This is a genomic window from Halostagnicola sp. A-GB9-2 (assembly GCF_030068615.1).
Classification (GTDB): domain Archaea; phylum Halobacteriota; class Halobacteria; order Halobacteriales; family Natrialbaceae; genus Halostagnicola.
In genome coordinates this window covers 225,357-1,062,924 of record NZ_JASJOC010000001.1, presented here as the reverse complement: position 1 = coordinate 1,062,924, position 837,568 = coordinate 225,357, and the positions used below count along the sequence as shown (strand labels likewise).

At 60.6% G+C, this 837,568-nt stretch carries 814 protein-coding genes, 13 tRNA genes, 1 other RNA gene and 8 pseudogenes (1 of these 836 running past the window's edge); 417 read left to right on the top strand and 419 right to left on the bottom strand.

The features are described 5' to 3' along the window. Positions 1-113, top strand: a pseudogene (locus QNM96_RS05340) (integrase core domain-containing protein); the annotation flags it as partial. Between the two features lie 818 nt (positions 114-931). On the opposite strand, the gene QNM96_RS05335 reads toward QNM96_RS05340, so the two are convergent. Beyond that, positions 932-1,354: a hypothetical protein gene (locus tag QNM96_RS05335; RefSeq protein ID WP_345782523.1), complete on the bottom strand. Its 423-nt coding sequence runs from the start codon at positions 1,352-1,354 to the stop codon at positions 932-934. 213 nt (positions 1,355-1,567) lie between these two features. Further along, positions 1,568-2,167 carry a hypothetical protein gene (locus QNM96_RS05330; protein WP_283834963.1) on the bottom strand — a complete coding sequence of 200 codons (600 nt, stop codon included), beginning with the start codon at positions 2,165-2,167 and terminating at the stop codon, positions 1,568-1,570. Positions 2,168-2,287: 120 nt separating this feature from the next. Between QNM96_RS05330 and QNM96_RS05325 the strand changes: the two are divergent. Next, positions 2,288-2,521 (top strand): annotated as a pseudogene (locus QNM96_RS05325) (RNA-guided endonuclease TnpB family protein); the annotation flags it as partial. 24 nt (positions 2,522-2,545) lie between these two features. Beyond that, entirely contained in the window at positions 2,546-2,827 is a 282-nt protein-coding gene (locus QNM96_RS05320; RefSeq protein ID WP_283834992.1) for a MarR family transcriptional regulator, read from the top strand. 49 nt (positions 2,828-2,876) lie between these two features. On the opposite strand, the gene QNM96_RS05315 is transcribed toward QNM96_RS05320, so the two are convergent. Together QNM96_RS05315 and QNM96_RS05310 are read right to left on the bottom strand one after the other, a co-directional pair. Continuing rightward, the gene (locus tag QNM96_RS05315) at positions 2,877-3,248 is read right to left on the bottom strand and encodes a helix-turn-helix domain-containing protein (RefSeq protein WP_283834962.1); all 372 of its coding nucleotides are present in this window, start codon (positions 3,246-3,248) and stop codon (positions 2,877-2,879) included. Further along, on the bottom strand, positions 3,245-3,520 hold the full coding sequence (locus tag QNM96_RS05310; RefSeq protein ID WP_283834961.1) for a hypothetical protein: 276 nt from the start codon (positions 3,518-3,520) through the stop codon (positions 3,245-3,247). Before QNM96_RS05310 ends, QNM96_RS05315 begins: the two co-directional genes overlap by 4 nt. A gap of 741 nt (positions 3,521-4,261) precedes the next feature. On the opposite strand from QNM96_RS05310, the gene QNM96_RS05305 reads away from it, so the two are divergent. From QNM96_RS05305 to QNM96_RS05295, 3 genes are all read left to right on the top strand, one after another. Beyond that, positions 4,262-5,362, top strand: coding sequence for a DUF3179 domain-containing protein (locus tag QNM96_RS05305; protein ID WP_283834960.1), 1,101 nt, complete (start codon positions 4,262-4,264; stop codon positions 5,360-5,362). After that, entirely contained in the window at positions 5,359-5,967 is a 609-nt protein-coding gene (locus tag QNM96_RS05300) for a hypothetical protein (protein ID WP_283834959.1), read from the top strand. The genes QNM96_RS05305 and QNM96_RS05300 overlap by 4 nt, the downstream gene beginning before the upstream one ends. A gap of 136 nt (positions 5,968-6,103) precedes the next feature. Beyond that, the gene (locus QNM96_RS05295) at positions 6,104-6,574 is read left to right on the top strand and encodes a DUF6789 family protein (RefSeq protein WP_283834958.1); all 471 of its coding nucleotides are present in this window, start codon (positions 6,104-6,106) and stop codon (positions 6,572-6,574) included. Between the two features lie 64 nt (positions 6,575-6,638). Here the strand turns inward: QNM96_RS05295 and QNM96_RS05290 are convergent, their stop codons facing one another. Then, on the bottom strand, positions 6,639-7,115 hold the full coding sequence (locus QNM96_RS05290) for a hypothetical protein (protein ID WP_345782518.1): 477 nt from the start codon (positions 7,113-7,115) through the stop codon (positions 6,639-6,641). A 96-nt stretch (positions 7,116-7,211) separates the two neighbouring features. On the opposite strand from QNM96_RS05290, the gene QNM96_RS05285 reads away from it, so the two are divergent. From QNM96_RS05285 to QNM96_RS05275, 3 genes are all read left to right on the top strand, one after another. Further along, positions 7,212-7,451: a glutathione S-transferase N-terminal domain-containing protein gene (locus QNM96_RS05285; RefSeq protein ID WP_283834957.1), complete on the top strand. Its 240-nt coding sequence runs from the start codon at positions 7,212-7,214 to the stop codon at positions 7,449-7,451. Positions 7,452-7,518: 67 nt separating this feature from the next. Beyond that, entirely contained in the window at positions 7,519-7,890 is a 372-nt protein-coding gene (locus tag QNM96_RS05280; protein ID WP_283834956.1) for a helix-turn-helix domain-containing protein, read from the top strand. A gap of 437 nt (positions 7,891-8,327) precedes the next feature. Then, a complete protein-coding gene (locus QNM96_RS05275) occupies positions 8,328-9,743 on the top strand; it encodes an FAD-dependent oxidoreductase (RefSeq protein ID WP_283834955.1) in 1,416 nt (471 codons plus the stop codon). Here QNM96_RS05275 and QNM96_RS05270 read toward each other — a convergent pair. Continuing rightward, entirely contained in the window at positions 9,735-10,658 is a 924-nt protein-coding gene (locus tag QNM96_RS05270; protein WP_283834954.1) for an alpha/beta hydrolase, read from the bottom strand. The two genes, QNM96_RS05275 and QNM96_RS05270, sit on opposite strands and share 9 nt — an antisense overlap. Before the next feature lie 66 nt (positions 10,659-10,724). On the opposite strand from QNM96_RS05270, the gene QNM96_RS05265 reads away from it, so the two are divergent. Continuing rightward, entirely contained in the window at positions 10,725-10,862 is a 138-nt protein-coding gene (locus tag QNM96_RS05265; protein ID WP_283834953.1) for a hypothetical protein, read from the top strand. Beyond that, on the top strand, positions 10,855-12,732 hold the full coding sequence (locus QNM96_RS05260) for a glycoside hydrolase family 15 protein (protein ID WP_283834952.1): 1,878 nt from the start codon (positions 10,855-10,857) through the stop codon (positions 12,730-12,732). Before QNM96_RS05265 ends, QNM96_RS05260 begins: the two co-directional genes overlap by 8 nt. Positions 12,733-12,783: 51 nt before the next feature. Here the strand turns inward: QNM96_RS05260 and QNM96_RS05255 are convergent, their stop codons facing one another. Beyond that, complete coding sequence (locus QNM96_RS05255) at positions 12,784-13,815, bottom strand: NAD(P)/FAD-dependent oxidoreductase (protein WP_283834951.1); 1,032 nt, start codon at positions 13,813-13,815, stop codon at positions 12,784-12,786. A 194-nt stretch (positions 13,816-14,009) separates the two neighbouring features. Next, positions 14,010-14,696, bottom strand: coding sequence for a haloacid dehalogenase type II (locus QNM96_RS05250; RefSeq protein ID WP_283834950.1), 687 nt, complete (start codon positions 14,694-14,696; stop codon positions 14,010-14,012). A 473-nt stretch (positions 14,697-15,169) separates the two neighbouring features. Here QNM96_RS05250 and QNM96_RS05245 point away from each other — a divergent pair, with 473 nt between their 5' ends. Together QNM96_RS05245 and QNM96_RS05240 are read left to right on the top strand one after the other, a co-directional pair. Continuing rightward, positions 15,170-15,967 (top strand): methyl-accepting chemotaxis protein, encoded by a 798-nt coding sequence (locus QNM96_RS05245; RefSeq protein WP_283834949.1) that lies wholly within the window; start codon positions 15,170-15,172, stop codon positions 15,965-15,967. Positions 15,968-15,974: 7 nt separating this feature from the next. Beyond that, positions 15,975-16,988, top strand: a complete 1,014-nt coding sequence (locus QNM96_RS05240; protein WP_283834948.1) for a tyrosine-type recombinase/integrase — start codon at positions 15,975-15,977, stop codon at positions 16,986-16,988. Between the two features lie 37 nt (positions 16,989-17,025). On the opposite strand, the gene QNM96_RS05235 is transcribed toward QNM96_RS05240, so the two are convergent. Beyond that, the gene (locus QNM96_RS05235) at positions 17,026-17,628 is read right to left on the bottom strand and encodes a DUF998 domain-containing protein (RefSeq protein ID WP_283834947.1); all 603 of its coding nucleotides are present in this window, start codon (positions 17,626-17,628) and stop codon (positions 17,026-17,028) included. A 288-nt stretch (positions 17,629-17,916) separates the two neighbouring features. Here QNM96_RS05235 and QNM96_RS05230 point away from each other — a divergent pair, with 288 nt between their 5' ends. Continuing rightward, complete coding sequence (locus QNM96_RS05230; RefSeq protein WP_283834946.1) at positions 17,917-18,552, top strand: hypothetical protein; 636 nt, start codon at positions 17,917-17,919, stop codon at positions 18,550-18,552. A 51-nt stretch (positions 18,553-18,603) separates the two neighbouring features. On the opposite strand, the gene QNM96_RS05225 is transcribed toward QNM96_RS05230, so the two are convergent. The 4 genes from QNM96_RS05225 to QNM96_RS05210 all read right to left on the bottom strand — a co-directional run bounded on the left by QNM96_RS05225 (position 18,604) and on the right by QNM96_RS05210 (position 21,641). Further along, entirely contained in the window at positions 18,604-19,254 is a 651-nt protein-coding gene (locus QNM96_RS05225) for a hypothetical protein (protein WP_283834945.1), read from the bottom strand. Positions 19,255-19,344: 90 nt separating this feature from the next. Beyond that, positions 19,345-19,800: a DUF6653 family protein gene (locus QNM96_RS05220; protein ID WP_283834944.1), complete on the bottom strand. Its 456-nt coding sequence runs from the start codon at positions 19,798-19,800 to the stop codon at positions 19,345-19,347. A 256-nt stretch (positions 19,801-20,056) separates the two neighbouring features. Next, positions 20,057-20,611 (bottom strand): VIT1/CCC1 transporter family protein, encoded by a 555-nt coding sequence (locus QNM96_RS05215; protein WP_283834943.1) that lies wholly within the window; start codon positions 20,609-20,611, stop codon positions 20,057-20,059. 139 nt (positions 20,612-20,750) lie between these two features. Then, entirely contained in the window at positions 20,751-21,641 is an 891-nt protein-coding gene (locus tag QNM96_RS05210; RefSeq protein WP_283834942.1) for a type II CAAX endopeptidase family protein, read from the bottom strand. 232 nt (positions 21,642-21,873) lie between these two features. On the opposite strand from QNM96_RS05210, the gene QNM96_RS05205 reads away from it, so the two are divergent. The 9 genes from QNM96_RS05205 (at position 21,874) to QNM96_RS05165 (ending at position 31,909) form a co-directional block, all read left to right on the top strand. Beyond that, a complete protein-coding gene (locus QNM96_RS05205; protein ID WP_283834941.1) occupies positions 21,874-22,527 on the top strand; it encodes a DUF305 domain-containing protein in 654 nt (217 codons plus the stop codon). Positions 22,528-22,723: 196 nt separating this feature from the next. Further along, positions 22,724-24,991, top strand: a complete 2,268-nt coding sequence (locus tag QNM96_RS05200) for a heavy metal translocating P-type ATPase (protein WP_283834940.1) — start codon at positions 22,724-22,726, stop codon at positions 24,989-24,991. A 98-nt stretch (positions 24,992-25,089) separates the two neighbouring features. After that, on the top strand, positions 25,090-25,563 hold the full coding sequence (locus tag QNM96_RS05195) for a hypothetical protein (RefSeq protein WP_283834939.1): 474 nt from the start codon (positions 25,090-25,092) through the stop codon (positions 25,561-25,563). A 64-nt stretch (positions 25,564-25,627) separates the two neighbouring features. After that, a complete protein-coding gene (locus QNM96_RS05190; protein ID WP_283834938.1) occupies positions 25,628-25,894 on the top strand; it encodes a hypothetical protein in 267 nt (88 codons plus the stop codon). 77 nt (positions 25,895-25,971) lie between these two features. After that, on the top strand, positions 25,972-27,318 hold the full coding sequence (locus tag QNM96_RS05185) for a potassium channel protein (RefSeq protein ID WP_283834937.1): 1,347 nt from the start codon (positions 25,972-25,974) through the stop codon (positions 27,316-27,318). A gap of 159 nt (positions 27,319-27,477) precedes the next feature. Then, positions 27,478-29,541, top strand: a complete 2,064-nt coding sequence (locus tag QNM96_RS05180) for a cation:proton antiporter (RefSeq protein WP_283834936.1) — start codon at positions 27,478-27,480, stop codon at positions 29,539-29,541. Between the two features lie 101 nt (positions 29,542-29,642). Next, positions 29,643-30,635 carry a sulfite exporter TauE/SafE family protein gene (locus QNM96_RS05175; protein ID WP_283834935.1) on the top strand — a complete coding sequence of 331 codons (993 nt, stop codon included), beginning with the start codon at positions 29,643-29,645 and terminating at the stop codon, positions 30,633-30,635. Positions 30,636-31,132: 497 nt separating this feature from the next. After that, entirely contained in the window at positions 31,133-31,435 is a 303-nt protein-coding gene (locus tag QNM96_RS05170; RefSeq protein WP_283834934.1) for a hypothetical protein, read from the top strand. Between the two features lie 117 nt (positions 31,436-31,552). After that, positions 31,553-31,909 carry an SHOCT domain-containing protein gene (locus QNM96_RS05165; protein WP_283834933.1) on the top strand — a complete coding sequence of 119 codons (357 nt, stop codon included), beginning with the start codon at positions 31,553-31,555 and terminating at the stop codon, positions 31,907-31,909. Positions 31,910-32,230: 321 nt separating this feature from the next. Here QNM96_RS05165 and QNM96_RS05160 read toward each other — a convergent pair. The 6 genes from QNM96_RS05160 to QNM96_RS05135 form a co-directional block, all read right to left on the bottom strand. Continuing rightward, positions 32,231-32,338, bottom strand: a tRNA-Ile gene (locus QNM96_RS05160). A gap of 106 nt (positions 32,339-32,444) precedes the next feature. Next, a complete protein-coding gene (locus tag QNM96_RS05155) occupies positions 32,445-33,353 on the bottom strand; it encodes a PGF-CTERM sorting domain-containing protein (RefSeq protein ID WP_283834932.1) in 909 nt (302 codons plus the stop codon). Between the two features lie 406 nt (positions 33,354-33,759). Next, on the bottom strand, positions 33,760-34,662 hold the full coding sequence (locus QNM96_RS05150; protein WP_283834931.1) for a hypothetical protein: 903 nt from the start codon (positions 34,660-34,662) through the stop codon (positions 33,760-33,762). A gap of 126 nt (positions 34,663-34,788) precedes the next feature. Next, a complete protein-coding gene (locus QNM96_RS05145; RefSeq protein WP_283834930.1) occupies positions 34,789-36,498 on the bottom strand; it encodes a secretion system protein in 1,710 nt (569 codons plus the stop codon). A gap of 4 nt (positions 36,499-36,502) precedes the next feature. Continuing rightward, positions 36,503-38,443, bottom strand: coding sequence for a type II/IV secretion system ATPase subunit (locus QNM96_RS05140; protein WP_283834929.1), 1,941 nt, complete (start codon positions 38,441-38,443; stop codon positions 36,503-36,505). A gap of 50 nt (positions 38,444-38,493) precedes the next feature. Further along, entirely contained in the window at positions 38,494-38,958 is a 465-nt protein-coding gene (locus tag QNM96_RS05135) for a hypothetical protein (protein WP_283834928.1), read from the bottom strand. A gap of 148 nt (positions 38,959-39,106) precedes the next feature. On the opposite strand from QNM96_RS05135, the gene QNM96_RS05130 reads away from it, so the two are divergent. The 4 genes from QNM96_RS05130 to QNM96_RS05115 all read left to right on the top strand — a co-directional run bounded on the left by QNM96_RS05130 (position 39,107) and on the right by QNM96_RS05115 (position 45,067). Beyond that, positions 39,107-40,162, top strand: a complete 1,056-nt coding sequence (locus tag QNM96_RS05130) for an ATPase (RefSeq protein WP_283834927.1) — start codon at positions 39,107-39,109, stop codon at positions 40,160-40,162. Between the two features lie 281 nt (positions 40,163-40,443). After that, positions 40,444-40,911 (top strand): hypothetical protein, encoded by a 468-nt coding sequence (locus QNM96_RS05125; protein ID WP_283834926.1) that lies wholly within the window; start codon positions 40,444-40,446, stop codon positions 40,909-40,911. Further along, complete coding sequence (locus QNM96_RS05120) at positions 40,911-41,975, top strand: hypothetical protein (RefSeq protein WP_283834925.1); 1,065 nt, start codon at positions 40,911-40,913, stop codon at positions 41,973-41,975. Before QNM96_RS05125 ends, QNM96_RS05120 begins: the two co-directional genes overlap by 1 nt. After that, positions 41,972-45,067, top strand: coding sequence for a hypothetical protein (locus QNM96_RS05115; RefSeq protein WP_283834924.1), 3,096 nt, complete (start codon positions 41,972-41,974; stop codon positions 45,065-45,067). Before QNM96_RS05120 ends, QNM96_RS05115 begins: the two co-directional genes overlap by 4 nt. 65 nt (positions 45,068-45,132) lie before the next feature. Here QNM96_RS05115 and QNM96_RS05110 read toward each other — a convergent pair whose 3' ends face one another. After that, complete coding sequence (locus tag QNM96_RS05110) at positions 45,133-46,389, bottom strand: PQQ-binding-like beta-propeller repeat protein (protein WP_283834923.1); 1,257 nt, start codon at positions 46,387-46,389, stop codon at positions 45,133-45,135. Positions 46,390-46,607: 218 nt separating this feature from the next. Then, on the bottom strand, positions 46,608-46,802 hold the full coding sequence (locus tag QNM96_RS05105; RefSeq protein WP_283834922.1) for a cold shock domain-containing protein: 195 nt from the start codon (positions 46,800-46,802) through the stop codon (positions 46,608-46,610). 306 nt (positions 46,803-47,108) lie between these two features. On the opposite strand from QNM96_RS05105, the gene QNM96_RS05100 reads away from it, so the two are divergent. The 3 genes from QNM96_RS05100 to QNM96_RS05090 all read left to right on the top strand — a co-directional run bounded on the left by QNM96_RS05100 (position 47,109) and on the right by QNM96_RS05090 (position 50,229). Continuing rightward, positions 47,109-47,831 carry a queuosine precursor transporter gene (locus QNM96_RS05100; RefSeq protein ID WP_283834921.1) on the top strand — a complete coding sequence of 241 codons (723 nt, stop codon included), beginning with the start codon at positions 47,109-47,111 and terminating at the stop codon, positions 47,829-47,831. 93 nt (positions 47,832-47,924) lie between these two features. Then, positions 47,925-49,022: an aminopeptidase gene (locus tag QNM96_RS05095; protein ID WP_283834920.1), complete on the top strand. Its 1,098-nt coding sequence runs from the start codon at positions 47,925-47,927 to the stop codon at positions 49,020-49,022. A 592-nt stretch (positions 49,023-49,614) separates the two neighbouring features. After that, positions 49,615-50,229: a DUF309 domain-containing protein gene (locus QNM96_RS05090; RefSeq protein WP_283834919.1), complete on the top strand. Its 615-nt coding sequence runs from the start codon at positions 49,615-49,617 to the stop codon at positions 50,227-50,229. Positions 50,230-50,277: 48 nt separating this feature from the next. On the opposite strand, the gene QNM96_RS05085 is transcribed toward QNM96_RS05090, so the two are convergent. Together QNM96_RS05085 and azf are read right to left on the bottom strand one after the other, a co-directional pair. Further along, the gene (locus QNM96_RS05085; protein ID WP_345782517.1) at positions 50,278-50,583 is read right to left on the bottom strand and encodes a hypothetical protein; all 306 of its coding nucleotides are present in this window, start codon (positions 50,581-50,583) and stop codon (positions 50,278-50,280) included. A gap of 183 nt (positions 50,584-50,766) precedes the next feature. Beyond that, positions 50,767-51,510, bottom strand: coding sequence for an NAD-dependent glucose-6-phosphate dehydrogenase Azf (azf, locus tag QNM96_RS05080; protein WP_283834917.1), 744 nt, complete (start codon positions 51,508-51,510; stop codon positions 50,767-50,769). A 178-nt stretch (positions 51,511-51,688) separates the two neighbouring features. Between azf and QNM96_RS05075 the strand changes: the two genes are divergently transcribed. Together QNM96_RS05075 and QNM96_RS05070 are read left to right on the top strand one after the other, a co-directional pair. Beyond that, positions 51,689-52,051, top strand: a complete 363-nt coding sequence (locus QNM96_RS05075; protein WP_283834916.1) for a dihydroneopterin aldolase family protein — start codon at positions 51,689-51,691, stop codon at positions 52,049-52,051. A 155-nt stretch (positions 52,052-52,206) separates the two neighbouring features. Then, on the top strand, positions 52,207-52,623 hold the full coding sequence (locus QNM96_RS05070) for a DUF5790 family protein (RefSeq protein WP_283834915.1): 417 nt from the start codon (positions 52,207-52,209) through the stop codon (positions 52,621-52,623). A gap of 109 nt (positions 52,624-52,732) precedes the next feature. Here the strand turns inward: QNM96_RS05070 and QNM96_RS05065 are convergent, their stop codons facing one another. Then, complete coding sequence (locus QNM96_RS05065; protein WP_283834914.1) at positions 52,733-53,488, bottom strand: creatininase family protein; 756 nt, start codon at positions 53,486-53,488, stop codon at positions 52,733-52,735. A gap of 140 nt (positions 53,489-53,628) precedes the next feature. Here QNM96_RS05065 and QNM96_RS05060 point away from each other — a divergent pair, with 140 nt between their 5' ends. Further along, positions 53,629-53,973 (top strand): hypothetical protein, encoded by a 345-nt coding sequence (locus QNM96_RS05060; protein WP_283834913.1) that lies wholly within the window; start codon positions 53,629-53,631, stop codon positions 53,971-53,973. 87 nt (positions 53,974-54,060) lie between these two features. Here QNM96_RS05060 and QNM96_RS05055 read toward each other — a convergent pair whose 3' ends face one another. Further along, the gene (locus QNM96_RS05055) at positions 54,061-56,118 is read right to left on the bottom strand and encodes an ABC transporter ATP-binding protein (protein WP_283834912.1); all 2,058 of its coding nucleotides are present in this window, start codon (positions 56,116-56,118) and stop codon (positions 54,061-54,063) included. A 99-nt stretch (positions 56,119-56,217) separates the two neighbouring features. Continuing rightward, positions 56,218-56,709, bottom strand: coding sequence for a DUF192 domain-containing protein (locus tag QNM96_RS05050; protein WP_283834911.1), 492 nt, complete (start codon positions 56,707-56,709; stop codon positions 56,218-56,220). Positions 56,710-56,771: 62 nt separating this feature from the next. Between QNM96_RS05050 and QNM96_RS05045 the strand changes: the two genes are divergently transcribed. Next, positions 56,772-56,845 (top strand) — tRNA-Val (locus tag QNM96_RS05045). Between the two features lie 201 nt (positions 56,846-57,046). Next, positions 57,047-57,265: pseudogene (locus QNM96_RS05040) on the top strand (hypothetical protein); the annotation flags it as partial. A gap of 522 nt (positions 57,266-57,787) precedes the next feature. Here the strand turns inward: QNM96_RS05040 and QNM96_RS05035 are convergent. Next, complete coding sequence (locus tag QNM96_RS05035; protein WP_283834910.1) at positions 57,788-58,234, bottom strand: hypothetical protein; 447 nt, start codon at positions 58,232-58,234, stop codon at positions 57,788-57,790. 208 nt (positions 58,235-58,442) lie between these two features. Here QNM96_RS05035 and QNM96_RS05030 point away from each other — a divergent pair. From QNM96_RS05030 to QNM96_RS05015, 4 genes are all read left to right on the top strand, one after another. Continuing rightward, a tRNA-Phe gene (locus tag QNM96_RS05030) sits at positions 58,443-58,516 on the top strand. A 668-nt stretch (positions 58,517-59,184) separates the two neighbouring features. Then, positions 59,185-60,306: an ABC transporter ATP-binding protein gene (locus QNM96_RS05025; protein WP_283834909.1), complete on the top strand. Its 1,122-nt coding sequence runs from the start codon at positions 59,185-59,187 to the stop codon at positions 60,304-60,306. 26 nt (positions 60,307-60,332) lie between these two features. Beyond that, positions 60,333-61,292: a sugar ABC transporter permease gene (locus tag QNM96_RS05020; RefSeq protein WP_283834908.1), complete on the top strand. Its 960-nt coding sequence runs from the start codon at positions 60,333-60,335 to the stop codon at positions 61,290-61,292. Positions 61,293-61,298: 6 nt separating this feature from the next. Then, complete coding sequence (locus tag QNM96_RS05015) at positions 61,299-62,276, top strand: carbohydrate ABC transporter permease (protein ID WP_283834907.1); 978 nt, start codon at positions 61,299-61,301, stop codon at positions 62,274-62,276. A gap of 501 nt (positions 62,277-62,777) precedes the next feature. Here QNM96_RS05015 and QNM96_RS05010 read toward each other — a convergent pair. The 3 genes from QNM96_RS05010 to QNM96_RS05000 form a co-directional block, all read right to left on the bottom strand. Then, a complete protein-coding gene (locus QNM96_RS05010; protein ID WP_283834906.1) occupies positions 62,778-63,128 on the bottom strand; it encodes a hypothetical protein in 351 nt (116 codons plus the stop codon). Between the two features lie 4 nt (positions 63,129-63,132). Further along, on the bottom strand, positions 63,133-64,386 hold the full coding sequence (locus QNM96_RS05005) for an ABC transporter substrate-binding protein (protein ID WP_283834905.1): 1,254 nt from the start codon (positions 64,384-64,386) through the stop codon (positions 63,133-63,135). Between the two features lie 365 nt (positions 64,387-64,751). Continuing rightward, positions 64,752-65,474 carry a hypothetical protein gene (locus QNM96_RS05000; RefSeq protein WP_283834904.1) on the bottom strand — a complete coding sequence of 241 codons (723 nt, stop codon included), beginning with the start codon at positions 65,472-65,474 and terminating at the stop codon, positions 64,752-64,754. A 594-nt stretch (positions 65,475-66,068) separates the two neighbouring features. On the opposite strand from QNM96_RS05000, the gene QNM96_RS04995 reads away from it, so the two are divergent. After that, entirely contained in the window at positions 66,069-66,605 is a 537-nt protein-coding gene (locus tag QNM96_RS04995) for a hypothetical protein (RefSeq protein WP_283834903.1), read from the top strand. Positions 66,606-66,926: 321 nt separating this feature from the next. Here QNM96_RS04995 and QNM96_RS04990 read toward each other — a convergent pair whose 3' ends face one another. Next, on the bottom strand, positions 66,927-67,499 hold the full coding sequence (locus QNM96_RS04990) for a carboxymuconolactone decarboxylase family protein (RefSeq protein ID WP_283834902.1): 573 nt from the start codon (positions 67,497-67,499) through the stop codon (positions 66,927-66,929). A 340-nt stretch (positions 67,500-67,839) separates the two neighbouring features. Here QNM96_RS04990 and QNM96_RS04985 point away from each other — a divergent pair, with 340 nt between their 5' ends. The 4 genes from QNM96_RS04985 (at position 67,840) to QNM96_RS04970 (ending at position 71,444) form a co-directional block, all read left to right on the top strand. Beyond that, complete coding sequence (locus QNM96_RS04985) at positions 67,840-68,760, top strand: DMT family transporter (protein ID WP_283834901.1); 921 nt, start codon at positions 67,840-67,842, stop codon at positions 68,758-68,760. 48 nt (positions 68,761-68,808) lie between these two features. Beyond that, complete coding sequence (locus tag QNM96_RS04980; RefSeq protein ID WP_283834900.1) at positions 68,809-69,600, top strand: DUF6293 family protein; 792 nt, start codon at positions 68,809-68,811, stop codon at positions 69,598-69,600. A gap of 258 nt (positions 69,601-69,858) precedes the next feature. Beyond that, on the top strand, positions 69,859-70,641 hold the full coding sequence (locus QNM96_RS04975; protein WP_283834899.1) for a DNA-directed RNA polymerase subunit epsilon: 783 nt from the start codon (positions 69,859-69,861) through the stop codon (positions 70,639-70,641). A 176-nt stretch (positions 70,642-70,817) separates the two neighbouring features. Continuing rightward, on the top strand, positions 70,818-71,444 hold the full coding sequence (locus QNM96_RS04970; protein WP_283834898.1) for a DsbA family protein: 627 nt from the start codon (positions 70,818-70,820) through the stop codon (positions 71,442-71,444). A 28-nt stretch (positions 71,445-71,472) separates the two neighbouring features. Here QNM96_RS04970 and QNM96_RS04965 read toward each other — a convergent pair whose 3' ends face one another. Further along, on the bottom strand, positions 71,473-72,315 hold the full coding sequence (locus QNM96_RS04965) for an NAD(+)/NADH kinase (RefSeq protein ID WP_283834897.1): 843 nt from the start codon (positions 72,313-72,315) through the stop codon (positions 71,473-71,475). Positions 72,316-72,487: 172 nt separating this feature from the next. On the opposite strand from QNM96_RS04965, the gene QNM96_RS04960 reads away from it, so the two are divergent. The 3 genes from QNM96_RS04960 (at position 72,488) to QNM96_RS04950 (ending at position 74,668) form a co-directional block, all read left to right on the top strand. After that, positions 72,488-72,733, top strand: a complete 246-nt coding sequence (locus tag QNM96_RS04960) for an amphi-Trp domain-containing protein (RefSeq protein ID WP_283834896.1) — start codon at positions 72,488-72,490, stop codon at positions 72,731-72,733. Between the two features lie 106 nt (positions 72,734-72,839). Further along, positions 72,840-73,268, top strand: coding sequence for a universal stress protein (locus QNM96_RS04955; RefSeq protein WP_283834895.1), 429 nt, complete (start codon positions 72,840-72,842; stop codon positions 73,266-73,268). Positions 73,269-73,363: 95 nt separating this feature from the next. Further along, positions 73,364-74,668, top strand: coding sequence for a YrzE family protein (locus QNM96_RS04950; RefSeq protein ID WP_283834894.1), 1,305 nt, complete (start codon positions 73,364-73,366; stop codon positions 74,666-74,668). Positions 74,669-74,875: 207 nt separating this feature from the next. On the opposite strand, the gene QNM96_RS04945 is transcribed toward QNM96_RS04950, so the two are convergent. Further along, complete coding sequence (locus tag QNM96_RS04945) at positions 74,876-75,529, bottom strand: HVO_0476 family zinc finger protein (RefSeq protein WP_283834893.1); 654 nt, start codon at positions 75,527-75,529, stop codon at positions 74,876-74,878. Between the two features lie 57 nt (positions 75,530-75,586). Beyond that, entirely contained in the window at positions 75,587-76,543 is a 957-nt protein-coding gene (locus tag QNM96_RS04940) for an aminopeptidase (RefSeq protein ID WP_283834892.1), read from the bottom strand. Positions 76,544-76,735: 192 nt separating this feature from the next. On the opposite strand from QNM96_RS04940, the gene QNM96_RS04935 reads away from it, so the two are divergent. Further along, the gene (locus QNM96_RS04935; protein WP_283834891.1) at positions 76,736-77,749 is read left to right on the top strand and encodes a type II glyceraldehyde-3-phosphate dehydrogenase; all 1,014 of its coding nucleotides are present in this window, start codon (positions 76,736-76,738) and stop codon (positions 77,747-77,749) included. Between the two features lie 71 nt (positions 77,750-77,820). Continuing rightward, the gene (locus QNM96_RS04930; RefSeq protein ID WP_283834890.1) at positions 77,821-78,216 is read left to right on the top strand and encodes an Hsp20/alpha crystallin family protein; all 396 of its coding nucleotides are present in this window, start codon (positions 77,821-77,823) and stop codon (positions 78,214-78,216) included. An 80-nt stretch (positions 78,217-78,296) separates the two neighbouring features. Here the strand turns inward: QNM96_RS04930 and QNM96_RS04925 are convergent, their stop codons facing one another. The 3 genes from QNM96_RS04925 to QNM96_RS04915 all read right to left on the bottom strand — a co-directional run bounded on the left by QNM96_RS04925 (position 78,297) and on the right by QNM96_RS04915 (position 80,364). After that, positions 78,297-79,184, bottom strand: a complete 888-nt coding sequence (locus QNM96_RS04925; RefSeq protein WP_283834889.1) for a RimK family alpha-L-glutamate ligase — start codon at positions 79,182-79,184, stop codon at positions 78,297-78,299. Between the two features lie 151 nt (positions 79,185-79,335). Continuing rightward, positions 79,336-79,866 (bottom strand): 50S ribosomal protein L16, encoded by a 531-nt coding sequence (locus QNM96_RS04920; RefSeq protein WP_283834888.1) that lies wholly within the window; start codon positions 79,864-79,866, stop codon positions 79,336-79,338. A 261-nt stretch (positions 79,867-80,127) separates the two neighbouring features. Further along, entirely contained in the window at positions 80,128-80,364 is a 237-nt protein-coding gene (locus QNM96_RS04915) for a MarR family transcriptional regulator (protein ID WP_283834887.1), read from the bottom strand. A gap of 453 nt (positions 80,365-80,817) precedes the next feature. Here QNM96_RS04915 and QNM96_RS04910 point away from each other — a divergent pair, with 453 nt between their 5' ends. Further along, positions 80,818-82,104: a site-2 protease family protein gene (locus QNM96_RS04910; RefSeq protein WP_283834886.1), complete on the top strand. Its 1,287-nt coding sequence runs from the start codon at positions 80,818-80,820 to the stop codon at positions 82,102-82,104. A gap of 539 nt (positions 82,105-82,643) precedes the next feature. Beyond that, the gene (locus QNM96_RS04905) at positions 82,644-83,993 is read left to right on the top strand and encodes an MFS transporter (RefSeq protein WP_283834885.1); all 1,350 of its coding nucleotides are present in this window, start codon (positions 82,644-82,646) and stop codon (positions 83,991-83,993) included. 163 nt (positions 83,994-84,156) lie between these two features. Here QNM96_RS04905 and QNM96_RS04900 read toward each other — a convergent pair. Next, positions 84,157-84,229, bottom strand: a tRNA-His gene (locus tag QNM96_RS04900). Between the two features lie 141 nt (positions 84,230-84,370). On the opposite strand from QNM96_RS04900, the gene QNM96_RS04895 reads away from it, so the two are divergent. After that, positions 84,371-84,826, top strand: coding sequence for a DUF5814 domain-containing protein (locus QNM96_RS04895; protein ID WP_283834884.1), 456 nt, complete (start codon positions 84,371-84,373; stop codon positions 84,824-84,826). Positions 84,827-84,855: 29 nt separating this feature from the next. Here QNM96_RS04895 and QNM96_RS04890 read toward each other — a convergent pair whose 3' ends face one another. The 3 genes from QNM96_RS04890 to QNM96_RS04880 all read right to left on the bottom strand — a co-directional run bounded on the left by QNM96_RS04890 (position 84,856) and on the right by QNM96_RS04880 (position 86,958). Further along, entirely contained in the window at positions 84,856-85,263 is a 408-nt protein-coding gene (locus tag QNM96_RS04890; protein ID WP_283834882.1) for a CopG family transcriptional regulator, read from the bottom strand. A 137-nt stretch (positions 85,264-85,400) separates the two neighbouring features. Further along, positions 85,401-86,027, bottom strand: coding sequence for a DNA-binding protein (locus QNM96_RS04885; protein ID WP_283834881.1), 627 nt, complete (start codon positions 86,025-86,027; stop codon positions 85,401-85,403). A gap of 1 nt (position 86,028) precedes the next feature. Continuing rightward, a complete protein-coding gene (locus tag QNM96_RS04880) occupies positions 86,029-86,958 on the bottom strand; it encodes a replication factor A (protein ID WP_283834880.1) in 930 nt (309 codons plus the stop codon). 265 nt (positions 86,959-87,223) lie between these two features. Between QNM96_RS04880 and QNM96_RS04875 the strand changes: the two genes are divergently transcribed. Continuing rightward, complete coding sequence (locus tag QNM96_RS04875) at positions 87,224-87,535, top strand: hypothetical protein (protein WP_283834879.1); 312 nt, start codon at positions 87,224-87,226, stop codon at positions 87,533-87,535. A gap of 66 nt (positions 87,536-87,601) precedes the next feature. On the opposite strand, the gene QNM96_RS04870 is transcribed toward QNM96_RS04875, so the two are convergent. The 3 genes from QNM96_RS04870 to QNM96_RS04860 form a co-directional block, all read right to left on the bottom strand. Further along, positions 87,602-88,789 (bottom strand): MFS transporter, encoded by a 1,188-nt coding sequence (locus QNM96_RS04870; protein WP_283834878.1) that lies wholly within the window; start codon positions 88,787-88,789, stop codon positions 87,602-87,604. A gap of 129 nt (positions 88,790-88,918) precedes the next feature. Further along, positions 88,919-89,152 carry a CDGSH iron-sulfur domain-containing protein gene (locus QNM96_RS04865; RefSeq protein ID WP_283834877.1) on the bottom strand — a complete coding sequence of 78 codons (234 nt, stop codon included), beginning with the start codon at positions 89,150-89,152 and terminating at the stop codon, positions 88,919-88,921. A gap of 76 nt (positions 89,153-89,228) precedes the next feature. Continuing rightward, on the bottom strand, positions 89,229-90,023 hold the full coding sequence (locus QNM96_RS04860; protein ID WP_283834876.1) for a YqcI/YcgG family protein: 795 nt from the start codon (positions 90,021-90,023) through the stop codon (positions 89,229-89,231). A gap of 152 nt (positions 90,024-90,175) precedes the next feature. Between QNM96_RS04860 and QNM96_RS04855 the strand changes: the two genes are divergently transcribed. After that, positions 90,176-90,466: an AN1-type zinc finger domain-containing protein gene (locus QNM96_RS04855; RefSeq protein WP_283834875.1), complete on the top strand. Its 291-nt coding sequence runs from the start codon at positions 90,176-90,178 to the stop codon at positions 90,464-90,466. Positions 90,467-90,483: 17 nt separating this feature from the next. Here QNM96_RS04855 and QNM96_RS04850 read toward each other — a convergent pair whose 3' ends face one another. From QNM96_RS04850 to QNM96_RS04840, 3 genes are all read right to left on the bottom strand, one after another. Beyond that, the gene (locus tag QNM96_RS04850) at positions 90,484-90,948 is read right to left on the bottom strand and encodes an MOSC domain-containing protein (RefSeq protein WP_283834874.1); all 465 of its coding nucleotides are present in this window, start codon (positions 90,946-90,948) and stop codon (positions 90,484-90,486) included. 69 nt (positions 90,949-91,017) lie between these two features. Next, entirely contained in the window at positions 91,018-91,575 is a 558-nt protein-coding gene (locus QNM96_RS04845; RefSeq protein WP_283834873.1) for a hypothetical protein, read from the bottom strand. Between the two features lie 82 nt (positions 91,576-91,657). Next, on the bottom strand, positions 91,658-92,218 hold the full coding sequence (locus QNM96_RS04840; RefSeq protein WP_283834872.1) for a hypothetical protein: 561 nt from the start codon (positions 92,216-92,218) through the stop codon (positions 91,658-91,660). A gap of 281 nt (positions 92,219-92,499) precedes the next feature. Between QNM96_RS04840 and QNM96_RS04835 the strand changes: the two genes are divergently transcribed. From QNM96_RS04835 to QNM96_RS04820, 4 genes are all read left to right on the top strand, one after another. Continuing rightward, positions 92,500-92,877 (top strand): hypothetical protein, encoded by a 378-nt coding sequence (locus QNM96_RS04835; protein WP_283834871.1) that lies wholly within the window; start codon positions 92,500-92,502, stop codon positions 92,875-92,877. Positions 92,878-93,088: 211 nt separating this feature from the next. Next, positions 93,089-95,356: a bacterio-opsin activator domain-containing protein gene (locus QNM96_RS04830; RefSeq protein ID WP_283834870.1), complete on the top strand. Its 2,268-nt coding sequence runs from the start codon at positions 93,089-93,091 to the stop codon at positions 95,354-95,356. A 239-nt stretch (positions 95,357-95,595) separates the two neighbouring features. Further along, positions 95,596-95,898, top strand: coding sequence for a HalOD1 output domain-containing protein (locus QNM96_RS04825; protein ID WP_283834869.1), 303 nt, complete (start codon positions 95,596-95,598; stop codon positions 95,896-95,898). Positions 95,899-96,207: 309 nt separating this feature from the next. Next, positions 96,208-96,609 (top strand): hypothetical protein, encoded by a 402-nt coding sequence (locus tag QNM96_RS04820; RefSeq protein WP_283834868.1) that lies wholly within the window; start codon positions 96,208-96,210, stop codon positions 96,607-96,609. Positions 96,610-96,979: 370 nt separating this feature from the next. Here QNM96_RS04820 and QNM96_RS04815 read toward each other — a convergent pair. Both QNM96_RS04815 and QNM96_RS04810 read right to left on the bottom strand, forming a co-directional pair. Further along, positions 96,980-97,051: transfer RNA gene (locus tag QNM96_RS04815), tRNA-Thr, on the bottom strand. A 166-nt stretch (positions 97,052-97,217) separates the two neighbouring features. After that, positions 97,218-97,889 carry a hypothetical protein gene (locus tag QNM96_RS04810; protein ID WP_283834867.1) on the bottom strand — a complete coding sequence of 224 codons (672 nt, stop codon included), beginning with the start codon at positions 97,887-97,889 and terminating at the stop codon, positions 97,218-97,220. Positions 97,890-97,949: 60 nt separating this feature from the next. Here QNM96_RS04810 and QNM96_RS04805 point away from each other — a divergent pair, with 60 nt between their 5' ends. Beyond that, positions 97,950-98,648, top strand: coding sequence for an enoyl-CoA hydratase/isomerase family protein (locus tag QNM96_RS04805; RefSeq protein ID WP_283834866.1), 699 nt, complete (start codon positions 97,950-97,952; stop codon positions 98,646-98,648). Between the two features lie 59 nt (positions 98,649-98,707). On the opposite strand, the gene QNM96_RS04800 is transcribed toward QNM96_RS04805, so the two are convergent. From QNM96_RS04800 to QNM96_RS04790, 3 genes are all read right to left on the bottom strand, one after another. Continuing rightward, the gene (locus QNM96_RS04800; RefSeq protein ID WP_283834865.1) at positions 98,708-99,502 is read right to left on the bottom strand and encodes an NAD+ synthase; all 795 of its coding nucleotides are present in this window, start codon (positions 99,500-99,502) and stop codon (positions 98,708-98,710) included. A 110-nt stretch (positions 99,503-99,612) separates the two neighbouring features. Further along, positions 99,613-100,002, bottom strand: coding sequence for a CrcB family protein (locus tag QNM96_RS04795; protein WP_283834991.1), 390 nt, complete (start codon positions 100,000-100,002; stop codon positions 99,613-99,615). Between the two features lie 125 nt (positions 100,003-100,127). Beyond that, complete coding sequence (locus QNM96_RS04790) at positions 100,128-100,517, bottom strand: CrcB family protein (RefSeq protein ID WP_283834863.1); 390 nt, start codon at positions 100,515-100,517, stop codon at positions 100,128-100,130. Between the two features lie 248 nt (positions 100,518-100,765). On the opposite strand from QNM96_RS04790, the gene QNM96_RS04785 reads away from it, so the two are divergent. Further along, the gene (locus tag QNM96_RS04785; RefSeq protein WP_283834862.1) at positions 100,766-101,704 is read left to right on the top strand and encodes a cation diffusion facilitator family transporter; all 939 of its coding nucleotides are present in this window, start codon (positions 100,766-100,768) and stop codon (positions 101,702-101,704) included. A gap of 6 nt (positions 101,705-101,710) precedes the next feature. Here QNM96_RS04785 and QNM96_RS04780 read toward each other — a convergent pair whose 3' ends face one another. Next, positions 101,711-102,286, bottom strand: coding sequence for an isochorismatase family cysteine hydrolase (locus QNM96_RS04780; RefSeq protein WP_283834861.1), 576 nt, complete (start codon positions 102,284-102,286; stop codon positions 101,711-101,713). 120 nt (positions 102,287-102,406) lie between these two features. Between QNM96_RS04780 and QNM96_RS04775 the strand changes: the two genes are divergently transcribed. The 3 genes from QNM96_RS04775 (at position 102,407) to QNM96_RS04765 (ending at position 106,863) form a co-directional block, all read left to right on the top strand. Then, entirely contained in the window at positions 102,407-104,059 is a 1,653-nt protein-coding gene (locus QNM96_RS04775) for an Hvo_1808 family surface protein (RefSeq protein ID WP_283834860.1), read from the top strand. Continuing rightward, positions 104,056-105,609, top strand: coding sequence for an Hvo_1808 family surface protein (locus QNM96_RS04770; RefSeq protein ID WP_283834859.1), 1,554 nt, complete (start codon positions 104,056-104,058; stop codon positions 105,607-105,609). The genes QNM96_RS04775 and QNM96_RS04770 overlap by 4 nt, the downstream gene beginning before the upstream one ends. A 93-nt stretch (positions 105,610-105,702) precedes the next feature. After that, entirely contained in the window at positions 105,703-106,863 is a 1,161-nt protein-coding gene (locus QNM96_RS04765; RefSeq protein ID WP_283834858.1) for a nicotinate phosphoribosyltransferase, read from the top strand. A gap of 160 nt (positions 106,864-107,023) precedes the next feature. On the opposite strand, the gene QNM96_RS04760 is transcribed toward QNM96_RS04765, so the two are convergent. Beyond that, positions 107,024-107,626 carry a TIGR00296 family protein gene (locus tag QNM96_RS04760; RefSeq protein ID WP_283834857.1) on the bottom strand — a complete coding sequence of 201 codons (603 nt, stop codon included), beginning with the start codon at positions 107,624-107,626 and terminating at the stop codon, positions 107,024-107,026. Between the two features lie 102 nt (positions 107,627-107,728). On the opposite strand from QNM96_RS04760, the gene rnpB reads away from it, so the two are divergent. Beyond that, positions 107,729-108,165, top strand: an RNA gene (gene rnpB / locus QNM96_RS04755) — RNase P RNA component. Positions 108,166-108,236: 71 nt separating this feature from the next. Here rnpB and QNM96_RS04750 read toward each other — a convergent pair. Continuing rightward, positions 108,237-109,139 carry an alpha/beta hydrolase gene (locus QNM96_RS04750; protein WP_283834856.1) on the bottom strand — a complete coding sequence of 301 codons (903 nt, stop codon included), beginning with the start codon at positions 109,137-109,139 and terminating at the stop codon, positions 108,237-108,239. 711 nt (positions 109,140-109,850) lie between these two features. Further along, a tRNA-Arg gene (locus QNM96_RS04745) sits at positions 109,851-109,923 on the bottom strand. 292 nt (positions 109,924-110,215) lie between these two features. Between QNM96_RS04745 and QNM96_RS04740 the strand changes: the two genes are divergently transcribed. The 3 genes from QNM96_RS04740 (at position 110,216) to QNM96_RS04730 (ending at position 113,177) form a co-directional block, all read left to right on the top strand. Further along, entirely contained in the window at positions 110,216-111,664 is a 1,449-nt protein-coding gene (locus QNM96_RS04740) for a single-stranded DNA binding protein (protein ID WP_283834855.1), read from the top strand. Between the two features lie 64 nt (positions 111,665-111,728). Then, positions 111,729-112,160 carry a histone gene (locus QNM96_RS04735; protein ID WP_283834854.1) on the top strand — a complete coding sequence of 144 codons (432 nt, stop codon included), beginning with the start codon at positions 111,729-111,731 and terminating at the stop codon, positions 112,158-112,160. Between the two features lie 3 nt (positions 112,161-112,163). After that, positions 112,164-113,177, top strand: a complete 1,014-nt coding sequence (locus tag QNM96_RS04730; protein WP_283834853.1) for a histone deacetylase — start codon at positions 112,164-112,166, stop codon at positions 113,175-113,177. Between the two features lie 93 nt (positions 113,178-113,270). Here the strand turns inward: QNM96_RS04730 and QNM96_RS04725 are convergent, their stop codons facing one another. Continuing rightward, entirely contained in the window at positions 113,271-113,729 is a 459-nt protein-coding gene (locus QNM96_RS04725) for a DUF4395 domain-containing protein (protein ID WP_283834852.1), read from the bottom strand. Between the two features lie 44 nt (positions 113,730-113,773). Beyond that, the gene (cca, locus tag QNM96_RS04720) at positions 113,774-115,255 is read right to left on the bottom strand and encodes a CCA tRNA nucleotidyltransferase (protein WP_283834851.1); all 1,482 of its coding nucleotides are present in this window, start codon (positions 115,253-115,255) and stop codon (positions 113,774-113,776) included. Between the two features lie 96 nt (positions 115,256-115,351). Here cca and QNM96_RS04715 point away from each other — a divergent pair. The 3 genes from QNM96_RS04715 (at position 115,352) to QNM96_RS04705 (ending at position 119,081) form a co-directional block, all read left to right on the top strand. Next, a tRNA-Asn gene (locus QNM96_RS04715) sits at positions 115,352-115,455 on the top strand. A 229-nt stretch (positions 115,456-115,684) separates the two neighbouring features. Beyond that, positions 115,685-117,781, top strand: coding sequence for a CopD family protein (locus QNM96_RS04710; protein WP_283834850.1), 2,097 nt, complete (start codon positions 115,685-115,687; stop codon positions 117,779-117,781). Positions 117,782-117,872: 91 nt separating this feature from the next. Then, positions 117,873-119,081, top strand: coding sequence for a hypothetical protein (locus tag QNM96_RS04705; RefSeq protein ID WP_283834849.1), 1,209 nt, complete (start codon positions 117,873-117,875; stop codon positions 119,079-119,081). 182 nt (positions 119,082-119,263) lie between these two features. Here QNM96_RS04705 and QNM96_RS04700 read toward each other — a convergent pair whose 3' ends face one another. Continuing rightward, on the bottom strand, positions 119,264-120,544 hold the full coding sequence (locus QNM96_RS04700) for a cation:proton antiporter (protein ID WP_345782516.1): 1,281 nt from the start codon (positions 120,542-120,544) through the stop codon (positions 119,264-119,266). Between the two features lie 79 nt (positions 120,545-120,623). Continuing rightward, a complete protein-coding gene (locus QNM96_RS04695) occupies positions 120,624-121,061 on the bottom strand; it encodes a CopG family ribbon-helix-helix protein (RefSeq protein WP_283834848.1) in 438 nt (145 codons plus the stop codon). 102 nt (positions 121,062-121,163) lie between these two features. Here QNM96_RS04695 and QNM96_RS04690 point away from each other — a divergent pair, with 102 nt between their 5' ends. The 4 genes from QNM96_RS04690 (at position 121,164) to QNM96_RS04675 (ending at position 126,132) form a co-directional block, all read left to right on the top strand. Continuing rightward, on the top strand, positions 121,164-122,372 hold the full coding sequence (locus QNM96_RS04690; protein ID WP_283834847.1) for a GTP-binding protein: 1,209 nt from the start codon (positions 121,164-121,166) through the stop codon (positions 122,370-122,372). Beyond that, positions 122,373-123,776: a GTP-binding protein gene (locus QNM96_RS04685; RefSeq protein WP_283834846.1), complete on the top strand. Its 1,404-nt coding sequence runs from the start codon at positions 122,373-122,375 to the stop codon at positions 123,774-123,776. A 72-nt stretch (positions 123,777-123,848) separates the two neighbouring features. Further along, the gene (locus QNM96_RS04680; protein ID WP_283834845.1) at positions 123,849-124,346 is read left to right on the top strand and encodes a TspO/MBR family protein; all 498 of its coding nucleotides are present in this window, start codon (positions 123,849-123,851) and stop codon (positions 124,344-124,346) included. Between the two features lie 205 nt (positions 124,347-124,551). Further along, complete coding sequence (locus QNM96_RS04675) at positions 124,552-126,132, top strand: hypothetical protein (RefSeq protein WP_283834844.1); 1,581 nt, start codon at positions 124,552-124,554, stop codon at positions 126,130-126,132. Positions 126,133-126,206: 74 nt separating this feature from the next. On the opposite strand, the gene QNM96_RS04670 is transcribed toward QNM96_RS04675, so the two are convergent. The 7 genes from QNM96_RS04670 to QNM96_RS04640 form a co-directional block, all read right to left on the bottom strand. After that, positions 126,207-127,886 (bottom strand): aldehyde ferredoxin oxidoreductase C-terminal domain-containing protein, encoded by a 1,680-nt coding sequence (locus tag QNM96_RS04670; RefSeq protein WP_283834843.1) that lies wholly within the window; start codon positions 127,884-127,886, stop codon positions 126,207-126,209. A 62-nt stretch (positions 127,887-127,948) separates the two neighbouring features. Then, complete coding sequence (locus tag QNM96_RS04665; RefSeq protein WP_283834842.1) at positions 127,949-128,287, bottom strand: HalOD1 output domain-containing protein; 339 nt, start codon at positions 128,285-128,287, stop codon at positions 127,949-127,951. A 139-nt stretch (positions 128,288-128,426) separates the two neighbouring features. Next, positions 128,427-129,053: a helix-turn-helix domain-containing protein gene (locus QNM96_RS04660; protein WP_345782522.1), complete on the bottom strand. Its 627-nt coding sequence runs from the start codon at positions 129,051-129,053 to the stop codon at positions 128,427-128,429. A gap of 129 nt (positions 129,054-129,182) precedes the next feature. After that, positions 129,183-131,138, bottom strand: a complete 1,956-nt coding sequence (locus tag QNM96_RS04655; protein ID WP_283834840.1) for a long-chain fatty acid--CoA ligase — start codon at positions 131,136-131,138, stop codon at positions 129,183-129,185. A gap of 231 nt (positions 131,139-131,369) precedes the next feature. Next, positions 131,370-132,290, bottom strand: a complete 921-nt coding sequence (locus tag QNM96_RS04650) for an MBL fold metallo-hydrolase (protein ID WP_283834839.1) — start codon at positions 132,288-132,290, stop codon at positions 131,370-131,372. 60 nt (positions 132,291-132,350) lie between these two features. Then, positions 132,351-132,566, bottom strand: coding sequence for a hypothetical protein (locus QNM96_RS04645; RefSeq protein ID WP_283834838.1), 216 nt, complete (start codon positions 132,564-132,566; stop codon positions 132,351-132,353). A 70-nt stretch (positions 132,567-132,636) separates the two neighbouring features. Then, on the bottom strand, positions 132,637-133,320 hold the full coding sequence (locus QNM96_RS04640) for a helix-turn-helix domain-containing protein (protein WP_283834837.1): 684 nt from the start codon (positions 133,318-133,320) through the stop codon (positions 132,637-132,639). 156 nt (positions 133,321-133,476) lie between these two features. On the opposite strand from QNM96_RS04640, the gene QNM96_RS04635 reads away from it, so the two are divergent. Further along, positions 133,477-134,019, top strand: coding sequence for a hypothetical protein (locus QNM96_RS04635; RefSeq protein WP_283834836.1), 543 nt, complete (start codon positions 133,477-133,479; stop codon positions 134,017-134,019). Positions 134,020-134,055: 36 nt separating this feature from the next. Here the strand turns inward: QNM96_RS04635 and QNM96_RS04630 are convergent, their stop codons facing one another. Further along, positions 134,056-134,835: a DUF5806 family protein gene (locus QNM96_RS04630; RefSeq protein ID WP_283834835.1), complete on the bottom strand. Its 780-nt coding sequence runs from the start codon at positions 134,833-134,835 to the stop codon at positions 134,056-134,058. 193 nt (positions 134,836-135,028) lie between these two features. On the opposite strand from QNM96_RS04630, the gene QNM96_RS04625 reads away from it, so the two are divergent. Next, positions 135,029-136,165: a thiolase family protein gene (locus QNM96_RS04625; protein ID WP_283834834.1), complete on the top strand. Its 1,137-nt coding sequence runs from the start codon at positions 135,029-135,031 to the stop codon at positions 136,163-136,165. Between the two features lie 203 nt (positions 136,166-136,368). Further along, positions 136,369-136,692 (top strand): hypothetical protein, encoded by a 324-nt coding sequence (locus tag QNM96_RS04620; RefSeq protein WP_283834833.1) that lies wholly within the window; start codon positions 136,369-136,371, stop codon positions 136,690-136,692. 92 nt (positions 136,693-136,784) lie between these two features. On the opposite strand, the gene QNM96_RS04615 is transcribed toward QNM96_RS04620, so the two are convergent. Together QNM96_RS04615 and QNM96_RS04610 are read right to left on the bottom strand one after the other, a co-directional pair. Then, positions 136,785-137,075, bottom strand: a complete 291-nt coding sequence (locus tag QNM96_RS04615; protein WP_283834832.1) for a hypothetical protein — start codon at positions 137,073-137,075, stop codon at positions 136,785-136,787. Positions 137,076-137,217: 142 nt separating this feature from the next. Then, positions 137,218-138,705, bottom strand: a complete 1,488-nt coding sequence (locus tag QNM96_RS04610) for a cytochrome P450 (protein WP_283834831.1) — start codon at positions 138,703-138,705, stop codon at positions 137,218-137,220. Positions 138,706-138,788: 83 nt separating this feature from the next. Here QNM96_RS04610 and QNM96_RS04605 point away from each other — a divergent pair, with 83 nt between their 5' ends. From QNM96_RS04605 to QNM96_RS04595, 3 genes are all read left to right on the top strand, one after another. Continuing rightward, the gene (locus tag QNM96_RS04605; RefSeq protein WP_283834830.1) at positions 138,789-139,463 is read left to right on the top strand and encodes a helix-turn-helix domain-containing protein; all 675 of its coding nucleotides are present in this window, start codon (positions 138,789-138,791) and stop codon (positions 139,461-139,463) included. Positions 139,464-139,582: 119 nt separating this feature from the next. Beyond that, entirely contained in the window at positions 139,583-140,185 is a 603-nt protein-coding gene (locus tag QNM96_RS04600) for a molybdenum cofactor synthesis domain-containing protein (RefSeq protein WP_283834829.1), read from the top strand. 82 nt (positions 140,186-140,267) lie between these two features. Beyond that, a complete protein-coding gene (locus QNM96_RS04595) occupies positions 140,268-140,483 on the top strand; it encodes a hypothetical protein (protein WP_283834828.1) in 216 nt (71 codons plus the stop codon). 13 nt (positions 140,484-140,496) lie between these two features. On the opposite strand, the gene QNM96_RS04590 is transcribed toward QNM96_RS04595, so the two are convergent. Then, on the bottom strand, positions 140,497-141,006 hold the full coding sequence (locus tag QNM96_RS04590; protein WP_283834827.1) for a PaaI family thioesterase: 510 nt from the start codon (positions 141,004-141,006) through the stop codon (positions 140,497-140,499). A gap of 221 nt (positions 141,007-141,227) precedes the next feature. Here QNM96_RS04590 and QNM96_RS04585 point away from each other — a divergent pair, with 221 nt between their 5' ends. Continuing rightward, positions 141,228-142,271, top strand: coding sequence for a phosphatase PAP2 family protein (locus tag QNM96_RS04585; protein ID WP_283834826.1), 1,044 nt, complete (start codon positions 141,228-141,230; stop codon positions 142,269-142,271). A gap of 72 nt (positions 142,272-142,343) precedes the next feature. Here QNM96_RS04585 and QNM96_RS04580 read toward each other — a convergent pair whose 3' ends face one another. Beyond that, positions 142,344-143,303, bottom strand: a complete 960-nt coding sequence (locus QNM96_RS04580) for a hypothetical protein (RefSeq protein WP_283834989.1) — start codon at positions 143,301-143,303, stop codon at positions 142,344-142,346. A gap of 69 nt (positions 143,304-143,372) precedes the next feature. Here QNM96_RS04580 and QNM96_RS04575 point away from each other — a divergent pair, with 69 nt between their 5' ends. Together QNM96_RS04575 and QNM96_RS04570 are read left to right on the top strand one after the other, a co-directional pair. Next, a complete protein-coding gene (locus tag QNM96_RS04575) occupies positions 143,373-144,134 on the top strand; it encodes a lipoate--protein ligase family protein (RefSeq protein WP_283834825.1) in 762 nt (253 codons plus the stop codon). A 76-nt stretch (positions 144,135-144,210) separates the two neighbouring features. Next, positions 144,211-147,354 carry an FAD-binding and (Fe-S)-binding domain-containing protein gene (locus QNM96_RS04570; RefSeq protein ID WP_283834824.1) on the top strand — a complete coding sequence of 1,048 codons (3,144 nt, stop codon included), beginning with the start codon at positions 144,211-144,213 and terminating at the stop codon, positions 147,352-147,354. A 353-nt stretch (positions 147,355-147,707) separates the two neighbouring features. Here QNM96_RS04570 and QNM96_RS04565 read toward each other — a convergent pair whose 3' ends face one another. Beyond that, the gene (locus QNM96_RS04565; RefSeq protein ID WP_283834823.1) at positions 147,708-148,775 is read right to left on the bottom strand and encodes an Lrp/AsnC family transcriptional regulator; all 1,068 of its coding nucleotides are present in this window, start codon (positions 148,773-148,775) and stop codon (positions 147,708-147,710) included. 167 nt (positions 148,776-148,942) lie between these two features. Here QNM96_RS04565 and QNM96_RS04560 point away from each other — a divergent pair, with 167 nt between their 5' ends. Together QNM96_RS04560 and QNM96_RS04555 are read left to right on the top strand one after the other, a co-directional pair. Then, positions 148,943-150,013, top strand: a complete 1,071-nt coding sequence (locus QNM96_RS04560; protein WP_283834822.1) for an anthranilate phosphoribosyltransferase — start codon at positions 148,943-148,945, stop codon at positions 150,011-150,013. A 231-nt stretch (positions 150,014-150,244) separates the two neighbouring features. Beyond that, on the top strand, positions 150,245-151,006 hold the full coding sequence (locus QNM96_RS04555; RefSeq protein ID WP_283834821.1) for an SDR family NAD(P)-dependent oxidoreductase: 762 nt from the start codon (positions 150,245-150,247) through the stop codon (positions 151,004-151,006). Positions 151,007-151,059: 53 nt separating this feature from the next. Here the strand turns inward: QNM96_RS04555 and QNM96_RS04550 are convergent, their stop codons facing one another. Next, positions 151,060-152,046: a succinylglutamate desuccinylase/aspartoacylase family protein gene (locus tag QNM96_RS04550; RefSeq protein ID WP_283834820.1), complete on the bottom strand. Its 987-nt coding sequence runs from the start codon at positions 152,044-152,046 to the stop codon at positions 151,060-151,062. A 94-nt stretch (positions 152,047-152,140) separates the two neighbouring features. Here QNM96_RS04550 and QNM96_RS04545 point away from each other — a divergent pair, with 94 nt between their 5' ends. Both QNM96_RS04545 and QNM96_RS04540 read left to right on the top strand, forming a co-directional pair. Continuing rightward, entirely contained in the window at positions 152,141-152,659 is a 519-nt protein-coding gene (locus QNM96_RS04545; protein WP_283834819.1) for a peptidylprolyl isomerase, read from the top strand. A gap of 275 nt (positions 152,660-152,934) precedes the next feature. Further along, complete coding sequence (locus QNM96_RS04540; RefSeq protein WP_283834988.1) at positions 152,935-153,504, top strand: peptidylprolyl isomerase; 570 nt, start codon at positions 152,935-152,937, stop codon at positions 153,502-153,504. 197 nt (positions 153,505-153,701) lie between these two features. Here QNM96_RS04540 and QNM96_RS04535 read toward each other — a convergent pair whose 3' ends face one another. After that, the gene (locus QNM96_RS04535) at positions 153,702-154,469 is read right to left on the bottom strand and encodes a hypothetical protein (RefSeq protein WP_283834818.1); all 768 of its coding nucleotides are present in this window, start codon (positions 154,467-154,469) and stop codon (positions 153,702-153,704) included. A 193-nt stretch (positions 154,470-154,662) separates the two neighbouring features. On the opposite strand from QNM96_RS04535, the gene QNM96_RS04530 reads away from it, so the two are divergent. From QNM96_RS04530 to QNM96_RS04520, 3 genes are all read left to right on the top strand, one after another. Further along, positions 154,663-155,001 (top strand): ferredoxin, encoded by a 339-nt coding sequence (locus QNM96_RS04530; protein WP_283834817.1) that lies wholly within the window; start codon positions 154,663-154,665, stop codon positions 154,999-155,001. A gap of 204 nt (positions 155,002-155,205) precedes the next feature. Further along, positions 155,206-155,289 (top strand) — tRNA-Leu (locus tag QNM96_RS04525). Positions 155,290-155,521: 232 nt separating this feature from the next. Further along, positions 155,522-156,505, top strand: a complete 984-nt coding sequence (locus QNM96_RS04520; RefSeq protein ID WP_283834816.1) for a hypothetical protein — start codon at positions 155,522-155,524, stop codon at positions 156,503-156,505. Between the two features lie 112 nt (positions 156,506-156,617). Here the strand turns inward: QNM96_RS04520 and QNM96_RS04515 are convergent, their stop codons facing one another. The 4 genes from QNM96_RS04515 to nadA all read right to left on the bottom strand — a co-directional run bounded on the left by QNM96_RS04515 (position 156,618) and on the right by nadA (position 160,732). After that, a complete protein-coding gene (locus tag QNM96_RS04515) occupies positions 156,618-157,046 on the bottom strand; it encodes a hypothetical protein (protein ID WP_283834815.1) in 429 nt (142 codons plus the stop codon). A gap of 64 nt (positions 157,047-157,110) precedes the next feature. Further along, complete coding sequence (gene nadC, locus QNM96_RS04510) at positions 157,111-157,926, bottom strand: carboxylating nicotinate-nucleotide diphosphorylase (protein ID WP_283834814.1); 816 nt, start codon at positions 157,924-157,926, stop codon at positions 157,111-157,113. 26 nt (positions 157,927-157,952) lie between these two features. Further along, on the bottom strand, positions 157,953-159,596 hold the full coding sequence (locus QNM96_RS04505; protein WP_283834813.1) for an FAD-dependent oxidoreductase: 1,644 nt from the start codon (positions 159,594-159,596) through the stop codon (positions 157,953-157,955). A gap of 2 nt (positions 159,597-159,598) precedes the next feature. Beyond that, on the bottom strand, positions 159,599-160,732 hold the full coding sequence (nadA, locus tag QNM96_RS04500) for a quinolinate synthase NadA (protein WP_283834812.1): 1,134 nt from the start codon (positions 160,730-160,732) through the stop codon (positions 159,599-159,601). Positions 160,733-160,927: 195 nt separating this feature from the next. Here nadA and gfo6 point away from each other — a divergent pair, with 195 nt between their 5' ends. After that, positions 160,928-162,001 (top strand): D-xylose 1-dehydrogenase Gfo6, encoded by a 1,074-nt coding sequence (gene gfo6, locus QNM96_RS04495; protein ID WP_283834811.1) that lies wholly within the window; start codon positions 160,928-160,930, stop codon positions 161,999-162,001. 75 nt (positions 162,002-162,076) lie between these two features. On the opposite strand, the gene QNM96_RS04490 is transcribed toward gfo6, so the two are convergent. Then, positions 162,077-163,060: an LLM class flavin-dependent oxidoreductase gene (locus tag QNM96_RS04490; RefSeq protein ID WP_283834810.1), complete on the bottom strand. Its 984-nt coding sequence runs from the start codon at positions 163,058-163,060 to the stop codon at positions 162,077-162,079. A gap of 255 nt (positions 163,061-163,315) precedes the next feature. Between QNM96_RS04490 and QNM96_RS04485 the strand changes: the two genes are divergently transcribed. Together QNM96_RS04485 and QNM96_RS04480 are read left to right on the top strand one after the other, a co-directional pair. After that, the gene (locus QNM96_RS04485) at positions 163,316-163,474 is read left to right on the top strand and encodes a hypothetical protein (RefSeq protein WP_283834809.1); all 159 of its coding nucleotides are present in this window, start codon (positions 163,316-163,318) and stop codon (positions 163,472-163,474) included. A 342-nt stretch (positions 163,475-163,816) separates the two neighbouring features. Beyond that, complete coding sequence (locus tag QNM96_RS04480) at positions 163,817-165,382, top strand: methyl-accepting chemotaxis protein (protein ID WP_283834808.1); 1,566 nt, start codon at positions 163,817-163,819, stop codon at positions 165,380-165,382. A 44-nt stretch (positions 165,383-165,426) separates the two neighbouring features. On the opposite strand, the gene QNM96_RS04475 is transcribed toward QNM96_RS04480, so the two are convergent. After that, positions 165,427-166,992 carry an amidohydrolase gene (locus tag QNM96_RS04475; protein ID WP_283834807.1) on the bottom strand — a complete coding sequence of 522 codons (1,566 nt, stop codon included), beginning with the start codon at positions 166,990-166,992 and terminating at the stop codon, positions 165,427-165,429. Positions 166,993-167,130: 138 nt separating this feature from the next. Here QNM96_RS04475 and hmgA point away from each other — a divergent pair, with 138 nt between their 5' ends. Together hmgA and QNM96_RS04465 are read left to right on the top strand one after the other, a co-directional pair. Further along, complete coding sequence (hmgA, locus tag QNM96_RS04470) at positions 167,131-168,390, top strand: hydroxymethylglutaryl-CoA reductase (NADPH) (protein WP_283834806.1); 1,260 nt, start codon at positions 167,131-167,133, stop codon at positions 168,388-168,390. A 288-nt stretch (positions 168,391-168,678) separates the two neighbouring features. Next, positions 168,679-168,867 carry a hypothetical protein gene (locus QNM96_RS04465; RefSeq protein WP_283834805.1) on the top strand — a complete coding sequence of 63 codons (189 nt, stop codon included), beginning with the start codon at positions 168,679-168,681 and terminating at the stop codon, positions 168,865-168,867. Here QNM96_RS04465 and QNM96_RS04460 read toward each other — a convergent pair. From QNM96_RS04460 to QNM96_RS04450, 3 genes are all read right to left on the bottom strand, one after another. Continuing rightward, complete coding sequence (locus tag QNM96_RS04460) at positions 168,864-169,229, bottom strand: hypothetical protein (protein WP_283834804.1); 366 nt, start codon at positions 169,227-169,229, stop codon at positions 168,864-168,866. The genes QNM96_RS04465 and QNM96_RS04460 overlap by 4 nt on opposite strands. 86 nt (positions 169,230-169,315) lie before the next feature. Next, positions 169,316-169,459 carry a hypothetical protein gene (locus tag QNM96_RS04455; RefSeq protein WP_283834803.1) on the bottom strand — a complete coding sequence of 48 codons (144 nt, stop codon included), beginning with the start codon at positions 169,457-169,459 and terminating at the stop codon, positions 169,316-169,318. Positions 169,460-169,526: 67 nt separating this feature from the next. Then, positions 169,527-170,051: a DUF5817 domain-containing protein gene (locus tag QNM96_RS04450; protein ID WP_283834802.1), complete on the bottom strand. Its 525-nt coding sequence runs from the start codon at positions 170,049-170,051 to the stop codon at positions 169,527-169,529. 138 nt (positions 170,052-170,189) lie between these two features. Between QNM96_RS04450 and QNM96_RS04445 the strand changes: the two are divergent. The 3 genes and pseudogenes from QNM96_RS04445 to QNM96_RS04435 form a co-directional block, all read left to right on the top strand. Then, positions 170,190-170,321 (top strand): annotated as a pseudogene (locus QNM96_RS04445) (cupin domain-containing protein); the annotation flags it as partial. Positions 170,322-170,503: 182 nt separating this feature from the next. Further along, positions 170,504-171,859 carry a divalent metal cation transporter gene (locus QNM96_RS04440; RefSeq protein WP_283834801.1) on the top strand — a complete coding sequence of 452 codons (1,356 nt, stop codon included), beginning with the start codon at positions 170,504-170,506 and terminating at the stop codon, positions 171,857-171,859. 57 nt (positions 171,860-171,916) lie between these two features. Then, on the top strand, positions 171,917-172,651 hold the full coding sequence (locus QNM96_RS04435; protein WP_283834800.1) for an SDR family NAD(P)-dependent oxidoreductase: 735 nt from the start codon (positions 171,917-171,919) through the stop codon (positions 172,649-172,651). Between the two features lie 18 nt (positions 172,652-172,669). Here QNM96_RS04435 and QNM96_RS04430 read toward each other — a convergent pair whose 3' ends face one another. Continuing rightward, positions 172,670-172,969, bottom strand: coding sequence for a helix-turn-helix domain-containing protein (locus QNM96_RS04430; protein WP_283834799.1), 300 nt, complete (start codon positions 172,967-172,969; stop codon positions 172,670-172,672). Position 172,970: 1 nt separating this feature from the next. Here QNM96_RS04430 and QNM96_RS04425 point away from each other — a divergent pair, with 1 nt between their 5' ends. Next, positions 172,971-173,204: a hypothetical protein gene (locus tag QNM96_RS04425; protein ID WP_283834798.1), complete on the top strand. Its 234-nt coding sequence runs from the start codon at positions 172,971-172,973 to the stop codon at positions 173,202-173,204. A gap of 38 nt (positions 173,205-173,242) precedes the next feature. Here the strand turns inward: QNM96_RS04425 and QNM96_RS04420 are convergent, their stop codons facing one another. The 3 genes from QNM96_RS04420 to QNM96_RS04410 all read right to left on the bottom strand — a co-directional run bounded on the left by QNM96_RS04420 (position 173,243) and on the right by QNM96_RS04410 (position 175,447). Continuing rightward, positions 173,243-173,686, bottom strand: a complete 444-nt coding sequence (locus QNM96_RS04420) for a GNAT family N-acetyltransferase (RefSeq protein WP_283834797.1) — start codon at positions 173,684-173,686, stop codon at positions 173,243-173,245. A gap of 113 nt (positions 173,687-173,799) precedes the next feature. Continuing rightward, positions 173,800-175,071: an isocitrate dehydrogenase (NADP(+)) gene (gene icd, locus QNM96_RS04415; protein WP_283834796.1), complete on the bottom strand. Its 1,272-nt coding sequence runs from the start codon at positions 175,069-175,071 to the stop codon at positions 173,800-173,802. A 103-nt stretch (positions 175,072-175,174) separates the two neighbouring features. Then, positions 175,175-175,447 (bottom strand): hypothetical protein, encoded by a 273-nt coding sequence (locus QNM96_RS04410; RefSeq protein ID WP_283834795.1) that lies wholly within the window; start codon positions 175,445-175,447, stop codon positions 175,175-175,177. A 168-nt stretch (positions 175,448-175,615) separates the two neighbouring features. On the opposite strand from QNM96_RS04410, the gene QNM96_RS04405 reads away from it, so the two are divergent. Beyond that, positions 175,616-176,608 carry an isoaspartyl peptidase/L-asparaginase gene (locus QNM96_RS04405; protein ID WP_283834794.1) on the top strand — a complete coding sequence of 331 codons (993 nt, stop codon included), beginning with the start codon at positions 175,616-175,618 and terminating at the stop codon, positions 176,606-176,608. Between the two features lie 348 nt (positions 176,609-176,956). Next, a complete protein-coding gene (gene map / locus QNM96_RS04400) occupies positions 176,957-177,853 on the top strand; it encodes a type II methionyl aminopeptidase (protein WP_283834793.1) in 897 nt (298 codons plus the stop codon). A 132-nt stretch (positions 177,854-177,985) separates the two neighbouring features. Here map and QNM96_RS04395 read toward each other — a convergent pair whose 3' ends face one another. Next, a complete protein-coding gene (locus QNM96_RS04395) occupies positions 177,986-178,186 on the bottom strand; it encodes a hypothetical protein (RefSeq protein WP_283834792.1) in 201 nt (66 codons plus the stop codon). Positions 178,187-178,523: 337 nt separating this feature from the next. Here QNM96_RS04395 and QNM96_RS04390 point away from each other — a divergent pair, with 337 nt between their 5' ends. Next, positions 178,524-179,063: an HIT domain-containing protein gene (locus QNM96_RS04390; RefSeq protein ID WP_283834791.1), complete on the top strand. Its 540-nt coding sequence runs from the start codon at positions 178,524-178,526 to the stop codon at positions 179,061-179,063. A 30-nt stretch (positions 179,064-179,093) separates the two neighbouring features. Here QNM96_RS04390 and QNM96_RS04385 read toward each other — a convergent pair whose 3' ends face one another. The 3 genes from QNM96_RS04385 to QNM96_RS04375 all read right to left on the bottom strand — a co-directional run bounded on the left by QNM96_RS04385 (position 179,094) and on the right by QNM96_RS04375 (position 181,827). Beyond that, positions 179,094-179,330 (bottom strand): glutathione S-transferase N-terminal domain-containing protein, encoded by a 237-nt coding sequence (locus QNM96_RS04385; RefSeq protein WP_283834790.1) that lies wholly within the window; start codon positions 179,328-179,330, stop codon positions 179,094-179,096. Between the two features lie 132 nt (positions 179,331-179,462). After that, positions 179,463-180,716: a tRNA (N(6)-L-threonylcarbamoyladenosine(37)-C(2))-methylthiotransferase gene (locus QNM96_RS04380; protein WP_283834789.1), complete on the bottom strand. Its 1,254-nt coding sequence runs from the start codon at positions 180,714-180,716 to the stop codon at positions 179,463-179,465. A 79-nt stretch (positions 180,717-180,795) separates the two neighbouring features. Beyond that, on the bottom strand, positions 180,796-181,827 hold the full coding sequence (locus QNM96_RS04375) for an AI-2E family transporter (protein WP_283834788.1): 1,032 nt from the start codon (positions 181,825-181,827) through the stop codon (positions 180,796-180,798). 185 nt (positions 181,828-182,012) lie between these two features. On the opposite strand from QNM96_RS04375, the gene QNM96_RS04370 reads away from it, so the two are divergent. Further along, entirely contained in the window at positions 182,013-182,744 is a 732-nt protein-coding gene (locus QNM96_RS04370) for a DUF547 domain-containing protein (RefSeq protein ID WP_283834787.1), read from the top strand. A 104-nt stretch (positions 182,745-182,848) separates the two neighbouring features. Here the strand turns inward: QNM96_RS04370 and QNM96_RS04365 are convergent, their stop codons facing one another. After that, complete coding sequence (locus tag QNM96_RS04365) at positions 182,849-183,910, bottom strand: TrmB family transcriptional regulator sugar-binding domain-containing protein (protein WP_283834987.1); 1,062 nt, start codon at positions 183,908-183,910, stop codon at positions 182,849-182,851. A gap of 218 nt (positions 183,911-184,128) precedes the next feature. On the opposite strand from QNM96_RS04365, the gene QNM96_RS04360 reads away from it, so the two are divergent. After that, positions 184,129-186,291, top strand: a complete 2,163-nt coding sequence (locus QNM96_RS04360) for a glucan 1,4-alpha-glucosidase (protein ID WP_283834786.1) — start codon at positions 184,129-184,131, stop codon at positions 186,289-186,291. Positions 186,292-186,344: 53 nt separating this feature from the next. Here QNM96_RS04360 and QNM96_RS04355 read toward each other — a convergent pair whose 3' ends face one another. Then, complete coding sequence (locus tag QNM96_RS04355; protein WP_283834785.1) at positions 186,345-187,481, bottom strand: ABC transporter ATP-binding protein; 1,137 nt, start codon at positions 187,479-187,481, stop codon at positions 186,345-186,347. A 314-nt stretch (positions 187,482-187,795) separates the two neighbouring features. On the opposite strand from QNM96_RS04355, the gene QNM96_RS04350 reads away from it, so the two are divergent. From QNM96_RS04350 to QNM96_RS04340, 3 genes are read left to right on the top strand one after another with little or no spacing between them, the layout of a single operon-like run. Then, positions 187,796-189,004 carry an extracellular solute-binding protein gene (locus tag QNM96_RS04350; protein ID WP_283834784.1) on the top strand — a complete coding sequence of 403 codons (1,209 nt, stop codon included), beginning with the start codon at positions 187,796-187,798 and terminating at the stop codon, positions 189,002-189,004. Between the two features lie 22 nt (positions 189,005-189,026). Further along, positions 189,027-190,058 (top strand): sugar ABC transporter permease, encoded by a 1,032-nt coding sequence (locus QNM96_RS04345; RefSeq protein WP_283834783.1) that lies wholly within the window; start codon positions 189,027-189,029, stop codon positions 190,056-190,058. Then, a complete protein-coding gene (locus QNM96_RS04340; RefSeq protein WP_283834782.1) occupies positions 190,058-191,026 on the top strand; it encodes an ABC transporter permease subunit in 969 nt (322 codons plus the stop codon). Before QNM96_RS04345 ends, QNM96_RS04340 begins: the two co-directional genes overlap by 1 nt. A 256-nt stretch (positions 191,027-191,282) precedes the next feature. Here QNM96_RS04340 and QNM96_RS04335 read toward each other — a convergent pair whose 3' ends face one another. Together QNM96_RS04335 and QNM96_RS04330 are read right to left on the bottom strand one after the other, a co-directional pair. Continuing rightward, a complete protein-coding gene (locus QNM96_RS04335) occupies positions 191,283-192,521 on the bottom strand; it encodes a mandelate racemase/muconate lactonizing enzyme family protein (protein WP_283834781.1) in 1,239 nt (412 codons plus the stop codon). 119 nt (positions 192,522-192,640) lie between these two features. After that, positions 192,641-193,708 carry a glucose 1-dehydrogenase gene (locus QNM96_RS04330; RefSeq protein ID WP_283834780.1) on the bottom strand — a complete coding sequence of 356 codons (1,068 nt, stop codon included), beginning with the start codon at positions 193,706-193,708 and terminating at the stop codon, positions 192,641-192,643. 147 nt (positions 193,709-193,855) lie between these two features. Here QNM96_RS04330 and QNM96_RS04325 point away from each other — a divergent pair, with 147 nt between their 5' ends. After that, positions 193,856-194,212, top strand: a complete 357-nt coding sequence (locus tag QNM96_RS04325) for a hypothetical protein (RefSeq protein ID WP_283834779.1) — start codon at positions 193,856-193,858, stop codon at positions 194,210-194,212. 60 nt (positions 194,213-194,272) lie between these two features. Here the strand turns inward: QNM96_RS04325 and QNM96_RS04320 are convergent, their stop codons facing one another. Continuing rightward, positions 194,273-194,452: a hypothetical protein gene (locus tag QNM96_RS04320; protein ID WP_283834778.1), complete on the bottom strand. Its 180-nt coding sequence runs from the start codon at positions 194,450-194,452 to the stop codon at positions 194,273-194,275. Positions 194,453-194,656: 204 nt separating this feature from the next. Between QNM96_RS04320 and QNM96_RS04315 the strand changes: the two genes are divergently transcribed. From QNM96_RS04315 to QNM96_RS04305, 3 genes are all read left to right on the top strand, one after another. Further along, positions 194,657-194,935, top strand: coding sequence for a ubiquitin-like small modifier protein 1 (locus QNM96_RS04315; RefSeq protein WP_283834777.1), 279 nt, complete (start codon positions 194,657-194,659; stop codon positions 194,933-194,935). A 108-nt stretch (positions 194,936-195,043) separates the two neighbouring features. Continuing rightward, positions 195,044-195,304, top strand: a complete 261-nt coding sequence (locus tag QNM96_RS04310; protein ID WP_283834776.1) for a hypothetical protein — start codon at positions 195,044-195,046, stop codon at positions 195,302-195,304. Continuing rightward, positions 195,301-195,657, top strand: a complete 357-nt coding sequence (locus QNM96_RS04305) for a hypothetical protein (RefSeq protein WP_283834986.1) — start codon at positions 195,301-195,303, stop codon at positions 195,655-195,657. Before QNM96_RS04310 ends, QNM96_RS04305 begins: the two co-directional genes overlap by 4 nt. A 39-nt stretch (positions 195,658-195,696) precedes the next feature. On the opposite strand, the gene QNM96_RS04300 is transcribed toward QNM96_RS04305, so the two are convergent. Next, entirely contained in the window at positions 195,697-198,036 is a 2,340-nt protein-coding gene (locus QNM96_RS04300; RefSeq protein ID WP_283834775.1) for an amino acid permease, read from the bottom strand. Positions 198,037-198,252: 216 nt separating this feature from the next. On the opposite strand from QNM96_RS04300, the gene QNM96_RS04295 reads away from it, so the two are divergent. Beyond that, entirely contained in the window at positions 198,253-199,056 is an 804-nt protein-coding gene (locus tag QNM96_RS04295) for an Lrp/AsnC family transcriptional regulator (protein ID WP_283834985.1), read from the top strand. Further along, a complete protein-coding gene (locus QNM96_RS04290) occupies positions 199,056-199,205 on the top strand; it encodes a hypothetical protein (protein ID WP_283834774.1) in 150 nt (49 codons plus the stop codon). Before QNM96_RS04295 ends, QNM96_RS04290 begins: the two co-directional genes overlap by 1 nt. Before the next feature lie 97 nt (positions 199,206-199,302). Here QNM96_RS04290 and QNM96_RS04285 read toward each other — a convergent pair whose 3' ends face one another. The 3 genes from QNM96_RS04285 to QNM96_RS04275 all read right to left on the bottom strand — a co-directional run bounded on the left by QNM96_RS04285 (position 199,303) and on the right by QNM96_RS04275 (position 203,715). Next, positions 199,303-201,228 (bottom strand): aldehyde ferredoxin oxidoreductase family protein, encoded by a 1,926-nt coding sequence (locus QNM96_RS04285; protein WP_283834773.1) that lies wholly within the window; start codon positions 201,226-201,228, stop codon positions 199,303-199,305. A 207-nt stretch (positions 201,229-201,435) separates the two neighbouring features. After that, positions 201,436-201,624, bottom strand: a complete 189-nt coding sequence (locus QNM96_RS04280) for a DUF1328 family protein (RefSeq protein WP_283834772.1) — start codon at positions 201,622-201,624, stop codon at positions 201,436-201,438. Between the two features lie 201 nt (positions 201,625-201,825). Further along, positions 201,826-203,715, bottom strand: coding sequence for a bacterio-opsin activator domain-containing protein (locus QNM96_RS04275; RefSeq protein WP_283834771.1), 1,890 nt, complete (start codon positions 203,713-203,715; stop codon positions 201,826-201,828). Between the two features lie 100 nt (positions 203,716-203,815). Here QNM96_RS04275 and QNM96_RS04270 point away from each other — a divergent pair, with 100 nt between their 5' ends. Further along, complete coding sequence (locus tag QNM96_RS04270; RefSeq protein ID WP_283834770.1) at positions 203,816-204,010, top strand: HVO_0649 family zinc finger protein; 195 nt, start codon at positions 203,816-203,818, stop codon at positions 204,008-204,010. Between the two features lie 105 nt (positions 204,011-204,115). Next, entirely contained in the window at positions 204,116-205,195 is a 1,080-nt protein-coding gene (locus QNM96_RS04265; RefSeq protein WP_283834769.1) for an archaeosine biosynthesis radical SAM protein RaSEA, read from the top strand. A 34-nt stretch (positions 205,196-205,229) separates the two neighbouring features. Here QNM96_RS04265 and QNM96_RS04260 read toward each other — a convergent pair whose 3' ends face one another. Then, on the bottom strand, positions 205,230-207,545 hold the full coding sequence (locus tag QNM96_RS04260) for a catalase (protein ID WP_283834768.1): 2,316 nt from the start codon (positions 207,543-207,545) through the stop codon (positions 205,230-205,232). Between the two features lie 437 nt (positions 207,546-207,982). Here QNM96_RS04260 and QNM96_RS04255 point away from each other — a divergent pair, with 437 nt between their 5' ends. Further along, positions 207,983-208,810: a transcriptional regulator gene (locus tag QNM96_RS04255; protein ID WP_283834767.1), complete on the top strand. Its 828-nt coding sequence runs from the start codon at positions 207,983-207,985 to the stop codon at positions 208,808-208,810. A gap of 108 nt (positions 208,811-208,918) precedes the next feature. Beyond that, entirely contained in the window at positions 208,919-209,797 is an 879-nt protein-coding gene (locus QNM96_RS04250) for an alpha/beta hydrolase (RefSeq protein ID WP_283834766.1), read from the top strand. A 233-nt stretch (positions 209,798-210,030) separates the two neighbouring features. On the opposite strand, the gene purQ is transcribed toward QNM96_RS04250, so the two are convergent. The 4 genes from purQ to QNM96_RS04230 all read right to left on the bottom strand — a co-directional run bounded on the left by purQ (position 210,031) and on the right by QNM96_RS04230 (position 214,282). Next, on the bottom strand, positions 210,031-210,711 hold the full coding sequence (purQ, locus tag QNM96_RS04245; protein ID WP_283834765.1) for a phosphoribosylformylglycinamidine synthase I: 681 nt from the start codon (positions 210,709-210,711) through the stop codon (positions 210,031-210,033). A 7-nt stretch (positions 210,712-210,718) separates the two neighbouring features. Further along, entirely contained in the window at positions 210,719-210,973 is a 255-nt protein-coding gene (purS, locus tag QNM96_RS04240) for a phosphoribosylformylglycinamidine synthase subunit PurS (protein WP_283834764.1), read from the bottom strand. 143 nt (positions 210,974-211,116) lie between these two features. Then, entirely contained in the window at positions 211,117-212,415 is a 1,299-nt protein-coding gene (locus QNM96_RS04235) for an FAD/NAD(P)-binding protein (protein WP_283834763.1), read from the bottom strand. An 82-nt stretch (positions 212,416-212,497) separates the two neighbouring features. After that, positions 212,498-214,282 (bottom strand): nucleoside recognition domain-containing protein, encoded by a 1,785-nt coding sequence (locus QNM96_RS04230; protein ID WP_283834762.1) that lies wholly within the window; start codon positions 214,280-214,282, stop codon positions 212,498-212,500. 182 nt (positions 214,283-214,464) lie between these two features. On the opposite strand from QNM96_RS04230, the gene QNM96_RS04225 reads away from it, so the two are divergent. From QNM96_RS04225 to QNM96_RS04215, 3 genes are all read left to right on the top strand, one after another. Beyond that, on the top strand, positions 214,465-215,796 hold the full coding sequence (locus tag QNM96_RS04225) for a GTP-binding protein (RefSeq protein ID WP_283834761.1): 1,332 nt from the start codon (positions 214,465-214,467) through the stop codon (positions 215,794-215,796). A gap of 49 nt (positions 215,797-215,845) precedes the next feature. Next, positions 215,846-216,145: a hypothetical protein gene (locus QNM96_RS04220; protein ID WP_283834760.1), complete on the top strand. Its 300-nt coding sequence runs from the start codon at positions 215,846-215,848 to the stop codon at positions 216,143-216,145. Between the two features lie 64 nt (positions 216,146-216,209). Further along, positions 216,210-216,470 (top strand): hypothetical protein, encoded by a 261-nt coding sequence (locus QNM96_RS04215; protein ID WP_283834759.1) that lies wholly within the window; start codon positions 216,210-216,212, stop codon positions 216,468-216,470. Between the two features lie 39 nt (positions 216,471-216,509). On the opposite strand, the gene QNM96_RS04210 is transcribed toward QNM96_RS04215, so the two are convergent. Continuing rightward, positions 216,510-217,190 carry a DUF4336 domain-containing protein gene (locus QNM96_RS04210; RefSeq protein WP_283834758.1) on the bottom strand — a complete coding sequence of 227 codons (681 nt, stop codon included), beginning with the start codon at positions 217,188-217,190 and terminating at the stop codon, positions 216,510-216,512. 157 nt (positions 217,191-217,347) lie between these two features. Next, complete coding sequence (locus QNM96_RS04205) at positions 217,348-218,739, bottom strand: NAD(P)-binding domain-containing protein (RefSeq protein WP_283834757.1); 1,392 nt, start codon at positions 218,737-218,739, stop codon at positions 217,348-217,350. Positions 218,740-218,926: 187 nt separating this feature from the next. Here QNM96_RS04205 and QNM96_RS04200 point away from each other — a divergent pair, with 187 nt between their 5' ends. Then, positions 218,927-219,874 (top strand): formyltetrahydrofolate deformylase, encoded by a 948-nt coding sequence (locus tag QNM96_RS04200; RefSeq protein WP_283834756.1) that lies wholly within the window; start codon positions 218,927-218,929, stop codon positions 219,872-219,874. A 119-nt stretch (positions 219,875-219,993) separates the two neighbouring features. On the opposite strand, the gene QNM96_RS04195 is transcribed toward QNM96_RS04200, so the two are convergent. Together QNM96_RS04195 and QNM96_RS04190 are read right to left on the bottom strand one after the other, a co-directional pair. Next, the gene (locus QNM96_RS04195) at positions 219,994-220,155 is read right to left on the bottom strand and encodes a hypothetical protein (RefSeq protein WP_283834755.1); all 162 of its coding nucleotides are present in this window, start codon (positions 220,153-220,155) and stop codon (positions 219,994-219,996) included. A 186-nt stretch (positions 220,156-220,341) separates the two neighbouring features. Beyond that, entirely contained in the window at positions 220,342-220,749 is a 408-nt protein-coding gene (locus QNM96_RS04190) for a DUF2267 domain-containing protein (RefSeq protein WP_283834754.1), read from the bottom strand. Between the two features lie 182 nt (positions 220,750-220,931). Between QNM96_RS04190 and QNM96_RS04185 the strand changes: the two genes are divergently transcribed. Beyond that, entirely contained in the window at positions 220,932-222,239 is a 1,308-nt protein-coding gene (locus QNM96_RS04185; RefSeq protein ID WP_283834753.1) for an acetamidase/formamidase family protein, read from the top strand. Here the strand turns inward: QNM96_RS04185 and QNM96_RS04180 are convergent. The 3 genes from QNM96_RS04180 to QNM96_RS04170 all read right to left on the bottom strand — a co-directional run bounded on the left by QNM96_RS04180 (position 222,236) and on the right by QNM96_RS04170 (position 224,207). Next, complete coding sequence (locus QNM96_RS04180) at positions 222,236-222,559, bottom strand: hypothetical protein (RefSeq protein ID WP_283834752.1); 324 nt, start codon at positions 222,557-222,559, stop codon at positions 222,236-222,238. The genes QNM96_RS04185 and QNM96_RS04180 overlap by 4 nt on opposite strands. A 185-nt stretch (positions 222,560-222,744) precedes the next feature. Continuing rightward, positions 222,745-222,936: a hypothetical protein gene (locus tag QNM96_RS04175; protein ID WP_283834751.1), complete on the bottom strand. Its 192-nt coding sequence runs from the start codon at positions 222,934-222,936 to the stop codon at positions 222,745-222,747. A gap of 251 nt (positions 222,937-223,187) precedes the next feature. Beyond that, positions 223,188-224,207: a phosphoribosylaminoimidazolesuccinocarboxamide synthase gene (locus tag QNM96_RS04170; protein ID WP_283834750.1), complete on the bottom strand. Its 1,020-nt coding sequence runs from the start codon at positions 224,205-224,207 to the stop codon at positions 223,188-223,190. 226 nt (positions 224,208-224,433) lie between these two features. On the opposite strand from QNM96_RS04170, the gene cofH reads away from it, so the two are divergent. After that, positions 224,434-225,807, top strand: a complete 1,374-nt coding sequence (cofH, locus tag QNM96_RS04165) for a 7,8-didemethyl-8-hydroxy-5-deazariboflavin synthase subunit CofH (protein WP_283834749.1) — start codon at positions 224,434-224,436, stop codon at positions 225,805-225,807. A gap of 36 nt (positions 225,808-225,843) precedes the next feature. Here cofH and QNM96_RS04160 read toward each other — a convergent pair whose 3' ends face one another. From QNM96_RS04160 to QNM96_RS04120, 9 genes are all read right to left on the bottom strand, one after another. Then, the gene (locus tag QNM96_RS04160) at positions 225,844-226,473 is read right to left on the bottom strand and encodes a DUF192 domain-containing protein (RefSeq protein ID WP_283834748.1); all 630 of its coding nucleotides are present in this window, start codon (positions 226,471-226,473) and stop codon (positions 225,844-225,846) included. A gap of 65 nt (positions 226,474-226,538) precedes the next feature. Next, positions 226,539-227,507, bottom strand: a complete 969-nt coding sequence (locus tag QNM96_RS04155) for an oxidoreductase (protein WP_283834747.1) — start codon at positions 227,505-227,507, stop codon at positions 226,539-226,541. A 94-nt stretch (positions 227,508-227,601) separates the two neighbouring features. After that, a complete protein-coding gene (locus QNM96_RS04150) occupies positions 227,602-228,873 on the bottom strand; it encodes an ABC transporter permease (RefSeq protein ID WP_283834746.1) in 1,272 nt (423 codons plus the stop codon). Further along, positions 228,870-230,153 carry an FtsX-like permease family protein gene (locus QNM96_RS04145; protein ID WP_283834745.1) on the bottom strand — a complete coding sequence of 428 codons (1,284 nt, stop codon included), beginning with the start codon at positions 230,151-230,153 and terminating at the stop codon, positions 228,870-228,872. Before QNM96_RS04145 ends, QNM96_RS04150 begins: the two co-directional genes overlap by 4 nt. After that, positions 230,143-230,913 (bottom strand): ABC transporter ATP-binding protein, encoded by a 771-nt coding sequence (locus QNM96_RS04140; protein WP_283834984.1) that lies wholly within the window; start codon positions 230,911-230,913, stop codon positions 230,143-230,145. Before QNM96_RS04140 ends, QNM96_RS04145 begins: the two co-directional genes overlap by 11 nt. 503 nt (positions 230,914-231,416) lie before the next feature. Continuing rightward, positions 231,417-232,565 (bottom strand): 7,8-didemethyl-8-hydroxy-5-deazariboflavin synthase subunit CofG, encoded by a 1,149-nt coding sequence (gene cofG / locus QNM96_RS04135; RefSeq protein ID WP_283834744.1) that lies wholly within the window; start codon positions 232,563-232,565, stop codon positions 231,417-231,419. An 86-nt stretch (positions 232,566-232,651) separates the two neighbouring features. Further along, on the bottom strand, positions 232,652-233,305 hold the full coding sequence (gene cofC, locus QNM96_RS04130; RefSeq protein ID WP_283834743.1) for a 2-phospho-L-lactate guanylyltransferase: 654 nt from the start codon (positions 233,303-233,305) through the stop codon (positions 232,652-232,654). 223 nt (positions 233,306-233,528) lie between these two features. After that, positions 233,529-234,707, bottom strand: coding sequence for a tubulin/FtsZ family protein (locus QNM96_RS04125; protein ID WP_283834742.1), 1,179 nt, complete (start codon positions 234,705-234,707; stop codon positions 233,529-233,531). A 243-nt stretch (positions 234,708-234,950) separates the two neighbouring features. After that, on the bottom strand, positions 234,951-235,868 hold the full coding sequence (locus QNM96_RS04120) for a complex I NDUFA9 subunit family protein (RefSeq protein WP_283834741.1): 918 nt from the start codon (positions 235,866-235,868) through the stop codon (positions 234,951-234,953). Positions 235,869-236,019: 151 nt separating this feature from the next. Between QNM96_RS04120 and tmk the strand changes: the two genes are divergently transcribed. Continuing rightward, on the top strand, positions 236,020-236,616 hold the full coding sequence (gene tmk, locus QNM96_RS04115; RefSeq protein WP_283834740.1) for a dTMP kinase: 597 nt from the start codon (positions 236,020-236,022) through the stop codon (positions 236,614-236,616). A 526-nt stretch (positions 236,617-237,142) separates the two neighbouring features. Here tmk and QNM96_RS04110 read toward each other — a convergent pair. Then, a complete protein-coding gene (locus tag QNM96_RS04110; protein ID WP_283834739.1) occupies positions 237,143-237,373 on the bottom strand; it encodes an Lrp/AsnC ligand binding domain-containing protein in 231 nt (76 codons plus the stop codon). A gap of 369 nt (positions 237,374-237,742) precedes the next feature. Here QNM96_RS04110 and QNM96_RS04105 point away from each other — a divergent pair, with 369 nt between their 5' ends. From QNM96_RS04105 to QNM96_RS04095, 3 genes are all read left to right on the top strand, one after another. Continuing rightward, positions 237,743-238,489 (top strand): TrkA family potassium uptake protein, encoded by a 747-nt coding sequence (locus QNM96_RS04105; protein ID WP_283834738.1) that lies wholly within the window; start codon positions 237,743-237,745, stop codon positions 238,487-238,489. Beyond that, the gene (locus QNM96_RS04100) at positions 238,489-238,719 is read left to right on the top strand and encodes an Lrp/AsnC ligand binding domain-containing protein (RefSeq protein ID WP_283834737.1); all 231 of its coding nucleotides are present in this window, start codon (positions 238,489-238,491) and stop codon (positions 238,717-238,719) included. Before QNM96_RS04105 ends, QNM96_RS04100 begins: the two co-directional genes overlap by 1 nt. Positions 238,720-240,051: 1,332 nt before the next feature. After that, positions 240,052-240,378, top strand: coding sequence for a hypothetical protein (locus QNM96_RS04095; protein WP_283834736.1), 327 nt, complete (start codon positions 240,052-240,054; stop codon positions 240,376-240,378). Positions 240,379-240,799: 421 nt separating this feature from the next. On the opposite strand, the gene QNM96_RS04090 is transcribed toward QNM96_RS04095, so the two are convergent. Continuing rightward, positions 240,800-241,345 (bottom strand): DUF5813 family protein, encoded by a 546-nt coding sequence (locus tag QNM96_RS04090; protein WP_283834735.1) that lies wholly within the window; start codon positions 241,343-241,345, stop codon positions 240,800-240,802. 189 nt (positions 241,346-241,534) lie between these two features. Here QNM96_RS04090 and QNM96_RS04085 point away from each other — a divergent pair, with 189 nt between their 5' ends. Beyond that, positions 241,535-241,693 (top strand): hypothetical protein, encoded by a 159-nt coding sequence (locus QNM96_RS04085; protein ID WP_283834734.1) that lies wholly within the window; start codon positions 241,535-241,537, stop codon positions 241,691-241,693. 1 nt (position 241,694) lies between these two features. Here the strand turns inward: QNM96_RS04085 and QNM96_RS04080 are convergent, their stop codons facing one another. The 3 genes from QNM96_RS04080 to QNM96_RS04070 form a co-directional block, all read right to left on the bottom strand. Then, on the bottom strand, positions 241,695-242,084 hold the full coding sequence (locus QNM96_RS04080) for a hypothetical protein (RefSeq protein ID WP_283834733.1): 390 nt from the start codon (positions 242,082-242,084) through the stop codon (positions 241,695-241,697). Between the two features lie 96 nt (positions 242,085-242,180). After that, positions 242,181-243,467 (bottom strand): O-acetylhomoserine aminocarboxypropyltransferase/cysteine synthase, encoded by a 1,287-nt coding sequence (locus tag QNM96_RS04075; RefSeq protein WP_283834732.1) that lies wholly within the window; start codon positions 243,465-243,467, stop codon positions 242,181-242,183. Positions 243,468-243,637: 170 nt separating this feature from the next. Next, a complete protein-coding gene (locus tag QNM96_RS04070) occupies positions 243,638-243,805 on the bottom strand; it encodes a hypothetical protein (protein WP_283834731.1) in 168 nt (55 codons plus the stop codon). A 134-nt stretch (positions 243,806-243,939) separates the two neighbouring features. Between QNM96_RS04070 and QNM96_RS04065 the strand changes: the two genes are divergently transcribed. After that, positions 243,940-244,425, top strand: coding sequence for an NUDIX domain-containing protein (locus QNM96_RS04065; protein WP_283834730.1), 486 nt, complete (start codon positions 243,940-243,942; stop codon positions 244,423-244,425). A gap of 151 nt (positions 244,426-244,576) precedes the next feature. Here QNM96_RS04065 and gpmI read toward each other — a convergent pair whose 3' ends face one another. Beyond that, entirely contained in the window at positions 244,577-246,094 is a 1,518-nt protein-coding gene (gene gpmI / locus QNM96_RS04060; protein WP_283834729.1) for a 2,3-bisphosphoglycerate-independent phosphoglycerate mutase, read from the bottom strand. Positions 246,095-246,186: 92 nt separating this feature from the next. Then, positions 246,187-246,441 carry a hypothetical protein gene (locus QNM96_RS04055; RefSeq protein ID WP_283834728.1) on the bottom strand — a complete coding sequence of 85 codons (255 nt, stop codon included), beginning with the start codon at positions 246,439-246,441 and terminating at the stop codon, positions 246,187-246,189. Between the two features lie 146 nt (positions 246,442-246,587). On the opposite strand from QNM96_RS04055, the gene QNM96_RS04050 reads away from it, so the two are divergent. The 3 genes from QNM96_RS04050 (at position 246,588) to QNM96_RS04040 (ending at position 251,122) form a co-directional block, all read left to right on the top strand. Further along, entirely contained in the window at positions 246,588-247,877 is a 1,290-nt protein-coding gene (locus QNM96_RS04050) for a DNA double-strand break repair nuclease NurA (RefSeq protein ID WP_283834727.1), read from the top strand. A 109-nt stretch (positions 247,878-247,986) separates the two neighbouring features. Beyond that, entirely contained in the window at positions 247,987-250,206 is a 2,220-nt protein-coding gene (locus tag QNM96_RS04045; protein WP_283834726.1) for a 5'-nucleotidase C-terminal domain-containing protein, read from the top strand. A 133-nt stretch (positions 250,207-250,339) separates the two neighbouring features. Then, positions 250,340-251,122, top strand: a complete 783-nt coding sequence (locus QNM96_RS04040; RefSeq protein ID WP_283834725.1) for a cohesin domain-containing protein — start codon at positions 250,340-250,342, stop codon at positions 251,120-251,122. 46 nt (positions 251,123-251,168) lie between these two features. Here the strand turns inward: QNM96_RS04040 and QNM96_RS04035 are convergent, their stop codons facing one another. After that, positions 251,169-251,651 (bottom strand): zinc ribbon domain-containing protein, encoded by a 483-nt coding sequence (locus tag QNM96_RS04035; protein WP_283834983.1) that lies wholly within the window; start codon positions 251,649-251,651, stop codon positions 251,169-251,171. A 557-nt stretch (positions 251,652-252,208) separates the two neighbouring features. Next, complete coding sequence (locus QNM96_RS04030) at positions 252,209-252,553, bottom strand: hypothetical protein (RefSeq protein WP_283834724.1); 345 nt, start codon at positions 252,551-252,553, stop codon at positions 252,209-252,211. A gap of 267 nt (positions 252,554-252,820) precedes the next feature. Between QNM96_RS04030 and QNM96_RS04025 the strand changes: the two genes are divergently transcribed. Both QNM96_RS04025 and QNM96_RS04020 read left to right on the top strand, forming a co-directional pair. Next, a complete protein-coding gene (locus QNM96_RS04025; RefSeq protein ID WP_283834723.1) occupies positions 252,821-253,432 on the top strand; it encodes an ArsR family transcriptional regulator in 612 nt (203 codons plus the stop codon). Between the two features lie 151 nt (positions 253,433-253,583). Further along, positions 253,584-255,467, top strand: a complete 1,884-nt coding sequence (locus QNM96_RS04020) for an ATP-binding protein (protein ID WP_283834722.1) — start codon at positions 253,584-253,586, stop codon at positions 255,465-255,467. 217 nt (positions 255,468-255,684) lie between these two features. Here QNM96_RS04020 and QNM96_RS04015 read toward each other — a convergent pair whose 3' ends face one another. The 3 genes from QNM96_RS04015 to QNM96_RS04005 all read right to left on the bottom strand — a co-directional run bounded on the left by QNM96_RS04015 (position 255,685) and on the right by QNM96_RS04005 (position 258,028). Then, positions 255,685-256,275, bottom strand: a complete 591-nt coding sequence (locus QNM96_RS04015) for a CAP domain-containing protein (protein WP_283834721.1) — start codon at positions 256,273-256,275, stop codon at positions 255,685-255,687. 147 nt (positions 256,276-256,422) lie between these two features. Beyond that, complete coding sequence (locus QNM96_RS04010; protein WP_283834720.1) at positions 256,423-257,049, bottom strand: alpha/beta hydrolase; 627 nt, start codon at positions 257,047-257,049, stop codon at positions 256,423-256,425. Between the two features lie 85 nt (positions 257,050-257,134). After that, a complete protein-coding gene (locus tag QNM96_RS04005; protein ID WP_283834719.1) occupies positions 257,135-258,028 on the bottom strand; it encodes an alpha/beta hydrolase in 894 nt (297 codons plus the stop codon). 163 nt (positions 258,029-258,191) lie between these two features. Here QNM96_RS04005 and QNM96_RS04000 point away from each other — a divergent pair, with 163 nt between their 5' ends. Next, complete coding sequence (locus QNM96_RS04000) at positions 258,192-259,028, top strand: PspA/IM30 family protein (RefSeq protein ID WP_283834718.1); 837 nt, start codon at positions 258,192-258,194, stop codon at positions 259,026-259,028. 144 nt (positions 259,029-259,172) lie between these two features. Further along, complete coding sequence (locus QNM96_RS03995) at positions 259,173-259,697, top strand: HPP family protein (RefSeq protein WP_283834717.1); 525 nt, start codon at positions 259,173-259,175, stop codon at positions 259,695-259,697. 25 nt (positions 259,698-259,722) lie between these two features. Here the strand turns inward: QNM96_RS03995 and QNM96_RS03990 are convergent, their stop codons facing one another. Beyond that, a complete protein-coding gene (locus QNM96_RS03990; RefSeq protein WP_283834715.1) occupies positions 259,723-260,217 on the bottom strand; it encodes an FxLYD domain-containing protein in 495 nt (164 codons plus the stop codon). Positions 260,218-260,547: 330 nt separating this feature from the next. On the opposite strand from QNM96_RS03990, the gene QNM96_RS03985 reads away from it, so the two are divergent. The 4 genes from QNM96_RS03985 (at position 260,548) to QNM96_RS03970 (ending at position 265,276) form a co-directional block, all read left to right on the top strand. Then, positions 260,548-261,609, top strand: a complete 1,062-nt coding sequence (locus QNM96_RS03985) for a hypothetical protein (protein WP_283834714.1) — start codon at positions 260,548-260,550, stop codon at positions 261,607-261,609. A gap of 74 nt (positions 261,610-261,683) precedes the next feature. Then, positions 261,684-262,721, top strand: coding sequence for a hypothetical protein (locus tag QNM96_RS03980; RefSeq protein ID WP_283834713.1), 1,038 nt, complete (start codon positions 261,684-261,686; stop codon positions 262,719-262,721). 185 nt (positions 262,722-262,906) lie between these two features. After that, the gene (locus QNM96_RS03975; protein ID WP_283834712.1) at positions 262,907-263,944 is read left to right on the top strand and encodes a hypothetical protein; all 1,038 of its coding nucleotides are present in this window, start codon (positions 262,907-262,909) and stop codon (positions 263,942-263,944) included. A 162-nt stretch (positions 263,945-264,106) separates the two neighbouring features. Continuing rightward, the gene (locus QNM96_RS03970; protein ID WP_283834711.1) at positions 264,107-265,276 is read left to right on the top strand and encodes a zinc-dependent alcohol dehydrogenase; all 1,170 of its coding nucleotides are present in this window, start codon (positions 264,107-264,109) and stop codon (positions 265,274-265,276) included. A 109-nt stretch (positions 265,277-265,385) separates the two neighbouring features. Here the strand turns inward: QNM96_RS03970 and QNM96_RS03965 are convergent, their stop codons facing one another. From QNM96_RS03965 to QNM96_RS03915, 11 genes are all read right to left on the bottom strand, one after another. Next, positions 265,386-266,489: a hypothetical protein gene (locus tag QNM96_RS03965; protein ID WP_283834710.1), complete on the bottom strand. Its 1,104-nt coding sequence runs from the start codon at positions 266,487-266,489 to the stop codon at positions 265,386-265,388. A gap of 154 nt (positions 266,490-266,643) precedes the next feature. Next, positions 266,644-266,925: a hypothetical protein gene (locus tag QNM96_RS03960; RefSeq protein ID WP_283834709.1), complete on the bottom strand. Its 282-nt coding sequence runs from the start codon at positions 266,923-266,925 to the stop codon at positions 266,644-266,646. Between the two features lie 236 nt (positions 266,926-267,161). Then, the gene (locus QNM96_RS03955) at positions 267,162-267,419 is read right to left on the bottom strand and encodes a UPF0058 family protein (RefSeq protein ID WP_283834708.1); all 258 of its coding nucleotides are present in this window, start codon (positions 267,417-267,419) and stop codon (positions 267,162-267,164) included. Between the two features lie 177 nt (positions 267,420-267,596). After that, positions 267,597-267,845 carry a hypothetical protein gene (locus QNM96_RS03950; RefSeq protein ID WP_283834707.1) on the bottom strand — a complete coding sequence of 83 codons (249 nt, stop codon included), beginning with the start codon at positions 267,843-267,845 and terminating at the stop codon, positions 267,597-267,599. A gap of 42 nt (positions 267,846-267,887) precedes the next feature. Next, a complete protein-coding gene (locus tag QNM96_RS03945) occupies positions 267,888-268,148 on the bottom strand; it encodes a hypothetical protein (protein WP_283834706.1) in 261 nt (86 codons plus the stop codon). 14 nt (positions 268,149-268,162) lie between these two features. Then, a complete protein-coding gene (locus QNM96_RS03940) occupies positions 268,163-268,504 on the bottom strand; it encodes a HalOD1 output domain-containing protein (protein WP_283834705.1) in 342 nt (113 codons plus the stop codon). Between the two features lie 78 nt (positions 268,505-268,582). After that, positions 268,583-269,233, bottom strand: coding sequence for a helix-turn-helix domain-containing protein (locus QNM96_RS03935; RefSeq protein ID WP_283834704.1), 651 nt, complete (start codon positions 269,231-269,233; stop codon positions 268,583-268,585). Between the two features lie 302 nt (positions 269,234-269,535). Further along, positions 269,536-270,579, bottom strand: a complete 1,044-nt coding sequence (locus QNM96_RS03930) for a dipeptide epimerase (RefSeq protein ID WP_283834703.1) — start codon at positions 270,577-270,579, stop codon at positions 269,536-269,538. Beyond that, on the bottom strand, positions 270,576-271,592 hold the full coding sequence (locus tag QNM96_RS03925) for a DUF1611 domain-containing protein (protein ID WP_283834702.1): 1,017 nt from the start codon (positions 271,590-271,592) through the stop codon (positions 270,576-270,578). The genes QNM96_RS03930 and QNM96_RS03925 overlap by 4 nt, the downstream gene beginning before the upstream one ends. 90 nt (positions 271,593-271,682) lie before the next feature. After that, entirely contained in the window at positions 271,683-272,624 is a 942-nt protein-coding gene (locus QNM96_RS03920; protein WP_283834701.1) for a Vms1/Ankzf1 family peptidyl-tRNA hydrolase, read from the bottom strand. A gap of 28 nt (positions 272,625-272,652) precedes the next feature. Continuing rightward, entirely contained in the window at positions 272,653-273,036 is a 384-nt protein-coding gene (locus QNM96_RS03915) for a DUF5802 family protein (RefSeq protein WP_283834700.1), read from the bottom strand. 306 nt (positions 273,037-273,342) lie between these two features. Between QNM96_RS03915 and QNM96_RS03910 the strand changes: the two genes are divergently transcribed. Then, on the top strand, positions 273,343-274,371 hold the full coding sequence (locus QNM96_RS03910) for a hypothetical protein (protein ID WP_283834699.1): 1,029 nt from the start codon (positions 273,343-273,345) through the stop codon (positions 274,369-274,371). Between the two features lie 194 nt (positions 274,372-274,565). Continuing rightward, positions 274,566-275,228, top strand: a complete 663-nt coding sequence (locus QNM96_RS03905) for a metalloregulator ArsR/SmtB family transcription factor (protein ID WP_283834698.1) — start codon at positions 274,566-274,568, stop codon at positions 275,226-275,228. 460 nt (positions 275,229-275,688) lie between these two features. On the opposite strand, the gene QNM96_RS03900 is transcribed toward QNM96_RS03905, so the two are convergent. Beyond that, on the bottom strand, positions 275,689-276,351 hold the full coding sequence (locus QNM96_RS03900) for a DUF456 domain-containing protein (protein WP_283834697.1): 663 nt from the start codon (positions 276,349-276,351) through the stop codon (positions 275,689-275,691). A 178-nt stretch (positions 276,352-276,529) separates the two neighbouring features. Here QNM96_RS03900 and QNM96_RS03895 point away from each other — a divergent pair, with 178 nt between their 5' ends. The 4 genes from QNM96_RS03895 (at position 276,530) to QNM96_RS03880 (ending at position 280,249) form a co-directional block, all read left to right on the top strand. Then, positions 276,530-277,696, top strand: coding sequence for an Ig-like domain-containing protein (locus QNM96_RS03895; RefSeq protein WP_283834696.1), 1,167 nt, complete (start codon positions 276,530-276,532; stop codon positions 277,694-277,696). Positions 277,697-277,762: 66 nt separating this feature from the next. Further along, positions 277,763-277,960: a hypothetical protein gene (locus tag QNM96_RS03890; RefSeq protein WP_283834695.1), complete on the top strand. Its 198-nt coding sequence runs from the start codon at positions 277,763-277,765 to the stop codon at positions 277,958-277,960. A gap of 46 nt (positions 277,961-278,006) precedes the next feature. Further along, entirely contained in the window at positions 278,007-279,254 is a 1,248-nt protein-coding gene (gene gatD, locus QNM96_RS03885; protein ID WP_283834694.1) for a Glu-tRNA(Gln) amidotransferase subunit GatD, read from the top strand. A gap of 5 nt (positions 279,255-279,259) precedes the next feature. Continuing rightward, positions 279,260-280,249: a GNAT family N-acetyltransferase gene (locus QNM96_RS03880; protein ID WP_283834693.1), complete on the top strand. Its 990-nt coding sequence runs from the start codon at positions 279,260-279,262 to the stop codon at positions 280,247-280,249. 128 nt (positions 280,250-280,377) lie between these two features. Here QNM96_RS03880 and QNM96_RS03875 read toward each other — a convergent pair whose 3' ends face one another. Then, positions 280,378-280,653: a ubiquitin-like small modifier protein 1 gene (locus tag QNM96_RS03875; protein WP_283834692.1), complete on the bottom strand. Its 276-nt coding sequence runs from the start codon at positions 280,651-280,653 to the stop codon at positions 280,378-280,380. Between the two features lie 147 nt (positions 280,654-280,800). Between QNM96_RS03875 and QNM96_RS03870 the strand changes: the two genes are divergently transcribed. Next, positions 280,801-281,982, top strand: a complete 1,182-nt coding sequence (locus QNM96_RS03870) for an NAD-binding protein (protein ID WP_283834691.1) — start codon at positions 280,801-280,803, stop codon at positions 281,980-281,982. An 82-nt stretch (positions 281,983-282,064) separates the two neighbouring features. Here QNM96_RS03870 and QNM96_RS03865 read toward each other — a convergent pair whose 3' ends face one another. Then, positions 282,065-282,841, bottom strand: a complete 777-nt coding sequence (locus tag QNM96_RS03865; RefSeq protein WP_283834690.1) for a ZIP family metal transporter — start codon at positions 282,839-282,841, stop codon at positions 282,065-282,067. Positions 282,842-282,930: 89 nt separating this feature from the next. Next, positions 282,931-283,566 (bottom strand): deoxyribose-phosphate aldolase, encoded by a 636-nt coding sequence (gene deoC / locus QNM96_RS03860; protein WP_283834689.1) that lies wholly within the window; start codon positions 283,564-283,566, stop codon positions 282,931-282,933. Between the two features lie 153 nt (positions 283,567-283,719). Here deoC and QNM96_RS03855 point away from each other — a divergent pair, with 153 nt between their 5' ends. The 5 genes from QNM96_RS03855 to QNM96_RS03835 all read left to right on the top strand — a co-directional run bounded on the left by QNM96_RS03855 (position 283,720) and on the right by QNM96_RS03835 (position 288,205). After that, on the top strand, positions 283,720-284,541 hold the full coding sequence (locus QNM96_RS03855; protein ID WP_283834688.1) for a DUF63 family protein: 822 nt from the start codon (positions 283,720-283,722) through the stop codon (positions 284,539-284,541). Positions 284,542-284,667: 126 nt separating this feature from the next. Further along, entirely contained in the window at positions 284,668-285,549 is an 882-nt protein-coding gene (locus QNM96_RS03850; protein ID WP_283834687.1) for a PfkB family carbohydrate kinase, read from the top strand. 141 nt (positions 285,550-285,690) lie between these two features. Next, entirely contained in the window at positions 285,691-285,993 is a 303-nt protein-coding gene (locus QNM96_RS03845) for a HalOD1 output domain-containing protein (RefSeq protein ID WP_283834686.1), read from the top strand. A 253-nt stretch (positions 285,994-286,246) separates the two neighbouring features. Continuing rightward, positions 286,247-286,975 carry a nucleoside phosphorylase gene (locus QNM96_RS03840; RefSeq protein ID WP_283834685.1) on the top strand — a complete coding sequence of 243 codons (729 nt, stop codon included), beginning with the start codon at positions 286,247-286,249 and terminating at the stop codon, positions 286,973-286,975. Between the two features lie 657 nt (positions 286,976-287,632). Next, the gene (locus QNM96_RS03835) at positions 287,633-288,205 is read left to right on the top strand and encodes a putative glycolipid-binding domain-containing protein (protein WP_283834684.1); all 573 of its coding nucleotides are present in this window, start codon (positions 287,633-287,635) and stop codon (positions 288,203-288,205) included. A 271-nt stretch (positions 288,206-288,476) separates the two neighbouring features. On the opposite strand, the gene QNM96_RS03830 is transcribed toward QNM96_RS03835, so the two are convergent. From QNM96_RS03830 to QNM96_RS03815, 4 genes are all read right to left on the bottom strand, one after another. Further along, entirely contained in the window at positions 288,477-289,589 is a 1,113-nt protein-coding gene (locus QNM96_RS03830; protein ID WP_283834683.1) for a glycosyltransferase, read from the bottom strand. A 143-nt stretch (positions 289,590-289,732) separates the two neighbouring features. Continuing rightward, the gene (locus QNM96_RS03825) at positions 289,733-290,212 is read right to left on the bottom strand and encodes a hypothetical protein (RefSeq protein WP_283834682.1); all 480 of its coding nucleotides are present in this window, start codon (positions 290,210-290,212) and stop codon (positions 289,733-289,735) included. A 63-nt stretch (positions 290,213-290,275) separates the two neighbouring features. Further along, positions 290,276-290,662 carry a hypothetical protein gene (locus QNM96_RS03820; RefSeq protein ID WP_283834681.1) on the bottom strand — a complete coding sequence of 129 codons (387 nt, stop codon included), beginning with the start codon at positions 290,660-290,662 and terminating at the stop codon, positions 290,276-290,278. A 106-nt stretch (positions 290,663-290,768) separates the two neighbouring features. Continuing rightward, a complete protein-coding gene (locus QNM96_RS03815; protein WP_283834680.1) occupies positions 290,769-291,614 on the bottom strand; it encodes a GNAT family N-acetyltransferase in 846 nt (281 codons plus the stop codon). Positions 291,615-292,895: 1,281 nt separating this feature from the next. Between QNM96_RS03815 and QNM96_RS03810 the strand changes: the two genes are divergently transcribed. From QNM96_RS03810 to QNM96_RS03765, 10 genes are all read left to right on the top strand, one after another. Next, the gene (locus QNM96_RS03810) at positions 292,896-293,918 is read left to right on the top strand and encodes an orc1/cdc6 family replication initiation protein (protein WP_283834679.1); all 1,023 of its coding nucleotides are present in this window, start codon (positions 292,896-292,898) and stop codon (positions 293,916-293,918) included. A 77-nt stretch (positions 293,919-293,995) separates the two neighbouring features. After that, complete coding sequence (locus QNM96_RS03805; RefSeq protein WP_283834678.1) at positions 293,996-294,661, top strand: helix-turn-helix domain-containing protein; 666 nt, start codon at positions 293,996-293,998, stop codon at positions 294,659-294,661. A gap of 195 nt (positions 294,662-294,856) precedes the next feature. Next, positions 294,857-295,102, top strand: coding sequence for a hypothetical protein (locus tag QNM96_RS03800; protein WP_283834677.1), 246 nt, complete (start codon positions 294,857-294,859; stop codon positions 295,100-295,102). 109 nt (positions 295,103-295,211) lie between these two features. After that, positions 295,212-295,961 carry a hypothetical protein gene (locus QNM96_RS03795; RefSeq protein ID WP_283834982.1) on the top strand — a complete coding sequence of 250 codons (750 nt, stop codon included), beginning with the start codon at positions 295,212-295,214 and terminating at the stop codon, positions 295,959-295,961. 147 nt (positions 295,962-296,108) lie between these two features. Next, positions 296,109-296,816: a hypothetical protein gene (locus QNM96_RS03790; RefSeq protein WP_283834676.1), complete on the top strand. Its 708-nt coding sequence runs from the start codon at positions 296,109-296,111 to the stop codon at positions 296,814-296,816. Next, positions 296,816-297,208: a hypothetical protein gene (locus QNM96_RS03785; protein WP_283834675.1), complete on the top strand. Its 393-nt coding sequence runs from the start codon at positions 296,816-296,818 to the stop codon at positions 297,206-297,208. The genes QNM96_RS03790 and QNM96_RS03785 overlap by 1 nt, the downstream gene beginning before the upstream one ends. Further along, complete coding sequence (locus QNM96_RS03780; RefSeq protein WP_283834674.1) at positions 297,205-299,475, top strand: DNA polymerase domain-containing protein; 2,271 nt, start codon at positions 297,205-297,207, stop codon at positions 299,473-299,475. The genes QNM96_RS03785 and QNM96_RS03780 overlap by 4 nt, the downstream gene beginning before the upstream one ends. A gap of 157 nt (positions 299,476-299,632) precedes the next feature. Beyond that, complete coding sequence (locus QNM96_RS03775) at positions 299,633-303,601, top strand: PAS domain S-box protein (protein ID WP_283834673.1); 3,969 nt, start codon at positions 299,633-299,635, stop codon at positions 303,599-303,601. Next, on the top strand, positions 303,594-304,058 hold the full coding sequence (locus QNM96_RS03770; protein ID WP_283834672.1) for a response regulator: 465 nt from the start codon (positions 303,594-303,596) through the stop codon (positions 304,056-304,058). The genes QNM96_RS03775 and QNM96_RS03770 overlap by 8 nt, the downstream gene beginning before the upstream one ends. Beyond that, positions 304,055-305,791, top strand: coding sequence for a bacterio-opsin activator domain-containing protein (locus tag QNM96_RS03765; RefSeq protein WP_283834671.1), 1,737 nt, complete (start codon positions 304,055-304,057; stop codon positions 305,789-305,791). Before QNM96_RS03770 ends, QNM96_RS03765 begins: the two co-directional genes overlap by 4 nt. Positions 305,792-305,834: 43 nt before the next feature. Here the strand turns inward: QNM96_RS03765 and QNM96_RS03760 are convergent, their stop codons facing one another. The 3 genes from QNM96_RS03760 to QNM96_RS03750 all read right to left on the bottom strand — a co-directional run bounded on the left by QNM96_RS03760 (position 305,835) and on the right by QNM96_RS03750 (position 309,018). After that, a complete protein-coding gene (locus QNM96_RS03760) occupies positions 305,835-306,434 on the bottom strand; it encodes an HdeD family acid-resistance protein (protein ID WP_283834670.1) in 600 nt (199 codons plus the stop codon). Positions 306,435-306,923: 489 nt separating this feature from the next. Next, positions 306,924-308,708, bottom strand: coding sequence for an archaeosine synthase subunit alpha (arcS, locus tag QNM96_RS03755; protein WP_283834669.1), 1,785 nt, complete (start codon positions 308,706-308,708; stop codon positions 306,924-306,926). Positions 308,709-308,889: 181 nt separating this feature from the next. Beyond that, positions 308,890-309,018, bottom strand: a complete 129-nt coding sequence (locus tag QNM96_RS03750; RefSeq protein ID WP_283834668.1) for a hypothetical protein — start codon at positions 309,016-309,018, stop codon at positions 308,890-308,892. A gap of 125 nt (positions 309,019-309,143) precedes the next feature. Between QNM96_RS03750 and QNM96_RS03745 the strand changes: the two genes are divergently transcribed. Continuing rightward, positions 309,144-311,642 carry a methyl-accepting chemotaxis protein gene (locus tag QNM96_RS03745; RefSeq protein ID WP_283834667.1) on the top strand — a complete coding sequence of 833 codons (2,499 nt, stop codon included), beginning with the start codon at positions 309,144-309,146 and terminating at the stop codon, positions 311,640-311,642. A gap of 47 nt (positions 311,643-311,689) precedes the next feature. Here the strand turns inward: QNM96_RS03745 and QNM96_RS03740 are convergent, their stop codons facing one another. The 4 genes from QNM96_RS03740 to tgtA form a co-directional block, all read right to left on the bottom strand. Next, positions 311,690-312,319, bottom strand: a complete 630-nt coding sequence (locus QNM96_RS03740; protein ID WP_283834981.1) for a helix-turn-helix domain-containing protein — start codon at positions 312,317-312,319, stop codon at positions 311,690-311,692. Between the two features lie 58 nt (positions 312,320-312,377). After that, positions 312,378-313,208 (bottom strand): hypothetical protein, encoded by an 831-nt coding sequence (locus tag QNM96_RS03735; RefSeq protein ID WP_283834666.1) that lies wholly within the window; start codon positions 313,206-313,208, stop codon positions 312,378-312,380. A gap of 164 nt (positions 313,209-313,372) precedes the next feature. Next, entirely contained in the window at positions 313,373-313,735 is a 363-nt protein-coding gene (locus tag QNM96_RS03730; RefSeq protein WP_283834665.1) for an RNA-binding protein, read from the bottom strand. A 77-nt stretch (positions 313,736-313,812) separates the two neighbouring features. After that, on the bottom strand, positions 313,813-315,294 hold the full coding sequence (tgtA, locus tag QNM96_RS03725) for a tRNA guanosine(15) transglycosylase TgtA (RefSeq protein ID WP_283834664.1): 1,482 nt from the start codon (positions 315,292-315,294) through the stop codon (positions 313,813-313,815). Between the two features lie 258 nt (positions 315,295-315,552). On the opposite strand from tgtA, the gene QNM96_RS03720 reads away from it, so the two are divergent. Continuing rightward, positions 315,553-316,857: a hypothetical protein gene (locus QNM96_RS03720; RefSeq protein WP_283834663.1), complete on the top strand. Its 1,305-nt coding sequence runs from the start codon at positions 315,553-315,555 to the stop codon at positions 316,855-316,857. Positions 316,858-316,919: 62 nt separating this feature from the next. Here the strand turns inward: QNM96_RS03720 and QNM96_RS03715 are convergent, their stop codons facing one another. Further along, a complete protein-coding gene (locus QNM96_RS03715) occupies positions 316,920-317,471 on the bottom strand; it encodes an NUDIX hydrolase (RefSeq protein WP_283834662.1) in 552 nt (183 codons plus the stop codon). A 179-nt stretch (positions 317,472-317,650) separates the two neighbouring features. Here QNM96_RS03715 and QNM96_RS03710 point away from each other — a divergent pair, with 179 nt between their 5' ends. Continuing rightward, a complete protein-coding gene (locus tag QNM96_RS03710; protein ID WP_283834661.1) occupies positions 317,651-317,926 on the top strand; it encodes a PadR family transcriptional regulator in 276 nt (91 codons plus the stop codon). A gap of 335 nt (positions 317,927-318,261) precedes the next feature. On the opposite strand, the gene QNM96_RS22915 is transcribed toward QNM96_RS03710, so the two are convergent. After that, a complete protein-coding gene (locus QNM96_RS22915) occupies positions 318,262-319,398 on the bottom strand; it encodes a DUF4397 domain-containing protein (protein WP_345782515.1) in 1,137 nt (378 codons plus the stop codon). Between the two features lie 221 nt (positions 319,399-319,619). Next, positions 319,620-320,354 carry a hypothetical protein gene (locus QNM96_RS03700; protein ID WP_283834660.1) on the bottom strand — a complete coding sequence of 245 codons (735 nt, stop codon included), beginning with the start codon at positions 320,352-320,354 and terminating at the stop codon, positions 319,620-319,622. 1,185 nt (positions 320,355-321,539) lie between these two features. On the opposite strand from QNM96_RS03700, the gene QNM96_RS03695 reads away from it, so the two are divergent. Continuing rightward, the gene (locus QNM96_RS03695; RefSeq protein WP_283834659.1) at positions 321,540-322,799 is read left to right on the top strand and encodes a site-specific integrase; all 1,260 of its coding nucleotides are present in this window, start codon (positions 321,540-321,542) and stop codon (positions 322,797-322,799) included. Here QNM96_RS03695 and QNM96_RS03690 read toward each other — a convergent pair. Together QNM96_RS03690 and QNM96_RS03685 are read right to left on the bottom strand one after the other, a co-directional pair. After that, a complete protein-coding gene (locus QNM96_RS03690) occupies positions 322,723-323,151 on the bottom strand; it encodes a hypothetical protein (protein ID WP_283834658.1) in 429 nt (142 codons plus the stop codon). The genes QNM96_RS03695 and QNM96_RS03690 overlap by 77 nt on opposite strands. Before the next feature lie 352 nt (positions 323,152-323,503). Continuing rightward, positions 323,504-324,049, bottom strand: a complete 546-nt coding sequence (locus tag QNM96_RS03685; RefSeq protein WP_283834657.1) for a hypothetical protein — start codon at positions 324,047-324,049, stop codon at positions 323,504-323,506. Positions 324,050-324,507: 458 nt separating this feature from the next. Here QNM96_RS03685 and QNM96_RS03680 point away from each other — a divergent pair, with 458 nt between their 5' ends. The 3 genes from QNM96_RS03680 (at position 324,508) to QNM96_RS03670 (ending at position 326,980) form a co-directional block, all read left to right on the top strand. Next, on the top strand, positions 324,508-325,407 hold the full coding sequence (locus QNM96_RS03680; RefSeq protein WP_283834656.1) for a restriction endonuclease: 900 nt from the start codon (positions 324,508-324,510) through the stop codon (positions 325,405-325,407). A gap of 363 nt (positions 325,408-325,770) precedes the next feature. Continuing rightward, positions 325,771-326,403 carry a hypothetical protein gene (locus tag QNM96_RS03675; RefSeq protein ID WP_283834655.1) on the top strand — a complete coding sequence of 211 codons (633 nt, stop codon included), beginning with the start codon at positions 325,771-325,773 and terminating at the stop codon, positions 326,401-326,403. A 223-nt stretch (positions 326,404-326,626) separates the two neighbouring features. Further along, positions 326,627-326,980 (top strand): hypothetical protein, encoded by a 354-nt coding sequence (locus tag QNM96_RS03670; RefSeq protein WP_283834654.1) that lies wholly within the window; start codon positions 326,627-326,629, stop codon positions 326,978-326,980. Positions 326,981-327,024: 44 nt separating this feature from the next. Here the strand turns inward: QNM96_RS03670 and QNM96_RS03665 are convergent, their stop codons facing one another. From QNM96_RS03665 to QNM96_RS03655, 3 genes are all read right to left on the bottom strand, one after another. Further along, a complete protein-coding gene (locus QNM96_RS03665) occupies positions 327,025-327,282 on the bottom strand; it encodes a hypothetical protein (RefSeq protein ID WP_283834653.1) in 258 nt (85 codons plus the stop codon). 715 nt (positions 327,283-327,997) lie between these two features. Further along, positions 327,998-329,050: a hypothetical protein gene (locus QNM96_RS03660; protein ID WP_283834652.1), complete on the bottom strand. Its 1,053-nt coding sequence runs from the start codon at positions 329,048-329,050 to the stop codon at positions 327,998-328,000. Positions 329,051-330,176: 1,126 nt separating this feature from the next. Further along, complete coding sequence (locus QNM96_RS03655; protein ID WP_283834651.1) at positions 330,177-331,127, bottom strand: hypothetical protein; 951 nt, start codon at positions 331,125-331,127, stop codon at positions 330,177-330,179. A 780-nt stretch (positions 331,128-331,907) separates the two neighbouring features. Between QNM96_RS03655 and QNM96_RS03650 the strand changes: the two genes are divergently transcribed. The 3 genes from QNM96_RS03650 (at position 331,908) to QNM96_RS03640 (ending at position 333,989) form a co-directional block, all read left to right on the top strand. Continuing rightward, on the top strand, positions 331,908-332,114 hold the full coding sequence (locus tag QNM96_RS03650; RefSeq protein ID WP_283834650.1) for a hypothetical protein: 207 nt from the start codon (positions 331,908-331,910) through the stop codon (positions 332,112-332,114). Between the two features lie 397 nt (positions 332,115-332,511). Next, entirely contained in the window at positions 332,512-333,126 is a 615-nt protein-coding gene (locus QNM96_RS03645; protein ID WP_283834649.1) for a site-specific integrase, read from the top strand. A gap of 311 nt (positions 333,127-333,437) precedes the next feature. Then, positions 333,438-333,989, top strand: a complete 552-nt coding sequence (locus QNM96_RS03640; RefSeq protein ID WP_283834648.1) for a hypothetical protein — start codon at positions 333,438-333,440, stop codon at positions 333,987-333,989. Between the two features lie 414 nt (positions 333,990-334,403). Here QNM96_RS03640 and QNM96_RS22910 read toward each other — a convergent pair whose 3' ends face one another. The 12 genes from QNM96_RS22910 to QNM96_RS03585 form a co-directional block, all read right to left on the bottom strand. Continuing rightward, complete coding sequence (locus QNM96_RS22910; protein WP_345782514.1) at positions 334,404-334,628, bottom strand: hypothetical protein; 225 nt, start codon at positions 334,626-334,628, stop codon at positions 334,404-334,406. A gap of 34 nt (positions 334,629-334,662) precedes the next feature. Next, the gene (locus QNM96_RS03635; RefSeq protein WP_283834647.1) at positions 334,663-335,043 is read right to left on the bottom strand and encodes a hypothetical protein; all 381 of its coding nucleotides are present in this window, start codon (positions 335,041-335,043) and stop codon (positions 334,663-334,665) included. Next, positions 335,040-337,001 (bottom strand): AAA family ATPase, encoded by a 1,962-nt coding sequence (locus QNM96_RS03630; RefSeq protein WP_283834646.1) that lies wholly within the window; start codon positions 336,999-337,001, stop codon positions 335,040-335,042. The genes QNM96_RS03635 and QNM96_RS03630 overlap by 4 nt, the downstream gene beginning before the upstream one ends. 181 nt (positions 337,002-337,182) lie before the next feature. Then, on the bottom strand, positions 337,183-339,264 hold the full coding sequence (locus tag QNM96_RS03625) for a DEAD/DEAH box helicase family protein (protein WP_283834645.1): 2,082 nt from the start codon (positions 339,262-339,264) through the stop codon (positions 337,183-337,185). A gap of 24 nt (positions 339,265-339,288) precedes the next feature. Further along, positions 339,289-341,430, bottom strand: coding sequence for an N-6 DNA methylase (locus tag QNM96_RS03620; RefSeq protein ID WP_283834644.1), 2,142 nt, complete (start codon positions 341,428-341,430; stop codon positions 339,289-339,291). Between the two features lie 814 nt (positions 341,431-342,244). Further along, the gene (locus tag QNM96_RS03615; protein ID WP_283834643.1) at positions 342,245-343,066 is read right to left on the bottom strand and encodes a hypothetical protein; all 822 of its coding nucleotides are present in this window, start codon (positions 343,064-343,066) and stop codon (positions 342,245-342,247) included. A gap of 6 nt (positions 343,067-343,072) precedes the next feature. Continuing rightward, the gene (locus tag QNM96_RS03610; RefSeq protein ID WP_283834642.1) at positions 343,073-344,161 is read right to left on the bottom strand and encodes a hypothetical protein; all 1,089 of its coding nucleotides are present in this window, start codon (positions 344,159-344,161) and stop codon (positions 343,073-343,075) included. Beyond that, on the bottom strand, positions 344,158-346,389 hold the full coding sequence (locus QNM96_RS03605) for a sensor histidine kinase (protein WP_283834641.1): 2,232 nt from the start codon (positions 346,387-346,389) through the stop codon (positions 344,158-344,160). Before QNM96_RS03605 ends, QNM96_RS03610 begins: the two co-directional genes overlap by 4 nt. Positions 346,390-346,929: 540 nt before the next feature. Next, positions 346,930-347,002 (bottom strand) — tRNA-Pro (locus QNM96_RS03600). 111 nt (positions 347,003-347,113) lie between these two features. Beyond that, on the bottom strand, positions 347,114-347,614 hold the full coding sequence (locus QNM96_RS03595) for an AAA family ATPase (protein WP_283834640.1): 501 nt from the start codon (positions 347,612-347,614) through the stop codon (positions 347,114-347,116). A 97-nt stretch (positions 347,615-347,711) separates the two neighbouring features. Then, positions 347,712-348,308, bottom strand: coding sequence for a tRNA (pseudouridine(54)-N(1))-methyltransferase TrmY (trmY, locus tag QNM96_RS03590; protein ID WP_283834980.1), 597 nt, complete (start codon positions 348,306-348,308; stop codon positions 347,712-347,714). 202 nt (positions 348,309-348,510) lie between these two features. After that, a complete protein-coding gene (locus QNM96_RS03585; protein ID WP_283834979.1) occupies positions 348,511-349,074 on the bottom strand; it encodes a metal-dependent hydrolase in 564 nt (187 codons plus the stop codon). A gap of 108 nt (positions 349,075-349,182) precedes the next feature. Between QNM96_RS03585 and QNM96_RS03580 the strand changes: the two genes are divergently transcribed. The 3 genes from QNM96_RS03580 to QNM96_RS03570 all read left to right on the top strand — a co-directional run bounded on the left by QNM96_RS03580 (position 349,183) and on the right by QNM96_RS03570 (position 350,446). Further along, entirely contained in the window at positions 349,183-349,341 is a 159-nt protein-coding gene (locus QNM96_RS03580) for an HVO_A0556 family zinc finger protein (RefSeq protein ID WP_283834639.1), read from the top strand. Between the two features lie 35 nt (positions 349,342-349,376). Further along, on the top strand, positions 349,377-349,640 hold the full coding sequence (locus QNM96_RS03575; RefSeq protein ID WP_283834638.1) for a hypothetical protein: 264 nt from the start codon (positions 349,377-349,379) through the stop codon (positions 349,638-349,640). Positions 349,641-349,765: 125 nt separating this feature from the next. Beyond that, positions 349,766-350,446 carry a LysE family transporter gene (locus tag QNM96_RS03570; RefSeq protein WP_283834637.1) on the top strand — a complete coding sequence of 227 codons (681 nt, stop codon included), beginning with the start codon at positions 349,766-349,768 and terminating at the stop codon, positions 350,444-350,446. 111 nt (positions 350,447-350,557) lie between these two features. On the opposite strand, the gene QNM96_RS03565 is transcribed toward QNM96_RS03570, so the two are convergent. Genes QNM96_RS03565 through QNM96_RS03545 form a run of 5 tightly spaced genes read right to left on the bottom strand, consistent with a single transcriptional unit; the run spans position 350,558 to position 352,836 of the window. After that, positions 350,558-351,334 (bottom strand): proteasome assembly chaperone family protein, encoded by a 777-nt coding sequence (locus QNM96_RS03565; protein WP_283834636.1) that lies wholly within the window; start codon positions 351,332-351,334, stop codon positions 350,558-350,560. 7 nt (positions 351,335-351,341) lie between these two features. Beyond that, positions 351,342-351,521: an RNA-protein complex protein Nop10 gene (locus tag QNM96_RS03560; protein WP_283834635.1), complete on the bottom strand. Its 180-nt coding sequence runs from the start codon at positions 351,519-351,521 to the stop codon at positions 351,342-351,344. A 54-nt stretch (positions 351,522-351,575) separates the two neighbouring features. After that, a complete protein-coding gene (locus tag QNM96_RS03555; RefSeq protein WP_283834634.1) occupies positions 351,576-352,376 on the bottom strand; it encodes a translation initiation factor IF-2 subunit alpha in 801 nt (266 codons plus the stop codon). Next, a complete protein-coding gene (locus QNM96_RS03550) occupies positions 352,373-352,546 on the bottom strand; it encodes a 30S ribosomal protein S27e (RefSeq protein WP_283834633.1) in 174 nt (57 codons plus the stop codon). The genes QNM96_RS03555 and QNM96_RS03550 overlap by 4 nt, the downstream gene beginning before the upstream one ends. A gap of 5 nt (positions 352,547-352,551) precedes the next feature. After that, complete coding sequence (locus QNM96_RS03545; RefSeq protein ID WP_283834632.1) at positions 352,552-352,836, bottom strand: 50S ribosomal protein L44e; 285 nt, start codon at positions 352,834-352,836, stop codon at positions 352,552-352,554. 433 nt (positions 352,837-353,269) lie between these two features. On the opposite strand from QNM96_RS03545, the gene QNM96_RS03540 reads away from it, so the two are divergent. The 9 genes from QNM96_RS03540 to QNM96_RS03500 all read left to right on the top strand — a co-directional run bounded on the left by QNM96_RS03540 (position 353,270) and on the right by QNM96_RS03500 (position 362,641). Further along, positions 353,270-353,536 carry an HAH_0734 family protein gene (locus QNM96_RS03540; RefSeq protein ID WP_283834631.1) on the top strand — a complete coding sequence of 89 codons (267 nt, stop codon included), beginning with the start codon at positions 353,270-353,272 and terminating at the stop codon, positions 353,534-353,536. A 325-nt stretch (positions 353,537-353,861) separates the two neighbouring features. Continuing rightward, positions 353,862-354,308: a GtrA family protein gene (locus QNM96_RS03535; RefSeq protein WP_283834630.1), complete on the top strand. Its 447-nt coding sequence runs from the start codon at positions 353,862-353,864 to the stop codon at positions 354,306-354,308. A 66-nt stretch (positions 354,309-354,374) separates the two neighbouring features. Beyond that, positions 354,375-354,449 (top strand) — tRNA-Met (locus tag QNM96_RS03530). A gap of 769 nt (positions 354,450-355,218) precedes the next feature. Further along, the gene (locus QNM96_RS03525) at positions 355,219-357,237 is read left to right on the top strand and encodes an ABC transporter substrate-binding protein (protein WP_283834629.1); all 2,019 of its coding nucleotides are present in this window, start codon (positions 355,219-355,221) and stop codon (positions 357,235-357,237) included. 27 nt (positions 357,238-357,264) lie between these two features. After that, positions 357,265-358,221, top strand: coding sequence for an ABC transporter permease (locus tag QNM96_RS03520; RefSeq protein ID WP_283834628.1), 957 nt, complete (start codon positions 357,265-357,267; stop codon positions 358,219-358,221). Between the two features lie 8 nt (positions 358,222-358,229). Next, complete coding sequence (locus tag QNM96_RS03515; RefSeq protein WP_283834627.1) at positions 358,230-359,252, top strand: ABC transporter permease; 1,023 nt, start codon at positions 358,230-358,232, stop codon at positions 359,250-359,252. Beyond that, positions 359,252-360,595 (top strand): oligopeptide/dipeptide ABC transporter ATP-binding protein, encoded by a 1,344-nt coding sequence (locus tag QNM96_RS03510; protein WP_283834626.1) that lies wholly within the window; start codon positions 359,252-359,254, stop codon positions 360,593-360,595. The genes QNM96_RS03515 and QNM96_RS03510 overlap by 1 nt, the downstream gene beginning before the upstream one ends. Next, on the top strand, positions 360,588-361,961 hold the full coding sequence (locus QNM96_RS03505; protein WP_283834625.1) for an oligopeptide/dipeptide ABC transporter ATP-binding protein: 1,374 nt from the start codon (positions 360,588-360,590) through the stop codon (positions 361,959-361,961). The genes QNM96_RS03510 and QNM96_RS03505 overlap by 8 nt, the downstream gene beginning before the upstream one ends. Positions 361,962-362,104: 143 nt before the next feature. Further along, positions 362,105-362,641, top strand: coding sequence for a hypothetical protein (locus QNM96_RS03500; RefSeq protein WP_283834624.1), 537 nt, complete (start codon positions 362,105-362,107; stop codon positions 362,639-362,641). Positions 362,642-362,709: 68 nt separating this feature from the next. On the opposite strand, the gene QNM96_RS03495 is transcribed toward QNM96_RS03500, so the two are convergent. The 8 genes from QNM96_RS03495 to QNM96_RS03460 form a co-directional block, all read right to left on the bottom strand. Then, complete coding sequence (locus QNM96_RS03495; RefSeq protein WP_283834623.1) at positions 362,710-363,114, bottom strand: hypothetical protein; 405 nt, start codon at positions 363,112-363,114, stop codon at positions 362,710-362,712. Positions 363,115-363,219: 105 nt separating this feature from the next. Then, entirely contained in the window at positions 363,220-363,786 is a 567-nt protein-coding gene (locus tag QNM96_RS03490; protein WP_283834622.1) for a hypothetical protein, read from the bottom strand. A gap of 205 nt (positions 363,787-363,991) precedes the next feature. Then, a complete protein-coding gene (locus tag QNM96_RS03485) occupies positions 363,992-365,053 on the bottom strand; it encodes an ABC transporter permease (protein ID WP_283834621.1) in 1,062 nt (353 codons plus the stop codon). After that, positions 365,046-365,999, bottom strand: a complete 954-nt coding sequence (locus QNM96_RS03480) for an ABC transporter permease (protein ID WP_283834620.1) — start codon at positions 365,997-365,999, stop codon at positions 365,046-365,048. The genes QNM96_RS03485 and QNM96_RS03480 overlap by 8 nt, the downstream gene beginning before the upstream one ends. Continuing rightward, positions 365,996-367,960 (bottom strand): ABC transporter substrate-binding protein, encoded by a 1,965-nt coding sequence (locus QNM96_RS03475; protein ID WP_283834619.1) that lies wholly within the window; start codon positions 367,958-367,960, stop codon positions 365,996-365,998. Before QNM96_RS03475 ends, QNM96_RS03480 begins: the two co-directional genes overlap by 4 nt. Before the next feature lie 86 nt (positions 367,961-368,046). Next, positions 368,047-368,613 carry a hypoxanthine/guanine phosphoribosyltransferase gene (gene hpt, locus QNM96_RS03470; RefSeq protein ID WP_283834618.1) on the bottom strand — a complete coding sequence of 189 codons (567 nt, stop codon included), beginning with the start codon at positions 368,611-368,613 and terminating at the stop codon, positions 368,047-368,049. Positions 368,614-368,722: 109 nt separating this feature from the next. Continuing rightward, complete coding sequence (gene coaBC, locus QNM96_RS03465) at positions 368,723-369,958, bottom strand: bifunctional phosphopantothenoylcysteine decarboxylase/phosphopantothenate--cysteine ligase CoaBC (RefSeq protein WP_283834617.1); 1,236 nt, start codon at positions 369,956-369,958, stop codon at positions 368,723-368,725. Positions 369,959-370,024: 66 nt separating this feature from the next. Then, positions 370,025-370,780 (bottom strand): NAD(P)/FAD-dependent oxidoreductase, encoded by a 756-nt coding sequence (locus QNM96_RS03460; protein ID WP_283834616.1) that lies wholly within the window; start codon positions 370,778-370,780, stop codon positions 370,025-370,027. Positions 370,781-370,876: 96 nt separating this feature from the next. Here QNM96_RS03460 and QNM96_RS03455 point away from each other — a divergent pair, with 96 nt between their 5' ends. Then, positions 370,877-371,407 (top strand): SRPBCC family protein, encoded by a 531-nt coding sequence (locus QNM96_RS03455; RefSeq protein WP_283834615.1) that lies wholly within the window; start codon positions 370,877-370,879, stop codon positions 371,405-371,407. A 108-nt stretch (positions 371,408-371,515) separates the two neighbouring features. Further along, complete coding sequence (gene trkA, locus QNM96_RS03450; RefSeq protein ID WP_283834614.1) at positions 371,516-372,853, top strand: Trk system potassium transporter TrkA; 1,338 nt, start codon at positions 371,516-371,518, stop codon at positions 372,851-372,853. Positions 372,854-372,889: 36 nt separating this feature from the next. Here the strand turns inward: trkA (QNM96_RS03450) and QNM96_RS03445 are convergent, their stop codons facing one another. Next, on the bottom strand, positions 372,890-373,957 hold the full coding sequence (locus QNM96_RS03445) for a M42 family metallopeptidase (RefSeq protein WP_283834613.1): 1,068 nt from the start codon (positions 373,955-373,957) through the stop codon (positions 372,890-372,892). 130 nt (positions 373,958-374,087) lie between these two features. Here QNM96_RS03445 and QNM96_RS03440 point away from each other — a divergent pair, with 130 nt between their 5' ends. Both QNM96_RS03440 and QNM96_RS03435 read left to right on the top strand, forming a co-directional pair. Further along, positions 374,088-375,254, top strand: a complete 1,167-nt coding sequence (locus QNM96_RS03440; RefSeq protein ID WP_283834612.1) for a beta-ketoacyl synthase N-terminal-like domain-containing protein — start codon at positions 374,088-374,090, stop codon at positions 375,252-375,254. A gap of 115 nt (positions 375,255-375,369) precedes the next feature. Next, entirely contained in the window at positions 375,370-375,753 is a 384-nt protein-coding gene (locus QNM96_RS03435; RefSeq protein WP_283834611.1) for an OB-fold domain-containing protein, read from the top strand. 46 nt (positions 375,754-375,799) lie between these two features. Here QNM96_RS03435 and QNM96_RS03430 read toward each other — a convergent pair. Continuing rightward, positions 375,800-376,144, bottom strand: a pseudogene (locus QNM96_RS03430) (M48 family metalloprotease); the annotation flags it as partial. A 74-nt stretch (positions 376,145-376,218) separates the two neighbouring features. Beyond that, on the bottom strand, positions 376,219-377,076 hold the full coding sequence (gene mtnP / locus QNM96_RS03425; protein WP_283834610.1) for an S-methyl-5'-thioadenosine phosphorylase: 858 nt from the start codon (positions 377,074-377,076) through the stop codon (positions 376,219-376,221). A 225-nt stretch (positions 377,077-377,301) separates the two neighbouring features. Here mtnP and QNM96_RS03420 point away from each other — a divergent pair, with 225 nt between their 5' ends. Continuing rightward, complete coding sequence (locus tag QNM96_RS03420) at positions 377,302-378,792, top strand: MATE family efflux transporter (protein ID WP_283834609.1); 1,491 nt, start codon at positions 377,302-377,304, stop codon at positions 378,790-378,792. A gap of 40 nt (positions 378,793-378,832) precedes the next feature. Here the strand turns inward: QNM96_RS03420 and QNM96_RS03415 are convergent, their stop codons facing one another. Continuing rightward, complete coding sequence (locus QNM96_RS03415) at positions 378,833-379,498, bottom strand: HD domain-containing protein (RefSeq protein ID WP_283834608.1); 666 nt, start codon at positions 379,496-379,498, stop codon at positions 378,833-378,835. Positions 379,499-379,557: 59 nt separating this feature from the next. Beyond that, positions 379,558-380,256: a phosphoribosyltransferase gene (locus QNM96_RS03410; protein ID WP_283834607.1), complete on the bottom strand. Its 699-nt coding sequence runs from the start codon at positions 380,254-380,256 to the stop codon at positions 379,558-379,560. Positions 380,257-380,447: 191 nt separating this feature from the next. Here QNM96_RS03410 and QNM96_RS03405 point away from each other — a divergent pair, with 191 nt between their 5' ends. The 3 genes from QNM96_RS03405 to QNM96_RS03395 all read left to right on the top strand — a co-directional run bounded on the left by QNM96_RS03405 (position 380,448) and on the right by QNM96_RS03395 (position 383,172). After that, on the top strand, positions 380,448-381,785 hold the full coding sequence (locus tag QNM96_RS03405) for a S46 family peptidase (protein WP_283834606.1): 1,338 nt from the start codon (positions 380,448-380,450) through the stop codon (positions 381,783-381,785). Positions 381,786-381,964: 179 nt separating this feature from the next. Then, positions 381,965-382,495: a hypothetical protein gene (locus tag QNM96_RS03400; RefSeq protein ID WP_283834605.1), complete on the top strand. Its 531-nt coding sequence runs from the start codon at positions 381,965-381,967 to the stop codon at positions 382,493-382,495. Between the two features lie 338 nt (positions 382,496-382,833). Then, positions 382,834-383,172, top strand: coding sequence for a hypothetical protein (locus tag QNM96_RS03395; protein ID WP_283834604.1), 339 nt, complete (start codon positions 382,834-382,836; stop codon positions 383,170-383,172). 254 nt (positions 383,173-383,426) lie between these two features. Here QNM96_RS03395 and QNM96_RS03390 read toward each other — a convergent pair whose 3' ends face one another. Further along, positions 383,427-385,331, bottom strand: coding sequence for a PQQ-binding-like beta-propeller repeat protein (locus QNM96_RS03390; RefSeq protein ID WP_283834603.1), 1,905 nt, complete (start codon positions 385,329-385,331; stop codon positions 383,427-383,429). A gap of 231 nt (positions 385,332-385,562) precedes the next feature. Between QNM96_RS03390 and thiC the strand changes: the two genes are divergently transcribed. After that, a complete protein-coding gene (gene thiC, locus QNM96_RS03385; protein ID WP_283834602.1) occupies positions 385,563-387,059 on the top strand; it encodes a phosphomethylpyrimidine synthase ThiC in 1,497 nt (498 codons plus the stop codon). A gap of 97 nt (positions 387,060-387,156) precedes the next feature. Next, complete coding sequence (locus tag QNM96_RS03380; RefSeq protein WP_283834601.1) at positions 387,157-388,068, top strand: PhzF family phenazine biosynthesis protein; 912 nt, start codon at positions 387,157-387,159, stop codon at positions 388,066-388,068. Between the two features lie 304 nt (positions 388,069-388,372). On the opposite strand, the gene QNM96_RS03375 is transcribed toward QNM96_RS03380, so the two are convergent. Beyond that, complete coding sequence (locus QNM96_RS03375; RefSeq protein WP_283834600.1) at positions 388,373-389,539, bottom strand: hypothetical protein; 1,167 nt, start codon at positions 389,537-389,539, stop codon at positions 388,373-388,375. A 265-nt stretch (positions 389,540-389,804) separates the two neighbouring features. Between QNM96_RS03375 and ppsA the strand changes: the two genes are divergently transcribed. The 4 genes from ppsA (at position 389,805) to metG (ending at position 396,129) form a co-directional block, all read left to right on the top strand. Next, on the top strand, positions 389,805-392,219 hold the full coding sequence (gene ppsA, locus QNM96_RS03370; RefSeq protein WP_283834599.1) for a phosphoenolpyruvate synthase: 2,415 nt from the start codon (positions 389,805-389,807) through the stop codon (positions 392,217-392,219). Between the two features lie 161 nt (positions 392,220-392,380). After that, positions 392,381-393,502 carry a tyrosine decarboxylase MfnA gene (gene mfnA, locus QNM96_RS03365; RefSeq protein WP_283834598.1) on the top strand — a complete coding sequence of 374 codons (1,122 nt, stop codon included), beginning with the start codon at positions 392,381-392,383 and terminating at the stop codon, positions 393,500-393,502. Positions 393,503-393,596: 94 nt separating this feature from the next. Next, the gene (locus tag QNM96_RS03360) at positions 393,597-393,923 is read left to right on the top strand and encodes a hypothetical protein (RefSeq protein WP_283834597.1); all 327 of its coding nucleotides are present in this window, start codon (positions 393,597-393,599) and stop codon (positions 393,921-393,923) included. A gap of 91 nt (positions 393,924-394,014) precedes the next feature. Continuing rightward, positions 394,015-396,129 carry a methionine--tRNA ligase gene (gene metG / locus QNM96_RS03355; RefSeq protein ID WP_283834596.1) on the top strand — a complete coding sequence of 705 codons (2,115 nt, stop codon included), beginning with the start codon at positions 394,015-394,017 and terminating at the stop codon, positions 396,127-396,129. Positions 396,130-396,193: 64 nt separating this feature from the next. Here metG and QNM96_RS03350 read toward each other — a convergent pair whose 3' ends face one another. Then, on the bottom strand, positions 396,194-398,446 hold the full coding sequence (locus tag QNM96_RS03350; RefSeq protein ID WP_283834595.1) for a serine hydrolase domain-containing protein: 2,253 nt from the start codon (positions 398,444-398,446) through the stop codon (positions 396,194-396,196). Positions 398,447-398,550: 104 nt separating this feature from the next. On the opposite strand from QNM96_RS03350, the gene QNM96_RS03345 reads away from it, so the two are divergent. Beyond that, positions 398,551-399,489 (top strand): winged helix-turn-helix domain-containing protein, encoded by a 939-nt coding sequence (locus QNM96_RS03345; RefSeq protein WP_283834594.1) that lies wholly within the window; start codon positions 398,551-398,553, stop codon positions 399,487-399,489. A 45-nt stretch (positions 399,490-399,534) separates the two neighbouring features. Here the strand turns inward: QNM96_RS03345 and QNM96_RS03340 are convergent, their stop codons facing one another. Further along, on the bottom strand, positions 399,535-399,822 hold the full coding sequence (locus tag QNM96_RS03340; protein ID WP_283834593.1) for a GYD domain-containing protein: 288 nt from the start codon (positions 399,820-399,822) through the stop codon (positions 399,535-399,537). 120 nt (positions 399,823-399,942) lie between these two features. On the opposite strand from QNM96_RS03340, the gene pyk reads away from it, so the two are divergent. The 5 genes from pyk to QNM96_RS03315 all read left to right on the top strand — a co-directional run bounded on the left by pyk (position 399,943) and on the right by QNM96_RS03315 (position 404,909). Further along, positions 399,943-401,703 (top strand): pyruvate kinase, encoded by a 1,761-nt coding sequence (gene pyk / locus QNM96_RS03335; RefSeq protein ID WP_283834592.1) that lies wholly within the window; start codon positions 399,943-399,945, stop codon positions 401,701-401,703. 60 nt (positions 401,704-401,763) lie between these two features. Further along, a complete protein-coding gene (locus QNM96_RS03330) occupies positions 401,764-402,297 on the top strand; it encodes a hypothetical protein (protein ID WP_283834591.1) in 534 nt (177 codons plus the stop codon). 45 nt (positions 402,298-402,342) lie between these two features. After that, on the top strand, positions 402,343-403,002 hold the full coding sequence (locus tag QNM96_RS03325) for an NfeD family protein (protein WP_283834590.1): 660 nt from the start codon (positions 402,343-402,345) through the stop codon (positions 403,000-403,002). A 71-nt stretch (positions 403,003-403,073) separates the two neighbouring features. Continuing rightward, positions 403,074-404,225: an SPFH domain-containing protein gene (locus QNM96_RS03320; protein ID WP_283834589.1), complete on the top strand. Its 1,152-nt coding sequence runs from the start codon at positions 403,074-403,076 to the stop codon at positions 404,223-404,225. A 66-nt stretch (positions 404,226-404,291) separates the two neighbouring features. Beyond that, complete coding sequence (locus QNM96_RS03315; protein ID WP_283834588.1) at positions 404,292-404,909, top strand: ArsR family transcriptional regulator; 618 nt, start codon at positions 404,292-404,294, stop codon at positions 404,907-404,909. 144 nt (positions 404,910-405,053) lie between these two features. Here QNM96_RS03315 and QNM96_RS03310 read toward each other — a convergent pair whose 3' ends face one another. The 3 genes from QNM96_RS03310 to yjjX all read right to left on the bottom strand — a co-directional run bounded on the left by QNM96_RS03310 (position 405,054) and on the right by yjjX (position 407,025). Then, positions 405,054-405,719, bottom strand: coding sequence for an HAD-IA family hydrolase (locus QNM96_RS03310; protein WP_283834587.1), 666 nt, complete (start codon positions 405,717-405,719; stop codon positions 405,054-405,056). A 299-nt stretch (positions 405,720-406,018) separates the two neighbouring features. Next, positions 406,019-406,252, bottom strand: a complete 234-nt coding sequence (locus tag QNM96_RS03305; RefSeq protein ID WP_283834586.1) for a hypothetical protein — start codon at positions 406,250-406,252, stop codon at positions 406,019-406,021. Positions 406,253-406,503: 251 nt separating this feature from the next. Further along, complete coding sequence (gene yjjX, locus QNM96_RS03300; RefSeq protein WP_283834585.1) at positions 406,504-407,025, bottom strand: inosine/xanthosine triphosphatase; 522 nt, start codon at positions 407,023-407,025, stop codon at positions 406,504-406,506. Between the two features lie 238 nt (positions 407,026-407,263). On the opposite strand from yjjX, the gene QNM96_RS03295 reads away from it, so the two are divergent. Beyond that, positions 407,264-408,244, top strand: coding sequence for a transcription initiation factor IIB (locus tag QNM96_RS03295; protein ID WP_283834584.1), 981 nt, complete (start codon positions 407,264-407,266; stop codon positions 408,242-408,244). Positions 408,245-408,397: 153 nt separating this feature from the next. Further along, on the top strand, positions 408,398-408,811 hold the full coding sequence (locus QNM96_RS03290; protein WP_283834583.1) for a zinc ribbon domain-containing protein: 414 nt from the start codon (positions 408,398-408,400) through the stop codon (positions 408,809-408,811). Between the two features lie 36 nt (positions 408,812-408,847). Here QNM96_RS03290 and QNM96_RS03285 read toward each other — a convergent pair whose 3' ends face one another. Next, the gene (locus tag QNM96_RS03285; RefSeq protein ID WP_283834582.1) at positions 408,848-410,026 is read right to left on the bottom strand and encodes a 3-dehydroquinate synthase II; all 1,179 of its coding nucleotides are present in this window, start codon (positions 410,024-410,026) and stop codon (positions 408,848-408,850) included. Between the two features lie 145 nt (positions 410,027-410,171). Here QNM96_RS03285 and QNM96_RS03280 point away from each other — a divergent pair, with 145 nt between their 5' ends. Further along, entirely contained in the window at positions 410,172-410,840 is a 669-nt protein-coding gene (locus QNM96_RS03280; protein WP_283834581.1) for an HAD family hydrolase, read from the top strand. Between the two features lie 99 nt (positions 410,841-410,939). Here the strand turns inward: QNM96_RS03280 and QNM96_RS03275 are convergent, their stop codons facing one another. The 6 genes from QNM96_RS03275 to trpC all read right to left on the bottom strand — a co-directional run bounded on the left by QNM96_RS03275 (position 410,940) and on the right by trpC (position 416,125). After that, positions 410,940-411,569 carry a hypothetical protein gene (locus QNM96_RS03275; RefSeq protein WP_283834580.1) on the bottom strand — a complete coding sequence of 210 codons (630 nt, stop codon included), beginning with the start codon at positions 411,567-411,569 and terminating at the stop codon, positions 410,940-410,942. Positions 411,570-411,669: 100 nt separating this feature from the next. Further along, positions 411,670-412,230, bottom strand: coding sequence for a SprT-like domain-containing protein (locus QNM96_RS03270; RefSeq protein WP_283834579.1), 561 nt, complete (start codon positions 412,228-412,230; stop codon positions 411,670-411,672). Between the two features lie 120 nt (positions 412,231-412,350). After that, complete coding sequence (locus QNM96_RS03265) at positions 412,351-413,145, bottom strand: 2-amino-3,7-dideoxy-D-threo-hept-6-ulosonate synthase (RefSeq protein ID WP_283834578.1); 795 nt, start codon at positions 413,143-413,145, stop codon at positions 412,351-412,353. 24 nt (positions 413,146-413,169) lie between these two features. Continuing rightward, positions 413,170-414,027: a tryptophan synthase subunit alpha gene (gene trpA / locus QNM96_RS03260; protein WP_283834577.1), complete on the bottom strand. Its 858-nt coding sequence runs from the start codon at positions 414,025-414,027 to the stop codon at positions 413,170-413,172. Then, positions 414,027-415,325: a tryptophan synthase subunit beta gene (trpB, locus tag QNM96_RS03255; protein ID WP_283834576.1), complete on the bottom strand. Its 1,299-nt coding sequence runs from the start codon at positions 415,323-415,325 to the stop codon at positions 414,027-414,029. Before trpB ends, trpA begins: the two co-directional genes overlap by 1 nt. Further along, entirely contained in the window at positions 415,322-416,125 is an 804-nt protein-coding gene (trpC, locus tag QNM96_RS03250) for an indole-3-glycerol phosphate synthase (RefSeq protein WP_283834575.1), read from the bottom strand. The genes trpB and trpC overlap by 4 nt, the downstream gene beginning before the upstream one ends. Before the next feature lie 93 nt (positions 416,126-416,218). Between trpC and QNM96_RS03245 the strand changes: the two genes are divergently transcribed. Then, positions 416,219-416,689, top strand: a complete 471-nt coding sequence (locus QNM96_RS03245) for an MGMT family protein (RefSeq protein WP_283834574.1) — start codon at positions 416,219-416,221, stop codon at positions 416,687-416,689. 39 nt (positions 416,690-416,728) lie between these two features. Here the strand turns inward: QNM96_RS03245 and QNM96_RS03240 are convergent, their stop codons facing one another. From QNM96_RS03240 to lonB, 3 genes are all read right to left on the bottom strand, one after another. After that, the gene (locus QNM96_RS03240) at positions 416,729-417,076 is read right to left on the bottom strand and encodes a hypothetical protein (protein ID WP_283834573.1); all 348 of its coding nucleotides are present in this window, start codon (positions 417,074-417,076) and stop codon (positions 416,729-416,731) included. A gap of 74 nt (positions 417,077-417,150) precedes the next feature. Continuing rightward, on the bottom strand, positions 417,151-418,191 hold the full coding sequence (locus QNM96_RS03235) for a CPBP family intramembrane metalloprotease (protein ID WP_283834572.1): 1,041 nt from the start codon (positions 418,189-418,191) through the stop codon (positions 417,151-417,153). After that, on the bottom strand, positions 418,192-420,429 hold the full coding sequence (gene lonB, locus QNM96_RS03230) for an ATP-dependent protease LonB (RefSeq protein ID WP_283834571.1): 2,238 nt from the start codon (positions 420,427-420,429) through the stop codon (positions 418,192-418,194). 390 nt (positions 420,430-420,819) lie between these two features. Between lonB and QNM96_RS03225 the strand changes: the two genes are divergently transcribed. Together QNM96_RS03225 and QNM96_RS03220 are read left to right on the top strand one after the other, a co-directional pair. Beyond that, positions 420,820-421,338: a nicotinamide-nucleotide adenylyltransferase gene (locus QNM96_RS03225; protein WP_283834570.1), complete on the top strand. Its 519-nt coding sequence runs from the start codon at positions 420,820-420,822 to the stop codon at positions 421,336-421,338. Between the two features lie 9 nt (positions 421,339-421,347). After that, positions 421,348-422,208, top strand: coding sequence for an SAM-dependent chlorinase/fluorinase (locus tag QNM96_RS03220; protein ID WP_283834569.1), 861 nt, complete (start codon positions 421,348-421,350; stop codon positions 422,206-422,208). A gap of 131 nt (positions 422,209-422,339) precedes the next feature. Here the strand turns inward: QNM96_RS03220 and QNM96_RS03215 are convergent, their stop codons facing one another. Both QNM96_RS03215 and thsA read right to left on the bottom strand, forming a co-directional pair. Continuing rightward, a complete protein-coding gene (locus QNM96_RS03215; RefSeq protein ID WP_283834568.1) occupies positions 422,340-422,729 on the bottom strand; it encodes a HalOD1 output domain-containing protein in 390 nt (129 codons plus the stop codon). Between the two features lie 109 nt (positions 422,730-422,838). Further along, on the bottom strand, positions 422,839-424,383 hold the full coding sequence (gene thsA / locus QNM96_RS03210) for a thermosome subunit alpha (RefSeq protein ID WP_283834978.1): 1,545 nt from the start codon (positions 424,381-424,383) through the stop codon (positions 422,839-422,841). 189 nt (positions 424,384-424,572) lie between these two features. On the opposite strand from thsA, the gene QNM96_RS03205 reads away from it, so the two are divergent. Continuing rightward, positions 424,573-425,394 (top strand): amidohydrolase family protein, encoded by an 822-nt coding sequence (locus QNM96_RS03205; protein ID WP_283834567.1) that lies wholly within the window; start codon positions 424,573-424,575, stop codon positions 425,392-425,394. Positions 425,395-425,418: 24 nt separating this feature from the next. On the opposite strand, the gene QNM96_RS03200 is transcribed toward QNM96_RS03205, so the two are convergent. From QNM96_RS03200 to QNM96_RS03190, 3 genes are all read right to left on the bottom strand, one after another. Then, positions 425,419-426,324, bottom strand: a complete 906-nt coding sequence (locus QNM96_RS03200) for a glycosyltransferase (protein ID WP_283834566.1) — start codon at positions 426,322-426,324, stop codon at positions 425,419-425,421. Between the two features lie 89 nt (positions 426,325-426,413). Beyond that, a complete protein-coding gene (locus QNM96_RS03195; protein WP_283834565.1) occupies positions 426,414-427,121 on the bottom strand; it encodes a class I SAM-dependent methyltransferase in 708 nt (235 codons plus the stop codon). A gap of 320 nt (positions 427,122-427,441) precedes the next feature. Then, complete coding sequence (locus QNM96_RS03190) at positions 427,442-427,843, bottom strand: PPOX class F420-dependent oxidoreductase (RefSeq protein ID WP_283834564.1); 402 nt, start codon at positions 427,841-427,843, stop codon at positions 427,442-427,444. A gap of 136 nt (positions 427,844-427,979) precedes the next feature. On the opposite strand from QNM96_RS03190, the gene QNM96_RS03185 reads away from it, so the two are divergent. From QNM96_RS03185 to QNM96_RS03165, 5 genes are all read left to right on the top strand, one after another. Then, positions 427,980-428,261, top strand: coding sequence for a helix-turn-helix domain-containing protein (locus QNM96_RS03185; protein ID WP_283834563.1), 282 nt, complete (start codon positions 427,980-427,982; stop codon positions 428,259-428,261). A 422-nt stretch (positions 428,262-428,683) separates the two neighbouring features. Further along, positions 428,684-429,778: an ATP-binding protein gene (locus QNM96_RS03180; RefSeq protein WP_283834562.1), complete on the top strand. Its 1,095-nt coding sequence runs from the start codon at positions 428,684-428,686 to the stop codon at positions 429,776-429,778. A 133-nt stretch (positions 429,779-429,911) separates the two neighbouring features. Further along, positions 429,912-430,715 carry an MBL fold metallo-hydrolase gene (locus tag QNM96_RS03175; protein WP_283834561.1) on the top strand — a complete coding sequence of 268 codons (804 nt, stop codon included), beginning with the start codon at positions 429,912-429,914 and terminating at the stop codon, positions 430,713-430,715. 83 nt (positions 430,716-430,798) lie between these two features. Continuing rightward, entirely contained in the window at positions 430,799-431,614 is an 816-nt protein-coding gene (locus QNM96_RS03170; protein ID WP_283834560.1) for a YkgJ family cysteine cluster protein, read from the top strand. A gap of 135 nt (positions 431,615-431,749) precedes the next feature. Beyond that, entirely contained in the window at positions 431,750-432,517 is a 768-nt protein-coding gene (locus tag QNM96_RS03165) for a heptaprenylglyceryl phosphate synthase (protein ID WP_283834559.1), read from the top strand. Between the two features lie 178 nt (positions 432,518-432,695). Here QNM96_RS03165 and QNM96_RS03160 read toward each other — a convergent pair whose 3' ends face one another. Further along, on the bottom strand, positions 432,696-433,100 hold the full coding sequence (locus QNM96_RS03160) for a TRAM domain-containing protein (RefSeq protein WP_283834558.1): 405 nt from the start codon (positions 433,098-433,100) through the stop codon (positions 432,696-432,698). Positions 433,101-433,341: 241 nt separating this feature from the next. Further along, positions 433,342-435,066: a radical SAM protein gene (locus QNM96_RS03155; RefSeq protein WP_283834557.1), complete on the bottom strand. Its 1,725-nt coding sequence runs from the start codon at positions 435,064-435,066 to the stop codon at positions 433,342-433,344. Between the two features lie 172 nt (positions 435,067-435,238). Here QNM96_RS03155 and QNM96_RS03150 point away from each other — a divergent pair, with 172 nt between their 5' ends. Next, positions 435,239-435,397 (top strand): hypothetical protein, encoded by a 159-nt coding sequence (locus QNM96_RS03150; RefSeq protein WP_283834556.1) that lies wholly within the window; start codon positions 435,239-435,241, stop codon positions 435,395-435,397. A gap of 243 nt (positions 435,398-435,640) precedes the next feature. Beyond that, positions 435,641-436,156 carry an Hsp20 family protein gene (locus tag QNM96_RS03145; protein WP_283834555.1) on the top strand — a complete coding sequence of 172 codons (516 nt, stop codon included), beginning with the start codon at positions 435,641-435,643 and terminating at the stop codon, positions 436,154-436,156. 134 nt (positions 436,157-436,290) lie between these two features. Here the strand turns inward: QNM96_RS03145 and QNM96_RS03140 are convergent, their stop codons facing one another. From QNM96_RS03140 to QNM96_RS03115, 6 genes are all read right to left on the bottom strand, one after another. Next, positions 436,291-437,487, bottom strand: a complete 1,197-nt coding sequence (locus QNM96_RS03140) for an FAD-dependent oxidoreductase (protein ID WP_283834554.1) — start codon at positions 437,485-437,487, stop codon at positions 436,291-436,293. A 224-nt stretch (positions 437,488-437,711) separates the two neighbouring features. Further along, positions 437,712-438,494: a luciferase gene (locus tag QNM96_RS03135; RefSeq protein WP_283834553.1), complete on the bottom strand. Its 783-nt coding sequence runs from the start codon at positions 438,492-438,494 to the stop codon at positions 437,712-437,714. A 141-nt stretch (positions 438,495-438,635) separates the two neighbouring features. Next, the gene (locus tag QNM96_RS03130; RefSeq protein WP_283834552.1) at positions 438,636-439,223 is read right to left on the bottom strand and encodes a CoA pyrophosphatase; all 588 of its coding nucleotides are present in this window, start codon (positions 439,221-439,223) and stop codon (positions 438,636-438,638) included. A gap of 4 nt (positions 439,224-439,227) precedes the next feature. Continuing rightward, entirely contained in the window at positions 439,228-439,731 is a 504-nt protein-coding gene (locus tag QNM96_RS03125; RefSeq protein WP_283834551.1) for a hypothetical protein, read from the bottom strand. Between the two features lie 122 nt (positions 439,732-439,853). Beyond that, a complete protein-coding gene (locus tag QNM96_RS03120) occupies positions 439,854-440,978 on the bottom strand; it encodes a glycosyl transferase family 2 (protein WP_283834550.1) in 1,125 nt (374 codons plus the stop codon). 115 nt (positions 440,979-441,093) lie between these two features. Next, positions 441,094-442,311, bottom strand: a complete 1,218-nt coding sequence (locus QNM96_RS03115; protein ID WP_283834549.1) for an MFS transporter — start codon at positions 442,309-442,311, stop codon at positions 441,094-441,096. A gap of 116 nt (positions 442,312-442,427) precedes the next feature. Between QNM96_RS03115 and QNM96_RS22905 the strand changes: the two genes are divergently transcribed. Continuing rightward, positions 442,428-442,598, top strand: coding sequence for an HVO_0758 family zinc finger protein (locus tag QNM96_RS22905; protein WP_345782513.1), 171 nt, complete (start codon positions 442,428-442,430; stop codon positions 442,596-442,598). A gap of 173 nt (positions 442,599-442,771) precedes the next feature. Here the strand turns inward: QNM96_RS22905 and QNM96_RS03110 are convergent, their stop codons facing one another. The 5 genes from QNM96_RS03110 to QNM96_RS03090 form a co-directional block, all read right to left on the bottom strand. Beyond that, positions 442,772-443,971 (bottom strand): DHH family phosphoesterase, encoded by a 1,200-nt coding sequence (locus tag QNM96_RS03110; protein ID WP_283834548.1) that lies wholly within the window; start codon positions 443,969-443,971, stop codon positions 442,772-442,774. 78 nt (positions 443,972-444,049) lie between these two features. Beyond that, positions 444,050-444,955 carry an SDR family oxidoreductase gene (locus QNM96_RS03105; protein ID WP_283834547.1) on the bottom strand — a complete coding sequence of 302 codons (906 nt, stop codon included), beginning with the start codon at positions 444,953-444,955 and terminating at the stop codon, positions 444,050-444,052. Positions 444,956-445,000: 45 nt separating this feature from the next. Then, the gene (locus QNM96_RS03100) at positions 445,001-445,219 is read right to left on the bottom strand and encodes a hypothetical protein (RefSeq protein WP_283834546.1); all 219 of its coding nucleotides are present in this window, start codon (positions 445,217-445,219) and stop codon (positions 445,001-445,003) included. Between the two features lie 22 nt (positions 445,220-445,241). Next, the gene (locus QNM96_RS03095) at positions 445,242-446,222 is read right to left on the bottom strand and encodes a TFIIB-type zinc ribbon-containing protein (protein WP_283834545.1); all 981 of its coding nucleotides are present in this window, start codon (positions 446,220-446,222) and stop codon (positions 445,242-445,244) included. Positions 446,223-446,524: 302 nt separating this feature from the next. After that, complete coding sequence (locus QNM96_RS03090) at positions 446,525-447,199, bottom strand: HD domain-containing protein (protein ID WP_283834543.1); 675 nt, start codon at positions 447,197-447,199, stop codon at positions 446,525-446,527. Between the two features lie 228 nt (positions 447,200-447,427). On the opposite strand from QNM96_RS03090, the gene QNM96_RS03085 reads away from it, so the two are divergent. From QNM96_RS03085 to QNM96_RS03075, 3 genes are all read left to right on the top strand, one after another. After that, positions 447,428-447,844 carry a cobalamin B12-binding domain-containing protein gene (locus QNM96_RS03085; RefSeq protein ID WP_283834542.1) on the top strand — a complete coding sequence of 139 codons (417 nt, stop codon included), beginning with the start codon at positions 447,428-447,430 and terminating at the stop codon, positions 447,842-447,844. Then, the gene (gene meaB / locus QNM96_RS03080; protein ID WP_283834541.1) at positions 447,841-448,974 is read left to right on the top strand and encodes a methylmalonyl Co-A mutase-associated GTPase MeaB; all 1,134 of its coding nucleotides are present in this window, start codon (positions 447,841-447,843) and stop codon (positions 448,972-448,974) included. Before QNM96_RS03085 ends, meaB begins: the two co-directional genes overlap by 4 nt. 201 nt (positions 448,975-449,175) lie before the next feature. Beyond that, entirely contained in the window at positions 449,176-450,114 is a 939-nt protein-coding gene (locus QNM96_RS03075; RefSeq protein ID WP_283834540.1) for an alpha/beta hydrolase, read from the top strand. A gap of 135 nt (positions 450,115-450,249) precedes the next feature. Here the strand turns inward: QNM96_RS03075 and QNM96_RS03070 are convergent, their stop codons facing one another. Together QNM96_RS03070 and QNM96_RS03065 are read right to left on the bottom strand one after the other, a co-directional pair. After that, positions 450,250-450,480 (bottom strand): hypothetical protein, encoded by a 231-nt coding sequence (locus QNM96_RS03070; protein WP_283834539.1) that lies wholly within the window; start codon positions 450,478-450,480, stop codon positions 450,250-450,252. A 209-nt stretch (positions 450,481-450,689) separates the two neighbouring features. Further along, positions 450,690-451,963, bottom strand: a pseudogene (locus QNM96_RS03065) (transposase). 56 nt (positions 451,964-452,019) lie between these two features. On the opposite strand from QNM96_RS03065, the gene QNM96_RS03060 reads away from it, so the two are divergent. After that, positions 452,020-452,160: a hypothetical protein gene (locus QNM96_RS03060; protein ID WP_283834538.1), complete on the top strand. Its 141-nt coding sequence runs from the start codon at positions 452,020-452,022 to the stop codon at positions 452,158-452,160. 391 nt (positions 452,161-452,551) lie between these two features. On the opposite strand, the gene QNM96_RS03055 is transcribed toward QNM96_RS03060, so the two are convergent. After that, entirely contained in the window at positions 452,552-453,172 is a 621-nt protein-coding gene (locus QNM96_RS03055) for a TetR/AcrR family transcriptional regulator (RefSeq protein WP_283834537.1), read from the bottom strand. Positions 453,173-453,284: 112 nt separating this feature from the next. Here QNM96_RS03055 and QNM96_RS03050 point away from each other — a divergent pair, with 112 nt between their 5' ends. After that, a complete protein-coding gene (locus QNM96_RS03050; RefSeq protein ID WP_283834536.1) occupies positions 453,285-454,643 on the top strand; it encodes an amidohydrolase family protein in 1,359 nt (452 codons plus the stop codon). Between the two features lie 88 nt (positions 454,644-454,731). Further along, the gene (locus tag QNM96_RS03045; RefSeq protein WP_283834535.1) at positions 454,732-455,619 is read left to right on the top strand and encodes a fumarylacetoacetate hydrolase family protein; all 888 of its coding nucleotides are present in this window, start codon (positions 454,732-454,734) and stop codon (positions 455,617-455,619) included. 148 nt (positions 455,620-455,767) lie between these two features. Here the strand turns inward: QNM96_RS03045 and QNM96_RS03040 are convergent, their stop codons facing one another. The 3 genes from QNM96_RS03040 to QNM96_RS03030 form a co-directional block, all read right to left on the bottom strand. Further along, the gene (locus QNM96_RS03040; RefSeq protein WP_283834534.1) at positions 455,768-457,264 is read right to left on the bottom strand and encodes an amidohydrolase family protein; all 1,497 of its coding nucleotides are present in this window, start codon (positions 457,262-457,264) and stop codon (positions 455,768-455,770) included. A gap of 170 nt (positions 457,265-457,434) precedes the next feature. Next, positions 457,435-458,223, bottom strand: a complete 789-nt coding sequence (locus QNM96_RS03035; protein ID WP_283834533.1) for a helix-turn-helix domain-containing protein — start codon at positions 458,221-458,223, stop codon at positions 457,435-457,437. 111 nt (positions 458,224-458,334) lie between these two features. Next, entirely contained in the window at positions 458,335-459,333 is a 999-nt protein-coding gene (locus QNM96_RS03030) for a TatD family hydrolase (protein WP_283834532.1), read from the bottom strand. A gap of 165 nt (positions 459,334-459,498) precedes the next feature. On the opposite strand from QNM96_RS03030, the gene QNM96_RS03025 reads away from it, so the two are divergent. Next, positions 459,499-460,545, top strand: coding sequence for a sialidase family protein (locus QNM96_RS03025; RefSeq protein ID WP_283834531.1), 1,047 nt, complete (start codon positions 459,499-459,501; stop codon positions 460,543-460,545). Beyond that, positions 460,546-460,938: a DoxX family protein gene (locus QNM96_RS03020; RefSeq protein ID WP_283834530.1), complete on the top strand. Its 393-nt coding sequence runs from the start codon at positions 460,546-460,548 to the stop codon at positions 460,936-460,938. A 660-nt stretch (positions 460,939-461,598) separates the two neighbouring features. Here QNM96_RS03020 and QNM96_RS03015 read toward each other — a convergent pair. The 5 genes from QNM96_RS03015 to QNM96_RS02995 form a co-directional block, all read right to left on the bottom strand. Continuing rightward, a complete protein-coding gene (locus tag QNM96_RS03015) occupies positions 461,599-462,615 on the bottom strand; it encodes a ScpA family protein (RefSeq protein ID WP_283834529.1) in 1,017 nt (338 codons plus the stop codon). After that, positions 462,608-466,180 carry a chromosome segregation protein SMC gene (gene smc, locus QNM96_RS03010; protein ID WP_283834528.1) on the bottom strand — a complete coding sequence of 1,191 codons (3,573 nt, stop codon included), beginning with the start codon at positions 466,178-466,180 and terminating at the stop codon, positions 462,608-462,610. The genes QNM96_RS03015 and smc overlap by 8 nt, the downstream gene beginning before the upstream one ends. 108 nt (positions 466,181-466,288) lie before the next feature. Beyond that, positions 466,289-466,627, bottom strand: coding sequence for a hypothetical protein (locus tag QNM96_RS03005; protein ID WP_283834527.1), 339 nt, complete (start codon positions 466,625-466,627; stop codon positions 466,289-466,291). 182 nt (positions 466,628-466,809) lie between these two features. Continuing rightward, entirely contained in the window at positions 466,810-467,295 is a 486-nt protein-coding gene (locus tag QNM96_RS03000) for a DUF2243 domain-containing protein (protein WP_283834526.1), read from the bottom strand. Between the two features lie 249 nt (positions 467,296-467,544). Beyond that, on the bottom strand, positions 467,545-468,426 hold the full coding sequence (locus tag QNM96_RS02995; protein WP_283834525.1) for a coiled-coil protein: 882 nt from the start codon (positions 468,424-468,426) through the stop codon (positions 467,545-467,547). Between the two features lie 527 nt (positions 468,427-468,953). On the opposite strand from QNM96_RS02995, the gene QNM96_RS02990 reads away from it, so the two are divergent. Then, positions 468,954-469,136 carry a hypothetical protein gene (locus QNM96_RS02990; RefSeq protein WP_283834524.1) on the top strand — a complete coding sequence of 61 codons (183 nt, stop codon included), beginning with the start codon at positions 468,954-468,956 and terminating at the stop codon, positions 469,134-469,136. An 80-nt stretch (positions 469,137-469,216) separates the two neighbouring features. Here QNM96_RS02990 and QNM96_RS02985 read toward each other — a convergent pair whose 3' ends face one another. Beyond that, positions 469,217-470,299, bottom strand: coding sequence for a tubulin/FtsZ family protein (locus tag QNM96_RS02985; protein ID WP_283834523.1), 1,083 nt, complete (start codon positions 470,297-470,299; stop codon positions 469,217-469,219). Between the two features lie 95 nt (positions 470,300-470,394). Here QNM96_RS02985 and QNM96_RS02980 point away from each other — a divergent pair, with 95 nt between their 5' ends. Both QNM96_RS02980 and QNM96_RS02975 read left to right on the top strand, forming a co-directional pair. Beyond that, positions 470,395-471,024, top strand: a complete 630-nt coding sequence (locus QNM96_RS02980) for a hypothetical protein (RefSeq protein ID WP_283834522.1) — start codon at positions 470,395-470,397, stop codon at positions 471,022-471,024. 153 nt (positions 471,025-471,177) lie between these two features. Continuing rightward, on the top strand, positions 471,178-471,603 hold the full coding sequence (locus QNM96_RS02975) for a DUF5791 family protein (protein ID WP_283834521.1): 426 nt from the start codon (positions 471,178-471,180) through the stop codon (positions 471,601-471,603). Positions 471,604-471,609: 6 nt separating this feature from the next. On the opposite strand, the gene QNM96_RS02970 is transcribed toward QNM96_RS02975, so the two are convergent. Next, complete coding sequence (locus QNM96_RS02970; RefSeq protein WP_283834520.1) at positions 471,610-472,389, bottom strand: winged helix-turn-helix transcriptional regulator; 780 nt, start codon at positions 472,387-472,389, stop codon at positions 471,610-471,612. A gap of 125 nt (positions 472,390-472,514) precedes the next feature. On the opposite strand from QNM96_RS02970, the gene QNM96_RS02965 reads away from it, so the two are divergent. After that, positions 472,515-473,462 carry a nucleoside hydrolase gene (locus QNM96_RS02965; protein WP_283834519.1) on the top strand — a complete coding sequence of 316 codons (948 nt, stop codon included), beginning with the start codon at positions 472,515-472,517 and terminating at the stop codon, positions 473,460-473,462. On the opposite strand, the gene QNM96_RS02960 is transcribed toward QNM96_RS02965, so the two are convergent. After that, entirely contained in the window at positions 473,459-474,631 is a 1,173-nt protein-coding gene (locus tag QNM96_RS02960; RefSeq protein ID WP_283834518.1) for an enolase C-terminal domain-like protein, read from the bottom strand. The two genes, QNM96_RS02965 and QNM96_RS02960, sit on opposite strands and share 4 nt — an antisense overlap. A gap of 129 nt (positions 474,632-474,760) precedes the next feature. Further along, positions 474,761-475,537, bottom strand: coding sequence for an NAD(P)H-hydrate dehydratase (locus QNM96_RS02955; RefSeq protein ID WP_283834517.1), 777 nt, complete (start codon positions 475,535-475,537; stop codon positions 474,761-474,763). Positions 475,538-475,957: 420 nt separating this feature from the next. Here QNM96_RS02955 and QNM96_RS02950 point away from each other — a divergent pair, with 420 nt between their 5' ends. Next, entirely contained in the window at positions 475,958-476,923 is a 966-nt protein-coding gene (locus tag QNM96_RS02950) for a transcription initiation factor IIB (protein ID WP_283834516.1), read from the top strand. A 105-nt stretch (positions 476,924-477,028) separates the two neighbouring features. Here the strand turns inward: QNM96_RS02950 and QNM96_RS02945 are convergent, their stop codons facing one another. Next, complete coding sequence (locus tag QNM96_RS02945) at positions 477,029-477,355, bottom strand: TRAM domain-containing protein (RefSeq protein ID WP_283834515.1); 327 nt, start codon at positions 477,353-477,355, stop codon at positions 477,029-477,031. A gap of 571 nt (positions 477,356-477,926) precedes the next feature. Between QNM96_RS02945 and QNM96_RS02940 the strand changes: the two genes are divergently transcribed. Continuing rightward, the gene (locus tag QNM96_RS02940; protein ID WP_283834514.1) at positions 477,927-478,553 is read left to right on the top strand and encodes a phosphoribosyltransferase family protein; all 627 of its coding nucleotides are present in this window, start codon (positions 477,927-477,929) and stop codon (positions 478,551-478,553) included. A 33-nt stretch (positions 478,554-478,586) separates the two neighbouring features. On the opposite strand, the gene QNM96_RS02935 is transcribed toward QNM96_RS02940, so the two are convergent. The 6 genes from QNM96_RS02935 to QNM96_RS02910 form a co-directional block, all read right to left on the bottom strand. Continuing rightward, complete coding sequence (locus QNM96_RS02935; RefSeq protein WP_283834513.1) at positions 478,587-478,820, bottom strand: hypothetical protein; 234 nt, start codon at positions 478,818-478,820, stop codon at positions 478,587-478,589. A 25-nt stretch (positions 478,821-478,845) separates the two neighbouring features. Beyond that, positions 478,846-480,210, bottom strand: a complete 1,365-nt coding sequence (locus tag QNM96_RS02930; protein WP_283834512.1) for a GTP-binding protein — start codon at positions 480,208-480,210, stop codon at positions 478,846-478,848. A gap of 113 nt (positions 480,211-480,323) precedes the next feature. Then, a complete protein-coding gene (locus tag QNM96_RS22900) occupies positions 480,324-480,902 on the bottom strand; it encodes a HalOD1 output domain-containing protein (RefSeq protein ID WP_345782512.1) in 579 nt (192 codons plus the stop codon). A gap of 162 nt (positions 480,903-481,064) precedes the next feature. Continuing rightward, on the bottom strand, positions 481,065-481,538 hold the full coding sequence (locus QNM96_RS02920) for an Lrp/AsnC family transcriptional regulator (RefSeq protein ID WP_283834511.1): 474 nt from the start codon (positions 481,536-481,538) through the stop codon (positions 481,065-481,067). Between the two features lie 220 nt (positions 481,539-481,758). Next, a complete protein-coding gene (rqcH, locus tag QNM96_RS02915) occupies positions 481,759-483,921 on the bottom strand; it encodes a ribosome rescue protein RqcH (RefSeq protein ID WP_283834510.1) in 2,163 nt (720 codons plus the stop codon). A 117-nt stretch (positions 483,922-484,038) separates the two neighbouring features. Then, positions 484,039-484,512, bottom strand: coding sequence for a hypothetical protein (locus QNM96_RS02910; RefSeq protein WP_283834509.1), 474 nt, complete (start codon positions 484,510-484,512; stop codon positions 484,039-484,041). A 366-nt stretch (positions 484,513-484,878) separates the two neighbouring features. Here QNM96_RS02910 and QNM96_RS02905 point away from each other — a divergent pair, with 366 nt between their 5' ends. Beyond that, positions 484,879-485,529, top strand: coding sequence for a hypothetical protein (locus tag QNM96_RS02905; protein ID WP_283834508.1), 651 nt, complete (start codon positions 484,879-484,881; stop codon positions 485,527-485,529). Positions 485,530-486,103: 574 nt separating this feature from the next. On the opposite strand, the gene QNM96_RS02900 is transcribed toward QNM96_RS02905, so the two are convergent. Continuing rightward, the gene (locus QNM96_RS02900) at positions 486,104-487,765 is read right to left on the bottom strand and encodes a tRNA uridine(34) 5-carboxymethylaminomethyl modification radical SAM/GNAT enzyme Elp3 (protein WP_283834507.1); all 1,662 of its coding nucleotides are present in this window, start codon (positions 487,763-487,765) and stop codon (positions 486,104-486,106) included. Positions 487,766-488,015: 250 nt separating this feature from the next. Between QNM96_RS02900 and mbhE the strand changes: the two genes are divergently transcribed. Genes mbhE through mnhG form a run of 7 tightly spaced genes read left to right on the top strand, consistent with a single transcriptional unit; the run spans position 488,016 to position 493,990 of the window. After that, on the top strand, positions 488,016-490,364 hold the full coding sequence (gene mbhE / locus QNM96_RS02895; protein WP_283834506.1) for a hydrogen gas-evolving membrane-bound hydrogenase subunit E: 2,349 nt from the start codon (positions 488,016-488,018) through the stop codon (positions 490,362-490,364). Beyond that, complete coding sequence (locus tag QNM96_RS02890; RefSeq protein WP_283834505.1) at positions 490,361-490,825, top strand: MnhB domain-containing protein; 465 nt, start codon at positions 490,361-490,363, stop codon at positions 490,823-490,825. Before mbhE ends, QNM96_RS02890 begins: the two co-directional genes overlap by 4 nt. Continuing rightward, positions 490,822-491,181: a sodium:proton antiporter gene (locus QNM96_RS02885; RefSeq protein ID WP_283834504.1), complete on the top strand. Its 360-nt coding sequence runs from the start codon at positions 490,822-490,824 to the stop codon at positions 491,179-491,181. The genes QNM96_RS02890 and QNM96_RS02885 overlap by 4 nt, the downstream gene beginning before the upstream one ends. Continuing rightward, positions 491,181-492,773, top strand: a complete 1,593-nt coding sequence (locus tag QNM96_RS02880) for a proton-conducting transporter membrane subunit (RefSeq protein WP_283834503.1) — start codon at positions 491,181-491,183, stop codon at positions 492,771-492,773. Before QNM96_RS02885 ends, QNM96_RS02880 begins: the two co-directional genes overlap by 1 nt. Further along, entirely contained in the window at positions 492,770-493,339 is a 570-nt protein-coding gene (locus QNM96_RS02875; protein WP_283834502.1) for a Na+/H+ antiporter subunit E, read from the top strand. Before QNM96_RS02880 ends, QNM96_RS02875 begins: the two co-directional genes overlap by 4 nt. Further along, a complete protein-coding gene (locus QNM96_RS02870) occupies positions 493,332-493,631 on the top strand; it encodes a monovalent cation/H+ antiporter complex subunit F (protein WP_283834501.1) in 300 nt (99 codons plus the stop codon). Before QNM96_RS02875 ends, QNM96_RS02870 begins: the two co-directional genes overlap by 8 nt. Beyond that, positions 493,628-493,990, top strand: coding sequence for a monovalent cation/H(+) antiporter subunit G (gene mnhG, locus QNM96_RS02865; RefSeq protein ID WP_283834500.1), 363 nt, complete (start codon positions 493,628-493,630; stop codon positions 493,988-493,990). The genes QNM96_RS02870 and mnhG overlap by 4 nt, the downstream gene beginning before the upstream one ends. Positions 493,991-494,142: 152 nt before the next feature. Here the strand turns inward: mnhG and QNM96_RS02860 are convergent, their stop codons facing one another. The 3 genes from QNM96_RS02860 to QNM96_RS02850 all read right to left on the bottom strand — a co-directional run bounded on the left by QNM96_RS02860 (position 494,143) and on the right by QNM96_RS02850 (position 497,617). Beyond that, positions 494,143-494,643, bottom strand: a complete 501-nt coding sequence (locus QNM96_RS02860; protein WP_283834499.1) for an SHOCT domain-containing protein — start codon at positions 494,641-494,643, stop codon at positions 494,143-494,145. A gap of 77 nt (positions 494,644-494,720) precedes the next feature. Then, a complete protein-coding gene (locus tag QNM96_RS02855) occupies positions 494,721-496,931 on the bottom strand; it encodes an OB-fold nucleic acid binding domain-containing protein (protein WP_283834498.1) in 2,211 nt (736 codons plus the stop codon). Between the two features lie 422 nt (positions 496,932-497,353). Continuing rightward, complete coding sequence (locus tag QNM96_RS02850) at positions 497,354-497,617, bottom strand: hypothetical protein (protein WP_283834497.1); 264 nt, start codon at positions 497,615-497,617, stop codon at positions 497,354-497,356. Between the two features lie 209 nt (positions 497,618-497,826). Between QNM96_RS02850 and QNM96_RS02845 the strand changes: the two genes are divergently transcribed. From QNM96_RS02845 to QNM96_RS02825, 5 genes are all read left to right on the top strand, one after another. After that, entirely contained in the window at positions 497,827-498,555 is a 729-nt protein-coding gene (locus tag QNM96_RS02845; protein ID WP_283834496.1) for a metal-dependent hydrolase, read from the top strand. A 206-nt stretch (positions 498,556-498,761) separates the two neighbouring features. Then, positions 498,762-499,157, top strand: coding sequence for an OsmC family protein (locus QNM96_RS02840; RefSeq protein WP_283834495.1), 396 nt, complete (start codon positions 498,762-498,764; stop codon positions 499,155-499,157). Positions 499,158-499,447: 290 nt separating this feature from the next. Next, the gene (locus QNM96_RS02835; protein ID WP_283834494.1) at positions 499,448-500,443 is read left to right on the top strand and encodes a ComEC/Rec2 family competence protein; all 996 of its coding nucleotides are present in this window, start codon (positions 499,448-499,450) and stop codon (positions 500,441-500,443) included. After that, positions 500,443-500,715 carry a DUF3006 domain-containing protein gene (locus tag QNM96_RS02830; protein WP_283834493.1) on the top strand — a complete coding sequence of 91 codons (273 nt, stop codon included), beginning with the start codon at positions 500,443-500,445 and terminating at the stop codon, positions 500,713-500,715. The genes QNM96_RS02835 and QNM96_RS02830 overlap by 1 nt, the downstream gene beginning before the upstream one ends. 88 nt (positions 500,716-500,803) lie before the next feature. Then, entirely contained in the window at positions 500,804-501,304 is a 501-nt protein-coding gene (locus tag QNM96_RS02825; protein WP_283834492.1) for a gamma carbonic anhydrase family protein, read from the top strand. Between the two features lie 41 nt (positions 501,305-501,345). Here the strand turns inward: QNM96_RS02825 and QNM96_RS02820 are convergent, their stop codons facing one another. Continuing rightward, entirely contained in the window at positions 501,346-502,128 is a 783-nt protein-coding gene (locus tag QNM96_RS02820) for an SDR family oxidoreductase (protein WP_283834491.1), read from the bottom strand. 184 nt (positions 502,129-502,312) lie between these two features. Between QNM96_RS02820 and artA the strand changes: the two genes are divergently transcribed. Further along, complete coding sequence (gene artA / locus QNM96_RS02815) at positions 502,313-503,356, top strand: archaeosortase A (RefSeq protein ID WP_283834490.1); 1,044 nt, start codon at positions 502,313-502,315, stop codon at positions 503,354-503,356. Then, positions 503,343-504,044, top strand: coding sequence for a metallophosphoesterase (locus QNM96_RS02810; protein ID WP_283834489.1), 702 nt, complete (start codon positions 503,343-503,345; stop codon positions 504,042-504,044). The genes artA and QNM96_RS02810 overlap by 14 nt, the downstream gene beginning before the upstream one ends. Positions 504,045-504,077: 33 nt before the next feature. On the opposite strand, the gene QNM96_RS02805 is transcribed toward QNM96_RS02810, so the two are convergent. The 3 genes from QNM96_RS02805 to QNM96_RS02795 form a co-directional block, all read right to left on the bottom strand. Then, positions 504,078-504,611, bottom strand: coding sequence for a halocyanin domain-containing protein (locus tag QNM96_RS02805; RefSeq protein WP_283834488.1), 534 nt, complete (start codon positions 504,609-504,611; stop codon positions 504,078-504,080). A gap of 131 nt (positions 504,612-504,742) precedes the next feature. Next, positions 504,743-505,408, bottom strand: a complete 666-nt coding sequence (locus QNM96_RS02800; protein ID WP_283834487.1) for a hypothetical protein — start codon at positions 505,406-505,408, stop codon at positions 504,743-504,745. Positions 505,409-505,685: 277 nt separating this feature from the next. Beyond that, entirely contained in the window at positions 505,686-505,820 is a 135-nt protein-coding gene (locus tag QNM96_RS02795; RefSeq protein ID WP_283834486.1) for a transporter, read from the bottom strand. 132 nt (positions 505,821-505,952) lie between these two features. Between QNM96_RS02795 and QNM96_RS02790 the strand changes: the two genes are divergently transcribed. The 3 genes from QNM96_RS02790 (at position 505,953) to QNM96_RS02780 (ending at position 510,762) form a co-directional block, all read left to right on the top strand. Next, positions 505,953-506,747 carry an N-acyl homoserine lactonase family protein gene (locus tag QNM96_RS02790; RefSeq protein ID WP_283834485.1) on the top strand — a complete coding sequence of 265 codons (795 nt, stop codon included), beginning with the start codon at positions 505,953-505,955 and terminating at the stop codon, positions 506,745-506,747. A 287-nt stretch (positions 506,748-507,034) separates the two neighbouring features. Beyond that, positions 507,035-508,294: an ABC transporter substrate-binding protein gene (locus QNM96_RS02785; RefSeq protein ID WP_283834484.1), complete on the top strand. Its 1,260-nt coding sequence runs from the start codon at positions 507,035-507,037 to the stop codon at positions 508,292-508,294. Then, on the top strand, positions 508,291-510,762 hold the full coding sequence (locus QNM96_RS02780; RefSeq protein ID WP_283834483.1) for a methyl-accepting chemotaxis protein: 2,472 nt from the start codon (positions 508,291-508,293) through the stop codon (positions 510,760-510,762). Before QNM96_RS02785 ends, QNM96_RS02780 begins: the two co-directional genes overlap by 4 nt. A gap of 21 nt (positions 510,763-510,783) precedes the next feature. Here QNM96_RS02780 and QNM96_RS02775 read toward each other — a convergent pair whose 3' ends face one another. Beyond that, entirely contained in the window at positions 510,784-511,764 is a 981-nt protein-coding gene (locus QNM96_RS02775) for an MBL fold metallo-hydrolase (protein ID WP_283834482.1), read from the bottom strand. 117 nt (positions 511,765-511,881) lie between these two features. After that, positions 511,882-513,366 (bottom strand): Asp-tRNA(Asn)/Glu-tRNA(Gln) amidotransferase subunit GatB, encoded by a 1,485-nt coding sequence (gene gatB, locus QNM96_RS02770; RefSeq protein WP_283834481.1) that lies wholly within the window; start codon positions 513,364-513,366, stop codon positions 511,882-511,884. Between the two features lie 161 nt (positions 513,367-513,527). Between gatB and QNM96_RS02765 the strand changes: the two genes are divergently transcribed. After that, on the top strand, positions 513,528-514,004 hold the full coding sequence (locus QNM96_RS02765; protein ID WP_283834480.1) for an SHOCT domain-containing protein: 477 nt from the start codon (positions 513,528-513,530) through the stop codon (positions 514,002-514,004). 109 nt (positions 514,005-514,113) lie between these two features. On the opposite strand, the gene QNM96_RS02760 is transcribed toward QNM96_RS02765, so the two are convergent. From QNM96_RS02760 to QNM96_RS02750, 3 genes are all read right to left on the bottom strand, one after another. Continuing rightward, complete coding sequence (locus QNM96_RS02760) at positions 514,114-514,611, bottom strand: cupin domain-containing protein (RefSeq protein WP_283834479.1); 498 nt, start codon at positions 514,609-514,611, stop codon at positions 514,114-514,116. A 207-nt stretch (positions 514,612-514,818) separates the two neighbouring features. After that, on the bottom strand, positions 514,819-516,843 hold the full coding sequence (locus tag QNM96_RS02755) for an AMP-binding protein (RefSeq protein ID WP_283834478.1): 2,025 nt from the start codon (positions 516,841-516,843) through the stop codon (positions 514,819-514,821). Positions 516,844-516,886: 43 nt separating this feature from the next. Beyond that, complete coding sequence (locus tag QNM96_RS02750) at positions 516,887-518,047, bottom strand: iron transporter (RefSeq protein WP_283834477.1); 1,161 nt, start codon at positions 518,045-518,047, stop codon at positions 516,887-516,889. A 174-nt stretch (positions 518,048-518,221) separates the two neighbouring features. Here QNM96_RS02750 and sppA point away from each other — a divergent pair, with 174 nt between their 5' ends. Together sppA and QNM96_RS02740 are read left to right on the top strand one after the other, a co-directional pair. Continuing rightward, a complete protein-coding gene (gene sppA / locus QNM96_RS02745) occupies positions 518,222-519,217 on the top strand; it encodes a signal peptide peptidase SppA (RefSeq protein ID WP_283834476.1) in 996 nt (331 codons plus the stop codon). A 105-nt stretch (positions 519,218-519,322) separates the two neighbouring features. After that, positions 519,323-520,666 carry a DUF373 family protein gene (locus QNM96_RS02740; RefSeq protein ID WP_283834475.1) on the top strand — a complete coding sequence of 448 codons (1,344 nt, stop codon included), beginning with the start codon at positions 519,323-519,325 and terminating at the stop codon, positions 520,664-520,666. A gap of 49 nt (positions 520,667-520,715) precedes the next feature. Here QNM96_RS02740 and QNM96_RS02735 read toward each other — a convergent pair whose 3' ends face one another. Next, positions 520,716-521,996, bottom strand: coding sequence for a transposase (locus tag QNM96_RS02735; protein WP_283834474.1), 1,281 nt, complete (start codon positions 521,994-521,996; stop codon positions 520,716-520,718). Between the two features lie 56 nt (positions 521,997-522,052). Between QNM96_RS02735 and QNM96_RS02730 the strand changes: the two genes are divergently transcribed. After that, positions 522,053-522,193, top strand: a complete 141-nt coding sequence (locus tag QNM96_RS02730) for a hypothetical protein (protein ID WP_021780798.1) — start codon at positions 522,053-522,055, stop codon at positions 522,191-522,193. A gap of 224 nt (positions 522,194-522,417) precedes the next feature. Beyond that, positions 522,418-523,143, top strand: coding sequence for a diphthine--ammonia ligase (locus QNM96_RS02725; RefSeq protein WP_283834473.1), 726 nt, complete (start codon positions 522,418-522,420; stop codon positions 523,141-523,143). Between the two features lie 37 nt (positions 523,144-523,180). On the opposite strand, the gene QNM96_RS02720 is transcribed toward QNM96_RS02725, so the two are convergent. The 3 genes from QNM96_RS02720 to QNM96_RS02710 all read right to left on the bottom strand — a co-directional run bounded on the left by QNM96_RS02720 (position 523,181) and on the right by QNM96_RS02710 (position 526,629). After that, a complete protein-coding gene (locus QNM96_RS02720) occupies positions 523,181-524,164 on the bottom strand; it encodes an NAD-dependent epimerase/dehydratase family protein (RefSeq protein WP_283834472.1) in 984 nt (327 codons plus the stop codon). 121 nt (positions 524,165-524,285) lie between these two features. Continuing rightward, positions 524,286-525,026: a UTP--glucose-1-phosphate uridylyltransferase AglF gene (aglF, locus tag QNM96_RS02715; RefSeq protein WP_283834471.1), complete on the bottom strand. Its 741-nt coding sequence runs from the start codon at positions 525,024-525,026 to the stop codon at positions 524,286-524,288. 115 nt (positions 525,027-525,141) lie between these two features. Then, entirely contained in the window at positions 525,142-526,629 is a 1,488-nt protein-coding gene (locus QNM96_RS02710) for a sulfatase (RefSeq protein WP_283834470.1), read from the bottom strand. A 380-nt stretch (positions 526,630-527,009) separates the two neighbouring features. Here QNM96_RS02710 and QNM96_RS02705 point away from each other — a divergent pair, with 380 nt between their 5' ends. Both QNM96_RS02705 and QNM96_RS02700 read left to right on the top strand, forming a co-directional pair. Then, a complete protein-coding gene (locus QNM96_RS02705) occupies positions 527,010-527,840 on the top strand; it encodes a hypothetical protein (RefSeq protein WP_283834469.1) in 831 nt (276 codons plus the stop codon). 190 nt (positions 527,841-528,030) lie between these two features. Beyond that, a complete protein-coding gene (locus QNM96_RS02700; protein WP_283834468.1) occupies positions 528,031-529,044 on the top strand; it encodes a hypothetical protein in 1,014 nt (337 codons plus the stop codon). Here QNM96_RS02700 and QNM96_RS02695 read toward each other — a convergent pair. After that, the gene (locus QNM96_RS02695; RefSeq protein ID WP_283834467.1) at positions 529,035-529,790 is read right to left on the bottom strand and encodes a hypothetical protein; all 756 of its coding nucleotides are present in this window, start codon (positions 529,788-529,790) and stop codon (positions 529,035-529,037) included. The genes QNM96_RS02700 and QNM96_RS02695 overlap by 10 nt on opposite strands. Positions 529,791-529,940: 150 nt before the next feature. On the opposite strand from QNM96_RS02695, the gene QNM96_RS02690 reads away from it, so the two are divergent. Both QNM96_RS02690 and QNM96_RS02685 read left to right on the top strand, forming a co-directional pair. After that, positions 529,941-531,206, top strand: a complete 1,266-nt coding sequence (locus QNM96_RS02690) for a glycosyltransferase family 61 protein (protein ID WP_283834466.1) — start codon at positions 529,941-529,943, stop codon at positions 531,204-531,206. A gap of 191 nt (positions 531,207-531,397) precedes the next feature. Continuing rightward, the gene (locus QNM96_RS02685) at positions 531,398-532,843 is read left to right on the top strand and encodes an oligosaccharide flippase family protein (protein ID WP_283834465.1); all 1,446 of its coding nucleotides are present in this window, start codon (positions 531,398-531,400) and stop codon (positions 532,841-532,843) included. 87 nt (positions 532,844-532,930) lie between these two features. On the opposite strand, the gene QNM96_RS02680 is transcribed toward QNM96_RS02685, so the two are convergent. Both QNM96_RS02680 and aglG read right to left on the bottom strand, forming a co-directional pair. Continuing rightward, on the bottom strand, positions 532,931-533,878 hold the full coding sequence (locus QNM96_RS02680; RefSeq protein WP_283834464.1) for a glycosyltransferase: 948 nt from the start codon (positions 533,876-533,878) through the stop codon (positions 532,931-532,933). A 6-nt stretch (positions 533,879-533,884) separates the two neighbouring features. Then, the gene (gene aglG / locus QNM96_RS02675) at positions 533,885-534,826 is read right to left on the bottom strand and encodes a glucosyl-dolichyl phosphate glucuronosyltransferase (RefSeq protein ID WP_283834463.1); all 942 of its coding nucleotides are present in this window, start codon (positions 534,824-534,826) and stop codon (positions 533,885-533,887) included. A gap of 230 nt (positions 534,827-535,056) precedes the next feature. On the opposite strand from aglG, the gene QNM96_RS02670 reads away from it, so the two are divergent. The 3 genes from QNM96_RS02670 (at position 535,057) to QNM96_RS02660 (ending at position 539,483) form a co-directional block, all read left to right on the top strand. Beyond that, the gene (locus QNM96_RS02670) at positions 535,057-538,083 is read left to right on the top strand and encodes an oligosaccharyl transferase, archaeosortase A system-associated (RefSeq protein ID WP_283834462.1); all 3,027 of its coding nucleotides are present in this window, start codon (positions 535,057-535,059) and stop codon (positions 538,081-538,083) included. Between the two features lie 89 nt (positions 538,084-538,172). Beyond that, positions 538,173-539,099, top strand: a complete 927-nt coding sequence (locus QNM96_RS02665) for a DUF368 domain-containing protein (protein ID WP_283834461.1) — start codon at positions 538,173-538,175, stop codon at positions 539,097-539,099. Positions 539,100-539,348: 249 nt separating this feature from the next. Continuing rightward, a complete protein-coding gene (locus QNM96_RS02660; protein ID WP_283834460.1) occupies positions 539,349-539,483 on the top strand; it encodes a hypothetical protein in 135 nt (44 codons plus the stop codon). 139 nt (positions 539,484-539,622) lie between these two features. On the opposite strand, the gene QNM96_RS02655 is transcribed toward QNM96_RS02660, so the two are convergent. The 5 genes from QNM96_RS02655 to glpA all read right to left on the bottom strand — a co-directional run bounded on the left by QNM96_RS02655 (position 539,623) and on the right by glpA (position 547,494). Next, positions 539,623-541,704 (bottom strand): hypothetical protein, encoded by a 2,082-nt coding sequence (locus tag QNM96_RS02655; protein WP_283834459.1) that lies wholly within the window; start codon positions 541,702-541,704, stop codon positions 539,623-539,625. A gap of 62 nt (positions 541,705-541,766) precedes the next feature. Next, on the bottom strand, positions 541,767-542,915 hold the full coding sequence (locus QNM96_RS02650; protein WP_283834458.1) for an AAA family ATPase: 1,149 nt from the start codon (positions 542,913-542,915) through the stop codon (positions 541,767-541,769). Next, positions 542,915-544,309: an anaerobic glycerol-3-phosphate dehydrogenase subunit C gene (locus tag QNM96_RS02645; protein ID WP_283834457.1), complete on the bottom strand. Its 1,395-nt coding sequence runs from the start codon at positions 544,307-544,309 to the stop codon at positions 542,915-542,917. Before QNM96_RS02645 ends, QNM96_RS02650 begins: the two co-directional genes overlap by 1 nt. A 130-nt stretch (positions 544,310-544,439) precedes the next feature. Further along, positions 544,440-545,810: a glycerol-3-phosphate dehydrogenase subunit GlpB gene (gene glpB, locus QNM96_RS02640; RefSeq protein ID WP_283834456.1), complete on the bottom strand. Its 1,371-nt coding sequence runs from the start codon at positions 545,808-545,810 to the stop codon at positions 544,440-544,442. Between the two features lies 1 nt (position 545,811). Next, the gene (glpA, locus tag QNM96_RS02635; RefSeq protein ID WP_283834455.1) at positions 545,812-547,494 is read right to left on the bottom strand and encodes an anaerobic glycerol-3-phosphate dehydrogenase subunit GlpA; all 1,683 of its coding nucleotides are present in this window, start codon (positions 547,492-547,494) and stop codon (positions 545,812-545,814) included. A gap of 315 nt (positions 547,495-547,809) precedes the next feature. On the opposite strand from glpA, the gene glpK reads away from it, so the two are divergent. From glpK to QNM96_RS02595, 8 genes are all read left to right on the top strand, one after another. Then, entirely contained in the window at positions 547,810-549,354 is a 1,545-nt protein-coding gene (glpK, locus tag QNM96_RS02630; RefSeq protein ID WP_283834454.1) for a glycerol kinase GlpK, read from the top strand. Then, complete coding sequence (locus tag QNM96_RS02625) at positions 549,351-550,418, top strand: hypothetical protein (RefSeq protein ID WP_283834453.1); 1,068 nt, start codon at positions 549,351-549,353, stop codon at positions 550,416-550,418. Before glpK ends, QNM96_RS02625 begins: the two co-directional genes overlap by 4 nt. Positions 550,419-550,525: 107 nt before the next feature. Beyond that, positions 550,526-551,206, top strand: coding sequence for an HAD-IIB family hydrolase (locus QNM96_RS02620; protein WP_283834452.1), 681 nt, complete (start codon positions 550,526-550,528; stop codon positions 551,204-551,206). A 428-nt stretch (positions 551,207-551,634) separates the two neighbouring features. Then, a complete protein-coding gene (locus QNM96_RS02615; RefSeq protein WP_283834451.1) occupies positions 551,635-551,961 on the top strand; it encodes a hypothetical protein in 327 nt (108 codons plus the stop codon). 174 nt (positions 551,962-552,135) lie between these two features. Next, the gene (gene twy1, locus QNM96_RS02610) at positions 552,136-553,113 is read left to right on the top strand and encodes a 4-demethylwyosine synthase TYW1 (RefSeq protein WP_283834450.1); all 978 of its coding nucleotides are present in this window, start codon (positions 552,136-552,138) and stop codon (positions 553,111-553,113) included. 188 nt (positions 553,114-553,301) lie between these two features. Then, positions 553,302-554,006, top strand: coding sequence for a CTP-dependent riboflavin kinase (locus QNM96_RS02605; protein WP_283834449.1), 705 nt, complete (start codon positions 553,302-553,304; stop codon positions 554,004-554,006). Then, positions 554,006-554,701, top strand: a complete 696-nt coding sequence (ribB, locus tag QNM96_RS02600) for a 3,4-dihydroxy-2-butanone-4-phosphate synthase (RefSeq protein WP_283834448.1) — start codon at positions 554,006-554,008, stop codon at positions 554,699-554,701. Before QNM96_RS02605 ends, ribB begins: the two co-directional genes overlap by 1 nt. Positions 554,702-554,828: 127 nt before the next feature. Continuing rightward, a complete protein-coding gene (locus QNM96_RS02595) occupies positions 554,829-555,758 on the top strand; it encodes a branched-chain amino acid transaminase (protein ID WP_283834447.1) in 930 nt (309 codons plus the stop codon). Positions 555,759-556,042: 284 nt separating this feature from the next. Here the strand turns inward: QNM96_RS02595 and QNM96_RS02590 are convergent. Then, positions 556,043-556,705: pseudogene (locus tag QNM96_RS02590) on the bottom strand (DUF502 domain-containing protein); the annotation flags it as partial. A gap of 110 nt (positions 556,706-556,815) precedes the next feature. On the opposite strand from QNM96_RS02590, the gene QNM96_RS02585 reads away from it, so the two are divergent. The 3 genes from QNM96_RS02585 (at position 556,816) to QNM96_RS02575 (ending at position 557,999) form a co-directional block, all read left to right on the top strand. After that, on the top strand, positions 556,816-557,163 hold the full coding sequence (locus QNM96_RS02585) for a hypothetical protein (protein WP_283834446.1): 348 nt from the start codon (positions 556,816-556,818) through the stop codon (positions 557,161-557,163). A gap of 13 nt (positions 557,164-557,176) precedes the next feature. Further along, positions 557,177-557,383: a hypothetical protein gene (locus tag QNM96_RS02580; protein ID WP_283834445.1), complete on the top strand. Its 207-nt coding sequence runs from the start codon at positions 557,177-557,179 to the stop codon at positions 557,381-557,383. Positions 557,384-557,453: 70 nt separating this feature from the next. After that, positions 557,454-557,999, top strand: coding sequence for a CDP-2,3-bis-(O-geranylgeranyl)-sn-glycerol synthase (locus tag QNM96_RS02575; protein ID WP_283834444.1), 546 nt, complete (start codon positions 557,454-557,456; stop codon positions 557,997-557,999). A 54-nt stretch (positions 558,000-558,053) separates the two neighbouring features. Here QNM96_RS02575 and QNM96_RS02570 read toward each other — a convergent pair whose 3' ends face one another. After that, positions 558,054-558,683 carry an aminopeptidase gene (locus tag QNM96_RS02570; protein WP_283834443.1) on the bottom strand — a complete coding sequence of 210 codons (630 nt, stop codon included), beginning with the start codon at positions 558,681-558,683 and terminating at the stop codon, positions 558,054-558,056. Positions 558,684-558,886: 203 nt separating this feature from the next. Between QNM96_RS02570 and QNM96_RS02565 the strand changes: the two genes are divergently transcribed. Further along, positions 558,887-559,321 carry an ArsR family transcriptional regulator gene (locus QNM96_RS02565; protein ID WP_283834442.1) on the top strand — a complete coding sequence of 145 codons (435 nt, stop codon included), beginning with the start codon at positions 558,887-558,889 and terminating at the stop codon, positions 559,319-559,321. Positions 559,322-559,345: 24 nt separating this feature from the next. Here QNM96_RS02565 and QNM96_RS02560 read toward each other — a convergent pair whose 3' ends face one another. Further along, on the bottom strand, positions 559,346-560,317 hold the full coding sequence (locus QNM96_RS02560) for an alpha/beta hydrolase (protein ID WP_283834441.1): 972 nt from the start codon (positions 560,315-560,317) through the stop codon (positions 559,346-559,348). A gap of 129 nt (positions 560,318-560,446) precedes the next feature. Between QNM96_RS02560 and pyrE the strand changes: the two genes are divergently transcribed. Then, a complete protein-coding gene (gene pyrE / locus QNM96_RS02555; RefSeq protein ID WP_283834440.1) occupies positions 560,447-560,971 on the top strand; it encodes an orotate phosphoribosyltransferase in 525 nt (174 codons plus the stop codon). A 97-nt stretch (positions 560,972-561,068) separates the two neighbouring features. Here the strand turns inward: pyrE and QNM96_RS02550 are convergent, their stop codons facing one another. Further along, positions 561,069-561,362 (bottom strand): hypothetical protein, encoded by a 294-nt coding sequence (locus QNM96_RS02550; protein WP_283834439.1) that lies wholly within the window; start codon positions 561,360-561,362, stop codon positions 561,069-561,071. Positions 561,363-561,693: 331 nt separating this feature from the next. On the opposite strand from QNM96_RS02550, the gene thrS reads away from it, so the two are divergent. From thrS to glmS, 3 genes are all read left to right on the top strand, one after another. After that, the gene (gene thrS / locus QNM96_RS02545; protein WP_283834438.1) at positions 561,694-563,649 is read left to right on the top strand and encodes a threonine--tRNA ligase; all 1,956 of its coding nucleotides are present in this window, start codon (positions 561,694-561,696) and stop codon (positions 563,647-563,649) included. A 99-nt stretch (positions 563,650-563,748) separates the two neighbouring features. After that, the gene (locus QNM96_RS02540) at positions 563,749-564,465 is read left to right on the top strand and encodes a phosphoribosyltransferase family protein (protein WP_283834437.1); all 717 of its coding nucleotides are present in this window, start codon (positions 563,749-563,751) and stop codon (positions 564,463-564,465) included. A 222-nt stretch (positions 564,466-564,687) separates the two neighbouring features. Next, positions 564,688-565,146, top strand: a complete 459-nt coding sequence (gene glmS, locus QNM96_RS02535) for a methylaspartate mutase subunit S (RefSeq protein WP_283834436.1) — start codon at positions 564,688-564,690, stop codon at positions 565,144-565,146. Between the two features lie 62 nt (positions 565,147-565,208). Here glmS and QNM96_RS02530 read toward each other — a convergent pair whose 3' ends face one another. After that, entirely contained in the window at positions 565,209-565,637 is a 429-nt protein-coding gene (locus tag QNM96_RS02530) for a low molecular weight phosphatase family protein (RefSeq protein ID WP_283834435.1), read from the bottom strand. Positions 565,638-565,674: 37 nt separating this feature from the next. On the opposite strand from QNM96_RS02530, the gene QNM96_RS02525 reads away from it, so the two are divergent. Further along, the gene (locus QNM96_RS02525) at positions 565,675-565,857 is read left to right on the top strand and encodes a hypothetical protein (RefSeq protein ID WP_283834434.1); all 183 of its coding nucleotides are present in this window, start codon (positions 565,675-565,677) and stop codon (positions 565,855-565,857) included. On the opposite strand, the gene QNM96_RS02520 is transcribed toward QNM96_RS02525, so the two are convergent. Further along, positions 565,850-566,284 (bottom strand): universal stress protein, encoded by a 435-nt coding sequence (locus QNM96_RS02520; protein ID WP_283834433.1) that lies wholly within the window; start codon positions 566,282-566,284, stop codon positions 565,850-565,852. The genes QNM96_RS02525 and QNM96_RS02520 overlap by 8 nt on opposite strands. A gap of 271 nt (positions 566,285-566,555) precedes the next feature. After that, complete coding sequence (locus QNM96_RS02515; protein ID WP_283834432.1) at positions 566,556-567,146, bottom strand: 50S ribosomal protein L15e; 591 nt, start codon at positions 567,144-567,146, stop codon at positions 566,556-566,558. 310 nt (positions 567,147-567,456) lie between these two features. On the opposite strand from QNM96_RS02515, the gene QNM96_RS02510 reads away from it, so the two are divergent. Beyond that, positions 567,457-567,663: a hypothetical protein gene (locus QNM96_RS02510; RefSeq protein WP_283834431.1), complete on the top strand. Its 207-nt coding sequence runs from the start codon at positions 567,457-567,459 to the stop codon at positions 567,661-567,663. Between the two features lie 100 nt (positions 567,664-567,763). Here QNM96_RS02510 and ftsZ read toward each other — a convergent pair whose 3' ends face one another. The 3 genes from ftsZ to QNM96_RS02495 form a co-directional block, all read right to left on the bottom strand. Next, positions 567,764-568,909: a cell division protein FtsZ gene (gene ftsZ / locus QNM96_RS02505; RefSeq protein WP_283834430.1), complete on the bottom strand. Its 1,146-nt coding sequence runs from the start codon at positions 568,907-568,909 to the stop codon at positions 567,764-567,766. A 156-nt stretch (positions 568,910-569,065) separates the two neighbouring features. Then, on the bottom strand, positions 569,066-570,427 hold the full coding sequence (locus tag QNM96_RS02500) for a D-aminoacyl-tRNA deacylase (protein ID WP_283834429.1): 1,362 nt from the start codon (positions 570,425-570,427) through the stop codon (positions 569,066-569,068). Between the two features lie 84 nt (positions 570,428-570,511). Beyond that, positions 570,512-571,462: a calcium/sodium antiporter gene (locus QNM96_RS02495; RefSeq protein ID WP_283834428.1), complete on the bottom strand. Its 951-nt coding sequence runs from the start codon at positions 571,460-571,462 to the stop codon at positions 570,512-570,514. 194 nt (positions 571,463-571,656) lie between these two features. Here QNM96_RS02495 and QNM96_RS02490 point away from each other — a divergent pair, with 194 nt between their 5' ends. From QNM96_RS02490 to QNM96_RS02470, 5 genes are all read left to right on the top strand, one after another. After that, complete coding sequence (locus QNM96_RS02490; RefSeq protein WP_283834427.1) at positions 571,657-572,457, top strand: shikimate dehydrogenase; 801 nt, start codon at positions 571,657-571,659, stop codon at positions 572,455-572,457. Between the two features lie 60 nt (positions 572,458-572,517). Further along, positions 572,518-573,381: a helix-hairpin-helix domain-containing protein gene (locus tag QNM96_RS02485; protein ID WP_283834426.1), complete on the top strand. Its 864-nt coding sequence runs from the start codon at positions 572,518-572,520 to the stop codon at positions 573,379-573,381. A 191-nt stretch (positions 573,382-573,572) separates the two neighbouring features. After that, on the top strand, positions 573,573-575,261 hold the full coding sequence (locus QNM96_RS02480) for an anthranilate synthase component I family protein (protein WP_283834425.1): 1,689 nt from the start codon (positions 573,573-573,575) through the stop codon (positions 575,259-575,261). Further along, positions 575,254-575,976, top strand: a complete 723-nt coding sequence (locus tag QNM96_RS02475) for an aminodeoxychorismate/anthranilate synthase component II (protein WP_283834424.1) — start codon at positions 575,254-575,256, stop codon at positions 575,974-575,976. The genes QNM96_RS02480 and QNM96_RS02475 overlap by 8 nt, the downstream gene beginning before the upstream one ends. A 4-nt stretch (positions 575,977-575,980) precedes the next feature. Next, complete coding sequence (locus tag QNM96_RS02470; RefSeq protein ID WP_283834423.1) at positions 575,981-576,904, top strand: aminotransferase class IV; 924 nt, start codon at positions 575,981-575,983, stop codon at positions 576,902-576,904. A gap of 100 nt (positions 576,905-577,004) precedes the next feature. Here the strand turns inward: QNM96_RS02470 and QNM96_RS02465 are convergent, their stop codons facing one another. From QNM96_RS02465 to QNM96_RS02440, 6 genes are all read right to left on the bottom strand, one after another. Further along, on the bottom strand, positions 577,005-578,102 hold the full coding sequence (locus tag QNM96_RS02465) for a saccharopine dehydrogenase NADP-binding domain-containing protein (RefSeq protein ID WP_283834422.1): 1,098 nt from the start codon (positions 578,100-578,102) through the stop codon (positions 577,005-577,007). 121 nt (positions 578,103-578,223) lie between these two features. Beyond that, positions 578,224-579,018, bottom strand: a complete 795-nt coding sequence (locus QNM96_RS02460; RefSeq protein WP_283834421.1) for an Lrp/AsnC family transcriptional regulator — start codon at positions 579,016-579,018, stop codon at positions 578,224-578,226. A gap of 149 nt (positions 579,019-579,167) precedes the next feature. Next, positions 579,168-579,599 (bottom strand): universal stress protein, encoded by a 432-nt coding sequence (locus tag QNM96_RS02455; protein ID WP_283834420.1) that lies wholly within the window; start codon positions 579,597-579,599, stop codon positions 579,168-579,170. 252 nt (positions 579,600-579,851) lie between these two features. Further along, entirely contained in the window at positions 579,852-581,402 is a 1,551-nt protein-coding gene (locus QNM96_RS02450; RefSeq protein WP_283834419.1) for a TrkH family potassium uptake protein, read from the bottom strand. After that, the gene (locus QNM96_RS02445; RefSeq protein WP_283834418.1) at positions 581,402-582,070 is read right to left on the bottom strand and encodes a TrkA family potassium uptake protein; all 669 of its coding nucleotides are present in this window, start codon (positions 582,068-582,070) and stop codon (positions 581,402-581,404) included. The genes QNM96_RS02450 and QNM96_RS02445 overlap by 1 nt, the downstream gene beginning before the upstream one ends. Positions 582,071-582,085: 15 nt before the next feature. Further along, positions 582,086-582,541 (bottom strand): universal stress protein, encoded by a 456-nt coding sequence (locus QNM96_RS02440; protein ID WP_283834417.1) that lies wholly within the window; start codon positions 582,539-582,541, stop codon positions 582,086-582,088. Positions 582,542-582,981: 440 nt separating this feature from the next. On the opposite strand from QNM96_RS02440, the gene QNM96_RS02435 reads away from it, so the two are divergent. From QNM96_RS02435 to QNM96_RS02420, 4 genes are all read left to right on the top strand, one after another. Continuing rightward, positions 582,982-585,309 (top strand): amino acid permease, encoded by a 2,328-nt coding sequence (locus QNM96_RS02435; RefSeq protein WP_283834416.1) that lies wholly within the window; start codon positions 582,982-582,984, stop codon positions 585,307-585,309. A gap of 63 nt (positions 585,310-585,372) precedes the next feature. Then, positions 585,373-586,707 (top strand): Trk system potassium transporter TrkA, encoded by a 1,335-nt coding sequence (trkA, locus tag QNM96_RS02430; RefSeq protein ID WP_283834415.1) that lies wholly within the window; start codon positions 585,373-585,375, stop codon positions 586,705-586,707. Continuing rightward, positions 586,707-588,245 carry a TrkH family potassium uptake protein gene (locus QNM96_RS02425; RefSeq protein ID WP_283834414.1) on the top strand — a complete coding sequence of 513 codons (1,539 nt, stop codon included), beginning with the start codon at positions 586,707-586,709 and terminating at the stop codon, positions 588,243-588,245. Before trkA (QNM96_RS02430) ends, QNM96_RS02425 begins: the two co-directional genes overlap by 1 nt. A gap of 357 nt (positions 588,246-588,602) precedes the next feature. After that, the gene (locus QNM96_RS02420; RefSeq protein ID WP_283834413.1) at positions 588,603-589,028 is read left to right on the top strand and encodes a Rieske 2Fe-2S domain-containing protein; all 426 of its coding nucleotides are present in this window, start codon (positions 588,603-588,605) and stop codon (positions 589,026-589,028) included. Positions 589,029-589,138: 110 nt separating this feature from the next. Here the strand turns inward: QNM96_RS02420 and QNM96_RS02415 are convergent, their stop codons facing one another. Continuing rightward, positions 589,139-589,510 (bottom strand): hypothetical protein, encoded by a 372-nt coding sequence (locus QNM96_RS02415; protein ID WP_283834412.1) that lies wholly within the window; start codon positions 589,508-589,510, stop codon positions 589,139-589,141. A gap of 139 nt (positions 589,511-589,649) precedes the next feature. Further along, positions 589,650-589,940, bottom strand: coding sequence for a transcriptional regulator (locus tag QNM96_RS02410; protein WP_283834411.1), 291 nt, complete (start codon positions 589,938-589,940; stop codon positions 589,650-589,652). Between the two features lie 108 nt (positions 589,941-590,048). Here QNM96_RS02410 and QNM96_RS02405 point away from each other — a divergent pair, with 108 nt between their 5' ends. Together QNM96_RS02405 and QNM96_RS02400 are read left to right on the top strand one after the other, a co-directional pair. After that, on the top strand, positions 590,049-591,032 hold the full coding sequence (locus QNM96_RS02405) for an NDP-sugar synthase (RefSeq protein WP_283834410.1): 984 nt from the start codon (positions 590,049-590,051) through the stop codon (positions 591,030-591,032). A 116-nt stretch (positions 591,033-591,148) separates the two neighbouring features. Further along, the gene (locus tag QNM96_RS02400) at positions 591,149-591,832 is read left to right on the top strand and encodes a hypothetical protein (RefSeq protein ID WP_283834409.1); all 684 of its coding nucleotides are present in this window, start codon (positions 591,149-591,151) and stop codon (positions 591,830-591,832) included. Positions 591,833-591,882: 50 nt separating this feature from the next. On the opposite strand, the gene QNM96_RS02395 is transcribed toward QNM96_RS02400, so the two are convergent. The 6 genes from QNM96_RS02395 to QNM96_RS02370 form a co-directional block, all read right to left on the bottom strand. Then, the gene (locus QNM96_RS02395) at positions 591,883-592,833 is read right to left on the bottom strand and encodes a class I SAM-dependent methyltransferase (protein WP_283834408.1); all 951 of its coding nucleotides are present in this window, start codon (positions 592,831-592,833) and stop codon (positions 591,883-591,885) included. Between the two features lie 34 nt (positions 592,834-592,867). Beyond that, complete coding sequence (locus QNM96_RS02390) at positions 592,868-593,992, bottom strand: glycosyltransferase family 4 protein (RefSeq protein ID WP_283834407.1); 1,125 nt, start codon at positions 593,990-593,992, stop codon at positions 592,868-592,870. 6 nt (positions 593,993-593,998) lie between these two features. Further along, complete coding sequence (locus QNM96_RS02385) at positions 593,999-594,460, bottom strand: 6-carboxytetrahydropterin synthase (RefSeq protein WP_345782511.1); 462 nt, start codon at positions 594,458-594,460, stop codon at positions 593,999-594,001. A gap of 104 nt (positions 594,461-594,564) precedes the next feature. Continuing rightward, a complete protein-coding gene (locus QNM96_RS02380; protein WP_283834406.1) occupies positions 594,565-595,593 on the bottom strand; it encodes a zinc-binding alcohol dehydrogenase in 1,029 nt (342 codons plus the stop codon). 275 nt (positions 595,594-595,868) lie between these two features. Then, a complete protein-coding gene (locus QNM96_RS02375; RefSeq protein ID WP_283834405.1) occupies positions 595,869-596,642 on the bottom strand; it encodes a CDP-alcohol phosphatidyltransferase family protein in 774 nt (257 codons plus the stop codon). A gap of 39 nt (positions 596,643-596,681) precedes the next feature. Beyond that, positions 596,682-597,086, bottom strand: a complete 405-nt coding sequence (locus tag QNM96_RS02370) for a hypothetical protein (protein WP_283834404.1) — start codon at positions 597,084-597,086, stop codon at positions 596,682-596,684. Positions 597,087-597,257: 171 nt separating this feature from the next. Between QNM96_RS02370 and QNM96_RS02365 the strand changes: the two genes are divergently transcribed. The 3 genes from QNM96_RS02365 (at position 597,258) to QNM96_RS02355 (ending at position 599,426) form a co-directional block, all read left to right on the top strand. Then, positions 597,258-597,713 (top strand): ferritin-like domain-containing protein, encoded by a 456-nt coding sequence (locus QNM96_RS02365; RefSeq protein ID WP_283834403.1) that lies wholly within the window; start codon positions 597,258-597,260, stop codon positions 597,711-597,713. A gap of 160 nt (positions 597,714-597,873) precedes the next feature. Next, entirely contained in the window at positions 597,874-598,167 is a 294-nt protein-coding gene (locus QNM96_RS02360; RefSeq protein ID WP_283834402.1) for a DUF5779 family protein, read from the top strand. Between the two features lie 272 nt (positions 598,168-598,439). Further along, positions 598,440-599,426 (top strand): methyl-accepting chemotaxis protein, encoded by a 987-nt coding sequence (locus QNM96_RS02355; RefSeq protein ID WP_283834401.1) that lies wholly within the window; start codon positions 598,440-598,442, stop codon positions 599,424-599,426. 162 nt (positions 599,427-599,588) lie between these two features. Here QNM96_RS02355 and QNM96_RS02350 read toward each other — a convergent pair whose 3' ends face one another. Beyond that, complete coding sequence (locus QNM96_RS02350; RefSeq protein WP_283834400.1) at positions 599,589-600,284, bottom strand: VOC family protein; 696 nt, start codon at positions 600,282-600,284, stop codon at positions 599,589-599,591. Between the two features lie 123 nt (positions 600,285-600,407). On the opposite strand from QNM96_RS02350, the gene QNM96_RS02345 reads away from it, so the two are divergent. After that, positions 600,408-601,091, top strand: a complete 684-nt coding sequence (locus QNM96_RS02345; RefSeq protein ID WP_283834399.1) for a hypothetical protein — start codon at positions 600,408-600,410, stop codon at positions 601,089-601,091. A gap of 193 nt (positions 601,092-601,284) precedes the next feature. Then, a complete protein-coding gene (locus tag QNM96_RS02340) occupies positions 601,285-601,722 on the top strand; it encodes a hypothetical protein (RefSeq protein ID WP_283834398.1) in 438 nt (145 codons plus the stop codon). Between the two features lie 108 nt (positions 601,723-601,830). Here QNM96_RS02340 and QNM96_RS02335 read toward each other — a convergent pair whose 3' ends face one another. After that, positions 601,831-602,040 (bottom strand): ribbon-helix-helix domain-containing protein, encoded by a 210-nt coding sequence (locus tag QNM96_RS02335; RefSeq protein WP_283834397.1) that lies wholly within the window; start codon positions 602,038-602,040, stop codon positions 601,831-601,833. A 155-nt stretch (positions 602,041-602,195) separates the two neighbouring features. Here QNM96_RS02335 and QNM96_RS02330 point away from each other — a divergent pair, with 155 nt between their 5' ends. Continuing rightward, a complete protein-coding gene (locus QNM96_RS02330) occupies positions 602,196-602,525 on the top strand; it encodes a hypothetical protein (protein ID WP_283834396.1) in 330 nt (109 codons plus the stop codon). 107 nt (positions 602,526-602,632) lie between these two features. On the opposite strand, the gene aglJ is transcribed toward QNM96_RS02330, so the two are convergent. From aglJ to QNM96_RS02315, 3 genes are all read right to left on the bottom strand, one after another. Next, positions 602,633-603,637: an S-layer glycoprotein N-glycosyltransferase AglJ gene (aglJ, locus tag QNM96_RS02325; protein ID WP_283834395.1), complete on the bottom strand. Its 1,005-nt coding sequence runs from the start codon at positions 603,635-603,637 to the stop codon at positions 602,633-602,635. Between the two features lie 160 nt (positions 603,638-603,797). Then, a complete protein-coding gene (aglM, locus tag QNM96_RS02320; protein ID WP_283834394.1) occupies positions 603,798-605,087 on the bottom strand; it encodes a UDP-glucose 6-dehydrogenase AglM in 1,290 nt (429 codons plus the stop codon). Positions 605,088-605,202: 115 nt separating this feature from the next. Continuing rightward, complete coding sequence (locus QNM96_RS02315) at positions 605,203-606,405, bottom strand: MFS transporter (protein WP_283834393.1); 1,203 nt, start codon at positions 606,403-606,405, stop codon at positions 605,203-605,205. A gap of 273 nt (positions 606,406-606,678) precedes the next feature. Here QNM96_RS02315 and QNM96_RS02310 point away from each other — a divergent pair, with 273 nt between their 5' ends. The 4 genes from QNM96_RS02310 to QNM96_RS02295 all read left to right on the top strand — a co-directional run bounded on the left by QNM96_RS02310 (position 606,679) and on the right by QNM96_RS02295 (position 611,699). Continuing rightward, on the top strand, positions 606,679-606,975 hold the full coding sequence (locus QNM96_RS02310) for a hypothetical protein (protein WP_283834392.1): 297 nt from the start codon (positions 606,679-606,681) through the stop codon (positions 606,973-606,975). A 63-nt stretch (positions 606,976-607,038) separates the two neighbouring features. After that, positions 607,039-608,058, top strand: coding sequence for a TAXI family TRAP transporter solute-binding subunit (locus QNM96_RS02305; protein WP_283834391.1), 1,020 nt, complete (start codon positions 607,039-607,041; stop codon positions 608,056-608,058). A gap of 278 nt (positions 608,059-608,336) precedes the next feature. Further along, a complete protein-coding gene (locus QNM96_RS02300) occupies positions 608,337-608,969 on the top strand; it encodes a DUF1850 domain-containing protein (RefSeq protein WP_283834390.1) in 633 nt (210 codons plus the stop codon). Positions 608,970-608,978: 9 nt separating this feature from the next. After that, positions 608,979-611,699: a TRAP transporter fused permease subunit gene (locus QNM96_RS02295; RefSeq protein ID WP_283834389.1), complete on the top strand. Its 2,721-nt coding sequence runs from the start codon at positions 608,979-608,981 to the stop codon at positions 611,697-611,699. A gap of 183 nt (positions 611,700-611,882) precedes the next feature. Here the strand turns inward: QNM96_RS02295 and QNM96_RS02290 are convergent, their stop codons facing one another. Beyond that, positions 611,883-612,296 carry an Lrp/AsnC family transcriptional regulator gene (locus QNM96_RS02290; protein WP_283834388.1) on the bottom strand — a complete coding sequence of 138 codons (414 nt, stop codon included), beginning with the start codon at positions 612,294-612,296 and terminating at the stop codon, positions 611,883-611,885. 99 nt (positions 612,297-612,395) lie between these two features. Between QNM96_RS02290 and carA the strand changes: the two genes are divergently transcribed. Beyond that, the gene (carA, locus tag QNM96_RS02285) at positions 612,396-613,469 is read left to right on the top strand and encodes a glutamine-hydrolyzing carbamoyl-phosphate synthase small subunit (RefSeq protein WP_283834387.1); all 1,074 of its coding nucleotides are present in this window, start codon (positions 612,396-612,398) and stop codon (positions 613,467-613,469) included. Between the two features lie 113 nt (positions 613,470-613,582). Next, positions 613,583-614,119 (top strand): hypothetical protein, encoded by a 537-nt coding sequence (locus tag QNM96_RS02280; RefSeq protein ID WP_283834386.1) that lies wholly within the window; start codon positions 613,583-613,585, stop codon positions 614,117-614,119. Between the two features lie 32 nt (positions 614,120-614,151). On the opposite strand, the gene QNM96_RS02275 is transcribed toward QNM96_RS02280, so the two are convergent. Continuing rightward, on the bottom strand, positions 614,152-614,895 hold the full coding sequence (locus QNM96_RS02275; protein WP_283834385.1) for an SIMPL domain-containing protein: 744 nt from the start codon (positions 614,893-614,895) through the stop codon (positions 614,152-614,154). 483 nt (positions 614,896-615,378) lie between these two features. On the opposite strand from QNM96_RS02275, the gene QNM96_RS02270 reads away from it, so the two are divergent. Further along, positions 615,379-616,239 (top strand): universal stress protein, encoded by an 861-nt coding sequence (locus QNM96_RS02270; protein ID WP_283834384.1) that lies wholly within the window; start codon positions 615,379-615,381, stop codon positions 616,237-616,239. A 137-nt stretch (positions 616,240-616,376) separates the two neighbouring features. On the opposite strand, the gene QNM96_RS02265 is transcribed toward QNM96_RS02270, so the two are convergent. Next, the gene (locus QNM96_RS02265) at positions 616,377-617,195 is read right to left on the bottom strand and encodes a glycerophosphodiester phosphodiesterase (RefSeq protein ID WP_283834383.1); all 819 of its coding nucleotides are present in this window, start codon (positions 617,193-617,195) and stop codon (positions 616,377-616,379) included. A 205-nt stretch (positions 617,196-617,400) separates the two neighbouring features. Here QNM96_RS02265 and QNM96_RS02260 point away from each other — a divergent pair, with 205 nt between their 5' ends. Then, positions 617,401-617,760, top strand: coding sequence for a hypothetical protein (locus QNM96_RS02260; RefSeq protein ID WP_283834382.1), 360 nt, complete (start codon positions 617,401-617,403; stop codon positions 617,758-617,760). A 107-nt stretch (positions 617,761-617,867) separates the two neighbouring features. On the opposite strand, the gene purH is transcribed toward QNM96_RS02260, so the two are convergent. Continuing rightward, the gene (gene purH / locus QNM96_RS02255) at positions 617,868-619,505 is read right to left on the bottom strand and encodes a bifunctional phosphoribosylaminoimidazolecarboxamide formyltransferase/IMP cyclohydrolase (RefSeq protein ID WP_283834381.1); all 1,638 of its coding nucleotides are present in this window, start codon (positions 619,503-619,505) and stop codon (positions 617,868-617,870) included. 168 nt (positions 619,506-619,673) lie between these two features. Between purH and purB the strand changes: the two genes are divergently transcribed. Together purB and QNM96_RS02245 are read left to right on the top strand one after the other, a co-directional pair. After that, positions 619,674-621,059 carry an adenylosuccinate lyase gene (gene purB / locus QNM96_RS02250; protein ID WP_283834380.1) on the top strand — a complete coding sequence of 462 codons (1,386 nt, stop codon included), beginning with the start codon at positions 619,674-619,676 and terminating at the stop codon, positions 621,057-621,059. A gap of 264 nt (positions 621,060-621,323) precedes the next feature. Further along, positions 621,324-622,976 (top strand): AMP-binding protein, encoded by a 1,653-nt coding sequence (locus tag QNM96_RS02245; protein ID WP_283834379.1) that lies wholly within the window; start codon positions 621,324-621,326, stop codon positions 622,974-622,976. Between the two features lie 68 nt (positions 622,977-623,044). Here the strand turns inward: QNM96_RS02245 and QNM96_RS02240 are convergent, their stop codons facing one another. Both QNM96_RS02240 and QNM96_RS02235 read right to left on the bottom strand, forming a co-directional pair. Continuing rightward, complete coding sequence (locus QNM96_RS02240; RefSeq protein WP_283834378.1) at positions 623,045-623,704, bottom strand: hypothetical protein; 660 nt, start codon at positions 623,702-623,704, stop codon at positions 623,045-623,047. Between the two features lie 205 nt (positions 623,705-623,909). Continuing rightward, a complete protein-coding gene (locus QNM96_RS02235; protein WP_283834377.1) occupies positions 623,910-625,121 on the bottom strand; it encodes an acyl-CoA dehydrogenase family protein in 1,212 nt (403 codons plus the stop codon). Positions 625,122-625,306: 185 nt separating this feature from the next. On the opposite strand from QNM96_RS02235, the gene QNM96_RS02230 reads away from it, so the two are divergent. Beyond that, positions 625,307-627,007 (top strand): acyl-CoA carboxylase subunit beta, encoded by a 1,701-nt coding sequence (locus QNM96_RS02230; RefSeq protein WP_283834376.1) that lies wholly within the window; start codon positions 625,307-625,309, stop codon positions 627,005-627,007. Positions 627,008-627,106: 99 nt separating this feature from the next. Here QNM96_RS02230 and QNM96_RS02225 read toward each other — a convergent pair whose 3' ends face one another. From QNM96_RS02225 to dapA, 10 genes are all read right to left on the bottom strand, one after another. Then, complete coding sequence (locus QNM96_RS02225) at positions 627,107-628,579, bottom strand: MATE family efflux transporter (RefSeq protein ID WP_283834375.1); 1,473 nt, start codon at positions 628,577-628,579, stop codon at positions 627,107-627,109. Between the two features lie 323 nt (positions 628,580-628,902). Then, positions 628,903-629,709 carry an SDR family oxidoreductase gene (locus tag QNM96_RS02220; protein WP_283834374.1) on the bottom strand — a complete coding sequence of 269 codons (807 nt, stop codon included), beginning with the start codon at positions 629,707-629,709 and terminating at the stop codon, positions 628,903-628,905. 412 nt (positions 629,710-630,121) lie between these two features. Further along, on the bottom strand, positions 630,122-631,039 hold the full coding sequence (locus tag QNM96_RS02215; protein WP_283834373.1) for a 3-keto-5-aminohexanoate cleavage protein: 918 nt from the start codon (positions 631,037-631,039) through the stop codon (positions 630,122-630,124). Next, on the bottom strand, positions 631,024-631,851 hold the full coding sequence (locus tag QNM96_RS02210; RefSeq protein ID WP_283834372.1) for an enoyl-CoA hydratase/isomerase family protein: 828 nt from the start codon (positions 631,849-631,851) through the stop codon (positions 631,024-631,026). The genes QNM96_RS02215 and QNM96_RS02210 overlap by 16 nt, the downstream gene beginning before the upstream one ends. Before the next feature lie 212 nt (positions 631,852-632,063). Next, positions 632,064-633,212 (bottom strand): M20 family metallopeptidase, encoded by a 1,149-nt coding sequence (locus QNM96_RS02205; protein ID WP_283834371.1) that lies wholly within the window; start codon positions 633,210-633,212, stop codon positions 632,064-632,066. A gap of 55 nt (positions 633,213-633,267) precedes the next feature. Further along, positions 633,268-634,149 (bottom strand): diaminopimelate epimerase, encoded by an 882-nt coding sequence (gene dapF, locus QNM96_RS02200; RefSeq protein ID WP_283834370.1) that lies wholly within the window; start codon positions 634,147-634,149, stop codon positions 633,268-633,270. Then, positions 634,146-635,447, bottom strand: a complete 1,302-nt coding sequence (lysA, locus tag QNM96_RS02195) for a diaminopimelate decarboxylase (RefSeq protein ID WP_283834977.1) — start codon at positions 635,445-635,447, stop codon at positions 634,146-634,148. Before lysA ends, dapF begins: the two co-directional genes overlap by 4 nt. A 74-nt stretch (positions 635,448-635,521) precedes the next feature. Next, positions 635,522-636,358, bottom strand: coding sequence for a 2,3,4,5-tetrahydropyridine-2,6-dicarboxylate N-succinyltransferase (locus tag QNM96_RS02190; RefSeq protein WP_283834369.1), 837 nt, complete (start codon positions 636,356-636,358; stop codon positions 635,522-635,524). Further along, positions 636,355-637,122: a 4-hydroxy-tetrahydrodipicolinate reductase gene (dapB, locus tag QNM96_RS02185; protein WP_283834368.1), complete on the bottom strand. Its 768-nt coding sequence runs from the start codon at positions 637,120-637,122 to the stop codon at positions 636,355-636,357. The genes QNM96_RS02190 and dapB overlap by 4 nt, the downstream gene beginning before the upstream one ends. Continuing rightward, positions 637,119-638,048, bottom strand: a complete 930-nt coding sequence (dapA, locus tag QNM96_RS02180; RefSeq protein ID WP_283834367.1) for a 4-hydroxy-tetrahydrodipicolinate synthase — start codon at positions 638,046-638,048, stop codon at positions 637,119-637,121. The genes dapB and dapA overlap by 4 nt, the downstream gene beginning before the upstream one ends. Positions 638,049-638,529: 481 nt before the next feature. On the opposite strand from dapA, the gene QNM96_RS02175 reads away from it, so the two are divergent. Both QNM96_RS02175 and QNM96_RS02170 read left to right on the top strand, forming a co-directional pair. Then, positions 638,530-639,354 carry a M48 family metalloprotease gene (locus QNM96_RS02175; protein WP_283834366.1) on the top strand — a complete coding sequence of 275 codons (825 nt, stop codon included), beginning with the start codon at positions 638,530-638,532 and terminating at the stop codon, positions 639,352-639,354. An 84-nt stretch (positions 639,355-639,438) separates the two neighbouring features. After that, on the top strand, positions 639,439-639,936 hold the full coding sequence (locus QNM96_RS02170) for an NYN domain-containing protein (RefSeq protein ID WP_283834365.1): 498 nt from the start codon (positions 639,439-639,441) through the stop codon (positions 639,934-639,936). Between the two features lie 83 nt (positions 639,937-640,019). Here the strand turns inward: QNM96_RS02170 and QNM96_RS02165 are convergent, their stop codons facing one another. Beyond that, entirely contained in the window at positions 640,020-640,208 is a 189-nt protein-coding gene (locus QNM96_RS02165; RefSeq protein ID WP_283834364.1) for a hypothetical protein, read from the bottom strand. Between the two features lie 149 nt (positions 640,209-640,357). Between QNM96_RS02165 and QNM96_RS02160 the strand changes: the two genes are divergently transcribed. The 3 genes from QNM96_RS02160 (at position 640,358) to QNM96_RS02150 (ending at position 642,082) form a co-directional block, all read left to right on the top strand. Beyond that, a complete protein-coding gene (locus QNM96_RS02160; protein ID WP_283834363.1) occupies positions 640,358-640,846 on the top strand; it encodes a PUA domain-containing protein in 489 nt (162 codons plus the stop codon). A gap of 115 nt (positions 640,847-640,961) precedes the next feature. Continuing rightward, entirely contained in the window at positions 640,962-641,351 is a 390-nt protein-coding gene (locus QNM96_RS02155; RefSeq protein WP_283834362.1) for a nascent polypeptide-associated complex protein, read from the top strand. After that, a complete protein-coding gene (locus tag QNM96_RS02150) occupies positions 641,348-642,082 on the top strand; it encodes a methyltransferase domain-containing protein (RefSeq protein WP_283834361.1) in 735 nt (244 codons plus the stop codon). Before QNM96_RS02155 ends, QNM96_RS02150 begins: the two co-directional genes overlap by 4 nt. A 306-nt stretch (positions 642,083-642,388) precedes the next feature. Here the strand turns inward: QNM96_RS02150 and QNM96_RS02145 are convergent, their stop codons facing one another. Beyond that, positions 642,389-642,697: a transcription factor S gene (locus QNM96_RS02145; protein WP_283834360.1), complete on the bottom strand. Its 309-nt coding sequence runs from the start codon at positions 642,695-642,697 to the stop codon at positions 642,389-642,391. A gap of 156 nt (positions 642,698-642,853) precedes the next feature. Between QNM96_RS02145 and QNM96_RS02140 the strand changes: the two genes are divergently transcribed. Then, entirely contained in the window at positions 642,854-644,146 is a 1,293-nt protein-coding gene (locus tag QNM96_RS02140) for an MFS transporter (protein ID WP_283834359.1), read from the top strand. A gap of 107 nt (positions 644,147-644,253) precedes the next feature. Continuing rightward, positions 644,254-644,757, top strand: coding sequence for a DUF5797 family protein (locus QNM96_RS02135; protein ID WP_283834358.1), 504 nt, complete (start codon positions 644,254-644,256; stop codon positions 644,755-644,757). Positions 644,758-644,822: 65 nt separating this feature from the next. Here the strand turns inward: QNM96_RS02135 and QNM96_RS02130 are convergent, their stop codons facing one another. Further along, positions 644,823-645,860 (bottom strand): DUF5787 family protein, encoded by a 1,038-nt coding sequence (locus QNM96_RS02130; RefSeq protein ID WP_283834357.1) that lies wholly within the window; start codon positions 645,858-645,860, stop codon positions 644,823-644,825. 132 nt (positions 645,861-645,992) lie between these two features. Further along, a complete protein-coding gene (locus QNM96_RS02125) occupies positions 645,993-646,430 on the bottom strand; it encodes a bis(5'-nucleosyl)-tetraphosphatase (protein WP_283834356.1) in 438 nt (145 codons plus the stop codon). Positions 646,431-646,602: 172 nt separating this feature from the next. Here QNM96_RS02125 and QNM96_RS02120 point away from each other — a divergent pair, with 172 nt between their 5' ends. Then, complete coding sequence (locus tag QNM96_RS02120) at positions 646,603-646,932, top strand: uS10/mL48 family ribosomal protein (protein ID WP_283834355.1); 330 nt, start codon at positions 646,603-646,605, stop codon at positions 646,930-646,932. A gap of 172 nt (positions 646,933-647,104) precedes the next feature. On the opposite strand, the gene QNM96_RS02115 is transcribed toward QNM96_RS02120, so the two are convergent. Further along, on the bottom strand, positions 647,105-648,121 hold the full coding sequence (locus QNM96_RS02115) for a hypothetical protein (RefSeq protein WP_283834354.1): 1,017 nt from the start codon (positions 648,119-648,121) through the stop codon (positions 647,105-647,107). 232 nt (positions 648,122-648,353) lie between these two features. On the opposite strand from QNM96_RS02115, the gene QNM96_RS02110 reads away from it, so the two are divergent. After that, complete coding sequence (locus QNM96_RS02110; protein ID WP_283834353.1) at positions 648,354-649,625, top strand: amidohydrolase; 1,272 nt, start codon at positions 648,354-648,356, stop codon at positions 649,623-649,625. Positions 649,626-649,748: 123 nt separating this feature from the next. Here the strand turns inward: QNM96_RS02110 and QNM96_RS02105 are convergent, their stop codons facing one another. Next, positions 649,749-651,158, bottom strand: coding sequence for a geranylgeranyl reductase family protein (locus QNM96_RS02105; RefSeq protein ID WP_283834352.1), 1,410 nt, complete (start codon positions 651,156-651,158; stop codon positions 649,749-649,751). Positions 651,159-651,333: 175 nt separating this feature from the next. Between QNM96_RS02105 and QNM96_RS02100 the strand changes: the two genes are divergently transcribed. The 3 genes from QNM96_RS02100 to QNM96_RS02090 all read left to right on the top strand — a co-directional run bounded on the left by QNM96_RS02100 (position 651,334) and on the right by QNM96_RS02090 (position 653,999). Then, complete coding sequence (locus QNM96_RS02100; protein WP_283834351.1) at positions 651,334-651,876, top strand: hypothetical protein; 543 nt, start codon at positions 651,334-651,336, stop codon at positions 651,874-651,876. Positions 651,877-652,016: 140 nt separating this feature from the next. Further along, positions 652,017-652,352, top strand: coding sequence for a 2Fe-2S iron-sulfur cluster-binding protein (locus QNM96_RS02095; RefSeq protein WP_283834350.1), 336 nt, complete (start codon positions 652,017-652,019; stop codon positions 652,350-652,352). A gap of 378 nt (positions 652,353-652,730) precedes the next feature. Next, a complete protein-coding gene (locus QNM96_RS02090; RefSeq protein ID WP_283834349.1) occupies positions 652,731-653,999 on the top strand; it encodes a tRNA(Ile)(2)-agmatinylcytidine synthase in 1,269 nt (422 codons plus the stop codon). Between the two features lie 41 nt (positions 654,000-654,040). Here QNM96_RS02090 and QNM96_RS02085 read toward each other — a convergent pair whose 3' ends face one another. Then, on the bottom strand, positions 654,041-655,021 hold the full coding sequence (locus QNM96_RS02085) for an arsenic resistance protein (RefSeq protein WP_283834976.1): 981 nt from the start codon (positions 655,019-655,021) through the stop codon (positions 654,041-654,043). A gap of 304 nt (positions 655,022-655,325) precedes the next feature. Next, positions 655,326-655,529: a hypothetical protein gene (locus QNM96_RS02080; protein WP_283834348.1), complete on the bottom strand. Its 204-nt coding sequence runs from the start codon at positions 655,527-655,529 to the stop codon at positions 655,326-655,328. A 255-nt stretch (positions 655,530-655,784) separates the two neighbouring features. Here QNM96_RS02080 and QNM96_RS02075 point away from each other — a divergent pair, with 255 nt between their 5' ends. The 3 genes from QNM96_RS02075 (at position 655,785) to QNM96_RS02065 (ending at position 659,557) form a co-directional block, all read left to right on the top strand. Then, the gene (locus QNM96_RS02075; protein ID WP_283834347.1) at positions 655,785-656,894 is read left to right on the top strand and encodes a GTP-binding protein; all 1,110 of its coding nucleotides are present in this window, start codon (positions 655,785-655,787) and stop codon (positions 656,892-656,894) included. 107 nt (positions 656,895-657,001) lie between these two features. After that, positions 657,002-658,663: a Na+/H+ antiporter NhaC family protein gene (locus QNM96_RS02070; RefSeq protein ID WP_283834346.1), complete on the top strand. Its 1,662-nt coding sequence runs from the start codon at positions 657,002-657,004 to the stop codon at positions 658,661-658,663. A gap of 102 nt (positions 658,664-658,765) precedes the next feature. Further along, positions 658,766-659,557 (top strand): VOC family protein, encoded by a 792-nt coding sequence (locus tag QNM96_RS02065; RefSeq protein ID WP_283834345.1) that lies wholly within the window; start codon positions 658,766-658,768, stop codon positions 659,555-659,557. 55 nt (positions 659,558-659,612) lie between these two features. Here the strand turns inward: QNM96_RS02065 and glmU are convergent, their stop codons facing one another. From glmU to QNM96_RS02040, 5 genes are all read right to left on the bottom strand, one after another. Next, positions 659,613-660,794 carry a bifunctional sugar-1-phosphate nucleotidylyltransferase/acetyltransferase gene (glmU, locus tag QNM96_RS02060; protein WP_283834344.1) on the bottom strand — a complete coding sequence of 394 codons (1,182 nt, stop codon included), beginning with the start codon at positions 660,792-660,794 and terminating at the stop codon, positions 659,613-659,615. A gap of 122 nt (positions 660,795-660,916) precedes the next feature. Further along, on the bottom strand, positions 660,917-661,561 hold the full coding sequence (locus QNM96_RS02055) for a hypothetical protein (RefSeq protein WP_283834343.1): 645 nt from the start codon (positions 661,559-661,561) through the stop codon (positions 660,917-660,919). A 310-nt stretch (positions 661,562-661,871) separates the two neighbouring features. Then, positions 661,872-662,375 carry a metal-dependent hydrolase gene (locus tag QNM96_RS02050; RefSeq protein WP_283834342.1) on the bottom strand — a complete coding sequence of 168 codons (504 nt, stop codon included), beginning with the start codon at positions 662,373-662,375 and terminating at the stop codon, positions 661,872-661,874. After that, positions 662,368-662,958 carry a DNA-binding protein gene (locus QNM96_RS02045; protein ID WP_283834341.1) on the bottom strand — a complete coding sequence of 197 codons (591 nt, stop codon included), beginning with the start codon at positions 662,956-662,958 and terminating at the stop codon, positions 662,368-662,370. Before QNM96_RS02045 ends, QNM96_RS02050 begins: the two co-directional genes overlap by 8 nt. A 59-nt stretch (positions 662,959-663,017) precedes the next feature. Then, positions 663,018-663,683 (bottom strand): PHP-associated domain-containing protein, encoded by a 666-nt coding sequence (locus QNM96_RS02040; RefSeq protein ID WP_283834340.1) that lies wholly within the window; start codon positions 663,681-663,683, stop codon positions 663,018-663,020. A gap of 162 nt (positions 663,684-663,845) precedes the next feature. Between QNM96_RS02040 and QNM96_RS02035 the strand changes: the two genes are divergently transcribed. Continuing rightward, positions 663,846-664,400, top strand: a complete 555-nt coding sequence (locus QNM96_RS02035; protein ID WP_283834339.1) for an NUDIX domain-containing protein — start codon at positions 663,846-663,848, stop codon at positions 664,398-664,400. 260 nt (positions 664,401-664,660) lie between these two features. Then, on the top strand, positions 664,661-664,978 hold the full coding sequence (locus tag QNM96_RS02030; protein WP_283834338.1) for a hypothetical protein: 318 nt from the start codon (positions 664,661-664,663) through the stop codon (positions 664,976-664,978). 52 nt (positions 664,979-665,030) lie between these two features. Here QNM96_RS02030 and QNM96_RS02025 read toward each other — a convergent pair whose 3' ends face one another. Next, positions 665,031-665,342 (bottom strand): hypothetical protein, encoded by a 312-nt coding sequence (locus tag QNM96_RS02025; RefSeq protein WP_283834975.1) that lies wholly within the window; start codon positions 665,340-665,342, stop codon positions 665,031-665,033. A 234-nt stretch (positions 665,343-665,576) separates the two neighbouring features. Between QNM96_RS02025 and QNM96_RS02020 the strand changes: the two genes are divergently transcribed. From QNM96_RS02020 to QNM96_RS01990, 7 genes are all read left to right on the top strand, one after another. Then, entirely contained in the window at positions 665,577-666,437 is an 861-nt protein-coding gene (locus QNM96_RS02020) for an ABC transporter permease (RefSeq protein ID WP_283834337.1), read from the top strand. After that, positions 666,434-667,330: an ABC transporter ATP-binding protein gene (locus QNM96_RS02015; protein WP_345782510.1), complete on the top strand. Its 897-nt coding sequence runs from the start codon at positions 666,434-666,436 to the stop codon at positions 667,328-667,330. The genes QNM96_RS02020 and QNM96_RS02015 overlap by 4 nt, the downstream gene beginning before the upstream one ends. 13 nt (positions 667,331-667,343) lie before the next feature. Then, positions 667,344-667,961, top strand: coding sequence for a hypothetical protein (locus QNM96_RS02010; RefSeq protein ID WP_283834335.1), 618 nt, complete (start codon positions 667,344-667,346; stop codon positions 667,959-667,961). Positions 667,962-667,964: 3 nt separating this feature from the next. Then, positions 667,965-668,252 (top strand): transcriptional regulator, encoded by a 288-nt coding sequence (locus tag QNM96_RS02005; RefSeq protein WP_283834334.1) that lies wholly within the window; start codon positions 667,965-667,967, stop codon positions 668,250-668,252. 105 nt (positions 668,253-668,357) lie between these two features. After that, positions 668,358-668,915, top strand: a complete 558-nt coding sequence (locus tag QNM96_RS02000) for a molybdenum cofactor biosynthesis protein B (RefSeq protein WP_283834333.1) — start codon at positions 668,358-668,360, stop codon at positions 668,913-668,915. A gap of 115 nt (positions 668,916-669,030) precedes the next feature. Further along, on the top strand, positions 669,031-669,558 hold the full coding sequence (locus tag QNM96_RS01995; RefSeq protein ID WP_345782521.1) for a pyridoxamine 5'-phosphate oxidase family protein: 528 nt from the start codon (positions 669,031-669,033) through the stop codon (positions 669,556-669,558). 96 nt (positions 669,559-669,654) lie between these two features. Then, entirely contained in the window at positions 669,655-670,392 is a 738-nt protein-coding gene (locus tag QNM96_RS01990) for a 5-formyltetrahydrofolate cyclo-ligase (protein WP_283834331.1), read from the top strand. Positions 670,393-670,878: 486 nt separating this feature from the next. On the opposite strand, the gene QNM96_RS01985 is transcribed toward QNM96_RS01990, so the two are convergent. Genes QNM96_RS01985 through pyrG form a run of 3 tightly spaced genes read right to left on the bottom strand, consistent with a single transcriptional unit; the run spans position 670,879 to position 673,815 of the window. Continuing rightward, positions 670,879-671,199 (bottom strand): CTP synthetase, encoded by a 321-nt coding sequence (locus tag QNM96_RS01985; RefSeq protein WP_283834330.1) that lies wholly within the window; start codon positions 671,197-671,199, stop codon positions 670,879-670,881. Between the two features lies 1 nt (position 671,200). Beyond that, positions 671,201-672,118: a glutamine-hydrolyzing GMP synthase gene (gene guaA / locus QNM96_RS01980; protein WP_283834329.1), complete on the bottom strand. Its 918-nt coding sequence runs from the start codon at positions 672,116-672,118 to the stop codon at positions 671,201-671,203. Continuing rightward, positions 672,118-673,815 carry a CTP synthase (glutamine hydrolyzing) gene (pyrG, locus tag QNM96_RS01975; protein WP_283834328.1) on the bottom strand — a complete coding sequence of 566 codons (1,698 nt, stop codon included), beginning with the start codon at positions 673,813-673,815 and terminating at the stop codon, positions 672,118-672,120. Before pyrG ends, guaA begins: the two co-directional genes overlap by 1 nt. 192 nt (positions 673,816-674,007) lie before the next feature. Between pyrG and QNM96_RS01970 the strand changes: the two genes are divergently transcribed. Then, positions 674,008-674,391, top strand: a complete 384-nt coding sequence (locus QNM96_RS01970) for a cyclophilin-like fold protein (protein WP_283834327.1) — start codon at positions 674,008-674,010, stop codon at positions 674,389-674,391. Positions 674,392-674,412: 21 nt separating this feature from the next. Here QNM96_RS01970 and infB read toward each other — a convergent pair whose 3' ends face one another. Beyond that, entirely contained in the window at positions 674,413-676,212 is a 1,800-nt protein-coding gene (gene infB / locus QNM96_RS01965; RefSeq protein ID WP_283834326.1) for a translation initiation factor IF-2, read from the bottom strand. 294 nt (positions 676,213-676,506) lie between these two features. Here infB and QNM96_RS01960 point away from each other — a divergent pair, with 294 nt between their 5' ends. After that, positions 676,507-676,752: a PRC-barrel domain-containing protein gene (locus QNM96_RS01960; protein ID WP_283834325.1), complete on the top strand. Its 246-nt coding sequence runs from the start codon at positions 676,507-676,509 to the stop codon at positions 676,750-676,752. Between the two features lie 4 nt (positions 676,753-676,756). Then, the gene (locus QNM96_RS01955; protein WP_283834324.1) at positions 676,757-677,215 is read left to right on the top strand and encodes an NOB1 family endonuclease; all 459 of its coding nucleotides are present in this window, start codon (positions 676,757-676,759) and stop codon (positions 677,213-677,215) included. A 225-nt stretch (positions 677,216-677,440) separates the two neighbouring features. On the opposite strand, the gene QNM96_RS01950 is transcribed toward QNM96_RS01955, so the two are convergent. Next, positions 677,441-678,556: a lysostaphin resistance A-like protein gene (locus tag QNM96_RS01950; RefSeq protein WP_283834323.1), complete on the bottom strand. Its 1,116-nt coding sequence runs from the start codon at positions 678,554-678,556 to the stop codon at positions 677,441-677,443. A gap of 141 nt (positions 678,557-678,697) precedes the next feature. Continuing rightward, positions 678,698-679,993 (bottom strand): glucose-6-phosphate isomerase, encoded by a 1,296-nt coding sequence (locus QNM96_RS01945; RefSeq protein WP_283834322.1) that lies wholly within the window; start codon positions 679,991-679,993, stop codon positions 678,698-678,700. Positions 679,994-680,249: 256 nt separating this feature from the next. On the opposite strand from QNM96_RS01945, the gene QNM96_RS01940 reads away from it, so the two are divergent. Beyond that, positions 680,250-680,723: a DUF5812 family protein gene (locus tag QNM96_RS01940; RefSeq protein ID WP_283834321.1), complete on the top strand. Its 474-nt coding sequence runs from the start codon at positions 680,250-680,252 to the stop codon at positions 680,721-680,723. 36 nt (positions 680,724-680,759) lie between these two features. On the opposite strand, the gene QNM96_RS01935 is transcribed toward QNM96_RS01940, so the two are convergent. Continuing rightward, complete coding sequence (locus QNM96_RS01935) at positions 680,760-681,101, bottom strand: hypothetical protein (RefSeq protein ID WP_283834320.1); 342 nt, start codon at positions 681,099-681,101, stop codon at positions 680,760-680,762. 235 nt (positions 681,102-681,336) lie between these two features. Between QNM96_RS01935 and secF the strand changes: the two genes are divergently transcribed. Both secF and QNM96_RS01925 read left to right on the top strand, forming a co-directional pair. Continuing rightward, on the top strand, positions 681,337-682,215 hold the full coding sequence (gene secF / locus QNM96_RS01930) for a protein translocase subunit SecF (RefSeq protein WP_283834319.1): 879 nt from the start codon (positions 681,337-681,339) through the stop codon (positions 682,213-682,215). After that, positions 682,212-683,852 carry a preprotein translocase subunit SecD gene (locus tag QNM96_RS01925; RefSeq protein ID WP_283834318.1) on the top strand — a complete coding sequence of 547 codons (1,641 nt, stop codon included), beginning with the start codon at positions 682,212-682,214 and terminating at the stop codon, positions 683,850-683,852. Before secF ends, QNM96_RS01925 begins: the two co-directional genes overlap by 4 nt. Before the next feature lie 59 nt (positions 683,853-683,911). Here the strand turns inward: QNM96_RS01925 and rnhB are convergent, their stop codons facing one another. Continuing rightward, positions 683,912-684,607, bottom strand: a complete 696-nt coding sequence (gene rnhB, locus QNM96_RS01920) for a ribonuclease HII (RefSeq protein WP_283834317.1) — start codon at positions 684,605-684,607, stop codon at positions 683,912-683,914. Positions 684,608-684,828: 221 nt separating this feature from the next. After that, positions 684,829-686,229 carry a tRNA pseudouridine(54/55) synthase Pus10 gene (locus QNM96_RS01915; RefSeq protein WP_283834316.1) on the bottom strand — a complete coding sequence of 467 codons (1,401 nt, stop codon included), beginning with the start codon at positions 686,227-686,229 and terminating at the stop codon, positions 684,829-684,831. Between the two features lie 213 nt (positions 686,230-686,442). Here QNM96_RS01915 and QNM96_RS01910 point away from each other — a divergent pair, with 213 nt between their 5' ends. The 5 genes from QNM96_RS01910 to QNM96_RS01890 all read left to right on the top strand — a co-directional run bounded on the left by QNM96_RS01910 (position 686,443) and on the right by QNM96_RS01890 (position 689,587). Further along, a complete protein-coding gene (locus QNM96_RS01910; protein WP_283834315.1) occupies positions 686,443-687,078 on the top strand; it encodes a GNAT family protein in 636 nt (211 codons plus the stop codon). Between the two features lie 221 nt (positions 687,079-687,299). Continuing rightward, positions 687,300-688,370, top strand: coding sequence for a trypsin-like peptidase domain-containing protein (locus QNM96_RS01905; protein ID WP_283834314.1), 1,071 nt, complete (start codon positions 687,300-687,302; stop codon positions 688,368-688,370). A gap of 329 nt (positions 688,371-688,699) precedes the next feature. After that, a complete protein-coding gene (locus tag QNM96_RS01900) occupies positions 688,700-688,897 on the top strand; it encodes a hypothetical protein (protein WP_283834313.1) in 198 nt (65 codons plus the stop codon). A gap of 4 nt (positions 688,898-688,901) precedes the next feature. Next, the gene (locus tag QNM96_RS01895) at positions 688,902-689,090 is read left to right on the top strand and encodes a hypothetical protein (RefSeq protein ID WP_283834312.1); all 189 of its coding nucleotides are present in this window, start codon (positions 688,902-688,904) and stop codon (positions 689,088-689,090) included. Positions 689,091-689,347: 257 nt separating this feature from the next. After that, on the top strand, positions 689,348-689,587 hold the full coding sequence (locus QNM96_RS01890) for a DUF2061 domain-containing protein (protein WP_283834311.1): 240 nt from the start codon (positions 689,348-689,350) through the stop codon (positions 689,585-689,587). Between the two features lie 101 nt (positions 689,588-689,688). On the opposite strand, the gene QNM96_RS01885 is transcribed toward QNM96_RS01890, so the two are convergent. Then, positions 689,689-692,343 (bottom strand): PAS domain S-box protein, encoded by a 2,655-nt coding sequence (locus tag QNM96_RS01885; RefSeq protein WP_283834310.1) that lies wholly within the window; start codon positions 692,341-692,343, stop codon positions 689,689-689,691. Between the two features lie 161 nt (positions 692,344-692,504). After that, the gene (locus tag QNM96_RS01880) at positions 692,505-693,650 is read right to left on the bottom strand and encodes an acyl-CoA dehydrogenase (RefSeq protein WP_283834309.1); all 1,146 of its coding nucleotides are present in this window, start codon (positions 693,648-693,650) and stop codon (positions 692,505-692,507) included. A 269-nt stretch (positions 693,651-693,919) separates the two neighbouring features. On the opposite strand from QNM96_RS01880, the gene QNM96_RS01875 reads away from it, so the two are divergent. Continuing rightward, positions 693,920-694,966, top strand: a complete 1,047-nt coding sequence (locus QNM96_RS01875; protein WP_283834308.1) for a phytoene/squalene synthase family protein — start codon at positions 693,920-693,922, stop codon at positions 694,964-694,966. Between the two features lie 112 nt (positions 694,967-695,078). Here QNM96_RS01875 and QNM96_RS01870 read toward each other — a convergent pair whose 3' ends face one another. Next, on the bottom strand, positions 695,079-695,933 hold the full coding sequence (locus QNM96_RS01870) for a 3-hydroxyacyl-CoA dehydrogenase NAD-binding domain-containing protein (protein ID WP_283834307.1): 855 nt from the start codon (positions 695,931-695,933) through the stop codon (positions 695,079-695,081). 132 nt (positions 695,934-696,065) lie between these two features. On the opposite strand from QNM96_RS01870, the gene QNM96_RS01865 reads away from it, so the two are divergent. Next, a complete protein-coding gene (locus QNM96_RS01865; RefSeq protein ID WP_345782509.1) occupies positions 696,066-696,617 on the top strand; it encodes a hypothetical protein in 552 nt (183 codons plus the stop codon). A 99-nt stretch (positions 696,618-696,716) separates the two neighbouring features. Here the strand turns inward: QNM96_RS01865 and QNM96_RS01860 are convergent, their stop codons facing one another. Continuing rightward, on the bottom strand, positions 696,717-697,313 hold the full coding sequence (locus QNM96_RS01860; protein WP_283834306.1) for a class I SAM-dependent methyltransferase: 597 nt from the start codon (positions 697,311-697,313) through the stop codon (positions 696,717-696,719). Positions 697,314-697,462: 149 nt separating this feature from the next. On the opposite strand from QNM96_RS01860, the gene QNM96_RS01855 reads away from it, so the two are divergent. Further along, a complete protein-coding gene (locus tag QNM96_RS01855) occupies positions 697,463-698,101 on the top strand; it encodes a TlpA disulfide reductase family protein (protein WP_283834305.1) in 639 nt (212 codons plus the stop codon). Between the two features lie 223 nt (positions 698,102-698,324). Here the strand turns inward: QNM96_RS01855 and QNM96_RS01850 are convergent, their stop codons facing one another. After that, positions 698,325-698,672: a DUF5658 family protein gene (locus QNM96_RS01850; protein WP_283834304.1), complete on the bottom strand. Its 348-nt coding sequence runs from the start codon at positions 698,670-698,672 to the stop codon at positions 698,325-698,327. Positions 698,673-699,128: 456 nt separating this feature from the next. Between QNM96_RS01850 and QNM96_RS01845 the strand changes: the two genes are divergently transcribed. Beyond that, the gene (locus tag QNM96_RS01845) at positions 699,129-699,323 is read left to right on the top strand and encodes a hypothetical protein (protein WP_283834303.1); all 195 of its coding nucleotides are present in this window, start codon (positions 699,129-699,131) and stop codon (positions 699,321-699,323) included. A gap of 21 nt (positions 699,324-699,344) precedes the next feature. Here the strand turns inward: QNM96_RS01845 and QNM96_RS01840 are convergent, their stop codons facing one another. Continuing rightward, positions 699,345-701,135, bottom strand: a complete 1,791-nt coding sequence (locus tag QNM96_RS01840) for an acyl-CoA carboxylase subunit beta (RefSeq protein WP_283834302.1) — start codon at positions 701,133-701,135, stop codon at positions 699,345-699,347. Positions 701,136-701,668: 533 nt separating this feature from the next. Between QNM96_RS01840 and QNM96_RS01835 the strand changes: the two genes are divergently transcribed. Both QNM96_RS01835 and QNM96_RS01830 read left to right on the top strand, forming a co-directional pair. Next, positions 701,669-702,865: a hypothetical protein gene (locus tag QNM96_RS01835; RefSeq protein WP_283834301.1), complete on the top strand. Its 1,197-nt coding sequence runs from the start codon at positions 701,669-701,671 to the stop codon at positions 702,863-702,865. A gap of 33 nt (positions 702,866-702,898) precedes the next feature. Further along, positions 702,899-703,171, top strand: coding sequence for a hypothetical protein (locus QNM96_RS01830; protein ID WP_283834300.1), 273 nt, complete (start codon positions 702,899-702,901; stop codon positions 703,169-703,171). Positions 703,172-703,299: 128 nt separating this feature from the next. Here QNM96_RS01830 and QNM96_RS01825 read toward each other — a convergent pair whose 3' ends face one another. The 4 genes from QNM96_RS01825 to QNM96_RS01810 all read right to left on the bottom strand — a co-directional run bounded on the left by QNM96_RS01825 (position 703,300) and on the right by QNM96_RS01810 (position 706,895). Beyond that, complete coding sequence (locus tag QNM96_RS01825; RefSeq protein ID WP_283834974.1) at positions 703,300-704,220, bottom strand: class 1 fructose-bisphosphatase; 921 nt, start codon at positions 704,218-704,220, stop codon at positions 703,300-703,302. Positions 704,221-704,243: 23 nt separating this feature from the next. Then, positions 704,244-705,032: a class I fructose-bisphosphate aldolase gene (locus QNM96_RS01820; protein WP_283834299.1), complete on the bottom strand. Its 789-nt coding sequence runs from the start codon at positions 705,030-705,032 to the stop codon at positions 704,244-704,246. Between the two features lie 509 nt (positions 705,033-705,541). Continuing rightward, positions 705,542-705,817, bottom strand: a complete 276-nt coding sequence (locus tag QNM96_RS01815; protein WP_283834298.1) for a helix-turn-helix transcriptional regulator — start codon at positions 705,815-705,817, stop codon at positions 705,542-705,544. 229 nt (positions 705,818-706,046) lie between these two features. After that, positions 706,047-706,895 (bottom strand): DUF3267 domain-containing protein, encoded by an 849-nt coding sequence (locus QNM96_RS01810; protein ID WP_283834297.1) that lies wholly within the window; start codon positions 706,893-706,895, stop codon positions 706,047-706,049. A gap of 216 nt (positions 706,896-707,111) precedes the next feature. Between QNM96_RS01810 and QNM96_RS01805 the strand changes: the two genes are divergently transcribed. Then, a complete protein-coding gene (locus QNM96_RS01805) occupies positions 707,112-707,408 on the top strand; it encodes a hypothetical protein (protein WP_283834296.1) in 297 nt (98 codons plus the stop codon). Positions 707,409-707,546: 138 nt separating this feature from the next. Further along, positions 707,547-708,968, top strand: a complete 1,422-nt coding sequence (locus QNM96_RS01800; RefSeq protein WP_283834295.1) for a heme o synthase — start codon at positions 707,547-707,549, stop codon at positions 708,966-708,968. A 75-nt stretch (positions 708,969-709,043) separates the two neighbouring features. On the opposite strand, the gene QNM96_RS01795 is transcribed toward QNM96_RS01800, so the two are convergent. Both QNM96_RS01795 and QNM96_RS01790 read right to left on the bottom strand, forming a co-directional pair. After that, positions 709,044-710,045: an aldo/keto reductase gene (locus tag QNM96_RS01795; RefSeq protein WP_283834294.1), complete on the bottom strand. Its 1,002-nt coding sequence runs from the start codon at positions 710,043-710,045 to the stop codon at positions 709,044-709,046. Positions 710,046-710,187: 142 nt separating this feature from the next. Further along, entirely contained in the window at positions 710,188-711,144 is a 957-nt protein-coding gene (locus QNM96_RS01790; protein ID WP_283834293.1) for a TIGR03557 family F420-dependent LLM class oxidoreductase, read from the bottom strand. Between the two features lie 148 nt (positions 711,145-711,292). Here QNM96_RS01790 and QNM96_RS01785 point away from each other — a divergent pair, with 148 nt between their 5' ends. The 3 genes from QNM96_RS01785 to QNM96_RS01775 all read left to right on the top strand — a co-directional run bounded on the left by QNM96_RS01785 (position 711,293) and on the right by QNM96_RS01775 (position 714,337). Continuing rightward, entirely contained in the window at positions 711,293-712,438 is a 1,146-nt protein-coding gene (locus QNM96_RS01785; RefSeq protein WP_283834292.1) for a GAF domain-containing sensor histidine kinase, read from the top strand. Positions 712,439-712,547: 109 nt separating this feature from the next. Beyond that, the gene (locus tag QNM96_RS01780) at positions 712,548-713,567 is read left to right on the top strand and encodes an ABC transporter ATP-binding protein (protein ID WP_283834291.1); all 1,020 of its coding nucleotides are present in this window, start codon (positions 712,548-712,550) and stop codon (positions 713,565-713,567) included. Next, on the top strand, positions 713,564-714,337 hold the full coding sequence (locus QNM96_RS01775) for an ABC transporter permease (RefSeq protein ID WP_283834290.1): 774 nt from the start codon (positions 713,564-713,566) through the stop codon (positions 714,335-714,337). Before QNM96_RS01780 ends, QNM96_RS01775 begins: the two co-directional genes overlap by 4 nt. A 55-nt stretch (positions 714,338-714,392) precedes the next feature. Here QNM96_RS01775 and QNM96_RS01770 read toward each other — a convergent pair whose 3' ends face one another. The 9 genes from QNM96_RS01770 to QNM96_RS01730 form a co-directional block, all read right to left on the bottom strand. Further along, positions 714,393-714,557, bottom strand: coding sequence for a hypothetical protein (locus QNM96_RS01770; protein WP_283834289.1), 165 nt, complete (start codon positions 714,555-714,557; stop codon positions 714,393-714,395). A 129-nt stretch (positions 714,558-714,686) separates the two neighbouring features. Then, a complete protein-coding gene (locus tag QNM96_RS01765) occupies positions 714,687-715,292 on the bottom strand; it encodes a DUF420 domain-containing protein (protein ID WP_283834288.1) in 606 nt (201 codons plus the stop codon). 128 nt (positions 715,293-715,420) lie between these two features. Beyond that, positions 715,421-715,693: a HalOD1 output domain-containing protein gene (locus QNM96_RS01760; protein WP_283834286.1), complete on the bottom strand. Its 273-nt coding sequence runs from the start codon at positions 715,691-715,693 to the stop codon at positions 715,421-715,423. A gap of 198 nt (positions 715,694-715,891) precedes the next feature. After that, positions 715,892-718,648 (bottom strand): leucine--tRNA ligase, encoded by a 2,757-nt coding sequence (gene leuS / locus QNM96_RS01755; RefSeq protein ID WP_283834285.1) that lies wholly within the window; start codon positions 718,646-718,648, stop codon positions 715,892-715,894. A 207-nt stretch (positions 718,649-718,855) separates the two neighbouring features. Further along, positions 718,856-720,007 carry an SPFH domain-containing protein gene (locus tag QNM96_RS01750; RefSeq protein WP_283834284.1) on the bottom strand — a complete coding sequence of 384 codons (1,152 nt, stop codon included), beginning with the start codon at positions 720,005-720,007 and terminating at the stop codon, positions 718,856-718,858. 455 nt (positions 720,008-720,462) lie between these two features. Then, positions 720,463-721,104 carry a molecular chaperone TorD family protein gene (locus QNM96_RS01745; protein WP_283834283.1) on the bottom strand — a complete coding sequence of 214 codons (642 nt, stop codon included), beginning with the start codon at positions 721,102-721,104 and terminating at the stop codon, positions 720,463-720,465. Positions 721,105-721,170: 66 nt separating this feature from the next. Next, positions 721,171-722,313 (bottom strand): NrfD/PsrC family molybdoenzyme membrane anchor subunit, encoded by a 1,143-nt coding sequence (nrfD, locus tag QNM96_RS01740; RefSeq protein ID WP_283834281.1) that lies wholly within the window; start codon positions 722,311-722,313, stop codon positions 721,171-721,173. A gap of 6 nt (positions 722,314-722,319) precedes the next feature. Continuing rightward, a complete protein-coding gene (locus QNM96_RS01735; protein ID WP_283834280.1) occupies positions 722,320-722,922 on the bottom strand; it encodes a 4Fe-4S dicluster domain-containing protein in 603 nt (200 codons plus the stop codon). Between the two features lie 10 nt (positions 722,923-722,932). Further along, positions 722,933-725,890 carry a molybdopterin-dependent oxidoreductase gene (locus tag QNM96_RS01730; protein WP_283834279.1) on the bottom strand — a complete coding sequence of 986 codons (2,958 nt, stop codon included), beginning with the start codon at positions 725,888-725,890 and terminating at the stop codon, positions 722,933-722,935. Between the two features lie 179 nt (positions 725,891-726,069). On the opposite strand from QNM96_RS01730, the gene QNM96_RS01725 reads away from it, so the two are divergent. Then, entirely contained in the window at positions 726,070-727,872 is a 1,803-nt protein-coding gene (locus tag QNM96_RS01725) for an aldehyde ferredoxin oxidoreductase C-terminal domain-containing protein (protein WP_283834278.1), read from the top strand. Then, a complete protein-coding gene (locus QNM96_RS01720) occupies positions 727,865-728,815 on the top strand; it encodes a hypothetical protein (RefSeq protein ID WP_283834277.1) in 951 nt (316 codons plus the stop codon). The genes QNM96_RS01725 and QNM96_RS01720 overlap by 8 nt, the downstream gene beginning before the upstream one ends. Before the next feature lie 60 nt (positions 728,816-728,875). Here the strand turns inward: QNM96_RS01720 and QNM96_RS01715 are convergent, their stop codons facing one another. The 6 genes from QNM96_RS01715 to QNM96_RS01690 all read right to left on the bottom strand — a co-directional run bounded on the left by QNM96_RS01715 (position 728,876) and on the right by QNM96_RS01690 (position 737,126). Further along, on the bottom strand, positions 728,876-731,008 hold the full coding sequence (locus QNM96_RS01715) for a hydrogenase iron-sulfur subunit (protein ID WP_283834276.1): 2,133 nt from the start codon (positions 731,006-731,008) through the stop codon (positions 728,876-728,878). Positions 731,009-731,227: 219 nt separating this feature from the next. Beyond that, positions 731,228-731,626 carry a hypothetical protein gene (locus QNM96_RS01710; RefSeq protein ID WP_283834275.1) on the bottom strand — a complete coding sequence of 133 codons (399 nt, stop codon included), beginning with the start codon at positions 731,624-731,626 and terminating at the stop codon, positions 731,228-731,230. 221 nt (positions 731,627-731,847) lie between these two features. Further along, positions 731,848-731,950: transfer RNA gene (locus tag QNM96_RS01705), tRNA-Gln, on the bottom strand. Positions 731,951-732,148: 198 nt separating this feature from the next. Then, positions 732,149-733,297: a pyridoxal phosphate-dependent aminotransferase gene (locus tag QNM96_RS01700; protein WP_283834274.1), complete on the bottom strand. Its 1,149-nt coding sequence runs from the start codon at positions 733,295-733,297 to the stop codon at positions 732,149-732,151. A gap of 2 nt (positions 733,298-733,299) precedes the next feature. Beyond that, positions 733,300-733,755 carry a 6,7-dimethyl-8-ribityllumazine synthase gene (gene ribH / locus QNM96_RS01695; RefSeq protein WP_283834273.1) on the bottom strand — a complete coding sequence of 152 codons (456 nt, stop codon included), beginning with the start codon at positions 733,753-733,755 and terminating at the stop codon, positions 733,300-733,302. A gap of 128 nt (positions 733,756-733,883) precedes the next feature. After that, complete coding sequence (locus QNM96_RS01690; protein WP_283834272.1) at positions 733,884-737,126, bottom strand: type 2 lanthipeptide synthetase LanM family protein; 3,243 nt, start codon at positions 737,124-737,126, stop codon at positions 733,884-733,886. 256 nt (positions 737,127-737,382) lie between these two features. Between QNM96_RS01690 and QNM96_RS01685 the strand changes: the two genes are divergently transcribed. Beyond that, positions 737,383-737,772, top strand: coding sequence for an SHOCT domain-containing protein (locus QNM96_RS01685; RefSeq protein WP_283834271.1), 390 nt, complete (start codon positions 737,383-737,385; stop codon positions 737,770-737,772). 85 nt (positions 737,773-737,857) lie between these two features. Here QNM96_RS01685 and QNM96_RS01680 read toward each other — a convergent pair whose 3' ends face one another. Both QNM96_RS01680 and QNM96_RS01675 read right to left on the bottom strand, forming a co-directional pair. Then, on the bottom strand, positions 737,858-738,634 hold the full coding sequence (locus QNM96_RS01680) for an ABC transporter (protein ID WP_283834270.1): 777 nt from the start codon (positions 738,632-738,634) through the stop codon (positions 737,858-737,860). 4 nt (positions 738,635-738,638) lie between these two features. Beyond that, positions 738,639-739,652: an ABC transporter ATP-binding protein gene (locus QNM96_RS01675; RefSeq protein WP_283834269.1), complete on the bottom strand. Its 1,014-nt coding sequence runs from the start codon at positions 739,650-739,652 to the stop codon at positions 738,639-738,641. 185 nt (positions 739,653-739,837) lie between these two features. Between QNM96_RS01675 and QNM96_RS01670 the strand changes: the two genes are divergently transcribed. The 18 genes from QNM96_RS01670 to QNM96_RS01585 all read left to right on the top strand — a co-directional run bounded on the left by QNM96_RS01670 (position 739,838) and on the right by QNM96_RS01585 (position 756,330). Next, positions 739,838-739,999 (top strand): hypothetical protein, encoded by a 162-nt coding sequence (locus QNM96_RS01670; protein WP_283834268.1) that lies wholly within the window; start codon positions 739,838-739,840, stop codon positions 739,997-739,999. 104 nt (positions 740,000-740,103) lie between these two features. Then, positions 740,104-740,274: a hypothetical protein gene (locus QNM96_RS01665; protein ID WP_283834267.1), complete on the top strand. Its 171-nt coding sequence runs from the start codon at positions 740,104-740,106 to the stop codon at positions 740,272-740,274. Positions 740,275-740,453: 179 nt separating this feature from the next. Further along, positions 740,454-741,668 (top strand): 5-(carboxyamino)imidazole ribonucleotide synthase, encoded by a 1,215-nt coding sequence (locus QNM96_RS01660; RefSeq protein ID WP_283834266.1) that lies wholly within the window; start codon positions 740,454-740,456, stop codon positions 741,666-741,668. 26 nt (positions 741,669-741,694) lie between these two features. Beyond that, positions 741,695-742,333, top strand: a complete 639-nt coding sequence (locus QNM96_RS01655; protein WP_283834265.1) for an AIR carboxylase family protein — start codon at positions 741,695-741,697, stop codon at positions 742,331-742,333. A gap of 200 nt (positions 742,334-742,533) precedes the next feature. Further along, positions 742,534-742,947, top strand: a complete 414-nt coding sequence (locus QNM96_RS01650; RefSeq protein WP_283834973.1) for an NADH-quinone oxidoreductase subunit A — start codon at positions 742,534-742,536, stop codon at positions 742,945-742,947. Beyond that, complete coding sequence (locus QNM96_RS01645; protein ID WP_283834264.1) at positions 742,944-743,648, top strand: NADH-quinone oxidoreductase subunit B; 705 nt, start codon at positions 742,944-742,946, stop codon at positions 743,646-743,648. The genes QNM96_RS01650 and QNM96_RS01645 overlap by 4 nt, the downstream gene beginning before the upstream one ends. Then, entirely contained in the window at positions 743,645-745,303 is a 1,659-nt protein-coding gene (locus QNM96_RS01640) for an NADH-quinone oxidoreductase subunit D (RefSeq protein ID WP_283834263.1), read from the top strand. Before QNM96_RS01645 ends, QNM96_RS01640 begins: the two co-directional genes overlap by 4 nt. Beyond that, complete coding sequence (locus QNM96_RS01635) at positions 745,300-746,409, top strand: NADH-quinone oxidoreductase subunit H (RefSeq protein ID WP_283834262.1); 1,110 nt, start codon at positions 745,300-745,302, stop codon at positions 746,407-746,409. Before QNM96_RS01640 ends, QNM96_RS01635 begins: the two co-directional genes overlap by 4 nt. Next, on the top strand, positions 746,406-746,867 hold the full coding sequence (locus QNM96_RS01630; RefSeq protein WP_283834261.1) for an NADH-quinone oxidoreductase subunit I: 462 nt from the start codon (positions 746,406-746,408) through the stop codon (positions 746,865-746,867). Before QNM96_RS01635 ends, QNM96_RS01630 begins: the two co-directional genes overlap by 4 nt. After that, the gene (locus tag QNM96_RS01625; RefSeq protein ID WP_283834260.1) at positions 746,864-747,139 is read left to right on the top strand and encodes an NADH-quinone oxidoreductase subunit J; all 276 of its coding nucleotides are present in this window, start codon (positions 746,864-746,866) and stop codon (positions 747,137-747,139) included. The genes QNM96_RS01630 and QNM96_RS01625 overlap by 4 nt, the downstream gene beginning before the upstream one ends. After that, positions 747,136-747,600, top strand: a complete 465-nt coding sequence (locus QNM96_RS01620) for a hypothetical protein (protein WP_283834259.1) — start codon at positions 747,136-747,138, stop codon at positions 747,598-747,600. The genes QNM96_RS01625 and QNM96_RS01620 overlap by 4 nt, the downstream gene beginning before the upstream one ends. Beyond that, positions 747,597-747,899 carry an NADH-quinone oxidoreductase subunit NuoK gene (gene nuoK, locus QNM96_RS01615; RefSeq protein WP_283834258.1) on the top strand — a complete coding sequence of 101 codons (303 nt, stop codon included), beginning with the start codon at positions 747,597-747,599 and terminating at the stop codon, positions 747,897-747,899. Before QNM96_RS01620 ends, nuoK begins: the two co-directional genes overlap by 4 nt. A 4-nt stretch (positions 747,900-747,903) precedes the next feature. Next, complete coding sequence (gene nuoL / locus QNM96_RS01610) at positions 747,904-749,943, top strand: NADH-quinone oxidoreductase subunit L (RefSeq protein WP_283834257.1); 2,040 nt, start codon at positions 747,904-747,906, stop codon at positions 749,941-749,943. After that, positions 749,940-751,475 carry a NuoM family protein gene (locus tag QNM96_RS01605; RefSeq protein WP_283834256.1) on the top strand — a complete coding sequence of 512 codons (1,536 nt, stop codon included), beginning with the start codon at positions 749,940-749,942 and terminating at the stop codon, positions 751,473-751,475. The genes nuoL and QNM96_RS01605 overlap by 4 nt, the downstream gene beginning before the upstream one ends. Beyond that, positions 751,475-752,983, top strand: coding sequence for an NADH-quinone oxidoreductase subunit N (locus QNM96_RS01600; protein WP_283834255.1), 1,509 nt, complete (start codon positions 751,475-751,477; stop codon positions 752,981-752,983). The genes QNM96_RS01605 and QNM96_RS01600 overlap by 1 nt, the downstream gene beginning before the upstream one ends. Before the next feature lie 123 nt (positions 752,984-753,106). After that, complete coding sequence (locus tag QNM96_RS01595; protein ID WP_283834254.1) at positions 753,107-754,606, top strand: DHH family phosphoesterase; 1,500 nt, start codon at positions 753,107-753,109, stop codon at positions 754,604-754,606. 111 nt (positions 754,607-754,717) lie between these two features. Then, positions 754,718-755,524, top strand: a complete 807-nt coding sequence (locus QNM96_RS01590; protein WP_283834253.1) for a CBS domain-containing protein — start codon at positions 754,718-754,720, stop codon at positions 755,522-755,524. A 74-nt stretch (positions 755,525-755,598) separates the two neighbouring features. Further along, the gene (locus QNM96_RS01585; RefSeq protein WP_283834252.1) at positions 755,599-756,330 is read left to right on the top strand and encodes an NAD(P)H-binding protein; all 732 of its coding nucleotides are present in this window, start codon (positions 755,599-755,601) and stop codon (positions 756,328-756,330) included. A 27-nt stretch (positions 756,331-756,357) separates the two neighbouring features. Here QNM96_RS01585 and QNM96_RS01580 read toward each other — a convergent pair whose 3' ends face one another. After that, the gene (locus QNM96_RS01580; RefSeq protein ID WP_283834251.1) at positions 756,358-757,422 is read right to left on the bottom strand and encodes a polyprenyl synthetase family protein; all 1,065 of its coding nucleotides are present in this window, start codon (positions 757,420-757,422) and stop codon (positions 756,358-756,360) included. A gap of 144 nt (positions 757,423-757,566) precedes the next feature. Between QNM96_RS01580 and QNM96_RS01575 the strand changes: the two genes are divergently transcribed. Both QNM96_RS01575 and QNM96_RS01570 read left to right on the top strand, forming a co-directional pair. After that, entirely contained in the window at positions 757,567-758,877 is a 1,311-nt protein-coding gene (locus QNM96_RS01575) for a M28 family metallopeptidase (protein WP_283834250.1), read from the top strand. 53 nt (positions 758,878-758,930) lie between these two features. Beyond that, positions 758,931-759,734 (top strand): NAD(+)/NADH kinase, encoded by an 804-nt coding sequence (locus QNM96_RS01570; protein ID WP_283834249.1) that lies wholly within the window; start codon positions 758,931-758,933, stop codon positions 759,732-759,734. Between the two features lie 81 nt (positions 759,735-759,815). Here QNM96_RS01570 and QNM96_RS01565 read toward each other — a convergent pair whose 3' ends face one another. Both QNM96_RS01565 and nth read right to left on the bottom strand, forming a co-directional pair. Beyond that, positions 759,816-760,043, bottom strand: coding sequence for a hypothetical protein (locus QNM96_RS01565; RefSeq protein ID WP_283834248.1), 228 nt, complete (start codon positions 760,041-760,043; stop codon positions 759,816-759,818). A 197-nt stretch (positions 760,044-760,240) separates the two neighbouring features. Continuing rightward, on the bottom strand, positions 760,241-760,924 hold the full coding sequence (gene nth, locus QNM96_RS01560; RefSeq protein WP_283834247.1) for an endonuclease III: 684 nt from the start codon (positions 760,922-760,924) through the stop codon (positions 760,241-760,243). Positions 760,925-761,164: 240 nt separating this feature from the next. Between nth and QNM96_RS01555 the strand changes: the two genes are divergently transcribed. Together QNM96_RS01555 and QNM96_RS01550 are read left to right on the top strand one after the other, a co-directional pair. Next, the gene (locus QNM96_RS01555; RefSeq protein WP_283834246.1) at positions 761,165-761,353 is read left to right on the top strand and encodes an antitoxin VapB family protein; all 189 of its coding nucleotides are present in this window, start codon (positions 761,165-761,167) and stop codon (positions 761,351-761,353) included. Between the two features lie 3 nt (positions 761,354-761,356). After that, complete coding sequence (locus QNM96_RS01550; protein ID WP_283834245.1) at positions 761,357-761,650, top strand: type II toxin-antitoxin system RelE/ParE family toxin; 294 nt, start codon at positions 761,357-761,359, stop codon at positions 761,648-761,650. A gap of 136 nt (positions 761,651-761,786) precedes the next feature. Here the strand turns inward: QNM96_RS01550 and QNM96_RS01545 are convergent, their stop codons facing one another. Further along, positions 761,787-762,854, bottom strand: coding sequence for a methionine synthase (locus QNM96_RS01545; protein WP_283834244.1), 1,068 nt, complete (start codon positions 762,852-762,854; stop codon positions 761,787-761,789). Continuing rightward, positions 762,851-763,111 carry a hypothetical protein gene (locus tag QNM96_RS01540; protein ID WP_283834243.1) on the bottom strand — a complete coding sequence of 87 codons (261 nt, stop codon included), beginning with the start codon at positions 763,109-763,111 and terminating at the stop codon, positions 762,851-762,853. The genes QNM96_RS01545 and QNM96_RS01540 overlap by 4 nt, the downstream gene beginning before the upstream one ends. Positions 763,112-763,342: 231 nt before the next feature. On the opposite strand from QNM96_RS01540, the gene mvaD reads away from it, so the two are divergent. Beyond that, a complete protein-coding gene (gene mvaD / locus QNM96_RS01535) occupies positions 763,343-764,329 on the top strand; it encodes a phosphomevalonate decarboxylase MvaD (RefSeq protein ID WP_283834242.1) in 987 nt (328 codons plus the stop codon). 321 nt (positions 764,330-764,650) lie between these two features. On the opposite strand, the gene QNM96_RS01530 is transcribed toward mvaD, so the two are convergent. After that, positions 764,651-765,772 carry an NADH dehydrogenase subunit gene (locus tag QNM96_RS01530; protein ID WP_283834241.1) on the bottom strand — a complete coding sequence of 374 codons (1,122 nt, stop codon included), beginning with the start codon at positions 765,770-765,772 and terminating at the stop codon, positions 764,651-764,653. Positions 765,773-765,868: 96 nt separating this feature from the next. On the opposite strand from QNM96_RS01530, the gene QNM96_RS01525 reads away from it, so the two are divergent. Then, positions 765,869-766,522, top strand: a complete 654-nt coding sequence (locus tag QNM96_RS01525) for a helix-turn-helix domain-containing protein (RefSeq protein ID WP_283834240.1) — start codon at positions 765,869-765,871, stop codon at positions 766,520-766,522. Between the two features lie 159 nt (positions 766,523-766,681). On the opposite strand, the gene QNM96_RS01520 is transcribed toward QNM96_RS01525, so the two are convergent. After that, a complete protein-coding gene (locus QNM96_RS01520) occupies positions 766,682-767,107 on the bottom strand; it encodes a hypothetical protein (RefSeq protein WP_283834239.1) in 426 nt (141 codons plus the stop codon). Positions 767,108-767,649: 542 nt separating this feature from the next. Then, positions 767,650-768,279, bottom strand: a complete 630-nt coding sequence (locus QNM96_RS01515; protein WP_283834238.1) for a hypothetical protein — start codon at positions 768,277-768,279, stop codon at positions 767,650-767,652. Between the two features lie 58 nt (positions 768,280-768,337). On the opposite strand from QNM96_RS01515, the gene QNM96_RS01510 reads away from it, so the two are divergent. Continuing rightward, positions 768,338-769,084 (top strand): helix-turn-helix domain-containing protein, encoded by a 747-nt coding sequence (locus tag QNM96_RS01510; protein ID WP_283834237.1) that lies wholly within the window; start codon positions 768,338-768,340, stop codon positions 769,082-769,084. Between the two features lie 121 nt (positions 769,085-769,205). Next, a complete protein-coding gene (locus tag QNM96_RS01505; protein WP_283834236.1) occupies positions 769,206-771,896 on the top strand; it encodes a cation-translocating P-type ATPase in 2,691 nt (896 codons plus the stop codon). A 44-nt stretch (positions 771,897-771,940) separates the two neighbouring features. Here the strand turns inward: QNM96_RS01505 and QNM96_RS01500 are convergent, their stop codons facing one another. Both QNM96_RS01500 and QNM96_RS01495 read right to left on the bottom strand, forming a co-directional pair. Beyond that, the gene (locus QNM96_RS01500; protein WP_283834235.1) at positions 771,941-772,378 is read right to left on the bottom strand and encodes a universal stress protein; all 438 of its coding nucleotides are present in this window, start codon (positions 772,376-772,378) and stop codon (positions 771,941-771,943) included. A 154-nt stretch (positions 772,379-772,532) separates the two neighbouring features. Continuing rightward, a complete protein-coding gene (locus tag QNM96_RS01495; RefSeq protein WP_283834234.1) occupies positions 772,533-773,060 on the bottom strand; it encodes a metal-dependent hydrolase in 528 nt (175 codons plus the stop codon). Positions 773,061-773,233: 173 nt separating this feature from the next. Between QNM96_RS01495 and QNM96_RS01490 the strand changes: the two genes are divergently transcribed. Then, positions 773,234-773,827 carry a DNA-3-methyladenine glycosylase 2 family protein gene (locus QNM96_RS01490; protein WP_283834233.1) on the top strand — a complete coding sequence of 198 codons (594 nt, stop codon included), beginning with the start codon at positions 773,234-773,236 and terminating at the stop codon, positions 773,825-773,827. Between the two features lie 59 nt (positions 773,828-773,886). Here the strand turns inward: QNM96_RS01490 and QNM96_RS01485 are convergent, their stop codons facing one another. From QNM96_RS01485 to QNM96_RS01470, 4 genes are all read right to left on the bottom strand, one after another. Continuing rightward, entirely contained in the window at positions 773,887-776,589 is a 2,703-nt protein-coding gene (locus QNM96_RS01485; RefSeq protein WP_283834232.1) for a cation-translocating P-type ATPase, read from the bottom strand. Between the two features lie 204 nt (positions 776,590-776,793). Continuing rightward, positions 776,794-778,137, bottom strand: a complete 1,344-nt coding sequence (locus QNM96_RS01480) for a RimK family alpha-L-glutamate ligase (RefSeq protein ID WP_283834231.1) — start codon at positions 778,135-778,137, stop codon at positions 776,794-776,796. A gap of 178 nt (positions 778,138-778,315) precedes the next feature. Continuing rightward, complete coding sequence (locus QNM96_RS01475; protein ID WP_283834230.1) at positions 778,316-779,785, bottom strand: flippase; 1,470 nt, start codon at positions 779,783-779,785, stop codon at positions 778,316-778,318. 277 nt (positions 779,786-780,062) lie between these two features. After that, positions 780,063-780,815 (bottom strand): GNAT family N-acetyltransferase, encoded by a 753-nt coding sequence (locus QNM96_RS01470; protein ID WP_283834229.1) that lies wholly within the window; start codon positions 780,813-780,815, stop codon positions 780,063-780,065. A gap of 108 nt (positions 780,816-780,923) precedes the next feature. Between QNM96_RS01470 and QNM96_RS01465 the strand changes: the two genes are divergently transcribed. The 6 genes from QNM96_RS01465 to QNM96_RS01440 all read left to right on the top strand — a co-directional run bounded on the left by QNM96_RS01465 (position 780,924) and on the right by QNM96_RS01440 (position 786,157). Continuing rightward, entirely contained in the window at positions 780,924-782,009 is a 1,086-nt protein-coding gene (locus QNM96_RS01465) for a succinylglutamate desuccinylase/aspartoacylase family protein (RefSeq protein ID WP_283834228.1), read from the top strand. Positions 782,010-782,163: 154 nt separating this feature from the next. Next, positions 782,164-782,595 (top strand): succinate dehydrogenase, cytochrome b556 subunit, encoded by a 432-nt coding sequence (gene sdhC, locus QNM96_RS01460; protein WP_283834227.1) that lies wholly within the window; start codon positions 782,164-782,166, stop codon positions 782,593-782,595. Then, complete coding sequence (locus tag QNM96_RS01455) at positions 782,595-782,963, top strand: succinate dehydrogenase (protein WP_283834226.1); 369 nt, start codon at positions 782,595-782,597, stop codon at positions 782,961-782,963. Before sdhC ends, QNM96_RS01455 begins: the two co-directional genes overlap by 1 nt. Continuing rightward, a complete protein-coding gene (locus QNM96_RS01450) occupies positions 782,963-783,841 on the top strand; it encodes a succinate dehydrogenase/fumarate reductase iron-sulfur subunit (RefSeq protein WP_283834225.1) in 879 nt (292 codons plus the stop codon). The genes QNM96_RS01455 and QNM96_RS01450 overlap by 1 nt, the downstream gene beginning before the upstream one ends. 5 nt (positions 783,842-783,846) lie before the next feature. Next, on the top strand, positions 783,847-785,691 hold the full coding sequence (locus QNM96_RS01445) for an FAD-binding protein (protein ID WP_283834224.1): 1,845 nt from the start codon (positions 783,847-783,849) through the stop codon (positions 785,689-785,691). Positions 785,692-785,923: 232 nt separating this feature from the next. Further along, on the top strand, positions 785,924-786,157 hold the full coding sequence (locus QNM96_RS01440) for a MarR family transcriptional regulator (RefSeq protein ID WP_283834223.1): 234 nt from the start codon (positions 785,924-785,926) through the stop codon (positions 786,155-786,157). Positions 786,158-786,210: 53 nt separating this feature from the next. On the opposite strand, the gene QNM96_RS01435 is transcribed toward QNM96_RS01440, so the two are convergent. Together QNM96_RS01435 and QNM96_RS01430 are read right to left on the bottom strand one after the other, a co-directional pair. Further along, positions 786,211-787,026 (bottom strand): HD domain-containing protein, encoded by an 816-nt coding sequence (locus QNM96_RS01435; protein WP_283834222.1) that lies wholly within the window; start codon positions 787,024-787,026, stop codon positions 786,211-786,213. Positions 787,027-787,120: 94 nt separating this feature from the next. Continuing rightward, on the bottom strand, positions 787,121-787,600 hold the full coding sequence (locus QNM96_RS01430) for a redoxin domain-containing protein (RefSeq protein WP_283834221.1): 480 nt from the start codon (positions 787,598-787,600) through the stop codon (positions 787,121-787,123). Positions 787,601-787,901: 301 nt separating this feature from the next. Here QNM96_RS01430 and QNM96_RS01425 point away from each other — a divergent pair, with 301 nt between their 5' ends. After that, the gene (locus QNM96_RS01425; protein ID WP_283834220.1) at positions 787,902-788,219 is read left to right on the top strand and encodes a twin-arginine translocase TatA/TatE family subunit; all 318 of its coding nucleotides are present in this window, start codon (positions 787,902-787,904) and stop codon (positions 788,217-788,219) included. Between the two features lie 16 nt (positions 788,220-788,235). Further along, positions 788,236-788,308, top strand: a tRNA-Arg gene (locus tag QNM96_RS01420). A 661-nt stretch (positions 788,309-788,969) separates the two neighbouring features. Here QNM96_RS01420 and QNM96_RS01415 read toward each other — a convergent pair. The 7 genes from QNM96_RS01415 to QNM96_RS01385 all read right to left on the bottom strand — a co-directional run bounded on the left by QNM96_RS01415 (position 788,970) and on the right by QNM96_RS01385 (position 794,600). Beyond that, a complete protein-coding gene (locus QNM96_RS01415; protein ID WP_283834219.1) occupies positions 788,970-789,860 on the bottom strand; it encodes a hypothetical protein in 891 nt (296 codons plus the stop codon). Between the two features lie 80 nt (positions 789,861-789,940). Further along, positions 789,941-790,099, bottom strand: a complete 159-nt coding sequence (locus tag QNM96_RS01410) for a hypothetical protein (RefSeq protein ID WP_283834218.1) — start codon at positions 790,097-790,099, stop codon at positions 789,941-789,943. A 289-nt stretch (positions 790,100-790,388) separates the two neighbouring features. Then, the gene (locus tag QNM96_RS01405) at positions 790,389-790,772 is read right to left on the bottom strand and encodes a hypothetical protein (protein ID WP_283834217.1); all 384 of its coding nucleotides are present in this window, start codon (positions 790,770-790,772) and stop codon (positions 790,389-790,391) included. A 192-nt stretch (positions 790,773-790,964) separates the two neighbouring features. Then, positions 790,965-791,195 carry an Rdx family protein gene (locus QNM96_RS01400; protein ID WP_283834216.1) on the bottom strand — a complete coding sequence of 77 codons (231 nt, stop codon included), beginning with the start codon at positions 791,193-791,195 and terminating at the stop codon, positions 790,965-790,967. A 77-nt stretch (positions 791,196-791,272) separates the two neighbouring features. Beyond that, a complete protein-coding gene (gene surE, locus QNM96_RS01395) occupies positions 791,273-792,070 on the bottom strand; it encodes a 5'/3'-nucleotidase SurE (protein WP_283834215.1) in 798 nt (265 codons plus the stop codon). A 104-nt stretch (positions 792,071-792,174) separates the two neighbouring features. Beyond that, positions 792,175-793,791, bottom strand: a complete 1,617-nt coding sequence (locus QNM96_RS01390) for a class I SAM-dependent methyltransferase (protein WP_283834214.1) — start codon at positions 793,789-793,791, stop codon at positions 792,175-792,177. Further along, positions 793,788-794,600, bottom strand: coding sequence for a prephenate dehydrogenase/arogenate dehydrogenase family protein (locus tag QNM96_RS01385; protein WP_283834213.1), 813 nt, complete (start codon positions 794,598-794,600; stop codon positions 793,788-793,790). The genes QNM96_RS01390 and QNM96_RS01385 overlap by 4 nt, the downstream gene beginning before the upstream one ends. 270 nt (positions 794,601-794,870) lie before the next feature. Here QNM96_RS01385 and QNM96_RS01380 point away from each other — a divergent pair, with 270 nt between their 5' ends. Continuing rightward, the gene (locus tag QNM96_RS01380) at positions 794,871-795,323 is read left to right on the top strand and encodes a universal stress protein (RefSeq protein WP_283834212.1); all 453 of its coding nucleotides are present in this window, start codon (positions 794,871-794,873) and stop codon (positions 795,321-795,323) included. Positions 795,324-795,435: 112 nt separating this feature from the next. Next, positions 795,436-795,882: a universal stress protein gene (locus tag QNM96_RS01375; protein ID WP_283834211.1), complete on the top strand. Its 447-nt coding sequence runs from the start codon at positions 795,436-795,438 to the stop codon at positions 795,880-795,882. A gap of 72 nt (positions 795,883-795,954) precedes the next feature. On the opposite strand, the gene QNM96_RS01370 is transcribed toward QNM96_RS01375, so the two are convergent. Then, complete coding sequence (locus QNM96_RS01370; protein ID WP_283834210.1) at positions 795,955-796,389, bottom strand: universal stress protein; 435 nt, start codon at positions 796,387-796,389, stop codon at positions 795,955-795,957. Between the two features lie 241 nt (positions 796,390-796,630). On the opposite strand from QNM96_RS01370, the gene acs (QNM96_RS01365) reads away from it, so the two are divergent. From acs (QNM96_RS01365) to QNM96_RS01305, 13 genes are all read left to right on the top strand, one after another. Further along, positions 796,631-798,604, top strand: a complete 1,974-nt coding sequence (gene acs, locus QNM96_RS01365) for an acetate--CoA ligase (RefSeq protein ID WP_283834209.1) — start codon at positions 796,631-796,633, stop codon at positions 798,602-798,604. Between the two features lie 147 nt (positions 798,605-798,751). Then, a complete protein-coding gene (locus tag QNM96_RS01360; protein WP_283834208.1) occupies positions 798,752-801,178 on the top strand; it encodes a bacterio-opsin activator domain-containing protein in 2,427 nt (808 codons plus the stop codon). Between the two features lie 292 nt (positions 801,179-801,470). Further along, positions 801,471-803,447, top strand: coding sequence for an acetate--CoA ligase (acs, locus tag QNM96_RS01355; RefSeq protein WP_283834207.1), 1,977 nt, complete (start codon positions 801,471-801,473; stop codon positions 803,445-803,447). Positions 803,448-803,506: 59 nt separating this feature from the next. Beyond that, on the top strand, positions 803,507-803,911 hold the full coding sequence (locus QNM96_RS01350; protein ID WP_283834206.1) for a DUF4212 domain-containing protein: 405 nt from the start codon (positions 803,507-803,509) through the stop codon (positions 803,909-803,911). Beyond that, on the top strand, positions 803,908-805,557 hold the full coding sequence (locus QNM96_RS01345) for a VC_2705 family sodium/solute symporter (protein WP_283834205.1): 1,650 nt from the start codon (positions 803,908-803,910) through the stop codon (positions 805,555-805,557). Before QNM96_RS01350 ends, QNM96_RS01345 begins: the two co-directional genes overlap by 4 nt. A gap of 14 nt (positions 805,558-805,571) precedes the next feature. Beyond that, on the top strand, positions 805,572-806,036 hold the full coding sequence (locus QNM96_RS01340) for a universal stress protein (RefSeq protein ID WP_283834204.1): 465 nt from the start codon (positions 805,572-805,574) through the stop codon (positions 806,034-806,036). A 174-nt stretch (positions 806,037-806,210) separates the two neighbouring features. Further along, complete coding sequence (locus tag QNM96_RS01335) at positions 806,211-806,450, top strand: hypothetical protein (protein WP_283834203.1); 240 nt, start codon at positions 806,211-806,213, stop codon at positions 806,448-806,450. A 72-nt stretch (positions 806,451-806,522) separates the two neighbouring features. Then, complete coding sequence (locus QNM96_RS01330; protein WP_283834202.1) at positions 806,523-807,071, top strand: tRNA (cytidine(56)-2'-O)-methyltransferase; 549 nt, start codon at positions 806,523-806,525, stop codon at positions 807,069-807,071. A 105-nt stretch (positions 807,072-807,176) separates the two neighbouring features. After that, complete coding sequence (locus tag QNM96_RS01325) at positions 807,177-807,695, top strand: transcription factor (RefSeq protein WP_283834201.1); 519 nt, start codon at positions 807,177-807,179, stop codon at positions 807,693-807,695. After that, positions 807,695-808,384, top strand: a complete 690-nt coding sequence (locus tag QNM96_RS01320; RefSeq protein ID WP_283834200.1) for a DUF2110 family protein — start codon at positions 807,695-807,697, stop codon at positions 808,382-808,384. Before QNM96_RS01325 ends, QNM96_RS01320 begins: the two co-directional genes overlap by 1 nt. A 6-nt stretch (positions 808,385-808,390) precedes the next feature. Then, entirely contained in the window at positions 808,391-809,164 is a 774-nt protein-coding gene (locus tag QNM96_RS01315) for a DUF5803 family protein (RefSeq protein ID WP_283834199.1), read from the top strand. Positions 809,165-809,291: 127 nt separating this feature from the next. Beyond that, a complete protein-coding gene (locus QNM96_RS01310) occupies positions 809,292-809,807 on the top strand; it encodes a chemotaxis protein CheD (RefSeq protein ID WP_283834198.1) in 516 nt (171 codons plus the stop codon). Next, positions 809,804-810,616: a protein-glutamate O-methyltransferase CheR gene (locus QNM96_RS01305; RefSeq protein ID WP_283834197.1), complete on the top strand. Its 813-nt coding sequence runs from the start codon at positions 809,804-809,806 to the stop codon at positions 810,614-810,616. Before QNM96_RS01310 ends, QNM96_RS01305 begins: the two co-directional genes overlap by 4 nt. A gap of 102 nt (positions 810,617-810,718) precedes the next feature. On the opposite strand, the gene QNM96_RS01300 is transcribed toward QNM96_RS01305, so the two are convergent. From QNM96_RS01300 to QNM96_RS01260, 9 genes and pseudogenes are all read right to left on the bottom strand, one after another. After that, on the bottom strand, positions 810,719-811,489 hold the full coding sequence (locus QNM96_RS01300; RefSeq protein ID WP_283834196.1) for a hypothetical protein: 771 nt from the start codon (positions 811,487-811,489) through the stop codon (positions 810,719-810,721). After that, the gene (locus QNM96_RS01295) at positions 811,486-811,974 is read right to left on the bottom strand and encodes a hypothetical protein (protein ID WP_283834195.1); all 489 of its coding nucleotides are present in this window, start codon (positions 811,972-811,974) and stop codon (positions 811,486-811,488) included. The genes QNM96_RS01300 and QNM96_RS01295 overlap by 4 nt, the downstream gene beginning before the upstream one ends. Continuing rightward, positions 811,971-812,834: a hypothetical protein gene (locus tag QNM96_RS01290; RefSeq protein ID WP_283834194.1), complete on the bottom strand. Its 864-nt coding sequence runs from the start codon at positions 812,832-812,834 to the stop codon at positions 811,971-811,973. The genes QNM96_RS01295 and QNM96_RS01290 overlap by 4 nt, the downstream gene beginning before the upstream one ends. Next, positions 812,831-813,421, bottom strand: a complete 591-nt coding sequence (locus tag QNM96_RS01285) for a hypothetical protein (RefSeq protein WP_283834193.1) — start codon at positions 813,419-813,421, stop codon at positions 812,831-812,833. Before QNM96_RS01285 ends, QNM96_RS01290 begins: the two co-directional genes overlap by 4 nt. Positions 813,422-813,471: 50 nt before the next feature. Continuing rightward, positions 813,472-813,969 (bottom strand): hypothetical protein, encoded by a 498-nt coding sequence (locus QNM96_RS01280; protein WP_283834192.1) that lies wholly within the window; start codon positions 813,967-813,969, stop codon positions 813,472-813,474. A 1-nt stretch (position 813,970) separates the two neighbouring features. Next, positions 813,971-815,896, bottom strand: coding sequence for a type II secretion system F family protein (locus QNM96_RS01275; RefSeq protein ID WP_283834191.1), 1,926 nt, complete (start codon positions 815,894-815,896; stop codon positions 813,971-813,973). A 134-nt stretch (positions 815,897-816,030) separates the two neighbouring features. Further along, a pseudogene (locus QNM96_RS01270) lies at positions 816,031-817,977 on the bottom strand (type II/IV secretion system ATPase subunit); the annotation flags it as partial. Positions 817,978-818,250: 273 nt separating this feature from the next. Then, positions 818,251-820,839 (bottom strand): MMPL family transporter, encoded by a 2,589-nt coding sequence (locus QNM96_RS01265; protein WP_283834190.1) that lies wholly within the window; start codon positions 820,837-820,839, stop codon positions 818,251-818,253. Positions 820,840-821,272: 433 nt separating this feature from the next. Beyond that, positions 821,273-821,665, bottom strand: coding sequence for a DUF5367 family protein (locus tag QNM96_RS01260; RefSeq protein WP_283834189.1), 393 nt, complete (start codon positions 821,663-821,665; stop codon positions 821,273-821,275). A 264-nt stretch (positions 821,666-821,929) separates the two neighbouring features. Here QNM96_RS01260 and QNM96_RS01255 point away from each other — a divergent pair, with 264 nt between their 5' ends. After that, complete coding sequence (locus QNM96_RS01255) at positions 821,930-822,316, top strand: nuclear transport factor 2 family protein (protein WP_283834188.1); 387 nt, start codon at positions 821,930-821,932, stop codon at positions 822,314-822,316. Between the two features lie 355 nt (positions 822,317-822,671). Further along, positions 822,672-823,010, top strand: coding sequence for a hypothetical protein (locus QNM96_RS01250; protein ID WP_283834187.1), 339 nt, complete (start codon positions 822,672-822,674; stop codon positions 823,008-823,010). Positions 823,011-823,338: 328 nt separating this feature from the next. Here QNM96_RS01250 and QNM96_RS01245 read toward each other — a convergent pair whose 3' ends face one another. The 3 genes from QNM96_RS01245 to QNM96_RS01235 form a co-directional block, all read right to left on the bottom strand. Then, positions 823,339-824,562: a polysaccharide deacetylase family protein gene (locus QNM96_RS01245; protein ID WP_283834186.1), complete on the bottom strand. Its 1,224-nt coding sequence runs from the start codon at positions 824,560-824,562 to the stop codon at positions 823,339-823,341. A gap of 582 nt (positions 824,563-825,144) precedes the next feature. Then, positions 825,145-825,567 carry a hypothetical protein gene (locus tag QNM96_RS01240; RefSeq protein ID WP_283834185.1) on the bottom strand — a complete coding sequence of 141 codons (423 nt, stop codon included), beginning with the start codon at positions 825,565-825,567 and terminating at the stop codon, positions 825,145-825,147. Between the two features lie 435 nt (positions 825,568-826,002). Beyond that, a tRNA-Ala gene (locus QNM96_RS01235) sits at positions 826,003-826,074 on the bottom strand. A 282-nt stretch (positions 826,075-826,356) separates the two neighbouring features. On the opposite strand from QNM96_RS01235, the gene QNM96_RS01230 reads away from it, so the two are divergent. The 4 genes from QNM96_RS01230 to QNM96_RS01215 are packed head-to-tail and all read left to right on the top strand — an operon-like array spanning position 826,357 to position 829,048. Next, entirely contained in the window at positions 826,357-826,824 is a 468-nt protein-coding gene (locus QNM96_RS01230; protein WP_283834184.1) for a 30S ribosomal protein S15, read from the top strand. A gap of 6 nt (positions 826,825-826,830) precedes the next feature. Then, positions 826,831-828,063 (top strand): exonuclease, encoded by a 1,233-nt coding sequence (locus tag QNM96_RS01225; RefSeq protein WP_283834183.1) that lies wholly within the window; start codon positions 826,831-826,833, stop codon positions 828,061-828,063. Beyond that, complete coding sequence (locus QNM96_RS01220) at positions 828,060-828,410, top strand: KEOPS complex subunit Pcc1 (protein WP_283834182.1); 351 nt, start codon at positions 828,060-828,062, stop codon at positions 828,408-828,410. Before QNM96_RS01225 ends, QNM96_RS01220 begins: the two co-directional genes overlap by 4 nt. Then, the gene (locus QNM96_RS01215; protein ID WP_283834181.1) at positions 828,407-829,048 is read left to right on the top strand and encodes a 30S ribosomal protein S3ae; all 642 of its coding nucleotides are present in this window, start codon (positions 828,407-828,409) and stop codon (positions 829,046-829,048) included. The genes QNM96_RS01220 and QNM96_RS01215 overlap by 4 nt, the downstream gene beginning before the upstream one ends. 87 nt (positions 829,049-829,135) lie before the next feature. Here the strand turns inward: QNM96_RS01215 and QNM96_RS01210 are convergent, their stop codons facing one another. Continuing rightward, on the bottom strand, positions 829,136-829,576 hold the full coding sequence (locus QNM96_RS01210; RefSeq protein WP_283834180.1) for a plastocyanin/azurin family copper-binding protein: 441 nt from the start codon (positions 829,574-829,576) through the stop codon (positions 829,136-829,138). Positions 829,577-829,739: 163 nt separating this feature from the next. On the opposite strand from QNM96_RS01210, the gene QNM96_RS01205 reads away from it, so the two are divergent. The 3 genes from QNM96_RS01205 to QNM96_RS01195 all read left to right on the top strand — a co-directional run bounded on the left by QNM96_RS01205 (position 829,740) and on the right by QNM96_RS01195 (position 834,299). Continuing rightward, entirely contained in the window at positions 829,740-830,495 is a 756-nt protein-coding gene (locus QNM96_RS01205; protein WP_283834179.1) for a protein sorting system archaetidylserine synthase, read from the top strand. A gap of 80 nt (positions 830,496-830,575) precedes the next feature. Next, positions 830,576-832,099 (top strand): HEAT repeat domain-containing protein, encoded by a 1,524-nt coding sequence (locus QNM96_RS01200; protein WP_283834178.1) that lies wholly within the window; start codon positions 830,576-830,578, stop codon positions 832,097-832,099. A gap of 181 nt (positions 832,100-832,280) precedes the next feature. Next, positions 832,281-834,299 (top strand): phospholipase D-like domain-containing protein, encoded by a 2,019-nt coding sequence (locus QNM96_RS01195; RefSeq protein ID WP_283834177.1) that lies wholly within the window; start codon positions 832,281-832,283, stop codon positions 834,297-834,299. A gap of 217 nt (positions 834,300-834,516) precedes the next feature. Here QNM96_RS01195 and QNM96_RS01190 read toward each other — a convergent pair whose 3' ends face one another. The 4 genes from QNM96_RS01190 to sufB form a co-directional block, all read right to left on the bottom strand. After that, positions 834,517-834,945 carry a metal-dependent transcriptional regulator gene (locus QNM96_RS01190; RefSeq protein ID WP_283834176.1) on the bottom strand — a complete coding sequence of 143 codons (429 nt, stop codon included), beginning with the start codon at positions 834,943-834,945 and terminating at the stop codon, positions 834,517-834,519. Positions 834,946-835,021: 76 nt separating this feature from the next. Beyond that, positions 835,022-835,516 (bottom strand): ferritin-like domain-containing protein, encoded by a 495-nt coding sequence (locus tag QNM96_RS01185; RefSeq protein ID WP_283834175.1) that lies wholly within the window; start codon positions 835,514-835,516, stop codon positions 835,022-835,024. Positions 835,517-835,714: 198 nt separating this feature from the next. After that, positions 835,715-836,926, bottom strand: a complete 1,212-nt coding sequence (gene sufD, locus QNM96_RS01180) for a Fe-S cluster assembly protein SufD (protein ID WP_283834174.1) — start codon at positions 836,924-836,926, stop codon at positions 835,715-835,717. A 13-nt stretch (positions 836,927-836,939) separates the two neighbouring features. Further along, positions 836,940-837,568 carry the final stretch of a Fe-S cluster assembly protein SufB gene (gene sufB, locus QNM96_RS01175; protein ID WP_283834173.1) on the bottom strand. It continues 802 nt past the right edge of the window, so the window shows 629 of its 1,431 coding nt (coding positions 803-1,431); its start codon lies beyond the right edge, outside the window; the stop codon is at positions 836,940-836,942.

Below are 837,568 nucleotides of genomic sequence, written 5' to 3'. Positions count from 1 at the left end.
GAAGTCGGGCGAGCGCACGCAAATGAATTGAATAATTCGTGCATTACTATAACCATCAAAGACCGCATCAATCGCTCGACGGACGAACGCCAGCTGACGAGGTGCTAAACTAGATAATGCCCGGAGGTGAATTTTCTATAGTAGGTGAGATGTCGTTCTTTTGGCTATTATGGCAACTGGAATCAAGCCCAGTCAAATCGCACTCCTGACATTATAAAATACTATTATTTATATAGATATGTTTGTGGTCTGGGGTCAGTAGATAGAACGTTTTCAAACCGATTCCAGGATCAGCAACGTAACAAAATCTGAAGCACTCGCGACCGAGGAAACCTGAACTGACTCGAACTGATCACTCAATACCGGATTCGTACGACTACGGCCCCATTTTCTACAAGTTGTATTTGTCCGTCTCTCTTCTCTACGAACGCTTCTCGAATTTGATCCATATCGTGGAACTTCCTCTCTCGGCGGAGCAGAACCACTCTAACAACTATTTTGTGGACGAGCGTTCCATCGGATTTCTCGTCACTGATTTCGACGACAACTTTATCATCTACTTCAGATCTTCAATCAGTACTTCCCCGCGTTAGCCGGTCAGTGCGATACTCTGTAGATCCTCCCAGCGTACTGGTCTTCCTGACCGTGGCGTTCACATTTCGTAAACGAGTCGTATTCTCTCAGATAGTAGCGTCATTATCGCCATTCCCTTTCAACTCCAAAGACATATTTTCTATTACATAATCTGTATATTATATGAACTCGAATAAATATCCCTGCCGATTCAGTCACTACTATGTCGGATATGATACACTCTCTGTCAGTTTTAGCCTGTTGCGAGGAATTTGTTCGCGAGTTCTTCAGCTCGAGTCTGCTCACTACAGAGAAATCTGCATCTCGGACGCCGTCGAGCAGGCTGTAGTGACTGGAATCACTCCTCGCGTTTACCGTACGTTTCCTCACCCCAACCATAATCAGACACTTCGTCGTTCCGTTCGAGGTAGTTCTCAAGTACCTCGTGTACCGCTCGGCCGAGATCGTCTAACTCACCGTCAATCATTGAAACCGTGCTCGAATCGAGCGACTCGGTCGTGTTTCGCTCCCGCCAGTCGTCCGAAATCATTGGGGCGTCGAAGCGAAGGCGGTCTTCGGTTGGGTCCCAGTAGAAGTCGAACGCTTGGAATAGGCCGAGGTCGCTGACAATTCGAACGTGCTCTTCATCGAGACTCGTATACTCGGTCCACTCGTTGAATCCCTCCTTCCAGGCACCTTCCTGAAGCAGGTCTTCGATGTCCTCGCGGTAGAAGTCCTCTGATCCGAGCGTCTCTTCTTGCCACTCGAACTCGCGCGGCATTCCTCGGTTCGAGAGGTCTGGTGGTTCCGGGACCTCTATATCGGGCGCCATACCAGTGGTTTCACTGGTAACACAATAAAGCCCATAGCAGTTCCAACCGAGACGGAATGAGACGCCTCTCGCAAGAGAAACCCCGTTACTGGATCGAGGGCGCGTATCGGTCAGCTTGGGGCGTGACAGCAGTCATTGCAACGATTGCCTGTGGTCGTCGGTTTATATCCCGAGCCACTCGTCGTTTCGGACCTGATATCCGTTCGTCCGACAGAACTTCGCCGCTTCTCGGCGTACCGCCCGGGACGTCGGGAGCGTTTCTTTGTCGCGAATTCGCTCGATGATCCAGTCGCTGATGGCCTGGATTCCTTCATCATCGTCATCGGCATCGATCGCTTTGAGTTCCTGGAAGGTCTTCTCGTACGCCTTGCGCTGTGACCAACTGAAATCCGTATTCCGAAGCGTCTTGCTGGCTTCCACGACCCGTTTCATGGCTTCGGCAACTGTTGGCCGCTGTACCTGCACTCGGACGGCAGCCGAAGAGTCGAACGTCTCCTCGTCTGTCTCCGGTACTAGTTCCTCGATACTGTAGCTCCCCTCGACCGATTCGATCTCACGATCGCCGATCGTCGCGACGACCTCGGTCCCCGTGGCCGGGAAGGTCAGCTCTTCGAGTTCCGCCTCGAAACTGGCAAGTTCCTCCGCTTCCACCGGTGGCTCTATTTCGTCCCCGCGCTCCAGTTCTGTGGCAATCTCACGCTTTTGCTGGCGTCTTTCAGCGTCGTGTGCTTGCTTGTCTCGGCCGCGCTTATCGTCTGCCATCCTCGGATTTTGGCTCTCCAGCCGGATAGCTCTGTGGTCGATAACAGGGGGTCGTATTTAGTTAAGACTGAAAAGTGAGTCGAAGCGAATTTCGGCTGGTCAATGGCTGAAATTGCTCGCAGATGCTCGAACGACGGCTGTTGGATCGGTGAGTACCAAGCCGACGTAAACGGGGCGATAAACATTGCAGACCGCTACCGTAGTGGAGAGAGTCACCGCCAAAGCGATCGGACTCCCCGGCAGAAGGCCGGTGACGATGACTCGGCTACGGATGGGGCCTCTTTGACCGGGCCACAAGACAGCCAAGCCGATGCTGAAAACCAGCAGGTGACGCCTGGAACGTATGCGTCTTGAAACCAACAGGCCGCTTCGCCCGGCCTGAAACCCCGTGGCGGGATTCCTCCGCGTGAACGCGGAGGAGGTCAATTACCTCCAAGTGCCAAGCTCGTGTACAAGGTCCTCAAGTACAATACAGCACTCACCCAACAAGAACTCGCCGAGGAAACGATGCTTCCCAAACGAACAGTTCGATTTGCGCTAACACGATTAAAAGAAGCTGGGCTGGTCGAGGGGCGAATTTCGATTCGGGATGCACGCCAATCAGTCTATTCGCTTACCGAAGATGGAAAACAGGTGCATGCAGCACCGATTGAAAATTAGATGAGATCTCACTCTAGTGCCTCTCACGGGATGCCAGAAACGTTGAGACTCACGAGTCGAACGAATCGATCTGATCGTGAACGTCGGCTGCCCACCGGTCGACAGCTGAATGCATCAGCTCTTTCGCTTCCGGGATCGGCGTCGGGAAATACTGATACACGTATCCTCCCCCACCCAGAATTTTCCGGTCGCGTTCGATCAGGTTCTTCTCGTCGAGCGTCGACAGCGATCGGTTCACACTGCTCCGGTCACGCTCGAGATCGTCCGCGAGCTCAGAGACCGTACTTCCCGGCGCCTCGAGCAGCGCGAAGTACGTGCGGCGTTCGTGGGCGTGAATACCGAACACGCACTCCAAAACCTGATCGAACTCCGGATCGTCGATACGCATCAAATCCTCCATATCCGGCTCTCGACGTGTCATTCGTCCTGTGACACCTCGATTTCGTCCGTTTCATCGGCGGCCTTAGCGAGCTTGTACCGTTCGAGGCACGTTCGCATATCCTCTTCGGTGTCGTACGTGAGGAGTTTAACCGGCGTATCGCAGTAATACGTCCCGTCTCGCTTACGGATGGCCATTCGCATGGTAGCCCCAAGAAATTCGATTTCGATCACAACTCGATTTCCAAGATCGACTGCATCAAGGATCTCCGTAGCGGTCAGATCTTTTCGTCCGACGCGTAGTATGTCAGTCATTGGTGTCACTCTCGTTTAGTATCGTCAGTTTTCCAAATTTTCTACACATCGATTGTACGTTGACAGTGCGTATGAAATAGTCGCCAGTAGAGAAGCAACACTGTCCCGACGAACGCAACAGTCGAGAGGGCGTATGAATTGGCGTACACTGCAGAGGCAACTGCACTCGTCGCTCCGGCAGAACCCGTCGTAACAGCGGCGAGAAGCGGCCAGCTACAGCCGATTGAGGTGAATAGCCCAAGAGTTCCGGGTGCAGCCGCACTCGCTACATCGAGGAGCGTACTATACAGGAGATCTGCCAAAGCGAGATAGCCAATCAGCATGTACGGCGAGAGAGCAACGTTGAGTTGTGGATGACTGTAGAAAATCGCTGGTCCGTAGCCAGGTGGAACGACCGTTGCGATCTCGAACCCATATACGAAATCGGCGGCGTGTTCTGAGTGTGCGTGGTGATCGTGATACGCGTGCCCTTCAGCGAATAACCCGCCGAAATACCCGAGGACGAGAAAATATCCCGTGGCAATTGCACCGGCAACGAGTCCGTGCAGTCGTGATGTCGGGACAGGATCCGTCTTCCAGACGGCCCAGACACCGAATTGAGCCAGACGAACGGATACAGATGAAACAGCATGAGTTGTGCCCCTCTGACGGAGACGTACGCGAGTACGAGTCGACAGCGGCTGTGTATGACAGGTACATAGCCGCCGCCGGGTTATGCCGAACGCGCGCCTTTCACTATGTATGCGAGACAGCTCCACAACGAACAACCGGTCTAGACGGTACGTCCTCGGTTCGTCGGCGGCCGTCGGTCTGGCTGCCCTCGCAGGCTGTCTCGGTAATCCCGGTTCCGTCGATTGCGGGACGGACGACGAAAACGCCGTGACCCTCGGTCCACCGACGGCTGACCGATCGCTTCCTCAGGAATACACGATCGAAGAACTGAACGACGCGAATCTGTCCGGAGGTCCAGGTCAAGACGGGATCCCCTCGATCGACGATCCGCAGTTCGCTCCCTCCGACGATCCGCCGGAGAACCTCAACGGGGGCGACCCGGTCTTCGGCGTCGAGCTGAACGGCGACGCAAAAGCCTACCCACAGTACAACCTCGTGTGGCACGAAATCGTCAACGACGTCGTCGGCGGCAAGTCGCTCGCGGTGACGTACTGTCCGCTGACAGGGATGGCACAGGGGTTCTACCGTGGCGAGAGCGAACTCGGCGTCTCAGGCCGGTTGATCAACAGTAACCTCGTCATGTTCGACCGCGGAACGGAGACGTGGTGGCCCCAGATACTCGCGTTGGGTATCCGCGGCCTACACGAAGGCGAGTATCTGGAGGAGTTTCAGGTCGTCTGGACGACCTGGGACCGCTGGCGCGAGCAGTATCCGGAGACAGTAGTGCTTACGGAAAACACTGGTCACATTCGCAACTACGGTGACGATCCCTACGGGGAGTACAACCCCCAAAGTGGCTACTACGAGAGCGAGAATACGCTGTTCAGTCCGCTGACGACCGACGACCGGTTTCCGATGAAAGCGGTTGTCATCGGAGCCCGAAACACCGATGGTGCGATGGCCGTCCCCAAGGACACCTTGCGTGAACGCAGGGTCGTCGAGGGGACGATGAGTGAGACGCCGTACGTGACCGTCTACGACGAACCGCTCGATACGGGATACGTCTATCGAAACCCCGCCGACAGATCAGTCGAGGCAGACGGTGGGAGGGTCCTCGTCGACGGTGACTCGTACGATCCGGCCGCGCTGTCCCTCGAGCGGGAGATCGGTTTCGACGCGATGTGGTTCGCCTGGTACGGCTACTATCCGTCGACGGTGGTTCACGAATGAGCACTATTGATCGACTCACCGGTCATCTACACCCCAGATCCCGGTTCGAAGAGACGAGAGCTGCGACGCTTCTCGTCGTTCGCCGATACGACTCGCTGGCGATCACGACCGTTGTGATGATCGGTTACCTCGTCGCCTTCCTCTGGGCTGTCGGTGACCTCGCATTTAGACCGGACGTGGCAGCCGATCTGGTCGTGATCGACGATCTGCTGGGCAGAATGTTCGACCGAACTGGACCCGCATCGTTCGAAGCCGTCGCCATGGTCGACACTGGTGTCGTACGAATTCTGGTGTCGCCGGTGAACGTAGCCATCGGACTCCTCCTTTCCGGCCTCGTCGGTGTCAATCTCGGGCTAACCTATCTCGCAATCGTACAGCCGGCTGCCTGTGGAATTAGTGCTGGATCGGGCGTGTTAGCGTCGTTTCCGGCACTGTTATCCGGAACGGTCTGCTGTGGTCCCGTCGTCCTGATCGCTCTCGGAATACAGGTGAGCGGACTCCTGTTGACTATGTTCGCGTGGCTGTTACCGGCAGGAATCCTTCTGATGCTTCTGAGCCTCGTGTACGTCGCCGGAAAGATCGACAGTGATGGAGTGTCGACGTGAATAGCGATCATCCGAGGATTTGATCGAACAAAATGCCATAACCAGTCTCGAAGTGGTAAACTAATTTTGTGGTGGTTGTGTGATCCAAATACCAGACCGAGATACCGTTACTGCCAGTACTAGCCCATGATATCGTATGGCATCAGAGACAGCAACACTAACAGACACGCAAACGAGAGTCGAGGCTTGGCAAGCCGGCCTCATCGGTGGACTCATCGGTGGCATCATTTTTGGCGTGATGATGACGATGCAGATGGAGATGGTCATGGAGATGGCGATCCCGGGGATGTACGGCCTCGGACCGTCACTCGCCGTCGGATGGGCGATTCACGTGTTCCACTCGATCGTCCTCGGCGTCGTCTTCGGGCTCTTGCTACAGACAACCGGACTCGGGGACCGACTCGATAGCAACCTCGCCATCGCCGTTGCTGGGCTGGCCTACGGGATCGTACTCTGGGTCGTCCTGGCGTCGTTCGTCATGCCGGCGTGGGTCGGCGCAATGACCGAGATGGCCCCGCCCGTTCCCGATTGGAACGGCCAGAGCCTGATGGGACACGCAGTCTACGGCGTCGTCCTGGGACTGGTGTACGCGGTGCTCGCCCGGTGAACCGGTAACGAACGTATTTTCTGTTCACTCGGGTCGACGACCGTCGGTCGACGTCTGGGAAGCGTCATTCGACGTCCGAAATCTCGATGGAGTGTCCGGACTCGGCCGCATCGTAGATCGCGTCGACAGCCACGATATCCCGACGGCTATCTTCGCCGCTCGGTTCCGGATCGGTTCCGGTGAGGACGCAGTACCCGAAATAGTCGAACTCTTCGACGACCTCGTCGCCCGGTGCGCCCCTGTACTCCATTCCGACGTCGCCACACTCGACGTAGATGTCGTGCGGGACGACGCCGCCGAACGGCGATGATACCGAGACCATTCCCTCGGTCCCGACCGCTCTGAGACCGCTCGCAGCGTGTGCATTGTAACTCGCAGTACACGAGGCTGTCACGGAACCGGGAAACTCGAGCGATACTCCGACGTCGAGACTGACGATTTCCAGTTGATCGTCTACGACGAACTGATCGAGGACGCCTGGGTCAAGTCGGACGAGTGGGTCGATGCTCTCGGCGTCGCGTAACCAACGTAACGTACGCACTCACTTCGAAAAATAATACCGTGAGTGAACGGTAACCTCGTTACCACGCTCTCTGCTCGTGTTTTTCACCTTCCACTCCGTCCGTAGTTGTACTGCATGGTAGAATTGTACAGTCTCAGGTGGTGTCCGTATTGCGCGAAAGTCGAAAACAAGCTCGAGTCGCTCGATCTCGACTACGAGCGTCACACCGTTTCACCGTTTCGCTTCCGCCGGTCGGACGTCAAAGCGGTAAGCGGTCAATCCGATGTCCCGGTACTGGTCGATTCCAAAAACGACGTAGCTGGTATGGCAGAGAGCGACGATATCGTGGACTACCTCGAGCGAACATACGGCTGATTGAGCCAACTATCGGTAACCTAGTAACGGTAGGTAACTATATGGCGCTACAGGGCATAGGACACCTATGGACCAGACGATACAGCAACTGGAAGTGTGGTGTGCCGGCGAGGACTGGTGTCCGGTTACCGCAACCGCGACGCTGATCGGAAAGAAGTGGCACACGGTCGTCTTGCACCGGCTGCTCGCTGAGGGACCACTCGGATTCAACGCGCTCCAGGACGAGATCGGCGGTATCTCGAGCAAGGTCCTCTCGGACGTGCTCGAGGATCTCGAGGAAAAACGACTGATCAACCGTGAGATCGTCAACGAAAAACCGGTTCGCGTCGAGTACTCGCTCACGGAACTCGGCGCGTCGCTCGAGTCGGTGATTCTGGAGATGGCCGAGTGGGGCCAGGAACATCTCACTGCAGCGGAAAAAGACGGTTCGATTGCGTAGGTATCTCGGTCGAGGGCTTTATTATTTCGCTCAATCACGAATCAATCCGGTCGGAATGCGGCGATAGACTGCCACTAATAACGTCACGTGCGCTCGTCGTCAGGCGTCGCGATACCTCCGTCAACGAGGTCACCAACTGATACACACTGGCGGCAGCCGTAGACCTCGTGGTCGTTGCCCAAATACGCGCGCGAACTGGGGCGAGACGAACTCCCCGCACGATCGACAGTCGGGCATTGTTGATCTCTCATTCCCCTCTGAGGATAGCACGCAATACAAACCGTTTCCGGATATGTATCTCTCATACACGACCGGTCAACTGATACTACGGACCGCGATAACAGTCTTCCAATGAAGACTACCGATCGGTCCTGTGTCCAGAACGGCGGCCAAACCACGTCTCAAACCGGATTCCATGAACTAGCGAGCGATCACCGATGACCGACACGTTCGTTATCGTCGGTGGAGACGCCGCCGGGATGTCCGCTGCGAGTAAAGCGAAACGCGACGATCCAGACCTCGAGGTCGTCGTCTTCGAGAAAGGACAGTGGGTGTCCTACGGTGCTTGCGGGCTGCCGTACTATGTCAAAGGCGAGATCCAGTCGCTCGAGCACCTCGTCTCGGTGACGCCCGAAGAGTTCCGCGAGGAACGTGATATCGATCTACGGACGGGCCACGAAGTCGTCGCGATCGATCCAGACGACAGAACGGTGACCGTCGACCACGATGGGGGTGAGACGGTGCAGTCGTATGACCATCTATTGATTGCAACGGGAGCGGAATCGGTGGTGCCGCCAATTGCTGGGACCGATCTCGAGGGCGTCTACACGCTCGGCTCGATGAGCGACGGGAAGGAACTTCGCGAGTACGTCGCACGGGCGCGAGACGGTGAGACCCTCCAGCAGTCCGACAGGGGACCGGCCTGTCGATACCTCGAGGAGTGTACCGGCCCCGTCGGCATCGTCGGCGGCGGTTACATTGGCGTCGAGATGGCTGAGGCGCTGGCCGCGAACGGATTCGAAGTCAACCTGTTCCAGCGCGGCGATCGCGTGCTGAAGGGGTTCAGCGATGCGACGAGTGATGCAGTTGCCGACCATCTCCGTGAGCAAGACGTTGCGGTACATCTCGGCGCCGACGTACAGGAACTCTCTGGCGGCGACGGTATCGAAGGCGTCGTCACTGACGACGAGCGGATCGACGTCAAGATGGTCCTGCTCGGAACCGGGGTGCGACCGCGAACGGCGCTCGCCGAGGACGCCGGCATCGAACTCGGCGCAACCGGCGCAATCGAGACCGACGCGTATCGGGAGACGAGTATTCCCAACGTCTACGCGGCAGGCGACTGCGCCGAATCGACCCACGTCGTCACGGGCGAGCCGGCGTACGTCCCGCTGGCGCTGACCGCCAATCGCCACGGCCGTGCGGTCGGCCAGACCGTCACCGTGCGGCCCACCGAAGGAGGGGAGATAGCCGGCACAGCGGCCGTCAAGGCGTTCGATCTCGAAGCAGCGCGGACCGGCATTCTGGACCATGGTGAGGCTCAAGCGGCCGGCTTCGATCCGGTTAGCGAAACGATTACGGCGAAATCCCGTGCCGGCTATTACCCGGACGGAGGGACCGTTACGATCACGTTGACCGCGGACCGCGAGACGGGACGCGTCCTCGGGGTGAGCCTCGTCAGCGAATTCGGCGAAGGGGCCGTCCACCGTAGTCACGCGATCGTCGGGGCGCTCACGGAAGCAGCGACCGTCTTCGACCTCGAGAACTACGATCTCGCGTACGCGCCGCCGTTCAATACCACGTGGGATCCAGTTCTCGTCGCCGCGAAGGTGCTTTCCGGAAAATTACGCTAACACGATACTTACGCCGCGAGAAACGCTTCGAGGTGGTCGAGATAGGTCTCCGGACGATCTTCTGGAACCCAATGGTTCGCTTCGTCTAGTCCGACCAGATCGGCGTTCGAGATAGGTCTCCGGACGATCTTCTGGAACCCAATGGTTCGCTTCGTCTAGTCCGACCAGATCGGCGTTCGAGATATCGTCTTTGAGACGTTCGGCGTACTCAATCGGCTGGAACGCGTCCTCGGACCCCCACAACAGGAGCGTCTCGGCGGTAATTTCGGTCGGATCGATTTCGGTCGTATGACTGGTATTCGTCCCGATAGCGTTTCTCGAGAGTGATACCCTCGCTTCCTCCGAATCCCACTGGGCGATCATCCCGTCAATGAATTCGTCGCTCGGATCCTCGCCGTAGAGCGTTTGCTGATAGATCTCCCGGAGCAGTTTCTGGAGTTCGTCGACGCTCATATCCTCGATCGTCGCTGGTAGCCCGAGGTCGACGATTCGCTCGATCGGCCACGAATCGTAACAGACGGCGTTCGAGAGGACCAGCTTCGAGACTGAACCGGGCTCGTGAACGGCGTACCGAAGGCCCACGCCACCGCCGAGGTCGTGGCCGACGCACGAGACGGACTCGAGATTCAGTTCGTCGAGCAAGCCGTCGATCATCACCTCCTGAGCCCGGATCGAGCGATCGAAGCCGTCGTGCATGGCGGAATTCCCGTAGCCGACCATATCCGGAACGATCACGCGGTACTCGGCGGTCAGTTCGGGTGCCACCGCACGCCAGAGGAACGACGATGTCGGAATTCCGTGTAAGAACACGAGCGGATCTCCAGAACCCTCGTCGTAGTATGCCACCTCGAGTTCGTGCTCGTCGACCGGGACGGTCGTCGACTCCTGTCGGTCGGACCACGTTTCGTACTCCATACTGTCGGCTGCGGTAGTCTGCCCGAAAGTGGTTGGTGTTGAACGTGCGTGGTCCGAGACGGCCGAGTGCAACGTCGACTGACTGGCTGGCGACAGGCCTTTTTCGTGGTGGGCCACGAACGATTCGTCATGCTTTCCCACTCGTCATATGACTGGGGCGCGTTTCCGCTCCCGTTCCAGCTTCCAGGTGAGTTCGATGCGTAACGATACCAGGTATCTCCCGATCGAAGACTACGGCGTCGTCGGTAACCTCGAGACGTGTGCACTCGTCGCGCCGAGCGGTTCGATCGACTGGTTTCCCTTCCCCCACCTCGAGTCGCCGAGCATTCTCGCCGCGATCCTCGACGCCGACCGGGGCGGACGATTTCGAATCGGCCCGACTGATTCCTTCGAAACGGATCGTCGGTACGTCGACAGGACGAACGTCCTCGAGACGACGTTTCACACGGCCGACGGGACCGCGACAGTGACGGACTTCATGCCCCCGGCCGGACAGGTCGATCATCCGAAGAAGGTTCTCTATCGGAAGGTCGAGTGTACGGCTGGTACAGTCGATCTCGAGGTCGACCTCGACCCACAGTTCGATTACGGACGGGCGGAGGCGAGCATCGAATCAGTCGAGAAGGGAGTTCTCGCCGAGGGCGGCGAGGAACGAACGCTACTGGAGAGTCCGGTAGCCCTCACGATCGAGGACGGTCATATCTCCGGGAACCTGTCGCTCGAGGTGGACGATACGGCATGGTTCCTCCTCCGGTGTACGGGTGCGGAGAACGCGAATACGGACCCTAATGCTGCACTGGAAGAAACGATCGAGTACTGGACCGACTGGGCTCACGATTGCATCCCCGAGGACGATTGTGCCTTCGAAGGTTCGTGGCACGATGCCGTCGTTCGCTCGCAACTCGTCCTCAAACTCCTGACGCACGCCGAGACGGGAGCGATCGCCGCCGCACCGACCACCTCGTTGCCCGAAGACATCGGCGGCGTTCGGAACTGGGATTACCGGTTCAACTGGCTTCGAGATGCCGGGTTCACCGTCCAGGCATTGATGAACCTCGGCACCGCCGGTGAAGCGAACACGTACTTCGACTGGTTCATGGATCTCTGTCGGGCCGACGACCCAGAGGCGATCCAGCCACTGTACGGACTCCACGGCGAGGCGGACCTCGAGGAACGGGAACTCGATTACTTCGAGGGGTATCGAGAGTCCAGCCCGGTTCGAATCGGGAACGGGGCCGCCGACCAACGCCAGCACGATATCTACGGCGAACTGCTACTGGCCGTCGACGAGATGCGTCAGCACGGACGCGAACTGACTGACGACGAGTGGACACGGATTCGAGACGTAGTCGATTACGTTCGCGAAATCTGGGACCAACCGGACGCGGGAATCTGGGAGGTTCGCGGAGGAGACGATCACTTCGTGTACTCGAAGGTGCTCTGTTGGGTCGCGCTCGACAGAGGAATCGCGATCGCGACCGACGGGGATCACGACGCTCCACTCGAGACCTGGCGGGAGACCCGCGAGACGATCAAGGAGAACGTTCTCGAGAACGGCTTCGACGACGACGTCGGAGCCTTCGTCCAGTCTTACGGGACGGACGCGCTCGACGCGACGGGACTGTTGCTTCCGGTCGTCGGCTTCCTCCCGTTCGACGACGAACGGGTCCAGGGGACGATAACGGCGATCCAGAATCGACTAGTCGAGGACGACGTTTTCGTACAGCGGTACGACGGCGAAGACGGGCTCCCGGGCGACGAAGGAGCCTTCGTGCTCTGTTCGTGCTGGCTGGTCAACGCGCTCGCGCTCTCCGGACGCGTGGAGGATGCACGATCTCGGTTTGAAGCGTTGCTCGAGTACCTAAATCCGCTCGGACTCGTCGCCGAGGAGATAGACGCGGAAACCGGAGCTCACCTCGGTAATTTCCCGCAGGCGTTCAGTCACATCGGAATCGTCAACAGTGCCCTGTACCTCGGGTACGCCGAGGGGCACGAGACGCCAGGTCCGGCACCGATGGGAATCCGACTCGGAGAGCCGACCGTGAACGGCGCACACAGCCAGCAGTCGCAATGATCGTCACTTGGCGCTTTCGGACGAATATTCTGTTCCATCCACTGCTAATGGTCAGTCCCCTTCCGCACTCGAGTGTTCACCCGCCTGGTGTCGCAACTCGCCGGCAATCGCGGGGACATCAGCCTGCGTAACGCCACCTTCCGCCTCGAGTTCGTCGAGCGACTTCGGAAACTCGCGGAGACTCTTATGGAGTGCGAGCCCCGCTTTCGCGCCCTGTCCCATCGCGACCGGGACCTGATTATGCCCGGGCGTAAGGTCTCCGACGGCGTAGAGGCCGTCGATCGACGTTCGGCCGTGATCGTCGACGACGACCGTCCCGTCGTCGTTCAGGTCGGCCCCGAGCGACGCCGCCAGATCGGTGTTGTACTCGGCCCCGTACATCGCGAACCCGCCGCGGTAGTCGCGGACGGCCCCATCCTCGAACTCCAGCGCCTCGAGCCAGCCGTCCTCGCCGTTGCGGACGCCGGTGACGTCCTCGTGGACGATATCGACGGGATGGTTCGCGAGCAGCACGTCCGTCTCGTCGCTCCACGTCGGGTCCTCGCCGCGCAGGAGGAGGTCGACGTCGGACGTGAAGTTGAGCATGATCATGGCGACGTATGCGGCGCTGTCGCCGTGGCCCATCACGTACACCGGCTCGTCGACGAACATGTACGCGTCGCAGTGGAGACAGTAGTGCAGGCCGCGCCCGGTCCGGGGCAACGGCGGCTCGGGACGCGCGTCGGAGAAGCCGGTCGCCAGGACGACCCGGTCCGCGAGAACTGATTCGTCGGTCGTCTCGAGTTCGAACGCGTCGCCACGCCGTTCGATCCCGGTGACGAACGCGCGACGGTACTCCCCACCGTACGATCGGAGCTGGTCGCGTGCCGTCTCGAGGAACTCGTTTCCGGAGACGGATTCGGGGATGCCGATGACGTTGTGTGTCTCCTGCATCATCGCCGCGCGGCCACCGCCGCGGTCGAAGACGGCAGTCTCGTGGCCGAGCCGAGCTCCGTAGAGGGCCGTCGTCAGTCCTGCCGGGCCGCCACCGACGACGACGATTTCGTAGCGCTGCTCGTTCGAATGAGTGGATGAGGTCGTCACGTTAGAGTCACCTTATGTAATCCAGTTACTTCTTGTTAGCAATAAACGTCAGCTAACCAGTACGGAACCCGGTTACCAGATGGTGATTGATTTTTGCCTACCGCCGAAATCGAACGTCTCATACGGTTTGCTGTATGTCATTTCGGCGCGACCCGTTCTGCGGTCGCGCTGGAACATCGGTACAACGGACCGTATCACCCGTGGTCGACGGTGTCGACCAGTTCGTGGATAGACTCGACGGTCAATGCCGGTTCGCCGTCGAACGGTTCCCACGGTGTCCCCTTCCGGTCGACCCAGACTCCCTGCATACCAGCGTTCTGAGCACCCACGACATCGAACCAGCCGGCCGTCACGTGTGCTATTTCGTCGATGGGCGTCCCAGTGCGAGCGGCCGCGTGGCGGTAGAGTTCGGCGTCGGGTTTGAACGTCCGGATCTCGTCGGCGCTGATCGTGGCTTCGATGAGCTCTCCGATATCAGCGTACGCTACCATCGACTCGAGCATCTCCGGATTTCCGTTCGAAACGACGTAACAGTCGTAGCCGGCGTCACAGAGCGCATCGAGGCCGTCGCGAACGTCGTCGAAGACCTCGAGTTCGTGGTAGACGGCGAGAATCTCGTCGCGCTCGCCGGTCGAAAGGGATTCGTCGTGCGCGTCGAGCGCGTACTGAAGGGCATCCCGATTCATCTCGTAAAACGGCTGGTACGCGTCGATGTGATTCTCGACGAACGTGTATTCGAGCGACCGGGAACGCCACAGCCTCGAAATCGACTCGGGGTCATTGACGCGCTCGGCGAGTGCCGTCTCTGCCGCGTCGACGTCGACCAGCGTACTGTACGAATCGAACGTCACTGTTGTGACGCGTTCGGGATCGAACGACATACTCCCATCGTCGGTCTCAGTCAGGATAATTTCGGGGGTGTCCGGGTTAGAATCGCCAGCGAGGGCCTGTCAGAAGCCATTTTTGAATATCGAGAGTCTGCGTGGTTGTCTCTTTACAAATGCTTTCTGGGAGTGCATCATCGGTGCCCAGCCGTGATAGGTATACCAGTACACTGTACACTCCTCTGTCCATGGATACGTCCGTTCCGCACTCGAACAGCACGAACGAAAGTTGAACGAACGTGTCGAGGATGCAACCGTCGCTATCGAACAGTTGGCCGCTCGAATTACGCACGTGCAATCCACGCTCGCCGCCGACCGAGCGGCCGGACTCGCCTGAGACGCAACTACTGGCTCCGCGACCGACCTAGGTACTTTTTCTCGAGTTGTCACACACGACGTACGTGCCCTCTGCACGGAACGATTCCGGACGAAAACTGTAGATTCGGACGCAAATTCAGCGGACGTTCAGCGTGTCGGTAGCGGGCTTGAACAGCGGAGGGATCGAATCAGCGAGAGCACCTTCGAAATCGAGACGCTCTCGAAACAACAACACTGACCAGATCGCCGCAGACATCGGTGACGTGACGGCTGCGGTCGAAGAAGTTGCGGCAACAACTGCGTCGGTCCGCGAACGAGGGGATTACGTCTGTGAACTCGCAAAGGAAGGGTGTACGTCCGCACACGAGCTGTCGGATCGGATGTCGAGCATCCACGACGGAACTCGGAACGTACTCGAACGAATGGAAGCCCTTCACGAACGGACCGACGAGATTGATTGTGCGGTCGAGGTGATCGACGGGATTGCCGACCAGACGACCCTCCTCGCTCTCAATGCATCGATCGAAGCGGCCCGGGCAGGCGACGACGGGGCCAGGTTCGCGATCGTCGCGATCGCCGTAGCCACGACGGAACTCCGGAGTGACGTGACCGCCACACGTGAGACAGCGCTGGTCGTTTTGATCTGTCCCTCACCGCATCATGCCCACCACCCCGTTTCGGATACGAATATCGCAAGAGGGCGGAGACCTGAAACCAGTTGCTGGTTCGATTCAGGTTCAAACACCCGCTTTCGCGAAGGTGAAAAAGGACGTCTCGAGGTGCTTTCTCCCCTGGTATCGGACGAATCGGAGTCGGCCACACTCCGGGTTATCTTCGAGTGGGCCCTGACGGGGAACGTCCAAAATGTTCCGGGATCCCAGACAGCTGTTAGTTTACGCGAGAAGTGCTCAAAAGGGCGTTTAGAACTCGTTGTCTTCGGCCTTCAGTGAGAGAACCATGACAGACAACCTCGAACCCCTCGCACCAGCAGAAGCGATGCAGATGTACCTCGACGAACGACGGCACGAACTCGCGGACGCGACGATCCAGTCTCACCGGTATCGTCTCAAGCAGTTCGTCCAGTGGTGTGAACAGGACGGTATCGACAATCTCAACGACTTTAGCGGGCGAGACATCCACCGGTTTCGTGTAAAACGGAGGAATGAGGACGGGCTGGCAACCGCCAGCATGAAGGGGCAGCTGGCAACCCTGAGAATGTTCCTCCGATTCTGTTCGACGATCGATGCGGTAGAACCAGGGCTCGATGAGAAAATCATCCTTCCGACGACGACCGAAGACGATGCTCGATCCGGATTACTGAATCCCGATCGTGCCCAGCAGGTGCTCCAGTTCCTCGCCCAATATCGCTACGCGCGCTTAGAACACGCACTAATGGAGGTCCTTTGGCACACGGGACTCCGTATCGGCGCAGCGATTGGGCTCGATAGGGAGGACTATAACAGCGATGAGCAGTACCTCACGCTTGTTCACCGGCCCGAGGAAGGGACCTCACTCAAGAATGAGCGAAAAAGCGAACGACTCGTCGCGCTAAGTGACCCGGTCTGCGAAGTCTTAGATGACTGGCTCTCCGTCAACCATCCGAGAACCGTTGATCAGCATGACCGTGAGCCGCTGTTTGCGACGAAGATCGATCGCTTGAGTCGAACCCGTGGCCGGACGATCGTCTACCAGTACACGCGTCCGTGCGTCTACACTGATAGTTGCCCTCACGCTCGGGATCTTGACAGCTGTGATGCCCAACCTACTGAACACTCACATGCGTGTCCTTCCTCATTGAGTCCCCATCCAGTCCGACGGGGCGCGATCACTCATTTTCTGAAATCGGACGTTCCTGAGAACGTAGTCAGCGATCGAATGGATGCCAGCGAGGCGGTTCTGGACCGTCACTATGACCAGCGATCTGAACGGGAGAAGCTTCGACAGCGCCGGCAGTATCTCCCGGACGATTAACTGACATACGTCTCGGAGATGTGGATGTTATCCCCCTCTATTCGCCAGCTACCCGCCTCGTAAGCAGCAGTGTTTCTCGTGCGTACCAAGCGTACGCTACGAGGAATATTCCCCGTTGCAGCGCGCCGGCGACATCAGTTGCCAACATCATACCCACTGGAAGCACTACCGACGCGGCGATAGCGGCCGCATCGAGCCAGCGAAACGTCAAGTCGTGATTCGTACGTCGCAGGACGATTGCTACCACGCCAAAAGCGAAACTGAAACCTACTGCCGTTGCGGCAACAGAGTGCAGGAGGTCCTCAATTGGGTCGTAGGGAAGATTCGAGTCCCACGGGCGGACGGAGAACACAGCCGCAGCAATCATGAATATCCCGAAGCTGATATGGAGGACTGTCCCCCAGCGGCCCCACGCACGGCGTTTCAGCGCTGCCAGCCAGATAACGCCGAGGCCGAAGAGGAGGAATCCGAGACGTGCGAGCCACGCCCCGTTAATCCCCTGGGCCGCCGATTCGCTCGTCGTATGGGAGATCCAGGAATAGCCCGCCGGCATGAGCACCGGGGCAAACGCCAACGCCAGAGCAGACGTCACGAGACACGCGAGGACCCCAGCTGCCGTGTACGCTTGTTCGTTAGTCATAGAAGTTCTTAGTCGAACAGCCTCTAAGAACTGATCTCGAAACCAAATTAGGTGGAAGAGTGTATTCTCATCGGCATCAAGCGATCCACCCGATGAACTCGACGTTCCGTTATTTGTCGTCGTGAGGTCTATTGAGCTATAGTGAGGACCATGTTTGGAGCCATACCGAGACGATTTCATCAACGCGCACGATCCGAGTCAGCCACGCATTTTCGACGAGGGGAAGAAACAACGGAAGTTTCCTCGACGGCACCCCGTCGGCACGACGGTGCGTTGATTCTGCTCCTGTTGGCCGGGCTCGTAACGAGTTATCATGTTCTTCTCCGGCCGTGGCACAGAACGTGGGGTGCCACCGACGAGGAGATCGGCCGACAGCTGCCGGGCGACGACCTCGTTCCCGAACCGAGCGATGAAACCACCCGCGCGATCACGATTGAGGCACCACGTGACGACGTCTGGCCGTGGATCGTTCAACTCGGACAGGGGCGCGGTGGCTTCTACAGTTACACTTGGCTGGAAAATCTCGTCGGTGCCGACATCCACAACGTCGATCGAATCGTTCCGGAGCTCCAGGAACTGGAGGAAGGTGATTCGATTCGCATGGTTCACGACGAGTACTGGTTACAGAGTCCGGCCACGTCAATGACTGTCAAACGAATTGAACCGGACCGAACGCTCGTTCTCCAAGGACACGACGGCGGGACGTGGACGTTCCACCTCGATTCGACGGGCGAGGAGACGACGCGTTTCATCGTTCGGGGTCGAAAGCCGAAGACCCGAACTGTCGTCGGTTACGTCCTTCGCTACCTGGCGTACGAACTCCCGCATTTCATCATGGAGCGTGGACTGATGCGTGGGATCAAAGTCCGCGCTGAACGCTTCGGTCGAAACGAGAGCATTTCTCGACTCGTCAGCCAGGACTGACGGGAGTGCGTGATCGCTGTTCGTACTGTTGATCTCCGGATGGGCGACCCGTTACGACGTGACAGCACGATGTTGCCGACGGAAATTGATCGCAACGAGACCGGTCGCAACTGGAACTGCAATGGTCCACAACCCTGCCAGCAGGATATACGCTGGATCGACGAAATACGTCAGGAATACCGGCACGGTGACGAGGCCGTTAGCGACGAAAAACCATCGAACCCACCGCTCTAAGCCGCGAGTGGTGAAGACTGGAGCGGCGGCCAAAAACGCCACTCCCATGAACAGATAGCCGAGCCCGTCTACTGCCTGGAGGAACGACCCGAATGTATCCGACAGCAAAATCGCTTCACTCTCACTCAGTTCACCACGTTGATCCCTCGGAATGTAGACGAACAGTTGTACGATATACATTATCGACACGTTCGATGCGTACAGGATTGCGAAGCTGACCCCCGTAAAGCTCCAGACCTGGCGGTTTTCGGGTGTGGTGTGATGGATACTGATCATCATCACCACGAACGCGACAGCGAGTACGAACGACGATGCGTAGATGATCTGCCACCCCAGAACTACCGGGATAGCGTTTGCCATCTCCAAGAGCGCAGCGATCGAAAACGTCCCGGCACTAACCGCTGTTACTAACGCTGACCAGAAGCCCAGACGAGTAACCGGGTCGCTGCCTTCACTCTGAATAGTCATCGTTGTTCCATCTCCATTGGTGCTAGAATCGCCTACCTCTGGAAAGGTGAAAGGTGCCGTACGTCGGTCACCTCGTACTTCACGTGCCTTTCAGGCTTCGTTCGCGGCGTCGTACTTCCGGGAAATCGCCTCGATCCACCCGAATTTACACCCCATCGCCAGGGCGAAACTGACGGTAGCTCGCACCGGCTGTCTGGTATAGGCAGCGTACAGTGCATACCCGGAAGCGGGAACGGCCAACGCCGTGAGTACGTTCGGCCAGCCGAGTCCGACCGTCCTATTACCCTGATCGAGCCACCACCGTTCGGCTCGGACAGCGCGAGTCATCCAACTATCCTCTTCGGGATCAGGGCGCGCGAACGCGACCGGGTTGATCACAGCAGCGAGAACTGCCACGACGAACAACCGCCAATCCCGACGATACACGGCTACGAGGAACAGCGGACCAATGAGTACCCGTGACCAGCCACTCTTCGAGTTCGCGTGGCGTTCCCAGAATGTGTCCTCGAGCCAATCGCGGAGTGAACCGCTGGTCGTCCGGGACATGCCCCAAGTGATGGCCGCTGGAGTAATAATACGAATGCCGGTCAGTTTTCTGAAGTCGGGGATCTATTCGCATTCACAGCCTGTAGCGAAGCAGTCCAGCCATCCCACTCCACAACCAACATCTGACAGAAATCGCGTGATTGATGCAAGACGCATTTCCTCGCAAGTCACTCCTGACCGGGAGTAGATGGCTTGTTGCGGGTACCACAAATCGTCCAGAGAACAGGACGTATGTATGGATGAAACCTCCTTACCATCATGCGAGACCACCCAGGAGCATTCCGACTGAAAACGCAACCGCAGCTGCGATCATTCCGATTGTCAGCATCTCTCCGCCGGCTGCATACCAGGTACGGTTCGTGACAAGGCTCCGACTCGCGCCGACGAGAAAGAACGCGACGGCAGCCGCAACAGCCGAAACGACGAACGTCGAACCTTCCGTCACGAACAGGGTAGCCTCGACACCAATGATATATGGGAGGAGCGGTGTCCAGCCAGCGAGGATGAACGCCAGAAATGTAGTACCAGCGGTACGTGCCGGTGGCTTTCCTCCGTGGGAAGCGCCATATCGAGCCTCCTCGTAATCGAGCGTCGATTTCTGGCTGAGGTAGTTGCTCATTCCCATCGAAAATCCGTCTGCGAAGAGATTTGCGACCCCGAGGATTAACACTATCGCCGGATCGAGCGCCGCACCGGCGACTCCGGCGACGACCGCGAAGGTCGTAACGATACCGTCGTTTGCACCGTAGATAACCTCCGAAATATAGCCTCCTGCGTCTTCGACCTCATCGCCGAGGAACCGTGTGATCATAGCGAATCAACAGGATGAAGACTATTGAACCCTCACCGGAGACTGGTTCTTCAGGGGGTACCACCGAATCAGATCAGAATAGTGACTAGTATGTCTCTCTATAACGCTGCCAGCACAACCCGCACGGAAAAACGAACGTCTAGAATGACTTACCAGTGAGATCCGTCACTGGAGGCCGAGCCCTTTTCCAGCCGCGGAGTGATTTTGGACTCCACCCTGCAATGAGGAGCACTGCTACGAGGACGTAGCCCGTGAGGACGAACGGGTACATCTGGGGGGCGAATCCCATAACTTCGCCCGTCAGGTTCACGAACGCGTGGAATACGAGCACCGCGAGGATGCTCCGATTCGTGTTGTTGTACATCCACACGTGAAAGAGCGTGATGAGTACGAGCATCGGCATCCACCACGACAGTTCTGGCTGAAACGTCGTGTGTGCATAGTAACCGGGCAAGAGAACGAAGGGCGCGTGCCAGATCGTCCACGTTATCCCGTTTGTCAGCCCTGCCGTGAGCGCACTGAAGCGTTCCTGAAGTCGATCCAGCCAGTAGCCCCGAAGGCCGATCTCTTCGGGAAGTGGAAGGACGAACGCGAACACGAGAATCGAGATCACCACCACCGGATCGAACAGGCGATCAGTCGAGATGAATTCCAGCGGTGCCGGCATGATACCGAACACCAGTGCGATACCAGCCATAACGAGATTGAACACTGGCCAGAACAGCACGAGTATCAGCCACCAGCGCAGACTGATCCGTCCGACATCGATCAGCCGGTGTCCGAGGTCACGTACCCCTGCTCGCCCATAGAGGAACCAACTCAGGAGAACAGCAGCCAGTAATGGACTCGTCCCACCAACGATGAAGAAACCGACGTTAGGGAACGACCAGACCGACGCATCCGATACGATGATCGGTACCCAGAACAGGTACGCCCAGCCGAGATAGATAACCGGGAATCCCCAGGGGGTACCTGCGCGTGCGAGAATCGCTACTCGGCCCGCAGTCCCTCTGTATTCGTTTCTACTCATGTAATACGCTTACATCCCAGTACCGAAAGCGGGAATTCGATTCTATGGAGAATTTCGATAGTTGTGATTAATGGCATGGAGGAAATGTATGTTGAGATGGATCAGCGTTCATCGAATCATGGATAGGTCTTACCGTTCAGGCTTCGTTACACTCTCATAATCTGACTGTGAATGTTAACCTCGCAGCCGTGCTGCTACGGACAGAACACGGATCGCTGTGTTCTGATCAACAATGGAGAGACGTAAGTTACTACAGGTAGCGGCTGGCGCGCTGGCGCTTACACAGGTGCCGACCGCGTTCGCACAGGATGAGGAGTTCAACGATGTGGATATCATGTTCGTGCGGATGATGATTCCCCATCACGAGAGAGCGATCCAGATGGCCGAACTCATTCCGGAGCGAACCGATCGGGAGGAATTACTCGATCTCCGGATGGAGATCATCGAGGAGCAAGAAGCAGAGGTCGATCTCATGTGTGACTTGCTCGACGACGCCGAGGTTGCTGGCTGTGACGAGGTGGGCGGTATGATGCCTCATGAGATGGGTGGCATGATGCGCGGTGATGGCATGGGAGATGGGATGCACGACGACGATGATGAGATGGGAGACGGGATGCACCCCGACGAGATGGAGGAGATGATGCCGCGAGAGCACATGATGACCCATGACGACGGGCGGGAACTCCGCCGCGCCGAAAACGAGGAGTTCGATTGCCTGTTCGCCGAACACATGATTCGCCATCACGAAGGTGCCATCGTGATGTCCGAGCACGTTCTCGACGAGGGTGAATCCGAGCGCGTTGCCGACCTCGCAGAGAATATTATCGAATCCCAGCAAGAAGAGATCGAACTGATGGAGGGGTGGCAAGATGACTGGGATTGTTGATGCCCGAATCCACTATTCGGGCTCTCTCGGGAATTTCTGTCCGAACGAGGGAAAACACCCCACAATAATTAGGATCTTGTGTAGCGAACAACAGGAACAGCGACCGTCTCCGAACCACTCCGTTAGTCCCTCGCTGGCGGCTCTTCAGTGAAGGACTCAACGAACCCCGGGAACGGCTTCGACGGAGGCACTACCCATGTCACAATACGATCCCGCGGATACACCCGATTCGCATCACGTCCACGAAGAGCAAACACGGGCTGAAAAGCCGACCGACCGTGATTGCCCGTGCTGTCGAGTCTGTGGACTGACTGCCGAGAAGACCGAAGGAACCGAAGCGCCGTCAGCTCGACGCGAGGATCGGGAGGAAGAACACACGGAACACGCTCACGAGCCGTCCGATCACGCACACGAAGAGCACCCCGGCCCCGACCACGAGGCGCACGTGGATCACGCCGGTCACGAGGAGATGTTCAAGCAACGATTTTTCGTCTGCCTCGTCCTCTCGCTCCCAGTTCTCTACTACAGCCCGATGCTCCAGGAGTGGTTTGGCTACGCCGCCATAACGTTCCCCGGAAGCATGTTCGTCGGGCCAGTTCTCGGCACGATCGTCTTCCTCTACGGTGGGATTCCGTTCCTGCGGATGGGTGCCGCTGAGGCCCGGAACCGCGAACCGGGAATGATGCTGTTGATCTCGCTGGCTATCACCGTCGCGTTCGTCTACAGCGTTGCCGCAGTCGCGTTCGGGATCGGCGAGCCGTTCTTCTGGGAACTCGTCACGCTGATCGTCATCTTTCTGCTCGGACACTGGATCGAGATGCGAAGCGTCCGCCGGGCGTCGGGCGCGCTCGACGAACTGGCGGCGTTAATGCCGGATACGGCCGAACGCATCACGGAAGATGGCGAAACCGAAGAAGTCAGAGTTGACAACCTCGAAACCGACGACCTCGTATTGGTTCGCCCGGGATCGAACGTTCCCGCTGATGGCATCGTTGAGGAAGGCGAATCGAACGTCAGCGAGGCTCTGATCACCGGTGAATCACGACCGATCAAGAAAGAACCGCGTGATGAGGTGATCGGCGGCACGACGAATCAGGATGGAAGCCTTCGCGTTCGCGTCACCGCGACCGGCGAGGAGACGACGCTCTCGGGCATCATGCGGCTGGTCGAGGAAGCTCAGCAGAGCAAATCACGAACGCAGGTGCTGGCCGATAAAGCCGCTGGCTGGCTGTTCTACGTCGCAATTTCCGTTGCGGTCGTAACGGCCGTTGCGTGGACGATAGCCGCGGGATTCGGTCTGACGACGGTCGAGCGCGTCGTCACGGTGTTGGTCATCGCGTGTCCGCACGCGCTCGGGCTCGCCGTCCCGTTAGTGGTCGCCATCAATACCACGATGGCGGCGAACAACGGCATGCTCATCCGAGATCGGATCGCCATGGAGGATGCGCGAAACCTGGATACGATCGTCTTCGACAAGACGGGGACCCTCACGAAAGGTGAACAGGGTGTTGTCGATATCGCTACGTCGGGAAGTTGGGACGAAGACGAACTGCTGGCGGTGATGGCTGCTGCCGAGGGAGACTCCGAACACATGATTGCGGAAGCAATTCGTGAGGAGGCTCGTGAACGAGGGCTTTCCGTCCCTGACGTACGAGAGTTCGAGGCGCTCGAAGGTCGGGGCGTCCGTGCAACCGTCGAGGTGGAAGCCGCCGCAACCCCCGGAGCGGCCGGTGACCAGGTTCGAGACGGTGAAACAGTCTACGTCGGCGGGCCGAATCTCCTTCGTCACCTCGATGTCGAACCCGATGACGACCTCAAAGCGTTCGCAGACGAGGCTGGTTCCCGTGGGCAGGGCGTTGTGTACTTGCTTCGGAACGGGGAAGCCTGGGGCGCAGTCGCGCTGGCGGACGTAATTCGTGACGCGAGTCACGAGGCGATCGAGGCACTCCACGACATGGGCGTCGAAGTTGCGATGTTGACCGGTGACTCCGAAGACGTCGCTCGGGCCGTCTCTGAAGAACTCGATATCGACACGTACTTCGCGGAAGTCCTCCCGGAAGACAAGGACAAGAAAATCATCGAACTGCAAGAACAGGAAAAGCTCGTGGCGATGGTTGGTGACGGGGTGAACGATGCACCCGCACTGACGCGTTCTGACGTCGGAATCGCCATCGGTTCGGGAACTGACGTCGCCGTCGAGTCCGCAGACGTCGTCCTCGTGGAGAACGATCCGCGAGACGTCGCGCATCTCGTCCGGTTGAGTCGGAAGAGCTACCGAAAGATGCAGGAGAACCTCGTCTGGGCAGCCGGCTACAACGTGTTCGCGCTGCCGCTCGCAGCCGGCATCCTCGCCCCGATCGGCATCCTGCTTTCACCTGCTCTTGGTGCCGTCCTGATGTCGGCGAGTACGGTCATCGTCGCAATCAACGCCCAACTCCTGCGACGGGCAGATCTCACAGTATAAGTTGGCCAACAATCAGTAGCTTACGGTCAAGGAAGACCGTTGAAAGACGGTGAGAGACGCTCACGAATCCATTAGCCGGGATGTTGTAGTAATCTACTATGCAGGCACGTATCGCTACGGAACTGGAGTGCACGCCGGAGCGAGCGTGGGTCGAAGTGCTCCGACCCGAGTTGCTGCTATTCGTCTCGTGGCCGCTGATGACATTCGCTCCGCTCGATCCCGAGTTGTTTCCAGCGATCTGGGACGACGGGCGGTACCTCGTTTCGTTACGCGCAATGGGAATCCTTCCACTTGGAAAACAGTGGATAGACGTCTCCAAGCCGACGGTCGAGACGACTCCCGGAGGGCAGCGATACCGAATCCGAGACGACGGTGAGGGAACGCTCGTCTCTCACTGGGACCACACCATCACGATCGCTGAGACCGAAGAAGGACACACTCAGTACATCGATGAAATCACGGTTGACGCCGGAATACTCACGCCGTTCATCTGGGTGTACGCGAACGTGTTTTATCGGTACCGACAATTTCGATTACGGTTCCTCGTCAATCGAAGGTTCGAGTCAATCTAATTCTCGCTTTGGTGTGCTGATTAACAATGATGACACGTGTATACGGTTGATAGAAAAGAAGGCTATGTCTGAGAAGTACAAAATAGAACTGTTACCAGATGCGAAGACGTGCTACAGGTACCTTCAGGTCGGGTTCAGTATCATCGTCCTTACCTTCCTAGTCGGACTGCTGGTGATCGCGGTTCCGAACCTGATCCCGATATACGAGGTGATCGTGATGCCCGCGCTGTTCGTTGGACTCGGTCTGCTTCTATACAGCGTCGGAACACACCTGCACATTATGCACCTAAATATGCTCGAAATGAGAGAAGAAGACGACGGACATTCCTGATAAGAGAGCCGAGTAGCACCCAACTGCTGATGAAAGACCCAGCAGTCTTCGGCTATGGCGAGAATAGATGAATGGGGATGAGTATCGATCGCTGGGCAACGAAGACGACGCGTCGGTTAACGAAGCTGAGCCTCGGGTATCGCATCGCGGTGTACATCGTCATCGTGGCCGTCATCGTGAGCGTCTATACGGCCTTTTACTGGTATGGTATGGCTGTATACGAGGACCGCAACCTCTCTCTCGCTGCCGCCCTCCAGACAGTCGTCCAGTCGTTGACGACCACGGGATACGGGCAAGACGCACCATGGGAAACGACGATCATGAACCTGTTCACGATTCTGATGCAATTCACCGGCATCCTGCTCCTCTTTCTCCTCCTGCCACTATTCGTCGTGCCCTGGTTTAGTCAATTCATCCAGCAACGACGGTTCGATACTGTTGAGCCACTCGAAAATCACGTCGTAATATCCGGACACACGCCGCTCGTCCACACGTTCATCACCGAGATTGAGTCACACGCTCATCAACACCCCTACGTAATCATCGAAACAGACCAAGATCGCGCAGCAGAACTCCGCGACCTCGGACACACCGTGTTACACGGAGATCCAGAATCCGAATCTGACCTCCGGAAAGCCTCGGTCGAGAAGGCACAGGCAGCGGTCGTCGCTGGCGACGATCAGTTGACGCTGAACGCTGCGCTCGCTGTCCACGATGTGGCATCGATGGTCCCGATAACCGCAACGCTTGAGGACGCGACACTCCGACAGTATCTGCACTCGGCTGGCGTCGAGTACGTCGTACAGCCACGACAGGTAATCGGACAAGCGCTCGCCACGCACTATGCGATGAGTGGGGGAATCCCGTCCGATCGAATCGTTATCCTTGGTCACGGAACGGTCGGCAGTACCGTTCGGTCGGCGTTGGAAACCTGGGGTGCGGATCCGACCGTCGTAGACATTGACGAGGACGAACACGTAGACGTCGTCGGCGACGCAACCACTACGAAGACACTTCAAGAAGCGGGCGTAGAAAATGCAGACGCAGTCATCATTTCGCTTCCTAAAGACCGACAAGCACTGTACGCAACACTACTCGCCCGTGAGTTGAATTCTACAGTCGATATTTTTGTGCGAGTGACGGAGAGCGAGGCAGTTGGACGAGTCAAACGAGCAGGTGCTGACTACGTACTTGAGTTATCGGATATCTCCGGACAGATGGTCGCTGCTGCCGTCCTCGACGAGCCCGTTAGCGGCACTGACAGTGATATCCTGTTCACTCGTCTGAGCGACCCGGACGGAGAACTCTCAGCACTCGACATTGACCGTATCATCGGTGTCACTCGAAATGATGAGTTGCACCTTGCACCTGATCACGATTTCGAACTCCAACAAAACGATCTTCTCATCTACGTAAGAGGGTGATACACCCAGCCGCTATCGATTCCGCCAGCTTGGCAAAAAGTCCTCTATTTCGCCGTGGAATCCGTCCCTTGTCGGTTTGTGACGCAATATCTCCGAAAACGATCGGAGAGAGGATAGGTGAAGCGGTGGTATGACGGTTTGATCGACGGTGAACTCCTAGTGACACTGTTTCAAACCATTCCTGTCGAAGATCCGGTAACAATCTTCGCGTTGGCGATGGTCATCTTTCTCGTCGCGCCACTCCTCTTGGAACGCCATCGATTACCCGGCATTATCGGAATCATCCTCGTTGGGGCTGCGATCGGTCCGAATGCAGCTGGTATTATCGAGCGAGGGGATGCGATCGTTCTCCTCGGGGAGGTCGGACTGATCTATCTGATGTTCCTCGCCGGTGTCGAGATTGATCTCAATAGGTTTTTTGATAACATCGACCAGAGCATCATCTTCGGCGTTCTCGCATTCCTCATTCCTCAGGGAGTCGGTACCGTTTTCGGGATGTGGGTGTTCGGATTTTCGTTGCCGACGGCGTTATTGTTCGCAGCTATCTTCGCCTCGCATACGCTGCTCGCATATCCTGTTGCCCGTCAATTAGGGATCGTCGGCAATGACGCCGTCACGGCAACCATCGGCGGCACCGTGCTCACGAACGTACTCGCACTGCTCGTTCTCGTCATCGTCGTCGCTTCAGCGGAAGCTCCCCTCGATTGGCTGTTTTGGGTGGAACTCGGGCTTGGTATCACGCTGCTCTTCACCGGGATCTGGTATATCGTTCCGTGGCTCGGTCGCCGGTTCTTTCGGAGCCTCGCCGAAGAGAGTCATTTCGAGTTCCTGTTCGTCATGGCTGCCCTCTTCGGTTCAGCGGTGTTCGCGGAAGTAGTCGGAGCCGAACCCATTATCGGAGCGCTCGTGGCAGGGCTGGCGCTTAACCGGCTCATCCCCGATCGAGGGCCGTTGATGAATCGCGTCCAGTTCGTTGGCAACGCACTGTTCATCCCGTTCTTTCTCCTCTCGATAGGGTTGCTCGTCGATGTGACTTTGATTGTTGGGGGGCGCGAGTCGCTGCTGCTCGCCGGGGCACTGATCGGACTCACACTCGTCACAAAGTTCGTCGCGTCCTGGCTGACCGGCCTGCTGTACGCGTATGATCACGACCAGATCGGAAGCATGTTCGGTCTCTCGGTCGGACAGGCCGAAGCGTTAGCGATCGTGCTCATCGCGTTCGATGCTGATATTCCCGGATTCGATACGGATATGATCAACGGCGCGGTGTCGATGATCCTCGTCGTGAGTCTGGTCAGTCCGATCGTGGTGGAGAAATACGGTCGAGCAGTCGTGACGAAAGAGCGGGGAGGGAAACGCGAGCCGACCGACGTTCGCCAACGGATCCTCATTCCGTTTACTCCGGTACCCGAGCACCACGAGAAGCTGATGAGGTATCACGAATCGCTGGTCGATCTAGCGTTATCTATCCGGGAGGAACAATCTACCGAACCGTTACACACGCTGGCCGTCGTCCACCCGGGACCGAAAACGGAGCAAAAGGTTGCGACCGCCGATGCAGCAATCGCACACACGGAAGAGTATGCTGCCGGCGCAGAGGTGCCGGTAACGTTTCACACGCGGGTCGATCACAACATCGCCTCCGGGATCACTCGCGCAGCCGTTGAAAACCGGATCACGACGATCCTTCTCGACTGGGACGGGATGCGGCTCTACAGACAACCTCTCTTCAGTCAGACTACGCGGCAGGTTCTCGCATGGACTGATCAACTCGTTCTCGTCTCCCGAATCAGGGAACCTCTCAATACCGTCTCCCGAATCGTCTTCGTGCTTCCACACGAGCTGTCACACGATCCAAACTTCTACGAGGTCGGACAAACGATCGAACGGATTGCAGCGGGTACTGGAGCGCCGATACGAGCACTCGTCGTCGAGGAGTCGGGGAATGATTACGAGCAACTGTTCGGAGAACACGAATCGAACACGCCTATTGAGAGAGAATACATCGATGACTGGGACCGATTGATTCGAGTTCTTTCCGAAGACGTGACGGCGGGCGATCTCGTGGTGTGTGCGAGCGCTCGCCGAAACACCATCGGTTGGCGACCGGAACTCCAGGAATTGACCGAACGCGTCCCGACGCTCACGTCGGGCGACTTCGTCGTAATCTATCCGCCGGTCGGTGAGGATACCGATGAGCAGCCACAGTTGTCGATGGAATAAAAACGCTCGAATTACCGAGATTTGTGAAAATGAGATCACTCCAAAATTGCGAACAAATGGTGAGAGTAACAACTGTAGCGATCGCAATCGTAGAGTAGCGTATGAGCCTTTTCGAAGTGGGTATCCCACTTATCGTTCTATTTGTCGTGTTTGGACTGACTGTCGGTATCCTCTTTGGGTTCTTCGGGATGGGTGGGAGTTTCTTCGTTACCCCTGCGCTTCTCGTTCTCGGACATTCCGCCCCTACTGCTGTCGGAACTGGGCTCGCGTTCGTCTTCTGGACGTCACTCACTGCGACGATTACGCATCGCGGCCTCGATCATATCGATTATCGACTCGGTTTCCTGTTGATTCTCGGAATGACGGCCGGCATCGAGATCGGGAAACGGGCATTACTGCTGCTGGCGGATATCGGACTCGCAGATCTCGTCGTCAGTCTTCTCTACGTCGTACTCCTCGCGTCAATCGGTGTGTTCGTCATCCGCGACGGACGACATCCCGCGATAGAAGACGAGAGTTCTGTCGAGAACCCGTCGTCTCTCTCCGCTCACCTCGAACGAGTCACCATCCCGCCAACGGTCACCTTTTACAATGGCATTACCCTCTCCGTCTGGGTGGTGCTTCCGGTTGCGTTGTTAATCGGAAGTCTGTCCGGATTCCTCGGTGTCGGTGGCGGATTCTTGATGGTCCCCGCGCTCATGTACGGCTTGGCGATGCCGGGAGCCGTCGCCGTCGGTACGGACATCTTTCAGATTACTATCTCCAGTGCGTACGGGGCATTCGTCTACGGACAGCGGGGAGCGATTCATTTCGCCATGTTGGTTCCGTTGCTCGTTGGCAGTACGGTCGGAACTCGTATCGGTGCTGTGCTCACTGACTATCTCGACGACGCGGAACTTAGAACGACCTTCGGCGCTATGCTACTCATCGGAAGTATCTCAGTGGCCAGCAAAACTATCAGCCATACATACGACATAGAACTGTTGCATACGCTTAGTTTGACGCTTCTCCTTGGAGGTGCGCTGGTGATGAGCGTGATCATCCTCTACCTCGGGGTGCGAAATATACGCGAAGAACGATCTGGTCTGTTTTGATCAATTAACGTATTCAAGTCATCCTCACTACCGTTCGAATTCATAATCCGAGAACTTACTGCAAGCATAGCGCTCACAGCGAACCGAACTCGTTGCTTCTATCTCTAAAGGCGACTATATAAACTCGTCAGAGGACGATCCGTGATTGATCACGTCCGGTTGCGTGAGAAACTCCATTCGCAGCCAAAGATCATCTACTCCTGAAATTTGAAGAAACAGAATCTGATACCGCTACATTATTGTTTTTCTTGGTTTTCGCAGTGCTCAATCACCCGCCTGGCCTTTCCAGAGCGTATCGCTACCTCCGAGGACCGGTTGGAATCTGCTAACGATAGTGGACGTTCATGCTGAAATCCAGCCTATTGATTTAAAACATGAGTGTTTACTGGGAGAGTCGTGCTATTTGACCCCATAGGAGGGGGGTTTGGAGTACAGTAAAGCACTCTGCCGACCTAGCTTAGATTGGGGAGATTCCGGGTGGAACCCCCCAGAGAATCATGGCAACGACAACCGCTTCCCAAACCGACGCTGCGTTCGTGGATCATCTCAACGTACCGGCGTTAGCGTTCGCAGGAGCGATCATGGCGGCAGTAGTCATGCTATTGCTCGGAATACTCGCTAATGTCGGTCTATACGAAGGAGCGGCCGCAATGATGATGGAATGGCATATGTTCTTCTCGCTCACGCTCGGCGGGATCATCACCGGTATGGTGGAGGCGGCGATCATTACGTTCGTCGTCCTGTACGTCTTTTCGTGGATATACAACACCATTGCCGCGAGATCCACTGTCAGCGAATGAGCAACAGATGCTCACTATATTTTAGAGTTGTTTCGTAATCACATCTGATCGCACTACCTTTCCTGCTGCGTGGGATTTGGGGACTAGATAACATACTTGGACAGCGTATATCAGAGTATGGCAACCGATGATTCACTGGTTCGGACGGTCCTGATCGTTATTGCTGCGATCCTGCTTCTGCCCTTCCTCACGATGGTAGTGATGATGCCGATGATGGGCGTATGGGGGTGGGGACACATGTGGGATGGTAGTATGTGGAACGGCACAGGAGCCACGTGGATGTGGCTTCTCATGTCGGTGGTGCCTTTGCTCATAATTCTCGGGACCGGGTACCTCCTGTACAGTTCGATTCGCCAGTCCAGTCCTCAACAAAGTGACACTGCACTCGCAGAGCTGAGGACGGCCTATGCCCGTGGCGATATTTCGGATGAAGAGTTCGAAGAACGCCGCGAACGACTCCAAAGCAAGGTGTAGTCTCTGGGAAAATCAGTTCAGAAGTCTCATTGATTCTTGAGAGTGGATCCAGTTTCTCAGGATCGAAGTCAGTAAATCATGCACGTGTCACCGTCCCGAATTCGGCTGGCTCAGAACCCCGCACATTTTGGATGATCCCGTCAGGTCGAAAAGTTCTGTAATAGAATAAGTGGCGAATTTGGCTTCCTGAGTGGCTATTACGCCAATTCTCTCAAACCATGGGCCCTGACGGATTCGAACCTTGGTCGGAGCGAAACTCCTCCCTGATTCGAATCGTCAGCGATCCATTCCGCGAGGCTCGCGTCTGCTTGCCTCGCTCCATGGGCCCTGACGGATTCGAACCATCGACCACTCGGTATCCCCCAAACCCGGCGATCCACCGGCGTTTGTTATGAGCCGAGCGCTCTAACCAGACTGAGCTAAGGGCCCTCGTGTCACCGATGACAGGGGGTGAAGTTAACGCTTACTCTTGGCTCTCGAGTTCCCGCCTTCGAAAACGGATTCGCGTCACTCGAGCAAACACTGGCCGAACAACTTATCGCCGGAGTCGCAGGAGAGAAACGGCGATAAGGGCGGCGAGTGCGGTCAGGATCCCGAGCCCAGGAATCGTTTCGGCAGCAGCGTCATCGCTTCCGTTTTCGCCACTGCTATCGTCAGAACTGTTCTCCGAGCCGTCGTTCGCATCCGAGCTACCGTTCGTGTCCGAACCACCGTCGGCTCCGTCGAGTTGCAACACGACGACAACCTGTCCGTGCGAACCGTCGGGGTAGTACGTCCAGCCACCGCCGGCTTCTTCGTACGATTCAGCGTCTTCTATCGGGTCGATGTCCGTATCCCAGCCCTCGTTTGCTTGTTGGATGTAGCCGACAACCTCGACGTCGTCAGCGTGTTCGCCGCTGAGAGAGGCTTCGCCGTACTCGATCGTTCCATCCTCGGGCATACCGTGAATTTCCATACAGTGGCTATCCATGTAGCCGTCGCCCTGTGCGAGATCCGGGGATGTACCGAACTGGTCAGCGTCGAGCGGTCGCTCGTAGTTCTCGGTCAGCGGGTACTCGACCGTGAACGGATCGGCGTACGTATGCCACTCGAGGGAGTCCCCAGTCGGGACTTCGACTGTCGTATCGGGGATGCTCTGGCCTTCGACGAACTCGCCCTCTTCGTTGACCAGTGTAACACAGATTTTTCCGGACCCGTCGCCCAGATACGGGCTTCGGTACTTATCGCGCGGGTTAACGTAACTCACCCAGTCTCCGTCGGGGTGAGCCGCCTCGAAGTACTGGTCGTCCGGCCCCGGTGCCGGTTCTTCGTACGCCTCCTCCGAGACGTTTTCTGTCGGCGGTGTCGCCGCGTACTGCTGTGAGTTAGGCATCTCGGTGGCTGTCACGCCAGCACCTGCTAACGCGACGACTGCGACGATGCAGCCAGCCACGATAACACTCACTGTCGCAATCTGTACCGTGTTTCGATCGGGGGTAGTGAACGGTAACCTGATCATGGGTAGGTATTCTGGATATTCCTCGATAGTGAGGGATTGACCATGACAAGTCACTCGACAAACCCCGTTGTAGATATGCAGGTGTTACCATACGGTATGAAGCTGCTAATCCCTCATCGAACCGAACGGCTCTCATCGAACGAAAACGCGAGGAGTATTCAGTATCGAGATCCCCTGATGGGCGCTCAGGCAGTCCAGACGGCCGGAACACTCCGTTTCCCATCACAGATACAGAACGTAGTATTCGCCGGTAACTGGTTCCTACTCGAGCGGATAACGAACTCACTGATTGAGTTGATAACCGGGAGTCGACTTCGGTGAAACCGTGGCCCCAAGGAATCGGTTTTTTAGATCACGAATCGACGAGCGTCACTCGGTATTTGCCCGTCTCGTCGTCGAGCTGGACCCAGTCCACCCCTTCGGTCGCGTCGATATTCCCTTCGTTCTCGCCGCAGACCGTGACCTGTTCGCCGTGGTCTGCTTCCGTAATCGTCTCCTGACAGACGTGCTTGCCCTCGACCGTGACATCGATATCGAACGGGTAGTGAAGTTGATTCTGAGCGCTATCTCCCTCGTAGATGTCATACTGTGATGTGCTCGAGGATTCGTCGGCCTCCACGAGTTGCTTCTCCGTACGAGGCTCGTCTTCTGCCCAGAAGACGCCCATCGTCTCGATTTGCACTTGCGTCTCCGTGTTCGCCTCATAGGAGAATTCCAGGCTTCGAGTCGTGTCTCCACGTCCCCATTCCTCCGGCTCGACCGAGACATCGACCGACGGAGAGACTGTGCTGACTGCCTGAACCTGCATCTCCCCGGGTGCTGAAATCCACTTCCCCGCATTGTCCGCTCGGACGTTCTCGATGTCGTCGAAGAACGCCTCGGTCGCCCCGATACTCGGATCCGAGATTTCCTCGGCGTACTCCGTTTCGAACGACGTTCCGGACGTAATGTTCTCGAGTCGTTCGTTCCCCGTTACGGGAACGACGGCTCCGTATGAGAGACTCGAGTGGGCAGTTCCGTGCTCGTTCCGGAGCGAAACCGTCGGTCCGTCGATTTTCATCTCATCGGCGTCGTGTTCGTAGGCCGAACTCGTTTCGTAGGCACCCCCGGTCGTTCGCTCGATGGTATTCGCGGCTTCGTTGGCGTCTGGGGGCGGTCCAGTTGGAAGGCCGAGGGCGATGCCGACCATCGCGATAGTGACGATGCTGACTGCGAACCAGACGTACCACGCGTCTGCGGGTGCCTCCAGATCCATGCTGGCTGTGGCCGCCTGTTCGTATTTAAACTCATAGCCGGCCAGTTTCCAGCGATACGGCACGTGAGGGGGAGTCAAAACTCGCTGTCGAGATTTGGTTGCTCGCTCTCGAGGAAGACGAACGGGTCAAAACACGATGTCGATCGCGACGACTGCGAAGACGTAGACAACCGTCGCTGCTGTGAGCGCTCGGCCGACGTGATAGCTGATGAGCGCGCGATCGAGTCCGTGTCGGAGCGCCAGCGAAAGCGGGATCAAGATGAAACACAGCGTGAGCACGAACACGCCGACCGACAGTGCCAACTGCTCGGTCGGAAATGCAGTTGCACCGTCGAGCGACGAGAGATCCATCTCGGCCATCATGTTCGCCAGACCAACAGTTGCCCCGGCGACGAGGGGCCCGAAATACGCGGCCGTGCTATCGAGGGTTCCCGTTACCTCCTCGAGGTTGCGTTTAGTTTCGCCCTCGAGTTCTTCGAGTTCCTCGAGGTGGTCGGCCATCGAAACGATCGCGCGCCCGGCGGGTCGTCCTTCGTCACTGGCGATGGCGAGCAGGGCTGCAGTACCGTGTGCTCGAGGGCTTGGAATCGACTCGAGCGCGCCGTACTCGCCGAGAAAGGCTTCCTCGACGCTGAGGTGTAGTCGTCGCTGGAGCCCGGCCGCCCGTGCGAAGACCTCGCCGGTCTCGGCGGGAACGCGGTTTCCAGCGAGTTCGATCGCCGATTCGACGGATTCTCCCTCTGCGACTTGCCGACCGACGAGATAGAGTGCGTCGGTCAGGTATGCTTCGACGTCTCGAACGTAGTTCCGCACACGCAAGACGGGGCCGTAGACTGCGAGTAAACTAATCCCGGTTCCGAGGCCGAGGCCAGCTACCGGCGCGAGTTCGGCGTAGCCAACCGCTCTCGCCCCGACATAGGTACCCAATCCGATAGCGATGCCACACAGCGCTCGAGTCCACAACCGATCGGGGACATCCGGGTGCGTGCGATTGATTTGTGGCGGTGGAAACGCAACCGGCCGTCGGACGAGCAACCAGAGGCTGGCGGCGACGAGAGCGGCCGGGAGGACGATATTGTAGAGCAAGACGACCATCCAGATGTTGACCGGGATTCCGACCATCGGGACCGACGGGACAAGTGCGACGAGTGCGAGCGGAAGCATGACGCCGAACGCGAACAGGGCAGTCGTCGGGCCGCGAATCGAGGCCGTAAAATCTGCCATCTGGTTGCGAGTGCCGTTGAGAATCGCTGACAGCGCCCGATCGAGCGTTCTGGTCCGTTCGGCTTCGGGTGCTTCCTGTGCAGTCGCGAGCAGGTGAGCCGACCGTCGAAGGGCCGGAAACCACTCGGCCCACTCGTCGGCGAACGACAGGAGCCCCGTTCGTGGCGTTCCCATCGACCGATCGATGTGTGCCGACAGGTTCTCCGACAGTGGACCACGACCCGTCGAGGCGGCGAACCGAACTGCACTCTCGAGAGCCGGTTGGACTTGCATTCGGAGAACCGCACGTCCGATCAGACTCGGCGTGTCGCCCAGGGCTTCGGTTCGGCGAAACGCCGCGAGGAGACGGGGAGTCGAGTGGACGGCGTGGACGGCAACCACCGGCGTTGCGAGTACGAAAAACACCACAATGGGGAGCGGAACCGGAAAAGCGAACAGCGGAATTAGGAGTCCTATCGAGCAGATGCCAGCACCGTATCCCGCCCGGACGACCGTCTCCGCACGAAGTGATGAGTCGATAAACGAGAGCGACTCGGCGAGCTCGTCGCTCGCCTCGACATCCCAGGGGTACGCTTTCGCGACTGATTCAAAGAGAGTAGCAATAGTCATCATTGAACTACGCGATATGACGGCTCGCGTAGGCCGCAGCCACCTCCTGGGGATCCGTTCGCCCGTCTTTGGCCAGCGACGAAATAAGATTCGTTCGCGATTCGATCGCTGCTCGAACGTCTGCATACGCTGCTGTTGGGCCGGCTAGTCGATCGACGAGTCGGCTCTCTCCGCGGCCGATCCGACCGGTCGAGGTCGCCTGCTCTCCCTCGAGCGCGTACAGCGGTTCGAATCGGATGTCGTCGCCGCTTCCGATCACCTCCTCGATCCTGGCGAGACGCCGCTTTTTCCCCTCACCGGTCCGATAGCTCTGTACAGTTACGACGAGGTCGGTTGCACCGAATGAGGATGGTTCGACCTTCAGGTCGGAAACGACGCGTTCGTAGACGTCAGCGGCACCGTCTCCGTGAATCGTCCCGAGGACCGCGTTGGCGTTCGCGCCGACGCGCATCGCCTCGTACAGGACGCGAGCTTCTTCGCCTCGGATTTCGCCGACGACGAGTGCACCGTCGCCGAGTCGAAGCGCGGTTCGAAGCGCCTCAGCGGGCGATATTTCGGGCCCGTCCCCCAGACCCGTTCGAAGCGCTTGTACGTCGCGACCGACGGACTGGAGCGGATCGACGGGCAGTTCGGGTGTATCCTCGATGACAACTGTTCTCGTATCCGGCGTCAGTTCGTAGAGCAACGTTCCGAGGAGCGTCGTCTTTCCGGCCCCACGAGTTCCCGCGATAAGCGTTGCCGCGTTGCGTTCGATCGCGACCGAGAGAAACGCCGCCACCGATGCGGATATCGTTCCGTTTTCGACGAGCGCCGGCAGCGTGAACGTCTCGTCGGCCTGTTCCCGGAAGGCAAACGCGATCCCGTCCGCAACCGGGTCGGTGACGCCCGCGATGCGGACGCCCGTTCCGTTCTCGAGATCAGCCGTCGCATCGACCGTCGGCGCCGCGCGAGAAAACGGACGCCCGCTGGTTCGGCGAACGCGGGACGCGAGCGCTTTCGACCCGCCGGAGGTCAGATAGATGTTCGTCGCCATCGATTCACCGTCGACGACGACCCGAATTGGATTCTGCGAAACCGGCGACGTGGCGTAGACATCGGTGATTCGCGGATCCGCAAACAGATCCTCGAGAATCCCGTAACCGCTCGTGTGTTTTCTGAGAACGCTGGTTAACAGCGGATCGACCGGTTCGTCGCTCACCGATTCGATAGCCCGCGACGGAGCGCGGTCGCCATCGACGTTACCGTCCGCGATCGCTTCGTACCCCTCCAGAAGGATCCTCGTCTGCTCGCCTAACGAAAGGTCGACGACTTCGAGTTCGTACAGCGGGACGCTGTCGTCCCTCGAATAGATCCGTGCCGTAGTACCTGTCTCGAGCGTTCGGATGTCCCGAAGTTGTGCGGAGTCGCTTACCGACGGATCGACGAAGTAGTGTGCGATCGACGGCCCGCCCAGCGGCGTCAGAATATCGTCGTAGTTTTCGATCCCCATCGAACTCTCGAGTAGGCCCGATTCGACGCCGATGTCGGCAATTTCGCCGATGCGTCCTTCGAGTTCGACGGCTACGTCGAGCGGATCTTCGGTCGCTGTATCGGCCAATCGCTCGTCACGTTCACCCACAAGTTCGATGAACCGGCCCGCTGCGGCGAGCACTGCGACGCCACGATCGGGATACCGATACTCGAGTCCGTTCGAGCGAACGAGGATGGACGTCGCCTCGCGGTCCTCGAGCGCTTCGATAACGGTTCGTCTGCAGGCGCTCGATTTGGCGAGTTCACCCGAACAGTTGTTCGCATCGACGAGTAACGTCCGTTCGTCGAACTCAACGTCACAACAGCAGACACTCGAATCGTCTGCCGAGCGAGAGAAGATTTCGGACAACCCGAACGCGCCTGCGACCCACTGGGGGCAAAGAGATCGCACGGAAGGCGGTGAGGCGTTCTTCGACATGAGCCGGTCTCCTTCGGCTTCGGTTTTAAACTCTCGGTGGATCTCCGTTGTCACGGATAACCGAGGGTAACAACGGGATCGCCTGCCGCATCGGTCTCGAGTCGGAGGACGATTGTCGTTTCCTCGCCGCTGCCGCCGAGCTCGACCGTTTCGTTTTGCGTTGAGTCTTCGGAGACGATCGGCGCGTCGATCGTTTGCTGGCGTTCGCTCCGTCCATCGACGCTGTAGGAGACGATGCTCGTCTCGTTGTGAACGCGATCGATACGGACATAGTCAGCAGGAACTGTCGTCAACGAGTCATCCGGAAACGTGAGTGTGACCGTCCGTTGCGGAGCGAGCGTACCGTCGTGGGAAACCTCTTCGTTCTCGAAGAGCGAAACCGTTGCGTCCTCGAGATCGCTTACGTCACCCTCGAGTTGTCGCTCGGTTTGGACGCCAGCAACGAGATCGATTGCCGGAACCGATAGCACGAGTAACGCAACGGCGAGAATCACCGCGAGAACGTACCTGATCATGTCGTATCAGTCCCGGCGACCGATTCGCTCGGTCTGGTTCATGCAGTCTGTGGATGCGTTTTCCTACTTAAAATCGTAGAATTCTGGGAAAGCTACCGGAGCACCACGAGAGCGACAGTTCATAACGGAGAAATCGTCAACGCTCGGTATGAGCTTCGTAATCGGCCGGGGTGCGGACCTCGAGGACGGCCCCGTCGGCCACCTCGGGAGTTATCGTGCCCTCGATGGCAGTACTGGCGCTGATCTCCACTTCGATCTGGATGGCCCTCACGCGATGTTAATCGTCGGAAAACGCGGGTACGGAAAGTCGTTCACGCTCGGTGTCGTCGCGGAAGCACTCTCCCGAGCACCCGGTGTCTCACCAGTCCTCATCGATCCGATGGGCGTTTTCGAGACGCTTGAGGCACCAACTGAGAGAGGCACTGTCTCTGCAACCGTCCTCGAGCGCCCGACCGTCGATCCGGGCGTGCTTGATCCAAAATCGTGGTGTGCGTTGCTTGGCCTGAGTCCCGAAAGCGGCGCTGGCGGACTACTCTGGCGTGGCGCACAGGAAACCGAAACGATCGACGAAATGCACGATCACATCGAGCAAGCCGATGCCCCACGTTCCGATGTGCGAGCGGCGAACAATCATCTCGGCCTCGCATCGTCCTGGGGTATTTTTGATACCGATGGTATCACGCCGGCGGACCTCGCCGGACCCGATGTAACTGTTATCGACGTCTCTGGCACCGATTCCGCACCGATGAACGCGGTCTGTCGAGCAGTTGCAGAGGCGCTGTACAGCGCTCGAGTGACCGGTTCGATTGACCGGTTACCGTGGCTCCTGATCGACGAAGCGCACACGTTTTTCGACGGTGTCGCCGCCCCGGCACTCGAGACGATACTGACGCGCGGTCGAGCACCGGGCGTGAGCCTCGTTTCGGCGACCCAGCGACCGAGTTCCGTCCCCGATGTCGGCATCTCTCAGTCCGACATCATCGTCTCTCACCGACTTACGTCCCGGACTGACCTCGAGGCGCTCGAACGCGCTCAACCGACGTACGTAAACGCCACGCTCGAGGAGCGGATGCCCGAAGCTCCGGGGGAAGTCATCGTGATCGACGACGCAACTGAGACCACCCACGCCGCGCGGATACGGTCGCGAGAAACGCCACACGGTGGGGACAGTCCGCGTGCAAGTCACGTATTCCCGGAGAACTGAACTGAGACACGGCGATCGTGCCAATCCTCGATCGGCGCTATAGTTTAAGTACCAAACCGGAACCAACGCCGGTATGAATCGCGACCTCGATAATGCTGTAAACGGTGGCTCGCTGGTAACCGCTGTAGCCAGCTTCCTTTTACTGACGTGCTTCTCGAGTCGCTCGCGAACCCGAGCAGTTGCCGATAGCTCGTTTCTATCCAAGAGCGCGACAACAAACGGCGTCGACGACACTGGTACTCCCGCTTTCCGTGACCGAAACACTCTCCTGAGAGGTGGCTATGTTATTCCGTCGATCGAATAGGGGCCAAACTGAGCCACTCGTTGCCCTCGTTGCCGTCTCCGCGTTCATCGTCGGAATCGGAATCTACGGCGTGTACGTCACCGACACGCTGCCGGGGACAAGCGATCGAACGCAGGAAGAGACAGCCATCGATCGAGTTTGGGCTGACCTCGAGGAAAGCGCCACGTTCTACGCTCACGACGAATCCCAAAACGTTGCGAGCGAAATCGAACCGACATCGATCCCGAACGGGGAAAACATGGCCGTTTCCGTCGAGGTACACACAGACGGGGGGCCGAAGCGGATTGCCGAGGCGCGGTTCGATGCCGACGGAGACGCACGTTCGCTCGAGAGCGTCGACGACTCCCCCCAGGATGCCGGCGTCGCTGAGCGGTTGGTTCCGGTAACGGTGGATCGCCAGGCGGCAGTTCGAGCTGGAACGCTCCGAGTCGAGGTGTGGTCTTGATGAGGGGTGCGTCAAATCGTGGCGTGAGTACCGTCGTGGATATCACACTCGCGTTACTCCTGATTAGTGCGAGCGTGCTGTTGATCGGGTTTCATCTCGACAGCTCCGATGAACCCGTACCGGATGACCGCGCCGATCAGGTCCTCCAGAGTTTGAGTGCGACGACCAGCTCCGTCCTGTACGATATCACCGAGGAGAACGGGGCAGGCGTTTCGACACTCGAAAGCGAGAACTTCGAGCCTCCCGGAGACCTCGATTCGGCGGAACGCGAATCGGTCTACGAAGTTGCAACGTATGGCTCTTCTATCGGCCTTCTCGCGGACGCGGCACTCACGAATCTTCGGATCGACGGGAGCCAGCGCTTCGCCTACGGAGATGCCTACGAAGACGCCGTTGATCACTCGATTCGGGGAACACACGTCGGCGGCGAGCATCACTTCTACGCAGTAGCGACGTGGGCTCCCTACGACGGCGCGTCACTCAACGGAACTGCGACGGCTGGCCGACAGCCACCCTCCACCGGTGACGTCTCGAGCGCGAGCACGACGGTTACGAGCGGCGTTCCGGAACTCGACCCCGAAGAACTGGCGCGTGAGTTCGAACGCGAAGAAACGAGCGACGTTGGGACACCGTTCATCGACGATGCCGACACCGATGGGTTCGACGCTGTTGCAACCGTCGTCGCCGAGTCGATCGTCGAGGGCTATTTCCCGTTCGAAAACACCCAATATTCCCTCGAGTCTTCACTCACCGAACGTTCGGTGACGGTCTACAACTACAAACAACTGGCAGATCCGGTGGACGTGACTGTCGACGACCACATTAGCGGGACCTCGCCTGATACGGCGACAGCAAACGAAACGCTCGTGGGGGATATCGACGCCGACAATGGACTTGGCGATTGGATCGCAACAGATATGCGAAACGGACCAGTCGGCGAGAAAATAACCCAGACCTGGCACGACTCAACTGCGGACAACGTCGTCGAACGGCTCGAGGAGACGTTCGAGGAAGTCACTTCGCCGGAGACGATCGACGTGACGGTTCAGGCGTGGGATCCATGAGTGGGCGTAGACGAACTCGCGGATCAGTTTCGATAGATCTCGATGATCGTGGGCGAGTTCCCTTCGCGCTAATCGCCGTATTGCTCTTGCTCTCGAGCGTGATGATCGTTGCAACGCTCGAGACTCGGCCCGACCCGACTACCGATCGAGACACGGAGATTGCGATGGACCGAGCCGTGGCGCAAGCCCAGGGAGAGCTTCGGACCGCGGTTCTCGAGGCGAGTTATCGGGCTGGAATGGCACCGATCAACTCCTCTGCAGAGAGCGAAGTCGATGCGATTGCCGACGCGGACGATCGGGACGAACGGTTCGAGAACTATGTCAAACTGCTCGTTTATCTGGAAGCGACGGACACACTATCGAACGCAGGTGGCGACGTTCGGTCGGATGTCACGGCGAACGTGTCGATCCCCGCTGTCACATCATCCGGAGATGACGAGTCGATCGATCCAGACGAAGCGATCGATCGGGTCGATCTCGATATCGGCCATTTCGATGCTGATGTCGAGACAGGAACCGTCGCGGCGACGGTCGAAGCGGTCGAATTCCGCGCTTCCCGAAACGGAGGCACGGAGGTCGAACAGAGTCGTCCAGTTACAGTAAGTGTCGGGACGCCAGTTTTCGAGCTAAACGACCGGCTCACCGAGTACGAAACCCAACTGAACAGCGGGTTCTTCGACGAATCGATCGGCTCGAGTCTGGATGGTCTTGGCCAGCATCTGGGCGCTCGCCTCTACCCGTTCGCCTACTTCAAAGCCGGTTGGGATCGGATGCAACCGACTCGAGGACCCGATCAGCACGATTTTGAGGAGGTAATCGACGTCAAGCACACTGAAGTCCTGGCAAATCACGCGATATTCGACGTCCAGAACGACGTCTTCGGAACGCAAGACCCGTATGCGGACCGAACGATGCGACCCGGATTCATCTGTCTGGCTACGCAAATCGGCAACGATCTCGCGGGTGGCGATAGTTCCGACGGAACCGAACAGCTCGTCGATCAGGCCGAGGCCGACATCGGAACCGATGCTGAGGGGGTCGAAGATGGGACGGTAATTGATGATGTCAAAGAACAGCTCTGTGACGGCGGTGAAGTACAGGAGTGGCTGTTCGGAGACGAAGCAACCGGTGAGCTCCCTAACATGCCGGATCTGTCCGACCTCCTCGTCGACGGGCTCGGTGAAATGGACGTGATGGACGGAACGGAGGAGGTGCCACTCGAGGATGTCGCTCAGGCAGCGTACATGGAGTACTCCGTCGAAGAAGCCCAAGACATCGTCGGGTGGATGGAAGACCGGACGAGCGATGAGGTAGCTGAGGGGAATATCGCGCCCGAAACCGACATCGACGACGGGAATCTCCCGGCCGGAGACGACGAGTACGATCGGAGCGTCCGGGACATCGTCGAGGAACTCTATCAGGTCGACCTCGAGCGTGAAACCGAATCAGTCCACGTTTCGGGTGGCATGCCAGATGCCGATTCTCCCGATGATCGAGCCAACTACACCGAATCCGACGACACGACCGTCGTCGATTCCGTTTCGGACATCCACGTTGATCACGACACGTTCGAAGACGGTGACTCGAGCGATCGAACCCTTCACGAAGTTAGCGCAGCGGCCGAACTCGATCTCGAGCGCTCTCAAACGTGGGAATCCGACGACCCGGAGAATGTGACACCACGGACGAAGACGTTCATTACCGACCGAACGGTGTCTCTCAGCGCGGATATCGCAATCGATGGCGAGTACGGGTTCGATCGGCAAGGCGAGTACTACGACCGTGATGAGTTCCCGGTCGAGGACCGTCCGATAGAGAGCGACTACGAGTCGGGGTACACCGACGATGACGGCTGGCGGGATAATTTCGAGGAAGGATTCAAATCCGGAATCACGGCGTTGACGACGGCGGAGACCAACGGTTCGGTACGCGCCGACTTTACTGATGACCTCGAGTCGCTCGAGGGCGAGACGATTTCCTCGACAGAGACGATTGAAGACGACACGGAAGCGATACTGCTAGACAGCGGTTCGTCGGAGATGGTCGAGTTGGACGACCTCAAACCGGATTCAGAAGACACTCTCATCAAGGAGGTTCGATCCGACCTCGAGGAGACCCACCACGGATTCCTCGAGGTCATCGACGAACACCCCTTCGAGGTCGAACGAACCGAGATGATGGAGACGCCGACGCCACCCGAACGAGCGATCGAACACGTGCAGAACGAATACGAAGACAACTTCGTCTATGACGATCTCGAGGGCGAAACTTACGAAACGCCGGCGGCGGAGACCATCGCCCAGGTGCGAAAGGCGTACTTCGATCGACTCTATTACTGGCTCGAACTCGTCGCAGAGCCCTACGAAGACGGGTTAGACGAGATGGGCGAACACGTTGACGACGCTGGTGGGAGCGGCATGGACGCACTCGATGACGTGCTCGGATTCACTCAGGATGCGTTAAACGCCGACGTGGACTACGAACCGGACGATATCGAGGGCTCGCCGGTGCTCGAGGATGCCCAGTTCGAAGCCGCTGGCTCGCCAACGTATTTGACCGCAGAAAACATCAGCGAGGACAGGGATCCGGCGGTACGTCCGGAAGACGATACGATCACCGACGTAGGTGGCGAAACCGAACACGCCCCGATGGCGATACACACGGACAACCGTGTCGGATGGCCCGGCGTACCGCTTATCCCGTACCCACCGGCGCTATACCTCGCACAGCTCAACAGCTGGAACGTCGAGGTACGCGGCGAATACGCCCGATTCGAGGTGAGTGCGACCGTCGGCGACGCCTCGAGTGGCGACCGTCTGTCGTTCGTCCGTGAACACCGACCGATCGAACTGGAACTCGAGGATGGTGAGAAAATCACCGTTGGAGCGAACAATCCCGTTGATTTCGAGAGTACGATTGAAGTAATCGTGATGATGCCTGGTGGTGTGATGGGGAGTGGTGGGGTTCCGAGTGTGGCGGATCCTGGTGAATCTATAGATGATGGGATCGAACATTGTTCACCAACATGGGATTTTGTTGGCCCAGATTACAATTCAGATAGCGTTGCTGAGTTAGAGTGCCATCCAAAATAGTTATATGCGTATAAAGTAAGAGAAAAGTCTAATATTTTATATAACTTAAATAATAAAATTGGCATCTATCTATACAGCACAATTGTGTTATCTGAATTGTCTGCATAAAGTAATGAATCTTCAAGAACTATCGGGCCGGTTGGATGTCCCGTCAACGTTGATTCCATTTCCCAATTTTTCTCACCAGTTTCTGGATTCAGAGCATTAATAACACCAGGTGAATTTACCGTTCCTGGTGTCCAGACGTAGAGTGTCTCACTAGAAATTGGCATTCTCCAGCTTGTCCTTCCTTTTAATCTTCTATTCTCCCATTCAGAAACCCGCTCTCCAGTTTCACTGTTTAAAACTGGCACTTCGGGAAGTTCTGTAGGCACATATACTCTACCATCATAAACTGTGGGTTGAGCAGGTCTAGTGTTCGATTCTGAGAAGTCATATAGGCTCTCCACATCACCAGATTCTATTTCAATTGAGATAACTTCCATATCCCTCACTGTATAAATTGTACCGTCAACAATACGAATATCCGGCTCTGCGCCACGAACATCATTAATCGCTTGGTTCCATAGGTTATCTCCTGAACTCCTTTCATAACCCTCAAGTAGAAAATCTTCGCCCCCTTTACGAGTCGCTACAATAATTCGTTCGCCATCAATAGCTAACGTTTCAATTTCATCAGAGGCTTGGATTTTGAGAACCTCTTCTCCTGTCTCTTCATCGATTCCGTATAGATATTCATTCGTTCGACCGTAGATTGTTTCTTCATAGATTCGAAAATTAAATAGTGTGTCGTGATCACTCGTCCAGAGTTTTTCCCCACTGTGTTCTAACGCTTCAACACCATCACCGGATACGTAAACTGCAGTATTCGAGACCGAAGGTGTAAAGATTGTATTCTCTTCTCCACGAAGATCTCCCCACTCATTTGGCTCATGCTCCCACAACGTCTCTCCATCTACGAGATCTATCCCATGGTATTTCCCCCCACGCTCACCAACGAAAACAGTCCTGTTTGCTACCACGGGGACTGTAGGACTGCTATCAACTTCCACTGACCACTCTTTTTCTGGTTCACTCTCGGGGCCGCTGTTCGGTGCAACTGCGGTATTAGCCGCATCGTAGTGGGCCATCGGCCAGACACCGTACTCCGCGTTCTCCTCGTCAAACTCACCGGGGCCGTCACCGTTCCCATCGTCTCCATTCTCGCCATCGTCGTTCTCATCATCAGCCGTACAACCCGCAAGGCCAGCTACTCCAGCCGTCGCTCCGGCACAGGTGACCAGCAAGCGACGGCGGGTCTGCGTCGATCGACCGTCAATCATGTTTCTCTGGAATCACCTATGCTAAATAATCTTTCCGGGATCAATATGGAATATTGACACGGCCGTACGAATACCCCCTCGAGTAGCACCTCCCAAATTGAGTTACTCGAGAGTACCGTACCAGTTGCTGAGTTCGTTGTTCCTCGAGCGGTCAAAAATAAACCCAACGGTAGAAGGGTTATGAAAGTTGAAAATCCGGCTACTGAACGCGGACCCGTTTACAAGCGGGTGACGTTGGTTGCGCGGGGACCTTTCGGTGCTTGTTCGATGTCGAATTCGATATCTGTGCCTTCTTCGAGGTCCGGGCCGCCAACGTCTTCCATGTGGAAGAACACGTCGTCGTCCGCGTCGTCTGTCTCGATGAAACCGTAGCCGCCTGTGTCGTTGAAGAAATCAACGTTGCCTTGCGCCATTACGATTATACCAAACCACACGACCCGTATAACAGTTACGTTATAGGATTCCTTTCGAACCGGAGATGATTGTTCTCCGAAGGTCGAGAACCCTCGAAAATAGCTCGCATCATCTCATGTTCGTTTATTATTTGTATTGTGATATTAAGTAGCTCAGAAAGCAGAAATATGATCTCTACCCTCCCTCGACCCGCTCTTTGTTCGCTGCCGTTTCATACCTTGGTAATACCGTGATAGGAACGAACGCATCCTCACGGGCGTTTTGAATAGTATCGTTTAGGTAGCTCGACCGGATAGCCGACGAGCATGACAACGACTCGAGCCACCCCGTCGATTGCACAGGTGGCACTGATCGGACTTTTCGTCACCGCGCTCGTGACGGCTCAGTTGACAGCGTCGAAAATCCTCGCGTTCGAACTCCCGTTTGCAGTTCCGATCACGGGTGCGGAACTCCTGCTTCCTGGCGCGGCACTCGCCTACGCGCTAACGTTTCTCGCGAGCGATTGTTACGCCGAACTGTATGGACGGAAAGCGGCCCAAATCGTCGTCAACGTTGCGTTCGCGATGAACTTCGTCGTTCTCCTGTTGGTCTGGTCGACGATCATTGCTCCGGCGTCGGAAACCTCACCCGTCGCCGCCGGCGAGTTCGCCGCCGTTCTCGGTCCCGCAGCGAATATCGTCGCGGGAAGTCTGCTCGCGTATCTCGTGAGTCAAAACTGGGACGTTATCGTTTTCCATCGGATCCGCGAGTACACCGACGGCGAGCGACTCTGGCTTCGGAACATCGGCTCTACGGCCAGCAGTCAGGCGATCGATACCGTCATCTTCGTCTCTGTCGCGTTCGCGATTGCACCGCGGCTGTTCGGCGTGGGGGTTGCTATTCCTCTCGAGGCCGTGCTTGGTCTGATGATCGGTCAGTACCTGCTCAAACTGGCAATCGCCGTCGTCGATACGCCGTTCGTGTACGCTATCGTCGCGATCGTTCGCTCGCGCGACGGTGATGGCGTCGAGGAACCAGCTTCGGCGTAGCTCATCGCCTTCTTTGCGGTCCAGCCGAATTCTGTCGGTGATTCGTCTCGAGCCGATCCGTACGATTTAGTGAGCCCCGGCCAACCCACGGGTATGGACGAACGTGTACGCGACCACGCCGAAGTGCTGGTCGACTGGAGCGCTCGAGTCGAGGCCGGGGACGACGTCATCGTTTCGGTCGGCCCCGAAGCTCACGAGCTAGCCGTCGCGGTCGCGGAAAAGCTGGGAGAACGCGGCGCGAACCTGTGTGCGACCTATAGCTCAGGTGAGATAGACCGTGCGTACCTCCGCGCTCACGACGGCGATTTCGACGAGGATTCGGCCCACGAACTGGCCCTGTTCGAGAACGCCGATGTCTCTCTCTCGCTCGGCGGTGGCCGAAACACGAGCGCGACTGCGGACGTGCCTGGCGAAACGCGTCAGGCCCACAGGCAGGCACGACAGGACGTTCGCGAGGCACGGTTCGATACTCGCTGGGTGTCGACGGTCCATCCGACGCGGTCGCTCGCACAGCAGGCGAACATGTCCTACGAGGAGTACCGGGCGTTCGCCTACGACGCGATCTGTCGCGACTGGGAGTCCCTGGCCGAGAAGATGAGCAACCTGAAGACGATACTCGATGAGGGGGAGGTCGTTCGACTCGTCTCGAGTGGCACTGATCTCACGATGCGAATCGACGACCGAACGGCGGTCAACAGCGCGGCGTCGGTCGCGTACGATTCGCACAACCTTCCCAGCGGAGAGGTGTTTACGGCACCCTACGCCACTGCGGGGGAGGTGACGTTCGACGTACCGATGACGCTTCAGGGAGAAACGGTTCGAAACGTTCGCCTCGAGTTTACAGAGGGTGAAGTCGTCGATTACGACGCCGAGCAGGGTGAAGCAATTCTCGGTGATATCATCGAGACGGACGACGGAGCTCGCAGACTTGGCGAACTCGGAATCGGAATGAATCGCGGTATCGATCGGTATACGGATAACATTCTTTTCGACGAAAAGATGGGCGAGACCGTCCACCTCGCGGTCGGACGCGCCTACGACGCCTGCCTTCCGGAGGGAGCCTCCGGCAACGAGTCCGCGGTCCACGTCGACTTGATCACCGACGTCAGCGAGGAATCCAGGCTCGAGGTCGACGGGGAGGTTATCCAGCGAAACGGGTTGTTCCGGTGGGAAGACGGCTTCTCCGGGTGACGCTCTTTTCGGGTAGACGGAGTCTGTGGTGTCCGATTTTGGACCCGCGCTCTGGTGTACCGTTGATTAGCATTCTACTACCGCGCCCTCGTCGGTGGGCTCCCAACCGAGTTGTGTCGCTAATATGCTCTTACACGAAGTACAGGAAAAAACCCACGACTGTAGTCGTGTGGAGGGCGTCAATGGTGGCTTAACTGAATTTAGCCGTAGTAAACTCTCCGAACGGTCCGAGAAACGACTTCATAGTAATACCCAACCGTCTCTTCTCACAGAATACCGCCTGACCGGTGGCGGCCAGTAACCGGTGGGATGGCCGTACCATCTCTTCCCGCGTTCGACAGTTGTCTGTCCGCCTTGCCGGAGGCGGTACATATCCGGCAGTACCCCCCTTCTGTGGATCGTCTCTAAGATCGACGCTGAGTGATCTCTCTCGTTCGAGCGTGTCGCTCCCGTTCGAACGTAGCGACCGTCCTTGAGTGTACCTACTGGCGGGGACGACGCTACCTCTCCGCTGTCTGTGGCCGCCAGTCGTCGGATTTCGAGTCCCGTACCGTTTTCGGTGTCTGGAACCAACGACAGAACAGGGACGACTATGCGAGAGTCACTCCGCGCCGGGATCGCCATCTACAACGACGGCGAGTTCCACGCCGCACACGACGCCTGGGAAGCACACTGGCTCGACCTCAAGGCAGGGACCGACGACGAGCAACTGCTCCACGGATTGATCCAGTTCACTGCGTCGGTCTATCACGCCCATAATGGGAACTGGGAGGGATGTACCGGACTGGCCCGAAGTGCTAGCGAGTACCTCGAGGTGCTCCCGGAGCAATATCGTGGCGTCGCTATCGAGGAACTTCGACCGTTTCTCGCCGACCTCGCCGCGGATCCGGAACTCCTCGAGCGACGACCACCGATCGATCTCGTTCACGAAGGATCCGTTCCTCGAGTGGCCGACCTCGAACCCGAAGCACTCGCTATCGCGGCACCTGTGCTGGCCGAAGAGTGGGGGTACGACGAGGCGGTTCTCGAGCAGGCGAGTTCGTACGTAGTACGTGATCTCGAGCGAGGGCGCGACGACAGTCGATTCATCTCGCTGTTGTACGATTTCGCCCGCGAAGCCGAGAACAGGGGGATCATCTACAGCCGACTCTCCGGCCACGTCGAGCGCAGGGCGGCGAAAGAATCCGACGTTGAAGGGCTGTTCTGAGTTCGAATCCGTCTTGCGCTGTTGGTTGTGTGCGTCTGGAGTCGTCGACTACTCTTCTGTCTCGACTTCCTCGCTCATCCATCGGATCGTCCCCTCGAGCATCTCCTGCAACGCCCGGGCATCCTCGAGTGTGAGTTCGACGTCCGCGTGGCCCGTGGCGTGGTCGCCCGCCATCGCGTCGACCGTAACCAGCAAGTGGCCGTCCTCAGCCGGCCGGACCGCGATGTCGGCGCGATCGGGGTGTTCGCGGGGTCCGCCGATCTCGAGGTCGTATTCGCCGCGTGTGACGCCGAGCTGTACGCGATCGGGATTCGACAGATCGAACGAGTCCGTGGAATCGCCGTCGTCGCTCATGGTCGTCGATTCGTGTTCTCGAGACATAGCTGTATGCGTCGATCGTACGTACTGAAAACCGCGACCGAAACTGCGTCGGGGTCGGAGATAACCGTCGTTCTGAGCGTCGAGCAGCCCTCTTTCTCGAGTCGCTCTCCCGTTCGAAACTAGCCGTTTGTCAGTACCTTCCTTCTCGAGTCCGTCTTAATCGTGATGGGCGGAGTTGTCCTGTGGCTCGTAGTCGAGGACCTCTCGAGCCCGCTTTAGTGAGTAGTACTTCCGATCGTTATCCGAGATGCCGTAGACGATTTCGTAGTCGTAGTCGGCCTGAATGCACCGATCGAAGAGGTGGGCGCAGTCGCGATAAGAGAGCCACATCGCCTGACCGCGCTCGTAGTCGATCGGCGGGTGCCCTTCGGTGAGGTTCCCGATGCGAACCGAGACGACGGAGAGGCCGTGTTCATCGTGGTAGTATCGTCCGAGGGTTTCGCCGGCGGCTTTCGAAACCCCGTAGAGGTTGGTCGGACGGGGGAGTTCCGTACCGTCGAGCAGGAATTCGTCGTCCGGGCGGTACATATCGGGCGTCCGCTCGTCGGTTTCGTACGCGCCGACGGCGTGGTTCGAGGAGGCGAAGACGACCTTTTCGACGTCCGTCTCGACCGCGGCCTCGTAGACCGTCCGCGTTCCGTCGATGTTGTTCGTCAGGACGCTGTTCCACGGCGCTTCCGGACGCGGATCGCCGGCCAGGTGGACGACGACGTCGATACCCTCCATCGCCTCGCGAACTGCGTCGTCGTCGGTGATATCGGCGACGACGAACTCGCCCGGGAGATCGTCGGTCGGCGGGTCACGATCGAGCAAGCGCCACTCGTAGGCTTCGGCGAGGTCGCCGAGGACCGCCTTCCCGACACGCCCCGACGCCCCCGTTAGCAGGACGGACTGTGCCATTCGTTTGGTGTGAAACACAGCGTCGATAAGTACCATGCGGTTCTGCGTCGGCGTGGGCAGGAACCAATTCCACCTATTGACGAATCCGTCTGCTCGAGTCACCGGTCGAAATACCCTCACCAGGCCACATTCTTCCCCAATCGGAATTTCCTTCCCGACCACGTACGAGTACTCGTACATGTCGACCGATACGAAACCGACGATCGCTGAGGAAGCCTGCTTCGAAGCCGGGATCAAGTTCGGCACACTCTACCATCAGTTCGCCGGAACGCCGATATCGCCCGATAGCGCACCGAGTCTCGCACGAGCGATGGAAGAATCGATCGAGAATCAGCCGCACTGTCGAGACGTCACCGTCGACGTTCAAACCGAGGTCCTCGAGGCCGAACTCGCCGAGTCGACGGCGGACTACACCGAACTGACGGGGAGATTTCTCGAGGTCGAAATCGTTGTCGACTACGAGGACTGTACGATCGTGACCCGCATGGAGATGGAAGACGGCTATCCGCTGATGGCCCTCGAGTCGGTTCGCGAACACTGAGCGTTCGGCGACCGTTCGGACAATCAACTCGCTCAACAGAGACGACGTTAGTTTCGAAACCAGGTCGCTATTTCGACAGTACCGTATTTCTTCCCCCGATTTTCACTTTCACTTTCGGGCTACCTTTTAAACCCGGGGCCCGCAAACGTGGTGACATGAGCCAAGCCTCGCTCGACGACGACGAACTGTTCGGCGAAGCCGCGACCGAAATGCGCGACGATGTCGAAGCCTCCCTCGAGGACGCCTGGGACGCCCTTCCCGACGCCGACGACGTCTGGGAGAGCGACGCCGACAACGTTCTCGGCGCGCTCAACGGACTCAAATCCGCACTCGATGCCGGTGACGCCGAGGACCACCTCCGTGACGCCAAAAAATGGTTCACGATGGGCCAACGCGCCGACGCCTTCGACGACGCCGGCGATCTCGAGGAAGAGATCGCGGATGTCGAGTCCACGATCGAGGATATGTCCGAAGCGAGCGATCAGGTCGGGGAACTCACGTCGACGATTCCGGCACTCCGGAGTAGTCTCGAGAGCGCTGACGAGGATGCGGAAGACGAAACTGACGAGTAACAGTGCTGTTCGAGACGGGCGATTCCGGCGCTCGAAAACCGAGCTAGTCCTCTATCGAAGTGTTTGACTCTCCGCCCCGGACCAATTACTCACATCTGCTCTGTGTCGATCACTCACTCGATGGCGATGTTCGGCGTTCGGGATGCGTTACGTCTCGCCCGTCGATCGCCTCGAGCAGGCGTGCGAGGCTCGTTCCCGCGAGTTCGAGCAGTTCTTCACCCAGCCTTTCCTCACCCTGGGTTGGGTCGCCGACGACGCCGTTTTCGCTGAACTCCGCCGAGTCGTGGGCGAGATTCGTGTGGCTCACCCATTCGCCCCAGGACTCGGCGGCCTCGGCTCGAGCCTCTTCGATTCGACCCTCCCGGACGAGTTCTGGTGCGATGTGTGACAGTAGCGCGGTCTCGAGTGGTCCGCCGTGGCCCATCTCGCTGGCGTGCTCGCCGACGGACTCGAACCAGGTGAACGAGACGGCGTAGGCGTCCTCGTTCCGTGAAATGTCGCTCGCGACCTCGCCGAGCGCGTCGACGTTGCCGCCGTGGCCGTTGACGAAGACGATTCGATCGAACCCGTGCGATGCCAGACTCGTTGCCGACTCGCGAACGTAGGCTCGGAACGTGTCCGGCGAGACCCACATCGTACCCGAAAAGTGGCGGTGTTCCTCCGCGATGCCGACCGGAATCGGCGGCGCGAGGACGACTTCTTCGTCGAAGCGTTCGGCCCCTTCCTCTGCGACCGATTCGGCCGTGATGAAATCGGTTCCCAGCGGCGCGTGCGGCCCGTGCTGTTCCGTGCTCCCGACAGGGATGATCGCGAGGTCCGTCTCGGAGCCGGCGAGCTCCGTCCAGGTGGCCGACCTGAGTTTCATGTTCGTCTTGAGGGCGGGTTAGCCCTTGTATGCACCGCCCGCTTTCCGTGCGAAGCCAGATCGAACAACCGGCCATCGTCGGTTCCTGTCCGCGATGGCAGGCCAAAACGGTTTCCGGATGAATGACGTTTATTCGAGCTATGACCGACGATAACCGCGAACTCGGCGTCGAACTCGGCGATCTCGGTGACGAACTCGAGGAGCGCGAGTATCCGGCCAGTCAGGACGATATTCTCGAGGACCACGGCGACGCGGAACTCGATATGGGCGAAGAGACGACGACGCTCGCGGAGATCCTCGAGCCCCTCAACGAGGACGAGTACGAATCCTCCGACGAGGTAGAGCAGGCGATCATGAATATGGTCGGCGACGAAGCGATTGGGCGCAAGAATTACAGCGATCGGACGCCGCCCGCGCCCGGAGAGGATCGACAGGATGAGGGTGGGCCGAATCAGGACGGACAGCAAGAGCAGGAGTCGTTCTGAACGGGTCCCGTGCGCTAAATCCCGTTTCAGAAGTTCGTCGGAGAGCCGTCTTTTACCGTCTCCGTTTCTCGAATTGATTGTCCCGTATCAGTCGTCGGTATTCCGCGCTTGCGTCCGGGCGGTCCGACGTTGGGCTCGCTCGATGAACTCCTGTGGGAGTTCGTCGATTTCGCCGGCCTGAACACCCCAGAGGTGGGCGTACAGCCCGTCGTTCTCGAGGAGTTCGTCGTGTGGGCCGCGTTCGACGATCTGTCCTCCCTCGAGGACGACGATCGTGTCGGCGTCTTTGATCGTCGAGAGGCGGTGTGCGATCGCAAACGTGGTTCGATTTTCGGTGAGTTCGTCGATCGATCGCTGGATGAGCATTTCCGTCTCGGTGTCGACATCGCTCGTCGCCTCGTCCAGAACGAGGATGTCGGGATCTTTGAGCACCGCGCGGGCGATGGCGACCCGCTGGCGCTGACCGCCCGAGAGCTTGACGCCGCGTTCGCCGACCATCGTGTCGTAACCGTCGGGCAAGTTCTGGATGAACTCGTGGGCCTCCGCGGCTTTCGCGGCCTCGACGATCTCCTCGCGGTCGGCGTCGAAGGTACCGTAGGTGATGTTCTCCTCGACGGTTCCATAGAAGAGGTACGACTCTTGACCGACGTAGCCGATCGATCTGCGCAAACTCGGCAGCGAAACTTCGCTGATATCCTGTCCGTCGATCCGGATCTCACCGTCGTCGACATCGTAGAGCCGAAGTAGGAGTTTGAGGACGGTGGATTTTCCCGCTCCCGTCGGCCCGACGAGCGCGAGCGTTTCCCCGCCCTCAACCTCGAAACTGATATCGTCGATGATCAGCTCTGTCTCATCGGCCGGCGGATTCATTTCTTCGGCCGGTGCACTCGCCTCGGTCGAATCGTCATCTGTGGTCGGTTCCAATTCTCGCTGTCGATCCGACTGCGGAGCGCCCTGTGATTCGTACCCTTCGTAGCTAAAGGAAACCGAATCGTACTCGACTCGACCGTCCCGGACCTCGAGGTTGTCTGCACCCTCCTCCCGGTCGATTCGTCCCGTCTCGTCCATGAGTCCGAATATCCGCTCGCTCGAGGCTTCGGCTCGCTGATACATGTTGATGACCTGCCCGAACTGGGCCATCGGCCAGACGAGCTGTTGGGTGTAGAGGATGAACGCCACGAACACGCCCTCCTGGAGGGTGCCGGTGAACGGGCCGGGTCCGCTCCCCATGAACACCCAGTAGCCGCCGACGACGAACGTCAGAACGAAGCCGACACCCGAGATGAGCTGCAACGCGGGGAAGAACTTGATTCGAAGGTTGATCGCCTCCCAGTTCGTGTCGAAATACTTTCTCGAAACGTCGTCGACCCGTCCTGACTCGAACCGTTCGGTGTTCGAGGATTTGATCACCTGAATCCCGCCGAGGTTGTTCTCGAGTCGGGAGTTCACTTTACCGACGCTCGAGCGCACGGCGGCGTACTTGGGTTGAATCTTCTTGACGAAGATGTAGGTGAAGACGCCGATCAGCGGCACGGGCGCGAGCGATATCAGCGCCAGCTGCGGATTGAGCCAGAACAGCAACGCACCGATACCGACGACCATCACGACGAGTCTGAACGCGGAGTTCAGTCCCTCGTTGAGAAACCGCTCGAGTTGGTTGACGTCGTTCGAGAGGACGGACATCATCTCGCCGGTCTGTTTGTCCGAGAAAAACTCCATATCGAGCCGTTGCATCTTGTCGTAGGTCGCGGTTCGAACGTCGTGTTGAATATCCTGCGAGAAGGCGTTAAAGCCCCAGTTTCGGACCCAGTGGAAGATCGATCCCAGCACGAACGAAATCGCGATGGCGGCGGCGACGAACCAGAACTGTCCCGTTTGGGTCGTGGGGAGCCACGCTTCGGGTAAGACCACGAGCGGGATCTGCTCGGCGAACGCCGCGTCGTTGAAGATGGCGTCGATGGCGACCGCGAGCAACAGCGCGGGCAAGAGATCCAGCGCCCGCGCGAGAATACTCGAGACGATCCCGACGGTCACCGAGAACCAGTACGGCCGTCCGAACTCGAAGAGCAGCCGTCGCATCGGGTTCTCGATGTTTTCCCGTTGTTCTTCGAAGGGATCGTCGTCGTCCCAGTCGACACTGCTCATTGAATCCGCTGAATGGACCGGCGGCAATAAGCGTTACCTACGAATCGAAACACCAGTTGGTGAAACGCTCCGAGCATCCGGACTCACAGGGACTCGAGATCATTCGTATTCGATGTCGATCTCGTCGCCGACACCGATTCCGCGTTCGTCGGTGTAGCCGCCCCGAACCTCGAGAACCCACCGTGCCTGGCCCGAGTACTCGAGGTCTTCGCCGTCCTCGTCGGCTTCCGGCGCTCGCGCCTCGTGGATCGTCGTAACCGCGCCGTCGCCGTCGACGAAGATAATGTCGATATCGAAATCCATCTCTCGCATCACATAGGTCTGCTCGCTCTCGCGTTCGTGGACGAACAACATGCCCTCGTCGCCCTCGAGCGAATCGTGGTCGCTGAGTCCGGTGTAGCGCTCCTCCCAGGTGTCTGCAACTTCGGCGTCGACGGTCGCTCGAGGCTCGCCGTCGCCGTCGGTGATCGTCACTGTCGCGTGATCGCTCGCCCAGGGAACGGCGAGGATTCCGACCTGAACGAGGACGAAGGCGACGACGAGTGCGAGTGCGACCACCAGAAGGAGTCGCGACGCACGATCCGTATCCATCACTGTTCTTTGCGCGACGAGAAAGTAAAGGTTATTCGCACGGACCGGTTTCGAGTACGTACGGGCTCGTGGTCTAGCTGGTTATGACGCGGCCTTTACAAGGCCGAGGTCGGTGGTTCGAACCCGCCCGAGCCCATTTCTGGGACGAACGATAGTGAGTCACAGAAATGTATGCGAGCGGCGGGTTCGAACGAGAGAAGTCGTATCGCGAACGAAGTGAGCGATCGTCTTCGCGTTGTTCGAACCCGCTTGAGTCCTCATCGAATACAGCCATCACAATGGAGGTATCAGTTGAGGCTACCAGAGGCGACCTCTAGACGGCTTTGGGACGGAACAGACCTTCCGGTCGTACGCCCAGCTTATCCTCCGCGAACTGGGAGAGCATCTTGGCTACTCACCGCCACCACTGCTAGAGCGTCTGATCGAAGATGCTCAGAAAATCCATAAGCAACGATCGATTCTCCAAGAGAGGCTCGTTACCCCTATCCAACCGACTGCTGAGGCTTTGATAAAGACCAATGGTCGGAAAAGTAACCTAACTATGCGTTCTATATAGAGTGAATAAACGGCGCTGGACACTGTGTTCAGGATAATCAAGAACAATTAGAACCGCTTATGTGATACTGAGGTAACATTATGATCATGGCATTCCAAGCGTTCATAGGAGTCGAATTGCTGATATTTGTAGGGATTATTCTAATCAACCTTGCTGTTATTTACTCCCTGTATAAAATATTCAAGAATGTCTATTCTCTCCATGGTTGATAAAATCAGTTATACGACACTACCCTTCCAAGAAAATACGCCAGGATCGGGCACACACGGCGTCGCTGAGCGTGCGCTTGATCACCGAACGGGCCGTCTCTGGTCGCGATCCAACGTCGTCTCGAGCAGGGATTGGATACCGACGAACTCGAAAACGTCGTCAGTTGGAGGGGCTCGATGTGGCAACTGTTCGAGTTCAGGTTTGAAGATGGAGCGCTCTGGAGTTTGCGGCCGGTGGATCTGCAAATTCCGGCGAATGGCGCGACAAATATGATAAAATAAAAGACATGTAGCGTGACCGTAGCGTGAGTAGTCAGTGCTTGAGCTTGGCGACGTTCTCTCGAATCTGGGTAATAAGTCCGTCTCCGGTTTCAGCCTGAAGCGCCGCGTTGAGGGTCGAGTTTTCGGGTTCGTCTTTGACCACGAGTCGAAGGTACGGCTCGAGGTACTCGAAGTTGTCGTCGAGGACGACCGTGTGGTTGCTCTCGTCGTGGTCGACGACGCCTGAGTCATCGAGTTTCGGAACGTGGCACTGCACGGACGAGACGTAGACGCTCTTGTACTGGTTTTTCGCGACTTCGTCCGGTGGGAGGTTGTGTTCCCAACCGGCGACCTGTTCGGCGAGTTTGGAGAGTTCGATGGGGTCTTCCTGTCCACGGAGTGCGTAGAGAAGATATCGCCGTCGGCGATTTGCCAACAGCTCCAGTATGGTGTCTGCGGACAGGTTGGTGTCTTCCTGGTTCGTGGTAAGCCCCTCCATAACAAGATATTACCACCCAGTCCGGAAAAGGGTGTCTTGAATATCTAAAAATCCGACAGACGGCGACTTGATTGACCGGAATTCGAGGATGTTCAATCAATGGCTAATGTCGGAGTGGAATACCACTCGATGGATGTGAATGCTGGTCCGTAACATGGCGGGTAGCATTCGAAATCCTTTTTTGTACCATCAACGGAGTGTGAGTCGAGCCGCCTTAGCTCAGACTGGGAGAGCACTCGACTGAAGATCGAGCTGTCCCCGGTTCAAATCCGGGAGGCGGCATTTCTCACCGCGAACAATTCGTGAGCGGTGAGAATGCGATCCGAGCGGATTTGAATCAGGGAGGAGCTTTGCTCCGACCGTGGTTCAAATCCGGGAGGCGGCATACTTTTTGCGAAATCCGCGAGCCGCACGTATGCATTCCCACGTGTCGACATCCCGATTCGACGCGACTTTCGCCGAAACCCTGCTCCGCTCGAGTGAAAACCAAACCGTTGCCGTTCAGTTCAACGAAACGGATGGAACGTTCGAATTCCGGAAACGCTGGTAACAGTTTCGCTCGAGCCGCACTCGAGCGTTTCACGCCCCTCGTTTCTGACAGGCACCTCTTCGCCGGGATAGAGTATCGCGCCGGGGTAGGTATTGAGAGATGAATAACGAGAGAAGTCAAAGCGACACGATCCGAGGTGGATGTCCTCACGATTATTCGGGTCGCAGTGTATTCTATGGTGTTTCGGAGCCCGCTCTACGCTTCGAATCGTCTCGAGTTCTCTGCCACTAGTCGACGACGCGGTCGGAGAACGGCGTCGTTTCGACTTCGGATTGGTGAAGCGAAACCGATCTCTCTTTAATTCGACCCAGGAACGAAATTCATATCAACTAATCTGGCGGTATGGGCGGGTTTGATGGGGTCATTCGACGTCATTTCGCACTGCATGACATCTGTTTCCATGAAGGATGTTAGCAAGTACTTCGATGGGGGAAACACCGTCGCGAACTATCGTCTCAACCTCGACGTTGCCGACGGCGAGTTCCTCGTCATGTTGGGGCCCTCGGGCTGTGGCAAGACGACGGCGCTTCGACTCATCGCGGGGCTCGAGCAGCCGTCGGATGGCGCGATATACTTCGGTGACGAGCGGGTCAACAGCCGGTCACCCAGCGACCGAAACGTCGCGATGGTCTTCCAGAATTACGCACTGTACCCACACTTGACGGTCGCAGAAAACATCGGTTATCCGTTGAAAGTCCGCGGGATACCGCCCGACGATCGGGATCGGAAGGTCGAGGAGATCACGGAGCTACTTCACATCGAAGATCAGGTCGACAAGAAACCGGGGGCGTTGAGCGGTGGGCAGCGACAACGGGTGGCGCTCGCGCGCGCTATCGTCAGGGAGCCGTCGGTATTTCTCTTAGACGAGCCGCTGTCGAACTTAGACGCCAAGCTCCGCCAGGAGATGCGTATCGAGTTGAAGCGTCTCCAGAACGAACTCGACATCACGACGATCTATGTGACCCACAATCAGGAGGAGGCGATGAGCATGGCCGACACGGTCGTGGTCATGAATCAGGGAACGATTCAGCAGATTGCACCGCCTCAGGAGCTATACAAACGACCCCGAACGGCGTGGGTTGCCCGGTTTATCGGGTCGCCGCCGATGAACCTGTTCCAGGGGACCCGCCACAACGGATCGATCGACCTTGGCGAAGCAGGTACCGTCGAACTAGACGGCGTGATGGATGCCGATGAAGCGGTTGTGGAAACGGCTAATCAGGACGACGCGAGTGCGGCCAGCGTGTTGGCGAACAGCGCCCAGGGCGATGTCGCAGTTGGCATTCGACCGGAGGATCTGGCCCTTTCGGCTACGCAACCGTCGTCGGGGAACGTGATCGAAGGGACGGTAGACACTATCGAACCGATGGGCGAATACATCCTCGTCAACATTTCCGTTAACGACCAAATCGTGAACGCAAAGGTGTCGGAGTGGACCGTCTCGACGGATGAGCGAGTCTACCTGACGTTCGACGACGACGACGCCTACCTGTACGACGACAACGGCGAGTTGGTGGGCTGAACCAAGAGGTCAGAAGTCACAGACTCATGAGCTTACGAGATCACATCGATGGCTTCACTGGCGATCACAAGCTGGGCGAGGACCTGAATGTCGACCGCGAGAAGGCGATTGCTATCGCGGTGTTTCTCGTTCCTGGGTTGACTCTCTTCATGATCTTCTCCGTCGGCCCGATCGTCTACTCAGCGATCGGGAGTTTCTACGCCTGGGATACCTTCACGATGCAGGACTTCGTCGGGCTGGACAACTGGATCCGGTCGCTCACCGATCCGCTCATTATCCACTGGTCTAACATACGGGAGTTTCAGTACCCGATGGGCGCGCTCACCCACAATCTCCTCTGGGTCGTCGTTCACGTGCCTGCGAGTACGTTCTTCGGTCTCGCACTGGCATTGCTGTTCGCCGATTTGAAAGGGCGCCGAATCCTCCGCTCGATGGTTTTCGCGGGCTTTACTGTCCCCCCGATAGTCATCGGGCTGGTCCTCATGTTCATCTACGATCCCCAGGCCGGGATCTTCAACGAGTTGCTCCGGGTGCTCGATCAGGGGCAGTGGGTCCGCAACTGGACGCAGTCGCCGCAGGTGGCGATCTACGCACTCATCGCGGGCGGAATCTGGGTCCATACCGGATTCAGCATGTTGTTGTACAGTTCGGCGCTTTCTGCTATCGATCCGTCCCTGATCGAGTCGGCCAAAGTCGACGGTGCCGGCCCATGGCGACGGTTCTGGGACATCATTTGGCCGCTGGTCAAGCCGGTGACCGCCGTGGTCGTCATTATGGGGATCATCTGGGTGATGCGAATGTTCGATATCGTCTACGCCGCCGGAGGCGCCGCAGGCGGGCCGAATCACGCCTACTCGGTGCTGGGTATCGAGGTGTATCGGGCCGCATTCCGGCCGGAGATCGACTACGGGATGGCGATGGTGGTAGCGCTAATTCAACTGTTCATCGTCGCCCCGCTCGCGCTGTACATCGCTCGAATGAACTGATCACACATGGTTGAAGACAACGCACCCGATTCCCGGACCGATCGTGACGCGGGCACCGAAGCGAAATCCGACGGCGGACGGTACCTGTCGGTCGAGGAGATACCGGAAACGGCACCAACGGCCGACCTCACGTGGCAAGAGCGGATCGCCAACGTCGTTCCGTCGAAGCGTCGAGGGCTCAAGTATGTCGTCGCGATCACCATCGCTCTCCTCTGGATCGTCCCCTTCATCGGGCTGTTCATGGCGTCGATCCGCCCGCTCTCGGAGATTATCGGCGGCTGGTGGCATATCGAAGGAATGACGATCACGTTCGAGAACTATTATCAGGCGTGGAATCACTCCACTGCGCCGATGAGTGTGGCGCTTCGCAACACGTTCATCGTGACGATCCCGGCTGTGCTGGTCGTAATGTTACTCGGGGTGATGGCGGCGTATCCCTTTGCTCGATTCGAATTCCCGCTGAAGACGACGCTGTTTTTCCTGATACTGCTAATCATGGCTGCACCACCGGAGCTCGTCGCGATGGGCAATTACAACGCCCTCCAGCGGTTCGGTCTGTTCGACACGTACATGGGGTTGATACTGATCCACATCGGTTGGGGGCTCGGGTGGGTCGTGCTGTTCTTGCGAAACTACCTGCTCGGCATCCCAAAAGAACTCGAGGAGGCCGCACGCATCGACGGGGCCTCGCGATACCAGATCTTCAGGACGATTATTCTCCCGCTCTCGACGCCCGCGCTCGTTTCGGTGGCGGTCATCCAGTTCACCTGGGTCTGGAACGCCTTTTTCTTCCCGCTGGTGTTCATGCGCTCGCCCGAACTCTACCTCGCGCCACAGGCGCTTCCGTTGATGCGCGGACGCGTCCAAGTCGAGTGGGGTATCATCGCCGCCGGATCGATCATGACGATGGCCGTGCCGGTGATTCTATTCCTCTTGCTCGAGCGGTACTACAAGCGCGGAATGGTCGCTGCCGTCGCGGATTGATCCCTTTTTTGGCTTCGAACCGCAATTCACCGCTACCTGTCGATAATACCGTTATCTGCGCTCAGAATGAGCCTGAAGCTGACCCTCGCAATTCGGTACCTATGGATGCGAACCGAACTTTTGCTCTGCGGGTGCGACGGAGTCGCTCCCACGGCAAAATCTTCAAAAGAGCGCTCGCGCTCTTTTGGACTGGGCGATTCCTTCGGAATCGCTTGCAGTCGGCGCCCTGCGCCGACGACCTCGCGGAATCTTCGATTCCGCTTAGCTTCGATGAAAAGCACGGTCGTTCGAGACGGTTTGCCGTCTCGTTGATGACGAAAGACGCTCGCGTCTTTCGAACCACGTCACCCCCTCATTCGCGCCGTTGGCGCGGATTCGAGGGTTCCTTGGCCCGCTCGCTCACTCCGTTCGCTCGCGGGTGCTAGCGGTAAGTCCTTGTCCTGTACTGAACGTGGATCGCACGGCGAATGCTGAATACTAAAACCGTGTTACAATCGACTATTACAACGGCACATACCCTGCTCGTGTCGCGCCAATGGTCACGACGATCACGAGCACGTTTGCGAGAAAGAACAGCCGCGATGACATCCAGGCGAACGACAGCAGGACTGCGATGGGGAGTGCGGCGATGAGCGCCGGCCAGAACCCCCGGATCGCGAGCGTGGCGAAAAACGCCGTTGTGAATACGTACAGAACGTCAACGGCGACGGCGTTGGCACTACTTCGTTGCATCTCCTGACCGACGACGATGACTGACTCAAGCACGCCGTCGCTGTCGCCGCCGTTTCCAGCGTCGTCGCTACCGAGGCCACCACTTCCGTCGCCGTCATCATCGTCGCTAACTGCAGCCACGTTACTATTGGTCCCCGACAGTCTCCTGTAACACGCCATTGAGTGATTCCACGACCGGCTCGATGTCCTGGTCCGGTTCCGCCCAGAGTCCGAGCAGTTGCGACCAGAACTCCGCCTGGAACGGGTCGCCTAACGCGTCATCCAAGTCGGGCACGAGTTCGACCTCGTCCGTTTCCTCCGAAAGTTCCTGCATAACCTCGAGGTCGAAGGCGTCATCCGGAACATCGAGGGCCGTGGGGACGAAGCCCCCGCGTTCGGTCCAGACCTGTTGACCGTCGGGCGAGATGGTGGCTTCAACGGCCTCTCTCGCCGCATCGATGTTCGACGCGTACGTGGGAACGGTAAACCAGTTGATGCTCGTCACCATCGCCTCAGAGCCGGGGAGCATGAAGTAATCCAGGTCCTCGGGGTCCTCGATCGCGCCGAACGCCGGCGTCCACGATCCCATGAAGTAAAGCGGCGTCTCGTTCTCCCAGAAGAACTCGTACTGGACGCCGAAGTCCCGTACCTCGCTGAAGTATCCCTGTTGAAGGAGGTCCTGTAGTTCCTCGAAGGCGGTGACGACGCGGTCGTCAGTGAACTCGGCATCGCCCTCGATGAGGTCCTGTTGAAGCTGAGCCCCGTCGTCCTGTCGGAGGATGAACGCTTCCGCCACGTCGCTCAAGGGCCAGCCGTCGCCGTTGCCCGAGGCAAGCGGCGCTTCAACGCCCTCGATGCCGTCTATTTCGTCGAGTAGACCGAGGAACGCGTCGTAATCGTCCGGCTCCTCGAGGCCGTGTTCGTCGAAGAACGACGGTCGATACCAGAATCCGGGTTTGATATCTCCGCCGAACGGAGCGGCGTAGACTTCGTCGTCGACCGCCACTGTCGCGTGGTCGGTGGTGAAATCTTCTTCGTCCCACAGGTCGCCCAGTGGCTCGAGGTGGCCCGCTTCTCCGTCTCTTCGAACCCGTCCTTCGGTCGGCAACACGACGATGTCCGCCGGCGCGATCCCCGTCTCGTAGTCTATCAACGTCTCCGTCAGGATGGTCTCGGTGTCTCGCGGCTCGTACGTGATGTCGAGTCCGGTTTCCTCCTCGACGTAGTCGACAACGGTGAGAAAGTCTTCTTCCTCGTCGTCGGTCCAGACGGCGGTCACCGTAATCGCCTCCTGTGCACTCGCCCCGCCAACGCTTCCTAGTCCAACCAGTACGACAGCTCCGCCACCAACACCACGGAGTACTCCGCGGCGGTCGATGTCTATGGTTTTGTCTCCCATACGATCCGTAGGCCGATCGTAATCTTAATAGTTTTCCACATGTCGATGTAATTACTGGAATCTATACAGTCGATTTTCAATATAGGTTGGCTTGACCAAGCGTTAGGCTCCCTCCACTCGTACCCTTCTCACGAGTGGTTCGGACACCACGTCGAACCGATTACCTCTGACGGACGCAAGGTGGTTGTTCTTCAGGGATTACTCGAGAGTGACCATTAGGTAACGCGATTATCACTCAGAACGAGCACTCCTCAACTACGCGATTGTCACTCACGCCCAGTGGAGTCGGTGATTGACGCCCAGCGGAGACGGTGTTGTAGTGCGAAAAAGTCGATAGGAGTCCGTGTAAACGGAGTCAGGTGCCGCTAGCAGTCTTCGTCGTCCTCGTCGGTGTCGCTGACATCACCGTCGTCAGCGGTCGCGTCGTCGCTGTCGTCTTCGGTTGCATCATCGTCTTCGGTTGCATCATCGTCGAAGTCGGTGGCATCGTCATCGCTCGCATCGTCCTCGTCTTCAGGACTGTCTTCGTCAGCGTATTCGTCACTGTCCGAGGCGTCGTCAGTCGCGTCGTCGTCCTCGGAGACGTTGTCAGTTTCGTCGTCGCTATCGGTGACATCGTCAACGCCCTCATCATCTTCAGAGGCGTTGTCAGCGTCCGCACCGTCGCTGTCTGTCACGTTGTCGGCGCTGTCATCGCCATCATCGAATTCGATGCCGGAGTCGGAGCTGTCATCGTCGGTAGCGTTGTCGTCATCGCCGAGGATGTCCCTTTCTTCAGGACAATCTTCGTTCATGTACTCGTCGCTGTCGAAGACGATGTCAGTCGCGTCGTTGGTGTCGTCCTCGTCGGAGGCGTCGTCAGCGTCCGCATCGTCACTGTCCGTCACGTTGTCGGACGTATCCTCGACACCGTCATCGTCGCTTTCGTTTGCTTCTTCGTCTACCTCTTCGCCATCTTCGATGGTTTCGCCGTCCTCATCGAAGTCTTCGTTCGTGTCCGTTGCAATAACGCCGGCACCGCTTACCACTGCCAGCGCCATCATCAGTGTCATCGTGATCGCGATCGCACGTGTTGATATGTTTGCCATTTTGTTGGTCTCGGTTGTGTACACCTGCGAGTAACTGTACTGACTGCCAGCGGGTGTACACCCCCTCCAAAGAGAGAGCGGACTGTAACTATCTGTCAGATAAGTCGCTTTCTGTTCGTCAAACGCTGTTCCTCATTTGCTCCGTGTCAATTATCGAGAGACACACATTGTTCTGGATATTGCAACAGTCCAAGCCCTCGAGAATGATGTTCCTGTACGTGCTATTTCGTATGAACGCCTCAATTACGCTCAATTGCGGCTATCAATGCTACCAACCCGATTGCAGGAGTAGTCGATTGAGTTTCGAGACCAGAATCGGTCCGGTGGCACAACCCGACTACTAATCACTGGAATGGCTCATGGTTCCTGGCTGGAAACGATCTCCAACCGGTGTCGACGCTCCAAAGTGACCTCAAACTGTGATCCCAGACTGGTCAATATTCCCAATCGACGGTTCGCTCAACGACGATTGGCTGACACGATAAACGAATCTCAGGAATCGAGTTCAGTGGGATGGCCCGTTCAATCACAATTTGGTGAACGTTAACATAGTAAGGAGTCAGTAGTATCCCCATTCAGTGCCAGATGGCACTAATGAAAGTTGCACACCTTCGGTTCTTCGAAGACTTCGGAACTCGTTCAGTGGCGATTCACGGCATCATGGCGATCGCGTTCGTCAATGCGATTCTTGCTGGCCTATTCATCACCGGGCAGGTGGGTCTCGTCTCATTCGTTGCGCTGCTCAATTTCACTGCCGGACTGTGGGTCGCTCATTCGATCCACTCGCTCGGCAACGTCGCGACCGACGATGAGTACAACGGGATCATCAACGAGATACTCGACATCGGCGACAACGAATCCAGCGACGGGATCGATTCCGGTCGGATCGGCCGGCTTTTAGCGCTTATCGCGGCCGTAACCGCAGTTTCGCTCTTGACCTCGGCACAGGTCCTCTCGGGAACGATCCTTTCGGTCGCCGTCGTCGCAGTCGGGGCAGTTGCACTCGTAACGGCCATCGTCGGATTCCTGATTGCACTTGGTGACTCCTACGACGAATCCCAGCGACGGACGATTGCGGCGGTCGAACGGAATAGGGAGGGGTCCGACTCCGATGGACAAACCGACTCATAGGCGATGTTCGCCCTCAATGCCAGCCGCTCTACCGACCTGTGATCCGGTATCTGGTTAGTTCTCACTACGGCGTTCTACTCAAGTCGAATTAATTTGGAGACAGACGCTCTACGAGTTGGTCGGCGACCAGACGCTCGTCTCGAGAGGTAGTCTGTCGTCCAGAAGATGGGGATACGCAGGCAGGAAGATGCTTTGTGCATACTGCGATGATGATGATGTGGCTTCCTGCCGTATCTTCGTATACTAACCCGGCACTCATATCGGTGTTCCCAAACCACTTTGGAACCCGTACTCGGACCGTATTGGGGATCGAACAAAATACTACAAATTCTCGAGATCCCAGCCGACGAACTCCTGTTCGGTTTCGACCTCGAGCGCCTCGAGTACGTGCGCGAGCCCGAGGTAATTCCCTGCGAGCACTCCAATGCCCAGGATCACCTCGTCGGCGTAGTGAGTCGCGACCCGCTCGTGGGTTGGGTCCTCGACTTGCCCGTCGACGAACTGTTCGACATACTCGACGATCGCGGCGTGTTCGTCCTCGAGCGCGTCGTGGCGCCCGCGCGAAACGGCGAGTATCGTTTCGGGCAACATTCCTTCGTCAAGAGCGACTCGGACGTGCTGATGCCACTCGTAGGCGGATTCGGTCTGTGCTGCCGTCGTCAGAATAACGAGTTCACGCTCGTGGGGGGTGAGCCCGCTCTGGTGCCAGACTGTCGAGAGATACTCGCGGAATCCCTCGAGGAGGTCGACGTTTCTTCCCAGCGTTCGGTAGACGTTCAGCGTGCCCCCCGAAAGCGAGTGGTCGGCTTCGGCGTCCGAATTCGAGAACGTCTCGAGTAGCGAGCGCTTCTCGGCCGGAAGCTCCTCCGGGTCGACGGGATCGAATCGCGTCATACCGGGAGGACTCGGCCGCCGAACAAATACGCGGTGGTCGGTTCGATTCGAGGCTCGGTCTCCCGACTCCTCGACTGCGCGGAACCACTATCGCATCTCTTTAAGTGCTTCTCGTCATAAGGTGAAGATACGAACGGCGACCCTCCTTCGTATTCGTTTTATTGCCGAACCATACTCACCTTCGTGCGTTCGATATGTCCACTGTACGACGGGCGTATAATCTCGGAGATCGAGGAACGTCTCCGAACTCAAGGAACCCGTCGGCGATGATCCCTGCGATTCGATAGTAACGATAGTTACGGATGTACTGTTACCATCGTGTGACCCCAGTCATTTCTCGATGGGAAATCAGCCAGGGAGTGAGTGTCGCATTTCAGTTCCGTTCGCCTCGAGACGGACTCGAGCCGTTCTGGAAGCGCTACTGGTTACCGTTCTCTGGTCGTCCTCGTACGTTCTGATCACGATCGGCCTCGAAGAGATTCCGGCGGTGACCTTTGCGGGGTTGCGCTACGGTATTGCAGCGATCGTCTTGCTTCCGTTCTTTCTACGCGGGGGCGGATATCAGTCCGTTCGTGCTCTCGAACGGCGGGAAGTCGGTGTACTTCTGGTGCTCGGCGTCTTCATGTATGCCGTCACGCAGGGTGCACAGTTCGTCGCTCTCCAGTATCTGAACGCAGCGACCGTCAGCCTCCTTTTGACGTTCACGCCCGTCGTCGTCGCCCTCCTAAGTGTCCCGCTCCTCGGTGAGCGAACCTCGAGCCGGCAGTGGTTGTGGCTGTGCCTGTTGTTCGTCGGCGTTGCGTTCTATTTCTGGCCATTCGCGTTCGAAACGCTCACGTTGGTCGGCCTGGCTATCATGGTGGTCGGCCTCTTTTCGAACTCGATTGGGGCAATCCTGGGCCGAGACGCAAACCGTGACGGGGCGCTCTCGGCGCTCACCGTCACTACCGTCAGTATGGGTTTCGGGGCGGGGATCCTTCTCGGAACCGGCGTCGTCGTGCAGGGACTCCCGCCCTTGAGTTTCCACAACTGGCTCATCGTTCTGTGGCTCGCCGTCATCAATACGGCATTCGCGTTCACGCTCTGGAACCGAACGCTTCAGACCCTCTCTGCGACGGAATCGAGCGTGATTGCGAACACGATGCTCGCACAGATCGCCGTTTTCGGGTGGGTATTTCTCGACGAGACGCTCACGTTGACGGATATTCTCGGATTGGCCGTCGTGATGATCGGCGCGTTGCTCGTGCAACTGGCGAACTAACAGTAACGGGTATCGATACTATACGCGTCCTCGACCGTAACTACGACCATGAGTCACGACTCACCCGTCCGCAGCCGAGTTCATGTCGTCCCGATCGGGTTCGAGTATGCGCGGTTGAAAGAGCCCATTATTCGGTGGAACGCCGATATCGTCGTCCCGGTAGAATATCCGGGAAGCGATCACGAGATCGCGTTTATTCAGGCGTTTTTGGAGGAGTTAGCGGAAAACGACCGACTCGAGGTCGACCGACGAACGTGCGACATCTTCGATCTGTACGACACGCTCGGGACGATTTCGAAGGCGATTACGGATTACTCCGAACAAGAGGTGTTCGTTAATCTCTCCGGCGGGAGCAAGATCACCGCCGTCGCGGGAATGATCGCCTGCATGGCCACCGGGGCACGGCCGATTTACGCTCGGCCGTCGTACGAACCGGAGGCGGAGAAGTTTCCCGACGAGCCGCTTCACGACGAGGTCGACGAAATCTTCGAACTGCCGCAGTATCCCATCGATCGACCGTCGGACGTTCATCTCGCTTTCTTGGAGTATATCGACACGAACACGACCGAAGACACCAACGGACGCTATCGAGGCGTCAACAAGGGCGAACTCATCGAATTTGCGCTGGCTCACGAGTTTCCGTTCATCGCCGAATCCGAAGCGACGACGCGGAAAGGCTACTACAGACTTCTGGACCGTCACGTGGTAGACCCGCTTCTAGAGCAGAAGTATATCGCTCTCGAGAAGATCGGCCGGAAGAAGTACGCGACGCTGTCGGACGGCGGACAGAACGTTCTTCGAGCGTTTCGATTTCGCATTGCGCACCTTCGTATCGAGTAGCGCCCAGTAGTGGGCGGGCGAGTACGCATCCTTCGAGAGTCGTTTGCTGTCCACCCGAGCGAGCGCGGATCCTTTAAGTGCTTCTCGTCACAAGGTGAAGATACGAAGAGCTTTTCGCGACCGTTACTCCTCGAGCAGTTGCGTTGCAGAGCCGTTTGCCTGGCTTCGTACACTAGTCAACCGGTAGTATAATTCGAGTGATATTTTCACCGATTCGAGCGAGGGTTTTTCCCTCTCTACGTGTGAGCCACGAACGAGATGCACGAAGGCGACTCCGGAACGCGCCTCCAGCGACCCGGAACCGTCGAGCACGCCCCGCAACGCGACCTCGAGAGCCGCGCCGGTGCGGGATCGGTCTCTCGAGCGGCCCTCCAGCGTGACGCATCGGTGCGCCAGTGGGGCGTCGTCACGCCGAGTGCGACCGTTATCGGCCGAGCTGAGTCTCCCGAGGCGGAGCTCTCGGATCGCGTTCGTCGACTCCACGACGAACAACACGGCGCGACGCCCGGATACAGCGAACGCGCTCACCGCCTCGATCGACTGCGGACGACCCAGGCGCTGTGTAACGCCCTCGAGGTGACGCCGTGGCAACGAGATCTCGCGCTCGGCGTGATGGACGAAATCGACCTAACGGAGTTCGGCAGCCAGCGCGCTATTCCGAAGGTCGCACTCGTCACTATTCGCCACGTCGTCGACCTCGACCGCCAGGCCTATTTCGGACTGGACGACCTCGACGCGTCGGAGCTCTCGGCCGAACGGATGGACGAACTGTTCGGCCAGTATCGCGCTCACGACATCACCGACGAACCGACGTTCGAGCGCCTTGCCACCGAGCACGGCCTCGATACGACCTCCCTCAATCGGCTTCGCCGCGTTCTCAAAGGCCAACTTGAGGACGAACTCCCGGCGTACGGCCGAAACCCGTGGCGGGACCCGAACTTGCCCGAGGCGACTGCAGATTCCGACGAGGAGTCGGTTGAATCGATGGCTGATGGATCGAACGACAGTGATTCGACTGGTCCCGATTCGACCGAGAATTGACGCGTTTTCCTCCCCGATTCTAACGGATAGGGCGTTGATCGCTTCTGGTGGATTTGTGTGGTCGCTCCTGGCCAACAGACCGTTGAGTTGTTCTCCCGCTCGAGAGAGCACGCCCTCACAACCGAAGCGGGTTCCGGGAGCTATCGACTTTTCCGTGGCGGGCCGTTACCACGGGTATGTCCGACACCGCGGATCGATTGACCGTCTACTCCGATTACGTCTGCCCGTTCTGTTACCTCGGGAAGGCCTCGCTCGAGCGGTATCGCGAGCGCCGCGAGGACCCACTCGAGATCCAGTGGCATCCGTTCGACCTCCGCCGGGGCAAACGCAACCCCGACGGCTCGATCGATCGCTCGGCCGACGACGGGAAAGACGACGCCTACTTCGAACAGGCCAAACAGAACGTTCGGCGACTGCAGGACGAGTACGACGTCGAGATGGCACAGGAACTCGCGATCGAAGTCGACTCGTTGCCGGCACAGATGGCGTCGTGGTACGTCCAGGACGAGTATCCCGAGCAGTGGGAGGCGTTCGATCGGGCCGTCTTCGACGCGCTCTGGAAGGACGAACGCGACATCGGCGACGTAACCGTTCTCGCGGATCTCGCAGAAGATGTCGACCTCCCTCCCGACGAAATTCGTGCCGCGGTCGACGACGATGAGCTACGGGCAGAACTCGAGGATCGGTTCGATCAAGCGTCACGACAACGGATCACCGGCGTGCCGACGTTCGTTGCCGACGGAAACGCGGCGAGCGGTGCGCTTCCGCCGGAACACCTCGCTCAACTCGTCGAAGAAACGTAGCTATCCTTTCAACTTCCCGAAGCTCCTGCTATCCGAGCTTCTCGAGGGCTTCGAAGAAGTTCACGGGCGGGCCCGCGAGCGTCACCGGATCGTCGGCGGTGGTCACCGTAACCGTTGTCGGCGGCTCGAGTCGTTGTCTGTTGCGCCCGTCGCTGATCGCGTAGGCCGTCTCGGCGTCGCGAACGGTGAGCGTGAGTTCGCTCGTGTTGTCGATCACCAGCGGCGGCATCGGCTCGGTCGCGGCCATCTGGGTGACGATGAGGGCGTCGACCGACGGTCGAATCAGGGGCCCGCCCTCGCTCAGGTTGTACGCCGTCGATCCCGTCGGGGTCGCAACGAGGACGCCGTCGGCGTGGCTTCGGGCGTACTGCTGGCCGTCGACGCGAATATCGATCGTCGCCCCGCCGCCGCTCCCTCGTTTCGGGCCGTGAACAACCACTTCGTTGAGCGCCGGCTCGAGCGTCCACCCTTCGCCGCTGGCGCGGAGCCGTTTCACGTCTCGGCCGCTGACCGATCCCGTCTCCCGGCGCTCGGCGACGAGGGACGTGACCGCTTCGACCGCGTTCTCCGGGGGCACGGCGTTGAGAAAGCCGACTTCGCCCAGGTTGACCCCGACGATGGGCGCGTCGCTGGCCTCGCGGGCGACGAACAGGAGCGTTCCGTCGCCGCCGATGCTGACGACCAGATCGAACGCGTTCATCTCCGCGACTGCCACGCAGTCTTCGCCGATCGTCTGTCCAGTTTCGTCGTCGACGACGACGCGGACGTCGTCGCTCTCGAGGGCCTCCACAAGTTGCGCCGCGAGCGACTGCGCTCGGTCGTTGTCTCGCTGGGCGACGATCCCGACCGCGACTTCGTCCTCGACCTCCATTGTAGCCGGCTATCCGCCCTGTAGTCAAAAACCCACTCGTTCCGCCTCGAGTCACAGACGACGAACGAGCCACGCGACGGTGTGTCGCGTCGGACACTTTGCGAGATCGTAATCAGTTGTTAGTGGCCTGTTCGCGGTCCATACTTTTGCGGGCTCCGTCTGATGACGGGACATGGCTCAACGAACGACAGCCGACGAGACGATGCCACGGCAAGAAATTGGAGCGTACCTTACCAAACTTGCCGAGGAGTTCGAACAGGGAAGCGAAGACGTCGCCGTCAGCGTCGGAAACAAGACGGTTACGCTTCACCCGCCCGAAGACGTCTCCGTCTCGATCGACGTCGTCGAACAATCGTCGATGATTCGCGGCCAGCGAGAGACCGTCGACATTCAGCTCAGCTGGAAGCCGGAACGCTGAGGCGACCGTTTCGACCCTGTCGTCGATCGGCCCAACCGGCTGAGGAACCCATCCCAGCAAACCGGATGGAGAAGTTCTTTTTCCTCCCGCCCCAGAGAGTTACCTGATGTACGAGACGATCCTCTTTCCTACCGACGGAAGCGACCACAGTGCGACCGTCGCCGAACACGCCGTCGACGTCGCCCAAACGCGCAACGCCGCGCTTCACGTCTTCTCGGTCGTCGACGATCGAGCCTTTCTGGTCCTCGATGACGACCGGGTCGAGGGTGTGCGCACGGATCTCGAGGAGAACGCGCTCGAGGCGATCGATCGAGCGGCGACGCTGGCGACCGAGCGCGGTCTCGAGACCGAGACGACCATCGAAACCGGTCATCCAGCTGAGTGCATTCTCGAGTACGCAGACGAGCACGATACCGATCTCATCGTGATGGGGACCAGCGGCGACGACTACGAGAACAACGTCGTCGGGAGCGTCTCCCAGCGCGTCGTCCGGTCGGCGTCTACCCCCGTGCTGACAGTCGGTCCGAACGTCTGACTGCTGGCCCATATGTCCGTTTAATCACATCTGGGCGGCTCTGCTGACACGATCGACGAGTACATTGATGTGTGCCGACGCCAAACGCAGGACAGATGCGTCGTTCGCTCGTAATCGGAACCGTACTGCTCGCTGTCGCGTTTCTGTTCCTCGGCGGTCCGTCGCTGTTGTTCTCTCCTTCGACCAGCGATATCGCTCCCGAGGAGGAAGACCAGCCGCGACCCGAGGTCCATTCCTTCGAGGACGCAGACAGCGGTATCTGGCCGTACTTGAGTTCCAGAGAACACCACGATAAACGGAGTCCGCTCAATATCATCGTTCGCGGCGACAGCGAGGACGTCGTCCAGTTGCTAACTGAAGAGTCCGACGGCGACTGGGAAGAGATAGACGAAGACGAGATGGCTACCGAGGACGAGCCCTACGCGTTCCTCGAGGACGATCACCACCACGCCACGGGGACCGAGTGGGGCGAGGCCGTAGGGACGACTCGCTACGCCTGGGTCGACCCCGGACCGGGTGAAGACCCACACTGGACGACCGAGACGCTCCAGCTCGACGACGGCGATTACTACGGCGAGCGAATGCACATTCGGCTCTACGAGGCTCCCAACAGCGACGACGAGTGGGTGGCCATGCAGGCCCACACCGAACACTTCGACTGGTTCACGCTCCGCCACCGCGTCGACGGCGTTGAACGCGCACAACTCGAGATCGAATCCGAGTTCATGGAACTACCCGGCGTCGATAGTCAGGAGGACGTTCAGCGAATCAATCTCGACAACTCCGGTCCGTCGGACGCCGACGGCTGGACGACCGTCGTCGATCTGTTTGGGATGGTGCTCGTTCCGTTTGCCCTCGGCCTCGCCAGTCAGCAACGCGTTCGCGAGCGGACGCCCGACCGTATCGACGAACGTCTGACCGACGTCGACCGTCGCCGGCTCGCGGCCGCGTACGATCGGATCGAAGCCGGTCACCTCGTCCTCTCGATGAGCATCCTCGCGATGTTCCTCGGCGTTCGGATCGGCGGCATTGCCTTAGAGCGAACTGTCGACGCGCTCACAATGCACATGATCGCCGCAATGCTCTATCCCGTCATCGCCGTCGGCATCCCCGTCGTGACGTACTTGGTTGCACACGGACTCACTCGCCGGCTCGACGCCGCTGTCGCCGCCTCGGGATCGTTGATCCTGGCGATCTGGCTCGATTACGGGCTGATGAGCGTCGACTCGCTGCCCGTCGACGTCGTCGCCCAGCGAATGCTCGTCGTCGTCGCACTGGGACTGATCGCGGGCGGCGCGGCCAAACGCGCGACTCGAGAATCGTGGCTGAACGATCTGCTCGTCGCCGGCGTCGCCATGTGGGTGCTGGTGTTAGGCGGGACGCTGTTTGGCTACTTCTGAACCCTCGAGAAGGCGTTTGCTCCTCGAGGATCGTTTCCCGCTCGAGCACTCTGCTGGCGCTTAAACGCTTTCGTCACTCGAAAAGTACCTTCTCGTACCGGCCGTGTTCACCGAACCGCTCCGTAGTCGCCTGACCGACACAACAAAAGTCGTCGGGACGCTGGAAGTCCCACGACATTCGATGCCAGTGGGACGGCCTCCTCGACTCTACCAGGCGGACCAGGCGGTCGTCGTCTCGTCGTAGGCGTAGACGCGCTTTGCGTCCTTCGCGAGGACCATGTCACCCTCGAGTTCGTTGCGGTCGCGCTGGTAGCCGCTGGCGTCGCTTCGGACGACGAAGGCGTCGATTTCGAACTCGTTGTCGCCGAAGGTCTCGACCTCGCCGACTTCGAACTCGTAGTCACCGGGGACGTGGACGGTGATGCTTTCGCTGTCGTCGTGAGAGCCGTCCTGCGGGTGGACCGTGATGTCGACCGAGACGTTGTCTACCTCTCGCGTCCAGACGGTTTCGACGTCTTTCGCATCTGCGGCCTCTCTGCGACGTTGCTCGGGGAGTTCGATGCTGGTCACGCGAACCGTCGAAAGCACTTCGTCGGTCTCGAGGATGAACTCGTCGCCGGTCTCGATGGTCTCGTCTTCGGGCGTCGTGACGTTCGCGGTGAAGGACTCGCCGTCCTGCGAGACGACGACGTCGAGGGTGACTTCGCGTTCCGGTTCAGGCTGGATCTTGTGAACGTGGCCACACTCTCCACAGCGGACGGTGATGCTGCCACCGCCCGGCGAGAGGACCTCGTGGACCGTCTCGAGTTCCGGAGAACACGAGGGGCAGGCCGTCGGGAGTCGATCGGGAATATCGCTCATAGCCCGGTGTAAGGGCCAGCGACCTAAAAGGTGCGTGAACCTGATCGTGGCTCTTCGCTAGCGTGGTCCGCCCGTGGGAAGCGTGACCTCCTCACCGTCGGCGAACACCGTCGGCTCACGGAGGATGCCGTCCAGATGAATCGGCGCGTCGACGTCGCCGCCGATTCCCGCGTTGTCGCCGATGGCGATGTGGACCGTGCCGCCGGCCTTCTCGTCGAGCAACACGGAGCCGACCAGTTCGGTGACGGCGACGTTCGTTCCGATGCCGAGTTCCGCCAGGTTGTACGCCGCGTCTCCGACTTCCTCGGCGGCGGTTTCGACCGTCTCCCGTATCTCGTCGTCAGAAATCTCCGTTACGAGGCCGTCTTCGACCTCGAACGTGAGCGTCTCTCCATCCTCGAGCAGTCCGTGGGGCATCATCGTGCCGTCGACGACGAACGTGCCGTCGGCCGTTTCGGGGCTGACGAACACTTCGCCGGCGGGTAAGTTCGACATTTCGCCCGGTTCGTGGACGATGCCGGTGTCCGAGAGGAACTCCCGGTCGCCAATTCCGAACGTAATGTCGGTTCCGGCGTCGGTCGTCACTCGAACCTCCTCGGCGTCGTCGACCTGTTCGCGAACGTCCTCGCAGTGGGAGGCGATGGACTCGTAATCGGCGTCCAGACCGACCGTGAACACGTCCTCGGTGATCCCCGGTAGCGTCGCGACTCGAGCGCCGGCATCGTTCGCGTCGGTGCGCGCTCGGGTGTGACTCAGACTCTTCGTCGTCGGGGCCAACACGACATCTGCCGCCGCCATCGCCGCCGAAACGGGCTCGGGCGGTTCCGATCCGTGGGTGTCTCCCGGCGGGTACCGGACGACCGCCACGTCGTCGGTCCGCTCACGTGCGGCCTCATAGAGCGCGTTCCCGATCGGCTCGCGCTTTTCGTCGGTAACGATCGCGCAGGACTCTTCGGCCTGCACGTCGAGACATTGTCGAATCGCCGTTTCCGCGGGTCCTCGAAGATCGGACATACCCGTGAGTGGGACCAGTACGCCGAAAGGTCTTGCTCTCTCGGCGTTCGCGGCGGTGGACATTCGAATACTGGTAGCGCCGATTCGAGCGCGATACGGGAACGTGATAGCTCGCGTAAAAACTCTCAACCGAGTAAAAACCGGTGGAGAAGGCTCGAAACGGTTATCCGATTCGACAGTGGAGTCGGGTGTATGATACAGGTCGCGATCAACGGCTACGGGACGATCGGCAAACGCGTCGCAGACGCCGTTCGGGAACAGCCCGACATGGAGGTACTCGGCGTCGCCAAGACGCGCCCGAACTTCGAGGCCGAGACCGCGCTCGAGAAGGGGTACCCGCTCTACGCCGCGATCGAGGAACGGGCCGACCAGTTCGCCGAGGCAGGACTCGAGATCGCCGGCCCGGTCGAGAACCTCGTCGAGAAAGCAGACGTCGTCGTCGATGCGACGCCGTCGGGGATCGGTGCCGAAAACAAGGCGCTCTACGAGGAGTACGACACGCCCGCGCTCTATCAGGGCGGAGAGGATGCCGAAATCGCAGATGTAAGCTTCAACGCGCGCTCGAACTTTTCCAACGCCGTCGACGCGGACCACGTCCGAGTCGTCTCCTGTAACACGACGGGACTTTCGCGAGTCATCGCTCCGCTTCGAGAGGCCTACGGCGTCGAGAAGGTCCGCGCAACGCTGGTCAGACGCGGCGGCGATCCCGGCCAGACAACTCGAGGCCCGATCAACGATATTCTCCCGAACCCGGTCACGATTCCGTCCCACCACGGACCCGATGTCGAGACCATCTTTCCGGATCTCGACATCGACACGCTCGGCATGAAGGTCCCGGCGACGCTGATGCACATGCACAGTTTGAACCTCACGCTCGAGTCGGACGTCGAGGCGGCCGAGGTCCGCGAACTGCTCGCCGACGAATCACGCCTGTTTCTCATTCCTGAGACGATGTCGATCGACGGTAGCGGCAAGTTAAAAGAGTACGCACACGACGTCGGGCGACCGCGCGGAGACCTCTGGGAGAACTGCATCTGGGAGGAATCCATCTCGACCGTCGGCCGAGATTGCTACCTCTTCCAGGGAATTCACCAGGAATCGGACGTTGTCCCCGAAAACGTCGACGCGATCCGTGCGGTACTCGGCGCGAGCGACGCCGAGGACAGCATCGCGACGACGAACGAGCAGATGGGTATCGGTTTCTAACTCGATCTCAAGCGTTCGGAACGATTCGGACCGACAGAAAGTTTTTGCCACGTGCCCTACTAGAGTGTTCCATGCGCCGAGATGATCGCGACGAACCCTTCGATGACCTCTTTCGTGAGATTGAGCGAATGATGAACGAAATGATGAACGGTGCGGATGTCGATTTCGAATCCTCTAGTTCCGTCGACAACGGCTTTGGATCGGATACCCACGTCGACATTCACGAAACCGACGACGAACTCCGCGTTATCGCCGACCTCCCGGGTGTCGAAAAGGAAAACATCGATCTCGAGTGTGACGGCAAGTCACTCACGATATCCGCACAGAGCCAGCACCGACAGTACGACGAACGCGTCTCGCTTTCACAGCCCGTCAACGAACACACCGCCGAGGCGACGTACAACAACGGTATCCTCGAGGTCGTCTTCGAATCGGCCGAGAAGTCATCGGATATTAGCCTCGAATAACCACCGTCACGAAGCCGATCACCCTCGCGTTCCGTTCGGATCGATTTCGCTCGCCGTCGAACCAGTCGCCGGACTCTCGTTTATAGCTTTTCCGTATTGTTGCTCGCCCGCGAGCGTATCGCCTCGGCGAGTCGATCGTAAAATCCCGCTTCGTATTTTGTTTCGTCGTCGATCGTCGGGCGCGCGTTCGTTTCGTTGACGACGACGCGGTCACCGCTTGCGAGCAGGTCGACACCGAGAAACGGAATCTCGAGCGTTCGGGCGACCGACTCGGCGAGTTCGCGAAGCGACTCCGGGAGATCGACGCCGGTCGCCGTCGCTCCGCGATGGACGTTGTGCTTCCACTGACCGTGTGCAATGGCGTTCTCGGGGAGCGTCCGCTCGACCGCCCCGACGCACTCGCCCTCGAGAATCATGACCCGATAGTCGACCGCTTCGGGAAGATACTCTTGGACGAGAAACGACTGGTCGCCGGTTGCTCGATAATCGTGGACCAGCGAGAGGTAATCGCAAATTCCGAGAAACGAATCGAGGTCGTGAGCTTTCGCGACGCCGGCCCCCCGCGTCGTCGAGTTCGGCTTGACGACCACCGGCGGTTCGAATCGCTCGAAGACCGACGCGAGTTCTGACTCGCCGACTTCGTTCGAGACGTACACCGAATCCGGAACGGGGATATCGGCTCGCTCGAGCCTGGCCAATACCTCCCCTTTGTTTCGCGATGTCAACACGCTCGAGTGGTCGTTTAGCCACGGGATGTCCAACAGCGCATCCGCGACGCCGCCTTCCATCAGTCGGCCGGGATAGACGAACCCCACGTCGTACTCGTCTGCAGACCACGGGGCGTCGGCTCCGATCGGTACCGTCCGCTCGCGGACGGGCACGTGGTGCGCTCGAATTCCCCGTTCCTCGAGCGGATCACCCATCCGCTGGAACGTCTCCTGATTGTTCGCGACCGCGAGGTCGATCATACTCGGGTATAAGCCGGCGAGACAAAAAACAGTAGAGTATTTGCCGTCGTCGTTCGGAGTGGGCCGACGAACACCGGGTCCCGCCTGGCCGACACTCGGAAGCTGGAGCCGTCGCTCTCCGTTGTCGAGTCGAAACGCGAAAATTCGGGCGTTACGCGATCAGTTCTTCCTCGCCACGTTCGACGACGACGCGACATGGTGGCGAGATCTTGTTGTAGGAGCGTCGAAGCGCGTCCTTTGCGAACTCGGCGTCCTCGACGTCACACCAGATCGTGAAGATGCGTTCGCCCTGCTGGATTCGGGCTGCCGTTCCGACGATTTTGCCGAACGACTGGCGCATTCCGTCGGAAACACGGTCTGCACCGGCACCGGTTGCCTGCTTGTTCTCCCGGATGACGTGGTGGGGGAACTTGCGCAGAATCATCTTGTACTGGTGCTCGCCGGCGCTTTTCAGCATGTGTCGGTTCGCCGACAGTCGAGAGGCCTCGAGCGATCCGTGGCGGATCTGGCACTCCTCTTCGGTGATCAGGCTGATCTGAACCGGATACTCTTCGGGATCGGCTGCGACGTCTCCCATCTTGTGCTGTGCGACCTTCGAACCCGGAATACCAGTAATATACTCCCGGCGCGTGTAGGCCGGTTTACTGATCTCCCGGTACATAGAGGCGGGTTTCTCTGACATGGCTGTAGTTACTTACAAAAACGGAGTGCTACCGTGCGGATAAAGGCTTCGAAGCCGTCGCCGTCGAAGTGTGGGCCGTTCACATTGTTAGATGCCCCAACTGGTCCCGTCGCCGAACGGTTTCGCACAAACCGTGTCGGTCGATAGAGCTCCGAGTGTCTTCTTCGAGTATACTCGAATTACGGTGTGCTCGAGTCAATGAGTCTGGTTATAGAACCTAGAAAACGGCTCTACTCGTCGGGGAAGGTCCTGACTCGAGACTCAGTTGCTGGGGATGTATTCGTCGTCGACTTTTTCGACCAGTCCCTGGGTCGAAAGGGAGTTCATCACGCTCAGCGTCGCCATTTTCTTCATGGACAGCGTTTCGCTGAGTTCTCCGACCGTCGCGCCGCCGGTCGTTTCAAGGTACAGGTACACGAGCTTTGCCTGCGACGAGTTGAGTTCGGTTGGGAGCGGGGTTCGGTCGGCGTTCGTCGTGGTGGTGAGCTGGGCTTTCATCAGTATGGAAACATCATCCACGAACTCTGGTATAAATCTATGGTGGTGTGGATATATACTGGGTAATAAATAATGATGTGATTATATGTATTGGTGGGAACTGACATAGATACAGGACGAAGACATTCTCGAGCGGAAGTGAGTAATACTCGTGTACTGGACGTTCTCCGTACGTATTTACTACTCGTCTGTAATCCTCTCTCGTTTGCCGTGGCCTCGAGGTACTGAATGGAATATGGCATAAACTCAAAGAAACTCCCCTGAAAATGTGCTTCGTTCTGCATGCGATTACTCGATCGGTATCGCAAAAACCCGTAGAACTATATAGAAATCTACATGCTTTATTTCAACATATGGTTCTCGATTATATGGCGGGGGATTTCGTATCGACGATGAACCACAAACCCGTCAACCGTCGGCGTGTTTAAGGGTCTTCCACCGATATAAGAGGGTATGTGGAAGAGTTTCCGGATCGGATCGCTGTTTGGCATTCCTATCAAGCTCGATCTGACGTTTTTGTTGGTCCTTCCCCTGTTTGCGTATCTAATCGGGTTCCAGATCGAACTGGTCGCAGATCTCCTGAACGATACGCTCGGCGCGGGAATCGATACTGCAACGATAACGAGCGGGATGATGCCGTGGATACTCGGTTTCGCAGCGGCCATCGGGCTATTCGTCGGTGTCGTCTTGCACGAACTCGGGCACTCGCTTACCGCACAGCGGTACGGATTTCCCATCGATTCGATTACGCTCTGGTTGTTGGGTGGGATCGCCGCCCTCTCGGAAATGCCCGAAGATTGGAAACAGGAACTCAACATCGCTATCGCGGGCCCCATCGTCTCTATTCTGGTCGGTGTCGGGTCCTACGCCCTCTTTCTCCTCACACCGGAGACCTTGGACGGCGCTCGGTTCGTCTTCGGGTACCTCGCGGTCCTCAACATCGCGCTCGCCGCATTCAATATGCTCCCGGCGTTTCCGATGGACGGCGGTCGAGTTCTTCGGGCCCTGCTCGCCCGGAGCAAACCGTACGCGAAAGCAACTCAGCAGGCTGCGACGGTCGGAAAATTCTTCGCGCTTATGATGGGGCTCTTCGGACTGATTCCGCCGTTTAACCCGATTCTCATTGGTGTTGCGTTTTTCATCTACATCGCCGCCTCGGGCGAATCCCAGCAGGTAACGATGAAAGCCGCGTTTCAGGACGTCACGGTTAGCGACATTATGACGCCCGCTCGAGACCTTCACACGGTCGATCCCGATACCAGCGTCGAGGAACTCATTCAGCGGATGTTTTCCGAACGTCACACGGGATATCCGGTGCTCGATAACGGCTATCTCGTCGGACTCGTCACCCTTTCGGACGCACAGGAGGTCAAGCCCGTCGAACGCGACGCGTTTACCGTTTCGGACGTGATGACGACCGACCTCCAGACGATTACGGCCGACTCCGACGCGATGACCGCGCTCGAACGGATGCAGTCGGAACGAATCGGCCGCTTGCTCGTTGTCGAAGGACGAGAATCACCATCGATGAATCGACCGGAAGATTCGCTTCACGAAGAGCGTGTCTACGATAATGGCGGATTCGACGACACGGTTCTCGACGAAGCGAGAACCGACGGAACTGACGAAGACGGCGACCTCGTCGGACTCATTTCGAGAACCGATATGATGACCGCGCTTGACATCGTCCAGAAGAGCGGCGAAGTGAACCACTCGCCCCAATCACAGGTTTCGGACTGAGCGTTACTCGATCGGAAACCGTAGGAGTGCCCCGACGCTTAGCGTCGGCGAGTCTATCGAGTCGCTCGTGGAGTTCGTGATCTTCGAATGATATAGTGATGTCCCGATCGGTGAGGATCTCTTCTCGAAGTTCGACCGGAAGACTGGTCAGGGGCCTGCTGGCGTTCCCAACCACTGTTTAGGGATTGGTCGTTCGAATTTTGATTATCGGTACCAAATAGCACGGTTGGCTGTGGACACTCGTCCGATCAAACACCTCTCACAGAACTATTACAACCTTATATTGTCTCCATCCATTTTCAGACTGGCGGGTCCACTTCTGTGCACGAGAAAAGTTTATAAAATGTAAACGATCACCGTTTAGTACTTTCGTACGTTTCCCGTTTCCATGAATCAGTACGTAGGTTTGAACCGAACCGTCGAAACTGGTGGTACTCTGTGACCGTGGCTCCCGAAACGGCGTTTTCTCGAGCGGCGTCGAACCGAGGACCACGTCAGTCCGATCGACGTGAACGTTCCGTCTCACCTACCGACGACGAATGAGCGAGCAAGTAAAGCAGGAGTCGGCCGTCGGCGGTTCAGACATTCGCGGTAGTCCTCGACAGGCGGTCGCGGTTTCGACGTTCGGGTATTTCGTCGGATTCGCCGGTGTCGTCGTCTACGGGCCGATCGCAACCGAGTTCGAGGAAGTGCTCGGACTTTCGGGACTGTTGCTCGGATTGCTCGTCGCTGCGCCGCAGTTAACCGGTTCGCTGCTTCGAATCCCCTTCGGCGCGTGGGTCGAGGACGTCGGTGCGAAGAAACCGTTCGCTATCTTGCTCGGCTTGTCGGTGGTCGGAATGGGCGGATTGCTAGTGATCCTTCTGACGGCGTATCCGGACGGCCTGACGATTGTACACTACCCGCTCATCTTCTTCTTCGGCTCGCTGAGCGGCTGTGGGATCGCCGCGTTCTCTGTCGGGGCCGTCGACACTTCCTACTGGTACAAATCCGACCGGCGAGGCACGATGCTCGCGGTGTTCGCCGGTCTGGGCACCACGTCCCCAGGGCTGTTTACGATCGTCTCTCCGTTCGCTCTGCTCGCGTTCGGGCTGACAGGAACGTACGCCGCGTGGTTCGCCTTCCTCCTCGTCGGAACGATCGTCTTCGTGATTTTCGCCGTGGACGCGCCGTACTTCCAGTACCGAAAGCAGGGGCTCGACGAGGACGAAGCGAAGTCGCGCGCCGAGGAGGCCGGACAGGAACTGTTTCCCAGCGGCGACGCGATGGAATCGATCCGCAAAGCGGCTACCATTCGCCGATCGTGGATGCTCACATCGCTGTTTTTCGTTTCCTTTGGCGGCTATCTCGCGCTCACGGTCTGGTATCCGTCGTACTGGGCCAACCTTCACGGATTCGACGTACAGACCGCTGGTATCGTCACCGCGGTCACGTTTACCCTTCTCTCGCCGCTCTGTCGAATCGGCGGCGGCGTGATCAGCGATCGACGCGGCGGAGAGGAGACGGCCTTGGTGAGCTTCGGAACAATCACACTCTCGACGCTCGTCCTCGTACTCACTCGCGACCCGATCACCGCAGTCGTCGCCACGGTCGTCCTCGGAGCGGGGATGGGAATCGCCAGCGCCGCGATCTACCAGTTACTCCCGAAATACGTCCCCGAAGCCGTCGGTGGCGCATCCGGGCTCGTCGGCGGCATCGGCGGCTTCGGCGGGTTCGCTGTCCCGCCGATACTTGGCCTCTTCGTCGACGTACGGGGCGTTTCTGGGTACGCGACCGGATTCGTCATCTACCTCGTCCTCGGTGTCGCCGGCATCGGCCTCGCCAGCATGCTCTACCGGACGCGATCGACCACTGTAGGCTCGAGAAATCCCATCCCCGCCGACGACTAACTTCGGTTGCGGTCGCTCAGGTTCACTCGTTCTGTCGTTGCTTTCGCTGGGGGAAATTGGCTGAAAACCGACGGACGGATCCGAGGAACGAATTCGGTTGCGAGACCCAGGAGGACCTCCTCGAGTTTTGGCGTTTCGCTCTTCCGAGTGTCGTCGTGAAAAGGTCCAGGTGCGAGAATTGAACCCGCGTCTCAGCCTCCACAAGGCTGAAGGATAGTCCACTACCCCAACCCGGACACGCGTGCACTTCTATGTAATCGCGGAGTACCTGAAATACGTTACGCTCTAGGGGACGCCGTGTTAGTGAGTAGCGCCCTCTCGAGCGAACCCGGTTCCGAGCCGTTTTTGACGCTCGCTCGCGTATCGTCGACCAACGCGTGGCCATCACCGACAAAATCTACGTCAAGAACCACCGCCAGTTGAGCTCCCAGCTCGAGACGAACATCCCCAAAGGGGCGTTCAAGGGGGCGACACTCGACATGCTCTTTCAGGGCAAAGGTCTCGAGAAGCTAGACGACGCAACGAGAGAGCGGGTGCTCGATTTCGCGGGCGACTTTCTGGACTGTAACTGCGACAACAACCCATACTGTGGCTGTCCGGAGCGGAAGTTCATCCAATACCTGCTCGAATTGCGCGCGCAGGGACTGGGCCCCGACGCCATCGTCGACGTGATGAGCGACGACTACATGGTCTATGCCTACTCCGGCGACGTCCTCTCCTTTCTCGACAACGGGATCCGAACGCTCGAGGCCGCCGAAGGACTCGCTCGAGTCGACGGCCACGGCGAAAAACGAGACGAGATTCGGCGAGTCAAAGACGATCTGGCGCGATAAACTGGTTCGACAACCGACGAGAGAGGCGGTTACCGCAGCGGATACTGCTCGTCGTCCTCGTCGAGGTCGTCGAGCAACAACACCTCGTCTTCTTCCCCCTCGAGGCGACTCCGAAGCTCGGAGACGTACGATTTGTGCTCCTCGAGTTGCTCCCGGAGGTGTTCGGCCTCAAGCTCTAAGCGTTCGTGTTCGCGGACGAAGCTCTTGGGAACCTCGACGGTCGGCGGATAGGTCGGTTCGTCGCCGGCGTCGCTCTTCCGGCTGGCGAGTTCCGACTCGGGAACGACCTCGACCTGTCCGTCGTGTTCGACCAGCAAATCGACGTAATCGCGAAACACGGCGGACAACGAGATGTCGCGCTCTTCGGCGATATCCTGTAGCGCTTTGAACGCGTCCTCGTTCACCCGGAACGAGATCGTCTTGTTCTTGTTGCCCATTGGTACCGTTTCTGTCTTCGATTCACTTAACGATTTGTCAGACACGCTCGGCGTGGTAACTGCCAGTTATAGGCAGGTAGAGTTCCTCCGCGGTGGAGAACACATAAAAATGTGTGAACGTGTCGGTAGCGGCCGATTCAGGCCGGCGTCTCGAGATCCTCGAGGCTTTCTAAGGCCTGTATCACGTCCCGTCGGTAGTTCTCGACCGGCGAATCGTACTGTTCGCGGGCCATCTGGGCGTATTCGTTGCCGGGCGCCGTCGAACCGCTCTCGGGGGCCTCCTGTTCGGCTTCCCACTCCTCGAAGGCCTCGATTCGCTCGACGGTCCGTTCGGCGGTTTCGACGACCCAGCGGTTGCGGATCGCGTCGTCGACGATCGAGATCGATTCGGGCCGAACGGAGACGTTGACGCTCCCGTCTTCGGTCTCGTACGTTCGGGGCTTGCCGACGATTGCCACATAGGCCGGCGGCTCCGTATCTCGGAGGACCGCGGCGGCTTCGGGCTGGTACTGGCCGGCGTAGACGAAAAAGGTCCCTGTCGGATCGACGACGCGGCCGCGCCAGTACTCGCTCTCGTCGCCGACGTCTTCGGTTTCGGTGAGCGTGCCGACGATGAACGCGCGGTTCGCGCGGTCTCCCGTCGGGAGCAACGCGTAGTTGGGCGCGCGTTCGTCGTCGCTTTCTTTGAAGGTGTACGTCGAGTCGTTGAATTCGGAGGCGAAGACGCGACGCGCGACTTCGCGGGTGAGTTCTGCCTGAGACATGTTACATCGACCTCGCTTTGATCAGCAGCTGTTCGGCATCGACCGGTCCGTCGAGTTCCTCGACATCGTCCGCGAGAACGTATCGGCCGAAGGTCGGCCCCTCGATGCGGTAGTACGTCCCGATGATCTTCTCGCGTATTTCGTCGGCGACCACCGTCGTGTCGAGGGCGTCCATCGCCATCTCCTTGCCCTCCTCAAGGCTGATCCCGGTCAGCGATTCGGTCGCCTCGGCGTCGAAGATGACTTCGTGGGCGTCGATGCCGTCGTCGACGACGCCTTTGATGCGGAGGTCGAACTCGCCTTCGACCTCGCCGTGTTCGTTACAGCGGCCGTTCTGGAGGACCCGCGTACAGTCTTCTTTCGGACAGCGCTTGATCAGGCCACTGCCGCTTTGCATGTCGACGAGCGCGCCTTCGATCTCGGAGGTGTCGTCGCCGACCTCGATGTCGTCCTCGAGTTCCTCGACGACGGTCGTGCTGTTGAGTTTGACTGAGTACCGGCCCTGGTACTCGTCGGTGACGACGTTTCTGAGTTCGTAGACGCCGCCTTCATCGAGTGCCGGAAGGTCGGATTTCGCCCATTTGGTGAACTTGATCGTTCCCGTCGGATCGCCGAGCAGACCCACCTGTGCGACGGAGTCGCTTCGGGGATCCCAGAGCTCGATGACTTTCGCGGTGATGTCGACCCACTGTTCTTCTTCGTCGATATCCTCGACGCTGACGGCTTCACTGCCGCCGCTTGCGATATCTTCGCGTTCGAGTCCCGCCTCCTCGAGGTAGTGGTTCGTGACGCTCCGGCGGCCTTCGTCGATCGGGACTTTGTACTCGTCGACGAGGGTCGTCAGGCGCTCTTCGACGTCGTCGACCGTGACGTCGAGATGGTCTGAAAACTGGTCGTGTATGTCTTCGGCGTGTTGTCGTAGGTCGCTCATGGTTTCTCGCCTCCTCCTGTGTATCAATGGGAGGCATACCGCAGTTCGTGCCCAATACTATTTAAACTGCCGCCACCGGAGCGAAAGTGATCACTGAGGGTTGAACGGCGTCCAAGCGGCGTTTAGTCGCCCATCTGGGACAGCACTCACTGTCCACGCTCGTATCCGCGGGATAGACATACCGACCCGCCTATTGGCCGTCCCCGTTCCAACCATCCTCCGGCGACGAACCTATGTGGCCGGCTCTCGAACCACCATCGAAGCCATGCCAGACAGGCGACGCCTCGAGCGATTCGTTCGCACGACACTCCAGCAGGCGGGCGAGCAGTACGAAGGGTTGCGCCGATCGACCGACGAGCAACTCGAGGAGGCTCGCAAGGCCTACGAGGGGGCCAAACACGCCCGCGAACTGCCGACCGACGAGGCCGGTCGGGCGAAAATCGTCTGTCGGCGCTACGCCGAACAGCGGGCGGCGAAGCTAGATGACGAGTATCGCCCCGCCTGTTTCGAGGCGGACCATCCGGACTGTGAAGGCTGTGTAGAGGACGTTCGTTCCGGGCGGATCGAGACCTGGTAGTCGGCCGTTATCGAGAATCTCTCTCTCGAGAGTTCCGTTCGCTCGAGCACTGGATCGTTTCCTCGCTCAGGAAGCCTGGGATCCGATGGCGACGGCCCAGATCGCCCCGATCAGCGCGACGACGGTGAGTAGGACGACTATCGTGTAGGAACCGGTGTAGGCGACGGTCGCGGTTCCGATCGGCGGAACCGCGAGCGAGAACGTGCCGATCCCCACGTTAAAGATTCCGATGACTGCGGTGTCTTTGGTTCGACTGTACGTCTGCATCAACACGGGAATGTAAAGCGTCGCGGAGCCGCCGAGGCCGATTCCGAGGAAGAAAATCGCCACCACCATGGCCGCGGACTCGGGGACGAGCAACAGCGCCGCACCGATCGCTGCGCTGGCCAGCGACGCGAGGAACGTTCGTCTGAATCCCGCTTTGTCGGCGACGAACCCGCCCCCGATCCGCGAGATGATGCTGAATCCGCCCACGAACCCGAACGCGAGCGAGGCACCGGCAGTGGACAGCCCGCGATGCGTGAACAGATCGATCGCGTAGGCCGTGAGTAGTTGGTACCACGCGAAGGAAAGCCCCATTCCGACGAACAATAGTCGAAACGCTCGGGTTTTGGCCAATTCGCCCAACCACTCGAGGATCTCTCCGGCCGAGGCGGTCGATCGGTCAGCCCACTCGGGCCGTCGACACGTGAGGCCAGCGACGAAGAACGCGGCCGCGGTGATCGACATGATCAGGAGAAATCCCTCTCGAGGGCCTCCGTAATCGATTGCGTACTGCCAGGCGGGAGGCAGGATGAACAGCCCGAGCCCGTTGCCGGTGAAAATGAGACCCGTCGCAGCGCCGCGGTATGACTCGAACCACCGAGGAACGATCGACGCGAGCACGACGAACACCGTTCCGAGCGAGAGACCCACCAGGCCGAAGACGATGACCAGTCCAGCGTAGCCGTCGACGACGTACAGTGATGGAGCGAGCAGTCCCGAAATCACGGCACAGACGAGCAGTATCGTGCGGGACGGAACGTGTGCGGCGAAGACGCCGACGACCCCGGCACCGATGTAGAACGTAAAGAGCATGATCGCGAAAACGGTCGAGAGCGCCACCGGGTCGATGCCGAACGTCTCGCTGAACGGCGTCAAGAACACGCCGTAGGAAAACGCCGTTCCGAACGTGAATATCATCGCTATCGCGCCGGTGAACGCCACGATCCAGCTTCGACGGCCATCGGGAGATTCACCAGCAGAGAGACTCACAACGGCATCATCCTCACCGAGGGAGAGAAAGTGTTCTGATATTCTCCGATAGCTACCCGTTCCCAGTCGTAGCGTACCGACTCTCGAGATTCGGGTTCGTCGCCGGTCGGGATGCTCTTCGACCGGTTCCTACGCTGGGTCGTCGTCGCAGATGACCCGTTCGACCAACTTTCGAGTGCCGTCGTCGTAGACGTAGCACTCGTCTGCGGCTTCGTCTTCCGTCTGCCGGTGGCTTCCGTCACAGAACGGAAACGAGTCCGAGAGCCCACACTGGCAGATGGCAACGTCGCCTTTTTCCTCGTCAATGTCGTCCGCGGTGAGTCTTCGCGGGCCGTTCGCCTCGAGTTCCACGAGTCGTGCCATTGCTCTTGACTCGAGGGTGTATCACCGAAAGCGTAGCGGTGGGCTACCCTGACTAACGATGGCGGAGAAGCGGTCTTCAGTCGCCGATGACGAGGGGGCCTTTCGGGTGTTGTCGAGAGACGTTCATCGGGCAGGTGTCGGGTGCCTGCGAGTCGTCCGAGGTCAGCATGTACTGGGGCCACTCGCGGTCGCCCTCGACGCCCCAGTCGCCCAGGTCGGCGTGGGGACAGACGCCATCGTAGTCCTCGAGTCGGTCCTGAATAACGTCTCGAGCCCGCTGACCGGCTTCAGTGTCGGCGGTGATGCCGTCGAACAGCGACCGGGGCTGGAATGTGATCTCGAGTCCGATCGGACAGTAGCGGCTCTTTCGGGTGTCGTAGAAGGGTGCGCGGCAGGTGGGAAACATCGGTTCGCCGCCGAAACAGAACTCCCAGTATTCGCTGTCGGGATCCGTGGGGATATCCTCCGGCCAGGGCTCGGGGTCGTGCGCGTGAAGCACCTGCAAAACGTGCCACAGCGCGTCGTGGTACTCCGACTCAGTTAGTTCCCGTTCGGGCGGTCGAAAGAACGTCACGAGCGAGGCCTGTTCGCTGTGGTCTTCGTACACCTCGAAGTACTCGAGGAGCGTTTCGCCCAGCGAAAAGAGCGCCTCGCTGTCGGTCATCGACGAGACGCAGGTGTAGAGGGGCTGGCCCTTCTCGACGGATTCGACGCCGAAGTAACAGGGAAACGGACTCCCGTTTCGCTCGCCCAGAATGCCGTCGGTAAAGCTCTCGAAGTGGGCGTTGACCCACTCCGGGGCGGCTCCCGACTCGACGCGCTGGGCGATCGTTTCCTGATCCATCAGCACCTGTACGCCGGACTCGTTCATATCCGCGATCTACAGACCGAATCGCTATGTGTTTTTCTCTTTCCCGAAGGATTCGGCGTTTGTACTACTCGAGTGTTCACCCTTTTAGACGATATGTTACCCGTTTCCGTCGGGCCGAACGATCGAAATAGGTGTACTGTTTATATCGAGCCATGCCCGATTGCACCCACTGTGGCGACGGGATGAATATGCCCTATTCGTGCAAGTACTGCGGCGGGGAGTTTTGTACAAGCCATCGCCGGCCGGAAGACCACGCCTGTCCGAATCTCGAGCGGGCACGCGCGCCGTCGACGGCGGACCGCTCAACGACAACCATCCGCCAGACAGCCGAACAGTTCGATGCCGAGACGTCGATCTGGAAACGCATCTTCGCGTGGAAATGGACGATTTTCGCCGCAGTGGTCGTACTCGCCGTCGGAGCGCTGGCGATCGGCTTGCTGTAAATCGTTTCGGTCCTCACTTACGGGTCGACAGCAACGGCGCTTCCAACTTCGATAGTACCGCCCTCGAGTATTCGAGCCCGCAATCCGCCCCGGTGAACCAGCGCGTCCCGAACCCCTCGTTTCTCGAGGTGGCCTTCGAGGAACGAACACGGCTCGCAGAGTTCGACGCCCAGACAAACGACGTCGCCGATACGAAACTCCTCGTCGACGAGGTGATTCAGGGCGACGCCCGTCGTCGTTACGTTCCGACGATGTGCACCTTGTTCGATCGCGATGTCGTAGTCGTCTTCGACGGCCTCGAGCGCCTCCCGTTCGATGAGCGTGAGGTCGCTTCCGTCGCGGTCGCCGAACGTTCCCTCGTCGTCGAAGTATCTGTCTCTCCTTATCCCCGCGTCCGCGACCGCTTCGACCCGTTCGCGGGACTCAATGGGGGCTCCCTGTTCGGCTGCGGTCCCGATCGAGACGACACGCCCTGAATCCATTGGGACAGTTTTCGACTTGAGAGCCCGTATTTCTCCCGGTTTTCTCTCTTGGCGTCGCTTTCGTCGTCGCTACCGTTGTGCCAGATAGCCGCCGATCGCACCGAACGCCAGCGGCAAGAGTATCCCGGCGAGGACGATTGCGGGCAGGGTTTCGGGTGCGAGCGTAACCGATCCGCCGAACAGTCCGCCCTCGGCGGTTTCTTCGAACAGGATCGTTCCGAGGAACGCGAGCGGAAGGTAGCCGGCGACGATCGATGCGCCGAGTTTGGCCCCTCCTTCGTTCGCCTGGCGGGTCTCGAGGACGCGCGTCGCGAGAACGTACCCGCCGGCGACGAGAAGTGCGATCGGAACCAGATTATAGACGAGCTCCGGTATCTGCGTCGACTCTTCCGAGAGGATATTGAACGTCTCTGTGCCGTTGAGTCCTGAGAGTTCCATATCGACGAACTGAGCGTTGTAGAACAGCAGGCCGATCATCTCGAACGTGCTTTCTTCCTCGCCGAGTTCGATCTCGCTATCGATCGTCGCGAGCACGAACGTCGCGATATATCCCACGACGAAGGTTCCAGCACCGACGATTGCACCCTGTTTGAGCGGTAATCCATCTACCTCATCTTGCACTGACATACGACTGGCAAGTCAGTAGACCTGTATAAAATTGTTGAACTATATTCGTGCTATCCGCTCGCTGTCGATCCCTGCTCTCGTCTCACTTCGAGGAGATGATCCCGCCGATTGCGCCGAACACGAGCGGAAAGATCAATCCTGCGAGCAAGATTGCGGTCGCCGTCTCCGGCTCCGCGCTACCGAACGATCCGTTGACGGCGAATACGTACGCGCTCGTCGCTGCGAGCGGCAGGTATCCGACGACGATCGTCGCACCGACCTTGACGCCGTCCTCGATTGATGCGCTCGCTCCGAGTGCCCCTCGTCCGACGAGATAGCCTGCCACGATGAGAACCAGTATGGGAACGATATGATAGACGAATTCGGGAAGTCCCGTTTCTGCCTGCGCGAACATCGTCGTCGTGGTGTCCAGTCCGATGACGTTCACTTCGATATCGACGAAGTGGGTGTTGAAGAACAACATCCCGGCGGCCTCGAACGCGTTCTCCGAGGCAAGCTCGGCAATTCCGTCGGAGTCGAACTCGAGGTCCGTCTCGAGGAGGAGAAAGGAAACGAGGTAGCCGACGACGAACGCAACCGCTCCGTAAATCCCGCCCTGTACCACTGGAACGTTCTCGAGCAGTCCGTCCGATTGTGTAGACATACCGGGAAGATTTTTGGAGACATATATAAGCTTCGTGGTCATACCCGATGTCTGGTATTTCGTCTCACGAATTGCTCTCATACCTCTCCCCCCGGCCGAACGGTCGTCGATTCGCGACTCTATCGAAGCCGGACTGGTTCGGTGCGACTGTATCAATCTAGCACCAGCAGCTGTGGGCGGACCTAACGTCATAGCCGATTCGAACGTTTTCTCCCGGCCGTTCTAGTCATCTGTATGGCTGACACAGATGAAACCACGATTTCCACTGAGGTGGACGAATAATGGCCTGGCAAGACTTCGTCTTTCTCGCCGGGAGTCTCCTGTCTGTCGTCTTTTTGGCTCCGACACTTCGGGACGCGGCCGCACGCGTTCCGCGAGCGACGAGCGTGCCGTCGATGGTGATCGGCGGTGTCTACTCGCTAACGTTCCTGACCCTCGATATGACGTTCTCAGCGTTCGGCGCGTTCGCAGCCTGTACGATGTGGTCGCTGATCGTCTGCTTTCGCGGCCCGGACGTGGGGATCGGGGAATCGATCCGGAAACGATACCAGAGCCGACAATGGTGGCTCGTCGCCGACGACTGCTACCGATGGCTGCACCGACTCGCCGGTTCTCGGCGTCCCGCCGAAAGCCGGTACCTCGATTCGCTCGAGCGCTGAAGACGGGACGCTCGCTCGAGCGCTGATAGGGCCGGTTGTAACTGTTTACCGGTCATTCGCCACCCCGATCTGGCGAATGACTGGAAATGACATACAACTGGCTCTACGGTCGTGATATCTTTGCTGACACTCGCCTCACCCGTCCGTTTTCAAGGAGGATTCCTCGTATTGCCGGGAAACACACAAACGTCTCGCTGTTGGATCCCCAGTAGTGCCACCGCCGATTCCAGATCCCGAACTGCACTTCGAGACGATCGCACAACGTGCTCGTGACGGGATTATCACGATCACGGTCGACAGCACGATACGGTACGCCAATCCTGCCATCAAAGATATCTTCGGATACCCGCCCGAGGAACTCCTCGGCCGATCGATTACCGAATTGATGTCGTCAGAGCAGGCTCAGCGGTACCGAGACAGCTTCGATCGATACCTTCGAACGAACGAAGCGACCCTCGATTGGGACGACATTCGCTTTTCGGGTCAGCATCAAGATGGCGAGAAGATACCGCTCAGCATCTCCTTGAGCGAGTTCGAACACGACGGAACGCAGTATTTCAGCGGCATCGTTCGCGACGTCACCGACCACCAGCGACGAGAAGCCCAGCTTGCCGGGCTCAACAGCTTCGCGCAGGAGCTGACCGAGGCCGAATCGCGCGACGGCGTCTGCGAACGGACCGTCTCGGCCGCCCAGTCAACGCTCGAGCAACCGATCGCCTCGATACTGCTGTACGACGAGGAGGGCGGTCGGCTCGAGCCGTGTTCGTGGACGCCAGCCGTGGACGCGCTCTCGATTGCGGATGACGGATCGCTGTTCGCGACGGATCGATCGATCCCGTGGGATGTCTTCGTTCGCCAGGAGAGTCGCGTGTTCACCGACCTCCTCGCGGAGACGACCGCCGACGCCGACGAAACAAATCTTCGAAGCGCGATTTTACACCCGATCGGAACCCACGGCGTGTTCGTGGTCGGGGCGACCGAAAGCGGGACGTTCGTCGATTCGGATATCGACATCGCGAGCATACTCGTCGCGAACGCGTATTCGGCGATCGAGCGGGTCGACCGGGAACGGGCATTGCGCGACCGGAAAAACCAGCTCGAGGAGAAAACCGAGACCCTAGAGCGCGTTCGACGAATCAACGACATCATCCGCGATCTCACGAAAGCGCTCCGTCAGGCGACCGAGCGCGACGAAATCACGTCGGATATCTGCTCGCAACTCGTCTCGCTGGAGCCCTACCGATTCGCGTGGTTCGGCTCGCTCGATCCGGCGAGCGACAAACTCGTTTCGGAGGCCGCCGCCGGCGTCGAAGACGGCTATCTCGAGGCGATCGTCGAGCTAGTGGATGGGCAACCAGTGGATCAGGATCGTGGGAGCGTGGGGCCTGTAGACGGGGAGAGACTCGATGACAAAACCGCGAACGGCGAGTCAGCGGATGTCGAGCCGGTGAACGCCGCGTCCGAGGATGACGAGTCGATAACCGCCGAATCGGCAAACGGGGAGACGGAAACCGACGATTCGACCCAGTCGCCGATCGAGCGTGCGATCCGGACGCGGACGCCCCGGGTCCAGAATACGATCTACAAGGATCCGCCGTTCGAGCCGTGGCGTCAGGAGGCGATTCAACGGGGCTACCGGTCGAACCTCGCCATCCCGGTCGTCTATCGAGACACGTTTTACGGGGTACTCGATCTCTATGCGACGACGGAGAACGCGTTCAATCAACTGGAGATCGCGGTTCTTCGAGAACTCGGCGAGACGATCGGCTACGCGTTGAACGCGGACGAGCGCAAACAGGCCTTTACGAGCGAACAGTCCGTCGAACTCGCGTTCGACGTTCGCGGCCGCGCCGACCCGATTCTCGACCTGGTTGAACAAACCGACGGTCAAATCGAACTCGAGAACCTCATCGAGCGCCGCGATGGCGCGACGACGATGTTCTTCGCCGCTCACGAGCAGGATCCGGGCGAGGTCAAAGCGTGGGCGAAAGATTCCGAACTGGTTCACAACGTTCGACTGCTGACGGATCGGTCGGAGGAGTGTCTGTTCGAGTGCGTCCTCGACGATTCGACGGTCTGGGCGCAGTTGCTCCACCGTGGGGCCGTCGTTCGCGAGGTCGCCACAACGGACGAGAGCGCGCGGATCGTGATCGGAATCCCACGAAGCGCGGACCCGAGAGCGTTCGACACGCTCCTCTCAGATCGGCTCGACGAAGCCGAACTCGTCGCGCGACGGGAGTACGAGGAGCCGGTCATGACGCCGGAGGAGTTCGAGGCCGAGTTCCGAGATCGGTTGACCGAGCGCCAGAACGAGGTCCTCGAGACGGCCTATTACGCGGGTTTTTTCGAGTGGCCGCGCGAAACCCAGTCGAACGAACTGGCGGACATTCTCGACATCGCACAGCCGACGACGAGCCGGCACATCCGCTCGAGCGAGCAGAAGTTCCTCTCGATGTTGTACGAGGACTCGAGGGAGTAGGTCGTTTCCCGACTGTTCGACAGACGAGTTTCCCGCGCATGAGTTGTCGTGCGGGTCCCAGCCGCTGGAGGTATCTACGACGTGTCTCAGCCGGTCGAAGATATCGACGAAAGCGGGATCGATAACGAAACTGGGAGTGACGACGGGAGCGGGGCTAGCTTGATAGTCTGTTATCGCGGGAGGTGATATCGTGATACTGGTAACGGCTATCCGGCAAGAGTTCTAACGAACACTGTACAATGAGTCCATTTGAGTCCGCGTCGACCCCCTCGCAGCCAGTTAGCCAACGAGTTGTTCAAGCGGTTGCTGAAAAGAAGGGTATCGACCCCCTCGAGCTCGATCCGATCTTCAACGCCGTCGATCCGGAAAGTCTGGATACCCTGTTCGAACCGACGAAATCCGGTCGCCCGCGAGCGGTGGGTTCAGTCACGTTTTCGTATGCCGAGTGTATGGTGACGGTCGATGCGGACGGGTCGATCGACATCGCTCGAGATGCGTTAGCCCGATCGTCGCCGCAGGCCAAACCGACGAGCGTCGACTAACGAAGAGATGATTTCGACCCCTTCCCCCAAATCGATCGCGAGGTGTGAACACTGCGGTTCCGTTATCGACACGACCGAGTGGCATCCCGCAGTTATCGAACCAAACGGCGATGCTCGAGTCCAGCTCTTCTGTGGACCGACCTGTCGGCAACAGTGGGGCCCGTCGTCGGTCGCGCGTTCGTAAGCCGGGATCTAGCGGCCGAACTGCAACTGTAGAACTGTATACTTGTCAATTATTACCGTGTCTCGTCACGAATTAGTCGAACACACACCACAAAGCATGTACCAAACGGGTAATTCTTCCCGTGTATGATTCACCGAAGAGCGTTCTTAGCTGGTGTGGGGGCGGCGACTGCAGTCTCGCTTGCCGGCTGTACGAGCCAAGCGGTCGGCGATTCCTGCGAGGAGGAAACGGTCGTCGACGAATACGACACGTACAGCGCCGGGCAAAACGTCACGTGGCGTATCGAGATGGAGGAGAACCAGAAGTTAGCGATCGAGGCGGTACAGACCGGCGACGGTGCTCGACCGAAACTCGAGGTCGAGAATCCGAACGGAACGCTCGTCGCGGAGGTCGGTCCGTCGGAGAATATCGATCGAACGGTGACGGCTCAGACCGACGGAACGTACTACGTTCGATTCGTCAACGAGGCGGTCATGACCAGTGGCCAGTGGGATATCACGATTACCCTTCGCTCGGAAGGCTGTTAGCCGAATCCCTGCCGAACCAAGTAATTTGAGGAAAACGCGACACGTAAACGGGGAAGTGCGCTCGCAAGGTTCCTTTCTCGCTTTTTATCTCCGGAAAACCGTCTGATAAACGGGTGTCTTTCATGCCGAAAACAGCCGTAGAACTACGATAGAGCGGTCTTGTATGGATATTTTAGCTGGCGACGAAGGAGCAAGCTGAGGCCGGAATTTGAATCCGATGGCGAGACGGTCTCACTCGCGTTGCTCGCGGCAAGCCGCTCACATTGGGGTTCTCACTTCGTTCCGAACCGCACACTGCTCGTGAGCATGCGACTCGCGTGTTTCAAATTCCGGATGTGGCTTTCGCTCCCCATCGTTGTTCGTTGCAGAAAGCCTAGGCCGGAATTTGAATCCGGGCTCTCGTCCTTACCAAGGACGCGCTTTACCGCTAAGCTACCCAGGCACGCATGTGATCGTTGACCCGAGTCGTCTTTATGCGTTTCGATTCACCGCAGGGCGTGGGTACGGTTCACTCGAGTCGTGGGCCGTCGCCAAACTCGTTGTGAATCCGTTCTAAAATCCGCTACGAATCCGTTCTAAAACCCGCTACGAATCCGTTCCAAAACTCACTACGAATCCGTTGCTGACGTCGCTGGATCCGGGCTGTGACCGTCCTCCGGAGTCGCTTCGGCCGGTTCGGGATCGTGTCTCGAAACGCAGTCCGTCGCGGGCGGGAACCTCGAGCCGGCAGAGTCGGCGATATCAGTCGCGGTCTCGAGCAGAGCCGGCGTCGGCGTTTTGCCGACGGCCGACGCGCCGGTGAGCGCTGCGAGCTCGAGGACGTTGTGCTCTAACTGTGTGCCGGTGTCGCCTTCGGACGGCTCGAGGTCTGATTCAGCTCGTCTGGTCTCGTTTCGGCCGAACTCCTGGACGGTCCTGACGGCCTTTCCGGCCGCGTCGGTACGCGCTAGCAGGTAGAATCCGCGGGCGACGAGGATGTCGGCCGCGAGGATCTCGAGATCTCCGGCATCGTCGCCGTCGCTCTCGGTCCACGGTTCGTCGTGGGCGAGCGCTCGAGTCAGTCGAAGCCCTTCGTAGATCAACTGGACGCCGGCGGCGTGGTGGTCGATCCGCTCGAGGTCGCTATCCGGTTCGAGTTCGCGCGCACTCTCGAGCGTCAAGACGGCGGGGACCATCGAGGCGTCTTCGAGCGTCTCTTCGATGAAGTCGTACAATCTGGGTGGCTCGACGTCCGAAACTGCATCGCGGGCGGCACGCCGACAGTTGTCGGCCCTATCCATTAACGGAAGGTTACGACGGGCCGGCCAAAGACCTTTGGAAACGGACGGCAGAGACGAGACATGATTGGTTCCCAAGCGGACGGGCGAGTCCGACGGATCGTCTTCGACAGGCCGGCCGCTCGCAACGCGCTCACGACCGACGCGCTCGAGGACCTCGAGGCGGCCATCGAGGCGGTCGAGGAACCGGTGATTCTGCTCGAGGGGAACGGTCCGGCGTTCTGTGCCGGTGCCGACCTCTCGGTCGTCGAGGATCTCGACCGCGAGGGAGCGGAGGCGTTCGCTCGTCGAGGTCAGCGCGTCGCCCGGACCATCGAGGAGTCGCCTGCCGTGGTCGTCGCTGGAATCGACGGGCCGGTCAGGGGCGGCGGCCTCGAGTTGGCGCTTGCCTGTGACGTCCGCGTCGGGACGCCCTCGGCGACCTTCGGCGAACCCGGCGTCACGTTCGGTCTCTTCGGTGCCTGGGGCGGCACCGTTCGACTTCCGCGGATTATCGGCGAGGGCGACGCCCTCGAGTTCGTGCTCTCGGGCCGGGTTGTAGGGGCCGAAGAGGCGCGCCGAATCGGGCTCATCTCTCGAATCGAAGCGGAACCGCACGTCGTCGCCGAGGAAATCGCGGAAAACGCACCCGATGCGCTCGCGGTTCTCAAGCGCCGAATCCGAGATGATCGCGAGCGGTCGATCCAAGAGCGTGCGGAAGCCGAGGCGTTCGGCGAACTGCTCGAGGCGCACTCGGCTGACGGACGGTCGCTACTCGAGTAGTCCGCCGGCGGACTCGGTGGGAAAACCGAAGACCGACGCGAAGCGACAGTCGACGTGATTCACTCGAGCGGTTCCGGTGCTGGCGGGGCGTTACGTTTGTGTTCGCTGGCTTCGTACATCCCGCGAACCTCTTCGATCGTTTCTTCCTCAACGGAGAGCAGTCGGCTGGTCGCCGTCGCCGAAAGCGGCCCGTCGATATGTGTCGCCAGGATCGAATCGAGCGTATCGTAGCCAAAGCCCATCTCCGACTCGTCGGTTTGATCCTCCCAGAGCTCTGCGGTGGGCGTCTTTTCGACCAGATCCTCCGGAACGCCGAGACTGCTCGCGACCTGTCGAACCTGTTGCTTGTAGAGGTTCCCGATCGGGTGGCAGTCGACGGCTCCGTCGCCGTACTTGGTGAAGTAGCCGACCGCGGCTTCGCTTCGGTTGCCGGTTCCCAACACGAGTCGATCCTCGTGGTTGGCGACGAGATAGTTCAGTATCGAACGCACTCGCGCTCGCGCGTTGCCGACTGCGACGTGGTCTCCTTTGGCTTCCGGATAGGCAGACAGCAGCGCGTCGATGATCGGTTCGACCTCGATCACGTCGTAGGTAATCTCGAGGTCGACTGCGACTCGTTCGGCGTCGCTCATGTTTTCGTCGCTGCTGACTCGCGCCGGGAGAACGAGGCCGTGGACGTTCTCCGAACCGAGCGCCTCGACGGCGAGGTTGGCAACCGTCGTGCTGTCGATGCCGCCCGAAAGTCCGAGAACCGCGCCGTCGGCTCTGGCGGCGGCAACTTGCTCTCGAACGAACGTCTGGATGTGTTCGCGTCGTCGCTCCAGTTCCCCCTCCGAAAAGCGAAGGTCGATCATGGGTCGGCCTACGGCGGGTGACTCCTAATAGGCTCCCCCGAACGAAAAAAAGTGTATGAATGTCCGATTCTCGTGATTGAACTACCGATCGGGAGACCACGGTCGCGCGATCAGACGAGCGAAACGAGAATCCAGGCGAGACCGATCGCAGCGAGCGAAACTGCGAGATTCGCGCCGGCGCTGACGACCGCGAGCCGTTGGTCGCCCCGCTCCCAGAGCTGGACGGTTTCGACCGAAAACGACGAAAACGTCGTAAACGAGCCGCAGATTCCGATTCCAACCAACTGGACGAGCGACTCGCTCGCGCCCGCGAAGGTCGCCAGCGCGAAAACGAAACTGCCGACGACGTTGACCGTCAACGTCGCCGCCGGGAAGTCCTCCCAGGACACGCGGAGGTAGATCCAGTGTCGCAAGATTGCGCCGATCGCGCCGCCGGTACCGACGATATGGGCTGGTTCCAAATCGAAGGCAAAAGCGGGCTCGAGCAAGACGGGAGCAATGCTCGAGTGGAGAGTGAGGGCCGCATGGAGGCCGAGAACGGCGTGAAGCTCGAGACTCGAGTCGCCCGCCACCGAGACCAGCCCGATCAACAGCGCGCCCGCGGTCGGGCCGTCGATCACCGAACTCACGACTCGTCACCCCGAAGCGCTCGAGCGAGTTCGCGGCCGCCGAGGACGCCAACGAATCCGATGCCGTAGTTTCCGGCGACGATGCCGATGGTTAACAGTGGATCGCCCGCCGTCGCCGTCTGGAGTGCGAACGTGCTGTAGGTCGTCAACGACGAGAGAAATCCGGTGGTAAAGAGGAGTCGTGACGTCTGGTCGACGAGCCCCGAATATTTCGCTTCGTACAGCAAAAAGCCGAGCGCGAGGCTTCCGAGCACGTTGACGAGTATGACCGCCTGCACGTCCGAGAGCTGTCCGAGGGCGAAAAACCGGAGGTTCGAGCCGGCGAAGCCGCCGATACCGATCAGTGCGAGCGTCTCGAGTCGGACGAGTGGGTGATCCGTTGCCATGGCTGAGTGGTCGAAACAGGGACCGTCAGCCGGTAGTCGTGATTTTCGTCGAAATCGTCGGTGTTTCGTTCGCGAGTACGACCGGCGGTTGGATCAGGCGGGCCCCATCGCCCGGATATCCCGGCATACTCATGGGGATACAAAGAGATTTGTGGATGAATTCGACGCTGACGCTTCCGAATCGGGACTCGCACGCGTCTCCGAGTTCGAACGGAAAGACCCAAGTTTAGACTGGCTCTAAACCGAGTATGGACGGCGACTCGAAGCGGCGCGGATTTACGCGCGCCTCGTGGGCGAACGTCCTCGGCAATGCGGTCAAAATCATCGTCGAGGGCGCTGCAGGCCTCTTATTCGGGAGTATCGCGTTGATCGCCGACGCCGCCCACTCGATCGCGGATCTCATCGCGAGCGTCGTCGTGCTCATCTGGGGCCGGAGTTCGTTCGACGAACCGGACGACACTCATCCCCACGGTCACGAACGGATCGAACCGCTGACGGCGCTGTTCGTCGGTGCGGTGATTGCACTCCTCGGGCTCAATTTGCTCTATAGTTCCCTCGAGGGGATCGTCTTCGGGACCGACGTAACGTTCAGCTACTTCCTGTTCGGCGCGCTCCTCTTTGCGATCGTCGACATGTACCTCGTCTATTGGTACACCGAGTACGTAAACGCGGATATCGGTTCGACGGCGCTAGAAGCGCTAGCGACGGACTGTCTCAACGATATCTACACGTCCATCGCCGCGCTCGTCGGGGTTGCCGGCATTCTCTTTGGGTTTCCCATGCTCGATCCCATCGCCGGCGGGCTCGTGAGCATCCTCGTCATCTCCCAGGGCGTCAGTATTGGCCGCGAAAACCTCGACTACCTCGTCGGCGCGGCGGCGACGCCCCAACAGCGCGAGCGGATCACCGAAACGTTGCGCGACCACCCCGACGTCAAGGGGGTTCACGATCTGACCGTCTTCTACGACGGCACCGTCCTCGAGGTCGAAGTCCACGTCGAGGTCGACGGCAACATGCCGTTTCGGCAGGCTCACGACATCGAGTCGGCTCTCGTCGACGATCTTCGGAACCTCGAGGATGTCGGCGACGCGCACGTCCACCTCGATCCCTCCGGAATCGGTGAGTGGAAGGACCAGCCCGATCGGTGGCGAGCGGACGGCACGACATCGGCTGAGGAGGGAGAGTGAGGCGGTTCAGCCGTCGAACTCGAGTTCGTCGCTCTGGATAACTTCTCCGAACAGCCACTCGGCGTGGTCGAGAGTGTACTCGCGGTGACCTTCCTCGATCGCACCGATACAGTCTTCGACCATGAGCGGGCGGAAGTCTCGAAGTCCCGCACTACCGCCCGTGTGGAGCACGCAGACGTTAGCGAGCGTCCCACAGAGGACCAGATCGTCGATTCCGCGAGCGTTCAGCCATCCCTCGAGTTCGGTCTGGTGGAACGCGTCGTAGGTGTGTTTTTCGACGACGTGATCGCCGTCCTCGACCGCGAGTTCGTCGACGAGTTCGGCGTCCCACGATCCCTCGAGGACGTGCTCTCCCCACTGCTCGAACTCGTCGTAGTAGTGGGCGTCTTCGAACTGTTCGGGCGGGTGAACGTCGCGCGTGTAGACGATCTGCGTTCCAGTCTCGCGAGCACGCGAAACAAGATCGGATATCGGATCGATAACTGATTCGCTCCCCGGCGCGTACAACGAGCCGTCGGGGTGACAGAACGCGTTTTGCATATCGACCACGACGACCGCGGTGCTGTCTGACTCGAGATCCATACTCGATTTTAGGCGAATGGTCGTAAAAACGTTCACGCCAGGTTTGTTCTGGTCCCGGTGCGCTCGCTCTGACCATCGTGCTTTTTACACTCGCTTGCCAAGACAGTGTATCTGTCTCGAATGAACCCGACGCGAACGCGGGTACTCGGTGTCGTCCTCGTCCTTTCGATAGTCTCGCTGTTAGTTGTGGTCGCCGGTGCGGGATTCCCCCTCCTGTCGATCGGCGACGGTCCGACGCAGGACCGGCCCGACGATCCGTCGACGGAAGACACCGTCGGGTACGTCGAGGGCTACTGGTACGACGACGAGCTTTCCGTCGACGAGAGCGATGACGGAACCGTTTCCGACGACGACCTCGACGGCGTTATCAGCCGGTCGATGGCTCGAGTTGAGACCATTCGCGGGCTGACGTTCCAGGACGAGGTCTCGGTCGATGTCATCTCTCGCGAGGAGTTCCAGGCCCAAGACGACGCGATGGTGACGGATCCCAACGCCGACGAACGGCTCCACGAGAACGTTCGGCTCGAGGCGCTGTTCATGGCCGATCGCCAGACTGACGCGATCGGCGAACACGAAGCGCTATACGACGGCTCGGTCGCCGGCTACTACGATCCTGAAACCGACGAAATCGTCATTGTCTCTGATAACTCCGACGAACCCGAGTTGAACGAGATCACGCTCGGTCACGAACTGCTCCACGCGCTGCAGGACCAACACTTCGACCTGACGAGTTACGACCGCGAGACGCAGGATCAGGACAACGCAAAGAACGGTCTAATCGAAGGCGACGCGGTCTGGGTCGAGACCGAATACGAGGAGCGATGCGAGGACGAGTGGGCGTGCACCCTCCCGTCCACGGACTCTCCGGAAGAGCCCCCGGCGATCAACTGGGGACTCTACCTCACGACGTTTTTCCCGTACGATGACGGCCCCGGATACGTCGACTCGATTCTCGAGGGAGATCGGCAGGGCGACGACGCGTACGACTGGGACGCACTCGACGCTACCTACGACGATCCGCCGGCGAGTACCTCCGAAGTGATCCGACCCGGCGAGGACCGCGAACCGCGCGAGATCGAACTCGAGGATCGATCGAGCGAGAACTGGAGTCAGCACGAAGTAGACGGAGAAGTCGCCAACGATTCCGTCGGCGAAGCGACGCTGGTCGCGATGTTCGCTGCTGACGGCCTCGACGGTGGGGAGTCAGTGATCGGCGTCGGCGAGTTACTCCCCGACGGACCGTTCGGCGAAATCGCGGGGATCGAGTACGATCACGACTACACCGACGGCTGGGCCGGCGACGAACTCGTCACCTACGTCGGCGAAAACGACTCGGTCGAGGACAGCGGCTACGTCTGGCAGACCGAGTGGGATTCGGAGAACGACGCCGAGCAGTTCCTCGACGGCTATCTCGAACTCCTCGATATCCACGATGCGGACGAGGTCGACGACCATCGGGACACGTTCGAGATCGACGACGAAACCGGCTATCCGGGAGCGTACTTCGTCGATCACGACGACGAGAGCGTGACCGTCGTTCGTGCGCCCTCGGTCTCGGAACTGTCGGAACTCGACGCCGACGCTGCGCCAGCGGGCGAGGACACGCTCGAGTTGGATGCGAACGCAACCGATGCGGGGGCCGAAAACGAATCTGACGCGGATGACTCGGACGAAACCGAGACGACCAGCGCCGAGCCGATACCCGGATTCGGAGTCGCCATCGGGCTGGCGGCGCTACTCGTGGGCGCGCTCGCCGCTCGTGTTTCTCGATGACCGGATCGACGCCGTCAGGACCGTCGCCGCGCTCGAGTCCTCCCGCGCGGTCGCGGCGACTCGGATTGGTCGCGATTGCCGTTCTGATCGTTCTTTCCGGGTGCACGCTCCCGTTCGGACCGAGCGGACCCGAGCAGTTCGACACGGACCGAGACCTCGGATACGTCGGAGAGTACGCCTACGACGACATCCTCGAGATCGACGATCCGGCGGCGCTTTCCGAAGCCGAACTCGAGGCGCTCAAATACCGGTCGATGGCCCGAATTGAGGTCGTCCGAGAACAGAAGTTCGAACACGACGTTTCGGTCGAGGTCGTGAGTCGCGACGAGTTCCGCGAGCGATCCGGCGTGATCGGCTCGGCAGATCCCGCCTCTCCGGCTACCAACGAACTATGGCGCGGAGCGTTCGTCGTCGACGGAGACACCGATGTCAACGACGCGCTCGAGGAACTCTACGGAGACTCCGTGCAGGGCTACTACAGCGCCGACCGGATCGTCATCGTCACCGACGATACCGACGAGATCCGGATCGATCGAACCACGTTAGTCCACGAACTCGTCCACGCGCTACAGGACCAGCAGTTCGGCCTCGAGCGAGAAGGCAAAACCGCCGACGAACAACGAGCCGAAAACGCGCTCATCGAGGGCGAAGCGAACTACGTTCCGCACCTGTACGACCAGCGTTGTGGATCTGCATGGGAGTGTCTGCCCGATAGCGGGGCGCCCGACGATCCCGACGGACCGGACGAACCGGTCGGTCAGCCGTCCAATATCGGCCTCTTCCTCTCGATCTACGCGCCATACTCCGAGGGCCCGACGTTCGTCGAGTCCCTCCATGAACGCTACGGTTGGGAGGCCGTCGACGAGGCCTACGAAAACCGCCCGGTGAGCACGTCGCAGGTGATCCATCCCGAACTGTATCCGGACACCGAGCCGGTCACCGTCGAGGTGCCGGACCGCTCGAGTTCGAACTGGGAGCCGGCGACGGACGACGACGGCGGCCCGCACGTCGAGACCGTCGGGGAAGCGACGCTGTTTGCATCGCTGTGGGCCAACGGCGTCATCGACCGGCCGATCGATGAGGGCGTCGACGACGGCCAGGGTGCGGAAAGCGACGGAACCGCACCCCTCTCGCCGTACAACTACTCCCACCCGACGACCGACGGTTGGGCCGGCGACAGCTTCGTCGCGTACCAGGATCGAGACGCCGAGGACGACCGACTCGGTCACGTCTGGCACCTCGAGTGGGACAGCGATACCGACGCCGAGCGCTTTGCCAACGCGTACGTCGAACTCCTCGAAAACCACGACGCGGCGGCGACCGACGCGGACGAATCAACCGCCACGGATGACGGCGGTCAAACGTATCTAATCGACGACGGGCCGTTCGAGGGTGCGTATCACGCCGCCGTCGTCGACGACCGAGTCGAAATCGTCGCCGCACCGACTGTCGGCGAACTCGCCGAAGTACACGACGTCGGTTCGGTCTCGAACACATCCATTACGCCCGCTTCTGAGCGTTCCCCGGTCGCTGTAGGGGCTACGGGATAGCCGGTGTTGCTCTCGTCCAGCGTCAAGGGTGTCAACACTTCGTCGTCACCGACAGACGGGTAGCTTTTTCGCCCTCCGTCGGAAAGCGAGGGTATGTCGAACCCGTTCGAGACCGTCACAGCGGAGGCGATTCTCGAGGGCACTGCGACCGACGCCTACTTCGACCGGACGCAGACCACCCTCGAGCACGCTGGAAAGAATCCTCACGTCGTCGCCGAAGTGACCGCAGATCAGTTCCCGACCGGCGAGTTTTCGGTCTTCACTGGGATCGCCGATATCGCAACGCTGTTCGAGGGACGAGCCGTTGCTATCGATGCCCTGCCGGACGGACAGCTCTTCGACGGTGGGCCCGTCGCCCGAATCGAAGGTCCCTACCTCGAGTTCGCCGAACTCGAGACTGCACTGCTTGGCTTTCTCTCTCAGCCGAGCGGCTTCGCGACCGCGGCCCTCGAGGCTCGACTCGCCGCGCCCGATTCGACGCTTCTCTCCTTCGGCGCTCGCCACGTCCATCCCTCGATCGCGACGACGGTCGAACGCGCCGCGTTACTCGCCGGCTTCGACGGCTTTTCTCACGTCGCCGCGGGGGAACTGCTCGAGCGCGAGGCCAGTGGAACGATGCCCCACGCGCTCATGTTCGCCTTCGGCGAAGGAAACCAGGCGGCGGCGTGGGAGGCATTCGACGAGGCGGTTCCCGAAGACGTTCCCCGAATCGCGCTAACGGATACTTTCTGGGACGAAAAGAGCGAAACGTTGCTCGCCGCGGACACGCTCGGCGACCGACTCGACGGTGTCCGCCTCGATACCACCGGTTCCCGCCGCGGCGACTTCCGACACATCGTTCGAGAAATCCGCTGGGAACTCGACGCTCGAGGCTTCGAGGACGTCGATATCTTCTGTAGCGGCGGCATCGGTCCAGCCTCGATTCGGAACCTCCGAGACGTCGCCGACGGCTTCGGCGTCGGGAGCCACATCACGAACAGGGACCCGCTCGATTTCAGCCTCGATATCGTCGAACTCGAGGGCGAACCCATCTCGAAGCGGGGCAAGCTCTCGGGTGTCAAAGACGTGTACCGGACTCCGGAGGGCGGCCACCACGTCGCGCTCGCGGACGGCGACGCTCCCGATGGGGGAAAAGCGCTCCTCGAGCCGCTGGTTCGAGACGGGGAGATCGTTCGAGAACCCGATCTCGAGGCGGCGAGCGAACGCTGTCTGGGGGATGCGGAGGCGGTCGGATTCGGAGATCCAGCGGAGTAGCACGGCTATCAGTAGCCGTCTTTCTCATTGCGGCCCCGGTGTTCGGCGTCTGTAACGTATCAACGACGCTGACTACTCTTCGACCCATTAGCACATTCAAGGGAGATCGAGAGGCGACCGGCTCGCTGACCGGGATTTCGTCGGAGAATTCGGTCGCCGATTATACCTGTTCGACGCTTCCGTCGGCTTCGCGTTCGCGGAAGACCTGACCTTCGAAGAGCGTGACGACGACATCGTCGTCCTGCCACGCCGTCGGTGGGAGTCGGGCTTTCCGACACGCTCGGTCGAGGTACTCGCGCTCGCTCCAGTCGTTCTGGACGGGGACGGTCGGGTAGAGCCAACCGCTTTTGCCGCCGCCGTCGACGGCGACGCCGTGGCTTCCGAGCTCGATATCCTCGAGCGGATCGTCGGTCAACAGTACGTTCTTGACGGTACACACCGAGACGGTGAGGTTGTCGAGTTCCGAGGGTGTCACCTCAGAACCGCACGAATCGTCGCTTGCAGCTTCGATCGCTGCGTCGACGATGACGTGTCCGAGTTGATCATCAGATCGGTAGCCGCCGGCACAGCCGCGGAGGCTTCCGCGGCCTCGAGTCGACTCGAGGCGGACGAACGCGCCCGTTCGCTCGTAAAACGCTTCTCGCATGCTACCTGGATGTTCTCGTTGACCGTTGAGTACGAAAGACTCGACGGATTCTCGTGCGAGTTCGGCCGCACGTGCACCGTCTTCGTAGGAAAGGTCGACGCCCTGTCGCTGGGACATACAAATGTACATGTATGTTGAGACCCTAAAGCGCTTCCATTCAGAAATCCGGTGAGTGTTGCCGACCGAGGGACTTATTCGGCCCCCGACCCTACGATAACTGGGAGAGAGAGCCTGGCTGCCGCGGCGGCTGACTCGGCGACGAGTCGGCTGTCCAACGTGTTCCGCCCCTTGAGGTCGGTTCGCGCTCGCGAGGAAAGTCCCCCCACCGTTCGGGCGGGTGACCGGATGCAAATCCGGAGCGGGAGACCGCTGGCTCTGGAACAGAAACGACACGTCTCGGCCCGACCGATGATGCGTGCGAACCTGACCGAGAGGAAGGGGAGTGAACCCGCAGAGGGCAGACAGCTGGCAAGTGCGATTCGAAATCGCAGATCGCTCGATGCGATCGGCTGTCGACGGCCGAGGAGCGATGGAACGGCGAATCCTCACCGGTGCAAGTTCGCGTCGCTGGTAGCCCGAACGCGCCGCGAGAGCGGGCGACGCGAACGCTCAGCCGAATGCCGGGATGAACAGAAGGGGGCTTATTCCTCTCACCCAGTTTCAACCCTTCGAGTGGCGACGCTCCGTGGTTTCGCGTCAGTAGGTAACCTCGAGTCTCGAGTACCGATTACTCGAAGTCGTCGACGATCTGTGGAACGCAACCGACACCCGATTTCGTGTACGCACAGTGATCGTTGACCTCGTCGGTCACGTTCAGGTCGGTGTAGTTGTCCAGGGTCGAACCGCTGTCGTCGCCGAGCAGGCCGCCGCTACAGTCGGCACCGCCGCAGCCGAGGCCGCTCGAAAGCGACTGGAGGTCGTAGCCGTAACAGACGCTGTCGTCGTTTTCGGAGTGATAGTTGTAGACCGCCTCAGCGCTGGCGTCGATGGCATAAGCGTACGCCCCCTCAGTACAGACCGAATCGTCGTCCGCGGCGGTGCCGACCAGTGTGACGGTTTCGATGACCTCCTCGCCGCCTAGCGCGGTGAGCGTCTCGAGACACGCCCGGCCACCCAGCGAGTGCCCAACCAGCCGAACCGTCGTTTCCTCGAGGTCGACTCGGTCGGACTCGAGCCACGACGCGAGCCGTTGACCGGCCGTCTCGGTTCTGCTCTCCGCGCGCCAGTAATTTCGCGTGTCCGCCTCCCACGAGGCCGCGGCAACCGGCGCGTCGTATTCGTTCTCTTCGAGGGCTCGCTCGAGCGTGTACGCCTGGTCCGTGCTCGTCTCGAGTCCGAGCCAGCCGTGGACGAAAACGACGAGTTCCGATTCGTCCTCGAGGTCCTCGAAATTCGCCGCTGATGGATTGCCGGTAGTGAGATCGATCTCCGGGTACTCCGCGGGTGCCTCCTCCCAGTCTTCACATCCCGTGAATCCGGTTGCCGAAGCCGACCCGGTTATCCCGGCGAGACCGGCACTACCGACGGCCGTCACTGCCGTCGTTCGAAGCATCCGCCGTCGGCTGACCGTCGCCGACCCACCTCCATTTTCGTGCGTTTCGCCGGTCGAGTTCGCGTGTGTTTCGTTCATATTCCCACTGTCACACCTTGATCGACTGCATCTCTGTGTTGGGCGCAGGTACGCGTCCTGCAGGCACATTCCAGTGTCGTTCGGTGGGCGAATCCTCGAGAAGGTCGCTGGGCTTCGTGATGACTCGAGTTATCGGAGTGACTTGTTCGGAGTGTTGTACTGGAGAGCTTTGGTGAGTCGCCATACGGCGTTAGGTTGGGAAATATTGGAGAGACTGTGACGGAGTCTACTCGCTCTCTTCTCGTGGATTCTTCTGAGGTTGTGGCTGGAATTGTTTAGAATAGCACCTCTCGGACCTACCCTTCGTCCATAGAAGTCGACGGCGTCTAGTGATTCACCAGAGCCTACTGAAGAGAAACGTCCTGACGGAGTCTTACACGAACGAAGTGAGTGTAAGGCACGGAGCGTCTCCGACGCTCCGGAGATTTGAACAGGTGAGAGACGGTCCTGCTCACCTCGTTTCGCTCGGTTGCGCGGGCTGCGACCCTCGTGTTCAAATCTCCGCATTGGAGTTTCGTCGACACCAGCCGCTCGCTGCTCACGGCTTCGCCGTTCGCTTTCCGTGGCGCGGACACGCCACGCATCGCTCACGGTTTGGTGTCGACAGAACCGTCCTGACGGAGTCCAACGCGAACGGAGTGAGCGTTGGGCACGTCAGGACCGAACGCAAGAGCGGGCGCTGAGCAATGCGAAGCGCCCGCGATAAGTGAGCGTCCTGACGGAGATTTGAACTCCGGTCCCTGGCTCCGCAAGCCAAGAGGATAGTCCACTACCCTACCAGGACTCAACTCAACGTACCGCCGTGTAAGTTAAAGCCCTTTCGAAACCCCGCTCTCTGCGTCAGATTCTCGAGAACACACCACACGACCCGTTGAACACGTCGTCGTTCGACGCCGCGACCAGCCGCCGGAGGTTTATATACTATCCCGAACCAGAACCGAGCATGACCGCAGAACCGATCCCCTCGACTTGGGGTTCAGAACGCCGGAAAGACGCGGTTTCCACCAGCAGCGACGACGATCTGACCGGTCGAATGGACAACGCTTATGCGCGGGCTACGCATGGTTCAGAGTAGAATGAGCGACATCGAGGGGGTTTACGAAGACCTCGAGGCCGACGTCTCGCTCGAGGAGTTTCGCGAGGCTGTCGAGGAGAAAGTCGAGCAGATGGGTGGGCTCGCGGACGAGGAGACCGCAGCGATGCTCATCGCTCACGAGGTCGGCGAAAGCGAGGTTGGCGGCGTCGCCGATATCGAGCCGGGAATGGAGGAAGCGAAGTTCGTCGCCAAAGTGGTGAGCATCGGCGAACTGCGGACGTTCGAACGCGACGGCGAGGACGAGGATGGTCGCGTCGTCAACGTCGAAGTCGCGGACGAGACCGGTGCCGTTAGAGCCTCGCTATGGGACGACCACGCAGAGGCCGCGATCGAGCAACTCGAGGAGGGTCAGGTGCTCCGAATCAAGGGCCGACCGAAGGAAGGGTTCAACGGCGTCGAAATCAGCGTGGACGACCTCGAGCCGGACGACGACACCGAGGTCGACGTGCAGGTGTCGGACGTCCACACCGTCGAGAACCTCTCACTCGGTCTCTCGAACGTCAATCTCGTCGGAAAGGTTCTCGATACAGATACCGTGCGAACGTTCGATCGGGACGACGGCTCGGAAGGAAAAGTTTCGAACCTCACGCTCGGCGACGAGACCGGCCGAATTCGGGTTACGCTCTGGGACGAGCAGGCGGATCGCGCGACGGAACTCGAGGTCGACGACACGGTGGAGGTCGTCGACGGCTACGTCCGAGAGCGCGACGGCGATCTCGAGCTTCACGTCGGAAACCGGGGGGCGCTCGAGGAGGTTGACGAGGACGTCGAGTACGTCCCCGAAACCACGTCGATCGAATCGCTCGAAATCGATCAGATGGTCGACATCGCGGGCGTCGTTCGATCCGCGGATCCGAAACGGACGTTCGATCGGGACGACGGCTCCGAAGGGCAGGTCCGGAACATCCGCGTTCAGGACGCGACGGGCGACATTCGCGTCGCAATGTGGGGAGACAAAGCTGACCTTGATATTGGGCCCGGCGACGAAGTCGCTCTCGCAGATGTCGAGATCCAGGACGGCTGGCAGGACGACCTCGAGGCGTCGGCCGGCTGGCGGTCGACGATAACCGTCCTCGGTTCCAGCGAGGAGGGGGCTGATTCAGCTAAGTCAACTGATACCGAATCGGCCGGTCTGTCGTCGTTTGCCGATGCCGGTGACGACGGCTCGGACGAGAGCGAGACTGCCAGTGCGAGCGATGGCGACGCAACCGCCGACTCGTCCGAACCCGAAACCGCAGACGAGCAGGGCAGCGAGGGCGAGGAGACCGAGTTCACGGGTGTCGTTGTACAGGCCGGGAGCCCGGTCGTTCTGGACGACGGCGAAACGACGATGAGCGTGGAGACGACCGCCGACGTCGGCCTCGGAGAAGAGGTCACTGCCCGAGGTGTGATCCGTGACGGCCGTCTCGAGGCGAGCGACGTATTCTGAGCGGCCGAGAGTGTCTCGGGCCGGTAGGAAAAGCGTTAAGGGAGTTACCTTCGGGTATGAAAACATGAACGTCGAACTCCCGTTCGCCCCGGTTGATACGATCATCCGGCGGAACGCGGGTGATCTTCGGGTGAGCGCTGACGCGTCGGAGGAACTCGCAAAGCGGATTCAAGAACACGGGAGCGAACTCGCGATCGACGCCGCCGAGCGCGCGATCGCAGATGGACGCAAAACACTCATGGCATCCGATTTCGAGGTTGAGACGGTGATCGACAAGGACGATCTCGAGTTACCGGTCGCGCCCGTCGACCGTATCGCCAGAATCGAGATCGACGACAAATACCGCGTCTCGATGGACGCTCGGATCGCACTCGCCGATATCCTCGAGGACTTCGCCGACAACGTCGCGCGTGCGGCGGCGATCCTCGCCCACCACGCCGATCGGCGGACGATCATCGAGGACGACATCGAGACGTACTTCTCACTGTTTGAATAAACGATGCAGTTTGGCTACAGCGAGGACTGTCTCGCACACGACCCTGGTCCGCGTCACCCAGAGACACCCGACCGGCTTCGGGCTATTCGAGAGCGGCTGAAGAAAAAACACGGCGTCAAATACGTCGAACCGGATCTGTCGACGATCGAGACGATCGCCGCTGTTCACGATCGAGATTACGTCGAATCCGTCGACGAGTTCTGTGCGGACGGCGGCGGTAACTGGGACCCGGATACGACCGCCGTCGAAGAGAGCTGGGACGCCATCTGCCGGAGCTCCGGATCAGCGTGCTGGGCGGCTGATGTCGCTCTCGAGGGCGCAGACGGTCGAGAAACGCCGTTTTCGATCGGTCGTCCGCCGGGCCATCACGCGGTCTCCGACGACGCTATGGGCTTTTGTTTCGTCAACAACGTTGCTGTCGCCGCCCAACATGCGATCGACTCGAACGACGACGTCGAGCGCGTGGCGATCTTCGATTGGGACGTCCACCACGGAAACGGGACGCAAGATATTTTCTACGACGACGGTGACGTCTTCTTCGGATCGATCCACGAGAAAGGGTTGTATCCCGGTACCGGAGAGATCGACGAGACGGGGACAGGCGACGGAAACGGAACGACGATGAACATCCCGATGCCCGCCGGGACGGACGAACTGGGCTATCTCGCGGCGCTCGATGGCCCGCTCACCGAGGCGCTCGAGGCGTTCGACCCCGATCTGATCCTCATCAGCGCCGGGTTCGACGCTCACCGTCACGACCCGATTTCGCGGATTCGGCTTCCGACGGAGGCCTACGCGCTTATGACCGATCGCTTCCGAACGATCGCCGACGATGCCGACGCCGCGCTGGCGTTCGTCCTTGAGGGCGGCTACGGGCTCGAGGTGCTCGCCGATAGCGTGGCGCTCGTCCACGAGACGTTCGACGGACGCGAACCGATCGAACCGGGTGGAGAAGTGAGCGATGACGCGGCGTCGGTGATCGAGGATGTCCGCGTCGCACACGGGTTGGATAACTGACCGAGCCGCCTTCTATTTTCGTACGCGTCGTTTCCGAACTATTCCATCACTGTTGGTTCAAGACGGTGGTTGTCAGTCCCGTGTTTCCATATCTCATTCACTCGGCGAGGAGAGGACTCCGAGATCCCTGACGAACGCCACCTGACGGTACATTCGACAGCCGAGACAGAATCCAGTTGTCGCACCGAGTGCCGCGAGCAACCCGACGACGGTCGTCAGCCCGTAGGCAAGAATGCTGGCCGATGCGAGATCAGCTGCTGTCGCGACGATGAATAGGATAGCTGCCGATCCCGTCAATCCCGCGCCGACGACTCGAGCGAATCGATGTGGGAGGGGGGATTCGGTCGTTTTTGGTGACCCGACGAAAGAGCGGGCAACCCGTTTCCAGAGAAACCCGTAGGGATCAATTTGCCAACTCGAGAGAACGGGAACGAGCAACAACGTTGCAACAACGTACACGAGGGCGGGTTCTTGAAGGAGGACGGCACCGAGTGAAAGTGCTGCGGTTATCGCTTGGCCGAATCGTGGCGCTCGTGGGTCGATTTGTGACACAATCTGTTCAACGTAGTAACGCGATTGAACGGTATAAGAATTCCTCAGGGACGGGGATCGTAGTACCGCGCCAGCTCTCGATCGAACTCCGCCAATAGTCCGATAATTTCCTCACCGACGAGCACGTCGTACTCGTCCTCGAGTGCCGTTTCGACGTGTGCGCCGAGTCCGACGTCGAGCAGGCGGTCGCTCTCGAGAAATTCCAGTGCGGTGGTGAACTCGCGCTCGCGTTCGGTCACGTAGCGATCGTCCTCGATGAACGGTCCGTACGCGTCTGGGTCGTCCGCGTAGGCTTCGAAGAACCCTTCGGCGTGGTTTCGGACGTGTACCGGTGGGCCGTCGTGGCGCTCGAGGGCTGGCCGTTCGGTAACCGCGAGTTCGGCGAAGATGACAGCGGTTTCGTCCGCGAACGTCGTCGCACGAAACACGTCGAATCCGTAGGCGTCGAGTTTGTCGGTGACTCCTTCGAGGGATTTCCGGAGCTGCGGATAGAGCTGATCCTCAACGAGGTCAGGGGCCTCGAAGCGCACCGCGACTGGAGTCGTAGCGCGGTTCGTGAGGTGGGCTTCGAGGGCGTCGTCTTCGAGCGGCGCGGGTTCGTGGGGCTCGAAAAGCGAGAGACTGGGTGACTCGAGCATTTTTCGGGCGTAGTGCTGGAATCGGGCGACGTTCTCGACCGAGCAGACGGCGGCGACGTTTCGCTCGGGGTCGGTGGGGTCGATCACGACGAGCGGGTCGTCGAATGGGGGGTCGCCGTTCTCGACCTCGGGGGTTCGAGGTGGCGACGCCGTTTCGCTCGCTCGTTCGTGACCCTCGGGATCGAGCCAGATCGGCGGCTTCCAGTCGCTGGCGGCTTCGAGGAGCGGTCGGAAGCCGCCGTACTCGCAGACGAGCAGTTCGGTGAGGTAACCGCTGAACCCCTGGGTTCGGAGGTCGCTTCCGTAGACGCCGATTCCCTTGGCGAACTGCTTCGTGACCCGAACCTCGGCGGCGAGGTTGTCGTCGAGGCGCTCGTTCAGATACTGGGTGTGAAACGGCGTGCGGTCGACTGCAGAGCGGATATCGGTCGCCGACTCGAGCCGGAAACAGGGGACAACGTCGATGTCGAACCCGTCGAAGATCCCCTTTACGTATGGGTGTTCGGCGTACTCCTCGTGACCGTCGGGCAGGGTTTCGTGGCCGACCTCGAGTCCGTACTCCTCGAGCGTGTCGCGCTCGAGATCGGGCGGAAAACGGACGAAGATGTCGATATCTCGGTCGCCGCTGATCCAGGTGTCCCGGGCAGTCGAGCCGACCTGCAGGACGTCCGCCTCGGGACAGCGTTCCGTCGCGGCCGATTCGGCCCGCTCAATGAGCGCGGTGGCAGCCTCGCGGAGCGCTTCCCGCTCGTCGTCGTCGGGATCGACTCGTTCGCCGATCCGAGCGACGACAGTCTCGAAGCTCGAGTCGTCGTTTTCGGCCGTGTCGTCGTTCGACTCGAGGTGTTCGGGATCCGAGCCGCCCCGGTCGGCGTCCTCAGGTGTCATCACGATAGGATACTCAACCACCGCGTGAAAGGGTGTCGAACTCGGTGCGGGCAAAACGAAAGCCCTATCAAATACCCACCGAGTACGTTATGATAAGCCGAAGTAGCTCAGTTGGTAGAGCACCTCGCTGTTACGGCGATTCAGGTCTCCTGTTCGCCGCAGATACGAGGTTGTCCCAGGTTCGAGTCCTGGCTTTGGCGCTTCTTCGTTTGTTGCTCGATCGGCGAGCGTCGCGTATCGGTTTCGGTTTGGCTTCGTTCTCGAGCACACGATTTCGAGAAATGAACCAGAACACGAAGTGGTGTCGAGCGACAAGGAGCGAGCACGCATGCGTTCTTCTCGTAAGCACTGTCTGTCTTCTCGGCGGTCATCATGTGAACAAAAGCCACGTCGGTTGCGACCGCAGGATCGTTGGACTCGAGGTGGTGTATGAGCCGAAGTAGACCGAGTAGCCGGCAGATCGCCGTTCTCGCGCTTTTGCTCGTGCTTGCGGTCGGTCTTTTCGCTCCCGTAGTCAGCGGTCACGCGTATCTGAGCGAAACGAACCCCGATCAGGGCGAGCAACTCGAGGAAGTCCCCGACGATATCGAACTGCTCTACACGGGCGACGGCATCCAGAGCGCGGACGTTTCCGTCACCGGTCCGGACGGTTCGGACGTAAGCGCCGACGCGGCGATCGATCCCGACGATACTCGGGAGGTAACTGTTCCGCTCGAGGTCGACGCCGGGAATGGTGAGTCCGAATTGGAATCGGACCACGACGGCATGTACATCGTCGAGTGGGAGGTCCTCGCGGACGACGGGCATACGACCACCGGGACGTTCTTCTTCGCCGTCGGCGACGAGGAACTCGATCGAGATGCCGTCCTCGAGATCCACGAAGACGGAGAGGACGACGACGACCTCTCCGCGCTCGAGTTCGGGTCGAACGCGCTCGTCTTGCTCTCGCTGGTCGGACTCGTCGGCGTCCCGGTAACGATGTGGGCGAGCGTCTATCCGGCCATCAGTTCGAGTGGTGTCTCCTCGGCCGTCGTTGACCGCCGTGCCAAGTGGTTGCTCGCGGGAGCGAGCCTCGCCGCACTCGTCGGCGTTCTCGGGATCGGCGTCGCTCGGAGCCTCGATTCGGACGGCTCGCTTTCGACGGGGGCGTTCGAGGAGTTCCTCGAGACGTCGCTCGGTTCGATCTGGGTCGCACAGCTCGTTCTCGCGACCCTCGTCGCCGCTGTTCTGCTGAGCGCGCTCCGGTGGCAGCTCTCTCGTCGTCGCTGGCTCCCCGTGGCGGCCGTCGGTGGGACGGTCGTTGCGCTGTCCGTGAGCTGGACGAGTCACTCGGCGACGATGATCGGCAGGCTCCAGGGAGTGATAACCGACGGCGGTCACGTTGGCGGTGCGGCGCTCTGGGTCGGCGGGCTCGTAACGTTGGCTCTCGTCATTCCCGGTGCACTGTCTCGGGCCGAGGAGTCCAATCGTCGGCGGATTGCGGCGACGGCCATCGAGCGCTTTTCGCTGGTGGCGCTCGTCGGGGTCACGCTCGCTCTGACCAGCGGACTGATCCTCGCCGCGTGGCACGTGCCGGATATCGAGTCGCTTCGTGAGACCCTGTACGGAACGGCGCTTTCGGCGAAGACTGCCCTCGTCGCGCTGGCGCTCGGACTCGGCGGGTTCGCCAGGTTCGTCGTCCTCAAACGATTACGGCGAGACTCCGAATCAGCCGCTTCAGACGGTCGTACGCTCCGAACGTTCGTTCGCGGCGTCCGCTTCGAGCTGGGCGTCCTCCTGCTGGTGATCGTCCTCTCGGGGCTGCTGACGACGGCACCGACGGCGGCGCTCGCCGGCGGTGACGACGGCCCCGGAGAGGCGACGATCGAGATCGAGAGTGACGACGTCGATCTCGAGCTGGTGGCGTTACCGGGTCAGGAGGCGGCCGGCATGATCCAACTCGAGGAGAACGAACCGGTCGTCTTCGATGCAACGTTCCTCGCGGAAGGTGGCGGTGGTGACGGAGACGGAGGCGGCGCTGACGGCGCGGACGATGCGGAAGCCGATGATCGACAACCGGTTTCAGCCGACGATCCGTCGCTTACGTTCCACCACGACGACCAGACGCTCGAGGTAGATCTCGAGGAGAACGACGACGGTACGTATTCGGCCGTTCAGACGTTACCCGATGCACACGAGTGGGAGCTCCGGATCGACGCATGGGTCAGCGAGACATACGTCAGTGAGTGGGTAGACGTCTACGTCGTTCCCGACGGAGAAGGCGGCGGCCACGACGACCACGATGCCAATGACGGTGCAGACCACGACGACCACGATGCCAATGACGGTGCAGACCACGACGTCGATGACGGTGCAGACCACGACGGCGAATCTGGCGACCACGAACACCACGATCACGACGAGCACGCGACCGATGATTCGAGTCCGTTGACCGTTCTCTTGCAGTTCGGAGCCGTCGCTGTAGCAGTCGTCGGAAGCGTTGCGGTTGCGATCGAAGCGACACGCGTTGGCGGAGACCGGAACTAGGTCGGGCCCTTCGACGGAGCGTGTGAACCGATGACTTGAATTCGATTACTGCACCAGAATCGGCAATAAGAGGCCGTTACAACGAACGGGTATGGTGACCCCAACCACTCGACGACGACTCGTACAGGCTTTCGGCGGCGGACTCGTCGTGGCTCTCGCGGGATGTACTAGTGAAGGTGACGACGATAACGGCGACGACGGACACGATGACCACGACAACGGCGATAACGAGAACGGCGATGGGCCGGGGAGCGAGGGACTCGTTTACGCCTTTGGTCCCGACGCGATCGGAATCATCGACCCTGAAGACGGCGAACTCATAGAGGAGATAACCGACGACGACCTCGACGGCTCCGAGTGGGGCGATCCGCGAATCTCACGGAATCACGAACGGATTTTCGTCAACGAAGGGAGCCGGAATCAACTGCTCGTCGTTAATACCGAGAATCAGGAGATCGAAGAGTGGATCGACGTCGGCGGCGATCCGACGCACATCTACAACCCGGTCGAGGGAGAGATCTGGACCCACGCCGACGACGAGGGAACGTTCTACGTCGTCGATTCGGAGGAGTTGTCGGTGATCGATGAGGTCGATATCGCCGACGGCGGCCACGGAAAACTCCTCTCTCACGACGACCTCGGCGACGACGCCTACGCGATGAACGTCACTGAAGCGGCGGCGATCGGCGTCGATCTCGACGCTCGTGAGGCTACCGACCCCGTCGAACTCGAGGACGCCGGTGGAACGCACTACAAGGCCTACGCACCCGAGACGGGCTATGCGTACGCCCAGCAGACGAATGGCGGAACGGCCGTTATCGACACCGAGACCAACGACGTGGTCGATGTCCTGGACTTCGACGGCGGCATGTATCTCTCGCCGGACGACGAGTTGCTCGGATGTATCCTCGACGACGAGATTCGCTTCGTCGACGCGACGAGCGAGGAGAGCGAGGTCGTCGATTCCGTCGAGGTCGACGGCGAACCCGCGGCGCTTCGGTTCCACGACTCCGATGACGGCCTGTACGCGTTCACCGCGAACATCGGATCGGCCGACGTGGTCGTGATCGACGTCGACGAAATGGAGGAAGTCGATCGCATCGACGCGGGCGAGGTCGATGGCGAGTATCGTGCCGGCGTCGCTGGCGGCGAGTACTTTCTCACGCCGTCGGATACTGATGGAACGGTTACGGTCGTCGACATGGAAACCCAAGAACTCGTCGAGACCGTCGAGGTCGCCGACGGCGTAGACACCGTCCAGTACGTCGGCGACTCGGGCGTGGGATACTCGAGCGAGTAGCGATGTGACCAGGTTCCGGCGACTGCCGGAACCGTTTCGGATCGAACGGAGATGCTTTCGTGCCAACGATTTCCGACCGCCACCCTCCGTTCGATTTCAGGCCGTCATCGGCCGACCGGCGACGCGAGTGCGGTCAGAACCCTGTCTTGTCCACATTCGGCGAATCAGGTCCCCGATTTCGGTCACACTCCTTCTCGACGCCGTTCGATCGCGTTCATCACCGGACTCGCGGTCACGCCGTGGATGATAATCGAGGTCAGCACGACGAATCCTACGATTGCCCACAGCCGCTCTGCGGCGACGATGAGTTCGAGTTCCGCGAACGAAACGTGTGCCAGCGCGAACGCGAGGTAGTAGAACGAGCCGATGCCGCGGATCCCGAAGAAGCTCACCGCAACTCGGTCGCCCCACGGCGCATTGGAGCCGACGAACCCCAGGAGTCCGGCGAGGGGTCGAACGAGGAGCACGACGGCGAGCCCGACGACGATGTCGATCTGCGTCAGCGGTGCGAGCAGGCCATCCGCAATCGCGGCTCCGAACAGGACGAGCACGGTCGCCATTAACGACCGCTCGACGAGCGCGGCGAAATCGTGCAACTCCCGGTAGTACTCGTGTTCCCACTCGTAGCGACGGAGCTCGAGCGCTCCGACGAACACCGCGACGAACCCGTACCCGCCGAGCAACTCTGCGACCCCGTACGCGAGCAACGTCGTCGCAAGCGCTTCGGCTCCCGACATGATCTCCGCTCGGTGGGACGGCGTCGGCGTTTGAAACACGACTCGAGCCATCAGGTGTCCGATTACGTACCCGCAAACGAGGCCAGCCCCGATCCTGTAAAAGATGTCGACGAGAATCCAATCCGCGAGCCACGTCCAGTTCGACGCCCCGTTCGCCGCGGCGACGGCCAATGCCAGATACGTGAACGGGAACGCGAGCCCGTCGTTGAGACCGCCTTCGGACGTCAGCGAAAACCGGATCGACCCCCACCGATTGACGGAAGCGTGTTCTTCCTCGAGTTCCGTCAGCGGCGCTCCGGCTTCGACGTCCGAGGCCAGAACGGGGTCCGTAGGGGCGATTACTGCTCCCAACAGGATCGCGGTCGCCGGGTGAAGCCCGAGTACACTCCAGCCGAGTACCGCGATGGCAGCGATCGTCACCGGCATCGTGATCCCGAGCAATCGCCAGGTTGCACTCCAGGTACGCCATTCGAACGGGCGATCAATTTTCAGGCCCGCACCCATCAAAGCGATGATGACGACCAGTTCGGTCAGGTGTTCGGTCACCGTCGAGTTTACGACGGGGTCGACCGTCGGCGCACCCGGGACAACTGCAAACAACCCAGCGCCGAGCACGACGTAGAACATCGGCAGCGAAAGCGGTTTTTCGGCCAGAATTCGAGGCAGGAGGATCGCGCCTAACAGTCCGATGGCGACGATAATAAGGGCGATCTCGTACGCACTCATCGCGATTTATTACATCATCGAACGCGTAAACGAAGATGCTTGCGTATTGCTCAGGACTTCCGTCGGGATCGCTCGTGCCTCAATTCTCGTGCAACCCTCGCTCGCCGATCGCATCGACCGCATCGAGCGGTACGAGCGAGTATTCGACCGTTTTGACGCGCTCGATCGAGCGAATCCGGCCGACGAACGTCGAAACGTCCTCGAGATCGGTCTCGAGGACGAAGCAGTCGAGACAGTAGTCGTCGACGTGACTGTGATCCGTCGAGGAAATGCGTTCTTCGTACTCGTGACGTAACTCCGTGACGCGACGTTCGACGTGTTGGGTATCGAAATCGTACAGAACGGTGACGATGGCGGCGAGTTCGCGACCTGCGAGTTGCTCGTTTTCGAACTCCGAAAGGAGGGTCCGTGCGCTCTCGCGAACGACTTCGCTTCGTCCGGTGTACTCGTGGTCCGCGGCGAACTCGTCGAGTCGTTCGATCAGTTCGTCGGGCATCGAGACGCTAACGACGGCCATATATCAATCTGTATCGCTAGTTTAATAGGATTTATTATTACTTGTCCGTTCATAGGGCAATAACTAGTATTAAGTTAACCACAGATCATACTAGGTCACACTATGAGTGACGACCGAATTCCGGTAACAGTTCTGAGTGGGAGTCTCGGTGCGGGGAAAACGACGGTTCTCAACCACGTTTTGACCGCGGACCACGGGATGGATGCCGCGGTCGTGGTCAACGACATGGGAGAAGTAAACGTCGACGCGGAGGCGGTAACCCAACAGTCGGATCTGGGCGGCGACGAGGAGATTGTCGAACTCTCGAACGGCTGTATCTGCTGTCGCCTTCGTGGGGACATGTTAGACGAGGTCGGCCGCCTGGCAGACCAGCGCGAGTTCGATTACCTGCTCGTCGAATCCTCCGGCATTTCGGAACCGATCCCCGTCGCCCAGACGTTCGCGATGGGTTTCGAGGATGCGACGTTCGATCCGACTGACACCTACGCGCTCGATACGATGGTCACCGTCGTCAACGCCCACAGCTTCTGGGAGTCGTTCGATTCCGGGTCGGCGCTTTCCAAGGGCGAGATCGATCCCGAATCCGGACGAGTCCCGGAGGAAGTGTTGCTCGACCAGATCGAGTTCTGCGATATCATTCTGCTCAACAAGTGCGACCTCGTCCCCGACGACGCACTCGAGGAGATCGAAGCCGTCCTCGAGGTGCTCCAGCCGCGAGCCGAGATCCGCCGGACGGAGTTCGGGAACGTCGAGACGGCCGATATCCTCGACACCGGACGGTTCGACTTCGAGGCCGCCCAGAATTCGGCGGGCTGGAAACATGAACTCAAACACGAACACCACCACGATCCGCAGGAAGAACACGGCGTGACTTCCTTTTCCTACGAACGGGACCGACCGTTCCACCCCGAACGAATCGCCGCACTCCTCTCCGACCTGCCGGACGAACTCATCCGCGCGAAAGGGTTCTTCTGGAGTGCGGGCCGCGAGGATCTCGCGATGGGGATCGACAAAGCGGGTACCTCCGTTCGGGCGGGCCCCTCGGGCCAGTGGCTCGCGACGCTCCCCGAGTCCCAGCGCGAGCAGTACTTCGCCGCCAGACCCGGCCTCGAGGAGGATTGGGACGACGAGTGGGGCGATCGCATGACCCGTCTCGTCTTTATCGGCCGCGAGTTCGACCAGGAGCCCCTCGTGGATCGACTCGACGACTGTTTACTCACCGACGAGGAGTACGCCAACGAGGACTGGGATCGGTACGCCGATCCGTTCGAACCGGAAGAACGACGTGAACTCGCGCTCGCAGATCAGTAAATGTCCGTTCCGGTTACCATCCTCTGTGGCGGGCTCGGCGCAGGCAAGACAACGTTGCTCTCGCAGTTGCTCGAGTCCGACGACCGTGATATCGCCGTCCTCGTCAACGACGTCGGCGAGGTAAACGTCGACGCGGACCTCGTCGAAGCGCGCACCGACCTCGAGACGGGCGACGAGGTCGTCGCCCTCGAGAACGGCTGCATCTGCTGTAGCCTCGGGAGCGAACTCTCCCGGTCGGTGATCCAGCTCTGGAAGGAACACGAGTTCGACTCCCTCGTCGTCGAAGCCTCCGGCGTCGGCGAACCGGAGCCGATCGCCCGCCAGTTCGTCCGCGGACCCGCGGGCGGCCCCTACGATCTGGACGCGGTCGTCACCGTCGCCGACGCTCGCCTCTTCTACGATACGTTCGTAGACGGGGACGAGAAGCCGGTCAGGCAGGGCCCCGACGAAAGCGGATCTCGCCCGATCGCAGACCTCCTGCTCGAGCAAGTCGAGTTCTGCGATCTTCTCGTCGTCAACAAGTGCGATCTGGTCAGCGAAACCGAACGAGATCGCGTCGTCGCCGTCCTCGAGACGCTCCAGCCGCGAGCCGACATCCTGACGACGGAGTACGGTTCCGTCAGCCCCGATGAACTGCTCGAGAGCCAGCGATTCGATCTCGAGGCCGCACAGGAGGCCGCGGGTTGGAAACGAGCGGTCAAAGAGAGCGACGGTGAAGCGGGGGATGACGATGGGAGCAACGAGCACGACAGTCACGGGGATCACGCGCACGGAGACCACGAGCACCACGAATCACTCGATCGGGACGATTCGCACGGTCACGCAGATCACGATCCCGCTGGCCACGCAGACCACGACCACGACGAGCACGGCGATGGTCACGACCACGCAGACCACGACGGCCACGACCACGCAGACCACATCCACCCTCCCGAACGGTACGGAATCGAGGTCACCACCTTCCACCGATCTCGTCCCTTCCACCCCCGGCGACTCCTCGAGTTTCTCGAGGACGTTCCGGACGATCTCGTCCGCGCGAAAGGGCTCTGCTGGATCGCCGGCCGTGAACGGGCGGCGATCACGATGAGCTACGCCGGAACCGAGACGAGCCTCGAGGTAACGGGCAGGTGGATCGCGAGCTTCTCCGAGGAGCGCCAGGAAGCCTACCGCCGCGGCCAGCCCGACATGCCGTGGGACGAGCAGTGGGGCGACCGCGAGGTTCGGCTCGCGCTCATCGGCCGGAATCTGGATCTCGAGGCCCTCGAGTCGCGACTCGAGGACTGTCTGCTCACCGACGCCGAGATGGATGCCGACTGGGGCGCGTACGACAACGACGCCCCGACGGGGATGGGAGATATGGTGACAATTTCGACTGGAACCGCTCCCAACCCGTCGAACCCGTAGAGCGGGTGGACCAGTATGGGGGTCGCCAGTTGTACACTTTAGCTATAATACCCTCGAACGCGTCCGTTCGATATGGCGTACGGCTTTCGCTCACTGGATCTCGAACCCCGTCCAATAGCCGAACTCGTCGGCTTCGTCCTGCTCGTCAACGTCGTCGGAAGCGCGCCGGCCCTCGTCACCTCGACGTCGACGATGTGGTTCCAGAACCTCGCGAAGCCTTGGTTCTATCCGCCTTCGATCGCGTTTTCGATCGTCTGGACCGTCCTGTTCACGTTGCTGGGGATAGCGTTGTGGCTCGTCTGGCGAGCCGACGGCTCCGGACGGCGACTCGCGTTCGGCCTCTTTGGAGTTCAGATGGTCTGTAATGTCGCCTGGACGCCGACGTTCTTCACGCTTCAGCAACCGTTACTCGCGCTCGGCGTTATCGCCGTCCTCCTTGTTTTGGTCGTCGCCACCGTCGCCGCGTTTCGGCGCGTCGACCGAATGGCGGCGGCGTTGCTGATACCGTATCTCCTCTGGGTGGCGTTCGCGACCGTTCTCACGTTCGAGATCTGGCGATTGAACGCCTGACCGATCCCCCGGTTGAACGCTCGAGCGTGTCTCCCTCGAGAAATCGGTGTCTGCAACGAGAAACCGTTATCACGAAATCACGAAAACGAATGGCTATGAACGCGATCGTCCTCACTATCGAAACTACCGCGGGCTCACTTGAGCAACCGTGATCGGCGTCCTTCGGCGGATAGCCCTCGTCACCACTGTCCGACATCGAGTCGAGGTGCGGCGACGGCTTCGCCATCCGCAAATACTCGTTGCACTCTCGGTCGGGATCGTCGTCGGGGCGATAGCCGTCGTCGGCTCGCTCCCGCTGGGTGCCTACGAGCATGTTTGGCCCCAGCCCGGCGCCTACCACTACGGCGCGCTCGCGGGCGAGAACGGACCCGCGGTCCTCGGGCGGGCCCGCGAAATCGGCGCGATCGGCGTCGTCGCGATCACCGCACTGACGGCGCTCAGCGCGGTCACGAGCGACGCCTGGGAGGAATCTCCTCCGGAACTCGTGACGGCGATTTCGGTTCCGGAAGCGATTCTCGGCGTGCTGGGGGACGAACTCCTCGAGAGTAGCTGGTTCGTCGCCCCCGTCGTCGGTGCGGGCGCGCTGGCGTTCGCGGCTGGGACGGGATCCCCGGCGACGCTCGCGGGGGCGACTGTGGGTGCGACTGCCATCGCACTCTCCGGACTGCTCCTCGGTGCCAGTCTGGGGCTGGGCGTTCGCGCCGTACTCCGTCGCTCGTCGCGACTCTACGCCGCTCGGTACACGATCGGCATGCTGAGCCTTTTTTTCACGTTCGTCGTCCTCTCGTTCAGTCGGCAGATCGGAAATCGCCTCGCCGCGACGCCGCTTGGCTGGTACGGCGACGTGCTGGTCGCGACGACGCCCGGCGTCGCCTCGAGTTCGCTCCGCGTTGGCGGCGCACTCACAGCGCTGGCTGTCGTCTTCGCGGGCTGTCTTCCGCTGACGATTCTGGCCGGTCGAACGCTCTGGTTCGACGAGGGGCAACGGGCCGGTTCGGAGACGAAACGAGACAGCGAGGGGAGTGAAGTAGGCGATGACGGGACCGAATCGATGGGGAATGGACTCCTGGGCCGTTCGATCGATCGGTTCGCCGGTCGTCCCACGGCGGGAGTTACACAGGCGGCCTGGCGACGGATGCGACGGGCACCGCGGGCGATGACCTACGTCCTCCTGCCGATCGGTCTGCTCTGGCCGGTCGTCATTCAACTGTCGTGGGTGTTCCCCCGGGCCGTTCCCGTCCTCGTCGTAACCTACCTCGCCGTCGCCGTCGGCCTCGGGACGACGCTCAACCCGATCGGTAACGCGCGGGTCGCGTTGCCCGCGATCCTTACGACTCCCGACGGACGGCGATCGGTGCTTCAGGGACACGCGTTAGCCGCGCTCGTTCCGGGTGTCCCGCTGGTCGTGACTGTCGCGCTGGTTGCGGGCGTCACGAGCGGCTATTCGCCGATCGAACTCCTCGCGCTGATACTCGTCGCGGCCGCGCTCACGACCGGCGGCGTCGGCGTCTCGCTCGGAATCGGCGCGTGGCTCCCGAACCTCGAAGGGCCGGCGACCTCGGCGACCCTGACGCCGCCCGAACTGTACGCGATGGTCGCGTTCCTGTTCGTAATGAGCGTCCTCTCCGCGCCGGCGATGGTGGGACTCGGAGTCGCCGAGCCCGTGGGTTCACAAGCCGTCGCTGCGGTGTTTGTGGTCGTGGCGACGGGCGTGTGTTGTGTCGGCGCTGGTTGGCTCGGCTACCGATACGCCCGGCGGTCGCTCGAGGCCTACGAAACGACGTGACTCGAGGGCGAAACCTGACTCGAGAATTGAACGTGGCTTGCGAGCGAAACCTGCGGAGAAAACCGGCTCCGCGATCAGTCGTCGGCGGGCGCGCCGCCTTCGACTCGCTCGGTCGGGACGGTGCCGTCGTCGTTCCAGCCGCGCTCGCCGTAGTACTCCTCGAGCGCGCTGTCGAAGTCGGGGAGCTCGTAGGGAAGCGTGTCCTCGTCCGTATCGAAGCCGCGCTGGTTGTTGAAGTGGCGCTCGAGGGTGACGATCCGGCCGCCGGTCTCGAGGAGCGTCTCGTAGTCGGTGTCGAGCAAGGTTTCGAACCGCTCGTGGGTCATGAAGTCCCGCGAGAACTTGCAGATGACGCCGCTGTCTTTGACCGCGTTCATGTTCTCCTTCTCGACGACCTTCGGCGGCTTGCCCTCGAGGCCGTCCTTTTCGAACGCTTTGTCGGCGTCGACGAGGGGGTACTCGAGCGAGTAGAACTCGGCGTACATGTGGTCTGCGCCACGGTTCGAGGTCGCAAAGGAAAGTCCCTGTCCGTTGAGCGTGCGGCCGTCGTGGGCCGGAAACTCCATCCCTTTGACGCTCCAGTTCTCGACGCCGAGGTCGTCGTGGAAGCGGTCGACGCCCTCCGCGAGCGTGTCGCCGACTCCCTCTCGGTGGGCAATCTTCTCGACGAGGTCGTGGATCAACTCGACGTTGCCGAACTCGTCTTCGCTCTCGAGGTAGGCCGCGACGACGTCGCCACAGGAGATGGTGTCCAGGCCGAGTTCGTCACAGAGCTTGTTCGATTTCATCACGTCGACGATGTCGTCGACGCCCGAGTTCGAGCCGAAGGCCATCACGGTTTCGTACTCCGGTCCTTCTGTCTCGAGGCCGCTCTCCTCGTCTCTGGTCGGGAGTTTGCAGGCGAACGCACACGCCGAACAGGTTCCTTTCTGGTATTTCTTCTCCGCGACCGCGTCGCCGCTTATCCCCTCGGCCCCGTCGAAGGTGAGCTCCGAGAAGTAGTGCGTCGGCAGGGCCCCGACCATGTTCGCGTACTCGGTCACCGAGGTCGTCCCCTGCTCTTTCATGATGTGATCGGACTGGGCGGCCTCGCGGTGGACGTCCATCTGTAGCGACGGAATCTCGACTTCTCGAGTCGAATCGCCGTCAAAGGTGATCGCCTTGACGTTCTTCGAGCCAAGCACCGCGCCGAGGCCGCCGCGGCCGAACGCTCGCTCTCGCGAGGTCATGATCGAAGCGAATCGAACGAGGTTCTCGCCGGCGGGTCCGATCGTGATCGTGTTTTCGGCGTCGAGGTCGTGCTCGTCGGCGATGTACTCGCACGTCTCGGTGGTTTCTGACCCCTCGAGTTCGGGGACTTCCTCGAACTCGACGCCGTCATCGGTTACGTGGATGACGAGCAGTTCGTCGCTCTCACCGGTGATCTCGACGGCCCCGTATCCCGTCGCGGTGAAGTTTCGCGAGAGAAAGCCGCCGGCGTTCGAAGAGAGCAACCCGTCGGTCAGCGGCGAAACGGCCGTCGCCGACATTCGACCGGTGAAACTCATGGTCGCGTGTTGCATCGGCCCCGTCGCCAGATAGAGGCTGTTTTCCGGACCGAATGGGTCCGCGTCGAAGGGAACCCGGTCGTGGGCTAACTTCGTTCCGACGCCGCGACCGCCGATGAACGACTCGAGCACGTCGTCGATCTCCTCGAGATCGGCCGTTCGATCGCTCACGTCTATCGAACACAACGGTCCCCGTGCATTTTTCATGTGAATTTCTGCGACGTGAAGTTGCAAAACGCTACCGATTCAACCAGTCAGGACAATTCGTGTCAGCGCTCCGTCGAGCCGCCCTCGGCGGAACCTGTTACTGTTTCAACTGGCACCCTGATTTCGACGCGTTCGCTGTCTCTCACCACGATCTGGAGGTTACCGACCGTCACCGTCGCCGTTCCCTCTCGAGGGGCCGAGTTCGTGTTCGCGAACAGTTGATCGAGCGCTTCGGGGTCGACGTGCTCGTAGAGCGGGCTTACCTCCTCGTAACTGCTCGTCGGAATCCGTTCGAGGAGACGAACGATTGCGCCAGTCGTTCCCTCGTTCGCCTGAATTGTCGTCTTATACGTGACTGTTTCTCCGGATCTCTGTGGATGCGTTCCCGATGAATCTGACATGGAATCCCTTGTTTGGCGTCGATTCGTCAGCTCTGTGTCGTAGTACGTTCTCGCCCTCCCTCAATATCGTCCTTAACGTCTTTAGGTTCTTTTCCGTCATCCGATTGCTGTCCAGTTCCCGTCACGTCGATTCCTCCACTCAGTCACCGCGCATCACGGTCTGTGAGAGCACCGTCGTCAAGCCGCGTCGCAAGCGCCCGGTGACAGCCGCACCCGAGACGCCGAGTTCGTCGCCGATTTCCTCGAGCGTCGCTTCCTTCGGATTCTCGAAGTAGCCTTCTTCGAGGGCGGTCACCAGTGTCTCGTACTGCTTGTCGGTAAGGTCATACTTCCTACTCGTCGAGACTTCGAGTTCCGCCTGTAATCGTTCGAGATCAAGACTGATGTCGTACTCGCGGACGCACTCTTGAAACGCTTCGATCCGTTCTTGCTCTTGGAACCTGATCTCGAAGCTCCAACCGTCGTCAGTCCCGACTCCTTCGATCAGCGTCGCGCGGGACTCGAGGACCGCGTCTGCAAGACCGGGAACCGAGTCGGACCAGCCGACTTTGTACAGTCGGCCGCCGTCGAATTGGTCGACTTCCGTTATCGTTTCGACGCCTCGATCCGATTGAATCGTGGATTCGATCTCGTCGTACTTTCCGTCGCTCCAGACGAAGATAAACGGCATGAGTCCGTGGTGCATTGGAACGACGCTTTCGAATTCGATAGCGAGATCAGAATGTTCCCGCAGTACGTTTCCAAAAGAAAACTCTTCAGGTGGCATCGTAAACTCAGCGACGAACGTCATTCCGTGGAGGATAGTATCACCCCCGGCATAACCTTTCGGTCGAACTCGTCTCCTGAGTCGCTCGAGGTCGATTCCTGCGACGGGCAGATGGGGTTCGATACCGCGTTACTCCGCGTAGATCTCGTCGACCCGGTCGTCGAACCGCTCGAGGATAACGCGACGTTTCTTTTTCATCGTCGGCGTGAGCATGTCGTTTTCCTCGGTGAACTCCTGTGGGACGAGTCGGAACTGCTTGATCGTCTCGTGTTTCTCGAAGTTCTCGTTGACGCGGTCGACTTCCTTCTGAACGTACGCCTGCACCCGGTCATCGTCGACGATCGCTTCGGGATCGTCAGGGAGGTCGATTCCTTCTTCTTCGGCCCATTCGAGGACGTGTGCGGTGTTGGGAACCAGTAGCGCGCCGACGAACTTCTCGCCGTCGCCGACAACCATACACTGTTCGACGACTTCGCTGGCGGCGAACGAATCCTCGATCGGTGCGGGTGCGACGTTCTTGCCGGTCGAGAGGACGAGGATCTGTTTCGCCCGCTCGCGGAACTCGATGTAATCATCGGGACGCAGGTGGACGATATCGCCGGTCCGGAACCACCGTTTGCCGTCCTCGTCTTCGGTGAACGCCCGGTCGGTCGCGCCGGGCTTGTTCCAGTAGCCCTGCGTGACGTTCTCCCCGTTGACGAGCAGTTCGCCGACCTCGCCCGGATCGTCGTCGAAGGTATCGTCATCGGTGACCGACTCGTCGATTTTGACGTCGACGCCCGGGACGGCCGGGCCGATCGTTCCGACCTTCGGCTCCTCCATTGGGTTACAGGAGACGACAGGTGCGGTTTCGGTTAGCCCGTACCCTTCGTAGATCGGGAGGTCCATTCCGTGGTACAGCGTCGCCAACTCGGGTGAGAGGCTCCCGCCGCCGCTGATCAACATCTCGATCTCGCCGCCCAGCGCCTCTCGAACGGTCGAGAACACCAGTTTGTCCGCGATCGAGTGCTTGAGGTTCAGGATCGGACCCGGCGAGTCGGCTTCGTGGTACTCCCGGCCGACGCCGGTCGCCCAGTGGAAAATGCGCTCTTTGACGGGCGACTCGCTCGCCTGCTCGCGGATGGCGTCGTAGATCTTCTCGTACACGCGAGGGACGCTCGTCGCGCTCTGGGGCTGGACGAGTCCGAAGTCCTCCTGAAGCGATTCCGTGTCCTCTGCATAGGCGACGCAGGCCCCGCTGGCGAACATCAGGAAGTGCCCCGCCGTTCGCTCGAAGACGTGTGCGAGGGGCAGGAACGAGACGACGGTCGTCTCCTCGTCGATCGACGACACGTCCTCGCCCTTGTCCGGACGGGGTCCGTAGCGCTTGCGCACCTGGTTCACGTTCGCTCGAAAGTTCCGGTGGGTGAGCTGGACGCCCTTGGGCTTGCCCGTCGTACCGCTGGTGTAGATCAGGCTCGCCAGATCGTCCATCGCGGGCTCGTCGACCCACTCCTCGTATGCCTCGAGATCAAAGTCCTCCTCGCCGCGGTCGTGGACCTCGGCGAGGGTCATGATATCGTCATGGTCGTCGTACTCCTCGAGCCGATCGACCGAGACGATGAACTCGAGGTCGAGTTCGTCTTCGACCTCGAGGACGCGCTCTAAGAGCTCTTCGTTCTCGACGACGACGCCCGACGCGTCGGGATCGTCGAGCAGGTATCGCACTTGATCCGGCGAGGAACTGGTGTAGACCGTGGTGATGACGCTCCCGATGCCGAGGAGGGCGAAGTCGGTCTGGGCCCACTCCATCCGGGTGTTCGAGAAGATGCCGACCCGATCGCCGGTTTCGACGCCGAGGTCACGAAAGCCCGCTGCGAGGTTTCGAACGATGTTCCGCATCTCCGTGTAGGAAATCGTCCGGAACCGTCCGGTGTCGGCCGCGGGAAGGATCGATTCGGTGAGCGATCGATCGTAAATACCGCCCTTGTACTGCTGTGCTGGCCGGTTCGCGTGCCGCTCGGCACCGTTCTCGAACATTCGCCCGAGCGTCGTCTCCCCGATTACCTCGTCGTCGTACTCTCGTTCGGCATCCCGCCAGTTCATATGCGTGTGACAGACGGTCCCGAGCGATAAAACATGTTGAAACGAGTTTCACATGTTTTCCGGTTTATATGCTCGCTTATCTCCGCTGGAGGTGCTCGAGGCCGCCTGAAGGGTCGATATCTGAGGATCGTGCGAGGCGGAGGAACAGTTCGGCGGTCGCTACCATTGTTAACCGACGAGCTGGCGTCCCGTTCCAAAACTCGAGTTCGCGAATGGCCGATCGCCGGATTTTCACTCCCGGTGATCGAGATAGCCGAGGACGCCGCGGGTGTTCATCGTCGCTTCGGCTCGAGCCGCCCGCTCGCCCCAGGCACCGACCGAAGCGGCCTGATCCGCGAACTGATCAATGACCGCCTCGTCGTCCGCGAGTTCCTCGCGTTTGTCCTCGACGTCGCTCACCCACTCGCGAAGAACCGCCGCGTACTCCTCGAGTGCGGCTTCGGCGTCGTCGCCGACCTCGCGCGGCCCGAAGTGCGTGTACAGGAGCACGTCCGGATCGATCGCCTTCAGCGTCTCGACGTCCTCGAGACACTGCTCGAGGTCGAAGTTCGACGGCGGCGAGGTCTCGTGGATCTCCTCGAGTTCGGGCACCCAGATCCCCGCGGCGTCGCCGGTGAACACCGCGTCGTTTTCGGGATCTTCGAAGACGACCTGGTGGGGCGCGTGTCCGGGCGCGGCGTGGACGCGAAGTTCGTGGTCGCCCAGATCGACGGTATCACCGTCCTCGAGTTCGACGATTCGCGATTCGGGGATCGGCTCCGGTTCGGCGTAGAACTCCCACCGGTCGCCGACGGCTCGTTTCGTTCCCTCGACCAATCGGGACGGGTCAGCAAGGTGACTCGCACCGATCGAGGGCACGTAGACGTCCGCGTTCGGACACGCCTCGGCGAGAAGGCCTGCGCCGCCGGCGTGATCGAGGTGGATGTGCGTGACCGCGATCACCTCGAGGTCCTCGCGGTCGATTCCGATCTCGTCCATCGCCTCGAGGATGCGCTCGTAGTTCGTTCCGACGCCGGTTTCGACGACCGCCGGCCGTTCGCTATCGAGCAGATAAACCGCACCATACTCGTCAGCACCGAACATTCCGGTGTCGACGTAGTGAAGATCCGTGCAGTCGCCGGCCGTGACTTCGTGGACGTCGCTCGTTCCCATACCGGTAGCCCCGTCGCCGGATCGAATAAAAGCTGGTATCCCGGCCGACTCCGCTCGATTTCAGTTCGCAGCTTCGGTTCCGATCGCTTCGAACGTTCCGACGCCGCACCGACAGCCGTCCTTCCGGCCGATCGGTCGGACCTCGCCGTCCGACGCCTGCTCGGCGGCGTAGATCTCACCGCAAGACGTGCAAACGGCGGCGACTTTGGTTTTCTCCGTTTCGCTCTCGGTAGATACTGAGTCGGCGGAGACCTTCGGAGTCGTACTTTCACTCATCATCCGAAGTAACGTCTCTCAGGGGGATACGGTGCGTGCTTCGAACTCGAGACTGTTTATAAGAAACCGGCTACTCTCTCGGTTTCGTTCCGCCGGCAGGCGCCTCGCCCGTCGAAACCGTGAGGACGTTTCGAGTGAGGTTTCCGGTTGCCCGGCGAAGCCGCTGGGAGACCGCGTTCGTCGAAACCTCGAGCTCTTCGGCGATATCTCCGATCTGTGAATCGCGGGGAACGGAGAAATACCCCATCTCGAGTGCGGCTACGAGGGCTTCGCGTTGTGGCGGCGTCAGGTCGTACTCTCGTTCTTTCGGTGCCGTCCCGTCGTACAGTCGCTCGAGTTCGAGCGAGTAGTTTTGCTCCCGAAAGTACTCCTGAAATTCTTTGAGCGTCTCCTGATCGACGAACTGGAGCTTGAGGTGCCAGCGTCCGTTGGCCGCCCTCGCCTCCTGGACGATCCCGTGTTTGTTGACGATCTGATCGATCATTTCCTCGATTTCCTCGGTCCAGGTGACGTTGAAATAGCCGATATCGTCGGTCACATCGATTACCTTGAGCTCCGCGACCGACGAATCGTTTCGAAGCGCGCTCTCGAGAGCGTCGAGATCGCCGTCCGTCGCCCAGAGAAACGGCATCACCCACTCCCGGCTGTGGGTCGCGAGTCGTTCAATTTCGATCGTCACGTTCGGAACCTCCTCGAAGGTTTCCTCGAGTGCGAACGCCTCCACCGGGACCGTGAACTCGGTTATAATACTCACACGAGTATCACGTGCCCGAGGAAGAAAGGTCGTTGGACCGGTCTGGCTGTTGGAACGTTCTCCACACCGCTTGCTGTTGAGGACAATGCTTTTCCTCGAGACCGTTGGTGCATCACGTATGGACGGAAACCGCTACGACCCGTGGGTGGCTCGCTGATGACCGACGGAACGACCTCAGAATCGACGTCCGACGAGGCCGACCCCTGGCAGGAACTGCTCGAGGACGCGGCGGCCATCGAGGGCGAGTTCCAGACCGCGGGCTGGGAGACGACCTTCGTCGAACCGGAGGCGGTCACGCCGGTCGATACCGACGACCGAGTCGGTCTTCGGGCGGCCGTTTCGGGCGACCAGTATACCGCCGTCGAGGAGCTGATTGGCCGGGACGACGTCACGTTCGCCGCGGTCGATGTCTACTACCAGACGGAAGGTCAGACGACGTTCGTCCTCGCCGTCGAACGCGACGACTCGAGCGAACACGCCGTGTTGCTCCCGCTGTACTACGACCTGCCCGATGCCCGGTCGATGCTCGAAGCCTCGCTCGCGGAGGGGCACCTCTTCGTCTACCTCGAGACGGCGGCCGACGAAACCGGTGAGGTCGACGGGACGAACGAAACCGAAGAAGGCGACGACCGGTGGATCGTCTTCACCCACGACGAGCCGTCGCTGTTTATCGATGCAGTCGACGAACTCGAGGACTAACGCTCGAGTCAGAACGCTACCGCCGATTCGTTCCGCTCAGGCTTCGTCTTCTCGGAGCTCCTGGCTCGCGTCGCGGACGTCGCGCATCACCGACGAGATTCGTTCTTCGGCCTCGAGTTCTTCTTCGACCGAGAGGTCAACCCCCTCGACCTCGAGGAGGAACTTCGCGACCTCGGTCGACTCGTACATCACGTCGTCGAGCTCTTCGGCGGTGAAAAAGTCACACATCGCGCCGTAGAGGAAGGTCGCGCCGGCGGTTCGGATCTTGTCCTCGAAGGAGCTTCGAGCCTGATTGACGGCCTGGGGGGTGTACGTGTCCGTCATGAAGGGGACGAGTTCAGGCAGGTTCTCGCCGATTTTGGTCATCTCGACGCCGGTTTCGGTCCGGAAGTCAGAACAGAGTCGGGCGATGGCCCACTCGCGGGCCGTGATGTAGGTCCGATCCCGCAGGAACTCGTTGACCCGATCGTACTGCGCGCTGTCCATCTTCTGGAAGCGCGCGTACTTCTGGACGTCCGTCGGTACGTCGCTCTCGTCGGCTTCGTCGGGCTCTGGAACGCCCGGCATGGACTGTTCATCTTCCGGGTCTTCGACGGATTCGCCACCGTCGAGAGTATTGGGATCGGCGACTGCCGAATCGACGGTGGGAGTTTCCACAGGGGTGGACTCGCTCGAGTCGGAAGACCGAGGCGATGATTCGCGCTGACCAGCGTCTCGTTCTTGCATCTCGTCCCGTTCAGGCCCATCGCCTTCCACCTCGTTCGATCCGGAGTCGTCCGATTCCGTCGACTCCGTCTGCGAACCGTCCTCGTTCATGACTGCTTATTCCCAAGGGCCAGAGATAAGGATTGTTCTCGACGCCGTTCATTCCCCGATCCTGTTACTCCGGTATTTTCGTCTCCGGCCGCTCCATGGGATATTTTCTCGAGGTGCGACTAATGCGATAAACTCCCATTGCATTTCGAGTGGTTCTGTGTGTTTTAAGATGATAAAGACCGTCCAGTAGCCTATGTCACAGACGCCAGTTATCGCAGCCGCGTATCGCACCCCGCAAGGGAAAGAAGACGGCGTGTACGCCGACCTGCGAAGCGAAGATCTCTCCATTCCGCTGATCAACGAAATCCTCGCCGACAGCGGCCTCTCGAGCGACGATATCGACGATCTGATGTGGGGCTGTGCCCAGCAACGCGGCGAACAGGACAACAACGTCGCCCGTATCATCGCGTTGCTTTCGGACCTCGGCGAGAGCGTTCCGGCAACGACGATCAACCGTTGGTGTGCCTCATCCATGCAGGCGGTCATCTCTGCATCGGACGCCGTCGCCGCGGGTAACCGTGACGCGATCATCGCCGGCGGCGTCGAGTCGATGACCCGCGTTCCGATGGGCGAGAACACGATGGAGGTCCACCCGCGGATGGCCGCCGAGTACAACGTCGGCGAACTCCAGATGGGGATGACCGCAGAGAAGGTCGCCGAGGAGTTTGGCGTCACTCGAGAGCAACAGGACGAGTACGCCGCACAGAGTCAACAGCGAGCCGTCGAAGCGACCGAAGAGGGTCGCTTCGAGGACGAAATCGTTCCGATCGAAACTGAGAACGGTCCGATCACCGAAGACGAGGGGCTCCGTCCGGGAACGACCCCCGAGAAACTCGGAGAACTACCGACGGTCTTCAAATCCGACGGCAGCGTCACCCCCGGAAACGCTTCCCAGATCTCCGACGGTGCCTCCGCGCTCCTCGTGACGAGTGAGGCGTTCGCCGAGGAGAACGACCTCGAGATCCTCGCGGAGGTCGGCATGAACAACGTCGCCGGCGTCGACCCCACGGTTATGGGAATCGGCCCGGTGCCGGCTACCGAGGGACTCCTCGAGCGGAACGGCCGCGATATCGAGGACTACGATCTGGTCGAACTCAACGAGGCATTCGCCAGCCAGAGTCTCTACTCGCGTGACGAACTCGGTATCGATCCCGACATCTTCAACGTCAACGGCGGTGCGATCGCGATCGGTCACCCGCTCGGTGCCTCCGGCGCTCGCCTGCCCGTCACGCTGATCCACGAACTCCAGAAACGCGGCGGCGGCCGCGGACTGGCGACGCTCTGTGTCGGCTTCGGACAGGGAGCGGCGATCGAGTTCGAGGTCAACTAAGCGGCGGTATCCTTCACCTTTTAGCCCAGATTTTACGAGGCCGAGAGCGAGCGACGCGAGCGAGTCGGTCGAGATAAAAGGTGGTCGCGTCAGGGAGCGGCGATCGAGCTCGGCGGTAACTGAGACGCGCTGGCCGTTGATTCTCGTTTCTGTGGTCGGATTGGGACGGAGCGATTTACAAGCTCCGAGCTCGAATTATCTCCATGAGCAACATCCTGCTGTTCGCGCTCATCTTCATCCCGTTGAGCATCCACCTCGGGGTCGTGGCGCTCGTCTATTACGATACGGGCCGGGTGCCCCTCGAGCGCAGGCGGTGGCTGTTGCTCGTCGGGCTGATTCCGATATTCGGGTTCTTCATGTACCTCTTCGAGCGCAGCGAACTCGAGTACGATCCGTCGGAGGACCCCTACGCGGGCGGTGGGTACAACATTCATCCATCGCGCGAAGACGATTTCCCGTTCTCGAGTGCTGATGGAAACGAGGCCACTCGAGAGGACGACGACCGAAGCGCTGAAAGAGACGGGTAGGACAACGCAGGTGAGAACGAAACGAGCGACGAGTATGCCGTTCACGTGCTTTCGTGTTCTGCGTTTGTCCTCTCGCTGTTTGGTTTCCTCCGTTACTCCGCCTGTGTTTGCTCTCGGTTCGTGGCGATCGAAGCCGCTCCGACGACCGCACCGAAGACGGTTCCGCTCAACATGACGGCGGCGCTTTTCGGCGAAATTTTGCCGCGTAGGCCGGCATGAATCACCATCAGCGTATCGAGCGTATCCACAAGAAGCGCGACGCGGCACCACTCCGCGCGTCGCTCGGACGGTGTGCTGAGTTGGCCGGTTCCCAGCCCCACCGCTCGAATGCAGGCGTATCGAATCGCGACCGCCGATGAGCGTCGTGGGAGATTCCGTACCACCGCCCGAGCAGCCGCGGTGAAAGGATTCCTATCGCGCCGAATACCACCCGGAGCCAGGGGAGCGTGCGGGCCAGTCTGTCGACGGAGATGACGCTGGAGTCTTCCGTTCGATTCGACGACTATCCTCGAGTTCGATCCGTAATCATGGACGGATCACTCGGAGTCGAACCGGTCCGTCGGGCTGGAGCGTTGCGCTCGGCGCGAACGAGAGCGTTTCGGTGACCGGTTCGAAGCGCCACCTCGAGAGCAAAGTTGCGAGGCTCAATCGAAGCTCCAGCAGCGCGAACCGCATGCCGATACAGTGACGCGGGCCGCCACCGAACGGGAAGTACGCGTACTCCGGGCGAGCCGACTCCGATTTGGACTTTGACGCTCCCCCTGTACGTCGGGTCGGGTCTCTCGACCAACGCTCCGGACGGAACTCTTCGGGGTCGTCCCACCAGCGGGGATCGCGATGGCAGGTCCACGGCGACAGCGCGAGGACGGTTCCCGCCGGAACCTGCGTCCCGAGCAACTCGACCGGTCGAGCGGGTTCCCTGAAGAACGATTGCACCGGCGGATACAGCCGGAGCGTCTCGTCGACGACGCGGTCGGTCGCCGGGAGCGCGTCGCGCGCGGCGGCGTCGTTCGGACGGTCGACCGGATCGCCGAACGCTTCGAATTCCTCGCGAAGTCGCTCCTGTTCAGCTGGCTCGTCGGCGAGCGAGTAAAGCGCGTACGTCAGGCCGAGCGCGGTCGTTTCGTGCCCGGCGAACAGGAACGTGACGACGTTATCTCTGAGTGTCTCGTCGTCCATCTTCCCGTCGGCGGTGGCCGTCACGAGAATCGACAGGAGGTCCGCACCGGGATCGCCGCCGTCCTCGAGGGTACGTCGGCGGTCCCGAATGATCCGATCGATGGTCTGCCGAAGTTCCTCGAGCGCACGTCGGTAGCGGCGGTTGGTCGGTGAGGGGATCCACTCCGGGAGAAACGCGCCGACGCGTCGGGAGTCGTATCTGACGGCGATTGCCTCCGCCGCTCGGGTGACGACCTCGCGATCCGAACCGGGCTCGATCCCGAGGAGGGTATCCGCGAGCACCGAGATCGTCAGGTCGCTCGAGGCCGTTGCAACGTCGACTACTTTGCCGTCCTCCCAGGAATCGGCCAGCTCCGCCGAGCTGTCCACCATCGCGTCGGCGTACCCCGTGACCCGGTCACGGTAGAACGCAGGCTGCATCGTGGCCCGCTGAGTTTGCCAGTCGTCGCCTTCGGCGAGAAAAATCCCGTCGCCGAGGAGGCTCCCGATCTGTCCTCGCATCATCTCGCCCTTGCGGTACGCGCCGTCGTCGTCGACGAGGACGGTCTGGACGGCCTCGGGGTTAGAGACGACGTAGCATTGATCGGTGAACACCCGGTACGGCATCAGGTCGTCTCCGCGGGCCGCCTCGAAGAACCCGAGCGGGTTTCGGGTTATCTGATGAAGATTGCCGATCACGGGGAGCGGCTGCGGGCGTTCCGGTCGATTGGTGTCGCCGGGAGCGGGTCTCGAGTGGTCCCCGTCTGCAGAGGTGGCCTCCCCGCCGTCCCCGTCGGCGGTCGGCGGGTCGTGACCGGTGCCGATACGCTCGGGAGCGTGTGTCTCCTCGGACATACGCAACAGTCGAACCGGGTCCGCCTTCGTCGTTGCCACGGACTCATCCGTGTCTTTATATGGAAAGAGGTGTCGGCATCGGTATGCGTTCGTTCACGGTGTCGATTCGGATTCCCGACCGGGCACTGCACCCGATGCACCGATTGATCGACGACCACCAGGCCGTCAACCGGAGCGAGATGTTCGAGTGGAACGTGACGAGCGAGGACCGGATTGGGCTGGTGTTTCGCGTCCTCGCTGACCGAGAGGTGTACGAAACGGCGCTGACCGAGGTCGCGTCGATCGACGACTACGAACTGGTCGAACTTCGGTCCGGAGAGCTGTATCTCTCCGTTTGGGACGCGCCGTCGGAAGGCGATCGAAAGCTCTACGAGGCGTTCATGCAAACGAACCTCGTCGCTGTGCCTCCGATCTCGTTTCTGTCCGGTCGCCGACTCACAGTACAGGTGCTTGGAACCGCCGTCGACGTCGAAACGGTGGTAGACGAGTTTCCGGACGATTTTGACGTCGAACTCGAGGCCGTTACCGCGATACGCCCGACCGGTGGTCGAGTGGGGCTTACCGACCGACAGCGGGAGACGCTGGCGACCGCCGAGCGGGTGGGCTACTACGAAATTCCTCGAGAAGGCACTGTAAGCGACGTTGGTGACGAACTGGGCGTCTCGAGCAGTACGGCCGGGAACCACTTGCGAAAGGCCGAAGCCAGGCTCGCGCGGAGCTACCTCGACGGGCGGCTGTCGCTCCGAGGTCGCCCGTAGCCCCGATGGCTGTCCGTAGATCGCTTCCCGAGGCCCCCGGATACGGAACCCGGGGTTGACCTTCTCTGCAATCTCCGTGCGGGGGAGCTATTATCGCCCTCGAGCATAGAGCCACTTACATGACGACAGACGAGACTCGACGCACGACGGACGAGCACGGCCACGACATCATCGACCCGCTGTACGTCGCGATCGTAACGGTATCGTCCTCTCGAGCGGCCGCGGCGGAAACTGAAGATCCGGAAACGCTCGAGGATCCCGGCGGCGACACGGTCGCGGCGTGTTTCGAAGACGAGGGTCACGAGGTGCGCGAGCGCGTCTTGGTCCGGGACGATTACGCCGCGATTCGGACCGCCGTTCGGCGCTTGGTCGCCCAGCGCGAGATCGATATCGTGGTGACGACCGGCGGAACGGGGGTCACCGCCGACGACGTCTCGCCCGAAGCGACCGCGTCGCTGTTCGAACGCGAACTGCCCGGCTTCGGCGAACTGTTCCGGTCGCTTTCCTGGGACGAAGTCGGAACCCGTGCGATGGCCTCTCGAGCCACGGCTGGCATCGCCGTCGACACGCCGGTCTTTACTCTCCCCGGAAGCACGAACGCCTGTCGAACCGCCTGCGAGAAGCTCATCGTTCCCGAAGCGCCACACCTTGCCGGACTCGCGACGAGCCACCGAACGGAGGCGACCGATCAGTCCCTCGAGGCGTTCCGGTCCGACGAGTGAATCGCTGATCGAGGAGGCAGTCTCCGGATCGTTCGAAATCACTGTCAGTCGCGTTTCGCTGAACGCTTCGCACCCGACCTTAGTGTCCGAATCTGTGAAGGCGCGTCCGTATAACGATCGAGTCGAACTCGAGAGTGTGATCGAACCGGTTCCCGCCGACGCGACTTCGCTTGGAATGATTCCAGAGTACCTCGAGACGGCCATCTACCTCTACTTCGTCGTGGTCGCGGCTATCGGACTCTTCCTTCACCGCCACATCTGGCGTGGCTACCGGCGGACCGAGCGTTCGGAAAACTGATTCGCGCACCGACTCAGTCGTTTTTAGCGCGGAAGACCCGGTAGGATCCCTGTCCGGTCGCGACCGCTTTCGTCTCGCCGTCGGCGGTCGTGCTCTCGACGGTGATTTCGCTGACGCCGACGCTCGAGCCGACGCGGATCACGTTCGCGGTCGCGCTCAGGTCGCCCGTCGCCGGCCGGAGATAGTTGACGTTGAGGTTAATCGTCGCGATGCTGGCCGCGAAGGGGTCCTCGAGTTCAGTCCGCAGGGCCAACCCACCCGCGGTGTCGATAAGCGTCGCGGCCACGCCGCCGTGCATGTCCGGTCGCCGATCCGGACCCGCCTCCGGACGGACGTTCGTGAGCTTCTCGTCATAGGGAATCGAGAGCGTCATCGTTCCCTCGCCGATGTGATCGACAGAGGTGCCAATCCACGACAGAAACTCCTGGTACTCGTCGATATATCCCTGTAGCATCTCCCCGAGATCGGATGGATCCTCGACGGAATTCGGTATTCCGATCGACTCCGGTGTCTCCTCGCTCATGCCCAGTTGTCTGCGAGCGGCCGCCTTGATCTCTGCGCTTTCGCGATTTCACGTTCACACCCGTTTATTGGGCCGGCAGCCCCTCGGTCGACTCGAGTGCGTTTTCGGCCTCGTGTGCCGTCAGTTCGTGAGGTTGCGTGTATCGAGTCAGTCCCGTGGAATCCGACCGCGGCTCGTCACGATATAGCGGGTTTTTTGTCTCAAGTAGCTAACTGTCTCGTATGTCGCGGGGTATTGGCGAACTCGAGCCGATTCAAGAACTCGTCCCCGAGTGGTTGGCGGTCGTCGTCGCCTTGCTCACGCAGCTGGGTGACATCTGGTTTCTGGCGTTCGTCCTCGCTGCGTTTTACTGGTTCGACGCGCCACGGCGGGACAATATTGCAACGGTTGCCGGCGCGTGGCTGGCCGGAATGGGGATGTACAAGGGATTGAAAGAAATCTTCGGCTTTCCACGACCGAACGAACCCCTACTCGACCCCGAGCTTCTCCCGAAGCTCATCCAACCGCTCTACGAAGCGACGGCGATGGCGACCGGGTACGGGTTCCCGAGCGGCCACGCGGTCAACACGACGATCGTCTACTTCGGGCTGGCGTACGTCCTCACGGTTAGTACGGCTCGCCGGCGCTTTGCCAGTGCGGCGGCGATCGTCACCACCGTCTGTTTTACTCGCCTCGCACTCGGCGTCCACTACCTCGTCGACGTCGTGGTCGGCGTCGCAGTCGGGCTGGCCTTGCTCTTGGCCGCTCGAGCCCTCATTAACCGTCGCCTCAGCGATCCGGCGACGATTACGTTCGGGTTGGCCGTGCTCTTCGGCGTCTTTTTCGTCGTGACGAGCGAGATCGACGCCGACGCGATTTTCATCCTGGGGGCCTCCCTGGGAGCGTTCGCCGGCTGGCAACTCATCATGCTCGGCCGCGAACTGGTCGCGGTTTCGCGCCCCTCTCGGGCTCTGCGCCCGATCGCCGTCCGGGGCGGATTCGCGTCGCTTGCCCTCGCGTCGTTGCTCGCGACCTACGAATACTTCCCGCTCCTGTCGGCGTACACCGCCGGCGGGACGATCGGCCTCACGACGGCGGTGATCGTCACGATCCCGGTGATGCGACACTCCGAGTACGCCCGCCGAGTCGGCGGTGCGATTTCGTTCTGGATCCGCATGGGCCTGCTCGGTATCCGCTATCTGCTCACCCCGAGTACGTGGCGGCGAGCCTACGCTGGACTTCGCCATCACAGTCAACGCCTTCTCGAGTGGATCCGAACCCGGTGAACCGCCTCGGGGTCAAGCCCCGGGGCCTTCTCCTAGACCGCTTGTAAAGCGGGCCGATGAAATCGCAGGCGATCAGTCGCGGTTGTGAACGCGGACCCGAACCGTTCGTCCGACCTCAAGCGATCGCTCCGGACAGATGAGCTTGGCACCGAAGGTGGCGTCTCGAGCGCAAAACAAGGAGAGGCCGGTAATCGGTTCACCGTCGACGGTGACGGTGACATCGTCCCACGCGATCGTCCGCCCGCTAGCGATGCCCAGGCGGTCGCCGTTCAGCGATACCGCCGATGTCTCGAGTGCGGGCTCGTCGGATTCGAAAGCCCGGCCTGACTCGAGCGCTCTCCTGCCGCCGAGAACCCCGCCGCCGTCGTAGTGTGGGAGCCCGCCGTCGAGAACCCTGCCCCCGTCGATGCGAATACCCGCGAACGCGACGCCGGGATTCGGATGGGTCGGGCTGTCGAGGATCGCGTAGGTGTCGCCGCTCTCGACGATAGTTCCCGTTCCGTCCCACTCGAGGGGCGTTAGCTCGACATCCGGTCCGATCTTGAGAAGGAGCGAGCCCGATGCGCGGTAGTGGTTTTGCTCGGGGTGACGAAAACCGACGTGGAGGTGGTTGTCCACCCACGGCGCGAAAAAGCCCGCGCGGACGAGCGTTCCGAGGGAGTCGCCCGCGGAGACGGTATCGCCAGCCTCGACGGTGGGTTCGACGTGGAGGATTCGGGCGACGAGGCCTTCGCCATCGGTTTCGGTTACGGCCTTGGATTCGCCGAATCCACCGCCACCTGTCGGCGCGTCGACCTCGAGCAGGATGAGGTGATCGTGCTCGGGCGCGTAGGGTTTCGACGGCGCGCGGACGTTTTTCGTCTCGAGGACGGTTCCCGAGACGGGGCTGGGCGCGTCGGTCGTTCGGCCGTCCCGGAGCGTGCCGGGGTAGAGGTCGATCGCGCGGCCGCCGTCGTGGGCCGGGTACGGAGAATTGTACAGCGAGAACCGCTCGTACCGGGCGAGCATCGAATCGGGAAGGGTGACGGCCATCTGTTCGTCTTCCCGTCTGCGCCACGAAGGTTTAGGCACGTCGGCGCGTAGCCCGTCGCAGTACGACGAATGTCAGTCACCGTCTTGCGGGGCCGAGCCGAGAGCGTCGATGCCGACCGAGCGGCGAGTCAGCGACTCCTCGAGATCGCATCCGGCGGAACCCCGGCGGTCCGCGTCTGGCGACCCCACAGGCAGGTCGCCTTCGGTCGGCGAGACGCCAGACTCGAGGGGTACGAGGACGCTCAAGCGGTCGCACGAACGCACGGGTTTCCGCCGGTCGAGCGGAGCGTCGGCGGCCGCGCGGTCGCCTACGACGGGGAGACGACGCTCGCGTTCGCCCGCGCCGAACCGGTCGAGGACTTTCGGCAGGGAACGGACGAGCGGTACGAACGATTGACCAACAACCTCGAGCGGGCCCTCGAACGCCTCGACATCGACGCCGTTCGCGGCGAACCCGACGACTCATTCTGTCCGGGTGCGCACTCGCTCTCGGTCGCGAACTCGAGGGATCACGCCGGTTCTCCGTTGTCCGCGGAGCCTCGGAAAATCGTGGGCATCGCCCAGCGCGTCCAGCAAGACGCTGCGCTCGCCTCGGGGATCATCGTTGTCGCGAACCGGGACGAACTCGCGAACGTTCTCGCGGGCGTGTACGAGGCGCTCGAGATTCCGTTCGATTCCGCGTCCGTCGGTGCGATCGCGAACACCGGCCGGAGCGGCCGCGGTGAGACCGGGTCGCGATCGGGCGGACGTCTCGACACCGAGCGCGTTCGACGCGTTCTCGAAGAGACGCTGGTCGGCGATCGACAGATAGAGGCCGTCAATGTGGACTAATCCTGTCGAATTTTTCGACTCGACGGACCGCGGCCGATGCCCCACGCTTTATGCTGACGACGCCTTAGAGTAAGGTATGGCCACGGAGCCGAGCGACGACCCGGCCGCCGACGCACGTGCGAGTTACGACTACGCGAGCACCGACGTCGACCGGCCGGGGTTGGTTCGCGACCTCGAGAACCTGGTCGAGTGTTCGGTTCGATTCGATTCGTACTCGCGCGAGCTGTACGCGACCGACGCCAGCGCCTACGAAATGACGCCCGTCGGCGTCGTCTTTCCGGAATCGACGAGCGACGTCGCCAGCGTTCTCGAGTATTGCGCGCGACGGGGAATTCCGGTGCTCCCCCGCGGCGGCGGGACGAGCCTCGCCGGGCAGACGGTCAACCGCGCCGTTGTTCTCGACTTCACTCGGCACATGACCGAAATCCTCGCGGTCGATCCCGACGGCCGGACCGCGACGGTCCAGCCCGGAACGATCCTCGGGACGCTAAACGAAGCGCTCGAGCCCCACGATCTCAAGTTCGCGCCGGATCCCGCCTGGGGCGACAAGAGCGCGATCGGCGGCGCAATCGGAAACAACTCGACGGGTGCACACTCCCTGCAGTACGGCAAGACTGACGCCTACGTCGAATCCTGCGAGGTCGTCCTCGCGGACGGAACGGTCACCCGATTCGGCGAGGTGACTCTCGAGGAGATCGATGAACGCGCCGACCCGGACGGCTCGCTCGAGGAGCGGATCTACGCCGAAATCGACCGGATCCTCGAGGAAGACGCGGACGAAATCGCTGAGGCGTACCCCGATCTCAAGCGAAACGTTTCGGGCTACAACCTCGACAGGCTGATTGCGGAGGCCCGCGGCCAACCCCTTCCAGGCGGCGAAGAAACCGGAGATCCGGGAACCGTCAACCTCGCTCGAGTGCTCGCTGGAAGCGAGGGAACGCTCGCAATCGTGACGGAAGCGACCGTCTCGCTCGAGCCGGTTCCCGAAACGAAGTCCGTCGCCCTGCTCTGTTATTCGGAGCTCCACGACGCGATGACGGACGTCGCGCCGATCATAGAGCACGACCCCGCGGCGGTCGAGGTGCTCGACGACGTGTTGATCGACCTCGCTCGCGGGACCGCGGAGTTCGCCCCCGTGACGGAGATGCTTCCGGAGGGTACGAACGCGACGCTTTTGGTCGAGTTCTACGCCGAAGACGAGGCCGAGAGTCGCGAGCGGATCGCCGAACTGCTCGCCGATCGGTGCCCGTCCGTCACGCCAGCCGGGACGCCCGACGGCGGCGTTTCGGAGATGGATCTCGGCGACATGAACGCGAGTCAGAACAATTCGAGCGCGCAGGAACCGGTCGCGATCGACGCCCTCGAGGCCTACGAGAAGGCCGAGCGAGCACAGCTCTGGAAGCTCCGCAAGTCGGGGCTCCCGATCTTGCTCTCGAGGACCACCGACGAGAAACACGTTTCGTTCATCGAGGATACGGCGATTCCGCCGGAACACCTGCCCGAGTTCGTTGAACGGTTCGAGGCGATCCTCGAGGCCCACGACACCTACGCGACCTTCTACGCCCACGCCGGACCCGGCGTGTTGCACGTGCGGCCGCTGGTGAACACGAAGACCGATATCGGGATCGACCAGTTGCACGGGATTGCCGAGGACGTGACAGATCTCGTGGTAGATCTCGGCGGCTCCGTTTCGGGCGAACACGGGGACGGCCGGGCTCGAACGCAGTGGAATCGGAAACTCTACGGCGAAGATCTCTGGGAGACCTTTCGGGACCTCAAGGCGGCGTTCGATCCCGACTGGCTCCTGAATCCGGGACAGGTCGTTTACCGTGAGGAGGATCCGGCGGATCTCCGGGAGAACCTTCGATTCGACCCCGACTACGAGTACGAGGCGGGCTTCGAGCCCGAACTTGAGTGGGAGAACGACAACGGCATGCAGGGGATGGTCGAACTCTGTCACGGCTGTGGCGGCTGTCGCGGCGAGCAGTCGACCACCGGCGGCGTGATGTGTCCGACCTATCGCGCTTCCCACGAGGAGATCACGAGCACCCGCGGGCGGGCAAACGCCCTTCGGCAGGCGATGAGCGGCGACCTTCCGCCGGGAGAGCAGTTCTCCGACGAGTTCACCGAAGAGGTGATGGACCTCTGTATCGGCTGTAAAGGCTGTGCAATCGACTGCCCGAGCGAAGTCGACATGGCGAAGCTGAAGGCCGAAGTGACTCACGAGTACCACCAGCGAAACGGCTCGTCGTTTCGCGATCGGCTGTTCGCGAACGTTTCGAACCTTTCCCGGTGGGGGAGTCGCTTCGCGCCGCTGTCGAACGTCCTCCCGAAGATACCGGGTTCGCGCTGGCTCCTCGAGAAGACGGTCGGGATTGCCGCGGATCGGCCCCTGCCGACGTTCCACAGCGACACCTTCTCGGACTGGTTCGAACGCCGCGGCGGGACGAACGTCGAGGAAGCCGACGCTGTCCGCGAGGTCGTCCTCTACCCGGACACCTACACCAACTACAACCATCCCGAGGCCGGCAAGGCAGCGGTTCGAGTCCTCGAGGCCGCGGACATCCACGTCACGGTCCCCAACGGCGTCGGCGACACGGGTCGCCCAGCGTTTTCGAAGGGCTTTCTCGAGAAGGCCCGCGAGACCGCTCGAACAAACCTCGAAGCGCTGTCTTCTCACCTCGAGGACGGCCGGGATATCCTCCTCGTCGAGCCCTCCGACGCCGTTATGCTGCAGTCGGACTACTTGGACCTGCTCGGTGACGACGCTCGGACCCTCGCGGAGCACACCTACGGCGTCTGCGAGTACCTCGACACGTTCCGGCTCGACGAGTCGATATCGTTCGTTTCGCCGTCGGATGTCAATCCGGACACGGATACGGATACCGACGCCCTCGAGCACCTCACCTACCACGGCCACTGCCACCAGAAGGCGACGGCGAAAGACCACCACGCCGTCGGCCTCCTCCGGCGGGCGGGCTACGCCGTCGACCCGCTCGATTCGGGCTGTTGTGGTATGGCCGGCAGTTTCGGGTACGAGGCCGAACACGCCTCGATGAGCAACGCGATCGCTGCCGTGCTCTACGAGCAGGTCGACTCGAGCGAGGGAGATCGGGTCGTCGCGCCGGGTGCCTCCTGTCGGAGCCAGCTCGAGGGCCATCCCGACGCTGAGGAGGAGCCGCCGACGCCGATCGAGTTGGTAGGGAAAGCGCTCGAGTAAGTCTAATTTTCATTTCATCCCAATAGGTGCAGATATTTGTGCGGTGGCTACATTAAAGCTAACAATCAAGTGAAAGCCCTCGGTGTGCTCGCGGGTGTTCTGACGGATATCCTCACTTCGTTCAGATAGAGTCGCCAGAACACCCGCGACTCCACCTCGCCCTTTCATTCCGCCAGGGCTCGCGATTGCCTGCCTTTCCCCGAGTCGTGCGGCTCTTGCGTTGCTCGAGTCGCACTCCCGGCCCGGCCTCTCGTACTCGCACACGCAGTCGACGACGTCGAACGCCGAGGCTGGGGCGGCTCGAGGTGTCGGGAGAGGTGCTGAAAGGAGGCGCGTCGAGGCCAAACGAGCACTCAGTTCCCGACCAACTCTTCGTACTGCGCGCCGGTCTGTTTCAGCGTTTCCGTCGAGTACAATCGTTCGTGGTCCACGGGCAGGTACTCCGTGGCGAGTTCGTCGATTTTCTCGTCGACGGCCGCCGGATCGCGTCCGTGGATCATCGTAAAGAGGTTGTAGGGCCACTCGAGGGCTTCCCGACGAGGCCGGTGATAACAGAGCGTGACGTAGGAGAGATCGCCTGCGCGAACGCCGCGTTCGTCGAGTTCGTCGTCGGGCACGTCCCAGACGACCATGCAGTTCGCGTCGAAGCCCGTCACGACGTGGTTCACGACGCAACCGATCCGCTTGATACAGCCGTTCTCGCTGAGTCGCTCGATCGCCTCGAGCACGTCCGAAACGTCTCCCTCGAGCGCCGTCGCCAGATCTCGATACGGCGTCTCCGAAAGCGGGAACCCATCTTGAACCTCGAGCAAGAGGTTGGCTTCGAACGAGGAGAGGTCTGTCGCCGCGTCCTCGCTGATTCGGGTGGGCGAGGCCTCGCTTTGCTCGACGCTCTCTGCGGGACGAGCGTCCGACTCGAGGCTTTGGCGGGCGAACCGGTCGGCGTTGACGACGGGGAACTCGAGGTCGATGTAGTAATCGGTCAGCATCGGCAGGTTGAGAACCGAACAGCCAGTTCGGGTTTCGATCTCCTCGAGGATTTCGTCTCTGGTCTCGCGAGAGCCGGCGGTCACGACGAACCACATGTTCCACTCGTGATCGCGGGCGTAGTTGTGGTTGACCTGCCGGTAGCCGTTGATGACCGCTGCAATCTCGTCGAAGCGGTCCTCGGGTGCGCGAACCGCAGCCAGCGTCGACGAGCCTATTACGGGCGGGTTGAGAACCGGACCGAAGCGCCGGAAGATCCCCTCCTCGTGAAGCCGCCGAACCCGCTCGAGGGCGTCCGATTCGTCAATCTCGAGTGCGTCGGCGAGTCGGCGAAACGGCCGTTCGGCGACCGGAAAACCGCTCTGATAGCTGTCGATGATCGCGGCGTCGACCTCGTCGACCGACTCGAGCCAGGCACCCGACTGGGTACTCATTGGCTTGCCTAGGGACGAGCCGAAGGTAGTGGTTTCGGATCTCGGGAGCGTTCCGGGGTAATTGTCTTTCGTTCGGAACCGAATCTCGAGCACAGACGGGCGGACTTTCGTGTCAACCGATGCCCGGAAGCGGGAGGCTTTTGCGCCGCCCGTTCGAACGACAGAATATGGCGCAAGCAACCCCAGAGTTCGGCGAATGGCCCTTGAAACGGCTGATGACCGAAGTCGTCGGGACCGGCACGAAATCGGCGGAGGACATGTCTTCCGAGCAGGCTCGAGAGGCCTTCCAGCGCATCCTCGCCGGCGAACCGGACCATACGACTCTCGGCGCGTTCTGGCTCGCGAACCGATGGAAGCACAACAACGCCGAGGAGCTCTCGGCGTTTACCGACGTGATGATAGAGGAGGGCGTCGTCGGCGCTGAACCCGACTGCGATCCCGTCGACTGCGGCGCGAACTACGACGGAAAGCACACCTCGGCGATCCTCGGCGTCGGTGCGGGCCTCGTCGCCGCCGCCGCGGGAACGCCGGTCGTCGTCCACTCCGGTGACCGCGTCCCGACCCAAAAAGAGACCGCGTACAAGCACGTCCTCGACGAACTGGGCGTTCGAACGGAGATCGAGCCAGAAGAGAGCGCCGAGATGGTCGATGAAACCGGCTTCGGATTCTACTACCAGCCCGAGTTCAACCCCGCCATCGACTCGTTGCACGACCGGCGCGACCAGATGGGCGTCCGGACGTTCGTCAACACCATCGAAACGGTCGCGAACCCGGCCAACGCCGACGTGCACCTGGGCTCGTTCTACCACCTCGCGTTCGCAAAGAAGATGACCGACCTGATCAAAGGGAGCGAGCACCTCGGGTACTCGCGCGTGATCATGTTCCAGGGGATGGAAGGCTACGACGACATCCGTCCCGGCTACACGAAGGTCGCCGAATGGGACGAAGCCGACGGCACCTTCGAGGACTTCGAGATCGAAACCGCCGAGTACGGCATGGAGATGGAAAGCGAGGACCTCGAAGTCGAGGACGTGCAGGCCGACTCGGCGACAATCACCGAGGAAGTACTCTCCGGCGAGCGAGACGATCACTTCGCCGACGCCATCGCTCTCAACGGCGCGCTCCGAATCTACGCCCGCGGCGACGTCGACTCGCTCGAGGACGGACTCGAGGCGGCTCGGGCCGTTATCGACGACGGAAGCGCACAGGCTGTACTCGAGGACCTCCAGTCGTTCTGAGGTCCAAAAGGACGTGAACTGACTCGATTTCTGTACTCGGCCGTTCGACTATTCTTCACTTCGTTCCCCGCTAACTCCGTGATCCGGCGAGACCCGATTGCGACGAATCGATTGGGCTCTCGAGCGACCTGTTACCAGTGTTTGTCTGAGGACACAGAACGCTGAACGAGATCGAGTATTGCGTGGAAAATCATGAACGAATTTATATAGTGTCCGCTCGATTGCAGATCTATGCGACTCGAAGACAAGACAGTGGTTGTCACCGGTGCGGCCGCGGGAATCGGGCGCTCGACCGCCGAACGGTGCGCCGAGGAGGGTGCGCAGGTTATCGTCACCGACATCGACTCGAGCGGCGGCGACGAGGTCGTCGCGTCGATCGAGGACGCTGGCGGTGAGGCGGCGTTTTACGAACTCGACGTCACTGATAGCAACCAGTTTCACGCAGTCATCGACGCTGTCGCCGAGGAGGAGGGTCTCGACGTGCTCGTCAACAACGCCGGGACCGGCCATCCGTCGTCGCGAATGGAAGAGACCGACGAGTCGATCCGCGACTTCGTCATGGACGTCAACGTCAACGGCGTCTGGAACGGCTGTCACGCCGCGCTCCCGCATCTCAAAGAGCAGGGCCACGGTGCGATCGTCAACGTCGGATCGCTCGCGAGCATTCTCGGGCTTCCGAAACAGGCCGCTTACTCGCTGAGCAAGGGTGCGGTGTTGAACTTCACTCGAGCGATCGCCGCCGAGGCGGGGCCCTACGGTGTTCGAGCGAACACGGTCTGTCCCGGCTTTACGAACACGCAACTGGTCGAACAGTATCTCGAGGGCCAGGGCGATCCCGAAGCCGCACGCGAGGAGATGGAAGCTGAGTACCCGCTCAAGCGTTTAGCCGAACCAGAAGAAATTGCCGATGCGATCTTGTTCCTCGCAAGCGACGAAGCGTCGTTCGTGAGCGGCCACGGATTGGTCGTCGACGGCGGCTTTTCGACCTGTTAAGACGACTGACCCGAATTTCAGTCCGCCCATCGCTTTCACTCGTTGCTCCGTTCTCAATCTCGAATCGCGACGCTCGCGAGCTTGCTCCCCGCCATCACCGTCGCTTCCTGCGTGAGCGTATAGAGGATTCCCCCGCGATCGGTTACGGCCTCCTGAACCGGTTCGTACGTTGTCGGGTGATAGATGGTCCCAAGACCGACGCCTATCGAGACGGGCTGGCCGAGCTCGAGTTCGGGATTCGGCCGGAACAGTCCCGACTCGTTCGCAGTAACCTGTCCGAGGTGGTTTCGCGCGACGGTCGGCTCCGTCGTTCGATCCGATCCGTGTTCGCGGGCGTACACCGGCGGAAGCATCTCGAGATGACTCAAGGTACTCAATAGTCCGTTTACGCCGTCCTCGACGACGTCCTCGAGTATCTGCTTACTGTGTGCCAGCTCGGGCGTTATCGACGGAATATCTTCTCTCGTGGCGGCGACCCGGAGCTTCCCAGCGAATCCGCGTCGGTGCCACTCGCCTGGGGCGTCCTCGTTTGCTTCCTCCGCGAGGAGAAGGTCGGTGCCAAACGCCTGTGCGAGGTTGGCGGATGCATTGTCGTCATCGAGGTAGACGACATGGGGGAGCATGTCCGGGCTCCCGGTGTGAAGGTCGACGACGGCGTCTGCGTCTTCGACGTACTCCCAGAGGCGGGCGGCCATGCGCTGGTGGAGGCTTCCCTCATCGTCCCCTGGCCAAACGCGATTCATATTGGAGTTGACGCTATCGAGCGCTTCCGGCGTCGTATAGGAGACCCGGTCGAAAGTTAGCGGATTCGCGACCGGAACGGCGACAATCGTTCCCGAAAGCGACTCGAGCGGAAGTCGGTCGTGGAATCGACGCAAGACCTCCGTACCGTTGATTTCGCGTCCGTGCTGGGCCGCTTGCACGTACAGCGTCGGTCCCGGTTCGTCACCGTGATAGGTGTGGACCGTGGTCGGTAGTTCTACGCCCGAGGGCAACCGGGCGAGAGTTACCTGCTCGGCCGTGTGCGTGCCGTCACTCATAGACACTCGTTTCACGGCCAGCGGTATGTACCTGCGGCCGCCGATGCCAACGAAGACCACTACCGTTTTCACTCGGCCGACCGTCTCGGTGACTATGGGAGACGTTACTGCGACACTGCACACGAACCGTGGCGATATCGATGTCGAACTCTACGACGACCGCGCGCCGCGGACCGTCGACAACTTTGTCGGCCTCGCGACCGGCGGCAAAACCTGGACCGACCCCGAATCGGGCGAGGAAGTGGAGGGCGAGCCGCTGTACGACGATGTGGCGTTCCACCGCATCATCGAGGACTTCATGATTCAGGGCGGCGACCCAACCGAGACCGGTCGCGGCGGCCCGGGCTACCAGTTCGACGACGAGTTTCACGACGACCTGCGCCACGACGACGCGGGCATCCTGAGCATGGCCAACTCCGGCCCGGACACGAACGGTTCGCAGTTCTTCATCACGCTCGGCGCCCAGCCCCACCTCGACGACCGCCACGCCGTCTTCGGAAAAGTCACCGACGGGATGGACGTCGTCAACGAGATCGGTGATGTCGACACCAATGCGAACGACCAGCCGAACGAAGACGTCGTCCTCGAGTCCGTTTCCGTCGACTACGAGTAAACCACGAGCGAACGCGGCCGATTACGACCTGTTTTGCGGCAATTCGCGGATCGAGTCGAGCGCGACCCGATATCGGTCACCGCCGGCAAATTCGATAGCGTTAGGTCATCTCCATCCCCACGAGCGATATCGACCGCTATCGACGACCGTTACTGACCGGAATCGCCTCGAGTCTCGGAGTGTTTCTCGCTGGCTGTGTGAACAACTCGAACGAGACGGACGGAGAGACGGGTCCCGACGCCGACAGTTCAGGGACGGGTTCGACTGACGAGCGTTTGATCGCGACGTTACACACGAGCGAGGGCGACATCGATGTCGAACTCTACGACGACCGCGCGCCGCGGACCGTCGACAATTTTGTCGGCCTCGCGACCGGCGGCAAAACCTGGACCGATCCCGAATCGGGCGAGGAAGTCGAGGGCGAGCCGCTGTACGACGATGTGGCGTTTCACCGCATCATCGAGGACTTCATGATTCAGGGTGGCGACCCGACCGAGACCGGTCGCGGCGGCCCCGGTTACGAGTTCGACGACGAGTTCCACGACGACCTGCGCCACGACGACGCGGGTATCCTGAGCATGGCCAACTCCGGCCCGGATACGAACGGTTCGCAATTCTTCATCACGCTCGGCGCCCAGCCCCACCTCGACGGCCATCATTCGATTTTCGGGTCGGTCATCGATGGCTCCGCAAGTGGCGTGAACGGAGGCCCGGAAGACGAGCAAAGCGGGTCTTCCAGTGGAATGGACGTCGTCCACGACATCGGGTCGGTCGAAACCGACGCGAACAACCGGCCGACGGAGGAGATCCTCCTCGAGTCCGTGACCGTTCACGATGACGAGTAACCGAACCCCCGAACGTGACGTTTTTCCGGTTCACCACCCCGAGAAGTCGCGAATATTCCTCGAGGTATAGGACGCAGCAGCGGCAGTATCGTTTCCTCCTGTTGTATTGTCACCATCCGTCGACCAATTGATGATGCATCGAAAAAACGCGATCGCGATTCACCCGATCGATTCCCGAACCGGTCTGTTCCCGAACGCTATGTGGGCCGAGCCCAGTCGTCCTCGAGCGTGACGACGCCTTCTCCGGCGGCGAAATTAACGCGCGTGTCAGGATCGCCCGTCAGACTGACCAAGCCGGACTCGAGTTCGTCGGGTCGGTCGACGCGAGCGACGGTCGTTCGATAGGTGTAATCCGCCGTCATCAGACACGGCCGGCGATAACACCCGAAGGCGTGGATGCCGTCTTCGGTTTCTTCGATCCGCTTGATGAACGGCGTTTCCGCGCTTGAGCCCCAGCCGGTCTGGGCGATCAGGATCACGTCCTCGTCGAAATCGGCATCTTCGATCAACGCCGTCGCCGGAATGTCGGGTTCGAGGGCGACTCGCTCGAGGTCGTCCTCGTCGGTGAGGAGGGTTGCATACAGCTGCGGGTCGCCGTCAGAGCCGCTCTCGGCACCGAGCCCATCGTCGAGCAGTATCGATCGTGCCGTCTCCTCGTGTTCGAAGGGAAGAGACGGTTCGTCGGGCATCTGGGCGCTGAGATAGAGCGGATCGCGATCCGAGTTGGGACCGCAGCTTTCCCGCTCGATTTCATACGGCGGGACATCGATCCGATCGAGATCGTCGGGGAGCCCCTGGCTCGGCCCTCCAGCGTCGCGATCACCGGGCCCGTTCGGGCTTCCGTCAGCCGTGGACCCGAGTGCTGGCGTTCTTTCTGCGCCGGTGTCGGAGAGACAGCCGGCGACGAGAGCTATCGAGAGCGATCCTCCTGTGAGCATGAGCGCTTGCCGTCGGGTATACTGCATGGGCGTGTTGTAATTCGATCGAAGATAATAAACAACTTATTCTAGCTAAAAAAATAATTTCATCACATAGTATTAATCGACGAAACTGATAATAGGTGAACCATTTCAGCGGCGGTTCAGAGCAGGCCGTCTCCTCGTGTTCCGTCTCGCTCGACCGTAACGTGAAAGTCGCCCGAATTCCGATACTCGAGTAATGAGCGACGACGAGATTACACGTCCGAGCGATGTCGGTTCAGCCGACGCCCCGCCGGTCGAGGAAAAGCCCTACAAGATCATCTTCGAGGCGAACAAGTGCTTCGGCGCGGGCAAGTGCGCCGAGGTCGCCGATAACTGGACGATGGATATCAAATCCGGATTAGCACAGCCCGAATCGTACTTCTTCGACGAGGAGGATCTCGAGGAGAACGTCCGCGCCGCGGAGGTCTGTCCGGCGAAAAAAGACGACGGCTGTATCCACGTCGTCGACCGCCGAACCGACGAGGAGATCGCACCTGACCCACACGGTGACGGCACGCTCAGCGTCGATTGGTAGTCATTGGGTCGTTCGTAATTCTCTCCCGGCATAGATACTCAGTCGTCGGTTTCGCTCGGCGAAACTCGTTCTCCGCTGAGGCTGGTTGAAAATAGGTATGAACGACCCTATCAGTGGGTCGTGTCTGTAGGTTAACTGGAATTCACTCGAGTACACACCGAAACGCACATCCCAAGGCGGTGGCAACGAGCAAGTACGTTTTGGGCGAGGGTAGCCAAGCAGGCCAACGGCGGTGGGCTTAAGACCCGCTCCCGTAGGGGTCCTTGGGTTCAAATCCCAACCCTCGCATGTTACCACGAACATCCGTGAGTGGTAACTGCGACAAACAGGATTTGAAGTAGAGAAGTCGCAGCCCGGACGCGATTGAAACGAGCGTCCTGGAACGTCTTCGCGTAGTTCAAATCCCAACCCTCGCCTTCTACACCGTCATCGCCCGCTGACCGAGCGATCCCGAACTCCTCAAGCCGTTTCTCTCGCCGGTAGCACCTTCACAATGGCGGCTCTGATAGCAAGACCGACTATGGCCAACGAATCGGGTACTCGAGCAAATCCGGTTTTTCGGTGGGCAATCATCGAGGGGAATCGCCTCACGGTCGCTGGACTCCTGCTCGGCGGGATTTTGGGGTTGCTGTGCGTGCTTCTCGTGACGAACCTGTTTCCTCGAGAGCCCGGAGAACCGCTTTACCTGCTGTTAAGCGCGTTTCTCGGTGGCAACCTCACGCTGATCACGGTCGTCATCGCGATCAACCAGTTGGTGTTTTCGAGGGAACTGGGGTCGCCGGGGAATCTCGAGCAACGAACGCGAAACGCCGTCGAGTACAGAAACGAGGTTCAATCGGTGATGGACCGGGAGGTAAGCCCCGTGATGCCGGGGGCGTTCTTGCGAGTGCTCCACGAGAACCTCGGAAATCGGGCTCAGCGACTTCGCGAATCGAGCACGGACGCGGCGAGCGACGAGTTGGCGGCGGAGTTCGACGACCTCGCGGGCGCGCTCCGTCGGGACGTCCGAACCGTCACGAAGGCACTCGATACGCCCGCCGCCGACGAGGAGATTTTCGGTGCCATCGCGGCGACGCTCGGGACGACACAGGCCGAACAGCTCTACGAACTCTCCCGAATCGAGACCGAATACGCGGACCGGCTTTCGGAGTCCCAGCGCGAATTAGTCGAATCGATCCGCGAGCATCTGCTTCACATCGACGTCGCTCGGAAGTACTTTCGAACCGTCTACATCACAAAGGAGTTGTCCTTTCTCTCGAGGATCTTGCTGTTCGTCGGGCTTCCGGCGCAGTTTCTCACCGCCGCGACGCTCGCGGTTTACGATCTCGCGGCGATCGAGGCGCTTCCGGCGACCGCTATCGTCGGCGCGACGCTGGTCGCGTTGGTCGCCTGCTTCGCTCCGCTGGCGATTCTCGCGTCGTTCGTTCTCCGGCTTTCATGGGTCGCCCAGCGGAACGCGACCGTCATGCCGTTTGCCGCCTCGGAGACCGATTATACGCTCTGAGTGAGTTCGCTCGAGCGTATGACGATACGGTGGAACGGATTCGGTTCGCTCGAGTGCACTCGCTGTCGGCTCGAGTCGTGACGAAACCGGCCCACTCGATGGTGTGGCCGCTCTACTCACCTACCGCCGCGTTAGGGAACACGAACCCGGCGACGATATACACCACGGCACCGGCGACGAGCGCCGCCGGGACGCCGACCAGGAGCTCGAACTCGGCGAACCCCACCGCGAAAAAGACGAGGCCCGCGACGGACAATCCGTAGCCGCCTGCGAGTCGGTGGTATCCGCGGACCGGATTACCGGAGGCGGAGTCCTCATTCGACTCGAGGCCGTCCGGTTGCATCATCAGGGGCAGGAACTGGTAGACGCCGAGGCCGATCAGAAGGCCGGAAACGGCGCCGAGTGCAGGATCTTCGAGTACGAGATAACCGATGAAAGTGAAAGCGACGATGTCGAAAACTGCGGCGGCCGCTCCGAGCCGTGTCGGCGTCAACGGCGTGTTTTCGAACCCTTCCGCCTCAGAGCCGTGTGTCCCGTCCATACCTTCGTATCTCTCACATTGAATTTATATGTATTATGGTTTGACAATCTCCCCCATCAAATTGCTACCCGGACGTTCGAAACGAGAGGTCAAGCGTCGGCGCCGAGTGGGTGAGCGTCCCCATCGAAACGATGTCGACTCCCGTCGCCGCATATTCGGGGACCGTCTCGAGCGTAATCCCTCCACTGGCTTCGGTAAGCGTCCCTTCGTATACCTCGAGTGCCGAGACGGCCGTCTCGACCGCTTCGGGGTCCATATTGTCGAGTAGAACGATGTCGGCACCGGCTTCGGCCGCTCGCGGGGCATCCTCGACCGTTTCCACCTCGACTTCGATCTTCGTCGCGAACGAGACTCGCTCGCGGAACTCGCCAATGGCTTCCTCGAGGCCCATTTCGGCGATGTGGTTCTCCTTGATCATGACCATATGCGACAGGTCGAGTCGGTGGGTGTCGCCGCCACCAGCGACGACGGCTCGCTTCTCGAGTCCGCGGAGGCCGGGCGTCGTTTTTCTGGTCCCTGCGATCCGAACGGCGTCGGATTCGCCTCGAGCGCGCTCGACCGCTGCCCGCGTTTTCGTCGCGATTCCCGAGGCGTGGCCGGCGAGGTTGACGGCAACGCGTTCGCCTCGAAGCACGTCGCGTGCGGGTCCCTCGACTTGGAAGACAACGTCGCCGGCGTCGACTCGAGTCCCTGGATCGACCGACCCGGTGACGTCGACGCCGAGGTAGTCGAAGACGGCACGAGCCGCCTCGAGGCCGGCGACGGTGCCGGACTCTTTCGCAACGAGTCGTCCCGTCGTCTCGCCGGGAACCTGATTAGTTACGTCGTGGTGGCCGATATCTTCGCGAAGCCAGTGTTCGATCTGCGTGTCGGATATCATGTTTGGATGCGTCGTATCGTTCGGTATCAGTCGTCGGCCGACGTGTTCGCATGTGTCTCGACGCTCTCGCTATCGTCGACGACGTAGTGACACCCTCTCGAGGTCGTATTCTCGCCCGCCGCGCGGGCGATCAACAGCGCTGTCACGCTCGCGTTCCGGAGTTCGTAGAGGTCTCGGGCGGTGCGCGTGCGAATGTAGGCGTCGACCTCGCCTTTGAGTCGACGGAGTACCGCGTTCGCACGCCCGATGTCGCCGGGGTTGCGTCGCAATCCGAGGTGCTCGTCCATCGTTCGCTCGAGCCGGCGCGATTTTTCCGCGGCGAAGCGTTCGGGGAGTTCGGGGTCTCGATTCAACAGGTCGGGAGCCTCGACGCGGTCGGGTTCGGGTTCGTCCCCCGCGGCATCTTCGCCGGCGCGGAGCCCCCAGACGAGCCCCTCGAGCAGGCTCGTACTCGCCAATCGGTTCGCTCCGTGAACGCCCGTTCGGGCGCACTCGCCGACTGCATAGAGACGGTCGAGCGACGTGCGGCCGTCCTCGTCGACGTCGATGCCGCCACAGAGGAAGTGTTCGCAGGGTGCGACGGGAATCTCCTCGCCCGTAATTCCTCGGGCGCGGCACTTCTCGGCCAGCGCCGGATACTCCGCCTCGAACTCGAGTGGGCTCACGTCGAGGACGACCTCGCCGGTCGCGTCGCGTTCGTCGGCCACCGCGCGGGCGACGATATCCCGCGGGGCGAGGTCTCCTTGCGGGTGGTACTCCGTCATGAACCGCTCGCCGTCTCCGTTTCGGAGGACGGCTCCCTCGCCTCGGAGCGCTTCTGAGAGCAAGAAGGGGTCGTCTCCCTCGGCGGCATCGTCGCCTCGATTCGAGTCACCACGCGCCTTGCCCCCGGCATAGGCAGTCGGGTGAAACTGGATGTACTCCATATCCGCCACGTCGGCTCCCGCAAGGGCGGCCATCGCGATGCCGTCTCCCGTGGCGCCGTCGGGGTTGGTCGACCGACTGTAGAGCGCGCCGATACCCCCGGTCGCGAGAATCGTCGCGCCCGCGTAGATCGGCTTCCCACTCGCTTGCTCGTCGGTGACGACGCCGTGGACTCGGCCCTCGTGGGTAAGTAACTCGAGTGCGGCGGTATCCTGGCGAATCTCGATTCCGTCGTACTCGTCGAGATGATTTAGAAACGGTCGGAGGATGTGCGTCCCCGTCGAGGCGTTGACGTGGAGAATTCGGTGTTCGGAGTGGGCGGCCTCTCTCGTGTAGTCGAAGGTGTCGTCCGCCGCCGGTTCGTTCCCGTCCGTGGAGGATTCGTCGCGATCTTCCGAAGACTCATCGAATTCGATTTTGAGTGTTGAAAGCAAAACGTCTTCAACCGCTTCGTCCGCATCCTCGACCAGCGCGTCGACGGCGTCTGGGTCGGCAGTCTGGTCGCTCGCCTCGAGAATATCCGCCTTGAGGCTCTTCGGATTGCCCCGAGTCGTCGAGATCCCACCCTGTGCCCAATCCGTACTCGCCCCATCGGGTCGGCTCGATTTCGTGATGAGGAGAACGTCTGCACCCTCTCGAGCGGCGGCGAGCGCCGCCGAACAGCCCGCGATGCCGCTTCCGACGACGAGGACGTCCGCGAACTCTTCTTGCTCTCGATCGATCGTGGTACTGGATTCGTCCGTCATGGTTAGATCTCGAGCATTCGTTCGAGGGCCAGTTCGGCCATCTCCTTTTCGCCGGGCGCGACCTCGATGACGTTCCGTTCGCGTCCCTCGAGCAGTTCCTCGAGGACCCAGGTGAGGTAGTTGGGATCGATCTGGCGCATCGCGTTACAATCCATGCACGCGTCACCACAGAGCGGCAAAACGTTCACCTCGGGGTGCCAGCGCTGGAGGTGGTTCGTGAGATGAATTTCGGTGCCGATCGCCCACGTGTCGCCGGGATCTGCGTTTTCGACCGTCTCACAGATCGTCGCCGTCGAGCCCGCTTTGTCGGCGGCTTCGACGACTTCACGGCGACATTCCGGGTGGACGATGACCTTCGCGTCCGGATCCGATTCGCGGATTTCCTCGATGTGCTCGACCCGGAATCGTTCGTGGACCTGACAGTAGCCGTCCCAGAGGATGATGTCGCTGTCAGCGACCTCTTCGGCGTCTTTCCCCTCGGGATCCCAGGGATCCCACTCGGCGATATCGTCCGCCAAGCCCAGCCTGTGGGCGGTGTTCTCGCCGAGGTGTTTGTCGGGCAAAAACAGGACCTTGTCCCCCTTTTCGAAGGCGTACTCGAACGCCTTATGCGCGTTCGAGGAGGTACAGACGAGGCCACCCTGACTCGCACAGAACGCCTTGAGATCCGCGTAGGAGTTCATGTACGTGATCGGGATGATCTCCTCGTCGGGTGCGGCGTCGGTGATCTCCGCCCAGGCGGCGTCGACCTGCAACGCTTCGGCCATTCCGGCCATCGGACACGACGCTTCCATCGACGGGAGGATAACGGTCTGGTCGTCGTCCGTGATGATGTCTGCGGACTCGGCCATGAACGTCACGCCGCCGAAGATGACGTACTCGGCGTCGGCTTTCGCGGCCTCCTTCGAAAGCTGATATGAGTCACCGACGAAATCGGCGTGTTCGACGATCTCCCGACGCTGGTAATTGTGTCCCAGAATCACCACGTCCTCGCCTAACGCCTCGAGTGCGGCTTCGATACGCTCCGTTCGTTCATCCTCTTCGAGATCCCGATACCCGGGTGGAAGTTGTTCGAGATTGTCGTATTTGAATAAACTTAGATCTGTATCGAGATCTGCGGTTTCCATTGTTACCATTGTATCTTCCTGTGGATTGTCCTAGTCCACAGGCCGCCATTGAATAACTTTTTCCTTCAATCACAGCGTTTGACTGATTGTTATTGACTGCCAATGCTGTGTCCGTCTCCCCTTTGACGGACGAAACTACCATCTCACTCGAACTGTCTTCACCCCCTGAATTGGAATCTTTTGGGTCGATGTCGTAGCGGTGGTATGACGCTCGAGGACTACTTCATTGACTTCAGACGGCGTGACTGGGAGCGAGAATCGATCGACGACACGGTTCGGATCGCAGTACTCGGAATCGGCGGCTTCGCACGGAACCGTGCGCTTCCCGGTATTCGTGCGGGATCCTATTGTGAGACGACGGTCCTCGTGACGAGTTCGGCGCGTCGAACGCGAGCCGTCGCGGACGAGTTCGATGTCGAGCACGTCATCGGTTACGACGCGTATCTAGCCGGCGACCTCGAGGCCGAATACGACGCCGTCTACATTTCGACGCCGAACGCGTACCACGGACGGTACGCACTTTCGGCGGCCCGACGCGAAAAACACGTCATCTGTGAGAAACCGCTCGAGGTAACGCTTGAGCGTGCGCGTGAGGTCGTCGACGCCTGTTCGACAGTAGGCGTTACGCTGATGACCGCCTATCGACTGCAACTCGAGCCGACGGTCCGACGATCCCGGGAACTCGTTGGCGGCGGCGTCATCGGCGACGTCGTGCAGGTTCACGGCGCGTTCTCCCATCCGTTGCTCGAGTACACGAACGCCGACACGTGGCGGCTGAATCCAGAACTCGCCGGCGGCGGCGCGTTGGTCGATCTCGGCATCTATCCGATCAACACCACGCGATACCTCCTCGATGCTGACCCCGTCTCGGTGTACGCGTCGACCCACTCGAGCGACGAGCCGTTCGACCGCGTCGACGAGCACGTTTCGGTCCAACTCGAATTCCCCGGGGGTACAACGGCGGCCTGTACGGCGAGTTTCGACGCCCACGCAAGCAGTCAGCTCCAACTCGTCGGAACGGACGGGATGATCTCGATTGCCTCGCCGTTCGGGGGCGTCGTCCCCCAGGAAATCGTCGTCGAGAGCGGCGAGATGCGAATGGAGTACACCGGGCCACCTGTAGACGAGGTCTGCGAAGAATTCGATTACTTCGGGTACTGCGTACAGACGGGAACGCACCCGGAACCCGACGGAACGGATGGTGTTGCGGACCTTCGAGTGATCGAGGCCGCCTACGAGTCCGCCGAGACGGGCGACCGCGTCGAATTCGAATCGTAAGCGAATTCGGGGCTGTGATCCGAGGCGCGTAAACGACCACGGGTCGGGTGACCCGTCGAACTCGCGCTGAGTCCTTTAGAACCGCTCGGGTGCCGCTTCTCGGATCGTTTCCTCGCGGAGGTCGGCAGTCGCCGGTTCGGGAACGACGACGATCGGCCGGTCGATGATCGTCTCCTCCGCCACCTTTCGAAGTCGGTTCCGTACCGTCTCAGGGGTGCCGGCGACGCCGAGATCGTCGACCATCTCGTCGGTAACCATCCCCGTCGCCTCGTCTCGAGCCCCGTTCCGCCAGGCGTTGGCGATTCGCTCCGCGGTGTCCTCGTATTTCGTCGCGACGGCCTTTCGATACCCCTCGCCGCTCCCGACGTAGTAAGCGACGTGTTGTCGCATCGTTTCTCGAGCCAGTTCCCGATCCTCGCTCGCCGCCGTCGGAACGTAGGGTGCGACGGTAATCTCGTCTGGATCTCTGTCCCGTTCCCGTGCGGCCTCGGCGACGGTCTCGAACGCCTCCTCGAGTCCCGAAAACGGGATATTGTGCGGGATCCACCCGTCACAGAGCCGGCCGACGACGCGGCGGTTCGCGGGCCCGAGTCCGGCGTGATAGATCGGCACGTCGGCCTCGAGCGCGGGAAAATCCGCGACATCGATGAGTTCGCCATCGTACCGGACGCGGTCGCCGTCGCCAGCGGTGAATTTTCGGACGAGTTCGATCGTCTCGTGGGCTCGCCGAACCGGCCGGTCGAACGACTCGCCGTGGAGGTCTTCGATCACCTTCTTCGTACTCACGCCGGTTCCCAGCACGAACCGGCCGTCGGACGCTCGCTCGAGAGAGTTGGCGGTCATCGCGAGCACGGCGGGCGAGCGCGAATAGACGTTGACGATAGCCGTTCCGAGACCGATATCCTCGGTCGCGATCGCCATCTCGGTGAGCTGGACGACGGCGTTTTCGCCCCAGAGCTCCGTCAGCCAGAGCCCGTCGTAACCGAGCGATTCCGCTTCTTTCGCGAGATCGGTCGGGTCCTCCCCGTGGAGTTCCGAGACGATGAGATCGAGTTCCATGCCGGCTTATTCACGTCACAGGGCAAAAACCTCGGCCCGTTCTTTCAGTAGCTCCCTCATCGTCATCGATTCGAAATCGACGGCGTGAGATATACTGCCGGCTGTACGTCGTTTACGATTCTCCCACCCGGGGTGCGAGAATCTTCACAGAGGTACAGCCGGCAGTATGTCCGTTCGTTGATTGGACAGGGAACTAACCAACACAATCTATCGTCTCGAAAATACTTATGCGTGTCACGGAACAATTACTCATGTATGAGTAAACTACTAGTCCTCACGACTCGAATCGCACGACGAGGAGCCAAAGTCCGACGAACGATCCGTCACTCGCCCGAGTTCGGGAACGAACCGGCGACGACTGACGACGGCCGGCCGGCGAAACACTGTCCGCCGGGTGGGTTTATTACCGGGTAAACGAAACCCCGTTCACGTTCTCGATTCTCGGTCCCCATATTCCTTCGTCCTGTCGACCACCGTTTATCAATCATCTCCTCTCTCTGTTTGTTCGCGTCCCAGTTCCTTCTGGTTCGTCTCTTATTCCGATTTTATCTCCGCTTTGATACGCTTCCCGAGCCGGCTAACATCGAAGACAAGAATATTATACGTTCCCAGGATGAACTGAAATACCGTTTTTGATCGCTTCCGAAGATTTGGTCTTCGAATTGTGTGCCTGACGAGAGCAACGGCTATGACAGCACCTGCCACAAAGAATAAACCGGTTCTCAATCGTTCTCTTTACGGGACACGTTACTACAAATGACAGGAAACCGTTCGTCACTCACTGAAGGGGGGGAGCCGGAAGCGAAGGAACCGGACGAGACGGGTGCATCTCCAGGCGCTGTGGAGGGTGACGTCGACCCAGCTACGAGTTCAACCGAAGCCGACCGAGAAACGTTGACTCGAGCCGGGTACACGCAATTGTTCGACGGAATCGAGACGCCGACGTTCGTACTCGATACCGATGGGGTGATCGTCGAGTGGAGCCGGACGCTCGCCGAGTTAACCGGGGCAACTCGCGAGGAAGCGGTCGGTCACGATCGGGCTTCGGAGATGTTCTATCCCGACGGTCGCCGAGCGAAGACGCTCGCGGACAAGGTTCTCGAGACGCCCGAACGGGCGCACGTCGAACACGACGTCGAACTCCGCGATCCGTCGTCGAATCGCGTCGGCGATACGAGTACGATGGTCGACCAACACGGTGACGAACGCCACATCGATTTCTCCGCGACGCCGCTGTACGACGATGGCGAGCTGATCGGGGTCGTCGAAGTCGTCATCGACCGCACGGAGACGACCAACGAACGCGACGCAACGACTGCTTTGATTTCGGAGGTCCAACAAACCACTGAGTCGATCAAACAGGGCAACCTGTCGGCTCGAGCCGAGCGAAAATCGACGTTCTCCACGCTCGATTCCGATCTGGTCGCAGTCGTCGATTCGATCAACGAGATGGCCCAGAACCTGGCGGATATCACCGGTCAGGTGAACGAGCACGCAGAGCAGATGGACGACGCGACCGACGAGGCCAACGAGGCGGCGACCGAAATCGCCAAGAACGTCTCACAGCAGAGCGAGCTGGTCGAAGACGCGACGACCGAAATTCAGTCCTTCGCCGCGGAAATCGAGGAAGTCGCCGCCGAGGCAAACGAGGTTAGCGCAGCCGCCGAAGCCTCGCTCGAGACCGCCGAAGAGGGCCTCGAAGCGGGAGACGCAACTCGGGAAGCGACCGAGGAAGTCGTCGAGATCGGCAACGAACTCTCCGAAACCGTCCGAGAGCTGTCCGACCAGATCAGCGATATCGACGAAGTGATCGAGGTAATTTCGGATATCGCCGACGAGACGAACCTGCTCGCGATCAACGCGACCATCGAAGCGGCTGGCTCCGATCAGGGCGGCGAACGGTTCGCCGTCGTCGCAGATCACGTCAAGGAACTCGCCGACGAGACGAACGAGCACGCTGACGCGATCACCAAGAGCATCTCCGCACTCCAGGACCAATCCGAAAAAACCGCGTCGGCGGTCGACCGCTCGCAGGATCGGATTCAACACGCTGACGACCAGATCGAGCAGATGCACAGTTCGCTCGAGGAGATCAGCGAATCCGTCGAGGAGGCCGCCCACGGAATTTCCGAGGTTGCCCGCGTAACGGACGAACAGGCTTCGACGGTCGAAGGACTCACTGGAACGTTACAGACTGTCAGGGACCGCTCAGATCGCTCGGAGGAGGCGACCCAGCGCATCGTCGAGACGACGAACGAGCAAGAGCAGATCATGACGACGCTTATCGGTCGCGTCGACGAGTTGACCGAAGCGGATCACTAAGACAGTCTGACTTTTGGAACTGGATTTGTAGTGCTCTGTGCACTTTATCGTTCGAACACCACTTCTCCATCGACGACGGTCATCGATACGTCTATCTCCTCGATCCGATCCGATTGTTCCCACGGCGACGCCTCGAGTACCACCAGATCCGCCCGTTTGCCGACCTCGAGGGTCCCGAGTCGATCCTCGTCGAACCCGGCGTAGGCTCCGCCGAGCGTGTACGCGCGGAGCGCTTCGGTGACCGACAGCCGCTGGGCGTCGGCGGGCGCGTTCACTGCGTGATGGACACCGAGTAACGGATCGAGCGGCATGCAGTCCGAACCGAGCGCGAGCGCAACGCCCGCCTCGAGCATCGCCCGGAGCCGGTTCGAGCGCCGTCGTCGCGACCGGCCGAGTCGCTGGTCGTAGAGGCCGCCCTCGCCCGCCCACTGGTGGAAGTTCGGCTGCATCGAGGCGATGATCCCCGCTTTCGCCATCCGCTCGATGGCATCGTCACTGGCGAGTTCGGCGTGCTCGATCCGATGTCGCGACCCGGCGGGATCTGTCGTCGTCTCGAGGACCGAGACCGTCTCCTCGATCGCTTCGTCACCGATAGCGTGTACCGAGAGCTGAAAGCCGGCGTCGTCGGCTCGAGTCGCGAGGTCCTCAAGTTCGCCCGGGTCGACGACCCATTGACCGCAGTTCCCGTCTCCGGCGTGATCGTCGCGTGAACCAGCAGCCGAACCGTCAGCGTACGACTCGCTCACTTTCGCCGTTCGACCGCCGATACTCCCGTCCGTGAACGTCTTGATCGCACCCGTCCGAACGAATTCGCTCCCGCCGTTCGTCGCGAGGCCGACGTCGACTGCGCTTTCGAGGTGGTCGCTCCAGTAGTTCAGCCGGACGCGACACTCGAGGTCTCCGCTAGCCTCGAGATCGCGGTACACTCGCGGTGATGCTGACTGTCTGTTCATGTCGTGGACGCAGGTGACGCCCAGTTCGGACGCGCGCGAAATTGCCGCGGTAACGAGTTCGCGGGTTTCTGCGTAGCCGGGTTCGATTGCCTCCCAGACGGCGTCGGTGGCCTCCTCGAGGACTACGCCGGTCGGTTCACCGCCCTTCGTTTCGATATCAGTTGCCGCCATTGCGTCGGCGAGCTTCTCGAGGGCGACTGTGTTCAACGAGGCGGTGTGCATGTCGACTCGAACCGCGATCACGGGCCGCTCGTCACTGACGGCATCGAGGTCCTCACGGGTGAGATATCGGGACTCGTTCCAGTCGCTTTCATCGTAGCCGAAGCCGAGAATCCATTCCCGGTCGTTGGCCGTCGCCTGCTCGCTCAGCCGCTCGAGTGCCACTTCGCGTGTGCTTGCCCCCGCGAGATCGGCGTGAACCAGGGATCTGCCGAGGTTCTCCATATGCGTGTGGGCGTCAATGAATCCCGGGAGGACGACCCGGCCGTTGCAGTCGATTACGTCGGTTTCGACGCCCTCGAGAAACGCGATCTCACGGGTTGGACCGAGGCGAACGATCTCACCGTCCCGAACCGCCATCGCCTCGTACGTCTCGGATGGGCGCTCGAGCGTGTGTATCTCTCCGTCGACGAACAGCCGATCGGCGGCCTCGGTCATGATCCTATCCGAGTGAGCATCGGCGAGCGCCAAAACCGTTTGGCTCACTGCGAACTGCCTTCCGGCGTCTGTTGGCTCGACCCTCGCCTTCGCGGCGAATCAACAACTGTTAGGTCCGAGGGCTGTGACTGGTGACTCATGACAGACGCAGATTCCCTCGCTCGACGCGTCCGCGAGGGCGACCTTCGCCTGCACGAACTCGAGGATCATGCCGATCACGACACCGCCGCGAGCGCGCGACGACAACTCCTCGAGGCCGACACCGACGCGGATCTCGAGGCGATCGGCTCCTACGGCTTCGATGCCGAGGCGGCCGAATCGGCGATCGAGAACATGATCGGTGCCGCCCAAATTCCGATGGGGGTCACTGGGCCAGTTTCGATCGATGGTGGCGCGGCCTCGGGCGAGTACTACCTCCCGCTCGCCACCACCGAAGGGGCGCTCTTGGCTTCCGTCAACCGCGGACTCTCGGTGCTCGACGACGCCGGCGGCGTCACCGCGCGCGTAACCAAACACGGGATGACTCGAGCGCCGGTGTTTCGCGTTTCGGGCGTCGCCGACGCCGCCGAGACGGTCGAGTGGGTCGAGACAAACGGCGACCGACTCGCCGAAGCTGCTGAGGAGACCACGAGCCACGGTGAGGTAATCGGCATCGAACCCTACGTCGTCGGCGACTCGGTGTTCCTCCGGTTCGCCTACGACACGAAAGACGCGATGGGAATGAACATGGCGACCATCGCGACCGAGGCAGCCTGTCGCGTCGTCGAGGACGAAACGCCCGCGTCGCTCGTCGCGCTCTCGGGCAATCTTTGTTCGGACAAGAAACCCGCCGCGATCAACGCGGTCGAGGGTCGCGGTCGATCCGTGACCGCGGATGTCGTCATCCCCGGCGAACTCCTCGAGGAGCGACTTCACACGACCGCCGCCGCGATCGTAGAGGCCAACACCCGAAAGAACCTGATCGGAAGCGCCAAGGCGGGGAGTCTGGGGTTCAACGCCCACGCCGCGAACGTCGTCGCCGCGGCCTTCCTCGCGACCGGACAGGACGAGGCACAGGTCGTCGAAGCGGCCAACGCCATCACGACGATGGATACTCGAGAACGGGAGCAGGCGGCCGAAGCGTCCGAGTCGGGCGACTCCGAGACCGTGACCGATCTGTACGCGAGCGTCTCGCTTGCTTCCCTCGAGGTCGGAACCGTCGGTGGCGGCACGAAACTCCCGACGCAAGCTGAAGCGCTCGACGTCGTCGGCGTCCGCGGCGGCGGCGATCCCGCGGGATCGAACGCGGACACGCTCGCGGAGGTCATCGCCGCCGGCGCGCTTGCGGGCGAACTCTCATTGCTCGCCGCCCTGGCCTCGAACCATCTCGCGAGTGCCCACGAGGATCTCGGCCGGTAGCGGTCGTTGCGAAATCGGCCGGTAGCGGTCGTTGCTGTGTCGGATAGCTAGCCCCGAAACTGGCCGCAGGACAGCATTCGCCGTCGAACGTGCTCGTCGGGTTTACTTTCACTTTTCCTTTGAGTTCCGTTCCGTACTATCGTCTCCGCTGTGGACAACAGACAGGTATAGTAGGCTCTCACAGTCACTTTCACTTTCACCACGCGCTGTTGGCTTTGGTATTTTCCCGTCGATCCTGTAGTTGACAATGCGTCCGTTCGGCGAGCACCGGCGGGCGCTCCACAGCATATGAGTTGTGACTGTTCCCACCCGGACCCGGAGCCAGATCCCGACTCGGCTCCGGACCCAGATCCGGGCACATCCGTTCACCCGTTGCTCGAGTTGCATCGCACCCACCGATTCCTCGTGGTGGTCGAATTCCTCCTTTCGGTCGCGACGTTCGGTCTTTCGCTGGCTGTCGCACTCGGGTGGCCCTAAGTCGGCGTCGCGGCTCCATCGCGTCGGAACCGAAGCGTTACGAGGACGATGTAGGCTCCCGAGAGAAGGAGCAAGATGAGTCCAATCCCCACCTGCAATCCAGTGGTCCCGAGGAGGATGAACAGCCACCCTGCCGCCGCGCCGCCGTGTCCCCACGCGAGATTTCCGTGGCCGTACGCGGCGTGTAGCGTTCCGACGGCGAGGAAGGTTGCGGCGAACACCCACATTGCTACCGCCGTCGTGTCGATCCCGACGATCGTCTGGCTGATGACCGTTCCGTACACCAGACAGGCCATCGCGATCACGGTTCCGACACCGATAGCGGTCCCCTGAACGTCGACCGTTTCGACCGTCTCTCCCATAGCCGTCGTTTCGAGCGGGCGGGGATAGCCATGACGATTCGACACTATCTACTACCCGTGTGGGGGCTCACTCAGTCCGTCGCCGGCTACGTGAACAGATCCTGGAAGACATCCCCGAACAGTATCAGGAGTATCCCCGCAATGATGATGAGACTGAGGAAGACGAAGAAGATAATCGCTGCTTGCCGCCCGGTAAGCGCATCCCCCTCGAGTAACTCACTTAGATCCATACTGATTATTCACCGTCGGGTTGCTTAAATCGAGGGCATCGTTCTCAACTGTCTTATTTTGCGGGTATCATAGCGACCGGTACTGCCCGCGTTGTTCGCTGACTTCGCCTTGTCTCGAGAGCTTGTCGAGTGCCTTTCGAACGTAGTCGGCCGAAATTCCCCGATTACCGGCGTACTGAACGATCTCGTCTTCAGTCGGTTTCTCGAGTTCCTCGAGCGCTCGGGTGACGACGTCTTTCTTGCTCCCGCGCCGAGTCGGGCCTCGCGGATCGCGGTCGCCGGCGGCGTCGACCGCTTCAACATCGAGCCCGGAGGCCTCGAGATACGCGGTTTCGTCGATGACCCCGCCATCGACTCTGGTCTCGAGGGTGGCATAGGAATCCATTTCGGCGAACGCTTCCCCCTCGCCCTGACGGTTCGCCAACATCGAGGCGCGAACGTCTCGCGCGTGATCAGCGTCTTCGGTTTCGACGAACTTCTTTCGTTTTTCGTAGGCCCGACGGGACCCACAGCGGGGGCACTGGGTCGTCTCCGAGCGCCCCTCGAGAAGCCAGAGATGCGAGCACTCGCTGCAACCGACGACGGCGTACATATCCTGACGGTAGTTCCCGCCGTAGTTTAACGTTCGGCAAGTGGAGTGAAAGTGAAACCGATCGGAACGGGGCCGTTTCCTCGAACGCGGGTTGCCGGCCAGTATCGCTTTGGATGTCTGTCTCTCGTTACCGCTGTCGAGGAAATCGTCTGTGGTCCGGAAGATTCCTCCGTGATCCCTGGAGATCAATCACGCGCCGTCACGAATCGCGGCGATGAAACCGTTCGAGGCGTGGACATTTTCGGCCTGCCGCGGGAGCACCCGGGCTGACGAGAGTCGATCTCGAGTTTGACACCGGCGCTTCTGTCGCTTCTCGTCGCTCTTTTGGGCGCTTCATAATCGAATTCTCGCACGACAGATCGACTTCATATTCGACCAGAAAACACTATCAAGATGATATGAACACGATCCAATACCACGGAGTTATAAACTCCCTTTGTCAAGGTGGGCCGATGGCAACGGAGTCGAGACAGGTGTACGGTGGTCGTATCGAAACGTTCGTCAGACAGTTAGGGCCGACGTGGCTCGCCGGTGCGATCGCCGCGGGACCGGCGACGATGGCGAGTCTGCTCACCGCGGGTGCGAGTTTCGGCTACGCACTGCTGTGGGTCGTCATTGTCTCTGCCGTTCTCGGGACGATCGGCCAGTATCTCGCCATGCGACTCGGGTTGCTCACCGAGAAGGGGATCATCGCCGTGGTCGAGGAACACCTCGGCGAGTTCTGGGCGTGGGTGCTCCTTATCGACGCCGTTCTCGCCTCGGGGCTCGCACAACTGGTGATCATGCAGACGCTCGCTGACGTCAGCGCGACGATGGTCGGCAGTGCCGGACTCGACGCTGCGGCCGATCCACGAATTTGGGGAGTCATCTGGGCGATGTTCCTCGCGTTGACGCTCGCCGGCGGCGGCTACCGATTCGCCGAGGTCGGTGTGAAGATCATCGTCTCGTTGGTCGTTCTCGCGTTCATCGCCGCAGCGTTCGTCGTCCCGATCGATACGGGAGCTGCGGTTTCCGGGCTCCAGCCCGAGATTCCCGCCGGTGTCGGCGGCGCACTGGTCGCGGCGGGTGTGCTCGGCGGTGCCGTCCACATCACGCTGTTGACTATGCAGAGTTACACGATGCAGGCTCGAGGCTGGACTCGAGACGATGTCTCACTAGCCCGATTCGACATCATCAGTTCGATGCTCGTCGCGTTCGGAATCTTCAGTCTCGCGATCTTCCTCGTCGCAGCGAGCGTCTTGCCCGAAACCGGTCTCGACCCGGCGACGATCACCGAAATCCAGGCCGCGGAGGCGCTCGGTCCCGTCGCTGGTGAATACGCCGTCTGGCTGTTTCTCCTCGGCCTGTGGGGTGCGGCAATCTCGACGCTCGGCGGGAACACGATCGTTCCGCCGTACCTCCTCGCGGACAAACTCGGTTGGGAGCAGTCCGTCGAGGACTCTCGATTCCGCGCGATGATCGTCGTCGTCGCGCTCGTCTCCGCACTCGGGGCGTTCCTCGGCGGTTCGTTCTTCCAGTTGCTCGTCCTCGTTCTCGCGTTCGGACTCGTCGGGACGCCGTTTGCACTCATCGTGATCCTCTACCTGCTGAACGATTCCGACGCGGTGCCGGAGACGAATTCGCTTCTCGAGAACGTCGGTGGAGTTGCCCTGCTACTCGTCGCGATCGTGCTCGCAGGTGAGTTCGTCCGCGGCGAGCTCGCGACAGTTACGGAGCCTGCTTCGGCGTTCGTCGTCGCCTTCGCCGTCGCGATGGCGCTCGCGATGCTCGGGCTCTGCGGTCGATATATTCGAGATAACGTCCTGTAACGAACGGGTGAGGGAGATTCCGGTATTGGAAAGACCGTTGCTCCCGATTTGGCACGCATGGCAGTCATCGTTACCGGTGGAAGTCGAGGAATCGGACGGGCGATCGCGACCCGATTAGCTCACGAACACGATATCGTCGTCAACTACCGCTCCGACGGCGGTGCGGCAGAAGAAACGGTCGAACAGGTCGAATCCGCCGGGGCGTCCGCGGTTGCGATTCAGGCGGACGTCACTGAACCCACCGAAGTGACAGCACTCCTCGAGCGGACGCGTGACACGTTCGACTCGATCGAGGCCGTGATCAACAACGCCGGTATCGTCGAGCCGGCCCCGATCGAGGACCTCGAGCCGGAAACGTTCGAGGAGGTCGTTGCGACGAACCTGACCGGGGCGTTTTCTGTCACTCAGGCCGCGGCCCCGGATCTCCGTGAAATCGGGGGCGATGTCGTGATGGTCTCGAGTATTGGCGGAACGGCTGGCACCGTCGACGCCTCCTACGCGGCAAGCAAGGCCGGGCTACACGGACTCACCCGCTCGCTGGCTCGAGAACTTGGCGACGACGGGGTACAGGTGAACGCGGTCGCGCCGGGACCCGTGGAAACGGATATGAACGATGAAATCGTCGACTATCTCGAGTCCGTCGAGTTCCGGGGCCACGAGGGGATCGACACTCACCTTCCCCAGTACGCTTGCGAACCCGACGCGATCGCTCACTCGGTCGAGTACCTAATCGAAAATTCCTACGTGCAGGGCGAAGTGCTCTGTGTCAACGGCGGCATGCAGTTTCGGTAGGGTGATCGGCGTCGACGGTCACTCGCTGTACGCCTCAAGTGCGTCCCACTCTCGAGCCATGAGTTCGCGGACGCCGTCGGTGAGAATCCCTTCGCCAGGTGAGGTCGCTCGGTAATAGGAGTACAATCCGTCCTTGTCGGGCGATTTCCGCTTTCGATTTTCGATCAATCCGACTTCGACGAGTTCTTCGAGATGGTAGTGTAACGCGTTCGACCGGACCTCGAGCCTGTCACGAAGTTCGCTGGCGCTTTGGGACCTGCCCTCGACGAGCGTATCGACGATTCGAAACCTCGTTTCGTTCCCGATCGACCGTTGCATCTTGAGGTACTCCTCGGCGCTGTTCGACGACGAGACCACCGATAACCGCCGAGAACGAGTGATGTTCGTCCACGAATCGGGCGTTCGGAGCGCGATGATTGCGGCCGTCCGCGATCGATGGGAGGCGCGCATCTACTCATATGACGACCGAGCGGATCTGGCGCGACAGCTTCGGCTGTTCGTTCGCTATCTCATTCGCAAGGAACGAACCGGCGAGTTAGCGCGACTCGAGTAAGTAGCAGGGACTCTCGCTTTTTTCGAGTACCCGCGGGATCACTCGAGAGACTTTTTCATCGCGACGTGGGGGATCCCCGCCTCTTCGAACTCCTCGCCGTATTGTTCGTAGCCGAGCCCGCGATAGAATCCGGCCGCCCGAGTCTGGGCGTGAAGCTTGAGCGTCTCCAGTCCGTCCGAACCAGCTTCCGTCTCGAGGGCGTCCATCAGTTCTCGGCCGATGCCGTTTTCGCGATGTGACTCGAGCACCGCCACGCGTTCGACCTTCCCGACGCCGTCTTCGGGCTCTCGAAGGCGTGCTGCCCCGATCGGGTGCCCCTCGCCGGTATCCGTTCGCTCGTACGCGACGAAGTGGACGGCGTCGTCCTCGTGCTCGTCGTACTCGATCTCCTCGTCGACGCCTTGCTCCTCGACGAACACCGTCTGTCGGACACTGAAGGCGTCCTCGAGGCCCTGCTCGTCGTCGACGCGAACTACAGCCATCACGTGAGTGTACACGGACTCGACGGTGAGAACGTTGTGGTTTTGAAATGGGGGCTCGACCAGTCTCAAGCCGATGAAAGAAGAAAAAACCGCAGTACTACTGTAGAACCTCTCTACGAGAGCTTTTCGATGTTGTCGATGACTTCTTCGGCGTACTCGCTCGTCGCGAGTTTCTCGGCGTCCTCGAGTTGGCGCTCGAGGTCGTAGGTGACCTTGCCCGAGGAAATCGTCTCCTCGACGGCGTCCCGCACGAGGTCTGCGGCGTCGTCCCAGCCCATGTAGTCGAACATCAAGCGGCCGGAGAGGATCAGCGCGCTCGGGTTGGCCATGTCCTGATTGGCACGTTTCGGCGCGGAGCCGTGGACCGGTTCCGCGAGCATGCGACCCTTGCCGAAGTTTCCGCCGGGTGCGATGCCGAGGCCGCCGATCTGTGCGCCGGCGGAGTCGGAGAGGTAGTCACCGTTGAGGTTCGGCATGGCCAGCACGTCGAACTCGTCGGTGCGCAGCTGCATCCACTGAAGCATTGCGTCGGCGAGGCGCTCCTCGACCATGATGGCTCCCTCAGGGATGTCGATGTCGTCTTGTTCCTCCCACAGGGAGTCGGGTGCGGCGAAGACCTCGTCGTCGGGGTACTCTTCGTCGGCGACCTCCATGCCCCACTCCGAGAACTGCCCCTCGGTGAACTTCATGATATTCCCTTTGTGGACGAGCGTGACCTTGTCGCGACCTTGCTCTAAGGCGTAGTCGATCGCTTCGCGGACGAGGCGCTTCGATCCCTTCTCGGTGATCGGCTTGATACCGATCCCGACAGGACCCTCGTGGATAGTCGAGTCAAAGCCCATCTCGTCTTCGATGAAGTCGCGGACCTGTTCGACCTCCTCGGTGCCCGCTTCCCACTCGATTCCGGCGTAAACGTCTTCGGTGTTCTCTCGGAAGGTCACCATGTCCATCTCCTCGGGTGCCTTTACCGGTGACGGGACGCCGTCGAGGTAGTAGGTCGGACGGACGTTAGCGTACAGATCGAGCGTCTGTCGCAACGCGACGTTCAGCGAGCGGAAGCCGGCGCCGACCGGTGTCGTGAGCGGGCCCTTGATCGCGACGCGGTGTTCTTTGATGGCTTCGACGGTCTCGTCCGGGAGATTCTCGTCGTACATCTCGCGGGCGGACTCGCCTGCGTAGATGCGCATCCAGTTGATTTCGCGACCGGTCGCATCCGCGGCGGCGTCGAGCACCTTCTGTGCGGCGGGACCGACGTCGCTGCCCACACCGTCACCGTAGATAATCGGGATAATCGGATTGTCGGGGATCTCGAGTTCGTCCTCGGAACCGTCCTTCAGCGTGATCTTTTCCCCCTGTTCAGGGACTTCGATCTTGTCGTAGCTCATTTCGTCTGTACGGTTCTTCGATAGGGGTAAAAGGTCTACCATTTCCCTCGAGAACCCTTTTAAGTCAGGGCTGGTGGTCGGACAAAAAATGGAAATGCCCCACTCATGCCGGTACCGACTCGTCCCATCGACGGATCACGAGGGCCACCCCAACCGCGATCAGTATCGATCCGAACCCAACGATCACGATCCACACCGGACTCGTCAGTAACGATTCCTCGAGCGCGACCCAGAATACGGAAAGCACCGTAATACCCAGAACGATCGATGCGCTTCCGCCGTCGGTTGGGCGCGTCGACGTTTCGCTCACCACTCGTCCGATTACGATCATCCCGAGGATCAGACAGAAGCCGACCAGAAAGACGAGTGGCGTCATCGTCGTCCGGATACACGGTGGATCGTGGTAAGTGTGAGGGAATCGGGACGATGGCCGACGGCTGAGCGATTGGATACCGACCGCCGCTACTCGAACCGATGGGCGACAGTGTGAAACTGAAGGATCGAAACCGAGAGAGTTAATCCGCGCGGATCAGCAGATCGGAGCGTGCAAATCGTCGTTCACGGCGGGGCCGGGAGCGATCCCGAAAACCCGACCGAGAGACAGGAGGTTCTCGAGGGCGCCGCCGATGCGGGCGCAGCCGAAGCCGAAGTTGTCGACGCCGTCCAGACCGCCGTCGGCGTTCTCGAGTCCTCACCGCGCTTCAACGCGGGCGTCGGGAGCGCCGTCCAGAGTGACGGCAAGATCCGAACGGACGCGGGAATCATGACCGACAACCGTTCGGTCGGTGCCGTCTGTTCGATGGAGGGAGTCAAGCGTGCGACTCGCGTTGCTCGGATAGTCATGGAAGAGACGCCACATACGTTCGTTTCGGGCGATCACGCCGTCGAACTCGCGGAGTCGTTCGATGTCGAGGTCGACGCCGACCTCTGGACCGATCGAACGCGCGAAAAGTGGGACGACCTCGAGGTCCCGGTCGGCGGCGCGCGGACCCAACTCGAGTGGATCGACGAACGGTTCGGTGAGACGGATGCTGGCGGACGAGATGGGGCGGACATCGACCGCGAGACGGAGGCTCCCTCTAACGAATACGAGTCCGATGTCCACCACCCCGGCGAAGATGGTGACCGCTACGGGGACCAGCGCGCCTGCGGTGACGAACACGACCACGATACCGTCGGTGCAGTCGCGTTCGACGGCGACTCCCTCGCGGCCGCGACCTCGACGGGCGGACGCTGGTTGGCCCTCGCCGGCCGCGTCGGCGACGTTCCACAGGTTGGGTCCGGCTTTTACTGTTCACCCGCGGCGGCGGTGAGCGCGACCGGAGCCGGAGAGGATATCGCCCGAACGACGCTCTCACGACGCGTAGCGGGACACGTCGAGCGCGGTCTCGAGGCGGGCGCGGCCGCCGAACTCGCCATCGAGGAGTTCGCGGAACTGACCGGGTCGACCGCCGGCGTTATCGTCGTTGACGCGCGCGGCCACCTCGGGTCGGCGTACAACAGCAATGCGATGCAAACGGCAACGGAACGGCAATAATATCGACGATCGTCGTAGCACATATTTATTATCGTCGATGAAAATCACTCGATAATGCTCCGCCCCCCACAGCATGCAGCACAACGATGTCCGCTTTGTCGAGCGACGCTGTCGAACGTTCAGGGCGTCGCCGCCTGTCCCGATTGCGAGTGGACCGGAGACACCGACTCGCCTCCCGTGTCCTCATCGTAACTGTCCTCCCGGCGACCCACACTCTTCGCGAGCGGGCTGAAGAGTGTCGTCTACCAATGCTCTGCGTCTATCCGCCGCGTAGCGTCGGGTTCGACCGATGGGATCGCGGACTCGGCAGGCGGAACCTCTTTTTGCTGACCGATACAACCCGGGTACATGAGCGAAACGGAAGTCGATCTCGAGGCGGAGATGTACGAAAAGCACCGCGAAGCCGGCGAAATCCTCTCGAAGGTCCGTGAGGAGACTGCAGAGCGCGTCGAGGTCGGTGCGAGTCACCTCGAGATCGCCGAATACGCCGAAGACAGGATACGAGAGTTGGGCGGAAAACCGGCGTTCCCGGTGAATATCTCGATCGACGAGGAGGCGGCACACGCGACGCCGAGTATTGACGACGAGTCGACCTTCGGCGAGGAGATGATCAACCTCGATATCGGCGTTCACATCGACGGCTGGCTGGCAGACACCGCTATCACCGTCGATCTCTCAGGCAACCCGGAACTCGCTGAGGCACCCGAACAGGCGCTTCAGGCCGCGATCGACGTGATCGAACCGGGCGTGGAGACGGGCGATATCGGCGCCGAAATCGAGGACGTGATCGACGGCTACGGCTACAATCCCGTCGTCAACCTCACCGGCCATGGACTGGGTCACTGGGAGCAACACACGAGTCCGAACATCCCCAATCGCGCCGTTTCACAGGGAACGACGCTCGAAACCGGCGACGTCGTCGCTATCGAACCGTTCGCGACGGACGGCGGCGGAAAAGTGACGGAGGGCTCGAGCGAGGAAATCTTCTCGCTCGAGCGGGAGGGGTCGGTTCGGAACCGGCAGGCTCGAGAGGCGCTCGAGCAGATCACCGGTGACTTTCGAACCCTCCCGTTCGCGACGCGGTGGCTCGAGACGGGTCGTCCCGAGGTCGCACTGCGGCGACTCAAACGCAACAACATCGTCCACGGCTATCCCGTCCTCAAGGAGGACGAGGGATGTCTCGTGAGCCAGAAAGAGCATACAATCATCGTCACGGAAGACGGTTGTGAGGTAACGACGAAGTAGCGTCGACTCTGGGAAACGTATAGACATTCTCTATCACACCTGCGACCAAAAAACAACGGACGGTGTTCCCACCGATCACCGTCCGATCTACGCAACTGTTTTGGTATCGTGTACCGTCGCTTCCGGGCCGTTTCAGGCGTTGTTCATTCGCTGGCTCGTTCGGTTTCCACAGCGCTGGCACTCGGCCACGCGGTAGGGCTCACGAGAGAACTGGGCGTTTTCCTGTTTCAGGCTCTCGGTTCGGATCTGCACGTTCACTTCGTGGACCGTTTCGAGTTCGCAATCGTCGCAGTGTTCGGTCATCCCGTTGAATGAGTTGTCTGTTGTTGCCATTGAAACTGGTTTAAGATTAGGGGCATCATAAACCCGTGTCCCATTACGGATATTGAGTCGTAATAATCGCAAGACGTGGGCGGGGTGGGGAAAATCACTTGCTGAGATCGCTCGAGATTGTTTAGAACCGGATTTAATGACTTATTAATCGACTTTCCCACGAATATGACAATCGGTTAAGTTTGTATTATCGGTTTCTTTGACAGCCAGACACATGTTTTGCGGTAGCAACCTTCGTGTTCACACGGGTCGACGTCAATAACTACGATCGCAACGATCGAGGATTCGCTACTGCCACTGATGAAATGCTTTAGGTTCGGCTCGAGTGGTCTCCCGTATGGACCAGGTGTTCGCACCGTGGCGAATCGAATGGATTAGACGTGAGGATAAAAACGCCGATATCGAGGACTGCGTGTTCTGTGAGTTCCCCGAACGCGATGACGACCGGGAGAACCTGCTCGTTGCGCGGAGCGGGCACGCGTTCGTTCTCTTGAACAACTACCCGTACAGCCCGGGTCACGTGATGGTGATTCCGCGCGTACACACGGGCGAGTACGCGGATCTCACCGACGAACAGCTGTTGGATCACGCCCGACTCAAACAGCGGACGTTCGAGGCCGTTGAGACGGCGCTTCAACCCGACGGCTTCAATGCGGGTCTCAACCTCGGAGAGGGTGCCGGCGGCTCGATCGGCGACCACCTCCACACCCATATCGTCCCTCGATGGAAGGGAGATACCAACTTCATGCCGGTTATCGGGGACACCTCAGTCATCGTCGAAGCGCTCGATGAAACCTACGAGAGCCTCCACGAAGCGTTCGCCGAGCAGGATGGAGCGACGGTTCCCGGAGACGCCCGGGCCGTCGTGTTCGATTGAATTCCGTCGATTTCTGGCCGGAATCTGGCCTTACGCGTAGGTCCGATCGAGATACTCGAGGATGTTTTCCGATTCGGCCATCGTGACACCGTATGCCTCGTCGACGACGAGGGGTACCTGTCGCTGGCCGGAGACGCGTTTGACCTCGTTTCGCTCCGAGTGTAGTCCTTCTACCCAGATGCTCTCGTAGTCGAGGTCGAGCGTCTCGAGTTCTTCGTCGACGGTTTCACAGTACGGACAGCCCTCGAGTTGGTACAGCGTGATCATACCCCGGCTTCGTCTCGAAAGCGCAAAAGAGTGGGTGTCGTCTGCAACCGACACCGAGAACTCCACCACCGTTGTGGTATTTCACGTCAAAAATCGCCTCCTTCTCGAATCTGAAACTATGGGAATTAGGAGCTAGAGCGGCTCTCCGAACGCATACACCGTATTTTGGCCGATAATCTCGAGGTCGACGAAGTCGCCGATTTCGATCCCGTGATCGTCGGCGTTTTGGACGATGATCTGACGGTACGCGCCGTCCCGACACTTCACGGAGTCGGCGGTTCCCTCCTCGACGACGAGTACGTCCTCTCGCACTTCGCCGACCATCTCTTCGTAAGCTTCGCCCACGATATCGAGTTTGAGGTCGCTCATCGCTTTCGAGCGTTCCTTTTTTATTGTGCCACCGAGCCCTTTCATCTCGGCGGCGTCGGTTCCCGGTCGCTTCGAAAAGCGCGTGACGTTGAGCTTTTCGGGGCGGGTTTCCCGAAGCAAGGACATCGACTGTTCGTGGTCGTGGTCCGTCTCGGTCGGGAAGCCGACGATGAAATCCGTCGAAAGCGTCCAGTACTCGAGGGTCGAATCGAACGTCTCGACGACCTCGAGGTACTCTTCGACCTGATGTTGCCGGCGCATATCACCCAGCACGTCGTCCGAGCCCGATTGGACCGGCGCGTGCAGGAAGTTATAGAGTTCCTCGTTCTCGGCGAAGACGTTCGCAAGCTCCTCACGAATGCCGTGGACGCCCTTCGGGTTGGCCATCCCCACGCGGACCCGAAAGTCGCCGTCGATAGCACAGATCCGCTCGAGGAGTTCGTGAAGCGTTCGTTCGCCCGTATCCCAGCCATAGACGCCCGTGTCCTGACCGGTGATGCGGATCTCTTTTGCGCCGGCGTGGACGAGCGCGCGGGCTTTCTCGACGTTTTCTTCGATCGGCGGGGAGTCGATCTTTCCGGTCGCCTGCTTGGTGATGCAGTACGAGCAATCCGACATACAGCCTCGAGCGATGGGGAGAATGCCGATTACGCCCTGAAGGATTGGTTCGGCGTCCGGCGTCGTCGTCGGGCACTCGCCGTTCGTGACCGCCTCGGGGACCTCGTCCCAGTGGAGCACCTGGCCGTCGATCCCCGCACCGGCGAACTCCTCGCCCTGTGCGAGAGCCATACAGCCCGTGATGAACAGGTCTGCGGTCTCGTCGGCCAGTTCTTCGGCTCGACGAAGCATGTTCCGTTCGGTCTTTTCGACGACCGTACAGGTGTTGAGGATGGCGACGTCGGCCCGCTCTGGACCCTCGACTTGATGGTGGCCCGCGTCGCGGAGCCGCCGCTCTATCTCGCGGCTCTCTCCGCGGTTCGACGTACAACCGTACGTCTCGATATGATACCGGGCCATTCGTCTACAGGGTAGTCTGGGCTCGTCGGTCAAAAGCGCGACGGATTCGGCGTTTCCGCGAGCGTCTCGGTACCCCTTCTCACTCGGGCTCGCCCGACCGTCCGCCCGTCTCCTCGAGTCGCTCGTAGTTTTCGTCGACCACCTGAACCGTCGCGATAAACGCCCCCAACACGACGGGGCCGAAGAAGAGTCCCATGAACCCGAACGCGTAGACGCCCCCAAGGACCCCGACGATGATCACGGCGGGGTTGATGTCCGCGTAGCGGTCGACCACGATGGGGCGAAGATAGTCGTCCGAGACGCCGACAATGATCGCACTGTAGACGAATAATCCGACGGCGAACACCGGCTCTCCGGTTAACACCAGGTATCCGACTGCGGGTCCCCAGACCAGGAACGTCCCGACGAGCGGAATAAGTGCCAGAACGATCATCAGCGCCGTCCAGAACGCGGCGTTCGGGATACCGGTCACGAAAAAGCCGAGCCCCGCGATGAGCCCCTGCACCATGGCTATCAGGACGTGCCCGAGGAGGACGGCCCGCATGACTTCGTCGAGCTCCGTGTACAGTTCGGTCTGTACGTCCTCCGGAAGCGGGGTCATCTCACGGACCCAGCCGTAGAGCGTGTCGCCGTCCTTGAGCAGGTAGTAAATGAGAAACAGCGCGAGCCCGATCCCGACCAAAGCGTGCGTAATCGTGCTGAGCCACGCCGTCGACTGCTCGAGCACCGTCGTTCCCAGTTGCTGGCCGAGGTCGGCGGCCGAGGAGGCGATATCGACTTCGAGGCCGAGCTCGGTCTCGATCAACTCCTCGAGTTCGGTTAGCTGAAGATCTTCCGGGTTGAGATCCTGTGCCATCCTCGCGGCGTCATCCGCGATAACGATTACGACGACGATGAACGGAAGGATAAACGCCACGACCGCGAGGATGACCAGCGAGAACGCGGCGATGGATCCGGACGTCCGTTCTTCGAGGCGACGCTGGAGGGGAGTGAGGACATACGCGATCAACACGGCGGTCAGGACGTACTGTGCGAACGGAAGAATCAGCAAGAACGATAGATAGCCGAAGGCGAGCAACAGGGCGAGGATATATCCCTTGCGACGGTTCACAGTGGTCCGTCAACGGATGCTCAGATAAAACCGGCAGGAACCAGATCGAATTGATGAATGTATCGTATACCGGTCCTTCGGTTAGGAAACCACCAGCTAATACCGCCATAACCTGTTCGTAGGCGCGACAGTCGTCCGCACCCGCCACAGTCTTTCAAGAATCTGGTGCGCTTAGAGGTATCCGAATGCCGACCCAGCTCGACCCCCTCTCCTTGTCGGCCGACCTGTTGTACGCAGTAAGGACGGCTGATGATGTAGACTGGTTGAAACGCCATCTCGCAACTCTCGAGCGATCGCACCTTCTCCGGTCGCTCCGTGGCCGAGAGCAGCGACTCGCGTTCTGGCTTAACTGTTACAACGCGTACCTCCATCTGCTGTGTGAGAGCTCTCCATCGATCATCGACGGAAGTTCCCTCGAGCGCTGGAAGTTCTATGCCCGTGATCGCATCCCGATAGCTGGCGTCTGGCTGAGCCTCGCGGACATCGAACACGGGATGCTTCGGGGATCGAAACACCCGTGGGGGTTGGGGTATCTTCCACGTCCATTTCCCTCGTCGTTCGAACGCGAGTTCCGCCTCGAATCGGTCGATCCGCGGATCCACTTTGCGCTGGGTCGAATCGGGGAGACCGGTCCGCCGTCAACAGTGTTCTCGTCGGCGGATATCGACGAGGAACTCGACCTAACGACCGAGTGGTATCTCGAGGAGACGGTCGTCTACGACGCGGGATCGAACACCGCCACCGTCCCGTTTCTGTTCCTCTGGTACCGCGGCGATTTCGGCGGCGGAAGCGGCGTCCTCGAGTTCCTGCGGGAGTACGACGCCCTTCCGGAGACCGCAGTACCGCGGCTCGAGTACGAGAGCATGTACGGTGAGGACTGGTCGATCGATATCGAACGGGCTCGAGACCGAGAGTAATATCAAACGGACCCGAGATCGAAAGCGAGAGTGACTGAAAACAGCACGGAGAGTGCAGATGGCAAACGGAACTACGTCATCGGGGGTTGATTCCCCCGACTGGATCACTCCTCGAGGTATTCGAGTGCGACCGACTCAGCTTCGAAATCCTCGAGGAACGCGCCTCTCCCGCCGATTTTGTACCGCTCCCCGTCGACGTCGATCTCGAAGGAGTTCTCGACGGGGAACGTCGAGGTGACGGGCCGGACGAGACTCTGCTGGACGGAGAGTACGGGACCCGAAAGCGTCGAGGGGAGGTCCCGTTCGCCGACAGGTGAACCCGTGACCGTGGCCTCGAGCGAAGTGTTGGCGGCCTCGTGGAGCGCGACCTGAAACACCGCGTTTCGAAACCCGTCGTAGGTTTCGGGGAGCGTCGCCGGTGTTGTGACGTATCGTTCGTCGGCGGTCGGCCAGTAGTTCGCCAGAAACGAGCCGACGAAGACGGGAACCAACTGCTCCTGGCTAAGCGCGATCGCTTTCGTCTCGCTGGTCGTACTCGTCAGCAACTGGCTGGGTGCGAGTAGCCCGTGGCGCTGGTCGGTCGTCATCATCGTCGGGACCAGCGCGTCCCAGGTTCGAACCGTACTCGCCGTCCCGGTAAACGTCGCGATATCCGGGTCGTTCTCGTCGGTCGCACTGAGCAAAAGCAAGACGAGAACGCCGCGATCGACCGTTTCCTCGAGCGTCGATCTGATCTGGGGGAGTACCTCGGTTGGCAGAGAAAGGGTGACCTCCGTTTCTGCGTTCCGTAGCAACGTCTCGATCCGTTTGAGAACCGTCTGGCGGGACTTGATCACCTCGAACTGCTCGCCGGTGCGCTCGGTCGCGGTGTAACGCGATCGGATCCCCGGCTCGATCGCTTCGACGCTTTCAGTTAAGCGATCAACGACTTCTTCGGGCGGAACCGGTTTGATAACGGTCGGCACGGCGTGATCGTCGACCTCGACGAACCCCCGTTTCTCGAGCGCTTCGCTGATGCTGTAGACGTATCGCTTGGAGACGTCGGCGGCGTCCGAAATCGTGCTCGCTTTCGACTCTCCGTGTTCGAGAATCGCGAGGTACGTGTCGATCTCCTTCTCGGAGAGCCCGAATCGCTCGAGCAGGTCGGTGAGCCCGTCTTGATCCATGTATATGCAGTACGTCACAGATTGGGTCGCCACCTGAAAAAGATTCGCTGTCGCTCGGTGACGATGGCGAGGCCGGTCCGTTGGTATCCAATCTGCTGTTGGTGCGGTTTTGCGATCGATGGAACGAACGGGCGAGAACGTCGGGCGAAGCGCGGGCGAAAAGTGAGAATAAATATTACAACAAACTTTAATCCTCGCGGACGTACTGGTGAGATACAATGACACTACATTCCGCCCTGAACGACTTCAAGCGCGTTCGGGGAAGCGATCGCCGCTTCGCTGGCGAGCGTCGGTCGACGGAGGGGCTGTTTTCCGGTCTCGACGATCGACTCGTTTTCGTGTCGCCCGAGGGCGCTATTAGCGACTACTCGTATCCACTTTCGGGACTGGTCGGAATCGACCGATCGCGGTTCGGTATCGACGTGGGCGAGAGCGTCCACTGGTTCGATGGCGGAACCCAGCGCTACGTCGACGGAACTGCCGTCGTCGAAACCACTCACCACGTCGGCGAGTACGCGATTTCACAGTACGATCTGACGCTCGGTCGACTCCATCTCACACATTTCGTCCTCGAGACCGAATCCGAGGAGGCGGACCGCAAACGCGATGCGCCGTCGGAAGGGACGGCGAAGACGGAAGTCGACACCGACGTTAACGCCGTAGATATCACGCTTCAGGCCTGTCTCGGCTTCGCACCCGACGGTCGAGCCGGTCGGGTCGGTCAGCTCTGGCACGACGACGCCGTTGAGGTCCACCACGACAGCGAACGGGACGTTCTCACCGCGTCGACGGGGCTCGAGGTGACAGGACAGGTCCCGGAAACGTTCGACGAACTCCTCGAATCCGAGCCGACGACGCTCCCGCGCGCGTCCGACGACGGTCGCTACGAGGACGGCCGTCTCAGTCCGATCGCCATGGCGGAGATCGAGCTCGAGGGGTCGACCCCGCGGACGACGGTCGCCACGCTTCTCACCGACGCCGACGAGCGGACCCGATGCGAGGCCCTCGAGTGCGTCCGTGCCGGTGCGGCCGATTACACGACTCGCGAGTCGCTATTCGAGGCGGGTCGAGCGCAGGTACGGCGTCTCGGTTTGGGACGGGACTCTCTCACGAATGCAGACGTGGCGGGCGCGTTCGAGGACCTTCGGACCCTTCAGCTGTTGCGGGCCTCGAGTGGCTCTCGAATCGCTGGCCCCGAATTCGACCCGTACTATCGATACTCCGGCGGCTACGGCTACACGTGGTTCCGCGACGACGCCGAAATCTCGCGGTTCCTGCTCGCCGCGGACCGTCGCGCCGGCCTCGGGCTCGAGGACTGGCACGAGGAAAGCGCACAGTTCTACATCGAGACCCAGCGCTCCGACGGCACCTGGCCACACCGGGTATGGCCCCACAGCGGTCGTCTCGCGCCCGGTTGGGCGAACGGTCGGCTCGAGGACGGTTCGGAACCGGCGGCGGAGTATCAGGCCGACCAGACCGCGAGTGTCGTGACGTACCTCGCGACCTACCTCCGCATCGTCGATCCATCGGACGAGCGCGTCCGCGACTCGCTGCTCGCCGCAATGGATGGCCTCGATGCCTCGCTTGAGGACGACGGCCTGCCGACCCGCGTCCAGAACGCCTGGGAGAACATGACGGGGCGGTTCACTCACACTGCGGCGACGTTTCTCGAGGCCTACGCGGCTATCGCCCGCGCGCCGCTCGAGGAGAGCGTTCGCGAGACCGCCGCCGAACGCGCTCGGGGGGTTTACGGTGCTCTCGAGGACTTGTGGGTCCCGGAACGCGGAATCTACGCCCTCCGACTCGACGATGAAACCGTCGACGATCGGCTGGACGGTAGCACGTTTGCGCTCGCGTCGGCGCACAACGAGTACGACCGGCTCGAGCGGGACGGCGACGGCGACGTCGACGGCGAATCTGGTCGCGCGGGTGTCGACAACGAACGACTCGATCGGCTTGTTTCTCACTTTGAAACGACGATCGAGGGACTTTGGCGGAACCCCGACGGACCGGTCGAGGGAATAGCGAGATTCGAGGACGATCCGTGGCGGATTCGGGACCAGGACGAGCCGAAGATCTGGACTGTGACGACGGCGTGGGGTGCCCACGCCGGGGTGGAACTCGAGGAGCTTCTCGCGGCGAACGGCCACGACGCGGCCGGGGAGTTCGGCGAGCGAGCCGAAGAACTCCTCGCAGCGGTTGAACCGGGCGGTTCGCTCCGATTCGACGGTGGGTACCTCCCCGAACAGGTGTTCGACGACGGAACTCCCGACTGTGCGACGCCGCTGGGGTGGCCTCACGCGTTAGGTCTCGCGACGAGAACCGCGCTCGAGGATCTCGAGGGGTCGACCGTCGGAACGAAGGCGTCGCTGCGGGAGTAAGGGAGATTCGGCGAGAATTTCGTTTTGCAGTCGATCGCGCGGTTGTTTTCGGTTCAGGACGTTACCATCGCCTGGGGCTCTTCGGACGAGCCGAGGAGATCGCGGCCGGTTTCGGAATCGAAGAGGTGGATATCGTCCTCGTCGAACGTGAGCGTCACGTCTTCACCAGGCTGGGGTTCGATAGCCGGATCGACTCGAGCGATGAACTCGCCCGCGATATCGAGGTGCAGGAAGTTGTCCGAGCCGACTGGTTCGACGACCGAAACGCGTGCGGTGATCGAGTTTCGATCGTCGTCGGTGAATACGACGTTCTCCGGGCGGATTCCCAGCGTGTACCGGTTCGAACTGAGGGAATCGACGTGTTGATCCACGTACGCCCTCGAGAGTTCGAAGTCGAACTCGCCCTCGAGTCCCGTCAGGTGGACGGTATCTCCCCGAGTGTCCCCCTCTACGTCGACGAAGTTCATCGATGGCGAGCCGATAAATCCGCCGACGAACTCGTTGGCGGGATTTTCATAGACGTCAGTCGGCTTTCCGAGCTGTTGGAGCTCTCCGCCCTCGAGGATGACGATGCGGTCACCCATCGTCATCGCCTCGTGCTGGTCGTGGGTGACGTAGACGGCCGTGATCCCGAGTTCGTTCTGGAGGCGCTGAATCTCCGCGCGCATCGTCGTTCGAAGCTTGGCGTCGAGGTTCGAAAGCGGCTCGTCGAAGAGAAACACGTCCGGTTCGCGGACGATCGCCCGCCCGAGCGCGACGCGTTGTTTCTGCCCGCCCGAGAGCTGGTCGGGTTTGTCCTCCAGCAATCCTTCGATGTCCATCATTTCGGCGGTTTCGACGACCTGTCGTTCCCGTTCGGCCTCGTTCATGTCGGTGCTCATCCGGAGCCCGAACGCCATGTTTTCGAAGACGGTCTTGTGCGGGTACAGCGCGTAGTTCTGGAACACCATCGCGACGTCGCGGTTTTTCGCGTGCACGTCCGTTACGTCCTCCGCGCCGATCGAGATCGTTCCCGATGTCGGTTCCTCGAGCCCCGCTAGCATCCGGAGCGTTGTCGTTTTTCCACATCCCGACGGTCCGACGACGGTGACGAACTCGCCGTCTTCGATCTCGAGGTTCAGGTCGTCGACGGCGACGACCGTTCCAACGTCGTACTCCTTTCGGAGCGATTCGACCCTGACTCGTGCCATTTGCCCACTGGTTCGTCGAGGGGGCGTAAAACCCTTTCCCAAAAATCGGAATGTGAGAGGTAATATTACAACACAAAATCTCAAAACCCGAGGTCCGCTGTTCGGATGGTGTGGGCGCTCAATCTGGTATTTGAGCCGAAACACTCCGTATTCTCTGTCAGCCACCTGTGTTCTACATAATTCTTCAACACACTCTATATTGGCTATAGCAAGCCTCTACCGGCCTATTTCTCGTTTACGTCCCAGATAGCGTGGCTTCGATCCTAACTACTAAATATATGAAGTCATAATACATCACTGTTTCCACCATGTCAATGGAACGCAGACAGCTACTTACGGGGATCGGCGGACTTGCAACGGTGAGTGTCGCCGGTTGCTTGAGTCGAATAACCGGGGGCGATCAGGGGACGACCGCCTGGTACGATTTCACCGAAGCGCAAGAAAACGCGTTCGAGGACTACCTCGAGGAGTTCAACGATGGCCGAGAGGACGAACTCAACGCCGAAGCGCCCGCGGAGATGGAAGAGGAACTCGAAACGGCACTTCCGGCCGAGCAGGGCCCGGAGACGTTTAACTGGGCCCACGACTGGATCGGTCAGTATCACGAACAGGAGTTCGTCTACGACGCGAGCGACGACCTCGAGATCGATCTCGAGGAAACGTATACCGAAAACGCGGTCGAAGCGGTCCAGTGGGAGGGTGCGATCTACGGACTTCCCTACGCCATCGAGACGGTTTCGCTGATGTACAACCCGGAGTATGTGGACGAACCACCGGAGACGCTCTCGGAGATGGTCGAGATCATGGAAGATCACCACGACCCCGAAAACAACCAGTACGGCCTCTCGATGCCCGCCGTCGATCCGTACTTCCCGAGCGCGTGGCTGCAGGCCTTCGGCGGCTATCTGTTCGACGAAGAGACCGAAGAGCTCGGCATCGAAGACGACGAGTTCATCGAGGGAATCGAACTCCTCGAGGACTCCATCTGGCCGTACGTTCCCGGCGATCCCGACTACGACAGTCAGGTGCCGGTTTTCAACGACGGAAACGCGCCGTTCGCGATCAACGGGCCGTGGGAGCTCGAGGGATTCCGCGACGCCGGCGTCGATGTCGAGGTTGCTCCGCTCCCCGATGTCGAGGGCGGTGAGCCGACCCCGTACACCGGCGTGCAGGTCTGGTACTTTACCTCCGAACTGGCAGCGGCCGACCAGGAGGAACTCGAGACGACCGTCGAGTGGGCCGAGTGGTACACGACCAACGAGGAGGCGATCGTCGACAACGCGGAAATGCAGGGACTCATTCCCGTTCATCAGGACTACGCGGAAGGCGACGACAACCTCGGCGAAGACGTCGAAACCTTCGCTGAAACCGTCGAGATGGGGACGCCGCTTCCGACCCACCCGAAGTCCGACCAGATCTGGGACCCGCTCGAGGAGGGACTCGAACGAGTGTTCCATGGCGACGAAAGCGCCGACGAAGCGATGGAAACGGCCGCAGAAGACATTCGCGACCGCTGGGACTAACACGCGCTAACTGAGAGTATTCATGTCTTCGTCACTCATCCGTCGCGCTTCCGACCACGGACAGCGACGTCTGCCGTTCGACGTTCAGAACGTCGGCCTCGCCGGACTCTTGCTCGTCGCTCCCGGCGTCGTGTTGTTTCTCTCGTTCATGCTGTTCCCGATCGCGTTTCTCGTCTACCTCTCGTTTACCGACGCAACCCACGCCGGAACGGTCATCGGCGGCGAGGCCTCGGTCGTCGGCTTCGACAACTACGTCTCGCTGTTTACCGATCCGCAGTTCTGGCGCTCGTTCGGGATCACGTGGCTGTTTCTCGCCATCAGTCTCGCCATCAAAGTCGTGCTCGGGATCGGGATCGCGATGGTCCTGACCCACGCTCGAGTCGTCGGGAAACGATACATGCGGGCGCTGGTGATCGTCCCGATGGGATTTCCGGCAATCTTCGTGATCACCGTCTGGGACGGCATGTTCAGTGGTGCCCGATACGGCCCGCTGAATCAGTTGGTCGCAACGTACAATTCTGTCGTTTCGGGACTCGTCGGGGCGCTTGACAGTCTCCTGTTCTTCGTGGCGCTTTCAGCGCCGGATATCCTGCTCGCCGATATTCCGATAAGTTGGCTAAGTGGCCGCTGGAGCGCCTTTTTCGCGTACATTACGACCGAAGTGTGGCTGGCGTACCCGTTCATGGTCATCATCATCGTCAGCGCGTTACAGGACGTGCCGATGGATCTCCACGACGCGGCGAAAGTCGACGGTGCGGGCTACGTTCACCGATTCTTCCACGTCACGCTGCCGTCGATCAAGCGGCCGGTGCTGTTCGCGTCCATCTTGACCGCCGCGACCTCGTTCCAGCAGTTCCTGATCCCGTTCATCTTCAACCGCGGCGGGCCGTCGCGACAGAACGAACTGCTCATCCTCTACGGCTATCGTGAAGCAATCGACCTGAACGAGTACGCGTTCGCCTCGGCGATCATGGTCACCGCCATCGCGTTCATTGGGATGTTCATGTGGCTCGCCGTCAAGAAAGGAAAACTCGCGGAGGGAATCGATTCCTAATGAGCCTTCTCAATCGCTACACCAGTTCCGTCGGTCGATGGACCGTTCGCAAACTAACCTGGCCGCGACGCGTCGCCGAGTCGGCGCGGACGACCGTCGAACAGGTACGAACCGGCCGCCGATCCGTCACCGACGTCGCGAAGACGGGGCTCGGGACGGCGGGCGCCTTCGCGATGATGCTGATCCTGTTGTTCCCGGTCTACTGGGTGTTCGCCGCGTCGCTCTCGCAGGGAGCCGGGTTGATGAGCACCGACGGCATCTTCGCCGATCCGACGACGTACAACCTCGACGCCTACCGGTGGGTGCTCTTCGAGTCGAACTTCGCACACGCGCTCGGAAACAGCATCATCGTCGTCTCGATCACCGTCGCCGTCTCGATGTCGGTGATCATCCCCGGCGCGTACGCGCTTTCGCGCCGGAAGTTCCTCGGCCGGCGCGGAATCCTCTACGGTTACGTCCTGTTCACGCAGGTCGGCGCGGGGCTATCGATCGCGACGCTGATCGCGCTCTACGCCCTGTTCGTCAACTTCGGGCTGGACAACAATCTCCTCGTGCTCGGCGTGTTCTACGCCGCGGGGGCGATCCCGTTCAACACGTGGCTGCTCAAAACCTTCATGGACAACATCCCCGTCTCCTACGAGGAAGCGGCCGTCATCGACGGTGCGAGCCAGTTACAGGTTATCCGCGAGGTGATCCTCCCGCTATCGAAGCCCGGTATCGCCGTTGTGCTGGTCTTTACGTTCCTCGCGGGCTGGAACGAGTTCATCATCGCCCAGACGCTGCTTCAGTCCCACAACTACACGCTCTCGGTCGAACTCTACTCGCTCATCGCGGGCGGGAGCTACGAAACGCCGTGGACCGAGTTCTCGGCCTTTGCCATCCTGTTCGCACTGCCCGTCGCTGTCATCTACTTCCTCGCACAGAGCTACGTCGAAAGCGGGCTCTCCTTCGGCGGGATGGAAGGGTAGTCCCGGTATTGTGTCGGTTTCCCTTTTCCCGCTGCCGACGCCGAAGCGGTGATATCACTCCTAAAATGGGGGCTTCTCGAGTCCGACGGACTGCAGGATAGTACAACCGACCGAAAAAACCGATGTCGCGGACAGACTCTCTGGGTGCTATGGAATTGGCGTTCGAAGCCAAACGCGGTAGCCACGTTTGGAAACGCGCCTCGAGTCTCAGCCCGCGTCGAAAACGCTGAATAACGCTCAGCGAGCGTGACGCGGCTTATGCCTCGTCAAAGAGCTCTTCGCCCTCGACCATCCGTTCCTCGACGACGTCCATGTCGAGGGTTAGGCCGAGACCTGGTTTCTCGGGGATCTCGATCGAGCCGTCCTCGATGACGTCCTCTTCGACCAAGTCTTCCCACCAGCCGAGTTCGTAGCTGTGGTACTCGACGGCGAGCGAGTTCGGAATCGCCGCACCGACGTGGGCCGAGGCCATCGTGGCGACGGGCGAGGCGACGTTGTGCATCGCGACCGGGATGTAGTACATATCCGCAAGATCCGCGATCTTTCTGGTCTCGCGCATGCCGCCGACTTTCGGCATGTCGGGCGCGATGATGTCGACGGACTGGTTCTCGATGAGCTGGCGCTGGCCGTGTTTGCGGTAGACGTTCTCGCCGACCGTAATCGGCGTCGTCGTCGACTGGGTGACCTCCCGCTGGACATCGTGGTTCTCCGGCGGGACGGGGTCTTCGAGCCACCAGATATCGTACTCCTCGAGCGCGGTTGCGAGTCGCTTCGCGCTGTCCGCGGAGAAGGTCCAGTGACAGTCGAAGGCCACGTCGGCGCGGCTGCCGACGCGTTCGGTGATGGCTTCGACGATCGAAACCTTGTGGTCGATCTCGGGGCCGCGAAGGTGGCGGTTCGCGCGGTCCTTTTCGTGACCGGACGGAACGTCGAGGTCGAACTTGAGCGCATCGTAGCCCAACTCCTCAACGACGCGTTCGGCTTCGTCGGCGCAGGCGATCGGATCGGCTTCGTCTTCGGTGTGACAGTCACAGTAAACGCGAACCTCGTCGCGGTACTTTCCGCCCAGAAGCTGATAGGCCGGGATCTCGAGGATCTTGCCCGCCAGATCGTGCAGCGCGACTTCGATGCCCGAAATGGCGGTGACGGTGACGCCACCGATCGAGCCCTCGCCCGACATCTTCTGGACGAGGTGCTCGGTCAGGCGGTCGATATCGAGCGGGTTCTCGCCCTGCAGGAAGGGCTTCATTCGCTCGATGAGTTCGGGCGCGCCCGCGCCCCAGTAGGCTTCGCCGGTGCCGACGATGCCGGCGTCTGTGTAGATGCGGACCAGCGTCCACGGGAAGTTACCGTCGACCATCGTGGTCTGGATGTCCGTGATTTCGACGTCCCGGCCGCCCCCGCGCTCGCGCGTGACGTTCATTGTCTCCGAGGACAGTTCCCGCATCGTGTACTCGGCGTTCGGATCGTGTAGCTGTGAGTAATCGACTCCCATGACTAATGAGTTACTCGTATCATAGTAATGTTTTTCTATCCTGTGAATACATTTCGCAGTCGGACTCGTTCGGTCCGTGTTTTCGTACCAGCGAGCCGGTAAATAGTCCTTGTGCCTGATTAGAGCGTATCGAACTCGACCGCCGTTTTGATCACCGACTCGTCCTGTTCGAAGGCCCGGTCGAAGTTCTCGAGGTCGTAGACGCCGGTTACGAGGTCGTCGGTGACCCACTCCGGAACTGACGAGAGGGTATCGACGGCGGCCTCGAAGTGTCCACGGTGGGAGTTAACCGTCCCGACGAGTGCCTTGTTGTGGAGGACGAGTTCCCGGTGGAGTTTCCCACCGTCGATTTCGAACGACCAGTCGTCGGGGACGCCAACCAGCGCGCCGACGCCGTTTGGCGCGAGCGCTTCGACCGTTTCGAAAGGGTGTCTCGCGTAGCCCGTCGCCTCGTAGACGAGATCCATCGGTTCGTGAACGTCCGGAATCTCGGAAACGGGCGTTTCTCGAGAGTCGACGTACGTCGCTCCGAGATCCTCGATCAACTCGATCGAGGGATCCGGCCGATCGCGCTTTCCGAGACAGTACGTTCGATCGATCTCGAGGACCTTCTCGAACATCGCGAGGGTGACGAGCCCGAGCGAGCCGTTTCCGAGGACGATCGCGGATTCGGGCTCCCAGTGGACCGTCGAGCGGGCCGCCTGGGCGTGCTCGAGAGCCTTCTCGGTGATGCTGATCGGTTCGACCAGAAAGCCAAGCGGTTCGAGGTCACGGGGGATCGAGACGAGTGTCTCGGCCGGGCTGGTGAAGTACTCCGCCATGAACCCGTGTTCGCCGACGATGCCGCGCTCGAGGTAGGCACCCTCGGGAGCCATATCGGGTTCGCCGCGTTCGAAGAACTCGTTGGTCCCGTTGGGCGGTCGACGCACCGTCGGGACGACGACGTCGCCTTCTTCGAAATTGGTTCCGTTCGGGTCCTCGACGACGCCGACCGCCTCGTGTCCGAGCACGAGTCGGTCGCTCCCGTCGGGGAGTTCACCGTGCGCGCCGCGGATGACCTCGTGGTCGGTGCCGTCGACGCCGACGCGAAGCGTTCTAACGAGCGCCTCGCCGGCCGCCGGCTCGGGAATCGGCTTCTCGATGACGGTGGGATCGCCGGCGCCTGGTTCGACTGCGATCGCTTTCATTGCTCGAACACAGACGACGCTCAACAATAAATTTACCTGGTCGCGAGTAAATACTCTCGAGGTGTTGCCGGGCGACGGACGACGATCGAAGGCGCGGTCGAATCGCCCAGTCCAAGCGTTCAATGTTCCCGACTGAATAGCACTACTATGACCCATATCGTCTCGCGCGAGGTCCGGACGCTCGTAACGCTCCACGAAGGGACCGACACGACCGCCCGCGACGAAGCGACGGACGAAATCGCCGGGGCGCTCGAGTCGCTGGCCGAATTGGAGACAACCGGAGGGATCGACTGGAACGGTCTCGATGCCGAGGTGTACGAACATCCCGCGGCACCGTTCGACCCGTACACGATCGCGATATCGTTTCGTCTTTTCGTCAGTGTCGATGCGGAGTCCGAACGAGCGGCGGAAGAAGTTGGTGCGAGGAGAATCGAGACGATCGTCGAGAACGCTGGTTTCGAATCCGTCTCATATCCGTCGCCAGCAACTGTAAGCGAGGAGTAACGAACCGATGCTCTTGGGCGAGCACGCCGAGGGGATGGCGGTACTTCCCTGCGGGACGGCTCAGTTCCAGAGTTTCGTCGCGTCGACGACAGCGAGTCCATCGTCATCTTCGACTTCACAGATACGGACGACGAGATGCGCCTTACAATAGTACTCGACGGTCTCGATTCCGGTATCGTTGTTCCGGACGATGAGCTGACACGCATCCTCTTTCGAGCAGTTCGTGGAACGCTCGCACATACCTGTTGAGAGGAGATAATCCGCTCGTCAATAAGTTGTTGTCGGTGGTCTCCCCCCGTCATTTATCAGGGGTCAGATACCGCGTGGTCACGACGTGGACCGCGTGCGACGAACACCCGTGGTCAAGCCCTCCGAGTGGCGGCCACACGCTCACGCGGCGGTCGTACCGCCCGAACTTATGGTTACAGCCGACAAGGGACCGACATGGAACTCGAGCTTCGATTCTTCGCGACCTTTCGAGAGGCCGTCGGCGAAAAAGAGCGACGCCGGACAGTCGAAGACGGTGCCTCCGTCGGCGACGTTCTCGGCGCTCTCGAGGACGAGTACGACGGACTCGAAGAGCAGTTACTCGAGAACGGTTCGATCCGACCGCAGCTAAGCGTGCTGAAAAACGGCCGCGATGTCGTTCACATGGAGGGGCCGGAGACGCCCCTCGAAGACGGGGATCGACTCTCCGTCTTTCCGCCAGTTGCGGGCGGGTAATCCGTTGAACCGCCGGCGGTTTTTTCGAGCCGATGTTCGCGGGTCCGGCCTCGAGGGCAGTTTCGCCGACGAAGATGGCTTTATTCGGCTGCTGACCGAAGACCGACTATGACACGGCGTATCGAGCGCTCCTTTCGAGGGATTTCCGAACGGCTCGCGATCCGATATCTGACGAATCTGGGGGGCGAACGGGTCGACGACGAGACGGTCGAGAGCGAGCGGTGGTCGGCGTCGATCACCTCGGAGACGGTCGAGATCGGTCCGTCGCTGACGCTCACCGAGGTGACCGTCGTCTTCGAGGGAGAGGACGATCATCTCGAATCGCTCGTCGAGGAGTTCGCGCAGAAAGCGATGCGGGCAGGTGGCTGATGGCGGATCCGATCGAGGGACAGATTCTGGTTCTCACCGCGGCGAAAGCCAGCGTTCCCCCGACTCGGCTCCCCGCGCTCGTCGACCGGGCACAGGAACGACTCGAGTCGGATATCGCACGGTATCGACGCGAGTACGAGACCGTCTTCGAGGACGACGACCGCTGTGCGTTCCTCGTCGAGTGGGGCCACTGGGAGGAACTCGGCGAGCGGTTCGATTGGGACCGTCGCGAGACGTCAGCGGTTCGTCGCGCACACGAAGAACAACTCCATCGGATCGGGAGACGACAGGATCGCCTCTCGGAGTTCGAGGCGGCACTCGAGATCCGAGATCCATTGATTATCGGGACCTGAAGCGGACGATTCTCCGGCTCGAGCAACAGCTGAACGGTTTCACCCCTCTAGCCGCTGGATCAGCGCCTGCCGGAACGTCCGTGGCGACCGAGCTTCGCCGCGGGCCATGAGGACCGTCCCGTCGGACTGCTGAACGATTCGCTGGGGAAGCGATCCGTATAGCGCCTGCGCGACGGTGCTCGTTCCCGTCGCTCCGACACAGACCGTCCCGTACCCCACCGTCGCCTCGAGCAGCGTTTCCTGTACGTCGTCGGCAACGAGCACGCGCGACTCGAACTCGTCCGCCTTGAGGCCGGCCGCCGCCGCGACGCTTTCGATCGTCTCTCGACCGGTTTGCTTCGGATCGATTGCGGCAGGCGCTTCGTCCGCGGCTTCCCCGTCAGAATCGGATCGATCGTCCGAATCCGGTCCGATCACGGCGTCTCCCTTCGGTTGCACATTCAACAACGTCAGCGTGCTCTCGGGGAACGCGCGCCGAAGCTCTCCTGCACGCCGAGCGGACACCGGCGCGTGCGGGCCGCCGCCCGCGAGCGTCACGATATCGTCCGGCGACTCGGATGGATCCTTGACCAGCGTCACGTCGCACGCGGCTCGCTCGAGCAGCGGATCGATCGTCGAGCCGAAGATCACATCGCGTCGACGTCGGCTCCCCGCCCATCCCAACAGCATGTGATTCGCTTGTTCTTCCTCGACGACCGAGAGCAGCGTCTCTCCAGCGTCTCGGCCGACGATCGCCCGCGTTCTTACCGCGACATCCAGATCCGTCGCGACGTCGCGAACGTTCTCGAGGAGCGCCTGCTGGCGCTCGACCCGCCGCTCTTCGAATTCGATCTGGGCGGGCGACGTCTGTGGTGGCACCTCGATCACGTTGATTGCGACGAGTTCGCTCTCGCCGTCCTGACTCGCGGCGCTCGCCGCGGCGTATTTGATAAGCGGGCGCTGAGTTTCCGGATTCGCGACGGGCACGACGACGCGGTAGGCGTCCTCCTCGAGCGCTTCGTCCGTTTGCGGGGCGACCGCTTCGCCGATGAGCGTCGTGGAGATTGCCTGCTCTTTCGCGTAGAATTGGTACCAGACGACGCCGACGCCGACGATACCGATTCCGATCGCCTGAACGTACCAGACCATCTGGTACATGACGCCGAGACAGGTTAGGAACCCGAGAGCGGGAACGACCGGGTAGAGGACTGCCGGGATCCGAAAGTCCGGATCGTACTCGTCGGGTTCCGCCCGACGCAGGACGATGACGGCGACGTGGACGAGCGCGTACGTGATGAGGAACATGAAACTCGCGACGTCTGCGAGGGTATCGATCGGAAGCGGGCTGGCGATCAGGAGGAGAATAACGACTCCTGTTGCCAGGATCGCCCGGTAGGGCGTTCGATATCGGTCGTGGATCTTGTTGAGCCAGTTGGTGAGGACCTGATCTCGCCCCATCGCGAAGTTGACTCGAGCGGCCGAGAGGATCGACGCGTTCGCCGAGGAGATCGTCGCCAACATCGCGCCGATGATCATGACGATCGATCCGATCGTCGCGAATTCCACGCGATACTCGCCGACGGCAAACGAGCCGAACCCGCCGGCGGCCGCGGCCGCGACATCGGCGACCGGAACGTCCGAATCTGCCAGATCCGGTACCGGGAGCGTGCCCGTGCTCACCAGCATGACGAGGACATAGAGGATCGTCGGCGTGACGACCGCCGCGATCATCGAGAGGGGAAGGTTCCGTCCCGGATCTTTGATCTCTTCGGCGCTGGTTGCGATCACTTCGAATCCAATGAACGTCACGAACACCGTCCCTGCGGTCGCCGCGACGACGGGCCACCCTTCTCCTTCGCGGACGAAGGGGGAGAGTAACTCGGCGTCGACGCTCGTCAAGCCGACGGCGATGAAGACGAGAATAAGCCCGAGAAGTAAGACGACGATAACGTTCTGGAGGGAGCCGGTTTCCTTGACGCCGCGATAGTTGACGGCTACGAGTACCGAGGCCATCGCCAAGCCCGCCAAGATAACGACGAACGCGTCTGAGGGCTGATTGGTGAGGTACTGACCGAATCCAAGCATATAAAACGCCGTTGCGAACATCAACCCGGCCCACATTCCCCAGCCGACGATCGTACCGAAGAAACTCCCCAGTGCGTGGTTGACGTAATAGTAGCTCCCGCCGGCTTTTGGCATTCCGGTCGCCAGTTCGGAAAGCGAAAGCGCCGCGAGCAACGCGACGACGCCCCCGATAGCGAAGGAAATCATGCTTGCGGGGCCTGCTGCATCCGCGACGATTCCGGGGAGCACAAAAATGCCGGCTCCGATCATCGTTCCCAGCCCAAGCGTGTAGGCCTCGACGAATCCCAGGTCGCGAGCGAGTTCTTGATCAGACATGATGTGGTCGTCCTCCCCGGTTTCGCGGGGCTTAAACCGCACAGGTGAAACTGCGTACTGTTTCTAGTCTGCGAAATCGGCGCAGAACATATATTTGTATCGGTAGAATTTTCGCTTCCTGAGCTATTCGAACTGAGAGTACGGTTTGAATAATCCGGGGAGTATTTATTGTTCGATCGTGAAAGCCAACTGAGTGACCAATGAGGGTGAGCCGCTATCGCTAATCAGCGCCCCGATTCGGGATACCGTCTCGACGAGATCGATCGACGGATAATCTACGCGCTGATGGCCGACGCGCGCAACACGTCCGCGCCCATGATCGCCGAGGAGGTCAGCGTCTCTCCGGCGACGATCCGCAATCGGATCGATCAACTCGAGAGCCACGGCATTATCCGCGGCTACCACACGTCGGTCGATTTCGAGTCCGCCGAGGGCGGGTTGACGACGCTCTTTCAGTGCAACGTTCCGGTCGAAAACCGCGAATCGATCGCTCAGAAAGTGAGCGCGATTCCCGGCGTCATCAACGTTCGAAAACTGATGACCGGGCGACGAAACCTCCACGTCGTCGCCGTCGGCGCGGATACGAAGTCTCTCGAGCGGATCGGGCGCGCGCTGTCCGAACTCGGCGCCGAAATCGAAGACGAGGATCTCGTTCAGGACGAACTTTCGCGTCCGTACGCGCCGTACGGCCCCGACGAAACGACGGCTGAACCGACGCCGATGGATGTGATTAGCCTGACCGGAGACGCCAACGTCGTCGAAGTCACCGTCGGCTCCGAATCCGAAATACGCGGTTATACGCTCGAGGAGGCCGGAAACAACGGTGTCCTCCCGGACGACCTTCTCGTCGTCGCCATCGAGCGGGACGGTACCGTGCTAACTCCTCGCGGCGAGACGACGATTCGCTCGGACGACGTCGTGACCGTCCTTTCGCGGGACGGCATCGACGACCGAACGCTCGATAGTTTCCAAAAGCCCGCGACCGAGTTCGGCCGAGAGCCGGACCCAATCGATCCGTAATGGTTCTCAAAGACGTTCTCACGGAACTGCTGACGGACGACGACCCACACTATGAGTGTCGAAACTGCGGGACGACGCTGGATGAAGAACGCGACGTCTGTCCGAACTGCGATTCGACCGAAATCGCCACGTACGAATTTAAGAAGTAATCGCGACTGATTTTTCGCTCACCTCACTGTCGTCGACGCCCGAAGCTTTGCTGTCGCCAAAATCGAGCGATCGAGTCCCCTTCGCCGGTGGCGGCGATCAGTCGTCGCCGGTGGCAGTCGCACCGCCGCTCGAATCCACGCCGGTTCCGGGGCCGATATCGATCTCGAGTTCCTCGAGTTTCTCGTCCGGCACGACGCCGTCGACCCAGCCGCGGTGGTCGTAGTACTCGTCTTTCATCTCCTCGAGTTCGCAGAACTCGCCCTCGCTCGCACCCTGTCCGGCGATTCCGTCCCCGCCCTCGAGGAACCGGGCTGGCAGGGAGTCGTCTGCGCCGTCGAAGCCGGCGAGGTTGTTGTAGTACCGCTCTAAGTTGTAGATGCGTTCGCCGGCCTCGAGCAGGTCGTCTTCAGTGTACTCGAGTCCGGTCATGCCGTTGTACTGGAGGACGTACTCCTCGATCCCTTCGGCGAAAGCGTTGAACTTGCAGATGTCGAAGCTGTCGGAGATGGCGTGGAGATCCTGGAAGGCGGCGGTCAGTTCGCCCTTCCCTTCGTACTCGTAGGGATCGACCTTCTCCGGTACGCCAAGGATTTCGGCTGCGGGCGTGTATGCGCGGAGGTGACACGCGCCGCGGTTCGATGTTGCGTAGGCGATGCCCATGCCCTTCATACAGCGCGGGTCGTACGCCGGAATCGTCTGTCCTTTAACCGCAAGAGAATTGTCGTGTGCGTCTTTGCGGTCCGCGACTCGACGCGGCCCTTCTGCGAGCAGGTCCGCGAGGTCGTCCTCGCGGCGAGCGATGTGTTCGATCATGTCGACCATCGTCTCGGAGTCGCCCCAGTCGAGGCCCTCCTCGAGTTTGCCCTGCTCGCTCATCTCCATGGCCATCGCCATCATGTTCCCGACCTCGATGGTGTCGATGCCCATGTCGTTACAGCGGTCGATCATCAGTCCGACGGCGTCGCGGTCGGTGTGGCCCGAGTTCGGCCCGAGCGCGTAGGCGGACTCGTACTCGTAGGACTCCATCCGGACGTTCATCTCCTCGCCCTTGTGCATCGTCTGGACCTCGACTTCCTTCTTGCAGGCGACAGGACAGGAGTGACAGGTCGGTTCGTCGACGAGGATGTTCTCGCGGACGTTCTCGCCGGAGACGCGCTCGGCGTCGATGTCGACGCCCTCGGCCTCGGTCATACTCTCCGTAGAGGTGTACACCCCGTTTTTCGTCGGGAGGCCGTCCATCTCTTCCGTGATGTTCATCAGGACGTTCGTGCCGTACAGCGAGAGGCCGCCCTCGTTGGGCGCAGTTACCTCGGATTCGGTGATCGCGGCCATCGCCTGTTGATGGCCCTCCTTGAACGTCTCCTGGTCGGCGGGCTGGGGCATCTTCGTCGTCGACTTGACGACGACCGCTTTGAGGTTCTTCGAGCCCATGACGCAGCCGGTTCCCCCTCGACCCGACGCTCTGTCGTCCTCGTTGACGATGCAGGCGTACTTGACCCCGTTTTCGCCGCCTGGACCGATCGCCATTATCGAGAGGTTCTTGCCGTACGCTCCATCGATCTCCTCCTCGATGGTGTCTCGAGTCTCGTGGACGCCGTTCCCCCAGAGGTGGGAGGCGTCTCGAAGCTCGACCTCGCCGTCCTCGATGTACGCGTAGACTGGCTCGTCGGCCTGGCCCTCGAACAGCAGGCCGTCAAAGCCGGCCCATTTGAGCCGCGCTCCCGACCAGCCGCCGTGGTGGCTGTCGGTGACGGTCCCGGTCAGCGGCGATTTCGTACAGACCGCGATCCGGCCGCTCATCGTCACCTGGGTCCCCGAAAGTGGCCCGTTCATGAACGCAAGGAGGTTCTCCGGACCAAGCGGGTCGACGTCCGGTCCCTGTTCGAAGACATACTTCACCCCCAGCCCGCGGGCACCGATATACTTCTTCGCGTCCTCGTCGTCGATCGACTCGTAGTCGACCGACTCCTCCCCGAGGTCGATGCGTGCGACGTTGTCGTGGAAGCCGCCAATATCTGTCATGGTAAATGCTCACTATTATCTTTGTCCTCCGTCGTGTTAGTCCTTCCCGACGGAAGGTAACCAGATTTAGTTACGCCGGCTGTCGCGGACCAATCAATACGGGCTCAAAACACACGCCTTTCCGTGGCTCGAGTGCAACGAGCGCGGTGGCAAGTTCTGCGCATTCGTAACCGATTGTGTGCACATTCCAACCGGCTAACTATCGGCTCACAACAGGAGCGCGACGATCGCGAGAATGATGAAGATCAACACGAAGATCCGTGCGATCTCCATCGAAATTCCGGCGACACCGCGAGCACCGACCGCGGCTGCAACGATTGCGAGGACGAAGAAGACGACCGCCCAGTACAGAAAGCCACCGTCACCGATTTGTAGCGGAGTCGCGAGTTCCAGCATACGCCGAGCTATCACGACGGTGCATATAAATGCCGCCGACCGTCCGGGACCGTTCCGAGTGCTAAGTTTAGACTACAGGCGAGTAAGCCGGGGTTCAATCCGCCGCTGACGGCGTTTCAGCCGTACTGTCGGCTGTCCCCCTGTGAAGCGTCTTGCACCCGCGGGGCGACGAGAATTGTGAACGACGTACTGCCGACAGGATCAGTCGTCACCGAAGAACGCTCGACAGAGTTTCGCCTCCGCATTGCGTAAGTGTTCGTGAAACGTCGGTCGCGAGACGCCGAGCGATTCGGCGAGTTCCTCGCCCGTAGCGGGTCGCGGCCACTCGAAATAGCCGCCCAGGTATGCCCGTTGAATCGACGCGAACTGGCGCTCGGTAAGCTCCTCCTCGAGACGAGCGGCGAACTCCTGTCGCGTTTCCCCATTTGGCTCCCTGTGCTGGAACGAGATGACATCAGTGCCGTCGTAGCGGTCCTCGATCGCCTCGATGACGGATCGCACGTCCGCGGATCGGGGAATCTCGAGCGTAAGTCGTGCCCGCCCGTTCTCCGCGGAAATCGCCTGTGTCCTGACACCGCGTTCGGAAAGCCAGGTAACGACGTTCTCTTCGGTCGAGAGCTCGACCAGACATTCGTCGTCACGTTCGACCAGTATCGATAGGTCAACGCCGTCGAGAGCTGTTGTGGCTTCTGCTATCGCCGCTGATACGTCCGTGCTGTCGTCCGACGACGGCCCAGTTGCGGTGAACAACGAGGAAGTTTTCGCTCCCGTTCGGTGAACCGAGCGCCGGTACTCGAGTCGACAGTCCGTCGCCCGCGAGACGGCGACGGGTGCGGCCGACGCGTCGGTGAGTTCGAGGTCGACGGCCACGACGGCGTCCGTCGCGAGCATTCGACTGGTTTCGCGAGCGTTAACACCGCTGGCGACGGCGCGAGCGAGCGCGGAGAGGATAACGGTCTCCCGGTCGGTGATGTCTCGCTCGGTTCCCGTCCGGACGGTAAGGACCCCGTATTCGATATCATTGTAAAACAGTGGGAACGCCGCCCGGGTCGATCCGCCGATCGTGTCGATCGAAACCGCGGCGGTCTCGAGCGTTTTGGTTGCCGGGTGTCCGTCGAGTTCGTCGGGAACGTCCGGTGACCGACCGGCAGCAGTCCGAACGTCGACGGTGCGGGTTTCGGGGTTTCGCTCGCCGATCCAGGCGCCGTCGTAGGCGGACTCCGCAACAATGCGATCGCAGACGGCGGCCTCCAGTTCGCTCCGGGTCGTCGATCCCGCGACCACGTCGGTGACATCCTGAATCAACCCTTCGACGCGCTCGAGGGTGTACTCGAGCTCCTCGGTTCGTCGCTCGGCCTCGAATTCGGCCTCTTTGCGGGCGGTAATATCGTTCTGGAAGCCGACGTAGTTGGTGAGTTCGCCGCGGCCGTCGTAGACCGGTGCGATCGTGACCTCGTTCCAGAATTCGGTACCGTCTTTGCGGTAGTTCTTGAGCTCGACGGTCACCGGCCGTTCGTCGTCGATGGCGGCTCGCATCTCCTCGACGGCATGGGGGTCCGAATCCGGCCCCTGAAGAACTCTGCAGTTCCGTCCGACGATGTCTTCGAACTCGTACCCGGATAGGTCCTGATAGGTGTCGTTAACGTACACCAGCGGATTGTCCTCGAGCGACGGATCGGAGATCGCCACCCCCACCGGTGCCTCGTTGACCGCACGAGCTTTGACGGCCCTGTCGTTCGTCGAGCTGTTGGCATCCTCTGTTTGCTGGAAGATGAGCGTCGCCCCATCGACGTCCCGATGAATACGCACGTCGTAGCCATCGTCCTCGAGTTTGACCTCCCGAACCGTCCCGGCCGTCGTTTCGTCGATTTCCGCTCGAAGTGTGGCCCACCGTCCCTCGAGGGTGGCGTCTGTGGCTTCTTCCTCTTCGTCGCCCGTGAGGCTGAACTCCTCGCAAGCGGCTTCGTTCGCGTACGTAACCGCCCCGTCTGCAACCGTCACCACCGGATCGACCATCTGCTCGAGCGCGACGGTCGCGTTCGACATCGAGTCGGACTCTTGATCCGTCGACTCCGTGTCGGACGTATCCATGTCCCTACGTACGCAGACGCTCACTATGAAGTACTGTGGTTGGGCGAGCCGAGGATCGAGCACCCCGAATGTTATTAAGCACCATGTCCTATGATAGCACATGTCTGCCCAACAGAGCCGATCACCTTTCGACCGGCTTCGACAGAAGTTCGATGATACTGAACGGCGGTGTCGACAGTGCGGATATGTCGACTCCGACGGCGGATGGCGCGTCCGGACGAGCGGTGACCGAGTCTCCTACCAGCACGTTTGTCCGTCCTGTGACGCCATCGAAACGCGGGAGCTTCGGTTGTAGTCTCGGTTCCGTAATCGCGACGCGATCAGGACAGTCCCGTAGCGTCGGCTACCGAACGCGAGCGGCAACGAAGGCGCTTTAGGCGTCCGACCGCTTCCTTCGATAATGAGTACACCCACGCCCGAAGTCTACGAGCAGGGCAAGGGCATGGACGCCCACAATCAGGTGATGCGGGAGATCCGCTCCGAGAAGGAGGCGAGTTACGATCCCCACCAGCCCACCCGCGTTTGGCTCGACGAGGATAATACGCCCGACGGCGTCAAGGAGAGTCTGACGATCATCTTAAATACCGGCGGCTGTCGCTGGGCCCGCGCCGGCGGCTGTACGATGTGTGGTTACGTCGCCGAAAGCGTCGACGGCGGGAGCGTCTCCCACGACGCCCTGCTGGATCAGATCGACGTCTGCCTCTCCCACGAGGCCGAAAACGCGGACGGTCCAGCGCCACTCATCAAGATCTACACCTCCGGTTCGTTCCTCGACGAACGAGAGGTGGGCGCCGAAACCCGCCGAGCAATCGCCGAAACCTTCGGCGACCGAGAACGGATCGTCCTCGAGTCCCTGCCCGATTTCGTCGACCGCGAGAAGCTCACGGACTTCACCGACGAAGGGCTCCAGGCCGACATCGCGATCGGCCTCGAGACCGCCACGGATCGGGTTCGCCACGACTGCGTGAACAAGTACTTCGACTTCGCAGACTTCGAGGACGCCTGCTCGACCGCGGCCGAGGTCGAGAACGCGGGGATCAAAGCGTACCTGCTGATGAAGCCGCCGTTCCTCAGCGAACCCGAGGCCGTCGAGGACATGATCTCCTCAATCGAGCGCTGTGCCGACGTGTCCGGCTGTCACACCGTCTCGATGAACCCGTGTAACGTCCAGCGCTACACCATGGTCGACGAACTCCACTTTAGAGACGGCTATCGTCCACCGTGGCTCTGGTCGGTCGCACACGTCCTTGAGGAAACTGCAGATGTCGACTCGATCGTCGTCTCCGACCCCGTCGGCCACGGCTCCGACCGCGGTGCCCACAACTGCAAGGAGTGTGACGACCTCGTCCAGAAGGCGATCAAGGACTTCGACCTCCGACAGGATCCCTCGGTCTTCGAGCAGGTCAGTTGTGAGTGCGAAGCGACCTGGGACGCCGTGATGGACCTCGAACGCGGCTACAATCAGCCGCTGACTCGATAACGGTTTTTGCGGGCACTTTTTGGGCGGGCACTTTTCAAGCTGGTACTTCCTTCGGATTCCGCCCCCAGTGACGGTGCTCGGCTATCGCGTCGACGAACGCCTCGAGGAACTCGTCGAGGTCGTCGTTCCGGCAGGTGACGACGCCGGCGTCCGACTCGAGGTCGCCGTCGTCGGCGATTTCGGTGTCCGGCAGATCGACCGCCTCGAACAGTTCCGTTCCCTCACCGACCGCGGCGATCGGCTTGTAGTGTTTGAACGCCTCGGCGACGAAGTGTTTCGGATCGCCCTGCTGAGTCATTGCGTCGACGCTCTCGCTGCCGCCGGGGACGACGACCGCGTCGAACGAAACCGAAGCCGCCGCGACGTGATGCTCGTCGGCGTCGACCGTCTCGCCGTCGGCCCCCGATTTCTCGCCGAGGAGTTCCGAGATGATCTTGACTCGAGCGCCCTCGTCCTCGAGGGCTGATCGGATTTCCGAGACGTGGTCGTCGTCGAACCCGTCGTCGACCAGCATCGCGATCTTGCGGGTCTCGATCGTGTCCGGGGTCCGGTTTTCCATGCTGAGCGACGGATCCTCCCTGTCGTGGTCCGGTAGCTCGTCGCCGGGCGATTCGGGCGGCTCGACGCCGATTCCCTCGGCAACGCGTGTGGCGAACTCGTGGTCGACGTTGTTGAACAGGTCGTAGACCATCCGCTCGCGGATCTCCATGCGGTCGACCTTGCCGAGTTCGAAGTGGGCGGCGTCGACGATGTTCTGCTTTTCGGGCTCGGACATGCTGTTCCAGAACAGCCGCGCCTGGTCGAAGTGCTCCTCGAAGCTGTCGCTGCGGTTGCGGATCTTCTGCCCGTCGATCTTCTCGGCGTAGTGCTCGTAGCCGCCTTCCTCCTCGGGGACCTCCTGTGGATCGTCGTCGCCGATCGAGTTCGGCTTGTACGACGCTTTCCCTTCGTTGATCTCCTGGCGCATGAAGCCGGCGCGCTGGTTGTTGTGTCGCTCGACGATGGGCCGGTTGATCGGGATCTCGTCCCAGTTCGCGCTGTTGAACCGATTGAGCTGGGTGTCCTGATAGGAGAAGAGTCGCCCCTGCAGCAACGGGTCGTTCGAGAAGTCGATGCCGGGGACGACGTTGCCGGGGTGGAACGCCACCTGCTCTGTTTCGGCGAAGAAGTTGTCCGGCGTCTCGTTGAGCACCATTTTGCCGATCGGCCGGACCGGGACCTCGGTCTCGGGGACGATCTTCGTCGGATCGAGGACGTCGAAGTCGAACTCCTCGGCCCGTTCCTCGTCGAAGATCTGGACGCCGAGCTCCCACTCGGGATCGTACCCCTCCTCGATGACGTTGTAGAGTCCCTTCCGGTTAAAATCCGAGTCCTTCCCCCAGAGCTTCGTGGTCTCGTCCCAGACGAGTTGATGGGTGCCGAGTTTGGGCGTCCAGTGGAACTTGACGAATACCGAGTCACCCTCGTCGTTGACCAGCCGGAAGGTGTGAACGCCGAAGCCCTGCATCATCCGGTAGGCTCGCGGGAGGGCCCGTCCCGAGAGGACCCACATGACCATGTGGGTGATCTCGGGCTTGAGGGAGGCGAAATCCCAGAAGGTGTCGTGGGCTGCCGACGCCTGCGGCATTCCGTCGTCGGGCTCGGGTTTGATCGCGTGAACCAGATCGGGGAATTCCATCGCGTCCTGGATGAAGAAAACCGGGATGTTGTTCCCGACGAGATCCCAGTTGCCCTCTTCGGTGTAGAACTTCGTCGCGAAGCCCCGAACGTCCCGGACGGTGTCGGACGACCCTCGAGAACCGACGACCGTGGAGAACCGGGTGAAGACCGGCGTCTTCTGGTCGGGATCGGTCAGCACCGAGGCTTTCGTCAGCTCCGAGATGTCGTCGTACTCGTCGCCGAGGTCGGGATCCTCGTAGGGCTGGAAGTAGCCGTGAGCTCCCGTTCCGCGAGCGTGGACGACCCGTTCGGGAATCGACTCGTGGTCGAACTGGGTCATCTTCTCCCGGAAGTGAAAGTCCTCCATGATCGTCGGCCCGCGCTCACCCGCCTTGAGCGAGTTGTCGGTATCGGTGATCTTGACCCCGTGATCGGACGTTAGCTGTTCGCCCTCCGGATTTTCGCGGACTTCATCGAGTTGGTCCTGTTTGCTCTGCTCATCGAACTCGCCGGCGTCGTCGCTCGTTCCCGCCTGGCTCGAGTCGGACCCAGATCCCGACTCGTCGTCAGTGCCGCCGTCACTTACTGCGGTTCGGTTCGATTCGTCAGTCGTCGCTTCCTCTTGGCTCTCTGTTGTGTTCGATGGCTCGGTAACAGCGTCCGTCTCGTCGGTCGGGTCGTGCTCTGACATAGATCGTATTTTCCTCGAGATGATCGTCACGGACCGAATTACCTCCACTGCCGATCGATGGACGGTCCGTTCCCTCGCCGTCTAGTGACCCACAACTAGCTGGATAAACGATATCCACACGCTTGCAAGCCGATGCAAGTGTCGTTCCTCGTGTGAGTTTCGTCCGTCCGCACAAGCAGTGTGTTGCCGATAGCGCGTGGACCTGGGACTCAAGAAGATGAGAAGTAGATACTGGAACGACTTCTTTATTCAGACTGGTGCCCGACACTGAATCGGAAAATTCGGTAACTACGTGTGGGAACTAACTACCGGGGTTCCGACCAGTTGCAGATGATGGTACAGGGCGCAAATTCATCACGGGTTACCCCTGGAATCGGTTCAAATAGAGCCGAGGAGAGCCCAAAAGAAGTATCATCGATACCATGATTACTATTACCATGGGGGGTCCTATCGATGAAATCGAGTTCATCGCCAGCTCGAACCACCGGGTCGGGATACTCGACATACTCGCCGAGGAGGGTTGTGATCGGAGAGACATACAGGCCCGGACTGGTGCCCACGCGTCGACTATTGGACGCGTGCTCGGCGACTTCGAGGAGCGACAATGGATCGAACGGAGCGGGCCGACGTACCAACTCACACTGCTTGGTGAGTTCGTCTCTGAACGGTTCACGGAGTTCCGTGATGCGATGGAGACCGAGGGGAAGCTCCGTGACGTCTGGCAGTGGCTTCCGCGAGAGATGGAGGGATTCTCCGTGGACCTGTTCGCAGACGCCGTCGTCGTCTATCCCGGCCCGGGCTATCCATACGAACCCATCGACCGCGTGATCCAACTGGTTGAGGAGAGCGACTCGATGTGGGGACTCGGGGCCACGATATTCAAAGCGGTTGCCAACGAGGCATTCTGTCGGGCCGCCCTCGACGGCATGGAAATCGAGTACGTGTACGACCCGGCAGTCCTCGCGGCGACGGCCAATTGGAACCCCGACCTGTTTAAGAAGGCCGCTGCCCGAAACCATTGCACCGTCCTCGTCCACGACGACCTTCCCGACAGGACGCGGTGCGGGATCGATGTCTTCGACGACCGGGTCAGTATCTGCTGTCACGATACCGAAACCAGAGCACTGCGTGCGTGGATCGACACCGACGCACCCGAGGCCCGAGAATGGGCCCTCTCGGTCTTCGAGCAGTACCGTCGGGAGGCGCGACCAGTCGACGAGGACGCATTGGACACTCCGGTCCCCGAACAGTTTATCGCTCCGTAGAGAAACCCACCAACCAGTCTGTCCTGTTTGCACGCCGTGCAATATTTCACTAGATAGTGTCATTATCACGGCCCTCGTCGGTCCAGATACAGCCAGGTGGACCCAACCATGACCGAATCAACATCACCCGTCACGGGAGAAGAGATGAAAACAGTCACGTCCGCAGACGGGACCGAGATTGCTTTCGAACGGACGGGAAGCGGGCCACCGCTCGTGCTCGTCCACGGGGGAGTCTGTGATCACAGGTTCTGGGAACTCTCCGACGTTCGATCCGCCTTCGCGGACCACTGCACGGTCTACGCGATGGATTGTCGCGGTGTCGGCGAAAGCGGCGACGCCACCGAGCGAAGCTCGGTTGGCCAGCCGGAAGCGTCCGCTTCCGGCAACGCCGACGAGTACGACTTGGAACGGGAGTTCGAGGACGTGGCTGCGGTCGTCGATGCGATCGACAAGCCTGTAACCCTCCTTGGGCACTCATCGGGGGCGCTCTTATCGTTGGAGGCGGCCCTGCGAACCGATAACCTACACGAACTCATCCTGTACGAACCACCGATTGCGTTCGGCGATCACGAACTCTACTCCGATGAGGTACTCGCTGAAATGGAGCGGCTGCTGAAAGTGGGTGAGAACGAACAGGTACTCGTGCTGTTCCTCCAAGAAATCGCCCAATCTACGCCGGAGGAAATCGACGCGCAACGCTCGGCTTCGGATTGGTCAGACCTCGTGGATGCGGCACACGTCTGGCCCCGCAGCTTAGCAGCGATCGGCGAGTACGAGTTCGATGCAGATCGGTTCGCCAATATGACGACGCCAACGATGCTGTTGTCCGGCAGCGAGAGCCCCCCGCTCTTGAAAGATGCGACGGCCCCGGTCAACGATGCGCTCCCGAACAGCCGGATCGTTACCTTCGATGGGCACGCTCACGAGGCGATGCTCACCGCGCCAGACCGTTTCATCGAAGCGGTACTTGCAGTCATCCGTCAGTAGAACTACCGATCGGCGATCAATCACCTTACATTTCCGTCGTCCGTCAATACGTCCCTACATAGAACAGCATTTCTGACGGTTATTGGATGAATTGCATCCTCTCCGATTACTGCTTGCCCTATATTTATCGCGACTTTCACATTCAACTCTGAATATAGAAACTCACTACCAACTACTGTGAGAAAATCGATCTGCTCGAGACGGCGTGGCTCCCAAGATCCCGTTGTCCGCTATCAGACGCTCTCGAGACCCCGAAGAACACCCTGTCCGTCGGTCCCGCCGATGTCGGGGAGCGTGACGCGTTCGGGGTGGGGCATCAACACCGCGACGGAGTCTCGGTCGCCGAGCACGCCGGCGACGTTGTGTTTCGATCCGTTGGGATTGGCGTCCTCGGTCAACTCGCCGTCTTCGTCGCAGTACCGAAAGAGCACACGATTTTCGGCCTCGAGTTCCTCGAGTCGGTCGTCGTCGATTTCATAGCGCCCTTCGCCGTGGGCGATCGGAATCTCGAGAACCTCGCCCTCGTCGTAAGCCTCGGTCCAGGGCGTGTCGTCGCGCTCGACGCGGAGGTAGACGTGCTCGCACTGGAACCGTGCGCTCTCGTTGGTCGTAAAGGCCCCGTCGGTGAGCCCCGACTCGCAGCCGACCTGCGCGCCGTTACAGACGCCGAGGACGGGAACGCCGTCTGCTGCAGCGTCGCGAACCTCCGCCATAATCGGCGAGCGAGCGGCCATCGCGCCGGCCCGAAGGTAGTCGCCGTAAGAAAAGCCCCCGGGGAGGACGATTCCCGTCGTCTCGGCCGGCAAGCCGTCCTCGTGCCAGACGATCTCGGCGTCGATCTCGAGGTGGGAAAGCGCGCGTTCGGCGTCTCGGTCGCAGTTCGAGCCGCCGAACCTGATGATTGATACAGTCATGGTGATCTTACTCCCGTTCGGCCACGTCGATATCGTAGTCGTGGATCGTCGGGTTCGCGAGCAGTCGTTCGGCCATCTCTTCGACTTCCTCCTCGGCGTTGCCCGCGGAGTCGGCCTCGAGGTCGATCTCGAAGCGGTCGGCCGAGCGAAGCGCCTCGAGATCGAAGCCCAGACGCTCGAGGGAGCGTTTGGTGGTCTCGGCCTCGGGATCGAGGACGCCGTGTTTGAGACGAACCGTCACCGTGGCGGTGTAGGCAGTCATTACGTGAATCCCCGTAACCGTGCTCAAAAACGCTTTCGGGTTACGTCTGTGATGCACGTTCGTGGATAGACGTTTGGCACTGGCGGACAGAGTCGATACGGATGCCATCGGGCTCTCACAGAGAATTTTAACAGTCTGTCCGCCTACGGTGGGCATTCAGCCGCCTCGAGCGCCCCCGTCTCGATCGCGTCCGTGATCCGATCCGCGCTCCGTCGTGCGCCCGCGATGTTGCCCGCGAGCGCACCCACAGTTCCCGCCGCGAGCGCGCCGGAGACGAACAGCGGCGACGTCGTTCCGTCCGTTCGCCGCCAGGCGAGGCTCTCGTCCTCGAGGACGGGCATTCCGCGATACCCTCGCTCGAGGTCCAGATCGGCGGCGAGCCGTTTCACGAACGGGTGCTCGTAGACCGGTTCGAAACCGGTCGCGAGCACGACCCGATCCGCCGAGAGACAACCGCCGTCCTCGAGCAGGAGACGAACTCGTTTCTCGCTCGCGTTCGCCGACGACCCGCTGTCGACGCATCTCGCTGAGTCGACCGCGCTCCGACGGACAGCGAGATCGTCGGTCTCGACCAGATCTTCGAGCCGGTCGTGGAGGTACGGCGGCATCGTCGAGTCGTTTCGGACCGATTGGACGGTTTCATAGCGCGCTCGAGAGCCCGGCGGGTGACAGTGCAGGTTGGTCTCGACGTGCCCCCAGTTGATCCAGCGTGGGTCGGCTTCGGTGACGGCCCGCTCGAATGGATGGCGGGCGAGCATCGTGACCGATTCGTGGGACGTCGCCGGATCCGTTCCCGTCCGACCGGGTCCGCGCTCGGCGAGGCAGGTCGCCAACTGGCCGGCGCTGATTCCGCCGCCGACGATCACCGTTTCCCCGACGCGCCGTTCGGGATCGAAGTCGTCGCTCCAGACGTGGTTCACCCCGGGCACGCCGTCGGCCCAGTCGGGGATTCGGTAGCGACCGCCGTGGCCGATCGCCAGCACGCAGGTTCGCGCGCGAAGCTCGCCCTCGTCGGTCTCGAGCACGAGCGCCTCCTCCCCTTCCCCCTCGGCAGTTTTCGACGCGGTTCGAATCCGCCGAACCGACGACCGCTGGTGAAGCGACTCGAGATCGTTGCCGTCGATCACGTAGTCGGCGTAATCGAGAAAGAGCGCGAGCGAGGGGCGGCGCGGGTAGCCGGGCGTCGGTCGGAGTTCGTTCTCGCGACCCCGCGATTCAGCGAAGCTCTCGAGGCCGAACGGTTCGGTACCGACGTGGTGGACGAACGTCGAGCGAAGTTCCTCCATGTCACAGGCCGCCGCCTTCCGGCGAAACGACTCGAGAAGCCGTTCGTGGGGATCGACGACGGCGATCCGATCGCGGTCCAAAGACGTCTCCTCGAGGAGTCGCTGGACGAGATAGGTTCCGTGGATGCCGCCGCCGACGATGACACACTCGAGCATTCAGGACCACCTACGCCAGGTTGTTATTTCACTCATTTGGTTTAATAAACATGGTTGGTGTAGATCGTATTTTTAACAAGATTTACACGACGAGCGCGCCGATCCAGGCGATGCACAACGCGAACCCGATCGCCGCGGCCGCCTGTCGGGCCAGCATTTTCAGCACGAACCGGGTCGAGACCTCTCGAGCCACGGTGATGGCGGTGACGAGACACGGAAAGAGAACGCCGGCGAGGTAGACGGCGACAAGCACCTGTACCGGAGAGAGGGCGGTAACGCCAGCGGTATCCGCGGTGAGCAACGCCACGCCGTCCTTGCGAATCGACGCGAGGACGACCGGTAGGGCGGCCTCCGCCGGCAGGGTGAACGCGGCCATCGCGGGCTCGAGGCCCACTCCCATGCGCTCGAGCGCCCCGAGGTAGTCGAGGAGCGCGGCGACCACGCAGATACCCGCGAAGACGGGGAGTGCCGTGGTAATAAAACTCGAGAGCGACGCTCGAGCCTCCCGCCAGATCGCCCGCGTTCGAGGCCGTTGAAGGAACGTTCGGCGATCGACGGCGAGGCTGGTCATCCGTGCCCGTTCGGGGGCGATGAGGCGAACGTAGATGAGCGTGGTCGCGACGAGGACCGCGAGGTAGGGGCCGACGAGCCAGGGCATTCCGACGGCGGCGAAGACCGCTAGCGTGGCTGGAAACTGGTAGGAGCAAGCCGAGCCGAACGAGATCGCCGAGATGGTGGTACAACGGGTGCAGGAAGAACAGCTCCGGGTGCTCGTGACCGCGGGGACGTTACAGCCAAAGCCCATGACGACGCGGACGAGGTCCCGACCCGTGAGTCCGACGCGGCGCATCGTCGGGTGAAGCGCGGTCGTGATTCTGGTGGCGAGCCCGCTGGCCTTGTAGGCGCCCATGAACAGCGCGAAGATGAGCATCGTCGGAAGCGCCCAGACGAACAGGAACGGACCCATCGCGAGCAGTCCGTACTCCCCGCCCAGAACGGCCGCGAGCGGACCGGGAAGCGATCCCGTCCACGCGACGGCCGGCTCGAGCAGTCCGCCGACGATCGGGTCCATCTCCTCGGCGACGGTGTTCGCGAACGCGACAGCGACGAACGCGGGTACTAACAACGCCAGACAGCTAACCACGGGCCCGACGTACGGCCGTTCGAAGACGCGCTCCGGCGGTTCGATTCGCCAGCCGACGCGCGTTTCGGCTCCGCCCGGAAACTCGCGGCCACCGCGAAGTACTTCGAAGAGGTCGCGGCCGTCCGCGGCTCGAACAGCGGTGGGTTCGGTTCCGCCCGTCGCTCCGCCGTCGGTTGCCACGCGGGCCAGACTTCGGGCGTCGACGGGCACGACGGGAACGCCGAGGTCGGCCTCGAGATCGGCGATCGCTCCCCACGCTCGTCCGCTGTCGATCCCCGTCGGTTCGTTGCCACCTCTCTCCGGGGCCGCTTGCTCGTTATCGACGACCGTCGCTCCGCCGTCTTCGACCCTGTCCCAGAACGTGACGACGACGGAACCGACACGACCCTGAACGATCGGCAGAAGATCCGCGAGGTCCCGGTCGATATCGGTTGCCGGGACGACGAGGACGACACCGTCTGCATCCTCGAGATTCGAAAGCGCCGTTCGGGTGGTTTCGGTGTCCGTCTCGAGGGTGAGACCCGGCGTATCGACGATCTCGAGGCCGTCCGTTCGGTACACTTCACTCGAGACCGTCGAACCGCCGATCGCTTCGTCGGTCGGGGCCGTCTCCGATAGCGCGTCGGCGAGCGCGGATTTGCCGACGTTTTCTTTTCCGATGAGGACGACGGTCTCCGGTTGCGTCTCGGCCGTTCGTTCACCGCGGTTCTCGGCCTCGTTCATGTCGTCGAGGTGGGCGCTGTAGCTCGCAGTTCTTGGACTCGACTCGGTTTGTCGCTATCACCCGTCATATCCGGGTGTGGGGCTTGAGACATCGGTTGGTCTTGGACTCGAGCGCCCAGTATAATAATACTGGCGAACAAAATAATAACTATTATTAAATTGGCCACCATATTGGCAACTGAATGCCCGAGAATACGATTCCCGTAACGGTCCTCAGCGGTACGCTCGGGGCCGGAAAGACGACAACGCTGAATAACCTCCTTCGCGAGAGCGAGGAGCGCGACGTCGCCGTCCTCGTCAACGATATGGGCGAAGTCAACGTCGACGCCGAACACGTCGCCGAATCCTCGGACATCACCGAGGAGGAAGAAGAACTCGTCGAACTCTCTAATGGCTGTATCTGCTGTGAGCTTCGCGGCGATCTTCTCGACGCAATCGGATCACTCACGCAGGCTCGCGAGTTCGATTCGATTGTCGTCGAGTCGACCGGCGTCGCAGAACCCCTGCCGGTCGCCCAGACGCTTACGCTCGGCTTCGATCAGTCCGATCTCGACCCCACGGAGTTCTACGAAGAGACCGGCATCGAGCCGCTCGAGAACTGCCACCTCGACACCACGGTCACGGTCGTCGACGCCCACCAGTTCCACGAGGCGATGCGCTCGGACGAAGTCCTCGACGACGACGGGACGAAAAAACACCTTGGCGACCTGCTCGTCGATCAGGTGGAGTTCTGCGACGTGTTACTCCTGAACAAGTGCGACTTGGTCGATGAGGAAACCCTCGAGAGCGTCGAAGAAACCCTCGAGACGCTCCAGCCGCGAGCCGAAATCGTTCGGACGACCCACGGCGCTGTTGACCCCGACGAGATTCTCGAGACCGGTCGGTTCGATTTCGAGGACGCCCAACAGTCCGCGGGCTGGGTGCAGGAGCTTCGAGAGCCCCACGAATCGGCCGAGGAGGAACACGGCGTCACCTCCTTCGTCTTCGAATCGCGACGGCCGTTCCACCCCGAGCGATTCGCCGACCTGCTCGACGAATTTCCCGAGAACGTCGTTCGCTCGAAGGGCCACTTCTGGCTCGCGGGACGGGAAGACGAGGCGGTCACGCTCAACGTCGCTGGCCAGTCGATCCGCGTCGCACCTGGCGGGCAGTGGATCGCCGCGCTCCCGCCCGAGGAACGCGAGGAACAGTTAGCGGAGTACCCGCAACTCGAGGACGCCTGGGACGATGAGTGGGGAGACCGTGGCATACAGCTGGTCTGCATCGGAACCGAGATGGACCACGAAACGGTCCGAGATCGGCTCGAAGCCTGCGTGCTCGACGACGAGGAGATGCGTGAGGACTGGGCGACCTACGACGATCGGTTCCCCTCGTTCGAGGTGCCGGACGAAGACGAACTCGATGGCGAAGCGCCCGAGGGTGCTTCGGAGGGAGATGAGGGGACGGAAACGTCGGCTGAGACGGACCACACTCACGAGCACGAGACGGCGACGGAAGTGGGCCTCGCCAAGTGAGCGATCGGACCGAGGCTCGAGGAGACGGTACGAACAGAAACCTACCACAGTGACAGCACACGATCCAACGGACGACGGTGACGCGGACGGGGAACAGGGGACGACTCGAGGAGAACAGGAATCGACTTGGGAAGAACAGAGAACGACTCGAGGCGAATCGAAATCCGGCGACTCACCGGCGGATTCGACCAGCGAAATCCGCTCGCTGGACTGTCGGTCCGTCGTCGAACCGGACGAACACGGAACCGAGATCTGTACGATCTACGACATGTCCGACCCGCGGACGAAACAGACGGCGTGGCTTTCCGCGGAGGACGATTCGTTCGTCGACCTCGAGGAGATGCAGTGAGACGACCACATGGCTCGACCACACGCCGCGATACAGACGCGACGCGCTAAGATACCCACCACCAATGTCAACCGCATTCCAGACCGCAGTTCGAAAAAACGTCCAGCGCGAGAACCGTTACGAAGCAATCGACCGCCTCGTCGAGAAAGGCGAGCGAACGAACCTCTCGATTATCGTCCAGATGGGCGGTCTCGACGGCGAGTTTCGTCGCCGCGCGCTCGAGGGGCTCTCTAACTGTCGCGCGACCGAGGAACTCGAGGAACTCGCCGAGGATACCACCGTCGCACCGTCGTTGCGTCGGCGCGCCGACGAACTGGTCTCCTAAGTATCTCGGAAGTAGTGTGGCCTGTGAGCAGTTCTGAAATCACAGTACCCACTCGAACCCGTCGGAAACGGCGCGTTTGCCGCCGGTTTCGATGATCTCGCCGTGGCCGGGGATGACTCGATCGAAGTCCCACGCCAAAACGTCTCGAATCGACCGACGGAACGCGCGCTCGTTTTTGATCGTGAGCCGCAGATCGAGCGGCGGCCTAACCCGCCCGTAGATGCCCGCAATTCGCGCCAGTAGACGTGTTTTCAACGGGCTCGAGGGGCCGATATGGAATCCGACGTCTCCGAGGATAAGCGTTCGACTCGGGCGATGGAAGTACGCGATCTCGGTGAGCCACCGGTGGCCGACCACGGCCGCCTGGTCGATGTCGGTCGCCCACCGTGGGTCGGGGACGTCACCCAACAGCCCGTCGAACGTCAAGTCCGGCCGCCGAACGCCGAGTCCGGGCGCAGCGAGGAGTTCGACGCCCGGGAACGCCTCCCGGTACTGCTCCATGTACAGATGACCGTGGAGCTTGCTGGCTGGGGCGACGAACCGAACGTCGCCGAGTTCTTCGAGCGCGGCCTTGAGTGCCGGCGTCAACTCGGCCGGCGACTGGACGAACAGGCCGCCGCTCGAGAGACGGATCACCGTCATGATCCGTCCCATCTCGACTCCCATAAACCGAAGCGGTTCCTCGTACGTCCACAGTCGATCCGCCGTTCGTCTGAGCATAATTTCTCTTCTGTCTCGAGTACGGGGCCCGAACGCATATACTAAAAGTAGGTGTGATACGGTCTGTTGTAAGTCATTTCCGGAGCAACCGCGAGCTGTCCTGTGGTTGCTCCGGTAAATCGTTACAGCAGACCGTATGAGAGAAGCAGGCCGTCAGTCAACAGTCACAGTAGTCCGGCTCGCAACAGGAGACGTCCTCGAGGAACATCCGCTTCTCCCGGTACTCCTCGAGCGGTTCGGTTTCCACGGCTAACCGCTCGGCGAGCGCCTGTGCGACGATGGCGAACCGCTGCCGGAACTTGTAGATGAAACAGAACGACTGCCCGTCGTGGGCGACTTGCGGGCCGACGAGGAACAGACCCGGTGTCTTCGTCGACTCGTCGTCGCCCGTCAGATCCGGGTGTTCGCCGTCGAAGTCGAACAGGTCCTCGACCAGCGTCAGGCTTCCCTCGAAACCTGTCGCGAGGACGGGCGGTGTCCTCGAGCGAAACCGCTCGCCGTCGGTCGTGATCACGTCGTAGCACTCGCCGTCAGTCGGTACGTCGTATCGTTCCTCAGGCCCACGTTCGTCAGTCACTGCCTCGCCGCTCGCGTCTCCATCTCCGTCGCCGGATTCGACCCGTTCGATGCGTTCGACGCGTGCGTCAGCAACGAGATCGATGGGCTGTTCGTCGGCCAGCGAGGCCTCGAGGCGCTCGTTCGTTCTCGGCGAGAGCACCTCGCTGGGATCGGGGCTGCGAAACTGCCACGTTCCCTCGTCGTCGAGGACCGCGGTCGAGAGCCCCGCACTCGAGAGGCCGATAGCCGCGTCGATACCGCTCTCGGCACCGCCGATGACGACGGTGTCGGCCACCGCCGTCGGTTGAGTCTCCACGCGGTCGCCGCCGGACGGTCGGGAGCGGTCGGTGGCCGGACCGTGTCCAGTCCTCGGAGCTGTCGTCGTCCCGGAGCCGTCCGCGGCCGCTCTCTGAACTTCGCGGTCGGGAGCACCCGTTCTGTCGGTTTCGGGGCTCGCTCGGGAGCGGAATCGATTCGCGTAGCGCTCCCAGGAACCGATGGAAGCAACGTGAACCGCGTGACTCGAGCCGGGAATCGAGCCGTCAGCGGGGTAATCGTACTGGCCCGCGGCCCAGATGACGTATCGGGCACGAACGGGCTCGCCGTCGGTCTCGAGCGTGAACCCAGCTTTGTGTTCCCGGGCCGCGACGGATTCGACGTCGACACTGGTCTCGATGGTCAACTCGTGAAACTCCGCGACGGCCTCGAGGTACTCCGCGTACTGCTCGCCGGTCGGATGCTCGCAATCGAGTGCAAGCGCGGGAGACGTATCGACGGTGATCGCGTTCAGATCGCGCGCGCCGAAGGCGTTGGCGGGAAACGACGGCGTGAGGAGGCGCATCTCCGCTGGCCAGTTACGAAACGACGCGCCGATACAGTAGCGCTCGAGGATCGCGTAGTCGATACCGAGTTTCTCGAGAACGACTGCCGTTCCGATTCCCGCTGGTCCGGCGCCGACGATCGCGACCTCGAGATCGAATGAACTGCTCATGGATACCATAGACGGCCCGGAGTTAATAAACAGAATGGTGTAGATAATAAAATTTGCTATAGTTTAGGGACTGGTCTAGTGTGTTGGGACGAATCACGGAACGGTCGCCGAAAGGCAGGGCTTTTCACGATTCACCGCATGAGAGCATACTGATGTTTCGACAATCGCTCGAGCGGAGGTGGCAGCGATGACGACCGACGTAACTGAAATTACGGTCGTTGGGGACGACGACACCGGGTTGATCGCCCGAGTGACGAGCCTCCTCTTCGAGCGCGGAATCAATATCGAAGATCTCGACCAGGCGGTCAGAGACGGCGTCTTCCGGATGTATCTCGCCGTCGACACGAGCGAGATGGTCTGTACGAAGGAAACGCTTCGAGAGGATATCGACGAACTGGGTTCCGACCTCGAACTGGACGTGCAGGTTCGGTTCCCGGCCGATCGGGATAACCAACAGATCGCCGTCCTCGTGACCAAAGAGAGCCACTGTCTCGAGGCGCTGTTCGAGGCATGGGCCAACGACGAACTGGGCGCAGATATTGGGGTCGTTATCGGGAACCACGACGACCTGGAACCGCTGGCCGACCACTACGACGTGCCGTTCCACGACATCGGAACCGAATCCGGCCAGCAGAACGAAGACCGACTCCTCGAGTTGCTTGCGGAGTACGACGCCGATTTGATCGTCCTCGCACGGTACATGCGGATTCTCAGCCCGAACGTCGTCTTCCGCTACGAGGATCGTATCATCAACGTCCATCCATCCCTTCTCCCGGCGTTCCCCGGCGCGGAGGCCTACCGCCAGGCCGTCGAGGAGGGTGTTCGCGTCGCAGGCGTCACCGCCCATTACGTCACGACCGATCTCGATCAGGGGCCGGTGATCACCCAGCGGGCGTTCGATGTACCCGATGACGCCGATCTCGAGGAGATGAAACGCCGCGGACAACCCCTCGAGGCCGACGCCTTGATCGAAGCTGTGCGTCTTCATCTGAACGGTGACGTCTCGGTCCACCGCGGCCGAACGACCGTCCGAGAGGATGGCGACGCCTATCAGTTAGGTCTTCCCGACGAAGTCGACGACTTCATTCCGGATCGTCCGATCGACGGGATCGGAAGCGTCGTCGCCGACGAGTAATGCGGTTCTGAGATTCAGTCGTTCGGATTGACCACGGTAAAACGGGTGTGTCGTCGCTCCGAACTTTCTTTCGGACTACTGTCTGCTTCCGGTGATTCAGGTGAAGGATTTCGTTGCGTTCACGCCCGCCATTCCTCGAGACAGCCGTCGCCACAGAAATTGTTGTAGGCGGCCTCGCCGTCCTCGAGTGTCGTCACGACTCGTCTGTTCGTGCTCTCTGTAACGGCGTCGCCGCAGTTGTCACACTGTGGTCCGGTATCGTTGTCGGTCGAATCAGCCATTAGAAGACATGAGGGACGAAACGCACTTTAACCAACCTATCTCGTCGGTATTGACCGCTCCGGGACAAAGACGTTTTAGACCCACTGAGATGGGCGAATTAGGTGTCTATTCTCGAGTCGCCCGATCGAACGGTTCACCTCGACGCCGGCGAACGGTCAACGGCGCATTCGACCGATTCGGCTTCCTCAGATTTGTTCCGCGTTCACGCCGACGCCTTCGAACAGCGGATCGAGTTCACTATCGAGTTGTGCTTTGAGGTTCTCGAGTTCACCCTCGGTCAGCGTCGCGGTCAGCGCGTCGGTCACGCCGTCCGCGTACCGTTCGGCGTCGTTCGGCTCGAGGTCGGTATTTTGCAGTCGTTCGCCGACCCGGTTGACGAACGCGTTACGGTCGTAGCCGGAACCGTCGTGGTCTGTGTCTTCGATTACTCCCGCTAGCTCGTCGGGGAGTTGCGTCGCGACGTCTTCGGCCTCGCCGGCGGTGAGCGTCTCCCCGAGCGTCTCGAGGACGGCGTCGGTTGCGACTTCTGCTCGATCGATCGTTTCGATGTGGCTCGCCTCGAGCACCAGCTGGTAGAACTCGCTGTCTTGCATGGTGGCGACTTTTCGAGCGACCCGCATCGAACTTGGGCCCTCACGTGCAAGCCCCTCGACTCGAGCGCGAACTCGACTGCTCAATCGGACACGTATCAAATACTCGTAAATCGGTCAAATACGTGTTTGCTATCCGACTGACGAGCTAGTTTACTATCTCGGAGCCGCTATATTGGTACGTTATGTCACAGCAAGAAGTGGAACAGGAGCTATACGTCGATCAGTACACGCTCGGGCTGGTCGGTCCCGATCAGGAGTGGGCCGGTACAGTTGCTGACGGGGGAACGATCCGAACGTACACGCCGCCGGGCTGTTGGGGGCCGATGATCACGCCCGACTTCCGGGGCGGCCACGAGGTTACGCGGCCGATCCGCGTCGAGGGAGCTTCGGTCGGCGACGCCATCGCCCTCCGCATTCGGGATGTCGAGGTAACGAGTATGGCGACGAGTACAGGGTCGATGGCCGAACGCGAGGACGCCTTCGGCGACGATCCGTTCGTCGACCACCGCTGTCCTGAATGCGGTACCGAGTGGCCCGAGAGCGTCGTCGAGGGAACCGGCGAGGACGCGATCAAGTGCGCCGAGTGCGGCGCGAACGCTTCCTCCTTTGGCTTCGAGTACGGCTACACCGTCGCGTTCGACGAGGACCACGAGATGGGGATCACACTTGACGGCGACGCCGCCCACGAACTCGCGACGGACGCGGCCGAGGTGATGGACATCCCCGAGAACTCGAGACAGCACCCCATCCTGCTGTACGAACCCGACGAGATGCCGGGCACGCTCGGCCGGCTTCGCCCCTTTATCGGCAACGTTGGAACGACCCCGCCGGTGACGCTCCCGGATTCGCACAACGCGGGCGACTTCGGCCAGTTCCTCGTCGGAGCCGAACACGACTACGGCATCGAAACACAGGACGACCTCGAGGCTCGCACCGACGGCCACATGGACGTTCCGGAGGTCCGCGCCGGCTCGACGCTCATCTGTCCGGTCAAGGTCGACGGCGGCGGGGTCTACGTCGGCGATCTCCACGCCAATCAGGGTGACGGCGAGCTCTCCTTGCACACCACCGACGTCAGCGGAACGGTGACGATGGACGTCGAGGTTATCGAGGCCCTCGAACTGGGCGGCCCGCTCCTCCTTCCAAACGAGGCGGATCTCCCGTTTATCAGCCGGCCCTACAGCGACGACGAGCGCGAGTTTGGCCGAGAGCTCGCCGCCGACCACGGCGTTGACCTCAAGGAGGACATGGGCCCGATCCAGGTGATCGGGAGCGGCGAGACGATCAACGACGCGACCCAGAACGCCTTCGACCGGGCGACGGATCTCCTCGAGATGAGCGAGGGAGAGGTCCGTTCGCGGTGTACGTTTACCGGCGGGGTCCAGATCGGTCGGCTTCCCGGCGTCGTCCAGCTCGATCTGCTCGCGCCGATGGACGTACTCGAGGATCGCGGGATCGATCACCTCGTCCGCGAACAGTACGATCTCTAGAACGACAACTGCTCGTCCTCTCGTGTCTCACCTAGCGCTGGCGGAGTCCGATCCGAGTAGTACCGTCGCCCGATCGCTCGACTGTCGACCATATTGAAAATCGCCTGTCGGGCCTCAGCGGGCGAATTGTAGGTATCCTCCGACATCGCGCCCAGAAGCTCCTCGAGCGATTCCGAACCGTCCGGTAGCTCGAGGGCGTACTCGCCGTACGTGTCGACGAGTTCCTCGTTCGTCGCGGGGTAACCGTGATCGTCGAGTTTCGCCTCGAGTTCGCCGAATACCACGCCAAGTTCGCGGGTGGGACTGTATGAGTTGTTCATCGTATCGACCGGCTGTCCCTACTACGAGGAGGGATAAACAACCGCGGGGTGAGCATGACGGCATCGCCAACGGCACCGCTCGTGCCGGCGATCGAAACGAAGAGCCGAAAACCAACGGGGTCGTCTCGAGGCGACGCGACCGATTCGGTAACAGCGCAATCGCGTCGGTTCGCTGGCGATCCGGTTCAGTCGGTCGGCTCGGCGGTTTCGGCGGACGCGTTCGATTGGGTGCTCGACGGCTGGTTCGCCGCGGTCGCACTATCCGGCGTCGTGATGAACGAGAGGTACAGCATGAATCCGACGAACAGTGCCAGCGCGACGCTCGCGGCGGCCGTGATACCGATGGTTGCATCGAACGGGACGATAGCTGGTGTCACAGCAGCGAAACTCTCGAGGGACATAATATGGTGCTAGTCGACCGTTTGGAGTCGCGGAATATGAGCGTTACTTTTTCGGCTCTCGGTGCGATACAATGTGGGTTGGTATCATCTATCGAGATAAGGGTATGCGGACCGGACGGGTTCGAAGACGACGGACACCGATACGATACGGATAAAAGAGGTCCTTAAGCGGATACTCGAGGGGGCCGAATGTGCCAGTCGACCACCGGACCGTGGAGAAATCGCGACTACAGCCGGCTGACCGCACCGATCGCACTCGAGAGCGGCGGTGCCTCGAAGAAATCCAGCCCGGTGTAGGCGTTGGTTCCGGCACAGTAGAGGTCTCGAGCTGTTTCGATCACGTCCTCCTCGAGTGGCTCCGGATCCCGCTCGCACAGCGATTTCCAGTCGGCGATGTCGCGGCGCTCGGCTTCGGCCTTCGCGTGTTTGACCGACTCGACCCACTCGGGCTGGGTGCGTTTGTGGTACTGCCGAAGGACCTCCTTCGAAAGCTGGGTCCCCTCGTGGCTGAATCGATTCTCGTCGAACGTGCCGACGACGTCGGCAACGCGGATCTCGCCCTCGAAGGTGAGACACTCGATTTTCCCGTCCTGGTGGGACAGCTCCGCACCGCTCGCCTGTTCGGTGATGATCTCGTTGACCTCCCGGGCGACGGACTCGAGGTCGTCGATCGAGGCCTCGCCGGCGATGTAGTCGGCTTCCTCGCGGTCGAGGTAGCGGTCTCCCTCCTCGTATTTCGTCGAGAACTCGACGATCGGTTCCTCGAGGTCGACCGTCTCGTCGGGCCAATTCTCGAACACGAGGCCGTGGTCCGCGGGCTCGGTCCGTCGGCGGAGACTCGAGCCGATCGGGACCGTGTTCCGGAAGACGACCTCGAGCGGGATCAGGTAGTTCGAGCCCGCCTCGGCGTGGTAGGACTCGTAATCGTACTCTCGACCCTCGTTCGGCAGATCCGGCACCTGCGTCAGGTCGATCTCCATCACCCAGGGCGGGCGCGAGGCGTCCTCGAGTTTGCTCACGCCGCCGTCCTCGCCGACGCCGCGATAGTGCGTCGGTACGCCTTCCGACTCGAGCAGTTCGAAGTTAAAGGCCCCCATCGTACAGAGCGTTGCACCTTTCTGCGGAATCGGATCGGGCATCTTCCCCCAGTCGAACACCGAGTAATCGTCGGTGAAGACGAACGCCCCGCGACCGAGCGAGTCCGCCGTTGCTTCCTCCTCGATCCGAAACTCCTTGACGCTCGTCATTCGTCACACCTCATCGAGTGGCCCCCGCGGTTCATACTCGAGTTGCCGTGTCCCCACCGTAAGAAGGTTTCAGTATTATTCGCGGGGCCGGTCGTGAGGTCTCCGCTGAGCCGCGACCGCTTCGAGGAAGCCCTCGTTCGTTTCAGATCAACCGAATCTCCGAGATAGCGGTGAGTTCGGACGCGTTCCACCACGTTTTTGCCGCTGTAATGGGTTCGTTGCGACGATGGAGCGACCGGTGACCGAGGCAGACCTCGCGTTCGAGCACGTTCCCGAGACCGACCAGTCGTTCGAGAACGCCCTCGAGAAGGCACGGAACGGGAACCGACTCACCGTCGACGATGGCATCGAACTGTTGACGACGGGAACCGACGCCGAAGGGATTGACCAGCGACGGAAAGAGCGGGTCCTCGAGGCCGCAGATCGTCGCCGCGCGGACGTCGTCGGCGAGGAAGTCACGTTCGTCGCAAATGTAAACAACAACGTGACGACCGCGTGTAACGTCGGCTGTCTGTTCTGTAACTTCAAAGACGCTGCCCACACCTTCGAATCCGACGCCGAGATGGAGAGTCAGGGCTTTACGAAGACACCCGCGGAGTCTCGCGAAATCGTCGCCGACGCCGTCGAGAAGGGCGTCTACGAGGTCACTTCGGTCTCCGGTCTTCACCCCGCATTTGCACTGGACGACGAACATTTAGAGATCCTCGAGGCCACCGAGAACCGCAAGGAGGTCAACTACAAGCCGCCCGAACGGTACGAGACCGACCCCGGAACCTACGCCGAGCAGATGGCGGCGATGAGCGTCGACGGCGTGCACGTCCACTCGATGACGCCCGAGGAGGCCTACCACGCCCGTCGCGGTACCGACTGGTCTTACGAGGACGTTTACAGCCGTTTGCAAGACGCTGGACTCGACACCGTTCCCGGCACCGCGGCCGAAATTCTCGTCGAGGAGGTTCGGGAAGTGATCTGTCCCGGCAAGATCAGCACCGACGGCTGGCTCGAGGCGATGGAAGCCGCGGCCGACGCCGGGCTCGGGCTCACCTCGACGATCATGTACGGCCACGTCGAGAACGAGGCCCATCGAGTGATGCACTTAAAACGCGTTCGCGACCTCCAGGAGCGCGTCGACGGCGCGATAACCGAGTTCGTTCCCCTCTCTTTTATCCACCAGAACACGCCGCTTTACGAGCACGACGTCGTCTCGAGCGGTGCGAGTCAGGACGAAGACGAACTGATGATCGCCGTCTCGCGGCTCTTTCTCGACAACATCGACCATATCCAGTCCTCGTGGGTCAAGTACGGCGATCAGCAGGGACTAAAAATGCTCTCCTGTGGCGCGGACGACTTCATGGGGACGATCCTCTCCGAGGAGATCACCAAACGCGCCGGCGGCGAGTACGGCGAGTTCCGCTCGGTCGAAGACTACGTCGAACTGATCTCCTCAATCGGACGGATCCCGGTCGAGCGCTCGACGGACTACGAAAAACGCCGCGTCATCGATCCCGACGATCCGCCGTTCGGGCCGCAACTCGGGCCGAAGGCTGACGGAACGGCGCTTTTGGCTCGAGACGGGGATACGGTCCCTGCGGACGACTGAGTCGTTTTGCGGGCTTCTGAGACGTCAGACCTCGGATCAGTACGAAAAGCTGAGCACGTCGCCCTCCTCGATTCCCCGTTCGGCGGTCCACTCGTAGTTGACCTCGAGGACGTACTGGCCGTAGCCCGGATAGCCCTGCTCGGAGCCGTCCTCGTCGGGCCCGGGTTGGGGCGCGTGGTGAATCCCCGTGATGACGCCCTCGCTGTCGGCGAAGACGATGTCGATCCCGAACGACATATCCGGCATGATGAACCGCAGATCCTGCTCGGATTCGTTGATGAAGATCATCCCGCGATCCTCGGGTAACTCCTCGGTATCGCTGAGCCCGATCGTCTGCAGTTCCTGCGTGTCGGCGATGGCCGCCGTCACTTCGCCGAGTTCCTCGCCGTCGGCAGTCGTCACGCTGACCTCGGTTTCCTCGTAGTCCTCGTGAACCGCCGGGGATTCCTCGTCGCTCGAGTTGTCGTCGTTCTCGTCCGGATTACCTGATTCATCGCCCTCGCCCGCGTTCGAATCATCGTCGCCGTTCGGGCTTGAGTCGCCGGTTGTCGAATCGCTTTCGTCGCTGGACTCGGTGCACCCGGCGAGGGTAAGAACCCCGGTGCTGGCGGCGAGCCCTGTCAGTACGGTCCGGCGATCCGGTGTCGGTGAACGAGGAGGTGCCATCTATTCGGTCACCGACCACGAAGGCACTGATAAATATTCGTCAATTTTCACGTGTACGTGGACGTTTACCGATCTCGAGATTCGAGGTCGAACTCGACGTCGGTCAGCTCTTCAGAGACCTCCCATAATTTCCGTGCCATCTCGCGATCGTAGGACTGCTCGGCCGACCGCTGGCGCTCCGGCGCGCCGCGCATGTTCATGAGTCCGCCGGGGCCGTAGTACTCTCCGCTTTGGACGTCACTCGCGGTCGCCGCGTACAGCGTCGGAAGCGCCCCCTTCGCGGCGGACTGGGCGAACACGGCGTTCGCCGCGTCCGCCAGTAGTTTTCGAACCCTCGAGCCGTCCATTTCGGGCCCCTGGGCCTGCAACGCCGTATCGGCGTAGCCCGGATGAACGCCCACGCTCATCGCGTTGGAGGTGGCGTTCTCGAGTCGCCGGTCGAACTCGTAGGCAAAGAGCAGGTTCGCGAGTTTCGACTGGGCGTAGGCACTCCAGCGGTTGTAGTCGTTTTCGCCCTGCAGGTCGTCGAAGTCGATCTCGCCCTGTTTGTGGACTCCGCTCGAGACGGTCACGGTGCGGGCGTCCCTCGCGAGGTGGTCGAACAAGGCAGCGGTGAGCGCGAAGTGTCCGAGATGGTTGACGCCGAACTGCATCTCGAAGCCCTGGACGGTTTCGCGGCGCGGAATCGCCATCACGCCCGCGTTGTTCACCAGCACGTCTATTTCCGCCTCCTCCGACGATTCGCCGTTTCGATCGACCGCGTCGTCGAACCGCTCCGCGAACGCTCGGACCGACTCGAGGTCGGCGAGGTCCAGTTCCTCGACAATCAGTTCGCCCTTAACGTCGGCCTCGAGGCCGTCTCTGATCTCGTCGGCGGCCGCCTCGCCGCGGTCCACGCTTCGACAGGCCATGACGACCGTCGCGCCGCGTTCGGCGAGCACTCGAGTGGCTTCGAAGCCGATGCCGCTGTTCGCGCCGGTGACGACGACTGTTCGCCCCGACTGGTCGGGAACGTCGGACGCGGTCCAGCTCATACGCGTTGTACGGACCACAGCCGTTTGATAACTCGGGTGGCGGTCGCCTCCGCTGGAACCGATTCGGTGCCGTCGAGACTGCGGTTCGGACGGATCACGCCTCGAGATGCGCGATCCGTGCGTATCGGCCAGCCCGCCAGCCCGCGACGAGCGCAACGATCGTTCCCACGACGGCGGCGAGGGCGAACCCGACGGCGTAGACCTCGAGGGGCGTCCGCAGGAGCCGTTCGAAGCCGACGGTTTCGGCCACGATTCGATTCAATCCCGCCGCGAGTACCGGTGTGGAGACGAGTCCGACGACGCCGCCGAGCAGTCCGATGATGAGCCCCTGCGCGCCGATCGTTCCCGAGAGAACCCATCTCGAGAGGCCGATCGCCCGGAGCGCCGCGAGTTCTTCGCGTTGCTGGGAGGCGACGAGCGCGAACAGATTCACCGTGAGGATAATACCGCCGACGATGGCCAGCCCGACCAGCGTCACGCCGCTTGCGAGGATGAGCGGCCGCTCCTCGAGCATCGCGCCGATCTGCTCGTCGCTGGCACGGACGTCGTACTCCGGATAAGTCTCGTCGAGGTCGGCCGCAACCGTCTGCCGGTCATGCCCGTCCGCCGCGTCGGCGGTGATAAACGTCGCCCGATCAGTGCCCGTGGTACCGGCGACTGCCAACAGATCAGGGAGCGGAACCGCCGTCGATTCCGAGCCGAGATACTGCGAGTAGTACGAGGAGGTACCGACGACGGTAAACTCGTATTCGGGAGCTGACTCCCTGCTCGTCCCGAGATAAACCGTGTCGCCGGGCGATGCGCCAAGCCGTTCGGCCGTATCGGGATCGAGGACGACTTCCTCGGTTGTCGGCTCGCCGCTCGTCATCGCCTCTTGGGCGTCCTCCGCGTCGGTTTCGTACCCGCCGCCTCGCTGGAAGTCGAACCCGGAGTGGGTCCCCGGAACGCCGACCCCCGACGTTCGCTCGAGATCACCGGGATCCGTCCCGACGTAGATCTCGTACATCGCGATCGGCGAGGCGGAACTCACGTCGTCGCGCTCGTCGAGTTCGGCCGTCACGTCGTGTGCGCCAACGATCGGATTCTCGGTTCCGCTGGCGGAGGGATCGACCGGGTCGCCCGAGAGCCAGATCCCCCGGTTCGCGCTCTCGAGTCCGTCCTCGCCGATGTCGACGACGCCGACGCCGAGGCTTGCGAGCAATGTCACCGAGAGGACGACGAGCGCGACGGCCAACACGGCGAGGACGGTTCGTCTGGGCGACCGCCGAATCTGGGCGAACGCGATCCCGAGGACGGCGCTCGTTCGAGTGGGAACGTGTCGGAGGTTCGCCACCGCTCTCAACGCCGCCCCGAATCGCCGGCTCATCGACCCACCTCGGCCAAGACGTTCGTCCTCGAGGCGATCAACAGCGGGTACGGCATCGCAAGCAGTCCGGCGACGAGCGCGACCGCGAGCGCGTACGGGACGAAGACGGGGTGGGCCATCGCGACGGTTCCCGACGCGACGGTTGCGCCGGCGACCGCGTTGAGGGCGAAAATCCCGGCGACGCCGAGGCTGATTCCGAGAACCGCACCACAGAGGGTTGCGACCACCGTCGAGGTGGCGACGACGGCCATCCGTCCCGACAGCGGAACGCCGATCGTCTGCAGGATGGCGAGCGTGCGACGATCCTGATCGACGGCCATCCCCATCGTCGTCGCGACGAACGACGCACAGATTGTCACGCCGATGAGCAGCGCGATCGCACTCGTCGCGAACGCCAACCCGTCGTCGAACAGCGCCGACGGATCGCCGCCCTGGTTCGATTCGACCGTCGCATCCGGATACGCCTCGCCGGCTGCCGTCGCCGTCGCCTCGGAGTCGCCCCACACGAGCACGCTGTCGGCGAGTTCGTCGTCGCTCGCCCCCGAGAACGTCTGTAACTCGCTCAGGTGAACGAGCGCGATAGGTGCGTCGCTGTCCTCGTATGCGCCCGCGGCGTCGTCGACATCCGAAACGGTGAGCGGCGGCATCTCCGTATCGGTCTGTCCGCTCGAGACGATCCGTTCGTCACCGTCCGAGGCCTCGAGCCGATCCGCCGCGGCGGGAGAGAGCACGAGCTGTCGCTGCGTCGGGCCATCGTACGATCCGTCGGCGTAGTGATCGTCACCCGGCTCAAGACCGTCTGTTGAGAGGCCCGCGACGGTTCGAGATTCCTCGTCGGGGACGACGCCCACGAGAAGGACCGTCTCGGAGCCGCCGTCGCTCGTCTCGAATTTCGTCGGTTCGACGAGCACCGGTGAGGCGTGGTCGATGCCCGCTTCCGAGCGAATCGCCGCCGCTCGCTCGTTCGACTCGCCGATTCGGGGACTCTCGACGCCGTCGACCGCCGAGAGGCTTCCGCTCCCTTCCGGCGCGATCTGGGCGTCCGCGTCGTCCTCTAGCATCGGTCCGCCGTCGGCTAGCGCGAGCGCGACTCCGGTGATACACAGAAGCAACGCGATGGTGAGTGCAACGACCGTGATCGAGGTCAAAATCCGACTCGAGCTGGTTCGGGTCGGCCGGTTCCACAGCCTGGCGACCGAGACGCCGACGATTCCGCGCCAGCGGTGTCGACGCTTTTCCTTGGGGTTGTCGTTCCGCGCTTCCTCGGCGTTATCGTTCATCCTCGACCACCGTCCCATCCCGGAGTGTCACCACTCGATCGGCGACGGCGAGCGTAGCCGCGTCGTGTGACGCGATGAGCACCGCCCGGTCGCGGCCGACGTCGGTCAACAGCTCGAGGACGTCCGCGCCGGTTTCCGTATCGAGTTCGCCCGTCGGTTCGTCCGCGACGAGGACATCGGGGTCCGTCGACAGCGCCCTGGCGATCGCAACGCGCTGTCGTTCGCCGCCGCTGAGTTCGCCGGGGAGGTGGGTGATCCGATCCTCGAGACCGACCTGTGTCAACAGCGTCGACGCTCGCTCCCGACGCGCCGATTTCGAGAGTCCGGCCTGCACGAGCGGTAACGCGACGTTCGCGCGGGCCGAGAGCGACGGTAACAGGTGGAACCGCTGGAAGACGATCCCTACGTGGCCTCGCCGAACTCTCGTTCGACCCCGGTCGGAGAGTGCTGTGAGATCGGTTCCGAGTACGGAGACGGTGCCCGCGGTCGGCACCAGCAATCCCGCGACCGCATGCAGAATCGTCGACTTGCCGCTCCCGCTCGGCCCCTCGAGGCCGACGATGGTTCCTCGTTCCACGTCGAGGGAGACGTTTCGAAGCGCGGTCACCGTTCGATCCGAACCCGAACGAAGCCGTCCGCCCGTCGAACCGTACTCGTGATTGACGTCCTCGAGACAGACGGCCGGCATCGCCCGGGCTTCGTCCGCCGTCTCGGACCCCGCCGACGCCGAACTCGAACGGCCCAGTGATCGATTGCGAATCCTCACGAAGTACTCGGGAGAACGGTGCGATGGCCCATTGTTTCAGTCTCGCTTCCACCGAACAGGCACCGGTTTCGAATCAACGGAGCGTCAGGAAGCGTCGGTTCGCTCGAGGCCGGCAAGATAGCCTCACGCGGGTGTTCTTTCGACCGTTCCAATTTTGAAACAGCGTAACTCGGTCTCGTCACCGTCGTGTCGGAACCCCCGCCGATTGCGGGCCGTGGACTCGACCGCGACAGGTCGCTGTTCGGTCTCCCTGTGACGCCGAAAGGTGGCCGTACACTCGTGTTGTCCCATCGCCGGCTCTCGGTTTTCCGGCCGCTTTCGCCGTCGCCGTATGAATCGATTATACCGACGATAGCGGTCGCTCGAACGGTTACGCCTGGCCAACAACCGGTTCGGCTCGACTCGAGGCCAGGTTCGTCGAATGGAGAGACTACGTTGTCGATTGAAACAGCAAGAACGGTCAAAAACGGTTGACTGTCTGGCTTTCGTGACGAAATTCAGGGCGTTCCCTCGCGAAGTACGGATCGGTACCGTTCTCCCGCCTCGTCCTCTGCCTCGAGTGCGTCCCGAATCGTTGGCGAAATCCACGCTCCCTCGTTCGCCCCCTCGGCGAGCACGCCGTCGAATTCCGCCGTCCGAAGTTCCGGCTCGAGGAACCGCTCGTACACCGGGAGCCGCTCGCGGAGCGGAACGTCGGCTTCCGAGGCAATCTCCTCGAGTTCGCGCAGGGCGGGCCAGGCGTAGTCGGGGTTGATGTGATCGTCCGTGATCGGCGACACGCCGCCCAGGTCGTCGATGCCACAATCGACGAGGTCGCGCGCCGGTGCGAGGTTCGGCGGAACTTGCACGGAGATTTCCTCGGGTAACGCGACCCGCGCCATCGCCGTCACCCGGCGCATCGTCTCGAGATCCGGCGTGTTGCCGGACCAGCGTTCGTTGGTGGACACCGGCTGGACGATCACCTCCTGAATGTGATCGTACCGCTCGTGCATCTCACGGATTGCGAGCAGGCTTTCGGCTCGGTCTTCCCACGATTCGCCGATTCCGACGAGAATTCCCGTCGTGAACGCCATGTCGAGTTCGCCCGCCGTTCTGATCGTTTGCAGGCGCTGGCCGGGATTCTTCCGGCGTGGCCCCGCGTGGGCGTCGACCGCCGCTGTCGTCTCGAGCATCACGCCCATACTCGCGTTCACGTCCGCGACCGCTTCCATCTGCTCGCGCGTCTGGTCGCCCGGATTCGAGTGGGGAAGCAGTCCCTCCTCGAGGGCGACCTCGCAGGCCTCTCGCAGGTACGTGTGAATCGAGTCGTGGCCCCACTCTGCGAGCTGGTCGTGAATCTCGGTGTAGCGTTCGTCGGGGTCGTCCCCAAACGTGAACAGCGCCTCCGTACAGCCGGCGTCTGCGCCGGTTCGACAGATGTCACGGACCTCCTCGAGCGTGAGAAGCGAGGCGTTCCCGGGGCCGTCGAAGTAGGTACAGTACGTACAGGTGTATCGACATGCCGTCGTTAACGGGATAAACACGTTCCGAGCGAAGCTGAGTTCCGGCGCTGGCTCGACGTCTTCGGCGGTCACAGCACACAGTCGATCGATCGCATCGTCGTCGATCGACAGCGAAATTCCATAGTCGCTCGCGCCGGGGATCATCCTACGTTCGACTGTCTTCGCTCGGCACATAAGGGCTTCACTTCGAGGCAATTCGTCGTGTGCGCCTCGTCGTTCGTGGAATCGCTTTATCGGAGTTCGGCGGAGCGAACGACCTCGAGGCGTCCCTCTCGAGAATCGAGTTCGAAGCCGAACTCGCGGAGGCACTCGGGCGTGTTTCCCGTTCCGTGAACGAGTACTTCCACCAGATCCGCCGGTTCGTCGATATCTGTGCCCAGCCGGAACGAGTCCACCGTCTCGAGAGTAGCATCGACTTCCTCGGCAATCTGGCGGTGATCGAGGTAGGATCCGCCGTGGTAGTCGACCCGAAACTCTGGGTGACGGACCACCAGCGCGTTTGTTCCGACGCCTCGGCCCGGTGCGATCACGACATCCGTTTCGGGTGCAAAGAGTTTCTCGAGCGCGTCGGGTGTCGTCAGCGCCAGATCGGCCATGACGATGGCGATTGCTTCTGGCGTTCCCGATTCGGTCGACGCTGTGCGAATTCTCGATCCCAGCGCGGCGTTGACCGCCTCCGTCAACGGTCGCTCGTCGACGGTCACCGGCGCGTCGATCTCGAGCGGTTCCGTCGAGAGTATCGTCGGCTCGTGGCCCGTCCCTCGAATCGAATCGAGCACGTCCTCGAGCATGACTCGAGCGAGTGTCGAGCGTTCCGCTGGGGATAACACCGGCTCGAGGCGCGTTTTCGGCGCGTCCGGAGCATACGGAACGACGACGTGCATCTGTCGATTTTTCGTCGCACGCGCTCAAAAATACGTCGAACCCACTGGAATCCGATTTTAATTAGCACCGACGCGATCACCCTCGATCACGTCGTAGAAAAGCGCAGTAGTCGGCCGAACGGGCACCGTCCCCCCGGGCGGCACCCGCCGAGAGCTGCTGGCGAGGGGGTTCCGCGCCAACTCGCTGTTTCTGGCGTCCCGCCGCAATCGTGCGGCGAGTCGCCTAGAACAGCGGCTCGAGTTCGTCCTCGTCGTCTTCGACGAGTTCCTCGAGGTTCTCTTCGCTTTCCTCCTGAATGTCGTCCATGTTGTCCTGTGCCTCGATGGCGACCTGCTGGAGGCGCTTGATTCGGGGCACGTTCGTGACGCCCGAGAGCAAGATCGCCGCCGAGACTTCTGGTTCGTTTCGCGGGAAGTCACCGCCGCGAACCTCCATGCTGCCGGTCTCCTCCTCGAGCCACTTCCGGCCGCGTTCGATGCCTTTCCGGTTCAGATACTCCGAGGGTCCGGAGAGAACCAGCAGCGCGCGCTCGGTGCCTTCGATCTCACAGGGTAGCGTGAGTCGACCGAGCGCCGCTTTTCGAACGAGACTCGTGATTCGGTTCGTGGTGTTTGCGGCGTCGAGGCCGTCACCGCCGCCATCGCCGCCGGTGAACCGCGAGAGCAGGCCGCCGCTCGTGTTGAGCTCGACCTCCTCCGAGGCGTAGCCGACCGTCGAGACGCCGCCGCCGGAGAGCGTGTTAATGATCTCCGAGGAGTCGACGACGCTCTCTGCGACCTCCTGTCCGTCGCCGACCTCGCCGGCCCCAAAGAGGACGCCGAACCGTCTGACGATCTCTTCGTTGATCTGGTCGTATCCGCCTTCGACCGATTCGCCGGTCTGTCGCCACGAGTCGTTGTCGAAGACCAGCAAGTTATCGACTTCGCGGACGAACGTCTGGAACGACCGTGCGGCGTTAAGGGTGTAGATACCCCCTTCGTCCGTTCCCGGAAGCACACCAAGTCCGTAGACCGGAATGGTGTAGATCCGTTTGAGGTGTTTCGCCAGGACTGGGGCACCGCCGGAACCGGTTCCGCCGCCCATTCCCGAGACGACCAAGAACGCATCGACCTCATGGGTCGGAATTGCATCGATCGCGTTCTGGACCTCGTCGATGTCTTCCTCGGCGATTTCCGCGCCGAGCTCGTTGTCTGCACCCACGCCGTGGCCCTTTACTCGGGCCTGGCCGATGAGTACTCGATTCTCCTCTGGTATTCGGTCCAATCCGATGAGATCCGCTTTCGCGGAGTTAACAGCGATCGCCGCACGGACGATTCCGCTGTTGGTTTGATCGTCGTATTCGAGGAATCGATCGACGATCTTGCCACCGGCCTGTCCGAATCCGATCATCGCCAGCTTCATAATTGATTAGGGGGCTCCGTGAATTGAAATCAGAGCAATCAGGGATATAAAGCTTGTGTTGGTGTGAGTTTCACGGATTCAAACTATTCGACAAAAACGCAAGACGGGAGCAGGGTTCAAGGGAGTTATTGCAAAGATAAAACAGTTTCATCGGCCCTGAGATTGAATATTTATATTAATCTTTGGGCGGCATGGTGTGTTAACAAACACCATGATTTTCGGGCCAACGGACTACAACCGCAGTTACGAAACCGACGCAGTTCGCTCCGGATCTCTCGCGTTCACGCCGAGATAATCCGGAAGAGTCCTGAGTTCGGCTTCGTTGACTCCGAACGCCGAAATGTTGTTCTCCGAGACGGTGTTGTCTATTTCGAGCGCTCGAGCCTGATCCGGTCCGAAGGGGACGAACGGAACGGGGCCGACCGCGGAGAGTCCGACGTTCGCAAGCGCCGTCGGGATCGGGAGGACCGCGACGGATCTGCCGTCTGCTTCGTAGGCGAGTTTCGTCACCTCCGCTAAGGTGTACACATCGGGGCCACCGATCTCGTAGGTCTGGCCAACGTGTTCACCGTCTTCGACGGCATCGGCCAGCATCGGAACGAGATCCTCGACCCAGATCGGCTGGAACGGCGTTTTCCCGCCGCCCGGCAGTCCGGTCACGTACGGCGTCGTCAGCGTCTTCGTGAACTCGACGAACTCCGCTCCGTCGCCGAAGACGACCGAGGGCCGGAAGATTGTCCACTCGAGTGTCGAATCCCGGATGACCTCCTCGGCACGCCCTTTCGTCCGGAGGTAGGCTGTTTCGGCGTGAGGATGGGCGTCGAGCGCGCTCATCTGGACGAAACGGTCGGTGTCGCCCTCCTCTGCGGCGCGAACGAGGTTTTTCGTTCCCTCGAGATGGACCTCCTCGTGGCTCGTATCACCGTTGGGCTGGAACAGCGGCGAGAGCGCGACGAGGTTGATCACTGCGTCGTGTTCGGCGACGGTATCCGCGATCGAGTCGTACGCGCTGACGTCGCCCATCGCGACGTCGACCCCTGCGGGGAGCGAGCCGTCGTCCGGACGCCGCGACAGTGCGGTCACGTCGTGGCCGCGACTCGCGAGTTCTTCGCACAGATTCGTCCCGATGAACCCGGTTCCGCCGGTGACGAGGACGTTCATAGGCAATATGTGGGCTCGAATAAATAAAAGTCGGTCGCCTACACAGGTTTCCCTCGACTGTGCTTGAGGGTGCGTTCTCGACCGTACTCGAAGAGCGTGCGGCCGCGACCGTCTCGGAGGATTATTGTATTCACCGCCGCGAACTCCGGACATGCTCGTCACGCTCGAGGGATTGGACGGAAGCGGGAAATCGACAGTCTGGGAGGCCCTCCACGACGTATATCCCGACGCGACGTTCACCACCGAGCCCACGTCCGGTCCGACGGGGTCGTGGTACGGCGAGGCCGTTTATCGCTCGATCGAGGACGAGGACGCGGATTCGATCGCCGAACTGTTTCTTTACACCGCAGACCACGCGGATCATCTCTCGCGGATCATCGAACCGGCCCTTGAATCGGGCGATCTCGTGATCTCCGATCGCTATTCGGACTCTCGATACGCCTACCAGGGGGCGACCCTCGAGGGAGAGATCACTCGCCCCCTCGAGTACGTCGTCGGCATCCACCGCGCGTTTTCGATCGACCCCGACCTGACGATCTATCTGGATCTCGATCCCGAAACCGCCGCGGCTCGCGCCGGGTCGACGAACAAGTTCGAACACGCCGAGTATCTCGAGTCAGTCCAAGAGAATTACGAACGACTTATCGACCAAAATCCGAATCGATTCGTCCGAATCGATGCGTCGCAGTCACCGGAAGCGGTTCTCGAACAGGTCGAGAACGTTCTCCAGAACGCGCTCGGAGGGTAACTCGAGGAACAAGCGGTCAGTGTGTTGTGGCCGGGAGCTGCGAGGTCCACAGGACCTCGAAGCGGAGTGGCGAAGCCGCAAAGCACGCCTCAAGCACTCGAGAGGCGTCTGAGTCACCGACAGCGCACACTCTGACAAGCCCTGCTTCACTTCGTTCAGCAGGACTACGGAAGAGCACGCTCTTCCGAGCTATGAGGGACCAGTGGTCCCTCGAGCAGTCGGCCGGCACGCCGCCCGACGACCTCGCGAACGCGACGCGTTCGCTCAGCGGGGAAGGGCAGGCGGCTCAACCATATTGTGCCGCGAGGTCGATCCGCGACCGAGCGGGCCGACGACCGACCGAGAGCAAACGCAGTGAACGGCGGGGAGAGGAGTGTCTTCGTGACCGAGAGCGAACGAAGGCTCGGAAGTCACAGCCCGTGAACGGAGTGAACTGGAACGTCTTCCGGTGCTTTTCATCAACGTTTTGCCGAGGGCGCGGCTTGCCGTGCCCGCAGAGCAAAAGTTTGGTGTCAAATTTCGCTCATTAGTCCATCCCGATGTACGTCTTCGTATCGGCCACGCCCTCGAGGCCCTGCACGTCCGAGGAGGCCGTCTGTAACACGTCGTAGACTTCGGGGACGTCGACTTCGGCGATGATGTCGTAGGTGCCGGCGACGATGTGGGCCTCCGCGACCTGCTCGAGCCCCCGAATCTCCTCGAGCAGGTGCTCGGATTTCCCGGCGGCCGTCTTCACCATGATGAAGGCGTGAACCATTGCTCGAGGTGTGGTACTCTCTGGCACGACTAAAGCCTTTGCCCGAATCGAACGCCCCCGGGAGGACGAATTGTCCTCTGTCAGTCCGCTGACAACGGCGTGAGTCAGGTCGTCGGAAACGCGAGCAATCGCCCGCTCGATGTCGTGATTTCGTAACGAAGCGCCCGCTCGGGAAATGACGGTCCGGGGGGAGACGGACGATTCTCGCTCGAGTTTCTCCACTACCTCCGTATCCTCCCGACCCTGTTCGTTGGGCGTTCAACAGGCTTTATGAGCCGAACACGGCGAAATGGGACAGCGTTCCAGACACTCCGAGTGATTCGCTAACGCAGGGCAAACTTATTCACGGGGGCGAGCGTACCCCAGTCCATGCGGTTCGTAATAATCGGGGCTGGACGGGTCGGCTTGCGCACCGCCCGCGTCCTGGGCGAGGAAGGCCACGAGGTGACGTTGATCGAACGAGACGAGGCCACGGCCAATCGAGCCCGCAATCAGGGATTTACCGTCATCGACGGCGACGGCTCCCAAGAGGCGCTTCTTGAGGAGGCGGGCGTCGAGGACGCCGACGCCGTCGGTGCGCTGACCGGCGACCTGAACGTCAACTTCTCGGCGTGTCTGATCGCCGACCACTACGGTTGTCGCACAATCTTGCGCATCGACGAGGAGTACCGCGAGCGGATCTATCGGAAGTACGCCGACGTCGTCGACGAGGTGATCTACCCCGAACGCCTCGGCGCGATGGGCGCGAAAAACGCCCTGCTGGGCGGCACGATTCGGGCCATCGCCGACATCGCACAGCACCTGCAGGTCGTCGAGTTGACGATCACCGAGGAGGCTCCGATCAACGGCTACACGATCAGCGAATTGCAACTACCCGCGGATTCGACCGTTCTCGCGTTCGGCAAGACCGACGGTGACCTCGAGATCCCGACGGCCGACGAATCGCTCGAGGTGGGTGATCGGCTGGTCGTACTCGCGGATTTCGCGGTGCTGAGCGACGTTCGCCAGATCGTTGTCGGCAAGACTCGAGGCCGGGCGGAGGCAGAGCAGGGGGCGGATATCGAGAGTGGAACGACGACCGAAGACACGGAGGCGAACACTGGAGGTGCCAACTGATGGTTACAGCATTCATTATGGTCAAGGCGAATACGGGCGAGGCGGATCGACTGCGGGACAACATCGAAACGATCGAGGGCGTCAAATCAGCCCACATCGTCGCCGGCGACGTCGATATCATCGCGAAAGCCAGGGTCGAGACGCCCGCGGCGGTCAAGGAGATCGCGGCGAACCAAATACAGGGAATCAGCGGCGTTGAGGATACGCAGACGTACATTGCGATGGACTAAAAACGAAGTTTCATACCAAACTTTTAGGCTGTCGTTCGAGAGAGCAAAGCTCTCTCGTGATCAAGCGAACCGAAGGGTTCGCCGACCTCGCGGGATCTTCGATCCCGCTTAGTGACGAAAGACGCCGAGGCGTCTTTCGAACCACGCTCTGGCACGCTGGCGGCGACGCCGACAGCGTGCCGTCGTTCGGTAAACCAGTAGTTAGTAATCCGGTTTCTTTATTCAAAGTATCCCGTAAAACTCGCGTTCAGCACGTGTGAGAGCATTACCAGCAGAGCTATCGGCCTATCTACTGACTGTCAAGAGTCGCGTGCTGAATAGAGAGAATAGCTGTAGCAAACTGATTAGTTTGTTCCAGAGAGTCTGCACTGAATCAGCTGATCAGTATATGTGCGAACTTAGCGCTGATTCATTTATCAGGGTGTTGATAGAGTCGTGTTGAATAGAAGACGCAAATGTAGCACGAACTATAGGGAATTATCGTGGAGTGTTGAGTGTTCAGTGCAGGCACTGTCTGGCGGCTCAGATATCGTAGCCTCTAAGCTACGGCACATACCCACAAGATGAATAGTCTGGTGTGTGATATGACGTCGCAATATGACGAACAGGAGGACTACGAGACCGCTACAAATACTTGACTGGAGAAGGCGGATCGTCAGTTTCACCTGGCAACCTGATATTGATGCGCCACTCATAACCGATCTGTTCCCGAATGTAAACAGATGTTTATATGACGTATTCTGGAAGTCATCTGAAGAAGATATTTTATATAGTATAATGTCTTCTTACATATGATTCGTAATGGTCGTGCCATCTATATTGAGAGTCAAATTGTGGTTGCAAAAGTGGCTTCTACCAGCCAGAAAAACTATCGGCCAGAACACAAAGTTAGTCCTTAGACACGTAGATGTCTTGTTTAGGGTATATTCCGAGTTGGTCGATAAGCGGTCCTACAGTGGAAAACAGAAATAATATTCGTTTTCCAGAACGTTCTCCGTGCCTCTTTGTCGTCTCAAACTGTTTTCCTGCGATATGTTATATGGCCATATTAGCTGACTGTAGACACCTTCGGTAGTAGATAATCTTTAACTCGGAACCAGTGCGTCGGGTTCGATATCAGTTGCGGATGGTAATTGAAACACACTTCTCTATTTAATAACAGGGTCAATACCCACTGTGGTGGGCAGGATCGACCGGCAATACGCATGCATAGGTCGGCTGCCCGGATGTACCAAATGACAGAACCTGATCCGGCCTCGGAAGGGGCCCGAGACTCGCGACGAGGAATACTGCGAACAGCGATGCTGGGCGGCGCTACGTTGATTGGATTCAGTGGCGTTGTATCCGCAGACAGTAAAAAAGACAAAAAGCACAAAGACAAGAAGAAGCGACCGCCGGGCCATACCGATAAAAAGAAAGGAAAGCGAGGAGAGCGCAAGCCCGGAAAACGCAAAGGCAGGAAGAAGCGACCGCCGGGTCATACCGATAAAAAGAAAGGAAAGCGAGGAGAGCGCAATCCCGGAAAACGCAAAGGCAGGAAGAAGCGACCGCCGGGCCATACCGATAAAAAGAAAGGAAAGCGAGGAGAGCGCAATCCCGGAAAACGCAAGAAATAGCCACTACGAATTTCCCTTCTGGACTTTTTTGGATAGAGAATAGACTGATTGATCGTTGTTCGGTATTCTATCGCGTCCATGCACCCAAATATGCGCGTTCTATCCACTATACTGAGCGATCACTACCTCCACAAATCGAGCCGAATCTCGTACAACATTCGCGCTCTGTATTCAGCACTCTTCTGTGAACATCACTTGTATTTGATAGATATTCTGCCGCTCGATAAGTACGTGTAGTGACCGAACTGTCCGATTCCGTTTCTGGTGTAATTCTGAATAGAGAAACCGCGCTACTATCGACTGAAACCCTCAGAAGAGCGTGCTCTTCCGTAGTCCTGCTGAACGAAGTAAAGCAGGGCTTGTCAGCGTGTGCCCTGACAGTGAGTCGTGCGACTCTCGAGTTCCTCGAGTCGCACTCCCGGCCACAGCTTTTCGATGTCTTCCTCTTCGCTGATTTCGCTGATCTACATCGGCATGCCGCCACTCTCTCCGTTCCCGTCCGCTGCCTGTTGTCCTTGACTCTGGGCGTTCTCGAGCAACGCCGCTGCCTCTCCCTCGTACTCGTAGCCGGGGACGATCCCCTGGGCGTAGGTTCCCTCGACGTACTCGATTAGCGTTTTCGCGTCTTCGACGCCCTCACCGGCGTCCCAGGCGACGTACTCGAGAATCACGCGGACCTCGTCCGAACCGCGCTCGAGCGTGGGCGCTTCGTGGGTGCTCGTATGGGCGAGCGAGAAGGTATCCTCGAGTCGACGCTCGAGGGTTTCGAACCAGCCGTCTTCGACGATCTGATCGACCGAAGGGCCGGCGTCGTCGTTCGTCGCGGCTGAGAGCGTGGGAACGGAGATTGTGACGTGGAACTTCCCGTCGCGCTTTCCTTGGCCCTCGTCGGCCGTGACGATCGTCTCGAAGACGGTCGTTTCGAGTTGGTGTCCGTCCCCATCGTCTCGGGGCGTAAACGCGTCGTGAGACTCGAGTTCGCGCTCGACGGCGGGCGGTTGGTCGGTCATTATCCCGACGAACGGGCGTGGCGAAAAAGGGTGTTACGCTGTGGTAGGGATTTGGGAGCTATCCGTACACGACTGTCTCCCTATCCTGACTGTTTCGGACCGTTTCGAACCGTTTCCCCTGAGAAACCCGCCCCTTCTCGAGGCGAACGCGATCCATAACTACAACCGTTGTTGTCGTTTGTCGGCGGCATGAGTATGGATAGATACGAAGCAGAACGTCGTCGATTCGCCAGATTGCTCGGTCTCGACGCCGAGATTGGTTCCGGACTGCCGATCGGCTCGAGAGCCGAAACCGAGGCGAAGGATGTCGATACCCCTGTTTCAAAACCGGGACGGAACGCCGATTGAACTAGGAGAGCGCTCGCTCCTCGAGGTACGTTCCGAGTGCGGTCGCGACTTCTTCGAAGTCCTTGACCGTGAGGCCGTCCGTGGTGGCGAGGAACCCCTCCCGGTCGTTGGTCACGCGGATGAGAAAGCCGTTGTCGAAGACGCGAATCGTGTAGTTGTAATCGCCGAGTTCTGACCCCTCGTAGGCAGTTTGGGCGGTCTTGAAGCCCCGCCACTCGTGGCCGATGAACGTCGAGAGATCTGCGTCGCGCTCGAGGTCCTCACGAAGGTACAGTTGCTCGAAGTCGTCTTTCGTGAAGTAGGTGACCGAGCGCAAGCTATCGCCGATGGCTGTCCGGGCAGTCGTTACGATCTGGTTCGACGTGTCGGACGTGAGTAGCCCTGTGGCCATACCAGAGGGGTAGTTCTCCGTGACCTTAATGACGGTGGCTTTCCGTGAGCGTCGGGACGGCCGTCCCCTGTCACCGAACGGATCGAGCGAAAGAGGTTAGACCTGGTCGATCGCCTGCTCGAGATCCGCGATCACGTCTTCGACGTCTTCGATCCCGACCGAGATCCGAACGAGGTCGTCCGTGGTTCCGCTCGCCAGCTTCTCCTCCTCGGAGAGTTGCTGGTGGGTCGTACTCGCCGGGTGGATGATCAGCGTCTTCGCGTCGCCGACGTTGGCCAGCAGGCTCGCGAGATCGACCTCGTTGCAGACGGTCTCGGCCGCCTCGTAGCCATCCTCGAGGCCGAAGGTGATCATTCCCCCATAGCCCCCATCGAGGTACTTGCTGGCGTTTTCGTGCGTCTCGTGGCTCTCGAGTCCCGGGTAGTTGACCCACGAAATTTTCTCGTGGCCCTCGAGATACTCGGCGACGACCTGGGCGTTCTCGGAGTGTTTCTCCATCCGAAGCGGCAAGGACTCGAGCTTTTGGAGGGTGACCCAGGCGTCGAACGGCGACTGCTGGTTGCCCAAATCCCGCAGGCCGCGCGTTCGAGCCGCGATTGCGAACGCTTGCTCGCCGAACGTCTCGTGGAAGTTGATCCCGTGGTAGGCCGGATTCGGTTCCGTAAGCTCCGGGTAGTCGCCCTCGTCCCAGGGGAAACTGCCGCCGTCGACGAGCACGCCGCCGACGGTCGAGCCGGCTCCGGTGAGCCACTTCGTCGTCGAGTTCCAGACGAGATCCGCGCCGTGTTCGAGGGGTCGACAGAGATGCGGCGTCGCGAACGTGTTGTCGACGAACAGCGGCACGTCGTTCTCGTGGGCGATTTCCGCGACGCGTTCGATATCGGGCGTCACGAGCGCCGGATTGCCGATCGTCTCGAGGTGGACGAAGGCGGTGTCGTCATCGATCGCTTCCTCGTAGGCCTCGTAATCGAGCGTGTCGACGAACTTCGTCTCGATGCCGCGCTTTGCGACGGTGTGCGTGAGATACGTGTAGGTGCCGCCGTACAGCGCCGATGCGGAGACGATGTTGTCGCCGACCTCGGCGAGGATAAAGGTCGCCAGATCGAACGATGCCATCCCCGAGGCCGTCGCGAGCGCTCCGACGCCGCCCTCGAGGGTCGCGATGCGCTCTTCTAACATCGCGTTCGTCGGGTTCATGATCCGCGAGTAGATGTTGCCGAACTCCTCTAAGCCGAACAAGTTCGCGGCGTGTTCGGTGTCGTCGAAGACGTAGGAGGTCGTCTGATAGATCGGCGGTGCCCTAGCTCCAGTCGTTGGGTCTGGCTCCTGGCCCGCGTGAACGCTGTTCGTCGCAAACCGGTGGTCGTTGGTATCTTCACCCATATCGACTCGTTCTCACAGCAGAAAGGAAAACGTTGCCGTCCATTTTGCGAGTTGGAAGACCCTGGAGCACGATGAACCTAGTTACAAGCCGACACCGGCCATCCGTCCCGGAGTGATTGTTCTCGTCTCGCCGACCACAGTGGTAATCCGTGACGTCAATTAGTCCCCGATTACAGTCCGAGACCCGAAAGCGCGAAAATAGCGGCGAGCGGGTCTCTCATCAGTACCAAGAGGACTCCCGCCGCGACGACGACGGTCGTCCAGACGATCATGATGTACGTTGTTTCACGGGTAAATGCCTCATCTTCTTCCGCCATCATCGAATCCTGATTGCTCATACGAAGCGATTTAGACGCTGCTACTATAATATTACGTGTGATTCGTATCCCTTGATAGATGTTTCCACGCATCATTCCATCCCGGAACGAGTCGATCGGAGCGATTTTCATCGCTCGGTGCCAGCCACTCGAGCATGGAAACGACCCGCCACTTCACGGTGACCACCTACGTGGTCAACGACGGTGCGACCGCGCTCCACCAGCACGAACGGATCGGGAAACGAATCCCGCCCGGCGGACATATCGACCGCGACGAACTACCCCACGAGGCCGCGATTCGAGAGTGTATAGAGGAGACCGGTCTCGAGCCGTCTATTTGCCGTGAGCAGGAGTCACTCGAGGGAGGTTCCGGTCGGTGCCTCCCCCAGCCTCGCCGTCAAATGCTCTACGACGTCAACGTCCACGACGGCACCGTCGGCCACCAGCACATCGACCACATCTTTTTTGCCAGTGTCTCGAGTCGAGAGATCGACCCGGGCCCCGACGAAGCCGATGTCGACGCCTGGGACTGGTACACGCGCGAAGAACTTCGGAAAAGGGATCTCGAGCAAGACGTGATCGAACTCGGTTGTGCGGCGATCGGCGCGGTAGATACGTCGCGCGAATCGACCTCGAGTTGACTCGACCCGGCGCTAAATCGACCCTGGGCAGACTCGATCCGGCGCTAAATCGACCCTGGGCAGACTCGATCCGGCGCTAAATCGACCCTGGGCAGACTCGATCCGGCGGGAACTCGTTGGTTCGACTCGACCGAAAAAACAGCGATCGCCGCTACTCCAGCAGATTCGCGCCTGTCATCTCCGGCGGCTGATCAATGCCGATCAGCTCGAGCATCGTTGGGGCGATGTCCGCGAGGGTGCCGCCCTCGCGAACCGTCCGTCCGTCGTCGCTTCCGTCGGGGCCGACGTAAACGAAGGGCACGAGATTGTAGGTGTGTGCCGTGTGCGGTCGTTCTTCGGTTCCCATATCGTCGGCGTTGCCGTGATCGGCGGTAATGAGAACGTGTGCGCCCTGGTCCTCGAGCGCCTCGACGAGCCGACCCAGTTCGGTGTCGACGGCTTCGACGGCTTCGACGGCGGCGCGGTAGTCGCCAGTGTGGCCGACCATGTCGGGATTGGCGTAGTTGAGCACGAGCACGTCGGGATCCTCGCTCTGGATCGTCTCGATCGCCGTATCGGTCACTTCCGGCGCGCTCATCGACGGTTGCAGGTCGTACGTCGGAACGTCCGGACTCTCGACGATCTCTCGGTGCTCGCCGTCGAACTCGACCTCGCGGCCGCCGTTTAAGAAGTAGGTGACGTGGGCGTACTTTTCGGATTCGGCCATTCGAAGCTGTGTTTTGTCCGCGTCGGCGAGCACCTCTCCGAGCACCTGTTCGGGCTGGTTCGGCGGGAAGGCGATCGGCTGGTCGAACGTCTCGTCGTACTCGGTCATCGTGACCAGTTCGATTTCCGGTGGGTTCGTTTCGAACTCCCACTCGGGTCGAACGTCGGCAAGCATTCGAGTGAGCTGTCGAGCGCGGTCGGATCGGAAGTTGAACCAGACGACCGAATCGCCGTCCTCGAGCGCCGGCTCGCCGGAAATCAGCGTCGGCTCGACGAACTCATCGGTTTCCCCGCGCTCGTAGGACGCTTCGACGGCCTCGACCGCCGAGTCGCCCTCGTAGTCGGCTTCTCGAGAAGCGATCGCGTCGTAGGCGCGTTTCGTTCGCTCCCAGTTCTGGTCTCGGTCCATCGCGTAGTATCGACCGGTGACCGTCGCCACATCACCAGTTCCGTGGGTATCGATCACGTCCTTGAGCGCCGCGAGGTACCCTTTCCCACCGGTCGGGGAGGTGTCACGGCCGTCCGTAATCGCGTGGGTAACCGCCTCGACGTCCCGATCCGCGGCGAGTTCGATCAACGAGTGGAGGTGCTCCTGATCGGAGTGAACCCCGCCGTCGCTGACGAGTCCGAGAAAGTGTACGCGTCCGTCATTATCGTGAGCGTGATCGAAGGCCGCATTGATCGCGTCGTTCTCGCGGAACGAGCCGTCGTCGATGGCGTCTGATATCCGGGTGTACTCCTGGTAGACGACCCGTCCCGCGCCGATATTCAAGTGGCCGACCTCGCTGTTTCCCATCTGGCCGTCCGGCAAGCCGACGCGCCGTCCGGCGACCTCGAGGCTGCCCGCCGCTCCCGTTCTCGAGAGCCGATCGAACACGGGGGTGTGGGCTGCCTCGACTGCGTTTCTTCCGCCGTCGTCATCACCGAGTCCCCAGCCGTCGAGGACGATCAGTGCCGCGTTCATGTGCGAGTGGAACGGGTCCCGCCGTATCTAGCTGTCGTTCACTGCGAAGATGGCGGAAAAATCGTCGATACGCTAAATGTGTCACCCCTCTTTTATTCGTGTTCGTACCTCGCTCCGCAGTCGCCACAGACGGTCCCCCGCCCGGGCTTGCTCCGCTGGGCGAACACCGCCCCGCAGTCGTCACAGATCATGAAGAGTCGATGCTCCGGCGGGACGCCCGCCTCGAACTCCATGTGGACCCACGCGTCGGGGTTTTCCTCGTCGCGGATCGTTACTCCGTTTTCGGATTGATGCCAGTTGATCGCCGGTGACTCCGGTTTGACGCTCCGAATTCCTCGCTTGGACATCGGGTATCAGAGTTATCCACGGCAAGTCATATACGTTTTCTGATAATAATTTACCCGGTCTCGAGTGAACCGCTCGAGCACCCCGGAGGTTCTCGCGGTTCGAACCGATCGCGGGATTTTTGCGGGTGGGGTCGGTGGGGTCGGTCATGACGCTCGATCCGGTTCACTTCGACGGTATCGCGCGGCTCGCGCGGCGGATCGACCACGGTGCCGACGAGCGGGACCACCGGGAGTTCGCCGAGACCGTCTGGGACTCGTTTCTGGACCCATTGAACGCCGACGGACGGACGATCCTCGAGCCGATCGACGAGGTTCGAAAGCAACTCGTCGACTGCGAGGACGTGGCGCTCCGCGATCGTCCGTTTCCGACCCAGCACGGTCTCGACGCGGGGACGATCAACCCGACGACGTTCAAAAACGGGCTCGTCATCGACATCGCACAGGCCGCGATGAGCGCGACCCCGAGCGATCTCGATCTGCACCGCTCTCGGACCGTCGTCGCGACGGTTCACTCCAACGACGAGACCGCTCGAGTCGACGATCGGTGGGACAAGTTCGACGGCGGGTACAGCCGCTCGCGCGCGGTGAAGGTGCCGCCGCTTCCCCGATTTGCAGAGGGTGTCGTTCACGCGCTCGCACTGTATCTCGCCGAGAGCGAGCACGCCCGCGAACACGCCCCGACGGTCTCCGATCTGCTCGTCCTCGACGGGCCGCTGTACCCCCGCGGACTGCTTCGCTGGGCCGACCAGCACCCCGACCTCGCGGACTTCCTGCTCGAGGATCCCCGACCGACGACGGTGCTCGAGAACTACGTTCGACTGGTCGAGACCTTCTTCGAGCGCGAGGTTCCGCTGATGGGATTCGTCAAGAACCCCGCGACGCGCGTGATAACGCGGACGCTCAAGCGGAAGAAACGAAAAGAAGGAGACGTCGGACTCGACGTTCCCTGGGCCGACGACTCCGCGATGTTCACTCGAATTCTCGAACGCGGAGAGTACGTCGACGACGTCGAGGGTGATCGCTGGGAGCGAGACACCTCCTCGTTGACCTACACCAACTGGTTCCGTTCTCGAGGGGGTGTCGATCGTCCGCTCTCAGTCGACGGTGACGCACTCGGCGTCGAACGGAACCTGTCACACGAGAACTACGAGGTCACGTTCTTCGTCCTCTACGACCCTCGAGACGATCTTCTCTACCGAATCGAAGCACCGTACGCGTTCACCCGTGATCCGGAGATTCGAGAACGGCTGACGATGCAAGTCCTCCAGGACGTGGCCATCGCCCACGGACCGCCGACGATCATCGACAAGGCGGACGAACTTGCCCGGATCAGCAATACGGAAAAACGGTCACTTCGGGAGAGTCTGGAGGACAGTTTCGAGACGACACAGGATCGGACGTACGACGATCACCGGTGGGGAGAAGACCTGGTTTGACAACTTTTCTCTCCGACAACGTTTGCATATATGCATCAATATAACTTATTAGAGTAGACTTATTCGGATAGTAGAAACCTATTAGTTGGTGCTTTCGCAGTGTGTGACTATGACCAAACAGTCATCGGACGGTAATAGTCACGACAAACGAGCGGATTTCATCCAGACCGAGAATGTCACCGCTAGCACTCGCCGTCGGTTCCTCGGCGCGACCGCAGGAACCTCTCTCGCTAGTCTGGTTCCCATTAGCGCGAGCACGACCGTCGGAGCCGAAGAAGACGACGAAACGGTAACGATCGTCCACGACACGCACTTTCACGGCCGGTTTCAGGACGCCGAGGAGGGCGAACTGAACATCGCGCGCTACTATACCGTCGTCCAGGACGTGCTCGAGGACGAAGACAACGCGCTGTTTTTGGGGAACGGCGACGACTTCGCGCCGTCGATGCTCGGCCTCGAGTACGAGGGCAAACACATGGTCGAGGCGCTCAATTACATGGACATCGATGCGGATGGCGTCGGGAATCACGAGTACGATTTCGGTGCGGACGTGGCGACCGAACGATTCGAGGAGAGCGAGTTCCCGTGGGTCGTCGCGAACTTGCTCGACGACGAGGGCGAGGCCGTCCCGGGAACCGAACGCTGGATCACGATAGAGGAGGGCGACCTGACGATCGGCGTCTTCGGACTCGTCTCGGAGACGTTCCACTCGCTGACCGATTATCCCGAGGAGTGGGAAGTGCTGGGCTATGTCGAGGGATCGCAGGAAGCGGTCGACGCGCTTCGTGACGAGGGCGCAGACATCGTCGTTCTCGCGTCGCACGTCTCGACGGGCGTCCACTACACGCTCGCTTCCGAAGTCGACGGTCTCGACGCGATCGTCGGCTCACATTCGGGCGTCGTCCTCGAGGAGCCCGCCATCGAAGACGGGACGATAATCAGCGAGTTCGGCGACGAGTTCGACCACGTTGGCTCGATCACGCTCGACGCCGACGGCGACCTCGTCAACTGGCAACGAACCGATTTGCTTCCCGAGGGTGTCGATCCCACACCCGAAGTCGACGAGTACGACGAGATCAGCGCTCGTAACCTCGCAGATATCGAGGAAGACGAGTACCTCGCCGACCTGACCGAGGAGTGGACCGAGGAACTCGAGGACGAACTCGGCCAGACGGCCTTCGAGAGCGAGGTCGAACTCAACGCGACGTTCGACAACTACGCGATCGAGACCAACTGGGGGAACCTGATGACCGACGCGATGCGAACCGTCGGCGAAACCGACGACATCGAGGTCGATATCGCCGCCCAGAACGGCGGCGGGATCCGCGGCGACTCGACGTACGGCCCCGGCGAAATCCCGGGAACGGCCGTCATGGACACGCTTCCGTTCCCCAACACGATCGAAGTCCTCGAGGTAACCGGCCAGCAGGTTGTCGACTACCTCGAGGAGGAGATCCGGCCGTTGCCGGACCAGGATTTCGGTGCACAACCCGCAATCCAGGTGTCGGGCGTCTCCTACGAGTGGTCCGGACACGAAGACGACGTCTGGGTGGACAACGTTTTCGTCGGCGGCGAACCCGTCGACAGCGACGAGACGTACTATCTCGCGCACAACGACTACACGGTCGGCAACTCGCCGACCCTCTCGGAAGCCGAGGTCGTCCTCGAGACCGGCCAGTTCCAGGGCCCGCACGTGTTAGAGGAACTCGAGTCCGAGGACGAGCCGGTCGCCCCCGAGCGGGAAAATCGGATGATCCGCGTCGACGAGGCGGTCGATTCCGCCGCAGTCGAGGAGGCCGGAGATGGCGACGAAAGCGACGAGATCACCCTCACCGTAGACGTACCCGATGGCGCGGACGAGGTCGTCGAGGATTCGTTCCGCGTCGCGATTCGGACGGGTGCGGACGTCGACGCCGAATCGGCAGACAGCGACGGGGAGACGGTCGACGTAACTTTCGACGAAGCCGCGCTGGTCGACCTGATCGAGGATGTCGACGAACCGGTCGCCCGACTGTTCGGAAGCTACGAGCCGGATCAGGACTCGTGGGACTACGAGTTCGACGTGCCGGCCTCGGACGGGTACGATAACTTCAAACTGAAATCGGACGTGAGCGCGTCGGCGGTGCTCGGTGAAGAACCAGACAACGGCGACGGAGACGACGAGTCCGGATCGGACGAGGACGAAACCCCAGGCTTCGGCCCGGCGGCGGCACTCGCCGGCGGTGCTGGCGGCGCGTACCTCTACGCTCGAAACCGATCGACCGGCGACGGTGAATCCGGTGGCGAACGCGGACTCGACGGCGAAGCCAACAAGACGACTGACGCGTAACAATTGGTGCGACCGGTCGACTGAATCGGGCGACTACCGATACCGCCGGCGACAAGCAAACGAACTCGCGGACCCAACGAATGCACATCCCCCGATAGGACATGGTAGACGAACTCACGTTTCTTGATACGAAATGGTAGCTGAATCTGAACACACCCGAGTCGAACGCGCCGTTGGTGCCCTGGTGGCGTTGCTCGTCATCCTCGCCGTGGCGGGAGTCGCCGTCGGCGCGGTTGCTGGGGCGGATCAACTCGCGGTCATCACGCCCTCACCGCACAGCGTCGACGCCGAATCCGGCGAGGAGTTTACCGTCGATATCACCATGGTGACCGACGGCGGTCACGGCGGCGAGGGCGTCGAATCCGTCGATCTGGTCGCCCAGTACCACCCGGAGTACCTCGAGATTACAGCCATCGAACCGGGGCCGTGGCTCGAGCAGGACGAGGAGACCGAGGTTCACGAGGAAGAAATCCTGGCCCACTCGGATGGAACGGCCATCCTCGAACAGTGGCGCGAGCCCGTCGAGGGCGGAGCGACCGGTAACGAGAGGCTCGCGACGGTTACAGTCGAGGTCGCCGACGACGCACCGCCCGGAGCGGCGAACATTAATTTCGAAGAAACGAGCGTGAACCTCGAGCGGTCCTACCCGATGCCGATTCACGATCAAAACGTTTCCGTGACGATCGATGACGAAGACGAGCCCGTCGAGTCGTTCGATCATCCGGAGCCAGATCTCGACGAACTCGAGGGTCACCAAAACGGGGAGCAAGACGAGTCCGGTGAGGACGGGACCGACGCGGCCGAGGACTCGGATAACGCCGATGATTCCGTTCCTGGGTTCGACGGAATTACGCTGATTGCGACCGCAATCGGTAGTCTCGTCGCCGTGTTCCTGTGGGGCCGAGACTGCGAGTAAACGACCGCGGGCGCGGTGGCTCGCGGCTTTTATTGTTTCCTCAAATTTAGTTGTGAAGCACTCCCTGTTCCGCAATGGAGCGGGATGAGGTTGGACGGTTTATATCCACTGCACCACAGGAGGTGGTGTTGTGACGTCCCGACCCGACCCGGCGCACCCGCAGTTGAGGCGGGGTTTTGCGAGGCCGGTAGTTATCCGCGCTGCTATGACTGTCATCGCCACCCTCCATTTTTGCAATCCATCGAACCGCAGCATTCACGCTAGCGTTCCGGTCACTATGGTCTTGTGCGAGATCACACGCATCATTCTGGCACGTGAACCAACCGCGATTCCGGATTCCTTTGTCACCACAACACGCACATCGCTGTGAGTTATACTCCGATTCGACATGCTGAACTGGTGTCCTATGTCGGTGGGTTTTGTAGGTGACTGGCCGTTCAAACTCGTAAAACGGCAGTTTGTGCAACCGGCGGTTCATATATGAACCGTAGTCCATGTCGTTGCGAATGCCTTCCAGCGATTCGAACACGACAACTGGGTTTGGGAACCATTCTACGTAGTATTCGATGACTTTGCTGAGTCGGTGGAGCGTCCACCCAGTGTAGTTCTCCACCTAATTCCCGATTCGGTGAACCTCACTGTGTTTGTCGTCTTGGATAATTCGTCTTTGGTATCGCTGTTAGACCACTTCTCGAGTGCGCTTTCGTAGACGTCGTAGGCATCGCACGCTTTCCACACGACCGCCTGAGCGTTGTTCTTAATGAATTCGTTTCCGGTCAGTGTGACTCGCTTCGCAATCTCGGTCTTACTGTAACCGAGTTCCCGCATTGCCCACGTATGATTAGCGATGGATTGAGCGTCGAACCGGGCTTGTTTCAGACGCCAACGCTCTCCGCTTTCGATGTGTAGGCGAAAGCGTAGCGTTTCAACAAGCTCATTCATCGGACACGTAACTTATCGCGCTATACTGGCTTAAAACTACGAATCAGTCCCACGTGACTTATCCAGTAGGTGCGACGGCATTCACCCCCGGGCACGGTGGCCGGGGTACTCTGCCTGTTTTCATTATAGAACGGGAGAGAAGGATCAGACTTCGGTTTCGGGCTCGCTCTTTTCGACCTCGAGTTCGACGTCGCTCGCCGTGACACCGATACGGGCAAACTGGGTTCTGACGTGTTCTTTGGCCGCCTCGACGGCCTGGTCTCGAGTGTCGAACCCGCGAGGCATTGGCGACTCGAAGGCGACGTTGACCTCTCGGTCGTTGATGAGCTGAGTCGTTCCGCCGCTGTCGACCTCGTAGAATTCGTCACAGACCCACACGTACGCGGCGTCTTCGTTCGGGGCACCGCGGAACGACGGTGCCTGTTCGCCGCGCTCGTAGAGCGTTCCCGTCAGTTCGGTACCGCCTGCGCGACCGCGTACCATCAACATGAACCATTCTACGGCACGAAGGTGCAAAAAGGCGTGGAGTTGCGGACACTGACGCCGGTGTTCCTCGCGGTACCATCGGTTGTGAAGTATCCCGGGTTGGGTGTCCCGGGGTACTTCATGGTTTAGACCGGCCCGCTGAAAGCCCGTTCAACGCACCAGAAACGGGTTCTCTATCCGTATCACTCTCTCCTCAGAAGGGGTATCAGACACGCTACCCAAATCCTTTTGGAAATGGGCTTATACCGATTGGGCGGATGTTCTGTTATAATGAGTTCGGACGCCCACTTCGGCGGCGATAGCAGACGAAATTCGTTGTCGAACATTCCGGCGAAGTGCTATGACGTTCTTCGACATCCACGACGCCTCCGCGTCCTCGAGATTCTGGGAAGCACCGGCCGGGAAATGACGGTTTCCGAACTGGTGACGGAGATTCGTGCTCGAGACGGATCCGGCGAGTTGTCCGAGAGACAACTCCGTACCAGTCTCGTTCACAGCCACCTCCCGCGGCTGGCCGATCACGACATCATCATCTGGGACGGGGAAACCGCGTCGGTCGGCACAAACGCACCGCTTCCGCCCACGAACGTAGCGGTCCTCCTCGAGGCGTGCTCGAGCACGGACGAAAAACTTCTCGAAACGGTCGTGCATCCGGTTCGAATGCCGACCCTTCGATTGCTCGAAGAACACGCCCAGGGCTGTTCGATCGACGTTCTCGCGGAGCAACTGGCGACGCTCGAGGTCGATACCATCTCGGATAGCCAGACGGCGAAAATCGCACTTCATCACTCGCATCTCCCCGCGCTGGCGGATATCGACGTTCTCGAATACGAGAACGGTTGGGTGAAGACGACCGATCATCCGCTCCCGACGATGCACTGAGCCGGCCGCTCGTTACCCTTTTCCGGTGTTCTGGTTTCCGTCCTGCTTCTCGGTAGCCTGAGCGCTATTTACTGTTTCGACGGTTTTTCCGCACGGATCGACTGACGGACGTCTCGGTATTTCTTTGAAGGATGAATAAGATATCGTGTATATGAGCGATCTGGGCGATTTCACCGACCACGCCGTCGACGATGGGAGCGGGGATTCCCTCGAGTCGACGACTGCAGACGACGCCCCCTCGAGCGACGGCGGGGCGGCGCAGACGGATACCGACGGAAACGAGGACGAGTTCGCGGTCACGTCCGTCGACCCTCGAGGCGAGGATGTGGGTATCGGAACCGTTTGCGTCTCGCAGGGGCTTCGAATCGCCGAGGACGAAGACGAGACGAGGGTGCGGGCGTACATCACGCAGGGGAACCGCTCCGAGATCAGAATCGGGACGTATCTCCTCGCTCCTTATCCCGACGGCGAAACGCTGTTCTGTCGCATTGCCGGCCTCGAGTACGCCCAGCAGTATCACGCGGACGACGCGACGGAGATCCACGCCCGGCGGGCGATGCGTCGCGACGACATCGACGAGGCCGACTTCAAGTTCATCGCCTCGCTCGAGCCGGTTGCCGTGTTGTACGAAGACGGCGCGGAGGGTGGCTCCGCGGACGGGGGAACTGCCTCCGGCGACGGCGAACTCAAACGGCGGATGACCGATCGAGTCCCCAAACCCCAGACGGTGATCCGGACGGCCGACGACACCGAGGAGATCAAAACGGGATTGAAGATTCCCGAGGACGGCGTCTTTCTGGGGCATCTCTCCGTTGGCGGCGAGAAGGTTCGGACGGCCGCTTCGCCGCCGACGATTGACTACCCGCTCAAGGACGATTACGATGCGGGCGACCCGCTGGTCTTTCGGCACTCGCTCGTGGCCGGCGGCACGGGTTCGGGGAAGACCCACGCCGCGAAGAACGTCCTCCGGCAGTACCTCGCCGAGGAGCGAACGTATCCGATGGAGGACGGTCGGGAAGTCCAACCCGCGATCGTTCAGTTCGACCCTCAGGACGAGTACGCCCAGATGCACGACGACAATCCCGACTTAGACGACGACTTCGCGCGGCGACTCGAGCGCGAGGGCGTCGCCTACGGCGGGGTCGAGAAGACGACGGCGTTCGTCCCGAAGATCGGCGATTCCTCCTACGCGGCGGGCCATCACCGCGCCGAACAGGTCGAGTTCACGATTCCGTTCTCGATGGTCCACGAAAACCCGTGGCTCGTCGCGGGGAGCGGACTCAACGACAACCAGTACGGCGCACTCACGAGCGTCCTGCTTCCGCGATTTCGAGACCAGTACGGCCCCGACGGTACCTACCGGGAGTTCACGACCTTCCTCGACGATCCGGCGCTTCGAGAGGAACTCGACGAATCGGGACGGGTCCACGAGGCGACCTTCGATGCCGTTCGCCGGCGCGTGCTCGGCTTCGGCCACGTCTTCGATCAGGACGCCCGGCCGATCACCGACCTGATTCACGAGTTCGTCCGCCCGGGCGGCCTCTCCGTGGTTCCGACCTACCACATCAGCGACTCGAGGGCGACCGAAGCCGTCGTGCTCGCGCTCTCGAGTCTGGTCATCGACCAGAAGCTCTCGAACGACCCGGATTACGACCGGATCAAGGAAACGCCCCTAATCCTGGGGATGGACGAGGCGCACAACTTCCTCACCGACGCCGACAGCGTGCAGGCGGGGAAGGTTATCCGAAAGTTCACAGAGGCGGCAAAACAGGGCCGGAAGGAACGGCTTGGACTCTTTCTCATCACGCAGGACCCCCAGGACATCGACGACGCGGTCTTCAAACAGATCAACACGACCGTCGTCCTCAACTTGGGCGACGAGGACGCCATCAAGAGCGTGAACATTCCGACTAATCTCGAGTCGAAGGTGCCCTACATGGAGAAAGGTCAGATGGTCGTTTACTCGCCCGACAACTCCGAACCCGTCGAGCTGATCGGGCTTTCGAAGTGTCTCACGAGACACGGGCGAGATTGATCAGTCGCCGGCCGTTTGGGATAGCCGAGGCGGCCGTTCGGGATGGCCGACTGAAGCAGCCGTTTGGCCGACCGAAACGGCCGTTTGGGGCGATTGATCGAAACGATTGAAGCGGAAAACCTGGCGAAGCGAACTCCTCATACTGCCGGCTGTACGTCGTTCAAAATTCTTGTCGCCCAGGGGTGCGAGAATCTTCACATAGTTACAGCCGACAGTATTAGCAGAAATTCTGCGTGGCGAACACCTGATCGTCGTCAGTGACGTGGATGCCGATACCCTGATTCTCCCAGTGATCGGCGAGGAGGTTCTCCTGATGGCCTTGCGAGTTCATCCACTGCTCGGCGATGCCGTAGCCGAGTTCCTGTTCGTCTTCGTAGTGAACGATACCCCGGTCGCCCGTATTGACCGGCGTGTCGTACCACGTTTGGGCGATGTTCTCGCCGCCGATGTACCCGTTCACGCTACACTCGTAGCCAGCGTCGTCGTACCTGTCGATGAACCCGTTCCCATCCGGATCGGTGTGTGAGAAGTAGCCGCGCTCGGCCATATCCTCGCTGTGATCTCGAGCGATGTCGCGAAGTTCATCATCGAACTCGAGTTCGTCGGCCCCAACCGCGACGCGTTCTTCGTTTACCGCTTCGTGGACGTATTGTTCGACGGCGTCGATATCTATCGCATCGGTTTCGACTTCGCTCGTGTCGTCGACCGCCGTACTCGAGGCGGAAACCGCGGTCCCGGCACCGAGTAGACCGATGACGAGCATCATTGTGACTGCTGTGATAATTGTCGATTTCGTTGGTCGTCTCATCCATATCGCATCTCGAGGTCGTTACTAATAGTAATATCGAATGATATCTAAAAAAATAGTGTCGCGCGATTTGTCGTCTTCGAGCGATGGATCGGTCGGCTGTCTCGGGACAGACACGGTATCAACTTCGGGTCACCCAGCAGGTAACTAGCTCGACTCGAGCAACGTACGCTCGAAAAATTCACTGATCGCGCTCGCAATTTCGCCGTGTTTCCCGAGAAAGAAGTGATCTCCCGATAGTTCGACGGATTCGTCGCCGCGCTCCGTTGCGGCCTCGACGATCGGGCTCCAGTCGACCGTGGTATCTCGCTCGCCGTACAGTACGCAGACGGGCAGTTCGGCTCGCTCGAGTCCCTCGAGTGCGTCAAGGTCTTCGCCGAGCCGTGCCGTCGGCGCGAGGACGGAAACGGCGTCACACGCCGCGTCCGGGGCGGCGATCAGCGCCAGCGTCGCGCCGAAGCTGTAGCCGAAGACGCCGACCCGATCATAGCGTTCGTTCGCCCAGCAGATCGCGTTTCGGACATCCTCACGCTCGCCAGCTCCCTCGTCCCAGGGGCCGTAGTCGAACCGAAGACAGGCGATTTCGGCCTCGAGCAACGCGTCGCTCACCGCGACGAGTCGCGGATCGGTGCGGGAGCCGCCGTGTTGGGGGTGGGGTGGACAGGCGATCACGATCGCATCTGGGTCGTCCCGGCTTTTGTTTCCATCATCGGATTCGGGCTCCTCGAGCGTTCCGCGAACATCGCGATCACCGGGCACTAGCACGTCGCTCATGGGTGACGATCGATTCCGCGGATAATCAAAACCGGTGTCCGCGTCCCGGCCGGCTGGCGTCGGCCGCTGACGCTCGGAAACCACGTCATTGTTGCTCAAGAAACGCTTGCAACTCCTCGAGAGCGCGGTCGTACTCGTCTCGAAGCACGCAGTGGCCCGCGCCCTCGACGTGGACGAGTCTCCCATCGCCGAGACGAGACGAAATCTCGCGGTGGCGCTTGCGGACCGCGTCGGCGGCGTCCGCCTTGAGAACTAGCGTCGGCGCGTCGATCTCTGCGAACACTTCGGCCGGATCCTGGCCACCGGCCTCGAGCATGCCGCCAACCGCCGGATCGACGTTCGCGTACGCATCAGCGAGCAGCGTCGCGAGGTCGCCGCGTCCGTCCGCGGCCAGCGCCCGCAACTCGGGATCGGTCTCGAGTGCTTCTGTGCGGTCTCGATCACCGGTAATTCGGTCGACGATGGGGGTGAGAAGATCGTCGTTGGGCTCGCGTTCGTTCCGATTTTCGTCGTTCCCGGTTTCGTCGCCTCCATTTTCACGTTCACCGCCGGCGGGCTCGAGTAGCAGTTCGGGATCCTCGAGTACGACGCCGCCGGGAACGTCGGGTTCGGCGGCCGCCGCGACGGCGACGGTCGTCCCGCCCATCGAGTGACCGTACAAAAGCGGGGATTCGTTCGCGATTCCGAGCGCCTCGATCACCCCGAGGAGGTCGCTCGCCAGCTCGTCGTAACGGTATCCCGTTTCGGGAGCCGCCGACCGACCGTGTCCGCGAGCGTCGTAGGCGATCACGTCGTACTCCGTTGCGAGCGGCTCGAACAGGGGGAGCCGCGAGCGGCCGTCGGACGTGATGCCGTGGGCGACCACCAGTGGTCGCCCCTCGCCGCCGCTTCGATAGTAGTGCAATCGGACGCCGCCGACTTCGAGGTTATCGTCGGTCCACCCGTCGGGAACCGCAGCCTGGATCTCCGTGTCGACCATCGGTTCGACGTTCGAGTGCCGTCTGCAAATTCCTTCCGTCCGGCGAACACGTCGCCGCTGTCCGGGCCGCTTCTTGCCGTCTTCCGGCCGATCGGCTGTTTCACACCACACAGACTGTTATCAAAGTGATGTTTTTAAGGGCCACGAGCGATACCTAGGGAGTATGGGCATCCTCTCTCGGACCTCTTACGTCATCCGGTCGAAAATCAACTCGCTCCTCAACCGGGCCGAGGACCCGACGCAGACGCTCGATTACTCCTACGAGCAGATGCGCGACCAGCTTCAGGACGTCAAACGCGGCATCGCCGACCTGACGACCCAGAAAAAGCGCCTCGAGATGCAACAACGTCGGCTCGAGGATAACGTCGAGAAACACAACGAGCAGGCTCGCACCGCGGTCCAGCAGGATCGCGAAGACCTCGCTCGGCGCGCCCTCGAGAAAAAAAAGACGAAGATGAACCAGATCGAGGACCTCGAGCGTCAGGTTTCCGAGCTCCAGAGCCAACAGGATCGGCTCATCGAGCAAAAGGACGAACTCCAGAACCGCATCGAGGAGTTCCGAACGAAGAAGGAAACGATGAAAGCTCGCTACGAAGCCGCCGAAGCGAGCTCGACGGTCTCCGAAGCGATGACCGCGACCGGAGACGAGTTCGAGGACGTCGGCCGAGCGATCGAACGCGCCGAAGAACAAACCGAAGATATGGAGGCTCGCTCCGCCGCGATGGACGAACTCCACGAATCGGGTGCCTTCGACGACGTGCTCTCCGATAAGGACAACATCGACCGAGAGCTCGAGGAACTCTCGACCGACAGCGGCGTCGAAGCCGAACTCGAGACGCTCAAGTCCGATGTCGGCGGTGGCGAGACCGAACCCGAACCGGAACCCGACGCGGACATTGAAGCGGACGTCGACGAGGAAGAGATCGAAGACCTCGAGGCGGAGGTTCCGGACGAGGAAGTCGAAGCCGAACTCGCGGAGCTCCAGGACGAAGAGCAGTAATCAGTATTCGATTCGCTGATTGTTTTCGGGGTTCGATAGCGTCTCACTTCTGCTACACATCAATCATATTGTCCTCGACGATTAGTCCCGATCACGACCCGCTCGACCGTATGTTTATCAGTCCGATTGGCTTATCTGGAGTCGATGAGCCTTCGGGACGATCTGAGCGCGGGGGTCAACGTCGTGTTGCATTTCGTTCTTCTGGGTGGCATGGCCTGGGCGTCGGGGCAACCGTTTCTCTTTCCCAGTCTCGGCCCCTCCGCGTACCTGCTCGCGACCGGCGAACAGCCTCGAGCGGAGGGCGCGTATCACGTAATCGGCGGGCACGCCGTCGCCGCGGTCTGCGGATTGATCGCGTACTTGGTGCTCGCCGACGGACTGGTCGTCGTTGACGCCTTCGAACAGGGCGAACCGTTCTCGAGCGAGGTCGGCAGGCTCGCACTCAGCGGAACGATCGCGATGGTCCTGACGACGATCGGGATGCTCTGGACCAATACGAATCATCCGGCGGCCTGTGCGACGACGCTGATCGTCGCCCTCGGGCTCATGGCGACGCTCATCGAGGTCGTCGTCATCGTCCTCGCCGTCGCGATACTCGTCGGATTTCACGATATCGTCGTCGAGCGCGTTCAGAATACCTACGGCGTCGAACCGGAAGATCCGCGATAAGTTGTCGTTGCTCGATGTTTCGGGTTTACGCCGGCGTTCCGAGGACAACGATATCGTAGTCGGCGATATCCGCCGGCGGCTCGAGGATAACGACCTGAAACTCCCACTCGGAGCCGCCGCTCAGATCGCCGGTCGTGTCGAGGTACCGGTCGATCTGGGTGCCGTTTTCGTCGTAGACGCGAACGCGAACTTCCACGAGTTCGATTCGGTCGTTTCCGATGTTCTCGACGGTTCCCTGGACGGTCGAACCGAGGTATCCGTCCTCGAGAACGAACTCGTGATCGACGATCGTGATTCCCTCGAGCGGGGTCACTCCTTCCGTGATCTCCTGTTTGGCGACGCTTTCGGCCGCGATCATCTCTTCGGCCGTCCGCTCCTCGCCGTCGATGTCACCGACGTCGCCGGCTTCGTAATCCGGTTCATCGCCGATATCGATGCCGTTGCAGCCCGCGAGGATTGCGGCGGTCACCGTCCCGCCCACGGTGAGAACGGTGCGGCGACTCGGCGAGTTCGGAGCCATCAGGAGGCTCGTCCTCGAGCACGTGTCGTTGGTGTCTTTCGAACCATTGCTTCCACGCGGCTCCGCCGATGGCCCCCGGTCGCTCGAGCAGGTCGCCCCTCTCTAGCGCATTGATCGTCTCGAGGGTACCGACCGTGTGGGACGGTTTCAAGCCCCCGTAACCGATCACCGTAACCGATCATACCCGGATCGACACCGTGGACGCATTTGAGTGTAGGCCCTGAATGGAGCGATCGTTCGGGTGGTTTCGGATCCTCGACCCCTCCTGGGCGGTCGTTCGTCCGATATGCAACGTCGACCATTATTGTCGGTCAGAGCGACAGTACTGCTATGGGGTCTTCCGAGACGGACGAGACGCTCGAGTCTTACGGGACCGAGATAGGCGAACGGACCAGTTCCGTGACGCAGTTTCGGGAGTGGATTTTGGTCGAGGGAGACCGGCTCTTTATTACTCTCGTGCTTTCGGCCGCCACGTTCGTGCTCTTTCTCGTATTGAACGAAATCGGATTCATCTCGTTCGTCAACGACGACTCGATCACGCGACTCGCGGGTGGAATGATCGCGGGGACGTTCTCGCTCGTCACGCTGGTCGTCTCGATCAATCAGCTGATCCTCTCCCAGGAGTTCGCGACGGCCGGACAAGCCCGCGGAGAGCTCGACGGCGTCATGAAGTTTCGCCGTGATCTCGAGGAGAAGACCGGCGTTCCGGCGAGTCCTGCATCGCCCACGAGGATACTCGAACTGATCGTCAAGGCGATACACCACCGCGCGGGAGCGCTCGCCGACGCCGTGGACGACCACGATAATAGCGAATTTAAAACGCACGTCGACCAGTACGTAAACAGCGTTCAGGAGCGGACCGACCGGGTCGACGAGACGCTCGAGGAGACGTCGTTCGGGACGTTCAAAGCGGTCTCCGCGTCGATCCGGTACAACAACGCCTGGCAGGTGTACGTCGCAAGACACCTTCGCGGGCGCTACGCCGACGAGCTTTCGGACGAGCAACTCGAGGCGTTCGACGATCTGATCGGGACGCTTCAACTGTTCGACGTCGCACAGGAGCACTTCAAGACGACCTATCTTCAGCGGGAGCTCACCCGTTTTTCCCAGTTGACGATTTATTCGGGCGTTCCCGCGATTCTGTCGGCGATCATTATTGGGCTCGTCTACGCCGATTTCGGCGGTGCGAGCGTCAGTATCGTCTATCTCCCGATCGTCGTGAGCGCACTCATCGCGATCGTCGTCTCGCCGCTTGCGCTACTGGTCTCGTACATCCTGCGCACCGCGACCGTGACGCGCAGGACCGCTTCGGTCGGTCCGATGTTGCCCCAGAAAGATCCCGACGCTGGGCCGTTCGACGTCTCTTACGGGGAGGACGATGGTGATGAATAGTCGAGACGGCGTCGCGTTTGTCTTTCGTTCGCGTTCGAATCTACGAGCGCCACTAACGAGTTCGCACACGCTCTATGAGTAACGATGAGAATCTCGTGAGTAGCGACGAGGCGATCGATGAGGAGGTGACCCAGAGCGACCTGGTTCACGAGCGGCTTCGCGAATCGCCGATCAAGCGCTGGATCGTCCTCGACGGGAACCGCTACGCCCTTACGGCGCTGTTCTCGATCGTCGTCCTCCTCGTCTGTGCCATCATCGGGTTTGCGGGGTACATTCCCGTCACGGATCCCGAAACGGCCACGACCCTCGTCGCGGCCATCGTCGGCGGAACCCTCCCGTTCATCACCATCGTCCTCGCGATCAACCAGCTCGTGCTGTCCCAGGAGCTGGGGTGGCCTGGAGATCTGGCGGACCGATTCGAAGCGATGGCGTCGTTTCGGCGCGACGTCGAGGCGCTAACCGGAGTGACTGTCAGTCCGGCCGCACCCGCCGATTTTCTCCAACTCGTCGTGGAATCTGTCGTCGACCGCGCCGAAACGCTGGAATCGGCGGCGGATCGCGTCGACGACCCGGAACTCGCGACGCTCCTCGAGGAGTTCGCCGACGCGGTCACCTCCGAGGGGAAAATCGTCTCTGACGCGCTCGAGGACGCCGATTTCGGCACGTTTGACGCGCTTTCGTCGGTCCTCGGCCACTTCAACGGTGCCCACCTTTATGCCGCTCGAACGATCCGAGAGGAGTACGGTTCGGAGCTTCCCGACGATGCCGCCGACACGCTGTCGGTCCTCGTCGAACTGTTCGGTCACCTAGCCGTTGCCAGACAATCGTTCAAGACGTTGTACATGCAACACGAGCTGGCTCACCTTTCGAAACTCCTGTTGGTCGTCGGGTTTCCGACGCTGCTCGGCGGCGGGATCTTCATGATGACCTACAGTTCGATCATCGACGCGGTCGGTGATCCGACGCTCCTCGTTCTCGTCGTCAGCGTGGTCGTCACGGTCGTCTTCCTCCCGTTTATCGTCCTGCTGGTCTACACGTTCCGTATCGCCTCGATCGCGAGTCGGACGGCGGACTTCGGTCCGTTCGTCCCGCGGGTCGATTTCGAAGAGTAGACGCCGTTTCCCCTACCGTCGACTTCCGGTCGCGGTAGTTCATCCGCTCCGACTGTCGATTCGCTCGATCCGATGGTGCGTACGGATTCCGATAGCGATGGCAACATCGTGGGGACCGATGGCGACCGCGGCGACGAGCATCGACATTTATTTCCACGCCGTTGTGCCAGTAATCGTGTACACCGATGAGCGACGAGGGTTCGCAGCCGGGCGATACGATGGCCGAGCGGAGCGTCGACTCGACGTTGAAACACGAACTCCTGTTGAACGCCAACCGATGGCTCGTCACCGCCGGTCTCATGGTGTTCGTGTTCGTCGGGCTGTTGGCCGCGAGCCAGATCAGCCCCGTTTCGCTCCGATCTCTGCTCGAGACGAAAGAACCCGTCCACACGTTGTTTCAGGGGCTCACGACCGCCTTGATTACCGGCGTCACACTCGTCGTCTCGATCAATTCGCTCGTCCTCTCCCAGGAACTCGGCGCGGTTGAGGACCAGCGCGAGCGATTAGACGGCGCGATGGAGTTTCGAGAGGACGTCGAATCGTCGATCGACGCGCCGGTGAGTCCGCCGGAGCCGTCGTCGTTCCTGCAGGCGATCATCGCCGCCTCCGAAGAACGGGCACGGGACTTTCGAAGTGCCGTCTCCGACAGCCACGACGAGGAGTTCATCGACCGCGTCGACGACTTCACCGACAACCTCACTACCCACGCCGACACAATACGTGACGACCTCGAGAACGCGCAGTTCGGCACCTACTCCGTCGTGAAATCGGCGCTGGATTACAACTACTCGTGGAAGATCTTTCGCGCCCGGCGAATCGAACAGTCCCACGCCGACTCGTTCACCGACGAGGCCCGCGACGCCTACGACGAACTGCTCGAATCGCTGAAACTGTTCGGACTCGCTCGAGAGCACTTCAAGACGCTGTACTTTCAGTGGGAGCTCATCAACCTCTCGCGGGCGATGATGTACGTCGCGGTTCCCGCCCTGATCGTCACGGCTTCGATGATCCTCTTTTTCGACGCGAACGCGGCGACTGGGTCCTTCCTCGGTATCGACGCGCTCGTCTGGATCGTCGCCGCCACGACGACCATCGCGGTCACGCCGTTCTTGATCCTGGTCTCGTTCGTCGTACGGATCGCCACGATGGCCAAGCGAACGCTCGCGATCGGCCCGTTCATCCTCCGGGAATCCGGTCGCGGCGAGGATATCGACTGGGAGTGAGTCGCAGGTCGATCCACAGATCAAATATCGTTTCTTGCAGGAGCAGGGACCAGCTTTAGTTGAATCTTGAGTGTCGTTCGCTACCGTGACTTGTACAACTCGTAACACGACCGGGATCGAGTCCGCGGAGCCGAAGCGCGCCGATCACGGCGGGAGATATCGATGAAAGCGCTCGTCTGGCACGACGAAAAGGACGTTCGCGTCGACGAGGTTCCGAAACCCGAAATCGCTAATCCGACCGATGCGATCATCGAGATCACGGCCACCGCCATCTGCGGATCCGACCTTCACCTCTACAACGGCTACATGCCCGGAATGCGAGAAGGCGATGTGCTCGGCCACGAGCCGATGGGCGAAGTCGTCGAGGTTGGAAGCGAGGTCGACCGACTCGAGGTCGGCGACCGCGTGGTCGTTCCCTTCACGATCAGCTGCGGTTCGTGCTGGTTCTGCGGCGAGGACCTGTATTCGCTCTGTGACAACACGAACCCGAACGCCGAACTGATCAGCAAGACGATGGGCCACTCTCCGGCCGGCCTCCTCGGATTTTCACACATGTTAGGCGGCTACGCGGGTGGACAGGCGGAGTTCCTGCGGGTTCCCCACGCCGATGTCGGCCCGATTAAAGTCGACTCCGACCTCTCCGACGAGGAGGTGCTGTTCCTCTCGGATATCTTTCCGACGGGATACATGGCCGCCGAAAACGCCCAGATCGAAGACGGCGATACGGTCGCTGTCTGGGGCTGTGGCCCGGTCGGCCAGTTCGCCATCCAGAGCGCCTGGATGTTCGGCGCGAATCAGGTGATCGCGATCGATCGCATCCCCGAGCGCCTCGAGATGGCGCGCAATCACGGCGATGCGGAGACCCTCAACTTCGAACACGAAGACGTCTACGACCGGTTGATGGCGATGACCGGCGGTCGCGGACCGGATCGGTGTATCGACGCGGTCGGTTCGGAAGCCCACGGCACGGGACTGGCCGGCGTGACCGATCAAGTCAAACAGGAAATACACCTCGAGGACGACCGCCCGCACGTCCTGCGCGAGGCGATCAAGTGCTGTCGAAAGGGCGGCACGCTCTCGGTCCCCGGCGTCTACATGGGGCAGTCGGACAACATCCCGTTCGGTCCCCTCATGAACAAGGCGATAACGGTGAAATCGGGCCAAACCCATGTCCAGCGCTATCTCGACCCGCTCATGGAGAAGATCGATGACGGCGAGATCGACCCCTCGTTCGTCATCACCCACCAGGTCGGCCTCGAGGACGGCCCGGAGATGTACGAGACGTTCAACAACAAGGAAGACGACTGCATCAAGGTCGTCATGACGCCCTGACGGTCTTTTTGCTTAACGACCCCTTCTCTCTGACATTCGTTTCGCCTGACATCCTTTCGCTTTGACGGCCCTTCCGCTCTACCGATGCCCGTCCGTCACGGTTTCGTACTCACCAATCGATCCACTCTCTCAACTCGTCGGGCATCACGTCAGGTAGCTCGCTCTCGGGGAGGGCATCCCACTCGAGTCGATCCTCGCCCGGCTCTGCGTCGGTGTCGAACCCGTTTTCCGCCGGCGATTCTCGCTCTCGGTACTCGGCCGGCGGCGCGTCGTGGGCGTAGACGCCCTCGGGGTGGTCGACCGTCCAGACGTGCATCATACAGGGGGTCCGGCAGGGGAGTTGGAGTGAGCGGTCGCTCGAGTCGCCCTCGTAGACCTGCTGGTAGAACCACCACGCGAATCGCCCCGGGAGTCCGGCGTGGTAGTGCCACGGCGCACAGCGATTTTCGTCGCCCGCGTGGTCGTGGTGATGGTCTCCGTTCTCGTGGTCGTCCTCCTCGCGGTGATCGTCGCCATCGTGGTGGTCGTCGTCGTGATCGTCCCCGTAGTGGTCGTCATCCTCGTGATGGTGGTCGCCGCCGTCACCCTCGTGATGCCCATTCTCATCGTCGTAGTGGTGTCCGTCGTTGTGGTGATGCCCGCCCCCATCATTGTGGTGGTGTCCGTCGTCGTGATGTCCGTCGTCGAAGTCGTCTTCCTCGCCCTCCGAATCCACTTCGTACACCGCCGGCGGCGGATCGATCGCCTCGCCGTCACTGGTCGCGATGAACATCACACCGATCGATCGCCACGAGTCGTTGTCGACGAGGACCGACTCGGGCCGCTCGGGGTCCATGACGCTATCGTCGCTGATATGCTCCGGGCTCAACCAGTGAGACCAGTCGTCGTCGTCCGTCGAAATCGTGTCGAAGTACGGCTTGAAGCCGGCCTCGAGTAACGCATTCGCGTCTGGATACTCCTCCTCGAGCGTTTCCGCAACGGCCTCGCGAAGCGCTTCGGTTTCGGGGTGGTCGTCGGTACACCCCTCCATGCTCGCCCCGTCGCAGTGGCCCATGCTCGGCTCGGTCGTCGCATCGGGACATCGGTCCGAGAACCAGTCGACCGTGTTGTTCTCGGTGGTTTGTGCCGCACCCGTGCTCGAGAGCGCGAGCGCGCTTCCGGTCGCCGTTAACATCGTTCGTCGGAGGATCCTCGAGGTGTCGTCGTCACGCATATTATCGTGATCACCACACCGACGGTTGTAAATCTCAGCTCAGGCGGTTTGAACGGTCTGAAAATATGAAAGACGGTTCCCGACAACGGTGCTATCGGCGAGCAATAGTTTGGTCTGCCTGAAAACCGAACCTGGGACGGGAACGAGGCCGTGACTATTCCTCCTCGATAACGAGTTCGGCTTCGAGCGGTGCGGTTCGCTCGAAGAGCCGATCACCGCCGAACGTTCGAACCGCGGCGGTTCCCGACCGAAACCGATCGTAGGAGGGACCGAGTTCGTACGTTTTGGACACCGATTCGGTCGGCTCGAGCGTGGTCGACTTGCGGACCTCGACGACATCGGTGACGGTCGTTCCCAGCGTTTTCACGCCGTTTTTTTGCTCGTACGAATCCGACCAGAGCGTGACGACGGGACGCCCGGACCGGTAGCCGGACAACACGCCGAACGGTGCCGGGAATCCGGACGCGATTCTGACGGACTCTTCTATGCGGGCTTATCATTGACTATGAGCCAGAGGAGAATAATCACCCTCTTCGGCAAGAATCCACATCGTTTCGCGTTCTTCGTCGGTAGCATCCGATGGATAAAGTACGCATTCGTTGGCCGAGCTTGGGTTGTCTATTACAACAACACTCAATTCACTGCGGCCAGATACCCCTTCTCCAGTGACAGTCATATTGTGTGTGTATCATACTTAGGAAGCAGTGCGTGGTCTGGTGGAGGGTGCGTTTGAACGAATTGTTCGAAGCCGTCCAGTAGCAGGTTAATTGCGTTCTTGTGTGCGTCTTTCTGGCGATGGATATGGGACGGGCGAATCGGTTGTGTATCGTAGGAATCAAATGCACCGTATGGCACGTTCCCCTCTCGTTCGAGGTACTTACGTATTTCGAGCAGTAGCGCATGAAGGTGGATGAGTTCTTGGATTTTCATGCGACAATGCATCACACCAGTCTTCATAAAGAATTTTCCAACACACTTTGGGTGTAATAATATTGGTGACACTCTGAGTCCCGCAGCATATATCTGTCAGTTTCTGGGTAGCTTTTTGGCGTCTCCGATACTTCCCTGTCCTCTACTTTACGAACAAGCATCCCTGAGATCGTGTTCTCATTCCGTGGCTTCGATGAACTCATCGAGCGGTTCCGTAAGTTCGTCTACCTGTTTACTGTCCTCTTCCGTCGAGTACCGAACGATGATGACGTCCCTTTGATCGGTGTGACGTGCTGAATCGACTTGGTTAATTCCCCGCCATATCCCGGTCACTTCGACGAGACCGAAGTTCTCATGCTCGTAGGTTTCGTCCCGTTCGACTACTTGATCCGACTCGGAGCCCGGTAGATCGTCCGAGTTACCCATACGAACCAACCCTATCTATAGAATTATCCGGGTTACAAACCGTCAAAACCGCTCACCCCTTTTCACCTCATCACTGTGGCGATCAAACTCAACGACCCCGTCAGCTCTCAATTCGGGGAGGTGGACGTGATGGAGTTCGTAGACGAGGGTGACGTACTCCTCACAGGAGAGGGTTTCATCATCCCAGAGAATCGGTGTTGCAGGTATAGTTACATCCTCTGATAATGCACATATTACTCGTCCCTTTTGCTCTCGCAGAGCAGTCTCAAACTGCTCATTACTCTCAGACGGTTGTCCACTCATAACCATCATTCCGACTACGCGTTCTCCGTCGGTTTGGCCTCGATGACCCCCTCGCTGGATACGGTCACCTCAAACCCTTCGTACGGAAATGAGAGGTACCCATTTCTCTGTCCTTCGTTGGCTGTCGGGGAGAATAATTCATCGAGCGCATCAGTATCAATCGCGGAGTGGAGTGGTGTTAATTCGTGGGGATCTTTTTGGTCAGCAGCCGCTATCGCCGCGACAATTGCTAAACTCGGCTGATTACGACTACTGTCGTACTCTGCTCGGTAGACACCATCATCAACGACGAATTCTATGGCTTCTATTGAAGGAACGATTTCGACAGTACCCACTGTCTTATTGGAGAATTCCATCACTAGAACAGACGGGGTCCATTGGGATGACGCTGGATTTTGCTTGCGCAACACTCTTTTAAGTTGGAGTTGTACCTATCACTCTTGTGGCGTTATTAACGTACTCGCCACAAGCCGTCGAAGGCCCCGTTGTAACCGTGAAGAAACAGCTTGTCGGCTGATATCGAGTTCGTCGGCGAGATCATCTTGCGTGGCGTCACGCGGCGAGTCAAAGTAGCCGCGAGAATACGCCAAGACCAACGCGTTCCGCTGTCCTTCGGTTAGGTCGTACTCCCGATCCGACTCAAGTGGCGAAAGCGCGTGCAATTGAGCGAGTTTGATGGGAACATCGTTCTCGTGGCAGTACGTCTGGAACTCAGAGACCTTCTTCTGATCACTGCTTCTGACTTCGAACGTCCAGCTCTCCTCATCACCCAATCCAGAAAGGAGGGTGACGTCAGTGTTGACGATCGCGGTGAGAACGCTTTCGTGATCGAGGTTCCAATCGATTCGGACAAGCATCTGATCCTCCAATTCGTCTATCACTTTGAATTCATCGACCCCTTCGTCGCCACTCATATCAGCCGAGAGTTCGCTGATGTTCTCCGAATAAATCCAGAAATAGGGAACAACGGCATCCTTTGTCGGGACAACCCGGTCCAGTTCGATGCTGGCGTCTGGCAACGCCTCGAAAACGGCGTTCAATGGGAATTCGGGTTGATCGATGGTGAATGAGGCTTCGATGGCCATAGACACGAATAGCGATGTGGCCCTTTGAGTTGCTTGTTGACCCAGTATCCTTCAACGTACTGTACAGGCGAATTTCTCTTCTGTCAACAGACGTTAACAGGTCTATGACTGGGATCGAATTCGATGAGATTGATCGCTCAATCCTTCACGAACTTCAAGCGGACGCACGCACGACTGCGACCCGCGAGTGAGCGCGCGCCACCGCATGTACTTGGCTGGTAAGGTGCAATAATCCGTAAGTTGTGCTGACCGTTCGTCGGTAGATGTAGTGAGGAGACCGAACCGCGCTATGCTTCCCACTCTCAGTTCCTAACCGCGCCGGTCCCCGACCGCTCGAGTCCCGCCAGATCGATCTCCCCACCAGGCATCGGAACGCCGTCGTAGGGGTCCTCGGCGAGCAGGAGTGAGCCATCGAGGTCGGCATAACCCAGCAACGGTGCGAGGTGGGCGGCCGCCGCAAGCGAGGCGTTCGATTCGGTCATACAGCCACACATCACCTCGAGGCCCTGGGCTCGAGCGGCATGGATCAGTCGAATCGCCTCGCAGAGCCCGCCACATTTCGCGAGCTTCAGGTTCACGATGTCACAGCGGTCGGCGATCTTCGGCACGTCGGAGCTGACCAGACAGGATTCGTCGGCGGCGATCGGGAGTCTCGAGCGTTCGTAGACGTACTTCAGACCCTCCGGGTTCTCGGCGGGGACGGGCTGTTCGACGAACTCGAGGCCGTAGGGAGCGAGCTGGTCGATCCGCTCGACCGCCTCTTTGGGCGTCCAGGCTTCGTTCGCGTCGACGAACAGTCGGGCTTTCGGGGCCGCCTCCCGAACCGTCCGAACGATCTCCTCGTCTCGGTCGGTGCCGAGTTTGACCTTGAGCGTGCCGAAGCCTCGTTCCCTGGCCGCTTCGGTCTTCTCGCGCATCGTCTGTGTGTCGTCGATCCCGATCGTGTAGGAACTCTCGAGCGTTTTCGTCGGATCGAGTCCCAAGTATTGATACAGCGGAATCTCGAGACGCTTCGTCACGAGATCGTGGAGCGCGATGCTTACAGCCGTCCTCGCCGACGGATTCCCCTTGATCGACTCGTACATTCGGCGTTCGATCCGCTCGAGCTGGTGCGGATCGCCGACCGCCTCGACGATCTCGAGGAGATCCGGCAGGACGGCCTCGACGGTTCCCGCCGTTTCGCCGTAGTGTCTCGTCGGAGCCGCGCCACCGACGCCGACGGTGCCGTCGCCGTCCTCGATCCGAACGAAGACGACCTCGGTTTCGGTCGCCGTGCCGCGAGCGATCGAAAATGGCTGCTCGAGAGGAAGCGTTCGTCGCTCGATTTCGGTCGAAAATTCGCTCATAGTACCGCCTCGAGGATCGTCTTCGCGTCGAATCGAAGCACGTCCGTCGCCGGTGCCCCAAGCGCGTTTTCGTAGGCCTCGAGCTCCCGGCGAGCGTCCTCGTCATCTTCGATCCCGGACGTGTTGAGCGCACCAGCCACGACGGACGCCTCGTTGACAGGTGCCGCGAGGTTCTCGTAGAGGTCGACGTAGGTCGAAACCGTGGGAAGGGAGAAGGATTCATAGCCGTGGATGGCCTCCCGCCCCGCCTCGTGACAGAGCACGAGCTGGTCGGCCATCGCTCCGTGGAGGATGCCACAGGTTACGGCGGAGTAGGCGGGGTGGACGATCGATCCCTGACCTTCGACGAAGAGGTAGTCGTGCTCGTCGCCTTTCTCTGTGATCATCTCCTCGACGGCCCCCGCGGTGAAGTCACTGACGACGCGGTCGACGGGATTGCCCCAGCCCTCGATCATGATCCCGGTCTGTCCGGTTGGGATCACGGCGGCGTCGTGTCCTGCCTCGCGAGCGGCCTGAGCGAGTTCCATCGAGACGGTCATCTTGCCGACCGAGCAGTCGGTACCGACGGTGAGGATCACGTCGGCCTCGACGTCGCTCGCGACACCCTCGCTCACCGTCAGGTCGGCGGGCGGTTTGCGAACGTCCCGGATGTCGCAGTCGTTTTCGGTCGCCAGCGCCGCGAACTCCTCGTCGTCCTCGAGGAAGTAGTGTAACCCGGAGATCACGTCACAGCCTCGCTCGAGGGCGTTCCGAACATCGTTGCGCCAGCTTTCCTCGAACTCCCCGCCGATCGGGGAGATGCCGATCACCAGCGCGTCGACCGGTTCGTCGATGTCGGCCATCCGCGAGACGATCGGCGCGTCCTGCACGTCGGGAACGAAGTCGGCGACTCGAGCGCCCGCGTTGTCGCGGTCGAGGACCGCGATGGGGTCGTCGTCGCTGTACCGAAGGATGCCGAGCGCGGTTTTGGCTCGCTGGGGGAACTTCTCGTGAGCGAGAATCGCAATTCGCATACGCGGAACATGGCGAAGGGGCCACTTAATCGTGGACCTCACGGCGAACCAGACGGTCAAGAAACGGTCCACAGATCAGTCCCCGGTCAGTCAGAACACGCCCAGTTCGGTCGTCCAGAACGACCGATGTGCGTCCTCGAGCGCGGATTTCGGGTCGCCGGTCGCGTCAACCGCGGCCGTCGCATCCGGTTCGAAGTCCCCTTCGCCGGCGAGCGTCTCGACGACGCCGCGCTGGCCGGCGAGATAGAGGCGATCGGTGTCGAACTCGGCGAGCGCCCGGTGACAGCGCTCGAGATGGTCGTCGATCTGATCGTCGCGGATTCGTTCGAATCTGGCCTGCGAGAAGCCGCCTTTCGAGTGGCTCCCTTTCACCTCGCTTTCGAACCCGCGGTAGTCGACCCGGTCACCGTCTTCGTAGATCCCTAGCGCGAACAGATCCGCGCGAACCAGCGCGAGCGCGTAGCTCCCGGTCGGGAGGAACCACTCGCGTTCGAGTTCGAACCGATCGCTCCAGGTCGGTTCGAGATTGGATTCGGGCAGAACCGGCGGCTCGAGTCGAACCGAAACGAGCCCGGCGTCGTCGAAGCAGACGAGACACGGATCGCCGTTCGTCAGGAGAGATGCACGCTCGCCGACTGCGTCCTCGACGAGCTGATAGCGTTCCGCGTCGGACCTGTCGGTGTCTTCGCGCTGAGGGTCGAAAAACACGGTACAGGCACCCTCCGGTCCCGTTCGAACGGACGCGACCCGGTCGAACACCTCTTCGAGTCGCGCCCCGCGAAGCTGTTCCCGACGCCGAAACTCGAATTCGTCGTCTGATTCGTCTTCGTCGACGCGCTCGAGTTCACCCTCGAGCTGCGCGATTCGGTCCTCGAGCCGATTCTGGCGCTCTTCGGCCTCCTGTTTGGCGGTGACGGCGTCCGCCTTCCGGTCGGATTCGGCCTCGTAGCGCCTTCGGAGTCGCTCGGCTTCCTCCTCGAGTTCTTCGATTCGGTCCTTCAACGACGCGCGACCGAGCAACTGGTCGATCATCGAGAAAAAGCGCGAACCGGGGCCACTTTTAAGTTCCGGCGTCGGGGTGATCGTCCGGCGAACTCGTCGGCGACCAGCCGCCCGCATACTCGAGTAGCTGTCGTGCACGCTCTTTGCGCGCGAGAAACACTTCCTGTAGCGAGGGCGGATTCCTGATCCGCGTCGTCTCGAGGACGGATTCGGGGACGGCGAGCGTGTTTTCGGGCACGCCGTCGTCGCCGTGGACCGCGAAGTGACCCGACTCGAGTTTCATCACGAGCGGCGTATCGAGTCGCTCGATCCCCTCACCGGTCGCGTACACCGCGTCGTTGATTCGTTCGTGCTGAGAACTGTGCATGAACGCGTGGTCTTCGTCCGTCGGCGTAACGTACAGCCGTCCGAGATAATAGCTCTGCGAGAACACCTCGAACATGTTATCTAGTACCACGGAGTATGGCCTGATAACAGTTCTGCAGGTACATTTATGACGAGCGCTTTTGGATCGGATACGAAACGCATCGTTCGCAAGTTGATCGCCATTTCGACCAACCGTTCAAAAACATTTCCGAACGGTACACGCTGATTTGACGCGGGGAATGTTACCCGTTTGATCAATACCCAACGAATCATACACAGCGGTTTTTAAACGCTCAAACCGAATCTGAGCGGCGGATGCATTCGACTAAACGGTCAGAACGAAGGTTTACCTTTTTACGAAGTTCGTCCGGATGATGAATCGATGACTGGGACTCGTGGTGTCGCTATCGTGGTACTGATCGCCGTTGTCGGTCTCGCGATCGCACCGCTTGCAACTGCTGGGTTCTCTGGTTCGCTCGCCGAATCGGCCGGGGGCGTCGTCACCGACGGGGACGATGACGCGGGCGAGGAGCCTGTCGAGAACGATGCGGGCCACGGTGACGGCGAGGAAGGCACCGGGTCAGCGGCCGGCAACGGTTCCTCACCGGAAACGAACGTTACCGAGTTTATGCAATCGAGTGCGGCAGAGACCGAGACGACCGTCGAAACCGGCTTGTTCAACGCTAGCTACAATAACGCCGACAACGAGTCACGGGAAGCTATCGTGACCGAGCGAGCCGATACGATCGAGAAACAGATAGCCGATCTCGAGGACGAGAAGAACGAACTCGAGGAGAACGAGGACGAGATGAGCTCGGCCGCGCACAACGCTCGAATGACGCGGCTGACGGTCCAGATAAGTTCGCTGGAGAACTCGATCGAATCGGTCGAACACCGCGCGAGTGATATCGGCCTCAATATGAGCGGGCTCGACACCCTTCGGACGAGTGCCGCCGATCTCACCGGACCGAGTGTCGCCGAAGTCGCGACGAATCTCGTCGGTGTCGATATGTCTCCCAGCTTTTCGGATGGCATTCAGGAACAGGTGAACGACACGGTGCCGTCGCCCGACCTCGGTGATGTGGGTTCGCCGAACTTGACTGACGACTCGGTACTGCCGACCGACAGGCTCTCGAGTTCGGAAGCGACCGACGATATGCTGGATAATAACACCAGTTCCGAATTCAAACCTGACGAAGGCGAGGTCAGCGAACTCGTCGAGGACGAGCGTATTGAAGATGATGTACTCGAGGACGAAGAGATAGTACTCAACGGGAGCGAAGACAACGAGAGTGTGATTGACGAGCGCGTGATTGACGAGCGCGTCCTCGATGATGCTGCTCTCGACGAAAATGAGGACAACGAGAGTGTGATCGATCGTTCCCTTTTCGACGAGAGTACCGACGACTGAAACGTAGCGACAGCGCGTAACTGACGATAATTGATCCGTTCGGTCATTTCCGCCGTGTCGTACCGCTTCCGGGCTACATCCGGTTCGTCAAATTTGAGCGTTCTCCGCTCGACTCTCGCTCGAGACGACAACAAGCGGCGACTGTTCGCTGAGAGCAGACACGCTTTTCAGCGACCATCGTCTAGGCTCTCTCAATGGACTCCGCCGCGTTGCTCGATTTGTTGGGGAACGAAAATCGGAGACGGATTCTCCAGCTTCTGGCCCGCAAACCGTGCTACGTCACCGAGATCTCGGAATACCTCGGAGTGAGTCCCAAGGCGGTCATCGAACACCTCCGGAAGTTAGACGAGGCCGGACTGGTCGAAAGCCGAGTCGACGACCAACGCCGGAAATACTTCCATATCGCCCGAAACGTTCGCCTCGAGGTCAACGTCTCCCCGTACGGATTCGCCAGCAAGAGCGCGTATCCGGCGAACAACAGCGTCGATATCACCACCTGCCGACATCTCTCGGTGGACATTTCCGCCGAAGATGATGAGGAACTCGGGGAACTACTGGAGACGCTCGAGCGTCTGGAAACGCTCGAGAACGAACTTTCGCTCGCCCAGCGCTGGGTACAGGGACAGCTCTGTGATACGCTCGATCAGATTTCGGAGGTCGTCGGGACGGGGCCGGAGAGCCGGATATACACCGACCTCCTCGCGAGCGTTCGCGGTGAGCCGAAATCGGTTTCGGAGATTGCCGCGGATATCGACACACACCGAGAAATCGTCGCGGAGTTGCTCGAGAAGATGGCCGACAAGGGAGTCGTCCAGCGAACGGAACGGGGCTGGGAGCTGACGACCGACGGTCGCTAATCGGAGTCACGCAAAGCGAACGACGACGAATTCGGAGATTTGCTCCCGATCGACGGATCCCTTTCTACTCATTTGCCTCTGATGGGTTTGGGGAGGCTGACCCCGAAATCCCCCGCCGCGCTTTCTTCGGCTCGCTTCGCTCGCCTGTAGTGCTATCCGCACGTAGACCTGCCAACCGCAGATTGCTAGGGCCGGGAGCGCGTGTCTTCGTAGAGGGCCGCGCGACCCGGGGAAGGGCAGGCCTGCATTGCGGGTTGCGGTGCTGTTGGACCTGGTGGAGTGAAGGGGCGAAGCCCGTTGGCGCTTGTCTGGTCGCCACAGCGACATATCGCTTGCGGCGATAGGGGCCGCTGTGGGACCGCCAGCGGGCTGAGGGCCTTCGTCATCAGTAGTGTCTCTCGAGTGAGAACGAGAAGGGGCACGTCCGTTCTCGCGGCCGTCCCTCCGTTTGGTCAGTAGCTCAATCGACGTCTCGAGCCAGTCCGTTCTTCAGATCGCGGCCGAAGTAGTAGCCGCCGAGGCAGGCGAGCGCGCCGGTGGTGGTACCGACGGCGAGCAGGTTCTGGCCCGATCCGAGCATCGCAAAGAGCGTGAAGTTGAACATCGCGGCGACCACGCCGACGGAGACGCCCGCGGCGGTCATCTCGAGGTACCGGCGCTTCGACGTGAGCAGTCCGATCAGAAACGCGGCGGCGAACATGCTGATCATCCGACCGGCGAACGGAATTACGGTGTTTCCGGCGAACAGTCCGGCCCCGATAACCATGACGAGGGCGAAGTAGGCTTTTGGCGAGAAGTACTGCGTCGGAGAGAGTCGCGGGAGCGAAAACAGCGACGTCACCGACGAAAGCCGGGAACTACTCGAGTCCAACGCAGGTTCGGCGCTGGGCTCAGAATCTGCTTCCGACCCGAACGAAGGCATCCACGATCCCGAATCGCCCGTCTCGTTCTCGAGGCTCGACTCCGATTCGAACCCGTCGGTTCCTGCTGACCGCTCGTCGGTGTGAGCGCTCGAGTTCGACGATCCGGACGAGTCCGACAGCAGGCTCTCGGTCTCTTCTAAGAGCTCGTCGGTAGATTTTGGTTCCCGGCTCGTCGTCACCTCGTCCGAGCGATCGCTCATGGTCGATTTCAGGCCGGCCGACACCATGGGCCTTTCCCTGCACTGGTTCGCCATACGGTACCATTTTACATGTTTCCCGTTTCTGAAAGGGACGCACTCGAGCGAACACCATAGCGTTGCAATATTAAAACCGAATATAGAAATAATAACTTTACACAACTACTGCGGTTTGGTTGACATGGAGCTCACACGACGATCGGCTCTCAAAACCGGTACCGGCGCACTGATGGTCGCAGCGACGGCTGGCTACGCGACCGCCCAATCGGATGACGGAGCGGCGACGCTCGAGTTGCTCGCCGAAGAGAACATCGACCACAGGCACGCGTGTCTCCACGGCGATTTCGACGAACGGATACCGCTCGAAGCTGGCGAATTGGACGACGGTTCGCCGACTGTCGACGACACCCACGTCATCTGGGAGGTAACTTACGAGGGGGATCAAAAGTACGTAGTCTTCGACGCGGACGGTCACTTCGCCGACGGCTCGTTCGTGTTTTACACTGCCGACGGCTCGGTGACGGCCGTCGAGGGGACCGAACTTGAGCGAGGGGTCGTCGACGACGACGAACACTGTGACTCGCTCGACGAATACGTCCAAATCGAGCCCGAAGACGGCCGCATCGCGCTCGAGCTCGTCGAAGAACTTCCGGACGAGGGCGAACCGGATGACGAGGACGACGAAGCGGACGATGACGATGAGGCTGATGACGATGATGAGGACGGTGAACCGGACGGTGACGAGGGCGACGAAGCGGAAGACGATGACGACGATGAAGATGGCGAATCGGATGATGGTGAAGATGAAGCGGAAGACGATGACGAGGGCGACGAACCAGAAGACGAGGACGAAACCGAGGACGACGAAGCGGAAGACGATGACGAGGGCGACGAAGTGGAAGATGACGATGAGGCTGATGATGATGAGGACGGTGAACCGGACGATGACGAGGACGACGGACCAGAAGACGAGGACGAAACCGAGGACGACGAAGCGGAAGACGATGACGACGAACCAGAAGACGAGGATGACGAGACGGAAGACGAATATGTCGGTGCGGACCTCGAGCTTTCGGTTTCCGGCCCGAGCGACGTTTCGTCCGGCGAGTCGGCACAGTTCCACGCGACCGTGAGAAACCGGGGCGACACTGACGCAGAATCCACCGTTTCCCTCGAGGTTGGAAGCGCTACCGACTCGACGACTGTCGATGTCGATGCGGGTGGCTGTCGCGCGGCGTGGCTCTGTGTCAACGGAAACGACCTCTCCGCGGGCACTCACGACTGGACTGTTACGTCCGGCAGCGAAGCTGTGACCGGGACGCTGACCGTCATTGAGTCGGACGAATAACCGACTCACTAACCGCGTTTTTCGCCAGCCCGCTATTTTTCACGGTTCACGGTGTGTACTGACTCGATGGACGTGGACCTGGTTGCGCTCGGAATCCTCGCGATCGCAGTCGCACTCGGGGTCGGATACGCCGTACGATTCCTGTATCCACGTCTCGACGCACCCGAAGAGTCGCTCACGTCACTTCAATTTCTCACCGCGCTGATCGTCGGGATCCTCCTCGCACTCGGAATCGGATTGATCCTCGTCGGCGTACTGGTTTGATCTCCGAAAGCGTGGCTTCAAGTCCGACCGTCTGCAATCAACGGGTATGAACCCAGGCGATCGCATCCGAGTCGATTCGGACGACCGCACGTACGAAGGCGTGTTGCTCCCCTCGAGCACCGACGACCACCTCGTCGTCAAACTCGAGGGCGGGTACAACGTCGGGATCGACCGCGACGGATCCGAAATCGACGTCCTCGCGGAGAACGTCTACGAGATCGACGGTGCACAGGACGACGAGAGCGACGAGTCAACGGTCGAGTTCGACGACGATCTGCCGACGATTTCGCTCATCTCGACGGGCGGCACCATCGCCTCGACGGTCGACTACCGAACGGGTGCGGTGACGGCCCAGTTCGACGCCGAAGACGTGCTTCGAGCTGTGCCGGACCTCGCCGGCCGAGCCAACTACCGCGGCCGCGTCGTCGCGAACATCCTCTCTGAGAACATGGAGCCGCCGATCTGGCAGGAACTCGCGCGGGCGGTCCGCGACGAGATACAGGCCGGTGCCGACGGCGTCGTCGTCATGCACGGCACCGACACGATGCAGTACTCCGCCTCGGCGCTCTCGTTCATGCTCGAGACGACCGTCCCGATCGTCTTCACCGGCAGCCAGCGCTCGGCGGACCGGCCGTCCTCGGACAACGTGATGAACGCCGTGAGCGCGGTCGAAGCGGCCAAAAGCGACTGCGCGGAGGTGCTGGTCTGTATGCACGCGAGCGAATCCGATACGACCTGTGCGCTGCATCGCGGGACCCGCGTCCGCAAGAACCACACCTCGCGCCGGGACGCGTTCGAAACCGTCGGCGGAGAGCCCCTCGGCACCGTCGACTACGGGAACGAGAACGTCTCGTTCCGCAGGAACTACCAGAAGCGCGACGCCGTCGACCTCGAGCTCACCTCCGAACTCGAGACCGATGTCGAACTGGTCAAGTTTACGCCCGGCATGGATCCCGCCTTCCTCGACATCGCAGAGGGCTCCGCGGGACTGATTATCGAAGGGACGGGACTGGGTCACGTCCACACCGATCTCATCCCGAAAATCGAAGAACTGATCGACGACGGCACGACGGTCGTCATGACCAGCCAGTGTCTCGAGGGCCGGGTCTGTGACCGGGTCTACGACACCGGCCGCGACCTGCTCGATGCTGGCGTACTCGAGGGCGAGGACACCCTGCCGGGCACCGCGAAGGTCAAACTGATGTGGGCACTCGAGAACAGCGGAGACGTCGAGGAGGCGATGGGCACCTCGCTGGCGGGCGAGATTCAGGATCGATCGACCCCCTGGGAGTGAGACCGATGACCGACTCCAGTACCGACGCGGACGAACGGGACGGCGACCTTGAGGTCGAAATTCGCCGCGCAACCCACGACGACTACGAGGACGTCGCATCGTTCACCGGCACGATCTGGGAAGACCGCGGCGGAGACTACATTCCCGAAATCTACCACGATTGGCTCGAGGACGACGACGAGGAGGGAAAGAAAACGTTCCTCGCCGAGATCGATGGCGACGTTGCTGGCATCCTTCAGGGCGTCATGCTCTCGCCCGAAGAGGCCTGGTTCCAGGGCATGCGCGTCAATCCTGCCTACCAGCGCCGGGGCGTCAGCCAGCGGTTGAACGAGGCCTGCTTCGAGTGGGCTCGAGAGCAGGGGGCCACGATCGGCCGCGTGATGGTCTTTTCCTGGAACTCGCCGTCGCTCGGTGCGGCCCGAAAGAGCGACTTCGAGCCGATAACGGAGTTTCGGTTTGCCACCCCCGAGCCCGACGCTGACGCCTCCGGACCGCTCTCGGTCTCGAGCGATCCCGCGGATGCGTGGCGATTCTGGATGGGGAGCGACGCCCGCGATCACCTTCGCGGACTCGGACTTGCGACCGAAGAGAGCTGGGCACTCAGGGAGCTGACTCGTGACGACTTCTCGAGGGTCGCCGACGAGACGGCCCTGTTCGTGGTCGAGGGTGGCGAAGCCGACGGCGACGACGACCCGACGCTGGGCGAGCGAGCGGGTGCCCGCGCAACTGCGTATCGAACGCGGACCCTCGAGCGAACCGACGACGACGGAGCCGAGGTGACGATCGCCGAGTACGGCCTCGGAGCCTGGGCCAACGTCGACGCGGCGCAGTCGCTGTTTGCGGCGATCGCTCGAGACGCCGCTTCGCTCGGGGCCGACGGGACTCGAGTGTTAATCCCCGAGACGGTCGAGTACGTCAGTGACGCCTCCTACGCGGGTGCCGGTGTGGCCGACGAACCCGATTTCGTTCTCGGAATCGATCTGACGGGGACGTAGCTACCTCGAGAACGCGTCGAGGGGTGCGAGAAAACAGTTGGTGTCCGTTCGAAATCGGTGCGTTCGATCGCTATTTTGCTCTTCCCGTTGCCGTCGAGGAGGATCAGCACTCTTCTCTCTCGTGCCCGCTACCCGCCGCTGACGGGTGGGAAGAGCGCCAGTTCGTCGTCCTCGTCCAGTTCCGTCTCGAGTCCCTCCTCCTGGGTCAGGACGTTCGTTCCGTTCCGGAGGATGTTGATCTGCGAGCGCAACTCGCCGTCTTCGATGACTCGCTCCTCGAGCGCCGGCCGGTCCTCGAGGAGAGCCTCGAGGGCGTCTTCGACCGTCGCGTCGTCCTCGACGTCGACGGAGACGTGCTTGTCGCCCGCCCGCTCGGCGAGGTCGGCGAACAGCTTCCAGTTCATGTGCGGGCGTATCAGTGCCTCGGGCAAGTAGCTACCGCTCTGGGAACACTCGGATACCGACCCGATCGGTCCCGAGCGCCGGCCGTCGGTGACAGTCGAGTCACGCCAAACGAAGAGGCTTATTTGACCGCACACCGGACCGTGTGTATGGTCGGCGAGCGCCTGCTCGAGTGGCTCCCGAACAACTGGAAGTGGCTGGTGACGACGCGGGTAGCCGTCACGCTCGCGCTGCTGGTCGCGTTGCTGTCGGTGATCACCGGCGTTATCCAGATCGGTCAGGAGACCGTCGCTCACGGACCGCTCACCGGAACGGTCCCGATCGTCGTCCAGGAGACGGTCGGCTTTACGGGCGCACTCACCGGATTTTTAATGGTCGGAAGTACCCTCGCCCTGCGGCGCGGATTGCGAGCCGGCTGGTACGCGACGTTGATCCTCCTTCCCGTGACCGCGATTCAGGGCCTGCTACAGGTGAGCGAGTACTCGTATCCGCTCGTCGTCCTCTCCGTGCTCACGATTCCGTTCCTGCTTGCCAGTCGCAAACGATTCGACAAGAAGCTCTCGTTGAACACGACGCAGCTGGCCGCCGGGGGCGCACTCGTCGGCGTGCAGGCGTACGGAACGTTTGGAGCCTACGCGTTGCGAGAGAGCTTCGACGGGATCGACGACCTCCTCGACGCCTTCTACTTCACGCTGATTACCTCGAGCACCGTCGGCTACGGTGATATCGGACCCGAAACCCAACAGGCAATCTTATTTACGATGTCCGTCGTCGTCCTCGGTGTCGCCAGTTTCGGTATCGCGATCGGTGCCCTCGTCGGGCCCGCGATTCAGTCTCGCATCTCGAAAACACTCGGAAAAATGACAGACTCTCAGATCGAACTCATCGACCAGCACGTGCTCGTGCTCGGCTACGGCGAACTGACCGAACCGATCGTCGACGAACTCGCGACCAGTAATCAGTCCTTCGCCGTCGTCACGGCGAACACCGACGCGGCCGAACGACTCTCCGATCGGGAGATCCCGGTCATCGTCGACGACCCGAGCGACGAAGAACCGCTCGAGCAGGCACACATCGAACGGGCCCGGGCGGTCGTCGTGGCGACGAACACGGACGCGGAAGACGCTTTGACGATCCTCACGGCTCGACAACTGGCCCCCGACAAGCCGATCATCTCCGCCGCGACGGATCGGGAGAACATCCCGAAACTCGAGCGAGCGGGCGCGGATACGGTTATCAGCCCCGCTTTGCTCGGCGGACACCTGCTCGTCAGGTCTGCGCTGGGGAGCGACGATTCGGAACTGATCGAACAGATCGTCGGCGACGATTGAACTCACTGGAGATCGTTCGACTTTTCGCATCGCTCGAGCATCTCGAGCGAATTGGCTGCGCCGCTCGTGCAGCCGCCGCCTCTCAGACGACGAGCAGTTCGTCGACGATGACTAACAGGACAAATCCAACGATGAACGCGCTCGTTGCGGCGTCGGCGTAGCCGTGTCCGTGCGAGGAGGGGATCATTTCGCGGAAGACGACCGCCAGCATCGCACCGGCCGCAAAACCGGCCGCGACGGGGAACAGTCCCGCCGCAATCACGACGAGAACGTATCCGAAAATAGCGGCCCCGACCTGCGGAACGAGACCCGATAGCGTCGTGTACAGGAAAATCTTCGCGTTCGAGACGCCCGTTTCCCCGAACGGCACTGCGAAGGCAAAGCCGTCCGGAATATTCTGGAGTCCGATAACGACCGCGAGCAAGTACGCGACATCCTGAAATCCGGACGCGAACGCGACGCCTATCGCCAGCCCCTCCGGGGCGTTGTGAAGAACGATTGCGCCCCCGATCAACAGCGCCCGTCGAACGCTTGAATCCGGGCCCGCGGGTGTGACGCTTCCTTCGTGACGCCACCCGGTAAACCGTACGTGAAGGTGTGGAATAATCTGATTCCCGGCTAACAGTACCAGACCGCCGAGAAACACACCGGCGACGACCGGTTCGAGTCCGCCTTCGTCCATCCCGGGGAGTATCAACCCGAACACGCTTGCGCCAACCATAATCCCCGCGGCGAGACCGAGGGCGGCGTCGTACACGCGGTGGGTGACGGTCGCGCGGAAGAATACCGGAAGTGCCCCGAGACCGGTCACCGCGCCGGCGACGGCCGTTACGACGAGCATCGTCACGAACTCGCTCATACTCCCTACACTCAACCACTATCCCTGAATAACTACGCCCGGAGGTACCGCACGTGAACGGTTCGCCGTCTCACAAAAGCGCTTTTTGTCTATCTCGGAGCGCCGTCGAGAATCTCGAGTCCGCTCGAGGCCCCGATTCGTTCGGCACCGGCCTCGATCATGTCCATCGCTTCCTCGTAGCTTCCGACGCCGCCACTGGCTTTGACGGGCAGGTACTCGCTCATGAGCTCGACGTCCTCGACGGTCGCACCCCCATCAGAGAACCCGGTCGAGGTCTTGACCATCGCCGCGTCCGCATCGAGGGCCGCCTGACAGGCCTCGTGTTTCTGCTTGTCGCTCAACAGCGCCGTCTCGATGATCACCTTCACGGGAATCGGGACGGCGGCGACGAGCTCCTCGAGTTCGGCGGTGACAGCCTCGAGTTCGCCCGCTTTTAAGCGCCCGATGTTGATCACGACGTCGAGTTCGTCCGCGCCAGCCTTCCACGCCAGGACGCCCTCTCTGCGTTTCGTGTCGTGGTCGTTCTGTCCGTGGGGAAACCCGATAACGGTCGCGAGCGTGACATTGGGTGCGTAGTCGACCGCCTCCTCGAGGTAGTACGGCGGGATGCAGGCGTTCATTCCGTGCTCTGTGGCGTCGTCGAGGACGGCTTCGATATCCGCGGGTGTCGTCTCGGGGCCGAGAACGGTGTGATCGATCGAGCGGGCGAGTTCGTGACGGTCCATACTGGGTCGAACGACCGAGAGGTGAAAAACCCGCACGATTCCGTTCATCGCTCGAGGAAGTCGCCTAATGAGTTGAGCGCAAGTCGACGGACTCGAACCCGTCTCCTCGAGGATCGGAAACGGTTAGTCACTGGCACGTACCAGTTGCCGTATATGGTGTTCCCAGAGGGATTTGCCGTTCCGCCGGTGGAATTTCTGCTACCGCTTCTGGTCGCCCTCGTTGGTGTTCTCGCACTGTTGTGGGTGAACAGTCCAGCCGTAACCGACCGGACGGTGATTGCGTTCGCACCCTGGATGGTGCTCGGCTCGACGTTGCATGTGCTCTATCAGGTCCAGGCGATTCCCGGACCGATCGACGTCCTGTTCGGCGCGCCGACCGTCTACGTCACGACGGCCGTCCTCGCCGGGTTCGTCTGGGTCGCGAGCATATACCTTCACGGAGCCGAACTCCAGCAGTCGGTCGAGACGCCACTCGGCGTCAGCGGCGCACTGCTCTTTCTCGTCGCCGCCGGCTACGCGATCAACACGGGCTTGGACGCCGGAACGATCGACGCGTTCTGGCCGGCCGTTTCGGTCGTCCTCTCGGTCGTTCTGACCGCGCTCGCCTGGGTCGGACTCGAGCGGTGGGCGAGCGAGACCGCCGCGGTAACGGGCCTGACTGGCCTTCTGGTCGTGTTCGGACACGCGCTCGACGGCGTCTCGACCGCCGTCGGCTACGATATTCTTGGCGCGAGCGAGGAGGTTCCCGCTTCACAGCTGATCCTTCACGCCGGCGAGGCGCTCCCGACGTATGATCTGCTCGGTGCCGGCTGGCTGTTCGTCGTCGTGAAGGTCGCCCTCGCGATGGCCGTCGTCGGCCTGTTCAAAGAGTACGTTCGCGACGCGCCGCGACAGGCCCGGCTCCTGCTCGCTTTCATCGCCGCCGTCGGGCTCGGCCCCGGCGTTCACAACGTGTTGCTCTTTACGATCGCGTAGCCGGCTCGCCACGAACACTTCTTGCAGTCGCCCTCGAGGTTTCTCCCGCCTCCTCGAGCTCTCGCTCTCGCCGAACCCGCAGAACGGAACCGTTTTTCTCTCCCCGGTCCGTTTGCCGAGTCGTGAATGGTCACGGTGCTCACCGCCGGTCACGTCAACTGGGACGTGACCCTTCGCGTCGATAGATTTCCCGAACCCGACGGCGAGGCGTCGATCCGCTCCCAGCGACAGTCAGGCGGCGGGAGCGCGGCCAACGTCGCGACCGCGCTGGCCGGACTCGAGGTCGAAACGGGACTCGTCGGGAGCGTCGGCGACGACGAGAACGGGCTGTTAGCCAAGCGCGACCTCGAGGACGCGGGCGTTTCGGTCGACGGGCTTCGAATCGTCGAGGACGCGGCAACCTCCGTAAAGTACCTCCTCGTCACCGAGTCGGGCGCGGTGTCGGTGCTTGGAAACGACGGCGTCAACGAAGCAATCCGAGCGGCGGACGTCAACCCGGAACGAATCGAATCAGCCGATCACGTCCACCTCACGGGACAACGTCCCAAGACGGCCGCCGAGATCGCACGCGTTGCAACGCGTTCGGGATCGACTGTGAGCTTCGATCCCGGCCGTCGACTGGGTGATCGCGAGTACGGCGAAACGCTCGCCCTCTCCGATATCATCTTCGCCAACGATCGGGAGATCGACGCGATGGTCGACGCCGACGAGGACGTCACGGAATTTACCGAAGGTACGGTCGTCGCCAAACACGGCGAAGACGGCGGCGAAGTCCACACACCGTCCGAGTCGTTCGTCCACTCCGGCTTCGAAATCGACTCCGTCGATACGAGCGGGGCAGGCGACGCCTTCGCCGCCGGCTTTCTCGCCTCGACGCTTCGAACGGACGACGCCGAGGCCGCACTCGAGTACGCCAACGCCTGTGGAGCACTCGCTGCGAGTCGAAAGGGGCCCCGAAGCGTCCCAACGATTGACGCCGTCGACCGATTTCTCGAGTCACGAGGGTGACCAACACGGATATATAAGTAGTCGTGAAAGATTCGAACCCAGCACCTGCTGAAGTTCTCAGCGGGTGTTGTCTGACGGCAGTTATATACCCGACGCCGTTGCCCGTTTGAATAGGAAGTCACGATCCTGTGACTGAGAGACATGATGAAAGGTATCCCCCGGACGTCTGCACCTGGTGACAACCGCACGCACGTCCAATACGACCGGCGCGAAGATGAGCCGCCGAGCGTCGCCGTTGCAACAGCACTCGCATCGTTTCACGGCGAGGATGTGACCGCTGGCAGTACACAACTGTACCAGTACATCGATCCCGATGCACTCGATTCCCTCTTCGGATCCACCTTCAGCGGAACCGATCGAACGGGCGGCAGAGTGCGTTTCGAGGTCGACAGCGCGACCGTCGTCGTTCGGCCCGAACGGGTCCACGTCTACGCCGAAAACTGATCGCGAATCACCTCGAGACCGCTCGAGGTTCCGGCTATTCACAGACCGCTCGCCGCTACCGACGTTCGCCACTATCGGTGCTCGTTACCCACCGCCCTCTACATCTTTACTGTCGACGTTCGCTACTACCACTCCCTCTCCTCGAGACGACCGGGTTCGACACTCGAGTTTCCCGCTCGATACGGCGACTGCGAGGTGACGACTCGAGACGGACTGGAGAAGGTTTTTCTCGCCGCCCACGGAACCGGTGCGTATGGCGACACAACCGCATCTACTGGTTGATGAGGGAGATCTTACGGACATCGCGCTGATACCCGGCGATCCGGGTCGCGTCGATCGAATCGCGAGCCACTGCGACGAGTCCGAGACCATCGCACAGAACCGCGAGTACAAGGTCGTCAACGCGACCTATAACGGCAGAGAGCTGACGATCTGTTCGACCGGGATCGGCTGTCCGTCGGCCGCGATCGCTATCGAAGAGCTGGCGAACGTCGGCGTCGAAACGTTCGTCCGCGTCGGAACGACCGGGGCGCTCCAGTCCGATATCGAGATCGGCGACATGATCGTCGCGACCGGCGCGGCGAAAAACGAAGGGACGAGCAAACGGTACGAGGCCGTCGAGTACCCCGCCGTTCCGGACTACGACGTGCTCTCGGGACTCGTCGACGCCGCCGAGGCGAACGACGAGGACGTTCACGTCGGTCCGATCGCGAGCGACGACGCCTACTACGCCGAGACCGACGAGCACGTCGCCGACTGGGAGGACGCGGGACTCCTCTCGGTCGAGATGGAAGCCGCCGCAGTCTTCTCGCTGGCCCGCCGCAAGGGACTCCGAGCGGGCGCTATCTGCACCGTCGACGGCAACCTCGTCGAGGGAACGCAGAAAGGAACCGACACCGAGGACGACGAACTGCCCGAGAAAGCGAAGAACAACGTCGGCCGAGCGATCGACATCACGCTCGAGGCCGCGACGGAACTCTAAGTTACCCGGCCCTCTTATCGAAATATAACCCACGCCTCGCCGGTCCAATCGATTGGTCTGCGGTGGCGCGCGCTGCGTCGCGGCGAACGAAGCGAGGCGTGAACGGAGTGAAGGCCTCGAGAAGCGAACGGTGACTATCAGGAACCGTGAGCCGCTGCGAGCCGCGGCGCGATGATGCACGAGGTCTTCGGTCACTCGGTGACCGAACGGCTTGGAAGTCGCGAAGCGCCTTCCGGTGGATGAGCGAGGGGAGCGCGACGCGTAGCGTCGCGAAACAGCGAACGGCGAAGTCGTTCGAAACGGCAGGCCGTTTCGTGACTGAGCGAATCTTCGATTCGCGATGTCCGCGAACGGGACGCGTTCGCTTGATGACGAGAGACCGACGGTCTCTCGAACCACCGTGAGCTGAGAACGAGCGAATCGGTTGGGGAGGATGTGGTCCTCATCGTGGCTCGTGCGAGCAGGAACGCTCGCAGCGACGATCAAAACGCCCGGCTCTGTTGAAAACTTCCAAACCTGACAATAACGGTGTGCTGAATACAAAGCGCGAATGTGGTACGGAAGATGGTTTGGATGGAACGGCATCAGACCGGTAGATACCGAAAATTCAGTCTGTGAAACGGTATAGCTATCCAGACCCACAATATTGTCCGTTGTATGAACCGAGACATATTCTGGTCACCGGTTGCCGGGGTTGGGATAGAATCTCTACACCTCATCGAGGATTCAACAGGTATCGTTGCTGAGAGCGTCGTCATTGGTTCGGTTGATGGCGCATCGTTTCGTCTCCACTACGAAGTTGAATGCGACCGTCAATATCACGTTCAGCGAGTGAACATTGCCACCCTCGGCCGGAAATCAGAATCAATAACACTTCGAGCCGATGGTGGAGGCAAATGGGCAGATGGCCAAGGAGAGGAGGTATCGGCACTGAATGGATGCATTGACGTGGACATTTCAGTAACACCGTTCAGCAATACACTACCAATTCGACGTTTAAAACTCGACCAAAACGAGTCGGCCGAGGTGCAGATTGCATATATCACAGTGCCCGAATTACGTATTGAGGCTGTCTCTCAGAGGTACACCTGCCTCGATCCAATCGACGAGAATGGCGGATTGTATCGCTATGAAAGCATATCCAGTGGCTTCACGGCCGAGTTACCTGTTGACTCGGATGGACTCATTATTGATTATCCAGGATTGTTTGACCGAGTCTTACTCTCATAACCGCTGATAAATCAGCACTCGCAGGAACGGCCTATCCGGACATGTAGGCCCGAATAGAATGAACCAACCATACTGAATATATCCTCTGTGTTCAGCACGACTACTGAAACCTATCACTAATTGAGGGATTCAATAGAGCCAACCGCGCGTAGCAATCCCAGAACGCTCACAGCGACGAGAACACGGGGAACCTCCTTTCGATCTCAGCAGCGCCATCTAGATGGGCTGTCACCGCTCGATAGACGAGAGATACGTTTGATACGGACTCGAGTCACACTAACTCGTCGTAAATATCCGCTAACTGCTCGAGCGAGTGCTCCACCGAGAGCATCGGCCGCCGCCGTCGGCAGAGATCCGACAATCGATCGTTCTCCGCGAGCGTGCGGTTGATCGCCCACTGTAGATCGCCGATGTCCCCCTTCTCGTATCGATAGCCGGTCTCGCCCTGAATTACGGAATCGGTGAGCGCCCCCGCGTCGACGGCGACGACCGGCGTTCCACAGGCCGTCGCCTCGAGCGCGACCAACCCCTGCGTCTCGACGGGACTCGGGAAGACGAACGCGTCGAGCGCCGAGTAAAAGGCCGGAAGCTCCGCTCGCTCGAGGAATCCCAGAAAGCGAACGTCCGCATCGGCTTCCGCCGCGTGGGATTCTATCGATTTGCGGGCGGGTCCGTCTCCGCCGATGACGAGCGTGAGGCCCGTTCCCGCCACGCCGTCGATGGCCTCCTCGAGGTTCTTCTCGGGACCGTGTCGGCCTGTGTAGCCTACCAGCGGGCTGTCGAGTCCCTCGAGGTCGTATTTTTCGCGGAACGCCGTCGGATCGACCGGTCGAAAGAACTCCGTATCGATGCCGTTCGACACGATACTCACGTCGACGTCGGCCTCGACGTTCTCGAGGAGATTCCGACGAGCGAAGGCCGTGGGGGCAGTGACGTGATCGACGTGCTCGAACACGGACCGCTCGTAGGACCGCGCAATCCGCTCGAGGCTGCCGACGAACGGATCCGGCACGTGCTGGTCCGCTCGGTCCTCGAGCAGGGTGTGATAGGAGGCGACGACGGGAACCTCGTGTTTTCGTGCGAAACGAATCCCTGCGATTCCGATTGTAAACGGCGTGTGAACGTGGACGATGTCGGGCGTCTCGAGTTCCTCCGGAATCCTCGGCAGTCCGAGTCGATATCTGGGGTAGAGCGGGGCTGGAACGCTCGGTAGCGTGTACTCACCCTCTTCGGGATCGTAGTCGTCCATCTGTGGGAAAACGACCGACATCGAGTCTCGAATACGAGGCCAGCGCTCTCGCCAGAGCGAAACGGTGTAGGTGACGCCGTTGACTGTCGGATAATAGAGGTCGGTAAACGCAGCGACGCGTTCGGCTTTCGCCATCGATTGAATCTGCACTGGTCGATCGTATAACTATTCCGTCGGTCCTGTCCCGGACTGGTTCAACTGCTGGTCTCGGAACGCAGCCGAGTCGGGATTCAACCGAACCGAAACGCGGCCGAATCGGAACGCAGCCGAATCGAGACTTATTCGATTCGAAACGAGACGCCGTGATTCTGCAATAGCGACCGCATTCGCTCGACCCCGGAGACTTTGTCCCAGCCTTCTCCCGTGTAGTGTTTGTACGGATGGCGCAACCAAGAGTACTCGCGGTGGGCGAACACCTCGAGCGATTCGCCGCTGGCCTGAAACAGCGCGATGTGGAGTTGCCACGTCGAGAGCGGCGACTCCCGTTTGACCCAGCTCCCTGCCGATTGGCGGCCGTCATTGTGGATCTTCAGCGATGCGATCGGTTCCGGCGCAAACTCCATCGCCTCGAGGTCGGTTCGGAACTCTCCCAGTCCGCGTTGGACGGTTCCAACGTACTCCGCGGGGTGTTGGGTACACTGTGCGAACCCGCCGAGGGGCTTTTTGACTCGGTGAAGCGTCGGGAGAACCCGCCGTCGAACTCGCGTCGTCAAGTCAAGTGCCTCTCGAGGTGCGGACAGTTCGTCAGTGCTCGTCACGATCCATTCTATCCAGCCTGAGAGCAAAGCCTTTCTGGATACTGTTGCGCTCGAGACTAGTCTTTACATATCGCTGAGTCGAATCCCGTCCTCGAGGAGTCGCGCGTTTCGTTCGCGATCGAGATGCTCGCCGAGGTCGTCGTGTTCGTACAGCTGGGCGATCACGTCGGCGTAGAGCGTTCGCCACGCGATGGCGTAGATCGGCGACTGACCCCACGCGCGTAGCTCCGGGACGAACTCGTCGTGGGTCTCGAGGCGGTCCTCGAACCGTTCGATCACCTCGAGCACGCTCGCGGCCGCCTCGCGTTCGTCGTCGGCTTCGTCGATCGCTCGATTGAGGCGGTCCTCCCAGCCCGCGACGGCGTGTTGCATATCCATCGCGGTGTCGTCGCTGCCTTCGGGCAACCGCTCGAGTACCGGCTCCGGAACGCCGAGTGAGATGTCGTCCATACTCGAGAGAGGGGCGGGTCCGCCAAGAAACCTGCAGTCGGTCTCGGTCGGAACGTCGAACCCGTCGGCGGTTCACTCCCCTCGGTGATACACTCCCGTCGGCGATTCACTCGAGCCACGTCGCCAAGAGGACCTCGTCGACGAACGACCCCTCGAGGCAGTACTGGCCCTCGCGTTCGCCCTCCCGTCGCCAGCCGTTCTCCTCGAGAAAGTCGATCGCCCGTTCGTTCGTCGCTGGCAGGCTCTGCGTGATTTTTTGGTAGCCCGCGTCCCTCGCCCACTCGAGGCCGTACTCGAGCAGACTCGAGCCGATCCCCTCTCTACGAGCGTCGGGGCGAACGCCGACGGTCACTTCGGCGGTGTGTCGAAGCGACGGGAGTTCGGGCGCGTCGAGGTGGAGCCAGCCGACGAGTTCGCCCGCTCGCCTTGAGCCCCCCTCGGCGGATCCGGCCGCCGACTCGTCGTCCGGATCGAACTCGGCGACGAAGAACACGCGAGATTGATCTTCGTTTGCTCGAACGAGTGCGGACTCGCGCTCGAGGCGTTCGGCGACGTTCTCGGCAACGACGTACTGGCCCTCGGTTGCGACCTCGCGCATGGCGTCGACGAGTTCGTCGCGATCGGATTCTCGTGCCGGACGGATCCGAGCGATCCCGTCCTCGAGTTCGTGTTTCGCCTCCGGTGCCGTCACTCCGACGCGGAGGCGACCGTTCGTCTCGAGCAAATACCCGGCCGTTTTCAACTCGTCGACCGCCTCCTGTAGCTGGTCGGTCGACGGCCGAACCTGTTTGCGGTAGACGCCCGACCGGGCCGGCTTCGAATGCGATTCGCTCGAGTCGATCCGGATCGCTCGAGCGAGTTCGGACTGCGAGACGGCCCCGTTCTGCTCGACGTACTCGTACACTCGCCGTTGAACGGGATCGTCGAACGAAAACGTCGGGTGGGTGCTCATAGGACTGAACCCGTCGACGGCGGGCATAATTATGGGCTCCGTACTGGCGATTTGACTCGACGGGACGGCGGGAACAGTGGGTTACCACGTTTTCTCGTCCATTTTGCCGCCCGACCTCTGGTCTGATTGGCGCCGCGCATCCCGGTAACGCCGTTTTATCGTCCGGCCCTTGCATCGGACCTCGAGACGGCTACGTGCCAATTTAATATCGCAGTATATGGTTCATAAACTTCTATCGGTTCGAGATAACAGCATCTAAACGGCACTACTGAGTTCGAGGACGGGTTTCGAACAGCTGCAGCTATCTGCTGGAAACTCGAAGCGATTCGGGCGGACATGCCCATTGGACACGAATCGTTCAGCGACCGGCCGAATCCGCTGATTTCTGCGTTGTTACGTAACGCTCTCATCGAGAACCGTAACTGACACGGGGACTGCAAATCGACAATCGTAATCGAGTCCGAACCTCCAACCCGTGTTCGAGGCGGGAAGGACACTGTTACTTCCTCTTTCAATTTACCGACGCCCCGTGATCGTCTCGCCAACTTCGCTGCCGGTTCTGCACTTCAGGAGCCAGACGAAGCGATCTCTATTGCTCTGGCAGGTTGATCGCGTTTTCCATACTCCGTATTGCCGCGATTTCGAGGAGTTCTGCAAACGGGCGTGTCTCACGGTACTCGCGTTTCCAGCGTGACCTGCGATTGGTACCTGAAAGCACGGTACGAATACCTGAAGACACGGGTCGACTGTTGTATTTACCGCGCGTACGAGGAAGCGTCTTACACCCTGTCGCGACCCGCGATCGAGTCGCTGTGACGGCCGCCGGCGAGAACTGCTTTTTTACCGGCGGTATGGAATCTGACGGTGAGTCCAGGAACCGTTTACCCTGGGTTCGAGACGTCAGGTTGTCCTCGCTTCAAATTTGGTGACTCGAGCGCGGTTCGAACTCGAGCGTGCGTAAATCGAGTGTTCGAGTTCTTTACACGAGGGCTCTCACAGTCGTGAGGGTGAAGGATAGTTTTCGGCTGTATCGGCTGTCGAGCTCTGAGTCGTTCGATCAGTCAGATTCGGTGGTTTTACGATTTCTCCCGGCCGTAAATCGTATACTGCGATATAGAAGGTGTACTGCGACCTTTCGGATCGAGCAGCGTGAGGCCGCCGTTGGCCCCCGTTAAACGCCCTCTGACTCCCGAGCCAACCGAATCCGTCGATCAGTCCGATTTCGGAACTATCGGAACCACTGCACCGTCGCTTAAGAGACTGGAACGAAAACCGGACGGTGTGATCGTTGACGACCGCGTCCTGCGCGAGGAGTTCGTCCCGAGCGAGGTGGTTCACCGCCACGAGGAGGTCACCCACCTCTCGGAGACCCTCGAGCCGTTGCTCTTCGACACCCGGCCCGAGCCCGCGTTTCTGTTCGGGCCGACCGGCGTCGGCAAGACCTGCATCGCCCGATACACCGTCGAACAGCTTCGCGAGCAACTGCCGAGCGCGCGGGTCGCCTACGTCAATTGTTGGCAGGAGTACACTCGATTTCGAGTCCTCTACAGCCTACTCGAGGCCGTCGACCGCGCGTTCGACGTCCACCGGTCGACGCCGAAAGACGAGCTGTTCCAGCGGCTTTCGGACGCGGACGACCAGCCCATCGTCGCGATTTTAGACGAGGTCGACCAACTCGAGGAGACCGAAGTGCTGTACGACCTCCACCGACTGCCCCACGTCTCGCTCGTGTTGATCGCAAACCGCGAGGAGGAACTCTTCGCGAGCTTCGACGACCGCGTTCGGTCTCGGTTGCGCGCCGGAACCCGAGTGCAGTTCGACCGCTACGGCGCGGACGAACTCGTCGCGATCCTCGAGGAGCGTGCGGTACAGGGGCTCGCACCCGGCGTCGTCGACGAGTCTCACCTGCGTACGATCGCCGACGCCGCGGCCGGCGACGCTCGCGTCGGCATCGGTATCCTTCGCTCGGCCGTCAACCGTGCGGATCGACGCGGACTCGAGTCGGTCACCGACGACGTGCTCGAGGAGTCGATTCCGGACGCGCGGACGGAGATTCGGCGCAAGACCGTCGAACAGTTGATCGAACACCAGCGTGTCCTCTATGACATCATCACTGAGGCGGGCGAGATCGAACCCGGGGAACTGTACGCGGCCTACGAGAACCAGGTCGACGACCCGAAGACGAACCGAACGCTCCGAAACTATCTCACGAAGATGGTCCACTACGATCTGATCGAGGCCGTCGGCGAGCGGCGAGGGAGAACGTACCGCCTTGTCGAAGGCGGCGAGAATGCGGGCGAGTAATCGTATTACTGGTTATCCGCCCATCTGTCGGCGGGTGCCGGGAAAAGCTTCCCGTGGCTGGCCGAGCGATACCCGCTATGAGCATTATTGCGGAATTTACGATCCCGGCGTCGGAGTTCGTCTTCGGGGACGTGTTCACGGACGCCCCGGACGCCACGATCGAACTGGAACGGATCGTCCCCGCGAGCGATTCGTTGATGCCGTACTTCTGGGTGACGTGTGAAGATCACAAAACGGTCGAACGAGCTGTCCGAAACCATCCGGCGGCGCGCAACGTAACACGGCTTGATTCTGTAGACGACCAAACGCTGTACCGCACCGTGTGGGAGGACGACGTTCACGACCTTATCTACGGGATCGGTCAGACCGAAGGCGTGATCCTCGAGGCTTCCGGCGACGAGCGCTGGTTTTTCCGATTGCGCTTTCCGAACCACGATACGCTCGCACGGTTCTACAATTTCTGTACTGAACACGAGATCTCGCTCCACATCGAGCGTGTCTATACGCTGACCGAACACGTCGAGGAGGGCCGACAGCTGGGACTGACGGCCGATCAGCGCGAGGCGCTCGTTCTCGGCCTCGACCGCGGATACTTCGACTCACCGAGCGAGGCGTCGCTATCCGATCTCGGGGAAGAACTCGGTATTACCCAACAGGCAATGTCGAAACGGATTCGAGGTGGGATGAAACGAGTTTTGACGAAGGTTCTTCTCGACTCGACCGATCAGCCGCCGAGAGAATAACCGTCACCCCACGTCGTATATACCCGTTGTGCAAACAACTCCCGTTCTTATTTCGGTTTGTATTTAATCACGAGTCAAAGATGGGCACCGCTATCCATTCCACCAGTTTTCGCTCCGAACCGCCGTCCGAAAGCGAGCGTGTCCACTCCGTCACGATTACGGAGTGCGACGAGTCGCAAATCGGGTGATCGATCGATGTCTCAATTCGAAGATTGGCTGGCGTGTCCCGAATGCGACGGCGACAGCGAGGTCGGCGTGCTCGCGCACAGAACGGAGATAATCCTCGAGTGTTACGGGTGTAGCTACGTTTCGGAGTTCGCGATCGGACAGGACGTTCCCGTCAATAGTCTCTCCGAATCCGCTATCACGGATGCGGCGTCACAGGCGACAGCGACCGGATCGAGCGAGGAGCAGGACGAGGGTCCCGGCGACTCACGGTAGACTGGGGCCCTCGGCCAGCGCGTGCGAACGCGCCGTCGTCTACGGACGTTCGATCCGTTTGAGAACACCACCAATCTACATCCCCGTCGGCGATGTCCATCAGTGTATAATGCCCGCAAACGCCCTCTCGACACCCCTCACCGTTCTCACCGCGGCGTTCGCCGTTGGCCTCGGGCTCGTCCACCTCTTCGTGGGCAAACTCGAGTTCCTCGACCGGGTCCCACGAAGCCGCTGGCTGTCGTTCGCGGGCGGCGTCTCCATCGCGTACGTTTTCGTCCACATCATTCCCGAAATTCACAACGCCGTGGTGACGCTCGAAGGCTGGGGCCCTGTCGCCATCTTCGCCGAGCATCACGTCTACCTGATCGTGTTGCTCGGGTTCGTCGTCTTTTATGGCCTCGAGCAGTACGTCGAAAAATCTAACGCCGAGGCTCGCCAGCTCGGCCTCGACCCGAGCGCTGGCGTCTTCTGGATCCACGTGGGATCGTTCGCCGCGTACAACGCCCTCATCGGCTATCTGTTGGTTCACCAGGAGGAGCCGGGCGTCGTCAGCGTAACGACCTTCGCCGTCGCGATGGCGCTTCATTTCGTCGTGAACGATTTCGGGCTTCGGGCTCACCACGGCCGGCTCTATCACGATTACGGCCGGTGGGTGCTGTCGGCGGCGGTCCTCGTCGGTTTCGGCGTCGGCTACGCCTTCGAGATCGCCGAACAGCTCGTTTCGGTGCTCTTCGCTTTCCTGGCGGGCGGAATCATCTTGAACGTCATCAAAGAGGAGTTGCCGGCCGAACGCGAGAGTCGATTCTGGGCGTTCGCACTCGGTGCGGCCGGGTACGCTGCGGTGTTGTTGTTCGTGTGAGGCCGACCACTGTTTCGGAACCGAGCGCCGATCGCGAACGCTCGAGCGTTTGCCCGCTGAAGACGCGATGTCCGGACGAATCGGTTCCTATCGGAAATGCGGAACCCGTGTTCCGCCGCTTATGGGCCGTCCGGGAAACACTCGAGTATGTCACGCCTCGAGTTCGAACCCGGATTAACCAGCTACCGAGTCCCGTCGCCACGATCGCCGATCCTTCATGAACTGGTCTGTTCGCGACTCGCCGAGACCCCCGGACCGGCCTACTGGATCGACGCGGGAAACACGGCCTCGCCGCAGGTGCTGTACGATTGTGCCTCGAGCCCCCGTGTTCTCGACTCCCTTCGTATTGCACGATCGTTTACGGCCTACCAGCACCACTCGATCGTCCGCCGAATGGTCGAGAACGCGACTCTGCGAACGTCGCTGATCGTCGCGCCGAACGTCGTCAGCAGGTACCGCGACGACGACGTTCCGCCGTGGGAGCGCGAGGAGTTACTCGCCGCAAGCCTCGAGACGCTGGCCGAACTCGGACGGGCGCTCGAGATCCCGGTTCTCGTCACCACCTCGAGCGACGAGGCTGAGGCGACGGTTTCCGAGCACGCGGATCACACCGTCGAGTGCGTTCGAACGCGAGAGGGGGTCCGCCTCGAGGGCGACGGCGCGGAGACGATGGGCTATTGGCGGGGGAGCTACTGGCAGACGACGATTCCCTACTGGGTCGATTGCTGTGGCGTCGCCGATCGGATCGACCCCGTCGTCACTGCGGCCGACCGCGGGCTGTTGGACATGTACCCGGAACCGGGTGGCTCGAGCGGCGAGGCGCTTTCGAACCCCGAAACGGAGGTGTCGGGCTGATGGGTCGGACGAACCCGACCTACCGGGACGCGATCGCGAGCCTCGAGTCCGAGTGGGGGCCGATGCGCCGAGCGCTTCGCCGCGAGTATCAGGGTGATTTCGATCGGCTGTTCGACCGTGCTCGAAATTTCGCCGACGCGGCCGGGTACGCGAACGCCACCGATCCAGAACGCGCGCTCTTGCTGTCGCTGTTGCTCGCCCACGAGGTCGAGCACAGGCGGCTGTGCGACCGGCTCGCGAAAACGGAGGCGCGACTCGGGGCGCTCGAGTCGGCGGACGCCACTCGGGAAGCGGACGGGATTGACCGAACGAACGAGACGCTCGAGTCGAACGCTTCAGTAGCACCGGACGGCTCGTCCGAGGAAACTGAGGCGCGGGAGGACCGCTCGTGACCGACCCCTACACCTTCGAGTTCGAGGACGGACTTGTTCGCGAGTGGAACTTGACCGAGGAGGGCGCGACGTTCCGTGAGGTCGAGGACTATCAGCCGTCGATGTTCGTCTCGGGATCGGAGGACGTACTCTCGAGCCTCGAGGAACGGCTACGGTCGGATCCGAAGGTTGCCGCGACGGCGCGAGAGCGCTGGGCGACCGACCTCCATGAGAGCCACGTCGACGAGCGCTCGGAGCTCCTTCGAGTCTCCCTCGAGCGCGTCGGCGAGGTGCGAACGCTGGCTCGAGAGCTACGCGGCGACGCGCTCGAATCCGAGCGGTACGCCCCGGGAACGGTTCGGCTGTACGACGTCGACCTCGATCCGGGCTTTCGCTACTGTCTCGACAACGGCATCGATCCGACCCCGGAGCGGGGGTCCAGAGCGATGCTGGGACCCGACCGCGGTCTTCGAACCCTCGAGATCGAAATCGACGAACCGGGGTTGGCCACCGAGGACGTTTCCGAACTGCGACTCGACGGCGATCTCGTCAGCGGCGATCCGGAGGACGTTTGCTGGTCGATCGGTCGCCGTCTCGACCGCATCGACCCCGACGTGTTAGTGTTGAGCCACGGCGAACTTGTCCCCGTCCTCGAGTCGGCGGCGGCGGAAGCCGGACTCGAGGCGTTCCACCTCGGACGGCTTCCCGGCTGGCGTCGGGTTGCGGGGTCGAACACCTACGAGAGCTACGGCTCGGTCGGTCACTCGCCGGCCAGATATCGCGTTCCGGGACGAGCGATCGTCGACCGATCGAACAGCTTCCTCTGGCATCAGTCAGGGTTGGCAGGATTGCTGTACATGGTCGAGAAGACGGGCCGCCCCCTCCAGGAGGTCGCGTGGGGGAGCATCGGTACGCTGTTGACCTCGAGACAGATTCGATTCGCGCGCACCGAACACGACGTGCTTGCGCCCCAGAACAAGTGGGAGCCCGAGCGGTTCAAGGATGTCTCGACGTTGCACGCCGGCGATCGGGGCGGTTTTACCTTCTCGCCGGAGGTCGGTCTTCACGAGGACGTCCACGAGATCGATTTTGCTTCGCTGTACCCGCGGATCATCTGCCAGCAAAACGTGAGTCCAGAGACGATCGGTTGTGGCCGTGACCACGGGTCCAACGGCACCGAGCCGTCGACCGTTCCCGAACTCGAGTACGATCGCTGTTCGAAACCCGGCTTCCTTCCGGAGGTTCTCACACCGCTACTCAACGATCGTTCCGGGATGAAGCGCCAGCTCGAGTCGGATCCGCTCGCAGACGACGAGGCGAGACGGCTCCGCGCCGAATCGGGCGCGATCAAGTGGGTACTGGTCTCCTGTTTCGGCTATCAGGGCTACCGGAACGCCAAGTTCGGTCGCATCGAGTGCCACGAAGCCATCAACGCCTACGCGCGAGACATCGCCCTCGAGGCGAAGGCTCGCCTCGAGGACGGCGGCTGGCACATCGTCCACGGCATCGTCGACAGTCTCTGGGTGACCGCGTGCGTGGACGATCCGGAGCCGCTCGAGGACGTCACGCAGGATATTTCGAGTTCGGTCGGTATCGAACTCGAACACGATGGGCGCTACGAGTGGGTCTGTTTCGTTCCGTTGCGAGAGTCGGGGACGGGGTCGGGGCCCGACGCGAGTTCGAACTCGCGCTCGCGGTCCGGTTCGAGCCCTCTCTCACACTCGGGTTCGGCACCCTCGGGCGCGCTCAACAAGTATTTTGGCAAGCGAACGGACGGCACCTACAAGTTCCGCGGGATCGAGACCCGCCGGCGGAGCACGCCCGAGTTCGTCGCCGAGAGCCAACGTGAGTTCGTCGAGGTTCTCGACGGCGAACGCGATCCGGCGGCCGTCTGTGAGACGCTCGAGAAGCGGATCGGGAAACTCCGTCGCGGAGCGGTCGACCCCGGTCAGCTCGTCCACACGAAACGGATTTCGCGCCGACTCGGGGCCTACAGCCGGCGCACGCAGACGGTCGCCGCCCTCGAGCGATACGACCGGCACGGAATCGATCGCCACCCAGGTCAATCTGTCGAGTACGTTGTCGTCGACGACGACGCGGACGGGCTCGGACGCGTCCGCCTCGCGTTCGAGGACTGCTCGTCCGTCGACGACGACTATTACACGAGTTTACTCGTGAGAGCCTGCGAGAGCGTGCTTTCGCCGTTGGGATGGGATCGTCGCCGGATTCGCGAACACCTCCGGGACGGCCGGACGGTTCGGCTCTCGACGTTCACGTCGACGGACTGACCCCGCGTTCTTGCACATTCTGGCCGTCTTGTGGTTGGCAAATAGCAACGCTGAATCGGATCCAAATCCCGTTCAACCGAATCCGACTGTCCGTCTGTCTAACGCATTGAGCGCTACATTTACGGCGCTTGGCCGTCTCTCTTCGATTCATTCTAGCATGGCAACCTCGGACCAATCTCAGGACGCACTTCACTCGCGCGTTCGACAACAGGAGGCGGTCACGGAGATCGGTCAACGAGCCCTCGAGTCCGACGATCTTGATAGTCTGTTATGCGACGCGGCCGAAGCCGTCGGAGAGACGTTGCAGGTCGATAACTGCGGCGTTCTCGAGCTGTGTACTTCTTCTGAAACGCTCCGCTTGAGAGCGGGTATCGGCTGGGAGGAGGAGGTCGTCGGCTCGGCAACTACCCCGATACGCGAGGAGGTTCATGCGGGACGGGCGCTGTTATCCGGGGAGCCGGTGACCGTCTCGGATATCGAGGCCGATGCCCGGTTCGCCGTGACGGATCTGCTCGCCACCCACGAGATCACGAGCGGGCTCGGCGTTAGCATCGGGCCACCCGACGATGTGTGGGGCGTTCTGGGCGTATACACGACGACACGACGGGAGTTCGCCGAACACGAGGTCACCTTTCTCAAAAACGTCTCGAACCTCCTCGCATCCGCAATCGCCACGGAGCGAACGAAACGTTCCCTCCGGAACGCGGAGACGATCACCGATCGAATCGTCGAAACGAGCCCGGTCGGAATCACTCTCATCGACGCCGACGGTCGGAACGTCTTCGCGAACAAACGGGCTGAGGAACTCCTCGGTCGACCGCTCGAGACGCTCCGGTCGTACGACCACGACGACGACCGGTGGAATCTCGTCGACGAACACGGCGAGGCGATTTCGGGCGACGAGATGCCGTTTTCGCGGGTCAAAGAGACCGGCGAGCCAGTCTACGACGAGACCGTCGGGATCGATCATCCGGACGGCACACGAATGTGGTTGTCAACACACTGTGCACCGCTTACGACCGACGACGGCGAGTTCGACGGTGCGGTGTACGCCCTCGAGGACGTGACCGAACAGACGCGCCTCGAGACCGAACTCGAGACGACCCTCGACCGCGTCACGGACGCGTTTTACTCGCTCGACAAGAACTGGCGGTTCACGTACGCAAACGACGAAGCCGAAGAACTGATCGACTTTCATGATCAGGGGCTGGTCGGCAAGACCGTCTGGGACGAGTTCGAGTGGGCGGCCGACTCGAGGCTGCGAACGGAGTACGAGCAGGCGATGACGAGTCAGGAGCCGACGTCGTTCGAATTCTACTATCCGGAGCCACTCGAGCGCTGGTTCGAGGTCAACGCCTATCCATCCGAAACGGGGTTATCGGTCTACTTTCAGGACATCTCGGAGCGCAAGGAGATAGAACGGGACCTTCGAGCGAGCGAAGCACGGTTTCGCCAGTTCGCGGAAAACCTGGACGAAGTCGTCTGGATGAGTTCGGTCGACACCGACGAATTTCACTATGTCAACCCCGCGTACGAGGAAATATGGGGTCGATCGAAGGAGTCTATTTACGATTCTCCGAGATCGTTTCTCGATGGGATTCACCCCGACGACCGAGCGCGCGTTCGGGAGACGATTCCCGATCGGAGCCGGGGGGAGTACGACGAGGTGTTTCGCGTCGTTCGGCCGGACGGGTCGATTCGCTGGGTCCACGATCGGGCCTATCCGATTACGGACGAGGACGGAACGGTCACTCGAATCGTCGGCATCGCCGAGGACATCACCGGACGGCGGGAGATGGAACAAGAGCGAAGAGAGAACACCAAAACGCTCCACCGTCTCTATGCGATCGCGTCGGATCAGAACCGATCGTTCGACGAGAAGGTCGATCGAATGCTCGAGATCGGGCGCAACCGACTCGGTCTCGAAGTCGGATTCCTGGCGAAAACCGACGAGCGAGACGACCAGTTCGAAGTGACACACGCGAGCGGCGAGAGCGACGAGATTTATCCGGGATCGATCGCACCACTGTCGGAAACGTACTGTCGGCGAACGATCGATGCCGACGGGTTGTTCGGGTTCGCCGATATTTCGACGACCGACTCGATCGACGAGCCCACATACGATCGATGGGAACTGGACTGCTATCTGGGCGGAGAAGTGATCGTCGACGGCGAACGCTACGGAACGTTGTGCTTCGAAGACAAATCTCCCCGTTCGTTGCCGTTTACGCCGGCGGAGGAGACGTTCGTCGAACTCATCACGCAGTGGGTGAGCTACGAACTCGGACGCGAGAACCGAGAACGCCGGCTGCAGCGGTACATCAGGTACACTGATGCGATTCTCGATACGATCGACGACGTGTTCTGTGTCATCGACGCTGGGGGCCGTCTCAGACGATGGAACGAAACGGTTCCCGAAGTGACGGCGTACTCGCCCGCGGAAATCGAGTCGATGGAGGTGTCCACCCTGTTCGATACCGACGCGTCGACCATCGAGAACGCGGTCGACGACGGCTTCGAAACGGGGTATGCGCGTATCGAAGCGCCGATGCGAACGAAGGACGGGCGAACGTTTGAGTACGAGTTCACCCTTTCCGCACTCGAGAATCCCAGCGGTGAGACGGTTCTCGCGGGAATCGGTCGTGACATCACCGACCGCAAGGCGCGCGAACGCGAGTTGGCCCAGTACGAGCGGATCGTCGAGACGGTCGAGGACGGGATCTACGTGCTTGACGACGAATACCGGTTCAGACTGGTCAACGACGCGTACCTGGAGTTGATCGGCTACTCGCGCGCGGAGATTCTCGGCGAGCACTGCTCGGTCGTCATCGGCGAGGAAGTATCCACGACGGCGGCCGAGAGCTCGGTTGATCTCCTGCGGGCCGATCAGGAGGCGGCAACCCTCGAGGCCCACGTCGAACGGGCCGACGGCGAGCGGGTGCCCGCGGAGAGCAAGTTTACGCCGCTTCTGTCCTCGGAGGGCGAGTACGAGGGAACCGTCGGCGTCGTTCGGGACGTTACCGAGCGAAAACGTCGCGAACGCGAACTCGAGGAGAGCGAGCGTCGGTATCGAACGCTCGTCGAACAGTTCCCGAACGGCGCGGTTTCGTTGTTCGACGAAACATTGCGGTACACGCTTACAGGCGGGCAGGCGTTAGACACGGTCGACGCGACTGCCGACAGTATCGTCGGCGCGACGATCTGGGAGCGGTATCCGGAGTCGTTGGCGGCGACGCTCGAGCCGCACTTCCGGGCCGCCCTAGATGGTGAACGGCGCTCGTTCGATTTCGAGCACCGCGATTCTCACTGGCACGCGCATACGCTTCCGGTCAGCGACGAGGAGGGGGAGGTGTTTGCGGGAATGGTGATGATACAGGATATCACCGAACGAGTTCGATCCAAGCGAAGGCTCGAGGAACTCGTCGACGAACTCGAGGAGTCAAACGGACGCTTAGCGCAATTCGCCTACGCGGCGTCTCACGACCTCCAGGAACCGCTTCGAATGGTCTCGAGTTATCTCACGCTGGTCGAACGACGGTACGGAGACGCACTCGACGAGGACGGACGGGAGTTCATCGATTTCGCGGTCGACGGCGCGGATCGAATGCAAGAGATGATCAACGGACTGCTCGCGTACTCGCGGATCGATACCCGGGGCGATCCGTTCGAGCCAGTCGACTGTAAGCGGGTTTTCGACGACGTTCTGGCTGATCTGGCGGTGAAAATCGCAGAAACCGATGCCGAAATCACCGTCGAATCGCTTCCGACCGTCTACGGTGATCCGGGCCAGCTTCGCCAACTCTTTCAGAATCTATTGGACAACGCACTCACCTACTCGGGCGAGGAGACACCACGTATAACTGTATTCGCGGCAAAGTCACAGGCATCGAGGACGATTTCGGTGCGTGATTCGGGAATCGGAATCGAACCGGCGGACACCGATCGAATATTCGAAGTGTTCAACCGACTTCACAGCACCGAAGAGTACCCTGGTGCCGGGATCGGTCTCGCACTCTGTCAGCGAATCGTCGAGCGACACGACGGCCAAATACGGGTCGACTCCACCGCGACGGAGGGATCGACGTTCTCAGTACAACTACCGGCACCCCCACAAACAGATGACTAATACATCGACGTCCAACGCCGAACCCGCTCGGATTTTACTCGTCGAGGACAACCCCGGCGATATCCGGCTCACGAAAGAGGCGTTCAAACGCGGTCGAATCGAGAACGATCTACACGTTGTCTCCGACGGCGCTGACGCTCTCGAGTTTCTCTCTCAGGAAGGCGAGTACGCGGACGCCCCGCGTCCGGATCTCATCCTGCTTGATCTGAACCTTCCACGAATGAACGGCGACGAGGTCCTCGAGGAACTACAGGACGATCCGAATCTTCAGCGGATACCGGTTATCGTTCTCACGAGCTCCCAGGCCGAAGAGGACGTTATCACGTCGTACGATCTGAGTGCGAACGCCTACCTGACGAAACCGGTGGATCCGGACGCGTTCATCGAGACCGTTCGCACCTTCGAGAAGTTCTGGTTTTCGATGGTTCGACTGCCCCCGGAGGATAGATCCTCATGACCAGTACCAACGTTCGCGAGGAAACCGAAGGGGACCGACCGGACGCGGTAGAACAGCAGACAGCGGCCGGTGACGAGGGGAAATCCGCGGCGGATCAGGCGGTTCACATCCTCCTGATAGAGGATAACCCCGGAGACGCACGATTGATCCAGGAGATGCTTCGCGACTCCGAGGAACTCACCCAGCGGTTCAATCTCGACGAACGAACGGACGAACGGCCGACCGTCACCTGCGAGACCCGACTCGAGGACGGCATCCAGGCGCTCGAGACGGCTCGAATCGATGTCGTGTTGCTCGATCTAAACCTCCCTGACAGCAACGGTATCGAAACGCTCGAATCGGTCCACGAAACGGCCGAATCGGTCCCGATCGTTGTGTTGACGGGCGTTCGAGATCAGGAGATCGGCGTGCGAGCGATCCAGCAGGGCGCACAGGATTTCCTCGTCAAAGACGAGGTCACGACCCCGTTGCTCGTCAGGACGATCTATCACGCGATCGAACGCGCTCGACAGCGCCGCGAACGCCAAAAACGGCGACAGGAGATGGAGGCGCTCAACCGCCTCAATCGGATCGCCCACGACATTACCCACGCGGTGATCACGACCGACACGCGAATGGAACTTGAGCAACAGGTCTGCGATCAACTCGCGGAGTCGGACGCCTACAAATTCGCCTGGATTGGCGGCGTGAATCCGGGAAGCGACGAAATCGTTCCGCGAGCGGAGGCTGGCACCGACGAGGAGTACCTAGAGCGGATCACGATTTCGACCGGTGACGACAAGCATGCGGAGGGTCCCGGCGGAACGGCACTCAACACGCAGGAGGTCCAGATCACGTCCGACGTTCGCACTGATCCGGATTTCAAACCGTGGCGCGAGGTCGCACTCGAGTATGACTATCGCTCCGTCGCGTCGATTCCGATTAACCACGAGGAACTCGTCTACGGCATCCTCGCCGTGTACTCGACCTCCGTAAGCGCGTTTACCGGTCCGGAAAAGGACATCCTATCACGAATGGGCGATGTCATCGGACACGCGATAACGGCGATCGAACGCCGAGAAGCGCTGGTAAGCGACGCCGTCGTCGAACTCGAGTTCCAGATCGACGAGCTAGCGAACCCGCTCGCCGACCTGTCGACAGCCGAGTCGGTAATGATCCGCTTCGATCGGTTGATCTGGGAGGGAGAAACATTGCTCGCGTACGGCTCGGCGGAGGGAATTCCGCAGGAAACGTTTCAGGAGAAAGTCGACCAAACCGAGGGGTTCGACGACGTACGATTCCTCACGAACGGCGACGAGGAGTTCGAATTCGAGCTGGTCGTTCCGGCCGTCGCTTCGTTGTTCGAGACGATCGCAACCCACGGCGGCCGGATTACGTCGATAACGATCGACAACGGCGAATTCCGGTTCGTCGTCCAGCTCCCGCAGGGTCGTGATACCCGTCAAATCGTCGAACTCGTCCGGGACCGTCACGACGGCGTCAGCTACCTCGCCCAGCGATCGTACGACCAGCGCGAAACGGACGAAATAGGCGCACAATCGGTACTTCAGGAGGGGCTCACGGAAAAACAGCGAATGGCGCTCGAGACGGCCTACGCGGCCGGCTACTTCGATTGGCCGCGTGGAAGTACCGGCGAGGAAATCGCCGAACGACTCGATATCTCCCCGGCGACGCTCAACCAGCACTTGCGGACCGCCGAGCGAAAATTCTTCGAGTCGATGTTCGAGTCGTAGTCGTTGACGATCTCTTGGAATGCAATAGACCTCTCGAGACGGATCACGCCCCGCGAGGTCCGGTTGCGGAGGGTGCCGTCTCCGCGTCGCCTCGACCGGCGAAAGCGACGGCGGCCATCGAGATACCGGTGATGAGGAGGCTCACGCCGACGATCAGGCCGATCGCCCAGGCGGCGTCAGCCGGAAATCCCGTCCAGAGCATGGCCGCTAAGACGAGCGACAGCACGCCGCTCGCGACGATCGTCCTGCGGCCGGGTTCGCCGGCCATCCGGACGCCCATCCACAGTTCGGCGATCCCGTCGACGAACAGGTACGCGACGAGCAAGATCGTCAGGCTCGCGAGCGCGACGACCGGGTTCGCGAGGACGAAGAGACCGGCGGCGAGGCTCACGACGCCGACGACGAGTTGCCACATCGACCCCTTCCACCCTCGAGTCGTGATCGAGTGTGCGCCGTGGACAAGTCCGCTCAGCACGAGCAGTGCACCCAGCGCGACGGTTACCGACAATCCGGTTACGACCGGTAAGGCTATCGCGAGGATGCCGATCAGGCCGATAACACCGCCCGCGATCGCGAGTGTTCGCCAACCATGTTTAAGGGAGTATTCTGGGGTTGATTCGTCTACCGTTGCGGTTGAACTCATTGTGTTACACCAATAGGAGAGACGACTCGAGAGTAGATATACTACATAGATTGTTTGACAGTAGTTCCGAAGGCCGGACTGGTCCGAAACTCTGAGAATGTGTATAATTCACACTTCGGCCGCTAAAACGCGGTTGTTCTCTGATCCTGGTCTGACCCATACGTATAATATCGATCACTATCGCTACCTACGCGTGACAGCCGGGAGCGATAGCATCCCGTTTACCTGCCACGACCGTGAGCACCGCAATTGTTACAGTCGGCAGCACCCCGACCCAACCGCCGTGGGCGGGACTGAAAGGGGCTGGCGGGCTCGAGGCGCGAAACGACACAAGGACCGAAACGAACGAAGTGAGTGAGGACCGCAGCGAGTGCCAGCCCTCGAGCACCCAGGGGCTTTCGGGCTGTTGTCGGTATCCGTTTTGTTTCTCTTATAGCGAGCGTCTATAAGAGGTCGAGAACCGCTCTTCGCGGGTATCGTTTGTCGTCGTTACCGCTCTTCGACGTGGCGGATCTCCGCGCCGATGCCGCGCGTACTCTCGACCATTTCCGTCCCGAACATCTCGGCGCGGCCGACGCCGAAGGCCTTCGGGCCCTCGACGATGACCTCGTCGCCGACGCGGATGTTCTCGTCAGCGTCGACGATTCCCGGCGCGAGCACGCTGCCGTGGGGAACGAAGTTGTCGATCTTGACGCGCTTTACGGGCGCGTCGCTTTCGACCCACTGTTTCGCTCCCTCGAGCGTGAACGAGAGGGTGCCGTACTGGCGGACCATCGTCGCGAGTTGGGTCTCCTCGCTGTCTCGAACCTGGATCTTGGGATAGCGGCTGGTCGTCTGAATGTCAGTGAAGAGCTTGTCGCCGGCCCCGTCGCCGAGCAGGTAGTCGGCGATGGCACGAACCGTGTTGTGTTCGCGCTCGCGTTTGCTGTATTTCAACTCGCCCGAAAGCTCGCTCGAGAGGGCGGCGATCGATTCCTCGTCGGTCGGATGGGCACCTTTCGCGACGGTGTAGGTAACGTTCAGGTCGAGCGATTCTTCGACCCGCTCAACGATGTCTCGGTACCCTTCGTCGGGGACGTGGGCGACGATTCGGGGATACTGGTTGCGCTCGAGGTAGCGCTCGAGCACCGTCGCGACGAACTGTTTTTCGTCTTCGGACCAGCGACCCGTGACGACGCTGTCGTAGTGTTGGGCCGGGTAGGTCGTCTCGAGTTCCTGGGGAACGACGCCGATGGGCGAGGTCATCGACACCTGGTGGGCCCGCCACTGGATCGCGTCGTGGAACTGCCCGTGACTCTGTGACTCGCTGTAGGGCTTTTTCGCCGAACACGGGGTGAGCACGAGCGGGTTCTTGAACCGGTTTCTGTACCGGCTCGTCACGCGGTCGGCGAAGCGCTGGATCTCGACCCGTCGAATCGCGTCGGACGTCGAGGCGTCGAGGTCGGCCTCTCGAAGGATCGGCGTCCGCTCCTCGAGGTAGCTCCACTGGTCGTCGAGTTCGCGCATCGCCGCGGTGAGCCACTGATCGTGTCGGGCCTGCCCTTCGATGTAATCCCGTAGCCGCCCGTCTCGAACCCGCTGGCGGACGATCGATAGCTCGGCCTCGAGCGCGGCGACGTTGTGTTCGACGCAGTCCTCGCGGTCGAAGGCCTCGGGATCGGTCTCCTCGCTCAGCGGGCTGGGTAGCTCCTCGAGATCCTCGAGGAAGTACTCGGCCTCGCTCGTGAGGTACTTGCCCTGAGTCCCTTTGATGATCGCCCTCGAGGCGTCGAAGGCGTCGACGCCCGCGTAGGCCAGCAGGGCGACGTTCCGAGGCGTCGCGACGCCCGAGAAGATCAAGGCGGTGTCGGCCGGAATCGCCTCGCGAACGCTGACGACGGCCTCGACCAACGCCGCACCGTGGCCGATCGCCGACCGAGCGTCGGAGACGATGTACGCGTCGGCACCCGTCTCGGGATCGTCCGGCTCCGGAATACCGTGGAATTCGGCGCTTTCGCTCGAGACGACGGCGGCGCTCGGAAACTCGACGTCCGGATACTCGACGGCGAACGATTGCTGGACTTCCTCGTCGGTCCCGCCCGGAAATCCGCGGTGGGGGAGCACGGTGAGGGCGGACTCGTCGCCCTTGGGAAGCTCCCGTTCGGCCGCCCAGAGCGAACCGGCGTCGGAGAGGACGTCGTCGACGAGTCCGGGGGTCCGAACGGACTCGGAGAGTCGAAGTTCCCCGAGGCGCGCGGCCCCGTCGCGCGCGTGAATCTCGAAGTAGTCAGTCATAGTCGAACTGGTGTCGGAGCGCGAAAGAGACTGTCGATACCGGCCGCATCGATTCGTCCCGCTCGAGCGGTGCCGTTTTCATCCGCTACTCGGGCTCTCACTTATCCTGGCCGAGCAGGAGATACAACACGACACTCAGCGGCGGAGCGAGTATGACCGCGAGCGCCCACAGCGCGGGCAACTATGTGCTGTTTTTCTTCGCGTCCGCGTACACCCAGACGATCGCCGATCCGACGAGCAAGAGCAGGAGTATTCCAAACGGGGGCGCGAGATCCGGTGGCGGTGCCTCGAGCAGGACGGATGCAAACATGTTTGACAGATATAGTTTCCAATATTAAGTAAGATCTCTCTCGCTGTGAGCAATGGCAGCGGTGCCGAAACCGAAACGGCCGGAAGCTTCTTGCTGCTACTGTTTGGATTGTGACATCATACAAAATGCTGCCATCAGTCGAGCAAGTCGTCCCGGAGCGGGTACAGCGGAGTTACCTCGCGAAGTTCGGTGTCGTACTCAGTATCGTCCTATTAGTTACGTTCGTCGCCGCCGTTTTTTTCTACGTCGATATTTCGAGTGCGCTCACCGACGACGCACAACAGAATATGGAACTCACCGCGGAGGACGAAGCCGAGGAACTCTCACATTGGGTCGAAGACCACCAGCAGACAACCCGTCTCCTCGCTTCCCACGAGACGTTCGCCGGTGACGACGAGGCGGAAATCGAGGCGTTACTCCACGAAGAACTGGACGAACTTCCCGAGACGACACAAGATATCCATTACTTCGAGTCCGGACTCGGTACGACCAACGCCGTCATCGAACAGAGCACCAACGACGACGTGACCGGAACGGACGTTCGTCAGTTGCTCGGCAGTGCGAACGTCCACGTCGAGGAAGACGGCGAAATCGAAGAACGCGGCGTCCGCGACCTCGAGGCGGACTTCGACCCGACGTATACGGATACGTACCACCACGACGACGAGTACAGGCTCGGATTTCTCGCCCCGATCTACGCTGATGGAGAGGCTGACGGGATGATCATGATTAGTGTTAGCGTTGAGGAACGCGCCTCGATGTTCCACAACCCGATCGAGGGGAGCGACACGCAGGTACTCGACGGCGGGGACGGAACGGTGCTATTTGATTCGGCGGGAACCGACGACCTCATGGGCTTCTACCGATCCGATGAAACGGAATCGATCATCGAGGACGAAGACGACGAGGTTGGCGTCGCGGAGTACGATGACACGGACGAACTCGTCTCCTGGGCGTCCGTCGACGGCACCGACTGGGTGCTGGCGTCTCACGCCCCACAGGGAAGCGCCTACGCGCTCGCCGACAACGTCGGCAACTCGCTGCTCTTCCTCGTCGGGATTTCGCTTCTCGGGTTCATCGCCATCGGCCTCCTCCTCGGTCGGCCGACGGCCCGCGCACTCGACGACCTCGCCGACGACGCACGCGCACTCTCGGAGGGCGACCTCGAGGTCGAAATCGAGTCCACGGACCGATCCGACGAACTGGGGCGAGTCCAGAATGGATTCGCCGACACCACGGACTACCTGCGGACGGTCGCCGATCAAGCGGATGCGATCGCTGGACAGGAGTTCGACGATCCAGCCCTTGAGGAGGACGTTCCCGGCACACTCGGCAAATCGCTCGATACCATGCAACGGGACCTCGAGGAGTTCGTCGCCGAGATCGAGCGCTCGCAAGTCGAGGCACAGGAGGCTCGCGACGAAGCACAAGCGGCACAAAAGGAGGCGGAGGACCTCGCACGGCGACTCGAGCAACAGGCCGAACGCGTCAGCGAGGCGATGGCAGCGGCCGCGGACGGCGACCTCACCGAGGAACTCGACGAGGACCTCGACAACGACGCGATGCGGGAGATCGCCCACGCGTTCAACGAGATGCTCGACGAGTTAGAGGAGACGATCCTCACGATACAGCGCCTCGGCACCGAGGTCGACGAGGTTAGCGCCGACGTCGCCTCTCGGGTCGACGAGATCGAACGGGCGACTCACGACGTCAGCAAATCGGCCGAACAGATCTCCGCGGGAACGGACCGTCAGGAGACCAAGTTCCAGAACGTCCTCTCGGAGATGAACGATCTTTCGGCGACCGTCGAGGAGGTCGCCTCGACATCCGAGACCGTCGCGAACGTCTCCGGAGAGACCGCCGACCGCGCCGAGGACGCGAGCGAAGCGACGGACGAGATCCTGACCGAGATGGACCGCCTGGAGCGCCGAACCGAAACGATTGCCGAAGAGATCGGTTCGCTGGACGAAGAGATGGGCCGAATTAGCGAAATCGTCGATCTGATCGACGAGATCGCGGATCAAACGAACATGCTCGCGCTAAATGCGTCGATCGAGGCCGCTCGAGCCGGCGAGGCGGGCAAGCGGTTCGAAGTCGTCGCCGACGAGGTCAAGGAACTCGCCGAGGAAACCGCCGAGGCGACCCAGCAGGCGGATTCGCTGATCGGCGAGGTACAGGAGAGCACCGACGAGACTGTCGGGAGCGTCCGCGAAATGCGCGATCAAGTCGACAGCAGCGTCGACTCCGTCGAGGACGGGATGGAGGCCCTCGAGGACATCACGACGCAGGTCGAGGAAGTGAACGACGGCGTCCACGGGATCAATCAGGCGACGGACGAGCAAGCCAGAGCCAGCCAGGAAGTCGTCTCGATGGTCGAGGAAGCGACCGACGTGAGCGAGGAGACGAACGCCGAAGCCAACAGTGTCGCCGCGGCATCGGAAGAACAGACGGCTTCGGTCTCGGAAATCGCCTCCGGAGCGCGCTCGCTCGCCGAGTCGGCCCAGGCGTTGAACGGGTCCCTCGAGGCGTTCGACGTAAGTGAGGGTCGCGAGCGCGATGAGAAAGCTAACCGAGAGGACACGGGCGAGACGCTCGAGTACGACGACGCTACCGCCTCAGAGTAGCGCTTTACGGCCGCGCTGCGACCGCGATGGTTTTTCCGATCGTTTCGTCAATCTGGGCGGCTAACGAACGATTTGACGATCCGCGCTTCGCCCCGGCGAAGGATGTTACTCGCCGTCGATTTATCGATCTCGAGCGAGTCGGCAAGCTCCGAAAGCGTACACTCTCGTGGAATCTCGAAGTACCCATCCCGAATCGCAGTCTCGAGGACTTCTCGCTGGCGGTCGGTTAGCAACTCGTCCGTCTCCTGTGCCCCGACGAGCGAACGGAGTTCGTAGGACAGCGGTGAGCTCTCGAGTACCTCCTGAAATCGATCCAGCTCTTCGCGCGTACCCGTCAGATCGAATTCGTACCAACCGTTTTGGACGGTAATCGGGAACTCGATCGTTTGTGCGGACTGTTCGACGAAGTCGTACAGAGCGGTATCTGTCGTCTCGTATTTCGCGAGCACGCGTCTGTCGTCCGACTCGAGCAGTTCGTAGGCCGCTATCGACGGATGATCGGCCATTTCGGCGGCCACGTCGTTCGGGTGGTCCGTGACCGTCTCGCCGAGTTCCAGTGCCGAGTCCTCAACCCGGTATCCGGACAGCAGTCTGAACGTAGCCTGTGGAAACGCTCTGGAAAGCTGGGTGATCCAGATGTCCGGCGGGAGTTGTATTTCGAACGTGGCGCTAATCATTCCTCTCGTCTCGGGCGTGACTACGTCCATCGAGGGGAAATACCGAACGCTCTCGCCGTCACGAAACCAGCGGCGTAACTGCGAGCAGGAACGCCGCGAGCAAGAGTCCCGCGTAGACGTACCCGACGGCCCAGACGAGCCGCCGAGGATTATCGATCCGACCTTGCTGTTGGGCGACAGTTGACAGGTACCCGACCAGCGGGAGCACTTGCAGTGCGTGGAGCCCAACGAAGTGTGTTACCCGAAAGTCTCCGACGAGCGTCCAGCCTACCACCGGGAGTGTGTATCCGCTACCCACGGTGTTCGTATTCAACGCACCCATCACCCCGCCTTCGAATGCACCGACGACGAACAACCCGCCGCCGAGCGTGATTCCCAGCGCGAAGGCCGGGTGCACGTCGAATCCGTTTCGAGCCGCCCGGACGAACAGCCAGGCGATCAACAACGTGACTCCGACGATTACCAGCCCCATCGTCTGATAGACGACCGCGTCGAACGCTGTCGCGGAGTTAAAATGCGATTCGGTACCACGAAGGGCTTGACCGGAAATCGCAACGATTTCGATACAGAGCCCGATCGCGACGCTCCACGAAACCAGCCGGAGGAATCGCCCGGGGACCGATAGGTGAGGTGTGAGCCAGGCGAGGGTCCCGGTAAACAACCCGATCGAAGCGGCGAACTTCGCGGGCTTGAGCCAGACGGGCTCCCCGCCAACGGTTCTGTAGTCTACTCCGAGCCCGACGAGAAAAATCAGTAGCAAACCAACGTGGGCCGCCGCGGTCCAGAATAGAACCGGATTTCTCCGCCGGAGCTCCTGCGGGAGCACCGCTACGTCGTGGACAGACCACCGGCGTCCGGCGTCAACTGTCGAAGCGTCTCTATCGTCCATGGGTAATCGATGGCACCAAGTATCAAATATGTCATTCCAACATGTTGGTGTCGTCCATCGGCAGTCGCCCGAGGAAGGCACCAAAATGAACCGACCGCCGAACCTCCTCGCCAGCGCCTCCGATAGTACCCTACTGAATGCGGTGAGAAAGCCGTCCAAAAGCGCTACGCTCGACCGAGATACGCTCCCGTCGCCGACGTGTGTCCGCGGTTAAACGAGAGAATTTTGATCTCGATTACGTCTGCGACCTCGGCGTCCGAAGGCACGTCTTCGACGAAAACGACGAAGCCTTCGACCTTGGTCACCGCCTGACGCTCGCCCGAATGGTGGACCGTGAACTCCTCGATCCCGACCGTTCGCTCGTCGCCGACATCGACCGGCGGCTCTCGGTTCTGGGCCTCCCGGTGGCTCTTCGCGGATTGTCGCCGGTCGCTCGAGGATCCCCCGCCTCGGAACCGCCTGATCAGCCACGATCCGAAGAGGACGATCACGATGGCACCGAGGGCGAGCGACGCTGCTCCGATCATATCTGTACAAAGTATCCCCGCGCCTCTTTGCTGTTCTGGTGACGCGTCGTCGGATGGGCGGCGAAATCGCGCTTGCACTAACGGTGTTCTTTCGTCAGGTCGATCGTCTCGACCGAGTCGGGAACGCCCTCGAGCACCGCCGCGGGCCAGCCGAGGTGACCCAGTCCGAACTCGGTGCCGGGGTTTTCTTCGACCAGTCGGGCGACGCCCTCGGCGGCGGCCTCGAGCGCCCCGTCGTCGATCCGGTCGGGAACCTCGGCGGTGAGCGGATAGCTCTTCGAGAGCGCCCGCGGGAACGGCCCGAAGGGGGGTTTGACTCGCCAGGCGTCCTCGTACGTCTCTGGTCCGTCGGAGTCGCCTTCCGTGAGAAAGAGGGTGTCGGGAACCGAGAGCCGCTCGAGTCGCTCCCGGTGGCGGAGCACTTCGGGACGGCGAGCGCTCTCGTGGGAGGTATAGAAGAACGCGCCTTTGGAAACGGGATCGGCCGCCTCAAGCTGGTCGGCGTGATCGAGCAGCGTTCGGTAGCCGTCGAGCATCGTCGGGTGGGCGCGAGCGCGTTCTTCGACGAGCTCGAGGAGGTTTCCCGCCCGAATGGCCTGTTTGATGCGTCGAATCTCACCGAAGGTGACGTGGAGGTTGTGGGCGGCCAGGGTCTTCTCTCGTTCCTTGTTCGAAAGCGAGCGAACCTCCTCGGGCGAGTGCTCGATACAGACGGGACACGAACACGGGAAGTACTCGATATCCTCGAGGTGTTGGGTACCACGAACCGTAAGATAGCGGTCATCGCGGGCGTAGAGGGCGTAGGCCGCGGAGTCGAACAGGTCACAGCCCATCGCGACCGCGAGGGCGAACATCATGGGGTGGCCCGCGCCGAAGAGATGAACCGGCGCGTCGGCACCGAGCCCGCGTTTTGCGGCGGCGACGACGTCTATCATGTCGTCATACCGGTAATCGTTCATCAGCGGGACGACCGCGCCGACCGGGAAGACGTCGAGGTCGGTCGCGTCGGCGTGCCGACTGGCCTCCTCGCGGAGGTCAGGATAGGTCGATCCCTGGACGGGCGCGTTGATCAGCATCTCGCCGACGTCGACGCCCTCGGCGATCTCGAGTCGGTCTTTGGTCGTCTCGAGTTCGTCTCTTGCCTGTTCTCGAGAAACGTCCGGCGGCGTGGGGATATCGACCGGCGTTCCGATGTCCGAGCCGATGTCGGCCTGAAACTGGAGGATCTCCTCGGTGGTGACCGTGATTTCGCCGTACTCCGAGAGCTGAAAGGAGCCCGAATCGGTCATGATCGCGCCGGGGAAATCGAGGACTTCGTGGAGCCCCTCCGAGAGGGCCCGTTCACGAACGTCGTCGGTGTTGTAGATAATGTAGGAGTTGGTGATAAGGATCTCCGCGCCGAACTCGTCGGCGAGTCGGCGAGGGGAGATCGTGTCCAGATTCGGATTGATCACCGGAAGGAGCGCCGGCGTTTCGACGGTGACGCCGGCACGTGGCACGGTGAGTTCGCCGATCCGTCCTCCGGCGTCTGTGTCTTGGAGTTCGAAGCACTCTCGCATCTACCGTGTGTTTGCGAGCGAAGCGGTAAACGTTCCGTTCCATCGACCGCGATCGACGCGAATGGCGAGTGCAAGGATAACGGTCATTCGCCGCGAACGATATCCCGATTCCCTCGAGTAGGGCGGGGGTGGCTCACGAGAAGACGATAGTGAATCGGCCATTAGTGACCGTTTCGGGTTTTCTAACAGTGGTTTCTCCGAGATAATGGTGTAACAGTCACCTCGTTTTAGCCCGGATAGCGGCGTAGCATCGGGGGCATGGTTTCACGACCGCAGAAAATCGGTGTTGTATTCGTCGCCCTGTTAGTCGCCCTCTCGGGGGGTCCAGCCCTCGCCGGTGCGACAACGGCCGCCGACGACACCGGAGACACGAGCGCAACGCTAGAAAACGTACAGGTGGGCACACTCGACCTCGACAACGTTACCGTCGAGGACGCAACAATTGATGAGCTAAACGTCGAGAACCTCGATATCGAAGACGAGGCGGAACTCGGTGAGGAACTCGACGATAACGGCGCCGCTGAGGACAACGAGACTGATGAGAACGAAACTGAGGAGAACGGTGCCGCTGATGAGAACGGCGTTGAGGAGGACGCTGACGTCGTAACCATCTCCGACATCGAAATCGAGTCACTCGAGCTCGAAGATGTCTCGTTCGACGACCTCGAACTCGACGAAGACGAGATGGATGATGAGGAGATGAACGATGACGAGAACGCCACCGACGAAGACGAGATGGATGACGAGGAGATGAACGATGACGAGAACGCCACCGATGAAGACGAGATGGATGACGAGGAGATGAACGATGACGAGAACGCCGCCCAGCAAGACCTCATCGACGAGGACGCTGACGAGCTAACCGTTCAGCAACTTACCATCGAAACGATGGATGTCGAGCAGATGACCATCGACGAACTCACCGTCGAAGACGATGATGGCATCGTCGACCAGATCGGCGACTGGGTCGGTGGCATCTTCGACGATGAGAACGATGAAGCCGCTGAGGACAACGAGACCGAGGACAACGGTGCCGCTGAGGATAACGAGACCGAGGACAACGGTGCCGCTGAGGACAACGAGACCGAGGACAACGGTGCCGCTGAGGACGAAGACGGCCAGACCGAAGAACTCGACGAACTCACCATCGAACAGTTCGACGTCGACGACATCACTATTGAATCGATGACCGTCGAGTCACTCGAGAGTGACGACGAGGCGGACGATCCCGCAGCTGACGAAGAGGACAACGAGACTGAGGACAACGGTGCCGTCGACGACAACGACGCCGCTGAGGACAACGGTAACACCCAGACCGTCACGCAAGCCTCCGCATCAGCGATCACGATCGGTGATGCGACGGCACAGACGCTCACCCTCGGAGACACGACCGACCTCGAGGAAGAAGTAGAGGAGGAAGACGCTGAGAACGACGAGATGGATGACAACGAAACGACTGACGACGAAGCAAACGGCGTTGACGACGAGGACGACCCCGCCGATGACGAGAACGGTGCCGCCGATGAGAACGACGAGCAGCCCTCGGTCGTTGCACTAACCTGATCAGGGCAACGATAGCGACGAGGTTGCTTTAGCACGTTCGACCGCACACTATTTTTTGGCGCTCACTCGTTTCCGAAGAGTCGATAGTACGAGAGTGCGAGAACCGTCCGGCCGTCACGGATCGTTCCGTCGGCGACGGCTTCGGTAAGCTCCTTGAGCGTCGTCGTCGCGACTCGGATGCTCTCGTCGTGATCGAGTTGCTGGTCGGCCGTCGGCCGACAGCCTCGTGCGACGAAGAAGTGAACGACCGTGTCGGCGAATCCGTTGGCAGGCTCGACCGTTACGAGCGACTCGAGGGAGTCCGCTTCGTAGCCGGTCTCCTCGCGAAGTTCTCGTCGAGCGGCTGCCTCGAGGTCGACGTCGTCGGATTCGGTGCCGCCGACGGGGAGCCCACGGTTGACTCTGGAAACCGCCTGTCTCCACTCCTCGATGCAGACGACGTCTCCATCGGGGGTCAGCGGAAGGATGCACACGCTGGGCGGCTCGGTGAGGTAATCGAAATCGGTTTCGGTCCCATCGGGAAGCTGAACGGTCTCGTTAACGATATCGAAGCCCGGACAGGAGTAGGCTACCGTGCTGTCGGTCGTCTCCCACGCGAGCGAATCCTCGTCCATGCCGGCCGATACGCCGGTCGCCCGCAAAAATACAGCGACAGTGGCTCCGATCGAGCCATCGAAGCAAAACCGTAGCGAGTAATCACTGCACCTCGAGACGAACGAAACCGCTTCGGAGAACGTACACGCTCTATAACAAAGCCATAGATCGATGAAGGTCGTTACTCAGAGGGTGATCCATGGACCAGCTAACAGGATTCCAACGCGACTTGTTGTACGTTATTGCAGGAATGGACCGTCCGTCCGGTCAGCAGATTCTGGACGATATTAACAGGTACATCGACCAACCAGTTACGCACGGTCGACTGTATCCGAACCTCGATACGCTCGTCGAGTTCGAACTCGTCGAGAAAGGAGAGATCGACCGGCGGACGAACTACTACGCGTTGACCCCAAAGGGTCGACGCATTCTCGAACAACGACAGGAGTGGATACAACGGTACGTCGACGCCTGATCGGTCGTGTGCCGACGCTTTCTTCACTCCTTCCTCCTCGAATCGGTAGCTACCAACGCCCCTCGAGTGGCGTTTCAGGCTGTTCGGATGGTAGAATAGTCCAGCATAACAGTCCTCGAGCGTCGACTCGTTGTCGTGTCCGTACTGCTCGGGTCATTCGGGTGCGATGAGGACAGAATGGACTGAATTGGTTGGTTTATCCGGACGGATGAGGATAGAATGGACGACTGGTCAAACAGTATTAGGAGACGAAGACGCTCTCCGTTCTCGACTACGGAAGCTGATTCCATCGCAGTGACCAAAAGGAGGAATCTTCTGTGAGGCCAGCCTCTGCGTCAGTAGTCCGTCTCGTTACCGGCGGGTCCGTTGCCGTTTGCCGACTCGTTGTCACCGTCGTACTCGTTGTCGGGTTCAGTCACCTCGTCCGGACCTGCATCGTCTTCTGGAGCGGCCTCGGCGTCAGGTTCGTCCTGGTACTCCTCAGCATCGTCGTCTGCCGCTTCGGGGGCTTCGTCCTCGGGCTCGGGTTCGGCAGGGTCCGTCGGGTCGTCGTCTTCGACTAACGCCATCGGACCGTCTTCGGTAAGGGCGACGTCGAACGCTTCCTCGTTCGCTTCCGGCTCGAGGTAGCCGATCGCGTAGGCGGTGTACGCGCCGCCTTGCTCGAGGGTCACGTCGACGCTGGCAACTGCCTCTCCGGCCTCGTCGGGGCCGTTTGCAACCTGGTCGTTCTCGTAGTTGTCTTCTGTGCCATCCTCGTCGTCCATCACCTTGTCGTGATCGCCGTCTCCGTTTTGGTCCACGTCGTGTTCTGTCTCGTCGGCTCCATCGCCATCGTACTCGGGAGCCTCGCCACCCGCGTCCGGCTCCTCGGCTCCGTTCGCAGCGGGGAGCACGTCGAGGCTGTAACTGCCGGCGGGAAGCGCGACGTAGTTCGTCGCCATGCCGAACGAGACGTTTTCGAACAGGTCCATCGAACCGTCGTTACCGACCACGTCGACCGCAGGCGCGTCCGGGGACGCATGTGCGAGCCGAATCAACGCGGATCCGGCGTCGGTCAGGATCAGCGGGCTGAACGTGTCGGCCTCGAGCTCGCCGATCGCCGCGACCGTATAGAACGCCTGCCCGAAGTGAACGTCGTCCTCGAAGACGACGGCTTCCGCGTCGCCCGCCGCGGTGATCGTCACCGCCGCTGTTCCGGGCTCGATCTCGAGATACGGCGTCACGTCGTTGTAGCCGACCGACTCGAGAACCTGTTCACCATCGAGGTAGATATCGACCGCCGGCGCGTCCGGCGAGAAGTGAGCGACTCGAACCGCCGAGACTCCGTCGGGAACCTCATCGTCGCCGGTCTCGTCGTCCGGCGCTCGCTCGTCGTCTTCGTGTTCGCCGACCGCCAGTGCCGATCCAGTAAGCGCCGCTCCCGCTCCCAGTGCGCCAATCGCCGATAGCGTTGCGCGTCGTGTTGTCATCATTAGACACTGTACGGTGGGTGCGAGATCGCCAAAAGGGAGATAGTCAGTTACCCTGATTGTCGAATACTTTCCTCGCTGAACTGTTCGTAGGCAGAGACTGTCAATTATCGGGCCCGATGTAAGGGGTGCGTGAAACCGAGAAATCATCACCTACACGTGACAAACGGCGACTCGAGCCACAGTCGCCGCGATCGGGACCGCCCGTGTTTGGATCGCGTTTACCGCCCGTCGGTACCCAGTGACACTTCCGAGAGATCGGATTCCAGGGCGGCCACCTCGTCGTTGAACGAGTCGACGAACGCCCCCACGTCGTCGGCGAGCCGCCGGAGTTCGGATGCGGCGGGCGGGCCGTACTGCGAGACGAGATAGGTTCCGTCGGAGCCGCCGACGCGAAGGTACGACACCTCGTTGCCGTCCCACTTGAGCTCCCAGCGGGTCCCCGATATCGTCGTCGAGTAGGTTCCGTACTCGCCTTCATAGCGGTGTAACTGCCCGGCCATCTGGGTCGCGGCGTCGTGAATCCGCCGGACGATCCGGTCGCGTTCTGCGACGAGATCTGCCGCCGATTCGATCGCCGGGAACTCCTCGGGAACGTCCTCGAGCACGTCGTCGAACGACGCGACGTACTCGTTGTACGCGTCGATGAACGCCCCGTAGTCTTCCATCGCCACCTCGAGCGCCTCGGGATCGGCCGGCTGTTTGGTCGAGACGACGTACGTTTCGTCGCCGGAGTTTGGCTTGTGTCGGAGATACTGGATGTCGCCGCCCTCGTATTTTACCGTCCACGTCGCGGCTTCCGTGTCGAACGTCTCCTGACCGTAGTCGCCGCCCTGCAACAGGGCGAGTTCGCGGGCGATCTGGCCCGCGTGTGATCGTACTCGAGCGGTCACGTCGTCCCGCCGCTGTGTGACCGCTTCGGTTTCGGCAACGTCGCGCTCTAGCCCATCAGTCATTCGTTCGACTCGAGGGTCCCGATGCCGGTAACGGTTGCGCTCGGCCGCAACGCTCTCTCGAACCGGGGAATTTCCTTCCCGGATTTCGTGTTGTGTGGGCCGGCTGTGGCCGTTCACTCGAGCAGTCGCTCTCGACTGATCACCTTGCGAAATGTTGGCACAAATATTGCCAACACAAGGAACGTTTTACCAGTTTTGTCTAATAAGTAAATGGCCCTGTCGCTGGGAGTATTAGCACCCACTTCCATCTCTCAGGGTTGTCAGAGGCACGAGTCTCCGTCACGGGACGACGGGGATTCGACGTTGCAGATGTCTGATAGCTACCTGCGACACACGGGCGGATCACAACGGGCGGGGTCAAGCGCGACTGTGGTTCGCGTTCACCGATTGGGTGAACGCATCGGTCTCGCTCGTACGATTCGTTCGAGAGAATGTGATTGGTGAATCTGTGAGCGGCTGCTCGAGAACTCGTTTCGAACTGTCGGTCGGTTCGTGTTCGGGTGCGGTGAATGATACTCTCACAGGATAGTTCAAATCATTGATGAGAAACGTTCATAACACCAGAATTGACAAACGTGTGTCTGCCTTCCAGTCCAGCAATCCGAGGATATGAGACGATAGCCAGTGTTTCCATTATTGTCGGTGCATTCGGTGTAGCATGACCGAAGACGCGGGAATTGGTGCAGTTCTCGCTATTATCACTGCACTGCTTGTCCTTTTTTCAGAATGGTCCTGGCTCTCGAACACATGGCATACGATTCCTGAACGCTCAGTGGCGTTTACAGAGTTACCGCCGTCGCCTTCCGCAAGATCACTGTTGTCCTCCTGAAGTCCTGCCCCGCTTGGATCAATTTCTCCTCCCTCGAGGACGGATCGCTCCGCTCACGGCTTCGCCGTTCGCAGTACCGCGGCCTCCCGTCACGTATCGCTCGTTGTCGTGAGGTGCGGGAAAAGTGGGCCGGCGCAGATGTCGAACACGGGAAGACGTTCCGGGTCGCTCCCTTCGGTCGCTTTCCGGGCGTGCGACTTCCCTGCTCGAATCTGCTTGGAAACCATTCTCCGCAACGCAGATCGTTCGCTATCGCTCACAGGTTTGCGTTGCGGGAGAAGTGGGCCGGCGCAGATTCGAACTGCTTGAAGTCTGACACATGCTCGCTCGCGCTGCGCGTGTGCCAGCCTTCTTTGATGACACTCAGCCTGACGGCCTCGCGTCATTGCGCTTACGGCCTATCGGTTCTCACTCGCTACGCTCGTTCCGCTTCCGACTCCACGAAGGAATCGAGCCGTCGCTGGCTGGCCCGCAATCAAGCCAACCCTACACCCAGTCAATATCACGTTAGCCGACCAACCGACCGGCTCCACGCCGCCATCGCCTCAACGGGAACCTACTGCAATTCCTCTGGAGCAACCCCAATAAGGCAATCCATGACGAACCCAGACGAACTCGAACCACTCGAACCAGACGAAGCCGTCGAGATGTACAAACAGCAGCGCAGGAGCGAAGTCGCCGAAGCCACCCTACAATCGCATGGCTACCGACTCAAACACTTCATCAAATGGTGCAAGAACGAAGAAATCGGGAACTTGAACGACGTCGGTGGACGCGACATCCACCGCTTCAGGCTCTGGCGCTCAGAGCAAGTCAACCAGACCACACTAAAGTCACAGATGGATACACTGCGCGTGTTCATCAGATTCTGTGAGAATATCGACGGCGTGCGTGACGGCCTCTCTGAAAGCATCGACTCACCTGCTGTCGATCGCAAACCTGTTCGTGAGAAAGACGTCGTACGGGAGGAGAAAGCGAACGACATTCTCGCCCACCATGACAAATTCAGTTACGCAGGAATTCATCATGCTATCGCGCGCCTGATCTGGGAGACCGGAATGCGCGCTGGAGCTGCTCGGAGTATCGACCTTGATCACCTCCATCTCCGTGAAGAATTCCTTGAGTTACACCATCGGCCCGAACAGGATACGCCGTTGAAAAACAAGGAGAAAGGAGAACGATCAGTCGCAATCTCAACGCGCACCGTCAACATCCTCCGAGACTATATTGGTGAACACCGGCACGATGTAACCGACGACCACGACCGAAAACCACTGTTCACCACTAAGCATGGACGGATCACAAAAAATACGTTCCAAACCTACGTCTACAGACTATCAAGACCGTGCATGTACGGTAAAGACTGCCCGCACGACCGCGACCCAGACCACTGCGAAGCTGTCCAAGGACGCATGACCGCCAGCAAGTGCCCAGACAGCGTCGGCCCACACGCGTTCCGCAGAGGCGCCATCACCCACTTCTTGTCGATGGACACTCCTGCTGAAGTCGTCAGCGACCGACTCGACGTCTCAAAGGACGTCATCGACGAACACTACGACTCTCGCTCGGAACGCGAGAAAATGGAGCTTCGACGGCGCTACCTCGACAACATCTAACCCTACTCTTCGTCTCTTCGTAGCACACTTCCACGGTGTGCTCGCCCATGACCTTGATCTCATCAACGAATTCAACCTCGTCCCACCAGAACTCCTTCATCTCTTCCCACACCTCATCAACAGCCGCGTCAAGCTCTTCAGAGCCCTCGAGTTCCTCTGCGCGATCGTACATAATAGTCGGATAGCGATCTATCTCAAACACCGTCGTTTTTGCGTCGCTTCGAGTCGGCCACGTCTCCCCATCGATATGTCTGATAAAGTCCTTCGGGCTAATGCTGAATTCTAGGTGTTCGGTTGGAGTCTTCACCCGCGCCTGTTGATGTCCGTCCCAGTTCTCAAATGCGACCCGCATGGGATCACCTGGAAATTGATTGTGCTCGTGCGCCTTTTTATTCCTTCACGCGATGAGATTGTAAGTGAATCGAGAGCGGCAGCGTCTTCTGTAGTCATATTCTGAATGTTGAAGCGACCTACTATACACTTGTTCATAACAGTAGATAGTAGCACAATTTCTTTATTTAGAGACTCAATGAAACTCGCGGTAAGTACAGTGCAAGTAGTTACCGAAGCGGCTATCGATCTATCCGAACTATGCCAAGAGCAGCCTGCTGAATATAGAGTATGAGGTGACCACTGACACATAGCTCATAGTAAACATTATGAATTCCTATAAACAAGCCATAATGTTAAGGAACGGTGCCGTCTTACAAGTCCAAATCCGATACCAATCTTAGGTCTCCCCCGTAGCCAATTTCGCCAGGCATGCGCGGCGTATATATCACACTCTGTTCATATTTAAATCTCCCCACTTCGAGGGCTCGACTTGCAGCCAATTTCAGCGCACCTAAAACTGAGATGGTAAAAATCCACCCCTGCATTCCATATTCTGGAACGAATTGAGTTAACCCTTCAACTATCAATTTGACGTTCTCCGGTACGCCCGCCACACTCACCGTTCCTGAAATTGTAACAAAATAATCATACAGCGGTTTCAATGTCTCATACCAATCTTCATGAATCAATAACGCGGCAAGCTCACTGCTATTCGTCTCTTTGAAATGTAATGGAAATATCTTCTTTCGGTCTAGCACTTCTGAGTATGTATTTTTGCAATCCTCATTATCATCTGCGTCTTCCTTTGATGAGAAAGGATTCTTCACGTAGCTTCGTGTAGGAAATGGAAATATCTTTTCCGCAGCAATTTTTTCTTTGTCCTTAATCTGATCAGGTATTTCCTCTTCCTCCACCATGTGAATCGATATGGTGTTCTTTCTAATACGATTTACGCCGCTCACAGTCAATCTGATAACCGTTCCCTAGAATATTGAGCTAATTAAATTTACTCAATTTGAGAACGGGACTGATAACTGATATGCGCTCTGTATTCATCACGACTCTTCGAACAGATACGCTGGTTGGTAGGAACCCCAGCGGTCAATAAGCATACGTAGTTGACGTTCAGTACAGGTGAAGCACGTATCGTTCAGTATAGGGCAAGACATTACTGGAACGATCATCTCCCTCTCTGATAGCCACCATAGGTGAATACAGAGCATATGCCAATCACACGCCAACCTCGTGACTATGTCGATTCTGGCATTTACCATAGCTGCAAAACGGAATTTGCTCGGTGGACAAAGACCAACCAATTGTAATAATTGATTTGTAGAGTATCAAGTATTATCAGCCGGGGTTGCAAGTGCTTAGTATGACTCCAAACGCCAACGACGAGACTGTCGAATGGGACGACGTCGACAGTGAAATTTACGAAAGAATTGTGGCTGGATTAGAAGATGGTGAGGGCGTCGATCGAGTGGAGACAAGATACGATCTGCCGTTGAATCACGGGGGTTCTAAAGAAGTAGATGTGGCAGTATGGACGAACGCAACTCATCACAGTGTATTCATCGTTATTGAGTGTAAATTCTGGAGCTATCGTGTTGATCAATCCGTGATCGCGGAAACCATGAATAATGTAGCGAACTCAACTGCAAACATTGGTGTGGTTGTATCGAAGAGCGGGTTTCAGTCAGGCGCAATCGAGCAAGCGCTTGGGGCAGGAATTGAGTTATACGAACTCAGGCGCATCGAAGACGAAGACTTGGAAGGAAGGATTCAAACGGTCAATAACTCGGTCACGATGAACGGCGATCCACTAACGGTTCAAGACATTAGAGTGCTACCTGTCGACGATTCACTCCCGGAAGCTGATATCGAAGAAGACCTCAAGTGGATTCGAGGGACGCCAGAAAATGAACTTAGAGTGTACACGCCTGATCGAGAACCGACCAGTAAAACCTTCCAGACACTCGTAAGCAACCTTCCTCGAGACGAACCTGGAACACACACCGAAACGTTTGAAGACACACTACTTAAACTGGACACAAATTACTACACACTTGAATACATCGAATACCTTATCGAAGAAAGACCTAACAGCTCCACTCATAAATCGAGTATAGACATCAACGACCTATACGACCTCGTACGAATTAACACAATCCAGGACTCCACAAGTGAAACAACTCCCGATAATGACCCAGTCGAGTTTGTGAACTTAAACGAAGCCATCACCGCATTCACTGCCCACCACTCCCCCAGCGAGTAACACCAGCCAATCAATCCACGTACTCTAACCGCACCCTCACTCAACCCCCCCCCTAATGCGCCATCTCTCTGGGTATCCCACGCACACCACTCCCCATCATGGTCAGCGCTACCCCTCATTCGAGGCGCGGTCGGGAATTCGATTTCCAGGCCATCGGGGAATCTCGAGGTGGTCGAATTTTAGAAGTTTGCTGAATGCACTCTCTAAATTTAGCGCGCCATTCTTATCAGCTGTTGAGAGTTACAACAGAACCGACGAAACGTGAGTACTGTTCTTTCATAGGTCACAACAGCAAGTGGTGCACAAAATTCACCAGAGATCACATGGGATTCATTAGGTGTTACTCATCATATCCCATGTGAGATGGCATTCATTGGAGAGCTAAGAGAGAAATGGGACTCTGGCAAACTCCCAGTAAATAATGAGAAAGTAGTGAGTTTCGTATTGGCCTGTTTCCTGAAACAACAAAGAGATCAACATTCCCAGTATGCCTTCGAAGTTGAAAAGATCAATAATATTGGGAACTCGAACCATTCTGCTCGCTTCTCACCTGATGTTGATGTTTGGGAGCAAGTACAAGGATGTCCGATGTCGGTTAATGCCTATGAGGTGAAAGGTTACTCTGGTGACTCATCCAATCAAAAATCGAAGATATACAGTGGCATCGGCCAAGCTTTAACGCTTTTGACCCAGCCTTACAATCACGATCCTGTATTCGAGCATGTATATTTGGCTATACCAAAGCAGTCACTAGATCGAAATTGGGCTACTGCGGTGCTCCGCGCGATTTCAAAAACACCGGTAGGCTGTATCGCGATTGGTTTAGAGGGGTATGAAACAGTAGTTGAAGCTGACCGGAATCCATTCTATACAGATAATCCACGGCAGACGCCAGAAATGGTCACTGCTATGGTTAGTGACCCAAAGACTGTGCATAGACCAGGGTCAGGAATGTATAAAAGGGCTAGACAACTTCAAGACGAATTTAACTTCTGACAAATACGCTTACACGTACAAAACCACCTTTCAAAAATAGCACTGTCCGTTTGCCTCGAATCTCACGAATCTCGGCCTGATTGAGCATCCGAAGATGGATGAACACTACTTTTTGACTGAGGATGGGTGGGGCAGCTCGGCGGCGAGACACCGTTCGACACAGAAGAGACCTGGTCTTCAGTTTTATACTAGCGGCTTGAGCAGTCGCTCATAGAGGCCCTTGATGCAACTGCTCAACACGCTTCGGAATGGTATCAACACTAAATCCAACCGGCCAACTAAGACGATCTCTCCCAGCGATGCATACTCGCTCCTTCAAAATGAGCGGCGACGTCTCATCATTGAATTCCTCGCAACCATGGGCGGTACTGAAACAGATGCAGCTACGATCGCTGATCACCTCGCTGAACTTGGCGATGACAGAAATTCGTCCTACATCAGCTGTATTCAGCAGCACCTTCCACGGATGGCTAAGTCAGGTGTGATCGAGTTTACGGAGTCGAAGGAAGTGACGGTCTGCCCAGAGCTGCAAGCGGTGTGGGAAGCACATCAGGTCGTCGAGAAGAGTCTCGAGTAATACTCGGTACCTTCAGACGACGGTCGGGAGTTGCGCTACGGTGTTCAGTTGGTAAGATCTTCTCGTAATGCTCGAACTTCCTCCAGCACGTCCTGAATCGAAGCTGTCTCGGTACCTTCGCATACTGCTTCGCGCAGTTCGTCGGTCAACGCTGGTTCGTGTTCCTCGATGATTGCTAAGTCTTCTTCGAGGTTGCCGATTCGGTTTCTGACTCTCGTTTTGACTTCGGGTCGGCGTGGGTTGTTGGGTTCGTTGGGGATGATTTCGCGATCTCGTTCTGTTAGTATTCCTCTGTCTCGCATGGTTATTGGTAAGAGTCACGTGTATTTAATTCCTTTGTCCATGGGACAAGTTATTGTCGCAGGCGCCAAACCCTTTTATGTATCTGATGTATACTAATATTTGCAAGATGAATCAGACAGAAACCGAAGACGCATGGAATACCCTCCGCAGAACACTCGAAACGTGCGAAATTGTCACTACTGACAACCTAACCAGCGATCACATCAACGACTGGGCCGCACGTACAGTGCTGCACCAAGCAACCGACATGGGATCAGTCAAAATGCGACGTGACAGCCACGGTCTCTACGTAAAGAAGGTGTTTTTGTAATGATGAAATCTGACAGTCTCCAAGGAATCTCTCCGCAAGAGTTCGCAGACGATGTACAGTGTCCAAACTGCGAGTCCAGCAACATGACTAACCGCGGTCAGTCCTGCAACGACTGTGAATGGTCTTTTCCAAAACTGTCCACCACCCGTATCACGGGCGATCACGCGCCAGTGGAGAAATGTGTCTTCTGTGATACAACCATGCAAATCGGTGACCAATGCCGGGACTGCCTCATCTCGCGCGGCCTCGGTACAGGCGAAGAAGACGTCAGTTGACACCGTTCTGTCCAAGCCAAAACAATCAACCCTATTACTAACGCCTTAGCACCATCACTAAACGCTCATCCTGACCAATAAATTACCATAGCACCGATAATTCCTCCACAGCAGAAAATAGTAACCTCGTCACGTCCTCGGCAAATCGAACAGAGTCGGGTCGTACTGCGTCTTGAGCATATCATACATGTCTTGATAGGACAGGACATCAGTAACCGGCGTGTGAGGCACCTCAGACCATTTCACGTTCTCCGGTTCGAATGTCGCGCTCTTGAGTCGTTGGTTAGTATTGTGTAACACACCCTCACCGGTCAACAGAGGCAACTCTTCCGGTACGGTGTCAATATCGAGCCAATCCCGTGCCAAAATCACGTTCAGGCACCGATTAGCGATATTTCGCGTCGGTGAGATCCAGAACTTCCTCGAACAGTCAACGTGGCCAAGCTTGGTGAAGTCCTCAAGCACCTCGCTTTCCCGATTCAATCCGGTCTCAACCTCTACAACAGCGAATATCTCCATCTGTGACGTCTCGGGATTATTCTTGCGCACGACTACGTCGATAGTATGCTCTTCAATCAGATGTTCAACGTAGTACTCGACAGTCACCCTATCGCCTGTGTGATGCTCCACCGACCTCTTCAGATACTCGCTGACTAACCGACAGCCCAGACTGTGCGTTACAGACTCGCCCAGGTCACCGATATCCGGCCCTTGAACGCGCACATCAATACAGTCCAACGCGTTGCTACTGAGGCAGTAGAACGGCTTGTAGATCAGACGCTGTCGCTCCTGCCCATCGATGCTTGGATAGTAAATTAAATCAGCCTCAAACAGCGCATCAGTATCTGCATCAAAGTAGTCCCGAATTACTCCGTGACCCTGCATGAGGGTTTGTAGGAACCCGGTTTCGTTCTGATATTCGCCATCCACCTCGCGTGTGATAGGAGTTATCCGGCTGCTTTGATTCCGGAGACTCGCCATCGCTTCGACGAACTGCCAGTCGTCTTCGTCGATACCGAAGCAATGGCTGTACCAGCGCTTGAGGCGTTTCTGTGCCTGCTGATACTGTTCGGCTTGTACGTCTTGGAGGATGCTTTGTCGCGTCCAGTCAGTTTTGCAGTCGTCGTGCTCGAAGAGAGTGGTATGTTTCGACACCCTATCGTTGGCTTTGAGTTTGCTCATGGATTGGCCATATGTATACACTCAACACCATGGTGAATAAAAGTCTGTTGTATACCTTCCGAACAATCAAGAGCGAATACATGACATACCTAGTATGTTTTTACACGCAATTTGATAGCAGCTTACACGTTTTCTTTCGGCCATTCCCGAGATGCCAAATATCCTTATTTCTTACACATAATGTGTACGGAAGAGACCGGGTAAAACAGCCCTGAAACCTTCAAATTCGCATCTTCCGCTATCTGAAGATATACCCCTATAATGAAAAAGCTAAACGAGACCCTCAAAATGGAGACCCAAACCCAAAACATCAGACAGCAGACACACTTAGAGAACGGACGAACACACCAAGGACACCCACAACAGCAGAGCCAAAGCGTGGTAGTAAACGCAGCCCTGGCCGCTCTCACAATCGACCCTCCAACCAATACCAACTCCTTGGTACTGTCCAGCACTCGTCACCCAAGAGGCGCCCCCAACAGAAAATGATAGCAACACGCGTCCGCAATCTCCGAAGAAACTGCCTCAAAGTCTTGAAAGTACCCGCTTATTGCTCAGATGGGCAATATCAACTAACGAATGGCCGATAATCTATACGATTCTTTCAACCCTCACCACAATCCGACAAGTCCACTGATCCTGTGACCTAGCAAACATTCGCTCAGTATGGCCAAGGGACAGTACCCGACCATCGTCCGAGGCAGATACTCCGACAGTCGAGATCGCCACTGACACCCCCGTCATATCTCTCACAGGAATCGGTGACGTAACAGCCAAAGCCCTCGTATCCACCCAAAGATCAACACGGTTGGCGACCTCCGCGAGACCCCCCGAAGCCATCCTCGAAGCCACCGACCCCTTACCGCGAAACCATCCGATAACAAGCCGACATCCCCACCGCAATGCCCGACTCACCGGCTAGTGCCACCGAGAACGTCACGCCCAATATCGACCTACTCGATCCCATCCCGCACGACCTCTACCTCCCACCACGACACGTCGGCCACCACCCTGCCAGCAACCCGACTGCGGCCTCCCCAGCGGCCCAGGAATACGCTAGACGTACTGCATCGGTCACGCCACCCTGACGCCACTGTAACCGTCGCACTAGCCGGCTATTGCGACTCTACCAATCCTCGACCCAATACTTGTGGTCGGCCCAATTCTCTCGCACCGCCGACCGCCAAGCCTCGAGACTGATGTCCTTCTGATCAGCGAAATGGATCAGATACGAGAGATAAATCACGCCAGCTGTCTGTGATCCATACGTCTCGATGTAATCAATTGTCCGACTGACCAACTCTCTCAACTTGCTATCACGAGTGCCGACATCACTGAAGAACACATCCTTCTCCACCACCGGCGAGTCCTCATCCCCATCGTCCCATCCTTCTGACGCGTGAGGGAAGCATGAACGCAAATCCGGGTACTTCTCAGTGACTTTCGATTTATTCCGTTTCGCAGCGTCTTTCTTTGCCTCAATAACCCGATCATAGATCTGGTTCGGCTTGAAATTAGGATCAGCCGACGGATGCGGATACCAGACATCGAGATCCTCACCGTACTCATATTTGTATCGTCGAACAGATGAATCGTGTACGTCGAGAACGTCGATAGCATCATCAAGTAACTCTTCAGGAATACTGTCTAGGTTCACTAACTCACGATTCAAGAACCCACGCACAGCCGCCACACGCGGCTCCGCGCGAGGCGCCACGTCCTCGCCCCAATCTCTCTCGGCAGGATCAAGCTCCACGTCGTGATCGACCGACAGTTCGTCCGGGTGATTCTCCGTGTCGACACTCAATCCTGTGCCAGACTCGGACTCATTCTCCGTGTCCGACTCGACAGTGTCAGTCGTGCTCGCCGTCTCTGCGTCGCCCAGCAACGCATCGCACAGTCTATCAAGTTTCTCCGTCTGGCGCTGATTAATCGATACTAAATCATCGCGATCGTCATAGGCTTGCACCATCTTCTCCAGCATCTCACGTTTTGTGCAGTTGTTCTGCTCGGCATGCTTCCCGATGATCTCGTCGACATCAGTCGATAACCGCCGACGGGCCGTATCTTGGGACATACAATTCGATTCTATCGACCCAGCGGGGACTAATAAGAGATTGGATATACCCAACCCCATCCAACCGGGATCGTTCCATGGGACATCACCAGTCAGTTCCAATCCCGGGATGGGGCTTCTTATATAAATAAACGGGACAGGGAACCAAACTGATGATGAAGAAAATCTCGACTAAAAGGTAGGAAAGGGGGTCAGGGAGTATTCAGGATGCGAACAGATACAGCACCGCACGCGCTAAAACTAGATCTGGGAGAGCACAACCAGAGACAGCCACGTAAGGCAGCCTTCGGTTCGTACCTCTCCTCTCTTTGCCTATCAGGACAGCCTACAGTATATTTTGCATACGTAGGAATATAAACGTTCTGGGGTAATATAAGAAAATAGATATAAGACGACCAAATCATACAAACAAGCACAACTACACCGACAAACGGAACAAACATGCCCCTGAAAACACCAGCGGCAGACGACCATCAAAACCATGATCCAAACTTCCGGAAAACTCGAAAAAGTATACCCGACCGACTAGTACTCCTGACACCCTCCACCCACCAACCCCGTTATATATATACTTCATCATCAGTTTCATAAATTGTCCCATTCACTTATAAAGTGCGTCCCATATCTGAATACTTCGAGATCCTTGACACCCCTACCCCCAAACTCACCACATTCTCTTCATCATCAATTTCAGATGTCGCCCCATCTGTTTATAAACTACGTCCCACCCTAGATCCAACCATCGCCCAATTTTTACCCTTCCCAAGACAATCCCACAGTATGACCGAAATGACCGACGAAGAAGTCGAAACGGAAGCCGAGAAAATCGTGAGAGAATCGCTGGAGATGGGAGATACCGGCCCCATCACCGCAGTTGACGGAACGTGCACAATCTGTGGAGACGACGCAGTGTGGCAAGATCCCGAAACCGACGAATACCTGTGCGGAAAACACGCCAAAGAACGATTCACCGATCGCCACAACTGATATTGACACACCCCTCGTTGTGAATGGCGGCATATCTCTCTGTCTTCCCGAGAATTCCTATTCGTGGCTTCCTTTAAGCACAACACGCGAGACAGTCCGGATAGTCCGGTCATGGTTATTGGGACGTCTTCGACCGGCGAACCCCACACTCGAGGTTTCACAATATAACGATACCCAACTGATGCACCCCAACATCACCTCTCGAACCCCACCTTTCGACCCTCGACATACCCGCTCTAACCCACCGTTTCGCACTTGTCCTATTACTACGAAACACATACGCGAATACCCCCGGAGATCAACCCAATATCCTAACCCACACCCCAACCTTTTTCGTTCTTTCTTAAGAAAAGGTGAAACAAGGCGCAAACACGCCCCAATCACGCTACTCACTCACATGCAAATCAAGACTCTCAAGAACCAGCTTCGACTCATCCCGAACGAACACGAGTATCGAGAACACCTCGTCGACGCCGCCGACAGCTTCCGAACTGAAATCATGCTTCGAGTTGCAGGAGAAGTCGGCCTCCGCGTCGGAGAGATCGCGAACGCACAACCTCGCCACATCCTCGCCGCCGACGATCCTTCCCTCGACGCCCACTTCTTGGCCGTTCCAGAAGGAAAAGACACCACTGGAGAACTCGAGAACGGAAAATACCGAGAAGCATACCTCCCCTCAGACGTCGAACGCCTTCTCACCAGGTTCATCCGCACGAACAGCATCGGACAGACCGAACCGATTGTTGGTGTCGGGAAGCGACGCATTCAGCAGATCTACGAAGATATTGGAGAAGTCGTCGCTGATAAAACTGGACGTCGAGAATGGGTGCGCCTCAGTCCCCACGATCTTCGAGCATACTACGCGCACACATGCTTGGTGCGAAAAGGGATGAATCCCGAAGTCGTAATGTCCGCTGGTGGCTGGGAAGACTACGAATCGATTAAGCCGTATCTCGGTGGCGCAGACCAAGAAACCACCACCGAAGCCTTCGAAGAAGCAGGACTCTCATAATGCCTCTCATCTCCTCTCTCATCGCCTTCTTTCATCAACGCACCCATCCAAGCGCTAGCCGGTCGAACGCGGCTGCACTGGCATACTGCGCCTACTGCGACAAACTCTAACCCTGTCCCTACCCCAACAACGTCACCGACACCCTTCTTCGCGGTGAAGGATCAATTCTCCTCGAGTGCGGACATACCCACACGCTCGAACTCGAGCAGTAGTTGGCTGTTTGGGTGGATAATCAGATTTAACCCCCTTATGACCAAACAACTCGCTAAACGCTCCCCCTAAGAGCGCCAACACCAGCGACCAGCATACCCATGTCCGCAGAAAACACCGATACGGAATCCAACATCGACGATGAAGACGAACTGCCTGGAAACAAAAAAGAACGACTCGTTGCACTCCATGTCCTCGACATAGACGACGAGATAACCAACAAAGAAGCAGCCACCATCACCGGTGCCAGCGAAGAGTACGCCCGGCAAGTGCTGAATTCTCTCGACGGAAAAGAAGGGTACGAGAAAGCCGACACAGAGGATATCGAACGCGTCTCTGACAACCAGGAGCTTCTCGACGCTATCAGCGAACGTACCATCGCCCTCGGTATCCTCGACGAAACAGACCCAGAAGACACCGAAGAACAAACGATTGAAGAACCCGATACAATGCCCACATCCACAACCGCAAAAGCCACTGCATCTACTGGGCCGGTTAGCGCTACCAGCGCACTCGACGAACTCGAGGAACTCGTGTCTGTAATGGATGTGCTCGAGCGCGAAGCAGACGCAGCTGGCGACTCAGGTCGTGCGTTCGTCGCCCAAGAAGCTCGATCCCGTGCTGAAGCCGCTCTTAACGCTCTCACAGAGTAGGGTTTTCTGATCCTCTCTCTTTTGCTAGCCGAATCTTATAATCGCGCATGGGCGACACAGCAACACCAGGGCCCACACCCACCTTCACTGATCAAACACGAACCTCAATCTCACCACGATCGATAGCCTGCTGCACAGACTCCGGCGGAGATTCACCCGACCAGACGTGGATCTCAACCTCCTGTGCGTTCGCACTATCGTCATAAAGTCGGTAATCAACCAGCCCCTTGATATCTTTCTCAGGCACGTTCTTCCAACCAATCCAACTGTCTTCAGTTCGATTCCAGATTGCCAAGTGCACACTGACAGCATACCCAACCAACACTAAATAAATTTCCACTTGGATATGTGATGGATAGAAGTCACAGGGCACAGTCACACATCACAGTCACAGGGCGCAGTCACACATCACAGTCACAACGGTCTCAGATCTCGCCATCGCACATCGACCGCCTCATCTCCCTTGGTTAACTCGATGCGATACAGTAGACTATCACGCGGATCACCAGTAACAAAACCAGCATCATCTTCTAATACCTCAACCACTGTCCCATGACGCCCATGGAGACGCTCAAAATCAGGGTCATCTTTGTCCGGGATGTCAACCCGCACTTCGTCACCAACATCAAGCCAATTCATATATCTAGATAAACTGAAAGAACCACCGAGAGAATTAGAGGTATCTCTCGTAATCGAAGTAATCGTTGTTATCGATGTCGTTGGCGATGATATCGACACCACCAGCATAATACTCCCGCAGGAGCGTCACGAGTTCCTCACCGGACTTCTCGGGGTGCCTAATTTCGATGAGCGTTTTCAATACACCCTGGGGATCGAGAGAACCGATACTTGTTCGGTCGGCACCATCCAAGCTGTGTTCACTTCTGTTGTTCTCCTCAAGACCCACAGCAACAGCTAAATCGACAACACGACTGACAGCAAGGTCGTTTTCGTCTTCGTTTCGGAATTCCTCATTGACGTGCTTCTTGATTTTGGTGAGCTTTTCGCTGTCAGCGTGGATGGTGGCGCCGCCTTCGATGGCATCGAAGCTCATTGATCGACCAACTCCATTGTCGAATCCATGTTCTTGTCCGGTTTAATTACGTAATGCACACCGGTATAACCCTTAATTGACTGCTCAAGCTGCTGGAGTTCAGCGTCGGTTACCAACAGCACAATCGGCTCTTCAAGCGTCGTGAAGAACTGCCCCTGCGCACGACTGTTGTCGAGGTCTAGCCGGCCAGCCACGGTGTCGAATACAATCGTCGTGGAGTACTTGGCGTACTCGTTAAGACCGAAGATGAACGACAGCGCCGTCAGCTGCGTTTCACCTGCCGACGGCGGATGGTCGTTCATCGCCTTCTTCGAACCATTATTTTTCACCAGCTCCAGAACGAATGAGTCATCGTCCTCGGCATCACCGGCGAAATCAATGCCCTTGTAGCGACCCTTAATAAACTCGGACTGGCTAACCTGCTTGAACACCTCGTCCATCTTCCGCTTGATAGCCTCCCGCTTTTGTTCGATGTGAGCCTCACGAATGCCATCTAAATGGTCGATGGCTTGTTCCGCGGCTTCGATTTTTTCGATAGTGTCGTCGATGGTCTTCTGGCCCGATTTCTTTTGTTTCTCCCTTTGAATGCGGTCACGCTCGCTCTGTAAATCTTTGATTTTCTCTGCCTTCTTATCGAGTTCGTCCTGAATCTCGTCGAGACGTGACTCTAACCGGTTGATATTCTCCTTGTAGCGCTGCTTTTGGCCTTCGGCATCGGTAGGGCGCCCGCCAAACTCCTCCATCAGTTCTTGGCGTTTACCCTCCTCCTTTCGGATCTCGTTCCGGAGGCGCTGAATTTCGCCCATCACTTCCCCCGGGATGCGATCCGGAGGAGATGCGCTGTTTAGGGTGTTGATCCGTTGACGTAGTGAATGAATTTGGTCAGTAAGCGAAGCTTCCGATTCAACGTCTTCTCCGCCGTTTGCGTGTACCTCGGGGACGACCTCTACGTGTTCCTCGCCACAAATGGGGCACCGACCGTCTAGAGCTTCTTGCTGAAGCTCTTCTACTATTTCTTGCTTATGCACCGACGACCGGAGTTCGGTCAGGTCATCGGCACGCTCCTGCAAGTCGTCGACGATGTCATCGATCGTGTCTTCCAAGATAGCATACGGGAGTTGAGTCCACGCATCACGGAGGTCATCAAGCTCGCTGGTTTTCGAGGCCTTCAGTTCCGCAATGTTGTCTTCCCGAGACTGGAGTTGCTCGGCGAGTTCGTCGTCGTACTTCTCTAATTCCTCGCGCGTGTCCTCGAGTGTTCGTTTCTTGTTTCCACGTTCGTCACGCAGCTCATCCCGTTCTTTTTCCAACTCTGCGATCTCGTCGCGAATTTGCTTGTATTCCTGGTTGAGTTCCTCCCGCTCGCTCTTCTCCTCGCGTGCTCGTTCCAGTTCTGGGTCGTACTTGTTGTCGATGACGTAGTCGAGGTCTTCCTTGGCGTGGATAATGGACTGGTGTTTGAGGATGGTCTCAATGTCTTCCTTGACCTTTCGACCAGTTTCGTCATCGATAAGTTTTCGAATACGCTCGCCGTCAAGGAAGAAGAACTCCTTCAGCTGCTCGGGAAGCAACTCGTTGATTTCGTCTTGTGCGCGTTCTCCCTCGTATCTGTTTTCGCCGTCTATGACTAGCTTGAGGTCTTCGTAGGCACGTTCGAGGTCAGGGTTGAACGAGGATATCTCACGTCGTAGGAGGTGGTCAATGTTGTCTTCGGTAAACTTGATTTCGACGAACATCTCCCTCTCGTCTTCCTCTCGGGCGGTTGCGTTCCAATTTTGGCGGAAATTGTCGTACTCGGAATCACCATATAGTCCCCATTGGATTGCTTTGTGGAAGCTTGTTTTCCCCGCCCCCTGCGGGCCTTCAATGATATGGATTTGACCGTCAGAGATGGTGAAATCGACTTTGACGTCTCGGTATGGGCGGAAGTTCCGCAGTTTAACTCGCTCAAATTTCATGTATGTTAGTCTCGGTCGTTCAGATATTCGTTAATGAAGTTGTCCATATGACGCTTTTTGTCCTGACGGGTGCCATGGTGTACACGTGGGTTCTCCCACTCGAGGATCTTCGTAACCAACTCGCGTTCGTGAGGATCGTCTATTTCATCCTGAACTATTTCTCGCAAGTCTCTGTCGAGAGTCATTCGTATACTGCAACCTGATTCCGGAGTCTTATAATATCTAGGTCATTTTGTTCCCGATTCCACGCGGCCTCGTTCATTCGCTCAACACGCAGTAGCTCCTTCTTAATCAGGTTGACTTCAGCAGTGGATAAATCGGCGTATTGGAATGCGATTTCCTCTTGGGCCACAGGTAATGTAATAAAGTCGTGTATTTGGGCGCGAGTTTCCTCCTCTGCTTTGCGTAACACTCGCCCCCGGCGCTGAACAGCCTCGCGCTCCGACATGGAGTTTGCTACCAATACCGCTGAGTCACATTCCGGGACGTCGATACCCTCGTTTAGTACGTCGATGGAGACTAGAGTGTCAAGGAACCCATCTTCAAAGTCGGACATGAAGCCGTCTCGCTCATCTGAAGAGAGCGACCCAAAGAACAACCCGATGTTACGTGCCGAGGATTCGTCGATAACTGATTTCACCCGGCGAGCATGGTCTCTCGTATTACAGAACACCAATGTCTTCTCCCCTAACCCTCCGATTACATCAGCTGTCACCACGTCTTTCGCCTGGCACTCTTTCAATACGCGCGCTCGCTCCATGATCGCACCGCGCAGCGGTGGGTTTCGATCGGCAACCTCAGTAATGGGATCGTTCTCAGAACTTCGATAGCGCTGGTACTTCTGGGCGATATCCTTCGAAAGTTCGTTGTACTCCTCACGTTCGACCGAGTTTAGCGTGACAGTGTGGACATGATATTCGTACTCGCTGAGTACGCCGTAGTGTTCAATGGCGTCCTCGAGCGTGATAGTATCGACGACATCGCCGAAATATCGTTCGATGAATTCGTCTCCGTCATCACCACGTTCTGGTGTCGCACTCAGTCCAATTCGGCCACCGGTCGGTTGGAATTGGTCAAGTGCTTCTCTCCGGCGCTCAGACCCAACATTGTGTACTTCGTCGGCGATGAGAATCTGGTCTGAAGAGCGAGTTCGAGTGTTGACCATCTCAAATATTTTTGACATTGTGCCCGGGAACATTGTCGAGACAACAACCAACGGTGCATCCCGGTCGGTAAGCAGCATGTCGTAGAGATCCTTCGACCAGTCCTCATCTCCGGTACACTCAATCACAACCGAGTTCGGGAAGAACTGCCCTACGTTGTCGGATGAAGCCCATTGTTTGACTAAATCCGTTGTCGGTGCGAGTATCACGATGACAGAGTCATCAGTGGCGACCTCGGAAGCAGAAAACAGGGATGTCCAGGTCTTCCCGGTGCCGGTTGCATGTTCCAATAGGATTCGGTAGTCGTTTTCGAGGAACAGGTCGATTGCATCTTGTTGGTACGGACGTGGTGATGGGCCATCCTCCTGTTCCTGTGCTACGTTCGTAACTTCGTCCCAGTCCGGTTCGTACCTGGGTTTATACTCCAGAATGTCAGACTCGACAGCCTCAGGGAAGTTGAATACTCGAGCACCGTCGGCGCGATCGTCCCAGAGGGACTCGAACTCGTTCTGGTGGCTTTCGACCTTGGTAGCTTCGTCCCAGTCCTCAGTTGGATGTGTGACCCAGCTTCTGTTCAAGTCGAGAGACTCGCGGTTTCGCTGGAGAGCTTTGAACGATTCGTTTGGTGAGCCAACAACTGAGATGCTCGCATTGACGTCAGAGAAAATCGCGACTTTTTGGTGCCACTGGCCATAGTCGCTGCTTCGAGGGCGTTGCTTCTCATCGACAATCGCCCCAACCTTGATATCCAGGATATCGTTGGCAATCAACCACGCTAACGCTTCCAATACCTCTTCAGAGCTGCCGTCTTCGACTTCCTCCCAGTCAATCTTGTCAACCAACACATCGTCCGTCTTGCCGCGTTCAATCGCTTCGATATCGGACGGGAATAGTTCTATACCCGTAATTAGTCGAATCTTCCCTCCGTTGTCGATGAACTGCTTCAGCCCTTCTGAGAAAATCGATATTACCGATGAGGAGAAGTCGCCTGTTATGCGATCGTAGGTTGTGCTTCGTCGGAGGGCAGGGATGAAGAACTCCCGGAGGTGGTCGGCACTGCCGGGATAGTAGCCATCCCATTCATAGTCACGAAGAGACATTTGTGTGGACAGTCGATACGTTGCTTATTGAATCCTTTCCACAGACGGCTGTAGACGCGAGGCTTCTTCTTGGTGACTGTTCAATATCTTACTCAGATACCCGTCTATTACGGTTCTCACCTCGTCTTCGTCTTCGTCGTCGGCTCGAGCGGCTATACACAGCCGATCGAACAACTCAGCTAATCGAGACACCTGTCCGCTGGTTAGCTTGTCCGGGTCAATGACTGGAACTTCCTTCAGTTCATTCGGTTCGATTTTCTGCAAGCCCTGAGCGTACGTACGGCCACTTTGCGCCACGATTTGGTCAACGACATTGCTGTTTAGATACGCACAAATGGCACGCACTTGCCGGTCGGAGTAATCGTCAAAATAGACACTATGGAGGTTATTCAGGTTCCGCGCGTCGATTTTGTTGTGGATGAATCGGAACCCATTCTGGGTCATGTATGTTGCCCAAACATCTGCGGGTTTACGCCGATCTACTCGGTACCAGACTGCTCTCGATTGGGCAAGATAGCTTTCGTTTGCGCCCTGTTCGAGACCGTGTTTCAGATACTCACGCACGCCTTTGCTTCCCAGCGAACTCGTTTCACCATCAACGTGGTACAGCAGCCATCTTTCTTTGTTCACCTCACCCCACTCTTCGAAATCATCGTCTATGCAATCGTAGTGTTCCACACTGGTGGAATTGCGAATTAGCGGTGAGAGATATTGATCCTCGATGTCCCATTCTTCGACCTGTTCATCGGTCAGGCAGAAGTAGTCGTTATCGCCGGTAGCGATCCCGCGTTTCAGTCTGCCGACATCACGGAGTGGTTTGAGATCGGGGAAGCGTGTGACTGGATCTGGGTCAAAGTACTTCGTCCATTTCTCCTCTGGCTCAAGTTGACCCTGTTCGGTAACCCAGACGCTGCCAAAGTCACAGTCCGTGGTACCTGTGCTAATCACATCCAGAAGGTCATCTGCGTCCGGCCACTCGTTGAGCTCAACGAAGCGAGTATGAGTCTCAGAACTAGGATTGTTGTCACGTTCGAGCAGGACAATACACGAGGTGGTCTTGACATCCTCGAATGTAAGTGAGTCGTGGTCGTGGAGGATGACAGCGTTTATGTTGAAATTGTTCAGAAGATATTCTTTGAGGGGGGTGCCGTAGTTTGTTTCGAGGAATTCTGACGGCGTGAGGAATGCCATCCGTCCTCCCTGCTTCAGGAATTGCGTCGCGTGAATGTAGAAGTAGAGAAACATAGGTGACCGTCCAGATAGCGAGAGGCCCCCTGCTTCCTCTTGTACTTTCTTTTTGATCCATGCCTTGTCCTCCTGGCTCAGTTCGTGATGTCGGGAGTAGGGCGGGTTAGAGACAATCGCGTCTACTTTCTCGGAGATAGATGTAGTCGATGGGTCGATATGCTCTTTTGATTCCGGTAGATCAATTTCGAGAAAGTCGCGATGGTAGAAATTCGGGGTTCCATCCCCATTGATGAGCTTAATCGCGGTAGTGGACATCACCACTGCAAGTGGGTTGACATCCACACCGTGCATTTCTCGAACGCTGCTTTTACCCCGGTGATCTTGTTTCCGTTTGTAAGCTTTTGCTGTCAGTGCTCCTGCACCCATGCCAGGGTCTAATACTGTGTCGTCGGCGCTGGTGATTGCCCAGTCGGCTAGCACTTCGGCAACGTGGTCTGGCGTACGGAACTGGCCGAGTTTCCGCCGGGAGTCCTGTAGTATGATGGACTCGAACAACCACCCTATTGTCTCGGCAGGATCGTCTGCGTTGACGAGAAGGTGTCTTGGTTCAATTATTTTTTGCAGCGTGTTTGAATCAGCGGTGAACGCCACTTCGTCGAGGATGCACTCCTCGAACGCGTTACTGCCGATGGTGGATTTCGCCTCAGCAAAGCACTCACGAATGTCCGTGTCTGCATTGAGACTGGTTAGCTCGTATCCATCGAGCCGATGGTGTGAGTAGAGGGCGCTTTTTAAGAGAACGTTGAATGCGGCTTGGTGTGCGACGGTCAGGAGGGGATTTTTCGTGCGATCGAGGCCGTGATATGATGTCCAGTCGTCAAGACGGGCCAGAATCTCACTGTCAACTGCGTCGAATTGTTCATAGATTGCGTTACCTCCCTGCGAAATAGCATCTTTTAGTGGCGGTTCCTCAGACATTTGGTTATATATGTGAATTTGAAGTACACGGGCCTTTTATAGTTATTCACCAGCGACGGGTACCGATTAGTAATTGTCGACGTGACTAAGACGTTGATGATTGGAGCGCACTATGACAGAGTGTGACAAAGTGGGCCAGCACACTCACACATCTGGCCCTGGTGATGAATGGGTTTACGAAATCCACCGGAAATAGTTCTTCCAAGAAAGACACGAATGAGCCGTAACAGATAGACCAGTAGCGTACAATCACACCTCTCGTTGTGAGTAAACCACATTCTGACTACAAACAATCATCACACCGGTCTCAAGTCCTGCCACTGCACATTGACCGTCTTGTCCCCCTCGGCTAGCGCGATGCGATACAGAGTACTATTACGCGGATTTCCAGTCGAAGCACCCGTATTGTCCACCAACGTGTCTAGAACAGTACCTCGCTGCCTATGCAGGCGTTCAAAATCCGGATCAGTCTCATCAGAAATATCGATCTGAACCCAATCACCAACATCAAATTCTCCAGTCATCACACTAGGGACGTCTGAATAGTTTCTGCGAGCTCCTCCGGCACCGGCAAGTCTTCGATCACTTCCGATTGAATCCGAATGTGATCAGTATAGGCCTTCTACGCATGCGCTTCGATCCATTCCTTCGCTTTCTCGGAATTCAAGTAGGTGAGCAGCTTATCCAACTCGATGTGGTTCTCAGGAACGATATAGTCTACAGAATGCCGGGGAATCACACTCCCCTCCGGTTCACCCCAGAACTCCGGTTCCTCCGCCACGTGCAACTGTCGATACCTCAACCAGCACTTCCATTAAGTGCTGTTTGAGAAGCTATCCATAGTCCGTGAGGTTACCGTTTCTCCAGAAAGATCACTATCCTCACTTGCATGGACATACCACCATTCTGGTAACATGCACTGATTGTTTTGAGGATCAGGTTCATAACATTCATTCGGATACTTTGGTAGTTTCTCCAATTCACCAGTCAATTTACCAGGCCATTCGACCTCTTCTGGAAGCTCTTTCGTTAACATATATGTGAGGCCAGCGACATCCACTGGCGCACTCGGTACCCTAGGCGCATCTAGAACCTCGAGATCAACTACCTCCTCATTCTGAATGGCATATTGTTGCTCCAGAACCTCTAAATCGATTGATTCTGGGTCGTACTGCACATGGAATATCGGATGGCCATCGTCGGGTGGAAATTCAAAATCGAAATGATATCCGTTCTTTATTTCGGCAGGGAATATTCCTGTACTCGGGTTCCGCCCCCCTAACACCTTCAAATAGACAACCCTCATTGTGGATTTGGAAGTCTCGTAAACGATCCCTTCATCAGTTTCTCGCCCAATGATAGTTTGTTCAAATACGGCACCAATATGCAATTTTTGACCATCTACGCCATCATCAGAAGGATATGGAATACCTGTAAATTGGAACATCGCCCCTGGTGGACTCTCTACTTCTAACCCTTCCTCACTCCTGTTAATATCTGTTAAGAAATCAGAATCATTACTCACAGAGACGTTCAAAACGTTCTTCAGTTGGTTACAAAAGCTATTGAATTTAGAGAATACCTTTCCTTGGTGTTCTCCACCTAACTGCTTGAATTCAAATTCTCCGTCAGTCATTGTAACCTACTGCATCCACGGGTTATACTCCGCATGCTTCGCCACACTTATCCGCGATCGAGTAGCCCCCATTGGCAACCATCCCCCACCATCTTTTGAATGATCCTTACATACTGGTTTCTGAATCATCACTCCGTAATACCTTGCTTCATGATCACCACCCATTTCCTCATCGTGACATCTAGAGGTGTTAATTGGGTCACAGCCAAGGTGCTCAAATAATTCCGGCCCATCTGGAATTCCACTATCTTCAGCAGTCATGTGGTTTGCCCGAATTTGATCTACCTGTGGCTTCCACCACCATTGATCCATCTCTGAAAATGGGCCCTCATACAATGCGTCGCTAAATGGCTCCTGATACTGCTCGTCTTTCTTAAATGCTTCATGATCCACGTTGAGATAAGCAGCTGTGGCGACCGCATTCAATAAGCCACCGGGGAACTCCAGGAGCTCATTATAAATCCAATATCCGAGCAACGTGGTGAATTGACGGTCTTTCTCAGCTTCGGACATCCCGTCAATCTGTCCAACTATTGTTCTCGGATTCCCCCACTTGTATTGATCCATCTGCGACCTAACTGCTTGATCCGCACACAAGATCTCAGCAATTGGATGTTGCTCTTCAGCACCTTTTAGTGAGAGGTACTTCGTCCGAATTTCTCGAAATGCTCGCGCAATATTAGCTGCATCTGTCGCTAACCGCTCGAAATCACGACTCGGGTCAAGCTTGATAACGTCCTCTTCATACTCTTCGATGCGTCGTTTCGTCTCATCCTCTTCATCACGCTCTCGGTGATAGATACACAACGGGATGTTCTCCTCGTCACATACTTCACGGACATCTTGCTGCCGAACACCATGGTCTGTATCCTCGGTTAAATCTTCATCCAGGATTACTAAGAGTGGAAATTCTGGATCAGCTAATGTTTCTCTCAATGGTTCGATCACGTCAAAGGACTCAAACTCTGAATCTGGCTCAAACTTTTCCAGATTCAGATCTTCGTTAGTCATCTCCTCCTCCCAAGCGTCCTGGAATTCCCGGGCACGGCTTGGTCTGTCTTCAAATAAAATAACGCTCTCCGTCTCAAATGTCATATTGGATATCGTACTTCGAACGCCGTCTCATATGGTTCTGGTGGTTCCACCAACTCAATTTCTCCACCTTGTGTTTCCACTACGTTCTTTACAATATACAATCCAAGGCCAGCGCCAATACTTCCAGGGCCTTCTACATTAGTTGTCGAGTACAGTGGGTCAAAGATTTCATCTTCCTCCTCTTCATCAATTCCACTTCCATTGTCGATGACCCGCAATTTATGGTATTCACCGGTATTCTCCGCCTCGAATCGGATCTTATTCCCCTCCTCCGGAGCAGCCTCCTCAGAAACCGCCTTAATTGCATTCGTGAACAGGTTTGTCACTACCCCAGAATACACAGCGATGTTCATTGTAGGCCCATCTAATTCAAAATCAATTTTGTTTTCAACTGTAATAGAGCGCCGTATAGTGTAGGACTCGAACCGGTTCACAACATGTTTGACCTGCATTTTCGGATTGATCTCCTGAGTCTCATCACCCTCAGACAAGCCCTTCATAAAGTTCTCAGCATACCCCAAGTGTTTTTTATAATCATTAATTGTAGACTCTGTCTTCTCAAGCACCTCCTGTGTCTTCTCGTCCCGCTCTTCCACTGGTATCGACTTCCAGTGTCGAACTAGCTTTTGAGCGTTGTCTAAGATCTTCGATGACTCATGGCTCATGAAGGCGGACACAGCACCCAACAAATTCATCGACTCAACAGCTTTTCGTGCCTCTCGCTCAGCTTCCACCGACTCCTCAGCTTGCCTCTTCAGCTCCCTCACCTCTCCAACCAACTCATCTTTCTCTGAAGAATCAACGCCTGATGAAGTCTCAATTTTATTTACCGTCGACGTAGCTACCTTATCAAGCTTTGATCGGCTCCGATTTGCCTTTTCGATTTTTTCCCTTCGTTCAGCCTGCTTGTGAATAATCGCAATGCCTTCGAGCGCACCACGCACAATATCTTGGAGTTGATAGAAGGCTTCGTTCTGAATGAATCCTTGACGATCCATTGCCGGAACTAATCGATCGGTTTCATCCTCTTCAGACTCTTCGCCAGGTCGATAGCTTGAAACCTCTACAGCGCCCAAAACCTGGCTTTTCCGCGGTAGCCCCAGTTGTGCACGACGCATGTCGATGCTCAATTCATCTCCCGGAAACAGTGCCTCGGTGATAGGGGAGCGCCAATCACGTACACGCCGAGCGTGTGACTCAGAGAGATTCAACCAGTCATTCCCTTTGTCACCATACGGAGGCATGCGGAATCCTTTGTCCATCACTCGCACACCTCCATTCTCATTAAGCCATGTTCGAACCTGACGGCCATCTATTGTTTCCATCCCTCTGAATTGGCCTGAAGATTTATCGAAAAACCGCACTTCTCCTTCTAACTCACCAATATGATTCTTTTCCAGCTCATAGGTATATTCAGATGGCCCGCCGAATGACTCGGAATCATGGTTATATTGATAGGTGACAGTTCTCCCATCGAGGTTAATTTCGGCGAGAGCAGTCCATCGATCGTAAATTTCTTTTGCTGGGCTCTCAGTGACATCTTCCTCACCAGGAGGTGAGAAATACACTGAAAAACCTGGATCTTCTTCAGATTCTGGAGCCACATTTGATGGTTCTGGCTCATACGGGGCAGACACTATATCTAAGACGCCATCAGAAACCTGTTCAAGTTCTGATTGAGACCAGTCGTCTCGCAGTGCAGAAATTTGAAGACAGGTTCCTTCATCTGATTCATCAACATCATCAAACAGTCGGTACTCAATCTCCATTTCGCTGAGCCCAGAACCGCTTTCGAATTCACGCCAATCGAAGTTCGCTACTAATCGACGATGTTCGTCAGCTTCAGGGTCGTATGCGACCGATTCTAACTTCAGTTCCAACCCTAAGTTACGAACTGCGAATCGACCAACGCCTTTAGAGCCCGTGACCTCACGATTGTACCTCCGACTCGTGGGGTTTTCACTTCTGTTAGATGTAGCGATCGTCATCCAGTGGTCACGGAATTCTTGTTCAGTCATTCCATGACCATCATCCTTCACAACAAGGGTTTCACCACTATCAGTTAGCCAAATATTGCACTTTGTTGCATCTGCATCATACGCATTCTTAATGAGTTCGGCAAGCGCCACTTTACGCGAGGCTATCAACCGTTCTCCGAGTTCAGACAGTAACTGGCTATCACTCGAAAATCGAACAACCTCACGGTCAATTGGCTCGAGTTGGGACACTGCTAATACTTCCTATTTTGAGAGGAACGTTATAAAGGTTCTCGGCTAGGTCGCCCAGTAACGTACTTAGGTACATCCTCGTTGCGGGCCAACTGACAATAGTTAGTGGTGGCTGTGTTTCGCCGCCTGAAAAGACAGGGTTGAGGTTGTGATAAGCAGGGCTGCAAATACGACTGGCGGTGCGGTGAGTGCATCGATGTGTCCGAGGTAACTGATTATGAGCATGGTCACTGTGAGTAGGAGGCCTGCAAACTGGCGTAGACCAATAACTTGGCGCAGATTGGTAGTAGACATTAGCGGTTCTTCGTGTGAGGGATAGTGATCTCTATTGTGTGTCAGTGCGCGCGGATAGGAGGGCTGGTCAGAGGTTTTTTTTCGGTTCGCGCGGGACGACTATTCGGCTCCAGGAGGAATCGCATGACAATGGGAACCCGTGGTTGCGATGCAGTTCAGTTCAACCCCCGCGGGAGCGCAAACGCTCCGCCGAAACCGTCGCCGCATAGCGATTACACTCGGCGGCAAACCACGGGTGGAGTAAGATGGGCCGGCGCAGATTCGAACTGCGGTTACGGCCACCCGAAGGCCGAAGGATACCAAGCTACCCCACCGGCCCGCATTCGATTCGAGTACGCCGAGAGGGTTAACGGTTACTGGATCGGATCACGTCTCGAGAGGCCGCGGAAGTCGATAACAGTGCGATCAGTTTCCCCATCCCGTCAGCGCTTCACCACAGCTCGGCGATTTGTTGTCTCGTTTCCGCAACTGAGCCGGAGTTATCGACCGTCTGGTGAGCGATCGTCGGCGGCTCGAACTCCGATTGGAGCAGTTTGTGGACTGAAAAGTCGGCATCGCTCTCGTCGTTTTCACGCTCGTTGATCCGCTCGCGAACGACCTTTTCGCTACACGTAACGCGGACGAGATCGAACGTCGCATCCGTTTTGCGGGCCACGCGACGCGCCCGGTCGCGGAGCGATTCCCGGCGGAAGGTTCCATCGAGGACCGCAATACCGTCTTGCTCGAGTGCCGATCGCGTCCGGTCGAACAGTTCGTCGTACGTAGCCTGAACCTCCTCGTCGGTGTACTCCGGCTCTGGAAACAGGTCTTTTCGGACGACGTCGGTTCGCATCAGGGTGCCTCCGGTGCGTTCGGTGAGATCTCGTGCGACTGTCGTTTTTCCCGTCCCGGGCAGTCCACAGACGACGACGAGACGTTTCTGTTCGGACATTCGGCGTTCGACCGGAGAATGTCGCGGCGGGGTTTAGTCGCTTGTGCTTCGCCTCGAAACTGGCTGGTCGCACAGAACCGCTCGTAGCCGTCGGTGCTCAGAACCGCTCGTAGCCGTCGGTGTCGAGAACGTGATGAGCGATGGTAATCGCCTGGTCCGCGTGGAGGCGCTTCGGGCCGAGCCGAAGCCGCCGATCGGCGTGCTCCTCGAGGAGTTCCTGTTCGTCCGCCGTGAAATCGCGGTGATCCGAGAGGACGAAGACGGAATCTGTCGGCACCGACGCGTCGACGACCGCCTCGCCGCCCTCGTGAAGCTGGACGACCGTACCGTCCTCCGCGACCGCCTCGAGCGTGGCTTCGAATCCGCGTCGGTAGAGTTCGACGCCGGGGCTCGGCTCTGCCGGAAGCGCGCCGATGGCCTCCTCGCGGTGCTCGAGGGCCGTCCGAACGAGCGCGGCGGTCGAACGCTCGTCGGGGTGGAGATTCCGCAGTTCGCTCCCGTTGAAGGTGATCGCGAGTTCGTCCTGAATCACGAGGTGGACGCGAACGTCCTCTCGAATGCCGTGGGAGGTCACGAACGATGCGGTGATCGAGCGACAGAGCGCGTCGAGTCTCCCCGCTCCGCCCGCGAGGTCGTCGAGGGAGAAGTTCGGTTCCGTCGGGACGTCGTGCCCGATGAGTACAAACTGGCGCATATCCGGAACGTGGGTCACCGCGGGGATAGCACCAGCGGTTCGACAGCGGCGAAACCGTCTCGCGGTACTCTGGGCACCCTCCTCGAGTTCCTCGAGAACGTCTTTTTTCCGCCAAGCCGGGATGGACTCGAGTGGCGAGGCGATCTGCAGAGATATAGCGGGAGTACCTCGAGGACAAGCCTCGGGGCACTTCACATAGCGACTACGACTCCGCTTTAGTCCCCCGGCCTCGAGCGAGGAGCGATCGGACGTACCCCAGCCCGGGCATGCCGTCGCGGTACCAGACGATCGCGGCGGCGGCGAACAGGCCAAACTGGACGATTTCGTACGGGCCGAGCGCGTAGTAGGTAAGGATGGCGTCGAGGATACCGCCGACGGGTTCCTCCGGCGGCTGTTCGACCACGGGCCAGAGGAGGTACTCGGTCCCCGAGAAGTCGCCCCCGAGCACCGATGGCGGGATATCGGTGATGACGTGCGAAACGTGACCGATGACGAACGCCGTCCCGACCTCGAGACGGTCGAACCGAATCGCGAGCGCGTAGACGACGGAGACGAGCGCGATCGCGAAGAAGATCGAGTGACCGAGCGTTCGCCCCCCGGGAAGCACGTCGAACGTCCACGCCAGGGGTTTGTCGACGAGGTCCGGAAACTGCGAGCCGATCGCGAGCGCGATCGCCGGCAACGCACTCGGCGGGCGGTCGAATCGGCGATGCGTGTAGATACTGTACAGCAAGTACGCGACGCCGAGGTGTCCCCAGGGCCACATTATCTCTCTGGACGTTCTCGGGACATCGAAATAGCCGTGTCGACTCGCGGCTCCGACCTGCAGGTGCATGGCCAACCCCTTCGGTATCGACCGGCGGAGAGTAGTGATATGGCAACGACCCAATGCGATGGCAGTCGGTTAGTCGCCCTTCTCGAGGGGCGGGCGTGTCCGTCCTGTTCGGACGGGCGACTCGAGAAAGGACGCTACAAGGGAAACGAAGCGGTCATCTGCGATAGCTGCGAGACGCCACGCGCACAGTTGTGGTGAGCCCAATCGAATGCACCGTCTAATCGAATCCACGTATGACTGAACTACAGATCCCGCCGGAAGCCGACGAACGAGAAGCGATGGAACTGGTCGACGAACTGGTCGATATCGGCGACATCGTCGACGTCGAGAGCTACGCGATGACGGGTGAGGAACGCATCGAAGTGACCGGTGAGATTACGGGGAGCCGTGATCCCGACTCCGAGCCGGCATACCTCGAGCTCGACGGACAGCCCGTTGGCGAGGGGAGCGTTCCCTACGAAAAGATCGAGCGCGTCATTCGGAGAGAAGAGCGATAATGCACCAGGCACGAAGTTCCCTTCGAGTCGAATTCGACGCCGGAACGAGACGATGAGTGTGTGCCGCTGCTCTTCTTGAACGCTGTCGATAGCCTTTCAAAGACGCTCTCCCTCAAGTTGAATACGTGTTTACGATCGTTACGACGGTCCTCGTGGGCGCCGTCTTCGGCATCGCGTTGGCCGCCCCGCCGGGACCGATGAATGCCATTATTGCCGAGGAAAGCGTTCTCCGTGGATGGAGAGCCGGATTCAGCGCCGGACTCGGTGCCATGTTCGCGGATTTCGTCTTTTTCGTCGGTGCACTCGCGGGCGTCGTGGCGATCATTGATCAGTATCCGGTAATCAGGCCCGCTCTCTATCTTGTCGGCGGCGTTCTCATGCTGTATTTTGCCATGGGTGCGTTTCAGGAAGCGCGCTCCTCGAGTGGCTTTGTCGATGCGACCGACGGGGATTCGAACGGCTTCCGGAAGACGTTCGCCCTCTCACTGACGAACCCCTACCAGATCGGGTTTTGGCTCACCGTCGGCGTCGGTCTCCTCCAGTCCGGCACTCTCGACATTTTTGCTCACGTTCCGGGCGCTAGCGAAGCGCTTTCGGGGGCGCTGGTCGTCCAGACCGGTTCGGCCGCGCTGTTGCTCGGCTTCTTCATCGGGATCGCGGCCTGGATCGTGAGCTATCCGGCGGCGCTGGTTTCAGTGGGTCGGCGTATCGACGCCTTCGCTCCGGCTATTTCGGTACTAAGCGGCGTCGTTCTCCTCGGCTTCGGTGTCGTTTTCCTCGTAATGGGGGTCGGTGGTGTCGCTTGATGGTGTTTCCCCAATAACGTCACTTGAGGATTCTTCCGAATGCGTCGCTCGGCGAACGAGTAACGGGGCTGAGTCTTTTCACTGTCCGGAAAAATCGTTACGGCGTTTCTGTTATCCGATATACCGCAGGTCGTCGTCGGTCGGCATCTCCATCGACTGCTGTTGTTGCTGTTGTTCCATCTCCTGAATCTTGCCGATGACGTCTTCCATCTCGTCGGCACGCTCGTCGAGGGATTCGTACTCGAGTTCCATCCCGACGACCTCCTCGAGCACTTCCAACACTGCCCGAGCGCTCTTGGGATCGACGAGGTAGCCGCTGGTTTCGCCCATCAAACACGCCGCGTCGAAGCCGCGTCGCGCACCGAGTCCGAGCAAGAGGCCGCTCACGCCGACGATGCCGCCGGCCGGTTCGTCCTCGCGGAACTCGACGCCGACCTCCTCGAGGGGTTCGACGCGGGATTCGTCGGTAACTGCGCCGATGACCGCGTACTCTTCGATGAGCTCGCCCGTCGGAACCCCGCCCAGCGAGTAAATTTCCGACGTATCGAACTCGTCTGCGATGTCGAGAAACGCGGTGGTGAGCGCGTAGTGGCCGGCGTTGGTCTGTGCCTGGTGATCGCCGGTGAGCACGAGCATGTCGCGCCCGTCGGGGTTCGATACCGCGTGAAGCGTCGCACAGGTCAGTTCGGCGACGCCGTCCTCGATCGTCACCTGCGGTGGGAACTCGCGCGAATAGACGCGTCGAATCACGGTACTCTCTTCGTCGAGTTCCTCGAGAATGTGTTCTGCGGCGAGCGTTCCGACGTGTCCGACGCCGGGAAGCCCTTCGACGAGCACTGGGTCGTCGACCTCGACCTCGGCAACTGCGTCGATCTCGAGTTCGTCCATACCCGTATCAGCGATTGCGACGCTTAAGTGCGCGTCGGTACTCGCCGTGTTTGTCGGTCGGATCGAACGGTGCCGGCGCGCTGTTGACGGCGTCGGCCCCACACTCCGGGCACGTCTCAGAAAGCGTGTACACCGGACGTTCGTGGGCCTGTTCCCACGCCGAACACACCCGTATGTTAGATTTCATTCATTGTCTCCTTCGCACGCAACAGTGGGCGTGCGACGACTCCTTTTCACGTTCTTACTCGTCGTCGGTCTTGCGCTCTCGGTGGTACTCGCCGTCGCCGCCCTGTTCTTGGATCGCCGCAACCGCGCGGCTCGCGCTCTCTTCGAGCTGGGATTCGGCGGTCTTGTAGTTCGGCGCACGGACCTTGATGCGGTACTCCGGTGCACCGACGTAGACGACTTCGAGTTCGACTTCGTCGGGCACTTCGCCGTTTCCTTCGGCGGCCTCGAGCGCCTCACGGATGCCGTCGACACCCGACGGAGAGGCGTTCTCGAGGTCGACATAGCCGGTGACATTGACGTAGGGCACCGAGACGTTTTCCCGAGCGGTTTCGACGAGTGCGTCGATCTCGTCGTCGGAGAGGTCGGTGTCCTCGAGCGCTTCCGCGCCGTGGATCGCCGCCTGCTTGAATCCGTCATAAAGGCTTCCGTGGACGCCGATCAGTTCGTTTGCGATCGCCGTGTAAGCCTCGTCGTCGCTGTCCTCCTCGAGCGCCAGATCCATCCAGTTGTCCGCCTTCTGCTCGTTTTTCCAGTCCTGGATCTTGTCCGAGCGCTGGTGGTCGTTGACGTCTTTTAGGGAGAGATCGATCTGTTCGTGGGATTCGTCGACGTCGAGGACTTTACAGACGACGATCTGGCCTTCGCGGACGTGGTCGCGGACGTTCTTGATCCAGCCGCTTGCGACCTCGGAGATGTGAATCAGGCCGCGCTTGTCCTGATACTCCTCGAGATCGACGAAGACGCCGAAGTCCTCAATCTCGTCGATCTTGCCGACGACGAGTTCGCCGGGGTCGGGCCAGCCACTGTACTTCATCGTGACTCGACTGTCTCTACGATCTCGTGGTCGATTTCGGCTTTGCCGCCGGTCGGTCGGGCGAGCGTCGTTCCGCAGACGGCACACGCGACCTCCGTGGAGGCTTTTCCGAAGACGATCTGTTCGTTCTCGCAGTCACCGCAGTGGACGTTGTAGTAAGATCCTGCCATTGTAATCACTCCTGGAATTCGATTCGGCCAGCGCGCCATCCTTCTCGAAGGTGTGCGTTGCCACACTCGCTACAGCGGTATTTGAGGTCGGTCTTGTTCGTCGGTTTGTTCCCACTGGGAACTTTCGAGAACTTCCCGGAGTTACCGATCGAAGACGTCTGGCGTTTTCGCTGTCGGTCGGCAACCTTTTTCATCCCAGTCTGGCGACCGGTTCGAACCTTCTCGACTTCGTGCTGGTGATGTTCGTTACAGTGCGGACAGTACGTATTGAATCGGCGTGGCATCTGCATGGTTAGTTCACTTGAAGCAGGCTATGATTGCGCCGCTTAAAACCCGTTTGGTTCGTCGTCGCGGGAACCCCCCGACTGAACCCACACGGCGGTCGCGTCGGCAAGGGAACACGGTTTGGCGGCGACCATCATACTGCCGGCTGTAACTATGTGAAGATTTTCACACCCCGAGGCGACGAAAATTGTGAACGACTTACAGCCGACAGTATCAGTTTGGCTCGAGGAGGAACGTTGGACTCGAGCCAGCTATTCATTCCGTGCTCGCCTCGCGGGCGGGCGCAAAGACCAATTATGTTGGGGAGATGATTTCCGTTGAGGCTGGTGAATGATCTCTATTGAGGACGGTAGTCGATCCTGCAGTGGTACGTCCCGTTGCTAGTTCCCAACTGCGGGCTTCGAAGCGTTTAATCCGTTACCGTTCGAATCGCCGACTATGAAGCGGCTTATCATCCACGGCGACCCCGGTATTCGGAAGGGGGCTGTTATCGACTACGACGGGGAGGAGCTGGTCTGCTTCGGTATCAGTCGCAACGGCGAGTGGCACGGTCCCGAGGAGGTACAGCTCTGGTGTACCGTCGGTGCCGAATCCGAGTTCGACGAGTTCGAACGTCGAGAGTTTCTTCCGCACTTCCTCGACGTCGACCGCGTCGACGCCGAAGCCGTCGATGTGATTCGACCGAAGGGCGACCTCGCGGTGTAACCGTCGATAGACAGTTGGCAAGCGTAGTTTCGAACGGCCGATACGGCCGACTCGAGTCCAGTTCAACGGGAAGCCGCTGTCAGAACCCTTTTCCTTACCGATTGGAAGTAATAGATACATATGGGTCGGTCTGCTGGTGTCGTTGTCCCCGCTATTCGGCCGGATATCGGTCTCAGTGAACGTTCTCCTCGAGAACTCGAGAAGCGACTCGATCCGAGAAGGGTGCCGGTACACGCGACGAATGTGCCGGTCCAACAGACGGCAACCATAGCACAGTTGTCCACTCAGGATCCACTAACGGAATCGTGCGGTCTCTGATGAGCTGATGAGTAAGTCATTCACGGAGATTCTCCGAATTCGACTGTCCGCGCTTCGGTCTCGAGCTCGATTTACGCAGTTTGCCGGTGTCGGGCTCGTGGGTGCAACGGTCGACAATGTCGTTCTGTTCGCACTCGTCTCGCTCACGGCGCTCGGTCCCGTCGGCGGGAAAGTCATCGCCTGGATTTTCGCGATCAGCGTTATCTTCGCGATCAACGAACGTTGGACGTTCTCCTCGCACGGAAAGATGGGGCCACGAGCTCTGGTTCGTCGCCTTCTTAAGTCCTATCTCGTCCGATTTGCCGGGTTTCTCGTGACACTTTCGGTGTTGACCATCCTGGTGTATTGGTTCACTGTTTGGTTCATGATCGCCAACGTGGTCGGAATCGGCGTCGGCTTTTTCGTCAACTACACCTGTGAGAGCCTTTACACGTGGAAGGTACACCGAGACTAACGGTAGAAACCCGCATACGGTAGCCGAATCACAACCCTTAACTAGGCAAACCCGATATGATATGATAGCGGGATGGGATAGCCAGGAGATTCCGGCGGGCTCATAACCCGCAGACCGGTAGTTCAAATCTACCTCCCGCTACTTTTCAGGGATTAATACCGAACGCCGAGCGTAGCGAGGCGTGAGGCGGAATCCCTGAAAATGGTTTAGAGTAGATTTGAATGAGACGAGGCGCGCGCAACGAAGTGAGCACGTCTCGGCGTAGTTCAAATCTACCTCCCGCTATGTTTTAGTGCGAACCAACTCGAGAGTGCGTCTCGACATAGTTCAAAACATCTCTCGCTACTTTTGAGACGAGCACTATCCGGGCGTAGCACGGTGGGAGCCGGAATACCGAAGACGGACAGGCCGGGTCAAAAGGTGATACGAAGCCGAGACGGGATTTGAGTTATCAACAACCGCGAGGAAAGGTCGAACCCACCGACGGATTCTGCGCTACCGCACGCGCGGCATCTGACCGAGAACCGAATGCCGAATTTTCGGACCGAGACAATTATGAAAAGCTGGTGAACTGTTCTGTTCCCGTATTCTCGAATGTGCAAATTTCTGTTCGAACGTGCACACCAATACACAAAAAACTCCATGCGAATTTTCGCAATCTTCTCCTACCGACTATGGACGTGTGCCTGCTAATACCGCTAATAACTTTCTAATTTGCCAATAATATTCTCGACATAATGAATGGCAATACTAACTTATTTATGGTTTCCCCGTTGTACGTGTGATGTAGTATAACATGATCAATAATCTCCCAATACGAACGTTGTGGGTGTACTGTGTAAATTGGGTGCTCGTTTGATGAACGTTCCAGGGAGAGACAGAGATACAAACAAAAATGGAGAATACAACTATGTCCCGACAATTGAGTTCACGTGAATCGATTATTAATCGCCGTCGCGTCCTTCAGGGGATTGCAGCAGCCGGTGTCGCCGGCGTCGCCGGCTGTCTCGGGGGGAACGGTGACGAAGAAGTAGATATCGACGCCGCACTCGAGCGCAACGAGGTAGACGTCGACGAAATCGTCGAGGGGGGTCGCCTCGAGTTTGCCATTCCGAGAAGCAGCATTTCCGACTACGACCAGGCTCAGAGTACGCAGGCCGAAGACTCGGTGGTTTTCGAGGCCGTGTACGACGGATTGTTGACGACGAACTCCGACGCCGAATCCTACCTCTGGATGGCAGAGGAGTACGAGGCCGACGAGGCTAACGACGTCAGTGCGACCGATTACGAGGAGTATATGATCGAGGTGGAACCCGCCGAAGTCGAGGACGGGATCCCGATTTTCGATCTGGACGACGACACTAATCTCGTCTTGATACAGCATCCGGACGATCTCCCCGCAGAAGACGGGGAATCGATTCGAGTTATCACTCGAGACGAAGCCGCTGACGCCGTCGCCGACGGTGTTTTCGGCGTCCGGGTCGAGGGACGACTGCACGAAGGGATCGAGTTCCACAACGGCGAGGAACTCACCGCGGAGAACGTCGTTCGCTCTTACGACAGATACGTCGGCTCCGACAATCAAGGGCAGATGTTCGATAGCTTCCTTCACGCCGAAGCGACCGACGGCGACGACGGATACGAGTTCGAACTCTACGCTCAGGATCCAGACGCTGCGGCTTTCATCGAGTTGCCGCCCATGATTTACCCCTCGGAACACTTCGACGTCCCGGCCGGGGAGTTGGACCCGCGCGACGACGAGGATATGGTACCGATTGGGACGGGGCCCTACGAGGTCGCGGAGTTCGACGAGAGCCAACAGCTCCTCCTCGAGCGCACCGATAACTACTGGGTCGAAGAAGTCGGCCTCGAGAACATCCCGTGGTACGACGGACCGGCGGACTTCCCGGAGGGTCCCGTTATCGACGAGATTAACATTCGATTCGTCGACGACAGTACCGGGCGGAGCAACGCCTTGGAAGACGGCGATGTCGATATCGCCTACGAGTTACCGTCCGAGGCCCGCAACAACTTCCACACGTCCGATGATTACGTGGTCTCTGCGACGGAAGCGCTCGGCTTTAAATTCATGCAGTTCCCGATGGACGACACCGACACTGGCGGTGCCTTCGCCGAACGGGAAGTCCGACAGGCGGTCAGCGCGCTTATCCCTCGCCAGCAGATTGTCGATCTCGTCGAGCAGGGGTGGGGTGATCCCGCCCAGGTTCCGTTCCCGTCGCCCGCCGCCGATCTTGGAACGGCCCAAGAATACGACGAAATCGTCGAGGAGGACTGGGCGTACAACGTCGAGCCCGATGTTGAGGAGGCAGAAGCCTTGCTCGAGGAGGCGAGCATCGAGACGCCGGTCGAGGTCGTCATCGAGACGAACTCCGACGACGACGAACGGGTCGATAAGATGGAACTCGTCGTCGACGAGTTAAACGACAGCGGCTTGTTCGAGGCCGAACTGGAAACCCCTGCGGAACTGGGTGACTGGACCTCGGAACTCTACACGGATGAAGCTCGAACTGATAACGCAGAACGTAACGCTCCGGCCGTTATCGGTCTCGCCGGAACTCCTGACACCCACGGGTTCATCGAAGCGATCACCGACCCGGATAATTATAACGGCTGTTGTAACTTCTTCCTGGCGGAGGGGGTGCTTCCGGACGAGTTTGTCGATCAATTGCGGGGCTGTCGGTTCGGTGTCGACGTCGCCGAAGATCAGGACGCTCGACGGGCGGCGTACGACGAGTTCTGGCCAGAATACGCGGATATGTGTGCAAACACGATCGTCGACTACTCGTTGAACACTGGGACGACGAACACGGATGTCGTCGGGTTCAACGTCCATCCACAGACGCAGATCATACTGAGTTACGCGCTGTACAACCCCGCGGACGAGCAGATCATCTACCTGGATCGGTAGCGCAACCCGCTCAAAATTCATATAGGAATGAGTTTACAAAAGTACATATTACGGCGGGTCCTCACCTCTATTCCGGTGTTGTTCGGCGTTTCGGTAGTAACGTTCGGAATTATGCACGCCGCTCCTGGCGATGTCGTCAGTCAGATGGTCGCGGCAAATCCCAACGTTCCGCCCGGAGAATCCGTTCGACTCCGCGAGGAGTTCGGACTCAATGACCCCATCTGGGTCCAGTATCTCGACTGGATGCAGGGAATCTTCACCGGTGATTTCGGCGAGGTGTACTCCTCGAGTCGGAGCGCCGATACGATCGTCATGGCGCGCCTTCCGGAAACGCTCTTGCTCGGAGCGTTCGGTTGGGTGTTCGCGATACTGATCGCCGTTCCGGGAGGAATTTACGCGGCGGTCAACAAAGACGAACTCGGCGACGATGTCAGTCGATTTGCCGCCCTGTCGGGCATCTCGATCCCGAACTTCTGGCTGGGATTAATGTTGATGGCGATCTTCGCCGTCCAACTCGATCTCTTCCCGACGCTCGACCCGCAGACAGGCTTGCTCTCTCGAGAGATGCTCTGGTGGCTGATTCTCCCGGGAGTCACGATCGGAACGGCGGCCTCGGCGAACATGATGCGGATCATGCGGACGTCGATGGCCGAGGAACTGAACAAGGAGTACGTGACCGCAGCGCGTGCGAAGGGGCTCCCCGAACGAACCGTCATCCTCAAACACGTGTTGCGAAACTCGCTCATCTCGGTCACGACCGTCGCCGCGTTCCTCACCGCGAGTCTCGTCTCCGGGTCGGTCGTCGTCGAGGTCGTGTTCGCCTGGCCCGGCCTCGGGAGAGAACTCGTCGAGGCGATCCAGCTCCGGGAGATCAATCTCTTGATGGCGATCACGCTGCTGACCGGTGCGGTCGTCGTGCTCGCGAACTTGCTCGCGGACATCGTCTACGCACTGCTCGATCCACGAATTAGGGACGAATATTAACACAATCTATGTCAACAGAACGAGGACGAATTCAGATATCGGGGTTCGAAACGGGTGGTGGCGAAGACTGGGAGTCAGAGACCGCACAGGAAAAACAGGAGGAATACGTCGAACCGATGAGTTTGTGGCGGCGGATCGTGAGTCGCCTCGCGCGGGACCGACTGGCGCTCATCGGAATCGTCGTCGTCGTGCTGATGACGGTGACCGCCTTGGTGGCACGCCCCATCTCCGTGTCCGGCATGACCGTTCAACCCTTCTCGCTCGCACCGTTCGACCCGACTGCCACGGCGGTCGGTGGTCGACACGACGCTCCATCGATGACCCACTTGATGGGAACGAACCGGCAGGGACAGGATATGCTCTCTCGAGTGATGGTCGGGGGCAGATACAGTATTTCGATCGGCCTCGTCGTGACCGCGATCGCGGCGACGGTCGGCGTGATCTACGGCAGTATTTCGGGCTACTTCGGCGGCTGGGTCGATAGCGTGCTGATGCGGTTTCTCGACCTCGTGTTCGCGTTTCCGGCCCTCGTCCTGGCACTGATCCTCGTCGCCCTGTTCGGCGGCGGATTCTGGCCGCTAGTCGGTGCGTTCGCACTCGTCGGCTGGGCCTCCTACGCCCGTATCATCCGCGGCGAGATCCTGAAGGTCAAGCAAAACGAGTACGTCCTCGCCGCGAAGGCACTCGGCGCGCGGGACCGCTCGGTTCTGTTCAGACACATCATCCCGAACGCGATCGCACCGGTGGTCGTTCAGGCGACGCTGAGTATCGGTACCGTCGTTATCGGCGTCGCGGCGCTTGGGTTCCTCGGGATCGGATTTAGCCCCGGAACCCCCGAGTGGGGGACGATGCTCGACGCCGAGCGCGACACCCTCGCTACGGGTGCCGGCGGAGCGTGGTACTGGTGGGCAACCATCTTCCCTGGACTTATGATCTTCCTGTTCGTCATGTCGATGAACATGATCGGCGACGTCATCAACGACGCACTCGACACGCAGGTCGACGACGTTGGCCACGGAGGTGGCGGCTAATGGCTCTACTCGAGATCGACAACCTGACGGTTTCGTTTTACACGTCAGAGGGCGTTGTTACGGCTGTCGACGACCTCTCCTATACGATCGACGCCGGAGAGAAGTTCGGCGTGGTCGGCGAAAGCGGTGCGGGAAAGAGCGTCACCGCGTTGTCGCTGTTGCGCCTCATCGAGAGCCCCGGCGAGATAGAGTCGGGGTCGATTCGCTTTTGTGACCCCGACACCGTCGAGGAACTCGAGGAATCCTATCCCGAACACGTCGTCGATGTCGGCGAGCTCCGCCGGGAGTCCGATTTTGCGAACGTCATCGAGCGCCTCGAGGACCGCGGCGTCTCGGGGTTGGACGTGACCGGCAATCCGGAGCACGAAACCGCGGACTTACCGCGATTGCGTGCGGACGGCGAACTCGGTATACGCGATGTCATCGATCAGGGATACGCATCGGAGCTCGGCCTGATCGGCGAGGAGGATTTCATCGTCCACGACGGCGATACCAGCTACGTCGAACTGCTCCGCGCGCCGGAGCCGGCCGTTCGACGGCTCAGGGGGAACAACATCGCCATGATCTTCCAGGACGCCCAGACCGCACTCAACCCGGTCTACACCGTCGGCGAACAGATCGCCGAGGCGATCAGACACCACCTCGATTACGGCGACGAGGAGGCCAAACAACGGGGCATCGAACTGCTCGATACAGTCGGGATTCCGGACGCTGAGAACCGGTACACCGATTACCCCCACGAGTTCTCCGGCGGGATGCAACAGCGAGCCGTGATCGCGATGGCGCTCTCGTGTGATCCCGACGTGATTATCGCCGACGAGCCGACGACCGCCCTCGACGTGACGACCGAGGCGAAGATCCTCGAGCTCTTAGAGGAACTCACCGACGAGTTCGATACCGCGGTCCAGCTCATCACGCATGACCTCGGCGTCGTCGCCGAACTCTGTGACCGGGTAATGGTGATGTACGCGGGCCAACCCGTCGAAAAGTCGCCGGTCGAAGAGCTGTACTACGACCCGAAACACCCCTACACCGTCGGGTTGATGAGTTCGATTCCGCGAATCGGCGACGACCGCGACCGGTTGCAGACGATTCCCGGAACGATGCCCGATCTGATCGAAACGCCGTCGGGCTGTAGTTTCCATCCCCGCTGTCCGTACGCAGAAGAGATCTGCAAGCAAAAGGAGCCGCGATTGGTCGAGTTCGATGATGTCGAATCGGGGACCAGATCAGCGAAATGTCTCGAGTACACGGGTGACCTCGAGGACGGTATCGGATACACGGTTACCGTCGAAGACGATCACACCCCGACCGAATACGTCTCAAGTGAACATCATGAGTAGCCAGAACGAGCCGATCTTGCGAACGGAAGCCCTCACGAAACACTACGAGTCGAGCAGCGGGTTCATCGACAACCTCCTCGGTCGGTCACAGCTCGTCAAGGCCGTCGACGGCATCGACCTCGAGTTGTACCCCGGCGAAACGCTGGGGGTCGTCGGCGAAAGCGGTTGCGGCAAGACGACGCTCGGTCGATCGATGCTTCGGCTTATCGAACCGACCGGCGGCTCGATTACGTACACCAAAGAGACGGCGGACGGCGAGCGCCGCGAGATCGAGTTGACGGATCTCTCGAGTTCGGATCTCCGGGACCTCCGGACGGACCTGCAGTACATCTTTCAGGATCCGTTCTCGAGTCTGAACCCTCGTCTCACCGTCGGCGACATCGTCGGCGAACCGTTCGACATCCACGGTATCGCTTCGGGTGAAGAACGAAACGTGCGAGTCCAGAGCCTCCTCGAGACCGTCGGACTCAATCCGAGCCACGCCTACCGGTATCCACACGAGTTCTCGGGCGGTCAGCGACAGCGGATCGGTATCGCACGCGCATTAGCCGTCGATCCGGAGATCATCGTCTGCGACGAGCCGGTGAGCGCCCTGGACGTCAGCGTGCAGGCCCAAATTCTCAATCTCCTCGAGGATCTGCAAGCGGAGTTCGACCTCTCCTACATTTTTATCGCTCACGATCTGAGCGTGGTCGAGCACATCGCGGATCGGATCGCCGTCATGTACCTCGGCGAGTTCGCCGAAGTCGGGACGACCAGCGAGGTGTTCTCGGAACCGTACCACCCCTACACCGAGGCGTTGCTTTCCGCGATTCCCGAACCGGATCCGCTCTGGGAGGGGGAGAAGATCCTCCTCGAAGGACAGGTACCCTCACCAATCGACCCGCCGACCGGCTGCCGGTTCCATACGCGGTGTCCGCGCGTAATCGCCCCCGAGGAGTTCGATGTCGCCCAATCGACGTGGCGATCGCTGTTGAATTTCACACTCCGTGCCGAGGACGCTCGTTCGGTTACGGAGCTGTTCACCATTACCGACGAGTCGGCTCGAGACGACGTGTCGACGCTCTCGCGGATGGAAATCGACGAACTGGTTCGCGAGGAGTTCGGTATCCCCGAGCGCGTCTCGGATCCGGCGGCGGAGGACCTCCTCTCGAGTTCGATCGACGAACTCCACTCCGAAAACGTCGATGCCGCCGCAGAGACGCTCGCCGAGCGGTTCGTTTCCCCATGTGAAACGACTACTCCGACGGCTATCGAGCTAACTGAGACACACGAGATCGGCTGTCTCCGCTACGCTGATCGCTACGCTACCCGAACGGCCAAACGCGGGCGCGAGGGTGCCGACGGGACGGCCGCCGACGATTGATAGGGTCGGTTGTCCCTGTGTACCGGTTTGTCGCCAGAGCGGGGTAGCAAACAGAGCGGGGTAGCAACTGGCCGGAAATGACTGCCAACCGATCCTATGGGCCCTCGGAACAATTTAGGTGCTCTAACCACTATTATTCGGTAATGCGCCGGATATACGAGTCGGATGCGCTTTCCCGGGACGACGATCACTTCTCCCCGAACGAGAACTCGTCCTCGGAGCGTCCCCAGGCAATGCGGTCCGTCAACGGGTCCGCCTGGAGTAAGCGTCTGATTCCGCATCTGCTCCGCCGCCGTGCCGTTTCGGTGCGCGTTAGGACGCCAAAGACCGAGTTTAGCCCCGATACGCCGATCCCGTTTACGGTGACGATGAAAAACGCGTTGCCGATTCCGATCACGATCAGAACGCGTTCGCCCGTTCGCTGGACGTGGTCGGTTGACGGCGCTCAGGAAGCCTCGAGAGTCGAGACGAGGGACCCGCCCGACAGGAGCGGCGAGTTACACTTCGATCGGGGCGAACGAGTCCGGTTTCGAAAACGTTGGTCGCAGCTGTTTCAGGTATCCAACCGGGAGTGGGAGCCGGTTGCCGAAGGTGAGTACACGATCAGCGCGGCCATCAACGTCGACAACCCGAAACGAGACGGGTTGTACGACGAAACGACCGTCCGTATTTCGCCGTGAATCGGATTCGGAACGCGACTCTTATCGGATCCCAAGGGGAATGTCCGCGACTGAAGTCGCGGGAGTAGTCACTCGGCGGTCTCATCGCCGGTTGCGTCGCTTTCGCGTTCGTCGTCCGTGTTCGACCTCGCGGCGACACCCTTCAACGCCAGATCCACATCAGCGCCGTCGTCGACACCCGTCGGCTGTTTTCCGAACCGCTTTAGGAGCCAGTCTGGGCCGTAGGTCTTCGTGAGCCGCGGTGTCCCCGGAACGAGGTATCCGCGGAGGTAAATCGTTACTCCCAACAGTGCGGCTATCACCGCTCCGATAGCCGTTGCGGCGGATCGTCCGCTGGTAGACAGCGCGACTGCCGCGGCCGCGAGTGCGAGCCCTATCGCGACCCCGACGTTCAGTATCGTACACGGAGTACACCGGTTCGATCCGGTGTGTTCGGGTCGGCGGAACCGCTCGAGCAGGTCTCTAAAACCCATTGCTACGTATCTCTCCTGACTCGGTATGAACGTTGTTCCCAATCGGACCATCGGCCACGACACCATCGGCCACGTCGCGACAAAAGTCGGTCTCAACCGGAGCCATCACGCGTCCGGAACGGCATCGGCGGAGAACTCGAGCAATCGCCGACCGCAGTCACGACAGTTGACCGTCACGACCTCGAGGTCGCCACAGCAGGATTCGACCGTCTCGTCACTGATCGAAACCTCGCCGTTGCAGAACGGACACTCATCGTGAAACGACCGAAGCGATTGGAGTATGTTGTACCGTTGTCTGCCCGGAACGTCGGCCCAGCGGTCGGTTTCCGTCTGTAGTTCCCTGTCGGTTGCGACGTCCAACTCGAGTGCCGCGTCCGACGGCCAGTTTCGAACCGTCGCGTGGATCTTGTACGCGGTGTACTCCCGACCGGGATCCGTTACGTCGTCCTCGTTCGCTCCGAACATTGTAGCGACGTCGCTCGTCTCGACGCCGTCGGCACGAACGCACTCGAGTTGCGTTTCGATCCGCTCGGTGAACTCAGGAGCAAAACGTAAGTTCTCGCCCCGTTCAGTCGGCTCGACGACCTTGAGGTCGAGAAGGAACGCCTCGGGGTCGACGGCGTTCCGTTTCCGGTACTCGATCCGGTCGGCCGCCGAGTCAGAATCAGACATACTGTCATCTGTGTGTCTATCACAAAAAGTCATTCGACGATTCGCGGTGGAACAGGATGCTCGGACGGGTATCGAGTGAGAAGTATCCGAGTAATCGTTTTCGGTGCCCCGCTTTCATAGGTCGGTTGTCCCTGTGTACCGGTTTGTCGCCAGAGCGGGGTGGCGACTGGCCGGAAATGACTGACAACCGACCCTATCAGGACCGTCACCACAACTCGTTTCGCGCGGCTGTATCGGATTCTCGAGTATCGAGCGTATCGTTGATCGCGTCGCCGATCAGATTGATCGACAGCACGAAGAGGAAAATCGCACCGCCGGGAAAGACCGTTACCCACCAGCGAACGTCGCCCCCCGGCCCGTGGATGATCGAGTCTCGAGCGCCCTCGAGCATCGTCCCCCACTCCGCGGTCGCCGGCGAGAGACCGAGGCCGAGAAAGCCAAGCGCGGCGACGCCGATGACGACCGTTCCGATGTTGAGCGTCGCGAGGACGATCACCGGCGGGATGGCGTTCGGGACGATGTGTCGGAATATGATCGATAAATCGCCGGCTCCGAGCGCTTTCGCCGCGACGACGTACTCCGATTCTTTGACGTTCAGGACTTCCCCGCGGATGAGTCGAGCGTAACTCGCCCACCCGAACAGCGAGAACGCGATCACGAGTTGCCAGTAGCCGCTTCCGAACATCGCAACGATAGCAAGCGCGAGTACGAGCCCCGGAAACGCGAGGATCATATCGACGAGACGCATCAGGAACTCGTCGATCCATCCGCCGTAGTACCCCGAAATCGAACCGTACACGACTCCCACTGTGCTCGTGATCAGGACGACGATGAGGCCGATGGAGATGCTGTACCGACCGCCGGCGAGTACCCTCGAGAAGATATCGCGGCCTTCGCCGTCGATCCCCATCGGATGTGTAACGGATGGCGGATCGTACGGCGAGACGTCGTGCGTGAGCCAGAGGATATCCGAGGGCGGATACGGTGCGAGCGAGACCGGCTGGACGGTCACGCCCCAGATCTCGATCGGACGAGCGAGGATCGCGACGATCGACATCGAGACGACGATGCAGAGACCGATCAGTGCCGAACGGTTTCGACTGAATTGCCACACTCCGCGTTGCCAGCGCCGGGGTGATTCGGTGCGCGTTTTCTTCCCCCGATCGGTCAGTTCTGCCGGATCGTTCGAATTCTCCCGATCGGTGACGGGCTCGGTATCGAATCCGGTTATTCGTATTCGGCCGCGCTCGGTTCGTCCCTTACTCATATCTGATCCTCGGATCGAGCACGGCATAGATGATGTCCGCGAGTAAGTTACAGAGGACGACGAACAAGCCGGTAAACAGCGTGATCGCTACGACGAGGTTAATCTCGTGGCCGTGAATCGCTTCGACGAGTTCCTGTCCGAGCCCGGGCCAGGCGAACACGACCTCGACGACGATAGCGCCTGCGACGATACCGGCCGTCAACGTTGCCACGAGCGTAACCACGGAGCTCAGCGAGTTGCGAAGAACGTGTTTGTAGACGACCTGGCGCTCCGGAAGTCCTTTCGCCCTGGCGGCGGTGGTGTATTCCTTGTTCAGTTCCTCCGCCATCGAGCTCCGAAGCACTCGCATGATAGACGCGCAGGCGGCCGTCCCGACCGTAATTCCGGGCAGTATCAGGTGCCACAGCATCGACGGATGGTAGAGCGGTTCTCGCGGTGGCTGGACGTTCCACCACCCCGCCCAGAGAACGAACGCGAGGATCAACAGGAGTCCGAGCCAGAAGTTCGGAACCGACGCCCCCGACAGGGCGACAACGCGGCTGACAGTGTCTCCGACCGTCCCCTTTCGGACGGCGGCGTACACCCCGGTCGGAATCGCGATGCCGAGGGCAAATAGCCAGCCGAAGACGCCGAGTGCGACGGTTTCGGGGAGCCGGAGGAAAAGTACTTCCGAGACCGTTCGGTTCGTCCCGTAGACATCGCCGAGGTCTCCGGTTACGACGTTTCCGATCCAGGTCAGGTACTGCTCCCAGACCGGTCCGTCGAGGCCGTACTGTGCGCGAAGTTGCGCCTCGTCGGCCGGTGCCACGTTCGGGTTCTGGGCGACCATTCGGCTGATCGGATCGCCCGGCGTCAAATGAACGAGCGAAAACGTGATCACCGAGACGCCAAAGAGGATCGGAACGATCAACAACAGCCGTCGAACGATAAACCGTCGAAGGCTCATTGTTGGACGCTCGAGTCGTACCCACGATCTTCGATGACTTCCTTTATCAACTCGACTGCGGCGTCCGGATCGAACTCGTTTTTCTCCCGAAGCTCGGACTCGAGCGCGTCGTAATCGGCCGTGCCCGTCCCATGTGCGAGTTCCGGGAGCATCGTCCAGGCCGGCTCTCCCCAGCCGTCGAGGACTTCGTCGACGATCTGTTCTCGAGGAACGAGGTGATTGACGGCCTTTCGGAGTCGGTGGTCGTCCCAGGGCTCGACGGTGACGGGATACTGGAAGAACTGATAGCCGCCGCTCTGGACCGAATCGACGATATAACCGTCGTCCGAGTCGTACTCGTTGAGCGTCGAAGAGACGAGCCCGAACGTCACGTCGATTTCTCCGTTCTGCAGGGCGGCGCTCCGAGTCGAATCGTCCGAAATGATGTCGATGTCGATCTCGTCGATTACGGGCCCGGCGGGGAACCCGTCGGGGCCGTCGTACCACTCGAGGGTGTCGAGCCCGTTCTCCTCGAGCCAGTACCCGTCGTTTTTTGTCGCCACGAAGTACTGTCCGTCTTCGAACTCCTCGAACTCGTAGGGACCGGTCCCGATCGGTGCTTCTCCCTCGAGCGGATCGATTTCGTTGGCCCCCAGCTCCGCCTGCTCGAGCGCGTGAATCTCGAAACCGGGCAGTTCTCGTTCGGCCTCGGCGTCCGGGACCTGCGCGTAGATATCGACGGTGTACTCGTCGACGGCATCGACGTGGAGCACCGAATCGAACGTCTGCGATGACATGTCGGAGTTTTCGTACCGCTCGACCGTCGAAACGACGTGGTCGGCGGTCAGTTCCTCGCCGTTGTGGAACGCGACGCCCTCTTGAAGGTGGTATCGGTACTGCATTCCGTAGACGCCCTCGTCGACCGCGTCGGCTGCGCCTTCTGGCGTGAGCACGCGGGCCTCGTCGTCGTCGATTCGGTCGTCGTCCGGGTGAACCGCGACCGCTTGCACCGGGCCGCCCTCGCCGAACTCGAGAACGCCTTTTTCGTCGGTCGGGACGGTTGTCATATACGGTTCGTACGCCCTGCGGTCGATATCTTGGACGTCTAACGCCTCGTACCGTTTTGCGAGCCAGGGATAGATGTTCCCCTCGGCATCCATCGTGGTCAGCCCTTCGAAAATAAGCGATTGTGCCGCCACCGAGTGCGTATCTGTGCTATACGGTGGATCGAACGAACTGATGTTCGCACCGATTCCGTACCGAAGCGTGCCACCTTCCTGGTAGTCCGACCAGTCAGTCTCAGCCGGGCGCTGTGCGTTCCGATCTACCCAGGTCAAGGCTTCTTCTGACGGAGAGTGGAGCGCATATTTCAGTGTCCACTCCGAAAACGGGTACGGGGAGAACCCGCGGACGGCCGCCCGTCGAACGTACTCCTCTGTGAGGAATGTAATGATGGAGCTTCCCCGGAACTCGGCTAACTCGTGCCAGACCTCGTCGTATCGCCGTTCCCGGAGTTGGGGGTCGTCGGCGACATCCGTTCCGAATCGGGCGCGATCGATCAGTTCGTCGAGTTCGTCGTATCCGAGTCCGTTCAGGTTGCAACATTGCCCTCGGTTCGCCGTCCCGTGGAGCGAGTCACAGTAACTCTCCGGATTGAAGGTCCCCGAGAGGCTGAGAAACGGAACGTGTCCGTACTGGGGGTAGTCGTCTTCGAAAACCCGCTCGAGGAAATCGTCGAAATCGTGCTCTTCGACATCGACCTCGAAGTAGCCGGTGCTCTCCATCATCTGGGCGATAGCGGCTGTCCACTCGAGTCGGTCGCTGTTGTCCGTATCGACCTCTAACTGAACCCCGAGGGGAAACGACACTTCGTCGTCCTCGGTGAGACAGCCTGCCGTGGTTACAACGACGGCCGAACCGACCCCGGAGAGCAGTTGGCGACGAGTTAGGGCCTTCGACGACCGGTTGTCCCATTGGTTCATGACTCAACCATGTGACTCGGATACACACTCTGTTGTTGTTTCAAATCGAATTAAATATTCCGTCGGCCGAATTTTCGGGACCGTGATCAGTCTCCTTGTTCGTCGACGATAACGACCTCTCCGTCGACGACATCGACGTTAATCAAGGTTTTGACATGATGGTCGATGTCAGCGACTTTGTTCTCGCCGCCGACTTTCTTGATGACCGCAACCGTGTCGATTACCTCGGCACCAATACCGTCTAGGGCCTCGAGGACGGCCGCGAGCGTGCCGCCGGTCGAGAGCACGTCGTCGAGAACGAGGACGCGCTCGCCCTCGCGAACGTCGTTGATGTACATCTCGTTTTCCGAGTAGCCGGTCTGCTGGGAAATCGCAACTTCGTCTTCGAGGCCGTACTTTCGCTTTCGGATCACCGTCAGCGGGATGTCCGTCATCAGAGACACGGCAGTAGAAATATGGATTCCCATGGCCGCGGGCGTGACGATACGGTCGACCTCCTCGAGGTTCGCTTTCCGAATAATCCGAATAACGATCTCTCGCAGGAGGCCGGGATCGAGTTTCGGAACGCCGTCGCTGATCGGATGCACGAAGTAATGATAACCCTCTTTCTCGATAATCGGGGCCTCGAGCAACGACCGTTGTAACTGATCCATGTCGTGGATGAGTCGGTTAGGGAGTAAAAGTTGACGATCCCTCGGCCACCGACGGAATCAGTTGAAGAACCGATAATTTCAGTAACGCGGGTATTCGATCGAGCACTCGTCAGATCGAGGCCTCGTTCCCGAGAACGACGGCGAGTGATTCGGCGATCTCGCCGCCGAGTCCGGCCTTCGTTCCCTCATAGCGCGCCGCGTTCTCCTCGTGGACTAGTAGTGCGCGGGTCCGATCCGAGCCCATAACGCTCGCGTCGTTCGCGACGACGAACGTTAGATCCGTGCGATCGAGGCTCGTTCGCGCCGTTTCGATCATCGCCTCGTCGTCGCCGGTCGTTTCGGTCTTGAAGCCGACTATCGGGAGATTCGGATATCGTTCCCGGACTTCGTCGATCACCTTTGCCGTTGGCTCGAGATCGAGCGTTCGGTCCGCTCCGGAGCGAAGCTTTTCGGCGCTCGACTCGACCGTGTAGTCGCCGATCGCCGCCGCCGAAACGAGCGCGTCGCCGGTCGAGCAGCGCTCGATCGTCGCCTCGAGCATTTCCCCGGCGGTTTGGACCTGCTCGAGGGCGGCATACGGAAGTTCGGCTCCGCCGTCGGTAGCCGCCGACGCGCCGGCGATCGCCGATGCTCGAGCGATGGATTGTGTCCCGACGACGCCGTGGACGAGCGTCACGTCCGCGCCGCGAACGTAACAGGCCCGCGCGACGGCTCGTCCCATCCGTCCCGACGAGCGGTTCGTCAGCACTCGGACGGGATCGATCGACTCGCTGGTCGCGCCGCTCGTGACAACGACGTGTTCGCCCTCGAGCGAGCGGTCGCCGACCGCTCGAGCGGTTTCACAGACGATGGCTTCCTCGCTGGCTATCTTCGCTTTTCCCTCCTCGATCCGGGGATCGACGAACTCGACGCCCCAGTCGTCGACGGTTTCGATCGCCTCGAGGACGCCAGGATGGTCGTACATCGGTTCGTGCATGGCGGGGGCGATGACGACTGACGTATCCGCTCCCAGCGCGGTCGTCGCACACGTTGTCACCGGCGTGTCGTCGACGGCGCCGGCGATCTTTCCGACCGTGTTCGCCGTCGCCGGCGCGATCAGCAGGACGTCGGCCCAGCCGTCGTAGCCGCACAACTCGACGTGCTCGACGCCGCCCGTGATCTCCGTCACGACATCGTTCTCCGTGGCGAACTCGAGCGCCCACGGATGGATGATTCCCCGGGCGCTGTCGGTCATCACGCCACGAACTTCGGCACCCCGACGTCGCAGTTCGTGGGCGAGTTCGACCGTCTTGACGGCGGCGATCGATCCTGACACCCCGAGCGCGACGTTGACTCCCTCGAGCATTCGTTTGTCTTTCTCGGGGGAGGTATGTTAAGCGTAGCGAGGGATAACCGGCGTTGTCACGTGTGGCTACAGACCGCTGTTTTCCTCCTCTCGATCCACGCTGGGATGCATCGTCGGCTTCTCCTCGAGCGGTTCCTCGAAGGCCTCGAGGATCGTCTCTCGGGCCGCTTCGTCCCGTCGAAGCCGTTCCTCGTCGTCGATCTCTTCACAGCCCGGCGGCACGTCACGGTCACGGCCGGTAAAGTATCCCTCGGGGACGACCCAGTCGTGATAGAAGTTGACGTCCGAATCGTGGATCGCTGTCAGCCCGACTTTCGAGCCGTGGCCGGCGGCGACGATCGTCTGGTGTGGTTCGCCGGCGAGACGCCCCGCCGCGTAGACTCCCTCGACGGCGGTTCGTCCGTCTTCGTCGACGCTCACGTAGTGCTTGCTCCCGCGTTGCATTCGACCCACGTCCAGCGGGACCAGATACTCGCTGTCGGACCACGAGGCGGCGATCACCCGTTGGGCTTCGATCGGCTCGCCGCCCTCGGTCTCGAGGACGAACCCCGATTCGGGATCCGTCTCGTCGATTTGCTCGACGCTCGAGACGCGTCCGAGTTCGACTTCGACGCCCGCGTTCTGTGCCTGTTCGTGGACGAGGCGCAGGTACCGCCGTGCATCGATTCCGTCCGGAAAGCCGGGGTAGTTCTCGAGGCTGGCGTTACGGGCGAGGATGGATTCTCCGCCGTCGATGACGATGGTATCCAGCCCTGCTCGAGCGGTGAAGATCGATGCGGCGAGTCCGGCGACGCCGCCGCCGACGATACAAATGTCTCGCATAGTCAGGTGTTTTCGTCCGGTGTATAGAAAGCTAGTGACTCCTTCGAATCGCGACTATACGGAAATTCTTACGTTCAGCGCGGCCATAGTGACACTGTGGACAGGATCCTCCTCAGCACCGTCGTTCACCGTCCGCCCGAGGACGTCTTCCCCTACGTCGTCGCTTTCACCGAGTATCCGCGGTATACGGAACACCTCGAGTCCGTTCGCAAGCGCCGCGAGGGCGACGCGGGCGGCGTCGGCGCGATCTACGACCTTCGGCTCGCCTGGTGGAAACTCGGCTACACCGCCCGCTCGGAGGTCGTCGCCGTCGACAATCCCCACTCCCTCGAATGGGAGCTCCGCAAGGATATCGACGCTCGCGGAACGTGGCGGGTCGAGTCGGAACCCGAAGCCGCTCCCGAGGGCGTCGAAACGGCCAGTCGTATCTACTTCGAGGCGGTGTACGACCCCCACTCGGCGGACGGCAACGCGATCTCGCTCCCCCGATTCGTCTCGCTCGATTGGGTGATCGGCAAGGTGCAGCCGCGACTACTCGAGGAAGCTCGCACAGTCGTCCAGCGACTCGTCACAGATATCGAAGGCGAGCCCCGCGAGGTCGAACTCAGGGTACACGAGACGCCGTGATCGTCCCGGTACGGACCGCTACTTTCTGCCGGAGGAATAACTTCGAGGGATAGAAACGGACTTACACCTTCATCGAATAGCTATTCGCATGTTGCAGGTGGCGCTCACGTGCGGATAATCATCGTCGGCGCAGGTGAGGTCGGCTCGAACATCGCGGCGGGGCTCGCCGACGACCACGACGTCGTCGTCGTCGACAGCGACTCCGAACGTGTCGAATCGATCACGTACTCGCTGGACGTCCTCGCCATCGAAGGCGACGGGACCACGCGAAGCACCCTCGAGGAGGCGGGCATCGAGGACGCGGACATGGTGATCGCGAGTACCGACGGCGACGAGACGAACATCGTCGTCTGCGGTGCGGCGAAAACGGTCGACGATCCGTTCACGATCGCTCGAGTGAAGAACACGACGCTGTTGCGGACCTGGGAACAGGCCGACGGCGCGTTCGGCGTCGACTTCATGGTCTGTACGAACCTCCACACCGCGGAGACGATCGTCAAGATCGCCGGTCTTCCCGGCGCACACGACGTCGACACGTTCGCCGACGGCCTCGTCCAGATGGCGGAGTTCGAGGTCGACCCGGAGAGTCCGATCGCCGGCGAGACCGTCTCGGAAGCCGATCGGTACGAGTCGCTGACGTTCGCCGCAATCTTTCGCGACGACGACGTCGTCATCCCGACGGGGGAGACGGTAATCGAACCCGACGACGCGATCGTCGTCATCGGCTCTTCGGAGAGCGTTCGCGGGTTCGCCAGTTCGCTTACCCCCGCACCGACGCTCGAGGACGCAAACGAGATCGTCATCGTCGGCGGCAGCGAAATCGGCTACCAGACGGCTCGGCTGTTCGAAGAAGAAGGACTGTCCCCTCGTCTGATCGAAGAGGACCACGAACGCGCTCGAGAGCTCGCCGAGTGCCTGCCGGAGACGCTCGTTCTCGAAAGCGACGCGACCGATATCGACTTTCTCGTCCGCGAGCACATCGACGAGTCTGACATCGTCGTCGCGGCCTTAGACAGCGACGAAAAAAACCTGCTCGTCTCGTTGCTCGCGAAACGCATCGGCGTCGAACGAACCGTCGGCGTCGTCGAGTACGGCGAGTACGTCGACCTCTTCGAGACGGTCGGCATCGACGTGGCCGTCAATCCGCGACTCGTCACCTCCGAGGAGATCACGCGCTACACCCGCGAGCAGCGAACCGAAAACGTCGCGATGCTCGAGTCGGACCGCGCCGAAGTGCTCGAGTTCGAAATCGACCACGACAGTCTGCTGTTCGGCAACCGCATTCGAGATGCCATCTCAAAACTCCCGGACGGCGTCGTCATCGGTGCGATCACTCGAGACGGCGAGTTGATCACCCCGCGTGGCGAGACGACCGTGGAGCTCGGCGATCACGTCGTCGTCTTCGTCGAGACTGAGGTCTTGAGCGAAGTCGCGGCGGAACTGTAACCGCGCTCCGTTGGGACTGTTCCTTGCTATCGTCCGTCATAGCGTGTAGTCGTGGGACCCATCTTCGCTCTCGAGGAACGCCGTCAGCAGATCGATCGTCGCGGCGATATCCTCGAGGTGTGCGGTCTCCGTGACGGTGTGGAGGTATCGGGTCGGAATCGAAATCGCGCCGACCGGTTTCGCTCCGGCGCTGAACTGGAAGCCGGCGGTGTCGGTGCCGCCCGCGGGGAGGATCTCGTGTTGATATTCGATTTCTTGATCCTCGGCCACGCTCCGTAATCGGCGGTGGACTTTCGGGTTGGTGATCACGCTCGAGTCCTTGAGTTTGATCGCGGTTCCCTCGCCGAGTTCGGTCACGTGCTCGCCCTCGGAAAACCCGGGAACGTCGTTGGCGACGGTCACGTCGAGAGCGATCGCCAGGTCCGGATCGACGTCGACGCCGAGCGCGCGGGCCCCTCGGAGACCGACCTCCTCCTGGACGGTCGCACAGAAGTGGATCGTCGCTTCCGGATCCTCGATCCGACGCGCCGCCTCGAGCATGGTGAACAGACAGACGCGGTCGTCGAGGGCCTTTCCAGTCACCGTCTCGCCGACGCGTTTGGTTGTCTGCTCCATCGTGACGAGGTCGCCGACTGAAACGCGCTCCTCGAGTTCCTCGGCTCGGAGCCCTGTGTCGACGGCGACGTCGTCGACTTCGGGCGTCTTCTCTCGTTTTTCCTCGTCGAGAGTGTGGGGCGGCGGCGAGCCGATGATTCCTGGAATATCGCCGTCCTCGGCGTGGATCGTGACCCGCTGGGCTTTGAGCACGCGGGCGTCCCACCCCCCGAGCGCGTCGAGTTCGAGGAACCCAAAGTCGCCTTCGCTACCACGAACGTGGCTGACCATAAACCCGATCTCGTCCATGTGAGCGGCGACGGCGACCGAGTGCTCACTCCCACCCTCGAGCGTTCCGACGACGTTTCCCATCGGATCTGTCCGAACCTGATCGACGCTCTCCTCGAGCGCGTCGATGACGTGTGCTCGCACTCTGTCTTCGTACCCCGGCACCGCACTCGTTTCCGTGAGGTCCACTAACTCCTGAATGTCTATCGATTCGCCGTCCATATGGGCAATTGCGTGATTATCGTTGATAAACTCGAGGAACCGTCTCGGCACGATCCGTCAACGGTGTTATTCGTTCGCTATCGGTCGGGTAACCGCGAGATATTAACCCGTCGCTACGGTATGGTGTGCCATGAGCGAGGTACGCGTTGCGGGTGTCGGACTCACGCCGTTCGGGAACGTCCCCGAACGGACGAGCCGGGACCTCTTCGGGCAAGCGAGCATTGATGCGTTCGAGCACAGTGGTGCTCCACGGTCGGACGTCGACGGTGTTCTCTACGGAAACTTCATGGGTGAACTCTCCGAACATCAGGGCCATCAGGGGCCGTTGATGGCCGAAGCGGCGGGGGTTCGGGCTCCGGCGACGCGGTACGAGTCCGCCTGCGCCTCGAGCGGCGTCGCGGTAGCCGACGCCGTCAAGCGGATCCGAAACGGGGAGGACGACGTGCTCCTCGTCGGAGGTGCAGAGCGGATGACGAACCTCGGAACCGCGGGCGCGACCGAGGCGCTCGCCATCGCCGCCGACGACCTCTGGGAGGTTCGGGCGGGGACCACCTTCCCCGGAGCCTACGCGTTGATGGCTCAGGCGTACTTCGAAACGTACGGCGGAGAACACGAAGATCTCGCTCACATCGCCGTCAAGAACCACGACAACGCACTCGAGAACGAGAAAGCCCAGTACCAGCGAGCGATCGACCTCGAGGACGTGCTCGAGGCTCCCCAAGTTTCCTCGCCGTTAGGGCTATACGACTCCTGTCCGATCTCCGACGGAGCGGCGGCGCTCGTGCTCACCAGCGAGTCATACGCCGAGGAACACGACCTCGACGCGCCGGTCGCGATCACCGGCACCGGACAGGGCGGCGATCGAATGGCGCTTCACGACCGCGAGTACCTCGCGCGCTCGCCCGCGGCACGCAAAGCGGGCGAGGAGGCGTACGCTGACGCCGGTATCGACGCGACCGACGCCGATTTCGCGGAGGTCCACGACTGCTTTACGATCGCAGAAGTCCTGGCCATCGAAGCGCTCGACATAGCGCCCGTCGGCGAGGGACTCACCGCGGCTCGAGACGGCCGAACGACGGCCGACGGCGAGACGCCGGTCAACCTCTCGGGCGGACTGAAGGCGAAAGGCCACCCCGTCGGTGCAACGGGTGCCTCACAGATCGCTGAGGTCACGTCCTTGCTCGAGGGCGCACACGTCAACAGCGACGCCGTCGCAGACGCGACGACTGCCCTCGCACACAACGCGGGCGGAACCGTGGCTTCTGCGACGGTTCACGTGTTGGAGGTGGTCGAATGAGCGAGCCTCTACGAGCGAGTTCGATGACGCCAGACCGTTCGTCTGGAGGGAGTCGAATGAGGGAGCCTTGCGAGCGAATTCGATTACGCCAGAGTGAAGCTCTGGAGGTGGTCGAATGAGCGAAGCAAGAGACGCCGGTTTCGACGACTGGCTCGACGCCGCCGAAGAGGATCAGGCGTACTACCTCGAGTGCTCGGAGGGACACGGCTCACTTCCGCCGCGTCGGGTGTGTCCGGAGTGTGGTTCGACCGAACTCGAGCAACCACCCCTTCCCGGTACCGGGACGATCGAGACGTTCACGGTGACCCATGTTCCGACGCCGTCGTTCGAGGAGGACGCGCCGTACGCGACCGCGATCGCGAACTTCGGCCCGGTTCGGCTCACCGGTCAGGTCGCCGGTCTCGACCTCGAGAAGGTCGAAAACGGCCTCGAGGTCGACATCGCGGTCGCCGTTTCGGAAACGACTGGGGATCGAGTGCTGACGTTCGAACCAGTGTAGGCTCGGTCGAGTCGGTGTAATCGCTCCGTTCTTCTCCGCCTCTCTCTTAGCGCGATCTGTGCTCCAGTGTTCGAAGCGACTCGATCCGATCCTCCGTCGGCGGATGCGTGTCGAACAACCAGCGTTCGAGTCGGTGGAGCCACGTTCGAAGCCGCCAGTACAACGGCTCGGTGTCCCCTTCGGGGCCGAGCATAACCTTCTCGAGCGTTCTCGGCTCGAGGAGAAGAATCGAGAGCGACGAGACGCCGGACACCTCTCTGAGATCTTGGGCTGGCGTGTCGGCGATACGCGTGTCCAGTTCCGAGAGCACGCTGGCGAGTACGGCTGGCGACCCGGTTACTTCCGCGGCAGCTTGGTCGGCCGCTCGCTCTCTGGCTCTGGAGAGTCGAGCCGCGGGTCAAAAATAGAGGTGATGCGAACCGATTTCGTCGCGTCCGACGGCCGGCGACGGCGGCTCCCGATCACTTACTCCTCGAGATACTCTCCAGCCAACAGCTCGACGCGCTCGCGAGTCTCCTCGGGAATCGACTCAGCGGGCGTGTTGATCGTTCCCTCCAGCGCCGACCAGGCGTGGCTCTCGAAGTCCTCTGGCATGGTTCGGATGGCGTGTTCGACGACCTCGTTGATCGACTCCTGGTTGGCCTCGGCGTTCTCGAGGACCTCCTCGAGCGTGACCTCACTATCTGTTTTCCAGACGTCGTAGTCGGTGACGCCGGCGACCGTCGCGTAGCTCAGCTCCGCTTCGCGGGCGAGTTTCGCCTCGGGTATCGCCGTCATGCCGATGATGTCCCAGCCTTGCTCGCGGTAGAATTCGCTTTCTGCTTTCGTCGAGTACTGCGGGCCCTCGATACAGACGTAGGTGCCGTTTTCGGCGGTGGTCGCATCCGTCGCCTCCCGCGCGGATTCGGCGAGGTGAGCGACCATCTCCGGGCAGTACGGCTGTGCGAATCCCATGTGGACGACCATCCCGTCGCCGAAGAACGTCGGAGTGCGGTGTTTCGTCCGGTCGAAAATCTGGTCCGGGACGACCAGCGTCTGGGGCGGGAGGTCCTCACGGAGGCTCCCGACGGCGTTCGTGGCGATGACGCGGTCGACACCGACGGATTTGAGCGCGTAGATGTTCGCCCGGTACTCCGCATCCGTCGGCGTATGTTGGTGGTCGGTTCCGTGTCGCGGAAGGAACGCAACCTCCTTCCCGCCGAGTTCGCCCAGGGTGATGTCGTCGCTCGGTTCGCCGTAGGGCGTCGAGACCGATTCCGTTCGGGTGTTCTCGAGTGGCAGTGCTTCGTAGATTCCGCTGCCGCCGATAACGCCGATTGTCATGACACAGAGTGGGGAGGCAACTGACAAAACGATACGGGTTGGGTGTCCGGCGATTTACGACCTCACTGATATCGACGGGCCTCGGACCGATATCGACGGACCTCTGAGAAAATTGCCTTCGCAGTGTGATCGTCCGCGTTTTGGCGGTGAGACCCAATCCTGCCATGTGGAATGTTGCCAATGGCTACGAGCACTCATATAGATGGCATGCTATTTCGAATCGTAATGCCCTCCGAACACACCTCGAGTGAGAGCGATCTCACGGACGGATCGCTCGTCCGGCCCATGTTCCTGTTGGCGTGGCCGCTCGTGGTTATTCAGCTCCTGCAGGTCGCCTACAACGTCGGCGACACGTTCTGGCTGGGAGCGCTCTCGCCCGACGCCGTCGGCGCGTTGAGCCTCGCCTTTCCGCTGATTTTCTTTTTAATTTCGATCGGCGGGGGCTTTACCGCCGCGGGGGCGATTCTGATTGCTCAGCACACCGGAGCGGACAGCGGCAAGGGCGGGTTGATCGCCGGCCAGACCGTCTCGTTCATCACGCTCGTCGCGATCGGAATCGGCATAATCGGCTTTTTCGCCACGGACTCGATGCTCGCGATGTTGCCCGCCGACGCGGAAACGGAAGCCGCGATCATCCCGCTCGCTTCGGAGTACATGCGGGTGTTCTTTCTCGGGATGCCGTTCCTGTTCGGCTTCTTTATCTTCGTTTCGCTGATGCGCGGCTACGGCAACACCCGCGCGCCGATGGTCGTGATGTTCGTCAGCGTCATTTTCAATCTCGTCATCGATCCCGTGTTGATCTTCGGCGTCGGTCCGTTTCCGCGCCTCGAGATACAGGGCGCGGCGGTCGCGACCGTGCTCTCGAGAGGGTTGGCCACGGCGATCGGGTTCTACGTCCTGTTCTATACGGACGTCGGCCCGAAGATCGAGGCGGAGCACCTGATCCCGCGGCCGAAGTACGTCTCCAAGATCACGAGGTTGGGCGTCCCGACGGCACTCGAGCAGTCGATGAGTTCGCTCGCGATGATCGCGATGACGGCGATGGTCGCGACGTTTCCGCCGGCGGTCGTAGCAGCCTACGGACTGGGGAACCGCCTCATCTCGCTGGCGTTTCTCCCGGCGCTGGGGATGAGTCAGGCGACGGATACCATTGTCGGCCAGAACCTCGGTGCCGACAAGCCCGAGCGCGCGGAGCGGGCAACCTGGCTCGCGACGGGGGTGATCGCCGCGGTGATGGCAGTTGCCGGAGCGATCGCGTTCCTGTTCCCCGAACCGATCGTCTCGGTGTTCCTCACCGCGGAGGTCGACGGACGGGCGGAGACCCTCGCCTACGGGACGACCTACCTACAGATCGCCGCGTTGATGTTCGTCTTCATGGGCGTCATGCAGGTCTTCCTGGGTGCGTTCCGCGGCGCGGGCAACACGAAAACCGCGCTGGTCTTTTCGGTGGTGGCGCTCTGGTTCGGCCGCGTACTCGTTACGGTCTACCTGCTGTTCGTCGCCGACTGGGGAACGACCGGCATCTGGGTGGGCGTCCTCGTCGGTGACGTCATCGGCGCGATCGCCGCCGGCGCGTGGTTCACTCGAGGCACGTGGAAGAACGCGATCGTCGACGACGAGGATGGCGAGGATACAACGACCGATGAAGACGACGACCGGGACGACCCGCCGCGGGAAGGACCCGAACCCGTTCCGACACCCGCAGCTGAAAAATGAGCGGGAGGCACGCAGGACGCCGAACAGCCCCTCGTCGCCGTTACCGCCGTCGTTCTCTCGCCGCTTCGTAGCTCTCTCGAGCCCGCTCGAGGAGACGCCGTCCGATCTCGGTTCGGATCCGCGGCGTCGCGGTCGCGAAGAACTCGTCGAGCGCCTCGTACTCCGCGAACTGCTCGTCGTGAGTGGAATCGTCCGCAGTATCGTATCGCTCCTCACGCTCGTAGTAGACCGCCTGAAAACACATGTCCACGAGGTCCATGTCCTTGACGAACCGGGCCGTCGGTGACGCTCGAGTCTCGTACTCGTCCCAGATCGCCCGGAGGTCGCCGTCCTCGTCGAACGGCTCGAACAGATCGGTTATCGCGGCCTCCTCGAGTTGTTCTTTCTCTCCGGGATCGACGGTGTCAGCGGTCGAGTCAGCTCGCGTCGCGAAATCCCCTGTTTCGGCTTCGGCGAGATCGTGGACGACGGCCATTCGGAGCGCACGATCCGGATCGACGCCCGCGGGTGCGTCGTCGTGGTCCGCGTAGAGTAGACAAAAAAGCGCGACACCCCACGTGTGCCCGGCGACGGATTCGGGGTTGTCGACGCCGCGAAGCTGCCAGCCCGTTCGTCCCTCGTCTTTCAACAAAAACGCGCGAAGAATCGTCTCGAGCTGGTCGTCGACATCGTTCTCGGTATTCGGCTCGTTCTCGGGGTCTGTCATGGTAGTGCTTGATGAAACGAAGCGTATAGGAACGGAAACGAGGCGTATCGGAAAGACGGTTACTCCTCGAGCAGTTTCCAGTGGCCTGGCGCGGTCATCTCGAGGAGGTCGCGCCGTTCCATTTCGGTCAGGACCTCGCTCAGCCGGTTCGGCTGGGCGATTTCCATCTCGATCCGTTCGACTTCGTGGAAGTGGTTGAGATAGTGGCGAACGTCGTCTTTCGTGTAGGACTCCTGATCCGCCTTCTCCATCGCGCTCGTGATCAGGTCGACCATGTCCTCGATGAAGTTCCACGGGTAGACGACCCAGGTCCACTCCTCGAGTCGCTCGCCGACATAGTCGGGTTCGAACTCGCTGGTGCCGAGCAGTTGGAGCGTTGCGGTCCGAACCGAGCCCGCGTCGCGGTCCGTGACGTACTCCTCAGCTCGTTTGATCGAGCCGCCGGTGTCGGCGATATCGTCGATGATGAGAACGTCCTTGCCCTCGACGCTTCCCTCGGGCATCGGATACCGGACCGTCGGCTCGCCGGTCTTCTCGGCGGTGCCGACGTAGTGTTCCATCTTCAGACTCGTCAGGTCGTCCATTCCCAGGAAATCGCAGACGCACCGCCCCGCGAACCAGCCGCCTCGAGCGAGCGCGACGATCACGTCCGGTTCGAACTCGTCGTGACGAACCTCGTCGCTGACGTCCCGACACAGGCTGTAGATGTAGTCCCAGTTCGTGACTGTACACTTGAAGTCGTCCGGCAAGTCGGACATTCTCTTGACTCCTCCTGCCCGATGAGAGGAAGTGCGACCCCTTAAGTGAGGTGAAACTGGCGACGAACGGCCGTGCGTGTTCAGCATTCAAATTTGATCGATAACCGTTGATTGAAGGTGTAATCTCCGCCAAACAATTATGTTCCTATGGATCTAACTGTTGGTTATTACGGAGCGTGTGAACTGAACCCATGCCAACAACGCGAGACTACGAGTACCTCCTCGAGTGCGAGAACGTGATCGGCGTCGACTACGACGAGCGAGCGGACAGCGTGACGGTGTACGTTTCACAGAAGGTTCCGCCCGACGAACTCGATCCCGAAGACGAGGTGAAGACTCGCATCAAAGACATCGACGGCGTCGACATCAACGTCGAGGTCGTCGACTGTGGGTACGGCGAGGAAAGAACCGGCTTCGACGCGCTGTCGGTCCTCGAGCCGAAACCTGATGCCGCAGAGGACAGACAGGACCGCCACCGACCGGTGCCCGCGGGCGTCAGCGAGATCAATGCCGAATCCTCCGCGGCGACGGCGGGTCCGTACCCCGCCCGGGTCGAGGACACGTCGGCGGCGACCTGGAGCGACGACGCCGAGGACGGCGACCTCGTGCGGCTTTCGAATAACCACGTCTACGCCCGCTCGAACGCCGCGGAACTCGGCGAACCGATCGTTCAGCCCTCGCCGCAGGACGGCGGTGAACTGGACGAGGACGAAATCGGCGAACTACTGGGCTACGTGCCAATCGACGACGGCGTGCTCGTCGACGTCGCCGCGCGGTCGGTAAATCGCGACGACGAGTCGACAACCGCGTTCGAACTCGAGGAGTCGTGGCCGACGGCCATCCGACGCGGGGACTACGACGACCTCCAGGGAGAGACGCTGACCAAGAGCGGCCGAACGACGGGCGTCACGAGCGCCGAACTCGAGTCGACGAACGCGAGCGTCCGGGTGAACTTCGGCGGCGAACACGGCCCCGTCCTGTTCAGGGATCAGCTCATCGCGGGCTACATGTCCGAGGGTGGAGACAGCGGCTCAGCTGTCTTTTCCGCCGACGGCGAACTCGTCGGCTTGCTCTTTGGCGGTTCGTCACAGCAGACGATCTTGAACAAGATCAACAACGTCGAGGCCGAATTCGGCGTCGAGTTGCTCACCGACGAGCCAGAATCGGACGGTGAAAGTGACGGCAACGGCGACCTCGTTGACGAGGAGATCCCGATATACACGACATCCTTCGACCGAACCCTCGAGTTCGAGTTCGTCGACGCCGAACTCGAGCCCATCGCGATTACGCTCGACGAACCCCCTCGTTCGGGCGAGTCCGTCCCCGTCACGGTTACCGTCCTCGCGACCGACGCCGGGGAGTACTGGCTCGAGGTCAACGACGACCGCCAGACGTTCTCGATAGAGGACCTCGAGGGGGCGACGAACGAAGCGATTGAGGGGGAGGTGACGGCGACGGTGTCGGTTCCCGCCGACGAGGGTGAAGGGCTGGACATTCAGTTGCAGGGCGGTCGCGTCCGTCGTTCGTAGGGCGGGAAGACCGCGTGTTGAACAGGAGGTTGCGCCCGCTCTACCGTCTACGGCATCAGTGTCTGGTCGATTGGCTCTTTCCAGTGGTAGGAGCAAACAGAGGCCCAACTGCTCCAGTAAATTCTATCCAATATAAACTCGGCAAAATAGATATATGAGCTGATTAGCTACTTGTGTCTATGCCCTCCAGACGAACGTTCCTTGCTGGCGCAACAGGGGTCTCCCTCACAGTTGCTGGTTGTCTTGACCGTCTTCCGTCTTCGCAAGGTCTCCGTGGATTGACGACACAGGAGCCTATTTTTGCTGATGAAGAAGATCGGTGGGACGATTCACAGTTCGAAGCAGCCGTATTTTCAACACCTGATGAGGCAAGAAATGCGCTGAACACCGACATCGAACCATACGAACATAAAATAGAAGAGTACCTGGATTTCGATTCGGACAGCGAATTTCTCGCAATATGCGCATCAACGGTGGAGTTTACCCCACAGGGGAATCTCAAGGGCTGGTGCCCGCGACGCGAGATCGATGGAGACCGGTTCGTCTTTCGTTTTCCATTCGAAGAGTGGCCGGACGAACTCAGTGACCCCTACGAAAACAGAGTCATCATGAACGTGTGGCATCGGAGAATGACTAGTCCTCCGACACGCGCGACAGTTGAGTTACAGTTCCTCGAGGGTGATGGGGACGCTCGTGTGTGTTCTGATTGAAGGCGAACCTAGTGCCAATTCGTTTTCGTCGACATCTATTCTCGTCTCGAGACAACATTATTCCTGCTCGAAAACAATAGTTATATGACAATACAGGATGCAACAGCAAATGGAAGCCACACACTCCGCGCACGGGGGCGTTCGTATTTGAAATGCCCCGGGTGGTAGTGACACCCGAGACGTGGCTTCCAATCGCGCATTGGATCGGTTGCCATGATTGGATTACTTCTCCGCGGGCTTAAACATCCCGTCCGACAGACGAATCGAAGTCAACTATCGCTCGCTGGCGCATACGCGCTGTCAGTTACGACTCACGCGCTTGGAGGTGAGTACAAGCGATGACCCCGCCGACGGACGATTTGGTCGTGGATATCGTTCGGACCCTCGAGAAGCAGGGAATCCCTCGAGATTCCTACCAACTCGCCAGCGAGTTCGATCCCGAGGCACTCGCCCGATTGATCGAATCGGGTGGAAGTGCGGTCGAGGTCCGCCTCGAGGTTCATGGCGTCTCGCTCGTCGTGACGAATCTGGGTGCTCGAGTCACCGACGAGGTGCCGTCGGCACATCCCGAGTGTCCCCAGTGTGGGCTCCCGGTCACCGCGGTCGTTCAACTCGTTCCGACCCACCACAACGCGTACCCCTGTGGGTGTCGGGTTAGGGAGGATCTGCTCGAGTAATTGGGGTTTGCTCGAGTAAGACTCGAGACGCGGACCACCGTCGGTACCAGTAGAACGTAGCACGGTTTCCGTATGCAGTTTTGAGAATGAAAATCGCGATCAGTACAGATAGATGATGGAACGCAATGACCGAGTATTTACCTAAACTTTGTCAATAACTGGATGGGAGAGACCCGAATACAGTGACCGAGGCGAGAATGTGGTCGACGAGTTCGGCAGTTGTCGGCAGCTCAGTTCGCCGGCCTCGAGAGCCCTTACTCGGTCGATTCCTCGACGCCGATCGACTCGTCCGTGCTGGCCTTACGGCGGAGCCACTCGAGGCCGAGGGCACCGCTGACGACGCCAGCGCCGGTCGTGAAGCCGGGCATATTGTCGTCGTCCTCTCCGGATTCGGTCGGATCATCATCCGATTCGTTGCCGTCGTCCTCTCCGGGTTCGGTCACATCATCATCCGATTCGGAACCGCCATCCCCGCCGGTTCCGCCGTCGTCTTCGTCCCCGTTGTCCGGACCATTTTCACCGTCGCTACCGTTTCCACCGTCACTGCTATCGGTGTCCGAACTACTCTCTTCGTCATCGGTTCCGTCTCCATCGCCGGTCCCGCTGTCATCACCGTCTTTGCAGTCACAGTTAGACTCCTTGTCGTCATCGCCGTCTGAATCATCACCATCGTCTGAATCGTTACCGTCGTCCGGCTTGCCTTCGCCGTCTGAATCGTCATCGTCGTTCGGCTCGCCTTCGCCATCTGAATCGTCACCATCGTCCGGCTCGTCTTCGCCATCTGAATCGTCACCATCGTCCGGCTCGCCTTCGCCATCTGAATCGTCATCGTCGTCCGGGTCGTCATCGTCGTCCTGATCAGCGTCTGACGCGCGCAGCGCGACCAGGTCGCTATCCTCGTGGAGGTCGCTATGCTCGAGGATGTAGATCGTCCGTTCGTCGACGGCGACGAGCGAACCGAGGGGAGACTCGAGGCTCCATTGTTCGGTTCCGTCCTCGAGGTCCAACCCGAGGATCGTTTCGGGATCGAAACTACTCCGAGTAGCGATTACGGTATCGCCGGCAATGAGACATCTTCCGAAAGTGAACCAGCTGTACTCCCTCTCGCTGTGCGACCAGCGCTCGCCGGCACCGTACTCGTATCCGGTGAGTCTATGTACCCCGATCGTGACACAGTGTTCGGGTGCTGCAACTATATCGAGCATGTTGGTGTACGCCTCTTCCGAAAAACTCAACTCGCCCGTTTTCGGATCGTGGTGGTACACCTTGTCGACGTCATCGGCGATCATGTGGTGGTGGGTGAAGACGCGGTCCGATGTCACGACGATGGTCGAAATGGGTCGAATGGGGTCGATAGCCTCGAGAACCCACGCGTCGTCGCCGGTCTCCCCCTCGAGCGCAGCGATTCCGCCGAGGTCGCCCGTCTCCGTCATTGCGTAGACGAAGCCGTGGCCGGCGGCGACCGGTTCGGCCTGGAACGGTCGCGGCTGGGGATCGCCGTCCGCCTCGTCGGCCGACTCCACGTCGACGTCGTCTCGATGCCACCGAGTCGAACCGTCGTCGGCCTCGAGCGCGTAGAGGCTTCCGCCGGCGACGACGTAAACCGCTCCGTACGCGGCCGTTGGATTGGTGATCTCTGAGTCCCCCGCGTCGAACTCACGTTCCCACTCTACCGTGCCGTCCGCGGCATCGAGCGCAGTCACGTGGTTCTCCCCGCTGAGATAAATCGTTCCGCCAAGTACGGTCGGTCGACTACTCATCTCGACGTCCGTCCGCCACGCGACCGTTCCTTCGTCAGCCTCGAGCGCGTGGAGTTCGCCGTCGTCCGTCCCGACGTAGGCCATCCCGTCGACGACGGCGATATTCAACTTCTCTGTATCATCGTGTGATTTGCTGTCTGGAAGCGCGGCCTCGTCGTACCGCCAGGCTTCGGTGTCCGGTTTCGGGAACTCGCCCTCGAGGGGCAGGTACCGAGAGTTCCCCGCGTTTCCGAGAGCCGAGGACCAGCCCGGCGGATCGCCGACTGCGACCGAACTCGAGGAGGTCCCCACCGACTCCGTCGCCCCGTTCGCGGCCGTCGAACCGGCCGATGCGAGCGCGCCGCCGGTCGACAGTGCTGCACAGGTCGCCAGTATAGATCGTCGTTTCCACGTTGTCACACCAGTCAAGAGCGGAACTAGTCATATCATTATCCAGTTAGTAGTCTGTTGTTTCTTTTTCCACAACTGTTTCACACCGACTGGGACCTGAACTGATACGAGCGCTCTTAGCCCGTCTCGATGCATCAGCCGAATCTGAGAGATTTGCCCCATTCGCAGCTGTGCGTTCCACTCAAACGGTACGCAACCGCCACACCAGATTTATAATCTAGTAATATAACCTAGTTATCGATGACGACGACCCAGATTCAGGCCGCCCGCAACGGCACGATAACACCCGCGATGAGACGCATCGCCGAGCGAGAGAACCGCGATCCCGAGTTCGTTCGAGAGCAGGTCGCCGAGGGACAGGCCGTGATCCCGGCGAACGTCAACCACGAGACGCTCGATCCGATGATCATCGGCCGCGAGTTCTCGACGAAGGTCAACGCGAACATCGGCAACAGCGAGACCACGAGCGATCTCGAGGAGGAACTCGAGAAGCTCCACGCGGCCGTCCACCACGGAGCGGACACGGTGATGGATCTCGGAACTGGTTCCGATCTCGACCGAATCCGCGAGGCGAACGTCGAACACTCGCCGGTGCCGATCGGGACAGTGCCCCTCTACGAGGCCGTCAAACGCGCCGGCAGTCCCGAGGAACTGACGCCGGAACTTCTCCTCGAGGTGATCGAAAAGCAGGCCGAACAGGGCGTCGACTACATGACGATCCACGCCGGCATCCTCGCCGAGCACCTGCCGCTGACCGAGGGGCGAAAAACGGGGATCGTCTCCCGTGGCGGCTCGATCATGGCCAAGTGGATGGAAGACCGCGGCGAGCAGAACCCTCTGTTTCAGGTCTACGACGAAATTTGTGAGATTTTCCTCGAGCACGACGTCACCTTCAGCCTCGGCGATAGCCTCCGGCCGGGATGTATCGCCGACGCTTGCGACGAGGCCCAGTACGCCGAACTCGACACGCTGGGCGAACTGACGCGACGCGCCTGGGATCACGGCGTGCAGGTGATGGTCGAAGGACCGGGACACGTCCCGATGAACAAAATCGCGGAGAACGTCGAGCGCCAGCAGGACGTTTGTGACGGCGCGCCGTTTTACGTCCTCGGGCCGCTGGTGACCGACATCGCGCCCGGCTACGATCACATCACGAGCGCGATCGGTGCCGCGATGGCCGCACAGGAGGGCGCGGCGATGCTCTGTTATGTAACTCCTAAAGAACATCTCGGGCTCCCCGACGAGGAGGACGTCCGAGACGGCCTCGCGGCCTACCGGATCGCCGCCCATGCGGGCGACGTCGGGAACGACCGACCGGGCGCTCGAGATTGGGACGACGCCCTTTCCGAAGCCCGATACGCCTTCGACTGGCGCGAACAGTTCTCACTTGCGCTCGACCCCGAACGCGCGCAGTCTGCTCACGACCAGACGCTTCCCGAGGACAACTACAAGGAAGCTCGCTTCTGTTCGATGTGCGGCGTCGACTTCTGTTCGATGCGGATCGATCAAGATGCGCGCGAGGATGGTGAGATGAAGGACCTCGAGCGAAACACCGACCTCGAGAACTCCCCGGCCGCGGAGGTAAACCTGCCGCCGGTCGGAACCCACGATGCCGAGGCCGTAGAGCGATTCGAAGCAGATGCAGAGAGCGTGACGGCGACCGACGGCGGCGAACTCGAGTCTCGCCGGACGGACTCGACCACCGGGGGTCGGGGTCGGACATCGTCGGAAGAGTAACTGCTTCCTCGGGAGTAACCGCTTCCACCGATCGTCGCGCGTGCCACCTCCCCACGCCGTCGTCACGACTATTGCCCCCTGTCACGTTGGCCCCGGCATGAACGACGAGGCGCGGACGGTCAACGTCTATCAGGTCGACGCCTTCACCGACGAACCGCTCACCGGCAACCCCGCTGGCGTGATCCCCAACACGAACGGGCTCTCCGACGACCAGATGCAGTCGATCGCCGCCGAAATGGCCGTCAGCGAGACGGCTTTTCTCACCGAAAGCGACGACGCCGACTACCGAATCCGCTACTTCACCCCGACTCAGGAGGTCGACCTCTGCGGGCACGCGACCATCGGCACATTGGGCCACCTTCACGAGAATGGCGTTCTCGAGCACGGAACGACGACCCTCGAGACGAACGTGGGCGTCCTCGAGATGGAGATCGAACCCGACGGCACGGTCTGGATGACTCAGGACGAGCCGACGATCCGGGAGGTTGACGTGGGCTATGACCGCATCGCAGACGCGCTGGGCGTCGAGCAGACAGGCCTCGAAGGGGCCAGCGCGGACCTTCCTCTGGCGGTCGCCTCGACCGGTCTTCCGTTTCTCGCGGTTCCTACCACCTACCTTTCGGATCTTAGCGGTGTAGAGCCGGATATGGCGAAAATAGAGGCGCTCACCGACGAGGTTGAGGCGACGGGTGTTTACCTGTTCACCTTCGACACGCTCGAGAGCGAATCGACCCTCCACGGGCGTATGTTCGCGCCGGGAGCGGGCGTTCCCGAAGATCCCGTCACGGGAACCGCGAGCGGGGCCGTCGGTGCGTACCTCGCGGAGTACGAAGCGCTTGATCCGTTCCCCGACGAGTGCGTGTTCGAACAGGGTCATTTCGTCGATCGCGCGGGAACCGTCGGCGTCCGCGTGGACGACTCTGTGCAGGTGGGGGGTGAGGCGGTGACGATCCTCGAGGGAACGCTCGCGGTTCCCCCCACAAAAGACGACGACATTCTCGAGGCCTGAGTATCGCGGAGAGTCGACGAGAAGAGTGTCACTTGTTCGTCGGAGCGAGTCGATTCAGTTCGAATCGATTCCGTCGAAATCTATTTTGATCCGTCCGGAACGTTGCTGATTCACGCGGGACGATGCTTATTTGCCCGGCTCGTATCCGAAAGTACTGAACCGTTGTCATACGGTCTGTTGTAACGATTTACCGGTGGTGAGTCGAACCGTGTGAGACGAGCCTCGGTGGAGGAGCGAAGCGAGTCAACCGTTGCAACCACAGGGCGGTCGCGGTTGTACCGGCAATGACTGACAGCAGTCCGTATCAGGCGAGCGGGTCCTCCGCGTCCGACGATTGATCGTCTTCGTCGGTGTCGTCCGTTTCGGATCGAGCAACACTGTCTGTTGATGATTCCGTGGACGAACGTTCGTGGTCGGTCGGTGACTGATCTGGTTGGGACGGCGTCGTTGATTGCCCCGAAACTTGGTCGGCTTCCGAATCCTCGGGGGTCGAGAATTCGAATCCCGAGTCCGGCGACTCGCTCGAGGAAGACCGGGTACCCCTGTCTTCGAGCGCTCGGTTGTTGTCGGCGGGTTGGTTGTCTTCGCCCAATTGATTGTTTCCGGCCGATCGAGGTTGTGGCCGCGCGGTCGATTCCGTCTGTTCCTCGCTTGTCGATCGCTCGGTACCTCGTGTCGTTGGCTGGGTTGCCTCGGGGGTACTCGAGGCTGATTCCGAACTAGTCGTTTGTGATTGGGAACCAGTTGTCTGCGATTGCGTCCCGGCCGTCTGCGATTGAGTTCCAGTCGTCCGTCGCTGGGTATCTGTCGCCTGTGTCTGGCGCTCGGACGACTGCCCCGACTGTCCCGAATCGTCGTCTCGAGGGTTCTCATCGTCGGTTCGCGCCGCCTGCTGGTCGGCCGCCGATGCCTGTTCCTCGGCCCGCGTTTGGGTTGTGGCCTCCGACTCGGTAGCGGTCCGTTCGGACGACCGGTCCGACGAGGGGGTCGCCTGCTGAGTACCAACCGACTCCGTTCGCTGGTCGATTTCCGACTCGAGGACCTCGCGTTCGTCGAACGCGGCGGCGTGTTCGGAGCGCTTGAGCTCCTGGACGCTTCGACGAGTTTCCGCGACGTCCTCTTCCATCTCCGCTAACCGCTCGTCGAGCGCTTCGACGACCTCGCTCTTGAGACGACCGTGGTCGAAGCGCTTGGCCGCGGCTCTGCCGGACGCTCGAGGGAGCGACCAGAAGAGCGCGTACGTCTTGCCGATCTGCCAGACGAGAAAGCCGAGAGCCGCGAGTGCGAGCGTAATCACCGGATTCGCACTTTCGACCGCAGTTTGGACGTTTCCGTCGATAAGCAACGTTTCGATCGATCCCCAAAATCCCAGCACGAATCCGAAGACGGCTATGGCGGTTCCAAAGAGCATCGCTCCGGCCGTGATCAGCCGGTTGAACAGCGTCCACTTGGCGGCGTTAGAGAGGTCCATACGGTGAACAGTAACTCGAGTTGTATAATCGCTGTGGGATACCAATCAGTTGACAGACCGATTGGAAGGGAATGACATGTAGCAAGCGCAAGCCCCCGAACTGTGCAAATGAGAACGGCATTCTCCGCCGAATCCGGAGTTACTACATACTGCCGCCAGGCACACACAGCGCCAGTCAGTGGAGATACTCATTCGAACCTGAGTAGTGACTGTGACAACGCGTTCGCAACCTTCTTTATCGGTAGCGCTGTCCACGCAACTAGAGATGGCTGTACTCTGGCTGGACGAGATCAGCGCCGACGACCTCGAGACGGTCGGCGGCAAAGGTGCTTCTCTCGGTGAACTTACGGGGGCGGGCTTACCGGTTCCACCGGGATTCGTCGTCACGGCAGGTACCTACAGATCGTTTATCGAAAACGCGGAAATCGACGAAGAGCTGTTCGAGGCCGTCGACGTCGACGTCGACGATTCGAGTGCACTCGCGGCCGCGGCGGACCGCGCACAGGAACTCATTCTCGAAACGCCGTTCCCCGAGGAGCTCAAAGAGGAGGTCCTCGAGGCCTACCGTAAGGTTGGGACGGACGGGTCGAGCCTGTCTGATCGCGAAACGTCGTCCCGCGAAGGCGATGCGTTCGTCGCCGTTCGGTCCTCGGCAACGGCGGAGGACTTACCCGACGCCTCCTTTGCGGGTCAGCAGGATACGTACCTGAACGTCACCGGCGAGGACCTGTTGGATCGCGTTCGCGAGTGCTGGGCCTCGCTGTTTACCCAGCGAGCGATTTACTACCGACAGGAGCAGGGATTCGACCACTCGGCGGTCAACATCGCGGTCGTCGTCCAGCGGATGGTCGACGCGGAGAAATCCGGCGTGATGTTCACCAGCCACCCCTCGACGGGCGATCCGACGATGATCATCGAAGCCGCGTGGGGGCTCGGCGAAGCGGTCGTGTCCGGTGCGGTTTCACCGGATAACTACGTTATCTCCCGAACCGAGGACGACATCGACGTCACCGTCGCCGAGAAGAAGGTCATGCACGTCAAAGACGAGGAGACCGGCGAGACGGTTGAACGCGACGTTCCGGAGGAAAAACGCACCGAACGAGTGCTCTCCGAAGACGAACTCTCTCGACTCGTCGAACTCGGCGAACACGTCGAAGACCACTACGACACACCACAGGACGTCGAATGGGCGATGACCGACGATGAGGACTTCATGCTCCAGTCCCGACCGATCACGACGATCGACGAGACCGACTCTGAGAGCGAGGTCGACGTATCCGGCGCTGGAGCCGCCGTCAACGCGGCGAAAGGCGTCACCGATGGAAGCGGCAGTGTCCAGTCCGCTGAGAGCGGATCCGGCACTGGGAGTTCATCGAGTGGAAGTGACGACACATCGGACGCCACTGGCGAGATTATCGTCGACGGACTCGGCTCGAGTCCCGGCACGGTAAGCGGCGCGGCGCAGGTCGTCACCAAGCTCGACGACCTCGCGAAAGTCGGCGAGGGCGACATTATCGTCACCGAGATGACGATGCCCGACATGGTCCCCGCGATGAAACGCGCCGCGGGGATCGTCACCGACGAAGGCGGAATGACCAGTCACGCCGCGATCGTCTCCCGAGAACTCGGCGTCCCTGCCATCGTCGGGACGACGAACGCGACGACAGTGCTCGAGGACGGACAGCTCGTCACCCTCGACGGGGACAAAGGAGCCGTCCTTGAGGGCGAGACGGTCGATCCCGAGGAGGAGACCGAACCCGTCGAGGAAGTTCGTCCGCAGTCGCCGGTCAAACCGATGACGGCGACGGAGGTCAAGGTCAACGTCTCGATCCCCGAAGCGGCCGAACGGGCCGCTGCGACGGGTGCCGACGGCGTCGGACTGCTCCGGACCGAGCACATGATCCTCTCGCTGAACCAGACGCCCGAAAAGTTCATCGAGGAGAACGGGACGGACGCCTACATCAAGGAGCTGATCCAGGGAATCCGAACCGTCGCCGACGAGTTCTACCCGCGACCCGTTCGCGTCCGAACGCTCGACGCACCGAGCGACGAGTTCCGACAGCTCGAAGGCGGCGAAGACGAGCCCGTCGAGCACAACCCGATGCTTGGCTACCGGGGCATCCGACGGAGCCTCGACCGAACCGAGGTCTTCGGCTACGAACTCGAGGCGTTCGCCCGGCTCTACGAGATGGGCTACGACAACGTCGAGATCATGCTCCCGCTGGTCAACGACGCCGAGGACGTCTACCGCGCGAAAGAGCAACTCAAAGCGACGGGAATCGATCCCGAGAAACGCAAGTGGGGCGTCATGATTGAAACCCCGGCTTCGGCACTGAGCGTCGAGGAGATGGCCGAAGCGGGCATCGACTTCGCCTCGTTTGGGACGAACGACCTCACCCAGTACACGCTCGCGGTGGATCGAAACAACGAGCACGTCGCCGACCGGTTCGACGAACTCCACCCCGCGATCTTGCAACTGCTCGAGGACGTCATCGAGACCTGCCGGGAACACGACGTGGAGACGAGCATCTGCGGTCAGGCCGGTTCGAAGCCGGACATGGTCCAGTTCCTCGTCAACGAGGGCGTCAGCTCGATTTCGGCGAACATCGACGCCGTGCGCGACGTCCAACACGAGGTCAAACGCGTCGAACAGAAGCTCTTGCTGGATTCGGTTCGCTAACTCGACTGCACGACCATCGACACGGTCATCACGCCTTCTCCTCTTCTCGACCGGTTTGCTTTCGAGTCTGAGTTCGAGCACCGGTGATTCGGTTTCAAGCCGAGTCAGCGGTTCTGTGCGGAAACGCAACGAATAAACCGAAGACCGTCATTAACGAGAGTATGCAGGTCGAGCCGCAGACGTTTGACCGGGTGCTTTCGTCGATGTGCACCGAGCCCCACCCGGACGCGCGTGCGGCGGCCGAACGGTTTCTCGCGACGAACCCCGGCGATCCGGGAACCTATCCCGCCGTCACCGATCTCGAGGAGGAGGCCATCTCGATGCTCGGTGAGATCGCCGGACTCTCCGATCCCGCAGGGTACGTCGCCAGCGGCGGAACCGAAGCGAACATTCAGGCGGTTCGCATCGCCCGCGACCGATTCGAGAGCCGAACCGACAGTCGAGCGCTGGACCGGACCGGGAACCCCACGCCGAACGTCGTCATGCCCGAATCGGGCCACTTCAGCTTTCAAAAAGCGGCGAACGTACTCGGCGTCGAGTTGCGGATCGTGCCGACTGATCGGGACCACCGAGCAGACCTCGAGGCCGTCCGCCACAGCGTCGACGAGGACACGGCGCTGGTGGTCGGCGTCGCGGGAACGACCGAGTACGGACGCGTCGACCCGATCCCGGAACTGGGCGAGATTGCACGATCGGTCGGTGCACTCTTTCACGTTGACGCGGCCTGGGGCGGATTCGTCCTTCCGTTTACCGACGACGAGTGGAACTTTTCTCACGCTCCGGTCGACACGATGGCCATCGACCCCCACAAGATGGGACAGGCCGCGGTCCCTGCCGGCGGGCTCCTCGCACGCGACGAGACGCTACTCGACGAACTTGCGATCGACACACCCTATCTCGAGTCGACTTCTCAGGCGACGCTGACGGGAACCAGATCGGGAGCCGGCGTCGCGAGCGCGGTCGCCGCGATGGAGGCGCTGTGGCCGGGCGGCTACCAGCGCCAGTACGCTCGTTCACAGCGCAACGCCGACTGGCTCGCCGATGCGCTCGTCGCGCGCGGCTTCGAGGTCGTCGACCCGACGCTGCCGCTGGTCGCCGCCGACGTCCCCGTCTCGACGTTCGACTCGCTCAGGCGAGAGGGGTGGCGCATCTCCCGAACGGCGACTGGCGAGATGCGCGTCGTCTGTATGCCCCACGTTACGCGGTCGATGCTTGAGTCGTTCGTCGCGGATCTGGATCGACTCCAGTGTCGCGCGAGCGTGCCCGTCGTAAGCGACGATTGAGGTGCTGTCGCTGTAATTCGGTATTTCGACTACTGCGCTGACGGATCGACACACGTTTTTCGGTCGACTCGAGAGGAACCACCAACGAGGAGCGATGGATCACTTCGACTGGATCGCGTTCGCGGGATTCGTGCTGTTGACAGTGAGTTCGCTCGCGCTCGAGGGGATCGTCGTCGCGGCCGCGTTCGCGGGGTTTTTGCTCTCGCTCGCCTCGTGGCGGCTCTACGACGGGCGGCCGTGGGAGGCCCTTGCCTGGCTCATTTTGGTCGGTTCCACACTCACAATAATCTTCGAACCCGGCGGCGTCGTCTTCGTCGCCGGCTTCTTCGGCCCAATGTTCGTCGGCGTCGGCCTGCTCTTTGCCAGTCGGCTCGAGTGGCTGCCGGATATCTGGACGGTAGACGAGCGCGCAACGGAATAGCGTTCGACGGCTCGGTGGGGTCTGGAAACGATTGACACGCCCACGAGCGAAAACCGGCGGGTTTTACGCCCTCGGTCGACTCAGCACACGTATGAGCCACGACGAGTTTCCGACGGACCAGCCAGCGGTGGTGACGTGTGGGTTGCCCTACGCCAACGGGGACCTACACGTCGGCCACCTGCGAACGTACGTGGGCGGCGATTCCTTCGCACGCACCCTCGAGACCCTCGGCCAGGAGACGGCCTACGTTTCCGGGTCGGACATGCACGGAACGCCGGTCGCCGTCAACGCCGAGCAACAGGGCGTCGACCCCGAGGACTTCGCCCTCGAGTGGCACGAGCAGTACGCCGAGACGTTTCCGAAGTTCAACGTCGAGTTCGATAACTACGGCCACACCCACGACGAGACGAACACGGAACTGACCCAGGAAATCGTCAAAACGCTCGAGGACGAGGGCCACATCTACGAAAAGGAGATTCAGGTAGCCTACGATCCCGTGGCCGACGATCACCTTCCAGACCGCTATGTCGAAGGGACCTGTCCATACTGCGGCGAGAAGGCCCGCGGGGACGAGTGCGACGAGGGCTGTCAGCGCCACCTCGAGCCGGGCGAAGTCGAGGATCCGAAGAGTACGATCACGGGCAACCCGGCCGAGTACCGCGAACGGACTCACAAGTTCTTCCGCGTCTCGGAGTTCTCGGAGTATCTCACCGAGTTCCTCGACGGCCTCGAGGGCACCTCGAACGCGCAGAATCAGCCGCGCCAGTGGATCGAGGAGGGCCTGCAGGACTGGTGTCTCACCCGCGATATGGACTGGGGGATCGATTATCCCGGCGAGGAAGAAGAGGACATCGTCCTCTACGTCTGGGTCGACGCGCCCGTCGAGTACGTCTCGAGCACCAAGCAGTACTCCGAGCGAGTCGGGAGCGACGAGTACGACTGGGAGCGCGTCTGGAAGGACGAGGGCGAAATCGTCCACGTCATCGGCCGGGATATCATCCAGCACCACACGATCTTCTGGCCAGCGATGCTCGAGGGGGCGAACTACAACGCGCCACGGGCGGTCGCCGCGACCGGCTTCATCACGATCAACGGCAAGGGGCTCTCGACGAGTCGAAATCGCGCCATCTGGGCGAAGGAGTACCTCGAGGAAGGGTTCCACCCCGATCTGCTGCGATACTACCTGATGACGACGGGGGGGCTCCAGCAGGACGTCGACTTCTCGTGGGACGCCTTCCAGGAGAAGGTAAACGGCGAACTCGTCGGCACGGTCGGCAACTTCTGGTACCGCAGCCTGCTCTTTGCCTACAGAAACTACGACGGAACCCCGGACGTGGGCGTCTCTCCGGACGTCGAGGATCGCATCGAGGGAGCCATCGGCGAGGTTCGCGAGGCCGTCAACGACTACTCCATCCGCGGGATCGGTCAGGCCGCCACGCGACTCGCGCAGTTCGGCAACGAGTACATCCAGCGCCACGAGCCCTGGAAGCTCACCGACGAGGAGCCCGAAAAGGCGGCGCAGGTCATCCGCGACTGCGTCCAGATCGCGAAAGCCGTCGGCGTCCTCATCGCGCCGATCACCCCCGACAAGGCCCAGGCGCTCTGGGAGCAACTCGGCGAGGACGGCGCCGTCGAAAACGCGCGAATCGAGGACGCGCTCGAGGCACCGCCGCGTCGCTTCGCGGAACCCGGCGAACTCTTCGAGAAGATCGAAGACGAGCGCGTCGACGAGTTGAACGAGAAACTCGCAGACCGCGTCGCCGCCGCGGGAGACGACGGTGACGACGAGGAGGACGCAGCCGAGGGAAGCGAGACGGCAGGCGACACCGACGACGACAGCGACAGCGACGACAACGACCCCGCGGGCGACCTCGAGCCCCTGCTCGAGGACCGAATCGGCTTCGGCGAGTTCCAGGATCTGGACATCCGCGTCGGGCGAATCGAGGTCGCCGAAGGCATCGAGGGTGCGGACGACCTCGCGCGACTCGAGGTCGATATCGGCTTCGAAAGCCGGCAGGTCGTCGCGGGCATCAAGCAGTTGCACGACCTCGAGGAACTGCCCGGCGAGAAGATCATCCTGCTGGCGAACATGGAGCCGGCGGAGCTGTTCGGGGTCGAATCCAACGGTATGATTCTCGCGGCGGGCGACGAGGCGGATCTGTTGACGACCCACGGCGACGCCGACATCGGCGAGAAGGTTCAGTAGCGGATCGCGAACGTTCGTCGCCTTGTTCGAGTTTTAAGTCGACTTCTTCCGAAGCGGAACCGTATCAGACGGGGAGGCGAACCATGTTCCAGTAGTACAACAGCCAGCAGAAGCCAGCCGCGGCACAGACGACGAGCGTGTAGTGGATTCGCGACCGTCGACTCCAGTACCCGTCTCGCCAGGCGATAATCGCGTAACACGCGGAAATCGCCGTTCCGGCGACGCCGAGAAGCGGGAACACGAACAACGCGGTAAACGCCAGCGGCGGATCGCTCAGTAGCGTGTACGGGTACAAAAGCAACAGGACGACGGTTCCGAGAACGAACCCGAACAGACACGCGATCGTCGTGCCGGCCGTCCAGCGACCCCACCGACGCGGATCCGTCAGAGTCCCCTTCTCGAGGGTCCGTTCGCTACTGCTCGAGGATCCAGCAGTCCCCGTCGGAGTCGTTTTCGCGCCGGGCGGTCCGATCGCATCCAGTTGTCCGGCGGATTCGGGTTCGGGATTTAGACTCGATGTGGAACGCGGTTCGTCGTCGCTCGAAGCGTGGCGCTCGCCCGAGGCTGGCGCTTCCATCGAAACGCGCTGTTCCGGTGGGATTCCACCGTCCTCGCCGTCGTCGCGAAGCCAGCGCCAGCCTCGAGCGAGCGGCCAGCCGACGGCGCCGGTGAGCATCCCGAGCGTCGTTGCGCCCGCGACGCCGGCGTGTAACGCGGTTGATTCGTGCCACGAGCGCCGCTCGAACGCGTGAAAGCCCAGGAAGAGGTATCGAATTTCGTCACCGTCTTCCCCGAAGGCCAGGAGTTCGTCGCCGTCTTCTTCCTGAAAAAGAAGCGGTTCGCGTTCGATCCACCGCGTCTCGTCGCCGAGGTCGGTCACGAGCGCCCCGTCGTCGGCGACGGACACGTCGATCGATCCGGCCTGTGCGACCGACCAGAACTTCGCGTACTCCGACTCCGCGACGTTGACGCCGCGATAGCTTCCCTCGAGTTCGTCGGCGTGCTCGGGGCGACCGTCGGGCTCCAGAGCCGCGGCTCCCGATGACTCCTCGAGCGGGAGGTACTCCTCGAGAAACGCATCGACGAAGTCGGCGCTCGCGCCGGCGGCGCTGTCGGTGTTATACGCGAGAAAGAGCCCGAGGTCGTGTTCGGGGGCGAGCAGGAGTCGGCTGTGGAACGAGCCCGGTATCTGACCGTTGTGTTCCAAGAGGCGGCTCTGGCCGCCGGAGGAATCGTCCTCGTCGCCGGAATCGCTGGCGGTGCCTCGAGAGCGCTCGAGAAGCCCGAACGCGATACCGTCGAGTTCCTCGTGGTGGGTGAACCACCGTTCGTGCATCTCCTCGACCGTCTCTTCCTCGAGAATTCGTTCGCCGTCGACGACCCCGCCGCCGAGGTGTGCGCGCACAAACGCCCCCATCTCCGTCGCAGTCGCGGCCATCGATCCGGCGGGCGCGAGCTCCAGGGACAGCTCCCGCGTTTCCTGGGGCGTTCCGCCGAGCGTGGTGTACCCCGTCGCGACGCTGGTATCGGATTCCTCGGGTACGGGCTGTTCGAACGTCGACGTATCCATCCCCGCCGGTTCGAAGATATTCTCCTCGACGTACTCTTCGAAGGGAGTTCCGGTTACGTCCGCGACGACCTGGGCCGCCAGTGCGGTCCCGTAGTTGGAGTAGGACGCGACCGTTCCAGGTGGCCGAACCAGTTCGGGTTGTTCCTCGATGAGAACTGTCGGAAGCGATCGGAGATCGTCGGGATCCCGAATCCACGTCCCCCCGAATCGCTGTTCGAATCCGGCCGTATGGGTGGCGAGGTGGGCCATCGTGATCGGCTCCCACTCCGTCTCGGGGATGGACACCGACTTGAGGTACGTGGTGATCGCTTCGTCCGGGTCGATTCGGTCGGCTTCGATCAGTTGCATCACCGCAGTCCAGACGATCGGTTTCGACACGGATCCGGTCACAAACCGCGTTTCGGCCGCGTCGACGGCCGGACCGTCGACCGACGCGTTTCCGTACCCCTCTGCGAGCACTATCTCGTCGTCGTGAACGACGGCGACGGACGCACCGACGACGTCGTGTTCCTCGAGGCTCGTTTGCATGGTTTCGTCGACGAAGGACTCGAGATCCTCGAGATCCTGCACCTCGAGTGAACGACTGCGATCGGGTTGCGGTTCGGTCGGGTCCGGTTCTTCCGATCGAGCCGACGAGCTCGTCTCGGATTCGGCGCGACCGTTTTGTGGAACACAGCCCGCGATCGATGCGGCTCCGAGAAGGGCGGATCCTGCGAGAACCCGCCGACGGGAACGTGGATTCGACATTGAACGAGTCGATTCGTTGTGATCCCGATGACATATGTGTTTGGAGCAATCATTTTCTCCCGAACGACGTTCGATCCACGTTCACTTCGCCCGACCGAGCAATCATGTCCAGACAGCACCGAAAGCGGGACAAACGACCCACCGACCCGTTCAAGCCGCTGGGAAACGAGACTCGTCTCGAGATCCTTCGAACGCTCTACGATCATCGCCAAACGGTCTCCGTTACCAGCGACCAGCTTCCGTATTCGACGCTTCGAGAGCGAGTCGGCGTCGAAGACAAGGGGAACTTCAACTACCATCTCAGACAGCTTCGCGAGCAGTTCATCGAGGAAGGTCCGGACGGATACCGGCTGACCTTCGCCGGCTTCGAAATCGCGAAGGTGATCGATATGGACGCCTGGCGGTCTCACGAGGAACGCGGGCCGGTTTCGCTCGCCAACGGTTACGGAGGCGACGGTGCTGAGGAGGCGGGTATGGTCGGTGTCGTCAGTGGCGAGACCGACAGCAACCACGATACGTCGCTGACGGCGGTGTACGAGGACAGCGTCGTCAAAATTCGGCGGGGAGAGGCGACCTTGTTCGCACACGCCGTTCGACCCGCCGGCGCAGCAGGTCGTGAAATGTCCGCCCTTCTCGAGGTCGCCTCGACGTTGTGGCGTCACACGATCGAGCAGATACTCGAGGGGATCTGCCCGTACTGTCACACCACGGTCGAACGATCGCTCACGATCGAATCGGACGGACCGTGGGAGTACTCGTTCGCGGCGAACTGCCCCGAATGCGGTTCGCTGGGTGGATCACACGTCGGCACTGCACTTCTCAATCACCCCGCGGTCGTCTCGTTCTACTGGGATCACGGCATCGACGTTCGCGACCGCCGGTTCTGGGAGTTCTCGTTCATCGGCGACGAGGCCGTTACCGTCCTCGACGAGGAACCGCTCGAGTTGCGAATCGACCTCGAACTCGACGGTGATCAGCTCGCGGTCGTCATCGATGACGACGTGTGCGTCGTCGACACCGACCGATCGGGTTCGCTCGTGTGATTCAGGGTGTCGGGGGCCATTATACCGCTCGGCGAACGATACCGCTCAGACCTCGTCGACGAGTTCCGCGAAGTCGTCCGTATCGATGATCTCCATCGTCTCTGCCTCGAGGCCGTGTCTCCGAAGCGTCAGCGCGGACTTGAACGCGCTCTCGCGGTCGGGTGCCTCGAAGATGACCAGGAAGTCGTGACTCCCGAGCATCGCGTAGGAGTCGACGATTTCGGCCTCGTGCTCGGTGAACTCGCCCTTGATTTCGCCCCAGATCGAGGCCAGTTCCTGGACGTTCTGTACGTCTCGGTCGGCGACGTCGACGAACGCGGTGTAACTGGGCATCATCGGGGTTACTTGACTACCGGGGAAAACGCTTTGGCCGAAACGCGTGTTCGAAAAAGATAGACTCGAGTTCGAGTAAGTCACCACAACTTTTTTGCGGTGCTCGCGCTACCTCCGGGCATGAGAAACGCAAAGATCGTCTGTACGCTCGGTCCGGCGACGAACGACCGGGCGACGATCGCCACGCTCGCGGACGCGGGAATGTCGGTAGCTCGACTCAACGCCAGCCACGGGACGCCGCAAGATCGATCCGATCTGATCGATCGCGTCCGAGCAGTCGACGAGGAGAAGGATCGCCCGGTGAGCGTCATGCTCGACATGAAAGGGCCGGAGATACGGACCGCCCCGCTACCGGAGAACGAAACCGTGACGCTCGAAGCGGGCTCGGAGATCCGGTTCGTCGAAGGCGACGCCGCAAACAGCGACGAAATCGGGCTCTCGCTGACGATCGATGCCGTCGAAGCGGGCGACCGAATCTTACTCGACGACGGCCTGATCGAGACAACCGCCCTCGAGCGCGATTCCGACGGGATACGGGCCCGCGTCGAGACCGGCGGGGAACTCGGCGGCCGGAAGGGCGTCAACGTTCCCGGCGTCGATCTCGGACTCGATATGGTCACCGGCAGCGACCGGGGCGACCTCGAATTGGCCGCGGAGAAGGAAGTCGACTTCGTGGCCGCGAGTTTCGTTCGCGACGCGGACGATGTCTACGAAGTCAACGAGGTACTCGAGAATCTGGGCGTCGATATTCCGATCATCTCGAAGATCGAACGCGTCGGTGCGGTCGAGAATCTCGAGGAGATCATCGAAGCCTCCTACGGCGTGATGGTCGCACGCGGCGACCTTGGCGTCGAGTGTCCGATGGAGGACGTCCCGATGATTCAAAAACGGATCATCCGGAAGTGTCGCGCGGCTGGCTGTCCGGTCATCACGGCGACGGAGATGCTCGATTCGATGGTCCACGCGCGTCGACCGACTCGAGCCGAGGCCTCCGACGTCGCAAATGCCGTCCTCGACGGCACCGACGCGGTCATGCTCTCAGCCGAAACCGCCGTCGGCGACTATCCGGTTGAGGTCGTCGAGACGATGGACAGCATTATCAGGGAAGTCGAATCCTCCGAGGAGTACGCGGAGGTCCTCGAGCAACGGGTCCCGACGGCCGGAGATGCTCGAACCGACGCGCTGGCCCGGTCGGCACGATTTCTCGCGCGCGACATCGGTGCCGATGCGATCGTCGCGGCGACCGAATCCGGCTACACCGCGCTCAAGACGGCGAAGTACCGTCCCGGGGTTCCGGTCGTCGCGTCCACACCGAGTCACGAAGTCCGCCGGAAGCTCGCGCTCTCGTGGGGCGTCACCCCGCTGTACGCTAGTGTCTCGGATCAAGGGGCTGACGCGGTGGTCGAACGGGCGGTGCAGGCGGCACTCGATGCGGGCGTCGCCGACAGCGGCGATACCGTGGTCGTCCTCTGTGGAATGATGACCGAACTCGAGGGAGCCAACACGACCAACATGCTGAAGGTCCACGTCGCCGCCGACGCGCTCGCGACGGGGCGGGTAGTCGTCGACGGACGGGTTTCCGGCCCGCTCACCCCGCTTTCGGACGGCGACCTCTCGACGGTACCCGACGGAGCGATTCTCGCGATCGACTCCGAGTTCGCCGACGAGTTCTCCGGCGATCTCGAGAAGATCGGCGGGATCGTCGACGCAAGCCCGGGGATGACCGGCTATCCCTCCCTCGTCGCTCGAGAGATGGACATTCCGATGGTCAGCAATGCGGACCTGACCGAAATCGAAACCGGAATGACGGTCACGATCGACGCCGAGCGCGGGGTCGTGTTCCAGGGTGCGGTCAGAGGCCGGACCGACCGACCGAATTGAGGCGTTTCGAGCTGGCGACGAGTACCGCGGATTTTTGTCGGCGGGGGTTCTAACACGGATATGACTGAAGACCCGTCCGGACCCAAGTCGGACGACGAACCCGCCGGCGGGAACGGGGACGAGGAAGGCGGCGTCTCGTCTCGAGATGAGACGAACCCCGAACGAGATCCGTTCGACGAGACGTTCATCGTCAAAGAGGCCGAAGAAACCGACTCGCAAGCGGAAACCGAAGACGAATCGTCGACGGTCGGCAACTCGTGGCTCGATGAGTCACCAATCGAGGAGGCGGATTCAACTGGCGAGAGGATATCCGACGAAAGACGAAACGACCGGACCTCCGGCTCGGGCGACGAGCAGTCCGACGAGGATTGGGGACGGATTCCGATCGACCTTGGACGCGAGGACGACGGAGCCGCGGAGTCTCCGGACGCCGACGCTGAATCTGTGGATGAAGACGATCCACATCGGCCGGAACCGAGTTCGACGCCGGTCGTTCCCGGCGATCCGAGCCTCGAGGGTGCAGTGTTCGTCGTGCTCGGTGCGGTCGCGATGATTCTGGTGATGTTCCGACTCGCCTCGGTGATGATCGCCTGAGCGGGGCAGTAAACATTTAATCGGGGCGAGACCTTAGCAACACGCATGGTGGAATCCCTCCTCACTAATATCCCGCTGTTGTTGTTCGCGGCGGGCCTCGTCATGATGGTTCTCGAGGCCCTCTCGCCAGGTGCACATCTCATTGTCATCGGTGTCGCACTGGCTGGTGCCGGACTCATCGGGTTGTTGGTCCCGGGCGGACTCGATACGATCGTCCTTGCAGGATTGACGTTGGCAATCGGTACGGTCGCGGCCTACGCCTACCGCGAGTTCGACTTCTACGGCGGGAAGGGAACCGCGCAGACGAGCGATTCCTCCTCGCTTGCGGGAGCGACGGGATACGCGACCGAGAAGATAACGGCTCGCAGCGGCGAAGTCAAACTCGACAGCGGTGGATTCGCCCCGTTTTACAGCGCTCGAACGACCAGCGGCACCATCGAGGAAGGCGAAGAGATCATGGTTCTCGATCCGGGCGGTGGGAACGTGCTGATGGTCGAAGCCGTCGGCGCGATCGAGGCGGACGAAATCGACCGCGCGCTCGCTCGCGGTGAAACGGCAGACGAAGCGGACGAACAGGCGTCCGAATCTCCCGGAACGGATTCCGACAGCGGAACGGACGCAATTGAGATGGACGACCTCGATGAGGCCGAGGACGAATCCGAGGTCAATGCCGACGATTCGATGACGGAAACGGAGTCGAACTGAGGTCGACAGGTCACCGGATATGTTGTTCTGACAAGGGAACGCTTTTTAGCTCACCGACGTAAGGTCATTCTATGCTTCCGGAACTTATCCCGCTGCAAGGAGTAGCCAGTGTCGGGCTATTGATCGGTGCCCTCGTACTCGTTGTGGTACTCGCTGCACTCCTCAGTGCCGTCGAAATCGTCGACGCGTACGAAAAACGTGCGCTGACGGTCTTCGGTGAATACCGCAAACTCCTCGAGCCAGGTATCAACATCATTCCGCCGTTCGTTTCGCGGACGTACCGGTTCGATATGCGGACACAGACCCTCGACGTGCCACGCCAGGAAGCGATCACGCGCGACAACTCGCCCGTGACCGCAGACGCCGTCGTCTACATTAAAGTGATGGACGCGAAGAAGGCGTTCCTCGAGGTCGACGACTACAAGAAGGCAACCTCCAACCTCGCCCAGACGACCCTCCGTGCCGTGCTGGGTGACATGGAACTCGACGACACGCTCAACAAACGCCAGGAGATCAACGCAAAGATCCGAACCGAACTCGACGAACCCACAGACGAGTGGGGGATCCGCGTCGAGAGCGTCGAAGTCCGTGAAGTTAACCCGTCCAAAGACGTCCAGCGTGCGATGGAACAACAGACCTCCGCCGAGCGGAAACGCCGTGCCATGATTCTCGAGGCACAGGGTGAACGCCGGAGTGAAGTTGAGAAGGCAGAAGGTGACAAACAGAGCCAGATCATCCGCGCCCAGGGTGAAAAGCAGAGCCAGATCCTCGAGGCCCAGGGTGACTCGATCTCGACCGTCCTCCGCGCTCGCTCGGCCGAATCCATGGGCGAACGCGCCGTCATCGATAAGGGCATGGACGCCCTGACCGAGATGGGCCAGAGCGAGTCCACGACGTTCGTCCTGCCCCAGGAGCTTACCTCGATGGTCGGGCGCTACGGCAAACACCTCTCTGGTAGCGATGTCGAAGGCGACGGTGCGGAACTCGAGAGCCTCGAATTTGATGAGGAGACCCGCGAACTGATCGGCCTCGACGACATCGCCGAAATCATCGGCGAGATCGACGAGGAAGCCGAGATGGACCTAGAGGAGATGGAAAAACAGGCCCGGGCCATTAAGGAGGGCAAAGACGCCGGCACGATCACTGATCCGGACGACGTTATCGAAGATATGGACCAGTCTTTCGAGGGTGACACACAGCCCGAGCCGGACGCCGACTCATAGGATTCAGTGAACAACGCGGAGCGAAACTCGTTTTACGATTCGCCCCGTTCCAATTGATAGATAGTTATGACATCACCCGATGGGGTCGACGAAGAAAAGCGATCGACCCTGCGCCGGTTTGCCGCTGTCGGTGCCGCGTCCCCACTCGCCGGGTTTTCGGCGTCGGCCGCCGCAGACACCGGCGAAAGTGATGCTCGTGACGCGATCGCTGGCTACCTCTCGACGACGCCCGGTGCACACTTTTCGAAAATTCGTGATGACCTACAGCTCGGCACGGGAGAGACCCAGCACCACCTCAGACGCCTCGAGGAACTCGATGCGGTCGAGCAGTACAGCGACGGCGATTACAAGCGGTTCGTGCTCACGGGTCGGTTCGACGAGTTCGAAAAGAACGCCCTCGGCTATTTGCGCCGCGGAACGTCCCGAGGCATGTTGATCGAATTGCTTCGAGATCCGGACGCAACCGCCGGCGACCTCGCCGACGCCCTCGAGGTTTCCCCGCCGACCGTAAGCAAGTACGCGGGCAAACTCGAGGAAGCCGGGCTCTTGTCTCGAGAGGACGGTTACACCGTTGAACGGCCGACGACCGTTCTGTTGTTGCTCGTGCGACACGCCGACTCCTTTGGCGAACGGGCGACGACGCTCGCCCGCGAGTCCGACGGACTGCTCACTTACGACGGCTGAGCCCTCGCCAACGAGGGTGAGCGCTCGTTGGCCCCGCGGCTGACTCCTCTTCGTCGGCGGCTGAACGCACGGCCGTCGCAAAGTTTCTTCTCTCGACGCGGATTGCTCTCACTGTTACAGTTTACCCGAAGCGATTAGTTGATATCATTGTGAGTTACTGGCCTCGAGTAAGTCGAGCAGTTCCGTAAGCGAGTCGAGTTCGTATGTCGGCTCGGACGGAAGTTCGGTCGAGCGGTTATGGGGGCGTCGAACGAACGCGGTCTCGAGACCGGCGTTGTATCCGGCGATGATGTCGACGCCAGAGTCTCCGACGTAGAGTCCGGCGTCGACGCAAAGTTCGTCGAGGGTCGCCTCGAGATAGGCGGGGTTCGGTTTTCGTCGTCGGTAGCCGTCCATCGATGGATCGCGACCGCGGACGGTCTCGAATCCGAACTCGAAGTGTTCCTCGACGAATTCGGCCGTTCTGTGGCGGTTGTTCGTCACGAGAGCGATCGTCGTTCGGTTGGCGAGCTCGTACAGCGCCTCGATGTCATTGTACGCGTCACGTTTACCGGTTCGAACCCGTTCGTGGGTCAGTGCGGACGCGCGGTCGTCTCTCAGTTTCCAGAATTCGTCGGGATCGATTCCGTGCGCGGCCGCGCGATCAGCGATGACGCCGGTATCGAATCTGCGAAAATCCTCGCGCTGTTCGGGACTCGGATCGACATCGAGTTCGGCCAGTGCGTACTCCGTCGCATCGGCGTAGACCTGCGGGTCGGTTCGCGGTCCCTCGAGGATGATGCCGTCCATGTCGAAGAGGATCGCTTCCATCGTTCGGCTAGTCGTCGTACCGGGTCAAGTGCTATTCGGAGACGGAAACGTACTGTTTCGTGCGGTAATACTCACATACATTGAGAGAAGCGGACGAATCGAAGGAAAACCGAGTCGATCGGAGACAGACGGGGTGGGAACGAAGGTATGACGCCGAACGAAGAGATGAGAACGAGCGACGACGAGACGCTAAACGAGACGAGAACGAGGTCTCTCTATCGGTGACGAAAACATTTTTCCAACATGTTTCAGCTACGATGCTACGAAATCGCAGGCACGGGTCGCCGTCGTAAGGTGGCTCAGACGTTGACTTTCCAGGTCGTACTCGAGGAGTAGCCCCACTTCTCGATATCGACATCGTATTCGCTGTTCTGAAGGGCTGTGATGTTCGAGCCGACCTCTTTGGCAGTCATGCCGAGCTCCTTGCCGATCAGTCGCGATTTAAAGTAGGTCTTCGTTGCGGCGTTTTCTCGAAGATACTGCAGGATCTGTCGCTGTTTGCTCGTGAGGTCAGAACCTATTGCAGTGCTCATACGTATGGGGATGCCAGCTTCGGCCTTATGGGGTTTGGTACGTCCAGTTAATGAGCCGCTGTCTGGTGATTTTCGGGGCCGGTAATGGATGAATAATCTGATAGAAAGGGCTTGTTGGTACGGCCGGTTAATACATTCCATCGAGCGACTCTCAGAAAATCGTGAAGGGGGAGAATCATATGATGGCCGTCGGCCGTCTGTCACGCGATCCGAACTGCATGGCCCTGCGTAGCTCCTCCCGGACCGGTCACTTAATCGCTCTCGTAGTGGGTCGTAACGAACGGACCGAACGCGCATGCGACGGCTTCGGCGAGCGCCTGCGTTCGGGATGTCAGCCCGCTCGTCAGCGCGCCGGCCGCCCCTTCGGCTTCGGCGATGTTCTCCGTTCCGAGTCGCTCGTCCATTACGGGCCCGAGCTCTGCACCCTCCTCGAGGCGGTCGCCGACTGAGTCGGGTAACCGAAGCGACGGCCCGCTGGCGACTTCGATCCGTTCGCCGTCGGTAACGCTCGCCCACATAATGAGTCGGACGCCGGGGGCTTGCTCGAGGCGCGCGACGCCTCCCTCCAGCCCGACACCGTAGTCCGCGTTGGTCGCCTCGAGCGCGCGCCGAGCCCGATTTTTCGCGCCGGTTACCGTCTCCTCGATAGACGATGGCTGTTCGCTGACGCCGGAATCGACGGCGACAGCGGTGACTGAGCCGTCGAACTCCGCGACGATACGTTCGACGGCGCGTTTCTTGACGGGATTCGTACTCCCAACGACGACGTCCATATCGAAGACGGGACGCGTGAGGATAGTGTAGTTTGCTTTTTGGCCGCGTTCGTTGCTCGTCGAATTCGAAGCTGATTTGAATGTTTTGATAATTCATACCACTTCCGACGAATTACCTGTTTTCGAGCGTTGTGAGGGCACGATTCCGAAACCCTTATCCCCCGAGTCTAAGAACGAGAAAGGTAACGAATCAGTCCGGCTTTTCCGTGTCGTTTCGCCGGGCAGTATCCGCCATCGTATGACCAACGCAACATCAAACACGAGAGTACGTCGTAGCGAACAAGAAACAACCGAAGAGACCGAAGAGACGGAGCAGAGCGACCTTGACTGTCCCGAGTGTACGGGCAATCTCGTCGTCGACGACGAACACGGAGAAACGGTCTGTGAAGACTGTGGACTCGTCGTTGAGGAGGACTCGGTCGACCGCGGTCCGGAGTGGCGCGCCTTCGACGCCGCCGAGAAAAACAAGAAGTCCCGCGTCGGTGCACCCACGACCAACACCATGCACGACAAGGGACTTTCGACGAACATCGACTGGCGTAACAAAGACGCCTACGGCAACTCGCTTGGCTCCCGACAGCGCGAGAAGATGCAACGCCTGCGCAAGTGGAACGAGCGGTTCCGGACCCGTGACTCCAAAGAGCGGAACCTGAAACAGGCCCTCGGCGAAATCGATCGGATGGCCTCCGCGCTCGGCCTTCCGACGAACGTCCGCGAAACTGCGTCGGTTATCTACCGCCGCGCGCTCAACGAGGACCTCCTCCCCGGCCGCTCCATCGAGGGCGTTTCGACGGCGTGTGTCTACGCCGCCGCGCGTCAGGCGGGCGTCCCCCGAAGCCTCGACGAGATCGCCGACGTCAGCCGCGTCGAGAAAAACGAAATCGCACGCACGTACCGCTACGTCGTCCGGGAACTCGGTCTCGAGGTCCAGCCGGCCGATCCCGAGAGCTACGTCCCGCGGTTCGCGTCGGGACTCGACCTCTCGGACGAGGCCGAACACCGCGCGCGGAGCCTGCTCCAGAACGCCAAGGAGAAGGGCGTTCACTCGGGCAAGTCGCCGGTCGGCCTCGCGGCCGCCGCCGTTTACGCTGCCGCACTGCTCACGAACGAGAAGACGACCCAGGCGGCCGTCAGCGACGTGGCGGACATCTCCGAAGTGACGATCCGAAACCGATACCACGAACTGCTCGAGGCAGAAGAAACCCTCGGCGCAGCATAAGTTCCGAGAACGGTCGTTTTTGCTGTTGTTTTCACTGACAGTACCGACAGCGACGGATACCGTTCGATGGTGAGCACTCCTCTCTTAGAAATTGTCCCGCTGCGACGAAACCGGAACGTTAAGTGGCCGTCACCCCGAGAACAACCCACAGTCATGACCTGGATCCGTGCGATATCCGCTGCGATCCTGTCGGTTATTCTGCCTGGAGCGGGACACGCCATGCTTCGCGATTGGGCGCGGGCGCTCCTGTTCGGCGGCTTGTTCGCGCTCGGAATTTACTTCTTCGTCCCGACGGGGGATATGATGGCCGCCGAGTCGATGACGGAGATGGTCGAGACAATGAACGCGGAAACGAGCACGGTGAACCAGTTCTTCCTGATGTTTATCGTCCTCTTCGCCGCCATCGACTCGACGTTTCGCGCGCTCGGGTTTCCGCCGAACGGCTCGCAGGATACCGACGGACCGACCTGTCCCAGCTGTGGAAAGGAACTCGACGACGACCTCACGTTCTGTCACTGGTGTACGACGCGACTCGAGACGCCCGAAGAAGACACTGAAACGATTTAGAAGAAGCTCGATTCGACCCAAACCGGTCGTTGGCAGCTACTTTTCGATGATGCTCTCTTCGACGGCTTCGCCGAAGTGGCGCGCGGTATCCTCGTAGTACAGGAGTAGTTCATCTCCTGTCTCGAGATCCGTCACGGCCGTTCGTCCGTCCGCGGTCGGGACCTTGATCGTCTCTGCGTTCTGTAACAGCGTCTCGATCCGGTCGCCGTCGTCGGTCTCGAGGGCGATTCGGAACATCGGCCGTTTCTCGATTTTGACGCGGCCGACGATGGCCTCGCGCGTGTTCCCCTCCAGGTCGACGAGTTGGACCTCATCGCCGCTCTGGAGTTCCGAGAGGTACTTGGTACCGCCGTCGGGCGTCCGAACGTAGGCGTGGACCGCACCGGCGTTGACTCTAAACGGACGAGAGGCGACGTAGGGCGATTTGGCGGTTTCCGCGTGGACGAACACCAATCCGCGACTCATCGAGCCGACGAGCATTCCCTCATCGTGCTCGAGTAAGCTTCCGGTATCGACGCAGACTCGATCCGCGCTCCCGACCTGCTCGATGTCACGTACTTCGGCGTACTGCAGGTCCAGATTTTCGCGTTCGGCTTCGTCGCGAACCTCGACGGTGCGTCGGATCTCGTCGGGATCGTCCGAGTCGAGCAGGACGGCGTCAGCGCCGATCTCGAGCGTTTCGAAGGCTGTCTTGGCCTCGTCGGCGTTCGTGACGCCCGCGACGAGGGTCGTCTCCTCGCCGATCCTGGCGATCAGGTTCTCCAGCGGGATGATCGTCCAGTCTTCGCCGGCGACGATGGTGTACTCTGCTTCTGCCGCGGCCGATTCCGCGAACGTCTCGTACTCTTTCCCAAGGATGCGGACGTACGAGCCCCAGTCGACGTTGCCGTCTCGCCGGAGCGTCGAGAGATCCGCCGAGCCCGAGAAGTCGTTGGGGAGGTCGACGGTGCCGTCGCCCTCGCCTTCCTTCCCGACGACGACCGTATCCGGCTGTGCGGTCGTCTCCTCGTTTTCAGCGTTGTCGATGAGCGTCACGTCGCCGTCGGTTCGAAACGCCGCGACGTTGATATCGCCGAGTTCACGCACGCGTTCGATATCCTCTTCGTCGACCAGTACCCAGTCTGCGCCGGCCTCGAGTGCGGTTGTGATCCGCGCTCTGCGCTCGTCCCAATCGCCGACAGTATCGTCGGCTTTTATCCAGACAGCTCTCGTCATAACTCGACCCTCGAAGGGGAGTGGCTTGAACGTGGCGGATTCGTCAGTCGTCGCCGGAGTCCTTCGTGTCTTTGCGTTTGCCCTCTCAGACTGTCGCTCGCTCTGGGCGAAAGGTTCAGGGTGCTAACGCCACTATACCGGACAGATGTCGTACGACGCGATCTGTTTCGATCTCGATAGCACCCTCTGCGAGCCGATCGAAGACCGCCAAGCCCTCCTCGAGACCACCTTCGACCGAGCCGGCGTCGAGCAGTTTTGCAACACCGCTCAGCTTCGCTACGCCTCACGTGATCTCCCAACGGCCGATACCGACCGGCAGTTCTTCGAACATCTCTTTTCCGAAGCCGCCGATCGGGCCGGCGTCGATCCGTCCGTCGCACCCGACCTCGCGACCGCCTACCTCGAGACGATCGATCCCGCACGGGTTCGCTTTCGCTCGGGCGCGGAGGCGGCGCTCGAACTCGCGGCCGAACTGGGACCGGTCGGACTGATCACCAACGGGGGCGAGGAGACCCAGAGCAAAAAGCTCGAGACGCTCGGACTCACCGACGCCTTCGACGCGGCGGTGTTCGTCGACCCCAAAAACGGCGTGCCGCCGAAACCGGATTCGACGCCGTTCGAATTGGCTCTCTCCACGCTCGAGGTTGACCCGAGCGAGACGGTCCACATCGGGGACAACCTCCACGCGGACATCGCCGGCGCGAACGCGATGGGAATGGATTCGGCGTGGATCAACCTCGGTCACGGAACCGAGGTCGAACATGAACCGACCTACGAGTTGACGTCGCTCGAGGAGTTCGAGTCGATCGTCTAATAATAGTATTTTTCACCGCTGCAAGGGCTACTCCGAAACGGAACCAACGAACATCCGGCCGGTTGTATCGTTGTTACAGGGCAGGAAGATGCCGTCTGTTCACAACTCAGGAAGATGCCGTCTGTTCACGACAACCCGGTTTTTGCTCCGGTCGGTGGCCCGCTTGATCCGCGTGAGTATCCCCGCGGCCGCGGCGATGTTCTCGGGGAGTTCGAACGGATCGTGCCCTAGTTCGTCGCGTTTTCGACAGACCTGCAGGAACGCCGCGAACGCCGACTCGGTCTCGAGGGGTAAGTAGACGATTTCGACGGCGGAGCCGTCCGTTGCACCCGTGCTATTCCTCTCGCTTGCGTCGTCAGTCTCGTCTGCTCCGGCGTCACTCTCCTCGCCGTACACGATCTCCTGCCAGCTCTCGAGGATGGGTTCGACGGTTCGTCGCGGCGCTTCCATTCGTTCGGTCCACGTCTCCGCGTCGAGCGAGTCGTCCTCGAGGACGGCATCGAGCGACTCCTCGAGTGACTCCTTGCCGTCGGTTACGTACGCTGTCTCGCGTTCGAGTTCGACCAGGTCGGCGAAGGCGTCAAATTCGGCCCGCTGGATCGGGACGGCGTAGGCGATGTCGTGACTCTCCGCAGAGACGGTATAGGTCACGTCGTATCGATGGCTCGAAAACTTCGCCCGACCGTCGCCGTCGCCAACCTGCCCGAACATCGTCTCGAGTACTCCCATACTCGGACGAGGTGAACGGGGAAATAAAGTCTTGTGAGAACCGTTTTGCCTGCTCTCTCTCGAACTCTCGTTCAACCCGCCCAGATCCCGTCCCAACTGGCTACCACTCTTCCTCGAGAGCGGCCTTCGTCCCGCCGTAGCCACTCGCACACTGCCAGGTTCGGCCGCTCTCTGTGTGTTCGACCTCGTAATCGCTCCCGCACTCGCCGCAGCGATAGCTTTCCGGGGCTTTCACGGGTCTTGACGCGCGGTGTCTGTGGGCCTGCCAGTCACAACTTTCTGCCAGACACCGAATCACGTACCGCGGCTCGGAGAACGTCTCGCAGTGGCGGGGCGCGTCGAGTTCGGCGGCCCGCTTTCGAAACCGCTGTCCGTGACCGGACTCGCCGAACTGCTGGAACTCCCAGGCGTGGACGAGTTCGTGTCGAACGACGGCCGCGAACGACTCCCAGTCGTAGCTCTCGTAGGCACGACGGGTGAGGACGATCGTCGCGACCTCGCGCCGGCGGTCCCAGCGACAGGCACCCGCTCGGCGGCGCGCTCGCGTTGAGACTTCCCATTCGACCGCCTCGAGGTCGACATCGATATCGACGTCTCTGGCGTGGATTCGCGCCCGTGCGAGTAGCTCGTCGTCTACCGTCAACGCCTCCTCGTCGGTCACGACCGGGGCAGACGAACGGAATTACCGTAGTGATTTCGGTCCCGACACTGCTCATGCGGCCCGCTCGAGGATAATTGAGACGCATTCGGGAGAAATAATAATCGAAACGCGGATAAGAACTCAGACTTCGAGTGCGAGTCCGGCTCGCTCGAGTGCGTCGTCGACCGAAAGATCGTCGTGGACGACGCCTGCGACGGCCGTCGCGATCCCTTCGGGGTCCTCGTGCTGGAAGATCGAGCGGCCCATCGAGATGCCCGCCCCGCCGGCGTCCATCGCGCCCCGGACCATTCCGATCGTCTCGCGGTCGGTTCCCTTCGAGCCGCCGGCGATGACGACCGGGAGTCGGGTCGATTCACAGACGTGTTCGAAGCTGTCGGCGTCGCCGCTGTAGCCGGTTTTGACGATATCTGCACCGACTTCTTCGGCGAGACGCACCGCGTGGCCGAGCGCTTCGGGGTCCGCGCCGTCGACGTCCGGTCCGCGAGCGTAGGCCATCGCAAGAACGGGGATTCCGTAGCGAGCGGCCTCGGAGGTTACTTCCGAGAGCTGGGTGATCTGATCGGGTTCGTGGTTCGAGCCGACGTTAATATGGAAAGAGACGGCATCGGCGCCGACGCGGATCGCGTCCTCGACGGTTCCGGTGAGTCGCTTGTCGTTCGAATCCGGACCGATCGAGGTCGAGGCGTTGAGGTGGACGATGTAGCCTCGTTCGTTTTTATTCTCGTGAACGCGAGGAGCGATCCCCTTCTGGGTCAGGACGGCGTCTGCGCCGCCCCGTGTCACCGCGTCGATGGTCGATTCGATATCTTTGAGGCCCGTTACCGGGCCCAGTGTGATTCCGTGGTCCATCGGAACGATGACGTAGTTGCCATCCGTCCCGATTCTGTCGAGTCGCGCGTCAGTTCCGGTAGTCATTGTGGGGTTGTAGCAAGTTTCGCGTTATGGATGTTCTGGTTCTGGCAGTCTTTCCGTGCCGTCGAGGGCCCCGTCTTTGAGTTCTCGAGCTTTAGCCTCGAGCCGCTCCGCGGTTTCCTCGACGGGGCGGTCCTCTTCGTGGCCCTCGGCGACGATATCGACCAGCGCGCTGCCGACGATGATTCCGTCAGCCCCTGCCGCACTGATTCGCTCGGCGTGCTCGCCGTTCTTGATGCCGAATCCGACCGCTTTGGGAATCTCCCAGCCGGCCAGCCGGTCGAGGCTCCCTTCGGTCTGATCGGAGACGTCGTCGCGCGCGCCGGTCGCGCCGAGTCGGGCCTGGACGTAGACGTAGCCCGAGACGCGGTCCATCATCTCCTCGAGTCGGTCGCCGCGGGTCGTCGGCGCGACGATGAAGACGAGGTCGAGGCCGAACTCATCGCAGGCCTCCCGGAGCGGCCCGGCTTCCTCGGCGGGCAGGTCGGGGACGACGAACCCCTCGAGGCCGACATCGGCGGCCCGCTCGACGAACGACTGCGGCCCCTCGGAGGGACCGTACTGATAGATAAGGTTGTAGTAGGTCATACAGACGAGCGGAACGTCGACCTCGAGGTCTTCGACGAACTCGAAAAAGCGCTCGGGCGTCATGCCGGACTCGAGCGCTCGCGTGACCGCCTGTTGAATTGTCGGCCCCTCCGCCATCGGTTCGGAAAACGGCAGGCCGAGTTCGATCAGGTCCGCACCGCCGTGAGCCAGCGCCTCGACGTACTCGAGGGACTCCTCGTAGGTCGGATCGCCGACGGCCAGATAGGGGACGAACGCCGATTCGTCTTCGAACGCCGTCGCGATGGCGTCCGGTTCGGCTTCGGAGGTGTCTCCCATCAGATCCCACCTCCGGTCTCGAAGACGGACATATCTGGGGCGCTCTCGAGGCCCCGCTTTTCGGTCTCCTCGATCACCGTTTCGAGGTCCTTGTCCCCCCGGCCGGAGACGTTGACGATAACGGTCTCGCCTATGTCCTCGCTCGCTTCGGACGCCTCGTGGAGGTAGCCAAAGGCGTGGGAGGTCTCGAGGGCCGGGATAATCCCCTCGTCGGTCGACACCCGGTGGAACGCCTCGAGGGCGGCCGTGTCGTCGACGTTGACGGGCGTCACGCGTCCCTCATCGACGAGGTGTGCGAGCTCGGGGCCGACACCCGAGTAGTCGAGACCGGCGCTCACGCTGTGGGACTCCATGATCTGTCCGTGCGAGTCCTGTAAGAGCGTCGTTCGCGCGCCGTGGAGCACCCCTTCGTCGCCGGTCGACAGCGTGGCGGAGTTGGGCGCGACGCCCGCCTCCTCGTCGACCTCGAGCGAGGAACCGCCCGCTTCGACTGCGTAGAGGTCGACATCCTCGTCGGGAACGAAGTGGTGGAACGCACCCATCGTGTTCGAGCCGCCGCCGGCACAGGAGATGACGGCGTCCGGAAGGCCGCCGAGTTGCGATTTTGCCTGCTCGCGGGCCTCCTCGGAGATGACGGCCTGGAAGTCCCGGACCATCGCTGGGAACGGGTGGGGGCCAACGACGCTGCCGATCACGTAGTGGGTCCGCTCGACGGTCCGGGACCACTCACGCATCGTCTCCGAAATCGCTTCCTTGAGCGTGCCGCGACCGATGTCGACGGGGTTGACTTCCGCGCCGTTGATCCGCATCCGGAAGACGTTGGGCCGCTGTCGGTTCACGTCGGTTCGACCCATGTAGATCTCGCAGGGCATATCGAGATGGGCCGCCGCCATCGCCGTTGCGGTGCCGTGCTGGCCCGCGCCCGTTTCGGCGATGATCCGCTCTTTGCCCATGTACTTCGCCAGCAGGACCTGTCCGAGGGCGTTATTGAGCTTGTGTGCCCCGCCGTGGACGAGATCCTCGCGTTTGAGATAGACCTCGCGGCCGTACCGCTCGCTCAGTCGGTCGGCTCGGCCGAGCGGCGTCGGTCGTCCGCCGAAGTTTCGAATCCGGCGCTCGAACTCGTCCATGAAGCCGTCCTCGTTCTCGAGGACGTAGCGCTCGTAGGCGTCCTCGAGTTCCTCGAGCGCCGGCATCAGCGCCTCGGGGACGTACTGTCCGCCGTAGCGACCGAACTCGCCGTCGGACGCCGCTCGGTCCGTCTGTTCTCCGTTTCGTTCGCGTTCGCTTTCACTCATACTCGTGTCAACCTCCGGGTGTTCGCCTCGATATCGACCTCATCCGCGTTCGCGTGATCCATTATCGCGCTGCCGACCAGCAACGCGTCGGCCCCCGCCTCACGCATCCGTTCGACATCATCAGGGCTCGAGACGCCGCTTTCGGCGATCAACGTGACGTCTTCGGGAACGTCGGGCGCGACCGACTCGAACGTGCCCAGATCGACCTCGAGTTTCGTCAGGTCGCGATTGTTGACGCCGATGATCGACGCGTCGGCCTCGAGCGCGGCCTCGAGTTCCGCGGCGTCGTGGACCTCGACTAAGGGCTGGAATCCTCGCTCGCGGGCGGCCGCGACCAGTTCCGGGAGGTCGTCGACAAAGCGCGCGATCAGGAGGATGAGGTCGGCTTCGACGACGTCCATCTGTGGTTCTCGAAGGACGAAATCCTTCCGAAGCACGGGGACATCGACGGCCTCGCGGACGCGGGTCAGTGCCTCGGGCGAGCCCCCGAAGTGTTCGGGCTCGGTCAGCACCGAAATCGCGCTCGCGCCACCCTCGACCATCGATTCGGCCAGTTCGACGGGATCTTCGTCCCGCGTTCCGTCGCTCGTCGGGCTCGTCGGTTTGACTTCCGCGATCACCGGCACGCGATTCTCGCGCTCTGCTCGCTCGAGTGCGTCGGGGAACGAACGCGCGTCGACGGAGAGCCGATCGCCGTCTTGTTGTGGGCCGCTCTCGCTGTCGGCCTCGTCCCGTCCCCGCTCTCGGGCGGCCTCGAGAATCGACCGGACCGCGGGGGCAACCTCGGTTTCGGAGTTCATTATTGTACATCGACGTACTCATATGTACATAAGACTTGCGCCATCCGGCGGCGGCTGGCGAATATTCAAGTCCACGCCGCTCCGAGGAAGCGTATGGAGGACGTTACCGACGCCGGTATCTACGCGCGTGAGTCGCCGTACCTCGAGCGGTTCGTTCAAATCGGCGTCGCGAGCGGGCGCGTGTTGCGCGTCACGTTTCCGGATACGCCCGATGAGGACGCCGAGACGGAACACCCGATTCTCGAGGAGATTGACGACTACCTCAGCGGCCTCGAGGAACCCGACTTTTCGGACGTGACCGTCGCGCTCACTGTTCCGACGGACCAACGCAAGGTGTTAGAACAGGTCGAGGCGATTCCCTACGGCGAGGGAACCGACGTGGCGGGGCTGGCGCGAATGACGCCCGGACTCGATCCCGACGAGCAGGAAGACATCACACTCGTTCGAACCGCGCTCGCGGAAAACCCGGCCCCGATTCTCATTCCAGATCACCGCGTGCGAGACGGACCCAGCGCGGCACCGCCGTCGGTCGAGCAGAAGCTTCGATCGCTCGAAGAGTTGTAAGCTCGAGAACCGACCAGTACGAACTTCCCGGCCGCCCGTTCAGGGCGAGGTCCACACGAGATAGATGTAGAGCCCGATCCCGAGAAAAACCAGGATCGACGCGAGCAGATTAAAGACCTGCTCGCCGGTCGCCAGCCAGAGAAACTGTGCGAGTCCCCCGCCGATGAGCGCCCCGGAAGCGCCCGCAATCGTCGCTGTCGGATTCGCAGATTGAGTATACAGTAACGACCCGATAGTGATGGCAATGAGGCCAAACACCACCTGTGCGGCGAGAATTGCCAGCGGGACGCCGAGTGCCTGTCCGAGAATCAACAGCGCAAAATAGAGTCCGACGCCGATCACGATCGCTCGATACACCGACTGTGACGACTCCTCAAGTTTCACCATAGCTCACTCGAGGAGTCGGTTTCCCTTAGCTTTCGAGGGTTGGCCGCTCGAGACGGGGTCCTGAGTGGAGGCTCTCAACCGTCGTCGCCGTCGGTCTCGAGGACCGCCGCCCAGTCGAACCCGATCCCTTCGTGGACGACGAACTCGAAGGCGTTGATCAGGTAGTGTGCGACGACGACGACCAGAAAGCTCCCGGTAAGAACGAACGCCGCCGCCAGTACGAATCCGAGCGCGCCCGTCACGATCACGCCGACCGATCCCTGCATGCCGTGGCCGAGACCGAACGCGATCGAGGAAACGACTGCCAGGAACCACGGCGAGATACTAAAGCCGGCTTCGAAAACGCCGATCAGCGCCGCTCGAAAGAGCAACTCCTCGAAGACGGCGATGACCGGAAGAACGAACCCGAGGAGCACGGCCCACTCGCCGACCGAGTCCGGCCCGAGCAACTCGCGAAGCTCCTCGTCGTGGTCGAACCCGATCCAGGTCGAAATCGCGGCCCCGATCTCGTTGGCGACGTATAGCGCGATTCCAAGTCCCGTTCCGATCACGAGTCCCGTGATGAGATATGACTGTGAAAACGCGAGGCCGAGCGCTTCGGCCGGAATCCCGGTGTAGATTGCGGCTCCGATCAACACGACCGCGAACACTCCCTGCGAGAGCGCGACGTTGGCCAGTAACATTTCCGTGGACATCTCGGCGGGGTCCGGACTGGTGGGCTCGTCTCGAGTCGAGTTGGGACGAACCGAATCGGAGTCGGGAACGTCGGACTGACTGTCCGCGTTCGAGCCGGAAACGAAATCGGCTTCGGATGGGTACCGGGCGGTTTCCGTCTCTGCTAGCGAGGAGTGGAGTGTGCTCTCGTCTTTCTCAGCTTCGCGTCCGTGCCGGTCGATCGCAGTCCGATCGTCGGTGACCGCTTCTGATTCGGCCTCCGTTATGAACGGATCCGCGTCCGAATCGTCGGTCTTGGGCGCCCCTCCCGATGTGGATCCGTCCGATCGATCGGCCGACTCCGCGGTCCGTGAAAACGCAGACTGCGTGAGGTGAGAAAGAACCAGTAACAACACGAGGACGACGATCGTAATAGCCGCGAACGCCGTCCAGTTCGGCATCTATTGCGGGCTCGGGTTCGAACCGCCGGTCTGGGAGACCTGCTGATCGAACGCCGATTCGGTGATCTGCTTGAGTCGGTTCAGCAGCGAGTCCTTCTCGGGCTGACCGATCAACGCGACCTCGAGGACCTCGCTGATGTTCGAACACGGGATTATCTCGATCATTTCCTCGTATTCGTCCTCGATCATCACGTCCTGTTCGTTCGTTTCGGGGATGATGACCTTGTCACAGCCAGCTTTCGCAGCGGCTTCGATCTTGTGAGTCACGCCGCCGACCGGGAGGACGTCGCCTCGGACCGAGAGCGAGCCGGTCATCGCGACCGTCTGGTCGATCGGGATGTCCTCCAGGGCGGAGATGACGGCGGTCGCCACCGTAATCGAGGCGGAGTCGCCGTCGACGCCGCCCTGGCCGGCCTGGACGAACTGGATGTGAACGTCCTTCTCCGAGAGGTTCACGTCGGAGAACTTCTTTATGATCGCCGAGACGTTCTGGACCGATTCCTCGGCCATCTCCTTTAGCTGGCCGGTCGCAATGACCTGGCCCGGGCCCTGTGCGGGCGCGATCTCGGCCATCACCGGAAGCATGATACCCGAGTCTTCGCCCATCACGGCGAGCCCGTTGACGCGTCCTTCGACGCCGTCGTCGGTGACCTGCAGTTCGTAGTCCTTGCGCCGTTCGATGTAGTCGTCGGCGAGCTGTTGCTCGATCGAGCGCGAGCGGTCCTTGGCCTGCAAGACGTCGTCGCGGTTCGTGAACTCGCGGTCGTCCGCTCGAGCGATGTCGCCCGCGACGCGGACGAGTCCGCCGAGTTCACGCATGAGCAAGGAGAGGTGTTCCTTGCGCCCTGCGCGGCGTTTGGCCTCGAGGATGACCTCCTTTGCGGCTTCGGGCTCGAAGTGCGGAAGCCGGCCGTCGCGTTCGATCTCCTGGGCGATGAACCGGACGTACTTCCGGCGCATTTCGGGAGTCTCCTCGATGGTGTCGTCCATGTACACCTCGTATCCATATCCCTTGATACGGGAACGGAGCGCGGGGTGCATGTTCTCCATCGCGTCCATGTTACCCGCGGCGACCATGACGAAGTCACAGGGGACTGGTTCGGTCTGGACCATCGCACCCGAGGATCGCTCGGACTGGCCCGTGATCGCGAACTCACCCTCCTGAATCGCCGTCATCAGCTTCTGCTGGGTGCGGACGTCGAGCGTGTTGATCTCGTCGACGAACAGCACGCCCTTGTTCGACTTGTGGATCCCGCCGGGTTCCACGCGGTCGTGGCTCGGGGTCTCCATCCCGCCGGACTGGAACGGGTCGTGACGGACATCGCCGAGCAGCGCACCGGCGTGAGCACCCGTTGCGTCCTCGAACGGTGCCGTTCGCTGGTCGCTGTGGTCGACGATCATGTTCGGCACCATCGCGTCCGTGCCGCGGGAGGTGTACCGGAAGAAGAACCAGATGACGACGGCTGCGATCACACCGAGCAACAGGCTCGTCTGACTAATGATGGTGTAGCCGATGATGATCGCGATGATGATCCACATCAGGATCGAGCGCATCTGGTTGCGCTTTCGAGCCTCCTCTTTGTGGGCGTCGATGATCTGTTCTCCCTTCCCAGCGGGAACCGTCCGGACTTTCGGCTCGTTGCCGTCGTCGGGATTGTGATAGACGAGAACGTCTTGAAGGTCCTCTTGAGGCAGTAGCTGGCTCATCGCTTTCGCCAGCATCGACTTCCCGGTCCCGGGAGAGCCGATCATCATCACGTGGCGGCGCTGTTTGGCCGCTTTGATGATGATGTCTCGCGCTTCGTCCTGCCCGATCACCTGGTCGACGAGCCTGTCGGGGACCTCGATATCGGCGGTAGAGTCTATCTGGAGGCCGCCGAGCAGGTCGTCGTCTTCGATCGATTCGTCGATTTCGACGCCGGGATCGACGTCGACCGTACTGCCGAGATCCTCGACAGTTTCGATGTCGTCGTCCTCGTCCGCCGGCTGTTCGTCGCGCTCGTCTTCGTCATCGCCGAGGCTCGGCCCGTTCGTTTCACTCGCTCGATCACGTTGGTCTTGATTGTCGTTATCAGCGTTGATTCCCTCGTCCGCGGAATCGATGTCGTCGCGGATCTCGTCCCCGTCGACATCCTCGCCGCCCTCCTCGAGCGACTCCTCCGCTCCCTGTTGCTCCTCGGTTGGCGGGTGCAAGGAGGGGTCTTCGGGAGGGTCGTCAACATTCGTGTCGTTACTCATAGAATGCTATTCAGTACCTGTTTCGAAGGGATTGCGACTGATATACTTTCTCCATACGGTAGCTGTCGCAGTCGCCTCGAAGACGGGTTCTATCCGCTGTTTTGACGATATTGGGCTGACAACGAACGGTTCCATCGGCTGTTACAGTATCTTCCTGGCGCGTTTCAGGTCCTCGCAAGCGTTAGGACCCTCACAAACGGCGGGTCCACGTCCGAAACGTCTGCTCGGAGTCGCGACGGAGAGACGCCGGTCGCGAAACCGCCCGTTTCGGGCACGGGCGGCGGCTTCGTACCGCCCCCGTCGATCAGTACAAAAATTCTCACGACACCCCCGCGACGAGAACCGTCCAAACTCGCCACGCTTAAGCAAGGCGGCCTGTCACTATTGGTCATGACCCGGGGGTTCTATATCGGGCGGTTTCAGCCGTTTCACAACGGCCACTACAACATGGTCAAACGGATCGCCGAGGACGTCGACGAACTCGTTCTCGGCATCGGAAGCGCCGGCGATTCGCACTCGACGCGAAACCCGTTCACTGCGGGTGAACGCATTATGATGATCACGAAATCCCTCGTGGAATTCGACCTCGTGACCTACGCGGTCCCGATCGAGGACCTCGACCGAAACTCCGTCTGGGTGAGTCACGTCCAGAGTATGAGCCCGGATTTCGACATCGCGTACTCGAACAACCCGCTCGTCATCCAGCTCTTCGAGGAGGCCGGCGTCGACGTCCGCCAGTCGCCGATGTTCAATCGGGAGGTCCTCGAGGGAACCGAAGTCCGCGAACGGATGATCGACGACGAAGACTGGGAACGGCTGGTTCCCGACCCCGTCGTTGAGGTCGTCGACGAAGCGAACGGGATCGAACGGCTGCAGATGGTCAGCGACTCCGACTCGAACGGGCACTGACTTTCGAGTATGATAACGCTCACATCCGATTTCGGCTCGCCGTATCCAGCAGCGATGAAAGGGGTCCTCTACCAGCGAACGGACACCCGCCTCGTCGATATCGCCCACGATTTTCCCCGAGGAGACATCCGAACGGCCGCCTTCTGGCTTCGAGAAACCCTTCCGTACTATCCGCCGGCGACGAATCTCGTGGTCGTCGATCCGGGCGTTGGAACCGACCGCCGTGCGATCGTCTTCCGTGCCGGCGAGCACGCACTCGTCGGCCCGGACAACGGCGTCTTGCTTCCGCCCGCTCGAGCGCTTGTGAACGCCACCGAGGGGCCGCTCGAGGCGTTCGAAATCGACGAGTCGGCAACCGAGAGCGACCTGCTCGATATTCCGCACACGCCGGTCGAGATCCCGCACACGCCGGAACCGACGGACGAAAGACCCCCGAGCGGTCGAAGTACGACGTTTCACGGACGAGACATCTTTGCTCCGGCCGCCGCGGCGGTTCACGAGACGCCACCGGATCGGCTCGGATCTCTCGAGGGGCTAGCACCGATCGACTCGATCGATTCGCTCGTCGATTACAAACTCCCGACCGCGGCTATCGATTCCGATCCGCCACGAGCGCGCGGCGAAGTACTCGTCGTCGATGACTTCGGGAACGTCATCACGAACGTTCCCGGCGAGTTCATTGCTGATCGAGAGTCGATCGATGCGAACGGCGAGCGCGTCCCCGTCGGAACCACGTTCGCCTCCGTTCGCACCGGCGAGCAACTCGCGACCGTCGGCAGTCATGGCTACGTCGAACTTGACGTCAACGACGGGCGCGGCGACGACGCGTACGATCTCGGGAGCGGCGACGGAGTACTGCTCGAGCCCTGACGCCCAGACCCACTACACTTCTCGCAGCCACTCCGATTGGTTCACACCACGCTGATGAGGTTTCACGACGAGCGATGAAAAACGGGGGCTTGGGGCTATCCCGGTTTCGAACCGGCCCCGAAGAAACCCGGTTAAGCGGCTTCCTCCACCGGAATTTCGGCGGCGTCTTCGACCTTGTTCTGCGGATCGATGATGATTTCGCCGTCCGATTTCACCGTGACGTCGCAGTGGGAAAACGAGAACGAGACGGCTCCGTCTCCGATGCGGGGTTCGTCACCGCGCCAGTGGACGAAAATCGCGTTCAACGCGTCCGGATCGATACACTCACCCAGCGCATCCAGATCTTCGGGCTCGACGCCGAACACCGACGAAACCGTGACGAGCAACGCCGTACTCACCGGTTCGAATTCGTCGTCGTCACACCACGTGTGATAGGTTCCGCGAGTATCGTCGTAGTAAACCACTTGACCAGTTGCTTCACCGACCTTTCGTAGTCGATCCGGCGGCGAATTCCCCGACATGACCGGGATGATTTCGGGTGTTAATACTTAACAATGCTGGCCGCTTCGAAAAGGAAACGCGGTATCGGTCGTTCTCACTGTACTCGAGGGCTGTGTGCAAGAGTCCGTCCTACTCAGCCGAGATGACGTCGTCGATGCGAGCGATCATGGTCGCCGCTTCGGTCGCACTCTCGACGGCTTCACGCTTGACGTCGGCCGGATCGACGACGCCGTGCTCGAGTGGGTCGCCGATCGTAACGTCTTCGTTGTCGGTGATCAGGCCCGCGCGTCCGTCGGATTCGTGGACGGCCCGGAGATCGACGAGGGAGTCGATCGGATCCTGTCCCGTGTTCGCAGCCAATGTTCGGGGAATGATGTCGATCGCGTCCGCGAACGACGTGACTGCGAGCTGTTTGCGGCCTTCGATGCTGGCCGCTTCCGAGCGGACCTTATCGGCAATCGCGATCTCGGTCGCTCCTGCGCCGGGGACGACTTCGCCCGAATCGAGCGCCGTCGAGACGACATCGAGGGCATCGCCGATGGTGCGCTCGAGTTCGTTGACGACGTGTTTGGTGCCGCCGCGGACGAAGACGGTGACCGATTCGGCGGCCGCGCCGCCCTCGATGAACGCGAGGTCGTCGTCGCCGTAGGTCTTCGTCTGGATGTGCTCGGCGTGGCCGAAGTCGGCTTCCTCGAGGTCCTCGAGCGAGCCGACGCGGCTGACACCCGTTGCGGATGCGACGTCTCGAGCGTCGGAGCTGCCGAGATTCTCGAAGAGAAGGACCCCTTCGCTCGCGAGCTTGGCGGCGACGCGGTCGTCGACACCGTCGGTCGTGAACACGACGTCTACGCCGCTGTCGACGATCGTTTCGGCGTAGCCGTCGAGTTCGCCTTCTTCCGCGTCGATCGCCGCGTTGAGCTGGTCGATCGAGTCGATTGCGTACTCGGCATCGACCTCGCCGGTCCGGAGCTCGAGTTCGACGTCGAGGAGTGCGATCGACGCGTCTTCGACATCGGTCGGCATCTCGTCGTGGGCGGGTTCTTCGTCGATGACGATGCCCGAGACGAGCTCTGTCGCGTTCGAGGAGGCACCGACCTGCGTGTGAACGGAGACGTTGTCGCGTGCAACGCCGTCGTCCGTATCGACGTGACGGATGGTTTCGACGACGGTTTTGGCCAGCTCTTCGGTCGTCAGACCGCCGGTTCCTTTGCCGGTCATGCTCGACTCGGCAACCTGTCTGAGAATGTCGTCGTCGACATCCACTTCGCTTACCTGCTCGTCGATCGCCTCGAGTGCGATCCGGGCGGCTTCGTGATACCCTTCGACGATGGTCGTGGCGTGAACGTCCTGTTCGATGAGGTCCTCGGCTTCGCCGAGCAGGTTGCCGGCGAGCACGGACGCAGTCGTCGTTCCGTCGCCGACCTCGTCCTCCTGGGACTCAGCGACTTCGACGATCATCTGTGCGGCCGGATGCTCGATATCCATCTCGTTCAAGATGGTCGCGCCGTCGTTGGTGATGACGACGTCGCCGCTCGAACCGACGAGCATCTTATCCATACCTCGAGGGCCGAGTGTCGTCCGTACTGACTCGGCGACCGCTTTGCCGGCCATAATGTTCGACGACTGGGCATCGCGGCCCTGCGTTCGCTGACTATCCTCGCTCAAAACAAACATCGGCTGTCCGCCCATGCGTCGCTGTTGTGCCATAGTTGAATCCTCACTAACTATGTCATCAGCACTTCTATATAACTTTTTCCCTCCTACCTCGGTTCCCTCTGGCGATTGGTCGTGCGAAGGACAGTCACAGGGCTAACGCCGTCTTCCGATAGGGAAATATGGGATGATCGACAACAAGTGGCTGGGATGCTGGAGCTGGAACACGGGTTTCGGATCGTCGACGTCTATACGAGACTAACGCCCGTCACCGGAACGAGTGGGGGAACCCCGAACCTGTCGCCCGACCGACTCGAGCGAGAGATGCACCAGGCCGGAATCACGAGAGCGGTCGTCTTCCCGCGGGCGACGCCGGAGACGAGTTACGTGGCCGCGAACAATGGCGTCGCGCGCCGGAGCGTCGACAGGCCGTTCGTCGCGTTCGCACGCATCAACGGCTCCGAACGAAGGGGATCGACGCCCGCAAATCGGCTTCGAAACGTCGTATCTGGCCGCAAGGAGTTTCATACGACCCCCGAGGACGTCGAACAGTACGCCTACGACGATCGGTTCCACGGATTCGTCCTCGATCCGCGAGTCGACGGCTACCCCGATGAGACCGTTCTCGACGTTCTCGAGGATGTCGGACACCCGATCATCATCTGCGGCGGAAAAGACGCCCCACCAGCCCGACTCGCCGAGACGTTCCTCGAGCGGTCGATTCCCGTTATCGTCTCTCACTTCGGCGGCCACCCGCTCGACCGCGACCTGATGAACGAGATGATCGATCTCCTCGATACGTACGACGACTGCTATCTCGAGACCAGCTTCGTCAGGTATCGAGACGTGCTCGAGCGCGCGCTGCTCGAACACCCGGATCGAGTCCTGTTCGGGAGCGGTGCGCCCGACTGTCACCCCGACGTGGCGGTGATGGAAATCCTCACGCTCGACGTTCCGGAGGATAAGCTCTGGCGCGCGTTTTCGAAAAACGCCTGTCGCGTGATCGAATCGCTCGCACCGGATCACGACTGACCGGGCGACCGTTCGAACGGACGGTTACTCAGACTCGCGTCGGTCGTACACCTGCACTGCGCGGTCGTGTCTCACCGAAACGCCGTTCGGATTTCGGCGCATCGACCGGTCGGCGTATCGAGCCCGAACACCGTCGGCGAATCCGCTCGCGAGATTTTTCGTCACCGAAAGACCGTCACCGAGCCAACCCGTCGGCGTCGTTTCGCCGGAAATAATGGTCCGGATAGCCGAGATGCCGTCTCGAATCGCACTGCCGCCGATCCGTCCGAGGACGGTCGGTCGGGGCCCGTAGTTCTTCGCCAGTCGGTAGGCCAGGGATCGATACATCGCTCCCCAGTCCGGTTCTGGCCGACCCCCGTCCGTTTCGACGTCGTAGCGGGTGGCCATCTCCCCGTTCCAGGTCACGTCGAACCCGAGCGCGCTCACTCGGTGAGCGCAGTCTCGAGAGCCATCGACGGACAGGTACTCGTCGAAGCCGTCCAACGCCTCGAGCACCGTCGAATCGAACGCGACGTTATCGCAATCGAACGGCGTTACGGTCTGGCCGACGATCGTTCGCGGCTGTCTCGATTCCGAATCGACGAGACCCGACACCGGTCCGGTGACGATATCGGCGCTCGCTTTCATCGCGTTCTCGATCGCGTCGTACCATCCCTGGTCGATAACGTATCCCCCGTCGAGAAACGCCACGACATCGCTCGAGGCGGTCTCGAAACCGACGTTTCGAGAGACGTTGGTGTTCCGTTCCGATATCTCGACGAGGACATCGACATCGCCTCGTTGGCGGACGACGCCGGTCGTTCCGTCCGAGGAAGGGCCGTTAACGACGATGATTTCAGTCGTCGACGGCGTGCGCTCGGCGAGCGCGTCGAGACTAGAGAGCAGTTGCTCCCGGTCGTTGAGCGTCGAGACGACTACCGAGAGCTCCATACGAATATGTAGACTCTCCCGACAGTAAAAATAGACTGGGGTTCTTCTCTCGCCAATCAGTCAGAGAGTAATCAGTTAGTGTCCGGTTCTCATCTGACGCGAGTATTCCAGTAGGAAACCGAAGCGAGATGATCGGTGAGTGCAACCTCTCCGATCATGGTGTCGAGACTTCGGATCGGGGACGCGAGCGCGTTCGGAATCGATCGGTAAAAGCCGTACGGAACGATGAAGTCGTCCTCGACGTCCTCGAGTTTTAGTTCGGTCTTAGCCAGCAAGACGCTTACCTCGCTTTTCGAGTACAGTCGCGATCCCATCGGGAGCGCCCAGTTGTAGATACTCCGCGAAGAGAACCGGTTGAACGTATCGAAGACGATCTGGTCGCGCGACACGCGGCGCATCTCGCGTAGGAATCCCTCGGGGTCGTCCGCGAGGTGGAAAAATCGCATCGCGATGACCGTATCGAAGTGGTCGTCCGGAAACGGCAGTCGTCCTGCGTCGCCTCGGAGAAACTCGAGGTTCTCCGAGACGTTCGCTTGCTTTGCTTTCTGGCGTCCACGCTGCAACATCGCAGCCGAAATATCGAGTCCCACGACGTTCGCACCTTGTGCTGCGAGCATCACGGTGAATCGCCCGGTACCACAGGCGATTTCGAGTACGTCTTTATCCTCGAGGGGAGTAATCGCCTCGAGTACGGCTTCTTTCTCACGCTGGTCGATCAGTTCGCCACCCTGAGAGAACCGTTTATCGTCGTACTCCTCGGCGACATCGTCGGCCTGGTACCACTCCTGTCCTTTCACACTGGAAGAAACTACAGGCGTCGGAGGATAAAACGATACTGGAAGCCGATGAGCAACGGCCTCGAGACTGATTTCGTCCGTTCGGCGACGAACGGCGGTGATAACACCGCAATTGCGCTCTCGCAGACTCGGTCCGAGGGACGATGGCGTCGTCGTAGCGGCTATCGGATGCCGGCAATGGCCTTCGTCGCCGAACGGAGAGCGGTGACTCGAGGGACAGATTGCTTCCGACCAGTCGAACAACCGGCTTCTTCGCTTCACTCGAGCAATTGCCATCCACCGAGTAGCCGCCTGCGGCGCGCTCGGACGGCTTCTCACGGCTACTGTCCCGTAATCACGCGGTCGGGTCGGATCCGAACGATCACTCGGGAACTGTCTTCGTCGTCGTGGTACGGATACTCCTCGCGGTCCATGTATCGCTGTGCGAGGCTGTCGATGTGTTCGACCGCGCCCTCGGTCGTCAGTTCCTCAACTTCTCCCCGGATCGAAACGTACCGGTATGGATCGTCCGGATCTGTAATCGAGAGGCCCACTTTCGGATTTTCCGAGACGTTTTCTGCTTTTTGTCGACTTCGAACGGTGTTGACCAGGATGTAGCCGTCGTCGTCGGCGTCGATCCAGACGGGGGTGACCTGGGGCGTTCCGTCGGGCATAATCGTCGAGAAGTGCGCGATACTCTCTCGCTCGAGCAAATCTGCGTACTCGGCTGGAACGGATTCCATACTGGGTGCGACGATTGCCAACGGGAAGAGCGGTTCGCAAAACGAATATATATGCTACTTATACACCTATTACAAACTGGATTATTCGTATTCCCATATAGGGAAGCTTTACCATCGTCCATTCGCTGGGGATGGTATGAGCATGAGTACGGCTGACGAACAGGCCGCCGCCGCCGAAGACTCACTGACCGAAACCGAATACCGCGACCGCCTTCGTGACTTGCCGCCGAGTGCAAAGCTCGTCGCGAAAGTTCTCGAGACCGATTCCCCGCTTTCCCAGGGCCAACTCGCCGAGGAATCGCTCCTTCCCGACCGAACCGTTCGCTACGCGCTCAATCGTCTGGAGGACGTCGAACTCGTCGAATCCCGATACAGCTTCCGCGACGCGCGCAAACAAGTTTATTACCTGAACCACTGAGTTACCTACCTGAACCACTGAGTCGCGATCGGTGTCGCGACTGCGACTTCGATCCGAATTCGGAGCCGGTGGGGGTAACGCGCCGGGGAACGTGTCGTACCCAGCGCCGGCTGAATACCGTCGTTCGACTAGTTTTCGTTCGGAGCAGTTCGCGCCGATCACCAGTCGTCTCGTTCTCGACGTAGTACGATGCACAGCAGTTCCCGGGCGAGTACCACAGCCGGCTTCCATCCGCGAGCGCAGCCGGTCGCGAGCGTGTCGTAGGATATAATGAACGGATCGAACACAGACGCAAAACCACCTGTTTGCACCGTTCGTTTTGATGGAGTCTGGCGGATTACTGGAGCGCCCGAGATCCGCTGAGTGTGTCGCTTCGGTTTGACGGGAACAGCGTTATCTTCATCGACCGACTGGCCTCGTCCATGAACTCCTGGGAGCCAGAGGCTCTCGTTACGTCCGCTGTCGACACCCTTCCGATGAATTTCGCTATTCTGGACGAGGAGGGAACGATCTTGCACACGAATCGTACGTGGCGGGAGTTCGGGGAGGCGAACGATATCGAGCTTCGGCCAAGCACTATTGGCCTCAATTATCTCGAGGTAACTGCCCAGTCCGAGTCGGAGACCGCACGGGCGGTCGTCGCCGGCTTATCCGAACTTCTCGAGGGCGATCGGGAGATTTTCGAATTCGAGTATCCCTGCCATTCACCCGACACAAAGCGCTGGTTCCTCATGCGGGCGGCGTCGTTTGCCCACGGTGAGCGGGAATACGTCGCGGTCGCACACTTCGATATCACGGAACGCCGCGAATATCAGCAACAGCTCGAGCGCTCGAATGAGCGACTCGAGCAGTTCGCTCACTCCGTATCTCACGATCTCCAGGAGCCGTTGCGAATGGTCTCGAGTTACTTGCAACTACTGGAGCAACGGTACGGGGACGAACTCGACGAAGACGCAGAAGAATTCATCAAGTACGCTGTCGATGGGGCCGACCGAATGGAGTCGATGATCGAGGGACTCCTCACGTTTTCACGAATCGACGCGCAAGGAGACACCTTCGAACCGGTCAATCTGGAGGAAATCATCGATGAGGCGTTGGCAAATCTCGAGATGCGAATCGAAGAAACGGCCGCCGAAATCACCGTCGAATCGCTCCCGACAGTCCGGGGTGACCCCAATCAACTCCGTCTCGTTTTCCAGAACCTGCTGGATAACGCGATCCAGTACAGCGGCGATGGGTCGCCTCGAATCACGATCTCGAGCGAGCGGGAGGGCGAAGAGTGGACCCTCTCGGTCAGCGACGAGGGGATCGGCATCGATCACGAGGACGAAGACCGCGTTTTCGAGATGTTTCAACGCCTTCACAGCCACGAGGAATATGTCGGAAGCGGGATTGGACTTACGATCTGTCGACGTATCCTCGAACGCCACGGTGGCGAGATATGGATCGATTCGGCTCCGGGCGATGGAACGACGATTTCGTTCACATTGCCGGCCGTCGACGATTCCGTCGATTGATTCCGTGGTAGCCGGTTGATTCCGCGTCGTCGTCAGACTACTTTCTCGCCATTCGACTAATTGGCTCTTGGTCGACCGAACTCACAGTTCGCAGTTCCGATACGCATTTTTGGTCTCGAGCGAATCACCGTCTATGGACGTCACTCGCTTTTCGATTCCCGTCGAGACCGCCGCGCCGGGAGGCGAGACGAACGCGTATCTCATCGGGACCGACCCGGCGGTGCTCGTCGATCCCGCGGATCGAACCGACGAACTCGACGAACTGGTCGAAGCCCGCGGCGTTGAGCACATCGTGCTCACCCACACGCACCCGGACCACGTCGGCGGCGTCGACGCGTACGCCGCCCGAACTGACGCCACGCTCTGGGCCCACCGCGGTCATATCGATCAATTTCGTTCGGCGACGGGACGGGAGCCGGACCGGCTGCTGTGGCCGGGATCGGAAATTTCGATCGGGGACGAGTCGGATCGAACCGAGACGATTACCGTGCTCGACGCGCCCGGCCACGCCAGAGATCACGTCGCACTCGTCGTGAGCGATGGCGGGCCCGTCGTCTGTGGCGACTGTGCGATACGGGACGGAAGCGTCGTCGTCGGTGCCCCTGAAGGCGAGATGCGCGCGTACATGAGCACGCTCAGACGCCTCTGGGCGATCGACCCGCCCGAACTGTTGCCCGGCCACGGCCCGATCATCGATCACCCTCGAGAGGCCCTCGAACGGCTCCTCGAGCACCGAATGCGGCGAGAACGGCGAGTCCGTGAGGCCGTTGACGCGGGGGCCGAGACACTCGAGGAGATCCTCGAAACCGCCTACGAGAAGGATCTCGCCGGGGTCCGGGAACTGGCTCGAGCGACCGTCCGGGCCCACCTCGAGAAACTCGCGGTCGAAGGGAGGGTTGTCTGGGACGGCGAACGAGCAAGTCCATCGGAGCCGTAGTCCATCCCCCAATAGCCGAGGGGGCTTTCCTCGGCGGCCGCCGACAGCGACTCACTTTTCCGCCTCGGCGACCAGGATGAGGTGTGCAGTCTCTCGAAGCGGAACTCGAGCAGGCCCGCGACCTTTCGGTGAGCGAACTCGCGGACGCGATCGAATCGATCGGATTCGAGTGCACGCGCTGTGGCGCGTGTTGTACCGCCGAATCCGGTGTTGATGGTGGCGACCCCGGGATGGACGGCGACGACAGCGCCACAACGGTCGAAGACGACACCGCCGGCGAAGCCCACACGGCGACGGTGTTTCCCGACGAAGTCAGAACCCTTCGCGATCGCTCGAGTGACGACGGGTCTCTCAGCGACGAACCGCGAGAGCCGGCCGATAGAGAGGCGGTTGACGGAGGACCGACCGGCGGCGAGCACGTCGATGAGTGGCGAGACGTCGCTCGACCGATGCCGTACGGACTCCGCGAAGACGACGACGGCGACCTCGAGGGCGAAACGTTCGAGTGGGCGTTACAAACGACCGCCTGTGGCGACTGCGTGTTCTACGAGGAAGACGAGAAGGGAGTCGGCGGCTGCCTCGCCCACGAGGATCGGCCCCTGATCTGTCGAACCTATCCGTTCAGCGTCGCGCTCGCGGGGACCAGCCAGCCGATGGGGGAGGCCGTCGACGAGGAGGGCATCGTACGCGCCCACGAGTGCGAAGGGCTGGGTCGGGACATCTCCCGTACGGACGCGAAGGAGCTTGCCGACGCCCTGAAGGAACGGGCTGTGCGAGAACTCGAGGAGGCGATTGCCGTCCGTGACAACTACGATCCGGCTTCGGCTGGCACGGCGAACGTCGTTGTTCACGACTCAGAAGGTGCAAAACGGATCGATGGAACGCCGATCGAGGAGTAGCGGCTCTTCCGTTTGCCTGGCCGTGACCTGTCTCGAGTCCGTCTCGAGCGTGGTTCGATAGTCGATTCTCGAGAATTGAGTGCGTTCGGACGAGAGATCACCAAAGATATTATTCGGCTCCTCGAACGCAGACGCATGGATCTCGACTGGGACGGAATCTGCCATATTACGAAGGTCGATCCGGCGAAAACCCTGCCGTCCGATCTCGGCGTTCTCGAGGGGACGGATCTCGTGATGATCGGTGGCTCAGACGACGTCACCGAAGCGAATTCGCTCGAGGCGATTCGGGCGATCACGGAGGCGATTCCGTCGGTCCCGGTCTTTCAGGAACCGTACGATTCGAATCAAGTCTCGAAAGAAACGATGGAACTCGCCGATTACCTCTCGGTCCCGGCCGTCTACAACGGTGATTGGGACCATTTCGTGGGAAAGCACGTTGAACTCTTCACTGAGGTCGCAGAGAAACCAAACGAAGTGCTCGGCAGTAGCGTGCCACTGGTCGGTGGGTTGGTCGAATCGAAAGGCGTCGACAGGGTTTCCGAACTCGTGACGAACGTTATCGGTGAGGGCTACGTCGTCCAACACCTCGATTCCGCCGCGGCCGCGGTTTCCGGCGTCGATTCCGTCTACACGCCGAAAGAAGTCGCCGGTGCCGCGCTCGCGACCGAAACGTTCTACGGCTTTCCGATCTTCTACATCGAATATTCGGGCACCTATGGCGGCCCCGAAGACGTCGAAGCCGCCTCGAAGTACCTCGAGGAGACGACGTTGCTCTATGGCGGCGGAATCGACAGTCGGGAGAAGGCGACCGAAATCCTCGAGGCCGGTGCGGACGCCATCGTCGTCGGTGATTGTTTTCACGAGGATCCGTCGACGTATCTCGAGACGATTCCGGAGCGCTAGTCTCAGCCGGTTGATCGAGCTTCGAGGCCTTCAGCTGACGATCTGTTCGGGTTTTCGACGCGTTCGACTGCAACTGCTTCGGACCCAGTTCTTCGAACCGAGAAAGAGAGACGATACTCCGATCTCCACCCATCACCGGATGTATCGCTCGTCCGCGAGGGGTCGATTCCTCAGCGGATTAGAACGTCTCTTCGATAACTTCGCCGACCGCGAAGTTCGACTTGACTTCGCTGACTTCGACCTTGACGCGTTCCCCGACGTCGGCGCCGGGAACGATAATAACGTAGCCGCGTTCGACGCGAGCGATTCCGTCCCCTTGCTTGCCAATGTCCTCGATTTCGACGTATCGAGTTTCGCCGACATCGACCGGTGGCTGCGGTTCGGACGGCGGACTCGATCGTTCTGCCGTGATGGATGTCTCTTCAGTCGCCTCGTCTCGCGAAATCAGCGCGACCTTGTAGATATCCCCCGGTTCGACGTCGCCGGTCTCTACTTCCTGGCGTGGTACTTCGATAACGTATCGATCCTCCTCTTCCGAAACATCTGTACTGAACAGACACAGGAGTTTTTCAGATATTTCCACAGTTAGACCCTCACGTTTCTGTCTGAATCGCATGCATAATAGAACTACCGACAGAACGCTCGCGTTTTCGGGCGTGTGGACGGCGATTTCGGACTGTGACTGGATCGGCCGGATCGTCAAATCGCCAGCCCACGGAGGGATTGTGAGTTAATAGCTCCCAACGCGTGGCGTCGAACGATTTGTCGAGGGGATAACGTGCGAATAAGTAACAGCCTGTTCGATTCGGTCTCCCCTCCACAATTCAGTCCGCTCGGTTTGGCGAATTCGCCGTCGCGAACCGCGTCAGATCCGCGTCTACACCGGCATCGGCGTCGGCGACGGATCCGTAGGGCCGATTGACCACGATGTCGCCCGCGCGACTCGAGCCAATTCCCGGAATCGCCTCGAGTTCGTCCATCGAGGCGCTGTTGATGTCGAGTGGGTAGGGAACACCGGAGACCGACCGATAGCCGTGATCGACGACGGCGACGTCGAGCGTTCGGCCCAACTCCAGTTCTCCGGGGATGCCGACGAGAAGCGGGTATGTTCCGAGCTGGCGACCGAACGTCGTCCCGTCCTGGTGGTACTCGAGGTGGATGTCCGGGAGAACGGTCCCCTTCGGGGCGACGCGCCCGAGCATCGGGTTGTCAATCTCCTCTCGGACCTGTTTCTTGTAGCGTTTGAACAGGTCCTTGTGCTCGTTTGCGATCGTCGCCCCGGTATCAGACATCTCGGTTCCGTCGAAGGACATGACTTGCCGGATGTTGATCCGGCGAAGCATGAGTCCCTCGTCGTAGACGCGTTTGAGAAACTCGAGGTTTCGTTCGTAGGTCTCCTCGCGTTCGGCTTTGAGTCCGTGCAGGAGGTTAATTCCGGGGAGAAGCTTCGGTAAGCGTGTCGGCGAATCGCCGCCCACTCGGTCGATTTCCGAGCGGTCCTCGGGTCGCCAGCCTGCCTCCTCGTTGACGATCTTGACCGCCTCGAAACACTCTTCGGCGCTAACGTTGAGGTTGTTCTCCTCCTGAACGAGCGGGTCGGCAGACTCGAGTCCGAACGCGGCCGTATCGCCCGGCGTGTTGTGCTCGGCGATGATCCGGATCCCCTCCCGACTCTGCTCGGGCCACTCGACGATCGTGATGGGATTCATATTGTCGAGGTGAAGCGTCTCGAGGTCGGGTGCGACCTCGCGGATCCCGCTGTAGAGCTGACGGAGCGCATCCGGGTTCGGGGCTTCGCCGTCGCCGCCGTAGGCGAGGATGTCGGCCTGCCGTCCGATTCGGAAGTGCTTGACGCCGTGGTTCGAGAGCGCGTCGACCTCGCCGACCACAGTGGGCGCCGGCCGGAACGTCGGGTTTCCGTAGAGCGGTTCGGTACAGAACGAACACCGGTAGGCACAGCCGCGAGAGGTCTCGAGTTCGCAGATGAGGTGCTCGGGATGGTTCGGATGCTGTTCGACGACGAACGCGCCCTCCTGGGCCCACCGCGTGACTTCGTCGACGTCGCGCATCCTGTTGTTGAATCCCTCGAGACCGCTCTCGACGAGATCGTAGACGGCCGCCTCGACGTCGCCCTTCGCGACGAAGTCGAAGTCGAGATCCTGACGTTCGGTTTCGGTCGCGCCGGCGTTTTCCTCGCCGACGCCGAACTTGACGGGGCCGCCCATCAGTGTCGTCCCGCTCGCCGTCCAGGCGAGCTTCCGGACTTCGTCCGGTTCCGCAGGGGTCCCGCCGACGTACTTGCCGGGAACGGTCATCCCGCCGAGGTAGACCAGCAGATCGGCCTCGTCGACGTCCTGCCACCGATCGGGCTCGTCGCGAAGTCCGTCGATCGTGTGGTACGTAATCTGCTCGCGCGGGACGCCGGCGTCGACCAGCGCGCCCGCCGCGTAGCGCGGATACGTCGAGATGTACGGTGGGACCCCGAAGTGTGCGGGCTCGTCGACGTAGCCGTCGACGATCGTGACCGAGAGCGTTTCGGGGTCTGTCATGGCACAGTGGTAGCGTCTCGAGGCCTAAAACGGTGACTACACGACTCGAGTGTGGGGCTTCGGACCCGTATCAACCTCCCTTGGTTCATACCTGCCCTCTTGGCCCGCACCGTCCCTCTCGAGCGGCTCCGGGACCCAACCGTTCATAATCGTTCTCGCACTACTGTGGTGTATGCCACCGACTGAAGAGATCAAGTGCACCGACGACGACTGCTTTCTCGACCTGTTCGAGAACCACTACACCTACGACGTTCCCGAGGATCACGACGTTTCGGCGCTTTCGTGTCCGGTCTGTGCGGGCACCGACTGTCTCGAGGTCGTCGAACTCTAGCTATCGGACTCCGGAGCTCCGATCGTCTCTCCTCAACGAACCCCCTCACCGAGACTCTTCGGTGAACTCGCAAAATCGTTGCCGTCGGCGATTGTACTCACTAACACCCCGACTGCGGGTCGGCTTCGTCAGACGTTATTTTCCATTCAGCAAAACCAATATCAACGAGCGTCTCCTAGGACCTCTCGTGGGTATGTACGCTAGTCAGTCCCTGCGTGTGGTCTCCGCTACAGGTGGTCCGGTGTGGCATTGAAAGATATCGGCGGCTCGGTCGGAAACGTGTTGTACCGACAGATCGGCCGCGTCAGTAGTTACACCCAACGAAAGCGCTCGTTACGGTCCGATATTCTCGAGAACGAGACGTCGTATCTCGTCGTCTTCGATGCGCCGGGTGCCGAAGCCGAAGAGCTACAGGTTCGGTATCTCGACGGCACTGTCAACGTTCAGATCGATCGGTTTCGACAGTTCCACGACGGATTCCGAATGCGCTTTCCCGGCCGCTCGATGTCGCTCGAGGGCGATGCCGAACTTCCCGACGACGCGATCGTCGAACCCGATGCGGGTACGGCGAGACTAACGGAGGTCGGTACGCTCAACGTCGAAATACCCAAAGACGGGACCGGAGAGGGAGCGGGAGAGTATTCGGAAGACGTCGCGGTCAGCGATTCCGACGGTGCGGCAGAAGACGTCCCGGTCGACGACGCCGAGGGCATCGAAGGCGGCGAACCCGGAGCCGACGAGATCACCATCGACGACTGATACTGCCGGCTGTACGTCGTTCACAATTCTTGTCGCCCCGAGGTGTGAGAATCTTCATAGAGGTACAGCCGGCTGTATGAGGTCCTACAACTCGTTTTCAACCGATCCGTCGCTTCGTTCCGACCGTTCTGCCGTTAGGAATCGACGTTCATCCCTTCGACGATATCGAACGACTCGTCTCCGTCGAATCGGGTCGGATCGAATCGCTCGAGTCCGCCCTCGCCGAGCACCTTCGACGCGAGGCGTTCGCCGATCGCGGGTGCCCGCATGAAGCCGTGGCCCTGGAAGCCGGTCGCGACGAACATCCCCTCCCGCAGTTCGCCGACGAGCGGATCCCGATCCGGCGTTGCAGTACAGAGGCCAGCCCAGGATCGGTCGACCTCGAAGTCGATCCCATCGAGTCGGCCATCGACCCGTTCGTGGAGGTCCTCGACGAACTCCGGTGAGGCCGTCAGGTCGTACTCGTCCGGATCCGCTTCGGTCGGCTCGGTTCCGTTCCCGACGAGGATTCCGTCCACGTGGGGCCGTAGATAGAAGCCGTCGGTCGCGTCGTAACACATCGGTTCCTCGAAGTCACCGCTCGCGACGAGCGCTTGCACGCGGTACGGTTTCATCGCGATCGAGACACCGGCCTCGGCGAGCAGTCGTTTCGTGTGTGCGCCCGCAGAGACGACGACGGCGTCGACTTCGTGCTCGCCTCGAGCCGTCCCCGATCCGTCGCGGGTTACGATGCGAGGTGGTTCCGCCTTCACGCCGACCGGCGTGTTCGCCTCGAGAGTTGCACCGGCGCCGGTCGCGGCGGCCGCGAGACAGGCCGTGTACTGGGCGGGGTCGGTGTATCCTGCCGCACCCGCCACGGCGGCGACCGCCACGTCGTCGCTCCGAAGGGCCGGAAAGCGCTCGCCGAGTTCCTCGCCGTCCATCTCGAGGGCGACGATGCCGTTGTGTTGCATTCGATCGACTTGCTCTCGGATCGCGTCCGCCCGCTCGTCGTCGCCGTCTCGAGCGAGCCAGACGTAGGGACACTCGACGAACGGGAAGGTATCGTCGCCCGAAAACGCGCGAAAGCGCTCTATCGAGTCGCCCGCGATGTCGGCGTCGAGCGAGTCCGCGAACGCGTCGTAACAGAGTCCCGCCGCCCGTCCACTCGCGCCGCTTGCGACATCGCCGCTGTCGTATAGCGTGACGTCCGCACCCCGGCGTGCCAGGTCGTACGCCACCGTCGAGCCGACGGCTCCGGCCCCGACGACGGCTACCTCGAGTCCCGCGCCGTCCTCGTCGAACGCGTCGGCACCGATCGCGAGCTCCGCGTCGGTGGCTGACTCGCTCACGGCAGATCACCGTCAGTCACCGTCGATCACCGTTGTTATTCGAGGTCCAGGCGCTCGAGAAATCTCTCCGCGAGGTGTCCATCGAGAGACGGGAGGGCGGTCGTGTCATATCGACCACTCGGCGTCGGAGATCCTTATTATGCCGGGATGGCCATCAAAATTAGAACGGGTTTCATTCGTTCGCGGACCGATTCGTTCGCGGACCTTCGGCCGTGAGAACTCGGCTATTCGAGGAACGCCTCGAGCCCGGACGCGGGATAGCCGACGACGGTCGTCGCGCCCGCCTCTCGCAGGCTCTCGGTTTGTTCTTGGACCACAGCTTCCGGTCCGACGAGTGCGTAATCTTTCGCCGCCTCGAGGAGGATCTCTCGAGATCTCCCCTGTGCGCTCGCGTCCGTCCGTGCCTCCTCCGGGAGCGCCTTCGAAACGGGGCGACGACGGGCGACGTACGAGCCGATCGCCTCGAGAATCTCGTCCTCGTCGTCGGCGAACACCGTCGGCGCGTAGACCGAGATCTCGTCGTCGAATCCGGCGTTGCGCAGGGATCGAAGCTCCCGTTCGGTCGTTCTCGAGTACAGTTCGAACTGCGTCGCGCCGGTCGCCATCGCGATCCGCTCAACGCCTTCGGTGCCGACCCAGGCGTCGGGGTCGCTCTCAAGGGCGGCACCGAGTCGCGGCGAGACTGCTCGCGTCTGTTCTTCGTCCGTGAGATACGCGGCGTGTCCCGCCACGAGAATTCGCCCGACGCCTTCGGGGAGCTTCCCGAGGAGCGTCTCGTCGCCGAGCGGATCGAAGCCGTCGGCTCGGACCGGCGTCGTCAGAAACACGTCCGCCGACTCCGAGAGGGATTCGAGGGCTTCCTCCTCGGGGAGGTGCGCCCGTCCTTCGTAGTCGATGACGATCGTCTCGACGGGGACCGACGCGGCGTTCGAGACGTCACACTCGGCTGGTTTGAGCGCGATCGCGTCCAATCCGGCGCGGGTTATGGGGCTCGTGGCTGTCAACATGAACGATTACCTCACGCGATGCCGTCGTTCGGCGTTTGAAAGCGCCGATAGCGACAGTTCGTCGATGCGGTTGTCCGTGGGTGCGGGATGTGTCCGCAAAAGGGTGGCGTTTCAGACGCCGGCGACGGATTTTCTGACCGTTCAAAACGGTGAATTTTCGACTCGATCGTCCGGTTCGAAATCGGTCGCCAACTCGAGGAGTTGGACCAAAATGTTCCCCGTCGCTCCCCAGACGGTGTAGCCGTCGACGTGGAAGTAGTGAACCACGGCCTCGCCGTACGTCGGGTGGCTCCGTCGTTCGCATTCGTAGTTCTCCGGATCGAGGAGCCCGGACAGCGGAAGGATGGCAATTTCGGCGACTTCGTGTTCGTCCGCGTCGTATTCCCGATCCGGGACGCGACCCACGAACGGCGTGACGGCGTACTCCGTGATTGTCCGAATGTCGTCGAGCTGGCCCACGATTTCGGATTCGTGGTCCTCGAGGCCGATCTCTTCGGTAGCTTCCCTGAGCCCGGTCTCGAGGATCGTCTCGTCCCCGGGTTCCGCGCCGCCGCCGGGAAAGCTCATCTGTCCGGGATGTTCGCCGAGGTGATCCGCTCGTTTCGTAAACAGGAGGTAATCCTCTCCGTCGCGGTCGATAACCGGTGCGAGGACCGCGGCGTCGTAGGCCTGATCATCGATACGGGTCGGCTCGTAGTCGGCTATCGCGTCGAGGTGAAGGCGTGACATGCGCTCAGTCGAGTCCCTCCTCGAGGCGTCCCCGCTCGTCTGCGAGTTCGACCGGTGCCCACGCCTCGATGTCGTAGCTCACTTCGAGCAGGTACTCGAGTCGTTCGTCACTGCGCGCTCCGTTCAGCGCCTCGTCGATAGCGTCGGAAAACCGGTCTCGAGCGGTCTCGCCGAGCGCCTCTCGGTCGAACCGCCGTCGGTCGATGTCGAGAATGTGGGGAACGTCCTCCGCGTACTCCGGAACCTCGGGGAACGCCGCCGGCCCGGAAACGTAGAACTGATCCTCAGCGTCGAGGGTTCGAGGGTCCGTCGTCATCTCCGCTACGGTACACTCGAGCAACGTAAACGACTCGAGGCCGTCGTCGATCGCCTCCTCGAGGGCTCCCTCGTCGATCGAGCGACCGTCCGCGCGAAACGCGGCCTCCGAGAGCGCCCGCTCGAGTTCGTCGCGGGAGAGTCCGCCGAAGAGGTCGACGACGCCAGCGAGTTCGTCAGCCGTCGCATCCATACCCACGCTAACGGCGGGTCCGCTGATAGGGGTTTCGAGCGAATACGTTCGGTCGTACTGAGACAGCGCGAAAAAACGATGATTCCCGCGTCGCGGAGCCGGGATATCCCCAACCGCGCTCGTCAATCCTGCGTTCCCGGTTCGAGGCGCTTTTCGGGCCACGGCTGGGCCGCCTCGAGTACCGCTGAGGGGTCGAGCGACGCGTCGACCCACCGCGGGAGTCGTCGATCCGAACCCGGCGGTTCGATCGAGCTTGCGTAGCGCTCGAGTTGATCGCGTTCCGCCGAGACGTCGTAGGAGAGGTCGTTGAATCTCGCATCGGCCTCGTACTGGCTGATCAACTGCCGCCCCGCGTCGAGGTACCGCTTACGGAGCGTTCGGTACTCCGGCTCGACGCCGCGTTCCTCGAAGACCCGCAACAGTTCGGCGGCGACCGCTCTGCTCATCCCCTCGAGCCCGGCGTCGCCGGCGACGGCTCGGTGGTCGTGTTCGTGCCGACCGAGGTCGACCTGTGCTGTTCCCTCGAAGCCGGCGTACTCGAACGCGTCGCCCAGCGTTCCGACCTCGAGCCCCCAGGCTCGCGGCGCGCGGAGTCTGCGGACTAGCTCCGACGACGCCGCGAACTCGCCGGCGAGGGCGTACCGGAAGGAGCTGAGGTAGGAAACGATCGGTTCGTCGTGGCGCGCCTCGAGTGCACGGACGAGCGGCTCGTAAAAGAGGCGGAACAGTCGCCCGTAGAGTTGACCGTCCTCGACGCGCGCGTAGTATCCCTTCGAGAACTCGAACCCGTTCCTCAGCGGTGCTAACAGACGGGCGACGTGGTTTCCCTCGTAGCTTCGCGCGTCCGCGTCGTGAACGACGACGTACTCACACGCCTCGGCCGCGGGGCCGAGCGCGAGCCAGACATCGCGCCCTTTTCCGAAGCCGTTGTCGAGCCCGACCGTCCCCAGCAACTCCTCGACGGCTGGTGCGTTACACCAGAGAACCGACAGTGAGAGGTCGAACGACTCGAGCCAGGTGCGAAACGGCTCGATCCGATCGGGCGAGGCGCGGACGGGAACGAAGACTCGGGCCGGATCGACCGCCTCGAGTTCGGCGAGGACGCGCTTGGCCGCTGGACTCTCGTGTTCCCGATCGGTCATCGGAACGACGACGGCCGTTTCCTCGAGCGCGGCTTCGACGTCCCCGACCCGAGGCGTCGATCCGAACTCGTGGAGCGTGGCAATTCGCTCCTGGACGTATTCCATCGGTGGACACTTCGAGCGGAGAACCAAAACGGCCACGACTCGGGCGAGCCACGGCGGATAGGATGGCTCAGCCGCTCACGGCGGGATCGTTCGTGAGTTCGGGGGAGCGTTTGGATTATCTCGAGCCGCCGTTGGGAAGCAGGTTTGCGAGCCAGAGCCCGATCAGTGCGACGATCAAAACGACGAGCCCGCCGGCGAGCCCGGTAAACACCTCGTCGAAGCTGAATCCGATGTCGACGAGGCCGCCGACGAGGACGCTCCCGACGGCCTGAATGGGCATCATCGTGCCGCTGAAGACGGCGTAGCCGCTCCCACGGTGAGAATCCGGAAGGGAGGCCAGAATGTAGGTGTCCGTCGCCGGAAAGAGGCTGTGCATCACGTAGCCGATCACCGCCGAGATGAGGAAGACGGCGAGGAGACTTTCTGCGAGGATTAGGCCGACGAGACAGATGACGAAGCCGATCAGAACGGCGAGCATGAGCGGCACGAACGAGATTCTATCGGCGATAACGCCAGTGAGCCAGAACGCGGGGACGCCGGTCGCAAAGACGACGGTGAGCAGGATCTGCGAGATTCTCTCGGAGAATCCCTTCGATTCCACGAGGTAGACCACGTACATGTTAAAAACGCCGTTCCAGACGAGCCCCGCGAGGCCGACGATCGCGATTCCCGTGAGGATGATCTTCCACTGGGCGAACAGCGCCTCGGTGAGGTTCAGGTCCGTGCGTCCGGCACCGGGGAGGTCCACTCGGCGCGCGGTCAGGTAGAACGCGAACGCGGAGATCACCGCCCCGACAGCCATCAATAGAAAGATCACCCGCCAGGCGGCGATCGGGAGGAACGCGATCGCGTAGACGGCGGCGACGAGCGGCGGTGCGGCGACCGCCGCGAGCTGGCTCGCCATTCCGTTGATCCCGATCGCACGACCCGGTCGGTCGGGAAAGAGCTCGCTCACCAGCGGCATCGCTGAAACGTAATAGACCCCGCTCGCGATGCCCATCAATAGGGCACCGACGTAGAGAATCGAAAGCGAGGGAGCGAGCGCGGCGAACACCGAACCGCCGGCGAGGATGAGTCCCGTTGCGAGCACCACCCATCGCCGGGGAACTTTCGTCAGGATGTATCCCGTCGGAAAGCGCGGCGCTGCGCTTCCGACCCAGACCAGCGTCGCGAGGAGACCAACCGCGCCCGCGCTCGCACCGAACGTGGTTCGAAACGGCTCGAGAAGCGGCGCGTAGATCATCCGGCCGAGGTTCACCAGAAAGACGAGTCCGCACAGCGACCCGAAGACTGCCGTCCGGCCGCGAAAGCGCTGGGTCACTGGATCGTTCATACGGTAGCTGTCGGTCGCTCCCAAGTCATGCTTTCGAATCGAAACGCCATAAATGACAAGTTTCGAGATAAAAACAGCCCCTGTCTTTTTCTCCCCGACCTTCGTAGGGGGTGAACATGCAATCAATCCGGAAGGCACTTCGTAAGGGTGAACTCGATAAGGACACCTACGAGCGAGTGGTCTGTGCTGACTGTGATAAACCCCTCAAGACCGAAAACGATCCGGATACGATCACGACGATTCGGATTTGTCCGGAATGTAACACGAAGTGGAAGGAAATCCGGTAACCGCTCGATTCGTCCGTCGACTCACACCCTCTTTTCGGTCGATTTCGACTGATCCGTTTTGGCCCGATTCGCTCGAGTCTCGATTCCCCCGACGACCGGCTTCGTCGACCGAGCGCCAGTCCACACCGTGCGTGGTCGAACATCCGCCGCGTCGGTAGAACGCGCGTTGTGCTTCAGGACCGATCGCCAGCCATCGCCGAGAATAACCGGTCTTCGAACTCAACGTGGCTGATTCCGTCCGACGGGCCGATGCCGCGCATGTGTTCGACCGAGAGCTGACCGCCACCCATTCGGGCGTGACCGCCGGCGTTGGCCATCGGAATGTCGCTGACGACGTGTCGAAGGGTCTCTCCCATGTGAACCCTGTCGTCGCGCGAGCGCCCGGAGAGGTGTAACGTCCCGTCGTTTTCTCCGTAGACGACGACGGCCGTAACTCCCTCGAGGTGCATGAGTTCGTCCGCGGCCTGTGGAATCGCGTCGACGTTGCCGATCTTCCCGACGTCGCAGGTGGCGAACGAACCCTCGACGCGCTTTTCCGTGATCGCTTTTGCTTTGATCTGTAACACGTCGTCGCTTACCTGCGGGTTGGCGATCCGATCGAGGCTGTCCTCGTCGATTCCCGAGAAGAGAAACGCACATGCGTCGAACTCCGCCCTCGAGCACCCTTTTGTCAGGTTGTTCGTATCCGACTGAATGCCGTACAACAGCCCCGTCGCGAGTTCGGGCGAAATTTCGAAGTCGCCGTCGTCCTCTTCCTCTTCGGCCATCACCGCGTCCATATCCTCGAGATACTCGACGATGATCGTCGAGGCCGCGCCGTAGTCGGTTCGGACGTCGGTAAACGACGTTCCCGCCCCGTTGCCCGGGTGGTGATCGACAACGACGACCGGCTCGACGGTTTGAGCTCCCGTGAACCCACGCGGCGTGTTGTGATCGACCAGCACCACGGTCTCGGCCGCGAGGTCGGAGCTCGATTCGACCGTTTCGAGGTCGAGGTCCAGGACGGTCCTGAACGCGCGATTTTCCTGATGTCGTATCTCGCCGGGATACTGAAGCGTCGTCTCAGTGTCGACCGAATCCGCGATTTCGGCGACGCCCATCGCACACGCCATCGCATCGGGGTCGGGGTTTGGGTGCATCAACACCGCCACTTCGTCGTGTGTGGCCAGAACCCGCTTGAGACGCGAGCCGGGCGGTCGGCGAAACCACCTGACGAGCCACCAACCCCCCAGGAAGATTCCGACAATCCCCAAAACGACTAACGAAAGGACGAGCGGATCCGTCGACTCAGCGAAATCCACAGCGCCGTCGACCGCCAACGCGCCGTCACTGCCGGACGCGTCCCCCGGCAAACGGACTCCCCGATAGCTCATACCCCACTGTTAAATCGAGCCACCAAGAATTTTCCCCCATCTGACTCGTTTCAACCCAGCAATAATTGGCAGTAGTGTTCACTCGTTTGCCGTAGCGTTTCCGGAATAGTCATCGATAGCGGCCCGATACCCCGCACGAAACGTCGGATACGCGAATTCGTACCCGAGCGACCGCAATTTCTCGTTCGAGCATCGTTTGCTGGTCAGAATCCGCCGTTCGGCGGCCGCCGAAATGTCCCCTCCCTCGAGTCGTTCGGTTTTCGTCTGCTTGGGCGGCTCTTCGACGCCTGCGGCCTCGGCAAGCCAGTCGGCAAACGCCCACTTCTCGACCGGTTCGTCGTCGACGACCTGCACGACCTCGCCGCGTGCGAGGTCCTCCTCGAGCAGGAATCGAACGGCTCCCGCCGCGTCGTCGCGGTGGACCATGTTCAGATATCCCGCCGTGACCGGCCCCTCGAGATATCGCTCGAGCCGGTAGCGTTCCGGTCCGTAGAGGCCCGCGTATCGGGCGACGGTGCCGTCGAACCCGTATTCGGGCGGGAGTTCGAGCGCGACGCGCTCGGCCTCGGCGAGCACCTCCGTCTTCTCGGTGGTCGGCTCTACGGGCGTCTCTTCGTCGACCCAGTCGCCGTCGTGATCGCCGTGAACGCCGGTCGAAGACGTGTAGACCAGCCGATCCGGCGGATCGTCGCGCGACCCGAAGGTTTCGATCGCCGTGCGAAGGCCCTCGACGTACACCCGCCGCGCTGCACTCGCGGCGCGTCCGCCGCTGCTCGCGGCGAATACGATGGCGTCGACGGCCGGCACGGACTCGAGTTCGCGCTCGTCGGTGATATCCGCTTGAATCCCTTCGAAGCCGTGGGATTCGATCGTCTCGATACCCTCGCTCGAGCGTCGGACGCCGATCGCGTCGTGACCGCGCTCGGCGAGCTGGCGACCGAGTTCGCAGCCGACGTGGCCACAGCCCAAAATTGCAACTCGCATACGAAAATTCGGGGGCGAGACCCCATAATGCCACCGCTGTGGTAGCTATTCTTCCGAAGAATTGGTTTCTCGCGGGTGAGCGGTATCGCTTTCGGCAAGTCGGTACCTGCCGGACCCGATTAGCCGAACGCGCCCCCGCTTGTGGAGCCGATCGCACGCGACTTCGACCGTCATCGGGTGGTCCTCGAGAACGGACGCGAGTTCGGCCATGTCGAGCGGTTCCCGCTCGGAAAGCTGCCGGAGTATTCGCTGTTCGGTATTCATTCGCTGGTTCCTTGTGCGTCGCTCATCGGTCGTCCTGGTATTCTGCATAGACATCGAGAATCTCTGTATAGCGTTTTCGAATCGTCACACAACTCACGTGAGCAATGTCGCTCACGGCTTCCTGGGTCACGTCCTCGTTCGACAGCCGACCGGCGGCGTACAGCGCTGCGGCGGCGATACTCGCCGGACTTCGACCGCTGTGGAGCGCCTCGGCTTTCGCCGCCTCGAGCAACTCCCGCGAGAGCCCTTCGGCTTCGTCGCTGATCTCGAGCGCGGAGGAAAACTGCGGAACGTACTGGAGCGGATCCGCTGGCTCGAGTTGAAGGTCCAGTTCCTGAGAGAGATATCGATAAGCTCGCTGAATTCGAAGCTTTTCGACACGGCTCACCGTCTCGAACTCGACGAGTGTCCGCGGCGTCCCGTGTTGTCGCGCGCCGGCGTAGAGACTCGCCGTCGCCATCCCTTCGATGGATCGGCCCGGCAACAGTTCGCGCTCGACGGCGCGCCGATAGATGACGCCCGCCGTTTCTCGACACGGCTTTGGAAGGCCGAGCGCGGAAGCCATCCGATCGATCTCGCCGAACGCCTGCTTGAGGTTCCGCTCTCGAGCGTTTTTCGTGACGAATCGCTCGTCCCACGTTCGGAGTCGCTTGAACAGTTTGCGCTTTCTCGCCGAGAGTTGCTTTCCGTACCCGTCCTTGTTTCGCCAGTCGATCCGCGTGCTGAGCCCGTTGTCGTGTCGGAGTTCGCTCGAGGGCGCGCCGACGCGGCTCCGAGATTCGCGCTCCTGGGCGCTAAAGGCCCGCCACTCCGGGCCGCGATCGATCGTTTTCTCCCGTACCACGAGCCCGCACTCGCGACACGCCGTTTCTCCCTGTTCGGCGCTCCGCTGGAGCGTGCCGTCGCATTCCGGACACTCGGTCCTCGAGTCGGGGGATTTCGTCCGATCGATGGGTTCCTGTGTGTCGACGCGAGGCGGGGTCTTGGTGCGTATGTTGTCCATGGTTCGGAGCGGTTGTGATTCCTGGAAGCGACGAGGTTGTGGTCATCTAGCACATTCGGAGCGGGGCATAAGAGCGCGGGGCGGATTCCCAGCGAATAGGAATCCGCTTCGCGTTCCGACACGCCCTCAGCGGTCGGACTCGACCCAAACGGGTACGGCAGACGGCAGACATCGTTTGATACGGGCTATAACGAGGTAATAACCGCTCGAATATCACGAGAGGGCAACGGCTCGAAACGGGTGAAAACAGTTCAGTTTTTGACGCCTCAACGCCGAATCAGGGCCCGACTCCCTCGAGTGCCCTAGTTGCCGATCGCCGCGATTTCGTCTTCGAGCCAGTCGCTGAACCAGCGAACGCGTTTGAGCCGCTGGTGGGCGATGCTCTCGGCCGCATCGCTTTCGACGCGATTGGCGGCCTCGAGACCGCGCTCGAGGACCCGATCGACCATCTCCTCGGAGTCCATGTGCGTCCGAGCTTCGTAGCCCATGCGCAGGAGCATCAACGCGATTCCGTTCGCGCCGACCTTATCGAGCAAGTCGGCCTCGATGAGACACTGGGTCTCGAGTGCGAGGTCGTCCAGGTCGCCCTGATAGGAGTGGTATTCGACGGCTCGACAGACCTGCGAGATAAACGACTCGGGATACTCACCGCGGGACTCGAGGTACTCGCGGGCGACGCGAGCACCGGCTTCGGCGTGCAGTTCCTGATCGGTCTCGAGTTTGGCCACGTCGTGAAACAGTCCGGCGACGCGCGTAACGTCGACGTCTGCACCTTCTTGTTCTGCGATCTCCTCGGCGAGTGCGACGACGTTGAGGATGTGGTTGTGTCGGTACTCGGCGGAATGCCAGGGGTACCAGCGCATGCGACCACCTTCGTCCTCTTTCTCGACGCTGGCCGCTAGATACTCGAAGACAAAACTTTTCATCGCCTCGAACTCAGCGTCGGATACCCTGTTTTCTTTTATTTCGACGCCCACGAGAGATCCCTCCGCAGCAAACGAATGATAGTCATTACCGGAATATACGGTCGTTTCGCTCTTTAGCCTTTGGTTCGGGCAGGTTTTGGTTCCGGACGGTCGTATTAGGTGGGCAACGACGACACCTGACGTGCTTTACCGTTTATGGACACCATTCACATGATTGATACTGACACACCATAAGGAACGACCGTTAAAGTCAAACAGACGGCCCGGAAACGTAGGCCTATGAGCAGCGAACAGGAAGCGGAGTCGATTCGGTGTCTCGTCTCGAAAGTCGGTCTCGACGGACACGACCGCGGGGCACACGTCATCGCTCGAGCGTTCCGCGATGCCGGATTCGAGGTCATCTACTCCGGACTGCACAAAGCGCCCGACGAGGTTGTACAAGCCGCGGTCCAGGAGGACGTCGACGTCCTCGGCATTTCTATCCTCTCGGGAGCCCACAACACGCTCGTCCCGAAGATCATGGACGGTCTCGAGGAGTACGGTGCCAAAGACGACACGCTCGTCCTCGTCGGCGGCGTGATCCCCGACGAAGATCGACCGGCGCTCGAGGACGAGGGCGTCGCCGCCATCTTCGGTCCAGGGACCTCCATCGAAGAGACGGTCGACTTCGTCCGCGAAAACGCCCCGCAACGATGAGCGCGGCGGACGACCAGCTTCTCGAGGAACTGCTCGCCGGAAAGCATCGCGCGCTCGCCCGGACGATTTCGAAGATCGAGAACCGGTCGCCGGGCTACCGCGATCTCGTTTCGAAGCTCTACGCGCACACTGGCGAGGCGGACGTTATCGGCATCACGGGAAGCCCCGGTGCCGGCAAGTCGACGCTGGTCGACAAACTCGCGGAAACGTACCGCGAGCGCGGCGAAACGGTCGGCGTCATCGCCATCGACCCCTCCTCGCCGTTTACCGGCGGCGCGGTGCTGGGCGATCGCATTCGGATGGCCTCGACGGTCGGCGATATGGACGTTTTCGTGCGCTCGATGAGCGCCCGTGGCACCCTCGGCGGCCTCTCGACGGCGACCGCGGACGCCGTCAAAGCTATGGACGCCTTCGGAAAGGACAAAATCATCATCGAGACCGTCGGCGCGGGCCAGAACGAGATCGATATCGTTCGCACCGCCGACACCGTTGGCGTGCTCGTCCCGCCGGGCTCGGGCGACTCGATCCAGACGCTCAAGGCGGGGATCCTCGAGATCGCCGACGTGTTCGTCGTCAACAAAGCCGACCGGCCGGGAGCCGATCGGACCGTCAAGGAGTTAATGGAGATGATCGACCTCGGCGAGGGCGGCGGATTCGGCGGCGGGAGCGGCCATCACGGACCCGACGCCACGGATCACGCGACTCACGATGCCGGCGACGCGGCAGATGTCGGTGGATCGAACGCCGATTCGGCAGACGCAGACGTCTCGGACGGTGACGCGAGCTGGCGACCCCCGATCGTCGAAACCGTCGCCACGAAGGGTGAGGGAATCGACGAGCTCTTATCGGAATTTGCAACCCACCAAACCTACCTCGAGGAATCCGGCGAGCAGGCGGAAAACGCGCGTCAACGTTACGCCGAGGAGATCAGGACTCTCCTCAGAGAGGACGTTAATGCGCTCCTCGAAGAGCGACTTCAGGATGCCGGCGGCGTCGAAGCGTTAGCCGACGCGGTCCGAACCGGCGACACCGATCCGTACACGATCGCCGACGACCTTCTCGAGCCGGTCGAGGAGTGTCTCGAGGGACTCAAAACGGAGGAGACTCCGGAGACGAGTTCGCAGTCCTAACACTGTCGGCTGTCCCTCTATAAAGATTCTCCCACCCCGGGCGACGAGAACTGTGAACGACTTCCAGCCGACAGTATACGCAGTCGTCAGTGCGACGCGGCCGGTGCGGCTTTTTTCGCAGTGATACCGTCTGCGGCCGATCGAACACAGCTTCTGTAGACCGGCCGCAAGTTGAAGGTCGTCGACGACGAACCACGGGGCATGAAGCTTCGAACGGTAGTCGCCGGAGCCCTGGGAACCGCTGGTGCAGCCGTCCTCGGAAATCGCTTGCTCGCACGACGGGCGGGTGACCTCGAGAACCCCTTGCCCGGCGTCGAGCGAACCTATCGGTGGCGGGGGATGGACATCTCCTATACGGTCGCCGGCGACCCCGACGCGCCGGATATGCTCCTCTGTCACGGCATCCACGCGGCCGCCAGTAGCAACGAGTTCGATCCGATTTTCGAACGCCTCGCCGAGGACTATCACGTAATCGCCGTCGATCTCCCCGGATTCGGACGGTCGGATCGACCGCCGCTGGTATACTCCTCGCGGCTGTACGGCGAGTTTATCCGGGATTTCGCGAACGACGTGGCGGACTCGCCGATCCTCGTCGCGTCGTCGCTTACCGGCGCGTTCGCCGCTGAAGCCGCCGAAGAAGCGGATCTCGAGCGACTCGTGCTCATTTGTCCGACGGCTGAAACCGGGGACGAACGGCCCCGGCTCCGAACGCTCCTTCGGACGCCGGTCATCGGCACGACGCTGTTTAACTTCCTCTCGAGCAAGCCGTCGATCCGCTACTTCTACGACCGCGACGGCTACTACGATTCGGCCAACATCGACGAGGAACAGGTCGCCTACGGCTGGGAGAGCGCCCACCAGCCGGGCGCGCGCTATGCCCCAGCGTCGTTCGCGTCGGGCACGCTCGATCCCGATTCCGAGTTCGACCTCCAGACCGAACTCGCCGCCCTCGAGACGCCAACGACGCTCATCTGGGGTCGTGACGCCGAGTTAGTTCCCCTGCGCGACGGGCGAGACCTCGCGGAAGCGGCTGATCTGGATCTGGTCGTTATCGACTACTCGACCTTACTCCCCCACGCCGAACACCCTGAGAAATTCGTCGAGTACCTCGCCGCGGAGCTTCCGCATCTTGGGGAGTAATTGGCGAAAACGCGCTCGAGAACGAGCGAATGTGTCGCCCTCTCGAGGGTCGTCAAATGGCGATTACCATTTCGAATCCGCGATAAGTGCAGAGATAACGACGTTGGCATCGATGACCAGCTTCATTCGCCAAGTCTACGTCGATTCTTCTTCGACGTGCTTGCGTCCTTGTTCGTTTATTTTATTGGCGATTTCCTGAACATCGCGCTCGGTGAGTTCACTCTCATTGGTAAGTTCGTCCATCATCTCGAGCGTCTCAATCTTCTCTTGGATGGCCTGTCGCGTGACCTCACTCCAGTTGATTTCCGGGTGTTTTTCCATTTGGTCTTTGAGGTCGTCGTCCACGTTGACCGTGATACTAGGCATACAGAAATCTATGCTGACACAGAATAATGTGTCTTCAGGTGACCTCATACCAGTGCACGCAGGAGTCTCTCGCCGCGAAGATCGTTCCGCTCGACAGTCAACCGAATCCTGTACTCGGGGCGACGTGACCACTGTTGAAAACACCAGCATCCGCGAATGACATCCTCCCCGGCGTGAACGCCGGGGTTTCCTCACGCTGGGGGTCTCGCTTACCGACCCACGGAGGCAACTTGCGGGTTCGTATGCTCCTCGTTGGGAACTGAGCGTGGTGACTCTGACCATTCGTGGTCGTCCCACTTGAGGCATACAGGCCGTGCCATCGGCCGTACTACGCTGTTGTGCCGTCTCAGGAACGTCTCGCTCGCCGTTAAGTCCGCGTGACCGTCAGAGCCGAAGGCGCACGTGAGCGAGTCTTGATGCCGAGTCGTACGGTCGGTCGAACCGCAGTTCGGACACTCTTGCGAAGTCCACGCTTCCGTCCGAACTTCGACGGTGATGCCGAACTCCTCGGCGGTACACGCGAGACGATTGATGAACGCCCGGAACGCCCAGAAGTTGTGCGTCTTCGCGTTCGATCGGACGGACCACGACGTTTCGAGAACGTCGGTGAGATCGCCGACGTACACTGTCGCAACACCCTCGTCGTACAACCGTTCGATGAGGTTGCGGCAAAGCGCGTCTTGGGCGTGGTCGCGTCGGCGCGTTCGACGCCGGTATAGCGAGCGAATCTGCTTGCTGCTGTACCGACCATCTCGAAGCTTCGACTGAAGCTCGGCGATTCGGCGCGTGGTTTCGCGGAAGCGGTCGAACAGGCCGCGGCCTTCGTAGAGGTACTGCTGGCCGGTTGTGGTCGTACACGCGACGAGGTTGTTCGCACCGATGTCCAAGGCAGCTTCTTCCGAAGCCAGTGGTTGTGCCAGTCGAGAATTGTCTACGGTGACTGGCTGAAAGGCCCTGAACGTCTGTGCGGTCTCGTCGTAGTACAGTTCGAGCCGACCTTGCTTGTCGTACTCTTTCCAGTTTGGTTCTCCGCGAACTTCGAGGCGAAGGCGTTCCCGCGCCCCGAGTCCGTACTCCTCCTTCAGGTCGCTCCCGACGAGGATTTCGAGGCGAGAGTATTCGCCCCATTCGACCGAGTACGATGTGTTGCGGATGTACGTCTGAAGGTCGCGTCCTTCGCGTTCGTTGCCCCAGAAGCCGGGCTTGCCGTTGGCTTCTCCCTTCTTTTGGAGCGCGAAGAACGACCGCCACGCTTCGCGGTTCTTGCGTTCGATTTGCTGAACCGTCGAAGCGCCGAGTGTGCCGCCATACCGTCCGCGGTACTCCTGCTCTCCCACACGTCGCCATCGGGGTCGGCGTAGTGTTGGCGGCGCTCGTAGTTGATTTCGTTCCAGAGAGCGGCTGAAGCGTCCAACAGACCACGAAGCAACTCCTCGTCCGCGTCGGACTGAGGAACGACTTCGAAGGTGTTGGTCCGCTTCATCGCTATCTACTGCTACGGCCGGAACTAACATAAACATACGGGTTCTCGTAGATAGTATGTCGAACCACGTCAACATCGAAGTACCGGACGACGAACAGTACGAGCGTATTAAGCGCGTGAAAAACGACCACGGCCTGACGTGGCGAGGGATGCTAATCCACGCTGCCGACGACTTGGTGGCCCCAGACCAGCAGTGATCGGCGGACGCGGAACGGAGCTTACGCGATTCACGCCCGTTGAGCAAACCGAAGGTTTGCGATGCCCATCAGAACGCTTGCGTTCTGAGGACGCCGTAAACGGCGGGACTCTCTCGCTGAATTAGGTAGCGTGGAACTGAACGTTCCGTGAACCGTTCGCGCGGCGTAGCCGTGCGAAGACGAAGCGAGTGGTTCACCGACGGAGCGGGGTGAAACCTCGCAGCTGCGGTGTTTGACATTATCAGAATGCCGTGTGTTCTGACGGCATCAACGGATTTTGCCGGGAGTTGTGGCAGGCGTCTACGACGCCTGCCGATTCCCCCAGTAACAGAGGTTACTGTTACGTATTGCAGTTTTCGAGCCGATCTTAAAGAAAGGAATTATGCTCTGTCTACTGTTGTTCCTCGAGAGCCAACGAGTCGAGGATAAATTCGTCGATGGCTTGGCGGGCCTGTTCGGGGGCGTCCTCGTGGCCGAGGGAGATCCGTCGGCCCCGCGCGGCGTGGATAACGTCCGTGATGAGTTGCCCCATGCGTTGGGCGTCGACGTCGCGGAACGTTCCCTGTTCGATCCCCTCTTCGATGACTTTGACGACGCTTCCCCGAAGCTGTTTGTAGTGTTCGTTGAAAATTTCTCGGTGCTGGTCGTCGTTCTGGGCCTGCGTGTACAGTTCGTGATACACCTTCATGCGGTCCCAGTGGGTAAACTCGCCAAATTCCGGGCCGAACAGACACTGGTCGATCCGGGCGTCGAGTTCCGTTCGGAGGTCCGCCTCCGCCTCAACTTCGACGCTCCCCTCATACTGCTCGATGACGTACTCGAGAAACGAGGAGAGCAGATCGTACTTCCCATCGTAGTGATAGTGGATGACCTGCCGAGTCAACTCCATCTCTTCGCCGATATCGCGCATTCTGAGGTCCGAGTACCCGTGCTTGCTCAACGCACGAAAGGTCGCCTCCATGATCACTACTTCGGTGTCTTTGGAGGTCACTTTCCCGTCGGACTCGCTCATAGGGCTACTCTGGGAGAACGCTATATAATTTGATTGCTCCGGAGACCACTGTCCGCAGAATGTTTACTGAGCAGTAAATTTTTATCCTCGTGGTAAGACTAGCCAACTGCGCATGTCACGAACAATCATACGGAACGGCACAATCGTCTCGCTCGACCCGGAGATCGGACAACTCGAGGGCGCGGACGTCCTGATCGAAGACGGCGAAATCGTCGATATCGGGCGCGGTCTCTCCGCGTCGAACGCCGACGTGATCGACGCGACGGATCGGATCGTTCTCCCGGGATTCGTCGACTCGCACATCCACCTCTGGCAGACCCAGGTGCGGGGGATCGCCGGTGACTGGTCGCTCATGGGCGATTACTTCGACGACATGTTGGGGAACATCGCGGGGCTCTACGAATCCGAGGATATGTACCTCGGGAACCTCTTCGGTGCGCTCGAGAAGCTCCACACGGGAACGACGACCGCGCTGGATTGGTCCCACGCCATCAATACACCCGAACACGCAGAACGGGCCGTCGACGGGCTGAAAGAGGCCGGGCTTCGGACCGTCTACGCCTACGGCCCGCCCGGAAACGACGCGGCGACGTGGTGGTTCGACAGCACTGAGAGCCACCCCGAAGAGCACGTCCGACAGCTCCGCGAGGAGAAAATCGAAGACGACGACCTGCTCTCGCTCGGATTGGCGCTTCGCGGTCCCGACTTCACGACCGAGGAGGTCGCCCGGAGCGATCTCGAACTCGCGCGCGACCTCGGCGTCGTCGCGACTATTCATATGGGCGCCGCGCTCTGGCCCTCGTCGATCTACGGCGAGGACTACCAGGGCTTCGGCGCGATTTCGGACATGCTCGGCCCGGACGTCAACGTCGCCCACGCGAATCACTTTTCTCAGGAGGACATCCAACACGCCGTCGATCAGGGCGTCTCCTTCTCGGCGACGCCGGAGGTCGAGATGCAGATGGCCCACGGCATCCCCGTTACCGGAAAGGTGCTCGAGGCCGGCGGGCGGCCGACCTGGGGCGTCGATGTCTGTTCGGATATCAGCGGCGACATGACCAGTCAGATGCGCGTCGGCCTGCAGGTCCAGCGAATGCTGGATAATCAGAAAACGCTTGAGAACGACGAGGAGGTCACCAGCGTGAGCCTGACCTGCCGAGACACGCTCGAGATGGCGACCATCGAGGGCGCGAAGGCCCTGGGCATGGAAGACGAGATCGGCACGCTCACGCCCGGTAAACGCGCGGATATCGTGACGATTCGAACGGACGACTTCACGACGGCTCCCGCCCACTCGCCCATCCAGACCGTCGTCTTCCAGTCGGATCCGTCCCACATCGACACGGTGCTCGTCGACGGCGAACCGGTCAAACGCGACGGCGAACTCCTGAACCCTGCGGTGAGCGAGGAGTTCGACCGGTTCGTGGAGTCCGGACGTCGACTGATCGACGAAGCGGGGCTGGATCTGTAGCGGTCGGGTTCCACGATCGGACCCGACAGCGCCCGCGATCCGAACCGAAGACGTAACTCGTGACACGATAACTAACAGCACGCCAAACATGCGAATTGGACAATACGAATCGGCGAACACGAATCGGCCGTGGTGTGGCGTATCGACAACCGACGAAACCGTGGTCAACCTTTCCGAGGCAGGAGCGCAAGCCGGCCTTGAGATTCCTCGAGCAACGACCGATCTCCTCGCCGACTGGCAGTGGCGTCGGAAAGCCGAACTCGCCCTCGAGTACGCCGAGGAGACGGGAACAGGAACCTACGACGCCGAGGACGTGACACGAGTAGCGCCGGTTAGCGACCCGAACAAGATCGTCTGCGTCGGCCTCAACTACCGCGATCACGCCGAGGAGGGCGACAATCCGATTCCGGACGAGCCCGTGCTCTTCTCGAAGTTCCCGACGGCGGTTACCGGGCCAGAGAGCACCATCTCCTGGGATCCCAACCTCACCGAAAAAGTCGACTACGAGGCGGAACTCGTCGTCGTCATTGGCAGCGAAGCGCGACGGGTCAGCGAGGACGACGCGCTCGAGCACGTCGCAGGTTACCTCGTCGGCAACGACGTGTCGGCTCGAGACCTCCAGCACGGCGACGGTCAGTGGGTTCGCGGCAAGAGCCTCGATACCTTCGCGCCGGTCGGCCCGGAGCTCGTAACGACGGACGAACTCGAGGATCCCCACGACCTCGAGATCTGGGCCGAGGTAAACGGCGATCGGCTCCAGGAGTCGACGACCGACAACCTGATCTTCGGCGTCGACGAGCTGGTGTCGTTCTGTAGCCAGGCGTTCACGCTCGAGCCGGGCGATCTCATCTTCACCGGGACGCCGCCGGGCGTCGGCGTTTACCGGGAACCGCCGGTCCTGCTCGAGGACGGCGACGAGGTCACGATCGGGATCGAGGGCGTCGGCGAGCTGACGAACACCTGTCGGTTCGACTGATCGGCCTCGAAACTCGCCGCTCTCACGCAGGCGTTTGCACGGATCGTGGCACCCCTCCCTCCTCACTGCCAGTGTGAACGCGTTCTCGATTCGACTTGCGTCGAAGGGGGGCTGAGGGCACGGTTGTGGCGTCCGCTCCGTTCGGTCCTCAGGGGCGTTCGGGCTCGACGACGCTCTCGTCGATGATATCGGCGCCCGACTGTTCGAACGCCGACCAGTGCGTTTCGATCGCCTTGTTGTGTACCACGCCGTCTTGTTTGACGATACGTCCGTCGACCAGTACGGTGTCCACGGTGGAGGTGCCCGCCTGGAACACCGCCGTTTCGACCGGGTCGTGAACGGGTGCGGTGGTGATGTCGTCGGTACGAAGCAAGACGATGTCGGCCCGCTTGCCCGGCGTGATCGAGCCGATCCGGTCTTCCATCCCGAGTGCGCGTGCGCCCTCGATGGTCGCAAGCTCGAGCGCGCGTCGGGCGTCCAGAGAGACCGATTCGATCTGTTCGTTTCGCTCGACGGCCGGCTGGTTGTCGAGCGCTCGCTGCGCCTGCAGGGCCATCCGCATCTGGGTGAACATTTCGCCGCTGACGTTCGACGTGATGTCGACGCCAAGGGTCGGTGTCGCGCCCGCCGCTATGGCCTCGCCGAGAACCGGCATCCCCATTCCCATCTGCATTTCGACCTCCGGCGTGATCGAAATCGAGCCGCCGGAGTCGCCGATTAATTCGAACTCTTCTTGCTCGAACCGGTTCCCGTGGACGTAGTTGAGATCCGATCCCAAGAGATCGAGTTCCTCGAGATTGTAGATGCCGCCCGGACCGAGCGAGCCGATGTGCATCGAGATCGGGATGTCGAGTTCTCGGCCGAGGGTGATGTCGTCCTCGACGACCTCGTCGGTCGCGTAATCGGGACCGCGAATACCCATCGCCAGCGTCACCAACCCGTCGTTGGCCGGGAACCGCTCGTCGTGCAGTCGCTCGATATCGGACGGATGCGGTTCCGTGCTCGCCTCCCACCACGTATCGCCGTCGTCCCCGGGTGGCCCGTGAGCGAACACCGACCGAATACCGGCGTCCTCAAGTCCGTCGATCGCCCGATCGGTGTGGTCCGGGGAGTTCGCGATGTGGAACCAGTCCAAGACCGTCGTCGTTCCGGTGTGGAGTTGCTCGACCGCGCCGAAGAGGTTCCCCAAATACGCGTCCTCGGGTTCATACCGGCTGCTGACATCGCCGAGCATCAACTCGAGGTACTCGGAGAACGTCCAGTCACCGGTGGTGCCGCGGACGCTCGCCTGCCAGGTGTGCAGGTGGGAGTTGACGAACCCGGGGAGGACAATGGCGTCGCTCGCGTCGACGATTTCGGCGTCGGCCTCGTCGATGGTATCGGCGATTTCGACGATCTCTCCGTCCTCGATCAACACGTCCGCGTGCTCCTGAACGCCCACGTCGGGATCGACGGGGACCAGCGTGCCGTCCTTGATAATTGTCAAGGACGAGCCATCGGATGGGGACCCGGACATGTCCGTTGCCGAGTCGTCGCCGAATCCGAAACAGCCGGCAAGCGGCAGCGACAGCGCTGTCCCGGCACCGAGCTTGAGATAGTTCCGTCGCGATACCGTCCGTCCATCAGCAGTTGTCGGTTCCTTCATCGTCGGGTCACAGTTGATGATTACCTCGGTGGGAGAAGTGGCCTCGTTTGGAACGTTCCAAACGGGATGTCGTCGTCGCTGTCAGCTGGTCGTTTCTCCACCGATTCATCAATCGGTCTCATTGTGCTGAAGACTCGAACTGGGCGACCGATCCCGAAAACCGAGTTGACTCAGGAGGAAACCGACATTTCGCTTTCGGGACTGGCGTCTTCGCCGGAGTTAGTCGACTCCGATGGGTCCTCGACGAATCCCGAAAGGTAGCGCTTCGCGAGCCAGGCTTCTGCACGCGTAACCCGATACTGGAGCGTCGAGACTGGTATCCCCTCGTCGTTTGCGATTTCCTGTAAGGATACCTCACGCGGCGACTCGTAGTAGCCGTACTCCACCGCCGTTTGCAGTGCCTCGCGTTGTTCGTGGGACAGATCCTCAGCGGCCGATCGGCGATCGTCCCACTCGGGCGAGTGATCCACGCGCTCGAATCGTAGCTCGAGGCCCGACCTGAGATGAGCGTCGATCGTCTCGTAGATCGGGCTCAACGATGCGTCGTTTTCGACGAGGACGCGCCACTTGTACGTATCGTGATACTGTTCTGCGCGGAACAGCGCCCCGTCGCCGAGAGACTCTCTCACCAGGTACGGCACCGATCGACAGCCAGGGCCCTCGGACTGTTTCGAGTAGATAACGCGACGATTTGCCGTCTCGACGAGCACTTCGTGTGACCAGTCGATCTGGCACCCGCCGACGCCCTCGAGATTCGTACACCGATGTAACCCCTCGATCACGTCGTCGTAGGCCAGTAGCGACTCGGTCGGTCCCGTCACTTCGTCCAGTCGCCACATCGTCCCATCGGAGACGTTACACGAGATCGTCTTCGAATACAGCCCCGGATTCTCGATGAAGACGTCCATCAACTCGTCGGCACCCCTCTCGTACGTAATCGTGAATTCGAAAGCTTGCATGAGTATTGTGTTATCGAACAGCCCGTAAAGACTGGTTTTGGAATATTCCAACTGCCCTCTGCATTCGTCGCCCGTGGTGTTGCTGCGGTTCCGGCGAACACGATCGAAACGTCATGCGATATCGAACACGGCGCGCGGATTCTCGAGCACGACTGTTCGAATCGCGTCCTCGTCGATACCGTACCGATAGAGTTCGAAGATGGCCCGCTTCAGCGCGAACGGATCCGTCCGGAGTACGTTCGCACAGTCCGTGTCGATCATGATCCGTTCGGGGCCGTATTCGTCGATCGCGTCCGCGACGTCCGCGGCGTCGACGCCGATCAGCCACGAGTGGCCGATGGTGTAACTCAGGTAGCAGTCCGTGTCCTCCATGAGATACTCGGTGTTGTTTCCGTCCGCGTGCGAGGCCACGACGCGCTCGTCGTCGATCCCGGCGTCGTCCATCGCCTCGACGTCGAGTTTGACAGCCTCGAGCGCCGGATTGTCGCCCTCGAGGACCGGATCAGCTCCCAGTTCCGTATTCTTCTCGTAGCCCGGAACGCCGATTTCCGAGCGGTAGGATCGACCTGAATCGCCGGACTGGTTCGGCGTGTGCAAGAGCACCGGCAGGTCGTGTGCGTCCGCGAGTTCCATCTGCCCTTGAACCATGGCGCGTTGCTCGTCTACGTCCCAGGCTTCGACGTGCTGGGCGGGTGTGACGCCCGTCTCGCCGACGGCGACGACCTCCTCGAGCTCGCAGTAGTCGGCCATCGCCTCGAGCAGTTCGTCCGGGTTCTCGATGCGGACGCCGGTGTGGATGCCCAACCCGAGGTTCGCCTCGAAGAAGTGATCGCGCTCGATGGCCGCGCGGCGGTTCACCGCGTCGTCCCAGAGAAAGCGGACATCTTCGGCCCTGACCGGCTTGTATGGCGTCCAGTGGTAGCCGGAGGCGACCATCACCATCGACTCGCACCCGGCGAGAGCATAGCGCTCCCGGTCCTCCCACGAGAGCGTGTGCGCGTGGTTGTGGATGTCGATCCAGGGAAGATTGAGCAATTCGGTTGGGAGATCCGGTCCCTCCCCAAGGTGTGTCGCATCGGTCGGTCGTTTCGTCGGGTGTGTCGGTGTCATGGATCTGTGGCTTTCGTGGTACGTCGGACGCTGGGATTTGCGAAAGCGATGTCGTCCCGGGTGGCCGAACGAATCCGTCTCGAGTACCCTCTTTCGTCCGCCGGCACTTAGCGTTTTACGGCCTGGTAAAACTTTATCTGTGTGTCTAACTCACACACTGGTCGTATGCCATTGTTGATCGGCACAGACGACGGCCTGTACCGGGTCGACGAAATTCCGTTCGACCGATCGGAGGCGGAATGCGTTCTCGAGTGTGACGTGGTGACGGCCGTGAAATCGTGGGATCACACCGACGGCGTCTTCGTCGCGTCCTCGAGTGGCGCGTACCGGTCGCACGACGACGGCGAGACGTGGGAGGACCTCGAGGTACCGCTGGGGGACCGCTTCTGGCACGCCGGCGAGAGCGAGGTGTGGTCGATTCTGGCGACGGCCGACGGGGCGCTTTACGCGGGCACGAACGATCCGTACCTCTATCGGTCGGTCGACGACGGGGAGACGTGGGACGAACTGAAGGGGTTTCGCGATCTCCCCTCTCGAGGCTACTGGGAGTCCCCGATCGATCCCCACTACGCGCGATTGCGGGCGCTCGAGGCCGTCCCCGGCCGACCGGAGCGGTTGATCGCCGGCGTCGAAGCCGGCGGCATCCACCTGAGCGACGACGGGGGGCAAACGTGGCGGGATCGGCGGGATACGATCGTCGACGACGTGCATCAGATCCTCCCGATTTCGGCGGACGTCTGGCTCGCGACCACGGGGTATCTGGATCACGAACTCGAGAATCTCGGACTGGGCCACGCGGTCGGCGCGGGCGGGCTCTACCGGACGACCGACGCCGGCGACTCCTGGTCGCGCCTCGACGACGGGAACGACTTCTCCTACATCAGGTGCGTCTTCGTCCACGACGGCATCGTCTTCTTCTGTGGCGGGGAGGAGGCTCCGCCGGCCTGGGTCGAGGACGACCACGAGGCGGCGCTGTTCGAGTCGACGAACTTCGGACGCGATTTCGATCGGGTCCCCTACCCCGGCGAACCGCACGAAATCGTTGAGACGTGGGACGTGTACAAGGGGGACGTCATCTGTGGTTCGGGCCTGTTCGACGTGCCCGATCAGCGTGACGACGTAGAGGGCCGAATCATGCGACGGGACGACGACGGAGAGTACCACACCGTCGGCCGACTCGAGGCGAACGTCAGCCGACTCGAGGTGATCTGAGTGTCCGATCCCGGCTCCTCGAGTGAGCCGCCGTCGGCCCTCGGCCGGGCGCTGTACGGCGGCATCCTCGCGTACATGGCCGTCGATGGATTCAAGAACAACGAAAAGCGCGTCGAGGTCGCTCGAGCGAAGGGCGTTCCGGTTCCGGACCTCCTGGTTCCGTTCGTGACCGGCATGCTCTTCGTGGCGAATCTCGGCATCCTGCTTTGGAAATTCCCTCGAGTGTCCGCCGGTGCGCTGATCGTCTTCTTTTTGACCACCACGCCGTCGATCCACGACTTCTGGACCATGGAGGGCGAGGAGCGGCAGGCGAACAAGACCAATTTCCTGAAGAACGTCGCCTTGCTCGGGGGAGCGGTCATCTTACTCGAAGCGGCGGACCGAGACGCCTAGAACCGCTTGTCCGTTTCCGAGTGCCGTTTCTGGTTGTTATACTACGAGTCTGTCGGACGGGATGTTTAAGCCCGCGGAGAAGCAATCGTATCATGGCAACTGACCCTTGACGGGTTCGGAAGCCACGTCTCGGGTGCTCTTACCACCCAGGGCATTTCAATACGAACGCCCCCTTCCGTGGAGTGTTGGCTTCCATTTGCCATTACGCCCTGTAGTGTCATATAACTATTGTTTCAGGTGGGGAATAATGTGTCTACGGGAAGTGCTGCTGCGTTGGACAACAAGACGAACGCTGGCAACAGGAATTTCCACATCCTCCCCAGCCGATTCGCTCGCTCGCAGGCTCACGGTGGTTCGAAAGATGCTCGCGTCTTTCGTCATCAAGCGAGATCTCTGATCTCGCGGACCTCGCGAATCTGTGATTCGCTCAGTCACGAAACGGCAGGCCGTTTCGAACGACTTCGCCGTTCGCTGTTCCGCGACGCTCCGCTCACTCATCCCTCGTGCAGTTTCACTCGCGGATCGCTATCGCGACCCGCGAGCAGTGCGCACCACCGCACGTAGCGTAGCCATCACGGTGCGGAAACCCCTTTCAGTACTTCACTCAGAAATTGGGATCCGAATAGGAACGTCACCCTCTAAAAACGGCTACCGAAGCGACTAGTCCGCAATCGCTTCACTCGGCTCCGCTTCCACGCCCGCTTGCTGGATCCAGAGGTCGCCGAACAGTTCGTCCTGCTCGAGAACCACGCTCCCTCGATGCGCCAAAAACAACAATGCGAGGTAGGTCATGACTCGAGAGCCGCCGGTTTCGTCGATTTCGGCGTACAACACTTCCTCCCGGCCGTTCTCGTATTGGGTCTCGAGGACGCTTTCGACGTCCTCGATCACGTCCTCGATGTCCTCCTCGTGGGTGGTGTGGGTTACGTCGCCGGCGGTCGGCTCGTCGTCGACCCGAAAGTCGTCGCCCGAGTGGTAGCTCAGCTCTTGCATCCCGCGATCGTAGCCGCTGGGCGAGTCGCTCGTGTCGTAGCTTCGAGATTCCTTCCACCAGGTGCCCCGTTCGGCGTCTCGAAGCTCCCGAACGAGCTCGTCGAGCGTCTCCGGCTTCCCGCGGGCGGACTTGCGCTCGAGGCGTCGATCCATCTCGGCCTCGAGGCTCTCGATGGGGTCGAAGCCGGGTTCGTGGTCTTCGGCGGGGCCGTCGTCCGCGAAGGGAGCTTCCCACGGCGGCAGTTCCTCCTCGTCGGGCTCGTCAGGCGAGAACAGTTCGTCGCTTTTCATCCGCAGGAGCACGCTCGCGTAAAACAGCGCCCGACCCGACGTCCGGAGGTCCGCCTCGTCGAGCACCTCGAGGAACTTGTCGGTCACGGCGACGATGTCGATATCCCACGGGTCGATCTCGCCGTCTTTGGCGAGTTGGACCAGGAGTTCGACGGGTTCGACTTCATCGTCATCGTCGTCCTGCTCTTCGCCACGCTGGGCGGAGCTCTCGAGGACGTCGCTCTCCGTTAGGTCGTCTCCAGCCGCCGCTTCTTCGCTGAACGAAAAAACGTCGTCATCCGCGGAGTCGCTCGAGCGCTTGCGTTCTTCGTGGCCCGCGATATTCAGTGGAATATCGTCGTCCGGAGAGCCGGAGTCGGATTCACGTTCTCTATCCCTTCCGCCCTTAGTCATCCGCCGGCACCTCCTCGGCGCTCAGGTCGATACCCGTCACCGCGCTCACGTTGTCCTGTTGCATCGTCACGCCGATCGCCCGCTCGGAGCGGTCGAGCATCGCCGAGCGGTGAGAGACCACGACGAACTGGGCCTCGCCCGCGAGTTCGTCGACCATCTGTCCGACGCGTTCGGCGTTGACCGCGTCGAGGAAGGCGTCGATCTCGTCGAGCGCGTAGAACGGCGCGGGGTTGTGTCGCTGAATCGCGAAGATAAAGGCCAGCGCGGTCAGGGACTTCTCCCCGCCGGACATCGCGTCGAGGCGCTGGATCGGCTTGTCGCCCGGCTGAGCTTTCATCGTCAACCCGTCCTCGAAGGGGTCTTCCTCGTTCTCGAGGTGCAACGAGCCAGTCCCCTCCGAGAGCTTCTCGAAGATGTCCGTAAAGTGTTCGGCGATCGACTCATAGGCATCCATGAACGTCCGTTTCTTCTGAGATTCGTACTGTTCGATCCGCTCGCGAATGCCGTCGGCCTCCTCGACTAGCGTGTCTCTTCCTTCTTCGATACGCTCGAGATCGTCTCGAACCTCGTCGTACTCGTCGATCGCGAGCATGTTGACCGGTTCGAGTGCTTCCATATCCGACTCGAGCAGTTCGATCATCTCGATAACGGTCTCGTGGTCCGGAACGTCTTCGGGATCGTAGTCGCCGACCTCCTCCTCAAGCGCTTCGAGTTCCCACTCGAGATCGTCCGCCCGCTCGCGGTTGTCCTCGAGTTTGCTCTCGACGGTGTTGACTCGATCCTGTTGTTGATCGCGGTCCGTCTTCGCGTCGCCGAGTTCGTCTTTGAGCTCACGGCGATCCTCCTTGAGTTCGGTGAGCTCTTCTTCGAGTTCCTCGACTGCTTCGCGTTTTGCCTCGAGGACGCCGCGTTTGTCCTCGATTTGCTCCTCGAACTCCTCGATTTTTACCTCGTGTTCGGCCCTACGGTTCTGGGCCTCCTCGATATCGTCGTGGAGGTCCTCGATCGCGTCCTCGGCGTACTGCTTCTCGAGTTCGAGTTCGTTGAGTTTCCCGTCGAGCTCGTCGATCTTGTCCTCGCGCTCGTCGATCTCGCCGTCGAGTTCCTCGATCTGGGCGGTGAGTTCCGGAATCTTCGAGTCCGCGAGTTCGGATTCGAGCTCGTCGATATCCGCTTCGATCTCCTCGATATCGGCCTGTTGTGTCTCGATCTCTTCGGAGATCTCGGTCATCCGCTCGTCGACGGACTCGCGTTCTTCGCGCAACTCCTCGAGTTCGTCCTCGAGGCGATCGATGTCGTCCTCGAGGTCTTCCCGACTGTCGTCGATACCCTCGAGTTTCGACTCGATCGAGCGCACTTCGTCTTTGGCGTCCGTCTGACGGTCTCGGGCGTCGTCGAGTCGGTCCTCGACGCCCCGAAGCTCCTCGCGAACCGATTCGCGTTCGTCTTGCAACTCGGTGATCTGCTTTGCGACCCGCTCGAGTTGGCCCTTGCCGCCGCCCGAAAAGGAGTACCGCGAGCCCTTTCGCGAGCCGCCAGTCATCGCGCCGCTTTTCTCGACGAGGTCGCCGTCGAGGGTGACCATCCGGTAGTCGCCCATGTACGAGCGGGCTGTTTCGATGTCTTCGACGACGAGGGTGTCGCCGAGGACGTACGAGAAGATGCCGGCGTACTGGTCGTCGAAGTCGACGAGGTCGTACGCGAAGCCGACGATACCGGGGTCCGACGGTGCGCTCGGCAGGTTGCGTTCGCGCATCTTCGTGATCGGCAGAAATGTCGCCCGGCCGGCGTTTCGGGATTTGAGGTACTCGATACACTGCTGGCCGATCACGTCGTCGTCGACGACCACGTTCGCGAGTCGGCCGCCCGCGGCGGTCTCACAGGCCGTGGCGTACTCGCCGGATACCGTCCCTAGCTGGGCGACCGCGCCGTGTAAGCCGTCAATTCCCGAATTGAGAATTGTCGTGACGGCACGGCCGAACGAGGAGTCGCCGCTCTCGCCCGCGTTCGCCTCGAGTTCGGCGTACTCGGCCTGTTTAGCCTGAATATCGTCGTCGAGGTCGTCGAGATCATCCTGCAGACGCCGTTTCTCGCCTTTGAGATCCTCGACGACGCCCTCAATGCTCTTCCGATTCTTTTCGGCCTTCTCGAGTTCTCGTTCGAGATCCGATCGCTGGCTCTCGAGTTCGGGGAGTTCGTCTTCGGTCTCCTCGATCGTTTCTTCTTTCTCACTGATCGCGTTCGAACGCCGGCGCGCTTCGTCAAGCAGGCGATCCTGCTCGCGCTGAAGGTCGTTTTTCTCCGTCTTTTCGTCCTCGAGTGCTTCCTTTCGCTCTTGCAGTTCGGCTTTGACCTCGTCGTACTCCGTGTCGACGGCGTCGATCTCGGCTTGGAGTTCCTCGCGTTCGGCTTCGCGTTCCTGAACCTCGGACTTGATCGAGGCCTTCTCGAGTTTATGCTCGCGCATCTCGCTCGTGAGATCCTCGACTTGCTCCTGTTTGCGGTCGATCTGGACGAACGCCTCGCGCCGATCGGATTCGGCCGACTGGATCTGGTCCTCGCTGGACTCGATCTTGTCCTCAAGTCGGGAGATATCGCCTTTGACCTCCTCGATCTCGCTTTTGATGCGCAACTGCTCGTCCTCTCCCTTGCGCTCAATTTCGGCGTTTAAATCCTCGAGGTCCTCCTGTAGACGGACGACCTTGCCCTGTCGCTCATCGAGTTCGCGCTGGAGGTCCTCGAGGTCGCCTTCGAGTCCGTCGACCCGTTCCTGGACGTTCTCGAGTTCCTCGCGTTTTTCCTCGAGTTCGCTGGCCTTCCGGTAGCCTTCGAACTCCTCTTTCTCGCGGCGGAGTCGTCGGTAGCGAAGGGCGGTCTGGCGCTCGTCCTCGAGCTGTGCGAGGCGCTCGCGCTTTTCCTCGATACGGAGTTCGGCTTCGTCGATTCGCTCCTGGACGACCTCTAGCTCTTCGAAGGCGTCCTCTTTTTTCGCGTCGAACTCGGCGACGCCGGCGATTTCGTCGATAATCCCCCGCCGGTTGTAGGGCGTCATGTTGATGATCTCGGTGACGTCGCCCTGCATGACGACGTTGTACCCCTCCGGCGTGACGCCCGCTTGTGCGAGTAAGTCCTGAATATCCGAGAGGTTGACCGAGCGATCGTTCAGGTAGTAATAAGAGTAGTAGTTGTCCTCGGTCTCCTTGACGCGCCTGCGGATTCGAACTTCCTTGCAGTCACCGACGTCGTCGCTTCCTGCCGCGTTGACGACCTGCGAGCGCTCGAGGGTGTCGTCGGAGTTGTCGAGGATTACCTCTACGGTCGCCTCGCGGGGGCCGGCGCTGTTGTCGCCGCCTTCGTGACCGGGATTGTAGATGAGATCGGTCAGTTTCTCGGCGCGGATACCGCGCGTTCGAGCGAGCCCGAGTGCAAAGAGGACGGCGTCGATGATGTTCGACTTACCGGAGCCGTTCGGACCGGTAATAACGGTAAAGTCCTCGTAGAACGGGATCTTCGTTTTTCGGCCGAAGCTCTTGAAGCCGTCCAGAACGAGTTCCTTAATATACATCGTCTTGCGAAACCTCCATAGTTGACCTCCCTCGGCGAGAAATCACGGCGATTATCCGTACCGGTCGGACCGTGACCGCTTCTCGCGAGCGGTCGCAGGAATCTGTTGTTATGCGACGATAATGTCGTCGCTACCTGAGTCTTCCGCTTCGTCCTCGCCGGAATCGGCGTCGGTCGATTCTGCTTCCGAGTTGGCCTCGGCGTTTGCGGCCTCAGCCTCCGCCGCCTCGGCGTCTATCATTTCGTCCGACGCCGGCTCCTCCGACGATGCTTCTCCCTTCCGGCTCGTCCGTCTCGAGGCGGCTCGCGTCGGCGTTTCTGTGTCCAGTTCGGCCTCGAGGACGCGGATGCGCTCTTTCGATTCGACGAGCTCTTCGGTGAGTCCTTCGACCGTCGACTCGAGTTCCGCAACCGTCGATTCCAGCTTCTCGACGCGGTTTTTCGACATACCAACTAGGGGTTGGTCCGGATACATAAACGTACGTCAGACAAGCATACTCGTATTGGCAGGAGTTGTGGCTCGATATCGGATCGCCTCTGATGGCGTGAACACGCTCTTGTGACGACCTGTTGCTGGTTGTGGTGAACGTGGTGCGAGCCAGACCACGAGACCGTCGTTCGCGTCGGAACTCAATTCGAACCGCGGCGGTGATCACCTGCCACTTTGAGGAGGACGAATCCGAGGGCCAGCATGAGCACGCTTACGACGATCCAGGGGAGGTTCCAGGCCTCCGTGCCGTGGACGACGTTGTGCAGATCCAACACTTCGTGACTTACCACGCCGTCGACGAGGTTGAACAGTCCCATGCCGACGACGATCGATCCGAGGAGAAACAGCGTCGAAAGCGCCTCGTCGGTGCGGTTTACGACCCGCCACACCATCCCGAGACCCAGTGCCGTTACCGCGACCATCGCGAGCAAAAACACGCCGTCGAACATGACGTTCGTTCGAAGCCCGTCGTAGCTGTAGGGATCGTAGAATCCCGAAAACAGGTGATGAGTCTGAAAGGTGAGATGAAAGATGATCACGTCGAGTACCGCACCGAATCCGATGCCCACGGTCACTCCGGCAAGGAAGAACGGCCGACGGCGCGACGGACCGTTCGCTTCGCTCATGGATTCTCCGACGGAAACGAGACGCAAAAATCATCACCCGTCAACTGCGCGTTCGTTCCGAACGCCGAAGAGAGCGATTCGAGGCCAGCAACGTGACTTGCTAAACTCGAGACCAACAAGTGTGGCTTACCGGACTCGAGATCGACGCCCCAGCGAAGCGAATCGAGAGCCGCGGCTCGAGGACCGGGAGTCGACGGAAAGACAAAATGAACGGAAATCCGCAAAACGAAACGCGGGAAGGCGACGTCGTTAGAGCAGGCCGGTCTTCTGGAGTTTCATGAGGTCCTCGGTGTCGAGAGTCTCTCCTTCCTTGAACTTCTGGTAGATCTCCTCGGCTTCCTCCTTGGCCTCCTCTTTTTTCTTGTCCCGCTGGGACTTGCGCTCTTTTTCCTCTTTCTTGTCGAGTTCGCGCAGGCGCTTTTGAACGCGGACGAAGTCCTCGTGGTGCTGGTCAGCGGCTTCCTGAGCTTCGACGAAGGACTCGTGCATCTCGTCGGCCTCGTCGCGGATGTCGTCGGCCTCTCGATAGGCCTCGATCATTTCGTTGTGGTGCTCTTGGGCCTTGTCGGCGAGTTCGGTGACCTTCTGGTGGTGCTGGGAGGCCTCCGAACGCACTTCCTCTGCCTCTTCGACGAGCTCTTCGAGGTCGTCGTTTTGGTCGAGCTTGTCCTTTCGCTCCGCATACTCCTCGCGTTTGGACTCGATCTTCTCGATGAGCTCCTGTTCTTCCTCACTCGAGAGGACTTCGGTCTGCTGTTTGAACTCGAGTTGCTCGATCTCTTCTTCGAGCTTCTCGAGGTCTTTTCCCTCGTCGAGTTCCATGTCGGATTTGAGCTTCTCGACGCGGTCGAAGAGCTTGTTCGCTTCCGCGTTGAGCTCGTTTCGGCTCTCTTTGTGCTCTTGTACCTGTTCGTTGAGCTCGTCGCGTTTTTCGCGGTGTTCCTGTGCCTCGTCAACCTTTTCGCGCGTCTTTGCGTTCAAGTCGTCGCGGCTGGATGCCCGCTCGGAGGCCATCTGGTTGAGATCATTCCGCCGATCTCGGAGCTGGCCGGCCATCTTGATGAGCTGGCCTTTCGATTTGTTTTCGAGGTCGTCTTCTGTGAGTTCGATGTTTTTGGATTCGTCTACCATGTGTTAGTAAACCTTCTGTGCCATTCCCGCATCGGCGACAGCATACGCTCAGAACCTGCGAAATCTCGGTGAATAAGATTTCCTGTCATCGTTCGTCGAGCGATACGCGCCCCGATGGCGTTCTGGTACCTGTAACTACTGCCGCACGTAATTTAAATGTACCGGTACAAAACCCCCTGAAAACCGTTAGCAGGGGGCCCATAACGTGTGTTGGGGACTAGCATGGGGGTCGCGATTGCACATAAATGACGGACGCTGTCGAGCGAGCAATTTTCTCTCTCACTGTCGATCAACCCCAAGTATGAGGTTACGCTCAACCGTTTTCGAGTGCCTATCGAAGCGCGTGTGAACGAGTCAGTTTCGAAGTCCGCTCGAGCTACTGGCCGACTGTCAGTCTCCGTTCGGAGCGGTAACGTTTTTCAGGTGACAAATAGTTAATTCGAGCCGTGTAGTTCGTCTCCGTTTTACTTTCACTTTCACTCTCCTGTTGGCGGAGATTGACATGCCTTCCTGAACGAGACGTATCTATGCTGGAAGAACTCTCCTGTACGTGCGAACACTGCGACCAGTCACTCGAGTCAGACCGACTGATACTCTCGATGCGAACCGAGGACGGAACGCGCCGAGCCTACGAGTGCGACTGCGGTGCAGTCACTATCACCATCGTCAGTGACGACGGAGCCGAAATCGGTCGTCCGGCGAATCGATAACGGCACCGAAATCGAGTGAGAGACTCGTCGATGTCGGTTCGCTCGGACCCAGAAAGACCGCCCATAGAAGCGTTTTCGGCCTAAAATAGGTTCTCGAGCCGGTCGTCGGCGAACTGCTCGGCCGGGTCTTCTTTCGGCTCGTCCTCTTGTTTTTGCGCTTCGCGGGCGCGTTCCATGAACTGGTCGATCCGGTCGGAACGCTCGACGCCACCGAGCAAGACGAGCGCGGCGACCCGATCGCTCTGCAGGGGGAAGTCGCCACCCCGGACCTGCATGCTCCCGGTTTCGTCCTCGAGCCAGCGGCGAGACTTCTCGACGCCTTTTCGCGGGATCACGTCGGGCTTCCCGGCGATGACGAGCAGCGCCGCATCGGCGGTCGTTGCATCCGGGAGACTCGTCCCGGTCAACAGGGACTGTCTCGAGACGTTCATCACGGTTCGAATGTTCTCCTCGCTGTCATCGGCGGCGACCTCGCTCGCGTAGCCGAGCGCGGCGACGCCGCCTTCCCGAAGCGTGTTGATAACTTCGCTGGAATCGACGACGCTTTCGCCGACGCCGTCTATCCCCTCGCCCGACGCGAAGAGGAGTCCAACACGTTGAGCGATGTTCTCGTTGATCGTTTCGAACGCTCCTTCGACGCTCTCTCCTTGTTCGTGCCAGGCGTCGTTGTCGACCAGGAGCGTCGAATCCGCCTCGCGGACGAGCGTCTTCAGAGACCGTCCAGCGTTCGCCTGATATAGCGCCCCTTCGTTCTGTCCTGGGAGGATCCCGAGCGCGTAGACGGGGATGTCGTAGACTCGCTGGAGGTTGTTGACGAGGACTGGAGCCCCACCACTGCCGGTCCCGCCACCGAGACCGGCGACGACGAATACCGCGTCCGCGCTCGAGGTAATCCGACCGTCGATACCGCCGATAACTTGGTCGATGTCACGTTGCATGATCTCTGCGCCGAGTTCGTTATCGCCGCCGACGCCGTGGCCGTTGACGCGGTCTGCACCGATGAGTTGCGTATCAACGAACTCGAGAGACTGGAGGTCTGCTTTCGCGGAGTTGACGGCGAACCCACCTTGAATCGCGTCGAACTCCATCTCGGCATCGAAACGGACGAGCCGTTCGGTTACCTTCCCACCAGCCTGACCTACTCCGATCAGGGCTACCTTCATACGACTCTCATGAGGGGGAGGGCTGTTGAACGTTGCGGGGTCGGTCGAGGGGAACCGGGTGTACATTTAAATACCGAGACGAGGCCAGGACCTCCATGAGCGATTTCGAGCGGCTCGAACGGCGACTCGCCGCCGTCGAACGGGCACTCACGGAGAGCGATCGACCGGTCCGCGACGTTCCGGAAACTGCCGCTATTGCCGACGATATCGACCGACTCGACGAACAAACGGAGGAGTTGGCCACTCGTATCGCCGAACTCGAGGGGAGTACACAGGCACTGCGCGGCTACGTCGGAAACGTTCGCTCGGTCAACGAGAGCGTCGAACGACGCGCGGATTCGGCAGTCGCAACCGTCGACCGACTCGAGCGTCGCGTCGAAGCGCTCGAAAGAGCAACGACGGACACGAACACTACCGTACTCGTTTCCGGAATGGATACACAGACGCACGCCCCTCCGACACGCGCGAGCGAGCAACGAGAACAGAATCACCTCACTCATCGTCGTCTCGGGGAATTGAACGGGATCGATCACCAGCAGGTCGAAGCCCAACTCGCCGCCCCCTCGCTATCGGACGAGAATGCGGGGGCGCGTGATTCGACGGGGACCGCTCCACCAGCAGTCGATGGATCGTCGACCGAGAGCGACGTCTCAACGCCAGATACCAGGGCCGGTCGATCTGACGATACTCCCCTTCTCGAGCGGATCCGACGCGTGCTTTCGTAAGGTGCTGTCCCAGTCGGTGACGATGGCTATCGGGGGATACCTCCCCGTCACTGCTCGAGGGTGTCCGACCGCGGGGAGCTACTCGCCGACGCGAATCTCGACGGGTCAGCTTCAATGGCAACCCATTTGAGCCCGTTTCCCGTTCGAACCGATATGTTCTACGAGCAACGAATGTCCGTGCCCGATTCGCCGGAGCAACTTCGATCGGAGTACGAAGCCGACCTCGAGGAGATCATCGAAACCACCGGTCTCGATCAGATCTCGCTGTTGACAGGGGTAGACGAGGAAACCCTCGAGGCGATCAGAACGGGTGAAACCCCGTCGCTGTCGCTCGAGGACGCGGCCCAGATCCAGTCACAGGGGACGGACGATCCGGATCCGGAGACGATCGAAACGATGGCCTGTGAACACCTTTTGCTCGGCATGTCGACGGCCGTCCTCGACGTCGACGCCGTCGAGAGCGAACTGGGGATCGATCTCGATGCGAAGGAAATCCAACAGAAAATCGAGCGTCGAGCGCCGATGTCGTTCGAGGAGTACGTCCACTTACAGCACGTCATCGCCGGTAACGCGCCCTAACGCAAACTACCCTTCGAGCACTTCGTAGGCCACGCCGGTATCACGGAGCGCGTCCGTAACCCGTCCGACGGAGTCGATCGTCACGACCGCGACCACCTCGAGGCCGCGTTCCGCCGCGTCGGCGGCGACTTCACCGGCGGCGAAGTTTACGGCCGGAGCAGTTCCGGCCTGTCGACAGGCGACGACGGCTTCGACGCCCGTCGCCACGACGAGGTCTGGGCCGTCGCAGGTCTCGCTGACGAACTCGTCGGAAATTTCCCGACTGCCACCCGTCCGGACTGCGGGAATCTGAAGAACCGTGACGGAGCCGGGCTCGAGTTCCATGACGCCCTCGAAACTCGTGACGCCGACGTCGGTGCCGGCCTCGGCGTCGGTCGTGGCGACGCCGGTTGCCGGGCCTTCCTCTCCAGGGCTCGCGTGTAACAGCCCTTCCTGAACGGACAGCGTCACGGTCTCTCCCTCCTCGATGTCGTCGGTCGCGATATAGGCGGCTTCGCTCATCGCGTCGAGAACGTCTCCGGTGACGTGATCTGCGAACCGGCGAACGTCGTCGGCGGCGGTAAAGAGCCAGTCGACACCCTCGTTGGTAACCCGGTATCGGGAACGCCCCTCTTTTTCGACGAGACCGTCGTCGACGAGTTCGCGGATGTACTCGCTGACCGCCTGACTCGTCACCCCGACGTCGTCTGCGATCTCTCCCTGGCTCACCGCAGGCTGGCGCTCGGCGATCTGGACGAGGATCCGAAACCGCGTCGCAGCTCGTTTGTTGTCGAGGACATCGACCATACACTGGTCGTTAGGCGACGACACCAAAAAGGGGTGTGGTCGCGGGGAGCGCCCTTTCCCCACCAACCGTCGCCGAACGAGGACGGTTCCGACCTTTTAACTCCCGGCGATTCGACGATTCGAGCATGTCTCGGCCGATATTGATCGATACCGATCCCGGATGCGACGACGCACTCGCACTTTTGCTCGCGCTCGAGCGCGACGAACTCGACGTCGTCGGCATCAGCACTGTCCACGGAAACGCGCCCGTCACCGACACGACGAGAAACGCCCGCTCGCTCCTCGAGTTCTTCGACCGAACCGAAATCTCGCTCTCGAAGGGGGCGACGCTTCCGCTTACGGTCGAACTCGAGACGGCCGAACACATCCACGGGGAGGGAGGGATCCGCGGCGAACTTCCGGAACCAACGAGTGAGACTGCACCGATCGAGGGACACGCCGCGCAGTTCATCGTCGAGACCGCACGGGAGTACGAGGGCGAGCTAACGCTCGCGGCGATCGGACCACTGACGAACGTCGCACTCGCGCTCGCGATCGAACCCGACCTTCCGGACCTGCTCGACGAACTGGTTATTATGGGCGGTGCAGCGTTTACTCCCGGAAACGTCACGCCGCTCGCGGAGGCCAATTTCCACTCGGATCCAGAGGCGGCGGCTCGAGTGGTTCGAGACGCAGAGCCGACGATCGTGGGACTCGACGTAACGAACGCCGCGAACCTCCCCGCCGACTGGATCGACTCGCTCCCCCAGGAGAGCCCGCTCGGCCGATCGATCGTCGAATGGCTCACCTACTACTCCGGAGACCAACTCGAGCAGTACGACTTCGAAACGACGGCGATTCACGACGCGCTGGCGATTGCAGGTATCGTCGACGAGGGGCTCCTCGAGACCGAATCCTACCACATGACTGTCGGCACCGACTCGGATATCGATCAGGGAGCGCTCGTCTGTGACGTAAACGACGTCACGGACGGAGAGCCGAACGGTTCGGTCGCACTCGAGGCCGACTTCGAACGGTATCGGGAGCTATTCACGGAGACGGTCGACCGAGTGGTCGCCGAACGCGGAAACTAGTTGTAAATCCGGCGGCCGATCGCGTTCTCTTCGATGAAATCCCAGTCGTACTCGACGCCGAGGCCTGGGTCGTCGGGAACCGGAACCGTTCCGTCGTCGTCGATGGACTCGAGCGCCTCCGAGTAGTCGCCGAGGTACACCGGCGGCTGGGTGTTCGCACAGTCGGGATGGACCAGCGCGAGTTCGTAGTAGTTCGCGTTCCGAATCGCGGCGATGCACTGTCGTTGTGCGGGCCCGGGCGCGTGAAACTCCACGTCGAGGCCGAACCCTTCGGCGATTCTGGCCCGCTTTATCGCGCCGGTAATTCCGCCGTCGTACTCGGGATCCGCACGGACGAAGTCGGTCGCGTCGTTCGCGATGAAGTCGGTAAAGGGCTCGAGCCCGCGGACGTGTTCGGTCTGGAGGATCGGCGTCTCGAGTGATTCCCGAAGCTTTCGGTGGGCGTGCTGGGAGATGCCGCCGTCGCGGTAGGGATCTTCGTACCAGAAAAAGTCCTGCTCGTCGCAGGCGCGGCCGACCTTGAGTGCGTCGCCGTAGGTCTGGTACTCACAAGCGGGGTCGATCATGAGGTCCATCTCGTCGCCGACGCGGTCGCCGACGGCGTGGACGGTTTCGATTTCGCGGTCGATATCCCGTGCGGCGTCGCTTCCGCCCCAGCCGTGTATTTTGAAGCCGGGGAAGCCAAGTTCGAGACACTCCTCGGCGAAGTCCGCGTAGGCCTCCGGCGAGTCGAGGCCGCCGTTGTCGTCGGCGTGATAGGTCGAGGCGTACGTCGGGAGTCGTTTCGTGTAGGTGCCGAGCAGTTCGTGAATCGGCACATCGTGGTACTTCCCGGCGAAGTCCCAGAGCGAGATATCGACCGGCCCAATTCCCATCCGGTCGTACTTTCGTAACCCTCGTTTGATCTCGCTCCAGTGGCGTTCGCGCTCAAGCGGGTTCTTCCCGATGAGATAGTCCGCAAACGTGTTGATCTGGGCGGCCGCCGGCGAGTTTCCGCCGACGTACTCGCCGGTGATCCCGACATCCGTTTCGATGCTGAGTGCGAACAACTTTCGCGTGGTCGTCGATCCGGGCTCGTAGACCAGATTGAACCCGTTCTCGTCCGTCCCGACGTCGGACAGTTCGTACGAGAACTCGATAGACTCGATTTCGGTGATCTGTGGTGGCACGACGAAAAGAGGGACGGCCACCTACATAAATTTCTGTCACGTGGGGGGACTGTGTACGCAATCGTCTAGGTTTCGTTCGTTCGCGGCATCGATCTGTTCGGCCACGACGCTGGGCCCCTCGAGCGCGGATCACCGAATCGTGTCCGGAATCCGCTCGATGACGTCCGTCGCGACGACACCGGGCCCCTTGTCTGCGGTCGCAAGTTCGCCGGTCTTCCCGAGAACCCAGGCGGCCAGTTCCGCGGCCTCGTCTCGAGCCATCCCCTGTCCGAGCAACGAGACGGTGATCCCGGCGAGGGTATCTCCCGTTCCGGCGACCGTCAGTGCGGACGTTCCGGTTTCGTTCTGACTCCGTTCGCCGCTCGCGACGATCTCGTCGACGGTACCCGTCAGCGTGAGGACGGCTCCGGTCTCGGCTGAAAACGCCTCGAGGGAGCCGTACGTCTCGCGGATCGGGTCGTCTTCGGCTTCGCTGGGTGTGAGGACCGCTCTAGAGAGGTCCGCCTCGAGTGCGGGTTCGATCGCGAGCGCGTCGACAACGATCGGAACGTCCGTCTCGGCGATCGTCGCTTGAACGGCGTCGCGTTCCGCCTCGACGAGCCCGGGTCCGATGACGAGCGCGTCGGCCCAACCCCCGAGCTTTCGGGCTTGCTCGAGCGCGTTTCCGGTGAAGCGCTCGTCCGGGTACCGGCTCACGAGCACGTTCGGCGAGTGGCCGGCGACAATCCCGTAGATTTCCTCGGGAACGAGCGCGCGGACGTGGTCGGATCCCGTTCTGAGCGCCGCCTGAGCGACGAGTGCAGGCTGGTTTGGATACTCGACCGTTCCGCCGATGATGCCGACGCGACCGTTTTCCGTCCCCGTCTCGCTACTCACACCGGCGAGCGTTTGCTGGAGTCGTCCCATACCGGGTGTTTCCGTCGGCGGGGGTAGGCGTTCGGCAAGCGTGCTCCGGGGAACTCGAGAGGGGGAGAAATTCGAGCCGATCGGCGAGTCGAGAGGGGGAGAAGCTACTACTACTGTTCGCGTTGAGTACGCATCGCAGAAAGCCACGATTGGAAGTTCTCTTCTCGCTATTCTGTCGATACATATCGTCCATCATCTATGAAAATAACTCCGTAAAACAACGACCTTTTGATTTGAAATCGACACCTCATAAACATATTATGAAAAATTTTAAGATAATCAATATGGATATTCATTGCCCACACATAATTAACTATCTTTATATTATTCATTAGCTCATATATGACATAATTTTAACTCGCTACCGGAGGAGTCGCTCACAGTCTTTAAACACTTCCAGCAATTTGGTATAAAGAGCTAATGAAACGCCCGACCCGTCAGAAAGAACGTGGTGAGCAGACATCGCATGAAACGACTGAACAAGAGGGCGTTCAGACCTGTCCTGAATGTGATTCGAGTTCACTCGTTCGAAGTGCAGATGAAAGCGAAGTCAGCTGCGAAGACTGCGGGTTGATCCTCGAGGAAGAAACGATCGATCGAGGGCCTGAATGGCGAGCATTCAACCACACCGAGCGCGATAATAAATCCCGTGTTGGAGCCCCAACAACGCAAACGATGCACGATAAGGGCTTGACGACGACGATCGACTGGAAAAACAAGGATGCCTATGGTCGATCTCTGTCTTCAGACAAACGGAGTCAGATGAACCGACTCCGGAAATGGCAAGAGCGCATTCGAACGAAAGATGCAGGTGAGCGGAATCTCCAGTTCGCGCTTTCGGAAACCGATCGAATGGCTTCCGCGTTAGGCGTTCCCCGATCCGTCCGGGAAGTTGCTAGCGTCCTCTATCGACGTGCTCTCGAGGAAGACCTCATTCGAGGACGCTCTATCGAAGGTGTAGCCACGAGTACACTCTACGCGGCCTGTCGAATGGAGGGCATTCCCAGGTCACTCGAAGAAGTTTCGGCGGTCTCTCGTGTTGATCGGAAAGAGATCGGACGCACATATCGATACGTGGCCCAGGAGCTCAATCTCGAGATGGAACCCGTCGATCCGAAAAAATACGTCCCGCGATTCTGTTCCGAACTCGATCTCCCTGAGGAGGTACAGGTGAAGGCCAACGAGATTATCGACACCTCAGCCGAGGAGGGGCTGTTGTCTGGTAAATCACCGACCGGCTATGCTGCAGCTGCAATCTATGCCAGCGGACTCCTTTGCAATGAAAAACGGACTCAACGGGAGGTTTCAGATGTCGCCCAGGTAACGGAGGTAACTATTCGAAACCGATATCAGGAACAGATCGAAGCGATGGGTCTCCCGACGTGATTTGACGTCCGCCTCGCCCTGAGGCACAAGGACTCCCGCGTTGGGATCTCGTGGTTTACGACAGAACGTGTTCTCGCGGTGCAAAGAGAAGTGTACGGCGCGAAGCTACTGGTTCGTTTCAACGAGTTCTGCCTCTCCGTATGTCTCGTCGACAGAAGTGACCCGAACAGTGGCCTGGATAGCCCCAATGTCTTCCTCGAGGAATAGAACGAATCCACTTTCCGTCTTGCAGACGAGTGTTCCATCAGATTTCTCGTCAACGATATCAACGGTAATAACGTCACCTAGCTCTGGTTTTCCACCAAGCGATTCTCCACATCGCCAGCAGTCCGTATCATATTCTGTCGATCCTTCCGGAGCATTATTCGCCCCACATCGTGGCGTTTCACACTTGATGAACGAGTCGTGTTTTCCCGGATGGTAGCGTCCCACATCGACACTGTATCCGCTCGTTCATAAAAACGTGCCGCCACGGTTGATTGGTTCGAGGCCGATGGACGGGATCCAATAGAATTTGTCTACGACACCGTCGCAGAGACGCCGATCCCGAAATGAACATATCGCCGTACACAAAGCTTGAACCGGTCAGGGAAAAGTCATCGTAAGTTATTTTTCCGGAAACCGCTCGAGAACTACGACGTCGAGGGTGGCGTGTTTCTCGGCGATGGCGATAAATCGGTGAAGTATGCCTGCCAACGACACGGCCTCGATTTCAGATGGGAAATTTCAAACTCCTTCAGTAATGTCTACGCAAAGCTGGCTGAAGAGTGGGTTAGATCGTTCGTCTTCACATGGACTCAGCTTATCAGAACACCGTGGAGCAGACGAGACGTTCTCTGAACACGGTGGGACAGACGAGCAGTGGAGAGGCGTCCGCGAATCGGAATTCGATCGCTAAAGCCCGATGATCTACCGGGTAGAAGGCTGGTGGCAGCGCAGACCTCTCAACGGAAACGAACGATCGACCCAAGAATCTAGTACGGTGGCGTCGTAGCACTACGCCATGTTCGAGGATCGAACCGACGCCGGCGATCGACTCGCATCGGAACTCGAGCGCCGCGGAACGACGGCCGATATCGTCCTCGGTATTCCTCGCGGCGCGCTCCCGGTCGCACGGCCGGTCGCAGACGCTCTTGGGGCGGAACTCGACGTAGTCGTCGCACGCAAACTGGGCGCGCCGAACAACCCTGAACTCGCGTTAGGTGCGGTCGCCAGCGAGGGGAGCGTCTGGCTTAACGACGCGCTCGTCGAGCGGTTGAACGTCTCCGAATCGCATCTCGAGTCGGTTCGCGCCGACGAGGCCGAAAACGCCCGCGAAAAGGCCGACAGATATCGAGAGACGCCCGGACTTCCGGATCTCGAGGGAAAACACGTGGTGGTCGTCGACGACGGCGTGGCGACGGGAGCGACCGCGATCGCGTGTCTTAGACAGGTCCGTGAGGCAAACGCGGCTCACGTAACCCTGGCCGTTCCCGTCGGGCCATCGGACTCGCTCGCTGATCTCGAGGACGAAGCCGACGACGTGATCGCGCTGCGTTCGCCGGCGGACTTCCGGGCCGTCGGTCAGTACTACCGGACGTTCGGACAGGTGACTGATGAAGAGGCTATCGAGTACCTCGATCACGGGTAGGGGTGGACTCGAGAATCCGTCGTCTCCCACGGATCACGAGGTCGACGATCGACTCATAATAAACGTAAAGAGGAACAGTCCGGCAGCGACGAGTGCAACGTTCGTCAGGCCGTATTCGAGCATCCCGATGATGCTGCCGCCCCAGACGAGGAGCCAGGCGAACGCCGCCGACAGAACGGCGTTCAGGATGGCGAGTATCCGCGGATCGCCCTCGGAGGACTCGAGCCCGTCTCGAAAGCCGGCTCGATCGTCGTCGGAGTCGCTCATGGCAGAACAGGTGTTCGTCGCTTACTTAGTCGTTTCTGTGGCCGGATTTTGAGGCTCGCCCACGGGTTTGGTTCTCCGGTGTCAACCCTGAAACGGGCGCTCGGAGCACGCGTTCTTCTCCCTGTTCGTTCGGGAACCGATTCTCGAGCGTTTCGGCTTGCTCCCATTCGTCGTCGGTGACAAGCGATGCCTCGAGCTCGGATCGAAGTTCGGATTCCTCGAGACCGGTTCCGATGAATACGAGTTTGGTCTCTCGGTCGCCGTGATCGTCGTCCCATTCGAGATTCGGTCGGTTCGACCGGTACAGCTGTCGGTCGACTTCGGGAAGGGCCGCGATCCACGGCCCCCGAACCGTCGCCCGAATCGAGGGGCCCGCCTGACCGATTCCGAGTTTGATGTCCCGACCCGCGACCCACGCGACTCCCTTCGACCGGATAACGTTCTCGGGGAGTGATTGGAGGAACTCGAGGAACCGCTTTGGGTGGAACGGACGTCGCTTGCGGTAGACGAACGAATCCACGCCGTAGACTTCGTCGGGATGGCGGTGGTCGTGATCCGTTTCGCTGTGGTTGCCGTCCGTCTCGTCGTCGCTGTGGCCGGTCTCGTCGTCGTTGTGATCGACATTTTCGCGTTCGGCGCGTTCGTCTTCCGCGAGCGCGCGTTGCCAACCCGCGAGCTCACCGAGTTCGTCGGGATCGAATCGGTCCGCCTCGAGGAGTCGATCCGGATCGACGGCGCTGAACGTAGTTCGAATCAACCTTGCATCCGGTTGGAGTGCGTTCACGAGCGCTTCCGCCCGGTCGAGTTCCTCCTCGGTACACAGATCGGTCTTATTGAGCAGGACGATCGAGGCGACCTCGAGCTGTTCGATTAGGAGATCAGAGAGCGGTCGCACGGATTCGTCCTGGTTCGACCCGGGACCCCCTCCGTCGTTCGCCCCTCGGCGTTCCGGTATCGATTCCCCCTCGAACGAGTCGAGAAAGAGCCGCGTATCGAGGACGGTGACCAGCGAATCGATTTCGTACCGGGCCGCGACGCGAGAGGTCGTCGTAAAGAGCCGCGCAACCGGTTCGGGCTCGGAAATGCCCGAGGATTCGACGATCAGCTGGTCGAACTCCCGCTCTCGAGCAAGCCTGACGACCGCCGTCTCGAGATCGTCCTGGAGTTCACAACAGATACAGCCGTTCGACAGCTCGGCGACACCCCCCTCGACCTCGAGTTCCGAGTCCGCCGCGACGAGTTCGGCGTCGACGTTGACCTCGCCCATGTCGTTGACAAGGACGGCGAGGTCGCGCTCCCCAGCGTTTCGGAGAAGATGATTGAGTAACGTGGTTTTGCCGGCACCGAGGCTCCCGGACAGGACCGTCACGGGAACCGTATCCTGTTGCATGCGTTCCGGTATGCACCCCACGACCTACAAAGGTTGTAGTCCCGACTAATCGGGACTCAGTTTAGTCTGATCGGGATTCAGTTCGATTTGTTCGAGGGTCAGTAACCGACCGATCAGTTTGTGACGATCGAATCGTCAGTTGCAGCCAACGCGGCCTTCTCGTCGGATGCACCAGATAGCTCCTCAACCGCGTTGGTCGGCGCGGTCGATTCGGTAGTCGAGTCGTTGGCCTCGATCGTGTGTCCCGTCTCGACGTGGTGGGTGATCGCGAGCCCAGATCGATCGCTCGTCGAGTACTCATCGTCCGCCGGAAGCATCCAGTCACAGTCGAGACAATAGTGGCTTGCATCCGGTACTGAATTGCCGTCTGACTCAGCTTCGCCCCCGCTCGCGTCGACGGGCTGGTCTCCCGACTCCTCGAGCGTGATTGTCGGACCGCCATCGCTGTCGTCTTGCTCGACGACGATGTGATAGCCCTGATACGTAAATTCGACGGTTCCGTATCTCGATTCTCCGTTCCGTCTCGTTTCGAAAAGTTCGTCGAGCGCCTCGGGGTTAATAACGTCGTACAGTGGCGCATCGAGTTCTGTTGGATCTATTCCTTCTTTCTCGGCGATTTTTCGAACTACCTGGACACTTAGTGGCTGTGAGTTGGACCGTGTCTCGAGTGGTCCAGAGAGTGTTGTTTCCATTGGTCTGTTTCAAGGCTTGACTCGGTATAAAGACTCGGGAATAATCACTTTCGAATCCCTCGCAAGCAACCAAAAAACGAACGATTCCGGATTTCAGCCACGAGTGACCGAAAAGATCCATTCAACGAACGATCTAAAACAAAATGATTGTTCATGTTAGTCTTACTCGTCTAAAGTTGACTCGAGAAAGACCGAAGCGGGAGAGTCACGCTCACTCCGTAGTAATATCTCGTCGGTGATGTCATATCCACGGTTATCGATCGTTGTTGCGATGCGTGTGATCTCGTCGTTCGAGGCGCCAACGACTCGAATGTGGACGTTTTTCCTCCCGGTCATCATTTCGCGAACATTGACGACGCCGTCGATTTTGTGAGCGGACTCGACGAGCGACTCTCGCTCGGCGATTGGAACCGTACAGATGAACAGGACTTCGAGCGGGAGTCCCGCCAGTTCGTAGTCGATTTTCGGGCGATATCCCAGAATCACTCCTCGCTCCTCGAGTCTCGTTATACGTTTTCCAACCGTGCTCGGGGAGACGCCGACCTGCTCGCTGATATCGGCGTTGGAGTTATTCCGCGCGTCCTGTTGGAGGGCGTACAGAATCTCCCGATCGATATCATCGAGGTCTTCAGACATGCTATCGCAGAAACCATCGTGGGTGCGTATAAACGGTCGGCATGAATCACCTAGCCGGCAAGTCGGTAGCGCTCTCACGGACGCCGTATCGTAGACAACGGCACTCGAGAGCGTGCGCTCTGAACGACGGCACTCGAGAATAACGCCGTAGACGGCCCTCTCGAGGATGCCGTTCGGGAACAGCAGATTCACCCGAGGACCGTGCCAAGGGAACCGGAACCTACTCTTCGGCGATTCGGCTGCCACCGGGCGGCATGAAGTGTTGAATCTTGTCCGGGCTGGCGATCTTCCGGACGAACGATTCGTCTTCGAACCGTTCGCGGAGTTGACGGTAGATCCGCTTTGCCGCGTCGGCCTGTGCGTACCGTCCTGGTTCGATATCGATCGTCGTCACCGCCCGCTCTTCGATCGCCGACGGCGGACCGCCGATGACGCGCGTATAGGGCTCACACTGGACCCCTACAGTGACACTGACTGGCGTACTTTCGTGATACGTTCGATCGCCCCGAACCGCGAAGCCCCCCTTCTCGAGGTACTCGCCGCTTTCGGGCGTTTTCGTCACCTGATCGGAGTCGACGACGTAGACGTCGCCTGCGTACCGTCCGTCCTTCCAGACCGACGAATAGGAGACTGCGAACTGTGCCGCCTCCTCGACGCTCGAGTCGGGAATCTCGATATCTTCCGAGGAGGCCTCGCTCGGATCGGTCGCTTTAAGCACGGTGACGGGCCCGCCGTGGGCCTGCGTGTGGAGCACCTTGTCGCCGCGCTCTAAGTACTTCTTGACCAACTCTTCGTTCTGATCCGCGTTGCGGCCGCCGATGACGAGAAAGTCGTCGCTCGTGTGAAACCACCGGAACCGGTCGAACCACGGTTCGTTCTCGCGGATCGGAATCGACGACTGTGAGAGCCAATCGCGGTCCGCCCGTCCGTCAGCCGCGTCCTCGCCGTCGTCGTCTTCACCGTCGTCCGCTTCCCATTCCTCCCGTCGACGCTTCGCGTCCTCGAGGTCCTCGCGAGTGTCTTCGATGGCCGCGAGCGCCCCTTCTTTCTTCTCGGCGATCTGTTTGGCTTCCGTATAAAGTTTGTCCGCGTTCTGCTCGAGACCTTCGTGAGCCAGTAGACCGATCCGTTCGCCGTCGATATCGACGGTCACCGTCCCCTCGCTACCGTCGACGTCGACGACGGCCTCGGCGGCTTCGATGCCGCGGTCTTTGCCCTCCTCGAACCGTTCCTCGATTTCGTCCCACGGACGGTCCTGTTCTCGCGCCTCCCGTACCGTCGAGAGGATGTCGTCGACGAGGTCGTAGTTCGCGTACAGCAACTCCGCCTGCTCGCGCTGGGCCTCTGCCTGTTGTTCGAATCCTTCGATGGCTCCCTCCTGCTGTTCGATGATCCGTTCGTATTTCGCGACCTCTTCCTCGAAATCCGGCCGTTGATCGGTCGGGTCCGGCTCCTCGTCCTCGAGTTCCATTCGGAAAAAGTAGTCGTCGAGTGCCGTCGCGAAGCTGTCGTAGGCCTCGCCGGCGAGTTCCGCGTGTTCCTCGAGCGGGAACGGAGTGACGTCGACGACGCTGTTTGACGAGCGGTCGTCATCGCCGTCGGCGTTCCCGTCGGAGTCGCTCGAGGACTCCTCGGCGTCGACGTAGATACGCGGATCGAAATTTCCGTTTCGGATATCGAGTGCGAGTCGCTCGATGGCCTCGTAAATCGCGTCGTACTCGTCCTCGGTCGCGTCTTCGATGTCGAGGGCCTTCTCGACGCCCGCGCGGGTACAGACCTCTTCGGCGTATAGTCCGCCGAAGTTCAACTGCGTCGCGAGCGTTCGAACGACGTCCGTATCGGAGTCCTCCATCTCGAGGTCGAACGCCTCGCGGGAGACCGTCAGCGGATTCGTCCGCGAGTCAGGAAATTCGTACCTCGAGCCGGGGACAACGGTTCGGGATTTGAGCCGGACGGTCTCGAGGCAGTCGATTACCTCGTACTCGCCGTCGGTCACCGCGATATTGCCCTGTCCGAACAGTTCGACGATGATCCTCGTGGTTCCGTCCTCGCGCTCGAAGACGAACTCGAGAATACGGTCGAACTCGAACTGCTCGACGCCCGCGAAATCCGCCCCGGAGAGTCGGTTTCGGAGCATCATTGCGAACTGCGGCGGTCGTCCGGGAGCGTCCGGAACGCGCGTCGGGTCGACCGTGTGGGCGCGCTTGGTCTCGCCGACCTCGCAGATGAGTTCCGTGCGACCTCGATCGAAATCGCGCATCTTCAGCCGCAAGAGGTCGTCGCCGTAGAGATAGGCCTTGTCGACCTTCGCGCCCTCGTAGGCACTCAGTTCGCGAACGAGCGCGGCGAGGTCGACGCTGGTGAGTTCCCGCTTCGGATCCATACCTCCAACTGCTTCGCGCGGCCCAAAAGGCGTGTCGTTCCGCACGACGATGCCTCGAGTGAGATGGCTGGCGTTCTACTACCGTTCGAACGGCGGGGATGTGGTTCCCGAGGCCTGTTACCAGAAGTCAAACTCCAGGTCCGAGAGCACTTCTAATCCGTCGGAAACGGAACTCGAGGTTTCGGCCGGCTCAGTCGTAATGTCTTCTGTCACTGCCGTTTCGTCGTCCGACGTAACGTCCGAGATCTCTACCGATTCGTTCGACGTTTGCACCGATTCGTTCGTGACCTCTTGTGAGACCTCCGTTGAATCGTATTCCGTCGCTCCGTCGTCCGAAAAGTCGTCCGCTGGAGTATCCGGTTCGTCAGGTAACTCGAAATCGTATTCGTCGGCGACGTTTTCCGCCGCCTCTGCCTGCTCGAGTGACTCTTCGTAGCTCTCCGTTGCCGAATTCGAGACTTCGTCGGGCAGCTGTGCCGTCGCGGATCCGGTAAATAGCGCGCCGCTCACCGCGGCGACGCCCGTCGCTTGTAACACGGACCGTCGATCGTACCGGGACTGTGCTCGCTCGCTTGTATTCGTGTCGTCCATTAGTATCACTGCTCGCAGGGAGCACCTGATTCCCATCGAACGAGGGAGTAAAACCCCAGTATTGTCGATACGAACACTCTCGACTAGTCGAACGTTTGTTTCGATCTTCACCGTCTTTGGGGTGACACTACGAACGAGTGGACGCGACTAGCGTTCAGTATCCCCTCCTTTCGAGTCCGTCGCTACGAGACGGTTCGCTACCGATACTGCCCGCCACAACTCCACTAAGACTGTACTCGAGGGATACTTCGTCTCGCATTCAGAAAGCCTAATCAGTCACAGTCTCCGTTGTGCTCACATGAACGGAGTGCCCCACCCAATCGCGATCCCCTCTCTCGAGCGGAGTCACGGAGGGGTTCGTGACCGATGACCGAAGAACGTGACGGCTGGTCAGATATATACCGTCTCCCGCAGTTTTTCGACCGGCTCGAGGACCAGCAAGCCGTTTCGATCAAAGAAGCGGTCGACGAACTGGAGATCGACCTCGAGATGGATATCGAGGGCATCGTCTATCACGATCGCGGCATTCGCGTGCCGGGCTATGATGCGATGTTCATCCAGGAATCAGAGGAGACGAGGTCCGTTCCGGCCTTCAGCGTCGAAGTCGGTGCCGTCGGACCCCGCAGTGCCTGGGGCGTGTTCGACGCCTCGAAGGAGTGGGACGCGTACCTGCTTACCGCCGACGACGTCGCCGCGATCGCATGGGTGAGCGACGACGAGTTCACCTTCGAGGAGTCCAAGCAGTTCACCTCGAAGGATACGGCGATCGGTGCCGGTCGCTTTTCGTTCGGCGTGTTCCTCTACGAGAGCACCGAATGGAATTCGCTCGTTGAGGAACTCGAGCAGACCGACTCGCCGGCGTATCTCCACCACGACGACGGCTCTACGTACTACCCACAAACCCAACCGGAGTTCTACAGGTACGTCGATTCCTCGCCCGAGGAGTTTCGGGAGAGCGGAGGCGGTGCGCCGGGCTATCTCGGCTTGCTCGAACTCGAAGTAACGATCGACGACTAGTCTCGACCGGCCGCGACGACTCCTTTACCAGGTCTTCTGAACCAGCCGTTCGCGTTTTCTGGAACAGCCCTTTGGTCCTCTGAAACCAGCCAGCGATCGATGCTCACCGGGACGAACCAGCTACTGATGTTTCTCCGGGAATGGAGAACGTAAACGGGGCCAGCACGCGATTCCCTGCGTAAACGGTGGCCGTCGTGCGAGTAGCTGTTGGGCCAAGGATGGTCCGCTCAGGTCGGGGGAGACCCGAGCGAGATAGGTGAATACGCGTCGCCACGATCGGACGTGGCATACACGATGACAACGCGATGGAACGGGGTGGTTCCACGGTTGGAACGGGGTGGTTCGGTTACATTGCCAGAGTGGGAAATCGGCAATGTTGGCCGACTGCTGTCGGCAATTTGTAATACTAATTGTCGCCGTATATGTTTTATGGCGTTGGTTGGTTGAATTTTACGGAAGCCCGAAAGCACATAGATGGCGAAAATAACGAACCCGGTGCTCGAGAGTGCCGATTCGTGTACTAGATCTGCTGGTACTCATTAACGACGGTTGAGAACGGATCGAACGGCGGGCGCTACAGTCGCTTGCTCACGTACGGGCCGTCCTGATGATACCCCAGTTTGTTCCGATAGTACTCTCGAGCGCCGATACCCGAGATGACGCTGAGTTTGTCGTAGCCCGCGTCGGCGGCCAACGCTTCGGCTCGCTCCATTAGTCGGCGGCCGTACCCCTGATGCTGGTGTTGGTCAGTCTCGCCCTCGTCGCCCATCGCGACCTCGGTGCCGTAGACGTGGAGTTCCCTGAGAAGCGCCGCGTTCTCGAGTTCGCCTCTGACCGGCTTGTTCGGGAACCGGAGCCGGCAGAAGCCAATCAGGAGGTCCTTTTCGAAGTCCTCGAAGCTGATGAAGTGTTCCGTCCCGCCGCTGGCCTCGTAGGTCATGACGTCGAGTTCGACGTTCTCGGGCTCTTCGTCGTTCATCCCGGCTTCGCGACAGCGGATGCACTCACACTCCCAGCCGTGTTCGTCCATCCGTTTTCGCGCGAGCTGGCGGAGGTTCGACTTCCAGACGCCGGCGTCGATGAAGTCGGCTGGGATGTCACGCTGGACGCGCTGGAGGCGCGTATAGCGGGGGATCATATCCTTGATCTCCGCGACAAGCTCTGCGGCTTCCTCGTTGTCTAACGGATCGTACTCGCCTTTGTGCCACCAGTCGTAGGTCGCCGTGCCGCGGACGATCAGTGTCGGATAGATCTTCAGGTAGTCGGGCTTCCACTGCTCCGCCTCGAAGATGCGACGGAAGTCCTCGAGACACATTTCGTGGCTCATCCCCGGTTGACCGGGCATCATGTGGAAGCCGACCTTAAAGGCCGCGTCCCGGAGTCGTTGGTTGGCCTGGATCGACGCCTGTACGCCGTGACCGCGGTGCATTTCGCGGTTGATCCGCTCGTAGGTCGTCTGGACGCCGACCTCGACTTTCGTCCCGCCGAGATCCAGCATCCGGTCGATCTGTTCGGGGTCACACCAGTCGGGTTTGGTCTCGAATGTCGTCCCGATGTTCCTGATGTCGCCCGTCTCGTTTTCGGCGATGACATCCTCGAGATACTTCCACTCGTACTCCTCGGGATCCTCCGCGAAGCTCACGCCTTGAGCGGGTTCGGGTTCCTTGTCGACGTCGTAGTCGTTCATCGCCTCGAGCGCGCGCTTGACGAACCACTCCTGGTAATCGTGGCTCCGGGCGGTCATCGTCCCGCCCATCAGGATCAACTCGACCTTGTCGATGGGGTGGCCGATCTCGCGCAACTGCTCGAGGCGGAGCGTGACCTGTCCGTACGGGTCGTAATCGTTCTGGACGCCGCGTGCGGCCGCGGGTTCTTCGCCCGTGTAACTCTGGGAGGAAGAGAACTCCGAGTCCGGGCCGCCGGGGCAGTAGAGACACTTCCCGTGGGGACATCGCTCAGGAGAGGTCATGATCGCCACCGGCGAGACGCCGGAGGCGGTTCGAACCGGCTTGCGCTGGAGCACGGGCTCTAGGTCCTCGCGGTACTCCTGTGGCGCGTAATCCAGCAGTTCGGAGTTTTTGGGCACCTTGGGTGCCGAGTGCTCCGAACAGGCCTCGAGTTTGGCCTTCTCGACCTCGTCGCGCTCGACCTCGCCATTGATGATCCGCTCGACGAGCGTTTCACAGACCCGCTCGAACGCTTCAGTTTCGGTCGGGTCGGGCGTGTCGGTACTCACTACCCCGTTTTCGGGGCTGTCGGCGAATAAGCGTGTCGGACTCGAGGACGGACCCGAGAGCAGTGAGACTCGATCAGGCCGGGAGCTTCTGTACCGTCGATATCGCGGACCCTCCGATCGCGCGTACTGTGTGAAACTCGACAGACAGGTAGACTCTCCGGGATGCACCCCGCTCGTAGCACGTACTCGGTCCATTCGAATTCCGCAGGGTGACTGTTTAAGGACCGACCCGAGGAAAATACCTTAGCTAATGTCACCGGACCTGACGGTGGTAATTATCGCGGTCGCGTTACCATTCGTCGCCGCAGGACTCACGCCGCTACTGTTTCGTCTCTTCGGCGAACGAACGGGGTACGTCGGAGCGGCGGTCGCGTTCGCGTGTTTCGGACTGCTCGCGTCCCAGTACGGCTCCGACGGAACGGTCGCGCTCTCGTGGATTCCGTCGCTCGAGATCGCGCTCCGGTTCACCGTCGACGCCTGGGCGCTGCTGTTCGCCTTGCTCGCGAGCGGCATCGGCGTTCTCGTGTTCGCGTACTCGCCTGTCTACATGCACGGCGAGTCGGGACTCGCGCGGTACTATGCGGCGTTGCTCGCGTTTATGGGCTCGATCATCGGCGTCGCGCTCGCGGCAGATCTGATCGCGCTCTTCCTGTTCTGGGAGCTGACGAGCGTCTGCTCGTTCGTCCTGATCGGCTTTCACACCGCCGATCGATCCTCACAGTACGCCGCTCGAATGGCGATGTTCGTCACCGTCGGCGGCGGGTTGTTCTTGCTCGTGGGACTGCTGTTGCTCGCGTTGGTCGCCGGGAACGTCCTCGACGGCTCCGCGTTCGATCTCGCGGCAATTCTCGCCGAACCCGAGGCGGTCCAGGCGGGACTGCGCGAGCGCAATCTCTTCGTTCCGACGTTGGCCCTGATCGCCGTCGGCGCAGGGGCGAAGTCGGCCCAGATTCCGCTCCACTTCTGGCTGCCGAACGCGATGGCCGCTCCGACGCCGGTCTCGGCGTTCCTCCACTCCGCGACGATGGTGAAAGTGGGCGTCTACCTGATCGGACGGCTTCGACCGCTGCTGACGAGTACCGAGTGGCTGTTCCTATTTGCGACGGTCGGACTCGCCACGATGACCGTGTGCGCCGCACTCGCGGTCGCCTCGAGGGATATCAAGGAGTTACTCGCCTACTCGACGGCGAGTCACCTCGGGTTGATGGTCGCCGGCTTCGGGTTTACGTCGGTCGTCGGCGCGGAGGCGGGCGTCTTCCACCTCTTCAATCACGCCCTGTTCAAGGCGGCGCTGTTTCTCGTCGCAGGGATCGTCGCGCACGAGGCCGGAACCCGGCGGCTCGACGAACTCGGCGGTCTTCGCCGCGATCTTCCAGTAACTGCGGCCGTCACCGCGATCGCCGGGCTCAGTATGGCCGGTATCCCGCCCTTTAGTGGCTTTTACTCGAAGGAACTCCTCTTCGAAGCGACGGTCGAGGCGGCCTACGGACTGGGGACGCTCGGCTGGATCTACCCCGCCGTCGCGACGATCGGTAGCGTGTTTACCGTCCTCTACTCGCTCCGCTTTCTCGCTCTCTTTTTCGGACGGCGACCCGACGGGCTCGGACGCGTCCACCGGCCGCCGATACTGTTGCTCGCTCCTCCCGCGCTCCTCGCGGCGCTTACGGCCGTCGTGAGCGTCTATCCGGATCTCGCCGTGCGCGCGATAGTCCAGTCGGCGGTCGACGTGACGGTTACGGATCCGCATTCGATGCACGTCGGTCTCCCGAGGGCGTACTCGCCGGCCGTCGAAATGAGCGCGATCGCGATCGGTCTGGGCGCTGTCTCCTACTTCTCTTTCGGACGCATTCACGGGGGAATCCGTTCGATTCCGGTGGCCGTTCCACCGATCGGTGCGAACTGGTGGTACGACGTCGCGGTCGACGGCCTCACCGAAACGGGATCGAGGCTCGCGTCGACCGTTCACAACGGCCTGCTCCGGACGTACGCGACGTGGACGCTCGCCACCACTTGCGTGCTCACGATCTCCGGCTTCGTCGCGACTCGAGCCGTCGTCGGCGCGACCGTCGGGATCGAGGCGTCGCCCGAAATAGGGCTCGTCTTGCTCGTCGCGGTCGTCGCCGGCGTCGCAGTGGTGCTCTCTCCTTCTCACGTCGCGGGCATCCTCACGCTCTCGATCCTCGGATTCATGATCGCAATCTTCTATATTCTCGCCAGCGCGCCCGACCTCGCGTTAACCCAGCTCGTCGTCGAGACGCTCATCCTCCTCGTCTTCCTGCTCATCCTCGAGGAGATTCCCGAGTACTACGAGGTCGGTCTTGGAAAGGTCGCTCGGGATGCCGTCCTCTCGATCGGTATCGGCGTGACCGCCTTTCTGACGGTCATCGTCACCACTTCCGCTCGCTCCGAGGGAACCAGCGACGTCGCGCGCTACTACACCGAACGAGCCGTTCCGGAAGGCGGGGGAACGAATATCGTCAACGTCGTTCTTGTCGACTTCCGAAGCTTCGACACATTGGGAGAACTCGTCGTCGTCGCTATCGCCGCAATTTCGGTGATCACGCTGCTCGTCATGCGCTCCGGAGGTGACGCTGAATGACGACAGTCATCATGCGGACGACGGCTCGCGCGGTCGTCCCGATTATCCTCGTCGTCGCACTCTCGCTGTTCGTCGAGGGCCACAACCTTCCTGGCGGTGGCTTCATCGCGGGCGTCCTCACGACGACCGCGTTTGCGCTCCTCTATATCGCGTTCGGACTCGACTTCCTCGAGCGCGGCGTCCTCGGTCGCGACATCGAACCGGGAAAAACCCCCTCGAGAGATCGCGTTGTCATCGCCTACCGTCGGGTGTTCAGCTTTGGTCTGGCGATCTCCGTCGCGAGCGGGCTGGTCCCGCTCCTGTTCGATCTCCCGTTTCTCTCCCAGACCTACGTCGAGTTCGAGAACGTTCCGTTGTACGGCCACCTCGAGCTCGCCAGCGCGCTCGCGTTCGACTTCGGCGTCTACTGCGTTGTCGTCGGCGGCCTGTTGACGATCCTCTCGGTGGTGGGTGCAGAATGACGGCGGTCGTGCTCGCCGCCGTGGTTGGTTCGCTGTTCGCGCTGGGAACGTTTCTCCTTCTCCGTCGCGATCTGATCCGGGTCGTCTGGGGGTTGGCCATTATCGGACAGGCCGCGAACGTGTACCTACTCGCGATGGGGGAAATCGCCCCGGCATCGTTCGAGGCGGTTCCGATTCTCGCCGGTCACGGCGAGGAGGCGTCCCATGCACAGACCGCCGACCCGCTGGTTCAGGCGCTCGTTCTGACCGCTATCGTCATCTCGTTCGGGATGACCGCGTTCGCGCTCGTCCTGAGTTATCGGGTGTACGAGGAACACGACACGCTGGATCTCTCCGAACTAGGTGATCAGGACTGATGGACGGACTCGTCATCACGCCGATGCTCGTCGTTCTCGTCGCGGCGGTCGGAACGCTACTCTTTCGCCGTCAGCCCCGCGTTCGACTGGCCGTGAGTCTCTCCGGGGCCGTCGGGTACGCGGTCGCGGTCGCCGCGCTCGCCTGGTACGTCGTTATCGCTCCCGCCGCTCCCGGTATCGCGACGTATCAGGTCGGAGACTGGCCGGCACCGTTCGGCATTACGCTCGTGGCCGACGGCCTTTCGGTGTTCATGCTGTCGATGGTCGCGACGATCGGACCGGCGTCGCTGGTGTTCTCCGCGAGGTACCTTCCCAAGTACGATCGTCGGACCTTCTACTATCCGCTCTCCCATTTCCTGTTGCTCGGCGTCACCGGCGCGTTTCTCGCCGGGGACCTGTTCAATCTGTTCGTCTGGTTCGAAGTGATGTTGATGGCCAGTTACGTCTTCGTCGCATACTACGGCGGCCCCCAACATACTCGCGCGGCGTTCTGGTACGTCGCGTTGAATCTCGTCGCCAGCGCCGTCTTCTTGCTCGCGGTGGGCGGCATCTACGCGACGACCGGAACGCTCAACATGGCCGACATCGCCCAGCGGCTGGCGGATCCGGCGGCCGCCGGGATCGATCCCGCGCCGGTCGTCGGACTCCTTGCGCTGTTGCTCTCCGTCTTCGCGATCAAAGCGGGACTCGTTCCGTTCCAGTTCTGGATTCCGACCGCCTACCGCGCTGCACCGCCGCCGATTACGGCCCTCCTGGCCGGAGCTTCGAAGAAGGTCGGCATCTACGCGATCATCCGCCTCTCGTTTACGGTGTTCGCCGGCGCACAGGTTCCGGTCTCGCTTCCGTGGGTTTCGGGCTCTTCCCCCCTCGCGTTCGTCGGCCCCATTCTGTTCGTCATGGCCGCCGGAAGTATCCTCGTGGGCGGCCTCGGCGCGGTCGGTCGCGACTCCGTCGAGGGCGTCCTCGCGTACTCGAGCATCGGACAGGTCGGATTCATCGCGATCCCGGTCGCGATCGCCGCGACCACCTCGAGCCCGACGTTGCGACGGGTCGGGATCCTCGCGGCGCTGGTGTACGCGCTCAACCACACGATCGCGAAGGGACTGCTCTTTCTGGCGGCCGGCACGATCGAGAGCGCGACCGGGACGACCGACCTCGACGAACTGGGCGGGCTGGCCGGTCGTTCGCCCGCGCTCTCGAGTGCCGTTTTCGTCGGGACGCTCGCGCTCGTCGGTATTCCGCCGCTATCGGGCTTTTTCGGAAAGTTACTCGTGTTCGATACCGCGGTCCGGGCGGGCGCGGCCTCGGTCCTCGCGCTGTTGCTCGTGGGGTCGCTGCTGACCATCGCCTACACGAGCCGAGCGTGGAACCGCGGATTCTGGGGGGTGCGGACGCCGGCAGTCGAGGACGCCGCCGTGGATCCGATACAGGTAGCCATCCTCGTTGGACTCGCCGCGGCGATACTCGCGGTCGGCGTCGAATTCGAATCCGTCTACCGGTTCGCCGATGCCGCCGCGACGGCCGCGCTCGATACCGAGTCCTACGTCGAGGCCGTCGACCCGCAAGCAGTCAACGGGGGTGAGCAGCCGTGAACGTTCGAACGTGGCCCGTCGCCAGCCTCGTCTTCGCCGCGCTGTGGGTGTTCATCCGCGGCGTCGAACTCGCGCCGGCGGCGCTCGTCGGCCAGTTCCTCTTCGGACTCGTCGTCGGACTTCCCGTCGCGTTCGTCTTCCGGCGGCTGTACGTCAAACGGATCGACCTTCAGCAGGGAGTCTACGCGGCCCCCTACGCCGGGCGCTACGCCGCGACGTTCGTCGCCGAACTCATCCGAGCGAACTTCGACGTCGCCTATCGCGTCCTCGCTCCCGATCCCCGGATCGAACCGGAAGTAATCTTGATTCCGCTCCGCGTTCGATCGGACATCGCGGTGACGATCATCGCGAACAGCATCACGATCACCCCGGGGACGGTGACGCTGGATCACGATCCGGAGACCAATGCGCTCTACGTCCACGTGATCGACGGCCGCGACCTCGAGTCGGTCGTCGAGCCGATACGAACCTGGGAAACGTACGCACTCGAGATGTTCACCGAGAAACGATCGCCGGACGATCCGGCACCGGAAATCATCGTCGACGGAGGAACCGGAAATGAGTGATCCGACGATGGGTGCGCCGGTGCTCCTCGAAATGACGGTAGCAGGCGCACTGATCCTCGTTAGCGGACTGTGCGTACTCTGTAGCTATCGAGTTATCCGAGGACCTACTGTGCCGGATCGCGTGGTTGCGCTCGACACGATCGCCACCAACGTGGTTGCTATCGCCGTCCTGTTTGCACTCCTGACCGGGCGCGGACTGTTCGTGACGGTGAGTCTCGTCCTCGCCATCATCGGGTTCATCGCGACCGTCTCAGTCGCGAAGTTCGTCACCGAAGGAGAGGTGATCGAGTGATCCGCGAAGCGATCGTGATCGCGCTGGTCCTCGTCGGCTCGTTTTTCCTGACGGTCGGAACGATCGGCCTGCTTCGGCTGCCGAACGTGTACAACCGGATGCACGCCACGAGCAAGCCCACGACGCTCGGGACCGCCGCGATCTTTCTCGCGGGCTTCGTCTCTTTCGGACCGGGAAGTGAGGGACTCACGTCGCTCATCGGAATCGTCTTTCTCTTCATGACCGTGCCGACGGGCGCACACATGATCGCCCGCTCGGCACAACGAATCGGCGTTCCGTTCCTCGAGGGCGTGACCTGGCCCGCCGAATCCTCGCAGGCGAGACGGACCGACGAGACGGGAGAAGAGACCGACGAGTAGCGAGTCGCGTGCGACGGACTGACGGACACACGCTGTGGCGACTGACGAACTGGCTACTCGCTGAACCATTCGAGGAACGATCGAGGTCGCGTTTCGATCCGGGCCCGCGAACGAATTCCGACTGGTCCGTCTCCGGTTTCACTGATCCACCGCTACGTCTCGTACTCGAGGTCGCGATCTCGATCTCGAGCGTCGCCTTCGGATCCACGCCACTGCTCGACGTCCTCCAGCGTCTCCGTCTCGAGCAGCCGCTCGAGTTTTCGTTCGAACTGCGCGTCGGTCAGCTCGCCGGCGGCATACCGAGAACGGAGCGTTTCGAGGGCTTCGCGGTTGTCCTGGCCTGTGCTGGTCTCTCGACCACTCTGGGATCCCTGCTGAGTCGGTGTTCCATCGTTCGAGTCCGTTTCACCGCTCCACCACTCCTCCCAGGATTCGTCTCCCCACCAGTCGTCCCACCATTCCGCCTTGTCCGCTTCGTCGCCGAACAACAGTGCGACCAGCGGGACGACGACGATGTACCCGACTAATAGGACCGCGAGCCAGAGGTTGCCGCCGATCCCCGCAAACATCAACCCGAGCCACAGGCCAGTGACGATCATCGAAGTGATCTCCGTGATGTTCTCACGGACTCGAGTCGCCGGATCGTCACTCATGGATGATAGTTCTCGGGCGACGACGAAAGATGTTTCTTCCGATTTGTCGATCGAACGGCAGGACGAGTGATCCGAGGTTAGGCGAGGGTTTCGCCGAGTGTCTCGACTGTAGCCTCTTTGACGGCGTCGCGTTCGCCCGAGAGGTATTCGATGTGGCCGTCGCGTCCGCCGACGACCGAGACGCCCGCGTCGGGAACGCGCTCGGCGATTTCGTTGCCGAGTTCGCGGACGTCAAGCGTTTCGGTCGAGCGGACGTGCAGTTCGTCGTCGCCGACGCCGAGCGTGACGAACGGCGGATCGGCTCGCGATTGTTCGCGCCGGTGGAGCGCGTCCAACAGCAGCTTCGTCGTCGGGAAGTTGTACCGGTGAGTGAACGAGCCGGTGTCCAGAATCGACAGGGTCACGCCGTCGATGCCGCGAGCGGAGCAGTTCTCCGAAGCGGCCTCGAGTTCGGTCTCGAGTTTGTCGCGGAACTGTTCGGAGACGTGGGCCGCGAGGTCCCCGTCGTCGTCGAACAGCAGGTCGATCACGAGTTCGCGTTTGTCCTTGTAGGACTGGTAGAACGCCTCGAGCGCGACGGCTTCGCGGCGTTCGGCGAGGGTCTCCTCGTCGTAACCCGCTTCGGTTGCGAGTTCGAGGTACGATTCGGGAGCGTCCTCCCAGTAGCTCACTGCCGGAAGGTGCCCGAGGTCGTCTCGAACGTCGTCGTTAACGGCGGCAGCGACGTTTACGCTGAGCGCCGTCGAAGTGAGATCGGAGACATCGGCGTCGGCAAGCGACGGTGCGACTGCCAGCGAAACCGACTCAGTAATCTCCTCGTCGGCGCGACTGTCGTCGATGACGACCGACTCGGTGTCGTACAGCGAGAGGAGGTCGTAGCCGTCGGCCGATTCGGCGGTCGAACCGGCGTCGACGAGGACGACGAGCGGCAGCTGTTCGCCGTGTCGCTCGCGAGCCTCGAGCATCGAGGTGACGTCGTCGGTCGCCGCGTCCATGTCGTAGACGCGACCCTCGAGCGGCCGTCGCTCGAAGTAATGATAGACCGCGTCGTCGCGGGTGTGTTTCTCGCGGATCAGCGGCAGGACGGCGCGTTCGATCGCGGCACCGGCGATGTAGCCGTCAGCGGTCGCCTGGTGACGAACGACGATCGGTCGCGATTCCATCACCGCGCGGCGGATCTCCGTTGCGGCCTCGAAGAGTTCGTCCTCGACGGCCGAGACCGCCTCGTGATCGTCGAACAGTTCGAGCGCCGGCGGACGCGCTTCCTGTTCGATCGCTTCTTCGAGTCGCTCGAGAATGCTCTCTCGCTCCTCGTCCGTGAGCACTTCGAGCGCCTCGGTCTCGACCTGTAGGTCGCCGTGGTGGCGCTCGACCTCACCCTCGAGGGCGACGACGTCGTCGAGTTCGACGTCGGGGTAGGCGCGGACGCCTGCCTCCTCGAACGCGGCACACTCGACGGTCCCCGTTTCGTCGCTGAGTTCGAAGACGGTCGGGCCGGAGGTCTGCCGGATGCCGGTGATCTCGCCCTCGAGTCGGACGATACTGGCGACCTGTGACTCGATGGCATCGACCGTCGTTCGGTTCAGCGACGGTTCGGTTCCGAACTCGAAGTCGGAGTCGCCATCGGCTTCCTCGGCTTCTTCGACGTCTTCAGCTTCTTCGGTTGATTCTGCAACCGACTCGACCGCGCCGGCGCTTTCGGTGGTGGCGGCCGTTTCGGTCGGGCTCGTCGTCTCGGACGATCCGCTTTCGGTTGCCGTCGAGCCGGTCCCGTTCGTGACGGGTTCGGAACCCGTTTCGGACGGCGACGCCGTCGTCTCCGTTGGGTCGTCGACCGAAGTCGTCTCCGTTGACTCGTCGGTCGAAGATTCGTCCGTTTCGGGTTCGTCCGAGCTCCCGTCCTCGAACTCCTCAGGGAGGAGTTCGTCGTCGGCGGTTTCGATCAGTTTGCCGCGGAAATCGCGGTCTTGCTGTCTGATCGACCAGCCGAGGTCGATGTTTCCGTTGTCTCTGACGTCGAGAACCTGAACGTAGACGCTGTCTCCTGGCTCCCAGTCGAGACTCTCGAGTCGCTGGTCGAGTTCGCTTCTGTGCAACAGTCCGGTGACGTGATCGCCGACATCGACGAAGACGCCGAAGTCAGCGTACCCGTCGACGGTACCCCGGTAAAACCGACCGGGCGAGAGCTGTGAGGCGGAGGTGCCTTCGAACTCGAAGGCGACGTCCTCCTCGTGGGCCTCACAGACCAAGCCGTCTACGGGCTTGCCGCAGATGATACAGTTACCCATCTACTCGCAACAAGCAGGTTCGGCCTAAAACTGTTGTCGAAATGCGTCCGCGGGAGTCGTCGAAGCGATTTCCACGAGTATATCCAGAATGTGGGTGTTTAGGCGCCTCTAAGCCGAATATCCGATTTCGATGCCGTCCCTTCGTATCGGCGCTTCAAACGGATGGCTGGACTAGACGGTCGGCAATTGACGACAGTATCGACATCTGATTTTTCGGAAAAGACGAGCGGTTATCGTTCGCGTTTCGACGACAGCCGCTCGACAAGACAGCTTCCCGAGCGACCCATACGGACTGCTGTAAGTCATTGCCGGTGCAACCGCAGGCCGATCGCGGTTGCAACGGTTGACTCGCTTCGCTCCTCCACCGAGGCTCGTCTCACACGGTTCGACTCACCACCGGTAAATCGTTACAGCAGACCGTCTCACTCGAAGACCGGCGAGTTCTCCTCGAGTTCCTCGACGTCGCTGACGATCTCTCGAATCTGTTCGGGAAACAGCGACACCTGCACCTCGTTTCCGTCGTCGTCCTCGAGGACGAGCTTGACGCGTTTGTCGCCGAACTCTCGGGCTTCGGCGGACTCGACTTCGAACAGTTTGACGGTCGCGGACTTGTTGGCCGCGCCGACGTTCTTGATCGATCCCTCGTTCAACTCTACCATGAACTCCTCGAGATTCAGCGTGAGCATGGTCGTGCTACGAGCGCCGGATAAAAAACGACACGCATACGGATTGAGAGGGTCGTTCGTAATTCTCTCCCGGCGTAGATACTCCGTCGCCGGTTTCGTCCCCCGAACCTCGTTCTCTGCTCAGGCTGGCTGAAATAGATACGAACGACCCTATGACAGCTCCGCTCTCCTCCAAACTTAAGTTATCGTCAGACAATAGCCCGAACGCTATGGAAGTCACCTGGCACGGTCACTCGACGTGGCACGTCACCGTTGGGGAGACGGAGCTGTTAATCGACCCGTTTTTCGACAATCCGAAGACCGGCCTCGAGCCGTCCGACATCGAGACGCCGGATTACGTCCTGTTGACACACGGGCACGCAGACCACATCGCCCACGCGGGAGCGTTCTCGGACGCGACGCTCGTGGCGACCCCAGAGTTAGTGTCCTACGCCGAGGACGAATTCGGGTACGAGGACGCCGTCGGCGGCATGGGGATGAATATCGGGGGAACCGTCGAATGCGGTGACGCCTACGTGACGATGCACCGAGCGGACCACACGAACGGCGTGATGACCGACTACGAGTACGACGTCGGAATGCCCGGCGGCTTCATCATCTCCGATACGAAGCCGACGCAAGTCAGCGACGAGGAGTCGACGACGTTCTACCACACCGGCGATACCGGACTCATGAGCGAGATGCGCGACGTGATCGGCCCGCACTTAGAGCCCGACGCCGTCGCCGTCCCGATCGGGGACCACTTCACAATGGGGCCGTGGCAGGCCGCCATCGCGGTTGACTGGCTCGACGTCGATCACGCGTTCCCACAGCACTACGACACGTTCCCGCCGATCGAACAGGATCCCGAGGAGTTCGCGAGCGAAGTGGCGGCGACCGGAAGCGACGCCGAGGTTCACGCGCTCGAGGCCGACGAGCCGTTCGAACTGAGCGGGTGACAGTTCGGTCGTCCGCCAGACCAGTCGTACAACCCGTTCTCGACCGACAACCCGTTCTCGAGCGCCGCCTCTCGGGCGACGAACCGCTCCCAGTGCGACAGTGAGTCGGGTCCGACGCGGCCGAAGTTCGGCGTTTTCGCGAGCAGGGTATCTCCTCTCTACTGAGGGCAACGTTTACACGCTCGGCTGTTGACCGTCCCAATGAGATGTCCAAAACAGTAACCACGACGTCCGAGGAAGGATTCAGCGCGACGAACGAAACCCGGGACTTCGAGACGACCATCGACGCGACGGGCGAGGACGCTCCCGACACGCTCGAGGCCCTGCTGGCCGCGTATGGTTCATGTTACGTCCCCGCGCTCCGCGTCGGCGGAGAACAACGTGGCGTCGACGACATGGGACGGATCGAAATCGACGTCAGCGGCGAGCAAAACGACGACGACAAACTCGAGTCGATCGAGTTCGACATCCAGGTCGAAGCCGACGTCGACGACGAAACCGCCGAGAACGTCCTCGAGCGCGCGGACGAACTCTGCAAGGTCCACGACGCGCTGAAAAGCGAGTTGCACGCCGACAAGAGCCTCGAGGGCGGCGCATTCTAGTCGACTGAGCCTTAGAGACGCTGCAGAACCGATTAATTGAGACCCACTGGCCGATCGAACCACTGGCCGATCGAACCCACCGATCGATCGATCGATACCAGTACTCGATTGCAGACCTCGAGGCCTGAACTGGTTTCCCCAACGACCTTACTTGCACGCTACCTTTTCACTTTATGAGTGCGCTGAGCCATCTATTGCCTTCCGGGCGTGTGGCCTCTCCGAGACATCTAGTCCCATCAAGACGCACGTTGGCTTCGAAGCGTGTCTTACTCGTACTGGCCGTGGCGACGATGCTCGTCCTCGCCGGCTGTACCAGCATTCCGGGAACGGACGACGAAATCTCGCCGTCGACGGCCGATGTCGACGGAGAGCTCGAACTGCATCACATCGATGTCGGTCAAGCTGACGCCACGCTCCTGATCACGCCCGACGACGAGACGATCCTGATCGATACCGGCGACTGGCAGAGCGACGGATCCGACGTTATCGAGTATCTCGAGGACCGCGGCGTCTATCGCGTCGATCATCTGGTTGCGACCCACGGCCACGCCGACCACATCGGCGGCCACGCGGCGGTTATCGAACACTTCGAGGACGAGGGCGACGGCGTCGGTGCGGCCTACGATTCCGGCGTCGCGCACACGAGCCAGACCTACGACAACTACCTTGACGCGATCGAGGAACACGATGTGCAACTGTTCGAGGTCGCGGAAGGGGACGAGCTCCCGGTCGATGACGAGGGGCTCGAGGCCTCGGTCCTGAACCCGCCCGAGGGAGACTCGGGGGCCGACCTCCACTACAACAGCGTCGCTCTCTCGATCGAATTCGGCGAGTTCTCGTATCTCACGACGGGCGATGCCGAGGAAGACGCCGAAGAGCGAATGGCCGAAGAGTGGGGTGACCACCTCGAGAGCGACGTCTATCAGGCGGGTCACCACGGTTCGTCGACCTCTTCGACCGCTCCGAAACTCGACGCGTCGACACCCGAAATCGCGGTCATCTCGAGCGCGGCAGAGTCACAGTACGACCACCCGAACGACGAGGTGCTCGAGGAGTTCGGCGAGCGCGATATCGAAACCTACTGGACCGCCGTCCATGGCGACGTGGTCGTGACGACCGACGGCGAATCGAGCGCCGTTTCGACCGAGCACGAGGGCTCGAGCGACCCCGAGGATCTGCTCGAGAAGAAATCGAACGACCAGGCTGGTAACGAGGACGACGCCGCAAACGTTATCCGAGACGCAGACACCCCGATTGATACCACCGGAGGTGTTGCACTCAGCTAATGTCGTCCAAATACACGGCCGTCCTCGACCGGATCGTCGACGGGAAAACGGCGGTGCTCCTGCTCGAGGAAGACGGATCCGTAACCGAGGAACGAACTGTTCCGATCGAGGAGCTTCCCGCCAACGGCCGACACGAGGGTGCTGTCTTCGAAGTCGACGTGAGTGAGGATTCGATCCTCGAGACAGCCTACAAAGCCGAAGACGAACGGGAGCGCCGCGAGCAAGCCCAGAATCGATTCGACGACCTCTCCGAACGACTTTCGGACGAGTAGCAGGGCGGGCGGAATTCGCCTGCCGAAATCCGCAACTGACACAACAGGAATGGGCAGTTTCAAGCCCGTTCTCGAGACAGCCCTACGTATGATACGCTCGTTCGACGGGACGGAGCCCCGGATCGCAGACTCGGCCTACGTGGACGACGCCGCGGTCGTCATCGGCGACGTCGTGATCGAAGCGGACGCCAGCGTCTGGCCGAACACGACCCTGCGCGGCGATCACGGGACGATCGTGGTCGGCGAAGGTGCGAACGTCCAGGACAACGCCGTCCTCCACGAAGACGCCGAACTCGAGCCCTACTCGACGATCGGACATAGCGCGATCGTCCACAACGCGACGGTCGCCGAACGCGCGCTCGTCGGGATGAACGCGGTTGTTCTCGACGGTTCACACATCGGCGAGAAGGCCGTCGTGGCGGCGGGAAGCGTCGTGACGGAAGGGACTGACGTCTCGCCGTCGACGCTCGTTGCGGGAGCCCCCGCCGAGCCCAAAACCGAAATCGAGGGCTCGAGGCTCGCAGAGACCGCCGAACGGTACGTCTCGCTCTCGAAAGAACACGCAGAAACCAGTGAGCGGTTGGACTGAGTGGGATTGCTCCGGTCGATTAACTATATCGCCGAGACCGGTCAGCAGGTCTGCCAGCCGCCGTCGACGTGGAGCAGTTCGCCCACGACGTAGGCGGCGTCGTCGCTCGCGAGGAAGAGATAGGCTCCCGCAACGTCCTCGGGCGTGCCGGCGCGACCCAGCGGGACCGGTTTGAGCAACTCGTCGTTTTCGACCTTCTCTCGAGCCTGTTCGGCCCAGCCGTCGGTGAACTCGGTCGCGATCTGGCCCGGCGCGACGCCGTTGACCCTGATTCCGTCCTCAGCGTACTCGAGGGCGGCTCCTCGAGTAATCATTCGAACCGAGCCTTTGGACGAATCGTATGGAACCTGTTCGAACTGAGCGTGATTCGAACTGATCGAGGCCGTGTTGATGATCGCGCCGGGATCGTCCCGTTCGAGCATCTCTTCTGCGGCGATCTGCGTGCCGAAAAACGCGCCCTTTGAGTTGACGGCGTGGATGCGATCGAACTCCTCGGGAGTCACGTCGGCCATCGATTTCGGGATCTGGAGTCCGGCGTTGTTGATCATCACGTCGATGCCGCCGTACTCGCGGGCCGCCTCGACGAGCGACTCGAGCGACTCGCGTTCGGTCACGTCGGTCTCGACGTAGACGCCGGTTCCGGGGCCGTCCTCGAGCAGTTCGTCCGTCGGGATGTCGGCGTCCTTCGGGTCGCGCTCGAGGTCGCCGTTGAGGACGGTCGCGCCACACGAACCGAACCGACGGGCGATTTCGCGCCCGATTCCCGAACTGGCTCCCGTGATGACGACCGTCGAATCGCCGTAGTCGTAGGTTGGACGGACCATACCAGACATTGTCATACAACGGGCATAAATCACCGTGTCGCCTTTCGCTCCCGGAATCTGCCGACCAGTCGATTGACTCCGCCGATCGAGAGGACCTCAAGCGGGTCCGAAATGGAGAACCGAGCCCCGACGCCTCCCCTTTCGTCAAGTTGATAGCGCGAGAGTCCGTCACTTCGACGTGAATATGTCGTCTCTCCCCGCGGCGACTGGTATTTCGGCGGCCGGTGCGTTCGACTCGAGCGCCGGCCTCGAGGCCGCGAACCCGGCGACGATGACTCCGGCAATTACGGAATTGACGCGGGTGACGATCATCGGCTCGATCGCACTCGTGGATCTGCTCGCATGGGCGTCGATCGGGATTTTCGTCCTGGCCTTCGTCCTCCAGTGGCGCGGCGCGATCGACCCCGCTCGCCACGTCGCCGCGACGGCGTGGGTGTTGTTCGGGTTCTTCTGGCTGTTAATGACGCCACACTACTATTATGAAATCCAGAGCCCACTCCAGAGCATACTCGCGCTCGTTGCGCTCCCGCTGTGTGCGTATACGGCGTATCTGCTCGTCGGCGGTCGAGAGTCGTTGCTGTTGCTCTCGAAGGCGGTTGCGATCATGGGGCTGATCTATCTGCCCGCAGAGACGATCCCGTTTGTCCGCACATGGTTGATCGAGACGACCGCGGCCCAGACCCACTACGGCATGGAACTGCTCGGTCACAGTCCGGGAATCGTCGAAGGGAGCAACGGGTACGAGAGTCGGTTCGACTTCGACTCCGAGGAAACCGTCACGGGTCGGACGACCTACATCGTCATGGCCTGTACCGGACTCGGCAGTATGGCCATCTTCGGCGGTCTCATCGCCGCCGTGAAAGCGCCGCTCAAACGGAAAGCGGTCGCGTTCGCCATCGCGATCGGCGTCATCTGGTTCCTCAACCTCGTCCGGAACGTCTTCATCGGCCTCGCATCGCCGTGGGGCTGGTTCCAGCAGGAGACGATCGTCCACATCATGACGACCTATCTGGGTGCGGAGGCCAATCGCGTCTCCTACCTCGTCGCCCACAACTACATCTCCCAGGTTGGATCGGTGATCGCACTCTTGGGGATCACCTACCTCCTCATCAAGATCCTCCCCGAGATCCTCGAGCCCTTAGAGGAGGTACTCTTTATCCTCTCGGGGAACGAATACGATCTCGAGGAGGCAGTCAACGTGGACAAGACGACCGATGGTGGAGACTGAGTTTTCGCTCGCCTCGCGTTCGGTTTTCATCCCGCAGGCGGACGCACTCGTCGCCGCCGATCTGCATCTGGGAAAAGGAGCCGCCTCGAGAGTCGAGGTGCCGCTCGATGATTCGGGCGACAGCATCTCCCGTCTCGAGGCGCTTCTCGAGACACACGAGCCGTCGACAGTCGTGATCGCTGGCGATCTCTTGCACTCGTTCGATCGGGTTCCACGCGGCGTCGAATCAGCTATCCAGGAGATGCGAGAGCTGATCGACGCGTTCGGCGCGTCGCTCGTCGTCACGCCCGGCAATCACGACACGATGCTCGAGGGAGTCTACGACGGAGCCGCTCGCGAGGAGTATCGACTCGAGGACGGCAAGACCGTGGTCTGTCACGGTCACGAGGAGCCGAGTTCGACGGCCGAACGGTACATCGTCGGCCACGATCACCCGGCGCTCTCGGTCGACGGACGGAAACTGCCGTGTTTTCTCTACGGACCCGGCGCGTACGACGGAGCGGACGTGCTCGTCTGTCCGGCGTTCACCCGACTCGCTCGCGGAGCGACGGTAAACGGGATGGGCGGGCGGGACTTCCAGTCGCCGCTGGTTCGTGACTCTGACGGCTTTCATCCCGCGGTTCGAGACGAAGGGAGCGAGGAGACGCTCTGGTTTCCGTCCCTCGAAGCGTGTCGAGGACTCCTCTGAGCGCCACGAGAGGAGATGTCCGCTACCAGAGATTCATTCGGACTCGTCGACGACGACTGCGCCTTTCATGCCGACAGTCTGGTGTGGGGTACAGACGTACAGGTACGTTCCCGCCCCGTCGAACTCGTGTTCGAACGTGTGGCCTTCCTCGTCCGAAAGCTCGCTTTCGAACTCGGGTTCGTCAGCGTCGCTCGCGTCTTCGATATCTTCGTCTTCCTCTGCTTCGGGGTCGTGGACGACGTCGTGCTGGCCGCCGTCACCGGTCCACTCCCAGACCACCGTCGTCCCTTCGGAGATTCGGATCGCGGGGGGATCGAACTTGAAGCCGTCGTCACCTGTCCCCACTTCGACGGTCACCTCGTCTTCGTCGAGTTCGTCTTCGGTCTCCTCGTAGTTATCGACGTCGTCGAACCAGTCGCCGTAATCCGGCTCGTCGCCGTCGTCGTTGTCCTCGCTTTGGGTTCCGTTCTCGTCCTCCTGTGCAAAGACTGACGAACTCACGAGTCCGCCAAGCGGAATACTCATTCCGAGCGCTTTGACGATCGTTCGCCGGTCGAGTTCTGACATACCCGCTTCTGTGCCGACGACGGTAAAACCAATATGGCCTGCATACTGCGACTCGTCCACGAGTTGGCAACAGTCAGTTGAACGAACGTCGGTCGAATCACCCCTCGATTCGTTCGAATCGGTTGCTCGAGTCAGTTTGTCGAATCCGGTTCCGAGTCGTCGTCGCCAGCCAGCGGCTCGTCCTCGGTCGCTATCTCTTCGACTTTCTCCTCGACCTTTTCTTCGACGGTTTCTTCGACCGTCTCGTCGACAGTTTCGTCCACCTTTTCATCGACGGTTTTTTCGACCTTTTCTTCGACCGTTTCGTCTACCGTCTCGACGACCTTCTCGTCGACCGTTTCGTCAACAGTCTCGACGACCTTCTCGTCGACCGTTTTCTCGACTTTCTCCTCGACCGTTTCGTCTACCGTCTCGTCGACTTTCTCGTCGACGGTCTCTTCGACGGTTTCTTCGACCGTCTCGTCAACCGTCTCATCGACCTTCTGATCGACAGTCTCCTCGACTTCTTCCGTTCGTGGTCGTCTATCGACGCGCTCGTTCACCGACTCGAGTTTGTCAATGACTTCGTCGACTTCTCGAGTGAGCGTTTCCTCGACGTTTTGTGTAACCTCCGCGGTCATCCACTCCGGATCGAATCGAGCCATCTTCCAGACGACGTGGATGACGTAGGAGATCAACACGCCAAGCCCGAACGCGATACCGACCTCGGTTCCGACGAAGTTGATGAGCACGATCGAGACGAAAATCATCACACCGTAGGCGAGGTCGACCAGGAAATCAATTCTGGACGGATTCACTGTTCACCACCTTGAAACGCGTATCTACGTGACATACTCGATGAAATACCTCTTACCGCTACTTACCGCTCGAGCGTTAATAGTCATGTGTTCGGTTGCGCGGACAAAACAGTCGGCACGAAACGGTGATTCGAACTTGCTATGAACCGCCTTGATTATCCGTCGAAGAATGCCAAAATTGGCCGCCAGCCACACCACAAACTCGGGAGTGCTGATCGAAATGACGCCGTCACTCGAGTTCTCGTTCGCTTTAGGGTCCGCTCGAGTCACTTTCGTTTCAGATCCCGGCGACGAATCTGAGAACGAGTCCGAGGAGAATAGTGACGATTCCTGCAATCGTCGCGATCGGCGGAATCGGGATGAGCAAAAAGACGACTCCAAGAAGGATCACGACCGTGGAAATTTGGATCACATTGGGAATTCAAGAGATCAATATAAATGGATGAGGCAGGCACGTGCAACCCCGAGCCGTCTCGCGAAAAGGCCTCTATTCTGTATGAAACGTCCTCCGCAGGTATTTCACCCCGGCTTCCGTTATCGACGTATGGTCGAAGCGAACGTTCACCTGCTCGAGCGCGGCACGATAACGACCGACGCCAACAACATTCTCGAAGGGCACACGGTGGGTTCGGCGGCGGATCCGAACCCGGGAACGGTGATGGCCGACGGGCCGGTGTACAACCTCGTCATCGAACACCCGGAGGGAACGATCCTCTGGGATACGGGCTCCCATCCCGAGGCGGATTCGGGCCACTGGCCCGCCGAACTGTACGCGGCGTTCGAACACACCGGGATTTGCCCACTCGAGGAGGACCTCGAGACGGCGGGATTTGCCCTCGCGGATATCGACTACGTAATCCAGACGCACCTCCACCTCGACCACGCGGGCGGGCTCTACGCCTTCGAAGGGACCGATACGCCGATTTTCGTCCACAAGCGAGAGCTCAAGTTCGCCTATTACAGCGCGAAAACGGACGCGGGAAGCGACGCCTACATCGGCGCAGACTTCGACAGAGACCTCAACTGGCGCGTCGTCCACGCCGATCGCGAGCAGCACTTTACCGACCTCGAGTTCCTTCACCTTCCCGGCCACACGCCCGGGTTGCTGGGCGTTCGACTCGATCTCGATGGTGCTGGAACCGTGATCCTCGCGGGCGATCAAGCCTATACGCGGGAGAACTACGACGAGGGCCACCCGATGGGCGGAGACCTCCTCTGGAGCAAGCGGGCGTGGGTCGAGAGCCGACGATTCCTCGAGGACGAACAACGCCGGAGCGACGCCATCGTGCTTTGTGGCCACGACGAGCGGGATCTCGAGACGATTCGGACGGAGTTGTGAGGGAAGAAGCGCTGTTATGAGACGGGTTGTTCATCGTCCGAACCCGTTTCGCGGTGTTCGATACCCGTTTTTTGGGCGGGCAACTCGACCGTTTCACCGACGGAGCTGTCGGCGATCGAACCCGCTCGAATTTGAATTTGAACGCTCGTTCTTCGTGACCTAATACCGTGGCAAAAGGTTTCTTCCACCATATTTGGCCAGAATATTGAAACAGACGAAAGGGAACGAATGGGTATGTACTGGAGGATGGGTACGAGCCATATCGCAGGTGCTGGAGGACCGGACGGATGAACGGCGGTGTGGGAAGGCGACAGTATCTCTCGGCGGCGACTTGTGGTGGGCTGGTCGCCCTCGGTGGATGTGTCACGAACGCCTTTTCGGACGGTGAGAGCGAGGATCGACTGCCTCTCTCCGATCGAACGCTCCGATACGGCGTCGTGCTTCCATTATCTGGAGGGCTCGAGTCGATGGGCGAATCGCTTTCGAACGCGACCGACCTTCCGAGAGTTGAACTCGAGGCGTCGGATCTCGACGTGCATATCGAAACCGAGACGGCCGACTCCGAAACGCTCCCAACGGCCGGGGTTGACGCCGCGGCGACGCTGGTCGAAGAGGGGTATCCGGCCATCGTCGGAGCGGCGGGGTCCGACATCTCGTTACAGATGACACAACAGGCGACGATTCCGGCGGAGGTTGTCTCCTGCTCGCCGGCAAGTACGTCGCCGACGATGTCGATCCTCAACGATCGAGGCTACTCGTTTCGGACGGCTCCGGACGACTCGTTGCAGGCCGTCGTCGCCGCGCAGTTAGCAACGTCCGAACACGACGCAACGACTGCAGCAACCCTGTACACGGCGGGCGATTACGGTCGCCAGCTCTCTGGAGCTTTTTCGGCGTCGTTCGACGGCGAAATTCAGCGACAGATCCCGTTCGCCGGGGAGCGCGAGTCCTACGAGGAACCATTGAGCGAGGCGCTGGCGGACGATCCGGACATTCTCTTTCTCATCTGCTATCCCGAAAGCGGGATCGCCCTGCTCGAGGAGTACTACGCCGATCACCAGGGCGAGGAGACGGTTTTCGTTAGCGACGCGTTACAGGAGGACACCGTTTCCGAGGGGGTCGCCGATCCGATGGCGAACGTCTTCGGAACCGCGCCGATGTCGACCGGTCCCGGCCAGGACGCGTTCACCTCGCTCTATCGTGAGGAGTACGGAGTCGACCCGGACGTGTTCACCGCGAATAGCTACGACGCCGCGGCGACCATACTGCTGGCGAACGCCGCCGCAGGAGCGAACGACGGTGCGGCGATCGCCGAGCGGATGGCTGACGTAACCGAAGGCGACGGGGCGGAGATCTTGCCGGGCGAACTCGCTGACGGTATCGAACTCGCCGCGGCGGGTGAACCGGTCCGGTATCGGGGTGCGGCAGGCGAAATCGAGTTCGACGAAAACGGCGACGGCGGCTCCGTCGAGTACGAGTACTTCAGATTCGAATCCGACGGGATCTCCGTTCTCGGCGAACGGACGCCGGGGGAGGGAGCCCAATGACCGATACCGACCCGACGACCGCCGTCGATCCGTCGAACGAAGCCGGGGTCGGCTCGAGCGATACTCCGGATTCCGACGGACCGTCCGGAACTGCCGGCTTGATCGTGAGCCGACTCTCGAGCGCCGTGCCGTCCGCGATTCGCGGAAGTTTCCGAGCCAAGTTCGTCATCTCGATTCTCTTGATCGTCGTCGTCCTCTCGGTCGTCGGCGGACTCGGTTACGTCGACGCGGAAAACACCGTCGAGAACGACGCCGAAGAACAACTCACGGCGACGGTCGACATGCACGCCGATTCGATCAACGAGTGGATGATCTCGATGGAGTCACAGACTCGATCCGTCTCCTCGTCCTCGGAGCTGGCGGGTACCGAAGCGGAAGCGGCCGAAGCGCAAGTTATCCAGGAACAGGCGACGCTCCCCGTCGACGTCAGAGAAGTCCACGTTATCGACACCAACGAGGACGAAGTCCTGACGAGTACGAACGGGGAACTCCGGGATGAGTCGCTCTCGAGCGTCGACGAGCCGTGGACTGACATCGAGCCCGGCGTCGACCTGACGGCGGCTAACGATGTCTGGCACTCGCCGACCGCCTATCAGTCCGGGACCCTCGACGATCAGGTGATGTCCTTTGCGAGCCCGGTCGAAGGTGACGAAGCGCGGATCGCCGTCGTCGTCGGGACGATCGAGTACCGCGTGGACGGGCTCCAGCAACTTCACGAAGATCAGGAGACGATGATCGTAACTACCGACGGCGAGACGGTCCTCGCGAGCGACGAACTCGGCGGTGACCCCGACGAGAAAATCATCGAAGAACTTGGAACGGTTCGTGACGGGACTGCGTTCGACCGCGGCGACGACGGTCTGGTTACCGCCTATGCAGCAACTGCGGACAACAACTGGGTTGCGGTTACGACGGTTCCGGAAGAACAGGCCTTCGCCGCGAGCGATGCGGTCGGCTGGAGCGTCCTCTTCGTCATCGGCGCGGGGGTCATTTCGTTGTTGCTGGGCTGTTACTTCCTTGCCCGACAGACCGTGACGCCTCTGGAGGATCTCCGGAACCGTGCCGAGCGAATGGAAAACGGAGATCTCTCGGTGGATCTCCAGACGGATCGGATCGACGAAGTCGGTCAACTGTATCAGGCGTTCGACGAGATGCGCGAAACGCTTCGGACGCAGATCACCGAAGCTGAGCAGGCTCAGACCGAAGCCGAAGCCTCGAGAGCCGAGGCCGAGACCGCGCAGGCGGAAGCCGAAGCCGCACAGGAGGAAGCCGAAGCGGAACGCGAGCACGTACAAACGGTGATGGACGACCTCCAGCGTGCGGCCGATCAGTACAGCACGACCATGCGGGCTGCGGCCGAGGGCGATCTCACCGTTCGCGCAGACGTGCAGATCGACAACGAACAGATGGCTGAAATCGGCCGTGAGTTCAACCAGATGTTAGCGGAGATGGAAGGGGCGGTCGCAGACGTCAAACAGTTCGCAAACGACGTGACGGCAGCGAGCGAGCAGGTCAATGCCTCGAGCAGGGAGGTCCAACACGCGAGTGAACAGGTCGCCGAATCGATTCAGGAGATTTCCGATGTCTCCGAGCGACAGAGCGAAAAACTCCAGACGCTCGAATCGGAACTGGCCGGACTCTCCGCGAGCACGGAAGAGATCGCCTCGACGGCGACGCAGGTCGAAACCGTCGCGGAACGAACCGTCGACTCGAGCCACCGCGGCCGAGAAGCCGCCGAAGAGGCGATTTCGGAGATGAACGAGGTCGAGACCGAAGCGGAGCGGGCCGTCGACACGATCCGATCGCTCGAGGCGGAAGTCGAGCAGATCGACGAACTCGTCGAGGCGATTTCGGACGTGGCCGATCAGACCAACCTGTTGGCCCTAAACGCCAGCATCGAAGCGGCTCGAGCAGGTAACGGCGGCAACTCCGATGGGTTCGGAACGGTCGCCCAAGAGATCAAGAGTCTCTCGGCCGACGCAAAAGAGACTGCGGGCGAAATCGAGACACGAATCGAGACGATCCGCGAGCGGACCGACGAATCCGTCCGCGTCGTCGAGGAAACGAGCGATCGAGTCCAGCAGGGGACCGAGGCCGTCGAACCGGCGGTCGAATCGCTAACCGAAATTGCCGACTACGCCGAGGAAACGAACGGCGGCGTCCAGGAAATCTCCACCGCGACGGAAGAACAATCCGCGTCGACCGAACAGATGGTCTCTGCCGTCGACGAAATCGCCACGAGCAGCGAAGAATCCGCCGCGGAAGCCGGAAACGTCTCCGCGGCCGCCGAAGAACAGACGGCGTCGCTCACCGGCGTCACGGAGAACGTCAACAGCCTCGCACAGCAGGCTGGGGAGCTTTCGGATACACTCGAGCGCTTCGATACGGACGTGGCGGATGCCCGCGGCGGTCAGTCCGCCCGTTCGAGCGAATCCGCGGCGACCGATGGCGGGTATTCGGAGAAGTAGTTCCACGCGCCGTGCCGTCGGTTACCGGACCTCAGCCAACGGAACGACCGACTCGAGATCGATATCGCTCGCGATCAGTTGATACTCGCCGTCGTCAACTTCGGCTAGACCCTCGTGAACGAGGTGGTCGAGGTGTGCAAAGGCTTCACCGGGGCCGTGGACGATGTGAATACCCTCGAGTTCGCCGAAGAGTTCCGCGCTGACGGTCCAGGGGTCGGCGGGCCCGTGTTCGGAGAGAACGTCGACGACCCGCTCAGTTCGGTCGCGGTGGTGGTCGATGATCGTTAGCGCCCGATCCGTCGGCTCATCGATCGGGTCCCGATGACCGGGCCAGACGCGGTCGTAGTCCCGGTCGACGATCGCCTCCAGCGTCTCGAGGTACGTCGCGAGCGGCTGATCAACTCGAACGTCCGCCCCGCCGACGTTGGGCGTGTAGACCGGCAAAATGACGTCGCCGACGAAGGCTTCGTTTCGCTCTGTGAGCTCGTAGCAACACAGCCCTAGCGCGTGCCCGGGCGCGTGAACCGTCTCGAGGGTGTACCCGCCGACCTCGAGGACGTCGCCGTTCTCGATCGGCGTCACGGTCGGGTGGGTGTCGTTCAATCCGGTAACCGCCTCGACAACGCTCAAGAGGTCTTCCTGTTTCGACTCGGGAATGCCCCACGTCTCGAGGTACTCCCGTCGACGCTGGTCGAGGGCGGCGATTGTTTCCTCGTCGCCCTCGATGATTGGCGCGTCGGCTTCGTGAGCGTAGACGGCCGCGTCGCTCTCGGCCTGGATTTCACCGGCGAGACCGGCGTGATCGGTGTGAAAGTGAGTGAGTACGATGTCGTCGATATCGGCGAACTCGTAGCCGTATTCGGCGAGCCCCTCGCGAAGATCCTCTCTGACACCTACCGTTGCGATACCGGTATCGACGAGCGCGAGTTCGTTCCCCTCGTGTAACACGTACGCGTTGTTTTGGCCTTCGAACTCGTTGTTTCCCAGCGTAATTCGGTCCATGGGTTAATGACACACAGTCCCGGCTAATAACCGGCCCGATTGCGGAACTGGGGTTCCGCGAGTTCGGAGTGAGAGAGGGGTCGGTGAAAATAGCGCGCTTCGACGGCTCCGTCCCGGCTATTTCTCGAGTTCGGCCCGTAACAGCTGATTGACGTCGCCGGGGTCGGCGCTGCCGCCGGTCTTTTGCATGACCTGTCCGACGAGGAAGTTGATCGCGCCGTCATCGCCGCTCTCGTAGTCCTCGACGGCGTCAGGGTTCTCCTCGATGGCCTCGACGACGGCCGACTGCACCTCGTCGTCGTCGGTCTTGCCGAGTCCCGCCTCCTCGACGATCGAATCCGGATCCTGTTCGTCGTCGAGCATATCTCGAAGCACCGTTTCCCGCGCGTTTTTCGCCGTGATCTCGTCTTCGGCGACAAGTTCGACGAGTCGGGTGACTTCCTCGAGTCGGTCCTCGATGTCCGTGATCTCCATGTCGCGGTAGTTGAGTTCGCCGAGCAGGTTGTCCGCAACCCACGTCGCCGCGAGGTCGGGATCGAACTCGTCGGCGATGGTCTCGTAGAAATCCGCGACCTGTTTGGTCGATGTGAGCTTCGATGCCGCCTCCTCGTTCAGGTCGTATTCGGACCGGAACCGCTCGCGTCGGGCGGTCGGAAGCTCCGGAATCGAAATCTCGTCCTTCCAGTGGGAGACCCGAAGCGGCGGCAGGTCGGCTTCCTCGAAGTACCGATAATCTTTCTCCTCTTCTTTCGAGCGCATCGAGACCGTAATCCCACGGCTCTCGTCCCAGTGGCGCGTCTCCTGTTCGACCACGCGGCCGCGCTTGATGGCGTTTTTCTGCCGGGTCTCCTCGTAGGCCAGAGCCTTTTCGGCACCTTTGTGACTCGAGATATTCTTGACTTCCGTGCGGTTTGCGGCCTCGAGTGCGTCGATTCCGATCTCGCCGTTTTCGTCGGCCTCCTCTCCTTCGATAATCGAGAGGTTGGCGTCGATGCGCAGGCTCCCGTCTCGACCGGCGTCGAAGACGCCGAGGTACTCGAGGACCTCCTCGAGTTCGGCGAGGAACGCCCGCACTTCGGAAGCGCTCCGGAAGTCGGGTGCCGTGACGATCTCCATCAGCGGTGTGCCGGCCCGGTTGTAGTCGACGAGCGTGTAGTCGGCGGTGTCGATGCTCCCGCCGACGTGCTGGAGGCTCCCGGGGTCTTCCTCGAGGTGTGCCCGCTCGATACGGACATCTCGCCGTTCGCCCTCGACGGAAATCTCGAGTTCCCCCTCCTGGCAGATCGGCTCGTCGTACTGGGTGATCTGGAAGTTCTTCGGCAGGTCGGGGTAGTAGTAGTTCTTCCGGTGAAAGCGCGTCTCCTCGGGGATCTCCGCGTCGATGGCCTTACCGATCTTGACGGCCGCTTCGACGGCTCCCTCGTTCAACACTGGCAACGCGCCGGGCAGGCCGAGACAGACCGGACAGACGTTCTCGTTGGGGTCGTCGGTCTGCTCGGTCGAACAGCGACAGAAGATCTTCGTGTCGGTTTCCAGTTGGACGTGGACCTCGAGGCCGATGACGGTGACGAGGTCGCCCTGCTGGACGGTCTGGGCAGTCATTGAATGCCGGTTCGACCCGACGGGGGTAAAGCGTAACGGGATCTGGACGACAGCCATTTGCCAGTCTCCGCCATCGCACATCGGACGAACGACCAGCCCGTATCGGGACTGTATGAATGGTAGCGCACAATAAACATGAGGGGAGATACCGTACGTTCTCTATGGAGCTCCCCACCTGGTTTCGCGACTTGCCGACGTGGGCGACCGTCCTGAGCGTGCTACTTGGAGCACTCGTTGTGATGACGGGGCTCTCGATGGTCCTCGGCGTCGTCTTCGCGGGAATCGCTCTCGGCGTCGAACTCGGCAGTATCGCTCTCGGAGTCGTTGTCGCGCTGTTCGGACTGGCGATCCTGCTCGTTCCCGCCGTCGTCGCCTTCATGGTACTCTCGAGCGACGACGAAGACAACGAAGACGACGAGTCGACCGAGAAAGCGGACCCGATCGAGACGCTCCAGCAGCGATACGCGAATGGGGAAATCGACGAAGAAACGTTCGAAGCGCGCCTCGATGCGCTCCTCGAGGAGCAGGACGAGGACGGTCCGCGCCGAACCGATCGAAATCCGCGCGCGGAGGCCGGTGGCGATACACACTCCTCCGAGGATCCGAGACCGGACGATGTCCTCCTCGACGAGGGCTAATTGCCGCGGCAGCGATACGCGAACGGGAAAGACGAGAGTTGTCGGCCTCTCTGTTCGAAACCGTCGACCCGCTCGAGCGAACTACCGGTCCTCCCTCGTTCACCGCGCGTTAGCGTTCGTCGTCAGTCTCGTCCTCACCAGCGGCCGGCATGGGGCCGATAGTCACTTCCGCCGTTCCGAACGGCTCGAGGGGTTTCTCGAACGTCGCAGTGAGTTCGGTGTTCGGGAAGAATCCGATGACGGACGCGGTTTCGTCGCCACCGTTGGAGAGGCCGTGCGGTTCCATTTCGGGGACGACCGCACACTGTCCAGCCTCGATGTCGATCGTTTCGTCGCCGATCGTCGCCTCGACTCTCCCGGCCGTTACGACGAGCAGTTCCTCGTTGCTATCCCGATGGGACGGAAGGTAGTTTCCCGGTTCAATCTCGAGAGAGACGATCATCATCTCCTCGGCGCGTCCGCTCGCGTTTGGCGCGCCGGGCGTCAACGGGAAGTAACCGCGGACTCGAGCGCGTTCGTCGCCCTCCTGATAGACGTCCATCCCCTCGAATCGGGTGAGGTCGACCGCTCGATCCGGTTCGTGCTGTCTTTTCGATGTTGTTGCCATGATTTGCTCACCGTGATGATTGCGGACCGTCGCGCACAGTCGTGAAAATGCCGACGAGATGGGCGGCCTGAATCACGTACGACTACGCCCGCTCAGACTATAACGGTTTTTCACGGTAACGGGAGGAACTGATCGACCGACAGGACGAGAAACTGGCCCGACTCCGGCGAGCAACCTGCGTACTTCGAGGGGCACCCAGCCGAGCCCTTATCTCGCCTTCTCGAGTCTCTCAAGCGCCCCCGGATTCTCGATGCTGTCCATGTCGCCGAGTTCTTCGCCCGTATAAATCGACTCGATGGCCCGGCGGATGATTTTCCCCGACTGCGTTTTGGGGAACTCGTCGACGAAGAGGATCTCTCGCGGTCTGAACGGCTTTCCGAGCTCCTCGCCGACCTGTGTGCGCAGGTCCTCTCGCAACTCGTCGCTCTCCTCGAGACCGTCTTCGACGATGACGTAGGTGACGACCGCGGTGCCGCTCGTCTCGTCGGGAACGCCCACTGCGGCGGCCTGATTGACCGCCTGGTGGTCGATAAGCACACCCTCGACTTCGGCGGGGCCGACCTTTCGCCCGGCCACGTTCAGCGCGTCGTCGGCCCGGCCGTGGAGGAACCAGAAGCCGTCCTCATCCATCTGGGCCCAGTCGCCGTGGTTCCACAGTGGCGGCTTTGCGAACGTCGACCAGTACTCCTCGAGATACCGGTCGTCACCCGACCAGAGCGATTTCGTCATCGATGGACAGGAGTCTCGAGCGACCAGAAAGCCCCGGTTGTGGTCGTCTTTGATCGACTCCCCGTTCGCGTCGACGATGTCGATGTCCATTCCGAGACCGGGCCCGCCCAGCGTACAGGGTTTGAGCGGCTCCGTCGGCATCGGCATGAGGAAACAGCCACAGATTTCGGTCCCACCGGAGATGTTGATGATCGGACACTCGCCGCCGCCCACGCGCTCGTAGAACCAGCGCCAGGATTCGGGGTCCCACGGCTCGCCCGTCGACCCAAGGATTCGAAGCGAGGAGAGATCGTGGCCCTCGAGCCACTCTTCTCCATGCTTTCGAAGGGCCCGAATCGCCGTCGGCGAGATGCCGAACTGCGTGAGGCCGTGTCGGTCGATCACCTCCCAGAACCGGTCGGGATTCGGATAATCTGGCGCGCCCTCGTACATGAAGACCGTGCCGCCGAACGTGTGGACGCCGATCAGCGTCCAGGGACCCATCATCCAGCCGATGTCGCTCACCCAGAAGAACCGATCCGCGGGTTGCAGGTCGAACCCGAAGTGGAGTTCTTTCGCACACTGCAGTTGCACGCCTGCGTGGGTGTGGACGATCCCTTTCGGCGTCCCCGTCGTCCCCGAGGAGTACAGTAGCATCGACTCCCGACCCGACTCGAGGGATTTCGTCTCGTAGCTATCGTCTTGGGCCTCGATGGCGTCGACCCACCACTCGTCGCGGTCGTCGGACCAGGGAATTTGGTGCTTACTATGTTCCTCACTCGAGCCCAGTCGATCGTAGACGATCGTCCGCTCGACGTGTCCGGCCTGCTCGATCGCCTCGTCCGCAGTTGATTTGAGGGAGACGGGGTCGCCGCGTCGGAGAAAGCCGTCGCCGGTGAACAGCACCGAACACTCGGCGTCCTCGAGTCGCGTCGCGACGGCGTCGACGCCGAAGCCGGAGAAGATCGGCACGGCGATCGCACCGACCTTGAAACAGCCATAGAGGATCGAGACGACCTCCGGAACCATCGGCATGTAGAGCCCGACGGTGTCGCCCGTTTCGATCCCCCGCTCCTCGAGCGCGTTGACGACCTGATTCGACCCTCGGTGGAGTTCGTGGTAGGTAACTTCCCGGACCTCGCCGTCCTCGCCCTCCCAGATCGTCGCGAGTCGGTTTCGTGCCGCCTCGTCCACCGCGGCGTGTCGGTCGACGACGTTGTGGGCCACGTTGAGCTTTCCGCCCGGATACCAGTCGGTGAACTGCGGTCCCTCGCTGTCGTCTCTAACTGACTCGTAGGGCTCGAAGAAGTCGATTTCGAGATAGTCGACGAGTTCGTCCCAGAACCAGTCGACGCCGCTTTCCTCGACGCCCTCGAGTTCCGTCGTCGTGCGTTCGATCAGGTCGTCGTAGTCGGCGATATCGTGCTCGCGCATGAACGCCGCGACGTTCGTCGACTCGACGAACGACTTGCTGGGTCGGTGGACCACTTCGTCGACGTCCTCGAGACCGGAGTGTTCGGACATTGTTACTCGTATACACGATATCAAGCCCTCGGACAATAAGTCCTCACCGAGCGTTTCGTTCCGCGAGCCGAACCCGTTGGTCCTCGAGATCGAAGAACGCCGTTTCGTATCCCTCGTGTCGCGAGAGTTGGGGCGGCGCCTCGAGCGAAATCGAAACCTCGTCACCGACTTCGAACGCCTCGATCTCGAGATCGGCTCCGTAGTGATGCTCGAGGTTGGGATCGATCGCTTCTGCGAGTTCCGTGCTCGCAATTTCGGCTCCGTCTCGAATGACTGTCGCCGAAAGGGAGGCAAAAGGGAGGATACAGCGGTTGTACGCGGTTCGGGGTGAGACGGCGAGGTACGTCTCAGCCTCCTCAACTATGTCGGACGCGTCGGTCACATTGGTCACGTCAGCCCCACCCGCCGCGCCCTCCCCGGCGGTGACTGCGAACTCGATATCTCCATCGGAGGTGACGCCTCCGTACGCACCGGGAAGTGACGACGGGTCGGGCGCAATTGAGGGCGGCGGGTGGGTATGGTGGTCGTCGCGTGATTCGCACGCACCGCCCCGCGACCCGTTCATCAACTCAAGCGCGCCCGGATCGCCCCGTCCGTCCTCGACGTCGAGTAGGGTCCGATCGAGCGAATCGATTGCCTCGCTCGAGTACTCGAACTCGACCTCGAGCGTCGCCAGGGGTTCGAATCGGTCGCCGAACTCGCCTAGTCGCTCGAGGCGAACCGGATCGATCGTCAGTTCGGCGACGTAGGTCCCGTCCTCGGATAGTGCGACGTTTTCGCCGTAGTGAAAGCCCATTCGCTGGGAGAGCATCGGCCAGAGTCGTCGGTCGGCGATGCGGTCGCCGTTTCGCCGAATCAATACCGCGATATCGGTTGGGAGCACCATTTCGGTTTCCTCGTCCCAGACGCTCGCCATCAAGTGAACTGCGTGGTCCGATCGCAGATCCGCTCGGCTTTGCTCATCGCCGGTTACGGTCCAGAACGAGTGCGGACGAGTTGCGAACAGGGCGACCGCGTACTCGTCCGCAGTCTCGAGCCCGTAGGTCGTCATCTCGTCGATTTTCGGCGGGACGTAGATGCCCGCCGGCGGATCGACGACGAGTTCCCGCCAAGCGTCCTCGCGCCGGAGCGACTCGAGGCACCCGGACGTACTCGTCCCGAGGACGCCACAGCCACATGCCGCGAGAAGTTTTCGCCGTCGCATCGCTGGTGGGTTGCTATGCCGGCGGGAGTGATAGCACGGCGGCCTGCAGATGCGCCGAACGACAGTCGCGAGGCGGGCACGTCTCTCCGTTTTCCGTCTCGAGAAGACGAGTCGAGACGTGAACGCTTAACAGATGGGCTCCCGGAGGTACGTCCATGCAACGAGGTGTCTTCGGTGGTTAGTCGTACCGGATTGGGGCGGTTCGTGATCGTCGCCGCCTGCACGGCGGTGTTCGCGATCGCCGGCGTCGGGCTGTTCGTCGTCGTTCCCGAATCGCTCACGCAGCTGTTCGGTATCCTCCTGGCGCTCGCGGTCGTCGTCATCGGGATCCGAATCGCGGGCAACATCGCGCGTTCGGTGTTCCCCGGATACAACGTCGCGGAAGTCGCCGTTGACGGTCCGATCAGTCGTGACGGCGGCGGCGGTCCGCTTCCCTCGAGCCCGAGCGCGACCCCGGCGGACGACATCGTCGACCAGATCGACCGGGCGAACGAGGACGGCAACGTCGACGCGTTGCTGGTGAAGCTGAACACGCCCGGCGGCGAGGTCGTCCCGAGCGACGACATCAGGCTCGCGGCCGAGCGGTTCGACGGGCCGACGATCGCCTACACGACTGATCTCTGTGCTAGCGGCGGCTACTGGATCGCGAGCGGTTGCGACGAACTGTGGGCTCGAGACGCGAGCATCGTCGGCTCGATCGGCGTCATCGGCTCTCGAGTCAACGCAACCGGCCTCGCCGAAAAGGTGGGGCTCTCCTACGAGCGATTCGCCGCGGGCGACTTCAAGGATGCCGGCACGCCGCTCAAAGAGATGGACGACGACGAACGCGCGTACTTACAGGGGCTGATCGACGACTACTACGAGACGTTCGTCGAACGGGTCAGCGACGGTCGCGACATAGACGCCGAACTGGTTCGCGAAACCGAAGCCCGGATCTACCTCGGCGAGGACGCCCACGAGATGGGTCTCGTCGACGAACTCGGCACGAAACGGGACCTCGAGGACGAACTGGCGGATCGATTGGCGATCGACGACGTGACGATCGAGGAGTTCGAGCCGCCGCAGCCGCTGATGCGAAGGGTCGGTGGCGGCGCCCAACAGGTCGCCTACGCCTTTGGTGCCGGGATTTCCGGGATTGCCGAGGATCGGGGCTTCCGACTCCGAACCTGATCGACACGATTCCCGGCAAACGGGAACCCGTTTCGAGCCCGAATCCGCTCGCAGACGAGCGAAAGAGTACGTGGTTTTATCGTGGCAGGGCGTCGAACGTCTACCGTGACTACGCTGGTCATCTGTCTCGACCGGACCGACGAGGTCGGCCGCCGAACCGGCCTCCAGTCCCCGATCGTCGGCTGGGAGGCAGTGCGCGCGCTCGTGACTGATGTCGGACTCGCGGATCCCGAGGACTCCGGAGTAAACTGTTTGCTCGAGTCTCTCCGGGTCGCCCAGAACCTTCGAGACGAGAACGAAGAGACCGTCGTCGCGGTCGTTTCGGGCGAACGCGATTCGATGGTCTCGGCGGATCGAGCCGTCGCGCGCCAGCTGGACGAACTCATCGCAGAGCATGATCCGGATTCGGCGGTTGTCGTTATCGACAGCGCCGAAGACGAACGCCTGGTTCCGATCGTCGAGAGCCGCGTGCAGGTCGACTCGGTCGATCGGGTCGTCGTTCGACAGGCCAGAGACATCGAGTCGACGTACTACCTGCTCAAGCAATTTCTCGCGGACGAGGAACTTCGCCAGACGGTGCTGGTGCCGATCGGACTCACCTTACTCGTGTTTCCGATGCTGGCGACCGTCTTCGGCCCCGCGGTGGGTGCGGCCGCGATCACGACCGTCATCGGGCTCTTCCTGTTGTACAAGGGGTTCAACATCGACGAACTCATGACCGGATTCGCACACCAGATCAGGGAGTCGCTGTACACGGGGCAGGTGTCGATCGTCACCTACGTCGTCGCCGCCGGGCTCACCTTCGTCGGCATCTTTGCCGGTGCACTGGGCATTTCCGGCCTCGAGGAGCCCCAGAGCGGGGAGGTACTTATCCCCGCCGCCACGTTCGCCTTCGAGGGGGTCCCGTGGCTCGCCGCAGCTGCGCTTACCGCGAGCGCCGGGCGCCTGCTCGACGAAATCATCGGCGAACGGCCGTTGCGGGCATCCTATCTCAACCTTCCCTTTATCGTCATCGCGATCGGACTCGTCGTTCGAGGCTTTTCAGCGTACTTCCTCGAGACCCAGGGCGAAATCGGTCCGCTGACGGTTCCCGATCTCTACCTCGGTTGGCGATCGGTCGAGAGCTTCCAGATAACCGCCGGCGAACGCCTCGCGATCTTCGTCGTGGCTGGCTTCCTCGTGAGTCTGATCGGCGTCCGAATCGCCTCCTCGTTCAGTGGCACCGTCCCGGAGGACGAACCGGACGCCGACTCGGAACAGGCTCGAGACGGCGAGGCGACTGCAGCCGAACTAACTGATCGCGGTTCTGAGTCCGAACTTACAGACGGCGGTGCGAAGTCGAAAACCGACGGGAACCGGAGCCGGGAAACGGAGCCCGGTCGAAGCACGAGGTCCGAAACGGACGACGACGAACATACGACGGACGAGAGCACGAACGCGGATCAATGACATCCTCCCCGGCGTGAACGCCGGGGTTTCCTCGCGCTGGGAGTCTCGGCTACGCCGAGTCCACGGAGGCAACTTGCGGGTTCGTGTGCTCCTCGTTGGGACGGGGAGAGCGTGGTGACTCCAGCCAGTCGTGGCTGTTCCACTTGAGGCACACGGGCCGTGCCATCGGCCGTGCTACTTCTTCGTGCCGCCTCAGGAACGTCTCGCTTGCAACGAGATCCGCGTGGCCTTCGAAGCCACAGGTACACGTCAGCGTGTCTTGGTGCCGAGTCGTGTCCTCGGCCGAACCGCAGTTCGGACACGTTTGAGAGGTCCACGCTTCTGTGCGGACTTCGACGCTGATACCGAACTCCTCGGCGGTGTCGGCGAGCCGCCCGACGAACCGCCGGAACGCCCAAAAGTTGTGCAGCTTGGCGTTCGTCCTAACCGACCAATGTGTCTCGAGCACGTCGGTTAAGTCGCCGACGTACACTGTCGAAACACCCTCGTCGTACAGTCGTTCGATCAAGTCTCGACAAAGCGCGTCCTGTGCGTGCTCGCGCCGCCGCGTCCGACGACGGTACAGCGAATCGATCTGTTTCGACCTGTACCGGCCGTCCTCGAGCTTCGACTGAAGTTCGGCGGTCCGTTGCGTGGTCTCGTGGAATCGTTCGAACAGGTCGCGGCCTTCGTACAGGTACTGCTCGCCGGTCGAAACCGTACAGGCGACGATGTTGTTTGCGCCAATATCCAGAGCGGCGGTTTCGTCCGCCAGTGGTTGTGCCAGTCGAGAATTGTCGATAGTGACTGGCTGAAAGGCCCTGAACGTCTCGCTCACATCGTCGTAATACAGTTCCAACCGACCCTGCTTGTCGTACTCGTTCCAGTTGGGTTCGCCCCGAACCTTGAGCCGGAGGCGTTCTTGGTATCCAAGACCATACTCCTCTTTCAGGTCTTGACCGACAAGAATCTCGAGACGGGAGTATTCGCCCCACTCGACCGAGTACGACGTGTTTCGGATGTACGTCCGCAGTTCGCGGCCCTCGTCTTGATTGCCCCAGAAGCCGGGCTTGCCGTTGGCTTCGCCCTTCTCCCGGAGTGCGAAGAACGAACGCCACGCTTCGCGGTTCTTGCGTTCGATCTGCTGAACGGTTGACGCGCCGAGCGTACCGCCGTACCGTCCGCGGTATTCGTCGATCTCCCAAACGTCGCCGTCCGGGTCGCCGAAGTTGGTTCGGCGCTGATAATTGATTTCGTTCCAGAGTGCGGCTGAAGCGTCCAACAGGCGTCGAAGCAACTCCTCGTCCGCGTCGGACTGGGGTACTACTTCGAACTCGTTGGTGCGCTTCATCGCTACCTCTGTGTACGAACGAAGCTAACATAAACCTACGTATTCTCGTAGATAGTGTGTCGAACCACGTTAACATCGAAGTCCCTGACGACGAACAGTATGAGCGCATCAAACGCGTGAAAAACGAACACGGCCTGACGTGGCGTGGGATGTTGATCCACGCCGCCGACGACTTGGAGACTCCGGCCGGGGAGTAACCGGTGGTTCGCGTAGTCGAGTGACGCGATTCACGCCCGTTGAGCAAACCGAAGGTTTGCGATGCCCATCAGAACGCTTGCGTTCTGAGGACGCCGTAAACGGCGGGGACTCTCTCGCTGAATTAGGTAGGATCCGCGCTGACGCGCACTCGCACTCGGTAGGGTCCGCGCCGACGCGCACTCGCACTCGGCATCCATTTATTCCCGGCGACGTACCGTAGCGCATGAGCGACCAAGCTGGCGCGTGGATCAGCCTCTTTTCCGGCGGAAAGGACTCCTCGTGGGCGCTGTATCAAGCGTTAGAGCACGGATTGGCGGTCGAACGGTTGGTGACCGTCCATCCGACGGGCGACTCGTACATGTACCACGTCCCCGAAACGGACCTCGCGACACTCGCAGCCGAAAGCGTCGACATCCCGCTGGTCGACGTCGAACCGGACGATTTCGATGCGAGTTCCGCCGAGGATTCGGGCGAGCAGGGCGACGACGAACTCGAGCCACTCGAAGCCGCACTCGAGGACCTCGAGCCCGAACTCGACGGTGGAATCGCGGGACTCACCGCGGGCGCGGTCGAGAGCGAGTACCAGACGAGCCGTATCGAAGGGATGTGCGACCGACTCGACTGTGATCTCTTCGCCCCGCTCTGGCAGAAGGATCCCAGAGAACTTGGTGAGACGATGCTCGAGGCGGGATTCGAAATCGTGATCATTCAGGTCGCGGCCCACGGCCTCGACGAATCGTGGCTGGGACGGACGCTGGACGAGGACGCGCTCGAGGACCTCGCGGAACTCAACGACGAGTACGGCGTTCACCTGCTCGGCGAGGGTGGCGAGTTCGAAACGCTGGTCGTCGACGGTCCGCACATGGATCGACGCATCGACCTCGAGTACGAGACCGAGTGGGACGGCACCCGCGGACGGATTCGAGTGACCGAAGCAACGCTCGAGTAGCTCGATGACGACCGCTCCAAAAAGAGGGCGCGCGGCTTCAGGAATCGAGCACTAACGGTTCGTACCACTCGCGGTTCGCTCGGTACCACTCGACAAACTGACCGACGCCGTCACGAATCTCCGTCGAGGGCTCGTAGTCGATCAGTTCGTTGGCCTTCGAAACCTCGGCGTGGGTGTGTCGCGCGTCGGCCTCTTTCGGCTCGGTGTACTCGATGCCGACATCCGCACCCGTCTGGTCGATAACGTGCTCCGCGAGGGCTTCGATCGTGATCGTTCCCGTCGAGCCAACGTTCATCACCTCGCCGTCGGCCGCCTCGGTCTCGAGTAGGGAGAGATTTGCGTCGACGATGTCGTCGATGTAGGTGAAGTCGCGCGTTTGCTGTCCGTCGCCGTAGATGACCGGTGGGTGACCGTTGAGACATCTCGAGGTGAAGTTCGTGATCGCCATGTTGGGTCGCATTCGCGGCCCGTAGACCGTGAAATAGCGAAGGGAGACGGTGTTTACGTCGTAGAGGTCGTTCCAGATGCGACAGTAGTGTTCTGCCGTGAGTTTGGTAACGCCGTAGGGGCTCTGTGGAACGTTCTGGTGTTCCTCATCGTAGGGAAGGTACTCGACCTCGCCGTAGACCGACGAGGAGGAGGCATTGACGAGCCGTTTTACCCCGTGTTCGTCGGCCGCGAGGAGGAGGTTGAGGAGACCGGTCGTGTTGATCTCGTGGGGTTTCTTTGGATTCTCGACGCTCGTCCTGACGCCCGCCTGTGCGGCCTGGTGGTAGATAAACTCGATATCGTGCTCGGAGACGACCTCGTTGACGAGCGCTTCGTCGGTGATCGAGCCGTTGACGAACGTAAATCGGTCGCCGCCTTCCTCGCGGCACAGCTCGAGGTTTCGCTCCTTGATCGCCGGGTTATAGTACGGATCTAACACGTCGAGGACGACGACGGTATGTCCGTGCGATACCAGCCGGTGAGCGATATGAGAGCCGATAAAGCCCGCCCCACCGGTGACGAGAACGTTCATACTCGCCCTAGATGAGTAGGGGTGGTTAGTCGCTTACGGACCATGCCAGATTTTGAGATGAATCGAGCTGGAACACAGAGTCGACGTTTCAAACGGAGTCTCTCCGCTTGGTCTCGCGGTCTTAGTCGGTGCCCTCGGCGATAACGCCCGAATCATCCGCGATCCGTTCTTCGGCTCGGTCGCGGTCTTCGGGATAGCCGACATCGATACGCCAGCCGTCCATTCGAAGCGCGTCGATAGTCCGGCCGGACTGGATCAACAGGTCGATCGCGTCCGGGAGTTCGTACTCGCCGCGATCGGATGGCTGGACGAGGTGACAGGCGTGGAAGATCGCCGGTGTGAACGTGTAAAAGCCGGTCATCACGAGATTCGACGGCGGCTCATCGGGCTTTTCCATGACTTCGACGACCTCGCCGTACTCGTTCGTATCGAGGACGCCGTATCGGGAGGCCTCTTCCCACGGCACCTCTTCGACGAGGAACGCGGCGTCGGCGCGGTCCTCGCGCTGACGGTTGATCACGTCGCCGAGGTTCCCGCGGAAAATGTTGTCGCCGAGCATCAGGACGAAATCGTTGTCGATGTGGGGTTCGGCCTGCAAAATCGCGTGGGCGAGGCCGAGCTGTTCGCGCTGGTGCGCGTAGGTGATCGGCACGCCCTGATACTCGTCGCCGTAGCGCTCGATGATCTTCTCTTTCATGTAGCCGACGACGACGACGAACTCGTCGACGCCGATCTCGAGGAGATTGTCGAAGACGTCCTCGATGAGCGGTTTGTCGTTGACCTCTACGAGGACCTTCGGCTTGTCTTCTGTGAGTGGCCGAAGGCGTGTACCTTTGCCTGCGGCGAGGACGACAGCCTGCATATCGAAAACGGTCACTACGTGAAGACAAATACTTTCGGTTACTTCGACAGGATCGTGTCCGTTCAAGAGATAATTCACCTCGAGAGAGCCTCGAAGCAATTCCGGAGCGGGCGAATTATCTATAGCCGAGCGACTCGAGCCGGTCCAGCACTTCTTCCTCGTCGTCATACTCTACCCCCTTGCCGTCCGAACCGTCCGACGTTTCGGATCGCGCTTCGTGAGCCGAGAGCGAGGCGGCTAACTCGTCTCGAAGTTCGGCCGCCTTCTGGGGGCGCTCGTCGACGAGATCGTCCGTCTCCTCGGGATCTCCTTCGAGGTCGTACAACTGCTCGCTCGCGCCGTGGGGCCGTTCGCAGTACCGACAGGTCGGATCCCCATCGACCGCCTCGAGGTACTTCCACCGGTCGGTTCTGACGCCCCTGAATCGCTGGGTGTTCGCCTCCTCGAGCAACAGCGAATCCCGACTCTCCCAGCCCGCTTCGTCCTCGAGAAGCGGTCGAAGGGACTGTCCGTCGGTGTCGAACGCGGATTCCTCGCGATTGTCGTGACCATCGAGGATGTCGAGAACCGTGGGTGCGACATCGGTGATACTCACGAGTTCGTCGGACTGCTCGGCGCTCTCGCCGGGTGGCCGAACAATGAGCGGAATCCGAGCGGTCGATTCGTAGAGCCCGTGGTGTTCGAAGTAGATGTCGTGTTCGCCGAGTGACTCTCCGTGATCCGCGAGGACGACGACGAGGGTCTCTTCGAGCAGTTCACGGGTCTCGAGGGCCTCGAGAAGGCCGTCGATGGTTCGATCGGCTTCGGTCGCCGCCGCGTCGTACTGGGCTCGGGCGAGCGCGGTGCCGACGCCGACATCGTGGTCCTCCCACCGTTCGTTGTCCTGATTGACGACGCCGCCGGGGGTGAGACTGTTCGCGGTGATCGAGCCCGTCGGGAACTCCGACGCAACCTCCGAGAGCGGCCTGTTCTCGTAGTCATATTCCTCGAGATAGCGCTCGACGAGGTCGTCGTCCACGTCGTAGGGCGTGTGCGTGTCCATCAGGTGGACGAGCGAGTAGAACTCCTCAGCGTCGTCGAGAAAGTCAGTAAACTGCTTGACCACGCCGTCCTCGTCGTCGCTTCCCGTTCGACCGGTGAGGGCGTTGTACGTCCTCGATATCGTATCTCCGATGGCGGGGTGAATTCCGTACAGCAAACTGCTCGCTGACTTCTCGAGGGACTTGAGACGCCAGTGGGCCGAGGACAGCTCTGGATAGCGATCGAAGCCCCGTCGATGCCAGCGACCGAGGGGGCGACCGAACGCGCCCGTATCGTATCCCCGTTCCTCGAGGGCGACCGGAAGCGTCGGTGTCCCTTCGATCGCTCGCTTTTCCGCGTCCGTGACGTGTGATCCGTGATTGACGACGCCGTGTGTTCGCGGAAGTCGGCCGGTCTGTAGCGATGTCAACGCGGGGTCGGTCGCATTGATCGTGCTGTAGGCCCGCTCGAAGCGCGTCCCGGAAGCGGCAAGCTCGTCGATGGTGGGCGTCACCGGACGCCCGCCGTAGGCACCCACCCGATCCGTTCGAAGGGCATCGACGACGACCACGAGTACGTTCATCACCGTTAGTATTCAGTTCTCCGTCTAAAACGTGATGGTCCACAGTCTCTAAACGCCCGACGAGTCGTCGCCGTCTCCGCACCGACGCTCAATTCGGCTCCTCGTCGCGTATTCGCCGTTCGTCGAGGGCGACTCAAGACTCGGCGGGGTTTAACGGCGTAGCCGTGCGTAAAACGGGATTAGCGTCCCCCAAACGGCATAAACTAATCAAAAAAGACATGCCAGTCGAATCTCAACCTGCTCCTATGCCCGTCAGTTTCTCCCAGTGGGTGCGAGAAAGCGTGGATCATCTCCGTTCCGACGATGGACCGTTTGTAAAACGGATCATTCGGAGCATGTATTTTGTGTACGTTTCTTTCCTCTTAGAAATCTCTTCTCGAGTGCCGATCGGAACGAACGTCTACGATCGCGAGTGGGATATGCTGGTCATACTGGACGCGTGCAGGGTCGATGCGATCGAGGAGGTTGCGCCCGAATACGAGTTCATCGAATCGGTCGATTCGATCCGATCTGTCGGCAGTACATCCTTCGAATGGATGCCGCTTACGTTCACCAGAGAACATGAGGACGACATAGCCGAGACGTCGTATATCACCGGGAACCCGTATACTGAGTCGGTGTTCGAACGAAAGGACCATCCGCCGGTTCGGGACGCTATTCCGTTCGGCCCGACGGATTACGACGTCGTCGACGACGACGATTTCGATCACCTCGAGGAGTTGTGGAAATACGAGCAAGCGGGCGATTTCAACCGCAAGCCTCCTCGGTTTACCACTGATAGAGCGATCTCCACCGCCAGATCTCGAGATCCGGAAAAACTGATCGTCCACTATATGTACCCCCACAATCCGTTTCCGCTCGCCGACGAGGGACTGGAGAAACCGTTCGACGACCTCAAAGCCGGAAACGTCTCTCGCGAAACAGTGTGGGAACTGTACCTAGAGAACCTTCGGTACGTTCTCGATGACGTGGAATTACTGCTCGAGAGTACCGACATGGACCGAGTCGTTATCACTGCCGACCACGGGGAAGCCTTCGGCGAGTACGGGTTTTACAAGCATATTATCGGGTGTCCATTGCCCTGTGTTCGACGGGTACCCTGGATCAGAACGTCTGCCGTCGATACCGAAACGTACGAACCGGACCGAGAGGAGTTACCGTCCCGGACGACCTCGGCCGAGGAACGATTGAAAGGGTTAGGGTACCTATAGGCGTATCGACTCCCCCTGCCCGTCGAACTGTGGCGTACGGATCTACCCCTACCGTCGAACTTCGTTCCCGGACCGCGACGGTCGTCACGCTTCTCGCAGATAGAGATTTTCGCGGATGAAGTGTCGTCCCGAATCCTGTTCTTCCGCGTACATAGGAACTTTATACTGATCAGTGCCACTCCTCGCGTACATGGGCCTCCTACGCAATGCGGCTGACGTTTACAATCGTCACGGGCTTACCGGACTCTGTCGAAAATCCGTAAAATTCTTCGCCGATAACCCCCAGTACTTTTTCTACGCGATCACGAACGCGATCTTTCGCCTCAGATACGGGAAAGGGACCGACGTGATGAGCGAAGACTGGGACAATTTGATCATCCTCGACGCGTGCCGGTACGACGCGTTCAAAGATCGCAATACTGTCGACGGCGATCTCCAACGCCGGGTCTCTCGAGGCTCGTCGAGTCTCGAGTTTATCGAAGGGAATTTTACGGGACGAACCCTCCACGATACGGTCTATGTCACCGCGAACACGTATTATACCGCGGCCGGTGACGACACGTTTCACTCGGTTGTCACGTGTTTCGACCACTGGGACGAAGACCTCCAGACGGTTCCGCCGAGCGGCGTCGTCGAGGAGTCGAAGCAAGCGTTCGATCGAAACCCGAACAAACGCCTCATTATGCACTTTATGCAACCGCATGCCCCCTATATCGGATCTACCGGGCAGGAGCTTCGGGATAAAATCGAGCGCGATGTCGATGTCAGAGGGATGACTATCGAACGAGGAATGGACGATTGGGACGAACCAGGCGACGAACCGGACGACGATTCGAGGGCTATTCAGGCGATTCAGGCACCCGCGATGGACGGTATCGACGTGACTGACGAAGAGGTGAGGGAGGCGTACGACGAAAATTTGGACGTCGTTTTGGCGCGCCTCGAGGAACTCCTGTCACACCTCGAAGGGAAGACAGTTATCACTGCCGACCACGGCGAACTAATCGGCGATCGCGTACCCCCGTTGTTCCGGAAGCGGTACGAACACCCGATCTACCTCCATACTTCTGAACTGTGTCTCGTTCCCTGGCTGGTGATCGACGACGGGGAACGGCGGACGATCACGTCCGATCCGCCGGAGCGGTACGATTCGGTGGACGAAGCGGACCTCGAGGAGAAACTTCGAGCGTTCGGCTACCGCTGACGGATGTCCTTGAGGTCCGGGTGGGACGATAACTCGGTCTCCCCGGTCCGTGCGACGTGATCACGTCGCTGCTGCCACCGGGCGTGTCGAACGACGACCCGAATCGGTACCGCCTCCAGTTCTAGCACTTTGGCGATCGACAATCGGTGGTTCCCGCCGCCGCAAAAGACGAGGTCCCCGTCCCGCCCGATGCTCACACAGACCTGATCGAGCGACGACGCTATTCTCGAGTCGGCACCCTCGTACTGCTTCGTCGGATCGTACCCGCGATTTCGAATGCTCTCGTACAGTCGGTCGATCCGCTCGTATCGACGCTCGAGGTCGTCTCTCGAGAAGCAGCCGTCGGCCTCGCCCTCCTCGTCGATTCGGCGGCACAGTTCGCCGTAGACGTCTGTCTCAGTCCACGCCTTGCCGTCGATGTACCGCTGCTCGACCGAGCGGTGCTTGATCGACGCCTCGTAGGGGGTCGTCTGAAGGTCCCAGTCGCCCCCTCGAACGGCCCCTGTCGCGAGGTACTTGTCGATGGATCTGTTGGCTACCGAAATTTCGTTTGGATCGACTGAGACGAGCGTAAACGGGTCCGCGAGGGCGTCGTACGGGCCGACCGACCGGTAGTACTCCAATCGGGCGCGCGCGACCACCCGAACCAGAAGCGGGTGATGACAGAGAAACGCTCGTCCGGACGAGACGAGACCGCGAACTCCGCCGGAAGAGAGAACGGATCGCGTTCTCTCCAGTAGTGTCATTGATCTGGGGTACGGAGAGATCGACTAAATAATCCGTGATTTAGAGTCGGACCGGCAGTGACTCCGATCCGGCAACGGTTCCGATCTGAGCCGTTAGCTATTCCGGCTCGAACCGTCAGCGACTTATCCGCTGCTTTTGGAACGATTCATATGCCGCTCCGACGAGTTCGACAGAAAGTTCGCGACGTCGGAGTCCTCGAATTGCTCAAACGCGGGATTGAAACCGGGGCCGCGCCGAGGCTGTTCGCGGGCAAACTCGCACTGGATACCAGAATTAGCTACCTCAGGCGCGCGGAGCTCGCTCGAACGCCGGGTGCCGACGTGTTCGCGTTCGGCTCCGAGGAGTCAATCACGCTCGACGCTCCGTCGAGTGCACCCTCGGAACTCGAGCGGATGGCCGGTTCGTTTTCGCTCGGGCAACCGTTCGTCTGCCGACTGCCGAAGGCTCGACTCATCGGGCGGGACTCCTTATCCGTTCGGCCGGACGGCTCGTTGCTCCTCGAGACGTCGCTCAGTCGGCGCGACACACTCGAGCAGTCGCTGTTGGCGGACCCGTCCCTGCTCAGGCGGGCGCTGTGGGATCAATCATCGCTCGGGACTCCGAGCGAGGGGGAGCGTCGTCTGCAGACGGTGTGCTCGCTCGTCGACGGCTGTCTCGGCGGCTACTCCCACTGGACGTTGACCGCACTCCCGCGACTCGAGGGACTCCGGCGGTGGGAAGAACAGACTGGCGAGCGCGCGACGATTCTCGTTCCGGATAACGCGTCGAGTTGGGTTCTCGAGTCGCTCGCGTTTTTCGGGTACGGACCTGAACGCGTCGAAACGTGGACCGGGGAGCCGACGACGATTGAAGGATTGCTCGTGCCCTCGGTTCGCTCTCTCGAGCAGCCCCGGTCGACCTACGCCCACCGGTTCACGTACGATCTGTCGTACAAGCTCACGTCGCCGGCTGCCTGCCGGTGGCTCCGGTCCGCCGCTCGAGAAACGACTTCCTCGCAGCGTTCCGACACCAGCTCCGAAATCGAGACCCGCCCTGCGGGCCGCGGTCGACGGGTGTACATCTCGCGTGCGGATGCCGACCGGCGACGGGTCCGCAACCGAGACGAACTCCTCGATTCACTCGCGAACCGCGGGTTCGAACGCTACACGCTCTCGTCGCTCTCGTTCGCCGAGCAAGTCCGACTCTTTCTCGAAGCGGATATCGTTATTGCTCCGCACGGGGCCGGCCTTGCCAACTCCGTGTTCGCGAACGATTGTGCGGTAGTCGAACTGTTCGGCTCCAAGATCAAACCGACCTACTGGATGCTCGCCGCCGCGCTCGGCCTTGAGTACGAGTATCACCTCTGTGAGTCTGTCGGGGACGATTTGCGGGTCGACGTCGCGGCGATAACCGATTCGGTCGAAGCGCTCCTGTGATCGCCGCGAGCCGACGGCGACACAGAACGGATTATAGTCGAGAGTAGCCGCCGCTCGATGTCTGCCCCTTGAGTTGTCCCAGCCGCTCGAGTCGTTCCATAAGGGCTTTTCGTACACATGATCAGACTGATAGCCGTGGCACCGAAAGACGCGGACAGACGGGTGGCCGTCGACGCCACCTCGACGCAACTATGAGAATCGGTCAAACGTCGTTCCTCCAGTTCGTTACCGAGATCGCCGCCTCGGCGATCGGTTTCGTCGCGACGATTTATTTCGCTCGCGTCCTCGGTGCAGAAGTTCTTGGCTACTACTCCATCGCGCTGGCTGTCGTCACCTGGCTCGGTATCGGCGGCAAGATAGGCCTCTCGAGTGCGATCACCAAGCGCATGAGCGAGGAGACCGATTCGTATGCGTACTTCTGGGCGGGCGCATCGATCATCGGGTCGATATTCGTCGTTCTCGCGATCGGCGTGCTCGTCTTCCAGGATCAATTGAACGCCTACGTCGGCGAGGACGTCCACCTCATCGTGATCCTCATGTTGGTCGCGGTTCTGTGTAACTCCCTGTTCAACGCAGCCTTGCAGGGCCAGCACAAGGTGCACATCTATGCTGTTCTCAAGCCCCTGAAAATCGGTGGTCGGGCGCTCGTCCAGGTCGCGCTCGTCCTCGCCGGACTGGAACTTACTGGGATGCTCATCGGCTACTCGACGGGCTGGATGATGTCCGCATTCGTCGCCGCTATCGTGCTCACACCGCCGTTCGAGCGGCCCACGCGTCGCCACTACAAACGACTCGTCGACTTCGCGAAGTACGCGTGGATTGGGCGAGTACAGGGCAAAACGTTCAGCGAAGTCGACATTCTCGTCTTGGGGGCGCTCGTCTCGAGCGCGCTCGTCGGCGTGTACTCCATCGTCTGGGCGCTGTGTTCGTTCTTCCTGATTTTCGGATCCGCAATCAGTACCGCGATGTTCCCCGAGATCAGTAAGCACGATACGGACGGCGAGCACCGTCACGTTGCGAGCCTGACGACGGAGGCCCTCGCGTTCGCGGGGTTCGTCCTCATTCCGGGAATTATCGGCGGGATACTCGTCGGTGACCGTGTGCTGGCGATCTACGGCACGGAGTTCGTCGAGGGCCAGTACGTCCTCCCGATCTTGCTGTTGGGTTCGTTACTGTACTCGTACTTCGATCAGTTGCTCAATACGCTCAACGGGCTCGATCGGCCGGACATCGCGTTTCGCGTCAACGGTCTGTTCATCGTCTCGAACGTCGTCGCAAACGTCGGTCTCGTCGCCGCTATCGGTTGGACCGGTGCTGCGATCGGAACGGCGCTATCGGCTGGGCTGGGACTCATCGGCGCGTTCTATGCGCTTGGTCACCACCTCGAGTTCGAACTGCCACTGGTCGAAATCGCTCGCCAGTGGGTCGCAGCCATCGCGATGGGCGCTGTCGTCTATCCTGTTACGACGTTCGTCAGCCCACCCTCGGAAAGCCTCGAGTCAACGGCTGTCACCGCGGCGATCGTCGCAGGCGGTGCCGTAGTGTACGTCGTCGTCCTCTTCGCGATGTCACCTCACTTCCGTGATGTCGTTCGAAACAACGCCCCGATCGAAATTCCGCGCGTTACGGGTCGATAACCGCGATTACTCTATCGTCCGGTCTCGAAATCCGGCGAGTGGTATCGGTCGCTGAATAACGACGGCGACCGCTTGGTACAGCCCCGATCAGCAAACGTCCGCGTAAATTCCGAGAATCCGGTCCCCGATCCGATCCCAGCTGACTTCCCGAACTTCTTCGCGACCGTTCGAACGGGTTTCCGTCTCGAGAACCGAGACGAGGTGATCGACCAGTTCGTCCTGAGTTTTGCCGACGCCCGAGGGCGAGACATCGGCGAGTCGCGTGCGCACGTCGCCAACGGTGGTCGAGACGACCGGCAGATCGCAGGCCATCGCCTCCTTGACCGTGTTCGGTGAGCCTTCGTGTTTCGAGGTGAGCAACAACGCATCGGCGGCGTTCATGTAGACGGGGACCTCCTCGTGGTCGACCCCGGAAATGGTCTGGAGTTCGATATCGTCTTCGAGGCGCGCTCGAGCGTCCTCGACGACGCGCTCGGCCAGGGGATAGTTCTTGCGCTCGTAGTCGGGCGAGTAAGGGAAGAGAACGTGTTTTTTGTTCGGCTCCCAGCCGACTCGCTCGCGGGCCTCGGCATGGTCCATCGGCTCGAAGCGCTCGAGGTCGATGCCGCTCGGGAGGATATGTGCGTCCCGGCCCAGCAGTTCGCGCATCTCCTCGCTTCGAACGGTGATCGCGTCACAGCGCCAAGCGCAGGCTTTCGATACGTACCCGTCGAAGCCGATGACGTCGGATCCCCACAGCGTGAGGACGACGGGAAGCGATAGCTGGGTGATCGCGTAGGGGGCGGTGAGCCCGTAGTTCGCGTGAATTACGTCGAAGTCGCCGTCCCGGAGCGCTCGTCGCACGCGCGGGAAGTACTCGAGGTACTCCCATGCACCGCGGCCACTTCCCATGTCGCCGTCGATCTGGTCTTCGCCCGGAACCACGACCACCGTCGTGTCGACGCCCTTGGCCTCGAGGGTCTCGATCTGCTGGTCGAAAAACACCTCCCGAGAGGTCGTCAGGTGGAGGACTCGAAGCGGACGATTTGAGGGCATCGTCGATCAGGACTCCTCGCCGATCAGCGACGAGTTCGATTTCGAGAGTCCATACAGGTAGCCAAAGCCGACGGCCGCGGTGAAGACGAAAATCGCGACAAGCTGTTTGACCTTCGGAAGCGATGGGCCGGCGAGGAGGCTCTTGAGTCGTGCCGGCACGAACCCGATCATGAGCTGTTTCAGGTAGTCGTTTTTATCGCCCGACGCCTCGGGAAGGAGCAGGTCCATGATCCGCTTCGAGTAGCCCTGCCAGAACGAGCGGAAGACGAGCCAGCGAAACTCCCCGCGGTACTCAAAGAGCTTGTGGTGGACGACGGCGTCCGTATTGTAGATCACGCCGGTTCCGTACTTGTTCGCGATTCGGATGCAGACTGGAGCTTCGTGGGCCTGGATATGCCTGTCACCTTTGCGGCCGGTGTTCTGATCGTAGCCGCCGACGTTCAAGAACACGTCTCGTCGGTAGGAGATGTTCGAGCCGTAGGTGTTTCGCAGTTCCTCCATGTGCTCGCCCATCCCACGTTCGTCACAGCCGACGAGCCAGTAGAACTCCGCGGGGAAGAAATCGGGCTTTTCGGTCACCCAGTCGGCCGCGACGTGGCCGCCGACGGCGTTCGCGTCGGTCTCCTCGTAGACTCGAGCGAGTTCGTCGATCCAGTCGGGTTCGGCGACGGCGTCGTCGTCGATGAACGCGACGACCTCGCCGTCGGCGAGTTCGGCACCTTTCGTCCGGCTGTAGGAGATGCCCTTGTTCTCGTCGTTACAGTGCAGGGTAACGCCCTCGTGTTCCCCGTAGTCGTTTTCGACGCGCTCGAAGACGTCCTCGTTTCCGTCGACGACGATCACGGTCTCGAGGGGGTCGTACGTTTGTGCGAGGACGCTATCGACGCATTCGGAAAAGACGTCGTAGCGCTCCATCGCGTACGTGCAAATGACGACGGAGACCTTCATCGACGGTCGGTTACGGTGAACGGCGAATAAGCCTTTTTGTTCGGCTGTCGTGAGTGTCGGCTCTGCCGAAACGGAGATACGACACGTACCGTACTGATTGCATGATTTGCCGTTCAACTGATAAGATCGCGCATTCACCGGAGATAGCCCTCCATATATCGAATAATCCGATAGTTGAGGCGACGAGGAGATGACAAAGCTTATTCTTGGCTTGGGACAGTTCCAAGTGAATGAGTACCGACACCGAACACGTCGGAGAGGAAACGGAGTCTTCCTTCCTCGAGACGTTGAAGCAGTGGTATCATCTTCCCGTTATCGGGATTGTGATGCTATTTATGTACTGGGTCCGGGTCCGGCCCCAGAATAACTTCACGTACGAAGACGGCACGCCGATGCTCGGAGGTATCGACTCGTATTATCACTGGCGGACGATCGAGTGGACATCAGAGAACTATCCGTATACGATGCCATTCGACGTGTTTACCGGGTTTCCGTCCGGACGATACGTCGGCCAGTTCGGCACCCTGTTCGATCAGCTTATCGTCACGGCGGCGATGATCGTCGGCCTGGGTGATCCCTCTTCTGAGACGCTCTTTACCGTCGCCATACTGTCCGTTCCCGTGATGGCCGCGCTCGTCGCGATCCCCGTGTTCTTCATGGGCCGACGGCTCGGCGGGACGTTCGGCGGTATCGTCTCGATCGTTATTCTCGCGCTCGTCCCCGGCCAGTTCCTCAGCCGGACCACGGTCGGCCAACTACAACACCACGTCGCCGAAGTGTTGTTCATGGCGATTGCCGTGCTGGCGATGATGGTTGCGCTTCGGGCCAGCGAACGAGAGCAACCGATCTACGAACTCCTGCTTGACAAGGACTGGGGGACGCTCAAAGCGCCGACAATCTACAGTGCCCTCGCGGGACTCGCGCTGGCGCTGTACATTTGGGTTTGGCCACCGGGCGTCGTCCTCGTCGGTATTCTCGCGATTTTCTTCACCGTTCAACTCTGTCTCGATTACGTTCGGGGTGTTTCACCCGACCACGTCGCCTTCGTCGGTGCCGTGAGCATGGGCGTCACTGCGCTCATTACGGCACTGCTCATCGAAGAGTGGAGCTCGAGCGCGACGAGTTTCGGCTACGTCCAACCGACCGCCGCACTGTTAGTCGGGGTCGGCTGTGTGTTCATGGCCTGGTTAGCACGACAGTGGAACAACCGAGATATCGACCGGATGTATTACCCGGCGGCGATCGGCGGGTTGATTCTGGTCGCGTTCCTCACCATGGCGCTGGCGCTGCCGGAACTCTTCGATACGATCTACGACAATCTCGCTCGGCGGCTGTTCCCGTTCGGGGGCGTCGACACTGATGCGACGATCCAGGAAGCGCAGCGACCGGATGACTTCCTCTCGACGCACGTCTTCAATGAGTTCGGAGCGGCATTCTACACGATGTTGCTCGGCATCGCGTTCCTCATTGCGAGACCGTACTTCGATCGCGAGTTCCGCGCCGAATACACGCTCGTGATCATCTGGGCAATATTCCTGACGAGTATGGCCGCGACGCAGGTTCGATTCTCCTACTACCTCGTCCTCGCGGTGGCCGTGCTCAACGCGGTGTTCATCGCGGACATCGGACGGATTATCAACCTCGATCTCGAGGCCGGTCTCGAGAGCGCCAGACAGATCGAAACCTACCAGATAATCGTTATCGGGATGGTCGTGTTGGTCGTCTTCGCGTCGATCCCGCTTGCCGTCGGCGGGGGCGTCTGGACCCTCACCGCATCCGATCCAGAGGAAGACAACCCCGGTCCGTCGCCACACTCCGATTCGATGATCTGGCAGCCGTCGAACGAGTGGCTCGCAGAAAACACACCCGAACCGGGTAACTACGGCGGTGCGGACAACGCCAGCGAACTCGACTATTTCGGCAACTACGACTATCCGGACGGCGGTGACTATCAGTACCCCGAGGGCGCCTACGGGGTCATGTCGTGGTGGGACTACGGCCACCTGATAACGACCCAATCCGAGCGGATTCCACACTCGAACCCGTTCCAGCAAAACGCTCGATCTTCCTCGGCGTACCTTACCGCCGACTCGGAAGAACGCGGCGAGATGATCCTCGACGCGATCAGGGATGACGCGGACGTCGACTGGGAAGACGTCTCCGACGAGGAACTCGAGGCCGCTCTCGAGGAAGTCGACGAGGGCAACGAAGAGATGCGCTACGTGATGATCGACGGCTCGATGGCCGGCGGCAAGTTCGGTGCGATCACGCAGTGGACCGGCCCCGACCGGCAGGCGTACTCGCTCCCGGCGGACTACGAGGAGGGCGAGACGATCACCGCCGAGGACCTCGAGGACGACGACTTCGTCGACGAGACGCTCTACGGCCAGACGATGCTCTCACAGCTGTACTTCGACGACGCCCACGGGATGGAGAACTACCGGCTCGTCCACGAGAACAACATCCAGACGACCACCTTCATCAGTTACGCCATCATGGACGGCGACGAAGTCCTCATGGATGACGGCCAGCCACAGATGGGCGTCAACCTGGAGTATACCCAGGCGCTCAACAACGAACTCAATCAGATCCAACGGCAGTCTCCGTACGACGTCGAGACCTTCGGCGGGCAGGTCGGTTCCGGCGTCAAAACCTTCGAGCGCGTCGACGGCGCGACGATCACCGGAAACATCGACGACGACGAGCTCGCTGGCGACGACAGCGCGATGATCACGGCGACGCTCGAGCTCGAGACCGAAGGTGAACGCACGGTCGGCTACGCGCAGGAAGCCGATATCGAAGATGACGGAAGCTTCGAGCTGACGGTACCGTATGCGACCGAAGAAGAACTCGACGTCGACGACGGCTACACCGAGAGTAGCGTCGAGGCGATCGAGGACTACAACCTCACCGTGACGTCCACCGAAGGCGGCCTGGACTACGTCCACCAGTACTACGGCGAAGTCGAAGTCTCCGAGACCGCGGTGGTCAACGGAGAAGAGGTTGACGGCATCGAGCTCGAACCGGCCGAAGACGACGAGGAAGGCGATCCGGCTGACGACGTGGAAGACGGCGAGCAAGCGGATGACGGCGAAGCGGCTGACGAGGGCGAACAAGCGGATGACGACGAAGAAGCAGACGATGACGCTGAAGACGAAACAGCGGACGACGGTGATGAAGACGAAACTGAAGCTGACGGCGAGGACGAAACCGAAGAAGATGACGAAGAAGACGAGACTGCGGCCGACGCGGAATAACCCGAAGTAGTTTCGTGGGTACATTTCGATTCTGACACGTCCCTGGCAAGTGAGAACGCTTTTCCCGACACCCAGAATACCCTCGAGCGATGCGTGAATTTCTCCTGGTCTACTGTAAGGGGTTCTCGATGGGTGCGGCCGATGTCGTCCCGGGGGTTTCGGGCGCGACGATCGCGCTGATCGTCGGCATCTACGATCGGATGATCCATGCGATCACGGCGATCGATCCACGGGAGTTCGGCCCAGCGGTCCGGGTTCACACTCCGGAGGGGCGCGAAGCGTTGCTCGAGTTGGTCGAACGAACGGATGCGCTGTTTTTGCTGGCGCTCGGACTCGGTGTCTCAACGGCGATCGTGGCCCTGTCTCGACTGATGAATTACGCGGTGAACTCGCTGCCAGTACCGACGTACGGCTTTTTCTTCGGCTTGATCGCCGCGTCGGCTGTCGTGTTATACGATAATATCGAGACGTGGACGCCCAAACGCTTCGGTGTAGCGGCAGTCGCGATCCTTCTCGCACTCGCCATTACCGGAGTCACCGGTACTAACGCCTCTCACGGCCTGCCGATGGTCTTTCTCGCCGGTGCCGTCGCGATCTGTGCGATGGTGTTGCCCGGCGTGTCGGGTGCCTTTTTCCTCCTCATACTCGGTCAGTACGAGTACATGACCGGCGTGTTGAGTACGTTCGTCGACGGCGTACTCGGACTCGTCAACGGCGAATCGCTCACTCCGATCATCGATGCGGGCGGTATCGTCGCCGTCTTCGGCGTCGGTGCCGTGATCGGGTTGTTTTCGATGGCTCATCTCGTTCGCCATGCCCTCGACCGGTACCGGGCCGCGACGCTCGTCTTTCTCGTCAGTTTGATGGTCGGGGCGCTTCGACTGCCACTTGAGGAGGTGCGGGGGAATCTCAACGAGACGACTGCTGGGTCGCCGACCGCCGCCGTGCTCGCCGCGGTAATCGGTGGATTCGCGGTACTGATCGTCGACCGGAACACCGACGATCTCGAGTATTAGTGGTCTGAGCGACGGTAGTTCGGCGAATTGTGCTCTCCCGGATACTGCGCCCGGCGGTGTCGATGCACTCGTTTCCATCGTCGCTTAGAACCCAGATTTGATGGAAATGAGGCGAGGAAATCGTCTCTCTGCTTGCATTTCTCTTCTCGCAATACGCTGAACTTATTATTTTGAGGATATATTTTACATAAAAAATCTCCGAGAACATAAGATAAATTTATTACCAATGGCAACAACTGATAGAATGCAATGTCCGCAACAGATGCCATGAAAGATTACCTCGTATCGCACCCACGAATGATCGGCGCGCTGTTCACTCTGGTGCTGTTGCTCAGCCAGGTTGGAACGGCGGCCGCTGGGACGTACACACAGGTTGGTCCGTAAGACTTCGTCTCAACAAACTATCCGAGAAGTACAGCTGTTCCGATATGGTACGAATATTCGAGGAGCGTTTCTACACTCGGTTCATCAGACTTTGTCAGACCCGCATCAGCAGTCTCTTTCGGTGTCGCATTAAGTCTCTTTAGTTAATCGGGAGCGGTCCGATACCGTCGTTCCACCGCAAGTCGCCGTCGATTAGAACGGGCAGTTCCGTCCAGGTGAGGTACTCTTCTAACGGCTGTTTTTCAACCCTCGAGGCCGGTGGCTGTCCAGGACTTAGGTGCAAATCGTCGACAGCTTCGAGTGCAGATGCCGTCACCGAACCGAGTTTAAATTCCTTCGTCGAATACGACTGCAGTGCGAACCCGAACTCGGAATCGTCGTGCTCCTCGAGGGAGATGATCGACGGAGCTCCCCCCTCAGTTTGGGCGATATCCACGGAACCGTCGCCGACGATGAGATACTCGTCACCGAGCGTTGAGTTCTCTCGCGTAATCTCGAGCGCGCCTCGGAGCGAAAAGCCACGGTTGAGCAATCGGGCCATCATTTCGCCGGTTTCGACGGCGTACTCGTTTATGACGTCGTTGTACGTACTCACGCCTCCGTGTGCCCCACGTTGAGTGAGTGCAAGTCCCTGTTCGTACGAGCGACAGGCGTTCAGGAAGAAAACCCCGACATCAACTGACTCGAGCGTTCTCACGTCGAGATCCCCATCCAGGCACTTGATACCGTCTTCGGTGGCGTGGCCAATATAGTGGACGAAATCGTAGCCGCCGTCAGTCAGCAGTTCTGCGAGACGATCCGTACTGACGCCGAACTCGGAGTCGATGTCGAACGGAAGCGTTTCGCGATTTCCGTAGGTTTGGTCCAGAAAATCGTGTTCGTCCGTCATCCGTGCGTCGTTACAGACGAGCAATATCTCGATCGATTCGCGGAGCGAACCGCGGGATAATTGGCTTCGATAGGCTTCGATCGACGCTTTCGACGCACTGAGCGGGATATCGTCACCGAACCACGCGTGTTCGATGGATTCTTCCGTGACGCTCGGTGTGACGAACGGTGAACCGTTCGACGGTAGATCGGGATTTTCGGTCCTGTACTCACTCGCCGAGCGGACGAATTGGGCGTTTGTTGGATCCTGTCGAGCCACCTGCTGTCTCGAATTCCCTCGAGTTTCGCGGATGATTCCGAGCTCGTTGACGATAAACGGAAGCAGTTCGACGTTCGAAGGAGTGGACGGAAGGTGGGCGGTCAGCGGCCAGCGAGGGATATGTTGTTCGATCCAACCATACGGGATGTCGAGATACCGTTCGAGCTGTTCGGACAGTGATAGCGAGTACGTCTCGGCGAGGTCGAACGGAATCTCACCCTCCAGCGTCGTTCGTTCGTGAAGTTTGTTCCCGAAAATACCTTCAGTTCGGGTCAAGCAGTCGAGGAAGAAGATCTGTTTCAGTAGTCGAGCGAACTCATCTTCTAACTCACACTCTGACCCGAGTGAATAGTCGAACTCAGCTGTTTCGAGTGTTGGCTCGGACCCTGGCTGAACGGTCGCTCCGAGATAAAACGCGAGCGGGGCGGCGTAAAACAGGTTCCGGTAGTCCGGCGGGATCGTTATCCGAATGTCGTTATCCGGTTGGTCGATCGCGTCCGGAATCTGCAGTTCGTCTCCGAGTTCGACGAGCGGAGGATGCCCCCGGAGCGTCGGCCACGCCCGTTCCGGACTCGTCGTTTTTAGCGCCGAAGGAAACGCCGAGACCGCTTTCATCATCGGTTCTATCTCGCGGGGAGTCGTGATCGTCTCGGCGGGGTGTTCGTGAAGCGATCTCATACCGAGTCCGACAGTCGTTTCGGTACCGAGCGATATTCGAATCGACTTCATCCCCACTTGTATCATAGCCGGGCAATCGAGTTGCACGTACAACCGAATAGGCCCACTGAGGCCGACAAACTGCGTTCCGTCATCGAAACTAATCGAATCACCCGCATCTAAATTTTGTACTGCTCGACCCGTTTCGTTGTGAATTGTGACAGAATAGAGTTGATCGAAAACGAGTTCGGTCGTTTCGAACGTACAGGATTTATCCACGGGAAAATGGAAGTTTTCCGTCGGCACCGGCGTCGGAAAAATAGGTTTGGAGGTCTTAATTTGTAAACGCCGTTGCTCGATCGAATCATATACTTCGAGCCCGGTTGGTTCTGTCGTGTCTTTGAATTCAATACTCATACTACCTCTTCACTATCTATCATTTGTGTGCAGACTACAAAAAATAACCGCTCGTTGATTCGTTACCGCACCGCGACGAGCGACCGAAACGCGATCGGTGAAAATCGCGGTTCGACCGTACTCGGGCGACGTCCGGAGCCCGTCGACGGCAGTCCAACGCGCTCGAGAACCCCGCGATCCGCGAGTTCGTACAGAAATCGAGTGACGGTACTCGCAGTCACTGATGACTCCGATTCGATCTTGCGTGCGACCTCGCGGATCGGCTCCGACTCGGCTGAAACGGATAATAAATCTAGAAGAACCTGTTGGCGGTTTTCCGATAACGTCAGCGTTCGATCAATATGGATCCCGTCCGTCGGCACGTCTGCCATCGCCGTCTCAAGGTGTTCATTGCGAATCTGTGTCGCATCATCGTCGTTTGCGAGGACCGCTGCGACGTACAGTGTTGTGAGCGCGTCGTGAGCGCTTCCGTCAGCCCAGTCGGCGATGTCGCGGATGGAATCGTGGTCCAGTGCACCGGCGGCGAGGCCGGTCGATGCCCGATCGGCGACGATATCGACGAGTTCGTGCTGGCGGTACGCCGGGGCCGTTATCGTCGATCCGTGCCATTCGTCGGGTTCGCGCGTGCCGACAACGGCGGTTCCGACGTGATCGCTGACTGGCTCGAGCAATTCGAGAACGCGCTCGTACTCGAGAGTTTCAGGTTCGTTGTGGTGATCGATCGCGACCACCGCGCGGTGGTTGGGTCGCTCGAGTTTGGCCACAAATCGTTCCCGAAGCTCGTCGGTTCCGATCCCGCTTTCGGGAACCGCCTCGTCGGTGATCGTCGAAAGGGCTTCGCGGTAGAACGCGAACGGCGTCTTGACCCGGCGGCCATCGATGTAGAGGAACCACGTCGTCGGTCCGGTTCGTTCCATTCGCGTCGACGTTCCGATCACCCGGTCGGAGTCCCCGAAGGTGTCGTTCAGCTCCGCGAACAACGCCGTAACAACCGCGGAGGTCCCCGACCCCGCCGGCCCGACGACTGCGAACGGTGGCGGTAACTCGCCGTCGAACACCGGCTCGAGAACGTCCAGACAGCGCTCGAGGACGGAGCCTCGACCGACGGGTTCGGACGAGTGGACGGCGGGGCTGAGATACGCTTGATCGACGACGAGCTGTCCACCGTTGTGTGCGGACTGTCGCCGACCGATTCGTTCGTGCAGATCCATTACACCGCTTCCTCTCCGCTCGCTTTCGTTGCCTCCGGCGTTTCGGAGTCGGCCAGCGCCGCAGAAAGCACCTCGAGCGGGTGTTTGATCTCGTAGCCGGTTCCGTGTTCCATCTGCATGGCACAGGTCGGACACTCCGTCATCCCGGACTCGGCGTCGGCCCCTTCCATGTGCTCGAACATCTCCCCGCCGATCTTCATCGACGTCTCGTAGTTCTCTTCTTTCCACCCGTAGGTGCCGGAGATGCCTGAACACGAGTCGCCGACGTCCTCGGCTTCCACGCCGTCAATCGACGAGAGGACCTCGACGGTCTGGCCATCGAGGCCCTGATTCCGCGCGTGACACGGCGCGTGATAGGCAAAGTTCGACATATCGACGCTCGCTGTCTCGAGTTCGGCCTCGAGATCCTCGTGAATCCGGAGGTACTCGAGGGCTTCCCAGGTGTGGGTAGCGACCGTTTCGGTATCCTCGAAATCGAAGAGTTCGGGGTACTCCTGGCGGAGCGACATCGAACACGACGTACAGGAGGCGATGACGTCCGCGCCGTCTTCGATCGCCGAGGCGAGTTCGGCGACGTTCGTCTCGGCGGCGCGTTCGGCGTCGTCGAGCATCCCGTTCGCGTACATCGGCGTCCCCGAACACCGCTGGTCCGGAACCAGCACCTCGTAGCCGAAGTGTTCGAATACCCGAACCATCGCCTTCCCGACCTCGGGCGTGTTGTAGTTCGAATAACAGCCGTGGAAGTACGCGACGCGCTTGCTTTCGTCGTCGCTCGAGTCGTCTCGTCTCTCCCTGGCGTCTCGAGCGTTCTCCCTCGAGGCCTCGTGTCCGCCTCGCGTTTCCCACCACTCGCGGAACGTCTCCGTCGCGAACGACGGAAACTCCCGTTCGCTCGTGATCCCCAGTAGCTTCTCGTTTATGACCTGTGTCACTGTCAACCCCATCATGAAGTTTGTGAGGCGGGGTACTTTACTTCCGATGCGAGCCATCGTCCCGTAGTTCGAAAGCAACCGATTCCGCCAGTACTCTCGAGAGAACTTGCTCATGTTCTCCTCGACGTACTCGCCTCTTGCCGTGTTATGCATCTGCGAGAGGGGTACTTCGGACGGACAGGCGTTATCACAACGCATACAGTTCGAACACTTCATCACCGACTCGTCGATGTCGTGGTCCTCCTGGCGCTTGAGTCGCCACTGCTCGGGCCCCTGGAACTTCGGTCCGGGGAACTCGTCGTCGACCTCGGCGACGGGGCAGTTCGTGTCGCAGGTCGAGCACTTGTAACAGTCGTCGGCACCCGGTCGGAGGTCCATCTCCTCGGCCTCCGGGAACACTTGTACCGGTTCGAACTCCTCGCTTCCCGATCCGTCGTCCGTTGGCTGTTGTGCATCGCTCATCGAATCACCGTCGTCCGTCGATTTGTCCTCAGCATAATCGATCGACCACTCGCCGTCCGTCGACTATATCGACCACTCGCCGTCCGTCGACCGCATCGCCCGCCCGCTTCGTCCGTCGGTCGAACCGCTATCATTCGCTCGCCTCCTGGCCTGCACGGCTTCCGGCCGCGTAGCCGGTCGCCAATGAAACCCCGCTCGCGGATTTCTCCGCGGCGGCGTCGAACCCGCCCAGTATCGCTCCCGCCGCTCGGAGGTTCGAGAACTCGATGTCGTCGGCCTCCTCCCCATCGGATTCCTCGAGCGGTCGGAGCTCTCGGTCGACCGAAAGCCCGAATTGAGCGAACGGGTGGTCGCCGAAGGCGTCGTCGACGAACCAGTCGTACCGATCCGCGCTGTGTGCGACGTGACAGTCGAAGATCGGTTCGAAGACTCGATCTCGATCGGATCGGACGCCTTTGCCGACCAGTCCGCCCGTCGCGAGAACGTACTGCTGTGCGCTGTAGGGGACCTGCTGTCCGTTTCGGTCGACGACAACGTGGTCGATCCGCTCGATCGTATCTGAACCGTTCGCTCCATCGACGGGCTCGTAATCGACGACGGGAACGCCGGTCGTCACCCGAACCCCCGCCTCCTCGAGCGCGTCGTACAACAGCTCCTCGAGTCGAATGCCGGGAAGACTCGGCGGCCCCATCGGCACTTCGAAGACGTCGATCCCGAGTCGTTCCTCGAGGTCCCGGCGAACGGTGTCTGCGTGTTCGTCACCCAACACTGCGGGGAGACCGACACGGGATTCGTCCTCGAGTTCGGTTCCGATCGCGTGGGCGAGCGCCGCCCGTGCGGGTCCGTCGCCGGCACCCGTATCGACCGACTCGTCTCGCTCGAGGATATGTGCGTACCGGGTAATCTTCGCATCCGATCGCCGTATTCCCGGGAACGAGAGCGTGATACCGCGGCTCTCGAAGGGAACCTCGGCCGCCTGAAGGTGGGCCGAAGCCAGCGGGGCGTCGAAATCGGGAAGGGTCTCGAAACCGACCAACAGGGCGTCTCGAGGATCGCTTGCAATCCCCGCGGCGGTCGTCGCCGGGTACCGAGCGGTCGGTTTGACGGTGCCGCCGTGGGTCGGAACGAGCGCGTTCGCGTCGGTGTGCTCGCCGGCATAGGCGTCGCCAGCGATCGAATCGAAAAACAACAGCGCCTCGCGTACCGTCTCGAGGCCGACTCGTTCGTACGGATGGCCTTCGGGGAGGGACGGAATGGCCTCGAACGGATCGACCAACGGTGTCTCCGTTCCGGAGCCGTCGCCCCCGTCATCCCCGTCGTTCACTTCGTCGACGCCCGTCGGCATGTAGCCGAGCACGTCGATCAGGCCGCTGGCGTGACGGAGGGTGCTCTGCTTGTAACTGACGAGCCGAACCGTCGCGTCGCGTTCGGCCGCCGAGAGGGCGGCCGTCGCGCCCGCCAGGCCGCCGCCGATGACCAGCACGTCGTCTTCGATGGCCATCTCAGCGATCCCCCCCTGGCCCGCCGTCGAAGGCGTCGTAGGCTACCCGCTCGTCGGCGCTTGCCGGATCCCCGTCGCGGTTCATCGTCGTCGCGTGCAGGGAGTAGTTGAGCATCGCCTGCGAGAGCTGTTCGCCCCAGAGAGCGTGGCGTTCGCCCTTCCACCGCTCCTGAAAGAGTTCGTCCAACGCCGCTCGAGTCGTCTCCTCGTCGTACTCGGGGTGTAACTCGCAAGCCATCTGCTGGCAGCAAAAGCCGCCCTGACAGTTCCCCATCGAGGCTCGAGTCCGGATCCGAACGGCGTTGAGGTCCGACCCGGATTGGCTGATCGCATCCTGTATCTCAGCCCGCGTGACGCCTTCGCAGTTACAGATCACCGGGTTGGGATCGTCCGTCTCGAGAACGTCCGCGGATCTGCTCCCGAGTCGCTGTTTGCTGCGACGCGCGACCGGCGATCGGAGCCCGAAGTCGTCCATCGCGTCCTTGAGCACCGCGAGGTTCTCGCTCCCCGGTAGCGCCGCGTCGGCGGTATCGCAAGTCGCTCGCACACCCAGTTTATCACAAACGTGATCCGAAATCTCCTCGGCCATCGCTCGGTAGGTGGTGAACTTGCCGCCGACGATAGTCGACATGCCGGCAACGCCGTCCCTGTCGGCGTGATCGAGCAGGAAGAAATCCCGCGTGATGTCGGTGGGATCCTGCGTCCCGGTCCCCGGCGGTTCGTAGAGCGGTCGAACGCCCCAGAACGAGCGGATCGTCCGGGATTCCTCGAGGATCGGGAGCAGTTCCGAGAGCGTATCGATCATCATGTCGACCTCCCAGTTTTCTTCAGGGTAGTCGTCGGGATCGTCGACTTCCTCGTCGGTCGTCCCCAGAATCGCCGTCGTTTCGTGGGGCACGACGATGTCCGCGTCGCCCTTCGGTCGGCACCGGTTGATGACGGTGTCGACCTGCCGCACGTTCATGATCGTCATCACGCCCTTGGAAGGCCGAACCGCGACCTCGAGGTTCGCCATCTCGCCGATCTGGCCAGCCCACGCGCCGGTCGCGTTGACGACGTAGTCGGCCGTGATCTCCTCGGTCGTTCCGGCGGAGCTGTGAACCCGTTTTCCGGGTCCCGAGTCGTGTCTCACTTCGACGCCGTAGATGTCGTCGCCCTCCCGAAGGAGGTCGACGACCTCGGCGTGGGTCTCGATGCGCGCGCCGTGCTTTTCGGCGTCGAGCGCGTTCGCGACGCAGAGCCTGAACGGATCCACGGCCCCGTCCGGGACTTTGATCGCGCGTTTGACGTCGCTCGCGAGATACGGCTCGACCTCTCGGGCTTCTCGGCCCGAGAGGACTTCCGCGGGAATGTTACACTCCCGACATCCGTCGAGTTTTTTCCGGAAGTACTCGTCGGGATCCTCAGGCCGTTGGACGAACAGTCCATCGGTCATCTCGACGCAGTGTCCGGCGATATCCCGCAAAATTTCGTTTTCCTCGATACACTCCGTCGCACTCGCTTGATCCGAAACCGCGTACCGGCCCCCGCTATGTAGGAGTCCGTGCATTCGACCGGTCGTTCCGCCAGTCAGATTTCCTCGCTCGACGAGGGTTACCTCGAGGCCGCGTCGAGCCAGATCCCTGGCGATTCCACAGCCGGTCGAGCCGCCGCCGAGAACGAGAACCGCCGTATTGCGTGCCATCCCTTCATCAAGACGTTGGCCCGAGCCCTCTTTATTTTACCGACGCTCCCATACCGCCCATAACAATCCTACCGATACGATATATTTCCGATCACTCTCAGGGTTGGAGCCGCATCCAGATTGATATTGCGAGAAATAGAACCCAGAATGAACCGAGATGTAGCCCAGTGATCGGGTTTATCTGGTGTTTAACTTCGTTGTCGAGTTTCGAACGAACAGTATGTACGGAAACATTTATCACGATCGTAGATATTGTTTACCAGTAACACGCGATCGGCAGTAAACAAATCGCGTGCCGCTCCAGGGTGACCATCAGTGACAGACTCAACATACGTCGGCGCAGTCGATCAGGGGACGACCGGAACACGGTTTATCGTCTTCGACCACGGCGGACAGGTCGTTACGAACGCATACGAGAAACACGAACAGATCTATCCGGAACCCGGCTGGGTCGAACACGACCCGATAGAAATCTGGGAAACGACAAAGAGCGTTATCACGACGGCGCTTGGTCAGGCGGGGATCAGTCCAGAGCAACTCGAGGCCATCGGTGTGACCAACCAGCGCGAAACGACGGTGCTCTGGAACGCGGATTCCGGAAAACCGGTCCACAACGCCATCGTCTGGCAGGACAGGCGCACGACGGATCGGGTCGAGCAACTCGAGGAAGACGGCATGGTCGAGGAGATTCGCGAGAAGACCGGTCTCGAGGCCGACGCCTACTTCTCCGCGACGAAAGCGGAGTGGCTCCTCGAGAACGCGGATCCGATCAAGCTCGAACGAAGCCGGCCGGAAGACATCCGCGACCGGGCCGAAAGCGGCGAGGTGCTGTTCGGTACGATAGACAGCTGGCTCATCTACAATTTGACGGGGAACCACATCACCGAGGTTACGAACGCCTCGCGGACGATGCTGTACAACATTCACGACCTCGAGTGGGACGACGAACTTCTCGAAGAGTTCGACGTTCCGCGCGAGATGTTGCCCGAGGTCCGACCCTCGAGTGACGACGAGACGTACGGCACGACGGATCCGGACGGATTCCTTGAGGCGGAAGTGCCGGTCGCCGGCGCGCTCGGCGATCAGCAGGCCGCTCTCTTCGGCCAGACGTGCTTCGAGGCCGGCGAGGCCAAAAACACCTACGGGACGGGCTCGTTCTTCCTGATGAACACCGGCGGCGAAGCCGTCGAGAGCGACCACGGCCTGCTCACGACGATCGGCTTCCAGCGCTCGGGCGAACCCGTTCAGTACGCCCTCGAGGGCTCGATCTTCATCACCGGGGCGGCGATCGAGTGGCTCGAGGATATCTCCCTGATCGACGATCCCTCTGAAACCGCCGAACTCGCTCGGAGCGTCGACTCCACTGATGGCGTCTACGTCGTGCCCGCGTTCACGGGACTGGGCGCACCCCACTGGGACCAACGTGCGCGCGGAACCATCCTCGGAATGACCCGCGGCACCCGTAAGGAACACATCGTCCGGGCGACCCTCGAGTCGATCGCCTACCAGACCCGTGACGTCGCTGAGGCGATGGTGGCTGACTCGGGCATCGAGATGACCTCGCTGAAGGTCGACGGCGGCGCGGTGAAGAACAACTACCTCTGTCAGCTCCAGTCGGATATCATCGGCTCGGAGATTTCGCGACCGGTCGTCGACGAGACGACGGCGCTCGGATCGGCCTACGCGGCCGGGCTCGCCGTCGGCTACTGGAGCGACGTCGAGGGGCTTCGCGACAACTGGCAGATCGACAGACAGTTTGAACCCGAGATGGACGCCGAGGACGCCGACGAAATGTACGGACGGTGGTCCGACGCGGTGGACAGGTCGCTCGACTGGGCGACGGACGGTGTGGATGAATGATCGACGCACTGTTCGATCTCGCGAACATGATCGCCGCGCTCGGCGGCGGCGCGTTCGGCGCGGCGTTCGGTCCGCTTCCGGCGTTCGTCTTCACCGGCTTCATGGTGATCGCCGGCGAGGCGTCCGTCCTCGCTGGCGGTGACGGTGCCATCACCGACCAGATCGCCTTCGGACCGGCGTTCTCGCCAGCGGTCAGTTTCGCAGGCGGCGTGGCGGCGACGGCCTACGCCGCGAGGCGCGGATACATGGACGGATTCGCCAGCGATTACCATCAGGCGAAGAACATCTCCCAGGCGCTCGGAACAAAACCCGACGTTCTGATCGTCGGTGCTTCCTTCGGACTGCTCGGCTGGTGGATACAGGTAGCCTCCGATACCCTCGCGCTTCCGTACGATCCGATCGCGATGGGTGTCGTCCTCTCGGCGATCTTCCACCGACTGATTCTGGGCTACAGCATCATCGGGACGGTTCGCGGGAGCAATATCCTCGATATGAGCCCGTTCGAGCGCGGAGAGCGACGAACGGCCACGGATGGCGGAGAAGTCATCGCCGCAGATAAACCAGCCAACGGTGCCGCGAAAACAGCCACGGAGCTCGGACGGTTCGCCGTCGAACCGTGGCTTCCCCACCAGTACAAGTGGGGCCACGTCGCAACGCTCGGCGCGTTCGCCGGCATTCTGGGCGGCTGGATCGCCATCGCGAGTCAAAGCCCGTTCCTGGCGTTCGGAATCAGCGCGGCGTCGTTGTTGTTCCTCAACCTTGGCATCGAGAAAGTGCCGGTAACCCACCACATCACGCTCCCCGCCGGGACGGCCGCACTCGCCGTGATGGCGAGCGGAGACGCCGTCATCGCCGGAGTCGGCCAATCGGGTGCGCTGATCGTCGCGCTGATCTTCGGCGTGATCTGTGCGCTGTTCGCCGAACTCTTCCAGCGGGTGTTCTTCGCCCACGGCGACACCCACGTCGACCCGCCCGCGGCCGCGATCGTCTTCGGGACGCTGCTGGTCGCAGTTCTGTACTTCGCGGGGGTCTTCCCCGACGCGTCGTGGGTCCCGACGCTGTAAGCGCGGCGACCAATTTACGATCTCATTTTCGACCCAAATTGAACGCGAGGCCGATTCGGCCGCAGTCGTGATGCAAAATATATGGTCCACAATCCTCGTTACTACGTATGGAACGCGACCCACCGCTGGTCCTCGACATCGACGGCACGTTGACCCGGCCCGAAGGCTGGGGAATCGATCCCCGGCTCTTCGACCCGCTCCTCGAGTGGGAGGCTCCGGTCGTGATCGCGACCGGGAAGGCGTTTCCCTACCCCGTCGCGCTCTGTCACTTCGCCGGCATTCCGGAACTGGTCGTCGCCGAAAACGGCGGCGCGGTCTATACCGGCGACGACGTCTTCTTTACGGCGGACCGCGATGCCGCGGAGGCCGTCGCGCGAGAGTACGAAGCCGCTGGCTACAGTCTCGGCTGGGGTCCCGAGGACACCGTCAACCGCTGGCGGGAAACCGAAATCGCGGTCCAGCACGACCAGCCAGTCGAACCGCTTCGGGAAATCGCCGACGGCTACGGTCTCGAAGTCGTCGACACGGGCTACGCTTACCATGTCAAAGACCCAGCGCCGAACAAGGGAGATGGCGTTCGAACCATCGCCGAACACACGAACCTCGACCTCGAGGAGGCCGTCGCCGTCGGCGACTCCGAAAACGACGTCTCGACGTTCGAGGTCGTCGGTCGATCGTTCGCCGTGGGAAACGCCGATGACGCGGCTCGAGGGGCCGCCGACGAAGTGCTCGAGGACGTTCACGCGGACGCGACGCTAGGGGTGATCGAGCGGGTTCGGTCCGCGTAAACTGCTATTCGACCGACCGTTTTTGTCCGACTTTCCGAACGCCGTTTTCCCTGAGTCGCGGTGTTGGTCGACGGGAGAAATACCGAACACTCGAGTAATACGTGATTGAACGTGATCACTCTGAGATTTACCCGCTGGAACGATCGAAACAGCGACGAGTAGTTGGATATTCGAACGGTTCGAGCCGCGATACTCGTTCGTCGCGCGACTGAACGATCCCGCTCGAGCGTGCGGTGTGCGCTCGGAAGTGCGCAGTAGCTCCCGAGGATGATGAGACAACCACTCATTGATAACCGTGTGGGATTCGGCGGATGCCGGCGTTAGCAAGCTCTCTCCGGCCGAAACAGTCAATATTCATTGAATATATTTACAACAATCATCTTCTGAATCAAAGGCTATATTTACGCTCCATCGAGTACGTTGTTTTGATGATGTGGCAAGACTTCGTGTTCATGCTTGGAAGCTCACTTTCGATCGTTTTCCTCGCGCCAACGTTGCGTGACGTAAGCGCTCGTGTCCCCCTGGGAACGAGCCTGCCGTCGATGCTGGTCGGTGCCGCGTACGCGTTTACGTTTACGACGCTCGGGATGACGTTTTCAGCGATGGGCGCGGCCGCAACGACGATCATGTGGTCGTTAATCGCGACGTATCGCTCGCCGGGCGACGCCTCACCAGTGACTGGATCGTTCGAGAAAGCGACGGTGTTCGCTCGAGACGCCTGGCACGAGGCGAAACACCGCAGTCTCATGCCATAAGGCAGTAATAGGCTATTGATTGGCAAGGTGAATGCATTCGGCGACAATCGTACTTTTCAACCCGGAAACGACGGTCGTTTCTCGGGTTTTACACTCCACTCCCTCGAGTGACAACTCCCTCATCGTTCGAGCCGTCACCACACGTCTTTTGTCTCATCACTGCGATGCTCGCCTATGAGCGATTCAGACGAGACCTTGCAGGTCTCTGATCCCGACTATCATAGCGAGAACCACACGGCCGCCCAGACGTGTGGCTGGACCGCGAACGCCCTGCGCGGGGAGGGCAAGTGTTACAAGAATATTTACTACGGCATCGAGTCCCACCGGTGCATCCAGATGACCCCCGTCGTCCGCTGTAACGAACGCTGTGTCTTTTGTTGGCGCGATCACGCGGGCCACGCGTACGAACTCGACGGTGTCGAGTGGGACGACCCCGAAGCCGTCGTCGACGCCTCGATTTCCCTCCAGAAGAAGCTCCTTTCGGGCTTTGGCGGCAACGAGAAGGTCCCCGACGACGTGTTCGAGCAAGCGATGGAACCGCGACACGTCGCGATTTCGCTTGACGGCGAGCCGTCGCTGTATCCCTACCTGCCGGAACTCATTGAGGCGTTCCACGATCGAGACATCACCACGTTCCTGGTCTCGAACGGTACCCGCCCCGAAGTTATCCGGGAGTGTGACCCCACCCAATTGTACATCAGCGTCGACGCGCCCGAACGCCACACCTTCGATCAGGTCGTCAAGGCGATGGAGGACGACGCGTGGGAGAAGCTCCTCGAGACGATGGACGTCCTCGCCGACAAAGACGAGACCCGAACGGTGCTCCGAACGACGCTGATCAACGGCGAAAACATGCACAGCCCGGATCTCTACGCGGCGTACTACCAGCGCGCGGACCCGGACTTTATCGAACTCAAATCCTACATGCACGTCGGTCACTCTCGAGGCCGGCTCGATCGCTCGTCGATGCCCGACCACGAGGACGTCGTCGAGTTCGCAGAGGAGGTTAAAACGTACATGCCGGAGTTTACGGAGTGTAAAGACGTTCCCGCCTCGAACGTCGCGTTACTCTCGAAGACGAAGGACACCTGGGTGCCGAAACTGAAAAAAGACAGCGAGTTCTGGGCGGACGACCCGGTTGTGGGTGACTAATCTTCGGTATCGGCCACGCGACGAGGGAGCGGGGACCCGCTCGAGCAGTTCCTTCTCGCATCGGTGACTTTTTGCCTGCAGTGGCCGAGTATCAGGCACTGCGAGTAAACGTCGACAAACCCCATCACAGTTTTGGGACGCGTTCCACATCCGGTATGCTTATACGTCCCCCAACCGAAGCCGCTGGTATGTCATTGACAACCGAGTCCGCCGTCGGGCACGACGAACTCGCCGTGCTCAAGCTTCTCGCCCTCGAGGGTGGGCTCTCCGGCGACGTGAAGATATCCTGTTCTGCACTTTCCGATCGGCTCGGCGCATCGAATCAGACTGCCTCGCGACGGTTGCAACGACTCGAGAGCGGCGGGCTCCTCGAGCGCGAGACGGTAAGCGACGGCCAGTGGGTAGAGATCACCGACGGCGGCGAAGGAATGCTCCGAGCCGAGTACGAGGATTACCGTCGCGTTTTCGAGACGGGTGCGGAGATCGAACTCGAGGGAACGATAACCGGCGGGATGGGCGAGGGTCGTCACTACATCTCGCTCCCGGGATACAAGCGTCAGTTCGAGGAGCGACTCGGCTACGATCCGTTTCCGGGGACGCTCAATGTCGACCTTCGTGAAGATAGCGTTCGCCGCCGAAGCGCGATGTCTTCACTCGAGCCGGTTCCGATCGACGGCTGGGAGGACGACGATCGAACCTACGGCCCAGCGGTCTGCTATCCGGCGACGGTCGAGACGGCCGACGGCGAGACCTACGAAAACGCCCACACGATCGCACCCGAACGAACGCACCACGACGACGATCAGCTCGAGGTCATCGCACCCGATACGCTTCGGGAGGAACTCGGCCTCGAGGACGACGATCACGTGACCGTGTACGTGGGTGATCGCTAATGCGGACGGAAACGGGATCGGAAACGGAGGCTCAGGAAGCGACGACCGGCGAAAGCGAGTTTCGGCATGCACTCGAGTCGCTCCGGTCGGGCGATCCGGTTCTCGTTCACGACGCAGCGGATCGGGAAGGCGAGACGGATCTGATCTATCACGCTGACGCTGTCACTCCCGACGCCGTTTCCCGCATGCGTAACGATGCCGGCGGACTCATCTGCGTCGCACTTTCTGACGACGTTGCCGACGCGTTCGACTTACCGTTTTACACCGACGAGGTCGACCATCCGGCGGCGGCCGATCACGAACTGGGTTACGATGAACGCGCCTCGTTCTCCTTTACCGTCAATCATCGGGAGACGTACACGGGAATTACGGACAGCGATCGGTCGACGACGATTCGCGCACTCGGGGAGGCGGCCGACGATCCGTCGGCGACCGACTTCGCAACGGAGTTTCGCATCCCCGGACACGTCCATCTCCTCAGAGCCGCCCCCGACCTGCTTGCACAACGGGAAGGCCACACCGAACTCGGTCTGGCGCTTGCAGATGCCGCCGAGCTTCCACCGGCAGTCGTCGTCTGTGAGATGCTCGACGACGAAACGGGTGCGGAACTAACACCCGCTGACGCCCGCGCGTACGCCCATCGCTACGGCTTTGCGTATCTCGAGGGCCGGGATGTCCTCGAGCGACTCGGCTGATTCGACGGCCGCGTCGTCCATCTCGGTTCACCTGTCGGCTTCTGACCGCTGATCGCGGAATTCGTTCGGCCGAAGATATCGACCGAAACCGCGAACGTTCATTACGGAGGGTTCCGTCTGCCCGCGTATGGGATTCGACGAGATGGATGTCGACACGATCTGGATGGACGGCGAGTTTGTCGACTGGGACGACGCACAGATCCACGTGCTGACACACGGACTTCACTACGGCAGTGGCGTCTTCGAGGGAGCACGCTGTTATGATACCGAAGAAGGGCCAGCTATTTTCCGCTGGGACGAACACTTAGAGCGGCTCTACCAGTCCTGTAAGCCCTACGAGATGGAGATCGACCACACGCGCGAAGAACTCACGGAAGCGACCGTCGACCTCATCCAGCGACAGGAACTTCCCTCGTGTTACATCCGACCGATCGCGTTCTACGGCTACAACTCGCTGGGCGTGAGCCCCGAAGACTGCCCGACCAGAACTGCGATCGCCGTCTGGCCGTGGGGAGCGTACCTCGGCGAAGACGCCCTCGAGAACGGGATCGAAGTGATGATCTCCTCCTGGCGAAAACACGCCTCGAGTCAGATTCCGACGAACGCGAAGACAACGGGACTCTACGTCAACAGTATGCTCGCTGGCGAGGAAGCCCGCCGCAATGGTTATGCCGAAGCGATCGTGCTCAACAAAGAAGGGGCCGTTGCCGAAGGGCCGGGCGAAAATCTCTTTATGGTCCGAGACGGCGAAATCTTCACGCCCGGGCTTTCGGAGTCGATTCTCGACGGCATCACACGCGATACGGTGATCACACTCGCTGAAGATCTCGGCTACACCGTCCACGACAACGTCTCGATCTCTCGAGGAGAGCTCAACACGGCGGACGAACTGTTCTTTACAGGCTCCGCCGCGGAGGTGACTCCGATCCGCAAAGTCGACAACGTCGTTATCGGCAACGGTTCGCGCGGTCCCGTGACCGAGGAGCTTCAGGCCAAGTTCTTCGAAGTGGTCGAGCGCCGAACCGACGAGTACGACGAGTGGTTCGACTACGTCTAAGTAGCTATTGTCAGTTCATTCGTTCGTTACGTTCTAAGAACTCCGGCGGGATTCTGACGCCGGTTCGGTCACTCGTTGCGCTGGGATGAGACGTCACTATCACCGGATTCCGTTTGCTCGTCGGTGACGGCATCTTTGACTTCCGAAGCCTGTTCGCTGACGGTTTCTTTGACCTCCGAAGCCTGTTCGCTCACCGTTCCCTTGACCTCTGAGGTCTGTTCGCTGACGGTTTCTCTGACCTCCGAGGTTTGCTGGTCGACCGATTCTTTGACTTCGGACATCCGTTCATCAACGACATCGATGGGGACGCCCGCGTCAATCCGTCGATCCTTTTCCGCATCGCCGAACCCGGCGCTCAAGACTCGAGTGAGCGCGTCTTCAACGTCTTCATCGAGTTCTGTCAGACGGTCCGGCTCGACTTCGATGACGAACCCCGTCGTGATGTTCGGCGAAGTCGGCAAAAAGAGCACGATGCGACCGTCATCGGTTTCCTTTCCGGTCTTGAACGCCGTCATTCGAAGTCCGTCCCACGTCTCGAGTTTGACCGGTTTCTGTAGCGATTCCTGTTCGCCGAAGGCAGTTTCGGCGGCCATCTTCGAGGCGTTGTAGACGACCCGCATCACCGGAACCCGATTTGCGATATCGTCGACGATTCGCTCGAACAGCCCGCCGACGGTGGTTCGCATGAGGTAGCCGACGGAGAACGTCAAGATCGTAAACACCGTCAGTACGACGAGGACGCGAAGCAACTGGGCGAGCTGTTCGCGGGTCTGTTGGGCCTCCGCGCTGTCGCCCGGAATCAGCGGCTCGAGGGCGGACGGCTCGAGAATAAGACCAGGAACCAGCCCGGCGATAAGTCCGTAAACCCAGTAGATGACATAGAGCGTCACGAGGATCGGGCCGAGAACGATGAGCCCGCTCGCAAAGTCCCGTTTCCACGAAGCCATGTAGTGAAGCTCACACTAGGGGATTAAGAGCCCTTCCCTTTGCCGAGCGAGGGGGAGTCGACAGCGGCGAAAAGCTAACGCTTATGCTATCGAACAGACACATATCTCGTATGTACAGCGCACTCGTCGCGATTATTTCGTGTCTTTTTCTCCTCGCCGGTATCGTCGGCGTGTACGAAACACGGTTGTACGATTCCGGGGATCGCACTGAGGCACCGCGTCTCTTCGTTCTATATACCCTCGTGATGGGGCTCGTCGGCCTTGCGGGCGCAGCGTGTCTGTTGTGGCTGCTCAGCGGGCGGAGTCTAGACGCACAGGTGTTCACGCCGATCGTCATCCTTTCCGCGTTACCCACTGTCGTTCAGTATTGGATGCACCGCAAGATGGGACGGAACTCGAGTCCGTTACCCGCCCACGTGAGCAACCGATTCCGCAAGCGATACGGCGACGGGAGCTGAGGGAAGCCCGGATATGGGGAAGTCAGAACCCAAGAATTCCACGGTCGTCGCGATCGAACTCGTTTTGCTCGCGCTCGGCCCGCCGCTCGCGTTCGGGCTGGGTGTCGCTGCGGTGGGCGGGTGGGACACGTTCGTCGCGGGCGCGCTCGTTGGCGGAGTCATCGGCATCTCCGCAGCCTCGCTCCGTCGCGAACTCCACGGAATGGGCGGCGGAGATTGACGTCGAAGTGAACGTCGTTTCTCGAGACGAATCACCAGCGGTTAAGACACGCTGGTTCCTTCCGGGAAATATGGGTATACTCGAGACAGTTGCTATCGCGTTCTGGGTCATGTTGCCCGCCTACGTTCCGAACAACGCCGCCGTGTTAGCCGGCGGCGGACGGCCGATCGACGGCGGTCGGACGTGGGGCGACAAACGCGTTTTAGGAGACGGAAAATCTTGGCGCGGCACGGCCGCCGGCGTGATCGCCGGGATCGCACTCGCGGGGATTCTGACGTTCTTTGCGTCCGATGTTAGCAGTGCGGTCGGATTCGACCTGCCGGAGTTCACCCCGCTCGCCGCGCTCGGACTCGCCGGCGGTGCGATGCTCGGCGACATCCTCGCCTCGTTCGCGAAACGGCGGACGGGACGACAACGCGGGGCGATGTTCCCCGGCGTCGACCAGCTCGATTTCGTCGTCGTCTCGCTGCCGCTGACGGCGTTGCTCGCACCCGAGTGGTTCTTCGACTGGTTCACCCTGGGCGTTATTCTCGTCGTCGTCGTCCTCACGCCGGTGCTTCACGTGACGACGAACATGATCGCGTACAAACTGGGACTGAAGAACGAACCCTGGTAGCCTCGAGCGAACGATCGGACATCCGATTCCTCTTTTCGGCACTAGTTGTCGGGACTATTCGGGCGTCGCGGGAATCTCTTTCACTGCATCCGGAAGGTCTTCAGGGACCGTCCACGAAATAACGTGGTCGCCGGCAGCTTCCTCGAGCGCGGCGAGATGGGACGCGGCCATGCCGTTATCGTACTGTTCGCGTCGTTTCGCTTCCGTTTCGTAAACGCGCTTTAGCAACCAGAGAACGTCTCGGATGTGAGACTGATGGTGATAGAGGTATCCGAGCTCCCAGACGTGCCCGCCATCGTAATCTTCGAGGACGCCGACGACGTGGGTCGCCATCCCGGAGAGGATATCGAACGCCGGGGCCCACAGTTCCACTTCCTCGCCGGTGAAGCCAAAATCCTCGAGTCGGAAGGCGGTCGCCGAGCGCCGCTCGTCGAGAAGGGCACAGACTGTCCGTCGCCGTTTTCCCGGGCCGTCGTCGCCACCGCGTCCGATCACCAGGTACCGCTGATCGGCCCGTCTGATGTCCGCAAACCGTTCCCCGTGGAGACGGTTTTTGAGCCGTTCGTGCTGGGCCGGTGTCAGAGAGAGCGTGTTTCCGTCCGCCTCGGCTAACTCACCGGAATCAACGCCGTCGATATAGCCGTTGTTGGGGTCCGTCCGTGAAGCGTCATCAGGGTTCGACATACGCCGACAACGAACGACGAATCAATCAATGTTCCGATCAGTTTGATGAGCATTTAGGGTATTGTTTGAGAATTATCCGAGATCTACTTAAGAAATGATTGAGAGCCACTTGGTATACACTGAAGGATCACTCGAGAAATACTTGAGAAACACTCGGTCTCAGCAACCAAGTGTTTATGCCGGATGAACCAGTAGTAGTCGATATGCACCCGCAAACGACGCAGCCCAACGGCGGTGGCGGGAACGTAGGGCCGGGGACGGAGTTCAACACGTGGAAGGCGCTCCAGAAGGCCACGGACAAAAGCCGCGCGAATCTCATTGCCGACGTGATCGGCCATCCAAAGGGCGCTCCGAGCGTCGACGAACTCGATTACATGAACCCGAGCCTCGAGAAAGACGCCATCAGAAATCACCTGAAAACCCTTCAGAGTGTCGGCGTCGTCGAAGCGCTCGAGATCGAAGCGGGGGAACGAACTCGAGGATTCCCCTACAAGTTCTACCGAATCACGGACGACGCACGCGAGCTGTTCGACGAAAATGGGTTGTTCCCGCGGGACCCGTGGCGACGACAGTACGAACGCGTCGAAAAGACAGGGGAGATCGAAGAACTGCAGGAGATGCCGCGTCCGAACCTGTAACCTGCCCTTCTGCGTTCTCTCTTTTTATTCGCCCGTCTCCAGCCTCGAGCGGAGATCCGTGATCGCGTCGTCGTGGGCTTCGTGAGCCCGATCGAAGTTCGTCGGCTCCTCGGTCATTCCGAAGAAGCCGTGGATCATGTCGTCGTAGTTGTGGTAGGTGACGGGAACGCCCGCCTCCTCGAGTCTGTCGGCGTAGGCGGCGCCGTCGTCTCGAAGCGGATCGAAGCCGGCGGTGAGGATCGTCGCCGGCGGGAGTCCCGAGAGATCGGCCGCGAGCCGCGGTGCAGCGTAGACGTTCCCCCGTTGAATCTCGTTCTCGAAGTAGTGGTCCTCGAACCACGTCATCTCGTCTGCGGTCAGGAAGTAGCCGTCGCCGTTTTCCTCGTAGGAGTCAGTCTCGGTGATGTCTCCCGTCGCGGGGTAGACGAGCAGTTGCGCGGCGACGTCGGGGCCGTTCTGATCGCGTGCGAACAGGGCCGTTCCCGCGGCGAGGTTTCCGCCGGCGCTGTCGCCCGCGAGGACGATTCGTGTCGGGTCTGCGTCGAGGTCGGGAGCGGCGTCTGCGGCCCATTCGAGGGCGGCGTAACAGTCCCGAAGTCCGCCGGGAAACGGGTGTTCCGGAGCGAGTCGGTAATCGACGCTGACGACGGGATAGCCGGATTCCGCGGCGAGCTTTCGACAGGTTCCGTCGTGGGTGTCGATGCTGCCGATGACCCACCCGCCACCGTGGAAGTACAGGAGCAGCGGCCGATCGGATTCGGGCTCGTCGCTTGGCTCGTAGATTCTGATTGGGAGGTCGCCGTCGGGGCCGTCGATACTGCGGTTCTCGATCGACGCGAGTTCGATCGGCGAGTCGCCGCGATCGATCATGTCCTCGAAGAGTCCTCGAGCGGCCTTCGGCGAGAGGTCGCTAAAGTCCGGCGCGTCGATCGATTCGTAGACCTCGAGAAACGCCTGTACGTCGGGGTGGGGCTCGTCGGCGCGGAACGCTTCCATTGTTCGACATACTTGGCTCCGGGATAAAAAGCTACGTCCGCCGGAAATCACTCGTTCCGCTCGCCGATTCGGCGATGTGAGCGGCCGCGTTCCACACCGTTTATTTCGTCTCGGGTCACTGCTTCGAGCATGACCAATCAGGACCTCATCGAGTCGCTCAGCGCGGCCGATGCAGTTCGGTTCGGCGAGTTCGAACTCTCCCACGGCGGAACCAGCGAGTACTACGTCGACAAGTACCTCTTCGAAACCGATCCCGACTGTCTCGAGGCCATCGCCGAGGCCTTCGCAGACCGACTCGACGAGGACGACAAACTCGGCGGCGTCGCGCTCGGGGGCGTTCCGCTGGCCGCTGCGACCAGCGTCGCCGCGAGCGTTCCCTACGTCATCGCGCGCAAGCAACGAAAGGACTACGGAACCGCGAATCTGGTCGAAGGCCGACTCGAGGAGGGGGAGGAAGTCGTCGTCGTCGAGGATATCGTCACGACCGGAACGAGTCTCGTCGACGCCGTCGAAGCGCTTCGGGATGCGGGGGCGACGGTCGAACGGGCGCTCGTAGTCGTCGACCGCGAGGAGGGTGGCCGAGAGAATGTCGAAGAGGCGGGCGTAGAGATGGAGTCGCTCGTGACCGCGAGCGAGTTGCTGGAGTCCCGATGACCGTGTTGGAATCCCGGTGATCGTGGTTGCGTCTCGCTGATCGACGGAGCTGATCGCCCGATACCGGTATGTCGAATTCACTCCTCGGTCGTCCCGTTCATTCTTTGTGGCTGTAATATCGGTACACCGCGAGCGCGAACGCGAGGATACCGACGACGGCGAGGCCCCCGCCGACGAGCACCTGCCCTTGGATCGCCAGAAGCATCAACCCGAGACTTCCCGCCAGCAGGCCGGCCTGGACGAGCACCAGAATGTAGACGAAGGTCATCAACCGTTCCCGAGGAATCTTCTGAATGTCCTCCTCGAACGCGGCGTCGTCCGACGACGACTCGTCCCCGAGCGGGAACGAATCCTCGTCGTCTTCATCGAACGGGAACGGATCGAACACCATGGGTGTACGAACTGCTCGAGGCCTGAAAACAGTTCAGTCTACACCGGTCCCCGATAGCGGTCGTTGATCTGCGAACGACCGCCGTTGTAACTGCTCTCCGGACGCCTGCGAGGGCTCGTTCGCCGCTTCACCATCACAACGCTTTTAACCTACTCGAGACTACGCGTAATCACGATGGTAGGTGTCCGTTTTACAGGGCCGTTCGCCCGCTTTTAACACTCACCTATCGTTCGTCGTCTCGAATTCGGTCGTTCGACGAACGGCACGTGCGCGACACCACTGGACTTCTCGACGGAGTCCCACCACTTACTCATAAGACACAGCCACAGCCATGTCAGAACCAGACTCACAAGCAGAATCACAGGAACAGATCGTCGTCGTCCTCCCCGACGGATCGGAGCTCGAGGTCGACGCTGGCGCGACGGTCGAAGATTGCGCCTACGAGATCGGCCCCGGACTCGGTCGGGATACAGTCGCCGGAAAACTCGACGGCGACCTCGTTGCAAAAGAAGCACCCGCCTACGACGGCGCGGCACTCGAGATCATCACGGAGGGATCGGACGAATCCCTGCGAGTCATGCGCCACTCGGCGGCTCACTGCCTCGCACAGGCAGTCGAACGCCACTACGACGACCCGAAGCTCGCTATCGGGCCGCCGACGGACGACGGCTTCTACTACGACTTCGATGGCCTCGATATCGACGAATCGGATCTCGAGGCCATCGAGGCGGAGATGGAAGAGATCATCGAGGAAGACTACGAGATCGAACGCGAGGAGGTCTCGATCGAAGACGCCGAGCAACGACTCGCCGACGAGCCGTACAAACTCGAGCTCCTCTCCGAACTCGCCGCCGAGGGCGAGCAGGTCACCTTCTACAGTCAGGGCGAGTGGGAGGACCTCTGTGCCGGCCCCCACGTCGAGTCGACGGGCGAAATCGGGGCCGTGAAACTCCTCGAGATCGCCGGCGCGTACTGGCGCGGCGACGAGGACAACACGATGCAGACGCGGATCTACGGCACGGCATTCGAAGACGAGTCGGACCTCGAGGACTACCTCAATCGCCTCGAGGAAGCCGAGGAGCGAGACCACCGAAAGATCGGCAACGAGATGGATCTCTTCTCGATCCAGGACGTCACGGGTCCCGGTCTCCCGCTGTATCACCCGCCGGGGAAGACGGTCCTCCGGGAACTCGAGTCCTTCGTCGAGGAGCTGAACGAGGACGCGGGCTACGATTACGTCGAGACGCCTCACGTGTTCAAGACGGACCTCTGGCACCGTTCGGGTCACTACGAGAACTACGAGGACGACATGTTCATCTTCGACGTCGGCGACGACGAGTTCGGCCTGAAGCCGATGAACTGTCCCGGTCACGCCGCTATTTTCCAGGACCACTCCTGGAGTTACCGGGACATGCCGGTTCGGTACGCGGAAAACGGGAAGGTGTACCGGAAGGAACAGCGGGGCGAACTCTCCGGACTCTCGCGAGTCTGGGCCTTTACCATCGACGACGGTCACCTGTTCGTCAAGCCCCAGGGGATCGAACACGAGGTTGAGACGATCATCAACATGATCACCGACGTCCTCGAGACGTTCGACCTCGAGTTCGAGATGGCACTCGCGACGCGACCCGAGAAGAGCGTCGGGAGCGACGAAATCTGGGAGAAGGCCGAATCCCAACTCCGATCGGTGCTCGAGAAGCGCAACCTCGAGTACGACGTCGAGGAGGGCGACGGGGCGTTCTACGGGCCGAAGATCGACTTCGCGTTCGAGGACGCTATCGGCCGCAACTGGGACGGCCCGACGGTCCAACTCGACTTCAACATGCCCGAGCGCTTCGACCTCTCCTACGTCGGCGAGGACAACGAAGAGCACCGCCCGGTCATGATCCACCGCGCGCTCTATGGCTCCTACGAGCGCTTCTTCATGATGCTCATCGAGCACTACGAGGGGAACTTCCCGTTCTGGCTCGCGCCCGAACAGATCCGCGTGCTCCCGATTTCGGATTCGAACCTCGGCTACGCTCATCGCGTCGCCAACGAGTTCGAGGAGTTCCGCGTCGAGGTCGACAACCGAGATTCGACGCTCGAACGAAAGATCCGCGCGTCCCACGACGACCGCGTGCCCTACCAGATCATCGTCGGTGACAACGAGGAAGACGACGGCACGATTTCGGTGCGGGACCGATTCGAGGACCAGGAGTACGACGTCGAAATCGACGCGTTCCGAGCGCACCTCGAGGCAGAACGCGACGAGAAGCGACCCGAGCCAGACTTCCTCGAGGAGTAACTCGACGGAATCGCCGCGCCCATTCGTTTACACTTTCGTGCTGATTCTTCCGCTTCGCTCTTTCGAAATATCCATATTTGTGGAATCGTGCATATCCATATGAACAGAGCTGAGAAAGCAGCCCTCCAGTTGCGCGCCGTCGACGTGTTGTGCATGCTCAAGGAAACCCGCACCTACGACGAACTCGAGGCCAAAACCGGCCTTCCGGCGGGCGACCTCAACCGGTACGTCAACGGGCACGTGCTTCCGGGGACCGACCGCGCTCGGGCCGTCGTCGAGGATCTCGGGAAGGAGGCCCTCGCCGAGGAGCTCGAGGCGCGGATCCAGGTCGACGGCGAAGGATACGTCGATAACTCCGGCGTGGTCTTCGATCAGCCGTTTTTGAACCTCGCGGCCCCCGTCGTCGCCGACAGTTTCGGTTTCGAGCGGCCGGACGTCGTTCTCACGGCCGCAACCGACGGCATCACGCTCGCGGCGGCGCTCGCGAGCTACTACGGAACGCGGTGTGCGTACGCGAAAAAACGAAAAGAGACAGCAGTCGAGGAGTTCATCGAAGCCCGCGAGCGGCTCGACTCCGGCATCGAGATCACCTACTATCTGCCGGAATCCTCGGTCGGCGAGGGTGAATCCGTTCTGGTCGTCGACGACCTCATCCGCTCGGGCGAGACGCAGGAACTGCTCCTCGATATCGTCGAAACGGCGGACGCGAACGTCGCCGGCGTGTTCGCGCTGATCGCGGCGGGCGACGACGGTATCGAACGGGCACGCGGACGGACCGATTCGGTCGTCGATGCGCTCACTACCGTGAAGGCGTAATCGTGGGTGGATCGGAGCGGGGCGATCGCTCGAGTCGGCCCACCGAAACTTGACATTCCCAACCGTCTGTGACGAACGGCGGCGCTTCTCGGGATTTCGTTGATCTTTCGTTAACGTTCTCCAGATAGTGACGGCTGAGGCCAAAAAATCGCTGTGCGCGAGGATATAACATGATGAATCATTAGGTTTATGTACGTCCCCGCTGACCATCGAAGTACGACAATGACGAAGACAGTTATCCTCGGCGTGATCGGCTCCGACGCACACGTCGTCGGCATTACGATCCTCGAGCAGGCGCTGAACGCGGCAGGGTTCGACGTCATCAACCTCGGCGTCCAGAGCTCCCAGCAGGAGTTCGTCGACGCCGCCACGGATCACGACGCCGAAGCTGTACTCGTCTCTTCGCTTTACGGCCACGCCGAACAGGACTGTCAGGGATTCCACGAACGAGTCGCGGACGCGGACCTCGAGGACGTGACGACCTACATCGGCGGCAATCTCTCGGTCGGCCAGAACGATTTCGAGGAAACCCAAGAGAAGTTCCGTGGGATGGGCTTCGACCGCGTCTTCAACTCCGAAACGGATCCCGAAGACGCGATCGAGGCGCTGCGCGCTGATCTCGACATTCGGCCACCGGAGTCCGAGTCCGAGCGCGAACGTACCCAGACCGTTTCGGTGTAATGTCTAACGCACCGATTACGTAACTGGGCGCTCGCTCCTATCAATCAATTTTGAGCAATTCGTTACCGCAGTTCGGCTTTCTCGAGTTCGTCGAACAACCCTTCGACCCGTCCTCGAACCTCGTCGCGAATCTCGTGGACTTCCTCGAGCGCTCGCCCGTGAGGATCCGCTAGGTCCCAATCTCGAACGTCCGTTTCGGCGTCGATCTCGAGCGTCGAACAGCCCATGGTCGCGACGTACGCACACGACTCGAGTTCCGCCTCGGAGATCTCTTGAGGCTCGCGCTGGGCGAGGTCGATCCCCTCTTCGGCCATCGCCTCGAGAACGATGTCGTGAACGGAGTCGGCCGGATGGGTTCCGCCGGATCGGATCTCGATGTCGTCCTCGAGATTTCGCCGGTCGCGCTCGCGTTCCGCGTACGCGGTCGCCATCTGACTCCGTCCGGCGTTCTGGACGCAGACGAATCCGATTCGAACTGGATCTGCGGACATAATCGACGTCAGGGGGTCGACCACCGTAACCGTTCGTATGACTGCTATTGTGCGAAACGTAGTCGTCCTGACCGTCGATCGGGGCGGGGCGGACGAGATCATATTCGTGGGGTGGGCCTCCGCCGGGAAACTGGGCGCGATCGTCGCCAGATTCTTCTTCATGTTGCCGACGTTCGGCTCGAATCCCATCACTTCCGCTCGAGAACCGGGGGTTACCTGACGATCGTCACCGGAACGGGTGATCGGCGCGCAACCGTTTCGGCGACGCTTCCCAGGAGAATCCGACTCGCACCGGTCCGGCCGTGGCTCCCGACGATGATCTGATCGGCCTCGTGTTCCTCGACGTAATCGACGATCGAGCGAGAGATACCACCAATGACGCGGTCCGTGTCGATCTCTACCCCGTGTTCGGCGGCGAGTTCGCTGGCGTTTTTTAAGATCTGGTCGGCCTGGTTCTCGTGGTGTTGTTGGATCTGGTCGTAGTTGGCCATCGCTCCGCCTTCCATGCCGGTTGCCGCGTAGAAGTCTCCCGGGTCGAGGACGTTTAACGCCGTAATGTCGGCGTCGGGGAACTCGGTGACGGCGAACTCGAGTGCGTCGGTCGAACGGTCCGAGTTGTCAACCGGGACGACAATGCGTTTGCTCATACGCGAAAATACGGTCGGGAACAAAATAAGTGTCTGCCCGATTCCCGGCTGGTTGTCTTTCTCGGTATCTCTATGTCTCTCGCGCGGCGTCGGGGTACGGTTCGAGTGGAACCGCTGCGGCAGTTGGGTGGTGTCGGGCACTCGAGAGTGAAATCTCTCGAGACGAGGTATACTGTCGGCTGTAACTATGTGAAGATTCTCGTACCTCGGGGCGACGAGAATCGTGAACGACGTACAGCCGGCAGTGTCTCAAAATCGAGAAATCGGCGGCTTACTTCGCGTCGGTGCTACCGCCGTTGTTCGACGGACGGACATTCTCTGCGCCTTTTCCACGGGTGTGGAGTCCGCGGTTCGATTTACCCGCGTTGGTGAGGCCGCGGAACGCGCGGTTGGTGTGGTTATCGTTGCAGATCCAGCCGAGATCATCGTCGTTCTCGATGGCCGGGTGGTTCGGATCGACGAGGATCACTTCGAACCACTTCTGGCTGCCGTCTTCTCCGACCCAGTAGCTGTTGAGAACCCGCATGTTGGGGTATTTTCGGGAGACGCGTTCTTCACCCATCCGCTGGATGTTCTTGCGTCGACCGATTCGGTTGACACCCTGACGTTTCGTTCGTCGACCCGCCTTGTGTCGCTGTTTCCGAGCGGTTCCCTTGCGGACCGAGACGCGTGTGAGGACGATTCCCTGTTTGGCCTTGTAGCCGAGTTCGCGCGCCTTGTCCAGTCGCGTCGGGCGGTCGATACGCTCGATTGCGCCCTGGTCGCGCCAGTCCTGTTTTCGCTGCCACTGCAGTTCACCGAGCTTTCCGTCGCCCGGGTTCTTCCATGCCTCCTTGATGTGGGAGTAGAAGCTTCGTGCCATTTGTGTATCTGCGGGCGTTTCCTGGTTCAGAACTCATCGAGACAATCTCGTGCGTTCCACATCCCGACCTGTGACGATAGTCGAACAGGTGCCCGCTGTCGCCCGCGGACCAGCGAGTCACGTGCAACTATCCAACTTGCGAGTATAAGGGCTTCGAAGCGTCGCGCCTCGAGTCGTGCGCTCGAGTTACACGCATCAGCTCGTCCCGGACGGTAATCCGTGACCCGAACTTTTATTCCACGCCTCGAGCCGCTTTCCGCTCCTCAGAGGCACCGAAGTATACATAAATGTCTGTGAAAAACAATATGAGATGACGATCGAATCCCGGCGACAAAAAGACATCCTCCTCATGCTCTTTGCCGTGCAGTTCTCCCTGATCGTCCTCGTGCTGGCGTCGTGGATGTGGCCTCTGTTGTTATTCCCGCTTCTTCTCACGTTTCACGTAATGAAAGCCGAATACACCCGTCGCCTCGAGGAATATCACGACCGGGCCGAAGCCGATCCGGCCGACGATTGACGGCCGCTTCACTCCGACTTGAGATCGTGACAACGTGGTCATAGCTGGTCGGCTACTCGGGCTTGACAGTACGCAGTAGACCGAATCTGCTTTCGAAGAATCAGTCGACGAAGTCGATATCTTCTTCCTCGGCACTCGCACCCTGTGGCTGGACGGATTCGCCGTTGGGCTGGCCGTAAATCTGGGGCGATTCGACGCCTGTTACGACGATCATGGTTCGCATGCTGCCCTCGAGACTCTCGTCGATCGAGGTCCCCCAGATGATCCGTGCGTCGGGGTCGATGCGGTCGTAGATTTCTTCGACGACGCCTTCGGCCTCTTCGATGGACATGTCGTTGCCACCGGTGACGTTGACGAGCGCGGAGCTAGCGCCCGAAATGTCGACGTCGAGAAGCGGAGAGCGGAGCGCAGTTTTGACCGAGTCCTCGGCCTTCGCTTCGGAGTCGGATTCGCCGAGTCCGATCATTGCGACGCCGCCCCGTTCCATCACGGTGCGAACGTCGGCGAAGTCCAGGTTGACGAGACCGGGTTTCGTGATGAGTTCGGTGATACCCTTGACCGAGCGCATCAGCACTTCGTCGCTGACCTTGAACGCCTGTTTGACCGGCAGTTTGCCGACCGAATCGAGCAGGCGGTCGTTCGGAACGACGATGACCGTATCGGAAACGTCTCGAAGTCGCTCGAGACCCGCTTCGGCGTTCGTTCGTCGAACTTCGCCTTCGGCCGTAAACGGCGTCGTGACGATCGAAATCGTGAGCGCGCCGGATTCTCGAGCCGCTTTCGCGACGACGGGGGCCGAGCCGGTCCCCGTTCCACCGCCGAGTCCCGCGGTGACGAACACCATATCGGAGCCGTCGATCGCGTCGTAGATGTCCTGTTGACTCTCGAGGGCGGCCTCCTCGCCGACCTGCGGGAGTGAGCCTGCCCCGCGGCCGCCGGTTTTCTGTTCGCCCATCAGGATCTTCGTATCGGCCTCGATTTCGACGAGGTGCTGGACATCAGTGTTGGCCGCGACCAGCTTCGCCCCGTGAATTCCCTCTTCTCCCATCCGGTTGACGGTGTTTCCGCCAGCACCGCCACAGCCGACGACTGTAATATCAGTCTGGAGATCGTCGAGTACGTCGAGTAATTCGTCGTCGGTCATCGTCCCCGAAGTATTGCCGTCGACCGCTTCGGCCTCGTCGGGGAGGTGCTCAGGCTCCCCCTCCTCGGCCTCGTCGATGGCATCGTCGATTATAGAGTCCATCCTTGCCCTTGACTTAACGATGGAGCATAATTACCTTTCCCCTACACGTCAGCCGTCTGTCTGACGCAGTAATCGCTTCTTACGTGTCGGCCAGCTGATCGCGAAAAAGCTTCCTGACGGGCGCTGTAAGGACATATTACCGTCGCTGGAATGAATTTACAAGGGAAAGTATTCTGTCCGATCGGTACGAACGTCTTCAGGATTGATAGCTTTGCCGTCGACCGTGACCGACGACCCGTTCGCGAGCGCGCCGAACTTCGGTCCCTCCGGAACCCCCGCCTCGGCTGCGAGTGCCGGATCGAACGCTCGCTCCTCCGCAACGACGGTTTCGTCCTCGAGTCGAACTCGGTCGTACTTTTCCTCGAGAACGCTCGCGAGCGATTCGATCAGCGCCGGCGGAACCGTCTCCGAGGTGAACGCCGCGGTCGATCCAACTCGACTGCCCCCGTTCTCGGTCGTGAACGCGATGGTGTTCGCCTCCACGCTCTTGCGGACCCGATCGGGGTCGATTCCTTCCGCAGTGTCGATCAACTCCGCCGGAAGCTGGACCGCTGAGAACGCCTCGTCGGCCGCCTCGCCATCCTCGAGATCAACTCGCTTCTCGCCGAACCTGATTCCCTCCTCGACGCGGACGAGTTCGGACTCGATCGCGCGGACGAGATCGATCGGCCGGTCGCCGACTTCCCGAAGCCACGTTTCACTCGCGATTTCGTAGCCCAAATCATCGATGACGCTCTCGAGTTTCGGCCATGTTCCTTCGACGACCGCGAGTTCGGTTCCGCTAGTTTCGAAGGCCGAATCGATTACGTCGCGGTGCTGTTCGGGGTCTCCCATGTCCTCGAGAGCCCACTCCGAGGCGATGTGGCCGACCGCCCACGGCGTTTCCTCGACGATCCGCTGGTATCGCGGGACGTAGTGGTTGCCGCCAAACCCCACGACCTGTCGCTTGCGATGGGGTGTGACGTCGCGCCTTTCTGGATCTCCGAGCTCGAGAATTGAACGGGCGACGGCTCGAGCCCCGTCGGGATCCTCCCACTGCGGTTCGTCGCTACCGAGTTCTACGAACAGCGAGGGACAGCCGACATCGGTTGGGCCGTGGTGCGTACACTCCATCCCCACGTCGTAGGCCTCCGGAGCGTGTTCGTCGAACGCCTCGAGGAGTTTCGCGTGGGCGTTCGGACACGTCTCCGCGAGCGCGTAGTCGTCGCCGCCGTACTCTGCGGGCCCGAAGTTGCCGGTGAAGTGTGCGGTCAACAGCGCGCCCGTGTCGCCGGCGTGTTTCGAGGCGAACACCAGCAGATCGGGGTCGCACTCGAACGCGTCGACGGGGCGCTCGAGATCCAGATGACGCGTCTCGAACGAGCGCAGTTCGAACCCCTCGGTGCGGTAATAGGTGCCGCCGCCGTCGGCGTCTGGTCGCGAATCATCCGACTTGGCCTCCCAGTCCCCTTCCTCGAGGAGGAACGAACAGATGTGAGTCGAGGCGCGGTCGGCCCGACTTTCGACGATAGCGATCACGCCACGGAATCGGTCGGGCTCGATTGAATACGTGACGCTTTCGGTCGTGGTGTCGCGTGACTTCGGCTAGATCGTGGGTGGTTTTCAGGGGAGTAGGAGGTAGACGAACACCGCGTACCCGACGACGAGACCGGCTCCATCCAGCCTCGAGAGTTGTCGTCCGTATCCCATCATCGCGACCAGAACGAGGGTAAAGACGACCAGAATCGGAAATTCGAACAAGAGCGTGCTCTCGGAGACTCGAATCGGCGTAATAAGGGCGAGAAGGCCGATGACCGCCAGCACGTTATAGATATTCGACCCGACGACGTTTCCGATTGCGAACTCCGTTTCGCCGCGGACCGCACCGACGACGGAGGCGGCGAGCTCCGGAAGCGACGTCCCGACCGCGAGCACCGTCAGTCCGATGACGAGATCCGAGAACCCGAACGCGGACATGAGTTCGGTCCCGCCGGAGACGAGCCATCGGGAACCGACGACGAGTGCGATCAGACCGCCGAGAACGTACGCGACGTCGGAGATCTCGATCCCGTCTCCGGCGCCGGGATCGTCGACGAGCGGCGCCGGATCGGCTCTCGACGAGTAGACGAGATAGGCGGTAAAGCCGACGAGCACGGCGAGCAGGATCGTTCCCTCGAGGCGACCGATCACGCCGTCGACGCCCATGGTGACGAGCAAAAACGCGGCGAACACCATGAACGGGACGTGTCGCTTCATCGCCACCTCGCTGATCGACAATGGGTGGATCAGCGCCGAAACGCCCAGGACGAGTCCGATGTTGGCGATATTCGAGCCGAGGACAGTTCCGAGACCGATATCGGTCGAAACGTCGAGCGCCCCGGTCATCGCGACGGACAGTTCGGGCGCGGTCGTCGCGAAGGCGATTACGGTGACGCCCACGGTCGCCGCCCGGAGGCCGATCCCGAGCGCGAGCCGCCCTGCACCGGCCACGAGCAACTCTGCACCCGCGTAGAGGACAACGACACCGGCCGCGAGTAGAGCGATGGCAACGAGGAATTCCGAGCCGACGGGCATTGGCCTCGCATACTCGAGAGCGGCGTATAAGCTGTCCGGATGGAAGGCTGTCTCCGCTGTCCAGAACAACGACGAGGAGCCGACCACAGGCAGGTGGTCGCCAGCCCTGAAACGTCTATTGTGCGAACCAAGAAAGCGCGACGAAACGCTGCCGAAGTCACACCGGTTATATCCCCGCCGTCACGAGCGTTGGTATGCACGTCTTTGGAATCATCGGAAACCCCATCGGCCACTCGCTCTCGCCGCCGATGCACGAAGCGGCGTACGACGAACTCGACCTCGAGGGACGATACGTTACCTTCGAACCAGAACCGGAGGATCTCGAGGCCGCGGTCGACGGCGCGGATGCGCTCGGCATCGAGGGAATGAACGTCACGATCCCGTTCAAACAGGACGTCCTCGAGGTCGTCGACGCGGACGACCTCGCGACGCGCATCGGAGCCGTCAACACGATCGACTTCTCCGGACCGACGCCGACGGGTCACAACACCGACGCGGTCGGGGCGATCAGGGCACTCCGCGATCACAACGTTGCACTCGAGGGTTCAACCGCCGTTGTCGTCGGCGCCGGCGGCGCGGGGCGTGCGATCGCGTTCGGGCTCGCCGACGCGGGTGCGACCGTCGATATCGCGAATCGAACTGAGTCGACGGCTCACGAACTCGCCGAGGTCGTCCCGGACGCAACGGGACACGGCCTCGAGTCGCTCGAGGAGTTACTCGCCGACGCCGATATCGTGGTCAACGCGACGAGCGTCGGAATGGAGACGGACGAGACGCCGATTCCCGCCGGGGCGCTCCACGGCGACCTCGCGGTGATGGACGCGGTCTACCGACCGCTCGAGACGAGACTGCTCCGCGACGCCGCGGCGGCCGGCGCGACGACGATTGACGGGGCGTGGATGCTCCTCTACCAGGGGGTCGAAGCGCTCGAGATCTGGACCGGGGAGGATGCCCCCGTCGAGACGATGAACGAGGCCCTCCGACACCGTCTGTAGGTCCCTTTCCTGTCTCCGGATCGAACGGGTTTAAGTGAGCGAATCAACAATGTTCGGTTAATGGGAATCCTTCAGAAGCTGAAGTCGATGCTCGGTCTCGGTGACTCGGGATCCGAATCGGCTCGTTCTCGAGACGTCGGGGTCACTGTCGAACGTGAGCGGACCCAGAGCGAGACGAACGAGGACGGGGCTGATGATGCTGCAGCCGCCGGATCGACGGCCTCGAGTTCGACCGGTTCGATGACTCAGTCGACCGATTCGACGGCAGAGGCCGCAGAGCCGGCCGAAGCGACCGGCCCGACCGAAGCCGATGCGACGCCGACGACCGAAAAGACACCCGAACAGGACCCCGCGCCGGAGGTGGACGATGTCGACGACTCCGAAGCCAGCGACGACTCCGAAGCCAGCGACGACTCCGAGACCGTCGAAGACGACGACGGGATGGCCACCGACGCCGATACAACCACCGACGACGGGGACGAGGCTCCATCCGACGACGGCGAACCGGACGACTCCGAATCCGTCGAGGACGCCGCGGCGGCCGGCACCGCGGCCTCGAGTTCGACCGATTCGATGACCCAAACGCCGGACTCGGCGGCCGAGGCCGCAGAGCCGGCCGAAGCGACCGGCCCGACCGAAGCCGATGCGACGCCGACGGCCGACAAGACGCCGGCGGAAGATGAGCAAGCCGCCGACTCCGAATCTGACGACGAGGCCGAATCGGCGGCGGCTGAGGTGGCTGTCGACGGCGAGCCGACCGACTCGATCAAGGGAATCGGTCCGGCCTACGCGGACCGACTCACCGAGGCGGGCGTCGAAACCGTTGAAGCGCTCGCGGAAGCCAACGCAGCGGAACTGGCCGACGACACGGATATTTCGGAGACACGACTGCAGGGTTGGATCGACAGAGCGCAGGTCCGATAACCGTCAGTTTGGCGTGTTCAGGTCGCTTTGGCGCGTTACAGAAGTCAATTTGACCCGTCTCTCCTTGAGACGACCCGCTGTCTCCCGACGAGTTGTGTTCCCATCTGGATTCCACAGAGTCCGCCTGCTTCTTTCTTGCAATCGTTCCCGAAACCGCAAGATGATTAGTTCGGTGACTCGTTCCCGGACGTATGACTGCGCCGCGGGTCGTGACATCGCTCGAGTCCGTTCGAGAGACCGTTCGATCCGAACTGCAGCGGGCGGGCCGAGGCGAAACGAGTGAGAGAGTCGAGACGACGGGCGTTCGCGTTCCGATCGAAGTTCGCGTTTCCGTCGACGATTCGTTTCTGGCGTACCGACGAGCGCGTAAGGGGGCTGGCGGTGCGTTCCTCGAGACGACCGGCGGACAACCCGGCTGGGGCTATTTCGGCGTCGATCCGGTCGACAGACTCACCGTTAGCCGGGCGGTCGCGACCCGAGACGGAGACGACGATCAGTCATCGTCTCCCACACTCGCCGCTCTCGAGGGACTGCTCGAGGGCGATCAGCTCGTTCGTGGCGACTGTACGGTTCCTTACCCCTGTGGAGCGATCGGCTGGCTTTCCTACGATATCGTGCGCGAACTCGAAGAACTTCCCGAATCCGCCGTCGACGATAGAGACCTGCCACAACTCGAGGTGGAATTCTACGACCGTCTCGCCGCCTGGGAGGAACCGACCGACGGCGAGGTTACGCTCCGCGTGACCGCCTGTCCGCGAATCGATCCCGACGGCGATATCGAAGCTGGCGGAAAAGCCGTCGCGGACGACGCCATCGAGTCCGCGTACGAACGCGGCCGGAATCGCGCGCTAGAACTCACACGGGACGCGATCGAGGGCGATATCGATTCACCCGATCCGCCCGTCTCGACGCCTGAGGCGACCTTCGAGAGCGATTGCGGCCGAGAGTCCTTCGCCGAGCGGGTACGTCAAGTGAAAGAATACGTTCACGACGGCGACACCTTTCAGGCGAACATCTCGCAGCGACTCACTGCTCCCGCCGCGGTCCACCCCGTCGCGGCCTACGACGCGCTCCGGCGCGTAAACCCGGCTCCGTACTCCTGTCTGCTCGAGTTCCGCGCCGCGGATTTGGTGAGTGCGAGCCCCGAACTCTTACTCGAGCGCGAAGACTCGTTCGTTCGGACCGAGCCCATCGCCGGCACCCGTCCTCGGGGCGAGACCGCTGTGGAGGATCGGGCGCTCGAGGCGGACATCCTCGGCGACGAGAAAGAGCGCGCCGAGCACGCGATGTTGGTCGACCTCGAGCGAAACGACCTCGGGAAGGTCTGTGCCTACGGCTCCGTCGACGTCGAGGAGTACCGTCGCGTGGATCGGTACTCCGAGGTCATGCACCTCGTCTCGGACATCACCGGACGGCTTCGGGAGGGCGAATCCCTCGCCGACGCAATTGCGGCGGTCTTCCCGGGCGGCACGATCACCGGCGCTCCAAAGCCCCGAACGATGGCGATCATCGACGAACTCGAGGCGACCCGACGGGGACCCTACACGGGAAGCGTGGGCATTTTCGGCTTCGACGGCCGCGCCACGCTGAACATCGTGATTCGAACCCTCGTTCGCCACGAAGACGAGTATCACCTCCGGGTCGGCGCGGGTATCGTCGAGGACTCGGTTCCCGATCGGGAGTACGACGAAACTCTCGATAAGGCTCGAGCCCTGCTGACCGCTGTCGACGAGGCCCTCGGGGAGCGAGCCGAGATGGGACTCGAGAGCGGCGGTGATGGCGAGGAGCTGGATCGGGACGATGGAGTGTTCGAGAGCGTCGGTGATGCTGAAGAACTCGAGAGCGACATTGGAGAGCCGGAGGGTGATCAAGATGAGTGACGGAACGACGATTCTCGTCGTCGACAACTACGACTCGTTCGCCTACAACCTCGTCCAGTACGTCGGCGAAGTCGCCGACGAGGTCGTCGTCCGGCGCAACGACGAGATCGACCTCGAGGACGTTTCGGCGCTCGACCCCTCCGGAATCGTCGTTTCACCGGGGCCGGGAACGCCCGAGGACGCTGGGATTTCGATTCCACTGTTCGCAGAAACCGAGTATCCGGTTCTCGGCGTCTGTTTGGGACATCAAGCACTCTGTGCGGCTAACGGATCGGCGGTCGTCCACGCGCCCGAGGTCGTTCACGGGAAACCCTCGCTCGTCACTCACGACGGCAAAGGAATTTTCGCGGGCGTCCCCGAACCGTTTCGGGTCGGGCGCTATCACTCGCTCGCGGTCGAACGCGGGGAGCTTCCCGACGCGCTCGAGGAAACCGCCAGCACGGCCGACGAGCGCGGGGTGTTGATGGGCGTTCGCCATCGCGAGAAACCCCACATCGGCGTGCAGTTCCATCCCGAGAGCATCCTCACTCGAGAAACCGATTCGGAGGTCAGGAAGGAGGTTGAGAGAGCTTCCGAAAACGGGAGCCGTAATGTTCGGACTCGAGGCGAATCGATCTCGCTCGAGGTCGGGAAACGACTGATCCGGAACTTCTGTACGTTTGCGGCGGAAAATACGGAGCGAACCGCAGAATCAAGCGGGGGTGACTCGAGGTAACACGATGTCCGACCCATCCGAAGAAGTAACCTATCACGTCGACGGCGACCTCGTCCCCGCATCGAAGGCGACCGTCCGCGCCGACGATCGGGGCTTTCGATACGGCGACGCCGCGTTTGAGACGCTCCGCGCCTACGGCGGCACGGTTTTCGAGTGGGACGCCCACGCGGATCGGCTTGAGGAAACCTGCAACGCGCTCGGGCTCAACCACGGGCTCTCGAGGGTGGACCTTCGGTCGCGAATCGACGAGACGCTGTCGGCCAACGAACTCGAGGACGCCTACGTTAGGCTCTCGATCACCCGCGGCGTCCAGCCCGGCAAGCTGACGCCCGATCCCGACGTCGACCCGACAGTCGTCGTCTACGTCGGGTCGCTTCCGCGAGGTGGAATCGACGGCGAACCGGTCTGGGACGAGCCCGCTATTCTCGAGACGGTCGACACTCGGCGGATTCCCGACGAAGCAGTGCCCGCTTCGGCGAAGACCCACAACTACCTCAACGGGATTCTGGCGCGACAGGAACTCGAGGACGGCGACGAGGCGCTCCTCTGTGACGGCGAAGGATTCGTCGCTGAAGGAGCGACGAGCAACGTCTTCTTCGTCGAGGACGCCACGTTGTACACGCCGACGACCGACGGCCCCGTTCTCCCGGGGATCACACGGCGCGTCGTTCTCGAATGCGCTGAGAGAATTGGCGTCCCCGTCGAGGAGGGGCGGTATACGCCCGAGAGACTCCGAAACGCCGATAGCGTGTTCCTGACGAATACGACGTGGGAACTGCGACCCGTCGGCTCGTTCGATGGGGGAGCCGTCGGCGGTGACGGGGCCGAGAGCAACGGAACCGGCGGCAACCGAGGGAACGACGACGGGAGGGTTCTCGAGACGCTCTCGCGGGCGTACGACGAACGCGTCGAGACGCAGTGTTACTGACAGCTCGGTTAACTGGTACTGACGGGTTGATTGACTGGTACTGGCGGCTTGGTTGGCTTGTTCGGCACGCGTTCCGAACCGCTTGACGGCACTCGAGCAATTAGCTCTCAACGTCAACGACCGCCGGGGACTCAAGGAGCTCCCGTTCGCTGTCGGAACACTCGAGGACGAACTCGGACCCGAACGCGTTGGCCGGGGTCTGTGCCCCCGACGGAACTGTTCCCTCGAGGACTCTTCTCGCGGCCTCGACGGCTGATTTTGCGGTCAACGCGTACGGGTTCGGCGTTCGAATCCGGCCCCGTACGGTCCGTTCCCCGTTTCGGACTTCGCCCCAGACGACGGTTTCGCCGGTCTCGAGCGTTGATTCGCCGGGTCCGTGGATCAGCGCGTCGATCGCCGGCTCTGCCAGTGTTTGCACCGGGCGACTCTCGAGGAGCCAGGCGGCCGACCCGAGGGCCGACATCGCCGGGTCGGTCCACGAGGGCATGGCGGCGTACACCTCGACGTTCTCGATGCCGGTCGTCTGAGCGGCGGTGACTACGTCCCCGAGCGGGATCGTCACCGCGTGTTCGGGGCCGTCGCCGAAGTCGATTTTTCGGCTTCGAAAGCCGATCGGTACCCGGACGAGCGAGCCGCTTTTGCGGATGACGTTAGTGGTTGCGCTCCCGCTGAAGAGCGTCTTCGCCGTGCCGCGTGATACGTCTCCCGGCGCTGGAATTCCACGGCGCGAATCCATCCCCGCCACGCCGATCGCGAGTTCGTCCGCGCTCGGCAGTCGCTCGGAGAGAAACGCGGCCAGGCAGTCGGACGCAACCACGTCGAATCCGACCCCCGGAAGTAGGGTAATCCCCTTTTCTCGAGCGCGGTCGTCCTGGCGTCGTATCCGATCGAAGACGCGAAACTCGCCCGTGATGTCCAGATAGTCCGTTCCCGTCTCGAGACACGCTTCGACCAGCGGCTCGGCTGTTTCGACGAATGGCCCGGCACAGTTCAGGACGGCGTCGAACTCGGCGAGGTGGGACGCCATGTCGGCCTCGAGGGAGAACGTTCGCCCCTCGAGATCGTTCTCGTGGGCCTGTTCGCTCACCTGCTTTCCGTCCCGTCCGGCGATAGCCGGTGATTCGCCCCGCGAAACGGCCTCTCGGACGATCAGCCGACCCGTGTATCCGTAGGAGCCGTAGATGAGGAGCCTTTCCATAGGCTGTTGTGGGCGGGACGTCTGTTAAATCTAAGTCAGACGATTCGTACGTTATGTTCGCAGTGTCGGAGACGACCGATCCGCTTCGAACAATCTCGATTAAGAAGTCGAGGGAGGGGACTCAATCGACCCGCGTCGACGAACCGAACTCTTCGTTTGGGCCCTGAAACCCGCGTAATTCGGGACCGTTGTTCCCGCTGGGTGAAAACACCGTTACGACATCGTTCGGACGAACCTCGGTTTCACCGTGGGGAGTGATGATCGAGTCGCCGCGTTCGATCGCCACGACGAGCGTCCGATCCTCGAGCACACCTTCATCGACGGCTTGCTCGAGCGTTCGGCCGGCAAGCGGTGCCTCTTGGTGAACGGTGACTTCGACGATTTCGGCACCACCGCTCAAGCTGATGTAATCTGCGAGGGGCTCGAGACGCCGTCTGTCTGCCGGTCCGTACGGCGTGTACGGGAAATTGTGTTCCTGCTGTAACAGAAATTCGTCTTCGATTTCGATTGCTAACTTTTCCAGTTCTCGCCCGATCCGTCTGAGATCCGTGGTATCCGATCCGACGGCGAGTACGTGAAGGTTCATGCGCCCGCCCATCAACTCCCGAACGTTGATCACGCCGGATATCGCACCTACTTGACGGGCTACCCCCTCTACGTCCCCGAACTTCGCGTGGCACAGAAACAAATTCATCAACGAGCCGTCCGCGTGTTCGAAGTCAACGGTTGCGCGGTACCCCTCGATGATTCCGTGCTCCTCGAGTTGTGCGATCCGGTTTCGGATAGTCGCACCGGAGACGTTAACGTCCGCCGCGATCGCCGGAGCCGACGTGTTCCGAGCGTCGGACATTAACGCATAGACAATCCGCCGATCGATTTCGTCGAGTCGATAACTGCCACCAGTTCCGTCTCCCATACGTTGTTCTGCGGTGCTTTGAAATATATATCTACGGTACTCTCGATCAATCGGTAGAACGCGGCACGTCTTCGATTACCAGTATTTGGTCGATTTCCCACTCTTTTTGCTGTAAGACAGTCCACGGAGGATAGCGGGCAGTAACTGTCCTACGTTGATTCGTTAGGGAGTGCGATTACGGGTACTTGGTCTATCGCAACGAGATCTCGGGTTTTGTCCCCAGTCAGCAATCGAGTGATCCGTCCTCCCTCTCGTGGAACGAAGGCGATCGCGGTTCCATCGCTTTCGGTAGCTGCCGCTACAATCTCGTCGATGACGCTCGTGCCGTACCGAAGTTCGGTTTCGAGTTCGTATCCGGCCGACTCCAGAGATTTTTCAACGCGTTCGAATATCTCGTCTGCTTGCCGCTGTCGCGCCCCGATCGGGGCTTTGTCAGGTGAACCACCGCCCTTTTCGATTACGTGAACAATGTGTAGTTGTGCGTCAGCATCAACGTGTACTTTCAGCGCGTCGCACGTCTTCTGAGCGTCTTCCTCAGTAGCAATCGGGACGATGACCTGCTCGAGTAGTTGTGACGTCATTGGCTGTCGGTCTCAGTAACTGCACCCGTTTGCGGGAAATGCGAACGAGTGACAGCTTCGTTGTCTGTAGTAAGTCGGTCCCAGCACTGGATTGAATTACCTCCCATATGACAGTATCTTCGATACGCCCATATATATCTCCCTCACACAGGAGTAAAAAGATAACATGCCTTCAGAATTCTATTTCAAAACCAGACCTTTATTGAGGGATACGTTGCCTTCAGCACTACCTGCTCAGTTGGACGCACAGAATTACGTTTCGTAGAGACCGGCACTCTTGAAGACCGCGCCGATCAACACTGCAATGGGTATTATCTCTAGACGCCCAATCCACATATTGAACAGCAACATAACTTTGGCCGTCTCCGGCATGTTCGACCCGGTAATGCCTGCGTCAAGCCCGACGTTACTTTGTGCGCTCATCACATCGAATATCACATACTCGACCGGATACCCCGGGGAAAGCGTCCACAGGAGGACAGCCACGCCGACGATAAGAAAGGCGATCCAAAGGACGAGGACGACAGCAGCCTCAGTGTATTCGCGCTGGACCTGATTCTCCCCGAGGGTTCGTTTCCCGAGGGAAAGCTGTCGAATCGCACTATCCGGTGAGAATACGTTTCGGATTTGCCACACTGTTCCTTTGACTAGTGTGATGACACGGATCAGTTTGAGACCGCCGACTGTCGATCCGGCTGCCGCACCGGTCAGCATGCCGAGGCAGATAAAAAGTGTCGCACCGGCGGTCCAGGCACGTTCCGTCCCATCTCCAATCGTCGTTGTCCCGAACCCGGTGTTCGAAGTTGCGGAAACGAACTGGAACAACGCAGTCCGAAACGTCTCCTCGACGGTTTCGTATTGACCGTTCAGAGATAAGACTGCAGTGAGGGTAATCGAACCCGCGGCGAACCAGACGAATACCCATCGCGTCTGAATATCGGCATAGAAGTTCCGCAATTCGCCCTTGAGAATGAGATAGTGGATCGGGAACGCGATACTGCCGGCTATCATCACCGGGATGACGGCGTACTCGATCAGTGGCTCGCCATAATAGCCGATCGAATCGGCGTGGATCGAAAACCCGCCGGTGGCGATAGCCGTCATCGCGTGATTGACCGCCCCCCAAACGGGCATTCCAACGACGAGAAACAGAGCGATTGCAACGATAGTAAAGCCGAAGTAAATTTTCCAGATTTCACGGACGGTCGAAACGATACTGGGGTGGATTTTCTTCGAACGCGCTTCGCTTTCGTAAAGCGTGAGGGAACCGCTTCCCGGCCGTGCGAGGATAGCGACGGTGAGGACGATAACGCCGACGCCGCCGACCCACTCGGTGAACGAACGCCACCAGTGTAGCGACCGAGGCAGGTCGTCTTCAACTGTCGCCATCGTCAATCCCGTACTGGTGAAGCCGCTCATGCTTTCGAAGATACCGTTGATCGGTTGACGAAAGACAGCAACCGTGTCGTTTATCGACGGCGTGTTCGTCCACGCTGGAAGCGGGTCCAGCGTAATCGTCCACGCGATAACCAAGAACGGTAGCGCGCCGAAAATACCGACGACGCCCCACGCAGTCGCGGCGATGAGCATCCCGTGTAGCTTTCCGGGATCCGGCGCGTCGGTGAAACTCCGGGCGAGAGCAACGCCGATTGCGAGCATGAGTAATCCAGAGATCACGAATGCTGGCACTGCATAGTATTCGCCGTGCACCACGGCGATCGGAACGGAAACGAACGCCATGAGCGAGACAACCTGAACGATCCGTCCGACATCCCGGACCACGGTCTTGAACTGGATAGCCATTAATACTCGCCCGTGAATGCCGCGACCGCATCAGCGAGCGATACATCGTCCGTGAACAGCGTAATCTGATCACCTGCTCGAATCGTCGTATTCCCTCGTGGAGCTCGTATCTCTTCACCTCGTTTGAGTGCAACGACGAGACAACCGTCGGGCAACGCTCCGGATTCCGTCGCCACCTCGAGAAGCTGACCGCTCATCGGCGCATCTTCGGCGACGGTTAACTCGACTAGCTCGGTGTTGTCGTCGAGTTCGATGAAATCACTGACACCGGGGTACCGAACCGAGTGATAGAGATAATCAGCGATCAGCCGTTGTGGATTTTCGATGAGCGTGACCCCGATTTTCTCGAACACTGGTAGATTCTCCGGGTCGTGAACGACGCTGACGAGGTTCGTAACGTCGTGTTCCTGTGCGAGCAACATTACCATGATATTGACGGCATCGACGTTCGTGGTTGTGATAACGGCGTCAGCACGATTGATGTCCGCATCCCGGAGTGTGCCGTTTTTCGTCGCGTCGGCGTTCAGAACGAGACAGTCGTACTCGGAAGCGACAGCGCTTGCTCGTTCCTCGTCGTTCTCAATGACGACGACATCGTTTCCATCTGAAACTGCGCGCTCGATCAAGTTCGAGCCGATACTTCCCGCGCCGACAATTACGATATACATGTTTGGATCACCACGTTAGGTCGCTGTGTCGTTCGAGTCACTCGATTCGACTCGTGAAAATGCGATTACGGGCTGTTCGTTTTCGGTAACGAATTGGTACGGATCCGTTCGTGAGAGGAATCTTTTCAGGCGGCTATCGGGTTGATGCGTAAACCCGATCGCTGTTGCGTCAACGGATTCGGCGGTGGCGAAGATTTCCTCGACTGGGTCCGTCCCGTATCGGAGTTCGCTTTCAATATCGATCCGATCTTGAAACCGGTCCGCAACGATGCGAAAAATTCGTTCCGCGACATTTTTTCGGGCTTCGAAGGGTGCTTTGTCGGGATACCCTTCGGTTCGTTCGATGACGTGAACGACGGTAATCTTCGTTATTTCTTCATCGATGAACGGCTCGAGGGCGTCGCAGGTAGCGGTTGCATCGTCCTCAGTTCCGATTGGGACGACTACGTGTGCCAATAGCGGATCAGCCATCGCTAACCTCCGTGACGACAAGCCGTTTATACTGCCGTCCGATTGATGTTGTGAGTGTCACCTTACTCCACACTGACAGCATTCAGGATTCGATAATATAAATCTATCTAATATCGGAATCCGAAACACTAGTTATATATGGGGGGAGAATATGGAACATTCCCCGGAGATGAGATACGTCTTGGGTCGAGAACCCGATCTCCCCAGTGGTGGATCACTACGACGGAGAAGTTGGCTAACGCGAGAGTCGGCTTTCTAATTCAAAAGTGAGCTTGAACGGAGCATTGTGTATCTGAAAGTGGCTACCGCAGCTACTGGGAAGACAATACATTTATTTGAATGCCGAATCAGGCACCTTTATATGTGCAGAATTTCGGAATCCGAAACCAGTGGGCTCTCCGGAGCGGTCTCCCTACGCGCCCAACGGGGTGTCGGCTGCGATGGCTGACCAAGAGCTCGCTCGCGATCTTGGATTCTTGGAAGCCTATACGCTCGGTCTCGGGACCATGATCGGTGCAGGTATTTTCGTCCTTCCAGGAATCGTTGCCGAAAGCGCGGGCCCCGCAAGTATGGTTTCGTTCACCATCGGGGGTATCATCGCGCTACTCGCGGCACTTTCACTGTCAGAACTGGCGACGGGAATGCCAAAAGCCGGCGGGAGTTACTACTACGTCAATCACGCGCTCGGGAGCTTTTTCGGAACGATCGTCGGCTTCGGGATGTGGGCCGGGCTCATGTTTGCGACGGCATTTTACATGCTCGGATTCGGTCAATATCTGCTCGACCAGCCCTCGAGCGCTCTTACCGTCGTTCTCGTGGCACTGGTCATGTCGTCGCTTCTCGTCGCTCTCAACTATCGTGGTGTCAAGGAAACTGGATCCCTACAGAACGTAATCGTCATCTTTCTCATCGCACTGATCATTTCGTTCATCGGAGTCGGCCTGTTGAACGTCGATACGGACCTCCTCGTCCCGTTCACATCGGACGGTGGATGGCCGGCGGTTGGTGCGACTGCTGGAACCGTCTTCGTGACGTTCATCGGCTTTGAAGTGATCGCGACCAGCGCCGAAGAGATCAAAAATCCCGGTCGGAACCTCCCACTGTCGATGATTGCGGCGGTCGTCACGCCGACGATCCTCTACGTCCTCGTGATGTTAGTGAGTACTGGGACGCTTCCGATAGGCGTCCTGGCCGAGACCGACGTTCCCGTCGCCGATGTCGCAGAAGTGGCGGCCGGAGCGTTCGGTTCGGTAACGATCGCAGGATTTACCCTCGAGTTCGCCACGGTCGGCTTTAGTATCATGATCATCGGCGCAATTCTGGCGACGATTTCCTCCGCGAACGCCTCGATTCTGTCCGCCGCGCGCGTCAACTTCGCAATGGGGCGTGATCAGATCCTGACGAACTGGCTCAACAAAATCCACAGCGACTATCAGACGCCGTTTCGCGCAATCGTTGCGACGGGGGTTGTCATTCTTGCACTCATCATAAGCCCGCTCCCGATCGATACGCTCGCCGACGTCGCTAGCTTCATGTTCCTCATCACGTACGCGCTGGTTCACGTCGCCGTCATCGTCCTCCGACGAGCGGAGCCTGACGATTACGACCCGGATTTCCGTATCCCGTCCGTTCTATACCCGGTCGTTCCGGTCGTCGGGTTCGTCGCGTGTCTTATCGTGATGGTTCAAATGGGGGAATCGGTCGCCACCGTCGAAATCGGGGGCACGCAGGTTTCACTGTGGCTCTCATGGGTGCAATTGATCGGTCTCGGAATCGTCGCCTTTGGAATCGTCTGGTACCAGTTCTATGCCAAGGACCAGGCCCTTTCGACAACCCTCATCGGAGAGGCTGTTGCACCCGCCGGAAGCCAAGCGGTCGACGACGACGTCTACCGCGTGGTCGTTCCCGTTTCGAATCCGGAAACCCAACATCCACTTATTCGCTATGCAGCTGCCAGCGCCGCAAATCGAGATCAACCCGGTGAACTGGTCGCAGTCAACGTGATCGAAGTCCCCCCGCAGACGTCCCCTTCCCAGATCGAGTTCGAAGAGGAACGGGTCGAGAACCAACGGGCACTCCTCGAGAACGCTCGTGACGCCGCCGAAGAACTCGACGTCTCGATCAGGACGCGGGCTATTGTCGGTCGAGATGCGGGTGAAACGCTTCTGTCGGTTTTAGACGAAGAACAAGCCGATCACGTCCTTCTCGGGTGGGGGGGTGAGCGCAGACGACGGGACGTGCTCTTCGGATCGACGATCGATCCGCTCCTCGAGCGTGCTCCATGCGAGGTAACGCTCGTTCAGAATCCGAGCGTCAATCCGGAGTCGATCGTCACGCTTGCGGGAGGTGGACCACACGCACCCGCCTCGGCACAGCGTGCCGGCGAACTCCATCGGGTATTCCCAGAGAGTACGCTTACCTTGTTGAACGTCCAACCGACGGCTGACGGGAGGGAAGAGAGCGATCCAGAATCGGCCGGGCGAGATGTAATCAGGAACGTTGCGACACAAGCCGAACTCGACGAGGACGAGTACGAATCGCACGTTCTGGTCAGCGACGATGTTCGCGGCACGCTCATCGATGCCGTCTCGGAGTACGAAACCGTTTGTATCGGCGCTACGGGATCGAGCACCGTCGCACAGGCCCTTTACGGATCGGTACCGCAGCAAATCGTCCAACAGAGCGATGGCACAGTACTAATGGCTCGCGGAGAGAATAGAGCTCCACGAACGTTCCGTCAGGCCATTATACAGCGGTTAGAGAGGTGACTGATCGATGGAGCAAAATATTCAGTGTAATCGTTCAACCGTGCTAGTCCAAAGGTGGTTCCTGTGCGCGTAATCGTCGTCGGTGCTGGTGAAGTCGGTCAGTCGATCGCCAGCAATCTCGCGCCCTCTAATGACGTGATCGTGATCGATCGTGATGACCGGGTCGTCGAAGAACTGACGTACTCCCACGATGTCCTTGCCATCCACGGAGACGGGACGACGATAGAGACGCTTCGCGAGGCAGGCGTCGAGCGAGCTGATTTAGTGATCGCTTGTACCGATAGTGACGAGTCAAACGTCGTCATCTGCGGGAGCGTCAAGACGGCGACTGACGCCTTCACCATCGCTCGTGTCAGGCGACGGACCTTGCTCGAAACCTGGGAGGGATCCCAGGGCGGATTCGGCGTCGACTTCATGGTCTGTACGGATCTGTTGACCGCCCAGACGATTTTCCGCATTTCGGGACTTCCTGCGGCACAGGACGTCGATACGTTCATCGGCGGACTCGTTCGTACGGCAGAGTTCGAAATTGCCACGGATAGTCCGATCGCCAATCAGCCCGTCCGAGAAGCCGATCGATACGACTCGCTGACGTTCGCGGCGATCTTCCGCGACGACGACATGATCGTCGTCACCGGTGAGGCGGTAATCCAGCCGGGTGACCGCGTCGTTGTCATCGGAAGCGCCGATTCAGTAACTACATTCGCAGACGATATCACAAGGAACAATCGGGCCGACAGTGACGAGATCGTCATCGTCGGCGCGAGCGAGATCGGATATCAAGCGGCTCGAGAGTTCGAGAATCACGGCTACCGTCCGCGACTGATCGAGCAAGATCACGATCGCGCTCGCGAAGTCGCGGAGGAGCTCCCTCACACGACGGTTCTCAAGAGTGACGCAACTGACATCGAATTCCTCGGGCGAGAGCACATCGACGAAGCCGATATCGTCATCTCTTCGCTCGGTAGCGACGAAAAGAACCTGCTTGTGTCACTACTGGCTCGACGGCTCGGTGTCGATCGAACGGTTGCTATCATCGAGAATCTCGAGTACGCCGAATTGTTCGAAACCGTCGGTATCGACGTCGCGATCAACCCCCGAGAAGAAACGTCCGAAGAGATCGTTCGATTCACACGGACGAACCGTACCGAGAAGGTCGCGATGCTCGAACACGACCGTGCGGAAGTAATCGAAATCGAAGCCACGCTCGACAGCGATATCATCGGACAGCAGATCCAGGATTCGATGGATGCCCTCCCAGACGGGGTCATCATCGGGGCGATCTCTCGGGGCGGTGAACTCGTAACACCTCGTGGCACGACGGTCATCAAACCAGGGGATCATATCGTCGTGTTTGTCGACTCGGAAGTCCTCGATGAGGTCGTTGAGGCGATCTGATGCGCCATTACTTCCGGGTCGACTGGCGCGCCGGTTTGAGCCTCGTTGGGACGCTCCTTACTTTTCTTTCGCTTGCGTTCGTCGTCCCGATAGTCGTTGCGTTAGGGTACGGCGGTGAAGATCTCTGGGTATTCGTCGTCTCGATGGTTCTCACGGCCGGATTCGGCATATCACTTCGACGGTTCGATCCCAATCCCACTCCGGGTGCTCGAGAAGCGTTCTTCGTGGTTGCGTTCACGTGGTTGTTCGCGGCTGTCTTCGGAGCTGTTCCATACATTCTGACGGGAAACGGGACGATCGCCCATCCCGTAAATGCCCTGTTCGAAAGTATGAGTGGCTTCACAACCACAGGGGCGACGGTGATGGGAGATATTTCGTTTGATACGCACTCCCGGGCTATCATGATGTGGCGCCAGCTGACCCAGTGGCTCGGTGGAATGGGAATCATCGTTCTGGCCGTCGCAATCCTCTCGCAGATGGCTGTCGGTGGTGCCCAATTGATGAAAGCCGAAGTGCCCGGTCCGGGGATTTCGAAACTCACCCCTCACATCGCCGAAACTGCTCGCGTGCTGTGGATCGCCTATATCGGATTTACCGTCCTCTTGATCGCGTTACTGTACACCCTCCATCTTGCAGGCCTCGCGCCGAATATGGGCCTGTACAACGCGTTTGCCCACGGGTTTACGACCCTTCCGACCGGCGGGTTTTCCCCGGAAGCCCGGAGCATTGAGGCTTTCTCGCCGATCGTTCAGTGGCTCATCATCCCGTTCATGTTCATCGCTGGCGTCAACTTCGTGCTGTGGTGGTACGTCATCTCGGGAGATCCCTGGGCTATATTACGCGACAACGAATTCCGATTCTATTTCGGTGCTGTAACGGTGTTTTCACTCGTCGGAACCGTTCTTCTCTTTTTCGACGCAACCCTTCAGACTACAGAAACTGGCCAGATTGGCGGAAACATAGAACGATCGGCTCGGTACGCCGCGTTCCAGATCGCGTCGTTGACCAATTCGACGGGCTATGCGAATATGGACTTCGACGCGTGGGGCAATCCGGCGAAAGCGCTGCTGTTGTTCGTGATGTTCCTCGGTGGGTCAGCTGGTTCGACCGGTGGCGGAATCAAAATTCTTCGTTGGCTGGTGATCATCAAATCACTGCGACGTGAGATTTTCACGACGATCCATCCGGAAGCGGTTCGGCCCGTTCGAATGAACGGAAAAACGCTCGACGAGGAAGCTATCCGAGGAATTTACGCGTTCACACTGCTATTCCTTATACTGTTTTTTAGCGGGTTCCTATTGCTTGCTGCCGACACATCTCGAACGGCAGACTTCGATCCCCACACGCTCGACCTTCTAACAGCGTCCATCGCAACGCTCGGTAACATCGGACCAGGCTTCGGTGTCGTTGGCCCAATGGGAGGGTACAACGAGTTCCCGATGAGCTCAAAGCTCCTCATGATTCTCTATATGTGGATCGGCCGCCTCGAGATTTTTCCGGTGTTGGTTTTGCTCACAGCCGCGTACTGGCGATCCTGAAGGGACTCGAGTTCATCCCGATTCGGGTAGGCCCTGGTCATCGGCTTGATACCCTGTCGTCGACTTGTGCGGAGAGCAAACGACCGGCGAGGGCGTTTCGCGAATCGCTCCGAAGCCACAGAAGACGGTTCTCAGTGACGATCGAATCCGATTCAACCCGTCGGAGATCGGTTTTTAACAGAAGGAGGTAACAGTGATCATCTCCAGCGTACGGACTTCGCTGTCGGATTTATCACGTAATGCTCAACGTTCGGCCGGTCGTGTTGTCGGAGACCGCCCGAACGCGTCGGTTCGCTCCTGCGTCTCTCGAAACGAGGTCCGTAACGTTCACCACAATACGATAAAAACCGATAGCTGATGGATCCGACACGCCGTATCGCAGCGCTCGAGGCTGTTCCCGACGAGTCGACGTACGTATTTCGCGTCGTCGAGACCGACGGCGATGCGAACGAGGTCCGGGAGGCGATACTCGTTCGAGAAAACGGCGGAATCGAGTGCTGGCTGAACTACTGTCAGCACTTTACGCACATCAAACTCGACAAGGGATCGGGCGCTTCGATGCGAAACGGCGAGATTATCTGCGAAAACCACGGCGCCTACTTCGAGGCGGGTTCGGGAGAGTGCACGTTCGGGCCCTGCGAAGGGGCCCATCTCCCCGATATCGAGGTCGCAGTCGACGACGGTGCCGTGTATCTCGCCGACGATGCCTACGACCTGCTTGGCCCCGGCCCGATCCCGGAGGACGAGGTCGATCGCACCTCGACCTCGAACGTCGAGTTCTGATCGGGTATCTCTCCGTTGTCCTCGAGAAGTGAACGCGGACCTCGGGCCCAGCGGCTTCTCAAACGCACCCACACGACCGAGAATTGCACCAACGCGACCGAGGCCTCTCCTCACTCCGAGTACCGAAGCGGGCCGGGCGAAACGAGGTCGCGATCCTGATTGTACTCGACTAACTCGGCTTCGACGAGCCGCGGAAGGTGATCGTGGTACAGCGAGATGTAGACGTTGGCGACCGTTTGGGCCGATATCTCCGAGACGGGCTCGCCCGTTTCTCGCTTCGCAACTTCCTCTGCCGCGTCGGGGAGGGTGATCGATTCGCCGTAGTTTTGCATCACCTCGAGCAAGAGCCGTCGGCGCTGATCGGCAAGCAGTTCGAGTCCGTCTTCGACTGCCGTCGATGGCGCTTCCTGGGACTCGAGCCAGTCGAGTGCTGCCAGGACGAACTCGGCGCAGTCGGTCGTTGAGTGGGCTGGCGTAGTCATGAATTCCTCGAGCCGCGGCGGGTCACGTACAGCTTCTAGCCTGCCCGGTAAATATTAGTGTCGAAACGCTTCCATCTCCGTCCGGTTCTCGATACTGTCTCGAGCGAGACAGCATCCTCGGTAACGGAACGTGGGGTGCTCATTCGATGGTGAAGGTCGGTTCGGCTATCGACTCGCTCTTGCAGGAGGGACACCGCGACGGAAGGTTAAGCAGGTCGTCGTAGTCGTCGAACCCGCAGTCGCGACACGTCGGCGGTGCCACGAGAAACTCCTCGCCGTCGCCGTCGACCGATCGAGCGACGTGTTTGGCGTGTCGAACGATCGAATTGGGTGTTAGATCAAGTTGAACTGCCAACTCGCTCGGCGTCGCAGCGTCTTTTCGGAGGGCGTCTGCGAGACGCTGTCGGGTCGTTTCGTCTGCCTCTCGCATAGTTGCTTGGAGTGGCCGGGACGGCTTACGTGTTGGTATTCGCTCGATGGGCGGTCTGAAACTGTAGAAAGGGTAAGTGACTTACATCCAGCCGGTGAAATCCGTGCCATGAAGGCCGTCGTCCTTGCAGGTGGGTACGCGACCCGGATGTGGCCGATTACGAAACATCGGCCCAAGATGTTCCTCCCCATCGGCGACTCCACCGTCATCGATCGGATCTTTCAGTCCCTCGAGAACGACGATCGGATCGACGAAGTCTACGTGAGCACGAACGAACGGTTCGCGCCGGATTTCGAGACCCATCTCGCAGAGACCGAGTTCGAAAAGCCCCGCCTCTCCATCGAAGATACCAGCGAAGAAGCCGACAAGTTCGGCGTCGTCGGCGCGCTCGCCCAACTCGTCGAACGAGAAGAAGTCGACGACGACCTGCTCGTTATCGCCGGCGACAATCTGATCAGCTTCGACGTTTCCGACTTCCTCGATTACTTCGAACGAAAGGAGACGCCGACGCTCGCCGCCTACGACGTCGGCTCGAGAGAGAAGGCGTCGTCCTACGGCCTGGTCGAACTCGAGGGCGATCGAGTCGTAGACTTTCAGGAAAAACCCGACGACCCGAAGAGCACGCTCGTCTCTATCGCGTGCTATGCGTTTCCCCAAGATGCGCTGTCGCTCCTCGGGACGTACCTCGAGGACGGCAACAACCCGGACGAGCCGGGCTGGTTCGTCCAGTGGCTCCAGAACCGGGTGCAAACGCACGCGTACACGTTCGAGGACGCGTGGTTCGATATCGGCACGCCGGAGAGTTACCTCAACGCGGTCGCCTGGCACCTCAACGGGAAGTCGATGATCGCCGACACGGCCACCCTCGAGAACGCCACGATCGGCGACAACGTCCACGTGATGGACGGCGCGACGCTCGAGGAGACGGATCTCGACCACGCCGTCATCTTCCCCGACGCCACGGTTCGAAACGGCGATATTCGTCGCTCGATCATCGACGAGGGGACCCACCTCGAGAACTTGGATCTGGCGGGTGCGCTCATCGGGGCACACACGACGATCACGAATCACGCCCCGGAGGGCCTCGAGTAGGCCCCGGCTCACTTCGTACGCTTCGCCAGTTGCTCCCTTCGAGCAACGTCCACCCCCGACTTCGATTCGCCGATAGGACTATTTCGTTCCAACCTGAATTCCCTCGAGCGAACAGTATGAGTACCGTCGAGGCGATCCTCGAGCGACGCGCGGAAGGGATACCCTACAAAGCGCTCGCAGACGCGTTTCTGGAGTTCGATCGATTCACCGGATCCAACCCACTCCTTCTGGTTACGGAGGCCGCCGCTTCGACGACCGGCCAGAGCTTCACCGGCGGGATCCAGCCGACCGTCGAGCGATTTCGCGACTCGTTCGTCGAGAGCGGTCGGCTCGCGTCCCTGTCGGATCTCGCGTCGCTCACGCTCGAGGACGACGACCTCGTCGAAGCCGTCGGCGCTCGGCGCAAACGCCACGTGCTACTCGAGATCGCCGATCGACTCGAGCGTCGTCCGGAGGACGGCGACCTCGAATCGTTACAGGTCTGGGCGGCCGAGGCGGACATCTACCGGTACGAAGCCGACCCGATCGGCGGTATCTCCGGCGTCGGCCCCTCGAGCGTGCAGTACCTCCGGATCCTCGCCGGCGTCGACACGGTCAAACCGGATCCTGCGGTTGCGGCGTTTCTCGAGTCGATCTCTACCGAAATCGATTCGCCGGCGCTCGACGCGTCGAATCCGCTCCGTTCGATCGCATCCTGTGAGTGGCTCGCGATGAAGACGTCGTTTCGTCGCCTCGAAATCGATCGAATCGCGTGGTGGTTGGGGGCGACCGACGCCGAGAGGACCGCTGTCGGCGAGTAATTCCGTCCGGATACCACGCGGCTTCCCGGCTCGTTTGCAGAGGAGGTCGCTCACAGACGAGCCAGCACGTCGAGGTGGCGCGCGATCAGGCTGAGTTCGCCTCGCTCGAGCTGGGACAGCCGCGTATCGACCCACCGCTGTCGATCCGTCGGTGCGAGCGCCGTCTCCGGATACGCCGCCAGCGCCCCGTCGATCGTCTCGAGAAGCTGTCGGAGGAACGCCTTTTCGTCGGCCGGGTACGCCCCGTCGCGGGGTCGGACGATCCAGTCGGAGCCGCCGACCTCGAGGAGGTCGAACTCGCTCCCAGGTCGGTCGAGGGCCGCGAACAGTTCTCGCCCCGCCCGACTGCTTCCCGGTCGGTCCCGAATCTCGTCCATGTGGCGGTTGTACAGCTCCGTGAGCCGCTCGTCGAGCGGATCGGGGGGCGAGAACGTCGTCGTCCCGTCGTAGGTGATCGGCGCGTACAACAGTCCGCCGGTTCGGAGCAGATCCGGAATTCGACCCAGCGCGTACTCGAGGTCGACGGTGTCGAGGACGGCGCTTGCGATGACGGCGTCCGCCTCCGAACGTTCGCCGTCTCGATCGGGAGCTTCGAACGCGTCGCCCGCCTCGAGATGTACCTCGACCGTTTGATCGGCGCTCCGTTCGTCTGTCGATCGAGCCAACACGCTCGATCGCCTCCGTTCGACCTCGTACCCGGCTTCCTCGAGCCACTCCGGCAGGTGTTGTCGGGCATACTCGACGTTCCGTTCGTCGAGGTCGACCAGCCGATAGGAGACCGACGGCGCCAACGCGTCCCGCTCGGCGAGTCGCGCGACCATAGTCCCAACTCCGCCGCCGATCTCGAGAACTCGAACTGGTTCGTTCGGTCGGCCGTTCGAGTCCTCGAACGCCGCGAGTTCCGCGAGGCCATCGACGAACGCCGACCAGACCCGGTCGTTGAGCGCGCGATCGTCGACGGTACGTTTGTGCTCGAGGTACGCTTGCAGTGACTGTGTCATGGTGATGATACTGATGTGGAGGTTGATATTTTTGTCACGGGGACGACTCCGACTCGAGGGTCGACCGCGGAGCCGATCCGGGTTCGGAGCGGTCCGAGTCCGACGCCCGTTCGATCAGGAACGATCGAACTCGAGTCATCGTCTCCGCCCAGGGCGGGTGTTTCACCGCGGTCTCCAGCGCCGCCACACCGAGTGCCGTGAGGCGGTTTCTGTCGGCCTCGAGATGCTCGACTATCGCGGTGATCGCCGACGGGCGAGACGGGTCGACGAGGTATCCGTTTCGACCGTGGTCGACGAACTCGTCTGCTCCGCCGACCGTGCCCGCGATCGGCACGACGCCGTACTCCATCGCCTCGAGGTGGACCATCCCGAACCCTTCGTAGCGAGCGGGAACCGCGAGGACATGGCTTCGCTCGAGGACGCACTCGAGTTCGGAATCGGTCACCCTGCCGGTGAAGGTCACCCGGTCCTCGACGCCGCAATCGCGGACCTCGGCGACCACCGACCGGGCGTAGGCCGGCTCTTCCTCGAGACTTCCGACGACGGTCAACCGCCACTCGCAGTCGGCTCGGCCGAGCGCGGATACCACCGCCCTGGCGCGCTTTCGGCGGATCACGTTTCCGATGAACGTCACTCGAAGCGGGTCGGCGGCGTTCGTGGCTCGCCTGCTCACTCGAGCTGTCGGAACGCCCGCACCCTCGACGCGGCCACCCGGGGGTGCGACGGTCGCTGGAAGATTCGCGAGCGCCACCGTCCGATCGCGCGTGTCTCGGCTCGTACAGACCGCCGCGTTGACGCTCTCGAGATACCGCCGCTCTATGGTTCGAGAGAGCGGAGCACGGATCCCGTTCGCCCCCGCGGAGCGAAGCGAGTGGACGATCGAAACGATCGAATTCGGTCGCTCGAGACGCGAGTTGAGGAACACAAGCGACGGGTGGCACAGTTCGTCCTGGACGAGCACGTCGTACGGCTGATCCAGTCTCGTACGGAGCGAGCGGGAGAACCCGTCGGCAAGGTTCCGGAGAGACGACCGTCGCGGAATAGAGATCACATCGACGCCGTCTCCGCGCGCCTCGAGCGCCGAGACGAGTTTTCTATCGTACCGGTAGCCGCCCGACGTTTGCTCGAGATCGCCGTAGACGACCAGCCCGATGTTCATCCGCCATCAGCTCCGGTCCGATGCCATCGGTGTTTGTTCGCGCATGTGCCGCTCCGCCTCGTGATCTGTCGGTACCGAATCGGTGCCCGACTTGAGCGCTCGCTCGTGACGTACCGTCGCGATATCGTCTTCCGCCATCGAGATCCGGAGCCGAGTCGCCGTTGGCGGTTCGAGGGATTCGAGGAGCCGATCGCCGAAGATCCGCGAGAAGTGTTCGACGCTCGGATTGTGTCCGTCGAAGGACTCGAGTTTGTTCAACGATTGGTCGCGGAATCGGCCGACTGCGGCGTCGACCGCGTCGTTGAGGTCGTCGATATCGACGAGATAGCCGTGTTCGCCGAGCGTCGGCCCGGCGAAGGTCGCCGTCACCGTGTACTGGTGAGAGTGAAGAGTTCCCTCCGGACCCGCCTCCGCAACCGTGAGGGCGTGTTGCGCGACGAACGATCGGCTGACCGAGACCTCGTACATGGCCCCGCGTACATCGACCGGCACAATAAACGGGTGGCCCACCGGGTGGGGATGATGGCTGGTAGGAAGGTCGCGAGTGGAGTGCGTTCGTGCGTTAACGGCCGTCATTCGTAGCTCAACAGTACCTGAACCGCTTCGTCCGGACTTGTTTCGAGCAGTCGATACGCCTCTCCGGCTCGCTCGAGCGACAGTCGATGCGTGAACAGTCCGTCGAGGTCGAGTTTCTCGAGCCAGTTCCAGGCGACGGCGTGGCGGCGTTCGCGCGACCAGCGGCCCTCGTGTCTCGGCGGGATCGTACTCACCTGGCTGCTTCGGACGTCGATCCGATCGCGGTGGAACCGCCCGCCGAGATCGAGCGTAACCGGGTTGGTGCCGTACCATGAGCCGACGATCACCCGGCCGTCGAACCCCGCCGTCGCGATCGCGTCGTCGAGGGCGGCCGGACTCCCTGAGAGCTCGTAGGTGAGATCCGCTCGCCCGCCGGCGATCGACTCGAAGGCGTCCGAAATCTCGACCCCCTCCGCCCCGTCCGCGGTCGGCTCAAGCGTTCGGTCGGCTCCGAGTTCTCGAGCGAGCGCTCGACGATGTTCGTATCTGTCGACGGCGACCAGCGTTTCGATCGGCGTCCGTGCGAGCAAGGCCGTCGTCAGGAGGCCGACGACGCCTTGACCGAAGACCGCGACGCGTTCGCCGATCAGGGGTTCGCCGTCGAGGAGAAATGAAACCGCCGACTCCACGTTCGCGAAGAGGGCGGCCTCGCGTGCGCTCACGGCGTCGGGAATCTCGAGCAGTGACTCGGAGTCGGTAACGAAGTGACTCTCGTGTGGATTGTACGCGAAGACGCGACGCTCGAGCCACTCCTCGGAGACGTTGCGACCGACGGCGGTCACCCGGCCGACGGCGGCGTAGCCGTAGGAGAGCGGGAAGGAAAAATCGCCCTCGAGGGAATCGATCGACTCGTCGGCCGGGAGTTCTCTCGGGGCGTCGCCACGGTAAATAAGTCCCTCGGTGCCCGCACTGATCGCCGATAGGGTCGTTCGAACGCGAACCTCGTCCGGCCCAGGGTCGGGAATCGAACGGGAACGAACCTCGACGGAACGGGGACCGATGAACTCGAGTCGGCGTGCGGTCATCGGTCGAGTCGCCTCATCGGAAATCGCCTCTCAGTACCGCGGGTCCGGTCGGAGAAACAACGAGGGAAGGGAGTATCACAGTGGTCTGCTCATCCCCACGGCTCCACTTTGGTAGGGGTTCGTTACTGCAGTTTTTGACTGATTGGGACGGCCAAACGTCTTCGGCGGGCGCGCCTGACTCCGATCGAATCCGCAGGCCGTTTCCGAGGCGAACGGAAGTCGTTTCCGGGGCATCGGACGCCGTCTTCGGATCGAGCAGTCCTGTCCCGATCGAGTCAACCGGTTCGTCTCCCGGATCGTCTGGTAACGAGCACCCAATCGATTGCGAAGTTGAGCAAGAACGGGATCGCGACGGCGGCGGTGAGCACCATTGAGACGTGCTCGTCTACGACCGGAAGAAACGCGATCCAGATCGTGAGCAGGGTGACCGCGGAGAGCGGCGCTCTGGCCCGATTCGGCGGTAGCTCCCGAACCGGTTGTCCCCGACGGCGTCGCCACCAGAGACCGAGAGCGAACGCGTACCGCGCGACCCCGACCGCGATGAAGGCGATCGGGGCCGTCCCCGCGGTGACGACCGCGCTCGCGCCGACGAGCGTCGTCAGCGCGTCGACCTCGGTGTCGAGGCGGCCGCCGAGTTCGGTTACCGACTCGGTCGCGCGGGCGATCGCCCCGTCGACGCCGTCGAGAACCGCGGCGATTCCGAATAGTATGCTCGGCACCCAGGCCATCAGGTCCGTCGTCGGCCCGACGACGAGGAAGCCGACCAGCACCGCGAGCGTTCCGGCTCGCGCGATCGTGATCCACGACGCAAGGGTGATCCGCTGGTGGCCGATCCGACGGTGCGTCCGTTCGATCACCGAACCCACCACGAGCAGTTCGAGCCCGAGGATGAGGACGACCCAGCCCAGAAACTCGAGCGTGAGGATCGTCGACCAGACGATACCGACCACGGATAGCGCCGCTGCGACCATGAGTGCGCTGCCGAGAACGGTCGTTAGCCAGCGTCCGAGCGGCGTTGCGGAACGGGTCTCGAGTATGGGTTTGATCACGGGAGGACGTGTAACTGGTGGAGAGCGAGGCGGGAGCGCTCACGGAGCCCGATTGGTTTGATTGCCATCGTCGCCACGGAGCAACAGAACGACGAGTATCCCGATCAACAGTAGCTGTGCGACCTTGTCGACGGCTTCGCCGCTCGAGAGGTCGCCGAGACCGGACGGTTGATTGAACGCGTACCAGATGACGACCTGTGCGCCGACGAACGGAATTCCGGCGAGGTACAGCGCGCGACGTCGAATCCCGAGTAAAAAGAGAATCAGCGCGCCGAAGAATCCAAGACCGGCGAGGACGAAAGCGACGGCCATCGGTTCCGGTAGAAACGCGATTCCGAGGGCGAGGTGGATGCCGCCGCTCAGGATGACGAGCGCGACGGCGGCCCACTCTATCGGCGTTCCCCCCGCTACCTCGAGACCGCCGGGGAGAGTCATACCGGCCATAGACGATCCATACCGACCCCATCCACGACGCGGAAAAAGCTTCTTTGGGTGGTTATCAGCTCTTTGGGAGATCACTCACATCGCGGGACCCCCTTCGTTGGAAGGCCCCCCATTCCGGGAGAGAATCCCGCTGGTAGTTCTTTAATCCCCCTCGTGGTAGGCCCCAGCGCAATGTCATCAGATGACGTCACAACCCTGCTCACGGAAGCGTACCTCGACGAACTCGAGACGGTGATGAATTACCTGACCAACGCGATCGTACTCGACGGCGTTCACGCCGAGGAAGTCAAGACGAGCCTCGAGGAGGATGTCGACGAAGAACTCGAGCACGCTCGGCTCCTCGGACAGCGGCTCAAACAGCTCGATCAGTCGCCGCCGGGTTCCGAGCAGTTCGAGCCCCACCAGTCCTCGCTCCAGCCGCCGGCGGATACGACGGATGTCCAATCAGTTATCGACGGCGTGCTCGAGGCCGAAGACGACGCGATCGAAACGTACCGTTCGTTACTCGAGGCGGCAGAGGCGGCGAACGATCCGGTGACCGAAGACGTCGCCGTTACGATTCTGACCGACGAGGAGGCCCACCACTCGGAGTTTCGGGGATTCAAAAAGGAGTTTCCGATGGATTAGCCCGGCTCGAGACCAGTTCCCAGTGAGATTCGAGATGAGCGCCGCGTCGAATCGAAACCGGTTTCTCGTCGGTACCGATCCACAGGCAACGAGCGACGGCCGGCCGCGATAGTCTCATCCGTGGGGAACGTTTTTCTCGTCGCGCTTCGACCCAGAGCACATGAGCGATTTCGATCTCGACCTGATGGCAGTCGAGGATCACATCGACGAAGAATTCGAGCTCGAGGGGAGTATCGTCCTCGGGGTGCTCGACGGTAGTACCGACCCGAACACGTGGCTCGAGGGCGTTGCCAACGGCAACGTGCTGGTGCTTCGCGGTGAGGGCGACATCAACGAACTGGCTTCCGGTTTTGCACGAGACGTCAAAGAATCCGGCGGGAACCTGGTTCACTTTCGCGGATTCCTGATCGTGACGCCTCCCGGAATCGACGTGGATACGAGCCGCCTTGGATAGGGAGGGCGAGAACGATCTTCGATTCGGTAGTCCCGCGAGCGCGTTGGTACTACGACACCGATATCGGTCGCACCCGTGATCGTTATCGGAGTATTTCGTATCAAATTCACCCACTATGGCTCGGTAGTACAGCTCCCTATTGCTTGGATATCGTTTTCAACAAGAACTATTGATGGCGTGATTTCACAGAACCTGAAGCTGTCGAGTGTACATCATTTATTTGGGTGGTTTGCCAGAATATATTTACGATTTGGAACTGTCTTTATATTTGAATGTCGTTTGATACGCACGAGGGTGATGATGAAGCAGGTGATATTACTGAAGACCTTGAAACTGACATCGATACGGTTGCTGAAACGGATATCAGTTCGGATGCCGACCACGAGGCTGCTACGGAGATGGAGGCTTCGATTGAGGCGCTGACCGAAAGCACGGTCGAAATCGGTGATCGACTCGAGGAGATTCACGACGAGGCGACGGCACAGTACGACGCCAACATGGAGGTAGCTAACGAGGCGTCTAACCTTTCCGCGTCCGTCGAGGAGATCGCCTCGTCCTCGGAGGAGGTTGCGGCCGCGAGCGAGAAGGCCCAGGATCTCGCCGAGACGGGCCAGGAGTCGGCAACCGACCTCGCGACTGCGATGGAAGAAATTCAGGAAGCGGCGGATGTCGTCGCTCGGGATGTCAAGGCGATCCAGCAAAGCGCCGAGGAGATCGACAAAGTGGTCGAAGTTATCAACGATATCGCCGACCAGACGAACATCCTGGCGATCAACGCCTCCATCGAGGCTGCCGGAGCCGACGGAAACGGCGACCGATTCGGCGTCGTCGCGTCGGAAGTAAAGTCACTCGCTGAGGATTCACAGACTCGTGCGACCGAAATCGAGGGGATGATCGAAGACGTCCAGAAGAACACGGGCACGGCCGTCGAAAACCTAGGTGCGAACAACGACCGCATCGAGGAGGGAATCGAGACGGTCGATCAGGCGATCGACATTCTGGACGAGATCCACGAAACCGTCGACGACGTTTCGGAGGGGATCGCCCAGGTTGCGGACGCGACGGACCAACAGGCGGCCAGTACAGAGGAGGTCGCGAGCATGGCTGATCGAACCGTCGCCAGTGCCGAAACCATCGCCGAGGAGACTCGAGAGATCGCCGACGAAGTGCAAACCCAGACCGAGGAGATCGAAGAAATCAACCGAACGTTCGAACACGTCGTCGACGACTTTTCGCCGAACGCCAACCCGCAGGTATAGCCCATCTCGTCGTCGCTGGTCGGGCCAATCGTTCTCGAGTAGCGCTCTGAAGATTCGACTCGAGCAGTCGATCGATCGTCGACTCCTCGAGCGTCGCCATTGTTCCTTTGTAGACGCCGGTGGATGCCGACGATAGTCAAACGTCGCGGACGGTAAGCAAACTCAAGAGGAGACGAACGTCAGGTGATGGCCGTCCGGATCACGGACGGCCATCGTCTCACTATTCTCGCTTTCGACGCGCTCAAGTCGGCAAACGCGGTCGGCGACTGCCGCAACCGCGGCCTCGGGATTCGCCGTTTCGAATCCCAGATCGACGTGGACGCCGCCGCGAGCGTCCGCGATTCCGAGCTGGGGTTCCCACAACTCGAGGGCCATTGGCCCGTCCATTCGAACCCGGGTTCGTTCGTTCCCCCGATCGACGGTTTCGAACCCTAAATCGGCGTACAGTGATTCTGCACGTTCGAGCGATTCGACCTCGAGAACGACCTCAAAAATCCCGTCGATCCCCGGCCCGTCGACGTCGGATTGGCCGAGTTCGACGCAGTTTCCGTCCGGATCGTAGAGGTACAGCGACTTCGCCGATCCGAACTGGACCTCCTCGAGATCGTAGTCAGGCTCGAGCCGGTCCCACCAGTCGTCGTAGGTTTCGGACGGAATCGAGAACGCGTAGTGGGTGTGGAGACCGCCCCGCGGAATGCTCGTCGGCCGACGGAGCAGGAGGTCGGTCTCGCCGGCCTCGACGACGAGTTCGTTCGCTCGCTCCGACCGGACTGTCATCGAGAGCGTTTCCTCGTAGAACCGTCGGGCGGGCGAGCGGTATTTCACCTCGAGTCCGAGCCAGGCGAGGCTAGTTAACATACGGCTCTTTACTTCAGGCAGCCGCATAGAAGCGTCGCCCGGGTCGAAACGAGGAACCTCGTTTCGTCCTTCACATGTCGATGATCTCCTCGATTTATCACGGAGCTACTCGTACGACGTGCTATGACCTTTCGCGTCGACGAATCTGCGTCTAGTCTCGAGGCGGTCGACCGATTCGACGGGGGCGTGAGCTGGATCGCCCACCCCGACGAACGGATGCAACGGGCGAGTCACGCCCTCGAGCGCAACGGGGAGGTCTGGGTGATCGATCCCGTCGATGTGGACGGACTCGACGAGTTGCTTGCCGAACTAGGAACGGTAACGGGCGTCGTTGTCCTGCTTGACCGTCACAAGCGCGACGCGGCGACGATTGCGAACCGCCACGGTATCGAGGTCTATCTGCCCGACTGGTTCGAGGGCGTCGCCGAAGACGTCGACGCCCCCATCGTTCGGTTCGGTGCCAAACTCGCGGATACCGGACTCGAGGCCCACGTGGTCCGCAATAGTCGATTTTGGCAGGAGGTCGGACTGTCCGATCCGACTGACGGGACGCTTGTCGTCCCCGAATCCGTCGGCGCGTCCGAGTACTTTCTCGCCCGCGGTGAACGACTCGGTGTTCACCCGATGCTTCGTGCGGTGCCGCCGCGAACGCAACTCGAGCAGTTCGATCCGAGCCGCGTGCTAGTCGGCCACGGACCAAGCGTGCTCGAAAACGCCGACGCCGCACTCGAGGACGCGCTCTCGGGCTCGCGACGGCGAACTCCGTGGCTTTATGGCGGAATGGTCAGGCGACTCCTTCCCGTGTGAACGGCGGCGAATTATCGCCAACGGGTCGACTGTCGCCAGCGGGTAGATTTTGTTGCGGGACGGTTGGTAACGGCTGAGTCGCTTCGGCAGCGGTTTACGATCGCACGGAATCGGCACTGGTCCGAAACTCGCGGCTCGAGAACCAATTCGTATGGGGGATACAGCTAATTAGCATCCGGCCGTAAACGTTTGCGTGGTCTACATCACACGCGGTCTGGTCGACATCCTGCTGGATCTCGCCAGCGACGCCGACCCCGACGACGTGACGACCGGGGTCTCAGTCACACCCGCTGGTGAGCTTCAGGGTGCGAGGGAGGTGCCGCCCGAGACGCCGGTGTTCACCGACTTCGTGCTTCCCGACATCGGCGATTCTGTCAACGCCGTCTTCGGCGTCGATCTTTCGACGCCCGCTCGACAGTCACAGGGTCGGTTTAATTCCCACCCGATCCACAAACTCGAGGTGACCAAACGCGACGACTTCGCAGAGGTCATTTTTATCGCCGTTCCGCCGTGGACGGACGCCACCGATTCATTCGGCGCGTTTAACCGCCGCGGCGACCGGCTTCCCCTCGAGATCATCGACGCGGAACCGCCGGCTGAATCGCTCCCCGGCGGTCATTTCCTCGGGTAACTCTGCTTCGAGAGCGCGTTGTCAGGGCGGCTCGTGAGCGGTCGTATTATCGGGTTCGACCGGTCGAGAAGTACGTTCCGAACCGATTACGAGTGTATCCGAAAAGCGCTACTCGAGGTAGCCGAGTCCTTTCAGTTGTTCGGTGATCTCTTCGAACTCGGCCTCGGTGAGTTCACCCGTCTGCTGGTGCTGGATGACGATACTTCGGAGCAGGAAGCGGACGAGGTCGCTGGTGCTCTGAAAGCTCGTCCCCTCGATCGTTTCGTCGACGCGATCCGCGAGTTCTTTCGGAATGGACACGGTCGTGTATTCGGTCATACCTGAATCGTTCGCTGGAAGCCCCAAAGGCGTGTCGCCACGACCGGCCACGGCAACGCTCACGACGTTCTCGAGACGGGGCGGTGGCGCGATCGAAAACGGCCGGGACGCCGATATCCATACCCATTTTTATCTCCAACTCCGAACAGGGGTATATGGGAGTCCGGCCACCATCGAACAATGACGATGACGACCCGGAGAGCGTCGAGTTCGGCATCGCCGCCGTCGATGCCCGATTGCGGCGATCCGACCTCGATTTTCCGGCGACAGAGGACGACGTGTCGGCTGCGCTCGGCCACGAACAGATCCCCTACGACGTCCACGGAAACGCCGTCGCCCTCGGGGTTATTCTCGAAGAAGTCACGCAGGCTCGCTTCGAATCGCGCCAACAACTGCTCAACGCCTTGCATCCGGAGTTCGAGGCCTATCGCGAAGAACACTCGGGCGGGGTCGTCCAGCAGATGCGGTCGATACTACCGTTTTGACGCGCCGAACAGAACGAACGTTGACGTACTGAACGGAACGAACTCGAGAAATCGGTCGTCCGCTCGTTTCATCTGGACGGTTCGAGTTTCGGAGTTCGATTCGGGGCTCAGTCCTCTCGGTTCGCTTCCCGCGTCACTTGCTCCAAGTGATTTCGCTGTTCGCGGTGGAGCGTGACGATCATGTCCGAGAGCACGCCGAACATCAGTAACTGGACGCCGAGGAGGATGCCGGCGGCCGATACCATCGCGAGGATTTCGTGGCCGACCCCGTACCAGATCCACTGCGTGAGGACGTAGATCGATAACAGGCCACCGGAGATAATCCCACCGACGCCCAAACTGCCGAAATAAAACAGCGGATTGCTCGTTTTTGCCAGTGAATACAGCGCCAAGATGATCGTCCCGCCGTCCCGAACCGGGTGCAGGTTCGTTTCGGAGTCCTCAGGCCGGGCGCTGTAACTAACCGGGACGACCGTCGTCTTCACGTTGTGTTTGACACACTCGACGGCGAGTTCGGTCTCGATCGTAAAGCCGTCCGAATCGAGGGAGAGCCGCTCGAACGAATCCGTCGTGAACGCTCGGTATCCCGAGAGGATGTCGTCGTACTCGGCCCCGTGAATGAACCGGAACGACCGGTTTATCATGCGGTTTCCAAAGCCGTTCAACGCCTTCATCGCGTCGTCGTCCATATCCGCGAACCGGTTGCCGATCACGTGCTCGTAGCCGTAGGCCAGGGGTTCTAGCATCCGTTCGGCGTCTGTCGGATCGTAAGTACCGTCCCCGTCGAGCATCAGGACGTAGGGGACGTCGACGTACGCGACCGCTTCGCGGACGGCCTGTCCCTTCCCCGAACCCGACTGAACGACGACGCGAGCGCCGCGCTCGCTCGCGATTTCGCGAGTGTCGTCGTCGGAGTCGCCGTCGACGACGAGAACGTTCGTGTATCCGTGCGTCTGGAACCCTTCGATCACGTCGCCGATAGTTGCGGCCTCCTCGAGCGTCGGGATGAGAATACAGACCTCCTCGGGCGAGATCTCACGCGACTTCTCGCTCATGGCCACCACCTCTCCGCCACGAGCGATCGGATCCACGTGAGCGCCATCGTTTGCCATCGCAACCAAATCTCCCCCGAGAGCGCAAAAGAGTACTGATCGATCGCTGAACGGACGGTCTGCGTTCGTAGACGACCGCAGTCTGGGGTCGCTTCGGTTCGCAGACGGCCCCGAACCGCGGACGTTCCGGTTCGCAGTGGTGGCGACTGGAGAGACACGGCTACCAGGTCAGCCCTTCGTACACCTCGAGCCCGTGCGTGTCGACGTCGACCCGCCGGCCGTCGACGACGACGCGTCGTGCCATGCCATCGAACGAGAGGTCGTCGAACTCCTCCCAGTCCGTCGCGAGGACCGCCCCGTCCGCGTCCTCGAGGGCAGATTCGGCCGTCTCGGCGTACTCGAGATCCGGGTATCGCTCCCTGACGTTGTCCATCGCGACGGGATCGTACGCCACGACGGTTGCCCCTTTCGCGCGGAGGGACTCGGTAACGTCGAGCGCTCGAGATTTGCGGATATCGTCCGTGTCGGGTTTGAACGACAGCCCGAGAACGGCGATCCTCGCCCCCTCGAGGGGGACGTGTTCGTCGAGCGCGTCGACGAGTCGACGGGGTTGTTTGTCGTTGACAGCGACGACGGCGTCGAGCAGGTCTGGTTCGTACCCCTGTTCGCGTGCGCCCGCTCGAAGCGCGTTGACGTCTTTGGGGAAACACGAGCCGCCCCAGCCAAGGCCCGAGCGCATGAACCGCTCGGAGACCCTGTCGTCGAGGCCGACCGCCTCGAGGACCTTGTAGGCGTCCGCGCCGTACTCCTTGGAGATGTTTCCGAGTTCGTTGACCAGCGAGACCTTCGACGCGAGGAAGGCGTTGTTCGCGTACTTGATCAACTCGGCCTCGCGAACGTCGGTTTCGACGAGATCGGTTTCCTCGCGCTCGAGAATTGGCGCGTAAAGCTCTCGCAACGTCGCCGCCGCCGAGTCGTCAGTCGTCCCGAACACGACCTTATCGGGCTCGAGGAAATCGGCGACGGCCGTGCTCATCCGGAGGAACTCGGGATTCATGGCGAACTCGACCCCGTCACCGATCTGCGTTTCGGCGGCCTCGGTGACGGTCGGTGCGACGACCTCCTCGGTGGTTCCCGGCAGAACCGTGCTCTTGACGACGACGAGGTGGTCGTCGGACTTGTCGGCGAGGGTCTCGCCGAGCGACTCCGAAGCGGCTTCCATGATCGCCAGATCGAGGCTGCCGTCGTCGGCCTGGGGCGTCGGCAGACAGAGAAACGTGACGTCGGTCTCGCAGACTGCGTCGTAGTCGGTCGTCGCTTGAAGCCGCGAGCCGGCGTGTTCGGCAATTCGCTCCTGTAGTCCCGGCTCGTGGATCGGCGCGTCGCCGGCGTTGATCGACTCGACGATCTCCTCGTCGATTTCGACGTTGATCACGTCGTGGCCGATGTCCGCGAGGCAGGCGGCGATCGTCGTTCCGACGTAGCCGCTCCCGATGATAGAGATCTTCATGCGGGTGCAAACGGTCGGTACCGATTAGTTAGTTTTGGGTTGAGACTCTTCGGAGGCTACAATCAGCCGTTCGATCGTCTTCGTAACGGAGACGGTCAGAGACGTTTCCGCTCGACTATTCCCGCGGCATCAACAAGGTGAGAAGCGTAACGATTCCCACGAGTACGGCCAGGATCACGTAGCCTTCGTCGAAGTAGCCGCGTTCGGCGATCAGACCGAAGAGAACTGGCCCCGTCGCACCCAGCATCGAGGCGCTCGAGCGGATGAGCCCCAGTCCGGTTCCCTGGATGTCCGGCGGGATCGCTTCGGCGAGGTACGATTGGGTGACCGCCCCCGACCCCAGCATCGTACTGATGAGGACGGTCACGCCGACGAGCGTCCAGATTCCCTCGACGAACGGGAGGACGAAGAGACCGACAATCGAGCCGCCGAGAACGATCGGTAAGGAACCGCGGAGGCCGATTCGATCGTAGGCCATGCCGGCGGCGGGTTTGGCGACGACGCCGACGGCGAAAAACAACCCGAACAGGGTTCCTGCGACCGTAGTAGAGAGCCCTTTTTCGCTGACCAGATACGTCGGGTAGAACGCCGAAAACGTCTGCCAGACGAAGATAAAGAGGAACAGTATCACCCCGATGATGACGAACCTCGGCTCGCGAAGCTCGGAGAAGACGTACGTGACGTGTTCGCTCGAGAGGTCGTCGGCGTCCTGGGTTCCGGAATCGTGTTTCGGAAGCGTCAGCCAGATCACTGCGACGGTAAGACAGAGAAGCGGCAGGACGAATCCGAGCCCGAACTGCCAGGCGACTCCGACCGCGAGGACGCTCGCGACGGGCGGGAGGATCGTTTGTCCGATATCCCCAGACGCCATCGTGACGCCGAGTGCACGACCGATACGATCGGGATAGAGCTCGGAGAGGGCCGTAATCCGCGCGATAGGGTACTGGGAGAGTCCGAGACCGATTACCCCGGTCGCGACGAAGAGGGTGAGCGCCGTCGGTGCGACGAGGACGAGACTCACTCCGACGATGACGAACGAAACGCTCGCCGTCAGTATTTTTCGCTCGCCGAGCCGATCCGCGAGGACCCCGCCGGGAACCTGTCCGATCGCATAACAGAGCCAGATGATGGTGACGAGGAGCCCGGCGGTGGTGAGCGTGAGTCCGAAGTCCTCGCTAAAGTACGGGAGCAAAACCGGGTAGATCATCCGGGTCCCGTTCAACAGCCCCCAGCCGAGCGCGATGGCGATCAACGTTTTGCCGGTCCCGCCCGCCCAGAGACCGGTCACTTCGCGACGAACCAAACTCAGGTAACTCATCAGAAGGCCAGTTAGTGGGGCTTGTCTCGCGCTAATGAAATCGTTTCTGGTTCCGGGGATCCGGAATTTTCTACCGGTTGTCTTGTGGCGAGTATTCGAGTCTCGGGCCGGATACAGCCGGGCACCGAACTCATCTTTCCGTGAAGGCGTGTTTCTCTCGGAAGAGATCGGACGATGAATCCGGGAATCTCCCGCTAATACACCTTACAACGTACTTATCACAACGGTAGAATGGTACTAGTTTTAATTCAACTGTGTGTATTTTTGACACCTATGGATAGAAGAACTGCACTCGTGTGGATCGGCGCAACGACGGTCGGTAGTTCGTTCCTATCGGCAGCCGGCGAAGCGGCGGCCGAGGACGACGCGACTCCCAGCGGACCGTGGCTCCCCGACGAACAAGGCCGATCACTCGAGGCGTTCCACGACTACGAGGAGTTGATGAACGCTCTCGAGGATATCGAGCAGGACAGTCTGGGGTGGCTCTCGCTCGAGACCATCGGAACCTCGAAACCGAGCTTTCAATCACGTGGGAAGCTATCGGTGAATACTCACATTATTGCCCGATAATAATCGGCTATAGATATTGGGTAGCCAAATAACCATCACTCTCTTCCGTTGTATGTCAGCGTCATGGTTCAGCGTATCAGACGTCGAGCGGTTATCGCAACGAGCGGCGCACTCGGCATCGGAGCGTTCGCCGGTTGTATCGGTGAGGATATCGAAGACGAAGCGGAAAACAGCGGAGACGATGACGGTGAAACGGATATCGGCGAGGCTGATCCGGACGCAGACGGTGAGATCCTCTCGTGGCACGCGGGCGGAACGAGTGGGACCTACTACCCGCTTTCCGGCGACTTCAAAACGATCGTCGAGGAGCACACGCCTCACGGCCTGCAGGTCCAATCGACCGGCGCGAGCGTGGAAAACGTTGGGAGGTTGAGCAGCGGGGACGCCGAGTTCGCCCTGATTCAAAACGATATCGCACACTTCGCGTCCACGGGGACCGGGATCGACGAGTTCGACGGCGAGGAAGTCGAGAACCTTCGCGGTGTGGCATCGCTCTACCCGGAAACGATCCACCTCGTTACGTCAGCCGATTCGGGCATCGAGAGTATCGAGGATCTCGAGGGGGCGTCGATCAACACCGGCGACTTGGGTAGCGGAACGCAGGTCAACGCCTTGCAAATCCTCGAGACCGCCGGGATCGACGAGGGCGATTTCGACGAACAGAACGCGGATTTCGAGACGGCCGCCGATCAGATCCGCGACGGCGATGTCGACGCGTCGTTCGTCGTCGGCGGTTGGCCGGTCGGCTCCGTCGAAGAACTCGCGACGACCGAAGAGATTTCGTTGATCGAGCTCTCGGACGATCTTCGCGAGGAGATTCGAGACGATGCCGAGTGGTTTGCCGACGATACGATCCCAGGCGGAACGTACGACGGGGTCGACGACGATGTCGAGACGGTTTCGGTGCAGGCGATGATCGCCACCCACGACGGGGTTGACGATGGGATCGTCGAGGAAGTCACGACCGCCATCTTCGACAACACCGACGACGTCGGGCAGAAATCGGACTTTATCGACGTCGATTCGGCACAGGACGCGATGCCGATCGATCTACATCCGGGTGCGGAGGCATACTTCGAGTGAGTCGATCACCAGTCCTCACCGGTCCGCGGGCTCAGCCGCGAACTGTCTCGGCGTTTCGGCGTCCAACACCATCACCGTCTCAGTAATCGCCCCTGGTTGTCTCGACGACCGCCGCTGCGGCTGTCTCGGCAACAATCCGCTCGAGGTACCGGCCGAACAGCTTCCCTGGCCGGATACGCGCTGAACAACTCCCCCGACCGAACGCACACTGAACAGCCCCCGACCGAACGCACACTGAACAGCCCCCGACCGAACGCACACTGAACTGAATACCGATTGTGGATACACTCCGATTATCGCTCGTCGCTGTCGCCATCCTCGCAACCGTCGTCGCAACAGCGGCGCTCAGCGTCTCTGCATCGCCTTCGAACGCTCTCGTCGTTACGGACGCCGACAGCGGGGAAGAGATCCTCGAGGTACCCGTTGAGGACGGTACGGAAGTGACGCTCTCGTACACGCACAGCGTCGAGAAGACGCCGGTAAGAGACGTTTACGTCGTCGATGATCCGGTGCTCCGTGCGGATCGAATGGTGTTTCACTCCCACGGGGCCGGGTTGCCGTCGAGTTCGGATATCGAACGGACCGGCGAGGGATTCGTCGTCCGGTCGAACGAGTCGTACGAGGCGCTTTCGGTCGTTCCGGGTTCGATCGCGGGACACGAACTCGTGATCGACGGCGAGCGGCACGATCTGGTCGAGAAATCCGACGGACCCGTCTCGATCACGCTCAGCGATCGCTCCCTTGGCGACCGAATCGTCGGTGACACGCTCGGTTCGTCCAGCGGTCCGTGCGAATCAAACTCGCTCGGACCGAACGCGCTCGGACCGAACACGGAACTGGCCGTCGAAACTCACGGGAGAGAGATACGGGATTCGATCGGGGCCGTGGTAATCGAGCCGTCCACCACATAGACAGCTACTATGAGCATAGATTCCGACGAGACGGAGACGCTTTCGGACGAAGAACAGGAGGAAATCCTTCAGGAGGTCGAACGGCGTCGTACCCTTCAGGGTGTCGCGGTCGTCGTCGTCGCCCTGATCGGCATCACGTTCTCGGCGTTTCAACTGTGGCTCGCGGCTCGGAGCTACCAGTTCGGCGTCACGCTCCCGTTGCTCGGCGAGTATCGCTTTTTTTCACTCCAGCAACTGCAAGTCAACGCGATCCACGTCACCTTCGCGTTGATCCTCGCGTTCCTGTTGTTTCCGACGACTCAGGGCGACGGATTCGTCGCGAGGCGCGTCGCACGCCTCGAGCCAGCCACGCGAAACCGGTTCGGTACGGATTCGCTCCCGACGCGGGTCGTCGAACGACTGGGTGACGGCGTTCGATGGGCGGCCGTCGACCCCGGACTGAATCGGATCACGCCGGTCGATATCTGCCTGGCCGGGCTCTCGGTGTTGCCGACTTACTACATCGTCACGGAATTTGACGAGATCCGGACGATCGCGTTTCAACGCTTCTCGGCGACACGTCCGATTCACGACGTGTATCCGATACTCGAGCCGGTCGTTACCGCCGTTGTGACGTTAGGGATCCCGATAGACGAGGTATCGTACGCCTTCGTTCTCGGTGTCCTCGGCCTCCTGTTGGTTCTGGAAGCGACTCGTCGAACGCTCGGATTCCTGCTGATGTCGCTGGTCGGGCTCTTCATCGTCTACGCCAGGTGGGGACACTTCGTCCCTCGAGATTCGGCGATCGGAGCGCTCTCGATTCAGCCCGAATCGTGGAGCGAAATCGTATACAACCTGTGGTACACCGTCGAAGCGGGCGTTTTCTCGACGCCGGTTACCGTTAGCGTTCGGTTCATCTACATCTTCATCCTGTTCGGAGCCTTCCTCGAGATGAGCGGCGCTGGCAAGTGGTTCATCGATCTGGCGTACTCGCTGACGGGAACCAGAAAGGGTGGTCCCGCAAAGGCGAGCACCGTCTCGAGTGGCTTCATGGGAATGCTTTCGGGGTCCTCGATCGCGAACACGGTGACGACGGGCGCGTTTACCATCCCGCTGATGAAACGGTCGGGGTACACGCCGGAGTTCTCCGGTGCGGTGGAGTCGTCCGCTTCCTCAGGCGGACAGATGCTTCCACCGGTGATGGGTGCGGCCGCCTTCCTCATCGTCGAGTTTACGGGAACGCCGTACCCCGACGTGATCGTCGCCGCCACCCTACCCGCGATCGCCTTCTTCTTTGGAATGTGGGTGATGGTCCACTTCGAGGCGATGCGGGCCGGGATCGGCGGCCTCTCTCGGGATCAGCTTCCCGATCCGCGATCGCATATCAGAACGGGCTGGTTTTACCTCCTCCCGCTCGTGGCCCTGTTGTACTTCCTGGTTATCGCGCGGTTTTCGATCAACCGCGCCGGGTGGTTCACGATCGTGACCGTCGTAGCGCTCATCGCGGTCGTCGCCGCGTACAACGACCGGACGCGGATTCCGCTATTCGGAACGATCGCGTTTCTCTTCGTCGGCCAGTTCGGTGCACACGCGATATATGGCGGCGGAATCGCCGATATAGTACTGGCGATTACCGGCATGGAACCTGCCGGCGAGCCCTACTCGCTGACCGCTGCGGCGTTCGCTGCGGCCGCAGATCTCGGCACGATTGCGATTATCGTCAGCGTTGTCGTCTTGTTGTTCCAGCCCCGGATGGACGCCCCGCTCCTCGAACTCGACGACGCGGTCGAGACGACGATCCAGCGCAGTACCCAGACGCTCGGGCGTTCGTCGCTCGCGAACAATTCGTTCTATCGGTTCGGCGCGTTCGTGTTGAAATCGATGGAATCGGGGGCTCGAACGGCGACGACGGTCGTCATCGCCGTCGCCGCGGCCGGCGTTATTCCGGGCGTTATCAGCGTCTCCGGACTCGGGCCGAACCTCGCCGCGCTCATCAGTTCGGTGAGCGGTGACTCAATGCTCGTGTTGCTCTTGCTCACCGGCTTCGCGGCGATCCTCTTTGGCATGGGGATGCCGACGACGGTCATGTACATCATCCTCATCGCGATGCTCGAGACGCCGATCGAGCAGGGGACCGGAATTGCGATTCTCGCCGCGCACCTCTACATCCTCTATTTCGGACTGATGGCCGACGTGACACCGCCGGTCGCCGTCGCCGCCTTTGCGGGTGCGGGTGTCGCCAAGGCCGACGAGTTCAAGACTGCGACGACCGCGTTCTTGCTCTCGCTGAACAAAATACTCGTCCCGTTCGCGTTCGTCTTCTCGCCGGGGATTCTCCTGTTGCGAGACGGGAGCGAGGGATGGGGCGTCATCGGCTGGTCCGACGTTTTTGATGTCGGCTATTTCGTTCCAGAGGTCGTGATTCCCGTGCTCGGTATGTTCCTCGGCGTGTACGCACTCGGCGTGACGATCATCGGGTACCAGTACTCCTCGGTCGGCGTGATGGCTCGTGCTCTCTACTCGATCGCGTCGATTCTGCTGATGGTCCCGGAACTGCTCTTGCTGCTCGTCGAGGCTCTGTTGGGACTGGCGGGTATCCCGTCGATGCTGACGATCTTCGCGATTACCTTCCCGCTTCGGCTTGTCGGGTTGGGACTACTCGTTGGACTCTCCGTTCGCAATCGTTCGGGAACGACCGGTGAAATCGACTCGAGCGTCTCCGGACCAGCAACCGGTGAAGCCGACGACTGATACGGTCTACTGTAACGATTTACCGGTGGTGAGTCGAACCGTGTGAGACGAGCCTCGGTGGAGGAGCGAAGCGAGTCAACCGTTGCAACCACAGGGCGGTCGCGGTTGTACCGGCAATGACTGACAGCAGTCCGTATGAGTGCCAGCTACTGTCAGTTACCCGTAGGGCGGCTTAGTTCGCCGTTATCCCAATTCTTCGTCGAGAATCAGCCGTGTCTTCGTACTCACGACCTCGTCCTGCTCGCGCGCGTTCGTGATGAGTTCGTTGACGCCTCGAGTGTCCGCCGCGTCGACGACGAGAACGATGTCCTGCTCGCCCGAGACTTGCCAGACGAAGTCGACTTCCTCCCACTCAGCCATTCGGTCGGAGACGTTCGCCGTGTCGACGTCGACCGCGACGCTGACCTCGATCATCGCCTTGACGTTCCCGGTTCGCGTCGAAATGGTAAACCGCTCGATGATCTCCTCGTCCATCATACGCTCGACGCGATTGCGCACCGTTCCCTCGCTGGTCCCCACCTCGTCCGCGATTTCGGTGTACGGCGTCCGGGCGTCCCACCGGAGGACGTTCAGGATCTGCCGGTCCAACTCGTCCATGGAGTCTCCCTTCGACCGTCGAGCACTTACCGATTACGAATTTCGTAACTCAGCTTCGAAGACAACACTTATGATGGTCGCACAAATACGTAGTTCGTAATGACAGCTGCCTACGTAGCACTGGAGGGTGGCCACGTTCTCGAGGGGCGTGGTCGCGCCCCGGGAACAGCTCGTGGGGAATTGGTTTTCACGACAGCCTATACAGGATACGAAGAGAGTCTCACCGACCCCTCTTACGAGGAGCAGGTCCTGGCCTTTTCGTACCCGCTGATCGGCAACTACGGCGTCCGAGAGGAACGCTTCGAGTCCGATCGCGTCCACCCGCGAGCGGTTATCGCCCGAGAACTCACTGAGGACGTTTCGGAGTGGCTCGCAGACGAAAGTGTCCCGGCGGTCGACCATCTCGACACCCGAGAGGTCGTCACCGACATCCGCGACGGCGGCGCGATGAAGTGCGGAATCGCCGTCGGCGAGGACGTGACCCCCGAAGACGCACTCGAGGAACTCGAGGCCTGCAAGGGCATGAGCGATCACACCGAAATCGGCGAGCAGGTCAGCGTCGACGAACCCGTCGTCCACGGCGAAGACAACGACGGAGAAACGGTCGCGCTGGTCGACTGCGGCGCGAAGGGCTCGATCGTTTCCTCGCTGGTCGAACGCAACGCGACGGTTCACGTCCTGCCCCACGACTCGTCAGTCGAGACAGTCGCCGAAATCGACCCGGACGTCCTGTTCATCTCGAACGGCCCCGGCGATCCGGCAAACTACGAACAGGCGGTCGGACTCGTCGAAGAGTTCGTCGAAGACACGCCCGTCGCGGGTATCTGTCTCGGCCAGCAGGTCGTCGCCCGCGCGCTCGGGGGCTCGACCGAAAAGATGGCTTTCGGCCACCGCGGCGTCAACCAGCCCGTGCTCGACCTTGAGTCCGGACAGGTCGTCATGACGACCCAGAACCACGGCTACACCGTCGCCGAACCCGGCGAACACCTCGAGGTCTCCCAGATCAACGTCAACGACGACACGCCGGAGGGACTCGACGGAACCGAGTACGACGTGCTCACCCGACAGTACCACCCCGAAGCCAACCCCGGCCCGCAGGATACGTTCGACTTCTTCGACGACGTGCTGGCGATGGGCGAGACATCCCCCCGAGCAGTTCCCGCTGACGACTGAGCGGTTCTGTTCGTTCCTTCGTTCGACCACTGGGGTTTATCCGCCGTTTTCCACCGATCTCGAGAGCGTCGAACTCGCAACCTTCAACAGTCGCTCGTCCCTCTCCCCGAGTAATGAACCGGCCGCTCGGACTCGAGAGCTTTACCACCCAGAGCCGTCTCCAGCACGCGCTCACCGTGGCGGGAGCGGTCGTCGTTTTCTGGATCGGCTACTTCGGCGGCGTGTGGGCCGTCTACGGCGACCCGTCGGTGGTCGCACTCGAGACGAACATTACGGAACAGCGCGTCGGCGGCGTTGCGGGCTCGATCGCCGTCTGGACGTATCTCTCGCTCGCGTTCGTCCGCGGCTACGGCGGTCCGGTCCTGAACACGCTCGCCTACCCGCTCGTGATCGTCACCGTCGCCCCGTTTCCGGCTCGATGGGTGCTGTTCGGCCCGGATATCGGCGGGCTCGTCGATCGATTCGTCGGGCTATTCGTCTTCGAACCGCTGGTGACGACGGTGGTCGTCGCCGTTCCAGGACTCGGTGCGTGTCTGATCGTGCTCACCGTCTGGGCGTCGGTACTCGAGGACGAGCACAGACACCAGTGGCAGCGCGAACACCTCTCGGAGGCGTTTTACGACGAATTCGTCGATCAGCCGGACGACTGAGTTTTTGATTAGGGTTGCGGTTACGTTGCCCGTCACTCGAACGAGTAGACGACCGTCGCACTCGCGCTCACGCTAACCGGTCCGGAATCGATATCCGTACTCGGGGCCGCCGCGTCGTCCGCTTCGGCGACGTCCGCGCCGGCGTCGTATCGCACCGGCACGACATCGGCGTTGCTCGTCGAGACCGATTTCGTCCCGGTAATCTCGACGCCCCGATTGTCGGCGATGTGGTCGGCTTCGTCGTCCGCGTTCTCGAGGGCGTGATCGAGCGCGTCGTCGCGCATTGTCGTGCGCAACTCGTCGCTCAGGCCGAAGCTCACCCGTCCGATATCGTCGGCTCCGGCGTCGACCGAGGCGTCGATGATTTCGCCGACGCGGTCCACATCGTTGATCTCGAGTTGGAACGTGTGGCTCCCTTCGTAGCCAGTTCCGTTGCGTTCCTCCCGAATGTTGTACCGACCCGACTCGATGTTCTCATCTGGAATCTCGAGGTCCTCGAACGCCTCCCGGAGCGTTTCGGATCGCTCCGCGAGTTCGCCGTTGACTTCGTCAGCGCTGTCGCCGGTCGCTTCGATCCCGACGCTTGCGACGGCCTCGTCCGGCTCGGTTTCGACTTCGCCGCTCGCTTGTACTTCGATCTCGTTGTCGCTCGAGTCGGCCGCACCGGTCAATTGGCCGTTATCGCCGCCGCCACCGCTGACGATGTCGCCGAGACATCCCGCTGTCGTTACGGCCACGCCGGCGGCCGTCGCCGCGAGGAGTTGTCGTCTGTCCATGGTGTTCGCTCGAGGGACTGACAAAAAGCACCTTCCCAAGCTGAAACGGGCGTTTGACCGTTATTTGAGAATGGACTGTCGCTTCTGGTCCTCGGAAGTCTGCCAACACGGCGGTGTAGGCTCTTGCCCCTTCACTCCGCCAGGGGTTACAGCACCGCAGTCCACAACGCAGGCCTGCTCTTTCTCGTTGAGCGAACGCGACGCGTTCGCGAGGTCGTCGGCGCGAAGTCGTTCGAAACGGCTTTGTCGTTTCGTGATGCCACAAACCTTCGATTTGTGAGCACGCCGACTGCTCGAGGGACCACCGATCCCTCGCTGCTCGGAAGAGCGTACTCTTCCGTAGGGTCGTACGGCTCCACGTGAGTTTCGCAGAGTCGCACTCCCGGCCCCGTCTCTCTCATCTTCGAGTGGACACTGCTTTCGTCAGGTCGTTCGACGGGAGACTTAAGCCCGCAGGCGTGTCACCCTTACGGAGAGTCGAGTATGCCGACTAATCGCCTTCTCGTGCCCGTTGCCAATCCGGAGACCGCGGATCGATTGCTCACGACCGCTGTCGATATCGCTCGAGACCGCGACCTCGAGATCCTCGTCCTCAACGTGGTCGACGTACCGATGCAGCTCACGCTCGAGCAAGCACAGGACGAACTCGACGTCGAATCGCACGAGGAGATCGTCCAGTACGCGGTCGACATCGTTCGAGAGGCGGACGTTCCGGTGATGGGCCGGGTCCGATTCGGCCGCGACGTCGCAGGCGGCGTCATCGACGTCGCTGAATCACAGGGCGTCGACGCGGTCTTGCTCGGCTGGCGCGGTCGCCCTCGCCGCCGCGACGTCGTTCTGGGGAGTTACATCGACGAGGTCCTCGCGAACGCGCCGTGTGACGTGTACGTCAAACGAATCGATCGAGATCAAGCGTCGGTCGACTCGATTCTGGTTCCCGTCGCCGGCGGACCGAACACGACCGACGCGGCGACCGTCGCCGGGACCCTCGCTCGAGCGAACGACGCGAGCGTCGAACTGGTTCACGTCGTCGCCGACCGAACCGAGGAAACCGTCGAAGCCGGCCGCGAGTTGCTGACCCGAACCTCGAGCGAGCTCGGCGCGGTCGAGTCCGTCTCCGAGACGGTCCTCGAGGGGCCGGTGGTCGAGACGATCACGGAGCGGGCGGACGATCACGACCTTATCGTCATCGGGGCGGCCGAAAGCGGCGTCCTTCGGCGGGTGCTCGTCGGCAACGTTCCGGAAGAAATCGGACGAGAAGCCGATAGCGCGGTTATTATGGTAAAGCGTCGACAGGGCGTCCCGGAAACGCTCTGGAGGCGGATTCGAGACCGGTTGGTCTGACGATAGTATAAAATGTACCGTCCGGGAGCAACCACTGTGAGTGCAGTTGCGGGCGCTATTGGTTTCCGATCTGCTTTATGTACGGTTACCTTCCGGGCTCGTACTACCAGCTGTCTATCCGATTCTGCAACACTGGATTAGTGGTTCTCGAGGATCTCGAGGGCTTTGTCCGGGTAGTTGGTCACGACGATATCTGCGCCCGCTTCGATCGCGTCGCGAATCGTCTGTTCCGTATCGATGAGCTTCCAGACGCCCGCGGTGAGTCCTTCTTCCTGAGTGTCCCTGACGAACCTCGGGAGGGCGTGTGGCGCGTAGTGTGCGAAGGCGATATCGGCTCCGGCCGCGGCCGCATCGTCGGTTAGCCACGGTGTCGGAGCCGATCCGACCAGCCCGGTCGGGATCCCGGCTTCCTGTGCAGGCTTGATCGCCTCAGCGGAAAACGAAATGACCGTCAGCCGATCGAGGAGGCCGTAGTCGGCGACCGTTTCGAGCACCTGATCAGTGTATCCACCTTCCTTGAGTTCCGCGTACAGTGACAGTTCTCGGTCGGCGTCTGCGATCAACTCGAGCGCCTCTGACAGCCTGATGAGCGGTTCGCCATCGATCTCGGAACCGCGGATATCGTCCCAGTCGGTGTTTTGAACCCATCCCGTTCCCGAGGAGTCCCAGTCGAGGACGGGGTCGTGAAACAAGAGCAATTCGCCGTCGGCGGTCTCTCGGATATCGAGTTCGACTCCGTCGACGCCGACTTCGAGGGCCCGTCGAACGCCTGCTCGCGTATTCGGCGGCGCGAGTCCCTCCGCACCCCGGTGACCGACGATCCGTGGTCGATCCCGCGGCACCTCGCCCGACGTGATGAGCGGCGACAATCCCCACGCCGAGACTGCCGTGACACCTGCTCCGAGGCCGGCGAGAAACCGCCGTCGAGAGCGCAGTCGCGAAAAGCGGGGAGTCATACTCGAACGTACGGACCGTCCCTATTTGAATACTCGAGACCGTTCTCAAACCCAGTAAGTATGGCTCGTTCGTAACAAATGGAGTTTCTGTAGGGTGTTGTATGGGCGTCTATCCGATCAGCAGCGGTCTCTCTCGTCACACCACCGGTTGGTCACGAATTCCCGGAACGGAATCGATTTGGTGTCAGCGATCCAATCAGCCGGCATGAGCCGACTCGAGCGTCTCTCGGATCGGATACGCGACCGCCCCGTCATCTCCGTGTTCGTCCTGTTCGTTTCCGTTCCGACCGTTCTCGCCGTCCTCTCCTTTCGACAGCCCTTCGGCCTCCCGACTACGGTTCTCGACGAACTCGAGTTCCTGTTCCGACTGTTCGTCTACGTCCCGGTGACGGCGATCAGGGCGATCGTTTTCGAACCGTTGCGACTCAGCGTTCTGTTTTCGATTCCGATCCTCGAACAGGTTGCCGTCTTCGCCGCGTTGCTCGGATTTTATTACCTTCTCAGTCTCGTTCTGGTTCGCGGGTTCCGGATCCTCTTGGAGGGTTTCAAAACGGCGTCTCGGTAACTAACGAGGGGTCGATTATCGGCGCTGACTTACAACTCGTTCGACGCGACAGAAGTCGTCTGAGACGCCGAAGCGTCCAAACCCGCGTTTGTAGCTCTTCGCTTCGCTCAATCGTGTCTAAACGACCGCTGGCCCGTAAACGCCATCGCGATGTCGTGTTCGTCCGCGGCTTCGATCACGTCCTCGTCGTTGACCGAGCCGCCGGGCTGAACGACGGCTTCGATGCCTGACTCCGCGGCTTCTTCGATCCCATCAGGGAACGGGAAGAAGGCGTCCGAGGCCATCACGGCTCCCTCGGCGTCCTTGCCCTCGGCGTGCTCGTCGGCCTTCATTGCCGCCAGTCGAACGGCGTCGACTCGAGAGACCTGTCCCATCCCGACGCCGACGGTTTCGGTCCCTTTCGTGAACAAGATACCGTTGGATTTGACGTGTTTTAGGGTTTGCCAGCCGAACACCATCGACTCGAGTTCGTCCTCGGTCGGCTCGCGCTCGGTGACGACCTCGAGGTCGTCGACGGAGACCGACTGCAAATCTCGTTCTTGCACGAGTCGACCGCCGACGAGGGGTTTTTCGGTGAACCGGTCGGACCGCGCACCCAGTTCGCCCACGTCGAGGATCCGCAGATTTTCTTTTTCGCGGAGAATCTCGAGCGCGTCCTCGCTGTAGCCGGGTGCGACGACTACTTCCTTGAACGAGTCGATCACCTGTTCGGCGGTCTCGGCGTCGCACTCGCGATTGAGCGCGACGATACCGCCGAAGGCGCTCATCGGATCCGTCGAGAGGGCCTTTTCGTAGGCCTCGGCGAGCGAATCGGCGGTCGCACAGCCCGCCGGGTTCGTGTGCTTGATGACCGCCGCGGCGGGCTCGTCGAACTCTTTGATCAGGTTGAGCGCGCCGTCTGCGTCGTTGTAGTTGTTGTACGACAGCGCCTTCGCGCCCTCGTTCAACTGCTCGGCGTGGACCACCGAGGCTTCGTCGCAGGTGGAGTCGGTGTACACCGCCGCGTCCTGATGCGGGTTCTCGCCGTAGCGAAGCGTCGCGAGTCGATCGTTCGAGACGAGTCGACGTTCCGGAAGCCCGTCGTGGTCCTCGGCATCGGTACTTGCGACGTCGGCCTCGACGGAGACCGTCTCGGCGTCCTCGTCGACCGTGACCGCGCCGTCTGCAAACCACTTCACTGCACGTGGGTACGCTCGGAACTCGCCCTCGTTGAGGATTCGATCCGCGAGCGAGTCCTCGTCGTCGCCCTCGTAGACTGGGATCGGTTCCTGGGTCACGATTGGGCCACCGTCGACCTCGCTCTCGAGAACGTTCCCGTCGTTGTCGGTCGCGTCGGTGACCACGTGGACCGTACAGCCGGTCGTCGAGACGCCAGCCTCGAGGGCGTCGCCCCAGGCGTCCATTCCGGGGAACGACGGGAGCAAGGAGGGGTGAACGTTCAACGTCGTGGGGGACGCGTCGACGAACGTATCCGTCAAAATCCGCATGTAGCCGTCCAGACAAACGAGGTCGAACTCGTAGTCGGCGAGCGCCTCGAGGACGGCTTCTTCGTGTTCAGTTCGGCCCATTTCCTCCTCGAGCGGGACGACCTCGGTGGGGATTCCGCGGTCGGCCGCCGACTCGAGGATCGGCGCGTCCTCGTTGTTGGTGAGGATAACGGCCAGTTCCGCGCCGCCCGGCGCGAGTTCGGCGATATTCAGCAGGTTCCGTCCACGGTTGCCGGCCATCCCGGCGATTCGGGTCATACTCGGACCCGCGCTCGCAAACGGGAAAGTGGTTGCGGTCTCGAGCGGGGATATATACACGAATGTGGGTACCTATGTGAGATAGTTGCCGATCAAGCCCGGTCGATATGCACACTCGTGGCCCCTCGTTTCGATACGCTTTTGGACCGCGCTGGAGGATGCTCGAGTATGACCGATACCCACGCGCTGTACGCCGTCTCTCCGCTCGACGGCCGGTACGGCGGTCGCACCGCACCGCTATCGCCGTACGCGAGCGAAGCCGCACTTATGCGCGCTCGCGTCCGAGTCGAAGTGGAGTACCTGATCGCGCTCGCCGACTGCGAGGCGACGCCGCTCGAGATAGACACCGACGAACGGACTCAGCTTGGCGGCCTCTACAACCACTTCGCCGAGGAGGACGCGAGGCTGATCAAGACCATAGAGACCGAGGGCTACGAGGAGTTCGAGGCGACGAACCACGACGTCAAAGCCGTGGAGTACTTCATTCGGCACAAGCTCCCCGAGGACAGCGATGCCTCGGCCTGGATTCACTTCGGACTCACGAGCGAGGACGTGAACAACCTCGCCCATCGCCTGCTCGTCCGAGACGCCGTCGAGGACGTGTTGTTGGGCGAGTTGTACGATCTGCAGGATACGCTGGCGGAGATGGCTCGAGGGCACCGGGATCTTCCGATGCTTGCCCGAACCCACGGCCAGCCCGCGACGCCGACGACGTTCGGCAAGGAACTGGCCGTCTACGCGGCTCGTCTCGGCAAAGCGACCGCCCGCGTCCGCAAAGCGAGCGGCGACCTCCGGGGCAAACTCGGCGGTGCGAGTGGCACCTACGCCGCACACGTCGCGGCGTACCCGGAGGTCGACTGGCAGGCCTTCGCAGAGGACTTCGTCACCGACCTCGGCCTCGAGTTCGAACCGCTCACGACGCAGGTCAACCCCTGTGACGACCTCGCGGCGCTGTTCGACGCCTTCCGCGGCGTCAACGATGTGCTCCTCGACCTCGACCTGGATATGTGGCTCTACGTCTCCGATCGCTATCTCGGACAGAAGACCGTCGAAGGCGAGACGGGGTCCTCGACGATGCCCCACAAGGTCAACCCGATCGACTTCGAGAACAGCGAGGGCAACCTCTCGAAGGCGAACTCGGATCTGACCTTCCTCGCGGACTACATCACGACCTCGAGGCTCCAGCGGGATCTTTCGGATTCGACCGTCAAGCGGAACATCGGCGCGGCGTTCGGACACTGTCTCATCGGCTACAAGAAGACCGCCGCCGGCCTCGGGAAGGTCGTCCCGAACGAGACGGTTATGCGCGAAGAACTCGAGTCGACGCCGGAGATCATCGGCGAGGCGGTCCAGACGATCCTGCGACGAGAAGGACAAGAAGACGCCTACGAGCGTGTTAAGGCAGTTACCCGCGGTAAAGACGTCTCGCTCGAGGACTTTCGTGCGATGTTCGACGAACTCGAGGTCGACGAGGACGTGAGGGAAGAACTACACGCGCTAACGCCGGCGGGGTACACCGGCGTTGCTGGCGATCTGGTCGACGATCTCGAGTAGTCGAGCTCGACGTGTCGGCTGTCCTCTTTATCAGATAATCGGCGTACTCCCGTTTGACGTGGAGCACTCAGAATACGATCGAGGGTCGATTTCCTGGGATCAGCACACCAATCGTCTCGAGAAATCCGATCGACGACGCGCCGAAGTCGGACGGATTTCCTGACGCACTGAATTCCGTACCGACTCCTCCGTTTTCACTCGAGACGAGTTTACTCGAGTTGTACGTACGTTTATTAACAATTGTGTGGAATTATCTCACAAGCCATGATGTACCATCACGGGGAGCGGGTCGAGCACATGGGAACGCTCCCGACGATGTCGGCGGACCGGTACGGTGACAAGACGGCGTTCTCGTTCATGGGGACGGAGCAGTCCTACAATGAACTCGAGGCCGAGTCGAACACGGTCGCGAACGTGCTGGTCGACCACGGCGTCGAACCCGGCGACAGAGTCGGACTGTTCATCCCGAACACGAACCAGTTTCCGGCAGCGTACTTCGGAGCGATCAAAGCCGGTGCCGTCGCGACACCGCTCAACCTCCGGATGGATCCCGAGACGCTAGCCTACGTTATCAACGACGCGGGTGCCAACGTGGTGATCGCCTCGGCGTTCCTTGCGGACGAGGCCCAGGGGCTGGCGGACGCGGCGGGTATCGAGACGCTGTTTCTCCCCGGCGTCGAAGACGTCGAACGGGGAATCATCAACTACTCGCACGCGCTGATGGAGGCCGACGACGAGTTCGAACAGGTCGAGCGCGAGTACGGCGACATCGCCGCCCAGCCCTACACCAGCGGGACGACGGGCCAGCCCAAGGGCGTGATGCTCTCCCATCGAAACCTGCTGTCGACGATCGGCAGCTACAGCAAGGGTGGGCTCGCCGTCGGTCCCGAGGACTCGCTGTTGCTCGTCCTCCCGCTCTTTCACATCTACGCGCTCAACGCCTTGCTGGGCTCGTTCGTCTACTCGGGGTCGAAGATGATCCTCCAGCCGAAGCCGGAACCCGAGAACATGCTGACCGCTATCGACGAGCATCAGATCACCAAATTTGCCGGCGTTCCGGCGATGTACACCATGATGTTCCGCGAGTACCGAGAGAACCCCGACGCGTACGACCTCTCCTCGCTCGAGGACGTCACCTGCGCGGCGGCACCGCTCGCGGAGGACGTTCGCCGGACGATTGAAGAGGCCTGGGAGACGCCCGTCCTCGAAGGGTGGGGAATGACCGAGACCTCCCCTGCGGGAACGCTCGAGCCCTCCATCGGAGTCCACAAGGAAGCCGGCTGTATCGGTCCGCCGTTGCCGGGAATCGACCTGAAGATCGTCGATCCGGACACCAGGGAGACGATGGTCGGACACGACGATCTCCACCCGACGCCCAGCGAGGAGATCGACTTCGAGGACGAGGAGGCGGTCACCGGCGAACTCGCGATTCGGGGCGACAACGTCTTCGAGGGCTACTACAACCAGCCCGAGAAGACCGCCGAAGTGCTCGACGACGAGGGCTGGTTCTACACCGAGGACATCGCTCGAGTCGACGCCGACGGCTACTTCTGGATGGTTGACCGCGCCGATGACATGATCATCGCCGGCGGCGAGAACATCTATCCCGCGGAGGTCGAATCCGCGCTCTACGAGCACCCCGATGTCGCCGAAGCTGCCGTCGTCGCCGCGCCACACGAGGTCAAAGGCGAAGCGCCGGTCGGCTACGTCGTTTTAGAGGAGGGGGCGGACATCACGGAACGCGAACTGCGGGAGTTCTCCCTGGATTACGTCGCGACCTACGCCCACCCGCGGCGGATCTTCACTGTCGACGAACTGCCTCGCAGCGCCACGCAGAAGGTACAGCGTTACAAGCTCGAGGAGGATCTCGAGGAGCGGCTGGACGAACCGCTCGAGTCAGGAACGGACGACCTCTAGACGGCTCGGGAGCTCTCGAATTCGAGAGTTTGCGTTCGGTTCGCCGGCAGTGCCACGCCGGGAGGATGTCATAACTCGTCCGTTCGAGAGCGTGTTCTCCAGTTGATTTCCGTGAGGCGATCGGGAAGGACTCGATCGATGCGAGTCAGTGTTAGTATGGAAGCACCGAACAGCAGACTCACGATCGTGACGACGGCGGCGTCCGAAATCTCGAAGAGTTCAGCCGCCGAGACGAGAACTAAACTGACGGCTAACGCCGCTCCCGTCGCGTACTGTGCCTTATCGCTCGTGTTGAACATCCGGTTTTGGTCCCCGGAGTCGGCTTCCGACTGAGTGTCTTCACCCGCTAAGACCTCGATGTACGGACGAAACAGTTCGAGTTGGTCCCCCGAACGGATGATTCCTCGAGACTGGTCGTACTCGATAACCCCCTTCTTATCGAGCTTTGGCAGGTGTGATTGATAGAGTGGAATGTAGACGCGCTGACGTTGTTTCGAACTCAACTGCTGGACGGTGGTCTCGTGCTCTCGAGCGGAGACGTGTTCTGCGACGTCGCGCATCTTGACGGGGCCGTTTTTCTCGAGGAGATACCGAATCGTCTCCCGTCGCCGGCTTGTCTGGAGGAGGTGGAAGATATCATCGCGTGAAAGCGCGATCGACGTATCGGTCTGTGAGGCGCTGGAGGGCGAATCGACAGGGTTCGTCGGACGGTCTAACTGGAGGGACATACTCGCCAGTGAAACTTGCTGGGTCCCAAGTAAATCTTCTCATGTCATTCGTATTATTTCTCGCGAACGAACAAGTAGAGAGGAAAATATATTCGAGGAACGTCATATAGTTTTCGTGTAATTTTGCCACTTCTCGCGTTTATACTGCTTATTCCATTGTCTTGCTACTATCTCTTAAGTATCTTTCAGGAATCATTTCCGCAGATCAATACGATCGCGGCAATCCGAGCGTGTGCTCGCCCAGGAAGTTCTTAACCATCTCGTTGGTCACTGGCACCGTCTGGAGCAACCTCGAGTTCTGCCAGATGTCGAAGACTTCGTACTCCGTCGAAAAGCCGTTCCCCCCGTGGGTCTGGATCGCCCGGTCGGCGGCGTAGGTCGCGGCCTCGCTCGCGCGCAGTTTCGCCATGTTGGCTTCGGCACCCGCATCTTCGTCTTGATCCCACTTCGAAGCGGCCTTGTAGGTCATCTCGCGGGCGCACATCAACTGGGAGTAGGCGTCGGCTATCGGGTGCTGGATAGCCTGGTGGCCGCCGATCTTCTGTCCGAATACCGAGCGCTCGTTCGCGTAGTCGACAGCCAGATCGATGGCTCGGAGTCCGCCGCCGATGGCGCTGGCCGCGCCCGCGATCCGTTCGGTGTTCAAGGTGTCCCAGAGCAGGTAGAGACCGCCGTCTTCAGTCCCGAGAATTCGGTCCTCGTGGACGCGGAGGCCGTCGATATCGACCTGGTACTGGGTTTCGAACCACGGCACTTCGACATCGAGTGGAGTGAGCGAGATGCCCTCCTGTTCGGCGGGTTCGGGGATGAGAAACAGCGAGACGCCGTGGGTCGGATCGCTCGAGTCGAACTCGGAGGTTCTTGCGACCAGGAGCATCTCGTCGGCGTTCTTGACGCCGCTAATCCACATCTTCTGGCCTGAGAGAACGAACTCGTCGCCACCGTCTCCGGTATCGTCGGTACTTCCGTCGGTAGCACCGTCGCCGACTCGCTCGGCTCGAGTGTCGATGTTTAGTGTGTTCGTCCCCGCGCCGGCTTCGGTGAGACCCATGCAAAAGCGCATCTCGCCCTCGGCGATCGCTGGCAGGTACGCTTCCTTCTGGGCCTCCGTGCCGTGGCGCTGGATGCTTATTCCGCCGAAGACGGGCGTGAGGACGAAGATGATGCCGCCCTGTCCGCCGCCCCGAGAGAGTTCCTCAATGACCATCGCCATCTCGAGCATACCCAGCCCGGCCCCGCCGTACTCCTCGGGGATGGTGACGCCGAGCCAGCCGTCTCGAGCGAGGTCGCTCCAGTACTCCTCGGGAAACCGTTTTTCGTCGATGCACTCTTTCCAGTACGACCGATCGTAGTCCTCGGCGATCGATCCCACGCTGTCCCTGATGAGTTCGTGCTCGTCGGTCTCGGTGTAGTCCATACGTCGTCATCCAGACACAGCTCCTATATCGTTATGGTTACACATACCATGAAACGCGAACAGAGTTGAACGACGTTCGGTGGCCGAACGATTTTGATAATTGGTCACAATGAACAGAATATGATTCAGTCGATTCAGCGGACTCGCAAGCGCGCGGAGAGGTCACCTTACGTGGAGAGGGGTCGATGAAGCTCACCCTCGAGGAGCCGCCGGACGAGGAGTCCGCTCGAGCGATCGCCAGCGCGATGGCGACCCATCTCGGCCGGTCGGTCGAACTCGTCGTCGACGGCGAGGCGCTCGTGACGGCCGGAAACGGCGACGACGAGTTCGACGATCCGGTAATCACGGACCGAGAGCGGCGATTGCGCAAGGATATCGAAGAAATCCTCTCGGGCGGGCCCGAACGCGGCCACGAGAAGATCGAGGAACTCGGGAAGCTTTTCGTCCGGGATCGACTCGAGCTGATCTTCGACGAGATCGAGTACGAGGACGGCACCTTCGCCCGTCACGACGCCGACGGGGAGTTACCCGCCGACGGGTTGCTAACCGGCGTCGGAACGATTCGCGGTCGGACGGTCTTTTTCGCAGCTCACGACTACACGGTCAAAGCCGGATCGCTCGGCCAGATGGGCGTCGAGAAGGAGATCCGGCTCGCCGAACGCGCCGTCGAGGTCGGCGCTCCGATCCTCCGTCTGATTGACTCAACAGGCGCACGACTGAACCTCGACGATCGGGAGCCCGGCGACACGCACATGGACCGCTATCGCGGCGGGCGGATGTTCTACAACCAGTGTATCCACTCGGGCCAGGTTCCACAGATCGGCGTGCTCTACGGCCCGAACATCGCCGGCTCCGCGTACACACCGGTCTTCTGTGATTACCTCCTTATGGTCGAAGAGATCAGCGGGATGGCGATCGCCAGCCCTCGAGTCGTCGAGGCCGTTACGGGTGAGGAGACGACCATGCAGGAACTCGGGGGTCCCCGCGTCCACGCCACGGAGTCGGGAAGTGCCGATCTCGTGGTCGAGGACGAGCGAGCGGCGGCCGACGCCGTTCGCGACCTCCTGGGCTACTTGCCACAGCGTCACGACGCCGACTTGCCGACCAGAGAGCCGGCGTCCCCGGCGGCGAATCCGAAGGGCCTCGATACGGAGATTCCCGAGGAGCCAAACGAGGCCTACGACGTTCACGACGCCCTCGAGCGGCTGGTCGACGAAGACTCGTGGTTCGAACTCAAACCCGAGTTCGCGCCGGAGCTCGTGACCGGCTTCGGGCGGATCGAGGGCCGACCGGTCGGCTTCGTCGCTAACCAGCCCGCCGTCAAGAGCGGCGCGATCTTTCCCGATTCCGCGGAGAAGGGAGCGGGGTTCGTCTGGACCTGCGACGCCTTCGGGATTCCGCTGGTGTACCTCTGTGACACGCCGGGCTTTATGGTCGGTTCGGCAGTTGAACGACAGGGTGTCCTCCAGAAGGGACGAAAGTTCATCTACGCGACCTCGAACGCGCAGGTGCCGAAAATCTGCATAATCACCCGCAAAGCCTACGGTGCGGGAATTTACGGTATGGCCGGGCCCTCCTTCGATCCCGACGCGACCCTCGCCCTTCCGAGCGCCGAAATCGCCGTGATGGGGCCCGACGCCGCGGTAAACGCGCTCTTCGCGGAGCAACTCGAGGAGATGGACGACGAGAGCCGCGAAGCGTTCCTCGAGAGCATGCGCGAGGAGTACGACCGACACATCGATATCCGCGCGCAGGCCTCGTCGATGCAGGTCGACGAGTTACTGCCGGCGGGTGAGCTCCGCAATCAGTTGGCGGCGCGGCTTCGAACGCTTCGGTCCAAGCGTCGAACGGAACGGGATCGATATCACGGAACCGTGTTGTTTTGAAAAATCAGTGTCCCGGATCGGTATCCCGAGGGGGCGGCCGACTCGAGTCGGGAACACGCCCCCGCTCGAGGCACGGGCCAGTTCCCGTCGAGTGCCCCCTTAGTCCGCGGGCGCCGACGGCGGCTGTTCGACAACGCCGTCCGTCCAGGTCCCCCGGAGGAACCAGACGCCGGCGATGAGGACGCTGACCACGTTCGAGACGGCCATCGCGATCCAGACGCCGGTTTCGCCCATTCCGGCCCACTGGATCAGTCCGTACGCGATGGGGATCTGGATGATCCACAGCGAGAGGATCGAAAAGCCCATCGCGATTCTCGTGCTCCCACTGCCGCGGAACGCGCCCATCAGGATCTGGAACACACCGAGGAAGGCAAAGGTCGGCCCGACGATCATGAGGAACTCCGCACCCATCTGGATGACTTCGGCCGACTCCTCCTCGCCCGTCAGGAAGACATCGATTATCTCCGGGGCGAACGCGTATACGACGACGCTCATCGCCGCGAACGCACCCCCGATGATCCCCGCGTTCAATAGAACTCCGCGACGAGCGCGCTCGCTCTGTTCCGCGCCGAGGTTCTGGCCGACGACGACCTCGGTCGCCTGTGCGATCCCCAGCGAGAGAAGCGTGAACACCGCGTAGACTCTGCTTCCGACGCCGAAGGCCGCGACGGCGTCCGAGCCGGCGATGGCGACCAGCGCTGTCAACACGGAGAGGCCGAGCGCTCGAGTGCTCTGTTCGATTCCGGCGGGAATCCCCAGCCGGACGATCGTTCGGACCGTCTCGAGTTTCAGGCGGAACTGCTTGAGCGTCGGGCGGATGCCGAGCTGACCGGAGAACAGCAGCCAGATGCCGATGACGGCACCGACCGCGCGGCTGAACACCGTCGCGATCGCAGCGCCCTGGATCTCGAGGCCGGCAAAGCCGGTCATCGAGTACAGCGACGACTCGAGTGCTGACAGTCCGAGCACGCTGAAGACGGGATTGTTTTCGAATCCGAGAATGAGGAACGGATCGAGCACGACGTTGAGGACGACGCTGACGGTCATCAGATACATCGGCGTGCGCGTATCGCCCCAGCCGCGCAACAGCGCCTGGAACATGAAAAAGGCGAAGACCGTCACCGTCCCGATGAACCACGTTCGCGTGTAGCTCACGGCCATCTCGTGGACCGCGCTTCCGGCCTCCGCGCCCACCAGCGTGAGCAGTTGCGGCGCGAAGACGTAGCCGATGATCGAGGCGATGATCGAGACGAGCAACACGAACGACATCGTCTGGCCGACGACATGGTCGACCTCGTCGTGATTTTCAGCCCCCTTGTGCTGAGCGATCAGGATCGTGCCGGCGACCGTAAAGCCGCCACCGACGCTGATCACCAGGAAGATAATCGGAAACGCAAAGGAAATCGCTGCGACGGCGTCCGTGCCGACGCGCCCGACCCAGAACGTATCGGCGACGTTGTAGGCCACCTGAAGCAGCTGCGTGAGGACGAGCGGAATTGCGAGGAAGACGATCGGCTTCAACAGCTCACCGTCGGTGACGTCGACGGACCGATCCTCGCCCGGCGCGCTCATTTTCCACCTGTAACTTGAGTTCCGAAACCGACGACTCGTCGTCGGGATGAGGGTTCGCTACTGCCAAAAAGAGAACTGGGAGGGATATTCGATCGCTCGAGAGACCGACTCGAGCCGATCGGCCCGAACCAGTTCGTCAGTTGCCACATAGTAACTGACTAGTCAGTCAGTCGTAAATGCGTTTCGTGAGACGCAGTTCACATGCGATAAATACTACCAACTCCTCGCGGTTTCTGTTGAAGCCGTTTCGGGCCTCCGTTTTGGGCCTCCATTTCGAGCCTCCGTTTCAGGACGGTACTCTCAGAATGCCAATCTCATCGAAGTCACATTGGCGTCGGTGCGAGTAACTGCCCGCCGTCGACTGCGAAATACGACCCCGTCACGTAGGCCGCCGCGGGACTCGAGAGAAAGAGTGTGATCGGGACGCAATCGGCGGGCGTCCCGAGTCGGTCAGCCGCGAGGTCGTCCTCTATCACCTGTTCGGCGACAGCCTCGCCCATGACCTCCATCACGCCCTCGGTTTCGATCACGCCCGGCGCGACGGTGTTCGCTCGGATACCGTATCGGGCCCACTCCGCCGCGACGGTCTGCATCAGGTTGTGGACGCCCGCCTTGCCCGCGCCCGAGTGAGCGTGGTAGGGAGCCCCTCGAACGGAGTTCGTCGCTCCCATCGAGACGATCGACCCGCCGCCGCGTTCGATCATGTGCTCGCCGACGACGAAGGTACAGTTGGCCGTCCCGTCGAGGATCGTCCCGACGACGGACCGCCAGCCGTTGGCCGACAACTCCTCAGCCGGCGAGAGGAAGTTCGCGCCCGCGTTGTTGACCAGAATCGAACAGTCGCCCAACTCCTCGAGTACCGTCTCGAGCATCGCCTCAACGTCTTCGGCGTCCCGGACATCCACCGTTGTCGCGCACGCGTTTGCGCCCCGATCCTCGAGGTCGTCGACGACCGGCTCGAGGTGCTCCATCGAGCGGCTCGCGATCGCTACGTCCGCGCCGTGGTCGGCGTAGGCGAGCGCGACCGTCCGCCCGATTCCCGTCCCGCCGCCCGTGATCAGGGCCGTCTCGCCCTCGAGCAACTCGTCGCTGAAAATCTCCGTACTCGGCGGCGTCTCCTCGAAGCTCATCTAGTTCCCTCCGTAGTATTCGACTCGGGTAGTGCTAGGTGCAGCTCTCGAATCGAACTCGCGTTCACGCTCGAGACCACGTCGAATAGGTCGAAAGCCCCTTTCGCTGTCGGCTCCCGGGCCTCGCTTCGCCCTTCGGTCGCTCGCCGCACTCGCTCCCTGCAGTGCTTGCTCAGCGAGACGCGACGCGTCTCGCCGATCCCTCGCTCGCTGCGCTCGCGAGGGCGTCGTCCGGGTTTGCCCACAGCACAAGCCCCTTTCAGTCCCACCCCGTTCCGGGTGGTCGGGCTTGCTGTGGGACGGTAAGTGTTTGGTCCTGCTGTGGAGTAGTGGGTGGTCAGACCTACTGTGGAGCGGTGAGTGGGAGGCCGTGATGTGTGGCTATGGCTGACGACCCGTGTTGGCGCTCGTCTCATCCGTCCACCCCCAGAATCTCGCGGGCTTGTTCGGGTGTCGCCGGCTCCCGACCGACCTGTCGAACCATCTCCACGGCGTCTTCGACCAGTTCGGCGTTACTCTCTGCCATCCCCCCGCTCGGGCGGTAGAAGTTGTCCTCTAGGCCGACGCGGACATTGCCGCCCATCGCGAGCGCCGCGGAGACGAGCGGCCACTGGTCCTCGCCGATACCAATCACCTGCCAGGTGGACTCGTCGGGAAGCTGGCGCACTTGGTGGGCGAGGTTCTCGACCGTCGCCGGAATCCCGCCGAGGACACCCATCACAAAGCTGACGTGGAACGGGCGCTCGAGGACGCCTTCCGCCAGTAGCGGCCGAGTGTTTCCGACGTGGCCGGTGTCGAAACACTCGAGTTCCGGCGTCACGCCCGAGTCGTTCATCCCCGAGAGGAGCTCTCTAATCTCCGAAAACGGGTTTTTGAAGACCATATCGAAGACGTACTCCTCGCGGCGGTCGGAGTACTTCGCGTAGTTCATCGAGCCCATATTCAGCGCGGCGATTTCGGGCTCGACCTCCCGAACGTACGCCAGTCGATCTTCGAGGGGCGTTTCGATCGCGCCCGTCGAGAAGTTGAGCACGATATCCGTCCGCTCGCGAACTTCGTCGTGGATATCCTGGTAGGTCTCGCTCGAGAACGTCGGCGTGCCCTCGTCCGTTCGGGCGTGGATGTGTGCAACTGCCGCGCCGGCGTCTCTGGCCGCCGCGGCTTCTTCGGCGATCTCTTCGGGCGTGTAGGGGATCGCCTCGCACTGGTCTCGAGTCGTCAACGCGCCGGTGAGCGCGGCCGAAACGACGACCCGTTCGGGGTCGTTGCCCTTCGTCGATTCCTGCCGTTCGAAGATGTTCGTTTCCGACACGGTCACCGCCCCCGCCATTCGGGCTCACGGTCGGCCAGAAACGCGTCGATCCCCTCCTTGGTGTCTTCGCTCATCGCGATTATGGCGATCATCTCTTTGAGGTACGAAAGCGCCGCGCCGAAGGGCATCTCCCGCTGTTCGTAGTAAGCTTCCTTCCCCATAGAGATTAGGACCGGACTGTTGCTCGCCAGAGTGTCGACGAGGTCCTCGAGCGCCTCGTCGAACGTCTCGATATCGTCGTCCCCGGAATCACCCGAATTGCCGACGACATCCGTCACGAGCCCCATCTCGAGGGCCTCTTCGGCCCCAACCCACTCACCGGTAAAGAGCAGCTTCAGCGCGGCCTTCTCCGACGCCGCGCGGGTGATGGGTGCCATCGCTTGGGCGGGAAAGAGCCCGACGTCGACCTCCGGCGTGCCGAACTCCGCACCGGCGCTCGCCAGGACGAACTCGCAGGCGGTCGCCAGACCGAGTCCGCCGGCTAGGCAGTGGCCCTCGACGGCGGCGACGGTGAGCGCATCGGTTTCGTGCATCCGCTCGATCAGGCCCGACAGTCCGCCGAAGCTCTCTCGGTAGGCCTGTGTCCCCTGTCCGATCGGGAACTCCCGAAGATCGCCGCCGGAGCAGAACGTGCCGCCGCTGCCCCGAATCACGACGACTCGAGTCGGTCCCGAATCCGCCGCCGAGAGCGCGTCCTCGAGCCCCCGTATCACCTCGGCGTTGAGCGCGTTCCGCCGCTCCGGCCGGTCGATGGTCGCCCACAGAACGAGGTCGTCCGTGCTCGTCTCGACCGCGAGTCCGTCACTCGAGAGCGAGTCGGCGTCGACCATCTCAGCTCACCCTCGAGCGAGCGGATAGCCGCCGCGTTCGAGCGCTGGCTGACCGGCGAGCGCGTTCGGTTCGATCCCGAGGAGCACAACTGAATCGCATATGCCTGTGGTTAACACACGTAACCGTAAAGATGGGTCAAAAGAACGGCTTTCCCGTGGATAGCCGTTTAGAGCCGTAACAAGCTACTTCGAGAAGGCAGTCGGGGAGAAGACTACGCGAGCAATCGTTCGAGGGTCTTCTCGAGCGCCCGCGCGGCCCGTCGAACCTGCTCGATTCGGACGTACTCCTGGGGCGAGTGAGCGACAGCCCCCTCGTCGTCGGCGAGGACGCCCGGCCCGAAGACCACCGTCGGCGCGTTCTGTGCGAAGTACGAAGCTTCCGTCGCCGCGGTGAACGGTCGGATCTCGCCGCCGGACGCGCTCGCAAGGGCTTCGACGACCGGCGCGTCGGGGTCGGTGTCCCAGGCCTCGAGGAACGGCGTCGGGCGATCGGTAAACCGGAACTCGACGCCCACGTCGACCGGGACGGCGTCCCGAAGGTGGCTCATTAGCGCGTCACGGAACTGATCGGTCGTCTCCGGGGGCACGCTCCGTCGGTCCACCGTCAGCACGCACTCCGCGGGGACCTGATTGGTCGACTCACCGCCGTCGACGACGGTCGGCGTGAGCGTCGCGGAACCGAGTTGGTCGTGCGCGGGCGGCGAATCCGTCCGCTCGTCGAACGTCGACAGCGCGGAGAGGACCGACTCGAGGGCCGCGATCGCGTTCGTCCCGCTCTCGGGCTGGGCGGCGTGAGCGCTTGCGCCCGAAAGTCGGACCGTTCCCTGAAACCGGCCCTTCGCGGCGGTGCAAACGTCGAGGTTCGTCGGTTCGCCAACGATCACCCCGTCGGCGGTGTCGACCGGCGAGTCCTCTCGAGCAACGAGATCGTAAGCCCCGGTCGAAAGCACCTCCTCGTCGGGCGTGATCGCGAGGGTCACGCGCTGGTTCGACCTCGGATCAGCCGCGAAAAAAGCGGATAACAACGCAGCAAGCGGACCCTTTGCGTCGCACGAGCCGCGTCCGTGTATCAGCCCCGCCTCGTCGTCCCGCTCGTAGGGAACGTGCGGGGAGACCGTGTCGATGTGAGTGTTCAGGAGGATGTGTGCCCCTTCGCCTCCCCCGAATTCGTCGCTCGCGGCGTCGCCGCCTCGAGTCGCCAGCACGTTCCCGGCATCGTCGACGCGAGCCGAAACTCCCTGCGCTTCGATCGTCTCGCAGAGGTACTCTCGCATCGGTTCGACGTCTTCGTTCGAGGCGTGTTGGACCGCCGTCTCGAGAAAATCGATCGGATCGAACTGCTCGGTGGTGATCTCGGTCACGGGTATACTACAGCAACGGAGTCGCCCCGTTATCAGTTGTTGGGAGACGCTTTCGTTATTCCGCCGCGGACGTCTCGAGGGAGACTTCGCCGTCGAACTCCCGTTCGACGGGCCCGACGAGCATCGTTGTTCCGTCCGCAAACCGTATCTCGAGGTCGCCGCCGGGCGGCTGGACGTCGATCTCGTCGTCCTCGGTCAGGCCGAGGCGACGGGCGGCGGCGGCGATGGCCACCGCGCCGGTTCCGCAGGCGTCGGTCTCGCCTTCGACGCCGCGCTCGTAGCTTCGCTGGCGGTATCCATCCCCGTCGGGTTTCGGGCTGGCGATCGTCACGTTCGTTCCCCGCGGAAAGCTATCCGCGTTCCTGACTGCCGGAGCGATTTCCTCGAGAGCAACGTCGTCGACATCGTCGACGAACGCCACCGCGTGTGGCACGCCGGTGTTGACGACCGTCACCTCGAGGCCCTCGATTTCCTCCTCGATGACCGGTTCGTCGGCCTCGACGGGGATGCGTTCGGGGTCGAACGTCGGCGTCGTCATCTCGATAGCGACATTCGATTCGTCGACCGACGAATCGTCAGACTCACCTGAACTATCGAACTCGGCGGTATCGGTGTACTTGCCGCGAAGCGTTCCCGCCGGCGTCTCGATTAGTACGCGCTCGGTGTCAGCCTGGTCCATCCCCCACTCCGCCGCACAGCGCGCGCCGTTTCCGCACATCGGGGCGGTCGAGCCGTCTGGCTGGAACAGTGTCATGTCGACCCGCGGCGGTTGCGCTCGCTCCTCGAGGCCGAGAAACAATATGCCGTCAGCACCGACACCGCTTTCTCGGTCGCACTCGCGGATCGCGAGTTCGGCCCTATCCGAAACGGGCTCGTCCGCGGAGATGATCAGAAAGTCGTTGCCGGTGCCGTGGTACTTGCGAAAGGGTGCGTTCATCGGTCGAGTTCCTCCGGTCGAACGACGTCTTCCATGGACTCTCGTCGTCTCGAGAGTCGGGCGTCGGCCGCCCAACCTGGTGACCCGCACCCGATCGCGTCGGAAGCAGCCGTCTCACCGGTCCCGGTCCCGGTTTCGACGACGACCGACGCCGGTCGCGGTCTCGAGTTGTACTGACTGGCCATCTCGTAGCCGTAGGCACCGGCGTTGCCGATCGCCAGCACGTCCCCGCGCTCGCTCGAAGCGAACGGTCGATCCGTACAAAACACATCTGAACTCTCGCAGATCGGCCCCGCGACGGTCTGTTCATCGACGGCCCGGTCCTCGTCGACCAGTTCGGCCGTCACGTTCCGAATCGGGTGGTACGAGTCGTACATCGCTGGACGAAGCAGGGTCGTCATCCCGGCGTCGGTCCCGACGACCGTCGTTTCGCGGGCTTCCTTGACGGTGTTCACGTGAGTCAGCAAAACGCCTGCGTCGGCGACGAAGTATCGTCCCGGTTCGATCGTCAGCGTCGCGTCGATCTTTTCGAGTGCGGATCGAGTCGCTTCGGCGACCGCCTCGAGATTCAGGGGCGCTTCCTCCTCGCGATACGGCACGCCGAAGCCGCCGCCGACGTCGACGAACTCGAGCCCGCCGACGGCGTCGGAAACCGACCGAGCGATCTCGCCCATTCGCGAGACGAACTCGCGGTGGGACTCGAGTGCGTCGCCGGAGACGCCCGAGCCGACGTGGGCGTGGACGCCGACGACGTCGAAGCCGCGATCCGCGGCGTCCGAAAGCACGTCGACGGCTCGCTCGGCCGGAACGCCGAACTTGGCGTTCGCACCGGTTCTGACCTTCTCGTGGTGGCCCGCACCGATTCCGGGGTTAACTCGAAGACAGAGTCGACCGTCGTAGCCCCGTTCTGCAAGCCGGTCTATCGTATCGACCGAACCCGCGGTTACCGTGAGTTCCGGTTCCGCTCGCCACTGTTCGACGACGTAATCGAGATCGGTTGCGGGCGGGTTGACGGCGGTGTAGTGAACTTCCTCGCCGGACGCCCCGGCCTCGAGCGCCCGGTGGAGTTCGCCGGCCGAGGCGCATTCGAGGCCAACACCTTCGTTGACGACGGTCTCGAGGACGTCCCCGAGCGCGTTGGCTTTCAACGCGTAGAGCACGTCGGCGTCCGGAAACGCGTCGGCGAGCCGTCGGGCGTTCTCGCGGACGCGCTCTACGTCGAGGACGTAAAGCGGCGAGCCGTAGGACTCGAGGAGCGCGTCGAGTTCGCTCGCGTTCCAGTCCTCGAGACGGCGGATCTGTGCTCCGCTCGAGGGACTCGCGTTGCTCGAGCCCTCCGCGGCCGCCGATCCGATACCGCCCGCCCCGTCGTTCACTCCCGAAGCACCTCCTCACGTTCTGCGTTCTCGAGTGTGCGGTCCTCGAGATCGGTCGCGACGACGGCTGGCTTGTACGCGCCACCCTCGAAGAGGTCGTGGTCGCTGACCGACGATTCGACGAATCGGGTGAACGCGCGGCGTTCGGCCGGCAGTTCGCCGAAGATGACCTCCTCTTCGACGAGGTCGTAGACGGGAATTCGGGGCGTGAGCAGCGTGTTCTCGCCGACGACGCTGTTCTCGCCGACGACGAACCCACTGGTGACGCGACTGCCCGCGCCGAGCGAGACGCCGTCTTCGACGATAACCGGCGCGTCCTCGACGGGCTCTAAGACGCCGCCGATGAGGGTGTTCGCGCCGAGCTTGACGTTTTCGCCGATCTGGGCGCAGGAGCCGACGGTGTCACAGGAGTCGACGAGCGTGCCGTCGCCGACGTGGGCGCCGATGTTGACGAACGCGGGGCTCATCATGATGCAGTCCGAGCCGATGTGTGCGCCGCGGCGGACGGCGGTTCCGTCCGGCGTGTTGCGGCTTCCGCGGTCGCCGTAGTCGCTCGAGTCCGCGAGCGGAAGGACGTCGTTGTACGTGACGCCACCGTATTCGCGGGGTTCGGTCGATCGAAGGCCGAAGTTGAGCAGGATGCCCTGTTTGACCCACGCGTTGGCTTCCCAGGTGTCGCCGTGCTTTTCGGCCGCGCGAACGTCGCCGGCCTCGAGCGCGTCGAGGAAGTCCTCGAGGGTTGCGAGGGCGTCCTCGTCGGCCGTGTCGGCGCTGATTTCGTCGTTTTCGTACCGTTCCCACAGGGTCAAAACGTCGGATTCGAGTGCGCTCATTCTGCGATCACATCGGAAAAGTCGTAGTAGCCCGCCTTGCGTCCTGCGATCCAGACCGCCGCGTCGACGGCCCCCGCGGCGAACACGCCACGATCCTCCGCGCGATGGGTGAGCCGGACTTCCTCGTGGTTTCCGGCCAGCAGTATTTCGTGCTCGCCCGTGATGTCGCCGGCCCGAAGCGCGTGGACGCCGATCTCGGCTTCCTCGCGTGGCTGGTCACCCTCTCGCCCGTGCGTGCGCTCGTTGAACTCGCCGTTCGCTTCGATCTCCTCGAGCAGTCGATTCGCCGTTCCACTCGGGGCGTCTCGCTTGCCGTTGTGGTGGGTTTCGACCAGTTCGACGTCGTAGCCAGGCAAGTTACTGACCGCCTCGCCGACGACGTTGACCAGCGCTTGCACGCCGCGGGCGAAGTTCGGCGCGTGCAAAAGTGGGATCGACTCGCTGGCGTCCTCGAGCGTCTCGAGTCCGTCGTCGTCGAAGCCCGTCGTCCCGGTGACGAACGCGACGCCTTCCTCCGTGCAGGTTTCTGCGTACTCGAGTGCGGATTCGGGGCCGGTGAAATCGATCACTGCCGCCGGTTCGCGTTCGACGACGAGATCGTCGAAAGCATCGGCTGACTCGAGTTCGACGCCGTGGACGTCCTCGGCGTTCGTACTACGGTTAACCGCGAAGACTACTTCGATGTCCTCGCGCTCGGCGACCGCGGCGATGACTTCCTCGCCCATCCGGCCCGTGGCTCCGGTGACGCCGACCTGAACCGTCATCGATCACCCTCCGGTTCCGCGTCCGCGACCGCCGCGGAGCTCTCTTCTAAGTCCGACAGCACCGTCTCGAGTCCCTCGCGGTACTCCTCGGAGAGTCGCGTGAGCGGCGGGCGCATCCGCGCCGAGCAGTTGCCGCGGATCTCCATGGCTTCCTTGACCGGGATCGGGTTCGTCTCGACGAACAGTTCCCGAAAGAGCGGGCCCAGTTCGTGATGAAGGTTCCGAGCGCGCTGGTAGTCGCCGTCGAGTGCGGCTCCGACCATCGCGCAGGTTCGTTCGGGTTCGATGTTCGCGGCGACGCTGATCGTCCCGGTTCCGCCCACGGAGATGACCGGAAGCGTGAACGCGTCGTCGCCCGAAAGCACCGCGAAGTCCTCGTCCATCGTTCGCTCGACGATCTCGCCGATTGCGCCGAGGTCGCCCTCTGCGGCCTTGTAGCCCGCGATGTTTCGGTGCTCAGCGAGTTCGACGACCGTGTCGGGCTCGAGCGTCTGGCCGGTTCGTGAGGGGACGTTGTAGACGATCTGTGGCACGTCGACGGCGTCAGCGATCGTCCGGTAGTGTTCGAGGAAGCCGCGCTGTTCGGGCTTGTTGTAGTACGGCGAAATGAGAAGCAGGCCGTCAGCGCCAGCGTCGGCGGCGCGTTCGGAGAGCTCGAGGGCCTCTCGAGTGTTGTTCGAACCGGTGCCGGCGATCACGGGCACGTCGCCGACGGCGTCGATGACCGCCTCGACGACCTGGACGTGTTCCTCGTGGGTCAGCGTCGCGGATTCACCGGTCGAGCCGACGGGAACGAGGCCGTCGACGCCCGCGCGCTCGAGTCGCTGTGCGTCGGTCCGCAGTGTTTCGAAGTCGATGCGTTCGTCTTCGTCGAAGGGCGTACACATTGCCGGGAAGACGCCCGTAAAGTCGATTTCGTCCGTCATAGGTGGTCTATTGGTATGTTGGTGGGTCGTTGGCTACTTGGATGTGATGATTCTTCGTGCAAGTCCAGACAGGTAGTGACAACGTGGTGGTACATGCCCGGAGTTTCGGTCTGAAACGCACCCGAGACGGATCGCCACTCCGCCTCGAGTACTCTCAGGCACGTTTTTTCAGAAAACGAGGTTTCGCGCCGCTCACGGTCGGGCTGGCCGAACGGTGAGCGAAGCGACGCATACGGGGAAGAACAGAGCGGACGAACTTATCCGTTATGGATTCGGCGCCTACTCACATTCAGCCTATCGCTTTTCGCACGATCGTGTTGGCGTCTGTTCTCGCCGTCTGATCTCCGTTCGTTCCGGTCCTTGAAAACGACAGCGTCGGTTAGACTAATCATGGATGCGTCCAAAATCGATTGATTTCGTGTGGTAGCATATGTCATCACGTTTCGCGTAACTTATGGCATCGGCTTACCAATACCACTCTATGACAGATTTCGGACTGAAACTTCGGATGGTCGTCGTTGGTACCATCCTGTTCGCACTGTATATCGGTGCAGCAACGGTGCTGTCGGTGATGCTGGGTCTTCCACTGATCCCCGTGTTACTCGTCGGGATCATCGTCCTCCCAGCGATCCAGTACAAAATCGGGAAGTGGATGGCCCTTCGTGGCGCTGAAGAGATGCCCGAGGACAGACAGTATCAAGAAGTCCATCAGATGACCGAGTCGCTTTCGCGCGACATGGGCGTCAAAAAGCCCAAACTGATGGTCATGGATATGGGCGTTCCGAACGCGTTCGCCGTCGGCCGAAAAGGCGCAGGAGTGGTCTGCATCTCGAACGAACTGATGCACCTGCTCGAGCGCGACGAACTCGAGGGCGTCATTGCTCACGAGATCGCTCACATCAAAAACCGGGACGTGATCACGATGGTCGTCGGCCAGTCCATCGGGATGATCGTCGGCTACGTTGCCTACTTCGCGGTGTTGATGGGTGGCGAACGAAACATTGGAACGTTCATCATTGCAATGGTCGCGTCGACGATCGCAAACATGCTCGTGATGATCTTCGTGCTGGCCATCTCGCGCTACCGAGAGTACGTCGCCGACGAAGACGCGCGGCAGGCGATCGGTAGCGGCGACCCGCTCGCGCGAGCGCTCGAGAAGATCTCTCAGGGCGCACAGGGTAAGGAGTCGAAGATGGACGACAGCATGAGCGCGCTCTGTATCCTCAACTCGGACCGGAGCATCATGGAAAAGATCTTCGCGACCCACCCGCCGACCGAGAAGCGGATCGAGAAACTCCGATACTAACCACCGGAACGGGTGTCGCGAACCGGAACGCATTACGACCGCTACGACGCGATTTTTTTACGTGCGCCCGTCACATACGCGAGTGTGACAGATATTCACCCGAGTCAGCGCGTCGCGGTCCTCGTCGACGCTCAGAACCTCTACCACACGGCCCAGAGTATGCACAGCCGCAATATCGATTACTCAGCCCTGCTCGAGAAAGCCGTCCAGGACAGACAGCTCGTTCGCGCCATCTCGTACGTGATCCGTGCGGATTCACCCGAAGAGGAGACGTTCTTCGAGGCGCTGGTGGACATCGGTTTCGAGACGAAGATCAAAGACATCAAGCGATTCTCCGACGGGACCAAGAAGGCCGACTGGGACGTTGGGATGAGCCTCGACGCGATCACGCTGGCGAATCACATCGACACGCTCGTTCTCTGTACCGGCGACGGGGACTTCTCCCGGCTCTGTTCGCACCTCCGCCACGAAGGCGTCCGCGTCGAGGTGATGGCGTTCGAATCGTCGACCGCCGAGGAGCTCATCGACGCCGCGGATACGTTCCTCGACCTCGGCGAACGCCACGAGACGTTTCTCCTCTAACTTTCTCTCGAGTATCGAGCCCAAACACGGACGAAGAGAACGCGAACGGAAACCTGAGGAACTTCCAAGATAACCCGTGCCGTTCAGTGATGACCGCGGGCGTCGACATCGTTTCGAACGACGCCGATCATGAGTGCACCGGCGGCGACGAGCGCTGCGGCGAGCGGGACCACGTATCCGAACGCGCTCGAGTCGAGGAGAGCCGGTCCGGTAAGCGTAAGACTGCTTACGCCCAGGAGGGCGAGACCGAGGCCGATCTGTGTGACGTCCATGCGATAGTCGTCCCTTGCGAACGATGTTTTATAACCTTCACTATCTCGTTCGGTCTCTCCGGTCGAAGAGTCTCGACCGTGGGCGTCGCGAGCCGATCGGACAGATCGCCTTCGACACCCTTTCGAGCGCCGAGTCCCGACGGGGAGTAATGAGCGAACGAGCCGACGGACGAACCGGCATTTCGAACCTCCGGACGATCGCCGACTACCAGTTCGGGTCCGATGCTGGCGAGACGCTGTTTCCGGAGGACGGGTCACTAACGATCAAGCGGACCTCTTCGGGGCGTCCACAACAAGTTCTCGCCGAGACGGGTCGAATCGTCTCGTTTGGAACCGACGGTCGCTTTACGCTGGGTATCGAAGGCGGCCGACGCCTCGTTTCGGCGCTCGAGTCGCCGGCCTACCGCGTCGTCGTCGACGACGAAAGCGAGCCGTTCGTGCGCGACGGCAAGAACGTCTTCGCGAAGTTCGTCCTCGAGGCGGGCGAGGAGATCAGGCCGGGAGACGAGGTCGTGGTGGTCCACGAACGCGGCGAGGTGATCGCGGTCGGCCGTGCAGAGCTCGATGCCGGCGGAATCGCGGACTTCGAGACGGGAATGGCGGTAACAGTCCGTAATGGCGTTCCGCGAGCGGAGTAGTTCTCGTTCGTCGTGCGTTTCTCTCGTATCGTCGGTTTCTCTCGTTGCAGTGAACGTTTCGAATCGAGCGTTCCAGACCGCAGGGTAAAAGGTCGCGGGTGTCGAGAGTCCGAGTATGTTTGGAGGAGGCGGCGGCGGACTGAACCCGCGCAAGATGGAACAGATGATGGAACAGATGGGGATCGACGTCGACGATATCGACGCCGAAGAAGTCATCATTCGCACCGCAGAGCACGACCTCGTCTTTACCGACGCGGAAGTGACGAAAATGGACGCACGCGGACAGGAGACCTATCAGGTCATCGGAACGCCCGAAGAGCGCGAGACGGGCTCAGCGACCGCACTCGACAGCGCCGACGCCGATAGCGGTAGCGACTCGAGCGGCGTCGACGAAGACGACGTCGATCTCGTCGTCACGCGAACTGGCGCGAGCGAGGACGAGGCCCGCAAAGCGCTCGAGGAAAACGACGGCGATCTCGCGGCGACGGTCGCGGAACTCGAGTGACGGTCCCCGTCTTGCTGGTTCGCGACGATCGGGAGTACCTCGTCGCACCAGGCGAAGAGTTCGGAACCGACCTCGGTGTCCTCGATGTTCCCGAAGACGTTGAACCCGGAACGACTCTCGAGACGCATCTGGGAACCGAGTTCCGAGTCAGACGGCTCCGCGGCCCTGACCTGTTTCACCACTTCGAACGAACCGGTGCGCCGATGGTCCCTCGCGATATCGGACTGGTGATCGGCGAAACGGGTATCTCGACCGGCGATCGGGTACTCGATGCCGGAACCGGAACGGGCGTCCTCGCGGCGCTTATGGCTCGCGCCGGCGCGGACGTCGTGACCTACGAGCGCGATTCCGAATTCGCCGAGGTCGCACGCGAGAACATGGTCCTCGGCGGCGTTGAGGATCGTGTCGATGTCCGTGCGGGCGACGTGACCGACGACCTCGGTTCGCTGACCGAAGAGTCGTTCGACGTCCTCACGCTTGACACCGGCGACGCCCCGTCGATAGTCGCGTCGGCGGCCGACCTGCTCATCGAAGGGGGCTTCCTCGGGGTGTACAGCCCCTTCGTCGAATCGACTCGAGACGTCGTGACGGCCGCTCGAGAAGCCGGCCTTTCGAACGTGCGGACTCGGGAGACGATCCAGCGAGAGATGGATTTCGACGAGCGCGGCTCGCGACCGTCGACGGCACCCGTCGGTCACACGGGGTATTTGACGATCGCTCGAAACGAGTGACGGCTTTCCAGTAGGTAGCGGACCGTCCTTTACAGTTCAGGCATCATCCTATTTTACGGGCCGAACCACGTTTCGTTGCCCGCTAGAAACGGGCTATAGCGTGGGAAATCGTGAACCGTCGTGAGCATTGTCAGAGGCATGAGGACGGTTCGGGCACTGTCGATGTCGTGACCAGAGGTCCCCCCTCTCGATCGACATTATTTTTGAGGCGGGAGCGCCAGTACCGATCGAAACGAACGTGTAGCGTCGAGGAACAATTTCGAACGAATCGCTCGATTCGAGCGGCCGGTCGCTCGTACTCGAGGCCTAGTTGTCGTCTTCGCGCCACTTGTACTCGCACTCAGAACAGATGAAAAACCGCGTTTCGGATTCGTCGGCGGCACGGATCTGTTTCATGTACCAGTACGCTCTATCGTGGCCACACTCCGGGCAGAGGGCGTCGGTTTCGGGAAGCGATGTCTCGCCGGAGGATTCGATAACCTCACTGGCTTCCTGACCTTCAGTTACGGTGTACTCTGCCGCGTCACCTTTCGGCTTCGTGAAGTCACAGCTACCGCAGACCCACGTGCCGTCCTCGGCTTTCATCATCGAACCGCATTCGTCGCAAAACTCCATCAGTGTACGGGCTACGAAGTCCAAGTAACTTAAGCCACCCGTTTACCGGCTCGACTCGATCTGGAACGGATCGATCCGGCGCTGGGGCCGGAGAGTCGTGTGGAAGGCATTTCGATTCGAAACCATCATTGGGATGGCTTTCTGACCCTTTGAAAGATGACGACATTCTTTCGACAGATCTATTCCGCATTTGTAGTCGATCGTCAGGTTCTCGCGCTCGCATTCGCACGGATGGCGGACGGGGTTGGGAACTCGTTTTTGATCGTCGTTATTCCTCTCTACGTCGGCAGTGATATCATAACGGGCGTGACCTTCGGGCTCGCGGAGTCGGTGATAATCGGCGGCATTCTCTCCCTGTTTGGGTTCGTCAATAGCAGCTTCCAGCCGTTTACGGGGCGGCTCTCCGATCGGACGGGGAAGCGAAAAGCGTTCATCCTGGTCGGACTCTCTGGACTGGCGGTAACGAACCTCGCCTATGTCTTCGCCGAAAGCTATCTTTCGCTGGTTGCAATTCGTGGATTACAGGGACTCAGCGTCGCTTTTATCGTTCCGACATCGATCGCGCTGGTAAACGAGATTGCGACCACGGAAGACCGCGGCGGGAATATGGGCGTCTACAACACCTTTCGGCTGATCGGCTTCGGTGCCGGTCCGGTCGCGGCGGGTGCGGTCGTCAACGCCGGTCCGTATTCGATCCCCCTCCTCGGTAGCTTCTCCATCACCGGATTCGACGCCGCCTTTTACGTCGCGGCGATCACCGCAACGATTAGCTACGTGATGGTCACGATCCTCATCGCAGACCCCGAATCGACCAGGGAAAACGCGGGTGCCGACATGTCGATCGCCGTTCGGGATCCGTCTGGATCGAACTTCTTCGATCCGATCTTCACGTTAGGCGTGGCGACGCTCTTTCTGGCGACCACGATCGGACTTTTCGCGACGATCCAACCGCAGATCAACGAGCATCTCGAGCAAGGCGCGACGTGGTTCGGCCTCCAGTTTGCGGCCTTTGTCATCGCACAGGTTCTGCTCCAGACGCCGATCGGTCGGGCCTGTGATCGGTACGGTCGGCGGCCGTTCATCGTGCTTGGGATGGCTTTTCTCGTCCCGACGACGTTCGTTCAGGGGTTCATCGATACCTCCGAAATGATGCTGCTCGCCCGACTTCTGCAGGGAGTCGCGGGTGCGATGGTGTTCGCGCCGTCGCTCGCACTCGCCGGCGACCTCGCCGGAAAGGGAGAGTCCGGAACCAAACTGTCGGTTCTCACGATGGCGTTCGGCTTCGGAATCGCGATCGGGCCCCTCGCATCCGGTCTCCTGATCGGATACGGGTTCGCGGTGCCGTTCGTCTTCGGTGCAGTGATCGCGGCTGTCGGCGCGGCGCTGGTCTTCACTCAGGTCGAGGAAACGCTCGAGACGGCGACGACGCTCCCCGGTATCGGAAGCTGAGTGGGGGTCCACTGACAGGACGGCTCTTCTCCGCGATCTCCGTCGGAACCGAAATTCGGATCGACAGGGCGCAACGCAAAAGTACCGGATCCACATACGATTCGACGATGACGCTCTCGGAGGAGGCTCGAGAACGGTTGGCCGACGTGGTGGAACTACAGCCGACGAAAAACTCGGAACTACAGGACCGATGGGGGGTCGAAAGCGGCAGCGAGGTCCATCAGATCCTCGAGAACGATCTGGGCGACTACTACTTTCGCGACGACAACAGTTTGATCCGCGCGACCGCGGAAGCCGCGGAGTTGGTCGATGTCGAACCCGGCGTCGTCAGCGATCCCGACAGCGACGGCGCTCCGTCGGCGATTCGCGTTCCGGAGTTACACGCACAGATAGTCGAGGTACTCGCCGGACCTGACGAGGAATCCGAAAGCGTGGTTTCGGTCCTCCACAAGCTTCGAGACGCCTACGACGCGGATCCGGAGAGCGAGGACGTTCGATCCGGCCTCCAGAGTCTCCGTCGGAAAGACGTCGTCGAGGTCGAGTATCGAACGGTTCCGACGTTTCGTCTCTCCGTCGACCGCGACGACCTCGAGGTTTCTGTCTCGGATTGAACTGAACGAACGATGCGATCGGGGAGGAAAGAACGGGTGATTGCAACGGCGAATCCGACCGATTGCTACAGCCCAGGTCGGTATCGTCGCCGTCGTTTTTCCAGCAGTTTCTGCAGTCGCTTGCCGGGTCCCCCTTCGATTGGCCACCCGCGGGTTCGCCAGGTGGGCGGCTCGGGCTCGTAAGACGGACACGATCCGGAACATTCAGCCGCAGTCGGAAGGCGATCCTTCGCCCGACAGTACGGGAGGAACTGGTCGTGTGAGCGCAGTTCGTACGCCTTGCAATCGGGCCGCATCGTCTCGGCGAACGAGCGCCAACCGCGCTCGTAAGCTCGTTCGGCGATCTCGAGCCGTCTGTCGGCTTTCTCCTGTGAATCGACGTACTCGAATCGAGCGGCTGAAGCGTCCCGGGCGCTCCCGCTCGGCCGCTCGACGATTCGCGTTCCGGGAGCCGCCACCGGGAGGGTTCGGGGATGCCACGCCACGTCCGCATCGAGTCCCTCGAGTTCGAGCGAGAGGATACCGGCTTCGACCGGGAGCCTCTCGAAGAGTGCGGGTTCGACGCGGTCGCCCGTGGCCTCGGTTGCCACCCAGACTTCGTCCGCCAGCGCCATCGCAACGTCGTACTCGAGTTGCGGCCCCAGCGTTCGGGCGGCGCTGGCGTCGAGGTCGGGTTTGTTCTCGATGGCGACGATTCGTTCGAGCCAGTCCGGGTAGGGCCACTTCCGGCGGATTTCGATTCGGTTTCCGTTCCGACGAGTCTCGATTACGCTCCGATCGTCGGCTTCGTGAATCGATTCGCGAACGTACCGCCAGGGGTAGCCGGGATGGGGGAGCGCGTCACGGTAGTAGGTCCACTCCTCGGGTGCGTTTCGAATGATGTGTAGCAGGTCGCCGTCGAGGCGTTCCGGACCGAAGCGGGCTCGCTGTCTGAGTCCTTCGGGGTCGCACTCGAGCACGATCGTATCCCACCGTCGGCGCTTCGTGCCGAGCTGACGGGCGACGACGACTGAGCAGTCCGCCTCCTCGAGTGGCCACTCTCGCTCGACCCACCGACAGCAGGCGAGTTCGAACCCGAATTCGGAGTTGCCGTGGAGACTCACTGGCCGGCAGTAGGGGTGGGGTATCGAAATGTGCTGTGGTCTCGACGAGCGTAGTTACTAGCTTTCGAACGCCCAGGAACTCACCAGTCGCTATGGCTCCTCTCGAGTACCTCACACGAAAGCGAGTATCGCTCAGATCTCGTCTTCTGTCTCGAGTACGTCGAGGTAGTCGTGGGCCTGTTCGAAGATTTCTCGAGGGCCGTCCTGCGTGACGGTGTTGACCGCTTGCTCGTAATCGCGCCACTGAAGGTCGCGATGCTCGCTCGAGAGTTCGGCACTCGCTTCGAAGGATTTCGCGATAAAGAGGTGGACGGTCTTGTGAATCGTCGTCCCGTTCGCCTCGAAGACGTAGCTGTAGTCCTCACGAAAGCCATCAAGTAATCTAAACTGCTCTATACCTGCCTCTTCCTTTACCTCGCGGATAGCCGTCTGCTGAAGTTCTTCGCCTCCTTCGACACCGCCCTTGGGAAACTCCCAATCGCCTGGGCGGCTCTTGAGTAGAAGATACTCGCGCCGGCCCCGCGTATCGCGGAAGAGGATCGCGCCTGCGCTCGTAGCTTCGACTGCCATTACAGAGAATAATGGATGCGGCGTTAAGTGAATATCGGACTGTCTCCTGACGCTAGATCATGACACGGCTCCGTCTGACACGGCTCCGTCTGACACGGCTCCGTCTACCGACCGCCAGCGAATCTCAGCAACCTTTTACGCCATCGCCGAAGACGTGTCTACAACACCAGCTATGACCTTCGTAACACGCCTCATCCTCCAGAGTGGCGATCGAGCCGCCCTCGACGGTCTCGTCGAGGATATCAAAGAAACCGCCGAACGAAAGGGAGCGGCGCTGAAAGGGCCACACTCCCATCCGCCGGAACGGCTCTCGGTCCCGCAGCACTGTCGGCTCCACAACGACGACGAACGGCGATTTTCCTCGTGGGAGTACACCGTATTCACGCGCGAACTCGAGATTCACGGACACGATAACCTCGCCCGGAATATCGCGTCCCAGAACTTTCCGGAGTCGATACACATCGAAGCCGAAGTCGAACAGATTCACGACATGGGTAAGTGAGACGATCACCACTTGCAACGTAGGTCATACTTGAGAAGCCGCTGTTTGGCACTGTGATTCGTCAGTTTGGCACCCCCCTTGGTGAATCGGCCCCGAGAAACACGATTCGTTCTCCTGCTGTCGTTTCGCCAGTCGTAGACGAACCGAGTCCTCAAAGCGGCCCAGCGGTCAGCTATACGTCGGTGATGCGGTGCTCGAAGAGCCGCTCCCCGGTGTCCTCGCAGGTAACGGCGAACACTTTGTGTGAACTACAGCAGGACTCGACGACCTCTTCGCCCATCTGAATGTCGCCGTTGGTCGTCGGACAGGTCTCGAGAAACATTCGAAGACTGTTCAGAACCTGTCCCTTCTGGGCGGGGTCGAACGTCTCCCAATCGCCGATCCAGGATTCGAACACGCGACTCGCGGCGATGTCTGCGACGAGTGCCGGACGCGAGGGCCACTGGCCGGTTCGACTCGAGTTCGCTCGGAGGGTATGGACGTCGTCACGTGTAACGAGTTCAAACTCCTCGGGATCTTCGTCGAATCCGAACGCCTTGACGGCCGCCGGTGCGGCGATATCCGAGGAATTGATCGGTTCGATCGCTTCGAACCACGCGGTTTCGAACGCTTCGGTCAGACAGAGGTCCTCCGAGTCCTCGCACGGCTCGAGAATATTCTGCTCCAAAAAGTACGTCTCGAGATCCATCCCTGCTTCGGGCCCCTCGTCACTGTTGTCCGCTTGAGCCGATTCCGAGCCGGGAGCGGATTCGGACTGGTCCCCGTCTGCGTCTTCAGTCGAGTCGGCTGGGGACTCCCCCTCCGTCGCGTTCGAGGTCGATGACGCTTTGGGACTGGTAGCTCCGTCATCGTCCGCCCGCACGGGTACCGTCCGCTCGCTATCGCTCTCCGCCTCGAGCGATCCGAGTCCGGATGCGACCACCGGCTCCGGATCTTTTCCAAACCAACGGAGAATCTCTGGAGGGAGATATCGCTTCGTTAGCGTCGGAGTTCCCGGAATGAGATACCCTCGCAGATATATTACTCCGATCGAACAGCCGATAGCGATCAGGCCGCCGAGTTTCGATTTGCGTGCGATGAGAGAACTCAGTATAGCGGCAATAATCAGGTTCAGAATCGTGCACGGCTCGCATCGATTTTCGCCGGTGTGTTCCGGCTGATGGAGCGCTTCAACGACATCAATCTTCATTTCATCCGTATCATCGAACTCATATATTGTTTAATTTTGGGGTCCGGACTCGACGCTTCAATTCGCCCGATTGCCGATTCGAATGGTGGATATAACGTACGTCAAGCCGTTTTCGCTGGCGTGATTTCGTCCGAGCGGTTTCTTCGCTGGCTCCCGTTTTTCGTTCTGTCTTTTCGCCGCTTGCTGGCACTCTGTCCGGCACAGTTTTGGGGACTCCTGAGAAGGTATAGCTATGACCAGCGGATCTCACGTTTCGCTTCGTCGCGATCTCCATCGAAAACCCGAACCGGCGTGGCGCGAGTTCTACACCACCGCACGGATCGTCGAGGAACTCGAGGAACTCGACCTCGACGAACTCCACGTCGGTCCCGACGCCCTCGCCAACGACCACCGGATGGGACTTCCGGACGACGACGAACTGTCGGCGTGGTACGAGCAAGCATCGGCGTACGACATCGACGAATCCGTTCTCGAGTCCCTCGAGGGCGGTTTCACGGGTGCAGTTGCCGTCCTCGAGCAGGGTGCAGGACCAACCGTCGGGCTCCGCGTGGATATCGACGGCTTGCCCCGAAAGGAATCCGAGGACGCGGACCACGTCCCCGTCACGGAGGGCTTTCGTTCCGAACACGAGAGCGCAATGCACGCCTGCGGCCACGACGCCCACGCGACTATCGGAATCGGCGTCCTCGAGGCGATTCAAGACAGCGACTTTTCGGGGACACTCAAGGTCTTTTTCCAGCCCGCAGAGGAGGTCGTCGGCGGCGGCAAGTCGATGGCGAAAAGCGAACACATCGCGGATGTCGACCACCTGCTCGCGGTTCACATCGGTCTCGATCACCCAACCGGCGAGGTCGTCGCGGGCGTCGAGGGATTCCTCGCGGTCGTCCACCTCGAGGCGACCTTCACCGGCGAGTCAGCACACGCTGGCGGCCATCCCGAACAGGGTCGAAACGCCAACCAGGCGCTCGCGACGGCGGTCCAGAACTTATACGGAATTCCGCGCCACGCCGAGGGTGCGACGCGGATCAACGCGGGCGTCATCGAGGGCGGCTCCGCGGCGAACGTCATCCCGGAGGAAGCGAGACTCGTCGCGGAAGTTCGGGGCGAAACGACCGAACTAATGCGGTACATGGATGAGAAGGCTCGGAACGTCCTCAGGTCCGCAGCGGAGATGCACGACTGCGAATTCGAGGTCGAAACCGGTGCCGAGGCACCGAGCGCACACAGCGACGACGAACTCGTCTCCATCGTCGCAGAGGCCGCAGGAAGCGTCGATGGCGTCGACTCGGTCCTCGAGCGCGACGAACTCGGCGGGAGCGAAGACGCGACCTTCTTGATGCGCGAGGTCCAGCAAAACGGCGGACTGGCCTGCTACGTCGGCGTCGGCACCGACCATCCGGGCGGCCATCACACGGCCACCTTCGACGTTGACGAGGAGAGCATCGGCCACGGAATCGACGTGCTGTCGGGAGCGATTGAACGGATCGCTCGAGACCGTCCCTAATGAGGGCCAGGCGAGACAACCGTTAGGAGATCGTTATTAACCCGTGTCTCTTCTTCGAGAATTCCATCGAACCGAGCAAAAGAGCGTATCGAGAGCGAGTCGACGATCGGGCTAGTCGCGGCGTCAGTACTTCGGATCCGCACCCGTCGTCTCGTAGACCTGTTCCATCAACTCGTCGCGTTCGGCCTGCCAAGCGTCGAAATCGGCCGGACTCGAGGGATAGTCTTCGTAATGGGCCAGCAACTCGTCGGCTCGCTGTTTGGTCTGGTAGAGGTTCCAAATGGTTCCCCAGTGGCCGCGGCTCTTGATCAGCGACTCGAGTTTGAGCTTGAGTCCGATATCCGCGCTTCCCGAGTAGAGCGCTTCGGCGAGCTTGTCGCCGGGCATCGCGGCGAGCAGTCCCATCAGATCGTCGATGTCGACCGCCGTCGAGAGGATGTTATAAACGTCGAGGGCCGCGTATCGTGCGCCGAAGTGGTCCATAACGCGCTCGTTGTATCGCCAGAAGGTTTCCTCGCTGTAGTCGCCAGTCTCGAGGGCCTCGATGGCCTGGTCGGCGGCGTAGCTTCCGGCGTAAGCTGCGCCGGCGATTCCGCCGCCGGTGGTCGGGTTGACGTGGCCCGCGGCGTCGCCAACGGACATGAATCCGGGGTGGACGGCCGAATCGTAGGGTCGGCGCGTCGGGAGCGCGGCACCGAGTTTGTCCTCGACTTCGGCACCCTCGAACTCCTCGCGGTTCTCGAGGTCGTGTTTGAGGTCGTCGACGAGTTCCATCGGTTCCTCGGTCATCTGAAAGCCCAGTCCGGCGTTGATCTCGGTGTCGGTTCGCGGGAAGTACCAGAGATAGCCCGCCGCGCGTTCGGTCGGTTTGAAGACCAGCGCGTCGTCCCATTCGACCGGTTCTTCGACGTGGACGATCTCCCGGTAGGCCGAACAGAACTGCGAGTAGTTGACGTTGGTATCGAACGTGGATCCCGAGAAGTCGACGTGATCCTGCAGCACGGAAAGCGAACCTGCGCCGTCGATAACGATGTCAGCCTCGTAGGTCCGGGGCTGGCCCTTGCACATCGCCTTTACGCCGGTCACTCGCCCGTCGTCGCCGTTCTGTAAAACGTCCTGAACGACGGTGTCGTAGTGGAAATCCGCGCCCGCGTCTTCGGCTCCTTCGATGAGTCGTCGTCCGTACTCCCAGCGGTCGATGACGGCCAGTTCGCCCGGAACCGGGATCTCGAGGACGGTGTCTTCCTGTGGAATCTCGAAGCGGCCATGGTCGACGCCGGTGTTGGTAAACGCCGGCTCGAGTTGGGACTTGGGGATGGCGTCGGGGAACGCGTCGGCTCCCTTCAACGCGTCGCCACACGCAATGTGGCCCGCCTCTTCTTCGGTTTTCCGCTCGAGGACGACAACTTCGTAGCCCTCCTGTGCGACCGTCGCGGCCGCGTAGCAACCTGCGGTTCCCGCACCGACGACGACCACGTCGGGGGAGCGCGTCTCGGGCGTCGTAGTGGCAGCCGACTGTTCCTGCGTACTCATACCTATGAGTGGTCACCCGGGTAAGAAAACGTTTTTCGTGTTATTCGTTGATTCGAGAGGGTCAGAACGCGAATCGAGAAGCGGCGATGGGACCGCCGATGGTTTCGAGGGATAGAACGACATATCCGAAACTAGATACAAGAAGTTAGGTTGTTGTGTCCGAATTGTTATAATAATGTCTGGATCACTGTGTCGCCGGTTCGGTCCCGGGCGACTTCCCTACGCTGACCGGCACGATATCGGCGGCGGCATCGCGATGGCCGCGACCGGATTGCTCGCCGTCGTGCTCTGGTTTGGTGCGTCGATAGTTCTCTTACACACCGGGGCGCTCGCGGCCGTCTCCGGCCAGGACCTCGTCAGCTTCGGCGTCCTCGCGGGGGCGTTCTTCGTCCCGCTCGCGATTCCGGCTTCGCTCGTCGTCGGGACTATCCTCTGGCGACAGATCGATCCCGAAACCTCCGACCCGTTGCTCGGCGCGGTACTCGGCACGTGCACGTCGATGGTGAGCATGGTTGCCGGCGGGTTGAGCGTCGGGCTGGTAATCGCGCTTTACAACCTTCTCGGCGGGGCGATAACGGCCGTCGAGTCGATCGTCCTCGCGTTCGCGTTCGCGCTTCCGGCGTTCCAGTTCGCGCTCGTGTTCGCCGGCTGGTTGATCGTCCCCCTCGGCGCGTTCGGCGGCTGGTACCACGAGCGTTCGAAGGGCTCCACCGAGTAGCCCTTGAAAACACTCATCGCTGTCACGGTGCTCGAGACTCCTGTCTCGGGTAGAATCAGTACTCGAGAACGAGTTTTGTCGGTACCGACACGACAGATCCGTAATAAAGAGTTTTAATGTGGTCTTTCGTATCGAGCGATATGACAGAGTACACCGTCGAGTTCGTCGGCACTGACGAGACGATCACCTGCTCGGACAAGGAGACGATTCTCAGCCGCTGTCTCGAGGAGGGTATCGCCCAGGAGTACTCCTGCCGCGTCGGCATGTGTCTGGCCTGTTCTGCGGAAATCATCGAAGGGGAGGTTACCCAGCCCGCGGCCCGTGGACTCACGGAGACCGAGGCCGAGGCCTACGCACTCACCTGCATGGCGCGTCCGGAATCCGACCTCAAACTCGAGCGCGGGAAGTACCCGCCGAGCATCGAAGCCGAAATCGATTCGGAGGGGGGAAACGAGACGGCGACCGCTGACGACTAACCGTTCGGCTCCCCGCCCGATTTTCGTCTCCGCTGCGGTACTGCCGTCACGTCGCTTTTCTCCGTCGCCCCGTCTTTGGTACAGAGAGTCCTGTTTCGCCGCGCTCGCGATCTATAGCTGAAAACAGCGCGAGTATCCCGCCCCACCGCGGGCGGGGGTAAAGCGCGTACGATCTCCCACATTAACGGCGTTCGGACACGTTTAACACCAATTATACCGTACCTCGAAGTGATGGCAAAACTGGTCGAGACACTCCGCTTCCGCCTCCACATCGAGAGTGGAAACTCGTCCGCGGTCCTCTTGGACCGGACCCAAACTCCCCTCCCAACTCGGGAGCGCTCCGAAAGGCGTTACCCCTTTGCCCGCTAACGACGGCCAATGACCATCGTCGGGCTCGACGATACGGACTCTCGAGAGCGGGGGATGTGTACTACGTACGTCGCTTCCGAGATCGCGGAGCAACTCCGCGACGAGGGCGACATCGCTCGACTCCTGTTGGTTCGGCTCAATCCCGCCGTCGAGCACAAAACCCGCGGAAACGCCGCGCTCGCGATTCACGCCGACTGCGCTTTTGATCGCGCGTTCGAGATCGCGCACAACTCACTCGAGTCGCTGGCGGAAACGGCCGACGAGCGCACGAATCCGGGGCTCGTCGTCGCCGACCACGGACCGGAGTCGATCCCCGAATCGGTCGGCGCGTTCGCGGTCGATGCGATTCGCGATCACCTCGAGATTTCCGAGGCCGCGAATCTAATCGACGAGCGCGGGTATCGATCCTGGGGCGCGGGTAACGGCCGCGGACGCATCGGCGCGCTGGCGGCGATCGGAAGCTGGCGATCGCTCAGTGAGTGGACGGCGGAGTACATCAGCTATCGCGAGCCCGAGCGGTGGGGAACGACGCGTGAAGTCGATCACGAGAGCGTCTTCGCCGCCGCCGAGTGGGGGTATCCGGACGTCTGGGACACCGTCGACTGCGGCGAAGACGAGACGGTCTGTGTCCCCCACACGCCCGGTCCGATTCTCCACGGAATCCGGGGCGACGATTCCGAAACGGTCCGGCGGGTCGCAGATCGGATCGACGCCGAGCCCATCGACTCGAGCCGGCTATTCCTCACGAACCAAGGAACCGACGCACACCTTCGCGATGGAACGATCGCGACAGCCCGCGACGGCTGGGCCTATCGACTCGACGGCCGGGTCGCAACTGCCCCCGAAACGAGACGCGGCGGGCACGTCTTCGTCACGCTCGAGGATGCAGCGGAGAACAGTCTCGAGTGCGCCGCGTTCGAGCCGACTAAGCGGTTCCGCGACCGGGTGCGCTCGCTTCGGGTCGGCGATCGGATCACCGTCTGCGGCGAGGTCTCGCGTGGGACCCTCAAACTCGAGAAGCTCGGGGTTCGGGAACTCGTCGAAACCGAACGCGTGACGCCGACGTGTCCCGACTGCGGCCGGACGATGAAAAGCGCCGGGCGCGATCAGGGCTATCGCTGTCGGGATTGTGGGACCGACACGGACGAAAAACCGCTCATCCCGCTCGAGCGCGATCTCGAGGATGGCTGGTACGAAGTGCCGCCGTGTGCGCGTCGACACATCGCGAAACCCCTGATTCGGGGCGGGTTCGACGCACCGACACATCCGGAACGGTAGCACGACGGTTCGTCTCGCGAGAGGGTGGGTTCCTGTTGGCTCTACGAGACCGTCTCGAGGTCGTCCCATCCCCGTTCGTCTACCCCCCGGAGGAGTCTCGAGACGACGGCCAAAAGCGGCAACTCGAGTAAGGGACCGATCACCAGCGCCAGCGCGATGAGCGGTTCGTTTGGAAAGGCAACGACCGCGATCGCGAGCGCGGTCGGGGAGTTCCGAGAGAGGATCGTACAGTTGAAACAGGCGAGTTCGCCGTAGGAAAAGTCGAGGACCCGACCGATCGCGAGACCGAGAAGGAAGTTGATACCATAAAAGGCGAGGACGGGAACGGCAAGCACCGCCAGGACGTCGGGTCGCTCGAGGAGCACGTCGCCCTGGGAGGCGAACATCGCCGCGATCGCGAGCGAAAGAAAGACGACCTGCGTCGGGCCGAGGATCGGAGTGAATCGGTTCTCGAGCCAGGTTTCGCCCTTTTGCGTAACGACGATTCGGCGAACGACCACCGCGAGGACCAGTGGGACGAACAATACGAGAAGGACACTCTCGAGAAGAAATCCAAGCTGGAGGTCGACGAGCGTGCCGGCGAAGACAGACAGATAGACCGGAAGCAAGACGAGCTGGAGAACGAGGTTGTAGGGAAGCAACGAAGTCGCGAGGGGAACGTTGCCGTTCGCGAGATCGGTGAAGATCAGGTACCAGTCGGTACAGGGGGTCACGAGCAACATGAGTAAACCGACCCAGAGCGCGGGGTGATCGACCAGGAAGGCCGCTCCGAGCGCGACCGCGAGCAGTGGATTCCACAGAAAGTTCACACCGAGACTCGCACCGAGCACGCGACGATTCCCGAAGGCTCGTCGGAGCTTCGAAAGAGGAATCCCGGCGAACGCGGCAAAGAGCATGACGATGAGAAAGGGAAGGAGAAGCGACTCCGCTATCGTCGGAACGCCGGCTATCTGGCCGGCGCCGAGCCCGACTACGATTCCGCCCAGCACCAACCCGGTCTGGAACCGCTCGACGACGTTCACGGGAACTGCTAATGGATTCAGTTCGTGAAGGTGCTTCGATCGTGCTCCCTCGAGAGGCCGATTTCTGTCGACGATGGCGGCCGGCTCGGCGACCGCTCTCGCAGGGTGTGACGAGCTACTCGGGAGCACGGACCAGTTGCGTGTCAGCACCTGGAGCGATCTCTCCGCCGATCAGTTCGAGGCAGCCCGGAACATCGTACTCCCCCCACTGGGAGTCCCCCGCCGAGCACGACGGGCACTCTCTCTCTCCGACGAACTCTCGAGCATTCAACAGGGTTTGTCGCCACTCGAGGGCGAATCACAATCAGGCGATGTTCACACCGCGTCGCACCAGGAACTCGCTCGCTTCTTTGATCTCTACCGGACTGCCGATGATCCGACAGTACTCGTCGTTCTCGTCGAAGACGGTGACGGTAAACTCGTCGGCTAACTGCGTCTCGTACTCTCGGAGCACCTCACGATGAACGACGATTTGGGTGCTATCACGCAGTTGCGACGGGTTTGACATTATCGTAGCTTGACAGTGCTTACGACCCATTTTATGTGTGTCGGAATTCGGCTAGTATTGGTAATGAAATAAGCACTTTCACTGACGATAAAACAAATCCACACAATGTTGGTAGTTTCTAGTCGCTAGCCTATTGTGAGGTGTGAGCTACTGGTGGGATATCTCACTGGAATTGAACGCTGTGGGAGCAACTGGATCTCGTTCGCCGCGTCGCATGGAAAGGGTTTTTCGGGACGAACGGTTGCGTTTAGGCAAATGGGGCTCGAGGAGGAGATCGACAAAATCGAAGAAGAGATCGCCAGCACGCCCTACAACAAGTCGACGGAGGCGCACATCGGCCGGTTGAAGTCGAAGCTCGCGGAGAAAAAAGAGAAGCTTCAAAATCAGTCCTCGGCGGGTGGGGGTACCGGCTACGATGTCGAAAAGACGGGCGATGCGACCGTCGCGCTGGTCGGCTTTCCGAGCGTCGGCAAGTCGTCGCTGTTGAATTCGCTGACCAACGCCGAAAGCGAGACCGGCTCCTACGAGTTCACGACGCTGGATGTCAACCCCGGAATGTGCAAACACCGCGGGGCGAACATGCAACTGCTCGATGTCCCGGGACTGATCAAGGGCGCGGCGACGGGCAAGGGCGACGGCAAACAGGTCCTCTCGGTCGTGCGGAACGCGGACCTCATCCTCTTTGTCCTCTCGGTGTTCGAGATTGAGCAGTACGATCGACTACAAGAAGAACTCTACGACATCAACATCCGCGTCGATAAGAAACCGCCGCGGGTGACCGTTCGCCCCAAGATCAAAGACGGTATCAAGATCACCTCGAGCGCCGATCAGGATCTGGACGAGGAAACGATTTCGGACGTGTTGCGCGAACACGGCTACGTCAACGCCGACGTGAACCTCGGCGAGAAGGTCGATATCGATCGACTGATCGACGGCCTGATGGAAAATCGCGAGTACATTCCCTCGATCACCTGCGTGAACAAGGTCGACCTGATCGAACCCGACTACAAGGAGACCGTCGACGAGCAACTTCGCGAACGCGGGCTCGATCCCGAGGAAGTCACGTTCATCAGCGCCGACGAGGAGAGAGGTCTCGAGGCGCTCAAGGATCGCCTCTGGAAGAACTTAGATCTCATTCGGGTCTACATGGACAAGCCAGGCCGAGGCGTCGACTACGAGGAACCGCTCATGCTCGAGCGCGGCTCGACGATCGAGGATGCAGTCGACAAACTCGGCGGCGAGATGAAAGAGCGATTCCGGTTCGCTCGCGTTTCGGGCCCGAGCGCGACCCACGATAAACAGCAGGTCGGCGATCAGCACGTGCTCGAGGACGAGGACGTGCTCAAGTTGATTCTCCGGCGGTGAGGACTGGTTCCGACGGATAATCCGCTCCGAAATTTTCCATCGCACCGACGTTCTCAGTACTCGTATCGATCCGGGAATTATTTCCGCCGATAGTCCGTTCTCCGAGCATGTCTGAGTTCGGAGCCCTTTCGCTGTTGCCACCGCTCCTGGCAATCCTGTTAGCAATAGTAACCCGTAGACCGATGCTCTCGCTGTTCGTCGGCATCTGGTCTGGTGCAATTATCTACACCGAGAGTCTCGGTATCGGCCAAACGTTCGATTGGATCGTCGGCGCGATTATCGCCGACGACGGCTTTCACGTCCAGATATTGCTCTTTACGCTCTTGCTCGGTTCGGGGGTCGCGCTCATCTGGCGTCTCGGCGGCGCGACAGCCGTCCGGCAATGGGCGACGGCCCGCCTCGAGACCCAACGAAACGTCGGCCTGACGACGTGGGGATTGGGAATGCTCATGTTCTTCGATGACTACGCGAACACGGCGATCGTCGGAAGCACGATGCGCGAGATTTCGGATCAGCTCCGAATTTCCCGCGAAAAGCTCTCATATATCGTCGACTCGACGGCCGCGCCCGTGGCGACGATTGGCCTCTCGAGTTGGGTCGCTTTTCAGCTCTCGCTCATCGCGGACGCCTATGACGGACTCGATACCGCGGGCGAAACGCCCTCGGCGTTCGAGACGTTCGTCGGATCCATCCCGTATAACACCTACGCGCTGCTCGCGATCGTGATGGTCGGAATCATCGTTTATACGGGTCGAGACTACGGAGAGATGCTCACCGCCGAACGCCGTTCGCGGTCGACCGGAAAGGTCAGCCGCGAGGACGCCCAACCGTTACAGGAGGTCGAGAAGGATCTCGGCGAACCGATCGACGAGAAACCGATGCTTCGGACGTTCTTCGCGCCTGTCGTCGTCCTCATCGCCGTCACGTTAGCCGGTGCGTTCCAGACTGGTCACGAGGAATGGGTCGCCGAGCAGGCAGAAGAAGGCGCTCCGACGACACTTTCGGAGGCTGCGAACGAAACGGGTCTGGTGCAGGTGCTCGTCGACATCGTCGGTCTTGGCGATTTCGCTGGCGCGCTGGTCTGGGGTTCGTTCGCCATGGTTGCGACGGCGATCGCGATCGGCATCGGATACGGTCTCTTCGACCTCGGAGACAGCGTTGAGACGGTGCTTGACGGATTCAGTCTAATGCTCACGGCGGTGACGATTCTCGTCCTCGCGTGGGGGATCAGCGACGTCGCCGAGGCCCTGGGAACCGGGGAATTCGTCGCTCTCGCCGTCGGAGACTTCCTCCCGATCGAGATCCTACCGCTCGTCATCTTATTCGTCGCCGCCTTCGTGGCGTTCACGATGGGGTCGTCGTGGGCGACAATGGGGATCATCACTCCAATAGCCATCTCCGTCGCCTACGAGCTCACCGGTTCGTTCGAACTGATGCCCGTCGTCGTCGGTGCCGTCTTCTCGGGGGCTATCTTCGGCGATCACACCTCCCCGATCTCCGATACGTCGGTGCTCTCCTCGACGTTTACCGGCGCTGACCTGATCGACCACGTTCGGACGCAGTTCTATTATGCGGGAACCGTGATGGCCGTCGTAGTCTTCTGTTATCTCTTGTACGGGTTCGGAAACGTCCCGCCGATCGTCTTTCTCCCGCTCGGCGTTCTCCTGCTCGTCGGACTCGTCTACGGACTCTCGGAACTCGACGCGCGCCGGCGGGGCGTCGATCCTGTCGCCTCGAGTGCACCGGCGGCCGACGACGAATCCGAGTGATCGTTCGACGATTAGATCGGTCAACTCCTCCCAGACAAGCTGCTCATCGAATAGCCCGCCGCCTTCGCCACGCTTTTAGATTTATCTAACGTACTCTTGGACATGGACGGAACGCTCGATCACGTTATGCTCCGTGTTGCTGATCTGGACGACTCCCTCGAGTGGTACCAGACCCACCTGAACTACGAGGAGAAAGACCGCCACGAGGGCGACGGCTTCACCATCGTCTACCTCGGCCCCGAAGAGATGCACGAGGAGGGCGCGATGCTCGAGTTGACCCACAACGAGGGCGAGGACGCCCTCGAGGTCGGCGACGCGTGGGGTCACATTGCAGTTCGCGTTCCCGAGGACGAACTCGAGTCCTCCTACCAGCAGCTGATGGACGAGGGCGTCGAGGACTACCGCGATCCAGAATCTTGCGACGGGAATTACGCGTTCGTCAAGGATCCCGACGGCCACGAGATCGAGATCGTCAAGCGCGACCACGGCGCGAAGTGGTCGCTCGATCATACCATGATCCGCGTCGAGGACGCCGACGAGGCCATCGGCTTCTGGACCCGGAAGTTCGAGTACGAACACGTGGGCCGCTGGGAGTCCGACACCTTCGCGAACTACTTCATGAAACCCGAAGGGGCCGCAGAGGAGGCGATGACCGTCGAGCTCACCTACAACTACGACGGGCGGAGCTACGAGATGGGCGACGCCTGGGGCCACCTCTGCGTCGAAGTCGACGACCTCGAAGAGGACTGGGAGCAGTTACAGACTCGAGAAGCGGCCGATTACCGAGATCCTGAGAGCAACGACAACATGTACGCGTTCACGAAGGACCAGGACGGCCACGAGATCGAACTGTTAACTCGCGATCCAAACGCCGACTCGCTGTTCCCGTTCTAGAATTACTGGTTCGGTTTCGAAATCTCGGAACGGAGCCGGATCATCTGCCGACTTCTCACCGATCCCGTTCGACGACTTCGCCCGGCCTGGTCGTCGTCTCGGGTGACAGTTTGATACCCGGATACAGACTGGTGTTGATCCCGGTCTTGACGCCGTCGGCCAGGACAACGCCGAACTTTCGCCGGTCCGTCGAGACGCGCTTTCCTTTGACGGTAAACTCGACCGGTTCGTCGTCGTGGCGGAGGTTCGCGACGGTCGTTCCGGCCCCGAAGTTGACGTCTCGACCGAGGATGCTGTCGCCGACGTAGGAAAGATGTCCGACCGTCGCGTCGGCCATGAGGACGCTGTTTTTCACTTCAACGGCGTGGCCGACGGACGCGCCTTCGTCGATCAGCGTCGCGCCGCGAACGTAGGCGTTGGGCCCGACAGACGCGCCGGATCGGATCATCGCCGGGCCCTCGATGACGACCCCCGATTCGACCGTCGCGCCCTCCTCGACGACGACGTTGCCGGTGAGCTTCGCGTCGTCGCTCACTTCGCCCTCGAGTCGTCGGTCCTGCTCGCCGAGTTTCCACTCGTTTGCCTCGAGCAGTTCCCACGGGCGTCCGACGTCCATCCAGTGGTCCATGACGACCGGCGTCACGTCGTGTTCGTCGATCGTCTTCGCGAGCACGTCCGTAATCTCGTGTTCGCCGCGTTCGCTTTCGGGAACTTCGAGCCAGCCAGCCGCCGCCTCGGGGAAGACGTACGCGCCGGCATTGGCGAGGTTCGTCGGCGGCTTCGCGGGTTTTTCGACGATGCTCTCGACGGACCCACCTGCGGTCTCGAGAACGCCGTAGTTCGACGGGTTATCGACTTCGATCGCGCCGATCGACGGCTCCGACTCGAGTAGGTGATCGATCGCATCGGGATCGTACAGATTGTCCCCGTTGAGGACGGCGAAGGGACCGTCGAGGTGTTCTCGAGCGGTCGAAACGGCATGCGCCGTCCCGGCGCGCTCCCTTTGAACCGCGTAGTTGATCGGGACGCCCCGTCGGCTGTCGCCGAAGTAGTCGACGACCGCGTCGGACTCGTAGCCGACGACGAGCACGAATTCGTCGACGCCGGCGTCGATTGCCGCGTCGACGGTATGTGCAACCAGCGGGCGGTCGGCGACCGGGAGCATCGGTTTCGGGGCGGTCGCGGTGAGCGGACGCATTCGCGTTCCCTCTCCGGCGGCGAGAACCACAGCTTTCATCGAACGATGTTACTATGGGCCGCGAGTTAATGGTGTGGTTCGATCCTCACTGACTGGGCCGGGGCAACGCCGTCGGAAAAGAAACGACGCCGGACGTTTCGGGTGGCCGGTAAACGGTTCCCTCAAGCGTCGTCCGACTCCTCGAGCGACTGAGTCACTTGGTCGGAAGGCGATGACTGCAGTGGCTCGTCGGAAGGCGACGATCGGGACCGTTCTGTTTCGCTCGCACGAGAGGGCGGTTCGGGCGGTTCGAACGCGGAAACGAGCACCTTTGCGGTTCGCGTTTCGAGCACCTGCTCGAGCGAACGCGTCGATCGGAGCGCGAGAAGTGATACGCCGAGGAGGACGAATTGTCCCGCGATCGACCCCGTCGAGAGCGCGCCTGTCAGGCCTGCGGCGAGTAGCCAGACGGTCACGAAGGCGATTCCGACAATCCCCAGCATCCGAATCGGGCGCGCCCGACCTGCTTCGGATGTGTTCACAACGAGCGATTCCGTTCTCGAGCCCCCGTAGCTTGCCACGAGGCCTTCCAGAACGCGATCGAACCCGCGGATGAACGGCCCGACGGTATAGGTCTCGCGGAGGTCGATCACGATGACCTCCGGTTCGGGTTCGGTTGTGAGCCACCGGTAGATGTACGACCCTCTCACGTATCTGGCGAGTCGACTGCCCGCACGTTTGGGCGGCTCGAGAAGTGCCCGGAGAACGGATCGACACCGTCGGACGAACCCGACGACGCGCGATTTCTCGAGTGCGTTGTTAGTCATGGGTAGGCCAACGGATCGGAACGGCTTCGAGAGCGGGCGCGTCGATGGCGACGGGGGCCGCCAAACTCGAAATCCGGACTGTGTTGGGACTATCGGACAGCCCGTTGTCGATTATCGACATTGCTCACCCGCGACGATCATACGTGATTAAACCGGATACGTTCACAAAGAGCTTCCCCTCTGTGGGTTCGATCGGACGCTCAAGCGCGAACACGGCGGCGACCAGCGACGGATCGCTCGAGAGGGCCCGATTGTGTATCGACGTTCGATGAGTCCGGTTGGTATCGGTGTCCAGGCGAACCCGAGTCGTTCAGGGGGACTGCTTGGTCGTGTCGACCCGATATCGGTCGATCAGCCAAACACTCAGTGCGAGAACCCCGGCGACCGCGAGCACACCGGAATCCGACGATACGTACAGGTTCGGCGACGGGTGTCGATACCACGTCACTGGATACAACCAGGCGGCGGCGCTCCCGTCGGCGTACAGCTTGAGGGCATCGACCAGAAGGTGTGAAAGCGCGCCAGCCACGAGGATGCCGTACGCCAGCAGCCGTCGTCTGTCGAAGGCGATCGCACCGATTCCAGAGAGAACAAGGACGCCCCCGAACGTGTGAATCGCATCGAAAGAAAACGGAACGCCGAGGGCCGCCTCGATGGTGGGTTCCCCGAGGAGAAGCCCGATACGATTCAGGTCCGGCAGGATGGCACCTACCACCGCGACTGGGACCCATCGCTTCGAGAGCCACTCCAGTCGCCAGCTCGCGACAGTGAACAGCGCGTAGGCAAAGAGAACGTGCGACAGGAGTTCAGCCACGCGTGTTCACCCCTTCTCGCTCGTTTGTCGCGCCTGAGTTCGAGTCGCCGTTATCGCCCGATCCGCTCGAGCGGGACGGCGTTTCGTCTCTGGGCTCGAATCGAAGTTGGCGGTAATCGATCCGCCAGTGTCGAAGGAAGAATCCAGCGGCGAGCAGTCCGCCGATAGCCGAGACGACGTGCTTGTACAGGGTTGCGTCGGGGCTCTGGTTGACGACGACCAGCTCTTCGGCGTCCATATATCCGTCCAGCGACGTCGTCGACTCCGTTTCGAGGACCCCGTAGACTTGTACGAAACCGCCCGGATCGAGGTCATTGTCGGGCTCGACGTTTCGAACCTCGAGTTCGGCGGCGACGTCACCGTCGTCGTCGGTGACGTGGATGGTGATCGTCCCGTCGCCGATCGTTTGTACGTCGCCGAATAGCAACACGCGCTCGCCGACGTACTCGTCTTGATTCTCGGCGAGCTGATCGCCGGTTGGGTGGGGCCACGATTCGTCGGAGGTCGCCCCGTAGTGGACACAGAGCCCAAGGAGTGCGAGCGAGAGGATGAAGCCGACTGCGAGTCTTCGTCGCCGATCCATTCGTTCGGTGGGTCACAGGGTCGGTACTTGGTGGTGTCGGTCGGGTGCCCGTGGCGCGCTCACTCTGAACGCGTTTCTCCGTGTTTTCGCCGGTGGAGTGTGCGGTAACCGCGTCGAATTACTTGATCAACTCGAGTGGTTGCGACCCTCGGTTCGACGCGGTCCTCCCGGATCGCCTCGACGACCGATTCGGGAGTGAGTCGGTCCGCGTCGATCATCGTGTACGCCCGACCAGCCTCGAACGGGAGGTGCGCATCGCTTCCCGCTACCAACGGGACGCCGTGAGCCGTCGCCAGCTCCGCCGCGACCGGACGCGTCCGCGGATGCTTCCCGTTGATCTCGACGGCATCGAACGGGACTCCCTCGAGGTCCGCGACCGTGCTGTTTCGGCAGGGATGGCAGACGATGGCCACGCAGTCGCGATCGTGGGCCATCTCGGCGACCTCCCACGGCGTGTACTCGAGCGGGACCGTCTCGATCGGCGGATTTGGGCCGATTATCAATACATGGCCGTGTGTCGTCGAAACTTCGATCCCCGGAATCGCCGTGATCGTCGAATCCGAAAACGCCCTCGAGTAATCGTGATTCGTCGTCGCGACCCCGTCGAGACCACGGCGGTCGACAGCTCGAGCGAGGAGTGCGAATCCGTACGGATCGAACCGATCGCCGAGGCGTCGGTGGCCGTGGAAGAACCGAGTGTGTGCGTGGAGATCGACGGCGAACATGGCAGCGTCTTGGTTCGCCAGTGACATTGACCTTGACATTTCGCTACGCTTCGGACGTTCTAAACGGGACTCGACCCTGCCTCGATGCCGATCTCTCGTTCGCCGACCGGATTTCGTTCCGGAGTCGGTACTGGTTTTACGAGCCGGTTTGATTGTGCTGGTATGAACGCGGCCGACGATCTACACGAAAATGCCGGACAGGACGTAATCGCCGTCGATTCAGACGACACGGAACAGGGTCTGGTCAACCGCCTCGAGGCGCACACAGGCGAGGGAATCCGCCACCGAGCGTTCACTTCGCTCGTCTTCGACCGGGACGATAACGTTCTGCTCGCCCAACGTGCACCCGAGAAACGGCTGTGGGGGACCCACTGGGACGGAACCGTCGCTTCCCACCCCGTCGAGGGCCAGAGCCAGGAAGAGGCGACGAGAGAACGACTCGAGGAGGAACTCGGTATCAGCCCCGAACAGTACGACGATCTCCGGATTACCGACCGATTCGAGTACAAACGATACTTCGAGAATCAGGGCGTCGAACACGAGGTCTGTGCGGTCCTGAAACTGACGCTAGCGGATAAGACGCTCGAGCCGGATGTCGACGAAGTTGCGGGCCTGATGTGGGTCCCGTACGAACGGCTTCACTCCAACCCGGAGTGGTATCGACAACTTCGTCTCTGCCCGTGGTTCGAAATCGCCATGCGTCGAGACACCAATTAGTCGACGATCAACGTCGAAGCGGTTTTCCGCAGAATAAGATCACTGCGCTGAAAGCGCTGTTTCTTCGGTTGCGAGTGCTTGGTAAGGGTATTTGCCAGTCCCCTATATACACCGACCGCGAAGTCGTTCACTCGAAAACGTTCACCTGAAGTCTGCCGGGAAATAACGAATTTCTGTCGTATGTCATACGCTAACAAAGTTTATAACACCCCCGTCCGTATCGTCGTCTGTGGGCCGACGAAATCGGTCCCTGTACCGAAATGAGTTCCTCGCCACCGACAACCGAGACGTACGAAGTCGATCTCTCTCGAGACGAACAGTGGGTCGTTCACGACGTGGTGGCACGACGTGTCGACGACGCCATCGACGACGACGCGATTCCGCCGACTTGGGCGCTCGAGGTCGTCGAAACGATCGAGTCCGACGGGAGAACGTTTACTCGCGAGCAAGCGAACCGCGTTCACGAAATCCTTACAGACTATATCGATGCGCCGGAGACGCCCCCGTCGGACGTCGATCACGGCAGAATCGTCCTCGGGCGTCTCGAGGCCACTCTCCCCGAACTCGGCGGTCAATAAAAGCGGTACCGCTCGGTCGCTTTTTTGCACCTGTTCGAAGAGACGAACCGGTCTATGCCCGCGTCGTCGCCCAGACGGCAGTCACCGCGAGGAGGACGGCCGGTACCAGCGGTAAAATTAACAGTGCGAACCGGTAGGAGACATCCATTGGCCAGAACATGATCGCGAGCGGCGAGATAATAAACGCGTAGACGATCACGCCCACGAGTACCCAGCCTCGTTTTCCGAACTCCCGGTCGGCCGTTTCGGGGTGTGCGGGGTTCTCGAGCCACTCTTCGTTCGCCGATTCATCCCCCGGCCCAGCCGGTTCGTCGTCGAAATCGGCCGGGTCGTGAACGTATCCGCTGTCGTCGCTCGAGGTCACACCTGTCCGTTTGGAGCGTGCCATCAAAGGGGTCACGGTTCCGGGTTCCCCGATTCCGTTCGATCACCACCAAACACGGTCGGAAATTCGGTTGTATTCAGTCAATCCCCTTCTTCGTCCGTACTCCCCTTTCTCCCGGCCCCGTTCCGTGAACCTAGCTACTTTGTGCTACAAAGTGACTTTGCAGTAGAAAGTATTTTGTGTGGTAAGGGTGTCGAGTACTGACGAAAGAGAATGGCAACACAGACGACAGCCGACGAACATGAACCTGGATTCGCGGATGGATCGCGCTCGAGGCGATGGCTCTCGCAAGCGAGAGCGTTCTCCGAGCGAAGCCTTCGAGAAGTCTTGAACAGCTGGATACTGCTCGGAACGGTCGTGGCACTCGCTCCCGGAATGCAGTTGCTCTTTAGCATGCAGGGCGGTGACGTTCCGGAAACGATGCTGGCGAGTTGGGCGGTCGGCACGGGCGTCTTCGGCGCGGTATACATCTGTCTGTACGTGTTCGGCTATCAACTGGCGACGGACCTCGAGGACCGTCGGTACGAGGCCTATCGATCCATGCCGATCTCCCCGTCCGCGGATCTCGGCGGGCGAATGTTCGCCGGCTTCTGTCTCGCCGCAGTCGCGTTCGGACTGACGCTCGCCGCGGGAGTCCTCACGGGTGCCTCGTTCGGACTCCGCGGGCCCGAATCGATACCGATCGTTCTCGGCGCGTTCGCGCTCACCTGCGTGTTCTGGATGATCGTGGCCCTTCCGTTTATCGCCGCCGCGAAGAACGAACGCGTCGCCGAGTACGCAGTTCCCATGATCGCCGTCGCCGGGTACGTTCTGACCGGACTCAACGGTGTCAACGCGGAGATGTCCCCGATCGACGGCGAACTGATGAACTACCTCCCGAACACGCTTCCGACGCGGCTCATGGTCTACCATCTCGTCCCCGGAGAGGAGTGGGTTGAGATCGGCGTGGCTCCGCCGGCACTGCCCGCGGGACCCGAATATCTGCTCGCACTTTTCGCGTACGCCGCGGTTGCGCTCGTCGTCGGGACGGTTCTCCTCAATAAGGTCCTCTACAAACGAGGGTGGTGGCCGTGAGCCAGCCGTCCGTTCTCGCGGAGGGTGTCGAGAAATCCTTCGGTGACGAGCGCGTTCTCGAGGGCGTCGATCTCGCCGTCGAATCGGGCGAACTGCTCGCGGTACTGGGGCCCAACGGCGTCGGCAAGTCCGTGCTGTTTTCCTGTCTCGCGGGAAGCCAGCACCCGTCCGCAGGGAGTATCGAGGTACTCGGCGAGGATCCGACCGCGCGATCCGACACGACGAGTTTCCTGTTGCAGGATGCCCTCTGCGTCGATCGACTCACCGGACGGGAGAACCTGCGGTTCTACGAGCAACTCCACCCGAACTTCACCGACGATTGGCGCGAGTACGTCGAACTGCTCGAGATCGACGCCGATCTCGAGAAGCCGGTCGAAGACTATTCTGGCGGCATGGTCCGGAAACTCGAGTTGGCAATCGCCTTGAGCATCGACGTGCCGATCTACCTCCTCGACGAGCCGACGGCCGCGCTCGACCTCTCGATGATCCAGGTCGTTCACGGCCTGATTCGAGAGAAACAGGCCGACGGAAAGACGATCATCGTCTCGAGTCACCGACCAATGGACGCCGATATCGCGGACCGAATCGCGTTCGTTGCGGACGGGCGAGTGGTGACGACGGGAACGCCCGATACGCTGTTCGATTCCGTTCCGCAGGTCGTCGAAACGACGCTCTCGAACTCGGAACAACTCGCTTCCGTCGTTGTCGGCGGCGAGGTGTTCCAGGGGAACGGGACGATTCGCGGTTTTCTCCCAGCCGACGACCAGCAACCGGAGTCCGAGACGAACGCCGCTCTCGAGTCGAACCAGGCACTCGAGGTCGTCGATCCGACGTACACCGACCTCTTTAACTATTACACGAACAGTGCCTCGAATAACGACGACTTCGAATAAGTGACCACGGAATATGAGTGACCAGAACGTTGATCCAGAAACGCTACAGGACGAAATCGGCCAGATCAAGGAGGCCATGGGCCTCCAGTCTGCGTACCCCTACTGGTGGCGCTTCTGGATCGTCGAGGGAATCGGGGTCGGGCTGCTCTTTCCGCTCATGCAACTCGGGCTCAACGATGGCTTCTCGTGGTGGCTCACTGCGACGGCCGTCGGCGTTTTTCTCGGTCACCAGTTCGTCCTTTGGCGGATCCAGAAAGCCTACGACCGGCCCACGAGCGGCATTCCGAGTTGGGATTTCTGGCACTACATCATCTTCGCCAGCTTGATTGCGGCGATCATCGGCATAAGACCGTTGTTGGGTGGATTCGAGGGCGACGTTCTCACACTCTGGTTGGTCATCGTCGGCTCGCTGATGGGGATGGCGTATCTCTACATGGGGCAGTTACTCGAGGCGTACAACATTAGACGGGTCGATCGGTACGCCTTCTACGTCGGCGGCGGGTGGATTCTCACGCTAGTTGCGGCCATCCCTCACATCTCGGCACTCGAGAACGCGGAGTTTGCGGTCTTCGGTGTCGGCTACGCGCTGTACTGTCTCGTTGCGTACGTCACCCTCTCACGACGCTACTAACCAATGGAATTCGACAAACTCGTCCACCAGCCGACGCGACTCCAGATATTCGCATCTCTCTACGCGAACGGAGAGACGAGTTTCACCGACCTGAAAGACGACCTCGAGATAACGGAGGGAAACCTCGCGAGTCACATCGAACGAATGGAAGACGAGGACTGCGTCGCAGTCGAAAAACAGTTCGTCGATCGGAAACCGCAGACGACCTACCGGCTTACCGATCGCGGAACCGAACTGTTCGAAGCACACGTCGAAACTCTCGAGAGCTTAATCGACGGCCTCGATACGTGAGGAGTGGTAGTACTGCAACTCGCCGGAGAAGCGATATTCACACGTTCATCTGGGACTCTCCACGATGGGACAGCGTTTTACCCCTTCGAGGCCGAACACGCGTCCATGACTGCAGAAAGCGACGAGCGGACACCGAGTGACAAGGATTCCTCGCTCGAGGAATCCGACACGAGCGCCAAACTCTGTATCGCCGTCGTGACGATCACCTCCAACGGGTCGATCGAAGAAGACGAGGCCGGCGGTGCGATCGTTGACGCTTTCGAGGCCGCCGGTCACGAAATCGCTACGCGGGAACTCATTGCGAACGACCACGACAATGTCCAGTCGAAGATCTCCCGACTCCTCGACCGTGACGACGTTGACATCATCGTCACCACCGGCGGGACCGGCATCGAACCAGACGACGTGACCGTCGAGGCCGTCGACCCGTTGCTCGAGAAGGAGTTACCTGCGTTCGTCGATCTATTCCACCTCGTCTCCTACGACGAGATCGGAACGAGCGTCGTCGCTAGTCGAACGCTCGCCGGTGTCAGCGAGCGTATCCCCGTGTTTTGTTTGCCGAACAACCCTGTCGCCACACGGATCGCGAGCGAATCAATTATCATCCCCGAGGCGGACCGACTCACCGCGCTGGCGAACGGAAACGGGCGGAAAAACGACTGAGGAGCCGACGATCGACGCGTCCTTTTCGAGAAGCGAAGCGCACTCCGTCGACGGAGAGGTTCTTGGTTGTTGGCGTCGAGACGGACGAACGATGTCCAACTCACCCGACCGCAATATGGATCTGCCGAAAAGCACCGAACCCGATCCGGAGCGACGTGTCTCGAGGCCCGAAACCGAAGCGAGTTACGGAATCCCGGACGACGAAACCGGTCTCCTCCCGTGGTCGTTCGTCACCGAACGACTGTCCAAAGACGAGTTCTTCTGGGTTGGGACGACCCGTCCCGACGGCCGACCGCACGCGCGTCCGATCTGGGGGATCTGGCTCGAGGAAACGTTTCACTGCGGCGGCGGCGAAGGCGCTCGCTGGGTTCGTAACCTCGAGTCTGCGCCCGTAATCACAGTCCACACGGAGGACGCGGAATCGGTCGTCATTCTCGAGGGACGGGCTGAGAAATGCACCGCCACGGAGGCGGACGAAAGACTTCTCGAGCGAATTGACGAGGCCTACGAGGACAAGTACGGTGTCCCCCACGGCACACCCGTTTTCGCCGTTCGGCCGACGACCGTGCTCGCGTGGAGCGACTATCCGGAAGATGCCACGAAATGGAGCTTCGTCGATACTTCGGGCGACCGTTCGTCCTGATCCCCTCGCTAACAGGTCGACATAGTGTGGCCGATACACTTCGACGTGGCGCGACCGGTGCACATATTCGATCAGCGACCAACCGCAAAACGACTCATGAGCGACGCTACCAAACAGGAGATTCGCGAGCGCGTCTGGAACGACCTCGAGGAGAGTGGCGAAGCCAGGTTTCCGTTTCCGCCCCACGGGCGCATCCCGAACTTCGCCGACGCGAAGGTGGCGGCCGAACGGTTGGCCGACCAACCGGAGTGGCAACGAGCCGAGACGATCAAGGCTAACCCCGACGCGCCACAGCTTCCGGTGCGACGACGTGCCCTGTGCGAGGGAAAAACCGTCTACATGGCCGTTCCTCGCCTCCGCGACGAGAAGTGTTTCCTCCGACTCGACCCCGACGAGCTTGAGGATTACGACGACGCGACGACGGTCTCGGGGTCGTCCAAACACGGCGTGCAGGTCGGTCCCGAAGCTGTCGAGGATATCGATCTGATCGTTTCTGGGAGCGTCGCGGTCGGGACGGGGGAGCAACACTCGAGCGCCGGGGCGCGGATCGGGAAAGGCGAGGGATACAGCGATCTCGAATACGCGATACTCCACGAATTGGCTCTCGTCGACGACGACACGCCGGTCGCAACGACGGTCCACGAACGCCAATGTATTGACGACGAAATTCCCACTGACGATCACGACGTTTCGATGGACGTGATCGTTACTCCGGACCATGTCTACAGGCCGTCCGGGTCCGTCGACAATCGAAACCCGACCGGTATCGACTGGGGGCTCCTTTCGGACGATCGACTCGAGGAGATTCCCGTCCTGAATCGAATCCGAGACTGAACCGCGATATCCGCGGATACCGGAGCCTATTCGGGTACTCGAGAAGAACGCCCGGCAACGTATGTCTGCAGTTCATCGCGGTCCGATAACTGCGGTCGGCCGGGACGCTCGCAAACACAGACAACTCGTTGGATCCAATGGGTGATCGGTTTGAGGATCCACGTCGGGACATAGTGTCCCGACAGCCATCCGAAGAGCGACGCGGGTCGGTGCAGTGAGCCCGCGTCGGCAAAACGGTGTGGCAATGGTGGGGGGAAGGGTGCTGTGGTGGGGTTGCTGGAAGTCACGGGTTCAAGGCGGTGGGTGCCTTTGTGTGGGTGTGCCCGTCGACCTCCATTTCTTGGTATCGCCGTATCCTACTTGAACGATGGCGATGGTATTCCCCTCTTATGCCGAATTACCACGCAATTAACCACAGTTCAAAGTGCCCATTTCTGGCAATAGATAGTTTATACCGCAGTTATACGCCTTATACGATCGATAGACTCAGTCGACAAGCTCCTCTGCGACCATCGCCGGCTCCATCAGCTCGGGATCGAGTGCGAGGTCGAGCTGTCCGCGAACGAATTCCGGAATCGTATCCCGTGCGTAGACGACCGTCCGGAGGCCGTCGTTCAGATCGACCGCGATCGGAACCGTCGTCGACTGGCCGACGTCGGTCAGCACGTACAGGTCCGTCTCGACGATACCTGCCTCCTCGAGCTGCGGGCGAGTGAGGGTACCCTCGAGGCGGGTCACGGAAACACCTTCTTCTTCGAGCGCCTCGCCGATTCCGTCCTCGTCCGGCCCGGAAACGATTGCATCCATCTTACTCGTACTCGATGGTTGCGGGCGGTTTGTGTGTGACGTCGTAAACGACCCGCGAGACGTTTTCGTTCTCGCCGGTAATTCGGGATTGAATTCGCTGGAGGGTCTCCCAGTCGATCTCCTGGGCGCGAGCGGTCATCCCGTCCCGTGACTCGACCGAGCGAACGGAGACGACCCAGCCGTGAACTCGGTTGTCGCCTTTGACGCCGGTCGCTTTCCCGATTACAGCCGCCAGGGCCTGCCACGGCTCGTACTCCTCGAGTTCCTCTTCGACGACGTGGCAGGATTCGCGAGCGACCTCGAGCTTTTCGTCGGTGACCTCGCCGATGACTCGAACGGCGAGTCCTGGGCCAGGAAACGGCATCCGTTCGGCGACGAGTTCGTCGAGGTCGAGTGCGCGTGCGACCTCGCGAACCTCGTCCTTGTAGAGGTCTCGGACCGGTTCGACGATGCCATCGAAATCGACGATATCCGGCAGTCCGCCGACGTTGTGATGGGACTTGATGCCGCCTTCGGATTCGATCCGATCGGGGTAGATCGTCCCCTGAACGAGGTAATCCGCATCGGCGTCTTTGGCCTCGCGTTCGAACTCTCGGATGAACTGCTCGCCGATCACCGACCGCTTCTCCTCGGGGTCGGTGACGCCAGAAAGCGCCTCGAGGAACCGGTCTTTGGCGTCGACGATGCGGAGACTGTCCATGTAGGAGAACGTCTCGCGGATCTGGTCCGTCTCGCCTTTGCGCATAAGCCCAGTGTCGACGTACACTGGCGTGAGCTGGTCGCCAATCGACTCGTAAGCAAGCGCGGCCGCGACCGACGAGTCGACACCGCCCGAGAGGGCGATAACCGCGTTCGCGTCGCCGATCTCGTTTTCGATCTCTTCGACTGCCTCGGGGACGAACGTATCCGTATCTACCATTAGTAAGTTACCTCTTGTCCGTTCTGCGTGTCCGCATCCGCTTTTGTGTCTGTCTCTCCGTCCACGTTTCCGTCCGCCGTTTCCTCGAGAATCGATTCGACGAGACCGAGGAACGGCGGGCTCGTATCGCCGGGACGGGAGCTGTATTCGGGGTGGAACTGGGTTCCGAAGAAGTACGGGTGATCCTCGAGTTCGAGAATTTCCATTCGGTTGCCCGCCGTTCCCGAGAACGACAGCGGTTCGTCGACGAAGTTCTCGAAGTACTCGGGGTTGACCTCATAGCGGTGGCGGTGTCGCTCCGTACAGGACGTGCCGCCGTAGATATCCGCGGCGAGCGTTCCCGGCTCGATCTGGGTTTCGTGCGAACCGAGCCGCATCGTGCCGCCCATATCTTCGACCTCGTACTGTTCGGGGAGGATGTCGATGACCGGATGCGGCGTCTCCTCGTCCATCTCCGCCGAATGCGCGCCCTCGAAGCCGAGCACATTACGGGCGTACTCGACGACCGCCATCTGGAAGCCCAGACAGAGGCCGAGAAACGGCACGTCGTTCTCTCGAGCGTACCGAACCGCGTTGATCTTGCCCTCGGTGCCGCGCATCCCGAAGCCACCGGGAACGATGATCCCGTCGACGTCCGCGAGCTGTCCGTCGTGGCCCTCGGCCATCTCGTCGGCCGCGACCCAGTGGACGTTCACGTCGATGCCGACCTCGAAGCCGGCGTGTTTGAGCGACTCGTGGATCGACATGTAGGCGTCCTCAAGGTCGTACTTTCCGACGAGTGCGATATCAACTTCGCCCGATTTCTCCGTCGTGACGACCTCCCGCCACTCCTTCGTTCGTTCGCCGGAGGGAAGCGCCTCGTCCTCGAGATCGAACTTCTCGAGGACGAAGTCGTCGAGCCCCTCCTCTTCGACGACGAGCGGGACGTGATAGACATCCTCGACGTCGGGGTTGGAGAACACCGCATCGGTCGGAATGTCACAGAACAGCGCGATCTTCTCCTTGGTTTCGGGGTCGAGTTTGTCGTCGCAGCGGCCGACGATAACGTCGGGCTGGAGCCCGATCGAACGGACCTCCTTGACGCTGTGTTGGGTCGGTTTGGTCTTCTGTTCGCCGTTTTTCGAGTAGGGGACGAGCGTGACGTGTGCAAAGAGGATGTCTTCTTCGTCTTCCTCGTGGGAGAACTGGCGCAGGGCCTCGAGGTAAGGCATCCCCTCGATGTCCCCGACGGTTCCCCCGACTTCGACGAGGCAGACGTCGCTTCCCTCCGCGGCCTCGCGGATACGACGCTTGATATCGTTGGTGATGTGGGGGATGATCTGGACCGTCTTGCCCAGATAGTCGCCCGCGCGCTCTTTCTCGATGACGTGCTGGTAGGTCTTCCCCGTCGTGACGTTGTGATCGAACGTCATGTCGATGTCGAGGAACCGTTCGTAGTTCCCCAGGTCGAGGTCGACTTCCCCGCCGTCTTTGAGCACGTACACCTCCCCGTGCTGGTAGGGATTCATCGTCCCAGCGTCGACGTTCAGGTACGGATCGATCTTCACCGCGGTGACGTCGAAGCCGGCATTCTTCAGGAGACGGCCGGTGCTGGCGGCCGTGATCCCTTTGCCGAGTCCCGACATCACCCCGCCGGTGACGAAGATGAACTTGTTCCCCAGTGTGGGGTCATAATTAGTGTCCGAGTCCGTCGGCATACCGAGTGTGCGCGCGAGCGGTTGAAAACCATTTCGGGATGGCACCCGCTCCGCGAATCAGTGTCACTCTCCGACGGCGAACTCGAGTGCCACGTCGATGCCACGTCCCCGCCAACCGTTTGTCCACTGACGACCGTGGCGTTCATCGACTAACCATGAAGAACTACGTACCCGCCGTTCGACCGTGACGCTATGACCGATCTTCGAATCAGTGTTGGCGACCGCGAACTCGAGGCCACGTGGAACGAAGCCGCTCCCACAACGCGGGACGCACTCGAGCAAGCGCTCCCGCTCGAGGGCGAGGCCACCCGCTGGGGCGACGAACTATACTTCGACGTTCCGATCGACGTTCCGTCCGAAAACCAGGCTGAAGCGGTCCCGATCGGCGCGATCGCCTACTGGCCGACGGGCAACAAGCTCTGTCTGTTCTGGGGGCCGACGCCCGCGAGCACCGACGGCGAACCGCGAGCGGCCGCGCCCGTGAACGTAATCGCGACGCTCGAAGACGTGTCACCACTTTCCGATCTCGAGGGTGGTACGCGGATCCGTTTCGAACGACACGACGCTGAAAACTGAGCCGTTCTGCTCCAATAGCGACTACTTGCCCCAAAACGGGTCCCGTTTCCGGTGGTTCTCGAGGTACATGTTCAGCGCCTCGAGCTCGTCGCCCGGAATCTCGTCTTTTAACTCCTGTTCTAAGATCTTCGCGTGCTTTTCGGGGACCTCCATCCAGAGTTCGTCGTCCTCTTTGATTTGGCGACCGACCGTCGGCCCGTCGATGGCGACGGAGACGCGGTTGCCCGCGCGGGCCTCGTCGACGTCTTCGCCCTGCTCCTGGATCCCTTTTACCTGCCCGACGCGTTCGGTCTCGTTGCCGTCCCACTTGACGACGAAGCTGTTGTTCTGGATCGTACCGGCGTTGACTTCGACGCCGACGACCGCCGGATCGTTCTGTCTAAACGTGTGATCCGGAAGAATCCGGAATCGTGCGGGTCGGGAGATGTTCTCGAGGATCGTGTCCTGCTGGGCTCGCTCCAGTTCCTCGATGTGTTCGTCGTACTCGTCGACCAGCTGGTAGATGACCTCGTCCGTGAACAGTTCGACGTCGTCCTGTTCGGCCCGCGTTTCGGCGTCCGCGAGCACGTCGACGTTGAATCCAAGGATCGCCCGCTGTTTCGGATCCTCCGCCGTCGACGCGACGGAAATGTCTCGCGGCGCAACGTCGCCGACCTCCGCGCGAACGATCGGTATTTCGGCGTCGCCGAGCGCGTCCGCCATCGCCTCGAGACTCCCGAGGGTGTCGGCTTTGACGACGACGCCCTGCTCTTCGGTGTCGACGGCGATGTCCGCGAGTTCGGCCCGCACCTCGTGGACAACATTGTCGAGTTCGCGATCTCGAACGACGCGAACCGGTGCGCCGGCCATCGCGTTCTCGAGTTCCGGGGCGGCGATCTTGATCCCCGAGGCGGCCTTGACTTCGTCGACCTTTTCGAACCGGCTCTCGGTACGGATCTCCGCGAGCGGCCTCGGTTGAAGCAACGCGCGGACTTCCGTGACGATCGGCTCGTTCTTTCCGCCGACGACAATGATGTCGTCGGCTCGAATCGTGCCGTCGTACAGCACCATGTCGATGGTCGTCCCGAACCCTTTCTCCTCTTTGACCTCGAGGACGGTCCCGACGCCGGGGCCGGCCACGTCGATCTCCATCTCCTCTTTCATGTACCGCTGGGAGAGCCCCATCATCACGGCCAACAGGTCGGGGACGCCCTCGCCGGTCATCGCGGAGACGGGAACGACGCCGACGTTGCGCTGGAAGTTTTGCACTCGCCAGTAGAGGTCTGCCGAGAACCCCTCGTCGCTCAACTCGCCGATGATCTCGTAGAGGCTTTCGTCGAGTCTCGAGGCCGCGCGATCCGATTGGGCGTCGTAGGTGTCGTTGATCGGCGTGTCTTCGTTCGGATTCCAGCCCGGAACGGTGTCTATCTTGTTCGCGGCGACGATAAAAGGCGTCTCCGAGCGCTTGAGGATGTCGAGCGCCTCGATCGTCTGTGGCTGGAAGCCGTCGTTGACGTCGACGACCAGGATCGCGATATCGGCGAGCGCACCGCCTCGAGACCGAAGCGTGGTAAAGGAGTGGTGGCCCGGCGTATCGATAAAGAGCAATCCGGGCAGATCGAAGTCGTCCGGGTCGACGAGTTCGCCCGCGATCGTCGAGATGATATCGAGGGGCACGGCAGTGGCACCGATGTGCTGTGTAATCGCGCCTGCTTCACCCTCGATAACGGCCGAGCCGCGGATCTTATCGAGGAGGCTTGTCTTTCCGTGATCGACGTGTCCGAGAACGGCGACGATCGGCGTTCTGAGAGATGTGGGGTCGTGTGTGTCCGTGTCCGACATGGTGAACCACCAGAGAAGGTCTTGGGTAAACGGTCCGTAGGACGGTAGTTAAACCCATCGTCACAACTCCGATAGTGTGGTGAAAACGTACCGAACGAAACGGAATCGGTAAGACGAGACGGAAAGTCGTGTATCAAACAATTTCGACCCTCTCCCGGACGGTTGGAGCGATCGATTCACACCGAGAATGCGGATTAGTCTCTCCCCACAATCGTTGCTTTGAGAACAAGCGTTACCAGGAACTGATACAGCGCCTCCATGGTATTTATTATCGACTAGTCTGAACGGTAGGGTATGAGCGACATACTCGCCGAAAACCTCTCGGGCAAGTCCGTCATGGGTTCCGACGGAGTTGAACTGGGAATGCTCTACAACGTCACGATGGATATTAAATCAGGCAAACTTCACGACCTCGTTATCGACCCTGACGAGGAGTTACCGAGCCACGCGGTCGATTTTGACCGCGATGACACCGGCCGGTTTCGCGTGCCAGTCAGCCGCGTTCAGGCTGTGAAAGACTACATCGTCGTCAAGCGCTAACGGTATGTATATTCTCGACTCCTCGGCTTTCATCCACGACTTTCACACAACAGAACAGTCTGCAACTATCCCGCTCGTCCGCGAAGAACTCGAGGACGAGAGCGCCTATCGCTACGACGCGATGGAAGGCTCCGGAATGCACATTCACATTCCGAACGAGGACACCACCGAAAAGGTCGAACGCGCCGCTCGAGAGTCCGGCGACTTCGAGACGCTCTCGAAGACTGACATTCGGCTCGTTGCGGCGAGTTTCGAACTCGACGGCGTGCTCGTCACCGACGACTACGCGATGCAAAACGTCGCGGAGAAGTTACACGTCGACGTCGAAGTCATCGCTCGAGAAGGGATCGAAGAACAGCGCGATTGGCGCTTCCAGTGTCAGGGCTGCGGTCGGGAGTTCGACGACGAAAAAGACCGCTGTCCGATCTGTGGCTCCGGGCTCGCGCGGAAAAACCCGAATTAAGCGACGAAAATCGACCTAGTAACTCCTACTTGTTCTACAACCGGATCAGGAACAAACGTTCAACGCAGTGGATTGTTCGCGAGTCCGAGGACGTGACCTCGAGGAGCCGACGGACTGACTGTTGAGCGAAACCACGGACAGCACACTCGGGACAGTCGACGGCGGAACGAACGGTTCCAACTGCGCAAAACGGTGTGAAGTACAAGAGCGGAGAACGGCGATTTGTCACAGCAAGAACGGGACGAACAGCAACGCGTTGTAACTGCCGTGGACGAGCGCAGGGACGACCAGGTTATCCGTGCGCTCGTAGATCGTCCCGAGGACCAACGAGAGCGCGAACACGCCGGCCAGACTCGCGAGGACTTCTCCCGCGCCTGCGGTCGCGTACGCGCCGACGTGCACGGCGGTAAAGACGACGCTCGCGACGATGACGGCACCGTACCGGGAGAACGTGTCGTACAACCGTTTCTGGATGACGTTCCGGTACAGCAGTTCCTCGAGCGGGCCGACGATCAACACCATCGCCGGGATGATGACCAGCACGAGTTCGACGTTTTGCTCGACGGCCGCCGACGTGCTGTGCTCGGCGGAGTCGACGCCAGCGCCGGTCATGAGAACGGAGACCGCGATGTTCGCGCCGAAGATGAGTATCAATCCGAGGATCGTCCACCCGACGGTTCGGAGCGTCGGTACCTCGATATCGATGTATGACAGGTCGTAGCCTCGGAGCGCGAGGTAGCCGACGGCGACCGTTCCGAGCCCGAGGCCGAACGAGACGTAGCTGATCGCCTGCGCCTGGAGTTCGGTCAGTTCGCCGACCACTGCGAGCACTGGCAGTGCGACGAAGAGCAACACGATTTCGATCGCGAGGAGGCCGACGAACCCGAGGGCCCCCATCTCGAGAAAGCGCGCGGTTCGTCGGCTCAGCCCCGATCCGGAGATGCCGGCGTAGTCCGCAACTGCGACGGCGAGTGCGGTAGCTCCAGTAAGGAACGAGCCGAAGACGAGCGAGATCGACCAGCCCAGTTCCGGCAGGATAACCGACCCCGATGTCCCGAGCATGATCGCACCCGCCGAGCAAACGAGGACGAGAGCGCTGGAACCGATCGTGATGGGGCCGCCGACACGCCGCTCGAGAATATCGTGGCGTCGTGCGAGAAATCCACCGACGGAAAGGACGGCGAAGACAGCACCCGCCCAGACCGCCGGCTCATCGACGCCCTGACGGATCGGGACCAGCAGACACACCATCGCGAGGGTGGCGACGATCGTTCCGACGGCGGGGACGCCGTCGGCACCGGCGTTGCTCCCGCCGTCATCAGCCTGCGCTGTCCGGCTCATACCCGGATTATTTGGCGAGTATACATAGGAACACCGCATCCGGTCGTCGGCTCCGCATTCCGGCTGGGGAATCGACCGTCGAACGTTTCGAGGAGGGCACTCGAGCGGAGAAAACCACTCGGTCAGCGAACGGGAGTCGGGCTACCGTTCGACGCGGAGCGTCGTCTTTTCGGCGACGGCGTCGGCTTCCTCGAACTCGCCGCCCCCGAGGAGGCCGCGAGTCGCGTTTTTCGCCCATTCGACGGCCGGCTGATTGAAGGCATTTATGTTGTACAGCTCGCCGGCGAGCACGCAGGAGGCTTCCATCCCGTACAGCAGTCCGCCGAGTTCGCGCTCGTCGACCGACTCGAGTTCGATTCGGACGTTCGGCCGACCGGCCGCGGCGAGGCTCGCCTCAGTCGCCTCGAACTCCGCCTCGAGCAGTTCGCCGAGCGTGGAATCGCCGAGATAGGCGAGTTCGTCGACCGCTGTCGAGGGGATCTGTCGATCGGCGCGCGCTTGAGGCGTGACGAACGTGACGAGCTTATCTCGCGGCCCGGCTCGATACAACTGAAGCTGGGAGTGCTGGTCAGTGACGCCGAGCGCTCGAACGGGCGTCTGGCCGAGGTCGTCCTTGCCCAGACTCTCGGCCCACAACTGGGCGAACCACTCGGCGTAGGTCTCGAGCGATTCCGCGTAGGGGACCATCGCGTTGATTCCGGCGCCGCGAACGTCGAGCGCGTACGATGTCGCCCCGTAGGCGTAGGCGGGACACTCGAATAGCGATCCCGAGAGCGTCTCGGATTCGGCTCGAGCGCCCTCGAGAAGCGCCTCGAGGTCGTGACCACAGACCGCGGCGGCGACCATGCCGACGGGTGAGAGCGCGGAGAACCGACCGGGGACGCCGTCGGGAACCTTCAGCTTCGGGAGATCGTGGCGCTCGGCGAGATCGGAGAGGGGGCCGGAATCGCCGGTCGTCACGATCGTGCGCTCGGTCCAGTCGACGCCCGCGTCTTCGAAAGCCTCCCGAACGACGAGGAAGTTCGCTAACGTCTCCGCCGTCGTTCCGGACTTCGAGACGACGTTGATCGCGGTCTCGGAGAGCGAGAGCGCCTCGAGTCGGTTTGTCACCCACGCCGGGTCGACGTTGTCAAGAAAGACCGTCTCCGTGTCAGACTCGAGCGCGTTGGCGAGCGTCGCTGCACCCAGCGCGCTTCCCCCGATGCCGATCGTGATCAGCGCCTCGGCGTCGGCGACGGGTTCGACCGCGCGCCGAATCTCGGCAGGGTCAGTTCGCTCCGGCAGATTCAACGCCGCGTATCCGTGTTCGTGGTTCTCCCGTCCGGTTTCGATGCGTTCATGGGCCTGCCCGACGCGATCGTCGAGGCGCTCGAGCGCGTCTCGAGAGATTCCCGGCGAGGCGACCGATGCGAGCGCGTTCCCGATGTCGACGTCCATGCGCGAGAGCGCGAGGGCCGCGCGTAAAGGCGTTCCGTCATTCGATCATCCGTGATCCGTTAGCCGGTCAGTCGCAAGCAGATAACCTCGAGGTTGCCTCCCGAACTGTCCACGCGAATCAGCACACCCCACCAACCACCGCCGGGTGGGACTGAAAGGGGCTTTCACCTTCTTGCTGGCTGGACCGCATTCGTCTCCGAACACGTCGACTAACGGGGAACGAAACCGGGAAACCCTTCGACCGTGATCTCTGCGTATGAGCGAAAAGACGGCGACGTTCGTCGTCACCCACGCGGAGGCAGAGTCGGCGGTCGTCAGAGATATCGAGACGGCCCAGGTCCACACCCTGGCGTCGAACCCCGGCCTCGAGGTCGACGACGTGCTCGAGGCGACGGTCGCACCCGAACCGCCCCTCGAGGTGGCCTGGGAGGTCGTCGACGTCGAACAGCGGCGCACGATCGACCTCGTCGACAGCGATCTCAGTCCGACGACCCACGAGCGAGAGCTGGCGGCCGACGCCCAACCGGGCGAGGTCGTCCGCGAGGAACGAGCGGGAACCGGCGAGATTCACGTGCTCTCACTTCCCGAGGAAGACCTCGAGGAGGCGGCCGAGGACGTACTCGAGGACGCAGAGACGGTGGCTCGGGCGGCCCGACTCGAGGCCGTTCGTGTCGAAGTCCGGCGCGACGAGGACGAAGGCGTCCTCAGCGTTCGATACTTGCCGGATTGAGCGACTTGCGCCAGAGGAAATTGTTCTCGGGGTGACTTACGCTCGAGAAGGCCCTTCCTTGCTCTGGACGCGCCAACTCCCCTCGATTCCGCACGCTTCGCGCACCTCGTACTCGAATTCGGTGTCCTCGCCAATTCTGTCGCCGCCGTCAGTTCGTTCGACGCGGAGGGGGACGTCAAGCGTGCTTCCACAGCAGCCGACGCCGACGAACTCCTCCCAGGTGTCGCCCGCTCGAGCCGTGTCGCGAGTTTTACGGAGAAACGCTCGGAACGAGGGCTTTTCGACCTGGAATCGGCCCCACTTCGAGAGATCCTCGGGGTAGGAAACGATGACGCGCGTCGCTTCTTCCCGCGGTTCCGACCGTGATTCGTTTGCCATGTGTTCGCGTAGGTCGTCCAGTTGCAAAACGTTGCTGTCGAGGTCAACGTGTGTGCTCAGCGCATTCGCCGCTGGTCGGTTGGCCGGCTATGGTTGTCTTAATGGAGACGAGCAGTCTCTCGAGAATCGGCTTCGGTTGCGTTTGTACCGGGCGATCTCGCTCACTTTCATCACGAGAAACTGGACTTCAGGAATTGCGAAGGCTTACTTTCGGTGACGCCCACGTGGCTGGTATATGGGGTATTTCGACGTACCGGAGATTGAGTATACCCGGTACAGTAACCGCCAACTCGCGGCGGTTCCGCTCGCCCTTCTGGCGGTCGCATTGTTGATTCTGAGTGGCGGATACGTGGTGTATGGAACACCCGTCGAACTCGGAATGGACTTCGCCGGAGGGACGGAACTGACCGTCGAGACGAGTGATTCAGAATCGGCGGTCGAGGCGGCGTTCGAGGAGGAACCGGAATCGATCCAGACGACGGGGGCGACGGACCAGTATATCGTCCAGTTTACGTCCGAAGATCAGCAAGCGCTCACCGATCAGGCCGAGCGGAACCTGGCACCCGCAGATGGAAACGACGAAGTCGTTCAGGAGGTCTCTTCGACGTCGGCGAGCTTCGGTGAAGAGGCCCAGCAAACCGCGTTACTCGGCGTCGTAGCGGCGTTTGTCGGCATGAGCGTGATCGCGTTCTTGCTCTTTCGGACGTTCGTTCCCTCGATCGCGATCGTCCTCTCTGCGTTCTCGGATCTTGTGATCCCACTCGCGTTCATGAATCTGGCCAACATTCCGCTCACGCTCGGGACCGTCGCCGGACTGTTGATGTTGATCGGGTATTCGGTCGACTCGGACATCCTGTTGAACAATCACGTCCTTCGCCGCGGCGGTGACTTTTATGAAAGCACTCACCGGGCGATCAGGACCGGTGTGACGATGACGGTAACCTCGATGATGGCCATGCTCGTGATGGCCATCGCGGCGACGATCATGGGGGTCGACCTCCTCGCATCGATCGGAACCATCCTGTTCATCGGCCTCGCGGCCGACCTGATGAACACGTACATGTTGAATCTCAGCCTGCTTCGCTGGTACAAGTTCGAGGGGGTGAACCGATGAAGCCGGTCAGCTTCTTCAAAGAAAACTGGCGAGTCATCATGCTCGTCGTCTTCGTCCTCGGCGCGCTGATCGCACTGTTCGTCCCCGGCGGCGTCATGGACGACGACGGCTACGGCGGCGGAGCTGAGGACGAGCAATCTTGGACCGACGATCCGCTGAACATCGAGTACGGACTCGGTCTCGAGGGCGGGACTCGGATTAGCGCCCCCGTCATCGGAATGACTGCCGAGAACATCGACGCTGGGGTCGTCGACGACGAGACCGGCGAGGTCGATGACGAGCGGATCGGCGAAATAGAAGAGGTACTTTACGACGACGAGGATCTGGACATCGAGATCGGCGACGCGAACATCGAAGTCCACGACGACGGCACCGTCAGCGCCGAACTGTTCGTCGAGGACGTGACCGAAGAAGCGTTCATCAGCGCGCTTCAGGACGCCGGCATCGAGGTAGACGAGGACGACGTCCGCGAGGGCGTCACACAGGAGACCCGCGACGACGTGATTACGACGATCGATCTGCGGATCAACGAGGCGGGACTCTCCGGCGGTCAGGTCTCCGAGGCGGCGATGGGTGATCAACACTACGTCGTCACCGAAGTCCCCGAGATGGGCGAAGACGAACTTCGGGAGATCCTTGACGACCGAGGTATTATCGAAGTCGTCGCCTATCACCCAGGTGACGACGGCACGCAAACTAACGAGACGGTGCTCACTGGCGACGATATCGCGGATGTCGACCCACCAACGCAGGACGAGGGAACGGGATACGAAGTTCCGGTCCAGGTCGAGAGCAACAGCGCTCCGGGGTTCCAGGAGGACATGAACGACATGGGCTACGGTGAACCGAACGGATGGGGTAACTGTCAGGTTTCCGACCCACAAACCGGCCAGATGCACTTCGACGACGACGTCGAACAACACTGTCTGCTCACGGTCGTCGACGGTGAACCGGTCGCCGCCCACTCGATGAGCAATACGTTGGGCTCCCAGATGGGAAGCGGCGACTGGGAGACCAGCCCGTCGTTCTACATGGGCGCACAGGAGTACTCGGAGGCACAGGCGCTCTCGGTTAACCTGCAGGCCGGTGAACTCCGTGCCCCACTCGACCTAAACGAGGGCGACGTCTACTCGCTCCAGCCGGCGCTGGCCGACCAGTTCAAGACCTACTCGCTACTGATCGGACTGCTCTCGGTGGTCACCGTCAGCGGCATGGTCTACGTCAGGTACCGCGACCCTCGAGTCGCGGCACCCATGATCCTCACGGCGCTCGCGGAGGTCTTCATCCTGCTCGGCTTCGCGGCGCTGATACGAATGCCCCTCGACCTCTCCCACGTCGCCGGCTTCATCGCGGTCGTCGGAACGGGGGTGGACGATCTGATCATCATCGCCGACGAGGTGATGTCCGAAGGCGACGTCAACTCCCAGCGCGTCTTCGAGTCGCGGTTCCGCAAGGCGTTCTGGATCATCGGGGCCGCGGCGGCGACGACGATCGTCGCGATGTCGCCGCTGGCAGTGCTCAGCTTGGGCGATCTGCGCGGATTCGCGATCATCACCATCCTCGGCGTGCTGATCGGCGTGTTGATCACCCGACCCGCCTACGGCGACATCCTGCGGCGGCTCCTCACCGACAAGTAACGGCGGAAAACCGATTTCTTTGGATTCTCGACACTCGCGTTTTCGGCAGTCGAGCCCGCTCAGAACCCGTCGAGACTCGTCTGACTCGCCTCAGCGAGAACGTCCGTACACGTCGACCACGACTTGCGGGCAAACGGTGGCAATTCGCCGGTCTCTTCGACGTAGGACTCGAGGAAGGCTCGAGTCGTGGAGTCGCCCGGATAGCCGCTACCGATCTCGCCGAACTCCGCGGCGAGGTCGGCGACGTGGGCGTCGCGTTCGACCTTCGCGATGATGCTCGCCGCACCGACGAGGTCGGAGTCGTCGTCTGCGCCGTGTCTGGCGTCGATGGTCGCCTCGAGACTGCAGGCCTCCCCGACCCGTCGAGCGAAGCGATCCGCGTCGGTGTCGCAGGCGTCACAGAGCCCGGAGACGGTCGCGTCTCCAGAGTTATCTCGGTCCGTGTCCTTGAGTTCGTCACTGCCGAGTTCCCCGAATGCGTCTTCGATCGCGTTCGCGTGTGCGGCGACGGCGAGGCCGTTCATGTTCGTGTCGGGGTCGTCGATCCGCGCCGTCGAAATTTCCGCGACGCCGACGTGGATTCCGTCCGTCTCGCGGAGGGTCGCGGCGAGTTCCTCGCGTCGCCGGACGGAGAGCCGTTTGGAGTCGGCAATTCCGTCGGGTAACCGCCCGGTATTCTCGACACAGACGGTGGCGGCGAACATCGAACCAAACACCGGCCCCTTGCCGGCTTCGTCGACGCCGAACTGGTACATGCAGGCCAGTGGACTCGCGACGATCAAAGTCGTTGCTTTCCACGGCTCCGCTGGCTACGTGGTCGGTCGAACCGGGCTGGCACCTCGAACCGATCTGCGGGGGAGACGAGTGCAGTCGTCGATGCTCGAGACGCTCTCAAGGCGTTTGCGGACCTCGAATGTCGATCAACGGCGTGATCGAGGAAATCGGCGGCAAAAAAGACTAGGAGAGGTGTGACAACCTATTCGGAGCGGTCGTCGCGGAAGAACTCCTCGAGTTCGAACGGCTCGTTTTCGCCTTCGACGCCCGTGACGTCGAGCGCGGTGACTTCGGCGTCGACGCCGAGCAGTCCTGCAAGACTCGGCTCCGTTCGCCCGTCGTCGCTGCTGATGAGTTCCTTGACGTAGAGTCCTCCTTCGCCGTGGAGTCGAATCTCCGCCTGCGTCGGCTCTACCAGGTCGCCGTCGATCTCATAGACGGTCCGCGTTCGGGTGATGTTCGCTCGTCGGTGGTCGACCCGCTGGGGCGTGTACTGCTCGAGGGTCGCCCCGTCGAGTTCGGAGAGTGCGGCCTCGAAGGCCGCCTTCTCGACGGGTTCGTCGAACTCGACATCGGCTCGGTAGTGCTTGCTGGCATCGTGTTCTTTGACCCGTTCGACCATGTCGTAGCTCGCGAGACGGAGCCCGTCGACCTCGACGGAACCCTCGGCCGCCTCGTTGATCTCGCGCTCGAGCGCTTCGGGGTCCGGATCGCGGATACGGGGTTCTTTCACCTCGAGGACGAACGGACGGCCGCCCTCGAGCATGCGGGCGTCGACGTCCTCGCGACCCGCGCCGTGGAAGGTTCCTTCGTCGCCGTCCATCGCTTCGACAACGTGGGGGCGGACGACCTGCTCGACGCTCGTGTCGTACAGGTAGCCGGAGCCGCCACAATAGTCGCAGGGCTCCTCGCCGTCGTCGCCAAGCTGAATTCCACTCCCGCCACACTCTCGGCAGGGCCACTCGGTCTGTGGAATATCTCGTTCGAGCTTTCGATAGCGACCGTAGACGAACGCGGGGTTGACCTGCAGGTCGACGGCGTGGCTCGTCACCGATTGGGTTCGTGCCGCCGCGTCCACCGCATCGTCGACCGCATCTCCATCGTCCTCGACCTCGAGCAACTCGAACGGATCGAAGCCGCTAAGATCGACGATGGCGAGGATATCGGGCCGCTCGAAGCCGACTTCCGCGCCGGTTTCGGCACCGACGCGCCGACCCGCTTCGCGGTTGATCTCCCGCTTGAGCGACTCGCCCACGTCCGGCTCGAGGCCGGCGTCTTCGCGGAAGAGTTCCTCGTTCTCTTCGATCAGCGGCGGGACTCGGCTCCCGACCTGATAGGTGGCGAAGTCGATTCCCTCAAGGGCGTCGACGATCGTTTCGGCGATCGCATCGAAGCTTCCGCAGTAGCCTTCACAGACCCAGCAGTCGGTCGGTTCGACGGTCTCGTAGTCGGCGTCATCCTCGAGCGCGATCGTCGTTCGGAGCGCCCGTCCTCGCTCGGCGTTGGTCAGGCCGAAACTGCGTTCGGCGAACGGACGCCCGAGACAGGAGTCACAGACCGGCCCCGTTGCCAGCAACCTGCGGGCGTCTTCCGTGGGTGTCATGTCTGTGGGTCGGGTCGCCGGCGATAACACGCTTTCCCTTCCGTTCGGACGAGTTTCTCCCGTTGTGCTCGCCGATTCGGGTGACAGCGATGCTTCCTCCGCCGTTCGCGTTCAGCGGCGGATACGTACCCTCATTGAATCGATCGTGTTACACATCTGGTATTTTAAAGAACCGATGTATTTTTATTTACTTATGTGTAGTTGTATTTTTGCATGTTCTTCCTGAGCCACCTGGAGACGGAACGGCTTCATTTCGAGCGCCTTTGTCACGATACTGTCGACGCGTTTGACTACTATGACTACTGTTCACACCGCGAACAGTCCATCGACGAGGTGACCCGGCACCTCCCGTGGGATCCACACGAGACGGTCAAAGAGACGGTCGAGCACATCGACGAACTCGAGACGAAGTGGGAGGCTGGAACGCGAGCCGAGTACCTCATCCGTCCGAAAGCTGGCGAGAAAGGGGCTGGAGAAATCGCCGGCGCTGGCGGGATGAGGATCGACTGGGAAACGAAAACGGCCCGTCCGTTCATCTGGCTTCGAAAACCGTTTTGGGGTCGAGAGTACTCCGGCGAGCGGGCGGGGGCGATCATCGAACTCGCGTTCGATCGCCTCGATCTGGATCTCGTCGCCGTTTCGATCAAAGACGGTAACGAAAAATCCAGGCAGGCGGTGGAGAAGTATATCGACTCCTACGGAGGACAGTACGATGGAATCATTCGAAACGCGACGGTCAGACCGGACGGAACCGTCGTCGACCACCACCGCTATACGATTACGCAGGACCAGTACGACCAAATTTCGGGCGGAGGAAAGGCATCTTCCGTAGCGAGTTGGTCGTCCTAATCGACGGGGTCGCCGACCGTTGGACGCGAAACGTGTTTCGGCGCCTCAATTCAGCGGAATCATCCCCGCCCTGAAGGGCGAGGTTTTCTCCTTTCACTTCCTAACAGTCGATTCAGCTTGTCGTCCCCGCCAACGTTCGCCTTTGTGATCGACTCGGCCTTCCTTCTCCGCCTTGAGGCCGTTTTGCCTGGATTCATATGTACCCATTCCCATTCCGACGCATGGACGACACTCGAGTCGGGCGGAGGAAGTTTCTCGCCGTCGCGGGTAGCGGCCTCGCCGGAGTGGTCGCGGGGTGTGCCGCGCCTCGGGCGGAGCGGACGATGGAGGGGAGTTCCTCTAGCGAGTTCGAATTCGATGGCGATCCGGCGGACGAGTCGATCTACACGCAGGTGTACGACGCGATTATCGACTCTGTGGCACAGATTCGCGCCTTCGGCGTCGAGAGCCCGATCGACGGCAGCGAAGGGCAAGGGCAGGGATCAGGTTTTCTCGTCGATCTCGAGGGTGAGAGCGCATACATCGTCACCAACGAGCACGTCGTCGCCGGCGCGGACGCTATCGAGGTCCAATACATCAACGGCGACTGGACGGGTGCAAGAGTCGTCGGCACCGACTATTACAGCGATCTGGCCGCCCTCGAGGTGTCCCATGTTCCCGAGGGAGCGGTCCCGCTCTCCCTGAGCGAGCAACCCCCCGTGGTCGGACAGGAGGTGCTCGCAGTGGGGTCGCCGTTCGGACTCGAAGGGTCACTTTCCCAGGGGATCGTCAGCGGCGTCAATCGATCGGTGGACGCACCCGGTCGCGAGTTCTCGTTCTCGAACGTCGTCCAGACCGATGCGGCCGTCAATCCAGGTAACAGCGGCGGGCCGCTCGCCGATCTCGACGGCGAGATCCTCGGCGTCATCAACGCCGGTGGCGGGGAGAATATCGGCTATGCGATTTCTGCAGCGCTGAGTCGTCGCGTCGTTCCGGCGCTGATTGAAGACGGCGCGTACGACCACTCGTTTCTCGGTATCGGACACGCGCCAGTGACCAGAACGTTCGCCGAAGAAAACGGCCTCGACGAGGTGGCAGGCGTCATCGTTACGGGCGTTTCGCCCGGTAGCCCGTCCAGCGGCGTTCTCGAGAGCGGTGATGTCATCTCTCGGATCGACGGTGAACCGATCCCCGACCGCCACGCATTAGGGACCCACCTCGCGCTCGAGACGAGTCCCGGTGACGAGATCGCGATCAGTCTCTGGCGGAACGGCCGAGAGACGACATTCAGCGTGACACTCGGCTCACGGTAGCCGTTTTGGGGCAGATTCTACGGACTAGACTCGAGGAGCTGACCGAGACACCTTCTTACTCCGGAGTAGTCGAACGAAATACTTCTTTACTCCGGGGGAGCCGACCGAAATACCTTCTTACTTCGAACGAACGGAAGCGAGGCATCTCGAGAATCGAGTACGTATACCGTACACGTTAGGAGTCATTGCAGTGGTTTTCGGCGGCTAAACGGACCGAATTCGAGCGCTGTTGGGGCCTACTGTTCGAGCGGCACCCAGTAGCATACAGATAACAATAGCCGAATCGCACGCGTGTTCGAGCGAGGCGCGTTCCCTGCCGCCCGCCATCTATGACCAACGATATCGATACCCGCCCGCCGCAGGTGACCGACGAGTCGACCAGGAAATTCGAACATATCACCATCGAGAACGACGGCGCTCCGGACGAATGTGCGATCGTTCCGACCAATGCGACCGACGTCGAACTGCTAACTAACTGGATTGCCGCTTACGACGACGGATTCGTCGCCCTCGAGACGATGCGCTAAGGCCATGAGCCTCGGAAGTTCCATTACGGCTATCGGGTTCTGGGTCGGTGCACTGCTTCCGCTCTTTTACATCCCCGTCTTTATCGCCGGTGTGGATTCGGTGGGACGACTGCTCCTGCTCGTGGCGTTCATCGCCGTCAACGTTCTGGCGCTCTGGATCGGACACGATTACGCGGGTTCTCGGGACGACTGATACTGTCGGCTGTACGTCGTTAACATTCTCGTCGCCCCGGGGGTGCGAGAATCTTTGCACAGCCATATCGGGCAGTATAAACGTCCATCCGACACTTTCTTGCTCGCAGTTTCTGTCAATCTCGGCCCGACTCGAGCACACTCACTGGCCGGCTGGCTTCTTGTTCTGTTGGGGAAACCCAATTTGGTTATATGGAGTCAAAGTATAACCAAATCCGATTATTTATGAGGGGTACCGACGATGACATAGAGCATACGATGCTTTCGAATATCGTCTCCCGATCCGCTCTTCAGGCCCAAAAGCGGGCTATCGCGAAGACGCTCTGCTATCGACTGTTCATGATCCTCATTACGATTACCGTGGCCTGGCTGATCGTCGGTGATGTCGGTGATGCGGTGAACATCGGGCTCGCGACGAACATCCTCAAGACGGGGACCTACTACCTTTACGAACGGCTGTGGGATCATATTACATGGGGCGTCTCAGCTCCGGCGTGACCGTTAGTTGGGGGTCTCAATCTCGATTTGACTAGTTCCTTCGGCATCCAAATGCGACCCCGTTCGGCGACTTTGTGGCCTCGCTTCGCGAACGAGTGAACTCACGAGGGACGGCTGGATGCCGCTGGAAGCGTAAACGAAAACGTTGAACCGCCGGCCGAGTTGGGCTCGACCCATATTTCACCGCCGTGGCGCTCGACGATTCGTTTACACAGCGCGAGCCCGATGCCGGTTCCGTCGTGCTCCTCGTAGGTGTGAAGTCGGTTGAACACCTCGAAAATCCGTTCGTGATCAGCTGGGTCGATACCGATCCCCTCGTCCCGAACCGAAACCGTCCAGTTTGATCCGTTCCGGTCCGCGCTCACGTGGACACGAGGTGGTCCCTCACCGGAGTATTCGATCGTGTTCTCGAGTAAGTTCTGGAAAACCTGACGCAACTGGCTGGTATCTCCCTCGACACGCGGAAGCGGTTCGACCGTGATTTCGGCGTCGGTTTCCTCGACTTTCATCTGTATATCCGCCATCGTCTCCGCGAAGACCTCGGCGAGGTCGACCGGCTCGAGTGGACCCCCAGCGGTTTCGACGCGGGAGTACTCGAGGAGCCCGTTGATCATCTCTTTCATGCGTTCGGCACCGTCGACCGCGAATTCGAGGAACTCCTCGCCGTCCTCGTCGAGGTCGTCCTCGTACCGACGTTCGATCAGTTGGAGGTACTTCGTGACCATCCGCAACGGCTCCTGAAGATCGTGTGAGGCCGCGTAGGCGAACTGCTCGAGTCGTTCGTTCGACGCCTCGAGTTTGCGCTCGTACTCCTTGCGCTCGGTGATATCCTGCACGACGACCATTCCCTCGACGACTTCGTCATCGGCGTCGCGAATCGGAAGCGTTCGGGCGTACAGGCACCGATCGCGCGACGAGTGTTCGAACGAACGAGACTCGTTTTCGAGGGTAGCTCGGAACTGTGGTTCGATCTCTCGCTCCAGATCGTTCGGGTAGATTCGACGGACGCTTGCGCCGACACAGTCCTCGGGAGAGACACCGAGTTCGTCGAGTAGTTGCCCGCCGATTGCGGTGTAATTCAGGTCGTCGTCGAAGAGTCCGACGGCTCCTTGCGGGAAGTTCTTGACCAGCGTTCTGTATCGACGCTCTGACTCCTCGAGTTCGTTCTCGAGGCGTTTTCGGTCCGTGACGTCGGAGATGATTCCCTCGATTTTGATTTCCTCGTCGTTCTCGTCGAAGACGGCGCGCCCGTAATCGCGGACCCAGCGTCGCTCACCGTCGGCGGTCTCGATACGATACGTTTCAGAGAACGTTCCGTGCTCCTTCGTGGCGGTCTGGACGCCGTTCCAGAGCTTCTCGCGGTCCGCCTCGACCATCACGTCTTCACCCCAACGGACCCTGTCGTCCTCGAGTGCGCTTGGATCGTATCCCGAGAGGTCGTGGCAGGCGTCGCTGACGAATGTCATCGGCCAGCCTCGTTCGTTTCGACAGCGATACACCATTCCGGGGACGTTATCCATCAACGTTGAGAACTGGCGCTCGCGCTCGCGGAGCTTCTGTTGTGTTTCTTTTCTCTCCGTGATATCCTGAAAGTACACCGACAACCCCGTTTCGGAGGGGTGAACGTGTTCCTCGTACCACGAATCGTGCGGAGGATAGTACGCCTCGAACGAAACTGGTTCCTGTGTCGACAACGCCTCCCGGTAGCGTTCCTCGAACGTGGTTCCCTCCTTTTCCGGAAAGGTTTCCCAGACCTCGGTCCCGATCAATCGGTCTTCGTCGAGTCCGAGGATTTCTTCGGCGCGCTCGTTGACGTACGTGAACTTCCACTCCCGATCGACCGCAAGAACGCCGTCGGTGATCCGCCCGTAAATTTCCGCTAATTCCGTGGTGAGTTCGTCAGTGCGCTGCTCGAGTCGGCGCTCGCGTTCTTTGAGATTGGTGACGTCTTCGCCCGTCGTCACGACGCGATCGACACCCCCCTCGTCGTTCAGCAGTGGCGATGTACTGACGGATAACCACCGACTTCCCTCGTCTTTCCGTTCGACGCGCAGTAGTCGATCTGAAACGGCCTCACCGGATCTAATCGTTTCTATCGGGGGCTGTTCGCCGTCGGCGAGACGCCTGCCATCTTCCGTGTACGTCGCTCGATCCGACGGTGAAAATTCGTCTACGTCTTCGACCCCCAGCAGTTCTCGTCCCATGTCGTTCATCCTCGTGACCTCCGCGTTTTCGTCGAGGACCATGATGCCGACAGGGCTGGTCTCGAGGATTCGGTCGGTGAGATCGCGTTCGCGCTCGAGTTGCTGTTCGCGTTTTCGAAGTCGCCGTTCGGTCCGCTTTCTCTCGGTGATGTCGCGAACGACCCCGACGGTCCCAGCAAACGATTCGTCTTCGAAAAGGAGACTCAGTTGGACTTCGCAGACGAACGTCTCACCGGTCGCAGTCCGGGCCGTACACTCGAACATTTCGCTTCGTTGCTCGCCGGCCGCGAGCCGTTCTCGAATCTCGCTCTCGATACGTTCGATATCGTCGGCTTCGAGAAGGAGTGACGCGGACGAATCGAGGAGTTCCGTGCGTTCGTAGCCGGTCATCTCGCAAATGACGTCGTTGGCGGCAACGAAGCGACCCTCGGGGTCGACTTGATAAATCCCGTCTTCGACCGTGTTCACGAGCGTCCGATAGCGCTCGAGAGCGTCGGATTCGGAGGCCTCGGCCCAGAACCTCGTCCCTCTCGCTCTATCCTGTCGACTCATAGAGCCAAACAAGCCAGCGAGTTGTATAAGTCGTGCCCCGACTGTCAGTTTTGAGGACAGTTTCCTGTCGGTAAACAATCACTGCTCGGCTGACCCGCGGAACTCGCGTGAAATCCGTTAGAAAACTCGAGTTGAACGCCCCGAGGTACGGTGGTGGCGGGCTACGAGTCGAGAATTTGATCCCCGATCGTGTTCCGGAGCACTTCGCTCGTCCCCTCGTAGATTTCGTTGAGTTTCGCGTCCCGGTAGAACCGCTCTGCGGGGAAATCCTTGGTATACCCGTACCCGCCGTGGATCTGGATGCCTTCGTTTGCGACCTCGCGAGAGACTTCCGACGCGTAGAGTTTCGCCTGCGCCGAGTGCTTGATGAAGTCCTCGCCGCGGATCTTTCGGTCGGCGGCGCGGTGCATGAGCATCTTTGCAGCCTGAATCTTGGTATCCATGTCGGCCAGCTTGTGCTTGATCGACTGGAATTCGCCGATGGGCTGTCCGAACTGTTCGCGCTCGCCCGCGTAGTCGGCGGCTTCCTCGAGGGCCGCTCGAGCGATGCCGACGCCTCGGGCCGCGATCGTGATCCGACCCCCGTTGAGCGTTTTTAAGGCCTGGACGAACCCGTCACCCTCCTCGCCGAGGAGGCGTCCTTCCGGGATTCGAAGCTCGTCGAATCGAAGCTCCGCGGTCGGACAGCCCTTGTCGCCGAGTTTTTCCTCGGTGCCCTCGACGATGAACCCCTCGTCGCTCTCCGGTCGAACGATGAACGATGAGATGCCCTTGTTCCCCGCTTCAGGGTCCGTCTTTGCGAAGAGCGTTACCGTATCCGCGACCGAACCGTTCGAAATCCAGAGCTTTCCGCCGTCGATGACGTACTCGTCGCCCTCCTTTCGCGCGGTCGTCTCCATCGACGGAACGTCGCTTCCCGCACCGGCTTCCGACAGGGCGAACGCGCCGATATCGCGTCCCTCGGCCAGCGGCGTGAGATACGCTTCTTTCTGGCGGTCCGAGCCGAACTCGTAGATCATGTTGCCCGCGAGCGAGATGTGTGCGGCGACGATCGTTCCCAGCCCACCGGAGCCGCGAGCGATCTCCTCGAGACCGATCGCGTAGGAGTGATAATCGAGTCCGGCACCGCCGTACTCTTCGGGGAAGGGCATTCCCATCAGCCCGAGATCGGCCATTTCTCCGATCAGTTCGCGCGGGAATTCGTCGTCGTGGTCGATATCGCTCGCGACGGGGACGACCTCCTCGTCAACGAACTCCGAGACCATGTCACGGATCTGTTGTTGTTCAGCCGAGAGCGCAAAGTCCATACGCGAGATATCGACCGGTCGGTCCTTTACAGTTGTTGTAACTGGACTTGCGTTTACTCGAGTGGCTTATCGACGACCGAACGCTGGCCCAAGAGCAGTCGGAACATCGACATTAGTCGCGGCAGTCGCGTCTACGTAGAACATCGCAGTCGACGGCCGATTCGGATCCGACCCGCTCGGACCGCTCGAATCAATATTGACCTTCTGGAGGGGACACATCCGGGACCGCGGTGTTTTTCCGGAAAGCGCTCGAATAGGGTGATAAGTAGATGACCACGGGCCAGCACGAACTTACTACTGACGCCGACCTCGAGTGGTGCTTTGAGGCCGTTCATGGGGTCTCACGGACGTTTTCGATCACTATTGATCGGCTCGAGGAACCCATGGCAGGACACATCTGTGTCGGCTATCTTCTGTGTCGGATTGCCGACACGATAGAGGATGCAGGGCACATTCCTGCCGAGACGCAGACCGACCTGCTTGACGCCTACGATAGATTGCTTGATCCGGACGACGACCTCACGGTCGACCGTTTCATGGTCGATGTCGAGCCGTGGATTCCTGCAGAGACCGACGACGACTGGGAGGTCGTCGCCGAAACGCCGCGAGTGCTTCGAACGTTCGAATCGCTCGAGGACGAACCGCGCGAGATCATGCGCGAACCTGTCCGCGAACTCGTCGGCGGGATGGCGATGTTTACGAGCCGGTACGCCGACGAAGGCGGTCTCCGTCTGCAGACCGTCGAAGAACTCGAGGAGTACTGCTGGTACGCCGCCGGAACCGTCGGTACCCTAATTACCGGCCTCGTCGCCCGCGGTGCCTCCAAGGATCGCGCCGAGGAGATGCGGTCGAACGCCCGGTCGTTCGCGTTGCTCTTGCAACTCGTCAACATCGCGAAAGACGTCGAGACCGACTACCGCGAGGAGAACAACGTCTACCTCCCCGCCGAGTGGCTCGAGGAGGAGAACGTTTCCGTCGAGGACGTGACCGCCAAGGGTAATCACAACGGCGTGACCAACGTCATCCGACGCGTCACCGGACGCGCGGAAACGTACCTCGACGACGCCCAACGCTATCTCGAGGTCGTCCCCGAACACCACGGGAACAAGCTCTCGGCGTGGGCGATACCGTACCTGCTCGCGGTCGGAACCATGCGCGAACTTCGCGAGCGACCCGAGGATGTCGTCCGCGAGGGCGACGTCAAGGTTTCTCGAGCTGAAGTGTACGAAATATTACAGAGCTTCGAAGACGATGTGTCGCGGACGGGCGTCGACGCCCTCCGGAGCGAGATCGCGGAGAAACCGCTACACAAGTAAGCACACGTCGCCCCGACTGTGCTGGCTGACCGCTGCGGTGTGACGACCCGTCCGGTCGCGTTCATCCACCTAACCGTGTTTTCATTTCGAGAGGGCGGCCTCTGCAAATCGACTACTCGTACTCGTAAAATCCGACGCCCGTTTTTTTGCCCAGATCGCCCGCTTTGACCTTTCGCTTGAGAAGATACGCCGGTTTGTACCGGTCGCCGAGCTCCTCGTGGAGCGTTTCGGTTGCGTGCAGGCAGACGTCGAGCCCGATATGGTCGGCGAGCGTCAGCGGCCCCATCGGGACGTTCGTGCCGAGTTCCATCCCCGCGTCGATGTCCTCCTTCGAGGCGACGCCCTCGTCGAACGCGCGGATCCCCTCGTTGATCCAGGGCATCAGGATTCGATTCGTGACGAACCCCGGTTTGTCGTCGGACTGCCAGGTCGTCTTTCCCAGATCGGCGGCGATTTCGTGCGCTAGTTCGGTCACCGACTCGTCGGTCTTCTCGCCGACGACGACCTCGACGCCCTCCATGATCGGGACCGGGTTCATGAAGTGCAGGCCGATCACTCGCTCTGGATACTCAAGCTCCGAGGCGATGGACGTAATCGAGAGCGTGCTCGTGTTCGTCGCGAGAACGACAGCCGCGTCACAGGCATCCTCGAGATCAGCGAAGATGTCCTGCTTGACGGCGAGTTCTTCGAGTGCGGCTTCGACGACGAGATCGCAATCGGCCAGTTCCGCGAGCGCCGTCGTCCCCTCGATTCGTTCGCGAATCGTCTTCGGGCGCTCCTCGAGATCATCTTTCGCGTCGAGGCGCTCGAGGCTGTCGTCGATCGACTCGAACCCGTTTTCGACAAATTCGGACTCGATATCGCGCATAACGACGTCGTAGCCGTTGGTTGCGGCGACCTGTGCGATACCGCTTCCCATGGTTCCCGCGCCGACGACACCGATTCGGTCGATTGTCTCACGGACCATACTCGAACGTCACGAGAAATCGGGGTAAGCCTACCGGTGGTCGCGATGGCCGTTCGCTGGCCGAATCGGGAACGACGGGGACAACTTTCAAGATGGAACGCTGAGAGATACGGATAGACCCTGGTGTCCCGCGTGAGCAACGACTCCGTCGTCGAGAAAACGGACGATTCGCGGATCGAGGAGCGAATGCGTGAGTCGCTCGAGGCCGTCGGCATCGATCCCGGTCGCGTCTCCAACAAGGAGTACTCGTATCGGATGTTGCTCGATACCGGACTCGAGGAGTCGGTCGCGGAGGAGCTCCGACGCCGGTTTTCGTTGCCGTGGTCGTTCGAAACCGACGGCGATCTCGATAAACGGTCGACGGAGGTCCGCGGCCTCGGCGAGGCCGAACGCGAGTGGGTCGTCGCGAGCGCCGACGAAGACTGGCAGACGTTCGAAAACGTCTCCCCGCCGTCCGAGTCCGAGGCGCAAATCGACGAAGCCGAACGACCCTGGCCGCGGCCGACCGCCGTGGATCGCGTCACTGGGGTCGGTCCCGAGGATGCACAACTGTTGGCCTGTGCCGGCATCACCTCCGCGGAGTGTCTGGCGACGATCAACGCCACCACCGTCGCGAACGCACTCGAGGTAAACGTCCTCCACGTCAGGATGTGGCGACACAACGCTCGAGAGTTACTCGAGTGACTGATTACGAGTCCGTCGACCGCCTGTTCGCGGCGACGGACAATACCGTTCGCTTCGGTGCGATTCCCGTTGTTTGGCCGAATACCGCTTTATTTGACGCTACTGATACGACTGACTCCCGCCGCTCGAGTTTCGACCGACGAGCGTCGCGACGGCCAACCGATCGCCATCGTCGATGCGAATCTCCTCCTCGTAGAACAGTATCGTCAGATCGAGACACGCCCGAAGAAGGTCGTTCGACCGGTATCGGTACCGATCGCTCGAGGGACCGATATCGATCGGGTCCGTACTCCGGAGATGGTGCTCGTAGATCAACACGCCGCCGGGAGCGAGCGCGTCTTTCAGGGCCGGTAATACCTCCAGCGCGGCGAAGAAACTCACCGTGATAACGTCGTAGCGCTCGGGTTCGAAGTCGAACTCGGAGATATCCGCCCTGATCCAGTTGACGTCGATGCCGCGAGCGTCGGCACGTTCCTCGGCGATCTCGAGCGCCCTGTCGGAGACGTCGATCGCGTCGACGTCGTAGCCGTTTGCCGCGAGGAAGCAGGCGTTTCGTCCCGTCCCGGTGGCGACGTCGAGTGCGCGTCCCGATGGAAGTTCATCGAGACGCGCGGCGAGTTGGGGAATCGGCTCATCGGGGAGTTCGAAACCGTCGTCATCGTACTTCTCGTTCCATCGAGTGCGATCGTCCGTCACGATCGATTGTTCGAGGTCGTTTCCCTTTGTTCTCCCGGAATCGGGCGTTTCCGGTATCCGATCTTGCCGGTCACCTCGAGGCGTCCGTGTCAGCCCACCCTGTTCGAAAAGTGAACCACTAAATCCTTTTGTACACGGTCCGTACACCCATGTATGAACTGGCGAATGTGCTGTACGCCGCTCGAGCGAAAGGCGGTCGCTGGGGTGGGGCCGTGAAACGCCGCGATGCGATCGCCGGGATCGCCAGCGTCGGAACGCTGGTCGGAAGCGTCGGGCTGTTGCGAAATGGGCCGCCGACGTTCGGAGACGAGAGCGAGCCACAATCGGACACCGGCGACGATGCGAACGACGGACCGACCGAAGTCCAGACGATCGATGCCGGGCCGAGCGAGGCCGGTACGCAGGAACTTCCCGTCGAGGGCCAAGTCTCGGTACTCAATTTCTTCGTCACCTACTGTGGCTACTGCAAGCGCCAGATGTCCCCGCTCGCCGAAGCCAGAGAGCAGATCGACGACGACGTTCGGTTTCTCTCGATTACGACCCAGTCGCTGGACAATGCACTCGATGAGGACGAACTCCGAGAGTGGTGGGACGAACACGACGGAACCTGGGACGTCGGCTACGGCTCGACCAGAGATCTCCGTCGGGAACACAACGTTCTGGGGTTTCCAGTAACGCTCGTCCTCGACGAAGACGGCGAGGCAGTATTGAACGAAGGGGCGTCGGTTATCGGAGCGAGCACGATCGTCGATGCCGTCGAATCGGTTGCGGGAAGCGACGTTGTGTGAAGTAGCCACCGTTCGGTCCCGAACTGTCGTCGCCCGCCCGTCTTCGGTTCTCGCGTTCTGGAGGCTCCGTTACGTTTCAAAAGGTGGTTGTGCTCGAGCGACGCTTCGATCCGGCCGCCCCACCGATCGTCCAAGGGGGCTGATACGGTCTGCTGTAACGATTTACCGGAGCAACCGCAGGTCGACTCGCGGTTGCTCCGGAAATGACTTACAACCGATCCTATCAGACGACGGTCGATATCATGTAGAGATTGCTGGCGACCGCGACGAGCCAGGGCAGTGCGAGTCCCGCCGGAACGATCGGTCGATACTCGGCCGTCAGCAACGGTCGACAGATCACGCCGATTCCGATTGCGAACGCCTTCAACGCGATCATGCCAGCCAGACCGTATCCCTCTATCGCGCCGCGAGCGATCGGATTCGACTCGGCGAGTCCGAGGTGTAATCCGACGAACGTCGTCACGATATCTCCCACGAGCGAAATACCGACGATGATCCACAACAGTCGCTCGAGGTCCGCCGGCGGCATGTTCAGGTGAGGTACTCGAGGATACCCGGCGTCGGAGCTCATAGACTCCCGACCGGAGTCGAACCGGTTCGCGTCGACGTGTGACGACCACGAGGAGCGTGCGGATGCCCGCACGCGTCGGTTTCACCGAACGGGGTATTGTTATGTGAACCGTAGGAGGACGCCGCGTTCGGAGGGGGAGGTCTTACTCACACTCCCCCAACCGGAAACCAGGGCTTACCATCGAACACAAGCGGTTACTGAGGAAAGTAAGACGTTTCCTGAACGGGCTCCGATGCGCACGCTTTCGGTCAGACTGTTCGGGCACGCATTGCTACCGAGCGCCCAACGTCTCGAGAACGACCCCGTCCAGAGGCACATCACTTTCGGAGACGCTCCACCAATTGGCGTGTGGCATGATACTGTGTAACCAGACCACAGAGGCCATCACTCGCCGGAATTGTAAGGATAATTTATCGCGGACAGCGTTTTCACCGTGGGGGTCTCAGTTCACTCACTATGAGTCATCGCTCTCCACAGCCGACCGAGGATCCGCCGAAGAAAGGGATCCTGTTCTGTCCCGAGTGCGGCCACGAAAGCGCCATAACGGGAGATTGGATCGTTCACGAAAAGCCCGCTCGAGACGTCTATGAATGTCCGGTCTGTTCGATGACCATCCTGAACCGCCGCCGGTTCGTTCCGGTTCACTGCTGATCGCTCGCAGTCGATCCCCGCTTAGAGAATCGTACCGTGTTTCTTGCTCGGAAGGGATTTTTCGATGTCGGCGTAGAACTCGAACCTGTTCTCGAGTTCCTCGCGGAGCGTACTCGGCGGAACGATTTCGTCGATGACGACCTCGCTCGCCATCCGATGGATGTCGATATCCTCCCGGTACGCTTCCCGAAGCTCCCGTTCGAGTTCCTCTCGCTCGTCGGGGTCGTCAACTTCCGAGAGCTTCCGGGCGTAAACCGCGTTGATCGCCGCTTCGGGGCCCATGATCGCGATTTCGCCGGAAGGGAGCCCGATGACACTCTCGGGATCGTAGGCTGGTCCGCCCATCGCGTAGATCCCTGCGCCGTAGGCTTTCCGGACGACGACCGTCTGTTGTGGAACCGTCGCCGAGGAGGTCGCGTAGATCATCTTCTTGCCCTTCTCGAGGATCGCGTCCTTCTCGACTTGCGAACCGGCCATGAATCCCGGCGTGTCACAGAGATAGAGGAGAGGGACGTTGAACGCGTCCGCCTTCCAGATGAACTCCGCCGCCTTCTCCGCGGCGTCCGGGAAGATCGCCCCCGCCCGGTGGGCCGGTTGGTTGGCGACGATACCGATCGGCCGGCCGTCGATTCGGGCGAACGCCGTGACGATCTCCTCGCCGTAATCGGGGCGCAGTTCGAAGAGCGAGCTCGCGTCGACGAGGCGCTCGATGAGATCGGTCATGTCGTAGCCCTTGTTCGGATGCTGGGGAACGACCGCGTCGATTCCCTTCGGCGAGGAGACCGGTTCCGTTCCCTCCACTTGCGGCGGCGACTCATCAGCGTTGTCCGGCAGGTACGTGATCAACTGGGCAACGAGCTCTCGAGCGTGTTCCTCGTCTCGAGCGACGAGGTCGGCAGAGCCCGATTCCCTCGCGTGAACGGCGGGGCCGCCCAGCTCCTGCATGTCGATCTCCTCGCCGGTGACCATCTGGACCATCCGCGGCGAGGCGATGGCCATCGCGGACATTCCCTCGACCATGACGGTGAAGTCGGCGAAGACGGGCGTGTAGGCCGCGCCGGCGATACACGGGCCGTAGAGGACGCATATTTGGGGAACTCGACCCGATAGCATCGAATGATTGTAGTAGTACTTTCCGATCCCCTCGCGGTTCGCGAAGAACCCGGTCTGCTGGTCAATCCGCCCGCCCGAGGAATCCATCAGGTACAACACCGGTTGGCCGGTTTTCAGCGCCCGCTGTTGCATTCGGAGGAACTTCTCGACGCCCTTTCCGGCCATACTCCCCCGTTTGACGGTGTAGTCGTTGGCCATGACGTGGACGTCCCGATTTTCGAACGTTGCCGCGCCCGTAATGAGCCCGTCCGCCGGTAACCGGTCGCCCGCTTCCGCCGAACCGTCGGTGTCCGTCTCGTCGGCCGCCGCTCCGTCGGGGTGCCAGTCGTCGAAGGCCGCGAACTTGCCGTCTTCGAACAGGAACTCGTTCCCGTCTCCAGAAAACCAGAGCTCGAGTCGATCTCGAACGAACAGCTTCCCCGCTTCGGATAGCTGATCTCTGTACTTCGTTGGCCCTCCCTCGAGGATATCCTCGATTTCGGCCCAGAGCTTTCGTTCGCGTTCGGTCGGCTCGAGTTGCGCTGTCCGTCCGCGCCGATTCGACTCCGATTTAGGGGCCGAATCGACCTCCTGAACTGCGGTCGGTTCCGTTTCATCGCCGACGTACACTTCGATATCGGCACCGATGTGTTCGGCCAGTGCCGTGGCGATAGCCGACGCTTCTTCGCTACTTGCCCCGTCGGCGATACGAACGTCCATGGCAAATTCTGCGAGAGATGACTAAAAACCGTTTTCCCTTTTCACGACACGAATCTGTGGGAAATATAGTGACATCCTCGAATTAGCAGAGAAGTAGGTCGATATCGTCGCTCGAGTTGAGGTCCGGAAGGGGGTCGTTTCGAAGACCGGTGAACGCGGCGGGCACACCTCGATTGGGAACGATCCGTCGCGGGCGCGACTCGAGCAAGCGAGGTCGTTCGGTGAACGTGAGTCCCGAAGTGGGGGGAAGACGGCATTTCGGGAGCGCTGGAGGGACTTGTCCCCATGGTCACCAACATGGAGACATGTATCATGAACCGTGAGTCGACAGTACTCTTCGCGTTAAACTACCCAGGGTTTATATTGAAGAGTGCTAGTGACAGTTTCTCGAGTGTCATCGTTCGGCACAACGCCTTTTGAAACGGACGGCATGTGCAGGCAGAAGGTGTATTGATATTTTCGTGGTTAGTACGGACACGCATCGTCGCCGTAGCTATCCGTATTCGCCGGAAGACCGCAATCCGTTAGGTTACATGTCGGAGAAAGATACCGAGAACGTCGTCCACCGTCTTTCGACGCTTCGAGAGCGCTTGCACGCCGGAATGGACCGCCGAGAATTCATTCGCACGCTCGTGAGCGCCGGCTACGCAGTTGGAATGGCACACCTCCTCGGCGTCGAAGACTTCCTCGCGACCGACGACGGCGACGTGCCAATCGTTACTGCGCTGGTCAGAGAGGATATCGACGACCCCTATTCGCTCGAGGAACGCACGAGGACGGTTCCGGCGGAGTGGTACGCCGCCGTGGAAAAAGCGTTCGAGGTGAACGACGTTCTCGCCGAATCGAGATTGATGGGGTACCTCGGCAGTGCGGTTGTTCCCGGTGACTATCGAAGCGGGACAGCGTCGGTTTCGATCGGTGTAACGGGCGATTCCAGTCTGGTTCGAGACGTACTCGGAACGGTTGCGGACGGTATCGGTCTCGATATCGAGCGATTCGACGACGATGAAGGGATCGATAGCATCGGAGATATCGAGAGCGGACCTGATACCGGAGAACGCCAACCTCGACTCGCCAGTGACGTGACCGGCGGAACCGTCCCCGGCGGCGTCGCCTGCGAAACCTCCTCGAGCATGGCGACGCTCGGGCCTGCGCTATACGATCCGAACTCGGAAACGGAGTTCTTCGTCACGGCAGAGCATGCGTTCGAAGTCAACGGAGACATCACCGGAGAGGGACTCAGGCTTCCGACAGAAACCGAGGAGTCGTTCGACCTGGGGACGGTGCGCTACGATCACCCAGTCGAAGACCTCGTCGCAGTCGAACCAGCCGGTCAACTCGATCCGATCAATCAAATCGACACGTCGTCGCCGTTCTCCGTCCGCGGCCAGTACACTCGCTGGGGCCTGGCCGACTTACTCGCTCGAGGGGAACCTCTCGAGAAAGTCGGAGCCATGACGGGCCACACGACCGGAAAAATTCAGGGGATCGATGCGGTAACGTGTTTTACTGACGATTTCTGCCGACATGGGCAGATTCGATGGGGCGGTGAAATGGACCTGATTGACGGCGATAGCGGCTCGGTCAGCTACCATCCAGATCCGCAGGATCCGGACGAAAGCGTGCTCATTGCTGGGTTCAACAACGCCCGAACCTGGTGGCCCGGACAGAGCTACGTCTGGGGTGTCTCGGCGTACCAGATGACGAACACCCTCGGCTATCACTTCTGAGATGAATACACTTCCTTCCAACACTCGAAACAGATGACTGAAACCCAATCCGACTCACGATCCGAGGACCGGTCCGACTCACGACCGGAAAAACGAGCCGATTCTCGAGAGGGACTTCGCGGGTTCCTGACCGCAGGAGCGCGTTTTCTCGGCGATATCGTTATTATCACACTCTGGGTTCTCTTTCTCACCCTCCTCTTTCTCTCGACCGGGTGGCCGAACTGGGCGTTCTACGTCCTCCTGTTGCTCGGCGTCGCCGTCTACGTGTCCGTGACTGCTGCGTGGCTCGGCTCGGACGGGTCGTAACCGATCCCCGTCGTCGAATCGACCGACTGAACGGAAAACAGAAACGAAAACGAATCGCAACCCCCTCGAGACCGTTCTTAAACCACTTTTCGGTTGACTCCCGGTACTTCGTTCGAGTCTGGCTCGGTTTACTCGAGGGCGGATTCGAGTCGGTCGATCAGTTCATCGTTGCCGACGTGGACCGGCGTCCGCTCATGGAGCGAACCCGGTTCGATCTCGAGGATGGATCGGTTGCCGTTCGAGGAGCGTCCACCCGCCCGTTCGACGATGTACCCGATGGGGTTCCCCTCGAACTGAAGCCTGAGTTTCCCCCCCGAACGGGACTCGAGACCGGGGTAGGCGAAGACGCCGCCGTAGGTGAGCACCTGATTGACGTCGGCGATCATCGCACCGCCGTAGCGGAGCTTGAGTTCGGTTTCGATCGCGTTGGCGTACTCGCGAAAGTCCGCCGGCCAGTCGGGGACGCGGCCGCCGAACCCGTAGACGACCGGTTCGTCCGGAAGCGTCACGTCTTCGCGAACGATTGTGCGTTCTCCGCCCGTCAGTTCGTACTCCGTGACGCCGGTCTCGTCGGCGACGATCATCGTCGTGATGGGGCCATAGAGCACGTAGCCCGCGGCGATGAGATCCCGTCCGGCGGCCGGAAGCGGGGCTTCGTAGACGCCGAAAACGGTCCCCATGGCATTGTTCGACGAGAGGTTCGACGAGCCGTCGAGAGGATCGACGGCGACCGCGACCGTCGGACTCGATCGGTCTCCACCCTCCGAGCCGCTCGCGCCAGGCGTTGGACCGCAGTCGAGACACGCCTCGCGTTCTTCGCTCGCGTACTCGCCGACAGCCTCGATCGATGCGAGTCGATCAGCGAGCAATTCGTCGGCGTAGACGTCGGCTTCGGCCTGACTCTCGCCGCTGGGGTTTTCTCCCGCCGCTTTGTCGCGGCGACCGACGAGGCCCTGTCGTATTTCGGCTGCCGTTCGAGCGACCGTCGCGGTGATGTCGTCGACGACGGGTTCGAGCTTGACGCCGGAGGGATCGGTTTCGGAGTTCATGCCGGGATCGAAGTTCTGGTCGGTCATTCCTCGAGTGCGGCGTCTGCGGTCTCTTCTTCGTAGATGACTTTCTCGAGTGCGTCGAGCAGCTTCGTCGGGTCCTCGCGTTGCCAGACGTTTCGGCCGACCGCCAGGCCGGTACAGCCGGCGTTGACGGCGGCTTCGACCGTCGAGAGGAACTCGTAATCCGAGGTCTTCGAGCCGCCGCTCATGACGACGTTCATGTCGCCAGCGGCTTTGCAGGCGTGGGCCATGGCTTCGGGACTGCCGGGATACTTGACCTTCGCGATGTCCGCGCCGACCTCAAGGGCGATACGGGTCGCATAAGAGATCGTACTCGGCTTGGTGTCGTTTTTGAGCCCCTGGCCGCGGGGGTACGACCACATGACGACGGGGAGATCGTGTTCGCGGGCGCTTTCTTGTGCGTCTCGGAACTCTTCGAACATCTCTACTTCGTGGTTCGAGCCGCTGTAGACGGTGAATCCGACCGCGTCGGCACCGAGTTCGGCCGCGTAGTCGACCGAGCAGTTGACCGGTGAGTCGGGTTCGCCCATCCAGAGGTTCGAGGTGCCATTTAGCTTCAACAGGAGATTAACGTCGTCCTCGTAGCTCGGGTAGTACCCCTCCGCGATACCCTTTTGGACCGCCATCGCGGTGACGGCGTCGTGTGTTGCGGTCTCGAAAACGGTCGCTGGGTCGAGTTTCTCCGGAACATCCTCGAAGTCGACCGGACCGTGTTCGAGCCCGTGGTCCATCGCGAGAATCAGTGACTTGCCATCGCGGACGATCGGGGAATCGTCGATCGGTATCATCTAACTGGTGGTCCAACAGGCCGCTATAAATCTCTGATGGTCCTCCCGTTCGAAATTATTCTATTTTGTAGTAAATATACACTCAAGAGGTCGATTTCCCCGTTTGAGTGTGACACACGACCCGCCCGTTGAACGCTACTTTGAACCCCGTATAGACGGTTTTATTATCTATAAATGATATATTTATATCAGTGACTATCATGGTAGCGAGACAATAACAAACCCTTTCATATCGGTGTATCCGCGTATGCACAAACCAGTTGTGCGGGGGGAGGCGACATGAAAAGCGTGATCAAAACGGTCCTCTTTCAGCGGTCGGGGACCACAGTCATCGACGAGTGTCGACGATGCGGAACAACGGTGAGTTCGAGCGCTTCGGACTGTCCGGAGTGCGATTGCGGCGAAATCGTGAGCTACAAAATTCAGTGATCATCACGAACCGCACAGGATGAACGCGTCGGAGATTCACCTCAAGACGGGACGTGTTTGCCCCTGAGACGCGCAGTCGATCACTCGAGGCAGGTCCGAACCCACTGATCGTGGTCCTCGAGTCGCTTCGCTCCGGCATCAGTCAACGAATACACGTCATAGAGGCCATCTGTTCGCGTTTCGAGCAGACCTGCGTCGACCAGGGCCGACAGCGTTCCGTAGAACGATTTCGGCTCGATCCGGTCGTCGTAGTGTGACTCGAGTTCGGATTTGAGCTTCTGGCTGCGAAGCTCTCCGTTGGCCGCGAGCAGGTAACAAATGTCTCGACGCCGCCCGCTTTGAAGCCACTTCGTCATGGGTTCAGTCGTCGACGAGGGTGCTCGAACGTTACGGTCTCGAGATCTCGAACGAAGATGATCGACAGCAGTAACGTTCGTCGGTCGCCAGCGGAGTGCATTGTCCGTCACCGGGGCTTGTCCAGCCGTCGAAGCCCGGTTCCTCGGATCATACTGCCGGTTGTAACTATGGAAAGATTCTCACACCCCCGGAGCGACGAGAATTGTGAACGACGTACAGCCGGCAGTATCAGTCGCTTAGTAACCGTCGGGCACCGACGACAATCGACCAGCAGAGTCCGCCAAGAAGCGAAACCGAGACCAGCAGCCGACCGCCGACCTCGAGAATCACAATCTCGCTCGCGGAAACGACATCGTGCCTGAAGAGGAACCAGCGACCGGCGGAGTCGCCGATGAGGACGGTTCCGGTGCCGACCGCCAACGAGAAGAGAACCGCTCCGACGATTCCGGCGGCGACTGCGACGAACGTGGCAACCGCCCCGGCGAAGAAAGCCGACAGAAACTTCGAACCGGGCGTTCGGCGGCTTACGGTTTCGCTCGAGCCGTAAATCCCCATTCCCTGTCCGTCAGGGGACCGATCCGGCATCGGACCGACCCACACGGCCGGCGGAAACTGAACGAGGACGGCGGCCATCCAGAGGTCCCCGATCGAGCCCGCGGCGTTGGCTGCCAGGACGACGACGAGTATCGGCGACGGATAGACGGCCATCGTCAGGACGCCGAGAACGGAGATAACGACGAACGGCGCGAGCAAGATCGCGAGCATCTGGTTTCGAGTGTAGCCGCCGCTCGAGTTCGTGTAGGCGTACGGGACGATGAAGTACGAGACGCCGACGCCGTAGGTGGGCTCCCCGCCGCAGTGGGCCATCAACAGTCCGTGAATCGTCTCGTGGAGTGCGATGACGAGCGCGACCAACACCACGAAGACGACGAGCCAGCCGAGCGTCGCGGGCTGGGACGAAATCGGGAGAACGATCGGCTCGAGTGACTCCCCACGGATCCGCGCGAGAACGTCGGCAAAGAGGTACGCGAACGCAAAAAAGCCGACGCTCGAGACGGCGACCCACTGCAGGGCCACGGCTCTTGTGACCCGGAATGTCTCAAGCGGGCGCACGTGCTCCGTTGAATTCTCGGCTCCCTGCGAAGTCACGACGGGCACTCCCGGGTGAACTGACAAAGTGATGTCGATCCCTCGGAGTGAATCCGACTCGTTCGGCCCGTCCCGGCGACTCGCACTACTCCGATCGTTCGGCGAAACCGATAGCCTTCCGTTCGTCGACGTTCGAGACAGCGTATGACCGACGCCGAACGGACGGAAACGAACGACTCGATCACGGCTACCTACCGCGAAACCGAGACGGAGCGCCTCCTCGAGTTCGTCACTGAACACCCTTCAGCCGGCGGAGGAACGGCGGCGATCGCCCAGAACCGCGAAGGGTACGCCATGTTGAAAGTTCGGCCGACCGCCGACGGCGACGAACTCGAGCGTTACTACGGCTTTGATATGGCCCTGGATCACGTCGGAGAACTGCTCGAGGTTTCGCCCACCGAGCTACCGGTTCCGGATGCGGCGGCCGATATGGGGATGTGACTGGTCGACGGTATCGAATCGGTGGGGAGACTACTCCCTCGACAGAACATGTTCGCCCGAAAGCGCGGTTCGTCGCCCCCGAATGCCCGAAAGCGGGACGCATAAATACACAGAGTCGAATTTCGAGGTAACGATACCGTGGCATCCGACTCCTATCCCTGGCCGATCGGCACGCAGCGACGATTCTCGGCACTGTTAGCGGGGACTGCACTCGGTGTCTACTTACTCCTGATTATCGGAGCCACGACCTCGATTACGAACGCGACGACGGCGTGTTCGACCTGGCCGCTGTGTAGCGCCCCCGTCGATCCGGTGAGCCAGACCGAACTCGCGATCGTGTGGGGCCACCGTCTCACAGCCGTGGTCGTCGGCGCGCTGGCCGCACTGACCGTCTTCGTTGCACTGTTTGGAGCGGCTTCGAGTCGAGTCACGGCTGCTCTGGTCGTCTCGCTGGTGCTGTATACGATCCAGGTCGGCGTAGGTGCCGTTACGGCGACTGTCGGCCCGGCAGCCCTCGCTCCGGGGCTCCACCTCGGACTCGGAATCGCCATCTTCTCGATCATCGTCCTCGCACTCGCGTGGGATCTCGAGTTCGCGACGGGAAGTGAGAACGACGAGATCGAATCGCCGCCGGAACCGGACCCGATCGAGACCGAGCCGGCTCCACAACGACCGCTTCCGACCGGCAGACTCGCACGGGCCCGTCTCACCGCCTTCGCGTACTTCAAAATGATGAAGCCGCGCCTGATGTGGCTGCTCTGTCTCGTCGCCGCGGCGGGGATGGCACTCGCGGCCGGTCCGAACCTCGAGATTTCGACGATCGTCGCGACCCTCGGCGGCGGCGTACTCGCAATCGGCGCGTCTGGCACGTTCAACCACGTTCTAGAGCGCGACATCGATCAGAAGATGTCCCGAACGGCGGATCGCCCCCTTGCTACCGACCTGATTCCGGTCCGGAGAGCCCTGCTCTTCGGCGCGTTCCTGACAGCGGCGTCACTCGGTGTCTTCCTCACGATCAACGCCCTCGCGGCGGCGCTCGGACTCGCGGCGATCCTCTTTTACAGCGTCGTCTACACCCTCCTCTTGAAACCGAACACGGTCCAAAACACCGTTTGGGGAGGCTTGGCCGGCGCGCTCCCGGCGCTCATCGGGTGGGCCGCCGTCACGAACGAAATCGGGATGCCGGCACTCGCACTGGCCGGCGTTATCTTCCTCTGGACGCCCGCCCACTTCTACAACCTCGCGCTCGCCTATCGCGACGACTACGCTCGAGGCGGCTTTCCCATGATGCCCGTCGTCCGCGGCGAGACGGTGACGCGGAAACACATCCTCTACTACATCGCCGCGACGCTCGTCGGAACCGTCGGCCTCGCCTGGATCACCGATCTCGGCGCGTTGTACGCGGCGACCGTCGCGGTCTTCGGCGGGATCTTCCTCTGGGCCGCAGTTAGGCTTCACTTCGAGCAAACCGAAGCCGCGGCGTTTCGTTCGTTCCACGCGTCGAACGCTTTCCTCGGTGCCGTTCTCGTCGCCGTGCTCGTCGACGCGCTCGCGCTGTGAGGTGCGGTTCAGTTCCGTTTGTCCGGCATCCCTGATACCTGATGACTCACTGAGGAGGAAACAGTTGCGCCTGAGTTACGACTCGGCTCCATCTCGAGCGCCGTCGATCCGATCGAACTGTTCATCGGTGAGTTCGACCTCGACCGCACCGACGTTTTCCTCGAGCTGGTCGGGCGTCCGCGCGCCGACGATCGGGACACAGTCGAACTTGGACTGATCCATGAGCCATCGCAGGGAGACCTGTGCCGGGGTGGCATCGACTTCGTCCGACACGTCCTCGACGGCCTCCAAGACGTCCCATGCCTGCTCGGTGGCGTAGTAGTCGTCGAACATGTCATCGAGGCTACCCCGCGAGCCGTCGGGGGCGATGACTGACCCGTCGTCCGCTCGGTCGTACTTGCCGGTGAGGAAGCCGCCGCCGAGTGGTGAGTACGGACAGACAGCGAGGTCCTGATCGGCACAGACCTCGAGGTAGTCCGAGACGGTGTCGTACTGGGCTGCGTTGACCATCGGCTGGGTGACGTCGAAGCGCTCGAGTCCCTCGACGTCGCTGGTCCACAGCGCCTTCGTGAGTTGCCAGGCGGCCATGCTCGAGGCCCCGAGATAGTTGACCTTCCCTTCGCGGACGAGATCAGTCAGCGTCTCGAGGGTCTCTCGGATCGGCGTGTCCTCGTCCCAGCGGTGGATGTAGTAGAGGTCGAGATAGTCGGTCCCCAGGCGGTCGAGAGTTCCCTCGATCTGGGCGCGAATGTGTTTACGTCCGAGCCCCGAGTCGTTCGGACCGGGTTCGCCCCAGCCGTCGAACGGGAAGTAGACCTTCGAGGCGATGACGTAGTCCTCGCGGGAGTGGTTCTCGAGCCACTCGCCGATCCACTCCTCGCTCGTGCCGTCGGGATCGCCGTAGACGTTCGCGGTGTCGATGAAGTTGATCCCGTTGTCCCTGCAGGCGTCGAGCATATCGTGGGCTTCCGAGCGTTCGGTTTCGACCACGCCGCCAGTCTCCCGTCCGAATCGCCAGGTTCCGTAACAGAGCTTTGAGACCGTCGTTCCCGTGTTCCCGAGCGTTGTGTACTCCATATCACCCGGTATGGCGGCGAGCGCTAAAACGGATGGGGGAGCGGAAATGTGCGGGGGCGACCGGTGGTCATCCCGGCTAGCTGGGTCGCCGCCAGTAGCTCGCGCTACGGAAACGAGTTCGCGCTACCGAAACGAGTTCGCACTACTGAAACGACGGCAACACTTCCTCCTCGTAGAACTCGAGAGCCTTCCCCTGTTCCGGGCCGATCTGGTGGACGTAGACGTGGTCGTAGCCGGCGTCGATCGCCTGCTCGATGCTGTCGATGTGGGTTTGGGGATCCGGGTCGGTTACGGTCGATCCTTCGGCGACGTCTTCGCGGTCGACCATCGTCGCCGCCTGCTGGAAGTGCGCTGGCGACGGCAGTTCTTGCCCGAGTTCACCGGGGATGAACCCGTTCGGCCAGAGTTCGTGGACGGTGTCGATCGCCTCGTCTTCGCTGTCGGCGTAACAGCAGTGAAGTTGCGTGTACTTCGGCCCCTCGCCGCCGGCGTCCTCGTAGGCCTCGACGACCTCCCCTTTCGGACCCGAACACCAGAGGCCGTCGCCCTCCTCGCCGGCCATCTTCGCCGTCTGCGGGCCGAACGCGGAGACGACGATCTCCGGAATTTCCTCGGGTATCGTGTAGAGGCGAGCGTTCTCTGCCGTATAGTACTCGCCGTGATGGCTCGTGTTCTCCCCGTCCCAGAGGTCGCGCATCAGGTCCATCGACTCGGAGAGCATCTCGAGGCGAACGTCGTGTTCGGGCCACTTCTCGCCCGTCACGTGCTCGTTTAAGTTTTCTCCCGTTCCGACGCCGAAGGTGAACCGGCCGTCGGCCATGACGTCCGTCGTCGCGACCGCGTGAGCGACGTTGACCGGATGGATTCGGATCGTCGGGCAGGTGACGCCGACACCAATCTCGATCTCGTCGGTCTGGCTCGCGAGTCCCGCAAGAACCGACCAGACGAACGGCGACTCGCCCTGTGCGGAGACCCACGGATGGAAGTGATCGGAGACGGACAGAAAGTCGAAGCCGACCTCCTCCGCGCGGACGCCGTACTCGACGAGTTCGTTCGGGCCGTATTCCTCGCTCGAGAGCGTGAATCCGAGTTCGACCATGACGAGGTGCTATCACGAACGCGCTTCTGATGGTTGGCCCTGCGACGGAAAGGTCGTGCCGCGGAAACCGTTGTTCCCTCGTTCATCTGGTTGATCTCGGGCAGTACTTATAAATGAGTTCTAATCTGTGTACGAATCGTCAAGAAGAATGTCTCATGCATACCCATCTCCCGACGCGGCTCGTTTCGATCTCTACGAGGTCATGAAAACGGATCTCTCGTTCGAAGAGAAAGCCCGACGAGCCCTCGATATCGGTGAAGAGTACCTGAACGTCGATAACGGTCACCTGACGAAAATCGACCCGCAGAGCGACTACTGGAAGGCCATTGTGAGTACGGACCCTCCGGATGGGAGCTTTCCCCCAGGACTCGTTGTCGACCTTCAGACGACGTATTGCCGTCGTACCATCACGCAGAACGACCCAATTGCATTGCATGACGCCCCAAATCAGGGGTGGGACGATGACCCGGCTTTCGAAACCCACGGGTTGAACTGCTACCACGGTACCACGATCAGCATCGACGACGAAGCCTACGGGACGGTCTGTTTCGTTTCGGAGACTTCTCGAGAGGAGCCGTTTACGGCCGAAGAAACCTCGTTCGCCGAACTCATTTCACGAATGATCGAGTACGAACTGAAACACCAGCGCACGGTCGACAAACTCGAGCACGTCGAACAGTTCGCGAGCGTCCTCTCACACGACCTCCGCAATCCTCTCAACGTCGCACAGGGACGAATCGAGCTCGCACGCGAGATTCGCGATAGCGAACACCTGGCAATCGCCTCCGACGGGCTTGACCGAATGGATGACCTTATTTCGGACGTACTCACGATGGCACGTCAGGGAAGGGAGATCGACGAAACGGCGGAGCTGACGCTCCAGCAGTTAGTACAAACCTGTTGGCAGTCGGTCGAAACGCAGAATGCGAACCTTGTCGTTGAGGACGATCTCACTTTCCGTGGGGCTTCCGCCCGCGTTAAACGGCTATTCGAGAATCTCTTTCGTAACGCGGTCGAACACGGGAGCAACGATGTCACCGTCCGTGTCGGTTCCCTCGAGAACGGGACAGGATTCTACGTAGAGGACGATGGACCGGGAATACCACGAGACGTGCGAGACTCGGTGTTCGAAACCGGCTATTCGACGGGAGATGATGGTATCGGAATCGGACTGTCGATCGTCTCTGGGGTTGTGATGGCTCACGAATGGAGCATTAGGCTATTGGAGAGACCTGACGGCGGTGCCCGATTCGAAATCGGTGACGTGATCGTAGCTGGTCAATCACTCGACTGATTCGACCGGTTTTGGTCGAGTGTCGCCATCAAAGGACATCGAGCACCAGCGGAACAAGCAATCGAATCGAATCGAACACCTTACCCGGAACGGGTTGGTATCGCCTCGTATGAACGCCGTAGTCGAGGCGACGGATCTCCACAAGACCTACGGCGAGACCGTCGCCCTCGAGTCGGTTTCGCTGGCGGTCGATGACGGCGAGGTCTTCGCCCTCATCGGACCGAACGGGGCCGGAAAGACGACGCTCGTTCGGGCGCTGACCGGAACAACGGTTCCGAACTCGGGAACCGCACACCTGTTGGACGAGTCGCCGACGGCCGTCGACCGGAGCCGCCTCGGCGTCCTCCCGCAAGAATTCTCTCCGCCCGCTCGACTCACCGCTCAAGAACTGCTCGAGTACTACGCCGGACTCTACGACGAGTCGCGCGATCCGGAGACCGTCCTCGCCGACGTGGGGCTGGTCGAGGCCGGCGACACATGGTACGAAAACCTCTCGGGCGGACAGAAGCGCCGGGTCTGCGTCGGCAGCGCGTTAGTCAACGACCCCGACGTGCTCTTTCTGGACGAACCGACGACAGGGATCGACCCGGCCGGGCGACGGACCGTCTGGCGGCTGATCGAGGATCTCGCGGCGGGTGGAACGACGGTTGTGCTGACCACGCACGACATGGCCGAAGCCGAACGCCTCGCCGACAGAGTCGGCCTGCTCGCCGACGGATCGCTCGTCGCGTCCGGAACGCCGGCCGCGCTCGTGGCAGAACACGGCGGCTCGAGTCGCCTCACCGTCGAACCGACCGCCGAAACTACTCTCGACGAAGTCGCCAGCAGTGGTACCCTCTCCGCCCTCGAGTACGCAGTCGAGTCTCGAGACGGCACCCTCGTTTTCGAGGACGTCTCGCCGGCGGATATCGGCCCTATCGTCGACGTTCTCGAGGACGAAGGGCTCGAGTACACGAGTATCTCGTGGGCCGAACCCGATCTGGAGACGGTATATCTCGAGCTCGCCGACGGTGAGGAACGCGCGCAAACGGATCGGCGGTCGATCGGGGTGGAGCCGGCTCGAGCCGAGGCGTCGACCACGGCCGATTCGACGGGAACGCAGGAAGCGAACCCGGAGGGAAGCCAATGAGCCGACTCGGGCGCGTTCGCGCGCAAACGAGCGCTGGCTGGCGGTCGTTCGTCAGGCGACGAACCGCGGTTTTCTTCACGTTTTTCTTCCCGGTGATCCTGATCGCGATCTTCGGCGCGCTCATCCAGACCGATCCTACCGGTGGCGGGCTGTTCGCCGAACCCGCAGCGTACTACGTTCCCGGTTATCTGGCCGTCGTTGTCCTGTTCACGCCGTTCTCGAGGCTCGGAAGCGAAGTTGCTCGACACCGCGAGGGCAACCGCTTCGAAAAGCTCGCGACGACGCCGGTGACTCGAGGGGAGTGGCTACTTGGACAAACGGTCGTCAACGCCGCTATCATCGCGCTTGCCAGCCTATTGATCCTCGTGCTCGTCGTCGCCCTGACGGGTGCGGAGATCGTGTTCTCTCCGCTGGTCGTGGCCTACATCCTCGTCGGGGTCGTCTGTTTCTGCGGAATCGGGGCTATGCTCGGCAGTTACACCGATTCGCAGGACGGCGCGGTCGCCGCGAGCAACGCGATCGGACTGCCGTTGCTCTTTCTTTCGGAGACGTTCATCGCGCTCGAGCAACTTCCCGGCTGGTTCGAGCCGTTCGTGAACCTCTCGCCGTTGACGTACTTCTCCCGCGGGATTCGTGCGGCGACCTACCCCGACGCCGGGACGCCGGCGGTGTTCGGCGTGGATCCGGCTCTTGCAAACCTCGGAATTCTTGCGGTGCTCGCCGTCGTTACCTTCGTGCTTGGAGCCAGATCGATTCCGCGCACGGATTAAACACGGACGGTTCAGGCGCAAAAAGAGGGGCCCCAACTGTAGCGTGGGAAAGATCTCAACCCCACGTCGTCTCGAGCGCGACGCCGATCGCCACCCCGATTCCTATCCCCAGCGCCAGATCATCCATCACGACGCCGAGTGCGACTCCGAGTGCAACCCCGATGGCGATCCCCGATCCAGTCGTGTTTCGGAGTTCGCTTTCGGTTTTGTCTTCGGCCATATGCGCTTCGTTGACCTTCCCACTGAATAAGCGTATCTTCTGCTGAGGCACATATCTGCCCCCGGCAAGCGATTTTCTCTTTGAGAGGGAAAGGAGAAAGACCGTCCGGGACCGAGTCGCTTCCGAGCGTTAGAAACCGCCCGAGACGAGCATTGACGGGAACTGGTAGTCGTAGATGTGGTTGAGCATGAGGTACGTGACGATCCCGAGTACAAGACTGAGGATCCACGACCCCGCGGCAATGCGCCCGACCCGAGCGTGGGCCGTTTCCCGAAGCTCTGATGGGGTGTGTGTCAGGCCCAGGATCAACGCGTAGAGGACGACCGGAACGGCGACGATCGAGAGGACAATGTGGATCGCGAGCATGAGCAGGTAGGCGTTTCGAACCAGCTCACCGCCGACGAACTCCTTCGTCCCGCCGCCGCCGACACGGATGAGGTAAACGACCAAAAAGAGCAGAATCGTCACGAACGCGCCGACCATTGCGCGGCGGTGTTTCTCGACCTCACCCGCTCGAATCCAGTACCACCCGAGAACGAGAAACACCGTCGTTACCGCATTGATGCCCGCGATAGCGTGTGTGAACGCGTTCACCTGTGCGTTGGTCAGATCGGGATAGATCGGCAACTCGAGGACGAACGTCCCGATAACCAGCGCGTAGCCGATGATCGAGAGGAAGGCCGTCATCCCGAGGGGGCGTTCTCGGAGCCGTTGTTTTGCGTCCGCGGTAGCCATAGCTGAGTCTTGGGATAGGTCGGGTATTTGTCTTGCTTTTTCGGAAGCAACGCTATCTGAACACCGGAAGGCAACTCTCCTAAAATAGAATCAACCGGAAGAATCGAGAACGAGCCACGGCGTTCGCCTCAGCTGAGGTGAACGGTTCTGTCGCTTTCGATCGTGATGTCGTAGCCACAGTAGGTGAACGTAACCGTTCCCTCGGGTCGTGGACAGCCGTTACTTCGCGGAGTGAAAAGCGTGTCGAGCGCCTCGGGATTGATAACGGTGTGTAACGGCTCGTACTCCGGCGGGCATAACTCCGCAGGTGGTACTCCCTCTTCGTTTGCAACCGCTTCGACGACCGCCTGGCTCATTGCTGTTCGAATCGACGTGTCGACCGTGTCTCCGCCGTTCGCCATCCTGTCAGACATTTCCCAATCCGATGAAATAAAACTGTCCTTCTGTCTTATTTGTTCTCTAAAATTGATTTGTTCAATAACCGGAAAACCCTCGAAAACACGAAAATAGCTAGCTAATACGGACATTGACTCACTTCGGACCACAACTATATACTAAGATCGACACGATGAAAAACCGTCCACGAATACAAACATTTGTTAACTGATGTGTATTGCTGGTTTTCCGGGTTTTGCTTTCTCGGCCAGCTTACTCGCTTCCCTCGCCTGCGTTACCGTCACGCCTGCGCCGAACTCGTCCTCGAGCAACCATCTCGAGCGCTCGAGGAGAACGCGTTCCTGTTCGCCGTCGGTGATCGGATCAATCTCTCCGCGCCGTTTTTCGAGGTCGGAGACGAAGGTCGAAACAGCGTCCCGATCGATCTCGGTCGCATCGTCGGCCAGCACGCGCTCGACTACGTCCTCGTCGCTTTCCCCCATCGGCGCCGCGGCGACGATTTCGGCGGCCCGATACTTCCAGGGCTCGGCGACGACTAACTCGATCTGCTCTGGAGCCTCGATCTCCGCGACATCAACGATGTCCCGCACGTCCTCGAGCGTCGTCTCGATGAGACGGCGCTCGCGCTGGGCGTCACTGACGTCGCTCTCGGGTTCGGGCCAGTCGGCTTCGACGACGAGACCGTCGCCGCGGAGTTTGTTCCACAACTCCTCACCGAGGTGAGGGGCCATCGGAGCGATCAGCGCTGCGAGGGTCAACAGTCCCCGGCGATAGACGGCTTCCTGTGGCGTCTTGTACGCTCGATATCGTCGGAGCAATCGAACCAGCCCCTGAATCTCCGTCACCGCCCGGTGGAACCGAAACCGTTCGAACTCGTCGGTTACCGCGGCGATCGTCCGATCGATTTCTCGATCGACGTACTCGTCGTGAGTCGTTCGTTCGATCCGGGTGGTCGTTTCGTCGATGAACGCCGTGGCCATCCCGTACAGCGATTGCTGAAGGTCGTATACCCCCCGAACGTCGTTTGCCGTCCATTCGAAGTCCTGCTCGGGATGGGCCGCCGCGAGCACGAACAGTCTGGTGGTCTCTGCGCCGTATTCCTGGGGAGCGACGACGTTGCCCTTGGAGCTCGACATCTTTTCGCCCTCGTAGAGCACCGTTCCCTGACTGATGAGCCGTTCGACGGGTTCTCGGATCTCGAGCATGTCCATATCGGCGAGCGCCCGCGTGAAAAAGCGGATGTACAGGAGGTGTAAGATCGCGTGTTCATCGCCGCCGACGTAGAAGTCGATCGGCATCCACTGGTTCGCGAGTTCGGCGTCGAACGGCGCGTCGTCGATGTCCGGCGAGAGAAACCGCAGGAAGTACCACGAGGAGTCGACGAACGTATCCATCGTGTCCGTTTCTCGCCGGGCGGGTCCACCGCAGTCCGGGCACGTCGTCTCGAGGAACGACTCCTGTGCCTCAAGTGGATTGCCGGTCGTCCGAACGAACTCCGGCAGTTCGACGGGCAACTCCTCGTCCGGAACGAGCACGTGCCCGCAGTCCTCACAGTGGACAACCGGAATCGGCGTTCCCCAGTAGCGCTGACGGGAAATCAACCAGTCCCGAAGGCGGTAGGTCACGTCTTCGGCGAAGGCGTCGTAATCGTCCGGCAGTCGTTCCCGGACGAGTTCCGTCTCGAGGCCCTCGTACTCGCCGTCGTGGGTGATCGTTCCCTCTCCCGTATAGAGCGACGGTTTGGCGTTCGTGCCGTCCTCGTCGTCCGTCTCCTTACTGTCGGGCACGATCACGCTCTCGATCGTAACGTTGTGTTCCCGTGCGAACTCGTGGTCGCGTTCGTTGTGCGCGGGAACGCCCATGACGGCCCCCGTACCGACGTCTTTCAGGACGTAGCCGGCGACGTAGACCGGCACCTCATCGCCCGTGAGCGGATTGATCGCGGTCAGATCGGTTTCCACGCCGTCGTATCCGACTTCGCCGGGTTCTCGTTCGCGAACGTCATCGACGTACGCCGCGACCGTTTCGTCGGTTTCGGCGATCGCTCGAGCGAACTCGTGACCCGGGGAAAGCGCCAGATATGTCGCCCCGAAAACGGTCTCCGGGCGAGTACTGAAAACATCGACGCTGCCGGACAGACTCTCATCCATGCCGGATTCGTCGCCGTAGTCGCCCTCGCCGCTGGCGCTAGTTCCGCCGTCGACTTCGAACGAAATCCGCTGTCCCTCCTGCCTGCCGATCCAGTTTCGCTGGATCTGTCTGACGCCCTCGGGCCATCCGTCGAGATCCTCGAGGCCGTCGTGAAGTTCCTCGGCATAGTCGGTGATCGTAAAGAACCACTGGTCGAGTTCGCGACGACCGACGGGCGTTTCACACCGCCAGCAGACGCGGGTTCGCTCGTCGTGCGTTTCGTGTTCGTCGTCTGCGTACTCTTCGTCGCCTCGAACCTCGACTTGCGCGTCGGCGAGAACGGTTTCGCAGTCGGGACACCAGTTGACCGACGCGGCTTCGTACTCGACGAGCCCCTCCTCGTAGAGTCGCTTGAACAGCCACTGGTTCCAGCGGTAGTATTCTGGCTCACAGGTCGTAATCTCTCGAGACCAGTCGTAGCCAAAGCCCATCGACCCGAGCTCTTCGCGCATACGGCGAATGCACGCCTGCGTCCAGGATTCCGGATCGCTCGCGCGTTCGTGTGCGGCGTTTTCGGCCGGCAGGCCGAACGCGTCCCACCCCATCGGGTGTAACACGTCGTCGCCGTTCATTCGGCGGTATCTCGCGTACGCGTCCGTAATCGCGTAGTTCCGGACGTGGCCCATATGAAGGGTCCCGGACGTGTACGGAAACATGCCGAGAACGTAGGTCGGATCGGCGGCGTTCTCGGGAAGTTCGTAGACATCGTCGCGCTCCCAAACGTACTGCCAAAACTCCTGTACCTGCGCGTGATCGTAGTGGCTGGTCATTATCGAAGGGTCCGTTGTTTCCACGTGGGCGTGCCGACTATATCATTGTTCGGCACCGGAGCGCTCGGTCGCTATCGTATCGAACTACTCTGTTCTCGAGAAACGCACGCCCGATCAGGAACCAGCGAGAAAAACGCGGTGGCCAGCGTCGACAGCGACGGGCCGACGATCCAGATCGAGACGTACCGAGCGTGTTTACTCGCCGTCTCAGTCGTCGGTATCGCTTTCAGCGCCTGCCGTCTCCGGTTCGGCGTTCGGCCCGTCGACCGAGTCTTTTCCCTCTTTGATCGCCTGTGCTTGCTGTTCCATCGCTTCGACGTCCATCTCGGCTTGCTGGTCGATCTCGCCGAGTATCTCCGAAATATCGTCGAGGCCGATCAGTTCGCGAGTTTCCTCGTCGAACTCGAGACTCTCGAGTTCGGTCCCATCAGCCTCTACATCGCTGCCCGAGAGGTGCTTCCCGTAGCGGCCGACCATCGACGTGAGTTCCTGTGGCAGGACGAACGTCGTCGAATCGTTTTGTCCGATATCAACCAGCGTGTCCATTCCTTTGTCGATGACGGCGCGTTCGCCCATCGACTCGGCCGAGCGGGCACGGAGGACGGTCGAAATCGAGTCACCCTGCGCTTCGAGAATCTGGCTCTGTTTTTCCCCCTGTGCGCGGATGATGTTCGACTGCTTGTCACCCTCCGCCTTCTCGACCTCGCTCCGGCGTTTCCCCTGGGCCTCGAGGATCATGGCGCGGCGCTTTCGTTCCGCGGAGGTCTGTTGTTCCATCGCCCCCTTGACGTCTCGTGACGGCGTCACTTCGCGGACTTCGACGCTCTCGACGCGGATCCCCCACTCGTCGGTGGGCTCGTCGAGTTCGGTTCGGATCCGCTCGTTGATCCGCTCGCGCTTGCTGAGCGTGTCGTCGAGTTCCATATCACCCAGGACGGCACGGAGGGTCGTCTGGGCGAGGTTCGAGACGGCGTGTTTGTAGTTATCAACCTCGAGGAACGCCCGTTTTGCGTCCATCACGCGAATGTAGACCACGGCGTCTGCGGTCACCGGCGAGTTGTCCCGCGTGATCGCTTCCTGCGTTGGCACGTCGAGCGTTTGGGTCCGCATATCGAACGTGTACACTCGAGAGACGAACGGTGGGACGATGTTGAGCCCCGGTTCCAAGAGCTTGCGATACTCGCCGAAGACGGTGAGTGCACCTTTGTTGTAAGCGTCGACAATTTCGACCATCTGCCAGACGGTGATAATCGCGAGCAACAAGACGAGCCCGCCGACGAGGGCAACCCCTGAAACGTCCTCGAGTTGGAGTGGAATAGGCTGGCCGAGTGCGAACTGAATGAGTCCGAATGCGTTCATGGGCTAGCACAGGAGCGGCGAACGAATAACCCTTGGCCTGAAATCACATACCGGGACAGGAGAACGAGCCTGACTCACCACGAAGGGTATACCGATATCCGTGATGATTCGGACCGATCATGCGTTCGAACCCTGAATCACTCACGGTAGCACCGGCTGTCGGCGTTCTTGCTCGCCGCCGGAACGTATCTCCTCGTCACTTTGGTACCGATCCCCCTGATCGCCCGTCGACTGTACCGAAGCCTCGACCTGCTCGCCGAACTCGTGACTCGAGCGCTCCTCAATCCTTTCGGCGATGAGTTGAATTCGAACGAAACGGTGGATAGGCCGTAGGCGGCCGATCGACCGATTTTGGGCCGGATCAACTCCGCGCCCGACCGGTGGGAGTCGACTCGAAGAACGGAGAGCAAATCGAAGCCAGAAAACTATCTTCGATCTCTTCTACTAGCGGGTCGTTATTTATCGGACGACGCCGACGGCGGTTGGTTGTAGCCCGGATCGAGGTCGTCGGGATCGATCCCGAGGAGGTACGTATCAGCTTCGAACACTCCTTCGAGTAGCCAACCGATCGCTTCGTAAAACGGTTCGTCCGCCAGCTGTCGGATATCCGTCGCCAGATCCGGGATCCACCAGCCGTGGACCTTCAGGAACGCTTCCCGGTAGGATTCGGTCTCCTCTCGAGTCAGGATCTCGAGTGCGGCTAACTCGACTGCGGCGTGGTCCGCCTCTTCGCGAAGCTCCGACGACGGATGAATGTCGAGATCGCGATAGGAACGTTTGACCGCCGCGAGCGGCTCGCCGAGATAGTCGTCGGCATACCAGGACTCGTGGGCCTGCATCTTCGGGCGAGGGCCAACGAACATCCTCGTGTGCACTCGCTTGAGTTCGTGTGCGGCTTCGGCTGGATCGTCGACATCCGACAACCACCGTCTGAGCAGGCGAAATCCGTTCTCGAGGGCCTGTGGTCTCGCCTCGGCAGGAAACTCCTCCTCTCGAAGCCGCTCGATGGCAGCTTCGTCGGGCGGATCGGCTATCACGCCGGAGACGAAGGCGTATAGATTTGCAAGCTCGTCGGTCGTATCATCGTTCTGTGTCATGTTGTATACTGTCTGTGACTACGCTCGTTCGAAGTAAATCGGTTCGGTTGGAAACGAAATCGCCGACTAAACGGGAAGTGGCAGTGGTGTGAACTCGGCGGCGAGCAGGTAGCTCATCGATAGCGCGATCTTGCCGACGATCACGAGGAATCCGGCGATGGCGTAGGACGCCGTGGCTGCGTTCGGCGAAAGTGCGTCGCGGCGCTGGCCAAGTACTGCGCCGATCGAAAGCAAGACCGGCACGACGATGCCAGCGACGACGGCGAGACCGATGAACAGCCAGGCATAGGTCCCGAGCATGTTGTCGATCGCCGGCTCCGCTGCCGGAAGCTGTTCGGGCAACAGGAAGATCGTTGCCGCGAGTGCACCGAGCGCTGCGACCAGGAACCCGGAGCCAATCAGCGAGTAGTTCTGGATTGTCTGGTTGGTCGGGTTCTCGGTGATCGCCGCCAGCCCCACCGAGGCGGTGAGGCCCGCGCCGAGGCCGCTAAAGAGCATCACGGGTATGAGGAACGTCTTGTCCCAGAGTGCGACCCGTTCGAACGAACCCGATCCGAACGCCATCGCCGAGTAGAGGAGGACCCCTGCGGCGAAGATGGCGAAGACACCGCCGATTGCGAGCCGAACCGGCTCCGTCGGGCGGGTGTAATCCGCAATTGCATCGAGTTGGCTGAGCACGCCGTTGCGTTCCTCAGCGGTACCGACGCCGTCTGCGGTGTCGCCGCCGGTTGCGGCTTTGGCGGGGCCGCCTTCCGAGGAACCGCCATCAGTGGCAACGTCGCTTCCGCCATCAGCGGCGACGCCCCCCGGGCCGTCCTCGTCGGTGGTGCGCCGATGCGGTCGTGTTCTGCCGAAGGCGGTCCAGGCGAACATCAGGAACGCTCCCAGCCCCATCCCACCGAGCATATACGCGCCGATGGTCATCCACGAGTCGAAGTTCGTCATCGTGAGCGGGATCAACATCGCTCGGAACGGGGTCGCGAGGTGACTCAGCAAGATTGGGCCGCCGAGACCGATTCCGACCAGACCAATGAGGTACCCGAATTTGGCGATTGGGCCGTGCTCGCGGGCGTCTCGTTGCCACGAGATGAGGTCGGCGACGTAGCCAGTGAGGTACGCACCGGCGGCCAGTCCGATCAGGGCCGTGTAGACGGCGACTTGCCAGTTCCATTGGGAGTACGGAACGTCGAATGTGATTTCTAGTACCATCGGTGATCACCCGGACATGATTTCATCGGCGTCGTCGCCGAAGACGACCTGAGCCGCTTCGTCGTTGAACGGCTTCGAGACGCCGTCTTCGCTGAGCTTTTCGGAGAGTTCATCCGGCGTGCCAAACAGCAGTGCGTCGGTCGGACACTCGGAGGAACAGGCCGGTTCCAGTTCTTCTTCCTGGCGCGGTTCGCAGGTCGTACATTTGTCCATCAGACCGTTTCCTCGAGCGCCCAGCGGGCTCGCTTCGTCGGCCTCTGGAACCCCCGCGTCGGGATACTGCGGCGCGCCGAACGGACAGCCGACGCCGCAATAGTGACACCCGATGCACATGTCGCCGCTAACGCGAACGGAGCCGTTGTCCCGGATGCGGAGCGCGTCGGTCGGACAGACTTCGACGCAGGGCGCTTCGGAGCAGTTGTAACACTGCATCGGTTTGTTCGTCTCGTCCTCGGTCCCGTGATCGAGTGCGAGAACCTGAATGCGGTCGGTCTCAGGTGGGAGATCCCACGTTCGCTGACACGCGACTTCGCAGGCTCCACAGTCGATACAGGACTCCCAGTTCGGGATGACTCGTGCCGGTCCGTTGTTGGATTCTTGTGTACTCATTTTCGATCACCTATCGCTTGTGTCGGCTCATCCGCTGTTCTTGCCACTTGATCTGTTGATCGGACAGTTCGGGAACTTCATCGTCGTCTGCGACCCGGACACTGCAAAGCGTCGTTTTCGTCTCTTGCATCTGGGTCTCTCTGTCGTAGGCCGGGGCGGTCCCGGCGTTGATCGATTCGCCGATCACCAGTGGCTCCATCCCGTCTGGGACGCTGTCCATCATGTTCTCGCCCTCGAGGATTCCGCTCCAGTGATATGGCGCGAATGCGTGGTCCTGGGCGACTCGTTCGGTGACTCTCGCCTGCACTACCATCTCGGCGTAGGGCGTCTCGGTGACGATCCATTCGCCGGTTTCGACGCCGAGGTCGTCGGCAACCTCGGGGTGAATCTCGAGGTACATCATCGGCGCACGCGAGGCCGTTCCCTGCGTACTTCGAGTCACTGAACCGGCTCCCTTGTGCTCGACCTGTCGACCCGAGGTGAGTACCAGATCGTAATCGTTGACGGCGTCGATGTTGTCCTGCTGGACTTTCGCGTTATCCAGTTCGACGCGCCAGTGGTCCTCGGTGCGGTCGTTACACGGATAGTCCTCGACGAGGTCCGGTCGCGGGGTGAGCGCCGGCTCTCGGTGGACCGGTATCTCGTCGGTGAGGTTCCAGGCTTTCATCCGAGCACGGCCTCGGCCCCACGGTGCGTCGGGCTGTGGGTTGTCGAACTCCTCGAACGTCTCGAGGTCGACATCGTAGCCGGCTTCGTCCAGTGCGACGGCAGTGTCGTAGACCGACATCTCCTCGTCGAACGCCGCTTCAACCGGGATCGTCGCTTCGCTCGGATTCTCTGAGTCGGGGAGTACCGTGTTGAAAAGCGGATACTGCGGGACGCCTTCGATTTCGTCGTCCCACCAATCGGGTTCGAACGGGTCGCGAAGTTGATCCTCGGGATCGACGTCGGGATCCTCTTCGCCCCACCAGCGGGCGCGAAAGTCCATCCCGCCTTCGGAGGGATGAAGCGAATCATCGTAGAGAATCGGTGTTCCCGGATGGTCATCGTGCCAGCACGGCCATGGGAGGCCGTAGTAATCGCCGTCGAGTTCGTCGTACAGTTCGTGATCTTCGTCCAGATCCGCCTGGAGGTCTTCAGCACTGAAGAGCTCCGAGTTCTCCTGATGGAGCTTCAACCGCTCCGGTGTCTGGCCGACGTATCCGACGGACCGAACGCCCAGGTTGATCTCTCGAGTGACGTCTTCGACTTCGGCGTAGTCGAAGTGCTCGCCGAAGCCGAGATGCTCTGCGAACTCACACAGCAACTTCCAGTCGGCTTTCGAATCGTGACGGGGCTCGATCGCTTTGGATCGCCACTGAAGCTGGCGACCCGTGTTGACGACGCTCCCCGATTCCTCGACGTTGGTCGAGGCCGGAAGCATGTAGACATCGGTGTCATCATCTGCGAGCTCTGCGACCTGATTCGGGAAGACATCGACGTTGACGATGAAGTCGAGTTCGTTGACCGCCTCGCGAACTTTCTTGTACTCGGTGAGCGAGGCGAACCCGTGGCCCCAGAAGACGGCCGCCTGCAGTGGATCGGGTTGGTAAATCTCCCACTCGTCGTCGAGAACTCCTTCGTACCAGCGGGCAACGGTGAACCCTCGCTTTTCCATCAGGTCCGTCGAGTGAAACCGGTCGACCAGTTCGTCATAGGTGATCTCGCCCGGGGTACTGTCGGTTTCGGTCCAGACGTTCGACCAGTGTTCCCAGGCACTCGGACCGAGGCCGTAGTAACCCGGCGTGTTGCCAGCGTCGACGCCGAGGTCGGTCGCGCCCTGGACGTTGTCGTGGCCCCGGAAAATCGGCGTGCCGCCACCGGATTGGGCGGCGTGCCCGAGCGTGAGGTTCAACATCGCGTACGCGCGGACGTTGCCGGTTGCGTTGTTGTGCTGGGTGCCACCCATCGCCCACTCGACGCAGCTTACGTCGGCATCGGCGAGCTCTTCGGCGAGTGCTTCGATCTCGGATTCGTCGATCCCGCAGATGTCCGAGACGGTCTCGAGGTCGTACTCTGGCAGGACATCGTCGCGGAACTCCTCCCAGGTCGGGACCATCACGCGACTCTCGATGAACTCCTCGTCGTGGGCCTCGAGATTGAAGACGATGTGATAGATGAGGCCGTAGATGAACGCCACGTCGGTTCCCGAACGGAACTGATAGAAGTCGTCCGCAGCGGCCGCGGTCTTCGTGTATCGCGGCTCGGCGACGATGTGTTTCCCGCCCCGTTCCTGTGCTTCCTGAAAGTACTGCCAGGCGACGGGGTGGCTCTCGAGCGGATTATGGCCGATAATTAGGTTGACATCGACGTTGGCCATATCGTTCGAATTGTTCGTCATGGCGCCGACACCCCAGGTGTTCGCGATCCCCTCGACGGTCGTCGAGTGGCAAATACGCGCCTGGTGGTCGATGTTGTTCGTACCGTACAGCGCCGAGAGCTTTCGAATGAGGTATGCAGCCTCGTTGCTGTGTTTTGCCGATCCGACCCACATCGTTCCGTGCGGGCCGACATCGTCGCGGATTTCGTTGAGACGCCCGGTTATCTCCTCGAGGATGGCGTCCCATTCCATCTCTATCCATTCGCCATCTTCCTGCTTTAGCGGCTTTTTCAGCCGTTGTTCGGAGTTAACCGACTGCGTAAGTGACGCTCCTTTCGAGCAGAGTCCGCCCTGATTGACCGGATTGTCGTCCCAGGTCTCCTGTCCGACGACTGTATCCTCTTCGACGGACATTTTTAGTCCGCAACCGACCGAACAGTGTGTACAGACGGTTTTTACTTGCTCGTCGCCCGGATTCGGGTCGAGCGCCTCCTCGTCTGCTTCCCCCCGTTGAAGGAGAGTTCTCCCTCCTACTGCTGCCGCGAGTGTTCCCCCTGCCCCTGCTTTGAGGAACCCACGGCGATCTAGGTCGATTATAGACCGTGACATACTGTGACAATTTCGATACAATATAATAAAAGTACTGTCTGGCGTTCGGCTCCGACAGGTATTAGCATTCCATTTGACGACAAATCACAAATTTACTGCTCCCCTGGGAGATATTTAAAGTGATATCGTATGTGTGGGACCGTGGCATTTAATTCGACTACACACCCAACTATCAGCTAATGAAAACTCGGGACGGGATGCTCCACGTCGATCTTTCTGCGGGGACCGTACGGGGTAGAGACATCCCCGACCGATGGCTCGAGGACTACATCGGCGGAAAGGGGATCGGAGCCCGATATCTCTACGAAGAACTCGATGCTGGAACGGATCCACATTCCGCAGAGAACGTCCTGTTGTTCATGCTCGGTCCGTTAACCGGCTATACTCCCGGCGAGCAGCGATACGCGGCGATCACGAAATCGCCGCTTACAGGTGCCTTTCTCGACTCCTACAGCGGCGGTTCGTTCCCGGGACGCTTGGCCAACTCCCTCGAGAAATACCTCGGGATTCTCGTCACCGGCGAAGCGGACGAGCCGGTCGTTCTCTCGGTTGCCGACGGCGAGGCGACACTCGAGGCGCGAGCGGATCTGTGGGGACTGGACGCTGAATCGACCTGCGGGGAGTTCCCCGATTCGGCGGTCGCCTGTATCGGCCCTGCTGGAGAGAATGGGATTCGATACGCGACCATCGCGTCTGACAGTGGCGAACACCACGCCGGCCGCGGCGGAGCGGGAACCGTCATGGGCTCGAAGAACCTGAAAGCGATCGTCGCACGGGGATCGGAGCCCGAAGGGTTAGACGACCTTCGAGCAGAGTACAGCGAAGCCTTCGCCGAGACTGATACCGGCCGGTGGCTCGCAGCCAGCGACACGCTAGAGACGCTCGACTTCGCCAACGAGGTCGGCGTCCTCCCGACGCGCGGCTGGCAGGAGGGGCAGTTCGAGGGTGCCGAGGATATCGGTATCGAGCGCGCTCGAAAGCAGTCGCAGTCCCGAGAGCGACCCGACGATCCGGTTCCGGGCGGATTCCGCGTCGACAGCGACGAGGGCGAAACCGTTCCGCGCGGAGCAACGCCGATCGTTCTCGGCGCGGGACTCGGCATCGACGACTTCGACGCGATCGCAACCCTGGGTGCGATCTGCGATCGATTCGCGATGGACGTCATAACGGCCGGGAACGCGGTCGCGTGGGCGGTTCGGGCGAGCCAGGAGGGGCTGATCGAGCGAGACCTCTCGTTCGGCGACGAGGAAACGGCTCGAACGCTTATCGAAGAGATCGCCCACCGATCGACGCCACTCGGCGACGCGCTCGCAGACGGCGTCGACGGCGCGGTGGATCGGTTCGGCGGCGAGGAGCTGATTCCAACCGTCAAAGGAATGGAGCTCTCTTCCTACGATCCTCGGAACGCGGAGACGATGGCCCTGGCCTACGCCACGAGCGACAGGGGCGGTTGTCACCGCCGAGCCCGTCCGGTCGAACTCGAGTCTGTCACGAGCGAACGCTGGAGCGTCGAGCAACAAGCGGCCGCCGTCGTCAACGAACAGAATCGTCGGGCAGTCCTCTGGTGTCTGATCGCGGACGATTTCTTAGAGGAGGTGTTTCAGACGGATCTCGGAACCGAGTGGCTGTCGGCGGTCGGCTACGACCACGATACCGAGGACCTCGAACGGGTCGGTGAACGCGTCTGGACGCTCGTTCGACTGTTCAACGTCCGAGAGGGATTCACGCGGGAAGACGACGAGTTACCGACGCCGTTGACCCAACCGCTCGAGAACGCCTCGAAAGAGGGAACCGCCCTCGAGCGGGACTCGTTCGAGACGTTACTCGACGAATACTATGCGTTGCGCGACTGGGATCGGCTCGGGCGACCGACCAGTGAACTGCTCCATCGAGTAGATCTGGAAGCAATCGCATCCGAAGACGGACCGGCTCCACAGACGGACGGCTACGATCCGACGACAGAGGTAATCGAAGATGACTGATAGCATCGATCTTGACGACATCGACGTCGACGACCCCGAGGCGGACAGCGAGAATGACAGCAATTACGGCGACTGGCTCTGGCGCGGCGAGGGCGACCCGGATGACGAACCGGAACCATCCTGGGTTGGTTCGCCGGACCCCTCCTCGAGCGAGATAACCGAGAGCGAAGAAACAGCCGGAGGCGAAACTACTCTTGATAACGGGGCGGACGTCCCAGCAGCCACGGTCGACGACGATCCGGCGGACGCTGTCTCAGGGGAGGGGGGCGAATCCGGTTCCGGCGACGGATCATTGAACACGGGAGACGGTACGGAGACGGTCAGCGATATCCTCACTCATACGGCTCCCGACGACCAATCCGATGAAGACGACAAATCGGGAGATGGCGACGATTCGACGGGCGAGACGGAGCCGGCGGACCGACAACCGATACCGGGTGTCCCGCGGACGACGGAGGGACCGGTTGGCGTCCCCGAATCCCAGGGCGGAGCGGGCGGCGGTTCTTCGAACCAGGCCAATGCGGAGCGGGAACAATCGGCCGGTTCCCAGCGGACAACCAACCACGGCGAGGCGACCGACCCGGACGACATGACGTTGGCCTTGACCTACGAGGCGATCAATCGACTCGAGGATCCGCAGTTCGTCGTCGCGAGCGCCCGTAGCTGGAGCGACTGGCTCGGTATCGTCGGGAAAGTTTCCACGCCAGCCATTCGAAAGTTCCAGCGCGACGAAGGGATCGATCTCGACTTCTTCGGCGGCTCGGAGACCGGTCCAGGCGAGCGACTCGCCGATATCACGCCGGATTCGATGTTCTACGCGGAGCGGATGGTTCTCGTCGGCGCACCGGGTGACGAACGGATCGCGGAAGCCGCAGACTGGGAGTTCATTCCACTCGAGACTGCCGCGGAGAAGGCCGACTGGGAGATCGAACACGAAAACTGAGGGTCGCTGGCGTTTCTGCGTTGTGCGAACCGGTCGTTTATCGCCGGTGAAAACCGCCCTTCACCCGCCGTGGAGCATTCTCGCCCGACAATCCGAACAGTAGTCGAAGATGCTCTCCTCTGCGTTCGGTGCCATCCCCGAAACGACGTCTCCGATTCGGTCTTCGATCGCGTCGGCGGTCGCCTCGCTCGTGAACTCCTTTCCACAGCCTGCACACGCGAGCATCGAACCCTCGTATAGCTCGGTCCACGACGGCTCCTCGTCTGTCCTGTTCTCGGGAAGCAGTGAGAGATCGAGCCCGTCGGAGACGGTCATGACGTCCTCGACGCAGACGTCCTCGCAGAGCCCGCAGTTGACACACCGTTCGTGATTGAACTCGAGCCCCATATCCGTGCGACGCAACGCGTCCGTCGGGCAGTAACTCGAGCACGTCGGCGTCAGCGTACAGCCGTCTTCGACCTCGACGATACCGAAGTCCTTCAGCCCCCGAATCACGTCTCGCTCGGGATCGGTGTGCTCGAGGATGGCTCGGACGCTCTCGAGGGTCCATCCGTGGCTATCGAACGGTGGGTTCTCTCGCTCGGGATCGTCGATCTCGCCGGTCGCCTCGTGCTCGCCCTCGGGGATTGGTGACTCCTCGAGCGTGTTCGCGGCGAACTCGGAGAGGTCCTCGACGAACGCGGCTGGCTGTCCCGGTTCGGGTGCGAAGAAGCCGACGCGCTCGCCGAGCCCGAGATCGGTCGTCGCCCGGTTGAGGCGTTCGACGAGTTCCGCTTTCGGATCGGGTCCGGAGTGCAGACAGCTTCCGCCGCAACCGACGACAGCGACGCCGTCCGCACCGGCCGCCAGCGCGTGGAGAACGTGCGCTTCGCCGACGGTATCCGCGCAGTTGACTTCGACGGGAAGGATTGGCGGATAGTCGACGGCCGCTCGTCCCGAGGCCGCGAGGCGGCCGTACTCTCGAAGGGCTTCCTGGGCCTGCTCCGAGCAGACGTAGGCGACGATCGGGGTATCAATCCCCGGATCCGAGCCGCCGAGCAAGCTACTGACGAAGCCGCCGTCGTCCGAGGAGTAAAGCAGCGCCTCGACCTCCCGGGCGATCCGCTCGTTGCTCGGTTCGTCCAGTTTCGTCGCACCGGTCGGACAGGCGCTGGTACAGGCCCCGCAGTTCTGGCAGCTCCCGAGGTCGAACGAGACTTCGTCAACGGCCGGTCGATCGACCGCACCGTGCGGGCAAGCGTCGACGCACTCGTTACAGCCTTGTTCGCCCGCGTGACCCGAGGCGCAGACGTCCATATCCAGATCGAGAAAGTCGAGTCCTTCGAAGCCGCCGAGCAGTCGCTCAATGGCGTTGACCGTCGCCGCGTCGACTTCTCCGGTGTGAAAGCCCCGCTGACCGCCGACGGTACCGTCGTCTCCCGCGGGGTAGACGATCTGGTCGAACTCGAGGGTTCGCTCGACGCCTTCCATCTCGATCGCGTCGGTTGGACAGACGGTGATCCACTCGCCGATCGGCGCCTCGGGATCGATGTCGACGGGGTTGCTAGTCACCATCCCGTCGGGACCCTCGTGGACGCACTTCATACAGGAGATACAGTCGTCCGTCACCCGCGCCTCGAGAGTCACCTCGAACTCGCCGTAGGAGCCGTCGACGTTCGTGACGAGCCCGCGTTCGACGGCGACGTTCTCAAGGTCCCCCTCCGTGGCCTCGAGTTCGTTCCCGTTCGCGATCAGGGTCACGTCCGCGGAATCGGCTAGGGTCACCGCAGCGTCTGTGTCGCCGACGACGGCGACGTCGTGGCCGGCCCGATGGATGCTTGTTTCGGGCAGCTTGTCTCGCTCCCGGCGGGCGTTGGCAGCGTTGACGAGGCGGGCGGTTTTATCGGTCGCGGCCTCGCGGTCGTGGACCCACCCCGCGCTCTCTCGTTGATCTACGAATTCGATATCGGCGGGATGTAATCCCTGTTCTTCGGCGACCTGAGTGAGCTTTTCCTGCGCCTTCGCTTCCGGACACGTCACGGTCATTTCGTCGAGTTCGTACTCCTCGATCACCTGTTCGAACGCGTCGATTTTCTCCCCACAGAGCAGGCTCGAGCTCGCCGAGACGTCGACATCGTCGATGTTCTCTCGAGCCTCCTCGAGGTCGATGTCGCACGTCCCCGCGCACGAACAAACGAACGCTCCCGTGTTCATTGATTCGACGTTACGAAAGCGGGGACGTAAACTTGTCGTGATCTATAGTCGCAGAATGTAATTCTTTCTTGCATGCACCCTACTACCATTGCGCCTTCGTACCACTCGAGCGTGATGTGTCATCTAATGGAATCGCGATACCAGTAGAAAGATCGCTAGTCGCAAAGACGCCGAACTGGACTGGACTACAGGTCGCGCTGTTTGTCTCTTTTCCTCTCGTCAGGTAATCATCTCCGCCCCGTCGGCGGAGAGTTCGACGCTGACGTCCTGGCGCGTCTGTTCGCTGATCTGATCGAGATTCCGGGTGAGCACCTCGAGGATATCCGTCGGTTCGGGATACACGAGTGTCGTCCCATCGTTGTCCTCGATCACGAGTTGCGTGTCTCGAAGCGTCACGGTGTCGTTTTCGATACCCGCGACGATCACCGACAGCGCCTCCGCACCGCCGGGATCGCCTTCGTCGACCTTCGTGATGTACACCGAATCGAGCGAAATAATGTCTTTGAACTCCCGGATTTGCTCGGCGCAGTTGACCATATCTTTCGTAATCGCCGTCTTCTGGTCGTTCCCGTGGGCCCCCGTGTGACACTGCTTGCACACCCGTAGTTCCATCTGCATACGGACTCGTTGTGGACCGACCGCCATGACAATTACGAACTCCATGAACGGATACGTCGGTTGCACAGAGCCGTCCCCGCACGTTCTCGTTTCGGCGAGACGATCACCCCTCGAGTCTCACCCTCACCGGTAGTGGTTGTGTGCGTATCGAAGTGGGTGTCTGATTGTCTGGGTGGTACTGACTCGAGTTGAAGTACTTAGAAAATTACCGTGGGTAATTATAGTCCCGGGCAGATTCGAACTGCCGTCATAGGCTCTCTTCCGTGACGGAACGAACCGAACACGACCAAAGGCCCATATGATTGGCCACTACACCACGGGACTTCATCAGACGGTAGGAAACCCTCGCACAATAGTGTTACTTTTTCCCTCCGTCTGTAACCGGGATTTCGCCTTCCTCTGCCAAGCGATGGCAACTCCGACATAAACAGTCAGAACACATTGCCAATAGCCGCTCGCACAAAGGCTCGTTAGTTGTAGTCCACTACGCTACTTCGCCCAGAGAGTATCGATACCGGGAAGTTATAGGTAGCCTTCCTCAACGAGCCGACCGATTCCCTCGCGAAGGCGCTCTTCGCTCGCGGCGTAGGAGATTCGAGCGTAGCCGGGCGTGCCGAACGCACTGCCGGGCACCGTCGCGACGTGGGCGTCTTCGATCGCACCCTCACACCACGCCTGATCATCGTCGTCGACGGGGAGCATCATGTAGAACGCGCCCTCGGGAACCGCCACGTCGACGCCCTCGTCCTCGAGCAGTTCCACGACGAGGTCCCGTCGTTGCTCGAACGCCTCGGTCATTTCGACGACCGCATCGTCGGTGTTCTCGAGCGCCTCGATACCGGCGTGCTGGACGAAGTTTACGGCCGAGGAGACCGAATGGCTGTGGAGCTTCCCGGCCTGATCGATCAGTTCTTCGGGACCGGCGAAGTAGCCGAGCCGCCAGCCGGTCATCGAGTAGGCTTTCGAGAAGCCGTTGACGGTGACCGTGCGATCGGCCATTCCCTCGAGTGTACCCAGGCTCGTCGGTTCGACGCCGTAGGTGATCTCTTTGTAGATTTCGTCGGAGATCACGGTGATGTCGTGTTCGACGGCGAGGTCACGAACGCCCTCAAGCGCGGTGTCGGAGTAGACCACGCCGGTGGGGTTCGACGGCGAGTTGACGATCAGCAGTTCGGTATCGTCCGAGACGGCTTCACCCAGATCGTCGAGCGCGGGCTCGAGTTCGAAGTCGTGTTCGGAGAGATCGACGCGGGCGAGGTCGCCGCCAGCCATCTTGACCATCGCCTCGTAGGAGACCCAGGCGGGATCGAGGAGTGCGACCTCGTCACCGTCTTGGATCAGGGAGTGAACGATCTCGTAGAGCGCCTGTTTCGCGCCTGGCGTGACGATGATGTTTTCCGGCCCGTGATCGAGGCCGTCATCAGCCAACTTGTTGGCGATCGATTTTCGGAGCTCGAGGATCCCCGCGGAGGTCGTGTAGCCGGTGTGTCCGGCGTCCATCGCATCTTGGCCTGCCTGAATGATGTTCTCGGGCGTCGGGAAGTCCGGTTCGCCGACGGAGAGGTCGACGACGTCTGCGCCGTCGGCCTCGAGTTCGGTTGCGAGTGCGGAAATCGCGAACGTTGCGGACGGTTCGACTCGGCTTACGCGGTCGGTAAATTCCATGGTCATTGTTACTCTGAATTGGTATCTAACTGCGAATCGGTATCCGAATGCGGATCGGCGTCGGGAAGTTCCGCGACGAGGTCGAGCGCCCCGTCAACGGCTTTCGCGGCGTTTTCGACCCGTTCTCGCGCTTCGGCGGCGGACATACCGGGGCCCGTTACGCCGAGTGTAACGGGTGTATCACGCTCGAGGCCGACGTCCGAGAGTCGCTGGGCGGTCGCGTCGGTGATCACCTGATCGTGGTCGGTGTCGCCGGTGATGACGGCTCCGATGACGACGACGGCGTCGACCGCTTCACGGCGTGCGAGCCGATCGGCCGCCAACGGCGCGTCGTACACTCCCGGAACCTGCACCGTCCGGGCGACCTCCGCGCCCGCGGCGCGTGCGGTCTCCAGCGCCTCTCGTTCCATCTGCTCGGTGATCGGGCGGTTGAACTCCGCGACCACCACTCCGAGCGTGGTCATACGCAGGCGGTGGTGAGGGCGGGTAAAAGAGGTACCGTTCTTCGCGAACGACCGCACGGAACGAAGTCGGCCGAAACCGTCGCGTCGGCTTCCGTCGCCGACGGGTATCGGACCGCCGTCTCGCGAACTCACTCGAAGAGGAGAACACACGGGAGCGTCTCCGGTTCTACGATCCGCAACATCGTGTAGGAGACTCCCGCCAACCCACCCAGAAACGACGGGTCGTCGATCTGTGTCCGCTCGTCGGACGTCCGATAGGAGCCGATCGCGGCTTTTCGGGCAAGACACTCATCCAGTGTCGTCGTCGGCGACGGTACGCTTCGCTCGGTGCGTCTCGTGGTTGCGTTGAGGAACTCGGTTCGACCGCAGTTCCCATCGCTGAGGTCGTCTACCGGTAACAGTTCGTCGACGGTCAGCCCGTCGAGAGCCCGCGAAAGGTCGCGTTCGAAGAGATCGTGATCGACCGACGATTGCATCCCGAGTCGCGAGAGACCGATTCCGGCCCGTCCGTAACTCCACCGATCGGAGAACTCGTCGTCGGCCCAGGGTCTGCGATCCTTCCAACCCGAGGCGGTTTCGGAGTAGTGCTGTGTCTCGAACTCGACGGCCTCTATCGCTGCGGACAGATAGGCGTCGTCGCCGGTCACCTCGTATAACCGGACGAGCGAGTACGCGATTCCGCTCGCTCCGTGTAGAAATCCGATCAGCGGCGGACAGTCGTCGATGGTGTTCCACACGCGGAACCCGCCTGTCGATTCGGTCCGACTGTCGAGCAGATGATCGCCACACTCCGTCGCGATCGAAACGAGTTCGTCAGATTCGTACCGTTCGTCGAGTGCGAGGAGTCCGAGGATGGTCCCCGCCGCTCCCCCGGAGACATCGTACTGATGATCGGGGCCGAAGGTGTCCGTTCGTATCGATTCGGCGGCCCGAATGCCCGTCCGAAGTATAGCTTCGTCCTCGAGCAACGCACCGACGGTCGCGAGTCCGTAGATCACGGATCCGATCCCGGTCACTCCACCGTGTTTCGACATCGACGGGGTGACCCGCGCGGACTGGACTGATCGAAGGGTTGGTTCGATTACGTCGCGTGCGACGGTTGCGTACCGATTCTCACCGGAGAGTCGGTACAGACTCGCAGCCAGAAGTGCGACCCCGCCGTCCCCAACGTGTAGCGTCTCGTCGAACGGGTGAATCGTCAGCCGGTCGGTCGTGTCGATCGACTCTACCCATGTCCAATTCAGTTCCTCGCTTCCCCGCGTCGACCCGAGTCGGTGAATCCGGTCGAATATCGCCGCCGCTTCGGAGCGGAACGAGGCTTTGTCGGTCGACGGATCGCCGGAGCGAACCGTTCCTTCGAAAGAAGTCGACGGATCCGGTTTCTCCCCGAGTGAGCCCCGTATCAACTCGAGTTGCGTGTTCATATCCGTAATCGAAGCCGAATCGATCCGGTCTCGGCTTCGGCTGATTCCGGAGACTCCGGTGTCGACGCCCGTCGCGTCACCGCTGAATTCGATCTCCGTTCGGTCGGTTTCGGACGTGAATCGGGGCGGATCCAGCCGCCGCAGCTCCACGCGCTCGGAATCGTAGAGTTGCCACGGAACGTCGCCCGAAACGGTCCCATCGCAAAACGGGACCGCCAACTCCTCCATCGCCACACCGAACCGGAACCCATCACTGAGCGAAGCCCGCGAACACATTTTTCGCAAAAGAGTCGCGTACACCTGTGTCGGTCGGTACACTAGTCTGTTTTCGATCGCCGAGAATCGATCGAATAGTTCAATCTCGTCGAACAACGCCCCGGAATCTCGCAATTCGAGTACCGATCTGTACGTCTCTTCGAATCCGGTGGCGACCGCTGTCGCGTGCTCGTCCGGCGGCCGTGCGTGACCGTCTACCCTCGGTACGTTGTCGCTACGGTCGACGGCCGGGTGCTCGCGTTCGACCGTCATCACGTCAGTGTTGACGGCCTCGAGCCGGGGCGAACTGACGTGAGTTAGCGTCGCGTCGTCGTCGGAGACACCGATTCCGGCCATCAGTTCCGACATATCCCCACCACCGAGTTCCGCCGCCGAACCGCCGATTTTGTACGGCAACAATAGACTCAACAGAACGTTGTTCTGCACGAACTGTTGAACGCCGGTCGGCATCGGGGAGCGATCGGGGCCGATGTACGGATGGAAGATCGTTTCGGCGTCGACGAGCACGGGGGTCGAGCCCGCGCTGATCAAATTCTCGAGGTGACAGTCGGTAAACTCGAGAAAGTACGCGAGGCAACTGAGAGCACCGGCACGGCGGTAGTATCGTTCGACATCGCGTTCAGTTCGACAGTCCCGCCGTTCGACCCACCCCATCCATCCGTAGTCGTCGCGACACACGTACGTCGGTTCGACGCCCATCGTGACCGGCAAATACTCCTCGAGGTCGGCGAGGACGTCGTAGAACGTCGCACCGGCCTCGACGCTTCGAGGTTTGTACGCGACGGTTACGCCCGACTCGAACTCGACGCGCATTATCGCACGCCCGTCGCCGTGCGTGTCGTCCGCGAGCGAATAAATTTCGACGACATCGCCGAGATCGCCGTCCTCGGTAAAGCGCTCTGCGAGTAGTTCGCGGTCGGACCGCAGGCGACGACTGAACTCCTCGAGGTGTTCGTGCCACTGTCTTATCTGGGTCGTGAGCAGTCGAGCGAAGACTGGATACTCCAGACACAGAGACGGGAACGCACCAGAAAAGAGCGCCTCGATAAACTGATCGTAGTACGCTGTCGGTCGCTCCGTGAACGCGGAGGGATCCGCGTGAGCCAACTCTCGATCGTGTGCGGCGATGTACGTTTTGAATTCGACGTACAGAATCCGTGAAAAACGAGTCTCGAACCGAACCCGGAACCACTCCTGCATGATCCCGATCGTTTCACCGGACAGGACCTCGAGAGCGATGTCATCGAGTTGCTCTCGAGCGTGCTCCGCGATGGCTGCTGAAAGTGCACCGAACGGTTTCTCCCGCTCCTTGCGGACCCATTTTTCCGGATTTGGGATCAAATTTTCCGGGAACTCGTCCGGAGACCGTGACTCGAGCGTCGCTGCGAGTGCGTCTAACCGATCCACCCAGGTCGGTACCTCCTCGCCTTCGGCCAGCGTATCGACGCAGGCCGCCCGCCGTAGATCGTCTCGTGAACAATTGACGCGTTCGATTCGGCGACGAAACGATTCCTCGTCGGGATACTGCTCGCGCCACGCTTCGACGCGTTTGGTAGCCACAGCGTCGTCGACCGCGTACTCGAACGCGTCTGGATTCGAGAGTCGTTCGAGAAGCGTTTGAGACTGCGCGGCGATTCGTCGTTGTTCTGTTTCACTGAATATTTGGCTCATAGTGTTTCGGTGGCCACTGAACGATTGTTATGTTACTTTTCTAATTACTGTTTTGATTATATATTGGCGTGTGGGATAGAAATACCGATCGTCGTTGAGATTTTAAGTGCGCTGGCAACGGATCTGGTTTCTCCTCTCTCCGTGTTCGTCGGTGCTCTCTCGTGTATTTTCATCATACTGTACCGAGTTTGATTCGAGTCGCAAAATGAGGGATCGAACGCCACATTTTTCACTGTCAGCTACGTACTGTAATCTAATGGATTGGGGAGCCAAAACTGGACTTTTCGCTGCTGCCCTTGGCGTTCCGATCGTCCTCTTGTTCGCGCTTTTGGGTTCGACGTTCGCCGCGGTGTTCGCACTCGCACTCGTCGTGAGTCTCACCGTTTCGTTCGCGGTCGCGGGGCGGCTCGCGGACACGTCTCACGTAGAATCCGAATCGGCCGACTCCGGCGCGCCCGCCGAGAGGAACGCGACCGATCCACTCGAGGCGCTCCAAAACAAGTACGCACGCGGTGAACTCACTGAGGCGGAGTTCGAGCAACGGCTCGAAACTGTCCTCGAAACCGAACCGTCGGGCCCGAACGATACTGCTGCGATTCGGTCCGACAAGGACACCAGCCGAGAGCCTGAATTCGAACGCCCCTGATACTCCCGTCCTGACCGTTTCGGAGCGGGTAGTGTCGCGGACGCCAGCTCCAGTCGTTGTGCTAGATCGAGAGCACGCCGGGGCCTCAGTAGTGGCCCATGATGCCGCGCTCGCGGGTTTTCCCGACGAACCAACCGAAGATGACGTATCCGACGGCAAGATACGCGAGACTACTCGCCACGAGAGCTGTCAATTCGACCGGCGAAAACTCCCAGAGTCTGGTCCCGTCTATCATCGCTCGCGTCAAGAGGTCGCTGCCGTAACTCAACGGCAGGAGGGCCAAAATCGGCCCCTGAACCACTCCTGGAGCCGCGATCAGCCCCACGAAACCGAACTGAAGCAACTGCTGTACGTTCTCGATTCGCTTGTAGAGCAAGGAGAGCCCGGCGACGAAGTAGCCGATCCCGACCGCCGGAAGGATCGTTATGACGAGTAGCGGAACGATCGTGACGACGTCGATCGCAAGCGATCGACCGGTGGTCACGAGCATCAATCCCAGCAACCCGATCGCCAGCCCGGTGCTGACGACGACGTTGAAGATCGTCTTGACTCCCAGCACGCGGCCGATGCCGAACGGAGACATGTACAACTGCTCGAGCGTTCCCCACTGGGCTTCCTGCATGATGCTTCGGGCGACATCGAAGTATGCAGCACTCGCGGCCAGAAACAGGAAGAATCCGATGACGACGGTATCAAGAGCGCTATCGATGTTGTCACCGCCGACCGTTTGTCCGCCGAAAAAGGCCATCGCAAACATGATATAGACGCCGAGAAGCATCAGGACCGTGTTGAGCCAGTAGCGCTTGAGCAGGATGAACTGCTTTTCGAACACCGCGATCAGGAGTCTCTGGTGGCTAGTCATTCAACTACACCTCACCGTCGTCGATGATGTGCAAGAAGACCTCTTCGAGGTCCGGTTCGACGGTGTCAACGGACACGAACGTCGTCGATGACTCTCGAAGAACGTCCATCATCGCGTAGAACTCGTTTCCCCGCACGGCGGTCGTCTCGAAGCGGTGACGATCACCGCGATCGGTCCACCGAGTGGCGCCGAATCGTTCGGTCAGTTCGGTCTGGACGTCAGTCGATAGTTGGCCCCGAACAGTGATGCGAAAGGTTTGGGTGTGAAAGACGTCCAGGAGATTTTCGACAGTGTCGTTGGCGAGTATTTCACCCTCGTTCAGGATGATAACGCGATCACAGACCGCCTCTATTACTTGCATGTCGTGACTCGAGAGGAGCACTGTCCGGCTGTCTCGAGTGACCAGTTGCCGAAGTTCCTGGCGCAGCTCCAACGAACTCTCGACGTCGAGCCCGAGCGTTGGTTCGTCGAGAAACACGATCGGAGTCTCCCGAACGAGCGTACACGCCAGCGACGCCTTTTGTTTCATTCCTCGCGAGAGTTCGTTGACGGTGGTGTCGGCTTTCGATTCGAGACCGACCTGCGAAATGACCCGATCGACTCGATCCGGGTCAGCCGGTTCGTCCCCGAGGCGGGCGAAAAATCGGACGTTCTCACGAACTGTTAGTCGCCAATAAATATTTCGTGCCCCCTCGAGCATCGCCGCCACCGACCGGTACACCGTTTCGGGCGACCCCTCGACGTCGGTTCCACAGAGTCGGGCGACGCCGTCACTGGGTCGAACGAGACCCAGAAGCATTTTGATGGTCGTCGTTTTTCCGGCGCCGTTCGGGCCGAGCAGGCCGACGACAGTTCCTTCCTCGACTTCGAACGAGACCCCGTCTACCGCGGTGACGGTATCCGAACCGGTGCCGTACGATTTCGTTATCCCGTCAACGGATACGACCGTCTCGGACCGGCTGCGGGAACGGGATTCGTCTGCCGGATATTGATTCGAAACTTCTGCCTCGCCGTTCATATATTAAATCGTATATTACCCATGCATTTAACACTTATTAGTAGTGTTAAATACATCTGCTTATGAGATAGTGGTAAACATAGTGCGGTGTATTCGATGCGATTGACGGAACATTTGCCAAATCTTGTTATTTCTGAGATTGATAGAATGATTTAAGTTTCCCTTCCTATATTTTCCATCTGGTTATGGCAGTTGTAAACCAAGATGTAGATGCGATCGGTGGATCAGTCACCCTGAAGAGTCAGTTTGATTCGACGTTCGAACCGGATACCGCGTCGAATCCGACCGTCCAACTCACGACGTGGACGACTGTTACCACGACGACTACCACCGGAACGGTCGACTAACGCAATCCCCCATTTTCTGACGACGATCGCAACAGCACCCCAAATACTTTCGGCCCACACACACGAAAGTTTTAATTATTAGTGGTATGAATTGTAGGGTGGGTATGTCCACAGTCCAGAATACGATTGGCGGTTTCGAAGCAATGAAAGCCGACTTCGATTCGGAGTTCGACATTCGCGAACTCGCTCCGATCCGAGCCAACGATACGATTACGACCACGACGACGGTCACCGTTACAACTACGACGAGCGCGCCGTTTTCCTGTAGCTGCTGAACCGAATCGACCGGTCGAGCGGCTATTTTGTTTTGTTGATCCGCCCTCGAGGACTGACTGCGAGAGCAACGGTCACCGACTCGGTCGAAACGACCAACGACGTGCATGATTTGACTCCGGGAGCAAAGCGGAACGCGAATCACTAATTCTTAAACGCAGTCGGCGTTAATGACTGCTCGATGACGACGTTACAGTCGCCCGGACCGACGCTCGGGGTCGTCGGCGGCGGCCAACTCGGACGGATGCTCGCCGAAGCGGCAGGCCCGATCGGCGTGGAGGTTATCGTTCTGGATCCGACGCCAGACTGTCCCGCAGCGCCGCTCGCTCGAGACCAGATCGTCGCCGAGTTCGACGACGAGGAGGGGATTCGCCAACTCGCGCAACGAGCCGATGTCCTCACGTTCGAGATCGAACTCGCCGATCAGAAAGTACTCGAGCGAGTGAGCGAGGAGACGGACACGGCGGTCCACCCGCGTCCGGGAACGCTCGAGACGATCCACGACAAGCTCGTCCAGAAACGCGAACTCGAGGATGCCGGCATCTCGGTTCCGCCGTTCCGGGCCGTCGAGGACGCGGCCGACATCCGCGAAGCGATCGACGACTACGGCACGCCGGTGATGCTCAAGGCGCGAACCGGCGGGTACGACGGCCGCGGAAACGTCCCCGTCGAGTCGAAAGCCGACGCGGATGCGGCCCTCGAATCGGTCGCCGGCCCTGCGATGGTCGAATCGTTCGTGGACTTTGCGCGGGAGATTTCGGTCATCGCCGTCAAGGGGTACGGCGAGACTGCGTCGTTCCCCGTCGGCGAAAACGTCCACGAAGACGAGATTTTGCGGGAGACGCTCGTTCCCGCCCGTTCGGATCCCGACACTCGAGAGCGGGCCAAAGCCCTCGCGACGGACGTTCTCGAGGTGATGGACGGACGGGGCGTTTACGGGATCGAGCTGTTCGAAACGCCCGACGGCAAACTGCTCCTGAACGAAATCGCTCCGCGACCGCACAACTCCGGTCACTGGTCGATCGAGGGCGCACACAGCTCGCAGTTCGAACAGCACGTTCGAGCCGTGTTGGGCTGGCCGCTCGGATCGACCGGCCTTCGCGCGCCGACCGTTTCGACGAATTTGCTGGGTGACGTCGACGAGGAACGGGAAGCGACCCTGCAAAACGTCGAACGGATTCTCGAGACCCCGGCGGCTCACCTTCACTGGTACGGTAAGCGAGAGGTTCGGCCGCTACGGAAGATGGGACATATTACAGTGAGTGCGCGTGGGCGGGTCGACGACGATGACGAATTCGCGTCCGAAGATGGGGAGCCAACTGACGAAGCTCTCCTCGAGTCCCACCTCGAGACGGCTCGGAGCCTGCGGAACGCAGTGACGTTTCGGATCGACTAACTACCTCGAACGCGGTACCTGACCCAATGGCAGACTCTGTGGAAACCCTCATCGAACGGCTGCACGACGAAGCGGCGCAGGATAGACCAACGGAAAAGACCCCGGACATCGGTATCGTCATGGGAAGCGATTCGGACCTCGAGGTGATGATGACCGGCGGTCGTCGTCCCGGCGCCTACGACGTGCTGGTCGACGAACTCGGGTTCAGCGAGCAGACTGATTACGAGAGTGCGCCAGACGAACGCTTTTCCTTCGAGACGTACGTGACTTCTGCACACCGAACGCCCGATCTCATGACCGCGTACGCCGAAACTGCAGAAGACCGCGGCCTCGAGGTGATCATCGCGGGCGCGGGTGGTAAATCCGCAGACCTGCCGAATATGACGGCCTCGATCGCGTATCCGCTCCCCGTTATTGGCGTCCCGGTACAGGAGAAATCCGTCGACAGCGTCATCGGCATGCCCACGGGGGCACCGCTGGTCGCGGTCGACGCGGGGAAGTCCTTCAACGCCGCGCTGTCTGCCGCCCAGATTCTCGCACGGCAGTACGACGATGTCCGCGACCGACTCGTCTCCTACCACGAGTCGCTCCAATCCGAGGTTGGAACGGTTTCTCGAGAGATTCACGACGGTGGCGTCTCAGAATATCAGTCCGAGAGCCAGTAGTCCATCAATCTGTGAATCTGTAACGCATCAACGGCTGAACCAGTAATAAGATATTACCACCGAAAATAACGACGTTGGCGTTTTTGGATGATTGTTCATCTTTAAAACCCGTACAGGGGCCCGTTTGCCGCTAAATCTACCGGAAACCCAAAGAATCAACCCTTATATGCATGCGGTTTGAACCTCCGAACGTTACGGAGATGAATGAATGGATCGCTGTGGGGATGCTGGCGTTCGTGGGATTACTGATTCCGCTCGGCATGATGGCGGTTTCGTATCTCATCAGACCCAGCGTACCCGAAACGAGCAAACGCGCCACCTACGAGAGTGGCGAGGTCCCGACCGGCGGGACACGCATCCGCTTTAACATCCAGTACTACATGGTCGCCCTTCTCTTTCTCATCTTTGACATCGAAACCGTCCTCCTGTTCCCGTGGGCGGTCGTCTACCTGGATGCCGTCGAATCGGATGCTGTCTCTCTCGCCGAGATACTCGGTCCGATGCTAATATTCGTCGCAATACTCCTCGTCGGACTCGCCTGGGCGTGGCGCAGCGGTGCAGTACAGTGGGCACGAAGTCCGTTCCAGGTCGAAGCGGAGGCTGATCGACCATGAGCAACGAACCACGTCAACAGATCTACGACAGTACAGCCCCCTCGACCGACACTCGAGAAGCGCGGATGGGAGAGGGACTCGACAATCGATTCAACTCGAAGCTTCGGGAGGCATTCGGCGCGTCGCCGTTTATCCTCACGAAGTTCGACCAGTTCATGAACTGGGTTCGGGGGAACTCGATGTTCATGCTACAGTTCGGGATCGCCTGCTGTAGCATCGAGATGATTCACACGTACGCGATCAAACACGATCTCGACCGGTTCGGTGCAGGTGTCCCGCGTGCGTCACCGCGACAGGCCGACGTGATGATTGTCCCCGGGACGATCGTCTCGAAGTTCGGTCCGCGGATGAAACGCGTCTACGATCAGATGCCCGAACCGAAGTTCGTCGTCGGGATGGGTTCGTGTACGATCTCCGGTGGCCCCTTCCAGGAAGGGTATAATGTCGTCAAGGGTGCCGAGGAGATCATCCCGGTCGACATCCACGTTCCCGGCTGTCCGCCCCGACCCGAGGCGCTCGTCTATGGCGTTGCGAAGCTACAAGAGCGGATCAAAAACGGCGAATCGTCACCCGTCGTCGTCAAGCCGTACGAACTCGAGCAGTTCGGCGATCTACCGAAGGACGAACTCGTGCAGAAACTGGCCGACGACATCGACGAGGAGGATCTCGTCATGCGTTATAATTGGGCTGATTCACCATGAGTACCGAAATCGAACCACGACCGCAGGACGTCGACGTCACCGAAGACGAACTCGAGGCGCTGATCGGCGACCGGGCGATCGGTCGCGACGATCACCTGAACGCGCCGGGGTTCGTCATCAACCCGGACGACGTCCAAGACGTGCTCTTCGATCTGCGCGATGAGGCAGGGTTCGATCACCTCTCCTGTCTCACCGCACAGCAGTACCAGGACCGATACGAGTCGATCTACCACCTAAAAAAGTACGTCGATCCGACACAGGAGGTCAGCATCGTCGTGCCAACGACCCTCGACCAGCCCGTCAGCCAGTCCGCAGAGCCGGTCTTTCGGACCGCTGACTGGCACGAACGCGAGGCGTTCGACCTCGTTGGCATCGACTATGAGGGTCACCCTGACCCGCGACGAATACTCCTTCCGGAGACGTGGCAGGGACACCCGCTCTCGAACGATTACGACCAGACGAAACCACAGCTCGTGACGCTCTCGGAGCACGAAAACCCGATTCAGCCGGATCACGTCGATTCGGAGTCGGACACGATGTTCCTGAACGTCGGTCCGCACCACCCGGCGACACACGGTGTGCTCCACATCAAGGCAGTGCTAGACGGCGAAACCGTCCTCGACGTCGATCCCGACGTTGGTTATCTACACCGCTGTGAAGAGCAGATGTGCCAGCAGGGAACCTACCGTCACCAGATCATGCCGTATCCCGACCGCTGGGACTACGTTTCGTCCGGCCTGCTCAACGAGTGGGCCTACGCTCGAACGGCCGAGGATCTGGCAGACATCGAGGTGCCCGAGTACGCGCAGGTCATCCGGACAATGGGTGCCGAACTCTGTCGGATCGCCTCGCACATGCTGGCACTCGGCACGTTCGCACTGGACGTCTACGGGGACTTTACGGCCGTTTTCCAGTACGCGTTCCGTGATCGAGAAGTCGTTCAGGACATCCTCGAAGACCTCACCGGTCAGCGGCTGATGTTCAACTACTTCCGGCTCGGCGGCGTCGCCTGGGATCTGCCGGAACCACGGGAGGAGTTCATCGCACAGACGCGCGATTTCCTCGACGAGCTCCCGGCGAAAGTCGACGAGTACAACGATCTCATCACTTCGAACGAGATCTTCCAGATTCGCTGTGTCGACACGGGAATCCTCGAGCCCGAGGTCGCCAAGGAGTACGGCTGTACCGGACCCGTCGCTCGAGGTTCCGGCGTCGATATCGACCTTCGTCGAGACGACCCCTACGGCTACTACGAGAACTTGGAGTGGGATGTCGTCACCGAAGACGGCTGTGACAACTACTCCCGCGTGCTCGTCCGCATGCAGGAAGTCGAGGAATCCGCGAAGATCATCGAGCAGTGTCTCGACTTGCTCGAGGAGTGGCCTGAAGACGAACGAGAGGTCCAGGCGAACGTCCCACGGACCCTCAAACCGGATGCGGACACGGAAGTCTACCGCGCCGTCGAAGGCGCGAAGGGTGAACTCGGCATCTACATCCGATCGGACGGGACGGACAAACCCGGTCGGTTCAAGATCCGCAGTCCGTGTTTCCACAACCTCTCGGCACTCGAGCAGATGGTCCAGGGCGAGTACATCCCTGATCTGATCGCGTCGCTTGGCAGCCTCGACATCGTCCTCGGCGAGGTGGATCGATGAGCCGGGGAGAGACTGCGGAGTCGTTGCAGATCGCCGGTCCGCTGCAAGTCGGCGAGCCACTCCTTCCCGAACGGATCAGCGACATCACCGGACTCGGCGAGTTCGGGGTGGCAGGCGAACTGACCGCGGCGTTTCTCGCCGCGTTTCTCGTCGGCAACCTGATGCTCGCGATGACCGGCGTCGCCGGTCCGTGGGCGAAACGAAAAATTACCGCCGCGTTCACGGATCGAATTGCGGTCAACCGAGCCGGTCCTGCCGGTTTGTTCATCATTGTCGCCGACGCCGTTCGGCTCCTCTCGAAGGAGAACATTATTCCGGAAGACGCCGATCGGCCGGCCTACGACCTCGCGCCGATCGTCGTCGCGTCCTCGGCGATGCTCGGATTCGCGGTGATTCCGATGGGCAGCGGCGTTCAACTCGCGGATCCCGAAGTCGGACTGGTGTTCGTCTTCGCCGTCGCTGGAATCGCCAGCCTCGGATTGGTGATGGCCGGCTACGCATCGGCGAACAAGTACTCGATGCTCGGCGGCCTGCGCGCTGTTGCACAGAACGTCGCCTACGAGATTCCGCTCGTCGTCACGGGGATGTCGGTCGTCATTTTCGCCGGCTCCCTGCAGATGAGTACGATCGTCGACGCCCAGACGCAGACGTTACTCGATCTCGGAATCGTCTCGATTCCGGCCTGGTACGCGCTCGTCAACCCGTTCGCGTTCGTCCTCTTCCTGGTGGCGAACTTCGCGGAGGTCGGGCGGAATCCGTTCGACACGCCGGAGGCACCGACCGAGATCGTCGCCGGTTACCAGACCGAGTACTCCTCGGTCTACTTCGTCCTGATCTACCTCGGGGAGTTCTTACACATTTTCCTCGGCGGAGCGATTATCGCGACGATCTTCCTCGGCGGACCGGCCGGGCCCGGACCTGAGCAGTTAGGGATCGTCTGGTTCCTGATAAAGATCTGGGGCGTGTTCATGCTGACCCAGTGGCTCCGTTCGGCAGTGCCGCGGGTCAGGATCGACCAGTTGATCGAAATCGGTTGGAAGGGCCTGTTGGTCCTTTCGTTTGCAAATCTTGTGCTCACCGCGGTAATCGTGGGGCTGATAGCATGATTGGGATACTCAAATCGATGGCAACGACGATGAAACACGCACTGGATGGCTCTACGTTCACCGTGGAGTACCCCGAGACTGCGCCGGACGTTTCGCCGCGATTCCGCGGCGTCCACAAGTTTAGCCAGGAGCGCTGTATCTGGTGTCGCCAGTGTGAGAATGTCTGTCCGAACGACACGATTCAAATCGTGATGGACGACAAACGAAACGGCGAACAGTACAACCTCCACATTGGACAGTGTATCTACTGTCGCCTCTGCGAGGAGGTCTGTCCCGTTGACGCGATCTTGCTCACCCAGAACTTCGAGTTTACGGGCGACACGAAAAACGATCTCGTCTATAACAAAGAACAACTCAAAGCAGTGCCGTGGTACAAGGACATCGATCCGCTCGAGTCCCGTGAACCCGATCGGGGCGCCTGGATCGGCGACGGTGAAGGGGAGGTCGATTACCAATGATGGAGGCGATCGCGTTCTCCCTGTTCGCGATCATCACCCTCTCGAGTGCGCTCGGCGTCGTTCTCTTCAAAGATCCGTGGCACTCAGCGCTCATGCTTGGCATCTCCCTGCTGAGTATCGCGGTGTACTACGTCATGCTCGCCGCGGAATTCATGGCGATGATGCAGATCCTCGTCTACGTCGGCGGCGTACTCATCCTCATCACGTTCGCGGTCATGTTGACCCAACGTGACACGGACGAGATCGACGAGCAGGAGGTGACACAGTCATGACGACACGACCCGAACTCAGAGTGGGTTCGTTCCTCCTGCCGGGCGTTCTCGCAATCGCCCTGTTCGGCATGATGACGGCGATCGTGTTGAACACCACCTTTACCGGAACGATGCAGGGATTCCCGGACGGGATCTCGGTCACCTCCGAGATCGGTTACGCGCTGTTCGATCTCGAGCCGCTACAGTCGACCGAGGGATCGATGGGGAACACCGAACCGTTCCTCGTTTCGTTCTTCCTGGTCGCCATCGTCTTGGACGCCGCACTGGACGCCGCGCTCGTCCTCGCGAAACGCGAAGACGAGGGCGAGCCGGTCGCGGCGCTCTCGAGTCAATCGACTGGTGTAAACGCGGGTCGGCGCGGCAACATCGCCTCGGTTACCGATGATGATGCCGAGTTCCGATCCGGATCGGGACCGATGGACGATGGGTCCGTCCAGACCGACGGAGGTGAGGACGCGTGATCGGTATCGAACACTACATCGTGCTGTCGATGGCCCTGTTCTGTATCGGGCTCTTCGGCGTGCTCACCCGACGAAACGCGTTGATGTTCCTGATGTCCGTCGAGTTGATGCTCAACGCGGCGAATATTAACCTGGTTGCGTTCGCGTTCTATCACGGCAACATCACGGGACAGATCTTCGCATTGTTTACGATAGCGTTGGCCGCCGCGGAGGTGGCCATCGGCCTTGGTATTATCTTGGTACTGTATCGCAACTTCCGTGACGTCGACGTCACGGTCCCGTCGCAGATGAGGTGGTAAGACGATGGAAGAGTTCTTTACATACGCACCGGCGATAGCACTGCTCCCGCTTGCGGCGTTCGTCGTCGCACTCGTCTTCGGCGATGCGATGCCGAAGAAGGGTGCCATCGCGGGTATCTTCGCGACGGCCGGCTCGCTCGGTCTCTCGCTGTTGATGCTCGCGGCCGTCGCGAGCGGCGAGGTACACCACGAAACGTACTACGAATGGGCGGTCGGCGACACGGCAGGGCACACGGCCGCGGAGGGGATCGCGTTCACGTTCGGAATCCTGATCGATCCGCTCTCGGCGCTGATGCTCGTTATCGTCTCGCTGATCGCGCTGCTCGTCCACGTCTTCAGCCTCGGTTACATGAATGCCGAGGGTGAGAAAGGACTGCCGCGATACTACGCCGAACTCGGGCTCTTTACGTTCAGCATGCTCGCGTTCGTCTTCGCGGACAACCTGCTGATGGCGTTCATGTTCTTCGAGCTGGTCGGGCTCTGTTCGTACCTCCTGATCGGCTTCTGGTTCCGAACGAAGTCCGCGCCCTCGGCCGCGAAGAAGGCGTTTTTGGTCACCCGCTTCGGTGACTACTTCTTCCTGGTCGGCGTCGTCGCCATCGGCGCGACGTTCGGGACGCTCGCGTTCGCGGGTGACGGCTCGTTCGTCGCCGAAGCCGAAGCCGCCCTCGACGGCGGCGAGACGCTGTTCGGATTCGACGCCGAAACGTGGATTACGATTACCGGACTGCTCGTGTTAGGCGGCGTGATCGGGAAATCCGCACAGTTCCCGCTCCACACCTGGCTTCCCGACGCGATGGAAGGTCCGACGACCGTTTCAGCGCTCATCCACGCGGCGACGATGGTCGCGGCTGGCGTCTACCTCGTCGCACGGATGTTCGGCTACTACGCGCTCTCGCCGAGCGCACTCGCGATTATCGCCTTCGTCGGCGGCTTTACGGCGCTGTTCGCGGCGACGATGGCGGTCGTCAAAGACGACATCAAACAGGTGCTGGCGTACTCGACGATCAGCCAGTACGGCTACATGATGCTCGGTCTCGGCGTCGGCGGCTACGTCGCCGGCGTGTTCCACCTGATGAACCACGCCTTCTTCAAGGCGCTCCTGTTCCTCGGGGCCGGTGCCGTCATCATCCTCATGCACCACGAGCAGGACATGTGGAAGATGGGCGGCCTCAAGAACAAGGCACCCGTCACCTACTACACGTTCCTCGCGGGCGCACTCGCACTCGCGGGGATCATCCCGTTCTCGGGCTTCTGGTCCAAGGACGAAATCCTCTACGACGCGATAATTCTCGGACTCGAGAGCAACGTCTTCCTCGCGGCCTACGCGATGGGCCTGCTTGCCGTCTTCTTCACCGGATTCTACACCTTCCGCATGGTGTTTCTTACCTTCCACGGCGAGCCGCGATCGGACGCCGCGGAAGATCCGCACGGAATCGGGTGGAGCGTCAAGGCACCGCTGGTCGTCCTCGGTGTTCTCTCGCTGGTGGCTGGCGTCGCGAACCTCGCACCCGTCGGCAAGCTCCTCGATTTGGACATCATGTTCCTCGAGGGCTGGCTCGACGGTGAGTACGGCGGACTCGAGGAGCTGACCTACGGCTTCTACGGGGACATGCTGCCCTACGAAACGGCGCTGATCGGCGGCTCGGAGGAGACGACCCTGCTCGTGGCCGCCGCGCTCTCGCTCGGATTGGCCTTCAGCGGGGCGGGACTGGCGTGGAAGCTGTACAACGTTCCGGAACCGACCGAGCACACCCAGCGACTGGGTGGTGCTCGCGACGTGCTCCGGAGCAACTACTATCAGGACGAGGTACAGGTTTGGCTTGCAGAAGGCGTGACGCTTCCCGTCGCTCGAGCGGCCGACCGGTTCGATCAGACGGTGATCGACGGGGTCGTCAACGGCGTCTCGAGCGTGAGCCTCTTTGGCAGTAGCTGGCTCAAACGCATTCAGACGGGTCTCGTGACGAACTATGCGGCGCTGTTGGTTGCCGGGTTCATCGGGCTACTGCTTGTACTCGGCGTCTACGGAGGGTGGTTCCTATGATGCTCGAGTTACTAATCGGAGTCGCACTGGTCGGTGCACTGGTCACGTTCGTCGCGCCGAATCGAATCGCGGGCAAACTCGCGTTCGCGATCAGCCTCGTTCCGGCGGCGCTGAGTATCTATCTGCTGACCGCGTTCGACGGGAGCGGGAACGCCTTGCTTGCAGACGGCGGCACGATCGCATTCGAATCCAGCGTGGAGTGGATCCAGTTCGGCGAGTATACGATTTCGTGGTTTGTCGGCCTCGACGGGATTAGCCTCCCGTTGGTCGTTCTGACGACGATACTGACCACGCTCGCCATCGTGAGTTCGTGGACCCCGATCGACGATCGGGAGTCGCAGTTCTACGGGCTCGTCCTCTTTATCGAGGCGAACCTGATCGGCGTCTTCGCGGCGCTGGATTTCTTCCTCTGGTTCATCTTCTGGGAGGCGGTTCTCATCCCGATGTATCTGCTGATCGGGATCTGGGGCGGCCCGCGCCGGAAGTACGCCGCGATCAAGTTCTTCGTCTATACGAACGTGGCGTCGCTGGTGATGTTCGGTGCGTTCATCGCGCTCGTCTTCAGCCTTGACGTAACGACGTTCGCCCTGCCCGAGGTTACCGCGGCGATGCTCAACGGCGGTCCGCAGACCGAAATCTTCGGTCTCGGCGGCACGTCGCTCGCATCGGCGGTCTTCCTCGCGATGTTCCTCGGATTCGCGGTGAAGGTCCCAATTGTGCCGTTCCACACGTGGCTACCGGACGCTCACGTCGAAGCGCCAACCCCCGCGTCGGTGCTGCTGGCCGGCGTTCTGCTGAAGATGGGGACCTACGCACTGTTGCGATTCAATTTCACGATGTTCCCCGACGAGGTCATCAGCACGTTCGCGATTCCGATCGCCGTTATCGCCGTCATCAGCGTGATATACGGTGCGCTGCTGGCGCTCGCACAGACCGATCTCAAACGCGTCGTCGCGTACTCCTCGGTTTCCTCGATGGGCTACGTGATCCTCGGATTGATCGCGTTCACCCAGTTCGGCGTCGGCGGTGCGACCTTCCAGATGGTCTCGCACGGACTCATCTCGGGACTGATGTTCATGGCGGTCGGTGTGATCTACAACGCGACCCACACCCGGATGCTCACGGATATGTCCGGGATGGCAGACAAGATGCCGATCGCGGTCGGCGTGCTCATCGCGGGTTCGTTCGCCTACATGGGCCTCCCGCTGATGAGCGGCTTCGCCGCCGAGTACTTCATCTTCTTCGGGGCCTTTGGCTCCGAGTTCCTCGAGTACGCGCCGATCTTCACCGCGCTGGCGATGTTCGGCATCGTCATCGTGGCCGGCTACTTGCTGTTTGCGCTCCAGCGAGCCGTCTTTGGACCCTACGAGCTAGAAACCGACTACGACGTCGGTCGCGCTCCGCTACACGACATCGCGCCGATGTTCGTGTTGCTCGCGATTATCATCGCGCTCGGCGTCGCACCGGAGTTGATCTTCGACATGATAACAGACGCAGTTGATCCGATCTTAGAGCACGGAGGTGAGAGCTAATGTTCCCGATCGAACTGTCCGAGTGGGCCGCGTTGGCACCGGTATACATCCTGGTGCTTTCGGCCATGGTGCTTTTCGTCTTCGATAGCATCAATCCGCGAACGACGAACCGCGCGTTCCTCGCCGGAACGACGACCGCGGGCTCGCTCGCCGCACTCGCCGTCGCCGTCTGGTTCTTGCTCGCGGGCGTCGGAACGCCCCAGGCCGACGGCGGCTTCGGAGCGATTTCGCTCTTCGATGGCCAACTCGTGGTCGATCAGCTCGCGCTGTTTTTCATCGTCGTCGTCACGGTCGTCACCTCGCTGGTGTCGATCGCGAGCTACGACTACATGAAGGGCCACACCTACCAGGCCGAGTACTACACGCTCACGTTGCTCGCCGCGACGGGGATGGCGACGATGGCCGCCTCGAACAGCCTCGTCACGATCTTCATCGCCCTCGAGCTGGCGAGTCTCCCCTCCTACGCCCTGGTTTCGATCCTCAAGGACAACCGCGGGAGCATCGAGGGCGGGCTCAAGTACTTCCTGATCGGCGCGCTGTCCTCTGCAATCTTTGTCTACGGGATCAGCCTCGTCTACGGCGCAACCGGCTTCATGCAACTCGACGCGATTGCGGAGAACCTCGACGCCGACTACGGGCCGCTTCTGGGGCTTGGCATCCTGATGTTGATCGGCGGCTTCGCGTTCAAGACCGCGAGCGTCCCGTTCCACTTCTGGGCACCTGAAGCCTACGAGGGAGCACCAGCACCGATCGCGGCGTTTCTCTCCTCGGCCTCCAAGGCCGCCGGCTTCGTGATCGCCTTCCGCGTGTTTACGACCGCGTTCCCGCTTGAGCCGACGGCGTCGGTCATCGGCGTCGACTGGACTGTCGCCTTTATTATCCTCGCGATCGTGACGATGACGATCGGGAACTTCGCCGCGGCGACCCAGACCAACGTCAAGCGGATGCTCGCGTACTCCTCGGTCGGTCACGCCGGCTACGCACTGATCGGATTAGCCGGACTCGGAGCCGGCGCGAACGACGTCGTCATGGGTGCGGCCTTGATGCACCTGTTCGTCTACGGCTTCATGAACACGGGCGCGTTCCTGTTCGTCGGCCTGGCCGAACACTGGGGCGTCGGACGGACCTTCGAGGACTACAACGGACTCTCGGCGAAAGCGCCGATCGCCTGCGTCGCGATGACGGTGTTCATGTTCAGTCTCGCCGGAATCCCGCCCTTTGGCGGGTTCTTCAGCAAGTACTTCCTGTTCACCGCTTCGATCGATGCGGGACTGCTGTTCGTCGCCGCGGCGCTCGTGATCAACAGCGCGCTCTCGCTGTATTACTACTCGCGACTCGTCAAGGCGCTCTGGATCGAAGAACCGGTCCTCGAGCGAGAATCGCTCTCGCAGCCGGTTGGGCTCTACGCCGCGATCGTTTTCGCGGCCGTGATGACGGTCGTCGTTCTACCCGGCTTCGGTCCGGTCGCCGACGCCGCCGTTGACGCGGCGGCCGCGGTCGTAGCCTGATACGGACCGCCGTGAGTCAATTCTGGCGCAATCGCGGGACGATTCGCGGCTGCGCCGGTAAATAGTTATAGCAGGCCGTATGAAACCCGGTAGCTTTTACCTTCCGGAGTGGCAAGCCGCGGTATGGTTTTTCGGCTCGTGCTCGGCTGTGGGACCGTCGGCCAGCCTATCGTTGAGCGACTCGCAGAGCACGACGACCGATTGCTTGTCATCGCAGACGCCCCAAACCTCGTCGAAACGCTCCGAGACGAGAGTATACCCGCGCGTCACGAGGATCCGACCGACCGTTCCGTCCTGTCTGCACTCGAGATGCCGGACGAAATTTTCATCGCGAGCGACCGCACCGACGTCAACCGAGCCGCACTCGAGACAGCCCGCGACCAGTTTCCGGAGTCGTTAATCGTCGCCTATCTCGGCGGAAACGCGAGCCCAACCGATCGAAATGCCTTCGAGTCCCGCGCGGACAGAGTCATCGACCCGGCGGCGGCGCTGGCCGACGACATCATCGACAAGTCGGCGAGTTCGTCCGCCAAGAACGCGATCGATCTTCGATCGCAGCTGTCGAAGATCGACGGGCGCCTCGGCGTCTTCATGCACGACAACCCGGACCCCGACGCAATTGCGAGCGCGGTTGCACTCGTGAACATTGCAGAGTTAGTCGGACTCGAGGCTGACGCCTGTTACTTCGGAGAGATTTCCCACCAGGAAAACCGCGCGATGGTGAACCTGCTCGACTTGGATCTGACGAACTTCGAACGGGACGACCCGCTCGGGGATTACTCCGCGTTCGCACTCGTCGATCACGCCCGCCCCGGCGTGAACGACCAGCTCCCGGAGGAACTTCACGTCGATATCGTTATTGACCATCACCCGCCCCGCGGCCCGGTCGCAGGCGAGTTCGTCGACCTCCGCGAAAGCGCCGGTGCGACGAGTACGATTCTCACCGAATACCTCGACCGATTCGGGCTGGACATCGACCCGCGAATCGCGACGGCGTTGCTATACGGCATTCGCATCGATACGAACGATTTCACACGCGAAGTATCGGCGATGGACTTTCAGGCGGCATCGACGCTGTTGCCGGTCGTGGATACGACCAAAATTTCCCAGATCGAACAGCCGACGATCGGCGGCGATACGCTCGAGGTGATCGCCAAGGCGATCAAGAACCGGGAACAACGCGAGTCGGTGGCCGTCGCGGGCGTCGGCCGAATCGGCGACCGCGATGCGTTACCGCAGGCGGCGGATCAACTCCTCGCGATGGAGGGCGTAAGCACGACACTCGTCTTCGGCTTTCGCGACGAGATGGTGTTCCTGTCTGCCCGCTCTCGAGCGAGTAACGTCGATCTCGGTGAGACGCTTCGGGACGCGTTCGACCCGATCGGAAGCGCCGGCGGCCACGCCGATATGGCGGGCGCGCAACTCGAGATAGGGATTCTCGGTGGAGCGGACGACGAGGCCGAACTGAACTCGATTTTCAGCGTCATCGAGGAGGTAATCACGGATCGGTTCTTCGAGGCGATCCGGACGCGGCCGGGGACGCCCGTCGGGGCCTACGACCGGACGAGCGAATGGTTGTTCCAGCCGGGCGAGAGCGGACCAAACGACGGCGAATCGGCGTAGGTTCCTTGTCGACTGTGAGTGTCCGCAGTAACGAGAACGCTGAGAAGTGTCCGCGGTAACGAGAACGCCGAGAAGACAGTACTTTTGCGCCCCGACGCCGAACGGATCGGTATGGACGTTGTCTCGGAGGGGAAACCGCCGGTCAAAGAGTATATGACACGGGAAGTGGAAACAGTTTCGCCCGATTCAACCGTGTTGGACGTTGCATCTCGAATCGCCGAGAGCGACGAACACAGCGGATTTCCCGTCTGTGAACGTCGGCGCGTCGAAGGGTTCGTCAGTGCGCGCGATCTTCTCCTGGCCGACAACGACGAGCCGATCTTCAAGGTGATGACGACCGACCTCCTTGTCGCACACCCCGAGATGAAAGTAACCGACGCCGCTCGGGTCATCCTCCGGTCGGGCATTCAGAAGCTCCCGGTCGTCGACGACGCCGGCAATCTCGTCGGCATCATTTCGAACGCCGACGTGATTCGCAGTCAGATCGAACGAGCGACCCCCGAAAAGGTCGGGAAGCTGATGAGAACCTTAGAACAGATTCACGAGATAGAGCTCTCCCAGGAGCGGCGAACGGTCCCGCTGTACGATCTGATCCCGACGCAGGGACGGGTTTACGCCGACGAACTTGAGGGGAGGCGATATGAACTTGAGCACGGGCTGGCCGAACCGCTCGTCGTCATCGACAACAACGGGACGTTGCTGTTGGCGGACGGCCACCACCGCGTTCTTGCAGCGGATCGCCTGGCGATCGACGAGATGGACGCGTACGTCATCGTCGTCGACCAGAACATCGACCTCGGAATGGCGAAGACGGCGGCCAAAGAAGAGCTCGAAGGGATCGAGGATATCGACGTGGTCGACTACGCACGTCATCCGCTCGTCGAGACGACGGAACGGCTTCAACCCGACGAGGGGTAACAGGTCATTGTTCCCGACGGTCCGTATCTCGAACTGCTGCGCAGGATTATGCTCGTCGAGCGGGTACGGAGCGTATGTCATCAACCGGCGACCGTGTACTCATCGCAGGTGCGAGCGGAGAGACTGGCCGGGAACTCCTCTCGGTGTTCCGTCCGACCGACCTCCAGATCAGAGCGACCACGCGCTCATACGCGAACGTCGACGAACTTGAGCGACTCGGTGCCGATGAAGTCGTCGTCGCGGATCTCTTCGAACCGGCGGACGCGGTACGGGCTGTCCAGGACTGTGACATCGTTTGCTGTGCGGTCGGAACGCCGCCGAGTATTCGTCACGTTATCGGCGGTAAACTCGTCGATCGAACGGGCGTTATCAATCTCGTTACGGCGTCAATCGGTGCGGATGTTACCCACTTCGTCTTCCAGAGTGCGATCGGCGTCGGAAGTTCTCGGAAACGAATGCCTCGCCTCGGGCGACTGGCGATCCGGGCAACGCTGGCCGCAAAACAGGATGCGGAGTCGGCTATTCGCCAGTCGGGGCTCGGATACACGATCGTTCGGCCCGGAAAGTTGACGAACGAGCCGCCGCGAAACGACGTCCTCGTCGGGGAGGGCGGGGATACGCTCTACGGAACGATTCCGCGAGGAGATGTCGCCCAGATCATGGCTTCGTCGGCTTTTACGCCGGAGGCTCGAAATAGAACGCTCGAGGTCGTCACTCGGGACGGATTGGCCGGAACCCCGAAAAACCTCGTCGAAATCCCGTGGCAGTTCGACCGGCTCGATACCGAACAGGACGTTCGCTTCTGACCGAAGGGAACGTTCGCCTCCGATCGATCAGGTGTCGCGTTCGACGACGAACTCGGTGAATTCGAGGAGCTTTCGCTTTGGCTCCGGATCGAGCTCAAGTTCCTCGATACTGCCTCGTGCGGTCTCGGCGAGCGCCAGTGCACGGTTGCGGGCGAAGTCGACACTTCCAGCTTCCTCGAGGATCGAAAGCGCCTCGAGAATGTCGTCTTCGGTGTTCGCATCGGCAACGAGTATCTCCTCGAGTCGCTGGGCGGTCGCCGTGTCGCTTTCCTCGATCGCGTGGAGGACGAGCAGCGTCTTTTTCCCTTCGCGAATGTCGTTTCCGAACTCCTTACCGAAGTCACCCGCGCGTCCCAGCGAGTTCTCCACGTCGAGGATGTCGTCGCCGATCTGGAAGGCGACGGCGGTGAGTTCGGCGTACTCGGCGACCGCCTCTTCGATGTCAGCCGGTTGGTCCGTACAGATTGCGGCCAATCGGGCGACGATTCGACCGAGACAGCCGGTTTTGCAGGCGCACATCTCGAGGTACTGCTCTCGCGTGATGTTGACCTCACGTTCGTTATGCCAACAGATGTCCATTCCCTGGCCGAGGTGAGTCCGGTTGAGTTCGGCGGTGAGCATCTCGTAGGCGGCGAGTTGTTGGTCCGCCGGAAGGTTAGCCGGATTGTTCTGCAGGATTTTTAGCGGCAGAAAGTACATCGCGTTGCCCGCGTTGAGCGCGACGTCCTGGCCGTATATGTGGTGTAAGGCGGGATCACCGCGGCGAACCGATGCCTCGTCCTCGACGTCGTCGACGATGATCGTTCCGTTGTGGAGGATTTCCGGAATGCAGGCGTAGGGCAGGTAGTCCTTCGGATCCTTCATGAACGCATCGATGAAGACCAAAAAGAGGACGGCGCGCCAACGTTTTCCACCTCTATCGAGTAGTTCCCAGAGCGGGTCCGAAAGTGCACACTGGATTGCCTCCGGGTCATACTCGAAGCTTGGCTCGCCGAAATACGACTCGAGATACGCCTCGTCGATCTCTCGTGGTAACACCTCGGCGATTGCTTCGTCGATCGCGGGCCGCCATTCGGCGAGCGTCTTCCGCATATGTTCAACCCAGACGGACAGCCCTCAAAAAGATTCAGTTCCGCCCTCGGACGTTACGTATTGCTAACACTGGTTCGTGATCGTTACGCTATCGGTGGCTTCGCCTTCCCGAAGGATTACGCCCTCGAGTGCGTACGTAGCCCCATGAGTACGTGGATCGGAGAGACGTTCACGAGCGACATCGGCTGGGACCATCTCGAGGACCTGGTCGATATCGGGAACCGAATGGCAGGAAGCGACGGGGAGCGCGAGAGCGCGGAGTTGACTCGCGATGCGCTCTCGGCGGCTGGAGCACGAAACGCGCGTCTCGAGGAGTTTGACATTCAGGGGTGGACTCGAGACGAGAGTTCGATCACTGCAGACGGTCTCGAGCAGTCGTCGATTGCGCTGCCACGAAGTCCGTCCGAGACCGTCTCCGCCGAACTGGTCGACCTCGAGTACGGGCTGCCAGAATCGTTCTCGGACGCGGATCTCGAGGGGACGGTCGTCATGGTCAGGAGCGACATCCCGGACCACTACGAACGGTACGTCCATCGGCGAGAGAAATACTATCATGCGGTCGACAACGGGGCCGTCGGATTCGTCTACCGTAACCACGTTGAGGGCTGTCTGCCGCCGACCGGAAGCGTCGGGACGCCGGAGGATCCGATCGGTGAGATCCCTGCTGTCGGCGTCTCGAGCGAAGTCGGCGCGCGTCTCGCTCGCCGATTCGACGGCGACGAAATCGAGGTCAGCGTCGAAGCCGAAATCGACGAGGCGACGAGCCAGAACGTCCACGCCGAGTTGGGTCCAGAAACCGACGACCGCGTGCTCGTGACGAGCCACGTCGACGCCCACGATATCGCCGAGGGCGCGCTGGACAACGGCGCTGGCACCGCGATGGTAGTCGAACTCGCGGCCGCCCTCGCCAAACGCGAAGCCGACCTCGAGACGCGCGTCGAGTTCGTCGCCTACGGCGCGGAGGAGGTTGGGCTGGTCGGTTCGGAATATCACGCCGAGCAGGCGGATCACGACGATATCGTCGCGATCGTCAACAACGACGGCGTCGTCGGGGATCGGACCCTCTCGCTGACGACCCACGGCTTTTCGGGCCTCGAGTCAGCGGTGGAGGCGATTTCGAGTCGGTATGATCATCCCATCGAGACGAATCCAGACCTCGGCCCGCACAGCGATCACTGGCCGTTTGTCCAGTGGGGCGTTCCCGGGTATCACGTCAAGAGCACGTCCGACGATGTCGGCCGGGGATGGGGCCACACCTTCGCCGACACGCTCGAGAAACTCGAGAAACGCAATCTTCGCGAGCAGGCCGTGTTGTTGACCGATCTCGTCGTTCACCTCGCGAGCGACGACGTGACGGTCGATCACAGAACCCCCGAAGCGATGGCCGACGACCTCGAGGAACAGAACCTGGCCAAGGGGATGCAGATCACGGGCGACTGGCCCTACAACACGTAAGGAATCGGATCCACATCCGCACGTTTTTGGTCGGGCCCCCGGAATTGGATCGCATGGACTCCGTCGCATGGACTGCGGGCAGCGAGCCGGTTGTCGGCGTCGTCGACACCGACGCGGATTCGTCGGGCGGGCAACGAGAAACTCGAGTCCCGGACGACCTCGGGGATCTCCTCACCGAATACGACGGATCGGTCGTTACTGGCTCGGTCGAAACGGTCCGTGCGGCGACCCCGTCGTTCGTCGTCACGCTGGGAGACGATTCGCTGTTCGAACTGATACAGGCGACCGATTTTTCCGAGGGGCCAATTCTTCCGGTCGACTGTGACCCGGGAATAGCCAGTGTCTCTCGAACGGCCCTTCCGGACGCGATCAGAGCCGTTCTCGATGGGGACGCACTCGTGCACGAGCGTCCGGTTCTCGATGTCAATATCGGGAACGGAAGCCCCCAGCGGGCGCTGTACGATGTCACGTTAGCGACCGACGAACCGGCCCGTATCTCGGAGTACGGCGTCGAGAGCCGTTCTAAATCGATTGCCCAGTTCCGCGCCGATGGCGTCGTCGTCGCAACAGCCGCTGGCAGTCACGGCTATGCGAACGCCGTCGACGGACCAATACTCTCCTCGGCGGTCGACGCGATAGTGGCGGCACCGATCGCCCCCTTCGACACCCACACTGATCGGTGGGTTCTTCCGGACGAGCGTCTGTCGCTCTCGATCGAACGAAACGAGGACGCTGTTGCTGTGTCGGTCGACGGCCGAACGCTCGAGACGATTTCCGCGGACAGACGCGTCGAAATTACTTCCAACGGATCGTTCTCAATGCTCGTACTGTCGGGTGAGAACGCTTTCGAGAACTAAGATGCCTTCATCGTCGAGACGTAAAAATCCGCAAAAACGGGAGATGAACGACATCAACTGCGGAGATTCAGGGATTCTTCGTTAGCTGTTGAACGGTTCCTCGTCCCGATGGTTGTCCGGGTTTTCGTGCTCTCGAGCGTCGTTTTCGCGTTCGACGGATTTGTGTTCGATATCCTGTCGACGCTGCTCTTCGTCCTGACGTTCGCGGGCCTCCTTTTCTTCCTCGGTGAGTTCGTCGTCGTCGTCCTCGGCCTCGGGATCCTCTTTTGCCAGTTCCACATCTCGGCCGTGCTCGTCTTTTTCGGACATAGCTGTCACCTCGTACCATGAGTGTACCCTACTCCGCAGAAAAGGGCTTGGGCCTGAATCTGCAACCCCGCGATTGATACTACCGCTCAGTCGACCCCAGTTTCATACCCGTATGGCACCAATACCGTACTCTCACGACACCGATACCGATGGGTTTCTCGAGTCAGGTTCGCTTTTGGTATCGAGTACCGATCCAACTACCAGGGCTCGCCGGAGGCCAGATCGACCTCGCTGTCGCCTTTCTCCGACGGACAGATATCCGCGAGCACGCAGTCTCCACAATCCGGGTTCTGCGCGGAACAGGTCGCTCGCCCGTGATCGATGCAAAGGTGTGTAAACTGTTGCCAGTCGTCCTCGGGAATGATTTCGATCAGGTCCTCCTCGATTCGTTCGGGATAGGTTTCTTCCGTGATTCCCAGCCGCCTCGAGAGGCGCTGGACGTGGGTATCGACGACGATCCCTTCGACGATATCGTGGCCGTGCTGAAGGACGACGTTCGCCGTTTTTCGGCCCACGCCGGGCAGGTCCGTCAGATCGCTCATCGTATCCGGAACCTCGCCGCCGTGTTCCTCGACGATCTTCTCACAGGCGTTGCGAATGTACTCCGCCTTGTTGTTGTAGTAGGTGATGGAGTTCAGCGCCTCGGCGAGTTCCTCCTGTGGCGCGTTCGCGTACGCTTCGGGGCCGTCGTAGGTCTCGAACAGCGGCTTGGTCTCCTTGTTGACCCGCTCGTCGGTACATTGGGCCGAGAGGATGACCGCGATCAGCAACTCGAGGCGGTTCGAGTACCGAAGCGAAATCGTCGAATCGGGGTAGGTCTCTTCTAACCGGTCGACGATCTCCTCGGCCTGCTCGGTCCGCGTCTCGCGTGACGTTCCCATAGCGACCGCTTGGACTCTCGGGCTTTCAGCGTTCGGATTTCGGGTCAGCTCGAGTCGGTTCGGCCGTCGAATAGTGGTTTTGGCTGGTCTGAACGTGTGGCAACGCGCCAATTTAGAATTAGGAGAAAATCACCAGTCATAATCTGTGACCTCCTGTAGTAGTCAGTGACTTGTTCGCTGCCCCCCACTCATTGGACGGTTGACATTCTTGTCATGTGCAAGGTTGTAAACTCTATTAAGATGTCCAAGGCAGACAAACGGCTTCCGGTCCGTGAAGACACGTTCGAACAACTCGGGCAGTTCAAAGGATCAGGTGAAACGTGGGATGACGTGATTCAAGACCTTATCGAAGCGCGACAGAAACAGAACCTACAGGAAATGCTCGAACGGACTGACGACGACGAGTATGTTCCTCCCGACGAGGTTTGAGTAATGTCGTATGCTGTTCTATTAGGTGATCAGCCACGTGAGTTTCTCACTACGGCCGACGAGAAAAGCAATAGAATCGTTCGCAACAATCTCGGAAAACATTTTGACGAACCGGATGCTCAACCGGGCGCAGGTCGCGGTGATCGTGAGAAGCTCACAATCGATGGACAAGAAATGTATCGGATGCATATCGGACGTACGTACACAGCATTTTGCACGGTTCACGAGGACGACAGTAAAGTCCGTGTTCGCGAGATTTTGCCGATTGACGAAGCTCATGACCGATACGGCCACTGAGCGCTTAAAGAGAGGTGGGAGGTAGTGGTTCTCGGGTCTGAAACCGGCTCACACTAGCCCATCTCAGTGGACGTGGACATTCCTGTTACCAGCACGAGTCGCGTACCTGAGTTTGTTACTATTCACAACCCACAGATCAGTCGTCGATACTGATACCCGGAACTCCGAGCGTTCCCTCGTCCAGTTCGGCCTCGATCTCTCGAGCCGCCTGCACCATGTTTTCCATCTTGCCGTAGGCGACGTCGCGTGGGAGGAGTTTCAGACCGCAATCCGGACTGATCGTCAGCCGCTCCGGCGGGACGACCTCGAGGCCCCGTTCGATGTTGGCTTTGATCTCCTCGACGGTTTCGATTTCGGCGGTGTGCACGTCGACGACGCCGAAGCCGAGATTCTTGGTGAACGTCGGCTCTTTGAACACCTCAAGTTGCCCGTAGTCGTCGTTGTTGAGCTCGAGGTCGAACTCGTCGACGGGAAACTCGAGGATCTCGGGATAGATTCGGGAGTAGTCGCCGTAGCAGACGTGCAGTCCGATGTAGACATCCTCGGGGAGATCTTCGACGACCGTCTCGAGACACTCGCCGACGATTGCGTAGTCTTCGGGCGTCGTCGCGAGGGCGGCTTCGTCGATCTGAATGTACCGTGCGCCGGCGTCAACGAGCGTTCGAATTTCGGCGTTGACCAGTTCCGCGAGATCGGCGGCGAGTGCGGCGTCGTCCTCGTAGACTTCGTTGAAGCACCAGGTGGCGAGGGTGTAAGGGCCCGTGATCGGAACTTTGACCGGTCCGGAGGCGACCTCGCTGGTGAACTCGTATTCGTCGACGAGCCAGCTGTCGCCGTATTCGACCTCGCGACGCACGCTCGGCTTGTCGAAGTAATTGTGCCCCCAGACTTTCACGAGGCCGTTGAACTCGTAGCCCTCGATTCGCTCTGCGAAGTATTCGACCATCTCGTTGCGCCGCATCTCGCCGTCGGTGACGACATCGATCCCTGCGCGTTCGTGTTCCGCCGTGACGAGTCGAGCGGCGTCGTCTTTGGCTTGCTTCCACTCCGACCGGCCGAAATCGTTAGTGGAGTCCTCGAACAGTTCTCGAGCGCGGTTGTGCCACGTCGGCTTCGGATAGGCACCGACGATGGTCGTTAGCAGGAAGTGGTCGTTCGGATGATCCGCCGGTCTGAATTGGTCGCGAGGAGCGGGGGCTGTCACGGTTGTTCCTCCGGTAGTCTGGTCTCTGTTGGTTCGATTTCCGTCGGTTCGATCTCCGGTAGTCCGGTTTCTGTCGATTCGCTCCCCGGTAGTTCGGTTTCCGCCGGATTGATCTCCGTTGGTCTCCCCTTCGTTCGTTTGGATTTGTCCCGTTCGATCGCCGTACGGTTCGAATAGCGATTCGACTGGCCGATCCCGTCAGTTATCGGGTGTGAGAACGCCCGACTCTTGGGAGCTTCCGATTTTGTTTGCTTCATACGTGTCTACCGTAGCACATAACTAATTGTAATACTAGGGGTTAAGGATATTACTAGTGTGTATTTACTCAATGGCTCCGGATGGTTCGCTGGCTCCCGATACTAGTCGAGACGACTACAGACTGATCAGTAAGCCGCCTTCGGCCACTATCTACAGGCCAGATACACGACAGGAACTGCTCTCCACACCATCCCGTGACCTTTAAGCGGCCGTCACTCGCCAGTCAGGATATGAAAGCCACGGCCTTGGCCCACCCGATTCAGGGGCTGGTGAAGTATCACGGGATGCGCGACGATATCGAGCGCCTTCCGTATCATGACAGTATCAGCGTCTGTACCGCACCGAGCCACACCAAAACCACAGCCGAGTTCTCGGCCGACTACGACGAGGACACGTACGTCGTCGACGGCGAGGAACTCGAGGGACGCGCCGCCGAACGCGTCGACGCGGTCCTCGAAAAGGTCCGCTCGAAGGCCGAAGCCGCTCACGCCGAGGAGCCAGTTCGACTGGTGAGCGAGAACGATTTCCAGACGAACGTCGGGCTCGGGTCGTCTTCCTCCGGGTTCGCCGCGGCCGCGATGGCGCTTTCGGCCGCCGCTGGCATCGAGGCCGATCGCGAGGAGATCTCGACAATCGCTCGAGTCGGCTCGGCATCGGCCGCTCGAGCAGTCACGGGCGCGTTTTCACAGCTCTACACTGGGCTAAACGACGAGGATTGTCGCTCCCGCCGCATCGAGACGGATCTTGAAGACGACCTCAAGACGATCGTTGGGCTCGTTCCGTACCACAAGGAGACCGAAGACGCACACAACGAGGCCGCAGACAGCCACATGTTCCAGGCCCGGAACGCCCACATTCACGGCCAGATCGCGGAGATGCGTGACGCGCTTCGAAATGCGGACTTCGACGCCGCGTTCTCCCTCGCTGAGCACGACTCGCTGTCGCTGGCTGCGACGACGATGACCGGGCCCTCGGGCTGGGTGTACTGGCAACCGGCGACGCTCGAGATCTTCAACCGAGTCCGGAAGCTCCGCGAGGAAGAGGATATTCCGGTCTACTTCTCGACCGATACCGGCGCGAGCGTGTACGTCAACACGACCGAGGAGCACGCCGATCGCGTCGAGGAAGAAGTCGCAGACTGTGGCGTCGAGACGATGGTCTGGGGTGTCGGCGGTCCCGCACAGTTGCTCGAGGCCGAGGACGAGCAGTTGTTCTGAGGGGGCCTCGAGAGCGATACTGCCGATGGCAGTTTTCGGTGCGTTCGCTCCGTTGTTGAGTGCTCAACTCGGAACGGCTCTCGAGTGTTCACTGCTGATGCCAACCGTTTGCTCTGCGTGCGGTTGCGGGAGTAGTCGGCCTAACTTTTGAATTGATGATTGGCTGTAGTCGACGTTTCTCGTCGGTTGTATACTCCACCAAATGGTGAGGTTTCAAACGTTGCGCTGACCACTCTCGCTCCCGCTTAGCTTCGATGAAAAGCATAACGTCACTCCCTCATCGGTGCCGTTGGCCGGCTTCGAGGTTTTTCGGCCGCTCGCTCACTTCGTTCGCGATTCGATCTCGATATCCGTCTCGGATACCGCTGTCACGTTACCGGCGATGGACGCGTGCTGAGGATTACTGATTCCGTCAGAACTCGGACTTGCGATCCGATCGCCGACACCAACACGATCGCCGATCTCGACGATCGGGACGGCAGGCTCCACGATATCGGGCTCCGGATTAGTCGCGAGCGGAATCCGAACCCGGGACGGGTCGACCGTTGTGGTAGGTTCGGTTTCTATCGTCCAGGCGTTCCAGTCGTACTCCTCGAGCACGTCGATCCGACCGCCACCGAGTTCGTTTTCCTCGGCGGTTCGCTCGCCGAGGACGAGCAGACCGTTCGTGCTTTTTCTGACGCCGTAGGCCTCCGGCGGCGTGTCGATAGGGAAACACCAGCCCGGACCCCCGTCGGCGATCACAGCGTCCGACGGCCGCTCCGCTGGCGGGAGACCGGCCGCATTCAAGAGGTCGCTCACGGGCGTGCCGATAGGTACCTCGAGAAAGCGATCCCGAAGACTCTCACCGCTGACGTGAACGTACTTCCGCGTCGTGGGCGTTTCGTCGGACAGCGCTCGAGCGATGTTGATCAGCGTCTCGGTATTCTGAACGAGCCAGCCGTGGTCCATCGGGAGATCGCCGCGCAACACCGTGCCATCGACCACCGTAAGGAGCACGCTCTCCATGCCGTACTGGTACTGATTGTCCGTGTACGCGAACACGACGCCCTTGTGTTCCTCGCGGTCGAGTGGCAACTCGTCCGGCGGAACGATGGTCCCGTCGGTCTCGGCCTCGAGTGCGTGCATATACTTCTCGCGGTCTTTCCACTTCGCGCTGATGACGATGCGATCGAATACCGCCTGCTCGAGCAGGACATCGAACAGTGCGGCGAGCGTTTGTGCCTTCGTCTTCCCGAGCCACTTGTCGATGAAGTAGTTTGGCTCGCTCTCCTGGTGGTTCACCAGCAAGGAATCGACCCGCCCGAGATCGTCCCACTTCGCGTAGGACGGAAAGCCCGCACCGCCCGCACCCGCGACCCCCGCTACGCGAATGCGCTCACACGCCTGCGCTCGAACGTCCGGCCAGGTCGCCTGCGCCCCGTGCATATTCGGCGTTGTCATGACGGTTAAACGGTGGGTCGGTGAAACGGTCAGACTTTGGCCGCAGACGTGAGGGATGTTTATAAGTGTAGTATGCCCGTATCTTGGGTTACCCGAATGCGTTACCTCGAAGTGAGTTTGCAGCGACCGCCGAACGAGCGCCATCCGATGCACCAGTTGATCGTCGAGCACGAGGACTACGACGCTTCGAGACTGCTCTATCAACACCAGTACGCCGCTGACGAAAATGCAGTCCTGTTTCACGTCGACGGACCGCGCTCGCCCTACGAGGAGGCACTCGAGGACGTGCCGTCGACCCTCGAGTTCGAGATCGCCCCTTGTCAGGAAGATACGTTTTATCTGTATGCCCGGGGAGCGGTTACAAAATCCGGGCGGATCTTCATCGACGCGGTATCTCAGCCGGGGTTGATCGCCGTGCCGCCGGTTGAGTATCAATCCGATGGGACGATTCGGCTGACGACGATCGGCCCCTCCGATGCGATCCAGGCGGCAGTCGAGAATATCTCCGATCTCATGACCGTCGATGTCGTGTCGATCGGCGAGTTTCGCGCCGGCCGGATCGACTCGCGGGCGGCCCTGACCCAGCGCCAGTTCGAAGCCGTCTCCGCCGCCGTCGATTGCGGCTACTACCGCATGCCTCGCGAAGGATCACTCGAGGAGATCGCCGCTCGCCTCGAGTGCTCGAGCGGGACGGCAGGTGAGTTGCTTCGTCGCGCCGAACGGACCGTGATGACGCGACTCGTCGAATAAAACCCGTTCTGAAAGGGTGTCAGCGTAACGCGGGCGTTGTTGGCTTCTTTCGGCGGATCAATCCGCTGGGCACCTGTGTTGAGAGCGTGACTGTCGACAGTTCTGGTCAACGTCCGGCCGCCGACCCGGTCTCGAGCCTCGAGGAGGCGAACGTCCCGGTTAGTCTCGCGTAGTCGATGCACGGCAGTCAGACCGGCGAATCCCGTGCCGACAACGGTCTGCGGCTTGAGTTCTCCTCGAGCAAGCGCTACTCGAGCAGGTCCGCTTCGACCCGACAGCCGCAGGGATACGCGTTGTGATGAGTCGGAACGAGCTGGACGACTGCGGTGACCGGGAGTCCACATTGAGGGCACTCGGGTGTGTCGATGGCTCCTCGTCGGTCACCCGAGCGCCCAGATTCGTCACGAGGAGCGACACGCCCTGAACTTCGAGATGGACTTCAACCGTACTTCCGCCAGAATCGACCAACCGCGCGAGCGCCTCCGGGTCGAACTCGCTGGCGAGCTGGTAGGCGTCTCGAGGAACGCCCTGTTTCTCGAGCGTTCGAACGATATCCACGACCAGATCGGTCGTCGACGAGGTCATCGCTTGCACTCACCTCCGAGCGCGTGACCAACAGCTGAGAGTTCGTAAGCGGCGGGTAGCTGTCTTCGACTTCGATTCGTCTGTCGGACGGGATGTTTAAGCCCGCGGAGAAGTAATCCAATCATGGCAACTGACCCTTGACGGGTTTGGAAGCCACGTCTCGGGTGCTCTTACCACCCGGGGCATTTCAATACGAACGCCCCCTTCCGTGGAGTTTTGGCTTCCATTTGCCGTTACGTCCTGTATTGTCATATAACTACTGTTTTCGGCGAGGAATAATGTCGTCTCGAGAAGGGAGTACCCGTGTGAAGTGAACAGCTACTACCACCGGAAAAGTCACTATGTCCGATATCTAATGTTTAACCATGACCGGCGACAGGAAGAGCACAAAGCCCCCCGACGAAGATGAGGAGAAAGAAGGAAAGTACGACAAATACATCGACCGGATATTGGATGTTTTCAGCATATTTTAATTGGAACAGTCGTTGGTACTTCACCTGTACTTGCCGATAACATCCTGTGAATTCAATAGGCTAATACGTTCAAGAATCCGAATCCGTGTCTCCGTCGTCGCTATCTGAGTCCGTATCACCGTCGTCACTGTCGGAGTCGGTGTCTCCGTCGTCACTATCTGAGTCCGTATCCCCATCATCGCTGTCGGAATCGGTGTCTCCATCGTCGCTATCCGAATCCGTATCACCGTCGTCGCTATCCGAATCCGTATCCCCATCGTCACTATCCGAGTCCGTGTCTCCATTCCCGTCTCTGAGAGTGCTCGAGGCCTCTCCGACTCGCCCCTCTCGAGTACCCCGTTCGTTCTCCTCGAGTGTTGCTTCTCCGCTCGGGGGGACGGTCATGTGTTCTCCCGGTCGTTCCCCTCCTTGTACGGACCGGTCTTGACCGGGTTGCTCCTGCGCTCGCTTCTCTCTGCGCGCCCGCTCTCGAGGTTTTTGTCGATCGCGACTGCGCGGCGGTTCGTCCTCGAGTACGTACAGAACCAGTGGTGGAACGACGTAGGACCCAATCGCGAGGAGGGCAAAGAGCGGATCAACGAATACTAACAGGCCGAAAATAGCGAACGCCGCGGCCGTCGCTGCGTGGGTGGCGGTCTGAGTGTACGCGAGGTAGAACCGCCAGAGGTCATGAACCCATTCGAGTGTTCCAGAGAGCACACCTCCTACTACGACGACCACCGGGAACCCTTTTTCCCGTCGGCCCCTACGAGTGGGTATGCGAGAATTTGTCTTCGCCCTCGAGTACGAACCGGACACGAATCCGGTTGCGGACGTGCTCGCGGCCAATCCTGACACGTCGATCCGTTCGCTTTCGTGTCACGTCACCCCAGATAGCCTCTGGCGAGTTGATCACGCGACGGGATCGCCGGAGGCCCTCGAGGAACTCGAGGAAGCCTACCGCGACGCGACCTACTTCGCGGACTGTCTGGTCAAAGACGACTGCGGTGCGGAGTGTGAGACGCAGGTCCTCGATCGCTCGAACGAGACGCTCGTCGTCTACACCTACTGGGATCGAACGCCGGTCTGTACGTCGATCCCGCATTTGGCGCTCGAGTATCTCGGAGAGGGGCTCCTCTTCGAGACCTACCGCGAGGGGCGACGCTACCGGTGGCGCATCGTTCTCTCGAGCGACGCGTCGGTTCACGCCTTTTTCGACGCGCTCGGCGAGGAAGTCGGCGAGTGTACGGGCATGGAGATGATTCGGTTGACGGAGGTCGATCCCGAACGTGCCAAAGCCGACCCCGAAACCTCGTTGCCCGACGCACAGCAGTCTGCGCTTCGGGCGGCCGTCGAGTACGGCTACTACGAGACGCCTCGACAGATCGAACTCTCGGAACTCGCGACGAAATTGGATATCCCGCGGTCGACGCTGTCCTACCGCCTTCGACGAGCCGAAGCCGCACTTGCGACGACGTTCGTCGACGCCGACGCCTCGATCGAGGCGCTCACACCCGAAATTTGAACTGTCGGCCGCCCTCTCAGGATCGACTTCGAAATTCACTTTTCCACCTTGGCCGGAACCAACTCCCGAGTTGGCGCACGCCAAATAACTGCTATCCACTACCGTCACTTAGGATGACGTGATGAGTGACCCTTCCACGTCGCCGACCTCGAGGATGACCCTCGAATGTCGGGTTCCCGAGATGGACTGTCCGTCCTGTGCCGGGAAGGTAACGAACAGTATCGAACGCCTCGAGGGAATCGAGGCGATCGAACCGCAGGTAACGAGCGGCCGACTCGTCGTCGAGTACGATCCGGAACTCGCGAGCGAGGACGATATTCGGGCCCGCGTGCGGGCCGCCGGCTACGCTATTGCCGACGACGAGACCGAGTTCACCGTCTCGGTTCCGGACATGGACTGTGCCTCCTGTGCGAACAAAGTCGAAAACGCGCTCGAGCGCGTCGACTCCATCGAAGAAATCGAAACGCGGCCAGCCTCCGGGCGCGTGACGGTGTCCGGTGTATCCGACCTCGAGATGCCAGTCGTTATCGACGCCATCGACGACGCTGGGTACGAGGGAAAACCGATCGAGGACGGAGACGATGGGGTCGTCGAGTCTCGAGCGGTGTGGCGAAGTCGGCGGGCGCTCGGAACCGCCGTCGGTGCCGTCTTCGTCGCGGTCGGGATGGTACTGGAGTTCCTTCTTCCCGCGCTTGATCCGGCCCTTATCACCGCGTTCGGCCGGACCTACGGACTCTCTGAAGCGCTGTTCATCGGCGCGGTCGCCGTCGCTGGCGTTCCGATCTTGCGAAACGGCTACTACTCCGCGCGCAATCGGAGCCTCGATATCGACTTCCTGATGAGCGTCGGTATCGTCGCCAGCGTCGCGGCCCACCATCCCTTTGAGGGCGCGATGCTCGCCGTGTTGTTCTCCGTTGCAGAGCTCCTCGAGCGGTTCTCGATGGACCGGGCACGAGACTCCCTTCGGGAGTTGATGAACCTCTCGCCGGAGACGGCGACCGTTCGTCGGGAGGACGGCACGGAGGAAGTCGTCGCGGTGGATTCGCTCGAAATCGGCGACACCGTCGTCGTCAAGCCGGGAGAGAAGATCCCGGCCGACGGCGCGGTTACCGACGGCCAGAGCGCGGTCGACCAGTCGCCGATTACCGGCGAGAGCGTCCCCGTCGATAAGACCGCGGGCGAGGAGGTCTACGCCGGAACTATCGCCGAATCGGGTTACCTCGAGGTAGCGGTCGAGAGCGAGGCCGACGATTCGACCATCGCCCGAATCGTTCGGATGGTCGAGGACGCCGAACGCGAGTCGACCAAACGCGAGCAGTTCGTCGATCGCTTCGCCAGCGTCTACACGCCCATCGTGGTCGTGCTCGCGGTCGCCGTCGCCGCGCTCCCGCCGCTGCTGGTCGGGGCGTCCTGGAACACCTGGTTCCTGCGCGGACTCACCCTGCTGGTCATCGCCTGTCCCTGTGCGTTCGTCATCAGCACGCCCGTCAGCGTCGTCTCGGGGATCACGAGCGCCGCCAGAAACGGCGTGCTAATCAAGGGCGGGCGTCACCTCGAGGCGGTCGGCGAAAGCGAGATCCTCGCGGTGGACAAGACGGGAACGCTCACGACCGGCGAACTGAACGTCACCGACGTGATCCCGCTCGAGGGGGCGGACGAAGACGACGTCCTCGCCCGCGCTGGCGCTATCGAACGGCGGAGCGAGCACCCCGTCGGTGAAGCGATCGTCGGGGCTGCGGAAGAACGCGGGCTGGCGTCCGACGCTATCGGCGACGAACCCGATAGCTCCGACGAGTTCGCGGTCTCGAACTTCGAGGCCCTTACCGGACGAGGAGTTCGCGCAGATCTCGAGGGCGTCACGCACTACGTCGGAAAACCGGATCTCTTCGACGGACTGGCTGATCTCGAGCACGTCCACGCGACGGATGGCGGAACCGTCCTCGAGTCGGAACCGGAACGAGCCGAGTGGGACCACGAATCGATCCCTAGCTGCGATCGAGAGGATTGCCTCGATGTCCTCTCCGAGGTCGTCCCGAAACTCGAGGCGGACGGAAAGACCGTCGTCGTCGTGGGGACGGAAGACGGACCGCTCGGAGTAGTCGCCGTCGCGGATCAGGTCCGGCCGGAGGCGTCGTGGGCCGTTTCGCAGTTACAAGAGCAGGGAATTAGGGTAGTGATGCTCACCGGAGATAACGAGGGAACCGCGCGGGCGATCGCCGGCGAGGTCGGAATCGACGAGTACCACGCCGAACTCATGCCCGAGGAGAAACTCGAGTGGATCCGACGCCTCAAAGGGGACGGTGACGCGGAGCCGGACGAACGCCTCGAGGCGAACGCTGTCGCTGGAGACGCTGGTGAGGTTTCGGCCTCATCGTTCTCGAGGAGCGTCGCGATGGTCGGGGACGGCATCAACGACGGGCCGGCGCTCGCGACGGCGACGACCGGCATCGCCATGGGTGCGGCGGGAACGGATACAGCGCTCGAGACCGCCGATATCGCGCTGATGAGCGACGATCTGACGCGGCTTCCGTACCTCTACAGACTGTCGGGGAAGGCAAACGACGTCATCCGACAGAACATCTGGGCGAGCCTCGGCGTGAAAGCGGTGCTCGCGGCCGGTGCGCCGTTCGGCATCGTCACCGTCATCCACGCCGTCGTCATCGGCGACATGGGGATGAGCCTCGGCGTAACCGGCAACGCGATGCGGCTCGCACGCGAGGAACCCGCGGCGGCCGAAGCCGAATTCGGGAGCACTCACGCGGATGCCGAGTTCGGGCCGGAAGGCGAGGCCGAAACACGAGGAGACGAATAACATCGTCTTCGACGAGAGTGACGAATTAACTCGAGATCGCTCGTTCACGCGGTGAATACGGGTATCTCGAGCGAGCCGACGACCCGATTGGTGGTCGAGCCGACGAGCGGCTTATCGGGGTCCGATCGCCCGCGTTTTCCCATCACGACGAGATCGATATCGTGTTCGTCCACGTACTCGAGGATGGCCTCGAGCGGCGTGTTCGCCGTGACGGTCGTAACGCAGGGTACTTCAGCTTCCGCGGCGAGATTTTCGATTTCCGTGACGAACGTTTGTCCCTTCTTCTCGAGGCGCTTTCGCGTTTGCTCGATATCGCTCGGCACCGCAACGTAACTCACGTCGCCCATGTTCATCGCGTACAGCACGTGCAGGGTTGCGCCGTTCCGTTTTGCGAACCTAATGGCCTGCTCTGCGCCTCTCCGTGCGGATTTACTGCCGTCGGTCGGAACGAGGATGTCGTCGAAATCGCCTTCGTTCTCCATAGGTGTTATCGCACGTCAGACTAGGTAATATTTGCCTAGTATTCCTGTTAGAAAGATTATCACGACTTACGTTTCGTCACCGCGGGGTTGCTCGTGGATACTGTCCGATACGTAGTGGCTTCCCCGGAACGATTGGAGAAGTCGGCGTGACTCCTCACCCGAAGAACCGTCGCCGAATCGCTTCGACACCCGGCCGGCCGTCGTACCACCAGAGCCCGATACCGAAGACGAAGATGACCGCCTCAAGCCAGAGCGTCGTTACGTCGACTCCGACGACCGTTCCCAGCGGCTTCGTGCCGGTATAGGGCGGCATGTCGGTAATCGGCCAGAGGAGAAAACCCAGTTCGTGGTAGTCGCCCGAAACGAGGTGCCAGGGAATGTCAGTTGCGATGTGTGAGAGGTACCCGATCGCGAAAGCCACGCCGAGTACGTTCCTGTTGGATCGTCTGGCCAACGCCCAAACGACGATGATGAGCGGAACGGCAAAGAGGAGCGAGTGCCCGATCGTTCGCCCGACCGCCACCATGTCGGCTGCGACGAGGGGTTTGTCGATCAAATCGGCGAGCGCCGCACCGGCGACGGCCGCGAGTGCGCCAGCTTCCGACGGCGCTCGATCGTCTCGCCACCTGGTGAACGCGGCGTAACAGATGTAGCCGACGACGAGGTGAACGACTGGCTGCATTCGTCTTCGAGAACCACGTTCTCACTGAAAAATTCGAGGCCGGACGGGTGGTTCGGATCCGCTATTATCCCGTCGCCTTCGCTTTCAGCCGGTCTCACCGACGGAAGGGACCGAGAACGAAATCGGACCGAGACATACTTGCCTTCCCGAGCCCTCCCACCGTTTCACCAGAGATGATGGAGGAAGCAAAACAGGTACTGCGTCAGGACCCCGTTATGGCGGAGATCGTCGACAGACATGATCCGTATATCGAACCGAACTGGACGGCCTACGAACGCCTCTGCATCTCTATTATCAACCAGCAACTCTCGACGGCGAGTGCGGCCGCCGTTCGAGAACGCGTGTTCGACCTCCTCGAGGACGAGGTGACGCCCGCTCGAGTACTCGCCGCGGACGAAGCGGCGCTTCGGGATGCGGGACTGTCCGGAATGAAAGTCGAGTACATCCGAAACGCCGCTCGAGCGTTTCAGGAAAACGATTATACGAGGGCTGGCTTTGCGGATCACTCCGCCGACGAAGTCGTCGACCGGCTTACCGAGATCAAGGGGATCGGCAACTGGACGGCGCGGATGTTCCTGCTGTTCGTACTGGAACGGCCGGATATCCTGCCGCTTGGCGATCTCGCCGTCCGCCGAGGGATCGAACAGCTCTACGGCGACGGTGCGGAGATGACTCGAGCAGAGATGCGCGATATTGCCGAGCAGTGGCGGCCGTACCGGTCGGTTGCGACGCGGTATATCTGGGCCGAGTACGAGTCCGCAAAATAGCCGGGAGAGGACGAGCCCGCAAAATAACCGGGTCAGGTTCGATCCGAAGACTAGCCGTTCTACTCGTCGATAAGGGGACGCGACGAGTTCGCAACGATGAGGAGACTGCTCGTAGCCACGGCAACAGTCGCGAACAGCGGGTTCAGCACTCCCATTACCGCCAGAGGGATCACAAGCGCGTTGTAGACCAGCGCCAGCCCGAGGTTCTGCGTGACGCGCCGGCGTGCGGCGGTCGACAGGGCGAACGCCCGCTCGACAGCGGTGAGATCGTCGTCGACGATCGCCAAATCCGCCGCGTCGGAGGCCAGCGCGGTACCGCTCCCCAGCGCGATGCCGAGGTCGGCCTCGGCGAGCGCCGGGGCGTCGTTCGTTCCGTCTCCGACCATGGCCACGCGGTTCTCGCCGTTCAGACACCGGATCGTCGCCGTCTTTCCGGCCGGCGGAACGCCCGTGAACACCCGATCGACACCCGGATGACGATCGAAGAAGTCGGTCGCCGTTTCGTCGTCCCCGGTGAGGACCACGACCTCAACGCCATTATCGTTCAGTTCGGTGACCGTTTCGTCCCACTCGTTCCTCGGTTCGTCGCCGACGATCACGACGCCGTCTGCACGCCCGTCGGTCCCGACGACGACCGGGAGTCGCCCGAATTCTCGGGCGCTCGAGACTCGGGCGCAGAGTCGATCGTCGAGGTCCCATCCCCGTTCCCGAAAGAGTGCAGGATGGCCGACGAGTACCGCGCGTCCGTCGACAGTTCCCTCGACGCCGGTATCGTGGCTTCGAAAGTCGCGAACTCGGCGTTCGTTTTCGTTCGATCGCTCGTCCGTAAAGCCGCCGTCGGGCCGTTTCGAGGCGTCTTCTCGAGGTATCGGCCTCACCGCGAACTCGGCCTCGATAGCCGCCGCTGCCGGGTGCGATGCCCGCCGTTCTACCAGCCCGGCAGCTTCCAGTACGTCTTCGGGAGCGTCTGCCTCGAGAACGGTCATCTTGCCCGTCGTGAGCGTTCCCGTTTTGTCGAAGACGACGATGTCGACGGCCCGAAGCCGTTCGAAGACGGTCTCGTCGAAGACGACGATCCCTCGGTCCATCGCGTCTCGGATGCTCGAGGCGACCGAAACCGGCGTCGCGAACCCGATCGCCCACGGACTCGAGACGATAACTGTCAGGAGAACGCTCATCGCGATCGTCACCGGACTCGCTTCGAGAACGAACAGCGTCGCACCCACGACGGCCGCAGCGCCACAGACGACCGGAACGAAGAGTCCGGCAAGGTGGTCACCGCGTCGCTGGACGCCGTGATCCGCGCTTTGGACGTTCCAGACGACTCGGGTTAGTCGATCGATGCTACTCGTCGTCTGCTCTCCCACCCGAACAACCGCGGCGTCGTTCGTGACGACCGAGCCGCCGATGACGCGTTCTCCGGGCGCTTTCGAAACCGGGACCGATTCGCCGGTGACGATCGCTTCATCAACCGTACACGCGCTCTCGAGCAGTACGCCGTCGACCGGGATCCGTTCTCCTCGTCGAACGAGCACTCGATCACTGGACTCGAGTTCCTCGACGGGGACCTTGCTCGTTCCGCTCGATTCGAGCAAACGGGCCTCCTCAACCTGTGAAATCGTGAGATCGGTGAGGCGATCGATCGCTCGCCGCTTGACCGTCGCCTCGTAGAAAACCGCGGCCATTATCACGGCTGCGACGATGATCGTCAGATCGTAGTAGACGTCGTTCCCGCCGAGCAAAAAGGAGAGTGTGCCATAGATGTACGCACAGGTTATCGTGAGTGCCGCGAGCAGGTGCGTATTCGGTCGTCTCAGTCTTAGACTGATGTACGAACCGCGCAGAAGGGGCATTCCGGTCAAGTAGAGGACGGCAGCCGTCAACACGAAAAACAGGGGGAGAAACAACAACCCCTCGAGGTTCTCAAAGGCGCCTTCGTACAGGGACAGCATCCCCCAATCGGTGATAGACGCGAGATACACCGGGTACAAGATCGCGACGTAGGGAACCAACAGGAACGTTCCGAACACGACGCCCACGATGTAGCGTATCTCGAGCATGTCATCGGTCCGGCGTTTCCGGAGGCCGGTCATTTCCCTCGAGCGCTGAGTTGTACCTGTCGCGGTCTCTCCCTCCTCGCTCGAACGCTGTCTTTTGTCTCCTTTGCCCGTTATGTCCGATCGAAGGTATGCGGTATAGCCGACCCTACTCAGCGCGTTCTGCAGTTCGGTTTCCGAGATGCGCTCGGGATCGTGATCGACCCGTACCGTTTCCGTAACGTAACTCGCGGCGACGCGCTCGACGCCGTCGCGTGCCCCGGCGGTTGATTCTAAGAACGCTTCACAGGTCACAGAGTGCATGCCGTCGACACGGAAGAACGTTCGAACGATTTCGGTCGCTTGTCGATCGTTCGATGCTCCTGAATCCTCGCCCTGAGAGTCCGGCTGATCGTCGTCGCCCTGAGAAGCTGTCTCACCGTCGTTCCGGGAGGCTGCCGAATCCTCGCCGACGGCGAGATTGCGGTTAGCGGAGGCGTTGTGAGGAGTACCAGTGGGCGCACCGAGTACGTCGTAGACGTCGCTACAGCCGGACGAACAGAACGCGTCGTCCGAACCCGCTTCGGTTGAAGGGGTGCCGAGGGAATCGGTGGATAGGTCGTCCGACGGATCTGTGGATAGCTCGTCCGGCGGATCGGTGGATGGACTCTCCAGTGCAGTTCCACACAGGAGACAGCGGTTACACTCCATTCGTCGATCACTCACGCATTCGTACTCTGTGCTTTCGAACGCAATAACAGTGCTTGGTGATCAATCAGTGAGGGGAGTGGAGGTGGCGTGAATCGAAACGAGCGGGAGTCAGAAAGCGATGAACGATTGGGGGAGCGCTCTCTCGAGCTTTCGCTTTTGAGGGCGAAGTCTCGCAGTCGATGTCCCCAATCGATCTCGCACAATCGACGTGGTTACGCGTTATTCTTCCTCTTCGGGCGTATCGGCCACGTCGCGATCGACGCGTTTGCTCACGTCGACGCGGTAGTTCTCGAGAATGTCGCGCCCGAGCAAAACGGGGTAGTCCATGTGGCTCCGGTCTTCGACGCTCGCGGTGACGGTGTGGCGGTTACCGCCGACGCCGACCACGATATCGACGACGGGTCGGCTCTTCGACGTTTTCGAACTTCCCGATTTGATTCGCGTGACCGACTTGATCGGTCCTGCGCCGATGTCGGCGGCGAGACTCGTATCGATGCTGGTTCTGGTCGCGCCCGTGTCTGACTTGGCGAGGACCGATTCCGAGCCGCTGGTTCCCGAGAGGACGATTTCCTCCGTGTAGCCGATGGTGGCCGGTTTGTCGTTGACCATCGCCTGCTCGGGGGGACGCGCCAGCGGCTGGGAGTCATCGAGCGTTCCGGCGAGCTCCGCGACTCGATCATCGTCGACGGAACCACCCGCGTGTTCGATGGCGAGTTTCGCGATGTAGGGTGCCGGGCTGACGTGTGTCGCTTCGTACAGCCCCTTGAAACCGGCCGTCGGGTTGACCTCGAGGACGAACCAGCCGTTCTCGCCTTCGACGAGGTCGACGCCGGCGTAATCGAGACCGATCGCGGCCGCGGACTGTCTGGCTATCTCGCGGGCGCTCTCGGGGAGTTCTTCCGTGGCGTCCTCGACTGCACCGCCCAGTGCGACGTTGGTCCGCCAGTCGTTATCGGGCGCATACCGATACATCGCCCCGATGATTTCGCCACCGACGACGTAGATTCGGACGTCGCGGTGGCGTTGGTCGTCCCGGTCGATGAGTTCCTGCAAGAACGCGTATCGGTTGCCAACTTTGGCGTTGATGACGTCGTTGGGTCCGACTTTCCAGGTACCGCCGCCGTGGGTTCCGATCGCCGTCTTGTAGACTGCTTCGTCGCCGTACTGCTGTCTCGAGTCGTTGAGTTGATCGCTGTTGAGTGCGAGCAACACGTCGGGAACGCGAATGCCGTTCGTCGCGAGCGCGCCAGCAGTTGAGAGTTTGTGGACCGCCGTGAGTACTGGCCCTGGCTCGTTGAGCATCGGAACCAGTTGCGAGAACGTATTGACGAGTCCGAGCTCTTCGCAGGGCTGTTCGGTATTCGAAAGTAACATCCGATTTGCAATAACGTCGACATCGGGCTCGAGAAAGATGGTGCCGTCCTCGACGCGAACGCTCGTATTTTCTTCGCGAAGCCACTCCGTGTCGTGACCGAGCGCTTCGACGGCGTTGAGTATCGCTTTCGTCTCCTTGCTCGTGTGAAGGCTGAGCACCCCAACCGTAACGGGATCGCTTTTAGGCATACCACATGAACACCGAGAATCCGGAAAAGCGTTGGTAGTGGTTTCAGCGTGCCGGAACGTCAGCAGGTGAATACGCTTTCGAACGCGCTGTCAGCGTCACAGGGTCGATTGTACCTATTCACCGGTTTGTCGCCAGAGCTGGGTGGCGAATGGCCGGAAGTGACGTACGACCGACATATTAGGTGACGATGGATCGAACCTCTCTAAGATCGAGTAGTCCACTCGCGATAGCCAGCACGCCCCAGGTGACGACGCCGAGCGCGATCGCACCGAACAGCATGAAGAGGTTCGATATCAGCGGCGTGACCAACAGGACGGTCACGGCCATCCCACCGGTTATGGCACAGATACTCCCGAACGAACGGGCCAACGAACCGATCCGGAGCGATAGTTCGGTGTGGACGATGTAGAGGTTGACCAGCACGTACACGGTGTGCGTGATAATCGTCGCAATTGCGGCTCCGACGACGCCGATCGTCGGAATGAGGACGATGTTGAGTCCCAGATTCGCGATCGATGTCCCGCCTTTCGCAATCGCACGGGCTCGAGCGCGCCCAAGATAATCGAGACTATCGCTCGTGAGGTTCGTAACCGCCTGCAGGACGATGAACAAACAGAGGATCTGCATGACCGGCACGGCACCTGCGTACTCGTTTCCGAACACCATCGTCATGAACGGTTCCGCGACCAGCGCGAGCCCGACGGCCGCGGGCACGTATAGCAACATCGCGTTCGTCAGCGCCATCTCGTAGATTCGGCGCGCATCCTCGAGTTGCCCGGCGGCTTTCTGCTCGCCGAAATTCGGCGATATCGTAAAGCCCAGCGACTCGGCCGGGGCGAGGACGAAGTCCGTGATTTGCTTTGCGAGCGTGTAGAAGGCGACCGCAACCGGGTTGAGAAAGACACCGACGAGGACGATGTCGATCTGTTTGTCGATAACGTTCGCGCTCCGAGTCGCCGTTAACGGAACGCTGTACTCGAGCAATCGACGCGAGAGGCCATCTTCGTACACCTCTGCGGCTTCGGTCGGTTGATAAAATTTGTAGTAGAGAATCGCGAGACCAATTACCGCCGCAATCGCGTAACCGACGATGTATCCGAAGAACGCCCCGAGGGCACCAAGCCCGGCGAGGACGAATCCTACGGCGAAAACCAACCGAGCCGCTCCGCTGATCGCCTGAATCGCGGCGCTGTAGACGAGCTGGTTGTACCCCTGAAAAACGATCTGTGCGAACACGTTGAAGGAGTTAACCGTAATGTAGATCACGCCCGCCGCGAGAAACGGCGCGACTCCCGGATCGCCGAGCGCGACTGCGATCTGGTCGTGAAAGAGCAATAGCGTGTACGCGACGATGGCAATCACGACGAGCTTGGCCGCGACGGTCGTCTGCAAGAGATGCGGTATCTGTCCTGGATCGTCTTCTCGGTACTCTGAAACGTATCTCGCCGCTGATTTGCCCAGACCGACGTCGGCGAACAACTGCACGACCGCCAGAATGCCGATCGCCCAGTAGAGTTCGCCGTACCCTTCCGGGTCGAGTAGATAACTGGCGAGAAGGAACATCAACAGTGCGCTCGAGATCATGTAGACAGCTCGAGCGACGAGCGTCGCTTTGAATCCTCGGACGATGTGCTCCTGTCTATCCATTTATCAGATGTGCTCCCGTTCGTTCGCAGAGTTCGGTACGATGCAGTCGTGAATTAGCCGTCCGATGCACTCGTGAACCAGCCGGTGGATGATCGATACAGTGAACCACAGTCCGAATTGGGCAATTGTAATGGACTCACAACAGTCAGAAATATCGTACTACATTGAACTCCCACGATAGCTGATGGACCGGCCTTCGATCGGCTCGGTGCTCTCGAGTGGAGCGCACAGACAAGCACCGTCTACTGGAGGAAATGCGGAGAAACCGGTCCGTAATCTACAGATACGAGGCGTCCCAGCGCGTCGCTTTCCGACGGTTTCCACAATTGTTACACTCGATACGCCCCATTGTGTCCATCGCGTTGTCGATCGAGTCGCAGTTGCCACAGAGCCAGCCGTATCGCTCTTCGAACTCGTCGGTCCCGTAGGCGGAGTAAAACGGTGATTTCGACCCGCGGGCCGCTTCGCCGTAGCTCACGTAGACGTTCTCGCCGTCGATCTCGAGTTGATCGACGGCATCCCACCCCTCGTCGCTCTCGATATCGGCTTCCGCGTAGACGTTCTCAGTGAACGTTTCGTCGCCGATTTCAACCTCCCGCTGGCCCGCTTGCTCGAAGCCGTGGTCCTCGTAGAACTGGTTTCCACCCTCGTTGTCCGTGAGGACGAAACAGCGGACCTGATCTGCGCCCTCCTCGAGGAGGAGTTCGCGCGTTCGGACGAGCAATCGGACGCCCACGCCGCTCCCGCGGTAGTCCGGGTGGACGTGCAACCAGAGCAGTTGTCCGGTACCGTAGCGCTGGCCGACCAGCACGCTCTGAGAGAACGCCATGAGTTCGCCGTCGCGTTCGACGACGATGAACAGGGTGTGGTTATCGTTGACGTCCTCGACGAACGACTCTCCGTACCATTGCTCGAGCGCATCGTCAATCGTTTCTTCCGATAGAAAGTCAGTATACAGCGAATTGAGCGAGGCTCGAGCAATCTCCCGAATCTCATCGACATCGTCTTCAGTCGCCTCACGAAGATCCATGCTCACTACTAACATGCCCTCGTACAAAACATATGCCCTCGGGGGGAAATTTCGCGAACGGTTTCGAACAGCGGTACACGTTTCATACCGGACGACGACAGGGAGACCATGACGGATGAACGGACGGCCGACCCAGCCGACACTGATGCGTCCGGCGAGGCCGACGACGTCTTTACTTACAATGGTGGTCGAGTCGATCCCGGCGAGTCGGTAAATATCAGGTATGGAATCAGCGAAACGTATCTCGGCGATCCTGTTCGGATTCCGGTAACAGTCGTCAACGGACAGCATCCGGGGCCGACAGTGTTTCTTTCGGCGGCGGCCCACGGCGACGAACTCAACGGCATCGAAGTCGTCCGAGAAGTCGCCCATGACTGGGATCACACGAAACTCCACGGAACGCTCATTTGCCTCCCCGTAATGAACGTCCCCGGCTTTCTGGCCCAGGAACGATATCTGCCGATCTACGACAGGGACCTCAATCGGTCGTTTCCGGGACGTGAGGGGTCGACCAGCGCTCGACGGATGGCCCACCGAATTTTCACGAACTTCATCGAGCCCTGCGACCTCGGGCTGGACTTTCACACCTCGACTCGAGGACGGACGAACATGCTCCACGTCCGCGCGGATATGGAGTACGGCGACATCGTCCGGCTCGCCAACGCGTTCAGTTCGAACGTCATCATCGACGGACAGGGGCCGTCGGGAACGTTGCGACGGGAGGCGACGGACGCCGGCGTTCCGACGATCACCATCGAAATGGGCGAAGCCCACCGGTTTCAGCGCTCGCTCATCGATCGCGCGTTGACGGGTGTTGCGAGCGTGCTCGCCGAGTTCGGACTCCACCGAGAGTCGTCCGTTCACTGGCCCGGGTGGCGCATCCTCATCGACGATACTGACGAAAAGACGTGGTTGCGCGCCGACGCGGGAGGGATGGTCGATATGAAACACGGCCGCGGCGAACTCGTCCGGGAGGGCGACGTGATCTGTACGATCACGGATCCGTTCAAAGAAGAGGAAGACATCGTCTCCGTCGAAGCGCCGTTTACCGGGTTGATCGTCGGCGTCCTCGAGAACCCCGTGGTCTATCCCGGCAACCCACTCTGTCATCTCGTCGGTCTCAAACCGGAGACGCGCACCGCCTTAGAGCGCGAGCGAAACAACGCCGATCCGCTGTTGAGTTATCTCGAATGACTCAGGGCCGTTTCGTTGACCACGGATTCGATCTTCTATCCGAGTTGTTTCAGACTCACTCCCGCCCGAGTTGTGTTTTGTCCGTTTCTGTACCCGCTTCGGAATCAAAGAAGTAACTTCTATACCCCCGCAGGCTAACCCACCACATGAGTGTATGAGTCAGTCTTACAATCGCGGTCTCATCGAGGACTTCGGTCGGTGGAAGGAGTTCTCGGCCGGGATGTGGGCGTGGATTTTTCACAAGTTCACCGGGTGGATGCTTATCGGCTACCTGTTTACCCACATTGCCGTATTGAGCACAGCAATCGGTGCAGCGGATGGACAGATGATGATGCTTGCCGGAGAGGAGGTAAACGTCTACACGGGGACGATCCAGGGACTCGAGAGCCTCTTTATTATTCGTGTACTGGAAGTCGGACTGCTCGCGGTCGCAGTCTTCCACATCTTGAACGGGGTGCGACTCCTGATGGTTGATCTGGGAATCGGTCTCGATTCGCAGGACAAGAGCTTCTACGCCTCCCTTATCCTCACGGGCGTCATTACCGTCGCGAGCGTACCGACGTTCCTTCAGGGGGTGGGCTTCTAATGGCAGAACGGTACTCCTCGTTTACGCCCGGCGGAACCGGCTGGTTACTCCAGCGGATCACCGCGGCGTTCTTGATAATCGTTCTGGCGTTTCACTTCTTCCAACTTCACTTCGTCAATCACGCCGCAGAAGTTACCTTCGCCGGGACCCAAGCGCGGATGGAAAACGTCGGGTACTTCCTAGCGATGGTGTTGTTCCTGATCACGGCCGCGTTCCACGGCATCAACGGTATCTACAACGCGCTGGTCAATCAGGGACTCTCGGGCACCCCGAAAAAGGTCGTCTTCGCCGTCTTGGCGCTCTCGGGTGTCGCACTCGTCGCACAGGGTATCTACGTTGCAATCGTCATGGCAGGGGTGAGCGTCTAATGAGTACACAACAGCAAGAACAACCGGAAACCCAAGAGGCACCGAAAGATCCCGAAATGAAGGGACAGCAGTCGCCACAACAAGAGCGACTCGACAAGAAAGAACAGGGACTGGCCGAAGCGGAGTCCGTCGACGAATCCGACGTCGAGGGAGAGTCGGTTCACCTGAAGGTCTTTCGCTACGACCCGGAAGTGAGCGGAAAGCAGGAACCCCGTTTCGACGAGTTTCACGTCCCCTTCGAGAAGGGGATGACCGTCCTCGACGCGCTGATCTTCGCGCGCGACGAGTTCGATTCGTCGCTAACCTTCCGCCACTCCTGTCGGCAAGCGATCTGCGGGTCGGACGCCTTCTTCATCAACGGCTCGCAGCAACTCGGCTGCAAGACCCAGATTTCGGACCTCCAACAGCCGGTTCGCGTCGAACCGCTTCCACATCAGGAGGTCGTCAAGGATCTCGTCGTCGACATGGATCACTTCTACGACCAGATGCACGCCGTCGAGCCCTACTTCCAGCAGGAGGACCTTCCCGAGGGCGACCTCGAGGAACAACGACAGCCTCGCGAAAACCGCGAGAAGGTCAAGATGTCTACGCGCTGTATCTGGTGTGGCGCGTGTATGTCCTCGTGTAACATCGCCGCCGGCGACAACCAGTACCTCGGTCCGGCCGCGATCAACAAGGCCTACAAGTTCGCGATGGACGAGCGCGAAGACGAAGAGATCAAGGAGCACCGACTTCGGATCTTAGAGCAGGAACACGGTGTCTGGCGCTGTCAGACCCAGTTCTCCTGTACCGAAGTGTGCCCGAAAGACATCCCACTCACGGAGCACATTCAGGAGCTCAAACGTGAGGCAGTCAAGAAAAACCTGAAATTCTGGTAATAACTATGTACGAACACGACGTTATCGTGGTCGGTGCGGGCGGTGCCGGCCTCCGGGCTGCGGTCGCGGCGAACGAAGCGGGAGCGGACGTGGCGATGGTCACGAAGCTCCACCCAGTTCGGAGCCACACCGGCGCGGCAGAGGGCGGTATCAACGCAGCGCTTCGCGAGGGCGACGACTGGGAACTCCACGCCTACGACACGATGAAGGGGTCGGACTACCTGGGCGACGCTCCCGCAGTCGAGACGCTGGCCCAAGATGCACCCGAGGAGACCATCACCCTCGAGCACTGGGGTCTGCCCTTCTCTCGAGAGGACGACGGCCGCGTTTCACAGCGACCGTTCGGCGGCCTCTCGTTCCCGCGAACCACCTACGCCGGTGCGGAGACGGGACACCACCTGCTCCATACGATGTACGAGCAGGTCGTCAAACGGGGCATTCAGGTGTACGACGAGTGGTACGTGATGAACCTCGCGACCTCCGACGAGCCGGATCCCAACGATCGGACCTGTCACGGCGTCGTCGGCTACGACGTCCAATCGGGCCAGATCGAGGGCTTCAAAGCGAACGACGGCGTGATCCTCGCGACTGGGGGTCCCGGTCAGGCCTTTGATCACACGACCAACGCGGTCTCGTGTACCGGCGACGGTCACGCGATGGCCTACCGAGCGGGCGTTCCGGTCGAGGACATGGAGTTCATCCAGTTCCACCCGACCACGCTTCCCTCGACGGGCGTGCTCCTCTCGGAGGGTGTCCGCGGCGAAGGTGGCATCCTCTACAACAACGAGGGCGAGCGGTTCATGTTCGAACACGGCTACGCGAACAACGACGGCGAGCTCGCCTCCCGCGACGTCGTCGCGCGTGCGGAACTGACGGAGGTCAGCGAGGGCCGCGGCGTCGAGGACGAGTACGTTCACCTCGACATGCGCCACCTCGGCGAGGAGCGGATTATCGATCGTCTGGAGAACATTCTCCACCTCGCGGAGGACTTCGAAGGTGCCGACGGGCTGGTCGAACCGATGCCCGTCAAACCCGGTCAGCACTACGCGATGGGAGGGATCGAGACCGACGAAAACGGAGAGACCTGCGTCAGCGGGCTCTACGCGGCAGGCGAGTGTGCCTGCGTCTCAGTTCACGGCGCGAACCGCCTGGGCGGAAACGCGCTACCCGAACTCATCGTCTTCGGCAAGCGAGCCGGCTACCACGCGGCGGGTGGCGACCTCGGCGACGCCGAAATCGAGACCGGATACACCGATGCGGTCGAAGAGGAAGACGACACCGAGTTCCCGGTACAGCCGGGTTCAGCCGGCCTCGAGCCGATCGGTGACGACGTCGCGGCCGACGGCTCCGGACAGGTTGCCGATGCCGAGGGCGTTCTCGAGCGCGCCGTCGAAACGGAATCCGAGCGCGTCGATCGGCTCATGAACAAAGACGACGGCGTTCAGCACGCGGAAATCCGATCCAAACTTCAGAAGGCGATGACGGACTACGTCAACGTCTTCCGAACCGAAGAGGGGATCAAACAGGCCCTCGAGATCATCCGCGAGTGCCGCGAGGAGTACCGCGACGTCTACGTCGCGGATCCCTCGAAAACGTTCAACACCGACCTGCAGATGACCTACGAGACCCGGAACCTGATCGACGTTGCCGAGACCATCGCGCTCGGCGCGCTCGTCCGAAACGAGTTCCGCGGCGCTCACTGGCGACAGGAAAACCAGACGCGAGACGACGAAAACTGGCTCAAACACACGCTGGTTTCCTGGAACGCCGGCAAGCCGTCGATCTGGTACCGACCGGTTATCCTCGAGGGCGAAAGCAAAGAGTACGAACCGAAGGTTCGAAGTTACTGACGCTACACGTTTTCCGCTTTTTATCGCGAACGGGGTCGGATCGATTCGTTGCTGTTCCCAAATTATCACTATCCATCATTGAGAACGACAATTGCCCCACGGCTCTTGAGGCAGTTTTCGAGGAAGAGTGTCTCACTAACCCGATTTCAATTTTCACCTCGTTCGGGGGGGCCAAGACTTCGACAATTGTCGTGGCATAGTTTGATAATCGTCGATTGCATGAGTGTCGTGTATGAACAGTCAATCGCAACTCCAGGACGATTCGACTGCGGTCCGGATTCCGACCGATATCGACTCCGGCCAATCCAAACTCGTCTATCTGTCCGTCGCGACGTGGGAACGTGCAACTGCCGATGAGCTGTGCGATCGGCTTCGACTCGATAAGGGGACCGTCCTTTCGATCACGAAGACGCTTCGAAAGCGCGGCCACCTCGAGAAGTCCGACGGCGTTTATCGCCTCGTCTGAGGGGTGACTCTCTCAGCGGGCCAGCGATTCTTTCTGTATTGGGGTGAGAAACCCTATAGTTCGATCCGTTCGACGAGCTGTTCGTGGTTCTCGTTCGTGTTGACCGCGACGATACGAATCTCGTCCTCGAGTCCCGATCCGCGGAGCTTGGCTTTCAGCAGGTTATCCACCTGATAGACGCCGGCGGCGTTCGTCATCGCGATTTCGACCATGACCGGCCGGCTATCGCCCTCGTGTAACGAGACGCGTTTGATCGCCTGACTCGAGAGCGTGTTGATCCCGCGTCCTCCTTGTTCGTACGGAATCCTCGAGCGCCCGCGCTCCATGTCGAGGGCGTCCGCGACGCGGATGATTCCGCCCTCGGTGGTCAGCGGCGTTTCGGCGGTGTGGTGACAGATGATCGCATGAAGGACCTCTCCTTTCATGCGAACGCTGTCTGGCACGTCGTAGAACTCGGGCAAGACTCGATCGAGAATATCGGCCGCCAGCGGGATCGAATAGTAGGCGTGTTGGTCGCGGTGAACGACGTGACCGACGTCGTGTAGCGTTGCGGCGAGGGTGATGATTACCGACTCGTCTGCCTCATCGAGTCCCTGTTGGCGCGCGCCGTTGAAATCGACGTTACCGGCTTTGAGCAGATCGTACAGACAGAGCGCGCGGTTGCGAACGATCTCGATGTGTTTCGCGCCGTGGTCGTTGTACCGCTTCCTGTCGACCGCGTTGACGTTCTGGGCCTCGAGGTAAGTCTGAATTTCCTCGTCCGATTCGACGAACGCCAGAACTTCGTTGCACTTCTCGTCAGGAAAATTGTGCTCCTTGTCAGGGGTGTAGACGCGGCGAGGGTCCTCAACAGGTGACGATTCGCTCATATACTGTGGTCGGGTGCGGAGTAAAAAAGCCCTCCGCCAGTTCGAACGGCACTGAAAGCCGGGAACGGCAAGTCTCGGCAGTTGACCGCGTCGATCAGGAGGCGTCAGCGACCGCGTCTTCGACTTCGGCGTACTCCGGCTCGACGCCCGGGTCGTCGGTGACCCACGAGTAGGTGATTTCGCCGTTGCTGTCGACTACGAAGACGGAGCGTTTGGCGACGCCGTAGACGCCGAGGTCCTCGAAGTCCATGCGGATGTCGTAGTTATCGATGATCTCCTTTTCGAAGTCGCTGATCAGGCCAAAGGAGAGGTCGTTCTGATCGCGGAACTCGTTGAGCGAGAACGGGGAGTCGACGCTGACCCCGTACACCGTCGCGTCGACGTCCTCGAACGCCGAAAGACGGTCCTGGAACGTACACATTTCGGCCGTACAGACGCCTGTGAACGCGCCGGGGAAGAACGCGAGGACGACCGGCGCGTCGTTCTCGAGAGCGTCCGAGAGCGTAATGGAGTCTACGTCGCCGTTTGCGAGCGGTGCTGTGAAGTCTGGTGCAGTATCACCGGTTTCTGGCATCACTGGAGTTTGTACGTTGGGAGGAAAGACAGTTTCGTTCGTGAGATAGTCTCGAGTTCGAGTGTGAACCCGAGTTCGAACGTGTTCACGAGAACACGGTGGTCTTCTGACAGTGCACTCCGTAGAGTTACGCGAAGGTCCTCCAAATTGCACAATCGTACCTCTCCGCTCGGCACTACCTTGAAGTAGAGTGATGGCCTAGTACCTCGATACAGTCTTTTAAGCCACTAATTCAGTCGATTTTGCCTAGCCGCGTCGTCCAAAAAGGTTATAATTGCCAGCGGATAAGCCACGCATAGAGATGGCAATCGAAATTGCACCGCTGTTTGCTCCCATTCCAGGGGGGACGGAACTATTAGTCATCCTTTTCATCGCGATTTTGCTCTTCGGAGCAAACAAGATTCCAAAGCTGGCTCGATCGACGGGAGAGGCGATGGGTGAATTCCAGAAAGGGCGTGAAAAGGTCGAAACTGAACTCGAGGAAATGCGTGAAACGGGCACGTACGACGATATCGAAGACGAGGACGAGGAGTCCGAATTCGTCGACACCGAACCCGTGACGTCTGAAGACGAGACGGACGCCGAGGTCGAAACCGACACGGAAACCGAGGCGAACTGAAACTTTTTCTCGAGTAGGGCGTGTGGCCTAGCGGAGAGGGCAGGAGGTTCCTAACCTTCTGATCGTGGGTTCGAATCCCGCCACGCCCGTTATCGTACCGAACGATAGTGAGGTCGATAACGGACCGTGCGGGATTCGAATCAGGAAGTGGAGCGAAGCGAAACGACCGTGGTTCGAATCCCGCCATGCCGGTTCGCTCGCCACTGTGTGGCTCGCTGCACGGGCGTGGCGGGATTCCTGAACTACGGAACGAGCGAGCAATAGCGAGCGAAGTTCAGGTGGTTCGAATCCCGGCGTCTTCATTCGCGTTGCTCGCGAAGGCTCGAGAGACTCCGTCTCTCGTTGAGTCCATTTCCTTCACGTCGCTTTCGCTCGTTCAGTCAATAGACTCGCCGAACATCGCAACCCCTTCGGGTTTGGTCAATCCCGCCACGCCCTCACTTCACCCGTGCCGTTCATCAGCCGTGGACGCTCCGTAGCCACAATCGTTTCGCTCGAGTAACTCCACGACGCCGCCTGCTTCACTTTCTCTGCGACGCCGCCTCCTTTACCCTCTCTGCCGTCTGTTCCGAGTGATCGCTCCCGGATGCGCTCGAGCGGTGGGACTCCCGGCGAGCGCGCAGCCGCCAATCGGCTCGAGACGAGTGCGAAACGATTCTCGAAACTAGTGAGTTCTGCCGATACGAGAAACCGATTTGCGAGCGCGCCTCAATAACCGAGCCACGATCGTCGCACAAGTTCGAAATCGGGTTATTGGCCGTCTTCGAGCACTGCGAGGAGGGCGTCCGAGTCATTTGTTTCGTCCTCGAGTTCGGCCGAGTCGCCCAGAACGTGTGCGGTATATGCCCGTCGAGCCGCCGGGTCGCGAGCGATCTCGGCCTGTAGGGATTCGACGGTCTCGACGTCCGTTTTCGCCTTCCGTTTGAGCCACATCGTCAGGTAATCGAAGAAGACGTCTTCGTCGTTTCTGGTTGCAGGGGCGTCCTGAATCGCTCGCTTCGACCACTCTTCGACCTCCATGACGACAGCTTTTCGGTGGGCCCAGGGAAGTTCGACGAGCCGATCGGTATCGACGCCGACGAACGATTCCGCCGCCCCGGTCGCGCGAACGGTCGATGAGGAACGGTCGGCGGCTTCCGCTCCGGCCTCGGCACTCGCCGACTCGATGACGAGGACGTCGATTGCTTCCCACCGACGTAACGGAATTTCGCCTTCGCTTTCCGATCGATACAGGTAGTACCCAAAGAGTGAGAGAAGCAGCGATATGAAAATTGTCGGCAATGCGACAATCAACCCGACAATGATCGCTATCGCCCCGTGGGGTCCGCGCGGTTTGAACCGGAACGAACGGGAGTCGTACGCGGCGCAATCGACGATTGCAGAGAGTCGCCCTTCTGTCGTCCCACCGCGACCGTCACCCGTCTCGGAACCAGTGAGTTCGGACCGGACGCCAATTGGTGGAGCCCGTTCGCTCACCTCGTCGGTCTCGCATTTGCCCGCCTCGGCACGGTTTTCGAGGCGATCCTCGAGCGCCCGATGAACGGCCTCCAGATCGGCGTTCTCGTACTCGCTCGTTCTGGTCGTCGGTGCGTCCTCGAGCACCGTCCGTGTGTACTCGAGACGCCCCGTTCGATCGTCCATAGCTGTATCGAGAGAACTCTGCTGTATAAGCGTGTTCAGTTAACTCGTTCGTGCAACCGAAGACTTCGGTGAGCGTTCGATCACTCCTCGAGGAGACGAAACTCCGTCTCGCTACAGTGACACCCCTGCGGTGATCCGATCGCATAAACGGATCTGTCCGGGCGTTTGCACACGGCGTGGAACGCGCCACAGTGGGTACAGACGCCGACGGTCTTCGTGGACGCTGATTGTTCGGACATGTTCGAGCACTCGAAGCGAGAGTCAATGTAATTGAACTACCGTTCAACGCTCCAGATTGTCTCGTTCGAGTGAAGTTCGTTTGAATCGATACTCGCGGCGATTGTATCTCTTGCAATTGTCGTCGTTCTGGGAACGCAGAATTCCCGCTGTTAGGCCCAAATCGGAAATTCGTCACGACTTCCGGTAAAACATCCTACAAAACGTCCGGTCAAACGAGCAGGCGGCGATTCGAGATCTCGAGTCTTTCGTCCCGTACGTGTCGGAGGATGCAACCCCATTCGTCGACAGTTATTCGTTTAGATGAGAGCGATATCCTTTCGGCTCGAACCCGCGACGGCAGATGACGCGTTTGCGTCCGACGCTCAGTGCGCTGACCTCGTCTTCGTTTTCCATGCCGTCGATGACTTCCATCAGGTGTTCTTGTGTCCATCCAGTTTCCTCGAGAACAGTGTTTTCGTCGACGCGTCCACCGCGTTTGACGAGCATTCTGAGAACCTTATCTTCGTCGGGAAGCTCCTTTTCATCGACTCCGTACTCGACCTGTTCGGCGTAACTCAGCGTCTCGTCGGCGTTCTCGGACGTCGTCTGATCCCCCGACGAATCCTCTGTCACCCGCGTTTCGGATTCGGTCCAGAGAGACGATAGTCGAGTCCAGAGTGTGTTAAATACCATGCGTATTACCCTCCACAGAGATAATCGTCTATTGAACGTACTTCTACCTTGGTTTTGCGTTTTTCGAATATCATATGTGTGTTCTTTTACCGATGAATGGTCTCACCTACGGTGACGTTCACGATGGCGAAAGCCGCCGCCCTTGCGACGTGCAAGGTGACTACGTGGTCGTCGTTACCGACAGGTCAGCCATCACAACTGTGTGCGAACGTATCGCACGATTTCGTCCACATCGAAGCCGTCTGCCGATTTGTCGTAGACAACTTCGCCGTCGAAGCGAACGACGAAAATCCCGTCGGCGCCCGTTTTCAACGTGACCGCCTCGAGTTGTTCGCCGAACGTCGTCAAGAGCGTCCGCTGGATATCCATCGCGCGAGAGAGGAACCCACACGGGACGCAGTATTCGATTTCGACCGTTGCCATGGGTGGTCGTTTGCGGCCCTGCTACAAATCTTGCTGGGTCTTGCTCCACTCTCAGCGATTCGTGAAATATCAGAACGTTATTGAATATGGTCGCGGTAGCCGTCGACGAGTCCTTCGAGCGTTTCGTGGTGGTTCGTCGTGTGTGGTGCCGTCAACGGAGAGATGCTAATACGCCCGTTGACGACGGCATTTCGATCGGTTCCGTCCGGATCGGAAATGGCGTCGGGATTCATCTCCTCCCAGACGCGATCGTGGAGACGGATCGAGTCGCCGTTGAAGGAAGCGTCCATTTCGTACCGCTTCGACGGGCGGGTGATCTCGATGTCCGCGGGCCGCCCGTCCGGAAGCGGGACGTTTACGTTGAGATAGGCGGCGTGTTCGAAGATTCCGGCCTCGAGGGCGTGTGCGGCGAGGTATGTCGTGATTCGCGTGGCCTCGCCGAACGAGCTGGATTCGAGTTCGATTTCGTCGAATGGACGATCCGGGGTGGCCGGGACGTACAACGAGGTCGCGATTGCGGGGACGTCAAAGAACGCCGCTTCGACGGCGGCGCTGATTGTTCCCGACCGTCCGAGGACGTATTCGCCGAGATTCGCCCCTTGATTACAGCCCGAAACGACGAGATCCGGTTTCGGACCGAGTTCCGCGAGTCCGGCGACCACGCAATCGGAGGGCGTTCCCTCGACCGCGTAGCCGAGTTCGTGTTCGGTCACCGCAACTTCGTGGGAGATCGACCGACCAACCGCGCTCTGGTCGGACGCGGGCGCGACGACGGTGACGTTGGCTATCTCCGACAGCGCGCTGTACAGCGCCCGAATGCCGGGACTATCGATCCCGTCGTCGTTCGTCAACAGGATCTCGAGAGAGTCGCTCATATCGATTCGCTCGAAGGGGATACCGAAAAGCCCACCGTTTGGACCCCCCGAGATGCGTCTAGGAGTTCGTAAAACAGCGCGGTCGGAATCGGCGGTCGAGAGGCTCAGACAAGCCGATCGACGATGGTCTCTTCGTCCACGACGAGGTTGTACGCGCCTTCGTCGTCGTTCCAGAGCGCGAGCGCGCCGTCGAACGAACAGACCTCGCCGTACTCGGCTTCGACCAACGCGCGATTCATCGCGGTCTCTCTGGTCAGAACGGCGTAGTGGTCGACGTGCTCGCTCCCGTCGCTGATCTTGAACAGTGGGTTGTTCGACCTCGGGGCGTCGTCGTCACCCAGCGAGTGGCTCATCTTCGCCGCGACGAGGTCGATTCGGTTCGGAACGTGTCGATCCATTTTGGCCATCTTCGCCCACGAACCCGAGTCGAGCGTGAGATCGATTCGCCGTTTCCCGTCACGTCGGAAGATCGAGTGCGAAAACTGCACGTCGACGTTGACGAACTCACCCGGTGCGTACGCGTCATCGGTTTCGTCCGCGGCGTCCTCGAGGCGTCGCTGGAACGACGGCACCTCGAGATCGGGGCGGACGTCGAACGACCACCCGCGATCGGTCGGCCGCTCGCCGTCCCAGAGTCGGACGCTCGGACTGTAGACGGTGATGGTGTCCGAATCACCACCCGAATCGCGGTCCGGCTCAGCGTCGGGGGTTGACTCCGCTTCGGCGGCCGATTCTGCGTCGGCGGCCGAATTTCCGTTTGGAGCCGACCCCGTGTCCGAAGACCACTCGAGCGTGTTCCCGGTAGCGATCGAGTCGTCCTCGACCGTCCGCTCGAGGTCGCGAAGCTGGATGCTGGTCTGTTTGTCCGCCGGTGCGATCGCCGCTACTGCACCGTCCGGTGCGGTCAATTCCAGGGCGGACCGGAGGACCGTCTCCGGATCCTCGAGTTCGCTCAGGACGTTCGCCACGAGGACGAGGTCGAAGCCGTCGTCCGGTCGAGTCGGATCGAAGGTGTCGCTACTCGCGGCCGCCGGGTCGAACGTTTCGATCGTCGTTCGGTGAACCGTCGGGTGAACGTTTCGACCGGTCTCTTCGAGGAGTTCCTCGAGAACGTCGGCCGCGTCGCTGGGTTCGACGGCGTGGTACTCGAGCAACGCGTCCTCGGGAAGGTAGTCCGCGAGTCCGAGCGCCGGACCGCCGACTCCGGCACCGATGTCGAGCACGCGGAGATTTCGGCCGAGCAACCCGCGGTCAGCCAGCTCCTCTATGGTATACTGGGTCGCAGCGTAGTAACCGGGGAGGTGGTAGATCGCGTATCCGGCCGCGACATCTTCGTCGTATTCGACGGGAGCACCCTCGAGGTACTGGGCTTTGAACCGGCGGATCGTCGACCGGAGCAGGTCGCCGGCCGCACCGTCGGCCCAGTTCGGCCCGTAGCGATCCGCGAGGAAGCTCTCTATCCGTTGTTCGTACGCTTCAGGGAATCGAGTAACCGGTTCGCGACGGGGCGGGACCGGCTCGTCTTCGACCGGGACGAAGGTACCGTCGTCTCGCTCGAGCAACTCGAGGTCGGCAGCCTGCTCGCGGAGGTCCTGTCGGACGACGGCGGGGTGTGGTGCGCCGTCGATATACTCGCAGATTTCCTCCGGATCGATCGGCCTGACGTTTCGGAGGTACTGGGCGTTCGATCGGACGGCCTCGACCCGTTCGTTTACGTTCACCTGAGATCACCTCGTTCGTTGTCGTCGAGGGCTGAACCCGTCGACCCGTTGCCGGCCGAGTTCGCTCGCTCGTCCTCGTGCCACCGCTCGGCCGCGTGCTCGTACAACTGCTCGAACTCCTCGCCTTCCGCTTCGGCGATGGTCGCCGCGGCGTCGGCCACGGCCTCGGCGCCGTCGAAGGTTCGTTGAATCTCTCCGTAGACGTGCGGTGTTCCGTTTGTCACCGTTCTGGTGAGGTCCCGAAGTCCGTCGTAGACCGGCGTTTCGAACCCCTCCGGGACCGACTTCGCGGCGAGAGCGAACGAGAGGATCGCCGCGTGGGTCGAGGCCTGAATCGTCTCCATCGCCTCGTCGTGTTCGTCCACCGTCGTCTCGAGGAGGTCGTTTCCGGCGACGACCAGATCCTCGATCAGAGCGGCCGTGACCGGGCCGCGTTCTTCTCGAACGACCGCGACCGTCCCCGGTGCCCGCTCGGGCGCGAACAGCGGGTGGAGACTGACGCGTTCGCGGTCGCTCGCGTGGGCGTCCATCGCCTCGAGAGGGTCTTCCATTACGCCCGAGACATCGAGTATCGCCCGCTCCGCTCGGGGGGCGTGTTCCGCGATCGCGTCGGCGACGTGATCCATCGGCACGGCGAGGCAGACGGCGTCGTAGCCGCTCTCTTCTTCGAGGTCCGCGACGCGCCCGTCCGTCGCTTCGGCGGCCTTCGCCGCGGCGTCCGGGTCTACGTCGGTGTACGCGACCGCGGTGTCGACGGCACTGCCGAACCAGGTCCCCATCGATCCCGCGCCGACGATCAGTACGTCCATCGGACACTGCTACCCGCCGGCGTTGCAAAAGCGGTTCGATCGACGCCCTCGAAACGTGTCATCGTTCGCGCGGTCCGACCACGTCACCGGCCGGTTCCGGTCCTCCCCGACGACAGTTCGTTCGGGCCGTCTCCATGCACGGTTCGTCCGAAAGTACCCTATCAACGGACTCTGAGTGGTCCATTGCACGTCGAATCCCGCCGAACCCACGCGCGCTGAAAGGGCGGACCGACACGTGGTTCTTTCAGCACACGGGCCGTCTCTTCGCGCATGTACGAATCGATCCTCGTTGCGACCGACGGAAGCGACGACGCGTCGGCCGCCGTGACGGACGCGGTTTCACTCGCTCGAGCGCTCGAGGTCCCGCTCCACGGCGTCGCCGTCGTCGAAACGCGGACGGCCTACGACAGCGGCCTCGTCGATCCCGACGAGGTCGAACAGCGGCTTCGAGCGCACGCCCACGATTCGCTCGAGGCCCTTGAGCAGGCGGCCGCCGATTCGGGGGTCTCGGTTGCCACGTCGATGCGAACCGGCCCGCCTCACGAGGAGATCCTCGCGTACGCCGACGAACACGAGATCGGTCTGCTCGTCGTCGGGTCTCACGGACGCTCGTCGTTCAGACGGGCGTTGCTCGGGAGCACGGTGGACGCGATCGTTCGACTCTCGGATCGTCCCGTCCTCGTGGTCGACGATGCCGGAGGAACTCGAGGCCAGGAGAAGTAACCGACAACGACGAGAGTCGGAGCGAGCGAGACCACCGCTACGGCGGTCCAGCCGTCGAAGCTGGTGAGTTCTAGGGCGAAGGTTTACTGTCACCGTCGTGAGTTACTGCTGTATGTCACTACTCGTTCCGTACGACGGGTCGGAACTGGCGACCAGTGCGCTCGAGAAGGCGACGGAGTTCAGCGAACTGTTGGACGAGGAACTCGTCGTCCTGACGGTGATTCCGGACGACGAGGACTACGCTCGAGAACGAGGCTGGATAACCGAAGGGGAGCCGTTCGACCAGGCGGCTATCGCGGACGGGATTGCCAAACGGTCGAACGCGGTCGCACCCGAGGCGACGTTCCGAACCGAACGAGTCGACTCGGACGAGCCGACCGCCACGGCGACGACGGACGTCGTCCGCGAGATCCGCCTCGTCGCCGGGGAGATCGAGGCGTCGGTCGTCTTCATCGGTTCGGAGAACGCCGGGTCGGTTATCGCACCGCTCTCGAGCGTCGGTAGTCCCGTCGCGAACGACCAGCGCTACGACGTGTACGTCGTTCGTCACACGGGTTGAGGAGATCGATTTTCCCGGCTGCCGTTGCGGGGGCGGCTGATTCAGCTGACGATCGGCACAGGAGCGGTTGGTTTACCTGACGATCGTCACCGGAACGGGGGCTCGACGTACGATCCGTTCTGCGACGCTCCCGAGCAGGATTCGAGTCACCCCTTCGCGGCCGTGGCTACCGACGACGATGAGGTCGAAATTCCCCTCCTCCGCGACGGTCGCAACCGTCTTTGCGGGGTCTCCCGTCCTCATTTCGGTCGAGAGGACGACCCCGTATTCGTCGGCGATATGCTGGGCGTCGTCGAACAGCGACTCGACGCGCTCTTCTTGCCGTCGTTTCGTGGCCTGCGTTTCGACCGTCGGTGCGCCCGTCATCGACGTGTAACTGCTCTGGTCCGCGGGATCGACGACGTGTAAGGCGGTTATCGTCGCATCCGGGTGATTCCGACAGGCGTGTTCGAGCGCTGCCCGAGCGGGATCGGAGCTGTCCAGCGCGACGAGAACGGCGTTTGCCATGGTAGTACGTCACGGTGGGGTCTACTAAACAGTATCTCCTGTCGTGATCACAAATACCATCTTCTGGCCGTGAGTCGGCTCGAGGATGCTCGCGGCCGAGGCCGGATTGCCGTCTTCCTCTTTTCCTCGTTCGACGACACTTCCATTCAGTTGACGTTCGATTCGAACACCCGAAACCGGCAAGACAGGGAGAGATCGACAGAACGTTTATTCGTCTCACTTCCGTCGATTGAGACAAGATATGGCCGATCCGAACGGGTGGGACCGGAACGTCGCTGCACCCACCGGAACACCACACAGTCCGCCAACGTCTTTCGTTTCACAGGCAAACGTCTCGGATTCGGACGTTTACGCGGAGTTCGAAGCGAACTGGCCGGCGTGCTGGGAACGAGCCACGAAGTTGCTCGAGTGGGACGAGACGTACGATACAGTCCTCGAGGAGGAGGACGCGCCGTTTTACCGGTGGTTCGACGGTGGTCGCCTCAACGCGTCGTACAACTGTCTCGATCGACACGTCGAGTCGGGGCGCAAGAACCACGCCGCGATCCGCTGGGAGGGAAAACACGGCGAGACGCGAACCTACACCTATCGCGATCTCTACGTCGAGGTCAACGAGTGTGCCGCCGCGTTACGGTCGCTCGGCGTCCAAGAGGACGACGTCGTTACGATCTACTTGCCGATGATCCCGGAGTTGCCGATCGCGATGCTCGCGTGTGCCCGAATCGGCGCGCCACACTCGGTCGTCTTCGCCGGGCTGTCGGCCGACGCGCTATCGACGCGGATGGACGCCGCGAGCTCGGATTTTTTGATCACCTGTGACGGATATTATCGGCGCGGCGACGCGTTCAATCAGAAGAGCAAGGCCGATAATGCGATCATCGGCCTCGAGCAGGACGTCGAGACGGTCGTCGTCGATCGTCTCGGTGACGACCTCCCGCACGTGCTTGGCGAAAACGAACGCGACTATCACGACCTGCTCGAGGAATTTTACGGCGAAACGGTAGAGCCCGTTTCCCGCGATGCCGAAGACATGCTGTTCGTGATGTACACCTCGGGAACGACGGGCGAGCCGAAAGGAGTCGTCCACAGCACGGGCGGCTATCTCACGAACGTCGCCTGGACGAGCCACGCGGTACTCGACATCAAACCCGAGGACACCTACTGGTGTGCGGCCGACATCGGCTGGATCACGGGACACTCCTACATCGTTTACGGCCCGCTCTCGCTCGGCACGACGACGGTGATTTACGAGGGCTCTCCGGACTATCCCGATCGCGATCGGCTCTGGGAGATCGTCGACAGGAACGCGGTCGACGTCTTCTATACGGCACCGACGGCGATCCGTGCGTTCATGAAGTGGGGAGAGGAGTACCCGAACCGTCACGATCTCTCCTCGTTGCGCCTGCTCGGGAGCGTCGGCGAGCCGATCAGCCCCCGACCCTGGGAGTGGTATCACGAGCACGTCGGGAACGGCGAGTGTCCGATCGTCGATACCTGGTGGCAGACCGAAACGGGCGGGATCGCCATCTCGACGCTACCGGGAATCTCCGAGATGAAGCCCGGAGCGGCGGGTCCCGCACTGCCGGGAATCGATGCGCGCGTCGTCGACGCGACCGGCGACCCCGTCGACCCGGGCGAGGCGGGCTACCTGACGCTCGCCCAACCGTGGCCGGGAATGGTTAGGACGCTGTACGACGGGCGAGAGCAGTTCGTCGACGAGTACTGGCGGCGGTTCTCCGAACCCGAGGACGACGAGTGGGTGTACTTCAGCGGGGACGCCGCTCGAGTGGACGAGGACGGGTATATCACCGTCCTCGGTCGCGTCGACGACGTCATCAATCTCTCGGGCCACCGGCTGAGTACGATGGAAATCGAGGGAGCGATCGCGGATACGGAAGGCGTCGCCGAAGCGGCCGTCGTCGGTCGCACGGCGGATTCGAACGACACGGAGATCTACGCGTACGTGAGTACGGAGCGACGCGTCGAAGACGAAGCAGACATCCGAACTCGGATCCGCTCTAGCATCGAGGACGCGATCGGTCCGCTCGCGCTTCCCGAAGAAATCGTCTTCACGCCGGAATTACCGAAAACGCGCTCCGGTAAAATCCTCCGTCGACTGCTCGAGGACGTTGCGAACGGCGAGGAACTGGGCGATACGAGCGCGCTCCGAAACCCCGAAATCGTCGGCGAAATTCAGTCTGCCTCCCAGGAATAAGGATACGAAAGCGGGACGCAACGGATTTCGCCTTGCTAAATTTCGCGAAATCGGCACCTCGGTACTAATTGCATTATATTTCTAATCACCGTTCTAATCCGCCAGGTACCAGTAGAACTATGTTCGGTCTCGTAGAAAACACGAAATATGACTTTCGGGGAGGCGGCGGCGACCACGCTCACGCGAAGTGAGTACGAGACCCTTCTTGAGGCCGCCGAAACGTATCGAGAAGCACTCGTCGTCAGGCTCTGTGGTGAGGTCGGCCTTCGGCCTGTGGAACTCGCGCGACTCTCGAACGACGACGTCGATCAGGTCAGTGCCGATCCGTCGCGATATCTGCTTCGGATTCCGGGGGAGGCGGTCGACGAAGAGACAGGGAGCGATGAGGCCGGCCCCGACAGTAGGCGGACCGCATACCTTCCGACAGCCGTCCAACGCGACCTCGAGCGGTACGTCCGGAGCAACGACCTCGACGAATCCGAACGGATCTTTCCGGTCACGCCGAGACGGCTCCAGATGCTCGTCTCCGACGTTGCAGACCGCGCGAGCGAACGCACGAACGATTCGTCTCTCTCGTCAGTTTCCTCGAGCGATCTGCGTCACTATTTTGCCCGGTCGGCGCTGGTTAGCGACGAGATCAACCCGCGCGTAGTCAAATCGGCCGGCGGCTGGCAGAGCTTCGAAGCCCTCGAAGCGTACCTCTCCGAGCCGACCGACGAAGAACTCGTGGCTGCGTTCGAGCCGACTGAAAACGAGGGACGATCCGATCGGAACTCGCCAGCCACCGGCGACGACGGCATTGTCAGATCCCTGCTCGCCGCAACCGATCGGTGCGCTCTGGTACGACTGGACGCCGACGGCTACGTCGAGCGCTGGAATCGGAGCGCCGTCTCGACGTTTGGCTACCACGCCACCGAAATCGTCGGTACGCACGTCTCCACCTTTTATGCAGACGACGACCGCGACGCCGACGCGCTCGATCACAAACTGGCCGAAGCGACGACGGATTCCCCTCACGAGGACGACAGTTGGTTCGTCAACCGAGACGGGAGCCGGTTCCGTGCGACCGAACTTATCGTTCCCCTGCGTGACGAAACGGGCACCAGAAGCGGGTTCGCCCTCTTCGTCCACGACGTTTCGAGCTACCGCGATCGACTCGAGAACGAACGCTCGAGGAACGACCGGATCGAGCGGGCAAACGAGGTCACGAACCGATTTCGGGCCGTCACGAACCAGCTTCTCGAGGCGTCCGCACACGACGAGGTCGAATTCGTTTGCTGTCAGACGCTCGTTGACGGGCCGGCGTACGAATTCGCCTGGATCGATCGAACCACGCGAACGACCGGGCAACGAGAGTGGCGGACCTCGAGCGGTATCGACCGCGAAGCCGCCGAACGGTTGGTTCCGGACGACTGGTACGCCGAGACCGAGAGCGGGCGATCCCACCGCCATCAAAGCGGCGCTGAGTTGGCCGCCGACGGAACCGCACGCACCGGTGAAATCGGTGCAGATCCACCCGCCGGAAGCGAGGTGTCCGGGACCGATGAATCGCCCGACGGTACCGATGCGTCCGCGGGTCGTGATGCGATCGACGGTACCGATACGCTCGGGGGGAGCGATACGTCTGAAGCCGGACGTCCGCACTCGGCCGCCTCCGCGGTCAGCGGAAGTGAAATGAGCGAAACTGTGGTAACGGACATTTCTGGAACGCTCGAGGAGGAGTACGTCGAAGGAAAACTCGCGCGCGTCTGCCTGTCCTACGGCGATACCGTCTACGGAACGCTTTCGGTCGTGACCGAACGCGAGGGGGGGTTCGGAGCGGACGAACTCGCCTGGCTCGAGACGATCGGTCGGCAGGTCGGATACGCGATCGCCGCGGTCCGCCGTCGCAATCTCTTGCTGTCGGATACGGTCGTCGAACTCGAGTTTGCCTGTCGCGACGAGCAGTCCTTTTTCGTCGATACGTCGGCCCAGCTCGGCTGTCGGTTCGAGATCGATTCGTTCGTCCCGGTCTCGGAATCGACGCAACTGTACTACGTGACGCTTCAGGACGGACCGCCGAAGACGGTTTTCGAACTCGCCGAAGCCGATCCGGGTATCGACGATTGTCGGCTGATCGAGACCTACGAGGACGGCTGGCGCGTCGAATTCATCGTCGAGGGATCCTCGCCGACGCTGACGCTTACGGAGTACGGCGTGACCGTTCTCGAGACCGTCGTCGAAAACGGAACGGCAACCATTGCCGCCGAATGCGCGGGAGCGGCCGATGTACGGACGATCGTCGACGGGTTACGATCCGCGTTTCCGGACTCGGAGCTCATCGGAAAACGTGAAGCCGAACGAACCGTCCAGACCGCCTACGAGTTTCGCGAGGGTCTCGAGGACCGACTCACGGACCGACAGGAATCGGCACTTAGAGCCGCGTACTTCGGCGGCTACTACGACTGGCCGCGGGAAAGCACCGCCGAAGAGGTCGCCGACGCGATGGGTGTCTCCTCGCCGACCTTACACAATCACTTGCGAAAGGGACAGCACGAACTACTCAGAACGTTCTTCGACGCGCCACGAGACTAGCGTGCGCAAGGGCATTCATCTCTTACGAATATAATTTGGATGAGCGCCGACGACTGTCGTGTTAAGTATCTAGACCCGAGACCTACTCCGCCGGAAGAACTGCAGAAACCCGAGGCCGCCAGTCGATTTTTCGCTATCGCTTCGGACAGCTGTCGAACGAGATCCCTAATCGCGACATTATTGTCTTGGAACTCGTAAAAAATTAATAAACTATGATGATATTCCTGCGGGGCAAGTTTACACAGCTAGATACTCCGTTTAGTACCCTGGTACATCATTGATTGGGTGTACCATGACAGACGAGAACGCCGATCTCGAGGTGCGACTCGAAGAACAGGAATCCTTCGAGCCACCGGAATCGTTCGTCGAACAGGCGAACGTGGCAGACGAGGGGATCTACGAGGAATTCGAGGAGAACTGGCCGGAGTGTTGGGAACGAGCCGCCGACCTTCTGGACTGGAACGAGGAGTACGACACGGTTCTCGAGGACGACGACGCCCCCTTCTACGAGTGGTTCACGAACGGCGAACTGAACGCCTCCGAAAACTGTCTGGACCGACACGTCGAGGACGGACGCGCAGAGAGCGTCGCCATCGAGTGGGAGGGCGAACTCGGCGAAACGCGCACGTACACGTACGAAGAACTACTCGAGGAAGTAGACGAGTTCGCTTCGACGCTCCGCGATCTCGGCGTCGAGGAGGACGACGTCGTGACGCTTTACTTGCCGATGATTCCGGAGCTTCCGATCGCGATGTTGGCCTGTGCCCGACTGGGTGCGCCACACTCGGTCGTCTTCGCCGGGTTCTCGGCCGACGCGCTGGCGACGCGGATGAACTCCGCGAACAGCGAATATCTCGTCACCTGCGACGGCTACTACCGCCGCGGCGACGCGCTCGATCACATCGAGAAAGCCAACGAGGGACTCGAAGGCGTCGATCACGACGTTTCCGACGTCGTGGTCGTCGATCGGCTCGGCGACGACCTCGAGCACGAACTGGACGACAACCAGCACGATTACGACGAACTGGTCGCAGACCACGCCGGAGAGTCGGTCGAGCCGGTTTCTCGAGATGCGGAGGACATGCTGTTCCTGATGTACACCTCGGGAACGACGGGCCAGCCGAAAGGCGTCAAACACACGACGGGTGGCTACCTCTCCTACGCCGCCTGGACGAGTCACGCGGTACTGGACATCGAACCCGAGGACACCTACTGGTGTGCGGCGGACATCGGCTGGATTACTGGCCACTCCTACATCGTCTACGGGCCGCTCGCGCTCGGAACGACGACGGTGATGTACGAAGGAACCCCCGACTACCCGGAGAAAGACCGGATGTGGGAACTCGTCGAGAAGAACGACGTCGACATCTTCTACACGGCTCCGACGGCGATTCGGGCGTTCATGAAGTGGGGTACCGACTACCCCGAGAAACACGACCTCTCCTCGCTCCGATTGCTCGGAACGGTTGGCGAACCGATCAATCCGCGCGCGTGGAAGTGGTATTACAAACACATCGGCGGCGAGGAGTGCCCGATCGTCGACACCTGGTGGCAGACCGAGACGGGTGGCATGATGATCACGACGCTGCCGGGAATCGGGACGATGAAGCCCGGTTCTGCCGGCCCACCGCTTCCGGGAATCGACGGTCGAATCGTCGACGCCGAAGGGAGCGAAGTCGAGGCGGGTAACGCGGGCTATCTCACCGTCAATCAGCCGTGGCCGGGGATGCTTCGAACCCTCTATCAGAACGACGAGCGGTTCATCGAGGAGTACTGGGAGGAGTACTCCGACCCCGATGCAGACGAGTGGGTCTACTTCCCCGAAGACGGCGCAAAAATCGACGACGACGGCTACATCACCGTGCTCGGGCGGGTCGACGACGTGATCAACGTCTCGGGACACCGGCTGGGAACGATGGAAATCGAGAGCGCGATTGTCGGCGTCGAAGGGATCGCCGAAGCGGCCGTCGTCGGCGGCGACCACGAGGTTAAAGGCGAAGCTGTCTACGTCTACGCAATTACGGAGGACGGCTACGAAGAAGGCGACGAACTCCAGCAGCGCGTCGTCGAAGGGGTACTCGAGTCGATCGGTCCGATCGCGAAACCGGAGGAGGTCGTCTTCACGCCGGAACTACCGAAAACGCGCTCGGGCAAAATCATGCGACGACTGTTAGAAGACATTGCGAGCGGAAACGAACTGGGGAACACGTCGACGCTCCGTAATCCGGAGATCGTCGACGAAATCGCAACGGGCGGACAAGACGACTGAACTCGTCTTCGATTCTTTGGAGATAACGTACCAAAGAGAACACAACACGAAACCAAAATATGACAGATAATAGCTCACAGGGGAACGAAGAGACGAATTTCGAAACTGATGGCGGCGTTCAGACTGCAAACTACCTCGATAAGGAGATAAACATATTTAAACCGGCAACTCCGTTCATGCGCGATCACATGAAGGTGATCATCGGTTCGTTTATTGCCTGGATTCTGTTCGTCTTCGGGCCGGTAACTGCAACGGCGATCGCACCGGAGATAATGACCGAGACGATGGTGATGGGCTTCCAGCTTCATTACTTCTTGACCGCGGTGATGGCTCCGCTCGGTGCGTTGTTGCTGTCGGCGGCGTACGCCTGGCAGCGGGATCGTCTCGACGATCAGTACGGCATCGAACACGGGGACGAAGCCGATGCCGGCGCGGCAGTAGCCGCCGACGGAGGTGAAGAATGATAGAGCCGATCTTCCTCGAGACGGCACTCGACGTCGGTGAATTCAAACTCGTTCCGGCGTTGACGGTCATTACGATGTTGATCCTATTCCTCGCGGTCGGCTGGCTATTCCGGGTTGCCGCGGTCGACGAACTGTGGGTTGCCGGTCGCTCTATCGGGAGCATCGAGAACGGAATGGCGATCGGCGCGAACTGGATGAGCGCGGCATCCTACCTCGGCGTGGCGTCGACGATCGCATTAGCGGGATACTTCGGATTGGCGTACCTCGTCGGCTGGACGACGGGCTACTTCATCCTGCTCATCTTCATGGCGGCACAGTTCCGCCGATTCGGAAAGTACACCGCGCCGGACTTCATCGGCGATCGGTTTTACTCGGAGACCGGCCGTGCAATCGCGGCGTTTACCACGCTGTTGATCGCGTTCGTCTACGCCATCGGCCAGGGTAGCGGAATGGGACTGATGGCCCAGTACATCTTCGGCGTCGACTATCAGGTTGGCGTAATCCTCCTGATGGGCGTGACCATCGTCTACGTCGCGCTTTCGGGGATGCTCGGAACGACCAAGAACATGGCCATTCAGTACGTCATCCTCATCTTGGCGTTCCTGATCGGCCTCTACGCAACCGGCTACACGGAGGGCTGGTCGACGGTGCTTCCGTACATCGAGTTCGGCGCGCAGACGACCGAGATGGCCGACATCGACGCGCAGTTCACCGAGCCGTTCGCGGAAGCGACCTACTACCACTGGGTGGCACTCGCGTTCACCCTCATCGTGGGCACCTGCGGGCTCCCACACGTTCTCGTTCGGTTCTACACCGTCGATAACGAGCGGACCGCCCGCTGGTCAACGGTCTGGGGCCTGTTCTTCATCTGCCTGTTGTACTGGGGAACGGCCGCATACGGCGCGTTCGGATCGTTGTTGTACGAAGAAGGTGTCGGCGATTACACTCAAATGACCGGTGAAGAAGCCGACGCACTCGTCGTCCTGACGACCCAACTCGCTGGATTACCGGAATGGTTGGTCGGTCTCGTCGCCGCCGGTGCGGTTGCCGCGGCGCTTGCGACGACCGCCGGGCTGTTCATCTCCGGCTCCTCGGCGGCAGCACACGACATCTACACGAATCTCTACAAAGAGGACGCGAGTCAGCGCGAACAGTTGATCGTCGGTCGAGCAACGATCGTCGCACTCGGCGTGCTCGTCACGCTCGTCGCGCTCAACCCGCCTGCACTGATTGCAGAACTCGTCGCGATGGCCTTCGCCATCGCCGGCTGTGTCTTCTTCCCCGTGTTCTTCCTTGGTCTCTGGTGGGAAAACACCACGCGAGAAGGCGCGATCGCCGGGATGCTCGTCGGTCTGGCGATCTCGTTCGGCGCGATCCTGAACGACGTCGTTCCACAGTACGTCGACGCTATCGGCGCTGAGGAGGCGATCGTTCCGGAAGTCGCGGCCGTGATACCCGCCGAATCGTCCGCGCTCGTCGGCGTTCCGGTAGCTTTCCTGACGATCATCGCCGTGTCGCTGGTGACCGAAAACCCGCCACAGCACGTCAAACGACTCGTTCGTCAGTGCCACAGTCCGGAGCCGATGCAAAACGTTGAATCAGCCGAAGACGCCGTCGCAGACGGCGGCACTCCAGCAGACGATTAATCAGGATTAGACCAATGTACGATACGATACTCATCCCAACGGACGGAAGCACGGTCGCAGAGAACGCCGTTTCCCACGCAGTCGATCTCGCGGCGAAGTACGACGCCGACGTACACGCGCTGTACGTCGTCGATACCAGCGCGATGGATATCGGGCTCGGCGCCGAACAGGTCGATCGGATTCGACAGGGGAAGTTCGGCGAAATGCCCGAACTCGAGGAGCGCGCCCGGAACGCGACCGGCTTGGTCACGGATCAGGCGGCCGATAACGGCGTCGACGTCACCGAGTCGATCGTCGCCGGTCAACCACATCGACAGATCGCCGACTACGGCGAGGAAAACGACATCGATCTGATCGTGATGGGATCGGCCGGCCGCGGCGGCGTCCGACGCGCGCTCCTCGGAAGCGTTGCGGAGCGAACCCTCCGAACGACGACGATTCCGACGATGGTCGTCGACATTCGCGACGAAGACGCGTAAGCGTATGACTACCGATTCCCGTGTGCCGGCGGGTCAACTCGCCGGTCGCTGGGATCGGACCGGTCGAAGGGCGATCGACGAAGATACTGAAAGCAAGCTTTTCCACAGCACAACGGGTTCACCGCGTATGAAACGAACTTTCAAATCCGACATCAGAGTCAGGGTGAGAGATCCGTGACTGGCGTTCGAGAGCGACTCGAGACGGCTCGAGACGAGCGATGGGGGATCCTGACGGATCTCGCGTTCGCGATCGTCTGGGTGACCATGGTCGAAGTGCTCTTCCAACTCGTCGACGGCCCGACGTGGGCGTACTACCTGTGTATGATTTCAGGCATCGTCGCCTACTTCGCACTCGTGACGAGTTCAGCGCTCGCGACCGCCGACGGAGAGGGTTCCGGCGATCGGGACCACTAACCGAACGGCGTTGTCTCGAGCCAGCGCTTTCTAATCCGAATCCACATATATTCGACGCCACAAGTGCCGTCCATGGATGGCTCGCCCGAAGTCGCCGTTCTCCGTCTCGGTCACCGACCCGGGCGCGACGAACGGATGACGACACACGTCGGATTGACAGCGCGCGCACTGGGTGCCGACCGCGTGATTTTTCCCGATAACGCCGGACAGTCACTCGAGACCGTCGCGGATATCACGGACCGATTTGGCGGCCCCTTCGACGTCGAACTGACCGATTCGCCGAATGCGATCATCCGGAACTGGGACGGCTCGGTTGTCCACCTGACGATGTACGGCGAGCGGGTCGAATCCGTCGAGGACGAGATTCGAACCTCACACGACGAACACGAAACGCCGCTATTGATCGTCGTCGGCTCCGAGAAAGTCTCCTTCGACGTCTACGAAGCCGCCGACTGGAACGTCGGCGTCACTAATCAGCCCCACTCGGAGGTCGCCGGGCTGGCGGTCTTTCTCGACAGGCTTTTCGAGGGACGCGAGTTCGATCGGGAATGGAAAGGGGCCGATCGTCGGGTCATTCCGAAGGAAACCGGAAAGCGGGTCGAACCAGTCGACGACGAGTGATTCTCGAGAACGATCAGGTACCGGATCGAACCACGACGACCGTTCGACCGAGGACTGCGCCGTCGCTCAAAAGACTTAATGGTCGCATACTATTAGGGGTAGCTAATGGCTTTTGAGGAGCTGCTCGAGGATCCAGTCATCCAGAAGTACTTACACGAGCTGGTCGGCCCAACGGGGATGCCCGTCGCGGCGGCACCGCCGGACGGGGAAGTGACCGACGAGGAGCTCGCAGAAGATTTAGATCTCGAGCTCAACGACGTCCGTCGGGCGCTGTTTATCCTGTACGAGAACGATCTGGCGACCTACCGTCGTCTTCGAGACGAGGATTCGGGCTGGCTGACCTACCTCTGGACGTTCCAGTACGACAACATCCCGGAGAACTTAGAAGAAGAGATGCATCGTCTCCACGACGCCCTCGATGGCCGTCAGGAGTACGAACGAAACCACGAATTCTATCTCTGCGAGATCTGTTCGATCCGCTTCGAGTTCGGCGAAGCGATGGACTTCGGCTTCGAATGTCCCGAATGTGGCTCGCCAGTCGAATCGATGGACAACGACCGACTCGTAAACGCAATGGACGATCGTCTCGCCGCCCTCGAAGACGAACTTAATATCGACGCCTGATGGTTGTACTTGCAACGAAACTCTACGTCAGCGGTGATGCACGCGAGCGAGCGACGGATTCGCTCCGATCCCTAGTGAACAACGAAATCGGCGACCTCGAGGTCGAGTTCGAGGTCGGCGTGCGCCACGACGATTTCCCCTCGGTAACGATCGAGGGCGAAGACGCCGTCGTCGCGCGAAACGTCCTCCGCGAGGAGTTCGGCGAAATCGTCCCCGATCTCGAGGCCGGTGAAACGTACGTCGGAACGCTAGATTCGTGGGACGAAGACGGCTTCATCCTCGACGCCGGCCAAGCGGTTCGGATCCCGGCCGAGGAGTTCGATCTCGGTCCCGGTTCACCGACGCAGATCCGCGAACGCTACGGACTCGTCCAGCACATGCCGCTGCGGTTCGTCTACGGCGGCGAGTTCGGCGACGAAGATGCAGAGCCCTCTCGTCTGGCCGAGGCAGAACGCGATCGGCTCTACGAGTGGAGCCGCGGCGACGGTCGGCTGAACGTCAACAGCGCAACCCGCGCCGAAGTTCGGGCGACGCTCAATCGCGCCGGCCACGCCCAGGATTACATTACCGTCGAACGACTCGGCCTGCTCGAGCAGAGCGTGGTCTGCCCGGAGGATACCGACCCGCCGGGACTCCTCTCGAGCATCGGTGAGTATCTGCCAGCAGAGCTCCGTTGTGTCGTTCCCTAACCTGCCATGAATCGACGTCTCGTTCTCGGCATCGTCGTCGTCGGTCTGCTCGTGACGTTTGCGGGCTGTTCGATGTTCTTCGGCGGCATCTCCGACGAGGAACTCGACCGCGAACAGGACTACGAGGACTTGCGAGAGAGTGACGCCGACGTCGCGATCGATGTCGAAGGTGCGAGCCTGATCGGTGGCGGCGAATATCGCGCCGTCTACGATCTGAACGGAACCGAGGAGATTTCGATGTCCGAATCAACCCTCTACAGCGACCAGGCCGTGGACGTCCACGCCGTTCGATACTGGCATGAGAACGGAACCGAGCTAACGGGCTCGGAACTCGATATCGAACAGGAGAGTGCGAGTACCGATATTCGGGTGCCGGACGGAAACGGAACGCTCGCGTTTTCGGGCGATTCGACCTCCAAATCGTTCCAGATTGGGATGTACATGCAGGGAAGCTACGAAGTGACAATTCCCGAGGGACACAGCACGTCGAATTTCCTGCTAGGCGGCGTTAGTCCGGGCGGATACGATCGGGAAGAAGTCGACGGCCAGGAGCAACTGACGTGGGACAACGCCGATAGTTCGATCTCGTTGCGATACTACAATACGCGAGACGTGCCGCTGTTTCTCGGATTGATCGGCGTCGTCGTGGTCGTCGGCGGCGCTGGTGTCGCCTACTACTACCGTCAGGTCAAGGAATTAGAGGAACGTCGAAAGCGGATGGGCCTCGACGTCGAAGGCGGGGACGAATCGGACGACGATTCGCCGCCAGGGCCCCGGTAGTTATCGTCCGACCCGATCGCCAGCTTCCGTTTCGTTTTCGAGGGAAGAGTACTTGAACAGGTACGCACAAGTGACTATATCGCAGAGGAGAACGTCACAAGCGGTTTCAACCGATCGGAGGACACAGATGAACCAGCCCAATTCTGAGCCGAACGCACCCGCTCCACGACAGGTGCGCATTTCCGATGCTCTCGTCGGTACCGGAAACGATATCTTCAAATCCTACGGGTTGGGGTCCTGTCTTGCGATCGCACTCTACGATCCCAAACGAGCGGTTGGTGGGTTAGCACACGCGATGTTACCCGACAGTACGGAGACGACGACGACCAGTGACAAACCGGGGAAGTACGCCGACACGGCGGTACGAGCGCTGCGCCGACGAACGATCGAGGCCGGCGGTTCCCGGTCGTCCCTCGAGGCCAAAATAGCCGGCGGCAGCGATATGTTCGAGTTCAAGCGTCTCGGAGACAGCGTTGGCCAACGGAACATCGCCACGGCGAAGGCGGAACTCGAGACGCTCGACGTCTCGCTCGTCGCCGAAGATGTCGGCGGAAATCACGGACGAACCGTCGAGTTCTCCCTCGAGACGGGCGAACTCGTCGTTGAGACTGCGGACGACGAACACGGAGACCAAACGCTATGACGACGGATACGTTCGAAACACTACTCGAGTACGTCGAAACCGAACTCGCCTTCGCGACGAGTCACTACAACGATAGTTATCTGGATCGACGAATCACGTCTCGAATGCGACGGACCGATTCAGAGACGTACGAGGAGTATCTGGCCCACCTCCGAGCGACGCCCGACGAACAGGTCGCCCTGCTCGAGTCGATGAGCATCAACGTTACCGGCTTCTTTCGAAATCCCGACGTCTGGGAGGGGATCCGTGCCGTCCTTCGAGAGCTATCGGAGACTCGAGGAACCGTACGCGTTTGGAGTGCGGCCTGTGCGGACGGACGCGAACCGTATTCGCTAGCGATGCTCGCACACGACGATCCCGGGATCGACGAGTCTGCGGTGGAAATCCTCGCGACCGATATCAGCGAACCCGCACTCGAGACCGCTCGAGAGGGAGCCTACGAGGAACTCCGAACGGTCGATTTGGCCGAGCAACTCGAGTTTCTGGAGGACTATTCGAACTACGTCGAGCGAGACGGGCGAACCTACGAAGTAACCGATTCGATCAAACGGACCGTTACCTTCGAACGCCACGACCTCATAAACGACGAACCCAAATCCGACTTCGACCTCGCGACCTGCCGGAACCTGTTCATCTACATCGACAGCGAGTACAAAACGCCGATGCTCGAGACCATCGAACGGTCGCTCCGACCGGAGGGATACCTCGTTATCGGTAAATCGGAGACGATTTCCTCGAGAGTACAGTCCGCGTTCTCGGTTCACGATTCCCGTCTCCGAGTGTATCAGAATCAACCGAACTCCTCGTGAAGGGCATTATACGTCGTTTTTGAGACCGGACTGTGGAAACGTCCCCATTCGCCAACCTCGAGAGCGCGGCGCTTTCACTGACCACGCGGCCTGGCAACGGATTCAGACCGACGTAGCGTAGTCGATGTCGATCGTCACAACGTGAACGGAGAGGCTGTCGACAACCGCACCCTCCGATCCGGTACACGTCCAGCTATCGCCGGTTTCGGTCCATCCGTCAAAGGCGCGTTCCCAGCCGCGGTCGGACGAGCGTGCAGTTTCGACATCTATCTCGAGCGCATTGACGTTGAAAAACGTCTCTCGATACGACTCCGTTTCCGTCGCAGTAACTGAAACGACCCCGTTCGACTGGACGGCACGGTTGTCTTCCTTGATCTTTACGACCGAAACGATTGCAGTCTCATCCTCACACTGTATCCGTGGCTCCACGAGACTCGTCCGTTTGCCGGTTTCGCTCGTTCGAAACACGCCCCCACCCTCGTATGCGACCGCGTGGGAATCGTCCCCGTAGACGAACGAGCCGAGACGCCACGACTCAGTGTCAGTCCCACCCGCGTGGTCGATAGCGACCTCCAGCCGCGGTCCCGGTTCGCCCGGAGCGATGGTCTGACCACTAACTGCCAACTCGTTGTCTCGCTGGCTCACACCGTCGATTCGAAGGATATCGTTGAAATCGTTCGAAAGATCGTCCACTGCCCGTTCGGCGAGGTGGAACTGTTCGTGTTCTTGCTCGATCTGTATCGCCTGAAAGCCGACGATGGACACCACGGCAACGCTGAGAACGATCGTTCCGAAGACGAGGACAAAACTAACAAGTTCGGTGACCGCGCGTTCGTCCCGTCGCCCGCTCCGCTCGTTTCGGGTCCGTTTCATGGGTTTTCGAACCCAAGTTGATCACCATCGTGAACGACCGAGATCGCCCCGCCTCGAACCGAGCCTTTCGCATCGATGTCTGCATCCAACTCTCCGAGTGGGACGTACACCGACTCGTCGATGCGGGTCGCGGTGAGTTCGAGGCAGTGTTCGCTCGCCGACAGCGCGACATCGATTTTGTGACAGTCGTCGACGAGTCCGACTCTGTACCGCGAGTTGGCGACGGTATCCGGATACTCCACGGAGAGTGTGACCTCCTCGGTCGCTCCGTCGGTAGATCCCAGCCCGTCAGCGCGAGTGACTTCGGTTGCGAGGCGCTCGCCCGTCGTCTCGAGCGAGTCGGCTACGGTTCGGTCGGTCTCGGCCTCGAGGGACGTTCCACCACCGAGTAGCAGAGCACCGACGAGTATCGTCGTTATTCCGAGTGTCAGGGCGTGCGTTAGTGCGATCGAAACCGCACGGCTGTCGCGATGGAACGCGATCACGGCCCCTCACCGAACCCGTAAATCGCGTGGGTGCGTTCGGTCGTGACGTCCCTCGAGTCGTACTGAAGCGTGAGCTCGGCGAACTCGACGCCGGTTGACTCGGCGTTCTGGACTCGCGTATCCGAACCGCTCGTAACGACATCGTACGATTCGAGCACCGCGTCGTTCGTCGGATCGACGGTGACGGACTCGTAGCCTCTCTCGCTCTCGAGAACGTCGTACTCACAGTCGCTCGAGTTCTCTTCGTCGACACCGTCGTCGCCGGTTACGAGATCGAGTTCGGCGTTGCTTGTCTCGACCGTACAGGCGTTTCCATCGGCCGCTCCGACCGATATCGCTCCGTCACCGGTCGGAGCGAGCGAGAGCTCCACTGGATTTCCCTCGAGCGGAACGGCCATAATCGCGATTTCCTGAGTTACGGTATCCGTTGCCGTCTCGATGTCGAATTTCGAAAACTCTCCCTCGAACAGAAGCTCTCCGTCGGATCCGATCCGTTCGCCACTGAACCGCCGAATTTCGGCCTCGTCTTCGACGATAGCTAGTTCCGCACTGACGACTGCCGTTCCACCGGCGGCGTTCATCCGTCGATACTGTTCGACGTACTCGGCTACCGCTCGCTCTATGCCCGCTTCAAATTCGAACTCGTCTTCGTTCCACGCGGCTTCTACGATGTGTTGAACACCGTCGACGACCCCGTGTTCCGTCGCCTGCATCGCGCCGCGGTCCCGACTTTCTGCGCTCGAGGAAGCGGTCTCCGTGTACACCATCCCGTTGAAGGTGAGGACCAGCCCGAGGAGGACGAACGCGATTGCGATGGAACCGACGAGGAGTAACTGCCCGCGGTCTCGAGAGTGAGTCACCAGACGGTCACCTCCACGCCAATCACGGTGCCGGCCGATTCACCTGGAGGACTGATCGAAGAACGGAGACCGAAGTCGTCGGCCTCCTCCTGGTCCCCAAAGACAGTTACCACGTAATTCGCGGCGACTGCGTTTGTGTCCGGCTCTTCGTCGGAGGTCGCATACACCGTCTCCTGGCTGACCGAGCCGTTTTCGTTCTCGAAATTGAACGAGATCAGATACTCCAGATCCCTCGGAGATTCTCCGAACTGTTCGGCCAGTACCTCTCCAAGAACGTAGCTTTCGACCTCATCACTCGAGAACTGGGTGCCGTTCCATGCACGAACGAACGCCGAAAGGGTTCCCACTTCTTCGTCGCCCGGTCCCCCGTCCGCAGCGGCTGCGACGACGAGCGCATCCTGCGTTTCCTGTTGGAGCTGGTTTTGACGATCACGTTCGCCTGACTCCTCCATAACCGCCGCGAGCGGTCCCGAGTGAAGGGCCATAAGGACCACACCGAGAACGATTGCGGCTCCGACGAATCCCTCAAGCGTGTACGCCTGAGCGCGATCTCCGCCAGAGCGGTCGGGTGTTCGAGGCTCGTTCATACGGCTGATCGAGGTGATCGCCCGCCACGGGAGGGAAAGCAAACGGGGACTCATCGGTTCCCAACCCTCACGGTGAGCCGGCAAGCGGACTGACACTCGTTGATACCGGCTACGGAAACGAGGCGCTCGACCGTGACTGCGGAGTGATCATCCACATCGGCGTCTCCCCGCGTCAGGAGGCTGGTTTCTCGGTCGAGCGTCTCAAGAGAAATCGTCACCGACTCGAGCGACGCTCCGTCGACCGTTCGAAGCCCGAACCGCTCCGGAAACCCTTCGGTATCGTACTCGTTCTCGAGTCGGTCTCCGTCTAGTTCGTTCGGGTTCTCGCCGGTCTCGAGGTCGTCGACGATTGCCGTTGCGACGCGGTCGGCCTGAGCGTATGCGGCGCCGTCGCTCTCTACGGCATCCGGTCCGACGAGCGAGGGGACCGTCGCGAACGCGAACGCAACCGCCAGCAGGAATATCCCGATCCCGATGGCGAAATCCTGTGCGGTCTGGCCCCGATCCACCTCACCGATTGAAACCCAGTGTGATCGTGTTTTTACCATCTCAAATCACCACCGCCCAGCCGACGAGCGCGATAGTCGAAAGCGCGATCACGTACTTCGCTCCGCTCAACAGGTCCGCGTTCCGAAGGTATCCACAGATGAATCCCGAGAGAATCGCCTGGAGGGTTACCGCATGAAAGAACACCGCCGAAAGCGTGCCGGCATCGATACGAGAACTGGAATCGACGTTCGTCAGTTGGCCGGAAGCGCCGCCGCTACCGGTGGCAGTTTCGGTCCCGAGCCCCGACATCGTCTCGACGAACTGCGTTTGCAAGACCGCGATAACGGCGAGTACCGTCAGAAACGTCATGACGATGATGGCGACCTGCATTCGGGTTCGTGACCGTCGCTCTCGCTCGAGTTCGTCGTGGTTCTCACTCGCCGTTGCGGCCGTCCGTAACACGGGCGTGATGTGATTCGTCGCTTTTTGCGCTTCGGTGATGAGCCGCGTCGTCCTGGCCAGCCTCGGGAGCTGATAGCTGTTTGCGAACTCGACGAGCGCCTGGTCCAGACGCCTCCCGTAGGCGACCTTGGTATGCATCGCTTCGAACTCGGTAGCCAGTCTTCCGTCGGCCGTCTGGGAAACCGATCGGAGCGACGCGAGGAGCGGTTGCCCCGTATCGTTTGCACTCGAGAGCTTTCGGAGGTCTTCCGAAAACGTGTCGACGACCGCGGTACGCCGTGAGACGTTCCACTCGTAGAACGCCGCGAGTGGAGTCAAAACGAGATACAGCGGAACATACAGGGAAACGACCGTCGCCCGTATCGGATCAGCGGCACTACCGCCCCAGGGAAGCCCACTGATGCCGATTACCGTCGCCCCTCCGACAACGAGAAGCGATGCCGGAATGGTCACCGCGAGCGTAGCGAGTGGGCGCTCGCGAAAGAACGCGTGTGGCTCCGCGAGAAGGGTCCATCTCTTGTACGCGCGCTCTCGGTGCCTTATCCGAGTGAAAATCCGGTAACGGCCGACGAATCGCTCGGCGGGGTCCGAATCCGAAAGCCCCTCTTTGGGCGTCGTCTCGCTTTGCCGATAGGAACGTGCGAACTCGAGGACTCCGTCACCGCACTCGTCCCGTTTGATCGTCGAGATGAGCACGAGGAACGCGATTCCAATCGCCGGAAGTAGTCCGTACACGGTCAGATAGAGCAGTTGGCCCGTCACAGCCGCGTTCGGAAGCAGTTGCATCACGACGACGACGATCACCAGCAAGAGCGGGAACAGTGAGAGCGTCATATACAGTTCGCCGACCAGTTCCAGCGTGTCGAGCGTTCGTTCCTGTTGTTGTTTGGCGGTCTGGGCGTGGCGTTCCGATTTCTCCTCGAGGAACCGCTCCATGTCACCGCCGCTGTTGATAGTCGAGAGCAGATCCAGCAAGAACTGGGACAGTCCGTCGCTCGGTGTTTCGTGTGCCTGCGTTCGGATCGCACTTCGATAATCGGACCCAACGTACTCCACGTCCCGCAGAACGCGTTGGAACTCCACTGCGACTTCGCCGTAGGCGTCCTCCGCGTCGGCGACCGCCTCGAGGAGCTCGAGGTGATCGAGGCCGCCGACCGACAGCGCGTACATAAACGAAACGGCGTCGGGAAGGAGCATGTTGATCTCGCGCTTTTTGGCGGTCGCTCGTGCGTACGGGCGGACGATAATCGAACCAAAGCCGAGTATTGCGCCGGCCGTTCCGAACAGGAGCCCCGTTCCGGCAACTGCGACGGAGGCTTCCAGAGCAGTGCTCGTCTCGCCCAGCGTGGAGCCGAGCCCCACTCCGAGCAACAGGCTGATGAGGCCGACGACGAATCCAACGACGCCAGCACGAGCGAGATAGCCCTCTGCGGCCTCAGTTATTCCGGCCCGCTCGAGTTTCGTCTCGAGCGTCGTGAGACTCACCGCCCGTTTCCCGACAGCCGAGGCTCCCTCGAATCTCATGGATCGTCCCCATCCGCTTGAAGTGACAGTTCGGGGCGAGAATCAGCTTCGAGACTGGAGAGGGACTCAGCATCGGAGGGGGCCGGACCGTCGGGTTTGGACGGGTGTCTCGCCGTCGCTCGCGCGTTTTCGGTGCGATGGTCCTCGAATATCGTGTCATCAGCGCGAGCAAGAACGCTCTTCGAGCGCCTTTCCGTCGCTGCGGACGGCTCTGGACGAGAAACGAGGTCATCCGCCAACGAATTCCCGTCGATCAGCACGCTCTCCATTTCGCGAAGCTCTTCAAGTCCCTCCTCGAGGCGATCGTTCGCCAGCAGAGCGAGGACGCGGTCCGAATCGGTCGTATACGCCTGTACAGTCGCGGCGACTTCCGCGTAGGCGTTTAATCCGTTCTCGATCAGGTACGCGAGTACGACCCGTCGCTCGAACAGCTCGTTCTCGAGTCGTTCTCGGCTCCAGCCGCGATCGAAGCGAATCTCCTCGAGGGTGTTCGAGTCGCCGATCTTTCGATGATCGTCGGTCGCCGCCCGCCACTGATAGACGTCTCGAACGTTGATTTCGTCGTTCTCTGCGTCGTAGTGGTTGATCTCGGTGATTCCCCTGTTCCGTCGGACAGTCCGTCCCTGCACTCGAGTCTGGGTCTGGACCGATACCAGATCCAGCGCGGTAACCATCGTTTTCGAGACATCGATCGGCGTCGTCGTAAACCGCTTGAGGACCTCGTCGACGGAGTCGGCGTGGAAGGTCGTACAGGTAGTGTGGCCCGTCGACATGACCTGAAACAGCGTTCGTCCTTCCTCGCCGCGAACTTCGCCCATCAAAATGTAGTCCGGGCGTTGACGGAGCGTCGCCTCGAGCAGGTCGAATTCGTCGATCGCGCCCGCAGAATCGGTCGCGATCGAGGGCCGCGTCGTACTCGCGATCCAGTTTCGTTGCGGGAGCGTAATCTCCCGCGTGTCCTCGATCGAGACGATTTTCGAACTCGAGGGGATAAACAGGGAGACGGCGTTCAGGCTCGTCGTCTTCCCGGATGCCGTTCCGCCGGCCAGGAGCAGGCTCTTTCCGTTCTCGACGGCCAGCCAAAGGAACGCCATCTCCTCGAGGCTGAACGTGTTCCAGTTGACGAGATCGATCGGAGTAAACGGAACGTCGGTGAACTGCCGGATCGTGTAGTTCGTTCCGTGATCCGAAACCTCCGAGCCGAGCGTCAGTTGCGCCCGCGAGCCGTCGGGGAGCGTGGCGTCGACTTGCGGTCGTCGCCTGCTGATCCCGCTTCCGGACCGTTGGGCGAGTTTGACGACGAAGTCGTCGAGTTCCGATTCGCCGTGGCGGACGTTCGAAATGAGCTGTTCGTGTTCTGCGTGGTAGACGAACACCGGAGCGTTGTAGCCGTCGACGGAGATGTCCTCGACGTTGGGATCGCGTTTGATCCCGTCGATGCGCTCGTAGCCGACGAAGTCCCGATTCAGCCGGTAGCGGAGCTTCTCGATCTGGTACTCGCTGAGCGTTTCTCGATCGGCCGCGAGAACTGCTGGCTCCGGACGCGCTTCGATTCCTCGAAGTTCGCGTGCGCCATCCGGTTGGTCCGTCTCTCGCTCGTCTCGGCGGCCTCGATCGGCTCGCTCACCCCGAAACAGCGCCCGGATCGTCTCGAGGAGGCCGCCTCCGTTACGGCCGTTCGTCTTCTCGAGCAGATCGTATCGCTCAAGCAGTCGTCTGGTTTTCCGCTCGATGACGTCCCGCCTTTCCGCCCGTTGTTTGCCCTCCTCGTCAGCGTACTTGATCGTCGTCCGGAGCTTTTCGGCGAGGAACTCCCGAACGTCTGCCTCGAGGTCGTTCAGGTGCGGTTCGATCAGGAAGTATTTCGGCTCGTTTTCGGTCGTCGAGTGGAAGATGCTGACGAACGCGTAGGGTTCGTTCACCCAGTATCGATCGACTTCCCGGAACTGTGTCTTTCGCTCGATCGGGACGGCCTTCTCGAGGTCGTATCGGTTCGTGACCGTCGTCACTCCATCGTCCGTCGAAAAGAACGTCTCCTCGTCGATGTCGTCTTGGACGGTTACCGTCCGGGTCTCGACGACGGCAGAGAGCGTCGTAGCGATCGTACCGGCGGTGGAAAGCGTCTCCTGCATGCGTTTCGGCTCTTCTGAATCGAGGGACGAACCCGACCAGTCGTCGCCGTCGATAGTCATGAACGGGGTTCGCCTCCCTATCACTCAAAAACCCATTCGTCAGCGTCCCGCCGACCCGGTAGTTCTGTGCCCATGTCATAGGGTCGGTTGTCAGTCATTTCCGGTCAGTCGCCAGAGCGGAGTGGCGACTGACCGGTAAACAGTTCCAACCGACCCTATCAGTCACCCGACCCGATTGAGAACGCGCTCGCGGACGACAAGCAGGCACGGAAGCACCGTGAGACACGCGAGGAACGCGAAGACGATACTCAGGCCGGTGACCAGCCCGAATCGCTGGAGTGGCGGCGCGAGCGCGAGCGCGAGGACGCCGAATCCGGCGGCCGTCGTCGCCGCGCTCCCGAGGAGGGCCCCGCCGGTTCCGGTGATCGTCGCGACGAGCGCGTCGTCGAGGGAGTCTCGTGCGTCGCGTTCGGCGACGAACCGTTCGCCGACGTGAATGCTGTAGTCGACGCCGAGGCCGATCGCGAGACTCGTGATTACCGCCGTTTCGCTGTTGAACGGCACCTCGAGTACCGCCATCGTTCCGAGCAACCAGGCCAGCGCGGCGACGACCGGCGCGAGCGTGACGGCCCCTAATGTGAGCGAGCGGTGTCGAATCCAGTAGAGCCCCGTCAGGAACGTAAGAATCACGACGAGCGTGACCGCGAACGCCTGGACGAGCGTCTCGAGCAACGCGTCCTGGACGACCGCCGTCGTTACGGGACCGCCGGCCGCCGTCGCAGTCACCGGCCCGCCGGTCTCGATCAGTGTCGCGACGTCGTTCGTGTCGTCCGCAACATCCTGTGCGGCCGCGTCACCGCGCACGTCGATGATCAACCGGCTCGTTTCGTACTCGCCGTCGTCCGTCCGGTAGAGTACCTCGCTCGCTCGATCCTCGTCGGCATCGAAGAGGAGGTCGTAGAACTCGTCTACGTCCTCGTTGGGAAGGTCGTTTCCGGACGTATCGCGTTCCTCGAGCGCCGCCGCGACGGTTTCGTTTTCTGCCGCGATCTCGCGGATGGCTGTCTGGGGCCCGTCGATCGCGGCGTCCCCGTCCGGATTCTCGAGAACGGTCCCGCTCGTGTTCGCCTCAGCGGATGCGTCGTCGATGGACGGAAGCGTCGCCGGATCGGTCACATCGCCGCGTATCAGTATCTGGGTCTGTGTATCCTCGCCGCGCTCTCGGAAGTTGTCACTGAGGTATTCGACGTCGTCGGCAATCGTGTACGTGTCCGGTTCAAACGGCCCCGGTAAGGAGTCGGTCCACTCCGGCGCGTCCTGGGGCAGGAAATCCGCCTCGTTGAACTCCGTGTCGATGCCGGTCGCGCCGTAGGCACCGCCGACCGCGAGCAAGAACGCGACGGCGATGACGGCCAACGGCGCTCGACGGGCGACCGCGACGGCACCGCCGAGCCCGCGGGTAACGAGCCCGCCGCCCATCCCGAACGGCTCCCTGGCGCGGTCGCGATCGAATCGGTTCTCGAGGATGCCGTCGACTTCGACTTTCAACGCCGGAACGAACATCGCGAACACAACGAAGGTCGCGAAGATTCCGCCGGCGCTCAGGATCGCGAAGTCCCGAATCGCCGGAAGCGGGCTGACGACGTTCGAGAGAAAGCCGACGCCCGTCGAAAACGTCGCGGCCGCGAGCGCGAGCGAGACGCCCGCGAGTCCGATTCCCATCCCGACTTTCGGGCCGATCCGGTCACCGTCTCCTTTCGGGTTCGGTTCCGGTTCCGGTTTCGATTTCGGTTCCAACAACCCAGCGCGGGCCTCCCGGTATCGCATCACGACGTGGAGCGAGTAGTCGATCGCCAGGCCGATCAACAGAAACGGCACCGCGATCAACAGCTGGCTCATCGGGATCTCGAGCCAGCCCATGATCCCCGCGAGCCAGGCGAGCACCATGGCAATCCCCACGAGGCCGATGCCAACGTCGACGACGTCGCGGTAGGTGACCCCCAGCACGAACAGGACGAGGACGAGCGCGAAGGGGGTAATGATCGCGAAGCTATCGCCGACGGCGCTCGAGGACGCTTCGTCGGTAACGCCCTGCCCGAAGACGAACGCGTCGTCGAACCGGTCGTCGACCAGCGAGTCGATCGTCACCTGCGCGTCGTAGGTGGCCTGGGGTTCCTCGTCAGGACCAGTTTCGTCGATCTGGAAGGCGAACACGATTCGAGACTCCGCCTCGGTCTCGCCCGGTTCGTACGCCGTCGGCAGGAACTCGTAGGCGTCCTCGCCGCCCTGTTCCGCATCGGGATCGAGCACGTCCGCGAGCAGTTCTTCGACCTCCTCGTCCGATCGCGACTCGAGTGCCTCGATCTGCTCCTTGAGCGTGGGTTCGGACGTGTCGGGCTGGCCGTTCGCCTCAGCGGCGCGGTCTTCGAACACGGCACCCGTGGCCACGAGATTCTCGAGCGCGAGGAACGGGTCGTCCTCGAGCGTGGCGTCGATGTCAGGGTCGTTTCGGATCTCCTGTTGTAACTCGAGGCCATCGAGCAACGAGTCTCGAGTGAGCACGTCGCCGTCACCCTCGCGTATCACGATTTGGGTGACCACGCCGTCGTCAGTGCCGTAGGTTGCTTCGATCTCCTCGAGTGCTTCGATTTCTTCGGAATCGGTCTCGAACTCGCCGATTCCCGCATCCTCCGTTTCGCCAACGGCCGCTCCGGCCGCGACGAGGGTGGTTGCGATTAACAGGAGGGCGACGACCAAGCGGCTGTGCTCGGTGATGACTCGAGCGTATCGCTGTGCCACGGTTCCCGTCATTTCTTAGCGTTCCCCTGCGTCGGCGTGGGCGGCCAACATTCGCATTGAGAGCCAGTTAGTCTCGAACGGAGATATAGATTGGTCGGGTCAGGGATTCGTTCGCGGGGTAGACGTGCTCGAGAGACAGTCGTGAGATAGCCTTTGCTGGCTTTGGTGAATCGCCATACGGCGTTAGATTAGGAGATATCGGCGACTGTGACGGAGCCGACTCGCTCTCCGATCGTGGTGTTTTCTGAGGGCGTGGCTGAAACTGTCCAGCGTATCGCCTCTCGGACCTGGCCTTCGCCCAGAGAAGTCGATTGACCCATTTAGGTATCGAAATCAAACTCAACGCAGAAAACTAAGCGCATTGTCTTTGTCTCCATCTCGCTTGTACTTTCACCAACAACCTCTCCCTATGTGACCGTATGACAACCCGGCGTTCGTCGGTCGATTACCGGCCGGAGAACAGTCCGACCAGCAGAGCGAGGACGTATGCCAGCAGAAGGAAGCCGCCGAAATACTGTGCTGATTCGACAACCATATTCGGGAAGACGGTTCCGAAGAAGGGTAATACGATCGCATCAAGAACCATTCCCGGTGTTACCAGCAGTATTGCGGCCAGTGGACGGTGAGTTGAATCGACGGCTCTCCAGCGGAAGGCCCCGATGGTCAATAGAACCATCGCAGGAATAGTAACCACGAACAGACCTGCAATTATGTAGGGCGTATCTGGACTGATGAGAACCTGTCCAACGAGTCGAAACGCCACGGTTGCAATCAGCCAGATAGCGAATCCAAATCCGAGTAGGAACCACACATCCTTCGATGATACGTTTCCATTCATAATCAGATAGTAGACAAGAGGGGGTATATCTTCTCCGATGAAGTGTCTCGAATTGCAGAAGACTGGACGCATATCGAGGATATTCGTCAACTCACGAGCGAGCAGAACGGGCGGGGGATACTCAGCATAGCCAACTGGCTACTGTTGAATGGGTGAGTACAGCGTCAAAATCGGCCTAGGGTCGTGATCTCGCTTCTGGCTCCCTGGGTAGGCAGGTGCCAGATCTATTGTCTCTGGGATCCTAATTATAGGTGGTGTAGAACAGTGGCAGTAATCACGCAGAGTAACACCGAGATAGTCCGGGGGATGTACGACGATTTTAACGAGGGTGACATCGACGCCGTCTTGGCTAACATGGCCGAGGACATCGAGTGGACCGAACCGGAGGGGTCCACGTACGGCGGGACCCACGAGAGCCCCGAGGCAGTGCTCGAGAACGTCTTCGAGCCAGTTATGGACGACTACGAGGAGTTTCGCGTCGAATGCGAGCGGGTCATCGACGGCGATGAGATGGTCGTTGCGCTCGGGACGTTCTACGCGACACCGGAGATGGGCGAGCGGATCGAGAGCCCGTTCGCACACGTCTGCGAACTCGAGGACGGTCGAATCACACGGTTTGTGAACTACACGGACACCGCGCTGTGGCAGTAGCCGCTCCGGGCCCCCTTCTTTTGGTGACCGTGACTGTCTGTCTTTCGCTGACTGTGACAGTCTGTCGGATGAATGCGACAATAAAGACGAGAACACATTATTCCTCTCCGAAAACAGTAGTTATATGACAATACAGGACGTGTTGTCAAATGGAAGCCGAAACTCCACGGAAGGGGGCGTTCGTATTGAAATGCCCCGGGTGGTGATGACACCCGAGACGTGGCTTCCGAACCCGTCAAGGGTCAGTTGCCATGATACGATTGCTTCTCCGCGGGCTTAAACATCCCGTCCGACAGACGAATCGAAGTCAATTACCGCCAGCCGCCGCTCACGCGCCTGGAGGTGGGTCTAAGCGATGACCCCGCCGACGACCGACCTGGTCGTAGACATTGTTCGGACTCTCGAGAAACAGGGCGTCCCTCGAGACGCCTACCAGCTCGCCAGCGAGTTCGACCCGGAGGCGCTCGCGCGGTTGGTCGATTCCGGTGGCGAGAAGGTTGAGGTCCATCTCGAGGTTCACGGGGTTTCGCTCGTCGTAACGAATCTCGGCGTTCGGGTGACCGACGAGAAACTGTCGTCTCACCCCGAATGCCCCGAGTGTGGACTTCCGGTTACTGCGGTCGTCCAACTCATTCCAGATTTCCACAATGCGTATCCCTGCGGGTGTCGGGTTCGAGGAGATTTGCTCGAGTAGTTGGGGTCCTCAAGGATGTTTTTTGGTTGGGTAGACTGTGGCTCGAGGTCTGTTCAGTCGGCGTTTGGATCCAGATGACCGGGTAGTTGTTTACCGGTCATTCGCCAGATCGGGGTGACGACTGACTGGAAATGACTTACAACCGACCTTATGAAGCATGAGACGGGCACAGCCCGATGCAGACAAGTACAGCATCACTAAGTGCTGAAGAGGACGAATCGAAGATTTTAACGACAGAAGGGTATTCTCAATGGTGCCTTTGTACAAATTTTGTCTGAAAATTGGCTCACTCAGAGAATAGTATTTATTTCATCTATTGTAAAAAACCTCACGCATCGTCAGAATCGCTAGAAAGTAAGCGACTGGCGGCAAGCGCTCCTCCAACCGTGGCTGTAGTGCCTGCGATGACGCCCAAACCGGGTGTTGCGTCGGCAGAACTTTCGTTATCTCTCTTAGTAGCATCGCCACCATCTGATTCGCCTTCTGTTGAACTCTCGTTTTTGGTATCCGTTCCATTATTATCTGGAGAGTCTGGAGCATGCTCGTTTGGGGATTCGCTACCATCGGATTCCTCACCATTCACTGGTAGATCCGGCTTTTCAACGATCCCCAGCGTGTCAAGTGCCTCCTGTACCGTGACGATTTCAAGATTGTGATCCAGTGCGCTTTGAATGGCGAACTCGACTCGGTCAGCGGGAAGCGTGTCATACTGGCTGTGCCCGCCAGTGATTCCGAGAACGTCCCGACTGGCGACTGTCTCCATGAATTCGTGGATTTCTTCATCAGTTGCCATGTCGGTCTCGATGTACTGCCGAATCATTTCCGTCGGCACTAGTTCATTGATCGGATTGTGTCCACCTCGCCCAGTTCGGTGGTTTGGGACCGACTCGTAATATTCGGGAACGATTCGCTCGACAAGCCCATCGTACCGCCCGTAGGGATAGACGAATCCAGTCGCTGGTATCCCCCATTCGTTAATTCGAGATTTACTTTTCGAGAGTATTTTGCGGGTAAACTCCTCGGTGTAACGGACGTATGAATCGTCTGATTCGATTATTTTGCCTACTTTCGACTTGAGATCGATGTAGTCGCCTTTTTCGTTTGTCCCGCTGTCGCTGACTACCCCAGTAACCAACTCCTCGCCGTCGGTGACAAGGGCGATAGGGTCATCCACATATCGTCCGTGCCGGTTGGTGTCAACATAAATTCGGTTATTGGCCGGATCGCAGTCCTTTGTGAGCGGGATATGTCCGAGTGCTCTGTGTTTCAGTGTGTGCGACATAACCTCCCAGCCAGCATTGTTCATTTTCACAACATGGTCCGAGTCCATATACGCAGTCGACGAGTCCATCAATCCAGGGCAGACGGCTATGCAGCCCGGAACATCGTATTCCTGATGAACCGGAAACGTTTCTGTATAGTCTTCGAGAGGGCTATCATCGTACGTGAATACGACCATCCCCTCTGTTTTGCTCGCAGATGCCGTAAATGGTAGCGAGACTCCCCCTACTGTAGATACCCCCGTTGCAAGCATCCCCCTTCGTGTCACCATATATTGGAAGTACAATAATCCAATATTATAAACCCTTTATCATTATCTCTGGAAACACCATTGGTTATAGCCTCAGAAATCTAAACCAACATAAAATCATTTGTGGATTTAGAGATCACAGTTAAATTCTCACCTTGTGATTCGGAGCATCAAGGAATACCAATTTTCAACTGAACCGAACGACTCCGAGTAACTGTACCAGGCTGGTGTCGTTGAACTCGAGGGTGAACGTCACCGGCTCTTGAGTTGAGGGGCACCGGTCGGAAGTTGTGACTATCAAATACGAGAGTCTAGGAAAGAGTAGCTCCCCAATCAAAGGGGAGATGACGCGATGTCGCCCAGGAATCTTCCGCAAGGTGTTCTGAGATGCGCTCATCGACCGTACACATTCAGCGAGCTGATTTTCGGAAATTCATCGACATAGATGTTTCGCCGTCAGAGCTAGTCAAAAGCGCTCGAGTAGTGAGGGGTAGTTTACCTCCGCCAAAATGAGGACTACGGTCGGGGACCCCTGTTGACGACCGAGCATGGGCGACCTCACAAAATCTTCAGCGGGATTTCCTCGACGGGAAGTAACTGCCCTCAGTTCTGCTCTTGGTGTTCCATTTCGAACACCAAAATCTGTCGACCATCTTGCTCCTCGAACCGATAGTCGAGGACATCAACTAATCCCTGATACTCCCACTCACCATTACCGGAATCCTGATAGAAGAAATGGACCGGGGCTCCTGAAGACACAGCATCAATTAAAACTGAGTTCCCCGGGGAGGATTCACTTTGGTCTCCCGAGAGACCTTCTCCAATGTACTCGAATTTACTCTGCGTTACCGAGTCATCATACGGGCCATCCTCGTTGGCGAACACTAGCACATAGCGTCTGTCTTGACTGTCTCGCCGAGGATTAATGCCAGAAATCTGGTACCCAAAGCCAGTATCGAAGGCTTCCTCGATTTCGTCTTTTTCGTAATGACCACCGACTGTAATTTCCTCGGGAGATGTGCGCATACTCCTACCACTACATCCCAGTGGTATCAATTTGCTTGTCTATCCGATGAGGCCGGGAGAGGATAGAATTGATAATATCATCCAGCGCAACTCTCTGCGTGAAACCGGCGTATGGCTCAAGGGGTACAGCGAAGACGGGTTCAAATTACTCAGACGCGACTGCCGGTTTTGCGATGAAAGTCACCCAAAATCCGGCTCGGTGACTCATGAAGACACGCCGCTGTCTGGCCAATTGGGTGATAACGCAGAAAGTAGTGAACTCAACAGGAGACTTCGTCTCCCGAGCCTTCGCTTGCGTTGCTCGCGAAGACGCCGGGATTTGAACCCGAAGGAAGACGGTCGCTCACTTCGTTCGCGCTGCGACTTCCAGGGCTTCAAATCCCGCCTTCGCCGACGATTTGCGCCGCTCGAGAGTTTGTTCGCGGCGAAAAGGAGTGGACTCGCGGGGATTTGAACCCCGGGCCTTCCCCGTGCCAGGGGGATGATCTACCACTGATCTACGAGCCCTCGTTCGTACTTACGGGTTTTTTGTGGGCATAAATAAACCCCTCGAATTGGAGGGAACCGCGGTACTGTCCCACACTCGATCAGACAACAACCCCCTAATACAGCACTCGCGGTCGGAGGTAGAAACCCTTTAGTCCCTAACCGAGTAGATACCAGTGGGAACCGCACGGCCGCAAATCTGACCCTGTCACCCCGTCTCTTTGGGTGACTCGAGATTGCGGAAGTGCAACCCGGCGAGAGCCGGACATATGCGGCGGTCAGTGCGTTTCCTATCCTCAATCAATGGCACGAATGCATACACGCCGTCGAGGCTCGTCCGGATCGGACAAGCCGGCGGCAGACGAACCACCGGAGTGGAGCGACGTCGACCCAGACCAGATCGAAGAGCGGGTCGTCGAACTATCAGAGCAGGGCTACGATCCGAGCCAGATCGGCATCAAGCTACGTGACGAGGGTGTCACGGGCACGCCGATTCCGGACGTCAAACTGGCGACCGGCAAGAAGCTCACCGAGATTCTCGAGGAGAACGACGCGCGGTCGGAGCTTCCCGAGGACCTCCGAAGCCTGATGACACGTGCGATCCGACTCCGCGAGCACGTCCAGCAGAACCCACAGGACTACCAGAACAAGCGCGCACTGCAAAACACCGAATCGAAAGTGCGCCGACTCGTCGATTACTACCGCGGGAAGGAAGTCGAACCCGACTTCACCTACTCCTACGACGTCGCGAAGTCGCTTCTCGAGGAGTAATTCCAGATGTCTACAGAGGGTCGTTCGACCGAAGCCACACTCGCCACCGCCGACCTCGAGAGCGCGAGCTTCGTCCGTCTGGTCACGCGACCAGACGGCGACGCGCTCGCCGCTTGCGGGGTCATCGCGGACGCGCTCGCCGAACGGGAGATCCCGTTTCAGGTGAGTGCCGTCAGGACGGTCGGCGAACGGACGACCCTCACCGAGGATAGTCAGGACCGACCCCAGACCGATCAGACGCTCGTCGTCGGCACGGTCGACGGCGACGTGTCCCGGATCGACCCCTCGGATCGACCGGCCACCCTCGAGGCCTGCGAACTCGCACGCGAACTGGGTTCGACGCCGGATCCAGTACTCGCGCTTGCGGGCGTCGTCGCGGCCGGCGTCGATCCCGGCGCTGGCGAGACCGAGTGGCTCCTCGAGGCGGCACTCGAGCGGAATCTACTCGAAGAACGACCCGGCGTTGCGGTACCGACGGCGGACCCGATCGACGGGCTCGCCCACTCGACGCGAGTGCGGGCTCCGTGGTCCGGCGATCCCGAGGCGACTCGAGAGGCGTTTTCGGCTCTCGTCCCCGCGGAGGGGATCGACTCCGAAACGAGCGCGTCTCGAGAGATTCACCGGAAGATCGGCTCGCTCGTCGCGATCGACGCTGTTGGGATGCCGGAAGCTACCGACGGCGCTTCGAACGCGATCGCTCGAGCTCTGAGTCCGTACGCGGCGACGAACGCGTCGCCAGACGTACCGGAGTCGACTCGACACACTGTACCCGTCTTCGAGACGATTGGCGGCTACGCCGACGTGCTCGAGGCGACGGCGCGCGTTGAGCCGGGAACCGGAATCGCGCTGGCGCTCGGTCACGACGCACGCGATCCGGCACTCGACGCGTGGCGCGACCACGGTCGTGTCGCACACGCGGCGCTTGGGGCCGGCTCGACCGAACGCTACAACGGTATCGTCGTCGTCAACATCGACGACGGCCCGGTCGAAACCGTCGCCCGACTCACAGCGGCCTACAGATCACCGGAACCGCTCGTTCTGGCGGTCGGTGACGGTGAAACCGGTGTCGCGACCACCGACGCACGTCCCCTCGGGTCGACGCTCGAGGCGATCACCCGCGAACTCGACGGCGAGGGGATCGGGTGTGGCTACGACGTGGGCCGACGGCGCGGCTACCTGACCTACGACTCGGACGCGGACGAATCGACGATCATCGCGGCAGTACGAGGGCAGATATGACGAGGAAAGCGACGATTCGGACGACACACGACGATGCGGAACGCCTCGCTCGGGCGCTCGCGCCCGACAACACCGATGAGATGGAGACGAGTGTCGAACGCCGAGAGGACGGCACCCGAGCCGTCGTCACGCGGATCGAACGCGAGACGACCGGCAGTTTGCACTCGACGGTCGACGATTACGTCGTCAACCTCGACGTCGCTCGCAGTATTGCCGAGCGCACATCTGGCAGCATCGACTCGCAGAAAACCAACCGTCGGAGGGACTCGAGTGCGGATGCGGACGGCGCGTCCCCGCCCGCGACGAACTCCGACACCGACACGAAACACGAACCTAACACACAATGAGCGAACGATCAGTTTCACGCGCAAAGCAGGAAAAACGGTGGTACACCGTACACGCCCCGGAGCAGTTCGACCGCGAAGTGCTCGGCGAAACACCTGCAGATGAACCGGACAAGGTCTACGGACGGACCATCGAAACAACGCTTGGCGATCTGACCAACACCGCCAGCGAAAACAACACGAAGCTCACCTTCAAGATTACCGACGTCGGGAGCGACAGTGCGTACACGGACTTCGTGGAGCACTCCCTGACGCGGGATTACCTGCGCTCGCTGGTCCGACGCGGGGCCTCCAAGATCGAGGCCTATGTCACCGTCCTCACGACGGACGACTACCGCGTCCAGATCCAGCCGGTCGCGTTCACGACCAAGAAGGCCGACGCGAGCCAGGAGAAGGCCATCCGCGAAAAGATGGTCGAGATGGTCGAGGAAGCCGCCGAAGAGCGAACGTTCGACGACCTGATCGACGGCGTCGTCGAAGGTCGACTCTCCTCGGCGATTTACGGCGAAGCGAAGCCAATCTATCCGCTTCGCCGCGTCGAGATTCAGAAGACGACTCTTGAAGCGCATCCGGAAGAAGTCGCAGAGGAACAGGCGACGGCAGTCGACGTCGACGAAGAAGACGTCGCGGCGGACGACTAACAGTTCGAACCACGCCGTTCGACGCCACCGTTCGATCGATCGAATCGTTTTTTCGCGACGGGATGTCTCGAAACCGCAACTACACTGTCACTCGGTGACTTCGATGAACCCGATCATTCCGCCGTCTTCGTGCGGCAAGCAGACGTAGCTGTACGTTCCCGGGACCTCGAAGGTGTGTTCGAACGTCTCTCGAGTGCTGATGGTTCCGTTCGCTTCGTTCCAGAACTCCTCGTCTGCCGTCTCGAAATCGTCGTAGTCGCCGGTGGCGAAGTACTCTGCGTCCCCCTCTTCGAACTTCCCCGACCAGTACGCCGTAACCGTGTGGTCGGCTTCGCTCGTATTCTTCCAGACGACGGTTTCCCCGGCAGATATTTCGTACGTTTCGGGGACGAATTCGGTCCGGGTCATGCCGACATCACAGTTGTCGCCACTGCAGGGCTCTCCGAACATTCCAGAGACCGTTGAACAACCCGCTATCCCCACTGTGGTTACCGTTCCCAGGGAAGCGAGATAGGCACGGCGGTTCATAACCGTGCTTAGCAGAGACTGAATATAAGCCCCCGGTTCGATTCCCAGTTGGAAGGTGTGGTTCGGTCGGTCTCACCGGGACCTCCCAGGGTCGGCCAAACGGAACTGCGAGCCGTCGACCAAACGAAAACACGTAAGGTAACTCCCCGTCGAATTCGCGAGTATGCTCCCCCGGTTCGTCGGTCGACTCGGCGTTGCCGACGCAGTGACGATCGCAAACGCTGCACTCGGCTTTATCGCCGTCGTCGTCGCCTTCGTCGACATCGATGTCGCCGCCAGGCTCATTTTGTTCGCTGCGATCGCGGACGGACTCGACGGCATTCTCGCCCGCCGATACGGCGGAACCGAGGCGGGACCGTATCTCGACTCGCTGGCCGACGTCGCCTCCTTCGGGGTCGCTCCCGCTGTCCTCGCGTTCGTCGTCGTCACCGACGGACTCGGTATCGGGTTCGATGCGATCACGTCCGAGTTGCTCCTCGTGATCGGTATCTGTGCGCTGTTCGTCGCGATGGCCGTTGCAAGACTCGGCATGTACACCGCCTACGATACGACGGCGAGTCACACGGAAGGGATCCAGACGACGCTGGCGGCGACGATTATCGGTGCCGCGATTCTCGCCCGCGGGCCCGCCACCGAACCGTGGCTCATTCTCGGTGTTACGGGGGCGTTCTGTTATCTCATGGTGTCCCGGATCCGGTATCCGGATCTGCTCGTTCGAGACACGCTGATCATGGGCATCGTTCACGTCCTGGCGATTCTCGTTCCGAGCTTCGCCGGACGGACCTTTCCGTACGCCTTGCTCACGCTCGGGATCGCATACATGACGCTCAGTCCGTGGTTCTACTGGCGCGAAGACACGCAGTCGGACGCTTCCGAGCCCGGCGACGCCGAAAACACGGAGATACACGGGAACGTGTAGTCGAGGACCGTATTCTCTCACCGCTCGAGCGAGGGCGTTCGTAGACTCTGCATGGAAACGCTTAGGAGCGTCCTGACACGATGATATCGTATGCACAGAGTCAGGACGAAGACGGCCCGCCGGGTGGTGGGATGAGCGACGAGGACGCTCCCGACTCCGAGCCGACGCAGGCGGACCTCGAGACGAGGATCGATTCGGTCCGCGAACGGTTCGAGTCGATTGAGGGCGATCTCGAGCCCGTCCGCGACGATCTGGAGCCGATCAGCAAGGAGATCGACCCCGTTCGCGAGACGTTCGAAGCCGCCGAGACCGAGGACGACCTCGACGATGTCGAAGCGGAACTCGAGCCCGTCCGTGAGGAGATCGACCCCGTTCGCGAGGCGTTCGACTCCCTGCGCGAGGAGTTCGACGACATCGAGCTTCCCGAACCCGAAACGGACGAGGACGAAGAGTCCGATGAGGGAGACGAGGAGGCCGACGACGAACCCACCGGACCGATCGCGGCACTCGAAACCGAACACGAGGCGCTTGAGGAGGAACTCGACGAGGTCGAAGACGAGATCGACGCGCTCGAGGACGATGTCGACGACGTCCAGTCCGACGTCGACGACCAGCGGGGACCCTACGCCGAAGACATCGTCAGCGAGGTCGATGATGCCAAAGGCGATATCGAAGGAACTCGTTGGACCGAAGAAGGCGAAGTGGAACTCCGCGAGGCGGTCGAGGCCGCTCTCGAGAATAGCAACGCCGTTCTCGGGACCTCTATTTCTCCCGCAGACGACGAACCCCTTCTCGAGGCGCTTATCACCGCCCTTGAGACCGTCGAGGCCGAAATCGAATCCGCCGAACTCGATCCAGACGAAGACGACGAGGAGATCGCATCACTCCTCGAGACGACCGACGACCTCCAGTCGGACGTCGACGACGCGACGGCGTGGGACGACCTACAGGTTCGCGAACAGCTCCGCCGAGAAGGGTACTACGACGTGCTCGATCACGTCAAAGACTTCCCGCCGGAGTGGCACGCGCTGAAAGTTCACGAGAAACGCGGCAACGTCGACATGGTGTTGCTCGCCCTCGAGTCGCTGGGGTCGGACTTCATGGAGGAACACTGTCTCGAGTCCCTCGAGCGGATGGGCCCCGAGGAAGCGATCGAACCCATGCTCCAACGGGCGAACCGACGGGACACCACCGCGATGTCGATCCTCGGAAAGATCGGCAAAGCCGACGAGGACGTCGTCGAGGCCTTGCTCGACTACGTCGATTCGAACCCCCAATTACAGCGCCCCGCGATGCGTGCACTGGGTGAAGTCGGCAGCGAGGAGGCCGTTCAACCGATCGCGAACCAACTAGCCGAGGAGGAGGCCGTCGTTCGAAGCTCCGCCGCTCGCGCGCTCGGTCTCATCGGCGACACTCGAGCGATCGACCCGCTCGCAGAACGGCTCGAGGAGGACGAGGAAGATACCGTTCGCGCGAGCGCCGCCTGGGCGCTCAACCAGATCGGCACCGAACGTGCTCTCGAGGCCGTTGCCGGTGCATCCGACGATCGGGCATACCTCGTGCAGGCCGAAGCCGAGAAGGTCGACCTCGAGCCGGCGGCTTGACGCCCTTCACACGACTGAAGTCGAAGACTTTCTCCTGAACTTCGTGTAACCGTCTCGCCCCTCATTTCGTCGCCCTCGATCGCTTTACTCGCTGTCCGTTCCGACGACGCCCTACCGGCTGTCGACAACCGTTCACGTTCCGTCTGAGGGTTTAAATATCGATACGCGGCCAGAACGAGTGATGCGTATCCGGGCGCTACTCGTCGCCGTCCTCGTTTGCTGTCTCTTCGCGAGCGTAATAGCTACCGCTCTCATTGATATTCCCTCGATGATCGGTGATCGACAGCCCGGAGTCGACGCCGACAGCAAGTCCCTCGAGGATGGCTCAGAGCGGATGCAGACAGCAACGCCGACCGACACAAGCGTACAGACAGCAACGCCGTCAGACGGGATACCAGGGTTCGAAAACACCACGTCCGCGCTCGCGTGTCCGAAACACGCTCGAGCCGACGGCGAACCCCGCATCCTTGATAAACCACGAATCGTCGAACTGTACCCCAACCCCACGACGTACGAAAACGTGGGTGAGTTTTTCGTCCTCGAGACGCCGCCGGAGACGTCGCTCGAGAACTGGACCGTCACGGACGGACACACGACTGCAACGTTCCCGAACGAAACGGTCTCCGACCGTGTCGCGGTTACGACCGACGCGAACGAAACGGCGACACTCACCGACGACAGCCCGCTCGAGCTCGACGGACACCTCCGCCTCGCGACCGACGGGGATAGCCTCGAGCTTCGGAACGGGTCGGAACGAATCGATACGGTCTCATACGACGATGCACCCCTCGCCGAGCGCTGGTATCGAAGCGATCTCGAGGAGGGAAACACGGACAACCCAACGGCGGGAGAGAGCCAGGGAAAATGGTGGCCGCGAGACGCGACCTGTCTCGAGCGGACAACCACCGACGCCGACGAAGCGACGGCGTTCGTCCTTCCCGATAGCCCCGATATCCCGCTTGAAACGATTCGCGACGCCGAGAATCGACTCGTGGTCGCGGGCTATACCTTCACGTCCGAGACCATCGCAGCGGAACTGGTAAAGGCCAGCGAACGCGGTGTCGACGTCGACGTCCTCCTCGAGTCGGGTCCAGTCGGCGGAACGCCAGAACCGACCGAATCGATCCTCGAGTCGCTCGAAGACGGTGACGTCAACGTTCGCGCGACCGGTGGCGAGGGAGCGCGGTATCAGTTCCACCACCCGAAATACGCTATCGCCGACGACACGGTGCTGGTCACGAGCGAGAACTGGAAACCCTCGGGTCTGGGCGGCGACTCGAGCCGAGGGTGGGGGATCACCGTCGAGGATCGGGAACTCGCAACGGCCCTCGAGACGGTTTTCATCGCCGACTTCGAGGGATGGGACACGAAATCGGGCGCGAGCCATCGAGAAAACACGACCTTCGTCGACGACGAAACTGACGAACGGGGCCAGACCGAATTCACGTCGGAACATCGAGCAGAAGCGGTCGACGTCGACGGCGTCGAACTCCTCCTCGCTCCCGACAACGCACAAGAGCGCGTCCGGGAACTTCTCGCCGAAGCCGAAGACGAAATACTCGTCAAGCAGGCCAGTATCGGCGGCTCTGGCGTTTCTCTCGTCGAGGAAACCGTCGATGCCGCCCGCCGCGGCGTCGAGGTCCGGATCCTGCTCGATTCGTCCTGGTACGTCGAAGACGACAATGCCGAATTGAAAGCCTCGCTCGAGCGAACGGCTGCGGACGAGGAGCTTCCGCTCGAGGTGTCACTCGTCGAGCCCGGAGACCGATTCGAGAAGATTCACGCCAAGGGGGTGATTATCGACGACGAGACGACTCTCGTCGGGAGTCTCAACTGGAACGATAATTCGCTCGAGAACAATCGTGAAGTCGTTCTCGCGGTTCACGGAGAAGAACCAGCGGCCTACTATCGGGCGGTCTTCGACGACGACTGGCAGGGCGAGTCGTGGTCGCTTCCGGTCGGACTCAGCCTCGGTGTCATCGTGGCGCTGATCGTCGCCGCACTCGTCGGACACCGTTACATCACGTTCGGCGATCGCGAGGTTTCGGCCGTCGGGAAATCCGACAACTCCAGTCGGCGTTCGGGTACGGAACAGCCGAGTGAGGATATTGCCCAACGGAACGACAGTGGCGAATCCGACTCGGTTTCCCCAGCTGATCGAGACGACACAGCAAAGCGGTCGGGTGATCGTCCCGAATGAACCCTCGAAGCTGGGTCGGCGCTCTCCGAAGGTATCTCACCGACATCGGGAGTCAAGAGGCGAGCGATCGTGCGTATCAATGTGGAAACTGCCATCGACAGTTCGAATTGAACAGACAGTACTGCCCAGGGTGCGGGTCGTATCGTATTGAACGGGCCCGTTACGAGGACTTGCTCGAGAAGGATTGATACCCCCGTAAAAACAAATCTAACAGCCGTCAGTTCGCCGGCCCGCCGACCTCGAGCAGGCGACAGCAGTCGGCTTCCGGGTCGAAACAGTCGGGGCACTGTTCCGGGCGGTCGATGATCGTATCGAGTCTGTCGGCGACCGTATCGTCGATAACGCTTTCGAGCGCTCGCGCTTCGTCGCGAAACTCGTCGACCTCGAGGACGTTTGCGAGGAAGCGTTCGATGATACAGTACGTCTGGAGCGCCTCGTGGGCCCGATCGAGCCCCTCGTCCGTGAGACTCGCTCCTTTGTACTTTTCGTGGTCGACGAGTTCTTTCTCCTCGAGTTTGCCGATCATCTCGTTGACGCTCGCCGGGCTCACGCCGAGGAGATCCGCGAGCGTCCCGGTCGATGCCGGACCGTCTTCCATTCGCTGGGCGAGATAGATCGCCTTGAGGTATTGATCTGCTGTATTCATCGCCAACCCTTGTTACACTGCGTTGGTCGTCGATCGGTCCGACTCGTCGGTCGTCTGTAACAACTACGTGTCCCGATCATGCTCGTCGCTCCATAATATCTGTGACCTCCTCGACGCCCTCTTTTTCCTCCTCGCGGATCTCTCGCAACGTCTCGAGGACTCGATCTCGGTCGACGGCGAACGCTGCGTCGGAAGCTTCGATCGCTTCGATGAGATCGTCGTAGAATTTGTAGGCGGTCTCCTCGTTACAGAGCTGGTCGTACAGGACGCCATCGGTATCCTCCGGCGGTCCGTACTGGGCATCGACCAGCTGATTTATCTCCTCGTAGCCGACCGTTTCCGCCTCGAGATCCTCGATCAGTGTCTCGAGCCGATCGCGGTGGTCGGCCGATTCCTCCGCGGCCTCCATAAGTAGCTCCCTGACCTCTTTGTCGACCTCCGCGCGTTCATCGGCGGGGAGCGATTCGAGGTGATGGGCGGCGCGCGACTCGACGACTTCCTCGAGGACCACGCCAATCTGGAGGAGGCGGGTCAGCTGGTGGTCGGTCGAGACACGCTGTCCCAGACTCATACACCTGTCTGGGTGGGCGTGTTACTTAACTTCCCGCTTCTTCGATGACGCTTGTCGGTGTCCCTGATCGGTCAACGTTCCGGTCCAAAACCGGGCGACACTTTCGGACCCGCGCCGAAACGACGTGTCAACGCGACTCTCTACACGACGAAAACGAACCAAAAGTGATCGGACCACAACTGACCGAAAACGAACCGCTTAGTTGCGAAGCCGGGTTCGAACCAGCGTCTCGAAGTCCTCGCGGAGTTCGTCGACGGCGACTTCCTCGAGGACGGGAACAAAGAAGCCTTCGACGAGCATGTTTCGAGCCGCTTCGGGCGTGATACCGCGGGAGGTCATATACAGGAGGTCCTCCTGGTCGACCTGTCCGACGGTTGCGCTGTGTGAGGCTTCCGTATCGTGGTTGTTGATGATGAGCTTCGGAGAGGCGTCTGCCTCGCTCTCATCGGAGAGCATCAGCGTGTTTTCGCGCTGGTAGGAACTCGTGTCCCAGGCGTCTTGCCCGACGTCCTGGACACCCTCGTAGACCGATCGAGCGACGTTGTCGGTGACGCCGCGGGTAACGAGGTCCGCCGTCGTGTGTTCGGCGCGGTGCCAGACTTTAACGTCGAGATCGAAGTGCTGGTCGTTGTGACCGTAGAACGCACCGACGATCTGGCTCTCGGAGCTGTCTCCGTTGAGCTCTGTCGAAGTTTCGGTCTTGGTGAGCTTCGAGCCGACGTTGCCTTCGATCCAGTTGACCGTGGAGTAGGTGTCGGCGTCCGCTCGCTTGACGGTGAAGTTGTACGTCTCCTCGGAGAGATCCTGTAGCGAGCCGTACTGGACGTAGCTGTTCTCGCCGGCGGCGACTTCGACGATGCCGCTGTAATACTGCTCATCTTCCAACTCAGTGCCAGTCGACTGGCGTTCCTGAATCGTCACGGACGACGACTCCTCGGTAACGACGAGCGTGTAGTTAAATAGCGACCGGGAGTTCATCTCGGTCCGGATCGTCACGTCCTCGGCGTCGACCCCTTCGGGGACGTAGATGACCGTTCCCGTGGAGAAAAGCGCCGTTGAAAGCGCCGTGAGGTAGTTCTCCTGTGGGTCGACGATGGAACCGAAGTGATCCTCGATGAGGGCTTCGTGTTCGTCGAGAGCCTCGGCCCACGAAAGGACCTCAGCGTTGTCCGGTCCGACTTGCTCTTTCTCTTCGGCGGCGTTCAGCGGATCAACGAGCGACTCGAAGTCGAGCTCGTAGAGGTTGGTCCAGTTCTGTCCCGGCGTTCGGATGACGTCGGGCATGTCCAGCTCCTCGAGTGCCTCGAGGGCCTCGAGACGCGTCTCGAGAAGCCAGTCGGGCTCGTCTAAGTTCCCGCTGATTTCGCGTACCTGTGCATCCGTTAGATTGGCGTGTACCTGCGTACTCATTGTGATCTCGGAGTTATCCGAGGCTTCCCTCCATCTCGAGTTCGATCAGACGGTTCAGTTCGACTGCGTATTCGATCGGGAGCTCTTCCGTGATCGGTTCGATGAAGCCGGCGACGATCATCTTCTTTGCGTCGTCGTCGTCCAGTCCGCGGGACTGGAGGTAGAAGATGTCCTCGTCGCCGATCTTGCCGACGGTCGCCTCGTGGGCAACGTCGACTTTCGCCTCCTCGATCTCCATGTACGGCATGGTGTCTGAGGTGGACTCGTTGTCGAACATCAAGGCGTCACACTCGACTGCCGTACTCGAGTTCTCGGCACCGTCGGCGATGTGGACGAGGCCGCGGTAGTTGGTTCGACCGCCGTCCTTCGAGACGGACTTGGACTCGATGGTCGAGCTGGTGTCGGGTGCGTTGTGGTAGACCTTCGCACCGGTGTCGATGTTCTGGCCTTCACCTGCGAATGCGATCGTGATGTGGGTGTCCGTCGCGCCGCGACCCTTGAGGATCGTACACGGATAGAGCATGGTCGCTTTCGATCCCATGCTGCCCGAGACCCACTCCATCGTGCCGTTCTCTTCGACGATGGCGCGTTTGGTGTTGAGGTTGAACGTGTTCTTCGACCAGTTCTGCACCGTCGAGTACT

Bases quoted from the DNA above. Each gene is read 5' to 3' on its own strand.
- QNM96_RS03345 (WP_283834594.1), top strand. From the start codon at position 398,551: ATGTCCAGACAGCACCGAAAGCGGGACAAACGACCCACCGACCCGTTC.
- QNM96_RS01380 (WP_283834212.1), top strand. From the start codon at position 794,871: ATGTACGAATCGATCCTCGTTGCGACCGACGGAAGCGACGACGCGTCG.
- QNM96_RS02125 (WP_283834356.1), bottom strand. From the start codon at position 646,430: ATGGCAGTCGAAGCTACGAGCGCAGGCGCGATCCTCTTCCGCGATACG.
- QNM96_RS01945 (WP_283834322.1), bottom strand. From the start codon at position 679,993: ATGGACGTCGACATCGGGAACGCGCTCGCATCGGTCGCCTCGCCGGGA.
- QNM96_RS05310 (WP_283834961.1), bottom strand. From the start codon at position 3,520: ATGACTGACATACTACGCGTCGGACGAAAAGATCTGACCGCTACGGAG.
- QNM96_RS05055 (WP_283834912.1), bottom strand. From the start codon at position 56,118: ATGAGCAGTGTCGACTGGGACGACGACGATCCCTTCGAAGAACAACGG.
- QNM96_RS04605 (WP_283834830.1), top strand. From the start codon at position 138,789: ATGCGTTCGTTCACGGTGTCGATTCGGATTCCCGACCGGGCACTGCAC.
- QNM96_RS01555 (WP_283834246.1), top strand. From the start codon at position 761,165: ATGTCCAAGGCAGACAAACGGCTTCCGGTCCGTGAAGACACGTTCGAA.
- QNM96_RS04780 (WP_283834861.1), bottom strand. From the start codon at position 102,286: ATGGATCTCGAGTCAGACAGCACCGCGGTCGTCGTGGTCGATATGCAA.
- QNM96_RS01320 (WP_283834200.1), top strand. From the start codon at position 807,695: ATGGTTGTACTTGCAACGAAACTCTACGTCAGCGGTGATGCACGCGAG.
- QNM96_RS04285 (WP_283834773.1), bottom strand. From the start codon at position 201,228: ATGACAGATATTGGCGGCTTCCACGACAACGTCGCACGCATCGACCTC.
- QNM96_RS04690 (WP_283834847.1), top strand. From the start codon at position 121,164: ATGAGTGACGACCGAATTCCGGTAACAGTTCTGAGTGGGAGTCTCGGT.
- QNM96_RS01510 (WP_283834237.1), top strand. From the start codon at position 768,338: ATGCGAGAATTTGTCTTCGCCCTCGAGTACGAACCGGACACGAATCCG.
- QNM96_RS03560 (WP_283834635.1), bottom strand. From the start codon at position 351,521: ATGAAATCTAACATACGGGTGTGTTCGGCGTGGGAACAGGCCCACGAA.
- QNM96_RS02415 (WP_283834412.1), bottom strand. From the start codon at position 589,510: ATGACTACGCCAGCCCACTCAACGACCGACTGCGCCGAGTTCGTCCTG.
- QNM96_RS02615 (WP_283834451.1), top strand. From the start codon at position 551,635: ATGATGTGGCAAGACTTCGTGTTCATGCTTGGAAGCTCACTTTCGATC.
- QNM96_RS02080 (WP_283834348.1), bottom strand. From the start codon at position 655,529: ATGTCAAACCCGTCGCAACTGCGTGATAGCACCCAAATCGTCGTTCAT.
- QNM96_RS05275 (WP_283834955.1), top strand. From the start codon at position 8,328: ATGACCGACACGTTCGTTATCGTCGGTGGAGACGCCGCCGGGATGTCC.
- QNM96_RS04985 (WP_283834901.1), top strand. From the start codon at position 67,840: ATGGGAAATCAGCCAGGGAGTGAGTGTCGCATTTCAGTTCCGTTCGCC.
- QNM96_RS02950 (WP_283834516.1), top strand. From the start codon at position 475,958: ATGAAACGCCCGACCCGTCAGAAAGAACGTGGTGAGCAGACATCGCAT.
- QNM96_RS02270 (WP_283834384.1), top strand. From the start codon at position 615,379: ATGCCGACTAATCGCCTTCTCGTGCCCGTTGCCAATCCGGAGACCGCG.
- QNM96_RS04395 (WP_283834792.1), bottom strand. From the start codon at position 178,186: ATGGCAACAACAGACAACTCATTCAACGGGATGACCGAACACTGCGAC.
- QNM96_RS03900 (WP_283834697.1), bottom strand. From the start codon at position 276,351: ATGAGCGATCGCTCGGACGAGGTGACGACGAGCCGGGAACCAAAATCT.
- QNM96_RS01465 (WP_283834228.1), top strand. From the start codon at position 780,924: ATGACGGATGAACGGACGGCCGACCCAGCCGACACTGATGCGTCCGGC.
- QNM96_RS04270 (WP_283834770.1), top strand. From the start codon at position 203,816: ATGTCTGCCCAACAGAGCCGATCACCTTTCGACCGGCTTCGACAGAAG.
- ppsA (WP_283834599.1), top strand. From the start codon at position 389,805: ATGGCTGTACTCTGGCTGGACGAGATCAGCGCCGACGACCTCGAGACG.
- QNM96_RS01990 (WP_283834331.1), top strand. From the start codon at position 669,655: ATGAGCGACGCTACCAAACAGGAGATTCGCGAGCGCGTCTGGAACGAC.
- QNM96_RS03490 (WP_283834622.1), bottom strand. From the start codon at position 363,786: ATGTCTGATTCTGACTCGGCGGCCGACCGGATCGAGTACCGGAAACGG.
- purQ (WP_283834765.1), bottom strand. From the start codon at position 210,711: ATGACTGTATCAATCATCAGGTTCGGCGGCTCGAACTGCGACCGAGAC.
- QNM96_RS03380 (WP_283834601.1), top strand. From the start codon at position 387,157: ATGAACGACGAGGCGCGGACGGTCAACGTCTATCAGGTCGACGCCTTC.
- QNM96_RS03915 (WP_283834700.1), bottom strand. From the start codon at position 273,036: ATGTTCGAGGTGTTCTCGCAGAGCTATTATCTCGGACGGCTGTACGTT.
- QNM96_RS03315 (WP_283834588.1), top strand. From the start codon at position 404,292: ATGACATCACCCGATGGGGTCGACGAAGAAAAGCGATCGACCCTGCGC.
- QNM96_RS03060 (WP_283834538.1), top strand. From the start codon at position 452,020: ATGTCGAACCACGTCAACATCGAAGTACCGGACGACGAACAGTACGAG.
- QNM96_RS02820 (WP_283834491.1), bottom strand. From the start codon at position 502,128: ATGGTCCGTCCAACCTACGACTACGGCGATTCGACGGTCGTCATCACG.
- QNM96_RS01960 (WP_283834325.1), top strand. From the start codon at position 676,507: ATGAGCGACATACTCGCCGAAAACCTCTCGGGCAAGTCCGTCATGGGT.
- QNM96_RS04980 (WP_283834900.1), top strand. From the start codon at position 68,809: ATGAGTCACGACTCACCCGTCCGCAGCCGAGTTCATGTCGTCCCGATC.
- QNM96_RS05035 (WP_283834910.1), bottom strand. From the start codon at position 58,234: ATGGAGGGGCTTACCACGAACCAGGAAGACACCAACCTGTCCGCAGAC.
- cofG (WP_283834744.1), bottom strand. From the start codon at position 232,565: ATGATCCCCGGCGCGAGCGACTATGGAATTTCGCTGTCGATCGACGAC.
- QNM96_RS02940 (WP_283834514.1), top strand. From the start codon at position 477,927: ATGTTCGAGGATCGAACCGACGCCGGCGATCGACTCGCATCGGAACTC.
- QNM96_RS02870 (WP_283834501.1), top strand. From the start codon at position 493,332: ATGAGTGATCCGACGATGGGTGCGCCGGTGCTCCTCGAAATGACGGTA.
- QNM96_RS02700 (WP_283834468.1), top strand. From the start codon at position 528,031: ATGGGCCTCCTACGCAATGCGGCTGACGTTTACAATCGTCACGGGCTT.
- QNM96_RS04025 (WP_283834723.1), top strand. From the start codon at position 252,821: ATGAGTTCGGACGCCCACTTCGGCGGCGATAGCAGACGAAATTCGTTG.
- QNM96_RS02405 (WP_283834410.1), top strand. From the start codon at position 590,049: ATGAAGGCCGTCGTCCTTGCAGGTGGGTACGCGACCCGGATGTGGCCG.
- QNM96_RS04790 (WP_283834863.1), bottom strand. From the start codon at position 100,517: ATGGCAACGGATCACCCACTCGTCCGACTCGAGACGCTCGCACTGATC.
- glpB (WP_283834456.1), bottom strand. From the start codon at position 545,810: ATGGCCATCGAAGACGACGTGCTGGTCATCGGCGGCGGCCTGGCGGGC.
- QNM96_RS04630 (WP_283834835.1), bottom strand. From the start codon at position 134,835: ATGAACGAGGACGGTTCGCAGACGGAGTCGACGGAATCGGACGACTCC.
- QNM96_RS03975 (WP_283834712.1), top strand. From the start codon at position 262,907: ATGAGCGACGAGGGTTCGCAGCCGGGCGATACGATGGCCGAGCGGAGC.
- QNM96_RS04645 (WP_283834838.1), bottom strand. From the start codon at position 132,566: ATGAGTGAAAGTACGACTCCGAAGGTCTCCGCCGACTCAGTATCTACC.
- QNM96_RS02295 (WP_283834389.1), top strand. From the start codon at position 608,979: ATGAGCATAGATTCCGACGAGACGGAGACGCTTTCGGACGAAGAACAG.
- QNM96_RS01730 (WP_283834279.1), bottom strand. From the start codon at position 725,890: ATGTCACGGTCTATAATCGACCTAGATCGCCGTGGGTTCCTCAAAGCA.
- QNM96_RS01835 (WP_283834301.1), top strand. From the start codon at position 701,669: ATGTCGGAGAAAGATACCGAGAACGTCGTCCACCGTCTTTCGACGCTT.
- nrfD (WP_283834281.1), bottom strand. From the start codon at position 722,313: ATGGTACTAGAAATCACATTCGACGTTCCGTACTCCCAATGGAACTGG.
- QNM96_RS05205 (WP_283834941.1), top strand. From the start codon at position 21,874: ATGGAGAGACGTAAGTTACTACAGGTAGCGGCTGGCGCGCTGGCGCTT.
- purH (WP_283834381.1), bottom strand. From the start codon at position 619,505: ATGACCCGAATCGCCGGGATGGCCGGCAACCGTGGACGGAACCTGCTG.
- QNM96_RS01605 (WP_283834256.1), top strand. From the start codon at position 749,940: ATGATGCTCGAGTTACTAATCGGAGTCGCACTGGTCGGTGCACTGGTC.
- QNM96_RS02385 (WP_345782511.1), bottom strand. From the start codon at position 594,460: ATGTACGAGGTCTCGGTCAGCCGATCGTTCGTCGCGCAACACGCCCTC.
- QNM96_RS04345 (WP_283834783.1), top strand. From the start codon at position 189,027: ATGTCTTCGTCACTCATCCGTCGCGCTTCCGACCACGGACAGCGACGT.
- hpt (WP_283834618.1), bottom strand. From the start codon at position 368,613: ATGGATCAGTTACAACGGTCGTTGCTCGAGGCCCCGATTATCGAGAAA.
- QNM96_RS04275 (WP_283834771.1), bottom strand. From the start codon at position 203,715: ATGGATACGTCCGACACGGAGTCGACGGATCAAGAGTCCGACTCGATG.
- QNM96_RS01985 (WP_283834330.1), bottom strand. From the start codon at position 671,199: ATGGATGCAATCGTTTCCGGGCCGGACGAGGACGGAATCGGCGAGGCG.
- QNM96_RS02725 (WP_283834473.1), top strand. From the start codon at position 522,418: ATGAGCGACCAAGCTGGCGCGTGGATCAGCCTCTTTTCCGGCGGAAAG.
- QNM96_RS04730 (WP_283834853.1), top strand. From the start codon at position 112,164: ATGCAGTTTGGCTACAGCGAGGACTGTCTCGCACACGACCCTGGTCCG.
- QNM96_RS03410 (WP_283834607.1), bottom strand. From the start codon at position 380,256: ATGTCCGACTTGCCGGACGACTTCAAGTGTACAGTCACGAACTGGGAC.
- QNM96_RS02315 (WP_283834393.1), bottom strand. From the start codon at position 606,405: ATGAGTTACCTGAGTTTGGTTCGTCGCGAAGTGACCGGTCTCTGGGCG.
- QNM96_RS03630 (WP_283834646.1), bottom strand. From the start codon at position 337,001: ATGAAATTTGAGCGAGTTAAACTGCGGAACTTCCGCCCATACCGAGAC.
- gatB (WP_283834481.1), bottom strand. From the start codon at position 513,366: ATGACTGCCCAGACCGTCCAGCAGGGCGACCTCGTCACCGTCATCGGC.
- mtnP (WP_283834610.1), bottom strand. From the start codon at position 377,076: ATGACAATCGGCGTTATCGGCGGCAGCGGAATCTACGAAGCACTGCCA.
- QNM96_RS03320 (WP_283834589.1), top strand. From the start codon at position 403,074: ATGCTTCCGGAACTTATCCCGCTGCAAGGAGTAGCCAGTGTCGGGCTA.
- QNM96_RS04860 (WP_283834876.1), bottom strand. From the start codon at position 90,023: ATGAACGAGTCCGGCGTACAGGTGCTGATGGATCAGGAAACGATCGCC.
- QNM96_RS04480 (WP_283834808.1), top strand. From the start codon at position 163,817: ATGACAGGAAACCGTTCGTCACTCACTGAAGGGGGGGAGCCGGAAGCG.
- QNM96_RS01875 (WP_283834308.1), top strand. From the start codon at position 693,920: ATGACCACGGGCCAGCACGAACTTACTACTGACGCCGACCTCGAGTGG.
- QNM96_RS05065 (WP_283834914.1), bottom strand. From the start codon at position 53,488: ATGAAACTCAGGTCGGCCACCTGGACGGAGCTCGCCGGCTCCGAGACG.
- QNM96_RS05315 (WP_283834962.1), bottom strand. From the start codon at position 3,248: ATGACACGTCGAGAGCCGGATATGGAGGATTTGATGCGTATCGACGAT.
- QNM96_RS02655 (WP_283834459.1), bottom strand. From the start codon at position 541,704: ATGAGTATTGAATTCAAAGACACGACAGAACCAACCGGGCTCGAAGTA.
- QNM96_RS02040 (WP_283834340.1), bottom strand. From the start codon at position 663,683: ATGTTCGCCGTCGATCTCCACGCACACACTCGGTTCTTCCACGGCCAC.
- QNM96_RS02380 (WP_283834406.1), bottom strand. From the start codon at position 595,593: ATGACCGCACGCCGACTCGAGTTCATCGGTCCCCGTTCCGTCGAGGTT.
- QNM96_RS02780 (WP_283834483.1), top strand. From the start codon at position 508,291: ATGACCGATACCGACCCGACGACCGCCGTCGATCCGTCGAACGAAGCC.
- QNM96_RS03835 (WP_283834684.1), top strand. From the start codon at position 287,633: ATGAACCGAGACATATTCTGGTCACCGGTTGCCGGGGTTGGGATAGAA.
- QNM96_RS04660 (WP_345782522.1), bottom strand. From the start codon at position 129,053: ATGCCACCTGAAGAGTTTTCTTTTGGAAACGTACTGCGGGAACATTCT.
- QNM96_RS03650 (WP_283834650.1), top strand. From the start codon at position 331,908: ATGACCGAAATGACCGACGAAGAAGTCGAAACGGAAGCCGAGAAAATC.
- QNM96_RS02720 (WP_283834472.1), bottom strand. From the start codon at position 524,164: ATGAACGTTCTCGTCACCGGTGGGGCGGGCTTTATCGGCTCTCATATC.
- QNM96_RS01765 (WP_283834288.1), bottom strand. From the start codon at position 715,292: ATGGCTACCGCGGACGCAAAACAACGGCTCCGAGAACGCCCCCTCGGG.
- QNM96_RS01805 (WP_283834296.1), top strand. From the start codon at position 707,112: ATGACCGACGCCGAACGGACGGAAACGAACGACTCGATCACGGCTACC.
- QNM96_RS03610 (WP_283834642.1), bottom strand. From the start codon at position 344,161: ATGACATTTGAGACGGAGAGCGTTATTTTATTTGAAGACAGACCAAGC.
- QNM96_RS01710 (WP_283834275.1), bottom strand. From the start codon at position 731,626: ATGCAGATGGAACTACGGGTGTGCAAGCAGTGTCACACGGGGGCCCAC.
- QNM96_RS04970 (WP_283834898.1), top strand. From the start codon at position 70,818: ATGTCCGACACCGCGGATCGATTGACCGTCTACTCCGATTACGTCTGC.
- QNM96_RS04915 (WP_283834887.1), bottom strand. From the start codon at position 80,364: ATGAAAGCCCAGCTCACCACCACGACGAACGCCGACCGAACCCCGCTC.
- mvaD (WP_283834242.1), top strand. From the start codon at position 763,343: ATGAAAGCCACGGCCTTGGCCCACCCGATTCAGGGGCTGGTGAAGTAT.
- QNM96_RS04430 (WP_283834799.1), bottom strand. From the start codon at position 172,969: ATGCAACGGTCGATCGGGAACGAAACGAGGTTTCGAATCGTCGATACG.
- QNM96_RS04125 (WP_283834742.1), bottom strand. From the start codon at position 234,707: ATGAAGCTGGCGATGATCGGATTCGGACAGGCCGGTGGCAAGATCGTC.
- QNM96_RS04110 (WP_283834739.1), bottom strand. From the start codon at position 237,373: ATGGTTCACGCCTTCATCATGGTGAAGACGGCCGCCGGGAAATCCGAG.
- QNM96_RS01620 (WP_283834259.1), top strand. From the start codon at position 747,136: ATGACGACACGACCCGAACTCAGAGTGGGTTCGTTCCTCCTGCCGGGC.
- QNM96_RS02860 (WP_283834499.1), bottom strand. From the start codon at position 494,643: ATGAGTGACGATCCGGCGACTCGAGTCCGTGAGAACATCACGGAGATC.
- QNM96_RS03670 (WP_283834654.1), top strand. From the start codon at position 326,627: ATGCAACTGCTCAACACGCTTCGGAATGGTATCAACACTAAATCCAAC.
- QNM96_RS05240 (WP_283834948.1), top strand. From the start codon at position 15,975: ATGACAGACAACCTCGAACCCCTCGCACCAGCAGAAGCGATGCAGATG.
- QNM96_RS04005 (WP_283834719.1), bottom strand. From the start codon at position 258,028: ATGGTCGACACGGAGATCCAGGCTGCGGTTCCCGACGGGTGGACCGAC.
- QNM96_RS05025 (WP_283834909.1), top strand. From the start codon at position 59,185: ATGAAGGATGTTAGCAAGTACTTCGATGGGGGAAACACCGTCGCGAAC.
- sufD (WP_283834174.1), bottom strand. From the start codon at position 836,926: ATGAGTACGCAGGTACACGCCAATCTAACGGATGCACAGGTACGCGAA.
- QNM96_RS03130 (WP_283834552.1), bottom strand. From the start codon at position 439,223: ATGTCACGCCTTCACCTCGACGCGATAGCCGACTACGAGCCGACCCGT.
- QNM96_RS04330 (WP_283834780.1), bottom strand. From the start codon at position 193,708: ATGAAAGCGATCGCAGTCGAACCAGGCGCCGGCGATCCCACCGTCATC.
- QNM96_RS03520 (WP_283834628.1), top strand. From the start codon at position 357,265: ATGAGTTTACAAAAGTACATATTACGGCGGGTCCTCACCTCTATTCCG.
- QNM96_RS04120 (WP_283834741.1), bottom strand. From the start codon at position 235,868: ATGAACGTCCTCGTCACCGGCGGAACCGGGTTCATCGGGACGAATCTG.
- QNM96_RS02885 (WP_283834504.1), top strand. From the start codon at position 490,822: ATGACGGCGGTCGTGCTCGCCGCCGTGGTTGGTTCGCTGTTCGCGCTG.
- QNM96_RS02975 (WP_283834521.1), top strand. From the start codon at position 471,178: ATGTTCTACGAGCAACGAATGTCCGTGCCCGATTCGCCGGAGCAACTT.
- QNM96_RS05170 (WP_283834934.1), top strand. From the start codon at position 31,133: ATGGCAACGACAACCGCTTCCCAAACCGACGCTGCGTTCGTGGATCAT.
- QNM96_RS01640 (WP_283834263.1), top strand. From the start codon at position 743,645: ATGAGTACCGAAATCGAACCACGACCGCAGGACGTCGACGTCACCGAA.
- QNM96_RS02520 (WP_283834433.1), bottom strand. From the start codon at position 566,284: ATGAGCAAACGCATTGTCGTCCCGGTTGACAACTCGGACCGTTCGACC.
- leuS (WP_283834285.1), bottom strand. From the start codon at position 718,648: ATGACCAGCCACTACGATCACGCGCAGGTACAGGAGTTTTGGCAGTAC.
- QNM96_RS01745 (WP_283834283.1), bottom strand. From the start codon at position 721,104: ATGACACAGAACGATGATACGACCGACGAGCTTGCAAATCTATACGCC.
- nadA (WP_283834812.1), bottom strand. From the start codon at position 160,732: ATGGTAACAATGGAAACCGCAGATCTCGATACAGATCTAAGTTTATTC.
- QNM96_RS02835 (WP_283834494.1), top strand. From the start codon at position 499,448: ATGCTCGTCCTCGCCGGCTGTACCAGCATTCCGGGAACGGACGACGAA.
- QNM96_RS01570 (WP_283834249.1), top strand. From the start codon at position 758,931: ATGGACTCCGTCGCATGGACTGCGGGCAGCGAGCCGGTTGTCGGCGTC.
- hmgA (WP_283834806.1), top strand. From the start codon at position 167,131: ATGACAGACGCAGATTCCCTCGCTCGACGCGTCCGCGAGGGCGACCTT.
- QNM96_RS03005 (WP_283834527.1), bottom strand. From the start codon at position 466,627: ATGTCGAAAAACCGCGTCGAGAAGCTGGAATCGACGGTTGCGGAACTC.
- QNM96_RS04835 (WP_283834871.1), top strand. From the start codon at position 92,500: ATGGCCTGGCAAGACTTCGTCTTTCTCGCCGGGAGTCTCCTGTCTGTC.
- QNM96_RS02485 (WP_283834426.1), top strand. From the start codon at position 572,518: ATGGGAATCCTTCAGAAGCTGAAGTCGATGCTCGGTCTCGGTGACTCG.
- QNM96_RS02155 (WP_283834362.1), top strand. From the start codon at position 640,962: ATGTTTGGAGGAGGCGGCGGCGGACTGAACCCGCGCAAGATGGAACAG.
- QNM96_RS01995 (WP_345782521.1), top strand. From the start codon at position 669,031: ATGGATCTGCCGAAAAGCACCGAACCCGATCCGGAGCGACGTGTCTCG.
- QNM96_RS03855 (WP_283834688.1), top strand. From the start codon at position 283,720: ATGGTGTTCCCAGAGGGATTTGCCGTTCCGCCGGTGGAATTTCTGCTA.
- QNM96_RS01310 (WP_283834198.1), top strand. From the start codon at position 809,292: ATGAACCAGCCCAATTCTGAGCCGAACGCACCCGCTCCACGACAGGTG.
- QNM96_RS03295 (WP_283834584.1), top strand. From the start codon at position 407,264: ATGACCAACGCAACATCAAACACGAGAGTACGTCGTAGCGAACAAGAA.
- QNM96_RS04925 (WP_283834889.1), bottom strand. From the start codon at position 79,184: ATGATCGACCTCGCGGTCGCGAACAATCAGGAGACGTTCCAGCGGATG.
- QNM96_RS02670 (WP_283834462.1), top strand. From the start codon at position 535,057: ATGAGTACCGACACCGAACACGTCGGAGAGGAAACGGAGTCTTCCTTC.
- QNM96_RS04665 (WP_283834842.1), bottom strand. From the start codon at position 128,287: ATGTCAGATTCATCGGGAACGCATCCACAGAGATCCGGAGAAACAGTC.
- QNM96_RS04770 (WP_283834859.1), top strand. From the start codon at position 104,056: ATGACCGGATCGACGCCGTCAGGACCGTCGCCGCGCTCGAGTCCTCCC.
- QNM96_RS02595 (WP_283834447.1), top strand. From the start codon at position 554,829: ATGGGATTCGACGAGATGGATGTCGACACGATCTGGATGGACGGCGAG.
- aglG (WP_283834463.1), bottom strand. From the start codon at position 534,826: ATGAAGGTCTCCGTCGTCATTTGCACGTACGCGATGGAGCGCTACGAC.
- QNM96_RS05215 (WP_283834943.1), bottom strand. From the start codon at position 20,611: ATGATCACACGGTTCCTCGGCGATGAGGTCGAAGACGCAGGAGGCTAT.
- QNM96_RS01880 (WP_283834309.1), bottom strand. From the start codon at position 693,650: ATGGACTTTGCGCTCTCGGCTGAACAACAACAGATCCGTGACATGGTC.
- QNM96_RS02330 (WP_283834396.1), top strand. From the start codon at position 602,196: ATGGGAGTCCGGCCACCATCGAACAATGACGATGACGACCCGGAGAGC.
- QNM96_RS02840 (WP_283834495.1), top strand. From the start codon at position 498,762: ATGTCCAAAACAGTAACCACGACGTCCGAGGAAGGATTCAGCGCGACG.
- QNM96_RS03765 (WP_283834671.1), top strand. From the start codon at position 304,055: ATGACCAGTACCAACGTTCGCGAGGAAACCGAAGGGGACCGACCGGAC.
- QNM96_RS04530 (WP_283834817.1), top strand. From the start codon at position 154,663: ATGAGCGACGACGAGATTACACGTCCGAGCGATGTCGGTTCAGCCGAC.
- ribB (WP_283834448.1), top strand. From the start codon at position 554,006: ATGCGGACGGAAACGGGATCGGAAACGGAGGCTCAGGAAGCGACGACC.
- QNM96_RS02365 (WP_283834403.1), top strand. From the start codon at position 597,258: ATGTCATCAGATGACGTCACAACCCTGCTCACGGAAGCGTACCTCGAC.
- QNM96_RS01870 (WP_283834307.1), bottom strand. From the start codon at position 695,933: ATGGTCCGTGAGACAATCGACCGAATCGGTGTCGTCGGCGCGGGAACC.
- QNM96_RS03330 (WP_283834591.1), top strand. From the start codon at position 401,764: ATGACTGAAGACCCGTCCGGACCCAAGTCGGACGACGAACCCGCCGGC.
- QNM96_RS02410 (WP_283834411.1), bottom strand. From the start codon at position 589,940: ATGCGAGAGGCAGACGAAACGACCCGACAGCGTCTCGCAGACGCCCTC.
- QNM96_RS02045 (WP_283834341.1), bottom strand. From the start codon at position 662,958: ATGGATCGGCGACGAAGACTCGCAGTCGGCTTCATCCTCTCGCTCGCA.
- QNM96_RS03790 (WP_283834676.1), top strand. From the start codon at position 296,109: ATGTCACGCCTCGAGTTCGAACCCGGATTAACCAGCTACCGAGTCCCG.
- QNM96_RS01625 (WP_283834260.1), top strand. From the start codon at position 746,864: ATGATGGAGGCGATCGCGTTCTCCCTGTTCGCGATCATCACCCTCTCG.
- QNM96_RS02105 (WP_283834352.1), bottom strand. From the start codon at position 651,158: ATGAGTACGCAGGAACAGTCGGCTGCCACTACGACGCCCGAGACGCGC.
- QNM96_RS03850 (WP_283834687.1), top strand. From the start codon at position 284,668: ATGGTCACGGTGCTCACCGCCGGTCACGTCAACTGGGACGTGACCCTT.
- QNM96_RS01455 (WP_283834226.1), top strand. From the start codon at position 782,595: ATGGCAGAACGGTACTCCTCGTTTACGCCCGGCGGAACCGGCTGGTTA.
- QNM96_RS05185 (WP_283834937.1), top strand. From the start codon at position 25,972: ATGAGTATCGATCGCTGGGCAACGAAGACGACGCGTCGGTTAACGAAG.
- QNM96_RS03400 (WP_283834605.1), top strand. From the start codon at position 381,965: ATGCCCTCCAGACGAACGTTCCTTGCTGGCGCAACAGGGGTCTCCCTC.
- QNM96_RS02905 (WP_283834508.1), top strand. From the start codon at position 484,879: ATGACCGAAGAACGTGACGGCTGGTCAGATATATACCGTCTCCCGCAG.
- yjjX (WP_283834585.1), bottom strand. From the start codon at position 407,025: ATGGACGTCGTCGTTGGGAGTACGAATCCCGTCAAGAAACGCGCCGTC.
- QNM96_RS02135 (WP_283834358.1), top strand. From the start codon at position 644,254: ATGACGCTCTCGGAGGAGGCTCGAGAACGGTTGGCCGACGTGGTGGAA.
- QNM96_RS03015 (WP_283834529.1), bottom strand. From the start codon at position 462,615: ATGACTAAGGGCGGAAGGGATAGAGAACGTGAATCCGACTCCGGCTCT.
- nth (WP_283834247.1), bottom strand. From the start codon at position 760,924: ATGGGAACGTCACGCGAGACGCGGACCGAGCAGGCCGAGGAGATCGTC.
- QNM96_RS04695 (WP_283834848.1), bottom strand. From the start codon at position 121,061: ATGGCCGTCGTTAGCGTCTCGATGCCCGACGAACTGATCGAACGACTC.
- mbhE (WP_283834506.1), top strand. From the start codon at position 488,016: ATGTCACCGGACCTGACGGTGGTAATTATCGCGGTCGCGTTACCATTC.
- QNM96_RS03645 (WP_283834649.1), top strand. From the start codon at position 332,512: ATGCAAATCAAGACTCTCAAGAACCAGCTTCGACTCATCCCGAACGAA.
- QNM96_RS03720 (WP_283834663.1), top strand. From the start codon at position 315,553: ATGGTTTCACGACCGCAGAAAATCGGTGTTGTATTCGTCGCCCTGTTA.
- QNM96_RS03085 (WP_283834542.1), top strand. From the start codon at position 447,428: ATGAGCAGCGAACAGGAAGCGGAGTCGATTCGGTGTCTCGTCTCGAAA.
- QNM96_RS02470 (WP_283834423.1), top strand. From the start codon at position 575,981: ATGTCCGACCCATCCGAAGAAGTAACCTATCACGTCGACGGCGACCTC.
- QNM96_RS04685 (WP_283834846.1), top strand. From the start codon at position 122,373: ATGTCCGTTCCGGTTACCATCCTCTGTGGCGGGCTCGGCGCAGGCAAG.
- QNM96_RS02140 (WP_283834359.1), top strand. From the start codon at position 642,854: ATGACGACATTCTTTCGACAGATCTATTCCGCATTTGTAGTCGATCGT.
- QNM96_RS01940 (WP_283834321.1), top strand. From the start codon at position 680,250: ATGAGCGAAAAGACGGCGACGTTCGTCGTCACCCACGCGGAGGCAGAG.
- QNM96_RS01635 (WP_283834262.1), top strand. From the start codon at position 745,300: ATGAGCCGGGGAGAGACTGCGGAGTCGTTGCAGATCGCCGGTCCGCTG.
- QNM96_RS02775 (WP_283834482.1), bottom strand. From the start codon at position 511,764: ATGGACCGAATTACGCTGGGAAACAACGAGTTCGAAGGCCAAAACAAC.
- QNM96_RS02090 (WP_283834349.1), top strand. From the start codon at position 652,731: ATGACCATCGTCGGGCTCGACGATACGGACTCTCGAGAGCGGGGGATG.
- QNM96_RS02240 (WP_283834378.1), bottom strand. From the start codon at position 623,704: ATGTCCCTCCAGTTAGACCGTCCGACGAACCCTGTCGATTCGCCCTCC.
- QNM96_RS02760 (WP_283834479.1), bottom strand. From the start codon at position 514,611: ATGGCAACAACATCGAAAAGACAGCACGAACCGGATCGAGCGGTCGAC.
- smc (WP_283834528.1), bottom strand. From the start codon at position 466,180: ATGTATATTAAGGAACTCGTTCTGGACGGCTTCAAGAGCTTCGGCCGA.
- metG (WP_283834596.1), top strand. From the start codon at position 394,015: ATGAGCCACGACGAGTTTCCGACGGACCAGCCAGCGGTGGTGACGTGT.
- QNM96_RS04045 (WP_283834726.1), top strand. From the start codon at position 247,987: ATGACCAAACAGTCATCGGACGGTAATAGTCACGACAAACGAGCGGAT.
- QNM96_RS04990 (WP_283834902.1), bottom strand. From the start codon at position 67,499: ATGACGCGATTCGATCCCGTCGACCCGGAGGAGCTTCCGGCCGAGAAG.
- QNM96_RS04865 (WP_283834877.1), bottom strand. From the start codon at position 89,152: ATGGCACGACTCGTGGAACTCGAGGCGAACGGCCCGCGAAGACTCACC.
- mfnA (WP_283834598.1), top strand. From the start codon at position 392,381: ATGCAGGTCGAGCCGCAGACGTTTGACCGGGTGCTTTCGTCGATGTGC.
- QNM96_RS22915 (WP_345782515.1), bottom strand. From the start codon at position 319,398: ATGACAACACGACGCGCAACGCTATCGGCGATTGGCGCACTGGGAGCG.
- QNM96_RS03000 (WP_283834526.1), bottom strand. From the start codon at position 467,295: ATGAGCGAAGCGAACGGTCCGTCGCGCCGTCGGCCGTTCTTCCTTGCC.
- QNM96_RS03665 (WP_283834653.1), bottom strand. From the start codon at position 327,282: ATGCGAGACAGAGGAATACTAACAGAACGAGATCGCGAAATCATCCCC.
- QNM96_RS04265 (WP_283834769.1), top strand. From the start codon at position 204,116: ATGAGTACACCCACGCCCGAAGTCTACGAGCAGGGCAAGGGCATGGAC.
- QNM96_RS02765 (WP_283834480.1), top strand. From the start codon at position 513,528: ATGGAGCTCCCCACCTGGTTTCGCGACTTGCCGACGTGGGCGACCGTC.
- QNM96_RS01700 (WP_283834274.1), bottom strand. From the start codon at position 733,297: ATGACCATGGAATTTACCGACCGCGTAAGCCGAGTCGAACCGTCCGCA.
- QNM96_RS03925 (WP_283834702.1), bottom strand. From the start codon at position 271,592: ATGCGAATTGCGATTCTCGCTCACGAGAAGTTCCCCCAGCGAGCCAAA.
- QNM96_RS01735 (WP_283834280.1), bottom strand. From the start codon at position 722,922: ATGAGTACACAAGAATCCAACAACGGACCGGCACGAGTCATCCCGAAC.
- QNM96_RS03500 (WP_283834624.1), top strand. From the start codon at position 362,105: ATGCGCCGGATATACGAGTCGGATGCGCTTTCCCGGGACGACGATCAC.
- QNM96_RS04850 (WP_283834874.1), bottom strand. From the start codon at position 90,948: ATGGATTCAGGGCGTGTCGTCTCGATCGGGACCGCAGCCGAACAGGGA.
- infB (WP_283834326.1), bottom strand. From the start codon at position 676,212: ATGTCGGACACGGACACACACGACCCCACATCTCTCAGAACGCCGATC.
- QNM96_RS02990 (WP_283834524.1), top strand. From the start codon at position 468,954: ATGCTGGAAGAACTCTCCTGTACGTGCGAACACTGCGACCAGTCACTC.
- QNM96_RS03580 (WP_283834639.1), top strand. From the start codon at position 349,183: ATGGCAACGACCCAATGCGATGGCAGTCGGTTAGTCGCCCTTCTCGAG.
- QNM96_RS03040 (WP_283834534.1), bottom strand. From the start codon at position 457,264: ATGAAGGAACCGACAACTGCTGATGGACGGACGGTATCGCGACGGAAC.
- QNM96_RS01185 (WP_283834175.1), bottom strand. From the start codon at position 835,516: ATGAGTCTGGGACAGCGTGTCTCGACCGACCACCAGCTGACCCGCCTC.
- QNM96_RS05050 (WP_283834911.1), bottom strand. From the start codon at position 56,709: ATGGATACGGATCGTGCGTCGCGACTCCTTCTGGTGGTCGCACTCGCA.
- QNM96_RS02190 (WP_283834369.1), bottom strand. From the start codon at position 636,358: ATGAGCGCACTCGAATCCGACGTTTTGACCCTGTGGGAACGGTACGAA.
- QNM96_RS02290 (WP_283834388.1), bottom strand. From the start codon at position 612,296: ATGGACGAGTTGGACCGGCAGATCCTGAACGTCCTCCGGTGGGACGCC.
- QNM96_RS01575 (WP_283834250.1), top strand. From the start codon at position 757,567: ATGAGTACGTGGATCGGAGAGACGTTCACGAGCGACATCGGCTGGGAC.
- QNM96_RS04475 (WP_283834807.1), bottom strand. From the start codon at position 166,992: ATGACCGAGGCCGCCGATCGGCTGTTCGTCGACGGAGAGATACACACG.
- lonB (WP_283834571.1), bottom strand. From the start codon at position 420,429: ATGAGTAACGACACGAATGTTGACGACCCTCCCGAAGACCCCTCCTTG.
- QNM96_RS02075 (WP_283834347.1), top strand. From the start codon at position 655,785: ATGGGGCTCGAGGAGGAGATCGACAAAATCGAAGAAGAGATCGCCAGC.
- QNM96_RS02400 (WP_283834409.1), top strand. From the start codon at position 591,149: ATGAGTACCGTCGAGGCGATCCTCGAGCGACGCGCGGAAGGGATACCC.
- tmk (WP_283834740.1), top strand. From the start codon at position 236,020: ATGCTCGTCACGCTCGAGGGATTGGACGGAAGCGGGAAATCGACAGTC.
- QNM96_RS04145 (WP_283834745.1), bottom strand. From the start codon at position 230,153: ATGAACGATAACGCCGAGGAAGCGCGGAACGACAACCCCAAGGAAAAG.
- QNM96_RS03495 (WP_283834623.1), bottom strand. From the start codon at position 363,114: ATGGGTTTTAGAGACCTGCTCGAGCGGTTCCGCCGACCCGAACACACC.
- QNM96_RS04380 (WP_283834789.1), bottom strand. From the start codon at position 180,716: ATGGCCCGGTATCATATCGAGACGTACGGTTGTACGTCGAACCGCGGA.
- QNM96_RS04180 (WP_283834752.1), bottom strand. From the start codon at position 222,559: ATGAACAACTCATACAGTCCCACCCGCGAACTTGGCGTGGTATTCGGC.
- QNM96_RS03985 (WP_283834714.1), top strand. From the start codon at position 260,548: ATGGGGTCTTCCGAGACGGACGAGACGCTCGAGTCTTACGGGACCGAG.
- QNM96_RS02145 (WP_283834360.1), bottom strand. From the start codon at position 642,697: ATGGAGTTTTGCGACGAATGCGGTTCGATGATGAAAGCCGAGGACGGC.
- QNM96_RS04840 (WP_283834872.1), bottom strand. From the start codon at position 92,218: ATGTCTACACAATCGGACGGACTGCTCGAGAACGTTCCAGTGGTACAG.
- QNM96_RS03360 (WP_283834597.1), top strand. From the start codon at position 393,597: ATGGATCACTTCGACTGGATCGCGTTCGCGGGATTCGTGCTGTTGACA.
- QNM96_RS03475 (WP_283834619.1), bottom strand. From the start codon at position 367,960: ATGAACCAATGGGACAACCGGTCGTCGAAGGCCCTAACTCGTCGCCAA.
- QNM96_RS01325 (WP_283834201.1), top strand. From the start codon at position 807,177: ATGGCTTTTGAGGAGCTGCTCGAGGATCCAGTCATCCAGAAGTACTTA.
- QNM96_RS03840 (WP_283834685.1), top strand. From the start codon at position 286,247: ATGGCGACACAACCGCATCTACTGGTTGATGAGGGAGATCTTACGGAC.
- QNM96_RS04885 (WP_283834881.1), bottom strand. From the start codon at position 86,027: ATGTCTCAGGCAGAACTCACCCGCGAAGTCGCGCGTCGCGTCTTCGCC.
- rnhB (WP_283834317.1), bottom strand. From the start codon at position 684,607: ATGTACCAGTTCGGCGTCGACGAAGCCGGCAAGGGGCCGGTGTTTGGT.
- QNM96_RS04065 (WP_283834730.1), top strand. From the start codon at position 243,940: ATGGAAACGACCCGCCACTTCACGGTGACCACCTACGTGGTCAACGAC.
- QNM96_RS04635 (WP_283834836.1), top strand. From the start codon at position 133,477: ATGACCGACGGAACGACCTCAGAATCGACGTCCGACGAGGCCGACCCC.
- QNM96_RS03890 (WP_283834695.1), top strand. From the start codon at position 277,763: ATGGACGTGGACCTGGTTGCGCTCGGAATCCTCGCGATCGCAGTCGCA.
- QNM96_RS04190 (WP_283834754.1), bottom strand. From the start codon at position 220,749: ATGCAAGACAGCGAGTTCTACCAGCTGGTGCTCGAGGCGAGCCACATC.
- arcS (WP_283834669.1), bottom strand. From the start codon at position 308,708: ATGACTGACTACTTCGAGATTCACGCGCGCGACGGGGCCGCGCGCCTC.
- QNM96_RS01200 (WP_283834178.1), top strand. From the start codon at position 830,576: ATGATATCGTATGCACAGAGTCAGGACGAAGACGGCCCGCCGGGTGGT.
- QNM96_RS02230 (WP_283834376.1), top strand. From the start codon at position 625,307: ATGAAGCTCACCCTCGAGGAGCCGCCGGACGAGGAGTCCGCTCGAGCG.
- QNM96_RS04255 (WP_283834767.1), top strand. From the start codon at position 207,983: ATGGGGGGTCCTATCGATGAAATCGAGTTCATCGCCAGCTCGAACCAC.
- QNM96_RS04950 (WP_283834894.1), top strand. From the start codon at position 73,364: ATGCGTCGTTCGCTCGTAATCGGAACCGTACTGCTCGCTGTCGCGTTT.
- QNM96_RS03540 (WP_283834631.1), top strand. From the start codon at position 353,270: ATGAAGCGGCTTATCATCCACGGCGACCCCGGTATTCGGAAGGGGGCT.
- QNM96_RS04250 (WP_283834766.1), top strand. From the start codon at position 208,919: ATGACCGAATCAACATCACCCGTCACGGGAGAAGAGATGAAAACAGTC.
- QNM96_RS01490 (WP_283834233.1), top strand. From the start codon at position 773,234: ATGATGGAGGAAGCAAAACAGGTACTGCGTCAGGACCCCGTTATGGCG.
- QNM96_RS02625 (WP_283834453.1), top strand. From the start codon at position 549,351: ATGATCGACGCACTGTTCGATCTCGCGAACATGATCGCCGCGCTCGGC.
- QNM96_RS01600 (WP_283834255.1), top strand. From the start codon at position 751,475: ATGTTCCCGATCGAACTGTCCGAGTGGGCCGCGTTGGCACCGGTATAC.
- QNM96_RS03620 (WP_283834644.1), bottom strand. From the start codon at position 341,430: ATGTCTGAGGAACCGCCACTAAAAGATGCTATTTCGCAGGGAGGTAAC.
- QNM96_RS02475 (WP_283834424.1), top strand. From the start codon at position 575,254: ATGAGTGACGGAACGACGATTCTCGTCGTCGACAACTACGACTCGTTC.
- QNM96_RS04995 (WP_283834903.1), top strand. From the start codon at position 66,069: ATGAAAGTTGCACACCTTCGGTTCTTCGAAGACTTCGGAACTCGTTCA.
- QNM96_RS01770 (WP_283834289.1), bottom strand. From the start codon at position 714,557: ATGGCCGAAGACAAAACCGAAAGCGAACTCCGAAACACGACTGGATCG.
- QNM96_RS02000 (WP_283834333.1), top strand. From the start codon at position 668,358: ATGACTGCAGAAAGCGACGAGCGGACACCGAGTGACAAGGATTCCTCG.
- QNM96_RS01830 (WP_283834300.1), top strand. From the start codon at position 702,899: ATGACTGAAACCCAATCCGACTCACGATCCGAGGACCGGTCCGACTCA.
- QNM96_RS02605 (WP_283834449.1), top strand. From the start codon at position 553,302: ATGTCATTGACAACCGAGTCCGCCGTCGGGCACGACGAACTCGCCGTG.
- QNM96_RS04975 (WP_283834899.1), top strand. From the start codon at position 69,859: ATGCACGAAGGCGACTCCGGAACGCGCCTCCAGCGACCCGGAACCGTC.
- QNM96_RS05335 (WP_345782523.1), bottom strand. From the start codon at position 1,354: ATGCCGCGCGAGTTCGAGTGGCAAGAAGAGACGCTCGGATCAGAGGAC.
- QNM96_RS04960 (WP_283834896.1), top strand. From the start codon at position 72,488: ATGGCTCAACGAACGACAGCCGACGAGACGATGCCACGGCAAGAAATT.
- QNM96_RS02575 (WP_283834444.1), top strand. From the start codon at position 557,454: ATGGGTATACTCGAGACAGTTGCTATCGCGTTCTGGGTCATGTTGCCC.
- QNM96_RS01590 (WP_283834253.1), top strand. From the start codon at position 754,718: ATGGACGTTGTCTCGGAGGGGAAACCGCCGGTCAAAGAGTATATGACA.
- QNM96_RS02620 (WP_283834452.1), top strand. From the start codon at position 550,526: ATGGAACGCGACCCACCGCTGGTCCTCGACATCGACGGCACGTTGACC.
- QNM96_RS01285 (WP_283834193.1), bottom strand. From the start codon at position 813,421: ATGAACGAGCCTCGAACACCCGACCGCTCTGGCGGAGATCGCGCTCAG.
- QNM96_RS04170 (WP_283834750.1), bottom strand. From the start codon at position 224,207: ATGACGAGCGTCAAGGAGTTTCGGATCGAGGAGGAAGCAACGGCGGAC.
- QNM96_RS03070 (WP_283834539.1), bottom strand. From the start codon at position 450,480: ATGCCTAGTATCACGGTCAACGTGGACGACGACCTCAAAGACCAAATG.
- QNM96_RS03575 (WP_283834638.1), top strand. From the start codon at position 349,377: ATGACTGAACTACAGATCCCGCCGGAAGCCGACGAACGAGAAGCGATG.
- QNM96_RS03895 (WP_283834696.1), top strand. From the start codon at position 276,530: ATGGAGCTCACACGACGATCGGCTCTCAAAACCGGTACCGGCGCACTG.
- QNM96_RS04845 (WP_283834873.1), bottom strand. From the start codon at position 91,575: ATGTCAGTGCAAGATGAGGTAGATGGATTACCGCTCAAACAGGGTGCA.
- QNM96_RS02680 (WP_283834464.1), bottom strand. From the start codon at position 533,878: ATGCCCTCAAATCGTCCGCTTCGAGTCCTCCACCTGACGACCTCTCGG.
- thiC (WP_283834602.1), top strand. From the start codon at position 385,563: ATGACGACGACCCAGATTCAGGCCGCCCGCAACGGCACGATAACACCC.
- QNM96_RS01330 (WP_283834202.1), top strand. From the start codon at position 806,523: ATGGATGGCTCGCCCGAAGTCGCCGTTCTCCGTCTCGGTCACCGACCC.
- QNM96_RS02755 (WP_283834478.1), bottom strand. From the start codon at position 516,843: ATGTCCGAACACTCCGGTCTCGAGGACGTCGACGAAGTGGTCCACCGA.
- QNM96_RS03585 (WP_283834979.1), bottom strand. From the start codon at position 349,074: ATGTGGCCCTGGGGACACCTCGGCGTCGCGTACTTGCTGTACAGTATC.
- QNM96_RS04560 (WP_283834822.1), top strand. From the start codon at position 148,943: ATGGCGCAAGCAACCCCAGAGTTCGGCGAATGGCCCTTGAAACGGCTG.
- QNM96_RS01840 (WP_283834302.1), bottom strand. From the start codon at position 701,135: ATGGACGTTCGTATCGCCGACGGGGCAAGTAGCGAAGAAGCGTCGGCT.
- QNM96_RS02515 (WP_283834432.1), bottom strand. From the start codon at position 567,146: ATGGCACGAAGCTTCTACTCCCACATCAAGGAGGCATGGAAGAACCCG.
- QNM96_RS04905 (WP_283834885.1), top strand. From the start codon at position 82,644: ATGAGCGAGCAAGTAAAGCAGGAGTCGGCCGTCGGCGGTTCAGACATT.
- cofH (WP_283834749.1), top strand. From the start codon at position 224,434: ATGGAGCGACCGGTGACCGAGGCAGACCTCGCGTTCGAGCACGTTCCC.
- dapF (WP_283834370.1), bottom strand. From the start codon at position 634,149: ATGAACGCACCCTTTCGCAAGTACCACGGCACCGGCAACGACTTTCTG.
- QNM96_RS02845 (WP_283834496.1), top strand. From the start codon at position 497,827: ATGGAAGTCACCTGGCACGGTCACTCGACGTGGCACGTCACCGTTGGG.
- QNM96_RS01425 (WP_283834220.1), top strand. From the start codon at position 787,902: ATGGCAATCGAAATTGCACCGCTGTTTGCTCCCATTCCAGGGGGGACG.
- guaA (WP_283834329.1), bottom strand. From the start codon at position 672,118: ATGGTAGATACGGATACGTTCGTCCCCGAGGCAGTCGAAGAGATCGAA.
- QNM96_RS04765 (WP_283834858.1), top strand. From the start codon at position 105,703: ATGTCGAACCCGTTCGAGACCGTCACAGCGGAGGCGATTCTCGAGGGC.
- QNM96_RS02935 (WP_283834513.1), bottom strand. From the start codon at position 478,820: ATGAGCGACTCCGACGACGATCGAGCCGGCTTTCGAGACGGGCTCGAG.
- QNM96_RS03680 (WP_283834656.1), top strand. From the start codon at position 324,508: ATGACTCCAAACGCCAACGACGAGACTGTCGAATGGGACGACGTCGAC.
- QNM96_RS04000 (WP_283834718.1), top strand. From the start codon at position 258,192: ATGGGCATCCTCTCTCGGACCTCTTACGTCATCCGGTCGAAAATCAAC.
- QNM96_RS03100 (WP_283834546.1), bottom strand. From the start codon at position 445,219: ATGAATACCGAACAGCGAATACTCCGGCAGCTTTCCGAGCGGGAACCG.
- pyrE (WP_283834440.1), top strand. From the start codon at position 560,447: ATGACCAATCAGGACCTCATCGAGTCGCTCAGCGCGGCCGATGCAGTT.
- QNM96_RS04075 (WP_283834732.1), bottom strand. From the start codon at position 243,467: ATGGGTGAAGATACCAACGACCACCGGTTTGCGACGAACAGCGTTCAC.
- QNM96_RS01915 (WP_283834316.1), bottom strand. From the start codon at position 686,229: ATGACACCCACGGAAGACGCCCGCAGGTTGCTGGCAACGGGGCCGGTC.
- QNM96_RS02235 (WP_283834377.1), bottom strand. From the start codon at position 625,121: ATGGACTACACCGAGACCGACGAGCACGAACTCATCAGGGACAGCGTG.
- QNM96_RS02570 (WP_283834443.1), bottom strand. From the start codon at position 558,683: ATGTCGAACCCTGATGACGCTTCACGGACGGACCCCAACAACGGCTAT.
- QNM96_RS03200 (WP_283834566.1), bottom strand. From the start codon at position 426,324: ATGGAGCTCTCGGTAGTCGTCTCGACGCTCAACGACCGGGAGCAACTG.
- QNM96_RS03125 (WP_283834551.1), bottom strand. From the start codon at position 439,731: ATGGATGCGACGGCTGACGAACTCGCTGGCGTCGTCGACCTCTTCGGC.
- QNM96_RS03710 (WP_283834661.1), top strand. From the start codon at position 317,651: ATGGACCAGCTAACAGGATTCCAACGCGACTTGTTGTACGTTATTGCA.
- QNM96_RS01665 (WP_283834267.1), top strand. From the start codon at position 740,104: ATGTCCACAGTCCAGAATACGATTGGCGGTTTCGAAGCAATGAAAGCC.
- QNM96_RS01655 (WP_283834265.1), top strand. From the start codon at position 741,695: ATGGCAGACTCTGTGGAAACCCTCATCGAACGGCTGCACGACGAAGCG.
- QNM96_RS02540 (WP_283834437.1), top strand. From the start codon at position 563,749: ATGAACAGAGCTGAGAAAGCAGCCCTCCAGTTGCGCGCCGTCGACGTG.
- QNM96_RS02920 (WP_283834511.1), bottom strand. From the start codon at position 481,538: ATGTCTGAAGACCTCGATGATATCGATCGGGAGATTCTGTACGCCCTC.
- QNM96_RS05130 (WP_283834927.1), top strand. From the start codon at position 39,107: ATGAGCTTCGTAATCGGCCGGGGTGCGGACCTCGAGGACGGCCCCGTC.
- QNM96_RS04735 (WP_283834854.1), top strand. From the start codon at position 111,729: ATGAACGTCGAACTCCCGTTCGCCCCGGTTGATACGATCATCCGGCGG.
- QNM96_RS04205 (WP_283834757.1), bottom strand. From the start codon at position 218,739: ATGAGCAGTTCATTCGATCTCGAGGTCGCGATCGTCGGCGCCGGACCA.
- QNM96_RS04320 (WP_283834778.1), bottom strand. From the start codon at position 194,452: ATGTGCGAGCGTTCCACGAACTGCTCGAAAGAGGATGCGTGTCAGCTC.
- QNM96_RS04385 (WP_283834790.1), bottom strand. From the start codon at position 179,330: ATGATCACGCTGTACCAACTCGAGGGCTGTCCGTACTGTGAAACCGTC.
- ftsZ (WP_283834430.1), bottom strand. From the start codon at position 568,909: ATGGACTCTATAATCGACGATGCCATCGACGAGGCCGAGGAGGGGGAG.
- QNM96_RS04365 (WP_283834987.1), bottom strand. From the start codon at position 183,910: ATGGATCAAGACGGGCTCACCGACCTGCTCGAGCGATTCGGGCTCTCC.
- QNM96_RS02785 (WP_283834484.1), top strand. From the start codon at position 507,035: ATGAACGGCGGTGTGGGAAGGCGACAGTATCTCTCGGCGGCGACTTGT.
- QNM96_RS04105 (WP_283834738.1), top strand. From the start codon at position 237,743: ATGCGGTTCGTAATAATCGGGGCTGGACGGGTCGGCTTGCGCACCGCC.
- QNM96_RS03285 (WP_283834582.1), bottom strand. From the start codon at position 410,026: ATGACGAGAGCTGTCTGGATAAAAGCCGACGATACTGTCGGCGATTGG.
- QNM96_RS05125 (WP_283834926.1), top strand. From the start codon at position 40,444: ATGTTATTCCGTCGATCGAATAGGGGCCAAACTGAGCCACTCGTTGCC.
- QNM96_RS01305 (WP_283834197.1), top strand. From the start codon at position 809,804: ATGACGACGGATACGTTCGAAACACTACTCGAGTACGTCGAAACCGAA.
- QNM96_RS04965 (WP_283834897.1), bottom strand. From the start codon at position 72,315: ATGGAGGTCGAGGACGAAGTCGCGGTCGGGATCGTCGCCCAGCGAGAC.
- gfo6 (WP_283834811.1), top strand. From the start codon at position 160,928: ATGACGCTCGAGGACTACTTCATTGACTTCAGACGGCGTGACTGGGAG.
- QNM96_RS04930 (WP_283834890.1), top strand. From the start codon at position 77,821: ATGCGCCGAGATGATCGCGACGAACCCTTCGATGACCTCTTTCGTGAG.
- QNM96_RS03815 (WP_283834680.1), bottom strand. From the start codon at position 291,614: ATGAGCACCCACCCGACGTTTTCGTTCGACGATCCCGTTCAACGGCGA.
- QNM96_RS05235 (WP_283834947.1), bottom strand. From the start codon at position 17,628: ATGACTAACGAACAAGCGTACACGGCAGCTGGGGTCCTCGCGTGTCTC.
- QNM96_RS03185 (WP_283834563.1), top strand. From the start codon at position 427,980: ATGAGCATGAGTACGGCTGACGAACAGGCCGCCGCCGCCGAAGACTCA.
- QNM96_RS05175 (WP_283834935.1), top strand. From the start codon at position 29,643: ATGAGCCTTTTCGAAGTGGGTATCCCACTTATCGTTCTATTTGTCGTG.
- QNM96_RS02665 (WP_283834461.1), top strand. From the start codon at position 538,173: ATGCGTGAATTTCTCCTGGTCTACTGTAAGGGGTTCTCGATGGGTGCG.
- QNM96_RS02695 (WP_283834467.1), bottom strand. From the start codon at position 529,790: ATGACACTACTGGAGAGAACGCGATCCGTTCTCTCTTCCGGCGGAGTT.
- QNM96_RS01585 (WP_283834252.1), top strand. From the start codon at position 755,599: ATGTCATCAACCGGCGACCGTGTACTCATCGCAGGTGCGAGCGGAGAG.
- QNM96_RS05260 (WP_283834952.1), top strand. From the start codon at position 10,855: ATGCGTAACGATACCAGGTATCTCCCGATCGAAGACTACGGCGTCGTC.
- QNM96_RS04355 (WP_283834785.1), bottom strand. From the start codon at position 187,481: ATGGCACGAGTCAGGGTCGAATCGCTCCGAAAGGAGTACGACGTTGGA.
- QNM96_RS04360 (WP_283834786.1), top strand. From the start codon at position 184,129: ATGACACTACATTCCGCCCTGAACGACTTCAAGCGCGTTCGGGGAAGC.
- QNM96_RS03775 (WP_283834673.1), top strand. From the start codon at position 299,633: ATGGCAACCTCGGACCAATCTCAGGACGCACTTCACTCGCGCGTTCGA.
- QNM96_RS04015 (WP_283834721.1), bottom strand. From the start codon at position 256,275: ATGAGACGACCAACGAAATCGACAATTATCACAGCAGTCACAATGATG.
- QNM96_RS01445 (WP_283834224.1), top strand. From the start codon at position 783,847: ATGTACGAACACGACGTTATCGTGGTCGGTGCGGGCGGTGCCGGCCTC.
- QNM96_RS04215 (WP_283834759.1), top strand. From the start codon at position 216,210: ATGTCAACCGCATTCCAGACCGCAGTTCGAAAAAACGTCCAGCGCGAG.
- QNM96_RS03505 (WP_283834625.1), top strand. From the start codon at position 360,588: ATGAGTAGCCAGAACGAGCCGATCTTGCGAACGGAAGCCCTCACGAAA.
- QNM96_RS04535 (WP_283834818.1), bottom strand. From the start codon at position 154,469: ATGCAGTATACCCGACGGCAAGCGCTCATGCTCACAGGAGGATCGCTC.
- QNM96_RS02810 (WP_283834489.1), top strand. From the start codon at position 503,343: ATGGTGGAGACTGAGTTTTCGCTCGCCTCGCGTTCGGTTTTCATCCCG.
- QNM96_RS01225 (WP_283834183.1), top strand. From the start codon at position 826,831: ATGTCTACAGAGGGTCGTTCGACCGAAGCCACACTCGCCACCGCCGAC.
- acs (WP_283834207.1), top strand. From the start codon at position 801,471: ATGACAGACGAGAACGCCGATCTCGAGGTGCGACTCGAAGAACAGGAA.
- QNM96_RS04700 (WP_345782516.1), bottom strand. From the start codon at position 120,544: ATGAGTGCGTACGAGATCGCCCTTATTATCGTCGCCATCGGACTGTTA.
- deoC (WP_283834689.1), bottom strand. From the start codon at position 283,566: ATGGACCGTCACGAACTCGCCCGCTCGATCGATCACACCGTTCTCGGC.
- QNM96_RS03180 (WP_283834562.1), top strand. From the start codon at position 428,684: ATGAACTCCTGGGAGCCAGAGGCTCTCGTTACGTCCGCTGTCGACACC.
- QNM96_RS02160 (WP_283834363.1), top strand. From the start codon at position 640,358: ATGAGCGAACGAGCCGACGGACGAACCGGCATTTCGAACCTCCGGACG.
- QNM96_RS03290 (WP_283834583.1), top strand. From the start codon at position 408,398: ATGACCTGGATCCGTGCGATATCCGCTGCGATCCTGTCGGTTATTCTG.
- QNM96_RS04055 (WP_283834728.1), bottom strand. From the start codon at position 246,441: ATGTCCAAGCGAGGAATTCGGAGCGTCAAACCGGAGTCACCGGCGATC.
- QNM96_RS03640 (WP_283834648.1), top strand. From the start codon at position 333,438: ATGTCCGCAGAAAACACCGATACGGAATCCAACATCGACGATGAAGAC.
- QNM96_RS01480 (WP_283834231.1), bottom strand. From the start codon at position 778,137: ATGCCTAAAAGCGATCCCGTTACGGTTGGGGTGCTCAGCCTTCACACG.
- QNM96_RS05280 (WP_283834956.1), top strand. From the start codon at position 7,519: ATGGACCAGACGATACAGCAACTGGAAGTGTGGTGTGCCGGCGAGGAC.
- QNM96_RS01240 (WP_283834185.1), bottom strand. From the start codon at position 825,567: ATGCGCACATCTCCCGAGGAAATTACAGTCGGTGGTCATTACGAAAAA.
- QNM96_RS04875 (WP_283834879.1), top strand. From the start codon at position 87,224: ATGCCAGACAGGCGACGCCTCGAGCGATTCGTTCGCACGACACTCCAG.
- QNM96_RS04490 (WP_283834810.1), bottom strand. From the start codon at position 163,060: ATGGAACTCGATCTCATCGTCTCGGAACTCCACGGGGAGGACCCGACC.
- QNM96_RS04680 (WP_283834845.1), top strand. From the start codon at position 123,849: ATGGCGTACGGCTTTCGCTCACTGGATCTCGAACCCCGTCCAATAGCC.
- QNM96_RS02220 (WP_283834374.1), bottom strand. From the start codon at position 629,709: ATGAGCTTCGAGGAGACGCCGCCGAGTACGGAGATTTTCAGCGACGAG.
- QNM96_RS04515 (WP_283834815.1), bottom strand. From the start codon at position 157,046: ATGGACGGGACACACGGCTCTGAGGCGGAAGGGTTCGAAAACACGCCG.
- QNM96_RS02565 (WP_283834442.1), top strand. From the start codon at position 558,887: ATGCACCCGCAAACGACGCAGCCCAACGGCGGTGGCGGGAACGTAGGG.
- QNM96_RS04460 (WP_283834804.1), bottom strand. From the start codon at position 169,229: ATGGGAGAGACGGTCGAAACGGTCGACGTTCAGGGGACCGCTATCGGT.
- QNM96_RS03715 (WP_283834662.1), bottom strand. From the start codon at position 317,471: ATGGACGAGGATTCGCTCGCGTGGGAGACGACCGACAGCACGGTAGCC.
- QNM96_RS03980 (WP_283834713.1), top strand. From the start codon at position 261,684: ATGAGTAACGATGAGAATCTCGTGAGTAGCGACGAGGCGATCGATGAG.
- QNM96_RS04420 (WP_283834797.1), bottom strand. From the start codon at position 173,686: ATGGCTGTAGTTCGCGTCGACGACGAGCAGGGCCTCGAGGACGCCTTC.
- QNM96_RS01540 (WP_283834243.1), bottom strand. From the start codon at position 763,111: ATGAAGCAAACAAAATCGGAAGCTCCCAAGAGTCGGGCGTTCTCACAC.
- QNM96_RS02065 (WP_283834345.1), top strand. From the start codon at position 658,766: ATGGACGGAACGCTCGATCACGTTATGCTCCGTGTTGCTGATCTGGAC.
- QNM96_RS02035 (WP_283834339.1), top strand. From the start codon at position 663,846: ATGAACGCGGCCGACGATCTACACGAAAATGCCGGACAGGACGTAATC.
- QNM96_RS02525 (WP_283834434.1), top strand. From the start codon at position 565,675: ATGACTGCTATTGTGCGAAACGTAGTCGTCCTGACCGTCGATCGGGGC.
- QNM96_RS02305 (WP_283834391.1), top strand. From the start codon at position 607,039: ATGGTTCAGCGTATCAGACGTCGAGCGGTTATCGCAACGAGCGGCGCA.
- QNM96_RS03220 (WP_283834569.1), top strand. From the start codon at position 421,348: ATGATAACGCTCACATCCGATTTCGGCTCGCCGTATCCAGCAGCGATG.
- QNM96_RS01195 (WP_283834177.1), top strand. From the start codon at position 832,281: ATGCGTATCCGGGCGCTACTCGTCGCCGTCCTCGTTTGCTGTCTCTTC.
- QNM96_RS03965 (WP_283834710.1), bottom strand. From the start codon at position 266,489: ATGCGTGACGACGACACCTCGAGGATCCTCCGACGAACGATGTTAACG.
- QNM96_RS03700 (WP_283834660.1), bottom strand. From the start codon at position 320,354: ATGACTGATGGGCTAGAGCGCGACGTTGCCGAAACCGAAGCGGTCACA.
- QNM96_RS01660 (WP_283834266.1), top strand. From the start codon at position 740,454: ATGACGACGTTACAGTCGCCCGGACCGACGCTCGGGGTCGTCGGCGGC.
- trpB (WP_283834576.1), bottom strand. From the start codon at position 415,325: ATGAGTGAAAGCGAACGCGAACGAAACGGAGAACAGACGGACCGAGCG.
- QNM96_RS01670 (WP_283834268.1), top strand. From the start codon at position 739,838: ATGGCAGTTGTAAACCAAGATGTAGATGCGATCGGTGGATCAGTCACC.
- QNM96_RS05225 (WP_283834945.1), bottom strand. From the start codon at position 19,254: ATGACTATTCAGAGTGAAGGCAGCGACCCGGTTACTCGTCTGGGCTTC.
- twy1 (WP_283834450.1), top strand. From the start codon at position 552,136: ATGAGCGATTCAGACGAGACCTTGCAGGTCTCTGATCCCGACTATCAT.
- aglM (WP_283834394.1), bottom strand. From the start codon at position 605,087: ATGAAGATCTCTATCATCGGGAGCGGCTACGTCGGAACGACGATCGCC.
- QNM96_RS03695 (WP_283834659.1), top strand. From the start codon at position 321,540: ATGACACTCAGCCTGACGGCCTCGCGTCATTGCGCTTACGGCCTATCG.
- purB (WP_283834380.1), top strand. From the start codon at position 619,674: ATGACCGATACCCACGCGCTGTACGCCGTCTCTCCGCTCGACGGCCGG.
- QNM96_RS02490 (WP_283834427.1), top strand. From the start codon at position 571,657: ATGCACGTCTTTGGAATCATCGGAAACCCCATCGGCCACTCGCTCTCG.
- acs (WP_283834209.1), top strand. From the start codon at position 796,631: ATGGCCGATCCGAACGGGTGGGACCGGAACGTCGCTGCACCCACCGGA.
- QNM96_RS03740 (WP_283834981.1), bottom strand. From the start codon at position 312,319: ATGATTAGCGCCACGTTCGAAATACAACTCCCGCCGGACATCTGGATC.
- QNM96_RS04890 (WP_283834882.1), bottom strand. From the start codon at position 85,263: ATGGGCAACAAGAACAAGACGATCTCGTTCCGGGTGAACGAGGACGCG.
- QNM96_RS03635 (WP_283834647.1), bottom strand. From the start codon at position 335,043: ATGAGCTTCGATGCCATCGAAGGCGGCGCCACCATCCACGCTGACAGC.
- QNM96_RS05090 (WP_283834919.1), top strand. From the start codon at position 49,615: ATGCGAGAGTCACTCCGCGCCGGGATCGCCATCTACAACGACGGCGAG.
- QNM96_RS05250 (WP_283834950.1), bottom strand. From the start codon at position 14,696: ATGTCGTTCGATCCCGAACGCGTCACAACAGTGACGTTCGATTCGTAC.
- QNM96_RS05105 (WP_283834922.1), bottom strand. From the start codon at position 46,802: ATGGCGCAAGGCAACGTTGATTTCTTCAACGACACAGGCGGCTACGGT.
- trpA (WP_283834577.1), bottom strand. From the start codon at position 414,027: ATGGGAGACACCTCCGAAGCCGAACCGGACGCCATCGCGACGGCGTTC.
- QNM96_RS03625 (WP_283834645.1), bottom strand. From the start codon at position 339,264: ATGTCTCTTCGTGACTATGAATGGGATGGCTACTATCCCGGCAGTGCC.
- QNM96_RS04225 (WP_283834761.1), top strand. From the start codon at position 214,465: ATGCCCGAGAATACGATTCCCGTAACGGTCCTCAGCGGTACGCTCGGG.
- QNM96_RS01375 (WP_283834211.1), top strand. From the start codon at position 795,436: ATGTCACTACTCGTTCCGTACGACGGGTCGGAACTGGCGACCAGTGCG.
- QNM96_RS02465 (WP_283834422.1), bottom strand. From the start codon at position 578,102: ATGGAAAGGCTCCTCATCTACGGCTCCTACGGATACACGGGTCGGCTG.
- QNM96_RS03030 (WP_283834532.1), bottom strand. From the start codon at position 459,333: ATGACACCGACACACCCGACGAAACGACCGACCGATGCGACACACCTT.
- QNM96_RS05270 (WP_283834954.1), bottom strand. From the start codon at position 10,658: ATGGAGTACGAAACGTGGTCCGACCGACAGGAGTCGACGACCGTCCCG.
- QNM96_RS02980 (WP_283834522.1), top strand. From the start codon at position 470,395: ATGAGCGATTTCGAGCGGCTCGAACGGCGACTCGCCGCCGTCGAACGG.
- QNM96_RS01265 (WP_283834190.1), bottom strand. From the start codon at position 820,839: ATGACGGGAACCGTGGCACAGCGATACGCTCGAGTCATCACCGAGCAC.
- QNM96_RS01750 (WP_283834284.1), bottom strand. From the start codon at position 720,007: ATGAACGCATTCGGACTCATTCAGTTCGCACTCGGCCAGCCTATTCCA.
- QNM96_RS04195 (WP_283834755.1), bottom strand. From the start codon at position 220,155: ATGGCTGATTCGACCGACAACGATACCGGACCACAGTGTGACAACTGC.
- QNM96_RS03525 (WP_283834629.1), top strand. From the start codon at position 355,219: ATGTCCCGACAATTGAGTTCACGTGAATCGATTATTAATCGCCGTCGC.
- QNM96_RS01955 (WP_283834324.1), top strand. From the start codon at position 676,757: ATGTATATTCTCGACTCCTCGGCTTTCATCCACGACTTTCACACAACA.
- QNM96_RS03175 (WP_283834561.1), top strand. From the start codon at position 429,912: ATGGACGTCACTCGCTTTTCGATTCCCGTCGAGACCGCCGCGCCGGGA.
- QNM96_RS05165 (WP_283834933.1), top strand. From the start codon at position 31,553: ATGGCAACCGATGATTCACTGGTTCGGACGGTCCTGATCGTTATTGCT.
- QNM96_RS03460 (WP_283834616.1), bottom strand. From the start codon at position 370,780: ATGCGAGACATTTGTATCGTCGGCGGCGGCGTCGCCGGACTCGCCGCA.
- QNM96_RS01210 (WP_283834180.1), bottom strand. From the start codon at position 829,576: ATGAACCGCCGTGCCTATCTCGCTTCCCTGGGAACGGTAACCACAGTG.
- QNM96_RS03395 (WP_283834604.1), top strand. From the start codon at position 382,834: ATGACCCCGCCGACGGACGATTTGGTCGTGGATATCGTTCGGACCCTC.
- QNM96_RS01495 (WP_283834234.1), bottom strand. From the start codon at position 773,060: ATGCAGCCAGTCGTTCACCTCGTCGTCGGCTACATCTGTTACGCCGCG.
- QNM96_RS05210 (WP_283834942.1), bottom strand. From the start codon at position 21,641: ATGAGTAGAAACGAATACAGAGGGACTGCGGGCCGAGTAGCGATTCTC.
- QNM96_RS02165 (WP_283834364.1), bottom strand. From the start codon at position 640,208: ATGGACGTCACACAGATCGGCCTCGGTCTCGCCCTCCTGGGCGTAAGC.
- QNM96_RS02175 (WP_283834366.1), top strand. From the start codon at position 638,530: ATGACAGATTTCGGACTGAAACTTCGGATGGTCGTCGTTGGTACCATC.
- QNM96_RS01430 (WP_283834221.1), bottom strand. From the start codon at position 787,600: ATGCCAGAAACCGGTGATACTGCACCAGACTTCACAGCACCGCTCGCA.
- QNM96_RS02260 (WP_283834382.1), top strand. From the start codon at position 617,401: ATGAGCCGACTCGAGCGTCTCTCGGATCGGATACGCGACCGCCCCGTC.
- QNM96_RS01760 (WP_283834286.1), bottom strand. From the start codon at position 715,693: ATGGCGAACGGCGGAGACACGGTCGACACGTCGATTCGAACAGCAATG.
- QNM96_RS05140 (WP_283834929.1), bottom strand. From the start codon at position 38,443: ATGTCGAAGAACGCCTCACCGCCTTCCGTGCGATCTCTTTGCCCCCAG.
- QNM96_RS01850 (WP_283834304.1), bottom strand. From the start codon at position 698,672: ATGAGCTCCGACGCCGGGTATCCTCGAGTACCTCACCTGAACATGCCG.
- QNM96_RS01470 (WP_283834229.1), bottom strand. From the start codon at position 780,815: ATGGATCTTCGTGAGGCGACTGAAGACGATGTCGATGAGATTCGGGAG.
- QNM96_RS04750 (WP_283834856.1), bottom strand. From the start codon at position 109,139: ATGAACGAAACACACGCGAACTCGACCGGCGAAACGCACGAAAATGGA.
- QNM96_RS04465 (WP_283834805.1), top strand. From the start codon at position 168,679: ATGAGTTGTGACTGTTCCCACCCGGACCCGGAGCCAGATCCCGACTCG.
- QNM96_RS03845 (WP_283834686.1), top strand. From the start codon at position 285,691: ATGATGAAAGGTATCCCCCGGACGTCTGCACCTGGTGACAACCGCACG.
- QNM96_RS02550 (WP_283834439.1), bottom strand. From the start codon at position 561,362: ATGGTGTTCGATCCGTTCCCGTTCGATGAAGACGACGAGGATTCGTTC.
- QNM96_RS04070 (WP_283834731.1), bottom strand. From the start codon at position 243,805: ATGAGCAATCAGGATTCGATGATGGCGGAAGAAGATGAGGCATTTACC.
- QNM96_RS05145 (WP_283834930.1), bottom strand. From the start codon at position 36,498: ATGATGACTATTGCTACTCTCTTTGAATCAGTCGCGAAAGCGTACCCC.
- QNM96_RS03445 (WP_283834613.1), bottom strand. From the start codon at position 373,957: ATGGACGGCGAATCGATAGACATTCAGGAGTTAGTGGACCTCACGGAA.
- QNM96_RS03655 (WP_283834651.1), bottom strand. From the start codon at position 331,127: ATGTCCCAAGATACGGCCCGTCGGCGGTTATCGACTGATGTCGACGAG.
- QNM96_RS03025 (WP_283834531.1), top strand. From the start codon at position 459,499: ATGCCATTGTTGATCGGCACAGACGACGGCCTGTACCGGGTCGACGAA.
- QNM96_RS02985 (WP_283834523.1), bottom strand. From the start codon at position 470,299: ATGAAGGTAGCCCTGATCGGAGTAGGTCAGGCTGGTGGGAAGGTAACC.
- QNM96_RS04370 (WP_283834787.1), top strand. From the start codon at position 182,013: ATGCCGACCCAGCTCGACCCCCTCTCCTTGTCGGCCGACCTGTTGTAC.
- QNM96_RS01350 (WP_283834206.1), top strand. From the start codon at position 803,507: ATGACAGATAATAGCTCACAGGGGAACGAAGAGACGAATTTCGAAACT.
- QNM96_RS01795 (WP_283834294.1), bottom strand. From the start codon at position 710,045: ATGGAGTACACAACGCTCGGGAACACGGGAACGACGGTCTCAAAGCTC.
- QNM96_RS04740 (WP_283834855.1), top strand. From the start codon at position 110,216: ATGAGCGACATCGAGGGGGTTTACGAAGACCTCGAGGCCGACGTCTCG.
- QNM96_RS04100 (WP_283834737.1), top strand. From the start codon at position 238,489: ATGGTTACAGCATTCATTATGGTCAAGGCGAATACGGGCGAGGCGGAT.
- QNM96_RS03735 (WP_283834666.1), bottom strand. From the start codon at position 313,208: ATGGACGATAGAGACGCTTCGACAGTTGACGCCGGACGCCGGTGGTCT.
- QNM96_RS02650 (WP_283834458.1), bottom strand. From the start codon at position 542,915: ATGGATCTGCACGAACGAATCGGTCGGCGACAGTCCGCACACAACGGT.
- QNM96_RS03435 (WP_283834611.1), top strand. From the start codon at position 375,370: ATGAGCGAAGCAAGAGACGCCGGTTTCGACGACTGGCTCGACGCCGCC.
- QNM96_RS02095 (WP_283834350.1), top strand. From the start codon at position 652,017: ATGACAGAGTACACCGTCGAGTTCGTCGGCACTGACGAGACGATCACC.
- QNM96_RS03940 (WP_283834705.1), bottom strand. From the start codon at position 268,504: ATGGAATTCTCCAATAAGACAGTGGGTACTGTCGAAATCGTTCCTTCA.
- QNM96_RS04325 (WP_283834779.1), top strand. From the start codon at position 193,856: ATGACCCATATCGTCTCGCGCGAGGTCCGGACGCTCGTAACGCTCCAC.
- nuoL (WP_283834257.1), top strand. From the start codon at position 747,904: ATGGAAGAGTTCTTTACATACGCACCGGCGATAGCACTGCTCCCGCTT.
- QNM96_RS01435 (WP_283834222.1), bottom strand. From the start codon at position 787,026: ATGAGCGAATCGTCACCTGTTGAGGACCCTCGCCGCGTCTACACCCCT.
- QNM96_RS05120 (WP_283834925.1), top strand. From the start codon at position 40,911: ATGAGGGGTGCGTCAAATCGTGGCGTGAGTACCGTCGTGGATATCACA.
- QNM96_RS01890 (WP_283834311.1), top strand. From the start codon at position 689,348: ATGCTTTCGAATATCGTCTCCCGATCCGCTCTTCAGGCCCAAAAGCGG.
- QNM96_RS03050 (WP_283834536.1), top strand. From the start codon at position 453,285: ATGTCACGAACAATCATACGGAACGGCACAATCGTCTCGCTCGACCCG.
- QNM96_RS03480 (WP_283834620.1), bottom strand. From the start codon at position 365,999: ATGAGCCTTCGACGGTTTATCGTTCGACGGCTGTTGTTGATCGTTCCG.
- thsA (WP_283834978.1), bottom strand. From the start codon at position 424,383: ATGTTTGTTTTGAGCGAGGATAGTCAGCGAACGCAGGGCCGCGATGCC.
- QNM96_RS03325 (WP_283834590.1), top strand. From the start codon at position 402,343: ATGGTGGAATCCCTCCTCACTAATATCCCGCTGTTGTTGTTCGCGGCG.
- sdhC (WP_283834227.1), top strand. From the start codon at position 782,164: ATGAGTCAGTCTTACAATCGCGGTCTCATCGAGGACTTCGGTCGGTGG.
- QNM96_RS02805 (WP_283834488.1), bottom strand. From the start codon at position 504,611: ATGTCAGAACTCGACCGGCGAACGATCGTCAAAGCGCTCGGAATGAGT.
- QNM96_RS03805 (WP_283834678.1), top strand. From the start codon at position 293,996: ATGAGCATTATTGCGGAATTTACGATCCCGGCGTCGGAGTTCGTCTTC.
- QNM96_RS01565 (WP_283834248.1), bottom strand. From the start codon at position 760,043: ATGTCCGAAAAAGACGAGCACGGCCGAGATGTGGAACTGGCAAAAGAG.
- QNM96_RS03785 (WP_283834675.1), top strand. From the start codon at position 296,816: ATGGGTCGGACGAACCCGACCTACCGGGACGCGATCGCGAGCCTCGAG.
- QNM96_RS03240 (WP_283834573.1), bottom strand. From the start codon at position 417,076: ATGGTGAAACTTGAGGAGTCGTCACAGTCGGTGTATCGAGCGATCGTG.
- QNM96_RS03280 (WP_283834581.1), top strand. From the start codon at position 410,172: ATGTCGTACGACGCGATCTGTTTCGATCTCGATAGCACCCTCTGCGAG.
- surE (WP_283834215.1), bottom strand. From the start codon at position 792,070: ATGAGCGACTCTCTCGAGATCCTGTTGACGAACGACGACGGGATCGAT.
- QNM96_RS03675 (WP_283834655.1), top strand. From the start codon at position 325,771: ATGGCATTCATTGGAGAGCTAAGAGAGAAATGGGACTCTGGCAAACTC.
- rqcH (WP_283834510.1), bottom strand. From the start codon at position 483,921: ATGGATCCGAAGCGGGAACTCACCAGCGTCGACCTCGCCGCGCTCGTT.
- QNM96_RS03045 (WP_283834535.1), top strand. From the start codon at position 454,732: ATGCGAATTGGACAATACGAATCGGCGAACACGAATCGGCCGTGGTGT.
- QNM96_RS02210 (WP_283834372.1), bottom strand. From the start codon at position 631,851: ATGGTCGACGCCGACTCGCTCTCGAGTGACGGACTCGCGGTCGAGACG.
- QNM96_RS03135 (WP_283834553.1), bottom strand. From the start codon at position 438,494: ATGTTGACAGCCACGAGCCCCATAACCCGCGCCGGATTGGACGCGATC.
- trpC (WP_283834575.1), bottom strand. From the start codon at position 416,125: ATGAACTCCGAAACCGAGGTTGCCCCCGCGGTCCGGTCGATTCTCGAG.
- QNM96_RS03405 (WP_283834606.1), top strand. From the start codon at position 380,448: ATGCCAACAACGCGAGACTACGAGTACCTCCTCGAGTGCGAGAACGTG.
- QNM96_RS02215 (WP_283834373.1), bottom strand. From the start codon at position 631,039: ATGGCGGGGGCGGTGACCGTGTCGGAAACGAACATCTTCGAACGGCAG.
- QNM96_RS03970 (WP_283834711.1), top strand. From the start codon at position 264,107: ATGAAAGCGCTCGTCTGGCACGACGAAAAGGACGTTCGCGTCGACGAG.
- QNM96_RS02440 (WP_283834417.1), bottom strand. From the start codon at position 582,541: ATGGCTGATCCGCTATTGGCACACGTAGTCGTCCCAATCGGAACTGAG.
- QNM96_RS02425 (WP_283834414.1), top strand. From the start codon at position 586,707: ATGCGCCATTACTTCCGGGTCGACTGGCGCGCCGGTTTGAGCCTCGTT.
- QNM96_RS04085 (WP_283834734.1), top strand. From the start codon at position 241,535: ATGAGTATGGATAGATACGAAGCAGAACGTCGTCGATTCGCCAGATTG.
- QNM96_RS01275 (WP_283834191.1), bottom strand. From the start codon at position 815,896: ATGAGATTCGAGGGAGCCTCGGCTGTCGGGAAACGGGCGGTGAGTCTC.
- QNM96_RS02930 (WP_283834512.1), bottom strand. From the start codon at position 480,210: ATGCAACAGGATACGGTTCCCGTGACGGTCCTGTCCGGGAGCCTCGGT.
- QNM96_RS03660 (WP_283834652.1), bottom strand. From the start codon at position 329,050: ATGAGCAAACTCAAAGCCAACGATAGGGTGTCGAAACATACCACTCTC.
- QNM96_RS02030 (WP_283834338.1), top strand. From the start codon at position 664,661: ATGAGTTCCTCGCCACCGACAACCGAGACGTACGAAGTCGATCTCTCT.
- QNM96_RS02360 (WP_283834402.1), top strand. From the start codon at position 597,874: ATGAGCGATTTCGATCTCGACCTGATGGCAGTCGAGGATCACATCGAC.
- QNM96_RS02495 (WP_283834428.1), bottom strand. From the start codon at position 571,462: ATGCCCGTCGGCTCGGAATTCCTCGTTGCCATCGCTCTACTCGCGGCC.
- QNM96_RS01230 (WP_283834184.1), top strand. From the start codon at position 826,357: ATGGCACGAATGCATACACGCCGTCGAGGCTCGTCCGGATCGGACAAG.
- QNM96_RS01360 (WP_283834208.1), top strand. From the start codon at position 798,752: ATGACTTTCGGGGAGGCGGCGGCGACCACGCTCACGCGAAGTGAGTAC.
- QNM96_RS01650 (WP_283834973.1), top strand. From the start codon at position 742,534: ATGAATGAATGGATCGCTGTGGGGATGCTGGCGTTCGTGGGATTACTG.
- QNM96_RS03685 (WP_283834657.1), bottom strand. From the start codon at position 324,049: ATGGTGGAGGAAGAGGAAATACCTGATCAGATTAAGGACAAAGAAAAA.
- QNM96_RS01400 (WP_283834216.1), bottom strand. From the start codon at position 791,195: ATGGCAACGGTCGAAATCGAATACTGCGTCCCGTGTGGGTTCCTCTCT.
- dapA (WP_283834367.1), bottom strand. From the start codon at position 638,048: ATGACGGACGAAATCGACTTTACGGGCGTCTTCCCGGCAATGTGTACG.
- QNM96_RS03225 (WP_283834570.1), top strand. From the start codon at position 420,820: ATGACCCGGGGGTTCTATATCGGGCGGTTTCAGCCGTTTCACAACGGC.
- QNM96_RS04020 (WP_283834722.1), top strand. From the start codon at position 253,584: ATGAGCGATCTGGGCGATTTCACCGACCACGCCGTCGACGATGGGAGC.
- QNM96_RS04545 (WP_283834819.1), top strand. From the start codon at position 152,141: ATGGGAGACGTTACTGCGACACTGCACACGAACCGTGGCGATATCGAT.
- QNM96_RS04760 (WP_283834857.1), bottom strand. From the start codon at position 107,626: ATGTCCCAGCGACAGGGCGTCGACCTTTCCTACGAAGACGGTGCACGT.
- QNM96_RS02970 (WP_283834520.1), bottom strand. From the start codon at position 472,389: ATGGTCGATGTCCTCGACAACAAACGAGCTGCGACGCGGTTTCGGATC.
- QNM96_RS03415 (WP_283834608.1), bottom strand. From the start codon at position 379,498: ATGACAGACCCCGAGAACGAGCCGAATACCGAGAACGATGTCGACGAC.
- QNM96_RS03595 (WP_283834640.1), bottom strand. From the start codon at position 347,614: ATGTCCGAACAGAAACGTCTCGTCGTCGTCTGTGGACTGCCCGGGACG.
- QNM96_RS04335 (WP_283834781.1), bottom strand. From the start codon at position 192,521: ATGGGAGTCGATTACTCACAGCTACACGATCCGAACGCCGAGTACACG.
- QNM96_RS01595 (WP_283834254.1), top strand. From the start codon at position 753,107: ATGGTTTTTCGGCTCGTGCTCGGCTGTGGGACCGTCGGCCAGCCTATC.
- QNM96_RS02510 (WP_283834431.1), top strand. From the start codon at position 567,457: ATGACGATCGAATCCCGGCGACAAAAAGACATCCTCCTCATGCTCTTT.
- QNM96_RS02390 (WP_283834407.1), bottom strand. From the start codon at position 593,992: ATGAACATCGGGCTGGTCGTCTACGGCGATCTCGAGCAAACGTCGGGC.
- QNM96_RS03375 (WP_283834600.1), bottom strand. From the start codon at position 389,539: ATGGACCTCTCTAACGCCGCCAAGTGGACGCTGTTCAACCGGCTGATC.
- QNM96_RS03155 (WP_283834557.1), bottom strand. From the start codon at position 435,066: ATGACAGACCCCGAAACGCTCTCGGTCACGATCGTCGACGGCTACGTC.
- QNM96_RS04455 (WP_283834803.1), bottom strand. From the start codon at position 169,459: ATGGATCTAAGTGAGTTACTCGAGGGGGATGCGCTTACCGGGCGGCAA.
- QNM96_RS03110 (WP_283834548.1), bottom strand. From the start codon at position 443,971: ATGAGCTATCGGGGAGTCCGTTTGCCGGGGGACGCGTCCGGCAGTGAC.
- QNM96_RS02710 (WP_283834470.1), bottom strand. From the start codon at position 526,629: ATGAACGTACTCGTGGTCGTCGTCGATGCCCTTCGAACGGATCGGGTG.
- QNM96_RS04710 (WP_283834850.1), top strand. From the start codon at position 115,685: ATGAGCCGAAGTAGACCGAGTAGCCGGCAGATCGCCGTTCTCGCGCTT.
- thrS (WP_283834438.1), top strand. From the start codon at position 561,694: ATGTCAGAACCAGACTCACAAGCAGAATCACAGGAACAGATCGTCGTC.
- QNM96_RS01675 (WP_283834269.1), bottom strand. From the start codon at position 739,652: ATGAACGGCGAGGCAGAAGTTTCGAATCAATATCCGGCAGACGAATCC.
- QNM96_RS05015 (WP_283834907.1), top strand. From the start codon at position 61,299: ATGGTTGAAGACAACGCACCCGATTCCCGGACCGATCGTGACGCGGGC.
- QNM96_RS03905 (WP_283834698.1), top strand. From the start codon at position 274,566: ATGGACTCCGCCGCGTTGCTCGATTTGTTGGGGAACGAAAATCGGAGA.
- QNM96_RS03420 (WP_283834609.1), top strand. From the start codon at position 377,302: ATGCCCTCCGAACACACCTCGAGTGAGAGCGATCTCACGGACGGATCG.
- QNM96_RS04200 (WP_283834756.1), top strand. From the start codon at position 218,927: ATGACGACCGACGTAACTGAAATTACGGTCGTTGGGGACGACGACACC.
- QNM96_RS02280 (WP_283834386.1), top strand. From the start codon at position 613,583: ATGAACCGGCCGCTCGGACTCGAGAGCTTTACCACCCAGAGCCGTCTC.
- QNM96_RS04505 (WP_283834813.1), bottom strand. From the start codon at position 159,596: ATGACGGACGAATCCAGTACCACGATCGATCGAGAGCAAGAAGAGTTC.
- QNM96_RS04440 (WP_283834801.1), top strand. From the start codon at position 170,504: ATGGCAACGGAGTCGAGACAGGTGTACGGTGGTCGTATCGAAACGTTC.
- QNM96_RS03485 (WP_283834621.1), bottom strand. From the start codon at position 365,053: ATGAGTAAGGGACGAACCGAGCGCGGCCGAATACGAATAACCGGATTC.
- secF (WP_283834319.1), top strand. From the start codon at position 681,337: ATGGGGTATTTCGACGTACCGGAGATTGAGTATACCCGGTACAGTAAC.
- QNM96_RS03830 (WP_283834683.1), bottom strand. From the start codon at position 289,589: ATGGCGAAAGCCGAACGCGTCGCTGCGTTTACCGACCTCTATTATCCG.
- QNM96_RS01450 (WP_283834225.1), top strand. From the start codon at position 782,963: ATGAGTACACAACAGCAAGAACAACCGGAAACCCAAGAGGCACCGAAA.
- QNM96_RS03105 (WP_283834547.1), bottom strand. From the start codon at position 444,955: ATGCGAGTTGCAATTTTGGGCTGTGGCCACGTCGGCTGCGAACTCGGT.
- QNM96_RS03910 (WP_283834699.1), top strand. From the start codon at position 273,343: ATGACTGGGACTCGTGGTGTCGCTATCGTGGTACTGATCGCCGTTGTC.
- QNM96_RS03935 (WP_283834704.1), bottom strand. From the start codon at position 269,233: ATGGCCATCGAAGCCTCATTCACCATCGATCAACCCGAATTCCCATTG.
- QNM96_RS01685 (WP_283834271.1), top strand. From the start codon at position 737,383: ATGGATTGGGGAGCCAAAACTGGACTTTTCGCTGCTGCCCTTGGCGTT.
- QNM96_RS05100 (WP_283834921.1), top strand. From the start codon at position 47,109: ATGACAACGACTCGAGCCACCCCGTCGATTGCACAGGTGGCACTGATC.
- pyrG (WP_283834328.1), bottom strand. From the start codon at position 673,815: ATGCCGACGGACTCGGACACTAATTATGACCCCACACTGGGGAACAAG.
- QNM96_RS04010 (WP_283834720.1), bottom strand. From the start codon at position 257,049: ATGAGCGACGTGCTAGTGCCCGGTGATCGCGATGTTCGCGGAACGCTC.
- QNM96_RS02450 (WP_283834419.1), bottom strand. From the start codon at position 581,402: ATGGCTATCCAGTTCAAGACCGTGGTCCGGGATGTCGGACGGATCGTT.
- QNM96_RS05295 (WP_283834958.1), top strand. From the start codon at position 6,104: ATGGCATCAGAGACAGCAACACTAACAGACACGCAAACGAGAGTCGAG.
- QNM96_RS04805 (WP_283834866.1), top strand. From the start codon at position 97,950: ATGATTGGTTCCCAAGCGGACGGGCGAGTCCGACGGATCGTCTTCGAC.
- QNM96_RS01505 (WP_283834236.1), top strand. From the start codon at position 769,206: ATGAGTGACCCTTCCACGTCGCCGACCTCGAGGATGACCCTCGAATGT.
- QNM96_RS04920 (WP_283834888.1), bottom strand. From the start codon at position 79,866: ATGTCAGAGAAACCCGCCTCTATGTACCGGGAGATCAGTAAACCGGCC.
- QNM96_RS01690 (WP_283834272.1), bottom strand. From the start codon at position 737,126: ATGAGCCAAATATTCAGTGAAACAGAACAACGACGAATCGCCGCGCAG.
- QNM96_RS04310 (WP_283834776.1), top strand. From the start codon at position 195,044: ATGACACGGCGTATCGAGCGCTCCTTTCGAGGGATTTCCGAACGGCTC.
- QNM96_RS05305 (WP_283834960.1), top strand. From the start codon at position 4,262: ATGCGAGACAGCTCCACAACGAACAACCGGTCTAGACGGTACGTCCTC.
- QNM96_RS04555 (WP_283834821.1), top strand. From the start codon at position 150,245: ATGCGACTCGAAGACAAGACAGTGGTTGTCACCGGTGCGGCCGCGGGA.
- QNM96_RS05200 (WP_283834940.1), top strand. From the start codon at position 22,724: ATGTCACAATACGATCCCGCGGATACACCCGATTCGCATCACGTCCAC.
- QNM96_RS03750 (WP_283834668.1), bottom strand. From the start codon at position 309,018: ATGTTTGCATCCGTCCTGCTCGAGGCACCGCCACCGGATCTCGCGCCC.
- QNM96_RS04040 (WP_283834725.1), top strand. From the start codon at position 250,340: ATGGTAGCTGAATCTGAACACACCCGAGTCGAACGCGCCGTTGGTGCC.
- QNM96_RS02395 (WP_283834408.1), bottom strand. From the start codon at position 592,833: ATGACACAGTCACTGCAAGCGTACCTCGAGCACAAACGTACCGTCGAC.
- QNM96_RS04580 (WP_283834989.1), bottom strand. From the start codon at position 143,303: ATGGCCGTCACCCTTCCCGATTCGATGCTCGCCCGGTACGAGCGGTTC.
- QNM96_RS02245 (WP_283834379.1), top strand. From the start codon at position 621,324: ATGATGTACCATCACGGGGAGCGGGTCGAGCACATGGGAACGCTCCCG.
- QNM96_RS04565 (WP_283834823.1), bottom strand. From the start codon at position 148,775: ATGAGTACCCAGTCGGGTGCCTGGCTCGAGTCGGTCGACGAGGTCGAC.
- QNM96_RS04825 (WP_283834869.1), top strand. From the start codon at position 95,596: ATGAGTCCATTTGAGTCCGCGTCGACCCCCTCGCAGCCAGTTAGCCAA.
- QNM96_RS04570 (WP_283834824.1), top strand. From the start codon at position 144,211: ATGGCCACGGAGCCGAGCGACGACCCGGCCGCCGACGCACGTGCGAGT.
- QNM96_RS04435 (WP_283834800.1), top strand. From the start codon at position 171,917: ATGGCAGTCATCGTTACCGGTGGAAGTCGAGGAATCGGACGGGCGATC.
- QNM96_RS05195 (WP_283834939.1), top strand. From the start codon at position 25,090: ATGCAGGCACGTATCGCTACGGAACTGGAGTGCACGCCGGAGCGAGCG.
- QNM96_RS01780 (WP_283834291.1), top strand. From the start codon at position 712,548: ATGAACGCCGTAGTCGAGGCGACGGATCTCCACAAGACCTACGGCGAG.
- QNM96_RS04855 (WP_283834875.1), top strand. From the start codon at position 90,176: ATGCCCGATTGCACCCACTGTGGCGACGGGATGAATATGCCCTATTCG.
- QNM96_RS04160 (WP_283834748.1), bottom strand. From the start codon at position 226,473: ATGGCACCTCCTCGTTCACCGACACCGGATCGCCGGACCGTACTGACA.
- QNM96_RS04185 (WP_283834753.1), top strand. From the start codon at position 220,932: ATGTCACAGCAAGAAGTGGAACAGGAGCTATACGTCGATCAGTACACG.
- QNM96_RS02750 (WP_283834477.1), bottom strand. From the start codon at position 518,047: ATGCGACGGCGAAAACTTCTCGCGGCATGTGGCTGTGGCGTCCTCGGG.
- QNM96_RS03615 (WP_283834643.1), bottom strand. From the start codon at position 343,066: ATGACTGACGGAGAATTTGAATTCAAGCAGTTAGGTGGAGAACACCAA.
- QNM96_RS01245 (WP_283834186.1), bottom strand. From the start codon at position 824,562: ATGGTGACACGAAGGGGGATGCTTGCAACGGGGGTATCTACAGTAGGG.
- QNM96_RS04620 (WP_283834833.1), top strand. From the start codon at position 136,369: ATGAGCAACATCCTGCTGTTCGCGCTCATCTTCATCCCGTTGAGCATC.
- QNM96_RS05190 (WP_283834938.1), top strand. From the start codon at position 25,628: ATGTCTGAGAAGTACAAAATAGAACTGTTACCAGATGCGAAGACGTGC.
- QNM96_RS05085 (WP_345782517.1), bottom strand. From the start codon at position 50,583: ATGAGCGACGACGGCGATTCCACGGACTCGTTCGATCTGTCGAATCCC.
- glpA (WP_283834455.1), bottom strand. From the start codon at position 547,494: ATGGCACGCAATACGGCGGTTCTCGTTCTCGGCGGCGGCTCGACCGGC.
- QNM96_RS04775 (WP_283834860.1), top strand. From the start codon at position 102,407: ATGAACCCGACGCGAACGCGGGTACTCGGTGTCGTCCTCGTCCTTTCG.
- QNM96_RS01935 (WP_283834320.1), bottom strand. From the start codon at position 681,101: ATGGCAAACGAATCACGGTCGGAACCGCGGGAAGAAGCGACGCGCGTC.
- QNM96_RS04390 (WP_283834791.1), top strand. From the start codon at position 178,524: ATGGACCAGGTGTTCGCACCGTGGCGAATCGAATGGATTAGACGTGAG.
- QNM96_RS02480 (WP_283834425.1), top strand. From the start codon at position 573,573: ATGACTGCGCCGCGGGTCGTGACATCGCTCGAGTCCGTTCGAGAGACC.
- QNM96_RS01820 (WP_283834299.1), bottom strand. From the start codon at position 705,032: ATGATACCGATCGACGATTCCCCGATCGTCCGCGATGGCAAGTCACTG.
- QNM96_RS04955 (WP_283834895.1), top strand. From the start codon at position 72,840: ATGTACGAGACGATCCTCTTTCCTACCGACGGAAGCGACCACAGTGCG.
- QNM96_RS03930 (WP_283834703.1), bottom strand. From the start codon at position 270,579: ATGAGCGAATTTTCGACCGAAATCGAGCGACGAACGCTTCCTCTCGAG.
- QNM96_RS01910 (WP_283834315.1), top strand. From the start codon at position 686,443: ATGTTCTTCCTGAGCCACCTGGAGACGGAACGGCTTCATTTCGAGCGC.
- QNM96_RS03555 (WP_283834634.1), bottom strand. From the start codon at position 352,376: ATGAAGTACAGTGGCTGGCCCGACCCCGGCGAACTCGTCGTCGGCAAG.
- QNM96_RS02370 (WP_283834404.1), bottom strand. From the start codon at position 597,086: ATGGCCGGTATGACTCTCCCCGGCGGTCTCGAGGTAGCGGGGGGAACG.
- QNM96_RS01215 (WP_283834181.1), top strand. From the start codon at position 828,407: ATGAGCGAACGATCAGTTTCACGCGCAAAGCAGGAAAAACGGTGGTAC.
- QNM96_RS02355 (WP_283834401.1), top strand. From the start codon at position 598,440: ATGTCGTTTGATACGCACGAGGGTGATGATGAAGCAGGTGATATTACT.
- QNM96_RS05095 (WP_283834920.1), top strand. From the start codon at position 47,925: ATGGACGAACGTGTACGCGACCACGCCGAAGTGCTGGTCGACTGGAGC.
- QNM96_RS03035 (WP_283834533.1), bottom strand. From the start codon at position 458,223: ATGCAAGCTTTCGAATTCACGATTACGTACGAGAGGGGTGCCGACGAG.
- QNM96_RS03795 (WP_283834982.1), top strand. From the start codon at position 295,212: ATGCCCGCAAACGCCCTCTCGACACCCCTCACCGTTCTCACCGCGGCG.
- QNM96_RS04820 (WP_283834868.1), top strand. From the start codon at position 96,208: ATGATTCACCGAAGAGCGTTCTTAGCTGGTGTGGGGGCGGCGACTGCA.
- QNM96_RS03245 (WP_283834574.1), top strand. From the start codon at position 416,219: ATGGAGGACGTTACCGACGCCGGTATCTACGCGCGTGAGTCGCCGTAC.
- ribH (WP_283834273.1), bottom strand. From the start codon at position 733,755: ATGACCACGCTCGGAGTGGTGGTCGCGGAGTTCAACCGCCCGATCACC.
- QNM96_RS22900 (WP_345782512.1), bottom strand. From the start codon at position 480,902: ATGGAAACAACACTCTCTGGACCACTCGAGACACGGTCCAACTCACAG.
- QNM96_RS01905 (WP_283834314.1), top strand. From the start codon at position 687,300: ATGGACGACACTCGAGTCGGGCGGAGGAAGTTTCTCGCCGTCGCGGGT.
- QNM96_RS02435 (WP_283834416.1), top strand. From the start codon at position 582,982: ATGGCTGACCAAGAGCTCGCTCGCGATCTTGGATTCTTGGAAGCCTAT.
- QNM96_RS05220 (WP_283834944.1), bottom strand. From the start codon at position 19,800: ATGTCCCGGACGACCAGCGGTTCACTCCGCGATTGGCTCGAGGACACA.
- QNM96_RS03215 (WP_283834568.1), bottom strand. From the start codon at position 422,729: ATGTCGGGGAATTCGCCGCCGGATCGACTACGAAAGGTCGGTGAAGCA.
- QNM96_RS04650 (WP_283834839.1), bottom strand. From the start codon at position 132,290: ATGGGAACGAGCGACGTCCACGAAGTCACGGCCGGCGACTGCACGGAT.
- QNM96_RS03055 (WP_283834537.1), bottom strand. From the start codon at position 453,172: ATGAGCGAGTCCGACGGGAAAGTGACCTCCAAAGACACCGAAGTAGTG.
- QNM96_RS03880 (WP_283834693.1), top strand. From the start codon at position 279,260: ATGACCGACTCCAGTACCGACGCGGACGAACGGGACGGCGACCTTGAG.
- QNM96_RS03945 (WP_283834706.1), bottom strand. From the start codon at position 268,148: ATGAGTGGACAACCGTCTGAGAGTAATGAGCAGTTTGAGACTGCTCTG.
- QNM96_RS02275 (WP_283834385.1), bottom strand. From the start codon at position 614,895: ATGGACAGACGACAACTCCTCGCGGCGACGGCCGCCGGCGTGGCCGTA.
- QNM96_RS02225 (WP_283834375.1), bottom strand. From the start codon at position 628,579: ATGAGCGCGCCGGGCGAGGATCGGTCCGTCGACGTCACCGACGGTGAG.
- QNM96_RS01250 (WP_283834187.1), top strand. From the start codon at position 822,672: ATGACCCCGCCGACGACCGACCTGGTCGTAGACATTGTTCGGACTCTC.
- QNM96_RS03920 (WP_283834701.1), bottom strand. From the start codon at position 272,624: ATGATCGACCAGTTGCTCGGTCGCGCGTCGTTGAAGGACCGAATCGAA.
- QNM96_RS01885 (WP_283834310.1), bottom strand. From the start codon at position 692,343: ATGAGTCGACAGGATAGAGCGAGAGGGACGAGGTTCTGGGCCGAGGCC.
- QNM96_RS01520 (WP_283834239.1), bottom strand. From the start codon at position 767,107: ATGACCTCGTCGACGACCGATCTGGTCGTGGATATCGTTCGAACGCTC.
- QNM96_RS04520 (WP_283834816.1), top strand. From the start codon at position 155,522: ATGGCCAACGAATCGGGTACTCGAGCAAATCCGGTTTTTCGGTGGGCA.
- QNM96_RS03690 (WP_283834658.1), bottom strand. From the start codon at position 323,151: ATGCGGGTCGCATTTGAGAACTGGGACGGACATCAACAGGCGCGGGTG.
- QNM96_RS01190 (WP_283834176.1), bottom strand. From the start codon at position 834,945: ATGAATACAGCAGATCAATACCTCAAGGCGATCTATCTCGCCCAGCGA.
- aglF (WP_283834471.1), bottom strand. From the start codon at position 525,026: ATGCAGGCTGTCGTCCTCGCCGCAGGCAAAGGTACACGCCTTCGGCCA.
- QNM96_RS04590 (WP_283834827.1), bottom strand. From the start codon at position 141,006: ATGAGCGAGGAGACACCGGAGTCGATCGGAATACCGAATTCCGTCGAG.
- QNM96_RS03440 (WP_283834612.1), top strand. From the start codon at position 374,088: ATGAGCGAGGTACGCGTTGCGGGTGTCGGACTCACGCCGTTCGGGAAC.
- QNM96_RS02660 (WP_283834460.1), top strand. From the start codon at position 539,349: ATGTCCGCAACAGATGCCATGAAAGATTACCTCGTATCGCACCCACGA.
- QNM96_RS04155 (WP_283834747.1), bottom strand. From the start codon at position 227,507: ATGAGCTGGACCGCGTCCGACGTTCCCGACCAGTCGGGGCGAACAGTC.
- QNM96_RS05060 (WP_283834913.1), top strand. From the start codon at position 53,629: ATGACCGACGATAACCGCGAACTCGGCGTCGAACTCGGCGATCTCGGT.
- QNM96_RS04935 (WP_283834891.1), top strand. From the start codon at position 76,736: ATGATACAGGTCGCGATCAACGGCTACGGGACGATCGGCAAACGCGTC.
- QNM96_RS01440 (WP_283834223.1), top strand. From the start codon at position 785,924: ATGAACAGTCAATCGCAACTCCAGGACGATTCGACTGCGGTCCGGATT.
- dapB (WP_283834368.1), bottom strand. From the start codon at position 637,122: ATGACGGTTCAGGTCGGCGTCACCGGAGCCACGGGCCGGATGGGCGAG.
- QNM96_RS01280 (WP_283834192.1), bottom strand. From the start codon at position 813,969: ATGGTAAAAACACGATCACACTGGGTTTCAATCGGTGAGGTGGATCGG.
- icd (WP_283834796.1), bottom strand. From the start codon at position 175,071: ATGAGCTACGACAAGATCGAAGTCCCTGAACAGGGGGAAAAGATCACG.
- azf (WP_283834917.1), bottom strand. From the start codon at position 51,510: ATGGCACAGTCCGTCCTGCTAACGGGGGCGTCGGGGCGTGTCGGGAAG.
- QNM96_RS02020 (WP_283834337.1), top strand. From the start codon at position 665,577: ATGGCAACACAGACGACAGCCGACGAACATGAACCTGGATTCGCGGAT.
- QNM96_RS01300 (WP_283834196.1), bottom strand. From the start codon at position 811,489: ATGAAACGGACCCGAAACGAGCGGAGCGGGCGACGGGACGAACGCGCG.
- artA (WP_283834490.1), top strand. From the start codon at position 502,313: ATGTCGTCTCTCCCCGCGGCGACTGGTATTTCGGCGGCCGGTGCGTTC.
- QNM96_RS02830 (WP_283834493.1), top strand. From the start codon at position 500,443: ATGTCGTCCAAATACACGGCCGTCCTCGACCGGATCGTCGACGGGAAA.
- QNM96_RS03990 (WP_283834715.1), bottom strand. From the start codon at position 260,217: ATGGCTCCGAACTCGCCGAGTCGCCGCACCGTTCTCACCGTGGGCGGG.
- QNM96_RS02910 (WP_283834509.1), bottom strand. From the start codon at position 484,512: ATGGACGACACGAATACAAGCGAGCGAGCACAGTCCCGGTACGATCGA.
- QNM96_RS03305 (WP_283834586.1), bottom strand. From the start codon at position 406,252: ATGAGCACTGCAATAGGTTCTGACCTCACGAGCAAACAGCGACAGATC.
- QNM96_RS01340 (WP_283834204.1), top strand. From the start codon at position 805,572: ATGTACGATACGATACTCATCCCAACGGACGGAAGCACGGTCGCAGAG.
- QNM96_RS02445 (WP_283834418.1), bottom strand. From the start codon at position 582,070: ATGTATATCGTAATTGTCGGCGCGGGAAGTATCGGCTCGAACTTGATC.
- QNM96_RS04300 (WP_283834775.1), bottom strand. From the start codon at position 198,036: ATGTCTGATCAAGAACTCGCTCGCGACCTGGGATTCGTCGAGGCCTAC.
- QNM96_RS03535 (WP_283834630.1), top strand. From the start codon at position 353,862: ATGAGTAAGTCATTCACGGAGATTCTCCGAATTCGACTGTCCGCGCTT.
- QNM96_RS05285 (WP_283834957.1), top strand. From the start codon at position 7,212: ATGGTAGAATTGTACAGTCTCAGGTGGTGTCCGTATTGCGCGAAAGTC.
- QNM96_RS05330 (WP_283834963.1), bottom strand. From the start codon at position 2,167: ATGGCAGACGATAAGCGCGGCCGAGACAAGCAAGCACACGACGCTGAA.
- coaBC (WP_283834617.1), bottom strand. From the start codon at position 369,958: ATGCTCGAGGGAGTCAACGTCGCGCTCGGGGTGTCAGGATCGATCGCC.
- QNM96_RS03150 (WP_283834556.1), top strand. From the start codon at position 435,239: ATGCCACCGACTGAAGAGATCAAGTGCACCGACGACGACTGCTTTCTC.
- QNM96_RS03340 (WP_283834593.1), bottom strand. From the start codon at position 399,822: ATGCCCAGTTACACCGCGTTCGTCGACGTCGCCGACCGAGACGTACAG.
- QNM96_RS02955 (WP_283834517.1), bottom strand. From the start codon at position 475,537: ATGGGACGACTCCAGCAAACGCTCGCCGGTGTGAGTAGCGAGACGGGG.
- QNM96_RS03995 (WP_283834717.1), top strand. From the start codon at position 259,173: ATGAGCCTTCGGGACGATCTGAGCGCGGGGGTCAACGTCGTGTTGCAT.
- QNM96_RS04315 (WP_283834777.1), top strand. From the start codon at position 194,657: ATGGAACTCGAGCTTCGATTCTTCGCGACCTTTCGAGAGGCCGTCGGC.
- QNM96_RS01790 (WP_283834293.1), bottom strand. From the start codon at position 711,144: ATGGTCGAACTCGGATTCACGCTCTCGAGCGAGGAATACGGCCCGAAC.
- QNM96_RS02890 (WP_283834505.1), top strand. From the start codon at position 490,361: ATGACGACAGTCATCATGCGGACGACGGCTCGCGCGGTCGTCCCGATT.
- QNM96_RS01825 (WP_283834974.1), bottom strand. From the start codon at position 704,220: ATGAACTCCGAAACCGATCCCTCCGGCGTCAAGCTCGAACCCGTCGTC.
- QNM96_RS02995 (WP_283834525.1), bottom strand. From the start codon at position 468,426: ATGGTAGACGAATCCAAAAACATCGAACTCACAGAAGACGACCTCGAA.
- QNM96_RS01815 (WP_283834298.1), bottom strand. From the start codon at position 705,817: ATGACGAAGTGGCTTCAAAGCGGGCGGCGTCGAGACATTTGTTACCTG.
- QNM96_RS04450 (WP_283834802.1), bottom strand. From the start codon at position 170,051: ATGTACGCCGTCGTCGGTTGCAGCGAGTGCTCGCATCTCTGGCTTCTC.
- QNM96_RS04230 (WP_283834762.1), bottom strand. From the start codon at position 214,282: ATGAACGAGGCCGAGAACCGCGGTGAACGAACGGCCGAGACGCAACCG.
- QNM96_RS04785 (WP_283834862.1), top strand. From the start codon at position 100,766: ATGGACGGCGACTCGAAGCGGCGCGGATTTACGCGCGCCTCGTGGGCG.
- QNM96_RS02560 (WP_283834441.1), bottom strand. From the start codon at position 560,317: ATGGAAGCGTTCCGCGCCGACGAGCCCCACCCCGACGTACAGGCGTTT.
- QNM96_RS03800 (WP_283834677.1), top strand. From the start codon at position 294,857: ATGTCTCAATTCGAAGATTGGCTGGCGTGTCCCGAATGCGACGGCGAC.
- QNM96_RS04290 (WP_283834774.1), top strand. From the start codon at position 199,056: ATGGTTCTCAAAGACGTTCTCACGGAACTGCTGACGGACGACGACCCA.
- QNM96_RS03510 (WP_283834626.1), top strand. From the start codon at position 359,252: ATGGCTCTACTCGAGATCGACAACCTGACGGTTTCGTTTTACACGTCA.
- QNM96_RS02825 (WP_283834492.1), top strand. From the start codon at position 500,804: ATGATACGCTCGTTCGACGGGACGGAGCCCCGGATCGCAGACTCGGCC.
- QNM96_RS01315 (WP_283834199.1), top strand. From the start codon at position 808,391: ATGAATCGACGTCTCGTTCTCGGCATCGTCGTCGTCGGTCTGCTCGTG.
- QNM96_RS02460 (WP_283834421.1), bottom strand. From the start codon at position 579,018: ATGGGAGACGGAACTGGTGGCAGTTATCGACTCGACGAAATCGATCGG.
- QNM96_RS04940 (WP_283834892.1), bottom strand. From the start codon at position 76,543: ATGTCCGATCTTCGAGGACCCGCGGAAACGGCGATTCGACAATGTCTC.
- QNM96_RS04600 (WP_283834829.1), top strand. From the start codon at position 139,583: ATGACGACAGACGAGACTCGACGCACGACGGACGAGCACGGCCACGAC.
- QNM96_RS03820 (WP_283834681.1), bottom strand. From the start codon at position 290,662: ATGGACGACATCTCACTCGGCGTTCCGGAGCCGGTACTCGAGCGGTTG.
- QNM96_RS02010 (WP_283834335.1), top strand. From the start codon at position 667,344: ATGAGTGACCAGAACGTTGATCCAGAAACGCTACAGGACGAAATCGGC.
- QNM96_RS03865 (WP_283834690.1), bottom strand. From the start codon at position 282,841: ATGAGCGAGTTCGTGACGATGCTCGTCGTAACGGCCGTCGCCGGCGCG.
- QNM96_RS05070 (WP_283834915.1), top strand. From the start codon at position 52,207: ATGAGCCAAGCCTCGCTCGACGACGACGAACTGTTCGGCGAAGCCGCG.
- QNM96_RS04910 (WP_283834886.1), top strand. From the start codon at position 80,818: ATGTGGAAGAGTTTCCGGATCGGATCGCTGTTTGGCATTCCTATCAAG.
- QNM96_RS05110 (WP_283834923.1), bottom strand. From the start codon at position 46,389: ATGATTGACGGTCGATCGACGCAGACCCGCCGTCGCTTGCTGGTCACC.
- QNM96_RS05115 (WP_283834924.1), top strand. From the start codon at position 41,972: ATGAGTGGGCGTAGACGAACTCGCGGATCAGTTTCGATAGATCTCGAT.
- glmU (WP_283834344.1), bottom strand. From the start codon at position 660,794: ATGAAAGCTGTGGTTCTCGCCGCCGGAGAGGGAACGCGAATGCGTCCG.
- QNM96_RS03310 (WP_283834587.1), bottom strand. From the start codon at position 405,719: ATGGAAGCGATCCTCTTCGACATGGACGGCATCATCCTCGAGGGACCG.
- QNM96_RS02420 (WP_283834413.1), top strand. From the start codon at position 588,603: ATGGATCCGACACGCCGTATCGCAGCGCTCGAGGCTGTTCCCGACGAG.
- QNM96_RS02115 (WP_283834354.1), bottom strand. From the start codon at position 648,121: ATGAAGATTGATGTCGTTGAAGCGCTCCATCAGCCGGAACACACCGGC.
- QNM96_RS05075 (WP_283834916.1), top strand. From the start codon at position 51,689: ATGTCGACCGATACGAAACCGACGATCGCTGAGGAAGCCTGCTTCGAA.
- QNM96_RS01385 (WP_283834213.1), bottom strand. From the start codon at position 794,600: ATGGACGTACTGATCGTCGGCGCGGGATCGATGGGGACCTGGTTCGGC.
- QNM96_RS02965 (WP_283834519.1), top strand. From the start codon at position 472,515: ATGTCTCGGCCGATATTGATCGATACCGATCCCGGATGCGACGACGCA.
- QNM96_RS01715 (WP_283834276.1), bottom strand. From the start codon at position 731,008: ATGAACACGGGAGCGTTCGTTTGTTCGTGCGCGGGGACGTGCGACATC.
- glmS (WP_283834436.1), top strand. From the start codon at position 564,688: ATGACGAAGACAGTTATCCTCGGCGTGATCGGCTCCGACGCACACGTC.
- QNM96_RS22910 (WP_345782514.1), bottom strand. From the start codon at position 334,628: ATGAATTGGCTTGATGTTGGTGACGAAGTGCGGGTTGACATCCCGGAC.
- QNM96_RS05020 (WP_283834908.1), top strand. From the start codon at position 60,333: ATGAGCTTACGAGATCACATCGATGGCTTCACTGGCGATCACAAGCTG.
- trmY (WP_283834980.1), bottom strand. From the start codon at position 348,308: ATGCGCCAGTTTGTACTCATCGGGCACGACGTCCCGACGGAACCGAAC.
- QNM96_RS01720 (WP_283834277.1), top strand. From the start codon at position 727,865: ATGACTGATAGCATCGATCTTGACGACATCGACGTCGACGACCCCGAG.
- QNM96_RS01500 (WP_283834235.1), bottom strand. From the start codon at position 772,378: ATGGAGAACGAAGGCGATTTCGACGACATCCTCGTTCCGACCGACGGC.
- QNM96_RS01260 (WP_283834189.1), bottom strand. From the start codon at position 821,665: ATGAATGGAAACGTATCATCGAAGGATGTGTGGTTCCTACTCGGATTT.
- QNM96_RS01205 (WP_283834179.1), top strand. From the start codon at position 829,740: ATGCTCCCCCGGTTCGTCGGTCGACTCGGCGTTGCCGACGCAGTGACG.
- QNM96_RS04350 (WP_283834784.1), top strand. From the start codon at position 187,796: ATGGAACGCAGACAGCTACTTACGGGGATCGGCGGACTTGCAACGGTG.
- QNM96_RS04810 (WP_283834867.1), bottom strand. From the start codon at position 97,889: ATGGATAGGGCCGACAACTGTCGGCGTGCCGCCCGCGATGCAGTTTCG.
- QNM96_RS02685 (WP_283834465.1), top strand. From the start codon at position 531,398: ATGAGAATCGGTCAAACGTCGTTCCTCCAGTTCGTTACCGAGATCGCC.
- QNM96_RS03275 (WP_283834580.1), bottom strand. From the start codon at position 411,569: ATGGGAGTACTCGAGACGATGTTCGGGCAGGTTGGCGACGGCGACGGT.
- QNM96_RS04800 (WP_283834865.1), bottom strand. From the start codon at position 99,502: ATGATCGACCTTCGCTTTTCGGAGGGGGAACTGGAGCGACGACGCGAA.
- QNM96_RS02690 (WP_283834466.1), top strand. From the start codon at position 529,941: ATGCCGCTCCGACGAGTTCGACAGAAAGTTCGCGACGTCGGAGTCCTC.
- QNM96_RS02880 (WP_283834503.1), top strand. From the start codon at position 491,181: ATGGACGGACTCGTCATCACGCCGATGCTCGTCGTTCTCGTCGCGGCG.
- QNM96_RS02580 (WP_283834445.1), top strand. From the start codon at position 557,177: ATGGGGAAGTCAGAACCCAAGAATTCCACGGTCGTCGCGATCGAACTC.
- QNM96_RS02585 (WP_283834446.1), top strand. From the start codon at position 556,816: ATGTACAGCGCACTCGTCGCGATTATTTCGTGTCTTTTTCTCCTCGCC.
- QNM96_RS05300 (WP_283834959.1), top strand. From the start codon at position 5,359: ATGAGCACTATTGATCGACTCACCGGTCATCTACACCCCAGATCCCGG.
- QNM96_RS04235 (WP_283834763.1), bottom strand. From the start codon at position 212,415: ATGCTCGAGTGTGTCATCGTCGGCGGCGGCATCCACGGAACCTATCTC.
- QNM96_RS04050 (WP_283834727.1), top strand. From the start codon at position 246,588: ATGACGCTCGATCCGGTTCACTTCGACGGTATCGCGCGGCTCGCGCGG.
- QNM96_RS04080 (WP_283834733.1), bottom strand. From the start codon at position 242,084: ATGGCCACAGGGCTACTCACGTCCGACACGTCGAACCAGATCGTAACG.
- QNM96_RS04610 (WP_283834831.1), bottom strand. From the start codon at position 138,705: ATGTCCGAGGAGACACACGCTCCCGAGCGTATCGGCACCGGTCACGAC.
- QNM96_RS02530 (WP_283834435.1), bottom strand. From the start codon at position 565,637: ATGTCCGCAGATCCAGTTCGAATCGGATTCGTCTGCGTCCAGAACGCC.
- QNM96_RS04705 (WP_283834849.1), top strand. From the start codon at position 117,873: ATGGTGACCCCAACCACTCGACGACGACTCGTACAGGCTTTCGGCGGC.
- QNM96_RS05150 (WP_283834931.1), bottom strand. From the start codon at position 34,662: ATGGATCTGGAGGCACCCGCAGACGCGTGGTACGTCTGGTTCGCAGTC.
- aglJ (WP_283834395.1), bottom strand. From the start codon at position 603,637: ATGGCAAACGATGGCGCTCACGTGGATCCGATCGCTCGTGGCGGAGAG.
- nadC (WP_283834814.1), bottom strand. From the start codon at position 157,926: ATGATATCCGACACGCAGATCGAACACTGGCTTCGCGAAGATATCGGC.
- QNM96_RS03545 (WP_283834632.1), bottom strand. From the start codon at position 352,836: ATGCAGATGCCACGCCGATTCAATACGTACTGTCCGCACTGTAACGAA.
- QNM96_RS04670 (WP_283834843.1), bottom strand. From the start codon at position 127,886: ATGAAAAATGCACGGGGACCGTTGTGTTCGATAGACGTGAGCGATCGA.
- QNM96_RS05135 (WP_283834928.1), bottom strand. From the start codon at position 38,958: ATGATCAGGTACGTTCTCGCGGTGATTCTCGCCGTTGCGTTACTCGTG.
- gatD (WP_283834694.1), top strand. From the start codon at position 278,007: ATGAACCCAGGCGATCGCATCCGAGTCGATTCGGACGACCGCACGTAC.
- QNM96_RS02310 (WP_283834392.1), top strand. From the start codon at position 606,679: ATGGATAGAAGAACTGCACTCGTGTGGATCGGCGCAACGACGGTCGGT.
- QNM96_RS03095 (WP_283834545.1), bottom strand. From the start codon at position 446,222: ATGGACAACATACGCACCAAGACCCCGCCTCGCGTCGACACACAGGAA.
- QNM96_RS03950 (WP_283834707.1), bottom strand. From the start codon at position 267,845: ATGGGTAACTCGGACGATCTACCGGGCTCCGAGTCGGATCAAGTAGTC.
- QNM96_RS02055 (WP_283834343.1), bottom strand. From the start codon at position 661,561: ATGACTAACAACGCACTCGAGAAATCGCGCGTCGTCGGGTTCGTCCGA.
- QNM96_RS04575 (WP_283834825.1), top strand. From the start codon at position 143,373: ATGTCAGTCACCGTCTTGCGGGGCCGAGCCGAGAGCGTCGATGCCGAC.
- QNM96_RS03205 (WP_283834567.1), top strand. From the start codon at position 424,573: ATGCTGGAGCTGGAACACGGGTTTCGGATCGTCGACGTCTATACGAGA.
- QNM96_RS01845 (WP_283834303.1), top strand. From the start codon at position 699,129: ATGAGTCATCGCTCTCCACAGCCGACCGAGGATCCGCCGAAGAAAGGG.
- QNM96_RS01775 (WP_283834290.1), top strand. From the start codon at position 713,564: ATGAGCCGACTCGGGCGCGTTCGCGCGCAAACGAGCGCTGGCTGGCGG.
- QNM96_RS03350 (WP_283834595.1), bottom strand. From the start codon at position 398,446: ATGTCGAATCCACGTTCCCGTCGGCGGGTTCTCGCAGGATCCGCCCTT.
- QNM96_RS01900 (WP_283834313.1), top strand. From the start codon at position 688,700: ATGACCAACGATATCGATACCCGCCCGCCGCAGGTGACCGACGAGTCG.
- carA (WP_283834387.1), top strand. From the start codon at position 612,396: ATGACAGCTGCCTACGTAGCACTGGAGGGTGGCCACGTTCTCGAGGGG.
- QNM96_RS01580 (WP_283834251.1), bottom strand. From the start codon at position 757,422: ATGCGGAAGACGCTCGCCGAATGGCGGCCCGCGATCGACGAAGCAATC.
- QNM96_RS03745 (WP_283834667.1), top strand. From the start codon at position 309,144: ATGCTGCCATCAGTCGAGCAAGTCGTCCCGGAGCGGGTACAGCGGAGT.
- QNM96_RS04150 (WP_283834746.1), bottom strand. From the start codon at position 228,873: ATGAGCCGGCGATTCGGGGCGGCGTTGAGAGCGGTGGCGAACCTCCGA.
- QNM96_RS02645 (WP_283834457.1), bottom strand. From the start codon at position 544,309: ATGAGCGATGCACAACAGCCAACGGACGACGGATCGGGAAGCGAGGAG.
- pyk (WP_283834592.1), top strand. From the start codon at position 399,943: ATGAGAAACGCAAAGATCGTCTGTACGCTCGGTCCGGCGACGAACGAC.
- QNM96_RS01785 (WP_283834292.1), top strand. From the start codon at position 711,293: ATGTCTCATGCATACCCATCTCCCGACGCGGCTCGTTTCGATCTCTAC.
- cca (WP_283834851.1), bottom strand. From the start codon at position 115,255: ATGACACCTGAGGACGCCGACCGGGGCGGCTCGGATCCCGAACACCTC.
- QNM96_RS01530 (WP_283834241.1), bottom strand. From the start codon at position 765,772: ATGACAACGCCGAATATGCACGGGGCGCAGGCGACCTGGCCGGACGTT.
- QNM96_RS04880 (WP_283834880.1), bottom strand. From the start codon at position 86,958: ATGAGCGACCTACGACAACACGCCGAAGACATACACGACCAGTTTTCA.
- QNM96_RS04625 (WP_283834834.1), top strand. From the start codon at position 135,029: ATGTCACAGACGCCAGTTATCGCAGCCGCGTATCGCACCCCGCAAGGG.
- QNM96_RS01680 (WP_283834270.1), bottom strand. From the start codon at position 738,634: ATGACTAGCCACCAGAGACTCCTGATCGCGGTGTTCGAAAAGCAGTTC.
- QNM96_RS04090 (WP_283834735.1), bottom strand. From the start codon at position 241,345: ATGACCGACCAACCGCCCGCCGTCGAGCGCGAACTCGAGTCTCACGAC.
- QNM96_RS03730 (WP_283834665.1), bottom strand. From the start codon at position 313,735: ATGATCGGAGCAGCGTCGCTCGCCCTCGGTGCCATCGTGATCGTCCTC.
- QNM96_RS03760 (WP_283834670.1), bottom strand. From the start codon at position 306,434: ATGAGTTCAACCGCAACGGTAGACGAATCAACCCCAGAATACTCCCTT.
- QNM96_RS02100 (WP_283834351.1), top strand. From the start codon at position 651,334: ATGTCTGGATCACTGTGTCGCCGGTTCGGTCCCGGGCGACTTCCCTAC.
- QNM96_RS03075 (WP_283834540.1), top strand. From the start codon at position 449,176: ATGAAGCTTCGAACGGTAGTCGCCGGAGCCCTGGGAACCGCTGGTGCA.
- QNM96_RS01415 (WP_283834219.1), bottom strand. From the start codon at position 789,860: ATGGACGATCGAACGGGGCGTCTCGAGTACACACGGACGGTGCTCGAG.
- map (WP_283834793.1), top strand. From the start codon at position 176,957: ATGAGCGAAACGGAAGTCGATCTCGAGGCGGAGATGTACGAAAAGCAC.
- QNM96_RS01645 (WP_283834264.1), top strand. From the start codon at position 742,944: ATGAGCAACGAACCACGTCAACAGATCTACGACAGTACAGCCCCCTCG.
- QNM96_RS04655 (WP_283834840.1), bottom strand. From the start codon at position 131,138: ATGAACTGGCGGGATGCCGAACGAGAGTACGACGACGAGGTAATCGGG.
- QNM96_RS04260 (WP_283834768.1), bottom strand. From the start codon at position 207,545: ATGTCAGAGCACGACCCGACCGACGAGACGGACGCTGTTACCGAGCCA.
- QNM96_RS01855 (WP_283834305.1), top strand. From the start codon at position 697,463: ATGTATGAACTGGCGAATGTGCTGTACGCCGCTCGAGCGAAAGGCGGT.
- QNM96_RS03165 (WP_283834559.1), top strand. From the start codon at position 431,750: ATGGATCTCGACTGGGACGGAATCTGCCATATTACGAAGGTCGATCCG.
- QNM96_RS03955 (WP_283834708.1), bottom strand. From the start codon at position 267,419: ATGAAAATCCAAGAACTCATCCACCTTCATGCGCTACTGCTCGAAATA.
- QNM96_RS01630 (WP_283834261.1), top strand. From the start codon at position 746,406: ATGATTGGGATACTCAAATCGATGGCAACGACGATGAAACACGCACTG.
- QNM96_RS05000 (WP_283834904.1), bottom strand. From the start codon at position 65,474: ATGGCAAACATATCAACACGTGCGATCGCGATCACGATGACACTGATG.
- QNM96_RS03875 (WP_283834692.1), bottom strand. From the start codon at position 280,653: ATGAACTGGAAGCTGTTCGCCGACCTCGCCGAGCGGGCGGGCGACAAG.
- cofC (WP_283834743.1), bottom strand. From the start codon at position 233,305: ATGCACGTCGTCGTTCCGTATGCTCCGGACGCGCCGAAAACGCGCCTC.
- QNM96_RS01345 (WP_283834205.1), top strand. From the start codon at position 803,908: ATGATAGAGCCGATCTTCCTCGAGACGGCACTCGACGTCGGTGAATTC.
- QNM96_RS01410 (WP_283834218.1), bottom strand. From the start codon at position 790,099: ATGTCCGAACAATCAGCGTCCACGAAGACCGTCGGCGTCTGTACCCAC.
- QNM96_RS01970 (WP_283834327.1), top strand. From the start codon at position 674,008: ATGACCGATCTTCGAATCAGTGTTGGCGACCGCGAACTCGAGGCCACG.
- QNM96_RS02335 (WP_283834397.1), bottom strand. From the start codon at position 602,040: ATGACCGAATACACGACCGTGTCCATTCCGAAAGAACTCGCGGATCGC.
- QNM96_RS01950 (WP_283834323.1), bottom strand. From the start codon at position 678,556: ATGAGCCGGACAGCGCAGGCTGATGACGGCGGGAGCAACGCCGGTGCC.
- QNM96_RS01550 (WP_283834245.1), top strand. From the start codon at position 761,357: ATGTCGTATGCTGTTCTATTAGGTGATCAGCCACGTGAGTTTCTCACT.
- QNM96_RS03190 (WP_283834564.1), bottom strand. From the start codon at position 427,843: ATGGAATCCGTTCCAGCCGAGTACGCAGATTTGCTCGAGCGAGAGAGT.
- QNM96_RS03565 (WP_283834636.1), bottom strand. From the start codon at position 351,334: ATGGACGAACTCGAGATCGACGCAGTTGCCGAGGTCGAGGTCGACGAC.
- QNM96_RS02790 (WP_283834485.1), top strand. From the start codon at position 505,953: ATGGTCGAAGCGAACGTTCACCTGCTCGAGCGCGGCACGATAACGACC.
- QNM96_RS02735 (WP_283834474.1), bottom strand. From the start codon at position 521,996: ATGAAGCGCACCAACGAGTTCGAAGTAGTACCCCAGTCCGACGCGGAC.
- QNM96_RS22905 (WP_345782513.1), top strand. From the start codon at position 442,428: ATGCAATCAATCCGGAAGGCACTTCGTAAGGGTGAACTCGATAAGGAC.
- QNM96_RS01405 (WP_283834217.1), bottom strand. From the start codon at position 790,772: ATGGTATTTAACACACTCTGGACTCGACTATCGTCTCTCTGGACCGAA.
- QNM96_RS03550 (WP_283834633.1), bottom strand. From the start codon at position 352,546: ATGGCAGGATCTTACTACAACGTCCACTGCGGTGACTGCGAGAACGAA.
- QNM96_RS02455 (WP_283834420.1), bottom strand. From the start codon at position 579,599: ATGACGTCACAACTACTCGAGCAGGTCATCGTCCCGATTGCTACTGAG.
- QNM96_RS03770 (WP_283834672.1), top strand. From the start codon at position 303,594: ATGACTAATACATCGACGTCCAACGCCGAACCCGCTCGGATTTTACTC.
- QNM96_RS01925 (WP_283834318.1), top strand. From the start codon at position 682,212: ATGAAGCCGGTCAGCTTCTTCAAAGAAAACTGGCGAGTCATCATGCTC.
- tgtA (WP_283834664.1), bottom strand. From the start codon at position 315,294: ATGCGAGAGTGCTTCGAACTCCAAGACACAGACGCCGGAGGACGGATC.
- QNM96_RS02110 (WP_283834353.1), top strand. From the start codon at position 648,354: ATGACCAGCGGATCTCACGTTTCGCTTCGTCGCGATCTCCATCGAAAA.
- QNM96_RS04410 (WP_283834795.1), bottom strand. From the start codon at position 175,447: ATGACGCCACTCGTCTTTCTGGTCGGCTTCTGTCTGATCCTCGGGATG.
- QNM96_RS03515 (WP_283834627.1), top strand. From the start codon at position 358,230: ATGTCAACAGAACGAGGACGAATTCAGATATCGGGGTTCGAAACGGGT.
- QNM96_RS01725 (WP_283834278.1), top strand. From the start codon at position 726,070: ATGAAAACTCGGGACGGGATGCTCCACGTCGATCTTTCTGCGGGGACC.
- QNM96_RS04210 (WP_283834758.1), bottom strand. From the start codon at position 217,190: ATGCTCAGACGAACGGCGGATCGACTGTGGACGTACGAGGAACCGCTT.
- QNM96_RS03115 (WP_283834549.1), bottom strand. From the start codon at position 442,311: ATGAACGATCCAGTGACCCAGCGCTTTCGCGGCCGGACGGCAGTCTTC.
- QNM96_RS05005 (WP_283834905.1), bottom strand. From the start codon at position 64,386: ATGGGAGACAAAACCATAGACATCGACCGCCGCGGAGTACTCCGTGGT.
- QNM96_RS02850 (WP_283834497.1), bottom strand. From the start codon at position 497,617: ATGCTCACGCTGAATCTCGAGGAGTTCATGGTAGAGTTGAACGAGGGA.
- gpmI (WP_283834729.1), bottom strand. From the start codon at position 246,094: ATGAACGCGGCACTGATCGTCCTCGACGGCTGGGGACTCGGTGATGAC.
- QNM96_RS04585 (WP_283834826.1), top strand. From the start codon at position 141,228: ATGTCGCGGGGTATTGGCGAACTCGAGCCGATTCAAGAACTCGTCCCC.
- meaB (WP_283834541.1), top strand. From the start codon at position 447,841: ATGAGCGCGGCGGACGACCAGCTTCTCGAGGAACTGCTCGCCGGAAAG.
- QNM96_RS04945 (WP_283834893.1), bottom strand. From the start codon at position 75,529: ATGAGCGATATTCCCGATCGACTCCCGACGGCCTGCCCCTCGTGTTCT.
- QNM96_RS01525 (WP_283834240.1), top strand. From the start codon at position 765,869: ATGCGTTACCTCGAAGTGAGTTTGCAGCGACCGCCGAACGAGCGCCAT.
- QNM96_RS01475 (WP_283834230.1), bottom strand. From the start codon at position 779,785: ATGGATAGACAGGAGCACATCGTCCGAGGATTCAAAGCGACGCTCGTC.
- QNM96_RS02345 (WP_283834399.1), top strand. From the start codon at position 600,408: ATGACCTTTCGCGTCGACGAATCTGCGTCTAGTCTCGAGGCGGTCGAC.
- QNM96_RS02070 (WP_283834346.1), top strand. From the start codon at position 657,002: ATGTCTGAGTTCGGAGCCCTTTCGCTGTTGCCACCGCTCCTGGCAATC.
- QNM96_RS01370 (WP_283834210.1), bottom strand. From the start codon at position 796,389: ATGGCAAACGCCGTTCTCGTCGCGCTGGACAGCTCCGATCCCGCTCGG.
- QNM96_RS04485 (WP_283834809.1), top strand. From the start codon at position 163,316: ATGAGTAAACTACTAGTCCTCACGACTCGAATCGCACGACGAGGAGCC.
- QNM96_RS03235 (WP_283834572.1), bottom strand. From the start codon at position 418,191: ATGCCGAACTGGACGGCGTTCGCGGCTATTACGATCGTCGTCCTCGTG.
- QNM96_RS04030 (WP_283834724.1), bottom strand. From the start codon at position 252,553: ATGTTGATGGTACGCGGTCGCGCAGGCGGTACCGAACTGACGGGAACG.
- purS (WP_283834764.1), bottom strand. From the start codon at position 210,973: ATGACTGCCTACACCGCCACGGTGACGGTTCGTCTCAAACACGGCGTC.
- QNM96_RS02120 (WP_283834355.1), top strand. From the start codon at position 646,603: ATGACCTTCGTAACACGCCTCATCCTCCAGAGTGGCGATCGAGCCGCC.
- QNM96_RS01895 (WP_283834312.1), top strand. From the start codon at position 688,902: ATGAGCCTCGGAAGTTCCATTACGGCTATCGGGTTCTGGGTCGGTGCA.
- QNM96_RS04340 (WP_283834782.1), top strand. From the start codon at position 190,058: ATGAGCCTTCTCAATCGCTACACCAGTTCCGTCGGTCGATGGACCGTT.
- QNM96_RS02350 (WP_283834400.1), bottom strand. From the start codon at position 600,284: ATGTTAACTAGCCTCGCCTGGCTCGGACTCGAGGTGAAATACCGCTCG.
- QNM96_RS02265 (WP_283834383.1), bottom strand. From the start codon at position 617,195: ATGACTCCCCGCTTTTCGCGACTGCGCTCTCGACGGCGGTTTCTCGCC.
- QNM96_RS01220 (WP_283834182.1), top strand. From the start codon at position 828,060: ATGACGAGGAAAGCGACGATTCGGACGACACACGACGATGCGGAACGC.
- QNM96_RS02005 (WP_283834334.1), top strand. From the start codon at position 667,965: ATGGAATTCGACAAACTCGTCCACCAGCCGACGCGACTCCAGATATTC.
- QNM96_RS02855 (WP_283834498.1), bottom strand. From the start codon at position 496,931: ATGGGTAACTGTATCATCTGCGGCAAGCCCGTAGACGGCTTGGTCTGT.
- QNM96_RS04280 (WP_283834772.1), bottom strand. From the start codon at position 201,624: ATGCTGGAACTCGCGACTCCGCTACAAATCGGTGACGGTGGCTTTCTG.
- QNM96_RS03120 (WP_283834550.1), bottom strand. From the start codon at position 440,978: ATGGAATACGTCCAGGAGCGAATTGCCACGCTCCACGAGTTCGGATCG.
- QNM96_RS03265 (WP_283834578.1), bottom strand. From the start codon at position 413,145: ATGACTACCGGAACTGACGCGCGACTCGACAGAATCGGGACGGATGGC.
- QNM96_RS03870 (WP_283834691.1), top strand. From the start codon at position 280,801: ATGGTCGGCGAGCGCCTGCTCGAGTGGCTCCCGAACAACTGGAAGTGG.
- QNM96_RS04550 (WP_283834820.1), bottom strand. From the start codon at position 152,046: ATGAGTGACGGCACGCACACGGCCGAGCAGGTAACTCTCGCCCGGTTG.